798 protein-coding genes, 3 tRNA genes, 17 pseudogenes and 1 riboswitch (1 of these 819 only partly in view) are annotated in these 920,559 nt (G+C 72.2%); of the genes and pseudogenes, 458 read left to right on the plus strand and 360 right to left on the minus strand.

The window, feature by feature from the left end; genetic code table 11:
- On the plus strand, window positions 1–558 hold the 3' end of the coding sequence (locus OG392_RS29695) for a hypothetical protein (RefSeq protein WP_329284475.1). It extends 1,242 nt beyond the left edge of the window; only the last 558 of its 1,800 coding nucleotides appear in the window; its start codon lies beyond the left edge, outside the window; it ends in the stop codon at window positions 556–558.
- 29 nt (window positions 559–587) lie between these two features.
- On the opposite strand, the gene OG392_RS29700 is transcribed toward OG392_RS29695, so the two are convergent.
- The gene (locus OG392_RS29700) at window positions 588–1,733 is read right to left on the minus strand and encodes a GDSL-type esterase/lipase family protein (RefSeq protein WP_329284477.1); all 1,146 of its coding nucleotides are present in this window, start codon (window positions 1,731–1,733) and stop codon (window positions 588–590) included.
- 244 nt (window positions 1,734–1,977) lie between these two features.
- Window positions 1,978–3,786: a DUF2075 domain-containing protein gene (locus OG392_RS29705; protein ID WP_329287536.1), complete on the minus strand. Its 1,809-nt coding sequence runs from the start codon at window positions 3,784–3,786 to the stop codon at window positions 1,978–1,980.
- Between the two features lie 635 nt (window positions 3,787–4,421).
- Here OG392_RS29705 and pglW point away from each other — a divergent pair.
- From pglW to pglX, 3 genes are all read left to right on the plus strand, one after another.
- Window positions 4,422–8,816, plus strand: a complete 4,395-nt coding sequence (gene pglW / locus OG392_RS29710; RefSeq protein WP_329284479.1) for a BREX system serine/threonine kinase PglW — start codon at window positions 4,422–4,424, stop codon at window positions 8,814–8,816.
- Window positions 8,817–8,957: 141 nt separating this feature from the next.
- A complete protein-coding gene (locus tag OG392_RS29715; protein WP_329284482.1) occupies window positions 8,958–13,883 on the plus strand; it encodes a DUF3320 domain-containing protein in 4,926 nt (1,641 codons plus the stop codon).
- 103 nt (window positions 13,884–13,986) lie between these two features.
- Complete coding sequence (gene pglX / locus OG392_RS29720; protein ID WP_329284485.1) at window positions 13,987–17,640, plus strand: BREX-2 system adenine-specific DNA-methyltransferase PglX; 3,654 nt, start codon at window positions 13,987–13,989, stop codon at window positions 17,638–17,640.
- A gap of 82 nt (window positions 17,641–17,722) precedes the next feature.
- On the opposite strand, the gene OG392_RS29725 is transcribed toward pglX, so the two are convergent.
- Window positions 17,723–17,971 (minus strand): DUF397 domain-containing protein, encoded by a 249-nt coding sequence (locus OG392_RS29725; protein WP_329284487.1) that lies wholly within the window; start codon window positions 17,969–17,971, stop codon window positions 17,723–17,725.
- A complete protein-coding gene (locus OG392_RS29730) occupies window positions 17,926–18,789 on the minus strand; it encodes a helix-turn-helix domain-containing protein (protein WP_443054930.1) in 864 nt (287 codons plus the stop codon). The genes OG392_RS29725 and OG392_RS29730 overlap by 46 nt, the downstream gene beginning before the upstream one ends.
- A 122-nt stretch (window positions 18,790–18,911) precedes the next feature.
- Between OG392_RS29730 and OG392_RS29735 the strand changes: the two genes are divergently transcribed.
- Window positions 18,912–19,394 carry an ATP-binding protein gene (locus tag OG392_RS29735; RefSeq protein ID WP_329284489.1) on the plus strand — a complete coding sequence of 161 codons (483 nt, stop codon included), beginning with the start codon at window positions 18,912–18,914 and terminating at the stop codon, window positions 19,392–19,394.
- Window positions 19,395–19,491: 97 nt separating this feature from the next.
- A complete protein-coding gene (locus OG392_RS29740) occupies window positions 19,492–21,420 on the plus strand; it encodes an AAA family ATPase (RefSeq protein ID WP_329284490.1) in 1,929 nt (642 codons plus the stop codon).
- 78 nt (window positions 21,421–21,498) lie between these two features.
- On the opposite strand, the gene OG392_RS29745 is transcribed toward OG392_RS29740, so the two are convergent.
- The gene (locus OG392_RS29745) at window positions 21,499–23,001 is read right to left on the minus strand and encodes a hypothetical protein (RefSeq protein ID WP_329284492.1); all 1,503 of its coding nucleotides are present in this window, start codon (window positions 22,999–23,001) and stop codon (window positions 21,499–21,501) included.
- 303 nt (window positions 23,002–23,304) lie between these two features.
- Between OG392_RS29745 and OG392_RS29750 the strand changes: the two genes are divergently transcribed.
- The 6 genes from OG392_RS29750 (at window position 23,305) to OG392_RS29775 (ending at window position 35,649) form a co-directional block, all read left to right on the plus strand.
- Window positions 23,305–24,705: a PIN-like domain-containing protein gene (locus OG392_RS29750; RefSeq protein WP_329284494.1), complete on the plus strand. Its 1,401-nt coding sequence runs from the start codon at window positions 23,305–23,307 to the stop codon at window positions 24,703–24,705.
- A 259-nt stretch (window positions 24,706–24,964) separates the two neighbouring features.
- Window positions 24,965–25,465 carry a hypothetical protein gene (locus OG392_RS29755; RefSeq protein WP_329284496.1) on the plus strand — a complete coding sequence of 167 codons (501 nt, stop codon included), beginning with the start codon at window positions 24,965–24,967 and terminating at the stop codon, window positions 25,463–25,465.
- A 122-nt stretch (window positions 25,466–25,587) separates the two neighbouring features.
- Window positions 25,588–29,448, plus strand: coding sequence for a PglY protein (locus OG392_RS29760; RefSeq protein ID WP_329284498.1), 3,861 nt, complete (start codon window positions 25,588–25,590; stop codon window positions 29,446–29,448).
- Window positions 29,448–32,192, plus strand: a complete 2,745-nt coding sequence (gene pglZ / locus OG392_RS29765) for a BREX-2 system phosphatase PglZ (RefSeq protein WP_329284500.1) — start codon at window positions 29,448–29,450, stop codon at window positions 32,190–32,192. The genes OG392_RS29760 and pglZ overlap by 1 nt, the downstream gene beginning before the upstream one ends.
- Window positions 32,189–33,520 (plus strand): BREX system ATP-binding protein BrxD, encoded by a 1,332-nt coding sequence (gene brxD / locus OG392_RS29770; RefSeq protein WP_329284502.1) that lies wholly within the window; start codon window positions 32,189–32,191, stop codon window positions 33,518–33,520. Before pglZ ends, brxD begins: the two co-directional genes overlap by 4 nt.
- A complete protein-coding gene (locus tag OG392_RS29775; RefSeq protein ID WP_329284504.1) occupies window positions 33,517–35,649 on the plus strand; it encodes a DEAD/DEAH box helicase in 2,133 nt (710 codons plus the stop codon). The genes brxD and OG392_RS29775 overlap by 4 nt, the downstream gene beginning before the upstream one ends.
- Window positions 35,650–35,729: 80 nt before the next feature.
- On the opposite strand, the gene OG392_RS29780 is transcribed toward OG392_RS29775, so the two are convergent.
- The 4 genes from OG392_RS29780 to OG392_RS29795 all read right to left on the minus strand — a co-directional run bounded on the left by OG392_RS29780 (window position 35,730) and on the right by OG392_RS29795 (window position 40,898).
- Window positions 35,730–37,778: a DNA/RNA helicase domain-containing protein gene (locus OG392_RS29780; protein WP_329284506.1), complete on the minus strand. Its 2,049-nt coding sequence runs from the start codon at window positions 37,776–37,778 to the stop codon at window positions 35,730–35,732.
- Between the two features lie 163 nt (window positions 37,779–37,941).
- On the minus strand, window positions 37,942–38,070 hold the full coding sequence (locus OG392_RS29785) for a DUF6408 family protein (protein WP_329284508.1): 129 nt from the start codon (window positions 38,068–38,070) through the stop codon (window positions 37,942–37,944).
- A 343-nt stretch (window positions 38,071–38,413) separates the two neighbouring features.
- The gene (aceB, locus tag OG392_RS29790) at window positions 38,414–40,045 is read right to left on the minus strand and encodes a malate synthase A (RefSeq protein ID WP_329284510.1); all 1,632 of its coding nucleotides are present in this window, start codon (window positions 40,043–40,045) and stop codon (window positions 38,414–38,416) included.
- Window positions 40,046–40,271: 226 nt separating this feature from the next.
- Window positions 40,272–40,898: a nucleotidyltransferase family protein gene (locus OG392_RS29795; protein ID WP_329284512.1), complete on the minus strand. Its 627-nt coding sequence runs from the start codon at window positions 40,896–40,898 to the stop codon at window positions 40,272–40,274.
- Window positions 40,899–41,096: 198 nt separating this feature from the next.
- On the opposite strand from OG392_RS29795, the gene OG392_RS29800 reads away from it, so the two are divergent.
- Entirely contained in the window at window positions 41,097–41,423 is a 327-nt protein-coding gene (locus OG392_RS29800) for a DUF5955 family protein (RefSeq protein ID WP_329284514.1), read from the plus strand.
- A gap of 81 nt (window positions 41,424–41,504) precedes the next feature.
- On the opposite strand, the gene OG392_RS29805 is transcribed toward OG392_RS29800, so the two are convergent.
- Window positions 41,505–42,131, minus strand: coding sequence for a response regulator transcription factor (locus tag OG392_RS29805; RefSeq protein WP_329284516.1), 627 nt, complete (start codon window positions 42,129–42,131; stop codon window positions 41,505–41,507).
- Between the two features lie 5 nt (window positions 42,132–42,136).
- A complete protein-coding gene (locus tag OG392_RS29810; RefSeq protein ID WP_329287540.1) occupies window positions 42,137–43,231 on the minus strand; it encodes a sensor histidine kinase in 1,095 nt (364 codons plus the stop codon).
- Between the two features lie 268 nt (window positions 43,232–43,499).
- On the opposite strand from OG392_RS29810, the gene OG392_RS29815 reads away from it, so the two are divergent.
- Together OG392_RS29815 and OG392_RS29820 are read left to right on the plus strand one after the other, a co-directional pair.
- Window positions 43,500–44,576 (plus strand): ABC transporter permease, encoded by a 1,077-nt coding sequence (locus OG392_RS29815; protein WP_329284518.1) that lies wholly within the window; start codon window positions 43,500–43,502, stop codon window positions 44,574–44,576.
- Window positions 44,573–45,256, plus strand: coding sequence for an ABC transporter ATP-binding protein (locus OG392_RS29820; RefSeq protein WP_329284520.1), 684 nt, complete (start codon window positions 44,573–44,575; stop codon window positions 45,254–45,256). The genes OG392_RS29815 and OG392_RS29820 overlap by 4 nt, the downstream gene beginning before the upstream one ends.
- A gap of 95 nt (window positions 45,257–45,351) precedes the next feature.
- On the opposite strand, the gene OG392_RS29825 is transcribed toward OG392_RS29820, so the two are convergent.
- A complete protein-coding gene (locus OG392_RS29825) occupies window positions 45,352–46,158 on the minus strand; it encodes an IclR family transcriptional regulator (protein WP_030323875.1) in 807 nt (268 codons plus the stop codon).
- A 337-nt stretch (window positions 46,159–46,495) separates the two neighbouring features.
- Between OG392_RS29825 and allB the strand changes: the two genes are divergently transcribed.
- Both allB and alc read left to right on the plus strand, forming a co-directional pair.
- Complete coding sequence (gene allB / locus OG392_RS29830; protein WP_329284525.1) at window positions 46,496–47,830, plus strand: allantoinase AllB; 1,335 nt, start codon at window positions 46,496–46,498, stop codon at window positions 47,828–47,830.
- Window positions 47,831–47,833: 3 nt separating this feature from the next.
- Window positions 47,834–48,952 carry an allantoicase gene (alc, locus tag OG392_RS29835; RefSeq protein ID WP_329284527.1) on the plus strand — a complete coding sequence of 373 codons (1,119 nt, stop codon included), beginning with the start codon at window positions 47,834–47,836 and terminating at the stop codon, window positions 48,950–48,952.
- 197 nt (window positions 48,953–49,149) lie between these two features.
- Here the strand turns inward: alc and OG392_RS29840 are convergent, their stop codons facing one another.
- On the minus strand, window positions 49,150–49,890 hold the full coding sequence (locus OG392_RS29840; protein WP_329284528.1) for an SDR family NAD(P)-dependent oxidoreductase: 741 nt from the start codon (window positions 49,888–49,890) through the stop codon (window positions 49,150–49,152).
- A 171-nt stretch (window positions 49,891–50,061) separates the two neighbouring features.
- Between OG392_RS29840 and OG392_RS29845 the strand changes: the two genes are divergently transcribed.
- The 3 genes from OG392_RS29845 (at window position 50,062) to OG392_RS29855 (ending at window position 52,147) form a co-directional block, all read left to right on the plus strand.
- The gene (locus tag OG392_RS29845; protein ID WP_329284530.1) at window positions 50,062–50,673 is read left to right on the plus strand and encodes a dihydrofolate reductase family protein; all 612 of its coding nucleotides are present in this window, start codon (window positions 50,062–50,064) and stop codon (window positions 50,671–50,673) included.
- Window positions 50,674–50,846: 173 nt separating this feature from the next.
- Entirely contained in the window at window positions 50,847–51,779 is a 933-nt protein-coding gene (locus OG392_RS29850; RefSeq protein ID WP_329284532.1) for a DMT family transporter, read from the plus strand.
- An 11-nt stretch (window positions 51,780–51,790) separates the two neighbouring features.
- Entirely contained in the window at window positions 51,791–52,147 is a 357-nt protein-coding gene (locus tag OG392_RS29855) for a hypothetical protein (RefSeq protein WP_329284534.1), read from the plus strand.
- A gap of 19 nt (window positions 52,148–52,166) precedes the next feature.
- Here the strand turns inward: OG392_RS29855 and OG392_RS29860 are convergent, their stop codons facing one another.
- Window positions 52,167–52,388, minus strand: a complete 222-nt coding sequence (locus tag OG392_RS29860; RefSeq protein ID WP_329284535.1) for a hypothetical protein — start codon at window positions 52,386–52,388, stop codon at window positions 52,167–52,169.
- A gap of 145 nt (window positions 52,389–52,533) precedes the next feature.
- On the opposite strand from OG392_RS29860, the gene OG392_RS29865 reads away from it, so the two are divergent.
- From OG392_RS29865 to OG392_RS29875, 3 genes are read left to right on the plus strand one after another with little or no spacing between them, the layout of a single operon-like run.
- Window positions 52,534–53,751: a sensor histidine kinase gene (locus OG392_RS29865; RefSeq protein WP_329284537.1), complete on the plus strand. Its 1,218-nt coding sequence runs from the start codon at window positions 52,534–52,536 to the stop codon at window positions 53,749–53,751.
- Window positions 53,748–54,419: a response regulator transcription factor gene (locus tag OG392_RS29870; RefSeq protein ID WP_329284538.1), complete on the plus strand. Its 672-nt coding sequence runs from the start codon at window positions 53,748–53,750 to the stop codon at window positions 54,417–54,419. The genes OG392_RS29865 and OG392_RS29870 overlap by 4 nt, the downstream gene beginning before the upstream one ends.
- 37 nt (window positions 54,420–54,456) lie before the next feature.
- Window positions 54,457–55,635, plus strand: coding sequence for a cytochrome P450 family protein (locus OG392_RS29875; protein ID WP_329284540.1), 1,179 nt, complete (start codon window positions 54,457–54,459; stop codon window positions 55,633–55,635).
- A gap of 85 nt (window positions 55,636–55,720) precedes the next feature.
- Here OG392_RS29875 and OG392_RS29880 read toward each other — a convergent pair whose 3' ends face one another.
- The gene (locus OG392_RS29880) at window positions 55,721–56,719 is read right to left on the minus strand and encodes a Gfo/Idh/MocA family protein (RefSeq protein ID WP_329284542.1); all 999 of its coding nucleotides are present in this window, start codon (window positions 56,717–56,719) and stop codon (window positions 55,721–55,723) included.
- Between the two features lie 139 nt (window positions 56,720–56,858).
- Between OG392_RS29880 and OG392_RS29885 the strand changes: the two genes are divergently transcribed.
- The 6 genes from OG392_RS29885 (at window position 56,859) to OG392_RS29910 (ending at window position 62,392) form a co-directional block, all read left to right on the plus strand.
- Complete coding sequence (locus OG392_RS29885) at window positions 56,859–57,587, plus strand: GntR family transcriptional regulator (protein ID WP_329287542.1); 729 nt, start codon at window positions 56,859–56,861, stop codon at window positions 57,585–57,587.
- Between the two features lie 122 nt (window positions 57,588–57,709).
- Complete coding sequence (locus OG392_RS29890) at window positions 57,710–58,729, plus strand: sugar ABC transporter substrate-binding protein (RefSeq protein WP_329284545.1); 1,020 nt, start codon at window positions 57,710–57,712, stop codon at window positions 58,727–58,729.
- Window positions 58,726–59,781 (plus strand): ABC transporter permease, encoded by a 1,056-nt coding sequence (locus OG392_RS29895; RefSeq protein WP_329284547.1) that lies wholly within the window; start codon window positions 58,726–58,728, stop codon window positions 59,779–59,781. Before OG392_RS29890 ends, OG392_RS29895 begins: the two co-directional genes overlap by 4 nt.
- On the plus strand, window positions 59,778–60,584 hold the full coding sequence (locus OG392_RS29900; RefSeq protein ID WP_329284548.1) for an ATP-binding cassette domain-containing protein: 807 nt from the start codon (window positions 59,778–59,780) through the stop codon (window positions 60,582–60,584). The genes OG392_RS29895 and OG392_RS29900 overlap by 4 nt, the downstream gene beginning before the upstream one ends.
- A gap of 57 nt (window positions 60,585–60,641) precedes the next feature.
- Window positions 60,642–61,817: an ROK family glucokinase gene (locus tag OG392_RS29905; RefSeq protein ID WP_329284550.1), complete on the plus strand. Its 1,176-nt coding sequence runs from the start codon at window positions 60,642–60,644 to the stop codon at window positions 61,815–61,817.
- Complete coding sequence (locus OG392_RS29910; protein WP_329284552.1) at window positions 61,814–62,392, plus strand: hypothetical protein; 579 nt, start codon at window positions 61,814–61,816, stop codon at window positions 62,390–62,392. The genes OG392_RS29905 and OG392_RS29910 overlap by 4 nt, the downstream gene beginning before the upstream one ends.
- Window positions 62,393–62,408: 16 nt before the next feature.
- On the opposite strand, the gene OG392_RS29915 is transcribed toward OG392_RS29910, so the two are convergent.
- On the minus strand, window positions 62,409–62,849 hold the full coding sequence (locus tag OG392_RS29915) for a MarR family winged helix-turn-helix transcriptional regulator (protein ID WP_329284553.1): 441 nt from the start codon (window positions 62,847–62,849) through the stop codon (window positions 62,409–62,411).
- A 147-nt stretch (window positions 62,850–62,996) separates the two neighbouring features.
- Between OG392_RS29915 and OG392_RS29920 the strand changes: the two genes are divergently transcribed.
- The 7 genes from OG392_RS29920 (at window position 62,997) to OG392_RS29950 (ending at window position 73,866) form a co-directional block, all read left to right on the plus strand.
- Window positions 62,997–64,529 carry an MFS transporter gene (locus tag OG392_RS29920; protein ID WP_329284555.1) on the plus strand — a complete coding sequence of 511 codons (1,533 nt, stop codon included), beginning with the start codon at window positions 62,997–62,999 and terminating at the stop codon, window positions 64,527–64,529.
- 442 nt (window positions 64,530–64,971) lie between these two features.
- Window positions 64,972–65,190 carry a hypothetical protein gene (locus OG392_RS29925; RefSeq protein WP_030323910.1) on the plus strand — a complete coding sequence of 73 codons (219 nt, stop codon included), beginning with the start codon at window positions 64,972–64,974 and terminating at the stop codon, window positions 65,188–65,190.
- A 129-nt stretch (window positions 65,191–65,319) separates the two neighbouring features.
- Window positions 65,320–66,126 (plus strand): HlyD family efflux transporter periplasmic adaptor subunit, encoded by an 807-nt coding sequence (locus tag OG392_RS29930; RefSeq protein WP_329284559.1) that lies wholly within the window; start codon window positions 65,320–65,322, stop codon window positions 66,124–66,126.
- Window positions 66,127–66,169: 43 nt separating this feature from the next.
- Window positions 66,170–68,476, plus strand: a complete 2,307-nt coding sequence (locus OG392_RS29935) for an NHLP family bacteriocin export ABC transporter peptidase/permease/ATPase subunit (RefSeq protein ID WP_329284560.1) — start codon at window positions 66,170–66,172, stop codon at window positions 68,474–68,476.
- Between the two features lies 1 nt (window position 68,477).
- A complete protein-coding gene (locus OG392_RS29940) occupies window positions 68,478–71,342 on the plus strand; it encodes an NHLP bacteriocin export ABC transporter permease/ATPase subunit (protein WP_329284561.1) in 2,865 nt (954 codons plus the stop codon).
- 166 nt (window positions 71,343–71,508) lie between these two features.
- Window positions 71,509–72,063 (plus strand): hypothetical protein, encoded by a 555-nt coding sequence (locus OG392_RS29945; protein ID WP_329284563.1) that lies wholly within the window; start codon window positions 71,509–71,511, stop codon window positions 72,061–72,063.
- A 120-nt stretch (window positions 72,064–72,183) separates the two neighbouring features.
- On the plus strand, window positions 72,184–73,866 hold the full coding sequence (locus OG392_RS29950; RefSeq protein WP_329284565.1) for a long-chain fatty acid--CoA ligase: 1,683 nt from the start codon (window positions 72,184–72,186) through the stop codon (window positions 73,864–73,866).
- A 130-nt stretch (window positions 73,867–73,996) separates the two neighbouring features.
- Here the strand turns inward: OG392_RS29950 and OG392_RS29955 are convergent, their stop codons facing one another.
- From OG392_RS29955 to rpsN, 7 genes are all read right to left on the minus strand, one after another.
- The gene (locus tag OG392_RS29955; protein WP_329284567.1) at window positions 73,997–74,431 is read right to left on the minus strand and encodes a hypothetical protein; all 435 of its coding nucleotides are present in this window, start codon (window positions 74,429–74,431) and stop codon (window positions 73,997–73,999) included.
- A complete protein-coding gene (locus OG392_RS29960) occupies window positions 74,428–75,564 on the minus strand; it encodes a flavin-containing monooxygenase (protein WP_329284568.1) in 1,137 nt (378 codons plus the stop codon). The genes OG392_RS29955 and OG392_RS29960 overlap by 4 nt, the downstream gene beginning before the upstream one ends.
- 101 nt (window positions 75,565–75,665) lie before the next feature.
- Window positions 75,666–88,904 carry a non-ribosomal peptide synthetase/type I polyketide synthase gene (locus tag OG392_RS29965; protein ID WP_329284569.1) on the minus strand — a complete coding sequence of 4,413 codons (13,239 nt, stop codon included), beginning with the start codon at window positions 88,902–88,904 and terminating at the stop codon, window positions 75,666–75,668.
- Window positions 88,905–89,074: 170 nt separating this feature from the next.
- On the minus strand, window positions 89,075–98,557 hold the full coding sequence (locus OG392_RS29970) for an SDR family NAD(P)-dependent oxidoreductase (protein WP_443054932.1): 9,483 nt from the start codon (window positions 98,555–98,557) through the stop codon (window positions 89,075–89,077).
- A gap of 545 nt (window positions 98,558–99,102) precedes the next feature.
- Entirely contained in the window at window positions 99,103–99,477 is a 375-nt protein-coding gene (locus tag OG392_RS29975; protein ID WP_383857141.1) for a hypothetical protein, read from the minus strand.
- A gap of 38 nt (window positions 99,478–99,515) precedes the next feature.
- The gene (locus OG392_RS29980; protein ID WP_329284573.1) at window positions 99,516–100,097 is read right to left on the minus strand and encodes an RNA polymerase sigma factor; all 582 of its coding nucleotides are present in this window, start codon (window positions 100,095–100,097) and stop codon (window positions 99,516–99,518) included.
- A 395-nt stretch (window positions 100,098–100,492) separates the two neighbouring features.
- On the minus strand, window positions 100,493–100,897 hold the full coding sequence (gene rpsN, locus OG392_RS29985) for a 30S ribosomal protein S14 (RefSeq protein WP_329284575.1): 405 nt from the start codon (window positions 100,895–100,897) through the stop codon (window positions 100,493–100,495).
- Window positions 100,898–100,970: 73 nt separating this feature from the next.
- Here rpsN and rpmG point away from each other — a divergent pair, with 73 nt between their 5' ends.
- The 7 genes from rpmG to OG392_RS30020 all read left to right on the plus strand — a co-directional run bounded on the left by rpmG (window position 100,971) and on the right by OG392_RS30020 (window position 107,740).
- Entirely contained in the window at window positions 100,971–101,135 is a 165-nt protein-coding gene (gene rpmG, locus OG392_RS29990) for a 50S ribosomal protein L33 (protein WP_030320026.1), read from the plus strand.
- A 116-nt stretch (window positions 101,136–101,251) separates the two neighbouring features.
- Window positions 101,252–101,497, plus strand: coding sequence for a type B 50S ribosomal protein L31 (locus tag OG392_RS29995; RefSeq protein WP_329284578.1), 246 nt, complete (start codon window positions 101,252–101,254; stop codon window positions 101,495–101,497).
- Entirely contained in the window at window positions 101,497–102,648 is a 1,152-nt protein-coding gene (locus tag OG392_RS30000) for a CobW family GTP-binding protein (RefSeq protein WP_329284579.1), read from the plus strand. The genes OG392_RS29995 and OG392_RS30000 overlap by 1 nt, the downstream gene beginning before the upstream one ends.
- Window positions 102,649–102,704: 56 nt before the next feature.
- On the plus strand, window positions 102,705–102,941 hold the full coding sequence (gene rpsR, locus OG392_RS30005; protein ID WP_329284581.1) for a 30S ribosomal protein S18: 237 nt from the start codon (window positions 102,705–102,707) through the stop codon (window positions 102,939–102,941).
- A gap of 186 nt (window positions 102,942–103,127) precedes the next feature.
- Window positions 103,128–105,365, plus strand: a complete 2,238-nt coding sequence (locus OG392_RS30010) for a choice-of-anchor A family protein (RefSeq protein WP_329284583.1) — start codon at window positions 103,128–103,130, stop codon at window positions 105,363–105,365.
- A 195-nt stretch (window positions 105,366–105,560) separates the two neighbouring features.
- Window positions 105,561–106,856: a hypothetical protein gene (locus OG392_RS30015; RefSeq protein ID WP_329284585.1), complete on the plus strand. Its 1,296-nt coding sequence runs from the start codon at window positions 105,561–105,563 to the stop codon at window positions 106,854–106,856.
- Window positions 106,857–106,861: 5 nt separating this feature from the next.
- The gene (locus tag OG392_RS30020) at window positions 106,862–107,740 is read left to right on the plus strand and encodes a YhjD/YihY/BrkB family envelope integrity protein (RefSeq protein ID WP_329284586.1); all 879 of its coding nucleotides are present in this window, start codon (window positions 106,862–106,864) and stop codon (window positions 107,738–107,740) included.
- A gap of 23 nt (window positions 107,741–107,763) precedes the next feature.
- Here the strand turns inward: OG392_RS30020 and OG392_RS30025 are convergent, their stop codons facing one another.
- Window positions 107,764–108,021 carry a DUF1049 domain-containing protein gene (locus tag OG392_RS30025; RefSeq protein ID WP_329284587.1) on the minus strand — a complete coding sequence of 86 codons (258 nt, stop codon included), beginning with the start codon at window positions 108,019–108,021 and terminating at the stop codon, window positions 107,764–107,766.
- A 245-nt stretch (window positions 108,022–108,266) separates the two neighbouring features.
- On the opposite strand from OG392_RS30025, the gene pcaDC reads away from it, so the two are divergent.
- The 8 genes from pcaDC to OG392_RS30065 all read left to right on the plus strand — a co-directional run bounded on the left by pcaDC (window position 108,267) and on the right by OG392_RS30065 (window position 114,901).
- Complete coding sequence (gene pcaDC / locus OG392_RS30030; protein WP_329284589.1) at window positions 108,267–109,517, plus strand: bifunctional 3-oxoadipate enol-lactonase/4-carboxymuconolactone decarboxylase PcaDC; 1,251 nt, start codon at window positions 108,267–108,269, stop codon at window positions 109,515–109,517.
- A 9-nt stretch (window positions 109,518–109,526) separates the two neighbouring features.
- Entirely contained in the window at window positions 109,527–110,162 is a 636-nt protein-coding gene (locus tag OG392_RS30035) for an MBL fold metallo-hydrolase (RefSeq protein ID WP_329284592.1), read from the plus strand.
- Window positions 110,163–110,240: 78 nt separating this feature from the next.
- Window positions 110,241–111,020, plus strand: coding sequence for an exodeoxyribonuclease III (locus tag OG392_RS30040; protein WP_329284593.1), 780 nt, complete (start codon window positions 110,241–110,243; stop codon window positions 111,018–111,020).
- Between the two features lie 82 nt (window positions 111,021–111,102).
- Complete coding sequence (locus tag OG392_RS30045; protein ID WP_329284597.1) at window positions 111,103–111,546, plus strand: DUF6278 family protein; 444 nt, start codon at window positions 111,103–111,105, stop codon at window positions 111,544–111,546.
- A 159-nt stretch (window positions 111,547–111,705) separates the two neighbouring features.
- Window positions 111,706–112,452 (plus strand): amino acid ABC transporter ATP-binding protein, encoded by a 747-nt coding sequence (locus tag OG392_RS30050; RefSeq protein ID WP_329284599.1) that lies wholly within the window; start codon window positions 111,706–111,708, stop codon window positions 112,450–112,452.
- 14 nt (window positions 112,453–112,466) lie between these two features.
- The gene (locus tag OG392_RS30055; RefSeq protein ID WP_329284602.1) at window positions 112,467–113,384 is read left to right on the plus strand and encodes a glutamate ABC transporter substrate-binding protein; all 918 of its coding nucleotides are present in this window, start codon (window positions 112,467–112,469) and stop codon (window positions 113,382–113,384) included.
- A gap of 18 nt (window positions 113,385–113,402) precedes the next feature.
- On the plus strand, window positions 113,403–114,047 hold the full coding sequence (locus tag OG392_RS30060) for an amino acid ABC transporter permease (protein WP_329284604.1): 645 nt from the start codon (window positions 113,403–113,405) through the stop codon (window positions 114,045–114,047).
- Window positions 114,044–114,901, plus strand: coding sequence for an amino acid ABC transporter permease (locus OG392_RS30065; protein WP_329284605.1), 858 nt, complete (start codon window positions 114,044–114,046; stop codon window positions 114,899–114,901). Before OG392_RS30060 ends, OG392_RS30065 begins: the two co-directional genes overlap by 4 nt.
- Before the next feature lie 37 nt (window positions 114,902–114,938).
- On the opposite strand, the gene OG392_RS30070 is transcribed toward OG392_RS30065, so the two are convergent.
- Complete coding sequence (locus tag OG392_RS30070) at window positions 114,939–116,507, minus strand: alpha/beta fold hydrolase (RefSeq protein ID WP_329284607.1); 1,569 nt, start codon at window positions 116,505–116,507, stop codon at window positions 114,939–114,941.
- Window positions 116,508–116,776: 269 nt separating this feature from the next.
- Here OG392_RS30070 and OG392_RS30075 point away from each other — a divergent pair, with 269 nt between their 5' ends.
- Window positions 116,777–118,072 (plus strand): cytochrome P450, encoded by a 1,296-nt coding sequence (locus OG392_RS30075; protein ID WP_329284609.1) that lies wholly within the window; start codon window positions 116,777–116,779, stop codon window positions 118,070–118,072.
- Here the strand turns inward: OG392_RS30075 and OG392_RS30080 are convergent.
- On the minus strand, window positions 118,023–118,754 hold the full coding sequence (locus tag OG392_RS30080) for a hypothetical protein (RefSeq protein ID WP_329284611.1): 732 nt from the start codon (window positions 118,752–118,754) through the stop codon (window positions 118,023–118,025). The genes OG392_RS30075 and OG392_RS30080 overlap by 50 nt on opposite strands.
- A 105-nt stretch (window positions 118,755–118,859) precedes the next feature.
- Between OG392_RS30080 and ggt the strand changes: the two genes are divergently transcribed.
- Window positions 118,860–120,674, plus strand: coding sequence for a gamma-glutamyltransferase (ggt, locus tag OG392_RS30085; RefSeq protein WP_329284613.1), 1,815 nt, complete (start codon window positions 118,860–118,862; stop codon window positions 120,672–120,674).
- Between the two features lie 59 nt (window positions 120,675–120,733).
- On the opposite strand, the gene map is transcribed toward ggt, so the two are convergent.
- On the minus strand, window positions 120,734–121,501 hold the full coding sequence (map, locus tag OG392_RS30090) for a type I methionyl aminopeptidase (protein ID WP_329284615.1): 768 nt from the start codon (window positions 121,499–121,501) through the stop codon (window positions 120,734–120,736).
- Window positions 121,502–121,533: 32 nt separating this feature from the next.
- On the opposite strand from map, the gene OG392_RS30095 reads away from it, so the two are divergent.
- From OG392_RS30095 to OG392_RS30130, 8 genes are all read left to right on the plus strand, one after another.
- Window positions 121,534–121,785: a helix-turn-helix domain-containing protein gene (locus tag OG392_RS30095; protein WP_055601124.1), complete on the plus strand. Its 252-nt coding sequence runs from the start codon at window positions 121,534–121,536 to the stop codon at window positions 121,783–121,785.
- A gap of 58 nt (window positions 121,786–121,843) precedes the next feature.
- The gene (locus OG392_RS30100) at window positions 121,844–122,416 is read left to right on the plus strand and encodes a DinB family protein (protein ID WP_329284618.1); all 573 of its coding nucleotides are present in this window, start codon (window positions 121,844–121,846) and stop codon (window positions 122,414–122,416) included.
- Between the two features lie 96 nt (window positions 122,417–122,512).
- Entirely contained in the window at window positions 122,513–122,896 is a 384-nt protein-coding gene (locus tag OG392_RS30105; RefSeq protein WP_329284620.1) for a PPOX class F420-dependent oxidoreductase, read from the plus strand.
- A 115-nt stretch (window positions 122,897–123,011) separates the two neighbouring features.
- Window positions 123,012–124,283, plus strand: a complete 1,272-nt coding sequence (locus tag OG392_RS30110) for a UL36 very large tegument protein (RefSeq protein WP_443054934.1) — start codon at window positions 123,012–123,014, stop codon at window positions 124,281–124,283.
- A 326-nt stretch (window positions 124,284–124,609) separates the two neighbouring features.
- Window positions 124,610–125,452 carry a nitrilase-related carbon-nitrogen hydrolase gene (locus tag OG392_RS30115; RefSeq protein WP_329284622.1) on the plus strand — a complete coding sequence of 281 codons (843 nt, stop codon included), beginning with the start codon at window positions 124,610–124,612 and terminating at the stop codon, window positions 125,450–125,452.
- Window positions 125,449–126,729, plus strand: coding sequence for an aspartate aminotransferase family protein (locus OG392_RS30120; RefSeq protein ID WP_329284624.1), 1,281 nt, complete (start codon window positions 125,449–125,451; stop codon window positions 126,727–126,729). The genes OG392_RS30115 and OG392_RS30120 overlap by 4 nt, the downstream gene beginning before the upstream one ends.
- A gap of 55 nt (window positions 126,730–126,784) precedes the next feature.
- Window positions 126,785–128,188 (plus strand): dihydropyrimidinase, encoded by a 1,404-nt coding sequence (gene hydA / locus OG392_RS30125; RefSeq protein WP_329284625.1) that lies wholly within the window; start codon window positions 126,785–126,787, stop codon window positions 128,186–128,188.
- A gap of 10 nt (window positions 128,189–128,198) precedes the next feature.
- On the plus strand, window positions 128,199–129,212 hold the full coding sequence (locus OG392_RS30130) for a TIGR03842 family LLM class F420-dependent oxidoreductase (RefSeq protein ID WP_329284627.1): 1,014 nt from the start codon (window positions 128,199–128,201) through the stop codon (window positions 129,210–129,212).
- Window positions 129,213–129,275: 63 nt separating this feature from the next.
- Here the strand turns inward: OG392_RS30130 and OG392_RS30135 are convergent, their stop codons facing one another.
- Entirely contained in the window at window positions 129,276–137,519 is an 8,244-nt protein-coding gene (locus OG392_RS30135; RefSeq protein ID WP_329284628.1) for a SpvB/TcaC N-terminal domain-containing protein, read from the minus strand.
- Between the two features lie 361 nt (window positions 137,520–137,880).
- Between OG392_RS30135 and OG392_RS30140 the strand changes: the two genes are divergently transcribed.
- Window positions 137,881–138,444, plus strand: coding sequence for a GNAT family N-acetyltransferase (locus OG392_RS30140; protein ID WP_329284630.1), 564 nt, complete (start codon window positions 137,881–137,883; stop codon window positions 138,442–138,444).
- Window positions 138,445–138,636: 192 nt separating this feature from the next.
- Entirely contained in the window at window positions 138,637–140,187 is a 1,551-nt protein-coding gene (locus OG392_RS30145) for an NCS1 family nucleobase:cation symporter-1 (protein ID WP_329284631.1), read from the plus strand.
- Here OG392_RS30145 and OG392_RS30150 read toward each other — a convergent pair.
- The 3 genes from OG392_RS30150 to OG392_RS30160 form a co-directional block, all read right to left on the minus strand.
- A complete protein-coding gene (locus OG392_RS30150) occupies window positions 140,141–140,950 on the minus strand; it encodes a serine protease (RefSeq protein ID WP_329284634.1) in 810 nt (269 codons plus the stop codon). The genes OG392_RS30145 and OG392_RS30150 overlap by 47 nt on opposite strands.
- A 195-nt stretch (window positions 140,951–141,145) precedes the next feature.
- Window positions 141,146–142,033 carry a hypothetical protein gene (locus OG392_RS30155; protein ID WP_329284635.1) on the minus strand — a complete coding sequence of 296 codons (888 nt, stop codon included), beginning with the start codon at window positions 142,031–142,033 and terminating at the stop codon, window positions 141,146–141,148.
- A 136-nt stretch (window positions 142,034–142,169) separates the two neighbouring features.
- Window positions 142,170–143,237: a lipoate--protein ligase family protein gene (locus OG392_RS30160; protein ID WP_329284636.1), complete on the minus strand. Its 1,068-nt coding sequence runs from the start codon at window positions 143,235–143,237 to the stop codon at window positions 142,170–142,172.
- A 112-nt stretch (window positions 143,238–143,349) separates the two neighbouring features.
- Between OG392_RS30160 and OG392_RS30165 the strand changes: the two genes are divergently transcribed.
- The 6 genes from OG392_RS30165 (at window position 143,350) to OG392_RS30190 (ending at window position 149,369) form a co-directional block, all read left to right on the plus strand.
- Window positions 143,350–144,186, plus strand: coding sequence for an inositol monophosphatase family protein (locus OG392_RS30165; RefSeq protein WP_329284638.1), 837 nt, complete (start codon window positions 143,350–143,352; stop codon window positions 144,184–144,186).
- Between the two features lie 72 nt (window positions 144,187–144,258).
- Entirely contained in the window at window positions 144,259–145,686 is a 1,428-nt protein-coding gene (locus tag OG392_RS30170) for a phytoene desaturase family protein (RefSeq protein WP_329287545.1), read from the plus strand.
- Window positions 145,687–145,695: 9 nt separating this feature from the next.
- Window positions 145,696–146,316 carry an L-threonylcarbamoyladenylate synthase gene (locus OG392_RS30175; RefSeq protein WP_329284640.1) on the plus strand — a complete coding sequence of 207 codons (621 nt, stop codon included), beginning with the start codon at window positions 145,696–145,698 and terminating at the stop codon, window positions 146,314–146,316.
- 157 nt (window positions 146,317–146,473) lie between these two features.
- On the plus strand, window positions 146,474–147,235 hold the full coding sequence (locus tag OG392_RS30180; protein ID WP_329284643.1) for a metallophosphoesterase: 762 nt from the start codon (window positions 146,474–146,476) through the stop codon (window positions 147,233–147,235).
- A gap of 136 nt (window positions 147,236–147,371) precedes the next feature.
- Window positions 147,372–148,847 carry an AlkA N-terminal domain-containing protein gene (locus OG392_RS30185; RefSeq protein WP_329284645.1) on the plus strand — a complete coding sequence of 492 codons (1,476 nt, stop codon included), beginning with the start codon at window positions 147,372–147,374 and terminating at the stop codon, window positions 148,845–148,847.
- Window positions 148,848–148,868: 21 nt separating this feature from the next.
- Window positions 148,869–149,369, plus strand: a complete 501-nt coding sequence (locus tag OG392_RS30190) for a methylated-DNA--[protein]-cysteine S-methyltransferase (RefSeq protein WP_329284647.1) — start codon at window positions 148,869–148,871, stop codon at window positions 149,367–149,369.
- A 52-nt stretch (window positions 149,370–149,421) separates the two neighbouring features.
- Here OG392_RS30190 and OG392_RS30195 read toward each other — a convergent pair whose 3' ends face one another.
- Window positions 149,422–150,141, minus strand: coding sequence for an SIR2 family NAD-dependent protein deacylase (locus tag OG392_RS30195; protein ID WP_329284648.1), 720 nt, complete (start codon window positions 150,139–150,141; stop codon window positions 149,422–149,424).
- A gap of 63 nt (window positions 150,142–150,204) precedes the next feature.
- Between OG392_RS30195 and OG392_RS30200 the strand changes: the two genes are divergently transcribed.
- Window positions 150,205–150,408 carry a type II toxin-antitoxin system VapB family antitoxin gene (locus tag OG392_RS30200; protein WP_329284649.1) on the plus strand — a complete coding sequence of 68 codons (204 nt, stop codon included), beginning with the start codon at window positions 150,205–150,207 and terminating at the stop codon, window positions 150,406–150,408.
- Window positions 150,409–150,518: 110 nt separating this feature from the next.
- On the opposite strand, the gene OG392_RS30205 is transcribed toward OG392_RS30200, so the two are convergent.
- Window positions 150,519–152,213 (minus strand): BCCT family transporter, encoded by a 1,695-nt coding sequence (locus OG392_RS30205; RefSeq protein WP_329284652.1) that lies wholly within the window; start codon window positions 152,211–152,213, stop codon window positions 150,519–150,521.
- Window positions 152,214–152,325: 112 nt separating this feature from the next.
- Here OG392_RS30205 and OG392_RS30210 point away from each other — a divergent pair, with 112 nt between their 5' ends.
- Complete coding sequence (locus tag OG392_RS30210) at window positions 152,326–153,477, plus strand: glycerate kinase (protein WP_329284654.1); 1,152 nt, start codon at window positions 152,326–152,328, stop codon at window positions 153,475–153,477.
- A 132-nt stretch (window positions 153,478–153,609) separates the two neighbouring features.
- On the opposite strand, the gene OG392_RS30215 is transcribed toward OG392_RS30210, so the two are convergent.
- A complete protein-coding gene (locus OG392_RS30215; RefSeq protein ID WP_329284655.1) occupies window positions 153,610–154,809 on the minus strand; it encodes a PucR family transcriptional regulator in 1,200 nt (399 codons plus the stop codon).
- A gap of 205 nt (window positions 154,810–155,014) precedes the next feature.
- Between OG392_RS30215 and OG392_RS30220 the strand changes: the two genes are divergently transcribed.
- Genes OG392_RS30220 through OG392_RS30240 form a run of 5 tightly spaced genes read left to right on the plus strand, consistent with a single transcriptional unit; the run spans window position 155,015 to window position 159,956 of the window.
- Entirely contained in the window at window positions 155,015–155,833 is an 819-nt protein-coding gene (locus OG392_RS30220) for an ABC transporter ATP-binding protein (protein ID WP_329284656.1), read from the plus strand.
- On the plus strand, window positions 155,830–156,678 hold the full coding sequence (locus OG392_RS30225) for an ABC transporter ATP-binding protein (RefSeq protein WP_329284657.1): 849 nt from the start codon (window positions 155,830–155,832) through the stop codon (window positions 156,676–156,678). Before OG392_RS30220 ends, OG392_RS30225 begins: the two co-directional genes overlap by 4 nt.
- Window positions 156,675–157,565: a branched-chain amino acid ABC transporter permease gene (locus OG392_RS30230; protein ID WP_329284660.1), complete on the plus strand. Its 891-nt coding sequence runs from the start codon at window positions 156,675–156,677 to the stop codon at window positions 157,563–157,565. The genes OG392_RS30225 and OG392_RS30230 overlap by 4 nt, the downstream gene beginning before the upstream one ends.
- Window positions 157,558–158,694: a branched-chain amino acid ABC transporter permease gene (locus tag OG392_RS30235; RefSeq protein ID WP_443054935.1), complete on the plus strand. Its 1,137-nt coding sequence runs from the start codon at window positions 157,558–157,560 to the stop codon at window positions 158,692–158,694. Before OG392_RS30230 ends, OG392_RS30235 begins: the two co-directional genes overlap by 8 nt.
- Window positions 158,691–159,956 (plus strand): ABC transporter substrate-binding protein, encoded by a 1,266-nt coding sequence (locus OG392_RS30240; RefSeq protein WP_329284662.1) that lies wholly within the window; start codon window positions 158,691–158,693, stop codon window positions 159,954–159,956. The genes OG392_RS30235 and OG392_RS30240 overlap by 4 nt, the downstream gene beginning before the upstream one ends.
- A 31-nt stretch (window positions 159,957–159,987) precedes the next feature.
- Here OG392_RS30240 and OG392_RS30245 read toward each other — a convergent pair whose 3' ends face one another.
- Window positions 159,988–160,827, minus strand: a complete 840-nt coding sequence (locus OG392_RS30245) for an NAD-dependent epimerase/dehydratase family protein (RefSeq protein ID WP_329284664.1) — start codon at window positions 160,825–160,827, stop codon at window positions 159,988–159,990.
- 58 nt (window positions 160,828–160,885) lie between these two features.
- Here OG392_RS30245 and OG392_RS30250 point away from each other — a divergent pair, with 58 nt between their 5' ends.
- Window positions 160,886–161,917 (plus strand): GNAT family N-acetyltransferase, encoded by a 1,032-nt coding sequence (locus tag OG392_RS30250; RefSeq protein ID WP_329284665.1) that lies wholly within the window; start codon window positions 160,886–160,888, stop codon window positions 161,915–161,917.
- Between the two features lie 71 nt (window positions 161,918–161,988).
- Here OG392_RS30250 and pssA read toward each other — a convergent pair whose 3' ends face one another.
- The 9 genes from pssA to OG392_RS30295 form a co-directional block, all read right to left on the minus strand.
- On the minus strand, window positions 161,989–162,855 hold the full coding sequence (gene pssA / locus OG392_RS30255; RefSeq protein WP_329287550.1) for a CDP-diacylglycerol--serine O-phosphatidyltransferase: 867 nt from the start codon (window positions 162,853–162,855) through the stop codon (window positions 161,989–161,991).
- The gene (locus OG392_RS30260) at window positions 162,848–163,504 is read right to left on the minus strand and encodes a phosphatidylserine decarboxylase (RefSeq protein WP_015037483.1); all 657 of its coding nucleotides are present in this window, start codon (window positions 163,502–163,504) and stop codon (window positions 162,848–162,850) included. The genes pssA and OG392_RS30260 overlap by 8 nt, the downstream gene beginning before the upstream one ends.
- 169 nt (window positions 163,505–163,673) lie before the next feature.
- Entirely contained in the window at window positions 163,674–164,879 is a 1,206-nt protein-coding gene (locus OG392_RS30265; RefSeq protein WP_329284668.1) for an acyl-CoA dehydrogenase family protein, read from the minus strand.
- A gap of 2 nt (window positions 164,880–164,881) precedes the next feature.
- Window positions 164,882–165,406: a MaoC family dehydratase gene (locus OG392_RS30270; protein WP_229315537.1), complete on the minus strand. Its 525-nt coding sequence runs from the start codon at window positions 165,404–165,406 to the stop codon at window positions 164,882–164,884.
- Between the two features lie 5 nt (window positions 165,407–165,411).
- Window positions 165,412–166,377 (minus strand): HpcH/HpaI aldolase/citrate lyase family protein, encoded by a 966-nt coding sequence (locus OG392_RS30275; RefSeq protein WP_073907415.1) that lies wholly within the window; start codon window positions 166,375–166,377, stop codon window positions 165,412–165,414.
- Window positions 166,374–168,395, minus strand: a complete 2,022-nt coding sequence (locus OG392_RS30280; protein WP_329284672.1) for a protein meaA — start codon at window positions 168,393–168,395, stop codon at window positions 166,374–166,376. The genes OG392_RS30275 and OG392_RS30280 overlap by 4 nt, the downstream gene beginning before the upstream one ends.
- Before the next feature lie 14 nt (window positions 168,396–168,409).
- The gene (ccrA, locus tag OG392_RS30285; RefSeq protein WP_329284674.1) at window positions 168,410–169,747 is read right to left on the minus strand and encodes a crotonyl-CoA carboxylase/reductase; all 1,338 of its coding nucleotides are present in this window, start codon (window positions 169,745–169,747) and stop codon (window positions 168,410–168,412) included.
- Between the two features lie 394 nt (window positions 169,748–170,141).
- Complete coding sequence (locus OG392_RS30290; protein ID WP_329284676.1) at window positions 170,142–170,972, minus strand: TetR family transcriptional regulator; 831 nt, start codon at window positions 170,970–170,972, stop codon at window positions 170,142–170,144.
- A gap of 115 nt (window positions 170,973–171,087) precedes the next feature.
- On the minus strand, window positions 171,088–172,869 hold the full coding sequence (locus OG392_RS30295) for a 3-hydroxyacyl-CoA dehydrogenase family protein (RefSeq protein ID WP_329284678.1): 1,782 nt from the start codon (window positions 172,867–172,869) through the stop codon (window positions 171,088–171,090).
- A 302-nt stretch (window positions 172,870–173,171) separates the two neighbouring features.
- Here OG392_RS30295 and OG392_RS30300 point away from each other — a divergent pair, with 302 nt between their 5' ends.
- Window positions 173,172–173,774: a HEAT repeat domain-containing protein gene (locus OG392_RS30300; protein ID WP_329284679.1), complete on the plus strand. Its 603-nt coding sequence runs from the start codon at window positions 173,172–173,174 to the stop codon at window positions 173,772–173,774.
- 72 nt (window positions 173,775–173,846) lie between these two features.
- Here OG392_RS30300 and OG392_RS30305 read toward each other — a convergent pair.
- The 3 genes and pseudogenes from OG392_RS30305 to OG392_RS30315 all read right to left on the minus strand — a co-directional run.
- Window positions 173,847–174,245: pseudogene (locus OG392_RS30305) on the minus strand (RidA family protein); the annotation flags it as partial.
- 102 nt (window positions 174,246–174,347) lie between these two features.
- A complete protein-coding gene (locus OG392_RS30310) occupies window positions 174,348–175,940 on the minus strand; it encodes an alpha/beta hydrolase (RefSeq protein ID WP_329284680.1) in 1,593 nt (530 codons plus the stop codon).
- A gap of 116 nt (window positions 175,941–176,056) precedes the next feature.
- Window positions 176,057–177,088, minus strand: a complete 1,032-nt coding sequence (locus OG392_RS30315) for an Rv2578c family radical SAM protein (protein ID WP_329284682.1) — start codon at window positions 177,086–177,088, stop codon at window positions 176,057–176,059.
- A 147-nt stretch (window positions 177,089–177,235) separates the two neighbouring features.
- Here OG392_RS30315 and OG392_RS30320 point away from each other — a divergent pair, with 147 nt between their 5' ends.
- Together OG392_RS30320 and OG392_RS30325 are read left to right on the plus strand one after the other, a co-directional pair.
- A complete protein-coding gene (locus OG392_RS30320) occupies window positions 177,236–177,679 on the plus strand; it encodes an SRPBCC family protein (RefSeq protein WP_329284685.1) in 444 nt (147 codons plus the stop codon).
- A gap of 238 nt (window positions 177,680–177,917) precedes the next feature.
- A complete protein-coding gene (locus OG392_RS30325; protein ID WP_329284686.1) occupies window positions 177,918–180,386 on the plus strand; it encodes an MFS transporter in 2,469 nt (822 codons plus the stop codon).
- Window positions 180,387–180,404: 18 nt separating this feature from the next.
- On the opposite strand, the gene OG392_RS30330 is transcribed toward OG392_RS30325, so the two are convergent.
- On the minus strand, window positions 180,405–181,586 hold the full coding sequence (locus tag OG392_RS30330) for a hypothetical protein (RefSeq protein ID WP_443054936.1): 1,182 nt from the start codon (window positions 181,584–181,586) through the stop codon (window positions 180,405–180,407).
- Window positions 181,587–181,933: 347 nt separating this feature from the next.
- Here OG392_RS30330 and OG392_RS30335 point away from each other — a divergent pair, with 347 nt between their 5' ends.
- The 4 genes from OG392_RS30335 to OG392_RS30350 are packed head-to-tail and all read left to right on the plus strand — an operon-like array spanning window position 181,934 to window position 187,108.
- The gene (locus OG392_RS30335) at window positions 181,934–182,767 is read left to right on the plus strand and encodes a M55 family metallopeptidase (RefSeq protein ID WP_329284688.1); all 834 of its coding nucleotides are present in this window, start codon (window positions 181,934–181,936) and stop codon (window positions 182,765–182,767) included.
- Entirely contained in the window at window positions 182,760–184,094 is a 1,335-nt protein-coding gene (locus tag OG392_RS30340) for a M20/M25/M40 family metallo-hydrolase (protein WP_329284690.1), read from the plus strand. The genes OG392_RS30335 and OG392_RS30340 overlap by 8 nt, the downstream gene beginning before the upstream one ends.
- Before the next feature lie 42 nt (window positions 184,095–184,136).
- The gene (locus tag OG392_RS30345) at window positions 184,137–186,137 is read left to right on the plus strand and encodes a S9 family peptidase (protein ID WP_329284691.1); all 2,001 of its coding nucleotides are present in this window, start codon (window positions 184,137–184,139) and stop codon (window positions 186,135–186,137) included.
- A complete protein-coding gene (locus OG392_RS30350) occupies window positions 186,134–187,108 on the plus strand; it encodes a S66 peptidase family protein (protein ID WP_329284692.1) in 975 nt (324 codons plus the stop codon). Before OG392_RS30345 ends, OG392_RS30350 begins: the two co-directional genes overlap by 4 nt.
- A 111-nt stretch (window positions 187,109–187,219) precedes the next feature.
- Here OG392_RS30350 and OG392_RS30355 read toward each other — a convergent pair whose 3' ends face one another.
- Both OG392_RS30355 and OG392_RS30360 read right to left on the minus strand, forming a co-directional pair.
- Entirely contained in the window at window positions 187,220–188,323 is a 1,104-nt protein-coding gene (locus OG392_RS30355) for an adenosine deaminase (protein WP_329284694.1), read from the minus strand.
- A gap of 127 nt (window positions 188,324–188,450) precedes the next feature.
- Window positions 188,451–189,212 (minus strand): GntR family transcriptional regulator, encoded by a 762-nt coding sequence (locus OG392_RS30360; protein WP_329284695.1) that lies wholly within the window; start codon window positions 189,210–189,212, stop codon window positions 188,451–188,453.
- A gap of 210 nt (window positions 189,213–189,422) precedes the next feature.
- On the opposite strand from OG392_RS30360, the gene OG392_RS30365 reads away from it, so the two are divergent.
- Together OG392_RS30365 and OG392_RS30370 are read left to right on the plus strand one after the other, a co-directional pair.
- Window positions 189,423–189,671 (plus strand): DUF1049 domain-containing protein, encoded by a 249-nt coding sequence (locus tag OG392_RS30365; protein ID WP_329284697.1) that lies wholly within the window; start codon window positions 189,423–189,425, stop codon window positions 189,669–189,671.
- Window positions 189,668–190,012: a hypothetical protein gene (locus OG392_RS30370; protein WP_329284699.1), complete on the plus strand. Its 345-nt coding sequence runs from the start codon at window positions 189,668–189,670 to the stop codon at window positions 190,010–190,012. Before OG392_RS30365 ends, OG392_RS30370 begins: the two co-directional genes overlap by 4 nt.
- Window positions 190,013–190,045: 33 nt before the next feature.
- On the opposite strand, the gene OG392_RS30375 is transcribed toward OG392_RS30370, so the two are convergent.
- The gene (locus OG392_RS30375; RefSeq protein WP_329284701.1) at window positions 190,046–190,378 is read right to left on the minus strand and encodes a DUF6204 family protein; all 333 of its coding nucleotides are present in this window, start codon (window positions 190,376–190,378) and stop codon (window positions 190,046–190,048) included.
- 237 nt (window positions 190,379–190,615) lie between these two features.
- On the opposite strand from OG392_RS30375, the gene OG392_RS30380 reads away from it, so the two are divergent.
- The 3 genes and pseudogenes from OG392_RS30380 to OG392_RS30385 all read left to right on the plus strand — a co-directional run bounded on the left by OG392_RS30380 (window position 190,616) and on the right by OG392_RS30385 (window position 195,311).
- On the plus strand, window positions 190,616–192,622 hold the full coding sequence (locus OG392_RS30380) for a DUF5107 domain-containing protein (protein ID WP_329284703.1): 2,007 nt from the start codon (window positions 190,616–190,618) through the stop codon (window positions 192,620–192,622).
- A gap of 565 nt (window positions 192,623–193,187) precedes the next feature.
- Window positions 193,188–193,358 (plus strand): annotated as a pseudogene (locus OG392_RS37575) (DNA glycosylase AlkZ-like family protein); the annotation flags it as partial.
- A 390-nt stretch (window positions 193,359–193,748) separates the two neighbouring features.
- Window positions 193,749–195,311 carry a hypothetical protein gene (locus OG392_RS30385; RefSeq protein ID WP_329284704.1) on the plus strand — a complete coding sequence of 521 codons (1,563 nt, stop codon included), beginning with the start codon at window positions 193,749–193,751 and terminating at the stop codon, window positions 195,309–195,311.
- A gap of 181 nt (window positions 195,312–195,492) precedes the next feature.
- Here OG392_RS30385 and OG392_RS30390 read toward each other — a convergent pair whose 3' ends face one another.
- On the minus strand, window positions 195,493–196,350 hold the full coding sequence (locus OG392_RS30390) for a methyltransferase domain-containing protein (RefSeq protein ID WP_329284706.1): 858 nt from the start codon (window positions 196,348–196,350) through the stop codon (window positions 195,493–195,495).
- A 102-nt stretch (window positions 196,351–196,452) separates the two neighbouring features.
- On the minus strand, window positions 196,453–196,971 hold the full coding sequence (locus OG392_RS30395; RefSeq protein WP_329284708.1) for a GNAT family N-acetyltransferase: 519 nt from the start codon (window positions 196,969–196,971) through the stop codon (window positions 196,453–196,455).
- 256 nt (window positions 196,972–197,227) lie between these two features.
- On the opposite strand from OG392_RS30395, the gene OG392_RS30400 reads away from it, so the two are divergent.
- From OG392_RS30400 to OG392_RS30410, 3 genes are all read left to right on the plus strand, one after another.
- Window positions 197,228–198,475, plus strand: coding sequence for a sulfite oxidase (locus tag OG392_RS30400; protein ID WP_329284710.1), 1,248 nt, complete (start codon window positions 197,228–197,230; stop codon window positions 198,473–198,475).
- A gap of 94 nt (window positions 198,476–198,569) precedes the next feature.
- Window positions 198,570–199,802, plus strand: a complete 1,233-nt coding sequence (locus OG392_RS30405) for an aminotransferase class I/II-fold pyridoxal phosphate-dependent enzyme (RefSeq protein WP_329284712.1) — start codon at window positions 198,570–198,572, stop codon at window positions 199,800–199,802.
- A gap of 193 nt (window positions 199,803–199,995) precedes the next feature.
- Window positions 199,996–201,063, plus strand: coding sequence for an MBL fold metallo-hydrolase (locus tag OG392_RS30410; protein WP_329284714.1), 1,068 nt, complete (start codon window positions 199,996–199,998; stop codon window positions 201,061–201,063).
- Between the two features lie 80 nt (window positions 201,064–201,143).
- Here OG392_RS30410 and OG392_RS30415 read toward each other — a convergent pair whose 3' ends face one another.
- Together OG392_RS30415 and OG392_RS30420 are read right to left on the minus strand one after the other, a co-directional pair.
- Window positions 201,144–201,803 (minus strand): DedA family protein, encoded by a 660-nt coding sequence (locus tag OG392_RS30415; protein ID WP_329284716.1) that lies wholly within the window; start codon window positions 201,801–201,803, stop codon window positions 201,144–201,146.
- Between the two features lie 100 nt (window positions 201,804–201,903).
- The gene (locus OG392_RS30420; RefSeq protein WP_329284718.1) at window positions 201,904–202,683 is read right to left on the minus strand and encodes an MBL fold metallo-hydrolase; all 780 of its coding nucleotides are present in this window, start codon (window positions 202,681–202,683) and stop codon (window positions 201,904–201,906) included.
- 146 nt (window positions 202,684–202,829) lie between these two features.
- Between OG392_RS30420 and OG392_RS30425 the strand changes: the two genes are divergently transcribed.
- The 4 genes from OG392_RS30425 to OG392_RS30440 all read left to right on the plus strand — a co-directional run bounded on the left by OG392_RS30425 (window position 202,830) and on the right by OG392_RS30440 (window position 206,457).
- Complete coding sequence (locus OG392_RS30425) at window positions 202,830–203,246, plus strand: hypothetical protein (RefSeq protein ID WP_329284720.1); 417 nt, start codon at window positions 202,830–202,832, stop codon at window positions 203,244–203,246.
- A 191-nt stretch (window positions 203,247–203,437) separates the two neighbouring features.
- Entirely contained in the window at window positions 203,438–205,573 is a 2,136-nt protein-coding gene (locus tag OG392_RS30430) for a phage holin family protein (protein ID WP_329284722.1), read from the plus strand.
- A 244-nt stretch (window positions 205,574–205,817) separates the two neighbouring features.
- Window positions 205,818–206,240, plus strand: coding sequence for a hypothetical protein (locus OG392_RS30435; RefSeq protein ID WP_329284724.1), 423 nt, complete (start codon window positions 205,818–205,820; stop codon window positions 206,238–206,240).
- Between the two features lie 58 nt (window positions 206,241–206,298).
- The gene (locus OG392_RS30440) at window positions 206,299–206,457 is read left to right on the plus strand and encodes a hypothetical protein (protein WP_329284726.1); all 159 of its coding nucleotides are present in this window, start codon (window positions 206,299–206,301) and stop codon (window positions 206,455–206,457) included.
- A 123-nt stretch (window positions 206,458–206,580) separates the two neighbouring features.
- On the opposite strand, the gene OG392_RS30445 is transcribed toward OG392_RS30440, so the two are convergent.
- Entirely contained in the window at window positions 206,581–207,792 is a 1,212-nt protein-coding gene (locus OG392_RS30445; RefSeq protein WP_329284728.1) for a low temperature requirement protein A, read from the minus strand.
- A gap of 262 nt (window positions 207,793–208,054) precedes the next feature.
- Between OG392_RS30445 and OG392_RS30450 the strand changes: the two genes are divergently transcribed.
- Window positions 208,055–208,477: a hypothetical protein gene (locus OG392_RS30450; protein ID WP_329284730.1), complete on the plus strand. Its 423-nt coding sequence runs from the start codon at window positions 208,055–208,057 to the stop codon at window positions 208,475–208,477.
- Here the strand turns inward: OG392_RS30450 and OG392_RS30455 are convergent.
- Window positions 208,467–209,285, minus strand: coding sequence for a helix-turn-helix domain-containing protein (locus OG392_RS30455; RefSeq protein ID WP_329284733.1), 819 nt, complete (start codon window positions 209,283–209,285; stop codon window positions 208,467–208,469). The two genes, OG392_RS30450 and OG392_RS30455, sit on opposite strands and share 11 nt — an antisense overlap.
- Window positions 209,286–209,376: 91 nt before the next feature.
- Between OG392_RS30455 and OG392_RS30460 the strand changes: the two genes are divergently transcribed.
- Complete coding sequence (locus OG392_RS30460) at window positions 209,377–209,682, plus strand: 4a-hydroxytetrahydrobiopterin dehydratase (protein WP_329284734.1); 306 nt, start codon at window positions 209,377–209,379, stop codon at window positions 209,680–209,682.
- A gap of 140 nt (window positions 209,683–209,822) precedes the next feature.
- The gene (locus OG392_RS30465; RefSeq protein WP_329287554.1) at window positions 209,823–210,557 is read left to right on the plus strand and encodes a class I SAM-dependent methyltransferase; all 735 of its coding nucleotides are present in this window, start codon (window positions 209,823–209,825) and stop codon (window positions 210,555–210,557) included.
- A gap of 19 nt (window positions 210,558–210,576) precedes the next feature.
- Here the strand turns inward: OG392_RS30465 and OG392_RS30470 are convergent, their stop codons facing one another.
- The gene (locus tag OG392_RS30470) at window positions 210,577–211,506 is read right to left on the minus strand and encodes an NmrA family transcriptional regulator (RefSeq protein WP_329284736.1); all 930 of its coding nucleotides are present in this window, start codon (window positions 211,504–211,506) and stop codon (window positions 210,577–210,579) included.
- Window positions 211,507–211,601: 95 nt separating this feature from the next.
- On the opposite strand from OG392_RS30470, the gene OG392_RS30475 reads away from it, so the two are divergent.
- Window positions 211,602–212,534 (plus strand): AraC family transcriptional regulator, encoded by a 933-nt coding sequence (locus tag OG392_RS30475; protein WP_329284738.1) that lies wholly within the window; start codon window positions 211,602–211,604, stop codon window positions 212,532–212,534.
- A 205-nt stretch (window positions 212,535–212,739) separates the two neighbouring features.
- Complete coding sequence (locus OG392_RS30480) at window positions 212,740–213,705, plus strand: class I SAM-dependent methyltransferase (RefSeq protein ID WP_329284740.1); 966 nt, start codon at window positions 212,740–212,742, stop codon at window positions 213,703–213,705.
- Window positions 213,706–213,739: 34 nt separating this feature from the next.
- On the opposite strand, the gene OG392_RS30485 is transcribed toward OG392_RS30480, so the two are convergent.
- From OG392_RS30485 to OG392_RS30500, 4 genes are all read right to left on the minus strand, one after another.
- Window positions 213,740–214,207, minus strand: coding sequence for an RICIN domain-containing protein (locus OG392_RS30485; RefSeq protein ID WP_329284742.1), 468 nt, complete (start codon window positions 214,205–214,207; stop codon window positions 213,740–213,742).
- A 197-nt stretch (window positions 214,208–214,404) separates the two neighbouring features.
- Window positions 214,405–215,193 carry an aldo/keto reductase gene (locus OG392_RS30490; protein ID WP_329287556.1) on the minus strand — a complete coding sequence of 263 codons (789 nt, stop codon included), beginning with the start codon at window positions 215,191–215,193 and terminating at the stop codon, window positions 214,405–214,407.
- Between the two features lie 162 nt (window positions 215,194–215,355).
- Window positions 215,356–217,179, minus strand: coding sequence for an AMP-dependent synthetase/ligase (locus OG392_RS30495; RefSeq protein WP_329284744.1), 1,824 nt, complete (start codon window positions 217,177–217,179; stop codon window positions 215,356–215,358).
- 421 nt (window positions 217,180–217,600) lie between these two features.
- The gene (locus OG392_RS30500) at window positions 217,601–218,458 is read right to left on the minus strand and encodes a LysR substrate-binding domain-containing protein (protein WP_329284747.1); all 858 of its coding nucleotides are present in this window, start codon (window positions 218,456–218,458) and stop codon (window positions 217,601–217,603) included.
- A 260-nt stretch (window positions 218,459–218,718) separates the two neighbouring features.
- Between OG392_RS30500 and OG392_RS30505 the strand changes: the two genes are divergently transcribed.
- The 23 genes and pseudogenes from OG392_RS30505 to OG392_RS30615 all read left to right on the plus strand — a co-directional run bounded on the left by OG392_RS30505 (window position 218,719) and on the right by OG392_RS30615 (window position 244,732).
- Window positions 218,719–219,822: a bile acid:sodium symporter family protein gene (locus OG392_RS30505; protein WP_329284749.1), complete on the plus strand. Its 1,104-nt coding sequence runs from the start codon at window positions 218,719–218,721 to the stop codon at window positions 219,820–219,822.
- Between the two features lie 25 nt (window positions 219,823–219,847).
- Window positions 219,848–220,423, plus strand: a complete 576-nt coding sequence (locus tag OG392_RS30510; RefSeq protein WP_329284750.1) for an isochorismatase family protein — start codon at window positions 219,848–219,850, stop codon at window positions 220,421–220,423.
- Complete coding sequence (locus OG392_RS30515; RefSeq protein ID WP_329284752.1) at window positions 220,420–220,803, plus strand: (2Fe-2S) ferredoxin domain-containing protein; 384 nt, start codon at window positions 220,420–220,422, stop codon at window positions 220,801–220,803. The genes OG392_RS30510 and OG392_RS30515 overlap by 4 nt, the downstream gene beginning before the upstream one ends.
- A gap of 173 nt (window positions 220,804–220,976) precedes the next feature.
- Entirely contained in the window at window positions 220,977–221,933 is a 957-nt protein-coding gene (locus tag OG392_RS30520; RefSeq protein ID WP_329284754.1) for a beta-ketoacyl-ACP synthase III, read from the plus strand.
- A gap of 266 nt (window positions 221,934–222,199) precedes the next feature.
- Window positions 222,200–222,760, plus strand: a complete 561-nt coding sequence (locus OG392_RS30525; RefSeq protein ID WP_329284756.1) for a hypothetical protein — start codon at window positions 222,200–222,202, stop codon at window positions 222,758–222,760.
- Between the two features lie 182 nt (window positions 222,761–222,942).
- The gene (locus OG392_RS30530) at window positions 222,943–223,629 is read left to right on the plus strand and encodes a class F sortase (RefSeq protein ID WP_329284758.1); all 687 of its coding nucleotides are present in this window, start codon (window positions 222,943–222,945) and stop codon (window positions 223,627–223,629) included.
- Between the two features lie 168 nt (window positions 223,630–223,797).
- Window positions 223,798–224,979: an ROK family transcriptional regulator gene (locus OG392_RS30535; protein ID WP_329287558.1), complete on the plus strand. Its 1,182-nt coding sequence runs from the start codon at window positions 223,798–223,800 to the stop codon at window positions 224,977–224,979.
- 277 nt (window positions 224,980–225,256) lie between these two features.
- A complete protein-coding gene (locus tag OG392_RS30540) occupies window positions 225,257–226,744 on the plus strand; it encodes a sugar ABC transporter ATP-binding protein (protein WP_443055106.1) in 1,488 nt (495 codons plus the stop codon).
- Window positions 226,741–227,739 carry an ABC transporter permease gene (locus OG392_RS30545; RefSeq protein WP_329284762.1) on the plus strand — a complete coding sequence of 333 codons (999 nt, stop codon included), beginning with the start codon at window positions 226,741–226,743 and terminating at the stop codon, window positions 227,737–227,739. The genes OG392_RS30540 and OG392_RS30545 overlap by 4 nt, the downstream gene beginning before the upstream one ends.
- A 73-nt stretch (window positions 227,740–227,812) precedes the next feature.
- Window positions 227,813–228,859: a substrate-binding domain-containing protein gene (locus OG392_RS30550; RefSeq protein ID WP_329284763.1), complete on the plus strand. Its 1,047-nt coding sequence runs from the start codon at window positions 227,813–227,815 to the stop codon at window positions 228,857–228,859.
- A 125-nt stretch (window positions 228,860–228,984) separates the two neighbouring features.
- Window positions 228,985–230,184 (plus strand): annotated as a pseudogene (locus OG392_RS30555) (Gfo/Idh/MocA family protein); the annotation flags it as partial.
- Window positions 230,185–230,335: 151 nt separating this feature from the next.
- A complete protein-coding gene (locus OG392_RS30560; protein ID WP_329284768.1) occupies window positions 230,336–231,340 on the plus strand; it encodes a sugar phosphate isomerase/epimerase family protein in 1,005 nt (334 codons plus the stop codon).
- A gap of 244 nt (window positions 231,341–231,584) precedes the next feature.
- Window positions 231,585–235,274: a ThuA domain-containing protein gene (locus tag OG392_RS30565; protein WP_329284770.1), complete on the plus strand. Its 3,690-nt coding sequence runs from the start codon at window positions 231,585–231,587 to the stop codon at window positions 235,272–235,274.
- A 132-nt stretch (window positions 235,275–235,406) separates the two neighbouring features.
- Entirely contained in the window at window positions 235,407–236,720 is a 1,314-nt protein-coding gene (locus tag OG392_RS30570; protein WP_329284773.1) for an inositol-3-phosphate synthase, read from the plus strand.
- Window positions 236,717–237,790 (plus strand): SCO3242 family prenyltransferase, encoded by a 1,074-nt coding sequence (locus OG392_RS30575; protein WP_329284775.1) that lies wholly within the window; start codon window positions 236,717–236,719, stop codon window positions 237,788–237,790. Before OG392_RS30570 ends, OG392_RS30575 begins: the two co-directional genes overlap by 4 nt.
- Window positions 237,787–238,758, plus strand: coding sequence for a sugar phosphate isomerase/epimerase family protein (locus tag OG392_RS30580; RefSeq protein ID WP_329284777.1), 972 nt, complete (start codon window positions 237,787–237,789; stop codon window positions 238,756–238,758). The genes OG392_RS30575 and OG392_RS30580 overlap by 4 nt, the downstream gene beginning before the upstream one ends.
- Complete coding sequence (locus OG392_RS30585) at window positions 238,752–239,312, plus strand: EboA domain-containing protein (RefSeq protein ID WP_329284779.1); 561 nt, start codon at window positions 238,752–238,754, stop codon at window positions 239,310–239,312. The genes OG392_RS30580 and OG392_RS30585 overlap by 7 nt, the downstream gene beginning before the upstream one ends.
- A complete protein-coding gene (locus tag OG392_RS30590; RefSeq protein ID WP_329284781.1) occupies window positions 239,312–240,160 on the plus strand; it encodes a TatD family hydrolase in 849 nt (282 codons plus the stop codon). The genes OG392_RS30585 and OG392_RS30590 overlap by 1 nt, the downstream gene beginning before the upstream one ends.
- A 9-nt stretch (window positions 240,161–240,169) precedes the next feature.
- A complete protein-coding gene (eboE, locus tag OG392_RS30595) occupies window positions 240,170–241,363 on the plus strand; it encodes a metabolite traffic protein EboE (protein ID WP_329284782.1) in 1,194 nt (397 codons plus the stop codon).
- On the plus strand, window positions 241,360–242,865 hold the full coding sequence (locus OG392_RS30600; protein WP_329284785.1) for an alkaline phosphatase family protein: 1,506 nt from the start codon (window positions 241,360–241,362) through the stop codon (window positions 242,863–242,865). The genes eboE and OG392_RS30600 overlap by 4 nt, the downstream gene beginning before the upstream one ends.
- Complete coding sequence (locus OG392_RS30605; RefSeq protein WP_329284787.1) at window positions 242,862–243,917, plus strand: sugar phosphate isomerase/epimerase family protein; 1,056 nt, start codon at window positions 242,862–242,864, stop codon at window positions 243,915–243,917. Before OG392_RS30600 ends, OG392_RS30605 begins: the two co-directional genes overlap by 4 nt.
- Window positions 243,918–244,174: 257 nt before the next feature.
- A tRNA-Leu gene (locus tag OG392_RS30610) sits at window positions 244,175–244,262 on the plus strand.
- A 101-nt stretch (window positions 244,263–244,363) separates the two neighbouring features.
- Window positions 244,364–244,732 (plus strand): zinc ribbon domain-containing protein YjdM, encoded by a 369-nt coding sequence (locus OG392_RS30615; protein WP_329284790.1) that lies wholly within the window; start codon window positions 244,364–244,366, stop codon window positions 244,730–244,732.
- A gap of 239 nt (window positions 244,733–244,971) precedes the next feature.
- On the opposite strand, the gene OG392_RS30620 is transcribed toward OG392_RS30615, so the two are convergent.
- The 3 genes from OG392_RS30620 to OG392_RS30630 form a co-directional block, all read right to left on the minus strand.
- Window positions 244,972–245,682: a class I SAM-dependent methyltransferase gene (locus tag OG392_RS30620; RefSeq protein ID WP_329284793.1), complete on the minus strand. Its 711-nt coding sequence runs from the start codon at window positions 245,680–245,682 to the stop codon at window positions 244,972–244,974.
- Window positions 245,683–245,898: 216 nt separating this feature from the next.
- A complete protein-coding gene (locus OG392_RS30625) occupies window positions 245,899–246,396 on the minus strand; it encodes a hypothetical protein (RefSeq protein ID WP_329284794.1) in 498 nt (165 codons plus the stop codon).
- 5 nt (window positions 246,397–246,401) lie between these two features.
- Complete coding sequence (locus OG392_RS30630; RefSeq protein WP_229313524.1) at window positions 246,402–246,854, minus strand: ATP-binding protein; 453 nt, start codon at window positions 246,852–246,854, stop codon at window positions 246,402–246,404.
- A 250-nt stretch (window positions 246,855–247,104) separates the two neighbouring features.
- Between OG392_RS30630 and OG392_RS30635 the strand changes: the two genes are divergently transcribed.
- From OG392_RS30635 to OG392_RS30645, 3 genes are all read left to right on the plus strand, one after another.
- Window positions 247,105–247,980, plus strand: a complete 876-nt coding sequence (locus OG392_RS30635) for a helix-turn-helix domain-containing protein (RefSeq protein WP_329284796.1) — start codon at window positions 247,105–247,107, stop codon at window positions 247,978–247,980.
- Complete coding sequence (locus OG392_RS30640; protein WP_015037566.1) at window positions 247,981–248,217, plus strand: DUF397 domain-containing protein; 237 nt, start codon at window positions 247,981–247,983, stop codon at window positions 248,215–248,217.
- Window positions 248,218–248,291: 74 nt separating this feature from the next.
- A complete protein-coding gene (locus OG392_RS30645) occupies window positions 248,292–249,110 on the plus strand; it encodes an SAM-dependent methyltransferase (protein ID WP_329284798.1) in 819 nt (272 codons plus the stop codon).
- 100 nt (window positions 249,111–249,210) lie between these two features.
- Here the strand turns inward: OG392_RS30645 and OG392_RS30650 are convergent, their stop codons facing one another.
- Window positions 249,211–251,097 carry a M64 family metallopeptidase gene (locus tag OG392_RS30650; protein ID WP_329284801.1) on the minus strand — a complete coding sequence of 629 codons (1,887 nt, stop codon included), beginning with the start codon at window positions 251,095–251,097 and terminating at the stop codon, window positions 249,211–249,213.
- 91 nt (window positions 251,098–251,188) lie between these two features.
- Entirely contained in the window at window positions 251,189–252,532 is a 1,344-nt protein-coding gene (locus OG392_RS30655; protein WP_329284803.1) for a 6-phospho-beta-glucosidase, read from the minus strand.
- A gap of 147 nt (window positions 252,533–252,679) precedes the next feature.
- Here OG392_RS30655 and OG392_RS30660 point away from each other — a divergent pair, with 147 nt between their 5' ends.
- Window positions 252,680–253,129 (plus strand): YchJ family protein, encoded by a 450-nt coding sequence (locus OG392_RS30660; RefSeq protein WP_329284805.1) that lies wholly within the window; start codon window positions 252,680–252,682, stop codon window positions 253,127–253,129.
- A gap of 98 nt (window positions 253,130–253,227) precedes the next feature.
- On the opposite strand, the gene OG392_RS30665 is transcribed toward OG392_RS30660, so the two are convergent.
- The 3 genes from OG392_RS30665 to OG392_RS30675 all read right to left on the minus strand — a co-directional run bounded on the left by OG392_RS30665 (window position 253,228) and on the right by OG392_RS30675 (window position 257,095).
- Window positions 253,228–255,342, minus strand: a complete 2,115-nt coding sequence (locus tag OG392_RS30665; protein WP_329284808.1) for an MDR family MFS transporter — start codon at window positions 255,340–255,342, stop codon at window positions 253,228–253,230.
- A gap of 87 nt (window positions 255,343–255,429) precedes the next feature.
- Entirely contained in the window at window positions 255,430–255,681 is a 252-nt protein-coding gene (locus tag OG392_RS30670; protein WP_443054939.1) for a hypothetical protein, read from the minus strand.
- 355 nt (window positions 255,682–256,036) lie between these two features.
- Window positions 256,037–257,095 carry an ATP-dependent DNA ligase gene (locus tag OG392_RS30675; RefSeq protein WP_329284810.1) on the minus strand — a complete coding sequence of 353 codons (1,059 nt, stop codon included), beginning with the start codon at window positions 257,093–257,095 and terminating at the stop codon, window positions 256,037–256,039.
- A 52-nt stretch (window positions 257,096–257,147) separates the two neighbouring features.
- Between OG392_RS30675 and ligD the strand changes: the two genes are divergently transcribed.
- Window positions 257,148–258,191, plus strand: coding sequence for a non-homologous end-joining DNA ligase (gene ligD / locus OG392_RS30680; RefSeq protein ID WP_329284812.1), 1,044 nt, complete (start codon window positions 257,148–257,150; stop codon window positions 258,189–258,191).
- Window positions 258,192–258,417: 226 nt separating this feature from the next.
- Window positions 258,418–259,305 (plus strand): alpha/beta hydrolase, encoded by an 888-nt coding sequence (locus OG392_RS30685; RefSeq protein ID WP_329284814.1) that lies wholly within the window; start codon window positions 258,418–258,420, stop codon window positions 259,303–259,305.
- Between the two features lie 60 nt (window positions 259,306–259,365).
- On the opposite strand, the gene OG392_RS30690 is transcribed toward OG392_RS30685, so the two are convergent.
- Both OG392_RS30690 and OG392_RS30695 read right to left on the minus strand, forming a co-directional pair.
- A complete protein-coding gene (locus tag OG392_RS30690) occupies window positions 259,366–260,052 on the minus strand; it encodes a TetR/AcrR family transcriptional regulator (RefSeq protein ID WP_329284816.1) in 687 nt (228 codons plus the stop codon).
- A gap of 140 nt (window positions 260,053–260,192) precedes the next feature.
- Window positions 260,193–260,987, minus strand: a complete 795-nt coding sequence (locus OG392_RS30695; RefSeq protein ID WP_329284818.1) for an IclR family transcriptional regulator — start codon at window positions 260,985–260,987, stop codon at window positions 260,193–260,195.
- Window positions 260,988–261,187: 200 nt separating this feature from the next.
- Here OG392_RS30695 and OG392_RS30700 point away from each other — a divergent pair, with 200 nt between their 5' ends.
- The 8 genes from OG392_RS30700 to OG392_RS30735 all read left to right on the plus strand — a co-directional run bounded on the left by OG392_RS30700 (window position 261,188) and on the right by OG392_RS30735 (window position 268,075).
- On the plus strand, window positions 261,188–261,325 hold the full coding sequence (locus tag OG392_RS30700) for a putative leader peptide (protein ID WP_329284820.1): 138 nt from the start codon (window positions 261,188–261,190) through the stop codon (window positions 261,323–261,325).
- A gap of 557 nt (window positions 261,326–261,882) precedes the next feature.
- On the plus strand, window positions 261,883–262,908 hold the full coding sequence (locus OG392_RS30705; RefSeq protein ID WP_329284821.1) for an ABC transporter substrate-binding protein: 1,026 nt from the start codon (window positions 261,883–261,885) through the stop codon (window positions 262,906–262,908).
- Between the two features lie 59 nt (window positions 262,909–262,967).
- The gene (locus OG392_RS30710) at window positions 262,968–264,035 is read left to right on the plus strand and encodes an ABC transporter substrate-binding protein (RefSeq protein WP_329284823.1); all 1,068 of its coding nucleotides are present in this window, start codon (window positions 262,968–262,970) and stop codon (window positions 264,033–264,035) included.
- A complete protein-coding gene (locus OG392_RS30715) occupies window positions 264,032–264,937 on the plus strand; it encodes an ABC transporter permease (protein WP_329284825.1) in 906 nt (301 codons plus the stop codon). Before OG392_RS30710 ends, OG392_RS30715 begins: the two co-directional genes overlap by 4 nt.
- Window positions 264,934–265,716 (plus strand): ABC transporter ATP-binding protein, encoded by a 783-nt coding sequence (locus tag OG392_RS30720; RefSeq protein WP_329284826.1) that lies wholly within the window; start codon window positions 264,934–264,936, stop codon window positions 265,714–265,716. Before OG392_RS30715 ends, OG392_RS30720 begins: the two co-directional genes overlap by 4 nt.
- The gene (locus tag OG392_RS30725; RefSeq protein WP_329284827.1) at window positions 265,713–266,585 is read left to right on the plus strand and encodes an ABC transporter substrate-binding protein; all 873 of its coding nucleotides are present in this window, start codon (window positions 265,713–265,715) and stop codon (window positions 266,583–266,585) included. Before OG392_RS30720 ends, OG392_RS30725 begins: the two co-directional genes overlap by 4 nt.
- The gene (locus tag OG392_RS30730; protein WP_329284829.1) at window positions 266,582–267,664 is read left to right on the plus strand and encodes an LLM class flavin-dependent oxidoreductase; all 1,083 of its coding nucleotides are present in this window, start codon (window positions 266,582–266,584) and stop codon (window positions 267,662–267,664) included. Before OG392_RS30725 ends, OG392_RS30730 begins: the two co-directional genes overlap by 4 nt.
- A gap of 153 nt (window positions 267,665–267,817) precedes the next feature.
- Window positions 267,818–268,075, plus strand: a complete 258-nt coding sequence (locus tag OG392_RS30735; RefSeq protein ID WP_318209725.1) for a WhiB family transcriptional regulator — start codon at window positions 267,818–267,820, stop codon at window positions 268,073–268,075.
- Between the two features lie 142 nt (window positions 268,076–268,217).
- Here the strand turns inward: OG392_RS30735 and OG392_RS30740 are convergent, their stop codons facing one another.
- The 4 genes from OG392_RS30740 to OG392_RS30755 form a co-directional block, all read right to left on the minus strand.
- A complete protein-coding gene (locus tag OG392_RS30740) occupies window positions 268,218–269,192 on the minus strand; it encodes an acyl-ACP desaturase (RefSeq protein WP_329284833.1) in 975 nt (324 codons plus the stop codon).
- 471 nt (window positions 269,193–269,663) lie between these two features.
- Entirely contained in the window at window positions 269,664–271,307 is a 1,644-nt protein-coding gene (locus OG392_RS30745) for an ABC-F family ATP-binding cassette domain-containing protein (RefSeq protein WP_329284834.1), read from the minus strand.
- 264 nt (window positions 271,308–271,571) lie between these two features.
- Window positions 271,572–271,988, minus strand: a complete 417-nt coding sequence (locus OG392_RS30750) for an SsgA family sporulation/cell division regulator (RefSeq protein ID WP_329284836.1) — start codon at window positions 271,986–271,988, stop codon at window positions 271,572–271,574.
- Between the two features lie 195 nt (window positions 271,989–272,183).
- Complete coding sequence (locus OG392_RS30755; protein ID WP_329284838.1) at window positions 272,184–272,648, minus strand: (4Fe-4S)-binding protein; 465 nt, start codon at window positions 272,646–272,648, stop codon at window positions 272,184–272,186.
- Window positions 272,649–272,724: 76 nt separating this feature from the next.
- On the opposite strand from OG392_RS30755, the gene OG392_RS30760 reads away from it, so the two are divergent.
- The gene (locus OG392_RS30760) at window positions 272,725–273,822 is read left to right on the plus strand and encodes a WD40/YVTN/BNR-like repeat-containing protein (RefSeq protein ID WP_329284840.1); all 1,098 of its coding nucleotides are present in this window, start codon (window positions 272,725–272,727) and stop codon (window positions 273,820–273,822) included.
- A gap of 184 nt (window positions 273,823–274,006) precedes the next feature.
- Here the strand turns inward: OG392_RS30760 and OG392_RS30765 are convergent, their stop codons facing one another.
- Window positions 274,007–274,306 carry a YciI family protein gene (locus OG392_RS30765; protein WP_030313612.1) on the minus strand — a complete coding sequence of 100 codons (300 nt, stop codon included), beginning with the start codon at window positions 274,304–274,306 and terminating at the stop codon, window positions 274,007–274,009.
- Window positions 274,307–274,492: 186 nt separating this feature from the next.
- Between OG392_RS30765 and OG392_RS30770 the strand changes: the two genes are divergently transcribed.
- The 3 genes from OG392_RS30770 (at window position 274,493) to OG392_RS30780 (ending at window position 275,780) form a co-directional block, all read left to right on the plus strand.
- Complete coding sequence (locus OG392_RS30770) at window positions 274,493–275,188, plus strand: endonuclease V (protein ID WP_329284843.1); 696 nt, start codon at window positions 274,493–274,495, stop codon at window positions 275,186–275,188.
- Window positions 275,189–275,277: 89 nt separating this feature from the next.
- Entirely contained in the window at window positions 275,278–275,412 is a 135-nt protein-coding gene (locus OG392_RS30775) for a hypothetical protein (RefSeq protein WP_329284845.1), read from the plus strand.
- On the plus strand, window positions 275,409–275,780 hold the full coding sequence (locus OG392_RS30780; protein ID WP_329284847.1) for a VOC family protein: 372 nt from the start codon (window positions 275,409–275,411) through the stop codon (window positions 275,778–275,780). Before OG392_RS30775 ends, OG392_RS30780 begins: the two co-directional genes overlap by 4 nt.
- A gap of 37 nt (window positions 275,781–275,817) precedes the next feature.
- Here OG392_RS30780 and OG392_RS30785 read toward each other — a convergent pair whose 3' ends face one another.
- Window positions 275,818–277,140: a saccharopine dehydrogenase family protein gene (locus tag OG392_RS30785; RefSeq protein WP_329284849.1), complete on the minus strand. Its 1,323-nt coding sequence runs from the start codon at window positions 277,138–277,140 to the stop codon at window positions 275,818–275,820.
- Window positions 277,141–277,387: 247 nt separating this feature from the next.
- On the opposite strand from OG392_RS30785, the gene OG392_RS30790 reads away from it, so the two are divergent.
- The 4 genes from OG392_RS30790 (at window position 277,388) to OG392_RS30805 (ending at window position 283,231) form a co-directional block, all read left to right on the plus strand.
- Window positions 277,388–278,545 carry a CaiB/BaiF CoA transferase family protein gene (locus OG392_RS30790; RefSeq protein ID WP_329284851.1) on the plus strand — a complete coding sequence of 386 codons (1,158 nt, stop codon included), beginning with the start codon at window positions 277,388–277,390 and terminating at the stop codon, window positions 278,543–278,545.
- A gap of 31 nt (window positions 278,546–278,576) precedes the next feature.
- Entirely contained in the window at window positions 278,577–279,728 is a 1,152-nt protein-coding gene (locus tag OG392_RS30795; protein ID WP_329284853.1) for an acyl-CoA dehydrogenase family protein, read from the plus strand.
- Window positions 279,729–279,794: 66 nt separating this feature from the next.
- On the plus strand, window positions 279,795–281,009 hold the full coding sequence (locus OG392_RS30800; RefSeq protein WP_329284856.1) for an acetyl-CoA C-acetyltransferase: 1,215 nt from the start codon (window positions 279,795–279,797) through the stop codon (window positions 281,007–281,009).
- Window positions 281,010–281,056: 47 nt separating this feature from the next.
- Window positions 281,057–283,231 (plus strand): 3-hydroxyacyl-CoA dehydrogenase NAD-binding domain-containing protein, encoded by a 2,175-nt coding sequence (locus OG392_RS30805; RefSeq protein WP_329284857.1) that lies wholly within the window; start codon window positions 281,057–281,059, stop codon window positions 283,229–283,231.
- 69 nt (window positions 283,232–283,300) lie between these two features.
- Here the strand turns inward: OG392_RS30805 and OG392_RS30810 are convergent, their stop codons facing one another.
- On the minus strand, window positions 283,301–284,038 hold the full coding sequence (locus tag OG392_RS30810; protein WP_329284858.1) for a MerR family transcriptional regulator: 738 nt from the start codon (window positions 284,036–284,038) through the stop codon (window positions 283,301–283,303).
- A 465-nt stretch (window positions 284,039–284,503) separates the two neighbouring features.
- Between OG392_RS30810 and OG392_RS30815 the strand changes: the two genes are divergently transcribed.
- Window positions 284,504–285,016, plus strand: a complete 513-nt coding sequence (locus tag OG392_RS30815) for a hypothetical protein (RefSeq protein ID WP_329284859.1) — start codon at window positions 284,504–284,506, stop codon at window positions 285,014–285,016.
- Window positions 285,017–285,045: 29 nt separating this feature from the next.
- Here the strand turns inward: OG392_RS30815 and sph are convergent, their stop codons facing one another.
- A complete protein-coding gene (sph, locus tag OG392_RS30820; protein ID WP_443054940.1) occupies window positions 285,046–286,083 on the minus strand; it encodes a sphingomyelin phosphodiesterase in 1,038 nt (345 codons plus the stop codon).
- Between the two features lie 125 nt (window positions 286,084–286,208).
- Between sph and OG392_RS30825 the strand changes: the two genes are divergently transcribed.
- Both OG392_RS30825 and OG392_RS30830 read left to right on the plus strand, forming a co-directional pair.
- Window positions 286,209–286,697, plus strand: coding sequence for a F0F1 ATP synthase subunit B family protein (locus tag OG392_RS30825; protein ID WP_266898825.1), 489 nt, complete (start codon window positions 286,209–286,211; stop codon window positions 286,695–286,697).
- 95 nt (window positions 286,698–286,792) lie between these two features.
- Window positions 286,793–287,677, plus strand: a complete 885-nt coding sequence (locus tag OG392_RS30830; RefSeq protein WP_329284863.1) for an oxygenase MpaB family protein — start codon at window positions 286,793–286,795, stop codon at window positions 287,675–287,677.
- Between the two features lie 93 nt (window positions 287,678–287,770).
- On the opposite strand, the gene OG392_RS30835 is transcribed toward OG392_RS30830, so the two are convergent.
- Window positions 287,771–289,309: a M1 family metallopeptidase gene (locus OG392_RS30835; RefSeq protein ID WP_329284864.1), complete on the minus strand. Its 1,539-nt coding sequence runs from the start codon at window positions 289,307–289,309 to the stop codon at window positions 287,771–287,773.
- Window positions 289,310–289,532: 223 nt separating this feature from the next.
- Between OG392_RS30835 and OG392_RS30840 the strand changes: the two genes are divergently transcribed.
- The 3 genes from OG392_RS30840 (at window position 289,533) to OG392_RS30850 (ending at window position 293,318) form a co-directional block, all read left to right on the plus strand.
- Entirely contained in the window at window positions 289,533–291,587 is a 2,055-nt protein-coding gene (locus OG392_RS30840; protein ID WP_443054941.1) for a Xaa-Pro dipeptidyl-peptidase, read from the plus strand.
- Complete coding sequence (locus OG392_RS30845) at window positions 291,584–292,894, plus strand: M14 family metallopeptidase (protein WP_329284866.1); 1,311 nt, start codon at window positions 291,584–291,586, stop codon at window positions 292,892–292,894. Before OG392_RS30840 ends, OG392_RS30845 begins: the two co-directional genes overlap by 4 nt.
- A 118-nt stretch (window positions 292,895–293,012) precedes the next feature.
- Window positions 293,013–293,318: a hypothetical protein gene (locus tag OG392_RS30850; protein WP_329284867.1), complete on the plus strand. Its 306-nt coding sequence runs from the start codon at window positions 293,013–293,015 to the stop codon at window positions 293,316–293,318.
- 112 nt (window positions 293,319–293,430) lie between these two features.
- Here the strand turns inward: OG392_RS30850 and OG392_RS30855 are convergent, their stop codons facing one another.
- Entirely contained in the window at window positions 293,431–294,387 is a 957-nt protein-coding gene (locus tag OG392_RS30855) for an FAD-dependent oxidoreductase (RefSeq protein ID WP_329284868.1), read from the minus strand.
- Window positions 294,388–294,470: 83 nt separating this feature from the next.
- Between OG392_RS30855 and OG392_RS30860 the strand changes: the two genes are divergently transcribed.
- The 4 genes from OG392_RS30860 (at window position 294,471) to OG392_RS30875 (ending at window position 297,877) form a co-directional block, all read left to right on the plus strand.
- A complete protein-coding gene (locus OG392_RS30860) occupies window positions 294,471–295,049 on the plus strand; it encodes a hypothetical protein (protein WP_329284870.1) in 579 nt (192 codons plus the stop codon).
- A 64-nt stretch (window positions 295,050–295,113) separates the two neighbouring features.
- A complete protein-coding gene (locus tag OG392_RS30865; RefSeq protein ID WP_329284871.1) occupies window positions 295,114–296,751 on the plus strand; it encodes an ABC-F family ATP-binding cassette domain-containing protein in 1,638 nt (545 codons plus the stop codon).
- Window positions 296,751–297,479 (plus strand): 2-phosphosulfolactate phosphatase, encoded by a 729-nt coding sequence (locus OG392_RS30870; protein WP_329284872.1) that lies wholly within the window; start codon window positions 296,751–296,753, stop codon window positions 297,477–297,479. The genes OG392_RS30865 and OG392_RS30870 overlap by 1 nt, the downstream gene beginning before the upstream one ends.
- A complete protein-coding gene (locus OG392_RS30875) occupies window positions 297,476–297,877 on the plus strand; it encodes a hypothetical protein (RefSeq protein ID WP_329284873.1) in 402 nt (133 codons plus the stop codon). Before OG392_RS30870 ends, OG392_RS30875 begins: the two co-directional genes overlap by 4 nt.
- 88 nt (window positions 297,878–297,965) lie before the next feature.
- Here the strand turns inward: OG392_RS30875 and OG392_RS30880 are convergent, their stop codons facing one another.
- Both OG392_RS30880 and OG392_RS30885 read right to left on the minus strand, forming a co-directional pair.
- Entirely contained in the window at window positions 297,966–300,452 is a 2,487-nt protein-coding gene (locus tag OG392_RS30880) for a Tex family protein (RefSeq protein WP_329284876.1), read from the minus strand.
- Between the two features lie 120 nt (window positions 300,453–300,572).
- On the minus strand, window positions 300,573–301,442 hold the full coding sequence (locus OG392_RS30885; protein WP_329284878.1) for an SCO6745 family protein: 870 nt from the start codon (window positions 301,440–301,442) through the stop codon (window positions 300,573–300,575).
- 171 nt (window positions 301,443–301,613) lie between these two features.
- Here OG392_RS30885 and OG392_RS30890 point away from each other — a divergent pair, with 171 nt between their 5' ends.
- Entirely contained in the window at window positions 301,614–302,585 is a 972-nt protein-coding gene (locus tag OG392_RS30890; protein ID WP_329284879.1) for a GlxA family transcriptional regulator, read from the plus strand.
- Between the two features lie 11 nt (window positions 302,586–302,596).
- Window positions 302,597–303,241, plus strand: coding sequence for a DJ-1/PfpI family protein (locus OG392_RS30895; protein ID WP_329284881.1), 645 nt, complete (start codon window positions 302,597–302,599; stop codon window positions 303,239–303,241).
- Window positions 303,242–303,344: 103 nt separating this feature from the next.
- On the opposite strand, the gene OG392_RS30900 is transcribed toward OG392_RS30895, so the two are convergent.
- A complete protein-coding gene (locus tag OG392_RS30900) occupies window positions 303,345–304,106 on the minus strand; it encodes an enoyl-CoA hydratase/isomerase family protein (RefSeq protein ID WP_329284883.1) in 762 nt (253 codons plus the stop codon).
- Between the two features lie 66 nt (window positions 304,107–304,172).
- Between OG392_RS30900 and OG392_RS30905 the strand changes: the two genes are divergently transcribed.
- Together OG392_RS30905 and OG392_RS30910 are read left to right on the plus strand one after the other, a co-directional pair.
- Complete coding sequence (locus OG392_RS30905) at window positions 304,173–304,835, plus strand: HdeD family acid-resistance protein (protein WP_329284884.1); 663 nt, start codon at window positions 304,173–304,175, stop codon at window positions 304,833–304,835.
- 94 nt (window positions 304,836–304,929) lie between these two features.
- Window positions 304,930–305,487 carry an ATP-binding protein gene (locus tag OG392_RS30910; RefSeq protein ID WP_329284885.1) on the plus strand — a complete coding sequence of 186 codons (558 nt, stop codon included), beginning with the start codon at window positions 304,930–304,932 and terminating at the stop codon, window positions 305,485–305,487.
- Here the strand turns inward: OG392_RS30910 and idi are convergent.
- The 3 genes from idi to OG392_RS30925 form a co-directional block, all read right to left on the minus strand.
- On the minus strand, window positions 305,453–306,082 hold the full coding sequence (idi, locus tag OG392_RS30915; protein WP_329284887.1) for an isopentenyl-diphosphate Delta-isomerase: 630 nt from the start codon (window positions 306,080–306,082) through the stop codon (window positions 305,453–305,455). The two genes, OG392_RS30910 and idi, sit on opposite strands and share 35 nt — an antisense overlap.
- Window positions 306,083–306,234: 152 nt before the next feature.
- Window positions 306,235–307,482, minus strand: coding sequence for a bifunctional class I SAM-dependent methyltransferase/N-acetyltransferase (locus OG392_RS30920; protein ID WP_329284888.1), 1,248 nt, complete (start codon window positions 307,480–307,482; stop codon window positions 306,235–306,237).
- Window positions 307,483–307,677: 195 nt separating this feature from the next.
- Window positions 307,678–308,619 (minus strand): cation diffusion facilitator family transporter, encoded by a 942-nt coding sequence (locus tag OG392_RS30925; RefSeq protein WP_329284890.1) that lies wholly within the window; start codon window positions 308,617–308,619, stop codon window positions 307,678–307,680.
- Window positions 308,620–309,069: 450 nt separating this feature from the next.
- On the opposite strand from OG392_RS30925, the gene OG392_RS30930 reads away from it, so the two are divergent.
- From OG392_RS30930 to OG392_RS31020, 19 genes are all read left to right on the plus strand, one after another.
- On the plus strand, window positions 309,070–310,869 hold the full coding sequence (locus OG392_RS30930) for a DUF5941 domain-containing protein (RefSeq protein WP_329287563.1): 1,800 nt from the start codon (window positions 309,070–309,072) through the stop codon (window positions 310,867–310,869).
- Window positions 310,866–311,603 carry a phosphocholine cytidylyltransferase family protein gene (locus tag OG392_RS30935; RefSeq protein ID WP_329284892.1) on the plus strand — a complete coding sequence of 246 codons (738 nt, stop codon included), beginning with the start codon at window positions 310,866–310,868 and terminating at the stop codon, window positions 311,601–311,603. The genes OG392_RS30930 and OG392_RS30935 overlap by 4 nt, the downstream gene beginning before the upstream one ends.
- Complete coding sequence (locus tag OG392_RS30940) at window positions 311,591–312,652, plus strand: iron-containing alcohol dehydrogenase family protein (RefSeq protein ID WP_329284894.1); 1,062 nt, start codon at window positions 311,591–311,593, stop codon at window positions 312,650–312,652. The genes OG392_RS30935 and OG392_RS30940 overlap by 13 nt, the downstream gene beginning before the upstream one ends.
- A complete protein-coding gene (locus OG392_RS30945; RefSeq protein ID WP_329284896.1) occupies window positions 312,630–313,409 on the plus strand; it encodes a CDP-alcohol phosphatidyltransferase family protein in 780 nt (259 codons plus the stop codon). Before OG392_RS30940 ends, OG392_RS30945 begins: the two co-directional genes overlap by 23 nt.
- Window positions 313,410–313,456: 47 nt before the next feature.
- Window positions 313,457–314,302, plus strand: coding sequence for a glycosyltransferase family 2 protein (locus tag OG392_RS30950; protein ID WP_329287564.1), 846 nt, complete (start codon window positions 313,457–313,459; stop codon window positions 314,300–314,302).
- A gap of 49 nt (window positions 314,303–314,351) precedes the next feature.
- Window positions 314,352–315,281 carry an ABC transporter permease gene (locus OG392_RS30955; RefSeq protein ID WP_329284898.1) on the plus strand — a complete coding sequence of 310 codons (930 nt, stop codon included), beginning with the start codon at window positions 314,352–314,354 and terminating at the stop codon, window positions 315,279–315,281.
- Window positions 315,274–316,071 carry an ABC transporter ATP-binding protein gene (locus OG392_RS30960; protein WP_329284900.1) on the plus strand — a complete coding sequence of 266 codons (798 nt, stop codon included), beginning with the start codon at window positions 315,274–315,276 and terminating at the stop codon, window positions 316,069–316,071. Before OG392_RS30955 ends, OG392_RS30960 begins: the two co-directional genes overlap by 8 nt.
- Window positions 316,072–316,188: 117 nt before the next feature.
- Entirely contained in the window at window positions 316,189–316,836 is a 648-nt protein-coding gene (locus OG392_RS30965) for a TetR/AcrR family transcriptional regulator (RefSeq protein ID WP_329284902.1), read from the plus strand.
- Between the two features lie 313 nt (window positions 316,837–317,149).
- On the plus strand, window positions 317,150–318,061 hold the full coding sequence (gene hpnC / locus OG392_RS30970; RefSeq protein ID WP_329284903.1) for a squalene synthase HpnC: 912 nt from the start codon (window positions 317,150–317,152) through the stop codon (window positions 318,059–318,061).
- The gene (hpnD, locus tag OG392_RS30975; protein ID WP_329284905.1) at window positions 318,058–319,008 is read left to right on the plus strand and encodes a presqualene diphosphate synthase HpnD; all 951 of its coding nucleotides are present in this window, start codon (window positions 318,058–318,060) and stop codon (window positions 319,006–319,008) included. The genes hpnC and hpnD overlap by 4 nt, the downstream gene beginning before the upstream one ends.
- Window positions 319,008–319,130: a hypothetical protein gene (locus OG392_RS30980; RefSeq protein ID WP_329284907.1), complete on the plus strand. Its 123-nt coding sequence runs from the start codon at window positions 319,008–319,010 to the stop codon at window positions 319,128–319,130. Before hpnD ends, OG392_RS30980 begins: the two co-directional genes overlap by 1 nt.
- Window positions 319,127–320,527 (plus strand): hydroxysqualene dehydroxylase HpnE, encoded by a 1,401-nt coding sequence (gene hpnE / locus OG392_RS30985; protein ID WP_329284910.1) that lies wholly within the window; start codon window positions 319,127–319,129, stop codon window positions 320,525–320,527. The genes OG392_RS30980 and hpnE overlap by 4 nt, the downstream gene beginning before the upstream one ends.
- Window positions 320,524–321,624 carry a polyprenyl synthetase family protein gene (locus OG392_RS30990; RefSeq protein ID WP_329284912.1) on the plus strand — a complete coding sequence of 367 codons (1,101 nt, stop codon included), beginning with the start codon at window positions 320,524–320,526 and terminating at the stop codon, window positions 321,622–321,624. The genes hpnE and OG392_RS30990 overlap by 4 nt, the downstream gene beginning before the upstream one ends.
- A 107-nt stretch (window positions 321,625–321,731) precedes the next feature.
- Window positions 321,732–323,756 (plus strand): squalene--hopene cyclase, encoded by a 2,025-nt coding sequence (gene shc, locus OG392_RS30995; protein ID WP_329284913.1) that lies wholly within the window; start codon window positions 321,732–321,734, stop codon window positions 323,754–323,756.
- Window positions 323,756–324,412 carry a phosphorylase family protein gene (locus tag OG392_RS31000; RefSeq protein WP_329284915.1) on the plus strand — a complete coding sequence of 219 codons (657 nt, stop codon included), beginning with the start codon at window positions 323,756–323,758 and terminating at the stop codon, window positions 324,410–324,412. The genes shc and OG392_RS31000 overlap by 1 nt, the downstream gene beginning before the upstream one ends.
- Before the next feature lie 7 nt (window positions 324,413–324,419).
- Window positions 324,420–325,442, plus strand: a complete 1,023-nt coding sequence (hpnH, locus tag OG392_RS31005; protein WP_030313699.1) for an adenosyl-hopene transferase HpnH — start codon at window positions 324,420–324,422, stop codon at window positions 325,440–325,442.
- A 62-nt stretch (window positions 325,443–325,504) separates the two neighbouring features.
- Entirely contained in the window at window positions 325,505–326,890 is a 1,386-nt protein-coding gene (locus OG392_RS31010) for an aspartate aminotransferase family protein (RefSeq protein ID WP_329284917.1), read from the plus strand.
- Between the two features lie 73 nt (window positions 326,891–326,963).
- A complete protein-coding gene (locus OG392_RS31015) occupies window positions 326,964–327,623 on the plus strand; it encodes a helix-turn-helix domain-containing protein (protein ID WP_329284918.1) in 660 nt (219 codons plus the stop codon).
- Between the two features lie 34 nt (window positions 327,624–327,657).
- Window positions 327,658–327,813: a DUF6126 family protein gene (locus OG392_RS31020; protein WP_329284919.1), complete on the plus strand. Its 156-nt coding sequence runs from the start codon at window positions 327,658–327,660 to the stop codon at window positions 327,811–327,813.
- Window positions 327,814–327,820: 7 nt separating this feature from the next.
- Here OG392_RS31020 and OG392_RS31025 read toward each other — a convergent pair whose 3' ends face one another.
- Window positions 327,821–328,642: a tyrosine-protein phosphatase gene (locus tag OG392_RS31025; RefSeq protein ID WP_329284920.1), complete on the minus strand. Its 822-nt coding sequence runs from the start codon at window positions 328,640–328,642 to the stop codon at window positions 327,821–327,823.
- A gap of 389 nt (window positions 328,643–329,031) precedes the next feature.
- A riboswitch (cyclic di-AMP (ydaO/yuaA leader) is annotated at window positions 329,032–329,191 on the plus strand.
- Window positions 329,192–329,195: 4 nt separating this feature from the next.
- On the opposite strand from OG392_RS31025, the gene OG392_RS31030 reads away from it, so the two are divergent.
- Together OG392_RS31030 and OG392_RS31035 are read left to right on the plus strand one after the other, a co-directional pair.
- A complete protein-coding gene (locus tag OG392_RS31030) occupies window positions 329,196–330,170 on the plus strand; it encodes a M23 family metallopeptidase (RefSeq protein ID WP_329284922.1) in 975 nt (324 codons plus the stop codon).
- A gap of 163 nt (window positions 330,171–330,333) precedes the next feature.
- Entirely contained in the window at window positions 330,334–331,128 is a 795-nt protein-coding gene (locus OG392_RS31035) for an SGNH/GDSL hydrolase family protein (RefSeq protein WP_329284923.1), read from the plus strand.
- Here OG392_RS31035 and OG392_RS31040 read toward each other — a convergent pair.
- The 5 genes from OG392_RS31040 to OG392_RS31060 all read right to left on the minus strand — a co-directional run bounded on the left by OG392_RS31040 (window position 331,115) and on the right by OG392_RS31060 (window position 336,421).
- On the minus strand, window positions 331,115–331,993 hold the full coding sequence (locus tag OG392_RS31040) for an STM4011 family radical SAM protein (protein ID WP_329287566.1): 879 nt from the start codon (window positions 331,991–331,993) through the stop codon (window positions 331,115–331,117). The genes OG392_RS31035 and OG392_RS31040 overlap by 14 nt on opposite strands.
- Before the next feature lie 141 nt (window positions 331,994–332,134).
- A complete protein-coding gene (locus OG392_RS31045; protein ID WP_329284925.1) occupies window positions 332,135–333,472 on the minus strand; it encodes an STM4012 family radical SAM protein in 1,338 nt (445 codons plus the stop codon).
- Window positions 333,469–334,290, minus strand: a complete 822-nt coding sequence (locus tag OG392_RS31050; RefSeq protein ID WP_329287567.1) for an STM4013/SEN3800 family hydrolase — start codon at window positions 334,288–334,290, stop codon at window positions 333,469–333,471. The genes OG392_RS31045 and OG392_RS31050 overlap by 4 nt, the downstream gene beginning before the upstream one ends.
- Window positions 334,291–334,301: 11 nt before the next feature.
- Window positions 334,302–335,459 carry an STM4014 family protein gene (locus tag OG392_RS31055; protein ID WP_329284926.1) on the minus strand — a complete coding sequence of 386 codons (1,158 nt, stop codon included), beginning with the start codon at window positions 335,457–335,459 and terminating at the stop codon, window positions 334,302–334,304.
- Complete coding sequence (locus tag OG392_RS31060; protein ID WP_329284928.1) at window positions 335,456–336,421, minus strand: STM4015 family protein; 966 nt, start codon at window positions 336,419–336,421, stop codon at window positions 335,456–335,458. Before OG392_RS31060 ends, OG392_RS31055 begins: the two co-directional genes overlap by 4 nt.
- Before the next feature lie 178 nt (window positions 336,422–336,599).
- On the opposite strand from OG392_RS31060, the gene OG392_RS31065 reads away from it, so the two are divergent.
- From OG392_RS31065 to OG392_RS31075, 3 genes are all read left to right on the plus strand, one after another.
- Window positions 336,600–336,926, plus strand: coding sequence for a hypothetical protein (locus OG392_RS31065; RefSeq protein ID WP_329284930.1), 327 nt, complete (start codon window positions 336,600–336,602; stop codon window positions 336,924–336,926).
- A 25-nt stretch (window positions 336,927–336,951) separates the two neighbouring features.
- Window positions 336,952–338,034 (plus strand): DUF6745 domain-containing protein, encoded by a 1,083-nt coding sequence (locus OG392_RS31070; RefSeq protein ID WP_443054945.1) that lies wholly within the window; start codon window positions 336,952–336,954, stop codon window positions 338,032–338,034.
- Between the two features lie 172 nt (window positions 338,035–338,206).
- Window positions 338,207–338,974: an SIMPL domain-containing protein gene (locus OG392_RS31075; protein ID WP_329284931.1), complete on the plus strand. Its 768-nt coding sequence runs from the start codon at window positions 338,207–338,209 to the stop codon at window positions 338,972–338,974.
- A 75-nt stretch (window positions 338,975–339,049) separates the two neighbouring features.
- Here OG392_RS31075 and OG392_RS31080 read toward each other — a convergent pair whose 3' ends face one another.
- Window positions 339,050–339,760 carry a TetR/AcrR family transcriptional regulator gene (locus OG392_RS31080; RefSeq protein WP_329284933.1) on the minus strand — a complete coding sequence of 237 codons (711 nt, stop codon included), beginning with the start codon at window positions 339,758–339,760 and terminating at the stop codon, window positions 339,050–339,052.
- Between the two features lie 64 nt (window positions 339,761–339,824).
- Window positions 339,825–341,003 (minus strand): Glu/Leu/Phe/Val dehydrogenase dimerization domain-containing protein, encoded by a 1,179-nt coding sequence (locus tag OG392_RS31085; RefSeq protein ID WP_329284934.1) that lies wholly within the window; start codon window positions 341,001–341,003, stop codon window positions 339,825–339,827.
- 189 nt (window positions 341,004–341,192) lie between these two features.
- Between OG392_RS31085 and OG392_RS31090 the strand changes: the two genes are divergently transcribed.
- From OG392_RS31090 to OG392_RS31115, 6 genes are all read left to right on the plus strand, one after another.
- Window positions 341,193–342,488, plus strand: coding sequence for an MBL fold metallo-hydrolase (locus OG392_RS31090; protein ID WP_329284935.1), 1,296 nt, complete (start codon window positions 341,193–341,195; stop codon window positions 342,486–342,488).
- Window positions 342,489–342,881: 393 nt separating this feature from the next.
- Window positions 342,882–344,786 (plus strand): sensor histidine kinase, encoded by a 1,905-nt coding sequence (locus OG392_RS31095; protein WP_329284938.1) that lies wholly within the window; start codon window positions 342,882–342,884, stop codon window positions 344,784–344,786.
- A 5-nt stretch (window positions 344,787–344,791) separates the two neighbouring features.
- Window positions 344,792–345,226: a roadblock/LC7 domain-containing protein gene (locus OG392_RS31100; RefSeq protein ID WP_329284940.1), complete on the plus strand. Its 435-nt coding sequence runs from the start codon at window positions 344,792–344,794 to the stop codon at window positions 345,224–345,226.
- Window positions 345,227–345,228: 2 nt separating this feature from the next.
- Window positions 345,229–345,600, plus strand: a complete 372-nt coding sequence (locus OG392_RS31105; protein WP_037637413.1) for a DUF742 domain-containing protein — start codon at window positions 345,229–345,231, stop codon at window positions 345,598–345,600.
- On the plus strand, window positions 345,578–346,201 hold the full coding sequence (locus OG392_RS31110; RefSeq protein ID WP_329284942.1) for a GTP-binding protein: 624 nt from the start codon (window positions 345,578–345,580) through the stop codon (window positions 346,199–346,201). The genes OG392_RS31105 and OG392_RS31110 overlap by 23 nt, the downstream gene beginning before the upstream one ends.
- On the plus strand, window positions 346,198–346,770 hold the full coding sequence (locus OG392_RS31115) for a GAF domain-containing protein (protein ID WP_318209652.1): 573 nt from the start codon (window positions 346,198–346,200) through the stop codon (window positions 346,768–346,770). Before OG392_RS31110 ends, OG392_RS31115 begins: the two co-directional genes overlap by 4 nt.
- 105 nt (window positions 346,771–346,875) lie before the next feature.
- Here OG392_RS31115 and OG392_RS31120 read toward each other — a convergent pair whose 3' ends face one another.
- Window positions 346,876–348,084 (minus strand): acyl-CoA dehydrogenase family protein, encoded by a 1,209-nt coding sequence (locus tag OG392_RS31120; protein WP_329284943.1) that lies wholly within the window; start codon window positions 348,082–348,084, stop codon window positions 346,876–346,878.
- 577 nt (window positions 348,085–348,661) lie between these two features.
- On the opposite strand from OG392_RS31120, the gene OG392_RS31125 reads away from it, so the two are divergent.
- Window positions 348,662–348,735 (plus strand) — tRNA-Pro (locus OG392_RS31125).
- Between the two features lie 153 nt (window positions 348,736–348,888).
- Here the strand turns inward: OG392_RS31125 and OG392_RS31130 are convergent.
- The gene (locus tag OG392_RS31130; protein ID WP_329284944.1) at window positions 348,889–349,617 is read right to left on the minus strand and encodes a substrate-binding domain-containing protein; all 729 of its coding nucleotides are present in this window, start codon (window positions 349,615–349,617) and stop codon (window positions 348,889–348,891) included.
- A 129-nt stretch (window positions 349,618–349,746) separates the two neighbouring features.
- Here OG392_RS31130 and OG392_RS31135 point away from each other — a divergent pair, with 129 nt between their 5' ends.
- The 7 genes from OG392_RS31135 to OG392_RS31165 all read left to right on the plus strand — a co-directional run bounded on the left by OG392_RS31135 (window position 349,747) and on the right by OG392_RS31165 (window position 356,822).
- Window positions 349,747–350,514: an IclR family transcriptional regulator gene (locus OG392_RS31135; RefSeq protein ID WP_329284945.1), complete on the plus strand. Its 768-nt coding sequence runs from the start codon at window positions 349,747–349,749 to the stop codon at window positions 350,512–350,514.
- Window positions 350,515–350,617: 103 nt separating this feature from the next.
- Window positions 350,618–351,829: a 4-hydroxybenzoate 3-monooxygenase gene (locus OG392_RS31140; protein WP_329284946.1), complete on the plus strand. Its 1,212-nt coding sequence runs from the start codon at window positions 350,618–350,620 to the stop codon at window positions 351,827–351,829.
- 24 nt (window positions 351,830–351,853) lie between these two features.
- A complete protein-coding gene (locus OG392_RS31145) occupies window positions 351,854–352,876 on the plus strand; it encodes an amidohydrolase family protein (RefSeq protein ID WP_329284947.1) in 1,023 nt (340 codons plus the stop codon).
- Between the two features lie 30 nt (window positions 352,877–352,906).
- Window positions 352,907–353,596 carry a 4-carboxy-4-hydroxy-2-oxoadipate aldolase/oxaloacetate decarboxylase gene (gene ligK, locus OG392_RS31150; protein WP_329284948.1) on the plus strand — a complete coding sequence of 230 codons (690 nt, stop codon included), beginning with the start codon at window positions 352,907–352,909 and terminating at the stop codon, window positions 353,594–353,596.
- A 2-nt stretch (window positions 353,597–353,598) separates the two neighbouring features.
- A complete protein-coding gene (locus tag OG392_RS31155) occupies window positions 353,599–354,516 on the plus strand; it encodes an amidohydrolase family protein (protein ID WP_329284950.1) in 918 nt (305 codons plus the stop codon).
- Between the two features lie 25 nt (window positions 354,517–354,541).
- On the plus strand, window positions 354,542–355,846 hold the full coding sequence (gene ligA, locus OG392_RS31160; protein WP_329284952.1) for a protocatechuate 4,5-dioxygenase subunit alpha: 1,305 nt from the start codon (window positions 354,542–354,544) through the stop codon (window positions 355,844–355,846).
- Between the two features lies 1 nt (window position 355,847).
- Complete coding sequence (locus OG392_RS31165; RefSeq protein WP_329284955.1) at window positions 355,848–356,822, plus strand: Gfo/Idh/MocA family oxidoreductase; 975 nt, start codon at window positions 355,848–355,850, stop codon at window positions 356,820–356,822.
- Window positions 356,823–357,016: 194 nt separating this feature from the next.
- On the opposite strand, the gene OG392_RS31170 is transcribed toward OG392_RS31165, so the two are convergent.
- The 5 genes from OG392_RS31170 to OG392_RS31190 are packed head-to-tail and all read right to left on the minus strand — an operon-like array spanning window position 357,017 to window position 362,322.
- Window positions 357,017–357,841 (minus strand): ABC transporter ATP-binding protein, encoded by an 825-nt coding sequence (locus OG392_RS31170; RefSeq protein WP_443054946.1) that lies wholly within the window; start codon window positions 357,839–357,841, stop codon window positions 357,017–357,019.
- Window positions 357,835–358,854, minus strand: coding sequence for an ABC transporter ATP-binding protein (locus OG392_RS31175; protein ID WP_329287571.1), 1,020 nt, complete (start codon window positions 358,852–358,854; stop codon window positions 357,835–357,837). Before OG392_RS31175 ends, OG392_RS31170 begins: the two co-directional genes overlap by 7 nt.
- A 5-nt stretch (window positions 358,855–358,859) precedes the next feature.
- Window positions 358,860–359,738 carry an ABC transporter permease gene (locus OG392_RS31180; protein ID WP_329284958.1) on the minus strand — a complete coding sequence of 293 codons (879 nt, stop codon included), beginning with the start codon at window positions 359,736–359,738 and terminating at the stop codon, window positions 358,860–358,862.
- On the minus strand, window positions 359,735–360,688 hold the full coding sequence (locus tag OG392_RS31185; protein WP_329284959.1) for an ABC transporter permease: 954 nt from the start codon (window positions 360,686–360,688) through the stop codon (window positions 359,735–359,737). The genes OG392_RS31180 and OG392_RS31185 overlap by 4 nt, the downstream gene beginning before the upstream one ends.
- Window positions 360,685–362,322 carry an ABC transporter substrate-binding protein gene (locus OG392_RS31190; protein ID WP_329284961.1) on the minus strand — a complete coding sequence of 546 codons (1,638 nt, stop codon included), beginning with the start codon at window positions 362,320–362,322 and terminating at the stop codon, window positions 360,685–360,687. Before OG392_RS31190 ends, OG392_RS31185 begins: the two co-directional genes overlap by 4 nt.
- 131 nt (window positions 362,323–362,453) lie before the next feature.
- Here OG392_RS31190 and OG392_RS31195 point away from each other — a divergent pair, with 131 nt between their 5' ends.
- Complete coding sequence (locus OG392_RS31195; protein ID WP_329284963.1) at window positions 362,454–363,545, plus strand: LacI family DNA-binding transcriptional regulator; 1,092 nt, start codon at window positions 362,454–362,456, stop codon at window positions 363,543–363,545.
- Here OG392_RS31195 and OG392_RS31200 read toward each other — a convergent pair.
- The gene (locus tag OG392_RS31200; RefSeq protein WP_329284965.1) at window positions 363,512–365,146 is read right to left on the minus strand and encodes an amidohydrolase; all 1,635 of its coding nucleotides are present in this window, start codon (window positions 365,144–365,146) and stop codon (window positions 363,512–363,514) included. The genes OG392_RS31195 and OG392_RS31200 overlap by 34 nt on opposite strands.
- A gap of 94 nt (window positions 365,147–365,240) precedes the next feature.
- Between OG392_RS31200 and OG392_RS31205 the strand changes: the two genes are divergently transcribed.
- On the plus strand, window positions 365,241–365,951 hold the full coding sequence (locus OG392_RS31205) for a TetR/AcrR family transcriptional regulator (protein ID WP_329284967.1): 711 nt from the start codon (window positions 365,241–365,243) through the stop codon (window positions 365,949–365,951).
- Window positions 365,952–366,037: 86 nt separating this feature from the next.
- Here the strand turns inward: OG392_RS31205 and OG392_RS31210 are convergent, their stop codons facing one another.
- Complete coding sequence (locus tag OG392_RS31210; protein WP_329284969.1) at window positions 366,038–366,451, minus strand: MarR family winged helix-turn-helix transcriptional regulator; 414 nt, start codon at window positions 366,449–366,451, stop codon at window positions 366,038–366,040.
- Between the two features lie 215 nt (window positions 366,452–366,666).
- On the opposite strand from OG392_RS31210, the gene OG392_RS31215 reads away from it, so the two are divergent.
- From OG392_RS31215 to OG392_RS31230, 4 genes are all read left to right on the plus strand, one after another.
- Window positions 366,667–367,578: an SDR family oxidoreductase gene (locus OG392_RS31215; protein ID WP_329284970.1), complete on the plus strand. Its 912-nt coding sequence runs from the start codon at window positions 366,667–366,669 to the stop codon at window positions 367,576–367,578.
- A gap of 1 nt (window position 367,579) precedes the next feature.
- Window positions 367,580–368,482 carry an amidohydrolase family protein gene (locus OG392_RS31220; RefSeq protein ID WP_329284972.1) on the plus strand — a complete coding sequence of 301 codons (903 nt, stop codon included), beginning with the start codon at window positions 367,580–367,582 and terminating at the stop codon, window positions 368,480–368,482.
- Window positions 368,483–368,493: 11 nt separating this feature from the next.
- On the plus strand, window positions 368,494–370,047 hold the full coding sequence (locus OG392_RS31225) for an acyl-CoA synthetase (RefSeq protein ID WP_329284974.1): 1,554 nt from the start codon (window positions 368,494–368,496) through the stop codon (window positions 370,045–370,047).
- Between the two features lie 68 nt (window positions 370,048–370,115).
- Window positions 370,116–370,577: a MaoC family dehydratase gene (locus tag OG392_RS31230; protein ID WP_329284975.1), complete on the plus strand. Its 462-nt coding sequence runs from the start codon at window positions 370,116–370,118 to the stop codon at window positions 370,575–370,577.
- Between the two features lie 91 nt (window positions 370,578–370,668).
- On the opposite strand, the gene OG392_RS31235 is transcribed toward OG392_RS31230, so the two are convergent.
- On the minus strand, window positions 370,669–371,616 hold the full coding sequence (locus tag OG392_RS31235; RefSeq protein ID WP_329284977.1) for a peptidoglycan-binding domain-containing protein: 948 nt from the start codon (window positions 371,614–371,616) through the stop codon (window positions 370,669–370,671).
- A 354-nt stretch (window positions 371,617–371,970) separates the two neighbouring features.
- Here OG392_RS31235 and OG392_RS31240 point away from each other — a divergent pair.
- Window positions 371,971–372,861 (plus strand): annotated as a pseudogene (locus OG392_RS31240) (class E sortase); the annotation flags it as partial.
- 34 nt (window positions 372,862–372,895) lie between these two features.
- Here the strand turns inward: OG392_RS31240 and OG392_RS31245 are convergent.
- The 3 genes from OG392_RS31245 to OG392_RS31255 all read right to left on the minus strand — a co-directional run bounded on the left by OG392_RS31245 (window position 372,896) and on the right by OG392_RS31255 (window position 375,059).
- A complete protein-coding gene (locus OG392_RS31245) occupies window positions 372,896–373,600 on the minus strand; it encodes a response regulator transcription factor (protein WP_329284979.1) in 705 nt (234 codons plus the stop codon).
- 309 nt (window positions 373,601–373,909) lie between these two features.
- The gene (locus OG392_RS31250) at window positions 373,910–374,380 is read right to left on the minus strand and encodes a BlaI/MecI/CopY family transcriptional regulator (protein WP_329284980.1); all 471 of its coding nucleotides are present in this window, start codon (window positions 374,378–374,380) and stop codon (window positions 373,910–373,912) included.
- Between the two features lie 445 nt (window positions 374,381–374,825).
- Complete coding sequence (locus OG392_RS31255; protein ID WP_329287700.1) at window positions 374,826–375,059, minus strand: hypothetical protein; 234 nt, start codon at window positions 375,057–375,059, stop codon at window positions 374,826–374,828.
- Here OG392_RS31255 and OG392_RS31260 point away from each other — a divergent pair.
- A pseudogene (locus tag OG392_RS31260) lies at window positions 374,958–376,254 on the plus strand (PAS domain-containing protein); the annotation flags it as partial. The gene OG392_RS31255 and the pseudogene OG392_RS31260 overlap by 102 nt on opposite strands.
- Before the next feature lie 527 nt (window positions 376,255–376,781).
- Here the strand turns inward: OG392_RS31260 and OG392_RS31265 are convergent.
- The 3 genes from OG392_RS31265 to OG392_RS31275 form a co-directional block, all read right to left on the minus strand.
- Entirely contained in the window at window positions 376,782–380,063 is a 3,282-nt protein-coding gene (locus OG392_RS31265) for a S8 family peptidase (protein ID WP_329284982.1), read from the minus strand.
- Window positions 380,064–380,542: 479 nt separating this feature from the next.
- Complete coding sequence (locus tag OG392_RS31270; protein WP_329284985.1) at window positions 380,543–380,734, minus strand: hypothetical protein; 192 nt, start codon at window positions 380,732–380,734, stop codon at window positions 380,543–380,545.
- Window positions 380,735–380,945: 211 nt separating this feature from the next.
- Window positions 380,946–381,446: an RrF2 family transcriptional regulator gene (locus OG392_RS31275; RefSeq protein WP_329284988.1), complete on the minus strand. Its 501-nt coding sequence runs from the start codon at window positions 381,444–381,446 to the stop codon at window positions 380,946–380,948.
- A gap of 110 nt (window positions 381,447–381,556) precedes the next feature.
- Here OG392_RS31275 and OG392_RS31280 point away from each other — a divergent pair, with 110 nt between their 5' ends.
- Complete coding sequence (locus OG392_RS31280) at window positions 381,557–382,303, plus strand: SDR family oxidoreductase (protein WP_329284990.1); 747 nt, start codon at window positions 381,557–381,559, stop codon at window positions 382,301–382,303.
- A 26-nt stretch (window positions 382,304–382,329) separates the two neighbouring features.
- On the opposite strand, the gene OG392_RS31285 is transcribed toward OG392_RS31280, so the two are convergent.
- Window positions 382,330–383,025: a DUF4230 domain-containing protein gene (locus OG392_RS31285; protein ID WP_443054948.1), complete on the minus strand. Its 696-nt coding sequence runs from the start codon at window positions 383,023–383,025 to the stop codon at window positions 382,330–382,332.
- 202 nt (window positions 383,026–383,227) lie between these two features.
- Entirely contained in the window at window positions 383,228–384,442 is a 1,215-nt protein-coding gene (locus tag OG392_RS31290; RefSeq protein WP_443054949.1) for a glycoside hydrolase family 64 protein, read from the minus strand.
- Between the two features lie 488 nt (window positions 384,443–384,930).
- Between OG392_RS31290 and OG392_RS31295 the strand changes: the two genes are divergently transcribed.
- Window positions 384,931–385,755, plus strand: coding sequence for a class I SAM-dependent methyltransferase (locus OG392_RS31295; RefSeq protein WP_329284993.1), 825 nt, complete (start codon window positions 384,931–384,933; stop codon window positions 385,753–385,755).
- A gap of 108 nt (window positions 385,756–385,863) precedes the next feature.
- On the opposite strand, the gene OG392_RS31300 is transcribed toward OG392_RS31295, so the two are convergent.
- The gene (locus tag OG392_RS31300) at window positions 385,864–386,157 is read right to left on the minus strand and encodes a hypothetical protein (RefSeq protein ID WP_443054950.1); all 294 of its coding nucleotides are present in this window, start codon (window positions 386,155–386,157) and stop codon (window positions 385,864–385,866) included.
- Window positions 386,158–386,358: 201 nt separating this feature from the next.
- Window positions 386,359–387,837, minus strand: coding sequence for a glycosyltransferase family 87 protein (locus OG392_RS31305; RefSeq protein ID WP_329284998.1), 1,479 nt, complete (start codon window positions 387,835–387,837; stop codon window positions 386,359–386,361).
- A 113-nt stretch (window positions 387,838–387,950) separates the two neighbouring features.
- Between OG392_RS31305 and OG392_RS31310 the strand changes: the two genes are divergently transcribed.
- On the plus strand, window positions 387,951–389,174 hold the full coding sequence (locus OG392_RS31310) for a molybdopterin-dependent oxidoreductase (RefSeq protein ID WP_329284999.1): 1,224 nt from the start codon (window positions 387,951–387,953) through the stop codon (window positions 389,172–389,174).
- Window positions 389,171–389,620 (plus strand): hypothetical protein, encoded by a 450-nt coding sequence (locus OG392_RS31315; protein ID WP_329285002.1) that lies wholly within the window; start codon window positions 389,171–389,173, stop codon window positions 389,618–389,620. Before OG392_RS31310 ends, OG392_RS31315 begins: the two co-directional genes overlap by 4 nt.
- On the opposite strand, the gene OG392_RS31320 is transcribed toward OG392_RS31315, so the two are convergent.
- Genes OG392_RS31320 through OG392_RS31330 form a run of 3 tightly spaced genes read right to left on the minus strand, consistent with a single transcriptional unit; the run spans window position 389,593 to window position 391,681 of the window.
- Window positions 389,593–390,258, minus strand: a complete 666-nt coding sequence (locus tag OG392_RS31320) for a class I SAM-dependent methyltransferase (RefSeq protein ID WP_329285005.1) — start codon at window positions 390,256–390,258, stop codon at window positions 389,593–389,595. The genes OG392_RS31315 and OG392_RS31320 overlap by 28 nt on opposite strands.
- Before the next feature lie 50 nt (window positions 390,259–390,308).
- The gene (locus OG392_RS31325) at window positions 390,309–390,974 is read right to left on the minus strand and encodes a TIGR04282 family arsenosugar biosynthesis glycosyltransferase (RefSeq protein WP_329285007.1); all 666 of its coding nucleotides are present in this window, start codon (window positions 390,972–390,974) and stop codon (window positions 390,309–390,311) included.
- A complete protein-coding gene (locus OG392_RS31330; RefSeq protein WP_329285009.1) occupies window positions 390,971–391,681 on the minus strand; it encodes a glycosyltransferase family 2 protein in 711 nt (236 codons plus the stop codon). The genes OG392_RS31325 and OG392_RS31330 overlap by 4 nt, the downstream gene beginning before the upstream one ends.
- Before the next feature lie 126 nt (window positions 391,682–391,807).
- Here OG392_RS31330 and OG392_RS31335 point away from each other — a divergent pair, with 126 nt between their 5' ends.
- Together OG392_RS31335 and OG392_RS31340 are read left to right on the plus strand one after the other, a co-directional pair.
- Window positions 391,808–392,533 carry a response regulator transcription factor gene (locus tag OG392_RS31335; RefSeq protein WP_329285010.1) on the plus strand — a complete coding sequence of 242 codons (726 nt, stop codon included), beginning with the start codon at window positions 391,808–391,810 and terminating at the stop codon, window positions 392,531–392,533.
- Window positions 392,530–393,666 carry a sensor histidine kinase gene (locus tag OG392_RS31340; RefSeq protein ID WP_329285013.1) on the plus strand — a complete coding sequence of 379 codons (1,137 nt, stop codon included), beginning with the start codon at window positions 392,530–392,532 and terminating at the stop codon, window positions 393,664–393,666. Before OG392_RS31335 ends, OG392_RS31340 begins: the two co-directional genes overlap by 4 nt.
- Window positions 393,667–393,696: 30 nt before the next feature.
- On the opposite strand, the gene OG392_RS31345 is transcribed toward OG392_RS31340, so the two are convergent.
- Window positions 393,697–394,764 (minus strand): NAD-dependent epimerase/dehydratase family protein, encoded by a 1,068-nt coding sequence (locus tag OG392_RS31345; protein ID WP_329285015.1) that lies wholly within the window; start codon window positions 394,762–394,764, stop codon window positions 393,697–393,699.
- Window positions 394,765–394,929: 165 nt separating this feature from the next.
- Between OG392_RS31345 and OG392_RS31350 the strand changes: the two genes are divergently transcribed.
- Entirely contained in the window at window positions 394,930–395,727 is a 798-nt protein-coding gene (locus OG392_RS31350; protein ID WP_329285017.1) for a VOC family protein, read from the plus strand.
- A 67-nt stretch (window positions 395,728–395,794) separates the two neighbouring features.
- Here OG392_RS31350 and OG392_RS31355 read toward each other — a convergent pair whose 3' ends face one another.
- Window positions 395,795–396,139, minus strand: a complete 345-nt coding sequence (locus OG392_RS31355) for a GNAT family N-acetyltransferase (protein ID WP_329285019.1) — start codon at window positions 396,137–396,139, stop codon at window positions 395,795–395,797.
- A 152-nt stretch (window positions 396,140–396,291) separates the two neighbouring features.
- The gene (locus OG392_RS31360; protein WP_329285022.1) at window positions 396,292–397,215 is read right to left on the minus strand and encodes a pirin family protein; all 924 of its coding nucleotides are present in this window, start codon (window positions 397,213–397,215) and stop codon (window positions 396,292–396,294) included.
- Window positions 397,216–397,325: 110 nt separating this feature from the next.
- Here OG392_RS31360 and OG392_RS31365 point away from each other — a divergent pair, with 110 nt between their 5' ends.
- Window positions 397,326–397,934: a carboxymuconolactone decarboxylase family protein gene (locus OG392_RS31365; RefSeq protein WP_329285025.1), complete on the plus strand. Its 609-nt coding sequence runs from the start codon at window positions 397,326–397,328 to the stop codon at window positions 397,932–397,934.
- Here the strand turns inward: OG392_RS31365 and OG392_RS31370 are convergent.
- Window positions 397,924–398,652 (minus strand): YoaK family protein, encoded by a 729-nt coding sequence (locus OG392_RS31370; RefSeq protein WP_329285027.1) that lies wholly within the window; start codon window positions 398,650–398,652, stop codon window positions 397,924–397,926. The genes OG392_RS31365 and OG392_RS31370 overlap by 11 nt on opposite strands.
- A 215-nt stretch (window positions 398,653–398,867) precedes the next feature.
- Here OG392_RS31370 and OG392_RS31375 point away from each other — a divergent pair, with 215 nt between their 5' ends.
- Window positions 398,868–399,158, plus strand: a complete 291-nt coding sequence (locus tag OG392_RS31375; protein ID WP_329285030.1) for a hypothetical protein — start codon at window positions 398,868–398,870, stop codon at window positions 399,156–399,158.
- Between the two features lie 77 nt (window positions 399,159–399,235).
- Here the strand turns inward: OG392_RS31375 and OG392_RS31380 are convergent, their stop codons facing one another.
- Complete coding sequence (locus tag OG392_RS31380) at window positions 399,236–399,487, minus strand: EF-hand domain-containing protein (RefSeq protein WP_329285033.1); 252 nt, start codon at window positions 399,485–399,487, stop codon at window positions 399,236–399,238.
- 213 nt (window positions 399,488–399,700) lie between these two features.
- Here OG392_RS31380 and recQ point away from each other — a divergent pair, with 213 nt between their 5' ends.
- The gene (gene recQ, locus OG392_RS31385; protein WP_329285036.1) at window positions 399,701–401,755 is read left to right on the plus strand and encodes a DNA helicase RecQ; all 2,055 of its coding nucleotides are present in this window, start codon (window positions 399,701–399,703) and stop codon (window positions 401,753–401,755) included.
- A gap of 51 nt (window positions 401,756–401,806) precedes the next feature.
- Here the strand turns inward: recQ and OG392_RS31390 are convergent, their stop codons facing one another.
- Window positions 401,807–403,084 (minus strand): YhgE/Pip domain-containing protein, encoded by a 1,278-nt coding sequence (locus OG392_RS31390; protein WP_329285038.1) that lies wholly within the window; start codon window positions 403,082–403,084, stop codon window positions 401,807–401,809.
- Between the two features lie 219 nt (window positions 403,085–403,303).
- Between OG392_RS31390 and OG392_RS31395 the strand changes: the two genes are divergently transcribed.
- The gene (locus tag OG392_RS31395) at window positions 403,304–405,856 is read left to right on the plus strand and encodes an ATP-dependent Clp protease ATP-binding subunit (protein ID WP_329285040.1); all 2,553 of its coding nucleotides are present in this window, start codon (window positions 403,304–403,306) and stop codon (window positions 405,854–405,856) included.
- A gap of 3 nt (window positions 405,857–405,859) precedes the next feature.
- Window positions 405,860–406,024, plus strand: a complete 165-nt coding sequence (locus OG392_RS31400; RefSeq protein WP_329285042.1) for a hypothetical protein — start codon at window positions 405,860–405,862, stop codon at window positions 406,022–406,024.
- A gap of 123 nt (window positions 406,025–406,147) precedes the next feature.
- Here the strand turns inward: OG392_RS31400 and fdhD are convergent, their stop codons facing one another.
- Both fdhD and OG392_RS31410 read right to left on the minus strand, forming a co-directional pair.
- Window positions 406,148–406,984, minus strand: a complete 837-nt coding sequence (gene fdhD, locus OG392_RS31405; RefSeq protein ID WP_329285043.1) for a formate dehydrogenase accessory sulfurtransferase FdhD — start codon at window positions 406,982–406,984, stop codon at window positions 406,148–406,150.
- Window positions 406,985–407,330: 346 nt separating this feature from the next.
- Entirely contained in the window at window positions 407,331–409,667 is a 2,337-nt protein-coding gene (locus tag OG392_RS31410) for an FdhF/YdeP family oxidoreductase (protein WP_443054951.1), read from the minus strand.
- Between the two features lie 201 nt (window positions 409,668–409,868).
- On the opposite strand from OG392_RS31410, the gene OG392_RS31415 reads away from it, so the two are divergent.
- The 4 genes from OG392_RS31415 to OG392_RS31430 are packed head-to-tail and all read left to right on the plus strand — an operon-like array spanning window position 409,869 to window position 413,893.
- The gene (locus OG392_RS31415) at window positions 409,869–410,855 is read left to right on the plus strand and encodes a Dyp-type peroxidase (protein WP_329285045.1); all 987 of its coding nucleotides are present in this window, start codon (window positions 409,869–409,871) and stop codon (window positions 410,853–410,855) included.
- Between the two features lie 6 nt (window positions 410,856–410,861).
- Window positions 410,862–411,719, plus strand: coding sequence for a family 1 encapsulin nanocompartment shell protein (locus OG392_RS31420; RefSeq protein ID WP_329285048.1), 858 nt, complete (start codon window positions 410,862–410,864; stop codon window positions 411,717–411,719).
- 36 nt (window positions 411,720–411,755) lie between these two features.
- Window positions 411,756–412,388 (plus strand): DUF1345 domain-containing protein, encoded by a 633-nt coding sequence (locus OG392_RS31425; protein WP_329285049.1) that lies wholly within the window; start codon window positions 411,756–411,758, stop codon window positions 412,386–412,388.
- A gap of 41 nt (window positions 412,389–412,429) precedes the next feature.
- A complete protein-coding gene (locus OG392_RS31430; protein ID WP_329285050.1) occupies window positions 412,430–413,893 on the plus strand; it encodes a phytoene desaturase family protein in 1,464 nt (487 codons plus the stop codon).
- A 65-nt stretch (window positions 413,894–413,958) separates the two neighbouring features.
- On the opposite strand, the gene OG392_RS31435 is transcribed toward OG392_RS31430, so the two are convergent.
- Window positions 413,959–414,426, minus strand: a complete 468-nt coding sequence (locus OG392_RS31435; protein ID WP_329285052.1) for a GreA/GreB family elongation factor — start codon at window positions 414,424–414,426, stop codon at window positions 413,959–413,961.
- A 114-nt stretch (window positions 414,427–414,540) separates the two neighbouring features.
- The gene (locus OG392_RS31440) at window positions 414,541–415,788 is read right to left on the minus strand and encodes a serine hydrolase domain-containing protein (RefSeq protein ID WP_329285054.1); all 1,248 of its coding nucleotides are present in this window, start codon (window positions 415,786–415,788) and stop codon (window positions 414,541–414,543) included.
- Window positions 415,789–415,946: 158 nt separating this feature from the next.
- Here OG392_RS31440 and OG392_RS31445 point away from each other — a divergent pair, with 158 nt between their 5' ends.
- Window positions 415,947–416,612 carry a maltokinase N-terminal cap-like domain-containing protein gene (locus tag OG392_RS31445; RefSeq protein WP_329285057.1) on the plus strand — a complete coding sequence of 222 codons (666 nt, stop codon included), beginning with the start codon at window positions 415,947–415,949 and terminating at the stop codon, window positions 416,610–416,612.
- On the opposite strand, the gene OG392_RS31450 is transcribed toward OG392_RS31445, so the two are convergent.
- From OG392_RS31450 to OG392_RS31460, 3 genes are all read right to left on the minus strand, one after another.
- Window positions 416,609–417,688: a trypsin-like serine peptidase gene (locus OG392_RS31450; RefSeq protein ID WP_329285059.1), complete on the minus strand. Its 1,080-nt coding sequence runs from the start codon at window positions 417,686–417,688 to the stop codon at window positions 416,609–416,611. The two genes, OG392_RS31445 and OG392_RS31450, sit on opposite strands and share 4 nt — an antisense overlap.
- Window positions 417,689–417,695: 7 nt before the next feature.
- Window positions 417,696–423,077, minus strand: coding sequence for a trypsin-like peptidase domain-containing protein (locus OG392_RS31455; protein WP_329285061.1), 5,382 nt, complete (start codon window positions 423,075–423,077; stop codon window positions 417,696–417,698).
- 198 nt (window positions 423,078–423,275) lie between these two features.
- On the minus strand, window positions 423,276–424,163 hold the full coding sequence (locus OG392_RS31460) for a DNA/RNA non-specific endonuclease (RefSeq protein WP_329285064.1): 888 nt from the start codon (window positions 424,161–424,163) through the stop codon (window positions 423,276–423,278).
- Between the two features lie 119 nt (window positions 424,164–424,282).
- Between OG392_RS31460 and OG392_RS31465 the strand changes: the two genes are divergently transcribed.
- Window positions 424,283–425,107, plus strand: a complete 825-nt coding sequence (locus tag OG392_RS31465; RefSeq protein ID WP_329285066.1) for a caspase family protein — start codon at window positions 424,283–424,285, stop codon at window positions 425,105–425,107.
- Here OG392_RS31465 and OG392_RS31470 read toward each other — a convergent pair.
- The 7 genes from OG392_RS31470 to OG392_RS31500 form a co-directional block, all read right to left on the minus strand.
- On the minus strand, window positions 425,097–428,033 hold the full coding sequence (locus tag OG392_RS31470) for a helix-turn-helix transcriptional regulator (protein WP_329285068.1): 2,937 nt from the start codon (window positions 428,031–428,033) through the stop codon (window positions 425,097–425,099). The two genes, OG392_RS31465 and OG392_RS31470, sit on opposite strands and share 11 nt — an antisense overlap.
- A 228-nt stretch (window positions 428,034–428,261) precedes the next feature.
- Window positions 428,262–429,956, minus strand: a complete 1,695-nt coding sequence (locus tag OG392_RS31475) for a S8 family serine peptidase (RefSeq protein ID WP_329287577.1) — start codon at window positions 429,954–429,956, stop codon at window positions 428,262–428,264.
- 775 nt (window positions 429,957–430,731) lie between these two features.
- A complete protein-coding gene (locus OG392_RS31480; protein WP_329285069.1) occupies window positions 430,732–431,598 on the minus strand; it encodes a GNAT family N-acetyltransferase in 867 nt (288 codons plus the stop codon).
- Window positions 431,599–431,999: 401 nt separating this feature from the next.
- Entirely contained in the window at window positions 432,000–432,899 is a 900-nt protein-coding gene (locus OG392_RS31485; RefSeq protein WP_329285071.1) for a hypothetical protein, read from the minus strand.
- A complete protein-coding gene (locus tag OG392_RS31490) occupies window positions 432,896–433,903 on the minus strand; it encodes an SPFH domain-containing protein (protein ID WP_329285072.1) in 1,008 nt (335 codons plus the stop codon). Before OG392_RS31490 ends, OG392_RS31485 begins: the two co-directional genes overlap by 4 nt.
- A gap of 161 nt (window positions 433,904–434,064) precedes the next feature.
- On the minus strand, window positions 434,065–435,315 hold the full coding sequence (locus OG392_RS31495; RefSeq protein ID WP_329285074.1) for a DMT family transporter: 1,251 nt from the start codon (window positions 435,313–435,315) through the stop codon (window positions 434,065–434,067).
- The gene (locus tag OG392_RS31500) at window positions 435,312–436,127 is read right to left on the minus strand and encodes a phosphatase PAP2 family protein (RefSeq protein WP_329287579.1); all 816 of its coding nucleotides are present in this window, start codon (window positions 436,125–436,127) and stop codon (window positions 435,312–435,314) included. The genes OG392_RS31495 and OG392_RS31500 overlap by 4 nt, the downstream gene beginning before the upstream one ends.
- Before the next feature lie 279 nt (window positions 436,128–436,406).
- Here OG392_RS31500 and OG392_RS31505 point away from each other — a divergent pair, with 279 nt between their 5' ends.
- Complete coding sequence (locus tag OG392_RS31505) at window positions 436,407–437,021, plus strand: TetR/AcrR family transcriptional regulator (RefSeq protein WP_329285075.1); 615 nt, start codon at window positions 436,407–436,409, stop codon at window positions 437,019–437,021.
- Between the two features lie 29 nt (window positions 437,022–437,050).
- Window positions 437,051–437,476, plus strand: coding sequence for a DUF488 domain-containing protein (locus OG392_RS31510; protein WP_329285077.1), 426 nt, complete (start codon window positions 437,051–437,053; stop codon window positions 437,474–437,476).
- A 213-nt stretch (window positions 437,477–437,689) separates the two neighbouring features.
- Here the strand turns inward: OG392_RS31510 and OG392_RS31515 are convergent.
- Window positions 437,690–438,154, minus strand: a pseudogene (locus tag OG392_RS31515) (DUF309 domain-containing protein); the annotation flags it as partial.
- Between the two features lie 285 nt (window positions 438,155–438,439).
- On the opposite strand from OG392_RS31515, the gene OG392_RS31520 reads away from it, so the two are divergent.
- Window positions 438,440–438,513, plus strand: a tRNA-Pro gene (locus OG392_RS31520).
- Between the two features lie 100 nt (window positions 438,514–438,613).
- Here OG392_RS31520 and OG392_RS31525 read toward each other — a convergent pair.
- A pseudogene (locus tag OG392_RS31525) lies at window positions 438,614–438,968 on the minus strand (sigma factor-like helix-turn-helix DNA-binding protein).
- Between the two features lie 248 nt (window positions 438,969–439,216).
- Here OG392_RS31525 and OG392_RS37580 point away from each other — a divergent pair.
- Window positions 439,217–439,306, plus strand: a pseudogene (locus OG392_RS37580) (IS5-like element ISRhru5 family transposase); the annotation flags it as partial.
- 3 nt (window positions 439,307–439,309) lie between these two features.
- On the opposite strand, the pseudogene OG392_RS31535 reads toward OG392_RS37580, so the two are convergent.
- Window positions 439,310–439,951, minus strand: a pseudogene (locus OG392_RS31535) (IS256 family transposase); the annotation flags it as partial.
- Window positions 439,952–440,381: 430 nt separating this feature from the next.
- On the opposite strand from OG392_RS31535, the gene OG392_RS31540 reads away from it, so the two are divergent.
- Window positions 440,382–441,167: an isocitrate lyase/PEP mutase family protein gene (locus OG392_RS31540; RefSeq protein ID WP_329285079.1), complete on the plus strand. Its 786-nt coding sequence runs from the start codon at window positions 440,382–440,384 to the stop codon at window positions 441,165–441,167.
- A gap of 20 nt (window positions 441,168–441,187) precedes the next feature.
- On the opposite strand, the gene OG392_RS31545 is transcribed toward OG392_RS31540, so the two are convergent.
- From OG392_RS31545 to OG392_RS37585, 3 genes and pseudogenes are all read right to left on the minus strand, one after another.
- Complete coding sequence (locus tag OG392_RS31545; protein ID WP_329285081.1) at window positions 441,188–441,904, minus strand: nitroreductase family protein; 717 nt, start codon at window positions 441,902–441,904, stop codon at window positions 441,188–441,190.
- Window positions 441,905–441,980: 76 nt separating this feature from the next.
- Window positions 441,981–442,710: pseudogene (locus OG392_RS31550) on the minus strand (IS5 family transposase); the annotation flags it as partial.
- Between the two features lie 234 nt (window positions 442,711–442,944).
- Window positions 442,945–443,187: pseudogene (locus tag OG392_RS37585) on the minus strand (DUF6479 family protein); the annotation flags it as partial.
- 621 nt (window positions 443,188–443,808) lie between these two features.
- On the opposite strand from OG392_RS37585, the gene OG392_RS37590 reads away from it, so the two are divergent.
- Together OG392_RS37590 and OG392_RS31560 are read left to right on the plus strand one after the other, a co-directional pair.
- Window positions 443,809–443,907 (plus strand): sigma factor, encoded by a 99-nt coding sequence (locus tag OG392_RS37590; RefSeq protein WP_443055107.1) that lies wholly within the window; start codon window positions 443,809–443,811, stop codon window positions 443,905–443,907.
- Window positions 443,908–444,087: 180 nt separating this feature from the next.
- On the plus strand, window positions 444,088–444,255 hold the full coding sequence (locus tag OG392_RS31560; protein WP_329285085.1) for a sigma factor-like helix-turn-helix DNA-binding protein: 168 nt from the start codon (window positions 444,088–444,090) through the stop codon (window positions 444,253–444,255).
- On the opposite strand, the gene OG392_RS37595 is transcribed toward OG392_RS31560, so the two are convergent.
- Window positions 444,244–444,654: a beta-galactosidase gene (locus OG392_RS37595; protein ID WP_443054954.1), complete on the minus strand. Its 411-nt coding sequence runs from the start codon at window positions 444,652–444,654 to the stop codon at window positions 444,244–444,246. The two genes, OG392_RS31560 and OG392_RS37595, sit on opposite strands and share 12 nt — an antisense overlap.
- Before the next feature lie 384 nt (window positions 444,655–445,038).
- Between OG392_RS37595 and OG392_RS31570 the strand changes: the two genes are divergently transcribed.
- On the plus strand, window positions 445,039–445,425 hold the full coding sequence (locus OG392_RS31570; RefSeq protein ID WP_329285086.1) for a DUF1877 family protein: 387 nt from the start codon (window positions 445,039–445,041) through the stop codon (window positions 445,423–445,425).
- Between the two features lie 31 nt (window positions 445,426–445,456).
- Here the strand turns inward: OG392_RS31570 and OG392_RS31575 are convergent, their stop codons facing one another.
- Entirely contained in the window at window positions 445,457–446,413 is a 957-nt protein-coding gene (locus OG392_RS31575) for a glycoside hydrolase family 16 protein (RefSeq protein ID WP_329285088.1), read from the minus strand.
- Between the two features lie 352 nt (window positions 446,414–446,765).
- Between OG392_RS31575 and OG392_RS31580 the strand changes: the two genes are divergently transcribed.
- The 3 genes from OG392_RS31580 to OG392_RS31590 all read left to right on the plus strand — a co-directional run bounded on the left by OG392_RS31580 (window position 446,766) and on the right by OG392_RS31590 (window position 450,652).
- Window positions 446,766–447,002: a hypothetical protein gene (locus tag OG392_RS31580; protein WP_329285090.1), complete on the plus strand. Its 237-nt coding sequence runs from the start codon at window positions 446,766–446,768 to the stop codon at window positions 447,000–447,002.
- 198 nt (window positions 447,003–447,200) lie between these two features.
- Window positions 447,201–449,390, plus strand: coding sequence for a bifunctional polysaccharide deacetylase/glycosyltransferase family 2 protein (locus tag OG392_RS31585; protein WP_443054955.1), 2,190 nt, complete (start codon window positions 447,201–447,203; stop codon window positions 449,388–449,390).
- 2 nt (window positions 449,391–449,392) lie between these two features.
- A complete protein-coding gene (locus tag OG392_RS31590) occupies window positions 449,393–450,652 on the plus strand; it encodes an acyltransferase family protein (RefSeq protein ID WP_329285091.1) in 1,260 nt (419 codons plus the stop codon).
- 95 nt (window positions 450,653–450,747) lie between these two features.
- On the opposite strand, the gene OG392_RS31595 is transcribed toward OG392_RS31590, so the two are convergent.
- The 3 genes from OG392_RS31595 to OG392_RS31605 form a co-directional block, all read right to left on the minus strand.
- On the minus strand, window positions 450,748–451,566 hold the full coding sequence (locus OG392_RS31595; protein WP_329285093.1) for an SDR family NAD(P)-dependent oxidoreductase: 819 nt from the start codon (window positions 451,564–451,566) through the stop codon (window positions 450,748–450,750).
- Window positions 451,567–451,641: 75 nt separating this feature from the next.
- The gene (gene pntB, locus OG392_RS31600; RefSeq protein ID WP_329285095.1) at window positions 451,642–453,060 is read right to left on the minus strand and encodes a Re/Si-specific NAD(P)(+) transhydrogenase subunit beta; all 1,419 of its coding nucleotides are present in this window, start codon (window positions 453,058–453,060) and stop codon (window positions 451,642–451,644) included.
- 1 nt (window position 453,061) lies between these two features.
- A complete protein-coding gene (locus tag OG392_RS31605) occupies window positions 453,062–454,588 on the minus strand; it encodes a Re/Si-specific NAD(P)(+) transhydrogenase subunit alpha (protein WP_329285097.1) in 1,527 nt (508 codons plus the stop codon).
- A 290-nt stretch (window positions 454,589–454,878) separates the two neighbouring features.
- Between OG392_RS31605 and OG392_RS31610 the strand changes: the two genes are divergently transcribed.
- Window positions 454,879–456,537 (plus strand): serine protease, encoded by a 1,659-nt coding sequence (locus tag OG392_RS31610; protein ID WP_329285098.1) that lies wholly within the window; start codon window positions 454,879–454,881, stop codon window positions 456,535–456,537.
- Window positions 456,538–456,589: 52 nt separating this feature from the next.
- Here the strand turns inward: OG392_RS31610 and OG392_RS31615 are convergent.
- A pseudogene (locus OG392_RS31615) lies at window positions 456,590–456,742 on the minus strand (hypothetical protein); the annotation flags it as partial.
- Between the two features lie 244 nt (window positions 456,743–456,986).
- Between OG392_RS31615 and OG392_RS31620 the strand changes: the two are divergent.
- The 5 genes from OG392_RS31620 to OG392_RS31640 all read left to right on the plus strand — a co-directional run bounded on the left by OG392_RS31620 (window position 456,987) and on the right by OG392_RS31640 (window position 461,009).
- Window positions 456,987–457,619 carry a hypothetical protein gene (locus tag OG392_RS31620; protein ID WP_329285100.1) on the plus strand — a complete coding sequence of 211 codons (633 nt, stop codon included), beginning with the start codon at window positions 456,987–456,989 and terminating at the stop codon, window positions 457,617–457,619.
- Between the two features lie 140 nt (window positions 457,620–457,759).
- Window positions 457,760–458,410, plus strand: a complete 651-nt coding sequence (locus OG392_RS31625; protein ID WP_329285102.1) for a hypothetical protein — start codon at window positions 457,760–457,762, stop codon at window positions 458,408–458,410.
- Between the two features lie 236 nt (window positions 458,411–458,646).
- Entirely contained in the window at window positions 458,647–459,306 is a 660-nt protein-coding gene (locus OG392_RS31630) for a VanZ family protein (protein ID WP_329285104.1), read from the plus strand.
- A gap of 318 nt (window positions 459,307–459,624) precedes the next feature.
- A complete protein-coding gene (locus OG392_RS31635; RefSeq protein ID WP_329285106.1) occupies window positions 459,625–460,011 on the plus strand; it encodes an ATP-binding protein in 387 nt (128 codons plus the stop codon).
- A 149-nt stretch (window positions 460,012–460,160) separates the two neighbouring features.
- Window positions 460,161–461,009: an RNA polymerase sigma factor SigF gene (locus OG392_RS31640; RefSeq protein WP_443055108.1), complete on the plus strand. Its 849-nt coding sequence runs from the start codon at window positions 460,161–460,163 to the stop codon at window positions 461,007–461,009.
- A gap of 220 nt (window positions 461,010–461,229) precedes the next feature.
- Here the strand turns inward: OG392_RS31640 and OG392_RS31645 are convergent, their stop codons facing one another.
- On the minus strand, window positions 461,230–461,487 hold the full coding sequence (locus tag OG392_RS31645) for a WhiB family transcriptional regulator (protein ID WP_329287586.1): 258 nt from the start codon (window positions 461,485–461,487) through the stop codon (window positions 461,230–461,232).
- A 267-nt stretch (window positions 461,488–461,754) separates the two neighbouring features.
- Here OG392_RS31645 and OG392_RS31650 point away from each other — a divergent pair, with 267 nt between their 5' ends.
- The 6 genes from OG392_RS31650 (at window position 461,755) to OG392_RS31675 (ending at window position 467,815) form a co-directional block, all read left to right on the plus strand.
- Complete coding sequence (locus tag OG392_RS31650; RefSeq protein WP_329285107.1) at window positions 461,755–462,294, plus strand: ArsR/SmtB family transcription factor; 540 nt, start codon at window positions 461,755–461,757, stop codon at window positions 462,292–462,294.
- Window positions 462,291–463,580, plus strand: a complete 1,290-nt coding sequence (locus OG392_RS31655; RefSeq protein WP_329285109.1) for an MFS transporter — start codon at window positions 462,291–462,293, stop codon at window positions 463,578–463,580. The genes OG392_RS31650 and OG392_RS31655 overlap by 4 nt, the downstream gene beginning before the upstream one ends.
- Before the next feature lie 537 nt (window positions 463,581–464,117).
- Entirely contained in the window at window positions 464,118–465,326 is a 1,209-nt protein-coding gene (locus tag OG392_RS31660) for a low temperature requirement protein A (protein WP_329285111.1), read from the plus strand.
- Between the two features lie 159 nt (window positions 465,327–465,485).
- Window positions 465,486–466,298, plus strand: a complete 813-nt coding sequence (locus tag OG392_RS31665; protein ID WP_329285112.1) for a DUF4389 domain-containing protein — start codon at window positions 465,486–465,488, stop codon at window positions 466,296–466,298.
- Window positions 466,299–466,406: 108 nt separating this feature from the next.
- Window positions 466,407–467,075: a DUF998 domain-containing protein gene (locus OG392_RS31670; protein ID WP_329285113.1), complete on the plus strand. Its 669-nt coding sequence runs from the start codon at window positions 466,407–466,409 to the stop codon at window positions 467,073–467,075.
- An 89-nt stretch (window positions 467,076–467,164) separates the two neighbouring features.
- The gene (locus OG392_RS31675) at window positions 467,165–467,815 is read left to right on the plus strand and encodes an alpha-ketoglutarate-dependent dioxygenase AlkB (protein ID WP_329285115.1); all 651 of its coding nucleotides are present in this window, start codon (window positions 467,165–467,167) and stop codon (window positions 467,813–467,815) included.
- A 32-nt stretch (window positions 467,816–467,847) separates the two neighbouring features.
- On the opposite strand, the gene OG392_RS31680 is transcribed toward OG392_RS31675, so the two are convergent.
- The 4 genes from OG392_RS31680 to OG392_RS31695 all read right to left on the minus strand — a co-directional run bounded on the left by OG392_RS31680 (window position 467,848) and on the right by OG392_RS31695 (window position 470,666).
- Window positions 467,848–468,330: a hypothetical protein gene (locus OG392_RS31680; protein WP_329285116.1), complete on the minus strand. Its 483-nt coding sequence runs from the start codon at window positions 468,328–468,330 to the stop codon at window positions 467,848–467,850.
- A 65-nt stretch (window positions 468,331–468,395) separates the two neighbouring features.
- A complete protein-coding gene (locus tag OG392_RS31685) occupies window positions 468,396–469,622 on the minus strand; it encodes a mannosyltransferase family protein (RefSeq protein ID WP_329285119.1) in 1,227 nt (408 codons plus the stop codon).
- Between the two features lie 152 nt (window positions 469,623–469,774).
- The gene (locus tag OG392_RS31690; RefSeq protein ID WP_329285122.1) at window positions 469,775–470,176 is read right to left on the minus strand and encodes a hypothetical protein; all 402 of its coding nucleotides are present in this window, start codon (window positions 470,174–470,176) and stop codon (window positions 469,775–469,777) included.
- Window positions 470,169–470,666: a SigE family RNA polymerase sigma factor gene (locus tag OG392_RS31695; RefSeq protein ID WP_329285123.1), complete on the minus strand. Its 498-nt coding sequence runs from the start codon at window positions 470,664–470,666 to the stop codon at window positions 470,169–470,171. Before OG392_RS31695 ends, OG392_RS31690 begins: the two co-directional genes overlap by 8 nt.
- Before the next feature lie 330 nt (window positions 470,667–470,996).
- Here OG392_RS31695 and OG392_RS31700 point away from each other — a divergent pair, with 330 nt between their 5' ends.
- Both OG392_RS31700 and OG392_RS31705 read left to right on the plus strand, forming a co-directional pair.
- The gene (locus OG392_RS31700; RefSeq protein ID WP_329285125.1) at window positions 470,997–471,404 is read left to right on the plus strand and encodes a YciI family protein; all 408 of its coding nucleotides are present in this window, start codon (window positions 470,997–470,999) and stop codon (window positions 471,402–471,404) included.
- 11 nt (window positions 471,405–471,415) lie between these two features.
- The gene (locus OG392_RS31705) at window positions 471,416–472,594 is read left to right on the plus strand and encodes an RNA polymerase sigma factor (protein WP_329287587.1); all 1,179 of its coding nucleotides are present in this window, start codon (window positions 471,416–471,418) and stop codon (window positions 472,592–472,594) included.
- Window positions 472,595–472,625: 31 nt separating this feature from the next.
- Here OG392_RS31705 and OG392_RS31710 read toward each other — a convergent pair whose 3' ends face one another.
- The gene (locus OG392_RS31710) at window positions 472,626–473,459 is read right to left on the minus strand and encodes a DUF4232 domain-containing protein (protein ID WP_329285127.1); all 834 of its coding nucleotides are present in this window, start codon (window positions 473,457–473,459) and stop codon (window positions 472,626–472,628) included.
- 222 nt (window positions 473,460–473,681) lie between these two features.
- Between OG392_RS31710 and OG392_RS31715 the strand changes: the two genes are divergently transcribed.
- The 3 genes from OG392_RS31715 (at window position 473,682) to OG392_RS31725 (ending at window position 477,781) form a co-directional block, all read left to right on the plus strand.
- Complete coding sequence (locus OG392_RS31715; protein WP_329285128.1) at window positions 473,682–474,863, plus strand: helix-turn-helix domain-containing protein; 1,182 nt, start codon at window positions 473,682–473,684, stop codon at window positions 474,861–474,863.
- A gap of 185 nt (window positions 474,864–475,048) precedes the next feature.
- Complete coding sequence (gdhA, locus tag OG392_RS31720) at window positions 475,049–476,395, plus strand: NADP-specific glutamate dehydrogenase (protein WP_329285130.1); 1,347 nt, start codon at window positions 475,049–475,051, stop codon at window positions 476,393–476,395.
- A 261-nt stretch (window positions 476,396–476,656) separates the two neighbouring features.
- On the plus strand, window positions 476,657–477,781 hold the full coding sequence (locus OG392_RS31725) for a nitric oxide synthase oxygenase (protein WP_329285132.1): 1,125 nt from the start codon (window positions 476,657–476,659) through the stop codon (window positions 477,779–477,781).
- A gap of 13 nt (window positions 477,782–477,794) precedes the next feature.
- Here OG392_RS31725 and OG392_RS31730 read toward each other — a convergent pair whose 3' ends face one another.
- Entirely contained in the window at window positions 477,795–478,085 is a 291-nt protein-coding gene (locus OG392_RS31730; protein WP_329285133.1) for a hypothetical protein, read from the minus strand.
- 145 nt (window positions 478,086–478,230) lie between these two features.
- The gene (locus tag OG392_RS31735; RefSeq protein ID WP_329285135.1) at window positions 478,231–478,686 is read right to left on the minus strand and encodes a MarR family winged helix-turn-helix transcriptional regulator; all 456 of its coding nucleotides are present in this window, start codon (window positions 478,684–478,686) and stop codon (window positions 478,231–478,233) included.
- Window positions 478,687–478,791: 105 nt separating this feature from the next.
- Here OG392_RS31735 and OG392_RS31740 point away from each other — a divergent pair, with 105 nt between their 5' ends.
- Window positions 478,792–479,748, plus strand: a complete 957-nt coding sequence (locus tag OG392_RS31740) for a quinone oxidoreductase family protein (protein ID WP_329285136.1) — start codon at window positions 478,792–478,794, stop codon at window positions 479,746–479,748.
- 9 nt (window positions 479,749–479,757) lie between these two features.
- On the opposite strand, the gene OG392_RS31745 is transcribed toward OG392_RS31740, so the two are convergent.
- Complete coding sequence (locus OG392_RS31745; RefSeq protein WP_329285139.1) at window positions 479,758–480,642, minus strand: NAD(P)-dependent oxidoreductase; 885 nt, start codon at window positions 480,640–480,642, stop codon at window positions 479,758–479,760.
- Between the two features lie 68 nt (window positions 480,643–480,710).
- On the opposite strand from OG392_RS31745, the gene OG392_RS31750 reads away from it, so the two are divergent.
- Window positions 480,711–481,070, plus strand: coding sequence for a winged helix-turn-helix transcriptional regulator (locus OG392_RS31750; protein WP_329285141.1), 360 nt, complete (start codon window positions 480,711–480,713; stop codon window positions 481,068–481,070).
- 146 nt (window positions 481,071–481,216) lie between these two features.
- Here OG392_RS31750 and meaB read toward each other — a convergent pair whose 3' ends face one another.
- From meaB to OG392_RS31765, 3 genes are read right to left on the minus strand one after another with little or no spacing between them, the layout of a single operon-like run.
- Entirely contained in the window at window positions 481,217–482,200 is a 984-nt protein-coding gene (gene meaB, locus OG392_RS31755) for a methylmalonyl Co-A mutase-associated GTPase MeaB (protein ID WP_329285144.1), read from the minus strand.
- Window positions 482,197–484,371, minus strand: a complete 2,175-nt coding sequence (scpA, locus tag OG392_RS31760; protein WP_329285146.1) for a methylmalonyl-CoA mutase — start codon at window positions 484,369–484,371, stop codon at window positions 482,197–482,199. Before scpA ends, meaB begins: the two co-directional genes overlap by 4 nt.
- Window positions 484,371–486,191 (minus strand): methylmalonyl-CoA mutase family protein, encoded by a 1,821-nt coding sequence (locus tag OG392_RS31765; protein WP_329285147.1) that lies wholly within the window; start codon window positions 486,189–486,191, stop codon window positions 484,371–484,373. Before OG392_RS31765 ends, scpA begins: the two co-directional genes overlap by 1 nt.
- 93 nt (window positions 486,192–486,284) lie before the next feature.
- Here OG392_RS31765 and OG392_RS31770 point away from each other — a divergent pair, with 93 nt between their 5' ends.
- Window positions 486,285–486,560 carry a hypothetical protein gene (locus OG392_RS31770; protein WP_329285149.1) on the plus strand — a complete coding sequence of 92 codons (276 nt, stop codon included), beginning with the start codon at window positions 486,285–486,287 and terminating at the stop codon, window positions 486,558–486,560.
- 97 nt (window positions 486,561–486,657) lie between these two features.
- On the opposite strand, the gene OG392_RS31775 is transcribed toward OG392_RS31770, so the two are convergent.
- Window positions 486,658–487,125 carry a hypothetical protein gene (locus OG392_RS31775; RefSeq protein WP_329285151.1) on the minus strand — a complete coding sequence of 156 codons (468 nt, stop codon included), beginning with the start codon at window positions 487,123–487,125 and terminating at the stop codon, window positions 486,658–486,660.
- A gap of 86 nt (window positions 487,126–487,211) precedes the next feature.
- On the minus strand, window positions 487,212–488,531 hold the full coding sequence (locus tag OG392_RS31780) for a hypothetical protein (protein ID WP_329285152.1): 1,320 nt from the start codon (window positions 488,529–488,531) through the stop codon (window positions 487,212–487,214).
- A 195-nt stretch (window positions 488,532–488,726) separates the two neighbouring features.
- Here OG392_RS31780 and OG392_RS31785 point away from each other — a divergent pair, with 195 nt between their 5' ends.
- Both OG392_RS31785 and OG392_RS31790 read left to right on the plus strand, forming a co-directional pair.
- On the plus strand, window positions 488,727–489,431 hold the full coding sequence (locus tag OG392_RS31785) for a DUF2470 domain-containing protein (RefSeq protein ID WP_329285154.1): 705 nt from the start codon (window positions 488,727–488,729) through the stop codon (window positions 489,429–489,431).
- 183 nt (window positions 489,432–489,614) lie between these two features.
- Entirely contained in the window at window positions 489,615–491,906 is a 2,292-nt protein-coding gene (locus OG392_RS31790) for an MMPL family transporter (protein ID WP_329285156.1), read from the plus strand.
- On the opposite strand, the gene OG392_RS31795 is transcribed toward OG392_RS31790, so the two are convergent.
- On the minus strand, window positions 491,895–492,827 hold the full coding sequence (locus OG392_RS31795) for an LLM class F420-dependent oxidoreductase (protein WP_329285158.1): 933 nt from the start codon (window positions 492,825–492,827) through the stop codon (window positions 491,895–491,897). The two genes, OG392_RS31790 and OG392_RS31795, sit on opposite strands and share 12 nt — an antisense overlap.
- A 137-nt stretch (window positions 492,828–492,964) precedes the next feature.
- On the opposite strand from OG392_RS31795, the gene OG392_RS31800 reads away from it, so the two are divergent.
- From OG392_RS31800 to OG392_RS31810, 3 genes are read left to right on the plus strand one after another with little or no spacing between them, the layout of a single operon-like run.
- Window positions 492,965–493,519: an HD domain-containing protein gene (locus OG392_RS31800; RefSeq protein WP_329285160.1), complete on the plus strand. Its 555-nt coding sequence runs from the start codon at window positions 492,965–492,967 to the stop codon at window positions 493,517–493,519.
- Entirely contained in the window at window positions 493,516–494,181 is a 666-nt protein-coding gene (locus OG392_RS31805) for an RNA polymerase sigma factor (RefSeq protein ID WP_329285162.1), read from the plus strand. The genes OG392_RS31800 and OG392_RS31805 overlap by 4 nt, the downstream gene beginning before the upstream one ends.
- The gene (locus OG392_RS31810; RefSeq protein WP_329285164.1) at window positions 494,178–495,242 is read left to right on the plus strand and encodes a CU044_5270 family protein; all 1,065 of its coding nucleotides are present in this window, start codon (window positions 494,178–494,180) and stop codon (window positions 495,240–495,242) included. Before OG392_RS31805 ends, OG392_RS31810 begins: the two co-directional genes overlap by 4 nt.
- Before the next feature lie 3 nt (window positions 495,243–495,245).
- On the opposite strand, the gene OG392_RS31815 is transcribed toward OG392_RS31810, so the two are convergent.
- The gene (locus OG392_RS31815) at window positions 495,246–496,190 is read right to left on the minus strand and encodes a glycerophosphodiester phosphodiesterase (protein WP_329285165.1); all 945 of its coding nucleotides are present in this window, start codon (window positions 496,188–496,190) and stop codon (window positions 495,246–495,248) included.
- Between the two features lie 329 nt (window positions 496,191–496,519).
- On the opposite strand from OG392_RS31815, the gene OG392_RS31820 reads away from it, so the two are divergent.
- From OG392_RS31820 to OG392_RS31830, 3 genes are all read left to right on the plus strand, one after another.
- The gene (locus tag OG392_RS31820) at window positions 496,520–498,115 is read left to right on the plus strand and encodes a hypothetical protein (protein ID WP_329285166.1); all 1,596 of its coding nucleotides are present in this window, start codon (window positions 496,520–496,522) and stop codon (window positions 498,113–498,115) included.
- A 187-nt stretch (window positions 498,116–498,302) separates the two neighbouring features.
- The gene (locus OG392_RS31825) at window positions 498,303–499,043 is read left to right on the plus strand and encodes an IclR family transcriptional regulator (RefSeq protein ID WP_329285168.1); all 741 of its coding nucleotides are present in this window, start codon (window positions 498,303–498,305) and stop codon (window positions 499,041–499,043) included.
- 166 nt (window positions 499,044–499,209) lie between these two features.
- Window positions 499,210–499,680: a hypothetical protein gene (locus tag OG392_RS31830; protein ID WP_231070728.1), complete on the plus strand. Its 471-nt coding sequence runs from the start codon at window positions 499,210–499,212 to the stop codon at window positions 499,678–499,680.
- Window positions 499,681–499,758: 78 nt separating this feature from the next.
- On the opposite strand, the gene OG392_RS31835 is transcribed toward OG392_RS31830, so the two are convergent.
- From OG392_RS31835 to OG392_RS31850, 4 genes are all read right to left on the minus strand, one after another.
- Window positions 499,759–501,201, minus strand: a complete 1,443-nt coding sequence (locus OG392_RS31835; RefSeq protein WP_329285170.1) for a GH1 family beta-glucosidase — start codon at window positions 501,199–501,201, stop codon at window positions 499,759–499,761.
- 73 nt (window positions 501,202–501,274) lie between these two features.
- The gene (locus tag OG392_RS31840) at window positions 501,275–502,198 is read right to left on the minus strand and encodes a carbohydrate ABC transporter permease (protein WP_329285172.1); all 924 of its coding nucleotides are present in this window, start codon (window positions 502,196–502,198) and stop codon (window positions 501,275–501,277) included.
- Window positions 502,199–502,202: 4 nt separating this feature from the next.
- On the minus strand, window positions 502,203–503,204 hold the full coding sequence (locus OG392_RS31845) for a carbohydrate ABC transporter permease (RefSeq protein WP_329285175.1): 1,002 nt from the start codon (window positions 503,202–503,204) through the stop codon (window positions 502,203–502,205).
- An 89-nt stretch (window positions 503,205–503,293) separates the two neighbouring features.
- Window positions 503,294–504,646 (minus strand): ABC transporter substrate-binding protein, encoded by a 1,353-nt coding sequence (locus OG392_RS31850; protein WP_329285178.1) that lies wholly within the window; start codon window positions 504,644–504,646, stop codon window positions 503,294–503,296.
- Window positions 504,647–505,015: 369 nt separating this feature from the next.
- Here OG392_RS31850 and OG392_RS31855 point away from each other — a divergent pair, with 369 nt between their 5' ends.
- The gene (locus tag OG392_RS31855; protein WP_329285180.1) at window positions 505,016–506,038 is read left to right on the plus strand and encodes a LacI family DNA-binding transcriptional regulator; all 1,023 of its coding nucleotides are present in this window, start codon (window positions 505,016–505,018) and stop codon (window positions 506,036–506,038) included.
- Window positions 506,039–506,272: 234 nt separating this feature from the next.
- Here OG392_RS31855 and OG392_RS31860 read toward each other — a convergent pair whose 3' ends face one another.
- The gene (locus OG392_RS31860) at window positions 506,273–508,018 is read right to left on the minus strand and encodes a glycoside hydrolase family 6 protein (RefSeq protein ID WP_329285182.1); all 1,746 of its coding nucleotides are present in this window, start codon (window positions 508,016–508,018) and stop codon (window positions 506,273–506,275) included.
- Between the two features lie 17 nt (window positions 508,019–508,035).
- Window positions 508,036–509,574, minus strand: coding sequence for a cellulase family glycosylhydrolase (locus tag OG392_RS31865; RefSeq protein WP_329285184.1), 1,539 nt, complete (start codon window positions 509,572–509,574; stop codon window positions 508,036–508,038).
- A 274-nt stretch (window positions 509,575–509,848) separates the two neighbouring features.
- Here OG392_RS31865 and OG392_RS31870 point away from each other — a divergent pair, with 274 nt between their 5' ends.
- The 6 genes from OG392_RS31870 (at window position 509,849) to OG392_RS31895 (ending at window position 517,255) form a co-directional block, all read left to right on the plus strand.
- Entirely contained in the window at window positions 509,849–512,761 is a 2,913-nt protein-coding gene (locus OG392_RS31870) for a glycoside hydrolase family 48 protein (RefSeq protein WP_329285188.1), read from the plus strand.
- 224 nt (window positions 512,762–512,985) lie between these two features.
- Entirely contained in the window at window positions 512,986–514,107 is a 1,122-nt protein-coding gene (locus tag OG392_RS31875) for a LacI family DNA-binding transcriptional regulator (protein WP_329285189.1), read from the plus strand.
- A complete protein-coding gene (locus OG392_RS31880; protein ID WP_329285191.1) occupies window positions 514,088–514,627 on the plus strand; it encodes a SigE family RNA polymerase sigma factor in 540 nt (179 codons plus the stop codon). Before OG392_RS31875 ends, OG392_RS31880 begins: the two co-directional genes overlap by 20 nt.
- Window positions 514,627–515,292, plus strand: a complete 666-nt coding sequence (locus OG392_RS31885) for a hypothetical protein (RefSeq protein ID WP_329285194.1) — start codon at window positions 514,627–514,629, stop codon at window positions 515,290–515,292. Before OG392_RS31880 ends, OG392_RS31885 begins: the two co-directional genes overlap by 1 nt.
- 65 nt (window positions 515,293–515,357) lie before the next feature.
- A complete protein-coding gene (locus tag OG392_RS31890; protein WP_329285196.1) occupies window positions 515,358–515,780 on the plus strand; it encodes a YjbQ family protein in 423 nt (140 codons plus the stop codon).
- 164 nt (window positions 515,781–515,944) lie between these two features.
- Window positions 515,945–517,255 (plus strand): hypothetical protein, encoded by a 1,311-nt coding sequence (locus OG392_RS31895; RefSeq protein WP_329285197.1) that lies wholly within the window; start codon window positions 515,945–515,947, stop codon window positions 517,253–517,255.
- A 90-nt stretch (window positions 517,256–517,345) separates the two neighbouring features.
- Here the strand turns inward: OG392_RS31895 and OG392_RS31900 are convergent, their stop codons facing one another.
- The 12 genes from OG392_RS31900 to OG392_RS31955 all read right to left on the minus strand — a co-directional run bounded on the left by OG392_RS31900 (window position 517,346) and on the right by OG392_RS31955 (window position 531,001).
- Entirely contained in the window at window positions 517,346–518,491 is a 1,146-nt protein-coding gene (locus OG392_RS31900) for a pectinesterase family protein (RefSeq protein ID WP_329285199.1), read from the minus strand.
- A 29-nt stretch (window positions 518,492–518,520) separates the two neighbouring features.
- The gene (locus OG392_RS31905) at window positions 518,521–519,816 is read right to left on the minus strand and encodes a pectate lyase family protein (protein ID WP_329285201.1); all 1,296 of its coding nucleotides are present in this window, start codon (window positions 519,814–519,816) and stop codon (window positions 518,521–518,523) included.
- Window positions 519,813–520,640 (minus strand): rhamnogalacturonan acetylesterase, encoded by an 828-nt coding sequence (locus tag OG392_RS31910; RefSeq protein ID WP_329285203.1) that lies wholly within the window; start codon window positions 520,638–520,640, stop codon window positions 519,813–519,815. Before OG392_RS31910 ends, OG392_RS31905 begins: the two co-directional genes overlap by 4 nt.
- Window positions 520,637–521,977 carry an ABC transporter substrate-binding protein gene (locus tag OG392_RS31915; RefSeq protein WP_329285204.1) on the minus strand — a complete coding sequence of 447 codons (1,341 nt, stop codon included), beginning with the start codon at window positions 521,975–521,977 and terminating at the stop codon, window positions 520,637–520,639. Before OG392_RS31915 ends, OG392_RS31910 begins: the two co-directional genes overlap by 4 nt.
- Before the next feature lie 97 nt (window positions 521,978–522,074).
- Window positions 522,075–523,652, minus strand: coding sequence for a glycoside hydrolase family 43 protein (locus OG392_RS31920; protein ID WP_329285206.1), 1,578 nt, complete (start codon window positions 523,650–523,652; stop codon window positions 522,075–522,077).
- Complete coding sequence (locus OG392_RS31925) at window positions 523,649–524,509, minus strand: PmoA family protein (protein WP_329285208.1); 861 nt, start codon at window positions 524,507–524,509, stop codon at window positions 523,649–523,651. Before OG392_RS31925 ends, OG392_RS31920 begins: the two co-directional genes overlap by 4 nt.
- The gene (locus OG392_RS31930) at window positions 524,506–525,669 is read right to left on the minus strand and encodes a Gfo/Idh/MocA family protein (protein WP_329285209.1); all 1,164 of its coding nucleotides are present in this window, start codon (window positions 525,667–525,669) and stop codon (window positions 524,506–524,508) included. Before OG392_RS31930 ends, OG392_RS31925 begins: the two co-directional genes overlap by 4 nt.
- A 38-nt stretch (window positions 525,670–525,707) precedes the next feature.
- Entirely contained in the window at window positions 525,708–526,586 is an 879-nt protein-coding gene (locus OG392_RS31935) for a carbohydrate ABC transporter permease (RefSeq protein WP_443055109.1), read from the minus strand.
- A 50-nt stretch (window positions 526,587–526,636) separates the two neighbouring features.
- Window positions 526,637–527,575 carry a carbohydrate ABC transporter permease gene (locus tag OG392_RS31940; RefSeq protein ID WP_329285211.1) on the minus strand — a complete coding sequence of 313 codons (939 nt, stop codon included), beginning with the start codon at window positions 527,573–527,575 and terminating at the stop codon, window positions 526,637–526,639.
- A gap of 140 nt (window positions 527,576–527,715) precedes the next feature.
- The gene (gene araD, locus OG392_RS31945; protein ID WP_329285213.1) at window positions 527,716–529,449 is read right to left on the minus strand and encodes an L-arabinonate dehydratase; all 1,734 of its coding nucleotides are present in this window, start codon (window positions 529,447–529,449) and stop codon (window positions 527,716–527,718) included.
- Entirely contained in the window at window positions 529,446–530,348 is a 903-nt protein-coding gene (locus OG392_RS31950; protein ID WP_329285215.1) for a dihydrodipicolinate synthase family protein, read from the minus strand. The genes araD and OG392_RS31950 overlap by 4 nt, the downstream gene beginning before the upstream one ends.
- A 2-nt stretch (window positions 530,349–530,350) precedes the next feature.
- Window positions 530,351–531,001: a GntR family transcriptional regulator gene (locus OG392_RS31955; RefSeq protein WP_329285217.1), complete on the minus strand. Its 651-nt coding sequence runs from the start codon at window positions 530,999–531,001 to the stop codon at window positions 530,351–530,353.
- Between the two features lie 251 nt (window positions 531,002–531,252).
- Between OG392_RS31955 and yicI the strand changes: the two genes are divergently transcribed.
- Both yicI and OG392_RS31965 read left to right on the plus strand, forming a co-directional pair.
- Window positions 531,253–533,508, plus strand: a complete 2,256-nt coding sequence (yicI, locus tag OG392_RS31960; protein ID WP_329285219.1) for an alpha-xylosidase — start codon at window positions 531,253–531,255, stop codon at window positions 533,506–533,508.
- 24 nt (window positions 533,509–533,532) lie between these two features.
- Complete coding sequence (locus tag OG392_RS31965; protein ID WP_329285221.1) at window positions 533,533–533,991, plus strand: pyridoxamine 5'-phosphate oxidase family protein; 459 nt, start codon at window positions 533,533–533,535, stop codon at window positions 533,989–533,991.
- An 83-nt stretch (window positions 533,992–534,074) separates the two neighbouring features.
- Here OG392_RS31965 and OG392_RS31970 read toward each other — a convergent pair whose 3' ends face one another.
- On the minus strand, window positions 534,075–534,332 hold the full coding sequence (locus OG392_RS31970) for a hypothetical protein (RefSeq protein ID WP_329285222.1): 258 nt from the start codon (window positions 534,330–534,332) through the stop codon (window positions 534,075–534,077).
- Window positions 534,329–534,787, minus strand: coding sequence for a hypothetical protein (locus OG392_RS31975; RefSeq protein ID WP_329285224.1), 459 nt, complete (start codon window positions 534,785–534,787; stop codon window positions 534,329–534,331). Before OG392_RS31975 ends, OG392_RS31970 begins: the two co-directional genes overlap by 4 nt.
- 94 nt (window positions 534,788–534,881) lie before the next feature.
- On the opposite strand from OG392_RS31975, the gene OG392_RS31980 reads away from it, so the two are divergent.
- A complete protein-coding gene (locus OG392_RS31980) occupies window positions 534,882–535,721 on the plus strand; it encodes a helix-turn-helix domain-containing protein (RefSeq protein WP_329285226.1) in 840 nt (279 codons plus the stop codon).
- Window positions 535,718–535,924 carry a DUF397 domain-containing protein gene (locus OG392_RS31985; protein ID WP_329285228.1) on the plus strand — a complete coding sequence of 69 codons (207 nt, stop codon included), beginning with the start codon at window positions 535,718–535,720 and terminating at the stop codon, window positions 535,922–535,924. The genes OG392_RS31980 and OG392_RS31985 overlap by 4 nt, the downstream gene beginning before the upstream one ends.
- A 39-nt stretch (window positions 535,925–535,963) precedes the next feature.
- On the opposite strand, the gene OG392_RS31990 is transcribed toward OG392_RS31985, so the two are convergent.
- Window positions 535,964–538,840 (minus strand): glycoside hydrolase family 3 C-terminal domain-containing protein, encoded by a 2,877-nt coding sequence (locus tag OG392_RS31990; protein ID WP_329285229.1) that lies wholly within the window; start codon window positions 538,838–538,840, stop codon window positions 535,964–535,966.
- A 352-nt stretch (window positions 538,841–539,192) separates the two neighbouring features.
- Between OG392_RS31990 and OG392_RS31995 the strand changes: the two genes are divergently transcribed.
- From OG392_RS31995 to OG392_RS32015, 5 genes are read left to right on the plus strand one after another with little or no spacing between them, the layout of a single operon-like run.
- Entirely contained in the window at window positions 539,193–540,923 is a 1,731-nt protein-coding gene (locus OG392_RS31995; protein WP_329285230.1) for an extracellular solute-binding protein, read from the plus strand.
- The gene (locus OG392_RS32000) at window positions 540,920–541,951 is read left to right on the plus strand and encodes an ABC transporter permease (RefSeq protein WP_329285232.1); all 1,032 of its coding nucleotides are present in this window, start codon (window positions 540,920–540,922) and stop codon (window positions 541,949–541,951) included. The genes OG392_RS31995 and OG392_RS32000 overlap by 4 nt, the downstream gene beginning before the upstream one ends.
- Complete coding sequence (locus OG392_RS32005) at window positions 541,948–542,904, plus strand: carbohydrate ABC transporter permease (RefSeq protein WP_443054959.1); 957 nt, start codon at window positions 541,948–541,950, stop codon at window positions 542,902–542,904. The genes OG392_RS32000 and OG392_RS32005 overlap by 4 nt, the downstream gene beginning before the upstream one ends.
- 48 nt (window positions 542,905–542,952) lie before the next feature.
- A complete protein-coding gene (locus tag OG392_RS32010; protein ID WP_329285233.1) occupies window positions 542,953–544,974 on the plus strand; it encodes a beta-galactosidase in 2,022 nt (673 codons plus the stop codon).
- Window positions 544,971–547,166: a glycosyl hydrolase family 95 catalytic domain-containing protein gene (locus OG392_RS32015; RefSeq protein ID WP_329285235.1), complete on the plus strand. Its 2,196-nt coding sequence runs from the start codon at window positions 544,971–544,973 to the stop codon at window positions 547,164–547,166. Before OG392_RS32010 ends, OG392_RS32015 begins: the two co-directional genes overlap by 4 nt.
- Here OG392_RS32015 and OG392_RS32020 read toward each other — a convergent pair.
- From OG392_RS32020 to OG392_RS32030, 3 genes are all read right to left on the minus strand, one after another.
- On the minus strand, window positions 547,156–548,190 hold the full coding sequence (locus tag OG392_RS32020) for a LacI family DNA-binding transcriptional regulator (protein WP_329285237.1): 1,035 nt from the start codon (window positions 548,188–548,190) through the stop codon (window positions 547,156–547,158). The genes OG392_RS32015 and OG392_RS32020 overlap by 11 nt on opposite strands.
- 273 nt (window positions 548,191–548,463) lie before the next feature.
- Window positions 548,464–549,495: a zinc-dependent alcohol dehydrogenase gene (locus tag OG392_RS32025; protein ID WP_329285239.1), complete on the minus strand. Its 1,032-nt coding sequence runs from the start codon at window positions 549,493–549,495 to the stop codon at window positions 548,464–548,466.
- Window positions 549,492–550,646, minus strand: a complete 1,155-nt coding sequence (locus tag OG392_RS32030) for a mandelate racemase/muconate lactonizing enzyme family protein (protein WP_329285242.1) — start codon at window positions 550,644–550,646, stop codon at window positions 549,492–549,494. The genes OG392_RS32025 and OG392_RS32030 overlap by 4 nt, the downstream gene beginning before the upstream one ends.
- Window positions 550,647–550,942: 296 nt before the next feature.
- Between OG392_RS32030 and OG392_RS32035 the strand changes: the two genes are divergently transcribed.
- Both OG392_RS32035 and OG392_RS32040 read left to right on the plus strand, forming a co-directional pair.
- Complete coding sequence (locus OG392_RS32035; RefSeq protein ID WP_329285243.1) at window positions 550,943–551,713, plus strand: IclR family transcriptional regulator; 771 nt, start codon at window positions 550,943–550,945, stop codon at window positions 551,711–551,713.
- A 55-nt stretch (window positions 551,714–551,768) separates the two neighbouring features.
- Window positions 551,769–552,674, plus strand: coding sequence for an SMP-30/gluconolactonase/LRE family protein (locus OG392_RS32040; protein WP_329285244.1), 906 nt, complete (start codon window positions 551,769–551,771; stop codon window positions 552,672–552,674).
- A 100-nt stretch (window positions 552,675–552,774) separates the two neighbouring features.
- On the opposite strand, the gene OG392_RS32045 is transcribed toward OG392_RS32040, so the two are convergent.
- From OG392_RS32045 to xylA, 4 genes are all read right to left on the minus strand, one after another.
- Window positions 552,775–553,425, minus strand: a complete 651-nt coding sequence (locus OG392_RS32045; RefSeq protein ID WP_329285246.1) for a LutC/YkgG family protein — start codon at window positions 553,423–553,425, stop codon at window positions 552,775–552,777.
- The gene (locus OG392_RS32050) at window positions 553,422–554,825 is read right to left on the minus strand and encodes a lactate utilization protein B (RefSeq protein ID WP_329287591.1); all 1,404 of its coding nucleotides are present in this window, start codon (window positions 554,823–554,825) and stop codon (window positions 553,422–553,424) included. Before OG392_RS32050 ends, OG392_RS32045 begins: the two co-directional genes overlap by 4 nt.
- A 77-nt stretch (window positions 554,826–554,902) precedes the next feature.
- Window positions 554,903–555,619: a (Fe-S)-binding protein gene (locus OG392_RS32055; RefSeq protein WP_329285248.1), complete on the minus strand. Its 717-nt coding sequence runs from the start codon at window positions 555,617–555,619 to the stop codon at window positions 554,903–554,905.
- Window positions 555,620–555,871: 252 nt separating this feature from the next.
- Window positions 555,872–557,041, minus strand: coding sequence for a xylose isomerase (xylA, locus tag OG392_RS32060; protein WP_329285250.1), 1,170 nt, complete (start codon window positions 557,039–557,041; stop codon window positions 555,872–555,874).
- Window positions 557,042–557,177: 136 nt separating this feature from the next.
- Between xylA and OG392_RS32065 the strand changes: the two are divergent.
- Window positions 557,178–558,839 (plus strand): annotated as a pseudogene (locus OG392_RS32065) (FGGY family carbohydrate kinase); the annotation flags it as partial.
- Here the strand turns inward: OG392_RS32065 and OG392_RS32070 are convergent.
- The 3 genes from OG392_RS32070 to OG392_RS32080 all read right to left on the minus strand — a co-directional run bounded on the left by OG392_RS32070 (window position 558,840) and on the right by OG392_RS32080 (window position 561,099).
- Window positions 558,840–559,436, minus strand: a complete 597-nt coding sequence (locus tag OG392_RS32070; protein ID WP_329285254.1) for a DUF1349 domain-containing protein — start codon at window positions 559,434–559,436, stop codon at window positions 558,840–558,842.
- Between the two features lie 146 nt (window positions 559,437–559,582).
- Window positions 559,583–560,521 carry a ketopantoate reductase family protein gene (locus OG392_RS32075; protein WP_329285257.1) on the minus strand — a complete coding sequence of 313 codons (939 nt, stop codon included), beginning with the start codon at window positions 560,519–560,521 and terminating at the stop codon, window positions 559,583–559,585.
- On the minus strand, window positions 560,518–561,099 hold the full coding sequence (locus OG392_RS32080; protein WP_329285259.1) for a winged helix-turn-helix transcriptional regulator: 582 nt from the start codon (window positions 561,097–561,099) through the stop codon (window positions 560,518–560,520). Before OG392_RS32080 ends, OG392_RS32075 begins: the two co-directional genes overlap by 4 nt.
- A 137-nt stretch (window positions 561,100–561,236) precedes the next feature.
- On the opposite strand from OG392_RS32080, the gene OG392_RS32085 reads away from it, so the two are divergent.
- The gene (locus tag OG392_RS32085) at window positions 561,237–562,436 is read left to right on the plus strand and encodes an ROK family transcriptional regulator (RefSeq protein ID WP_329285261.1); all 1,200 of its coding nucleotides are present in this window, start codon (window positions 561,237–561,239) and stop codon (window positions 562,434–562,436) included.
- Window positions 562,437–562,509: 73 nt separating this feature from the next.
- Here OG392_RS32085 and OG392_RS32090 read toward each other — a convergent pair whose 3' ends face one another.
- The gene (locus OG392_RS32090; protein ID WP_329285263.1) at window positions 562,510–562,659 is read right to left on the minus strand and encodes a hypothetical protein; all 150 of its coding nucleotides are present in this window, start codon (window positions 562,657–562,659) and stop codon (window positions 562,510–562,512) included.
- Window positions 562,660–562,772: 113 nt separating this feature from the next.
- Between OG392_RS32090 and OG392_RS32095 the strand changes: the two genes are divergently transcribed.
- The 4 genes and pseudogenes from OG392_RS32095 (at window position 562,773) to OG392_RS32110 (ending at window position 567,113) form a co-directional block, all read left to right on the plus strand.
- Window positions 562,773–564,266 (plus strand): ABC transporter permease, encoded by a 1,494-nt coding sequence (locus tag OG392_RS32095; protein ID WP_329285265.1) that lies wholly within the window; start codon window positions 562,773–562,775, stop codon window positions 564,264–564,266.
- A 41-nt stretch (window positions 564,267–564,307) separates the two neighbouring features.
- Window positions 564,308–564,988: pseudogene (locus OG392_RS32100) on the plus strand (ABC transporter ATP-binding protein); the annotation flags it as partial.
- 209 nt (window positions 564,989–565,197) lie between these two features.
- Complete coding sequence (locus OG392_RS32105) at window positions 565,198–566,634, plus strand: WGR domain-containing protein (protein WP_329285267.1); 1,437 nt, start codon at window positions 565,198–565,200, stop codon at window positions 566,632–566,634.
- A complete protein-coding gene (locus tag OG392_RS32110) occupies window positions 566,631–567,113 on the plus strand; it encodes a hypothetical protein (protein WP_329285269.1) in 483 nt (160 codons plus the stop codon). The genes OG392_RS32105 and OG392_RS32110 overlap by 4 nt, the downstream gene beginning before the upstream one ends.
- Window positions 567,114–567,147: 34 nt before the next feature.
- Here the strand turns inward: OG392_RS32110 and OG392_RS32115 are convergent, their stop codons facing one another.
- The 3 genes from OG392_RS32115 to OG392_RS32125 all read right to left on the minus strand — a co-directional run bounded on the left by OG392_RS32115 (window position 567,148) and on the right by OG392_RS32125 (window position 569,752).
- A complete protein-coding gene (locus OG392_RS32115) occupies window positions 567,148–567,570 on the minus strand; it encodes a DUF350 domain-containing protein (protein WP_329285272.1) in 423 nt (140 codons plus the stop codon).
- A gap of 156 nt (window positions 567,571–567,726) precedes the next feature.
- The gene (locus OG392_RS32120) at window positions 567,727–568,329 is read right to left on the minus strand and encodes an HdeD family acid-resistance protein (RefSeq protein ID WP_329285275.1); all 603 of its coding nucleotides are present in this window, start codon (window positions 568,327–568,329) and stop codon (window positions 567,727–567,729) included.
- Window positions 568,330–568,375: 46 nt separating this feature from the next.
- Window positions 568,376–569,752, minus strand: coding sequence for a dipeptidase (locus OG392_RS32125; RefSeq protein WP_329285277.1), 1,377 nt, complete (start codon window positions 569,750–569,752; stop codon window positions 568,376–568,378).
- 214 nt (window positions 569,753–569,966) lie between these two features.
- Here OG392_RS32125 and OG392_RS32130 point away from each other — a divergent pair, with 214 nt between their 5' ends.
- Together OG392_RS32130 and opcA are read left to right on the plus strand one after the other, a co-directional pair.
- Window positions 569,967–570,515 carry a DoxX family protein gene (locus OG392_RS32130; protein ID WP_329285278.1) on the plus strand — a complete coding sequence of 183 codons (549 nt, stop codon included), beginning with the start codon at window positions 569,967–569,969 and terminating at the stop codon, window positions 570,513–570,515.
- Between the two features lie 82 nt (window positions 570,516–570,597).
- Window positions 570,598–571,548 carry a glucose-6-phosphate dehydrogenase assembly protein OpcA gene (gene opcA, locus OG392_RS32135; RefSeq protein WP_329285280.1) on the plus strand — a complete coding sequence of 317 codons (951 nt, stop codon included), beginning with the start codon at window positions 570,598–570,600 and terminating at the stop codon, window positions 571,546–571,548.
- Between the two features lie 106 nt (window positions 571,549–571,654).
- Here opcA and OG392_RS32140 read toward each other — a convergent pair whose 3' ends face one another.
- Both OG392_RS32140 and OG392_RS32145 read right to left on the minus strand, forming a co-directional pair.
- Entirely contained in the window at window positions 571,655–572,422 is a 768-nt protein-coding gene (locus OG392_RS32140) for a class I SAM-dependent methyltransferase (RefSeq protein ID WP_329285283.1), read from the minus strand.
- Between the two features lie 36 nt (window positions 572,423–572,458).
- Window positions 572,459–573,646, minus strand: a complete 1,188-nt coding sequence (locus OG392_RS32145; protein WP_329285285.1) for a cytochrome P450 family protein — start codon at window positions 573,644–573,646, stop codon at window positions 572,459–572,461.
- A gap of 295 nt (window positions 573,647–573,941) precedes the next feature.
- On the opposite strand from OG392_RS32145, the gene OG392_RS32150 reads away from it, so the two are divergent.
- Entirely contained in the window at window positions 573,942–575,114 is a 1,173-nt protein-coding gene (locus tag OG392_RS32150) for a cytochrome P450 (protein ID WP_329285288.1), read from the plus strand.
- A gap of 154 nt (window positions 575,115–575,268) precedes the next feature.
- Here OG392_RS32150 and OG392_RS32155 read toward each other — a convergent pair whose 3' ends face one another.
- The gene (locus OG392_RS32155) at window positions 575,269–575,811 is read right to left on the minus strand and encodes a hypothetical protein (RefSeq protein WP_329285289.1); all 543 of its coding nucleotides are present in this window, start codon (window positions 575,809–575,811) and stop codon (window positions 575,269–575,271) included.
- 223 nt (window positions 575,812–576,034) lie between these two features.
- Here OG392_RS32155 and OG392_RS32160 point away from each other — a divergent pair, with 223 nt between their 5' ends.
- Window positions 576,035–576,316 carry a hypothetical protein gene (locus OG392_RS32160; RefSeq protein WP_329285291.1) on the plus strand — a complete coding sequence of 94 codons (282 nt, stop codon included), beginning with the start codon at window positions 576,035–576,037 and terminating at the stop codon, window positions 576,314–576,316.
- A 105-nt stretch (window positions 576,317–576,421) separates the two neighbouring features.
- Here OG392_RS32160 and OG392_RS32165 read toward each other — a convergent pair whose 3' ends face one another.
- Window positions 576,422–577,264: a hypothetical protein gene (locus OG392_RS32165; RefSeq protein ID WP_329285292.1), complete on the minus strand. Its 843-nt coding sequence runs from the start codon at window positions 577,262–577,264 to the stop codon at window positions 576,422–576,424.
- Between the two features lie 383 nt (window positions 577,265–577,647).
- Between OG392_RS32165 and OG392_RS32170 the strand changes: the two genes are divergently transcribed.
- Window positions 577,648–578,292, plus strand: coding sequence for a LysE family translocator (locus OG392_RS32170; RefSeq protein ID WP_329285293.1), 645 nt, complete (start codon window positions 577,648–577,650; stop codon window positions 578,290–578,292).
- Window positions 578,293–578,330: 38 nt separating this feature from the next.
- Here the strand turns inward: OG392_RS32170 and OG392_RS32175 are convergent, their stop codons facing one another.
- Complete coding sequence (locus OG392_RS32175; RefSeq protein WP_329285296.1) at window positions 578,331–579,008, minus strand: response regulator transcription factor; 678 nt, start codon at window positions 579,006–579,008, stop codon at window positions 578,331–578,333.
- Window positions 579,005–580,147: a sensor histidine kinase gene (locus OG392_RS32180; RefSeq protein ID WP_329285298.1), complete on the minus strand. Its 1,143-nt coding sequence runs from the start codon at window positions 580,145–580,147 to the stop codon at window positions 579,005–579,007. Before OG392_RS32180 ends, OG392_RS32175 begins: the two co-directional genes overlap by 4 nt.
- A gap of 167 nt (window positions 580,148–580,314) precedes the next feature.
- On the opposite strand from OG392_RS32180, the gene OG392_RS32185 reads away from it, so the two are divergent.
- The 4 genes from OG392_RS32185 (at window position 580,315) to OG392_RS32200 (ending at window position 584,104) form a co-directional block, all read left to right on the plus strand.
- Window positions 580,315–580,797, plus strand: coding sequence for a DUF6326 family protein (locus OG392_RS32185; protein WP_329285300.1), 483 nt, complete (start codon window positions 580,315–580,317; stop codon window positions 580,795–580,797).
- Between the two features lie 114 nt (window positions 580,798–580,911).
- Entirely contained in the window at window positions 580,912–581,526 is a 615-nt protein-coding gene (locus OG392_RS32190) for a TIGR03086 family metal-binding protein (protein ID WP_329285303.1), read from the plus strand.
- Between the two features lie 145 nt (window positions 581,527–581,671).
- On the plus strand, window positions 581,672–582,580 hold the full coding sequence (locus OG392_RS32195; RefSeq protein WP_329285305.1) for an NAD-dependent protein deacetylase: 909 nt from the start codon (window positions 581,672–581,674) through the stop codon (window positions 582,578–582,580).
- A gap of 273 nt (window positions 582,581–582,853) precedes the next feature.
- Window positions 582,854–584,104, plus strand: coding sequence for a phospholipase D-like domain-containing protein (locus OG392_RS32200; protein WP_329285307.1), 1,251 nt, complete (start codon window positions 582,854–582,856; stop codon window positions 584,102–584,104).
- On the opposite strand, the gene OG392_RS32205 is transcribed toward OG392_RS32200, so the two are convergent.
- Both OG392_RS32205 and OG392_RS32210 read right to left on the minus strand, forming a co-directional pair.
- Complete coding sequence (locus OG392_RS32205; RefSeq protein WP_329285308.1) at window positions 584,095–585,018, minus strand: YihY/virulence factor BrkB family protein; 924 nt, start codon at window positions 585,016–585,018, stop codon at window positions 584,095–584,097. The two genes, OG392_RS32200 and OG392_RS32205, sit on opposite strands and share 10 nt — an antisense overlap.
- A gap of 418 nt (window positions 585,019–585,436) precedes the next feature.
- The gene (locus OG392_RS32210) at window positions 585,437–587,044 is read right to left on the minus strand and encodes a S8 family peptidase (RefSeq protein ID WP_329285309.1); all 1,608 of its coding nucleotides are present in this window, start codon (window positions 587,042–587,044) and stop codon (window positions 585,437–585,439) included.
- Between the two features lie 651 nt (window positions 587,045–587,695).
- On the opposite strand from OG392_RS32210, the gene OG392_RS32215 reads away from it, so the two are divergent.
- The 4 genes and pseudogenes from OG392_RS32215 (at window position 587,696) to OG392_RS32230 (ending at window position 592,312) form a co-directional block, all read left to right on the plus strand.
- Window positions 587,696–590,596 carry an AAA family ATPase gene (locus OG392_RS32215; RefSeq protein WP_329285312.1) on the plus strand — a complete coding sequence of 967 codons (2,901 nt, stop codon included), beginning with the start codon at window positions 587,696–587,698 and terminating at the stop codon, window positions 590,594–590,596.
- A 42-nt stretch (window positions 590,597–590,638) separates the two neighbouring features.
- Window positions 590,639–590,860: pseudogene (locus OG392_RS32220) on the plus strand (helix-turn-helix domain-containing protein); the annotation flags it as partial.
- A 493-nt stretch (window positions 590,861–591,353) separates the two neighbouring features.
- The gene (locus tag OG392_RS32225; protein WP_329285315.1) at window positions 591,354–591,812 is read left to right on the plus strand and encodes an Hsp20/alpha crystallin family protein; all 459 of its coding nucleotides are present in this window, start codon (window positions 591,354–591,356) and stop codon (window positions 591,810–591,812) included.
- The gene (locus OG392_RS32230; protein WP_329285317.1) at window positions 591,809–592,312 is read left to right on the plus strand and encodes a flavodoxin domain-containing protein; all 504 of its coding nucleotides are present in this window, start codon (window positions 591,809–591,811) and stop codon (window positions 592,310–592,312) included. Before OG392_RS32225 ends, OG392_RS32230 begins: the two co-directional genes overlap by 4 nt.
- Before the next feature lie 474 nt (window positions 592,313–592,786).
- On the opposite strand, the gene OG392_RS32235 is transcribed toward OG392_RS32230, so the two are convergent.
- Together OG392_RS32235 and OG392_RS32240 are read right to left on the minus strand one after the other, a co-directional pair.
- On the minus strand, window positions 592,787–593,440 hold the full coding sequence (locus tag OG392_RS32235) for a CBS domain-containing protein (RefSeq protein ID WP_329285319.1): 654 nt from the start codon (window positions 593,438–593,440) through the stop codon (window positions 592,787–592,789).
- A 36-nt stretch (window positions 593,441–593,476) separates the two neighbouring features.
- Window positions 593,477–594,904 carry an MBL fold metallo-hydrolase gene (locus OG392_RS32240; RefSeq protein WP_329285322.1) on the minus strand — a complete coding sequence of 476 codons (1,428 nt, stop codon included), beginning with the start codon at window positions 594,902–594,904 and terminating at the stop codon, window positions 593,477–593,479.
- A gap of 177 nt (window positions 594,905–595,081) precedes the next feature.
- Here OG392_RS32240 and OG392_RS32245 point away from each other — a divergent pair, with 177 nt between their 5' ends.
- The 3 genes from OG392_RS32245 to OG392_RS32255 are packed head-to-tail and all read left to right on the plus strand — an operon-like array spanning window position 595,082 to window position 599,272.
- Window positions 595,082–596,122 carry an alcohol dehydrogenase catalytic domain-containing protein gene (locus OG392_RS32245; protein ID WP_329285324.1) on the plus strand — a complete coding sequence of 347 codons (1,041 nt, stop codon included), beginning with the start codon at window positions 595,082–595,084 and terminating at the stop codon, window positions 596,120–596,122.
- A 7-nt stretch (window positions 596,123–596,129) separates the two neighbouring features.
- A complete protein-coding gene (locus OG392_RS32250; protein ID WP_329285326.1) occupies window positions 596,130–596,885 on the plus strand; it encodes an HAD family hydrolase in 756 nt (251 codons plus the stop codon).
- Window positions 596,882–599,272: a glycoside hydrolase family 65 protein gene (locus OG392_RS32255; protein WP_329285328.1), complete on the plus strand. Its 2,391-nt coding sequence runs from the start codon at window positions 596,882–596,884 to the stop codon at window positions 599,270–599,272. The genes OG392_RS32250 and OG392_RS32255 overlap by 4 nt, the downstream gene beginning before the upstream one ends.
- An 8-nt stretch (window positions 599,273–599,280) precedes the next feature.
- Here the strand turns inward: OG392_RS32255 and OG392_RS32260 are convergent, their stop codons facing one another.
- Both OG392_RS32260 and OG392_RS32265 read right to left on the minus strand, forming a co-directional pair.
- Entirely contained in the window at window positions 599,281–600,270 is a 990-nt protein-coding gene (locus tag OG392_RS32260; RefSeq protein WP_329285331.1) for an Acg family FMN-binding oxidoreductase, read from the minus strand.
- 22 nt (window positions 600,271–600,292) lie between these two features.
- Window positions 600,293–600,916, minus strand: a complete 624-nt coding sequence (locus OG392_RS32265; RefSeq protein ID WP_329285334.1) for a CBS domain-containing protein — start codon at window positions 600,914–600,916, stop codon at window positions 600,293–600,295.
- A 248-nt stretch (window positions 600,917–601,164) separates the two neighbouring features.
- On the opposite strand from OG392_RS32265, the gene OG392_RS32270 reads away from it, so the two are divergent.
- The 4 genes and pseudogenes from OG392_RS32270 (at window position 601,165) to OG392_RS32285 (ending at window position 605,052) form a co-directional block, all read left to right on the plus strand.
- On the plus strand, window positions 601,165–602,067 hold the full coding sequence (locus tag OG392_RS32270; protein WP_329285336.1) for a universal stress protein: 903 nt from the start codon (window positions 601,165–601,167) through the stop codon (window positions 602,065–602,067).
- Complete coding sequence (locus tag OG392_RS32275; RefSeq protein WP_329285339.1) at window positions 602,064–602,924, plus strand: universal stress protein; 861 nt, start codon at window positions 602,064–602,066, stop codon at window positions 602,922–602,924. Before OG392_RS32270 ends, OG392_RS32275 begins: the two co-directional genes overlap by 4 nt.
- A 65-nt stretch (window positions 602,925–602,989) precedes the next feature.
- A pseudogene (locus OG392_RS37600) lies at window positions 602,990–603,166 on the plus strand (P-type ATPase); the annotation flags it as partial.
- A 152-nt stretch (window positions 603,167–603,318) separates the two neighbouring features.
- Window positions 603,319–605,052 carry a sensor histidine kinase gene (locus OG392_RS32285; RefSeq protein WP_329285341.1) on the plus strand — a complete coding sequence of 578 codons (1,734 nt, stop codon included), beginning with the start codon at window positions 603,319–603,321 and terminating at the stop codon, window positions 605,050–605,052.
- 6 nt (window positions 605,053–605,058) lie between these two features.
- On the opposite strand, the gene OG392_RS32290 is transcribed toward OG392_RS32285, so the two are convergent.
- Both OG392_RS32290 and OG392_RS32295 read right to left on the minus strand, forming a co-directional pair.
- On the minus strand, window positions 605,059–605,745 hold the full coding sequence (locus OG392_RS32290; protein ID WP_329285343.1) for a response regulator transcription factor: 687 nt from the start codon (window positions 605,743–605,745) through the stop codon (window positions 605,059–605,061).
- Window positions 605,746–605,795: 50 nt separating this feature from the next.
- Window positions 605,796–606,017, minus strand: a complete 222-nt coding sequence (locus tag OG392_RS32295) for a BON domain-containing protein (RefSeq protein WP_329285345.1) — start codon at window positions 606,015–606,017, stop codon at window positions 605,796–605,798.
- A 157-nt stretch (window positions 606,018–606,174) separates the two neighbouring features.
- Between OG392_RS32295 and OG392_RS32300 the strand changes: the two genes are divergently transcribed.
- Window positions 606,175–606,864 carry a DUF1345 domain-containing protein gene (locus tag OG392_RS32300; protein ID WP_329285348.1) on the plus strand — a complete coding sequence of 230 codons (690 nt, stop codon included), beginning with the start codon at window positions 606,175–606,177 and terminating at the stop codon, window positions 606,862–606,864.
- A gap of 84 nt (window positions 606,865–606,948) precedes the next feature.
- Here OG392_RS32300 and OG392_RS32305 read toward each other — a convergent pair whose 3' ends face one another.
- Entirely contained in the window at window positions 606,949–608,010 is a 1,062-nt protein-coding gene (locus tag OG392_RS32305; RefSeq protein ID WP_329285351.1) for a zinc-binding dehydrogenase, read from the minus strand.
- A 252-nt stretch (window positions 608,011–608,262) separates the two neighbouring features.
- On the opposite strand from OG392_RS32305, the gene OG392_RS32310 reads away from it, so the two are divergent.
- A complete protein-coding gene (locus OG392_RS32310; RefSeq protein ID WP_329285354.1) occupies window positions 608,263–611,478 on the plus strand; it encodes a bifunctional cytochrome P450/NADPH--P450 reductase in 3,216 nt (1,071 codons plus the stop codon).
- Window positions 611,479–611,549: 71 nt separating this feature from the next.
- Here OG392_RS32310 and OG392_RS32315 read toward each other — a convergent pair whose 3' ends face one another.
- From OG392_RS32315 to OG392_RS32400, 18 genes are all read right to left on the minus strand, one after another.
- On the minus strand, window positions 611,550–612,176 hold the full coding sequence (locus OG392_RS32315) for a TetR/AcrR family transcriptional regulator (RefSeq protein WP_329285356.1): 627 nt from the start codon (window positions 612,174–612,176) through the stop codon (window positions 611,550–611,552).
- Between the two features lie 51 nt (window positions 612,177–612,227).
- Window positions 612,228–614,441: an ATP-binding SpoIIE family protein phosphatase gene (locus OG392_RS32320; RefSeq protein WP_329285358.1), complete on the minus strand. Its 2,214-nt coding sequence runs from the start codon at window positions 614,439–614,441 to the stop codon at window positions 612,228–612,230.
- A gap of 48 nt (window positions 614,442–614,489) precedes the next feature.
- The gene (locus tag OG392_RS32325; RefSeq protein ID WP_329285359.1) at window positions 614,490–615,356 is read right to left on the minus strand and encodes a phytanoyl-CoA dioxygenase family protein; all 867 of its coding nucleotides are present in this window, start codon (window positions 615,354–615,356) and stop codon (window positions 614,490–614,492) included.
- 173 nt (window positions 615,357–615,529) lie between these two features.
- Entirely contained in the window at window positions 615,530–617,182 is a 1,653-nt protein-coding gene (locus tag OG392_RS32330) for a sodium:solute symporter family transporter (RefSeq protein ID WP_329285361.1), read from the minus strand.
- On the minus strand, window positions 617,179–617,412 hold the full coding sequence (locus tag OG392_RS32335) for a hypothetical protein (RefSeq protein ID WP_329285364.1): 234 nt from the start codon (window positions 617,410–617,412) through the stop codon (window positions 617,179–617,181). The genes OG392_RS32330 and OG392_RS32335 overlap by 4 nt, the downstream gene beginning before the upstream one ends.
- A gap of 132 nt (window positions 617,413–617,544) precedes the next feature.
- Window positions 617,545–618,645: a phosphotransferase family protein gene (locus tag OG392_RS32340; protein ID WP_329287593.1), complete on the minus strand. Its 1,101-nt coding sequence runs from the start codon at window positions 618,643–618,645 to the stop codon at window positions 617,545–617,547.
- Window positions 618,645–619,883, minus strand: a complete 1,239-nt coding sequence (locus OG392_RS32345) for an acyl-CoA dehydrogenase family protein (RefSeq protein ID WP_329285365.1) — start codon at window positions 619,881–619,883, stop codon at window positions 618,645–618,647. Before OG392_RS32345 ends, OG392_RS32340 begins: the two co-directional genes overlap by 1 nt.
- Window positions 619,884–619,912: 29 nt before the next feature.
- A complete protein-coding gene (locus OG392_RS32350) occupies window positions 619,913–620,695 on the minus strand; it encodes an SDR family oxidoreductase (protein WP_329285366.1) in 783 nt (260 codons plus the stop codon).
- 3 nt (window positions 620,696–620,698) lie between these two features.
- Entirely contained in the window at window positions 620,699–622,378 is a 1,680-nt protein-coding gene (locus OG392_RS32355) for a class I adenylate-forming enzyme family protein (RefSeq protein WP_329285367.1), read from the minus strand.
- Between the two features lie 42 nt (window positions 622,379–622,420).
- On the minus strand, window positions 622,421–623,977 hold the full coding sequence (locus tag OG392_RS32360) for a long-chain-fatty-acid--CoA ligase (RefSeq protein ID WP_329285369.1): 1,557 nt from the start codon (window positions 623,975–623,977) through the stop codon (window positions 622,421–622,423).
- A gap of 101 nt (window positions 623,978–624,078) precedes the next feature.
- On the minus strand, window positions 624,079–625,335 hold the full coding sequence (locus OG392_RS32365) for an aspartate aminotransferase family protein (protein WP_329285371.1): 1,257 nt from the start codon (window positions 625,333–625,335) through the stop codon (window positions 624,079–624,081).
- Between the two features lie 17 nt (window positions 625,336–625,352).
- Window positions 625,353–626,468 (minus strand): Zn-dependent alcohol dehydrogenase, encoded by a 1,116-nt coding sequence (locus OG392_RS32370; protein ID WP_329285372.1) that lies wholly within the window; start codon window positions 626,466–626,468, stop codon window positions 625,353–625,355.
- Between the two features lie 28 nt (window positions 626,469–626,496).
- Window positions 626,497–627,855 (minus strand): NAD-dependent succinate-semialdehyde dehydrogenase, encoded by a 1,359-nt coding sequence (locus tag OG392_RS32375; RefSeq protein WP_329285374.1) that lies wholly within the window; start codon window positions 627,853–627,855, stop codon window positions 626,497–626,499.
- Window positions 627,856–627,881: 26 nt separating this feature from the next.
- A complete protein-coding gene (locus OG392_RS32380) occupies window positions 627,882–628,586 on the minus strand; it encodes a transporter (protein WP_329285376.1) in 705 nt (234 codons plus the stop codon).
- A complete protein-coding gene (locus tag OG392_RS32385) occupies window positions 628,583–629,977 on the minus strand; it encodes a flavin monoamine oxidase family protein (protein WP_329285377.1) in 1,395 nt (464 codons plus the stop codon). The genes OG392_RS32380 and OG392_RS32385 overlap by 4 nt, the downstream gene beginning before the upstream one ends.
- On the minus strand, window positions 629,961–630,896 hold the full coding sequence (locus OG392_RS32390) for an alpha/beta fold hydrolase (RefSeq protein WP_329285378.1): 936 nt from the start codon (window positions 630,894–630,896) through the stop codon (window positions 629,961–629,963). The genes OG392_RS32385 and OG392_RS32390 overlap by 17 nt, the downstream gene beginning before the upstream one ends.
- Window positions 630,889–632,424 (minus strand): flavin-containing monooxygenase, encoded by a 1,536-nt coding sequence (locus tag OG392_RS32395; RefSeq protein WP_329285380.1) that lies wholly within the window; start codon window positions 632,422–632,424, stop codon window positions 630,889–630,891. The genes OG392_RS32390 and OG392_RS32395 overlap by 8 nt, the downstream gene beginning before the upstream one ends.
- Before the next feature lie 401 nt (window positions 632,425–632,825).
- A complete protein-coding gene (locus OG392_RS32400) occupies window positions 632,826–632,999 on the minus strand; it encodes a hypothetical protein (protein ID WP_329285381.1) in 174 nt (57 codons plus the stop codon).
- Window positions 633,000–633,059: 60 nt separating this feature from the next.
- On the opposite strand from OG392_RS32400, the gene OG392_RS32405 reads away from it, so the two are divergent.
- From OG392_RS32405 to OG392_RS32415, 3 genes are all read left to right on the plus strand, one after another.
- On the plus strand, window positions 633,060–634,508 hold the full coding sequence (locus tag OG392_RS32405; RefSeq protein WP_329285382.1) for an APC family permease: 1,449 nt from the start codon (window positions 633,060–633,062) through the stop codon (window positions 634,506–634,508).
- 205 nt (window positions 634,509–634,713) lie between these two features.
- Window positions 634,714–635,772: a dihydrodipicolinate reductase gene (locus tag OG392_RS32410; RefSeq protein WP_329285383.1), complete on the plus strand. Its 1,059-nt coding sequence runs from the start codon at window positions 634,714–634,716 to the stop codon at window positions 635,770–635,772.
- Window positions 635,773–635,966: 194 nt separating this feature from the next.
- Entirely contained in the window at window positions 635,967–637,331 is a 1,365-nt protein-coding gene (locus OG392_RS32415; protein WP_329285384.1) for an NAD(P)/FAD-dependent oxidoreductase, read from the plus strand.
- Between the two features lie 63 nt (window positions 637,332–637,394).
- Here OG392_RS32415 and OG392_RS32420 read toward each other — a convergent pair whose 3' ends face one another.
- Entirely contained in the window at window positions 637,395–638,000 is a 606-nt protein-coding gene (locus tag OG392_RS32420) for a helix-turn-helix domain-containing protein (protein WP_329285385.1), read from the minus strand.
- A gap of 320 nt (window positions 638,001–638,320) precedes the next feature.
- On the opposite strand from OG392_RS32420, the gene OG392_RS32425 reads away from it, so the two are divergent.
- Window positions 638,321–639,556, plus strand: coding sequence for a PucR family transcriptional regulator (locus OG392_RS32425; protein WP_329285387.1), 1,236 nt, complete (start codon window positions 638,321–638,323; stop codon window positions 639,554–639,556).
- 153 nt (window positions 639,557–639,709) lie between these two features.
- Here the strand turns inward: OG392_RS32425 and OG392_RS32430 are convergent, their stop codons facing one another.
- Window positions 639,710–640,849 carry a PucR family transcriptional regulator gene (locus OG392_RS32430; protein ID WP_329285389.1) on the minus strand — a complete coding sequence of 380 codons (1,140 nt, stop codon included), beginning with the start codon at window positions 640,847–640,849 and terminating at the stop codon, window positions 639,710–639,712.
- Between the two features lie 86 nt (window positions 640,850–640,935).
- Here OG392_RS32430 and OG392_RS32435 point away from each other — a divergent pair, with 86 nt between their 5' ends.
- Window positions 640,936–641,991, plus strand: a complete 1,056-nt coding sequence (locus tag OG392_RS32435; RefSeq protein WP_329285390.1) for a ferredoxin reductase — start codon at window positions 640,936–640,938, stop codon at window positions 641,989–641,991.
- Between the two features lie 7 nt (window positions 641,992–641,998).
- Complete coding sequence (locus tag OG392_RS32440) at window positions 641,999–643,117, plus strand: fatty acid desaturase family protein (protein ID WP_329285393.1); 1,119 nt, start codon at window positions 641,999–642,001, stop codon at window positions 643,115–643,117.
- Window positions 643,118–643,253: 136 nt separating this feature from the next.
- Here the strand turns inward: OG392_RS32440 and OG392_RS32445 are convergent, their stop codons facing one another.
- Complete coding sequence (locus OG392_RS32445; RefSeq protein WP_329285395.1) at window positions 643,254–644,072, minus strand: DUF427 domain-containing protein; 819 nt, start codon at window positions 644,070–644,072, stop codon at window positions 643,254–643,256.
- A 542-nt stretch (window positions 644,073–644,614) separates the two neighbouring features.
- On the opposite strand from OG392_RS32445, the gene OG392_RS32450 reads away from it, so the two are divergent.
- Together OG392_RS32450 and OG392_RS32455 are read left to right on the plus strand one after the other, a co-directional pair.
- Entirely contained in the window at window positions 644,615–645,937 is a 1,323-nt protein-coding gene (locus OG392_RS32450; RefSeq protein WP_329285398.1) for an ammonium transporter, read from the plus strand.
- Window positions 645,934–646,272: a P-II family nitrogen regulator gene (locus OG392_RS32455; RefSeq protein ID WP_329285400.1), complete on the plus strand. Its 339-nt coding sequence runs from the start codon at window positions 645,934–645,936 to the stop codon at window positions 646,270–646,272. Before OG392_RS32450 ends, OG392_RS32455 begins: the two co-directional genes overlap by 4 nt.
- A gap of 337 nt (window positions 646,273–646,609) precedes the next feature.
- Here the strand turns inward: OG392_RS32455 and OG392_RS32460 are convergent, their stop codons facing one another.
- From OG392_RS32460 to OG392_RS32470, 3 genes are read right to left on the minus strand one after another with little or no spacing between them, the layout of a single operon-like run.
- Window positions 646,610–647,344 carry an ATP-binding cassette domain-containing protein gene (locus OG392_RS32460; protein WP_329285402.1) on the minus strand — a complete coding sequence of 245 codons (735 nt, stop codon included), beginning with the start codon at window positions 647,342–647,344 and terminating at the stop codon, window positions 646,610–646,612.
- Window positions 647,332–649,164: a phosphate ABC transporter permease subunit PstC gene (pstC, locus tag OG392_RS32465; RefSeq protein WP_329285404.1), complete on the minus strand. Its 1,833-nt coding sequence runs from the start codon at window positions 649,162–649,164 to the stop codon at window positions 647,332–647,334. The genes OG392_RS32460 and pstC overlap by 13 nt, the downstream gene beginning before the upstream one ends.
- Window positions 649,165–649,166: 2 nt before the next feature.
- On the minus strand, window positions 649,167–650,078 hold the full coding sequence (locus OG392_RS32470) for a phosphate ABC transporter substrate-binding protein (protein WP_329285406.1): 912 nt from the start codon (window positions 650,076–650,078) through the stop codon (window positions 649,167–649,169).
- Between the two features lie 856 nt (window positions 650,079–650,934).
- On the opposite strand from OG392_RS32470, the gene arsL reads away from it, so the two are divergent.
- The 5 genes from arsL (at window position 650,935) to OG392_RS32495 (ending at window position 655,945) form a co-directional block, all read left to right on the plus strand.
- Entirely contained in the window at window positions 650,935–652,185 is a 1,251-nt protein-coding gene (gene arsL / locus OG392_RS32475; protein ID WP_329285408.1) for an arsinothricin biosynthesis radical SAM protein ArsL, read from the plus strand.
- Window positions 652,186–652,215: 30 nt separating this feature from the next.
- Entirely contained in the window at window positions 652,216–653,475 is a 1,260-nt protein-coding gene (locus OG392_RS32480) for a GNAT family N-acetyltransferase (protein ID WP_329285410.1), read from the plus strand.
- Window positions 653,476–653,512: 37 nt separating this feature from the next.
- The gene (locus OG392_RS32485) at window positions 653,513–654,619 is read left to right on the plus strand and encodes a GTP-binding protein (protein WP_329285412.1); all 1,107 of its coding nucleotides are present in this window, start codon (window positions 653,513–653,515) and stop codon (window positions 654,617–654,619) included.
- Window positions 654,620–654,638: 19 nt separating this feature from the next.
- Window positions 654,639–655,427, plus strand: a complete 789-nt coding sequence (locus OG392_RS32490; protein WP_329285414.1) for a methyltransferase domain-containing protein — start codon at window positions 654,639–654,641, stop codon at window positions 655,425–655,427.
- A 182-nt stretch (window positions 655,428–655,609) separates the two neighbouring features.
- The gene (locus tag OG392_RS32495) at window positions 655,610–655,945 is read left to right on the plus strand and encodes an ArsR/SmtB family transcription factor (protein WP_329285416.1); all 336 of its coding nucleotides are present in this window, start codon (window positions 655,610–655,612) and stop codon (window positions 655,943–655,945) included.
- 171 nt (window positions 655,946–656,116) lie between these two features.
- On the opposite strand, the gene OG392_RS32500 is transcribed toward OG392_RS32495, so the two are convergent.
- Together OG392_RS32500 and OG392_RS32505 are read right to left on the minus strand one after the other, a co-directional pair.
- Window positions 656,117–656,566: an NAD(P)/FAD-dependent oxidoreductase gene (locus tag OG392_RS32500; RefSeq protein ID WP_329287595.1), complete on the minus strand. Its 450-nt coding sequence runs from the start codon at window positions 656,564–656,566 to the stop codon at window positions 656,117–656,119.
- Window positions 656,567–656,595: 29 nt separating this feature from the next.
- On the minus strand, window positions 656,596–657,015 hold the full coding sequence (locus OG392_RS32505) for an arsenate reductase ArsC (protein WP_329285417.1): 420 nt from the start codon (window positions 657,013–657,015) through the stop codon (window positions 656,596–656,598).
- Between the two features lie 71 nt (window positions 657,016–657,086).
- On the opposite strand from OG392_RS32505, the gene OG392_RS32510 reads away from it, so the two are divergent.
- From OG392_RS32510 to OG392_RS32525, 4 genes are all read left to right on the plus strand, one after another.
- Window positions 657,087–657,395 carry an ArsR/SmtB family transcription factor gene (locus OG392_RS32510; RefSeq protein ID WP_329285419.1) on the plus strand — a complete coding sequence of 103 codons (309 nt, stop codon included), beginning with the start codon at window positions 657,087–657,089 and terminating at the stop codon, window positions 657,393–657,395.
- Window positions 657,392–658,474: an ACR3 family arsenite efflux transporter gene (gene arsB, locus OG392_RS32515; protein WP_329285420.1), complete on the plus strand. Its 1,083-nt coding sequence runs from the start codon at window positions 657,392–657,394 to the stop codon at window positions 658,472–658,474. The genes OG392_RS32510 and arsB overlap by 4 nt, the downstream gene beginning before the upstream one ends.
- Before the next feature lie 79 nt (window positions 658,475–658,553).
- A complete protein-coding gene (locus OG392_RS32520) occupies window positions 658,554–659,612 on the plus strand; it encodes an ArsO family NAD(P)H-dependent flavin-containing monooxygenase (RefSeq protein ID WP_329285423.1) in 1,059 nt (352 codons plus the stop codon).
- Window positions 659,613–659,700: 88 nt separating this feature from the next.
- Window positions 659,701–660,081, plus strand: a complete 381-nt coding sequence (locus tag OG392_RS32525) for an ArsR/SmtB family transcription factor (protein WP_329285425.1) — start codon at window positions 659,701–659,703, stop codon at window positions 660,079–660,081.
- Window positions 660,082–660,090: 9 nt separating this feature from the next.
- Here the strand turns inward: OG392_RS32525 and OG392_RS32530 are convergent, their stop codons facing one another.
- Window positions 660,091–660,504, minus strand: coding sequence for an arsenate reductase ArsC (locus tag OG392_RS32530; protein WP_329285427.1), 414 nt, complete (start codon window positions 660,502–660,504; stop codon window positions 660,091–660,093).
- Between the two features lie 87 nt (window positions 660,505–660,591).
- On the opposite strand from OG392_RS32530, the gene OG392_RS32535 reads away from it, so the two are divergent.
- The 7 genes from OG392_RS32535 (at window position 660,592) to OG392_RS32565 (ending at window position 666,666) form a co-directional block, all read left to right on the plus strand.
- On the plus strand, window positions 660,592–660,900 hold the full coding sequence (locus OG392_RS32535; RefSeq protein ID WP_329285428.1) for an ArsR/SmtB family transcription factor: 309 nt from the start codon (window positions 660,592–660,594) through the stop codon (window positions 660,898–660,900).
- A 584-nt stretch (window positions 660,901–661,484) separates the two neighbouring features.
- Window positions 661,485–662,747 carry an ATP-grasp domain-containing protein gene (locus OG392_RS32540; RefSeq protein WP_329285430.1) on the plus strand — a complete coding sequence of 421 codons (1,263 nt, stop codon included), beginning with the start codon at window positions 661,485–661,487 and terminating at the stop codon, window positions 662,745–662,747.
- A gap of 38 nt (window positions 662,748–662,785) precedes the next feature.
- Entirely contained in the window at window positions 662,786–663,811 is a 1,026-nt protein-coding gene (gene mtnA / locus OG392_RS32545; RefSeq protein ID WP_329285433.1) for an S-methyl-5-thioribose-1-phosphate isomerase, read from the plus strand.
- Window positions 663,808–664,470: a methylthioribulose 1-phosphate dehydratase gene (gene mtnB / locus OG392_RS32550; RefSeq protein WP_329285435.1), complete on the plus strand. Its 663-nt coding sequence runs from the start codon at window positions 663,808–663,810 to the stop codon at window positions 664,468–664,470. The genes mtnA and mtnB overlap by 4 nt, the downstream gene beginning before the upstream one ends.
- 24 nt (window positions 664,471–664,494) lie before the next feature.
- Complete coding sequence (locus tag OG392_RS32555) at window positions 664,495–665,070, plus strand: 1,2-dihydroxy-3-keto-5-methylthiopentene dioxygenase (RefSeq protein WP_329285437.1); 576 nt, start codon at window positions 664,495–664,497, stop codon at window positions 665,068–665,070.
- Window positions 665,070–665,852, plus strand: a complete 783-nt coding sequence (mtnC, locus tag OG392_RS32560) for an acireductone synthase (RefSeq protein ID WP_329285439.1) — start codon at window positions 665,070–665,072, stop codon at window positions 665,850–665,852. The genes OG392_RS32555 and mtnC overlap by 1 nt, the downstream gene beginning before the upstream one ends.
- Entirely contained in the window at window positions 665,845–666,666 is an 822-nt protein-coding gene (locus OG392_RS32565; RefSeq protein WP_329285441.1) for an S-methyl-5'-thioadenosine phosphorylase, read from the plus strand. The genes mtnC and OG392_RS32565 overlap by 8 nt, the downstream gene beginning before the upstream one ends.
- Window positions 666,667–666,746: 80 nt before the next feature.
- Here OG392_RS32565 and OG392_RS32570 read toward each other — a convergent pair whose 3' ends face one another.
- Window positions 666,747–667,259, minus strand: a complete 513-nt coding sequence (locus OG392_RS32570) for a GNAT family N-acetyltransferase (protein WP_329285443.1) — start codon at window positions 667,257–667,259, stop codon at window positions 666,747–666,749.
- 129 nt (window positions 667,260–667,388) lie between these two features.
- On the minus strand, window positions 667,389–668,507 hold the full coding sequence (locus OG392_RS32575) for a permease (protein WP_329285444.1): 1,119 nt from the start codon (window positions 668,505–668,507) through the stop codon (window positions 667,389–667,391).
- A gap of 387 nt (window positions 668,508–668,894) precedes the next feature.
- Between OG392_RS32575 and OG392_RS32580 the strand changes: the two genes are divergently transcribed.
- Window positions 668,895–669,224, plus strand: coding sequence for an ArsR/SmtB family transcription factor (locus OG392_RS32580; protein ID WP_229832930.1), 330 nt, complete (start codon window positions 668,895–668,897; stop codon window positions 669,222–669,224).
- A 17-nt stretch (window positions 669,225–669,241) separates the two neighbouring features.
- A complete protein-coding gene (locus OG392_RS32585) occupies window positions 669,242–669,631 on the plus strand; it encodes an ArsR/SmtB family transcription factor (RefSeq protein ID WP_329285449.1) in 390 nt (129 codons plus the stop codon).
- Between the two features lie 100 nt (window positions 669,632–669,731).
- On the opposite strand, the gene OG392_RS32590 is transcribed toward OG392_RS32585, so the two are convergent.
- The gene (locus OG392_RS32590; RefSeq protein ID WP_329285450.1) at window positions 669,732–670,094 is read right to left on the minus strand and encodes an ArsR/SmtB family transcription factor; all 363 of its coding nucleotides are present in this window, start codon (window positions 670,092–670,094) and stop codon (window positions 669,732–669,734) included.
- A gap of 510 nt (window positions 670,095–670,604) precedes the next feature.
- Between OG392_RS32590 and OG392_RS32595 the strand changes: the two genes are divergently transcribed.
- From OG392_RS32595 to OG392_RS32610, 4 genes are all read left to right on the plus strand, one after another.
- Complete coding sequence (locus OG392_RS32595; protein ID WP_329285452.1) at window positions 670,605–671,972, plus strand: NAD(P)-binding domain-containing protein; 1,368 nt, start codon at window positions 670,605–670,607, stop codon at window positions 671,970–671,972.
- A 46-nt stretch (window positions 671,973–672,018) separates the two neighbouring features.
- Window positions 672,019–672,486 (plus strand): ArsI/CadI family heavy metal resistance metalloenzyme, encoded by a 468-nt coding sequence (locus OG392_RS32600; protein ID WP_329285453.1) that lies wholly within the window; start codon window positions 672,019–672,021, stop codon window positions 672,484–672,486.
- A 7-nt stretch (window positions 672,487–672,493) separates the two neighbouring features.
- Window positions 672,494–673,711 carry an MFS transporter gene (locus OG392_RS32605; protein WP_329285455.1) on the plus strand — a complete coding sequence of 406 codons (1,218 nt, stop codon included), beginning with the start codon at window positions 672,494–672,496 and terminating at the stop codon, window positions 673,709–673,711.
- 659 nt (window positions 673,712–674,370) lie between these two features.
- On the plus strand, window positions 674,371–675,507 hold the full coding sequence (locus OG392_RS32610; RefSeq protein ID WP_329285457.1) for a tyrosine-type recombinase/integrase: 1,137 nt from the start codon (window positions 674,371–674,373) through the stop codon (window positions 675,505–675,507).
- A 145-nt stretch (window positions 675,508–675,652) separates the two neighbouring features.
- On the opposite strand, the pseudogene OG392_RS32615 reads toward OG392_RS32610, so the two are convergent.
- The 3 genes and pseudogenes from OG392_RS32615 to OG392_RS32625 all read right to left on the minus strand — a co-directional run.
- Window positions 675,653–676,482: pseudogene (locus OG392_RS32615) on the minus strand (class II fructose-bisphosphate aldolase); the annotation flags it as partial.
- Window positions 676,463–676,915, minus strand: coding sequence for a PfkB family carbohydrate kinase (locus tag OG392_RS32620; RefSeq protein ID WP_329285459.1), 453 nt, complete (start codon window positions 676,913–676,915; stop codon window positions 676,463–676,465). The pseudogene OG392_RS32615 and the gene OG392_RS32620, both read right to left, overlap by 20 nt.
- 300 nt (window positions 676,916–677,215) lie before the next feature.
- Window positions 677,216–677,755: a hypothetical protein gene (locus OG392_RS32625; protein WP_329285461.1), complete on the minus strand. Its 540-nt coding sequence runs from the start codon at window positions 677,753–677,755 to the stop codon at window positions 677,216–677,218.
- A gap of 274 nt (window positions 677,756–678,029) precedes the next feature.
- Here OG392_RS32625 and OG392_RS32630 point away from each other — a divergent pair, with 274 nt between their 5' ends.
- The 5 genes from OG392_RS32630 to OG392_RS32650 all read left to right on the plus strand — a co-directional run bounded on the left by OG392_RS32630 (window position 678,030) and on the right by OG392_RS32650 (window position 683,910).
- Window positions 678,030–678,179, plus strand: coding sequence for a pirin (locus tag OG392_RS32630; protein ID WP_329285462.1), 150 nt, complete (start codon window positions 678,030–678,032; stop codon window positions 678,177–678,179).
- Window positions 678,180–678,707: 528 nt separating this feature from the next.
- On the plus strand, window positions 678,708–681,008 hold the full coding sequence (locus OG392_RS32635; protein WP_329285464.1) for a P-loop NTPase fold protein: 2,301 nt from the start codon (window positions 678,708–678,710) through the stop codon (window positions 681,006–681,008).
- Entirely contained in the window at window positions 680,986–682,692 is a 1,707-nt protein-coding gene (locus OG392_RS32640; protein ID WP_329285466.1) for a hypothetical protein, read from the plus strand. Before OG392_RS32635 ends, OG392_RS32640 begins: the two co-directional genes overlap by 23 nt.
- Window positions 682,673–683,068 (plus strand): DUF1345 domain-containing protein, encoded by a 396-nt coding sequence (locus tag OG392_RS32645; RefSeq protein ID WP_329285467.1) that lies wholly within the window; start codon window positions 682,673–682,675, stop codon window positions 683,066–683,068. The genes OG392_RS32640 and OG392_RS32645 overlap by 20 nt, the downstream gene beginning before the upstream one ends.
- 515 nt (window positions 683,069–683,583) lie before the next feature.
- Window positions 683,584–683,910, plus strand: coding sequence for a hypothetical protein (locus OG392_RS32650; RefSeq protein WP_329285468.1), 327 nt, complete (start codon window positions 683,584–683,586; stop codon window positions 683,908–683,910).
- A 73-nt stretch (window positions 683,911–683,983) separates the two neighbouring features.
- Here the strand turns inward: OG392_RS32650 and OG392_RS32655 are convergent, their stop codons facing one another.
- The 6 genes from OG392_RS32655 to rhaI all read right to left on the minus strand — a co-directional run bounded on the left by OG392_RS32655 (window position 683,984) and on the right by rhaI (window position 691,754).
- A complete protein-coding gene (locus OG392_RS32655; RefSeq protein ID WP_329285470.1) occupies window positions 683,984–684,622 on the minus strand; it encodes a LutC/YkgG family protein in 639 nt (212 codons plus the stop codon).
- Window positions 684,619–686,043 (minus strand): LutB/LldF family L-lactate oxidation iron-sulfur protein, encoded by a 1,425-nt coding sequence (locus OG392_RS32660; RefSeq protein WP_329285472.1) that lies wholly within the window; start codon window positions 686,041–686,043, stop codon window positions 684,619–684,621. The genes OG392_RS32655 and OG392_RS32660 overlap by 4 nt, the downstream gene beginning before the upstream one ends.
- Window positions 686,040–686,795: a (Fe-S)-binding protein gene (locus OG392_RS32665; RefSeq protein ID WP_329285474.1), complete on the minus strand. Its 756-nt coding sequence runs from the start codon at window positions 686,793–686,795 to the stop codon at window positions 686,040–686,042. Before OG392_RS32665 ends, OG392_RS32660 begins: the two co-directional genes overlap by 4 nt.
- Complete coding sequence (locus tag OG392_RS32670) at window positions 686,795–688,294, minus strand: rhamnulokinase (RefSeq protein ID WP_329285476.1); 1,500 nt, start codon at window positions 688,292–688,294, stop codon at window positions 686,795–686,797. The genes OG392_RS32665 and OG392_RS32670 overlap by 1 nt, the downstream gene beginning before the upstream one ends.
- Before the next feature lie 177 nt (window positions 688,295–688,471).
- On the minus strand, window positions 688,472–690,613 hold the full coding sequence (locus OG392_RS32675; RefSeq protein WP_443054968.1) for a bifunctional aldolase/short-chain dehydrogenase: 2,142 nt from the start codon (window positions 690,611–690,613) through the stop codon (window positions 688,472–688,474).
- Window positions 690,585–691,754 (minus strand): L-rhamnose isomerase, encoded by a 1,170-nt coding sequence (gene rhaI / locus OG392_RS32680; RefSeq protein WP_329285478.1) that lies wholly within the window; start codon window positions 691,752–691,754, stop codon window positions 690,585–690,587. Before rhaI ends, OG392_RS32675 begins: the two co-directional genes overlap by 29 nt.
- A 193-nt stretch (window positions 691,755–691,947) precedes the next feature.
- On the opposite strand from rhaI, the gene OG392_RS32685 reads away from it, so the two are divergent.
- Complete coding sequence (locus OG392_RS32685; RefSeq protein ID WP_329285480.1) at window positions 691,948–692,961, plus strand: LacI family DNA-binding transcriptional regulator; 1,014 nt, start codon at window positions 691,948–691,950, stop codon at window positions 692,959–692,961.
- 49 nt (window positions 692,962–693,010) lie between these two features.
- Here OG392_RS32685 and OG392_RS32690 read toward each other — a convergent pair whose 3' ends face one another.
- From OG392_RS32690 to OG392_RS32755, 14 genes are all read right to left on the minus strand, one after another.
- Window positions 693,011–693,496, minus strand: coding sequence for a MarR family winged helix-turn-helix transcriptional regulator (locus tag OG392_RS32690; protein ID WP_329285482.1), 486 nt, complete (start codon window positions 693,494–693,496; stop codon window positions 693,011–693,013).
- An 8-nt stretch (window positions 693,497–693,504) separates the two neighbouring features.
- On the minus strand, window positions 693,505–694,368 hold the full coding sequence (locus OG392_RS32695; protein WP_329285484.1) for a fumarylacetoacetate hydrolase family protein: 864 nt from the start codon (window positions 694,366–694,368) through the stop codon (window positions 693,505–693,507).
- 39 nt (window positions 694,369–694,407) lie between these two features.
- Window positions 694,408–695,445: a cupin domain-containing protein gene (locus tag OG392_RS32700; RefSeq protein ID WP_329285486.1), complete on the minus strand. Its 1,038-nt coding sequence runs from the start codon at window positions 695,443–695,445 to the stop codon at window positions 694,408–694,410.
- A gap of 22 nt (window positions 695,446–695,467) precedes the next feature.
- Window positions 695,468–696,736: an FAD-dependent monooxygenase gene (locus OG392_RS32705; RefSeq protein WP_329287597.1), complete on the minus strand. Its 1,269-nt coding sequence runs from the start codon at window positions 696,734–696,736 to the stop codon at window positions 695,468–695,470.
- A 96-nt stretch (window positions 696,737–696,832) separates the two neighbouring features.
- Window positions 696,833–697,483 (minus strand): CoA transferase subunit B, encoded by a 651-nt coding sequence (locus tag OG392_RS32710; RefSeq protein WP_329285487.1) that lies wholly within the window; start codon window positions 697,481–697,483, stop codon window positions 696,833–696,835.
- Window positions 697,483–698,238 (minus strand): CoA transferase subunit A, encoded by a 756-nt coding sequence (locus OG392_RS32715; protein WP_329285489.1) that lies wholly within the window; start codon window positions 698,236–698,238, stop codon window positions 697,483–697,485. Before OG392_RS32715 ends, OG392_RS32710 begins: the two co-directional genes overlap by 1 nt.
- 16 nt (window positions 698,239–698,254) lie before the next feature.
- Window positions 698,255–699,013 (minus strand): SDR family NAD(P)-dependent oxidoreductase, encoded by a 759-nt coding sequence (locus tag OG392_RS32720; RefSeq protein WP_329285491.1) that lies wholly within the window; start codon window positions 699,011–699,013, stop codon window positions 698,255–698,257.
- Between the two features lie 17 nt (window positions 699,014–699,030).
- Window positions 699,031–699,777: an SDR family NAD(P)-dependent oxidoreductase gene (locus OG392_RS32725; RefSeq protein WP_329285493.1), complete on the minus strand. Its 747-nt coding sequence runs from the start codon at window positions 699,775–699,777 to the stop codon at window positions 699,031–699,033.
- Window positions 699,774–700,745 (minus strand): fumarylacetoacetate hydrolase family protein, encoded by a 972-nt coding sequence (locus tag OG392_RS32730; protein WP_329285495.1) that lies wholly within the window; start codon window positions 700,743–700,745, stop codon window positions 699,774–699,776. The genes OG392_RS32725 and OG392_RS32730 overlap by 4 nt, the downstream gene beginning before the upstream one ends.
- A 181-nt stretch (window positions 700,746–700,926) precedes the next feature.
- Window positions 700,927–701,868, minus strand: a complete 942-nt coding sequence (locus tag OG392_RS32735) for a VOC family protein (protein WP_329285497.1) — start codon at window positions 701,866–701,868, stop codon at window positions 700,927–700,929.
- Between the two features lie 11 nt (window positions 701,869–701,879).
- Entirely contained in the window at window positions 701,880–702,884 is a 1,005-nt protein-coding gene (locus OG392_RS32740; protein ID WP_329285498.1) for an amidohydrolase family protein, read from the minus strand.
- Complete coding sequence (locus tag OG392_RS32745) at window positions 702,881–704,011, minus strand: FAD-dependent oxidoreductase (protein WP_329285499.1); 1,131 nt, start codon at window positions 704,009–704,011, stop codon at window positions 702,881–702,883. The genes OG392_RS32740 and OG392_RS32745 overlap by 4 nt, the downstream gene beginning before the upstream one ends.
- 38 nt (window positions 704,012–704,049) lie before the next feature.
- Window positions 704,050–705,006 carry a cyclase family protein gene (locus tag OG392_RS32750; RefSeq protein ID WP_329285501.1) on the minus strand — a complete coding sequence of 319 codons (957 nt, stop codon included), beginning with the start codon at window positions 705,004–705,006 and terminating at the stop codon, window positions 704,050–704,052.
- The gene (locus tag OG392_RS32755; RefSeq protein ID WP_329285503.1) at window positions 705,003–706,001 is read right to left on the minus strand and encodes a fumarylacetoacetate hydrolase family protein; all 999 of its coding nucleotides are present in this window, start codon (window positions 705,999–706,001) and stop codon (window positions 705,003–705,005) included. Before OG392_RS32755 ends, OG392_RS32750 begins: the two co-directional genes overlap by 4 nt.
- Before the next feature lie 128 nt (window positions 706,002–706,129).
- On the opposite strand from OG392_RS32755, the gene OG392_RS32760 reads away from it, so the two are divergent.
- Window positions 706,130–707,044: a LysR family transcriptional regulator gene (locus OG392_RS32760; RefSeq protein ID WP_329285504.1), complete on the plus strand. Its 915-nt coding sequence runs from the start codon at window positions 706,130–706,132 to the stop codon at window positions 707,042–707,044.
- 219 nt (window positions 707,045–707,263) lie between these two features.
- On the plus strand, window positions 707,264–708,457 hold the full coding sequence (locus OG392_RS32765; RefSeq protein ID WP_329285505.1) for an MFS transporter: 1,194 nt from the start codon (window positions 707,264–707,266) through the stop codon (window positions 708,455–708,457).
- Window positions 708,458–708,718: 261 nt separating this feature from the next.
- On the opposite strand, the gene OG392_RS32770 is transcribed toward OG392_RS32765, so the two are convergent.
- Window positions 708,719–709,732 carry a LacI family DNA-binding transcriptional regulator gene (locus tag OG392_RS32770; protein ID WP_329285506.1) on the minus strand — a complete coding sequence of 338 codons (1,014 nt, stop codon included), beginning with the start codon at window positions 709,730–709,732 and terminating at the stop codon, window positions 708,719–708,721.
- Window positions 709,733–710,018: 286 nt separating this feature from the next.
- Between OG392_RS32770 and OG392_RS32775 the strand changes: the two genes are divergently transcribed.
- The 5 genes from OG392_RS32775 (at window position 710,019) to OG392_RS32795 (ending at window position 718,784) form a co-directional block, all read left to right on the plus strand.
- Window positions 710,019–711,329, plus strand: coding sequence for an ABC transporter substrate-binding protein (locus OG392_RS32775; protein ID WP_329285507.1), 1,311 nt, complete (start codon window positions 710,019–710,021; stop codon window positions 711,327–711,329).
- 90 nt (window positions 711,330–711,419) lie between these two features.
- Window positions 711,420–712,304: a carbohydrate ABC transporter permease gene (locus OG392_RS32780; protein WP_329285508.1), complete on the plus strand. Its 885-nt coding sequence runs from the start codon at window positions 711,420–711,422 to the stop codon at window positions 712,302–712,304.
- A 5-nt stretch (window positions 712,305–712,309) separates the two neighbouring features.
- Window positions 712,310–713,212, plus strand: coding sequence for a carbohydrate ABC transporter permease (locus OG392_RS32785; RefSeq protein WP_329285510.1), 903 nt, complete (start codon window positions 712,310–712,312; stop codon window positions 713,210–713,212).
- A gap of 45 nt (window positions 713,213–713,257) precedes the next feature.
- Window positions 713,258–715,840 (plus strand): family 78 glycoside hydrolase catalytic domain, encoded by a 2,583-nt coding sequence (locus OG392_RS32790; RefSeq protein WP_329285512.1) that lies wholly within the window; start codon window positions 713,258–713,260, stop codon window positions 715,838–715,840.
- Window positions 715,841–716,291: 451 nt separating this feature from the next.
- Entirely contained in the window at window positions 716,292–718,784 is a 2,493-nt protein-coding gene (locus OG392_RS32795) for a glycoside hydrolase family 3 protein (protein WP_329285514.1), read from the plus strand.
- 230 nt (window positions 718,785–719,014) lie between these two features.
- On the opposite strand, the gene OG392_RS32800 is transcribed toward OG392_RS32795, so the two are convergent.
- The gene (locus OG392_RS32800; RefSeq protein ID WP_329285516.1) at window positions 719,015–721,231 is read right to left on the minus strand and encodes a SpoIIE family protein phosphatase; all 2,217 of its coding nucleotides are present in this window, start codon (window positions 721,229–721,231) and stop codon (window positions 719,015–719,017) included.
- Between the two features lie 652 nt (window positions 721,232–721,883).
- On the opposite strand from OG392_RS32800, the gene panD reads away from it, so the two are divergent.
- From panD to OG392_RS32825, 4 genes are all read left to right on the plus strand, one after another.
- Complete coding sequence (gene panD, locus OG392_RS32810) at window positions 721,884–722,327, plus strand: aspartate 1-decarboxylase (protein WP_329285518.1); 444 nt, start codon at window positions 721,884–721,886, stop codon at window positions 722,325–722,327.
- A 9-nt stretch (window positions 722,328–722,336) separates the two neighbouring features.
- The gene (locus OG392_RS32815) at window positions 722,337–722,681 is read left to right on the plus strand and encodes a GNAT family N-acetyltransferase (RefSeq protein WP_329285520.1); all 345 of its coding nucleotides are present in this window, start codon (window positions 722,337–722,339) and stop codon (window positions 722,679–722,681) included.
- Window positions 722,675–723,346, plus strand: a complete 672-nt coding sequence (locus OG392_RS32820) for an arylsulfatase (RefSeq protein WP_329285521.1) — start codon at window positions 722,675–722,677, stop codon at window positions 723,344–723,346. The genes OG392_RS32815 and OG392_RS32820 overlap by 7 nt, the downstream gene beginning before the upstream one ends.
- A gap of 384 nt (window positions 723,347–723,730) precedes the next feature.
- On the plus strand, window positions 723,731–725,155 hold the full coding sequence (locus tag OG392_RS32825; RefSeq protein WP_329285524.1) for a transglycosylase family protein: 1,425 nt from the start codon (window positions 723,731–723,733) through the stop codon (window positions 725,153–725,155).
- On the opposite strand, the gene OG392_RS32830 is transcribed toward OG392_RS32825, so the two are convergent.
- Window positions 725,036–726,043, minus strand: coding sequence for a DMT family transporter (locus tag OG392_RS32830; RefSeq protein ID WP_329285525.1), 1,008 nt, complete (start codon window positions 726,041–726,043; stop codon window positions 725,036–725,038). The genes OG392_RS32825 and OG392_RS32830 overlap by 120 nt on opposite strands.
- 244 nt (window positions 726,044–726,287) lie before the next feature.
- On the opposite strand from OG392_RS32830, the gene OG392_RS32835 reads away from it, so the two are divergent.
- The 3 genes from OG392_RS32835 (at window position 726,288) to OG392_RS32845 (ending at window position 729,044) form a co-directional block, all read left to right on the plus strand.
- A complete protein-coding gene (locus OG392_RS32835; RefSeq protein WP_329285527.1) occupies window positions 726,288–727,001 on the plus strand; it encodes a (2Fe-2S)-binding protein in 714 nt (237 codons plus the stop codon).
- A gap of 86 nt (window positions 727,002–727,087) precedes the next feature.
- Window positions 727,088–728,572: an SDR family NAD(P)-dependent oxidoreductase gene (locus OG392_RS32840; RefSeq protein WP_329285529.1), complete on the plus strand. Its 1,485-nt coding sequence runs from the start codon at window positions 727,088–727,090 to the stop codon at window positions 728,570–728,572.
- A gap of 301 nt (window positions 728,573–728,873) precedes the next feature.
- Window positions 728,874–729,044 (plus strand): hypothetical protein, encoded by a 171-nt coding sequence (locus OG392_RS32845; RefSeq protein ID WP_329285531.1) that lies wholly within the window; start codon window positions 728,874–728,876, stop codon window positions 729,042–729,044.
- A gap of 83 nt (window positions 729,045–729,127) precedes the next feature.
- Here the strand turns inward: OG392_RS32845 and OG392_RS32850 are convergent, their stop codons facing one another.
- Genes OG392_RS32850 through OG392_RS32860 form a run of 3 tightly spaced genes read right to left on the minus strand, consistent with a single transcriptional unit; the run spans window position 729,128 to window position 732,082 of the window.
- Window positions 729,128–730,555, minus strand: a complete 1,428-nt coding sequence (locus OG392_RS32850; protein WP_329285532.1) for a lipase maturation factor family protein — start codon at window positions 730,553–730,555, stop codon at window positions 729,128–729,130.
- 22 nt (window positions 730,556–730,577) lie between these two features.
- A complete protein-coding gene (locus OG392_RS32855; RefSeq protein ID WP_329285534.1) occupies window positions 730,578–731,129 on the minus strand; it encodes a DUF1990 family protein in 552 nt (183 codons plus the stop codon).
- A complete protein-coding gene (locus tag OG392_RS32860) occupies window positions 731,126–732,082 on the minus strand; it encodes a YndJ family protein (RefSeq protein WP_329287599.1) in 957 nt (318 codons plus the stop codon). The genes OG392_RS32855 and OG392_RS32860 overlap by 4 nt, the downstream gene beginning before the upstream one ends.
- Window positions 732,083–732,281: 199 nt before the next feature.
- Here OG392_RS32860 and OG392_RS32865 point away from each other — a divergent pair, with 199 nt between their 5' ends.
- The 8 genes from OG392_RS32865 to OG392_RS32900 all read left to right on the plus strand — a co-directional run bounded on the left by OG392_RS32865 (window position 732,282) and on the right by OG392_RS32900 (window position 742,470).
- Window positions 732,282–733,577 carry a DUF6777 domain-containing protein gene (locus OG392_RS32865; RefSeq protein ID WP_329285536.1) on the plus strand — a complete coding sequence of 432 codons (1,296 nt, stop codon included), beginning with the start codon at window positions 732,282–732,284 and terminating at the stop codon, window positions 733,575–733,577.
- A 49-nt stretch (window positions 733,578–733,626) separates the two neighbouring features.
- Window positions 733,627–735,717, plus strand: coding sequence for a SpoIIE family protein phosphatase (locus OG392_RS32870; RefSeq protein ID WP_443054969.1), 2,091 nt, complete (start codon window positions 733,627–733,629; stop codon window positions 735,715–735,717).
- Between the two features lie 142 nt (window positions 735,718–735,859).
- On the plus strand, window positions 735,860–737,206 hold the full coding sequence (locus OG392_RS32875; RefSeq protein ID WP_329285538.1) for a wax ester/triacylglycerol synthase family O-acyltransferase: 1,347 nt from the start codon (window positions 735,860–735,862) through the stop codon (window positions 737,204–737,206).
- A gap of 96 nt (window positions 737,207–737,302) precedes the next feature.
- Window positions 737,303–738,175, plus strand: a complete 873-nt coding sequence (locus OG392_RS32880; RefSeq protein ID WP_329285540.1) for an Fpg/Nei family DNA glycosylase — start codon at window positions 737,303–737,305, stop codon at window positions 738,173–738,175.
- 45 nt (window positions 738,176–738,220) lie between these two features.
- Window positions 738,221–738,988: a LytR/AlgR family response regulator transcription factor gene (locus OG392_RS32885; protein WP_329285542.1), complete on the plus strand. Its 768-nt coding sequence runs from the start codon at window positions 738,221–738,223 to the stop codon at window positions 738,986–738,988.
- A 98-nt stretch (window positions 738,989–739,086) separates the two neighbouring features.
- A complete protein-coding gene (locus OG392_RS32890) occupies window positions 739,087–739,503 on the plus strand; it encodes a hypothetical protein (protein ID WP_329285544.1) in 417 nt (138 codons plus the stop codon).
- A 10-nt stretch (window positions 739,504–739,513) separates the two neighbouring features.
- Complete coding sequence (locus tag OG392_RS32895) at window positions 739,514–741,265, plus strand: sodium/solute symporter (protein ID WP_329285545.1); 1,752 nt, start codon at window positions 739,514–739,516, stop codon at window positions 741,263–741,265.
- Entirely contained in the window at window positions 741,262–742,470 is a 1,209-nt protein-coding gene (locus OG392_RS32900) for a histidine kinase (RefSeq protein WP_329285546.1), read from the plus strand. The genes OG392_RS32895 and OG392_RS32900 overlap by 4 nt, the downstream gene beginning before the upstream one ends.
- A gap of 23 nt (window positions 742,471–742,493) precedes the next feature.
- Here the strand turns inward: OG392_RS32900 and OG392_RS32905 are convergent, their stop codons facing one another.
- The 3 genes from OG392_RS32905 to OG392_RS32915 form a co-directional block, all read right to left on the minus strand.
- The gene (locus OG392_RS32905) at window positions 742,494–742,994 is read right to left on the minus strand and encodes a hypothetical protein (RefSeq protein WP_329285548.1); all 501 of its coding nucleotides are present in this window, start codon (window positions 742,992–742,994) and stop codon (window positions 742,494–742,496) included.
- Between the two features lie 271 nt (window positions 742,995–743,265).
- Complete coding sequence (locus tag OG392_RS32910) at window positions 743,266–743,679, minus strand: PaaI family thioesterase (protein ID WP_329285550.1); 414 nt, start codon at window positions 743,677–743,679, stop codon at window positions 743,266–743,268.
- 4 nt (window positions 743,680–743,683) lie between these two features.
- Complete coding sequence (locus OG392_RS32915) at window positions 743,684–744,241, minus strand: sigma-70 family RNA polymerase sigma factor (RefSeq protein WP_329285552.1); 558 nt, start codon at window positions 744,239–744,241, stop codon at window positions 743,684–743,686.
- 270 nt (window positions 744,242–744,511) lie between these two features.
- Here OG392_RS32915 and OG392_RS32920 point away from each other — a divergent pair, with 270 nt between their 5' ends.
- Entirely contained in the window at window positions 744,512–745,726 is a 1,215-nt protein-coding gene (locus OG392_RS32920; RefSeq protein WP_329285554.1) for a CapA family protein, read from the plus strand.
- A 107-nt stretch (window positions 745,727–745,833) separates the two neighbouring features.
- Here OG392_RS32920 and OG392_RS32925 read toward each other — a convergent pair whose 3' ends face one another.
- Window positions 745,834–746,295, minus strand: coding sequence for a universal stress protein (locus OG392_RS32925; RefSeq protein WP_329285555.1), 462 nt, complete (start codon window positions 746,293–746,295; stop codon window positions 745,834–745,836).
- Window positions 746,296–746,385: 90 nt separating this feature from the next.
- Here OG392_RS32925 and OG392_RS32930 point away from each other — a divergent pair, with 90 nt between their 5' ends.
- Window positions 746,386–747,258, plus strand: a complete 873-nt coding sequence (locus OG392_RS32930) for a polysaccharide deacetylase family protein (RefSeq protein WP_329285557.1) — start codon at window positions 746,386–746,388, stop codon at window positions 747,256–747,258.
- 132 nt (window positions 747,259–747,390) lie between these two features.
- Here OG392_RS32930 and OG392_RS32935 read toward each other — a convergent pair whose 3' ends face one another.
- The gene (locus tag OG392_RS32935; RefSeq protein WP_329285559.1) at window positions 747,391–748,050 is read right to left on the minus strand and encodes a class F sortase; all 660 of its coding nucleotides are present in this window, start codon (window positions 748,048–748,050) and stop codon (window positions 747,391–747,393) included.
- 424 nt (window positions 748,051–748,474) lie between these two features.
- Here OG392_RS32935 and OG392_RS32940 point away from each other — a divergent pair, with 424 nt between their 5' ends.
- Complete coding sequence (locus tag OG392_RS32940; protein WP_329285560.1) at window positions 748,475–748,993, plus strand: hypothetical protein; 519 nt, start codon at window positions 748,475–748,477, stop codon at window positions 748,991–748,993.
- 121 nt (window positions 748,994–749,114) lie between these two features.
- On the opposite strand, the gene OG392_RS32945 is transcribed toward OG392_RS32940, so the two are convergent.
- From OG392_RS32945 to OG392_RS32955, 3 genes are all read right to left on the minus strand, one after another.
- Window positions 749,115–749,672: a hypothetical protein gene (locus OG392_RS32945; RefSeq protein ID WP_329285561.1), complete on the minus strand. Its 558-nt coding sequence runs from the start codon at window positions 749,670–749,672 to the stop codon at window positions 749,115–749,117.
- Between the two features lie 168 nt (window positions 749,673–749,840).
- The gene (locus OG392_RS32950; protein WP_329285563.1) at window positions 749,841–750,605 is read right to left on the minus strand and encodes a bestrophin-like domain; all 765 of its coding nucleotides are present in this window, start codon (window positions 750,603–750,605) and stop codon (window positions 749,841–749,843) included.
- A gap of 51 nt (window positions 750,606–750,656) precedes the next feature.
- Window positions 750,657–750,788 carry a hypothetical protein gene (locus tag OG392_RS32955; protein ID WP_329285565.1) on the minus strand — a complete coding sequence of 44 codons (132 nt, stop codon included), beginning with the start codon at window positions 750,786–750,788 and terminating at the stop codon, window positions 750,657–750,659.
- A gap of 160 nt (window positions 750,789–750,948) precedes the next feature.
- On the opposite strand from OG392_RS32955, the gene OG392_RS32960 reads away from it, so the two are divergent.
- The 3 genes from OG392_RS32960 to OG392_RS32970 all read left to right on the plus strand — a co-directional run bounded on the left by OG392_RS32960 (window position 750,949) and on the right by OG392_RS32970 (window position 754,948).
- The gene (locus OG392_RS32960; RefSeq protein ID WP_329285566.1) at window positions 750,949–751,155 is read left to right on the plus strand and encodes a hypothetical protein; all 207 of its coding nucleotides are present in this window, start codon (window positions 750,949–750,951) and stop codon (window positions 751,153–751,155) included.
- Between the two features lie 818 nt (window positions 751,156–751,973).
- Window positions 751,974–752,786 (plus strand): SAM-dependent methyltransferase, encoded by an 813-nt coding sequence (locus tag OG392_RS32965; protein WP_329285568.1) that lies wholly within the window; start codon window positions 751,974–751,976, stop codon window positions 752,784–752,786.
- Entirely contained in the window at window positions 752,783–754,948 is a 2,166-nt protein-coding gene (locus tag OG392_RS32970; protein ID WP_329285569.1) for a putative bifunctional diguanylate cyclase/phosphodiesterase, read from the plus strand. The genes OG392_RS32965 and OG392_RS32970 overlap by 4 nt, the downstream gene beginning before the upstream one ends.
- Window positions 754,949–755,088: 140 nt before the next feature.
- On the opposite strand, the gene OG392_RS32975 is transcribed toward OG392_RS32970, so the two are convergent.
- Together OG392_RS32975 and OG392_RS32980 are read right to left on the minus strand one after the other, a co-directional pair.
- Window positions 755,089–757,266 carry a hypothetical protein gene (locus OG392_RS32975; RefSeq protein ID WP_329285571.1) on the minus strand — a complete coding sequence of 726 codons (2,178 nt, stop codon included), beginning with the start codon at window positions 757,264–757,266 and terminating at the stop codon, window positions 755,089–755,091.
- A gap of 90 nt (window positions 757,267–757,356) precedes the next feature.
- A complete protein-coding gene (locus OG392_RS32980; protein ID WP_329285572.1) occupies window positions 757,357–758,268 on the minus strand; it encodes a LysR family transcriptional regulator in 912 nt (303 codons plus the stop codon).
- Between the two features lie 96 nt (window positions 758,269–758,364).
- Between OG392_RS32980 and OG392_RS32985 the strand changes: the two genes are divergently transcribed.
- From OG392_RS32985 to melC2, 5 genes are all read left to right on the plus strand, one after another.
- A complete protein-coding gene (locus OG392_RS32985) occupies window positions 758,365–759,090 on the plus strand; it encodes a succinate dehydrogenase (RefSeq protein WP_443054970.1) in 726 nt (241 codons plus the stop codon).
- Between the two features lie 3 nt (window positions 759,091–759,093).
- A complete protein-coding gene (locus OG392_RS32990) occupies window positions 759,094–761,049 on the plus strand; it encodes a fumarate reductase/succinate dehydrogenase flavoprotein subunit (RefSeq protein WP_329285574.1) in 1,956 nt (651 codons plus the stop codon).
- Window positions 761,046–761,795: a succinate dehydrogenase/fumarate reductase iron-sulfur subunit gene (locus tag OG392_RS32995; RefSeq protein WP_329285576.1), complete on the plus strand. Its 750-nt coding sequence runs from the start codon at window positions 761,046–761,048 to the stop codon at window positions 761,793–761,795. The genes OG392_RS32990 and OG392_RS32995 overlap by 4 nt, the downstream gene beginning before the upstream one ends.
- Before the next feature lie 292 nt (window positions 761,796–762,087).
- A complete protein-coding gene (gene melC1 / locus OG392_RS33000; RefSeq protein WP_329285577.1) occupies window positions 762,088–762,480 on the plus strand; it encodes an apotyrosinase chaperone MelC1 in 393 nt (130 codons plus the stop codon).
- Between the two features lie 23 nt (window positions 762,481–762,503).
- Complete coding sequence (gene melC2 / locus OG392_RS33005; protein WP_329285579.1) at window positions 762,504–763,331, plus strand: tyrosinase MelC2; 828 nt, start codon at window positions 762,504–762,506, stop codon at window positions 763,329–763,331.
- Between the two features lie 82 nt (window positions 763,332–763,413).
- Here melC2 and OG392_RS33010 read toward each other — a convergent pair whose 3' ends face one another.
- Together OG392_RS33010 and OG392_RS33015 are read right to left on the minus strand one after the other, a co-directional pair.
- On the minus strand, window positions 763,414–765,774 hold the full coding sequence (locus tag OG392_RS33010; protein ID WP_329285581.1) for an excinuclease ABC subunit UvrA: 2,361 nt from the start codon (window positions 765,772–765,774) through the stop codon (window positions 763,414–763,416).
- A gap of 36 nt (window positions 765,775–765,810) precedes the next feature.
- Entirely contained in the window at window positions 765,811–766,830 is a 1,020-nt protein-coding gene (locus OG392_RS33015; RefSeq protein ID WP_329285582.1) for an LLM class flavin-dependent oxidoreductase, read from the minus strand.
- A gap of 257 nt (window positions 766,831–767,087) precedes the next feature.
- Here OG392_RS33015 and OG392_RS33020 point away from each other — a divergent pair, with 257 nt between their 5' ends.
- Window positions 767,088–768,296, plus strand: a complete 1,209-nt coding sequence (locus OG392_RS33020) for a glycosyltransferase (protein WP_443055111.1) — start codon at window positions 767,088–767,090, stop codon at window positions 768,294–768,296.
- Window positions 768,297–768,430: 134 nt separating this feature from the next.
- Here the strand turns inward: OG392_RS33020 and OG392_RS33025 are convergent, their stop codons facing one another.
- Genes OG392_RS33025 through OG392_RS33040 form a run of 4 tightly spaced genes read right to left on the minus strand, consistent with a single transcriptional unit; the run spans window position 768,431 to window position 772,658 of the window.
- Window positions 768,431–770,230, minus strand: a complete 1,800-nt coding sequence (locus OG392_RS33025; protein WP_329285586.1) for a hypothetical protein — start codon at window positions 770,228–770,230, stop codon at window positions 768,431–768,433.
- A gap of 11 nt (window positions 770,231–770,241) precedes the next feature.
- A complete protein-coding gene (locus tag OG392_RS33030; protein WP_329285588.1) occupies window positions 770,242–770,871 on the minus strand; it encodes a hypothetical protein in 630 nt (209 codons plus the stop codon).
- Window positions 770,868–771,194, minus strand: coding sequence for a hypothetical protein (locus OG392_RS33035; RefSeq protein WP_329285590.1), 327 nt, complete (start codon window positions 771,192–771,194; stop codon window positions 770,868–770,870). The genes OG392_RS33030 and OG392_RS33035 overlap by 4 nt, the downstream gene beginning before the upstream one ends.
- A gap of 36 nt (window positions 771,195–771,230) precedes the next feature.
- On the minus strand, window positions 771,231–772,658 hold the full coding sequence (locus OG392_RS33040) for a CHAT domain-containing protein (RefSeq protein ID WP_329285592.1): 1,428 nt from the start codon (window positions 772,656–772,658) through the stop codon (window positions 771,231–771,233).
- A 236-nt stretch (window positions 772,659–772,894) separates the two neighbouring features.
- Between OG392_RS33040 and OG392_RS33045 the strand changes: the two genes are divergently transcribed.
- Window positions 772,895–774,481, plus strand: coding sequence for a molybdopterin-dependent oxidoreductase (locus OG392_RS33045; protein WP_329285594.1), 1,587 nt, complete (start codon window positions 772,895–772,897; stop codon window positions 774,479–774,481).
- A gap of 153 nt (window positions 774,482–774,634) precedes the next feature.
- Window positions 774,635–775,285, plus strand: a complete 651-nt coding sequence (locus OG392_RS33050; protein WP_329285596.1) for a fasciclin domain-containing protein — start codon at window positions 774,635–774,637, stop codon at window positions 775,283–775,285.
- A gap of 72 nt (window positions 775,286–775,357) precedes the next feature.
- Here OG392_RS33050 and OG392_RS33055 read toward each other — a convergent pair whose 3' ends face one another.
- A complete protein-coding gene (locus tag OG392_RS33055; RefSeq protein ID WP_329285597.1) occupies window positions 775,358–775,840 on the minus strand; it encodes a DUF427 domain-containing protein in 483 nt (160 codons plus the stop codon).
- A gap of 213 nt (window positions 775,841–776,053) precedes the next feature.
- On the opposite strand from OG392_RS33055, the gene OG392_RS37605 reads away from it, so the two are divergent.
- Entirely contained in the window at window positions 776,054–776,596 is a 543-nt protein-coding gene (locus tag OG392_RS37605; protein WP_443054971.1) for a helix-turn-helix domain-containing protein, read from the plus strand.
- Window positions 776,597–776,681: 85 nt separating this feature from the next.
- Here OG392_RS37605 and OG392_RS33065 read toward each other — a convergent pair whose 3' ends face one another.
- The 3 genes from OG392_RS33065 to OG392_RS33075 are packed head-to-tail and all read right to left on the minus strand — an operon-like array spanning window position 776,682 to window position 778,224.
- Complete coding sequence (locus OG392_RS33065) at window positions 776,682–777,041, minus strand: hypothetical protein (RefSeq protein ID WP_329285599.1); 360 nt, start codon at window positions 777,039–777,041, stop codon at window positions 776,682–776,684.
- Entirely contained in the window at window positions 777,038–777,643 is a 606-nt protein-coding gene (locus OG392_RS33070) for an Asp23/Gls24 family envelope stress response protein (protein WP_329285600.1), read from the minus strand. The genes OG392_RS33065 and OG392_RS33070 overlap by 4 nt, the downstream gene beginning before the upstream one ends.
- Window positions 777,640–778,224: an RNA polymerase sigma factor gene (locus OG392_RS33075; protein WP_329285601.1), complete on the minus strand. Its 585-nt coding sequence runs from the start codon at window positions 778,222–778,224 to the stop codon at window positions 777,640–777,642. The genes OG392_RS33070 and OG392_RS33075 overlap by 4 nt, the downstream gene beginning before the upstream one ends.
- Before the next feature lie 291 nt (window positions 778,225–778,515).
- Here OG392_RS33075 and OG392_RS33080 point away from each other — a divergent pair, with 291 nt between their 5' ends.
- Genes OG392_RS33080 through OG392_RS33090 form a run of 4 tightly spaced genes read left to right on the plus strand, consistent with a single transcriptional unit; the run spans window position 778,516 to window position 780,941 of the window.
- Window positions 778,516–779,028, plus strand: coding sequence for an Asp23/Gls24 family envelope stress response protein (locus tag OG392_RS33080; RefSeq protein ID WP_329285603.1), 513 nt, complete (start codon window positions 778,516–778,518; stop codon window positions 779,026–779,028).
- 52 nt (window positions 779,029–779,080) lie between these two features.
- The gene (locus tag OG392_RS33085; RefSeq protein ID WP_329285604.1) at window positions 779,081–779,266 is read left to right on the plus strand and encodes a hypothetical protein; all 186 of its coding nucleotides are present in this window, start codon (window positions 779,081–779,083) and stop codon (window positions 779,264–779,266) included.
- The gene (locus tag OG392_RS37610) at window positions 779,263–780,342 is read left to right on the plus strand and encodes a DUF6286 domain-containing protein (RefSeq protein ID WP_443054974.1); all 1,080 of its coding nucleotides are present in this window, start codon (window positions 779,263–779,265) and stop codon (window positions 780,340–780,342) included. Before OG392_RS33085 ends, OG392_RS37610 begins: the two co-directional genes overlap by 4 nt.
- Window positions 780,339–780,941, plus strand: a complete 603-nt coding sequence (locus OG392_RS33090; RefSeq protein WP_329285606.1) for a hypothetical protein — start codon at window positions 780,339–780,341, stop codon at window positions 780,939–780,941. Before OG392_RS37610 ends, OG392_RS33090 begins: the two co-directional genes overlap by 4 nt.
- A 47-nt stretch (window positions 780,942–780,988) precedes the next feature.
- Here the strand turns inward: OG392_RS33090 and OG392_RS33095 are convergent, their stop codons facing one another.
- Window positions 780,989–781,138 (minus strand): hypothetical protein, encoded by a 150-nt coding sequence (locus tag OG392_RS33095; RefSeq protein ID WP_329285608.1) that lies wholly within the window; start codon window positions 781,136–781,138, stop codon window positions 780,989–780,991.
- A gap of 307 nt (window positions 781,139–781,445) precedes the next feature.
- On the opposite strand from OG392_RS33095, the gene OG392_RS33100 reads away from it, so the two are divergent.
- Together OG392_RS33100 and OG392_RS33105 are read left to right on the plus strand one after the other, a co-directional pair.
- Window positions 781,446–782,126 carry a hypothetical protein gene (locus OG392_RS33100; RefSeq protein WP_329285609.1) on the plus strand — a complete coding sequence of 227 codons (681 nt, stop codon included), beginning with the start codon at window positions 781,446–781,448 and terminating at the stop codon, window positions 782,124–782,126.
- Between the two features lie 89 nt (window positions 782,127–782,215).
- Window positions 782,216–782,941, plus strand: coding sequence for a class F sortase (locus OG392_RS33105; RefSeq protein ID WP_443054977.1), 726 nt, complete (start codon window positions 782,216–782,218; stop codon window positions 782,939–782,941).
- Window positions 782,942–783,007: 66 nt separating this feature from the next.
- On the opposite strand, the gene OG392_RS33110 is transcribed toward OG392_RS33105, so the two are convergent.
- Entirely contained in the window at window positions 783,008–783,589 is a 582-nt protein-coding gene (locus OG392_RS33110; protein WP_329285614.1) for a dihydrofolate reductase family protein, read from the minus strand.
- A gap of 154 nt (window positions 783,590–783,743) precedes the next feature.
- Between OG392_RS33110 and OG392_RS33115 the strand changes: the two genes are divergently transcribed.
- The 6 genes from OG392_RS33115 (at window position 783,744) to OG392_RS33140 (ending at window position 788,618) form a co-directional block, all read left to right on the plus strand.
- Entirely contained in the window at window positions 783,744–784,235 is a 492-nt protein-coding gene (locus OG392_RS33115; RefSeq protein WP_329285616.1) for a phosphatase domain-containing protein, read from the plus strand.
- A complete protein-coding gene (locus tag OG392_RS33120; RefSeq protein ID WP_329285618.1) occupies window positions 784,235–784,804 on the plus strand; it encodes a GNAT family N-acetyltransferase in 570 nt (189 codons plus the stop codon). Before OG392_RS33115 ends, OG392_RS33120 begins: the two co-directional genes overlap by 1 nt.
- Window positions 784,805–784,912: 108 nt before the next feature.
- A complete protein-coding gene (locus OG392_RS33125) occupies window positions 784,913–785,128 on the plus strand; it encodes a dodecin (protein WP_329285619.1) in 216 nt (71 codons plus the stop codon).
- A gap of 335 nt (window positions 785,129–785,463) precedes the next feature.
- On the plus strand, window positions 785,464–786,711 hold the full coding sequence (locus OG392_RS33130) for an extracellular solute-binding protein (RefSeq protein WP_329285620.1): 1,248 nt from the start codon (window positions 785,464–785,466) through the stop codon (window positions 786,709–786,711).
- Window positions 786,712–786,849: 138 nt separating this feature from the next.
- Complete coding sequence (locus tag OG392_RS33135; protein WP_329285622.1) at window positions 786,850–787,713, plus strand: GNAT family N-acetyltransferase; 864 nt, start codon at window positions 786,850–786,852, stop codon at window positions 787,711–787,713.
- Window positions 787,710–788,618, plus strand: coding sequence for a lysophospholipid acyltransferase family protein (locus OG392_RS33140; RefSeq protein ID WP_329285624.1), 909 nt, complete (start codon window positions 787,710–787,712; stop codon window positions 788,616–788,618). Before OG392_RS33135 ends, OG392_RS33140 begins: the two co-directional genes overlap by 4 nt.
- Here the strand turns inward: OG392_RS33140 and egtD are convergent.
- Genes egtD through egtA form a run of 4 tightly spaced genes read right to left on the minus strand, consistent with a single transcriptional unit; the run spans window position 788,513 to window position 792,808 of the window.
- Window positions 788,513–789,478 carry an L-histidine N(alpha)-methyltransferase gene (gene egtD, locus OG392_RS33145; RefSeq protein WP_329285625.1) on the minus strand — a complete coding sequence of 322 codons (966 nt, stop codon included), beginning with the start codon at window positions 789,476–789,478 and terminating at the stop codon, window positions 788,513–788,515. The genes OG392_RS33140 and egtD overlap by 106 nt on opposite strands.
- A complete protein-coding gene (gene egtC, locus OG392_RS33150) occupies window positions 789,475–790,227 on the minus strand; it encodes an ergothioneine biosynthesis protein EgtC (protein ID WP_329285627.1) in 753 nt (250 codons plus the stop codon). The genes egtD and egtC overlap by 4 nt, the downstream gene beginning before the upstream one ends.
- On the minus strand, window positions 790,227–791,552 hold the full coding sequence (gene egtB / locus OG392_RS33155) for an ergothioneine biosynthesis protein EgtB (protein WP_329285628.1): 1,326 nt from the start codon (window positions 791,550–791,552) through the stop codon (window positions 790,227–790,229). Before egtB ends, egtC begins: the two co-directional genes overlap by 1 nt.
- The gene (gene egtA / locus OG392_RS33160; protein WP_329285630.1) at window positions 791,549–792,808 is read right to left on the minus strand and encodes an ergothioneine biosynthesis glutamate--cysteine ligase EgtA; all 1,260 of its coding nucleotides are present in this window, start codon (window positions 792,806–792,808) and stop codon (window positions 791,549–791,551) included. Before egtA ends, egtB begins: the two co-directional genes overlap by 4 nt.
- A 227-nt stretch (window positions 792,809–793,035) precedes the next feature.
- On the opposite strand from egtA, the gene OG392_RS33165 reads away from it, so the two are divergent.
- On the plus strand, window positions 793,036–793,869 hold the full coding sequence (locus OG392_RS33165; RefSeq protein WP_329285632.1) for a TIGR02452 family protein: 834 nt from the start codon (window positions 793,036–793,038) through the stop codon (window positions 793,867–793,869).
- Window positions 793,870–793,946: 77 nt separating this feature from the next.
- A complete protein-coding gene (locus OG392_RS33170; RefSeq protein WP_329285635.1) occupies window positions 793,947–794,117 on the plus strand; it encodes a hypothetical protein in 171 nt (56 codons plus the stop codon).
- A 108-nt stretch (window positions 794,118–794,225) separates the two neighbouring features.
- Here the strand turns inward: OG392_RS33170 and OG392_RS33175 are convergent, their stop codons facing one another.
- The 4 genes from OG392_RS33175 to OG392_RS33190 form a co-directional block, all read right to left on the minus strand.
- Entirely contained in the window at window positions 794,226–795,641 is a 1,416-nt protein-coding gene (locus OG392_RS33175; RefSeq protein WP_329285637.1) for a flotillin family protein, read from the minus strand.
- Window positions 795,642–795,725: 84 nt separating this feature from the next.
- On the minus strand, window positions 795,726–795,956 hold the full coding sequence (locus OG392_RS33180; RefSeq protein ID WP_329285638.1) for a hypothetical protein: 231 nt from the start codon (window positions 795,954–795,956) through the stop codon (window positions 795,726–795,728).
- Window positions 795,957–795,970: 14 nt separating this feature from the next.
- A complete protein-coding gene (locus OG392_RS33185) occupies window positions 795,971–796,678 on the minus strand; it encodes an alpha/beta fold hydrolase (protein WP_329285639.1) in 708 nt (235 codons plus the stop codon).
- A 42-nt stretch (window positions 796,679–796,720) separates the two neighbouring features.
- Window positions 796,721–797,983 carry an MFS transporter gene (locus tag OG392_RS33190; RefSeq protein ID WP_329285641.1) on the minus strand — a complete coding sequence of 421 codons (1,263 nt, stop codon included), beginning with the start codon at window positions 797,981–797,983 and terminating at the stop codon, window positions 796,721–796,723.
- A 154-nt stretch (window positions 797,984–798,137) separates the two neighbouring features.
- On the opposite strand from OG392_RS33190, the gene OG392_RS33195 reads away from it, so the two are divergent.
- The 3 genes from OG392_RS33195 to OG392_RS33205 all read left to right on the plus strand — a co-directional run bounded on the left by OG392_RS33195 (window position 798,138) and on the right by OG392_RS33205 (window position 800,848).
- The gene (locus OG392_RS33195; protein ID WP_329285643.1) at window positions 798,138–799,172 is read left to right on the plus strand and encodes a LacI family DNA-binding transcriptional regulator; all 1,035 of its coding nucleotides are present in this window, start codon (window positions 798,138–798,140) and stop codon (window positions 799,170–799,172) included.
- A gap of 70 nt (window positions 799,173–799,242) precedes the next feature.
- A complete protein-coding gene (locus tag OG392_RS33200; RefSeq protein WP_329285645.1) occupies window positions 799,243–799,512 on the plus strand; it encodes a hypothetical protein in 270 nt (89 codons plus the stop codon).
- 148 nt (window positions 799,513–799,660) lie between these two features.
- On the plus strand, window positions 799,661–800,848 hold the full coding sequence (locus tag OG392_RS33205) for a thiolase family protein (protein WP_329285646.1): 1,188 nt from the start codon (window positions 799,661–799,663) through the stop codon (window positions 800,846–800,848).
- A 60-nt stretch (window positions 800,849–800,908) separates the two neighbouring features.
- Here OG392_RS33205 and trxA read toward each other — a convergent pair whose 3' ends face one another.
- The 12 genes from trxA to OG392_RS33265 form a co-directional block, all read right to left on the minus strand.
- Window positions 800,909–801,274: a thioredoxin gene (trxA, locus tag OG392_RS33210; protein ID WP_329285648.1), complete on the minus strand. Its 366-nt coding sequence runs from the start codon at window positions 801,272–801,274 to the stop codon at window positions 800,909–800,911.
- 169 nt (window positions 801,275–801,443) lie between these two features.
- On the minus strand, window positions 801,444–802,490 hold the full coding sequence (locus OG392_RS33215) for a polyprenyl synthetase family protein (RefSeq protein ID WP_329285650.1): 1,047 nt from the start codon (window positions 802,488–802,490) through the stop codon (window positions 801,444–801,446).
- A gap of 35 nt (window positions 802,491–802,525) precedes the next feature.
- Complete coding sequence (locus OG392_RS33220; protein WP_329285652.1) at window positions 802,526–803,878, minus strand: cytochrome P450; 1,353 nt, start codon at window positions 803,876–803,878, stop codon at window positions 802,526–802,528.
- A complete protein-coding gene (locus OG392_RS33225; protein ID WP_329285653.1) occupies window positions 803,875–804,975 on the minus strand; it encodes a terpene synthase family protein in 1,101 nt (366 codons plus the stop codon). Before OG392_RS33225 ends, OG392_RS33220 begins: the two co-directional genes overlap by 4 nt.
- Window positions 804,976–804,978: 3 nt before the next feature.
- A complete protein-coding gene (locus OG392_RS33230) occupies window positions 804,979–805,272 on the minus strand; it encodes a Dabb family protein (protein WP_329285655.1) in 294 nt (97 codons plus the stop codon).
- A gap of 50 nt (window positions 805,273–805,322) precedes the next feature.
- Window positions 805,323–805,631, minus strand: a complete 309-nt coding sequence (locus OG392_RS33235; protein ID WP_329285656.1) for a chorismate mutase — start codon at window positions 805,629–805,631, stop codon at window positions 805,323–805,325.
- On the minus strand, window positions 805,628–806,815 hold the full coding sequence (locus OG392_RS33240; RefSeq protein WP_329285658.1) for an aminotransferase class I/II-fold pyridoxal phosphate-dependent enzyme: 1,188 nt from the start codon (window positions 806,813–806,815) through the stop codon (window positions 805,628–805,630). The genes OG392_RS33235 and OG392_RS33240 overlap by 4 nt, the downstream gene beginning before the upstream one ends.
- Entirely contained in the window at window positions 806,805–808,109 is a 1,305-nt protein-coding gene (locus OG392_RS33245) for an MFS transporter (protein WP_329285661.1), read from the minus strand. Before OG392_RS33245 ends, OG392_RS33240 begins: the two co-directional genes overlap by 11 nt.
- Window positions 808,110–808,148: 39 nt before the next feature.
- Complete coding sequence (locus tag OG392_RS33250; RefSeq protein WP_329285662.1) at window positions 808,149–808,898, minus strand: SDR family NAD(P)-dependent oxidoreductase; 750 nt, start codon at window positions 808,896–808,898, stop codon at window positions 808,149–808,151.
- Between the two features lie 14 nt (window positions 808,899–808,912).
- Window positions 808,913–809,695, minus strand: a complete 783-nt coding sequence (locus OG392_RS33255; protein ID WP_329285663.1) for an SDR family oxidoreductase — start codon at window positions 809,693–809,695, stop codon at window positions 808,913–808,915.
- Window positions 809,692–810,396 (minus strand): cupin domain-containing protein, encoded by a 705-nt coding sequence (locus OG392_RS33260; RefSeq protein ID WP_329285664.1) that lies wholly within the window; start codon window positions 810,394–810,396, stop codon window positions 809,692–809,694. The genes OG392_RS33255 and OG392_RS33260 overlap by 4 nt, the downstream gene beginning before the upstream one ends.
- Window positions 810,377–811,009, minus strand: a complete 633-nt coding sequence (locus OG392_RS33265; protein ID WP_329285666.1) for a hypothetical protein — start codon at window positions 811,007–811,009, stop codon at window positions 810,377–810,379. Before OG392_RS33265 ends, OG392_RS33260 begins: the two co-directional genes overlap by 20 nt.
- Before the next feature lie 602 nt (window positions 811,010–811,611).
- Here OG392_RS33265 and OG392_RS33270 point away from each other — a divergent pair.
- A complete protein-coding gene (locus tag OG392_RS33270; RefSeq protein ID WP_329285668.1) occupies window positions 811,612–813,060 on the plus strand; it encodes a dihydrolipoyl dehydrogenase family protein in 1,449 nt (482 codons plus the stop codon).
- A 7-nt stretch (window positions 813,061–813,067) separates the two neighbouring features.
- Here the strand turns inward: OG392_RS33270 and OG392_RS33275 are convergent, their stop codons facing one another.
- Window positions 813,068–813,712 (minus strand): TetR/AcrR family transcriptional regulator, encoded by a 645-nt coding sequence (locus OG392_RS33275; RefSeq protein WP_329285670.1) that lies wholly within the window; start codon window positions 813,710–813,712, stop codon window positions 813,068–813,070.
- Between the two features lie 187 nt (window positions 813,713–813,899).
- On the opposite strand from OG392_RS33275, the gene OG392_RS33280 reads away from it, so the two are divergent.
- Both OG392_RS33280 and OG392_RS33285 read left to right on the plus strand, forming a co-directional pair.
- Window positions 813,900–815,315 carry a purine-cytosine permease family protein gene (locus OG392_RS33280; protein WP_329285672.1) on the plus strand — a complete coding sequence of 472 codons (1,416 nt, stop codon included), beginning with the start codon at window positions 813,900–813,902 and terminating at the stop codon, window positions 815,313–815,315.
- 67 nt (window positions 815,316–815,382) lie between these two features.
- On the plus strand, window positions 815,383–817,083 hold the full coding sequence (locus OG392_RS33285) for an amidohydrolase (RefSeq protein WP_329285673.1): 1,701 nt from the start codon (window positions 815,383–815,385) through the stop codon (window positions 817,081–817,083).
- A gap of 123 nt (window positions 817,084–817,206) precedes the next feature.
- Here OG392_RS33285 and OG392_RS33290 read toward each other — a convergent pair whose 3' ends face one another.
- The 3 genes from OG392_RS33290 to OG392_RS33300 form a co-directional block, all read right to left on the minus strand.
- Entirely contained in the window at window positions 817,207–817,875 is a 669-nt protein-coding gene (locus OG392_RS33290; RefSeq protein WP_329285675.1) for a DUF305 domain-containing protein, read from the minus strand.
- Window positions 817,876–817,967: 92 nt separating this feature from the next.
- Window positions 817,968–818,411, minus strand: coding sequence for a DUF6153 family protein (locus OG392_RS33295; RefSeq protein WP_329285677.1), 444 nt, complete (start codon window positions 818,409–818,411; stop codon window positions 817,968–817,970).
- A gap of 52 nt (window positions 818,412–818,463) precedes the next feature.
- Entirely contained in the window at window positions 818,464–818,811 is a 348-nt protein-coding gene (locus OG392_RS33300) for a tetratricopeptide repeat protein (protein ID WP_030313144.1), read from the minus strand.
- Between the two features lie 120 nt (window positions 818,812–818,931).
- Between OG392_RS33300 and OG392_RS33305 the strand changes: the two genes are divergently transcribed.
- Window positions 818,932–819,897 (plus strand): pirin family protein, encoded by a 966-nt coding sequence (locus OG392_RS33305; protein ID WP_329285680.1) that lies wholly within the window; start codon window positions 818,932–818,934, stop codon window positions 819,895–819,897.
- 22 nt (window positions 819,898–819,919) lie between these two features.
- Here OG392_RS33305 and OG392_RS33310 read toward each other — a convergent pair whose 3' ends face one another.
- Window positions 819,920–821,425 (minus strand): cryptochrome/photolyase family protein, encoded by a 1,506-nt coding sequence (locus OG392_RS33310; protein WP_329285681.1) that lies wholly within the window; start codon window positions 821,423–821,425, stop codon window positions 819,920–819,922.
- Window positions 821,426–821,667: 242 nt separating this feature from the next.
- Between OG392_RS33310 and OG392_RS33315 the strand changes: the two genes are divergently transcribed.
- Window positions 821,668–822,333, plus strand: a complete 666-nt coding sequence (locus tag OG392_RS33315; RefSeq protein WP_329285683.1) for an SDR family NAD(P)-dependent oxidoreductase — start codon at window positions 821,668–821,670, stop codon at window positions 822,331–822,333.
- 82 nt (window positions 822,334–822,415) lie between these two features.
- Here OG392_RS33315 and OG392_RS33320 read toward each other — a convergent pair whose 3' ends face one another.
- The 8 genes from OG392_RS33320 to OG392_RS33360 form a co-directional block, all read right to left on the minus strand.
- The gene (locus OG392_RS33320) at window positions 822,416–822,595 is read right to left on the minus strand and encodes a DUF6480 family protein (RefSeq protein ID WP_073904752.1); all 180 of its coding nucleotides are present in this window, start codon (window positions 822,593–822,595) and stop codon (window positions 822,416–822,418) included.
- A gap of 159 nt (window positions 822,596–822,754) precedes the next feature.
- On the minus strand, window positions 822,755–824,575 hold the full coding sequence (locus tag OG392_RS33325) for an ABC transporter ATP-binding protein (RefSeq protein WP_329285687.1): 1,821 nt from the start codon (window positions 824,573–824,575) through the stop codon (window positions 822,755–822,757).
- Between the two features lie 320 nt (window positions 824,576–824,895).
- A complete protein-coding gene (locus tag OG392_RS33330; RefSeq protein ID WP_329285689.1) occupies window positions 824,896–825,084 on the minus strand; it encodes a CsbD family protein in 189 nt (62 codons plus the stop codon).
- Window positions 825,085–825,236: 152 nt separating this feature from the next.
- Entirely contained in the window at window positions 825,237–825,599 is a 363-nt protein-coding gene (locus OG392_RS33335; protein WP_329285691.1) for a hypothetical protein, read from the minus strand.
- A gap of 104 nt (window positions 825,600–825,703) precedes the next feature.
- Window positions 825,704–826,657, minus strand: coding sequence for an NmrA/HSCARG family protein (locus OG392_RS33340; RefSeq protein WP_329285693.1), 954 nt, complete (start codon window positions 826,655–826,657; stop codon window positions 825,704–825,706).
- A gap of 232 nt (window positions 826,658–826,889) precedes the next feature.
- Window positions 826,890–828,167, minus strand: coding sequence for an MFS transporter (locus tag OG392_RS33345; RefSeq protein WP_329285695.1), 1,278 nt, complete (start codon window positions 828,165–828,167; stop codon window positions 826,890–826,892).
- A complete protein-coding gene (locus tag OG392_RS37615; RefSeq protein WP_443054983.1) occupies window positions 828,164–831,376 on the minus strand; it encodes a DUF6271 family protein in 3,213 nt (1,070 codons plus the stop codon). The genes OG392_RS33345 and OG392_RS37615 overlap by 4 nt, the downstream gene beginning before the upstream one ends.
- Entirely contained in the window at window positions 831,283–832,401 is a 1,119-nt protein-coding gene (locus OG392_RS33360; protein WP_329285697.1) for a phytanoyl-CoA dioxygenase family protein, read from the minus strand. Before OG392_RS33360 ends, OG392_RS37615 begins: the two co-directional genes overlap by 94 nt.
- A 421-nt stretch (window positions 832,402–832,822) precedes the next feature.
- Here OG392_RS33360 and OG392_RS33365 point away from each other — a divergent pair, with 421 nt between their 5' ends.
- The 7 genes from OG392_RS33365 (at window position 832,823) to OG392_RS33395 (ending at window position 839,371) form a co-directional block, all read left to right on the plus strand.
- Window positions 832,823–833,683 carry a hypothetical protein gene (locus OG392_RS33365; RefSeq protein ID WP_329285698.1) on the plus strand — a complete coding sequence of 287 codons (861 nt, stop codon included), beginning with the start codon at window positions 832,823–832,825 and terminating at the stop codon, window positions 833,681–833,683.
- Window positions 833,684–833,830: 147 nt separating this feature from the next.
- Window positions 833,831–834,064: an acyl carrier protein gene (locus OG392_RS33370; protein WP_329285700.1), complete on the plus strand. Its 234-nt coding sequence runs from the start codon at window positions 833,831–833,833 to the stop codon at window positions 834,062–834,064.
- Window positions 834,065–834,074: 10 nt separating this feature from the next.
- Complete coding sequence (locus OG392_RS33375; RefSeq protein WP_329285702.1) at window positions 834,075–834,707, plus strand: 4'-phosphopantetheinyl transferase family protein; 633 nt, start codon at window positions 834,075–834,077, stop codon at window positions 834,705–834,707.
- Between the two features lie 120 nt (window positions 834,708–834,827).
- The gene (locus tag OG392_RS33380; RefSeq protein ID WP_329285703.1) at window positions 834,828–836,003 is read left to right on the plus strand and encodes an AI-2E family transporter; all 1,176 of its coding nucleotides are present in this window, start codon (window positions 834,828–834,830) and stop codon (window positions 836,001–836,003) included.
- A 140-nt stretch (window positions 836,004–836,143) separates the two neighbouring features.
- Window positions 836,144–837,121, plus strand: coding sequence for a helix-turn-helix domain-containing protein (locus OG392_RS33385; protein WP_329285705.1), 978 nt, complete (start codon window positions 836,144–836,146; stop codon window positions 837,119–837,121).
- Window positions 837,122–837,216: 95 nt separating this feature from the next.
- A complete protein-coding gene (locus OG392_RS33390; RefSeq protein ID WP_329285707.1) occupies window positions 837,217–837,576 on the plus strand; it encodes a hypothetical protein in 360 nt (119 codons plus the stop codon).
- 148 nt (window positions 837,577–837,724) lie between these two features.
- Window positions 837,725–839,371 carry a glycosyl hydrolase family 8 gene (locus tag OG392_RS33395; RefSeq protein WP_329285709.1) on the plus strand — a complete coding sequence of 549 codons (1,647 nt, stop codon included), beginning with the start codon at window positions 837,725–837,727 and terminating at the stop codon, window positions 839,369–839,371.
- On the opposite strand, the gene OG392_RS33400 is transcribed toward OG392_RS33395, so the two are convergent.
- From OG392_RS33400 to OG392_RS33410, 3 genes are all read right to left on the minus strand, one after another.
- The gene (locus OG392_RS33400) at window positions 839,348–841,051 is read right to left on the minus strand and encodes an FAD-dependent monooxygenase (protein ID WP_329285711.1); all 1,704 of its coding nucleotides are present in this window, start codon (window positions 841,049–841,051) and stop codon (window positions 839,348–839,350) included. The two genes, OG392_RS33395 and OG392_RS33400, sit on opposite strands and share 24 nt — an antisense overlap.
- Window positions 841,052–841,304: 253 nt before the next feature.
- Window positions 841,305–842,645, minus strand: a complete 1,341-nt coding sequence (locus OG392_RS33405; RefSeq protein ID WP_329285713.1) for a carboxyl transferase domain-containing protein — start codon at window positions 842,643–842,645, stop codon at window positions 841,305–841,307.
- A gap of 151 nt (window positions 842,646–842,796) precedes the next feature.
- Window positions 842,797–843,255 (minus strand): Crp/Fnr family transcriptional regulator, encoded by a 459-nt coding sequence (locus OG392_RS33410; protein ID WP_329285715.1) that lies wholly within the window; start codon window positions 843,253–843,255, stop codon window positions 842,797–842,799.
- Between the two features lie 332 nt (window positions 843,256–843,587).
- On the opposite strand from OG392_RS33410, the gene OG392_RS33415 reads away from it, so the two are divergent.
- From OG392_RS33415 to OG392_RS33435, 5 genes are all read left to right on the plus strand, one after another.
- Window positions 843,588–843,737, plus strand: a complete 150-nt coding sequence (locus OG392_RS33415; protein ID WP_329285717.1) for a hypothetical protein — start codon at window positions 843,588–843,590, stop codon at window positions 843,735–843,737.
- Window positions 843,738–843,943: 206 nt separating this feature from the next.
- Entirely contained in the window at window positions 843,944–844,714 is a 771-nt protein-coding gene (locus OG392_RS33420; protein WP_329285720.1) for an amino acid ABC transporter ATP-binding protein, read from the plus strand.
- A gap of 97 nt (window positions 844,715–844,811) precedes the next feature.
- Window positions 844,812–845,681, plus strand: a complete 870-nt coding sequence (locus OG392_RS33425) for a glutamate ABC transporter substrate-binding protein (RefSeq protein WP_329285722.1) — start codon at window positions 844,812–844,814, stop codon at window positions 845,679–845,681.
- 10 nt (window positions 845,682–845,691) lie between these two features.
- Window positions 845,692–846,357, plus strand: a complete 666-nt coding sequence (locus tag OG392_RS33430; RefSeq protein WP_329285723.1) for an amino acid ABC transporter permease — start codon at window positions 845,692–845,694, stop codon at window positions 846,355–846,357.
- Window positions 846,354–847,268, plus strand: coding sequence for an amino acid ABC transporter permease (locus OG392_RS33435; RefSeq protein ID WP_329285725.1), 915 nt, complete (start codon window positions 846,354–846,356; stop codon window positions 847,266–847,268). Before OG392_RS33430 ends, OG392_RS33435 begins: the two co-directional genes overlap by 4 nt.
- Before the next feature lie 87 nt (window positions 847,269–847,355).
- On the opposite strand, the gene OG392_RS33440 is transcribed toward OG392_RS33435, so the two are convergent.
- Window positions 847,356–848,111, minus strand: a complete 756-nt coding sequence (locus OG392_RS33440; protein ID WP_329285727.1) for an anti-sigma factor — start codon at window positions 848,109–848,111, stop codon at window positions 847,356–847,358.
- Window positions 848,108–848,692 (minus strand): sigma-70 family RNA polymerase sigma factor, encoded by a 585-nt coding sequence (locus OG392_RS33445; RefSeq protein WP_329285730.1) that lies wholly within the window; start codon window positions 848,690–848,692, stop codon window positions 848,108–848,110. The genes OG392_RS33440 and OG392_RS33445 overlap by 4 nt, the downstream gene beginning before the upstream one ends.
- A 221-nt stretch (window positions 848,693–848,913) precedes the next feature.
- Here OG392_RS33445 and OG392_RS33450 point away from each other — a divergent pair, with 221 nt between their 5' ends.
- Window positions 848,914–849,543, plus strand: coding sequence for a fasciclin domain-containing protein (locus OG392_RS33450; RefSeq protein WP_329285732.1), 630 nt, complete (start codon window positions 848,914–848,916; stop codon window positions 849,541–849,543).
- On the opposite strand, the gene OG392_RS33455 is transcribed toward OG392_RS33450, so the two are convergent.
- Together OG392_RS33455 and OG392_RS33460 are read right to left on the minus strand one after the other, a co-directional pair.
- The gene (locus OG392_RS33455) at window positions 849,536–851,668 is read right to left on the minus strand and encodes an MMPL family transporter (RefSeq protein WP_329285734.1); all 2,133 of its coding nucleotides are present in this window, start codon (window positions 851,666–851,668) and stop codon (window positions 849,536–849,538) included. The two genes, OG392_RS33450 and OG392_RS33455, sit on opposite strands and share 8 nt — an antisense overlap.
- Window positions 851,669–851,994: 326 nt before the next feature.
- A complete protein-coding gene (locus OG392_RS33460) occupies window positions 851,995–852,489 on the minus strand; it encodes a MarR family winged helix-turn-helix transcriptional regulator (RefSeq protein WP_443054985.1) in 495 nt (164 codons plus the stop codon).
- A gap of 197 nt (window positions 852,490–852,686) precedes the next feature.
- On the opposite strand from OG392_RS33460, the gene OG392_RS33465 reads away from it, so the two are divergent.
- Both OG392_RS33465 and OG392_RS33470 read left to right on the plus strand, forming a co-directional pair.
- Window positions 852,687–854,375, plus strand: a complete 1,689-nt coding sequence (locus OG392_RS33465; RefSeq protein WP_329285735.1) for an SDR family oxidoreductase — start codon at window positions 852,687–852,689, stop codon at window positions 854,373–854,375.
- Between the two features lie 79 nt (window positions 854,376–854,454).
- Entirely contained in the window at window positions 854,455–855,828 is a 1,374-nt protein-coding gene (locus OG392_RS33470; RefSeq protein WP_329285736.1) for a cryptochrome/photolyase family protein, read from the plus strand.
- 7 nt (window positions 855,829–855,835) lie between these two features.
- Here the strand turns inward: OG392_RS33470 and OG392_RS33475 are convergent, their stop codons facing one another.
- On the minus strand, window positions 855,836–856,825 hold the full coding sequence (locus OG392_RS33475; protein ID WP_329285738.1) for a MerR family transcriptional regulator: 990 nt from the start codon (window positions 856,823–856,825) through the stop codon (window positions 855,836–855,838).
- Between the two features lie 132 nt (window positions 856,826–856,957).
- Between OG392_RS33475 and OG392_RS33480 the strand changes: the two genes are divergently transcribed.
- The 13 genes from OG392_RS33480 (at window position 856,958) to OG392_RS33540 (ending at window position 871,723) form a co-directional block, all read left to right on the plus strand.
- The gene (locus OG392_RS33480) at window positions 856,958–857,590 is read left to right on the plus strand and encodes a sigma-70 family RNA polymerase sigma factor (protein ID WP_329285740.1); all 633 of its coding nucleotides are present in this window, start codon (window positions 856,958–856,960) and stop codon (window positions 857,588–857,590) included.
- Between the two features lie 258 nt (window positions 857,591–857,848).
- Window positions 857,849–859,435 (plus strand): molybdopterin-dependent oxidoreductase, encoded by a 1,587-nt coding sequence (locus OG392_RS33485; RefSeq protein WP_329285743.1) that lies wholly within the window; start codon window positions 857,849–857,851, stop codon window positions 859,433–859,435.
- Window positions 859,436–859,601: 166 nt separating this feature from the next.
- Window positions 859,602–861,716, plus strand: coding sequence for an ATP-binding protein (locus OG392_RS33490; RefSeq protein ID WP_443054986.1), 2,115 nt, complete (start codon window positions 859,602–859,604; stop codon window positions 861,714–861,716).
- A gap of 66 nt (window positions 861,717–861,782) precedes the next feature.
- Window positions 861,783–862,910: a sulfite oxidase gene (locus OG392_RS33495; protein ID WP_329285747.1), complete on the plus strand. Its 1,128-nt coding sequence runs from the start codon at window positions 861,783–861,785 to the stop codon at window positions 862,908–862,910.
- A 92-nt stretch (window positions 862,911–863,002) separates the two neighbouring features.
- Window positions 863,003–863,833, plus strand: coding sequence for an ammonia-dependent NAD(+) synthetase (gene nadE, locus OG392_RS33500; protein ID WP_329285748.1), 831 nt, complete (start codon window positions 863,003–863,005; stop codon window positions 863,831–863,833).
- A gap of 92 nt (window positions 863,834–863,925) precedes the next feature.
- A complete protein-coding gene (locus OG392_RS33505) occupies window positions 863,926–864,312 on the plus strand; it encodes a VOC family protein (protein WP_329285750.1) in 387 nt (128 codons plus the stop codon).
- Between the two features lie 234 nt (window positions 864,313–864,546).
- The gene (locus OG392_RS33510) at window positions 864,547–865,227 is read left to right on the plus strand and encodes an ABC transporter permease (protein WP_329285753.1); all 681 of its coding nucleotides are present in this window, start codon (window positions 864,547–864,549) and stop codon (window positions 865,225–865,227) included.
- Window positions 865,224–865,898, plus strand: a complete 675-nt coding sequence (locus OG392_RS33515; protein WP_329285755.1) for an ABC transporter permease — start codon at window positions 865,224–865,226, stop codon at window positions 865,896–865,898. The genes OG392_RS33510 and OG392_RS33515 overlap by 4 nt, the downstream gene beginning before the upstream one ends.
- Window positions 865,895–866,860 (plus strand): ABC transporter substrate-binding protein, encoded by a 966-nt coding sequence (locus tag OG392_RS33520; RefSeq protein ID WP_329285756.1) that lies wholly within the window; start codon window positions 865,895–865,897, stop codon window positions 866,858–866,860. The genes OG392_RS33515 and OG392_RS33520 overlap by 4 nt, the downstream gene beginning before the upstream one ends.
- A gap of 179 nt (window positions 866,861–867,039) precedes the next feature.
- Window positions 867,040–868,518, plus strand: a complete 1,479-nt coding sequence (locus OG392_RS33525) for a cellulase family glycosylhydrolase (protein WP_329285758.1) — start codon at window positions 867,040–867,042, stop codon at window positions 868,516–868,518.
- Window positions 868,519–868,594: 76 nt separating this feature from the next.
- Window positions 868,595–869,902 carry an alpha/beta fold hydrolase gene (locus OG392_RS33530; RefSeq protein ID WP_329285760.1) on the plus strand — a complete coding sequence of 436 codons (1,308 nt, stop codon included), beginning with the start codon at window positions 868,595–868,597 and terminating at the stop codon, window positions 869,900–869,902.
- A 139-nt stretch (window positions 869,903–870,041) separates the two neighbouring features.
- Window positions 870,042–870,974: an SIS domain-containing protein gene (locus tag OG392_RS33535; RefSeq protein WP_329285762.1), complete on the plus strand. Its 933-nt coding sequence runs from the start codon at window positions 870,042–870,044 to the stop codon at window positions 870,972–870,974.
- Window positions 870,971–871,723, plus strand: coding sequence for a PIG-L deacetylase family protein (locus OG392_RS33540; protein WP_329285764.1), 753 nt, complete (start codon window positions 870,971–870,973; stop codon window positions 871,721–871,723). Before OG392_RS33535 ends, OG392_RS33540 begins: the two co-directional genes overlap by 4 nt.
- Window positions 871,724–871,741: 18 nt before the next feature.
- Here the strand turns inward: OG392_RS33540 and OG392_RS33545 are convergent, their stop codons facing one another.
- The 3 genes from OG392_RS33545 to OG392_RS33555 all read right to left on the minus strand — a co-directional run bounded on the left by OG392_RS33545 (window position 871,742) and on the right by OG392_RS33555 (window position 874,187).
- Complete coding sequence (locus OG392_RS33545) at window positions 871,742–872,242, minus strand: GNAT family N-acetyltransferase (RefSeq protein WP_329285766.1); 501 nt, start codon at window positions 872,240–872,242, stop codon at window positions 871,742–871,744.
- 71 nt (window positions 872,243–872,313) lie between these two features.
- Complete coding sequence (locus tag OG392_RS33550; RefSeq protein WP_329285768.1) at window positions 872,314–873,093, minus strand: VOC family protein; 780 nt, start codon at window positions 873,091–873,093, stop codon at window positions 872,314–872,316.
- Between the two features lie 134 nt (window positions 873,094–873,227).
- Window positions 873,228–874,187 carry an NAD(P)/FAD-dependent oxidoreductase gene (locus OG392_RS33555; protein ID WP_329285769.1) on the minus strand — a complete coding sequence of 320 codons (960 nt, stop codon included), beginning with the start codon at window positions 874,185–874,187 and terminating at the stop codon, window positions 873,228–873,230.
- A gap of 66 nt (window positions 874,188–874,253) precedes the next feature.
- On the opposite strand from OG392_RS33555, the gene OG392_RS33560 reads away from it, so the two are divergent.
- The 11 genes from OG392_RS33560 to OG392_RS33610 all read left to right on the plus strand — a co-directional run bounded on the left by OG392_RS33560 (window position 874,254) and on the right by OG392_RS33610 (window position 885,498).
- Window positions 874,254–874,844: a helix-turn-helix domain-containing protein gene (locus tag OG392_RS33560; RefSeq protein WP_329285771.1), complete on the plus strand. Its 591-nt coding sequence runs from the start codon at window positions 874,254–874,256 to the stop codon at window positions 874,842–874,844.
- 68 nt (window positions 874,845–874,912) lie between these two features.
- The gene (locus OG392_RS33565) at window positions 874,913–875,881 is read left to right on the plus strand and encodes an NADPH:quinone oxidoreductase family protein (protein WP_329285773.1); all 969 of its coding nucleotides are present in this window, start codon (window positions 874,913–874,915) and stop codon (window positions 875,879–875,881) included.
- A complete protein-coding gene (locus OG392_RS33570) occupies window positions 875,878–877,059 on the plus strand; it encodes an acyl-CoA dehydrogenase family protein (protein ID WP_329285774.1) in 1,182 nt (393 codons plus the stop codon). The genes OG392_RS33565 and OG392_RS33570 overlap by 4 nt, the downstream gene beginning before the upstream one ends.
- Window positions 877,056–878,162: an acyl-CoA dehydrogenase family protein gene (locus OG392_RS33575; protein ID WP_329285776.1), complete on the plus strand. Its 1,107-nt coding sequence runs from the start codon at window positions 877,056–877,058 to the stop codon at window positions 878,160–878,162. Before OG392_RS33570 ends, OG392_RS33575 begins: the two co-directional genes overlap by 4 nt.
- Window positions 878,163–878,317: 155 nt before the next feature.
- Window positions 878,318–879,946, plus strand: a complete 1,629-nt coding sequence (locus OG392_RS33580; protein ID WP_329285777.1) for an ABC transporter substrate-binding protein — start codon at window positions 878,318–878,320, stop codon at window positions 879,944–879,946.
- Entirely contained in the window at window positions 879,943–880,935 is a 993-nt protein-coding gene (locus OG392_RS33585; protein ID WP_329285779.1) for an ABC transporter permease, read from the plus strand. The genes OG392_RS33580 and OG392_RS33585 overlap by 4 nt, the downstream gene beginning before the upstream one ends.
- Entirely contained in the window at window positions 880,928–881,764 is an 837-nt protein-coding gene (locus tag OG392_RS33590) for an ABC transporter permease (protein ID WP_329285781.1), read from the plus strand. The genes OG392_RS33585 and OG392_RS33590 overlap by 8 nt, the downstream gene beginning before the upstream one ends.
- On the plus strand, window positions 881,761–882,774 hold the full coding sequence (locus OG392_RS33595; RefSeq protein ID WP_329285783.1) for an ABC transporter ATP-binding protein: 1,014 nt from the start codon (window positions 881,761–881,763) through the stop codon (window positions 882,772–882,774). Before OG392_RS33590 ends, OG392_RS33595 begins: the two co-directional genes overlap by 4 nt.
- On the plus strand, window positions 882,767–883,480 hold the full coding sequence (locus tag OG392_RS33600; RefSeq protein WP_329285785.1) for an ABC transporter ATP-binding protein: 714 nt from the start codon (window positions 882,767–882,769) through the stop codon (window positions 883,478–883,480). Before OG392_RS33595 ends, OG392_RS33600 begins: the two co-directional genes overlap by 8 nt.
- Window positions 883,481–883,599: 119 nt before the next feature.
- On the plus strand, window positions 883,600–883,794 hold the full coding sequence (locus tag OG392_RS33605) for a hypothetical protein (protein ID WP_015038168.1): 195 nt from the start codon (window positions 883,600–883,602) through the stop codon (window positions 883,792–883,794).
- A gap of 117 nt (window positions 883,795–883,911) precedes the next feature.
- Window positions 883,912–885,498 (plus strand): hypothetical protein, encoded by a 1,587-nt coding sequence (locus OG392_RS33610; RefSeq protein ID WP_329285788.1) that lies wholly within the window; start codon window positions 883,912–883,914, stop codon window positions 885,496–885,498.
- Between the two features lie 59 nt (window positions 885,499–885,557).
- On the opposite strand, the gene OG392_RS33615 is transcribed toward OG392_RS33610, so the two are convergent.
- Window positions 885,558–886,355 carry a VOC family protein gene (locus tag OG392_RS33615; protein ID WP_329285790.1) on the minus strand — a complete coding sequence of 266 codons (798 nt, stop codon included), beginning with the start codon at window positions 886,353–886,355 and terminating at the stop codon, window positions 885,558–885,560.
- A gap of 120 nt (window positions 886,356–886,475) precedes the next feature.
- Here OG392_RS33615 and OG392_RS33620 point away from each other — a divergent pair, with 120 nt between their 5' ends.
- Window positions 886,476–887,153 carry a formylglycine-generating enzyme family protein gene (locus tag OG392_RS33620; protein WP_329285791.1) on the plus strand — a complete coding sequence of 226 codons (678 nt, stop codon included), beginning with the start codon at window positions 886,476–886,478 and terminating at the stop codon, window positions 887,151–887,153.
- A 69-nt stretch (window positions 887,154–887,222) separates the two neighbouring features.
- Here the strand turns inward: OG392_RS33620 and OG392_RS33625 are convergent, their stop codons facing one another.
- Window positions 887,223–888,164 carry a universal stress protein gene (locus tag OG392_RS33625; RefSeq protein WP_329285793.1) on the minus strand — a complete coding sequence of 314 codons (942 nt, stop codon included), beginning with the start codon at window positions 888,162–888,164 and terminating at the stop codon, window positions 887,223–887,225.
- Window positions 888,165–888,296: 132 nt separating this feature from the next.
- The gene (locus tag OG392_RS33630) at window positions 888,297–888,698 is read right to left on the minus strand and encodes a DUF5997 family protein (protein WP_329285795.1); all 402 of its coding nucleotides are present in this window, start codon (window positions 888,696–888,698) and stop codon (window positions 888,297–888,299) included.
- A gap of 63 nt (window positions 888,699–888,761) precedes the next feature.
- Here OG392_RS33630 and OG392_RS33635 point away from each other — a divergent pair, with 63 nt between their 5' ends.
- Together OG392_RS33635 and OG392_RS33640 are read left to right on the plus strand one after the other, a co-directional pair.
- Window positions 888,762–889,604, plus strand: a complete 843-nt coding sequence (locus tag OG392_RS33635; protein WP_329285798.1) for a LysR family substrate-binding domain-containing protein — start codon at window positions 888,762–888,764, stop codon at window positions 889,602–889,604.
- Between the two features lie 118 nt (window positions 889,605–889,722).
- Window positions 889,723–890,301, plus strand: coding sequence for a Type-2Aa cytolytic delta-endotoxin (locus OG392_RS33640; RefSeq protein WP_318210575.1), 579 nt, complete (start codon window positions 889,723–889,725; stop codon window positions 890,299–890,301).
- 76 nt (window positions 890,302–890,377) lie between these two features.
- Here the strand turns inward: OG392_RS33640 and OG392_RS33645 are convergent, their stop codons facing one another.
- The 3 genes from OG392_RS33645 to OG392_RS33655 all read right to left on the minus strand — a co-directional run bounded on the left by OG392_RS33645 (window position 890,378) and on the right by OG392_RS33655 (window position 894,981).
- Entirely contained in the window at window positions 890,378–892,036 is a 1,659-nt protein-coding gene (locus OG392_RS33645) for an FAD-dependent oxidoreductase (RefSeq protein ID WP_329285802.1), read from the minus strand.
- 33 nt (window positions 892,037–892,069) lie between these two features.
- A complete protein-coding gene (locus OG392_RS33650) occupies window positions 892,070–892,987 on the minus strand; it encodes an AurF N-oxygenase family protein (protein WP_329285804.1) in 918 nt (305 codons plus the stop codon).
- A gap of 206 nt (window positions 892,988–893,193) precedes the next feature.
- Window positions 893,194–894,981: a S8 family serine peptidase gene (locus OG392_RS33655; protein WP_329285806.1), complete on the minus strand. Its 1,788-nt coding sequence runs from the start codon at window positions 894,979–894,981 to the stop codon at window positions 893,194–893,196.
- Window positions 894,982–895,247: 266 nt separating this feature from the next.
- Between OG392_RS33655 and OG392_RS33660 the strand changes: the two genes are divergently transcribed.
- Window positions 895,248–895,610, plus strand: coding sequence for a DUF1304 domain-containing protein (locus OG392_RS33660; RefSeq protein ID WP_329285807.1), 363 nt, complete (start codon window positions 895,248–895,250; stop codon window positions 895,608–895,610).
- A 7-nt stretch (window positions 895,611–895,617) separates the two neighbouring features.
- Window positions 895,618–896,184, plus strand: coding sequence for a TetR/AcrR family transcriptional regulator (locus OG392_RS33665; protein ID WP_329285808.1), 567 nt, complete (start codon window positions 895,618–895,620; stop codon window positions 896,182–896,184).
- A 49-nt stretch (window positions 896,185–896,233) separates the two neighbouring features.
- Here the strand turns inward: OG392_RS33665 and OG392_RS33670 are convergent, their stop codons facing one another.
- Window positions 896,234–899,254: a carbohydrate binding domain-containing protein gene (locus OG392_RS33670; RefSeq protein ID WP_329285810.1), complete on the minus strand. Its 3,021-nt coding sequence runs from the start codon at window positions 899,252–899,254 to the stop codon at window positions 896,234–896,236.
- Window positions 899,255–899,491: 237 nt separating this feature from the next.
- Here OG392_RS33670 and OG392_RS33675 point away from each other — a divergent pair, with 237 nt between their 5' ends.
- Both OG392_RS33675 and OG392_RS33680 read left to right on the plus strand, forming a co-directional pair.
- On the plus strand, window positions 899,492–899,716 hold the full coding sequence (locus OG392_RS33675; protein WP_329285811.1) for a DUF2568 domain-containing protein: 225 nt from the start codon (window positions 899,492–899,494) through the stop codon (window positions 899,714–899,716).
- Window positions 899,713–899,853 (plus strand): hypothetical protein, encoded by a 141-nt coding sequence (locus tag OG392_RS33680; protein WP_329285812.1) that lies wholly within the window; start codon window positions 899,713–899,715, stop codon window positions 899,851–899,853. Before OG392_RS33675 ends, OG392_RS33680 begins: the two co-directional genes overlap by 4 nt.
- Before the next feature lie 19 nt (window positions 899,854–899,872).
- Here the strand turns inward: OG392_RS33680 and OG392_RS33685 are convergent, their stop codons facing one another.
- Complete coding sequence (locus OG392_RS33685) at window positions 899,873–900,340, minus strand: MarR family winged helix-turn-helix transcriptional regulator (RefSeq protein WP_329285813.1); 468 nt, start codon at window positions 900,338–900,340, stop codon at window positions 899,873–899,875.
- A gap of 124 nt (window positions 900,341–900,464) precedes the next feature.
- On the opposite strand from OG392_RS33685, the gene OG392_RS33690 reads away from it, so the two are divergent.
- A complete protein-coding gene (locus OG392_RS33690) occupies window positions 900,465–901,931 on the plus strand; it encodes an MFS transporter (RefSeq protein WP_329285814.1) in 1,467 nt (488 codons plus the stop codon).
- Between the two features lie 148 nt (window positions 901,932–902,079).
- Here the strand turns inward: OG392_RS33690 and OG392_RS33695 are convergent, their stop codons facing one another.
- On the minus strand, window positions 902,080–902,901 hold the full coding sequence (locus tag OG392_RS33695; RefSeq protein ID WP_329285815.1) for a VOC family protein: 822 nt from the start codon (window positions 902,899–902,901) through the stop codon (window positions 902,080–902,082).
- Between the two features lie 152 nt (window positions 902,902–903,053).
- Here OG392_RS33695 and OG392_RS33700 point away from each other — a divergent pair, with 152 nt between their 5' ends.
- On the plus strand, window positions 903,054–903,662 hold the full coding sequence (locus OG392_RS33700) for a GNAT family N-acetyltransferase (protein WP_329285816.1): 609 nt from the start codon (window positions 903,054–903,056) through the stop codon (window positions 903,660–903,662).
- Here OG392_RS33700 and OG392_RS33705 read toward each other — a convergent pair.
- The 7 genes from OG392_RS33705 to OG392_RS33735 all read right to left on the minus strand — a co-directional run bounded on the left by OG392_RS33705 (window position 903,638) and on the right by OG392_RS33735 (window position 911,742).
- Window positions 903,638–906,364, minus strand: coding sequence for a fumarate reductase/succinate dehydrogenase flavoprotein subunit (locus tag OG392_RS33705; RefSeq protein WP_329285817.1), 2,727 nt, complete (start codon window positions 906,362–906,364; stop codon window positions 903,638–903,640). The two genes, OG392_RS33700 and OG392_RS33705, sit on opposite strands and share 25 nt — an antisense overlap.
- Window positions 906,365–906,524: 160 nt before the next feature.
- Entirely contained in the window at window positions 906,525–907,310 is a 786-nt protein-coding gene (locus OG392_RS33710; protein ID WP_329285819.1) for an ABC transporter ATP-binding protein, read from the minus strand.
- Window positions 907,307–908,200: an ABC transporter permease gene (locus OG392_RS33715; RefSeq protein ID WP_329285821.1), complete on the minus strand. Its 894-nt coding sequence runs from the start codon at window positions 908,198–908,200 to the stop codon at window positions 907,307–907,309. Before OG392_RS33715 ends, OG392_RS33710 begins: the two co-directional genes overlap by 4 nt.
- Window positions 908,197–909,567 carry an ABC transporter substrate-binding protein gene (locus OG392_RS33720; protein WP_329285822.1) on the minus strand — a complete coding sequence of 457 codons (1,371 nt, stop codon included), beginning with the start codon at window positions 909,565–909,567 and terminating at the stop codon, window positions 908,197–908,199. Before OG392_RS33720 ends, OG392_RS33715 begins: the two co-directional genes overlap by 4 nt.
- Window positions 909,568–909,581: 14 nt before the next feature.
- On the minus strand, window positions 909,582–909,809 hold the full coding sequence (locus tag OG392_RS33725) for a 4Fe-4S dicluster domain-containing protein (protein ID WP_329285824.1): 228 nt from the start codon (window positions 909,807–909,809) through the stop codon (window positions 909,582–909,584).
- 74 nt (window positions 909,810–909,883) lie between these two features.
- Complete coding sequence (locus OG392_RS33730; RefSeq protein ID WP_329285827.1) at window positions 909,884–910,651, minus strand: GntR family transcriptional regulator; 768 nt, start codon at window positions 910,649–910,651, stop codon at window positions 909,884–909,886.
- A gap of 167 nt (window positions 910,652–910,818) precedes the next feature.
- Window positions 910,819–911,742: a MerR family transcriptional regulator gene (locus OG392_RS33735; protein WP_329285830.1), complete on the minus strand. Its 924-nt coding sequence runs from the start codon at window positions 911,740–911,742 to the stop codon at window positions 910,819–910,821.
- A gap of 120 nt (window positions 911,743–911,862) precedes the next feature.
- Here OG392_RS33735 and OG392_RS33740 point away from each other — a divergent pair, with 120 nt between their 5' ends.
- The 4 genes from OG392_RS33740 (at window position 911,863) to OG392_RS33755 (ending at window position 915,509) form a co-directional block, all read left to right on the plus strand.
- Window positions 911,863–913,407: an alpha/beta fold hydrolase gene (locus OG392_RS33740; protein WP_329285831.1), complete on the plus strand. Its 1,545-nt coding sequence runs from the start codon at window positions 911,863–911,865 to the stop codon at window positions 913,405–913,407.
- An 87-nt stretch (window positions 913,408–913,494) separates the two neighbouring features.
- Window positions 913,495–913,977 carry a MarR family winged helix-turn-helix transcriptional regulator gene (locus OG392_RS33745; RefSeq protein WP_329285832.1) on the plus strand — a complete coding sequence of 161 codons (483 nt, stop codon included), beginning with the start codon at window positions 913,495–913,497 and terminating at the stop codon, window positions 913,975–913,977.
- Window positions 913,974–914,432 (plus strand): MarR family winged helix-turn-helix transcriptional regulator, encoded by a 459-nt coding sequence (locus OG392_RS33750; protein WP_329285833.1) that lies wholly within the window; start codon window positions 913,974–913,976, stop codon window positions 914,430–914,432. The genes OG392_RS33745 and OG392_RS33750 overlap by 4 nt, the downstream gene beginning before the upstream one ends.
- Before the next feature lie 144 nt (window positions 914,433–914,576).
- Window positions 914,577–915,509 carry a DUF4232 domain-containing protein gene (locus OG392_RS33755; RefSeq protein WP_329285836.1) on the plus strand — a complete coding sequence of 311 codons (933 nt, stop codon included), beginning with the start codon at window positions 914,577–914,579 and terminating at the stop codon, window positions 915,507–915,509.
- A gap of 15 nt (window positions 915,510–915,524) precedes the next feature.
- Here the strand turns inward: OG392_RS33755 and OG392_RS33760 are convergent, their stop codons facing one another.
- Window positions 915,525–916,862: a hypothetical protein gene (locus tag OG392_RS33760; protein WP_329285837.1), complete on the minus strand. Its 1,338-nt coding sequence runs from the start codon at window positions 916,860–916,862 to the stop codon at window positions 915,525–915,527.
- Window positions 916,863–917,128: 266 nt separating this feature from the next.
- Window positions 917,129–917,794 (minus strand): GOLPH3/VPS74 family protein, encoded by a 666-nt coding sequence (locus tag OG392_RS33765; protein ID WP_329285839.1) that lies wholly within the window; start codon window positions 917,792–917,794, stop codon window positions 917,129–917,131.
- A 229-nt stretch (window positions 917,795–918,023) separates the two neighbouring features.
- Between OG392_RS33765 and OG392_RS33770 the strand changes: the two genes are divergently transcribed.
- Both OG392_RS33770 and OG392_RS33775 read left to right on the plus strand, forming a co-directional pair.
- The gene (locus OG392_RS33770) at window positions 918,024–918,962 is read left to right on the plus strand and encodes a LysR family transcriptional regulator (RefSeq protein ID WP_329285841.1); all 939 of its coding nucleotides are present in this window, start codon (window positions 918,024–918,026) and stop codon (window positions 918,960–918,962) included.
- 134 nt (window positions 918,963–919,096) lie between these two features.
- Window positions 919,097–920,467, plus strand: coding sequence for a carbohydrate-binding protein (locus OG392_RS33775; protein ID WP_329285842.1), 1,371 nt, complete (start codon window positions 919,097–919,099; stop codon window positions 920,465–920,467).
- The last annotated feature ends 92 nt before the right edge of the window (window positions 920,468–920,559 follow it).

Genomic DNA, 920,559 nt, shown 5'->3' on the forward strand with positions numbered 1-920,559 from the left:
CGCTATCTCCTCGGGGTACGCGGGATCGCCGCCCCCGACGCCGCCGAAGCCCGGGCCTGGTCCGCCTCCGAGGCGGTGACCGCCGCCGGCGGCTGGCCCACCTGGGTGGCCTCGCGGGTGCTCGCTGACTGGCTCCACGCGCGCGGGGACACCGCCGACGCCTGGTCGGGGCTGCTGGCCGCCCTCGGCACCGTCCACGCCGGCACCCCCGACGCCGCCGCCGTCCGCGGGCTCTTCGCCGTCCTCGACACCGCCGCCGCCCCGCCCGATGCCCTGCGCGGCGCCCTCCGCGACCCGGTGGTCGGCGCGTACGCCCATCAGGCGCTCCGCGCGCGGGGAGAGCCCTCCGACCTGATCCAGGTGGGCATCTCGGCGCGGGCGCTGTTCGTGCTCGACGCGCTCCCCGCCAAGAAGGGGCCCCTGGAGTCCCGCCGTGCCGCCTTCGACGCGGCGGCCTCCGCCTGGCCCGGGGGTTCCGCCGCCCTGGTCCGGGCGATGCGGGCGGCGGACCGGCACGAGGCCGAGCGGGTCCTCGGCCCGCTCGGCCTGGCGCCCTAGGCGGCCGCAGCCCCTGTCCCGCTCGGCCGCTATCCGGCCGTGAGGTACATCGCCGACGGTCCCGACCCCGCCGTGTTCCGGCAGCTGTGGTTGCCCGTCGGGCGGGCGTGGACCAGGGCCAGGCAGCGACCGAGGGCCTGCTGGCCGTAGGCGTTGGGGTGCATGGACTCCTGGACGAGCCCCTGCGTGCTCTGGCTGTCGATCCAGCGCGCCCACTCGCTCGCCGCGCCCGACGCCGGTGCCGTGGACGTCACCTGACGGCTCGCCCTGGCGCACACCTCCCGCCCCTGCAGCGCGTCCCGCAGGTCCATGAACTGCACGCCCTTGGCGGCCGCGACGCCCTTGAGACGGTCGGCGAGCTGCGGGACGAGGGAGTCGCGGGCCCAGTCGGCGTCGGCGTTCCAGAAGGGGCAGCCGCCGGTGTTCGTACGGGTCCAGCCGCTCTCGCCGTACCGGTTCTCGGCGGCGCGGGGAATGGGAGAGGGGTACGACTGGAGGACGATCCGGTAGTCGGAGGAGGCGTATCCGGCGCCCGTCATCACGGCGCGGATCTCGTCGACCGAGCGGCCGACGTCCGCCATCACGCCGTCGATCCGGGCGTCGACCTCGGCCTGCTGGTCGTCGTGGCAGTACGAGTACCAGACGATGTAGTCCTTGGCGCAGGTGGCGATGATGTCGGCGAAGCCGAGGTCGTTGCCGCCGATGGAGAGGGCGATCAGCTCCACGTCGTGCGAGGCCGCGACGGCCGCGAGCTGGTCGGCCTGCGGGGCCTCGCCCTTGTAGGACTGCCCGCCCTGCGCGGCACGGAAGACGTTGTCGGTCGTCGCCCCCGAGCAGGCCAGGTTGATCAGGCTGCTCGCGAGCGGTCCCGCGCTGCGCACCTCGGCGGTGTCCGAGCGGTGGCAGCCGCCCGCGGTGCTGCCGTACACCCGGGACGGGTCGTAACCACTGCCCGTCCAGGCCCGGTCGGTGCCGTTACGGCTGCCGGAATTGGTGAGGCTGTTGCCGAGCCAGCGGCCTGCCTCCCCGGAGATGTAGCTGTCGCCCATGGCGACGACGGCGGTGGGGCCCGTGCCGGGGGAGGCGTGGGCGGAGGGGGCGGCGACGGAGGCGAGCCCGGCGGCGGTACACAGTGCCAGGAGTGCGCGCAGCGCACGGTGGGGGGACGAAGGCATGGCTGTGCTCCTGCGGTACGCAGTGACGTGGGGGACAGCCGCCGGCCGGTGGCATGGCGGAATCTGTCACCCACCGGCTTGTTACCGCTAGGTAGCTGCATATCTCGGTTGCGTCACGTCGCCTGTGCCACGACAGGGCCCCGCCCCCGGAGCCGTGCGTTCACCGGGGGCGGGGCTTGTGGCGCGCCGAGCAGGTCATCCGACCTGCTCGGTTGCGGCTACGTGGAGTGTCCTGCGGCAGCTCTCAGCCGGGGACGAGCTCGCGCAATTTCTCCCTCGTCTGTTCATCCGTGGAGTAGAGCACCGTCCCGATCATGCCCCGAGTCAGCAGGACCTTGTACGTGTTGCGGATGAGGCGATCGACCTCGTCGTCAGGGGTCGACCGGCTGAAGACGGGGTCCTTCGACCGCGTCCGGTCCGTCACCCACGTCCCTTCCCGCCAGATGAGATCGGGACCGAGTATGACCCCGCTCCAGTCGTACTCGAACCCCTGAGCCGTGTAGACGCAGCCGATCTGACCGAAGCCGGCGGGGTCGGTGGCCCAGAGCGCCGACGGCGGCGCGCCGGCGATCGCGCGATCGCCGAAGACGTTCCACGGACGGGCCCAGCGGCCGATCACGACGTCGGCTGGGAGAGCCTGACCGGGGGAGGTCTCCTTCGTCCACTTCCAGCAGTACCCGGCCGACATGCGCGCACTGTGGCCCTGAGCCCGCTTGCTGTCGAGAAAGGCCTCCATCTCGTCAGGAGTCCCGGCCACCCTGAGCTCCATCTTGTCGTCCGGGTCCCACACCACGGGGCCGCCGGGCGACAGCCCGAGGAGGCGCAGCACCCAGCGGAGGTAGGCGTCGCTGCCGCCGCACCGGAACTGGCTGTCGAGGGAGACGACCGTGCAGTCGAGGCCCTTGGCCGCGGCGGCCGCCCGGATCTGGTCGACGTTGCCCATCTCGCCCGGCCGTACGATCTGGTGCTCGTCGAGGAGGAAGACCGGAACGTGAGCGGCGTCGATGAGTTCCTCCACCTGCGGTCGGTCACTGCGCTGGCTCGCCGGGGTGTATCGATTCGCCGAGGTTCTGCGCATGCGATGGGCTTCGTCGCAGAGGATGACGTCGAGCGCGTTCTTCTCGGCGGTCATGAAACTGTTGAAGTACTTGAAGAGGTCCTGCACTTCACGCTTGCGCGTCCCGGCCACCCTGCGCATCGTCTTCGTGAAGGACTGGGATCCCGTCGCGTGGAGAGTCGGCCGCCCCTGTCGGTACAGCTCGCCCAGCAGCGACAGGGCGATGACGCTCTTGCCCGTTCCTGGGCCGCCGGTGACCACGACGACGTTCTTGCGGTCCGCCTGCGCGGCATGACGCACCGCGCGCATCACGGTCTCGTAGGCAACGCGCTGTTCGTCCAGAAGTACGAACTGCTCCCTTTCGCGCACCTCTTGGGCGGCGACGGCCATGAGTTGCTTCGAGGGGGCGGTCTTGCCGGCCAGTAGCTCGTCGGCGGCGGCAGCGCCGCTCACGGGTGCGAGCCGTGACTGGAGGAAGGCGATGAAGGCGCCCCGACGCTGCTCGCTGTACAGCCTCCCCCGCTCGGATTCGCCGATCTCAGAGAGCCCTGCGATGCCGAAATCCGTGGCGTTATGCAGGTATGCCGCTCCCGCGATTCGCTCGGGCCTCTCCGCGAGGGCTCCGTTGAACGAGGCGAGGTAGTCGCAGTAACCCCGCACCTGCGCGATGGGGTTGAGCATCGGCCGGGTGGAGGCGTCGACCCGACACAACGACGGCTCCCCGTCCTCCGGTGTCGCCTGACTCCATTGCTTGAGTTCTATGACGACGTAGGACGGTTCGCCGGATCCCGGGTGAACGCCGGCCAGCACCGCGTCGGCGCGCTTACTGGTCAGCGGCAGCCCGTACTCCAGGAGCACGGTCACCTCCTGCAGCCCCGCTTCGAGCAGGACACTCATCAGGGCGGGCAGGCTGCGTTCCCACGACTTGACCTCGGCCGTGTTCGGTTTGTGACCGTGATCGTGCGTGAACTGTTCCACCAGTCGCTGGGACAGCATGCCGTTCAGTCCCTGAGCTGCGGCGTTGGCGACTGAATCACGAATCAAGGTCGGGGCTCCTAAGCGCGGCGATGAGGAAACGTGGCGCGAGGTCGCGCACGGGGCGTCCGGGACTCCGCAGACGGGCGGGGGTGTCTGCCGGAACTGTCGTGGTGCGGTTCTCCACGAGGTCTCGCGCCCTTGCGTCGGGGTACTGAAATCGAGACGAAAGGGAATCGTTTCCCCGGCACTCGGAAACGGTGCCGGCAGCGCTCTGGCTGATGCGGGCGACGCTTCAGGCGCGAGGGGTGCCGTGCGGTGCTGTGCCTTCATGGGTACGGCCCTGCAGGCAGCGGAGGTGGGACGAGACAGGCCCCGGGGTGGGAGCGGCTACGACTCGACGTGCAGGCATGCGTGCTCTCCCTGCGGTGGGGGCGTGGTCCGACTTCGACAGCCCGGCGGGGTCCGTAAATAGCCCAGGATGCTAGCACGCCCCGTAATACTCATGGCCATAGGCTTCGGGGAGTGAGCCGCTCGCAAACCGGCTGCCTCGGGTAAGGTCTGTGACCTGCAGCCTTGCGCCTCATGGCGTACTGAATCACCGCGGAGGTCGGACCGTGACGGCAGCTGGTACTCCGGCGACACCCAAGCCAGGGATGCCGCGCAAAGAGCGTTGGTTCCAGCCCCGCCGGTCCGCTCACACCTGGGAACAGGAAGGGCTCGACCACATCCGGCAGTTGATGCCGTCGACCGAGCCGTATCGAGCCTGGGCCACGTTCTCCTTCACCGCGGCCTCCGGGCGCACCAACGAGTGTGACCTCTTCATCGCCGCCCCCGGAGGTCTCTATCTCCTCGAGCTCAAGGGACATCCCGGCCGCGTCGTCAATCACGGAGACACCTGGCAGTTTCATGCAGACAGGGTGCGCACCCTGAAGAACCCCCTGCATCTGACTGATCTCAAATGCAAGGAGCTGAAGGGCCAGTTGGAGCGAGCGGCTCGGTCGATGGGTGTCGACCCGCGCCGCGTCCCCTTCATCAAACCCGCGGTCTTCCTCCACGACTCCGGTCTGGTCAGCGAGCTCGACGAGTTCCAGCGGATCAACGTCTACGGTCGCAACGACGGTGCGAGCGGCCTGGGAAGGATCTGGGACGACCTGCTCGGCAAGCCGCCGGAGCGGGAGAGCTGGCGCATCACCCCGCAGTCCTCGCAGCTGCTCGAGCAGCTGATGCAGAAGATCGGCATCAGCCACTCCACCGCCCATTTGCGTTTCGGCGACGACTGGAAACTCGAGCCGCGTGTACTCGACGCCGGTCCCGGCTGGGAGGACCGTCTCGCGATCCGCGTCGACGGTCTTGTGCAAGAGGAGGGCCGGGTACGGATATACCTCGTCGAGCAGATGGCCGGCGAGGCTGCCCGGCGGGCCGCGGATCGAGCTGCCCGCCGCGAGTACCAGGTACTGCAGGGCATCACCCACCGGGGCATCGCCCAGGCCGCCCAGATCCACCAGCATCAAGGCGGCCCGGCGATTCTGTTCCGGCATCGCCATTCGGATCTGCGTCTCGACGCCTACCTGGCGGCATACGGCGGCAAGCTCACCCCTGAGGTCCGACTCGACCTTGTGCGCCAGCTGGCCGAAGCCCTCCGCTACGCGCACAATCGGTCGCTCTACCACCGGGCCCTGTCGGCACGCTCGGTATACGTCTCGGCCAAGGAGGACGGCTCCGATCCTGCCGTACGCATCACCGACTGGCAGACCGCCGCCCGTGACTTCGAGACCACGTCGATGCGTTCGATCGGAGACACACCGCTCGACGGAGGGCTGATCGAGGACTCCGCCCAGGTCTACCTGGCCCCGGAAACAGACCAGGAGTTCGCCGACCCTGTCGATCTGGACCTCTTCGGGCTCGGCGCCCTCTCCTACCTGATCCTCACGGGGGAGGCGCCCGCCCCTCAGCGCAGTGCCCTCATCGAAAGGCTCTCAGCCGAGGGCGGGCTGCACCCCTATGCCGTGGCCGACGGCCTCTCGGACAGTCTTGACACCCTGATCTACCGGGCCACCCGCGCCGAGGTCGTGGACCGGCTGCCCGGAGCCGACCGCTTTCTCGACCTTCTCGACGAGGCCGAGCAACAGGCCGCGACCCCGGACCAACCCGCGACGGTGGAGACCGATCCTCTGACGGCGCTCCCCGGCCAGCCCGTGGACGGGATCTGGACGGTGAAGCGGGTCCTCGGGACCGGCGCCACCGCACGGGCACTGCTGGTCGAGCGGGTGGTCGAGGAGCCTGTCGGGCCCGATGACAAGACCGTCGTCGTGGAGCGGGTCTTCAAGGTCGCGCTCGACCAGGACAAGGACGCACGACTTTACGCGGAGGCGACCGCCCTCAAGACGGTGGGCGGGGGCCGGATCATCCGGCTGCTCGAGGAGCCGAGGGAGATCGCCGGCCATACCGTTCTGGAACTCGAGTACGCGGGGGAGACCTCCCTGGGCGCGCGACTCCGTGGCGAAGGGCGACTCACCTACGATCAGTTGGAGCGGTACGGCAACGACCTGTTCATCGCGCTCGATCAGCTTGCCGCCAAGGGCGTGCGGCACCGCGACATCAAGCCGGACAACCTGGGCCTGCACAAGCGCGACGACGGCTCGTGGGAGCTGCTGCTGTTCGACTTCTCGCTGGCCGACGCGTCCGAACGAGACATCACCGCCGGAACGCGCGGCTACCTCGACCCGTTCCTCGGCAGCGCGCGACGCTCGCTCTACGACGACCATGCGGAGCGGTACGCGGCGGCCGTGACGCTGCACGAGATGGCCTCCGGTGAACGGCCCGTGTGGGGAGACGGACAGAGCGACCCTCGAGTGAGCGAGGACGTGGAACTGTTCGTCGCCGCCGAGCTGTTCGAGCCCGGGCTCCGTGACGGGCTCACCGCGTTCTTCCACCGCGCCCTGCACCGTGACGTCGACCGACGCTTCGACACGTTCAAGCAGATGGAGGACGCCTGGCGGCAGATCTTCCGTACCGCCGACTCCGCGAAGCCGGTCACCACTCCTGCCACCGTGGGCGCCCTGACGGCGAGCACGGAAGAAGCACGCGAGACCGCAGCGGCGGCAGCAGAGTCGACCACGGCCCTGGACGCGGCTGGACTCTCCCCGCGAGCTGTCTCCGTCGCCAACGGACTGGGCGCGGTGACAGTCGGTGAACTCCTCGACGTGCCCCCGCACACCATCGCCCGGGCGCGAGGCGCCGGCACACTCGTCCGCAGAGAACTGAACCGGCGCCACAAGCAGTGGACCGCGATGCTCAAGCGCCCTACTGCGGCGTCGGAGCGTCCCCCGAGTGCGCTGGAGTCAGCCCTTTCCGACGCCCTGACCTCCGCGCCCCAGGACGAAGCGCGACTGGTTGCCAACGAGTCGGTCGACTCTCTGGCAGCCAGACTCACTCCGACCCCCGCACGGAAGGGCAACCTGCGTCCGGACGTCGTACGCCTGACTCTGGGGCTGCCTCGCACCAAGGAGGAAGGAGGTGACCTCTCTCCCCTCGGCCCCTGGCCGCCGCAGACGCTGATCGCCAAGCATCTCGGCAGCAGCCAGCCCACCGTGTCGCGGCACCATGTCGCGGCGATCGAGGAATGGTCCACCACCGGCTGGATCACGCACGTCCGGGACGAGCTGGTGCAGATCCTGGCCCAGGCGGGCCGCGTGATGACCGTCCAGGAAGCCGCGGCCGAGCTTCGCGTACGCCATGGCGCCGGCGACGACACCGCCGAGCGCACGCTGGCGAAGGCACTTGCCGTAGTCCGCGCGGCCGCGGACGCCGAGGCACTGCAGCGGGGCAACGAGCAGGATCCGCGGCTCGAAGTGCTGCGCCGGGGGTCCCGTGTGCTGCTCGCGCTCGACTCCCTGCCCGGCACCGACGATCCCACTCCGCAGGAGCTGGCCGACTATGCCGCGGCACTCGGCGCGGCCGCCGACCGGATGGCCGCGGAGGACCCGCTGCCGGGCCGTGCCACGGTCGTACGGACCCTTCGGGAGGTGCCCGCGCCTGAAGGTATGACCCCGCTGGCCGACACCCGCCTGGTCGGGCTGGCGGCCGTGGTGTCGCAGGATGCCTCCGCGTCGCCGCGACTGGAGATCTATCCCAAGGGGCTCGGTCTCGCCCGCGCCATTCGCATCTCTCAGGCGGTAGCCGGTGTCCGCCGCGAGGTCGGCCTCTCCATCGGTGAGCTCGTCGCCCGGGTCAAGGCACGCTTCCCCTCCCTGCCTCTCTCGGAAGCCCCCACGCACATCGAGATCGAGGATGCGCTTGCCGAGGCGGGATTCCCGCTGGAGTACGACGCCGTCCGCAAGCGCTTCTTCCCCCCGGCGGTCGAGGGGACCCGCTGGACCAGCTCCACCTACACCCGCACGAGCGTGCTCGTGGCGGAAGCACGGTCGGCGGTGGCCGCGGGCCGTGATCCGCAGGCCGTCGTGCGCGCCAAGCTGACGGGAGCCGCCGAGCGAGGAGGCTTTCTGGCCCTCACGCTCAAGGGCGCGGACCTGCCGGGCACGGCAGTCGCTCTGTCAGAGGAGTTCGGCGTGACCGCGGTGGACTTCAACGCCGAGTTCCTCGCGGCCTTCCGGGCGCTCGCCGTGGAACTGGGGACCGACTGGACCAAGGTCCTGCGCGCGGACGCCGCCTTCACCAGCGGAGGCGAGCTGAAGCCCGGACTGCGCTCATACGTCCAGCGGGTCACCGATCGGTTGGCGGATCAGTTCACCAGGCTGGCCGAGGAAGCGGGCCCCAGGGCGGTGCTCTTCTTCCACAACGCCAGCCTGTTGGCACGTTACTTCGACGGTGGTGGACACGACCTGTTGGTGGACCTTCAGCGGGCCGCCCGGCGCCCTGCACGGCTCCCGCACGGTCTGTGGTGGCTGTGCCCGATGGAAGACCCCAAGCAGACACCGTCGTTGGACGGACGCACGGTCGAAGTCGTCGACCGCGCGACCGAGTGGACGCGGCTCGACTCGTTGTTCCTGAAGAGGCTCAAGGAGGAGAGCGCGGGCGAGGAGCGCTGAGGGTGCGTGTGGTCGACAACGGGTTCATACTGAGTTGTGGATCTCGGGCGTGTCCTGAGGGACGGGCTGGTAAGCAGGTGTCTCCAGGGGGGCCTGTGAGTGTGGACACCCCTGTGCGTTCAGCTCAGGAGGTCACCTCGTATGCCCCAACAGCGTCAGACCCTGCGTACTGCGACGAGCGATCCCGGTGCCGACCGGCTGAAGGTCGTGCTGGAAGGCTGGCGCCACTCGCTGCTCGACCTGGGCGGCCGCAACCGGTTGCTGAACTTCCGCCACACGAAGACGGCGACACTGGAGTTCACATCGCCCAGCGCCGCGACGCTCCTGAACGGACTCGCCAAAGGCTGGGACTTCGCCCCGGTCGCGCCGGGCTCTGCGGGATCCGAGGGCGACGGCATCAAAGCGCCGCCCGGAGGCTCTGAGACCGGGGTGGTGACGCAGAAGCCGACTCAGGCTGCACTCGACAGTGCCCTGTACCAACTCCGCCAGAAATCCGGCCAGACGTTCAACGACTACGGTCTGTGGGTGTTGTGGCTGGGCGTCGGCATGCTGGACTGGCGTGAGCCAGGCTCCGAGGAGAGCAGTGCCGCGCCGCTGCTGCTGGTACCCGTGGAGCTGCGCCGCGACAAGGACCGTCGCTACCGACTTCATCCGGCCGACGGCCAGGACCGCATGCACAATCCCGCCCTCGCGGTGAAGCTCGAGCGGCAGGGAATCGACTGGAGCCGCGTCACGGACACGGACGTCACCGACCTCTCCGCAGTGGTCTCTGCGGCTCGCTCGGCCGCGGCCGGCCAAGCAGGCTGGAAGGTCGACGAACGAGTGGTGCTCGGCCTGTTCGCCTCGCACCGGGAGGCCATGTATCAGGACCTTCAGCAGAACGAGGAGCGCATCCTCGGACATCCGTTGGTGAAGGCCGTCGCCCTCGGCCCTGCCGCCGGTCTCCCGGACGATCTGATCGGCTTCGAGCCTCCGGAGCTCGACAGGATCGACGAGGTCCAGTTGCCCGAGGAGACACCGCTCGTCCTCGACGCGGACGCCTCCCAGCGGCAGTGCATCGCGGCCGCGCTCGACGGCCGTTCCTTCGTGGTGAGCGGTCCTCCCGGCACGGGCAAGAGCCAGACCATCACCAACATGATCGCCGCACTCATGCACGCGGGCCGCAGCGTGCTGTTCGTCAGTGAGAAGGCCGCGGCCCTGGACGTCGTGCGCAACCGTCTGCGGAGCGTGGGCCTCGGCGACTTCGTCATGGGACTGCACAGCGCCGACACGAGCAAGAAGGCGGTGGCCACCGAACTCGCCCGGGTGCTGACCACCGAGGCCCGGGCCACGGGAGCGGCGGAGCACGAGCTGAAGCAGGCACGCCGGCTACGCGAGGGGCTGTCCGCCTACGCGGCGGCGATGAACCAGACGCGTGAGCCTCTGCAGCGCGGCCTCCACGACGTCCTGGGCCGCTTGATCCAGCTGGAGCTGGCCGGCACCCCGCAGCTTCCGCTGTCCGGGCAGAACGCCCGGACGGTCGACGGACTGAGCGCCTACGCGCTGCAGGAACTCGTCTCCGCCGCCGAAGCCGTCAGCCGTGCCTGGCGACCGGCCGCCGAAGGAGATTCCTTCCCCTGGCGGGGGCTGGTCGGGAACTCGGCACCCCCCGTGCTCTCCGAGGCAGCCGACGCACTGAGCGCCGTACGGGCCGCTGCCGTCCGACGCCCGTTCGCCGCGCATCATGGCGAACCCGCCTCGGTACGGGAACTCCATCAGGCCGTCCGCGTAATGCGGGACGGGCTCCCCGGGCAGGACGGTGCGGCGGACGGAGGTCTGCCCGAGGACGTCTCCGACCAGCTCGCCCAGCTCGCGGACCTCTTCGGTGTGCCGAAGCCGGACGGAGCCGAGGCCGCCTTCGCGCTCTGTGAGCTGGCGGATCTCACGAAGGCGTCCCATCGACCGCCGTCGGGATGGTTCGACGACGGCATACGGAGCACGGCACACCGCGCCGCACGGGAACTGCGCCAGGCGCTGGCCGCCGAGGCCGAGGCACGGGCAGCGGCGGAGGACGTCTTCGGCGAGCAGGTGCTGACCGCGACCGAACTGCCGGAACTGGCGGCACGATTCGCCGACCAGCACAGCGGACTGCTGGCCCGCTTCTCGGCGCAGTACAAGGCCGACCGGGCCGCGGTGGCGGCACTGACGCACAGCGGCACCTGGGACAAGAAACTCCCCGGCCGTCTCGAGCACGCACTCGGCTGGCTTCACGCGACGCAGGAGCTGCAGCGTCTCGCCGATCAGCACACCACCCTCCTCGCACGCTGGACACCGCGCACCGCGTCGCAGGTCGAGGACCTCGCCCAGGCACTGGAGACCGCCGACCGCATCGCCGAGCTGGGCGGCGGGGTCGCCCGACGCGAGCGACTGATCAGCCAGCTGGCCGACGGCTCCGACACCGACCCGCTGCCGACGCTGCTCGCCGCGAACGTACGCAGCGCCCTGGCCACGTGGTGCACCACGGCGAGCCGCCGCGCCGAACGCTGGTCCGCGTCCGCGGCAGCACTCCTCGGCCTCTTCGACCCGGCCAGGAGCGCTCAGCTCTCCCCGTCCCTGCTGGGCGGCTTCGAACAGGCGCAGCAGCTGATCGACGTACTCCTCGCCGATCCGCACGGCCCGGACGAATGGCAGGCATACCGCGCCGGTGTCGCCGTCCTCGCCCGTCACGATGCCGACGACCTCGTCGCGAACGCGGCCGAGCGCGGCATCGACCCGAAGCAGCTGCCCGCCATAGTCGAGCAAGCGGTTCTCCGCTCCTGGGCCGACGCGGTCCTGGCCGGCGACGACCGGCTCCGCACCACCCGCTCTGAGGACCTCGACGCCCGGGTGGCGGACTTCCGCGCCGCGGACCGCCGCCTCATCGCGGCTGCCGGCGGGGCGGTGATCGAGCGGTGCAACAGACGTCGCCCGCGCAATCACAGCGGTGGCGGCAGCGCGGTCATCAAGCGCGAGGCGGAGAAGAAGACCCGGCATATGCCGGTGCGCGAACTGTTGGGGCGCACGCGCGAGGTCGTCCAGTCGATCAAGCCGTGCTTCATGATGAGCCCGCTCACCGTCAGCCAGCACCTGCCTCCGGACTTCGCCTTCGACGTCGTCATCTTCGACGAGGCGTCCCAGGTCCGCCCCAGCGACGCGATCAACTGCATCTACCGGGGCCGCAGCCTGATCGTCGCGGGCGACGACAAGCAGCTGCCGCCGACCTCGTTCTTCGACTCCTCGGTGGAGGACGAGTCGGACGAGTACGCGGAGGACGTACCCGACTCCTTCGAGTCCCTGCTGCACGCCTGCAAGGCCGGGGCCATGCGGGAGCTGTCGCTGCGCTGGCACTACCGCAGCCGTCACGAGGACCTGATCACCTTCAGCAACCGCGAGTTCTACGCGAACTCGATGGTGACCTTCCCTGGCTCGCTCGACAAGGGCAACGACGTCGGCGTGGACTTCCTCAAAGCGGACGGCGTGTACGACATGGGTGGCCGCCGGGACAACCGCAGCGAGGCGGAGTTCGTGGCCGAGCGGGTCATGCACCACTTCGACACCCGCCCTGGCAGGACACTCGGCGTCGTCGCCCTCTCCCAGGCACAGGCCTCGGCCATCGACCTGGCCGTCCAGCAGGCCCGCATCGCGCGTCCCGACCTCGAGCACTGCTTCACCGAGGACCGCCTCGACGGCTTCTTCGTGAAGAACCTCGAATCGGTCCAGGGTGACGAGCGAGACGTGATGATCATGTCCGTCGGATACGGCCCCGATGAGCACGGCACCCTCGGACTGAACTTCGGCCCCATCAACAAGGGCGGCGGCTGGCGCCGCCTGAACGTGGCGGTGACCCGTGCCCGCTACCGCATGGAGGTCGTCTCCTCCTTCCGCGGCGCACAGCTCAAGGACAGCCCCAACGTGAGCGTCCAGCACCTGAAGCGCTACCTGGAGTACGCCGAGCAGGGCCCCGCGGTCCTCGCCCGTGACGTCGTCCAGGGGGACGCCGAGCCCGACAGCCCCTTCGAGGAGTCCGTGCTCGAGGTGCTGCGGGGCTGGGGCTACCAGGTCCAGCCCCAGGTCGGCGTCGCCGGCTACCGCATCGACCTCGGCCTGCGCCACCCCGAGCTGCCGGGCGCGTACGCCCTCGGCATCGAATGCGACGGCGCGATGTACCACTCCTCCAAGACCGCGCGCGACCGCGACCGGCTGCGCGAGCAGGTGCTCAACGGGCTCGGCTGGCGGCTCTACCGGATCTGGGGCACGGACTGGTACCGGGGACGGAACGCGGCGGAGCTGCGGCTGCGGGAGGCGGTGGAGCAGGCGATCGAGCAGGGCCCCCTGGCAGCGTCGGGGCCGAAGCCGGTGCAGGACGCCGGGGTCGGTACGGCTGCCAGCGCGGCGGCCCACGGCCGCGGGCGGGTGGTGACCGTTCCGGTCGAGGAGCCGCAGGTCGAGGTCGAGTACGAGCGCGTACCCGTGGACACGGGGGTGGAGCGCGAGTGGGCTGCTCCGTACCGCCCCAGCCGGCTGACCGTGAGCTCGGCCTACGAGATGCACACGGCCGAGGCACGGCCGGCCCTGCGCAAGGCGCTGATGCAGATCATCGAGGCTGAGGGTCCGATCCACCTGGACCTGCTCGTTCTGCGGGCGCGGGAGGCATGGGGCGTGGGACGGGCCGGGAGCCGCATCCGGGACAACGTGACCTTCGTGGCGCGGAGCCTGGTGAACGCCGAGGCTGCCGCCCGGGACGGCGATTTCTACGACGCGAAGGACCGGGGCGGACTGGACGCGCTGAAGGCACGGCGCCCGGAGCCAGGGGACACCCCGCGGAAGGTGACCCTCATCGCCCCGGCAGAGCGGCAACTGGCCCTGTACGAGATTGCCGTGGAATGCCCCGGTATGTCTGAGGACGAGCTGATCAAGCAGGTCTGCGACTTCTTCGGCTGGCGCCGGATGGGCGGCGACATCCGCGAGGCGCTCACGGCGGACATCGCCGAGCTCCACCGGCGCGGCAGGCTCGAAGGCGGCCCGGAAAGGGTCGGCGCGGTCCGCTGACGGCGGCAGTACGACAGGCCCGGACATTCCTCCTGAGCTGGCAGGATGGACGGACCGCAGGTTTGGAACGGGTTGTGTGTTACGGAGAGAAAGGCGCCGCCTCGTGGACAAGGCCGCACTGCTGAAGGACCTGCGCAAGCAGGTCACCGCGCTGGAGGACGACCTCAGGGCGCGGACGGACTCGGAGGACGAGTTCCGTGTGGCCCTCGAGCGCGAGTACGCGGCGGCGCGAGAGGCCCAGCGTACGGCGGCCACGTACGGAGCGTGGCGGGACGAACGCGTCACGCAAGCAGCGGCGGGGTGGGTGCTCGCGACGGTCTTCGTCCGTTTCTGCGAGGACAACGGGCTCATCACCGACCCGTACATCGCGGGTCCGGGGGAGCAGCTGGCGGACGCGGAGGACCGACAGGCCGCCTTCTTCCGGGAGCGGCCGGAGCTGAACGACCGGGACTGGCTGGTCGCCGGCTTCGAGGCGCTGGCCGGCTCGCACGAGGCGGTGGCGGGACTCTTCGACCGGGGCCACAACCCGCTGTGGGAGCTGAGCCCGTCGTATGAGGCGGCGACGCGGCTGCTGGGGTTCTGGCGTGAGCGGGGCGCGGACGGCGAGATCGTTCATGTGTTTGCGGACGAGGAGCTGGACACGCGATTCCTGGGAGACCTGTACCAGGACCTCAGCGAGCACGCGCGTAAGACGTATGCGCTGCTGCAGACGCCGGAGTTCGTGGAGGAGTTCATCCTCGACCTGACGCTGGAGCCGGCGGTCGAGGAGTTCGGCCTCGACCCGGAGTGGAAGCACACGCCGAAGGGTTGGCAGGGGACTGACCCGATTGCGCGGGGCCTGCGCTGCATCGACCCGGCCTGCGGCTCGGGCCACTTTCTGCTGGGGATGTTCGGGCGGCTGTTGGAGAAGTGGCGGGCGGCGGAGCCGGGCACGGACGACTGGGAGTTGGTGCGGCGGTCGCTGGAGTCGGTGCATGGGTGCGACAAAAACCCGTTCGCGGTGGCGATTGCGCGGTTCCGGTTGTTGGTCGCCGCTTTGAAGGCGTGCGGGGAGCGGCGGTTGAGTGCGGCGCCCGCGTTTCCGATCAATGTGGCGGTGGGGGACTCGCTGCTGCATGGGCGGGGGGCGGAGTCCGTGACGGAGACGCTGGACACGCTGTTCGGGGGCGATGGCGAGGGGATGTTCGCGTATCGCACGGAGGATGTGCGGGAGTACGCGGGGCGGGTGGATCTGCTGGGTCGGGGGACGTACCACGTGGTGGTGGGGAACCCGCCCTACATCACGGTGAAGGATAAGCGGGAGAACGAAAACTACCGCAAATCTTATGGTGCTTGCGTAGGCACCTTTGCGTTGTCCGTTCCGTTTGCCCAGCGGATCTTTGAGTTGGCGGTACGCGCTAGCGGTGATGAACGGATTGGTGGATTCACCGGTCAGATTACGTCGAACTCTTTCATGCGTCAGAACTTCGGAAAGCCGCTAGTTGAGAGCTTCTTTACGCGTGTTGATCTAACGCATGTCATCGATACTTCGGGGGCCTACATTCCCGGGCACGGTACGCCGACCGTAGTCCTTGTAGGTAGGAATCAACTGGGTCTCATGTCCAACCCGGTAAGAGTCGTGCAGAAGAATCAAGGGGAGCCAGAGCAGCCTGAGGAGCCCGCCCAGGGGCTTGTGTGGTCGGCTATTTCGACGCAAGTGGCCTCCCCGGGAAGTGAGTCGAGATGGGTTTCCGTCGTAGACGTCGAACGATCCCGCCTTTCTTTGCATCCATGGTCGTTGACCGGCGGTGTCGGTGAAGAGGTTTTCGAATTTTTGAGTGAGGGGAACTCGCCTCTTTCGTCGGTCATTGAAAAGCCGATCGGTCGTGCGATCCGGGCAGGTCTGGATGACGCTTTCATTCGCCCGTTGCGCACGACGCTGAGGGTTCGTGCTTCTCGAAGTGCAATCCGCCCGCTGATGGTCGGAGAGTGCGTGCGGGACTGGAGTGCTGTGCCGAAGGTCGGTATCTGGTACCCGTATGATTCTGTCTTGGCGGGAGAAGGCTTGGAGGCGGAGCTGTGGCCGTATCGGGTTGCGCTTTTGGCTCGTCGAACGTTTCAGGGGGGGCTAGAAGATGCGGGGATTGCGTGGTGGGAATATCAGCAGCACACGGCTTCTGCCTATGACTCAAGATGGTCGATCACCTTCCCCTACGTTGCAACTGATGTGAATTTCGCCTTGGATCGTGGCGGCAATGTATTTAAGCAGACCGCTCCAGTGATTAAGCTTCGGCCGGATGCGGCAGTTGAGGAGCATTTTTCGCTACTAGGTTTGCTGAACTCCTCGACGGCATCGTTCTGGTTGAAGCAGGTTTGCTTTGACCGAGGTAATGGTGGCATCGGGGGTGGGATCTCTGATGAGCAATGGGAGCATTGGTTTGCCTTTAATGGTCGCCAGATTGAGCAGCTCCCGGTTCCGGTTGATTTGCCGAGTGGTCTGGGGGAGGCGATCGTTTCTATCGGGCGAGAGGTCGGCCGCCGGGAACCGGCCGCTTTTGCCAAGTCTTGTGTTCCCGCCCGTGACGAAATTAGCTCAACTCGTGCTGAATATAACAGCCTCAGAGCCCGGATGATCGCGCTTCAGGAGGAACTGGACTGGACGGTTTACGGCTCATATCGACTCCTGGTTCCAGATGAGGTGGCACGGGTAACGCTGTCCGGTAATGGCGTCGTTCCTGAAATCGCCCTTGGTGAAAGGGCCTTTGAGATCGTGTTGGCTCGTAAGGTGGCCGCAGGCGAGGTTGAGTCCGCGTGGTTTGATCGACATGGGTCCACGCCTATCACGGAGATCCCCGCGCGCTGGCCCGAGGAGTACAGGGCCGTTGTGCAAGCCCGCATCGACATCATCAACTCCCACAAGGACATCGCTCTCATTGAACGTCCTGAGTTCAAGCGCCGTTGGGCCGTTGAGCCCTGGGAGAAGAAGGAGAAGGAAGCTCTCCACACATGGCTGCTCGACCGATGCGAGGACGAGAACCTCTGGTTTGCCCTTCGGGACGGGTTCCGGGCGCCTCGGACGCTCACAGTCTCCCAGCTTGCTGACGCCCTCCGGCAGGACGCCGACGTGCAGGCTGTCGCCGAGCTGTACGCCGCCGATCACATGGGAAAGCGTGACGCCACCCTCGCGACGGTTCTCGCAGACGTGATCGTCGGCGAGCACGTGCCGTACCTCGCCGCCATGCGCTACAAGGACTCCGGCCTGCGCAAGCGGGAGCAGTGGGAACAGGTCTGGGACCTTCAGCGCGAGGAGGACAAGACTGGGCAGCGGCTCGACATCCCCGTACCGCCCAAGTACGCCTCCGCCGACTTCCTCAAGACGTCCTACTGGTCCCACCGCGGCAAGCTGGACGTGCCAAAGGAGCGGTTCATCTCGTACCCGGGCGCGTCGCCTGACTCCGACCCGACCATCCTCCTCGGCTGGGCTGGCTGGGATCACAAGGATCAGGTGCAGGCGCTGGTCAACGTGATCAACGACCGCACCGAGCAGGCCGGCTGGGACACTCCGCGACTCACCCCGCTCATCGCAGGCATCCAGGAGCTGATGCCCTGGGTCCACCAGTGGCACGGTGAGCACGACGAAGAATGGGGCGGCACGCCGTCCGAGGAGTACCAGGCGTACCTGGACGAGCAGCGCGCCAAGCATGGGCTCTCGGCGGAGGACCTCACTAACTGGCGCCCGGAGAAGAAGACGCGCGGTCGGGCGAAAAAGGCCGACTGAGCTCGCGCATACAGCCGCGTACAGACGAGGGCGCCCCGCCAACGGAACGGTCCGTAGGTGGGGCGCCCTTGTCTGTGTCGGCTCAGTCCTGCGCGGCGAACTGTACGAAAGCAGCCCATCCTTCAGACGCCACAGACAGTGGCAGGCTTGCCTTATCCTTCGAGTCCCGGACGTACACAGTGCCGGGGCGTACAGCGACCTCAACGCACTGGCCGCCCTCGGCGCCGCTGTAGCTGCTCTTGCGCCACGTGAGTTCGAGGGCGCTAGCGGTGGTGTCTGCGACGTTCATACTTCTCCCAGCAGCTTCTCGATGAAGGCCAGAGACTCCCATGGGGTGAGAGCCTGCGCTCGGATGATCCCATAGCGTGCCGCGAGTGAGCGGACCTCCTCTCGGTCCGTTACCAGCGTGCTCCGCCCCTGGGCCTCCATGTATCCGAATTGATCGCCGCCGCGTTGGGTCATCAGCGTGAAAGGGCCGTCCACGCCGGCGTTGTCCTGTCGGTCGAGCGGCATGACCTGGAGCTCGACGTTGCGCCGGTGCGCGACCAGCAGGATCTGCTCGAGCTGGCCTCGCTGCACCGACTTGCCGCCGAGCGGGCGCCGCAGGACGGGCTCTTCCATGACGAAGCTGAGCAGCGGGGAAGGCTGTCGATTGAAGATCTCTTGGCGAGTCATCCGTGCCGTAACGCGCTGCTCGATGATGTCCTCGTTCAGCAGTGGGCGGCGCATGGCCAGCAGAGCCCGGGTGTACTCCTCTGTCTGCAACAGGCCGTTGACCACGTGGTTGTCGTACACGTGAATCTCAGCGGCCTCCATCTCCAACCGCGCCGCATCCCGAAAGAACGCCGGATACTGCGCCCGCGCCACCTCCTTCTTCCCCGCCCTCAGCACCCCACCCGCGTCCAGCACCTCATCCGCCTGGTCGATGAACCTCGGCGGCGGAATCCGCCTCCCCTGCTCGAATGACGCGATCGTCGACGCCGAGTACCCCGTCCGCGCCCCCAGCTCCGCCCGCTCAACCCCCGCCCTCACCCGGCACAGCTTCAACTGCTGCCCGAAGAGGTGCAGGATCCCCGAGCCTGACTCATCCCCGCCCCCGCCCCCACCCCTGTACTCCTGGTCGTCCTCGAACCCCTGCTGCTCCACCACGCCCGACACCTCCCGCGCCACGCCCCACACCACGTACACCGCGCGCCACCGACGCGTACAGCCCGTACCGTCAGCGCGTCACTCCTGGTCAACGGTACGCACGCTCCGCAACCGTTCTCCGTATGAACCAGGCAATTACTCCTCCCGTGGTGGAACAACAACACCCGACCACCACCCACGAGTTCACGATGCAGTTCACCTCCACCCCACGTGGAGCCCGTCTCGCCCGTCGGCTCGTCTCCCAGCGGCTCGACGACTGGGGCCACCCCTATACCTCCACCCCCAACGAGACCCTCACCCTCATTGCTGCCGAACTCACCGCCAACGCGGTCCGTCACGGCCACGTCCCCGGCCGGGACTTCCGCCTCCGCCTGCTCCTCGTCGCCACAACCCTCCGCATCGAGGTCACCGACACCCGTACGGAGAGGCAGCTCAACACCGACCTCACGCACGCGCCATCACCCACCGAGGAATCGGGCCGTGGCCTCTACCTCGTTCGCCACCTGGCCGACCGCCTCGGCTGGTTCCCCCGCGCAGGCGCACCCGGGAAGACCGTCTGGGCCGAACTCGACCTCCTGGAAGTACCACCCACCGCATCCCCGTAAATACGAAAAGATCTGAAACAGCGTCACCTGTCTCGCTAGCCTTGATCCGTCACAGCGGGCCCCCACGGGCCCGCCCGCACCACGTTTCAGGACGACCGTGAAGATCAAGCGCGTACGCATCGAGAACTTCTGCTGCCTGCACAAGGTGGACATCGCCTTCGACGAGATCACCTCGTTCATCGGCCCGACCGGCGTCGGCAAGTCCACCGTGCTCCGCGCACTCGATTGGTTCTTCAACGGTGAAAAGTCGGTGGCCCTCACCACCGACGACATCCACTCGGCGGTGGCCGGTGCCGGCGGCGAGCGCATCTCCGTCGAGGTCGAGTTCGACGGACTGACCGACTTCGACCGCGAGGCCCTCGGCCGGTACGCCCCCGACGACGCCATCACTGTCAGCATCTGGCGTACCTGGGACGATGGTGAGGACAAGATCACCGGCAGGGCTCTCGCGTACGCGCCCTTCGACGAGATCCGGAGCGTGACCGGCGGCGCGATGGCGAAGCGCAGGGCGTACAACGCCCTCCGGGAGAGCACCCCGAGTCTCGGGCTTCCTCCCGCCGGCAGTGAGAAGGCCGTGAACGAGGCCATGCTCGCCTGGGAGCGGGCGCACCGGGACCAGCTCACCGAGGCGGAGGTCGAGGACACCCACTTCTTCGGGTTCGCCGGGCAGAGCAAGCTCGCTCAGCTGATCGACTTCGTCTTCGTCTCCGCCGACCTGCGCGCCTACGAGGAGGCCGACGACCAGAAGGCCTCCGCCATCGCCCGCATCCTCGACCACGCCGTGGACCGCACCGAGGCCGACGCCCAGCTCGGTGAGATCGAGGAGAACGCCCAGCTCGCCCGCCAGGCGGTCCACGACAACGTCTACGGACCCGCTCTGAAGGACATCTCCGACGCGCTCTCCGCCGAGGTCGCGAAGCTCACCACCGGGCGCCAGGTCATAGTCACCCCGACCGTACGGGCGCCGAGGCCGGCCAAGACGGCGTTCCAGGTGAGCATCAGGGACGGGGGTGCCGAGACGTCCGTGTACCGCCAGGGGCACGGCTTCCAGCGGGCGCTGATCATCGCCGCGCTGAAGTACCTGGCCGACCGCAGGCGGCCGGAGGGCGGGACCCGGACGTTGTGCCTGGCGGTCGAGGAGCCGGAGCTGTTCCAGCATCCGCCGCAGGCGCGGACGTTCGCGAAGGTGTTGCGCGAGCTGGTGACCTCGTCCGCCGAGGGGCGTACGCAGGTGACGTACGCGACGCACAGTCCGGTCTTCATCGACCCGGCCGGCTACCACCAGGTCCGGCGGCTCACTCGCGACGCCGGAGCCGAGCACCCGGTCACCCGGGTGAGGCAGGTGACGGAGGACGAGCTGTGCCGGTCGCTGGAGGGGCTGGTGAAGGAGGAGGCCGTCCGGCGGCGTACCGGAGTCGCGATGGCGGGCTCACTCGCCGAGGCCTTCTTCGCCCACGCGGCTGTCCTTGGCGAGGGGACGACCGACGGCGCGCTGCTCGACGGGTGTGCGGAGCGGAACGGGATCAACCTCGGCGCCGAGGGAATCACCTACGTCGACGTGACCGGCAGGGACAACCTCCTGCTCAGCCACGCGATCCTCTCGGCCATGGGCGTGCCCTGCCACGTCGTCTTCGACGGCGACGCCGGGATGGAGGAGCGCAAGCGCGAGTCGGTGCGGCACTTCGACGACGAGAAGCGTGCGGAGAAGGAGGCCGCGTTCGAGCAGCAGGCGCGCAAGATCTCGGGGAGCAACGCGGACCTCCTCGGGTACCTGGGAGAGTCCAGGTCTCCCTGGCCGGAGACCGGCTCGGCCGGCACGTACACGGTGTTCGCGGACAACCTGGAGACGTACCTCGGGGAGAGCTGGCCCTCCTGGGGCGAGCGGCAGCAGCAGCTGATCGCGACGGGCGAGGGCGTCTCGGACAAGAACGCGGCTACGTACCGGGAGGCGGCCCGCACCGCCGCGGCGGAGCCGCCGTACGTACTCCAGGCGATGCTGGAGAACGTCAGGGGGATGGTTCGCTGACCCCCGAGTAACTCGGTCTCGGGACCGGTGGAGGGCGTACACCACGCGCTCTACCCGTCCCGGGCCCCAGAGACTGCCTCAGCTGCACGCTCGAGACGTCTTCTCCGTCACCGCCACATCCTCCAGACGCACGGAAAGGGGCTTGCCCCGCCGTGGATCCCACAGCCAGATCCGGTCGCCGGACGGGCCGAACGTCAGCAGCGGGCGAGTGGAGGCAAGCGGCCCGTTGAAGACCGCGATGTCCTCGCTCAGCGGCTTCACGCAGACGAGGCTGCCCTGGATCCCGTAGTACCGAGCCGGATCGCGGCCGGACGCCACCGCCTCCCGAGCCCGGGACGAGTCGATCTGAGCAATGGCGATTCCGGTCAACAGGGTCATGCCCACGACGAAGAGGGTCATCAGGGCGAGTCCCGCTCGCTCCATGCCGCGCACCCGTATCAGGTGGAAGTGGCGGGCCCACCCGGCGAGCGCCAGAACAACCGTGACACCCAGGGCCGCGGCGCCGACCGGCACGAGTGATGCCGCGTAGGACCAGTACACGGACATGGATGCGGCTTCTGACGGAAGATCAAACGCACGCTGCAGGTAGACCGTGTGCATCAAGCCTCCGAACCAGGGGAGGGCGAGCCCGAGCGCGGGGATCAGAGCAGGCACCGCCCAGTTGGCGTTGCGGCTGAACCAGGAGTGCACGAAGGCGTACCTGAGGCCGTACGAGACCGGGGGAATGAGAACCACGGTGAGGGCAGCCCATGCGACCGTCTCTGCGGAGGGTGTAAACGCCACGATGCCCGGGACCTGCATCCCTAGCACGATCGAAGCGGCCACGAAGAGTGAGCCCTTTACCAGTGGGACGATTCGAGCCCCGGGCTCGCGATGGGAGGCAATTTTCGTCCCTACCGGCCACACCAGCGCGCCTGCGATGAGGATTGGAAGCAGGACGAGCAAGCCTTCCGAAAGGGCGGCCGCGTACCCGCATGCCACTCCCGCCATGATGTAGGCCGAAAGGAGCAGCGCAGCAGGCCAGAGGGTGAAGGGCTCAGCCGGGGCATCCTCAGGATTCCGGCCTTCCATTCCCGCGGGGATACGCAGGTGGAGAATCCCCGGGTCGTAAGGGCGACGAGTGAAAGCCCCACGCGCCAGCAGCTCAGCTACTGCCTCGATACGCGGTCGGCCGTCCTGCTTGATGATCCGGACACTTGTCACCAAGCCCAACAGCTCACGCCAAGCGAAGACGCGACTCCTGAAGTCCGGCTGCTCGGAGGATTCGGACAATGCCTCCGGACGCCTGCGGTACGCATGCAGAACCGTCCGACGGTCCACGGACAGCTCGTGCTCGATCAGCGCCGCATCCACCACCCACATCCCCGCCTGATGCCGCCGCGCCAGCCCCTCGATCTCCGAGACCGCTGCCTGCACCGCCCCGAACCGGGCTCCGTGCAGGCGTACTTCCACCAGCAGTCCCCGACGTCCGCTCCCCAGAGCGTCTCCCTCTTCGTCGCCGGGCACCCACGGCCGTACCGACCACCCCCGCCCCTCCAACAGCTGCGTCGACAGCTCCGACTCCTCCGTGCTGTCGACCACCGCGACGAGTAACTCGACCCGCCGGTTGAACGGCTCGACAGGCAGTGGCGAGGGCGCCGGTTCCGCGCTGTCCTGGCGGCCACCGGAGTCATTGCCACCCCGCTGAGCCGGAATCGCCCTGCCCGTCCTGCCCGACGTACGCCGAGACACCCGTCGCATACCTGACACTCCACACCTCCGTGATCCGACTCCGGCTCAGGCGAGATTGGCCGAGACGCCACTCCCGCAGCACGGCCGATCCTGGAACCATCCCTCCCATGCCCGAGGCATGTACCGGGCCAACGAGGGGAAGCGCACAGCAGTATGGGGTACAAGGACGACCCGGAAGGCCGGACCACCGGACGTGGGATCTTCGACTGCGACGGGGCCCACCGCACCCCGCTCAAGAGCGACTACGAGCGGGTCTTCCAGTCCGGGACGATCGTCCTCGACACCAACGTGCTGCTCAACCTCTACCGCTCCAACGCCCGCACCCGGCAGGACACCTTCGCCGTCCTCTCCAAACTCCGCGACCGGCTCTGGGTCCCGCACCAGGTGCTCACCGAGTTCTGGCGCAATCGCGAACTCAGGTCGATCCGCCATCACCACAGCACCCGGGCGAAGGAGACCTCCCTCGCCCTCGACAAGGCGCGCAGGTCGGCGCACGACGCCGTCGACCGGTGGGTGAAGGACGTACGTCTCAAGCAGGACGAGGGCGTCACCCTGCGCATCGACGACGGGCTCAAGACGCTCGCCGAGGCGATCGACGGACTACGGGAGATCATCGACGCGCAGGCCGAGCGGGATGCTCTCCTGGGAACGGCCGAGACGCACAGCGACCCCGTACTGGCCGACCTGGAGCCGCTCCTGCAAGGCCGCATCGGGGAGCCGCTGCCGACCGACGAGTACGACAAGGCGGTCCAGGCGGCGCAGAAGCGAGCGGACGAGGAGATCCCGCCCGGGTACGAGGACTTCAAGACGAAGTCGCCGGAGCGCGCGGCCGGCGACTACCTCCTCTGGGTGCAGCTCCTCAAGGAGGCCCGGAACCGCGAAGGCGACGTCCTGCTCGTCACCGGTGACGTCAAGAAGGACTGGTGGCACCCGAAGGACGGCGACATCTCCGCCCGCCCTCGAGCCGAGCTGGTGGTGGAGCTGCGTGAGCACGCCGGTGTACAGCTCTACATGCTGACCCCCGCCGAGCTGCTCAAGTGGGCAGAGGAACTGCTCGAGGGACTCGACGTCGACAAGGACTCCGTCGACGACCTGGAGCAGCTGCGTGAGGCGGACCGCGAAGAGACGACGGCCGAGACCGGCTGGACCCGACAGTCCCTCGGAATCTTCGTCGAGCACCTGCGGGTGCGCTACCCGGCACACGCCAAGGTGATCATCGCCGCCGCGGCGAACGGCGGTTTCGTGGACAGGGCCACCGTGTACGACCTGGCGGGATATCCCGACGACCGGCGGCTCAAGGGCTTCACCCGCCCCATCAGCACCGTGGCGAGGGAGCTGGAGGACCAGGGGCTGCTGACGGGTGAGGAGTCCTTCCTGCTCCACACCATCTACGGTTCGCCCACGGAGCCCTCGTGGGCCACCGGGTTCCGGATCCCGGACGAGGCCGTGCCGATACTTCTGGAGACGTTCGTCGAGCCGGGACGGCCGTCGCAGCCTCCTAAGGGCGAGGGCGACCCCGGTGACGGTCCGAAGCCTTCGGAGACCGACCGGTAGGAACAACAGGTCCGCGGCACCTGTGCCGCGGCTCCTGCCTCGAGGCTGAAATCGCGCCCTTGCCCTCCGCGTGTCTCTCTGTCACACAAGGGAGAGGGGTCGATGACAGGGGGCAGCCGTGAGTGGGGGTACAGAGGACGGCGGCGGAGTCGCCGCGGCGCCGTCGCGTTGGGCGCGGGAGTGCTTCGGAGAGCAGGCGAGCGGGCTCGTCGCAGGGATTCCGAAACGGCTGGCGCGTGCTCATCAGCGGGCGAGGGTCGTGCACGACCAGGCCGATCTCAAGAAGCGCGGGCCGTACGGGCACGTCCTGGCAGAGGCCGTACTGGAAGAGCTTGCCGACGAAGCCCGCGCCCTCGGAGGATCGGTCCGTGAGCTGCGTGGCTACGACTTCGCCGTCCTCAACGGATGGGCCCTCTTCCCCTTCAAGTATTCCGACCGGCCGGTACCTCTCGATCGTGCCCGCCTGCGTGCTGACGTTTCCGCCCAGCGGAAGCGGCTGCTGACAGCGCACGGTCCCGAGCCGAAGGAAGGGCTGTTTCCGCTGGAAGAGGTTGCGACCACCCCGGAGTACGACAAGATCCACGAGGCGTTCGAGGAGCTCGGACGCAGCACCAAACTGGTCTCGGTCTTCTTCACCGCCAGCCGCGGTGAGGGCATCCACTCCATTCACTGGGGGGAGGCGCACCTCGAGGACGACCGCACCTTCACCTGGTCGCCGGTGGAGCCCCTTCCTCTGTACACGGCCAAGGGCCGGTGGTGATCGACCGACTCTCACGGAAGTTCCCATGCCCCCGCTGAGAGCCCCTGCGAGCTGGCAAGATAGGGGGACGAGCGCGCTGCGCGGACCATGTGAACCGCCGAGTGAGGGAACGAGAGCCACCGATGTCCACGAATGAGCTCTTCCTGCGGGATGTCATCGACATCAAGGAAGACGTCCACGCCGGCGATTTCAAGGTGGAGCTCACCGGAGGCTTCACCGAGACCGCCGCCAGGGTCGCGGAATACGTGGTCACCGACCAGCTGAAGCTCGCCTTCGGCAAGGCCCTCGGCATCGTCCGCGCCTCCGTCCGGGGCGGGAACTCCCACGCCGCCTACCTCCACGGATCCTTCGGTTCGGGTAAGAGCCACTTCCTGACCGTCCTCCACGCCGTCCTCAACAACGAGCCGTCGGCACGCTCCAAGCCCCGGCTCCAGGAAGTCATCGCCGAACACGACGAGTGGCTTCGGGGCAAGCGGTTCCTGATGGTGCCGTACCACCTCGTCGGCTCCACCGACCTGGACTCGGCCCTGCTCGGCGGGTACGTCGCCGAGGTGCGGCGCCTGCACCCGGGCGCCCCCACCCCCGCCGTCTACCGTGCCGACTCGATGCTCGCCGACGCGGCGAAGCTCCGGAACAGCATCGGCCACGACGCTTTCGTGGCGCTGCTTCCCTCCGCCGGTACCGATTCCGGCAGCTCGGACGGTGACCTCGACGATCTCGACGTGATCGACGGCTCGGGCGCGGCCTGGACCTCCGGAGATCTGGACGCGGCCTTCGCCGCGCCCGCGGGCGACGCCCGGCGCGACCGGCTGGTGTCGGCGCTGCTGACCGGGCCGATGTCCTCCTACGCGGAGGGCGCCCGAGGCGACGCCCAGGCGTTCCTGCCGCTGGAGAACGGTCTCGCCGTCATCAGCCGGCACGCGAAGTCCCTCGGATACGACGGCCTCGTCCTCTTCCTCGACGAGCTGATCCTGTGGCTCCAGGCGCACATGTCGAACCGGGAGAAGGTGAACTCCGAGGTCAGCAAGCTGGTCAAGCTGATCGAGTCCGGTGACAGCGCCCGCCCCGTTCCCATCGTGTCCTTCATCTCCCGCCAGCGTGACCTCTCGCAGCTCGTCGGCGCGGACGTCGTCGGTGCCGACGTGAAGAACCTGGAGCAGCAGGTCGAGTACCTGGCCGGTCGCTTCGACGTCGTGAGTCTCGAGGACCGCAACCTCCCGGAGATCATCAAGGAGCGCATCCTCAAGCCCAAGGACGAGCAGGCCCGGGCGGCTCTGGACGGAGCTTTCGGAGCCATCGAGTCCACCAGCTCGCAGGTCAAGGACGTCCTCCTCGACGCGCACGGCGCCACCCATGCCGACTGGACGGACTTCCGGGCCGTTTACCCCCTCTCGCCCGCGCTCCTCAACGTCCTCGTGGCGCTGTCCGGCGCGCTCCAGCGCGAGCGGACGGGTCTCAAGCTGCTGCAGGAGATGCTGCGGCGCCGGCGCGCCGACTTCAAGCTGGGGGAACTGATCCCCCTCGGCGATCTGTGGGACGTGCTCTCCGACGGCACCGGAGAGGCGTTCACCGACCGCCTCAAGAACGAGGCCGAGGCTGCGCACACCTTCCACACCAAGGTGCGGGCCCACCTGCTGGAGAAGTACGGATCGGAGGAGAACGAGAAGTTCATCGCCGACGACCGCTTCGTCAAGACTCTGCTGCTCGCCGCGCTCGCCCCCGACGTACCCGCTCTCAAGCGGCTCACCGGCGGTCGGATCGCCGCGCTGAACCACGGCTCCATCCGCTCCCGCACCGTCGCTCCGGGCTCGCTGGTCGTGACGCGACTGCGGGAACTGCAGGCCGAGTTCGGCGAGATCCGGGCCGACGGCGATCAGGACCCCGTGTTCACCCTCCACCTGTCCGATCTGGACATCGAGCCGCTGCTCGACATGGTGGCCGACGAGGATCGCACGGGAGCCCGCCGCATCTGGGTCAAGGACCAGCTCTGGAAAGCGCTCGGGCTGAAGGACACCGGCGCCTTCGTCTGCGAGCACGACATCGTATGGAAGGGCAGCAGGCGGACAGCCGAATTCGTCTTCGAGAACGTCCGCGACACCGCGCAGCTGCCCGCCGAGCAGTTCCGCCCCGGCGTGGACGGCCGGGTGCGGTTCATCCTCGACTACCCCTTCGACGACGGTCAGCACTTCCCCAACGACGACGCGCAGCGGGTCGAGCTGCTGCGCTCCGAAGGGCTCATGGCGCCGACCCTCGTCTGGCTGCCGTCGTTCTTCTCCGAGCAGAAGAACGCCCAGCTGGGCCGCCTCATCAAGATCAATTACCTTCTCGAGCGCGACCGCCTCGACGACTACGCAGGACACCTCGCCTCCGACGACCGCGTCCGCGTCCGTCATCAGCTGGCCGCCCAACGCGACACCCTGACCTCGCAGCTGACCGCCACGCTCGCGCAGCTGTACGGCATCGCCAAGGTCGACGAGAACAGCGTGTCCGCGGAAGTCAGCGAGGGGAAGCACATCCTCTCGCTGCTGCCCGAGTACAGTCGGCCCCAGCTGCAGGGCGGCAAGTCCTTCATGGACAACCTGCAGCACTTGGCCGACGGAGTGTTCGGAGCCCTCTACCCCAAGCACCCCGACTTCGACCGGGCCGGCGACCGCAAGCCCGTCACCCCCGCCGAGCTGAAGACCGCGCTGACCTGGATCACCCGGGCCATGGACGACGGCGGCCGACGCATCGAGGTCGACAGCCACCACCTCAAGACCGTCAAGAAGATCGTCGAGCCGCTCGAGCTCGGTCAGGTCCACGACGGTCCGCTGGTCCTCCGCAACGACTGGCGCGCACGGATCAACCAGGCCGTCCACCAGCACCGTCCCGGTGCCGATGACCTGTCCGTCGAGGAGATCCGCGAGTGGATCGCCAAGGACCACGGCTGGACCGGCCTCGATAAGAACGTCAGCAGTCTGATCATCGCCACGTACGCGCTTCTCGACGACCGTGCCTGGATTTTCCACGGCGGCAGCCCCCTGCCGCAGGCGCCCGACCTGAACGACATCGGGGCGGGCCACGGCCTGCGCGCACAGCAGCTGCCCACGGACGAGGAGTACACGACCGCCAGGGAAAGGGCCGCCAAGATCTTCGGAGTGGCGGTCCAGCCCACCCTCTTCGCGCGGAACGTGAACAAGCTGCACACCGGCGTACGGGAAAAGATCAGCCAGTACGAGCAGGCGGTCTACGGGGTCAGGACGTCTTTGATCCGGCATGCGGAAGCCCTGGGGCTGGAGTTGGACACCAGCGCACGGGCGTCGTCCGCGAAGGACGCCGCGGATCTCCTCGCTCGCCTGGGGCGTCACCACGAAGCGACCGCAACGGTCAGGGAACTGGCCGGTGTCTCGCATGCCACATCGGACGCGGTGCTGGCCACGGCCATCACGTCCGCCCCCGAGGTGCTCAAGGCGCTTGACGATGCCGACTGGCAGCTTCTCGATAGCGTCCGTGGCTTCGCCGGGCGGCGGGACAACGTCGGTGAGCGGGCCGAGCGGTTGATCGGGGAGATCGCCGAGGCCGCCGCCGCGAGTGAATTCGAACGCTCGCTGGTCCCGGTGCTGGACTCCATCCGCAGCAAGGCCGTCGCCCTGGTCAAGGACGCCGCTCGGCTGGCTCAGGTGGCGGAACCGGTGGTACCGCTGCCGCCTGTCGAGCCGACCCCGGACGATGTCCGCCTCACCCAGCACGGCACACCGCCCGTATCGTCCACACGCTCGACGCCGGGGCCCGGCGCGTCCGTGGGCACGGGGGGTGCGGCGGGCTCCCGGACCGTACGCCTGCAGCCGAGCCACATGGAGAACGCCCTGAGCAAGGCGATGGACAACCTTTGGGACGAGATCCTCGCCTACTCCGCCGCCAACCCCGGGATGGCGGTCGAGATCACCTGGCAGGTCGTGCCGCCGGAGGAGAGCGGACCCGCAGGCACCGAGGCGCAGTCCTGATGGCGGTGCGGCCGCTCATCGACCGCAGAATCGTCGAAGCCCTCCTCGAGACGGAGCTGCGGCGGGCCAGGGACCGCCGTCTCCTGCTGGTCCACGCCCGATACGACAGCGCGGCCCCCACCGACTTCACGGCCCGGATCGACGGTCGGCAGCGCCCGGTGCGGGTCACCGACCAGGATTCCGTTCTGGGAATCGTCGACGCGTGGCAGCGGCTCCTGGCCGAGCCCGAGCACGACAGACTCCTCGTGGTCACGAGCGACGTGCCGGCCACTGCCCTGGGCTGGGACCTGCGGGCCCATGCCGTCGGACGCCGCAGTCTCACGGTCGACCGGGCGGAGATCGTCAAGCAGCTCTTCGGGGCCGCCGACCTCGATCCTCGTGTGATCCGTGAGGCCTGGTTGCTGGACGCCCTGATCGAGGCCGAGCCCGCCGACGGTTGGCCGCGCGACGGATCCGTCCTCACACGGGACGCCGCCGTGAAGGCACTCGTCGGTGAACGTCTGGGGCTGGGGCGTGCAGCAGGAGGGCACGCCCTCGATCTGGACACCAACGCGTTGCTGGCCTGGTCCCGGACCACCGCGGGCCCGGCTCGCTTCCGAGAGCTGGCCGCATCGGAGCGCGACGGGCTGACCGACTGGCTCAGCGGCGTGATCGGGTCGGCCGCACCCACACTTCTCGCGCTCATCGCGGACGGCAGGGGACAGGACGCCATGGCCCTCGGTGTCCTCGGCTCCGTACTGAGCGCGCCGGATGCTCCGGCCGGAACGAGCTTCGCACTCGGAGGGCTGTTCGGTTCGACCTTGCGTTCGGTGGACGACCTACCGCCTTTCACCTCCTCGGTGATCGGAGCCCTCGCACGATGGATCGGCGAGGCCGAGGCCAACAGCGCTTCGGGCGCCGAGGCACGGCAGCGTGTCTACGCGGTACTCGACCGAGCTGACCAACTCGCTGCCGAAGCCGGACTCGGACTCGCTCTGCGAGCCGATCCCCTGCTGCCCTCGGGGCTCAAGGCGCGCTTGAGAGATCTGGCCGCCGCTCTGGCGACCTCTGCCGAAGAGGCCGAGGCAGCGCTGAACCACGTCCTGGCCCATCAGCTGGCCCGTCTGCACCCGGCCAGCTGCCATGCCGCACGCATGGCGGTGCGCGTCCTGCGATGGCTCGACGAGCCGGTTCCTGTCGTGGCATCGGTGGGGCAAGGCGTCAGCGAACACTTTGCGCAATGGGGGTGGGTCGACCGTGCGCTTGCCGTCCTGGCGGAGGGCGACCCGCTCGGGGAATCAGTTGTGGGCCAGGCGTACCACCTGCTCATCGGCAAGGCCCGTGCCCGGCGCGCGGCCATCGACGAACAGTTCGCCGCCCGACTGGCGGGCTGGGCCCTGACTGCCTCGACACAGGCACCGGCGGGCGCTCTTCTCATCGAGGACGTGCTCACCACTCTCGCCGTACCGCTTGCCGGAGCGGGCAAGATGGCAGCGGCTCCGCTCGTCCTCGTACTGGACGGCATGAGCGCAGCCATAGCGGCGCAGCTCGGGGACGAGATCGACCGTCGTGTCTGGACGGAGATCGTCCCGGCGCCGCAAGGGGCGGAAGGCGCACGGCGTCAGGCGGCCGTGTCCATGCTGCCGTCGGTCACCACCATCAGCAGGGCCTCGCTGCTGTCGGGAACAGCCACGAGCGGCAAACAGCCGGCGGAGAGCAAGGGGTTCGCAGCTCTGTGGCAACGGCACCGGCGCACGGGGACGCTCTTTCACAAGGGCCGGATCGGCGGGGTCGAAGGCCACCGCCTTGCCCCTGAGCTGCTCGACGCGCTCGCCGGCGACGGGGTGGTGGGTGTCGTACTGAACACCATCGACGATGCGCTGGACCACGGGCAGGAGGGGGAACGCACCACCTGGCGGCTCAAGGACATCAGTCACTTGCTGGACCTGCTCAACGCCGCTCGAGGCTACGGCCGTCCCGTCTTGCTCGTCTCCGACCACGGCCACGTCATCGACCGTTCGTCCCCGGGCCGCGGACCGGTCAAGGCAGCGGGCGTGCAGAGCGCCCGCTGGCGCACGGGCACGGCCGGAGAGGGCGAAGTCGAGCTCAGCGGACCGCGCGTCCTGGCAGGCGAGGGCTCCATCGTGGCGCCATGGCGTGAGGACATCAGGTACACACCGCGCAAGGCGGGGTACCACGGTGGGGCGTCGATCGCCGAGGTGACCGTGCCGGTGATCGCCTTGGTACCGTCACAGGAGCTGCTGCCGTCGGGGTGGGTCCTTCTGCCGCCCGAACAGAGCGTGCCGGCCTGGTGGGAACCTCGCACCGATACCGCAGCCGCTGCGGAGCCGGAGGCTTCGGCGAGCCGCCGGAGCCGGAAGCCCAAGGAGGCGCAGGCCGGCGAGGGACTCTTCGCAGCGGACGACGTGGCATCGGAGACGCCGACGCTCGGCGACAAGGTCGTGCGGACCCAGCGGTACACGGCACAGAAGGCGTTCGTCCGCAGAGCCCCGGACGCCAAGGCGGTGGCTGCTGTGATCGACGCGCTCACCGCGGCCGGTGGAAAGCTGACCCCGGACGCGGTCGCCGCCGCCGCGACCGCCGCCACCGGAAGGTCGCAGCGGAACCCCGAAATCTTCGTCACCGTGGTGCAGCGCCTTCTCAACGTCGAAGGTTATGGCGTGATCAATCTGGTGGACGCGGGACGGACTGTCGAGCTGAACGTCCCGCTTCTGCACGAGCAGTTCGGAACGGAGCGCCCGTGACCGGTGTGACGGAGGTCAGCGCGGCCCGCCGCCGCGAAGTGGTGGACGCGCTGAGGCGCGGCACCGTGCCGCAAGCGGGGCTCGATCTGTTCGCGGTCGGTCTCGACCGCTTCGCCGCGGCCCTGGACGACGACCTCGCGACAGCGGCGCGCGGTGGGTCGGCGTTTCACGCCATCCGCGGTGAGTACGGTTCCGGCAAGACGTTCTTCGCCCGTTGGCTCGCCGAGCGGGCCAAGCGCGCAGGGCTGGCCACCACGGAAGTGCAGATCTCCGAGACCGAGACACCGCTTCACCGCTTGGAGACGGTCTACCGACGTCTCACGGAACGGCTCACCACAGCCACCCATCAGCCCAGTGCGCTCAAGGCGGTGGTCGATTCGTGGTTCTACACCCTCGAGGAGGAGATCCTCGACGCCGGTGAGGTGGCGGACGACGACGAGAAGGCACTTGCCGCGGCCGTCGACGAACTGATGGAGCAGCGACTTGCCGAAGTCGCCCGCACGACACCCGCGTTCGCGGCGGCCCTGCGCGGCTATCGGGAGGCACGGGCTGCGGGCGACAACGCGACGGCCGAGGCGCTCATCGCCTGGCTGGGCGGGCAGAAGTCGGTCGCGGCCTCGGCCCGCAGAGCCGCGGGAGTCCGTGGAGACCTGGATCATTTCGGTGCCATGGGCTTCCTGCAGGGCCTGCTCACCGTGCTGCGCGACTGCGGCCACCCCGGGCTCCTGGTGGTTCTCGACGAGATCGAGACCCTGCAGCGGGTGCGAGGCGATGTACGGGAGAAGGGGCTCAACGCCCTACGGCAGCTGCTGGACGAGATCGACGCCGGACGTTTTCCCGGCTTGTTCCTCGTGATCACAGGGACGCCCGCGTTCTACGACGGCCAGCAGGGCGTCCAACGGCTCGCCCCGCTGGCTCAACGCCTCGCCACCGACTTCACCACCGACCCGCGTTTCGACTCGCCGCGTGCGGTGCAGCTACGCCTTGCAGGCTTCGACCTGCCGAGTCTGGGAGAGCTCGGACGCAATGTCCGCGACCTCTATGCGGGGGCGGCACGGAACCCCGAGCGGATTGAAGAACGCGTCGACGACGCGTACCTTGCGGAGCTTGCCTTGGCGGTCACCGGTGGCCTTGGCGGCAAGGTGGGAGTCGCCCCGCGACTGTTCCTGCGCAAGCTCGTCGCCGATGTACTCGACCGTGTCGATGAGTTCGACGAATTCGATCCGCGCCTGCATTACGCGCTCACCGTGTCCAGCGCTGAGCTCAACGAGGTCGAGAGGAACGCCGCTCAGGTCGATGCCGACGCCATCGAGCTGGACCTGCCATGAGTGCCCTCGACGACCTGGATCCGGTTCTGACACACCACATCGTCAACTCCCTCGGCTGGCGAGGTCTCCGTCCGCTGCAGGAGGAGGCGATCGGGCCCCTGATGGCCGGCGAGGACGCGATTCTGCTGGCTCCCACAGCAGGTGGAAAGACCGAGGCCGCCTCCTTCCCCCTTCTGTCACGGATGACCGCGGAACGATGGCAGAGCACCTCGGTCCTTTACGTCTGCCCCTTGAAGGCCCTGCTCAACAATCTGTTGCCGCGACTGGAGACGTACACGTCGTGGCTCGGGCGTACCGCCGCTCTGTGGCACGGCGACGTGACCGCGGGAAACCGGAAGCGCATCTTGAACAACCGGCCCGATGTCCTGCTGACGACTCCTGAGTCGTTGGAAGCCATGCTGGTCAGCGTGAACGTCGACCACAAGGCGTTCTTCTCCGGGCTACGGACCATCGTGGTCGACGAAGTGCACGCCTTCGCCGGAGACGACCGGGGGTGGCACCTGCTTGCCCTCCTCGAACGGTTGCAGAAGACCGTCGGACGGCCGGTCCAGCGTGTCGGGCTGTCGGCCACCGTGGGCAATCCGGAGGAACTCCTCCACTGGCTCCAAGGATCCGGGGCCGGTAAGAGGCCGGCTCGAGTGGTCGCGCCCCACCTCGCCGATCCGAGCGACGCGAACCCAGTGACCCAGACGCCCCCCGGCGACATCCAGCTCGACTACGTCGGTTCCGTCGACAACGCGGCCCGAGTGATCTCTTCGTTGCACCATGGAGAGAAGCGGCTCGTCTTCTGCGAATCACGACGTCTTGTGGAGGAGCTCGGGGAGAAGCTGCGCCTTCTGGGAATCACCACCTTCCTCTCCCATGCCTCGCTGTCGGTCGATGAACGGCGACGCGCTGAGCAGGCGTTCGCAGAGGCACGGGACTGCGTGATCGTCTCCACCAGCACGCTGGAGCTCGGCATCGACGTCGGCGATCTCGACCGGGTCATCCAAATCGACGCTCCGGCGACCGTCGCTTCCTTCCTGCAGCGGCTGGGCAGAACGGGGCGGAGGGCAGACACGACGCGCAACTGCCTCTTCCTGGCTCTCACGGAAGACGGATTGCTGTCAGCGGCAGGAATGCTGTTGCTGTGGTCGCGGGGCTGGGTCGAACCGGTCATCGCCCCGCCCGAGCCGCGCCACATCGTCGCCCAGCAGCTCCTTGCACTCTGCCTGCAGGAACATCAGGTCGGCGATCGGTCGTGGCGGGATTGGTGGAACGGGCTTGGGCCCTTCGGGCAGCCCGCCGAGCCGATTCTGAGGCACCTTGTGGACGAGGGGTATCTCGATCGTGACGGCGACATGCTGTTCATCGGACCGGAGGCCGAGCGCCGCTTCGGGCATCGACACTTCATGGGCCTGACGGCAGTCTTCACAGCCCCACCCCAATTCACCGTACTCCAGGGCCGTATGGAGATCGGTCGCACCGACCCGGATCTGTTGACGGAGGAAGTCGAGGGACCGCGAAAGCTCCTCCTGGCAGGCCGTAGCTGGTTGGTCACCTACATCGACTGGCGCCGCAAGCGGTGTTACGTGGAGCCGACGGACGGGGGAGGAAAGGCGAAGTGGAGTGGACTCGGATTCACCCGGGCGACATCGTTCGAATTGACCCGAGCGGTCCGTGAGGTGCTTCTCGGAGTCGATCCTCCGGTGAGGCTCACCAAACGAGCGACGACATCCCTCGCCGATGCGAGAGACCACTTCATCGAGGCAGTGCATCCTGGCGGCACACTGATCGTGCGCGGCAGCAGTGGTTACACACGCTGGTGGACCTGGGCGGGGCACCGGGCCAATGCCACGCTCGCGGCCTCACTCGGCGGGGTGGCCGCCCCGGCACAGCGCATCAACGACTGCTGGGTTCGCCTCAGGGAAGACGTCGACCCGCAGACCTGGAAACAAGCTCTCGCGGATGCGTCGGGGCAGTTGTGCCTTCCCGAGGTGGACGCCCGCGCGGTGAAGGGGTTGAAGTTCGGCGAGGCACTTCCGGCGCGCCTCGCCGAATCGACCCTTGCGATCCGCTTCTCCGACCTGGCAGGCGCACAGGCAGTTTTGGGCGAACCGACGAGATTCGTGGCAGACATCGGAACCTGAGGGGGCCATGGGCGTACTGTTTTCAGACTCCATCGTCCCTCTTGGGTCAGCATTCGAACTGCCACGGTGACTCCTCCTGGTCAGTCGAGTGCGAGTTCTTCCTGCTCCCAGATGGGAGCCTTTCGTGGCGCAGGTTGTGCGCCGCGACCCGCTGCGTACCGATAGGCACCAGGCTTCTTTTTGCGTCGGGAGAACGAGGTCAGAGGCGAATCCGCCACCGTTCCTGGGATGAGTTCTCGGAGTTTGTTTCGTGTTGTTTCGTCGTGGGCATATATCACGACCCCACGGCGAGCGCGTGTCAGGAGCACGTGATAAGTATTTCTCACCAGCCGGTCGACCTGGGCATCCGTGACCCTCTGTTTCCTCAGCTCGCCGTCATGCGTCTTCGTTCTGTCGACGATGAACGCGCCGTCCCTCCACACCAGGTCGGGGCCGATGATGACTCCGCTCCAGTCGAACTCGAAGTTCTGAGCCGTGTAGATGCATCCCACCTGGTTGAATCCTTGCGGGTCTGTCGCCCACTCGCTGGTAGGCGGTGCGCCAGAACCGGGCGCGGGAACGAGGGCGTTCCACGGCTTGTGCCAGTCTTCGATCTGTACCTCCATGCGCAGACCGTCTTTGGGTTTCGCCCACTCCCAGCAGAATCCGGCCATCATGCGGGCGTCCCCGAGCTTCTGCTGAATGCAGCGCTCGAGGAACGTCTCCATCTCCAGCGGGGTGTCGGCGAGGCGGACATCGATGCGGCCGTCCGACTCCCAGCTTCGAGGTGTGGCCGCCTTGAGACTGAGCAGCTCACTCACCCAGTCGCGGAACTTCGCGCTCCCTCCGGCCCGGTACATGCCCGGTAGCTCGTGGACGACGAAATCGCATCCACAGGCCTTTGCGCGTTCGATCAAATAATCAGTACTCCCGACCTCGTTGGGGCCGATCGACTGCCAGTCGTCAAGCAAGAACACGGGGACTTCCGCAGCATGAATGAGCTCGTCGGCTTGCGGCCACCCGCGTTCGTACACCCACTTCGGCACCTGCCGACCGCTTGAGCGGTCGCGGATTCGGTGGGCCTCGTCACAGATCAGGACGGGTACGCTATTTTCCTTTTGCTTGCCGAAGCTGTTGAAGAAACGGTAGTCGTGTTTGGCCTGTCGATCCGCGGTGGCACGACTTACGCCACGTCCACGGAACTGGATCGCCGCCTGCCGGAGATTCGACGTGAATGCGATGGAGCCACTCGCGTGAACCACCTCTCGCCCTTCTTGTCTGAGGGTGCGAAGAAGTTCCACGGCGAGAGCGGTCTTTCCGCTTCCGGGGCCCCCTCGGACGATGACGACCTTCTTGCGCGGGGCGCTCCGTGCCGTCTCGACTGCGCGGCGGATCGACTGGAACGTCATCTCCTGCTCCTTCTGGAGCGCGAAGACGGGGTGCGGGCTGCCGGCACGACTGAAGGCCTCGTTGGAAGACGGGGGTTCGTACACGTCGGCGTTGGCGAGCACGTCCGCAGCCCTCCCGCCCGCACGGGGGGATAGGCGGTTCGCCAGGAACGCTTGGAAGAGATCCAGCGAGTCCGCGGTGTAGAGGCGCCCATGGAGACTCTCGGCGAGGGAGAAGAGCTCGCGCACCTCCGAACGGGCATTGTGCAGAAGTGCGGCGCCGGCAATGCGTTCGGAGTGATCGTGAAGGGGGGCCAGGTGCTGGACGAGGTAGTCGCAGTACCGCTGGACCTGGCGTACAGGATGCAACTTCCATCCCCTATGGCCGGTCTGGACGGCGACAGGATTGTCGGGGCTCACCCGGGCCATGTCCCACTGCTTCAGCTCGATCACGACGTAAGAGAGGTCGCCTGTGACCGGGTGCTCGCCCGCCAGGACGACATCCGCACTGCTGTCCATCCCTGGCATGTCGAACTCCAGCATCACTTCCACCGCATCACGGCCGCAGCCGACGAGAGTATCGATGACCTGGGGAAGGCTGTTGTTCCACGAGGCGATGAGGCCAGTGTCCGGGTCAGGGTTGCTGCGGCCCTGATGCCTCTTGCGGTACCGCTCGACGAGGAGGGTCGTCAGATGACTGTTCGCACCGCCGAGACGTGCCGTCATCGGCTTGAGATCGGCTGCGGACTTGCGTAAAAGCACGAAAAATCCCCCACAGGGCACGACAAGGCGTGCGAGGGGGCCTGTCCGGAACGGAAGCCCGTCGATCGCAAAAGATGGAATCGGATCTTATCTTGACGGTTCCGAGACGCGCCAAGTGAGGCGTGAGGAGCGGCGGGTCCCATGGACCCGCCGCTCCGCTCGGTCAACCGAGCAGCTGCGCCGACACCTCCAACGCCTTCACCAGCAGGTTGGAGACGAGGCCGGTCATGATGCCGATCGCGATCTCACGTACCCAGGTGCGGCGCTGGAGCTTCTTGTCGCCAGAGGCCATGCGGAGCATCTCCTTGCGGGAGTCGGAAATCCGGACTTGGCAGGGATCGCCCTACCGGGCTTCCGTCCTCGCTCTTGACGAGGGCACCATGGCATTCATGGATCCGCTGTCGTCCAGGTCTCCAAGACCTACGGGTCACTCACCTCCGAAGGGGTGAATAACGCTCCTGCACCCTAGCTCACCGGCTTCGTTCGTGGCGTGGTGATACAGGACGGAGATAGAACGAAAGGGCTCTGCCCCCAGTGCCTGTGCGGGCATCGGGGGCAGAGCCCTGAGCTGAGCGTTCTTCCGGGGGCTGTCCGACCGCTGTGCGGGCCGTCGGGTCAGCCGTTCGCCTTCGGGATCAGCCGACCAGCTGCTCGTACGCGGGGAGCGTCAGGAAGTCGGCGTAGTCGGCGTCGAGGGAGACGTGCAGGAGCAGGTCGTGCGCCTGCTGCCACTTGCCGGCCGCGAAGGCCTCCTCGCCGATCTCCGCGCGGATCGCGGCCAGTTCCTCGGCGGCGACCCTGCGGGCCAGCTCCGGAGTGGCCTTCACGGTCTTTCCGGCGTGCTCGAACTCGACACCCGCGTTGATCCACTGCCAGATCTGCGAGCGCGAGATCTCGGCGGTGGCCGCGTCCTCCATCAGGTTGAAGATGGCGACGGCGCCGAGGCCGCGCAGCCACGCCTCGATGTAGCGGGTGCCGACCTGCACGGCGCTCACCAGGCCGTCGTAGGTGGGCTTCGCGTCCAGCGAGTCGATGGCGATCAGGTCGCCGGCCGCGACGGAGACGTCCTCGCGGAGACGGTCCTTCTGGTTCGGCTTCTCGCCGAGGACGGCGTCGAACGAGGCCATAGCGATCGGGACCAGGTCGGGGTGGGCGACCCAGGAGCCGTCGAAGCCGTCGCCGGCCTCGCGGTCCTTGTCGGCCTTGACCTTCTCGAACGCGACCTTGTTGACCTCGGCGTCCTTGCGGGACGGGATGAACGCCGCCATGCCGCCGATCGCGTGCGCGCCGCGCTTGTGGCAGGTGCGCACGAGGAGCTCGGTGTACGCGCGCATGAACGGGGCGGTCATGGTGACCGCGTTGCGGTCCGGGAGGACGAACTTGGCGCCGCCGTCACGGAAGTTCTTGACGATGGAGAACAGGTAGTCCCAGCGACCCGCGTTCAACCCGGCGGCGTGGTCGCGGAGTTCGTAGAGGATCTCCTCCATCTCGTACGCGGCCGTGATGGTCTCGATGAGGACCGTGGCGCGGACGGTGCCCTGCGGGATGCCGACGTAGTCCTGGGCGAAGACGAAGATCTCGTTCCAGAGGCGGGCCTCCAGGTGCGACTCCGTCTTCGGCAGGTAGAAGTACGGGCCCTTGCCGAGGTCGATCAGCCGCTGGGCGTTGTGGAAGAAGTACAGGCCGAAGTCGACGAGCGCGCCGGGGACCGGGCGGCCGTCGAAGGTGAGGTGACGCTCCTCCAGGTGCCAGCCGCGGGGCCGCATGACGACCGTCGCCAGCTCGCCGGCCGGCTTGAGGGCGTACGACTTGCCCGAGCGCGGGTCCGTGAAGTCGATCTTCCGGGCGTACGCGTCGATCAGGTTGAGCTGGCCGAGGACCACGTTCTCCCAGGTCGGCGCGGAGGCGTCCTCGAAGTCGGCGAGCCAGACCTTCGCGCCGGAGTTGAGCGCGTTGATCGTCATCTTGCGGTCGGTCGGACCGGTGATCTCGACACGGCGGTCGTTCAGGGCCGCCGGGGCCGGTGCGACCTTCCAGGAGTCGTCGGCGCGGATCGCCGCGGTCTCCGGCAGGAAGTCCAGGGTGGACGTACGGGCGATCTCGGCGCGACGCTCCGCTCGGCGGGCGAGGAGCTCGTCCCGGCGCGGGGTGAACCGCCGGTGCAGTTCGGCGACGAAGGCCAGGGCGGCCTCGGTGAGCACCTCTTCCTGGCGCGGCAGGGGCTCGGCATCGACGACGGCCAGGGGGGACGGCGCTGGTGCGGACATGAACTGTCACTTCCTTCAGCGGACTTCACGGGCGGTACCAGACGGCCGCCGGGCGTCGCGGGACGGCACGCAGTGCCGCAGGCGCCGAGATACGGCCGCAAGCGCCTTCTGAACGGACAGGCGCTTCTGAACAGTGGATACTAGTTTCCTCATGGTGGAAGTTCAATGGTTTGTTGATGTCGAGATTCTCCGGATCGACAGACACTGGCGCTGAGTGCCACGCCGTTCACTCCAAGTGCGCCAGATCCTCCTCGGTGTCGATGTCGTAGGGCTCGGCCACATCCGAACAGTCCACCGGGGTGATCGCATCCCGGTGCGCCGCCAGATAGTCCCGCGCGCCCCGGTCGCCCACCGCGAGCTCGGCGATCCCCGCCCAGTGCCCGGCGCCGAACAGCACCGGATGGCCCCGCTGCCCGTCGTACGAGGCCGCCGCGAGGGAGTCCCGCGAGACGTACGCCGCCCGGACCCGGGCCACCGCCTCCGCCCCGATCCCCGGCTGGTCGACCAGAAGGACGAGCGCCGCGTCGACCCCGCGCGGATCGGCGGCCAGCGAGTCGAGTCCCGCGCGCAGCGAGGAACCCATCCCCTCGGCCCACTCCGGGTTGTCCACCAGCACGCACCCGGGCAGCTCCGCCCGCTCCCGCACGACCTCCGCCGACGCCCCCAGCACCACGTGCACCACCTCGCACCCGGCCGCCCGCAGCACCCCCACCGCGTACTCGACGAGCGGCCGCCCCCGATGCGGGAGCAGCGCCTTGGGCCGCCCGCCGAGCCGCCGCCCGCCCCCGGCGGCGAGCAGCAGTCCGGCGACGCGCGGCGGGTGGACAGGTGTTCGGTCCTGCGCAGTTGTCATGGGAACTGCATACCTCATCAGGCGGAATCACACGGTCGCCTGAATTACCCGGGCGAAGGGTGGCGCGGTGGGGTGGCGAAGGAGTTAACTGACCCGCAACTCACGGCGCCCGACCACCGCCCGGGGTCGGCTCGGAGCGCAGCTCCGGGTGTTCGGAGTATGGAGTTCTGCGCACAGAGTCGTGCGAGGGGGAGAACCATGTTGCGAAGCGTGGGGCAGAGGCGAGTGACCGGCGAGGGCGTGGACCCGAGGGTGGCCGAACTGCGGTCCGCCGTGTCCCGGCTCCGGCGAGAACTGGCCGCCCACCGGGTCGAGTTCGCCGACCGGGGCATCGCCGAGGACGAACTCGCCGCGCTCGACGCGATGGCGCTCAGCGGCTCCCCGGAGGTACGCCGGTTACGCCGCTCCCTGCTGCTCGTCGCGGGATCGGTCGGATCCGTCAGCGCGCTCGCGGAAGGGCTCGACGGGGTCCGCCGGGCGGTGGAACTCTTCGGGCCGCCGGCACCCCGGGGGCCCGTCGGCTGACGGCCGCGCGGTGGCGGACCCCGGGGTCGTGGGCGCCGGGAGCGCGAGGGGTACCCGGCGGGCCCCGTCGCCTCCCCAGGCCTAGCGCCTGATCAGGCGGCGGGCCGTCGCCGTCGCCACCGCCGCCGTACGGGAGTCCACGCCCAGCTTCGCGAAGACGTGCACCAGATGCGACTTCACCGTCGCCTGGCTCAGGAACAGCACCTTGCTGATCTGCTGGTTCGACAGGCCCTCGCCCACCAGCTGGAGCACCTCCAGCTCGCGCTTGGTCAGCGCCTCCGCCGGGGTCCGCATCCGGTCCATCAGTCGGTGCGCCACCGCCGGGGCGAGGGCCGACTGTCCGGCCGCCGCCGTGCGGACCGCCGCCGCCAGCTCTTCCGGCGGCGCGTCCTTCAGGAGGTAGCCGGAGGCGCCCGCCTCCACCGCCGCCAGGATGTCCGCGTCCGTGTCGTACGTCGTCAGGACCAGCACCTTCGGCCCGCCGGGCGCCGCCGTGATCGCCGCCGTCGCCTCCGAACCGTGCATCCCCGGACCGAACTGCAGATCCATCAGGACCACGTCCACGCCCCCGGCCGCGGCCAGCTCCACCGCGCGCTCGGCGGTCGCCGCCTCCGCGACGACGGCGAAGTCCGGCTCCGTGTCCAGGACCGCGCGCAGCCCCGCCCGTACGACCGGGTGGTCGTCGGCCAGCAGAAGACGGATGGTCATGCTCTTCACGCTCCAGCGGGGAGGGGGAGGGAGACGGCGACGGCCGTGCCCTGGCCGGGTGCGGACTCGACGGTGAACGTGCCGCCCAGCGACTCCGCGCGCGAGCGCATCGCCGGAAGCCCGAAACCGCCGTCGGAGGAGGGCCGTACCGCCCCGGGTTCGAAACCCCCGCCGTCGTCCACCACGTCCAGGGTCACCGAGGCGTCCATGAACGACAGGGTGATCTCCGCGCGTGCCGCGCCCGCGTGCCGCACCGTGTTCGCGAGCGCCGACTGGGCGATACGGAGCAGCGCCACCTCGTAGGGGGTCGGCAGCTCGACCGGCGTGCCGCTGACGGAGAAGCGGACCCGCGGCCCGCCCCCTGGCTCGCACAACCGCTCCAGGGCCGCCGCCAGGGAGCCGTGCTCCAGGTCGGGCGGGGACAGGGCCCGGACGAAGCGCCTGGCCTCCGCCAGATTGTCCTGTGCCTCCTGCCGGGCCCGGTCGATATGGCCCGCGGCGGGGGAGTCCGGTGGCAGCGCCCGCTCGGCCGCGCGGAGCAGCAGCTGGATCGAGGACAGGCCCTGCGCGAGCGTGTCGTGGATCTCGCGGGCGAGCCGCTCCCGCTCGGCGAGCGTCCCCGCGTGCCGCTCCGCGGCGGCCAGCTCCGCCCGCGTCTCGATCAGCTCCTCGATGAGCCGGCGCCGCCGCTCGCTCTCCCGGTACAGCGCGTGATAGCCGAGGACCGTCGCCACCGCGACCGCCGCGCCGAGCAGCGGCCCGATGAACACCCCGGGGTTGAGCGCGGCGCCGTGCCCCACGTACGAGAGGATCGCCGCGACCGCCGTCAGCGCGACCACCGGCAGCGACCAGCGGGCCGGCAGCAGATGCAGCTGGAGGAAGTAGAGCGGGAAGGCCACCCAGAGCGCCTCCGGGGTCAGCCACAGCATCGCGAGCCAGCAGGCGCCCAGGACGGCCAGCCACACCGCGGCGGCCCGCTGCGAGTCCCGTACGGACGGCAGGTACGACCCGGCGGCGTAGACCGCGCCCGTCACCCCCGCGAGCACCGTCCCGGCGGCCGAGTCCGCCCGTACCGCCGCGAGCACGAGCAGGCCCGCCATCAGCAGGTGCAGACAGAGGCGCAGCGCGCGCAGGGCGGGGGTGAGAGGCCGCCGGGCGGGGTGGAGGGAGGAAGGGGGCGCGGGGTGGAGGGAGGAAGGGGGCGCGGGGTGGAGGGAGGAAGGGGGCGCGGGGTGGAGGGAGGAGTGCGGATCCATGTTCCCTCCAGCCTAGACAGCGGCGGACAATCCGGGCTCAACCAAAAGTTTGATGCCGGAGCCATCCGTGGCGCGATGCCTCCGGGGTACCTCGCCGACCACTCTGGTCAGCATGTTCGTCGCATGGAGAGACCTCGGATTCGCCAAGGGGCGATTCGCGCTCATGGGTACCGTGATCGTGCTGATCACCCTGCTCGTGGGCCTGTTGTCCGGACTGACCGCCGGCCTCGCGCGGGAGAACGTCTCCGCGATCACCGGCCTGCCCGCCGACCGGCTCGCCTTCGCCGCGCCGCCGTCCGGGCAGTCGGTCTCCTTCACCAACTCGACGGTGACGGAGGAGCAGTGGCGCGAGTGGGCCGGGCGGCCCGGGGTGACGGCGGCGGCGCCGCTCGGCATCCGGACCCTCAACGGCGCCGCCGGCGACCGCACCGCCGCCGTGTCCGCCTTCGGTACGGAGCCGGAGGGCGGGCTCGCACCCGTGGCGCCCGCCGCGGGGAAGGCCGTGCTGTCGGAGTCGGCGGCGGAGGAGCTGGGCGTCGACGTCGGCGACCCCGTCCGCCTCGGCTCCCTGGACCTCACCGTCGCGGCGATCGCGGGCGATGCCTCGTACAGCCACACGCCCGTCGTGTGGACGACCCTCGACGACTGGCAGCGGTTCGGCCACAGCGGCACCGGCGCGGAGGAACAGGCCACGGTCGTCGCGCTCCGCGGCGGCGGGGCCGACTGGGGAGCGGGCGACAAGGCCGCCGGCACCGAGGCGCGGACCGTCGACGAGGCCCTCACCGCCATAGGGTCCTACCAGGCCGAGAACGGCTCCCTCCAGCTCATGCGCGGCTTCCTCTTCGCCATCTCGGCTCTCGTCATAGGAGCCTTCTTCACCGTCTGGACGATCCAGCGGAGCGGCGACGTGGCCGTCCTGAAGGCCCTCGGCGCCTCGACCCCGTACCTCCTCAAGGACGCCCTCGGGCAGGCGGTCCTGATGCTCACGGCCGGCACGCTGCTCGGCACGGCCCTCGCCGTCGGCGTCGGGGCGCTGGTCAGCGGCGGGAACGTGCCGTTCGTCCTCGAACCGCTGACCGTCCTCGGGCCCGCCGCCGTGATGGTGGTGCTCGGCGTCCTCGGAGCGGCGCTGTCCATCCGGCGGATCACCGCCGTCGATCCCCTCACCGCGCTCGGGAGTGCCCGATGAGTCTCGTCCTCGATGCCGTCACCCTCACCTACCCGGACGGCGACGGGCGGCTGACCGCGCTCGACGCGGTCTCCCTCACCGTCCCCGCGGGATCCCTCACGGCCGTCGTCGGGCCTTCCGGCTCCGGCAAGTCCAGCCTGCTCGCCGTCGCCGCGACGCTGGTGACGCCGGACCGGGGGCGGGTCGTCGTCGACGGTACGGACACGGGGGAGCTGGACGCGGCCGGGCGGGCGGCGCTGCGGCGCGAGCGGATCGGGATCGTCTTCCAGCAGCCGAACCTGCTGCCCTCGCTCACGGCGGCGGAGCAGCTGCAGGTCATGGCACACGTCTCCGGCCGGCCGGCGAGGTCCGCCCGCGGCAGGGCCATGGAGCTGCTCGACGCGGTGGGTCTCGCGGATCTGGCCGGGCGGCGGCCGCACCAGCTGTCCGGGGGCCAGCGGCAGCGGGTCAACATCGCGCGGGCACTGATGAACGAACCGGCGGTCCTGCTCGTCGACGAGCCGACGAGCGCGCTCGATCACGAGCGCGGGGCGGCGGTGGTGGAACTGCTCGCGGGTCTGACGGTGGGAAGGGGAACCGCGACGGTGCTGGTGACGCATGACCGGGGGCATGCGGGGCGGGCGGATCGGCTGGTGGAGGTCAGGGACGGCCGCGTCACCCCGGAACCGGCCCGCGCCTGACCCCACCGCCGCGGCACGATGGGCTGCGCCCCGCACCTGACGGGGCCGCGGCCCGGCAAAGGCGGCGCGCCCCGTCAGGTGCCCGCCCGGTCGGGCTACGCGCCGCCGTTGGCCGTCGTGTTCGCCAGGGCCGCGGAGAGTTCCCGCGCGACCTCCTGGAGGATCGGGACGATCTTCTCCGTGGCCGCTTCCGTGACCCGTCCCGCCGGCCCCGAGATCGAGATCGCCGCGGCCGTCGGGGAGTCCGGGACGGAGACCGCGAGGCAGCGGACTCCTATCTCCTGCTCGTTGTCGTCGACCGCGTACCCGGTCTCGCGGACCGCGACGAGCGCGTCGAGGAAGCCGTCCGGCGTGGTGATGGTCTTCTCCGTCGCGGCCGGCATCCCGGTACGGGCCAGCAGCGCGCGGACCTCCTCCGCCGGGGTGTGCGCGAGCAGCGCCTTGCCGACGCCCGTCGAGTGCGGCAGCACCCGCCGGCCGACCTCGGTGAACATGCGCATCGAGTGCTTGGACGGCACCTGCGCCACGTACACGATCTCGTCGCCGTCGAGGAGCGCCATGTTCGCCGTCTCGCCGGTCTCCTCGACCAGCCGCGCCAGGTACGGCCGCGCCCAGGTGCCGAGGAGGCGTGAGGCGGACTCGCCGAGCCGGATGAGGCGGGGGCCGAGCGCGTACCGCCGGTTGGGCTGCTGGCGCACGTACCCGCAGGCGACCAGGGTGCGCATCAGACGGTGGATGGTGGGGAGCGGGAGTCCGCTGCTGGCGGAGAGCTCGCTCAGCCCGACCTCGCCCCCGGCGTCGGCCATCCGCTCGAGGAGGTCGAAGGCACGCTCAAGGGACTGGACGCCCCCGCTCGCGGCGGGCTTGGCGGCGTCGGTGGTGCTGGCGCTGGACGTCGGCACGTCAACGGTCCTTTCGGGGCAGGCGGGCAAGGCAGCAGCCTACCGGCCCATTGCCCGGGGTACATGGTCGTGGTGTCGGCGTCCGCGCCGGTCAGGACGTGTTTGTCCGGTGTCGGTGAGGGCCCGGAGCCCTCCGGGCCGGCCCCGGCTGTACGGAGCTACGTTCTACTGTACGGAATTTGCATTCCACTTAGTGGAAACATCCAAGTTGCGCTCGGCGGGACCCGGCGTCCGCGGCGATGCTGGAAGTGTGCCCTTGACGACATGTCGTCCGGAAGTGAAGACTCCTTCAACAGTTCGTTGAATTTTTTCTCGAAGCACTGGAAGAGGGGTACGGGTGGACGTCAACCTGGTCCTGCGCTCGACGCGTGTCATCACCCCCGAGGGGACACGCCCGGCGTCGATCGCCGTCGCCGGAGGGACGATCACGGCCGTTCTGCCGTACGACGCGGAGGTACCCGCCGGTGCCCGGCTCGAGGACGTCGGCGACGACGTCGTCCTGCCCGGACTCGTCGACACCCACGTGCACGTGAACGACCCCGGCCGCACCGAGTGGGAGGGCTTCTGGACCGCCACCCGCGCGGCCGCCGCCGGAGGCATCACCACCCTCCTCGACATGCCCCTCAACTCGCTGCCGCCCACCACCACCGTGGAGAACCTGCGCGTCAAGCAGGAGGTCGCCCGGGCCAAGGCGCACGTCGACGTCGGCTTCTGGGGCGGCGCCCTGCCCGACAACGTCAAGGACCTGCGCCCGCTCCACGACGCCGGTGTCTTCGGGTTCAAGTGCTTCCTGTCGCCCTCCGGCGTGGAGGAGTTCCCCGAGCTCGACCAGGAGCGGCTCGCGACCTCGCTCGCCGAGATCTCCGGCTTCGACGGCCTGATGATCGTGCACGCCGAGGACCCCCACCACCTCGCCGCCGCGCCCCAGCGCTCCGGTGGCGCGTACGCCGACTTCCTCGCCTCGCGTCCCCGCGACGCGGAGAACACGGCGATCGAGAACCTGGTCAACCAGGCCCGCCGGCTCGACGCCCGCGTCCACGTCCTGCACCTCTCCTCCTCGGACGCGCTGCCGCTCCTCGCCGCCGCCAAGGCCGAGGGCGTCAAGGTCACCGTCGAGTCCTGCCCGCACTTCCTCACGCTCACCGCCGAGGAGATCCCGGACGGCGCCACCGAGTTCAAGTGCTGCCCGCCCATCCGCGAGGCCGTCAACCAGGACGCGCTGTGGCAGGGACTCGCGGACGGCACGATCGACTGCATCGTCTCCGACCACTCCCCGTCCACGACCGACCTCAAGACGCCGGACTTCGCGTCCGCCTGGGGCGGCATCTCCTCCCTCCAGCTCGGCCTCCCCGCCATCTGGACCGAGGCCCGCCGGCGCGGCTTCGACCTGACGGACGTCGTCCGCTGGATGTCCGAGGGCCCGGCCCGGCTCGCCGGCCTCACCCGCAAGGGCGCCATCGAGGCCGGCCGCGACGCCGACTTCGCCGTCCTCGACCCGGAGGCCACCTTCACCGTCGACCCGGCCGAGCTCCAGCACCGCAACCGGATCACCGCCTACGCGGGCAGGACCCTCAACGGCGTCGTCACCTCCACCTGGCTGCGCGGAGAGCGGATCGCCGACCACGGCACCCTCGCCGAGCCCTCCGGCCGCCTCCTCGAAAGGAACAACTGACCCGTGAGCACCGGCATACCCTCCTTCACCGGCGACGCCAGCCCTTACGGCGGTGGTGACCCCTACGCCGACTACCGGACGGCCGACTTCCCCTTCACCCAGTACGCCGACCTCGCCGACCGGCGACTCGGCGCCGGCGTGATCGCCGCCAACGACGAGTTCTTCGCCGAGCGCGAGAACCTGCTCAAGCCCGAGGCCGCCGAGTTCGACCCCGAGCACTTCGGTCACAAGGGCAAGATCATGGACGGCTGGGAGACCCGCCGCCGCCGCGGCGTCTCCGCCCAGCAGCCGCACCCCACCGACGACGACCACGACTGGGCCCTCGTACGGCTCGGCGCCCCCGGCGTCGTCCGCGGCATCGTCCTCGACACCGCGCACTTCCGCGGCAACTACCCGCAGGCCGTCTCCGTCGAGGCCGCCTCCGTGCCCGGCTCGCCCTCGCCCGAGGAACTCCTCGCCGACGACGTGAAGTGGACGACGATCGTCCCGCGCACCGCCGTCGGCGGTCACGCCGCCAACGGCTTCGCCGTCGACGTCGAGCAGCGCTTCACCCACCTCCGCGTCAACCAGCACCCCGACGGCGGCATCGCCCGCCTCCGCGTGTACGGCGAGGTCGCCCCCGACCCGCGGTGGCTCGGCGTGCTCGGCACCTTCGACCTCGCGGCCCTGGAGAACGGCGGCCAGGTCGAGGACGCCTCCGACCGCTTCTACTCCCCGGCCACCAACACCATCCAGCCCGGCCGCTCCCGCAAGATGGACGACGGCTGGGAGACCCGCCGCCGCCGCGACAAGGGCAACGACTGGATCCGCTACCAGCTCGTCGCCGAGTCCGAGATCCGCGCCGTCGAGATCGACACCGCGTACCTCAAGGGCAACAGCGCCGGCTGGGCCGCGCTCTCCGTCGCCGCCGAGGGCTCGGAGGAGTGGACCGAGATCCTGCCCCGGACCCGCCTCCAGCCCGACACCAACCACCGCTTCGTGCTCGACACCCCGGCGGTCGGCTCCCGCGTCCGGATCGACATCTACCCGGACGGCGGCATCTCCCGCCTCCGCCTCTTCGGCTCCCTCACGGACGCCGGTACGGCCCGCCTGACGGCCCGCCACCAGGAACTGGGCGGCTGACCGGAGCCCGTACGAACGAGCGGGCCGGGGTACGCCCCCGGCCCGCTCCATGAACTGGGCGGGTACGACACCCCGCCCGGCCCGCGAGGACGCACCGGCCCGACAGCACCGGTGCGTTCCTCTTTTTCGGGCTCGGTTCGCCTCCGGGCGCCCAGAGGCGGGCTCACGACCCCGACCGTGCTCGCCCCCTCCCGGCGTCAGGCCGCGTGTCCGCCGTCCACCGAGAACTCCGCGCCCGTCACGTACCGCCCCTCCGGTCCCGCCAGGAAGGCGACCGTCGCGGCCACCTCGTCCGGGGTGCCGAAGCGGCCGAGGGCCGTCATGGCCGCCTGGCCTTCCGCGTACGGGCCGTCCGCCGGGTTCATGTCCGTGTCGATGGGGCCGGGGTGGACGAGGTTCGCCGTGATGCCGCGCCCGCCCAGCTCCCGCGCGAGGCTCTTCGTCAGGCCGATCAGCGCCGTCTTGCTGAGCGCGTACAGCACCCCGCCGGGCCCCGGCACCCGCTGGGCCATGCAGCTGCCGATGGTGATGATCCTGCCGCCCTCCGGCAGATGCCCGGCCGCCGCCTGCGAGGCCAGGAACGCCGCCCGGACGTTCACCGCCAGGACCCGGTCCACGTCCGCAAGGGCCAGGGACTCCAGCGGGCCGAGGACACCGACACCGGCGTTGTTCACCAGGACGTCGAGCCGGCCCAGTGCGTCCGCCGCCCAGTTCACCGCGCCCGCCGCGTCCCCGGCGTCCGCCGCGTCCGCCCGCAGCGCCAGCGCCCTGCGACCGGTCGCCTCGATCCGCGCGGTGACCTCCTTGGCCCGGACCTCGTCCTGGACGTAGGTGAAGGCGACATCGGCGCCCTCCTGGGCGAGCCGTACGGCCGTGGCCGCGCCGATCCCCCGGCTGCCGCCCGTCACCAGTACCGCCGTGCCGTTCATCGTGGACATCCCGAAACCTCCGTAACGAAGAGCCATAAGTGGTTGCGGGTTCAATGAAAGTCGCCCGGGCGTCCCGGCGCTGGCATGAATCGGACGCCGACCCGGGCACCGATGAGTTCCGCCGGGCGGCGCGGTCTGAACTGCTGAGACACGATGGACCGGAGACGAAAGGGCACCACCATGGCCACGCTCAGCCTCACCCAGTTCCTGACCCTCGACGGCGTCCACCAGGCCCCCGGCGGCCCGGAGGAGGACCCCAGCGACGGGTTCACCCACGGCGGCTGGTCCGTGCCGTTCGGGGACGAGGACTTCGGACAGTTCATGGACGGGGTCTTCACCCGGCCGACCGCGTTCCTCCTCGGCCGCCGCACGTACGACATCTTCGCCGGCTACTGGCCGAAGCAGACGGACCCGGCCAACCCCATCGCCACCAAGCTCAACGCACTCCCCAAGTACGTCGCCAGCACCACCCTCGACTCCGCCGAGTGGGCCGGGACCACCGTGCTCCGCGGCGATGTCGTCGAGGGCGTCAGGGGGCTCAAGGAGCGCACCGAGGGCGAGATCCAGATGCACGGCAGCGGCGGTCTCGCCCGGACCCTGCTCGACCACGATCTGATCGACACCCTGCATCTGCTCGTCTTCCCGGTGATCCTCGGCACCGGCCGCCGTCTCTTCACCGACGGCGTACGCCCCACCGCCTTCCGGCTGACCGACGCGCGCACGACCGGCGCCGGCGTCACCCTCACCACGTACGAGCTCGTGGGCCGCCCCGAGTACGGCAGCTACGCCTGACCGGCGGGTGGCCCCGGCCCGTGCCCGCGTGCCCCCGCCCCGGCCCGTGCCCCCCGCCCCCGTGCGAGCCGGGAAAGGTGTAGCCGCCACAGGCCCGTCCCGGTACGGTGATCGCTCCACGTGCGAGCCGTCGAAGTCTCCACCCCACCCACAGAGTTGGAGATTCGGCCGCAATGTCCGCTTCGTCGATCGCCGCCCCCGTGCCCCTCGGCACCCCGCGCCGGGCCTGGCTCACCGACCTGCCCGTTCTGCTCGTCGCCGTCGTCTGGGGCGCCAGCTATCTCGCGGCCAAGGGCATCACCACCACCCACACCGTCATCGCGGTCCTCGTGCTGCGGTTCGCGGTGGTGCTGCCCGTCCTGGTCGTCGCCGGGTGGACCAGGCTCCGGGCCCTGAGTGCCGCCCAGTGGCGCGGCGCCGGGGCCCTCGGACTGATCCTCGGCGGGATCTTCCTTCTGGAGACCTACGGCGTCGTCCACACCTCCGCCACCAACGCGGGGCTGATCATCAGCCTCACCATGATCTTCACCCCGCTCGCCGAGGCCGCCGTCACCCGGGTCAGGCCGCCCCGCGCCTTCCTCGGCGCCGCCGCGCTCTCCGTCCTCGGCGTCGTGCTCCTCACCCAGGGCGGGGGCTTCACCACCCCCTCCCCCGGCGATCTGCTCATGCTGCTCGCCGCCCTCGCCCGTACCGTCCACGTCCTGGCGATGTCCCGGATCAAGGCCGTCCGGTCGGCCGACTCGCTCTCCCTCACCACCGTGCAGCTGGGCTCCGCCGTCGCCGTCTTCGCCGTCATCGCGGCCTTCCCCGGCACCGGCGCCTCTCCCTGGGCGGTGGCGCTGGACTTCGGCCCGCGCGAGTGGGCCGGGCTGATCTTCCTCTCCGTCTTCTGCACGCTCTTCGCCTTCTTCGTGCAGATGTGGGCGGTCCGCCGCACCTCCCCGTCCCGGGTCAGCCTCCTCCTCGGCACGGAACCGCTCTGGGCCGCCGGCGCGGGCATCGCGCTCGCCGGCGACCGCCCCGGCCTCCTCGGCCTCGCGGGCGCCATCCTGGTGCTCGCGGGCACGAGTTGGGGCCGCCGGGCCGCCGACCACGGCGCCGGGTAGGTTCTTCGATCATGCGTTCACTTGCCTACGACAACGAGTTCCGCGCCAAAGCCCGGCGCACCCAGGGCTGGGGCCTCGGGCTCTTCACGATCGCCGCACTGCTCTGGGTCTGGTTCGGCGTCCAGCTCCTCACGCCGTACGAGGACGCCGACGGCGGCGGCAGCCCCTGCCCCGCCCTGCTGACCAGTGAGTACGTCCATGACAAGGAGTGCGTCGAGAGCCGGGACTGGCCCGGCATGCTCGCCCTGCTCGGTGGCTCCGTCCCCTTCGCGGTGGTCGGCGCCGCCCTCTACACCAGCGGCTCCGTCGCGCACCGGATGGCCGAGCACCTCGCCGAGGTGACCCGGCTCGACACGGCGAGCGCCTGAGCCCCGGGGGACCGGGCGGTCAGGACGTGGCCACCCGGCCCGACACGATCATGAGGACCAGACCGAGCACCGCGATCACGATGTTGGCGAACAGCTCACGGCCCTCCAGGAACCACACGTTCTCCGTGAGGAACCGGGTCACGCCGAGCAGCCGGAACCAGCCGTCCGTCAGCTCGCGCACCACCCCGGCCACACCGAAGAGAGCGAGCAGGGAACCGGCGACCTCAAGAGTCTTCTTCATGAAGTGATCATGGCGCGGCCGGTGGACCGGCCGCGTCCGCCGCCGGTCCACCGGCACCGCTACCGAAGTATCGACCTCCGCGACTTCGGTAGCGGCCCGGCCGGCGATGCCCCGCACGCCGCCCCCGGCTGCGTACATTGCCGATATGACTCGCACGGACCGGCAGCTCTGGCTGCTCCCCTCCCACCTGGCCGAACCCGCCGGCGGGAACGGGGAGAGCCGGCCCCGCCGTACCGTCCGCGACTGGATCGTGGACACCTCGCTCTTCCTTCTCGCCGCCTTCGTCGGCCTCATCGCCGCCGACACCAGCGCGCAGTACACCAGCGAGGTCGTCACCCTCGTCGACCAGCTCCTGGGCGCCGCCGCCTGCTGCGCCCTCTGGCTGCGCCGCCGCTGGCCCGCCGGGCTCGCGATCGGCCTCTCACTGCTGAACGTCGTGGCCCCGGTCGCCGCCGGCGCCCTCCTCGCGGGCCTATTCAGCGTCGCCGTGCGCAGGCCCTTCCGCGAGGTCGCCGCGATCGGCGCGCTCGCCGTCGCCGCCTCCACCGCGCAGGCCTTCATCCGGCCCGACCCCACCACCAACACCGGGCTCTCCGTCGCCCTCGGCTTCATCCTCATCCTGCTCGTCACCGCCTGGGGCATGCTCGTCCGCTCCCGCCGCCAGCTCGTCGAGGCCCTCAGGGAGCGCGCCCGCCGCGCCGAGGCCGAGGCCGAGCTGCGTGCCGCCCAGGCCCAGCGGCTCGCCCGCGAGGCGATCGCCCGCGAGATGCACGACGTCCTCGCCCACCGGCTCACCCTGCTCAGCGTGCACGCCGGAGCCCTGGAGTTCCGGCCCGACGCCCCGCCCGAGCAGGTCGCCCGCGCCGCCGGCGTCATCCGCGACAGCGCCCACGAGGCCCTCCAGGACCTCCGCGAGATCATCGGAGTGCTGCGCGCCCCCGGCGAGAACGGTGACGGCGGCGACCGGCCGCAGCCCACCCTCGCCACCCTCGACGCGCTGATCGACGAGTCCCGCGAGGCCGGGGCGGACGTCGTCCTCGACACCACCGTCGACGAACCGTCCGCCGTTCCCGCCGCCACCGGCCGTACGGTCTACCGCATCGCCCAGGAGGGCCTCACCAACGCGCGCAAACACGCCCCCGGCACCACGGTCACCGTCACCGTGCGCGGCCGCCCCGGCGAGGGACTCACCGTCGACGTCCACAACCCGGCCCCCGCCGGGCCGGTCCCGCCCGTCCCCGGTTCCGGCCAGGGCCTCATCGGACTCACCGAACGCGCCGCACTCGCCGGTGGGCGGATGGAGCACGGACCAGCCCCCGACGGCGGGTTCGCCCTGCACGCCTGGCTACCGTGGCCCTCATGACCATCCGGCTGCTCATCGTCGACGACGACCCCCTGGTCCGCGCGGGCCTCACCCTGATGCTCGGCGGCGCCGAGGACCTGGAGATCGTCGGCGAGGGCGCCGACGGCCGCGAGGTCCCCGAACTCGTCGCCCGCCACGCCCCCGACGTCGTCCTCATGGACATCCGCATGCCGCACGTGGACGGGCTCACCGCCACCGAGCGGCTGCGCGCCGAGCCCGGCGCCCCCGAGGTCGTCGTCCTCACCACCTTCCACGCCGACGAGCAGGTGCTGCGTGCCCTGCGGGCCGGCGCGGCCGGATTCGTCCTCAAGGACACCCCACCCGCGGAGATCGTCGCCGCCGTCCGCAGGGTCGCCGCCGGGGACCCTGTGCTGTCCCCGGCCGTCACCCGTCAGCTCATGAGCCATGTCGCCGGGCAGCCCGAGCAGTCCCCGCGCACCGCGGCCGCCGGACGCCTCGGCGAACTCGCCGACCGGGAAAGGGAGGTGGCCGTCGCCGTCGGCCGGGGTCTGTCCAACGCCGACATCGCCGCCGAGCTGTACATGAGCGTGCCCACGGTCAAGACCCATGTCTCGCGGGTCCTCGCCAAGCTCGGTCTGAACAACCGCGTCCAGATCGCCCTTCTCGTCCATGACGCCGGACTCCTGGGCGAGGACGGCCAGAACTGACCGTTTCGGGTCCGGCCCCTTCGGATAGTCTGCGTCGATGTCCGTCATCGAACTGGGGGAGTACGGCGCGGACTTCACCGTGCATCCGTACCCCTACTACGCGAAGCTCCGCGAGACCGGTCCCGTCCACGAGGTGCGGATGCCCGACGGCTTCCAGTTCTGGCTGGTCGTCGGACACGAGGAGGGGCGCGCGGCGCTCGCCGACCCCCGGCTCGCCAAGTCCCCCCACGTGATCGGCGTACGGGCGCCGGAGGAGGACATCATCGGCGTCCACCTCCTCTCGGCCGACGCGCCCGACCACACCCGGCTGCGCCGCCTGGTCACGGGCGAGTTCACCGGCCGCCGGGTGGAGGCCCTGCGGCCTCGCATCGAGCGGCTCACCACGGACCTCGTCGACGCGATGGAACCGGCCGGGCGGGCCGACCTCGTCGACGCCTTCGCGTATCCGCTGCCGATCACGGTCATCTGCGAGCTCCTCGGGGTCCCCGCGGCGGACCGCGACACCTTCCGCCGCTGGTCCACGGAGCTGGTCAGCCCCACGGGCGAAGAGGACTTCACCCGGAGCATGGTGGACTTCGGCGCCTATCTCGACGGGCTGATCGAGGACAAGCGGGCCGCCGGCCCCGCCGACGACCTGCTCTCCGGTCTGATCGCCTCCCGCGCCGAGGACGGCGACCGGCTCTCCGGGCCCGAACTCCGGGCCATGGCCTACCTGCTGCTCATCGCGGGCCACGAGACGACCGTCAACCTGATCGCCAACACCGTCCGCAATCTGCTGACCCACCCCGATCAGCTCGCCGCCCTGCGCGCCGACCCGAGCCTCCTGGACGGGACGATCGAGGAGTCCCTGCGGTACGACGGGCCGGTGGAGACCAGCACCTTCCGTTTCAGCCGGGAGCCCATCACCCTCGGTGGCACCGAGATCCCGGCGCGTCAGTACGTCCTCGTCGCCATCGGGGCGCTCGACCGCGACCCGGCCCGGTTCCCCGGTCCTGACACCTTCGACATCCGCAGGGACACCCGGGGACATCTGGCCTTCGGGCACGGCATCCACTACTGCCTGGGCGCCCCGCTCGCCCGGCTGGAAGGCCGGATCGCCCTCCGGACCCTCCTCGACCGCTTCCCGGACCTGGAACTCGACCCCGAGGGCGAGCCCTGGGAGTGGCTCCCCGGCCTCCTCATGCGCGGAGTCAGGCACCTCCCGGTCCGGTGGTGACGACCGGACCTAGGGCCTGTCGTCACACTCCCGTCCGCCCCGCGGGGCCGCCCTCCGGGCGACGACGGGAGTTTGACGACCGGCCCTAGCCGATGTCGTCCACCCGTACGGGTCCCCGCTCCCGCCGCGAGCGCTCGCACGCCTCGGCGATCCGGAGCGCCGCCAGGGCCTCCCGGCCGTCGCACGGGTTGGGCGCCTCGCCGCGGACCAGGCGGACGAAGGCGCAGAGCTCCGCCTCGTAGGCGGGGGCGAACCGTTCGAGGAAGCCCGTCCAGGGCTTCCCCGGGGGTGCCGACGCCCAGGGTTCCACCGAGGTGAGCGGGGTGCGGTCGTCGAGGCCCACCGCGATCTGGTCCAGCTCGCCCGCCAGCTCCATGCGGACGTCGTACCCGGCGCCGTTGCGCCGGGTCGCCGTCGCGGTGACGAGCGTCCCGTCGTCCAGGGTGAGCAGCGCGGCGGCCGTGGACACGTCCCCGGCCTCCCGGAACATCGCGGGACCCGCGTCCGAGCCCGTCGCGTACACCTCCACGACCTCCCGCCCGGTCACCCAGCGCACGATGTCGAAGTCGTGCACCAGACAGTCCCGGAAGAGACCGCCGGAGAGGGGGAGGTACGCGGCCGGCGGCGGCGCCGGGTCGGAGGTCGCCGCCCGCACGGTGTGCAGCCGGCCGAGCCGCCCCGAGCGGACCGCCTCGCGGGCCGCCCGGTATCCCGCGTCGAAGCGCCGCATGAAGCCGAGCTGGAGCTCCGTGCCCGCCTCGGCCACCGCCGAGAGCGCGAGGGCCGTCCCCGGCACGTCCAGGGCGATGGGCTTCTCGCAGAACGCCGGGAGCCCGGCGCCCGCCGCACGGGCGATCAGCTCCGCGTGCGCGGCCGTCGCCGAGGCGATCACCACGGCGTCCAGGGCGTGCGCGAACAGCGCGCTGACGTCCGGCGCGGCCTCCGCCCCGAGCGCCCCCGCGACCCCGGCCGCCCGCGCGGCGTCCGCGTCCGCCACGACCAGCGACTCGACCTCCGGGTGGCGGGCCAGCACACCCGCGTGGAAGCTCCCGATCCGGCCCGTACCGATGAGTCCGATGCGCATGGCCCCACCGTGGAGCCGTCGCTCCCCGGTGTCAAGGATTTGTCAGGACAACCGGACGTCACGACTTCCCGTCATCAACGCACCGGGCTACGCTCCCCCCGTGTCCAAGCAGTCAGGCTCCGCCCTGCCCCCGCTCTCCGTGGACCGCAGCAGCCCGGTCCCGCTCTACTTCCAGCTGGCCCAGCAGCTGGAGAGCGCCGTGGAGAACGGCACGCTGACCCCGGGCACCCTCCTCGGCAACGAGATCGACCTCGCCACCCGCCTCGGCCTCTCCCGCCCCACCGTCCGCCAGGCCATCCAGACCCTCGTCGACAAGGGCCTCCTCGTCCGCCGCCGGGGCGTCGGCACGCAGGTCGTGCACAGCACCGTCCGCCGCCCGCTGGAACTGAGCAGCCTGTACGACGACCTGGACGCCGCCGGACAGCTCCCCGCCACCCGGGTCCTGGTCAACCGGGTGGAACCCGCCACAGGACCGGTCGCCGCGGCCCTGCGCGTACCCGAGGGCAGCGAGGTCGTCTATCTCGAACGGCTCCGCACCGCGCACGGCGAGCCCATGGCGTACCTGCGCAACCACCTGCCCGCCGGGCTCCTCGGCCCCGGCGGGCCGGACACCGCGCGCCTGGAGGCCACCGGCCTCTACCGGATGCTCCGTTCCGCCGCGCTCACCCTGCACAGCGCCCGCCAGGCCGTCGGCGCCCGCGCCGCGACCGCCGCCGAGGCCGCCCTGCTCGACGAGCGGGAGGGCGCGCCGCTGCTGACGATGGAGCGCGTCACCTTCGACGACACCGGCCGTGCCGTCGAGCACGGTTCCCATCTCTACCGGGCGGACCGCTACTCCTTCGAGTTCCAGCTGATGGTCCGTCCGTAGGCCGTACCCCACCGGCGGATGAGCCGGACACCGGCCCCCTGGCGAGCGCCACGACCCGCATGACCGATACTGCAATGCACGACTGCAATGCACGCAAAGGACACAAAGGAGGGCACGGCCTCGTGACCAGGCTTCGGACAGGAGGGGTACGCGCCGCAGTCGGCGCCGTGCTCGCGCTCGCGCTCACCGGGGCGCTCGCCGGGTGCAGCAGCACCGGCGGAAAGCGGGCGGAGGACGCCCGCAAGGCCGCCGAGGCCCAGGGCAGGGCGGTCGTCGACACCCCCCGCTGGACCTTCGCCATGGTGACCCACTCGGGTGACGGCGACACCTTCTGGGACATCGTCCAGAAGGGCGCCCAGCAGGCCGCCGCCAAGGACAACATCAACTTCCTCTACGCGCACAGCGACGAGGCCCAGCAGCAGGCGCAGCTGATCGACTCGTACGTCGCCAAGGGCGTCGACGGTCTGATCGTCACGCTCGCGAAGCCCGACGCCATGAAGGCCGCCGTCGAGAAGGCCGTCAAGGCCGGCATCCCGGTGATCACCGTGAACTCGGGCGCCGAGGTGTCCAAGGCGTACGGGGCGCTCACCCACATCGGCCAGGACGAGACCGTCGCCGGCGAGGCCGTCGGCGAGGAGCTCGACAAGCGGGGTAGGAAGAAGGCGCTCTGCGTCCTGCACGAGCAGGGCAACGTCGGCCACGAGCAGCGCTGCGCCGGAACGAAGAAGACCTTCGACGGCGAGCTGGTCAACCTCTACGTCGACGGCACCAACATGCCGGACGTGAAGGCCTCCATCGAGGCCAAGCTCCAGTCCGACAAGGACGTCGACGCCGTCGTCACCCTCGGCGCCCCGTTCGCCGACGCCGCCGTCCAGGCCGCCAGGAGCGCCGGGAGCAAGGCCGAGATCGACACCTTCGACCTCAACGCCAAGGTCGCCACCTCCCTCCAGGCCGGCACGCTCGGCTTCGCCGTCGACCAGCAGCCGTACCTGCAGGGCTACGAGGCCGTCGACCTGCTCTGGCTCTACCGCTACAACGCCAACGTCCTCGGTGGCGGCAAGCCGGTCCTCACCGGCCCGCAGGTCATCACCAAGGACGACGCGGCGAAGCTCGTCGAGTACGCGGAGCGGGGCACCCGATGAGCTCCACCGCCCCACCGTCGGACGGGCTCGACCACGTCGACGAACGGCTGCTGCGCACCACCCCGCTGAAGAAGCTGCTGGCCCGGCCCGAGCTCGGCTCGGTCGTCGGCGCGATCGCCGTCTTCGTCTTCTTCTCCGTGGCCGCCGACAGCTTCCTGAACCCGTCCAGCCTCGGCACCGTGCTCTACGCGGCCTCCACCCTGGGCATCATGGCGGTCCCCGTCGCGCTGCTCATGATCGGCGGCGAGTTCGACCTGTCCGCCGGTGTCCTGGTCACCAGCTCGGCCCTGGTCTCGTCGATGTTCAGCTACCAGATGACCGCGAACGTCTGGGTCGGTGTCGGCGTCTCGCTGCTCGTCACGCTGGCGATCGGCGCGTTCAACGGCTTCATGCTGACCCGGACGAAGCTGCCCAGCTTCATCATCACCCTGGGCACCTTCCTCATGCTGACCGGCCTGAACCTCGGCCTCACCAAGCTCATCAGCGGCACCGTCTCCACCAAGACCATCGCCGACATGGAGGGCTTCTCCTCCGCCCGCAAGCTCTTCGCCTCGCAGCTGACCATCGGCGGCGTCGAGTTCAAGGTCACCATCCTGTGGTGGTTCGGCCTGGTCGCGCTCGCCACCTGGATCCTGCTGCGCACCCGGTTCGGCAACTGGATCTTCGCGGTCGGCGGCGGCGCCGACGCCGCCCGCGCGGTCGGCGTCCCGGTCTACCGGACGAAGATCGGCCTCTACCTGGGCGTGGCGTTCTGCGCCTGGATCTCCGGCCAGCACCTGCTCTTCTCCTTCGACGTCGTCCAGTCGGGCGAGGGCGTCGGCAACGAGCTGATCTTCATCATCGCGGCCGTCATCGGCGGCTGTCTGATCACCGGCGGCTACGGCTCCGCCATCGGCTCCGCGATCGGCGCCCTCATCTTCGGCATGACGAGCAAGGGCATCGTGTACGCCGAGTGGAACCCGGACTGGTTCAAGTTCTTCCTGGGAGCGATGCTCCTCCTGGCGACCCTGCTGAACGCCTGGATCCGCAAGCGTGTGGAGGCCACCAAGTGACGACGGCCACGAAGACCGGGTCCGCCCCGCTCGTCGAGCTCGACGACGTCAGCAAGTACTACGGGAACATCCGCGCCCTCGAAGGGGTCTCCCTGGAGGTCCGCGCCGGCGAGATCTCCTGCGTCCTCGGCGACAACGGCGCCGGCAAGTCCACCCTCATCAAGATCGTCGCGGGTCTCCACCGGCACGACACGGGGACCTTCCGCATCGAGGGCGAGGAGGTCTCCCTCGCCAATCCGCGCGACGCCCTCGACCGGGGCATCGCCACCGTCTACCAGGACCTCGCCGTCGTGCCGCTCATGCCGGTCTGGCGGAACTTCTTCCTGGGCTCCGAGCCCACCAAGGGCTCCGGCCCCTTCAAGCGGCTCGACGTGGGCCTGATGCGGACCACCACCCGCGAGGCGCTGCTCCGCATGGGGATCGACCTGCGCGACGTCGACCAGCCCATCGGCACCCTCTCCGGCGGCGAGCGGCAGTGCGTGGCCATCGCCCGGGCCGTCCACTTCGGCGCGAAGGTCCTCGTCCTCGACGAGCCGACCGCCGCGCTCGGCGTCAAGCAGTCCGGCGTCGTGCTGAAGTACGTGGCCGCCGCCCGCGACGAGGGTCTCGGCGTGGTCCTCATCACCCACAACCCGCACCACGCGTACCTGGTCGGCGACCGTTTCGTGCTGCTCAAGCGGGGCGTCATGGCCGGCAGTCACACCAAGGGCTCCGTCACGCTCGACGAGTTGACCCGGCAGATGGCCGGCGGCACCGAGCTGGAGGACCTGCGGTACGAACTGGAGCGGCCGTCCGGGACGTGACGGACGCGGCCGCGATCGAACGGCCCCTTGACACCGCACCTGGCAGAATCGGAGCCGATGAGTACCTACCGTGACCTCGCCCACCGGGGATCGGCCCGGGGCACCGTGCTGCGGACCGTCGGCTCCCGGGAGCGGCGCTCCCATCTGACGGCGCCGCGGGTGCCGACCGTCGGCATCGACATCGGCGGTACGAAGGTGATGGCCGGCGTCGTGGACGCCGACGGGAACATCCTGGAGAAGCTCCGCACGGAGACCCCGGACAAGTCCAAGAGCGCCAAGGTCGTCGAGGACACCATCGTCGAGCTGGTCCTGGACCTCTCCGACCGGCACGACGTGCACGCCGTCGGCATCGGCGCGGCCGGCTGGGTCGACGCCGAGCGCGCCACCGTGCTCTTCGCCCCGCACCTGGCATGGCGCAACGAGCCGCTCAAGGACGCCCTCCAGAGCCGCCTCGCCGTCCCCGTCATGGTGGACAACGACGCCAATACCGCGGCCTGGGCCGAGTGGCGGTTCGGCGCCGGACGCGGCGAGGACCACCTCGTCATGATCACCCTCGGCACCGGCATCGGCGGCGCCATCCTGGAGGGCGGCCAGGTCAAGCGCGGCAGGTTCGGGGTGGCCGGCGAGTTCGGCCACATGCAGGTCGTCCCCGGCGGTCACCGCTGCCCCTGCGGCAACCGCGGCTGCTGGGAGCAGTACAGCTCCGGCAACGCCCTGGTCCGCGAGGCCCGCGAGCTGGCCGCCGCCGACTCCCCGGTCGCGTACGGGCTCATCGAACGGGTCAAGGGGAACGTCCCGGAGATCACCGGGCCCCTCATCACCGAGCTGGCCCGCGAGGGCGACGCCATGTGCGTCGAGCTGTTCCAGGACATCGGCCAGTGGCTCGGCGTCGGCATCGCCAACCTCGCCGCCGCCCTCGACCCCTCCTGCTTCGTCATCGGCGGTGGTGTCTCGGCCGCCGACGACCTGCTCATCGGCCCCGCGCGGGACTCCTTCCGCCGCCACCTCACCGGCCGCGGCTACCGTCCCGAGGCCCGCATCACCCGCGCCCAGCTCGGCCCCGAGGCGGGGATGGTCGGCGCCGCCGACCTCGCCCGGCTCGTCGCCCGCCGCTTCCGCCGCGCCAACCGGCGCCGGGTGGAGCGGTACGAACGGTACGAGCGCTACGCCCAGGCCCTGCGCAACGGGACCTCGGGCCGGGCCGCCCGTACCCCCGAGGACCCGCCTTCATGACCCTGCCCCACCAGTCCACCCCGCCGCGCGACCCCGGGGGCAGGCTCCCCGAGGACCACCGGCACATGATCCGACGGCGCTGGCTGACGGCCGTCATCATCGTCCTGCTCGTGGGCATCCCGGCCGGCTACCTCGTCATCTCCGCGGGGCAGAGCCGCGACAGCGGCCGTGACAAGGAGCGCGAGTCCTCGGCGGCGGGCCTCCAGGACAACTGGCCCTCGCTGATGAAGCGCCGGATCTTCGAGGTCCCGATCCCCGCGGGGGCGTGGGGGGTCGCGTACTACGAGACGAGCAACTGGAAGACCAGCCGGCTGTACGTGCAGTTCACGACGACCGCCGTCGGCCTGGACGGCTTCCTCGCCGAGTCCGGCACGAGCCGCGCCGCTCTCACCCCGGGCCGGATCACGGTCGGCGACCGCGACGCGGACATCGCGGGCTGGCGCTTCGTCGAGGGCATGAACTGGGCCGGCACGACGGTGAGGCGCGAGGAACCGCGCCCGGCGACCGACCTGACGGTCGACCTGACCGAGCCGGCCTTCCCCCGGGTGTACGCGGTCTCGACGACGAGTCCCTGACCGGTCCGCCGTCCGGTCAGGCGTTCTTCTCCATGCCCGGGCGAAGCCGGGCCAGCAGCTCGTAGAGGGTCGTGCTCTCGGCCGCGTCGAGGGTGTCGAGCGCGCCGCTGGTGGCCTGCATCTCCTCGCGGACGCGCCGGATGACGTCCCGGCCCTCGTCGGTCGCCACGACGTTCTTGACGCGGCGGTCGGAGGGGTCGGGCTCGCGGCGGACCAGGGAGCGGGCCTCCAGCCGGTCGATGATGCCGGTGACGTTGGACGCGTCGCACACGAGCAGGGTGGCGAGGGCGCGCATCGGCAGCGGGCCGTCGAGCTGAGCGAGGACCTTCGCCTGGGTGGAGGTCAGACCGTGGTGGGCCGCGGCGGCCGCGAAGTCGCGCCACTGGGCCGTGCCGATGGCGGCGAGCAGCTCCATGAGCTGGAGCCTGGTGGGGACCTGGGGAGTCGTCGCGCTCATGGGCCGAGCCTACGCAGAACACTTGACATTATCAATTGTTTACTTGACCACCTCAAGTATCCGGGTCTACCTTCGAGCAAGTACTTGATGACATCAAACATCGATGATCTGAAGCTCCCGCGTCACCGGAAAAGGCCCCTCCCTGCCATGAGTCATGCCCCCGCACCGCCCGCCGCCGATGCCCGGCGCGAGACGGTCATCGTCTTCGCCCTGAGTCTCGCCGCCATGGTCGTCTCGATGATGCAGACCCTGCCGGTCCCGATCCTCGGCCTCATCCGCACCGACCTCGGAACCTCCGCGGCCGACGTGAGCTGGGTGACCACCGCCACGCTGCTCTCCGCCGCCGTCTTCACCCCGCTGCTCGGCCGCTTCGGCGACCAGCACGGCAAGAAGCCCACCCTCGTCGCCGTCCTCGGAGTCATGGTCGTCGGCTCCGTCGTCGCCGCCCTCGCGACCTCGCTGCCCCTGCTGATCCTCGGCCGCGTCCTCCAGGGCGCCGCCACCGCGATCTTCCCGCTCGCCCTCTCCGTCCTGCGCGAGGAGGTCAGGCCGCAGAAGCTGCCCGGCGCCATGTCCCTGGTCAGCGGCACCCTCGCCTTCGGCAGCGGCCTCGCGCTCGTCGCGACCGGCCTGCTCACCTCCGGCTCCGACGCCGACTACCGCAGCGCCTTCTGGATGGCCACCGGCTTCGCCGCGCTCGCCCTCCTCGCGGTCGTGTTCCTCGTCCCCGCCACCCGCCACAAGACAGGCGGCCGCACCGACTTCCTCGGCGCGCTGACCCTCGGCGTCACGCTGCTCCTGCTCCTGCTGCCCATCTCGCAGGGCCACGAGTGGGGTTGGGCCTCGGCCCGGACGCTCGGCAGCTTCGCCGGCGCGGCCGTCATGGCGGTCGTCTGGGTCCTCGTGGAGCGCAAGGTCCGCGAACCGCTCGTCGACATGAAGATGTTCGTCCACCGCCCGGTCCTCATGGCGAACCTGGCCGGCGTCCTCGTCGGCTTCGGCATGTTCGCGAACTTCCTGGGCGTCTCCTACCTCGTCCAGATGCCCGGGGCCCTCACCGGCTACGGCTTCGACGCGTCCATCCTGCGCGCCTCCGTGGAGTTCCTCCTGCCCGGCGCGATCGTCTCGCTGCTCGCCTCCCCGATCGGCGGCCAGCTGGTCCGCCACCGCGGCCCGCGCACGGCCCTCGCCCTGGCCGCGGGACTCGGTGCCGTCGGCTTCGTCTGGCTCGCCCTCGGCCACGGCCAGACGGCCTCGGTGATCGGGGCGGGCGTCGTCGTCGGCGCGGCCGTCAGCTTCGGTTACGCGGCCATGCCGGCCGTCATCATGTCGAGCGTCCCGCACCACCAGAGCGGCATCGCCAACGGCATCAACTCCATCTCCCGCTCCACGGGCAGCGCGATCGGCAGCGCGGTCGTCACCACGATCCTCGCCTCGCAGACCATCGAGCACCTCCCGGCCGGCGTCCCGCCGCTGCCGGCGGAGTCCGGCTTCACCCTCACCTTCTGGATCGGCGCCACGGCGTTCGCCCTGGTCGCCGTGATCGCGGGGCTGGGCCTGCGCGGGCGCGCGGAGACCCGCCCGGCCGGCGGGACGGCGCCCGGCGCCGGGACGGTGCCTGCCGGGGCTCCCGGTGCCGCCGCCACCGCCCCCGTTCCGGAGAAGGCGGTCGCGTCCTAGAGGAGCCGCTCCACGCCGGAGCGGCGCTCGGGGCCGGAGGTCCGCTCGGCACCCCGTGTGCCGGCGCCCTCACCGAGCGTCGCTCCGGCGAATCTTCACATGGTGCGAGTGGAGGGGACCCCTCCCCTTGTGCCGTTCATCGGCCTTCCGGCCCCGCCCCCGTCGATTGAGGGGGCTATGTCCCCTTGCGTTCCGGCGGGGTCACGGAGGGCCGATTTCTGTTACTCGATCCTGCGGAGAACCTGTGACGATCCCCTGGCGATCTGTCAAATAGATCGAAACGCACCCCGATCCGGTGATGAATTCGTGTGCCACGGCACGTCAACTCGGTTGGCCGGGAAACCCGTTCGCGTGCTTACATCTGCACATCGCGGCCGCCGTCGGAACGGTGCTTGATTCCGGCCGGGTAAAAACATTCACATGAATTGAAGGGTGCGCACACATGCGTAACGACATCGAGACCCGTGAGATCGCCGACGCCGAGCTGGACGCCGTTTCCGGCGGCCTCGCCATCTCCGGTGGCCTCGCCGGCGCCGTGGTCGGCGACGTCAGCACCGTCCTCGGCACCGTGACCTCGCTCCAGACCGTCCAGGGCGTGCAGGCCCTGCCGGGCGTCGTCACGGGCCTCGCCGGTGTCAACGTCGGTATCGCCGGTCTCTGAGCGGCATATCCGTGAACCCCGGAACGCTTTCCCGTTCCGGGGTTCACGGCTGCCCTTCCCGCCCCTGCGGGCGGGATTTCCGCCGGTCAATTCGGCAGCCCGTCAAGAATGCAGTCGAAGGAAGAGTCCGTGCAGTTCCGCCAGAAGGCGCTTTCCAAGCTGCAATCGCCCGAAGAACTCGACCTGCCGGTACGCTTCGCGCGCCCGCAGGGCCGGCTCGTGCTCGCCGTCACCGTCGTCGTGATGGCCGCAGCGACGTTCTGGTCATTCACCGGATCCGTGTCACCCAAGGTCAGCGCACCCGGAATTCTCACCCGTGCCGAAGGCAGCTACCTCCTGCAGAGCCCGTTCGCGGGACAGGTCACCGCCGTCCACGCCGAGGAAGGCCGGCAGGTGGCACCGGGCGCACCCCTCCTCACGGTCCGCACGCCCCAGGGAGACCGGGACGTCCGCGCCGTCGAAGGAGGCCGGGTGACGACCCTCCTCGCCAAGACCGGTCTCGTCGTCACCACCGGCGCCGACGTGGCGACCGTGGAACGCGTCGAGAACCCGGACGACCCGCTGGTGGCCATGCTCTACGTGCCCGGCGACAGCGGCGCGGCGATCCCCGTCGGCGCCCAGGTCGACCTCGGCGTCCAGTCCGCGCCCCAGCAGCGGTTCGGCGTGCTCCGCGGCCGGGTCGAGGCCGTCGGCCGCGCCCCGCAGACAGCGGCGCAGATCACCGGCTTCCTCGGCGACAGCGGACTCGCCGCACGGTTCGCCCGGGACGGCGACCCCCTCGCGGTGCTCGTCCGGCTGGAGCGCTCCGCCGCGACCCCGTCCGGCTACCGGTGGTCCTCGGCCGACGGGCCCCCCTACGCCGTCGACTCCACGACGCCCGTCACCGGAACCGTCCATCTCACCGCGCAACGCCCCGTCGACTGGCTCCTCCCATGAGCGCGACGCCCGACACGACCCTCCCGCCCGATTGGCCGCTCCCGTGACCGCGACGCCCGACACGACCCGGACCCCCCAGCTCCCACCCGCCGGGCACCGACGGGACCGCCCCGCGCCGCAGGGCGGCAACCGGCGCCGCCGCCCCGAGCCGGCCGGCCGCAGCCCCCGGCGCCGCCGGCCCGTCCCGAAGGGCCGTACGCCCCGCTCCGTCCGCACCCCCACCGTCCTGCAGATGGAGGCCGTGGAGTGCGGCGCCGCCGCCCTCGCCATGGTGCTCGGCCACTACGGCCGGTTCGTCGCCCTGGAGGAGCTCCGCATCGCCTGCGGCGTCTCCCGCGACGGCTCCCGCGCCAGCAACCTCCTCAAAGCGGCCCGCAGTTACGGCCTCAAGGCCAAGGGCATGCAGATGGACCTGGCCGCACTCGCCGGGGTGGGGCCGCCGGCCATCCTCTTCTGGGAGTTCAACCACTACGTCGTCTACGAGGGCATCGGCCGCCGCCTGGGCCGCCGCGGCGTCCACATCAACGACCCGGCCAAGGGCCGGCGCTTCGTGCCCATGGACGAGTTCGACACCAGCTTCACCGGCGTGGTCCTCACCTTCGAGCCCGGCGAGGGCTTCCGCCGCACCGGTCGGAAGCCCGGCGTCATGGGCGCCATGCCCGCCCGGCTGCGGGGCACCTCGGGCACCCTCCTCGCCGCCGTGCTCGCGAGCCTCCTCCTCGTCGTGGTCGGCGCGGCGATACCCGCGCTGAGCCGTACGTACATCGACATGTTCCTGATCGGCGAGCAGACCTCGCTCCTCGGCGTGCTCTTCGCTTCGATGGCGGCGGCCCTGCTGCTCACGGCGGTGCTCACCCTCCTCCAGCAGTCCAACCTGCTGCGCGGCCGCATCATCTCCTCCACGCTCGGCAGCGCCCGCTTCCTGCGGCATCTGCTGCGCCTTCCCGTCACCTTCTTCTCCCAGCGCAACCCCGCCGATCTGGTCCAGCGACTGCAGTCCAACGACGCGGTCGCCGAGACGCTGGCGCGGGACCTCGCCGCCGCGGGCGTGGACGCGGTGGTCGTGGTCCTCTACGCGGTGCTGCTCTGGACGTACGACCCGCAGCTGACGGTCGTCGGCATCGGCATCGCGCTGCTCAACGTGGTGGCCATGCGGATCGTGATCCATGTGAGGGCCACCGACACCCAGAAGCTCCGGGCCGAGAACGCCCGGCTGACCAACACCTCGTACAGCGGTCTCCAGCTCATCGAGACGATGAAGGCCACCGGCGGGGAGGACGGCTTCTTCCGCCGCTGGGCGGGCCAGCACGCCGTCACCCTCGACGTGCGGCAGCGGCTCGGCGTGCCCAGCATGTGGCTGGCGATCGTCGCGCCGACGCTCGCCGCGCTCAACAGCGCGCTGATCCTGATGATCGGCGGCCTGCGCGCGGTGGAGGGACACCTCTCGGTCGGCCTGCTCGTCGCCTTCCAGGCCCTCATCACCAGCTTCACCACGCCGATCACCCGCCTCAACGGCGTGGCCGGCCGCATCCAGGACTTCGCGGCCGACGTCGCCCGGCTCAAGGACGTCGAGAACTTCCCCGTCGACCCGGTCTACGCGCGGCGCGAGCCGCCCGCCGCCACCCGCCGCCTCAAGGGCCAGGTGGTCCTCGACGGCATCACCTTCGGCTACAGCCCGCTGGACGCCCCGCTCCTGAAGGACTTCTCGCTCTCGGTCGGCCCCGGGCAGCAGGTCGCGCTCGTCGGCGGCTCCGGCAGCGGCAAGTCCACCGTCTCGCGGCTGATCTCCGGGCTGTACGCCCCCTGGGAGGGAACCATCCGCATCGACGGCATGCGGCTGGAGGACATCCCGCGCGGCGCGCTCGCCGCCTCCGTCTCCTTCGTCGACCAGGACGTCTTCCTCTTCGAGGGCACCGTCCGCGACAACGTCGCCCTCTGGGACCCCTCCCTTCCCGACGAGGCCGTCGTGGCGGCCCTCGAGGACGCCGCCGTGTACGAGGTCGTCGCGCGCCGCCCCGGTGGCATCCACAGCCGGGTCGAGCAGGACGGCCGCAACTTCTCCGGCGGCCAGCGCCAACGCCTGGAGATCGCACGGGCCTTGGTCCGGCGTCCCAGCGTCATGGTCCTCGACGAGGTGACCAGCGCCCTGGACGCGGCGACCGAGCGCCTCGTCATCGACAACCTGCGGCGCCGGGGCTGCGCCTGCGTGGTCATCGCCCACCGGCTGAGCACCGTCCGTGACAGCGACGAGATCCTCGTCCTGGAGCGCGGCACCGTCGTCGAGCGCGGCCGCCACGAGCATCTGCTCGCGGCGCGGGGCGCGTACGCCGAACTGGTCAAGGAGCACTGAGGTGACGTCCCCCCACCCCGCGCCCGTCGCCGTGGACCCGGTCGTGGCCGCCCTGGGCGGTCTCGGCACGTCCCTGGACTGCACGGGCCTGCGCAGCCTGTCCCTGGAGGGGCCGCTCGTGCTGTGGCTCGTCGTCGAGGGAGAGCTCGACCTGTTCGCGATCGACGCGGCGCAGGAGGGCCACTGGCACTTCCTGGGCCGCCTCGCACCGGGCACGCTGCTGCTCGGCCCGGCCGAGGGCCCCGGCCACACCCTGATCGGCCGCCCCCTGCAGGGCTGCCGGCTGCGCCGCGTCGAACTGCGCGAGCTGCTGCCGTACGGCCCCGGGGCCCACGGGCCCGGGGGGTACGGGCACGAGGAGTACGGCGCCGCCGAGGTGACGTTGAGCCCTCTGGAGAACGCCTTCGTGCTCGGCATCGGGCGCGGTCTGCGCGTCCTGTACCAGGCGCCGCTGGAGAGCCGGGACGCCGCGGGACCGGGTGCGGCCGACGACGACGTCCTGTGGATGCAGATCACCCCGGGCAGCGTCCGGTACGGCGCCGTGTACGAGGGGTACGAGGAGTACGACACCGCGGCCGCGCTCCTCGTCGACGGGGCGATGTGGCAGGGCATGGTCGACCAGCAGTACCGGCTGCTCTACGCCCTGGACGACTGGATCGAACAGGCCGAGCGCGCCCACGAGGACCGTACGGCGGCCGGCATCGAGGCCGGTGAGGCCGCCCGTACCCAGGCCGACCAGGCGCTGCTCGCCTCCATCGGCCGCCCCGGCGGCCGGTCGCGCGGGGCGTCCGTGCGCGGCGGGAGCGCCGACGCGGCCTTCGCCGTGTGCCGGCTGGTCGCCCGCGAGGCGGGCATCACCCTGTCCGAGCCGGTCGGGTCCGGCGCCGACGCCGGACAGACCGATCCCGTCGAGCGCATCGCGCGCGCCTCCCGGATCCGGACCCGGGGCGTCAGCCTCCACGGCCGCTGGTGGCGCGAGAACAGCGGACCGCTGGTGGGGCGGCGGGAGGCGGACGGCACACCGGTCGCCCTGCTCTGGCGGCGCGGCGGGTACGAGGCCGTCGACCCCGCCACCGGCACCCGGGAGCGGGTGGACGCCGACGACGAGGGCGCCTTCGAAACCGGCGCCGTCATGTTCTACCGCCCGCTGCCCGACGGGAGGCCCAGCCTGCCGCGGCTGCTCCGGTTCGGCCTGCGGGGGACCGGCGGGGACCTGCGCACCCTCTTCCTGGGCGGTCTGGTCACGGTCGTCCTGGGCGCGCTCGTCCCCATCGCGACCGGCAAGGTCCTCGGCGAGTACGTCCCCCACGCCGAGGACAGCCTCATCGTGCAGACGGCGCTCGCGCTCGTCGCGACGAGTGTCGTCTCGGCCGCCTTCATGCTGCTGCAGAACATCGCGATCCTGCGGGTGGAGGGCCGCATCGAGGCCACGCTGCAACCGGCCGTCTGGGACCGGCTGCTGAGGCTGCCGGTGACGTTCTTCGCCGGCGGCTCCACCGGCGAGCTGGCGAGCGCCGCCATGGGCGTCAGCGCCATCCGCAGCGTGCTCTCCGGCATCGGCTCGGTCTGTCTGCAGGCGGGCACCGTGGGCACGGTGAACCTCGTCCTGCTGCTCTTCTACAGCGTGCCGCTGGCCCTGGCCGCGCTCGCCATGCTGCTCGTCATCGCCGCGCTCTTCCTGGGGCTCGGGCTGTGGCAGCTGCGGTACCAGCGCCGGCTGCTCACGCTCGGCAACAAGCTCAACAACCAGGCGTTCCAGACCCTGCGGGGGCTGCCCAAGCTGCGTGTCGCCGCCGCCGAGAGCTTCGCCTACGCCGCCTGGGCGCGGGAGTTCGCCCGGACCCGGGAACTCCAGCAGCGGATCGGCCGGATCAAGAACGCCCTCACCGTCCTCAACGCGGTCTGCCCGCCGCTGTGCATGCTGGTGATGTTCATGCTGCTCGCGGGACCGGCGCGGGGCAGCATGTCCGCCGCCGAGTTCCTCACCTTCAGCACGGCCGTGACGATCCTGCTGTCCTCGGTCACCCAGCTGACCGGCGCGCTGATCTCGGCCGCCGCCGTGCAGCCGATGTTCGAGCAGATCGGGCCGGTCCTCCGGGAGACACCCGAGGTGCGCGGCTCCAGCACGCGGCCGGGAGTGCTGAGCGGGGCGGTCGAGGCGAAGAACCTGTCCTACCGGTACACCGAGGACGGTCCGCTCGTCCTGGACGACGTGTCGGTCCAGGTGCGGCCCGGCGAGTTCGTCGCGATCGTCGGGGCCAGCGGCTGCGGCAAGTCGACCCTGCTCCGTCTGCTGATCGGCTTCGACCGGCCGGTCACGGGCAGCGTCCTGTACGACGGTCAGGATCTGGCGGCGCTCGACCGGGCGGCCGTACGCCGGCAGTGCGGCGTCGTCCTGCAGAACGCGCAGCCGTTCTCGGGCTCGATCCTCGACTGCATCCGCGGGGCCGAGCCGTACGCGCCGGAGGAGGCCTGGGAGGCGGCCGCCATGGCCGGTCTGGCCGAGGACATCAAGGCCATGCCCATGGGCATGCACACCATGCTGTCCGACGGCGGCGGTACCGTCTCCGGCGGCCAGCGCCAGCGGCTCATGATCGCCCAGGCCCTCATCCGCAAGCCGCGCGTCCTCTTCCTGGACGAGGCCACCAGCGCCCTGGACAACGAGGCGCAGCGCGTCGTCATCGAGTCCACGCGCGCGCTGCGCGCCACGCGCGTCGTGATCGCCCACCGGCTGTCCACGATCATGGACGCCGACCGGGTGATCGTCATGGCGGACGGACGGGTCGCCCAGCAGGGACCACCGGCCGAACTGCTCGCCGAGACGAGCGGTCCGTTCCACGCGCTCGTACGCCGCCAGCTCGGCTGACCGGCGCCCGCGCGGATAGGTGGAGAGGGCATATTTCGGAATCCGAGCCTCCCGGACGGAAACGCCGGAATGCCTCGACGGAAGGGCTTTCGATCAGGGAAGCTGTGCTCAACAGGCCTGCATATAGGCGCAGTTGATTGAGCTTCGTATCACTTCGGGGGAGACGATGAAGAGTTCCGCACACCGTTGGTCGGCACGCGCGGCGAGCGCGGCGGCCGCGGCGTTACTGATAGCCGGCGGTACGGCCGGGGTCACGTTCGCAGCCGAGACCGACCGCTCGGCCGAGGGCATCGTGGCGTACGACCCGCCGGTCAACAGCACCGCGAACTTCGCCGTGGTCGCGACCACGCACCCCGACACCGTGGGCTGCAACGGCTACAACGTGACCGGCACGGGAACCGCCAGCGGCAAGCCCACCACCGGCGGGACGTGGACGCAGACCGAGGTGGTGTGTACGGCGACCATCCCCGGCAAGTACGACATCAAGGGGACCGCGACCATCACGGAGAGCGACGGCGACCAGCTCACCCTCACGTACCAGCTCACCGCGCCGCTCACCGCGGACACCCTGGTCTACCCGACCGGCACGTTCCAGATCACCGGAGGAACCGGCAACTTCGCGTTCGCGACCGGCAGCGGCAAGATGAACGCCCGGGTCAACCTGCTGGACCACGACCACGTCACCTCCAAGATGCTGGGGGACATCTTCTTCACGGGCTGACCCGGACCGTGGCCACGCAGGGGCGGTCGACGGCACGCCGCCGTCGACCGCCACCGGAGCCGGCTCCGCACCGGGCGCCGGCTCCGCCCTCTGACGGCGCAACCTCCAAGGGGCCGCACCATGAAGAGCACGATGCAGGACCGTGAGCTGCTCGTCCGTGACCTCCTCGCCCACGGCCGACGCGTCTACGCGGACAGCCGGGTGATCCGATGCGCCGACGCGCGGGACGAGCGGTCCTCGCAGACCTTCGCCGACATCGCCGACCAGGCCGAACGACTCGCGGCCGCACTGGCCGGGCTGGGTGTGCGGATCGGCGAGCGGGTCGCCACGCTCGCCTGGAACACTCCCGAACACCTGGTGGCCTATCTCGCCGTACCGAGCATGGGCGCCGTCCTCCACACGCTCAACCTCCGCCTGCACCCCGACCAGTTGGGCTACATCGTCGAGCACGCCGAGGACGCCGTCCTCCTCGTCGACTCGACCCTCCAGGAGATGCTCACCCCCCTGCGGGACCGGCTCGGCAGCGTACGCCACGTGGTCGTCATCGGCGGAGCGCCGGAGGCCGACCTGCCCGGACACATCGCCGTGCACCGCTGGGACGACCTCCTCGCGGCCGAACGCCCCGGCTACGTCTGGCCCGACCTGGACGAGCGGGAGGCGGCCGCGCTCTGCTACACCACGGGCACCACGGGGGACCCCAAGGGCGTCGCCTACAGCCACCGTTCCATCACCCTGCACACCCTCGGCGTCTCGGGCGGTTCCGGTTTCGCGATGCACGACGGCGACCGCGTCCTGCCGATCGTGCCGATGTTCCACGCCAACGCCTGGGGCTGGCCGTACTCCGCCTGGCTGGCCGGCTCCGACCTCATCATGAACGGCCGGCAGCTGCACACCCCGGACCTGGCCCGCATCATCAACGAGGAGCGGCCCACCGCGGTGGCCGCGATCTGCACGATCTGGAACAGCCTGGTCCACCACGGCGAGCGGCACCCGCTGGACCTGAGCGGCGTACGGCTCGCGGGCTGCGGCGGCGCGACCCCGCCCCGCGCCCTGCTGCAGAAGCTCAAGGACCGCTACGGGGTCCGTCTGACACAGGGCTGGGGACTCACCGAGACCAGCCCCCTCGCCACCTTCGCGGTCCCCCCGTACGGCACCCCCGACGAGGAGGAGGTCGGCTGGCTGGCGAAGAGCGGCCGGGTCATGCCCTACGTCGACGTACGGCTGATCGCCGAGGACGGCACCGAACAGCCCTGGGACGGCACCTCGGTGGGCGAACTGGAGCTGCGCGGCCCCTGGGTCACCGGCTCGTACTACAACACCCCCGACTCTCCGGAGAAGTTCCACGACGGCTGGCTGCGCACCGGAGACCTGGGCGTCATCGAACCGGGCGGCTGGGTGGTGGTGAGCGACCGCCTCAAGGACGGCATCAAGAGCGGCGGCGAGTGGATCTCCACCATCGAGCTGGAGAACGCGATCATCGAGCACCCCGCGGTCCTGGAGGCCATCGTGGTCGGAGTGCCCGACCCGCGCTGGGAGGAACGCCCGCTGGCCTGCGTGTCTCTGGTGCCGGGCGCCGAGGCCGACGGGGACGAGCTGCGGGAGTTCCTGACCGGACGGGTGGCCCGCTGGTGGGTGCCGGAGCGCTGGTCGTTCGTGGACGCGGTGCCCAAGACCAGCGTCGGCAAGTACGACAAGCGGGCCGTACGGACCCAGTACGCGGACGGGGCACTGGACGTCTGGGTCCCGGGCCCGGGTGACGCCGGAGCCCAGGCGCCGACGGAGTCCGGGGCGCCCGGGGAGTGAGGGGCGGAGCGCCCCCCGGGATTCAACGGCTGAGTCCCCCCGGGGAGTGAACGACGAACGACGCCCCGGACGGTCCTGGAACACCAGGACCGTCCGGGGCGCCGCTCCCGTTCCGGTGGCCGCGTGCCGCTCAGGCCGCCAGTCGGCCCGCCGTCTCGGCCAGCAGCTCCCGCTGCTGGCCGGCGTCGAGGCCCAGCTCCCGGACCAGCCGGAGCGTCAGCACCAGCCGGGCCTGGATCGTCGTCTCGGGGTCAGGGTGCCCGCCGTCGGGCGCCGCGCCCTCGTCGAGCCCGGCGGCGACCAGGCCCTCGAGGAACGCCGGGTCGAAGTCCTCCCCGCCCGCGTCCAGCGAGCCGAGGACCTCCGCGACGTAACCGCTGATCTCGCGCGGCGACGCGCCCCGCGGGAAGCGGCGGCGGGCGGCGATCCCGAAGGCGGTGCCGACCGCCTGCCCGTAGCGCGGGTCGGTGGGGTCGAGGGCGGCCGACTTCTGGGCGAACCCGATGAAGTCGAACGCCAGCAGCGCCCCCAGCACGTCGAGTTCGGTGGTGGTGGCACTGGTCATGACGGGCGGCCTTCTGTCGTGGACGGAGTGGTGGTGGTGTCCTTGCCCCGGGCGGCGGCGACGAGCGCCGTGGCGACGTGCTCGGCGTCGCGGCCGACGAAGCCGATCAGTGCCGAGCCGCGGGTACGCATCCGGTACAGCCCCAGGTAGTAGCTGCCGGGCACGGCCCCCGTGCCCTCGGTGTGCCGCGGCTGCCCGTCGGCGTCGAGCATCTCCGGGTCGAGCCAGCTCCAGTCGGTGCGGAAGCCGGTCGCCCAGATCACCGTGGACGGCTTGACGCGCTCGCCGTCCGCGACGAGGAGTTCGGCGCCGTCGGCCGCGGTGATCCGGCCCACGGTCCGGATCCCGCCCGCCGCGACCAGGCCGGGCACCCGGTCGCCGACCACCGGGTCGGGCGCCTGCATGCTCACGGGCAGGCGCATCACCCCGAGGACGCTCATCCACCAGAACATGTCCCGGCCGACGACCGTCTGCGGCAGGGGCGGTGAGACCGCCTCGCTGCAACTGAGCACCACCTGGTGGGTGGCGGACAGCTCGGCGGCGATCTGCCGCCCGGAGTTGCCGTCGCCGACGACCACCACCGTCCCCGGAGCCACCTGCGCGGGGCTCCGGTACTCGGTGGTGTGCAGCGTGGGCACGTCCGGACTCAGCGCCGCGGCGAACTCCGGAAGCCGGGGGATCCCGAACGCCCCGGTCGCGATCACGACCTGACCGGCCCGGCAGTCGCCGCGCGTCGTGCTCAGCAGATAGCCGTCGCCGTCCCTGCGTACCGACAGCACCCGGTGGTCCGTCAGCACCGGCAGGTCGAACCGTTCCGCGTAGTCCCGCAGATACGCCACCACCTCGTCCTTGCCGGGGTAGTGCCGGCCGTCGCCGGGGAACGGCAGGCCCGGCAGCCCGGAGAACTGCGCGGACGTGAACAGCGTCAGCGACTCCCAGCGCCGCTCCCACGTCTCGCCGACCTCGCCGCCCGCGTCGAGCAGCACGCACTCCACGCCGGCCTGCCGCAGGTAGTACCCGACCGCGAGCCCGGACTGGCCCGCTCCGACGACGGCGACCGGCACGGTGGCCGGAAGCGCGGTCGTCCGCGCACCGTCCTGCCGCCGTATCGGGTCGGCCTGATCAATTCGCATTCCGATCGTCCTCACTTCTTGGACCTGGACCCGTGGCACCCGAAGGCCCGGTCCGGGGTGGATCGGCCGGGCCGCCGGAGGGGCGGCCCGGCCGGGTCGGTTCAGTGGGCGCCGAGCGCCCGGCTCAGCTCGTCCGCCAGAACCCGCAGCCGCTCACCACGCATCACCGTGTAGTGGTCGCCGGGAACGTCCACGAGGGTGGCGTCGCCGGGGAAGTACTCCATCCAGCGCCGCGCTGTCTCGACGGTCGCGCCGCCGTCCGCCGCCCGCAGCGACAGCACCCGGCCGGCGAAGGCGCTGGGCGCGTACCGCAGCAGGGCACGGTAGTTGCTCTGGAAGCGGCCGACGATGGAACTCAGCGTGTCGAGGTCGATGTCCTCGGACAGCGCCCCCGCCGCGCGCGCCTCGGCGTGCAGCACCTCCACCGGCGGACGGCCGTCGAACGCCTCGGCCGGCAGCTGCCACTCGACCCCGGCGAGGCCCGCCAGATCCCGGGCGAACCAGGACAGCAGCACCTCGTCGGAGACCGGCTCGCCCCCGGCCGGGCCGGGCCGCTCCATCAGGTCGACCACGGCGAGCAGCTCCACCTCGGCCCCCGCCGCGGTCAGCTGGGCCGCCATCTCCAGCGCGATCACACCGCCCATGGACCAGCCGCCGACCCGGTACGGGCCCTCGGGCAGCGCCTCACGGACCGCCGCGACGTAGTGGGCGGCCATCTCCTCGACGCTCGGCAGCTCCGTGTCCGGCAACTGCAGCGCGTAGAACGGCTGGTCGTGACCGAGGAGTTCGGCGAGTTCCGCGTAACAGAGCACGTCACCGCCGACCGGGTGGACGAACACCAGCGGAGTCCGCCAGCCCGTGGTGCGGACCGGCACGAGAGCCCTGCGGCCGTCCTCGACGCTGCCGGTCTCCCGGACCGCCCGGGCGAGCAGTTCGATGGTCGGCCGGGCGAACAGGCTGGACAGTGGCAGGCTGCGACCCAGGCCGCGGGCGATCCTGGCCATCAGCCGCACCGCGAGCAGCGAGTCCCCTCCGAGGTCGAAGAAGCTCGCGGTCACCCCGATCTCGGCGACCCCGAAGAACTCCGCCCAGATCTCCGCGAGCCGGCGTTCCACCTCGTCGCGGGGGGCGACGAAGCCGGCGCCCTCGACGGCGACCTCGTCGGGTGCGGGCAGCGCAGCCCGGTTGACCTTGCCGTTGTCGCTGAGCGGCAGCTCGTCGAGGACGAGGACGCGCTGCGGGACCAGGTGCTGCGGGACCACCTTGCGCAGCGAGTCGGTGATCCGCTGCTCGGTGTCGTCGCGCCCCTCGTCGAGGACGACGTACGCGATCAGCCGCTTCGGACCGTGCTGCTCGCCCGCCGCGACGACCGCGGCGGCCCGTACGCCCTCGCACTGGGTGAGAGCGGCCTCCACCTCGCCCAGTTCGATGCGGTAGCCCTGGACCTTGACCTGGGAGTCCTGGCGGCCGAGGAACTCGATGGTGCCGTCCGGGAGGAAGCGCCCCAGGTCCCCCGTGCGGTAGAGCCGCTCACCGGTGACCGGGTGGTGCAGGAACGCGGCGTCCGTCTTGACCTCGTCGTTCAGATAGCCGCGGGCCAGGCCGACCCCGGCGATGTAGAGGTCGCCGGGCACCCACACGGGACACGGCCGCATCGCGCCGTCCAGCACATGGAAGCGCTGGTTACGCATCGCCTTGCCGTAGGGGATGCTCACGCAGTCCTCGGTGACCTCCCCGATGGGGTGCAGGATCGACCAGATCGACGCCTCGGTGGCGCCGCCGAGGCTCCACAGCTCGGCATCCTCCAGGAGCAGCCGGATCCGGCCCGGCAGGGTCACCGGGATCCAGTCCCCGCTCATCATGACCAGCCGCACCGGCAGCCCGGTGAGCCGGTTCGCGAGGGCGTGCTCGGTGAACATCTCCATGAGCGCGGGCACGCTGTTCCAGATCGTCACCCCGTGCTCGGTGACGAGCTCCGCCCAGCGGGCGGGCTCACGGTGCGCCGACGGCTCGGGCAGCACCAGGGCGCCGCCGGCGGAGAGAAGACCGAAGACGTCGTAGACCGACAGGTCGAAGTGCATCGCGGACAGTCCGAGGGCCCGGTCCGCCGCGGTGACGCGATAGCGCTCGTTGACGTCGACGATCGTGTTCAGGGCCGCGCCGTGCTCGATCATCACACCCTTGGGCAGCCCGGTGGATCCCGAAGTGAAGATCACATAGGCGAGGTTGGTGGGCTTGGCTCCGGACGGGCCGAGCGGCTCCGGCTCGCCGGCCTCCTCCCGGCTCGCGCCGTCACCCCGCTCGCCGGATCCCTCGTCGGCCCGCACCACGGTCCTGGCCACGCCCTGCGGCCAGTCGGCGATGCCGTCCACCCACGGCTGGGTGACCACCCGGCTGATCCCGGCGCTGTCGAGCAGCACATGCAGCCGCTCGGCGGGCACCCGCGCGTCGATCGGCACGTACGCCGCACCCGCCCGCAGGATGCCGAGGGCCGCGACGACCTGCTCCCAGCCCTTGTCCATGACGATGCCGACCAGGTCGCCCGGTCCCGCCCCCAGGGCGCGCAACCGGTGACCCACCTGGTGGGACCTGCGCTCCAGATCCGCGTACGACAGGGTCAGCGAGCCCGTGATGACCGCGGGCGCGTCCGGCGTCTCCGCCGCCCGGGCCAGCACGGCGTCGTGCAGCAGCCCGTCGGGCACCGGCCCGTCGGTGGCGTTGGCCTCGGCCCGTACCTCCAGATCGGCGACGGGCGCGAGCGCCGGCCTCGGCCGCTGCCAGGCCGCCGGGTCCCGGGACAGCTCGCGCAGCGTCCGCTGGTAGGCCGCGAACATCGCGTCGACGCAGCCCGCCGGGAACAGCTCCTCGATCACGTCCCAGTTCAGCAGGAGCTCGCCGGCCTCCTCGACCGCCTGGTGGTCCAGCCACACCTGCGGGGTGCGGACCGAGCTGCTCACCTGGCGGCCGTTCTCACCGATGCCGGCGAGGTGCCGCACGACCCCACCGGGCTCGCCGTCCTGCCGGTCGGCCATGTTCACCAGGCTGGTGAAGACGACCGGCGCGGCGGCCCGGACCGAGGCGCCGCGCGCCCGGTTCAGTTCCCGGAGCACCTGCACACCGCTGACCTGGCTGTGCTCCATGTCGCTCCACAGCCGGCTCTGGACGGCGGAGGCGCGGACGGCGAACGAATCGGTCGCCGAGTCGCGGATCTCCAGCATCAGGGTCGTGGAGAACTGACCGATGACGTCCCCGACCTGCGGGTGCAGCGGCAGCCGGTTGAAGTAGAGCAGGTTCAGGGAGAAGTCGGGAGTGGCACTCCACTCCGCGATGACCTGCGCGTACGCGGTGCACAGGGCCGCCGACGGGCTGACCCCGGCCGCCGCCGCGTGCTGCTTGAACCGGTCCCAGTCCTCCCTGGCCAGGGTCGCGCCGCGGTGGTTGAACACCGGCCGCTCCAGGCTCGACGGACTGACGGCCAGCGGAAGCTGGGGCGCGGGCGGCAGGGTGTCGAGCCGGTCGCGCCAGTAGGCGAGCGCCCGGTCGTACTCGGGCCCGGCCTCCAGCGCGCGGGCCTCCCTGACGTAGTCCCGGTAGCGCAGCCGCAGTTCGGGCAGCGTCTCACCGCGGTAGTGCGCCGCCCACTCCTTGAACAGGATCGACGTGCTGAATCCGTCGATGATCAGGGCGTCGAAGCCCGCGTGCAGCCGGATCACCCGCTCGTCGATCCGGGTCACCCGCACATCGAACAGCGGCCAGCACGTGGTGTCGAAGACCTGGTGCCGCATCTCCTCGTGCACGGCGACCAGTTCGGCCTCGCGCTCGGCCGGTTCCAGGACGGAGGCGTCGGTCTCCCGGATCACGTACGCGGGGACATCACGCCGGATGCGCTGCTCGCCGTCGGCGGTGAAGACCGCCCGCAGCATGTCGTGGCGCTCGATCATCGCCCGGAAGGACGCGCCGAGCCGGTCCAGGTCCACGTTCTCCAGGTCGATCTCGATCTGGAAGTACGTCGAGGTGTTGCCGAGTTCGAACGCGTCACCGCGGCCCACGAGATAGGCCTGCTGGAGGTCGGTCAGACCGAACGGCTCGTACCGCTCGGAGTCGTCCCCGACCACGACGGTCCCGCCGTCGGCCGCCGCGGGCTCCGCCTCCCCGCCCTCGTGGCTCTCCCCTTCGGAACCGAGAGCCGCCAGGACGTCGCCGGCGATGTCCTCCGTGCTGCGGCCTTCGAGGAACGCCGCCATCGGCAGCAGGACGTCGAACTCCTTGTTCAGCGTCGTCCGGATCTTCATCGCGATCAGCGAGTCGAGACCGAGCGCCTGCAGCGACTGCCGGGCGTCGAGGCGTGCCGCCGTCGTCCCGAGGGCCCGGGCGACGGTCCGGGTCACGAAGGCCCGCGCCGCGTCGGGCACCACGGCGGACGCCGCGTCGGCTGCTTCGGCCGGAGCCGTCGTCGCGACGGCCGCCGGGGCCGCACCGAGCGGGCGCGCCTCGGGAACCGCAGCCGGGGCGCGCACGGCCGCGGATACGGGGCGCACCGCGGCCGCCGGAGCCGACTCGGCCTCCGCCGCCGACCGGGTGAGGGCCGGGACGAACCGTACGCCGTCGGCCTCGGCCACCAGCCGCCCGTTCGCCGAGACGAGCCGGATACGAGCCCGGGTGCCGCCCTCGAACAGTTCGGCATGACATCGGAGCCCGTCCTGAGGGCCGCCGCGGTCGTAGTGGACGAAGCGTTCGAGACCGGTCGGCACGAGAGCCGGGCCGTCCGCCGGGAAGCAGGCCAGTGCGGTCTGGAACATCGCGTCGACGAGCCCCGGGTGGATCACGTACGCCTCGGACTCGCCGGGCACGGCGGACCGGATCTCGGCGGTGGCCTCGCCGCGCCCGAGCCTGATCCGCTCCACCCAGCGGGCGGCGGAACCCAGGTACAGGGCACGCTGCCACAGCAGCCGGTACAGCTCGTCACCCGTCAGCTCACGGCCCGAACCGCCCGCCGCGAGCGCCACCGTCGGCGCGGCCGCCGCGCCCGAACGGGCCAGGGCCTGCGCGTGCAGCTGCCAGCCACCGGACGGGTCCTGCGCGTAGTAGCCGAACCGCTCGCCGTTCACCACGAGGTGAGCCGTGCGCCCGGTGCCGGCCGGCGCGAGCACCAGGTCGACGGGAAGCTCCAGGTCCTGGACGGACACTGGTCCCGGTCCGGCGAGTTCGGTGACCGCCTCGATCAGTGACTCCACGAACACACCGGCGCTGACCACCGGCCGCCCGCCGACCACGAAGTCGCCGAGGCAGGGGTGCGCCGACGGGTCGAGCGGCGGGGAGAACTGCGCCTCCGCGAGCGGCGACGACGGCAGTCGTGCACCCAGCAGGCTTGCCGACTCGGCGGCCGGCGCCACCGGAAGGGGCGCGGCGGGCGCAGCCGAGGGGGCTTCCGGCGCGAGCCAGTAGTGCTGGCGTTGGAAGGGGTAGGTGGGGAGTTCGGTGGTGCGGGGCTGGTAGGGCTGGAGGAGGGTCGGCCAGTCGACGGTGACGCCGTGGGTCCAGGCTTCGGCGGCTGATTCGATGAAGCGTTCGAGGGTGCCGTTGTTGCGGTGGAGGGTGCCGAGGACGGCGCCGGTGTCGGCGAGGGTTTCGGTGATGCCGGAGGCGAGGACGGGGTGGGCGCTGATTTCGATGAAGACGGTGTCGGGTGTGGCGAGTTGCTGGATGACTTCGGCGAGGCGGACTTTGCTGCGGAGGTTGCGGAACCAGTAGGCGCTGTCGAGTGCGCTGGTGTCGAGGAGCCCGCCTGTGACCGTGGAGTGGAAGGCGGTGTGTCCGGACTGTGGTGTGACGTCCCTCAGCTGGTCGGCGAGGGTGTGCTGGATTTCGTCGACGTGTGCGGAGTGGGAGGCGTAGTCGACGGGGATGCGGCGGGCCCAGATTCCGTTGGTTTCGCAGTGGGTGAGGAGTGCGTCGAGTGCTTGGGGTTGTCCGGCGACGACGGTGGAGGAGGGTCCGTTGACGGCGGCGACGGAGAGTTGTCCGGGCCAGGTGGTGAGGAGGGTTTCGGTCTGGGTTTCGGGGATGCTGAGCCAGGCCATGCCGCCGCCGCCGGAGAGGGCGCGGAGGGCTTGGGAGCGGAGGGCGATGATGCGGGCGCCGTCGTGGAGGGTGAGGCCGCCGGCGACGACGGCTGCGGCGATCTCGCCTTGGGAGTGGCCGATGACGGCTGTGGGGTGGATGCCGTTGGCGCGCCAGAGGGCGGCGAGGGCGATCATCATGGCCCAGGAGGCGGGTTGGACGACGTCGACGCGGTCGAGGCCAGGGGCGTTGTCCTCGCCGCGGAGGACGGCTGTCAGAGACCAGTCGACGAACGGTGCGAGGGCTGTCTCGCAGTCGGTGATGGTCTGGGCGAAGACGGGGGAGGAGTCCAGGAGGTCGACGGCCATCCCGGCCCACTGCGAACCCTGACCCGGGAACACGAACACGGCAGGAGCACCGGAGGCGCGCCCCGGCTTCGCACCGGAGACGGCCGCGGTGACCGCCTCCACCTCGCGGGAGGCGAGTGCGTCGAGGCCGGCGAGGAGTCCGTCCCGGCCTTCGGCGCCGGGGACCATGGCCCGGGACTCGTAGGCGGACCGGTTCGCGGCCAGGGAGAACGCCACGTCGGCCGGGTGGAGCTCGGGCCGTGCCCGTACGTGCTCCGCCAGTCGACCGGCGGCCTCGGCGAGTGCGTCGGCGGACCGCGCCGACACGATCCACGGCAGACCGGCCTCGGGACGCTCGGTCGAGTCCTCGGCAACCGGATCGGTCGCGGGGGCCTCGGCGAGGATGACGTGGGCGTTGGTGCCGCTGATCCCGAAGGACGACACTCCCGCCCGCCGGATCCTTCCCTCCGTGGCGGGCCAGGTCCGGGCCTCGGTGAGGACCTCGACGCCGCCGGACTCCCAGTCGACGAGTTCGCTGGGCCTGCTCACGTTGAGCGAGGCGGGCACTTCGCCGTGCTGGAGCGCCATGACCATCTTGATGACGCCGCCGACGCCGGCGGCGGCCTGGGCGTGTCCGAGGTTGGACTTGAGTGAACCCAGCATCAGGGGCCGGTCGCCGTCGCGTTCGCTGCCGTAGGTGGCGAGGAGGGCCTGTGCCTCGATGGGGTCGCCGAGGACGGTGCCGGTGCCGTGCGCCTCGACCGCGTCGACTCCGGAGAAGGAGACCCCGGCGTCGGCCACCGCGGCGCGGATGACCCGCTCCTGGGCGGGTCCGCTGGGCGCGGTCAGGCCGTTGGACGCGCCGTCCTGGTTGACGGCCGTTCCGGCGACGACGGCGAGGACCTGGTGTCCGAGTCGGCGGGCGTCGGAGAGGCGTTCGACGACGAGGACACCGACGCCCTCGGCCCACGCCGTACCGTCCGCGTCAGCCGAGAACGACTTGATACGGCCGTCCGCCGCGAGTCCCCGCTGGCGGGAGAACTCGACGAAGGTGTGGGGGGTGGACATCACCGCGACGCCACCGGCGAGGGCCAGCGAGCACTCGCCGGACCGCAGGGCCCGTACGGCCAGGTGCAGTGCGACCAGGGACGACGAGCACGCGGTGTCGACCGTGAGCGCCTGCCCCTGCAGGCCCAGGGTGTAGGCCACCCGGCCGGTGGCGACGCTGCCGGCCGTACCGGTCAGGAAGTGGCCCTCGGCCTCCTCCGGGAGCCGGCCGCCACCGCCGTAGTCGTGGTACATCACACCGGCGAACACCCCGGTGTCGCTGCCGTGCAGCGTTCCGGGCGCGATGCCCGCCCGCTCCAGGGCCTCCCACGACACTTCGAGGAGCAGCCGCTGCTGCGGGTCCATCGCCAGCGCCTCGCGCGGCGAGATCCCGAAGAAGGCCGGGTCGAACTCGCCGGCGTCGTGGAGGAATCCACCGCGCCGCACGTACGACGTGCCGGAGTGGTCCGGGTCCGGGTGGTAGAGACCCTCCAGGTCCCAGCCGCGGTCGGTCGGGAAGTCCGAGATCACATCGCGCTGCCCGGCGACGACCTGCCACAGACCCTCGGGGGAGTCCACCCCGCCCGGGAAGCGGCACCCCATGCCGACGATCACGATCGGGTCGTCGTCGGTGCGCGGTGCGACGGCGGCGACGGGCTGCGGGGAGGCACTCTCGGCCCGTTCCCGCGCGAGCGCCAGCGTGAAGTCGACGACGGCGGCCGGCGTGGGGTGGTCGAAGACGAGGGTCGCCGGAAGGCGCAGCCCGGTCGCGGAGTTGAGACGGTTCCTCAGCTGCACGGCGAGCAACGAGTCGACGCCGAAGCTCTTGAACGGCTGGTCCGGGTCGATCCCGTCCGCCGAGTCCCGGCCGATGACCGCGGCGAGCTGGGCGTTGACGAGGTCCAGCAGGAGGCGGCGGCCCTCCTCCTGCGAGAGCCTGCCGAGCCTGCGGCGCAGGCCGGACTCGCCGGCCCGCCGCCGGGGGACCCGTACCAGCGAGCGCAGCACCGGGGACAGGGTCCCGTCGAGGGCGTCGGAGCGCAGGGCGGCCGGGTCGAGCCGGGCCGGTACGAGCAGCGCCGTGTCGTCTCCGAGCGCGCGGTCCAGGAGTTCGAGGCCCTGCTCGTTGGAGAGCGGGGCGATGCCGCGGGTCGAGAGGGTGCTGTCGTCCAAATGGCCGGTGAGGCCCGTGCGTTCGGCCCACAGGCCCCAGGCGAGCGAGGTCGCGGGGAGGCCGGCGGCCCGGCGGCGGGCGGCGAGCGCGTCGAGGAACACGTTGCCCGCGGCGTAGTTGGCCTGGCCGGGGTTGCCGAGCACACCCGCGACCGAGGAGAACAGGACGAACGCGGCGAGGTCCTGGCCCGCGGTGAGTTCGTCGAGGTGAGCGGCGGCGTCCACCTTAGGACGCAGCACGGCGGCGAGCCGGTCCGGCGTCAGCGACTCGATCACACCGTCGTCGAGGAGGCCCGCGGTGTGGACGACGGCGGTCAGCCGGACGTCGGCGAGGAGCCGCCCGAGCGCGTCGCGGTCGGCGGTGTCGCAGGCGGCGAGAGTGACCTCCGCGCCCAACCGGGTCAGTTCGGATGCGAGTTCGTCGGCGCCGGGGGCGTCGGGTCCGCGGCGGCTGACGAGCAGGAGACGGCGGGCGCCGTGCCCGGTGACCAGGTGCCGCGCGACCGAGGCGCCGAGGACGCCGGTTCCGCCGGTGATGAGCACGGTCCCGTCGGGGTCGAGTGCGGTGCCGCCGGCCGGATCGGCGACGGCGGTGTGCCGGACGAGCCGTGGCGCGAGGAGCGTGCCCGCCCGCAGCGCGAGCTGAGGCTCGGTGAGGACGGCCCCGGGAACGCTGTCCATGGCGCCCGCCGGGTCCGCGTCCGTGTCCAGCAACGAGAAGCGGTCGGGGTGCTCGGACTGAGCGGTCCTGACCAGACCCCACACGGTGGCCTGGGCGGGGTTCGTGACGTCGGGGCCGGCGGCGCCGGCGGTCAGCACCAGCAGCCGCGACCCGGTGAACCGGGCGTCGGCCAGCCAGTCCTGGACCAGGGTCAGCGCCCGACCGGCCGCACGGTGCGCGTGACCGGCGAGGCCGGCCCCCGTGCTGTCGGAGTCCTGCGGCGAGCCCGGACATCGTACGGCGACGAGCTGGGGCACCGGATCCGGCACCTCGGCCAGATCGGCGACCAGACAGACGTCCACGTCGGCCGCGGTGGCCTGGACCGGCTGCCACTCCAGCCGGAACAGCGCGTCGGTGCCACGGGAGGCGGCCAGGTCCGCGGTGAACGGCCGCATCGTGACGGACTCTGCGGACAGCACGGGCCTGCCCGCGGCGTCGGTGACGCGCAGGCTCACCCCGTCCGCGCCCTTGGCACCGAGCCACACCCGGAGGGCGTCCGCGCCCTCGGTGTAGCGGGTGACGCCGGACCAGGAGAACGGCAGGACCGTGCCGCCGTCCTCGCGCAGCAGGCCGACCGCGTGCAGAGCGGCGTCGAGCACGGCCGGGTGGACACCGAAGGAAGCGGCGTCGAGCTCGGCGGGCAGGCTCACCTCGGCGAAGACGTCACGGCCGGCGCGCCAGGCGGCGCGCAGCCCCTGGAAGGCGGGGCCGTAGTCGTAGCCCGCTTCCGAGAGGGTGTTGTAGCGGTTCTCGACGTCGATCTCCTGGGCGCCGGACGGCGGCCACTCGGAGAGGTCGAAGTCCGGCGCCTCGTCGTCGATGTCGAGCAGGGCGGCGGCGTGCCGCGTCCACGGAACACCCGCGTCGGCGTCCTGCGGCCGCGAGTGGACGGCCAGCTCCCGCTGGCCGCTCGCGTTCGGCGGTTCGACGGTCACCCGCAGCTGCACGGCCTCGTCGGGCGGCAGCACCAGGGGCGCCTGGAGGGTCAGTTCGGAGAGCCGTCGCCAGCCCATGCGGGCACCCACGGCCATCGACAGCTCGAGGAACGCGGTGCCCGGCAGCAGGACGGTGCCGTGCACGGCGTGATCGGCGAGCCACGGCTGTGTGTCGAGGCCGAGCCGGCCCGTGTACACCAGCCGGTCCTCCTCGACGAGCTCGACCACGGCGCCCAGCAGCGGGTGCCCCGCCGGGTTCAGGCCGAGCCCCCGGGCGTCCGTCGCGGCCGGTTCGGGTTCGAGCCAGTAGTGCTGGCGTTGGAAGGGGTAGGTGGGGAGTTCGGTGGTGCGGGGCTGGTAGGGCTGGAGGAGGGTGGGCCAGTCGATGGTGATGCCGTGGGTCCAGGCTTCGGCGGCGGATTGGATGAAGCGTTCGAGGGTGCCGTTGTTGCGGTGGAGGGTGCCGATGGCGGTGCCGGTGTCGGCGAGGGTTTCGGTGATGCCGGTGGTGAGGACGGGGTGGGCGCTGATTTCGATGAAGACGGTGTCGGGTGTGGCGAGTTGTTGGACGGCTTCGGCGAGGCGGACTTTGCTGCGGAGGTTGCGGAACCAGTAGGCGCTGTCGAGTGCGCTGGTGTCGAGGAGCCCGCCTGTGACCGTGGAGTGGAAGGCGGTGTGTCCGGACTGTGGTGTGACGTCGCTCAGCTGGTCGGCGAGGGTGTGCTGGATTTCGTCGACGTGTGCGGAGTGGGAGGCGTAGTCGACGGGGATGCGGCGGGCCCAGATTCCGTTGGTTTCGCAGTGGGTGAGGAGTGCGTCGAGTGCTTGGGGTTGTCCGGCGACGACGGTGGAGGAGGGTCCGTTGACGGCGGCGACGGTGATCTGTCCGGGCCAGGTGGTGAGGAGGGTTTCGGTCTGGGTTTCGGGGATGCTGAGCCAGGCCATGCCGCCGCCGCCGGAGAGGGCGCGGAGGGCTTGGGAGCGGAGGGCGATGATGCGGGCGCCGTCGTGGAGGGTGAGGCCGCCGGCGACGACGGCTGCGGCGATCTCGCCTTGGGAGTGGCCGATGACGGCTGTGGGGTGGATGCCGTTGGCGCGCCAGAGGGCGGCGAGGGCGATCATCATGGCCCAGGAGGCGGGTTGGACGACGTCGACGCGGTCGAGGCCGGGGGCGTCGTCGTCTCCGCGCAGGACGGCGGTGAGGGACCAGTCGACGAACGGTGCGAGGGCTGTCTCGCAGTCGGTGATGGTCTGGGCGAAGACGGGGGAGGAGTCCAGGAGGTCGACGGCCATCCCGGCCCACTGCGAACCCTGACCCGGGAACACGAACACGGCACGGGAGGAGGACACACCGTTCTCGCCGTCGACCTCGCGGGAGGCGAGCGCGTCGAGACCGGCGAGGATCCCGTCCCTGCCCTCGGCGCCGGGGACCACGGCACGGGACTCGAACGCGGACCGCTTGGCGGCCAGGGAGAACGCCACGTCGGCCGGGCGGAGCTCGGGCCGTGCCCGTACGTACTCCGCGAGCCGGCCCGCGGCCTCGGCAAGAGCATCGGCCGAACGCGCCGACACCGTCCACGGCAGCGTCGCGCCGTCCAGCCGGACAGCGCCGTCCGGCGCCGATCCCGGCTCTCGCGACGTGCTCTCGGCGACCGGTTCGGGTGTGGGGGCCTCGGCGAGGATGACGTGGGCGTTGGTGCCGCTGATGCCGAAGGAGGAGACTCCGGCGCGCCGGGCGCGGTCTTCGGCAGCGGGCCAGGGGCGGGGCTCGGTGAGGACCTCGACGCCGCCGGTCTCCCAGTCGACGAGTTCGCTGGGCTTGCCGACGTTGAGGGAGGCGGGCAGCTCGCCGTGCTGGAGGGCCATGACCATCTTGATGACGCCGCCGACGCCGGCGGCGGCCTGGGCGTGTCCGAGGTTGGACTTGAGTGAACCCAGCATGAGGGGCCGGTCGCCGTCGCGTTCGCTGCCGTAGGTGGCGAGGAGGGCTTGTGCCTCGATGGGGTCGCCGAGGACGGTGCCGGTGCCGTGGGCCTCGACCGCGTCGACGCCGGCGAAGGAGATCCCGGCGTCCTGGACGGCGGCGCGGATGACGCGTTCCTGTGCGGGGCCGCTGGGGGCGGTGAGTCCGTTGGAGGCGCCGTCCTGGTTGACGGCGGTTCCGGCGACGACGGCGAGGATCTGGTGTCCGAGCCGGCGGGCGTCGGAGAGGCGTTCGACGACGAGGACGCCGACGCCTTCGGCCCACGCCGTGCCGTCCGCGTCCGCGGAGAAGGATTTGCAGCGGCCGTCGGTCGCGAGCCCGCGCTGGCGGGAGAACTCGACGAAGATGCCGGGTGTCGACATGACCGTGACGCCGCCCGCGAGGGCGAGCGAGCACTCGCCGGACCGCAGGGCCTGCACGGCGAGGTGCAGTGCGACCAGGGACGAGGAGCAGGCGGTGTCGACGGTGAGGGCGGGGCCTTGCAGGCCCAGGGTGTAGGCCACCCGGCCCGAGGCCACGCTCGACGTGGTGCCCGTCAGGCCGAACCCGGCGGAACCCGCCGCCGCCTCGCCCAGCCGCGGACCGTACTCCTGGGTGATCGCGCCCAGGAACACGCCCGCCGACGTGCCGTGCAGCGACCCGGGGGCGATCCCCGCCCGCTCCAGGGCCTCCCACGCCACTTCGAGGAGCAGCCGCTGCTGCGGGTCCATCGCCAGCGCCTCACGGGGAGCGATCCCGAAGAACGCGGGGTCGAACTCGGCGGCCCCGCTCAGGAATCCGCCGTCACGCACATAGGACGTGCCCGAGTGCTCCGGGTCGGGGTGGTAGAGACCCTCCAGGTCCCAGCCGCGGTCGGTGGGGAGTCCGGAGATCACATCGCGCTGCCCGGCGACGACCTGCCAGAGCGCCTCGGGGGAGTCCACCCCGCCCGGGAAGCGGCACCCCATGCCGACGATCACGATCGGATCGTTGGCACCGGCCTCCAGCTCACGGACCCGCTGACGGGACTGGTGGAGGTCGACGGTGAGGCGCTTGAGGTATTCGACGAGTTTGTCGTTGTCCGTTGTTGTCATGGCGATGATGCCCCCGTAGGCGTCGTGAAGCTGTGCGTGTGCGCGGTTCCCGGGCACGGCACGCCCGCGGGACGTGCCCGGGCGTGCCGCGCGCGGCGAACAGGATGGGCGGACAGGAGTCCGGTTCCGTGCGGTGCGCGGGTGGAGTTGTGGTCGGAGTGGGGATCGGGTCAGAGTTCGGAGTCGATGAACGCGAGGAGCTCGTCGACCGAGGCCGACTCGACCCGCGCGGCCAGATCCTCGTCGTCACTCGGGGTCCGCTGAGCGGGGACGCGGGCCACCAGGGCCTGGAGACGCTGCACGATCTCGTCCCTGATGTCGTCCCGGGTGTCGTCCGGAAGACCGGCGAGCGCCGCTTCGAGGCCGTCGAGCTCGACGAGCCCGGGTACGGCCCTCGCGCCGTCGGAGACGGCGGACTCCGGCTCCGCCGGGACCAGTTCGCCGTGCAGGTGGGCCACGACCGCGATGGGCGTGGGGTAGTTGAAGAGGAACGTGGCGGGCAGGCGCAGATCGGCGCTGGTCTGCAGCCTGTTGCGGAGTTCCACGAGCGTCAGCGAGTCGCAGCCCAGGTCCTTGAAGGACCGCTCGGCGGGGATGCCGGACGCGGAGGAACGGCCGAGTACGGCGGCGGTCTGCACCCGGACGAGATCGAGGAGCAGTTCCTCGCGCTCGGCCGGGCCCAGGTCGGCGAGCCGGTCGCGCAGTGTCGCGGTCGCCGGGGCCGCGCTGGTGGCCGCCGCCTGGGCCGGCCGCGGTGCGGCCGGTGCCAGGTCCCGCAGCACGGTCGGCAGTCGTGTACCGAGCGCGCCGAGGGCGGCACGGTCGAGCGGAGCGGGGACGAGCGCGGCGGAGTCCATGCGCAGGGCCGCGTCGAGCAGGGCGAGGCCCTCGCTCCGGTCGATGGGCGCGAGACCGGTGCGGGCGAGCCTGCCCCGGTCGGCCTCGGACAGGGACCCCGCCATTCCGGCGGCGCCCGGACGTCCCGCGGTGTCCGCCCACATGCCCCACGCCAGGGAGAGCGCGGGGAGGCGCTGTGCCCTGCGGTGCTGGGCCAGGCCGTCGAGGTAGGTGTTGGCCGCGGCGTAGTTGCCCTGGCCCGCGCCGCCCATGACGCCCATGACGGAGGAGAAGAGGACGAAGGCCGCCAGGTCGTGGTCCGCGGTCAGCTCGTGCAGGTTGCGGGCCGCGGTGGCCTTGGGGGCGAGCACCGTGTCGAGGCGCTCCGGGGTGAGCGCGGTGATCACACCGTCGTCGAGCACTCCCGCGGCGTGGACGACGGCGGTGAGCCGTACGCCGCCGAGCAGCCGCGCGAGCGCGTCGCGGTCGGCGGTGTCACAGGCGGCCAGCGTCACCTGGGCACCCAGCGCGGTGAGTTCGGCCGCGAGTTCCCGGGCGTCCGGTGCGTCGGGGCCCCGGCGGCTGACGAGGAGCAGACGCCGGGCGCCGTGCTCGGTGACCAGATGCCGTGAGACGAGTCCGCCCAGGGCGCCGGTGGCGCCGGTCACCAGGACCGTGCCGTCCGGGTCGAGGGCCGGCGGCAGGGTGAGGACCACCTTGCCGATGTGCCGGGCCTGGCTGACGTGACGGAACGCCTCCGGTGCCCGGCGTACGTCCCAGGTGCTGAGCGGCAGCGGTGTGAGCGCTCCCGAGGACAGCAGCCGCAGGACGTCCGTGAGGAGTTCGGCGATCCGTTCCGTCGGCTCCTGCAGCAGGTCGAAGAAGCCGTACGCGACGCCGGGGTGGTCGGCGGCGACCTGTTCCGGGTCGCGCAGATCGGTCTTGCCCATCTCCACGAAACGACCGCCGTGCGGCAGCAGCCTCAGGGAGGCGTCGATGAACTCACCGGCGAGCGAGTTCAGGACGACGTCCATGCCGCGGCCTTCGGTGGCCGCGCCGAACGCGCCCTCGAAGTCCAGGGTGCGGGACGACGCCAGGTGCGCGCCCTCGAGGCCGAGCGGACGAAGGGCGTCCCACTTGCCGGGACCGGCCGTGCCGTACACCTCCGCCCCGAGGTACCGGGCCAGCTGGACGGCCGCCATCCCGACCCCGCCGGCGGCGGCGTGGATCAGGACGCGCTCACCCGCGGTCAGACGGGCGAGGTCGACCAGGGCGTGGTAGGCGGTGAGGAACACGATGGGCGCGGACGCCGCCTGGGCGAAGCTCCAGTCGGAGGGCATGACGGCCACCCGCCGGTGATCGGCGACGACCACCGGGCCGAACGCCCCGGAGAACAGGCCCATGACCCGGTCGCCGACGTCGAGACCGGTGACACCGGGGCCGACCTCGGTGACCACACCCGCCCCTTCGAGGCCGAGCAGGCCGGGGTCGCCGGGGTAGAGGCCGAGCGTGTTGAGGACGTCGCGGAAGTTGACGCCCGCGGCCCGCACGGCGATGCGCACCTCGCCGTCGGACAGCGGGGCCAGGAGCTCCGGGCAGGGTTCGAGCGCCAGGTGGTCCAGGGTGCCGCGGTCGCGGACCCCGAGCCGCCAGGCGGCGACCCCGGCCGGCGGCACCAGGGAGCCGTCACCCGTCGCCCGCCCCAGCATCGGAACGAGCAGTTCATCGCCTCGTACGGCGAGTTGGTGCTCGGCGCCGATCAGCGGCAGTGCGGTACGGCAGTCGGCGGCCGACTCCACGTCGAGGAGTCCGACCCGCCCGGGGTTCTCGGTCTGCGCCGAGCGGGCCAGACCCCATACGGCGGCCAGGTCGGGGTCCACGTCCGCGTCCGCCACCGTGGCCACGCCGGCCCGGGTGACGAGCACCAGCCGGGAGTCGGCGAGCCGGTCGTCGGCCAGCCACTCCTGGAGCAGGGCGAGCGCCCGGTGGACGGCGGCCTTGGCGTCTGCCTCCGGCCCCCCGGCACGCTCCCCGTGCCCGGCCGTGTCACCGGGTTCCCCGAGGTCCGCGAGCGGTGCGAAGACCACCGCGGGAACGGGAAGGCCCGCGTCGAGGGCCTGGCCCAGGGCCGTGAGGTCCGTGTACCGCGCGCCGACGCCCAGATCTGCGGCGCCGAGCGCGGCGGCCGAAGGCGACGGCTCGTGGTCCACCGTGGCGGGGATCCAGTCCAGCCGGTGGAGGGACCGCGGGACGGCCACCTCGTCGCTCACCGGGCGCAGGACCAGTTCCTCGACCTCGGCGACCACCGCGCGGGACTCGTCGAGCAGGGTCAGCGACACCGCGTCCGGCCCGGTGGGGGTGATGACCACGCGGGCGGTACGGGCGCCGTGCTGACGGACGGTCACGCCGTGCCAGGAGAAGGGCAGCAGACGGCGGTTGCCGTCGTCCAGCGCCGTCATGACGATCGGGTGCAGGGCCGCGTCGAGCAGCGCCGGATGCAGCCCGTACGAGGAGGCGTCGGTGACGGACGCGGGCAGGGCGACCTCGGCGACCAGGTCCGTGCCGTGCCGCCACGCGGCGCGCAGGCCCTGGAAGACGGGCCCGTAGGCGTAGCCCGCGGTGGCCAGCTCGTCGTAGCGGCCGTCGACCGCCAGCGGCTCGGCCTCGCCGGAGAGCGGCCCCGCCGTGGTCGCGGGAGCTCCGTCGTGCGGGGCGAGGGCTCCGGTGGCATGCAGGGTCCACGGCTCGACGGCGCCGTCCGGCGTCTCGGTCCGGGCGTGCACGGTCAGCGCCCGCTGTCCGTCCTCGCCGGGTGCCGCGACGACGACCTGCACCTCGGTGCGGCCCTCCTCGGGGATCACCAGCGGTGCGAGCAGGGTCAGTTCGGCGACCCGCGGCGTACCGGTCTCCGAGCCCGCGCGGGCGGCGAGTTCGAGGAACGCGGTGCCGGGCAGCAGGACCGAGCCGAGGACGGCGTGGTCGGCCAGCCAGGGGTGGGTACGGCGGCCGAGCCTGGCGGTCAGCACGGCCTGCCCGGACTCGGCGAGTTCGACGGCGGGGCCGAGCAGCGGGTGACCGGCCGCCCCCTCGGTGCCGCGCGCGGTCAGCCAGTACCGCTCCCGCTGGAAGGCGTACGTCGGCAGACCGGGCGTCCGGCCCGGGCCGAACACGGCGGCCCAGTCCGGGCCCCGGCCGCGGACGTGCAGGGTGCCGAGCGCGGCGGCCAGGGTGCGGTGCTCGGAGCGGCCGCGGCGCAGCACGGGAACGAAGGCCTGCGCGGCGTCGTCGAGGCAGTCCTGACCCAGCGCCGACAGCACACCGTCCGGGCCGAGTTCGAGGAAGGTCCGCATCCCGAGGCCGTGGAGCGCCGCGAGACCGTCGGACATCCGCACCTCGCGGCGCACCTGCCGCACCCAGTAGTCGGCGGTGACCTCCACGGGTCCGCCGGTGACGGTGGACACCATGGCGATACGCGGCTCCGCGTACGTGACGCCCGCGGTCACGGCCGCGAACGCGTCGAGCATCCCGTCCATGCGGTGCGAGTGGAAGGCGTGACTGACGACGAGCCGGCGCGTCTTGCGGCCGGAGGCGGCGAACGCCTCGGCGACCTGCTCCACGGCCTCGACGTCGCCGGAGACCACGACGGCCAGCGGGCCGTTGACGGCGGCGATGCTCACCTCGTGCTCGCGGCCTTCGAGGAGCGGACGGACCTCGTCCTGCGAGGCCTGGACGGCCAGCATCGCGCCCCCGGCGGGCAGGGCCTGCATGAGCCGGCCGCGCGCGGAGACCAGCGCACAGGCGTCCGGCAGAGTGAGGATCCCGGCGACGTGCGCGGCGGCGAACTCGCCGATGGAGTGGCCCAGTACGGCGTCCGGGGCCAGGCCCCGGTGCTCGAGCAGCCGGAACAGCGCCACCTGGAGGGCGAAGAGGGCGCACTGGGTGTTCTCGGTCCGGTTGAGCGCCTCGGCGTCGTCGAACATCACGTCGCGGATCGGCGCGGTGCCGGGCACCGAGGCGCGACATGCGTCGAGTTCGGCGCACACCGCGTCGAGGGCGGCCGCGAACACCGGCTCGGTCGCGTACAACTCACGCCCCATACCGACGCGTTGGCTGCCCTGCCCGGTGAAGAGATAGGCGAGGCCGTCGTCGGGGCGTGCCGTGCCGAGCGTCAGCGCGGAGTGCGGCTCGCCGCGGCCGAGCGCGGTCAGCGCCGCGACGGCCTCGGAGCGGTCGTCGGCGATGACGGCCGCGCGGTGGTCGAGCGCCGTACGGGTGGTGGCGAGGGCACGGCCGAGGTCACGGTCGGACACCTCGTCGGAGGTGCCCAGGGCGTCGACGAGCGCGGTCGCCTGGGCGCGCAGCGCCGCCTCGGTACGGCCGGACAGCACCCACAGGGGCCCGGAGCCGTCGTTCCCGGAGTCGGCTCCGGACACGACCGGTTCGGGTGTGGGGGCCTCGGCGAGGATGACGTGGGCGTTGGTGCCGCTGATGCCGAAGGAGGAGACTCCGGCGCGCCGGGCGCGGTCTTCGGCAGCGGGCCAGGGGCGGGGCTCGGTGAGGACCTCGACGCCGCCGGTCTCCCAGTCGACGAGTTCGCTGGGCCTGCTCACGTTGAGGGAGGCGGGCAGCTCGCCGTGCTGGAGGGCCATGACCATCTTGATGACGCCGCCGACGCCGGCGGCGGCCTGGGCGTGTCCGAGGTTCGACTTGAGTGAACCCAGCATGAGGGGCCGGTCGCCGTCGCGTTCGCTGCCGTAGGTGGCGAGGAGGGCTTGTGCCTCGATGGGGTCGCCGAGGACGGTGCCGGTGCCGTGCGCCTCGACCGCGTCGACGCCGGCGAAGGAGACCCCGGCGTCGGCCACCGCGGCGCGGATGACCCGCTCCTGGGCGGGTCCGCTGGGGGCGGTGAGTCCGTTGGAGGCGCCGTCCTGGTTGACGGCCGTTCCGGCGACGACGGCGAGGACCTGGTGTCCGAGCCGGCGGGCGTCGGACAGGCGCTCCACCACGAGGACGCCGACGCCCTCGGCCCACGCCGTGCCGTCCGCGTCCGCGGAGAAGGATTTGCAGCGGCCGTCCGCGGCGAGCCCGCGCTGGCGGGAGAACTCGACGAAGATGCCGGGTGTCGACATGACCGTGACGCCGCCCGCGAGGGCGAGCGAGCACTCGCCGGACCGCAGGGCCTGCACGGCGAGGTGCAGTGCGACCAGGGACGAGGAGCAGGCGGTGTCGACGGTGAGGGCGGGGCCTTGCAGGCCCAGGGTGTAGGCCACCCGGCCCGAGGCCACGCTCGACGTGGTGCCCGTCAGGCCGAACCCGGCGGAACCCGCCGCCGCCTCGCCCAGCCGCGGACCGTACTCCTGGGCCATGACACCGGCGAACACGCCCGCCTGGGTGCCCCGCAGCGAGTCCGGGGCGATACCGGCCCGCTCCAGGGCCTCCCAGGACGTCTCGAGGAAGGCGCGCTGCTGCGGGTCCATCGCCAGCGCCTCGCGCGGCGAGATCCCGAACAGCTCGGCGTCGAACTCGGCGGCGCTCTCCAGGAAGCCGCCGTTGCGCACGTAGGTGGTGCCCACATGGGCGGGGTCGGGGTGGTAGAGACCGTCGAGGTCCCAGCCGCGGTCCGCGGGGAAGGCCGAGATCACGTCGCGCTGTTCGGCGACGACCTGCCAGAGCGCCTCGGGGGAGTCCACCCCGCCAGGGAAGCGGCACCCCATGCCGACGATCACGATCGGATCGTCGTCCTGGCCGGCGCGGTCCTCCGGGACCGTCGCGTCGTGCTGTCCCTCGGCCAGCACCGCGGCCAGGGCCGCGGGGCTCGGGTGGTCGTACACCACGGTCGTGGGGAGCTTGCGCCCGGTGGCGGCGACGAGCCGGTTGCGCAGCTCGACGACCATCACCGAGTCGATGCCCAGCTCCTTGAACGTCCGCCGAGGCTCGATCTCCGCGGCGGAGTCGTAACGGAGCACGGCGGCGGTGTGCGCCCGCACCAGCTCCAGGGCGGCCGGTCCGGTCAGCGAGCGGGTCGGCTCGGCGTCCTGCGCGTCCTCGCCGTCCTCCGGGACCGGCACGAGAGCCGTCGGAGTCGTGACGGTGCCGGCCGTCGGCAGCGAGCGGCCGGTGCCGGACGGCCCGGCGATCCAGTGGCGCCGCCGCTGGAAGGCGTACGTCGGCAGCTCGGCGCGCGTGTCGCCGGCGGGCAGGACGGCGGACCAGTCCACGTCCGCGCCGTGGCAGAACGCCTCGCCGAAGGCGAGCAGCAGCCGCTGCGGGCCGCCCTCGTCCCGGCGCAGGGTGCCCAGCGCGGAGACCGGCAGGTCGGCGGCCTCTGCGGTCTGCTGGACGGCGAGGGTGAGCACGGGGTGCGGGCTCATCTCGATGAACAGCTCGTGCCCCGCGTCGAGCAGCGCGCGTACGGCCGGCTCGAACCGCACGGGCTCCCGCAGGTTGCGGTACCAGTAGTCGACGTCCAGCTCGGACCCGTCGAGCACCGTGGCGGTCACGGTCGAGTGCAGCGGCACGCTCCCGGTGCGCGGCGCGATCCCGGCCAGCTCCGCGGGCAGGGTGTCGCGTACGGCGTCGACGTGCGGGCTGTGCGAGGCGTACGCGACCGGCACCCGCCGGGTACGGACGTCCTCGCCGTACCCGGCGGCCAGGGAGTCCAGGGCGGCCCCGTCACCGGCGACCACGGTCATGCCGGGGGAGTTGACGGCGGCCACGCTCAACCCCGGGTACGCCGCGAGGTCCTCGCGCACCCGGTCGGCTGGCAGCGACACGGTGAGCATGCCGCCGCCGCGTCCGGCGAGCGCGCCGAGCGCGGCGCTGCGTACGGCGACCAGCCGGGCCGCGTCGTCCAGGGACAGGGCGCCGCTGACGGTGGCGGCGGCGATCTCGCCCTGCGAGTGGCCGACGACCGCGGCCGGCTCGACTCCCGCCGCGCGCCACAGGGCGGCCAGACCGACCATCACGGCCCACAGGGCGGGCTGCACGACGTCGTCACGGTCGAGGGCGGGCGCACCGGGGCGGCCGCGCAGCACATCGGTCAGCGACCAGTCGCGGTACGGGCGCAGCGCCCGCTCGCAGTCCTCGACGACCCGGGCGAAGACGGGGGCGCTGTCCAGGAGTCCGGCGGCCATGCCGGCCCACTGCGCACCCTGGCCGGGGAAGACGAACACGGCCTCGCGGACGGCCTGGTGACTGCTGCCCCGTACCGCGCCGCGGTCGACGCCGGCGTCGGCGACCGCGTCCAGCGCGGCCAGCAGCTCGTTCCGGTCGGCGCCGACGAGGACGGCCCGGTGGCTGAAGGCGGTCCGGTCGTGCGCGAGGGCCCGGGCGATCTCGGCGGCACCGAATTCCGGGTGCCGGGAGAGGTGAGCGCGTAGACGGTCGGCCTGTGCGCGCAGTGCCTTCTCGCCGCGTCCGGACATCACCCAGGCGAGAGATTCGGAACCTTCCGAATCGTCCTGCCACCACGGCTGATGCGGGGAGTTCCCGGTGACCGGGGCGGTTTCCTCCGGCCTTGAGCCGAGCACCAGATGACAGTTGGTCCCGCCCATTCCGACGGATGTCACACCGGCGACGAGCGGGCCGTCAGGATTCGGCCATGGTCCGGTTTCGGTGGCGGCGGTGAGCCGAAGATCGGCGAAAGGAATCTGTGGATTCGGCGTCTCGTAGTTCAGGGTCGGTACGAGTTCACGCTCGGCCAGGCAGAGAATCGTCTTGACGAGCCCCGCGATGCCTGACGCGCCTTCGAGGTGGCCGATATTCGTCTTGACGGATCCGAGCCTGAGGGGATTCTCCGGAGATCGGGAGGAGGCGAAAACGGCGCCCAGAGCAGATGCCTCGATGGGGTCGCCGACCCGGGTGCCCGATCCGTGTATTTCTACGTACTGTGCTTGTTCCAGCGGTATTCGCGCATTTTCCCAGGCATCGCGTATGACGCGTTCCTGGGCTTTTCCGTTCGGGGTGGGAAGGGTGTCGCTCGCGCCGTCGCTCCCGACGGCCCCGCCGTGCAGCACACAGTGGATGCGGTCCCCGTCGGCCAGGGCGCGGCCGAGGAGCTTGAGCGCCACCATGCCACCGCCCTCGCCCCGGACGTAGCCGTTCGCCCGGGCGTCGAGTGCGTAACATCGACCGTCGGGCGAGAGACTGCCGAAGGCGGCCAGGGCGTGGGTGCTCTCCGGCGCGAGGTTGAGGTTGACGCCGCCGGCGAGGGCCATGACGGACTCGCCGCGGCGCAGGCTCTCGCAGGCCAGATGCACTGCGACCAGCGCGGACGACTGTGCTGTGTCGACCACCATGCTGGGGCCTCGGAGCCCGAGCGCGTACGAGACCCGGTTGGCGATGATGCCCCGGTGCAGCCCGGTCACGGTGTGCGCGGAGGTGGCGTCGGGGCCGGCGGCGTGGGTGACGGCCGCGTAGTCGTCGGCGATCGCGCCCATGAAGACGCCCGTGGCGGTGTCGGCGAGAGTGGCCGGAACGATGCCGGAGTCCTCGAGCGCCTCCCAGGCGAGTTCGAGGACGAGTCGCTGCTGCGGGTCCATCGCGGCGGCTTCACGCGGGGAAATGCCGAAGAACTCGGCATCGAAGGTGTCGACCCTGGGCAGAAAACCACCGGGGCGCGGTGAGCCGTCGGCCGTGGAGGCAAGGTGTGCGCGATCTGCGGGCGGCTCGCCTATGGCGTCGCGGCCGTTCCTGAGAAGGTTCCAGAATTCGGTGGGGTTCGCACCACCGGGAAAGCGGCAGGAAAGTCCGACGACAGCGACCGTCCGGTCGTCGATACCCTCGGGTAACTTGTGCGACGGTCCATCCTGGACCAACGCTTCCCGGTTTTCCGCCGCACCGCCTGAAGGGCCTCGTACCGCGCTGTCTGATGGCGTTGCTGCCGCCTGAATTTGGGCATGGCGGATCATGATGTTCTTGCTCCCCCCGTGAAGCACGATCAACGGCATGGCCGACTCGGCGGCCCAGCCTGACTCAATCTCAATTTGGACCCTAGCATCGAGACGGCGCTCCGTAAACCAATGGCCAGGGCGCGCGAGTTGGTCCAAGAATCAATAGCCGGTTAATCGGGGGAACCGGCGTCGAGGACCTCTCTCGCGTCACCGTGCGGTTAACCGCACGGAAACGATCCGTACGTGTGCGACACACGCCTTCTCGCCGCGGAAGGCGTGAACCGTCGGGGGACGGCGGGCCTTCCGGCAGCCCATGCCTTCCGGCCCGGCGACCTCACCGCGGTCGATCGACAAGGGTGAGAATCAGCCGGGCCGGAGGTCCGGAGACCCGGAGGCCTGGACGGCCACGGGGAAGCCGGCGGTGCGGGGCGCGTGTGGCTCACGCGATCCGCGGTCGGGTCGTGGACCGGTCACCGGGAAGCGGCCGGGATGTTCCTGTCGGCCGCCGGCTCGCCCGCGGCCTTCGCCGCCGGGTCCGCCTTGGTGAGGGTGCAGACGCCGTCCACGCACTGCCGCTCAAGCCGACCGCGCGAGATCGTCTGCGCCAGGCCGACCATCCAGCACGTGGGGCAGCCCCGGAAGGCGATCAGGGCCAGCGGGGCCGCGAGCAGCGTGGCCGGACCGGCGACGGGCACCATGGCGATCGAGCCGATGATCAGCCCGAAGCCGATGACGCCGCGCGCCAGGTGGCGCGGGACGGACTTGCTGGCGAAGTTCATGTCGTTCGCCGGGGCCTTCGTGGTGACCCGGATCTGGTCGCCCTGTGCGGGCTTCACGATGTTCACGGTCGTGACTCTCCTCCGACGGGTGGTCGATGACTCGATCAGGCCGCCTGGTCGGTGGCCTGATCGGGCGCTTGGTCGATCGCTTCCAGTGACTGACGGACCGCCGCGCGCGCTCGGTGCAGCCGGGACTTCATCGCGGCGTTGCTCAGGCCGAGGGAATGAGCGACGGTCCTGCCGGGCAGCCCCTGGACGTCCCGCATGATCAGGACCTGCCGCTGGTCGCGGGGCAGGGCGCCGACCGCGGCCGCGATCCGCTCCACCTCCAGCCTGTGCAGCACCGCTTCCTCGGCGGACCGTTCCGCGGACGCCTCCGGCTCGGCCGACGGCTCGTCGTTGCGATGGACGAGGAACCGCACCTGCCGGAGGCATTCGTTGCGCACGATCCGGAACATCCATGAGGCGAGCGCACCGGTTGCCCGCAGGGTGCCGATCTTCCGGTACAGGATGATCAGCGCCTCCTGCGCGGCGTCCTCGGCGTCCTGGGGCGAGGCGCACAGCGAATTGGCGAACTTCCGCACATGAGGCTGCGATTCCATGACGACGGTGGTGAGCGACGTGACGTCGCCGTCCTGAGCGGCCTTGATCAGCCGCTCGTCCGGCCAGGAGAAACGTTGGTTCATGTGCTACTCATACCCGGCGGGCGCCCCGCGCGCAGGCACTCGTCAGCTTCGGCTCTTGTAACGGCGCATGAGGTGCCAGCTGCACGCGCCCACGAGCAGGACTCCGATGACTACGAGGGCCGTGACCATGGTGTTCCTCCAGTTGCTTCTCCGGCGCGTTCGGCCGGTACACACATAAGAGACGGCGACCCCCCAAGAGGATTCAGCTTCCGCCGAAGTTTTTTTCGCCGGGTTCCGCGCGGGGTCGCCCGGGCCTCTCGTGTCGGCCCCCGGCGCGTGCGTCGTGCCGGGCCGGAGCCCTGCGCCGGAGGGGAACGCGGCTCCGGCCCGGCACGACGCACGCGCCGCTCGGCCGTGCGCCGACGGTCGTCCCGGGGAGATCGCGCGGGCGCCGCCTACCAGGAGGACGTGGTCACGCCGGGGAGGAAGCCGGCGTGCGCCTGCTGCCGGATGCGGACGCGGGAGAGCCCGAACCTGCGCAGGTAGCCGCGGGGTCGGCCGTCGACGCCGTCGCGGTTGCGGACCCGGGTGGCGCTGGCGTCGCGCGGCTGCCGGTCCAGTTCCTCCCGCGCGGCCCGCCGCTGCCCGTCGGTCGACGAGGGGGAGCGGACGATCTCCTTCAGCTCGGCCTTGATCGCCCGGGCGCTCAGGGTCAGGCGGACGGTCCGGCCCTCGCCGGGCAGCGGGTAGCGCTTGCGCTGGATGTTCGGGTCGAAGCGGCGCGGGGTGCGCCGGTGGGAGTGGGAGATCGCGTGGCCGAAACCCGGCCGGGCGCCGGTCAGCAGGCAGTGGGCGGACATGGGTCCTGCCTCTCTCTGTGGCGGTTGTCGACACAGTTATTGAAAATGAAAACCGTTGTCGTATACTAGCCCCATGGCACGCAACGAACTCCGCCCAGTCATCAAGCTCCGCTCCACCGCGGGCACCGGCTTCACGTACGTCACCCGCAAGAACCGGCGGAACGACCCCGACCGGCTGGTGCTGCGCAAGTACGACCCGACGGCCCGCCGCCACGTCGACTTCCGCGAAGAGCGCTGAGCGCCCCGGCAGCGGCGAGCAGCACCCTGGCCCGGCACAGCGGCGCCGCACGGACGAACCCCCGCGGACGCACCGCGCAGAAGAGCGGACGCGCCGCACAGAAGAAAGGTCCTGTCATGAAGCCCGGCATCCACCCCGCCTACGGCCCCGTCGTCTTCCGCGACACCGCCTCCGGCTCCGCGTTCCTCACGCGCTCCACCCTCACCGCCGAGAAGACGGTCGAGTGGGAGGACGGGCGGACGTACCCGGTCGTCGACGTCGAGATCTCCTCGGTGAGCCACCCCTTCTACACGGGCACCGCCCGCGTGATGGACACCGCAGGACGCGTCGAGCGCTTCGAGCGCCGCTACGGGGCCCGCTGATGGCACGGGATTCCCGGCTGCCCGTCGTGATCGTCGCCGGGATCCACTCGGACGCCCGCAAGGAGGTCGTCGCACGCCTCCTGCGGGCCGTCCCCGACAGCGTCGCCCTCCACCACGACCTGGCGGGCGCGCCGGACGGCACGGTGCGCCGCCAGGTCCGGGACGCGGGCGGTCTCCTCTCCGAGGACGGCACGCCCCTCGTGAACGACTGCGCGTGCTGCGCGCTGCGCGAGGACCTCGTCCCGGAGCTGGAGCGGCTGGCCGCCGCCGGCCTGACCCGGCTCGCCGTGGTCGAACTCTGGGACTCGGTCGAGCCGAGGGCGATGGCCGAGGTCGTCGCCGCCCACGCCGGGGACGGTCTCGTCCTCACCGGCGTGATCACGGCGGTGGACCCGGCCCTCGTCCTGCCGTACCTCGGCAACGGCGACGACCTGGCCGACGCCGGTCTGGCGGCCGCGCCCACCGACCGGCGCACCGTCGGCGACACCTTCGCCCGCCAGCTGGAGTACGCGCCCGTCCTCGCCCTCGTCGATCACGAGCGGGCCGACGACGAGGACCGGGCCCTGCTCGCCCAGTTGCACCCCACCGCCCGCCGGGTCGCGGCCGCCTCGGGCGAGCTGGCCGAGGCCGCCTTCGCCGGTTTCGACGTCGAGGCCGCCGCGGCGGCGCAGCACCCCGCGTGCGCGCTGCTGCCCCAGGACTCCGACGACGCCGGTGTCGCGACCCTCGTCTGGCACCGCCGACGGCCCTTCCACCCCGAGCGCCTGTACGCGGCACTCGAGGACCTGTGCTGCGCCGCCGCCCGCAGCCGCGGCCGGTTCTGGCTCGCCGACCGGCCCGACACCCTGCTGGCCTGGGACGCCGCGGGTGGTGCGCTGTGCGTCGAGAGCGCCGGCCCCTGGCTCGCCTCCCTGCCGGACGCCGCCTGGGAGCTGGTCCCGCCGATGCGCCGGGCCGCCGCCGCTCTGGACTGGCAGCCGGAGCACGGCGACCGCTGCCAGCACCTCGTCTTCACCTCGCCGGCGCTCGACCGCGACGGACTGGCACGGCTCCTCGAGTCCTGCCTGCTCACGGACGAGGAGTACGCGTCGGGGCCGGACGGCTGGAAGCGCCTCCCCGCCGCCTTCGACTCCCTCCTCGACGCCGCCTGACACCCCCCCGGATCCGCCTGACCCGCCCTCGACCCCGCCCCGGAAGGACACCACCCATGGCCCGCCGCCAGGAACCCCGCACGCCGCTGAAGTCCCGTCCCAACCCGCTCGACGCCGCCGGGATCACGTCCATCGACTACAAGGACACCGAACTGCTGCGAAAGTTCGTCTCGGACCGCGGCAAGATCCGCGCCCGCCGGGTCACCCGGGTCACCGCCCAGCAGCAGCGCCGGCTCGCCGTCGCCGTGAAGAACGCCCGGGAGATGGCCCTGCTGCCGTACGCCGGCCGGTGAGACGGAGGAGCGGAGTCCACCCGCCGGCCCGCGCGGAGTCGCGCCACCTGCCACGGTCGCGGTAGGTCACCGTCGTGCTCCATCTGGCAGGCGCCGTTCATGCCAAACAGTGAGTGCCGTCCCCGACCGGATCAACCCCGAGCCCCGCGCGTGGTGCTCCGACCTGGGGGAACCGACACTCACGGCATGGAAACCGATACCCAGCGGCGCCCGGCGCGCCGCCCCCGGAGACGTACCGGCTCCGTCGGGCTCGCGTACGCCGTGTCCCTCGTCGCGGTCCCCGCGCTCATGCTCGGCCCGAGCGCGTCCGTCGCGCTCGCGGCCCCGCTTCCCGGAGGCCTCGGCCCCTGTGTTCCCGGGGACTGCCCGGACGAGTTCCCGGAGATCAACAACCTCGACATCGCCGGACGCGACAAGGCGATCAACATCTTCGTCGGGAACGACTTCCTCGTACGAGGCCGGGCGGCCGAGGCCGAGGGGCGGGTCGTGGTCCTGGACGACTTCGACCAGAACAAGGACGCGGCGGCCGGCGGCACCTACAACCTCGGCATCGTCGGGGTCGGCTCCCGGGTGCCTCCGCCCGACGGGTCGGACTTCCTCACCACCGGCGGCGGCGTCACCGTCGCCGCGGGCCAGACCCTCGACACGAAGGGCGGCATCGTGGCGGAGCAGGGCATCGTCCGCCACGCGGGCCCGGTCTCGGGAACGGTCACGGGCACCCTGGTCGAGGATGCGAACGCCGTCGTGCCGTACGCCGGACTGCGGGACCGGCTCACCGCCGCCAGCCGTTGCTACGCCCGGGTCGACGGCCAGCCGAGGACGCCCACCGGCACGGCGGTGAACCAGGGCGGCCAGACCCTCTTCACCGGTGACGGCACCTCGCAACTCCAGGTTTTCAACGTCGACTTCGACCTCACGACCGCGACCGGGGCGCAGCAGGGCATCGTCTTCGCGAACATCCCCGACACCGCGACGGTCCTCGTCAACGTCACGGGTGACAACCGCAGGCTCAGCACCTACAGCGGTGGCATCGACGACGACACCGACCCGCTCAACGCCTACCGCGAGCGCCTGCTGTGGAACTTCCCCGACGCCACCACGGTGGACCTCTCCGGCACCGGACAGTTCCAGGGCAGCTTCCTCATCGGCAACCAGGCCTCGACCGCGACGGTCACCCTGCCCGGTATCAACGGCCGCTTCTTCACCACGGGTTCCCTCACCCACACCAGCGCGGCATCGGGGGGCGGCGGTCAGGAGTTCCACGCCTACCCGTTCAACGGCGACCTGCCGAACTGCGACGGGACCAACGCCGTCACCGGCGAGGTGCGGGTGCTGAAGACGGACGCGGAGTCGGACGCGCCACTCCCGGGTGCGACCTTCCGGCTGTGGGAGGAGACGAACGGCGTTCCCGGTCTGCAGACGACCGGAGCGGACCCGGACACCTCGGTCGGCACGCCGTGCACGACGGGTGCGGACGGCCTGTGCGAGCGGACGGTGGAGACGGGGACGTACTACTGGCAGGAGACGGACGCTCCCGACGGGTACGACCTCCCGGCGTCGACGGTGTTCGGTCCGCTGGTGCTGACGGAGGAGAACGCGGAGGCGGGGGTCCAGGTCGGGGCCTCCAACACGCGTACGTCTCCGACGACCGGCGAGGTGCGCGTGCGCAAGACGGACGCGGAGTCCGGCGCGACGCTCGCCGGCGCGACCTTCCGGCTGTGGGAGGAGACGAACGGCGTTCCCGGTCTGCAGACGACCGGAGCGGACCCGGACACCTCGGTGGGCACGCCGTGCACGACGGGTGCGGACGGCCTGTGCGAGCGGACGGTGGAGACGGGGACGTACTACTGGCAGGAGACGGATGCTCCCGACGGGTACGACCTCCCGGCGTCGACGGTGTTCGGTCCGCTGGTGCTGACGGAGGAGAACGCGGAGGCGGGCGTGAACGTCACCGCGACCAACCGCCGCACACCGGTTACGCCCGGCACCGGCTCCGTCAAGCTGCTCAAGGCCGACGCGGACAGCGGCCTGCCGCTGAGGGGCGCGACCTTCGAGCTGTGGGAGGAGACCAACGGGCGGAACGGTCTGCAGACGGGCGGCGCCGACCCCGACACCCGCGTCGGGACACCGTGCACCACCGACAGGGCGGGCCTCTGCGCCTTCGGAGCGCTGGAGAACGGCTCCTACTACCTGCGGGAGACCGCCGTCCCCGACGGCTACGTCCTGCCCGCCGACCCGGTCACGGGCCCCTACGTCATCGACGCCGACCAGAAGCTCGTCGTGGCGCGGCTGGACAACAGCCGAGCCGACGACCCGTGCCACGACGGGGGCTACGGGGACGAGGGCTACGGGGACGAGGGTTACGGCGACCAGGGATACGGCGACTGCCTCCGTGCCAAGAGCCGTGCCGGCACCACCGCCTGAGCACCGGCCGACCAGGACCTGACCGGGGCCTGGTCACCGCCTGATCATCGGCGGGCCGCGCCCCGTCGTCCCGAGTGACGGTGAGGCGCGGCCCGCTCGTGATCGCGTTCTCACCCGCTCACCCGTTTGCTCCGCCCTGTCTGGCCGGAACCGCGCGACCGGGATTGGCTGAGCGCACACCGCGAGGAGGCACCCGTGCCGGACGACGAGAATCAGAACGAACTGGCCGCGCTGCGCGCGCGGGTCGCCGCGCTGGAGGGGGAGGCGGCCGCACGGCCCGCCCCCCGGCATCGCGGCCGCTCGTTCCTGGCCGCCGTGCTCATCGTGATCGGATGCCTCCTCGTCCCGCTGGGCATCGTCGCCGCGTGGACCTCCGACATCGTCGGCGACACCGACCGGTACGTGTCCACGGTCGCCCCGCTCGCCTCCGACGCGGACGTGCAGGCGGCGGTCGCCAACCGGGTCACCGGGGCGGTGATGGAGCACATCGACCTGGAGGACCTCCTGGAGGGGGTCGCCCCCGACCAGCGCCCGCTGCTCGCCAAGGCGCTGGGGAAGCTCGGCGGCTCGCTGGAGAGCGCGGTCGCCAGCTTCGTCCACGACAAGGCACAGGACGTCGTCGCCTCGGACGCCTTCGAGACGGTCTGGACCGATGCCAACCGGGCCATCCACACCTCTGTCGTCCGCGCCCTGACGGGCAGCGGCGACGGAGCCGTACAGATCAACAACGACACCGTGACGGTCGACCTCGCACCCGTGATCGACCGCGTCAAGGAGCGACTGGTCGACTCGGGACTCACCGTCGCCGGCAAGATCCCGGAGATCCACACCGACTTCACGGTCGTCAAGTCCGACGACATCGGCAAGGTCAAGACGGGGTTCCGGCTGCTTCAGGTGATGGGGCTGTGGCTGCCCGTGCTCGCGGTGCTGCTGGTGGTCGCGGGTGTCCTGCTCTCCACCCATCGGCGTCGCACCGTCATCGCCTCGGCGATCGGCGTCGCCGCCGCGGCCCTGGTCCTCGGCATCGCGCTGACCGTGTTCCGTACGGTCTACCTCAACGCCCTGCCCGACACCGTCTCCCAGGCCGCCGCCGGGTCCGTCTACGACGCGCTGATCCACTTCCTGCGCACCACGGTCCGCATGGTGGTGACCCTCGGCCTGGTGGTCGCCCTCGGCGCGTGGCTCACCGGCCCCAGCCGCCCCGCGGTCGTCGTCCGCCGCATGTGGAACTCCGGCATCGACGCGACCCGGGGCGCGGCGGACCGGGCCGGCCTGCGGACGGGCCCGGTCGGACCCTTCGTCCGTCGCTACCGCACCTGGATCACCTGGATCCTGGTGATCCTGGCCGTCGTCGTGTACGTCCTGTGGAACCACCCCACCGGCTGGGTGGTCGTCGGTCTCGCGCTGGCCCTGCTGTTCGCCTTCGCGGTGGTCCGGTTCCTCGGGGCGGAACCCGCGGACGCCGACGGGGAAGCGCCTCTCCGGGCGTAGGGCGGATGCCCGGAGGAGGCCGGACGGCGCGGGCGGCGGCCCGGTGGCGGCACCTGCGCGCGAGCGCGGAGGAGCGGCTGCCCGTCCTGTCCGAGATCGCGAGCCGGCTGCTGGGCGGGACCCTGCTCGACGCGGGGACGCGGCTCGCCGCCCAGGCCTTCCTGGCCGCCGTGCCGCTGCTGTTCGCCGTCTCGGCGTTCGCCCCGGCTTCCGTACGCGACCAGCTGCGGGATTCGGTGCGTGCCATGTTCGGCCTCAGCGGGCGCTCCGACGTCGAGCTGCAGAAGGTCCTGGGCGACTCCGCCGACGAGGAGCTGCGGGAGACGACCGGTGCGATCGGCCTGGTCATCGCCCTGGTCTCCGCCACCAGCTTCAGCCGGGCCATGGCGCGGGTCTGCGAACGAGCCTGGGCCCTGCCCAGGGCCAAGACGCGGCTCGCGGCCTGGCGGTGGGTGGTGTGGTTGCTCGCACTGTTCCTGGTCGTCCTCGTGCAGGGTCCGCTGCGGGACGGCTTCGGGGTGGGGCTGTGGCTCGGTGTGCCGGTCTTCTTCCTGGTGAGCGTCGGCATCTGGATGTGGACCCAGCACCTGCTGCTCGCCAAGCGCGTCCCGTGGCCGCCGCTGCTCCCCGGCGCGGTCCTGGCGGCCGCGGCGACGAGCGCCCTGGCCCTGACGGCCCGGCTGTACATGCCCTCCGCGCTCGACAAGGCGCTGGCGGAGTACGGATCCTTCGGCCTCGTCCTGACGATGCTGTCCTGGCTGATCGTCGTGTGCGCGGCGCTCACCTTCGCGTTCACCATCGGGGCCGTACTGGCCCAGGAGCCGCCCCTCTCCCACCACCTCTGGCCGGGCGACGACGTGCCGGGCCGGCAGCCGCCGGAGTGAGCGCCGGTGCCTCTTGATGCCCCTCAGCGCTGTGCGCGACGCCGGGCGATGAGCAGGCCCAGGACGATGCCCACCAGGAGGGTGACGGTGAGGACGATCCAGAGCGGAAGCGTGACCGTCGGGATCCAGAGCCTCACGGTGATCGAACCGGTGTTGGCCGCGATGAACCAGATGGCCAGGGCGGCGAGGACCAGCAGACCGATGGTGCGCACGCGCATGTCCCGGCCCTTGACCGTCAGGGTGGACGGGTCATGCGGCTTCCTTGCGGTTTTCTGGCGCATAGATCCCATTATCAACCGATATCGGCGCTCGGTCGATCGCGGACCGGACCCGGGGCCCGGCACGGCACCCCGACCGCCAGACCGCCGCACCCCGTCCCGCACGGCATCACCCGGCGTGACCCCGGCCGGCGCCCCGGCCGTCATGCCGCCCGGAGGTCGTCCGGGAGGTCGTCCCACCTGGCCGGACCTGTGAGCCGTGCCCCCCCGTTGCAGGGGCCGACGTGAGAGATGAGAGGGTCTAGCGGGTGAGCGAGACATCACCAAACACCCTGCAATACCGTGTCGACGGGCAAGAACAGGCACCCGTCCTCGTCCTGGGCCCCTCTCTGGGCACCACATGGCACATGTGGGACCGGCAGATACCGGAGCTCACCCGGGACTGGCGCGTCGTCCGTTTCGACCTTCCCGGGCACGGCGGTGCGCCCGCCGAACCCTTCAGCTCCGTCGCCGAGCTCGGCGACCGGCTCCTCGCCACCCTCGACTCGATCGGCGTCCAGCGCTTCGGGTACGCGGGCTGCTCCCTCGGCGGCGCCGTCGGCCTCGATCTGGCCCTCCGCGCGCCCCACCGGGTCGCCTCCCTGGCACTGGTCGCCACCTCGCCCCGGTTCGGCAGCGCCGACGAGTTCCGCCAGCGCGGTGTCATCGTCCGCGCCAACGGCCTGGAGCCGATGGCCCGCACCGCGCCCGAGCAGTGGTTCACCTCGGTTTTCGCCGGCGCGCAGCCCGCGATCGTGGACTGGGCCGTGCAGATGGTCCGGACGACCGACCCCGCCTGCTACATCGCCGCCTGCGAGGCCCTCGCCGTCTTCGACGTGCGGGAGGCCCTCGACCGCATCGCCATCCCGGCCCTCGTCCTCGTCGGCTCGGAGGACCAGGTCACCGGCCCCGCCGAGGCCCGCACCCTGGTCGCGGGGATCGCCGACGCCCGGCTCGCCGTCGTCCCCGGCGCCTCACACCTGGCCCCGGTCGAACAGCCCGCCGCCGTCACCGATCTGCTCGTCGAGCATTTCGCCGGTACGGCCCCGGACACCAGCGGCACCCTGACCGTGCCGCCGCTCCCCGCGTCGCCGGTGCCCGTGGCCGAGCCGGTCCCGGACGCCGAGCCCGCCGAGGCCCGCCGCCCCGACCCGTACGAGAAGGGGCTCGGGCTGCGGCGCGAGGTCCTCGGCGACGCCCATGTGGACCAGGCCCTCTCCGCCGACGCCGACGGCGCCTTCCAGGACCTCCTCACCCGGTACGCCTGGGGCGAGGTCTGGAGCCGGGACGGTCTCGACCGCCGGACCCGGAGCGTCGTCACCCTCACGGCCCTCATCGCCGGAGGCCACCGGGAGGCCCTCGCCGACCACACCCGCGCGGCCCTCCGCAACGGCCTGTCCGCCGAGGAACTCCGCGAGATCGTGCTCCACGCGGGCGTGTACTGCGGCTTCCCCGCCGCCGAGACCGCGCTGCGCGTGATCGCCCGGGTCGTCGAGGAGGAGACGACGCCCCCGGCGTAGCCTGGCCACGTGAAGCTGACGAAGAAGTCCCACGCGTGCGTGCGGCTGGAGAAGGACGGGCGGACGCTCGTCCTCGACCCCGGCGTGTTCACCGAGCAGGACGCGGTCCTCGGGGCCGACGCCCTGCTCGTGACGCACGAGCACCCCGACCACTTCGACGAGGGTCAACTGCGGGCCGCCATGGAGGCAGGCCCGGCCACCGAGATCTGGACGCTGCGCAGCGTCGCCGACCAGCTCTCGGCGGCCTTCCCGGGCCGTGTGCACACCGTCGGGCACGGCGACACGTTCACGGCCGCCGGGTTCGAGGTCCAGGTGCACGGCGAACTGCACGCGGTGATCCACCCCGACATGCCGCGCGTCACCAACGTCGGCTACCTCGTCGACGGCGGTGCCGTCTTCCACCCCGGCGACGCGCTCACCGTGCCCGACCACCCCGTGGACACGCTGCTGCTCCCCGTCATGGCCCCGTGGAACAAGATCTCCGAGGTCATCGACTACGTGCGCGAGGTGGGGCCGCGCCGCGCGTACGACATCCACGACGCCCTGCTCACGGACCTCGCGCGCCCCATCTACGACCGCCAGATCGGCGCGCTCGGCGGCACCGACCACCAGCGGCTCGCCCCCGGCGCCTCCGCCGAGCTCTGAGCCCGGCCGCGGGGCACCCGAGGCCGCGTCAGCCCGGCACGGCGTCGATTGTCGGACCCCGCACGTAGGCTTGCGCACATGCGCATCGCCACCTGGAACGTCAATTCGATCACCGCCCGGCTGCCCCGGCTCCTCGCCTGGCTGGAGAGCAGCGGCACGGACGTGCTGTGCGTCCAGGAGACCAAGTGCACCGCCGAGCAGTTCCCCACCGAGGAGCTGCGCGCCCTCGGATACGAGTCCGTGGTCAACGCCACGGGCCGGTGGAACGGCGTGGCTCTGGTCTCCCGGGTCGGTCTCGCGGACGTGGTCACGGGCCTGCCCGGCGGCCCGGAGTACGACGCGGCCGAGGAGCCCCGGGCCATCTCCGCGACCTGTGGTCCGGTCCGCGTCTGGTCGGTGTACGTGCCGAACGGCCGGGAGGTCGAGCACGAGCACTACGCCTACAAGCTGCGCTGGCTGGAGGCCCTGAAGGCGGCCGTCGCGGAGGACGCGGCGGGGGACCGGCCCTTCGCGGTCCTCGGCGACTACAACATCGCGCCCACCGACGACGACGTCTGGGACCGGTCGGCCTTCGAGGGCCTGACGCACGTGACGGAGCCCGAGCGGGCCGCGCTCGCCGGCCTCCGCGAGACCGGCCTGTCCGACGTGGTCCCGCGCCCCCTCAAGTACGACCACCCCTTCACGTACTGGGACTACCGCCAGCTCTGCTTCCCGAAGAACCGGGGCATGCGCATCGACCTGGTCTACGGCAACAAGCCCTTCGCCGAGGCCGTCACGGACAGCTATGTGGACCGTGAGGAGCGCAAGGGCAAGGGCGCCTCGGACCACGCGCCCGTCGTGGTCGACCTCGACGTGTAGCGGACGCGGGGCCCATCCGGCGGCGGAACGATCTCCGCGCGCCGGGTGGTCGACCGGGAGGTGACGGTGCGAGGCTGTTCGGATGAACATTCCATTCCTGGACAACTGGCGCAAGCGGCACACACCCGAGCCGACCGGCTCCCCGCTGGTCGCGGCCTTCGACCGTGACCCCGACGGCGTGGCCGAGCTGCTCGCCGAGTGCGAGCTGTTGCGCGCCCGTGTCGCACAGTCCGGGGTGGCGCTCGACGACACCCCTCACTCCCTCCAGGAGCTCGACCAGCTGCCACCCCGCTGGCGTGACGACCCGGAGGAACTGCCCTGGATCGGGAACGACGCCGGGCTCTACCTCGGCACCGTGATCGTAAGGAACGTACCCGGCGCGCACTGGCAGGTGTGGCCCGGCGGCGGCCCGGTGGTGCGGCTCGCCTCGGGCCGTGAGCTCCAGGTCGTCGAGGCCGGTCTCGACTGGGCGATGACGGGCTCGCCGGAGCTCTCCCAGATGTACGCCGAGGCCGCCGAGTACTGACTCCGCCGCCCCGTGCGGCCCGTCCCGCACCCCCGCCCCGCCACCCTTTTGCAGTAAATACGGCTTATTGAGGTTTCATGCGTGTCGGGCGTGAAGTCCCTTTTCTGGTGGATAGTTTGCGCTGACTCGACACCGCTGAGAAATGGGGCAGGGCAGCGTATGGCCGTCGTCGATCCGCTGATCGAACTGCGTGGCGTCAACAAGCACTACGGCACGTTGCACGTCCTCCAGTCCATCGATCTCACCGTCGGCCGGGGGGAGGTGGTCGTCGTCATCGGGCCGTCCGGATCCGGCAAGTCCACCCTCTGCCGGGCGATGAACCGCCTGGAGAGCGTGGAGTCGGGCGAGATCGTCATCGACGGACAGCCACTCCCCGAGGAGGGCAAGGCGCTCGCCCGCCTTCGGGCCGAGGTCGGCATGGTCTTCCAGTCGTTCAACCTCTTCGCGCACAAGACCGTCCTCGCCAATGTCTCCCTCGCGCAGATCAAGGTCCGCAAGCGCAAGAGGGAGGAGGCCGACCGGCGTTCACGCGAACTCCTCGACCGGGTCGGACTCGCCGCGCACGCCGACAAGTACCCCGCCCAGCTCTCCGGCGGTCAGCAGCAGCGCGTGGCCATCGCCCGCGCCCTCGCCATGGACCCCAAGGCGCTCCTCTTCGACGAGCCTACCTCGGCCCTCGACCCCGAGATGATCAACGAGGTCCTGGAGGTCATGCAGCAACTCGCCCACGAGGGAATGACGATGGTGGTCGTCACCCACGAGATGGGCTTCGCCCGCTCGGCGGCCAACCGCGTCGTCTTCATGGCCGACGGCAGGATCGTCGAGGACCGTGCCCCGGAGGACTTCTTCACCGCCCCGCGCAGCGAACGCGCCAAGGACTTCCTGTCCAAGATCCTCAAGCACTGAGCGGGGTGGGAACCATGCAGCATACGCACCGCGCCCCGGCCGTGCTCGCCCTGCTGCTCGCCCTGACGGCGGCGCTCGCCGGCTGCGGCAGGGAGGGCAGCCCGCCCGTCAAGGGCCCGCAGCCCGACCAACTCCCGGTCTACCAGGTCCAGTCCGGCTTCACCCTGCCGGACTCGCCCACCTGGACCCGGGCGAAGAAGCGCGGCCGCCTCGTCGTCGGCGCCAAGGAGGACCAGCCGTACATGGGCGAGAAGGACCCGGCCACCGGCCGCTACTCCGGCTTCGACATCGAGATCGCCAAGATGATGGCGGCCTCCCTCGGCTTCGACCCGGCCGGCATCGACTTCCGTACGATCGCCTCGGCCAACCGCGAGACCGCCCTGCAGAACGGACAGATCGACTACTACGTCGGCACCTACACCATCAACGACAACCGCAAGAAGCTCGTCGGCTTCGCGGGGCCCTACTACCTGGCCGGCCAGTCCCTGCTCGTCCGCACCGACGAGCACGACATCGACGGCCCCCAGGACCTGGCCGGCAAGCGGGTCTGCTCGGCCGCCGGCTCCACCCCGTACCAGCGGATCGAGAAGGACTACCCCAAGGCCGAACTCGTCGCCTACGACACGTACTCCGCCTGCGTGGACAACCTGCTGACCTATCAGGTCGACGCCGTCACCACCGACGACACGATCCTCATGGGCTACGCCGCCAAGGTCCCGGACGAACTCAAGGTCGTCGGCGAACCGTTCTCGAAGGAGCCGTACGGCATCGGCGTCCCGCGCACGGACAACGCCCTGCGCTTCGCCCTCGACGACGCCCTCGCCGTCCACGAGAAGAACGGCGACTGGAAGAAGGCCTACGACGCCACCCTCGGCCTCTCCGGGGTCCCCGCCCCGACACCGCCCCCCATCGACCGGTATCCGGCGAGCTGACGAGAGGAGCCTCCCGACATGGACGTCCTGACAGACAACTTCTCGCTCTACGCCGAGGGATTCCTCGGCACCGTCGAACTCACCGTCTACGCCTCGGCGCTGGCACTGGTCCTGGGCTTCCTCATGGCCTCGTTCCGGGTCGCCCCCGTGGGTTCCTTCCGGGTCTTCGGCACGGTCTGGGTCACCGTCCTGCGCAACACCCCGCTGACGCTGCTGTTCTTCGCCGTCATGCTGGGCCTGCCCCGGTTCGGACTGGTGCTGCCCTTCAAGCTGTTCGCCGTCCTCGCACTCGGCTGCTACACCTCGGCCTTCATCTGCGAGGTGCTGCGCTCCGGCATCAACACGGTGCCGCGCGGCCAGGGCGAGGCCGCCCGCAGTCTGGGGATGAGCTTCACCCAGACCCTCGGCACGGTGGTCCTGCCCCAGGCCTTCCGCACGGTCATCCCGCCGATCGGCTCCACCCTGATCGCCCTCGCCAAGAACTCCGCCATCGCCGGAGCGTTCAGCGTCACCGAACTCCTCGGCACCTACAAGACCTTGAGCGAACTCGGCTACAACATCGTCTGGACCTTCGTCTGGATCGCCGTCGGATACCTCATCATCACCCTCACCATCAGCGCCCTCTTCAACGTCCTCGAGAAGCGCTGGGGAGTCGCCCGATGACCGATTCCACCGCCCTCTACGACATCCCCGGGCCGCACGCCCGGCGGCGCCACCTCCTCTACGGCGTCGCGTCCACCCTGGTGATCCTCGCGCTGGCCGGCTGGATCCTCTATCTCCTCTTCGACAACGACCAGTTCACCTCGACCAAATGGTCGCCCTTCCTCTACAAGGGCATCCAGGAGCTGCTGCTCGAAGGGCTCGGCAACACGCTCAAGGCCTTCGCCTACGCCTCGGTGCTGTCGCTCGCCCTCGGCGCGGTCCTCGCCACCGGACGCCTCTCCGAACACCGGGCGCTCCGCTGGATCTCGACCCTGCTCGTCGAGTTCTTCCGCGCCATGCCCGTCCTTGTGATGATCTTCTTCATCTTCGTGGCTCTCAAGGTGCAGGCCCTGCCCGCCCTCGTCGCCGGACTCACCCTCTACAACGGCTCGGTCCTCGCGGAGGTCTTCCGCACCGGCATCCACTCCGTGGCACGCGGGCAGGGCGAGGCCGCGTACGCCCTCGGCATGCGCAAGACGCAGGTCATGACCTACGTCCTGGTGCCACAGGCCGTCCGCGCGATGCTCCCGGCCATCATCAGTCAGCTGGTGGTCGCCCTCAAGGACACCTCGCTCGGATTCCTCATCACCTACGAGGAGTTCCTCCACGCGGGCAAACTGATCGCCTCCAACCTGGACTACGACCTGCCGTTCATCCCGGTCGTCCTGGTGATCTCACCGATCTACATCGGGATGTGCATGCTGCTCTCCTGGTTCGCCACCTGGGTGGCCCGCAGGGAACGCCGCAGCCCGAAGACGAAGGCCGTGGACGTCGGTCCGGCCGAACCAGAGACGCTGCTGCCGGGACCGCAGTAGCGAGCGAGGGCCGCACCCGCCCGGCAGCAGCCGGTGATCACTCCTTCCGCAGCGGTACCGACACGTACGACGGGTCGGCCGAGGGGGAGGAGAAGGTCAGCTGCGCGCCGGTCGGGTTGTGCTCGATGTAGAGCGGGTCGACCGTGTCGACGACCAGCGCGAGGCGATGGCCCGCCGGGACGTCGTACGCCGTGGAGAAGAGATCCAGATCGACGCCGAACGCCTTGCCCGGGGTCCTGTCGTGGAAGGTGTACGGGGCGTTGCTGACGAGCTTGCCGACGCCGAGCGGACCCACGTCGTAGAGGTACGCGACGAGGGTGCCGCTCTCCGCGGTGGAGGTGACGGTGGTGTGCACCTTCACGGTGCCGCGCACCCGCTGCGGGGTGTCGTACCGCTCCGACTGCCAGACGCCGGCGAAGGCGCGGGGGAGGAGGGGGACGGAGACGACGGGCGGGGTGCGGAGGAACTGGTCCAGGAGGTTGGTGAGCAGGGTGATGCCCCCGTTGGCTCCGGAGTCGACGTTCGTCCAGACCCGCTGCGTACCGCCGAGGTCGAACTTCCGCTGGTTCGCGTGCACGGACCTCCAGTCGGCGTAGCCCTCGTAGCCGCCGGTGGAGCGGGACGCGAGCTGGACCGGCTGCTCGCGGTCGATGCCGTTGTCGACGCCCTTGAGGTAGTGGTCGAACCAGCGGTGGGCGCTGGTCCAGGTGTCGTTCGGCAGTCCGAACAGGCCGGTGGCCTCGGCGGTGGCGTGGTCGCCGGGGCGGAACTCCAGACGCTTGGGGCCGGTGAGCTTCTCGAAGAAGCTCGCGTACTGGTTGGGCGGGAAGATGGTGTCGCCCCAGGCGTTGCCGAGCATGATCGCGGCGCCGTTGGCGTTGATCCGGTCCAGCTGCTCGGCGGGGGAGCGCTTGCGGCCCCAGGCGATCATGTCCTCCTCCTTGTCCAGGTTGGAGGAGAGGAAGTCGCCCAGGATCTGCTGGAGTTCGGGGCCGGGACGGCCGGTGAGGTAGCCGGCGCCGCCGAGCAGTGCGGCGGCCTGGACGTGCTGGGTGCGGCCGCTGTAGATGGACTCGATGAGGTCGGCCCAGCCGCTGAGCGCGGCGACGGCCTTGATCCGCGGGTCGTGGGCGGCGGCGAGGAGGCTGATCCCGGCGCCGTACGAGACGCCCGCCATGCCGATGTGGGCGGGGTCGGCGCCGGTATTGGCGAGGGCCCAGTCGATCACCTTGGAGGCGTCGGCGATGTCCTTGGGCCCCGCGGTCTCGATCTCACCGCCGGACTGCCAGAAGCCGCGCGAGTTGTAACTCACCACGATGTACCCGGAGTCGGCGAGCAGCTTCGCCTGCACGAGGTATTCGACCTGCGGCATGGCCCAGCTGGTGGGCAGCACGATCAGCGGGTGGCGGGTGGTGTCGGTGGACCCGGCGGGGGTGACGACGTTCGCCTTGAGGACGGTGCCGCCCTCTCCCACGATGTCGACGAAGCGGATGCCGGTGCCGGCGGTCTCTCCGGCCTCGCTCGCCTGGGCGGCGGGTGAGAGCCCGAGGGCCGTCCCGGCCACGAGGGCGGCCGAGACGGCGAGGGCCAGGGGTGTGCGTCGCACGGGTCACTCCTCACTGGGCACTGCTGGGTGGGCAGTGCGGGCGCTGATGGGGGGCAGTGAAAGTGACCCGACGGTAACCGCGAAGCCTTACCCGTGGTAACTGGTCGGTAAGTTACGTGCGGGTAACGATTGGTGGCGGTGTGGCGGTGTGGCGGTGTGGCGGTGTGGCGGTGTGGCGCCGTCGAGCAGGGCGACGGCCTCCGCGAAGTCCGCGTGGGCCCTCTGTCGAAGTGTGCGACCAGTCCTGCGAAAACCGCCTCCGACCTGTCATGGTGGATACGTCATCACCCCCGACGGGAGGTGCGGTGGAGGAATCGAGCGGCGTACCCGACGTCTTCGACCCACGGATCTACGCGACCGGGATCCCGCACGACCGCTTCCGTGTGCTGCGTGATCACGCCCCTGTCGCCTGGCAGGAGGAGCCCGAGATCCTGGGCTGGCCCGCCGGTCCCGGATTCTGGGCCGTCACCCGGCACGCCGACGTCGTCCGGGTGCTCAAGGACTCCGGTACGTACTCCTCGTGCCTCGGTGCCACCCAGATCCGCGACCCCGACCCCGCCGACCTGCCCTTCATCCGCCGCATGATGCTCAATCAGGACCCGCCGGAACACGGCAGGCTGAGGCGACTCGTGAGCCGGGCCTTCACCCCGGGGCGGATCGAGCGGTTCGGTGCCACCGCGCGCGAACGGGCCCGGCAACTGCTCGCGAAGGCGATCGGGACCGGGGGCGAGGTGGACCTCGTCCAGACGGTCACCGACGACTACGCCCTGCTCAATCTCACCGATCTGCTCGGCGTGCCCCCGAGCGACCGGGGCCTGCTGCACACCTGGACCGAGCGGGTCATCGCCTACCAGGACCCCGACGAACCGCCCGTCCTCGACGACGAGGGGAGGCCGGTCGATCCGCGCTCTCCCGCCATGCTGGCCGAGATGTTCGCCTACGCGCAGGAACTCGCCGCCCACAAACGCGAGCATCCGGCCGACGACATCATGAGCGCGCTCGCCGCGTCCGAACTCGCCGACGCGGAGCTGGAGATGTTCTTCTTCCTGCTGACCGTCGCCGGGAACGACACGGTCCGCAGCGCCGCTCCCGGCGGACTCCTCGCCCTCGCCGAACACCCCGACGAACAGCGGAGATGGTGGAGGGGCGAGGTCGGCACCGACACGGCGGTGGACGAACTCCTGCGCGTCCATCCGCCCGTGCTCTCGTTCCGCCGCACGGCCGCCGTCGACACCGAACTCGCCGGGCGGACGATCCGTCGCGGCGACAAGGTCGTCGTCCTCCACGCCTCCGCCAACCACGACGAGCGCGTCTTCGCCGACCCGCACCGGCTCGACCTCGGCCGGAGCCCCAACCCCCACGTGTCCTTCGGTGACGGCCCGCACGTCTGCCTCGGCGCGCACTTCGCCCGGCTTCAGCTGCGCGTGCTCCACGAGGAGGTGCGCCGGGCCTGCCCCGGCGGCCTGGAGCTCTCCGGCCCGCCCCGCCGCCTCGTCTCCAACTTCATCAACGGCATCACGTCGCTGCCGGTACGACGACCGGGGCCGTCCGCGCCGCGCGGGTGACATCGGCCACCAGCTCCACCACATCAGGGCCGTACGCCTGGGAGTTGACGACCTTGAGGAGCACCACGAAGGACCCGGATCGGTGCAGTCCCGCCAACTCCTCGTAGTGGCGTGCGAGATAGCGGGTCGCCGCCTGGTTGGTGATCGCCCGCTGTCCGCAGAAGAGGAACACCGGCCGGCCGCCCTCCCCGGCGGTGAGCCGGGCGAGGATCACGTACTCGCTGATCCCCGGCTCCGAGGGGTAGCGCTCCCCGCCGATCAGGAACGCCCCGCGATCGGCGCTCGGTTCGACCTCGACGTTCACATCGATGCCCGGGAGGAGGGTCGCCAGATGCGCGGCCATCCGCCGGTTCGAGTAGGGGCCGCCGACGCAGAACTCGGTCCGGTCGCCGAACCCCTGGTGGGTCTGGTCGTGCGAGAGTATCCGGGCCTGTGCGCCGCAGTCCTTGATCAGCGCCGACAGTTCGAGCAGCGCGAACACGTCGAACCGGTGCACCGAGCGGTCGCCGCCGGACTCCCTGTTCACCACGAGCAGGCACTCCGAGTTCCCCGGCAGGCCGAAGAACTCCTGCTTGCGGCGGAGCCTCCGCCGCCAGAGGTACGTGCGGCCCAGCCAGCCGAGCGAGGCGCTGACCCCCGTGGCCAGCACCCCGAGCACGATGTTGCGCAGGTCTTCGTCCATGGGCGCGCATGCTAGCGGGGAAACGGTCTCCTGTTCGAGGCGGTCCTGACGGGAGGGGCCGGGGGAAGTTACGCTGCGCGGACGGTCATTGACTGGAGGTAGGGAATGCGTCGCTCCGCCGCTGGGAAGGTCTCCGTTCTCGCCGTCGCGGCGACGGTGCTCTCGATGGGTGCCGCCGCCCCGCCCACGGCCCCACCGGCCGTCGCGCCACCGCCCGTCAAGGAACCCGTGGCCGTCGGCTACGGCGGAGCCGTGGCCAGCGTGGACGCCGACGCCTCGGCCGCCGGTGTCGAGGTGCTCCGCAAGGGCGGCAACGCCGTGGACGCCGCCGTCGCCGTCGCGGCCGCGCTCGGCGTCACCGAGCCCTACTCGGCGGGCATCGGGGGCGGCGGCTACTTCGTCTACTACGACGCGAAGAGCCGTACGGTCCACACCGTCGACGGACGCGAGACCGCGCCCCGCTCGGCCGACGCGAACCTCTTCGTGGAGAACGGCACACCGATCCCCTTCGAGGAGGGGATGACCAGCGGCCGCGGCGTCGGCACCCCCGGCACCCCGGCGACCTGGAAGACCGCCCTGGACGCCTGGGGCAGCAAGCGGCTCGGCACCCTGCTCGAACCCGCTGAGCGGCTCGCCCGCGAGGGCTTCACCGTCGACGCCACCTTCCGGGCGCAGACCGCCGGCAACGAGGCGCGGTTCCGTGACTTCCCCGCCAGCTCCCGGCTCTTCCTGCCCGGCGGGGAGTTGCCCGTCGTCGGCTCGGTCTTCAGGAATCCCGACCTCGCCCGTACGTACGAGAAGCTCGGACGCGAGGGGGTCGGTGCGCTCTACCGGGGCCCGCTCGCCCGGGACATCGTGAACACCGTCCGTACGCCCCCGGTCCGCGAGGGCGCCACCCGGAAGGTCCGGTCCGGCGATCTGACGGAGCGCGACCTCGCCGCGTACCGAACCGAGTTCCGCAAGCCCACCAAGGTCTCCTACCGGGGTCTCGACGTCTACGGCATGCCCCCGTCCTCCTCCGGCGGAACGAGCGTCGGCGAGGCCCTCAACATCCTGGAAGGCACCGACCTCGCGCACGCCTCCCCGGCCCGCTATCTGCACCGCTTCATCGAGTCGAGCCGCATCGCCTTCGCGGACCGGGGCCGCTGGGTCGGCGACCCCGCCTTCGAGTCCGTCCCGACGCGCGGGCTGCTCTCCCAGCGGTACGCCGACTCACGCGCCTGCCTGATCCGGGATGACGCGGCGCTGACCAGTCCCCTCGCGCCCGGCGACCCGAACAGCCCGGTGCCGTGCGCGAGCGGCGGCACGGCGGCCCCGACCACGTACGAGGGGGAGAACACCACCCACCTGACGGTGTCCGACAAGTGGGGCAACGTCGTCGCCTACACCCTCACCATCGAGTCCACCGGCGGCAGCGGGATCACGGTGCCGGGCCGGGGCTTCCTGCTCAACAACGAGCTGACCGACTTCTCCTTCGCCCCGGCGAACCCGGCCGTGCACGACCCGAACCTGCCCGGGCCCGCCAAGCGGCCGCGCTCCTCGATCTCGCCGACGATCGTCCTCGACGGGCACGACCGGCCGGTGCTCGCGCTCGGGTCGCCGGGCGGCGCGACCATCATCACGACGGTCCTCCAGACCCTCACCGGGGTCGTCGACCGCGGCCTGCCGCTCGTCGACGCGATCGCCGCGCCGCGGGCGAGTCAGCGCAACCAGGCCACCACCGAGCTCGAACCCGGACTGTGGAACAGCCCGGTCCGGGCGGAACTCGAGGCCATCGGGCACGGATTCCGGCAGAACCCGGAGATCGGCGCGGCGACCGGCGTCCAGCGTCTGCCGGACGGCCGCTGGGTGGCAGCGGCCGAGACCGTCCGCAGGGGCGGCGGTTCGGCGATGGTGGTCAGGCCGGCGGGCGAGCGGTGACGAGAGGGGGCACGCGGGTGCCCCCTCCTCCTCCGCGGCGGACGCGCGTTCCCGGTGTCCTACAGGGCCGTCAGCACCCGCGGGCCGTCGTCCGTGATCGCCACCGTGTGCTCGGCGTGCGAGGCGCGAGAGCCGTCGACCGTACGGATCGTCCAGCCGTCACGCGCCGTGTAGTGGTCGTCCGTGCCGCCCCCGATGAGCATCGGCTCGATCGCGAGCACCATCCCGTGGCGCAGTCTCATGCCCCGGCCCGGCCGTCCCTCGTTGGGGACGCCCGGGTCCTCGTGCATCGTGCGGCCGATGCCGTGGCCGCCGAAGCCGTCCGGGATGCCGAACCCGGCGGCGCGGCCCACCCGGCCGATGGCGTGCGCGATGTCGCCGATGCGGTTGCCGACGACGGCGGCCGCGATGCCCGCCTCCAGCGCCTCCTCCGCCGCGGCGATCAGCCGGGCGTCCTCGGGCCGGGCCGGGCCGACCGTGAAGCTGATCGCCGAGTCGCCCGCCCAGCCGCCGAGCAGGGCCCCGCAGTCCGCCGAGACCAGGTCGCCCGGGGCCAGCCGGGTGTCGTCGGGGATGCCGTGGACGATCGCGTCGTTCACGGAGACGCACACGACCGCGGGGAACGGCACCGGCGCCCACTCCGGGCGGTAGCCGAGGAAGGGGGATCCGGCGCCCGCCTCGGCGAGGACCTCCCGCGCGGCCCGGTCGAGGTCGGTCAGCGGCACGCCGGGCGCCGCCTTCTCCCGTACGGCCGCGAGGGCGCGGGCCACCACCCGGCCCGCCTCACGCATCGCGGCCAGGTTCTCGTTCGTCTTGATCTCCACCATGCCAATTACTATACCGGTATTAGTATGGCGTCATGGTGCGCACACCCCTGACCCCCGAAGAGCGCGAGCGCGGCGAGCGCCTCGGCCTGTTCCTGCGCGAAGCGCGCGGCGAGCGGTCGATGGTCGAGATCGCCGCCGCCGCCGGCCTGTCCGCCGAGACCCTCCGCAAGATCGAGACGGGCCGGGCTCCCACCCCGGCGTTCTTCACCGTCGCGGCCCTCGCCCGGGTCCTCGGTCTCTCCATGGACGAGCTGGTCGTCCGCTGCGCGCTCGCACCCGTCTGACGGCCCGGACTCCGGGCGCTCGGAAACTCGGTGGCGCACCGGACCGGCACGGCCGATCATGCGAGGCATGAGCGACGAACTCGCACGATGGACCACGGCGACCGTCTACCCCGACATGTGGGTGGACCCGGACGACGACCCCCGCAACAACAACGGGGATGTCGCCTCGGAGGGTGAGCTCGCGACGTTGCGGGACGGCCTGCGGGACTTCCGCCTGACCCTGCGGATGAAGTGCGAGGGGCTGGACGCGGAGCAGCTCGCCCGGCGTTCGGTCCCGCCGTCGACCATGTCGCTGCTCGGCCTGGTCCGGCACCTCGCCGAGGTGGAGCGGGACTGGCGCAACTGGATCAGTGACGGTGAGCCGCTGCCGAAGCTCTACGGCCGGCGGGACGCGGACTTCGACGGCGCCGTCGCCGACCAGGCCGTGGTCGACGCCGCGTTCGCCGATCTGGAGCGCGAACAGGCGGCGCTCGACGCCGAGCTGGCAGGGCACCCGGACCTCGGCGCCCGCGTGGGGAAGGACGGCATCGCGATCCGGGAGCTGATGGTGCACCGGATCGACGAGTACGCCCGCCACTGCGGCCACGCCGACCTGCTGCGCGAGTGCGTCGACGGCAGGGTCGGCCAGTGACGCGCGGGGCGGCTGACGCCGGCCGGCCGGGCGCCGGACCCCTCGTCGCCGGGAAGCCCCTGCCCCATGCCTCCGGCCCGGCATAGGCTCCCGGGCATGATGCCCGAAGAGCTGCGGCACGGCCGCTACGTCAGCCTGACCACCTACCGCAAGAACGGGACGGGGGTCGCGACACCCGTCTGGTACGCGGTGGACGGCGACGAGCTGTACGCCTGGACCCGCACGGACTCCTGGAAGGTCAAGCGGCTGCGGAACGACCCGAAGGTCGAGGTCGCCGTCTGCGACCTGCGCGGCAACATCGCCGAGGGCGCGGAGCGCTTCACCGGCGAGGGCCGGCTGGTGACGGGTGAGGAGCTGCGCCGGATCCGGGGCCTGCTCTCGCGCAAGTACACCTGGCAGTACTGGCTCACCGACGTGCCCGCCATGCTCGTCCGGCTCGGGAAGCGCCCGCACACCGGGATCGTCGTGCGATTCGGGTGATCGGCGCGGCAGGGCACGCGCAGGAAAACGGTCCGTAGTCGTCCCGTAACACGACTGCGGTCCAATACCCGCGGACCGGAAGGTTCCAGTCGACGGCGGGGCAGGTGCGGAACGTATGACGGTGTATCGACTCCCGGTGGAAATGGCCACGTTCAGAGACTGGCTGGCGGAACTCGCGCGCCGCATCCCGCCGGGCGGCGGCTGGTACGGAGTCTTCGCCGCACGTGACCCGGACGGGCTGCGGGCCTGCTTCGACGGTACGGAGATCCTGCCCTGGGACATCGTCGAGTCCCTGCTCCAGGACGCCGGCGAGCCCGTCGGGGGGCCGCTCGCCCTCCGGGGCGGAACGCTGTACGCGGCGGCCACCGGCGTCCACGACCGCCGCCCCGGCGGAGCGGCGGCGCTCACCGAACGCCGGGAGCTCATGGAACGCGAACGCCGGTACGCCGAGTCCCGGGCCCGCGACCTGGGCGACCGGCTCCGCGCGACCCCGGCCCCCGGCCCGGACGACACGGCCCGCCTGGAGCACGACCTGGCGTGGACGCGCGACGACCACGCGCGGGCGACGGCCCGCGTCGCCGATCTGACGGACCGGCTCGTACGGCTGGGGGAGCGGGGCGAGGGCGGGGCGCCGCCGGCACCGGCCGAGCGCCGCCCGCGCGGCGCGCGTTACGCGTGGCTGGACGGCGGTGCCGAGGACCAGGGTCCGGCGCCCGCACCCGTTCCCGTCCTCCCCGCCGGGGGAGCTGCGCCGCGCGGAGCCCGGTTCGGGGGCGCCGCCCGGCCCGCCCGCCCCGCCGGGGCCGGGGCGCCCGCCGGCGTCGACCCGGCCGTGCTCGCCGATGCCGCTGCCGCCGAGGCGGGCCGCGCCGCCGCCAACGCGGTCTACGCGCTCCAGCGACTCCGCGCCCAGGGCCGGAGCGGCGAGGCCCACGCGCTGCTCTGCGAGGCCCTCGAAGGGCCGCCTTCCAGGCTTCCCGCCCTCGCCGGTGAGCTGCACCGGGCCGGGCTGGACGCCGACTGGTCCATCCTGCTCTGGGAGGCGGCCTCCCTGCCGCCCGGCCGGCTGGCCGCCGTGGCCGGGGTGCTCGCCGACGCGGGCCGGACCGCCGACTGCGATCAGCTGCTCCGGCAGGGCGTGGCCCGCCCCGTCGAGGAACTCGCCGGAGCCTGCGCCGCCCTGCGGGCCGAGGGGCACCACCGCGAGGCCCGCGCGCTGCTCACCGCGTTCGTCCGGGTCCGGGCCCCCGAGGACGCGGCCCGCCTGGCGGCCGAGGACCCCCGGGGTCTCGCTCCTCGACTCCTCGAAGCCGCCCGAGCGGTGTCCGCGGCCCGTGAGGGCGAGCTGCTGCACGCCCTCCGGGTGGCCGGGCTCGCGGGCGCCTGACCCGTCCCGGCGGGTCTCCCCGCAGGGGTCGGAGAGTCCCGTACGACCCGGCCGGGGGGCTCCCGTACGGTCCGGCCGGCCCCCTCGCGCCGCCCGGAATCCCGTCCCGCGCGGGGGTCCCGCGCCCGCGCGACTCCGGCATGCCCGGACGTGCCGGTACGTGTCGGTACGTGTCCGACGTGGACCACTCGGGTATGAAACATGATCGACCCCGCCGCTTCCCGGCGGCGGTCTTGCTCCGGGGTGTGACGGGGCTTACGTTCTCCTCCTACGCATCGCGTCTACGTGCGTAGAGGCTCTCTGACGCCGTGCCGAAGGAGCAGATCATGACCGACGTCGTACGTGCCGCGCTCGTCCAGGCGACCTGGACCGGCGACACCGAATCCATGATCGCCAAACACGAGGAGTACGCCCGGGAGGCCGCCCGTCAGGGTGCCAAGGTGATCGGCTTCCAGGAGGTGTTCAACGCCCCCTACTTCTGCCAGGTCCAGGAGCCCGAGCACTACCGGTGGGCCGAGCCCGTCCCGGACGGCCCCACCGTCAGCCGGATGCGGGACCTCGCCCGGGAGACCGGAATGGTGATCGTGGTGCCCGTCTTCGAGGTCGAGGGCGAGGGCTTCTACTACAACACCGCCGCCGTGATCGACGCCGACGGCAGCTACCTCGGCAAGTACCGGAAACACCACATCCCCCAGGTCAAGGGCTTCTGGGAGAAGTACTACTTCCGCCCGGGGAACGCCGGCTGGCCGGTCTTCGACACGGCCGTCGGCCGCGTCGGCGTGTACATCTGCTACGACCGGCACTTCCCGGAGGGCTGGCGCCAACTCGGTCTCAACGGAGCCCAGTTGGTCTACAATCCCTCGGCCACCCACCGCGGCCTCTCCTCCCACCTCTGGCAGCTGGAGCAGCCCGCGGCGGCCGTCGCCAACGAGTACTTCGTCGCCGCCATCAACCGCGTCGGCGTCGAGGAGTACGGCGACAACGACTTCTACGGCACGAGCTATTTCGTCGATCCGCGCGGGAAGTTCGTCGGCGACGTGGCCTCCGACAAGACCGAGGAACTCCTCGTCCGCGACCTCGACTTCGGCCTGATCGAGCAGGTGCGCCAGCAATGGGCCTTCTACCGGGACCGGCGCCCCGACGCGTACGACGGGCTGGTGCGGCCGTGAGCAGTCTCTTCGACCGGCACCGGGCCGTCATCCCCGACTGGGTCGCCCTGTACTACAAGGACCCCCTCGAGATCACCCACGGCGAGGGCCGGCACGTCTGGGACGCCGACGGACGCCGCTACCTCGACTTCTTCGGCGGCATCCTCACCACCATGACCGCCCACGCCCTGCCCGAGGTCACCAAGGCCGTCGCCGAGCAGGCGGGCCGCATCATCCACTCCTCGACGCTCTACCTCAACCGCCCGATGGTCGAGCTCGCCGAGCGGATCGCCGGACTCTCCGGCATCCCCGACGCCCGCGTCTTCTTCACCACCTCCGGCACCGAGGCCAACGACACGGCGCTGCTCCTCGCGACCGCGTACCGCCGGTCGAACCAGATCCTCGCCATGCGGAACAGCTACCACGGCCGCTCGTTCTCCACCGTCGGCATCACCGGCAACCGAGCCTGGTCGCCCACCAGCCTCTCGCCGCTCCAGACCCTGTACGTGCACGGCGGCGTCCGTACCCGCGGTCCGTACGCCCAGTACACCGACGAGCGGTTCATCGAGGCCTGCGTCGCCGACCTCGAGGACCTCCTCGGCCACACCCGGGACGTCGCCGCGCTCATCGCCGAACCCGTCCAGGGCGTCGGTGGCTTCACCGCCCCGCCCGACGGTCTGTACGCCGCGTTCCGCCAGGTCCTCGACCGGCACGGCATCCTGTGGATCTCCGACGAGGTGCAGACCGGCTGGGGCCGCACGGGCGAGCACTTCTGGGGCTGGCAGGCCCACGACCAGGCCGGGCCGCCCGACATCCTCACCTTCGCCAAGGGCATCGGCAACGGCATGTCCGTCGGCGGAGTCGTCGCCCGCGCCGACATCATGAACTCCGTCGACGCCAACTCCATCTCCACCTTCGGCGGTTCGCCCATCACCATGGCCGCAGGCCTCGCCAACCTCTCGTACCTCCTGGAGCACGACCTCCAGGGCAACGCGCGCCGGGTCGGCGGTCTGCTCATCGAGCGGATCAGGGCGGCCTGCGCCGGAGTCGCGGCGGTACGCGAGGTCCGCGGCCGCGGCCTCATGATCGGCATCGAGCTCACCGAGCCGGGCACCGAGCGGGCGAACCCGGACGCGGCCGCCACCGTCCTGGAGGCAGCCCGTGCGAACGGCCTGCTGATCGGCAAGGGCGGCGGCCACAACACGAGCGTCCTGCGCATCGCCCCACCGCTCTCGCTCACCGTCGCCGAGGCGGAGGAGGGCGCGGCGATGCTCGAAGCGGCCCTGCGAGAGCTGTAGTCACACCGTCCCGCCGTATCGCGATCGGCCCGCCGCACCGAGCAGGGAGAGTCCCGTGAGCATCCGAACCGTCATCCGGGGCGGCCTCGTCGTCACCGCCGCCGACGAACTCCACGCCGACGTGCTGATCGAGGACGGCCGTGTGGTCGCCCTCGCGGCCCACGGCTCCGACGCGGCGGGCGCCTGGACCGCCGACCGGACGATCGACGCCACCGACCGCTACGTGCTGCCCGGTGGCGTCGACGCCCACACCCACATGGAGCTGCCCTTCGGCGGCACCGCCGCCTCCGATACCTTCGAGACCGGTACCCGCGCCGCCGCCTGGGGCGGCACCACCACCATCGTCGACTTCGCCGTCCAGAGCGTCGGCCGCAGCCTGCGCGAAGGACTCGACACCTGGTACGCCAAGGCCGACGGCAACTGCGCCGTCGACTACGCGTTCCACATGATCCTCTCCGACGTCAACGAGCACACGCTCAAGGAGATGGACCGGCTCGTCCAGGAGGGCATCACCTCCTTCAAGCTCTTCATGGCCTACCCCGGCGTCTTCTACAGCGACGACGGCAAGATCCTCCGGGCCATGCAGCGTTCCGCCGACAACGGCGGGCTGATCATGATGCACGCCGAGAACGGCATCGCCATCGACGTCCTCGTCGAGCAGGCCCTCGCCCGCGGCGAGACCGACCCCCGCTACCACGGGGAGGTCCGCAAGGCGCTCCTGGAGGCGGAGGCCACCCACCGGGCGATCCAGCTCGCCCGGGTGGCCGGCGCGCCCTTGTACGTCGTGCACGTCTCGGCGGAGGAGGCGGTGGCCGAGATCGCCACGGCCCGCGACAAGGGACTGCCCGTCTTCGGCGAGACCTGTCCCCAGTACCTCTTCCTCTCCACCGACAACCTCGCGGAGCCGGGCTTCGAGGGCGCGAAGTACGTGTGCAGCACCCCGCTCCGGCCGCAGGAGCACCAGGCGGCGCTCTGGCGCGGACTGCGGACGAACGACCTCCAGGTGGTCTCCACCGACCACTGCCCCTTCTGCTTCGTCGGACAGAAGGATCTCGGCCGCGGCGACTTCTCCAAGATCCCCAACGGTCTGCCGGGGGTGGAGAACCGGATGGACCTCCTGCACCAGGCCGTCGTCGACGGGCACATCTCGCGGCGCCGCTGGATCGAGATCGCCTGCGCGACGCCGGCCAGGATGTTCGGGCTGTACCCGCAGAAGGGCACCATCGCCCCGGGCGCCGACGCCGACATCGTGATCTACGACCCGCACGCCGTCCAGACCCTTTCCGCGGAGACCCACCACATGAACGTCGACTACTCGGCGTACGAGGGGAGGACGGTCACCGGCCAGGTCGAGACGGTCCTCTCCCGGGGCGAGGTCGTCATCGACCAGCGGAAGTACGTCGGCCACGCCGGTCACGGCACCTTCGTGCCGCGTTCCACCTGCCAGTACCTGAACTAGGAGAGCGACGTTGGATTTTGGACTCGTCCTGCAGACCGACCCGCCGGCGTCGCAGGTCGTCGGGCTGATGCGCCGGGCGGAACGCAACGGCTTCCGCTACGGCTGGACCTTCGACTCCGCCGTCCTGTGGCAGGAACCCTTCGTCATCTACAGCCAGATCCTCGCCAACACCACCAAGCTGCACGTGGGCCCGATGGTGACCAACCCGGGGACCCGCACCTGGGAGGTGACCGCCTCCACCTTCGCCACCCTCAACGACATGTACGGCAACCGGACCGTCTGCGGCATCGGCCGCGGCGACTCCGCCATGCGCGTCGCCGGACGCAGGCCCAACACCCTGGCCCGGCTCGGCGAGGCCATCGACGTCATCCGTGACCTCGCGGAAGGACGGGAGGCGCAGGTCGACGGCAACCCGGTCCGCATCCCGTGGATCAAGAACGGGAAGCTCCCCGTCTGGATGGCCGCGTACGGGCCCAAGGCGCTCGCCCTCGCCGGGCAGAAGGCCGACGGCTTCATCCTCCAGCTCGCCGACCCCTTCCTCACCGAGTGGATGGTCAAGGCGGTCCGGCAGGCGGCCACCGACGCGGGCCGCGACCCCGACGCCCTGACGATCTGCGTCGCCGCCCCCGCGTACGTCACCGCCGACGACTCCCCGCAGTCCCTGGCGCACGCCCGGGACCAGTGCCGGTGGTTCGGCGGCATGGTCGGCAACCACGTCGCCGACCTGGTGTCCAAGTACGGCGAGCACTCCTCGATGGTGCCGGAGGAGCTGACGGCGTACATCAAGGACCGGCAGGGCTACGACTACGCGCACCACGGCCGCGCCGACAACCCCGACACCACCTTCGTCCCCGACGAGATCGTCGACCGCTTCTGCCTCCTCGGTCCCGCAGAGGCTCACATCGAGAAGCTCCGGCACCTCAAGAGCCTGGGCGTCGATCAGTTCGCCGTCTACGACATGCACGACAACCGGGAGGGCACGATCGACGCCTACGGCTCCGAGGTCATCCCGTTGTTCCGCTGAGACGGCGGGGGCGGCCGGGAACGCCGGCCGCCCCTGAGCGTGGCTCACGCCCACCGACAGGTGTCACTGCCGTTTCCGGACCACTCCCATGACCTCCATGATCTCCCAGTTGCGCAGGATCTCGGCGTGGAGGATCTCGGGGGTCACGTCGTACCCGTACGTGTCGAACAGGTCGATGCCGAATCCGATGGCCTCGATGTCCGCCTTGGAAAGATCCTGGTTCTCCCAGAGGTCGACCCCCATCGCGGCCCCCTGCAGTATCAGGCGGCCGAACCCCGCCGCCGTGCCCACGTAGCCGTAGTGGGCGTTGGACCAGAAGTCGTCCCGGATCTGGAGCTCGTGCCCGGTGGCCTCGGCCGACCCGGAGATGTCGGTCCAGTCGAACTCCTTGCCCCCGTTCCTCGCCCTGACCTCGCCCTTGTGGTCCCACGGGCCGCCGGTCCTGACGAGCTCCTTCCACAGGCCGGCGGCCTCCTTCTTGTTGCCCCAGTAGCCCGGCTTGAGCCAGCGTGCCCGGCTGGGGTCCATGTTGAGGGACCTGATCTCCCGCACCTGCTCGGACCGGGAGTTGCCCCACATCTCCCCGGCCATGTAGTTCTTGATCGTCTCGTAGGGTGACGCCGCTTCGGGCGCCCGCCCCGTCGGGTCGACCAGCTTGACGGGGTTGTTGTGCGCGTACGTGTAGGCGGCGAGGTTGCGCGGTTCGGAGATCCCGCCCGCCAGCTTGGTGTCGAGGTACTCCGGCAGGGCCGGGTCGGTGCTCGCCCACAGCTGGGTGCGCGGGTTGTAGTAGCGGGCACCGTGGTAGTTGAGGCCCGTCTCGCTGTCGAGCTCCTTGCCGGTGAACCGGTACGGAGTGTCCGCCTGCCCGGCCCGTTCCTCCACCCAGGTCTCCCCGGACGCGAAGTACTCCAGGTGCTCGGTCACCGCGCCCGAGGCGTCCGTGACGTACCCGGACGACCCGAGGTGGTCGGTGTGGAAGTACGACCGCGTGTTCTCGGCGCCCTCCGCGACGGTCGTGGTCGTCAGACGGGTCTCGCCGATGAAGACGTGCTTGTAGCCGGTGCCGTCCCGCTCGCTGTAGTTCCGGTTGGGGTACAGGGACAGGCTTTCGCCCTTCTTGACCACGCGCTCGCCCGCGGCGTCGTACACGTAGGACACGGTGGCGTCCGCGCAGCCCGCGGGGCTCTGCTCGACCGTTGTGGTGAGGGTGTCCTGGTTGCAGGCGAGGCGGTTCTCCTCGTCCCACACGTACTGCCTGCGCTTGCCCGCCGCGGCGGTGTTCACCGTGGCGGTGAGGTTGCCGTCGGCGTCGTAGGCCTGGGTGACGGGGCCGACCCGGCTCGGCGCGTGCGGCTTGTCACCGTCGTACGTGTAGCCGTAGTCGTAGCTCGTCCGGTCCTGCACGTCGGCGGGGTTCGACGGGTCGTCGACCGGTTCGATCGGCCCGGGGGCCCCGGTGCCGACCGGGAAGGCGGGGACTCCGCCGGTGATCTCGTGGAGCTGGGACTTGCTCGTCGTGTTGCCGACGGAGTCGTGGCCCAGCGTCAGGGTGTACGTGTTGGCCTTGTCGTTCCTGTCCGTGTACCGCCCGGACGCCGACGTCAGCCGGTTCAGGTCGTCATAGCCGTAGGACTGGGAGCTCGGGCCGCCGATCACCGCGTTCCGCGGTGCGGAGTTCGCCAGCGACGTGACGTTGCCCGCGTCGTCGTAGGCGTAGCTCATGTCCTGGAAGACCGGACCGTCGGCCGCCTCGGACCGCAGCGTCGCCAGCCTGCGGTCCTCGGCGTCGTACGTGTATGCCGTGCGCACTCCGTTGCCGGTCTCCTGGAGGGTCCGCTGGCCGAACTTGTCGTAGTCCAGCCGCTCCAGATAGGTGTGGTCGGTCCCGCCCTTGGCCCCCGTCGCCCGCGTAACCTGGCCACCGGAGTCGTAGGCGTAGGTGAGCACCTCGCTGTCCGGGTAGGTCAGCTGCAGCACGCGGTTGAACGTGTCGTAGCGCCAGGTGGTGGTGAAGGTGCGGGGTGTCCCGCCGGCGGCGCTGATCGTGCGCGTCTCCCTGGTCAGCTCACCCAGCGGCCCGTAGCCGCGGGTGATCGTCCCGGCCGCGTCCCGGACCTCGGTGATCCGTGACGCGGTGTTGTCCGCCGCGCCCGGGGCGCCGTAGGAGTAGGTGACGTCGTTGGCCGGGAAGGTCGGGTAACGAACGGCCTTCACCCGCGCGTAGTCGTAGTCGTACTCGATGGTCCGGCCCGCGGCCCGCAGGTTCGCGGTGATCTTCGCCGTGACGTTGCCGGCCAGGTCGTAGCGCGTCTCGGTCCGGCCCGCGTCCGGGTTGTCGTACACCGTGCGCCGCCCGAGGCCGTCGTACTCGGCACGGGTGACGTTGTTCCCGTCGTCGGTGATCGTCGTGATCCGGTCGAGCGGGTCGTACGCGTAGCTGGTCCAGACGGGCGTCGAACCGCTGAACTCCTTCACCGCCGCCGTCGTGTCGCGGATGCCGGTGTAGATACGGCGCTGCCTGCCCTCGGCGTCGGTCGCCGTTCTCTCGAACCTCGTCACACCCGCCCGGTCCGGCCCGAATCCGTACGCGTCGGTCGTGCTGGTCCCGTCCGGCCGCACCGTCCGGACCGGCCGGTCCAGCACGTCGAACGAGTTCTTCGTCGGGGCCACCGTGTCGAACGCGGCGTTGAACGTCGTGTTCGCCGCGCCCTTGGGCTCGGTCACCGGGTAGTACGTCTCCGTCGTGCGGCCGAGGAAGTCGAACGTCAGCCGCCCGGACACCGTCATCACCGGCTGCGGCGCCGCCCCCGGCGACGCGGCGACCGACGCGTCCTTCTTGGTCTGCAGCACCCGCTTCAGACCGTCGCCGAACGTGACGGTGTCGATGGTGTCGCCCCGCACGCCGCCCACGTCCCGGTCCAGGTTCCTCGTCGTGGCGTACGGGACCGCCGCCTCGGGGTGGTACTCGTAGTCGACGGTGACCTGGTCGCTGCCCGCCTCGTACGGGCCGGTGACCGTGTCCAGCCGGCCGACGCTGTCGTACGACCTCGTCAGGGGCTGGTCGTTCTGGTCGGTGCTCCGCTCCGGCAGGCCGTACAACAGGTTGTGCGTCGTGGCCGACCGGTATCCGAAGCTGTCCACGACGGACTCGATGTGCACGCCGACGACGGGGTCGTAGCCGTACTCCAGCCTGTACCTCTGACCGGACTCGTTCGCCGGACGGGTCACCGACCGCAGGTTCCCGTCCGGGTGGTACTCCAGGTCCGTGACGGCGATGTCGGTCCGGTTCACGTACTCCCGGATCTGCCGCAGCGCCCCGGTCGCACAGTCCACCGTGGCCTCGCGACGCTGGAGCGAGGTGTCCGTCGCGACCGCGCGCCGGGACACGGACCAGGCCGTCCCGACCAGGTTGCGGTCCCGGCACGCCGGGTCCGACGTGGTGTACCCGAAGTCGGTTCGGACGTCGTCCTCGACGCCCTCGTCCCCGGCGTCGAACGATCCCGTCAGGTTGCCGTACTCGTCATAGGTCATCACGGTGTGCGTGCTCTTCGCGGGCTCCTGCGCACCCTCGTGGAACCTCGTGTCCACCCGGGTCGGCTGAGGGAACACCGACGCGGTGGTGCTCGCCGGATCGGCCGCCTCGCCCGTGGCGATGTCGCGGAGCTGGAAGGTGTTGACGATCTCGGTGAACGGGCGGCCCGCGCCGTCGGCGGTGAGTGTGCGGGCGAGCAGGCCCCTGGTGTAGACGCTGTCGGTCCGGTACTCGTCGGTCACCGACCGGTAGAGGGCATCGTCCGCACCGGGATCGCGGACCTCCGTGACGACCTTGCCGAAGCCGCGGAACTCGCGCTCCGATCTGTCGTACCTGCCGTTCTCGTAGCGGTAGGCCGTGCGTCGGGTGTCGGCCCCGTCACCGGTCCGACCGTCGAACACCATGGTGCGGGACAGGACCCAGCGGCTCTCGGGCATGGCCTGGGTGTTCCCGGTACGGGCGTAGTCCAGGTCGATCCGCGCGCCCATCGGGCGCGACACCGAGCGCAGGAGGTTGGTGCGCCCGGTCTTGTTGGTGGCGACCAGCATCTCGCTGTCGCGGGTCGACCTGACGTGGTCGGCGAGGCCGTCGCCGTCGACGTCGCGCAGGATGGTCTCGGCCCGGCTGATGCCGGTGGACGCGCTGGCGCCGGGGTTGAAGACGAAGACGCCGACGGGCGTGGGCAGACCGACGGTGAAGTAGACGCCGGCGCCGAGACTGGCGTTCTTGTCGACGGCGATCTCGGTGAAGCCGCCGCGGAAGGGGGCGGGCGCGGTGAAGCCGGTGCCGGTGTTGACGGCGACCTTGATCGGGTTGTCGCCGTCGGTGAACACCCGGTCGGTGAGGCCGTCGCCGTTGACGTCCGTCATGCTCGCGCGGGTGAACGAGGTTCCCAGTTCGGCGGAGACGCCGCCCGCGAAGCCGTAGCGGTCGACGTTGAACCCGAGGCTGACGCCGACGTTGCGGGTGGACGCGTCGTTGATCGGTCCGGCCGACCAGGGTTCGCGGGCGGCGAAGGAGTAGCCGAGGTTCAGCTGGGCGTCGCCGTCGCCGTACACCTTGTCGGGCAACCCGTCCCCGTTGATGTCGATCAGGTCGACGCGGGCGTCGGACTCGCCGCCGCCGAGGCTGCCGCCGATGCCGAGCGACGGCTGGACCGCTCCGGTGCTGGCCGTGTTGGCGCTGGTGCCCGCGTCGGGCGCCGCCATGCCCAGGGCGCTGGCGATGGTGGCGGTCTCGCTCCCCGCGGAGAGCGACACGTTCCCGGAGACGTTGTCCGCCTCGCGCACGTTGCCGCCGAGGGTGCCGCGCGTGGCGCCGAGCGCGCCGGTCATGTCGGAGAACTGGACCTCCTTGGCGCCCACGACGTCGGGGTAGAGGTCGCCGTTGAGGTCGAGGTAGTCCACCGAACCCGCGGTGATCCCGCCGACCACGGTGCCGCCGAACGGGCCGGCCGCGAGGGTGGCAGACACCTGGCCGGTGACACCGCGGCGCATCACCGCCCGGTCGCCGGCCACGTCCGCGTCGGTGACGATGTCGATGGTGTCCGCGCCGAGGCGGGAGCTGGTCGCCATCGCGGAGGTGATCCAGGAGGACTCGTCCTGAGCGGCCCAGCCGCCCTTGGCGGGAACGGGGGCGAACACCGCGAGGCGCGGCATGGCGAGCCGGGGCTTCGCGGCGAAAGGCGCGACGTCCGCTTCCTTGGGCTCCTTGGGGAGGGCGTCCTTGAAGCTCTGGTCCAGCGTGAGTTCGGCCTGCTTGAGCGGTTGGGCGGCACGGTCGCGGTTGCCCTGGTAGCCGATCACACCCCAGCCGCGGTAGGGCTGGGCGAAGGCGCCCTGGCCGACGGAACCGTGCAGGGCGCTGGGCGCCGGGGTGAAGGCCGGCCAGCTCGACGTCACGTCGTAGGTGACCGACGCGGACTGCTCGACGAGCAGTCCGAGCAGGCCGGTCTCCGCCGTGGAGTAGTCGATGTAGAGCTCGTCGCCGGCGGTGACCGGGACGGTCAGGTCCAGGTTCGGGCCACCGAAGGGGGAGGTGTCCTTGGCCTGGAAGATCCGTTTGCCGAGCAGCTGCCCCCCGCGCTTCTTCACCGTGAGCGCGATCTTGGCGTCACCGAGGAGGTTGAAGTTGAAGGACACCTTCGGCCGCACCTTCAACTGGCCGGTCCTGGTCGCCTTGTAGGACTGCTGCGGCGCGGTGAGGGTGTCCGCCGGGAACATCGTCATGTCGTACGGCGGGGTGATCACCAGGGTGGGATCGCCCTTGGCGTCGACGACCGACTCGACCCCCTGCGCGGCCGTGTAGTGCGCCTTCGGGGCCCAGCTCACGGCGGAGACGTCGATCGGGGAGTCGGTCTTCAGCTTCCACGACATCTTCTCGAAGGTCCTGACCGGAATGCTCAGATCGATCGCGGAGGTGCCGGTCGACGCGGCGGGCAGGACCTTGCGGAACACCTCCGTGCCGGGGTGGACACCGTTGCCCTTCTCGATCACGACGGTCACGTCGTCCGACGTCGCCTTGGACTTGACCACGTCACCGGTCAGCCGCAGCGTGCCGTTCACCGGCACGGTCACCAGGGACGGCCTGCCACCGAAGGTGAAGTCGGACGACGCGCGGAACGCGGTGTTCGCCAACCCGTTCGCGTCCACACCTGCCGGCAGGTCGGTGTAGGTGATCGCCGGGTCCCATGCCACGGTGTCGTACCTGCCGTCCAGAACGGACTGCGTGCGGAAGTAGAGCGCGTCGCCCTTCTTCACCGGGACCGACTCCACATGGCCCGGGGTGAACTCGGAGTGGTCGTCGGGGCCGATCCGCTGCGACCACAGCTCGGCGTCCTTGTGCTGGACGGTGACCCGCACGCCGTCGGCCTTGGTGTAGGCCGCCCGTTCCGGGGAGGGATCCTGGGTCAGCCGCACGCCGCCGTCCACGCGGACGGTGCCGTCGAACGGCGCGACCCAGCGGCGCACCGTGTCGAGGAGCGGCGAGTTGTCCACCTGCTGGTTGAACTGCGCGGTCTGGTCGCCGACGATCTGACCGGTCACCGCGCCGCCCCCGATCGGCGCCGGGGTGCGGGTGGAGTCCGCGCTGTAGGCGGGCTGCCCCTGGGCGTCGAGGTAGCCGAACAGCACACCGCCGTTGTTCACCAGGTCGGTGATGCCGTCGCCGTTGACGTCGCTGAAGAACCGGTCCGAGGTGGTCGTGGTGCCCACGAAGTCCAGCTGGGCCGAGGTGGTGAGGACGTACGACTCGACGCCGATGGTGCCGGAGAGGGTGCGCTCGGTCGAGATTCCCGGGAGGCCGGCGAGTCTGACCGGCGTGTCGCCGAACTTCGGCTCACCCCCCGGTGCGGCCAGATTGGGCCGGTAGAACACCTCGTCGTTCTTGCGGAACACCTTGTCCGGAAGGTTGTCGCCGTTCACGTCGGTCAGCGTGGACAGGCCGTCGGACCGGCCCGCGCTGAACCCGACCTTCAACCCGACGGCACCCTCCTTGGTCGGCAGACCCTGCACGTTGTAGCCCGCGAACAGGTGCGCGCCGAAGCCGGCCGACGTGTTCGCCGAGATGGCGCTGGCCTCGCCTTCGCGGATGTTCACCCCGAGGTCGTCGTCCGGCACCGACCAACCCGCCGCGCCGGCGAAGGCGTTGTAGGCGCCCGACGGGTCACGCACGTCGTCGAAGTAGTCGAAGGTGTGGGTGTGGAACAGCTGGTTGCTCTCGCTGAACTGCGACACCGAGGTGAGCAGCGTCTTCGCGAACGCCCCGGTCCGGTAGTTCAGCTCGTAGGCACGGATCAGCCGGTCGTCCAGCTTGACCTCGACGCGCCGCAGCAGGTCGGCCGTGACCTTCTTGAACCCGTACCTGGCGTCGATCCGCACGTCCGCCCGGCGGGGCTCGCCGCGCTCGCGGTCCCGGACGAACGTCACCGAGTACCTGCCGTCGGTGTCGCCGCGGCCGGTGTAGGTGATCTTCCGCGGGTACAGCTCGCTGCCCGGCACCGCGGAGTCCGCCGTGCCGCCGTCGGACACCTTGGCGTACCGGTAGCGCAGGACGTTGTCGTTTCCGTCGCGGACCTCCCGCGCCGCCCAGGTGGCGACGCGACCCGTGCCGTCGGCGAGCGTGCTGTCGGCCGTGCCGCCGAAGAGGGTGCGGACACCCCGCTTGTCGGTGACCTCCCACCAGTAGTTCGTGGGGCTGTCGCCGTGGCGCACGATCCGGTCGAACCGGCCCTCCACCCGGGAGTGGAACACCTTCTCGGCGGTGCGTGCCCGCAACGTGCTCCGGTGCGCCACCGGGGTCAGCTGCTCGCCGTTGAGCAGATAGCTCTCGGTCTCCAGTCCGGCGTCGTAGCGCGGCACACCCCACCGGGTGTCGACCGTGACCATCGGGGTGGTGACGTCCCACCCGACGCCGAGCCACCCGCTCGTCCCCGACGAGTTGTAGGTGACGGCCAGCTTCGGCTCCAGGCCGGCACGGCCCTTCGGCACCTCCAGCGGGTACGAAAGCCGCGCCTCACCGCTGTTGTTCGCCGTGGGCGGCTCGACCAGGTTCACCCCGGAGCCGGGGTCGGCCGCCTTGATGTCCTTGATCTGGTTCGGGTCGAACGACGTGCCCTCGGGGTGCTCGGGGCTCTGCACCGCCGAGTCCGCACCCGTCCGAGGTGCCGCCGCCGTGGCGAACTCGGGCGGCACGACGCCCAGCGCCGGTAACGCGACGACCATGGCCACCAGCACACTCTTGACGCGCGCACGAGCCGACGCGAGGACGATCATGCCCCCGACCCCCTCTGGAGACTGAACTCGACCTGGGACACGGAACGTTCCGTGGAACCGCGGCCGTGAACCCACCCCGGCGACCGCGCGTTGAACGTACACGTTCAAAAAGATCGCGGACAAGGTCGATGATCGGACACCGGACCGCCGGGGCCCGCCGGTCGCGGAGGAGGCCGGGGCCCTCCTGGCCGAGATCCTCCTGCCGGGCCACCTGCCGGTCGTCCGCCGATCCGTCGCGCACGAGCAGCCGACATCGTCCGCGGCCCGGGCCCGCAGGCTCCGGCAGCGCGGACTCCGCCGGGCGCCCCGCCGGGGTTTCGGCCGTCCTCGGCGTCGTCCTCCCGCTGGATACGATCAGCCGATGAACCCCACCGACCTGATCGAGGCTCCCGCCACGCCGACCGCCCCCGCTCTCCTCCTCCGCCCCTGGCACGTCGACGATGTGGCGGAGCTGGTCGAGGCCTACCGGGATCCCGCGCTGGGCCGGTGGGCGATCTCGGCGATCGGGACCGAGGACGACGGACTGGCGTGGGTCCGGGCGCAGGAGCAGGCGCGTGCGACGGGCGGGCGGCTCGGCTTCGCCGTCGTCGAGGCGCCGTTCGGCGCGGAGCCGCGGCGGCTCGCGGGCGGGGTCGTACTCAAGGAGGTCGCCCCCGGCAGGCCGTCCGCCGAGGTCGGCTACTGGACGGTGGCACGGGCCCGTGGGCGGGGTGTGGCGCCCCGGGCCCTGGCAGCCCTCACCGCCTGGGCGTTCGACACCTTCCGGGCCGACGGCCTGGAACGCCTCGAACTCCTCCACCAGTCCGACAACGAGGCCTCCTGCCGCGTCGCGGAGAAATGCGGCTACCCGTTCGCCCGGATCCTGCCGGCGACGCCCCCCGCCTTCCCGCTGGACGGCCATCTGCACGTACGCGGACCGTCGTAGCCGCCTCGCGGCGTCCGCCGTGGTGCCGGGGGTCTACCCGCGTCGCGCACCGAGTGGAAGAATCGGCCCCCGGCTCCTTGGCCACAAGTGGTCCTTGACAGACCACGACGGAGCCGATCCGGCATGGCACCCCGCGCCCGCTCCGGGCGACACCTCGTTCCGTCCTCCCCGCCGAACGAAGGGTTCCTCCGTATGACCGCCACCGTCCCCCCGGAAAGATCCCCGGGCCCCTCCGCACCCGCCGCACCCGGTGACCGCGTCGAGCTGGCCCCCGGCGCCACCCCCGACGACCCGCGCTTCGTCAACGACGACCTGCTCCCCGTCCCCGTCGCCCGACGCCGCTGGACCACGTACAACTTCGCCGCCCTCTGGGTCGGCATGGCCCACAACATCCCCTCCTGGATGCTCGCCTCCGGTCTCGTCGCCCTCGGCATGGACTGGAAGCAGGCGGTGCTCACCATCGCCCTCGCCAATGTCGTCGTCCTGTTCCCGATGCTGCTCACCGGGCACGCCGGACCCAAGTACGGCATCCCCTTCCCCGTCCTCGCCCGTGCCTCCTTCGGGCTGCGCGGGGCGAACCTGCCCGCCCTCGTCCGGGCCGGGGTCGCCTGCGCCTGGTTCGGCATCCAGACCTGGATCGGCGGCCAGGGCATCTTCGTCCTGCTCGACAAGGTCTTCGGCGGCGGCTGGGCGGACGCGTCGACGATCGGCGGCCGGCCCTGGACCCTCTGGCTCTGCTTCGTCCTCTTCTGGGCCCTCGAACTCGCCATCATCTACCGGGGGATGGAAGCCCTGCGCCGGTTCGAGAACTGGGCCGCGCCCTTCGTCATCATCGGCGCGCTCGTCCTCCTCGGCTGGATCGCCGTCAAGGCGGGTGGCCTCGGACCGCTGCTCGACCAGCCGTCGAAGCTCGGCTGGGGCGCCGACTTCTGGACCGTCTTCTTCCCCGCGCTCATGGGCATGATCGCCTTCTGGGCGACACTCAGCCTCAACATCCCCGACTTCACCCGCTTCGGCGCCGGCCAGCGCTCCCAGGTGCTGGGACAGTCCCTCGGCCTCCCCACCACCATGACCTTGTTCGCGTTCCTCTCGGTGCTCGTCACCTCCGGATCGCAGGCCGTGTACGGGGCGCCCGTCTGGGACCCGGTGGCCCTCGCCGCCAAGTCCGACAGCGTCTTCGGGCTGCTCTTCGCGCTGGTGACGGTGCTGGTCGCCACCCTGTCGGTGAACCTCGCGGCGAACGTCGTCTCCCCGGCGTACGACCTCGCCAACCTCGCTCCGAAACGGATCGACTTCCGTACCGGCGCGCTGATCACCGGGGTCGTCGGCGTCCTCATCATGCCGTGGAAGCTGACCGCCACCCCCGAGCTGTACATCTTCACCTGGCTCGGCCTGGTCGGCGGACTCCTCGGTACGGTCGCGGGCATCCTGATCGCCGACTACTGGCTCGTCCGCCGCACCGTCCTCGACCTGGCCGGGCTCTACCGGGCCGACGGACCGTACTGGTACCGGGGCGGCTGGAACCCGGCGGCCGTGCTCGCCTTCGTGGTCGGCGGTGTCCTCGCCGTCGGCGGCTCCCACTCGGCCCCGGGCACCGGCCCGTTCCCCGAGGACGGACTGATCCCCTTCCTGAAACCCCTGTCCGACTACGGCTGGGCCGTCGGACTGGCCGCCTCGCTGCTGCTCTACACCGCCCTCATGAGACGCGGGGCAGCCGGCCGGTCGTCCGCTCGATCCAGCTGAGGTAGGAGCGCACCCGGGTGTTCACGGCGGGGGTGTCGGTCGCGCACTCCTTGCCGTAGGACACCAGACCGACGACGTACGGCCGCCCCCGGACCGTCCGGACCAGCGGGCCACCGGAGTCGTACTGGCAGGTGTCCCGGCCGGGGGCGTAGGTGCAGATCTGGGTGGGGGCGATCTGCGCCATGCCCCGGCTCGCGCAAGCCGCGTTGCTCATGGTGGAGAGGGCCACGGTCCGCAGCACGTCGGACGTGCGGCCGCCGAACGAGGTGGTGCCCCAGCCCGGCACCTCGACCTGGGTGCCGTCGACACCGGGCGCGGAGGTCACGGGCAGCCCGATGGGGCGCACGTCACGATTGAGGGCGAGCGGTTCGGCGAGCTCGACCAGGGCGATGTCGTTCCGCTGGGTGCCGGGGTCGTAGTCAGGATGCGGGACGAAGCGGGCGGGCGAGGCCAGAACCGCGTGCGGACTGTCGGCCCCGGTCGTCAGGTCGTGGTCGCCCAGCAGCACCCCCACCCGCGTCGGATCGCTGTACGAGCCCGTCAGACAGTGGGCGGCGGTGAGGACGTACCGGTCGCCGATCAGCGCGCCACCGCACATCACCCGCCGTTCGAGGACGTCCACGAGTCCCGCCATGAAGGGGTACTGATGGGGCCGTGCCTCCTGCCCGCCGACCACCGCCTGCGCGGGTGGCGCGATCCCGAGCGGGACCACCGTGAGCACCGCGCCCGCGACCGCCGCCAGCAACCTCTTCGCCCGTGCCACCTGATCTCCGTACCGTCGATGCCGTGTTCCCGGGGCCGAGGGAGTGCGGAGACGTTTCCGCACGTCCACCGCACGCCGTTCCGGCCCGCACGGGCTCAACGACGCGGGCCGGATACGGTCACCTGCCGACGGGGCCGGACCGGTGACCCGCCGCCGTGACCGGCCGCGCGTGGCACCCCGGCCACCCCCGGCGGGTCAGCCGTCGGCGTCCGGGGCCCAGCCGGGGACGTGCGCCGCCGCGGCCGCGTCCCAGGCCGGGGCACCACCGGGGAAGGGCCAGGCCCGGGTGCGGTCGTACCCGCTGATGATCGCGGTCAGTTCGTCGGCGAGACCGCGGCTCTGGTGCGCGATCCGCGACGCGGCGAGCGGCCCCTCCAGGGCGGCGACCCGCTTCTCGTACTCCTCCACAGGACGGGCGGAGAGGCGCGCCACCCACGTGGCGTCCACGACCGCCCGCGAAAGGATCAGCACCTCCGGTCGCCCGCCCTCCGCGAGCGCCGCCGTCACGCGGTCGTGGCCGTCGAGCACCACGGGGGAGTGGAACCCGCTGATCCACCAGGCGAACACCGGAGGCAGGACACCCTCCCGGTACTGCCGGCGGTACGCCTTCACCCGCGGCGCCCCGGGGTCCGACAGCGCCCGCAGCGGCAGCAGGTCGCGCGCGTCCTCCGGCGGATCCCCGTATCCGAACCAGGTCAGATGCCCCCGGTCCGGATCGTGGGCGAGGAGCGTGGGCCAGTTGACAGCGTTGAACCACCGGTGGACGTCCGGGAGCAGCAGCCACTCGCCCGCGTGGAGCGGGCCGCCGGCGGCCCCGCGCAACTCCGCCTCCGCGTGCGCGGCCCAGCGCTCCCGCCACGCCGGCGACCCCGGCGCCGCGAACTCGGCCGCCGCACGGGCCCGTTCGGCCCGCAGTGGGGCGAGCGGGGAGGCGTACCGGCCGGTGCGCGCGTAGTGCAGGCCGCGGTGGGTGGCCCGCTGGCGGGCGAAGAGGACCGGGGTGGTGCCCTGCATCAGCACCAGGCGCCGCCCGTCGGCGCACTCCATCCGCAACCCCGGCTTCCCCGGCCCCTCGACGCGCATGACGCCACCCTACGCAGTGCGCCCGGCAGGACGGCGGGGGCACGGACGGCGCGGGGCCCGGACGGTCCGGGAGCCGGACGGCGCGGGCCCCGGACGGCTGGGGGCCCGGGCAGCGCCCCGGCGCCCCGCTCCGCGGCTACGGAACCCGCCCCGTCCACTCCGCCGTCCCGAACTTGGTCTCCGCGAGCGCCTTCGCCCGTGTCAGCTCGTCCTCCGTGACATGGCCCTCCGACAGGCCGTACCGGCTCCGGAAGGAGGCGATCATCCGCTCGATCACCGTCTCGCGCGGCAGGCCCGTCTGACGCCGCAGCGGGTCCACCCGCTTCTTCGCGCTCTTCGTCCCCTTGTCGGAGAGCTTCTCGCGGCCGATCCGCAGCACCTCCGTCATCTTGTCGGCGTCGATGTCGTACGCCATCGTCACGTGGTGCAGGACCGCCCCCTGGCCCGTCACCATCCGCTTCTGCGCCGCACCCGCGATCTTGCCCGCGTCCGTGGCGATGTCGTTGAGGGGCTGGTACCAGGCCCGGATGCCCATGTCGCCGAGCGCGCCGAGGACCCAGTCGTCGAGGTAGGCATAGCTGTCGGTGAAGGACAGGCCCTGCACGAGGGCATCGGGCACGGACAGCGAGTACGTGATCGTGTTGCCCGGCTCGATGAACATGGCCCCGCCGCCGCTGATCCGGCGCACCACCTGGATGCCGTGCCGCTCGGCCGCTTCCGGGTCGACCTCGTTGCGGAGGGACTGGAAGCTGCCGATGACCACCGCGGGGGCGCCCCACTCCCAGACCCGCAGCGTCGGCGGCCGGTGGCCCGCGGCGACCTCGGCCGTGATCACCTCGTCGAGCGCCATGTGCAGCGCGGGGGACTGCGGCGGCTCGTGGATCAGCTGCCAGTCGTAGTCGGTCCAGTCCGTGGCATGGGCGAGCGCCCGGCGGACCGCGATCCCGACGCCCTCCGCCGTCAGCCCGAACATCTGCGTGCCCGGCGGCAGAGCCGCTTCGATCCGCGCGGCGAGCCCGGAGGCGTCGGTGTCGACCGGCGCGCCCTCCAGGGCCCGGTCGATCGCCAGGATCGCCTCGTCCGGTTCGAGGAAGAAGTCGCCCGCGACCCGGACGTTCCGCAGGACCCCGTCCTCGGCGTCGAGGTCGACGACCACCAGCTTCCCGCCGGGAACCTTGTACTCACCGTGGAACGCGCCGTGCACGGAACCCTCCTTGCATGTAAGGGGTGAACTCGGCCAAAGGGTACCCCCCGGGGAAACAGAGGGTGACGAATCCGCCGGTCCGCCTGTCAGCGCCCCGTGCTTAGCTGGACGCATGAGTGAAGAGTTCCTTGACCTTGTCCTGGCCGGCCGTACGACCGAGGTGGAGGAGGCGGTCCGCAAGGCGGCCGCCGCCGAGATCATGCCGCGCTTCCGGCAGCTCGCCGCCGACGACATCGTCGAGAAGAACGGTCCGCACGACCTGGTCACCGTCGCCGACCGGGCAGCCGAGGCCCATCTCACGGAGTCCCTGACCGCCCTGCTCCCCGGCTCGGTGGTGGTCGGCGAGGAGGCGGTCCACGCCGACCCCGCCGTCTACGACGCCCTGCGCGGCGACGCCCCCGTCTGGATCGTCGACCCCGTCGACGGCACCCGCCAGTTCGTCCACGGCGACCCCGGCTTCTGCACCCTCGTCGCGCTCGCCCGGCACGGCGAACTGCTCGCCTCCTGGACGTACGCCCCCGCCCTCGACGAGTTCGCCGTGGCCGTGCGCGGCCGGGGCGCCACGCTCAACGGGCTCCCGCTGCACGCCGGTTCGCCCGCCCCCGGCGAGGTCCTCGAGGTCGCCACCTCGCACCCCGACTACACCACCCCGGACCAGAAGCGCGCCCTGCTCGGCCTGGTCGCCGAGGGGATCGCCCCCCGGCCCTGCGGTTCCGCGGGGCTCGAGTACCTGGCCGTCGCACGCGGCGCGCTCGCGGCCACCGCCTTCTCCTGGGAGTACGCGTGGGACCACGCGGCCGGACTGCTGCTCGTCACCGAGGCGGGCGGCACGCACACCACCCTCGCGGGCGAGCCGTTCAGGATCACCGGCGGGAACGCGCTGCCGTTCACCGCGGCCCGGGACGCGGCGACCGCGAACCGGATTCTCGGCCTCCTCAGGGGCCGATGAGGGCCCCGGAACCACCGGCCTATCCTGGGAGACCTGGCCGTCGGCTGACGAAGGAGTCCGAAGGTGTCGAAGGTGACGTCGATGCTCGATGCCGTCGTCGTGGGGGCGGGGCCCAACGGACTGACCGCCGCCGTCGAACTGGCGCGCCGCGGCTTCTCCGTGGCCGTCTTCGAGGCGAAGTCCACCGTCGGCGGGGGCGCCAGGACCGAGGAGCTCACCCTCCCGGGCTTCCGCCACGACCCCTGCTCCGCCGTGCATCCCCTCGGGGCCGGCTCGCCGGTCTTCGGGACGATGCCCTTGAAGCGGTACGGACTTGAGTGGCTCCACCCCGAACTTCCCATGGCCCACCCGTGGGACGACGGCACCGCCGCCGTCCTCGCCCGCTCGGTCGCCGAGACCGCCGCCTCCTTGGGCCCGCGCGACGCGGGCGCGTACCGCAGACTCGTCGCCCCCTTCGCCGGCAAGTGGGACACCCTCGCCCGGGACTTCATGCAGCTGCCGCTCACCGGGCTGCCCCGCGACCCGGTGACCCTGGCCCGCTTCGGCCTCGCCGGACTGCCGCCGTCCACCTGGCTGATGCGCCGCTTCAAGGACGAGAAGGCGCGCGGCCTGTTCGCCGGGATGGTCGCCCATGTCATGGCCCCGCTCGGCGGCTTCGCCACCGGCGCCGTCGGCCTGGTCTTCGCGCTCGCCGCCCACGCCGGCGGCTGGCCCGTGCCCCGGGGCGGTTCGCAGTCGATCTCCGACGCCCTCACCGCGTACCTCAAGGACCTCGGCGGCGCCGTCCACACCGACTTCGAGGTCAAGCGGCTCGACGATCTGCCGCCCGCCCGCGCCTACGTGTTCGACACCTCGCCCACGGCCCTCGCGCGGATCGCCGGCTTCGGCGGCCACTACGACCACTACCGCTACGGCGCCGCCGCCTTCAAGATCGACTACGCCCTGGACGGCCCCGTCCCCTGGACCGCGGAGGCGGCACGGCGCGCCGGAACCGTGCAGATCGGCCCCACCGCCGGCGAGATCGACACCGCCCTGCACCAGGCCTCCACCGGCAGCGCGCCCGACGCGCCCTTCCTCATCACCGCGCAGCCCAGCGTCGTCGACCCCTCACGCGCGCCCGCGGGCAAGCACGTGTTCTGGGCCTACGGTCATGTGCCGAACGGCTGGCAGGGCGACCTCACCGACGCGATCGAGCGCCAGATCGAGCGCTTCGCCCCCGGCTTCCGCGACCGCGTCCTGGCCCGCGCCACCGCCGGACCGCCCCAACTCGCCGAGCGCAACGCCAACTACATCGGCGGCGACATCGCCTGCGGAGCCGCCACCGGCCTCCAGCTCGTGCTGCGCCCCACGCTCTCGCTCCGCCCCTACGCCACCCCGCACCCGGCGGTCTTCCTCTGCTCCTCCGCGACCCCGCCCGGGCCCGGCGTGCACGGCATGTCCGGGCACAACGCGGCGAAGGCGGTCTGGCGTCTGCTGCGCGCCTCCGCCCGAGAAAATTAGACTGCCCGCATGGCGAAGTACTTCGACGTGCACCCCGACAACCCCCAGCCGCGCACCATCGGCACGGTGGCCGACAGCATCCGGAACGGTGCGCTCGTCGCGTACCCGACCGACTCCTGCTACGCGCTGGGCAGCCGACTCGGATCCAAGGACGGCATCAGCCGCATCCGGACGATCCGCGACCTCGACGACCGGCATCACTTCACGCTCATGTGCCAGAACTTCGCCCAGCTGGGCCAGCTCGTGCACATCGACAACGACGTCTTCCGCGCGGTCAAGGCGGCGACCCCCGGCCCGTACACCTTCATCCTGCCCGCGACGAAGGAGGTGCCCCGGGCGCTCCTCCACCCCAAGAAGAAGACGGTCGGCGTCCGCATCCCCGACCACGTCGTCACCCAGGCCCTCCTCGCCGAACTCGGCGAACCCCTGCTCTCCAGCACCCTGCTGCTGCCCGACGAGGCGGAGCCGCTGACGCAGGGCTGGGAGATCAAGGAGCGGCTCGACCACCTCGTCGACGCGGTCCTCGACTCCGGCGACTGCGGGACCGAACCCACCACCGTCGTCGACTTCTCCAGCGGCGAGCCCGAGGTGGTGCGCCGCGGCGCGGGGGACACCACACGGTTCGAGTAGCGGACCCGCCCGCAACGGGGCCGCCGCACCCGGCGAGCGCGCCGCCCTACCCGGAGCGAGCGGGCCGTCCGTCGCGCAGCGGCCTTACGGCACGGACCGCGATCACCGTACGGTCGGGTGGGCACCCGCCCGCCCGACCGACGGAGGACCGAGCCACGTGATCGTCATCGCTCATGTCAGCGACATCCATGTCGACCTGGAGCAGCGCAGCGCCGACCGCACCCGCGCGGTCATGCGCTACCTGGAGGAACTGCCGTACGACCTGGCGGCCGTGATCGTCACCGGTGACATCGCCGACCACGCGACCCCGGAGGAGTACGCCGTCGCTCGGGGACTGCTGACCTCCCGCCACCCGCTGCTCCTCTGCCCGGGGAACCACGACGACCGCGCCGTCCTCCGGACGGCCCTCCTCCCCGAGTCGACCGCGACCCGCCCGTACGCCCCCGTCAACCAGGTGCTCCGGGGCGAGGGCTTCGTGATCGCCCTCTGTGACTCGTCCGTGCCCGGCAAGCACGACGGATACCTGGAGGACGAGACCCTGGAGTGGCTGGACGGCGTCCTCGACGTCACCCCGCGAGACGTACCCGTGCTCGTCGGCTTCCACCACCCGCCGGTCCCGCTGCACACCCCGTACGTGGACGAGATCCGGCAGTTCGGCGAGGAGCGGCTCGCCGCGCTCGTCGACCGCCACCCGCACCTGACCGCCTTCCTCGCGGGCCACGTCCACACCGCCGCCGCCACCACCTTCGCCGGGCGGCCGCTGCTCGTCGCGCCCGGGGTCGTCTCCTCGATCCGCCTCCCCTGGGAGCGCCCGGTGACCCACGCGCACATCCACCTCGACCAGCCGCCCGCGCTCGCGTTCCACGTCCTGGGGGACGACGGCAGGCTGACCACCCACTACCGGTCGGTCGTGGTCTGACCTCGCCGGGACCTCGCGGCCGGCCGGGTCCCCTGCCACGCCGGGGGCTACCCGATCGGGGCCGGACCTCGGGCCCGGCGACGTCCATGTCGTTTTCTCGCCAGCCCGCGAGCCGTCCGTCCCCGATCCTGGACTCATGCACACCGACACCGAGCGCTGCGTACGGGCCGTCCGGTCGAAGGACGCCCGCTTCGACGGCGTGTTCTTCACCGCCGTCCGCACCACCCGGATCTACTGCCGGCCCAGCTGCCCCGTCGTCCCGCCCAAGCCCGAGAACATGGAGTTCCACGCCAGCGCGGCCTCCTGCCAGCGCGCCGGATTCCGGGCCTGCAAGCGATGCCGGCCCGACACCAGCCCCGGCTCGCCCGAGTGGAACGTCCGCGCCGATGCCGTCGCCCGCGCCGTACGCCTCATCCAGGACGGCGTCGTCGACCGCGAAGGCGTCCCCGGGCTCGCCAAGCGGCTCGGCTGGTCCACCCGCCAGATCGAACGCCAGCTCCTCGCCGAGCTGGGTGCGGGACCGCTCGCCCTCGCCCGGGCCCAGCGCGCCCAGACCGCCCGGGTCCTCATCGAGACGACCCCGATGCCGCTCGGCGAGATCGCCTTCGCGGCCGGGTTCGCCTCGATCCGCACCTTCAACGACACCGTCCGTGAGGTCTTCGCCCTCACCCCGGGCGAGCTCCGCGCCCGGGCCGCCCGCCCCGCCGCCGACCGGGCGCCCACTCCGGGGGTGATCAGCCTCCGGCTGCCGTTCCGCACCCCTCTGGAACCCTCCAACCTCTTCGGCCACCTCGCCGCGACCGCCGTCCCCGGCGTGGAGGAGTGGCGCGACGGGGCCTACCGCCGGACCCTCGCCCTCCCGTACGGACACGGCATCGTCGCCCTCGCGCCCCGCGCCGACCACATCGCCTGCCGGCTCGCCCTCACCGACCCCCGCGACCTCACCCACGCCATCAGCCGCTGCCGGCGCCTTCTCGACCTCGACGCCGACCCCGTCGCCGTCGACGAGCGACTGCGGGCCGACCCGCGGCTGGCACCCATCGTCGACGCCGCCCCCGGCCGCCGGGTGCCGGGCACCGTCGACCCCGCCGAGTTCGCCGTCCGGGCCGTCCTCGGCCAGCAGGTCTCCACCGCCGCCGCCCGCACCCACGCCGCCCGGCTCGTCACCGCGCACGGCACCCCCGTCGACGACCCCGAGGGCGGACTCACCCACCTCTTCCCGGGCCCCGAGGCGCTCGCCGCCCTCGACCCCGAGACCCTGGCCCTGCCCCGCAGCCGCCGCACCACCCTGCTCACCCTGGTCCGCGCGCTCGCCGACGGCTCCCTCACCCTCGGCCCCGCCGACGACCGCGAGGAAACCCGCGCCCGGCTGCTCGCCCTGCCCGGATTCGGCCCCTGGACCACCGAGATCATCGCCATGCGCGCCCTCGGCGACCCGGACGCCTTCCTCCCCGGCGACCTCGGTGTCCGCCGCGCCGCCGAGGGACTCGGCCTGCCCGGCACCCCGGCCGCCCTCACCGCCCGCGCGGCGCACTGGCGCCCCTGGCGCGCGTACGCCGTCCAGTACCTCTGGGCGACCGACGACCACCCGATCAACCACCTGCCCGCGTAAAGGACCGTGAGGACCCCCCCCATGCCCGCCATCCAGCACACCGTCGTGGACAGCCCGTACGACCCGCTGACCCTCGTCGCCGTCGACGGCGTCCTCAGCCGCGTCCACATGACCGGCCAGCGCCACCGCCCGCCCGAGGAGACCTTCGGCGAGCCCGACCCGCGCCCCTTCGGAGCGGCGATCCGCCAGCTCGACGCCTACTTCGCGGGCGAACTGACCTCGTTCGAGCTGCCCCTGAACCTGATCGGCACCCCGTTCCAGCTGCGGGTCTGGGAGGCGCTGCTGCGCATCCCGTACGGGGAGACCCGGACGTACGGGGAACTCGCCGAGGAACTGGGAAACCCCGGCGCCTCCCGGGCGGTGGGTCTCGCCAACGGCAAGAACCCCGTCAGCATCATCGTCCCCTGCCACCGGGTGGTCGGAGCGGGCGGCGGCCTCACCGGCTACGGCGGCGGCCTGGACCGCAAGCAGCGGCTGCTCGCCTTCGAGTCGGGCACGGCGGAACCGGCCGCCCTCTTCTAGAACCTGTCCGGAGAGTCCCGCCCGGCCCGTGGCGCCGCAGCCCGGACCCGACCTAGCGGAGCCGGTCGAGCAGCTCGGGCAGCGCCGTGCCGATCGGCTCGCGCACGACCTCGTCGGCGACGGGGTCGTACGGGGTGGGCTCGGCGTTCACGATGATCAGCCGGGCGCCGTGCTCGGCCGCGATCCCCGCGAGGGACGCGGCGGGCTGGACCTGGAGGCTGCTGCCGACCGCGACGAACACCTGGGCGGCCTTGGCGATCGACATCGCCTGGCCGAGGACCCCTGGATCGAGGCGCTGCCCGAACATCACCGTCGCCGACTTCAGGATTCCGCCGCACATCCGGCACGCCGGATCGTCCTCACCGACCCGTACCCGGCCGAGCGCCTCCGCCATCGTCGAGCGCGCGTGGCAGGCCGTGCACACCACCGACCGTGCCGAGCCGTGGAGTTCGAGGACCTTCCGCGCGGACACCCCGGCGGCCTGGTGCAGGCCGTCCACGTTCTGCGTGATCACCCGCAGCGCGTGGCCACTGGTCCGCTCGTACGCCGCGATGGCGTGATGCGCCACGTTCGGCTCGGCGCCCAGGACCGGACCGTCGAGCCGCATGCGCCACGAGCGGCGGCGGATCTCCGGATCGGCCATGTACGGCCCGTAGGTCACGAGCCGCTCGGCCTCGGGGTCCTGCCGCCACACACCGTTCGGACCCCGGTAGTCGGGTATGCCCGAGTCGGTCGAGATACCGGCTCCGCTGAGAATCGCGACCATCGTCATACGACGACCCTAGGCACGGGAATCCGCCCCCGCGAACGGGTTTCCCGGTGCTAGGTTCCCGCCATGGCCAAGGTGAACATCGCGCTCGACGCCGAACTCGTCGTGGAAGTCATGGTCCTGGCCGGCATCGGCAACCCCCAGGACGCCGTCGAGGCGGTGGTCCGCGACTACATCGCCCGCGGCCACCGCACGGAGGCCCGGGCCGTCAGCCGCGACGAGGCCGGCCGCACCGGCGAGGCCGTCCAGCCGGAACCGCCCCAGGGCTGACCGGGGCCGGGCGGACGCGGCCGACCGCACCGCCCGCCGAACCGGCCCGCGTTCCCGGCCCCGTCGAAGCGAGGACCGCGGTACGCACCCTGCCCCGGAGCTGCGCCCGGTCAGCTCCGCGGGGTACCGGTACCCTCCGGCGGATCCGTGTCCGCGCGCCCCTTCGCCGCCCGGCGGAGCCGGTGGTGGGGGTCGCCGCCCCGCTCCGTCATCGCCTCGCCGACCAGCGTCCGCACCGCGTCCCGCAGACCGTGCAGGGCGTGGTGCCGGGCCGGGCCCGCGCCGGGGTCCTCACGCAGTTCCCTCAGGAGCGCCCAGCACAGCACCAGCATCACCACCACGAACGGCAGCGCCACCAGGATCGTCGCCGTCTGGAGCGAGCTCAGGCCGCCCACGACGAGCAGCACCGCCGCCACGGCGGCCATCAGGACGCCCCAGCTCACCACCAGCCAGGTCGGCGGGTTCAGCGAGCCCCGGCTCGTCAGCGATCCCATCACCAGCGAGGCCGAGTCCGCGCTGGTGATGAAGTACGTCATCACCAGGAGCATCGCCACGACCGAGGTGACCGTGCCGATCGGCAGCGCCTCCAGCATCGCGAACAGCGAGGCCTCCGCCCCGTCCTTCATCGTCGTCGCCAGGTCGGCCGCGCCGGTGGACTCCAGCCGGATCGCCGTACCCCCCATCACGCAGAACCAGACCACCGTCGCCCCGGAGGGCACGAGCAGCACGCCCACCAGGAACTCCCGGATCGTGCGGCCACGCGAGATCCGGGCGATGAAGGTGCCCACGAACGGCGCCCAGGACAGCCACCACGCCCAGTAGAAGATCGTCCACGCCCCGAGCCACTTGCGGTCGGTGAACGCGCCCGTGCGGCTCGCCATCGGCAGCAGCTCGTGCAGATAGCCGCCGACCGAGGCCGGGATGGTGTCCAGGATGTAGACGGTCGGGCCGAGCAGGAAGACGAACAGCATCAGACAGCCCGCGAGGACGATGTTGATCGTGGACAGCCACTTCACGCCCTTGTGGAGGCCCGAGAAGGCCGACAGGACGAAGGCCCCCGAGAGCGACACGATGACGATCAGCTGGGTGGCGGTGGAGTTCTCCACGCCCATCGTCAGGTTCAGTCCCTCGGAGACCTGCAGCGCGCCGAGCCCGAGGCTCGTCGCCGTGCCGAACACCGTCGCGAACACCGCGAGCAGATCGATCGCCTTGCCCTGCCAGGAATCCGCCCGACGGGACCCGATCAGCGGCACGAAGGCTGAGCTCAGCCGGTTGCCGCGGCCCTTGCGGAAACCCGCGTACGCGAGGGCGAGGCCGGCGATGCCGTAGATCGCCCACGGGGTCAGCGTCCAGTGGAAGAACGAGTACTCCAGGGCCGTACGGGCGGCGGGACCGGTACCCGCCGGGACTCCGGTCGCCGGGGGAGGGGCCAGGAAGTGCGTGAGCGGCTCCCCGACCCCGTAGAACATCAGGCCGATGCCCATGCCCGCGCTGAACATCATCGCGATCCACGCCACGTTCGTGAACTCGGGCTCCGAGTCGTCCGCCCCCAGCCGGATCCGGCCGAACCGGCTCAGCGCGATCACCACGCACAGCACCAGGAACGTGTCCGCGGCCACCACGAACAGCCAGGCGAAGTTGTCGAGCACCCATCGCAGGGCCGAGGACGAGGCATGGTCGAAGGAGTCCTCGCCGAGGGCCGCCCAGGCGACGACGGCCACGACCGCGGCCATCCCGATCCCGATGACCCTGGCGTCGGGCCTGGGCTGCTCCTGAAGGGCCTGTTCGTGGGGTTCCGTGCTCATGTGACCCCACTATGGTGCGAAATATCCGCCGATCCGGGGGTGGCACGCCGTCCGGCGGTACGGATAGGGTCGGCCTCGGCGCGACTGCACGTTCGAAAGCAAGGGATGCAAGGTGACGGACGGGGCAGCAACTCAGGTCGCTCACGTGCTCGTGGCGGCCGACAAGTTCAAGGGCTCGCTCACGGCCGTGCAGGTCGCGGAGCGGGTCACAGCAGGACTGCGACGGGTGATCCCGGAGCTCACGGTGGAGACCCTGCCCGTCGCGGACGGCGGCGACGGCACCGTCGCCGCGGCCGTCGCGGCCGGATTCGAACGCCGCGAGGTCCTGGTGACGGGGCCGCTCGGCGAGCAGGTCACGGCCGCGTACGCGTTGCGCGACAGCACCGCGGTCGTCGAGATGGCCGAGGCCTCCGGGCTCCAGCTCCTCCCGGCCGGCGTGTTCGCCCCGCTGACCGCGACCACCTACGGCTCCGGTGAGCTCCTCCGCGCGGCGCTCGACGCCGGCGCGACCACCGTCGTCTTCGGCGTCGGCGGCAGCGCCACCACCGACGGCGGCGCCGGCATGCTCGCCGCGCTCGGCGCCCGCTTCCTCGACGCGTCCGGCGCGCCCGTCGGCCCCGGCGGTGCGGCCCTCGCCGACCTCGCCACCGCCGACCTCACCGGCCTCGACCCCCGCTTCGCCTCGGTCGACCTGATCCTCGCGAGCGACGTCGACAACCCGCTCACCGGACCCAAGGGCGCCCCCGCCGTCTACGGGCCGCAGAAGGGCGCCACGCCCGACGACGTCCGGACCCTGGACGCGGCCCTCGCCCACTTCGCCACCGTCCTGGAGAAGGCCGTCGGCCCCAAGGCGGCCGAGGCGGCCGTCGCCCCCGGCGCGGGTGGCGCGGGCGGCATCGGCTACGGCGCGCTCATCCTCGGCGCGAGCTTCCGGCCCGGCATCGAGCTGATGCTGGAGGTCCTCGGCTTCGCGCCCGCCCTGGAGCGCGCGACCCTGGTCATCACCGGCGAGGGCTCCCTCGACGAGCAGACCCTCCACGGCAAGGCCCCGGCGGGCGTCGCGGCCGCGGCGCGCGCCGCCGGCAAGGAAGTCGTCGCGGTCTGCGGCCGCCTGGCGCTCCCGCCGGAGGCGCTCGGCACGGCGGGGATCCGCCGCGCGTACGCGCTCTCGGCGCTGGAGCCGGACCCGGCGACATCCATGGCGAACGCGGGCCCGCTGCTGGAGGACGTGGCGGCGACCATCGCCCGGGACTTCCTGAAGTAGCCCCGCGCTCGGCGGCGCCCCCGCCGCCCGTGGCTCGACCCGTACCCCCGGCTCGGTGCGCAGGGGTACGGGTCAGAGCGCAGGAGGCCTGGACCCCGCCGGTGGCGCCGCCACCCCCGAGACGTCGGACCGCTACCCCGGAGACGTCAGGCGGAAGGCGTCCAGCGCCAGGGTCATCTCCGTGAGGTCCCGCGGGCGGGACAGCGACCGTGCCGTCAGTTGTTCCAGGCGCCGCAGACGGTTGAAGACCGTGTTCCGGTGGCAGTACAGCCGTCCCGCCGCCCGCCCCGCCGACCCCTCGCACTCCAGCCACGCGTCCAGCGTCTCCAGGAGCACCGCCCGGTCCGCCGGATCCAGTTCCAGCAGGCCGCCCAGGACGTCCGAGACCAGCAGGCTCGCCACCTCCGGCTGGGCCACCACCAGCGCGCCCGCCATCCGCCGGTCGAGCCGTACGATCTCGCGGCTCCCCGGCGGGCACGTCCGCAGCGCCAGCTCGGCGAGCCGCCGCGCCCGGCCCAGCTCGGTCAGGCCCACCACCACCGGGCTGATCCCGCCGGGACCGGGGCACCGCCCGTCGAGGAGTTCCGACAGCGCGTCCAGACCGGTGTCCCCGGCGAGCGCCACCACCCCCAGCTCACAGTCGGCCCCCATCCGCCACAGGAACCGCACACCCTCGCCCTGCACCTGCCGGTGGAACAGCTCCCGCTCCTCCCGCCGGTCGTAGCGCAGCACGACCACCGCGTACCGCCCCTGCTCCGGCAGGTCCAGGCCCGCCGCCGCCCGTGCCACCAGCTCCGGCGCGCGTTGTCCCTGGAGCAGCGCGTCGAGGAGGGCCTGCAGCTGCTCGTCCGTGCGGCGACGCAGTTCGAGCTCCGTCGTCCGGTACGCCTCCGAGGCCGTGTCGGCCTGCGCGTCCACCGCCGACCACACCGTCGTCGCCGACTGCATCAGCGCCGCCAGCTGCGCGGTGTCCGTGCCCGCGCCCTCGATCAGCGCGTCCCAGACGAGATGCCCGGCGTGCCGGTAGGCGTGGACGACCAGTTCGAGCGGCATGCCCTGCGCGGCCCGCCGCCGGCCCATCTCGTCCGCGTGCTCCAGGTCCCGCCGGGGTGAGCTCCGGGGCGCCGAGATCATCTCGATGCCGATGCGTATGGCCTCCTCGGCCTCCTGCCAGTGCTGGTCGTACGGGAGGATCCGCCCGTAGGCGGGCTCGTACGCGTGGAGTTCCCTCAGATGCTCGTCCACCAGCTCCGGCACCCGCCCGAGAAGCGCCGTGCACGCATGCGCGAGCACCTTCCAGTCGTCACCGGTCCGCCGTCTGCGCCGTCCCATGCCGGGAGGATCCACCGCCCCGGCCCCCTCCGCACAGCCCTGACGCGCAGCGTTGTGCGCATGCACAGCCCTTCGGCGCGCCCGCTGGTCACCGGCAGCGATTCGGCCGCGGGCCGTGGACGCGCGGTCCGGCCCGGTGTTGGGGTGAGCGCCATCGAACGGCCGAGTAACAAGAAGCGGCCGGGAAAACCGGAAAAGGGGAACCATGGGAGGTACCGCACCCGCCCTCGAGGTGACGGACCTGACGGCGGGATACGGACCGGTCCACGCGTTGCGACAGGTGTCGCTGACCGTGCCGGCGGGTGAGGTCGTCACCGTCCTCGGGGCCAACGGGGCCGGCAAGTCGACGCTGCTGCGGGCGGTTTCGCGCACGCTCCGGTTCCATGGCGGTGCCGTGGTCTCGGGCACGGTGCGCCGTGACGGCCGGCCGATCGACGGGCTGCCACCCGACCGCGTCGTCGCGGCCGGCGTCTCCCAGGTGCCCGAGGGCCGACAGGTCTTCGCCCGGATGACGGTGGAGGACAACCTGCGCGCCGGGGCGCTCGGCAGCCGCGGCGGACGGACGGCCAAGGCCGCCTCCCTCCGGCGGGTCCACGAACTCTTCCCGGTGCTCGCCGAACGGACCCGTCAGCCCGCCGGGCTGCTCTCCGGAGGCGAACAGCAGATGCTGGCCGTCGGGCGCGCCCTGATGGCCGCGCCGGGCCTGCTCCTGCTCGACGAGCCCTCGCTCGGTCTCGCCCCGCTGATGGCGGCCCGCATCGCGGACGCCGTACGGGAGATCAACGCGCAGGGCACCGCCGTGCTGCTCGTCGAGCAGAACGCGGCGCTGGCCCTGCGGCTCGCCTCCCGCGCGTACGTCCTGGAGGTCGGCGAGGTCACCCTCTCCGGCCCGGCCGCCGAACTGGCCGCATCCGACGAGGTGCGCCGCCGCTATCTGGGCGTGGTCGACGAGGACGCCGCCGCCGACGCGGCCCGCGCCCGTGCCACCCACCCGGTCCTGTCCCGCTGGGAGGAAGCCCGATGACAGCACGGCCGACACCGCCCTCGCCGCCCGGGCCCGCGACACCACCCGGTACCCCGCCACCCGCAGCCCCCGACGTCCCCGCGCTCGAGGTCCGCGACCTCACCGTCCGCTTCGCCGGCCTCACCGCGCTCGACGCCGTCGGCTTCACCGTCCGGCCCGGCACCGTGCACGCCCTCATCGGGCCCAACGGCGCCGGGAAGTCCACCTGCTTCAACGTCCTCTCGGGCGTCTACCGCGCCACCGAGGGCTCCGTCCGCCTCGGTCCGCACGAGCTGACCGCCCTGCCCCCGCACCGGATCGCGGACCTCGGTGTCGGCCGGATCTTCCAGAACCTGGCCCTGCCGCCCCGCGCCACCGTCGAGGACAGCCTGATGCTGGGCCGCCACCGGCTGACCCGCACCGGCTTCGTCGCCGCCGGACTCCGCCTGCCCTCCGCCGCCCGCGAGGAGGCGAGGCATCGCGCCCGGGTCCGGGAGATCGCCGCCTTCGTCGGGCTGGAGCAGCAGCTCGCCCGGCCGGCGGGCTCGCTCCCGTACGGGCAGCAGAAGCTCGCCGAACTGGCCCGTGCCCTCTGCATGGAGCCGAAGCTGCTGCTCCTCGACGAGCCCGTGGCCGGGATGACCGCCGACGAGCGGCGCCGTACCGCCTCGGTCATCGCCGGTGTCCGCGACAGCCTCGGCATCTCGGTGCTCCTGGTGGAGCACGACATGGGCCTGGTGATGCGGCTCGCCGACTCCGTCACCGTCCTCGACTTCGGCCGCCGGATCGCCGACGGGGCCCCCACCGACGTCCAGAACGACCCGGCTGTCGTCCGCGCCTACCTCGGAGAGGAGTCCGCCGCGTGAGCACCTTCGCCGAGTTCCTGATCAACGGCATCTCACTGGGCTCGATCTACGCCCTCATCGCCCTCGGCTTCGTGGTCATCTTCCGGGCCACCGAGGTCGTCAACTTCGCCCATGCCTCGCTGCTGCTGGCCGGCGGCTATGTCACGGCCGTCCTCCACGACGAGATCGGCTTCTGGCCGGCCCTGCTCGCCGGCATCGCGGGCGCGGCCGTGGTCGGCGCGGCCGTCGAGTTCTTCGTGATGCGCCGCCACCGGGGCGCCGATCACAGCGTCCTCGCCATCGTCACCATCGGTGTCGACATCCTGCTCGCCACCGAGCTGACCCGCCGGATCGGCACCGACATCCTCGCCCTGGGCGACCCCTGGGGGGACGCCGTCGTCACCGTCGGAGGGGTCACCATCGCGGAGACCCGGATCGCCGCGCTGCTCGCGGCGGCCCTCCTGATCACCGCCTTCCTGCTCGCCTTCCGGTACACCTCCTGGGGCGTCGCCATGCGTGCCGCCGCCGAGAACCAGGAGACCGCCGCCCTCATGGGCATCCGGCTCGGCCGGGTCTCGATCGGTGCCTGGGCGGTCGCGGGCGGTCTCGCCGCCGTCGCCGCGCTCTTCCTCACCGTCTTCCCGACCCCGGGTCTCGAACGAGCCACCTCGCTCGCCGCGCTCAAGGCCTTCCCCGCCGCCATCCTCGGCGGCCTCGACTCCACCACGGGCGCCCTCGTCGGCGGCCTCCTCGTCGGCGTCACCGAGTCCCTCGCCACCGGCTACCAGGGCGACCTGGCGTTCCTCGGCCGGGGGATCGGCGACCTGGCCCCGTATCTCGTCATGGTCGCGGTGCTCCTGATCCGCCCGGCCGGACTCTTCGGCACGAAGGAGCTCGCCCGTGTCTGAGACCCTCGCACGGAGCGGCCTCCGGGTCGGCAGTCCCGCGGTGTACGGAGGGGCCGCCGCCTGCCTCGTCCTCCTGGTCCTGCCGTTCTACCTGGACAAGTTCTGGCTCCAGGCCGGCCTGTTCGCGATGGCCGCCGCCCTCGGCGCGATCGGCATCAACCTGCTGACCGGCGCCACCGGGCAGCTCTCCATGGGGCACGCCTTCTTCCTCGCCGTCGGCGCCTACGGATACTGCGCCTTCGCCGGGGACGGCGGCGACGGACTCGCCGGACTCGGCCTGCCCGGCTGGCTCGCCGCCGTCCTCGCCGTCGCCCTCTCGGGCCTGGCCGGCGGGGTGTTCAGCCCCATCGCGGGACGGCTGCGGGGCGCCTACCTCGGCATCGCCACCCTCGCGCTGATCTTCATCGGCCAGCACGTCCTCTTCAACGCCCATGACCTCACGGGCGGCTACAACGGCCGCGCGGTCCCGCCGCTCTCGCTCTTCGGGCTCACCTTCGACGACACCGAACTCCTCGTCGCGCAGGTGCCGTTCGGCGCGGTGGAGAAGCTCTGGTACCTCGGTCTGATCCTGCTCCTCGGCGGGGTGGTCTTCGCCCGCGGCGTTCTCCGGGGCCGCCCCGGACGGGCGATGAACGCCATCCGCGACCACCGGATCGCCGCCGGCGTCATGGGCATCCCGGTCGCCCGGTACCGCGCCGCCGTCTTCGTGCTGTCCTCCATGTACGCGGGTCTCGCCGGCGTCCTGCTCGCCCTGGTCTTCCAGCGCACGGTGCCGGAGTACTTCGGCATGGCGCTCTCCCTGGAATACCTCGCCATGATCGTCATCGGCGGTCTCGGCTCGGTCGCGGGAGCGGTTGCCGGAGGCGTCTTCGTCTCGCTCCTGCCCCAGCTCCTCAACCGCTACAGCGATGCGCTCCCGCTGGTCTCCGCCCCGGGAACGGGCGGCATCGCACCGGGGGAGGCCGCCCGCTACCTGTACGGCGCCGCCGTCGTCGCGGTGGTCCTGTTCCTGCCCGGAGGCCTGGCCCGGCTCGCCGCCCGCAGGCCCGGAGGACCCGGAAGCGGCAAGAGCCCCAAGAACCCCACGCCCACCCCGACCACCACCGAACCCTCAGGGGAGTCACGATGAACCACAGACGACAGGCCGTGCGGGGCCTGGCCGCCGCGCTCGCCGCACTGGTCGCCCTCACCGCCGCCGGATGCAGCTCCAAGGCGAAGACCGGAGACGGCAAGCAGACCGGCGCGGGCGGGGTGAGGACCGGCGAGGGCGTCACCGACAAGACGATCTCGCTCGGCGCGCTCACTGACATGACCGGCGTGTACGCCACCCTCGGCAAGAGCGTCACCCAGGCCCAGCAGCTGTACGTGAAGCAGGTCAACGCCGCCGGCGGGATCTGCGGCCGACAGCTGGAGCTGACGGTCCGCGACCACGGCTACGACCCGCAGAAGGCGCTCGCCGCCTACACCGAACTGGAGCCGAAGGTCGTCGGCTACACCCAGTTCATCGGCTCCCCGTTCGTCGCCGCCGTCAAGCCCAAGGTCGACGGACTGGACAAGGGCCTTGTCCTCCCGCAGGCCTGGTCGGCCTCGCTGCTCGGCTCCCCGTACATCCGCGTCCTGGGGGCCACGTACGACGTCGAGACCATCAACGCCGTCGACTTCCTGGTGACGGAGAAGGGCCTGAAGTCGGGCGACAAGCTCGGCCACGTCTACTTCGAGGGCGACTACGGCGAGAACGCGCTCAAGGGCTCGAAGTACGCGGCGGAGAAGGCGGGGCTGACCGTCGTCGAGCAGAAGATCAAGCCCACCGACAACGACATGTCGGCACAGGTCGCGGCGCTCAAGCAGGCCGGGGTCAAGGCCATCGTCATCAGTGCCGGCCCCCGCCAGGCCGCCTCGCTCGTCGGCGTCGCCGCCGCCACCGGCCTCAAGGTCCCCGTCGTCGGCAACAACTCCGCCTTCGCGCCGCAGCTGCTCGGCACCCAGGCCGGTCCCGCCCTGGAGAAGATGTACTGGTTCGCCTCCCCGAGCCTGCCCATCGGCGCGGACACCCCGACCGCGAAGAAGCTCGTCGCGGACTACAGGGCCGCCTACCCGAGCGACTCCCTCGACAACGGCATCGTCGCCGGCTGGACCGCGGCGAGCGTCTTCGGCGAAGCCCTGAAGAAGGCCTGCGAGAACAAGGACCTCACGCGTGACGGCGTCGACAAGGCGCTCCTGACGCTGACGTCCTACGACGCCGGCTTCGGGATGAGCCACAACCTCGGCGACCCCAAGGCCCCGTCGTCCCGGGAGTCCGTCATCATCCAGCCCGACAAGAAGGTCACCGGCGGCATGCGCACCGTCCGGCAGCCCTTCGTCGCGGACGCCGCGAAGTCGTACACCCCGTAGCGGGTCGGCCGGGTCAGCCGGGGCGTCCGGTTCAGCCAGGGTCCCGGTCCGCGAAGCCCGTCCGCCAGGACGGGCGGGCCGGGTCCCAGCCCAGCGCACGGGCCCGGGCGTTCACCGCGCCCCGGGCCCAGGGCGCCCCGCCCTCGCTCCGCGCCGGTGCCGGGACCCTCAAGGCCTCCGCGAGCACCGGCAGCCAGGCGTGGCCGGGTGCGGGCTCGTCGTCCACCACGTTGTACGCGCCGGAGGGCCAGCCGAGAGCCCGTACGGCCGCCTCGGCGGCATCGGCGACGTGCACGAAGGAGCTCACCGCGTCGTCGGCCGCGGTGCTCCCGAGGAACCGGGCCCCCGGGGCCCCGGCGAGCGCGGCGGCCACCGCGCCGCCCGGGGCGTACCAGGTGCCGGGGCCGTACAGGATCCCGTACCGCAGCACGACCGCCTCGGGGAGCTCGGCAACCGTCTCCTCCAGGGCCCGCACCCCGGCGACGATCCGCGAGCGGGGAGCCTCGTCCGTCGGGTCGAGGGGGACGGACTCGTCGGCGGGTCCGTCGCCGGGGGCGTACGCCCAGCTGATCGATTGCGCGACGACCCGGCGGACACCGGCCCCGATCGCCGCGTCCACCAGGTTCCGGGTGCCCTCGACCCGTACGCGGTTGTTCGCGGCCCCGTCCGCCGCGCCCAGATCGGTGAGCTGGTGGACCACCGCGTCAGGCGCCGCCTCGGCCACCGCCCGGCGCACCGCCCCGGCGTCCAGCACGTCCACGGGGCCCGGCCCGCGCCGGGACAGACCCACGACCTCGTGGCCGCACGCCTCCAGGCGCGGCACGAGCTGACGACCGACGGCGCCCGTGGCGCCCGCTACCAGTACACGCATGACCCCAGCGTAAAAGATCTTCACGCTCCCGAAACATCACGGTGTGAAGCTCGGACCCATGACTGCACGCATCGAGGAGAACCCCTCCCACCCACGCCTCCCTGACCTGCTGGCCGCATACCACCTGGTCAACCAGGCCGAGAAGGGGACGGCGGTGGAGACGGTCGCCCAGCTCCCCGCCGTATACCGCGCCGAGGTCGAGGACCCGGCCGGCGCGTTCGCCGCCGACACGGTCCTGCTCGCCACCCCGCCCGGCGAGGACCTCCCGGCCGGCTGCGTCGTCCTCAAGGCCCCGCAGGGGAGCCGGGCGCCCGAGATCAAGCGGCTCTGGGTGGCGCCCGAGGCCCGCCGCAAGGGGATCGCGCAGGCCCTCATGGCCGAGGCCATGCGCCGCGCGGCGGTCTCCGGCGCCCCCGCCGTACGCCTCACCGTCTGGAACTGGCGGGAGGAGCCGCTGGCCCTCTACCGCGCTCTGGGCTTCGGGACGGTCGCCTCCTGGGACGAGCGGCCGGACCTCCTGTGCCTGGAGAAGCCGCTTCCGGAGAGGCCCACGCGGCCGGTCTCCGCCGACCGCGTCGAGCGGCTCACCCCCGACGAGGTCCGCGCCCACGCCCCCGCCGGTCTCGCCGCGCTCCTCCTCGACGCCGTGGACTCCGGTGCCTCCGTCGGCTTCCTCGCGCCCCTCGCCGTCCCCGAGGCGGCCGCCTGGTGGACGCGTGTCGCCGAGGAGGCGGCCGAGGGCGTACGGGACGTCTGGGCGGCCCACGGCCCCGACGGGAGCCTCACCGGAGTCGTCACCCTGGTCCGCGGGGGCACCGCCAACGGCAGGCACCGCGGTGAGATCTCCCGCCTCCTGGTGCACCGCTCGGCCCGGGGCGGCGGCCTCGGCCACCGGCTGCTCGCCACGGCCGAGGCGCACGCCGCCGCCACCGGCCTCACCCTGCTGGTCCTGGACACCCAGACGGACAGCCCGGCCGAGCGTCTCTATCGCAGCGCGGGCTGGACGGCCGCGGGCACGATCCCGGACTTCGCCGCCGACCCGGCGGGTGTCCTGCGCGCCACCACGCTCTACCACAAGCGCGTCGGATAGGCCGGGGAACGGAGAAGGGCCCCGGAGGCTTGTCGCCTCCGGGGCCCTTCTCGTCGATCGGTTCTCGTGCGCTACGGCAGCTGTGCCGCCCGGGCCTCCCGGTTCTCACGCCGGTTGCCGCGGAAGGTGTTCACCCGACGGGCCGTCGCGAAGAGGGGGATCACGGCGCCCATCACGACCTGGAGCGCGCACCCGGTCTGGAGCAGGAACTGTCCGCCCGGAGCGTCGAAGGCCCAGGCCGCCAGCATGCCCATCGCGCCGACGATCCAGCTGAGCATCGCCACCGCGAGGATGCCCCGCGGCTTGGGGTACTCGACCCGGCTCACCATCAGCCAGGCGACGCCGATGATCGCGAGCAGCGTCGGGATGAACGGCAGCTCCAGGAGCACGATCGAGACGACCGTCAGCGCGCCGAACGGGCTCGGCATGCCCTGGAACATGCCGTCCTTCATGGTCACGCAGGAGAATCTCGCCAGTCGCAGCACCACCGCGAGCAGCACCACGATCGCCGCCACCGCGGAGACCTTCTGCTGCGCGCCGGGCGTGACCATGCCGTACACGAGTACGAAGTAGGCCGGGGCCAGACCGAAGCTGATCAGGTCCGAGAGGTTGTCGAGCTCGGCGCCCATCGGGGACGAGCGGAGCTTGCGCGCCACGATGCCGTCGAACAGGTCGAAGATCGCCGCGGCCAGCATCAGGATCACAGCGGTGGCGGCGCTGTTGCGCGCCATGCCGGTCTCCGTGCTGCCGGTGAGGTGCGGGATGAGGATGCCCGTGGTGGTGAAGTACACCGCCATGAATCCACACGTCGCGTTACCGAGCGTGAGGGCGTCCGCTATGGACAGCCTCAACGACAGCGGCATCTCCTCGGACTCTTCGGCCCCTTCCGCATCGGTGCCGGCGACCCAGTCGGCGGCCCGTGTGTCGGGATCAATCACGGTCAATGCGAGTCACCCCCGCTGTGGTGGCCTGGCCGACCTCGACGGCGACCTCGACACCCTCGGGGAGGTAGATGTCGACGCGCGAGCCGAAGCGGATCAGACCGATGCGGTCACCCTGCTCGACCTTGGTCCCCTGCGGGATGTACGGCACGATGCGCCGGGCGACGGCGCCCGCGATCTGCACCATCTCGATGTCGCCGAGCTCGGTGTCGAAGTGCCAGACAACGCGCTCGTTGTTCTCGCTCTCCTTGTTGAACGCCGGGACGAACCCACCGGGAACGTGCTCCACGGACGTCACGGTGCCGGCCAGCGGCGCGCGGTTGACGTGGACGTTCAGCGGGCTCATGAAGATGGCGACCCGGGTGCGCCCGTCCTTCCACGGCATGATGCTCTGCACCACACCGTCGGCGGGGGAGATGACCCGGCCCTGAGCGATCTCACGCTCGGGGTCGCGGAAGAACCACAGCATGCCGGCCGCGAGCGCGGTGGTCGGCACGGCGATGGCCGCGGCCCGCCTCGACTTGCGCGCGCGCACGAGGCTGAGCGCCGCGGTGGCGACGGTCGGCAGAAGCCACGGCGATGCTCCGCGCGCAATGCGTACGCCCGTGAGGCTGTCGCGGTGTGCAGAGGTTTGGCTGTGGGGCATGGATGACCTTCGTAGCGGATGATGCCGCACTGGCAACGGGGGACGGCGGCTTTCCCTCGATGCTATCGGTTGCGGGACGCAACTGGGTAAGCCAGGAACCGAGTCGACGGCCGGAAGACGAACACAGGGTGTGATCTTCTTCGCGGCCGAAACGACTCAAAACCGACAATCAACCCTGGAATCGGTACTCCTCGAGCAGCCGACGACCAATGATCATTTTCTGGATCTCGGCGGTACCTTCACCGATGAGCAGCATCGGCGCCTCACGGTAGAGACGCTCGATCTCGTACTCCTTGGAGAACCCGTAGCCGCCGTGGATGCGGAAGGCATCCTCGACGACCTCCTTGCAGTATTCGGAGGCGAGGTACTTCGCCATCCCTGCTTCGAGGTCGTTTCGTTCCCCGGAGTCCTTTTTGCGTGCTGCGTTCACCATCATCGCATGAGCGGCCTCGACCTTGGTAGCCATCTCGGCCAGCTTGAACTGAATCGCCTGGTGCTGGGCGATCGCCTTGCCGAAAGTGTGACGTTGCTGGGCATACGAGACACCGAGCTCGAAGGCACGCTGAGCGACACCGCAGCCACGGGCCGCCACGTTCACCCGGCCGACCTCGACGCCGTCCATCATTTGGTAAAACCCTCGGCCGGTTACCCCGCCGAGGACCCGATTGGCCGGAATGCGCAGTCCGTCCATGATGAGTTCGGTGGTGTCGACGCCCTTGTAACCCATCTTGTCGATCTTCCCCGGGATGGTGAGGCCGGGGCGGACCTCTCCGAAGCCGGGCTCCTTCTCGACGAGGAAGGTCGTCATCGACTTGTGGGGGGCGGTGCCCTCCGGGTGTCCTTCGTCACTTCGGACGAGAACGGCGACCAGCGTGGACGTTCCGCCGTTGGTCAGCCACATCTTCTGGCCGTTCAGGACGTACTCGTCGCCGTCCCTGACCGCCTTCGAGGTGATCGCCGACACGTCCGAGCCGAGAGCCGGCTCCGACATCGAGAACGCGCCACGCGTCTCGCCGGCCGCCATCCGCGGAAGGAAGTAGTCCTTCTGCTCCTGGGTGCCGTGCTGCTTCAGCATGTACGCCACGATGAAGTGCGTGTTGATGATGCCGGAGACCGACATCCAGCCACGCGCGATCTCCTCCACGCACAGCGCGTAGGTGAGGAGCGACTCACCCAGACCCCCGTACTCCTCGGGGATCATCAGACCGAAGAGACCGAGCTCCTTGAGCCCGTCGACGATCTGCTGGGGGTACTCGTCGCGGTGCTCCAGCTCGGTGGCGACCGGGATGATCTCCTTGTCGACGAACTCCCGGACGGTCTTGAGGATCTCCTGCTGGACGTCCGTGAGCCCGGCGGTCTGGGCGAGTCGGGCCATGGCTACTTCTCCGTCTTCTTGGCGGGCTCGATCAGCTCGGGGCGGCCGGGCTGCTCGCCGCCGCGCTCCTTGATGTACGTCTCGGTGGGGACCATCACCTTGCGGCGGAAGACACACACGAGGGTGCCGTCCTGCTTGTAGCCCTTGGTCTCGACGTAGACGATGCCGCGGTCGTTCTTCGACTTCGACGGGGTCTTGTCGAGGACCGTGGTCTCACCGTAGATCGTGTCGCCGTGGAAGGTCGGCGCCACGTGCCGCAGCGACTCGATCTCCAGGTTGGCGATGGCCTTGCCGGAGACGTCCGGCACGGACATGCCGAGCAGCAGCGAGTAGATGTAGTTGCCGACGACGACGTTCTTGCCGAAATCCGTCGTGTTCTCGGCGTAGTTCACATCCATGTGCAGCGGATGGTGGTTCATCGTCAGCAGGCAGAAGAGGTGGTCGTCGTACTCGGTGACCGTCTTTCCGGGCCAGTGCTTGTAGACGGCACCGATCTCGAACTCTTCGTAGGTGCGGCCGAACTGCATCGGGATCAGGCCTCCGGGATCTCGAACTTGCTGGTGCGCTGCATACCGGCGGCACGGCCCTTGCCGGAGATGACCAGAGCCATCTTGCGGGAGGCCTCGTCGATCATCTCGTCGCCGAGCATCGCGGAGCCCTTCTTGCCGCCGGCCTCGGACGTGTAGTAGTCGTACGCGTCGAGGATCAGCTCGGCGTGGTCGTAGTCCTCCTGCGAGGGCGAGAAGATCTCGTTCGCGGCGGCGACCTGGTCCGGGTGCAGCACCCACTTGCCGTCGAACCCGAGGGCGGCGGCGCGCCGCGCGACGGCCTTGTAGCCCTCCTGGTTGCGGATCTGCAGGTAGGGCCCGTCGATCGCCTGGAGGTTGTTGGCGCGGGCGGCCATCAGGATGCTCATCAGGATGTGGTGGTACGCGTCCGCCGGGTAACCGGGCGGCTGCTCGCCCACGACCAGCGACTTCATGTTGATGGAGGCCATGAAGTCGGCCGGGCCGAAGATGATCGTCTCGACGCGCTGGGAGGCCTGCGCGATGGCGTTGACGTTGTTCAGGCCCTGGGCGTTCTCGATCTGCGCCTCGATGCCGATCTTGCCGACCTCGAAGCCCATCGTCTTCTCGATCTGGGTCAGCAGGAGGTCGAGCGCCACGATCTGCTGGGCGTCCTGGACCTTCGGCAGCATGATGCAGTCGAGGTTCTGGCCGGCGCCCTCGACGACGGTGACGACGTCACGGTACGTCCAGTGGGTCGTCCAGTCGTTGACGCGGACCACGCGGGTCTTGCCGGTCCAGTCGCCCTCGTTCAGGAACTTCACGATGGTGTGCCGGGCCTCGGGCTTGGCCAGCGGGGCGCACGCGTCCTCCAGGTCAAGGAAGACCTGGTCGGCCGCGAGGCCCTGGGCCTTCTCCAGGAAGCGCGGGTTGGAACCGGGGACCGCCAGGCAGGAGCGGCGCGGACGCAGGCGGTTCACGGGGCTGGTCATGCGGGGACCTCCGTACTTTCAAGGGGGTGGAGCTTGTTCGCTGTCCGGATCTCGTCGACGATACGTCCGATGATCTCCGTGATACCGAAGTCCTTCGGTGTGAAGACGGCGGCCACACCCGCACGCTTCAGTTCTGCGGCGTCGGCGTTCGGGATGATCCCGCCGACGATGACCGGCACGTCGGCCGCGCCCGCCTCGCGGAGGCGGTCGAGCACGTCCGGGACCAGCTCGGCGTGCGAGCCGGAGAGGATCGACAGCCCCACGCAGTGCACGTCCTCCGCGAGGGCCGCGTTCACGATCTGCTCGGGCGTCAGCCGGATGCCCTGGTAGACCACCTCGAAACCGGCGTCACGCGCGCGTACGGCGATCTGCTCGGCCCCGTTGGAGTGCCCGTCCAGGCCCGGCTTGCCGACGAGCAGCCGCAGCCGCCCGACGCCCATCTCCTCGGCGGTCCGCGCCACCTTGTCCCGTACGAGGGCCAGCGGCGTGCCCGCCTCGGCCGTCACCGCGACCGGGGCCGACGACACGCCCGTCGGGGCGCGGAACTCGCCGAAGACGTCCCGCAGCGCCCAGGACCACTCCCCGGTCGTGACGCCCGCACGCGCGCACTCCAGGGTGGCGGCGAAGAGGTTGCCGTCACCGGCAGCCGTCGCCTTCAGCGTCGCCAGGGATTCCTGGGCGCGGGTCTCGTCGCGGTTGTCGCGCCACTCGTGGAGGGCCGCGACCACCCGCGCCTCGTTCGCCGGGTCCACCGTCATGATCGCGGTGTCCAGGTCGGCGGTGAGGGGGTTCTCCTCGGTCGCCTGGAAGATGTTGACGCCGATGATCTTCTCGTCGCCGGCCTCGATCCGGGCGCGCCGCTCGGCGTGCGAGGAGACGAGCTGCGACTTGAGGTAGCCGGACTCGACGGCGGCCATCGCGCCGCCCATCTCCTGGATCCGCTCGATCTCGGCCAGGCACTCCTCGACGAGCGAGTCGACCTTGGCCTCGATGACGTGCGAGCCGGCGAAGATGTCCTCGTACTCCAGGAGGTCGGACTCGTGGGCGAGGACCTGCTGGATGCGGAGCGACCACTGCTGGTCCCACGGCCGGGGCAGGCCGAGCGCCTCGTTCCAGGCGGGCAGCTGCACGGCACGCGCGCGGGCGTCCTTGGAGAGGGTGACGGCCAGCATCTCCAGGACGATCCGCTGGACGTTGTTCTCCGGCTGGGCCTCGGTCAGACCGAGCGAGTTGACCTGCACGCCGTAGCGGAACCGGCGCTGCTTCTCGTTCTCGATGCCGTACCGCTCGCGGGTGATCTTGTCCCAGATGCGGCCGAAGGCGCGCATCTTGCACATCTCCTCGATGAAGCGGACGCCCGCGTTCACGAAGAAGGAGATACGGGCCACGACCTCGCCCTTGCGGTCCTCCGGGACCTGGCCCGAGGCGAACACCGCGTCGAGCACGGCGATCGCGGTGGACATCGCGTACGAGATCTCCTGGACCGGAGTGGCCCCGGCCTCCTGCAGGTGGTAGCTGCAGATGTTGATCGGGTTCCACTTCGGGATGTTGTTCACCGTGTAGGTGATCATGTCCGTCGTGAGGCGGAGGGAGGGGCCGGGCGGGAAGACGTGCGTCCCGCGCGACAGGTACTCCTTCACGATGTCGTTCTGGGTGGTGCCCTGGAGCCGGGTGACGTCCGCACCCTGCTCCTCCGCGACCACCTGGTAGAGCGCCAGGAGCCACATCGCCGTGGCGTTGATGGTCATCGAGGTGTTCATCTGGTCCAGGGGGATCTCCTGGAACAGCCGCCGCATGTCACCGAGGTGCGAGACGGGGACTCCGACCCGGCCGACCTCGCCGCGGGCGAGGATGTGGTCGGGGTCGTAGCCCGTCTGCGTCGGCAGGTCGAACGCGACCGAGAGGCCGGTCTGACCCTTGGCGAGGTTGCGCCGGTACAGCTCGTTGGACGCCTCGGCGGTCGAGTGACCGGCGTACGTCCGCATGAGCCACGGCCGGTCCTTCTGGCGCTCAGTCATCTATGGTCCCGGGCTCAGATGTTGCGGAAACGGTTGATGGCGTCGATGTGCTGGGCACGCATCTCCGGGTCGCGCACGCCGAGGCCCTCCTGGGGCGCGAGCGCCAGCACGCCGACCTTGCCCTGGTGCAGGTTGCGGTGGACGTCGTAGGCGGCCTGGCCGGTCTCCTCCAGGGAGTAGACCTTCGAGAGGGTGGGGTGGATCTTGCCCTTGGCGATCAGGCGGTTGGCCTCCCACGCCTCGCGGTAGTTGGCGAAGTGCGAGCCGATGATGCGCTTGAGCGACATCCACAGGTAGCGGTTGTCGTACTCGTGCATGTAGCCCGAGGTGGAGGCGCAGGTGGTGATGGTGCCGCCCTTGCGGGTGACGTACACGGAGGCGCCGAAGGTCTCGCGGCCCGGGTGCTCGAAGACGATGTCGATGTCCTCGCCGCCGGTGAGTTCGCGGATGCGCTTGCCGAAGCGCTTCCACTCCTTCGGGTCCTGGGTGTGCTCGTCCTTCCAGAACTTGTAGCCCTCGGCGTTGCGGTCGATGACCGCCTCGGCGCCCATCGACCGGCAGATGTCGGCCTTCTCGGGGGAGGAGACGACACAGATCGGGTTGGCGCCGCCGGCCAGGGCGAACTGCGTGGCGTACGAGCCGAGGCCGCCGCTGGCGCCCCAGATGAGGACGTTGTCGCCCTGCTTCATGCCGGCGCCGTTGCGGGAGACCAGCTGGCGGTACGCGGTGGAGTTGACGAGGCCCGGGGACGCCGCCTCCTCCCAGCTCAGGTGGTCGGGCTTCGGCATCAGCTGGTTCGACTTGACCAGCGCGATCTCCGCCAGGCCGCCGAAGTTGGTCTCGAAGCCCCAGATGCGCTGCTCGGGGTCGAGCATCGTGTCGTTGTGGCCGTCCGAGGACTCCAGCTCGACCGAGAGGCAGTGCGCGACGACCTCGTCGCCGGGCTTCCACGAGTTCACGCCCGGGCCGGTGCGGAGCACGACGCCCGCGAGGTCGGAGCCGATGACGTGGTACGGCAGGTCGTGGCGCTTGCTGAGGTCGCTGAGCCGGCCGTAGCGCTCCAGGAAGCCGAAGGTCGAGACCGGCTCGAAGATCGAGGTCCAGACCGAGTTGTAGTTCACGGAGCTGGCCATGACGGCGACGAGGGCCTCGCCCGGGCCGAGCTCGGGGAGCGGCACGTCGTCGAGGTGCAGCGACTTGCGCGGGTCCTTGTCGCGGCTGGCGAGCCCGGCGAACATCTCGGCCTCGTCCTTGTGGACGGTGATGGCGCGGTACGACTCGGGGAGCGGGATGTTCGCGAAGTCGGCGGACGTGGAGTCCGGGGACTGGATCGCGTCCAGGATGTCCTTCACGGGGTTGCCTCCGGCGGTGCGGCGTCCTGAGGGGAGGACGCGCTGAGGGTTACGTCTGGGGCTGCTGCTGTGGAGGTGTGCCGTCGGTTCGGCGGGGTGGTGCGGCTGCGCCTGGTGGGCGCGGTGGGTGCCTGTGACGCAGGCGTCCGGGCGCACAATCACGATCGCTTGTGGGGACAGCCGGCGCACGAGGAGACCTCTGCGCGCCGACCGCCCGGACAACATCAACGTATGGCACGGCGTGTCACGTGACAAGGCACTGCGTGCCAACAATTTCACTCATATGCAATCTGCCGGTCACATGTGAGCGATGATCGATCGAATCGCAGGTCAAAACGGACGAAGGCCGCCCCGAACGGGGGCGGCCTTCGTCATGCGGAAGGGGCAGACCGGGTCAGCTCTTCGTCAGCGCCCGCTGGATCGTGCGCATGACCTCGTCGAGCGGTGCGTCCGTCCGTGCCACGGCGACCACCACGTCGCCCGTGGCGGAGGCCCGGACGGCCGGAGCCGGCTCGGGGGTTCCCTGGGAGGACGGGGAAGGGGCCGGGCGGCCCGCGCCTATGCCCGAGCCGAAGGTCTCCCGGACGATCGCGAAGGCGTGGTCCAGCTGGGACTCCACGTCCCCCTGACCGCCCGCCCGCAGCCAGCGGCGCAGGACGTGGTTGTGGGCGGTGACGACCGCGGAGGCCGCCACCTCGGCGAGCAGCGGGTCGTCGTTCCCGTCGTGATGGTCGCGCTCGTCGAAGTGGCCCAGGAGATAGCGGGTGAACAGCCGCTCGTAGCGGGCCACCGAGGCGATCTCCCGCTCCCGCAGGGTCGGCACCTCGCGCGTGAGCCGGTAGCGCTCCACGGAGACCGCGGGGGAGCCCGCGTACATCTTCATGACTTCCTTGATGCCCCGGCACACCGTGTCGAGCGGGTGCTCGTGCGGCGGGGCCGCGTTCAGCACCGCCTCGGCCCGCACCAGGGTGTCGTCGTGATCAGGGAAGATCGCCTCTTCCTTGGAGCGGAAGTGCCGGAAGAACGTCCGCCGCGCGACCCCGGCCCGGGCGGCGATCTCGTCGACCGTCGTGGCCTCGTACCCCTTGCTCGCAAAGAGCTCCATCGCGGCCGTGGCGAGCTCCCGGCGCATCTTGAGCCGCTGCGCGGCGGCACGAGTGCCCGCCGCGCTCTCCGGAGCGTCGGAAGGGGACGTGGCACGGGGTGTCTTCGCGGCCTTGGGCATGGTCCGAACGTACTGCATCGGAGGGGGAGTGTGCCCAGGTGGGGGCGGGGAGCCCCCCGGGACACCGACGGTGCCCGGAGGGCTCAGCAGACCACCCCAGCCGGCCGCTCCCGGCTCAGCGTCGGGCATATTCGCGGAAGCCGCGCCCCGTCTTGCGACCCAGGCAGCCCGCCGCCACCAGGTGCTCCAGGAGCGGGGCCGGGGCCAGGCCCGGGTCCCGGAACTCACGGTGCAGCACCTGCTCGATCGCGAGCGAGACGTCCAGACCGACCACGTCGAGCAGCTCGAACGGGCCCATCGGGTAGCCGCCGCCCAGCTTCATCGCGGCGTCGATGTCGTCCAGGGTCGCGTAGTGCTCCTCGACCATCTTGATCGCGTTGTTCAGGTACGGGAAGAGCAGCGCGTTCACGATGAAACCGGCCCGGTCGCCGCAGTCCACCGGGTGCTTGCGGATCTTCGTGGTGACCTCGCGGACGGTGGCGTGGACATCGTCGCCGGTCAGCACCGTGCGGACGATCTCGACCAGCTTCATCGCCGGGGCCGGGTTGAAGAAGTGCATCCCGATGACGTCCTGCGGGCGCGAGGTGGCGCGGGCACAGGCCACGACCGGCAGCGAGGAGGTCGTGGTGGCGAGCACCGCGCCCGGCTTGCAGATCTTGTCGAGCCGCGCGAACAGCTCCTGCTTGATCTCCAGGTCCTCGGCCACCGCCTCCAGGGCCAGGTCGACGTCGGCGAAGGCGTCCAGCGTGCCGGCCGGGGTGATCAGGGCCAGCGTCGCGTCGCGCGCCTCGCCCGTCATCCGGCCCTTGTCGACCGAGCGGGCCAGCGACTTCGCGATCCGGGCCTTCGCCGTGTCCGCCTTCTCCTGCGAGCGGGCGGCGAGGACGACCCGGTAGCCGGCCTTCGCGAAGACCTCCGCGATGCCGGAGGCCATGGTGCCCGAGCCGGCGACGCCGACCGAGCGGATCTCACGGCCGCCGGCCGCCTCCGCGGAGCCCAGCGGGGTCAGCGCGTCCCGCACGACCTCGCCGGAGCCCGGCGCCTCGTACGTGTAGAAGCCGCGGCCCGACTTGCGGCCGGTCAGACCCGCCTCGCTGAGCTGCTTGAGGATCGGGGCCGGGGCGTGCAGCCGGTCGTGGGAGTCCGCGTACATGGCCTCCAGGACCGTACGGGCCGTGTCGACGCCGATCAGGTCGAGCAGCGCCAGCGGGCCCATCGGCAGACCGCAGCCCAGCTTCATCGCCGCGTCGATGTCCTCGCGGGAGGCGTACTTGGCCTCGTACATGGCGGCGGCCTGGTTGAGGTAGCCGAAGAGGAGCCCGTCCGCGATGAACCCGGCCCGGTCGCCGACCGCCACCGGCTCCTTGCCCAGGTCGAGGGCGAGCTGCGTCACGGCGTCGACGGCCCGCGGGTCGGTCAGCACGGAGGAGACCACCTCGACCAGCTTCATGGCCTGGACCGGGGTGAAGAAGTGCAGGCCGAGGACCCGCTCGGGGTGCGCCGAGTCGGCGGCGAGCCGGGTGACGGAGAGCGCGTTCGTGCCGGTGGCGACGATCGTGCCCGGCCGCACGATGCCGTCGAGGGCCCGGAACACCTCCTGCTTCGCCTCGTACGACTCGGGCACGACCTCGATGACGAGGTCGGCCTCGGCGGCCGCCTGGAGGTCGGAGAAGGTACGGAAGCGGGCCAGGACGTCCTGCCGCTCCTCCTCGGTGATCCGCTCGCGGGCCACCGCACGGGCGGTGGAGGCCTCCAGGGCGGCGACGGCCTGGGCGGCGGCGGTGTCGCTGATGTCGATGCCGATGACCTCGCGGCCGGCCCGGACGAGGACATCGGCGATACCGGTGCCCATGGTGCCGAGACCGACGACGGCGATGGTGGAGAGAGGGGTGTCCATCAGGGGACTCCTGAGAGGAAGAGTGACGACTGAGGGCAGTGCGCGCACGAAAGGGCGCGGGAAAGAGCGAGGGCTCTGCCCGGAGAAAGGGCGATGCCCTGGAGAAAAGGGGCGACGGACTCTGTCCCGGAGCCACGTCGAAACTGCCGAACCGACGAACACCCACAACGGCTGCGTCACCAGGCCGTTGTGAGGAGTGCGGGGGGTGCCCCGCTCACCTGAGACTAACCGGCGGGTAACGAGCACGCCAGTCCTGGGAAGTTGAGGAAAATGTGATCTGGATCGCGGATAGGCTCGGATTCATGGAATACGCCGAGGATCCGGAATTCTGCTCGATGATCGATCGATTGCGGGACGAGATCGAGAATGACTCCGGAAGCGTCCCGGCGGCATTCGAACAACTCGCGGAAACCACCGATCCCGAGGAACTGCACCACGTCCTCACCGCCCCCGGGCAGCCCCTCTGGGCCCGCGAGATCGCCGCCTACACCCTCGGTGTCACGGGCGATCCCCGCGCCTTCGAGGCCCTGGTGCTCCTGCTCAACCACCGCGACGCGGAGCGCTGCGTCACCGCCGCCCACGCCCTGACCCGGCTCGGCGACCCCCGGACCGCCCGGGCGGCCGCCGCCCTCGCCACCAACGAACTCCGCGCGGCCTACGCGCTGCTGCCGATCCGGCTGCTCGCCGCCCTCCGCGCCCCCGAGTCCGTCCCGGCCCTGATCACCGTCCTCGAACGGCGCCTGCCCGCCGACGACCCCCACTGGCGGGTCGGCCTCGCCTGCGTCGAGGGTCTGGGCGCCCTCGGCGACCCGAGGGCCCGTCCCGCCCTGGAGGCCGCGCTCCCGCATCCCCGGCTCGGCGCAGCCGCGGAGACGTCACTGGGCCGGCTCGGCACCGCCCACTGAGCGGAGCACCGGGCGGACCGCGCCGACGGCCTCGGATTCCGACGCCGGCTCCGGCGCGAACGATGACTCCGGCTCCGGCACCAGCGCGAACGCCTCGATCTCCACGAGCAGTTCCGGGCGGACGAGCGCCGACACCTGGACCGCCGAGCTCGCCGGCAGCGGCGCCCCCGCGAAACGGGCGTCCCTGGCCTCCCGTACGGCCGGGAGATGAGCGACGTCCGTGACGAAATACGTCAGCTTCACCACGTCCCGGAATCCGGCGCCCGCCGCCGCGAGGCAGCGGTCCAGGTTCGCGAAGACCTGCCGGGCCTGCGCCACCGCGTCACCCTCCCCGACCACCGTGCCCGAGGCGTCGAACGCGCACTGGCCGGATATCGCGACGAAGCGGCCCGTCCCCCAGACGACGTGGCTGTACTGCGGGCTGGCGGCGATTCCCTCGGGAGCGGGTACGTGGGTCAGGTGGTTCGTCATGCCCCACATCCTCGCCCACGGCACTGACAGCGCCCGCGCCCCCGGGGGGCGCGGGCACGGTGACGGCCGGCGGGCAGGCCCGCCCGCGGGGCGCGGCCGGCGTCAGCGCACGTGGCCGAGGAAGCCGTGCAGCGTGCTGCCCGCGGTGTCGGCCGCGGCCGGGACGGACCGGGTCACCGGCTCGGGCTTCGGCTCCGGCAGCGTCGCGCAGGCCGCGTCCACCTCGGCGTCGCCCTCGGCGCGGGGGACCTTGCCCGTGGCGAGGTAGGTGGAGAGGTGCTCGTCCATGCAGTCGTTCCCGCCGAGGGTGACGCCGTGGTTCCCCCCGCCCTCCTCGACGACCAGGCTGGAGCCGCGCATCAGCCGGTGCAGGGCGACCCCGCCCTCGTACGGCGTCGCCGCGTCGTCCGTGGCCTGGAGGATGAGGACCGGCGGCACCTGGTCGTTGCTGACGTCAGGCGGGGACAGCGACTCCACCGGCCAGAAGGCGCACGGCGCGTTGTACCAGGCGTTGTTCCAGGTGGAGAAGGGTGCCTTGGCGTGCACGTCCCAGTTGTCCTTGCGCCAGACGCTCCAGTCGCGGGGCCAGGCCGCGTCCCGGCACTGCACGCTCGTGTAGACCGAGTAGCCGTTGTCGGCCGCCGCGTCGGCCTCGCCGTAGCGCTCGTACGCCTCCGTGAGCGGTACCGCGTTCGCGTCGTTGACGTACGCGGCGAACGCCTTCGCGAGGCGGGGCCAGTAGCCGTTGTAGTACGCGCCGGGCAGGTAGGTGTCCTCCAGCTCGCCCGGTCCGACCTTCCCGCCGGCCGGCTTCGCGCGCAGCGCGTCGCGCATCCGGTACCAGGCCGCCTCGACCGCCGCCGGGTCGTCGCCCAGCTCGTACACGGAGTTCTGCTTGGCCACCCAGGCCATGAAGTCCTTGTGACGGGTGTCGAAGGCGTAGTCCTGCGCGATGTTGTCCTCGTACCAGACGCCGTGCGGGTTCACGACGGAGTCCAGCGCCATCCGCCGCACCCGGTCCGGGTGGAGCCGCGCGTACACGGCCCCCAGGTAGGTGCCGTACGAGTAGCCGAGGTAGTTGATCTTCTGGGCGCCGAGCGCGCGCCGGATGACGTCCATGTCCCGGGCGGTGCTCACGGTGTCGATGTACGGCAGTACGTCCGCGTACTTCTTGCCGCAGGCCGCGGCGAACGCCTGCGCCCGCTCGACCGCGAGCCGCTCGCCCGCCGCGTCGCCGGGCACCGAGTCCGGGCGGACCGGGGCGAAGTGGCCGGGCCTGCAGTCGAGCGCGGGCTCGCTCTTGCCGACCCCGCGCGGGTCGAAGCCGATCACGTCGTACTCGGCGGCCACCTTCGGGGGCAGCGAGGACGCCACGTACCCGGCCATGCCGCGGCCGCTGCCACCGGGCCCGCCCGGGTTCACGAGCAGCGGCCCCTGGAAGGTCTTCGAGGTGTGCGGGATCCGGGTGAGGGCGAGCGTGACGGTCCGGCCGGCCGGATCGTCGTGGTTGAGCGGCACCCTGAGGGTGGCGCACTGGAGCTTCGGGTACGCCTCGGTGGCACAGCCGGTCCAGGCGAGTGAGGGGAAGGGGCGGGGGGCCGGTTCACCGGCGCCCGCGGGGGCGGCGGGCAGGACGGTGACCGTCCCGGCGACCAGCGCTCCTGCGGCGATCAGCATTCCTGCGCGTGGGGTCATAGGGCGTTTGTGTCCCGAACCGGCCTGGAGAGGACCTGTTTCGCCGAGAGTTGACCCGAACGGAGGGGGATCCGACGGCGTGTCAGCTGACCGGTCCGATGATCGGAGGAGCGCGCTCAGAGGAGGGTGAGCTGCTCGGGAGCGGCCGCGAGGGACGGTTCCTCCGGTACCGGGAGGCGGCGGGGCGCGCCCCGGTGCGCCGGACCGATGCCGAACTCGGCCGCCAGCTCGTGCACCTGACGGGTGATCCGGCGCTGGTACCAGGTGGGCGCGTAGGCCCCGTCCGCGTACATCCGCTCGTACCGCCCCACCAGGCCGGGATGGTGGCGCCGCAGCCACTGCGTGAACCACTCGCGGGCACCCGGCCGCAGATGCAGCACGAGCGGGGTGACCGAACTCGCCCCGGCCTCGGCGATCGCGCGGACCGTGTCGCGGAGCTGCTCGGGCCGGTCGCCGAGGAAGGGCACCACGGGGGCCATCAGGACGCCGCAGTCGATGCCGTGCGCGCCGAGGGTCCGGACCACGTCGAGCCGGCGCTGCGGGGAGGGGGTGCCGGGCTCGATCGTGCGCCACAGCTCCTGGTCGGTGAAGCCGACGGAGACGGAGATGCCGACCTCGGTGACCCGGGCGGCCTGGGTCAGCAGCTCCAGGTCGCGCAGGATCAGCGTGCCCTTGGTGAGGATCGAGAAGGGGTTGGCGCGGTCGCGCAGGGCGGTGAGGATGCCCGGCATCAGGCCGTACCGGCCCTCGGCCCGCTGGTAGCAGTCGACGTTGGTGCCCATCGCGATGTGCGCGCCCTGCCAGCGGGCGGAGGAGAGCTGGCGGGCCAGGACCTCCGGCGCGTTGATCTTGACGACGATCTGGGAGTCGAAGCCGAGGCCGGTGTCGAGGTCGAGATAGCTGTGGGTCTTGCGGGCGAAGCAGTACACGCACGCGTGCGTGCACCCCCGGTACGGGTTGACCGTCCACTCGAACGGCATCCGGGAGGCGCCGGGCACCCGGTTGAGGATCGAGCGGGCCCGCACCTCGTGGAAGGTGATGCCCCGGAACTCGGGGGTGTCGAAGGTCCGGGTGGTCACCGCGTCCGCGCCGAACAGGGCGATGTCGGCGGGTGCGGCGGGGGTGTCGCCCAGATTGTCCCAGCGCACGGGCGCCTCCTCGATGGCTCTGCGTCGACCGTTCGCTCAGAATAGAACACCTGTTCCCTTGATCGTTGCAACCCGGATTTCGCGCCCCGGAGCCCACGTGGTTCTCTAGGCCCACACCCCTGAGGAACCACGAGCTGGAGGAAGTCAATGGCGCAGGTCGAGGCCACCACGGAACGGATCATCGCCGCCGACGCGGAGACGGTGTTCGACGCGCTGGCCGACTACAGCGGCACGCGCGCGAAGCTGCTCCCCGAGCACTTCAGCGAGTACGAGGTGCGCGAGGGCGGCGACGGCGAGGGCACCCTCGTCCACTGGAAGCTGCAGGCCACGAGCAAGCGCGTCCGCGACTGCCTCCTGGACGTCACCGAGCCCACCGACGGACAGCTCGTCGAGAAGGACCGCAACTCCTCCATGGTCACCACCTGGCTCGTGACCCCCGCCGGTGAGGGCAAGTCCCGCGCCGTCGTCACCACCGTCTGGGACGGCGCGAGCGGTGTCGGCGGCTTCTTCGAGCGGACCTTCGCGCCCAAGGGCCTCGGCAGGATCTACGACGCCGTTCTCGCCAAGCTGGCGGACGAGGTCGAGAAGTAACGCCCGGAGCGTTCACCGATTCGAGTGGATCGCCCGCACCCCCGCAACGGCGCCCCCTGTGCGCCGGGGGCGCGGGCCCCCTCGTAAACGCGCTGATGAGCGACCCAAGTGCGCCGTCCCGCAGGGCCGTTCGGGCCGCCCGGCGCCACTGACCTCCCGTACCGTCCGACTTGCTCCCCCTTCGTGCCCAATGCGAAGAATGGCGCGGCGCAGACGCCGTGACGAGGGGAGCAGGTACGTGGGTGCGATCACGATCGTGAAATCCGCCGAGGACGGAGAGGTACCGGCGGACACGGGACCGCTCGACGCGGGCGGCCCGCCCACCGACCCCGCCCCGCCGTCCGGGCCCGCCCGGGCCGACCAGCTCGACCCCCGCCGCGTCCGGCTCGTCTTCGGCGGCCTCATGCTCGCGCTGCTCCTCGCCGCGCTCGAGCAGATGATCGTCGCCACCGCCCTGCCGAAGATCGTCGGCGAACTCCAGGGCCTCGACCGGATGTCCTGGGCGATCACCGCCTATCTGCTCACCGCCACCATCGGCCTGCCGGTCTACGGCAAGCTCGGCGACCTCCTCGGCCGCAAGGGCGTCTTCCTCTTCGCCATCGTCGTCTTCGTCATCGGCTCGGGACTCGCCGGCTGGTCCCGCAGCATGGACGAACTCATCGCCTTCCGCGCGATCCAGGGCATCGGCGCCGGCGGCCTGATGATCGGCGTCCAGGCGATCATCGCCGACATCGTCCCCGCCCGGGAACGCGGCCGGTACATGGGCCTCATCGGCGCCGCCTTCGGCCTCGCCTCCGTCGCGGGACCGCTGCTCGGCGGCTTCTTCACCGACCACGTCTCCTGGCGCTGGTGCTTCTACTTCAACGTGCCCTTCGGGCTCGTCACCCTCGCCGTCGTCGCCGTCGTCCTCGAACTCCCCAAGCCCACGGCGCGCGCCCGCTTCGACGTCCTCGGCGCCCTCCTCCTCGCCGCCGCCTCCACCTGCCTGGTCCTGCTCACCAGTTGGGGCGGCACCGAGTACGCCTGGGACTCCCGCGTCGTCATCGCCCTCGCCTGCGGTGCCGCCGGAACCACCCTGCTCTTCCTGGTCGTCGAGCACCTCGCGCCCGAACCCCTCATCCCGCTGCGGCTGTTCCGCGACTCCGTCTTCACCGTGACCGCCCTCGTCGGCGCCGTCGTCGGCATCGCCCTCTTCGGCGCCGCCAGCTACCTCCCCAGTTTCCTGCAGATGGTTGAGGGAGCCACCGCCACCGAGTCCGGCCTCCTGATGCTGCCCCTCATGGGCGGCATCGTCATCGCCTCCGTCGTCTCCGGCCAACTCATCAGCCGCACCGGCCACTACAAGATCTACCCCCTGCTCGGCGGCGCCCTCTCCGTCCTCGGCATGTGGCTGCTCTCCCGCCTGGACGCCGACACCCCGCGTCTCCAGTACAGCCTCTGGCAGGCCGTCCTCGGCACCGGCATCGGCCTCGTCATGCCGGTGCTCGTCCTCGCCGTACAGAACTCCGTACGCCCCGGCGACCTCGGCACCGCCACCAGCGCCCACACCTACTTCCGCCAGATCGGCGGCAGCGTCGGCGCCGCCGTCTTCGGCACCCTCTTCGCCTCCCGGCTCGACGACGCCCTCGGCGACCGGCTCGGCGGCGTCCTCGCCGGCGGCGCGACCTCCCTGCCGCCCGCCGAGTCGATCACCCCGCAGACGGTCCACACCCTGCCGCCCGCCGTCCGCGACGCCTACATCCAGGCGTACGCCGACGCGATGCCGCGGATCTTCCTGTACCTCGTGCCGGTCCTCGTGCTCGGCCTCGTCCTCGCCTTCTTCCTCAAGGAGAAACCGCTGGTGACCCACCACAGCCCCACCACCGAGGCCACCGGAGCCGACGAGTTCGGCAGCGTCCAGGCCGTCCCGCACGCCCGGCACGCCGCCCCCGCGCCCGCCGCCCCCCACTCCGGACTCCCCGTCTGCGGCACCGTCCAGCACCACGACGGCAGCCGCGTCCCCCGGGCCGCCCTCACCCTCATCGACGTCCAGGGCCGGCAGGTCGGCCGGGGCGCCAGCGGCGAGGACGGGCGGTACGCGCTGAGCGTCCCCGGCAGCGGCGCCTACGTCCTGATCGCCGCGGCGGGCGGACACCAGCCCCAGGCCGTGTCCGTCACCGTCGGCGACCGGCCGGTCGAACTCGACGTCGTGCTCGGCGGCGCCGGGCGGCTCGCGGGCAGCGTCGTCACCGCCGACGGAACACCCGTACGGGACGCGGCCGTCACCCTCACCGACGTACGCGGCGAGGTCGTCGCCTCCACCCGCAGCGGGCGCGAGGGCGGATACGTCATCTCCGAACTCGTCGCCGGCGAGTACACACTCGCCGCCAGCGCCCCCGCGTTCCGGCCCGCCGCGCTCCCCGTCAGCGTCCAGGCCTCCCGCGAGACCCGCCAGGACATCGAACTCGCCGGCGGGGCCGTCCTGCGCGGAACGGTACGGGCCGGGGGCGGGCGCCCCGTCGAGGACGCCCGGGTGACCCTGCTCGACGCCGCCGGGAACGTCGTCGACACCCTCACCACCGGCGGCGACGGCACCTTCCGCTTCGTGGACCTGTCCTCCGGCGAGTACACCGTGATCGCCGCCGGCTACCCGCCGGTCGCGACCGTCCTCCAGATGGCCGGCGGCGGCCGCACCGAGCGCGACCTCCAGCTCGGCCACCAGGACTGAGAGGACCCCCCTCCGCGGTCAGGAGGCGGTCGAGGCCCTGCGCAGCGTGCTGATGCAGGAGCTGATCGCCTCCTGGAGGGCTTCGAGGCGCTGGAGCATGTCGTCCTCGAAGATCTCCTCCTCCAGGACCTCGTCCAGGGTCAGCTCCTCGAAGACCTTCGTCGCCTTCTGCAGGCTGCTGTAGAACTTCGTCCGCCGCTCCTGGACCCGTAGCGCCGGGTCCTCCTCCACCGCCTTCGCGACCAGGCCCTTGACGGTGTCGTACGCCTCACCGGCCCACTCGCCCGCCTCCTCCGAGTCGTCGAGCTCGTCGAGGAGCGACAGATGCCGCTCCGCCTCGGCCCGCAGCTCGGCCGGCGCCTCCACGGTCTGCCCGGCCGGCGTCTTGATCTGGCCGTTCTCGACGATCTGCCGCACGTATCCGATGCGGTCGGCCGCCTTCGCCTCGCTCGCCACGGCCTTCTTCAGATCGTCGGTACGCGCGAAGGCGCGGGCCATCTCGGTCTGCAGGGCCGGGTCCTCCTTCATCCGGTCGAGCAGCGCGCCGCGGGCCGCCTCGGCCGTCCCCGGGTCGGCGAGGATCGCGGCCCGCAGCGCCGTCGGGTTCTCGGCGACCTCCAGGGCCTTCGTCGGACGGATGCCCTCCGCCTCGGCCGCCGCGCTGATCGCCTGGCCGCGCACGGACGAGGCGCTGTTGCGCGAGGTGTAGTACGACAGCCAGACGTCGGCGTCGGGCAGCTCGATGTCCTCGCCGGGGACGAGCACCTCGAACTGCGGGACGACACCGTCGTCGGCCGCCATGTCCCAGGCCTTGTAGTAGCGCATGACCCGCTCCGGCGAGCATCCGGCGAGCTCCGCGAACGCCTTCGCCGACACCTTCGTCGCGGCCGTCCCCTCGGCGGCCTGCCCTCCGGGACGGACGCTGCGCGCCACCTTGAGCGCGAAGGTCCAGCCGCCGGTGCGGGCGTAGACCCCGAAGTCCCGGGCGTCACGGACGACGACGGGGTCGAGGTCCGCGGGGACGGGCACGGGCTCGTCGTCCGGCCCGGCCCCGTCGGCCGCGGGCTCCGCCGCGACGGGCTCGCTCGCGGAAGCCTCCGCGGCCTCGGGCCCCGTCGGCTGGACCCAGAACTCCTCCGACGGGTCGGCCGGCGCGGGGACGACGGGGGAGGTGTCGGACGGATCGAGGGTGGTGGTCACCGAGGGCACTCCGGGAGGTCGGGTACGAGAACTGCGGCCGACAGCCTATCCGCACCCCTTGGCGATGATTCGCCCTATTCCGGACACAGGGCATCGGGCATGTCGAAGGCGCCGCGGCACCGGGCGGGGGCCGCGCCCGCTCCGCCGACCCGTCCCGGACGACGGCACCCCGCCCGGGGAACCAGGCCGCGGCCGCCCTGCGGAGCCTCGTGGAGGAGGCCCCAGAGGGGTGTCAGGACGGGCGGGGACGGCCCGTACGACCATCCCGGTGAGTGCCACCGGTCCACTCCAACGACGGTTTTCCACAGGGGTGGTACGGCCGCCGGGCTGCGCGTACGGTGCCAGTCATGAAGATCCTCATCAGCGCCGACATGGAGGGCGCGACCGGTGTGACCTGGCCCGCCGACGTGCTGCCCGGCACGCCCCAGTGGGAGCGGTGCCGCGCGATGTTCACCTCCGATGTGAACGCCGCCGTGCTCGGCTTCTTCGACGGCGGCGCCGACGAGGTCCTCATCAACGAGGCGCACTGGTCCATGCGGAACCTGCTCCTGGAGCGGCTCGACGAGCGCGCCGAGATGCTCACCGGCCGGCACAAGTCCCTCTCCATGGTCGAGGGCGTCCAGCACGGGGACGTCGACGGCATCGCCTTCGTCGGCTACCACACCGGCGCCGGCACCGAGGGCGTCCTCGCCCACACCTACCTCGCCAACTCGATCACCGGCGTCTGGCTCGACGGCGAGCGCGCGAGCGAGGGCCTGCTCAACGCCCATGTGGTCGCGGAGTACGGCGTGCCCGTCGTCCTCGTCACCGGTGACGACCTGACCTGCGAGGACGCCCTGGGCTACGCGCCGGAGGCACCCAAGGTCGCCGTCAAGGACTACGTCTCGCGGTACGCGGCGGTCTGCCGCACCCCGGCCAGAACCGCCGCCGACATCCGGGCGGCCGCGAAGACCGGCGCCGCCCTCGCCGTACGGCACGAGCCGGTCCACGGCGGCCCCTTCACCGTGGAGCTGGAGTTCGACGCCGAGCACCTGGGCGCGGCCGCCACGGTGGTTCCCGGCGTGGCGCGCGGCGCGGAGCGGCGCGTCGCGTACACGAGCGGGACGATGTACGAGGCAATTCGCACATTCAAAGCGGTCACGACGATCGTCTCGGCCGCGGTGGAGGAGCAGTATGGCTGAGGAGGTCCGGGGCCCGGACACGACGGCGCTCGACGAGGTGGTCACCTTCACCTCCGAGCTCATCCGCATCGACACCACCAACCGAGGCGGCGGGGACTGCCGTGAGCGGCCCGCCGCCGAGTACGTCGCCGAGCGCCTCGCCGCCGCCGGCATCGAACCCACCCTCCTGGAGCGGACCCCCGGCCGCACCAACGTGGTGGCGCGCATCCCCGGCACCGACCCCTCGGCCGAGGCCCTCCTCGTCCACGGACATCTGGACGTCGTGCCCGCCGACCCCGCCGAGTGGACCACCCACCCCTTCTCCGGAGAGATCCGCGACGGGGTCGTATGGGGCCGCGGCGCCGTCGACATGAAGAACATGGACGCGATGGTCCTGGCCGTCGTCCGCTCCTGGGCCCGGCAGGGCATCCGGCCGCGCCGCGACATCGTCCTCGCCTACACGGCCGACGAGGAGGCGAGCGCCGAGGACGGCTCCGGCTTCCTCGCCGACCGCCACGCCGCGCTCTTCGAGGGCTGCACGGAGGGCATCAGCGAGTCCGGGGCCTTCAGCTTCCACCCGCAGCCCGGCACCACGCTCTACCCGATCGCCGCCGGGGAGCGGGGCACCGCCTGGCTCAAGCTCACCGCCCACGGCCGCGCCGGCCACGGCTCCAAGGTCAACACGGCCAACGCCGTCACCCGGCTCGCCGAAGCCGTCGCCCGGATCGGCTCGCACGCCTGGCCCGTCCGGCTCACCGCCACCGTCCGCGCCGCCCTGGCCGAACTCGCCGCGCTGTACGCCCTCGACATCGACACCCACGCGCCCGACCTCGACGTGGACCTGCTCCTCGACAAGCTCGGACCCGCCGCCGCGCTCGTCGCGCCGACCGTCCGCAACAGCACGAACCCGACGATGCTCGACGCCGGCTACAAGGTCAACGTCATCCCGGGCCAGGCCGTCGCCCACATCGACGGGCGGACGCTGCCGGGCACCGAGGAGGAGTTCGCCGCGACCATGGACGAGCTGACCGGCCCGCACGTCGAGTGGGAGTTCCAGCACCGCGAGGTCGCCCTCGAAGCCCCCGTCGCGTCGCCGACCTTCGCGAAACTGCGGGCCGCCGTCGAGCGCTTCGACCCGGACGGGCACGTCGTGCCCTTCACCATGTCGGGCGGCACCGACGCCAAGCAGTTCTCCCGGCTCGGCATCACCGGCTACGGCTTCTCACCGCTCCGGCTGCCCCCGGACCTCGACTACGGAGCCCTGTTCCACGGCGTCGACGAACGCGTCCCCGTGGACGCGCTGCACTTCGGCGTCCGGGTGCTCGACCATTACCTGAAGTCGGCGTAGGACCGTCATCGTTCGCGTAACACCGTGACAGGGGGAGCAGGGATGAAAACGATCGCCGCCCACGGCAGCTGGCCGTCACCCGTCGACGCGGCGCTCGCCGCCGCCCACGACGGGCGGCCCGAGTACCCCGGCGTCGTCGGCGACGAGCTGTGGTGGACCGCGCCACGGCCCGCCGAGGGAGGTCGCCGCGCCCTCGTGCGACGGCGCGGCGACGGCGCCGAGGAGAGCCTGCTGCCCGCCCCGTGGAACGTCCGCAGCCGGGTGATCGAGTACGGCGGCCTGCCCTGGGCGGCCGTCCCGCGCCCGGCCGGCGGACCCCTCGCCGTCTTCTGTCACTTCCCGGACCAGCGGCTCTACGTGTACGAGCCCGACGCGGCCTCCGGCGCCGCGCCCAGGCCCCTGACCCCCGTCTCCTGGACCGGCGGCGGACTGCGCTGGGCGGACCCGGTCATCCACCCCGACCGGGGCGAGGTGTGGTGCGTCCTGGAGGAGTTCACCGGCCCGGCCCCGACCGACGTACGCCGGGCGCTCGTCGCCGTACCCCTCGACGGCTCCGCCGCCGACGACCGTGCGGCGGTACGCGAACTGTCCGACGGGCGCCACCGGTTCGTGACCGGACCCCGGCTCTCCCCGGACGGCCGCCGGGCGGCCTGGATCGGCTGGGACCACCCCCGGATGCCCTGGGACGGCACCGAGGTCCAGCTCGCCGAGGTCACCGCGGACGGCACCTTCCGACGGGCCCGAACGGTCGCGGGCGGACCCGCCGAGTCGATCCCGCAGGTCGACTGGGACGCGGCGGGGCGGCTGCTCCTCGTCAGCGACCGCACCGGCTGGTGGAACCTCTACCGGGCGGACGTCGACGCCGACGGCGGCCTCGGCGAACCGGCGGCGCTCTGCCCCCGCGCCGAGGAGTTCGGCGGACCGCTCTGGAAGATCGGGCTGAACTGGTTCACCCCCCTGGAGAACGGTCTGGTGGCCGTCGTCCACGGCAAGGGCACCACCGGGCTCGGCATCCTCGACCCCGACCGCGGCACACTCGCCGACGCCGTCGGTCCCTGGACCGAATGGGCCCCGACCCTCGCCGCCCACGGCAGCCGCGTGGTCGGCATCGCCGCCTCCCCGCACAGCTCCTACGAGCTGGTCGAACTCGACGCCCGCACGGGGCGGACCCGGGTCGTCGGCGCCGCCCACACCGACGTCGTCGACCCCGCCCACCACCCCGAACCCCGCGTCCGCACCTTCACCGGCCCCGGCGGGCGCGAGATCCACGCGCAGGTCTACCCGCCCCACCACCCCGGCTTCACCGGCCCCGAGGACGAACTCCCGCCCTACGTCATCTGGGCCCACGGCGGTCCCACCGGACGCGCGCCCCTCGTCCTCGACCTGGAGATCACCTACTTCACCTCGCGCGGCATCGGTGTCGCCGAGGTCAACTACGGCGGCTCCACCGGCTACGGCCGGGAGTACCGCGAGCGGCTGCGCGAGCAGTGGGGCGTCGTCGACGTCGAGGACTGCGCGGCCGTCGCCGCGGCGCTCGCCGCCGAGGGCACCGCCGACCCGGCCCGGCTCGCCGTCCGCGGCGGCAGCGCCGGCGGGTGGACGACCGCCGCCTCCCTCGTCTCCACCGACGTGTACGCCTGCGGCACGATCATCTACCCCATCCTCGACCTGCGGGGCTGGGCCACCGACGAGACCCATGACTTCGAGTCCCAGTACCTCCACGGCCTCATCGGATCCATCGACGACGTCCCCGCCCGCTACAAGGAGCGCTCGCCGATCGAGCACGTCGACCGCGTCACCGCCCCCTTCCTGCTGCTCCAGGGCCTCGACGACGTCATCTGCCCACCCGCCCAGGCCGATCGCTTCCTCACCCGCACCGCCGGCCGGGGTGTGCCGCACGCCTACCTCGCCTTCGAGGGGGAAGGCCACGGCTTCCGCAGGGCCGACACGATGGTCCGAGCCCTGGAGGCCGAACTCTCCCTGTACGCAAGGACGTTCGGCATCGTCCGGACGGACGTCCCCGAGCTGGAGTACCGCACATGACGGCGCCCGGGCCCGCCCTCCCCGCGCCGCCGCAGGGGCCGCACGTCCGACCGCTCACCCGGCCCGAGCGGCTGCGGCCCGGCGCCCGGGTCGCCGTCGTCGCCCCCGCGGGGCCCGTCCCCGAGGAGCGGCTGCTGGCGGGGCTCGACATCCTCCGCGGCTGGGACCTCGACCCCTTCGTCGCCCCACACGTCCTGGACACCCACCCGACCCTCGGCCACCTCGCGGGCACCGACCGGGCCAGGGCCCAGGACCTGACCGAGGCCTGGTGCGACCCCTCGGTCTCCGCCGTCCTCTGCGCGCGCGGCGGATTCGGCGCACAGCGCATGGTCGACCTCGTCGACTGGGCGGCGATCAGGGAGGCAGGACCCAAGGCGTTCGTCGGCTACAGCGACATCACCGCCCTGCACGAGGCGCTCGCCGTCCGGGCCGGCTACGCCACCCTGCACGGACCGATGGTGGCCGCGGGCACCTTCCTCTCCGACCCGCGCACCCAGGAGTCCCTGCGGGCCACGCTGTTCGAGCCCGAGTCGGTCCGCACGCTCGGTCTGGACACGGCACGCACGATGGCCCCGGGCCGCGCCCGCGGTGTGACCCTCGGCGGCTGTGTCAGCCTCCTCGCCGCCGACCTCGCCACCCCGCACGCCCGCCCGTCGGCCCGCGGAGGCCTGCTGCTCCTGGAGGACGTGGGGGAGGAGCCGTACCGGCTCGACCGCATCCTCACCCAGCTCCTCCGCTCCCGCCGGCTCGACGGCGTCGAGGGCATCGCCCTCGGCTCCTGGGCGGAATGCGGTCCGTACGAGGAGATCCGGGCGGTCCTCACGGACCACCTCGGAGGCCTCGGCGTCCCGGTCGTGGAGGAGCTGGGCTTCGGCCACAGCGAAACGGCTCTGACCCTGCCGCTCGGCGTACCGGCCGTTCTGGACACGGAGAAGAACACCCTCACCCTGGACGTCCCGGCCCTGTGCTGAGGGGACGGGCGAGGAGCCCGCTCCGCGTCCCCGCGTCCCCGCGTCCCCGCGTCCCCGCGTCCCCGGCGACCCGGGGACGCCCGGCCTTCCCCTGATCCAGGGACGGGGGAACTAGACCGACACGACCCGGAGCGTCGCGTACCCCGGGCGGACGACCTCGTCGATCAGCCGCTGCCGCTCCGGCAGCGGCAGGAAGGCGGCCTCCAGCGCGGCGACCGTGAACTCCTCGAAGACCTCGGGACCGTAACCGAAGGCGTCCACCATGTGCTGGAACTCCTCGCTCATGGTGGTGCCGGAGACCAGCCGGTTGTCCGTGTTGAGCGTGATGCGGAAGCCCAGGCGGCGCAGCTCGTCGATCGGGTGCGAGGCGTAGTCCTTCGCGGCGCCCGTCTGGAGGTTGGACGTCGGGCAGACCTCCAGGGCGATCCGGTTGTCCCGGACGTACGAAGCGAGCCGGCCCAGCGTGCCGTCCTCGGCTATGTCGTCCGTGATCCGCACGCCGTGGCCGATCCGCTCGGTGCCGCAGACCTGCACGGCCTCGTGGATCGACTCCGCGCCGACGGCCTCGCCCGCGTGGATCGTGAAGTGGCAGTTCTCCCGCTTCAGGTGCTGGAAGGCGGGGAGGTGCCGGGCCGGCGGGTTGCCGATCTCGCCGCCGGCGATGTCGAAGCCGGCCACGCCCTTGTCCCGGTGCGCGACGGTGAGCCGCGCGATCTCCAGGGAGCGGTCCGTGTGGCGCATGCCCGTGAGGAGGGTGCGGACGGTGATGCGGCCGCCGGAGCGGAGCTCGCCCTCGCGGAAACCGTCGTTCACCGCCTCGACGACCTCGTCGAGTGTCAGACCGCCCTCCAGGTGCTGCTCGGGGGCGTAGCGGATCTCGGCGTAGACGACGCCGTCCGCCGCGAGGTCCTCGGCGCACTCGGCCGCGATGCGCGTGAGCGCCTCGCGGGTCTGCATCACCGCGCAGGTGTGGGCGAAGGTCTCCAGGTAGCGCTCCAGCGAACCGGAGTCGGCCGCGTCCCGGAACCAGACCGCGAGCGCGGCGGGGTCCTCGGTCGGCAGCGCGGTGTAGCCGCACTCCCGTGCCAGCTCGACGATGGTCGCGGCGCGCAGCCCACCGTCGAGGTGGTCGTGGAGGACGGCCTTGGGGGCCCGGCGGATCCACTCGGAGACGGTGGCGGCGGCAGGCGTGGCAGGGTTGTCAGACAAGTGCATGGCGGGGAAGTGTACGCCACGGGGCGGGGGGCCGCGGTGACGGGCCCGACGGGGGCGGGCGGCGAGGGCCTGGGCGGCGGTGACGCCGCCCAGGAGCGGGGCTGGGCCCTGTCCGGAGAGTCCGGCCCTAGTGCGACTGCAGCACGGGCAGGGCCGGTGCGCCCGTCGGGAGCATGTGCTTGGCCGCCAGGACCGGCGTCTCGCCGACCCGTACGACCTGGGTGACCAGCACGGCCGGGGTGTCCGCGGGCCGCCCCAGCTGGTCCCCGCGCCGCCGCCCGAGCAGCGTCGCCGTGATGCCGCTGTGCGCGGAGAGCGCCGTCTCCCGCGAGGCCCCGAGCAGGACCGAGAGCATGGAGACGGCCGGAGCGCGCGCGGCGCGTTCCTCCGTCGCCCGCAGGGCCCGGGCGAACTCCGGATGCACCCGGTCCAGCAGCTCGTCGGCCGCCGCCCACTCATGGCTCAGCGCCGCCGCCGTACCCTCCCCGGTCAGCACGGACTCCCAGAACCGCAGCTCCGCGCGGGCCGGGGCCAGCAGGTGCTGGGTGGTGAAGTCGGTGGGCTCCTCGACGGTCCGCAGCAGCGCCCGGACCCGCAGCGGCGTGCCCGCGCCGATCAGCTCCTCCAGTGGCTGGACGTGCTCGAACCCGCGCCGGGGCGGCCGGTCGTTGACCGTCCGGCCCACCCCGCGGCGCACGGTCAGCAGGCCGTCCTCCTGGAGCAGCAGCAGCGCCTCGCGCAGGGCGGGCCGGCTCACGCCCAGCTCGGCGGCGAGCTTCGGCTCGGAGGGGAGCGTCGAGCCCGGCGGGTAGGTGCCGTCGTGGACGGCGTCCGCGATCCGCTCGTAGAGGGCCACGACCGGTCGCCGCCGCTGTCCGCTGACCGCCACGGCCGCTCCTCGTCTCGATTCCGGTCGGTCCCGGTGGGTCTCGTACCCCTGGTTCCGACGGTGTCCGGCACCACGGTAGTCGGCTCACGTTGTCTGACAAGTCACCCGTACGGCTCCTCTCGCCGTCACGGTGAGGCTCCGCTCACCCCATTCTGGTCCCACGGCTGTGGACGGGGTACGACCGACGGCACGACGGAGGAGAGGGCCTGGATGAGTCCCAACGAGACGTCACGGACATCGGGCGGAGGCGGGTCCCGGTTCGGCGACGCCCTCACGCCGGGCCGGATCGGGACGGCCGCGCTCGCCGTCGTCACCCCGGTCCTCGTCTTCCAGAACACCCGGGAGATCGAGATCCGGCTCCTGGTGCCCGAGGTGTCCCCGCCGCTCCACCTCGCCCTGCTCGCGACCGCGCTCATCGCCGCCGCCCGCGGCTACGTCACGGCCCGGAGGCGGAAGTGAAGCGGCGCGCCGTGGTCGGCGCGGGCGCCGTCCTCGCTCTCGCGGCCGTCGCCGTCACCTCGACCGAGGAGGCCGCCGCGGGCGAGGACGGCACCCGTCCGGTGCCCGACTTCCTCGGCCGCGGCCTGTGGCGGGTCTTCACCCGGCTGGACCGTCGCACCCGGCTCGACGTCCACGACGTGAGCGGGCGGGACCGGCGGGTGATCTGGCCGCCGCGATGGCGGGTCGTCACGCAGTACCCGGCGGCGGGCACCGGCCTCGACCGTCGCACCACCGTCATGATCGGGGTCGTACGGAAGGGGGAGAGCTGCCCGCCCCGGGTGCGCACGGCGCGACGCTGAGCGCCCGGCTCCCGCCGAGGACGACGCGTCCGCTCAGCGCTTGCGGTTGATCTTCATCGTGTCGAGGTCGGTCACCGTCGACCGCAGCGTCTTGTACCCGTGGCCGAGCTCGCCGAGCGCGGTCTCCACCCGCTCCTCCGCGAGCGCGCCCGCCATCTCGTCGCCGTCCTCGGCGTCGGACACGACGACCAGGCGGTACGAGAACTGCCTCAGCGTCCGGTCGTAGGACAGCGAGCCCTCCTCCGTGAACCGCATCGCGGTCAGTCCGTGCGCGTCCACCTCGGCGAGCAGCCGCGCCCGGCTCTCCTCCGACAGACCGTCGAACGTGCCGCGCACGATGACCCGGTAGGTGTGCTGCGTGCCCATTCCTCGTACTCCCTGTGCCCTGGCTCTCCGGCCGCCCGACGGCGTGCCGACCCGCCAGCCTACGGCGGCGGCCGTCCGGTCCGCCGGGAATTTCCGGCCCCCCGGGCCCTCGCCGGGGACACCCCCCCCGGCCGCCTCCACGCCTCGGCACCCGTCGCCCCCACGCCTCCGCACCGGTCGAAGCCCGACTCCGAGAACCCCTGGTCAGGAAGGCCCCCAGGCGTGTTCCATGGGGCGATGACGACCGTACGACGTGCCGTACTGACGCTGCCCGCCGCCCCCTTGGGCCCGGACAACCCCCTTCCCGCACTGCGGGCCCCCGTCGGCGCCGGGGCCCACGCGGTCGACCCGCGGACCCTCGCCGGCCTCCCGCGCGACATGGCGCGGGGCATCGGCCGCGACCCGCTGCGCAGCCTGCTCCCCGCCCCCGTGCGCGACGGCTACGGCCGCGAGCGCGCGACCGCGGACCTCGACACGATCGTGATCGAGAACGACCTGCTCCGGGTGACCGTGCTGCCCGGCCTCGGCGGCCGTGTCCACTCCCTCCACCACAAGCCCACCGGACGCGAACTCCTTTACCGCAACCCGGTGTTCCAGCCGGCCGCGTTCGCCCTCAACGGCGCCTGGTTCTCCGGCGGCGTCGAGTGGAACATCGGCGCCACCGGCCACACCACCCTCTCCTGCGCGCCCCTCCACGCGGCCGTCGTCCGGGCGCCCGACGGCGGACCGATGCTCCGGCTCTGGGAGTGGGAGCGCCTGCGCGACCTGCCCTTCCAGGTCGACCTCTGGCTCCCGGAGGACTCCGAGTTCCTGTACGCCGGGGTCCGGATACGCAACCCGCACGAGCGCACCGCCCCCGTCTACTGGTGGTCCAACATCGCCGTCCCCGAGGACCGCCGCGTCCTCGCGCCCGCCGACACCGCCTGGCACCACGGGTACGAGCGCGGCCTGAGCCGGGTCCCCGTGCCGGTCACCGAGGACGGCACCGACCGCACGTACCCGCTGCGCAGCACGCACGCCGCGGACTGGTTCTACGACCTCCCCGAGGGGCAGCGCCGCTGGATCGCCGCCCTCGACGCGGACGGCACCGGACTCGTCCAGACCTCCACCGACCCACTGCGCGGCCGCAAGCTCTTCGTGTGGGGGACCGGGCGCGGCGGCCGGCGCTGGCAGGAGTGGTTGACGGAACCCGGCACCCCCGGCTACGCCGAGATCCAGGCCGGCCTCGCCCGCACCCAGCTGGAACACCTGGAGCTCGCGGGCGGCGCGGAGTTCAGCTGGCTGGAGGCGTACGGACCGGTCGCCGCCGATCCCGTGACGGCCCTCGGCGACGACTGGACCGCCGCCCGTGCCGACGTCGAGCGCAGCCTGTCCGGCGCCCTGCCCCGGGCCGCCGTCGACGCCGCGTACACGGCATGGCGGGAGGGGGCGGCCGACCTCGCCCCGGAGGAGGTCCTCGCCGCCGGATCCGGCTGGGGCGCGCTCGAAGTCCTGCGCGGGGGATACGACCTGCCCGGTACGCCGTTCCCGGAGTCGACGCTCGGCCCCGAGCAGGAGCCCTGGCGGGAACTGCTCCGCACCGGCGTCCTGCCGCCCCCGGCGGAGGGTGCGGCACCGCTGATCGCGCCGCTGGTCGCGTCCCCCTGGCGGGACATGCTGGAGACCGCGCCGGCCGACCCCACCACCGAGTACCAGCTCGGCATCGCCCAGTGGCACGCCGGTGACCGCGCCCAGGCGGTACGGAGCTGGGAGCGGGGACTCAAGGCGGCGACGACGCGCTGGCCCCTGCTGTACTGCCTGGCCGTCGCCGACCGGGAGGACGGCCACCCGGAACGAGCCGCCGAGCACTTCGCGGAGGCGTTCGCCGACCACGAGGCGCAGGACGCGTTCGCCGGGCACGAGGCGAAGGAGGGCGCCGCGGATCGCGAGGGCGCGCGGGCGGTGGTCGCCGCCGCCCTCGGGCGTGAGGCGTTCGACGCCTTCCTCGCCGTCCAGCGGCCCGACCTGGCCAGGGCCCTCTGGCACCGGCTGCCGGATGCCGCCCGGCGGCGCGGGGCCTTCCGGCTGCTCGAGGTCCGGCTGCTCCTCGCCGAGGGCCGGCCCGGCGAGGCGCGGGCCGTCTTCGACGCGGGGTTCGAGGTCGCGGACCTGCGCGAGGGCGCCGAGATCCTGGGCGAGCTCTGGGACCGGACCACCCACGAACTCCTGCCGGACGCGTACGAGTTCCGGATGCGCCCGAGCTGAAGGCGGGGGCGGGCCGAAGGCGCGGTCGCTACCCTGGAGGGGCGGAGACCGTGGGGGACGGGAGGTCCGGGGATGGCGGCATGGGCGACACAGGAGTGCCGTTGCGGGCATCCGCGTTTCCGGCACGGGGAACCCCGGTTCTCGGGAGGCTGCGCCGCCTGCCTCTGCGGGTTCTTCGAGTTGCCCCCGGCTCCGGCACTCGCCGACGAACCGACCCCGCCCCCGGAGCGGGACCGCACGCCGCACCCCGGCTGCCCCCTCCAGGACCCGGACTGCCTCGGGTTCCACGACGTCTTCTGAGCGGGACCCGCACCGCCTCGGTCCCGGGCGCGGACCTGCGGGAGGGGGAGCGGACCGGAGCGGCACCGGCGCTGCCCCGGTGCCACGGAGCACGACCGATGTGAGGACCACGGATGATCACACGCGAGACGGGGCCGGCGGGCCGGTCCCTCCAGGGCGACACCTCGGAGCGCCCGTCGTGACCGCGCTCTCCCTCCGCGTCCTGAACCGGGCGCTCCTCGACCGGCAGTTCCTGCTCGCGCGCACCGACCGCACACCGCACGACGTGATCGGACGCCTGGTCGCCCTCCAGGCGCAGGAGCCCAACTGGCCCCACGTTGGACTGTGGACCAAAATCCACGGCTTCACCCAGGCCGATCTCACCGGGCTCGTCGAGGACCGGAAGGTCGTCCGGTCCGCCCTGCTCCGCAGTACCCAGCACCTCACCACGGCCGAGGACTCCGCCGCCTGCGGCCGCTGGTGCAGCCCGTGCTCGACCGCACCGCGAGCGCGTCGTACTTCACCCGGAACCGTGCCACCGTGCACGGCGCGGGCCTGGACGTGGCCTCCCTCGTGGCCGAGGGGCTCACCCTGCTCGGGGACCGGACACTGTCCCGCAGGGAACTGGCCCGGCTGCTCGCCGAACGCCATCCCGGTCACGACGGACGGATCCTGGCGGGCGAGGTCGAGCTGCGCACCCCTCTCGTCCACGATCCCGCCACCGGCTCCTGGGGCTCCTGGGGCAACCGGTCGGCCATCTCCGTCACGCCCGCCGAAGCCTGGCTGGGACGGCCGTTCGCCGCCACGGCCACCGGCGACGGAGAGGCGGCGAAGGAGGCAGGACGCCATGACGACCGGCACCAAGTTCGGTCCCCGCATCGGGGTCGCTCTCGGGATCGCCGAGTCGGATTGGAAGAAGCAGACGTTCAACCTGCAGAGGCTGATCGTGGGCAAGGACCTCGTCGACCCGCTCGACCCGAGGATCCTGCCCCAGCGCCCGGTCATGGAAATCCCCTTCCGGCCGCCGCCGCTCGCGGAAGGGCGCCGGACGCGCATTGCGCCGATCATGGGAAGGGGCACCCCCGCGCCGGCGGGTGCCCCTTCCGCCCGGGAGGCAGGAGGCACGGGAATGGCGCGCACGCGCGAGGTCTACGTCTACGACTACGCCGCCGACTTCGGGCTCAGCGCACTCGCCGGCACCCTGTGCGCCCGGTCGGCCCTCCGCCTCGACGGTCCGGTGGTCCTCGACATCGCCGCGTCCGAGGCGGAGGACGACGACCACCGGATCGGCGCGGACGTCCGGCTGCTCCTGGATTCCCCGCTGCCGGACGACGTGCTCCACACCGTGTGGCTGGCAGCCGTACGCCGCTGCTTCGACCCCGCCGAGGACGGCACCGACACCCGGACCTGGCTGGACGCGGTCGCGGAGCTGTGCCCCCCGCGCGCTCCGGAGCGCGACCCGTACGAGGTGCGGTCCCTGGACGCGGTACGGCCCGACGTCCCGGAGGAGGAGCTGCGGAAGGCCGTGGCCGCCGAGATCGATTCCGCCTCCGCCGGTATGGAGCTCCGCGTCGCCGTACCCGGCATCGTCCCCGCGCTCCTCCGCGTCGTGCGGGAGGCCGACGCCGACCTCGCGTTCCGGCTGTTCCTGAGGGCGCTCAAGGCCTACTCCGTGCCGGTCGGTGCGGACACGTACGACCGGCTGCTCGCCCTCGGCGACGGGCTGGCCTACCCTCCGGCCGCCGTCCACGAAGACCTGACCGTGCGCTGGCGCCCCCTCGACCCGGGCCGCCGCGACCTCGCGGACGGCCGGTTCGGACTGCCGGCGCTCGCGGCCGCTCTCCGCGGGACCGAATGGACCTACGGCGGCACCCCGCGCGAGCACATCCAGCGGGTCGCCGACGACATCCCGGGACACGCCCCGGGCACGTACGCCGCGGTGCTCCTCGACGACGCCTGGCGACTCCTCGACTCGGCCCTGCCCGGGGAGACGGTGGGCCTGCTCTGGCGGACCGCGGCCGGGCGCCCGCACGTCCTCGACGAGGAGGAGTTCGACGCCGACGGGCGGGCCTGGCTGGAGCAGGTCTCCCAGGTGTGCCACACCCACCTCGCGGAGGTCGATCCCGCCTACGCGCCCTTCCTCTCGCCCGCGAGGACCGATCTGACGGAGGCGGTGCTGCGGGAGGTCCGCGAGGCGGTCCACGCCGAAGCGGAGCAGGTACGCGGGGTGGCGCGGGTCCTGGAGGACGTGGTCACGGCCGTCGACCCGGACCTCGGGTTCCGTCTCCTCCTCCATCTCCTGGACACGTACGCGGTCCCCGTCGGCGAGGCCCGTCGCGACCGCTACCGGGCACTCGCCGCACGCCTCGGGCTCCGGGGGCTCGGCGGGCTCGACGGCGACCCCGGGTGACGGCGGTGACCGGGCCGGCCGGCCTCCTCGCGCGGCGGGGGATCACGCCGGCCCGGTCGGCGTCCTCGGGTGGAGGCGGGATCGCGCCGGGCCGGCCGGTGACCGGAACCGCGCCGAGCAGGGCGGGAGCGGCCCCGGCGACCTCGCGGGCTGAGCCGTGCCGCGGCGCTCCCGCCGGGCGTCAGGACACCCGGCACAGGATCTCGCCGTGCGGGACCATGAACCAGGCGTCCTCCCGCGTGCCCCACTCCCGCCAGGCGTCCGCGATCTCCGTGAGCTCCGCCCTCGTCGCGTGGCCGCCGGACACGGCCAGGTCGGCGTAGCCGGAGCCGGTCGTACGGTCCGCCCACAGGCCGCTCCACCAGGCGCGCTCCTCGGGCGTCGCGAAGCACCAGGTGCCGGCGGTCGTCGTGATGTCGGTGAAGCCGGCCTGCCGCGCCCAGGAGAACAGCCGCCGTCCCGCGTCCGGTTCGCCGCCGTTGGCCCGGGCGACGCGGTGGTACAGGTCCGACCAGCCGTCCAGGACGGGGTGTTCGGGATACCAGGCGAAGGCGCCGTAGTCGCTGTCGCGGGCCGCGACGACACCGCCGGGGCGGCACACCCGCCGCATCTCGCGCAGCGCCCGCACCGGGTCGCCGACGTGCTGGAGCACCTGGTGGGCGTGGACCACGTCGAAGGAGTCGTCGGGGAAGTCCAGGGCGTGGACGTCGGCGACGGCGAACTCGATGTTCTCCAGGCCGCGTTCGGCCGCCACGGTGCGGCCCCTGGTCAGGACCTCCTCGGCCGCGTCGACCGCGGTGACCCGGCCGGGGGAGACCAGGGCGGCCAGGTCGGCGCTGATGGTGCCGGGTCCGCAGCCCACGTCCAGGACGTCGAGCCCCGCGGAGAGCGCGGGCAGCAGGTAGGCCGCGGAGTTGGCGGCCGTCCGCCAGTTGTGCGAGCGCAGGACCGACTCGTGGTGGCCGTGGGTGTAGACGGCCGTCTCGTGGACCGTCTCGTCGGCGGCGGGGTGCGCGGAAGGGGTGGAGGCATGCGTCATCGGAGCGACTCCCTCGGTGTGGGTGCGTGCTCACCACCGTACGCAGGGATGTCGCATGATGAGATTCGTGTCTTGACATGTGGACGGCGCTCAAGTGGCGCCTCAGGTGAACAGGTCTCTCCGGTAACGGAGTTCCTCGAGCACCCGGCCTCCTGTCTCCTCCCGCACGGCCTCGCCGTCCGCGCGCCAGCCCGCCGCCTCGTAGAAGCGGCGCCCCCGCGCGTTCCCCGCGAACACCCACAGCGCCGCCGTGCGGAACCCGGCCGCGACGACGGCCTCCGTGGAAGCCGCGAGAAGAGCCCGCCCGATCCCCGTGCCCCACACCTCCGGCAGGGCGTAGAGGGCGGCCAGTTCGGCCGTGGTCCGCCCGTCGAAGGTGCCGTCCGGCCAGGCCCGGAGGCTGGAGAACGCCCGTACCCGCCCGTCGGGTCCCGTCTCGACCAGGACCGTGGGCCGTTCCGGGGCGGCGAGGCGGGCCCGCCAGACGGCGGTGCGCTCCTCGACGTCCAGGGTGTCCAGGTAGGCGGCGGGCAGCAGGTCGCGGTAGGCGGCCCGCCAGGACAGCACGTGCGCGGCGGCGATCCCCGCCGCGTCCTCGGCGAGGGCTTCTCGAATCGGCATGTCGCATTGTCGGCCGGACGCCGCCCCCGCCGCCTCGCAATTACGGCCCGCCCTCCGCACCCGCCATCACACTTCCGGCCCCCCTGCCGCGGCCGGCTCCGCACCTGCGGCGAGCAGGGTCGTCAGGCCGTCCGGACCGACCTGACGAACCCCCTGTTTCAGCACCGTGAACGGGCCGTCCGGACGGCCTCCGCGCCCCTAGGATCGGCCGCGCCGCCGCCCGGTGGTGCGCCTCTCCCACGTGCCGAGGAGTCCCGTGCCGAACTCGCCCGCGCCCGCCCGCCGTTCCGTGCTGAAGGTCCTCGCGGCGGCCCCGGCGGTCTCCGCCCTCGGCGGGCTCGCCACCGCCACCCCCGCCACCGCCGCGCCCGCCCCCGCCGCCCTACCTGGACACGCGCCCGGGCCCGCCGCCCCCCTCGCCGCGCCCGGCATCGTCAAGGCCCTCCCGGCCGAGCACTTCACCGTCCGGGGCACCAACGCCGAGGCGCGCTTCGACGGCTTCGGGGACACCGGCCTCCTCACCCCCGTGGACCGCTTCTTCGTCCGGAACCACACCACCACCCCCGTCCTCGACGCCGCCGACTGGCGCCTGACCCTCTGGGGCGACGGTCTCCACGGCCGCGCCCCGGTCCACTTCACCTACGGACAGCTCCGGGACCTGCCCTCCGTCACCCGAACGGCCCTGATCGAGTGCGCCGGCAACGGCCGCAGCCTCTACACGAGCCAGCAGGGCGAGCCGGTCACCGGCACCGCCTGGACCCTCGGGGCCGTCGGAGCCGCCCGCTGGCGCGGGGTGCGCCTCGCCGACGTGCTGCGACGGGCCGGGATCGCCCGCGACGCGGTAGCCCTCCAGCCGCGCGGCCTCGACGACCCGTACGTCTCCGGCGGGATCGACTACGGCCGGGTCCGCCGCCCGCTGCCGGTCGCCAAGGCCTTCGACGACGTGATCCTCGCGTACGAGATGAACGGCGAGCCCCTCCCGTACGACCACGGCCACCCGGTACGGCTCGTCGTGCCCTCCTGGGTCGGCATCGCCTCCATCAAATGGCTCGGCGACATCGAGGTCTCCACCCGCCCGCTCACCTCGCCCTGGTCCACGGACTGGTACCGCCTCTTCGGCGACGCCCACCCGGCCGGCGGCAGCGCCCCGATCAGCCGCCAGACGGTCAAGTCCGGCTACCAGCTGCCCTTCGGCGCCACCCTGGAGGCCGGCCGTGCCCACCGGCTGACCGGCAGGGCCTGGTCCGCGCACGCGCCCGTTCGGACGGTCGAGGTGTCCACCGACGGCGGCGCGCACTGGCGGCGGGCCCACCTCCACGACATCCCGCGGCGGGACGGCTGGGTCCGGTGGAGCACCCCTTGGCTCCCGCGCGCCACGGGGCCGGTCACCCTGCTCTCCCGGACCACCGACACCGCCGGTAACACCCAGCCCGAGCGGGCCGTCCACAACACCCAGGGCTATCTCTTCAACGCCGTCGTGCGTCACCCCGTGACCGTCGCCTGAAGCGACGCCTGGAGCGGCGGAACCGGCCGAACCTTCGTATAAAGGGCACGGGGGTGCCGTGCCGGCGCCCCCGTGCGCTCAGGAGGTACGGGACATGCGGCAGACGGCTCCGGACGGCCGCGGCCCGGTGCGCTACGGCCCTCCCGCCCCCGACACCGGCCTTCCCGTCCTGCCGGGACTCGCCGGGCTCCTCGCCGCCGCCGCCGGACGGACCACCCCCGAGCCGCCCGGCGGCGGCCCCGTCCTGCGCGAGGCCGCCGCCGGCTACTGGTGGCGCCGCGGCCTGCGCACCCACCCCGAGGACGTCGTGGCCGGCCCCGGCGCCCCCGCGCTGCTGCTCGCCCTGATCGCCGCCCACGGCGGCGACCTCCTGCTGCCCCGGCCCTGCCCCGCCTGGTGGACCCCGCAAGCCCGCCTCCTCGGCCGCCCGGCCTACCACGTGCCGACCCCCGCCGAGGCGGGCGGCGTCCCCGACCCGTACGCCCTCCTGGAGACCGTCCGGCGGATCCGCGCCGAGGGCGGCACCCCGCGCGTCCTCCTGCTCTCCGTCGCCGACGACCCCACCGCCACGGTCGCCCCGCCCGAACTCGTCCGCGAGGCCTGCGAGGCCGCCGTCGCCGAGGGCCTGCACGTCATCAGCGACGAGACCTGGCGCGACACCCGCCACCACCCCGAGGACACCGTGCTCCTCAGTCCCGCCGAGATGTGCCCCGACGACGTGACCGTCCTGTCCGACCTCGGCGGCGCCCTCACCCCGGCCGCCTGGCCCTGCGCCGTCGCCCGCTTCCCGCCCACCGATCCGTCGCGCGCCGACCGTTGGACCGACCGCCGCGCCCGCGTCCTCGACGTGCTCACCGCCCTCGGTGCCGTCGTCCCCGGGCCGGTCGCCCCCGCCGCCGCGCACGCCCTCGACGAACCCGAGGACGTCACCGTACGGGCCCGGCGCGCCGCCGACGTCCACGGCCGACTGGCCGCGGCCGCGCACCGCGCGGTCCTCGCCGCCGGAGCGCTGGCCCGGCCGCCGCAGGCGGGCCGCCACCTCTACGCCGACCTCGGGCCGCTCCGGGCCGGTCTCGCCGCCCGGGGCGTCACCGACTCCCTGGAGCTCGAGAGCCACCTCGGCGCGCGCCTCGGCGCTCCCGCGACCGGCGGCCACCGCTTCGGCGACGAGATCGGCGCCCTGCGCGTCAGGTTCGGCACCGGCATGTTCCTCGGCCGCACGGAGGAGGAGCGGGCGGAGACGCTCGCTGCGCGGGACCCGGAGACGCTTCCCCATGTGGCTTCGAGGCTGCGGGAGTTCGGAGGAATCCTGGAGGAACTCCGGTGACGGCGCCCCCGGCCGGCCGCCGGCCGAAGCGGGCGCGAGCCGCGGCGGCACGGGCCGTAGCCGTACGGGCCGTGCCCGCACGGGCCGTGGGCGCCGCGGCCGTACGAGCCGACCGCCCCCGAGCACCCCGAGCACCCGCACCGGCCCGGCCATCCGCACGAGCCGAACCATCCGCGCAGAACGGAGCCCGCAGATGACGGAACGGACGGCACCCCCCGCGCGGGCCGCCCAGGACGCCGCCCCCCAGGCCGATCCCGCCACCGCTCCCGCGTCCTCCCCCGCAACCGCACCCGCTCCCGTCCTCCATCCCGTCGGGCGGCTCCGCCTCGACTGGCCCCGCAGCTTCGCCGACCGGCTCACCGCACCGCTCCCCGGCGTCCGGGCCCTCGCCCGCCTCGCCCGCGAGGGAGCCGTCCGCCCCCGCCCCGAAGGCCTCCGCGACATCCCGCTGCTGCCCTTCGAACCGGGCCCGCTCCCGCCCGCGGGACCCGACACCCTCGCGATCACCTGGGCCGGGCACGCCAGTTGGGTGCTGCGGATGGGCGGGCTCACCGTCCTCACCGACCCCGTCTGGTCCCGCCGGATCTTCGGCACACCCGCCCGGCTCACCCCCGTCGGGGTCCGCTGGGAGGACCTGCCCCGCGTCGACGCTGTCGTCATCAGCCACAACCACTTCGACCACCTCGACGCCCCGACCCTGAAACGGCTCCCCCGGCACACCCCGGTCTTCGTCCCGGCCGGCCTCGGCCGCTGGTTCACCCGCCGCCGGTTCAACCGGGTCACCGAACTCGACTGGTGGGAGGCGGCCGAACTCGACGGCGTGCGCTTCGACTTCGTCCCCGCCCACCACTGGTCCAAGCGCACCCTCCTGGACACCTGCCGCTCCCTGTGGGGCGGTTGGGTGCTCACCGACCGGTCCGGTCGGCGCGTCCACTTCGCGGGGGACACCGGGTACGGCCACTGGTTCGCCGAGATCGGCCACCGGTACCCCGGCATCGACCTGGCCCTGCTCCCGATCGGCGCCTACGATCCCCGCTGGTGGCTCAGCGACGTCCACACCGACCCGGAGGAGGCCGTCCGTGCCCACCAGGACCTCGGGGCGCGACGGATGGCCCCGATGCACTGGGCGACCTTCGTACTGTCCTCGGAGCCCGTCCTCGAACCCCTCACCCGGGTCAGGACCGCCTGGGAGCAGGCCGGACTGCGCCGCGAGGACCTGTGGGACCTGCCGGTCGGCGGCTCACGGGTCCTCGTGCCCTGACCTCCGCGCCTCGACGGCGGAGCCCCGGCACTTTGAGTCCGGCCCTCGACGCCCCGGCACCCCGAGTTCCGGGGGCGGGGCTACCGCTCCGGCACCCCGCCCACCTTCGCCCGCGACCCCCGGATCCGCCGCCACAGCGCCGGGACCGCGCTGATCAGCACCGTGAGGCCCACCGCGGCGACGACACCCTGCCAGGGCTCCGGGAACAGCGAACCGCCCAGGATCCCGATGAGCTGGTACGTCGCCGCCCACGCCAGGCAGGCCGCCAGGTCACCGCGGACGAACCGGCGCAGCGGCATCTCTGACAGCAGACACGCCAGCATCACCGGGATCCGGCCCGCCGGCACGAGCCGGGACAGGACGAGCACCGACACCTGATGCGTGTCGAGCCGCTCCTGCGCGTGGGCGAGCCGGTCCGGTGTCACCCGGCCCCGCAGCCTGGCCAGCCACCGCGAGCCGTTGCGCGAACGCACCCCGCGCTGCCCCAGCCAGTACAGGGCCGTGTCCCCGAGGAGCGCCGCGAAAGCCGCCACCAGGAAGACGAGGAGCAGCGCGACCGGCGACGTCTGATGGAAGGCGACGACCGCCGCCGAACTGACGATCGCGCCCGTCGGCACGACCGGTACCAGGGCGCCGAGCGCCACGAGGAGGAACAGGGAGGGGTAGCCGACGGCCTGCTGCGTCGACTCCGTCGGCAGCTCCCGTACCGCTGTCACGACCCCGGTGAGCCCGTGGATCACCGGCGGCCACCCGGCCGCGCCGCGGGGGAGGACCGCGGGCCCCTTCCCGACCCGTCCGCCGTGGCCGCCGTCGCCGTGGCCCCGTCCGCCGTGGCCCCGGTCACCGTGCCACCTCCGGACGTACCCGCTCGCCGTGCCCGAGCAGATGCACCGCCACCTTCGGCGCCAGTCGTGCCGAGTGGCGTACGAACTCGTCGCCCGGCGCGTGGAACTCGTGCGGCCTGATCCCGTCCAGCCCGATCGGCCAGTACGTGCCGTAGTGCACCGGCACCGCCGCCGCGGGCGACAGCGCGGCGAGCGCCTCGGCCGCCCGGCCCGCGTCGAGATGGCCGTGCCCCAGGTACGGGCCCCAGCCGCCGACCGGCAGCAGCGCCACGTCCACCGGTCCCACCGCCTCCGCCATCCCGTCGAAGAGCCCGGTGTCCCCGGCGAAGTACGTCCGCGCCTCGCCCTCGACGACGTACCCGAGCGCGGGAGCCCGGTGCGGCCCCACCGGGAGCCGCCGTCCGTCGTGGAGCGCCGGCACGGCCCGTACCGTCACACCCTCGACCGTCACCGTGTCGCCCGGCTCCACCTCGGTGAGCCGCAGCCCGTTCCCGTCGAGCCTGCGCAGCCCCGGTACGGCGGCGGGGGCGCCGCGCGGCACGACGAGGAGCGTCCCGGGCGCGAGCCGGGCCAGCGACGGCAGGTGCAGATGGTCGGAGTGCAGGTGGGAGACGAGCACCGCCTCGGCGACCGCGGCCTCGGGCGGCGGCAGGGCGCCGCGCCGCCGCCGCAGATGCGCGAGCCGCCGCGCGAACAGCGGATCGGTGAGGAAGCGGACCCCGGAGTCCTCGACCGTGCAGGTCGCGTGACCCCACCAGGTGACCTCCACCGGCATGCCGCCTTCCGTCGTCTCGGGTTCCCGCCGTCGTCCACCGCCGTTCACGATGTCCGCGCTCGTACCCTCACTCCGTATCGAGGGTAAATGTCCGGAGCGGGCGCCGGAGGATGTTCGGCCGTGCCGTCCCGCAGTAGGGTCGGCCCATGGACGACGTTCGGGTGGCGGCGATCGCCAGCCTCACCCCGCTCGAAGAGCTGGACAGTGAACCCTTCCTCGTGGACACGCGCCGCCAGCACGCGGTGTGTGCCCGCTGGGCCGACGACCAGGGGTACGTGGTCGCACGCCAGTTGCTGTTCTACGGAATCCGGCCCGATCACGAGGCGCTGTGGGCGGACGTGGAGGCGGGGGCGGTCGACCTGTTCGTCGCCGCCAACGAGCGGGTCCTCGCGCGGGCGCTGACCTCCGTGCCCGGCTTCCGAGCGGAGTGCGCGCGGCGCGGGGTTCGGGTGGAGACCGCCTGTTCCGACGGGCCCGCCGGCGAACCGGAGTACGACGCGGCGGCCAAGGCGGGGGTCCACCGGCGGCTCTCGATGCCGACGGCCGGGTACGACGGCTGCTGACGTCGCCCGCTCGCGCGCGGTGAGCCGGCGTACGCCCGCACGCCCGTCCCCGCGTCGACGTCACGTACGGCACGACCCGTCTCCATCCACGACCTGACACACCCGGGCCGATCACCGTCACCCGTTTCCCCCGCCGACCGTGGGCGTTGTGCCACGCTTGAGACAGGAAACGGGTGAAAGGTGTAGCGGGCGTGGGTGACAGGCGATGGGGTGGCGCCGACCGCTGGCGGTCCGCGGGCAGTGCGCTGGGGCGGGTGGTCGTGGTGTGGGCGGTGTCGACGCTCACCCTGCTGATCCTCGCCGGACTGCTCCCCGACTTCGAGCTGCAGTCCGCCGGCGGCGACACCTTCACGAGGACGGCGCTCACCGCCGCGGCGGCGGCCGGCGCGTTCGGGCTGCTCGGCGCGCTCGTCTGGCCCGTGATCGTGCGGGCCCTGCTGCTCGTCCCCGCCCTCGTGCTCGGCCTGCTGGTGTTCTTCCTCAACGGGTCGCTCCTGCTCGTCGCGCTCTGGCTGATCCCCGACGGACGCGGCACGGCGAACCCCGAGACCGCCGTCGTGGTCGCCGCCGTGATGTCCGCCGTCGCCTCCACCGGTCTCGCCGTCCGGGACGACGACGCCTACCGGCGCCGGCTCTACCGGCTCACCGGCCGCACCCGGCCCCGCGCCTCGGAGGGCACGCCCGAGCAGGTCCCCGGGACGGTCTTCCTCCAGCTCGACGGCGTCGGCCATCACGTCCTGCGCGGGGCCGTCGCCGACGGGCTCATGCCGACCGTGGCGTCCTGGATCGACGCGGGCCACCTGCTCACCCCGTGGCGCACCGACTGGTCCAGCCAGACGGGCGCGAGCCAGCTCGGCATCCTGCACGGCTCCAACGAGGACGTGCCCGCCTTCCGCTGGTACGAGAAGGACACCGGCCGGCTCATGGTGTCGAACCGTCCGGCCGGTGCCGTGGAGCTCCAGCGCAGGGCCGTGCGCCGCACCGGGGACGGCGGGCTGCTCACCGTCGACGGGGCCTCGCGCGGCAATCTGTTCAGCGGCGGCGCCGACCAGCTCGCCCTCGTCCTGTCGATGGCCGCCCGGCGCGGCCCGCGCAACCGCTCGCGCGCCGGCTACTTCGCGTACTTCTCCGACCCGGCCAACGCCGTCCGTACCGCGGGATCGCTGGTCGCCGAGTGCGGCCGTGAGATGTTCCAGTCGACCCGGGCGCGGCTGCGCCGCGAGACCCCGCGGGTCTCGCGCGGCGGCACGTACCCCTTCGTGCGGGCCTTCGCGACGGTCGTGGAGCGGGACGTCGTCGTCTCGGCGGTGATGGGGGACATGCTCGCCGGGCGGACCGCCGTCTACGCCGACCTCGTCGCCTACGACGAGGTGGCGCACCACTCGGGCCCGCACGGCCGGGACACCGACCAGGTCCTGCGCCGCCTCGACCGCGCGATCGCGCTGATCGCGACGGTCGCCGAGCACACCCCCCGCCCCTACCGGATCGTGCTGCTCTCGGATCACGGGCAGAGTTCCGGAGAGACCTTCGAGGGCGCGTACGGGCTGACGCTCAAGGACCTGGTGCGGGCCGGGTGCGGGCTTCCGGTACCGCGCCGGGTGCGCAGGACCCGCAGCGGTTCGGAGGCGCGGGACGCGGCCAGGGCCGCGCTGCGCCTCGCGCTGCACCGGCCGGTGGACGAGACCGGCGAGAGCGCGAAGGAGCTGCCCGCCCGGCCCTCCGAGCCGGTCGTCCTGGCCTCCGGCAACCTCGGTCTCGTCTCGTTCCCCGACGTGCCGCACCGGATGACCCGGGAGGAGATCGACCGGCGCCATCCGGCGCTGCTCCGCACCCTCGCCCACCATCCGGGGGTCGGCTTCGTCCTGGTGGCGAGTGCCGAGCACGGCTCGGTGGTGCTCGCCCGCGACGGGGTGGAGGTGCCGGTGGCGGACCTCGACGACGGCGGCGGGCCGCTCGCCGTCTTCGGCCGGGGCGCGGCGCGGGCGGTGCGGCGTACGGACGGCTTCGCGCACGTCGCGGACATCATGGTCAACTCGATGTACGACCCGGCGACGGGCACCGTGCACGCCTTCGAGGAGCAGATCGGCTCGCACGGCGGCCTCGGCGGCGAGCAGTCGCATCCCTTCCTCCTGTCGCCGCCGGAGCTGTCGCCGCCGGTCGGCGCGGGGGAGGAGCTGGTCGGCGCGGAGCAGGTGCACCGGGTGCTGCGCCGCTGGCTGAGGGAGTGCTCGGGGCCGCAGGTCCCGCTGGAGAACACGCCGTCCACGAATGAACCGGAATCAGTTATTCCGGTCGATGGGCCGGTCGTGCGGGACACAAGCCACTGACGGGGACGCCTGTTCGCCGTCGTCCGCCGGGGCGTGCTGTCCCCTTCCTGGGCGTGCTCGTGTACGGGGTGGTACCGGCCCGCGGGCAGCGCGCGGAGGCGGGGGAGGGGATGACGAACTCCCGACCGGCGTGGGGGCCGCCCGTGCGGTGAACCGGTGAATCGCGGGCCGACCCGTAGGCCGCTCGGGCGGATCTCGGGCCGGACGCGCGTGTCGGGACCCCGGTGGGGCAGTACGGATCTCCGTGAGCCCCGCGCCCGAGCCGACCACCGCGCCGCCCGCCACCCCGGCGGGCGGCCCGGCGCGCGCGAGGGCGACGCACGGCCGTCCGGCGTGTACGGCACCGGAGCGCGGGCGCCTCTGGGTCGTGCTGCTCCTCGTCCTCGCCGCGCTGCTCGGCACCGGGGCGGCCGGCGTGCTCACCGGCGGGGAACTCCGGCCCGCCGCGGCCTCCCCGGCCTCCGACCCGAGCGGCGAGACCCACGACCCGGCCGGCACCGAGGCCGGACTCCCCGGCCGCTCCCGCCGGCACCGGACGGGCATCCGCCCGGTCCGGCGCCCGCGCCGCCTCCCGCACGGTGCCCGCGATCGGCGCCGCACCCGGGCCGCCGCCCCCGTCCCCGCCCCGCGCGGCGACACGCTCCGGTGCGTGGTGATGCGCTGCTGAGAGGCCCACGCCTCTCCGCAGCCCCCCACATCACCCCCGCACCACGAGGAGCTTCGCCATGCCCGTCGACCCGTTCGCCGTTCTCCAGGCCCTGCTGCGCGCCGAGGCCTCCCGGGCCCAGCGCTCCGAACGCCGGGCGCCCGAGCCCACCGCTCCGAAGGCCGAACCCGCTCCGGCACCCGAGCCGCCCGCGTACCGGGACGAACCCCTCCGCTGACTCTCCGCCACATCTCGACGCGGGCCACGGCGAAACCCGATCGCGCACCGGCGTCCGGGCGTGCGGCGGCCGACACCGCCGGTCCGGGAGGAGACGGGCCCCGGTTCGGGGCCCGTCGCCCGCTCAGGCCGCCTCGACGGCCTCGAACGGACGCGCCGCCCGGCGCCGTCCGTGCAGCCACACCAGGGCCGCCGCGACCGTGGCGAGGGACACGAGCGCCACCAGGGCCGGGACGAGACCGACCAGCGGGCCCGCCGCCAGACAGCACACCCCGCCCAGGGCGAGAGCGGTCGGCCGGCGGCCCGTGGTGCGCAGCACGATCGCGGCGGCGCCCAGCAGATACACGCCGACGCCCCCGGTCAACGACCAGGCGACGACCCCGTGGAGGGGCTCGGCGAGACCGTAGTGCCCGGTGTCGGCGACCTGCTGGAGGACCTTCTTCATGCCGAGAGCGGTGAGCACGACGCCCGCGACCAGCGGCAGGTGCAGGAACGTGTACACGTCCCGGGCGAACCGGGTGCGGTCGTCCCCGTCGAGACCGGCGAGCCGGTGCTCGGCCGCCTCACCGAGCTGCCGGAAGTACAGCCGCCACAGTCCGGCGGAGAGCAGCAGCCCGGCCGCCGAGGCGCCGAGCACGGCGAAGGTGAGCGGAAAGCCGGAGACCCCGACGCCCATCGCGACGATGGACTCGCCGAGCGCGATGATCACGATCAGACCGTGCCGCTCGGAGAAGTGCCCGGGGGAGTTGACCCGCCAGCCGGACGAGCCGGTGACGAAGATGCCGAGATAGTCGACGGCCACCGCCCCCAGCCACAGCAGGAGCTGGACCCGGCCGCTGTACGAGCTGCCGATCAGGAGCAGCACCAGCGGCGGCACGACGGACGTCAGGGCCGTACGGCGCAGGGTGGCACGCAGAGCGGGATCGCCGGGGCTGGAGATCCAGTACGAGGCCAGGTGCAGGACGCGCACCGCCCCGTAACAGAGCACGAACAGCAGCGGCGGCGACAGACCGCCCGCCGGGTCCGCGAACACGTCCGGGACGGCGAGCGACACGATCAGGACGACGGCCATGACCGTGACGAGGACCCCGAACAGGGCGCCGGAGTCGGCCCGTACGACGTTCCCCAGCCAGGCGAAGCAGCACCAGCACCACCACAGCAGCGCGAGCACGACCATCCCGCCGACCACCCGCACCGGCGACGGCGCGTCCGCCATCAGGGCGGTGACCTGCGTGATCGCGTACACGAACACCAGGTCGAAGAAGAGCTCCGCAGGCGTCACCGCGTGATCGTCCCCGGTGGCCACCATGCGGGCCCGTTCCCTGTTCCACGCCATCTGTCTCTCCCCCTCCGGGGAGACCACTCCCGGCCACCCCGGCGCGAACAATACTCACGCCCGAGGCCGGGTGACACGGGGTTCCACCCCCCGCCGGACGACCCCCGCGCCCCACCCCCGCCGGCCCGCATGACCTCTGACGTAATCGACCCCCCGCACGACCGCCCGGCATGCTCAGGGACACCGGAACCCGGGCGGCGCACTCCGCTCGGGCTCCGGGCCCACCACCAGCACCGACGTCTCCCATGGAGGGTGATCCGCCATGTCCCAGGCCCTGCTCGCCGGCCTTGCCCGCACCAGCCGACCGCAGTCCGCGATGCGCCGGTTCCTCGCTCTCGACGCCGTCGTCACCGGGGCGAACGGGATCGCCTACGCCGTCGCCTCCGGCCCGCTCGGGGAGTTCCTCGGCGTCGACGCGGGCCTCCTGCTCGAACTGGGCGTCCTGCTCGCCGTGTACGCCGCCGGGGTCGCCTGGCTCGCGAGCCGCCCGCAGCCCCCGGCGCTCGGCGTGAAACTGGTCGTCGACATCAACGCCGTCTGGGCCGTCCTCAGCGTCGTCGCCCTCGTCGCCTGGCTGGAGCCGACCACCGCCGGCCTGGTGTGGACGCCCCTGCAGGCGGCCACCGTCGGCGGCTTCGCCCTCGCGCAGTGGGCCGCGCTGCGGGCGGTCGCCGCTAGCCGCTGAACGCCGGCAGGGACTGGAGGTACGCCACCGTCGCCGGGTCGGCCGGGAGGAACGTCTCGATGGCCAGCTCGGCGACCGTCACGTCCAGCGGGGTGTTGAACGTCGAGATCGACGACACGAACGACAGCACCCGCCCGTCGTGCTCGATCCGCAGCGGCAGCGCGAAGTACGGGTACAGGTCCTCCGGAGCCGGAGCGGCGGAGTCGTCCGAGCCCGGCGGCGGGGGATACGCCTTCACCTCCGCGTACAGCGCCCGCAGCGACTCCGAACGGGCCAGACCGATCTGACGCTCCATCTGGTGCAGCAGATGCCCGCGCCACTCCGGCAGGTTCCGGATCCGGGGCGCGAGCCCCTCCGGGTGCAGGGTGATCCGCATCGCGTTCAGCGGCGGCGTCAGCAGCTGCTCCGGCAACCCGTCCAGCAGCATCCCGATGGCCCGGTTGGCCGCCACCACCGTGTACGAGCCGTCCACCACGAGCGCCGGATACGGCTCGTACCCCTGCAACAGCTGCTCGATGCCCGCCCGCAACGTCTCCAGGCGCGGCGCGTCGAGCGGCGACTCCGCGTACCGGGGCGCGTACCCGGCGGCCAGCAGCAGCGCGTTCCGCTCGCGGACCGGCACCTCCAGGTGCTCGGCCAGCTTCAGGACCATCTCCTCGCTCGGACGGGAGCGGCCCGTCTCCACGAACGAGATGTGCCGCGCCGAGGAGTCCGCACGCAGCGCCAGCTCCAGCTGGCTCAGCCGCCGCCGCTCACGCCAGCCGCGCAGCAGCGGTCCCACTCCCGTGTCGCTCACCACCGATGTCATGGCCAGACGGTATCCCAGAGGGGTCCCCGGGTAGTTTCCCCCGGGGACCCCTGTCCGTCACCCGCGCCACCCGACCGGAGGGAGCACCGCCGTGCCCACACAGCCGCTGTCGCAGAAGGAGATCGAGGACCGACTGCGGGAGCTCCCCGGCTGGTCCGTCGAGGACTCCCGGCTCACCCGCGAGTACCGGCTCGGCGACCACTTCGCGGCCACCGCGCTCGTCGTCCACGTGGCCAGGATCCAGCAGGAGCTCGACCACCACTCGGATCTGACCCTCGGTTACAACACCGTCGCCCTGTCCGTGAACACCCACTCCGCCGGTGACGCCGTCACCGAGAAGGACTTCGAACTCGCCGAACGGGTGGAAGGGATCGCCCCGGGCCACGGCGCCTCCTGACGCACGGTCACCCGCCCGCCGCCCCGCGTACGCCCTCCGCCGCGCCTTCGTCCCTCACCCGCCCGCCGCCCTCGTACGTCACCGGTCGCCCGCCTTCGTACGGCCGGCTCCCTCGTACGATCGGCGGCATGGCGGAGACCCTGCTCGACTACGAGACCGAAGCGGCGCACTACGACCGGACCCGGGGCGGGGTGCCCCGGGCCGCCGCGGCGGCCGAGGCCGTCCTCAGCCTCGTGCCGCCCGCCGCCCGGACCCTGCTGGACCTGGCCTGCGGCACCGGCCTCGTCACCGAACGGCTCACCCGGCCCGGACTGCGCGTCCACGGGGCCGACGCCGCCCACGCCATGCTGCGGGTCGCCGAGGGGCGCGTACCCGGCCGGGTCGTCCGCGCCGACGCCCGGCGACTGCCGCTGCCCGACGCCTCCCTGGACGCCGTCAGCGCCGTCTGGCTGCTGCACCTCGTCCCCTTCGCCGCGGAGATCGTCGCCGAGGCCGCCCGCGTCCTGCGCCCCGGCGGCGTCCTGATCGCCACCGTCGACAAGGACGCGGCCCACGACGTCGGCAGCGACATCGACACGATCCTCCGCCCGTACCGCTCGGCCGCGGCGGCCTCCGACCGGGCCGACCTCATCACCCGGCACGCCGCCGCCCACGGCCTCGCCCCCGCCCCCGGCACCCACTTCACAGGACACGCCCAGGGCGCCACTCCCTCCGGCACCGTACGGAAGCTGCACGCCGGGTACTTCGCCTCCTGGTTCACCGGCGACGCCACACTCGCCGAGACGCTCGCCACCGCCCTCACCGCCCTCCCGGACCAGGACCGCCCCCGGGCCGACCCCCGGTACCGGCTCGCCCGCTTCGTCCGGCAGGACTGAGGCGCCGCCCACCGGAGACTCAGGCGTCCTCGCCGGCCCAGGTCGCGTCCGCGAACGCGCCGAAGGAGCGCGGCTCACGGCCCAGGACACGCTTCACACCGTCCGTCACCGAGGCGTTGTGCCCGTCCAGGAGCGTCGCGAACAGGGCCGCGAGCCAATCGGCCTCCGGAGACGGCAGCCCGAACCCGGTGAGCATCCCCGCGTACTCGGACCGGGACACCGGCTGGTAGACCACCGCACGCCCCGAGGCACGCGCGATCTCCGCCGCCACCTCCGCGAAGCCGATCGGACGGGGACCCGTCAGCTCGTGGACCCGTCCCGCGTGACCGTCCGCCGTCAGGGTCTCGACGACCACGTCCGCGAGGTCGTCCACGTCGATGAACGGCTCCGCCGTGTCACCCGCCGGGAAGACGACCACGCCCTCGGCGACCCCCTCCGCGAGCAGCCCCTCGGAGAAGTTCTGCGCGAAGAACGCGGCCCGAACGACGGTCAGTTCCACCCCGACGGCCGCCGCGCGCAGCGCCTCCTCCGCCACGACCGCCTCCGGCTCGCCGCGCCCGGACAGCACCGTCAGCCGCCGTACGCCGTGCTCCGAGGCCAGCCGGCCGAACGTCTCCATCGCCTCGACGCCGCCCGGCGCGGCGAGATCCGGGTAGTAGGCCACGTACGCGGCGTCCGCGCCCCGCAGCGCCGGGCCCCAGGTCTCCGGGGCCTCCCAGTCGAAGGGCGTCGCGCCGGAACGCGACCCGGCACGGACGGTCGCCCCGCGCGCCGTGAGCCGCTCGGCCACCCGGCGTCCCGTCTTGCCGGTCGCGCTCGTCACCAGGACGACCGCGCTCCGGCCGTCCGCGCTCCCTCCCGCCGTGCCCCGCTCGTTCGTGCCCCGCTCGTTCGTGCCCCGCTCGTTCGTGCCCTGCTCGTTCCGCGTGTCGTTCGTCTGGTTCGTCATGGGTCAAGACTCCCGCCGACGGCACCCGGCGCCCATGCTCCGCCGTCTCACACCCCTATGTCTCCGTCTCACCGGCCCGCCTACCCTGGTGACCCATGGACGCACTCGCCGGACTCCTCGACGGACCCCGCGCCAGGGGCGCCTTCCTGCTCCGCATGGTCATGGAACCGCCGTGGTCCGTGCGCATCGAGGACGCCGCCCCGATCTGCGTGATGTGCGTGACCGAGGGCGAGGCCTGGGTCGTGCCCGACACCGGCGGGCCCGTTCCGCTGCGGCCCGGGGACATCGCCATCGTCCGGGGCCCGGAGCCCTACACCGTCGCCCACGATCCCGCCGCCCCGCCCAGCGCCGTGATCGGGCCCGACGGCGTCTGCACCACTCTCAGCGGCGAGCCGCTCGCCGACCGGATGCGGCTCGGCGTCCGCACCTGGGGCAACGCCTCCGACGGCAGCGCCACCGTCCTCGTCGGCACGTACCGGATGGACGGCGAGGTCGGCCGCCGGCTGCTCGACGCCCTGCCGGGCCTGCTCCACCTGCCCGCCGACGCGTGGAACTGCCCCCTCATGCCCTTCCTCGGCGAGGAGATCGCCCGCGACGAGCCCGGCCAGACCGTCGTCCTCGACCGGGTCCTCGACCTGCTGCTCATCTCCGGCGTCCGCGCCTGGTTCTCCCGGCCGGGCGCCGAAGCCCCCGCCTGGTACCGCGCCATGGGCGACCCGGTCGTCGGCCGCGCCCTCCGCCTGCTGCAGGACGACCCCGCCCACCCCTGGACCGTGGCCTCCCTCGCCGCGAAGGCGGGCGTGTCCCGGGCCGCGCTCGCCCGCCGCTTCACCGAACTCGTCGGCGAGCCCCCGATGGCGTACCTCACCGACTGGCGGCTCGCCCTCGCCGCCGATCTGTTGCGCGAGAGCGACGCCACCGTCGAGTCCGTCGCCCGGCGGGTCGGCTACAGCGGCGCCTTCGCCCTGAGCGCCGCGTTCAAGCGGGTCAGGGGCATCAGCCCTCAGGAGCACCGGGCCGGGGCGTGACGCGGGGGAGCGGCCGGGCCGGGGCGTGACGCGGGGGAGCGGCCGGGCCGGGGTGGCGACGCGCGGGGAGCGGCCGGGTCCGGGGTGGCGACGCGCCCGGGTGTGAGCCGCCGGGTATGACGATCGGAGCAACAAAGGATCGATTTTCTTGCCGGAACCGCAACACGTCTCGCGCTCGCGGCGGACTCCACGCACGCTGGACCCCATGAGCCAGCACACCGCGACGCACCACGGCCACCCGCACGGCGACGGGCACGGCCACCAGCACACCTCCGGGGCCCCGCACACCTCCGGACACACGCACAGCCACGGTTCCCACCACGACGGCGCCCCTCTCGACTGGAACGAGATCGCCCCGCTCCTGGAGCGGCAGGCGGAGACCGAGAGCCCCGCCTACGCGGACGCCGCCGCCTGGCTCGGCACCCTCACCTCCGCGCAGGGCGTCCGCCGCGTCCTCGACGTCGGCAGCGGCCCCGGAGTCATCACCGGCGTCCTCGCCGAGGCCTTCCCCACGGCCGAGGCGGTCGCCGTCGACGGCAGCCCCGAACTCCTCGCCCGCGCCCGCGAACGCGCCGTGGAACGCGGCCTCGGCGCCCGGGTCTCCACGCTCCACGCCGAACTCCCGGAAGGCATCGCCGAACTGGGGAAGGCCGACGTGATCTGGGCGGGCAACTCCCTGCACCACATCGGCGACCAGCGGGCCGCGCTCGTCGAGTTCGCCGGCCTGCTGAACCCCGGCGGCCTGATGGTCCTCGTCGAGGGCGGGCTGCCCGCCCGGCACCTGCCCTGGCACCTCGGCTTCGGCCGGCCGGGCCTGGAGGCGCGCCTCGACGCCGCCAACGCCGACCGGTTCGCCGAGATGCGCGCCGAGACCCCCGGACACAAGGACGAGCCGGACGACTGGCGGTCCCTGCTCGCCGACGCGGGCCTCACCCCCGCCGGCACCCGCACCTTCCTCACCGACGTCCCCGCGCCCGTGTCCCCGGTCGTACGGGAGCTGGCCCTCGCCCACTTCACCCGGGTCCGGGACGGCTTCGGCGACCGGATCGACGCGGGCGACCGCGCGACGCTCGACCGGCTCCTCGACCCGGCCGACGAACGGTCGCTGCACCACCGCACGGACCTCTTCTACCTCGCGGCCCGCACGGTCCACACCGCCCGCAAGGGCTGAGGACCGCCGCGCTCGCGGGCCGTACCCCAGCGGGTCAGGACACCGGCTCCAACCGCCACCACTGGAACGGCGAGTCGGTGTCCTCCCACTGCCGTACGGCGGCGCCGTCCTCCTTCGAGGCGTCGGCGACCTCCAGGAACAGCCCGCTGATGAAGCTCACCAGGGCGACCGTCCCCGGCGACTGGAGGTCCTGCTCGATGATCCACTCCTGCGCCCCGAAGTTGTTCGCCCTCCACTGCTGGATGACGGCGCCGTTCTCCGTGGACGCGTTGGCGACGTCGAGCCGCTTGCCACTGGCCGCGTTCACCAGGTGGTGGAGCCCGCCGCCGTTCGGCACGGGAGTGATGTGCCAGTGCTGGCCGGGCGTTCCCTTCTCGGAGCCCTGCTGCACCTTGGCACCGCTGCGGCCCGACCCCTCGTACACCTCCAGGAGCAGGCCGCTGGCCACGTTCCGCACCCGGTAGAGGCCCTCCTCGACGGGCACCGGAGAACCACCACTCACCGAACCGACTCCCTCACTCGCCGTCCGCCGCGCTGCTCACGGTCCGAGGCCGACTCTATGCCGGGGGTACGACAACGGCGCCGGGGTCCGCACGGACCCCGGCGCCGTCGTCATCACACGCCCGGTGTCACGCGAACTGCCCGGCGCGCGAACGGTGTCACGCGACCGGGCCTCCGCGCCCGCTGCCGGGCGGCCGGTCAGGCGCCGAACTCCGCCGGGTCCGGGCCCAGTCGGCGGCTCTCGTCCAGCGCGGCGATCGCCGCCAGGTCCTCGGCGTCCAGCTCGAAGCCGAAGACGTCGATGTTCTCCCGGATACGGGACGGGGTGACCGACTTGGGGATCACCACGTTGCCCAGCTGGAGGTGCCAGCGCAGCACGACCTGGGCCGGGGTACGACCGTGCTTGCGGCCGATCGCGACGATCGCGGGCACGTCAAGGAGCCCCTTGCCCGAGCCGAGCGGCGACCACGCCTCGGTCGCGATGCCGTGCCGGGCATGCGCCTCGCGCGAGGACTGCTGGGAGAGCTGCGGGTGCAGCTCGATCTGGTTGACGGCGGGGACGACCGACGTCTCGCCGATCAGCCGCTCCAGGTGCTCCGGGAGGAAGTTCGAGACGCCGATCGCCTTGGCGCGCCCGTCCGCGTAGATCTTCTCGAACGCGCGGTACGTGTCGACGTACGCGTCCTTCGAGGGGACCGGCCAGTGGATCAGGTACAGATCGACGTAGTCGAGGCCCAGTTTGTCGAGCGAGGCGTCGAAGGCCTTCAGCGTCGAGTCGAAGCCCTGCTCGCTGTTCCACACCTTGGTGGTGACGAACAGGTCCTCGCGGGCGATCCCGGACGCGGCGACGGCACGGCCCGTGCCCTTCTCGTTGCCGTAGATCGCGGCGGTGTCGATCGAGCGGTAGCCGGCCTCCAGGGCGGTCGCCACGGCCGTCGCGGCCTCGTCGTCCGGCACCTGCCAGACACCGAAGCCCAGCTGCGGCATCCGCACGCCGTTGTTCAGGGTGACCGGGGGAACCTTGCTGTCCGTGCTCACGTGGAGTGGATCCTTACGTCGTCGCGTGTCTTGCTGACTGCACCGATTTTCAACGATCCGGGTGAGTCCCGCATTCCACGAGCCGCCTCCTCGTGCCTCCCCGGGCACGGCTCAGCCGTACAGCGCCGAGACCTCCGCCGCGTACGCCCGCTCGATCGCCTTCCGCTTCAGCTTCAGGGACGGGGTCAGCAGCCCGTGCTCCTCGCTGAACGGATGCGCCAGGATCCGGAAGGTACGGATGGACTCGGCCTGCGAGACCAGCGTGTTCGCCGCCACCACCCCCCGCCGGATCTCCGTCTCCAGGGACGGGTCGCGGACCAGCTCCGCCGGCGCCAGCGGCGCTCGCCCCTGCATCGCCAGCCAGTGCTCCACCGCCTCCTGGTCGATGGTCACGAGCGCGGCGATGTACGGCCGGTCGTTGCCGACGACGATGCACTGGGCGATCAGCGGATGCGCCCGCACCCGCTCCTCGAGGCCCGTCGGCGCGACGCTCTTGCCGCCCGAGGTCACCAGGATCTCCTTCTTGCGCCCGGTGATCGTCAGATAGCCGTCCTCGTCGAGGGAGCCCAGGTCCCCGGTGGCCAGCCACCCGTCGCTGAGAACGGCGGCCGTCGCCTCGGGGGCGTTGAGGTAGCCGGAGAAGACCTGCCCGCCGTGCAGCCACACCTCGCCGTCCTCCGCGATGTGAACCGTCGTCCCCGGCACCGGCTGCCCCACCGTGCCGTACCGCGTCCGCTCCGGCGGGTTCGCCGTCGCGGCGGCCGAGGACTCCGTCAGGCCGTACCCCTCGAAGACCGTGACCCCCGCACCCGCGAAGAACAGCCCCTGCCGCCGGTCCATCGCGGAACCCCCCGACATCGCGTGCCGGAGGCGTCCGCCGAGGGCCGCGCGGACCTTCGCGTACACCGTCTTCTCGAAGAACTGGTGCTGCACGCGCAGTGCCGCGGACGGCCCCGGACCGGTGCCGAAGGCCTTGTGCTCCAGCGCCTCCGCGTACGCGACCGCCACCTCCACGGCCTTGTCGAACGGACCCGTCCTGCCCTCCCGCTCCGCCTTGCGCCGCGCCGCGTTGAAGACCTTCTCGAAGACGTACGGAACGGCCAGGACGAAACTCGGCCGGAAGGCGGCGAGGTCCGGGATCAGCTCGGCCGCCGCCATCACCGGCTGGTGCCCCAGCTTCACCCCGGTCCGGACCGCCGCGACCTCCACCATCCGCCCGAAGACATGCGCGAGCGGCAGGAACAGCAGCGTCGACGCCTCCTCGCCGGGACGGGAACGGAACACCGACTCCCAGCGGCCCACCAGCATGTCCGTCTCGAACATGAAATTGGAATGGGTGATCACACAGCCCTTGGGCCGGCCGGTCGTCCCCGACGTGTAGATGACCGTCGCCACCGTCTCCGGCGTCACCGCCCGCCGGTGCCGGTGCACGACGTCCTCGTCGATGTCCGCCCCGGCGGCCGTCAGCTCGGCCACCGCGCCCGCGTCCAGCTGCCACAGGCGCTGGAGCCGGGGCAGCCGGTCGATCACCGAGCCGATCGTCATCGCGTGGTCCTCGTGCTCCACCACGCAGGCCGTGACCTCGGAGTCGTGCAGCATCCAGAAGACCTGCTCGGCGGAGGACGTCGGATAGATCGGCACGGGCTGCGCGCCGAGCGTCCACAGCGCGAAGTCGAAGAGCGTCCACTCGTACCGGGTGCGGGCCATGATCGCGACACGGTCGCCGAACCGCACGCCCTCCGCGATCAGCCCCCTCGCCAGACCGAGGACCTCGTCCCGGAAGCGCGCGGCCTTCACGTCCCGCCACTCGCCGTCCGGACCCTTCCGGCCGAACGTGATCCGGTCCGGCTCCGCCAGGGCACGCTCGAACACGGCGTCCGCCAGACCGCCGACCTGAGGCGCCGCCTCGACGGGCGGCACGGTGAACTCGCGCACTGACCTGCTCCTCGACGGCTCGATGGCTGGAAAAGCTCGTTGTAGCGCTCCGTACGGCGCGGGTGACGGTACCCCACCCGACTGCCCGGCGGGAGGGCCTTCACCAAGCCGGGACATTCCGTGTTCGCACAGGTCAGGATGGGTGGCAGAGTCAAGTCACAGATGCTGCGGGGGTGTTACCGACCGCTCGGTACGTCCACCCGGCGGGAATCTCCACGGAATCTGTACGGGCCGCGCACGGGCCGCCACCCGACGAGGCACCGCACCTGCACGCGCGGGGCCGCCCACGCGCCCCCGGCATGTGCTTGCCGGTGCGCCGGGCATGTCACGGGGCCGCTCCGGGCCCGTCCTGCCCGGCGGCGCCCAGGCCGGGCGGGACCGGCCGCACCCGCCGCCCGGTGCGCCCGGACCGTGCGCCCGGTCAGCCCGTCCGGTGCAGCCGGTCGCCGCCCGCCAGGATCGCCTCCGCCAGCGCGTCCGCCGCCTCCTGCGCCGCCCCGCCCCGGCGCCCCGCACGCAGTACGAAGCCGACGTCGCCGAGCTCCGGAAGCCCCGCCACCGGTACCAGACCCGGCGGCACCAGACCCCGCGTGTGCGCCATCACGCCGAGCCCCGCACGGGCCGCCGCCACGTTCGCGCTCAGACTGGAACTCGTGCACGCGATCCGCCACGCCCGGCCCTGCGCCTCCAGGGCCTCCAGGGCCCGCGCCCGGGTGATCCCCGGCGGCGGGTACAGGATGAGCGGCACAGGACGGTCGGGGTCCAGCCGGAGCCCCGGCGCCCCGATCCAGATCAGGGAGTCCTCCCACACGAGCCGCCCCTCGCTCTCCCCGCCACGCCGCTTGGCCAGGATCAGATCCAGCCGGCCCGCGGCCAGCCGCGACTGGAGCGTCCCCGACAGCTCGACGGTCAGTTCCAGATCGACCTCCGGGTGCTCACGCCGGAACGACTCCAGGATCTCCGGCAGCCGGGTCGTCACGAAGTCCTCCGACGCCCCGAACCGCAGCCGCCCGCGCAAGCGCGTCCCGCCGAAGTACGCCGCCGCCCGCTCGTGCGCCTGAAGGATCGTGCGCGCGAAACCGAGCATCGCCTCCCCGTCCTCCGTCAGCGCCACCCGATGGGTGTCCCGGGTGAACAGCGGCCGGCCCGTCGCCTCCTCCAGGCGCCGCACGTGCTGGCTGACGGTCGACTGCCGCAGCCCGAGCCGCTCCGCGGCCCGGGTGAAGCTCAGCGTCTGGGCCACGGCGAGAAAGGTCCTGAGTCGAGTGGGCTCGTACACAGGACGACCGTAACGCCCCGCGGCCCGTGTTCATCGCGAAACGTGATGACAGTCAGTGCCCTGTACGGGATTCCCGATGAGCGACCCCTGGGCCAGGATGGACACGCGTCCCACCGGGCCGAGAGCCGGGACGGACACGCGTCCCACCGGGCCGCGAGCCGGGACGGACACGCGCCCACCGAACACGGACACGCGTCCGGGCCCGCCGCCGGGGGACCCCCGCGAGCCACCCCCTCGCCGTGCACAGAGCAGTGGAGCCCATGACCGCCCGTACGCCCGCCCCCACCCCCGCCCGCCCCGGCACACCGCGCCGTACCCTCCGGCTGCCGTCCTGGCTCCCCGTCGACGGGTACATCCTGGCGCTCCTGGGCACGGTCGGCCTGGCCGTGCTCCTCCCCGCGTCCGGCACCGCCGCCCACATCGCGGAAGGGGCGTCCACCGGAGCCGTGGCCCTCCTCTTCTTCCTCTACGGGGCCCGGCTCTCCACCCGCGAGGCCCTCGACGGCCTCACACACTGGCGACTCCACCTCACCGTCCTCGGCAGCACCTTCCTGCTCTTCCCGCTCCTCGGACTTGCCGCCCGCGGCCTCGTCCCCACCGTGCTCACCCCCCAGCTCTCCAACGGCCTCCTCTTCCTCTGCCTCGTGCCGTCCACCATCCAGTCCTCCATCGCCTTCACGTCGATCGCCCGGGGCAACGTGCCCGCCGCGATCTGCGCGGGCTCCTTCTCCTCGCTCGCCGGCATCGTCCTGACCCCGCTGCTCGCCGCCCTGCTCCTCGGCGACAGCGCGGGCGGCCTCTCCGCCGACGGGCTCACGAAGATCGTGCTCCAACTCCTCGTACCGTTCCTCGCCGGACAATTCCTGCGGCGCTGGGTCGGCGGCTTCCTCGTCCGCCACAAGAAGCTCCTCGGACTCGTCGACCGGGGCTCGATCCTCCTCGTCGTCTACACCGCCTTCAGCCAGGGCATGGTCGCCGGAATCCGGCACCTGGTGACCCCGGCCCAGCTCGGCCTGCTGCTCGCCGTCGAGGCCGTCCTGCTCGCCGCCATGCTGGCCCTGACCTGGTACGGAGCCGGGCGCCTCGGCTTCGGCCGGGCGGACCGCATCGCGATCCAGTTCGCCGGCTCGAAGAAGAGCCTGGCGGCGGGACTGCCGATGGCGAGCGTCCTCTTCGGCCCCCAGGCCGCACTGGCCGTCCTCCCGCTGATGCTCTTCCACCAGATGCAGCTGATGGTGTGCGCGGTGATCGCGAAGCGCCGCGCCCGCGACGCGGAGGGGGATCCCGGGACGGACGGGACGGCGGAGCCACCCCCTCCGGCTCCCACCGTAGGCCGGATCACACCCACGACCACCCCAGGATGATCATCGCGGCCGCTACGGTGCTCCCATGCCCGCACTCGAACCCGGCCGCACCGCGCTCGTTCTCGTCGACCTCATGGAACGCATCGTCGCGCTGCCCCTCGCGCCCCGCCCCGGCACCGACGTCCTCGCCGCCGCCGCCCGGCTCGCCGACACCTTCCGGGCCGCCGGCGCGCCCGTCGTCCACATCCGGGTCGAACGGCCGAACGTGGAAGCCCAGCCGCCCGGCAGCGAGCTCGCCCCCGGCCTCGTCCGGGACGGCGAGCCCGTCCTCGTGAAGCGCACCATCGGCGGCTTCCAGGACACCGGACTCCACGAACTCCTCACCGGCTTCGGCGCCACCACCCTGGTCCTCGGCGGCATCGCCACCAACCTCGGTGTCGAGTCCACCGCCCGCGCCGCCGGAGACCTCGGCTACGACCTCGTCTTCGCCGAGGACGCCATGAGCGCGCTCACCGCCGAAGAGCACCGCGCCTCCGTCGACCTCGACTTCCCGCGCCTCGGCACCGTCGCCCCCGTGGCCGCGATCACCCTGGAAGCCCCGGCACCCATGACCACGCGGAACGGCTCCGCGTCGGCGACCGGCCAGGACGGCCGCGCGTGACCCCGGTCCCGATACGGTACGGGGCCCGCCCCTGCTCCCTCGTCGTGTGCCGCGGCTGCTGCTGCGGCGACGCCCGCAAGAACCCCGGCACCGACCACGCCGGACAGCTCGCCCGCCTCCGCGAGGCCGCCGCGGCCTCCGGCGGCCGGCTCGCCGTCCGTACGAGCGACTGCCTCGGCCCCTGCGCCCAGGCCAACATCGTCGTCGTCCAGCCCTCCACCGAGGGCCGGCGGCGCGGCGGCCGGGCCGCCTGGGTCGCCTTCACCCTCGACCAGGACTCCCTCGACGACATCCTCGACTGGACGGCCGCGGGAGGCCCCGGCATCGCCCCACCCCCTGCCGCCCTGGCCCTCCAGATGATCGAGCCGCCGAAGAACTGACCCGCCCGAGGGCCCCGCGCGGAGCCGTGGGGCCCGTGGGGCGCCCGGGCCCTTGTCACGGTCGGCCAAGGGGTACGGGTGAATCTTGGTGGTTTACGTCACCTGTTACCCATCAGTCGCTGGCAAGACTGGGAAATCCTGCCGGACGATCGAACCACCGAGGGGGTCCCGGGATGACGGGCACTCGCATTGCCGCGCTCGGGCACTACCAGCCCGCCAAGGTGCTCACCAACCATGACCTCGCGGAGTTGGTCGACACCGACGACGCGTGGATCACCAGCCGGGTCGGTATCCGCACCCGGCACATCGGGGGGCCCGACGAACCCGTCGACGAGCTCGCCGCACACGCGGCGGGCAAGGCCCTGGCCACCGCCGGGCTCACCCCCGACGACATCGACCTCGTCCTCGTCGCGACCTCCACGGCCATCGACCGCTCGCCCAACACGGCCGCCCGCGTCGCCGCCCGCCTCGGCATGACCTCGCCCGCCACCATGGACCTCAACGTGGTCTGTGCCGGGTTCACCCACGCCCTGGCGACCGCCGACCACGCCGTACGGGCCGGCGGATCCCGCCGCGCGCTGGTGATCGGCGCCGACAAGATGAGCGACGTGGCCGACTGGACCGACCGGACGACCTGCGTCCTCGTCGGCGACGGCGCGGGCGCCGCGATCGTCGAGGCCGTGGACGACGAGGCGCCGGGCGCCGCGCGCGGCATCGGCCCGGTCCTGTGGGGCTCGGTCCCGGAGATGGGCCACGCCGTCCGCATCGAGGGCACCCCGCCGCGCTTCGCGCAGGAGGGCCAGAGCGTCTACCGCTGGGCCACCCAGCAGCTGCCCGCCCTCGCCCGGAAGGCCTGCGAGCGGTCCGGCATCGGCCCCGAGGAACTCGCGGGCGTCGTCCTGCACCAGGCCAACCTGCGGATCATCGAACCGCTCGCCGCGAAGATCGGCGCCGTCAACGCCATCGTCGCCCGCGATGTCGTCGACTCCGGCAACACCTCGGCCGCCTCCATCCCGCTGGCCCTCGCCAAGCTCGTCGAGCGCGGCGAACTCCCCACCGGCGCCCCGGTCCTCCTCTTCGGCTTCGGCGGCAACCTGTCGTACGCGGGCCAGGTCGTCCGGGTGCCGTAGAACGGACCCGCTCCGCCCCGCGGCACCGTCGCCGCTCCCCAGGGGGTGTCTCGTCGATCGGACGAGACACCCCCTGGGGCCTGTCGTCGCACTCCCGTCCGCCCTCCGGGCGACGACGGGAGTGCGACGACAGGCCCTAGCCCGTTCGGCGGAGCCCGGTGGCGGCGTGCCCGGCGCGGACCTAGCTTCGATCGCGGTGAGGGTCGTCGTATTCCGGGCACGGAATCGCTCCGTGACCGAACCTTCCCGCGATCTGGAGGACCGTCATGCGCGCGATACGTGCCGCTTCCGCCGCCCTGCTGAGCGCCGCCGCCGTGGTGGTCACGGTCGCGCCGGCCGCCCTGGCGGGCGAGGACGACCGCGGCATCACGTCCTTCGGCTTCTCCGTCAGCCCCGAGACCGTCGCCCCCGGCGGCACCGTGACCTTGAAGTCCGACGGCTGCGAAGTGCCGTCGGTGACCGTCACCTCCGGGGTGTTCGACACCGTCACCCTCAACGAGGGCCGTTCGGGCAACGCCACCGTCGACATCGACGCCAAGGCCGGCACCCAGTACGAGATCACCTTCGACTGCAAGGGCGAACGCGGCACCGCCACCCTCACCATCACCCAGGGCGGCGGCACCGGCGGGAACACCACCGGGCACAACGAGAGCACTCCGCCCGGAGCGCACAAGGGAGTGAAGGCCGGCTACGGCACCGCCGCCGGCTCCACGGACGCCGACGGCCTCGGCGTCACCGAAGTGGTCACGGGTGTGCTGCTCATCGTCGGGGCGCTCGGCGCCGCCGTCGTCCTGACCCGCCGCCGCGACGCCGAGGGCCGCGCCTGACGGCCCTGGAACGGCCCCTCCGCCCCGGTGTGACGAGGTCCGGGACGGAGGGGCGCCACAACCGGCGGGTGCCTGTGCGCGGGCGCCCGCCGCGCCCGTGACCGAGGGGGCCGGCGGTGGGCGGGACGACGGCGCGGACGGCACGGGGCCGACGCGCTCACGGCGCGAGGAGGAGGGCGGACGTGGGGTGGTCGGACGGTGGGGCGCGGTCGGACGTCGCCGGGCGGCACGGCGCCGGGCGGCACGGCGCCTGGGGGCTCGTCGCCGTCGTCCTCCTCGTCGGCATCCACCTCGTGCGCGGCGGCACGGACGAGATCCGGGCCGACGGCCCCCCGCAGCCGCTCTCCGCAGCCGCCCCCGACGGCACCCGCGTCGAAGCCGCGCTCGCCCCCGCCTCCGTACCCGCTCCGCTGCCGCCGTCGACCCCGCTCCGGGTCCGCGTCCCGGCCGTCCGGATCGACGCGCCGATCACCAAGGTCGGGCTCGACGCCGACGGCTGGATCGAGGCCCCGCCGCCGGAGGAGACCCGGCTCGCGGGCTGGTTCACCGGCGCGGTCACCCCCGGCGAGCGCGGCACCGCCGTCGTCGTCGGTCATGTCGACGTCCCCGGCGGCCGGGCCGTCTTCTACGACCTGGGCGCCGTCCGCAAGGGACACCGCGTGGAGATCGCGCGCCGCGACGGCCGGACCGCCGTCTTCACCGTGTACGCGGTCGAGGTCGTCCCCAAGGACGGCTTCCCCGCCGAGCGGGTCTACGGCGACGCCGGCGTGCCCGAGCTGCGCCTGATCACCTGCGGCGGCCCGTTCACCGAGGAGCACGGCTACGCGGGCAACGTGGTGGTCTCGGCCCGTCTGGCCGAGGTCCACTGACCCGCGCCGCCGGCCCTTCTCCCGCCCCCGACCCCGCCTTTGTCCCCAACCGGGAAAAAGTCGGAGCGGATTCCTGCGCAACTTCTTCCCACTCCGGTACGCCGCTGCTACGTTCCCCTCGAAAGCACGAAGACGAGCGGGTACGAGAGGGAGGGGCGCGTGAGACGCATGACGGCACGACCTGCCAACCGGCATCAGGCGCGGCTCCTCAGACTGTTGCGCGACGGAGGACCCAACTCCCGCGCCCAGCTGGGGGATCAGATCGACCTCTCCCGCTCCAAGCTGGCCGTCGAGGTCGACCGGCTCCTGGAGACCGGTCTCGTCGTCGCCGACGGTTTCGCCGCCTCCCGGGGCGGCCGTCGCTCGCACAACATCCGGCTCGCGCCCGAACTCCGCTTCCTCGGCGTCGACATCGGCGCGACATCCATCGATGTCGCCGTCACCAACGCCGAGTTGGAGGTGCTCGGGCATCTCAACCACCCGATGGACGTCCGCGAGGGCCCCGTCGCCGTCTTCGAGCAGGCCCTGTCGATGGCGGCGAAGCTCCGCTCCACCGGGCTCGCGGAAGGTTTCGACGGCGCCGGCATCGGCGTCCCCGGACCCGTCCGCTTCCCCGAGGGTGTCCCCGTCGCACCGCCGATCATGCCCGGCTGGGACGGCTTCCCCGTGCGGGAGGCGCTCAGCCAGGAACTCGGCTGCCCCGTCATGGTCGACAACGACGTGAACCTCATGGCCATGGGGGAGCAGCACGCCGGCGTCGCCCGTTCGGTCGGCGACTTCCTCTGCGTCAAGATCGGCACCGGCATCGGCTGCGGCATCGTCGTCGGCGGAGAGGTCTACCGCGGTACGACGGGCAGCGCGGGCGACATCGGACACATCCAGGTCGAACCCGACGGCCGCCCCTGCGCCTGCGGCAACAACGGCTGCCTGGAGGCCCACTTCAGCGGCGCCGCCCTGGCCCGCGACGCCGAGGACGCGGCGCGCGGCGGCAGATCGGAGGAGCTCGCCGACCGGCTCGCGGCGGCCGGAAGGCTCACCGCCGTCGACGTCGCGGCGGCGGCCGCCGCCGGGGACGCCACCTCGCTCGCCCTCATCCGTGAGGGCGGAAACCGGGTCGGGCAGGTCATCGCCGGACTCGTCTCCTTCTTCAACCCCGGTCTGGTGGTGATCGGAGGCGGTGTCACCGGCCTCGGTCACAACCTCCTCGCCAGTGTCCGCACCCAGGTCTACCGGCAGTCCCTGCCCCTGGCCACCGGCAACCTGCCCATCGTCCTCGGCGAACTGGGCCAGACCGCCGGCGTCACGGGCGCGGCCCGCCTGATCAGCGACCACCTCTTCTCCCCGGCGTAGCGGGACCGCCGGGCCCCGAAGCGCCGCCCCCGGACTCCGTCCCGGGGGACACCCCGGGGCGGAACGGGTGGGCACCGAGCCCACCCACCGCACGCCCCCGCACCCAGGCACACCCGCACCCGCCGACCGCCCGCACCGCACACAACGCACCGCACCCGCCGCACCACCCCCGTACCCCCACGCGCCCCAGCCCGCCCACCCGCACCCCGCCGGACGGCCACCCGCACTCGCCGAGGGGATCTCCGCCATGCCCGAACACCCCCCGTCCCTCCTCACCATGTCCGGAATCACCAAGTCCTTCCCCGGCGTCCGCGCCCTCGACGGCGTCGACCTGGACGTCGCGCCCGGCGAGGTCCACTGCCTTCTCGGCCAGAACGGCGCCGGCAAATCCACCCTCATCAAGGTCCTCGCCGGCGCCCACCAGCCCGACGAGGGCCGGATCACCTGGAACGGCGCACCCGTGCGGCTCCGCTCCCCGAGCGCCGCCGTCCGCCTCGGCATCGCCACCATCTACCAGGAACTCGACCTCGTCGAAGGCCTCTCCGTGGCCGAGAACGTCCACCTCGGCCATGAACCCACCACCGCCGGCTTCGTCCGCACCCGCGCGGCGCGGCAGACCACCGCCGCCCTCCTGAAACGCCTCGGCCACCCCGAGATCGACCCGGCCCGCCGCGTCATCGAACTCTCCGCCGCCCAGCGGCAGATCGTCTCCATGGCACGGGCCCTCTCCCACGACGTCCGGCTCATCGTCATGGACGAACCGTCCGCCGCCCTCGACCCCGACGAGGTCGCCAACCTCTTCCGGATCGTCGCCGACCTCACCGCCGACGGCGTGGCCGTCATCTACATCTCCCACCGCCTGGAGGAGATCCGCCGCATCGGCGATCGCGTCACCGTCCTCAAGGACGGCCGTGCCGTCGCCCGCGGACTGCCCGCCGCGACCACCCCGACCCGCGAGGTCGTCACCCTCATGACCGGCCGGGACGTCCCCTACGTCTTCCCCGAACGCCCCACCGGCCCACCGGCGGGCGAACCCGTCCTCCGCGTCCAAGGACTCTCCAGGAAAGGAGAGTTCGAGGCACTCGACCTCGAACTCCGGCCCGGTGAGATCCTCGGCCTCGCCGGGCTCGTCGGCTCCGGCCGCTCCGAGATCCTGGAGACCGTCTACGGGGCGCGGAAACCCACCACAGGCCGGGTCACCGTCGACGGACGGCCCCTGCGCCCCGGCAGCGTCCCCGCCGCCGTCGCCGCCGGACTCGGTCTCGCCCCCGAGGAACGCAAGGCACAGGGCCTGCTCCTCCTCGAATCCGTCACCCGCAACGTCTCCGTCTCCTCCCTCGCCCGCTTCTCCCGGGCCGGCTGGATCGACCGCCCCGCCGAACGCGAGACCGCCAGGACCGCCACCCGCACCCTGTCGCTGCGTCCCGATCTCCCCGACGCCCCGGTCCGCACTCTCTCCGGCGGCAACCAGCAGAAGGCCGTCCTCGCCCGCTGGCTCCTCCGCGGCTGCCGCGTCCTCCTCCTCGACGAACCCACCCGGGGCGTCGACGTCGGCGCCCGCGCCGAGCTGTACGCGGTCATCCGGGGGCTCGCGGACGACGGCCTCGCCGTCCTCCTCGTCTCCAGCGAGGTCCCCGAGGTCCTCGGCCTCGCCGACCGCGTCCTGGTCCTCCGCGAAGGCCGGGTCGTCCACCAGGCACCCGCCCGCGACCTCGACGAACACCGCGTACTCGACCTCGTGATGGAAGGGAGCCCTGCGGAATGACGCTCACCACCCCGGCCAAGGCGCCGCCCCAGGAAGGCCGTTGGCGCACACTCGGCCTCCGGGCCGACGTCCGCAACCTGTCACTGCTCGGCGTACTCGCCGTACTGATCCTCGTCGGCGGCCTCACCCGGCCCGCCGAGTTCCTCGCCACCTCCAACCTCCAGCTCGTCCTGACCCAGGCCTCCGTGATCGGCGTCGTCACCGTCGGCATGACCTTCGTCATCACCAGCGGCGGCATCGACCTCTCCGTCGGCGCGATCGTCGCCCTCGCCTCCGTCTGGGCCACGACCCTCGCCACCCAGGAGTTCGGCTTCGTCGGCATCCTCTTCACCGCCGTCGTCGTCGGACTCGCCTGTGGGCTGGTGAACGGCGTCCTCGTCGCGTACGGCGGCATGGTCCCCTTCATCGCGACCCTCGCCATGCTGGCCTCGGCCCGCGGTCTCGCCCTCCAGATCACCGACGGCAAGACGCAGATCGTCACCGTCCCGTCCGTCCTCGACCTCGGCCTCCCCGACGCCTACGTCCTCGGCATCCCCCCGCTCGTCCTCGTCTTCGCGGCCGTCACCGTCGCCGGCTGGCTGCTCCTCAACCGGACCACCTTCGGCCGCCGCACCGTCGCCGTCGGCGGCAACCCGGAGGCCGCCCGCCTCGCCGGCATCGACGTACGCCGCCAGCGGCTCTCCCTCTATCTGCTCTCCGGACTGTGCTGCGGCATCGCCGCCTTCCTGCTCGTCGTGCTCGCCGGCTCCGGCCAGAACACCAACGGCAACCTGTACGAGCTCGACGCCATCGCCGCCGCCATCATCGGCGGCACCCTCCTCAGCGGCGGCCGGGGCACCATCGTCGGCTCCGTCCTCGGCGTCCTCGTCTTCACGACGATCACCAACATCTTCGCGCTCAACAACCTGCAGAGCGACGTCCAGCAGATCGCCAAGGGCGCGATCATCGTGGCCGCCGTCCTGCTCCAGCGCCGCACCGTCCGCGACGGAACCTGACCGGCCCCGCGCCGACCCCACCCCCGCACCACCACCCCCTTCACCACCACCCGCTCGGAAGGGATCCACCGCCATGCCCGAAACCAGCCGCAGACACCTCCTCCTCGGCGGCGCGGCCGTCTCCGCCGGCGCCCTGCTCACGGCCTGTACGAGCAACGAGCCGAAGGCCGCCAAGGACACAGCACCGGCCGGAAGCGCCGCACCGGCCGCCGACGACAAGCCCGGCACCCCCGTCACCATCGGTTTCGCCGGCCCGCAGGCCGACCACGGCTGGCTCAACGCCATCAACGACAACGCCGAGCGGCGCGCCAAGAAGTACTCCGACGTCACCCTGGAGATCACCGAGGGCTCCAACGACACCGCCACCCAGATCGGCCAGGTCCAGACCCTCATCAACAAGAAGGTCGACGTCCTCGTCATCCTCCCCGCCGACGGCAAGGCCCTCACCCAGATCGGCCTCCAGGCCATGAAGGCCGGCATCCCCGTCATCAACCTCGACCGGATCTTCGCCTCCCCGCAGGCCTACCGCTGCTGGATCGGCGGCGACAACTACGGCATGGGCCTCAACGCCGGCAACTACATCGGCGAACAGCTCAGGGACAAGCCGAACGCCACCGTCGTCGAACTCGCCGGCATGGACAGCCTCGAACTCACCAAGCAGCGCACCCAGGGCTTCGACGACGCCCTCAAGAACTACCCCAACATCCGCAAGGTCGCCCGCCAGGCCGCCGACTTCACCGTCGAGTCGGGACAGGCCAAGATGGCCCAACTCCTCCAGGCACAGCCGAAGTTCGACGCCCTGTGGAACCACGACGACGACCAGGGGGTCGGCGCGCTGCGGGCCGTGGCCCAGGCCGGCCGCAAGGACTTCCTCATGGTCGGCGGCGCCGGCGCCAAGTCCGCCATGGACGCCATCAAGGCCGACACCGGAGTCCTCAAGGCCACCGTCCTCTACCCGCCGACCATGGCCGCCTCCGCGATCGACCTCGCCCGCGCCCTCGGCCAGAAGAAGGGCGTCGGCGGCATGTCCGAGCTGGAGATCCCCGCCTCGATCACCCTCTACTCGGCCGTCGTCACCAAGGAGAACGTCGACGAGTACCTGCCCACCGGCTTCAGCTGACCGACCCGGACCCGGGCGGTCCGCACCCGGACGGCCCCCACCGGGCCGTCCGGCCGGACCGGTCCCCGGCGGCCCGACCGCCCCGGGGAGCAGCAACTCGCCGCACCACGAAACGGAGGAACCGTATGGAACAGACGGAGAGCGGGGCCGAACCGCCGACGCTCGGCATCGGCATGGTCGGCTACGCGTTCATGGGAGCCGCCCACTCGCAGGGCTGGCGTACCGCGGGCCGCGTCTTCGACCTGCCGCTGCGCCCCGTCCTCGCCGCCGTCGCGGGCCGGGACGCCACCGCCGTCCGGGACGCCGCCCGACGGCACGGCTGGGCCGCCGCCGAGACCGACTGGCGCGCCCTGATCGCCCGCGACGACGTCCAGCTCGTCGACGTCTGCACCCCCGGCGACAGCCATGCGGAGATCGCCGTCGCCGCCCTGGAGGCCGGCAAGCACGTCCTGTGCGAGAAGCCGCTCGCCAACTCGGTCGCCGAGGCCGAGACCATGACCGCGGCCGCCGAAGCGGCCGCCGCCCGCGGCCAGATCGCCATGGTCGGCTTCAACTACCGCCGCGTGCCCGCCCTTTCGTACGCCCGGCAGCTCGTCGCGGACGGCCGCCTCGGCGCCCTGCGGCACGTCCGCGTCACCTACCTCCAGGACTGGCTCGTCGACCCCGCCTTCCCGCTCACCTGGCGACTGGAACGCGAACACGCCGGCTCCGGCGCGCTCGGAGACCTGGGGGCACACGCCGTCGACCTCGCCCAGTACCTGGCCGGGGAGCCGCTCGTCGGTGTCTCGGCCCTCACCGAGACCTTCGTACGGAAGCGTCCGCTGCTCGCGGGCGTCGGCGCGGGCGGTCTCGCCGGGGGAGCGGGATCGGAGGCGTACGGACAGGTCACCGTCGACGACGCGGCGCTGTTCACCGGGCGGCTCGCCTCCGGTGCGCTCGCCTCCTTCGAGGCCACCCGGATGGCCTCGGGCCGCAAGAACGCGCTGCGGCTGGAGATCAACGGGGAGCGCGGCTCGCTCGCCTTCGACCTGGAGCGGCTCAACGAGCTGTCCTTCCACGACCACACCGAACCGGCGGTCACGGCGGGCTTCCGCCGCGTCCTCGTGACCGAACCCGGCCACCCTTACCTGGAGGGCTGGTGGCCGCCCGGGCACGCGCTCGGTTACGAGCACACCTTCGCCCACCAGGCCCGCGACCTGGTCCACGCCGTCGCGAGCGGTATCGCCCCGGCGCCCTCCTTCGCCGACGGCCTCCAGGTCCAGCGGGTCCTGGCCGCGGTGGAGGAGAGCGCCCGGAACAACGCGGTCTACACCCCGGTCGGCCTTCCGGCGGTCCGCCCCGCCACCTACGGATCCGCCGCCACGGCCACGGGCACGGCCGCAGCCACGACGTCCGCCACCGACACGTCCGCCACCGACACGTCCGCCACCGACACGTCCGCCGACCCATCCGTACCGAGCTAGGAGGCGCCCGACCGTGCCACGACCCTTCACGCTCTTCACCGGCCAGTGGGCCGACCTGCCCCTGGAGGAGGTCTGCCGGCTCGCCCGCGACTTCGGCTACGACGGCCTCGAACTCGCCTGCTGGGGAGACCACTTCGAGGTCGACAAGGCCCTCGCCGATCCGGCGTACGTCAAGGGCAGGCGCGAACTGCTCGACGCCTACGGCCTGAAGTGCTGGGCGATCTCCAACCACCTGGTCGGACAGGCCGTGTGCGACCATCCCATCGACGAGCGCCACCAGGCGATCGTGCCCGCCCGCATCTGGGGCGACGGCGACGCCGAAGGGGTGCGGCAGCGGGCCGCCCGCGAGCTCGCGGACACCGCGCGCGCCGCGGCCGCGTTCGGCGTCGACACCGTCATCGGCTTCACCGGCTCCTCCATCTGGCATCTGGTGGCGATGTTCCCGCCGGTCCCCGAGCACATGGTGGAGCGCGGCTTCGAGGACTTCGCGGAACGGTGGAACCCGATCCTCGATGTCTTCGACGCCGAGGGCGTCCGCTTCGCCCACGAGGTCCACCCCAGCGAGATCGCCTACGACTACTGGACCACCCAGCGCGCCCTGGACGCCGTCGGCCGGCGTCCCGCCTTCGGGCTCAACTTCGACCCCAGCCACTTCGTGTGGCAGGACCTCGACCCCGTCGGCTTCCTCTGGGACTTCCGCGACCGGATCTACCACGTGGACTGCAAGGAGGCACGCAAGCGGCTCGACGGCCGGAGCGGCCGGCTCGGCTCCCACCTGCCCTGGGGCGACCCCCGGCGGGGCTGGGACTTCGTCTCCGCGGGACACGGCGACGTGCCCTGGGAGGACGTCTTCCGGATGCTCCGGTCCATCGGCTACGCCGGACCCGTCTCCGTGGAATGGGAGGACGCCGGCATGGACCGGCTGACCGGCGCCCCCGAGGCGCTGTCCTTCCTCAAGCGGTACGACTTCGACCCCCCGGCGGCCTCCTTCGACGCGGCCTTCGGGAGCGCCGACTGAGATGAGGGCGCGGGTCCGCGCCTGGCGGCGAGGTGCCGCCGGGCCGGTCCGTGCTGCCCGCGAGAGCCTTTGTCCTCTCGCGGGGAAAAGTTCGACCGCACTGGTGCACAAGGGCTTTCCGTGGTGGACGAACCCGGCTACGGTCCCTGATGTGTACATGGCGTAACAGCGTGATGTGACCAGCGTGACGGCGCACGCCGGTCCCCGGACACCCCGCACACCCGGCCCGACCCGGAGGACACCCGTGCACAGAAAACGACTCCGCGCCAGGAAGTCGCTCGCCCTGCTCACCATCGGACTGCTCGCCCTCGGCGCCCCCCAGGGCCTCGCCGCCGAACCCGAAGCCCCCACCCCCGGCGCATCCGCCGCGGCCGCCGAGGAATTCCAGCAGATCACCCTCGCCAAGGGCGGCGAGGAAGTCGGCGAACCCATGTCCCTCGCCGTACTCCCGGACCGCAGCGTCCTCCACACCTCCCGCAACGGCGAACTCCGCCGCACCGACGCCGCCGGCAACACCACCGTCATCGGCACCGTCCCCGTCTACTCCCACGACGAGGAAGGCCTCCAAGGCGTCGGCCTCGACCCGGACTTCGCCCGGAACAAAGCCCTCTACCTCTACTACGCCCCACCGCTCGACACCCCCGCGGGCGACGCCCCCGAGAACGGCACCGCCGCCGACTTCGCCCCGTACGACGGCGTCAACCGCCTCTCCCGCTTCACCCTGAAAGCCGACGGAACCCTCGACAACGCCAGCGAGAAGAAGGTCATCGACATCCCCGCCACCCGCGGGATCTGCTGCCACGTCGGCGGCGACATCGACTTCGACGCCCAGGGCAACCTCTACCTCTCGACCGGCGACGACTCCAACCCCTTCGCCTCCGACGGCTACACCCCCATCGACGAACGACCCGGCCGCAACCCCGCCTTCGACGCCCGCCGCACCTCCGGCAACACCAACGACCTCCGCGGCAAGATCCTCCGCATCAAGGTCGCCGACGACGGCACCTACACCGTCCCCGACGGCAACCTCTTCACCCCCGGCACCGCCAGGACCCGCCCCGAGATCTACGCCATGGGCTTCCGCAACCCCTTCCGCTTCAGCGTCGACAAAACCACCGGCATCCTCTACGTCGGCGACTACGGCCCCGACGCCGGCGCCGCCGACCCCCAGCGCGGCCCCGCCGGACAGGTCGAGTTCGCCCGCGTCACCAAGCCCGGCAACTTCGGCTGGCCCTTCTGCACCGGCGACAACGACCCCTACGTCGACTACGACTTCGCCACCAAGACCTCCGGCGCCCCCTTCGACTGCGCCGCCCTCAAGAACGACTCCCCGTACAACACCGGACTCGTGGACCTCCCGCCCGCCGAACCCGCCTGGATCCCCTACAACGGCGGCTCCGTACCCGAGTTCGGCACCGGATCCGAATCCCCCATGGGCGGCCCCGTCTACCGCTACGACCCCGCCAACACGTCCCCGGTGAAGTTCCCCGAGACGTACGACGGCGACTTCTTCGCCGGCGAATTCGGCCGCCGCTGGATCAAGCGCATCGACCAGGACGCCGACGGCACCGTCGCCTCCATCAACGACGTCCCCTGGACCGGCACCCAGATCATGGACATGGCCTTCGGCCCCGACGGCGCCCTCTACGTCCTCGACTACGGCACCGCCTGGTTCGGCGGCGACCACAACTCCGGCCTCTACCGCATCGAGAACGCCACCGGCGGACGCTCCCCGGTCGCCGAGGCGAGCGTGAACAAGACCTCCGGCACCGCACCCCTCAAGGTCGCCTTCTCCTCCGCCGGCACCACCGACGGCGACGGCGACGCCCTCACCTACACCTGGGATTTCGGCGACGGCGGCACGTCCACCGCCGCCAACCCCACCTACACCTACCGCAAGAACGGCACCTACACCGCCACCGTCACGGCGAAGGACGCAGGCGGCCGCACCGGCTCCGCCTCCGTCCACATCGTCGTCGGCAACACCGCCCCCAAGGTCACCCTCGAACTCCCCGCCGAAGGAGCCCTCTTCTCCTTCGGCGACGACATCCCCTTCAAGGTCACCGTCACCGACCCCGAAGACGGCACCATCGACTGCACCAAGGTCAAGGTCACCTACGTCCTCGGCCACGACAGCCACGGCCACCCCGTCACGACCGCCAACGGCTGCACCGGCACCATCAAGACCTCCGCCGACGGCGGCCACGACGACGACGCCAACATCTTCGCCGTCTTCGACGCCGAGTACACCGACGGCGGAGGCGGCGGCCAGGCCGCCCTCACCACCCACGACCAGGCCAAACTCCAGCCCCGCCACCGCCAGGCCGAGCACTTCGACGCCCAGAGCGGCGTCAACCTCTTCGACAAGACCCAGGCCAACGGCGGACGCACCGTCGGCGACATCAACGACGGCGACTGGATCTCCTTCAAGCCCTACAACGTCACCGGAGCCACCACGCTCACCGCCCGCGTCTCCTCCGGCGGCAACGGCGGCTTCCTCGAAGTCCGCACCGGCTCACCCACCGGCCCCCTCCACGGTTCCGCACCCGTCCCCGTCACCGGAGGCTGGGAGACCTTCCAGGACATCGACGTACCCCTGCGCAACCTGCCCCGCAGGACCACCGAACTCTTCCTCGTCTTCAAGGGCGGCACCGGCGCCCTCTACGACCTCGACGACTTCACCCTCTCCAGCACCCCCGCGAACCGCGACGCCAGACGCGTCCTGGTCTTCTCCAGGACCGCCGGCTTCCGCCACGACTCCATCGGCACCGGCATCACCGCCCTCAAGGAACTCGGCGCCGCCAACGACATCATCGTCGACAGCACCGAAGAACCACGCCAGTTCACCACCAACAACCTCGCCCGCTACGACGCCGTCGTCTTCCTCTCCACCACCGGCGACGTCCTCGACACCGAGCAGCAGAAAGCCTTCGAGAACTACGTCTCCACCGGCGGCGGCTACATGGGCATCCACGCCGCGGCCGACACCGAATACGACTGGAGCTTCTACGGCGGACTCGTCGGCGCCCACTTCCAGTCCCACCCCCAGATCCAGCCCGCCACCGTCCGCACCGAGGACCACACCCACCCCGCCACCGCCCACATCGACGGCCCCTGGCAGCGCACCGACGAGTGGTACAACTACCGCACCAACCCCCGCGACCAGGCCCGCGTCCTCGCCACCCTCGACGAGACCACCTACCAGGGCGGCACCATGAAGGGCGACCACCCCATCGCCTGGTGCCAGACCTACGGCGGCGGCCGCTCCTTCTACACCGGAGGCGGCCACACCAAGGAGTCCTACACCGAACCCGCCTTCCGCCGGCACCTCCTGGGCGGCCTCCGCTACGCCACCGGCCAGGTCAAGGCCGACTGCCGGCCCCAGACCGGCTACCGCGACCTCTTCAACGGCGAGACCCACGAAGGCTGGAAGCAGGCCGGACCCGGCGGCTTCGACATCACCGACCGCGAACTCCGCTCCACCGGCGGCATGGGCATGCTCTGGTACCAGGCCAAGGAACTCCGGTCCTACTCCCTCACCCTCGACTGGAAGCTCACCGGCGACTCCAACTCCGGCATCTTCGTCGGCTTCCCCGCCAGCGACGACCCCTGGTCCGCCGTGAACAACGGCTACGAGATCCAGATCGACGCCACCGACGCCGCCGACCGCACCACCGGCGCCGTCTACGGCTTCAAGTCGGCCAACCTCAAGGCCCGCGACCAGGCTCTCCGCCCGCCCGGTCAGTGGAACACCTACGAGATCCGCGTCCAGGGCGAACGCCTCCAGGTCTTCCTCAACGGCATCAAGATCAACGACTTCACCAACACCAACCCCACCCGCAGCCTCACCGACGGCCACATCGGCATCCAGAACCACGGAGCCGCGGACCAGGCCGCCTTCCGGAACATCCGCCTCAAGGAACTCCCCTCCTGACGGGAGCCCCAGGACGACGGTGGGCGGGGTGGCGCCGTACCCCCCGCCCACCGTCACCTCCCGCCCCACCAGCACCTCCCGCACCACCCGCACCACTCCTCTTTCCGCTGGACGAGCAGGGAGGCCGACGCCATGACCCACGCACCCCGCACCGGAATCTGGCTCATAGGCGCGAGAGGCTCCGTCGCCACCACCACCATGGTCGGCTGCGCCGCTCTCGTCGCCGGACTCCACCCACCCACCGGCATGGCAACCGAGACCCCCGAACTCGCCGACGCCGGCCTGCCCCCACTCGCCACCCTCGTCTTCGGCGGACACGACACCACCGACTGCCCGCTCCCCAAACGAGCCGAACAACTCACCACCGCCGGAGTCCTCCCGTACGGACTCACCGGAGCCGTCACCCACGAACTCGAGGCCGCCGACCGCGAGATCCGCCCCGGCGGCCCCGCCCCCGGCGACACCCGCACCGACGAACAACTCATCACGGCCTTCACCCACGACTTGACGGACTTCCGCCGACGCATTGGCCTGGACCGCGTCGTGGTCGTCAATGTGGCATCCACGGAGCCGGCGTCGGGGGGCGCCGGGCTCCCACCCAGCACCCTGTACGCCGCCGCCGCACTGCGCGCCGGATGCCCGTACATCAACTTCACCCCGTCCACGGGCCTGCGCCACCCCACCCTCGCCGCCCCGCTCGCCGACAGTCGGCTGCCCCACGCGGGCCGCGACGGCAAGACCGGCCAGACCCTGCTCCGCGCCGTCCTCGCCCCGATGTTCCGCCAGCGCGCCCTGACCGTACGCGCATGGTCCGGCAGCAACCTCCTCGGCGGCGGCGACGGAGCCGCCCTCGCCGACCCGGCGGCCGCGGCCGCCAAGAACGCGGGGAAGGAACGCGTCCTCACCGACACCCTCGGCCCCGGCGTCGAAGGCCAGGTCCACATCGACGACGTCCCCGCGATGGGTGAGTGGAAGACCGCCTGGGACCACATCGCCTTCGACGGCTTCCTCGGCACGCGCATGATCCTCCAGACCCTCTGGCAGGGCTGCGACTCCGCCCTCGCGGCACCCCTCGTCCTCGACCTGGCCCGCCTCACGGCCCGCGCCCACGAGAAGGGCCTCACAGGACCCCTGGAGGACCTCGCCTTCTACTTCAAGGACCCCGAAGGCACCCCACCGGCCTCACTGTCGGACCAGTACGAGCGCCTGCTGACCTTCGGCCGCACCCTGACCGACCGCCCGGCCACGGAGGACACGGACGCGCAGGACGCGGACACGGGCGGGACAAGCGGCGCGGGCGGGACGAGCTGCGCGGGCGGGACGAGCGGCGCGGGCGGGACGAGCTGCGCGGGGACGGATGACGCGCGTACGGGGGACGCCGGAACGGGGGAAGCGGGTACGCGGGCCACGGGTACCGGTGATTCCGGAACGAGGACGGCCCGATGACCCGGAAGCGCACCGGCCGGGCACAGGCCTGGGCGGAACTCCTCCGCGTATCGGCACTGTTCTCGGTGCCCGGCGACGCCCTCGCGGGAGCGGCGGCGGCCGGGGTCCGCCCCGGCCGTGGCACGCTCTGCGCGATCGGCGCCTCCCTCTGCCTGTACGAGGCGGGGATGGCGCTCAACGACTGGGCCGACCGCGCCGAGGACGCCGCCGAACGCCCCCACCGCCCCCTGCCCTCCGGCCGCATCGCCCCGAACGCCGCCCTGACGGCCTCGGCGGCCCTGACGGCGGCGGGCCTGGCACTGGCCTCCCGCGCGGGCCGCCCGTCCCTCGCGGTCGCCGCCGCTCTCGCCACCACGGTCTGGGCCTACGACCTCGGCCTGAAACACACCCCCGCGGGCCCCGGCGCCATGGCCGCGGCCCGCGCCCTCGACCTCCTCCTGGGCGCGACGGCCTCGACCGCTGCCTCCAAGACGGCCCCGGCGGGGAACGGTCGGCCCCACCGCCACGCCGTCCGCGCCCTGCCGTCCGCCGCCCTGCTCGGGGCCCACACCTACGCCGTCACCGCCGTCTCCCGCCACGAGACCCAGGGCGGCTCCACCCGCACTCCGCTCGCCGCACTCGCCGTCACCCTGGCGGTGGCCGGGGCGGCATCGGGCGAGCCATTCGGCCGACGGCCCGGCACCACCACCGCAACCTCTCCCTCCGGGCCCCCCGCCCCCGCCCCCCACCCCCACCCCCACCCTCACCCCGCCCTCCCCGCCGGCCGGCCCGTCCCCTCACGCCGGGTCCTCCCCTCCGGCCTCGCCCTCTCCTTCCGGCCGCTGCCCTCCCGTGGGCTCGGCCCCCTCCTCGCGCTGGCCTACGCCCGTACCCCGGCCGCCCTCCTCCTGCACGCCGCGCTCAACCCGTCCGCGGCGCTCACCGAGCGGGCCGTCGGCGGGGGCATCCGGGCCACGATCCCGCTGCAGGCCGCGCTGGCCGCCCGGGCCGGGGCGCCGGGGACCGCGCTCGCCCTGCTCGGCCTCGTCCCGGCCGCCCGCGCCCTTGCCAGGAAGGTGAGCCCCACATGAGCAGCGCCGGCCCCGTCCCCGCTTCCGACCGGCCGGGTCCTTCCCGTGCCGGGTCCGCCGGTCAGATCACCACTCCCGCCTCCTCACGCTCCTCCACGCACTCCTCGGACCGCCCCCGGCTGGGGTACGGCACCAACGGCCTCACCGATCTGCGGCTCGACGACGCCCTCGGGCTGCTCGCCGATCTCGGCTACGACGGCGTCGGGCTGACCCTCGACCACATGCACCTCGACCCGCTCGCCCCCGACCTGGCCGCCCGTACCGCCCGGGTCGCCCGGCGCCTCGGCGAGCTGGGGCTCGGTGTGACCGTCGAGACCGGGGCCCGCTACGTCCTCGATCCGCGCCGCAAGCACGGCCCGTCCCTGCTCGACCCGGACTCCGAGGACCGGTCCGCCCGGGTCCGACTCCTGTTGCGGGCCGTCCGGGTCGCGTCCGACCTCGGCGCGCATGCCGTGCACTGCTTCAGCGGCGTCCTCCCGGCCGGCACCGCACCGGACGAGGCCTGGAAGCGGCTCACCTCCTCGCTCGCCCCGGTCCTGGAGGCCGCGGAAGCCGCCGGCGTCCCCCTGGCCGTCGAACCCGAACCCGGCCACCTCCTCGCCACCCTCGACGACTTCCACCATCTGCGCGGACTCCTCGGCGACCCCCCGCCCGGCGTCCTCGGCCTCACCCTCGACCTCGGCCACTGCCAGTGCCTCGAACCCCTCCCTCCCGCCGACTGCCTGCGCGCCGCCGCGCCCTGGGTGCACCACATCCAGATCGAGGACATGCGCCGCGGTGTCCACGAGCACCTGCCGTTCGGTGACGGCGAGATCGACTTCCCGCCCGTGCTCGCCGCCCTCGCCGAACTCACCGCCGCGGGCTACCCCGGACTGACCGTCGTCGAGCTGCCCCGGCACTCCCACGCCGGCCCCGCACTCGCCCGCAGTTCCCTCTCCTTCCTGCGCCGGGAGGTCCCGACATGCTGACCGTCACCGCGGCCGCCCGCGCCTGGCTGGCCTCCGCCCTCGCCGAGGCCGAGGCCCGCGCTCCCGGCTGGGAGGAGCGCTTCGTCGCCGCGGGCCGGCACTGCGGGCGCGAGCACGCGGACGAGGCCCGCACCCATCTCCTCCGAGCAGCCGGTGCCGACCCCGACACCCTCAGCCGTCTCTACCGGCACGGGGCCGCCGCCGAGCGCCGCGCGGTCCTCCTCGCCCTCCCCGGCCTCGTCACCGGCCCGGAGGCCGTGCCTCTCGTCGAGGACGCCCTCCGCACCCACGACACCACTCTGATCGCCGCCGCCGTCGGCCCCTACGCCGCCGCGCATCTCTCCCCCCACGCCTGGCGGCACGCCCTCCTCAAATGTCTCTTCACCGACGTCCCCGTCACCGACGTCGCCGGACTCGCCGAGCGTGCCGCCGGTGACGACGAACTCGCCCGGATGCTCGCCGACCAGGCCGCCGAACGCACCGCCGCCGGCCGCGACGTTCCCGCCGATCTGACCCGCGTCCTCGCCCTCACCGCCCCCACCGAGGAGTCCTGATGCGCATCTTCGACCCGCACATCCACATGACCTCGCGCACCACGGACGACTACGGGGCGATGTACGACGCCGGTGTCCGCGCCCTCGTCGAACCGTCCTTCTGGCTCGGCCAGCCGCGCACCTCGCCCGCCTCCTTCCTCGACTACTTCGACGCCCTCCTCGGCTGGGAGCCCTTCCGCGCCGCCCAGCACGGCATCGCCCACCACTGTGCCCTCGCCCTCAACCCGAAGGAGGCCAACGACCCCCGCTGCGTCCCCGTCCTCGACGAACTGCCCCGCTATCTCGCCAAGGACGGTGTCGTCGCCGTCGGCGAGATCGGCTACGACTCCCTGACACCCGCCGAGGACACCGCGCTCGCCGCCCAGCTCCAGCTCGCCGCCGACCACGGCCTGCCCGCACTCGTCCACACCCCGCACCGCGACAAGCTCACCGGCCTGCGCCGCACCGTCGATGTCGTCCGCGAGTCCGCCCTCGCCCCGGACCGTGTGCTCCTCGACCACCTCAACGAGACGACCGTCAAGGAGGCCGCCGACAGCGGCGCCTGGCTCGGCTTCTCCGTCTATCCCGACACCAAGATGGACGAGGACCGGACGGTCGCGATCCTCAAGGATTACGGCACCCAGCGCGTGCTGGTGAACTCGGCCGCCGACTGGGGCCGCAGCGACCCCCTCAAGACCCACGCCGTCGCCCTGGCGATGCTCGGCGCCGGCTTCACCGACGACGACGTCGACCAGGTCCTCTGGCGCAACCCCGTCGCCTTCTACGGCCTCAGCGGACGCCTCCACCTCGACCTCCCCGCCCCGCCGGACCTGCACGAGGGCAACTCCGTGCTGCGTGGCGGGGAATGAGGCGTCCCCATGCGCTTCCGGCACCCCGACGGCTCCACCGTCCACCTCGCCTACTGCACCAACGTGCACCCGGCCGAGACCCTCGACGGCGTCCTCGCCCAGCTCCGCGACCACTGCGAGCCGGTCCGCCGCCGCCTCGGCCGTGACCGCCTCGGCATCGGCCTCTGGCTCGCCCGGGACGCCGCCCGCTCCCTGATCACCGATCCGGCCTCGCTCCGTGCCCTGCGCGCCGAACTCGACCGCCGCGGCCTCGAAGTGGTCACCCTGAACGGCTTCCCGTACGAGGGGTTCGGAGCCGACGAGGTCAAGTACCGCGTCTACCAGCCCGACTGGACCCACCCCGATCGCCTCGCCCACACCACCGACCTCGCCCGGCTCCTCGCCGCGCTGCTGCCCGAGGACGTCACCGAAGGATCCGTCTCCACCCTGCCCCTCGCCTGGCGCACCCCCTTCGACGCCGGGACCGCCGCCACCGCCCGCACCGCCCTGACGACGCTCGCCGGACGGCTCGACGCACTGGAGGAACTCACCGGGCGCAGCATCAGGATCGGGCTCGAACCGGAGCCCGGCTGTGTCGTCGAGACGGTCGCCGACGCGGTCGCCGCCCTGACCGCCGCACCGAACCCGCGGATCGGGGTCTGTCTCGACACCTGTCATCTCGCGACCTCCTTCGAGGACCCGCGTACCGCCCTGGACTCGCTCGCCGCCGCCGGCATCCCCGTACCCAAAGCGCAGCTCTCCGCCGCGCTCCACGCGGAGCATCCGCACCTCCCCGAGGTCAGGGCGGCGCTCGCCGCGTTCGCCGAGCCCCGGTTCCTCCATCAGACCCGCACCAGAACCGCCGCCGGTCTCCGGGGCACGGACGACCTCCCCGAGGCGCTCGCCACCTCCGACCGGCGCGGTGCCACCGCCCACGGTCTCCCCGACGCGACCCCATGGCGCTCCCACTTCCACGTCCCGCTGCATGCTCCCCCCTCTCCTCCGCTCACCTCCACGCTCCCCGTCCTCCAGGAGACCCTCGCCCTGCTCGTCGGCGGCCCGCATCCGCGCACCCCTCACCTGGAGGTCGAGACGTACACCTGGCAGGCCCTTCCGCCCGAGAGCCGTCCCCGGACCCGGGCCCGGCTCGCCGACGGCATCGCCGCCGAACTGACCCTGGCCCGCGACCTGCTGACCGACCTCGGCCTCAAGGAACTGCCATGAGCGACCCCGCGCCCACGTCCGCGGCCCCGCACCCGTCCGCCGCCCCATCCGCACCCACCCCCCTCCTGGTCCTCGACGTCGTCGGTCTCACCCCACGGCTTCTGCCGCACATGCCACACCTGGCCGCCCTGGCCCGCGACGGTTCCCAGGCCCCGCTCTCCACCGTCCTGCCGGCCGTCACCTGCACCGCCCAGACGACCTTCCTCACCGGCACGCTCCCCGCCGAGCACGGCATCGTCGGCAACGGCTGGTACTTCCGTGACCTCGGCGACGTCCTGCTGTGGCGCCAGCACAACGGGCTCGTCTCCGGCGACCGGGTCTGGGACGCCGCCCGCCGCACCCACCCCGACTACAGCGTCGCCAACATCTGCTGGTGGTACGCGATGGGTGCCGACACCGACATCACCGTCACCCCCCGCCCCGTCTACTACGCCGACGGACGCAAGGAACCCGACTGCTACACCCGGCCCCCGGCCCTGCACGACGAACTCACCGAGAAGTTCGGCACCTTCCCCCTCTTCCACTTCTGGGGCCCCGGCGCCGATCTGGTCTCCAGCCGCTGGATCGTCGACGCCACCCGTCACATCCTCCGGAGCCGCCGCCCCGACCTCGCCCTCTGCTACGTCCCGCACCTGGACTACGACCTCCAGCGCTACGGCCCCGGCGACCCTCGCTCCTTCCGGGCCGCGGCCGCGCTCGACACCGTCCTCGCGCCGCTCCTCGCGGAGGCACGGGCCGAGGGCCGTACGGTCGTGGTCCTCTCCGAGTACGGGATCACCCGGGTCGAGCGCCCCGTCGACATCAACCGCGCCCTGCGGCGCGCCGGGCTCCTGGAGGTCCACACCCAGGACGGAATGGAGTACCTGGACCCCATGACCTCCCGGGCGTTCGCCGTCGCCGATCACCAGATCGCCCACGTGTACGTCAAGCGCCCCACGGACCTGCCGGCCGTCCGGGAGGCCCTCGCCGACCTCCCCGGTCTGGAGCGGCTCCTCGACGACGACGGCAAGAAGGAGCACGGCCTCGACCATCCGCGCTCGGGAGAGCTGGTCGCCCTCGCCGAGCCCGACGCCTGGTTCACGTACTACTACTGGCTCGACGACGCCCGCGCCCCCGACTTCGCGCAGCTGGTCGAGATCCACCGCAAGCCCGGCTACGACCCCGCCGAACTCCTCATGGACCCGCTCGACCCCTATGTGCGGATCAAGGCCGCCAGGGAGATCGCCCGCAAGAAGCTCGGTATGCGGTACCGGCTGGCCGTCGTCCCTCTCGACCCCTCACCTCTTCGCGGCAGCCATGGCCGCCTTCCCGCGAGCGACGACGAAGGTCCGCTCATCCTGTGCTCCACCCCCCGCGCCCTGGACGGCCGCGTCGCGGCCACCGATGTGAAGAACCTGTTGCTCAGGCTGGCCGGGGTCACGGAGACCCCGGTCCGAACCCGTCCTCGAGCTGAATCCAGTGAAGCAGGCCTTTCCGACAGCCAAGGAGTTATCCACAGATGAGTCGCACTCGCCGAACCGAAGCCGCCGACGACCCCGAGCTCGTCCACAGGCTCAGCCGGCGCAACATGCTGGGCGTCGCCGCCGGCGCGACCGCCGCCGCGCTGCTCGGGGCTGCCGCCCCCGCCGCCGCGGCGGGGACCACCGCATCGCCGGGCCACGGTCACGGCCGCCCCGTTCTGCCGCCCGGCCGTCTCGGTATCCAGCTCTACTCGCTGCGGGACAAGGTCTCGACCCTCGGCTTCGCCGCCGTCTTCGCCGAGCTGCGGAAGTACGGCTACGACGAGGTCGAGTTCGCCGGTTACAGCCAGGGCTCCGCGGGCCCCATCAGCCTCGCCCAGCTCAAGCGCCTCACACGTGATCACGGGCTGCGCCCGATCGGCAGCCATGTCGGCTACTACGCGAGCGACCCGGCGGCGTACACCTTCGCCCAGAACCTCGACCGTGTCCTCGACGACGCGGCAGCCCTGGGCCTGCCCCACATCGGCACCGCCTCCGGGCCCTGGCGCTACGGCGACACCGTGGACGGCTGGAAGCGGTGCGCCGAGGACTTCAACCGGTACGGCGCCGCCGCGCGGAAGCGGGGCATGAAGTTCTACCAGCACAACCACTCGGAGGAGTTCTCCTTCGCCAGCGACCGCCCCGACGTGCGCCTCTACGACGTCCTCCTCGCGGAGACCGACCCCGACCTGGTGCATCTGGAGATGGACATCTTCTGGGCGTACGTCGGCCAGTACCGCTACTCGGTCCGCCCGGACGGCACCCCCGCCCCGTTCGATCCGCTCGACTACGTCCTCGACCAGCCCGACCGCTATCCGCTGTTCCATGTGAAGGACGGCGACCGGGACGACACCGCCGTCCCCTACGGCTACCGGATGACGGACGTCGGTGACGGGGACATCGACTACCGGCGGTTCATCTCGGCGGTCAACCGGACCCGCCACGGCCGGAGCGCCCACCACTGGCAGGCCGAGCACGACAACCCGGTCGACTCGCTGACCTTCGCCCGCAGGTCCAGCGCCCATCTCCACTCGCTGCGCGAGAAGGGCCGCTGACCCACCCCCCGGGCCCCTGACGGGGGCCCGGGACGGTCGGCCAGGGTGCCCGGGGGCCGCCGACCGCCCTGCCGGCGCACGCTGGGTGAGCGGACGGCGGCACGCTGTGCGCGCGGGCGGGCGATCCCGGACTTGATCAAGGACCGGGGGCTGGCTTCACCCCACTGACCACGGAAAACGCTGGTGAAACCCACCTGGAACCCCTGGTAGAGTTACATCTGTCGCCGCGAGGGAAACCCCGCTGCGGCAGACACCTTGTCCGGGTGGCGGAATGGCAGACGCGCTAGCTTGAGGTGCTAGTGCCCTTTATCGGGCGTGGGGGTTCAAGTCCCCCCTCGGACACCAGTGGAAAGGCCGGTCGATCTCGTATCGACCGGCTTTTCGCGTGGTACGCGGCGCCTGCGGCGGCCCGGGCGGGAGGGGGAACGGCCGCCTATCCTGGGGGAGTGATCGAGAACCTTCCCGCCTGCCCCCAGTGCTCCGGCGAGTACACCTACGAGATGAACGATCTGGTGGTGTGCCCCGAGTGCGGACACGAGTGGGTGCCGGCGGCCGACGGCGCGAGCGGCGCCGCCGGTGCGGAGGCGGGCGGGGAACGCGTGATCAAGGACGCCGTCGGCAATGTGCTGACCGACGGCGACACGGTGACCGTCGTCAAGGCCCTCAAGGTCAAGGGCAACCCCTCCGGGATCAAGGCGGGCACCAAGGTGCGCAACATCCGCCTGGTCGACGGCGTCGACGGACACGACATCGACTGCAGGATCGACGGCTTCGGCGCCATGCAGCTCAAGTCCGGCGTGGTCAAGAAGGTCTGAACCGCACGGCGGCCCGCGCCGCCGTGCGAGCGGTGGAGGCACGACATGGCCGGAGAACGAACGTCCGGACCGATGCCGCCGGACGACCGCCCACCACCCACGGGTCCGCCCTCCGGCCCGTCGAGCACCCCACCGTCACCGGGTCCGTCGTCATCGGACGACCCGGCCCGGTCGTCCGGGCCGTCCACCCCACCGCCCTTCTCCTCCCGCACCGCCGCCGTCACCGCGGCCTCCCGGTCCTACCTCTTGCGCGCCACGACCAGGCGGCACCGCGGGCTTCCGTCCTCGCGGGTGCCCAGGGCGTCGACGGACAGGAAGGAGACCTCGAAGCCCGCGTCCTCCAGGCGGGCACGGACGTCGCCGAGGCGGAAGGTGCGGTAGTACATGACGAACGGCGGGCGCCAGACAGCGTTGCGGACGCGCATCGTGGCGTCGAAGCCCCACAGGATCCAGTAGAGGCGGGAGCCGACCGGGGGCGGGGCGCCGATGGGGAAGGCGAAGGTGCCGCCGGGGCGCAGGGAGGCGTGGACCTGGGCGAACAGGGTGCGCTGCTCGTCCGGCAGGAAGTGGCCGAAGGCGCCGAAGCTGACCGCCAGGTCGAAGGCCGGGGCGAAAGGCAGGGCCAGGGCGTCGGCGCGGACCAGGCCGGCCGTGGGGTGGGCCTCGCGGGCCCGGGTCAGCATGCCCGTACTGAAGTCGACGCCGGTGACGGGGCCCGCGCAGACCGAGCGGAGGACGCCCAGTCCGGCGCCGGTGCCGCAGCAGACGTCGAGGCCGGAGTCGAAGGGGCCGAGGGTCTCCAGGCTGCGGGTCACCGCTGTCAGGAGGCGTTCCGAGGTGCGGAACGGTGTCGCGTCGAACTTGTTCGCGAGCAGGTCGTAGCCGTGCTCGACGGAGGAGAGGGCCTGGACGGTCAGCTCGCGGAGGCTGGGACCCTGCGGGGTGAACATGTCCCCGACCCTATGCGTTCAGGGGGCACGCGGGGCGGGGTTCTCCCCGCCTTGTGCCGTCACCGGTCGTGTTCGCCGGGGGCGCCGCGTACGTCGGGTGAGAGCGTGTCCGCCGGGTGGAACCGTATGCGCCGGGTGACATTCCGTGCGCCGGGTCATGGCGATGCCGGCGCGGCTCGCCGCGTGCGCCCCCGCGGGGCGGCGTCGCCGCGTGCGTCAGAGAGCGCTGCTCACCGGTGGTCCCGCCCAGGACGGTGCGATGCCCGTCAGCTGGCAGACCAGCAGGTAGAGGGGGATCGGCGGGGTGTAGGGGGAGGTGCCGTCGGGGTGGTGGATGAGGCGCGGCCGGCGGTCCGGGATCTCGGCGCCGCGCGCGTAGCAGGCGGGCAGCGGCCAGGTGACATCGTGGTCGGAGCCGGCGGGGACCAGCCACCACCACCAGTCGGAGTCCGCGTAGACGCAGCCCTTGGCGGGGAGGCGGGAGAGGATCTTGAAGCCGAAGCGGGCGGGGACGCCGACGGCGTCGCAGCCGAGGCCGGTGTGCAGTCCGACGGGGACGGCGAGGCGGGTGGCGGCCAGCTCGCGGAGGTGGACGGAGCCGATGGCGCCTCGGGAGCCGGGGCGGAGTTCCGCGGAGCGGCGGGGTTCCGGCATGCGTTCGCCGGTGGGGGACCTGCGGGTTCCGGGGAGCAGCGGGATCATGCGGGTGGCCATCGACCTCAGCACGTTTCCCCCATGCCGTGGGCCAGTTCCGCCCAGACGACCTGGGCCGTTCCGTGTCCGGTGCGGTCGGCGCCCCAGGCGGTGCACAGGGCGTCGACGATGAGGAGTCCTCGGCCGCGTTCGTCCTCGCCGCAGTCGCGTATCCGGGGGTCCGCCGGGCCGCCCTCGTCGCGCACGGCTATCCGCAGGGTGTCCTCGCCCTCGCGGAGCTCGCATATGAAGCGGTCGCTGGCGGTGTGGACGACGGCGTTGGTGACGAGCTCGGAGACGACCAGGGCCACGGTGTCGCGGATGTCGGGGCCGCAGCCCCACAGAATCAGCCGTTCCTCCGCGAGCCGGCGGGCGCGTGCGACCGACGACGTGAGGGCGGGGAGCTCGTAGGCGAAGCGGCGGACGCCATCGGTATCGGTCTGGGGCTGCGGGCGCTGGGCCATGACTCGGGGACTCATGAGACCTGAAGGCTGCGCGTTACCAGAAGCCACGACCGGTTCCTCACAACAAGGGGCAGGAGTGCCGTACGGCGCTGTCGCCGTGGCGCGGTGGCGCACGGCGGCAGCGTGTACTGGTTCACACCGGAACACTGTCCTCCTGACTCGGACACTTGGCAAGTGGCACTCTGAAAATTCCAGAGTGCTGTGTTCTCTCTGGCCCGGCTTCGTGTCACACTCGTCGAAAACAGTGCGTCGGGGAGGTCTGAGAGTGAGCGAGCCGCGGTCCGCCCCCACGGTGGGACAGGTCGTTCTCGGCAGGCGCCTGCAGGATCTGCGGGAGCGGGCCGGCCTGAAGAGGGAAGAGGCCGCGAAGATCCTCCGGGTGGCCCCGGCCACCGTCCGGCGGATGGAGACCGCCGAAGTCGCACTGAAGATTCCGTACGTGCAGCTCCTCTTGCGGGAGTACGGGATCACGGACTCCGAGGCCGAGGGATTCATCGCCCTCGCGGAGGAGGCCAACCTCCCCGGCTGGTGGCAGCGGTTCCACGACGTGCTGCCCGGCTGGTTCTCCATGTACGTGAGCCTGGAGGGGGCGGCCAGCCTCATCCGGGCGTACGAGCCCCAGTTCGTCCCCGGTCTGCTCCAGACCGAGGAGTACGCCCGCGCCATTCTGCGCAGCGGGGCGGTCGGTGGCGGCAGCGACGCCGCCAAGGACGAGGACGCCGAGCGGCATGTAGCCCTACGGATGGAGCGCCAGTCCCTGCTGACCAGGGAGGACGCCCCGAAGTTCTGGGTGATCATGGACGAGACGGTGTTCCGCCGACCGGTCGGCGCCGGGCCCGAAGTGATGCGCGACCAGCTCGACCGGCTGCTCGAAGCGTCGGAGCTGCCGAACGTCACCCTGCAGATCGCGGAGTTCGCGTCCGGCCACCATCCCGGCACCTACGGACCGTTCGTCCTTTTCCGCTTCGCCATGCCCGAACTGCCGGACATGGTCTACAGCGAGTACCTGACCGGCGCCGTCTATCTCGACGCGCGCCCCGAGGTGGCATCCCACCTGGAGGTCATGGACCGCATGGCGGCTCAGGCCGCGACTGCACAACGCACGAAGGAGATTCTCCGGAATCTCCGCAAGGAGCTGTGAATGGATCGCATATACAACGGCATGCCCGCCGCTGAGCTCGGTGCCGAGGGCTGGCACAAGCCGTGGAGCGGCGGGAACGGGGGCAACTGCGTGGAGGCCATGAAGCTGGCCGACGGCAGAGTCGCCGTGCGACAGTCCGCAGACCCTGAAGGACCAGCGCTCATCTACACCCACGGAGAGATCGCAGCTTTCATCCAGGGGGCCAAATCCGGTCAGGCTGACTTTCTGCTCACCTGACCCCTTCCGTCCCACCCCTACCGTCGCGTAACTCTTGTTGTAGTGCCACTCGTTCATCCCGACCAGGAGCGCCGATGACCCAGGACCCCGCATCCACGCGCGGTGAGATACGGATCGACACCAGCACGCCGCATCCGGCGCGCATGTACGACTGGTTCCTGGGCGGCAAGGACAATTACCCGGTCGACGAGGCGATGGCACGCCAGCTGCTCACCGTCGACGCCCGCGGCCGGGACATGGCCCGGGTCAACCGGGCCTTCATGCACCGCGCCATCCGCTGGCTCAGCGCCCACGGCGTCCGCCAGTACCTGGACATCGGTACGGGCATCCCGACCGAGCCGAACCTGCACCAGATCGCGCAGCAGGCCGCGCCGGAGTCCCGCATCGTCTACTGCGACAACGACCCGATCGTGCTCGCGCACGCGGCCGCCCTGCTGCGCTCGACCCCACAGGGGGCCACCGAGTACATCCAGGCGGACGCCCGCGAACCCGAGATCATCCTCGAAAGGGCCGGAAAGGTCCTTGATTTCGATCAGCCCATCGCGCTGTCGATGCTCGCCCTCCTGCACTTCGTGGGGGACGAGGACAACGCGTACGACCTGGTCGGCAAGCTCGTGGACCAGCTCGCGCCGGGCAGCTACCTGGTGCTCTCGCATGTCACCGGGGACTTCAACCCCGAGGGCGCGGCGGAGGCGGTCGCCATGTACAAGGCGCGCGGGCTGACCCTGCGGCCGCGCTCGCGGGACGAGCTCGCCGCGTTCTTCGACGGCATGGAGTTCGTCGAGCCCGGCGTCTCGCTCACCGCCGAATGGCACCCGGAGCTGGGCGAGCCGGTCCCGGTACCGGGCGACGAGCCCATCCCGGGATGGGCCGCGGTGGCCCGCAAGCTCTGACCGGCCGGCACTGGCCGGACCGTACGGGAGGAGGCCCCGCCGACATGGTCGGCGGGGCCTCCTCCCGTTGCGGGCTCTCCCCGGTGTGGTGTGCGCGGTGCTACGGCTTCACCAGCGTCACGAGGAACTCGCCGGTCCGGCCGGTGTTGCCGGCCGCGTCGATCGTGCGGTACTCGATCCTGTGGGTGCCGTGGTCGGGGGTCGCGTCGTCCCAGGGCACCGCACGGCTCCGCCCCAGCTTCCCGTACACGAGGTCGTCGATCACCGTGCCGGCCGGCGAGAAGCGGAACGGAGCGTCCGCGTCCGTCGGCCAGCCGTAGTACGTGTACCAGCCGTCGCCGTCGACCCGGAACTGGCTCACCACCGCGCCCTGCTGGTCGTCCCGCGCGGTCAGCCGCAGGGTGAACGGCCCGTCGTACACGTACTCCACGGGCCGGCCGTGCCGCCCCACCGTACGCAGCGGTTCCGAGAGTTCGTACGAGGCCGTCGCCGGGCGGGCGTCCACGGTCCAGCTCAACTCCTCGTCCGTGCCCGCGATACGGGCCGTGAGAGTGTGGCTGCCCGTGGCCATCGTGACCGAACGCAGGTCCAGGTCACGGTCGTTGGCGCCGGTCGCGACGGGCCGGCCGTCAAGACGCCAGCGTACGGCCGGAGTCCGGTCCACCGCGTGGGTGGTGTCCGCGTGGACGACCGAGCGGGCGCCGACGGGCGCGCCGAGGGGGGTGTGGCCGGTGAACGCGGCCCCGGTCCCGTCGCGCACGGTGGTGAGGGCCGGGTCCACCGTCCAGCCGACGGTCCGGGTGAGCGCCGCCGAGGCGCGGACCGCCGGGTCGCGGACGAAGGGCGTCGGATCGGTGACGGTCGCCGTGAGCGTGTGCGTCCCGGGGGAGAGGCGCAGGGTGCGCAGATCGACGGTGCGCGCGCCGCGGGCGGGCAGGGTCCGCCCGTCCAGGCGCCAGGTCACGGTGAGCGCGCCGCCCACCGGGTGAAGGGTGTCGACCCACACCGTCCGGTCCGCCCCGACGGGTGCGGTGTTCGGCGTGTGGTCCTGGACCAGGTTCACCTTGGCGGAGATCGCCCGGACCATCACCTCGCGCTCCACCTGGTCGAAGGCGTAACCGAGGGTCTTCATCAGGGAGTGACGGCTGGGGCGCCAGACGCCCTTCGTGCTGTACATGCCGCCCTCGTGACGGCCGATGACGCCGCCCGACTCGCTCTCCTCGCCGAGCCAGCGCCACCATTTGGCCCGCTGATCACGCATCTCGCGCTCGGTCAGGAGGGTGTGGTGGGTGGAGGAGGGCTCCGGGCCGGAGTACGTCCCGCCCGGCACGCCGCGCGCGTAGTAGTCGTACTCGTCCTGGAGGCCGCCGAGCGAATGACCTATCTCGTGCGGGGTGATGAGGGACGAGAGCGCGTTGCCGCCGGAGGCGGTGGCGTAGCCGCCGCCCGCGCCGCCGTAGGTGGAGCTGTGGGCGAGGGCGACGATCTGCCGGTTGGCGCCGCTCGTGCCCGGGACGAGATCGGCGAGCGCGGCGGCCTTGCGGCTGTCGACGGTCAGCAGCCGCCGCACGCTCTCCGGATCGCAGCCGCCCCAGAACCCCATGTCGAGCGCCGTGTCGCGGGCGGGGGCGTCCAGGCCGGGGTCGCAGTCCACCCCCGACTCGGCCGAAGGGGCCTCCACCGCCCAGACGTTGATGTACGAACGGTAGGAGGCGAACGGCTCGATGCTCCACAGGGTGTTCAGGTGCCGGTCGAGGTCCGCGCGGAACGCCGGCATCTCCGCCGCGGTGTAGCCGTCGCCCATGAAGACCAGGTTGAACCGCCGGTCCGCGGGTCCGGTGGTCTGCACGGGGACGACGGCGGGACCCTCGCCGGGCGTCGGTGTCCCGGCGGCCGCCGGCACGGTTCCCACCAGACCGGCGGCCAGCAGGCAGACCGCGACGACGCGGGCCACCTCTCGTCGAACTCCCGTGCGCTGTGAGGTCATGGGGCGCGAGCCTAGGGCGCACCCCCGTTCGCGTAAAGCTGTTCGTCGGCCGTATGCCTTCGCGACGGTTTCGCCGGTGTCGGCCGCCGTGTCAGTGCCGTAGGTACGCCAGGCCCGCGTGCTCCGCCGTGTAGCCCTCCACCAGTCGGCGGGCCACCGTCACCGAGTCGACCAGCGGATGAAGGGCGAAGGCCTTCACCGCGGTCGACCGCGAACCGCTCTCCGCCGCCGCGAGGACCTCACGCTCCACCGCCTTCACGGCCGTCACCAGGCCGACCGCGTGGTACGGCAGCGGGGACACCGACACCGGATGGGCACCGTTCGCGTCGACGAAGCACGGAACCTCGATCACCGCGTCCGCGTCGAGCGCGGCGAGGGTCGTGCCGTTGCGGACGTTGAGGATGAGCGTGGCCCGCTCGCCCCGCGCGACGGCCCGCATGAGAGCCAGCGCCACCTTCTCGTAGCCGCCCGACTCCAGGTCCTCCTCGTCGCGCTCCCCGATCCCGGCGGCCTCCCGGTTGGCCGCCATGTAGGTGGCCTCCCGGTCGGCGAGCGTGCGGTGCCAGGCCGCGAGGGCCGGGGTGTCGGGCTTGCCCATCTCCTGGTAGAAGGAGCCCTGTTGGTCGCGGAGATACGCGCCGCGCGTCCGCTCGGCCGAACGGTAGGCGTGCACGGCCTCCCGGTTGAAGTAGTAGTAGTGCAGGTACTCGTTGGGGATCGCGCCCAGCGAGCGCAGCCACTCAGGGCCGAAGAGCCTGCCCTCCTCGAAGGAGCCGAGCGCCTCCTCGTCGGCGAGCAGCCGCGGCAGCTCGTCCCGGCCGTCGATCCGCAGCCCCCGCAGCCAGCCCAGGTGGTTGAGCCCCACGTAGTCGATCCACGCCGTGTCAGGGTCGGCGCCCAGGACGCGGGCGACCCGGCGGCCCAGGCCCACGGGGGAGTCGCAGATGCCGACGACGCGGTCGCCGAGGATCCGTGCCATCGCCTCCGTGACCAGGCCCGCCGGGTTGGTGAAGTTGATGACCCACGCGTCCGGGGCGAGCGCGGCGATCCTGCGGGCGATGTGCACGGCGACGGGCACGGTCCGCAGCCCGTACGCGATGCCGCCGGCGCCCACCGTCTCCTGGCCGAGCACGCCCTCGGCGAGTGCGATCCGCTCGTCCGCGGCCCGGCCCTCCAGACCGCCGACGCGGATCGCGGAGAACACGAAGTCGGCCCCGCGCAGCGCCTCGTCGAGATCCGTCGTCGCCGTGACACCGGGCGCGTCCGGCACCCCCTCGCCCTGCTCCGCCAGGACCCTGGCGATGGCCGAGAGCCGCCCTTCGTCGAGGTCGTACAGGGTGACGTGGGTGACCCGCCCCTCGGCGTGGTCTCCGAGGAGAGCGCCGTACACCAGCGGCACCCGGAACCCGCCGCCTCCGAGAATCGTCAGTTTCATGCTCGTACGCTACTCGGACGCCCCCTCTGAACAGCGGGATCGGACCCCGGCGTCCACACGGCCGTCCACATGCCGGGCGCCCTCTCCGCCGAAGGCTCCCGGGCGGGCGGCACCGGCGTCGCGTGTCCGGTGGGGGACAATGGCGGCATGTCCCGACGCAAGACCCGCCCCCGTACGTCCCCGGCCCGCCCGGCCGCGCCCGCCGTGACTCCGGAGTCACCCTGCCCGTGCGGTCTCGGCGCCTCGTACGGCACGTGCTGCGGCCGGTTCCACACGGGGACCGGCGGCGGCGCGCCCACCGCCGAGCTGCTCATGCGCTCCCGCTACAGCGCCTTCGTCGTCCGCGACGAGGCCTATCTGCTGCGCAGCTGGGCGCCGGAGACCCGGCCCGCAGACGTCGACTTCGACCCGGGGATGCGCTGGACCGGCCTGGAGATCGAGTCGGCCACCGCCGGCACCGCCTTCCACCAGCACGGCACCGTCACCTTCACCGCGCGCTACGTCCACGGCGGCGAGCCGGGGGAGCTGCACGAGCGGAGCCGTTTCGCCCGGCACGAGGGGGCCTGGGTGTACGTGGACGGTGACGTCGACGAGTAGAGCGGAGCGGAAGCCGGCCGGGCGTGCCCGCGGGGCCGGATCGGCTGCGCCGGGTCCCCGGCCCCCGCCGGGTCCCCGGCCCCCGCCGGGTCCCCGGGTCAGCCGCTCGTCGTCCGGCTGAGGGCGCGGCCGCCGTCGTCGGCGAGGGACCGGTCGGGGAGGCCGTTCGCCAGGTCCTCCGCGACGACCTTCTTGGCGATGGCGTCCGTCGCCACCCGCAGTTCGGGTCCGCTCGGCCGACCGCTCTCCTGCTCGACGCGGTCGGACAGCCAGTCGCCCCACGCGTGCGTGATGACGTCCGCCTCGCGCTTGCCCGCCGGGGTGTGCGAGAGCAGATGGCCGTCGCGGGTCAGGAAGCCCTCGTCGACCATGCGTTCGAAGACCGGCAGCAGCACCTCGGGCGGGACCCGCCGCCCCGCCGAGATCAGTCCCAGGCTCGCGTGGCCGACGGTCCGTGTGTAGAGCTCGACCTGCATCACCGCCCACGCGCCGGCGGTGTCGAGCCGGGTGTCGGAGGCGTCGAGGATCCGCCGTGCGGTGGCGAGGTCGATGCGGCGCATGATCCGGCCCACGGCCAGTTCCAGGTGCTGCGCGGAGTCGCCCGACGAGGTGGGCGCGGAGAAGCCCTCACCCATGTCGGGTGCGGCGGCGCGCGCCGAGTCGCGGAGCGTCACCTGCTTGAGGAAGAGCGCGACGAAGAAGCCGATGGCGGCGACCGGCACCGTCCAGAGGAAGACGGTGTGGAGGGTGTCGGCGTAGGCGTTGACGATGGGTTCCGCCACCTGTTCCGGCAGGCCGTGCACGCCGTCGGGGCTCTGTGCCGCCTGCGCGACCCCCGACGGGTCGAGGCCCAGGCTCCCCGCGACGGCCGCGGCCTCCCCGACGCCCGCCTTGAGGTTGGGCGTGAGGGAATTGACGTAGATCGTGCCGAAGACGGCGGTGCCGAAGGAGCTGCCGAGCGTCCGGAAGAAGGTGACGCCGGAGGTGGCGGTGCCGAGGTCGGCGTAGTCGACGGTGTTCTGCACGGCGATGGTGAGGACCTGCATGCACAGGCCGATGCCGACGCCGAGCACGAACATGTACAGCGACGCGAGCCAGGTGCTGGTCCCCGGTTCCATCAGCGACAGGAGATAGAGGCCGAGGCCCATCACCAGGCAGCCGACGATCGGGAAGCTCCGGTAGTGGCCCGTCTTGCTGACCACGTTGCCGGAGAAGACGGACGCGATGAGCAGACCGACGACCATGGGGAGCGTACGGATGCCGGAGACGGTCGCCGAGTCCCCGTCCACGTACTGGAGGTACGTCGGCAGGAAGGTCATCGCGCCGAGCATGGCGAAGCCGACGACGAAGCTCAGCACCGAACAGACGGTGAAGACCGGATTGGCGAACAGCCTCATGGGCAGCATGGGTTCCGCCGCGCGCGTCTCCACCCAGCAGAACAGTCCGAGCGCGATGACACCGCCGGCGAACAGACCGATGATGACGCCGGACGTCCAGGCGTACTCGTTGCCGCCCCAACTGGTCGCCAGGATCAGGGCGCTGGCTCCGGCGGCGACCAGCGCGATGCCGGCGTAGTCGATGACCGGCTTGCTCGCCGAGCGCACGGAGGGGATCGTGCGGGCGGCGGCGATCACGACCAGGATCGCGATGGGCACGTTGACGTAGAACGCCCAGCGCCAGGTGAGATGGTCGGTGAACAGACCGCCGAGCAGCGGGCCGATGACGGTGGAGACGCCGAACACGGCCCCGATGGCGCCCTGGTACTTGCCGCGTTCGCGCAGCGGGATCACATCGGCGATGAGCGCCATGGAGGTGACCATCAGGCCGCCCGCACCGATGCCCTGGAGGCCGCGCCAGACGATCAGCAGCGTCATGTTGGTGGCGAGTCCGCAGAGGAACGAGCCGGTGATGAAGACGATCGCCGAGATCTGGAAGATCACCTTGCGGCCGAAGAGATCTCCGAACTTGCCGACGAGGACGGTCGCGACCGTCTCGGCGAGCAGGTAGGCGGTGACCACCCACGACATGTGGGCGGCGCCGCCGAGGTCCGAGACGATCGTGGGCAGGGCGGTGCCGACGATCGTCTGGTCGAGCGCGGCGAGGAGGACACCCAGCATGATCGTGCCGAAGACGATGTTGCGGCGGCGGCGGTCGAGCACGGGTGGCTCGGTGGCGGCCGGGGGCGCGGGCGCTGCGTCGCTGGTCGTGGTCACTCTCGCAGCGTCACATCGGCCCCGACCGGGTGCATGCGGGGGACGGCCGAACGGGCGGACCGGAGGGGCCGGGTCCGGCCGGTTCCGTCAGCGCGTGACCGGCAGCTTCGGGTGGTGCTTGGCGAGGATCTTGTTGGCCCGGGCGAGCGCGGCGAGGGCGTGCTCCCGGTCCGCCCGGTCCTCCGCGCAGAGCGGTCCGCGGAAGCGGTACACCTCGCGCGCGGCGCAGTCCGCGTCCATCTCGGCCTGGAGGACGTGCAGCGGCAGGCAGGAGCCGATCAGCGCGGCCACACGGTCGGGGATCGGGACGGGTACGAGGCGCGAGGGCGAGGTGATCACGGGTCAGTCCTAGTGGGTCCGGGAAGCGTACGGAAGGGTCTGCACTCCATACGTACCGGATCCCCGTACGGGTTCAGGCACGGCGGTGTCGCGGTGGGGAAACGACGCGGCGGCGCTCCGGAGGGTCGCCTGGGAGCCCGGTCGGGGGAGCGGGTCCGCCCGCCGGGCCCGGCCGGAGACGTTCTCGCAGGTACGGGGCCGGGTGGCCGGCGCGGGATTGTTCACCGTCCCTGCGTATCGTCCGCACGTACGGCGAACGCATGGCCGACGGGGGCCGGTCGGGGGCGGTGGAGCGCTCGCCGAATGTGAAGCATCTCACTCGCCGGATCGGCGTCTTCCGGACATCGTCCGGACACTACGTCAGGATCTCGGACAGGTCGTACGACACGGGCTCGTCCAGCTGTCCGTACCCGCAGGACTCCGGCGTCCGGTCCGGGCGCCACCGCTTGAACTGCGCCGTGTGCCGGAAGCGGTCGCCCTCCATGTGGTCGTAACCCACCTCGCAGACCCGCTCGGGCCGCAGCGCCACCCAGGACAGGTCCTTCTTCCCCGACCAGCGGCTCGGCGCCCCCGGCAGTCGCGCTCCCGCGTGTGCCGCCTCCTCCGCCCAGGCGGCCCAGGGGTGCCCGTCCGGCGGGTCCATCCGGAGCGGTTCGAGCTCCTCGATCAGCTCGGCCCGGCGCCGCGCGGTGAACGCCGCGCACACGCCGACGTGCTGGAGGGCGCCCTTGTCGTCGTGCAGGCCGAGCAGCAGCGATCCGACGATCGGTCCGCTCTTGTGGAAGCGGTAGCCGGCGACCACGACATCCGCCGTCCGCTCGTGCTTGATCTTGTACATGAGCCGGGCGTCCGGCCGGTACGGCAGGTCGAGCGGTTTGGCGATCACCCCGTCGAGGCCCGCGCCCTCGTACTGCTCGAACCACCGGGCGGCGAGTTCCGCGTCCCGGGTCGCCGGCGCCAGATGCAGCGGCGCGTCCACGCCGGAGAGCATGCGCTCCAGGGCCTCCCGGCGCCCGCTCAGCGGGGCGTCGAGCAGCGACTCGTCCCCGAGGGCCAGCAGATCGAAGGCGACGAACAGTGCAGGAGTCGTCTCGGCGAGCATGCGGACCCGGGAGTCGGCCGGGTGGATCCGCTCGCTGAGCCGGTCGAAGTCGAGGTGGCCGCCGTGCTCGATGACGATCTCGCCGTCGACCACGCAGCGCTCCGGCAGCCGGGCGGCGAGCGCCTCGACCAGCTCGGGGAAGTATCGGGTGAGCGGCTTGCCGGTGCGACTGCCGATGACGAGCTCCGGGCCGTCGCGGTGCACGATCGCGCGGAAGCCGTCCCACTTCGCCTCGTACTGCATCCCGGGCGGGATCCGCTTCACCGACTTGGCGAGCATCGGTTTCACGGGCGGCATCACCGGAAGATCCATAAGACGATTGTCCGGTATGCGGGACTTGTCGGCGAGCCCTAGGCTGACCGGCATGGCAGGCAAGGCGGCAGCGGTGGAACTGGAAGTCGGCGACCGGACCGTACGCGTGTCCAATCCGGACAAGGTGTACTTCCCTGAACCCGGCTACACCAAGCTCGACATGGTCAGTTACTACCTGGCCGTCGGCGACGGCATCACCCGCGCCCTGCGCGACCGGCCCACCACCCTGGAGCGCTACCCCGACGGGGTGACCGGCGAGTCGTTCTTCCAGAAGCGCGCGCCGAAGTACCTCCCCGACTGGATCCCGACCGCCCACATCACCTTCCCCAGCGGCCGCTCGGCCGACGAGATGTGCCCCGCCGAACCGGCGGCCGTGCTCTGGGCCGCCAACCTCGGCGCCGTCACCTTCCATCCCTGGCCGGTACGCCGGGACGACACCGACCACCCCGACGAACTCCGCATCGACCTCGACCCCCAGCCCGGCACGGACTACGCGGACGCCGTCCGGGCCGCCCACGAACTGCGCGCCGTCCTCGACGAGCACGGGCTGCGCGGCTGGCCGAAGACCTCCGGCGGGCGAGGCATCCACGTCTTCGTGCCGATCCTGCCGAACTGGACGTTCACCCAGGTCAGGCGCGCGGCCATCGCCTGCGGGCGGGAGCTGGAGCGGCGCATGCCGGACCAGGTCACCATCAGGTGGTGGAAGGAGGAGCGCGGCGAGCGGATCTTCGTCGACTACAACCAGACGGCCCGGGACCGCACGATCGCCTCCGCCTACTCCGTACGCCCGCGGCCGCACGCGCCCGTGTCGGCGCCGCTGCGGTGGGAGGAGGTCGACGACGCCGTGCCGAGGGACTTCGACATCAGGACGATGCCGGTCCGGTACGCCGAGGTGGGTGATGTCCACGCCGACATGGACGACGAACGGTTCAGCCTGGAGTCCCTGCTCGAACTGGCGCGACGGGACGAGGCGGAACACGGCCTCGGGGACCTGCCGTACCCGCCGGAGTATCCGAAGATGCCGGGCGAGCCGAAACGCGTGCAGCCGAGCCGGGCGAAGAAGGAGCCGAAGGACACCGAGGGCCCGTCGGAGTGAGCCGACACGTCGGGCGGAGCCGGCGCGCGGGACCGGGACGGCACGCCGGGCTGAGGTGCCCCGCCGGGCCGAGGTGACATCGGTGGACCGAGGTGAGGTGAGGGCGGACCGGTGCCTCCGGGTGGGTGCCGGTCCGCCCTCTCTTCGACTCTAAAACAACACGAACGATCGTGCTAGCATTTTCCCGAGGAAGCAGAACCCACAGGACGACCGAGGAGATCCCGGCATGTACCCGATGGCTCCGCTCATCCGCACCGCCCTGAACGTCAGCGCCCGCGTCGCCCCCGGAGCGGCCGGCCGCTGGGCCTTCCGTCTCTTCGTCCGCCCGCTCGGCCGGGCGCGGCCGAAACCCGAGGAAGAGGCGCTCCTCGCCGCCGCCCGCACCGGGCGCCTCCAGGTCCGCGGCAAGGACGTCGTCACCTATGCATGGGGCGACGGCCGGCGGCCCGTCCTGCTCGTGCACGGCTGGTCCTCGCGCGCCTCGCGGCTCGGCGCCTTCGCCGAAGCGCTGCTGGAACGCGGCTACAGCCCCGTCGCCTTCGACGTGCCAGGACACGGGGCATCACCGGGGCGGGACAGCAACATCGTCGAATACCGCGAGATCATCCGGCAGTTGCACGCGCGGCACGGCGACTTCGACGCCGTCGTCGCCCACTCCTTCGGCGCCCTCGCCTCCCTCTTCGCCCTGCGCGACGGTGTCCGTACGGCCCGGTTCGTCGGCATCGGCGGTGTCGGCTCCTTCGACCTGCTGGTCAAGGGCTTCCAGTCCGCTCTCGGTGTGGACGACCGGGTCCTCCGGTGCATGCGCGACCACGTCGAACGGCGGGTCGCGCCCGACGAACCCGGCATCTGGGACCGCTTCGGATCGGACCGGGCCCCCGAGGAACTCGGCGCGCCCGTACTGCTGTTCCACGACGAGGACGACGACATGGTGCCGCTCGTCCACTCGCGAGGGCTCGTGCGCGCCCATGGCGACCGGGCCCGGCTCGTGGTCACCCGGGGTCTCGGCCACCGGCGCATCCTGCGGGACCCGCGGGTCATCGGTGAGGCGGTGGAGTTCCTGACGGCGCCGGCGGGTGAGCCGTCGGAGGGGGAGCGGGTGGCCGCAGGCTGAGACGGGAGGCGGGGTGGCGCGGTCGGTCCCGTCCTCGCCCCCGCCGGTTGTCACGACCGCCTACGCGGTCGGCGTCCCGTCCGGCTCATCGGCGTCGACGCCGTCCAGGCCGTCCAGGCCTCTCGCGGTGGCCGAGGCGCGCAGCCGGGCGGTGATCCCCCGCTCGGCGCGCTCGTACACGCGCATGTCGCCGAGCAGGACGGACTGCGCGTTGGCCGCCTCCATGAGGGCGATCACCTCGAAGGCGAGCTGCTCCGCGTCCAGGTCCCCGGCGAGGTCGCCTACGGCCTGAGCCTCCGTCAGCGACCTTTCCACATAGCTGTTCCAGTCACAGCGGGCCTGGGCGACCGCGTCGTGGACGGGGCCCGTGCGGGCGTCGAACTCGGCCGAGACGGCGTAGAAGAAGCAGCCGCCGGCGAAGACCCGGTCCGAGGAGTACGCGAGCCAGTTCCGGCACAGCCCGCGCACCCGCCGCGCCCCCGGCGGCACGTCCTTCAGGGGGGTGACGACGTTCTCGGCGAAGACGGCGGCCGCGGCCCTGACGGTGGAGAGCTGCAGCTCCTCCTTCGAGCCGAAGAGGGCGAAGACACCGCTCTTGCTCAGCTGGAGCTCGGTGGCGATCCGACCCAGGGAGAGGCCGTCGAGCCCTTCGACCGAGGCGATGTCCATGGTCCGGCCGAGCACGAGCCGCCGGGTCTGGTTCCCGCGCTCGACGCGCCCGTCCGTCTTCGTCCCGGTGTCGCTCATGACCCCATCCTACTGAACGCACGACCGTGCGGATACTTCGCCGGGTGCTGTCCGACGCCCCCTTCCCGTGAGCGGCGCCCGCCACGGGCCGAGCAGTCACCCGTTGCCGGCCGTCCTCGTGCGGTGATCCACGACAGGTCCTAGCCGGTCCGCTCGCCGGGTTCCCTTCGTTCCGCCGGGGCGAGCAGCAGCACCTCGAGTGCGCGGGCGCAGGACCGGGCCTGCGCCAGGTACCAGTCGAGCCGGGCGTCGGTGATCAGCTCCGGTGTGGCCCGCACCGCGAGCGCGAAGCGCGCGTGCCCCGTCCGTTCCAGAACCGGCACGGCCACGGTCCGCACCCCATGGGCCGACTCCCCGTCGTTGAGGGCGTACCCGGCCTCCCGTACGCGGGCCAGCTCGGCCGTGAGCGCGGGAGGTTCGACGATCGTCCGCTCGGTGAACGCGTACAGCGGCGGCAGGGAGCGCGGTCCCGCCTCGCCCGCCCGGGGCCAGGCGAGCAGCACCTTGCCGAGCGCCGTGGAGTGCAGCGGCCGGCGCAGCCCCACCTTCGGGGTCACCGAGCCACCCGCGACGATCACCACGTGCGGGCCGCTGCGCAGCGCCAAGTCGGCCGTGGCACCCGTCCGTTCGGCGAGATCCGACAGCTCGGGCGCGGCCAGGTGCAGCCCCCGCTGGTGGTACGAGAGCCTTCCCAGCTCCGTCATCGCCGGGCCGAGCCGGTAGCGGGCGGTCCGGGCGTCCTGCTCCAGGAACCCCGCGCCCAGCAGGGTCCGGGCGAGGCGGTGAGCGGTGGACGTGGAGAGTCCGAGCCGGCGCGCGAGGTCGGAGGCGCTCAGGTCGGGCCCGTTGTCGTGGAAACAGTGCAGCACATCCAGTGCGCGGCGGACCGCCTGGGCGCCCGCCGGGGGTCGGGCGATGCCGGCCTCGGTCGTCATAGGGTTCGCTCCCCGTGGGTGATCGGGCTCCCACGCTCCCATATGGCGGGAGCCGAATCAGGGCCCGGACGAGGTCGGAAACACGCCGTTCATACGCAATCCCACATCGTGGGAGGCGAGTTGTCGGCGGCGGAACTTCCGTGGCAGGGTTCCGGCCAAGCCACCACAGCGGCGCCGAGCCGGAGGGAGCAGGGCCAGCCATGCACGCACGACGTACCGACCGACGCGCCGAGCGTCGCACCGAGCGATGTGGGCCCACGGCCTCTCCCGCGCCGCTCGTCCTCACCCGGCGCCGCCACATCGACCTGGCGCGCGTCGCGGGGGCCGGCTGTCGCTGACCGGTCGCGGGGCTGACGCCGTCGGCTGAACCCTTCCCCGGGAGGGCGCGCGAGCGGTGTGCCGCGCCGAGGTGGAGGGCGGGTCGACGGGGCGTCGGGCGCGAGATCCGGTCCCCGGCGCATGCCCCGTGCCGGGCGAGGACCGTTCCCACGCGAGGACGCGCTCCCGCCCCACGACAGGACGCGCTCCCGGACGGGGCCCACCTCCCTCACGGGGTCCGGCGTCCGTGCGGTCGGGGTTCCGTGCCGGGGCTCCGCTCCCGGCGCACACCGTCGCCGGTCCCGTACTGCGACGGTCCACGTCCGCCGGGTCCGGATTCCGCGCCGGCCCCGCACCTCCGTCGGCCCCGCACCTCCGTCGGCCCCGCACCTCCGTCGGCCCCGCACCTCCGTCGGCCCCGCACCTCCGTCGGCCCCGTACCTCCGTCGGGCCCGCACCCCCCCGCCTCACCCCCGTACCGCCCCACTCTCACTCCGGCGTGCCCCGGCTGTCGTGTGACGCTCCGTCGCGCCCGGTCACCGCCCCCGCCGTCCCACCTCACCCCGGGAAGCCCTCCATGACGTCTGCCCCCCTGCCCGACACGCTCTGGTTCACCCGCTGCCCCGTGCCCACCGCCACTGGCGTCGCCGCAGATCGCGGCTGGCTGGAGCGGGAGTTCGCACCCGACGGGATCGCCGTCCGTTCCCTCCAGGACGCCGAGCCCGGCGCCGACCGCGCCACCCACTTCACCCACGAACTGCCCGGACTCCTCCGAGAGGGCGGCAACGTGCCCGCGCTGTGGGCCCGTTCACGCGGTGAGCGGACCCGGCTCGTCGGGCTCACGTGGATCGAGGAGCGTCAGGTGGTGCTCGTCGCCCCAGGTTCCCCGGTGCGGGGAGCAGCCGCCCTGCGCGGGCTGCGACTCGCCCTGCCCCGGCACCCGGTCCCCATCGACTTCTGGCGGGCGATGGCCCTGCGCGGCTTCGAGGGCGTCCTCGCCTCCGCCGGGTACGGGCTCGCCGACGCGCGCCTCGTCGACGTGCCCGCCGACGGGCACCGGGGCCAGTGGGCCGCGGAGCTGGACGCACTGCGCCGGGGCGAGGTCGACGCCGTGTACGTGAAGGGCGCACTCGCCGTCGAGGCTGCCCGTCGCGCCGGCGCCGAGGTGGCCGTGGAGCTGGACGCGCTCCCGGACCCCGCCCACCGCGTGAACAACGGCACCCCCCGTCCCCTCACCGTGCACCAGGACCTCCTGGACGGGCATCCCGAGCTCGTCACCCGCTTCCTCGCCGTCCTGCTCCGCGCCGCCGACTGGGCCGCCGACGAGCCGGCCGAGGTGGCCCGGATCCTCGGTGCCGAGACCGGCGCGGGGGCCGAGGGCGTCGCCGGGGCCTACCGGCCCGGCACCCACCGCACGCTCCACCCGGACCTGTCCGACACGCGTCTCGACCTGCTGGCCCGGCAGGAGGAGGCCTTGCGAGCCCACGGATTCCTGCCCGAGGCCGTGGACGTACGCGGCTGGGCCGATCCGGAGCCGCTGCGACAGGCCCGCCTGCGGGCGGCCGCCGCCCCGGCGCGGACGTCGCCGCAGCCGGTCCCGTGACCGGGCCGCCTCGTCACCACGCCCCCGCCCATCCCTCAGTCTCCCGAAGGACGACCGTCATGCGCCCACTCGCCCCTCTCACCCCGTCCGTCGCCCCGCCCGCCACGCGCATCACTCGTGTCGCCCTGGCGGTCCTCGCCGCCCTCTCCGTTCTCACCGCCTGCGGCGGCAGCCCCACGGCCGAATCCGCCGTCGGTCCGGGAGCCGGAAGCGGGGCGAAGGGAGGGAAGGGAACCGTCACCATCCGCATCCCGGACCCGGGGAATTCCGGCGTCCTCGCCCGCGGGAAGAAGGACGGCAGCCTGGACAAGGCCCTCGCCGCGGTCGGCGCCGAGGTGGCGTGGACCGGCAGTGCCGGTCCCTTCGCTCCCGCCGCCCAGGCGATGAACGCCGACCAGCTCGACATCGCCACCGGCTCCATCACCTCCGGCATCACCTCGCTCTCGCAGAGCCCCGGCTTCGCCTTCTTCACCGCCACGGCCCCCGACCCCGTCGGCGAGGGCATCCTCGTCCGCGAGGGCTCGGACATCGACTCCGTCGAGGACCTCGTCGGCCGAAAGGTCGCCGTCAACAAGGGCGGCACCGGCGAGTACCTGCTCCTCAAGGCACTCGCCAAGGCCGGCATCCCCGCCGACGAGGTCGAGCGGGTCTATCTGCGCCCGGACCAGACCGCCGCCGTCTTCAACGCGGGCCAGGTCGACGCCTGGGCCGTCTGGTCCACCTACGCGGTCGCCGAGATCGGCGCGGGCAAGGCCCACTTCCTCGCCGACGGCACCGCCATCGGATCCGACAACTACAGCCTCAACGCGGTCCGTTCGGACTTCGCGAAGGAGCATCCCGAGGTCGTCGAGGCGCTCTACGCCTACCTCCACGAGAACAGCGCGAAGGAGAAGAAGGACCCGGCCGCCTATCTGAACGTCTTCACTGACGCGGGACCCACCGCCGTCAACGGCAAGGCCAAGGACGTCCAGATCTCCTTCACGGGCAGGGCCGGCACCGTCGACCCGATCCGCCCCGAGGACATCAAGCGCTTCGAGACGGTCGCCCGGTTCTACGCCGACCAGAAGGTCACGCCGAACAAGGTCGACATCGCCGCCCACCTCCTCGACATCGAGAAGCTGTCATGACGGCCCCGACCGCCACCACCGCAGCCCCTGCCCCCGCCTCGGCGCCCGCGCCGACGAAGGAGGCTCCCGCGGACCCCGCTGGCGCCAACCGGCTCGTCACCCCCCGGCCCCAGGTCCGCCGGCCCCGCTCCCGTACGTACTCACTCATCATCCGCGCTCTCGGCCCGGTCGTGCTCCTCGCCCTCTGGTGGACCTCCTCCGCCACCGGCGTCCTCACCCCAGACGTGCTCGCCTCGCCCGCCCAAGTTGTCGACGCAATAGCTGAGTTGTGGGGAAACGGGCAGCTGCCCGACGCGCTCGCCACCTCCCTCACCCGCTCGGGGACCGGACTCGTCATCGGTCTCGCCGCCGGGCTCACCCTCGGCATCACCACGGGCTTCACCCGGCTCGGCGACGAGCTGCTCGACTCCTCGCTCCAGACCCTCCGCACGATCCCGTTCCTCTCCCTCGTCCCCCTCTTCATGGTCTGGTTCGGGATCAACGAGACCGCGAAGATCCTGCTCATCGCGGTCGCTACCACCTTCCCGATGTACGTCTCCGCCAGCGGGGGCGTCCGCGACACCGACCGCAAACTCGTCGAGGCCATGCGCAGCTTCGGGCTCGGCCGGCTCGCGATCGTGCGCCAGGTCGTCCTGCCCGGTGCCCTGCCCTCGCTCCTCGCCGGACTGCGGCTCTCCATGACCCTCAGCGTCATCGCGCTCATCGCCGCCGAGGAGATCAACGCCACCGAAGGCATCGGCTATCTGATGTCCCAGGCCCAGAGCTACGCCCGTACCGACATCCTCGCCGTCTGCATCCTCGTCTACGGTCTGCTCGGCCTCACCGCCGACGTTCTCGTCCGCGGCCTGGAGCGGGTCCTCATGCCCTGGCGCACGGCCGGACCCGGGGGAGGAGGTCGATGACGACGTCCACCCCGGCTCCCGCCGCGGCGGTACGGGTACGCGGTCTGCGCCGCGTGTTCGGCACCCGGTCCGTCCTCGACGGTCTCGAACTGGACCTGGAACGAGGCGAGTTCCTCGCCCTCCTCGGCGCGAGCGGCAGCGGCAAGACGACCCTGCTCCGCATCCTCGGCGCCCTCGACGGCGCCGACGGGGGAGAGGCTCTCGTCCCCGAGGCCCGCACGATCGTCTTCCAGGAGCCCCGGCTCATCCCCTCCAAGAAGGTCCTCGCCAATGTGACCGTCGGCCTCCCCCGGGGTGCGGCGACCCGGGCGACCGGGCTGCGGGCCCTCGCCGAGGTCGGTCTCGAACGGCACGCGCACGCCTGGCCCGCCACGCTCTCCGGCGGCGAGGCCCAGCGCGTCGCACTCGCCCGCGCCCTGGTCAGGGAACCCGAACTCCTGCTCCTCGACGAGCCGTTCGCCGCTCTCGACGCGCTGACCCGGCTCCGGATGCAGGACCTGGTCGGTGAGTTGCGCCGGATCCACCGCCCGGCCGTGCTCCTCGTGACGCACGACGTCGACGAGGCCGTACGCCTCGCCGACCGGGTCGCCGTCCTGCGGGACGGCCGACTCGTCACCGACGAACTCGTCACCGTCCCCCGCCCCCGCGACCCCGGCGACCCGGCCTTCGTGGCGCTGCGCCGCCGCCTCCTCGCCGACCTGGGCGTCCACGCACCCGGAGAGGCGGCCACCTCCACCCCCGGGCCCACTCCCGCATCTCCCGAAGGAGCATCCGCATGAGCGTCGTCATCGGTGTCCACCGCAGCAACCCGTCCCTCTACCACCTCTCCCGTCTCGGCTACGCGGAGGAAGAGCTCGCCGCGCTCGGCGAGACCGTGACCTGGCACCCGTACACCGACGGGGTCCGCACCGGAGCCCATCTCGCCGACGGCACCATCGACTTCGGCGGCACCGGCTCCACCCCGCCCGTCACCGCGCAGGCCGCAGGACACGACATCGTCTACACCGCCGTCTCGGCTCCCCGCCCCGACCACGGCGCCCTCCTCGTCCCCGAGGACAGCCCGGCCCGTACCGTCGCCGACCTCAAGGGCGGCACCGTCCACCTGGCCGTCGGCTCCTGGCAGACCCACCTCGTCGCCAAGGCCCTGGACGACGCGGGCCTCTCGTACGCCACCGACATCACCGCCGTACGCGCCGACCGGGGCAGCGAGGAGCAGCTCCGCACCGGCGCGATCACCGCCTGGGTGGCTCAGGGTGCAGAACTCGCGGCCGCCCGCCGCGCCGGCGGGCTGCGCACCCTGATCCGCACCGGCGAGGTCATCACCGACCGGTCCGTCTTCTTCACCCGCCGCGACCTCGCCGAGCAGCGGCCGGAGATCGTTGAGGCGCTCACCCGGGCGCTCCGCCGGTCCGACGACTGGGCCGCCGCGCACCCGCGCGAGGCCGCCGAGATCGCCGCCGCCGACCAGGGCGGCACGGTCGACGACTGGGAGACCGCGCTGCGTGCCCTGCCCTGGACGATCGAGGAGGTCACCGAGGAGTTCGTCGCCGAGCAGCAGCGGGCGGCCGACATCTTCCACCGCACCGGGTTCATCGACCGCGCGATCAGCGTGGCCGACGCCCTGCCCCGGAAGGCCGGCTCCCGATGACCTCCTCGGTACCCGAAGTCCTCTGGTACATCATCCCGCGCGAGGGCCCGTACCCCTGGGAGCCGGCGGGCCGGCGCCCCGTCGACCTCGGCTATCTCACCCAGCTCGCCGGGACCGTCGAACGCCTGGGCTTCACCGGCGCGTTGCTGGCCACGGACCTCTACGACGTGTGGCCGCTGGGCTCGGCGCTGGCGGCCTCCACGAGCACCCGGTTCAAGCCGCTGCTCGCCGTCCACCCGGGGCTGATCGCGCCCACCCTGCTCGCCAAGATGGCGCTGAGCTTCGACAACCTGTTCGGCGGGCGGCTCCGCTTCAACGTGGTCAACGGCTCCACCGCGTCGCTGCGCGAGTACGGGCTCCACGTCGAGCACGACGAGCGGTACGAACTGAGCGCCGAGTACTGGTCGATCGTCAAGCGGCTCACGGCGGGCGAGGTCTTCGACCACAAGGGCCGCTTCTACGACCTCAGGAACGCCGGAGCCTCCTTCCGCGACCTGCGGCCCGTCCAGGAACCGCACGTCCCCCTCTGGTTCGGCGGATCCTCGGCGCCCGGGATCGAGATGGCCGCCGAGCACGTCGACGTCTACCTGACCTGGGGCGAGCCGCCGCACCTGCTGAAGGAGAAGCTCGACCACGTACGGGCCCGGGCCGCCGCCCACGGCCGCACCCTCCGCATCGGTCTGCGTCTCCACCTCATCGTCCGCGACACCGAGGACGAGGCCTGGGCGGCCGCCGACCGCCTCCTGGACGTCACCAGCGAGGCGACGTACGCGCGGCAGCTCGGCGAGCGGTCGGGTGAGGACGGCGTGGGCTGGCAGCGCCAGTTCCGCCAGCACGGCGGCAAGGTGCCGGCCAGGGCGCGCGAGCTGGAGACCCACCCGAACCTCTGGCCCGGCATGAGCCTGTTCCGGCCCGGGCCGGGCACGGCGGTCGTCGGCTCGGCGGCCCAGGTCGTGGAGCGGCTCAAGGAGTACCAGGACCTGGGTGTGGACACCTTCATCCTGTCCGGGAACCCGCTCCTGGAGGAGGCATACCGCGTCGCCGAGACCGTGCTCCCCGCCCTGGGGGTCGGCCGCTGAGGTCCCGGACGCGTCATGCGGCGCTCTTCGCCTCTTCGCCGATGCCCGGCGATGAGGCGAAGAGTTTCGGCGCGCCGCGTTGCGAACAGCCGTGAAGCTCGCATTGATCGAACGTTGATGGCTCGTTTACGGCCCTCCGGCAGCGTGTTCCGCATGCAGACCTACACCACCGTACTGACCGCACCGGAGCCCGACATGTCCTGGCAGGAGACCGCTCTGTGCGCTCAGGCAGGGCCGGAGTTCTTCTTCCCGGCGCCCGGCTCGTCCACCCGCGAGGCCAAGCAGCTCTGCGGCGCCTGCGAGGGGCGGGTGGCGTGCCTGGAGTACGCGCTGAGCAACGACGAGCGGTTCGGGGTGTGGGGCGGGCTCTCCGAGAAGGAGCGGTTCCGCCTCAAGCGCCGGGAGGGTTGAGAGGCCGAACACGACACGCGGACGCCTCGGCGCGGGGGTACGAGGGGTCCGGGGGGACGAACAGGACGGGACGGGCGCGGAAGGCCGATCAGCCTTCCGCGCCCGTCCTCGTGTCGTGGTCGCCCGTGCCCCGCGGGGTGGCTCAGCCGGCCTTGCGGGCGGCCATGCGGGCCTTGCGGGCGGCGAGCTTCTCGTCGAACTTGCTGGCCTCGGAGTCCAGGCCGTTCATGTACAGCCCCAGCTCCTCCTGCGCCTGCAGGCCCTCGGGCCCGAGGCCCTCGATCTGGAGGACCTTCAGGAAGCGGAGGACGGGCTGGAGCACGTCGTCGTGGTGGATCCGCATGTTGTAGATCTCGCCGATGGCCATCTGCGCCGCCGCCCGCTCGAAGCCGGGCATGCCGTGTCCGGGCATCCGGAAGTCGACCACGACATCCCGCACGGCCTGCATGGTCAGGTCGGGGGCGATCTCGAAGGCCGCGCCGAGCAGGTTGCGGTAGAAGACCATGTGCAGGTTCTCGTCGGTGGCGATCCGCGCCAGCATCCGGTCGCAGACCGGGTCGCCGGACTGGTGGCCGGTGTTCCGGTGCGAGATACGGGTGGCGAGCTCCTGGAAGGCCACGTACGCCACGGAGTGCAGCATCGAGTGGCGGTTGTCGGACTCGAAGCCCTCGCTCATGTGCGCCATCCGGAACTGCTCCAGCTTGTCCGGGTCGACGGCGCGCGAGGCGAGCAGGTAGTCGCGCATCACGATGCCGTGGCGGCCCTCCTCGGCGGTCCAGCGGTGGACCCAGGTGCCCCAGGCGCCGTCGCGGCCGAAGAGGCTGGCGATCTCGTGGTGGTAGCTCGGGAGGTTGTCCTCGGTGAGCAGGTTGACGACGAGGGCGATCTTGCCGATCTCGGTCACCTTGGACTGCGCCGGGTCCCAGGCCTCGCCGTCCTCGAAGAGGCCGGGGAAGTTGCGCGCGTCGGACCACGGCACGTACTCGTGCGGCATCCAGTCCTTGGTGACCTTGAGGTGCCGGTTGAGCTCCTTCTCCACGACCTCTTCCAGCGCGTAGAGCAGCCGCGCGTCGGTCCACCCTGTCGAGCTGCCGAGGTGGGGAGAGGTGAGCGTCACGGGGACTCCTGGGGACGGAGAGAGGACATACGGGCATACCTACGAATCCGTAGGTTACGAAACCGTAGGTTAAGGCTCCGTAAGGCGTCGGCCAAGCCCGTCCTGACGATGTCCGGTTACGTTGCGTTATGTGTGCTGCTCCGATGGGGTGCCGGAGACGCAGGTCACGTCCTGCGCGTCCCGTGTCGCCCGTTCGCATGACTACGCAGAGCAGGCGTTCGGCCGCTCGGCGCAGCCGGCCGGTGGCCCGAAGCGGACGGCTTTCCGCCGTTCGGAGGGCCCTGCGGGCTCCGAAGCGGATGACTTTCCGGCGCGGGGCGCCGCGACCGCCGCGGCCGCGGCATGTGGCCGTCGGACGCGGCGGTCGACGCGCACGGAGCCGGCCGGGGGGTCCGCCCCCGGCCTCGCCCCGGGCGGCGGCACCGGATCCGGGCCGTCACTCCACCGCTGGAGCAGGCGCGCGAGCCGGCCCTACCGACGGCTCGACGCCGCTCCCCGTACCTCCTCCGCCGTCGTCGGCCGCAGCTCACCGTCGAGCAGCAGCCAGCGGGTGATCCCCAGCGACTCCAGGAACGTCACGTCGTGGCTCGCCACGATCAACGCCCCTTCGTACGCGTCGAGGGCCGCCGTCAGCTTCCGTACCGACGCCATGTCCAGATTGTTCGTCGGCTCGTCCAGCATCAGCAGCTGGGGAGCCGGCTCCGCGAGGAGCAGCGCCGCGAGCGTCGCCCGGAACCGCTCCCCGCCCGACAGGGTGCCGACGGGCTGATCCGCCCGGGCTCCCCGGAACAGGAACCGTGCCAGCCGCGCCCTGATCGCGTTCCCCGTCGCCGTGGGCGCGAACCGGGCCACGTTCTCCACCACGCTCAAGCCGTCGTCGAGGACATCGAGCCGCTGCGGGAGGAAACGGAGCGGCACCCGTGCCTCCGTCTCGCCCGAGACCGGTTCGAGCTCCCCGGCGATCGTCCGCAGCAGCGTCGTCTTCCCGGCGCCGTTCCGGCCGACCAGCGCGATCCGCTCCGGACCGCGCAGCTCGAACTCACCGGCCACCCGGGCCCCGTACCGCAGTTCCAGATTCCGCAGGAACAGCACCTCGCGGCCCGGCGGCACCGAGGTGCGCGGCAGTTCGACGCGGATCTCGTCGTCGTCCCGCACCGCCTCCACGGCGGCGTCGAGCCGCTCCCGGGCCTCCGAGAGGCGCTCGGTGTGCAGTGCCTTGTGCTTGCCGGCCGAGACCTGGGCCTCGCTCCTGCGGTTGTTCGCCACGATCTTCGGGACGACCTTGTTCTCGAAGCTCTTCTGCCCGTACCGCTTGCGACGGGCCAACTTCATCTGCGAGTCGGCGAGTTCCCGCTTCTGCCGCTGGACGTCCGCCTCGGCGACGCGGACCATCCGCTCCGCCGCGTCCTGTTCGGCGGCGAGCGCCGCCTCGTAGTCGGAGTAGGCGCCGCCGTACCAGGCGACGGCGCCGTCGCGCAGATCGGCGATCTGGTCGACGCGCTCCAGGAGTTCACGGTCGTGGCTGACCACGACCAGGACCCCCGACCAGTTCTCCACCGCCTCGTACAACCGTGCGCGGGCGTGCAGATCCAGGTTGTTGGTCGGCTCGTCGAGGAGCAGCACGTCGGGCCGGGCGAGCAGCAGCGCGGCGAGGCGCAGCAGGACGGACTCGCCGCCGGACACCTCGCCGACGGTGCGGTCGAGGCCCACCGCGCCGAGGCCGAGCTGGTCGAGGGTGGCGCGGGCCCGCTCCTCGACGTCCCAGTCGTCGGCGAGCGCGGTGAAGTGCTCCTCGGCCGGGTCGCCCGCCTCGATGGCGTGCAGGGCGGCCCGCTTGGCGTCGATGCCGAGGATCTCGTCCACGCGCCGGGAGGTGTCCAGGACCAGGTTCTGGGGGAGGTAGCCGAGCTCGCCGGTGACCCGGACCGTGCCGGAGGACGGGGTCAGCTCACCGGCGATCAGCTTCAGGAGCGTGGACTTGCCGGAGCCGTTGAGGCCGACGAGCCCGGTGCGGCCGGGGCCGACCGTGAGCCGGAAGTCGTCGACGACCTCCGTGCCGTCAGGCCAGGAGAAGGAGAGCGAGGTACAGGTGATGAACGTGGGGTGATGCGCCATGGAGGCCTCCCGGGTGCGTGAGCGCAGGCGTGATGTGATGCGACGCGTGGAGACACCGGGGCGCGGGCTGTCTGTCGTCAGAACGGCTCGTACGCCGAGGTCGAGAACGGCACACGCGGCACAGGGGGCACGCGCGGCGCGGTGTCTCGCAACCTCAGACGAGCAACGTCCTTCTCCGATCGGACGACGACGTGGACGTGATGAACGGTAGGCCGGGGAGCGGGGGAGGGGCAAACGATTTACGGGCGGGCCCGGAGGCGACCGTTACGGATGCTCGCGCAGCAGGTCCGCCAGATCCCGGTCCCAGTCCAGGTACTGGTGCTCGCGCCCGGCCGGCACCAGGTGCTGCGAGCGCTCCAGGAAGAGGCGCAGTTCCGAGGTCCGGACGTGGACCATGGCCACGCCTTCCGGGGCGTGGAACTCGACCACCGTGCGGTCGTACCCGTAGGGACGGAGGCGAACGTCACCGACGCCGGCCGGGCGCTCGACGCCCTGGACGAGCAGCTCACGCGCGAAGGCCCAGGAGACCTCGACACCCTCCAGGGTCGCCGGAGGAGGGAACGCCATGCTCACGGCGTACGGGTCCTCGCGGTCGTACCGCAGGGTGGCGGGGACGGTCTCCATCCGCGGAGCGGATGCGACCAGACGGGCCTGGACGGCCTGCTCGATGACGGCGGACACGACCGGCTCCTTTCACGCGGACTTCGGATCCTGTGCGTCTCCCCGACACCAGGGCACCTGACACCTGACAAGACGAGCGGAGCGGCCGGAACGTGCACTCCGGATGTGCGTGAGCTGCGTCACGGACGCGCCCAGAGGCCTCGCACAGTCGTACGCCGAATGTGTCGCCGCAGGTCAGGGCGGTCCGAAGGGGAGTCAGCGCTGCTCGGGCACGTCGTCGTCAGGCTCGGCGCAGGGACCGGAGTGGTCGCAGTACGGCTGGTTTCCGGAGGCTCCGCAGCCACAGAGCATCACCCGTGTCTCGTGGCGGTCGCCGTACGCGCCGCTCACGAGCAGGTCCCCCCGCATCACGAACTGGCCGGACGGCGTGCGGCGGACGGAGGTGGGCGAGTCGGGGTGTTCGACGGAGCCGTCCGCCGGGTGGTACTGCAGCGCCCCGGAGGGGCACCGGCGGACGACCTCCGCCACCAGACCGGCCTCGGCGGCGTCGGGCAGCACCCACGGACGCCGGGAGAGATCGAAGACCTCGGGCAGCCCGTGCACGCACTCGGCCGCGTGCAGACACCGGCGCGGCTCGAACGTGACGGTGATGCCCTCGCCCTCGTACTCCTTGAGCTTCGGCGTCTCGTCGGGCGCTCGCTCGCTCGTACGGTCGGTCATGGCACCCAGCCTAGGAACGCCCTGCGCGGGACGCACCCTGGACGGGGAGGGGCCGGGGGCACTAACTTCCGGCGCCATGACGTCCATGGGGAACACGAGACGAATGATGTCGGTGGGACTGATCGGGGCGGCGCTTGCGCTGACCCTGGCCGCGCCCGCGCGAGCCGGGGAGACCCCCACGGCAGCGACCGACAGGAACACGGCGGGCTGGGAGCCGACGCCCACCGGGACCGACGCCCGCTTCCGGGGACTCGCGCCCGTCGACCGCCGGACCGCCTGGGCCGCGGGCTCCCGGGGCACGGTGCTGCGGACCACCGACGGCGGCCGGAGCTGGCGTGACGTCTCACCGCCGGGCGCGGGTGAGCTGGAGTTCCGCGACGTCGAGGCGTTCGACGCCCGCCGGGCCGTCGTCCTCGCCATCGGGGAGGGCGAGGCCTCCCGGGTGCTGCGGACCGAGGACGGCGGCACCACCTGGACCGAGTCCTTCCGCAACACCGATCCGCGGGCCTTCTACGACTGCATGACCTTCTTCGACAGCCGGCACGGACTCGCCATGAGCGACCCGGTCGACGGCAGGTACCGCATCCTCTCCACCCGCGACGGCGGCCGTTCCTGGCACGTCCTCCCGAACGCCGGTATGCCGGCCGCGCTCCCCGGCGAGGCGGGCTTCGCCGCGAGCGGCCAGTGCCTCGTGTCGGCCGGACCGCGGGACGTGTGGCTGGCGACGGGCGGCGCCTCCGCCGCGCGCGTGCTCCACTCCGCCGACCGGGGGCTGACCTGGACCGCCACCGACACGCCGATCCCGGCCGGGGACCCGGCCCGCGGCGTCTTCGGCCTCGCCTTCCGCGACCGTACGCACGGCATCGCCGTCGGCGGCGACTACCGCAAGGACCAGCCGTCCCCGCAGGCCGCCGCGGTCACCGGGAACGGAGGCCGCGCCTGGCGTGCCTCGGCCACGCCGCCGCCCGCGTACCGATCAGGCGTCGCCTGGCTCCCGCACAGCGGAAACGCGGCGCTCGCCGTCGGCCCGACCGGCACGGACCTCACCACCGACGGCGGCCGCACCTGGCGCACGATCGACACCGGTTCGTACGACACGGTGGACTGCACGCCGGACGGCTCCTGCTGGGCGGCGGGCGAGAAGGGGAGGATCGCCCGACTGAACCGCCACTAGGGCCTGTCGTCAAACTCCCGTCTGCCCCGCGACGCCTGGCACGCACTCTCGCCGCACCGGGCGAAAGCCCGAGTACGTCCAGTACGAGGGCTTCCTCCCGGCACACCGAGAGCACGCACCAGACGCCGCGGGGCCGCCCTCCGGGCGACGACGGGAGTTTGACGACAGGCCCGAGGGCCTGTCGTCAGGAGGGAAGCTGCTCCCGGAACGCGGCGAGTCCCTCGGCGGTCTTGGTCGCGTAGAACTCCGTGATCCGGTACGCGCAGACGCCCTCGACGCTGAACGGGTCGGCCGCCACGATCTTCTCGATCTCCGCGCGGTCGACCCCGGCGGCCAGGATCACGCCGCCGTCGCGCGGGTTCTTGCGTCCCGAGGCGACGATGACGCCGGCGGCGTACTGCGCGTCGAGCCACTCGATGTGCGCGTCGAGCAGCGCGTCCACGCGCTCGACCGGCGCGGTGTAGGTCAATTCCAGAACGAACATGATCGCCAGGCTACCGGGCGAGAGCCGGACCCCGGCCGGTCGTCCCAGACCCCGGACGCCGCACGGAGCGCGTAGCCCGCGCTCTCCGTGCTTCTCCGTGCTTCTCAGTGCTTCCCGTGCTTCCCGTGCTTCCCGCGACGCGGAGCTGGGAGCCGGCCGGCGGGCGAACATAGGGTGGCCCGCATCATGACGATCATCGAGATTCCGGCGGGCTGGCCCGCCGACGAGCCCACCGCCCGGGCCGTCCAGCAGGAGCTGAGCCGACACCTCGTACGCGACGAGGAGGGGCCGGCGGTCGGCGACGGGCATGTCACGGGGCTCGACGTGGCCTACGACGACGAGCGCGATCTCGTCGCCGCCGCGGCCGTCGTCCTGGACGCGCGGACCCTGGAGGTGGTGGAGCGGGCCACGGCCGTCGGCCGGGTCTCGTTCCCGTACGTCCCGGGTCTGCTCGCCTTCCGGGAGATCCCGACGGTCCTCGCCGCGCTCGACCGGCTGACCACTGACCCCGGCCTGCTCGTCTGCGACGGCTACGGCCTCGCCCACCCCCGCCGCTTCGGCCTCGCCAGCCACCTCGGGGTGCTCACGGGCCGGCCATCGATCGGCGTCGCGAAGAACCCGTTCACCTTCACGTACGAGCAACCCGGCCCGGAACGCGGCGACTTCGCCCCACTCCTGACCGCCGGAGAGGAGGTCGGCCGCGCCCTGCGCACCCGGGCCGGGGTGAAACCGGTCTTCGTCTCCGCGGGCCACCGGGTCTCCCTGGCCAACGCCTGCGCCCACACGCTCCACCTCACCCCCCGCTACCGCATCCCCGAGACGACCCGCCACGCGGACTCGTTGTGCCGCGGTGCCCTGAAGGCCGCCCTCGACGAGGCCTGACCGAGCCGTCCGGGACGCTGAGTACCTGGGGCGTCTCTGAGTACCTGTACGGATACCGGGTCGCGCGGGGGACCGGCAGAGTGACGGGCATGACAACACCCCTTTCCGTTTCGTCGCGTTCCACGGGGCGCGGCCCGAACCTGATCCACGGCGGGGCCGTTCCGGCCGCCCCGGCCCGGGTCGACGCCATGCCGAACGTCCTCGTCGACGGGGCCTCGGTGTGATCGGGCGTCTGCGGTGCCTCGTGCTGGACTGCCCGGATGCCTGGGAACTCGCCGATTTCTACCGGCAGTTGATCGGCGGAGAAGTGGAAAGTCCCGAGCCCCGATGGGCCGTCGGTGAGGGCTCCGCCGTGCTGCGCGGCGAGGGCGGTCCCGTGCTCGCCTTCCAGAGCGTCGCCGACCACCGGCCGCCCGTCTGGGGCGCGCCCGAGCAGCAGTTCCATCTCGACGTGCGGGTCGACGACCTCGACGCCGCCCACGAGGCCGTCCTCGCGCTCGGGGCCGAGCCGCTCGACGACGGCGGTGGTGACGCGGCCTGGCGGGTCTACGCCGACCCTGCCGGTCACCCCTTCCGCCTCGTACGGCCCTGATCCCTCCCGGCCCTTCCGTGCCGCCGGGCCGCGCCGCTCAGCCCCGGTGCGCCACCCGGAAGCGGATGCCCGCCGCCCTCAGCCGCTCGATGAGCGCGTCGCCCATCGCCACCGCAGTCGTCACCTGGCCCGAAGTCCTCGGCAGCGGGTCGAAGGCGAGGCTGAGTGCCGACTCGGCGAGCATCTTCGCCGTCTCGTCGTACCCCGGGTCACCGCCCGAGACCTCGGTGAACACCCGCCGTCCACCGCCCTCGCCGACGAAGCGCACCGAGAACCAGCTGCGGGCCCGTCGTTCGGCGGACGGACCCTGGCCCGCCTGGTAACGCTCCATCAGCCAGGCGCGGACCGGCGGCAGTTGGGCCGCGGTCACGCCCGCGCCGATGGCCGCGGTGCCGCCGAGGGCCATCGGGAGCGTCTTCACGGAGGCGTAGTGCCGGTAGCGGAAGTCCGGTCCGTACCGGTCGAGTGCCGCCGCCGAACGGGCCACGACCTGCGGGTCGAGCGTCGGCAGCGGCAGCGCCCAGGTCCCGGTCTCCCGGCTGAACCGCGGCCCGCCCAGCGGTGCGCGGGCCCGGCGCCCGACCAGCCGCGGCTCGTGCAGCCGTCGTTCACGCGCCGCCCGCAGGATCTCCCGGCCCCGGCCGAACGCGGTCAGCGCGGACGCGAAGGTGCCACCGGAGAACTGCGCCCCGGCCCGGACGAAGCCGTCGACCCGCAGCGGTACGTCCTCCGGGAGCTGCTGCACGGTGAAGTACGCGCCCAGGTCGTGGGGGACGGAGTCGAAGCCGCAGGCGTGCACGATGCGGGCGCCGGTCTCCCGGGCGCGCGCGTCGTGCCGCACGTACGTCAGGTCGACGAACTCGGCCTCACCGGTCAGGTCCACGTAGTCGGTGCCGGCCTCGGCGCACGCGCCGACGAGACCGTCGCCGTACCAGACGTAGGGGCCGACGGTGGTGGCCACCACCCGGGCGGACTCGGCGAGTTCACGCAGCGAACCGGTGTCGGCGGCGTCCGCGACGACCAGCGGCAGCTCGGCGCAGTGCGGCCACCGGGCGGCGAGCCGCTCCCGCAGGGCCGTCAGCCCGGCCCGGTTGCGGCCGCCGAGCGCCCAGCGGCAGTCCTCGGGCGCGTGCGCGGCCAGATACCCGGCGGTGAGCTCGCCGACGAATCCGGTCGCCCCGAAGAGGACGACGTCATAGGCCCGAGCCGTGCCGTCGGCCGCCTCCGGGCCCGCTGCGGCCGTCCGCCGCGCTGCGGGTTCCCGTCCCGCTCCGGCCGTCCGCCGCGCTGCGGGTTCCTGTCCCGCTCCGGCCGCCTCCCGTGCTCCGGCTTCCCGCCCCGCGTCCGCCCCTGTGTCCATACAGCGCCTCATTTCGGCCGTGCCGCGCCGCCGTGCGCGGTTCTCGTCGGCGGAGGATAGCGGGTTCCGCACGGCACCCGGCCGCCGCCCTACTCCCGAGTACCTGTCCCGGGTGACCGTGAGTAAGCCTGTCGGGCGCTCCGGTATTTTCCAAGCGCTTGCTCGGCCGGGGGGCTTGTGCCGAGTGGAACACGTTCCTAGCATCTCCGGTGTTACATCATTGGTGTCACACATGCCTGGGGGCTCGATGAGTACGACGCACACCGCCGGGAACGGCCCGCTCACCGGGGTACGCGTGGTCGAGCTCGCCGGCATCGGCCCGGGCCCCTTCGCCGCGATGCTCCTCGCCGACCTCGGCGCCGACGTCGTCCGTGTGGACCGCCCCGGCGGCCCCGGCCTGGGAATCGACCCGGCCCGCGACCTCACCAACCGCAACAAGCGCTCGGCCCTCGTCGACCTCAAGGCGGCGGACGGCCCCGCCACCGTCCTCGACCTCGTCGAACGCGCCGACATCCTCATCGAGGGCTACCGGCCCGGCGTCGCCGAACGCCTCGGCGTCGGCCCCGACGCCTGCCTCGCCCGCAATCCGCGCCTCGTCTACGGCCGGATGACCGGCTGGGGCCAGGACGGGCCGCTCGCCGCGACCGCCGGACACGACATCGGCTACATCGCCATCACCGGCGCCCTCGGCATGATCGGCCCCGACCCCGACGGCCCGCCCACCATCCCCGCCAACCTCGTCGGCGACTACGCGGGCGGTTCGCTCTACCTCGTCGTCGGCGTCCTCGCCGCCCTCCAGCACGCCCGCGCGCACGGCGAGGGCCAGGTCGTCGACGCCGCGATCGTCGACGGCACCGCCCACCTCACCACCATGATCCACGGCATGCTCGCCTCCGGCGGCTGGCAGGACAGGCGGGGCGTCAACCTCCTGGACGGCGGCTGCCCCTTCTACGGCGTCTACGAGACCTCCGACGGCGGCCACATGGCGGTCGGCGCCCTGGAGGAGCGGTTCTACGCGGAGTTCGTCCGGCTCCTGGGCATCGAGGAGGTCGGCCCCGCCCGCCGCGACCTCGCCCGCTGGCCCGAACTGCGCAAGACCGTCGCCGACCGGTTCCGGAGCCGTACCCGCGAGGAGTGGACCGCCCTCTTCGACGGCAGCGACGCCTGCGTCGCCCCCGTCCTCTCGATGCGCGAGGCCCCGGCCCACCCCCACCTCGCCGCCCGCGGCACCTTCACCGAGCAGGGCGGCATCGCCCAGCCCGCCCCCGCGCCCCGTTTCTCCGCCACCCCCGGCACCCTCCGCAGGGGACCCGCCCTGCCCGGCGCCGACACCGCGGAGGTCGCCCGCGACTGGGCCGTACCCGCGCTGGAGAGCCCGGCCCGGACCGAGGAGTCCGGCGCGTGAACCGACCGACCCAGACCCAGGAGACCGCCGCATGAAGCGCCAGCTCTACACCGCCGACCACGAGGCCTTCCGCGCCACCGTCCGCACCTTCCTGGAGAAGGAGGTGCTGCCCCACTACGAGCAGTGGGAGAAGGACGGCATCGTCTCCCGCGAGGTCTGGCTCGCCGCCGGACGGCAGGGCCTCCTCGGCCTCGCCGTCGACGAGGAGTACGGGGGCGGCGGCAACGCCGACTTCCGCTACGCGTCCGTCCTCGCCGAGGAGTTCACCCGGGCTGGCACCCCCGGCCTCGCCATCGGCCTGCACAACGACATCATCGGCCCGTACCTCACCTCGCTCGGCACCGAGGAGCAGAAGCGGCGCTGGCTGCCCGGCTTCTGCTCCGGCGAGACCATCACCGCCATCGCCATGACGGAACCCGGCGCGGGCTCCGACCTCCAGGGCATCCGTACGACCGCCGAGGACCACGGCGACCACTGGGTCCTCAACGGTTCCAAGACCTTCATCTCCAACGGCATCCTCGCCGACCTCGTGGTCGTCGTCGCCCGGACCACTCCCGAGGGCGGCGCCCACGGCCTCTCCCTCCTCGTCGTCGAGCGCGGCGCGGAGGGCTTCGAGCGAGGCCGGAACCTCGACAAGATCGGCCAGAAGTCCCAGGACACCGCCGAACTCTTCTTCCACGACGTGCGCGTCCCCAAGGAGAACCTGCTCGGCGAGCTCAACGGCGCCTTCGTCCACCTGATGACCAACCTCGCCCAGGAACGCATGGCGATCGCGGTCGCCGGCATCGCCGCCGCCGAGCACCTCCTGGAGATCACCACCACGTACGTCAAGGAGCGCGAGGCCTTCGGACGCCCGCTCTCCCGGCTCCAGCACATCCGCTTCGAGATCGCCGAGATGGCCACCGAGTGCGCCGTCACCCGCACCTTCGTCGACCGCTGCATCGAGGAGCACAGCGATCCGGACGGGGCCGGGCTCGACGCCGTCCACGCCTCCATGGCCAAGTGGTGGGCGACCGAACTCCAGAAGCGGGTCGCCGACCGCTGTCTGCAACTGCACGGCGGGTACGGCTACATGAGCGAATTCCCGGTCGCGCGCGCCTACACCGACGGCCGGATCCAGACCATCTACGGCGGCACGACCGAGATCATGAAGGAGATCATCGGCCGTTCCCTCCTCGGCTGACGCCCCCTTCCCCGTTTCCCTCCCCGTTCCACCCACCCTCATCGCCCTCATCGCGAAAGGCTTCTCGTGAGCACCGAAGCGTACGTGTACGACGCGATCCGCACCCCGCGCGGACGCGGCAAGGCCAGCGGCTCCCTGCACGGCACCAAGCCGATCGACCTGGTCGTCGGCCTCATCCGGGAGATCCAGACCCGGAACCCCGGCCTCGACCCGGCCACCATCGACGACATCGTCCTCGGCGTCGTCGGCCCCGTCGGCGACCAGGGCTCCGACATCGCCCGGATCGCCGCCATCGCCGCCGGACTCCCCGACACCGTCGCCGGCGTCCAGGAGAACCGCTTCTGCGCCTCCGGTCTCGAAGCGGTCAACATGGCCGCGATGAAGGTCCGCTCGGGCTGGGAGGACCTCGTCCTCGCCGGCGGCGTCGAGTCCATGTCCCGGGTGCCGATGGCCTCCGACGGCGGTGCCTGGTTCTCCGACCCGATGACCAACCTGGAGACCAACTTCGTCCCGCAGGGCATCGGAGCCGACCTCATCGCCACCATCGAGGGCTTCACCCGCCGCGACGTCGACGAGTACGCCGCCCTCTCCCAGGAGCGCGCCGCGGCCGCCGTCAAGGACGGCCGCTTCGCCCGGTCCGTCGTCCCCGTCAAGGACCGTGCGGGACTGACCGTCCTCGATCACGACGAGTTCCTGCGCCCCGGCACGACCGCCGACTCCCTCGCCCGGCTCAAGCCCTCCTTCGCCGACATCGGAGAGCTCGGCGGCTTCGACGCCGTCGCCCTGCAGAAGTACCACTGGATCGAGGAGATCGACCACGTCCACCACGCCGGAAACTCCTCCGGCATCGTCGACGGCGCCTCCCTCGTCGCCATCGGTTCGAAGGAGGCCGGCGAGCGGAACGGCCTGGCCCCCCGCGCGCGGATCGTCTCGGCCGCCGTCTCCGGCTCCGAGCCCACCATCATGCTCACCGGCCCCGCGCCGGCCGCCCGCAAGGCCCTCGCCAAGGCCGGGCTCACGATCGACGACATCGACCTGATCGAGATCAACGAGGCCTTCGCCGCCGTCGTCCTGCGGTTCGTCAAGGACATGGGCATCACCCTGGACAAGGTCAACGTCAACGGCGGCGCCATCGCGCTCGGCCACCCGCTCGGCGCCACCGGCGCGATGATCCTCGGCACCCTCGTCGACGAGCTGGAGCGCCAGGACAAGCGCTACGGCCTCGCCACCCTCTGCGTCGGCGGCGGCATGGGCATCGCCACCGTCATCGAGCGCGTCTGACCGTCCCGTCCGAACCCCTCTTCACGGATCCACGGAGAAGCAGAGACATGAGCGAGAGCACCACCATCCGCTGGGAGCAGGACGCGACCGGGATCGTCACCCTCGTCCTCGACGACCCGAACCAGTCCGCCAACACCATGAACCAGGCCTTCCGGGCCTCGATCATCGCGATCGCCGACCGCGTCGAGGCCGAGAAGGACTCCATCCGCGGCATTATCTACACCTCCGCGAAGAAGACCTTCTTCGCCGGCGGCGACCTCAAGGACATGGTCCAGGCGGGCCCCGAGCACGCCCAGGACATCTTCGACGGCGCTCTGGAGATGAAGAACGCGCTGCGCCGCATCGAGACCCTCGGCAAGCCCGTCGTCGCCGCGATCAACGGTGCCGCGCTCGGCGGCGGCTACGAGATCGCCCTCGCCTCCCACCACCGGGTCGCCCTCGACGCCCCCGGCTCCAAGATCGGCCTGCCCGAGGTCACCCTCGGTCTGCTGCCGGGCGGCGGCGGAGTCACGCGTACCGTCCGCCTCATGGGCATCACCGACGCCCTCCTCAAGGTGCTGCTCCAGGGGACCCAGTACACGCCCGAGCGGGCCCTCGACAGCGGCCTCGTCCACGAGGTGGCCGCCACCGCCGAGGAGATGATGGCCAAGGCCATCGCCTTCATCGACACCCACCCCGAGTCCCGGCAGCCCTGGGACGTCCCCGGCTACCGGATCCCCGGCGGCACGCCGTCGAACCCGAAGTTCGCCGCCAACCTTCCGGCCTTCCCCGCGAACCTGCGCAAGCAGCTCAACGGGGCGCCCTATCCCGCGCCCCGCGCCATCATGGCCGCCGCCGTCGAGGGCTCCCAGGTCGACTTCGAGACCGCGGCCACCATCGAGAGCCGCTACTTCACCGAGCTGGTCGTCGGCCAGACGGCGAAGAACATGATCCAGGCGTTCTTCTTCGACCTCCAGGCCGTCAACTCCGGCGCCAGCCGCCCGAAGGGCGTCGAGCCCCGGCCGGTCCGCAAGGTCGCCGTCCTCGGCGCGGGCATGATGGGCGCCGGCATCGCGTACTCCTGCGCCCGCGCCGGCATCGAGGTCGTCCTCAAGGACGTCTCCGCCGAGTCCGCTGCGAAGGGCAAGGCCTACTCCGAGGCCCTCTGCGCCAAGGCCGTCTCCCGCGGCCGTACGACCCGGGAGAAGGCCGACGCGCTCCTCGCCCGCATCACCCCGACCGCCGAGGTCCGCGACCTGGCGGGCTGCGACGCGGTCATCGAGGCGGTCTTCGAGGACACGGCGCTCAAGCACAAGGTGTTCCAGGAGATCCAGGCCGTCGTCGAGCCCGACGCGCTGCTCTGCTCCAACACCTCGACCCTGCCGATCTCCGTCCTCGCCGAGGGCGTGGAACGCCAGGTCGACTTCATCGGACTGCACTTCTTCTCGCCCGTCGACAAGATGCCGCTCGTCGAGATCATCAGGGGCGAGCGGACCGGCGACGAGGCGCTCGCCCGCGCCTTCGACCTGGTCCGCCAGATCAACAAGACACCGATCGTCGTCAACGACTCGCGCGGCTTCTTCACCTCCCGGGTGATCGGCCACTTCATCAACGAGGGCGTCGCCATGGTCGGCGAGGGCATCGAGCCCGCTTCGATCGAGCAGGCCGCCGCGCAGGCCGGCTACCCGGCCAAGGTCCTCTCCCTGATGGACGAGCTGACCCTCACCCTGCCGCGCAAGATCCGCAACGAGACGAAGCGGGCGGTCGAGGAGGCCGGCGGCACCTGGGCCACCCATCCGGGCGAGGCCGTGATCGACCGCATGGTCGACGAGTTCGGCCGGACCGGCCGCAGCGGCGGCGCGGGCTTCTACGAGTACGGCGAGGACGGCAGGCGGGGGAAGCTCTGGCCCGGCCTGCGCGAGCACTTCGCCAAGCCCGGACACGAGATCCCGTTCCGCGACATGCAGGAGCGGATGCTGTTCTCCGAGGCCCTGGACACCGTCCGGCTCCTGGAGGAGGGCGTCCTCACCTCGGTCGCCGACGCCAACATCGGCTCCATCATGGGCATCGGCTTCCCGGCCTGGACGGGCGGCATCCTGCAGTACGTCAACGGCTACGAGGGAGGCCTGCCCGGCTTCGTCGCCCGTGCGCGCGAGCTGACGGAGACGTACGGCGAGCGGTTCACCCCGCCGGCGCTCCTGGTGGCGAAGGCCGAGCGGGGCGAGGTCTTCACCGACGCGTGACGGCCACCGGGGGCCGGTGCCCGGCCTGCCCCGTCGGTGGGGGAGCGGGCCGGTGCCCGGCCGGCCCCCTCACCGGTGCCTGAACGCCGTCCTCAGCTCCTCGCTCAGCGAACGCTGGAAGGCCGTGAGGAGGGCCTGGACCACCATCGGCTGCATATGGGCCGAGAGCGAGCGCATCGCGCTCAGGTGGTCCGGGTCCTCCCCGCTCTCCCGGTACGGGCTCCACACCTCGTCCCGGAAGAGCCGGGAGAGCTCCTGCGCGGCGGCGCGCGCGTGCTCCAGGAGAACGGTGCGGGAGGCGAGGATCGTCTCGTGCTCGATGGGCACGTCGAGCAGCTCGACGCCGAGCCGCAGCAGGGACGCGTCGAGCCGGAAGGTCTCGTCGTCGGCGGTCCGGTCGAGCACGCCCATCGCGGCCAGCCGGTCCACGTCCCGCTCGGTCAGCTCCCGCCCGGCCCGCCGTTCCAGCTCCTGCCGGGTGATGGACTCGGCGGACTCCGGTGCCCAGGAGGCCACCAGGGCCCGGTGGATCGCCAGGTCCTGGGCGCTGAGGTCGGGCGGCAGTTGCTCCAGGTACCGCTCGATCGCGGCCAGGGTCATCCCCTGCCGCTGGAGCTCCTCGATCAGCGCGAGCCGCGACAGATGGCCCTGTCCGTAGTGCCCGACCCGCCGCGCCCCGATCACGGGCGGCGGAAGGAGTCCCCGGGTCCCGTAGAACCGCACGGTCCGCACCGTGACGCCGGCCCGTGCGGCCAGCTCGTCGACGGTGTAGCTGGGCCCGCCCTCCTCGTCGCTCCCGACGCCCATCCGAGGTGCCTCGCTTCCGATCCACAGCCGAATCCGGCCGCTGAGGCCGACCGGGACAGTATTGCTGTCTCACCAGAGCTGTAAAAGACCATGTGCCGTTCCCGGGCGGTCCCGCCGGTCCCGGTTGTCGCCTCGCGGGATGACCGCGATCTTCGACGAAGCCGTCCGCGTCGTCCGCCCGCTCAAGGTCCGCCACATCGTCGGCGTGGAAAGCTTCCGCCCGGGCGGCCGGGTCCCGGCGCCCTGGCGTCTCGCGAGGGCCTCCCCGGCCCGGGGCCGCCCGCCGGCCGGAGAGCGGGTCGAGCCGCTCGTGGTTCGGCAGGCTTGCGGCGCGTGGGATACCGGTCACCGTGTACGACTTCGCCGCGTAACGGACGGTGGGCCGGGGCCGTCGTGGGGCATGTCGGTCCCGACGGCTAGAGTCGGCCGCTGTTCGAACTGGGGGATCCGGAACAGGGGAGTCAGATGTACACGCAACTCAGGGAGACGGCCGACGAGTTGGCCGGAGTCCTGTGGCGGGAGCACACCGTCTACCGCGAGCGGGGCGGCGGTGTGGTCATCCGGGGCGAGCATGTGCGTCGCTGGATAAGCCTCGGTCCCACCGGGGGCAAGGACCAGGCGCTGCTGCGCGCCGGGCGGCTCCTCGACGGGGGCACCACCGCCCCGGCCCGTACGGAGGTGGTCGTCGACCTGAACGCCGGGACCGCCGAGCTCGCGGCGGTCTGCCGGCGGATGCTGGCAGAGGTCGCCGCCGTCGCCGAGCCCGCCTCCGCGCAGGCGGCGCGGGCCGGGCGGGCGGCCGCGTCCGGGAAGCAGGGCAGGCCGGGCAGGCAGAGAAGACCGGGCCGCGCGGCGCGTGCCGCCCGGCCCCGCAGGGAGCGGCACACGAGCCTGGGTTCCTTCGTCGTGCTGCTCTGTGTCGCCGGGGTCCTCGGCGCCTGGCTCTACAGCCTCTTCGGCGGCGGATACGGGTACTGACACCCCGCGCCCGCCGCCCGCCGGTCAGCTCAGAAGCCGGTGACCGGGTAGTGGTCGCTGAGGTTGGTGTACGTATAGCTCGTGCCCCAGCTGGAGACCGTCCAGGGGGCGCTCTTCTCCAGGACCACGTGGTTGGTCCAGTTCGCGGGCCGGGCGTTGCCCGCGCGGTAGAGGACGTGGTCGAGGTCCTCGCGCGGGTCGTCCGGGTAGCGCTCGGAGGCGATCGAGTTCAGGTCGGTGTCGAAGGAGTACGGGTGGCCGGTGCGGGCGTCGGCCCCCGCCAGGCCCGCGTCGGCGAGCATCGTGCCGTACTCGGGCGTGCGCGAGTCGACGTTCATGTCACCGGCGACGATCACCTGCTCGTTCGCCGGGATGTTCTTGGCGTCGAGGAAGGCGTCGATCGCCTTGAACTGCCGACTGCGCATCTGCGCCGCCTCGCCCGCCGAGCAGCCCGGGTCGGTGGACTGGGCGTGGGTGCCGACGACGTGGACCTTGCTGCCGTTCACGTCGAGCACGGCGTAGGCGAAGCCCTTGTTCGACCACCAGTCGGCGCCGCAGGCGTCCTTGTAGACGTGCTGCTCCTTGCGGACGATCGGCCACTTGCTGAGGATCGTCACCCCGCCGTCCTCGGGGGTGGTCGAGGAGTAGGAGCCGCCGGTGGCGTCCCAGCCGCTCTTGCTGCGGCCCACGATCGGCGTCTGGTACGGGTACTGCCCGGCGGAGTTAGCCTTGAGGGCGTCCGAGGCGGAGTTGTCGAAGGCCTCCTGGAGGACGACGACGTCCTGGCCCTGGTACCAGGGGGCGGCGGGGATCGCCTTGGCCCGGTGGTCCTGGCCCCAGTTCGGGTAGAGCGTCTTCGAGAACAGGAACGTGTTGTACGTGAGCACCTTCAGCCGCGGGGCCTCGGCGGCCGCCCCCGTGGAGGCGGCGGTCGCGCTCGGGGCGGTCGCGGCCAGGGTGGCGGCGGCGAGGGCCAGGGAAAGGGCGGCGCCGGGGGCGCGGCGGAGCGCGGCGAACGACACGGGAACTCCCATGAGGTGGTGGGGGGTTGTGCTGGCGCGGCACATACAATCAGCCGGGGTTACCTTCCGGTAGCCTTTGGATGCCGGGAATCTGGCCGGGTTCGCACGAAAGCGACAACTCTCGTCAGGGAGCCCGAAATGTCGCTTTTTCTAGCAGGTAGAATGCGCGCATGACCCTCGCTTCGAACTCGACTGTCTTCAACATGGACCTCGGTCCGCTCAACCCCGTCTGGGCGGAGCTCATCCTCGGCCTGGTGCTGTTCGCCCTCACCTTCCTCATCCTGGCGAAGGGCATCCTGCCGAAGATCCGGCGCACCCTCGACGAACGCGAGGACGCGATCGACGGCGGTACCGGGCGCGCCGACGACCTGCGTGCCGAGGCGACGCAGATCCGCGAGCAGTACGAGGCCGAGCTGGCCGAGGCCCGCCACGAGGCCGCCCGTATCCGCTCCAAGGCCGTCGAGGAGGGCTCCGTCGCCATCGCCGCCGCCCGCGCCGAGGGCAACGCCGAGCGCGAGTCGATCATCGCCGCCGGTTCCGTGAAGATCGCCGAGGAGCGCGCCGCCGCCGAGCGCGAGCTCAACGCCGATGTCGACGCCTGGGCCCACGCCCTCGCCGCCCGTATCGTCGGCGAGCCGGTCGGCGCCGACCGCGGCTGACCCGTACTCCCCGGAAGGGGCCGTCACCAGGGGCCGAGACGCCCGGGTGACGGCCCCTTCGTCGTGGGTGCAGCCTGGAGTGTGAGGAGAGACCCATGGAGCATGTGCGCGCAGGCGATCCGGTCACCGACGGCGGCGATCCGGTGCCGCCCCCCGTCGGCGGCGTGCTGTGGACCGTCGCCGGAGACATCCGGGCCCTCCTGATGCTTCCCGCGGCCCTCACGATGCAGGTCGCCCACCCCGCCATCGGCGCCGGCGTGGACGCCCACTCGGTGTTCCGTACCGACCCCTGGGGTCGCGGCGAGCGCTCCCTGCGCTCGGTCCAGCTGTGGATCTACGGCGGGGAGGACGCCGCGCGGGAGGGGCGCCGTCTCCGGAGGCTGCACCGCGACATCCAGGGCACCGACGCCCGCGGGCGTCGCTACCACGCACTGACGCCGGCTTACTACTCCTGGGTGCACGCGACCGGCTTCCCCGTCTACGCGCACGGCCTCCGCCTCCTCGCCCGCCCCCTCACCGAGGCGCAGGAACGGCAGCTGTACGCGGAGTGGCTCCAGGTCGGCAGGATCCTCGGCATCCACGACCGGGACATGCCACAGACGATCGAGGAGTTCTGGCCGTACTACCGGAAGGTCCTCGCGGACGAGCTGGAGGCGACCGTCGTCGTCCGGGAGCTGCTCGACCCCGACCAGCCCGTGCCCGCCCCCGACCGGGGCCCGCTGCCGCTGCGGCTCGCCCTCCGGATGCTCTGGCCGGTCCTGCGCCGCCCGTTCCTGCGGCTGCGGGCCTTCCTCACCGTCGGCATGATGCCGCCGGACGCCCGGGAGGCCATCGGACTCCCGTGGACGGACGCCCAGGAGCGCGCGCTGCGACGGTTCGCCCGGGTGGTCCGGCTGATGGTCCCGGTCCTGCCGGAGCGGCTGCGCTATCTGCCGCTGGCCCGGAAGGCCCGGGAGGCCGCCCGCCGCGCGAGTCGCTGACGGACGGCCGGGGTCGACCGTGTCCGTACGGCCGGGTGACCGTGTCCGTACGGCAGGGTGACCGGAGCCGTACGGCTCCGGTCATCGCACCGCTCAGTGGCCGCCGTGCCGCTCCGACTCGTGGGCCGAGTTCGTCGCCGCGATCTTCTTCCAGGACTTCGGCTGGGCCGGCTTCGGCCGCGCGGCCCTGGGCGCCGCCGTACGCCCGGCGGGAGCGGACGGACCGGCCGCCGCCGCGGTCGACGCGGCCGGCTTCGACGGCTCGTACAGCCAGGTGTCGAAGAGCTCGGCCAGCGGCTTGCCGGAGACCTGCTCCGCGTACCGCACGAAGTCGGCGACCCGCGCGTTGCCGTAGGCGAACCGCTGCGGCCAGCCCTTCAGGATCGCGAAGAAGTCCTCGTCGCCGATCTCGTTGCGCAGCGCCTGGAGCGCCAGCGCCCCCCGGTCGTAGACGGCGATGTGGAACTGGTTCTCCGCGCCCGGGTCACCCGGCTTCACCGTCCAGAACGGGTCCTCGGCCGTCCGGATGGCGTACACGTAGTCCGCCAGCTCCTGCGCCGTGCCCTCGCCCTCCTTCTCCGACCACAGCCACTGGCTGTAGCGGGCGAAGCCCTCGTTGACCCAGATGTCCTTCCAGTCGCGGACGGACACGCTGTCGCCGTACCACTGGTGCGCCAGCTCGTGGACGACCACCGACACGTTCGCGCCGTTGGCGAACTGCCGCGGGCTGTAGAACGGACGGGTCTGCGTCTCCAGGGCGAAGCCGCTCGTCACGTTCGGCACGTATCCGCCGAGGGCGTTGAAGGGGTACGGCCCGAAGACCCCCTCCAGCCACTCCGCGACCTCGGTCGTGCGCTCGATCGAGGCGCGCGCGGCGCCGTCGTTGTCCCCGAGGTCCTTGCTGTACGCGTTGAGGACCGGCAGCCCGTTCGCCGTACGGTCCGTCGTGATGTCGAACTTCCCGACGGCCAGCGTGGCCAGATAGGTGGCCTGCGGCTTGTTCGAGCGCCAGTTGAAGCGGGTCCAGCCGAGTCGCGAGGACTGCGACTGCAGCACGCCGTTGCTGATGGCCTGGGTGCCGTCCGGCACCGCGACGGAGACGTCGAAGGTGGCCTTGTCCAGCGGGTGGTCGTTGGAGGGGAACCACCAGGCGGCCGAGTCCGGCTCCTGCGCGGCGACACCGCCGTCGGGGGTGCGGGCCCAGGCCGTCCAGCCGTCGATCTTCACCTCGGAGGGCTTGCCCGCGTAGCGGACGACGATCGAGAGGGGCTTGTTCTTCTCCAGCGGGGTGGCCGGGGTGACCTCCAGCTCGTGTGACCCCGAGGTGGCGAACTTCGCCACGCGGCCGTTGACGCGGACCTCGCTGACCTCGAGGCCGAGGTCGAGGTTGAACCGGGAGAGGTTCTGCCTGGTGGTGGCGACGATCGTCGCCGTGCCCTCCAGCAGGTCCGTGGCGGGCTGGTACGTCAGGCGCAGGTCGTAGTGGGAGACGTCGTAGCCGCCGTTGCCGCTGGTGGGGTAGTAGGAGTCGCCGATGCCCGGGGCGCCAGGGGCGAAGTCGGCCGCCGATGCCGGGATCGCCAGCAGCAGGGAGGCCGCGAGGGCGCTCGGAACGATGATTCTGCGGTGCACAGGTGCTCCCCAAGTCATAAGAAAGTAAGACGCGCGGGTGGTCGTCGGTCCTTAGTCCGGACACTATTCAGAGCCCCGACGTACCGTCACGTCCAGAGGACCCCCTGTCACACGATCGCCATTCGGCCGACATGAACCCATCCGGCTCCCCGATCAACCGGAATCCCCCTGATTGCCTCCGGCACTCTTTTGCACGGGAGTTGACCGGGGTACGTTCCCGCCCATGCCGATGCGAATGCGGAGAACCCGCGGAGCCCGACTGTCGTACGGAACCCTCGTGGCCGCGGCCACGGCCGCCCTGCTCGCGACGCTGGTCACGCCCGCCGACGCCCGGCCGGAGCCCGCCGCGCCCACCGGGTCCGCGACGCAGGCCGCGTCCGGCGCGGCGTCGGTCCGCGAGTCGCGGCCCGTCCACTCGTACGCCGACGCCGTCCGCGAGTCCGTCTGGGTCGACACCGGCCTCGACGGCGACGGCGACGGGCGTACGGACCGGGTCGCCGTCGACATCGTCCGCCCCCGGGAGACCGCGGCGGCGGGGCGGAAGATCCCGGTCATCATGGACGCCAGCCCGTACTACGCCTGCTGCGGACGCGGCAACGAGGGCCAGAAGAAGACCTACGACGCCGACGGGAACCCGGTTGGGTTCCCCCTGTTCTACGACAACTTCTTCGTCCCGCGCGGCTATGCGTTCGTCGCCGTCGACCTCGCCGGCACCAACCGCTCCGACGGCTGCGACGACGTCGGCGGGCGCTCCGACGTGCAGTCGGCCAAGGCCGTCGTCGACTGGCTGAACGGCCGCGCCCGCGGCTACACCTCCCGTACGGGCGGGACCCGGGCCCGTGCGACCACCTGGAGCACCGGGAACGTCGGCATGATCGGCAAGAGCTGGGACGGCACCATCGCCAACGGCGTCGCCGCCACCGGGGTCGAAGGGCTGAAAACGATCGTTCCGATCGGCGCCATCTCCTCCTGGTACGACTATTTCCACTCCCAGGGCGCCCCGCTCTACGACGCCAACCCGAGCTGGCTCTCCGAGTACGTCAACAGCCCCGAGGCACAGGCCCGCTGCGGCGCCGTCCAGGACCGCATCACCGCCGGCACCCCGTACAGCGGCGACCGTACGGCCGCCTGGACCGAGCGCGACCACGTACGGAACGCGGCCAAGGTGAAGGCCAGCGTCTTCGTCGTGCACGGCCAACAGGACCTCAACGTGCGCGCCAACCAGTTCGGCCGGTGGTGGGACGCCCTCGGCGCCCAGGGCGTCGAGCGGAAGATCTGGCTCTCCCAGACCGGCCACGTCGACCCCTTCGACTTCCGGCGCGCCGACTGGGTCCGCACCCTGCACCGCTGGTTCGACCACTACCTCCTCGGCCACGAGAACGGCATCGACCGTGAACCGGTCGCCGACATCGAACGCGCCCCGGACCGCTGGACCACCGACCGGCAGTGGCCGCCGCGCGGCACCGCCGTCACTACCCTGCGCCCCGCCCCCGGCGCGGCACCCGGGCCCGGCGTCCTCGGCCGCACGCCCGCCGCCCCCGGCTCCACCGCGACGTTCACCGACGACCCCGGTCTGGGCGAGCTCGACTGGGCGTCCCGGATCGACGCGGCGACCCCCGAGAAGGCCGGGTTCGTCACCCGCCCCCTCTCCCGCGACCTGCGGATCTCCGGCTCGTCACAGGTGACGGTCACCGCCACCCCGACCACCGCCACCGCGCACCTCTCCGCCGTCCTCGTCGACCTCGGACCGGACACGATCCGCGACTACGGGGCCGAGGGCGAGGGCATCACCACCCTCACCGAACGCTCCTGCTGGGGCGCGAGCACCCCCGGCGACAGCGCCTGCTTCAAGGAGACCGAGGCGCGCACGGCGGACGTCGGACACACGGTCGTCAGCCGGGGCTGGGCCGATCTCGGCACCTGGGCCGACCCCGGCGAGGAACGACCGCTGATCCCCGGCAGGGCGTACACGATGACCCTGGACCTCGCCGCCACCGACCACGTCGTCCCGGCCGGACACCGTCTCGCCCTGATCGTCGGCGGCACCGACAAGGATCTGCTCGACCCCCCGTCGACCACCCCGACCCTGACTCTCGACCTGGCCCGCACCCGGGCGAGGCTGCCGCTGGTCGGCGGCGCCGAGTCCTTCGCCCGGGCCACCTCGGGTGCGTACCCGGCCGTGCCCTCGCTCGCCCCCACCGCCCCCTCGCCGGCCGTCGCCGCGCCGCCGGCGGCCGTCGCGGGTCCGCGACTGCCGGGATTCGGAGCCGCCCGATGAACACCCGTACCACACACCGCGGTTCCCGGCGGGCCCTCGCCCTCGTGGCGGGCGCCGCCGCCCTCGCCCTGCCGCTCGTCACCGTCCCGGCGAAGGCGGCCGACAGCGCGCCCGTGAAGCCGCGGCCCCGCATCGGGTTCGAGACGAGCCTGGGCGCGCGCTGGACCACCGAGGCCGAGGAGCGGGACTTCCTCGCGGCCGTCGACCGGGCCGGCGCGGCACGGCTCTCGGTGCGGGTCATCGGCACGACCGCCCAGGGCCGTCCGCTCCGGCTCGCCACCCTCGGCACGGGCCGCACCACCGTGCTGCTCGTCTGCAGTCAGCACGGTGACGAGCCCGCGGGCCGGGAGGCCTGTCTGAGCACCGTGCGGGACCTCGCCTACGCCCGGGACCCGGATACTCTCCGCTTCCTGGCGCGGACGACCCTCCTCGTCGTGCCCACCGCCAACCCCGACGGCCGGGAGGCCGACACCCGGGGCAACGCCGACGGCGTCGACGTCAACCGCGACCACATCGCCCTGCGCACCGCGGAGGCGCGCGCGGTCGCCGCCGTCATCCGCGACCGGCGGCCCGAACTCGTCTACGACCTGCACGAGTACGGTGCCACCCCCCGGTACTACGACAAGGACCTGCTCGCCCTCTGGCCGCGCAGCCTCGACGCCGACCCGCACGTCCACGACGAGTCCAGGACCCTCTCCGAGGAGTACGTCCGCCCCGCCGCCGGACTCGCCGGGTACAGCAGCGGCATCTACGGGATCTGGACCGACCCCCTCACCGGCAAGCCGCTCAAGCAGGTCGCGGGCGACGGCCAGGAGCGGATCCTGCGGAACACCGCCGGGATCAAGCACTCCGTGGGCCTGCTCGTGGAGACCCGGGTCGACGCTCTCGACGAGGCCGAGCAGAACGACCCGGCGCGCAACCACCGGCGCCGTGTCGCCACCCAGCACGCCGCCCTGGAGGGCGCCTTCGCCTATGCCGAGGAGCGGCGCGGACCGCTCACGGCGGTCACCTCCGCGGCCCGGAGCGCCGGATACGCCGACCGCGGGCCCGTCTTCCTCGGCGGTGCCGACAACGATCCGCCGGAGCCTTCGGAGATCCTCGCCGACCCGCCCTGCGGCTATCGCCTTTCCGCCGCGCAGTACGCGGAGGCGGGCGACGAACTCGCCCTGCACGGAGTGGTCGTGCGACGGGAGACCGCGGGACTGTTCGTTCCCCTCGCCCAGTCGCGGCGCGCGCTCGTTCCACTGCTCCTCGACGGGCGGGCCACCTATCACCTCGTCAGTGGGAGTCCTGTGGAGGAGTGTTGACGATCACGTGCCGCGGGGGCCGGGGTGGCGTGAATCCATCGTTTGCCGAGGTAAAGTTACCCACTGGTACTGACCATGCCTCGAACAGGTCCCCACGGCCTGGAAGTTGGAGAACACCATGCGCACCACCACGACCGCACGTCGTGCCCTCACGTCCGTCCTCGCCACGACGCTGCTCGCCGGCGGCGTGCTGCTCGGGCAGACGGTGACCGCCGAGTCCGCGTCCGCGGCGGGCAGGGTGACGTGCAACGTCACCCAGCTGCGGCACGACGCCCAGAAGGAGCGCAACCGCGCCGCGCAGCTCCGCGGCCTCGGCGCCCACGCCGAAGCCAGCAAGGCCCAGGCCCGCGCCAACGCCCTGGAGACGCGCGCCCGCCAGTGCGAGGACGCGGACAACAACAACAAGCCGCCGCTCTGGAAGTAGGAACGCACGCCGGGAAACGATCCGGTGAGCAAACGCGGGGCGGGTGCTGGCCGAAAGGACAGCGCCCGCCCCGCGGTCGCGCTCAGGCCCCCGCGAACCCCGCCCCGCCCCCTCAGGCCCCCGCGAGCTCCGCCGCGCGCTCCGCGCAGCCCCAGGCCACCGTCACGCCCGCGCCCCCGTGTCCGTAGTGGTGCACCAGGCGACCGCCGTCCGGCAGCGCCACCGCCTCGATCCGGACCCCGCCCACCCGCGCCGGCCGCAGGCCCACCCGATGGCCGAGCACCCGGGCCCCCGTGATCTCCGGCCGCACCCGCGCGCACCGCGCCACGATCGCCGCCGCCGTCGCCGGATCGGGCTCCGTCCGCTCGTCGTCCTCCTCGGCCGTCCCGCCCAGGACCAGCCGCCCCGGCTGCGGGAAGAAGTACGTCGTCTCGCTGGACCCGGCGTCCGCCGATGTGAACCACTCCTGGATCCCCGGATTCTCCACCAGGACCAACTGCCCCCGCACCGGGCGCAGTCCGGGATCCGGTGCGAGTTCCCGCGCCGCCGCGCCCGTGCAGTCGACGACCACCCGCGCCGCGGCCGCCGCCTCGCCGAGGCCGGTCACCGTACGCCGCTCGAAGACCCCGCCCGCCGCCTCGAACCGGCCCCGCAGCCAGGCCAGATGGACCGGCATGTCGATCAGCGGCAACCGCGCCGCCAGACCCACGTCGTACGGCCCCGGCACCTCGTCGGGCGCCAGCTGCCGAAGGCCCGGCACCTCCCGCGCCCAGGAACCCAGCCCGTCCAGGACGGTGTCCGCGTGGACCCCGGCCACCCACCGCACCCCCGTGCGCTCCGGATCGGCGGCCAGCTCCCCGTACACCCGCAGCGAGACCAGCGCCCAGGCGCCCGCCTCCTCCTCGGGCTCGATCCGGTACGGCCACCACAGGGCTCCGGCCACCGCCGAGGTCGTCGCCGTCACCTCGTCCCGCGACCAGACCCGCACCCGAAGGCCGCGCTCCGCCAGCGTCACGGCGGTCGTCAAACCGACGACCCCGCCCCCCACCACGATCACGTCGCTCTCCATGCCCGGGACCGTACCGGGACCGGGACATTTCCGGGACGGGCCAGCCATGGAACGAGGACCCCGACCGGGGAATGCTGGAGGACATGCCGGCCGTGTACACGACTCTCGACCTCGCCCCCGCCGTCCTCCCGGACGGTGAGGGTGTCCATCCCGGGGCCTTCGCCCGACCCCGCCCCCGCCCCGAGGACGTCGACCTCGTCGTCGGTGGCAGGGCACTGCTCCACCGGCTCGACGAGGCCGAGGGCATCGACACGGTCTCGCCGCTGGCGGGCGACCTCCCGCCGGCCCTCCGTGCCGAGCACGTCCGCGCGCTGCTCGCCCCGGACGCGGACGGCGGCCCCGCGACCAGGCTCCCCGGCGGCCGCCGGGTGATCTACTCCTGCCCCGACTGCGAGGACCTCGGCTGCGGAGCCGTCACCGCCGTCGTCGAGCACGAGGGCGAGGACGTCGTCTGGCGCGACTTCGCCTGGCAGACCGGCCCCACCGCGGACCCGGCCCGCGAGGGCTACCCCGGCGTCGGCCCGTACCGCTTCCACCGGGCGGCCTACCGGACCGTCCTGGGAGGCCTCGCACCGGAGCCCGGCACCGCGCCCCGGAGCGCCGGCCCGACCGGACCCCGGACGGAGGCCCCCACCGGGCCCCTGGCGGAGGTCCGCGGCTAGGCACCCGCCCCAGGCCCCCGGCCGGGGCGGGGCGGGTCCGCCGTCGCCTAGGATTCGTACCCTGATGACTGCAACCCTCGTCGCCAAGGACCTCGCCGCCGGCCACGGCGAACGCACCCTCTTCGCCGCGCTCGACCTCGTCGTCGCCCCCGGCGACGTGATCGGCCTCGTCGGCGTCAACGGCGCCGGCAAGTCGACCCTGCTGCGGCTGCTCGCCGGTCTCGACGCCCCGGAGGAGGGGGAGCTGAGGCTCTCCCCGCCCACCGCCGCCGTCGGCCACCTCCCGCAGGAGCCGGAGCGGCGCGAGGGGGAGACCGTGCGGGAGTTCCTGGCCCGGCGCACCGGCGTCGCCGCCGCGCAGACGGCGATGGACGAGGCCACCCAGGGCCTCGTCGACGGCACGCCCGGCTCCGACGACGCGTACGCGATCACCCTGGAGCGCTGGCTGAACCTCGGCGGCGCCGACCTCGACGAGCGCGCCGAGGAGGTCGCCGGCTCGCTCGGCCTCACCGTCGGCCTCGACCAGCCGATGACCTCGCTCTCCGGCGGCCAGGCCGCCCGCGCCGGTCTCGCCTCCCTGCTGCTCTCGCGCTACGACGTCTTCCTGCTCGACGAGCCCACCAACGACCTCGACCTCGACGGCCTCGAGCGCCTCGAAGGCTTCGTCAAGGGGCTGCGCGCCGGCACGGTCGTCATCAGCCACGACCGCGAGTTCCTCACCCGCACGGTCACCAAGGTCCTCGAACTCGACCTCGCCCAGCAGCAGATCACCCTGTACGGCGGCGGATACGAGGCCTACCTGGAGGAGCGGGACCGGGCCAGGCGGCACGCGCGCGAGGACTTCGAGGAGTACGCCGGCAAGAAGGCGGCCCTCGAAGCACGCGGTCACATGCAGCGGTCCTGGATGGACAAGGGCGTCAAGAACGCCCGCCGCAAGTCCACCGACAGCGACAAGCTCGGCCGCAACGCGCGCAGCGAGGCCAGCGAGAAGCAGGCCGCGAAGGCCCGGCAGACCCAGCGCATGATCGAGCGTCTCGACGTCGTCGACGAGCCCCGCAAGGAGTGGGAACTCCGCATGGAGATCGCGTCCGCGCCGCGCTCCGGCTCGGTCGTCGCGACCCTCCGCGAGGCCGAGGTGCGCCGCGGCGACTTCTCCTTCGGCCCCGTCACGCTGCAGATCGACTGGGCCGACCGGGTCGCCGTCACCGGGGCCAACGGCGCCGGGAAGTCGACCCTGCTCGCCGCCCTGCTCGGCCGGCTGCCGCTGGACTCCGGCGACACGGTCCTCGGCTCGGGAGTCGTCGTCGGCGAGGTGGACCAGGCCCGCAAGCTCTTCCACGGCACGGAGACGCTCCTGGAGGCGTTCTGCGCCGCCGTACCCGAGACCGAGCCCGCCGAGGTCCGTACCCTCCTGGCGAAGTTCGGTCTCAAGGCCGTCCACGTGATGCGGCCCGCCACCACGCTCTCCCCGGGCGAGCGGACCCGTGCCGCGCTCGCCCTGCTCCAGGGCCGGGGCGTGAACCTGCTCGTCCTCGACGAGCCCACCAACCACCTGGACCTGCCGGCCATCGAGCAGCTGGAGTCGGCGCTCGAGTCGTACACCGGCACGCTGCTGCTCGTCACCCACGACCGGCGGATGCTGGACGCGGTCCGCACCACGCGGCGCGTCGAGGTCGCCGACGGCAAGGTCACCGAGATCTGATGACGGTCTCGTTCGGCTGGGGACCCGTCGAGGCACGGGTCCTCGCCCCCTCGGCCGCCTGCGTGGTCGTCGTCGACGTGCTGTCGTTCACCACCGCCGTGGGCGTCGCCGTCGAGGCCGGCGCGGCCGTCCACCCGTACCGATGGCGGGACGCGACGGCCGTCGCGTACGCGGAGAGCGTGGGTGCGACCCTCGCCGTCGGGCGCCGCGAGACCACCCCCGAGCACCCGTGGTCGCTCTCCCCGGCGGCCCTGCGCGCGGCCCCGGCGCCACCGCGCCTGGTCCTGCCCTCGCCGAACGGCTCCACCATCGCCGCGGAGGCCGGGGGCGCGACCGTCGTCGCCGCCTCCCTGCGCAACCACTCGGCCGTCGCCCGCTGGCTCACGGAGCACGGGTACGGCTCCGCCGGACGCCCGGTCGCGGTCGTCGCCTCCGGCGAGCGGTGGCCGGACGGCTCGCTGCGCCCGGCGCTGGAGGACCTGCTCGGCGCAGGCGCCGTGCTCGCCGGGCTGCGGGCCGCGGGCCCGCACGTCCTCACCCCGGAGGCGACCGCGGCGGCCACGCTGTGGTCGGCCACCGAGGACCCGGTCGCCGCCTTGCACGGCTGTGACTCGGGTCGTGAACTGTACGAGTACGGCTTTCCGCAGGACGTGGCCGTGGCCGCCGAGACCGACAGCTCGACGACCGTCCCCGTGCTCGTGGACGGCGCATTCCAGGAGGCACCATGACCGACCTACTGACCCGGCTGACCGAGATGCTGGACGATCTCGACGCCGACGTGGACGAGACGATCGACCTCGCCGACGAGATCGCCGCCTCGGGCGACGCCGGTCTCCTGCCGCGTCTGCAGGCGGAGCTGGACCGTGCCCTCACCGAGCGGAACGCCTACGCCCGTGAACTCCTCGGCGGTGTCGTCGCGGCGATCGGCGGCCCCGAGGCCCTGCCGACCCTGATCCGCGCCTCCGCCGTCGACCTCGGTGACGACCAGGACGGTCTGGCCACCGAGATCGTCGACCTGGTCCAGGCCGACCCGAAGGCGGCCCGGAACCTCATCCAGCCGCTCACGGAGGACGACGACCTCTCCGTCGCCCACCGCGCCGACTGGGCCCTGCGCTTCCTGCCGTAGCGGCGCGGCTTCTCGGCGGACCCGCCGGCCCCGGAGGCCGGTCCCCGTGGCCCGAGCGGGACCACGGGGACGACTCCGACACGTCCGGTCAGCGGCGCTTGCCGCCGCCCTCGCCCAGCAGACCCGCCTTGCGGAGGGCGTCGGCCATCGCGCTGTTCGCGGGCGCGGGAGCGGACGACCGGTCCCGGCCACCGCGCTCGGGCTGCCCGCCACGACCGCCCTGGCCGCCTTGGCCGCCCTGCCCGTTCCGGCCGCCGCGGTCGCCCTGACCACCGCGGTTCCCGCCCTCGGACCGGCGGCCGCCGCCACCGCCGCCCTGTCGTTGCTGCGGCGGACGGCCCGAGCGCTCGCCCCGGTCGCCGCGCTCGCGCTGGGGCGCCCCGTCCGAGGCCTCCGCACCGGACGGGTCGTCGAGCCGCAGCGTCAGCGAGATCCGCTTGCGCGGGATGTCGACGTCGAGGACCTTCACCTTCACCACGTCGCCCGGCTTCACCACGTCGCGCGGATCCTTGACGAAGGTCTTCGACATCGCGGAGACGTGCACCAGACCGTCCTGGTGCACACCGATGTCCACGAACGCCCCGAAGGCGGCCACGTTGGTGACGACGCCCTCCAGGACCATCCCGGACGCCAGGTCGCCGATCTTCTCGACGCCCTCCGCGAAGGTCGCGGTCCGGAACGCCGGACGCGGGTCACGGCCCGGCTTCTCCAGCTCGCGCAGGATGTCCGTCACGGTCGGCAGGCCGAAGGTCTCGTCGACGAAGTCGTCGGCCCGCAGCGTGCGCAGCCTCCCCGTGTCCCCGATGAGCGCCGCGACCTCGCCGCCCGTCGCCTTCACCATCCGGCGCACCACCGGGTACGCCTCCGGGTGCACGGAGGAGGAGTCGAGCGGGTCGTCGCCGTCCCGGATGCGCAGGAAGCCCGCGCACTGCTCGTACGCCTTCGGGCCCAGCCGGGCCACGTCCTTGAGCGACCGCCGGGAGCGGAAGGGGCCGTTGGCGTCCCGGTGCGCCACGATGTTCTCCGCGAGGCCCGAGCTGATGCCCGAGACCCGCGAAAGGAGCGGCGCGGAGGCTGTGTTGACGTCGACGCCGACACCGTTCACACAGTCCTCGACGACCGCGTCGAGCGAGCGGGAGAGCTTCACCTCGGCCAGGTCGTGCTGGTACTGGCCGACGCCGATGGACTTCGGGTCGATCTTCACCAGCTCCGCGAGCGGGTCCTGCAGACGGCGGGCGATGGAGACCGCGCCGCGCAGCGACACGTCGAGCTCCGGGAGCTCCTGCGAGGCGAACGCCGAGGCCGAGTAGACCGAGGCGCCCGCCTCCGAGACCATCACCTTGGTCAGCTTCAACTCGGGATGCTTCGCGAGGAGTTCGGTCGCCAGCTTGTCGGTCTCGCGGGAGGCCGTGCCGTTGCCGATCGCGACCAGCTCGACCGCGTGCTCCTTCGCCAGGCGCGCGAGCCTGTCCAGAGCCTGGTCCCACTTGTTGGCCGGAACGTGCGGGTAGATCGTGTCGGTGGCGACGACCTTGCCGGTCGCGTCGACCACGGCGACCTTCACTCCCGTACGGAAACCGGGGTCGAGGCCGAGCGTCGCCCGGGTGCCGGCCGGCGCGGCGAGCAGCAGGTCACGCAGGTTCGCCGCGAAGACCCGGACCGCCTCGTCCTCGGCGGCCGTCCGCAGCCGCAGCCGCAGATCGATCCCGAGGTGCACCAGGATCCGGGTCCGCCAGGCCCAGCGGACCGTGTCCTGCAGCCACTTGTCCCCCGGGCGTCCCCGGTCGGCGACGCCGAAACGGCCCGCGACGATTCCCTCGTACGAGGACGGCCCGGGAAGCTCCGAGGGCTCCTCCGGCTCCAGGTCGAGGCTGAGCACGTCCTCCTTCTCGCCGCGCAGCATGGCGAGCACCCGGTGCGAGGGCAGGGCCGTGAAGGGCTCCGTGAAGTCGAAGTAGTCGGCGAACTTCGACCCCGCCTCCTCCTGTCCGTCGCGCACCTTTGCCACCAGCCTGCCGCGGCCCCACATGCGCTCGCGCAGCTCGCCGATGAGGTCGGCGTCCTCGGAGAACGTCTCCGCGAGGATCGCCCGCGCACCCTCCAGGGCCGCGGCGGCGTCGGCGACGCCCTTGTCCGCGTCCACGAAGGCCGCCGCGGCCACCGCCGGCTCCACGGACGGATCGGCCAGCAGACCCTCCGCCAGCGGCCCCAGACCGGCCTCACGGGCGATCTGGGCCTTCGTCCGGCGCTTCGGCTTGAAGGGCAGGTAGATGTCCTCCAGGCGCGCCTTGGTGTCGGCCGCCCGGATACGGGCCTCCAGCTCCTCCGTCAGCTTGCCCTGCTCACGTACCGAGTCGAGGATCGCCGACCGGCGGTCCTCCAGTTCGCGCAGATAGCGCAGCCGCTCCTCCAGGGTGCGGAGCTGCGCGTCGTCGAGCATCTCCGTCGCTTCCTTGCGGTAGCGGGCGATGAACGGCACGGTCGAACCGCCGTCGAGCAGCTCGACGGCTGCCTTCACCTGTCGCTCGCGTACGCCGAGCTCCTCGGCGATCCTTGCTTCGATGGACGTCGTCACGGTGTCCCGACTCGCCTTCTCGTGCCTCAAGCTTGCGAGTGCATTGTGCCGGGTCGGTCACCCGTACGCGGCAACCGGCCCGTCCCGCGCGCGTCCCGGGCGCCGCGGGGCGCCCCGAGGTCACCCCTTGCCGACGAGATCCGACGGGAAGGCGCCCGCGACGGCGGCCGCGACCAGGAAGCCGCGCCCCAGCTCGGTCAACCGCTCGACCCCGGCCGCTCCGAGGTGCTCGTACGGCGCGGCGTCGAGCCGGTCGGTGTGCTCCTCGAGCTCGTCGCGCACGACCGTACCGGCCTCGGTCAGCTCGCCCTCGGCGTCGAGCAGCCCGCGTTCCCGCAGCCGCTCCACCGCGGCCTCCCAGTCGGTGCGCCCCCAGCCCCGGGAGCCGAGCACCCAGCGCGGAGTCATGCCCTTGCCGGTGGCGGTGTGGGAGACCAGGGCCTCGACGGGGTCGAGCCCTGCCGAGAGGAGGGCCGCGAGGTGCCCGTCGCCCCGGTGCTCGCGCAGCAGGGTGGCGGCGTGCCAGTACGCGAGGTGGGGCTCCTGGGGCACCGGCAGGTCCGCGTGGGCCGAGTAGAGCGGCCGGGCGTGCCGGGTGCAGGCCTGGGTGGCGCGCAGCGCGAGCTCCGCCGCCTCGGCCATCTCCGCCGAGGCGACCGTCTCCTCGCCGAGCAGCCGGCGCAGGGTGGCGTCGGCGGTGCGCAGCCGTGCCTCCAGGACCTGGGCGGGGGAGGCGGTCTCCCAGACGGCCGGGAGGTGCCGGGCGAGCAGCTCGTGCTTGTAGTTGTAGAAGGTCGCGGCGACCGTGCCGGGGCCCACCGCGCCGAGGGCGGCGCTGCGCGAGGCGAGCCGCATCGCCGACTGGTCGGTGAAGCCCAGGGCGCCGAACTCGCGGTCCAGGTCGGGCGAGAAGTAGAGCGTCGAGTGCAGCGGGTTGAGAGCGTTGTGGCAGCGGCGTCCCGCGCGGGGCGGCAGAGCAGTCGTCGTCATGCCCGAAGGTTACCGACTGGTCGGTACGACTGGAACAGCCGGGAACGCCTTGAACCGGTTCCGGATCGCCGCGATGGCGGAAAGGCCGGAACCGGTCCCGGGTCCTCGCATGGCAGAAAAGGTGGGATCGGCGTCATTGCGGCCCTCCCGGGCAGCTCCCAGGATGAAGGCATGACGCAGCGACCCGTTCTCGTCGTCCTCTTCGACGGCGTGCAGAGCCTCGACGTCACCGGACCCTACGAGGTGTTCGCCGGTGCCGGCCGCGCCTCCGGCGACCCGGACGCGTACCGGATCCGCACCGCCTCCCTGGACGGAGGCCCCGTCCGTACCCACAGCGGACTGCGGCTGCTTCCCGACACCACCCTCGCCGAGGCGGTCGCCGACGGCGCGCCGCACACCCTCGTCGTGCCCGGCGGCGAGGGCACCCGGGTGCCCGATCCGGCCCTGATCGACTGGCTGCGCACCCACGCCCCGGCCGCCGGGCGTCTGGTGTCCGTCTGCACGGGAGCACTGCTCCTCGCCGAGGCGGGCCTGCTCGACGGGCACCGGGCGACCACCCACTGGGTGGCCTGCGACCACCTGGCCCGCTGCTATCCCGAGGTCGAGGTGGACCCGGACCCCATCTTCGTCCGGGACGGACGGCTCTCCACCTCCGCCGGGGTCACCGCCGGCATCGACCTCGCCCTCGCGCTGGTCGAGGAGGACCTCGGCCGGGACGTCGCCCTCACCGTCGCCCGCCACCTGGTCGTCTTCCTGCGCCGCCCCGGCAACCAGGCGCAGTTCAGCGTCCAGCTCGCCACCCAGACCGCCCGCCGGGAACCGCTGCGCGAGCTCCAGCAGTGGATCACCGAGCACCCCGAGGGCGACCTCTCGGTGGAGGCCCTCGCCGCCCGCGCCCGGCTGTCGCCCCGCCACTTCGCCCGCGCCTTCCAGGCGGAGACGGGCACGACCCCCGGCCGCTACGTCGACCGGGTACGGCTCGAACACGCCCGCCGCCTCCTGGAGGAGACCTCCCGCGGTGTCGAGGAGGTCGCCCGTGCCGCGGGCTACGGCACCTCCGAGGCGATGCGCCGCGCCTTCACCAAGGCCCTCGGCACCGCGCCCGCCGACTACCGCCGCCGCTTCCACTCACCCGTCAGCTGAAAGGCAGCAGCATGCAGATCGCCGTCCTGCTCTACCAGGGCTTCACCACGCTCGACGCCGTCGGCCCGTACGAGCTCCTCGCCCGTATCCCCGGGGCGGAGACCGTCTTCGTCGCCAAGGAGGCCGGCCCCGTCCGCAACGACCAGGGCAGCCTCGCCCTCGTCGCCGACAAGACCCTCGCCGACGTCCCGCGCCCCGACATCGTGCTGGTCCCCGGGGGACCCGACTCCCGCGAGGCCATGAGCGACCCGGAGATCCAGGCCTGGCTCCGTACCGCCGACGAGACCAGCACCTGGACGACCTCCGTCTGCACCGGCTCCCTGATCCTGGCCGCCGCCGGCGTCCTCGACGGCCGCCGCGCCACCACCCACTGGCTGGCCTTCGAGGAGCTCAGGGCGCTGGGCGTCGAGCCCACCGGCGAGCGGGTCGTCTTCGACGGCAAGTACGTCACCGCCGCCGGCGTCTCCTCGGGCATCGACATGGCGCTGCACCTGATCGGCCGGATCGCCGGGGACGAGACGGCCCAGACCATCCAGCTGCTCACCGAGTACGACCCGCAGCCCCCGTACGACGCCGGCTCGCCGGAGAAGGCCCCGGCCGAGATCGTCGCGCGGTGGCGGGGCGTGAAGACGGAGGACCTCCCCCAGGACCGCTGAGCGACGAACCTCCGGCGGACCAGGGCCGGACCTCCCCCCGGACACGGCCGGGCGGAGGTCCGGCCGTGTCCGGGGTCCCGCCCCGGCCCGTCGGCAGACCGGGCTACCGTCCGGACGCGGCCCGGCTCCCGTACGTGAAGCGGGGCGTCCGGCGCTCCAGGAAGGCGGCGACACCCTCCGCGGTGTCGCCGCTGCCGCGCGCCTGCTCCGCCCAGTGGTCGTCCCGGTCCAGGCGCCCGTCGGCGAACTCCTTGGCCGCCGACTGGGTCAGCAGCGAGCGGGAGGCGAGCACCCGGGCGAACTCGGCGACCCGCTTGTCCAGTTCGCCGGCCGGGTGCACCTCGTCCACGAAGCCGGTCCGCAGCGCCCGCTCCGCGTCGATCAACTCGCCCGAGAACAGCAGGTACTTGGCTGCCGAAGGGCCCACCAGGGCGGCGAGCCGCCGGGTCGACGAGGACGAATAGACGATGCCGAGCTTCGACGGGGTGATCCCGAAGCGGGCGCCCTCCTCGGCGAACCGCAGGTCGCAGGCGGCGGCCAGCTGGCCGCCGCCTCCGACGCAGAAGCCCCGGACGGCGGCCAGGGTCGGCCGGGGGAACGCGGCGAGAGCCTCCTCGGCCCGTACCGCGAGCGTCTGCTGCTCGTCGCCGGGCTCCCGGAGCGCGGAGATGTCGGCCCCGGCGCAGAAGGTGTCGCCCTCACCCGTCAGGACCAGCACCCGGACGGCGGGGTCGGCGGCGAGCCGGTCCAGGACGTCGGGCAGCGCCCGCCACATGGCGGCGCTCATCGCGTTGCGCTTGGCGGGGTTGGCGATGACGAGGGTGGCGATCCCGTCCGTGACGCTGTCCTTCAGCTGCGGCTCCATGGGCCGGATGCTATCCGCCGTACCCGAACGTACGATCAGGAAGGGGTCGTCCCGAGGAGGCACCGCATGGCCAAGGACGCCCAGGAGCCGGAAGAGGTCCCGGACCAGGTCCGCGCGATGGCACGCGAGGGGAAACGGCTCAACCGGAGCTTCAGCTGGCTGGCCGTGCTCGGCGTCCTGCTCGTGCTCGGCGGGGTCGTCGGTCTGGTCTACACCGGCCTCGCCACCCTGACCTCGATGCTGCTCTTCGGCTGGCTGCTGCTGATCGGCGGGGTCGTCGGGCTCCTCCAGGCGATCCAGTCGCGCGGCACCAGCTACTTCTGGCTCGCCGCGGTGGTGGCCGCCCTGAACATCGCGGCCGGTGTCGTGGTGATCCGTCACCCGGAGGGCTCGGCCGAGGCGCTGACGATGTTCGCCGCCCTGCTCTTCCTCACCGGCGGTCTCTTCCGGCTGGTCGGCAGCGTCGTGGTGCGCGGGCCGCAGTTCGGCTGGACCCTGCTCCAGGGCGCCTTCGGCCTGCTGCTCGGGCTGCTCGTCCTGTTCGACTGGCCGGACAGCAGCCGGTACGTTCTGGGGGTCTTCTTCTCGCTCGCGCTGCTCTTCGACGGCCTCGGGCTCATCGCCATCGGAGTGGGCGGGCGGCGGATCGTCGGTATGGTGACGCCGACCCCCGTGTCCAGCACGCCCGCGGAGCGGTCAGAAACCGCGCCCGATCAGTCGAACAGCTGACATCGGCATACTCAGCCGATCGGAAAGCGGCCGATAGGTGTCGACTTCTGGTCAGTAGGCCGGTCCGCCTGCGCGCATTGCCAAGACTCGATCCGTGGCGAGAATCGAGCACGAGGGTGGGAACCGTACCGTGGAGGACCACGGCGGTGGCCCCGCCCGGCAACCGTCCTACGAAGGAGTCTGGCGCTTCACCGCTGCCGCGGTCGACGTCTCCGTCCCGCAGGCCCGGCACGCCGTACGCGACCTGCTGGTCCGCCAGGGCGTCCCCGTCCATGAGGAGATCATGGACGGCCTCCTGCTGATCGTCTCCGAGCTGGTGACCAACGCCGTGCGGCACGCGGCGCTGCTGTCCCCGGAGATAGCGGTCGAGGTGGCCATCGGGCCCGAGTGGATCCGGGTGTCCGTCGAGGACAACCACCCGTACCGCCCCAAGGCCCTCGAGGCGGACTACGGGCAGACGGGCGGCCGTGGCCTGCTCCTGGTCCGCGAGATCGCCCAGGAGGCCGGCGGTGCGTGCGACGTCGAGCACACCGCGAGCGGCGGCAAGATCATCTGGGCGGCGCTGCCCCTGGCCCCGATGGCGCCGGGGCCGGGAGCGGCGATCCACCAGCCGGTCGTCACCAGCCCCCGGACGGACCCGTCAGTTCCCTGACCGCCGGACGCGCCGCGTCGAGCACCGTCATGAACCAGGCGGAGAAGGGCGCGGCGGCGTGGCGCTCGGCCAGCTCGGCGGCGGTGACGAAGACGGTGTCCTCGATCTCCTCCGGGTCCGGCTCCGGCGTGGCCTGGACCAGGCCGACGAAGAGGTGGTTGAACTCCTGCTCCACCAGGCCGGAGGCCGGGTCCGGGTGGTTGTAGCGGACGGTGCCGGCCTCCGCGAGGAGCGTGGGCGAGACCCCGAGCTCCTCGAAGGTCCGCCGGGCGGCGGCGGCGAACGGCGCCTCGCCCGGGTAGGGGTGGCCGCAGCAGGTGTTCGACCAGACGCCGGGGGAGTGGTACTTACCGAGCGCCCGGCGCTGGAGCAGCAGCCGGCCCGCCTCGTCGAAGAGGAAGACGGAGAAGGCGCGGTGCAGCAGCCCGGGCGCCTGGTGGGCGGCGAGCTTCTCCGCCGTGCCGATGGTCGTCCCGTCCTCGTCGACCAGTTCGAGCATGATCGGCGCCGGTGCCTCGGACGGCTGGACACCGTTCGACATGATCTCCGGCATCTCCGGCGAGATCTGAGCCGCGGTGGCTGGTGTGGTCGGCATACCCATCCTTCGCTTCGGTCCTGGCCCCGGTGGGGCCACCTCAGTCTGCCGTACAAAAGCGGCTTGTCCGTACTTCGGCGGCCGGACGTGGCCGCTCCCACCGCACCGGAGTACAACCGGCGCGGCGGGAGCGGAGCGACGGCACGGGGCGGCTAGACCCCGAAAGCCGCCGGATACGCGATCGTGCCGGGCGGTACGGGCACGGAGTCGTCCAGGACGAGCGCCATCATGGCCTCGTCCGGGACCTCGAAACCTGGCTTGATTCCATACTCGGACGCCCGTACGAACCCGAACTTCGGGTAGTACTCCGGGTGCCCCAGGACGAGCACGAGCGGCTCACCCCGCAGCCGCGCCGCGTCGAGCACGGCCCGGACGACGGCCTTTCCGGCCCCCGTCCGCTGGTACGCGGGGGCCACCGCGACCGGGGCGAGCGCCGCCGCGGGGGCGCCGTCCACCAGGCAGCGGGTGATCAGGGCGTGCGCCGCGATCGAGCCGTCCGGGGCCTCGGCCACGTACGACAGGCCCGGGAGCCAGGCGCCGGGGTCCCGCCGGAGCGCGTCGACCAGTTCGGCCTCCGCCTCCGAGCCGAACGCGGCCGCCACGAGCGGCCGCACCACCGAGGCCTCCCCGTCGGTCTCCGGGCGGGTACGCCAGCGCGGGTCCGCGGGCCGCAGGACGAATCCCGCGTACCCGTAGTCGGTGCCGTGCTCGCGCCGCATCGCGATCTCGGCGCGGGCCCCCGCCACCGCCTCGGCCATACCGGGCACGGTGGTGTCCGCCGCGTCGGCGTGCGCGGCGAGCGGACCGTAGTACTCGGCCCAGTCGCTCTCGGGCTGGAGGACGGTCCCCAGGACGTGGTAGCCGGCCGAGACCGCCGCCGCCGAGAGCCCGCCGACGGTACGGAGCGGGTAGTGCTCCTCCCAGAAGGCGCGGGCCGCGGGAGCGGGCTCCCCGGTGGTCCAGACGCACTCGGTGAGCACCAGGGTGCCTCCGGGCGCCAGCAGCCGTCGCCACTCGGCGAGGGCCCGGTCGAAGCCCAGGACGAAGACCGAGCTCTCGGCCCAGACCAGGTCGAAGGAGCCGTCCGGGAACGGCAGTGCGCCCATGTCGGCGCGGAGGGCGTGGATCGAGCCGTCGAGCCCGCGGTCGGCGGCGGACCGCCGCAGTTCCGCGAGGAACGGTTCGTGGAGGTCGACGGCGGTCACCTCGGCACCCGCCTCGGCCGCCAGGAGCAGCGCGGAACGGCCGGGGCCGCAGCCCAGGTCGAGCACGCGCGGACGCCCGGGCAGCGGACCGGTGAGTTCGAGGAGCCGACGCGTGGTGGCGTCGGAGCCGGGGCCCTGCCGCGGAAGACCGTGGTGCAGGGCGAAGAAGGAGTCGTGCGAAGCGTTGTCGGACAACGTGGGAAACCCTTTGTGTGAGGGCCCCGGCCGACGACGTGACGGACCGGTGGGAACCGGAATCAGGTCAGCCGGAGACCCGGAGGCCGAGGAAGGACCGGGTGCTGCCGCTCGGGACAGCCTCCATCGCGACGGTCATCAACCTCAGCTCCTCTCTCCACGCGTTCGTACGGGAAGGCTAACAGGCGACGCTGTTCAGAGACACAGCCTGGCCTCGTGCTCCGCGTGCCCCACCGGCTCCAGCTGGAAGGTGCAGTGCTCCACGTCGAAGTGCGAGCCCAGGCAGCCCTGGAGGGAGTGCAGCATCTTCTCGTGCCCGACCGAGTCGAGCGCGCCCTGGTCCACGACCACGTGCGCCGAGAGCACCGGCATCCCCGAGGTGATCGTCCAGGCGTGCAGGTCGTGGACGTCCTCGACGCCCGGCAGGGCCAGGATGTGGGCCCGTACCTCCATCATGTCGACGCCCTTGGGAGCGGCCTCCAGGAGGACGTCTAGGGTCTCGCGCAGCAGCTTGACCGTACGGGGGACGATCATCAGGCCGATCAGGATCGAGGCGATCGGGTCGGCGTACTGCCAGCCGGTCACCAGGATGATGCCCGCCGCGACGATCACGGTGACCGAGCCCAGCGCGTCCGCGAGCACCTCCAGATACGCGCCGCGCACGTTGAGGCTGTCCTTCTGGCCCCGCATGAGCAGCGACAGCGAGATCACGTTGGCGATCAGACCGATCGTCGCGACCGCGATCGCCAGACCGCCCTTGGTGTCGGCCGGCTCGAAGAACCGCTGGACCGCCTCGTACAGCACGTATCCGCCGACGCCCAGGAGCAGCAGACAGTTGGCGAGCGCCGCGAGGATCTCGGCCCGCGCGAACCCGAAGGTGCGGTTCCCCGAGGGGGGCCGATTGGCGAAGTGGATCGCGAGCAGCGCCATCGCGAGGCCGACCGCGTCGGTCGCCATGTGCGCCGCGTCGGCGATCAGCGCGAGCGAGTCGGAGAGGACGCCGCCGATGATTTCGATCACCATCACGGAGAGCGTGATGCCGAGCGCGATGCGCAACCGGTTCTTGTACGCGGCCCCGGCCGTACCCGTCGGCGCGGGGCCGCCGTGACTGTGCCCGTGGTCGTGTCCAGCCCCCATGACATGGCCTCCAGATCGTCTGTTCGCAGGTGCCCCGAGTCGCAAGTGAACTACGGGTGGGGGGTATGCGCAACACGGTACTGAACACCGTTGTCATATGCTCTGACCTGCGGTGATGCATTCCGGACCCGGAGTGGCGGGAAGGCGTCGCCGGGCCCCGGGCCGAGTCCTCCGCCAGAGCCCCCGCCGGAGGGGGCGGCCCTCGTTTTGTGGGGCGGGCCGCCGATCGCCCATGATGATCTCCGGATGAGCTCCACGAGGTGACGCGCAGCCGTGCGGACGCGGGTGGGCCCGGGGGAGTCGAGCCCGCGAAGCCTCGGTGAACTCGTGCTCTGTTTCATCCGATAGCCTCAGCCGACGTGTCGCCGCCCCGCGCCGGGCCGCACCGCCGCGCCCCGGGCCGCCCCGGGTCCCGCCGGCCCCTCCATCAGCTCCAAGGAGTGAGTTCGTCTGTCGACCGCCATCCTCACCGGCCCGCCGGCACCCGGATCCTCGCTCGACGGAGATCTGCGGTCGCTCGGCTTCGACGTCCGGACCGCCGCCGGCCCCGACGAGACCGGGGCCCTGCTGGCCGCGGTCCCCTCGGGTGAGCGCGTCGCCCTCGTCGACCCCCGGTTCGTCGGCCATGTGCACGCGCTGCGCCTGGCCCTCACCGACCCCCGGTTCCCCGCGGCCGCCGCACCCGGCGCCCTCACCGTGCAGAACGGGGCCCGCCCCGCGCTCGCCCGCGCCCTGACCGCCGCCGGGGCCACCGGCACCCGCGGTGACGACCTCACCGGGACGCTCGCCGACGCCCTCGACGCCGACGGCGTCGCCGTGCACCGGCCCCCGCTCGGCACCCTCGTCGCCACCGTCCCCACCGACGCCGAGGCCCGCCACGAGGCCCGGGCCGCCGTGGACGCCGTCGACGACGAGGCGGTCCGCCTCCGCTCCGCCGTGAAGGCCCAGGACGGCTTCTTCACCACCTTCTTCATCAGCCCGTACTCGCGCTACATCGCCCGCTGGTGCGCGCGCCGCGGCCTGACCCCCAACCAGGTCACCACCGCCTCGCTGCTCACCGCGCTGATCGCGGCCGGCTGCGCGGCGACCGGCGAGCGCGGCGGCTACATCGCCGCCGGCGTCCTGCTCCTCGTCTCCTTCGTCCTCGACTGCACCGACGGGCAGCTCGCCCGGTACGCGCTGAAGTACTCGACGATGGGCGCCTGGCTCGACGCCACCTTCGACCGCGCCAAGGAGTACGCCTTCTACGCCGGCCTCGCCCTCGGCGCGGCCCGCGACGGCGACGACGTCTGGGCGCTCGCGCTCGGCGCGATGATCCTCATGACCTGCCGGCACGTCGTGGACTTCTCGTTCAACGAGGCCAACGCCGCGAGCACGGGCGCCACGGCCAGGACGAGCCTCGCCGTCTCCAGCCGGCTCGACAGCCTCGGCTGGACCGTCTGGGCCCGCCGGATGATCATCCTGCCGATCGGCGAGCGCTGGGCCATGATCGCGGTCCTCACCGCCGTCACCAGCCCGCGGATCGTCTTCTGGGCCCTGATCGCCGGCTGCGCCTTCGGCGCCTGCTACACCACGGCGGGGCGCGTCCTGCGCTCCCTGACCCGCAAGGCCGAGCGCACCGACCGCGCCGCGCGGGCCCTGGCGGACCTCGCGGACTCCGGGCCGCTCGCCGCACTCGTCGACCGGATCCTCGGCCGCACCGGCATCCTGATGCTCCCGCCGCTGGTCCTCGCGCTGATCGCCACGGGCGCGATGCTCGCCGCGGCCCTCAGCCGGCCCTTCGGGTCCGAGCAGACCGTCGTCGCCGCCGTCTTCTACGTGGTGTTCGCCGGCGCCGCCGTCGCACGCCCCCTCAAGGGCGCCCTCGACTGGCTGCTCCCGCCGCTCTTCCGGGCCGCCGAGTACGGCACGATCCTGATCCTCGCGGCCCGCTCCGAGGTGAACGGGGCCTTGCCCGCGGCCTACGGCCTGGTGGCGGCCGTCGCCTACCATCACTACGACACGGTGTACCGCATCCGCGGCGGCACCGGCGCGCCGCCCGCGTGGCTGGTGCGCACGATCGGCGGTCACGAGGGCCGCACGTTGCTGGTGACCGTCCTCGCCGCCCTGCTGGCGAGCCGTGGCAACGACTTCACCCTGGCGCTCACCGCTCTGGCGGTCACCATCGCGCTGGTGGTGCTCGCGGAGTCCATCCGTTTCTGGGTGTCCTCCGGAGCACCCGCCGTACATGACGAAGGAGAAACAGCATGATCGGTCTCGTACTGGCAGCCGGTGCCGGACGGCGTCTGCGCCCCTACACCGACACGCTTCCGAAGGCCCTCGTGCCCGTCGACGGTGAGACCACCGTCCTCGACCTCACGCTGAAGAACTTCGCCGAGATCGGCCTCACCGAGGTCGCGATCGTCGTCGGCTACCGCAAGGAGGCCGTCTACGACCGCAAGGAGGCCCTCGAGGCGAAGTACGGCCTCAAGCTCACCCTCGTCGACAACGACAAGGCCGAGGAGTGGAACAACGCGTACTCCCTGTGGTGCGCCCGTGAGGTCCTCAAGCGCGGTGTGATCCTCGCCAACGGCGACACCGTCCACCCGGTCTCCGTCGAGAAGACCCTGCTCGCCGCCCGCGGCGACGGCAAGAAGATCATCCTCGCCCTCGACACGGTGAAGAGCCTCGCCGACGAGGAGATGAAGGTCATCACCGCCGAGGGCAAGGGCGTCCAGCGCATCACCAAGCTGATGGACCCCGCCACCGCCACCGGCGAGTACATCGGCGTCACCCTCATCGAGGCCGAGGCCGCCGAGGAGCTCGCCGACGCCCTCAAGGCCACCTTCGAGCGCGACCCCGACCTGTACTACGAGGACGGCTACCAGGAGCTGGTCAACCGCGGCTTCACCGTCGACGTCGAGCCCATCGGCGACGTCAAGTGGGTCGAGATCGACAACCACGACGACCTCGAGAAGGGCCGTGGGATCGCGTGCCAGTACTGACCCGGCTGATTCCCTCGCCGGTCGTCGTCGACATCCGCCGGGGAGCGCTGGACGACTTGTCCGCGCTCCTCGCGGACCAGCGGATCTCCAGCAACGGCAAGATCGCCGTCGCCATCAGCGGCGGCTCGGGCCTCAAGCTGCGTGACCACTTCGCCCCCGAGCTGCCCGGCGCCGACTGGTACCCGGTCGGCGGCGGCACCATCGACGAGGCCGTGAAGCTCGCCGACGCCATGCGCGGCAAGCGGTACGACGCCGTGGTCGCCCTCGGCGGCGGCAAGATCATCGACGTGACGAAGTACGCGGCGGCCCGGGTCGGGCTGCCGCTGGTGGCCATCGCCACCAACCTCTCGCACGACGGGATCTGCTCCCCGATCTCGACCCTGGACAACGACAACGGCCGGGGTTCGTACGGTGTGCCCACCCCGATCGCCCTCGTCATCGACCTGGACGTGATCAGGGACGCCCCGGTCCGTTTCGTGCGCTCCGGCATCGGCGACGCGATCTCCAACCTCTCCGCCATCGCGGACTGGGAGCTCTCGCACCAGGTGACCGGGGAGCCCGTCGACGGCCTCGCGGCCGCCATGGCGCGCAGCGCCGGTGAGGCCGTGCTCCGCCACCCCGGCGGCGTCGGCGACGACGACTTCCTGGTCACCCTCTCCGAGGGCCTGGTGATGTCCGGCATCGCCATGTCGATCAGCGGGGACAGCCGCCCCTCCTCGGGCGCCTGTCACGAGATCAGCCACGCCTTCGACCTGCTCTTCCCGGCCCGCGCCGCCAGCCACGGCGAGCAGTGCGGTCTCGGTGCGGCCTTCGCCATGCATCTGCGCGGAGCCCACGACGGCTCCGGCCGGATGGTCGAGACGCTGCGCCGGCACGGGCTTCCCGTCACGCCGGAGGAGATGGGCTTCAGCGTGGACGAGTTCGTCCGGGCGGTGTCCTTCGCCCCGCAGACCAGGCCGGGCCGCTTCACCATCCTCGAACACCTCGACCTGTCCGACGACCAGATCAGGGACGCGTACGCCGACTATGCCAAAGCCATCGGTAGCTGAGCTCCGCCCGGTCGTGCACCCCCCGGGTGTCAAGGACCGGCGCAGCGGAGAGCACTGGGGCGGTCGCCTGTACATGCGGGAGATCTCGCTCCGGATCACCCGGCAGCTCGTCGGCACCAGGATCACGCCGAACCAGCTCACGTACGTGATGACCCTCGCGGGCGTCCTCGCGGCACCGGCCCTGCTGGTGCCCGGGATCCCCGGGGCGCTGCTCGGAGCGCTCATGGTCCAGCTCTACCTGCTGCTCGACTGCGTCGACGGCGAGGTGGCCCGCTGGAAGAAGCAGTTCTCGCTGAGCGGCGTGTACCTGGACCGGGTCGGCGCCTACCTGTGCGACGCGGCGGTGCTCGTCGGCTTCGGCCTGCGCGCCGCCGATCTGTGGGGCTCGGGCCGTATCGACTGGCTCTGGGCCTTCCTCGGCACCCTGGCCGCCCTCGGCGCCATCCTGATCAAGGCCGAGACCGACCTCGTCGGTGTGGCCCGGCACCAGGGCGGTCTGCCGCCGGTCAAGGAGGCGGCCTCCGAGCCGCGCTCCTCGGGCATGGCGCTGGCCCGCCGGGCGGCCGGTGCGCTGAAGTTCCACCGGCTCGTCCTCGGGATCGAGGCCTCGCTGCTGATCGTGGTCCTGGCCATCGCGGACCAGATCAGGGGCGACCTCTTCTTCACCCGGCTCGGTGTCGCCGTCCTCGCCGGCATCGCGCTGCTCCAGACCGTGCTGCACCTCGTGTCGATCATGGTTTCGAGCAGGCTGAAGTGAGGCCGGCCGTGAGCACGCCGCTCAGGGTGGGAGCCGTCGTCATCACGATGGGCAACCGCCCCGACGACCTGCGCGCGCTGATCGACTCGGTCGCCGGGCAGGAGGGCGACCGCATCGAGGTCGTCGTCGTCGGTCAGGGCACCCCGGTCTCCGGGGTGCCCGACTGGGTGCGGACCGTCGACCTGCCGGACAACGTCGGCATCCCCGCCGGCCGGAACGTCGGCATCGAGGCCTTCGGGCCCGGCGGCACCGACGTCGACGTCCTGCTCTTCCTGGACGACGACGGGCGGCTCGCGCACACGGACACCGCCGAACTGGTGCGGCAGGCCTTCACCGCCGACCCGCGCCTCGGCATCATCACCTTCCGGATCGCCGATCCGGTGACCGGGGTCACCCAGCGCCGGCACGTGCCGAGGCTCCGCGCCTCCGACCCGACGCGCTCCTCGCGGGTGACGACCTTCCTCGGCGGCGCCAACGCCGTGCGCACCAAGGTGTTCGCCGAAGTCGGCGAACTTCCCGGCGAGTTCTTCTACGCGCACGAGGAGACCGACCTCGCCTGGCGCGCGCTCGACGCCGACTGGATGATCGACTACCGTGCGGACATGGTGCTGTTGCACCCCACGACAGCACCCTCCCGGCACGCCTCGTACCACTTCAACGTGGCCCGCAACCGAGTCTGGCTGGCACGCCGCAATCTGCCCGCGCCCCTGGTGCCGGCGTATCTCGGCGTCTGGCTCCTGCTCACCCTGGCCCGTCGGCCCTCGCTCTCCGCGCTGAAGGCATGGTTCGGCGGATTCCGTGAAGGCTGGAAGACCCCCTGCGGACCGCGTCGTCCCATGAGGTGGCGTACGGTGTGGCGGCTGACCCGGCTGGGTCGCCCCCCGGTCGTCTGACATCGTGGTACCGACGTGCCGCGCATCTTGAACACGAAAGTTTCGACTTGTGAGTGACACACAGCAGGGCGGGGCGGTCGCGACGAGCGCGCCCCCGTCCATCGACGAGGGCCTGACCCCGGCCGCGCTCGCCGAGAAGTACGGGCTGTCGGTCAGCGGCGCCCGGCCCGGACTGTTCGAGTACGTCCGCGAGCTGTGGAGCCGCCGCCACTTCATCCTGGCCTTCTCCTCGGCCAAGCTGACCGCCCAGTACAGCCAGGCGAAGCTGGGCCAGGTCTGGCAGGTGGCGACCCCGCTGCTGAACGCGCTGGTCTACTACCTGATCTTCGGGCTCATCCTGGACGCCGGGCGCGGCATGACCAAGGACGTCTACATCCCGTTCCTGGTCACCGGCATCTTCGTGTTCACCTTCACCCAGAGTTCGGTCATGGCCGGCGTCCGGGCGATCTCGGGGAACCTGGGCCTGGTCCGGGCCCTGCACTTCCCCCGGGCCACGCTGCCCATCTCGTTCTCGCTCCAGCAGCTCCAGCAGCTGCTCTTCTCGATGATCGTCCTCGTGGCGATCGCGATCGCCTTCGGCAGCTACCCCTCGGCCCGCTGGCTGCTGCTGTTCCCGGCACTGTTCCTGCAGTTCGTGTTCAACATCGGGCTGGCCATGATCATGGCCAGGATGGGCTCCAAGACGCCCGACCTCGCCCAGCTGATGCCGTTCGTGATGCGGACCTGGATGTACGCGTCCGGTGTGATGTTCTCGATCCAGACGATGCTCGCCGACAAGCCGGCCTGGATCGCCGACATCCTCATGTACAACCCGGCGGCCGTGTACATGGACCTCATCCGTTTCGCCCTCATCGAGGGCTACGGCGCGGACAACCTGCCGGCGCACGTCTGGATGACCGCGCTCGCCTGGGCCCTGGTCTTCGGCATCGGCGGCTTCATCTACTTCTGGAAGGCCGAGGAGAGGTACGGCCGTGGCTGACACCGACATCAACGCCCAGCGGTCCGACGTTCCCACCGTCATCTGCGACGACGTCCACATCGTCTACCGGGTCAACACCGGTGGCGGCGGCAAGGGCAGCGCCACGGCGGCGCTCAGCCGGATCGTCGGCCGCGGCAAGGCCGAGGTCAGCCGGGGCGTCCGCAAGGTCCACGCGGTCCGCGGCGTCACCTTCACCGCCTACCGCGGCGAGGCCATCGGCCTCATCGGCTCCAACGGCTCGGGCAAGTCCACGCTCCTGCGCGCCGTCGCCGGGCTGCTCCCCACCGAGAGCGGCAGGGTCTACACGGACGGTCAGCCCTCGCTCCTGGGCGTCAACGCGGCCCTCATGAACGACCTCACCGGTGAGCGCAACGTGATCCTGGGCGGCCTGGCCATGGGCATGAGCCGTGAGGAGGTGCGCTCGCGCTACGACGGGATCGTCGACTTCTCCGGCATCAACGAGAAGGGCGACTTCATCAGCCTGCCCATGCGCACGTACTCCTCCGGCATGGGCGCCCGCCTCCGCTTCGCCATCGCGGCCGCCAAGAACCACGACGTCCTCCTCATCGACGAGGCGCTGGCGACCGGTGACCGCAAGTTCCAGATCCGCTCCGAGGAGCGCATCCGCGAGCTCCGCAAGGAGGCCGGCACGGTCTTCCTGGTGAGCCACAGCAACAAGTCCATCCGGGACACCTGCGACCGGGTGCTCTGGCTGGAGAAGGGGCAGCTCCTCATGGACGGGCCCACGGACGAGGTCCTCAAGGCCTACGAGCGGGAGACCGCCCGCTGATCCTCCCCCGTGTCCTGGTGCCGCCCCCGCCGATTTCCGGCGGGGGCGGTTCCGTTTTCCGCGCGTCGCGCCGCCACCTGGAATGTTCATGCTGGCAACATCGGGCAGGATGAGTCCATGGCAGCGATCTCGGGGGGAAAGACCTACCACCACGGCGATCTGCGCAACGCGCTGATCTGCGCCGCCGTCGACCTCGCCACCGAGGGCGGCCCCGAAAGGGTCGTCCTGCGCGAGGCGGCCCGCCGGGTCGGCGTCTCGCCCACCGCCGCCTACCGGCACTTCGACGGACGCGGCGAACTCCTCCGCACCGTCAGGACCCACGCCCAGTGCGTGCTCGCCGACGCCATGGAACGGGCCGCGGCCCGTGAGCCCGGCGCCGACGACCCGGCCCTCGCGGCGGAGCGCCGGCTCGCCGCCCTCTGCCGGGGGTACGTCGGCTTCGCCGTCGACCAGCCGGGCCTCTACCGGGCCGCCTTCTGCGTGCCCCGCCCGGACGCAACGGCCGCGCCGATGCCGGAGCGGCAGGTGCCCGAACCCGAGGTCCGCGCCTTCACCCTGCTCCGGGACGCCTTCGAGGGCCTCACCCGGGCCGGCGCCCCGCTCCCGGCCGTCCGCCCGGCCGCGGGCGCCGCCGCGTGGTCGGCCGTGCACGGACTGTCACTTCTCCTGCTCGACGGGCCTCTTCGCCGCCTTCCCGCCCAGCGCAGGAACGCCGTCGTCGAGACCACCCTCGCCATGGTCGTCTCCGGTACGCGCGCCCTCTGACCTCCGCCGCGGGCCGAACTGCCGTGCGGTGCAGGAGGGTTGACGACTCGTACAGGTGAGCTGCCGGACGCCCGGCACCCCCGAATGGCGACGGCCGTCGTACAACGTAAGCTGGACCGGTCTGTTTCGCGGCAAGTAGGGCGATACCCCACGGCCATCGGGCCTCCGGGCGGCGGCTCTACGGGCAGGGGTCGGCGGCGTGTCCGAAATAGGATGGATTGACTCGGCAGTGTAGAACGGGAGACGTGACGGCCATGACGCAGAATCTCCAGCTCCACGAGGGTCTCGCCGTCCCTCCGTCGGGCAGTGACCTGTGACGGACACCCGGCAGGCGCGCATCGACGCCTCCTCGCGCGCCACCCTCGGCAAGGCCGCGGACGAGAACTTCCCCGTGGCTCCGTTCTTCCTGCCCCGGGCCTGGCGCGACGACCTGATGGCCGTCTACGGGTTCGCCCGCCTCGTCGACGACATCGGGGACGGCGACCTCGCCCCCGGCGGAGCCGACGCCCGCCACCTCGGGCTCGATCCGGAGACGGCACAGGACCGGCTCGCCTTCCTCGACGCCTTCGAGGCGGACCTCCGCCGCGTCTTCGACGGCACCCCCCGCCACCCCCTCCTCCAGGGCCTCCTGCCGACCGTGCGCCGTTGCGGGCTCACCCCCGAGCCGTTCCTCGGCCTGATCGCCGCCAACCGCCAGGACCAGCAGGTCAGCCGCTACGAGACGTACGACGACCTCCTCGCGTACTGCGAGCTCTCCGCCAACACCGTCGGGCGGCTCGTCCTCGCCATCACCGGCACCGACACCCCCGAGCGGATCAGGCGCTCCGACGAGATCTGCACCGCCCTCCAGATCGTCGAGCACCTCCAGGACGTCGCCGAGGACCTCGGCAACGACCGCGTCTATCTCCCCGCCGAGGACCTCAAGCGGTTCCACGTCACCGAGAGCGACCTCGCCCGGCCCACCGCCGGAGCCTCCGTCCGCGCCCTGATCGCCTTCGAGGCCGAGCGGGCCCGCGACCTCCTCCACGCCGGTGCCCCGCTCGTCGGCAGCGTCCACGGCCGGCTCCGCCTCCTCCTGGCGGGCTTCACCGCCGGGGGCCTGGCGGCACTCGACGCGATCACCGACGCCGGATACGACGTGCTGACCGGCCCACCGAAGGCCACCAAGCCGAGCCTGATGCGCCAGGCGGGAGCGGTTCTGCTCCGGGCGCGGAGAGAGGGGTGAGCGCGACCGTGGAGGCACAGCCCCAGCCGTCCGCACCGGTACAGGCCGCCTACAGCTACTGCGAGGCGGTGACCGGACAGCAGGCGCGGAACTTCGCCTACGGAATCCGGCTGCTGCCGACCGAGAAGCGCCAGGCGATGTCCGCGCTGTACGCGTTCTCCCGGCGCGTCGACGACATCGGCGACGGAACCCTCGCGCCGGAGGCCAAGCAGGATCGCCTGGAGGCCACGCGCGACCTGCTCGCCCGGGTCCGCGAGGGGAAGATCGACGAGGACGACACCGACCCGGTCGCCGTCGCCCTCGCCGACTCGGCCCGCCGTTTCCCGATCCCGCTCGGCGGCCTCGACGAGCTCATCGACGGCGTCCTCATGGACGTGCACGGCGCGACCTACGAGACCTGGGACGACCTCAAGGTCTACTGCCGCTGCGTCGCCGGGGCGATCGGCCGGATCTCCCTCGGCGTCTTCGGCACCCAGCCCGGCGCCCCGGGCGCCGACCGGGCCCCCGAGTACGCCGACACCCTCGGTCTCGCGCTCCAACTCACCAACATCCTCAGGGACGTACGCGAGGACGCCGGGAACGGACGGACCTATCTGCCCGCCGACGACCTCGCCAAGTTCGGCTGCGGCGACGGCTTCGGCAGCGACCGGCCGCCCGCCGGCGCCGACTTCGCCGGGCTCGTCCACTTCGAAGTGCGGCGCGCCCGCGCCCTGTTCGCCGAGGGCTACCGGCTGCTTCCCATGCTCGACCGGCGCAGCGGCGCCTGTGTCGCCGCCATGGCCGGCATCTACCGCCGTCTGCTCGACCGGATCGAACGCGACCCCGAGGCCGTGCTGCGCGGCCGCGTCTCGCTGCCGGGCCGGGAGAAGGCGTACGTCGCGGTGCGCGGCCTCTCCGGCCTGGACACCCGCACCGTCGCCAGGCGCTCCGTCAGGAGGCGTGCCTGATGCCTCCGTACGCCGCCGTCCCCGCCCGCCGGGCAACCCCCGGCACCGCCCCGGCGTCCCTGCCGTGGGCGGCCCGGACCATGGCGACCCCGACCGCGACGACCCGAACGGAGGCCGAGTGACCCACGAGGGAACCGGACAGCACACCCGGCAGCCGCGGGCCGTCGTCGTCGGCGGCGGGCTCGCCGGCATCACCGCAGCCCTCCAGCTCGCCGACGCCGGCGTCGGCGTGACCCTCCTGGAGGGCAGGCCCAGGCTCGGCGGCCTCGCCTTCTCCTTCCGCCGGGGCGACCTCACCGTCGACAACGGCCAGCACGTCTACCTGCGCTGCTGCACCGCCTACCGCTGGTTCCTCGACCGGGTCGACGCCGCCCGGCTCGCCCCCCTCCAGGACCGCCTCGACGTCCCCGTCCTCGACGTCGGGCACCCGCGCGGGCCGCGGCTCGGCCGGATCCGCCGCGACAACCTCCCGGTACCCCTGCACCTGGCGCGCAGCCTCGCGACCTACCCGCACCTCTCGCTCGCCGAGCGGGCCTCCGTCGGCCGGGCCGCGCTCGCCCTCAGGAAGCTCGACCCCGCCGACCCGGCGCTCGACGGCATCGACTTCGCCACCTGGCTCGGCCGGCACGGCCAGTCCCCGCGGACCGTCGCCGCCCTCTGGGACCTGGTCGGCATCCCCACCCTCAACGCCCCCGCCCCGCAGGCCTCCATGGGGCTCGCCGCGATGGTCTTCAAGACCGGACTCCTCTCCGAGCCCGGCGCCGCCGACATCGGCTGGGCCCATGTGCCGCTCGGCGAACTCCACGACACCCGGGCGGCGAAGGAGCTCGACGCCCTCGGGGTACGCACCGCGCTCCGCACCAAGGCCGAGCGGATCTCCCGTACCGAAGACGGGCGTTGGGCCGTCGAGGTGCCCGGCGAGACGCTCCTCGCGGACGCCGTCGTGCTAGCCGTACCGCAGGAGGAGACCCACGGCCTGCTGCCCGAGGGCGCCCTCGACGACCCCGACCGGCTCCTCGACATCGCGACCGCGCCCATCCTCAACCTGCACGTGATCTACGACCGCAAGGTGCTGAAGCGGCCGTTCTTCACCGCCCTCGGCTCCCCGGTGCAGTGGGTCTTCGACCGCACGGACTCCTCCGGGCTCACCGGCGGGGGCCAGTACCTCGCCGTCTCCCAGTCCGCCGCCGGGGACGAGATCGACGAGACCGTCGCCGCCCTGCGCGCGAAGTACCTCCCCGAGCTGGAGCGGCTGCTGCCCGCCGCGCGCGGCGCCGGGATCCGCGACTTCTTCGTCACAAGGGAGCGGACGGCCACGTTCGCCCCCGCCCCGGGCGTCGGCCGGCTCCGCCCCGGCGCCCGCACCCAGGCACCGGGGCTCTTCCTGGCCGGGGCCTGGACCGCCACCGGCTGGCCCGCGACCATGGAGGGTGCCGTCCGCAGTGGCTTCAGCGCCGCGGGTGCCGCGCTCTCCGCCCTCGGCCGCCGCCATGACCATCCGCTGCAGGAGGCGGCATGAGTGTGAGTACCGGAACAAGAGGAGAGACCGTGCCGACTGTGCCGCCGGGTAATCCGGCCGTCGACACCGCGGACGTGTCCGCACTGCTGGAGCGGGGGCGGACCCTGTCCACCCCCGTACTGCGGGCGGCCGTCGACCGCCTCGCGCCGCCCATGGACACCGTGGCCGCCTACCACTTCGGCTGGATCGACGCGCAGGGCAACCCCGCGGACGGGGACAGCGGCAAGGCCGTCCGCCCCGCGCTCGCCCTGCTGTCGGCCGAGGCCGCGGGCGTCGCCCCCGAGGTCGGGATCCCCGGTGCCGTCGCCGTGGAGCTCGTCCACAACTTCTCGCTGCTGCACGACGACCTGATGGACGGGGACGAGCAGCGCCGCCACCGCGACACCGTGTGGAAGGTGCACGGCCCCGCGCAGGCCATCCTGGTCGGCGACGCCCTGTTCGCCCTGGCCAACGAGATCCTGCTGGAGCTCGGCACGGTGGAGGCCGGCCGGGCGACCCGCCGGCTCACCACCGCGAGCCGCAAGCTCATCGACGGCCAGGCCCAGGACATCTCCTACGAGCACCGCGAGCGGGTCACCGTCGAGGAGTGCCTGGAGATGGAGGGCAACAAGACCGGCGCCCTGCTCGCCTGCGCGGTCTCCATCGGTGCGGTCCTCGGCGGCGCCGACGACCGCACGGCCGACAAGCTAGAGGAGTACGGGTACCACCTCGGGCTCGCCTTCCAGGCCGTCGACGACCTGCTCGGCATCTGGGGCGACCCCGAGGCCACCGGCAAGCAGACCTGGAGCGACCTGCGCCAGCGCAAGAAGTCCCTGCCGGTCGTCGCGGCCCTCGCGGCCGGCGGCCCCGCATCCGAGCGGCTCGGCGAACTCCTCGCCGCGGACGCCAAGTCCAACGACTTCGACACCTTCTCCGAGGAGGAGTTCGCCACCCGCGCGGCCCTCATCGAGGAGGCCGGAGGACGCGAGTGGACCTCCCAGGAGGCCCGCCGCCAGCACACGATCGCGATCGAGGCCCTCGACGAGGTGGACATGCCCGCCCGGGTGCGGGCGCAGCTCGTCGCGCTGGCCGACTTCGTGGTCGTACGGAAGAGATGATCACCATCACCCTGATATGAGTTCGCGGTCGCCGGCCGGTGCCACCCGGCGCCGGCCGACGGCAGACCCGTAGAAGCAGAAGTAACCGACTGCGCAAAGGGGAAGCCATGACAGCGACGACCGACGGAAGCGCCGGGGCCGTGGGCCCCCGGGCGGCCGCGGCCAGCACGACGAACGAGCTCCGACCCGGTGCCGCCGCGGCGGCGCTCGACGGAACCGCCCTGCCCGACGCGTCCGGCCTCGACGAGGCCGCCGCGCGGGCGGCGGAGCGGGCCGCCGGGCATCTGCTCGCCCGGCAGGACCCCGAGGGCTGGTGGAAGGGCGACCTGGAGACCAACGTCACCATGGACGCCGAGGACCTCCTCCTCCGCCAGTTCCTGGGCATCCTCGACGCCGACACCACGCACGCCGCGGCCCTCCACATCCGCCGCGAGCAGCGTGAGGACGGCGCCTGGGCCACCTTCTACGGCGGGCCCGGCGACCTCTCCGCCACCGTCGAGGCCTATGTGGCCCTGCGGCTCGCCGGAGACCTGCCCGACGCCCCGCACATGGCCCGGGCCTCCGCCTGGGTCCGGGCCGGCGGGGGCATCGCCTCCGCCCGGGTCTTCACCAGGATCTGGCTCGCCCTCTTCGGCTGGTGGCGCTGGGAGGATCTGCCCGAGCTGCCTCCGGAACTCCTCTTCCTGCCCAAGTGGTTCCCGCTCAACATCTACGACTTCGGCTGCTGGGCCCGGCAGACCATCGTGCCGCTCACCGTGGTCTCCGCGAAGCGCCCGGTCCGCCCCGCACCCTTCCCGCTCGACGAGCTGCACACCGACCCCGCCCTGCCGAACCCGCCCCGGCCGCTCGCCCCCGCCACCGGCTGGGACGGGCTCTTCCAGCGCCTCGACAAGGCGCTGCACCTCTACCACCGGGTGGCGCCGCGCGCCCTGCGCAGGACCGCGATGAACCAGGCCGCGCGCTGGATCATCGAGCGCCAGGAGAACGACGGCTGCTGGGGCGGCATCCAGCCGCCCGCCGTCTACTCGGTCATCGCCCTCCACCTCCTCGGCTACGACCTCCAGCACCCCGTCATGCGGGCCGGACTCGCCTCGCTCGACCGGTTCGCGGTCTGGCGCGAGGACGGCTCGCGGATGGTCGAGGCCTGTCAGTCGCCGGTCTGGGACACCTGCCTCGCCGTCATCGCGCTCGCCGACGCCGGGCTCGAACCCGACCACCCGGCCCTGTTGAAGGCCGTCGACTGGATGCTCGACGAGGAGATCACCCGGACCGGGGACTGGTCCGTCCGGAGGCCCGAACTGCCGCCGGGCGGCTGGGCGTTCGAGTTCCACAACGACAACTACCCCGACATCGACGACACCGCGGAAGTGCTCCTCGCCTTCCGCAGGGTCAGGCACCCCGACCCCGCCCGGCTGGAAGCGGCCGTCGCCCGGGGCGCGCGGTGGACCCTCGGGATGCAGTCGAAGGGCGGCGCCTGGGGCGCCTTCGACGCCGACAACACCAGTGCCCTCCCCAACAAGCTGCCCTTCTGCGACTTCGGCGAGGTGATCGACCCGCCCTCCGCCGACGTCACCGCCCATGTCGTGGAGATGCTCGCCTTCGAGGGACTGGCCCGGGACCCCCGTACCCGCGGGGGAATCGACTGGCTGCTGGCCGCGCAGGAGCCGAACGGTGCCTGGTTCGGCCGCTGGGGCGTGAACCACGTGTACGGCACGGGATCGGTGCTCCCCGCGCTCACCGCGGCCGGGCTCCCCGTCTCCCACCCGGCGATCCGCCGGGCCGTCCACTGGCTCGGTACCGTCCAGAACGAGGACGGCGGCTGGGGCGAGGACCTCCGCTCGTACCACGACGAGACATGGATCGGGCGCGGCGCCTCCACCGCCTCCCAGACCGCCTGGGCGCTGATCGCCCTCCTCGCGGCCGGCGAGCGGGACTCCGACCCCGTCCGCCGCGGGGTCGCCTGGCTGGCCGAGACCCAGCGCGAGGACGGCTCCTGGGACGAGCCGTACTTCACGGGAACCGGCTTCCCCTGGGACTTCTCGATCAACTACCACCTCTACCGTCTGGTCTTCCCGCTCACGGCGCTCGGACGCTACGTGCACGGGGAGCCCTCGCCCGGCAAGGTCCGCTGATGGGGCGCGAGCCGGGCCCCGGCGCCCCGCCGCTGCTGATCGCCTGTGCCCTCGGCATCGAGCAGCTCGCCCTGCGCAGCGGGGACCGGGCCGACGCCCCCGGGCCCGTCACCGTGCTCCGGACCGGCATGGGGCCCGACAAGGCACGCCGGGCCGTCTCCCGGGCCCTCGGCACGCACGGATGGCAGGACGCCGCCGTCATCGCCTCCGGTTTCTGCGCGGGGCTCGCCCCCGGGATGCACCCGGGGGACCTGATCGTCGCCGAGGAGGCCCGCGGTCCCGACGGCACGATCTCCTGCACCGGGACCGAGCTCCTGGTGAAGGCGCTGGTCAGAGCCGTGCCCGGGCGGGCCGTGCACACCGGGCCGCTGACCGGCTCCGACCATGTGGTGCGGGGCCCCGAGCGGGCCGCGCTGCGCGCCACCGGCGCCATCGCCGTCGACATGGAGTCCGCCGCGACGCTGGGAACGGCCCGCGGCGGTCCGGGGCCGGACGGCCGCCCGGTTGCGGCCGTCCGGGTGGTCGTGGACGCTCCAGAACATGAACTGGTCCGGATCGGCACGGTGCGCGGGGGAATATCGGCCTTCCGTGTTCTTCGTGCCGTCCTTCCCGCATTCTTCGAATGGCACCGTTCTTTGCTGCTCCCCAGGAGGTGAGCGAGTTATGGCCATGCCGCTCCGTCAGTCCATCCGGGTCGGGACCTATCTCTTCGAACAGAAGCTCCGCAAGCGTGAGAAGTTCCCGCTGATCGTCGAGCTCGAGCCGCTGTTCGCCTGCAACCTCAAGTGCGAGGGCTGCGGAAAGATCCAGCACCCGGCCGGCGTCCTCAAGCAGCGCATGCCGGTCGCCCAGGCGGTCGGCGCCGTCCTCGAGTCCGGCGCCCCCATGGTGTCCATCGCGGGCGGCGAGCCCCTGATGCACCCGCAGATCGACGAGATCGTGCGCCAGTTGGTGGCCAAGCGGAAGTACGTCTTCCTCTGCACCAACGCGATGCTGCTGCGCAAGAAGCTGGAGAACTTCACGCCCTCGCCGTACTTCGCCTTCGCCGTGCACATCGACGGCCTGCGCGAGCGGCACGACGAATCCGTCGCCAAGGAGGGCGTGTTCGACGAGGCGGTGGCGGCCATCAAGGAGGCCAAGCGGCGCGGTTTCCGCGTCACCACCAATTCGACCTTCTTCAACACCGACACCCCGCAGACCATCATCGAGGTGCTCAATTACCTCAACGACGACCTCCAGGTCGACGAGATGATGATCTCGCCCGCGTACGCGTACGAGAAGGCCCCCGACCAGGAGCACTTCCTCGGCGTCGAGCAGACCCGCGAGCTGTTCAAGAAGGCCTTCGCCGGCGGAAACCGGCGCCGCTGGCGCCTCAACCACTCGCCGCTCTTCCTGGACTTCCTGGAAGGAAAGGCGGACTTCCCCTGCACCGCCTGGGCCATTCCGAACTATTCGCTCTTCGGATGGCAGCGGCCCTGCTATCTCATGAGCGACGGATACGTCCCCACGTACCGCGAACTCATCGAGGACACCGACTGGGACAAGTACGGTCGCGGCAAGGACCCGCGCTGCGCCAACTGCATGGCGCACTGCGGCTACGAGCCCACCGCCGTCCTCGCCACCATGGGTTCCCTCAAGGAATCCCTGCGCGCGGTCCGGGAGACCGTCTCGGGGAACAACGGGTGACCGACGGCGAAAGGGTGAGGACCCATGGAGCCGGTGACCGGCCGTGAGACGGGTGAGCGACCGTGAAGGGTGAGTTCGACCTGCGGGCGCTGCTCGCCGAGCGCGGTGGCGAGCGGTACGAGCTCCACGCCCGCCACCTCAACCACCAGCTGCCACGCATGCTCCACACCATCGGCTTCGACAAGGTGTACGAGCGCGCCGAGGGAGCCCATTTCTGGGACGCCGACGGGGTCGACCACCTCGACATGCTCGCCGGCTTCGGCGTGATGGGTCTCGGACGGCACCACCCCGTCGTCCGCAAGGCCCTCCACGACGTCCTGGACGCCCAGCTCGCCGACCTCACCCGGTTCGACTGCCAGCCGCTGCCCGGACTCCTCGCCGAGCGGCTGCTGGCGCACAGCCCGCACCTGGACCGGGTCTTCTTCGGCAGCAGCGGCACGGAGGCCGTGGAGACCGCCCTCAAGTTCGCCCGGTACGCCACCGGGCGGCCCAGGGTCGTCTACTGCTCCCACGCCTTCCACGGGCTCACCACCGGCTCCCTCTCCGTCAACGGGGAGAACGGCTTCCGGGACGGCTTCGCCCCGCTGCTGCCCGACACGGCGATCGGGCTCGGTGACCTCGACGCCCTGGAGCGGGAGCTGCGCAGGGGCGACGTGGCCGCCTTCATCGTCGAGCCCATCCAGGGCAAGGGTGTCCACGAGGCCCCGCCGGGTTTCCTGCGCGCCGCGCAGGAGCTGCTGCACCGGCACGGGGCGCTGCTCATCGTCGACGAGGTGCAGACCGGCCTCGGCAGGACCGGCGACTTCTACGCCTACCAGCACGAGGACGGCGTCGAACCCGACCTGGTCTGCGTCGCCAAGGCGCTCTCCGGCGGCTACGTGCCGGTCGGCGCCACCCTCGGCAAGGACTGGATCTTCAAGAAGGTCTACTCGTCGATGGACCGGGTCCTGGTCCACTCGGCGAGCTTCGGCTCGAACGCTCAGGCCATGGCGGCCGGGCTCGCCGTCCTCTCGGTCATGGAGGACGAGGGGACGGTCGCGCACGCCCGCCGGATCGGTGACCTGCTCTCCGGGCGGCTGAAGGAGCTCGTGCCCCGGTACGAGCTGCTCCACGAGATCCGCGGGCGCGGGCTGATGATCGGGATCGAGTTCGGCCGGCCGTCCTCGCTGGGGCTGCGCGGGCGCTGGACGATGCTCCAGGCGGCCAGGAAGGGCCTCTTCGCCCAGATGGTCGTCGTCCCGCTGCTCCAGCGGCACCAGATCCTCACCCAGGTCTCCGGGGACCATCTGGAGGTGATCAAGCTGATCCCGCCCCTGGTCGTCGACGAGGCGGACGTGGACCGGTTCGTCACCGCCTTCACGGCGGTCATGGACGACGCCCACGGCGGCGGCGGGCTGATGTGGGACTTCGGGAAGACCCTGGTGAAACAGGCCGTCGCACAGCGCTGACCGTATGGCCCCGGGCTTTTGCCTCTGAGGCAAGAAACTTGCCTCAGAGGCACGATCCTGGCGGAATGGACGCATGGACCACGTCCCCGGGGAGACCTCCCCGGACCCCGTCACTCCGGCCCCCGGCGCCCCTGGCGCCGCCGGCCCCGACGTCCTGCCGGACGTCGCCCCGCAGCTGCGGGCCCTGCGCCGCCGCCGGGGACTCACCCTGGAGGCCGCCGCCCAGCGGGCCGGCCTCTCGCCGGCCCACCTCTCGCGCCTGGAGACGGGGAACCGGCAGCCCTCGCTCCCGATGCTGCTCGCCCTCGCCCGTATCTACGGTACGACGGTCTCCGAGCTGCTCGGCGAGACGCCCCCCGAACGCGACCCCGTCGTCCGCGCCGGGCGTTCCGAGCCCGTCGAGGCCGACGGCTGGATCTACCGCCAGGCGGGCGGCGCCGGGCGCGCCCTGCAGTGCCTGCGGGTCCATGTGCCGTACGCCACCCGGGGCGACATCGTGCGTGTCCACCCCGGCGAGGAGTGGATCCACGTCCTGTCGGGCCGGGTGCGGCTCGCGCTCGGCGAGGCCGTCCACGTCCTCGATCCCGGGGACAGCGCGCACTTCGACTCGTTCACCCCGCACCGGATCGGAGCGGCGACCCCCGGCGGGGCCGAGCTGCTCTTCGTCCACACCCTGTTGCAGAGCCCCGTCGCCGAGCTGTGTCTCGGCGACGGAACACCGCACCGGCTTTGATCCCGCGTACTTCCTTCGACAGAAAAGGGCCGAGATGTCCGAGAAGTCACGATCCGTCACCGGTGAAGAGCGAGGTGAGGGCAAGTTCCCCAAGGGCCTCGTCCTGCGCCTCTTCGCCTATCTGGTCGCCGGGCACCTCTTCGCCGGCTTCCTCTATCTGCTCTTCATGCTCGGCGGGCAGAACCAGTAGGTCCCGCTCACGCCTCCGTGAGCAGCCGCTCGCGGAGGCGCTCGCGGGTCTCCGGAGACAGCTTCAGGCCGTCCGAGAGGTAGGCGTCCACCGAGCCCCAGGTCGCCTCGATCATCTCGAAGGCGCCCCGCAGGTACTCCACCCGCGCGTCGAACAGCGGGCTCAGCAGCTCCATCACCTCGGGCGACATCGCGTCCGGGGCGGTGGAGCTGCGGCGCACCTTGTAGCGGCGGTGCGGGGCGTTCGACTTCACGTAGTCGGCCTCGATCGCCTCCCGCTCGACCCCGACGGCCAGCAGGGTGATCGCGATGGAGAGCCCGGCGCGGTCCTTGCCGGCCGCGCAGTGCATCAGGGCGGGAAGGCTGTCCTCGGCCAGGGAGTGCAGGATCCGGCTGTGCTCATCGGTCCGCTCGACCACCATCTTCCGGTACGAGTCGGACATTCGGTCCGCGGCCTTGCCGTCGCCGAGGATCTCCCGAAGCTGCTCGATGTCGCCGTCGCGGACCAGCTTCCAGAACTCCTTGCCGTCGGCCGGGTCGTTGAGGGGTATGTTCACGTTCCGCACGCCCGGAAGATCGACGTCCGGCCCCTCGATCTTCCGGTCGGCGAGGTTCCGGAAGTCGAAGACCGTGTGCAGTCCGAGCGAGTCGAGGAAGGTGACGTCCTCCTCGGTGGCATGGGCGAGGTGGCCGCTGCGGAAGAGGCGGCCCGGGTGCACGGCGCGCCCGTCCGTCGTCGGCAGGCCGCCCACGTCCCGGAAGTTGCGGACCTCGGCCAGCTCGGGCTCGTTCGCTTCGATGGGCGGGACCTGCGGCAGCTGCTGCGTCACGGATGCTCCTGATGGGTCGACGTTCGGGTGCCCGATGCGAGATCGGTTCCGAGGGCAATCATCCCGGTGGGGACGCGATGGCGCACCCCCCTGGACGGGAATGGGTGATCTGTCCGAATTGGGCTTTTGTGTATAACGCGCCCTGTTTACAGGCGAGATGAGCCCAGGTGCGTGAGCAGGGTCATAGAAGTGACGGATCGTGGCCGACGGGCCCGGTCAATTGCCGTACGTGAAAAGGAGATCGAAGGTCCGTCATCCACGGAGGGTGACCGGAATTCCGGGTGAAAGGCCGTACGGGGAAAGTCGGAAGAAATCCGTGGCTTGTTCGCCCCGACCCCGCTCGTCTAGCGTCACCGTCAATCCGGTCGGACCGCCGAATCCTGCCACCGTCCGGAATTCCACTCATCCCATGCGTGGCAGGAGCGGGGGACCCAGGAAGTACGCCGGTCCCGCGACGCAGGACGGCTCGGGGTGAAGCCGCGTGAGAGCGCGGCCGGACATCTCCAGTCCGAACCCGACAGCTCACCTCGTAGGCGCCGGAGAGGAATTCGCCATGCCCGCGAAGGGTAAGCACCGCCGCATCAAGTCCAACCGCCTCACCCGCGGAATCGCCGCCGCCGGTACGGGAGGCGCCGTCGTCGCCCTCCCGCTCCTCGGTGCCACCGGCGCCCACGCCGCCGAGCAGGCCGCCCCGGCCTCCGCTCCCGGCCAGGCCGTCACCGCCGCCGCCAAGGCCCCGGCCGTCGCCGAGGCCGCGCCCGCCGCCAAGGCCGCGCCCACGACGTACTCCGTCGTGCGGGGTGACTACCTCTCGAAGATCGCCGCCGAGCACCACCTCGCCGGCGGCTGGCAGAAGCTGTACGCGGACAACCGTCAGGTCGTCGGGGAGAACCCCTCCCTCATCCTGCCGGGCATGAAGCTCACCCTCGGCGCCAAGAGCACCGCCAAGGCCGCCGCGCCGAAGAGTGCCGCGCCCAAGGCCGCCCCCGAGAGCTCCGCGAAGAACGGCGACACCTCGCGCGCCTCCCGGAGCAGCGAGCGCTCCTCCGCCCCGGCCGCGAGCACCCCGTCCGCGGACGCCTCCGCCTCGCAGTCCTCGAAGTCCGGCGCCTCGACCTCCGCCTCCGGCTGGGTCGCCCCGGTCAGCGGCGGCATGTCCACCCCGTACCGCGCCTCCGGCTCCATGTGGTCCTCCGGCTACCACACCGGTGTCGACTTCATGGCCTCCACCGGCACCACGGTCGTCGCGGTCGGCCCCGGCACCGTGTACTCCGCGGGCGACGGCGGCGCGTACGGCAACCAGGTCGTCATCCAGCACGCCGACGGCACCTTCTCGCAGTACGCCCACCTCTCCTCGATCTCCGTCTCCGCCGGCCAGACCGTGAGCGGCGGAGAGCAGATCGGCCTCTCCGGCGCGACCGGCAACGTCACCGGACCGCACCTGCACTTCGAGATGCGCACCGGTCCGGAGTACGGCTCCGACATCGACCCGATCTCCACCCTGCGTCAGCACGGCGTGAACATCTGACGCCCCGTCGTCACCAGGAGGCCCGGCACCCACGTGCCGGGCCTCCGGCGTGTTCCGGGTCTATTCCGGCTTGGCGAATTCTTTATCGGTGGCATATGTCACCCGACGTCAACCCCTCCTTACGGTCGCGTAGGTCACATCCGAAAGGGAAGGATGTGCTCCCGTGGCAGACGATTCGAGATCAAGAGACACGCACGCATTCGGGTCGTACGCGGCGATCGGTGACAGCTTCACCGAGGGCGTCGGAGACCCCGGGCCCGACGGGACGTACGTCGGCTGGGCGGACCGCTTCGCGGTGCTGCTCGCCGACCAGCTGCCGGAGCACGACGCCTTCCGCTACGCCAACCTGGCCGTACGCGGGCGCCTCCTCGACCAGATCGTGGCGGAACAGGTCCCCCGGGCGAAGGAACTCGCCCCCGACCTGGTGACCTTCTGCGCCGGAGGGAACGACATCATCCGCCCCGGCACGGACCCCGACGAGGTCGCCGAGCGCTTCGAGCGCGCCGTGGCCGACCTGACCTCCGCCGTCGGCACCGTGATGGTGACCACCGGCTTCGACACGCGCGGCGTCGCGCTCCTCAAGCACCTGCGCGGCAAGATCGCCACGTACAACGGGCACGTCCGGGCCGTCGCGGACCGCTACGGCTGCCCGGTCCTCGACCTCTGGTCCCTGAAGTCCGTGCAGGACCGGCGAGCCTGGGACGACGACCGGCTGCACCTCTCGTCGGACGGCCACACCCGGGTCGCCCTGCGCGCCGCCCAGGTCCTCGGCATGCCGGTGCCGGCCGACCCGGACCAGGAGTGGCCGCCGGTGCCCCCGCGCGGCACGCTCGAGGTGCGCCGCGACGACATCCACTGGGCCAGGGAGTACCTCGTGCCCTGGATCGGGCGGCGACTGCGCGGCGAGAGCTCCGGCGACCACGTCGAGGCGAAGCGCCCCGACCTCATGCCCCTGTAGTTCCGGGCAGGGCCGGCGGGCGGACGACGGCGGGGATCCGCTCCAGGACCCCGCCGGCGAACACGTCGTACAGCGGCAGCGTCTCCAGATGGACGTAGCCGATGTGACAGTCGCAGACGGCGAGGGGGCAGGCACGGGGGCGGAGGGCGGCGCGGTACGAGCCGTCGTACAGGTTCCCCAGCTCGGCCTTGACGAAATGGCAGCGCCGGACCGTTCCCTCGCCGTCCACCGAGATCACCGACTCCCCGGTCCGGCACGGCAGCCCCGCCGAGCGGTGCGGCTGGCGGCTGTAGGGGAAGAGGGGGTCGATCCGCGTCCACACCGCGGCCTCCGCGTCGGTGTACGCGTGCCCCTCCGCCGCGTTCACCCAGAGGTAGACGTGTGACGGCAGCGCGGCCCGCAGCCGCCGGGCGTGCTCCGTGTGCTCCGGAAGCCCGACGACGCCGACGCTGAAGCGGATGCCCCGCTCCGCCAGCTCCCCGCACCTGGCGAGGAAGCGCTCGTACGGCGTCTGCCCCGGGTGGTACGTGCACCAGAGCGCCACGCTCTCCCGGTCCGCCTCCGCCAGCCAGTCGGTACGGCAGCTCAGGTTCGTCTGGATCGCCACCCGCTCCACATGGGGGAGCCGGGACAGCTCGACGAGCGCCCGCCGGTACCAGGAGCGGACCAGGCCCTCGCCCCACGGGGTGAAGAGGACGCGAAGCCGGTCCCCGGTCTGCCCGGCGGCCCACCCGGTGAACCGTTCGAGCGCCGCTCGGTCCGCGCGGAGCTGCTCCCGGCTGTCCCGGCGCTTGGCGAACGGGCAGTACGGACAGTCGAAGTCGCAGGAGGAGAGCGGCCCGCGGTAGAGCAGGGTCAGGTCCATGCCCGGGTCGACGACCGGGAGCGGGTCAGGGAGCCGGGCCGGGATCAGGCCCGGTCCCGATGGCGAGCCCGGGTGGGGGTGTGGGCGCGGGTGCGGGTGCGGGTCGGGGAGTGGTGCGGGTGTCAGGTCCATGGCCGCCGCCTACTTCGGCTCGTACGCGGCCATCGCGGCCCGCACCGAGGGGGAGAAGAGCTCCGGGCCGAGGCCGTCCGAGTGGGCCAGGCCCTCCGGGGACAGCCGGAGCAGCCCGGACGGTGCCTCCTCGTCCAGCCAGCCGAGGGCCTCGAACCGGGCGAGCTCCGCCGGGAAGTCCGCGAACGGAGACGCGCCGAACCGCTCCTCGTACCCGGCGACCGGCATGCCCTCGGCCTGGAGCAGCGACTGGAGCAGATGGCGCCGCCTGGCCTCCCCGGCGTCGACCCACCGGCCGACCTCGGCCCGCGAGAAGTCCGCGGCCTCCGTGTAGGCGTCGATGATCGTACGGATCTCCCGCATGTCGACGGCGTAGTCGAAGGAGTAGTGGAGGGCCGAGGTGTACGAGCGGGCCCCGCAGCCCAGGCCGATCATCCCGTCGGTCTGGCAGGCGTAGTCGTCGGGACCGAGCGGTGCGGCGTCGGTCCGGCGGAACATCCGCATCGACACCTGCTCGTAGCCCCGCGCCAGGAGATGGTCCCGGCCGAACCGGTAGAGCCGCAGCCGCTGCTCGTCCCACTCCCGGTCGGCAGCGGGGGAGATCCGGCCGAGGCCGGTGAGCGGCCGCACGTACAGCGGATAGAGGTACAGCTCCTCGGGGCGCCAGGCGTGGGCGGCGTCCAGCGAGGAACGCCAGGACTCCTCGGTCTGGCCGTCGATACCGTAGATCAGGTCGATGTTGAGCACGGGCACGCCGGTCTCCCGGATCCGGCCGAGGGCCGATTCGACGTCGGCGCGGCGCTGCGGCCGGACGGCTGCCCGCGCCTCGGCCTCCACGAAGCTCTGCACCCCGATGCTGAGCCGGGTCGCGCCCCGCTCGGCGAGCAGGGCGAGGCGGTCGGCGGTCGCCGTCGCGGGGGAGGTCTCCACGGACAGCGGCACCGCCCGCAGATCCACGCCCATCCGCTTCTCGGCGATGTCGCAGAGCCGCTCCAGCTCGTCGGCGGTGAGGAAGGTGGGCGTGCCGCCGCCGAACGCGGCCGTCGCGAACCGCACCGGGCCCCGGTCGCCGAGGGCCTCGCGGACGGCCGTGGCCTGGCGGTCCAGCGCGTCGAGATAACGCGTGGTCAGCTCGTCGGGGGCGCCGATCCGGGTGAAGAGATTGCAGAAGCCGCAGCGGACCTCGCAGAACGGTATGTGCGCGTAGAGGGAGAGCGCGTCCTTCGGCTCGTCCCGCCAGAGCGCGGCGAGCGAGGGCGCGGGGTCGGGGAGCGGCCGGTACGCCGTCTTGTGCGGGTAGGCGTAGACATAGCTCCGGTACGGACGCGGGGCGGCGCTGTCGCTCATGCCACGGCCTCCCGCTCCGGGCCGGCGAGCTCGAACTGCGCGTAAGGGACGGTCCACACGACCTCGTGGCCGAGCCGGTGACCGGTGTACCCGTCCTCCCCGTAGGCGGTGCCGTGGTCGGAGCAGACGATCGCGAAACACGGGCGGCGGCTGCTCATCGCGGCGAAGAGCCGCCCGATGTGCCGGTCGACGTACTCCAGGGCGGCGGCATGGGTGGCCCGCGAGTCGCCCGCCTCGCGGGTGGCGCCCGGCAGGTGGAACCAGTTGGGCTGGTGCAGCGCGGACACGTTGACGAAGAGGAACAGCCTCCGCTCCTCGGGGAGACCGGCGACGACCTCCTCGGCGCGGTCGACCTGCGACGCGAAGGAAGTGGCGGAGGCCACGCCGAACGAGGGCTCCCAGTGGCTCTCCTGGAACAGGCCGGGAAGCACGGTGCCGAGCGGCGGCTGCCCGTTGAAGAAGCCGACCCCGCCGACGCAGACCGTCCGGTAGCCCGCCTCCGCGAGGGCGGACACGAAGTCCGGGGTGTCGTGGACGTAGGTGCCGTCTGCGGTCGTCTCGCTGCCGGCGAAGCGCGCCGCGAACAGCCTCGGGTGCGGGCCGGGGGAGGCCGGGGTCGGCAGGAATCCGGCGAAGATCGCCTGGTGGGAGGCGTAGGTGAAGCTGCCGGGCGCGTGTCGCCGCTCCCAGACACCGCCGGGGAGATGGCGGGCGAGGTGCGGGATGCGGCCCGCGGCCGCCAGCTCGACCGCCACGTCGTACCGCAGTGTGTCGAGGGTGACCAGGAGCAGATCGTGGCTGCCGACGATCGTGTTCATGTCGGGCTGGTTCACGCGGTGCTCGTTCCTGTGGTGCTGGTGCTGGTGCTGGTGCTGGTGAGTCGGGGGGTGCGGGGGAACTGGGCGGCGACCTGGGCCCCGTACGTGTCGAGGCCCTCGGCACCGGACCCGGGCAGGCCCGTGAGGCCCGGCAGCAGGTCGCCGAAGGCGTTGACCTCGCCCACGGCGAAACGGCGCCAGCCCGTCGACGGCAGCAGGTCGACCCCCACGCACCGGGTGCCGGGGAAGACCGCGGCGGCCCGCTCGCACACGTCGAGCGCGTCCGTCCACCGAGCGCCGGCCTCCGTGATCGCGGCCCGGGCGGCGAGCAGATCGCCCCGGGTCCCGCCCAGATGGAGATTGGTCATGGGGGAGCGGCTGGTGCGCAGCACGGCGTGGGTGGCCCGGCCGTCGACCACCACCACCCGCAGGTCGGCCGCCCGGCCGCCCTGGGCGGCCTTGGGCAGCCAGCGCTCCACGTGCAGCCCGTCGGGGGCGAGGGCGTCCACGATCGCGGCGACCTCGCGCTCACTCCTGTAGCGCCGTACCCGCAGCGAGTTGAACAGCCGTCCGTCGGGCCCGAGCTCCACCGAGGTGGTGGCGTGGACCCGGCCCGCGCCGTTCGTCTCGACCGCGAGCACCCCCGAGGCGGAGGAGCCGTGCGCGAGCTTCACGAAGACCCGGCGCAGTCCGGGCCCGGCCGTCAGCGCCCGGACATCCGCCCAGCCGCGTACGACCGGCGCGGAGGGTCCGGACGTCGGCGACTCGGGCACCGGCACCCCGGCCGCGCGGAGCAGACCGTGGCTCAGCCGCTTGTCGAACAGAGCCGCCAGCTCGGCGGGGTCGTCGACGAGCGCCGCGCCCGCCTCGGCGACGGACCGGGCGAGTTCCCCGGTGGCGGCGACGAACCGCGCGTACCAGCGGCCGGTGCCCTCGACCCGCGCCGGATCGTCGACCTCCCGAAGGAGCCGGTCGGCCTCGGGGTCCTCGCCGGGCGAGTCCAGACGCACCGTCTCGCCCTCCGCGAACCGTGCCGCACCGCGCAGCACCTCGGGCCAGGACACCACCCGCGCCCCGGGCAGCCCGGCGGACCGCAGCGCGTCCTGGAAGAACGCGACGCGGCGGCCCGCCGGATCCCCGACGACCACGAGGCGCGGGCGGGCGGTCACTCGGCGACCGCGACGTACCGCCAGACGCGGCCGTCCCCCTCGTCGTCCGCCTCCTGGGCGTCGTCGAGGTCCACGACCACGCCGTGCGGGGCGAGCGCGGCGAGCACCCGCTTCCTCATGTCCTCCGACAGATAGTGGTGGGAGAGGTCGAGGTGGCTCAGATGGGTCAGCGGCTGGCCGTCGAGCAGCGCCGCGGCGCCCTCGTCCGTGAGGACGCCCATCGACAGGTCGAGCCGCTCGATCCGGGCGAGCACGGGCGCGCCCGCCACGGCGGCGGCCACGGCGTCCTGGACCACGCTGTTGCACAGGCCGAGCGAACGGAGGGCGGGGAACGCCGCGCCGGAGAGCAGCGGCGCGAGGTCGTCCGCCGTGCTGTCGCCGCCGTACTCGTCGGTGCCGAGCCAGAGTTCCAGCTTCTCCAGGGCGGGCAGGTCACTGCCCACGATCCCGCGCACGACCTCGGCACCCAGACCGCCGGTCTCCACGACCAGGCTCTCCAGACCGGTGTGCCGGATCGAGGGGAAGGCCAGGTGCGAACCTCCGCGCACCCCGAACTCCCGCAGGGCCGGGTAGGCGGCGAGCAGCGGGGTCACATCGGACTGGATGATCCAGGAGATCTCGCAGTCCTCGCCCGTCATGTCGCCGAGGAAGACCGCCTCCAGGGAGGTCAGCCGGTTGTTGGCGGCGATGAGCGCCGTGACGATGTCCGCCGAGGAGTTCTCGTACGCCTCGTCCCAGCCGCCGACGACCAGGGCGCGCACCCGGCTCACGTCGACCGTCTTCAGGAACCGCTCGAACTGCGCACCCCACTGCTCGTCGTCGTCCTCGCAGTAGGTGGGCGAGGAGAGCCGCCAGGCGACCGCCGCGGCGTCGGGGAGTTCGACCCGCGCGTCCGGTTCCGTGTCCTGGAAGGGGAACACGGGCAGCTCGTGGAATTCCTCGAGGTAGTGGCCAACGGTCATGACTGCGCTCCCGGCGACGGACGGCGTGGATCAGCTGATGGCAAGAGTTGTACCAAGCCGCACCGACAACGCCCTCCGCCGGGTGGGCCCGCGAGGAGTCCGGGGCCGATTGTCAGACCCGGCCTCTAGCGTCGTTCCCGTGTTCGGCCGTACCGCGCCGAACGGGGAGGGGAGAGCCATGTACCGGCAGGGAGACGTGCTGATCGCGCCCGTCACGGAGACGGCCGTTCCGGAGCGGGTGAGGGCGGCGGCGGGTGAGCCGAGGGACGCCCGGGGCCGGCTGGTCCTGGCCCTCGGCGAGGTCACCGGGCACGCCCACGCGATCCCCGGGCCCGGCCGACTCGTCCGGGAGCCCGGGCCCTTCGGCCCGCTGCTGCTCGAACTGCCCGAGGGCGGCCGGGTGGTGCACGAGGAGCACGCCCCGATACCGCTGCCCAAGGGCTGGTACCGGGTGGTGCGCCAGCGGGAGTACGTGCCCGGGGCGTACCGGATCGTCGCGGACTGACCGAGAGAGACCTGGGGGCTTGCACATGAACCACGCCGACACGCACCACATCACCGCGCGGGACAGATGGCGGTCCGTCGCGGCGGCCACCGGCCCCGCCGACCGCGCCGCCGCCGAGGCGGGGGTCCGGCTCGCCTACCGCACGGCGGGCCTCGCGGCACCCGAGCGCGTGCTCTGGGCTGACTCGCCGCTCGCGGCCGTCGCCCTCGTACGGGGACTGGACGGCCGGGGCCGTTCGGTCCGGGACGAGGTGCGCACCCGCCCGTGGGCCGAGGAGCGGCGCCGACTCCACGACGACCTCGGACCGGCGGGCTGGGCGGCCCACTGGCAGGCGACGGGGGCCCACCTCTGGGACCTCACCCGGAGCCTGGCCGACCGGATACGGGCCGGGGTGACCGAGGCCGCCGCCGGCCCGGACGGACCGGACGAGACCGCCGCCGGGGGAGACGGGGCCGCCGGGCCGGCGGCTTCCGGGCGGGAGGCGACCGCCGTGCGGCTCGTGCTGCTCGACGCGGTGCTCGGGCAGCACGACGCGGCCTGGCTCGCCGCTTTCGACGGTCACGGGGACCGCCTCGAGGGCCTCGCCGCCGTCGCCGGACAGGCGGGCTGGTGGTGGCCGTACGAGAACGTCACGGTGGTCTGCGAGCGGCCCGTCGAGCTGCACCGTGACGAGGCCGGACGGCTCGACCGGGGCGACGGCCCCGCGCTGGCCTTCGCCGACGGCTTCGCCCTGTACGCCTGGCGGGGGATGACCGTGCCCGCCGACTTCCTCGCGGGTCTCGCCGGCCTGACCCCGGAGCGGATACGGGACGAGGAGAACGCCGAACTGCGGCGCGTGATGCTGGAGTACCACGGCTACGACCGCTACCTCGCCGCCTCGGGCGCACGGCACGAGCACCGTGACGAGACCGGCGTCCTGTGGCGGATCGAGCTGGCCGACGACGAGGACGTGGTGATGGTCGAGGTGGTCAACTCGACGCCCGAACCGGACGGCAGCCACCGCACGTACTGGCTCCGGGTCCCGCCCACGACCCGGACCGCGCGGGAGGGCGTCGCGTGGACCTTCGGGCTGCGCCCCGAGGCGTACGAGCCGCTCGTGCAGACCTGAGCGGACGGCCCGGCAGGGACGGCCGTCAGCGGCGGCCCGGCCGTGCGCGGACGCGACTGGTACGGAGAGGTGAAGGGCGCCGGTGGACGGGAGTGGCGCACGGGGGGCGGCGGTGGCGGGTGCTGGGATGTGCCCGCCGGAGCCCCGGCACCCAGCCTCGAAGGGACCGCCTGTGACGATCCGCCGGCCAAGCGCCGTCCGTACCGCCCGTCTGCTCGCCGCCACCGCCGTGCTCGGCGGGCTGCTCGTCGGCACCGCGGCGCCCGCCCTGGCCGCCGCGCCCGGGCGGACGGCCCCGCGTACCGCCCTGGCTGAGGCGCCCGCCACGGTCACCGTCAGCGGGTCCGGCCGCGCGTCCGCGGCGCCCGACCTGGCGATCCTCTCCATCGGGGTCGAGGCCGGCCGCGCGACGGCGAAGGAGGCGATGGCCGCGCAGAACACCGCCGCCGAGGCCCTTCTCGTCGTGCTGGACAAGCAGGGCATCGCCGAGCGGGACATCCGTACGGACAGCCTCACACTGTCCCCGGTCTACACGCAGAACGCCGCGGGCGAGAGCAAGGTGACCGGCTACCAGGCGGGGCAGTCCTTCTCGGTGAAGGTCAGGGAGATCGACAGGGCCGGCCAGGTCATCGGCGCGGTCAACGACGCGACCGGCGACTCCGGCCGGATCAACGGTGTCGTCTTCGACGTCGCCGACCCGTCGGGCCTGCGGGCGAAGGCCCGCGAGGCCGCCTACCGGGACGCGTACGACAAGGCGGCGCAGCACGCCCGGCTCAGCGGCCACCAGCTCGGCCGCCTCGTCTCGCTCAGCGAAGGAGAGTCCGCGCGCCCCGGCCCCGGCGCCGCGCCCGGAGTCGCCCACGACGAGGCGAGCGTCCCGATGGCACCCGGCGAGATCGAGGAGCAGGTCACCGTCTCGGCGGTCTTCGAGCTGGTGTGACCTGATGGGGAGGCGGTCTTCGAGCTGACCGTGACCCGGTGGGGAGGCCCGGAGGTGCGCAGCCCCGGCCGGTGGTCAGGGGCCCGAGGGCGTCGCGTCCCCGCCCCCGGCCGTTCCCGTGTCCTCGCCGACGCCGCTGTCCTTGCCGTTGCCGCCTTGCGCGTCCTGGGCCTCGTCCTCGTCCTCGCCCTCGTCCGGCAGGTCCAGCTCGCGGGCGAGGGCGGCGTCGGCCCAGCGCAGCATCGCGGTGCGGGAGAGGGAGCCGGCGTAGGCCGTCGTCTGGACGGCGAGGCCGTCCAGGAAGGCGGTGAGCCGCCAGGCGGCGGCCGCCGGGTCCGCGCAGCGGAACTCGCCGGCCTCGGCCCCCTCCGCGATCACCCGGGTCAGCGCCGCCTTCCACTCCTGGTCGAGGGAGGCGGAGACCCGGCGCAGCTCCGGGTCGCGCAGGGAGGCCGCCCAGCCCTCGATCCACAGCCGCCAGCCCTTGGCCTGTCCGGTCGGCGCGTACCAGCGGACGGCGGCCCTGAGGCGGCGTACGGCGCTGGAACGGCGCCCGAGGAGCCGGCGCAAGTGGGCGAGGTCGCCCTCGGCGGCGTGCGCGAAGGCCGCCGCGACCAGCTTCTCCTTGGACGAGAAGTGGTAGAGCACCAGGGCGTTGCTCACGCCGAGTGCCGAGGCCACGTCGGCGATCCGGACGGCCGCGACCCCGCGCGCCTCGATCTGCTCGACGGCGGCCCGCAGCAGCTCCTCCCGCCGCTCGGCCACGCTCAACCGCACTCTTGCCACGTCACGCACCTTACACAGCACGTGACGCGGGCATGATCGTGCGTGATGACGGGGCGGCGGCGGTTCAGTACCAGCCGTAGCGTTCGGCGATCTGCGGCAGCCGCTCGTCCACCAGCGCGTGCGCCGCGGCGCGCGGGCTCGTGTCGCCCGCCTCGGCCCGGTCGAGGATCCCGTCGACGAGCGTCCGCATGGCCCCGCGCACCCGGGCGAAGGCCTGGTCGGCGTCGGCCTCGATGTCGCCGAAGAGCGTCCACCACCACCAGGCGTTCGTGCACGAGTTCACGACCACGTCGGGCAGCACCGTGACCCCGCGCGCGGCGAGGGCCTCCTCGGCCTCGGGCAGCACCGGCATGTTCGCCGCCTCGGCGATCCAGCGGGCCGTGATCCGGCCCTGGTTCCCGGCGTCGATCGCGTACGAGACGGCCGCCGGGACCAGCACCTCCGCCTCGACCGCGAGCCAGGCGTCCCCGGGCTCCTCGCGGTCGCCGGGCCGCAGCGCGGCGCGGTCGACGGCGCCGTGGCCGTCCCGGGCGGCGAGCAGCGCCTCGACGTCGAGGCCGTCCGGGTTCACGATCGTGCCCAGGACGTCGGCCACGGCCACCACCCGCAGCCCGGCGCGGGCCAGGAACCGGGCGGTCGCCCCGCCCATCGTGCCGAGCCCCTGCACCGACACGCGGGTCCCCGCGTAGCCCCGGTCGGCCCGGTCGAGGGCGGTGAGGACCGACTCGGCGACCCCGAGACCGCCGACCAGCTCGTCGAGACCGATGCCGTCGACCTCGATCGCGAAGGCGTCGGCGAGCCGCTCGCGGGCCGCCGCCTCGTCGTCCAGGAGCGGGTACACGGCCTGCACCGAGGAGACCAGGCCCGCCTCGGCCACGGCGCGGTCCACCAGGTCCTGGGTGAGGCCCAGGTCCTCACCGGTGGTCCAGAACCGCTCGACGTACGGCCGCATCGCCCGCAGATAGCGCACGAGGACGCCGTACGCCTCGGGGGAGCGGGGGTCGCAGTCGATGCCGCCCTTGGCACCGCCCAGTGGCACGTACCGGGCCTTCGGGTCGTAGTGCAGGGCCTCCTTCATGGTCATCCCGCGGGCGAGCCCGGTGACCTCCTCGACCGTGCAGCCCTCCCGCATCCGCAGGCCGCCGCTGGCCACCCCGCGCACCAGACGGTCGACCACCAGATGGCCCCGGCGACCGGTCACGTGGTCGGTCCAGCCGACGGAAAGCAGAGGGGCGGAACTCATCGGGCATCTCCTCGGGAGGGGCGGACAGGACAGGTGCCGTACGGGGCGGAGGCCGCTGCCGTACGGGGCGGCGGAGGCCGGTGCGACCGCCTGGATGTACTGAATGACGGTTCAGTATGGCTGACCGTCCCGACCGTTCGGGGCGCGGGCCGCCCATAATGGAACGACCCCCAGAGATCAGGAGGTCCTGTGACCGGTACCGGCTCCGACCGTTCGCCACGGGCCCGGCTGCGCGCGCTGCGCCCCGAGTCCTTCGGCGCGGACCCCACGGGCGAGCGCCTCGCCCGTATCCACCGCTCGCCGAACTTCGCGGACGGGATCTTCCAGAACCCCGAAACCGCCCGACGCGGCCCGTCGGGTTCCAGTGTCGAGTTCGCCAAGATGTACTTCGACAAGGAAGGCCGTTCGCGCCGCGCCCCCACCGGCACGATCCCGGTCCACCCCACCACGGTCGCCGACCTGGCCAGGCCCCCGGCCACCGGGCTGCGCCTGACCTGGATGGGACACTCCGGCGTCCTCGCCGAGATCGACGGCCACCGGGTCCTCTTCGACCCCGTCTGGGGCGAGCGCTGCTCCCCCTTCCCCTTCGCCGGCCCCAAGCGGCTCCACCCGGTGCCCGCGCCGCTCGCGGCCCTGGGCCCGGTCGACGTCGTCGTGATCTCGCACGACCACTACGACCACCTCGACCTGCCGACGATCAAGGAGCTCGCCACCACCGACACCGTCTTCGCGGTGCCGCTGGGCGTCGGCGCCCATCTGGAGCGCTGGGGGGTGCCCGCCTCCCGGCTGCGCGAGCTGGACTGGAACGAGTCCACCGAGATCGGCGAGCTGCGGCTCACGGCCACCCCGGCCCGGCACTTCTGCGGCCGCGGACTGCGCAACCGGCAGATGACGCTCTGGGCATCCTGGGCCGTGACGGGCCCCTCCCACCGGATCTTCCACAGCGGGGACACCGGATACTTCTCCGGATTCAAGGACATCGGCGCGGCCCACGGCCCCTTCGACGCCACGATGATCCAGATCGGCGCCTACTCGGATTTCTGGACCGACATCCACATGACCCCCGCCGAGGGCATGCGGGCACACCTGGACCTCCAGGGCGGCGGGCCCGCCGGCGTGATGCTGCCGATCCACTGGGGCACCTTCAACCTCGCCCCGCACCCGTGGGCCGAACCGGGGGAGGGCACCGTCGAGTCCGCCGCCGGAGTCGCCCAGCGCATCGCCCTGCCCATCCCGGGCGAGCCCTTCGAGCCGGGCGCCGAACAGGTGCCCGACAAGCCCTGGTGGCGGGCGGTCGCCCGCGTTCCCTCCGAGGGCTGGCCGGTGCCGGCTCTCACCGACGGTGACGGTTCGCTCACCGGCGTGTCGCACGGGAAAGCGGACGCAAACACGGTCGCGAACACCGGCGCGGACGCGCAGCACACCTCCGGCGAACCCGGCACGGACAGCGGCCGGGGTACGCCCGAGGCGGCACGGACGCCCTGAGGCCACGAGCGGACCGGGCGGTCCGTACCCCTCCCGGGATTCCGGTCGGGGAGCATTTCCGCAGAGGGCGGAGGCGTGAGAACGCCTCCGCCCTCTTCCGTTCCCGGCGCTCAACGCCCCCTCCGCGTCGCGACGTCGAGTTTCGGCCGAAGCTTCTCGGCCGGTCAGGCCAGGGGCGATACCAGAGCGGGCCGGTCTACGGGTAAGTTTGCCAACTGCGCACCGCACATGAACGGTTGACGACTACAGTGTGTGGTTGGTGATCATCGGTAGGCTCTTAGAACGCATGTTTCACACCCCGTGAACCACCCCGGCAACACCCCCCCCGTAGTCCACCCCCGTAGCTCACCCGCAGTACGCCGATTCCTGGGCACGTACGTACCAAGGACACTCATGTCTCAACTTCGCGCACCCGCCTCGCGGTCCGATCGACGCGAGGGCGGGCGGCACGGCCGGTCAGGCGCCCGCCCCGCCCCCGGTACCGGTAGCAACCCCCCGACGCAGCCCCCCGCGTCGCACACCATGGAAGCCCGTATACGCCCCCAACTCCTCCGCACCTCCGTGCTTCCCGCCGTCGCGGTCGCACTGGGCGGGGCCGCGGCCGTGCTCTTCACCATCCGTTCCACCGGCGCCACCCCGACGCCCGGCCTCTGGGCCGCGCTCACCGGCGCAGCCGCGATCACGGTGGCCTCCGTGACGGCCGCCGCGCTCGGCGCGGACCGGGCCGCCAAAGCGGTGCTCGACCGCTGCAACGCCCTGCGCCGCACCAGCGCCCGCGGCCAGAACGAACTGCAGACGATCATCGAACAGTTGCGCAGGGGAGAGGGCCTTCCGCCCCGCCCCGCGCTGCCGACCGGCACCGCGTCCGGCGATGAATTCGACCTGCTCTCGCAGGAGCTGACGCGTTCTCACGAGGCCGCCGTGGCAGCCGTCGTGCAGGCCTCCCGGCTCTCCAGCAGCGTCGGCAACGAACAGAAGGTCGAGGTCTTCGTCAACCTCGCCCGGCGCCTCCAGTCCCTGGTCCACCGCGAGATCCAGCTCCTCGACGAGCTGGAGAACGAGGTCGAGGACCCGGAGCTGCTCAAGGGCCTGTTCCACGTCGACCACCTGGCCACCCGCATCCGCCGGCACGCCGAGAACCTCGCCGTGCTCGGTGGCGCCATCTCCCGTCGCCAGTGGTCGAACCCGGTCACCATGACCGAGGTGCTGCGTTCCTCCATCGCCGAGGTCGAGCAGTACCCGCGGGTCAAGCTCGTACCCCCGATCGACGGCACGCTCCGGGGCCACGCCGTGGCCGACGTCATCCACCTCCTCGCCGAACTCGTCGAGAACGCCACGCTGTTCTCCGCGCCGCACACCACGGTGCTGCTGCGCGCGCAGTACGTCACGGCCGGTCTGGCGATCGAGGTGGAGGACCGCGGTCTCGGCATGCCCGTCACCGAGCAGAACAAGATGAACGCCCTGCTCGCCGACCCCGACCAGGTCAACGTGGCGCATCTGCTCCAGGACGGCCGCATCGGACTCTTCGTCGTCTCGGCCCTCGCCCGCCGTCACGGCATCGCCGTACGACTCCAGTCCAACATCTACGGCGGCGTGCAGGCCGTTCTCGTGCTCCCGCAGGGCCTCCTCGGAGCCGACCCCGAGGGCCTCGCCCAGCACGAGCGCCAGGCCGCCGCGACCGCCGGATCCTCCGCGGTCCCGCCGAACCAGGTGCAGATGCAGCCCCAGCCGACGGCGCAGCCGCACGTGCCGTCGCAGCCCGCGCCCCCGGTCCCCGTACCGGCCGCGGCTCCCTTGCCGGCGCCCATGACCGCCCCGGCACCGGCCCACCCCCAGGCGCCCGTGCCCGCGGCCATGAACACGACGGCCACCACCGGACCCGCACCGCACTCCGTTCCCTCCCCGGAGCGGACCGCCGTCCGCCACGAGGCGGCCCCGGCCCACGACCCGCTCGCCTACCCCCGTACCACCGAGCGGTCCCACGGCTACGCGGACTCCGGCCGGCCGTCCGCGGCACCGCCGCGGCCCGCCGCGGCCGGCCACTCGGGCCCGCCCGCCTCGCTCCTCTCGCCGCTCCCCCCGGCACCCGAGGACAACGGCCGGCCCGTGCTCCCCAAGCGGCGCGCCCAGGAGCACATCGTCCCGCAGCTGCGCGACGAGCCGGTGGCCCGCAAGCCCGAGGAACACGCCCTGCACGACCCCGGCTTGATGGCCGCGTTCCAGCGCGGCATCGGTCTCGCAGAGTCCCAGCCCGCCCCCCATGAATCGCTGCGTCCAGGCGACGCGCACAAGGAGTAGACACCATGGCGAGCAATGTGCCCCCCGGCCATTCCTCGGACCTCGACTGGCTGCTGAGCGGACTGGTCCAGCGGGTCCCGTACACCCGCAACGCCGTTCTGCTCTCCTCCGACGGCCTCGTGAAATCCGTCCACGGCCTCGACCCCGACGCCGCCGACCACATGGCCGCCCTCGCCTCCGGCCTGTACTCCCTCGGCCGCAGCGCGGGCGCCCGGTTCGGCGACGGCGGCGAGGTGCGGCAGGTGGTCGTGGAGCTCGACTCCACCCTCCTGTTCGTGTCCACCGCGGGCTCCGGCACCTGCCTGGCGGTGCTGGCGGGCCGCGAGGCGGACGCCGCGGTCCTCGGGTACGAGATGGCGATGCTCGTCAAGAGCGTCCGGCCGTACCTGGTCACCCCCGCCCGGCAGGCAGCCGGAGCGGTGGGCGGCATCGGCCAGTGAACGTGACGACCCCCCAGGAAGGGCCCTGGCTCGACGACGCGGCCGGCCGGCTGATCCGCCCGTACACCGTCAGCGGCGGCCGGACCAAGCCGACCACCGCACTGGACCTGCTGTCCATGGTGATGGCGACCGGATCGTCACCCCAGACCCATATGGGTCCGGAGCACAGCCTGGCCCTCGGGCTGTGCGACGGGCCCACCTCGGTGGCCGAGATCGCGGCGCACTTACGGCTCCCCGCCGTGGTGACCAAGGTCCTGCTCTCCGACCTCGTGGACTGCGGGGCTCTCACCGCCCGCGCTCCCCGGTTCCACGCCAATCCAACCGACCGTTCCTTGCTGGAGGCAGTGCTCGATGGCCTACGACAACGGCTCTGAGCGCCACGACAGTTTCGCGTCCGACCCGTTCCCCACCGCGCTCAAGATCCTGGTGGCGGGCGGCTTCGGCGTGGGCAAGACGACGCTCGTGGGCGCGGTCAGCGAGATCGAACCGCTGAGCACCGAAGAACTGCTCACCTCGGTCAGCGCCGCCACCGACAGCCTGGAGGGCGTGGAGTCGAAGACCACGACCACCGTGGCGATGGACTTCGGCCGCATCACGCTCGACGACCGGCATGTCCTCTACCTCTTCGGCACCCCCGGCCAGGAGCGCTTCTGGTTCATGTGGGACGAACTCTCCGAGGGCGCGCTCGGGGCGGTCGTCCTGGCCGACACCCGACGGCTCCAGGAGTGCTTCTCCGCCGTGGACTTCTTCGAACGGCGCGGCATCCAGTTCGTCGTGGCGGTCAACGAGTTCGACGGCTCCTTCCGCTACGAGCCGGACGAGGTGCGGGCCGCGCTCGACCTCAAGCCGGAGGTGCCGGTCGTCCTCTGCGACGCCCGCATCTCCAGCTCCGGCATCCGCACCCTGCTGACCCTCGTCCAGCATCTGCTCACCACCATCCCGGCCGCCGTGCCGAGCTACGGAGCCACGCCATGACGTACGACCCCACCGGTCACCTCCTGCTGACCCCCATCGACAAGGATGCGCCGGCCCGTGTGCAGCGGCTGCGCGAACTCGGTCTCGGGGAGCGGCCGGAGCCGGCGTTCGACGAGTTCGCCCACCGGCTCGCGGACGTGACCGGAGCCCCGTTCTCGATGGTCAACTTCATCGACGAGAACCGGCAGTTCTTCGCAGGGCTGCACACCCCCGAGGGCACCCACTCGGGCAGCGACCTGGGCGCGGCCGCCGCGGGTGCCGGCGGCGTCGGCCGCTTCATGGCCCGCGACCACGGCTACTGCCCGCACGTCGTGGTGCGCCGCAAGGCGCTCGTCCTGGAGGACGTCTGCGACTACCCGCGCTTCGCGGGCAACCCGGTCGTGGACGAGATCGGCATCCGCTCCTACATGGGCGCGCCGTTGATAGACCGCACCGGTGTGGCGCTCGGCACCATCTGCGTGGTCGACACCGACGTCCGGCCGTGGGGGCGCGCCGGACTCGAGACGATCAAGGCGATGGCGGCCGAACTGATGGAGCAGATCAACCGTCGTGAGGACGGCATGTTCTGACCGCCGTCCCCTGACGACATGCCGGGAGCCCCGGTACGGCGACGGCCGTACCGGGGCTCCCGGCATGACGGGAACGCGTGGGCCCGCAGGGGTGGGCCCGGGCGGTCAGGCGTGGAGGGGCTCGAGGTCCGGTGTGCGGACCAGCTCGGAGAGCCGCTCCGACCAGCTGCCCTTGTCCTGGCCGAGGGCGACCTCGGCCAGCCGCAGGAGCTGGATGTCGGAGGTGCCGGCCGGGGCGAAGATGTGGTGCGCGTCACGGAGGTACCGCTCGATGGCTCGGTCCGTGAAGAGGCCGGCGGCGGCGTGGATCTCCATCGCGTTGCGACCGGAGTCGATCGCCGACTCCACATTGACGAGCTTGGCGTTCATCAGCTCGGTGTCGCAGGAAAGCCCCTGGTCGAGCAGGTGCACGGCGTGGTACGCGGCCAGCCGGGCGGTCATGAGACGGGACTGCATCTGGCCCAGCTTGAGCTTGACCGTGGGGAGGTCGTGGAGCGGCTTGCCGTACCGGATGCGCTCGGAGGCGAAGCGGGTGGTCTCCTCCAGGATCGCCTGGTGGATGCCGAGCGAGACGGCGGTGAGGTTGGCCCTGCCGTAGAGGACGCTGGAGGAGTACGCGACGGAGAGGCCGTCACCCTCGTCGCCGAGGCGGTTGGCTGCCGGAACCCGGCAGTTCTCGAAGATCAGCTCGCCGAAGCTGAAGCCGTGGAGCCCCATGGCCTCCTGCTGCGGACCGGTCCTGAACCCCGGGCGATCGGATTCGACCAGGAAAGCGGTGAGGCCCTTCGAGCCGGGACCGGTCCTGACCACGACTCCATGGAGATCGCCGACGTGGCTGTTGCCGACGTAGACCTTGCTGCCGTTGAGGATGTAGTCGTCGCCGTCCCGTACCGCGCTGGCGCTCATCCCGAGGACGTGTCCACCGGACTCGGGCTCGGTGACCGCGATGGTCGGCAGGCACTCGCCCGCGGCGATCGCCGGCAGCCAGGTCTTGCGCTGCTCGTCGCTGCCGAAGTGGACGATCTTGGCCGTGCCCAGCTGGGAGGCCTGGACCATGGCGCCCATGGCGCCGCTGACCCGGGACAACTCCTCGATGATGATCGTCTTGGCCAGGTGGCCGGCGCCCATGCCGCCGTACTCCTGGCTGATAGTCGCCCCTAGCCAGCCCTGTTCGGCGATCAGCCGGGACAGTTCGTGGTGGACGGTACGGGACGCCTCCATCTCGGCTATCAGCGGTCGAACCTCACGCTCCGCGAACTCCCGGACCGTCTCCCTGAGCCGATGATGCAGGCGACTGCTGAAGTAGCTGTCCATGCGAGTGCCTCTCCCCTGCGAATCGCCTGGCCGGTTGTCCGGTCAGGTGGTGCATCGGCAGTGGTCCCGTCCCGAACAGGCCGACCGCTTCATGGTGTTGATCTTTCTGGGAGGGATCAATATCGCCACGATATTTGTCCGAAACCCGAACGGTTGACGATTGATTCGGACTATGTTTCGTGTGGTCTTGGCCTGCTGGGCCAGTTCCGCCGGGCAATTCGTGGGGGCTTCTTTCTGCCACATGCCGGGGGCAACCAAGCCGCGGGCATATGGCCATGAGAGCACCCCCCTCGCCACATGAGCACCTTCATCCCCAAAGAAGCGACATTCCGGAACCCTTCCGCCCCCCTTCCCGCCGGGGTGGCGCGCCCTCGGCGCCTCCGGATCCCCCCTTCGCGCCCCTTCGGGGGCCGGGCGGTGGGCTCCCCTGGCGCACGAACGCGTCACGCAGGGTGACCGCACCGCTCCGCCCGTACACCTGTCTCCGGGTGCGGGAAAGGGTTCGTGACCACCGGGGAAAGTGCGGTATTGTTCTCATGCGCGTCCAGCCGGGGGAAACCCCAGGTCAGACGGGCAACGGGACGTGGCGCAGCTTGGTAGCGCACTTGACTGGGGGTCAAGGGGTCGCAGGTTCAAATCCTGTCGTCCCGACTTTTCGAAGTCGTAGATCGAGGGGCCGTTTCAGAGCGATCTGAAACGGCCCCTCGACTCGTTCTCGGGGATCGGCCGATTGCGCCGGCGAAGGATCGGCGCACTCGACCGCCCGGGTATCGTCCCGTCACCCGCCGCTGCCCCGCCGTTCCTTCACGCCGTGCCGGTGACAGTGTCTCCGGTCGGGGAGTCCTCGGGCGTCCGCATGCCTCTGGCGCGGGCGGTCCTCGATGCCGCGTCGGAGCCCAGGAGGTCGAGGACCTCGCGAGCGGGGCCCGGCGCGGTCGAGGTGGCCAGTACGCCTGCGCTGAACGTCGAACTGATCGCGGTGTCGCCCGGCAGCGGGCCGGCCACGACGACGCCCGGCAGGTCCATCAGCTCACTGTGCTGCTGGAAAGCCAGATCCGCGTGGCCGGACGACAGCAGGCTGCCGGCGGGCACCCCCGGCGGTGCCTGGACGAGCCGGTCCGCGAGCGTATCGGTGAGCGTCATCCGGCTGATCAGGTCGACGAGCGCCGTCCCGCTGGGACCGGTGGAGTAGGCGATCGTCTTCGCCGACAGCAGCGCTGCCCGCAGGTCGGATTCGGAGTCGAGTTCCGGAACCGGCGCTCCCGCCGGGACGGCGGCGACCACCTGGGAGATCCAGAGCGGGCGTGCCGTGCCCGCCACGAGGTGTCCTTGTCCCTCCAGCGCGGCGAGTGCTCCGGCGGCGAGAACCACCAGGTCGGCCTCGGCGCCCTCGCGGACCCGGCGTGCGATCTCGACCCCGCCGGCGGACTCGAAGCGCACCTCGATCCCGTGTGTGAGCCGGATGGATCCGCAGACCTCGGCCAGGATCGACCGCGTCGCCATCGAGGACAGTCCGACGATCTCTCGTTCCACGTCGCTCCCTGGGTAACGTCCGGTGGTCGGTACGCAAAGGTCCGGCAGATGATACGACGCCCCGTCGGGCGGCTAGACGCCGGGCGGCTCGACGCGAGCACGTCCAGGCCCGTCTGTGAGACTGGCCGGGTGAGCGCACCCCGTAGTACAGCGGCAGGAAAAGTCCTGGATGTGCTCGCGGCCTTCGACCGCGAGCACCCGTCGCAGACCTTGTCGGAGATCGCCCAGCGCACGGGACTGGCCCTGAGCACCGCGCACCGGGTGGTCACCGAACTGGCCGCCTGGGGAGCGCTGGAACGCGGTGAGGACGGGTCGTGGCACGTCGGGCTGAGGCTCTGGGAGATCGCCTCGGGCTGTCCTCGCACCCAGATCCTGCGCGATGTGGCCCTGCCGTTCATGCAGGACCTCTACGAGGTGACCCACGAGAACATCCAGCTCGCGGTGCGCGAGGGCAGCGAGCTGGTGTTCGTCGAGCGGATCGCCGGGCACCGGTCGGTGGAGCTGCTGACGATGGTCGGGAGCCGATTCCCCGTCAGCTCCACCGGGATGGGCCGGGTGCTGCTGGCGCACGCGCCGCGGGACGTGCAGGAGGAGGTCCTCGAAGCGCCGCTGCGGGCCTGGACCCCGCACACCGTCACCGACCCCCGGACCTTGCGCACGCAGTTGGACCGCATCCGGCGTGAGCAGGTCTTCGTCAGTGACCGGCAGCTCTCGGAGACCACGGTCGCCGTGGCCACGCCGGTACGCATCGGCAGGACCGGCCCCGTCAGCGCCGTGCTGGGGGTCGTCTTCACGGCACGGGACGCGAGTCGTGCGGGCAGGCTGCGCGAGCCCCTGCTGCGGGCCGCGCACGGGATCTCCGACGAGCTCGGACGGCGCACCCGCACGACGGTCTGACGTCCGGAGCGGCTTCCGCCTGACGGAAACGCCGGCGACCGGTCGTGCCATCGGCTGTCAACGTTCGGGTGCTCGGAACGTTCGCAGTCGTTGAGGAGACGCCATGGCCGGCACCACCGTCGACACCATCGCCTCGGTTCCCGTCGCGGTCATCGGCGCCGGGCCGGCGGGCCTGATGCTGGCGCACCTGCTCGGTCGCGCGGGTGTCGAGACGATCGTCATCGACACCCGTACGAGGCACGAGATCGAGACGACGCAGCGGGCCGGGATCCTCGAGGCCGATGTGGCCCGTGACCTGGTCGACACCGGCGTCTCCGACCGGATCCTGCGCGACGGTCATGAGCACGCGGGCGTCGAACTCCGGGTCGACGGCCGGCCGCACCGCATCGACTTCCAGGAGCTGGTCGGCGCGTCGGTCTGGCTCTACCCGCAGACCGACGTCTTCGTCGACCTGGCGAACGCCCGGGACCGGGACGGCGGCACGGTCCACTTCGGCATCCGGGACACAGAGGTCCTCGACATCACGACCGACGCCCCGCGTGTCCGCTACACCTCGCCCGACGGGGCCCGCCACGAGATCCGGGCCCGCTACGTCGTCGGCGCGGACGGTTCGCGCAGCATGTGCCGCGATCTGATGCCCGAGGACCGGCGGGTGCGCTACGGCAAGGAGTACCCCTTCGCCTGGTTCGGCATCCTGGCCGAGGCGCCCATGAGCGCGCCCGAACTGGTCTACGCCCACTCCGAGCACGGGTTCGCGCTGATCAGCCAGCGCACCGAGACCGTGCAGCGGATGTACTTCCAGTGCGGCCCCGACGAGTCCGTCGACGCCTGGTCGGACGACCGCATCTGGGAGACGCTCCAGGCCCGGGTGGCCGGCCACGACGGCTTCCGGCTCAAGGAGGGGACGATCACCGAGAAGACGGTGCTGCGATTCCGCTCGTTCGTGCAGCAGCCGATGCGCTGGGGCTCCATGGTTCTGGCGGGCGACGCGGCGCACACCGTACCGCCCACCGGCGCACGCGGCCTCAACCTCGCGCTGCACGACGTGAAGGTGCTTGCCGAGGTCATGCTCCGGGCGCTCGGCGACGCGGGCGAGGCGGCGCTGGAGGAGTACCAGTCGCGCGCCCTCCAGCGGGTCTGGCGGGCGCAGAACTTCTCGTACTGGATGACGCGGCTGCTGCACACCGAGCCCGGTGGCACACCGTACGACCTGCGTCGTCAACTCGGCGAGCTGGACAACGTGGTGGGGACGCGCGCCGGGCGCGGCTATCTCGCCGAGCAGTACACGGGCTGGCCCACCCGCCCCGGGAACTGACCCCGACGAGCACTGGGAGTACGCATGATCATCGACTGCCACGGTCATTTCACCACCGCCCCGCCGCAGTTGGCGCAGTGGCGCCGGCGGCAGACGGCGGCGGCCGGATCCGGTGACGCACCCGATCCCGACGACCTCGTCATCAGCGACGACGACCTGCGCGAGGCGGTCGAGGGAAATCAGCTGCGGCTCATGGACGAGCGCGGCATCGACCTGACGGTCTTCTCGCCGCGGGCCAGCTTCATGGCGCACCACATCGGCGACTTCGCCGTCTCCTCGGACTGGGCGCGGATCTGCAACGACCTGGTCCACCGCGTCAGCACCCTCCACCCCGACCGATTCGCGATGGGCGCGATGCTGCCGCAGTCCCCGGGCGTCGATCCCGCGACCTGCCTGCCGGAGCTGCGCCGCGCGGTCGAGGAGCTCGGCGCGGTGACGGTCAACCTGAACCCCGACCCGTCGGGCGGCGCCTGGACCGCGCCGCCGCTGACCGACCGCAGCTGGTACCCGCTCTACGAGGCGATGGCCGAGTACGACGTCCCCGCCATGATCCACGTCAGTACCTCGTGCAACCCGGCCTTCCACACCACCGGCGCCCACTACCTCAACGCCGACACGACGGCGTTCATGCAGCTGGTCCAGGGCGACCTGTTCGCCGACTTCCCGACGCTGAGGTTCGTGATCCCGCACGGCGGCGGTGCCGTGCCCTACCACTGGGGCCGGTTCCGCGGCCTGGCGATGGCGCTCGGCAAGCCGGACCCGGAGGCGCTCCTGGACAACGTCCTCTTCGACACCTGCGTCTACCACCAGCCGGGCATCGACCTGCTGACGCGCGTGATTCCCAGCCGGTCCGTCCTGTTCGCCAGCGAGATGATCGGCGCCGTCCGCGACATCGATCCGCACACGGGCCACCACTTCGACGACACCAAGCGGTACGTCGAGGCCACCGCGAACCTCTCGGACGAGCAGCGTGCCGCCGTCTACTCCGGCAACGCCTTGCGCGTCCACCCCCGGCTCGCCGCGCGCCTCGCGGCCGCGCGCCGCTGACCGGCCACCACCCGGCAAGGAGAAGAGCACATGGAACACACCGAGATCGGCATCGTCCGAACGGCGGTCACCCGCGCCGACCCCGAGGCGGTCGCCGCGCTGTCGGCGTACGGCGTGGCGACGATCCACGAGGCCATGGGCCGGGCCGGGTTGATGCGGCCCTACCTGCGTCCCGTCTACCCGAAGGCCCGTATGTGCGGCACGGCGGTGACCGTCCTGCTGCAGCCCGGCGACAACTGGATGCTGCACGTCGCCGCCGAGCAGATCCGGGAGGGTGACGTCGTGGTCGCGGCCTGCACGACCGAGAGCGAGGACGGCTTCTTCGGCGAGTTGCTCGCCACCTCGTTCCGCGCCCGGGGATGCCAGGGCCTGGTCATCGACGGCGGCGTGCGCGATGTGGCCGACCTGGAGCGGATGGACTTCCCCGTCTTCTCGCGCGCGATCCATGCCAAGGGCACGGTCAAGGCCACCCTCGGCTCGGTCAACGTGCCGGTGGTCTGCGGCAACGCCCTGGTCCGGCCCGGCGACGTCGTGGTGGCGGACGCCGACGGTGTCGTCGTCGTGCCGCGCGAGCGCGCCGCCGTCGTCGCCGCGACCGCGGCCGCGCGGGAGGCCGCCGAGGAGGGCAGACGCGCGCGGTTCCGCGCCGGCCAACTCGGCCTGGACGTCTACGACATGCGAGGCCCGCTGGCCGAGCTCGGCCTGCGGTACGAGGACTGACGATGACGCACTTCGAGAAGACCCCCGGCTGGCTGGACTGGCACCCGGTCCCGAGCCGGCCACGGTTCCGGCTGCCCGAGGGCGCGGTCGACGCGCACTGCCACGTCTTCGGCCCGGGAGCGGAGTTCCCCTTCGCCCCCGAACGGAAGTACACCCCGTGCGACGCGCCCAAGAGCCGGCTCTTCCACCTGCGCGACCACCTGGGCTTCGCCCGTAACGTCGTGGTCCAGGCGACCTGCCACGGCGCCGACAACAGCGCCATGGTCGACGCCCTGCGGGCCTCGGACGGCCTGGCCCGGGGCGTCGCCACCGTACGGCCGGGAATCCCGGACGCGGAGCTGCGGGAGCTGCACGACGCCGGTGTCCGCGGTGTGCGGTTCAACTTCGTCCAGCGGCTCGTCGAAGCCGCTCCCCGTCAGGAACTCCGGGACGTCGTCGAGCGCATCGCTCCCTACGGCTGGCACGTCGTCGTCTACTTCGAGGCGGCCGACCTCGCCGACCTGCGCGACTTCTTCCTCTCGCTCCCCGTGCCGCTGGTCGTCGACCACATGGGCCGGCCCGATGTCACCAAGGACCCGGACGGCCCGGAGTTCGAGGCGTTCCTGGACTTCATGCGGGCGAAGCCGGACATATGGTGCAAGCTCTCGTGCCCGGAGCGGCTGTCCGAGAGCGGTCCGCCGGCCCTCGACGGCGAGCGGGCGGCGTACCGCGATGTCGTCCCCTTCGCCCGACGGGTGGCCGAGGAGTTCCCGGACCGGGTGCTGTGGGGCACCGACTGGCCCCACCCCAACCTGACGAACCACATGCCCGACGACGGTCTGCTGGTCGACTTCGTCCCGGACATCGCGCCGACCCCGGAGCTGCGACGCAAGCTGCTCGTCGACAACCCGATGCGCCTGTACTGGCCCGAAGCCGACTGATCCGCCTCACGATGGGAGTCCGGCCATGACACTGGACAAGACGTACAGACTGGTTCCGGGAACCACCGTCTTCGACGCCGAGCAGTCCGCCAAGGGCTACCACCTCAACCAGTTCTGCATGTCTCTGATGACGGCGGAGAACCGGGAGCTCTACCTCGCCGACGAACGTGCCTACCTGGACGCGTGGCCGCTCCGGGAGGAACAGAAGCAGGCACTCCTCGCCCGCGACCTCAACGCGGCGATGCGCGAGGGGGGCAACATCTACTTCCTCGCCAAGTGGGGGGCGACGCTGGGACTGTCGTTCCAGCAGATGGCGGGTTCCATGACCGGGATGACCGAGCAGGAGTACCGCGACATGATGGCCGGCGGCGGCCGCTCCGTCGAGGGCAACCGCATCGACCAGGCCGTCCTCGACGCGGCGTACGCCGACCGGGCCCCGGCCGGGCACGCCACCATCACCAGTGCGGTCTTCACCTCGCACGTGCCGGCGATCGGCGCGGCGATGGACCTCGGGAAGACCGGCGAGCCGTACTGGAAGCCGGTCTTCGAGGGGTACGAGTTCTCCAGGCGGTGGGAGCGGGAGAACGTCCCCGACGTCGTCTTCCTGGTCTACAACGACCACGCCAGCTCGTTCGACCAGTCGTTGATCCCGACGTTCGTGCTCGGCACCGGCGCGGCGTACCCCACCGCCGACGAGGGGTACGGGCCCCGCCCCGTCCCCGGCGTCGAGAGCGACCCCGACCTGGCCGCGCACATCGCGCACTCGCTCATCAGGGACGACTTCGACCTCACTCTCGTCAACGAGATGACCGTCGACCACGGCCTGACCGTCCCGCTGTCGCTGATGTTCGGCGACGTCGAGAGGTGGCCGTGCAAGGTGATCCCGTTCCACGTCAACGTGGTGCAGTACCCGGTGCCCTCCGGCGCCAGGTGCTTCAGCCTCGGCCAGGCGCTGCGCAGGGCGATCGAGTCCTACGACAGGCCGCTGAACGTCCAGGTGTGGGGCACCGGCGGCATGAGCCACCAGTTGCAGGGCCCGCGCGCGGGACTCATCAACCGGGAATGGGACAACGCGTTCCTCGACCGGCTGATCGCCGACCCGGCCGGCCTGTCACGGGTGCCTCACCTGGAGTACGTGGAGGAGGCCGGCTCGGAAGGCATCGAGCTGGTCATGTGGCTGATCGCCCGCGGGGCGATGAGCGACGTCGACGCGAGCGGCGAGATCGAGGTCATGCACCGCTTCTACCACGTGCCCGCGTCCAACACCGCCGTCGGCCACCTGATCCTGGAAAACCACCCGCGGGCCCACGAGCCCGCCGAGAAGGAGTGACATGACCGACGACCAGACCGTGCGGATCGCCCTGGCCGGAGGCGGTGCCTTCGGCGCCAAGCACGCGGCCGCGCTCAAGCGGATCAAGGGGGTCGAGGTCGCCGCCGTCGTGAGCAGCAGCCTGGAGAGCGGCCGGAAGTTCGCCGCCGAACAGGGCATCGACCGCGCCTACGCCGACCTGGACGAGGTCCTGGCGATGGACGACATCGACGCCGTCGTCCTGGCCACGCCCACGCCGATGCACGCCGCGCAGACGCTGGCCTGCCTCGAAGCGGGCAAGCACGTCCAGACCGAGATCCCGCTGGCCGCCTCCCTGGCCGACGCCGAGGCGTGCCTGGAGGCGCAGCGGCGCACCGGGCTCGTCGCCATGGTGGGGCACACCCGGCGCTTCAACCCGAGCCACCAGTGGGTGCGGCGGCAGGTCCAGGCGGGGGACTTCTCCATCCAGCAGATGGACGTGCAGACGTACTTCTTCCGCCGTACGAACCGCAACGCCCTCGGCGAGCCGCGCTCCTGGACCGACCACCTGCTGTGGCACCATGCCGCGCACACCGTCGACCTGTTCGCGTACCAGACCGGATCGCCGATCGTGCGGGCCAACGCGATGCAGGGCCCGATCCACCCCGAGCTGGGCATCGCGATGGACATGTCGATCCAGCTGCGTGCGGAGAACGGCGCCCTCTGCACCCTGTCGCTGTCGTTCAACAACGACGGGCCGCTCGGCACGTTCTTCCGGTACATCGGTGACACCGGCACCTACCTCGCGCGGTACGACGACCTCTTCACCGGCAAGGACCAGCCGATCGACGTGAGTGGTGTCGACATCTCGCTGGACGGCATCGAGCTCCAGGACCGTGAGTTCGTCGCCGCCATCCGCGAGGGCCGGGAGCCCGATTCCTCCATCGCCCAGGTGATGCCCTGTTACCGCACGCTGGCGGACCTGGAGACCCAGCTCGACGCCGTCGCGGGCGGCTGAGGACGCCGGATACGAAGGCGGGCCGTACGCCGCTCCGGTGGCGCCCGGCCCGCCGGCCCGCGGCCGGAACACGAAGCCCCTGTTCTTCAGCAGTGAAGAACAGGGGCTTCGCCATGCCCGCCGGGCCCGGGCGCCGGGTGGTGGGCGCCGGAGGGCCGGGATCTCAGGTGCCCCGGGGGCCGCGTGGTGGCCGGTCAGCGGCCTGCGGGGAACCGACCGCGCCGCGGCACCGAGTCCAGGAGGAGCCGGGTGTACGGATGCTCCGGGGCCTCCAGGATCCGCGAGGCGGGGCCCGTCTCCACGACGTGACCGGACTTGAGGACCAGGACCTCGTCGGCGACGTGCCGGACCACCGCCAGGTCGTGCGTGACGAACAGGTAGCCGATTCCCGACGTGCTGCGGATCTGACCGAGGAGTTCGAGTATCTGCGCCTGGATCGAGACGTCGAGCGCGGCGACGGCCTCGTCGAGGACGAGGACCCGGGGCTCCACGGCGAGGGCACGGGCGATCGCCACGCGCTGCCGCTGCCCGCCCGAGAGGTCGCGGGGGAGGGCGGCGGCCTCGCGTGTGCCGAGGCCGACCTGGTCCAGGAGCCGGGCGGCGCGGGCGCCGCGGCCGGCCGCGTCGAGATCCGTGTGGAGGCGCAGCACCTCGTCCAGGCAACCGGAGACGGTCACCCGGGGATCGAGCGAGAGGTACGGATCCTGGAAGACCATCTGGATCTCCCGGGCCCTGGCCAGCCGCTCGGCCCGTCCCCGGGGCCGCGCGGAGCGGTCCCGTCCGTCCAGGCGGACGGTCCCGCCGTCCGGGTGCTCCAGTCCGACGAGCATCCGGACCGTGGTGGTCTTGCCGCTGCCGGACTCCCCGACGATCGCCAGGGAGGCCCCGGGAGCCAGGGCGAAGGACACTCCGTCCACCGCCGTGTGGTCCCCGTACCGCTTCCGCAGGCCCTCGACGACCAGGCCCTGGACCACCGGTCCCCCGGCGACGGGTCCCTCTTTCGCTGAGGCGGTCACCACGTGATCCCTTCGTCGGCGCGGTGGCAGGCGGCGAGTCCGTCGCCCTGCCGGGTGAGTGCGGGCTTCTCCTCGGAGCAGCGAGCCACCGCGTGGGCGCAGCGCGCGGCGAAGGCGCAGCCCGGCGGCGCCTCGGACAGGGAGACGGGACGCCCGGGGATGGGCCGGGGCGGCGACGCACCCGCTTCGATGCTCGGCGTGCAGGCGAGCAGCCCCGCGGTGTACGGGTGCCGCGGCCGGTCGAACAGCTCGTCGGTACCGCGCGTCTCCACGATCCGGCCCGCGTACATCACGTACACCCGGTCGCAGACGGTGGCGGCCAGTTCGAGGTCGTGCGTGACGAAGAGCAGACCCGTGCCGCGCTCGGCCCGCAGCCGGGCGAGGAGTCGGACGATCTCCGCCTGGGTCGTGACGTCCAGGGCGGTGGTCGGTTCGTCGGCGACGATCAGCGCCGGCTCGGCCGCGAGCGCCGCGGCGATGACCACCCGCTGGAGCATGCCGCCGGAGAACTCGTGGGGACGGCGGCGGAGGGCGCCGCGCGGGTCGCGGATACCGACCGCGTCGAGGAGTTCGAGGGCCCGGGCGTCCGCCGTGGCGGCCGGGGCCCCGGCCGCGCGCAGCCCTTCGGTGAGGAAGTCGCCGACGCGGCGCAGCGGGTTCACGGAGGCACGAGGGTCCTGGAAGACCATCGCGACCTGCCGGGCCCGTAGTTCGGCCAGCTCCGGGCGGCTCATGGTGAGCACGTCCCGGCCGGCGACCCGGACCTCGCCGCTGGTGCGCGCGTCCGGGGGCAGCAGCCCGAGGACGCTGCGGCACGCCACCGACTTCCCCGAGCCGGACTCGCCGACGAGGCCGACGCTCTCCCCGGGGCGTACCCGCAGGCCGACCCCGTCCAGGATCGGCCGCCGGGCCCGGTCGTCGGGGAGCCGGATCCCGAGCCCGTCGATCTCCAGGACCGGAGGCCCGTCGCCGGCCGGGACCGGAGTCGTGCCGCTCTGTCGCCGCTGTTCCTTCACGCGGTTCACCGCTTCCGCCTCGCGATCCGGTCGGCGAGGCCCTCGCCGACGATGCCGAACGCCACCACGGCGAGCACGATGCACGCCGAAGGCGCGAGGGCGGGCAGCATCGCCCCCTGCTGGACGGCCGACTGGCCCTCGTTGATCATGGCGCCCCAGTCGGCGGTCGGCGGCTGCACGCCGAAGCCGAGGTACGAGAGCGCCGCCAGGTCCATCAACGCGTACCCGAAGTTCATGGCGGACTGGGCGAAGACGGTGGGGGCGATGTTGGGCAGCAGGTGGCGCAGGCAGACGGTCCAGCCGGACCAGCCCTGGACCCGGTAGGACTCGATGTACGGGCGGGCCTGCTCCTGGCGTGCGATGCCGCGCACCAGGCGTCCCACGTACGGGGTGTAGGCCACCGCCATCGCGATCACGGGCGCGGTCATCCCCGAACCGACGACGGAGACGAGCAGGATCGCGAGCAGGAGTCCGGGGATCGCGAAGACCATGTCCATCGAGCGGGACAGGACGGAGTCCGCCCAGCCGCCGCGCCAGGCCGCCACCACGCCGAGCAGGGTGCCGAGGAGGGTGGAGACGCCGACGACGAGCAGTGGGCCGATCAGCCCGGTGCGGGCCCCGTACATCATGCGTGACAGGACGTCCCGCCCGGACTGGTCGGTGCCGAGCAGGTGCTCGCCGGTGGTCCCGGCCAGGCTCGCCGAGAGGTCGAGGGCCTCGGGATCGTACGGCGCGAGGACGGGGGCGAGGACGGCGATCAGGAGCAGAGCGGCGAGCAGCGCGACCGAGGCGGTGAACATCGGCCCCTGGGCGAACAGGCGCAGGGGGCGGAGCCCGGGCCTGCGGCGCAGGACGGCGGGCTCCGGAGGTGCGGTGGTGGTCATGAGGAGCCTTCCCCGTGGAGCGACAGCCGGGGGTCGATGAGGGGTGCGAGCAGGTCGACCGCGAGGTTGACGAGGACGAAGGCGGCCACGCTGAGCAGGGTGATGGCCTGCACGACGGCGAAGTCCTTGGCGGTGACCGACTGCACGAGCAGGGAGCCGAGGCCGGGCACGTCGAAGGCGGTCTCGACGATCGAGGTGCTGATGAGGAGTCCGGCGAGCATCGTGCCGCCGACGGTGACGACCGGGCCGAGCGCGTTGCGCAGGACGTGCCGGCGGATCACGGTGCGCCCCGGGACACCGCGGGCCCGCGCCACCTCGACGTGCTCCCTGCCGAGTTCGTCCAGCATCGCCGAGCGGGTCACCCGGGCGAGCAGACCCGCGAAGGTCAGGGCCAGGGCGAAGGCCGGCAGGGTCAGGTGGTGGAGCCGTTCGGAGAACCCGGTGGGTGTGCCGCCGGGGCCCGGGAACCACCCCAGCTGGACGGAGAACAGCGACACGAGCGCGATGGCGGTCACGAAGGCGGGGGTCGCCGTGGCGACGCCGGTGCCGAGGAGCACCGCCCGGTCCAGCGGGCCGGGCCGCAGGGCGGCGAGGATCCCGGCCCCCACACCGATGAGGGCGACGAGCAGCGCCGCGTACCCGACGAGCAGGGCCGTACCGGGCAGCCGGGAGCCGATGAGCGCGGCGACGTCCTGGTGGAACTGGGCGGAGGTGCCGAAGTCGCCCTGGAGGACGCCGCCGAGCCACTTCGCGTACTGCACGGCCAGCGGATCGTCCAGGTGGTACTGGGAGCGCAGGGCCGCCACGGCCTCGGGGGTCGCGGGGCGGCCGTGGAGCAGGAACGACACCGGGTCGCCGGGTGCCAGGTGGACGCTGCCGAAGACCACGAGGGAGGTCACGAACAGCACCGCCACCAGGCCGAGGAGCCGTCCGACGAGGAAGCGGGTCATTTCTTCGCGGCCCCGATCGTCGCGGCCCAGGGGTAGTACAGCTGGGAGATCCCGGTCGGGGCGCCGGTGACGCGCTTGCCGAGGAAGACGGAGTGGGGCGCCTCGTAGACGGGGATGATCGGGAGTTCACGCATCGCTATTCCCTGCAGCGTGGCGGTCAGTTCCGCGCGCTTGCCGGCGTCGGGCTCGGCGTTGGCCCGGTCGAAGGCGACGTCGAACTCGGCGTCCGACCACTTGCCGTAGTTCCCGAAGTCGCCGGTGCGCAGGTACTGGTAGAACTCCAGCGGATCCGGCGTGTTGTCGTACCCGCTGGTGATGACGAGGTCGAGCCCCTCGCGCGCGCCCGGGTCGACGAAGATGCTGCTGTACGCCTCCGGGGCGACGGCCTTGAGCTTGACGTCGAGGCCGATCTGGCGTCCGGCGGCCTGGACGGCGTTGGCGACGACGCTGATCTCGGGGGCGAGCGTGCTGGTGGCCAGGGTGAGGGACCGGCCGACCGCGCCCGCCTCGTGGATGAGCTTCTTCGCGGCCTCGATGTCGTACACGGGCTCGGGCAGCGTGTCGTACAGCGCGGCGGTCTTCTCGGGGGCCAGCGCCCAGGCGCCGCGCGCGGCGGGGGCCTTGGCGGGGACGCCGACGCCGCCGGCCGCGGCCTTGACGATGTTCTTCCGGTCGAGCGCCAGGGACAGGGCCTTGCGGACCCTGATGTCGCCGAGCGGGCCGTGGAAGTCGAGGACCGCGAGGTTCGACGCGGCGGTGTTGGGGCCGAAGAGCACCGTGCCCCTGCCGCTGGCGCGGAGCTGCCCGAGCGAGGAGGACGGCACCATGTATCCGCCGTCGGCGGTGCCGGACAGGAAGGCGTTCGAGCGGGCCGCGGCGTCCTCGATGAAGGTGAACTTCACCCGCTCCGACTTGGGGGCGAGCTTCGGGTCCCAGTAGGCCGCGTGCTTTTCGAGGGTGATCTCGGCGCCCTGGGACCAGGTGTCGAGGGCATAGGGCCCGGTGCAGTTGATCTTGCTCTTGGGGGTGCCGTAGTCCTTGCCGGCCTTGGCGAGGGTGGCCGCGCTCTCGATGGTGCCGGGGGAGGCGGCCATCAGCTCGTGGAGCAGGATGTCGGGCTTGGCGAGCCGGAGCGTGACCTCCAGCGGGCCGGTCTTCTCGATCGTGTCGACGCTCTTGAAGGCAGAGCCCCAGGGGGAGCCGGTCTCCGGGTCCATCTGGCGTTTCAGGGAGGCGACCACGTCGTCGGCGGTCATGGTCGTGCCGTCGTGGAACCTGACCCCGGGGCGCAGGGTGTAGACGAGGGTGCGCGGGTCGGGGCGGTCGTACTTCACCGCGAGTCCGGGTTCGATCCTCAGGTCGGGGGTGACCCGCAGGAGCTGCTCGCAGACGTTGGCGAGCACGGTGTTCGGCGGGTAGTCGTACGCGAGGGCGTAGTCGAGCGTGTACGGCTCGGCGTACAGGGACCAGGTGAAGGTGTCCAGCGGGCCCTGGGCCGGCGGCGACAGCGGAGTGACCTTGAAGTCGGCGCCGCCGGCGGCGGCCCTCGGCGTCGTCGCGCCGGAACAGGCGGCGGTGGTGGCCGCGAGCGCGGCGGTACAGGCGAGAAGCGCGATGGTTCTGGACATGCGCATGCAGACCCACCCCTTTACGGGTGTAGTGACGGGCGCTGGGGGATGGAGCGAGTATTGATGCGGGAACGTTCCCGCACAACCCTCTGCGGGAACGGTTTTGCAAAGGTCGGGAGGGTGGCAGCATCAGTCTCATGACCGACGCCACACCGCACGGCGGGCAGCCCTCGCCGCCCCTCCCACGCGTCCGCCTCGTCGACGTGGCCCGCGAGGCGGGCCTCTCCAAGACGACCGTCTCGGCGGCACTGAACGGCACCGGAAGGCTCTCTCCCGAAGTGCGGGAGAGAGCCCGCGAGACCGCGCGCAGAATGGGCTACCGGCCCAACGCCACCGCGCGCCGGCTGCGCGCGGGACGGGCCAGACTGATCGGATACGTGGTCGGGGAGTTCGCCGACGCCCCCTGGACCTTCCTGGAGTCGCCGTACTTCGCCCGGCTGACCGCGGCGACCGCGGCGACCTCGCTGCGACGCGGCTACGCCGTGGTGCTGCTGCCCGCCGGGTCCCTGCAGAGCGAGTGGGCCGACCTGTCGCTCGACGCGGTGGTCGTCGCCGACCCCGTCGCCGACGACCCGATCGTCGAGGACCTCCTCGCCGCCCGCATCCCCGTGTTCAGCGACCGCTCCGTCGAGGGGCGGCCAGGGGCCTACTGGGTGGACGTGGACGCCGGTGGCGCCGTGCGCGAGGCCCTCGACCACCTCCGCGAGCAGGGCGCCCGCCGGCCGGTCCTCCTCGTACCGGACAGCACCACCCGCTTCCACACCGAGGTGTTCGCCGCACACCACGAGTGGTGCGCGGCCCACGGCCTGCCGGAACGGGTCGTACGCGTCGGGGCGCCGGGCAACGGCCCCGTCATCCGTGCCGTCGAGACCGCCCTAGCGGGCGACCCGTCGGCCGACGGGGCACGGCCCGACGCCCTCCTCGTCGTGGCGGAGGCGAGTCCGCCCCTCGTCCTGGACGCGGCGCGCCGGCTCGGCTACCGCGTCCCCGGCGACCTGCTCCTCGTCTGCGTGAGCGAGGACGTCACCGCCGAGCACACCGAGCCGCCCGTGACCACCCTGAGCCTGCGGCCCGAGGCGATCGCGGAGGCGGGCGTCGACACCCTGGTGGCGGTCCTGGAAGACGGCGACCTGGAGACGGCGGGGGTGCTCGTCCCGACCCGTCTCGACGTACGGGCGTCATCGGTCCGGCCCGCTCAGACCGCGTGCACGAGCCGGCCGCCGACATAGGTCCGCTCCACCCGGGCCTCGGCGATCTCCTCGGCGGGCGCCGAGAGGATGTCGCGGTCCAGGACGACCAGGTCGGCGAGGGCGCCGACCCGCAGGCTGCCCGCGTCGTCGTGACCGTTCACATGGGCGGACCCGGCGGTGTAGGCGGCCAGCGCGGTCGGCAGGTCGAGCCGCTGCTCGGGGTAGAAGATCCGGTCGTGGTCGGCTTCGGGATCCCGGCGGTTCACGGCCACGTGCAGGCCCGCCAGCGGATCGGGGCTGCTCACCGGCCAGTCGCTGCCCGCGACGAGGGTCGCGCCCGCGCGCACCAGGTCGCCGAAGGGGTACTGCCAGGCGGCCCGCTCCGGGCCCAGGAACGGGATGGTCAGGTTGTCCATCTGGGGTTCGTGGGCCGCCCACAGGGGCTGGATGTTGGCCAGCGCGCCGAGCCCGGCGAAACGGGTGAGGTCCTCGGGGTGGACGACCTGGAGATGGGCGAGGTGGTGGCGGTTGCCGCGGTGGCCGTTGGCCGCCACCGCCGACTCGATCGCGTCGAGGGCCTCGCGCACGGCCCGGTCGCCGAGCGCGTGGAAGTGCACCTGGAAGTCGAGCGCGTCGAGCTCCGTCACGTAGCCGCGCAGCGCGCCGGGCTCGATGAAACTCAGGCCGCTGTTGGCGGTGGCGCAGCCGCAGCCGTCCAGATAGGGGGAGGTCATGGCGGCGGTGAAGTTCTCCGCGACGCCGTCCTGCATGATCTTCACCGAGCTCGCGCGGAACCGCCCGGCCCGCAGCTTCTCGCGCCGGGCCACCAGTTCGGGAATCTGCTCGGCGCCGCGTGCCCGGTCCCACCAGAGCGCCCCGGTCACCCGGGCCGTGAGGGAGCCGTCCCCCGCCGCGGTCATGTACGCGTCCGAGGGATCGGGCCGGCCGTTGAGGTCGCCGAGCATGGCGTCCTGCCAGCCCGTGATGCCGAGGGAGTGAAGCAGCCGCTGGGCCCGCAGCAGCCCGGCGAGGAGTTCCGCCCCCGTGCTCGCCGGCAGCAGCCGGCCGACCAGCGACGTGGCGCCCTCCTGGAGCATGCCGCTGGGAGTGCCGTCCGGCTCGCGCTCGATCCGGCCGTCGGCGGGATCGGGGGTGGCGGCGGTCACTCCGGCGAGTTCGAGTGCCCGGGTGTTGGCCCAGGCGCCGTGGTGATCCCGGTTGGACAGGAGGACCGGGCGGTCCGGTACGACGGAGTCGAGCAGCTGGCGGGTCGGCAGGCCGCCCTCGAAGCTCTCCATCGACCAACCGCCGCCGGTGATCCACTCGCGCTCGGGGTGGGCGTCCGCGTAGGCCCGGACCAGGGCCAGGTAGTCGTCCACGCCGACGGTCTCGGTCAGATCGCACTCGGCCAGTTCCACTCCGGCGAAGACCGGGTGCATGTGGGCGTCCTGGAAGCCGGGGAGCAGCAGCTTCCCCGTCAGGTCGACCACCTCGGTGCCCGGCCCGACGAGTTCGAGCACCTCGTCGTGACCGACGGCCGCGATCCGGTCGCCGATGACGGCGAGCGAGGTCGCCCGGGTGCGGGCCGGATCCACCGTGAAGACGGGGCCGCGGGTGAAGAGCAGATCGGCCTTGGCCATTCGAAAGCTCCAGAGCGTGAGGCGACGGGGGATGGGCGCCATGGAAGCGGGAAGGCCGTTTACACGTCAATGGTGTTGTCGTAAGGTCCCGGCCATGTCCGAACGAGTCGTCCCAGAAGGCGAACGCCGACGCCGCAGACCCACCAAGCAGGGTGCCGTCCTCTCGGAGCAGCTCATCGTCGAGACGGCGCTGCGGCTGGTCGCCCAGCACGGCGCCGAGGCGCTCTCCGTACGGAGACTGGGTGCCGCACTCGGCGCCGACCCGAGCGCGCTCTACCGCTACTTCCGCAACACCGACGCACTCCTCCTCGCCCTCGCCGACGAGCTGATCGGCAGGGCGCAGGAGGGCTGGCGGGCGACCGGGGACTGGCAGGAGGACCTGCGCTCGATGGGCCTGCGGATCCACGCCTGCTACCTGTCCCACCCGCAGGCGGCGGTCCTCGGCGCGTACCGCACGACGGGACGTCCGCACGAGACCGGGGCCGTCGAGCGGATCCTCGGCATCCTCCGTTCGGCGGGCTTCCCGGACCACTTCGCCGTCCGCGCCTATCACGCGTTCGTCGACCAGGCCCTGGCCTTCGCGGCCCAGGACGCCGCCGCTCTCGCTCTGCCGAAGGCCGCCCGGGAGGCGGACGAGGCGGTGTGGAACTCGGTCTACGGCAGGCTGTCGGCCGACACCCACCCGAACATCGCCGCGGCCTTTCCGCTGCTCGCCGCCGACATGCGGGGCAGCGGTTACCCGTTCGCCCTGGAGCTGCTGCTCGGCGCGATGGCGGCGCTGCGCCCGGCCTCGGCCGAGGCCTGAGCCGTGGCCTGAGCCGTGGCCGCCCAGCGGGTGATGTGCCGGTCGTCCCGCGGGTGGCGCGTCGGTCGTCCCGCGGGCGTGACGGGTCAGGACAGGGCCCGCCAGGTCTCGTTCAGCGCCACCCGGAACGCCTCGGTCTCCTCCGGGCCCAGGCCGGCGGTCATGCGTTCCTCGATGCGGCGGGCCGGCTCGGCGTACTCGTCGAGCAGCCGCCGTCCGGGGTCGGCGAGCAGGATGAGGCGTTCGCGGCGGTTGGTCGGATGGGGCTCGCGGCGGATCAGGCCGCGGGCCTCCAGCGCGCGGACCATGTCGGCCATCGACTGGGCGGTGACGAAGGAATCGCGGGCGAGCTGCGCCGCGGAGATGCCGTTGTGCCGCTCCAGCACCGTCAGAGCCGTGTACTGCAACGCCGTGACCCCGGCGGGTTTGAGCAGCTCCTCCAGGCGGGCGCGCACCACCAGCTCCGTTCGCTTGATCAGGTAGAGCAGCGAGGTGCTCACGTTCGTCCTTCCGTCGTGACGGCCCGGGTGGGGCGGCTCGTACCGCTCCCGGTGCCGTGCCACCGCGGCGGCTCTGCCACCTTAGGGCATTGACAGGAATCCTGATGATTACCCAGACTGCGGTTCATCAGGATTCCTGTCGATCCCGGCCCGGCCGGCGCTTTCGGCATGCCCCTCCACATCTCCCCTCCCACCACTTTCGAGAGGCACCTCTCATGGATCTTCAGGGCAAGGTCGCCGTCGTCACCGGCAGCGGACGCGGCCTCGGACTCGCCTACGCCCAGGCCCTCGCCGCCGCGGGCGCCGCCGTCGTCGTCAACGACACCGACAAGGACACGGTGGCCGCCGCCGTCGCCTCGATCACGTCCCGCGGGGGCACGGCGACCGGCGTCGCCGCGGCCGTGGGCGACAGCGAGGCGGCCCAGCGGCTCGTGGACGCCGCGGTCGAGGAGTTCGGACGCCTGGACGTACTCGTCACCAACGCCGGCATCCTGCGCGACCGCGTGCTCTGGAAGATGACCGACGAGGACTTCGACGACGTCGTACGGGTCCACCTGCGCGGCACGTTCACCTGCGCCCGCGCCGCCGCCGTCCGCATGCGCGAGCAGGGCACCGGCGGCAGGCTCGTGCTGATCTCCTCGCCCGCCGGGCAGCGCGGCAACTTCGGCCAGACCAACTACGCCGCCGCCAAGGCCGGCATCGTCGCCATGGCCCGCACCTGGGCCATGGAGCTGGGCCGCGCCGGCATCACCGTCAACGCCGTCGTACCCGTCGCCGCCACCGAGATGACCAGGACCATCCCGGCGTTCGCCCCGGTCATCGAGGAATCCGAGCGCACCGGCGCACCGCTGCCGGACTGGCTGCGCAAGGACGAGGGCCTCGGCACCGTCGAGGACGTCGCCGCCCTGATCACCTTCCTGGCCTCGGACGACTCCGACGGAGTGACCGGGCAGGCCATCGGCATCGGTGGCGACCGCCTCGCCCTGTGGGCCCACCCGAAGGAGAAGGCGGTCGCCTTCGCCGACGGAGGCTGGAGCGGCGAAGCGATCGCCGCCGAGTGGCCGGGCGGCGTCGGAGCCGAGCCCGAGACCTACGGCATCCCCGCGCCCCAGGCCCCGGAGGCGTGAGATGACCGACCGCCCCCACCAGACCGCCGCACTCGACGTCGACGCGCTGACCGCCATCGACGTGCACACCCACGCCGAGGTCTCCAAGGACGGCCACGGGGCCCTCAGCCCCGAACTGTTCGGCGCCTCCGAGGAGTACTTCAAGGCGCACGGCCACCGGCAGCCCACCATCGACGAGATGGCCGCGCACTACCGCGAACGCCGCATGGCGGCCGTCGTCTTCACCGTCGACGCCGAGCACGCCACCGGCCACCCGCGGATCTCCAACGAGGAGATCGCCGAGAGCTGCGCCGCCCACGCCGACGCCCTGATCCCGTTCGCCAGCGTCGACCCGCACAAGGGCCGCGCCGGGGTCCGGGAGGCCCGGCGCCTGGTGGAGGAACACGGGGTCCGCGGGTTCAAGTTCCACCCCAGCATCCAGGCCTTCTCCCCGGACGACCGCCTCGCCTACCCGCTGTACGAGGCCATCGAGGAACTCGGCGTCCCCGCCCTCTTCCACACCGGGCAGACCGGAATCGGCGCGGGCGTCCCGGGCGGCGGCGGCATCCGGCTGAAGTACTCGAACCCGATGGCGGTCGACGACGTCGCCGTCGACTTCCCCGAACTGAGGATCGTCCTCGCCCACCCGTCCTTCCCCTGGCAGGACGAGGCCCTCGCGGTCGCCACCCACAAGCCGCACGTCTACATCGACCTGTCCGGCTGGTCGCCGAAGTACTTCCCGCCGCAGCTCGTGCGCTACGCCAACACCCTGCTCAAGGACAAGGTCCTCTTCGGCTCCGACTATCCGGTCATCACCCCCGACCGGTGGCTCGCCGACTTCGCCGCACTCGACATCAAGCCCGAGGTCCGGCCGAAGATCCTCAAGGAGAACGCCGTCCGCCTGCTCGGCCTGTCCACCGACTGAAGGAAACGCTCGTGCTGAACCAAGGCATCGGCTCCTGGCCGGCGCGCCGGGCCCGCAAGACACCCGACCGGACCGCCGTCGTCCACGCCGGACACACCCTGACCTACCGGGAACTCCACCGGCGTGTCCTGCGGCTCGCCCACGGCCTGCGGGCCCTGGGCGTGGCGAGTGGCGACCGGATCGCCTACCTGGGGCCCAACCATCCGGCCTTCCTGGAGACGCTGTTCGCCGCCGGAGCGCTCGGCGCGGTCTTCGTCCCCCTCAACACCCGCCTGGCCACACCGGAGCTGGCGTACAACCTCGCCGACTCCGGCAGCGTCGTCCTCATCCACGGCCCCGAGCACACCGAGACCGCACGGGCCGCCGCCGACGAGGCCGGGGTGCGCCACCGGATCGCCCTCGAAGGGCCCGACGGGTCCGGCGACGGCGCCCTCGCCTACGAGGAGCTGCCGGCCGCCGCCACGGACGAGCCGCTGGACGTGGCCGTGCGCCCCGAGGACCCGTGCATGATCATGTACACCTCCGGGACCACGGGCCGGCCCAAGGGAGCCGTCCTCTCCCACGGCAACATCGTCTGGAACAGCGTCAACGTCCTCGTCGACACCGACCTCACCGCCGACGAGGTCACCCTGGTCGTGGCCCCGCTGTTCCACACCGGCGCCCTGAACATGACCTGCCTGCCCACCCTCCTCAAGGGCGGCCAGGTGGTCCTGCTCGCCGCCTTCGACGCCGACCTGGTCCTCGACACCGTCGAGCGCCGGCGCGTCACCTGCCTGTTCGGCGTCCCCACGATGTACGACGCGATGGCCGCCCGGCCGCGCTGGGCCGGCACCGACCTCTCCAGCCTGCGCACCCTCAACTGCGGCGGCGCCCCGGTACCGGCCCGCACGATCGCCGCGTACATCGACCGCGGCCTCGCGTTCAGTCAGGGCTACGGCATGACCGAGGCGTCCCCCGGCGTCCTCTTCCTCGACCGGGAGCAGACGGCCGCCAAGGCGGGTTCCGCCGGAGTCCCGCACTTCTTCACCGACACCCGCATCGTCCGGCCCGACGGCAGCGACACCGCACCCGGCGAACGCGGCGAGGTCCTCGTCCAGGGCCCCCACACCATGACCGGCTACTGGAACCGGCCCGAGGACACCGAGGCCGCCTTCACCGACGGCGACTGGCTGCGTACCGGCGACATCGCCCGGACCGACGCCGACGGCTACGCCTACATCGTCGACCGGGTCAAGGACATGTACGTCTCCGGCGGCGAGAACGTCTACCCCGCCGAGGTCGAGGACGCGCTCCTCGGCCACCCCGCCGTCGCCGAATGCGCGGTCATCGGCATCCCCGACCCGGTCTGGGGCGAGGTCGGCCGAGCCGTCGTCGTCCTCAAGCCCGCGGCCCGCGCCGACGAGGAAGGCATCCTCGGCCACCTCAGGGGCCGGCTCGCCACGTACAAGATCCCGAAGTCGGTCGTCCTCACCGGCGGCCTGCCCCGTACGGCCTCCGGAAAGATCGTCAAGTCCGCCGTGCGCGACACCTTCGCCACCAGCCCCGCCGAACGTCCCCAGCCGTGACCGGCGTTCGAGCAGGACGTTCCCCCCGGGCGCGCTCGGCGTCGCCCGCGCCATCGAAAGGTCTCCTCATGCCCATCGCCATCGCCGACGGCCTCGACGCACTCACCTCCCTCAGCGGAGCCGACCTCGGCCGCACCGAGTGGCTCGAGATCACCCAGGACCGGGTGAACACCTTCGCCGACGCCACCGACGACCACCAGTGGATCCACACCGACCCGGAGAGGGCAGGGGACGGGCCCTTCGGCGGCACCATCGCCCACGGCTACCTCACCCTCTCCCTGATCATCCCGCTCTTCGGCGAGCTGCTCGGCATCACCGGCACCAGGATGAGCGTCAACTACGGCCTGGACAAGGTCCGCTTCCCCAGCCCCGTCCGCGTCGGCGCGAAGATCCGTCTCCACGGTGTCGTCGGCACGGTGGAGGAGGTCAAGGGCAACGGCGTGCAGATGCCGGTCACCTTCACCGTCGAGGTCGAGGGCGGCGACAAGCCGGCCTGCGTCGCCGAAGCCGTCTACCGCCACTACGCCTGACCGGCCCCGCCGCGCGGCACCCGCCCCGCCCCGCCGCGCGGCACCCGCCCCGCCCCGCCGCGAGGCACCGGCCCCGCCCTTCCGCACGGCCTCACCTGCCCCGGCCGCGGCGGCCCGGGCGGTCGTCGCGGCCGGTCTCGGCCTGGAGGGCGGCGCGGGTCAGGGGCCCGTACACGCCGCGCTCCTCCGGGATGCCGCGGATTCTCTGGTAACGGCTCAGGGCCGCTTCCAGGAAGGGGCCGAACCTGCCGCTGGCCGGGCCGAAGTACAGATAGATCTGCTGCAGCCGCCGCTGGAGGCCCTCGACCTCGGGCCCGGTGCTGCCGAGGCGGAGGACCTGCGTGTCCGGGCGCTCGGGCGGCGGGGTCGTCCGGGTCGGGGCCGGATCGGGGCGGCGGGTTGCGGGGCGCGTGGGCGGTACGGGGCCGCGGGTCGTCACGGGAGGCGCCGCCGAGGCGGTGCGGTGCGCGGCCCCCGTCGGCCGTCCGGTGGCCGGGGGAGTGGTCGCGGCGGTGGTCGTGGCCGGGGGAGAGGTGGCCGGCGTCGTGGACGACGGACGGGGGGCCGGTCCCGACGTCCCGGCGGGGGACGGCGGTTCGGCGTCCGGGGTCTCCTGCGGCGGCGGCAGATCGGGCATCGTGAGGGTCAGCTTGTCCGCGGGCTCCCGCTCCATTCCCGAGGTCAGTCCCACCGACAGGCCGATGCCGGCGGCGAGCGCGCCGGTGATCAGCAGGGGCAGCGACATGCCGTTCCGGTTCTCGGGCTCGGGGGCCGGTGCCGCTCTCCGCGCCCGAGTCCTTCTCCTCATGTGCCGTGGTTTCCCCGCTCGGTGGCGCGCGCGCGAGCCGCCCGCCGCGGCGACCGTCGGGAGGCTCGGCGTGGCGTCGAAGAGTTCGACGTCCTGGACGCGGGCCCCCGGGCCGTCGCCGCCGGGGCGGGCGACCTTCCCGAAGACATCGTCGCCGGGCACGGGACTCGGCTCCGGTTCGGGGGCGGCGCTGGGTGCGACTGCTGTGGTCAGGGCAGTCCTGTGGCGCATGCGGGTGCTCCCTGTGTGGTGAAGCCGTGAAGGTAGGAAGGAGTCGAGGAGACTTTGACCGCCGCTCAAGAGGGGCGTCAACTGGGGACGACTGCCGCAAAACCGGGCGCTCGCGACGTTGATTCTTAAACAACCCTTAATAAGTGACGCACGTCACCCTCGGGGCATGCGCGGGTGACTGACATGCCACCAGACCGAGCTCCACCCACCCCACTTCGCGGGACGTCGGGGCCTTGATTCATGGATATACAGTTCCCGGTGATGCCATAAGTGAACAGGAGGCAGTCGCCCATGCCATGGCACACCGATCCCAGCCGGAACGGCGCACACAGCGCACGCGGCACCCGTGGCAGAGCACGGCCCAGGAACGCGAGCCCCGGCCGCGCACCCGTCGAACCCCTCCCCGGCCCCGGACGGGCCGAACGCCGCCGTGCCGCCGCCCAGCGAGGCCGGGGCAGAGGCCGCCCGGCCGTCCCCGCGCCGAACGGGGGCGGTACCGGGACCGGCGACGGGCGTCCCCTCTCCCGGGTGGCGGCGCGCCGCGCGGCCCGGGAGGCGAAGGCGGCCAAGGAGAGCGCCGGTGCGGTCGTCGGCGAACTGTTCATCACGCTCGGCGCGGTCATGCTGCTCTTCGTCGCCTACCAGCTCTGGTGGACGAACGTCCTCGCCGGCCAGGAGACCGACCGCGCCAAGGAGCAGATCGAGGACACCTGGGCCAAGGACGACGCGGCCAAGGACGACAGCGAGCCGGGAGCGTTCGAACCCGGCGAGGGCTTCGCCATCATGTACATCCCCAAGCTGGACGTCGTCGTGCCCGTCGCCGAGGGCATCAGCAAGGCGAAGGTCCTCGACAAGGGCATGGTCGGCCACTACGCCGAAGGCAGGCTCAAGACGGCCATGCCCTCCGACAAGCAGGGCAACTTCGCCGTCGCCGGCCACCGCAACACCCACGGCGAACCGTTCCGGTACATCAACCGGTTGAAGCCCGGCGACCCCATCGTCGTCGAGACCCGGAACGCGTACTACACCTACGAGATGGCGAGCATCCTGCCCCAGACCGCCCCCTCGAACGTCTCCGTGATCGAACCCGTCCCGAAGGGCTCCGGATTCACCGAGCCCGGCCGGTTCATCACGCTGACCACCTGCACACCCGAGTTCACCAGCACCTACCGCATGATCGTGTGGGGCAGGCTGATCGAGGAACGTCCGCGCAGTCAGGGAAAGCCGAAAGCGCTCGCGGGCTGACGAGCCCGGCCCCCGCCTCGGGGCCGCCCCGGCCTCAGGCCGGGATCTCCGCGGCCGCCGGTGCCTCCAGCTTGATCCCGACGCTGCGGACCGTGTGCAGGTACCGGGGGCGGGTCGCCGATTCCCCCAGTTTCCGGCGCAGCCAGGAGAGATGGACGTCCACGGTGCGCTCCCCGCGGTACGTCTGCAGCCACACCTGCCGGAACAGTTCGCTGCGCGCCACGACGACCCCGGGGCGCCACGCCAGGTACTCCAGGAGGTCGAACTCCTTGCGCGTCAGGTCGAGCGGGGAGCCGTCCAGGACGGCCAGCCGACGGGCCCCGTCGACGGCGAGCCCGCCCACCTCCACGACGTCCGGGCACAGGCCTCCGCTTCCGGAGGCCGCCCGCCGCAGCACCGCGGTCATCCTGGCGATGAGGTGGTCCACGGAGAAAGGCCTGACGAGGTAGTCGTCGGCCCCGCTGCCCAGCACCCGTACGATCTCGCGCTCGTCGCGCCGGGCCGTCACGACGACCACGGGGATGTCCGAGACGGTACGGAGCATCTTGAGCATCTCCAGGCCGTCGAGGTCGGGCAGGCCCAGGTCGAGCACCATCACGTCGAACGGCTCGTTCAGGACGGCACGCAGCGCGCCCAGGGCCGTCCCGCAGTCCCGCACGGTGTACGAGGCGTCCGCGAGACGCCTGTGCAGGGCGGAGCGGACGGACGGATCGTCGTCGACGAGAAGCACCTTTGCCATGTGGTGCACGCTACGTGACACATATATGTGTCAAGCCGCCGGGGGCTGGGCTTGGGTGAGGGGACGGCTATGGCATGTGTGGGTACGCGGCCTGAGCGGGAGGCCGGGCCGTCGGGGGCGGGATCGCACGCCTGACCGGTTAAGGATCTTTAAGACATGGGAAAGCCCGCGTTAACCCCTCCCGCGCGCCTCGCCTCATAAGATGGCATGTGCCGCTGACGCAGCCGCCGGGAGCTCGTGCCGGCGGAGGGGAGCGCCGACTTCGGGCGGTCCCGGAAACGGGAGGACCGGCGGAAGGGGGCCGAGCCGCTACGTCGCGGGGACGGTCGCGGTGTAGAAGACGGAGGACCCCTGCTTGGTGCGGTGCGCGTGCCCCTTGGCGACGAGGTTCTCCAGGGAGGTGCGCACGACGGTGGTCTGGATGTGCCGGTCGCGGTGCCGCTCGGCGAGGGCGGTCGTCACGTCCGACGCGGAACAGGGAGCGTCGCTCGCGGCGAGGTGATGGCGGATCAGCTCGACGAGCGTGGCCTTTCCCGCGCCGGAATTCCTCCCGCCCTTTCCTGCGTTCTGGCGGGGGACCGGGCGGCCGGATTCCGGAGCGCCGGTCCGAAGGGCCTGCTGGAGACTGAGCAGAACGCCGTGGTCGTGCATCAGCTCGTCGAGTTCGGCCGTCAGGCGGGCGACCTCGCCGCGGATGCGCTCCTGCTCCGCCACGTTGCGCTGGAGATCATCGGCGACCTTGCTGCTGTATGCGGACGTGAGTTCCGTTTCTCCCGGCATACTTCCCTCTTCGTCGAATGGGGTCGGACACGCAGGACGTCGCCCCGTCGCTTTCGGCTGTCGGATCTTCCGCTTTCGGTCCCGCTTTCCGCTGTAGCCGACGGCGTAAGCCGACGACCACTGTAGGGCATCGCCTTCACATACTCGGATTTCGGGTGACCGGCATGCCATGGGCGCGCTTTATTGGTCATGCGACCAATTCACGACCGGGAATTTCGGAGTAAATAGAGGTGCCCGTTCGGACTGGTGCGACCACCGGTGAGCGGGCGCCTGGTCAACGGCCGGGGCGGTCGACGAGGGCCGCCCGGGGGTGCCGACCGATGTCACGTCAGCCACCCTGCCGCAGTGCGGAGGCTGTGTTCGGACAGCCTCATCCCCGCCTGATCATGACCTCAAAGAACCCTTAAGAAACACCTGTCGACGCTCCCGCGCCGCACATATGCCATCAACGGATGGTTAGGTTTCCCGTGGCCCACCCCACCACCGCCGGGCCACCCACCCTCATCTCCGCGCAGGTCCGGCCGTCCCGACACCGCGGCACCTGCCGGTTCCCACGCCCGGAAAAGGAAACGTCGCCATGGTCCTGCCCCTCTCCCGAGGCGCTGCCCGCCTCGCGGCCGTACTCGACGCCCTCCCCGACGGCCTCGTGCTCGTCGACCGCGACGGCACGGTCGTCCATGCCAACACCACCGCCCTCGGCATGTTCGAGACCCCCGGCACCGCACTCGTCGGGCGCGCGCTGCTGGATCTGCTGCCGACGTTCGACCCGCGGCTGATCCCGGGCTCGGCGCGCCGCCCGGATCCGGCGGACGAGCGGGCCCGGACCAGGGCGACGCGGATGATCGCACGACGCACGGACGGCGTCGCGTTCCCGGTCGAGGTGACCGATGCCGGCCTGGAGGACGGGCATGGGGCGCACGACGCGTCCAGCGGGTACACCGGGTACGAGCTGCTGATGCTCGTCGTCCGCGATCGCACGGGCACCGTCGACACCGAGACCGAACTGACCCGCTCGCGGCGGCAGACGGAGGTGATCCTGCGGGCCGCCCTCGGAGGGCGTCGCCGGGACGGACACCGATGGCCGGGTCGTCCTGGTGAACCCCGCCTTCGCCGAGATCCTCGGCTACCGCACCGCCGAACTCGACGGCGCCGAGCTGCATCCGCTGATCCTCGGCAGACGCGCGGACGGCACCCCGTTCCCGTACGAGGAGTCCCCGCTCGCCGACACCCTCAGGTCCGGCCGGAAGCACCGCGTGCGCGGTCAGGTCCTGTGGTCCAAGGCCGGCGACCGGGTGCCCGTCGACCTCACCACCGCGCCCGTACGCGACGGCGACCGGCTCATCGGCGCCGTCATGACCTTCACCGACCGCAGGCCGTACGAGGAGCTGATCGCCCGGCACGCCGCCGATCGCGAGGAACAGGCGGAGCGGTACGCGGCCCTCGCCTCCCGGTACGCCGAACTGACCTCGGCACCGGCCGAGTTCCGGCCGTACGCGGCCGATCCGCTCACCGCGGACGGCCCGGAGGACCCGCGGCGGGAAGAAGCGGCGGCGGGTATCACCCGGCACCCCACCACACTGGGCACCGTCGTGACCGCCGGCATCGACAAGGCCTCCGCGCTCACCGGCCCGCACCGCACGCAGTTCGCCGTGCACGCCCCGCCCGTCGTCGTCGCGCTCGATCCGGCGCGCGCGTCGACCGCCCTGGCCCATCTGATCGCCGACGCCTCAGGGGTCACCTCCGCGGGCGCGGCCCGCCCGGGCGCGCGGGCCGTGCCCCGGGCCGACACCACCGTCGTCATCACGGCGGGGCTGCGCGGTGACCAGCTGCGCATCGAGATCTCCGGCCCCAGAGCCGTCAACGACCCGGCTCACGTCCTCGTCGCGCGGGCCATCGTCGACGCCCACGGCGGAGACCTCGTCGCCCGGGAGCACCCCCGGGGCTACGGCCTCACCTATGTCATCCGGATCCCGCAGAACCCCGCGCCCCCACCCGTACCCGCGGCCTCGTCCCTCGCGCAGTCCCGTCCCCGGCGCTCGCTCCAGGACCCGGTCGCCGGCTCCTGGATCATCGGCGCGGCGGTCGGCGCGCACCGGGACAGGACGGCCGCCCGCTCCCGTCCTTATGCCGTCCCGGCCGAGTCGGCTCCCCGCCTCCGGAGCGGCGGCGACGAGGCCGCGCAGCAGCGCATCGTCCACCTCCTCGCCAGGATCAGGCGCGACTCCGCCTGACCGGACCCGCCGCCCCCGCGGCACCCCGCGCGCTCCACGGGGCGCGGGTGGCGGCCCTCGGAGCGGCGTCGGTCGGCTCGCCGACGGGCCGTCACGGCCGCACGGCGCCACCACCCGGGAGTGGTGACGCCGTGCGGGACGTGAACGGCTGAACCGCTAACGGATACGCGTCACTTGCCGAGCCACGCGTTGTGGACGGTCAGCGTCGACGTGTTGCCCTGCTTGTCCTCGACCACGGCGGAGAGCGAGATCCCGCTGTCCTTGGCAGGACTCTTCACGGAGATCGCGCCGTTCCGGACCGGCACCCGGTGCCAGGTCTTCCCGTCGTCGTAACTCACCGAGACCTTCAGGGACATGAGGTTCGTCCCGGCGGCGGAGCCCTGCACGGTGACCGGGACGACGACCGGAACCCGCGCGGCGGCACGCGAGGTGAGGTCGACGGGTGCGGTGAAGCGGACGGTGGACACCGGCAGCGCGGTGGTGGCCGTGACCTGCTTCGAACGGAAGGTGAAGCTCGTGTCGACCCGGGTGGACGCGGCGGCGAGCTGCGCCGAGCGCTCCACGGAGGTCACCAGCCGGTACTCGGCGTCGGAGCCGTCGACCGTGAAGGGCTGCGAGCCGGTCAGCGGGTCGTCGTTCTCGGCGACCTTGACGCCGTCGCGGTACAGCGTCGACGTGGCCGAGGTGTTCGGGGAGTTTCCCGCGTGCCCCTTGCCGTCGGCGAACAGCGGCAGCGAACCGACGAGCTGCTGCTCGCCCGTAGCCGGGTCGGGAGCGGTGCGGAACACGCCCGCGTTCCCGCCCAGGAGCGGGCCGAGGACGCCCGTGTTGAACGTCTCGCGGTAGGTCCGCCCGGCCTCGTAACGCTGCGGCCGGGCCATCTCCCAGCTGCCCTCGTAGGCCGGGTAGCCCCACTGGTCGGGCGCGCCCGCCTGGTCGAACCTGGTGACCCACTCGACGTCGTCCGCGGTGGAGACGTAGAAGGTGCGCGTGCCCGGCGCCGGCTGCGGGTCGGAGAAGCCGTTGCCTTCCGGGGCGCCCGGGATGTGGGCGAAGGGGGAGACGAAGGCGGACTTCCCGGGGGCGGAGGCTCCGAGGCCCACCTTGAGGGTGGCCAGCTCGTTCGCCTTCACGTGCTTGGTGTAGCCGGTCGCGACCTTGTCCGTCCTCCCGCCGAAGGCCACCGAGTACTGGCTGGTGGCGTCCTTGAGGAAGTGGGCGTCCCAGGTCTGCAGCAGCGAGCCGTCGGTGACGGCCGGACCCATGTGGGCGGTACGGAAACCGGCGAAGCTCCTGAGGACCCAGCCGTTGCCGACGCGGCCGATGTCGGTGCCGCCGAGCTCGTAGTACGTGCCTCCGTAGTCCACCGCGTCGATGCCGGGCACGGTGAGGTCCACCGGCTCGGTGGTCCGCGCGTCGGAGACGACGGTGGTGTCGCCGGAGACCTCCAGCTTCGGCTGGGCGATCCAGTCGGTGCCCTTGGTGTAGTCCGACGGGTCCTGGTAGACCGCCGTGCTGAGGGTGTACGAGCCCTTGGGGACCCGGATGGTGTGGCTGCCCGGCTCGTTGTCGATACGGGTGCCGAAGCCGGCCGCCGCGCCCGAGACGCCGACCAGCGTGCTGGTGAAGTTCTGGGCGTCGGCGCCGTCACGGCCGACGGTACGGAGCGTGACGTCGTACGACTCCGCCTCGCGGACGGCCACCGCGGCCGTGCGGACCGACTGGCCCGCGGCGGTGGCGGTGACGTAGCCCGAGTAGTCGCCGTCGGCGTCACCGATCCGGGTGTCGGCGGTCAGGTCGACCTCGGCCCGGCCGCCGGCGGGCACGGTCACCTTGTCGGTGCCGAGCGCGAAGAAACCTGCGGGGGCCGGCTTGCCCTTCGGGTCGAGCGTGGCCACCGACAGGTCGAGGGTGACGTCGGTGGTCCCGAGGTTGCGGTAGGCGAGCTTCCGGGTGACGGGCAGGTCGTCCGCGTGCGGCCACCGCGCCGTGCCGAAGGTCAGCGAGACCGGATCGGCGACGACGCTCTGGGACAGGGCCTTGTCGACCTGGACGCGACCGGAGCCCTGCTGGAAGGCGGTGTAGCCGCCGCCCTTGGTGGACGCGGTCAGCGCGCCCTTGAGCTCGGTGGACTTCCAGTCCGGGTGACGCTGCTTCAGGATCGCCGCCGCGCCCGCCACATGCGGGGTGGCCATGGAGGTGCCGTCGATCTGCAGGTACCCGGGGGCGGGGTGCGGGGTGCCGGGGCGCGTGTCGATCGCGCTGCCGGCCGCGGCGGCCGCGGCGATGGCCACGCCGGGCGCGGTCAGGTCCGGCTTGACCGCTCCGTCACCGACGCGCGGGCCGGTGCTGGAGAAGGCCGCGAGGCGGTCGTCCTTGTCGACGGCGCCGACGGTCAGCGCGGCGTCCGCGCTGCCCGGCGAGCCCAGCGTCGAGGCGCCGTCCTCGCCCTCGTTGCCCGCGGCGATCGCGAACAGGATCCCCTTCTCGGCGGACAGCCGGTCGACCGCCTCCTCCAGCGGGTCGACGCCGGGGCTGTCGGGGCCGCCGAGGCTGAGGTTGACCACGTCCGCGCCCTCGGCGGCGGCCCACTCCATGCCGGCCAGGACGGCGGAGTCGTCACCGAAGCCGTTGTCGTCGAGGACCTTGCCGCTGATCAGCTTGGCGCCGGGGGCGACGCCCTTGAACCGGCCGCCGGACTTGGCACCCGTGCCCGCCGCGATCGAGGCGACGTGGGTGCCGTGTCCGACGCGGTCCACGGCGTCGGCCGAGGCGGAGAAGTTCTTCTCGCCGACGACCTGGGAGCTGAGATCGTCATGCGTCTTGTCGACCCCGGTGTCGAGGACGGCGATCGTGACGCCCGTACCGTCGTACCCGGACTCCCACGCCTTGTCGGCGCCGATCTGCGGGACGCTGCGGTCCAGGCTCGCGGCCCGCACCCCGTCCAGCCACACCTTGCCGATGCCGGAGGCGGTGGCCCGCAGGCCGCTGCTCCGCCGGTCGGTCAGCGCGTCCCACACCCGGGCGACATCGTCCGGGGAGGTGCGGATGGCATCGGCGTCGAGGGTCGGGAACGTCCGCCGCAGCTGGGTGTCGCCGGCCGAGCGCACCTCGGCCCGTGCGGCACCGGCGCCCTTCTCGTACTGCACGATCAGTTTGAGTCCGTCCCGATGGCTCTCGCGCAGCCGCGCGTCGGTGAGCACCTCGAGGTCGAAGAGCCGCTGGTCCAGCTTGCCGGCGGCTATCAGGCTCTGCGCGTCGCTGGGCACGACCAGCGTGCGGTCGTTGACGCGCTGCACCTGTACGGGTATGTGCTCACGGCCCCGGGCGGCCTCGAAGCCCACCATGCGGCCCTTGGCGTTCACCACCACGCGGTCGCCGGTGACGAGGGTGATCCGCTGGTCGGTGCCGGGGCGCGGGGTGTCGGGTGTGGCCGTCGCGGGGCCGGTCATGCCTGCTACCAGGGCCACGGATGTGGCCGCTGCGATGGTGAAGGCGCTTGCTCTCTTCACATGTGCGCGCAAGTCTCCCCCAGGAGCTTGGGATGAGGTCGAGTGGTCGGTTCCGGCCGGACGCAACGACGCCCGCCACCGGTCAGCGCAGTATGTGAGCTGATCGACAACGGGGCGGGCGTGGGGGATTGAGCTGCGTGGTTTCCGGCCATCGGGGAGACCCGGTGTGCGATGGGGCCACGACGGCTCTGTGACGGCACCATGACGACGGGGCGATCCTTGTGCGACACCGGACGTCCCGGAAGGCTCCGCATCGCAGTTCCCGCCGACCTTCCGGGCGCCTTCGCACGGGCGGTCGGAGCGTGTCCCTCCTCTTGGCTGTATCCGCACCCTGGGGGAGGGCCTTCGGGCCGGGTGCGGATCCCGGCCCGGCGGCGCGCTGTCGCCGCGGCGGAGCTGCCGCCGGGGTGCGGCGTGCGTCAGCCGAAGTCGGGGACGGGGTGGTTCGGGGCGAGGGCGGCGGCGATGCGCTGGGCGATGGTGTGGGCGCTGTGGCCGGCCGGGGCGGTGGGGCCGTCGGTGGTCGAGACCGGGGAGCCGAGCGCGAGGAGCACGGTGACCGCGGCGAGGGCGGCGGTGCGGGCCAGGAAGGGGGCACGAGCTGATCTCATGGCGGGAGTATCGGCCGCGGCGCACCGGTCCGGTGCCGGAGGCGCCGCCGACCCGCACCTTGTCACCCGTCAGGCCCGCGTGCGCGGCCCCGCCCGGGAGGACGGGGCGTGCGGGGTCCGTGCCTCAGTCGGTGCTCGCGGTCGCGGTGCGTCAGCCCGTACCCGCGGTCGCGTCCGTGCGTCAGCCCGTACCCGCGGTCGCGTCCGTGCGTCAGCCCGTGCTCGCGGTCGCGTCCGTGCCGGCCGTCAGCCAGGTGCCGATTCCCGGGAGCGCCTCCGGGCCGCTCTCGTCCTCCACCGTCACGACCAGATCGGCGATCGTGGTGCCCGCGAGCGAGGCCCTCCACGCGGCTTCCGCGGCCCCCATCGCGCGGGCGATCGGGCAGGCCCTCGCGCACTTCTCGGGAGGGGTCGCCAGCGGTCCGCGCTGCCGGATCTCGGTGCAGACGAACGCCGGATCGGGCCCGTCGACGGCCTGCACGACGTCGAGCAGGGTGATCTCGGCGGCCTCCCGGGTCAGCACGTATCCACCGGTCTTCCCCTGGACGGAGCGCACGAGACCGGCCCGGGACAGCGCCTGCATCTGCTTGGCCAGGTAGCTCGGCGACACGTCGTGCAACTGCGCGAGGCGGGCCGCCGGCACCGGCCGGCTCGCGGCCGTGAGCACCACACAGCAGTGGAGCGCCCACTCCACGCCACCGGACAGTTTCATGTCGCCTCCCCAATTGACTCGGATAGATACTATCCGAGTATCATCTCGGACATCGGGTATCCGAGTTTGCGTCCCAGGGGCCCCGCCGGGCCCGCGAAGGAAGGCACACCATGAAGATCACCGTCATCGGCGGCACCGGGCTCATCGGCTCCCAGGCCGTCACCCTGCTCCGGAAGGGCGGCCACGACGTGGTCGCCGCCTCCCTCTCCTCGGGGGTCGACCTGCTCACCGGCGCCGGCCTGGACGAGGCGCTCGCCGGCGCCCACGCGGTCGTCAACGTCAGCAACTCCCCGACCTTCGACGACGCGTCGCTCGACTTCTTCCGCACCACCGTCGGCAACCTGCTCGCCGCGGGCGGGCGCGCGGGCGTACGCCACCAGGTCGCGCTGTCGATCGTCGGCGTGGACCAGGTCCCCGACCTGGACTACTACCGCGCCAAGGTGCTCCAGGAGGACCTGCTGCGCGACGGCCCGACCCCGTACTCGATCGTCCGTGCCACCCAGTTCTTCGAGTTCATGGACGCCGTGATGTCCTGGACGGCGACCGACGGCGAGGTCCGCCTGCCGGCCACCCCGCTGCGGCCGATCGCGTCCGCGGACGTGGCCGCCGCCCTCGCCGACGTCGCCGTCGGGGAGCCGCTGGACGGCACGCTCGACGTGGCGGGGCCCGAGGTCCTCGCGCTGGACGAGATCGGCCGGATCACCCTGGCCGCCCGCGGTGACGGCCGTCCCGTCGTCGTCGACGACCGGGCCGGCATGTTCGCCGCCGTCCGCGGGGACGTCCTCACCCCCGGGCCCGGTGCGCGCCTGGCGCCCACCCGTTATCGCGACTGGCTGACCGCCTCCCTGGCCGGCTGACGGGCTCGCCGCCCGCCGCCCGCCGGTCAGCCGAAGACGACGGACACGCGGTCGAAGCCGAGGGCGTGGAGCAGCCCCTGGAGCATGCCGGTGGTGTTGCGTTCGGCCCGGGTCGTGAGGTCGCTCTCCCGGGCGGCCTCACCGATGTGCCGGGCGGCGAGGGACTGGACGGCGCGCTCGCTCGCGGGGTTGTCGGAGAACAGGTCGCCCAGCCGGTCGAGCAGGCCGCGCTGCTTGGACACCGCGTAGGACCGCTCGGGGTCGAGAGCGGGTTCGCCGAGCCGCGCGTGCGGCAGGCGGAGCGTCGCGGTGGTGCGGTCCTCGTCGACGGTGACGGCACCGGGGCCCAGGCCCGCGAAGTCGACGTACGCGCTGACGCTGCCGCCGGCCACGTACAGCGTGCGGGTGCCCCGGATGGCGTCCGGCAGGAACCGGGCGTCCTTCTCGAGGTCCACGACGACCTGATAGGTGCCGAGGGCGCCTTCGTGGCGGTTCATGTCCTGGATGGACTTCAGGACCGCCGGGCCGGAGCGGTCCTTGGTCTCGGTCCCGAACAGATCCGAGAGGCCCGGCAGCTGGAAGAGGCGACCGAGCAGGACCAGGATCAAGGTCATCGCCAGGGCCACCGCCAGGAGGGCGGTGGCGACGGTGGGCCACCGGCGGGACCCGCGTCCACGCCGCTGTGCCGCTTCGGTGGGAATGCTGTCCGTGTCGTTTCCCATGAGGGGCTGTTGCCCTCGGGCGGGCCGTGCATGCCCAACAAGCCGTGATTCGCCGATGGTTGGCGGCGGCTGGGGCTGATGCGCCGAGGGTGGCGGAAGCGGGGCCGACGCCCCCGATCCGCCGGTGGGGCCGGCGGATCGAGGGACCGGCGTATCGAAGGGCCGGTGCTTCCATGGGACGGTCTCTCGGCCCCGGGCGGAGCTAGTTGAACGGGTCCAGCGTCACGTACGCCTGCTGCGGGTTGCCGTCGTGCACCAGGGCCTCGTGCGCGCCGACGTCGTCGAAGGCGAAGCCGTACGCCTTGCCGTCGGCCATCTGGGCGTGGATCTTGCGGGAGTAGTGGTTGGTCACCGCGTCCTTGTAGAAGTCGGCCGACGAGGTGTCCGGCTGGTTGGGGTTCGTCAGCAGGGTGGAGCGGTTGTAACCCGCGCAGAGCGTACGGGAGATGGGCCCGCGCACCTGGTCGTTGGGGGCGTCGAGGTGCTTGTAGCAGCCGAAGACGCTGTCGGAGTCGGGCTTCTGGAAGGACGTCACCACGGCGCCCGAGGAGTTGGTGAAGTTCATGACGTTGCCGGAGACCCGGCCGAAGTACTTCACCGAGGGCTGGTTCGCGAACGGCGTCACGGTCAGGGTCGACGAGGCGTACTTGCTCCACACGCGGTTGATGTAGTCGTTCATCACCCCCGCGGGCAGTGCGCCGGCCTCGATGCCGTGGCCCGGGGCCAGGGCGCGCAGCACGGTGCCGTCGGCGCGGGTCTGGATGAGGTTGGCCCAGCCGCCGGGCTGGCCGCGCAGGGCGTCGTAGAAGCCCCGGTAGCCGCCGGGCTTGAGGTGGCCCGTGTTCGCGACCGTGCCGTCGGGGCGCTTCACGCCGACGGCGTAGGGTGCCGAGACCATGTCGACCTGAGTGCTGTTGATCCAGAGGCCCGCGTCGTTGAGCGTGTACTCGGACCAGTTGAACAGGATGTTCCTGTTGGGGTCGCTCGGGTTCTGGACCGCGGGCTGTACGAGCCCGCCCGTGGCCACCTTGAACACCAGCTTCTGTCCGTAGCTGAAGTAGATCCGGCCGGAGAACTTCGGCAGCCGGATCGTCATCGATCCGCCGTTGGCGGGGCCGGCGATGGCGGCGTCCGGCGCGGGAACGGGGACGGAGCCGCCGGCGGGCCAGGGGTGGAAGGTGCCGTTGGCGTCGGCCCAGCCCTGGCGGCCGGTCGAGAGCTCGGTCCCGAGGTTGTAGACGTAGACCTGGTCGCCGCGGCCGGAGTTGTTCGTGAAGGTGAGCGGGATGGTCGCGGGGACGGCGGCCTGGACGGTGCCGGACGGGCCGGCGACGGTGACGACGGTGCCGATCGACGCGGCGGCGGCCAGGGTGACGAGTGCGGCGCGGCTGTGCCTGCGCCTGCGGTGTGCGGACACGTGGGGCTCCTCGGAGGTGGGGACTCCGTGTGGGGGGAATCCGTGGGTGGGGAATCCGTGGGTGGGGTCTCGCGTCGGGGGGGGCTTGTTCTGAGAGCGCTCTCAAGAATGGTGAGGGTGAGATGGACCTGTCAATGGTTGGGGGTGGGGTGGCGCGGGATTCGCGGCCGCCGATCGGCTCAGGCGCGGCGCGCCTCGGCCGCGTGGGCGATGGTCCGTGGAGGATCGACGGGGGGTGGCGGTGGTGGCGGTGTCCGGGTGGCCGGCGACGCTCCCGGGCCGCCCCCGGACCGATCCAGTGCCCCGGACCGATCCAGCGCCCCGGACCGATCCGAGGCCCCGAACCGATCCGACGCCGCTCGGAACCGCCCCATCGCCTGGAGAGATCCGGTCATGACACTGTTCGAGGATCCGCTGTTCCCGCGCCTTGCCGGCCGGGCGCCCGCTCGCGTCGAGGCCCACGCCCGCCCCGTCGCTCCGGCGGCGGCGTGACCGCCGCCGCGCGCGGGGGCGCGCCGGGCGAAGGCCGTTACGGTGAGGCCGTGTTCCCTCCCGGACGGGCGGGCGAGGGTGAGCGCATCGACTACGGTGCTCTGGCCTACGACGACATCACCATGGCGCGTTTCCGGGCGCTCGGGGTCGGTCCGGGGTGGCGGTGCCTCGATGTGGGAGCCGGGACGGGCACCGTGTCCCGTCGGCTGCTCGACGAGGCCGGGGTGACGGGCGTGCTCGCCGTGGACCGCGACGTACGGTTCCTCGTCGAGCGCCCTGTGACCGGCCTCGACGTCATCGAGGCCGACGTCACCGATCCGGACTTCGACCCCGGGCGGTTCCGGCTCGTCCACGCGCGCTTCGTCCTGATGCACCTCCCCGAGCACGACCGCGTGATCCGCAGACTCGCCGAACTCGTCGAACCCGGAGGCGTGTTGGTGCTCAGCGACGCGGTGGACCTCACGAGCGAGCGGGCGCCCGGCACTCCGTACAGCACGGTGATGCGGGCGATGTGGCAGGCCCTGAGGGAGACCATCGGTACGGACGTCACCTGGGTGCCGTCGTATCCGCGGCTGCTCCGCGGCGCGGGCCTCATGCCCGTCGCCGCCGAGATCCATGTGCCGCCCCTGCTGGCGGGAAGCCCGATCAGCCGCTTCTGGGCGGACACCTGGGAGCGGAGCAGGGAACCGATGCGGGCGACGGGCCTGGTCGACGACGAGGCCGTCGACGCGGCGATCCGGTACCTCGCCTCCGACGAATGCGCCGCGCTGTCGGCGGGCATGCTCACGGCCTGGGGCCGGAAGCCGGGGGAGAGCCGGTAGCCGTCGCGGAAGCCCTGCGGAGCCCGACGGAGTTCGACGGAGCCCGGGGCCCGGTGGTCCCGGCCGGACCGGGGCGGTCCGGGTCCGCCGCGCGGGCGGCCGGGGCGGTCACCCGCCGGGGGTGATCGCGTCCAGGCCCTTGGCCATGTCCTCGGGGTTCATGACCGGCGAGTAGTGGATCTTGGCGTGGAGCTTGAGGAAGAAGGGCTCCGAGATCTTCGGCATCTGGGACGGATCGGCCATGTCGAAGAAGAGATAGCCGGTCCGGCAGCCGTTCTCGACGGTGAAGTAGGCCGCCTCGGGGTGGATCTCCCGGAGGGCCTCCTCCATGATCTCTCGCAGCGTGCCCGCTCGGATGGCTTCGTTCGAGGCCGGGGTGTCCATCTGTACCTTCAGGAGCATGCGCATGATGTCGCTGCCTCTCCTGCCCGGGCGGGCGCTCCGCCCTCGACACCCGGACGTGCTCAGTTCAAGCCTCCTCCTTCCCTTCCGCGGGGACCACTCGACGGACGGGGGACGCGGGTCGGGGCCGGTGGAGCGCCCGCCCGGGCCCGCCGCCTCGCAGGTGAACGCCGAAGTCCTGGAGGCCCCCCGTACCCGGGGTCACGCCGGGGGCCGGACGGACGCACGGGCCCCATGGTCGTCTCCGCGTCCCTGTGCGCGGTCCGGGCCGTGGCCGCCACGAGCCGGGCCACCGCCCTCGCGGAGCCGCCCCCGTGCCCATGCCCCGCCCAGCGCACCGAGCGTCGCCGCCGCGTACGCGGCCGTGGCCGCGTCGCCGCCCACCAGGTAGGCGACCGCTCCGGCGAGTGCGACGCCGAGCCACTCCCACCGGCCGTCGAGCGCCACCAGGGCGACCAGGAGCAGGGCGTACCAGGAGTAGCCGGGGGTGAGCAGGAGGAAGGCCGTGCCCGTGGTCAGCAGGGCGCCGCGCCAGGGTCGCCCGGGGTCGCCGCGCCACCAGACCGCCACCGAGACAGCCGTCATCACGAGCGCCACGACCGGGAGCGCCCACGTGTCCGGCAGGACGAGCCGGAGCAGCAGGTACCGTCCGCCCGCGCCCGCGTCGTCGTACCCCTCCTCCTGCGCGTAGCCGCCCAGATACCCGAGGACGGAGCCCTCGGACAGCAGGACGTACGGCAGGTACAGCGCTCCGACCGTGGTCACCACCGGTACGAGCACCGCCAGGGCCGTACGCGGCCGCCGCACGCCGGACAGCGCGCCGGGCAGCAGCACGGCGGGCAGCAGTTTCGCGGAGATCGCGAGGCCGAGCAGCACACCGCCGGTGACACGGCGGCGCGCCACGACGAGGAGCGCGGCCACCGAGAGGAGGACGGCGAGGACGTCGACATGGGCGTTGTCGACGGCCTCGACGGGGACGGCCGGGCACCAGGCCCAGAGAGCGGCCCCGCGAGGGTCGCCCCGGCGGCGCAGGGCCAGGACCAGCATGCCGGTGACGGCCAGGGAGAGCAGGGCGGCGCCTGTCTGGAGGCCCTTGTGGCGGACGTCCGGCGGAGAGAGGGCGTGGACCAGGAGGAACCAGGCCTCGGCGGTGGGTGGGTAGATGGTGTGGACGGTGGGGCGGTTGATACGGGTGCAGCCGCCGTCGCCGAGGGGGGAGAGGTCGGCCACTTCGCCGGAGCCGGACCCTGTTCCCGTGCCCGTGCCCGCCCCCGTGCCGTTCGTGCCGGTCCGCCCGCACGTCGTGCCGTCCGGGAACAGCCATCCGTCACGCAGACCGACGAGCGCCGGGTCGGCGGGTGCGTGGTCGTACGGCGAGATGCCGGCGGCCTGCACCCGGCCGTCCCACGCGTACCGGTACGCGTCCGTGCTCGTACGCGGTGCCGCCACGAGCCCGGTGGCGGTGACCGCGACCGCCCCGGCGAGGATCAGCGGGACCACCGCCCGGGCGGGCGCGTGGCGCAGGGCGACGACGGCGGCCGCGAACAGCGCCCAGGCCACCGCGTATCCGGCGAGGAAGCCGCCGCCGCGCGCGTCCCCGTCGAGCAGGACGACGAGCGCGGCGGTGAGGGCGAGGAGCGGCAGCGCGGTGAGGACGACGGCGTGGTGGGTGCGGGGCATGGGCGCAGCCTGGCAGCGCCGTCGGTCCGTGTGGGGGCGACCCGTCGGGGCGTTCGGGTTTCGTAAGGTGTCGGAGCCTCCACGCGGGCGCGTGCGGCGGTGTCATGGACGGCATGACCTCCAGCAGGCCCTCCGGCGAGCCCGCCCCCGAGCGCCCCACCACGTCCTCCCGGGCACCGGGACCCTCCCCCTCGCGCTCCGTCCTGCCCGCGCTCCGTCCGCCCGTCTTCACCGGCCGGCTGCACGACGCGCGCACGGCGACGGCTGTCGGCCGGTGGCTCGGGGCGGCCTTCGCGGTCTGCTTCGCCACCGGTCTCGTCAGCCATTACCTCCAGCATCCGCCCGCCTGGCTCGCCGACGACCTGCCCGCCCGGCCGGTGTGGGGGTACCGGGGCAGCCAGGGCCTGCACATCGCCACCGGCCTCGCCGCGATCGTGCTGCTCCTGGTCAAACTGTGGGCGGTCTACCCCCGGTTGTTCGTGTGGCCCCCGGTCCGGTCCGTGCGGCACGCCCTGGAGCGTCTGTCCGTCGCGGTCCTGGTGGCCGCGGCCGTCTTCGAACTGCTGACCGGGCTGCTCAACATCGTCGAGTGGTACCCGTGGCCGTTCTCCTTCATCCAGGTGCACTTCGCCGTCGCCTGGGTCGTGACGGGGTCGATCCTGCTGCACGTCGCCGTCAAGGCGCCCGAGATCGCGGCCCATTGGGGCCGGCGCTCCGCGGGCACGCTCGCGCTGCCGGCCGAGGACGCCGTCGACCGCCGGTCGCTCCTGCTCGGCATGGGTGCCGCCGTCGGGGTGGTCACCCTGACGACGGTGGGGCAGACCGTCACCCCGCTGAAGGCCTTCGACCTGCTCGCGCCCCGCCACCCCGACCACGGGCCCCAGGGGCTGCCGGTCAACCGGACCGCCGCGGCGGCCGGTGTGTCGGCGGGCGCTCTGGCGGCGTGGCGTCTGCAGGTCGCCGGCCCCCGTCCGTACACCCTCACGCTCGACGGGCTGCGGGCGATGGAACACACCCGGGCGCGGCTCCCGATCGCCTGTGTCGAGGGCTGGGCCGTGCAGGCCGACTGGGGCGGGGTACGGGTGCGCGACCTGGTGGAGCGGGCCGGTGGCGTGCCCGGCCGGGCCGCCGTGCGGGTGACCTCGCTCGAAGTCAGCGGCGCCTACCGGGTGATGGAGATGGGCGCGGAGTACGTCGACGATCCGCTCACCCTCCTCGCCCTCACGCTCGACGGGCAGCCGCTCTCCCTCGACCACGGCTTCCCGGCCCGGATCATCGCCCCGAACCGGCCGGGCGTCCTGCAGACCAAGTGGGTCCACCGACTGGAGGTGCTGTGAGCCGCACGACTCAGGAGCCGACGGCGACGCTCGTGCTGCGGTACGTCGTCGGCGGGATCGGTCTCGCTCTGATCGGCCTCGGTGCGTGGCTCGTGGCCGAGGAACCGGACCCGGTGGGCGTGGCGCTCTGGCTGGCCGGCGCCGTCGTCCTGCACGACGGGATCCTCGCCCCGTCCGTCCTGGCCGTGGGGCTGCTCCTCGCGGGGCGGCGGGTTGCACCCGAACGGGGCCTGCTGCGCGGGGCGTTGATCGTGGCCGGCAGCGTGATCCTGGTGACGCTCCCCCTGCTCGTCCGGCCGGGGGAACCGCCCAACCCGTCGGCGCTGCCGCTGCCGTACGGGCGGAACCTCGCGATCGTCCTCGCGGCGGTGGCCGTGGTGACGGGCGCGGTCCTCCTGGTACGGCGGCGGGGGCGGCGTCAGAAGGAGGTGCCCGGCGGCCGCTGAGGGGCGAGCGACAGGAAGGGGCGGTCGGCGACCGTCCAGCTCTCCACCACGGTCCAGCCGGTCCGGGCCGCGTGGGCGGACAGGGCCCGGGTGCCCACCCGGGCCCAGGGGAACGGCCCTCCCCGGCCTCCGCGCCCGTCGTCGACCCGTACCTCGCAGCGCTCGTCGACGTCCACGGGCGCGCACTCGGCGATGACGAGGCCGGTACGGGTCACGACCCGGCGCAGCCTGCGCAGGAGGGCGGCCGGATCGCCGCCGATCCCCGCGTTCCCGTCGATCAGCAGCGCCGTGTCCCAGCGGCCTTCGGCGGGCAGGGGCTCGAAGACCGAGCGGCACAGGGCCGTCCCGCCGAGCCGTTCGGTGTGGGAGACCGCCTCCGGGCTGATGTCGATGCCGAGCGCCCGCCGGCCCTCGGCGGCGAGGGCGGCGACGAGCCGCCCGGGTCCGGAGCCGATGTCCAGGACGGCGCCCCGGCAGCGGTCCAGGACGGACCGGTCGGCGGAGTCGGGCGCCTCGCACCAGCGTTCGACGTCGAGGGGCAGGAGCCATCCGTCGTCCCGGCGCAGGAAGAGCGGACCGCGCCCGGCCCGCAGCGCGTCGGTGTACGGGTCGGCGCGCCAGGTCGTCGGTGGGGTCACGCCGGTCTCTCCGGTGGGCGCCGGGACGCGCCCCGATCTCCTGGTCGCGGTCACGCGCTCACCCCCGGTCCCGGCCCCGCCGCGCTCGGCGCACCCACTCCCGTTCCTGCCGTCAACTCCGTGTGCAGGCGGGCGAACCGGGTCCCGGGTGCCTCCGCGGCCACCCGCCGGGCGTCGTCCGCCGTGTCCACGTCGCGGAGTACGGGCAGCGCGCCGATCCGCAGGCCGGCGGCCCGCAGTCGCGCGTACTGCACCGCCCCCGTGTCGGGGCGCGACATCGGAACGCCGAGCAGGAGCGCCGGGTCGGGCGCGGTCAGGCCGAGGGCCCAGAAGCCGCCGTCGGCCGCCGGGCCGAACCAGGCGTCGTGGCCGTCCCCGCGCAGGGCCGGGGCCAGGAGTTCCGGGGTGATCTGCGGGGTGTCCATGCCGATGAGGAGCGCGGGCCCCGCGCAGGCCGCGAACGCCGCGGCGAGCCGTACGTCGAGACCGCCCCGCACCTGGGGGACCACGACGAAGCCGGGCGGCAGCCACGGCCCCGGCTCCCCGTCGAGCACGAGGACGTGCCGGTCGGCGGGGATCCGGGCGGCGGCCGTGAGCGTGTCGGCCAGGGCGGCCTCGGCCAGCGAGGCGGCCTCCGCCGGCGAGAACGGGGGAGTGAGCCGGGTCTTCACCCGCCCCGGCAGCGGCTGCTTCGCGATGACGAGCAGTGTGGTCACGGTCGGCCGCCCCGGGCCCCCGCCGGCTCGTCCAGCACGCGCCGCATGTCGTGCACGGCCTGGTACGTGCCCCGCCAGGTGCCGGTGACCTTGGACCGGCCCGCCCGCGGCAGATACGGCACGTCGACCTCCCGTACGCGCCAGCCCGCGTCGGCGGCCCGCACCACCATCTGGAGCGGATAGCCGCTGCGCCGGTCGGTGAGTCCGAGGCCGAGGAGCGCCTCGCGGCGGGCGGCCCGCAGCGGCCCGAGGTCGTGCAGCCGGAGTCCGGTGCGGCGGCGCAGCAGCCACGACAGGGCGAGGTTCCCGGCCCGGGCGTGCGGTGGCCAGGCGCCGCGGCCGGTGGGGCGGCGGCGGCCGAGCAGCAGGTCCGCCGAGCCGTCGGCCACGGCGCCGACGAGCCCGGGAAGCAGACCGGGGTCGAGGGAGGCGTCGCAGTCGCAGAAGCAGACGAACTCGGCCTCGGCCCGGAGCAGCCCGGTGTGGCAGGCGGCGCCGAAGCCGCGTCGCGGCTCGTGCACGACGGTGGCGCCGAGCTCGGCCGCGAGTGCGGCCGACCCGTCGGTGGAGCCGTTGTCGACGACGATCGGGCGCCATCCGGCGGGGATCCGGGCCAGGACCCAGGGCAGGGCCTCGGCCTCGTCGAGGCAGGGGAGGACGACATCGACGGTCTGGGGTGTCACGCGATCCGCGGTCTTGGGTGTCACGCGTCTCACCGTAGGAAACGGAAGGCCTCCCGGGGCCGCTCCACTCCTTACGAAACGCGGACGTCGGCCCGCGTACCCCCTGGTGGCCGTGGCCCCCCGGGAGCGAGCGGTGCGAGGCTGTCCGGCATGAACGAGCGCGAAGTGCCCGGAGAACCCGCCCGGATCCTGGTGGTGGACGACGATCCGACGGTGGCCGAGGTGGTCACCGGCTATCTGGAGCGGGCGGGCCGGGTCGTCGAGCACGCGGCCGACGGACCCGACGCCCTGCGGAGGGCGGCGGAGCGGTGGCCGGACCTGGTCGTGCTCGATCTGATGCTGCCGGGTCTCGACGGCCTGGAGGTCTGCCGGAGGCTGCGTGCCACCGGTCCCGTGCCGGTGATCATGCTGACCGCGCGCGGCGACGAGGAGGACCGGATCACCGGCCTGGAGGTGGGCGCCGACGACTACGTCATCAAGCCGTTCAGCCCGCGCGAGCTGGTGCTGCGCGTCGAGTCGGTGCTGCGCCGGACCCGTACGACCGCGGGGACCGCCTCCGTCCTGCGCTCGGGGGACCTCGTCGTCGATCCGGCGACCCGCAGGGCCACCCGTTCGGGCAGCGAACTCGCCCTCACCCTCAGGGAGTTCGACCTCCTCGTGTACTTCCTCACGCACCCCCGCGCGGCACACTCCCGGGAGGAGCTGATGCGCCGGGTGTGGGGCTGGGACTTCGGCGACCTGTCCACCGTGACCGTCCACGTCCGGCGGCTGCGCGCCAAGATCGAGGACGACCCGGCCCGGCCCCGGCTCATCGAGACGGTGTGGGGCGTCGGCTACCGCTTCGAGCCCGGCCCCGACGTGGTGGTGGCCTCGTGAAGGACGTCCTGCTCATCGCCGTGTTCGCCCTCGCGGGAGCCGTCGGCGCCGGCCTGGCGGGAGCGGTGGTGCTGCGACTCGTCCGGCACCGCTCGGTCGTCGTGTCGCTGACCGTCGTCGCCGCCGTCACCGTGACCGCGATGCTCGCAGGCACCCTCGCCGTCGCCCGCGCGATGTTCCTCTCCCGGCACGACCTGTGGGTCGTGACCGTCGTCATCGCGATGGCGGCCCTCGTCTCGCTCGGCACCGCCCTCGTCCTCGGCCGGTGGGTGGTGACCCGCAGCCGGGCGCTGGCCCGCGCCGCGCGGGACTTCGGCGACGGCGGGAGCTTCTCGGCCCCCGACGGCGCGGCCACCGCCGAACTCGCCGCCCTCACCCGCGAACTGGCCGCCACCAGCGCCAAGCTCGATGCCTCCCGGCGTCGCGAGCGCTCCCTCGAAGCCTCGCGCCGGGAGCTGGTCGCCTGGATCTCGCACGATCTGCGCACCCCGCTGGCGGGGCTGCGGGCGATGGCGGAGGCCCTGGAGGACGGCATGGCCGCCGACCCGGGCCGCTACCACCGGCAGATCCGCACCGAGGTCGAACGGCTCACCGACATGGTCACCGACCTGTTCGAACTCTCCCGCATACACGCGGGCGCGCTCACCCTCAGCCCGAGCCGGCTCTCCGTGTACGACCTGGTCGGCGACGCCCTGAGCGGCGCCGACCCGCTCGCCCGCGAGAGCGGTGTCCGGCTCGTCGGGGAGGCTGTCGAGGCCGTACCGGTGGAGGTGGACGGCAAGGAGATGACCCGCGTCCTCGCGAACCTCCTCGTCAACGCCATCCGCCACACCCCGGCCGACGGCACCGTCGCCGTGGCCGCCGAGCGACGCGCCGACGCCGTCGTGCTGTCCGTCACCGACGGGTGCGGCGGCATCCCCGAAGCGGACCTGCTCCGGGTCTTCGACACCGGCTGGCGCGGCACCGAGGCCCGCACCCCTCCGGCGGGCGCGGGGGACGCGCCCGCGGCGGGGGCGGGGCTCGGCCTCGCCATCGTGCGCGGCATCGTCGAGGCCCACGCGGGCCGCACCGAGGTACGCAACGTCCCCGGCGGCTGCCGCTTCGAGGTGACGCTGCCCGCGGCGGCGGGCTGAGCCACGGGTCTCGCCGCCCGCGCCGCCGCTCTAGCCGATCGTCGCCGAAGCCCGCTGGCCCGCGTGGGCGAAGTCCGCCATCCCGGCGGTGAAGCCGATCTCCGCACGCCAGCCGAGGTCCCGTCGCAGCCGGGACGAGTCCGCGGTGATGTGCCGGACGTCGCCCAGCCGGAACTCCCCGGTCACCACCGGTGCCGGTCCGCCGTGCGCGAGGGCCAGGGCGGCGGCCATCTCCCCGATCGTGTGCGGGTCCCCGCTGCCGGTGTTGTACGCCGTGAGGGCACCGGACGGCAGACCGGAGGTGGCGTCGAGGGCGAGTACGTTGGCCGCCGCCACGTCCCCCACGTGCACGAAGTCCCGGCGCTGGGCGCCGTCCTCGAAGACCCGCGGCGCCTCGCCGCGCGCGAGCGCCGAGCGGAAGAACGAGGCCACGCCCGCGTACGGGGTGTCCCGGGGCATCCCAGGGCCGTAGACGTTGTGGTAGCGCAGCGCCAGGGCCGTACCGTCCACGGAGCGGGCCCACGCCGCCGCCAGATGCTCCTGGGTGAGCTTGGTCGCGGCGTACACGTTCCGGGGGTCGGCGGGCGCGTCCTCGCCGACCAGGCCGGGGACGAGGGCGGAGCCGCAGGCGGGGCAGCGCGGCTCGAACCGGGCCGCCGCGAGGTCCTCGGGCCTGCGAGCCTCCGGCCGGACGGGCCCGTGGCGGAGGCAGTCGTACCGCCCCTCCCCGTACACGACCATGGAGCTCGCGAGCACGAGCCGCCGCACCCCGGTCTCCGCCATGGCCGCGAGCAGCACGGCCGTACCGAGGTCGTTGCAGCCCACGTACTCGGGGGCGTCGGCGAAGTCCTTGCCGAGGCCGACCATCGCGGCCTGATGGCAGACCGCGTCGATCCCGCGCAGCGCCGCCCGGACGTCGCCCGAGTCCCTGACATCGGCGTGCAGGAACTCCGCCGAGACCCCTTCCGGGTCAGGCGCCGCCGGGTGGGCGCTGGGCAGCAGCGCGTCCAGCACGACCGGTTCGTGACCGGCCCGCCGGAGCGCCGTGACGATGTGCGAGCCGATGAAACCGGCTCCTCCTGTGACGAGTACGCGCATGGGCACGACGCTACGGACGGGGACCGTGGTGCGGGCCCGTCCACGCCGGGCCGTAAGACTTCCGTCATCCCGGCGGCGGGGGACCGGCCGGCGCGCGAGGGGACGTGTCCGGTGCGAGGCTGAGGGCGTACTCGGCGTACCCCGGAACCGTGAGAGGCCCTTGCCATGATCACCACCGACTTCGTTCCCGGCTCCCCCTGCTGGCTCGACCTCGGCGCCCCCGACGTCCCGGCCGCCGCGGCCTTCTACGGCGGCGTGCTCGGGTGGGACTACGAGTCCATGGGGGAGGGGGAGGACATGGAGGGCGGGATGTTCCGGAGCGACGGAAAGATCGTCGCCGGTCTCGGCAAGCTCACCGAGAAGGGCGCGCGTTCGGCCTGGATGATCTACTACAGCGTCGCCGACGCGGACGCCACGACGCGGGCCGTCGAGGAGGCCGGCGGCACCGTGCGCGTCGCGCCGACGGACCTCGACGAGTGGGGTCGGATGGCGCAGTACAGCGACCCGCTGGGCGGTGAGTTCGCCGTCTGGCAGCCGGGTTCCCACAAGGGCGTCGAGCAGGTGGACACGCCGGGCTCGCTGTCCTGGGTCGAGCTGTACACGAGCGACGCCGAGGCGGCGAAGCGGTTCTACGGCAGCGTCTTCGGCTGGCAGTACAGCGCCATGCCGATGCCCGGCGGGGAGGTCACGTACACGATCATCACGCCCGCCGGGCTGCCCGAGGAGCGCATGCACGGCGGCCTCATGCAGGTGAGCGAGGCGGACCTCGCCCTCGCGCACGGACGGCCTTACTGGCACCCCGTGTTCGCCGTCGCGGACTGCGACGCCGCGGTCGGCAGGGTCACCGCGAGCGGCGGCAACGTGCAGATGGGGCCGGACGACGCCGAGGGCGTCGGCCGGCTGGCCGTCTGCCTCGACCCGTCGAAGGCGGACTTCGTCGTCCTGGCCCCGCCCGCGGGCTGAGCGGCGGGAGCCGGACGCGAGGCCGGGGTCAGGGCCGCCGGGCCGGGTCCGGCCCGGGGCCGGAGGGTCAGCGGGCCAGCTGCCCGTCCAGCCACTGCAGGACCTCCGGCGTCACCGGGTCGGTGATGTCGGCGAACTCCTCGTGCTTCTTGAGGAACTTGGCCACGTACGGGCAGACCGGCACGATCCGCATCCCGGAGGCGCGTACGTCGGTCAGGGCCTGCTCGACCAGGACGGAGGCGAGGCCCTGGCCCGCGTAGGCCTCGTCGATCTCGGTGTGGAAGAAGACGCGCCGGTCGTCGCGGTCGCGGTACGCCGTGAGGCCGGCGCGCCGGTCGTCGACCAGGATCTCGTAGCGGTGGCGGGGGTCGACACGGCGGACGACGGGGGTGGTTGCTGCCTGCTCGCTCATGATGTGCCTTTCGGGTCGAGGGTGATGGCCGGTCCGGGGAATCCGGGGAATCCGGGGAATCCGTGGGATCCGTGGGGCCGGGCCTGTGGGGTCCGTAGGGCCCCGTGAGGTCTGTGCGGTCCCTGGGTCTGTGCGGTGCGCGGGGCCGGGGCTCAGCCGCGGGGCGGGTTTCCGCGGGGCGTGAGGGCGGCGTTCGGCAGGGCCGGGGCGGGGAGGCGGTCGCCGGGGTAGCCGTCGACGTGGCCGAAGCGGTCGGAGGCGCGTTCCCACTCCTCCCTCGCCTCGACGATGTCCTGGTTGCTGCGGCCGATGAAGTTCCACCACATGACGATCTCCTCGTCGAACGGCGTACCGCCGATGAGGACGGCCCGCGCGCGGCGGTCGGACTCGTTGGTCAGGGTCAGGGTGGCGTGCCCGGTGTCGACGTAGCCGAGTTCGGCCGGGCGGAGGAGGGTTCCGGCGAGCCGGACGTCCCCCTCGTCGACGAGCAGACCGTGCTCGTGGGCCGGATCGACGGGGAGGACGACCGTGGCGCCGGGGTCGATGAGGAGTTCGGCGCCGAGGAGCGGGGTGAAGGTCCGCACGGGGGAGGCCTCGCCGGCGAGCGAGCCGAGGAACACCCGGAGTTCCGCGCCGTCGAGCCGCACCGGTTTCGGGGCGTGGTGCTGGAAGTCGCGGTCGGCGTGGCGGTGCGCGTCGGGCAGCGCCACCCACAGCTGCACCCCGTGCAGGACGGTGGTGCCGGGGGTGGAGACCTCGGTGTGGCTGATGCCGTGGCCGCCGGTCATGAGGTTCAGTTCCCCGGGCCGTACGAACGCGTGGCTGCCCAGGCTGTCGCGGTGCTCGATCTCCCCGCTGAAGAGCCAGCTCACGGTCTGCAGGCCGGTGTGCGGATGGGGGGCCACGTCCATGCCGCCGGACTCGGCGACCCGGTCGGGGCCGTAGTGGTCGGCGAAGCACCAGGCGCCGATCAGCGTCCGCGACCGCTGGGGCAGGGTGCGTCGTACGGTCATGGCGCGCGGCCCGCCCAGCGGCACGTCCCGTGCGGAGAGAACCTCGACCTCCGTGTCGTTCATGTCCGACCCCTCTCCGCGCATGCTCGCCCCGCGATATAGTTTCGCTTTCAACAACATGGATGATCATAGCCCCAGAACCCGTGACGCGCACGGATTCCTCTAAGGAGCGCATGGTGAACGACGTGACGAACGACGCGGGCAACGCGAACGACGACGCGAAGAACGACGCGGGCGACGTGAACGACGACGCGAACGCCGGGGTGGACGGGCGACGGGTCTACCTCGACAAGCAGAGCCCCGCGCCCTACCGGGCGCTGGTCCATACCGCCGACGCCGTCCGCGCGACCGCCGCGGAGGCGGGGCTCGACCGGATCCTCGTCGAACTGGTCAACCTCCGTGTGTCACAGATCAACGGCTGCGCGTACTGCCTCGACGTCCACACCAGGGCGGCGCTCCGGGCCGGCGAGACGACGCGGCGCCTCGGCGTGCTCCCCGCCTGGCGGGACACCGAGCTCTTCACCGCGCGGGAGCGCGCGGCCCTCGCCCTGGCGGAGGCCACGACCGATCCGGCGGACCGCCTCGCGCAGGACCGGGCGTACGGCGCGGCCCGCGCGGTCCTGGACGACGAGGAGATCTCCGCGGTGCTCTGGGTGGCGATCGCCATCAACGCGTTCAACCGTGTGTCGATCCTGAGCCGTCATCCCGTACGCGCCGCCGCGTCCGCGTCCGCCGCCGCCCCCGTCCCCGCAGCCCCGCTCCCGGCGGAGGCTACGGCCTGACCCACGCCGCGTCGCCGGCCGCCAGTCGTCTCGTGACGGCGGCGGCCGCCAGCAGCAGGGCGAGCACCACCCCCAGGACGACCGAGAGGCCGGTGTCGAGGAGCAGGGCACCGACGAGAGCGCCGACGACCAGGGCGAGGGCGGACAGGATCCGCCGTCCCGGCCGGGGGTCGTCACCGCCTGCCGGAGCGGAGTCCGAGGCCAGCCCGGTCAGCGTCTGGGTCAGCACGGTCGTGGTCAGGTCCGGCACGCCGAGGCGCCGGGCCACCGCGGTCTGCGTCCCCATGGCGAGGCCGAGGGCCACGATCAGGGTGTACCGGCCCGCGGTGCCCACGCTGTCGTGCGCCGCGAGGGCCGTGACGAGCGCCGCTCCGACGAGCGCCGCCTGCAGGGCCAGCGCCGAGGCGAGCAGCCGTCCGCGGTGCGCGCCGAACCGGAAGCCGATCCGGCCGCCGACGACCGCGCCCGCCAGGAACGAGGCCAGGGACACGAGGGTCGCGGGCGCGGACAGGCCCCCGGCGCCCGCGAGGGCGAAGCCCAGGAGGGCGACGTTGCCGGTCATGTTGGCCACGAAGACCTGCCCGAGCCCCAGAAAACTCACCGCGTCCACCAGCCCGGTCACCAGGGTCAGCGTCAGCATGAGCGGCGGCAGCGGCCCGTGCCGGTCCCCCTTCGGCGGCACCAGCGTGTGAGCGATGTCGACCAGCAGCTTGCGCATCCCTCGGACGCTCCTTCCGCGACGGGGACCGCGGCCCGGTTCCGAAGCCCTCCTGTGACGTACACCGGTCCGCTCCCGGTCGCGTGCGCCGCCACGCCGGAGCGGTCCGCGCGCCGTGCCGCGGAAGAGTGCGGGGGGACCCCGTCGGTGGTGCTTTCGGGCGGTGCGGGCGGGGTGCGGCCGTGTCCGTCGGAGGGGCCGGGCGTTGTGAGGGTGTGATCTCTACACGACGCATTTCCTCAGTTCTCGCCGTCGCCGCCGCGTTCTCGTGCCTCGGAGCGTCGGCGCAGGCCGTCGCCACCACCAGCCCGCTCGGCCCGCCGATCAACCCGGTCACCGAGCTGGACGCGCTGGCCACGACCGGCATTCCCCAGGAGTCCAAGGCCCAGTTCCCCGGCATCGCCGGTCAGCTCGGCGGACTCGACCGGCTGAACGAGGTGAACCAGCTCCACCAGCTCACCGACCTGGCCGCACCGGTCACCGGGGTGCTGCCCGCGGTCTCCTGACCTGGTCTCCGGACGGACGAACCGGCATCGCGCGGACCGCGCGATGCCGGTTCTCCTTCGTACGGACGCCGTCAGCGTCACCAGCCGAAGCGGCGGTCGACCAGCGCGGCGAACTCCTCGAACGACAGGACGCGGTCGCCGTTCTGGTCGGCCTGGTCGAACAGGGCCGAGGCGTCGTCGTCCGTCCCCACCCCCCAGGTGGGGATCACGCCCTGCGCGACCAGGGTCGGGCCCTTGGCCCGCAGCGCGTTGATGACCTCGATGCGCGTCAGGCTGCCGTCGTGGTCGAGGTCGAGCGCGTCGAAGAGAGTACGGGCCTTGTCGCTCATGGTGTGTGTCCTGCTTCCCTGTGGCCTGGCCGGTGCATCGGCCGATGCGTCCCTGTGCGGAAGGACGCGGAGTTCGCCCCGCGCGTTGCCTCGGGGCCCGTCATCGGGCCCGGTCGCGTGGCGCGGGCCGGGGCGCGAACAGGGCGCCGGGAGGTTGTCCACAGGTTTCGGCGGTGCGGCCGGGGTGTCCGTGGCGGCCGATAGGGTGGGTGAATGGTTCTTCCCGACGATTCCGCCGTGATCTCCGATGCCGCGCAGGTGCTCCACCGCGTCTTCGGCTACAGCTCCTTCCGAGGCGAGCAGCAGGAGATCATCGAGCAGGTCGTCGACGGCGGCGACGCCCTCGTACTGATGCCGACGGGCGGCGGAAAGTCCCTCTGCTACCAGATCCCCGCCCTGGTCAGAGACGGCACCGGTGTCGTGATCTCGCCGCTGATCGCCCTCATGCAGGACCAGGTGGACGCGCTCAGGGCCCTCGGGGTCCGGGCCGGATTCCTGAACTCGACCCAGGACCCGTACGAGCGGCAGGCCGTCGAGCAGGCCTTCCTCGCCGATGAGCTCGATCTGCTCTATCTGGCGCCCGAGCGGCTCCGTACCGAGGGCACCCAGCGGCTCCTCGACCGGGGCAAGGTCTCGCTCTTCGCCATCGACGAGGCGCACTGTGTCGCCCAGTGGGGCCACGACTTCCGGCCCGACTACCTCGCGCTGTCCATGCTCCACGAGCGCTGGCCCAAGGTGCCGCGGATCGCGCTGACCGCCACGGCCACCGAGGCCACCCACAAGGAGATCGCCGCCCGGCTCGGTCTGGAGGACGCCAGGCACTTCGTCGCCGGCTTCGACCGGCCCAACATCCAGTACCGCATCGTCCCGAAGAACAGCCCGCACAAGCAGCTGCTGGAGCTGATCAGGACCGAGCACGACGGGGACGCCGGAGTCGTCTACTGCCTCTCCCGCGCCTCGGTGGAGAAGACCGCGGCCCTCCTCGTGGAGAACGGCATCGACGCCGTCCCGTACCACGCCGGCATGGACGCCCGTGCGCGCGCGGCCAACCAGTCCCGTTTCCTCCGGGAGGAGGGGGTCGTCGTGGTGGCGACCATCGCCTTCGGCATGGGCATCGACAAGCCCGACGTGCGCTTCGTGGCCCACCTCGACCTGCCCAAGTCCGTCGAGGGCTACTACCAGGAGACCGGCCGCGCCGGCCGCGACGGCGAGCCCGCCACCGCCTGGCTGGCGTACGGCCTCCAGGACGTCGTCCAGCAGCGCAAGATGATCGACGGCTCCGAGGGCGACGAGCAGCACCGGCGCGCCCTCGCCATGCACCTGGAGGCCATGCTCGCGCTCTGCGAGACGGTCGACTGCCGCCGCGTGCGTCTCCTCGCCTACTTCGGCCAGTCCGGTCAGCCCTGCGGCAACTGCGACACCTGTCTGACCCCGGCCGAGTCCTGGGACGGCACGGTCGCCGCGCAGAAACTGCTGTCCACCGTGTGGCGGCTGGCCAAGGAGCGGCGCCAGAAGTTCGGCGCCGGACAGATCATCGACATCCTGCAGGGCAAGAAGACGGCCAAGGTCATCCAGTTCGACCACGACGGGCTCTCGGTGTTCGGCGTCGGCTCGGAGCTGGGCACCGCCGAGTGGCGCGGGGTCGTGCGGCAGCTCCTCGCCCTGGGACTCCTCGCGGTCGAGGGCGACTACGGCACCCTCGTGCTCACGGAGGAGAGCGGCGAGGTGCTCGGCGGGCGCCGCACCGTCACCATGCGCAAGGAGAAGGCACCGGCGGCCGCCTCCCGCAAGGAGTCCGGCGGCCGCTCGGGCAAGGGGGCCCGTGTGCCGGTCGACCTGCCGGCGGCCGCGGTCCCGGTCTTCGAGGCGCTGCGCGCCTGGCGGGCCGCGACGGCTCGCGAGCAGGGCGTCCCGGCGTACGTCGTCTTCCACGACGCCACCCTGCGGGAGATCGCGACGCTGCTCCCCGCGACGGCCGAGGAGCTCGGCACGATCGGCGGTGTCGGCGAGGCCAAGCTGGCGAAGTACGCCGAGGGCGTGCTGGAGGCGCTGGCGGAGAGCGGGGCCGATGCCGCGGCCGCCGGGGCGGGGACCGGGGCGGCTCCCGCTGCCGCGCCCGTCGGCCAGGCCGCCCCGGCGGTCCCCGTCGCCCGGTCCGCCCGGTCAGAGCCTGCCGCTCCCCAGGAGGCCGAGGCGCCGTACGACGAGGAGCCGCCGTACGACATGGACGGCATGGAGGAGCCGCCGCCCTACGACGACTGGCGGTAGGCGACGGGCGGGGGACCCGCCCCCTCTCGCGTACGTCCCGCCCCGTGCCCCTCAGGCGGGCTGCGGGGTGAGGCGGCGCAGGCCCCGGCGGTCGTAGTACCGGGTCATGGCGAAGCCGAACGCCAGGGCCAGGCCCGTGCCGACGGCGATCATGATCCAGCCGCGGGCCAGCCCCGCGTCGGCCCGGGCGTCGAAGTAGAGAATGGCCCGGACACCGGCGCTGAGCTGGTGCATCGGCTCGAAGACGCCCAGGAAGCGGAAGAATCCTGGGGTCGCCTCCAGGGGGACGGTCGCGCCGGAGGAGGGGAGGGCGAGCGCGATGAAGACGAACATGGAGACGAGCTGGCCGATGCCGCCGAACGCGGCGTTGATGGCCTGGACGCCCAGACCGACGGCGACCGTCGCGCAGTAGGAGAAGAGCCACAGCATCGGCAGGTGCGAGGCGTCCATGCCGAGGACCGCGATCGTGGCCACCATGACGAGCGTCGTGGTGAGCACCGAGATGCCGGCCGTCATCAGCATCTTCAGGACCAGCGTCTGCGTGCGGTCGATCGGGACCGTGGGGTGCCGGGAGTGCCAGGGGCCGATCTCGCTGTCCGCGTAGCCGAGCGCGGTGTCGACACCGCTGTTGACGAGATTGCCGCCGATGAAGCCGCCGAGGACGAGCAGCAGCGTGTAGTAGAACGCGGTCAGGCCCAGGCCGCTGTGCCGGCCGATGGGATGGCCGACCTGGGTGGTGACGGCGACCGGGTCGGTCAGGAGCAGCCGGGTCCTCGGGACGTCGGTCGAGGCGGCGAGCTGCTTGCCGATGGTCAGCGAGGCCTGATGGGCCGCGCTCTGGTTGATCTGGGCCGTGATCGAGGACCCCAGACTGCCGAGACCGGGATTGGTGAGCACGGTGATCGTCGGCCGTACCGTCGCCCGCTCCGTGGTCAGGGCGGCGACGGTCGCGGTGAAGTCCGCCGGGACGACGAGGGCGCCGAAGACCTCGCCGGATGCCAGCGCGTCCTGGGCTTGCGCGCGGTCGAGCCGCCGCCAGTCGACGCTGGTGCTCGAGGAACCGGCGGCGACGATCTTGTCGGTGATCTGCTTCCCCAGGGTCTCCCGCTGTCCGGGCAGCGGGGTGCCCCGGTCCTCGTCGACCAGGGCGACGGGCAGATGGCGCAGGTTGTCGTTGGGGTTGAGGATGCCACCCATGTAGAGGAGCGAGAGGCCCACGGCGACCAGCGCGCTCAGGACGGTCGGTACGAGCCAGAGCTTGGGGTTCCGGACGAGGGTCCGGGCGCGGACCCGCGGGCCGGAGGTGTGCGGGGGGATCTCGGACGTCATGGTGTCATCGTCGACGCGCGCGCCGTCGTGGCGGGGATTGCGGCCCGTACGGGTGGGGCGGGCGTGTCGGCCGCCGGGAGGGGCGTACCGGCGGGTCGGCCGCCGGGAGGGGCGCACCGGCCGCCGGAAGGGCGCCGGCTCGGGGGATCCACTCCGGTTGCGTGGCCCTATGTCCCACGTTTGAGTGGGATTGATCCCTCATGCGTCTCTGGAGCTGACATGTCGATGGCGTTCGGTTCACCCTTCGGTTCGTCCGATCCGTTCAGCGACATGCTGAACCGGTTCTTCGGAATGTCGCCGGCGTCGTCGCCCCCGGCTGTCCAGCGCGTACCGATCGGCCGTCTCCTGACGGAGTCCTCGCACGAACTCCTCAGCCTGGCCACCCGCAAGGCCGTCGCCGACGGCACGTCCGACCTCGACACGGAACACCTCCTGTGGGCGGCGACCCAGGTCGACCCCGCGCGCAGGCTGCTGGCCCAGGTCGGCGTCGACCCCGAGGCTCTCGCCGCCCAGCTCGACGAGGTCCTGCCCCGGGAGTCCGGCGAGCCCTCGTCGGAACCCGGCCTCACCCCGGCCGCCAAGCGCACCCTCGCCGCCGCCTACGGCCGCTCGCAGGAGGCGGGCGTGTCGTACATCGGCCCCGAGCACATCCTCGCGGCGCTCCTCGACGACTCCGACTCCGGGGCGACCCGGCTCCTGGGCGCGGACGACCACGACGTGAAGAAGCTGCGCGGACTCACGGACCGGGCGGCCCGCTCCGACGGCGGTGCCCCGGCCGCCGGGAAGCAGCAGAAGCAGCCTGCCACCACCCTCGACGAGTTCGGCCGGGACCTCACCGACGAGGCGAAGGCGGGCAGGCTCGACCCGGTGGTCGGCCGCGCCGAGGAGATCGAGCAGACCATCGAGATCCTCTCGCGGCGCTCCAAGAACAACCCCGTGCTCATCGGCGAGCCCGGCGTCGGCAAGACCGCCATCGTCGAGGGCCTCGCCCAGCGGATCGTGGCGGGCGAGGTGCCCGACACCCTGAAGGGCAAGCGGGTCGTCTCCCTCGACCTGTCCGGTCTGGTCGCCGGAGCGCAGTACCGCGGCCAGTTCGAGGAACGTCTCAAGAAGGTCATCGAGGACGTCCAGCAGGCCGGCGGCGACATCGTCCTCTTCATCGACGAACTCCACACGGTCGTCGGCGCGGGTGCGTCGGGCGAGGGCGCGATGGACGCGGGCAACATGCTCAAGCCCGCCCTCGCGCGCGGGGAGCTGCACGTCGTCGGCGCGACGACGATCGACGAGTACCGCAAGCACATCGAGAAGGACGCCGCGCTCGAACGGCGCTTCCAGCCCGTCCTCATCCCGGAGCCCACGGTCGAGGAGACCGTACAGATCCTCGAAGGGCTGCGCGACGCGTACGAGGCCCACCACCAGGTCCGGTTCGCGGACGGCGCCCTCGCCGCGGCGGCCGAGCTCTCCGACCGGTACATCGGCGACCGCTTCCTGCCCGACAAGGCCATCGACCTGATGGACCAGGCGGGCGCGCGCGTACGGCTGCGCAGCGCCGGCCGCTCCACCGAGGCCGTCAGCCGGGAGGACCGGCTCGCCAAGCTCCGGCGGGAGAAGGACCAGGCCGTGGCCGCCGAGGAGTTCGAGAAGGCCTCGGACCTGAAGCGGCAGATCGCCGAGGGGGAAGGCGAACTCGCGGGCATCGAGGAGCGCCGTGAGGGAGTCGTCTCGGTCACCGCCGCGGACATCGCCGACATCGTCTCGCGCCGCACCGGCATCCCCGTCTCCCAGCTCACCGCCAGCGAGAAGGAGAAGCTCCTCAAGCTGGAGGAGGAGATGCACGCCCGGATCGTCGGCCAGGACGAGGCCGTCACGGCGGTCTCCGAGGCCGTCCGCCGCAACCGGGCCGGCATGGGGGACCCGAACCGCCCCGTCGGCTCGTTCCTCTTCCTCGGCCCCACCGGCGTCGGCAAGACCGAACTTGCCAAGACCCTCGCGGAACTGCTCTTCGGCGAGGACGACCGCATGATCCGGTTCGACATGAGCGAGTTCCAGGAGAAGCACACCGTCGCCCGGCTCGTCGGCGCGCCTCCCGGATACGTCGGTTACGAGGAAGCGGGCCAGCTCACCGAGAAGGTGCGCCGCAACCCGTACAGCGTGGTCCTCTTCGACGAGGTGGAGAAGGCGCACCCCGACGTCTTCAACACGCTGCTCCAGATCCTCGACGACGGGCGGCTCACCGACGGACAGGGCCGCACGGTCGACTTCCGGCACTGCGTCATCATCATGACGTCCAACATCGGCGCCCACCGGATCCTCGCCCACCAGGGCGACGCGGCCGACCTCAAGGGCGAGCTGATGGAGGATCTGCGGGGCCGGTTCCTGCCCGAGTTCCTCAACCGCATCGACGACATCATCGTCTTCCACAGCCTCACCGAGAAGGACCTGTCGGAGATCGTCGACCACCTCCTGGACCGCAGCAAGCACCGGGTACACGCCCAGGGCATGACCCTGGAGGTCACCGAGGCGGCGAAGAAGCTGCTCGTGGCCCACGGCTACCAGCCGGAGTTCGGCGCCCGCCCGCTGCGCCGCACGATCCAGACGGAGCTCGACAACCGCATCGCCTCCCTGCTGCTCGGTGGTGAGGCGGAGCCGGGGGACACGATCGTCGCCGACGTGATCGACGACTCCCTCCACTGCACGATCCAGCACGGCGACGGCGCCGGGAAGACCCCCGAGGCCTCCGTGGCGGCCGCCGCCACCGACGGCAAGGAGTGACAGATGGCCCCGCACCACAAGTCGAACGCACAGGTCGAGGGCGACCCGGACACCGGGCACAGCCGCGGCATGCCCCGCCGCCCGGACGAGGACGAACTCAAGGAACGCCTGGAGGAGGACCGCGAGGAGGTCGGCCTTCCCCCGGACAGTGAGCGGCAGGCGGACTAGGTCCTGTCGTCACACTCCCGTCTGCCCCGCGACGCCGGGCGACGACGGGAGTGTGACGACAGCCCCTGGGCCGTCTCTTCCCCCTCTCGCCGGGCAGCCCCGCCGGCGCTCGGCACGTACGCGTCAGGACACGGGTACGGAGTTCAGTCGCTCGTCGCCCGTGTACACGTTCATCGAGGACCCGCGCAGGAAGCCGACCAGCGTCAGCCCGCTCTCCGCCGCCAGGTCCACGGCGAGCGAGGACGGCGCCGAGACCGCCGCGAGCATCGGGATCCCGGCCATCACCGCCTTCTGCACCAGCTCGAACGAGGTCCGGCCGCTGACCATCAGGACCGACTCGCGCAGGGGCAGGAGTCCCTCGCGCAGCGCGTGGCCCACGACCTTGTCGACGGCGTTGTGCCGGCCGACGTCCTCCCGCAGGCACACCAGCTCGCCCTCGGCGGTGAAGAGCCCGGCGGCGTGCAGCCCGCCCGTGCTGTCGAAGACCCGCTGGGCCGCCCGCAGCCGGTCCGGCAGGGCCGCGAGGACGTCCGCCCCTATCCGCAGGGGGTCCTCGGCGACCGACCAGGCGGCCGTCGTGCGCACCGCGTCCAGGCTCGCCTTGCCGCACAGACCGCACGAGGAGGTCGTGTAGAAGTTCCGCTCCAGGGACGCGTCGGGGGCGGCCACGCCGGGCGCCAGACCCACGTCGACCACGTTGTACGTGTTGCCTCCGTCGGCCGTGGCCCCCGCGCAGTAGCGGATGCCCGCCACGTCCTCGGCGGCGTGCACCACGCCCTCGCTCACCAGGAAGCCGACCGCGAGGTCGAAGTCGTCGCCCGGGGTCCGCATGGTCACCGTCAGCGGGCGCCCGCCGACCCTGATCTCCATCGGCTCCTCGGCGGCCAGGGTGTCCGGGCGGTAGGAGGAGTCCCCCTCGCGCACGCGCAGGACGCGCCGCCGTACGGTCACTCGTCCCATGGGTTCGTTCCTCTCCTCGGAGCGCCGCTCCGACGGTGCTCGCTGTGTGGCCCGGGCGTCCTGTCGCGCCTGTTCGGGGGCTGTTCGTACGACTCTGTCACGGCCTCGGCGCCGGCATCTCCCCGGGCGACCCTTCGAGGCGGACGACGACCCGTTTCGGCAGCCGTGCCGGAGACTCACCGGGGCCACGGTGTGACGATGGGCGAGCGAGGTGCGCGGGGCAGGCGGGGCTCACGAGGACGACCCGGCGGGCGTCGTGGATCCCCCGTCTGCCGTCGCCCGGGGCGTGACCGACCGCGATCCGCAGAAGGCGTGGTCGACCACGGTCCCGGGCGTCGGGGGAGGGTCAAGCGGTGGGCTCGATGGTCACCTTGACGTGCTTCATGATCGGCTGGTCGCTCTGCGTGCTGTAGTCGACCAGGGCGCACAGCACGTTCATCTCGGGCATGTAGCCGGCCGCGCAGCCCCGGGGGATGTCGTACGGAACCGCGAGGTAGCCGCTGACGGACCGCCGGCTGCCGTCCTTCGCGGTGCTCGTGATGTCGACCGGCGCCATGTCGGCGATCCCGCGCTCCCGCATGTCGGCCCGGTTCATGAAGACCAGGGTGCGCAGGTTCTTGATCCCGCGGTAGCGGTCGTCGTCGGAGTAGATCGTGGTGTTCCACTGGTCGTGGGACCGCATGGTGCCGAGGGCCAGGGTGCCCGGCTCGGGCACGACGTCGGGCAGCGGGGCGGCGGAGAACTCGGCGCGACCGGACGGGGTGAGGAAGACCAGTTCGCGGGCGGGCTGCCTGATACGGAAGCCGAGGGGGAGGCGCACCCGCCGGTTGAAGTCCTCGAAGCCGTCGAGCGCCTTGGCCATGGTGTCCCGGATGCGGTCGTAGTCCTCGACGTACCACTCCCAGGGCGTCGCGCTGTCGGGCAGCGCGGCCCGCGCCATGCCGGCGACGATCGCCGGTTCGGAGAGCAGGTGCGGGGAGGCCGGGCGCTTCATGCCGATCGACAGATGGACCATGCTCATCGAGTCCTCGACGGAGGTGCTCTGGATGCCCTTGCGCTGGTGGTCCTTCTCGGTGCGGCCGAGGCACGGCAGGATCAGGGCCTGCTTGCCGTGGACGAGGTGGCTGCGGTTCAGCTTGGTGCTCACCTGGACGGTGAGGTCGCAGGTGCGGAGCGCGGCGTGGGTGAGCGGGGTGTCGGGGGCGGCGAGCGCGAAGTTGCCTCCCATGCCCACGAAGACCTTGATCTCGCCGCGCCGCATCGCCTCGATGGTGCGGACGGTGTCCAGGCCGTGCGCGCGCGGCGGTTCGATCGCGCAGGCCTCGGCGAGCCGGTCGAGGAAGGCGTCGCCGGGGCGGTGGTCGATGCCGCAGGTGCGGTTGCCCTGGACGTTGCTGTGTCCGCGTACGGGGGAGGGACCGGCGCCCTCGCGCCCCAGGTTGCCGCGGAGCAGCAGCAGGTTGACGATCTCGCGGACGGTGTCGACGCCGTGCTCGTGCTGGGTGAGGCCCAGACACCAGCTGACGATGGAGCGGTCGGCCTCGCCGTAGACGCGAGCGGCCTTGAGGACGTCGGCGCGGCCCAGTCCGGACTGCCGCTCGATCTCCTCCCACGGTGTGGCCTCGCACAGCGCCCGGTACTCCTCGAAGCCGCTCGTGTGGCGGTCGACGAACTCCCGGTCGAGGGCCCTGGGGTCGGTCGCGGACTGCTCCAGGACCGCCTTGGCCATGCCGCGGATCAGCGCCATGTCGCCGCCGATGCGCGGCTGGAGGTTGAGGGTGCTGGTCGGCGTGGCCTTGAAGAGGGCCATGTCCGTGAAGTCGTGCGGAACGATGGTCCGGGTGGCGGCCGCCTCGACGAGCGGGTTGACGTGCACGATCTGCGCGCCGCGGCGGTGGGCCTCGGCGAGCGCGGTCAGCATCCGGGGCGCGTTCGAGGCGGCGTTCACCCCGAAGATGAACAGCGCGTCGGCGGTCTCCCAGTCCTTGAGGTCGACGGTGCCCTTGCCCGTGCCCAGGGAGGCCTGGAGGGCACGGCCGCTGGCCTCGTGACACATGTTGGAGCAGTCGGGCAGGTTGTTGGTGCCCAGCTCGCGGGCCATCAGCTGGTAGAGGAAGGTCGCCTCGTTCCCGAGCCGCCCCGAGGTGTAGAAGGAGGCCTGGTCGGGGTGGTCGAGGCCGCGCAGCGCCCGGCCGACCACCTCGAACGCGTCCTTCCAGGTGATGGGGACGTAGTGGTCCGACTCCGCGTCGTAGACCATCGGCTCGGTCAGCCGGCCCTCGTTCTCGAGGTCGTAGTCGCTCCACCCGGCGAGCTCGGACACCGAGTGCGCGGCGAAGAAATCGGCTCCGACGCGCTTGCGGGTCATCTCCCAGGTGACGTGCTTGATGCCGTTCTCGCAGATGTCCAGGTGCAGGCCCTTGGTGTCGTCGGGCCACGCGCAGCCGGGGCAGTCGAAACCGGTGTTCTCGTGGTTCATCCGCATGATCGCGCGCGGGCCGTCGACGAGCGCTCCCTCGCGGACGAGGAAGCCGGTCACGCTCCTGGCCGCGCCCCAGCCCGCCGCGGGGTGGTGGTAGGGGTGGAACTCCGGGTCGCCCTCGGGGACGGGTCCCACCCGGGGCTCCACGGGCGCCGGGGCGCCGGGCTCCGGGGATTCCTGCGCGTCCTGGTCGGTGCTCACGGCTGGTCACCCTTTCGCCTGCGGACATTCAGGGCATGGCAGGAGGAGACGTCACCCCTTCGGGCAGGCTATGCCTGCCGGATCACGGGTGCCACTCGACCCTGGGAGGGCGTACGGGCTGCGTACCCGATCATGCGCGCCTACGCTGGCGCTGTCCTTTTCATGCCCTTCTGTACATTTTTCCCTCTCGGCGGGAGTCCCATGGTCGTCGTACAACCCGTCGTCGCCCCGTCCTCCCGGGCGGCCGTGTTCCTGGTCGCCACCGTCAACCCCGGTGGCGAGGCCACGGTGCGGGAGGCGCTCCAGGACCTGTCGGGCCTGGTGCGGTCGGTGTCCTTCCGTTACCCCGACGGCGGCCTGACCTGCGTGGCCGGGATCGGCTCCGAAGGGTGGGACCGGCTCGTCGGCGGTCCGCGCCCTCGCGAGCTCCACCCCTTCCCCGCCCTCAGAGGCCCCCGCCACCGCGCCCCGGCCACTCCGGGAGATCTGCTGTTCCACGTACGCGCCCGAGGCATGGACCTCTGCTTCGAGCTGGCCCGGCTGATCATGGAGAGCTTGGGCGCCGCCGTGACCGTCGTCGACGAGGTCCACGGCTTCGCGTACTTCGACGAGCGCGACCTCCTCGGCTTCGTCGACGGCAGCGAGAACCCGGGCGGGCAGGTGGCGGCGGAAGCGGTCCACATCGGCGACGAGGACCCCGACTTCCGTGGCGGCAGCTACGTCATCGTGCAGAAGTACCTGCACGAGATGCCCGCCTGGGACGCGCTCACCGTCGAACAGCAGGAGCACGTCATCGGGCGCGCCAAGGCGTCCAACGTGGAGATGCCCGACGACGTCAAACCCGCGGACTCGCACGTCGCGCTGAACACCATCGTCGACGAGGACGGCGTCACCCGGCAGATCTTCCGCGCGAACATGCCGTTCGGCCGGATCGGCGGTGGTGAGTTCGGCACGTACTTCATCGGATACGCCCGCACGCCCGCCGTCACCGAGCTGATGCTGCGCAACATGTTCCTCGGAGACCCCCCGGGCAACACCGACCGCATCCTCGACTTCTCCCGCGCGCTGACCGGCGGCCTCTTCTTCGTGCCCAGCGCCGACCTCCTCGACGACCTGCCCGCCGCGCAGCCGGACGCCGCCGTCCGCCGGGGAGACTCCCTGGGCATCGGCGGCCTGAAAGGAGCCTGACTCCCCATGACGACCCCCGACGACACGACCCCCGGCGCCCCGTACCCCGGCGCCGACACGGACAACCTGCACCGCGAACTCGCCCCGATCACCCCGGCGGCCTGGGCCGAGATCGAGGAGGAGGCCCGCCGCACCTTCCGCCGCAACGTCGCCGGACGACGCGTCGTCGACGTCCCCGCCCCCGGAGGCCCGGACCTCGCCGCTGTCGGCACGGGGCACCTCAGCGACATGGGCTCGCCCGCCCCCGGCGTCACCGCGCGGCTGCGCGAGGCGAAGCCGCTGTTCGAACTCAGAGTGCCCTTCACCGTCGACCGGACCGCCGTCGACGACGTCGAGCGCGGCTCGAAGGACTCCGACTGGCAGACCGTCAAGGACGCGGCGCGCGCCATGGCGTTCGTCGAGGACCGCACGATCTTCGACGGGTACGGGGCGGCCGGCGTCGACGGCCTGCGCGCCCGGTCCTCCAATCCGGTCGTCCAGCTCCCCGCAGAGCCGAGCGACTACCCCGACGCCGTCAGCCGGGCCCTGACCGCCCTGCGCCTCGCGGGCGTCGACGGCCCCTACGCGCTGCTCCTCGGCGCCGACGAGTACCGGGCGGTCAGCGAGACCTCCGACCACGGCTACCCGATCGCCGCCCACCTCGGCCGCATGCTCGACGGCTCGCCGATCTGGGCGCCGGCCCTCAGCGGCGGCTTCGTCCTGTCCACCCGTGGCGGCGACTTCGAGCTGATCCTCGGCCAGGACCTGGCCATCGGCTACACGGGCCACGACGCCGACAGCGTGCACCTCTACTTCCAGGAGACGCTGACCTTCCGTACGTACACCGACGAGGCCGTGGTCGTCCTGGAGGCGCCGGGAGCCTGAGGTACCGGAGGCCCGGGAACCGGGAGGCCGATCGCCATGAGAAGTCCGCTGTTCTCCGCCGTGCCCCGGCTCGCCGTCTCATCGCTGATCGCGGCGGTGGTCGGCGCCGTCGTCGGCGCCGCCACCCACGCGCCGCTCGGCGTCCTCTCCGCGATCGCCGTCGGGGAGACGTTCTTCGTCGTCAGCGGGTGGGTCACGCTCTGGCCGATGGACGCCGCCACCACCCATCGCAACGTGCGCCGCGAGGAGTTCCGGCCCGTCGTCGAGGAACTGGCCGTCGTCGGAACGGCGGTGGGCGGGCTCGTCGGCATCGTCGTCCTGCTGCTGGTCGGCCGCTCGGAACTGAGCCACGTCGCCGCGGCGACCGCGCTCGCCGGGGTGTTCATGGCCTGGGCGGCGCTGCACCTGATGTACGCCACCCGGTACGCGTACGTCTACTACCTGAAACCCGGCGGCGGGATCGACTTCAACTCCCGGGAACCGCCCCGCTACAGCGACTTCCTCTACTTCAGCTACAACCTCGGCATGACCTACCAGGTCTCCGACACCGATGTCTCCAGCACGACGATCCGCGCGATCGCGCTCCGTCACTGCCTGCTGTCGTACGTGTTCGGCGCGAGTATCCTTGCCACCACCATCAACCTCGTCACGGGCATCGTCACGGCCTGAGGCGCTTCCGCACGGAGCCTCCGCCCCCGGGAGACCACGTCATGACCACGGCCGTCGTCGTCGGCGCCGGGCCCAACGGGCTCGCCGCCGCCGCCCTGCTCGCGCGCGAAGGCCTGGAGGTCACCGTCCTGGAGGCCGCCGAGGGGATCGGCGGCGGCACCCGCAGCTTCGAGGCGATCCTGCCCGGTCTGCTGCACGACCACTGCTCGGCCATCCACCCGATGGCCGTCACGTCGCCCGCCCTCCGCTCGCTCGGCCTGGAGCGCCACGGGCTGCGCTGGCGGCAGCCCGAGATCGACTGCGTCCACCCCCTCGACGACGGCACGGCCGGCGTGCTGCTCCGGTCCGTGGCGGAGACCGCCGCCGGGCTCGGCCCCGACGGCGCCCGCTACCGGGCCCTGGTGGAGCCCTCCGTACGCCGGTGGGAGGCGCTCGCCGACGACGTCATGGGCCCACTGCTCAGGATCCCCGCGCATCCGCTGGCGCTCGCCCGGTTCGGTCTGCCGACCGTGCTGCCCGCCGCGGCCCTCGCGCGGCTCTTCCGCACGCCGCCGGCACGGGCGCTGTGGGCCGGAGTGGCCGCGCACTCCTTCCGCCCGCTCTCCGACCCGTTCAGCTCGGCGATCGGCCTCGGCATCCTCACCGCCGGCCACGCCGCCGGGTGGGCCGTCGCCGAGGGCGGCTCGCACTCCCTCACGCGCGGCATGGCGGCCGTACTCGCCGAGCACGGCGGAGTGATCCGGACCGGCGTGCGGATCACCGACCGCAAGAAGCTCCCGCCCGCCGACGTGACCCTCCTCGACCTGGATCCCGCCCAGGTCGCGCGCCTCTACGGCGACCTGCTGCCGCCCCGGGTGTCCGCCGCGTACCGGCGCTTCCGGCGCGGTCCCGGCGCCTTCAAGGTGGACCTCGCCGTCGAGGGCGGGGTGCCCTGGACCGACGAACGGGCCCGGCGCGCCGGCACCGTGCACCTCGGCGGTCCGCTCGCCGAAGTGGCCTTCACCGAAAGAGAGGTGACGCGGGGTCGGATGCCCGAGCGGCCCTTCGTGCTCGTCGGACAGCAGTACCTCGCGGACCCCTCCCGGTCCGTGGGCGACGTCCACCCCGTCTGGACGTACGCCCATGTCCCGTACGGCTACGAGGGGGACGCGACCGAGTCGATCCTGCGCCAGCTCGAACGCTTCGCGCCCGGCGTCCGCGAGCGCGTCGTCGGACAGCACCTCACCCGCCCCGCCGACTTCGCGGCCGCCAACCCCAACTTCGCCGGCGGCGACATCCTCACCGGAGCCAAGACCGTCCCCCAGCTCCTCCTGGGCGCACGCCCCGCGCTCGACCCGTACGCCACCGGGCTGCCCGGCGTGTTCCTCTGCTCGGCGGCCACCCCGCCCGGCCCCGGCGCCCACGGCATGTGCGGCGCGGGAGCGGCGGCGTCGGCGCTGCGTCACCTGGGGGCCCGCGCCTCGTGGCAGGACGGTCGGCGACGCCACCACGGCTCGCGCACGTAGAGGCTCGTACGGGCCGGCCCGTGGGGTCTCCCGTCCGTCCGGGACCCACGTCCGGCAGAGACGGCCTAGTCCGCGAGGGACAGCACGACCGCCGTGGCCGGACCTTCGGGCGTCACGTAGGTGACGGTGTCGCCCGCGCGGTGGCCGAGCAGCGCGCCGCCGAGGGGGCTGTCGGCGGTGACCATCGTCCGGTCGAGCACGGCGGCGACCTCGCCGATCTGGACGGTCGACTCCGTGCCGTCCTCGAACCGCACGGTCACGGTGCTGCCCACGCCGACCGCGTCGGTCCGCGGCGGGCCCGCCGCGGACGCCTCGCGCAGCCTGTCGTCGAGGTCGTCGATACGGCGGTCGAGCCGGTCGAGTTCCGTGGCGCGCTCCAGTTCGTCGGCCTGGTCGGCCCGGTCGCCCGTCTGGTCGCCGCCTCCGCCCCGGAGGGTGACGGCGACGGCCTCGCGTTCGGTGCGGAGGTCGGCGAGTTCCCGCTCCAGTGCCTCGCGGGCGACGGCGCTGATGGGCTCTGGTCCACCGGTCATTCCTGCTCCCGTGGTGCGGCGGCACGGTGACGTGCCGCAGGTCGAAAGTGGCATGTCTGATGTTGTCGGCCGGGTCGTCGCCGGCGTCACGGCGGAGACCCGCCGGGTCCCCCGTCAGTTCCCGCTGGGGCTCGGGCTGCTCGGGGCCGCCGGCGTGACCGGGATGTCGAAGACGTGGTCCGGGGTCACGATGCGGGTGATGGCCTGGCCGAAGAGGGTGCTGGGCTCGTTGCCGTCGTGCTGTGTGTCCGTGTTGAGGAGGACGACCAGGGTGGCCCGCGACTCCGGCAGATAGATCGTCAGCGACTCGTACCCGGGCAGGGAGCCGTTGTGGCCGATCCAGCCCTGGATGTTGAAGATGCCGAGCCCGTATCCGGCGCCGGGGATGGCCGTCGGATACACCTTGAGGCGCTCGGCCTGGGTCTCCGGGGTGAGCAGCGTGCCGGTGGCGACCACGCGGGCCCAGGTGCGCAGGTCCTGCAGGTTCGAGATCATCGCGCCGGCCGCCCAGGCCCAGGAGGGGTTCCAGTTCGTGGAGTCCTCGACCTGGCCCGACGCGGTCTGGATGGTGTAGCCGTGGGCGTGCGGGTCCGGGATGGCGGCGTCGGTCGGGAAGACGGTGTGGTCCAGGCCCGCCGGGTCCAGCACGTTCTTCTGGATGAACTCGTGCAGCGGTGTGCCGCTGACCTTCTCCACGACGAGCCCGAGCAGGATCAGATTGGTGTTGCAGTAGTCGAACTCGGCCCCGGGCTGGAACTGGACCGGGTGCTTGAACGCGAAGTCGAGCAACTGCCGCGGGGTGAAGACTCGATCGGGATTCGAGGTGAACGCCTTGTAGAAACCCTCGTCCGCCGAGTAGTTGAAGAGCCCGCTGCGCATGGACGCGAGGTTGCGCAGGGTGATCTTCTCGCCGTTCGGCACGCCGTCGACGTACCGGGAGATCGGGTCGTCGATGCTCACCTTGCCCTGGTCGACGAGTTCGAGCAGGGCGGTCACGGTGAACGTCTTGGTCTCGCTGCCGATCCGCATGTACAGGTCCGGCCGCATCGGCTGCCCGGTGTCCTTGTCCGCGACGCCGAAGGAGCGGATGTACGTGCCCTTGCCCGGCGCCGAGAGACCGACCGTGACACCCGGGACGCCGGCCTCCTTCATGACGTCCTGGATCGCCTTGTCGAGACGTTCGGCTACGGCCGGGGTGAGTTCGGGGAAATCGTCCTGCGCCGCGACCGCCGCCGCCGTGTACGGCCCCGGGGCGGGCGGTCCGACGGCGAGGGCGGTGCCCGCGCCGAGCGGTGCGGCGAAGATTCCGAGTGCCGCGATTCCCGCGCAGAGACGCCTGCGGCATGTGCGTGAGTACCTCACGGCGGGCCTCCTGGCAGCCGGGGACAACGCTCCACCTCCAGGCTAGGACGGGCCGCCTCGCCGCGCGCGGCGAACTGGGCGGCGGGGTCTGTTACGTTGCCGGTGCCCGGGCCACGGAGGAGGTGGGCCGGACCGCGAACGAGAGGGAGACCCGCACGATGGCCGTCATCCACCAGACCACGATGCAGCCCACCAAGCTGGAGCTGCTCACCGAGTGGCTCCCCACCCGCGCGTGGCACACGGGGGCGGCGGCGCGACCGGCGCGGGTCGGCGGCTTCCGGCTCGACGACCCCGCGGGCGAGGTCGGCATCGAGTTCATGGCGGCGACCGACGGCGAGGGTGAGGGAGCCATCACGTACCTCGTCCCCCTCACCTACCGCGGGGAGCCGCTGGACGGCGCCGAGCACGCCCTCGTCGGCACGTCCGAGCACGGCGTCCTCGGCAGGCGCTGGATCTACGACGGCACCCACGACCCGGTGCTCGCCGCCCAGTTGTACGCGCTCCTCACCGGCCGCGTCCAGGCGCAGGCCCAGTCCCTGAGCGACGTGCCGGACCTCACGGTGACCGTCTCGCCGGTGACCGCGACGGGCACCGTGGACGCGGCCGAGGCGGAGCTCGTCCGCGTCACGGACGGCCCGGACCACACGGACGTGGTGGTACGCGCCGCCGACGCGCCCGCCCCGCTGACCCTGCGCGTACGCCGGGTCCTCGACGCCGGAACGGATCTGGCCGCGGGGGACGCCGGCGGGATCACCGCCGAGTGGCGGCTCGCCGACGGAACCACCGTCCGGGGCGTGTTCGCCGTCGCGGTCGACAGGCCCTAGACCCAGTTGACCTCCGCCGCGGCCAGCAGCGGATCGTCCACCAGCTCCCACAGCGGGACGGCGAAGTTGCCCGTTCCGTAGCGGCCGCCGAAGTGGAGACCGAGGACGCGGTGGTCCGTGAGGTCGAAGACCGGGGAGCCGCTGTTGCCGCCGAGGGCCGAGCAGTCGTGTTTCAGGACCAGGCCGCCCGGGGTGAACTCGGTCGCCGCACCGGGCTGGAGCCGCTTCACGTTGTAGACGTCCATGAAGATCCGGCGCATCGACTCCGGCTCGTTGCGCCGGCCGTCCCAGGCCGGGTAGCCGATCACGTACACCTGGCGGCCGGGGACGCTCGCCGGGGCGTCCCCGGCGACCGCGAGCGGGGTGGGCAGGGCGCCGTCCGCCGACGGTTCGATCCGCAGCAGGGCCATGTCGACGTCCGGGTGGATGCCGATGATCTCCGTGATCTCGTACGGCACCGAGGCACCGACCGGCTCGCCCGCGAGCGGCAGCTCCTCCGCCGGGTCGACCCGCGCCGACATCCCGTACTCGAAGGTCCACCGGCCGTCTCCGTTCGCCGACCGGCTGAACTCCACCGCGACATGACGGTTGGTCATGACCGTGCGCGGACCGACGAGAAAGGCCGTGCCGATCCAGTCCAGGCGGGGATGTCCGCTGACCTCCACCCGGCCGACGCGGGCCAAGGACTGACGTATCGAAGGACGTTGGCCGTCGAGGACCGCCCACTCGTCGTGCTGCGGGGCGAAGTCCTGCCGCTGTACCAGGATCGCCGGGCGTCCCTCCATGAGCACGATCGCCTCCACACCGAAGGACTCGTCGCCGTCGAGTTCGTCCTCCCGGTGCGTGGCCAGCTTCTCGAGACCGCTGACCCCGGCTTCCAGGACGCGCGCCCGTTCCTCGCGGGCGAACCGGGAGATCTCCGAGGCCGGCGCCGCGGCGGCGGGCAGTTCGAAGGTCGACTCGGCGATCTCCGCCTCCAGCCGGCCCCGCACGCGGGCGGCGACCTCCTGCAGATCCCCGAAGATCCGCTCGGTGGCGGTCGCGACGGGCGACGCACCCCGTGATCCGTTCGGCATGGTTCCCTCACCTCGGTTTCCCGTTGCCGTTCGTCCGGTCCGTTCCGTTCGGAGCCGGCCGGCCCGACTGGCCCGCCATGATCTCCTCGTACAACTCCGGCGTGAACTCCCGGACATGGGCGAGAATGCCGCTCATCTGGGTTCCGACGTTCACGAACCGTGTCCTGGCACCCTGGAACTCGACCTCGTCCACCTTCCGCGTCCCACGGTGCAGCCCCACCACCGTCCAGTCGTCGAGGCAGACGGGGGAGCCGGAGGAGCCGCCACGCGTGTCGGTGAAGTACAGGATGTCGTGGTCGTCGGCCCGGTAGACCAGGTTGTTGCGGAGCGCGACCCGCTTCGGCAGTCCGCCCGGGTGCTGGATGATGTTGACCGGGACGCGCTGCCGCTCGCGGACGAGCAGCGGCCGGGTGGCGACCCTCAAGGTGGGGCGGCGCTCCTGGTCGGGGGCCAGCCGGACGATGGCGTAGTCCAGGCCCGCGTCCCAGGCGAGGAGCTCGCCGATGGTGGCCTCCGGCGCTGCCGCCGCGTTCTCGACGAAGTCGAAGCGGGAGCGGGACATGAGCGCCTGGAGGCGCAGGTCCTCGTCGCTCACGAACGGACGGACGCCCGGCTGCTCGGCCGAACGGGCCATCACCACATGGTGGTTGGTGATCAGCAGATCGGGGGCGATCATCCAGCCCGTGCCGCCGTGCGGATAGGACGGGAGCAGCGGTGCGCCCGACTCGTACGGAGGGATGCGCAGGAGCGCGACGGAGGCGCCGGCCCGGATCCCGCCGTGCAGGAACTCGTACGGCACGGTGTCGTCCTGGAGGACGATCTCCTCCTTCATCTCCCCGGGCATCAACTCCGCCGGCAGCTCCGCCTCTCCGGTGATCACTCGGGCGACGGTGTCGAGGGCGCCCTGGAGGACGGCGCGGGGCCCCGGTTCATGGGTCTGCTCGATGGCGTTGTGCAGCCAGATCTCCAGCGGCACCAGGCCGTCGATGAGCCGCTCGACCTGGTTCATCGCGTTCAGGTCGGCGTGGATCTGCTCCCGGGGGTCGTCGAGGGGTTCGAGCGTGGCCGTGAAGTAGCCGGGAACGCCCTTGAGGAGGGACGAGCGGACGGCCCGGTCCGCGAGCCCGGCTTCCATGGCGGCGTTCCGGACCCGGACGAGTTCCTGCTGGCGGAGGAACGGCTCCTTGCGGAGCGCGGCCCCCGCGGCGGTCGGCGGCGGGCGGGTCCACAGCCCGCCACCGCCCCCCGCGGAGCCCTCCGCGTCGGCGGAGCCGTGCTCGAACCCGGTGCCCGAGCCCGCCCCCGGAGTCGCGCCGCGCGGCGGCGGGCCCGTGTCCATCGCGGAGGCGACGCCGAGCAGCAGGTCCCCGCTGCCGTCCCGGAGCGTCAGCACCTGCCGGGCGACGCTGTCCAGGGTGCCGCGCCGCCGCGCCGCGAGCAGGTCCTCCTCGATGCGGTCGCGGTCCAGCCGGACCGCGTCGGCGGGCGTGGCGGAACCCTCCCCTGCGGCCGACTCCAGGATGCGGGCCAGCGGCTCCCGGAGGCCCGGCTCGTCGACGAGGGTGGTGTCGATCCAGCGGGCCAGCTCGGTCACCACCGCCTCCTCGTCCGCAGGGAGCCCCACCAGCCGCAGGGTGTGCTCCAGCAGCTGAGGGTCCTCGGGACAGGCCGTGGCGGCCGCAGTACGGGCCAGGGACGGCTGCCGGGCCAGGTCGGCGTCGGGCATCCCGCGGAGCGTCCTGGCGAGCCGCTCCCGCGCCGGGGCGGCGTCGACGTCCGCGAGGGTGGCGAGCCGTGACCGGGCGACGAGCACGCCCAGGGACTCGAAGGAGAGCCCGAGACCCGCCGCGATGTCCTCCGCCTCCTGGAGGTCCCGGTCCGCGTCCGCGAAGTCGCCGGTGTCCTGCGCGAGCCGGGCCGACAGCTGGAGCAGTTCGAGCTGGGTCTCCGCACAGCCCGCCCGCACCGCCCCGTCCACGGCCCGTTCGGCGGTCGCCCGCGCCTCGGCCGTCCGCCCGGAGCGGGCGAGGGTCTCCGCGAGCAGCGCGTGGAGCCTGCTGCACGGCGTCCACGGCCGCCGCTCGGCGAGTCGCTGCGCCGCCGCCTCCACGTACCCCTGCGTGAGCAGGTCCTCGACCTCGCGCGCGGCGATCCGCTCCCAGTCCTCCTGGTCGGCCCCGGTCATGATCTGGTCGGGCACATGGCCGCCGATCCTGCCGAGCAGGAACGCGGCCGAGCGGTCGGGCATCTCCCGGTGCGTCGACCCGCCGAGGTGGGCGGCGACGCCCGGTTCCCAACGGGCCTCGACCGTCCGGGGGTTCTCGCCGAGCCGCAGCCGGTGGTAGATCTCCTCGGCGCGGTTCCGGGAGCCGTCGAGGGCCGCGTAGTGGGCGACGGCGCTGTGGTCCACGGCCCGCATCAGATCGGTCCGCGCGCTGTCCGAGAGGCGCAGCATGATGGCCCGCAGGTCCGCGCGGTGCCGGATGGCGTCGGGCCCCGCCGGCTCCATCAGGTCGACCCGCGAGGTGAGCAGCCCGTAGAGGCGGCGGGCCTCCCCGGCGCTCTCGACGCGGAGCCCCGCGGGGCCGGCGAGTACGTCGCGGACCAGCTCGGGGGTGATGAAGCGGAGTGCCAGACCCGCCTGGACGAGGGCCCGGAGGTCGTCCTCCGCTATGTGCTTGAGGATGCGGTCGTACAGCGTGCCCTGGATGAGCATCTGGTCGACCTGCCGGTCGAAGTACCGCCGCCGGGACGGCAGTCCCCGCAGGAGCCCGCCGAGCGCGGGGGCGTCCGCGCGCGCGGAGGCCGCCGTACGGGCCGCCAGCTTGAGGCTCAGCGGGTGGCCGCCGATCCGGTCGGCGAGGTCCTCGGCGAGCGCCTCGTCCGCGACGCCCGAGGACATCAGCAGGTCCACGGAGGCCTGGTGGTCGAGTTCGGTGAGCTCCATCGTGCGCGGGGTGAGCACCCGGGCCGGATGGTCGATGGGCGCCCGCCCGGAGACGATGAACCGCAGGCGGGAGTAGGCGGCCCGCAGCGCCGTCCAGATCGCCCACATCCGGCCGAGGACGGGCGAGCCGCGGTACTGGGCCTCCTCGAAGGAGTCGATGACGACGACGAGCGGCGGCGGCGATCCGCCGGGCGCCGGCCGGACGGCCTCGGCGACCAGGGCGGCGATCCGGTGGGCGAGGTCCTGCTCGTGGGCGCTCGCCCGCGCGTGGAACTCGGTCGAGTAGTCGCGGCCGAGCGTGGCCCGGGTGACGGCCAGTTGGTGGAGTTCGTCGAGTTCGTCGCGTTCGCCGCGCTGGCTCGCCGCGGTCCGCTCGCACTCGTCGGCGAGCGCCTCGAAGGAGGGGCGGAGCCCGGGCAGGTGGACGCCGAGCTGCCGGGCCATCTCCGCGATCACGGTGGCGGGTTCGTGGACGGAGAGCGTGGGGCGCGCGAAGTCGATGTAGGCGAAGGGGAATCCGGTGGGTGAGGCGGCCAGGGCGTCGACGAGGAACTTGGCGAGCAGGGTGCTCTTGCCGATGCCGCCGACGCCGTGGAGGAGCACCGGGGGCTCCGCCGGCTCCTCGGGAAGCGCGATGTAGGCGTGCAGGGAGTCGAGTTCGGGGGTGCGGCCGTGGAAGGTGCCCTGGATCAGCCGGTGCATGGGCCGGAGCAGCCGGGCCGTCTCCAGCCGGTGCTGGACCGCTTCGACGGAGGGCAGTCCGGTCACTCCCGGCACCCGGCTGAGCCAGAGCACGGCCTGGAGGGTGTCGGACAGTTCTTCGACGTCGTCCCGGGGAGGGGCGGCCGCGGCGGCGACGGGGGAGAGCGCGGGGGGCGGGGCGCCGACGGCGGAGGCCGGTCCGAGCCGGAGGGGGAGGCCCGTGCCCGTGCCGGTGAGCAGGGCCAGGGCGGTGCGCTCGGGGCCGGGGCCCTCGGGGCGCAGGCCGATGTTGGTCCGCAGCGCGGTCAGCGCGGCGTCGGGTCCCGCGAGGTCCGCCAGGGTCTCCTCGCGGACGTCGGGCTTGAGCGTCCAGACCGTGGCCCCCGGGGACGGCAGTGCGGTGCAGTCGTCGACGAGTTCCAGGACGGCCCGGCCGGTGGACCGCTCCTCGCCGGGCAGCCGCAGCAGCGCCGGGTCGAACTCCTGGAGCAGACACGCGGCCTCGCGGTAGGAGCGGCGTGGATCGGGAAGGGTTCCGGCCGGGGAGGTGGGGCTCGCGCGCAGGGCGTCCCGCAGCTGATGGGCGGCCTCGCCGTCCGACGAGGACAGCGGTGGCAGGGCCCGGTGGAGCCGTACGACGTCCTCCACCGCCGTGCACAGCCGGCGCATGTAGCTGTCGCCGTTCGCGGGGGAGTCGACGGCGCGCAGGACCTCGGCCACGGCCGTGTCCGTCAGCTCGTCCACCGCCCCGTCCTGCCCGAGCGGCGCGGAGTCCGCGAAGAACTCACGGAAGAAGGCCCGCAGATCACCCTCGTCCGCGAGGCGGGTCGTGTCCCGGCACTCGTTCTTCCTTATCTCGTAGGGGAGTTGCCGCATGGTCGTGGCGTACCCCAGCAGCACCAGGCGGGGCACCGTCTCGGTCCGTACCGGGGTGTGCTCGTAGATCGCCCGCGCCAGCACCCCGATGGCGTCCCACACGTCCGCGTGCGGGTCGAGCCGGTCGCAGTCGTCGAGGACCAGCCAGAAGCGCTCCTCGGCGGCCGTCGCCCGCGCGACGATCCGGTGCGCGGCATCCTCCAGCGTCGGCAGTGGATCGTTCAACCGTGTGGGATTCAACGGAGATCCGGCGGTCTCCGGCCCCCCGACGAAGGCCGACAGCCGCTCCATCAGCCGCGCCGCCGTCGACGTGCGGGACAGCGTCACCCGTACCGGACGGAAGTCGTGGTGCTGGCCGAGGTGGCGGATGAGTTCGTACGTGTACGAGCGGCCGCTGTCCGGGGGACCGTCGACGACCAGCACCGTCTGCTCCGGGTCGGCGAGGAAACCGCGCAGCTTCGCCCGCAGCTCGGTGCGGTCGAGGAACACCTCCGTGCCGTGCTTGAGGAGCAGGCTGTCGAACGGGTCCCGCGGGGAGCGTCGCAGCCGCTCGTCCTCGCGCAGCCTGGTGAGCAGGTTCCGCGCCTCGGCGCCCTGCTCGAAGGCGTGCGGGTCGTCGATGGCGGCGAGCGCGTCGAGACCGGCGAGGACGACGAGGAGCCGGCGCTGGTGGGCGATGTCCCTGCGGGCCGCCGCGACCACCAGGAGCGCGTTGCGGTCGGCGTCCGGGGTCAGAGGGAGGTCGTCGACGAAGTCGGCCGGGAGCCCGGCACGCAGCAGTCGTTCGCGGGGCTCCGGGGTGTCGAGGAGATGGTCCCGCACCCAACTGGCGACGAGCCCCCACTCGGTCTCGGTGAGCGGCATTCCGCACCTGCCCGGCGCTCTTGGCGCAGCGCCGGTCGCTCCGGCGCCGGGACGTGACTGATCGGGCCGGACGGCCCGTCCCTCCCATCGTTTCACCGGCCGGAAGGGGCCGCAATCGCTGTGGAGGAGGGGCGGAGAGGGCGCGAAAGGGCGCGGCGCGGCCGGGCCTCGGGGACACCGTGGCGGTGCGCCCGCGCCTCAGGGGTGCAGCACGATGTCCTCGTACGACTCGAGCCGCCGCCACCGCTCCTCGGGCGACCGCGTCGCCGGCATCACGTCCACGTCGGGCAGCGCCCCGAACTCCAGCTCGGTGATCTCCGCGACGTCCGAGACGGGCACCTGGTACGCCCGGAACGGGCCCAGCGGCGGCGGCGCGCCCGGTGTCGCCCCCGCCAGCGCCCGCTCCGCGTCCCGGCTCAGGTCGGGGCTCTGGTCCAGCACGTACGCGGCCGCCGCGAGCGCCCCGTCCTGGAGGAACGCGGCCACCTTCCAGAAGCGCATCGGCACCTGGATCCCCCGGTACGGCGGGTCGGAGTCGTGGAGCACCGGTCCCGTGAGCACGGCCAGCCTCCGGTCGTGGGCGTCGGCGTGGTCGAGCAGATGGTTCTCCAGCCCCTCCCAGATCTGCCTGCCCTGGTTGAAGACATCCGCCTGGGGAGCGGCGTTGGTGAAGTGGAAGGTGTCCCCGGCGCCGCGGCCGGCCGGCGCCGAGGGGCCCCGGACCGGGGCCGTCCTGCGGACCAGTCGGCCGCGGTCGAGGCTGTTGTTCCGGTAGACGTCGTCACCCGCCTGCTGCTCCTCCGGCAGCCGCGGGTCGAACTCCCAGACGCCGTCGCGGGGTACGTCCACGGGCAGCTCCCCCGCCTCGACGCAGACGGCCGCGCAGGCCGCGAGACGCCGGTCGGGCCGGAAGACCACGGTGAAGTGTGTGTACGGCAGGACCACCGTGCCGATCGTCGGCCGGACCGGGAGCGGCAGCGGGACGACCGGACCGAGGAACGCCTCGTCGTAACCGGTGCGGTCGGAGAGCGCCGCGCGCCGGGCGTCGTCCGTGCCCGGAGGGGGCGAGGGATCGGAAGGGTTCATACGATGTAGGTACCGCGTGGAGAGAGGCGTGCTCGGCGCCGGACCACAGGCCACTCGATCAGACGCCCCGGTTCCTCTCCGCGCTCCCCCGCTCCACCTCTTCCGCCAGGAGGCCCCCCATGGCCACCGGACTCGCCCTTCACGTCGGACTCAACAGCGTCGACCCCGCCCGTTACGAGGGCTGGGAAGGCACCCTGGTCGCCTGCGAGAACGATGCCCACGACATGGCGCGGCTCGCTCGTTCCGCCGGATTCGAGAGCACGGTCCTGCTCACCCCCGAGGGGACCGTCGCCAATGTCACCGCCGTGCTCGGCGAGGCGGCCGCCCGGCTCGGACCCGGCGACATCCTGCTCTTCAGCTACTCGGGTCACGGCGGCCAGCTGCCCGACGCGCCCGACGGTCCGGCCGGCGGCTCCGACGACGAACCGGACGCGCTCGACGAGACCCTCGTCCTCTACGACCGGCAGTTCCTCGACGACGAGGTCCAGCACGCCTTCCGTGCCTTCGCCGACGACGTGCGGATCGTCTGCTTCCTCGACTGCTGCCACAGCGGCAGCGGCATCGAGATCCCCGGTGGACCGGAGTCCGACGCCACGGCCCGCTTCATGCCCGAACCCGAGCAGCGGCAGCTCTACGACCGCGACCGGGGCTTCTACGCCGACCTCCGGCGCACCCTCGCCGAGTCCGCGCCCCAGGACGGAGCGGGCCCCGACGCGCTCCTCGTCTCGGCCTGCCAGGACAACCAGGTCGCCTCCGACGGCGACGTCAACGGCGCCTTCACCGAGGCGCTGCTCCGGGTCTGGGACGACGGCGCCTTCCGTGGCGGCTACCGCGACTTCCACCGGGCGATCCAGCGCGGACTGCCACCGACCCAGAGCCCGAACCTCTACCTCACCGGCACCCCGGACCAGGAGTTCGTGGACCAACGGCCGTTCACGGTCTGAGCGCCGTCGCCAGCTGCGCCCGCGAACGGACGTCGAGCTTCTGGTAGATCCGGGTCAGCCGCGCCTCGACCGTCTTCACGCTCAGATACAGCTTCGCCGCCGCCTCCTGGTTGCTGGCGCCCTGCCCCACGAGACGGGCGAGCCGCAGCTCGGCCTCCGTCAGCGAGGACAGCGCGGGGAGCGCCTCCTCACCGCCGGAACCGCCCCCGGGACTCTCGCCCGCCGAGCCCGCCGGCGACTCGCAGGCCAGCGCGAGCCACGGGGTGGCCCCGGCCCGCTCGAACACCGATGCCGCCGTCTGCAGCGCGCTCTGCGCCGCCGACCTCCGCCGTCTGCGGCGCTCCACCCGGGCCAGGGCGATCAGCGCCCGCCCCCGCTCCAGCGGCAGCCCGGCCCGGCCGAAGTCCTCGGCCGTGCGGGTGAGCAGCTGCGCCGCCTCGTCCGTACGCCCCTCCGCCGCGAGCCAGAGGGCGTACGCCCGGTCGCAGCCGAGCAGCACCGTGGACCGGCCGAGCCGGGCCGCCACCGGGCGTACCTCGTCGAGGAGGGCCAGCGCCTCGTCGCCCGCGTCATGGGCGAGCAGCGCCTCGGCGAGCTCCTCGTGCCAGCGCAGCATCGACGGATCGACGGTCGACTGGGCGCGCTCGTCGGCCTGGACGCGCCGCAGGGTCTCCAGGGCGGCGGCGACGTCTCCGTTGATCAGCTGGACGCGGCCCAGCGCGTACCGGCTGCGGGAGAGGAAGACCCGGTCGCCCTCCTCCTCCGAGGCCTGGACGCTGCGCCGGGCGTAGCTGGCCGCCCGCGCGAAGCTCCCGCCGGCCGTCTCCGCGAGCGCCAGCGTGTACCAGGCGGGCCCGGGGGAGAGACCCGCCTCCAGGGTGAGCGCGAGCGACTGACCGGCGTGCGCGAGGGCGGCCGCGCAGGCGCCCCTGCGGGACTCGACGGCGGCCAGCGTGGAGAACAGCTCGATCGTGTCCTCCACCGAACCGCGCCGCTGGACCAGGGGCAGCAGTGCGTTCAGTTCGTCCCGGGCGTCCGTCAGCCGGTCGTCGAACAGGGCATGACGGATCGTCAGGATCTGTGCGGCGTTACGGATTCCGAGGGGCCGCTCGGCCAGCTCCAGGGCCCGCGCCTGCGCGAGCACCGCCTCCGCGTCCGGTTCACCGAGAGCCCGCTCCATCCGTGCCTGGACGGTCAGCGCCTGCGCCGCCGTCCGTGGATCGCCCATGGAAGCGGCCAGTGCGGCCGATTCGACGGCCGCCGTCCGCGAGCGCTGCGGATCGCCGTCCGCGAGCACGTACTTGACGGCCAGCCGGAGCTGTACGGCGGCTCTCAGGGCCGTGTCGCCCTCCGAGTCCTCCATCGCGTGGACGTACATCTCGTCGAGTCCGGTCAGCCCCTGCCCCGCCGTGTCGAGGACGGCGAGCCGCGCCCTGACCCGGTCGGAGGGCACCGCGTCCCGGGCGAGCAGATCGGTGGCGGCCCGCATGGCGAGATCGGCGCGGGCCGCGCGGGCGGCCTCCTCGGCGGCGTCCACGAGCCGTGAGATCCGCCGTGTCCCGTGGCGACCCGGCGTCGACTCGGCGGCCAGCAGGGCGAGTTCGGCCGCGAGCGCGCTGTTCCCGCGACGCCGGGCCAGGTCGGCGGCGTTCGCGACCTCGGCCGCGAGGTCCTCGTCCGGGCTGTCGGTTGCCAGTGCCCTGTGCCGTACCGCCTCCACCGGGTCGTCCACGACCTCCGCGAGGGCCGCGTGCCCGGCGCTCCGCTCGGCCCAACAAGCGTCGTGCACCAGGGTGGAGGGCAGCAGCCCCGCGGTGAAGGTCACCGAACCGTCCTCGGCCAGCGACACGAGTCCGGCCCGCTCGGCCGCCGCGAGGTCCGCCTCCGCGTTGGGCCGCCCCGCCCGCCGTACCAGCGTCGAGGACGGACGCAGCGCGAGGGCGGCGAGCAGCAGGGTCTCCCGTACGGCGAGGGGCGCGGCGCCCAGCAGCTGCCGGGCGAGGTCGCGGGCGCGCCCGGAGAGCGTCAGCGCCTCGGCGTGGTGCACCGGGGTGCGCGCGTCGGCGAGCGAGCGGCCCACGGCCAGTGCGAGCCGCGGATTGCCGCCGCTGGCGCGGTGGATGCGGCCGGCCATCCGGGAGGGCAGCCGGTGATGGATGAGGAGTTCGGCGATCTCGTCGGCGTGCAGCGGCGGCACCAGCAGCACGTCCGCCTCGGACGGCACCCAGAGGTGGGCGGCGTGCGGATCGTCGGGGCGGTGGGGTGCGCGGTAGGGCTCGCCCGCCTCGCCGTACGGCTCAGGGGTCTCGACGGCCACCACCCGCAGCGCGGGCGGCGCGAGGTGGAGGGCGAAGCGGAGCAGGTCGGCGCTGTCCGCGTCGACGTGCTGGACGCCGTCGACGACGAGGAGCACCGGTCCCCGGCGGGTCAGGGTCCGGAGGATCTGGGCGATGCCGAGCCGCAGTGCGATCGGGTCCCAGCCGCCGGCGTCGAGCGGCGCCTCGCGGCAGAGCATGGCGACGGCGGTGCGCTGGGGCCCGGGCAGCTCGTCGAAGACCGCAGAGACCTCGGGCCCGGTGGAGGCCTTGTCGGTCGGGCGGGGCTCACGGCGCCTGCCGACGCGCGGATGCGGCAGGCTCACGGTCGCCGCCACCGAGGCCACGAGCGCGGCGGCCGACGCCCCGGGTATCTCGCGGTCGGACGGGAGTGTCGCCAGCCAGAGCACGGTCTCGCCGCGTGCCTCGGCGCGGGTCGCCCCGGCGAGCGCGAGCTCGGTCTTGCCGACACCGGCGGGTCCGGTGAGCAGGGCGCGGCCCCGGGTGTGGAGGGCGCGTTCGAGGCGGCGGAGGAGCTCTTCGCGGCCCACCGGCGCCGGGGGTCCCCCCGGACCCGTGGGGCGCAGGGCGAGGTACGGAGCTGTCGTCACTGTCCATCACCTCCGGCGCGCTCGGGCCCCCGGCCCATGAGCCCCGTGGGCAGAGAATACGGAGCCCACCCGTGGAGTCCAGGCCCTGTGTCCGGCATTCGGACAGGGCACCCCGGCGGGGCGGCGGCCCGGAACGCCAGGACGCGCCCGTGGTATAGACCACGAGCGCGTCGCTGACCAGCAATGATGCTGATGTGGGGGGTGGTTCGGTGGTGGAGCGGTGGTGCCTTAGAAGGTCAGGCTCCACGAGTTGATGTAGCCGGTGTCACCCGTGGCCACATCGCGGACCTGAAGCTTCCAGGTGCCGTTGGCGACCTCGCTCGACGCGTCGACCGTGTAGGTGGTCAGGACGTTGTCGGCGCTGTCCGAGGAGGAGGACGCCTTGAGGTTGCGCACCGTGCCGTCGGGGGCGACCAGGTCGATGACCAGGTCCCCGCGCCAGGTGTGCTTGATGTCCACGCCGACCTTGAGGGCGGCGGGGGCGTTGCCGGTGCGGCCGGTGACGGCGATCGAGGACGACACGGTGGCGTTGTCCGCGATCGTCACATCGGTCGCGTTGGTGAAGACGGTGCCGGCCGGCGGGGTGGTGGTGACGGCGTCGACCGTCTTCGCCGTGTCGGCGATGCCGGTGCCGCAGCCGCCGGTGCAGGTGCCGGGCAGCGGGCGGGCGTTGGCCTTGATCGCGGACTCGATCTCGGCCGGGGTCAGGGTGCTCTTGGCCGACTTCAGCAGGGCGGCGAGGCCGGCGATGTGCGGCGCCGCCATCGACGTGCCCTGGTAGGGCTTGTAGTTCTCGGCCGACTGGGTGGTCGCGCCCGAGTTCAGCGTGGAGTAGATGCCGTTCTCGGGGGTGGTGACGGTGCCGGGCGTGTCGGTCGAGCGGCGGGTCTCGCCGCCGGGCGCGGCCACGTCCACGATGGCGCCGAAGTTCGAGTAGTACGACCGGTTGCCCTCGCGGCTGGTGGACGCCACGTTGATGACGTTCGCGCAGTTCGCGGGGGTGAATCCGGAGGCGTTGGCGTTGCTGTTGCCCGCGGCGACGACGACGGTGGTGCCGCGCGAGACGGCGCCGTTGATCGCGGTCTGGTAGACGCTCGGGCAGGTCGCGCTCGCGCCGCCCAGGCTCAGGTTGATGACCTTCGCCGGGGTGGCGTTGGCCGGGACGCCCGGCACGGTGCCGCCGGAGGCCCACGTGATGGCGTCGGCGATGTCGGCGGACGAGCCGCCGCACTTGCCGAGCACCCGCACGGGCTGGATCTTCGCGTTGTACGCGATGCCCGCGATGCCCTTGGTGTTGTTCGTGACGGCGCCGATGGTGCCGGCCACGTGGGTGCCGTGCCAGGAGGAGTTCGAGGCCTTGGAGCCGGTGCCGCACTCGTTGTCGGTGGCGTTCCAGTCGCCCTCGTCCTTCGCGTCCGCGTCGCGGCCGTTGCCGTCGCGGGCGTCGGCGGAGGTCGAGATGAAGTCGTAACCGGAGACGACATTGCCCGCGACGTCCGAGTGGGCCGCGTAGCCGGTGTCGATGACGGCGACGGTGACGCCGGAGCCGGTCGTCTTGTCCCAGGCCGCAGGAACGTTCATGCCACCCGTGGGCTCGAACAGGTCCCACTGCTTGGCGTAGTCGGTGTCGTTCGGCGTGACCGCCATCGCGTAGGCGCGGATGTCGGGCTCGACCGAGGCGACGGACGGGTCGGCGCGGAACGCGGCCATGACCTCCGTCACGTCCTGCTTGCTGGCGCTGTCGCCCAGGTCGACCAGGGCGCCGCCGCCGGCGAGACGACGCTCGAAGGAGAGCTTCTCGCCCGTCTTCGCGGCCTTCTCGGCCGTGTCGCTCTTCGCGGCGGTGTTCGAGCCGGCCTCGGCGGCCTGGCTCTTGTAGGTGACGATGACCTTCTCGACCGGGGCGCTGGGGAGCGCCCGCATCGTCTGCGAAGCCGGTGCGGGCTTCGGGGTGGCAGCGCCCGGGGCGGCGGCGATCGCCCCGGTCGTGGCAGCGGCGCCGAGGATCGCGGCGCTCGCGACCACGGATATGACTCTCCGCCTGGAACCGTTCAAGGTGTGGCCCTTTCGAGTACGACGTAGCTGCGGAGCAGTGGCGGCGGCGCGGGACGCGGTGCGAAGTGGGGTCGCGATCCGGCATTCCCTGGGCTGGGGGGCCCGTGCGCCGCCACCGGCGCGACGGCCCGGGTCAAGGCCGTCACCGGCGGATGCCACCCTCCGCATGCACCTGTCAGGGTGCGGTCGGGGGATGATATCTGCCGGTGCGGAGGACAGTAGGGAACGGGGGGGTGAACCCGATACGGGGAAAACCCTTGTCGCCCCTCACGGGGCGGCGGGGGTCCGGTGAGGGGAGGTGCGACCGCGGTCGCGGGCACGGGAGTCGGCGCCCTGTCACCCGCGTACCGGGCGGCGGGAGTACGCCCGGTCGACCTGCCGCAGCACCATGTTCCGGCAGGCAGGTACGTACCTGCCCCACGGGAAAGGTACACACCTCTCCGCGGACGCCCGAGGGTGCCCCCACCACAAGGCCGCCCGGGCGAGGCGGCCCGGCCACGGCGCCGCGGCCGGGGCCGGACGTGGGACCGGACGGTCCGGTCAACGCGCCGCGGTGAGGCGGCCGTGGGGCCGGACGGCCCGGCCATGGCACCGCTGGTCATCCGGCCGTGGGGCCGGCGGCGAGCTGCGGACCCGCGTGGCCTCAGCCGAGTTCGAGCGTCGTCACCCCGTACACGCGCTCGCGTGCCACCGGTCGGACCGGACCCGTGTACATCCGGGCCGTCTCGAAGGTCGGCTCCAGACCCCGCTCCTCGGCCAGCCGCGCCGCGGCCGGATTCGACTCCGGCATGTCGACCGCGATCCGGGGCGAGCCGAACTCCCTGGCCTCGGCGGCGAGCGCGTCGAGCAGGGCCGCTGCGTCGGCCGGGGTGTCCGCGAACAGTGGCCCCACCCGCGCCTCGTCCTGCGCCGGCCTCACCACCCCGTACCCGGCGGGACGGCCGTCGACGATCCGCACCAGCGCACGATGCCCCGGCGTGGCCAGCCAGGAGCCCAGGAACCGCGGCCGGTCGGCGTGATGGCACGCGTTGTCGTACGCGGCGAGGGCGGCCGGGTCGACGGCCGCGGCGGGCACCACCCCGGTCACCGGCGCGTCGGGGACCGGGACCTCGCCCACGTAGCGCGCGGTGCGGTACGCCGTCGCGAAGCCGGAGCGCCGGTAGTTGTCCTGCTGCGCCGGCACCCCGTCGAGCCCGACGGAACGGTCACCCGCGTGCGCGAGCGCGGCCCGCCAGGTGGCCAGGCCGTGCCCGAGGCCGCGGAGCCCGGGGCGTACGAGATAGAAGCCCAGGAACGCGTACGCGTCGTCGTAGGTGACGACCGAAATGGCCGACACGGGCTCCCCGTCGACCCGGCCGAGGAAGAACCCCCGGGGGTCCTGCGCGAAGAACGGGGCGGCGTCCGAGAGCCCCGGGTTCCACCCCTCCTCGGCCGCCCAGGCGCGCACGAGCGCCCAGTCCCGCTCCGTGGCGGGGGAGACGGAGAGCGAACCGGAGGAGGCGGAGGCCATGGGGATCCCTTCAACAGCCGGGAGCGGGCGCGTACTCGATCGGGAATCCGGCGAACCGGAGCACCGCCGAGCCGGAGAACAGGGGAGGCGGGGGCAGGCGAACCGGGCGAAAGGCAGACGGAACGCCAGTGGAAAAGCGGGCAAAGCGCGCCGAGCATAGCGCCCGGCGCGACCACACCCGCCCACGGCCGATCGATTCCGGCCGCAGTCCCGGCGGCGACTCGCCGTCAGGTCCGGTCAGGCTGAGAGGTCCGGCCCGGCCGCCGGCGGAACCGGCCCGGCCGCCGGCGGAACCGGCCCGGCCTCCGGCGGAACCGGCCCGGCCGTGGCCCTCGGCGGCTCCGCTCCCGCCGCCGTCGACCTCCCCGGCCACTCCGCCCCCGGCCGCCCGGGACCCGGCGTCAGTGGACGAGACGCAGGCGCGGCCCCGCGACCGTGAGGCGCACGGTCTGGCCCCAGGTCAGCTCCAGCGCGTCCGACTCGACGCCGTCGCCGAACACCACCAGCCGGTCCGACTCGACGGTGAGGCGCAGCCCCTGACCAGGGTCGAGGAGGCCCTCGACCCGGCTCGTTCCGGTCGCCGGAGACGGCCACGCCTCGCGGACGAACCAGGCGAGCCGGGCATCCGCGGGCGCGGGCAGCGCGAGCCCGCTGGAGCGCTGCTCCCACAACGACCGCAGCCAGCCCGTGGCCCCCGTACCGGTGCCGACGAGCACCCCCGACGAGGCCTGGGCCTCCGGGGGGAGCTCCGTCGCGTCGAGGTCCAGGGTGTAACGGGCGGTCTGATGGCCGCGCGGCCCGACGTAGATCTCGTTCAGCGCGAGGAGCCGCTGCGCGTCGTCGGTGACGGCCTCCACCATCGTCAGCTCGTCGACCGTCGCCCCGGCCCCCGCCGCGTACGGCAGCAGACGCCGCGCCCGGTCCGCCCGGTGGCGGACCAGGACGCCCGGATTGCGCCCCGGATCGGCGTCGATCCCGATGACGGGCTGCCCGGTGAGGTACTTCGCCGCGTTGGCGACCAGACCGTCCTGCCCGACCACCACGACCACGTCCTCCGGCCCGAACAGGAACCGGTCCAGATCGGCGCGTTCCACCCTGGTCTGCCGCCAGGTCAGCGGCACCGCGGCCGCCACCTCGGCCAGCGCGCGGCGGGTGCGCTCGTGCCGCTCGCGCACGGCGTCGACCGAGCGGCCGCGCGCGGAGAGGAAGAACGCGGCCTGGCCGTGCGTACCGTGCCGGGCGAGCAGCTCCTCGTACTCCGTGGTCCGGTGCACGAGCACCGCGCGCGGCGCGAGGCTCACGACCGGGCCCCGCCCTCACCGAGCTTGGCAAGCAACCCCGTCAGGACGTCGGGCGAGAGCGTCAGGTGCTCGATCCGGGGCAGGTTCTCGGCGGCCCGGGACACGGCGAGGGCGTGCAGGGTGGCGGGTTCCACCTCGGCGTGCGCCCGCAGCCAGGCGGACTGCGCCCCGGCGCGCGCCTGCCCGACCTCGCGCGCCGCCTCCGCCTCGGCCTGGGCGAGGCGCACCTTCCGTACGGCCTCGGCCTCGGCCCGTACGGCGTCGGCGGCGGCGTTCTCCTCGGCCTCGCGGCGGGCGTTGGTACCGCGCTGCTCGACGAGCCGTTCCTCCTGGCGGGCCAGCTCGATCTTGCTCGCCAGCTCGTTCTCCGCGATGGCGCGCTCGCGCTCGACGGCGACCGCCCGGCGCTCGTACGTGGCCCGGTCGGCCTCCTGCTGGATCTGTTCGCGGGCGGGGGTGCGCAGGGCGCGCTCGACCTCGGGTTCGGGACGGATGGCGACCACCCGGACGGCGACGACCTCGATGCCGGTGGACGGCAGGCGGGGCTCGGCGGCGAGTCCGGCCGTGACCCGGTCCCGTACCGCAGCCACGCCGTCGACGAGCGCCTCGGCCAGTACGGTGCGGGCGAGGACGTCGAGGGCGTGCTGCTGGGCGGTCTCGGTGAGGAGCGTGGCGATCTGCTCCAGCGGGGTGCCGCGCCACGCGCCCGTGTCGGGGTCGATGGAGAAGTCGAGCCGGGTGGCGGCGGCCGCCGGGTCGCCGATCCGGTAGGTGACGGTGGACTGGACGCTGACGTCCTGGAAGTCGGCGGTCCTGGCGTGGAAGGCCATGGCCAGTTCGCGGTCGTTGACCGGGACCTCGGAGAGGGCCGCGGTGAGCGGGCGGAACCAGAAGCTCAGTCCCTCGCCGTCGTGCACGAGGCTGCCGCGGCGCTGGTGGCGGATGTGCGCGGTGGGCGCGGAGCGCAGATGGCGCCAGCCGGCCCGCCGGGTGATGTCGGCCATGAAGAGACCCCCCTTGTCGTCATGTTGACGATAGTGGGGTTCCCTGGTTGTCGTCAAGATGACGAATTCAAGGTCGTCCCAGGGGGGAGAGGGGTCTCTCGACGGTTCGCCGACCGGTTCCTCGAAGGGGCCACGACGATTCCCCGACGAGTGAGGGCCCCTCAGCCGGCCGCCGGCGCGTGCGCCTGTTCGGCGCCCGCTGCGGGCAGCTCCGGCACATGTCGTTCGGGTAGGTTCAGCTCCGGCAGGTTCAGCAGGGGCGCGACCGGTTCGGGCGTGGCCGGATCGGGCCGGACCGAACGGCGGGCGGAGAGGTCGGTCGAGCGGGGCGCGGGCACCGACCGGACGGTCCACCGGGCAGGGGTACGCGCCCGCGTGGAGCCCGTGTTCCGCTGCTCGGGCGACACCGCGGGCCGGGACGGCGCCGGGTCGGCCGGCGACCCGGGCCGGGGTGAGAGCGCGGGCGGCGTCGTGAGCCCGGGCAGGGTCGCCGCCGCAGGAGCCGGCACCGTCACCACCTCGGGGCGTGCCGCCGGAGCGGCCGTCTCGGGGGAGCCGCCCTTCGTCAGCAGCACCACACCCCGTGCCGCGACCAGCGACGCGCCGGCCGCGACCAGCCAGCCCCACGCGCCCGCGCGGAACGTCTCGCCGAGCAGAGCCACTCCTATGATCGCGGCGGCCGCCGGGTTGGAGAGGTTGACCACGGCGAGCGGTGCCGCGAGGCCGCCCCGATAGGCGGCCTGCGAGAGCAGGAGGCCGCCCGTCGCGAAGCCCGAGATCAGTACCGCGAGGAGCGCGGTCTGCCACCAGGCCGGCTTGCCGCCCGGGAGTTCGAGCGCGAACGCGGCCGTCAGCGTCTGGGTGAGCGCGGAGGCGACGCCCGAGGCGATCCCGGAGGCCGTGGCGTGCCCGAGCCCGCGAGGCGCGTGCCCCTTGGCCGTATGCCGGCCCGAGGCGAGCGCCACGATGAGGAGTGCCGTCGCCGCGGCGACGACCAGGGACTCGCGCAGGCTGAGCGCCTCGCCGGGTTCCGTGGGGCCGGTCACCGCGACCAGTCCGACCAGACCGGCCAGGGTCCACAGCGCCCCGCGCCACTCGGTGCGGGTCACCCGGCGCCGCGCCGCGTACGCCCCGAGCGGCAGCGCCGCCACGAGGGTCAGGGCGCCGAGCGGCTGGACCAGCGTCAGCGGCCCGTAGTGCAGGGCGGCCACGTGGGCGAGGGCTCCGGCGGCGTTGAGGCCGACCGCAGACCACCACTGGCTTCGGGCGAGCAGCGCGCGCAGCGCCCCGCGCCCGTCCTGGACGGGGGAGGCGGCGGCGAGCCGGGACTGGGCGACGGCGGCGAGCGCGTATCCGGCGGCGGAGACGAGCGAGAGGAGCACCGCGACGACGGTGCCGGTGGCGGGGTTCATCGGAGGGCTCCGACCGGGAGAGGGGTCGTACCGACCTGGCGGGGTACGGGTGGGGGTGCCGTCCGGTGGCCGGGGGCGCGGACGGCGAGCAGGGCGAGACCGAGCAACGCGGCGGCGGCGAGCGCGTCGAACCAGTAGTGGTTGGCGGTACCGACGATGACGAGCAGGGTGAACAGCGGGTGCAGCAGCCACAGGACCCGCCAGCGGGAGCGGGTGGCGGCGATCAGGCCGATCGCGACCATCAGGGCCCAGCCGAAGTGCAGCGAGGGCATGGCCGCGAACTGGTTGGCCATGGAGTCGGTCTCCGGCGTCGCCCCGTACACCGAGGGGCCGTAGACCCGCGCGGTGTCGACGAGCCCGCTGGCGGCGAGCATCCGGGGCGGCGCGAGCGGCATCAGCAGGTGGAGGGCGAGCGCGGCACCCGTGACGAGCGCGAGGACGCGGCGCGACCACACGTAGTGGGCGGGGCGGCGCAGATACAGCCAGACGAGGAAGGCGAGCGTGGCCGGGAAGTGCACGGCCGCGTAGTAGGTGTTCGCGGCCCGGATCAGCGGTTCGCCGTGCAGGAGCAGCTGCTGGATCGTTCCCTCGCCCGGCAGGTGGAGCGCGCGCTCGGCGTCCCAGACCCGGTCGGCGTTCCGGAAGGCGCGGGACTCGTGGCCGTTGGCGAAGAGCCGGCCGAACTTGTAGACGAGGAAGAGCGCGGTGACGAGCGCCAGCTCGCGCAGGAGGGGCGGTCTCACGGACTCGCCGCCGTCCCCCTCGCCGCTCCCGTGGCCGTCGCGTCCGGAGGGGCCGCGGGTAGGCGTCAGCCCCGATCCGGCAGGACGTGGTCCTGGTATCCCGCGTATCCCGGCAGCCATCGCGCGGCCCTCTAATCCGTCATATCGCCAACAAACGGAGTGAGCCTAGATCCGATTTCATCGAGACGCAAGCGTATCGATACGTTTGCGTCTCGATTGTGCACCCCCTACTCTCGTATGTGCAGAGACAGAGGTGTCCGGGAGGGATCGATGTCCACGTCCGCGTCCACATCAACGTCCACGTCAGCGTCCGAGGCGGAGTCCTCGCCGGCGACCTCGGCGGGGTCCGTGCCGAGGCCGGCGTCCACGGAGGCCGCCACCGCCGCCGCCCGCCGCAGCAAGATCACGCCGGAACGCGAGACGGAGCTGTACGACGCCGTGCTCTGCCTCCTGCGCGAGGGCGGATACGACTCGGTGACCATGGAGGGCGTCGCGGCCCGCACCAAGTGCGGCAAGGCCACCCTCTACCGGCAGTGGGGCACGAAGCCGCAGCTCGTCACAGCCGCGCTCGCCCAGCGCCGCTGCACCGTCTTCACCGGCATCGACACCGGCACCCTCGCCGGTGACCTGCGTGAGGCGGGCCGGATCGCCGCCTCCCACCGCGAGCGCGACGCCGAACTCATGGAGGCCGTCGCCCAGGCCTTCATCCAGCACCCCGACCTGCGCGCCGCACTCCGCGAGACCGTCATCGCCCCCGAGGTCGCGGCCATCGACGCGGTCGTGGCGCGTGCGGTCGAGCGGGGCGAGGTCGCCGCCGACAACCCCGCGATCGGCTTCGTCGCCCCCTGCTTCATGGGCATGCTCCGCATCGAGCGGCTCTTCGAGGACCGCTTCACGGACGTCTCGACCATGCGGACCTTCGTCGACGCCGTCCTCCTTCCGGCGCTGCGCGTCGAGGGGTGAGTCGCGGGCCGGTCCGTCAGGCTGGAAGCATGCCCGCAGAGCCCACACAGCCCGCGGAGCCGGCCAGGCCCGCGCAGTCCGCACCGCCCTCCCACCGTGTCCGCGTCCGCCGGATCTACGAGCCCCCGTCCCCGGACGACGGCGTACGGGTCCTCGTCGACCGGCTCTGGCCGCGCGGACTCGCCAAGACCGACGCCCACATCGACGAGTGGCCGAAGGCACTCACGCCGTCGACCGAACTCCGCCGCTGGTACCACGGAACCGAGGGCGCGTACGAGGAGTTCCGGCGGCGCTACGAGGCCGAACTCGAAGCGCCCGACGCGGCGGCGGCCCTGGACCGGCTGCGGAACCTCGCGGCGCAGGGGACGATCACCCTCCTGACGGCGGCCAAGGACCCGTCGGTGAGCCACACGTCCGTCCTGGTGCGGGAACTGGACCCGCAGGCGGGGGCGTAACCCTCAGGCCGGGTCCGTCCGCAGCCGGGGCGCCTCGGAGGCGGCGTCGACGAGGACGGGACGGGCGGCGGCCCCCGAGGCGTCGGCACGGGCGGCTCCGCCCGCTCCGGAGCCCGCGGACGTTAGGGGGCCTCCGGCCGCTCGGGCGTCCGCGGCTGTTCCGGGGCCTCCGGCCGTGTCGGAGTCCGCGGCCGTTCCTGGCCCTCCGCCCGTGTCGGCGTCTCCGGAGGCGCGGTCGGCCAATTCCCGCGCCCACGCCACGAGTCCGCCGGCGTCGATCCCGTACGCGGCGGCGGCCTCCGCGTTCCCCGGCCCGCCCGCGAGCCGTTCGGCGCCGCGGCGCAGCAGCCGCGCCCCGCCCGCCGTGTTGCCGCGGGCGGCGTGCGTCAGGCCCACGGCGAGCTGCGCCAGGCCCTGCCACAGGTCCCGCTCCGACGCGGGCCCGGACTTCCAGGCGTCCTCGAACACCTCGTGCGCGTGGAACGGCATACCGGCGTCCAGCAGCCGCTGCGCCTCGCGCAGGGTGTCCTCGGGCGTGCGGACGACACCCTCGGGCTGCCGGGGCACACCCTCGGCGCCGTACGGCAGCGGTCGGCCGAGTCCGTCGCGGGGACGCGCGCTCCGAGCCCGCCCCTCCTCGTCGCGATCCCTGCCGCGGTCACTCGCTGTCCGGTTCACCTGTCCATTGTGGCCCGCGTGGCCCCCTTCGCCGCCCAGGGCGGAGGCCAGCCGCCACCTCACCCGCGCGGTCGCCCTCCCGGCGGCGTCAGCCCTCCGGTACGAGGAGTCCCGGGCCCGTCTGGACCTCGCCCACGCGACGGGCTCGGCCGCGACCCTCGCCGGAGCAACGTCCCTGGCCACCACCTGCGGCGCGGTGACAGCCCGTGCGTCAACCCACCCTCCGGAGTGAGGTAATGTTTTCCCTGCACGCCGACGAGGGGGAAACCCCGAGGAGACGCGCATCGGGACGTGGCGCAGCTTGGTAGCGCACTTGACTGGGGGTCAAGGGGTCGCAGGTTCAAATCCTGTCGTCCCGACTTTTCGAAGTCGTAGATCGAGGGGCCGTTTCAGAGCAATCTGAAGCGGCCCTTTGATCGTTTTCGGGGACCACTCGGGGACCAACCCGCCTTGACCGCGTCAGCGGGCGGCCGCGATCGCAGTGGGCAGGGACCGGGGTGCGCGGAGCACGCTGAGGTGGGCGGTCAGTCCGCGGTGCGCGGCGGACCGTACCGCTCCCACCCGCTTGCCCAGCACCCGCGCTGCCGCAGGCCCGTCCAGCCCGACGACCACCCGCAGCAGCACCGCCTCGGCCTGGTCCCGCGGAACCGCCCCAGGTCGCGGGCTATCTCAAGCCACGCGTCGGAGGCCACGTCCTCGGCGGACTCGCCGACGAGCCCTCTCGGATATCCCAGAAGCCCGGCTGCACGATCCGGTACACGTCGGCGAACGCCTCGTCGTCACCGTTCTGCGCACGCTCCACCGCATGTCGCAGAGTGGCGTCGTCCGCCCTTAAATGATCTTCCCTTGGTCTTTCCGCGTCGCGCTGCCCAGCGCATCGCCTTGCGCGGCTGTCAGACCCGGGCCGGCGACCGTCCCCCGTGACAGCGGCAGAAGCTTCGGCCGACGCGGAACCAGCAGGAAGAGTTCGTACGCGGATTCGTCGGGGCCAAGCTCGGAGCGGTTGACCACCTTTCCGAGCGGGTTCCACGCCTGTCCGTCGGGTGTCCGGACGCCGACCGGCTGCCGGACGTCGTCGAACGCCGCTTTCACCGCCCCAAGCAATGGCGCGGCATCGCCACCCGCTACGACAAGCGCCCCGGCCGCTACCTCGTGCAGGGTCCAGCGGGTCTGTCCCCTGACTGTCGAGTCGAGGGACAGGATGGCCATGTAGGCGCACTTCAGTGCGGTCTACTCGTTCGGGAAGTGTCCCCGGGCCTTGACCGCCCACCGGATCCTGGCGTTCGCCGACTCGATCGCGTTCGTGGTGCAGACAATGCGGCGGATCTCGCTGTCGCAGCGGAGGAACGGGGTGAACTCTTCCCAGGCGTTCTCCCACAGCCTCACGATCGCCGGATACTTCTTGCCCCAGGCGTCGGCGAAATCCGCGAACCGCTCCACCGCGGCCTCCTCGGTCGCCGCGGTGTAGACGGGCCTGAGGACCTTGGCGATCTTGATCCAGCCCTGGCGGGCAGCGTAGCGGAAGGACTTCCGCAGCAGGTGGACCACACAAGTCTGGACGGTGGTGCGGGGCCAGCCGGTCTCGACGGCGTCGGGCAGGCCCTTGAGCCCGTCGCATACGAGCATCAGGACGTCGTTCGCGCCGCGGTTCTTGATCTCGGTAAGGATGTGTATCCAGTGCTTGGCACCCTCGCCGCCGTCCCCGGCCCACAAGCCCAGGATCTCGCGCCGGCCCTCGACGGCGACGGCCAAAGCCACGTAGATGGGCCGGTTGGCGACGGCGCCATCGCGGATCTCTCGTCGATCAGCCGGTCGTCCACCGACTTCGCCGGCTGCGGCTCCCCACAGACGACAACCGTCGAAACCGAGCTCCAACTGCTCCTCACCGTACTGACCAGCGCCGGCGCGTCAGCCGCCGCAGCATCGTCCAGCAACCCGGCGTGAGAGCAGATTCGGTGGGGTGCCGCTCGGTCGTCCCATGCCCGGTCGGTGACGGCGAGTCCTTCCGAGGAGAAGCCGGGTGTTCCTCTGCCCGGCGTGAACGGCCCTGTTGCCGGCACGAGTACGTGCGGAGCCCGGTGGCGAAATCAGCCGGAAGACGGCTGGTTGCCTCCGCATATCGCCGGTAGTCCAGCACTCCTGGCGCGTATGAGAATCGGGTGCATCTTCGTTGCACGGCGCCCTGCCGTCGCGCTGCTCGTGGCTCTTCAGAGGTAGCGTCCCTGTCATGGACCTTCACACCACTGTTGAACGGGCTCGACGCCTCAAGCGGCTGCACGCCGAGTACGAGCCGCTCGTGCTGCCGACCGTCTGGGATGTCTGGTCCGCGCAGACGGCGGTCGACGCCGGCTTCCTCGCGTTGACGGTCGGCAGCCATCCGCTCGCCACCTCCCGGGGAGCCGACGACCATGAGGGACAGACCTTCGAGGAGGTGCTCTCCGCTGTCGCGCCGATCGTCGCCGCCGTAGACGTCCCCGTGTCCGTGGACCTGGAGGCCGGGTACGGACAGGAGCCCGCCGATCTCATCGCCGGACTCACCGAAGTCGGCGGCGTGGGTCTCAACCTTGAGGACACTGTCCACTCGGAGGGCGGACGCGTACGCAGCACCGAGGAGCATGCGACCTTCATCGCGAACCTGCGTGCGGCGGCTGACGACGCGGGGATCCCCGTCTGGGTGAACGGGCGCACCGACCTGTTCCTGCACGCGGAGAATCCCGTCGTCGTGCTCCACGAAGCGATCGAGCGGCTGCGTGCGATGGAGCAGGCCGGTGCCGACAGCGTCTACCCGGTGGGCATTCAGGATGACGACGGCCTGCTCGCTTCGGTGGTGGATGCCGTCGCCGTTCCCGTGAACGCTACGGCGCATCCCGTCAAGCATGACATCGAGAGGTTCCGTCGCCTTGGCGTCGGCCGGATCACCTACGGTCCGTTGCTCCAGTTCGCGATGACGGATGCCATGAGGGACATGCTGGGGCCGTGGGGGTCCACGCCGGTGCTCCCCGCCCGAGGGTGAGAACCGGCGTGGCCCGGGAGCTACCAGCAGTTGTGGTGCACGACCTCGGAGACCGGACGGCGGCGTACCGGACCGAAGTTGCCCATCGGCCAGCCGACAGGTATAGCGGCGAAGGTACGCATGTCCTCAGGGATGCCGAGGGCTTGCTTCCACTCCTCCTCCAGCATCAGGTGCCAGATGGTGATGTTCGCGGCCAGGCCGAGGCCCCGGGCGGCGAGGAGGAGGTTCTGTACGCCAGGGTAGACGCAGGACCCCTCCGCCAGAGCCATGAATCGCTCCTGCGTGTCCACCATGCGCAGGCTCGCCTCCGGGCCGAGGGCCTGCGCGGAAGCGGCGTAGCCCTCTTCCGTGACCCGCGGCGCGGGGAACTGATAGCAGGGGATGACCAGCACCGGGGTCTCTGCGAAGTGATCACGCTGGTACTCGATCGCGGCGACCATCCGACCGTAGGCGGCATCGTCCATCCCGGCCGGGGCCAGCGCCCCCGTGGTGGCGAGGTAGGCATCCACGCAACGCTTCCACAGCGGAGCGAGACGATCCATGACGTCCCGGTCGGTGACGACGACGTACTCGAAGCGCTGCATGTTGCCGCCGCTGGGTCCCCAGACCGCAGCCTGGACGAGCTGCTCGACGAGCTCCTCGGATACTGGGTCGGGCTTGATGCGGCGCATGGCTCGCATGGTGGACATGGTCTCGAAGAGACGCGGATCAGGGTCCGCACCGGTGAAATCGATCATGACCGCGGAGTGTAGGCCCCCTGACCCCAGCATGAGCACCTCGCACATCACTCGTCGTGTGGCTGCCGCCGTCGCTGCGGGTGATGCACCGTTCGACCGAGCTGCGCCGCTTGTACGCCTCGGCGTCGAAGGCCGGCGGTCGGCCGCCGGCACGGCCTCGTCGCAGGCGGTGGCCGATCTGGTCGGACGGCTGGCGGATGACAGCGCGGATGCCGCGTCGGCGGAGGTGTTCTCGGATCGCGCGGGATGAGTACGCACGGTCCGCCAGGGCGGCATCGGGCCGGGTCCTCGGTCTTCCCGGTCCGCTTCGCGGAACGCGGATGGCGGCCACGACGGTCTCGAAGGCCGGAGCGTCACCCGCCTGCCCTGCGGTGACGTGGAGGACCAAGGGCCTTTGCATTGCCGTCGCTGGCGAGGTGAACCTTCGTGCTCAGGCCGTCTCGGGAGCGTCCGAGGGCATGGTCGTCGGGTTCGGCCCTGCCCGGAGCCCCATTTTTCTGGCTCCGGCGGCGTGCTGGTGGGCCCGGCGGATGGTGGAGTCCACCGACACCGTCCAGCCAATGTCGTCAGCACCCTCGACCGCTGTCAGGACCGCGGCAAGGATGCGTTCCTCCAAGTGCCTTCCACGGCCCACCTGATCAGACGTTTGTGAGCAGTCCGGAACGAGCCGAGTTCGTCCGGCAGATCCCGCCAGGGCGAGCAGGTGCGGTACTTCCAGGCGGTGGCCTCCAGGTCCGGCGGTGATCGGCCGACCGCCGACCGCGGATCGGATCGGCCGGGACATCGACGCCTGCTTGCTCGTGCAATTCCGGGGCGACATGGACGGAAGCGACGTTTTCACGCCGTACTCAGGTGCTGGGCGGATCAGCCGCTGCGGCGCAGCGGGTTCGCCCGGCTGCGCTGCCTGCCGCAGTCTGGCTGGCAGGCGGGCATCACACACATTCGTTGCCGAGCGACCCGGTACGGTGCCCGCGGGGGCTGCCACTCCGGAAGGGCGAGGCAGGTGACCTCACCCCGCCGCCCCGGAAGCGTTGTCGGATCTATCCAGGCGGCACCTGCTCGGTCTGCCCATGCAGCTGATACGGACGGAGCCGGTGCTTGTGGTCGCTGCGAGGGACGGCTAGAGGGCGACGAAACTCGGACATGAACCCAGGCGGACGGTCGGTGAGAGGGCGGCGGGGTTGATCCTGGGGGCCAGGTGGTGTCGCTTGAAGACGCGCCCCCACAACGAAGCCGGCGACCAGTACGGACACCACGATCAGTCCGATGAGAATGTGCACGAGAACCTCCGAGGACGAAGCGGACTCCTGACATCTCTACGGGGGCACCTTCTCCTGCGGATTCCCCGGATCTCGTTCATCACCTGATCGGCTCCCCGCGCGCCGGCGGGGCCCGTACCACCTCGGCGAGCAGGTCACCTCCGGAGGACATCCCGGTGGGGCATGGGCGCCTGGAGAGACGGGAAGAGACGCGCCGTCGACGATCTGCCCCGGCATCAGCCCTGGACCGAGGCCGCAGAACGCCACTGATGGTGTGTCGGCTCTGGATGACGCCGCGCACGTGCTCCAGCATCGCCACGACCGGACCACCGCGCTGTCGCGCGGGGACGGTGCTCCGGCTACCGGCTTCACTCGTCCCGCCTGAGATGGCGAACGTCGGACTTTTGTGTTCGGCTGGGGCCCGTGGGCATCACTCCGCTGCGGCCTCGTCCTGAGGGACCGATTACGGCCACCAGCATCGCGACCCCGTACTTATCCCCCGGAACTGTCCGGAGGCGACTGGTGTCCGAGAGACCGTCCACGCCTCATTGTGTTCACTGTCGAGATCACAGCGACGACGCGCCGCCTCACGACGACGTCGTCCGAGAGGCCTTCGAGGCCATCTACGACGACTGGTATCCCCGTGTGCTTCGCTGGGCCCGACGCCGTTGCATCGATCTCCACGATGCCGAGGACGTCGTCCAGCAGGTCTTCGTGGATGTCTGGTTGCACTCCGGAAGGTAGTGTCCGCGCCGCGGCGAACTCGGTCCTTGGCTCTATGGCATCACCGTCCACAAAGTCGCCGACGCGTCGGCAGCGGTGGTGCGCCGTCAGGAAGTCTTGGGCCGCCTGCTCCGAGGGCTTGCCCCGGAGAACATCGACAGCTGCGCACGTGCGGTCGACCGTCTGGGTCTCATCGGCCACATGGCGTTCTTGACGCCCGAACGCCGCGAGATCCTCTTCCTCGCGTACTACCTGGGGCTGACCCAGCCTGAGATCGCGCGGCGTCTTGATCTGCCCCTCGGCACGGTGAAGAGCCACACCAGGAGGGCGCTGCGATCACTCTCCTGTCTCGTGTCCTCACGGGCATGACGCGGCTGCCCGCCCTGGAGGACCCGCCTGCCCGAGGACATCGTTCTCGGCAGCGGCCAGAACTCGGAGACAGTCCGGCTCAGGAATTGAATCGAGCATTGCCGAAGGCTCAGGAGCAAGGCCGCAGCCCATCGCTGCCCGTGTGCTCCTACCAGCCCGACAATCGACCTGCGCGGACACCCGGGTGCCGCGCACCTGCGACAGCTCGGCGAGCTCGGCGCCGAGCGCGGTGACCTCGCTCCAGATGCGGGTTTTTGTGCCGCCGTGCGGGAGCATCGCGGAATGCCACTTCTCGGCGCCCGCTCGGGACTGCCGCCGCTGGAAGAACATGATGCCGTCGGCCCCGCGGGTCAGGTGCGTCAGACTGTTGCGACGCATCTCGCCGGGCGTCTTCGGCATTGAGGAGAGTCATCCCTGCCTCCTGGCAGTGAGACGGAGGAACAGGAACGACAGCACGAAAGTCGCCACCGCGAGCATCACTGGGACGCGCTTCCAGTCGTACGTCCGCCGTCACTCTGGGCGGCGCAGTTCTTTCACCGAGGAACGCGTCTGCCTGCTCTCGTATCCGAATACATGGCTGAAGTCGGACAGCGCCGAGGTGAAGGGGCGCGGCGGGCGATTACAGCTGCCCCGTCCGCTGGGATGCCGGTGAGGCAACGGACGTCAGCGAACGCGTGAACAGAGGAGCGGCGGTGGCCGGGACGCGGAGCGCAGCGGTCCCGCCCGCCGCGCCTCCTCGGTACAGCCGGCCGAAGCCCTCCGCGGCTGACCGCACGCGTCGACGTGGGCACGGCTCCGGCCGAGGCACGGCACTTCACCACGCACCAGACCTGGAATCTGCTGGGCTTCCTGCTGAAACGGTCGGCCTTCCCCGTCGACATCGTGTTCGGCGAGGAACCCGTCCCCGAGGCCGATGCCTGGGGCTACGAGCCGCCGCGGTACCTGACCGCCGAGCGCGTGCGGCTGGCCGCCGACAGGCTGGACCGGATGACCTACGACGAGCTGATCCGCGGCGTCGACCACGCCGAACTCGCCTCGGCCGAGGTCTATCCCCAGATCTGGGACTCGCCGACCTCGCTGGAATGGGCCGGCGACCTGTTCACCCCACTGACGGAGTTCTTCCGAGCGGCGGCCTCCGCCGGACACGCCATGGTGATCTGGCTCGACTGACCTCCCCCGGCCCGGTCGTCGAGCGACAGGCTCAGGGCTTCGGGACGGTGTTGACGTAGTCCGTGCCGGTGCGGTGGAAGCCGTCCACCGTCTCCTGGAGGTCCTTCGGGGAGACGGCCTCGTCGGCCTTGTAGTAGACCCAGTCGACCTTCATGTCCCAGATGCGGGGGCCACCGGTGAAGGGAAGGTCGATGAGCCAGTTGCTGAAATGGATGTCCATCCGCTCGCGCGGGACGTACTTGCCGGAGCTGGTGAAGAGCTTCGTACCGTCCAGGGAGTAGGTGACCTTTCCGTCCATGGCGGTGATCACCATGGTGTGCCAGCCCTCAAGGCGCCGCTCGAGGGTGTGGTGGACCCGGTCCGGCGGGTCGGCCCTGTACCAGCTGACGTTGTCGAGCTGCGGACCCACCGAACCCCAGCCGCCGTTGGGCAGGTACTCGAAGTCGAGTTCGCTGTAGTTCTCCGAGGAGTCCGAGGGAGAGATCGGGAAGAAGGTCTGGACGACGTGGTCGCCGTCGCGTCCGCTCGTGGGCTTGTCGCTGAGGTGGACCCGCGCGGCATAGGTTCCGGTGAAGAGGTTCCCGCTCGTGGTCTGCGCCTCGACCTGTGTGGTGCCCTGCTCGGTGCCGTCGGTGGAGGAGCGGAGCCGGAGGACCTTGCCCCCCTCCGCCGTCGGGTCGGCGGGGAAGGCGGCGCCGTCGGCGCTCCAGGTGTCCTTGATCCCGGGGCCGCCCCCGCCGGTACGGATCTCCCAGCCGCGCGCGGTGAGAGAGGGGTCGTCGGCGCCGGTGTAGTCGAAGTCGTCGAACAGGGTTCCCGGCGGTCCGGTGGGCGTCGGCGTCGACGAGGCGTCCCGCGCGGGCCCTGCGGCGTCGGTGCTCCCGCCGGTCGCGGGGCCGGCGGAGCACGCGGCGAGTGCGCACAGGAGGGCGGGCAGCGTGAGCGCGGTCCACGCTCGGCGACGAGAGGTGCGGCGGGGCTGGCTCACACAGGCTCCTTGGGGCGTAGAGGCGATGACTGGGCACGCCCGTTGCACGCGGATCACTCGCGGGATCGCATGAATTGAGCGGTCATCCTAGCGAAGGATTTCAGTCATCCCGCCCTGTGTTCGCGACCCGGTCATCCCAGGGCCCGGAGGTGTCGGCCGACATACCGATCCGGTTACGAGGCTCGATCGGAACATGCCAAATATGTACATCACGCTCCAATCGATTCAGTTCATGCGCTACGGTCCGCTCTACGCTTCACAGGTCTCCACACCCTGCACAAAAAGGCCACAAACAATGCGCCACGTCGCCACGTCCTCCAGGCGCGGATCGTTCCACTCGGCACAGCCCGGCGTGGCCGAATCTCGTCATCAGGAGCCCGCTCCGGCACCCGTGTTCGTCGACCAGTCGGGTCTGCGCAGCCGTCTGCTCCGGCGCTTCGGCTGGCCCGTCTCCGTGGTCGGCGCGATCCTGGCGGCCGCCATGGGCAGCAGCCTCATCGGCGGCCAGTCGGACGCCCCGGCGATGGGGATACCGCCGAAGCCCTCGTACCTGCCCGCCAAGGGGCCCCTGTCGCCCTCCTGGCCCTAGGGGGTGTCGTGTCGATCAGGCCGGGCTCGCGGCGTCCGCTCCCTGATCCGGCCCGATCGACACGGCACCCCCCAGCGGGCACGGTCCGCGAAGCACCACCCGAAGAGTCCGGTGGCCATCACGCCGGACTCCGCGACATTCCCTGACACACCCCGATCATCGTGCCGTCCGGACCGACGTCCGCGGGGCGGGCCGAGCATGCCTGATCGTCCGCACCACCCATCTCCAGGAGCGCCCTTGTCCCGCCACCAGCGTCGTCGGCAGTCCCTGCTGAGACCGCGCCGACTGGCCGCGCCACCGCTGCGCTTCTTCATGCCGCTGTCCCTGCTGGCCTGCCTGCTCGCGCTCCTCGTCCTGCGAGGCCTCGCCACCAACGAGGCGTTCCACGACACCCGGGTCGCGACCTCGGTCGACAAGACGACGGTGCCGGAGAACCTGCTCAAGGGCGGCCCGATCATCGACGCGCGCGGCGCCAGGAACGAGCGCCCCGTCAGCTATCGGATCCCCGACCGCACCGTGGTCCTGAGCTTCGACGACGGCCCTTCGCCGGAGTGGACCCCGAAGATCCTGGACGTGCTCGCGGCCCACGACATCCGCGCGGACTTCTTCGTGACCGGCGCGATGACCACGCGCCACCCGGAGCTGATCCGGCAGATCGTCGCCGGCGGCCACGAGATCGGCGTGCACACCTTCACCCACCCCGACCTGGTGTACCAGTCCGAAGCCCGGGTCAGCTGGGAGCTGGCGCAGACGCAGCTGGCGCTGGCCGGTGTCGCGGGCGTCCACAGCGCGCTGTTCCGACCGCCGTACTCCTCCGACGCCTCGGCGCTCGACGACTGGAACTACCCGGTGATCAAGTACGTGGGTTCCCACGGCTACCTCACCGCGTTCATCGACCGCGACACCCACGACTGGAAGCGTCCCGGCGTCGACGCGATCGTCGAGGCGGCGATGCCGCGCAAGCCCGGCGCGGGCGAGCTGATCCTGCTGCACGACGCGGGTGGCGACCGTACCGAGACCCTCGCCGCGCTCGAGCAGATCATCGAGAGACTGCAGGGCGAGGGGTACCGCTTCGCCACGATCTCCGAGGCGCTCGGCGCCAGCAACGCCACGGTGCCGGTGCACGGCTACCAGCTGTGGGCGGGCAAGTGCTTCATCTGGGCCACCCGGGCCGCCGTGCTGACCCTGCCGGTGCTGGTCGCTCTGCTGGCCGTCGTCGGCTTCCTCAACTTCGGACGGTTCGCGCTGATGCTCGTCCTCGCGCCGCTCCACGCCCGGCGTTCCCGGCGGCGTGACGCGTGGGGACCACCCGTCACCGAGCCGGTCACCGTCCTCGTCCCGGCCTACAACGAGCGCGAGTGCATCGCGAACACCCTGAACTCCCTCGTCGCCAGCGACCATCCGATCGAGGTGATCGTCATCGACGACGGCTCGACGGACGGCACCGCGGACATCGTCGAGGAGATGCGTCTGCCGTTCGTCCGGCTGATCCGCAAGGCCAACGGCGGCAAGTCCTCCGCGCTCAACGTCGGCATCGCGGCCGCGTCGTACGACATCGTCGTGATGATGGACGGCGACACCGTCTTCGAGCCGTCCACGGTGCGCGAGCTGGTCCAGCCGTTCGGCGACCGGGGGATCGGCGCGGTCGCGGGCAACGCCAAGGTCGGCAACCGCGACAGCCTGATCGGCGCCTGGCAGCACATCGAGTACGTCCTCGGCCACAACCTGGACCGCCGGATGTACGACATGCTCAATGTCATCCCGACCATCCCCGGCGCGGTCGGCGCCTTCCGCAAGGAGGCCCTGCGGCGGGTCGGCGGAATGAGCGACGACACCCTCGCCGAGGACACCGACATCACCATGGCGGTGCTCTGCGACGGCTGGCGGATCGTCTACGCCGAGCGCGCCCGCGCCTGGACGGAGGCCCCCGCCAGCCTCCAGCAGCTCTGGTCGCAGCGGTACCGCTGGAGCTACGGCAGCATGCAGGCGATGTGGAAGCACCGCCGCGCCGTGACCTCCCGGGGTCCGGCCGGACGCTTCGGCCGGATCGGGCTGCCCCTCGTCGTGCTGTTCGGCGTGGTCGCCCCGCTGCTCGCGCCGCTGGTCGACATGTTCCTGCTGTACGGCGTGCTGTTCGCGGACGCCCCGATCACCCTGGCCAGCTGGGGCGGCTTCATCCTGCTCCAGGCCGTGCTGTCCTGGTACGCCTTCCGGCTCGACGGCGAGAAGCCGCTGCACCTGATCAGCCTGCCGATCCAGCAACTGGTCTACCGGCAGCTGATGTACATCGTCCTGCTGCAGTCCACGATCACGGCGCTGACCGGTGGCCGGCTGCGCTGGCAGAAGCTCCGGCGCACCGGCGAGGTCGCCGCACCGGTGGAGGCCTGACCATGACCGCATCCTTCGAGTTCAGGGGACACCAGGACACCGTCCGGCTGAGGATCCCCGCCGCACTGCGCCAGGAGACCCAGGCGGAGCCGGAGCCGTCGACACCGTCCCCGCGCAAGGGCGGCCGGGACCGCTATCTCGACCTGCTCCGCGCCCTGGCGCTGGTCCGCGTGGTGCTCTACCACAACTTCGGCTGGTTCTGGCTGCCCGTCGTCTTCCCGTCGATGGGCGTGATGTTCGCGCTCGCCGGGTCGCTGATGGCCCGCTCCCTCAGCCGCCCCGCCCTCGGCGTCATCCGGGGCCGCCTGCGCCGCCTGCTGCCGCCGATGTGGCTGTTCGGCGCGGTCATCCTCACCCTGGAGATCATCGACGGCTGGGGTCCCGACGCCGAGGGGCATCCGCGCTGGTGGTGGGGCAAGCTGCTGTTCTGGCTCATGCCGCTGAGCACTCCGCCGTACGCCGAATCACTGAACGGTCTCGACCATCTGGTGGGGCCCAGCTGGGCGGTGCAGGTCGTCGTTCCGCTCTGGTACCTCCGCGCGTACCTCTGGTACGTCCTGCTCTCACCGTTGCTGCTGTGGGCGCTGCGGCGGATGCCGGTGGTGACGCTGTCCACGCCGATCGCGCTGACGATCGTGCTGAACACGTTCTTCACCGACCAGGAGTTCCTCTACGGCCGGGTCTGGGAGAACCTCAGCGACTTCGCCATGTTCGGCTCCTGCTGGGTCCTCGGCATGGCTCACCAGGAGGGACTGCTCAAGAAGATCCCCCAGTACGTCGTACCGTCCGTCGCGCCGCTGATCATGGTGGCCGGCTGGTGGTACCTGCAGACCCGACCGGTCGATCCGACCGTGCACACCGACATCGAGAGCTGGCCGATCGCCCAGGCCCTGTGGTCCTTCGGCTTCGTCGCGATGCTGCTCCATGTCAGTCCCTCCTGGGAAGAGTGGCCCCGCCCCCTGGAACGCTGGAACGGCCTGATCAGCCTGCTCAACTCCCGGGCGGTCAGCGTCTATCTCTGGCACCAGGTCGCGTTGGTGGCCGCCATCCCGCTGATCGACCCTCTCTGGTCCGTCGGCTTCTTCTACGCGCACTTCCAGTGGCTGCTGACCAACCCGTGGCTTCCGCTGCTGGTGGCGATCCCCCTGATCGGACTGCTGGTGCTGACCTTCGGCTGGGTCGAGGACGTGGCAGCGAAACGCTCCCCGCGCCTCTTCCCGTACCCACGCCGCGTGCGGGGTCGGCGCCGGGCGGGCGCCTGACGGGGGCCGCCCGAACCCCGGACGGGCGGGGACGGCCGGCCCGGCGGCGCCGGCCGCACGGGACCGTGCCCGGTCACCTCCGCCGTGACGGTCGGTCAGGGTCGCGGGGTGCGCGGCTCCAGCCGGAACTCGAAGCCGAGGGTGCCCGGGTCGAGTGCGGTCGCGCCGCCGTCGACGGTGAGCACCGCCCCGTTCACGAAGGAGGCGGCGGGGGACAGCAGCCAGGCGACGGCCTCCGCGACCTCGTGCGGCTCGCCGGGCCGCCCGGCGGGCAGGACCCGCGTCACCTCCTCGTACGCCGCTTCCAGACCGTTCCCGTCCAGGCCCGCCTCGTCCGCGAACCGGTTCATGCGGCGGTCGGCCATGTCGGTGCGCACCCAGCTCGGGCACACGGTGTTGGCGCGCAGCCCCGCGCCCCCGTAGTCGACCGCGACGGAGCGGCAGAGCTGGAGCAGTCCGGCTTTGGAGGTGGCGTAGGCGGCGTTGCCGACGCCGTTGCGCAGGGCGGACACCGAGGCCACCGCGACCACCGCGCCGCGGGCGTCGAGCAGGTGCGGGAGTGCGGCGCGCAGCAGCAGGAAGGGCCCGGTGAGGTTGGTCCGCATGACCTCGTCCCAGTCCTCCGGGGTCACCTCTCCCACCCCGCCGCCCCGCCCGATGCCGGCGTTGAGCACCAGACCGTCGAGCCGTCCGTACGTGCCGACCACCGTCTCGACGAGCGAGGCCACCGCGGCGGGATCACCGATGTCCGACGGTACGGGCAGGGCGCCGGTCTCCTCGGCGACCAGCCGCAGCGGCTCGGGACGACGCCCGGACACCGCCACCTTGTGGCCTGCCCGGGCCAGCGCCTGAGCGGTCGCGGCCCCGATCCCCGTTCCGCCGCCGGTCACCAGGTACACGCGCTCGTTCGCCATGTCCGCCGCCTCTCCCGTGCCTCGTCCCCCGTCCCGGTGATCCTAGACGCGCCGAACCGCCGTCCCTCTCGTGTCTCAGAGGGCGCCGACGATGTCCTCGACCCGTTGCTTGGCGTCGCCGAAGAGCATGGCGGTGTTCTCACGGAAGAACAGCGGGTTCTGAACCCCGGCGTACCCCGAGGCCATGGAGCGCTTGAACACGATGACCTTGTTCGCCTCCCAGACGGTGAGCACGGGCATGCCGGCGAGCGGGCTGCCGGGATCCTCGGCGCCGGCCGGGTTGACGGTGTCGTTGGCGCCGATCACGAGGACGACGTCGGTCGCGGCGAAGTCGCCGTTGACCTCGTCCATCTCCAGCACGATGTCGTACGGCACCTTGGCCTCGGCCAGCAGGACGTTCATGTGGCCGGGCAGGCGGCCGGCGACCGGATGGATGCCGAAGCGCACGTCGATGCCCTTCGCCCGGAGCTTCGAGGTGAGTTCCGCGACCGGGTACTGCGCCTGTGCCACGGCCATGCCGTAGCCGGGCGTGATGACCACCGAGCGGGCCGCGCCGAGGAGTGCGGCGGTGGCCTGGGCGGTGATCTCCTGGTGCGCGCCGTAGTCGACGTCCGAGGCCGAGGGCGCCTCGATGCCGAATCCGCCGGCGATGACGGAGAGGAACGAGCGGTTCATCGCCCTGCACATGATGTAGGACAGGTAGGCACCCGAGGAGCCGACCAGCGCGCCGGTGATGATGAGCAGGTCGTTGCCGAGCAGGAAGCCGGAGGCGGCCGCGGCCCAGCCGGAGTAGCTGTTGAGCATCGAGACGACGACCGGCATGTCACCGCCGCCGATCGAGGCCACCAGGTGCCAGCCGAGGGCGAGCGCCAGGACCGTCACGACGATGAGGAGCCACAGCGTCGGCGTGATCACGAACCACACCGTCAGGGCGAGGAACAGGCCCAGCGAGCCGAGGTTCAGCACGTTCTTGCCCGGCAGCGTCAGCGGCCTGGAGCTGATCTTCGCCGCGAGCTTCAGGTACGCCACGATGGAGCCGGTGAAGGTCACCGCGCCGATGAACAGGCCGATGAACACCTCGGCGTGGTGGATGTCCAGCGTGCCGAGCGCGTCCAGGGCCCGGGCCTCATGGCCGCCGAGGTCGTGCTCGACGTTCAGGAAGCCGTTCCAGCTGACCAGCACGGCGGCGAGGCCGACGAAGGAGTGCAGCAGCGCGATGAGTTCGGGCATGCCCGTCATCTCGACGCCGCGGGCGCGCTGCAGGCCGATCAGCGCGCCGATCAGCATGGCCACGGCCATGAGTCCCAGCCCGGCGGTGCTGATGTCGCCGTCGACGGCGAGCACGATCGTCGCGACGAGCGCGACGGCCATGCCGAGCATGCCGAAGGAGTTGCCGAGCCGTGCGGACTCGTGCTTGGAGAGTCCTGCCAGCGCGAGGATGAACAGCAGCGCGGCAACGAGGTAGGCCGCCTGAGCGGCGATGGTCGCAGACATGTCAGCTCCGGTTGAACATGGCGAGCATGCGACGCGTCACCGCGAAGCCGCCGAAGATGTTGATACTGGCCAGAAGGATCGCCACGGACGAGAGCACCGTGACCGTCGTGCTCGCATGCCCGATCTGCAGCATCGCGCCGACGACGATGATGCCGGAGATCGCGTTCGTCACCGACATCAGCGGTGTGTGCAGGGCGTGGTGCACATGGCCGATCACGTAGTAGCCGATCACGATCGCCAGCACGAAGACCGTCACATGGGGCAGCAGCGCCGCCGGCGCGAACGCGGCGGCGAGGAAGAGCGCCGACGCGCCGAGGGCCACGCCGCCGAACCTCCGGCTCGCCTTCATCGGCGCCTTCTCCGGCACCGGCTTCGTCCCGGCCGCCGCGGGAGCGGCGGCCGGGGCCGCCGAGACCTGCACCGGCGGGGGCGGCCACGCCGACTCGCCCTCGCGTACGACGGTGATCGAGCGCTGTACCGGGTCGTCCCAGTCGAGGACGAGCCGGGCGTCCTTGCCGGGCGTCAGCAGCTTCAACAGGTTGACCAGGTTGGTGCCGTAGAGCTGCGAGGCCTGCGCCGGCAGCCGGCCCGCCAGATCGGTGTACCCGATGATCGTCACGCCGTTCGCCGTGACGGTCTTCTCGCCCTTGACGGTGCCGACGACGTTGCCGCCGTTGGCGGCCGCCATGTCGACGATCACCGAGCCCGGCTTCATGCTCGCCACCATCTCCGCGGTGATCAGCGTCGGCGCCGGACGCCCCGGGATCAGCGCGGTGGTGATGACGATGTCGACCTCACGGCACTGCGCGCCGTAGAGCTCCACCTCGCGCGCCTTGTAGTCGTCGCCCATCTCCTTGGCGTAACCCGTCCTGGAGACCTCGGTCTCCGGGGACTCGATCGAAAGGTACGCGCCGCCCAGCGACCGGACCTGGTCGGCCACCTCGGGCCTCGGGTCGGTCGCCCGTACGACCGCGCCGAGCGAGCCCGCCGCGCCGATCGCGGCCAGACCCGCGACGCCCGCGCCCGCGACGAGCACCTTCGCCGGCGGCACCTTGCCCGCCGCCGTCACCTGGCCGGTGAAGAACCGCCCGAACACGTGCGCCGCCTCGACCACGGCCCGGTAGCCGGCGATGTTCGCCATCGACGACAGCACGTCCATCGACTGCGCGCGGCTGATACGCGGCACGGCGTCCATCGACAGCGCCGTGAACGGCCGGCGGCCCAGCTCCTCGACCATCACCGGGTCGAACGCCGGCGCGAACAGCGCGATCACCGTCGCCTCAGCCCGTACGCCGTCCAACTGCGCGGGACTCGGGGCGTTGACCCCCAGCACCACGTCCGCGGCCGTCGCGTCCCCGATGCGCGCCCCTGCGGCCTCGTAGGCGCTGTCGGGGAAGCCCGCGGCGACACCCGCGCCGGAGTCGACGACCACGTCGTACCCCAGTTCGCGGATCGGCTCGAGCGTGGCCGGTGTGGCCGAGACGCGGTTCTCACCCGGCCGCGCCTCCTTGAGGACTCCGACAATCACGCGTGTTCTCCGTTCACTGCTCGGGCTGTCACGGCCGTCATCGCTCTCGACCCCGGAACGAGTTCTGTCGTCGCTCAGAATCGGCCCGCCGCGACCTCGATGGGAAGCGTGCCAGCCGTGATCCATGCCATATGGCGCATCGTGACGGTCACGGACAGCGGACAGGCTCGTCACCGGAGGGCGACGAGCCCGGCGGGGAGGACGCGCCCGCAGCCCACCCCCTCACGCCGACACCCGGGGTGGTGACGTGGCTCACCGGAACCCGGGGGCGGGCCGGGCCAGTGCAGATCATGAACGTCCACTCGAAGTGCTCTCCCTCGTCCGTCCCTTCGACCCCCGCCCGGACGGCGACGCGCCGGTCCGTACTGCGCGGGCTCGGCGTCGTGACGGCCGCGGGCACCGCCGCCGTCTGCCTCCCGGCCGCCACGGCCCATGCCGAGCCCGCCGGCGGAGGGGCGCGCGGAGCCGCCGGCACGTACGCGCTGACCCTCGTCCACCTCGGCCGCGACGGCGCGCCGACCACCGACTACCGCACCCTGCTGACCGCCCTGTCCGGGCCCGACGCCGGCAGCGGCCGGGAGGTGAAGAAGTCGCCGAGCACCGTGACGCTGCAGGTGCCCGCCGGGCGGTACCTGCTCGACTCCACCCTCTCCACCAGGCCGGTGGGGGAGGAGGACGGGGGGAACGACTGGCTCGTGCGGCCCCGGCTGGACGTCGACCGCGACATGACCCTCGTGCTCGACGCCCGGGTCGCGCGGCCGGTGGACATACGGCCGCCGGTCGCCGACGCCACGTTCGAGCAGAGGGGCGCGTTCGCCGAGGTGACGTACGAGGGAGTCACCGGGTTCGTGAACCTGATGTCGATGTCGCCGGACCTGCGTGTGGCGCACCTGGGGCCGGACGCCGAGCGGGGGACCGTGCGGACCTGGGTGGACTCGTACTGGAGCCGGCCGGGCGGCGTCTGCGCCCTCGGCTACGCCTTCCGGGGCGAGCGGGCGCTGACCGGCCTGGTCCGGCACCCGGCGCCCGGCGACCTGGCCACCCTGCTGGTACGTGCGGGGATGCCCGAGTCCGGCGGGGGAACGGCCCTCGTCTCCTTCGCGCCGGCGACGGGCGCCTCCCCGTCGCTGGCGCTGCCGGTGCCGGCGGGGGGCACCGGGACCTTCCTCCTCACGCCCGAGCGCGGCACCTGGGACCTCGTGTACGGCGCACCGGCCGAACCGGAGGCGCCCGCCAACAACTACTTCGTCCTCGGGCGCTCGTTCACGCCCGGCTCCACCACGGTGCACACCTTCGAGACCCCGGTCCTCGGCCCGGCCCTGGACTCCTCGCCCGGCGCCCGGCCCGTCGCGCAGCGCACCGGAGACACCCTGGACCTGGCGGTGCCGCTGCTCGCCGACGGCGACGGCCACGTGCCGTCCCGGCCCCTGTTCACCGCGTCGACCGTCACGCTGCACCGCAACGGCACGCTGGTCGCGACCCGTCGCGGCGAGACGCCGGGGCACGCCTCGTTCACGGTGCCGGCGGGGCGGGCCGCCTACCGGCTGACGGCGAGCGCGACGCGATCGCGGGGGAGCGTCACGGCGGCGTGGACGTTCAGCTCCGCCGTGACGGCCACCGCCACGGAACTCCCCCTGAGCGCCGTACGCTTCGGCCCCGAGCTCGCGCTCGACGGCACCGCCCCGGCGCACACCACGAGCCGGGTGGCGGTGACGGTGGAGGGCGCGGCCCGGAAGTTGGGGGTGCGGTCGCTGGCGGTGTCCGTGTCGACGGACCGGGGCGCCACCTGGACACGGACGGCGGTGTCCGGCGGACGGTTCACGGTGACGACGCCGGGGCCCGGAAGGACCGTGTCACTGCGCGCGGAACTGACGGACGCGCACGGCGACACCGTCACCCAGACCCACATCGACGCGTACGTCACGCGGGCCGCGACCGGCGCGCGCTGACACGGGTCGCGGGGCCGTCGCGGAAGGACCCGCGGCGACCCCCGACCGTCTGTCACCCGGGGTGTCGGCTGTCGTCGGTCGACAGCTCCGCCCTGATCTCGCGGGCGGCCGCGACGAGGTTCTCCAGGGAGGCGCGGGTCTCGGGCCGGCCACGGGTCTTCAGGCCGCAGTCGGGGTTGACCCACAGACGCCCGGCGGCGAGCGACATCCATCATCCGGACGCGCGGACGAGACACCCGGCGGCCGCCGCGCGCGGACTCGGTGCGTGACACCGGAGCGTGGCTGTCGTGCCTGGCCGGGAGCGGTAACGGCAGCGGTCCGGGTGCGCCGTACCGACGACTTCGGCAAGCGTCGGGTTTGACCGCGCGAGAAGCGGCAAGCCGAACAGACAGGCGCCCAGTAAGCAGTGACGAACAGCCAGCCAGGAGTCATCTTCCAGGAAGGCAGACATGTCGACCCTGACCGTAATTCTCATCCTCGTGGCGACGGTCGCCGTGCTACTGGTGGCCGGTGCCCTGCTCAGGGCCCGTGCGGGCCGGAGCGGCGGCACGCGCTCCCTCGAGCGGCGCTTCGGCCCCGAATACGACCGCACCCTCGAAGGGCACGGAGGCGACCGGGAGGCCGCCCACCGCGACCTCAGCGAGCGGGTCGAGCGGTACGGGGGCATCCGCCCTCTGCCGCTGGAGCCGCCGGTCCGCGAGCACTACCTCGCTCGATGGGCCGTGATCCAGGAGCGTTTCGTCGACGCCCCGCGGCAAGCCGTGACCGACGCCGACGAGTTCCTCACGCGGATCGCCGCGACCCGGGGCTTCCCCGAGCCCGAGCGGCCCGACGAGCAGCTCGCCGCCCTGTCGGTGCACCATCCGCACCGGGTGGAGGGCCTGCGCGCGGTACGCCGTGCGGCGCACTCCGAGTCGGCCTCCACCGAGGAGCTCCGGGAGGCGCTGGTGCACGCCCGTGCCCTGTTCGAGGATCTGACAGCGGTCGGCAAGGGCACCGGCACCGAGGCCGCCCGGACAACACGCTCGGCGTCCGGGCGACACCGTGGACATCTCCTCAAGCCGAAGGGAAGTGGTGCGTGATGGCATACGAGAACCGGGACCCGAGGGGAACAGGCGGGGCCGATGGGGACGCGCCGCGCGACCCCGCGTCCCCGAAGATCCCGGGCCGGGCGGGCGGCGCCGGGGGACCGGCTCCCGCAGGACCCGGAGGAGCCCCCTCCGTGGCCGTGCCCGCCCAGCGCACCGGTGACCCCGCGGCGCCGCCTGTCGCACCGCCGGGCGCCGTGCCCCCGCCGCCCACTCCGCCTCCGGCGGTGCCGCCGCAGAAGGCGCCGCAGTTCGCCGTCCCTTCCGAAGACCCCGGTGCCACGGGCCGGAACGACGGGAGCCGTACGCCCGCTCCCCTCGCGCCCCCCGTCGCGCCGCGCGGAGGGGACCCGGCGGACCGGCCGCCGGGCGAAGGCCGGGCCTCCGACGACGGCCGCGGTCCGGGCCACGAGGAGCGTCGTGGGCACGACGCCGGCGGTGCGGCCGGCACCACGGCCGGTACGGGAGACGGGCCCGCCGCCCACAGCGACGGCGGCCCGGCCGGCCGGCTGCTCGGTGAGGCCGAAAGCGACCGCCTCGGACAGCGCCTGCACCACGCGCTGGCGGGGTTCGTCGACTCGCCCCACGAGTCGGTCGAGGAAGCGGCCGAGGTCCTCGCCGCGGCGGAGAAACTCCTCGTCGCCTCCCTGAGGGACCGCCGCGCCGCGTTGCGGGCGGGCTGGCAGGAGAACGGGGATCCGGACGGCCCCGGTCCCGACACCGAGCAGCTCCGGCTCACCCTGCGGACCTACCGTGAGGTGACGGAACGCCTGCTCCGGGCGTGACCCGGCCCACCACCGCACGCGGAGCGCAGAAGCCCCCTGGCAGCAAGGGGGCTTCTGCGCTCCGTGCGGTCCGGGGCCGTACCGAATCATCCGCCCCATGAGTACAGCGGAGTCCCGGAGTGGCGCCGGACGGGAGTGACGATCTCTTCGCGGGGCACGAGCGACACATCGCGCGCAGACGCGACAGCCGGATCCCGGGGGCCCCAAGAGCTTCCGGACAACTGGGAGTGGGGGCCATGACGTCACGTACCGGATTGCGCCGTGTCACGATCGGGTGGCAGCGCCAGGAGAACGAGAAGCAGAAGCCGAAGGACGACGAGAAGCAGCAGCAGAGCGACACCGAGAAGCAGCAGCCGAAGCCGAAGCGGAACGCCCGCGGGAAGCAACCGCGGACCGACGACGAGAGGGGCCCGCAGACCGGGCCCGGGCGCTGGCTCCGGATCGGTGTCAGCCTGCTGGCCCTCGCGGCGATGGTCGCCTTCGGGGCCGTCCTCGCCCGGCTGACCCTCCAGCCCTCGCCGGCCTCGGAGATGCTCATCCACGCGAACCTCCGGCCGGGAGACTCGATCCGCGCCTACGTCGAACAGCCCGCCTTCCGGGACACCGTCAAGCAGCTCGGCGGCAACATCCTGCTGGGCGTGCCGTTCGGCCTGCTGTTGCCGGTGGTGTCCCCGCGGACCCGTGGGTTCGTACGGGTCGCCCTGCTGACCGTGGCGACGATGTTCCTGGTCGAACTGATCCAGGGCGCACTGGTCACGGGGCGCGCCTTCGACGTCGACGACGTGCTGCTCAACACCACGGGCGCGCTGCTCGGCTACGCCCTCGTGGGCCGCCGTCTGGGGCGGGCGGTCCATCCGCCGCGCCGGAGCCGGTGGTGGTCGCGGCGTCGTACCTGACGGCGGCGGACGGGGCGGCTCCGCGTTCGCCAGGAGAAAACCCGTCCCCGCGCAGGGATGCACGACGGGCGGCGGGGCAAGTGATGCTCTGGGGGTCGACAGGAGTGGTCCCTCTGCTGTACCGCTGGTAGCGGTCGTCCGAAGGTTTGTCACGACGTGGACACGTGTGGGTCCGGGGGCGCCACTCCTCGAAGGGGCGGTGCCCGTCCCCCCGACGGGCGGGGGGACGGGAAGGCGACGGGCACGTGAGGGAGAACGGCGATGAGTGAGGTGATCACCGGGCGAGGCCCGGTGTGTCGGCCGACGCTGTCGGCGAGCGTGTCCTACGAAGCCGCGGACCAGGGGGCCGAGGTGATCGCCTCGGCCCGCGACTTCGTGGCCGACTTCCTCGGCGCGGTGCGGGTCGCGGGAGGCGGGCCGGTGTCCCAGGAGCACGTCGAGCTGGCGCGCCTGGTGGTCAGTGAGCTGGTGACGAACGCGGTGCGGCACGCGCCGGGTCCCTGCCGGGTGCTGCTCGAATGGTCCGCGGACGCGCTGGACATCTCGGTGGCCGACCGGCACGAGGCCGCCCCCGTGGCCAGGCCCCACGATCCGCGGCGCATCGGACAGCACGGTCTCGAGATCGTCGTGGCGGTCTGCGAGAGCGTCAGCGTGGAACCCCAGCCGTCCGGGAAACGCGTCCGGGCCCGTCTCTCCCTCGCCTGATCCGGGCGCCCCGGAGGCCGCGTTCGACCCCGGATTCCTTTTGCTCGAAATTCGCTGACATGCTTCGTGGAAGTGGGGGTAGGCGGAGCCCCCACGGGGGCCAAACCGTTGCCAACCGAAGAGAGAAGGTCATCAGAGTGCGTACTGAGGTGACGACGGAGACGAGGATCGGTGTCGAGACGGGTATCGAGGACCTTCCTGTCATCGAATATCCCCGCGAGGTCGCTCCGAAGGACGCGCGCCAGCTGTCGAAGGTGTTCTTCGACAAGCTGGCGGGGCTGGAGGAGGGGACCCATGAGTACCAGTACGCACGCAACACGCTGATCGAGATGAACATGTCGCTCGTCCGCTACGCGGCCGGCCGGTTCCGGGGGACCCGCGGCGACGAGATGGAGGACATCGTCCAGGTCGGCACCATCGGTCTGATCAAGGCCATCGACCGGTTCGACCTGTCCCGGGAGGTGGAGTTCACCACCTTCGCCGTCCCTTACATCGTCGGTGAGATCAAGCGCTTCTTCCGGGACACCTCCTGGGCGGTCCACGTGCCGCGCCGCTTGCAGGAAGCCCGGCTGGAGCTGGCCAAGGCGACCGAGGAGCTGAGCTCCCGGTGCGGCCGCGCGCCGACCGTGGCGGAGCTGGCGAGCCTGATGAACCTCTCCGAGGACGAGGTGATCGAGGCGCGGATCGCCGCCAACGGCTACAACTCGGCCTCTCTCGACGCGGCCATCGGCCCCGACGGCGAGGACGACACCACGGCGCTCGCCGAGTTCATCGGGATGGAGGACGAGGCCCTCGAGCTCTTCGAGGACTTCCACACGCTCGCGCCGCTGCTCGTCGAACTCGACGACCGCAGCCGCCGGATCCTGCATCTGCGCTTCGTCGAGGAGCGGACCCAGTCGCAGATCGGCGAGGAACTCGGCATCTCCCAGATGCACGTCTCCCGACTGCTCTCCCGGAACCTGGCGCAGCTGCGCAAGGGCATGCTCGACCAGTCGTAGGAAGCGAACGGCGTCGCCGGGCAAGCCCTCGGCGGAACGGCCTCACCGGCCCCCTCCCGGTGAGGCCGTTCTGTGTTGTGAGGAGGAACGGCGCGGGGACGGCGGCCGTCGGGGTGGGGGACGGCGCAGGACGCGTCCCTCGCCGTCCGGCTCCGTCCCCGCTCGGCGTCCGGCCACTCGCGTACCTGCACACCTGCACACTCTCGCTCCTGACGAGCGCTCATTCCGCCTTGCCCGCCCGGCGGCGCGCCCGTCGCTTCAACGACTGCCGTTCGTCCTCGCGCAGGCCGCCCCATACGCCCGTCACATGGCGGGAGTCGTCCATGGCCCAGCGCAGGCATTCCTCGCGCACGGGGCAGCGTCGGCAGACCTCCTTGGCCTCCTCGGCCTGGATCAGCGCCGGTGCGCCGGTCCCCACAGGGAAGAAGAGGTCGGGGTCGACATCCTGGCAGGCCGCTTGTGCACGCCAGCTGTCCAACATCGGTTTCTCCTGTCACATCGATTCGACTCTCGGTCGCGCGGCCTTCCGGTACACGTGCGCAGGAACGCGTGAGGAGCGGGGAGGCCTCCGCGGTCCGGCCGGTCGGGCCGCTGCCCGAGTGGCCCCGCACTCTCGCTCGTAACCCCGGACGCGGATTTCACACGTCCTCGCCGCGAGGCGGAACGGACCCGCGCCGGACGGCGGTTCGGACTCGGGTGGGAATACCCCTTGCCTAATGGTCAAGAAACGTTGACCATTGGTGTCATGCCTACCGACGATCCTCCCGAGTCCCTCCGCCTCACCACCGACGAGCAGTTGCGCGCCGTCTCCAACCTCACGCGCCACCGGATCATGGCCGTGCTCCGCTTCGAGCCCGCGACGATCACACAGATCGCCGAGCGGGTCGGCCTCGCGAAGGGGAGCTCCAGCTACCACGTACGACTGCTCGAACGGGCCGGCCTGGTGAAGGTCGTACGGACCCGGAAGGTCCGCGGCGTCACCGAGCGGTACTACGCCATGGCCGCGCGGTCGATCGTGCTGCCGGATCCGGGCGAGGGCGGCCCGGACGTGCTGATGCGACATGCGGTGGCGGACCTGGAAGCGGCGCCGGCGGACACCGAGCGGCACGTGGGGATGGCGCATCTGCGGCTCACCGACGAGCAGTTCGAAGAGCTGGGGGCGCGTCTGCAGGCCCTGGCGAAGGAGTTCCGGGAGCTGTCGGACCCGTCCCTCCCGGACGCGTCCTTCGTCTTCGCGCTGTTCCACCCGGCATCACGGAAGCAGACCCAGGGGGACGCTGAATGACCATGGACGTACGGAAGTTGCCGAGCGGGTTCGGACGGCTCTGGACCGCGCAGACGGTCTCCTCGCTCGGTGACGGCGTGTCACACGCCGCGCTGCCGCTGCTCGCGTTGACGTTGACGCGGGACCCGATGGCGCTCGCCGTCGTCACGGCCGCCGGGACGCTGCCGTGGCTGCTCTTCGGGGTGCTCGGCGGTGCGCTGGTGGACCGCTGGGACCGGCGGCGCACGATGTGGGTCACGGACGCGGCGCGTGCGGCGCTGCTCGCGATACCGGCGGCGGCGGCCGCGCTCGACGCGCTGAGCATTCCGCTGCTCGCGGCCGTCGCCTTCCTCCTCGGCCTCGGCGGACTCTTCTTCGACACCGCCGCCACGGCCTATCTGCCGGATCTGCTCGGCCGGGACCCCGTGCTCCTGGAGCGCGCCAACTCCCGGATGCGCGGCACCCAGACCGCCGCTTCGGGGTTCGCCGGGCCGCCCGCGGGCAGCGCCCTGCTCGCCCTCGGGCGAGCGGTTCCGCTGCTCGCCGACGCATTGTCCTTCGCGGTCTCGGCACTGCTGGTACGGTCGCTGCCCGCCGCACCCGTGCCCGTACCGCAGGCACGTGAGTCGCTGCTGCGGCAGGCGCGGGCCGGTGCCTCGTACGTGTTCCGGGACCAGTTGCTGCTCGGCCTCGCGTTGCGCCCCGCGGTCGGGAACATCGCCTTCCTCGCCGTCGAGACCGTGCTCGCCCTCTTCGCGCACGAGCGTCTCGGCATCGACACCTTCGGCTTCGGCCTGCTCCTCACGGCGGAGGCCACCGGAGGCCTGCTCGGCGCGGGCATCGCGTCCTTCCTCGGCCGACGACTCGGCACCGGCACCGCCCTGACCTGCACGGCCGCAGTCGAGGGGCTCGCGATCCTGGGACTCGCCGCCGCCCCGAACCCGTACGTCGCGGGCCTCGCGCTCGCCGTCTGCGGAGCGGGCATGGGTGCCACGATGGTGCTCGCCCCCTCCCTCCGGCAGTCGATCGTCCCCGCCCACCTCATGGGCCGTGTCGCCTCGACCTCCCGCATGCTCGGCATGTGCGCCGCCCCGTTCGGCGCCTTCCTCGGCGGCTGGCTCGCCACCGCCTACGACGTCCGCACCCCGCTCTACGTGGCCGCCGGTCTGCTCCTCACCATGACCGCCGTCACCGCGACCATGACCGGCAACCGCCGGGTCGAGGCGGCGCTGCGTGCCGCCGCCGCGGCCGACGACCCGGATGGTCCGGGGGGCAGGGATCTCGTCCAGGAGGGTGCCGCCCACTAGGGCCTGTCGTCAGACTCCCGTCTGCCCCGCGACGCCTGGCACGCACTCTCGCCGCACCGGGCGAAAGCCCGAGTACGTCCGTCCAGTACGAGGGCTTCCTCCCGGCACACCGAGAGCACGCACCAGACGCCGCGGGGCCGCCCTCCGGGCGACGACGGGAGTGTGACGACCGGCCCTAGGGCCTCGACAGGCCCCAGGTCACCGCACCGCGAGGACCCGATCCACGAGGCGACGTGTGGAAGGTGGGATCGGGGGCAGGTGGGCGATGAGCGCATGGGACCGCTCATGGTGTTCACGGGCTTGCCGTCTCCCCCTTTCCGGCAGGACCGTGAGCAGTCGAACGGCCCGCACCTGGCAGGGGTGCGGGCCCGTTCGGCATGTACCGCCGACCGCGCGGGCGAGTGCCTGTGCGGGTGAGGGGTGTCGGACCGGTCGAGGCTCCCGGCCTGCGGCGTCCGAGGGGCCGGGCGGCAGGTGAGACCGCCGAGTGCGCGCGACGGGCTGGAGCGGGGGCGCGGTCCGGCCGATCACTCGGATATGGCCTCCGACAACACTGCCCCCGGCACACCGCCCGTCGGCCCTCCCGCCGAGTCCGAACGCCACGCCTCCTGGCTGGAGTTGTTCTTCGACCTCATCGCCGTCGCGGGCGTCGCCCAGTTGGCGCACCTGCTGCACGGCACCCCGGGCGCGGACGACCTCGGCTTCTACTGTCTCCTGTACCTGGCGTTCTGGACGGCGTGGATGTGCTTCACGACGTACGGCAACGTCGCCGCCGACACGGTGCACACACGGACGGTCCTGATCGGCATGTTCGGGCTCGCCGTCATGGCCGCGGCCGTTCCCGGGATCCGCTCGGACCACGCGCGGGCCTTCGCCCTCGCCTATGTGCTCGTGCGGCTCCTGGCCTCGCGGGTCTGGCAGCGGCGGGGCGAGGTCGTCGCCGACTGGCCGATCGCGCAGCTGTCGGCGGGCGTCGTCCCCTGGATCGTGTCCGTGTGGGCGGAGGCACCGGCCCGGTACTGGCTGTGGGCCCTCGGGCTCGCCCTCGACCTGGGGCTCACCTTCGCCCGCTCCCGCAACCAGATCCTGGCCCGGGCACGCGGGGAATGGGAGGAGCGCGCCGCCGGCCGCGAGCGGCCGTCCCGCCCGCGGCCGGTGGCCGCCCGGCTCGACGCCGCGCATCTCGACGAGCGGCTCGGGCTGTTCACCCTGATCGTGATCGGCGAGAGCGTCGCGCTGTCGGTGGAGGCCTCGTCGGAGGCCGAGTGGACCTCCCGGCTCGGCGCGCTGGCGGCGGGCTCCTTCGTTCTGCTGCTCGCGCTGTGGGCGCTCGCGGTGCGCCGTTCGTGCGGGGTGCCGTTGCTCGGCTTCGGTGTGCTCGCCCCGCGCTTCGCGCTGCCGATGCACTGTGTGTCGACGGGCGCGCTCGCCGCGCTGGCCGCCTCGCTCGGCGGGGCCGTGGAGCACGTCGACGGTGAGCTGCCGCCCGGGATGCGCTGGCTCATGTGCGGCAGCATCACCGCGTTCCTCGCCGTCGGCCTGCTGGCGGGAGCGGCCTCCGGCCGGGGTGCCCGCTGGGGCCTGGGGGCCGGGGTGCCCGTCGTCGTCGCGCCGGTCCTGCTCGGAGCCTTCGCCGGCCGCGGATCACCGGCCGCACTGGTCTGGGCCCTGGTGGCGGTGGCCCGCTGGCCATGGCTGTACGAGCGGCTGACCGCGCGGCACGGCACCGGGGCCACCCGGTCGTAGGGGGCGTGCCGTCCTCCCGCGGAGCCGCCCTTCGCCGGGTTGCCTCGTCCCGTGTCCCGTGTGGTCCAGGTGGCCCCCGTGGTCGTGCGAGGGACTGACTCCCGGGTCACCATCGACGTGAACCGGGAAGCGGGGGACGCGGGAGAGACGGAGGCCGTCATGGCAGCAGGCTGGGAGCCCCGGCCCTCGGAGGCCGTCGGCGGCGACGGCCCGGGCGGACCCGAATGGCGGCCCGTTCTCGATGTGCCCCCGCCGGGACAGCAGCGTCGGTGGACGGTCCTGCTGCGCTGGCTGCTGCTCCTCCCGCAGTTCGTCGTGGTCGCCCTGCTCTCCTTCGTCGCCTTCTTCGTCACGATCGCGGGCTGGTTCAGCGCTCTGGTCCTGGGCCGGCTGCCCGACCCGATCGCGTCCTTCCTCGGCTCGGTCCTCGCCTACCAGACCCGGGTTTCGGCCGGCGCGGCCCTGCTCGTCGACCGCTACCCGCCGTTCGCCTTCGACGCACCCGACTACCCGGTCCGCATCGAACTGCGCGCCACCCCGCTCAACCGGCTCGCCGTCCTGTTCCGGCTGTTCCTGATGATTCCGGCGGCCGTCGTCAGCAGCCTCGCCCAGTCCGGCTGGTTCGCCGTCAGCTGGGTCTTCTGGCTGATCGGCATCATCCTGGGCCGCCTCCCCGAACCGGTCTTCGGGGCCACGGCGGCCGTCGTCCGCTACCGGATGCGCCTGGCCGCCTACGCGATGATGCTGACGCCCGTGTACCCCAAGGGGCTCCTGGGCGACGCTCCCGAGGCCGCCTCGCAGCCCGCGTACTCCGCGACCCGTCCGCTCCGGCTGGGGACCGGCGCGCAGGTGCTGGTCTGGCTCTTCCTGCTCCTCGGGCTCGCCGGGCATCTCACCTCGGGCACGATCGACTACGACGACCAGGGCGACGACCACGCGGGCACGGCCTCCGCCGGCCGGGTCGCGGGGTGACGGCTCCGGCGGCCCCGCCCGCGGGCCGGACGTCGTCGCGGGCGGAACACGACTGACGCGTTCGCCGTGATGCGAGGGGGGAAGAACGCCTCGTCCTACGGTGGTTCGATGCGATCCGTTCCAAGATGGGCCCTTCTGTCCTCGGGGTGTGCCCCGTTGACGCTGGTCGGTGGCTGGACCGTCGCGGCCCTGCTCGAAGGGCCCGCCTACGATCCCGTCACGCAGACCATCAGCGTCCTCGCCGCCTACGGGGCCGAGGGGTCCTGGGTCATGACCGGGGCGTTCCTCGCGCTGGGCGTCTGCCACCTCCTCACCGCGTGGGGGCTGCGGCCCGCCGCTCGCGCCGGGCGGGTGGCGCTCGCCGGTGGTGGCGTCGCGGCTTTCGGGGTCGCGCTGATTCCCGCGCCGAGCAGCGGCGGGTCCCTGCGGCACGGGGCGGTCGTCGTGACCGGCTTCACGCTGCTCGCGGTGTGGCCGGTCCTGGCCGCCCTGCGCCGTGGCGGCGTGCCGTGGGGGCTGCGGCTGACGCCCTCCGTCGCCGTGAGCGCGCTGATGGCCCTCGGCGCGGTCTGGTTCCTCGTCGAGATGAACCGGCGGGGATCCGCAGGCGTCGCCGAACGGCTCGTGACCTGTATCCAGTCGACCTGGCCCTTGGTGGTGGTCGCCTCCTGTCTCCGCTACGCCCGTGACATGAGAGGCGAGGGGGGCGGGGACGGTGGGAGCGGTCACCGGGGTGCGGACGACGAGAGCGACGAGACGTCCGCGCCCCCTCGGTGACCGTGGGGGCGGTGAAGGAGACGCGGTGAGGCGTGTCCCGCCGCGGCGCGCACTCGCTTGTGTGTTCGATTTAGCGTTATGGTGGGTCCGTGACCGCAGCACGACCACCCGCCCTGCCCGGACTCCAGGGTTCCTTGTTCGACCAGGGCGAAGAGATCCGCTTCGGCCCGCTGGACGGACTCCGGCGGACGCCGCTCGGCGACGGCGCCTGGGTCGATCACCTTCCCGGCTGGCTGCACGGCGCCGACGCGCTGTTCGAGGAACTCGTCGGACGGGTGCCCTGGCGGGCCGAGGAGCGGCCGATGTACGACAACGTCGTCGCCGTACCCCGGCTCCTGGCCCACTACGGCGAAGGCGCGCCGCTTCCGCACTCCGCCCTCGCCGAGGCCCGGCAGACGCTCGGGGCCCACTACGCCGCGGAACTGGGGGAACCCTTCGTCTCCGCCGGTCTCTGCCTCTACCGCGACGGCCGCGACAGCGTGGCCTGGCACGGCGACCGCACCGGCCGTTCCGCCCACCACGACACCATGGTCGCCATCCTCTCCCTGGGTGACCCCCGCGACCTCGCCTTCCGTCCGCGGTCCGGCGGCCCCACACACCTCCGCCTCCCGCTCGGCCACGGAGACCTCGTCGTGATGGGCGGCTCCTGTCAGCGCACCTGGGAACATGCCGTCCCCAAGACGAGTCGGGCCGTCGGACCCCGTATCAGCGTCCAGTTCCGCCCCCGCGGAGTCCGCTGAGGCCCGCGCCCGGCTCGGCGGCCGGGCCGGGGCTAGACCTCGGCCCCCGCCTCGGTCTCGGCGTCCGCCTCGGGCCGCGTCTTCTCGCCGGCCCGGTGCGGGCGGAGGGCGACGGCGCACCAGACGCCTGCCACGAGCAGGGCCGCCGCCGCCATCGCGCCGACCAGCGGCGCCTCCGGGCGCCAGCCCAGGGAGAGCCGGGTGCCCAGGTACGTCAGCCCGGCCGCGATCCGGCCCGGGGCGTAGAGCGGGACCCTGGCGGCGGTGATCCGCAGGACGGCCGCCACGGCCAGGCCGATCACGGCCCAGGCGGCCAGGTACGGCCACACCGGGCCGGGCGCGGCGGGCGGAAGACCGTACTCCCTGAAGCCGATCCGGAACAGCGACGTCAGCCAGCCCGTGGCCACGGCGGCGGCACTGATGCCCACCGCCCACAGGGCGTGGCGCCAGAACGGGCCCGGTCGTACGTTCCCCTCGTCGTCGTCGAAGGGGTCGGGTGCGAAGAGTCCAGTCACGGCCGGTAGGACGCCGCGCCGCGGTACGGGGTTGCCCCTGGGAGCGCCCCGGGCTCGCCGTCCGGTCAGCCGGCCCAGCGGCCGGTCAGGAACGTCAGGGCGAACAGCGTCGACACCGGTGCGGCGAGGCAGAAGTACGCGGTCCTGAAGCGTGGTGAGCGAAGGGTCCAGGCGGCCAGCGTGATCCACAGCGGCCACCACAGGAGGGTCGCCCGGGGGACGGACTGGTACCAGTAGGACGTCCCCAGGGCCCACAGGCTGAGGCCGACGTAGGCGGCTTCGGGCCAGCGGCGCCGCCGCAGCAGGAGGGCCACCAGCGCGAGGCCGACGACCATGGCGAGGAGCTCGGCCTGGAACATGAACGCGTAACCGGTCGTCTGGACCCGGCCGAACGCGGACTCCCAGGTGGTGCTCCAGGCGTCCCACGGCGTGTGGAAGTGGCGGTACCACCCCCGCTCCTGGGCGTGTTTCCAGGCCATCCAGTCGCCGGTGTGCGACTGCAGGTACCAGGCGTACAGGACCGCGGGAAGGGCCGGCAGGGCGAGCCAGGGCAGCGGCCGCCAGTCGGAGCGGGCGCGGGCGGTCAGGACGAAGTGGAGGGCGAGGGCCGCGGCGAGGAAGAGACCGCTGATGCGGACGGTCGTCGCCAGGGCGGCCAGCGTGGCGGCCAGGGGCCAGTCGCGGCGGTGGGCGGCGAGCCAGGCCGGCAGGGCGAGGGCGAGGAAGAGCGACTCGCTGTACCCGGTGGCGAGGAAGACCGCGCAGGGCGAGAGCAGCAGGAGCTGAGCCGTCCGCCGGCCGGCGTTCGCGTCGGGCAGATACAGACGTGCGATCCGTACGAGTGCCAGAACCGCGATCCCGCCGGTGACGAACGAGATCAGCAGCCCGGCCGCCGTCCAGCTCGGTACGACGGTGTGGACGGCCCGCAGGACGAGGGGGAATCCCGGGAAGAAGGCCTCACGGTTGTCCCACTCGGCCCCCCAGGGGCCGCTTCCCCCAGGGAAGTAGCCGTCGCGCGCCACGTTCAGGAAGTGACCCCAGTCCCAGCGTTCGAAGGGCGCGAGGGCGGGGCCCGCGTCGCGCGCGTCGGCGTCGGCAGGGAAGAGCCACCGCGCGCCGTAGGCGGTGATCCACAGGGCCGTGCGGGTGAGCAGATACAGCCAGAGCACGTCCCGGTCCTCGGCGCCGAGCGGCAGCCGCGGCGGTCGTGGGCGGCGGTCGGTGCGGGGGAGGGGACGGAGCGCGGCGAGCGGCGGCGTCTTCTCCCGCGGCCTCGGGGACATCACAGACATGAGGGACTTCCGTCAGGGTGGGAGGGCATGGCGGATCGCGCGACGGCGGCGCGTCACGGGGCGGGTCGGCGAGGGTGCGGAGCCCGGGCGGGGTCGGGGCGGAGAGGGGCCCCGCCCGGGGGCCGTGTCCAGCGGTCCGGCCCGTCCGGTGCTCAGGGCGGCGAGGTCGTCACCCGTCCCGACGGCTCCGTCGCCGTCGCCGACGGATCGCCGGCGGGGCCCTCCCGGGTGGGTGTGCCCGGTGCCGTCGAGCCGCTCGTCGGCGGGCGGGTGGTCTCCCCGGGGGACGGCGCGTCGGCCGAGGGGCTGACCGCCGGAACGACGGGAGCGGGTGCGTCCGACAGGAGAGCCGCCGCGGTCACCCCGCCACCGGCGAGGATCAGGCACGCGGCCCCCGCGACGACGGCGACGCGACGCCGGTGCGCGCGCCGGGCGCGTTCGGCGATGCGCGCGACCGGTACGGCGCGGGAGCGGGCCTGCCCGGAGGCGGCCGCCTGCCGGAACATCTCGCGAAGAGGATCCTGGGGGTCCTGGGCGTGCTGGGGGTCAAGCACCGGGGTCCTCCTCGACGTTCCGGGGCTGCAGGCGATCGGCGAGCGCGACCCGGCCACGGACCAGGTGCGTCTTGACGGTGCTGGCGGACTGTCCCGTCTCGCCGGCGATCTGTTCGACGCTCAGGTCGCACAGGTAGTGCAGGGTCACCGAGCGGCGCTGCTGGGCGGGCAGGCCGCGCAGCGCGTCGATGAGCACCACGTACTCGGGGCCCGGGCCCTCGACGGGCGGGGGCGCGCCCGCACGGTCCCAGGCGTCCGAGGTCCGCCTGCGGAAACGCCAGCGGCTCACCGCCAGGCGCCAGGCGACCGTACGGATCCACGCCTCCGGCTGCCCGTCGCGGTCGAGCTGCCGTCGGCGGCTCCAGCCCTTGACGAACGCCTCCTGCACGACGTCCTGAGCCTCGTGCAGATCGCCCAGCATCACGTACAACTGCCCTGTGAGTCGTGCGACCGCCTGCTCGTAGAACGCCTCGAACTCCTCAACGGTCAACACTCACTCCCGGATCTTTCGCTTCACCACGCATACGCCTGGCGCCAGGCGTCCGGTCGACACGGTCCGCGTATGCACGGAGTGATGGTGATCACAGCACCGGCTCGGGGTCGTCGAACGACATGCGGCGGACGACGCGCAGGCGGGTCCCGCGGTGTCCGATCCCCGTCGGGCGGCTCGGTGAGGGGCCCGGGGAGCCCGTGGGAGCCCCGGCGCGGCCGATCGTGCGAAAGAAGCCGGGACGCCGGTGTCGAGAATCCGCCGTCGGCTCCGTCCCGGGGGTGGAAGTGACCACAATGGGTCGCACCGGCACCGAGGAGACGAACCGCCATGGCCAAGTACCTGCTGCTCAAGCACTACCGAGGCGCCCCCGCCGCGGTCAACGACGTCCCCATGGACCAGTGGACGCCGGAGGAGATCTCGGCGCACGTCCAGTACATGCGCGACTTCGCGGACCGCCTCAAGGAGACCGGCGAATACGTCGACGGCCAGGCGCTCTCCCCGGAGGGCACGTTCGTCCGGTACGACGGCGAAGGACGGCCGCCGGTCACCGACGGCCCGTTCGCCGAGACGAAGGACCTCATCGCGGGCTGGATGGAGATCGACGTCGAGACCTACGACCGGGCGGTCGAACTGGCCGGCGAACTCTCCGCGGCACCGGGCGCGGGCGGCAAGCCGATCCACGAGTGGCTCGAACTGCGCCCGTTCCTGTCCGCACCGCCCACCATCACGGAGTGACGGGCCGTCCCGTGAACGAGGCCCTGCTCAGGAGCCTGACGCCGGGCGTGCTCGGCATCCTCGTCCGCCGCGGAGCCGACTTCGCGGCGGCCGAGGACGCCGTCCAGGACGCCCTGGTCGAGGCGATCCGGGTCTGGCCGGAGGACCCGCCCCGGGACCCGAAGGGCTGGCTCGTCACCGTCGCCTGGCGCAAGTTCCTCGACGCGACCAGGGCGGACACCGCCCGGCGGCGGCGCGAGGACCTCGTCGAGGAGGAGCCGCCGCCGGGACCCGCGCCCGCGGTGGACGACACGCTGCAGCTCTACTTCCTCTGCGCCCACCCCTCGCTGACGCCGTCCTCCGCGGTCGCCCTCACCCTGCGCGCCGTCGGAGGGCTGACCACCCGCCAGATCGCCCAGGCCTATCTGGTGCCCGAGGCCACCATGGCGCAGCGCATCAGCCGCGCCAAGCGCACCGTCTCCGGCGTGCGGTTCGACCGGCCGGGCGATGTGGCCACCGTCCTGCGCGTCCTCTACCTGGTCTTCAACGAGGGCTACTCCGGCGACGTCGACCTCGCCGCCGAGGCCATCCGGCTCACCCGGCGGCTCGCGACCGTCATCGACCACCCCGAAGTCGCCGGACTGCTCGCCCTCATGCTGCTCCATCACGCCCGGCGGGCCGGTCGCACCGCCGCCGACGGCGGCCTGGTGCCGCTCGCCGAGCAGGACAGGGGCCGCTGGGACACCGCGCTGATCGCCGAGGGCGTCGAGATCCTGCAGGCGGCCCTCGCCCGCGACCGGCTCGGCGAGTACCAGGCACAGGCCGCCGTCGCCGCGCTGCACGCCGACGCGCCCACCGCGGAGGAGACCGACTGGGTGCAGATCGTCGAGTGGTACGACGAACTCGCCCGGCTCACCGACAGCCCCGTCGTCCGGCTCAACCGTGCCGTGGCCGTCGGCGAGGCCGACGGACCGCGTGCCGGGCTCGCGGCGCTCGCGGAGCTGACCGGCGCCTCCCCGGGGTCCGCCGCCCGTGGCCGGGGCCCGGCCCTGCCCCGCGCCACCGCGGCGGCGGCGTATCTCCACGAGCGGGCCGGGGACCTGGCGACGGCGGCCCGGCTGTACGCCGACGCGGCCCGGGAGGCCCCCAACCTCGCCGAACGCGACTACCTGACCCGGCAGGCCGCCCGCCTCAACACCGCCGGGTCCTGAGGACTGACGGCCGGGCCGGAGACGGAGCCGCTCAGTTGAGGGCGTCGTCCATGGAGCTCTGCCAGTACGTCACGCGCAGCGAGCTGTCGACGTACACGCCCTTGCCGCCGAGCGGGGGCCGCGCGGTCGTGCCGTCGGTGAAGCCGACGGTGAGGCTCGTCGTCGTGTAGCCGTGCTGTCCGCTGCCGTCGGCGGCGGACAGGATCACGCCCGCGTACCCGGACTCACCCGGAGCGAGGGTCACGACCGCCTGCGGGTGGGTCTCCTCGATGACCGGCGGGACGGACTGGGCTTCGCCGAAGCGCGCGACCGGGTAGCCGAGGAGGTCGCAGAGGCCGGAGCCGGTGTTGGTGACGGTGAGCAGCATGTGGTTCAACGGGCGGGCGACCGGGGTGGCGGTGGCCCTCGTGTTGCCCGCGCCGCACTGCTTGTTCCGTGAGGGCCCGTCCGAGCCGTCGCCTCCGGAGGCCGAGGCGTTCGACCCGTCGTCGCCTCCGGAGCCGCTGCTCCCGGCGGAGGTGGTGCCGCCGGACTTCCCGCCGGTGGTGGCGCCCGTGGTCGTACCGCCGTTCTTCGATCCACCGGTCGTGCCGCCGGTCGAACCGCTCGTCGAACCGCCGGTCGAGCCGCCGCTCGTGGAGCCCGCCGTCGTGCCGGACGAAGCGCCCGGCGATCCCGTCGTGCCGCCCGTGGCGGGCGTGGCCGGGGTCCCGGTGGGCCGAGCGGCCGAGGCGGTGGGTGTGACGGAGGTCGGAGCGGCGCCCTCGTCCTTCGCGCCTCCGCCGCCGCAGGCGGTGAGCGAGAGAGCGGCCACGGCGAGTGTCGTGGCGGCGAGAAGACGGGTGCGGGTGGTGCGTCCGGACATGGGAGTCCCCCTTGACGACGGGTCGGGATTCGGTCGTTGTACGGCGTCGGCCGCCGGTTCCCCGTGGCGGCCTTGCTTCGCCGACCACAGCGTGTGACAGGATCCGTTCCAGCTGCCGCTCCTCCCGGGCGGTACGGGACGCTGGAATGAAATCAAGGCGCTGACCTGCACTGATGTCCCTGTCCAGGGACGCGGGAACGAACGCCGGAAGAGGGTGGAACGGTGGCGGGGGACGAGTTCGCGGCGCTGTTGGGTCAGCTCAAGGAGCGCTCGGGGCTCAGTTACGGCACGCTCGGCAAGCGTCTGCACATGAGCGCCTCGACCTTGCACCGGTACGTCAACGGGGATGCCGTACCCGTGGACTACGCGCCCGTGGAGCGGCTCGCACGGCTGTGCAGGGCGACGCCCGACGAACTCGTCGAGCTGCACCGGCTGTGGGTGCGGGCGGACGTGGCGCGCGGGCGGAAGGCCGACCCCGCGCCCGCCGCGCCGGCAGCCGCCGCGCCGACCGAGCCGGCGTCCGCGGCAGCGCCCGAAGCGGCGCCGGAGGCCTCCGCGGCCGTGCCCGGCCCGGCCCCCGCGGAACCGGACCCGTCCTCTCCGAAGCGCCGGCGGCTCCGGCGTGCCGCCGTGCTCGTGGGCACCGCCGTGGCCGCCGCCGTGGCGGTCGCCCTCGTCATGAACCTCGCGGGCCAGGACGGACCGGCGAAGGGACGCGCGGCGGGCGACGCGGCTCCACCCTCCGGAGCGCCGGGGCGGTCCGGGCCCTCCGGCGGCGGGCCGACGGGGACGGCCTTCGCGCCGACCGTCGCCACCGCGCCCCACACCTGGGAAGGACCCTGCACCCAGCACTATCTGATCGACCGTGAGCCGGAACAGGTTCCGCCGCCGCCCACCGAGCAGGACGCGCCGGGATGGATCGCCGCGCTCGACGCGGTGCCGGGCGGGGACCAGCTGCTCCGGCTCACCGTGCAGGGCACCAGGAAGGAGACGGTCGTCCTGGAGGCCCTCCACGTCAGGGTCGTGAGCAAGAAGACGCCCCTGGCCTGGAACGACTACGTGATGGGCGTCGGCTGCGGCGGCGAGGTGTCGACGAAGGCCTTCGCCGTCGACCTCGACTCTGCGCGGCCCACCGCCGTCCCCGTGGGCGGGCAGCGGACGTTCTCGTACAAGACGAGCGAGTCCGATCCCGTGATCTTCAACGTGGCCGCGCGCGCCCAGGCGCACGACGTCAGCTGGTACCTGGAACTCGTCTGGTCCAGCGGCGAGGAGCACGGCACGCTCCGCATCGACGACGACGGCCGCCCGTTCCGTACCAGTGGCAACCTGGCGCGGCCCGCGTACGCCTACCCCCTGGGCTGGACCGAGTGGATCGACAACGACGTCGACACCAGCGGGCGCTAGGTGTATTTGCCCAGTGAGGTTGGGGACGCGGCTGATGGGTGGGTGTCCGTCGCGTGCGGTGTGCCGGCGGCCGACCGGCTCGGGGACCGACTCGGTGGCGGACCGGTCCGAGCGCCGGGGAACAATGGCGTGACGTCGCCCGCACGCAACGGCACTTTCGAGGAAGAAGAAGGCGAGAGACACCCATGAACGTCAGCGCACACATGGAAGCCGTCTACACGGAGGTCCGACGGCGCAACCCCGGGGAGGCGGAGTTCCACCAGGCGGCCGCCGAGGTCCTCGACTCCCTCGGTCCCGCCCTCGAGCGGCACCCCGAGTACGCCGAGACCGGGATCCTGGAGCGTCTGTGCGAGCCCGAGCGGCAGCTGCTCTTCCGGGTTCCCTGGGTGGACGACCGCGGTGCCGTGCGGGTGAACCGTGGTTTCCGGGTGGAGTTCAACAGTGCCCTGGGGCCCTACAAGGGCGGGCTGCGGTTCCACCCGAGCGTCAACCTCGGCATCGTGAAGTTCCTCGGCTTCGAGCAGATCTTCAAGAACGCGCTGACGGGCATGGCGATCGGCGGCGGCAAGGGCGGCGCGGACTTCGACCCCAAGGGCCGTTCGGACGCCGAGATCATGCGGTTCTGCCAGTCCTTCATGACCGAGCTCTACCGTCACCTCGGTGAGCACACGGACGTGCCGGCCGGGGACATCGGTGTCGGGGCGCGCGAGATCGGCTTCCTCTTCGGCCAGTACAAGCGGATCACCAACCGCTACGAGTCCGGTGTCCTCACGGGCAAGCCGGTCGGCTGGGGCGGCTCCCACGTCCGCACCGAGGCCACGGGCTACGGCGCGGTCTACTTCGCGGAGGAGATGCTCGCGACCCGCGGCCAGGACTTCGACGGACGGCGGGTCGTGGTCTCCGGCTCCGGCAACGTGGCCGTGTACGCCGCGGAGAAGGTGCACGCCCTGGGCGGCCGCGTCGTGGCCTGCAGCGACTCCTCCGGGTACCTCGTCGACGAGGACGGCATCGACCTCGACCTGCTCAAGGACGTCAAGGAGGTGCGGCGGGCCCGGATCTCCACCTACGCGGAGGCCAGGCCGACCGCGCGCTTCTCCGCCCGGGGCACGGTGTACGACGTCCCGTGCGACATCGCCCTGCCCTGCGCGACGCAGAACGAGCTGGGTCTGGAGGACGCCGTGGCCCTGGTCAAGCACGGGGTCCTCGCGGTCGCCGAGGGCGCGAACATGCCCTGCACGCCCGAGGCGGTGAAGGTGTTCCGCGAGGCCGGTGTCCTCTTCGGTCCCGGCAAGGCGGCCAACGCCGGCGGCGTGGCGACCTCGGCCCTGGAGATGCAGCAGAACGCGGCCCGTGACAGCTGGACCTTCGAGCAGACCGAGTCGCGGCTCGCCGAGGTCATGCGCGGTGTCCACGCCGAGTGCCGTGCCACAGCGGAGGCGTACGGCGGCAACGCCGAGGACTACGTCCTCGGCGCCAACGTGGCCGGGTTCCTGCGTGTGGCGCGGGCGATGACCGCGCAGGGCGTGATCTGAGAACCCTGCCGCACGGAAGGTTCCGTCCCGCGCGCCCGGTGGCGCGGGGCGGAACCCCCTGCCGGGGCGTCCCCGTTACGGGCATGATCGGCAAAAGCCTACCAGCGCGGCTCTTCCCGGACCGGGAATTCACGCACTCTCCGCGCTCGAATGTGTTCATACGGTAGTCATGAGGCCGGGAGGAACACATTGATCTTCAGTCGCCGCCGCCGGAAGTCTGTCCCCAGCACCGGCACCTGCCCCTACGCGCCCGGGGACCCCGTGCCCGCTGCCCCCGCCCACGAAGGCCGCGGTCCGTTGTCGTCCCTCGTGGACCGGCGCGAGGCGGAACGGTTCATCCGCCAGTTCCACGCCGAGCAGCCGGGAGCGGGCGACGGGGCGCGGAGCCGGATACGTGAGGTGCTGGCCGAGGTCGACCGCACCGGCACCTACACCCACTCCCCGGCCGAACTCGCCTTCGGCGCACGCGTGGCCTGGCGCAACGCTGCCCGCTGCATCGGCAGGCTCTACTGGCGCAGCCTCGTGGTGCGCGACCTGCGGCACCTCACCTCCGCCGACGACATCGCCGCAGCCTCCTTCGAGCACCTGAGGCTCGCCGGCAACGGCGGCAGGATCCGTCCCGTGATCACCGTCTTCGCCCCCGACCGGCCGGACCGCCCCGGCCCCCGGATCGTCAACGACCAGCTGGTGCGCTACGCCGGACACCGCACGCCGACGGGGGCGTGGCACGGCGACCCGCGCAGCGCACCGCTGACCGCGCAGGCTCGTGACCTGGGCTGGAAGCGGGACGAAGAGCCCTTCCAGGTACTGCCGTTGATGGTGCGGGAGCACCCTGACGCCCGGCCCGAGTGGTACGAGCTGCCGGAAGACGCCGTCCGCGAGGTGCCGCTGAGCCACCCCGGCCATCCGTGGTTCGCCGAGCTCGGCCTGCGCTGGTACGCCGTGCCCGCGATCAGCGACATGACGCTGGAGGTCGGCGGCGTACGGTATCCGGCGGCGCCGTTCAACGGCTGGTACATGGGCACGGAGATAGGCGCCCGGAACCTCGCCGATGCCGAGCGCTACGACCTGCTCCCGGTGGTGGCGGACCGGCTCGGCCTCGACCGGTCGAGCGAACGCACCCTGTGGCGCGACCGGGCGCTCGTCGAGCTCAACGTGGCCGTGCTGCACTCCTTCCAGGAGTCCGGGGTGACGATGGCCGACCACCACACGGAGTCCCAGCGGTTCCTGCGGCACATCGCTCAGGAGAGCCGCCACGGGAGGGAGACGCCGGCCGACTGGAGCTGGATCGTGCCCCCTGTCTCCGGCTCCGCCACCCCGGTCTTCCACCGGTACTACGACCCGGTGGACCCGGCGCTGCGGCCGGCCTTCCTGGCCCGCACGTGACCGGCGGGGGGCGTCAGCCGTTCGCCCCGGGGATCCAGTGGTTGTGCACCGGCATGATCCGGGGCGGGCTGTCCGCCCCGGGCCAGCCCAGGCCGCTCGCGAGCGGCATCATGCGCTCGACGAACGCGTTCATGTGCGCCTCGGAGTCCCAGAGGTCGAAGACCTCCAGACCGTCGTCCGTGGGGACGCAGGCGTGGGAGAGGCAGCCCTCGAAGACCTCGGGCGTCTGCTGGAGCCTGGCGTTGAGCTGGTCGTACTGGTCCGTGGTGACACCCGGAAGGACGGCATGGACGAAGATCGCCATGGTGAATCACTCCTCCTGAGAGAGGGCGGCGGCACCTCCCGCGCCGCCCCGGGCGCCGTCCGCTTCCACTCACCAGCACAGCACGGCCCGCCGCGGACGGCATGCCGGAGGCCGTCGGCGGCCCCGAGGCGCGGGCGGCGGGCGGTCAGCGGCCGCGCGCGGCCGGTGTCTGGTCGGCGAGGACGGCCGTCGCGCGGTCGATGAGGTCGCACAGGGCGCCGTGTTCGGCGGGGGTGAACGCGTCGGTGAGTGCGCGTTCGAGGACGATGACCTCCTCGTAGGCGCGGTCCAGTACCGCGCGTCCATCATCGGTCGGTGTGGCGATCTGGACCTTGGCGTGCGCGGGGGACGCGTCGCGGCGGATGAGGCCCTTGTTCTCCATGGTGGTCAGCACGCTGGCCATGCTCTGCTGCGTCACCCCGCAGGCCCGGGCCGCCTGGGCGCCGGAGAGGCCGCCCTCGCGGGAGAGGGTCAGCAGCACGGTGTACTGCGTCATGGTCAGCCCGTGGCCGCGCAGTACGGCCTCGTGATGCGCCATCAACGCCTGTTCGGCACGTCTGATGCGGGTGCAGAGGTACTCCTCGACCGGGATCTCCGCCATGCTCTCACTCCCAACACAGGAACCTGTGTTGATTCAGGTACCTGTTACGCCTAGCGTTCCTCATGACACGACACAGGATACTGAGTCAGCTCAGGAGGCTGCATCATGCGGGCGATCATTCTCGACAGCGACGACCACTACCGGATCACCGAACGGGACGAACCCGCCCCCGGCCCCGGCGAGGTGGCGGTCCGCGTGGCCTACGCGGGCATCCAGTGGGGTGACACGATGGTCAGGGACGGCCACTTCCCCGTGCCGCGCCCCTTCGTCCCCGGCTTCGAGGCCTCCGGCCACATCGTCGCCGTCGGCGCGGGCGTCGACGGCGACCGGGTCGGGGAAGCCGTCACCGCCCTCGCCACGGGCGGCGCCTGGGCCGAGGTGGCCGTCGTGCCCGCGGCACTCGCCCTGCCGATCGGCGACCTGCCGCTGCGTACGGCGGCCGGATTCGGCTGGGGCACCCCGACCGCCTACGACCTCGTCCACACCGCCGCACGCCTGCGGCAGGGCGACAGCGTGCTCGTCCACGCCGCCGCCGGCGGAGTCGGCGGTCTCGCCGCCCAGTTCGCGAGACTCGCCGGAGCGGGACGGGTCGTCGGCGTGGCAGGCGGCGCACGCAGGGCGGAGTACGCGGCCGCAGGCGCCTTCGACCGGATCGTCCACCGCGAGGCGTTCCCGGCCGCGCTCGGCGACGAGCGCTTCGACGTGGTCCTCGACTCCGTCGGCGGCAGGACCCGGCAGGAAGGGCTCCGGCTGCTCGCGCCGCACGGCCGCCTGGTGGCGTACGGCGGCCTCGACGCCCGGGAACCCGTCCCCGTCGACGCCGGCGACCTGCTCATGACGGGGAGGTCACTCGTGACGTACAACAGCGACCTGCTGAGCCGAACCCACCCCGACCGTCTCGGCGACTCCGCCCGGCGGGCACTCGACCTGCTGACCCGGGGGCGGATCCGGATCGACATCACCGCCGAGTACGACCCGGCCGAACTCGACGTCGCGGTGCGGAGGCTGAGCGACGGCACCACCCTCGGAAAGAGCGTCCTGCGCGTCGCCGGGCGCCTCTGAACCGGTGCCTCAGCGGCGCCCCAGGACCTCGGCCACCCGGCTGTAGCCGTCCGTGCCGTGGCCGAGGGCCACCGTCCGGCGGGCCAGGCCCTCCACGGCGCGCATCACGTTCGCCTCGATGCCATGGGCCTCGGATGCGTGTACGACATGCGCCATCGTGGAGATCCCCGAGGTGATCGGGTTGCCCTCGCCCGAGTAGCCGCCGCTCTCCACGTCCTCGGCCCACTCCTGGAACAGCGGAGGCAGGATCGCCCCGATGCCCTGGGCGAACGGCGCCAGCTCGGTCGGGGAGATCCCCTCGGCCCGGGCCACCGCCAGGGCGTGGACGTAACCCGCCATCGAGGTCCAGAAGATGTCGAGCAGCGCGATGTCGTACGCCGCCGCCCTGCTCACGTCCTCCCCGAGGTGGGTGTGGCTGCCGCCCAGGGCGTCGAGCACCGGCCGGTGCTCACGGTAGAGCGACTCGGGACCGCTGTGGAGGAACACCCCGGCGGGCGTCCCGATGCTGGGGGTCGGCGTCATGATGGCGCCGTCGAGATAGCCGATGCCGTGCTCGTCGGCCCAGCGCCCGGTGTCCCTGGCCCGGTCCGGGATGTCGGCGCTGAGGTTCACGACGGTCCGCCCCTTGAGCGCGGCCGTCACGGCCTCCCGCCGCAGTACGGAGTCGGTCGCGTCGTAGTTGACCAGGCACACCACGGTCAGCGGGCTCGCCGAGACCGCCTCCTCGGCGGTCGCCGCCCCCACGGCCCCCGCCGCGACCAGCTCCCGGTCCCGGCCGGGCGTCCGGTTCCACACGGTGGTCGGTACGCCGGCCGCCAGGAAGGCGGCGGCCAGCGCCCGTCCCATCGGTCCGAGACCGATGACGGTGACGGCGGTTGCACGGGAAGAAGACATGGGTGAACTCCCTTGTAGACATGGAGAAGGATGAACTGAGGGAAAAGCCGGAGGAAGGAAGGACGCGGATGTCACGCGCCCGGGCCCAGGACACGAACGTGTGCGGAGTGAGCGCCGCGATCGTCGTCATCGAGGGCAAGTGGAAGACCCACCTGTTGTGGCTGCTCGAGACCGGCCCGCACCGCCCCGGCGCACTGCGCCGGATGCTTCCCGAGATCAGCGAGAAGGTGCTGACCCAGGCCTTGCGCGAGATGGAGGAGGACGGTCTGGTGCACCGTGAGGTGTATGACGTCCTGCCGCCGAAGACCGTCTACTCGCTGACCGCCTTCGGGCGCGAACTCTCCGAGGCGCTGGGCCCGTTGTCCGACTGGGGCCATCGTCGCCTGGACAGGCTCACGGCCATACCCGTCGTACCCGCCGCGTCCTGAGACCCTGTCGTTCTCCCTTCCTCCGGGCCGCTCCCAGCTTCGCCCAGGGGGCCCGCCCCCGACCAGTACGCACAAAAAAGTGGGTATGAGGGGGGACGCGAGAAGGGGGCCTCCCCGAAGGTAAGGCCCCCTTTAAGGGTGACGCGTCAGCCGCGCCGCTCCCCGAACGCGTCCAGGATCCGCTCGGCGGCCAGCGTCGCCGTCAGCTCTCCGGCGCGCACCCGCTGTTCCAGGGCGGGCGCCAGGCCCTGGACCGCCGGGTCCGAGTGGAGACGGCGCAGGAGCTCGTCCTGGACCATGGTCCAGGTCCAGTCGACCTGCTGGTCGTGGCGCTTGGCCGTGAGCCGGCCGGTCGAGTCCAGCAGGACGCGGTGCTGTTCGAGCCGCCCCCAGACCTCGTCGAGGCCCGCCGACTCCCGGGCGCTGCAACTGAGCACCGGCGGCGTCCAGAAGGAGTCCGCGCCGTGCATCAGCCGCAGCGCGCCCGCGAGTTCACGGGCCGCGGCGCGCGCGTCCCGCTCGTGGGGGCCGTCCGCCTTGTTGACGGTCACCACGTCGGCGAGTTCCAGGACGCCCTTCTTGATGCCCTGGAGCTGGTCGCCCGTGCGGGCCAGGGTGAGCAGCAGGAAGGAGTCGACCATGTTGGCGACGGCGGTCTCGGACTGGCCGACGCCCACCGTCTCCACGAGCACCACGTCGTAGCCCGCGGCCTCCATCACGACCATCGACTCCCGGGTCGCCTTGGCGACCCCGCCGAGGGTGCCGGCGCTGGGGGAGGGGCGGACGAAGGCCGCCGGGTCGACCGCCAGCCGCTCCATCCGCGTCTTGTCGCCGAGGATGGAGCCGCCGGTACGGGTCGACGACGGGTCGACGGCGAGGACCGCGACCCGGTGGCCGAGCCCGGTCAGCATCGTGCCGAACGCGTCGATGAACGTCGACTTGCCGACACCGGGCACTCCGCTGATCCCGATGCGCACGGCGTTCCCGCTGTGCGGAAGGAGTTCGGTCAGGAGCTCCTGGGCGAGTGCCCGGTGCTGCGGGCGGGTCGACTCGACGAGGGTGATCGCGCGGGCGACCAGCGCCCGCTTCCCCTCCCGTACACCCCGGACGTACGTGTCGAGATCGATCACCGCTCGTGTCCGAGGTCGGCCGACAGACGCGTCACCAGGTCGTGGGCCGCGTCGGGGATCACGGTGCCCGGCGGGAACACGGCGGCCGCGCCCATCTCCAGGAGCGTCGCCACGTCCTGCGGAGGAATCACCCCGCCGACCACGATCATGATGTCCTCGCGGCCCTCGGCCGCCAGTTCCTCCCGCAGCGCCGGTACGAGCGTGAGGTGTCCGGCGGCGAGGGAGGAGACCCCGACGATGTGCACGTCCGCCTCGACGGCCTGACGGGACACCTCGGCCGGGGTCTGGAACAGCGGGCCGACGTCCACGTCGAAGCCCAGGTCGGCGAAGGCGGTGGCGATGACCTTCTGGCCGCGGTCGTGGCCGTCCTGGCCCATCTTGGCGACCAGGATGCGCGGCCGACGGCCCTCGGCCTCGCCGAAGGCGTCCACCAGGGCCCGGGTGCGGTCCACGGAAGGGGACGCGCCGGCTTCGTTGCGGTACACACCGGAGATCGTACGGATCTGGCCGGCGTGCCGTCCGTAGACCTTCTCCAGGGCGTCGGAGATCTCGCCGACGGTCGCCATCGCGCGGGCCGCGTCCACCGCCAGTTCGAGGAGGTTGCCCTCGCCGCCCGCGGCCCGGGTGAGCGCGCCGAGCGCGTCCTGGCAGGCCCGCTCGTCGCGCTCCTCGCGCAGCCGCTTCAGCTTGGCGATCTGCTGGGCGCGCACGGAGGAGTTGTCGACCGCTCGGACGTCGATCTGCTCGTCGGTCGCGACCCGGTACTTGTTGACGCCGATCACCGGCTGCCGTCCGGAGTCGATCCGGGCCTGGGTCCGGGCCGCGGCCTCCTCCACGCGCAGCTTGGGGATGCCCGCGTCGATGGCCTTCGCCATGCCGCCCGCCTGCTCGACCTCCTGGATGTGCTTCCAGGCGCGCCGCGCGAGGTCGTGGGTGAGCTTCTCGACGTACGCGCTGCCGCCCCACGGGTCGATGGTGCGGCAGGTGCCCGACTCCTGCTGGAGGAGCAGCTGGGTGTTGCGGGCGATGCGGGCGGAGAAGTCGGTCGGCAGGGCGAGAGCCTCGTCGAGGGCGTTGGTGTGCAGCGACTGGGTGTGGCCCTGGGTGGCGGCCATCGCCTCGACGCAGGTGCGCGTGACGTTGTTGAACACGTCCTGCGCGGTGAGCGACCAGCCCGAGGTCTGCGAATGCGTGCGCAGGGAGAGGGACTTGGCGTTCTGCGGGTCGAACTGCTTGACCAGCTTGGCCCACAGGAGCCGCGCCGCGCGCAGCTTCGCGATCTCCATGAAGAAGTTCATGCCGATCGCCCAGAAGAAGGACAGGCGTGGGGCGAACGCGTCCACGTCGAGCCCGGCCTCGCGGCCCGCGCGGATGTACTCCACACCGTCGGCGAGGGTGTACGCCAGCTCCAGGTCGGCCGTCGCGCCCGCCTCCTGGATGTGATAACCGGAGATGGAGATGGAGTTGTAGCGCGGCATCCGCTGCGAGGTGTAGGCGAAGATGTCGGAGATGATCCTCATCGACGGCCCGGGCGGATAGATGTAGGTGTTGCGGACCATGAACTCCTTGAGGATGTCGTTCTGGATGGTCCCGGCCAGCTTCTCGGGCGGTACGCCCTGCTCCTCGGCGGCCACGATGTACAGCGCGAGGACCGGCAGCACGGCGCCGTTCATCGTCATCGACACCGTCATCTTGTCCAGCGGGATGCCGTCGAACAGCTGCCGCATGTCGTAGATCGAGTCGATGGCCACGCCGGCCATGCCGACGTCACCGGTGACACGCGGGTGGTCGCTGTCGTAGCCGCGGTGGGTCGGAAGGTCGAAGGCGACCGACAGGCCCTTCTGGCCGGCCGCGAGGTTGCGCCGGTAGAAGGCGTTCGACTCCTCGGCCGTGGAGAAACCCGCGTACTGCCTGATCGTCCAGGGCTGGTTGACGTACATCGTCGGGTACGGGCCGCGCAGGTACGGGGCCATGCCCGGGCGGGTGTCCAGGAAGTCCAGGCCCTCCAGGTCCTGCCCGGTGTACAGCGGCTTGACGCCGATGCCCTCCGGGGTCTCCCAGAGCAGGTCGTCGCCGCCGGTGGCCTTCTTGACGGCCGCGCGCCACGCGTCGGGACCGCCGTCGGCGGTCGGCGCCCCGAGCTCGATCCCGGAGAAGTCGGGGATGGACATCAGGACACTCCCATGCGGTCGAGGGCGGTGGAGAGCAGGGCGACGGCGTCACAGCCCGCGAAGAGGTACGAGTCGACGCCGGGGTGGTCCCCGGGGCGGCCGGCGAGGAGGACGTGCTCGGCTCCCGCCGCGCGCAGCTCCGCGGCCACGGTCCCGGCCCGCTCCGCGTACAGCGTGTCGCTGGAGCAGAGGCAGACCTCGCGGGCACCGCTCTCCTCGAACGTGCCCTCGGTGACCGGCTCGATGCCGCCCGCCTGGAAGAGGTTCGCGGCGAAGGAGACGCGGGCCGAGTGCGCGGCCGCCGGGCCGAACGCGGCGAGATAGACCCGGGGCCGGGCCCCGGTCGCCGCCAGGTGCGCGTCGGAGCGGGCGCGCAGTGCCTCGTACGCCTCGTCGCGGCGGACCCGGGGCAGGCCGCCGGTCGGCTGCTCGGGCGCGGGCGCCCGGTCGACGGGCTTCTCCGTGAGGTGGGGGAACTCGCTGACACCGGTGATGGGTTCGCGGCGGGTGGCGAGCTTCCTGCTGCGCGCGGACCAGGTCTCGGCGAGGCGCTCGCCGACCGTCCCCGACCGCAGCGCGGCCTCCTGGCCGCCCGCCCGTTCGATGAGCTGGAAGAACTCCCACGCGGCGTGGGCGAGTTCGTCGGTGAGCCGCTCCACGTACCAGGAGCCGCCCGCCGGGTCGATGACCCGGGAGAGGTGCGACTCCTCGATGAGGACGGTGGAGGTGTTGCGGGCGATCCGGCGTGCGAACGCGTCCGGCAGGCCGAGGGCGTCGTCGAAGGGGAGCACGGTGACGCTGTCGGCGCCGCCCACTCCGGCGGCGAGCGTGGCCACCGTGGTGCGCAGCATGTTCACCCACGGGTCGCGGCGCGTCATCATCACCGTCGAGGTCACGGCGTGCTGGCGCTGCGCGCCCGCGTCGGGGGCGCCGCAGACCTCGGCCACGCGGGCCCAGAGGCGGCGCGCCGCGCGGAGCTTGGCGATGGTCAGGAACTGGTCGGCGGTCGCCGCGTACCGGAACTCCAGCTGGGCGCACGCCTCGGCGACGCTCAGCCCGGCCGCGGTGAGACCCCGCAGATAGGCGACGCCGGTGGCGAGGGAGCAGCCGAGTTCCTGCGCGGCCGAGCCGCCGGCCTCGTGGTACGGCAGGGCGTCCACGGTCAGGGCCCGCAGGCCCGGGTACCGGTCGGCGCAGCGGCGCGCGAGTCCGGCCACGGACGCGAGGTCGTACGCCGGGCGGCCGGTGCGGGCCTCGTGGCCGAGAGGATCCGCGCCCAGGTTCCCGCGGGCCGCGTCGTCGGCGACGCCCCGCTCCTCGTACAGCCCGAGCAGGAGCCCGGCGGCAGCCGCGGTCTCGTCGCCCGCGTCGAGGGCGACCGGTGCCAGGTCGAGGTACACCCCGTCGAGGACCGTGGCGAGCGAGGCGACCGGGATGCCGGTGCCGCCGACGCCCAGCCAGAGGGAGGTGACGCCGTTCTCCAGGTCGGCGAGGACCGCGTCGTTGTCGGCGGTGAGGTGCCGCTGGCGTACGTCCCAGCCGGCCAGGGTGTTGCCCTCGGCGCGGCCGCCGCGCACGAAGGGCGCGAAACCGGGGAGCCCGGTGCCGGGCGCGGTCTCGCGCGCCGTGGCCGCCGTGTATAGCGGACGGACGTCGAGGCCGTCCTCCAGGAGGGTGGAAAGGGCGTCCTCGGCGGCGTCGCCGGACAGCTCTTTGCCGGACTTGCGCAGGACACCTGCCACAAGGTGTTGCCACTGTTCGTGTGGCGCTTCGGGGAATTCGGACGCCAGGGTGAGCCCGTCGTCAGGCAGGACCGTCATGCTCGGATGCTAGGGGAGATCGTCAAAGCAGCAGGAGGGCGTACGACTGTGACCTTCTTCTCGTTGTCAGTGGCGGCTGCGACGCTGTGTCGTATGGACAGGGACGAGGAGCTGCTGAGAGGCCGGGTCTACGGCCAGGACCACGACGATCCCCGGCCGGGCCCGAGGCCCGGCCGTGTCTATGCCGAACTGGTCGGCGGTCCGCTCGACGGACTGCTGCTCGACGTCACCGACCGGACGCCGGAGCAGCGGGCGGCCGGCGCGGCGCTGGAGACGGAGCTGGGGCGGTACGGCGCCGGGGGCAGGTCGCTGTACGACCCGCGCCCCGGGGACCCGGGCCGTCTCGACTGGTCGGGCGACACGCCGTGACGCGCGTGCCGCCGGACCTTCGGCGGGTTCCCGGGGTCGTCGAGGGTGCCCGGGTCTTCGAGTGTTCCGCGGGGCCGGCACCGGCCTCCCGCGGGCGTCAGCGCATGACGGAGGAGAAGTTGTCCAACTGGATCCAGGTCACCTTGTTGGTGGTCTGGGGACCGTAGACGTTGACGGCGCCGGCCGTGTTGGCCTCGATGCGGACCGCGTTGATGCCCGCGCTGTTGTTGCGGGGGCAGACGCCGCGGGTCAGCTTGGGCGGGCGGATGGTGGCGGGCAGCGTGCCGAGCCGGCCGTCGGCGGTGAACGCGCAGGTGACCGTCCCGCGCAGCTGGAGGAACTCCGTCCCCGCGAGGCGGATCACGCGGGCCTCGGCCGGAGCGCCGGGCTCGTTGGCCACCGCGGGGTCGACCGTGATCGCGGTCCAGTCGACGACGACCTGGCAGCCGTCCACGGGGTCGGCGGCGGCCGGTGCGGCCGTGAGCAGCGGCCCCGCGACGGCGACGGCGGGGGCGGCGAGCGCCGCGGTGAGCAGGGAGCGGCGGCTGGTGGCGTGCTGGGTCATGCTCGATCCTCCGGATCGGGTGGGGTGTGCGGGCGGGGTGGCGGGGCCGCTGACGGGGCTGTCGGCGGGAGCGTCCGCGGGGTTGCTCATCGCCAGGCGACGGAGACGCCGTCGAAGTCGATCCAGGTGATGGCGTTGTCGCTGGTGGCGCCGTAGACGCGGAGGGCGCCGGTGACGTCCGTCTCGATCCGGCAGACACAGCGGCCGGCGCTGTTGTTGCGGGGCACGTTCTGGCGCGTCAGGCGGGTCGTGCGCAGCCGGTGCGGCAGGGTCCCGATCCGGCCGTCCGCGGTCAGCCCGGGGGAGCAGGTGACGGTGCCGCGCAACTGGAGGTAGGTGGTGCCGGCGAGGGCGATCAGCCGTCCGCGCGGGCGCTCGGTGCCGGGGGAGACACCGGCTTCGAGCGTGAGGTCCTCCCAGTCGGCGAGCACCTTGATCCCGTCCACCGCGGGCTTCGTGGGGTACCAGCCGATGGTGACGTCACGGGAACCGGTGGTGCCGGGGACGGTGTTGCTGAAGCCGAAGAGCAGCCGGGTCTCGCCGGTGACCGGGTCGACCTCGGCGGCGACGCCCTCGGGCTCGCGCCGGGTCAGGCCGTCGGCGTTGGTGACCACCTGCCGGTCGATGCGCTCGCCGGTCGCCCACGCGTACGAGGTGAGGAAGGCGATGCCGGGGAAGGAGTCGGGTATCTCGGGGAAGTTCTTCTTGTCGTACGGCGCCCACTGGTACGCGTAGAGGACGTCTCCCAGTGCCGTGAACCCCTGGGAGACCAGGGTCTTCTGCAGGGGGTAGGGGGTCGGCACGTCGGGGGTGACGTCCTCGCCGGCCGGCATGACGAAGGTGGTGCCCACCGGGACCCATGAGCCGGCGGCGGCCGCCGCGGGGTCGTAGCGGGTGAAGTGCCGCTTTCCGTCCTTGTGGTACATCACGCACAAGTGGTTGTTCAACGGGTCCAGCGACGGGCCGGTGCTCGACGTGCTGCCGGGCGGGGTGAACTTCTGGCTCTGCGGTACCAGGGCCCCGTCGAGGACCGCGCCGTCGACGAAGCGGAACCGGGTGACGGCCTTGCCGAAGGCGGCGTCGTCGGCGGAGATCTGCAGCGGGCCGACCTCGGTCCAGAGGTAGGTGTCGGCGCCCACCGGCTCGGCGCCCAGGGAGAGCCCGTGGCCGAAGCCCTTCAACTGCATCGAGCCGGTGACCGCGCCGGTCCCGCGGTCGATCCGGTTGAGGTACAGGTTGCCCTGCGCGGCCGTGGCCGCGCTCTCCACCTGGAGGACGAAGACGTGCCCGTTGAGGGTGTCGGTGGCGATCGCCTGCGGCGCGGGGCCCTTCACCAGGTCGACCGTCTGAATGAGTCTGCCGGTGACACCGGACAGGTCGACGCCGTTGGCGTCCGTTGTTCCCATGGTCTCTCCCCCTGGGGCGTGCGTGGATCCGGAATGCGAAAGGGAGATCATCACATGGGGTGTCAGCCGCCCCGCGGCGTGGCGGATTTCGCCGTTCCGTAGCGCGTTCGGCATGGTTAGCTTAGGCTTACCTAAGTAACGGTCCCGAGCGGCAGTCTCTGGGCTGTCTCCGTCACCTGTCCCGGGAGAACTCGGATGCGTCCCTTCACCACCCGCGCCACGCGGCCCACCCCCGCCGAGCGCGTGCGCTCCATCCTCGCCGCCGCGCACTCGATGACGGTGGTGTCCGACGGACACCGCCAGGAGGTGCACCTCCTGGACGGGACCGGCCCCATGGGCCACATCCACCTCCACGACCCGTCCGAGGAGAGCCACGCCGGGCAGCCCGCGCGGATCCCCGTGCGCCTGGAGTTCACCGACATCGCCCCCACGCCCGTACGCGAACGGCTCCGGGCGCGCGTCACCCTCACCGGGCTCCTCGCCGCCCCGTACGAGCCGGAGGCGACCGCGAGCCTCTGCATGGAGTTCGGCCAGGCCCTCCTGGAGGACGCCGACGGCCGGAGCTTCATCACCCTGGAGGAGCTCCACGCGACGGACATCGACCCGATGGCCTCCTGCGAGGCGTCCATGCTGACCCACCTCGTCGACGGGCACAGCGAACTCGTCCCCCTGCTGCTCCGCCTCGTCCGCCCGCGCCCCGCACGGGACATGGTCCGCGCCCTCCCCGTCGCGCTCGACCGATACGGCATCACCCTGCGGCTGGAGCACCCGGCCGGTCACCAGGACGTCCGGCTGCCCTTTCCCACCCCCGTCACCGACGTCGACCAGGCCGGCCCCCGGATGCACGCCCTGCTCGCCGCGGCCCGCCGCTCCTCCCACCCGAACAGCCTGCTGACCTGACCCGGGTGTGCAGGCGGACAGGCCCGATTCCGGCTGTCACACCCCGCCTGGCCTGCCCGAACGCCCTCCCGCGCCGGTCGAGATGCCGGAGGGGCGAGGCAGGCGAACAATGGACGGGTAGACCCGCGCACGGTCGGTGCGGGGGACCGCTCGGGGACTTCCCAAACGGACACGGCCTTGCCCATGAACGCAGGAAGCCCGGCCGCCACCCGGCCGACACCTCCCAAGGGTGCGCTGTACCGACTGGGTCACTGGTGCGCCCGTCACTTCATCGTCGTCATCGCGCTGTGGCTGGCTGCCATGGTGGGACTCCAGATCACCGACAGGGCGGTCGGAGGACAGTACTCCGACGACTTCGACCTCCCCGGGGTGCAGTCGACGGAGGGGCTCGACGCCCTCCAGGCGCACGACCCCGCCGCCGCCGGCTACACGTCGCAGATCGTCCTGAACCGGTCCTCCGGGCCGCTCACGGACGAGGCGTCCGTCATCAACTCGACCGTCGCCTCCCTGGAGAAGCTGCCCGACGTCATCGGCGCCCAGAACCCCCTGCCGCCGCCGGGCACCACCCCGCCCGCGCTGCCGGCCGGGGTCCCCAACACCGGCCCGCTCTCCACCGACGGCAAGACCGCCTACATCACCGTGCGTTTCAGCGTGCCGCCCTCCACCCTCGGCACCGACTACCTGCCCGGAGTCGACTCCGCCGTCCAGCCGCTCCGGGACGCCGGTGTCGACGTCGAGTACGGCGGCCCGCTCGGCGAACTCGCCCGGCCCGCGGCCGACGACCGCACCAGTGAGGCGATCGGCTTCGCCGTCGCGATCGTGGTCCTCCTCATCGGCTTCGGCAGCATCATCGGCGCAGTCCTGCCGCTGATCACCGCGCTCCTCGGGGCGATCTGCGGCCTCGCGCTCCTCGGCCTGATGGCGGCGGCCTTCACCTTTGGCACGGTCTCACCCACCCTGGCCACGATGATCGGCCTGGGCGTCGGCATCGACTACGCGCTCTTCCTCATCACCCGGCACCGCCAGAACCTCATGGACGGACACGATCCCGCCGACTCGGCGGCCCTCGCGACCACCACCAGCGGCCGCGCCGTCCTGGTCTCCGGCTGCACCGTCATCATCGCCCTGTCCGGTCTGTGGGTCTCCGGCGTCAGCTTCATCGGCAAACTGGGGCTGGCGGCCGCCTTCACGGTCGTCACCGCGGTCCTCGCCGCGCTCACCCTGGTCCCGGCCATGCTCGGACTCGTCGGCAAGCGCATCGACCGCTACCACGTCCGCAAGCCCGTCGCGGAGACCGACGCCGAACCCGGAGCGCCCGCCCACGGCACCTGGCACCGGTACGCGCAGCGGGTGGAGAGGCGCCCCTGGTGGTTCCTGACCGGCGGCGTCCTCGTGCTGCTCGTCCTGGCCTTCCCGCTGCTCTTCATCCAGCTCGGCCACATCGGCGACGGCGCCGACCCCAAGTCCTTCACGGACCGGCGGGCCTACGACCTCATCTCCACCGCCTTCGGGCCCGGCGCCAACGGCCCGCTGACCGTGGTCGTCGACCAGTCGGCCGTACCCTCGGCGGACCGCGCGGACCTCGCCGACAAGCTCAAGCAGTCGCTGACCGGGGTCCCCGACGCGGCCTACATCACCCCGCTCCAGGCCACCCCGGACGGGGACGTACTGGTCGGCACCGCCTACTCGGTGGCCTCCCCGCAGGACGAGAAGACCACCCAGCTGACCAACCACCTCGTCGACGACGTCCTGCCGCAGGCGGCGGCCGGCACCGACGCGAAGACGTACGTCACCGGCACGACCGCCTCCCAGGTGGACTTCCTCGACCTCGTCTCCAGCCGGCTGCCGCTGATCATCGCCGTGGTGGTGGGGCTGGCCTTCCTCGTCATCCTCACCGTCTTCCGCGGCCTCCTCGTCGCGGTGAAGGCCGCCGTCCTCAACGTGCTCTCCATCGCCGCCTCGTACGGCGTGGTCGTGGCCGTCTTCCAGTGGGGCTGGGGCGGGCCCGCGCTCGGTGTCTCGGGCAAGGTGCCCATCGAGAGCTACGTGCCGATGATGATGTTCGCCATCGTCTTCGGCCTGAGCATGGACTACGAGATCTTCCTGCTGTCCCGGGTCCGCGAGGCATGGCTGCGCACCGGCGATTCGAAGGCCAGTGTGGCCCATGCCCTTGAGATCACCGCCAGAGTGATCACATGTGCCGCGCTGATCATGGTGAGTGTCTTCGCGGCCTTCATCGTCTCGGACAACATCGTCGTCAAGATGCTCGGCCTCGGTCTCGCGGCGAGCGTCCTCATCGACGCCACCGTGGTGCGTCTGCTGCTCGTCCCCGCGGTGATGACCCTCCTCGGCAAGCACGCCTGGTGGACCCCGCGCTGGCTGGACCGGCTGCTCCCGCACCTGGACACCGAGGGCGAGGGCCAGCCGGAACCGGCCGTCGGCGCGGCCGAGGGCGGGCCCGGTTCAGCCGCGTGACAGTTCGCCGAGCAGCTTCCAGGTGCGGGCGCGGCCGTCCTCGCCGTTCAGCTCCGTCGCCGTGAACACCACCTCCGTCGCCCCCGCCTCGCGGTAGCGCCGTACCTCCGCGGCGACGGTCTCCTCGTCGCCGATCACGGCGATCTCGGCCGCCCGGTCGGCGCCGGACGCCTCGATGGCGCGCCGGTAGGACGGAATCCGCTCGTACAGCGCCAGCGCCTCCGCCGCCTTCTCCCGTACGTCCGCCACCTCGGCGCTCGCGGTGACGACCCCCGGGACGAGGGCCACGATCCGGGGCGCGGGGCGGCCGGCCGCCGCGGCGGCGGCGGTGACGGTGGGGACGATGTGCTCGGCGAGCGCGCGCGGCCCGGCGAGGAACGGCAGGATCCCGTCGGCCAGTTCACCGCTGACGCGCAGGGCCTGCGGCCCCATCGCGGCGACGAGGACGGGCACGGTCGGCCGGGCCCCCGGCACCGCAGCCGAGTACGGCGTCGTCGCGGTGAGCAGCTCGCCGTGGAAGTCGGCACTGCCCGTTTCGAGCAGCGGGCGGAGTGCCGTCAGGAACTCCCTGAGCAGACCGATGGGCCGCCGGTACGGGATGCCGAAACCGGTCTCGGTCAGGTGCCGGGTGCCCAGGGCGAGCCCGAGGTGGTAGCGGCCGCCGGTAGCCGCCTGGGCGGTCTGCGCCTGGCTGGAGACGAGCAGCGGATGACGGCCGAAGACGGGGATGGCGGAGGTCCCGACCTGGAGACCGGGCACCTCGCGCCCGACGATCGCGGCCAGGGAGGGCGAGTCGTACGCGAAGGTCTGGCCGAACCACGCCGAGTGCAGGCCCGCGTCGCGCGCCTCCCGCGCGAGCCCCACCGTGCTGTCGATCGTGCGCTGGACGGAGGTCGAACCGAGCGTTACTCCGAGAGTCATACCCACGCCAACCGGCCTGTCCGCGCGGAGGATTCCCGCCCCCGTGTGAAGAGTGTGTTGCAGGGCCGGGCGCGGCCGGGGGGAAGCGGCGCGGGGCGGACGAGGAGCGGCCGGGGCACCCCCGCGATGATGGGGCCATGACGACTCTCGCCGAGGTGGACGCGCTCGCCGGCCGCGCGCACGCCGGACAGACCGACAAGACCGGTGTCCCGTACGTCGAGCACGTCCGGGCGGTCGCCGCCGGACTGGAACCCCTCGGCCCCCACCTGGCCATGGCCGGATTGCTCCACGATGTCATCGAGGACACCGACTGGACGGCGGAACGGCTCCGCGCCGCCGGGATCCCGGACCGCGTCGTCGCCCTCGTCGAGGCCGTGACCAACACGCCCGGCACGGCGTACGAGGAGAAGATCCGGCGGATCACCGAGGACCCCGATGCCACCCTCGTGAAGATCGCCGACAACGCCCACAACAGCCGCTCGGACCGGGCAGCCGCCCTGCCGCCCGCGCAGCGGGAACGGCTCGCCGCCAAGTACCGCGCCGCCCGGGAGACCCTGTGGGCGGCGGCCGACCCCGAGCACATCGCGACGGTCCTGCGCATCGTCAACCCCGAACTGCTGGCCGAACTCGCCTCCCGCTGTGACGCGGGTCACGGGAACCCGCTCCGGGGGCCGGACAGACGAGAGACGTGAACAACGACATGCGCGCCCGCGTCCGGGACGGAGACCCCTCGGCGTTCGCCGAACTCTTCGACTCCTACGCCCGGAGCGTCTACAACCACGCCTTCCGGCTGACCGGCGACTGGTCGGTCGCCGAGGACGTGATGGCGGCGACCTTCCTGGAAGCCTGGCGGCTCCGGCGGAAGGTGGACCCGGACGGGGGATCGCTCCGGCCCTGGCTGCTCGGCGTCGCCACCAACGTCTCCCGCAACCACTGCCGCGGCAACCGCCGCTACCGGGCGGCCGCCGACGCGTACGCCGCCGCCGGACAGGCCGAGGCCTCGGTGCCCGACCACGCCTCCGAGGTCGCGGGCCGGATCGACGACCGCCGCCGTATCGCCGCCACCCTGCGGGCGCTCGGCGCCCTCCGCCGCACCGAACGCGAAGTCCTCGTCCTCTGCCTCTGGGAAGGCCTCGCCTACACCGAGGTCGCCCGCGCGCTGCGCGTCCCCGTCGGCACCGTCCGCTCCCGGCTCTCCCGGGCCCGCGCCAAGCTCCGTACCGGCGCCGAGAGGGAACTCGCCGGAGAGAGAGGCGAACACCCCCCGGAAAAACGGGAACCCGGCTCCCGCACCCGACAGACAACAGGTGATCGCGTGAACGCGGTCCGGCCCGCGCAGGAAGGAATCCGATGAACCCCGACCCCGACACGACCCGTACGGCGAACCGGCACGACACCGGAGGCCTCCCGGCGATCGAGGAGCACGACCTGCCTCAGGGCCGCCACCAGTTCCACAAGGAGCGCCTGATGAGCCAGATCCACGACGACCGCCGCACCGCCGCCCGACCCGCGCGCAACAACCCCTTCCTGCGCAAGGCGATCCTGCTGTCCGCCGCCACCGCACTCGCCGGAGCGCTGGCCGTCGGCGTCCTCGCCCTCACCCCGGGCGACAGCGACCGGCCCGTCGACCGTGCCACCGGCCCCGCCCTCACCACCTCCCTCGGCGTCGTCGACGCGAAGGGCGCGCCCCGGCTCCTCGACCGCATCTCGCTCGCCGCCGCCGGGGCCGAGGTCCCGAACGCCCGCGCCGGCCAGTACGTCTACATCGAGACGCGGTCCGCGAACACCTATGTGAAAACCGTCGGCGGCGAGAGCAGCCTCGTCAGCTACCCCCTGCACACCCGGCAGTCCTGGCGGTCGCCCGACGGCCTCAGGGGCTGGCTGATCGAGCCCGGCACCACCGCCCCCGAGGGCATCACCCTCGAAGGCCGCGACGAGAACGGCAACGTGCCGAAGCCGCACCTCGGCGCGCCCTCCCACGACTACCTCGCGACCCTCCCCACCGACCCCGACGCGCTGCTGAGGAAGATCTACAAGGAGACCGAGGGTCAGGGCAACGGCAAGGACCAGCAGGCCTTCACCACCATCGGGGACCTGCTCGGAGAGAGCTGGCCGTCCCCGAAGCTGACGGCGGCCCTCTACCGGGCCGCCGCGAAGATCCCCGGTGTCGTCATGGTGGACAGCGCCACCGACGCCGTCGGCCGCAAGGGCGTCGCCGTCGCACGGCTCGACGAGACCGGCGGCCAGCGCACCGAGTGGATCTTCGACAGCAGAACCCTCACCTTCCTCGGCGAGCGCACCGTCCAGGCGAGGGGCGACGGCGGCGAGGGCGGTCTGATCAAGCCCGGCACCGTCGTCTACACCCACGCGATCATGGTCCGGGCCCTCGTCGACGACATCAAGGTCGTGCCGTAGGGCTCAGGACATCTGCCCGGACGACCAACCGCCCAGCTCCGTCGGGCGGTTGGTGATGATCCCGTCCACCCCGAGCGTGTCCAGCGCCTTCCAGCGGGCCGGGCTGTCGACCGTCCACACGTTCACCGCGACCCCCGCCGCGTGCAGGTCGCGGACGAGGTCCGGCCGCGTGGTCAGGGCGGGGTCCGAGGGGTTGTACGAGGCGAGGTGCAGGTCCTCGGCGACGGCGACGGGGTCGGCGTCCAGAGTGTCCCTCAGCAGCCCCAACGGCAGTTCGGGGGCCAGCTCGTGGACGTACCTCAGATGCGAGACGTCGAAGCTCTGGACGAAGACCCGGTCACTCATGCCCTGTTCGCGGACCAGCTCGATGATCCGCTGCACCTGGGCGTAGGTGTGGCGGCCCTTCACCTCCAGGAGCAGCTTCCCGCCCCGCAGGCGCAGATCCGCCAACTGGGCCTGCAACGTCGGCACATGCGTGCCGGCGAAGGCCGGGGCGAACCAGGAGCCGGCGTCCAGGGCGTCCAGCTCGTCGGAGGTCAGCGAGCGGATCGGTCCCGTGCCGTCGGTCGTCCGGTCGACGGTCGTGTCGTGGAGGACGTACGGCACGCCGTCCTTGCTGGGCTGGACGTCGTTCTCGATCCAGACGGCCCCGCCGCGCCGGGCCACCTCGCCGGCGATCAGGGTGTTCTCCGGGGCGGCCGAGGAGGCTCCCCGGTGGGCGATCACGGTGACGGGCGCCCCTGGCGGTCGCATCCAGGGACTGCTCGGCGCCGTGCCGTCCTCCGGACGGGGGAGTGCTGCCGACGAGGGCGGGGCCGCCGCCAGTGAGGGCGGGGCCGCTGCGACGAGCACGGCCGCGACACCGGCGACCGTGGTGACCACGACGACCAGGCCTGCGGTCCCCCGGCGCCGGCGAGGCCGGGCGGCGGGCGGGTGAGGGTCTCTCATGTCCGCCCACCCTAGAGGTCGACGGGCCGATCGGGCCGGATGACGGAGCGGCGGCTCGCGTCGTGCCGCGGGGACGGCGGAGGCCGGGACATGAAGGAATTCCGGAGAATTCCCAGGGGGATGCTCACCGGAACCGGCGACAACCTTCACCCGGTCCTCACCGATCGGCTCCAGGGCCGCCCGAGCGATGCCGGTATGGGCCCCATCCTCCTCAACGGCATCCGGTCGGACCGCCGTTGCCGGTGATGCGAACACGTTTGCGTTTCGCTCAAGCGTTCTGGAACTCTCCGTTCGACTTACTGACCCAGGAGCAACGGAGACAACCCCACATGCCCACACGGCGCATACGTCGCGCGTGGCTCACGGCCGCCGCCACGGCCTCGCTCGCGTTCACCGGCCTCGCTGCACCGGCCCAGGCGGAGGACCTTCCGCCCACCGCCCCGCAGAGCTGGATCCAGGAACCCCGTACGACCGAGGCGCCCGCCTCGCCGTTCACCACCCGCGCCTGGACCTCGCCCGGCGGCGCGGCCTCGCCCGGCGACTTCACGATGGCGCCCGGCGCGCTGAACGGCGAGACCACCACGCGCGTGAACCGTCTGGACGCGGTGCTGCCCAAGTCCGGCGTCCAGAACCTGCTGGCCGGCGCCAACCGCACCGTACAGCCGTGGTGCTCCCGGGACCCGTTCGGCACCGCCCCGGACCCCGACATCAAGTACTGCCTGCAGGGCGACGACTCCGTCTCGCAGGAATGGGTCCCCCAGGGCATGACCGGCGTCTCCGACGCCAAGGACAACGAGCTCTGGGGCGACGCCGGCAACATCCAGCTCTTCGCCTCGTACGACGGCTGGGACCCGGGCCGGGAGAACGACCCGCTTCCGACGGCCGGCGACTGCACCACGGCCGAACTGGAGGCGAACGACGCCTGCAACCAGAAGGGCGTCCGCATCACGTTCGTCCAGAGCCGGACCAACCCGGCCACGGGCAGCCCCGAGGTCAAGTACCGGCACGTGCTGCTGGGCTGGACCTATGTGAACTCGGCCGACCACGTCTCCTTCGACGGACTGCACGCCGCCGAGTACCCGATCCAGAAGGGCGTGCACGCCGGCGGGATCGTCTGGTACGGCAACTACCTCTACGTCGCGGACACCCGCAACGGCCTGCGCGTCTTCGACATGCGCACCATCATGGACCTCGACCCGGACGGCGACCCCGCCACGCACGACGCGATGGGTTCCGACACGGACGGCGTGAAGACCACCGCCAACGTCGAGGACAAGACGAAGGTCGGCCGCCACGACAACGTCTGGTACAGCTTCGGCTACCGCTATGTGATGCCCCAGGTCGCCGCCTGGAAGTTCAAGGCGACGCAGAGCAACCCCCAGGGCTCGTACGCCTGCGTCTCCACCGGAGCGCCGAAGGCCTCCTACATCTCCCTGGACCGCAGCACCACCCCGGACCGGCTCCTCATGGGCGAGTACTGCCGTCCCGACAGCGACCACCCCTCCACCGGCCGCATCGCCTCCTACCCGGTCGCGGCCCTGGAGGGCCGCTCGGCCGACGTCGCCGCCGAAGGCTGGGCCAACTACCTGCCGCTGGCCAACGGCGGCGCACAGGGCGCCGCGGCGTACGACGGCACCCTCTACGTGAACGAGTCGAAGGGCACCGACGAGCCCGGCAACCTCTGGCGCTACGCCTGGGACGGCGGCCGACTGGTCCAGGACGGACAGGCCGTCAAGACCGCCCGCGGCGCCGAGGACCTCTACGTCGAGCGCGGCGCGGGCCGGCTGTGGTCCCTGTCCGAGCACCGTCCGGGGTCGGCGGCCGACTGCACGGCCAACCGTGACAGTGCCGATCCGGCCGGGACCGACTACTGCCAGCGGGTGCTCTACGGGCACAAGCTGAGCTGGCTCGGCGACCGGCCGTAGCGTCGCGTACGGCGAAGGCGCGTACGGTCTGTGCGCTCGTCCGCACCGGCCGCACGCGCCCCGCGACACGGCGGACAACGCGAGCCCTTCGCCGGAATCGACCGGGCTGCGGCATGGTGGGAGACATGCCCGGAGCCGTGCCATCGGGGGACCTCGGCCGGGCCCGCGGAGTCGGGGGACTCAACTCATGGACACCGATGAGGTACGCGAACCGCACAGAGCCGGGCTCCGGCGGGAGCGGGGCGGCACGCCCGGCCCCGTACGCGGCCGGAGCGTGCTCGAAGGGGCGTTCGCCCTGCTCGACGCCCTGCGCCGGAGCGGTGACGAGGCAGGGGTCACCGAACTGGCGCTCGTCTGCGGGGTTCCCAAGGGCAGCGTCCACCGTCTGCTCGATCAGCTGGTCACACTCGGCGCCGTCGAACGGAAGGGCAACCGCTACCGGGTCGGCCCGCAGCTGTACCGCATCGGCCAGGCCTGGGAGCCGCACCCGGGACTGCGGCCCGCCGCCCGGCTGCCGCTCCAGCGGCTCAGGGCCGCCACCGGCGCGAGCGTGGTCCTCACCGTGCTGCGCGAGGACATGGCGATCACCGTCGGCTCGGTCCCGGGCGACCTCGAACCCCTCCTCCCCGTACGGGACGGCGTCGCCTTCCACCTCGACACCGCGGCCGGGAAGGCCCTGCGGGGACCGTTCCGCGGCGGTGCCGTCCTCGATCGGGAGGACGTGGTGGAGGGGGTGTGCTGCGCAGCCCTGCCGGTCCGCGCCCCGGACGGCCGCACGGTCGCGGCGCTCGCCGGCCTGGTACCGGCCGGCCGGCCGATCGACGCGTTGGCCCGGGGTGTCGCCGAGGCGGGGGCCGCCATCAGCCGGGCGCTCGCCCGGGGCGGACCGCGGAGAACGGCCCTGCCGACGGCCGCGCTCGCGCCCTGACAGCGTTTCGGGAGGCGCTGTTCCGTCCAGCGGAACGCGCGTAGAACCGGGCGGGCCCGGCGGGCACAGTAGGTGTCGTGCCGAGGGGAACGGCACACCGGCCCCGCCGAACCGGGGCGGGCCGGCAGCACCGTCACGTGAGTGACCCGATGTGTGGGGGGACCACATGCGCAAGAACCGAATCGCCCGAACGGCCGCCACCGCCCTGCTCGGCCTCGGCAGCGTCGCCGCCTTCGCCGGCACCGCCCAGGCCGAGCCGATCGACTACGTGCGGATCGAGCTGGTCGAGCTGCACTGTCAGAAGAACAGCGAGGGCGACCACGACGAGGCGTACCTCAAGATCACCGACGCCAACGGCAACGCCGTCAAGGTCTGGCCCGGCAACGGCGTCAAGTACCAGACCATGGGCACCGGTTACGTCCGCTCGATGGCCGACGGCAACGGCAACGCGGCCCTCATCCTCGGCAAGCAGCAGGCCCGCACCCTGACCCTCTGGGACGACGACTCGACCAGCGGCGACGACAAGCTCGGCGCCACGCTCGTCACCGGCAGCGAGGCCGGTGCCGAGACCCAGTGGCGCTCGGTGGAGGGCTCCGGCGGCGTCTACGTCATCGGCTACCGCGTGATCGACATCTGACCGTCGCCCACCGCCGCGAGGCTCACGCGGGAAGGCCGTGCCGGATCACCGGCACGGCCTTCCTCGCTTGCGCCTCGATCAGGCGCCGTCGGGAGCCACCAGCTCACCCGACCGTGCCACCCGCGCGTACCAGCGGGCGCTGGACTTCGGGGTCCGCTCCAGGGTGTCGTAGTCCACCCGGACCGCTCCAAAGCGCTTCGCGTAGCCGTAGCCCCACTCGAAGTTGTCGAGCAGCGACCAGAGGAAGTAGCCGCGGACGTCCGCCCCGTCCTCCATCGCCCGGTGCACCGCCTCCAGGTGCGCGTGCACGTACGCCGTCCGCTCCGGGTCGTGCACCGAACCGTCCGGGGACACCACGTCCTCGTAGGCCGCACCGTTCTCGCTGATGACCATGGGGAGTTCGGGGTACGCGGCGGACACCCGGGTCAGCAGGTCGTACAGCGCGCTCGGGTCGACCGCCCAGCCCATCGCCGTCGGCTCGCCCGGCGCCCGGTGGAAGGCGACCGAGTCCGCGCCCGGCCACGGCGAGTGCTCGCTGTTTCCGTGACCGTCGTCCTGCGGCTTCTCGGCCCCCTCCGGCACCTGGGAGACCAGCGTCGGCGTGTAGTAGTTGATCGCCAGCAGATCCAGCGGCTGCCGCGCGGTCGCCGTGTCACCGTCCTTGACGAAGGACCAGTCCGTGACCTGCGCCGTGTCGCGGATCAGGTCCTCGGGGTAGGCGCCCTCCAGCATCGGCCCCAGCCAGACCCGGTTGCCGACGGCGTCGATCCGGCGGGCCGCGTCCAGGTCCTCGGCCGAACCGGTCAGCGGCCGCACCTCGTGGAGGTTGAGCGAGACCGAGATCTGCCGGTCGGCGGGCAGCGAGGACCGGAGGGCCTGCACCGCCAGACCGTGCCCGAGGTTCAGATGGTGAGCGGCGCGCAGCGAGGCCACCGGGTCCGTGCGGCCCGGGGCGTGCACCCCGGAGCCGTAGCCGAGGAAGGCGCTGCACCACGGCTCGTTGAGCGTGGTCCAGCGGGGCACCCGGTCGCCCAGGGCGTCGGCGACGATCCCCGCGTACTCGGCGAACCGCTCGGCGGTGGACCGCTCGGGCCAGCCGCCCGCGTCCTCCAGCTCCTGCGGCAGGTCCCAGTGGTAGAGCGTGAGCGCCGGCTCGATCCCGGCGGCGAGCAGCTCGTCGACGAGCGCCCGGTAGAAGTCCAGGCCCTTCTGGACGGCCGGGCCGCGTCCGGTGGGCTGCACCCGGGACCAGGAGACGGAGAACCGGTAGGCGTTCAGCCCGAGTTCGGACATGATCGCGACATCCTCGCGGAACCGGTGGTAGTGGTCCACGGCCACGTCACCGGTGTGCCCCTCGAAGACCTTGCCGGGGGTGTGCGAGTAGGTGTCCCAGATGGACGGAGTACGCCCGTCCTCGGCCGCCGCTCCCTCGATCTGGTACGCGGCGGTGGCCGCGCCCCAGAGGAAGCCGGACGGGAACGAGCGGGTGGCGGTGAGCGGCCGGGTTTCGGACGCGGTCATAGGAGAGGGCTCCCAACGCGGGTACGGGGTCGGTACGTTCGAGACGTTCGGTAGGAAGGGACGCGGCGTCCGGTCAGCTCTTGACGGCGCCGGCCGTGATGCCGCCCACGATGTGCTTGCCCAGGAAGGCGAAGACCAGGAGGAGCGGCACGGTGGAGATCAGGGCGCCGGTCAGCACCACGGCGTGATCCACCGTGTGGTTGCCCGCGCCGAGCCCGGCGAGCGCCACCTGGAGGGTGGGGTTGCCGTCCGGGGTGAGGGCGATGAAGGGCCAGAAGAAGTCGTTCCAGGCCTGCACGAAGACCAGCATGCCGAGCACGGCCATGGCGGGCCTCGCCACCGGGAACACCACGTGCCAGATGATCCGGAGGCTGTGCGCGCCGTCCATCCGGGCCGCCTCCACCAGCTCCATCGGCAGCGCCTCCACCAGGAACTGGCGCATGAAGAACACACCGAACGCGGCGACCAGCGAGGGCAGGACGACCGACTGGAGCTGGTCGAACCAGCCGAGGTCGGTGATGATCTGGTACAGCGGGATGACGCTGAGCTGCGGAGGGATCGTCATGGTGGCGACCACCAGGGACAGCATCATGCCCCGGCCCCGGAACGGCAGCTTGGCGAAGGCGAAACCGGCGAGCGTGGAGAACAGCACGGTGGACACGGCCACCAGGCTCGCCACGACCGTGGTGTTGATCAGCGCCTCGCCCATGTCGACCTGGTTCCAGGCGAAGCTGAGGTTGTCCAGGAGGCGGTTGCCGGGCAGCAGCGGCGCCGGCGCCTCCACGACCCGCTCGCCGCTGTGCGAGGCGGCGACCACGTTCCAGTACAGCGGGAAGAGCGAGACGAACGCGGCCCCGATCAGCAGCACGTAGGTGAGCGGTCCCGCGTGGTGCTGGCGGCCGGCGGTCTGCCGGAAGCGGCGGCCGGGGCGGGCCGCCGCCGGGGCGGCGGCCGGGATCCCGGACCCGGCCGGACTCCTGTCGAGTGTCTGCGCCATGAGGTCAGCCCCCCAGCTTCTTGCGGTTGTGGCGGGAGACGAGCGCCTGGATCCCGCCGACGAGCAGCAGGAGCAGCAGCATGACCCACGCGATGGCCGAGGCCTGGCCCAGTGCGCCGGTCACCCAGCCCTTCTCGTACATCAGCAGGCTCAGCGTCTGGAACTGGTTGCCGCTGCCGCCGCTGATCCCGACGCTGCCGCCGAAGAGCATCGGCTCGCCGAACAGCTGGGTGGCACCGATGGTGGAGACGACGATGGTGAAGAGGATGGTCGGCCGGATCGAGGGGATGGTGACGCTGATGAACTGGCGCCAGCGCGAGGCCCCGTCGAGCGAGGCCGCCTCGTACAGGTCCTGTGGCACGGCCTGCATGGCGGCCAGGTAGATCAGGGCGTTGTAGCCGGTCCAGCGCCAGGTGACGATCACCGAGATGGCGATCTGCGCCGGCCACTTCGACGACTCCCAGTTCACCGGGTCGATGCCGACCCAGCCCAGGACACCGTTGATCATCCCGTAGTCGGTGTTGAACAGCTGGGCGAAGACCAGGGTCGCCGCCGCGATGGAGGTGGCGTACGGGGCGAGGATCGCGACCCGGAAGAAGCCCCGGCCGCGGAGCTTGTAGTTGAGCAGGTGCGCCAGACCCAGCGCCATGAGCAGCTGGGGAACGGTCGCGATCACCCCGATGGTGAAGGTGTTGAAGAGCGCGTTCCAGAAGAACTCGCTGGTCGCGAGATCGGTGTAGTTCTCCAGACCCTTCCACGTCGGGTCCCCGCCGAGTTCGACCCGGTGGAGCGAGAGCCATCCGGTGTAGATCAGCGGGAAGAGGCCGAAGGCGGCGAAGGTGAGGAAGAAGGGGGCGACGAAGACGTACGGGATCGCCTTGATGTCCCAGCGGTAGAGCGTGCTGCGCAGGCCGCCGGGGGAGCGGTGGCCGCGCGGGCCGGGGGAGGAGGGCGGTGCGGCGGGCGGCGGGGAGCCGTCCGGCCTCGCCCGAACGGAGGTGGCCACGGGGGCGTCCTTCCAGGTCGATGCGTGCGGTGGTGCGGACGGTGCCGGCCCGCCGCCCGCAGGCGGCGGCGGACCGGCTGGTGTCCCCGCTACTGGTCGATCTTGTCGTCGACCAGCTTCTTGACGTTCTCCCAGGCCTTGGCCGGGTCGGTGCCGCGCTGCTCGATGTCGAGGATGCCGTTGTCGGTGAGGAAGGTCTTGACCTGGCCGTCGTAGCGGCTGATCGCGGCGGGGGTGATCCCGGACGCCGCGCTGGAGAAGATCTTGCCGACGGGGGTGTCGCCGAAGTACGGCAGCTTCGCCTCCTGGACCGCCGAGGAGGTGAGCGTGTCCTTGGACGAGGGGATGTTGCCGTTGACCGCGAAGACCTTGGCGTGCTGCGCCGGGGCGGTCAGCCAGGCGGCCAGCTCGGCGGCCTCCTTGGTGTGCTTGCCCGCCTTGGGCACGGCGAGGAAGGAACCGCCCCAGTTGCCGGCGACCGGCGGTGCGGCGATGTCCCACTTGCCCTGGTTGGCCGGACCCGCCTGGTCCTTGATGATGCCGGTCATCCAGCTGGGGCAGGCGACGGTGGCGAACTTCGAGTTCTTGAAGGCGGCGTTCCAGCTGCCCTTCTCGTCGAACTGGCGCAGCTTGGCAGTCAGTCCGCCCTGGGCGGCCTTCACCGCGGTCTCCCAGGCGCTCTTCACGCCGGGGCTGTTCTCCCAGTCGAGCTCGCCGCTGGTGTTGGCGTACTGCACCGGGTCGCTGGAGACGACGGCGTTGAAGAGACCGCTCGCCGAGTCGTGGAAGGCGGTGCCGGCGGGGGCGGCCGCCTTGTACTTCTCGCCGGTCTCGATGAACTTGGCCCAGTCGCCGTGCCACAGCTTGCCGACGGCGTCGCGGTCGGTGGGCAGCTTGGCCTTGGCGAAGAGGTCCTTGTTGTAGCAGATCGCCATGGGGCCGATGTCGGTGCCGAGGGCGATGACCTTGCCGTCGCCGGTGGTCGCCTGCTTGACCTTCCAGTCGAGGAAGGCGTCCATCTTCGCGCCGCCCTCCTTGCTCAGGTCGACCCACTTGTTCGCCATCGCCGTGCCGGTCGCCTCGGCGATGTAGCCGACCTCGACGGCCTGGATGTCGGCGACGCCGCTGTTCTGGCCGAGGCGCAGCTTCAGGGTGTCCCAGTACTTCTGGCCGTCGGAGACGTTCGATTCCTCGATCTTGATGTTCGGGTGAAGCCGCTCGTACTCGGCGTAGAGCTTCGCGCCGGTCTTGTCGTCGTACCCGAAGGAACCGAAGGTCCCGATCCGCAGCGTGATCTTCTCGTTGCTCTGGCCGCCCCCGCCGCCCTTGCCGCCGTTGTCGTCGTCGCTGCCGCAACCGGTGAGCAGGGTCGTGCCGGTCACGACGACGGCGACCGCCGCGATCGCCGCACGGCGTCCGCGTCTGCTGCTGGAAGTGCGCATTCCACTCTCCTCGTCCAAGGTGGTGCTCGTTGTGCGCCAAGAGGTCCGGCCGGCTGATCGCGGCTCGGCGGCGCCTGCCAGGACCTGATGCAAGGCTGTGCGCATCCCGGATGGGAGCGCTCCCACGTCGTTGCCGGAAGGTTGCTGCCTGGCGGGTGCGGGTGTCAAGACATGAACGCGGATTCGTTACCGGAAGGTTTTCCGGGGGTTTCGCGGGCCTGGGCGGGGAGGGTCGCGTCATCTCCTGAACGCGGCTCATGGTGTCGGGGTGGGGTCGTGGACTAGTGTGGGAGCGCTCCCATCTCCGCTTCGGTCTCCGGCGGACCGGTGGTGAGCAGCACGTTGTCCTACGAGGGGAGTTCGGGAGTTGTGAGCGGACGGCAGAGCGGCAGACCCACCCTGGAGCAGGTCGCGGCCAGGGCCGGGGTCGGCCGGGGCACGGTCTCCCGGGTGATCAACGGCTCCCCCCGGGTGAGCGAACAGACCAGAACGGCCGTCGCCAGAGCCGTCGCCGAACTCGGCTACGTACCCAACCAGGCCGCCCGCGCGCTCGCCGGCAGCCGTACCGACGCGATCGCGCTCGTCATCCCCGAGGCCGAGGCCCGGCTCTTCGCGGAGCCGTACTTCCTCGACCTGATCCGCGGGGTGAGCGCCGAACTCGCCGAGGCCGACAAACAGCTGCTGCTGACCCTGGTCCGCAGCGAGCAGGAGCGGCAGCGCTTCGAGCAGTACCTGGCCGCCCAGCGCGTCGACGGCGTCCTGCTCGCCTCCGTCCACGGCGACGACCCGCTGCCCGACCGGATCAGGGAACTGGGCCTCCCGGTCGTCATGAACGGACGCCGCTCCGAGGCCGAGCCCGTGCCGTACGTCGACTCCGACAACATCGGGGCCGGCCGGGCGGCCGTCGCCCACCTCGTGGGAAGCGGGCGGAGCAGGATCGCGACCGTCACCGGGCCGCTCGACATGTACGTGGCCCGCGCCCGGCTCGGCGGCTACCGGGCGGGACTCGCGGAGGCCGGACTCGCCCCCGACGAGGAGCTGGTCTCGGCCGGCGACTTCACCGAGGAGGGCGGCCGGCGCGCGATGCGGCTGCTGCTCGACCGCAGCCCGGACCTGGACGCCGTCTTCGCCGCCTCCGACGTCATGGCGGCCGGGGCGCGCGGCGCGCTGCGGGAGGCGGGCCGCAGGGTCCCCGAGGACGTGGCCCTCGTCGGCGTCGACGACTCACCGGTGGCACGACTGATGGATCCGCCGCTGACGAGCGTGCGGCAGCCCATCGAGGAGATGGGCCGCACGATGGCCCGGATGCTGTTGGAGGAGATCGTCGAGGCCCCGGAGGAGCCCCGCCGCCGGGTGCTGCCGACGGAACTGATCGTGCGGGAGTCGTGCTGAGCCCGTCCGGAGACGGCCGGGGTGGGGACTCCGTGGTCGCCGGGGCTGGACGTGCGGGGCGTGAGCGGGCCTGGGCCGGGCGTCCGCGGGCCGGGCGTCGGCCGGACTGCGGGCGGACTGCGGGCGGACTGCGGGCGGGCGTCGGCCGGACTGCGGGCGGGCGTCGTCCGGGCAGGCTTCCGCGGCCGGGCGGGACCCGGAGGTCCGGCCCGGCCGCGGGGCCTGTGCGGGGTGTTACAGCGCCGGGTGGGCGTTCTTCAGGAGTTCCTGGAACTGGGCCGAGAACCACTGGCCCGAGATCGGGGCGTCCGGCAGCGCGCCCGACATGCTGTTCCCGTTACGGGCGTTGCCCGTGTACGTCGGGTCGCACATCCGGTCGAAGCCCTTGCCCTCGTTGTTCGGGATCTCCTTGCTGGCGCCGTCGGACTCGCCCGGGGGCTTGACCCAGACGTACGCGTCGATGCCCGCGGCGGGCGCCGCCTGGGGCCGCTCGCCGAGACCGGCACCGGACTGGTTGCACCAGTTGCCCAGGTGGATGCGACGGTCGTACTTGCCGCCGTTGACGTAGGTGTCGACCGTGGTCGTCGGGCCCGCGGCGGTGGGCCTGGCGGAGCCGCCCCAGCCGTTGCGGGAGGTGTCGATCAGCATGCCGAGGTTGCTGTCGAAGCCGAGCGAGACCAGCTTGGTGCGCATCGCCTGGGCGTACGACAGCTCGTCGGTGTACCGGTTCCAGTCGACCCACTTCGACTGGCGCACGGACACGCCGTTCACGCTGTCGTTGATGGTGAAGTGGTCCTCCTTCAGGGCGCTGTAGTTGGCGGTGTTCACGATGAAGCCGTGGACGTTGGCGACCGTGGAGCCCTCGGCCGTGGCGGCCTGCTTGAACAGCTCGGCGGAGGCGCCGAAGTTGTCGTCCCAGCCCAGCCAGCCGTGGTGGCCGGCGTCCACGTAGTTGTAGACGTTGCCGATCGCGCCGAGCTTCTTGAGCGCGTAGCCGACACCGGTGATGTAGTTGCCGTTGGCCTTCATGACGTCGCAGTTGGGCGTCGCGGTCGGGCGCCCCGAGACGTTGGTGACCAGGTTCGGCAGCGAGTCGATCTCGACCGTGGTGACGATCCGCAGACCCGCGTACTTGGAGTCGGCGAGGATCGCGGCGATCGGGTCGATGTACTCGGTCTTGTAGCGGCCGATCTCGGTCGGGCCGAGCTCGCCGTTGGACGCGAGCGCGGCACAGTCGCGGCCCGGCAGGTTGTAGACGACCAGCTGGACGACCAGCTCGCCGGAGCCCTTCTGCCGCAGGGCCTCGTCGAGGTGGGCGCGCAGGCCCATGGAGGTGGAGGAGCCGTTGATGGCGGCGATCCGGTCCAGCCAGACACCGGTGGGCTGGTTGGAGATCTTGGTGCCGCCCGGCTCGGCCGCCGCCTTCGCGGACCATTCGGGGTTCACGTACACCTTGGCGCCGGCGTAGGGGTTGTCGGCCTTGGAGCCGGCCGGCGGGGTGGTCGGGGGTGTCGTGGGCGGAGTGGTGGGCGGGGTGGTCGGGGGTGTCGTCGGCTCGGTGGCCCCGTTGCAGACGACCCCGTTGAGCTTGAAGGTCGCGGGCACGGCGTTGGTGCCGCTGTACGAGCCGTTGAATCCGAAGGAGGTCGATCCGCCGGTGGTCAGGGTCCCGTTGTAGGAGAGGCTCTTCGCGGTGACGGCGGCGCCGGACTGGGTGAGGGTGGCGTTCCAGCCCTGGGTGATCTGCTGGTTGCCGGCGTAGGTCCACTCGAGGGTCCAGGCGGCCACCGGGTCACCGGTGTTGGTGACGGTCACGTTGGTGCCGAAGCCGGTGTTCCACTGGTTGGTGATCTGGTAGTCGACCTTGCAGCCGGGGGTGGCGGCGCCGGCGGTGGCGGTGCCGAGGACGGTGGCGGTGGCGCCGGTGGCCGTGATGAGGCCGAGGGCGGCCAGGAGGGCGGTGCGGCTGGTGCGGCTCATGCGGGTGGGGATTCCTTTCAGGGGGTGAGACGGCGCAGGTGATCGCGCAGTCCGATGCCGAATGAGGTGGGGGTTCCGTCGTACGAACTGATCAGCGCGGGACCGGAGTTGCAGTTCCAGGTGTTCCAGGTCCAGCCCAGGTACGAGAGGCCGCGGTCGTCGAACCACTTCATGACGCGGTCGATGAACGCGTGTCCGCAGGTGTTCTCACCGATCTCGCCCGCGAGGAGAGGGACCTCGGCGGCTACCGGGGCGAGGGTGTTGTTCCAGCACGTCTCGTCGGCGCAGGTGTTGAAGTTGTAGACGTGCCAGGCGGCGGCCAGATTGCCCGCCGGGTCGGTGGGGCGGTACGTGAGCCACTGGCTCAGGTCGTTGGAGTAGGCGAGACCCGGGACGAGGACGAGATTCTTCGACCCCGTGGCCCGCACCGCGTCCAGCAGGTCCTGCATGCCGGCGACCTCGTAGCCGATGCCGGGGCAGGTGCCACCGTCGCGCCAGCAGGACCAGGCCTGGGTCGCGGTGGAGGTCGCCCGGTCCGGGTAGGGCTCGTTGAACAGGTCGAAGACGACCCGCTTGTCGTTCTTGAAGGTGTTCGCCACCGAGGTCCAGAACGCCGGTGTGTACCGGGCGTCGGGCATCGGCTTCTGGCAGGTGGCGTGGACATCGGCGCAGCCCGCGGAGTTGCCCGTGTACTGGCCGTACGTCCAGTGGAGTTCGACCACCGGGGTCATGCCGTGTGCGATGACCTTGGTGACCAGGTCCTTCACGGCGTCGACGTAGTTCGCGCCCCGGTACTCGGGCTTGATGTTGTCCAGGCCGAGCCAGCACTCCTCGTTGAGCGGAATGCGGACCGTGTTGGCCTTCCAGTCGGCGATGGCCTTGACCGAGGCGTCGTCGACGGGACCGTCCCAGATGCCGTAGCCCTGGACGCACATGAACTCGCCGCCGGAGCGGTTGACGCCGAGCAGGCGTCGGGTCGCGCCGTTCTGGTCGGTGAACCTGTTCCCGGACACGGTGAGTTCGGGCGCACCGGTGACCGGGGTCGGGGTCGTCGGGGGAGTGGTGGGCGGGGTGGTGGGTGGTGTGGTGGGCGGTGTCGTCGGATCGGTGGGCGTGGGAGTCGGCGTCGGGGTCGTGCCCGAGTCGCACGGCGTGCCGTTGAGCGTGAACGCGGTGGGTGCGGTGTTGGCGCCCGACCATGAGGCGATGAAGCCGCCCGTGACCTTCGCGCCCGTGCCGAGCGCGGCGTTCCAGCTCTCGTTCACGACGGTGACACCGGTCCCGGACTGGGACCACTTGCCGCCCCAGCCCTGGCTGACGATCTGGCCGGCCGGGAAGACGAAGCCGAGGCTCCAGCCGTTCAGCGTGGCACTGTTGTTGGTGACGGTGACGGCACCCTGGTAGCCGCCGGCCCATTGGCCGACGATCGAGTACTCCACGGTGCAGGCGGGTGCGGCCGCGGCTCCTGAGGCCGTACCCATGAGGGCGAACGCGGTGCTCGCCATCGTGAGCGCCGCTCCGGAGAGCAGCGCGGACAGACGTGGGGGATGTCGCATGAGCGAGTCCTCACAGCGAGGGCACACCCCTGACGGTGTGCCGACCGGACGGATTCGCTCCCACTGGTCGGGCAGACCGTAGCGGCAACTGCCGCCAAGGAAAAGAGGTGTTGGGTAAATTCCCCCGCCAATTGCCTTCGACTCTTCACGCACCTTGACGCCGATGCGTCCCAACTGCACAGTGGGAGCGCTCCCACTGGTTCAGAGCTTGTCTCCACGCACGTTTCGCTCTTCGCTCCCCCCGACCTCCCGAGCCGCGAGGAGAACCACCCGCATGCCACGCCTCCGACCACGAACGCGACCACGCCGGCAGCTGACCGCGCTGGCCGCAGCGCTCTCCCTCCCCCTCGGTCTCACGGCCGTGGGCGCCACCACGGCCCAGGCCGCCGACGTGCAGTGCAGCGTCGATTACAAGACGAACGACTGGGGTTCGGGCTTCACCGCCGAACTCACCCTCACGAACCGCGCCACCACCGCGCTCAACGGCTGGACCCTCACCTACGCCTACGCCGGTGACCAGAAGCTCACCAACGGCTGGAGCGGCGTCTGGTCCCAGTCCGGCAAGAACGTCACGGTGACCAACGCCTCCTGGAACGGCAGCCTCGCCGCCGGGGCCGCCACCACCACCGGCGCCCAGTTCACCTACAGCGGCGCCAACGCCGCCCCCACCTCCTTCGCGGTCAACGGCACCCCCTGCACGGGCGCCCACCAGCCGCCCGTCGCCGTCCTCACCAGCCCCGCACCGGGCGCCGTCTTCACCTCGGGCGACGCGGTGCCGCTCGCCGCCACCGCCGCGGCGGCCGACAGCGCCACGGTGAGCAAGGTGGAGTTCTACAGCGACACCGCGCTCCTCGGCACCGACACCACCGCTCCCTTCACCTTCAGCGCGGCCGGGCTCGCCACCGGCGCCCACTCCCTCTACGCCAAGGCCTACGACAGCCTGGGCGCCTCCGCCGAGTCCGCGCCCGTAGGCATCACCGTCGCCGCGGGCCCCGCGCTGGTCGCCGCCCCGAGCCAGCTCGGGGTACGCCAGGGCGCCACCGGCACCTTCGACCTCAAGCTCTCCACCGCCCCCACCGCCAACGTCACGGTGAGCGTCGCCCGTACCTCCGGCAACACCAACCTCACCGCGACCCCGGGCTCGCTCACCTTCACCCCGGCGAACTGGAACACCGCCCAGAAGGTGACCGTCGCCGCCGCGGCCACCGGCACCGGCTCCGCCGTCTTCACCGCGACCGCACCCGGCCACGCCAAGGCCGAGGTCACCGTCGCCCAGCTGGCCGCGAACTCCACGTACGACGCCCGCTTCCTCGACCTCCACGGGAAGATCACCAACCCGGCCAACGGCTACTTCTCGCCCGAGGGCATCCCGTACCACTCCGTCGAGACGCTGATCGTCGAGGCCCCCGACCACGGGCACGAGACGACCTCCGAGGCGTACAGCTACCTCATCTGGCTCCAGGCCATGTACGGCAAGATCACCGGTGACTGGACCAAGTTCAACGGCGCCTGGGAGACCATGGAGAAATTCATGATTCCCACCCATGCCGACCAGCCCACCTCCTCCTCCTACAACGCCTCCAAGCCGGCCACCTACGCGCCCGAGTGGGACCTGCCGTCCCAGTACCCGGCGCGGCTCGACTCCGGCGTCACCTCCGGCGCGGACCCGATCGCCGGCGAGCTCAAGAGCGCGTACGGCACCGACGACGTCTACGGCATGCACTGGCTGCAGGACGTCGACAACGTCTACGGCTTCGGCAACGAGCCCGGGAAGTGCTCCGCGGGACCGACGGCCACCGGCCCCTCGTACATCAACACCTTCCAGCGCGGCCCCCAGGAGTCCGTCTGGGAGACCGTCACCCACCCCACCTGCGACAACTTCGGCTACGGCGGGCGCAACGGCTACCTCGACCTGTTCACCGGGGACGCCTCCTACGCCAAGCAGTGGAAGTACACCAACGCCCCCGACGCCGACGCCCGCGCCGTCCAGGCCGCCTACTGGGCCGACCTCTGGGCCAAGGAACAGGGCAAGGGCGGTCAGGTCTCCGCGACCGTCGGCAAGGCCGCCAAGATGGGCGACTACCTGCGGTACTCCATGTTCGACAAGTACTTCAAGAAGGCCGGGAACTGCGTCGGCCCCACCACCTGCCCCGCCGGCACCGGCAAGGACAGCGCGCACTACCTGATGTCCTGGTACTACGCCTGGGGCGGCGCCACCGACACCTCCGCCGGCTGGTCCTGGCGCATCGGCTCCAGCCACGCCCACGGCGGCTACCAGAACCCGCTCGCCGCCTACGCGCTCAGCGAGTACGCCCCGCTCAAGCCCAAGTCGACGACGGGCGCGGCCGACTGGGCGACCAGCCTCGACCGGCAGCTGGAGTTCTACCGCTGGCTCCAGTCCGACGAGGGCGCCATCGCGGGCGGCGCCACCAACAGCTGGCAGGGCCGCTACGCCACCCCGCCGGCCGGCACCCCCACCTTCCACGGCCTCTTCTACGACGAGAAGCCCGTCTACCACGACCCGGCGTCCAACCAGTGGTTCGGATTCCAGGCCTGGTCCATGGAACGGGTCGCCGAGTACTACCAGCAGACCGGGGACGCGGCGGCGAAGACCGTCCTCGACAAGTGGGTCTCCTGGGCGCTGTCCAGGACCACGATCAACCCGGACGGCACCTACCGCATCCCCTCCACCCTCCAGTGGTCCGGCGCGCCCGACACCTGGAACGCGACGAGCCCCGGTGCCAACGCCGGCCTGCACGTCACCGTCGCCGACTACACCGACGACGTCGGGGTGGCCGCCGCCTACGCCAAGACCCTCACCTACTACGCGGCCAAGTCCGGCCACGCCGAGGCCAAGCGCGTCGCCAAGGCCCTCCTCGACGGCATGTGGACCCACCACCAGGACCCGTTGGGCATCGCCGTCCCGGAGACCCGCGCCGACTACAACCGCTTCGACGACCCCGTGCACGTGCCGAACGGCTGGACCGGCACCATGCCGAACGGCGACACGGTGAACAACTCCTCCACCTTCGCCTCGATCCGCACCTTCTACCAGGACGACCCGGCCTGGCCCAAGATCGAGGCCTATCTGGCGGGCGGCGCCGCGCCCGTCTTCACCTACCACCGGTTCTGGGCCCAGGCGGACATCGCCCTGGCCATGGGCTCGTACGCGGAGCTGCTCGAATAGCAGCCGCCCCGCACGGAGCGGCTCCGCGTACGACGAGACCGGGCGGCCCCCGAGAAGGGGCCGCCCGGTCCTCCACGCCGCCCCCGGCCCCCGGAGGCCGCCCGACCCCTGGGCCTTTCGCGGCCCGCCTGGACAGCTCGACGAGCGGCCGCCTAGGGTCGGGGTCCGAATCACCGACGGGCGCCGTGCGCCCGGAACTCTGGGAACAGCCGAGGAGCGCGCACGTGGTCACCCTCGCCGATGTCGCCCGCCACGCCGGGGTGTCGGCCAGCACCGTCAGCTACGTGCTCAGCGGCAAACGCTCCATATCCACCCCCACCCGCGAGCGGATCCAGCACAGCATCGACGCCCTCGGCTACCGGCCGCACGCGGGCGCCCGCGCCCTCGCCAGCAGCCGAACCGACATCCTCGCCCTGATGATGCCGCTCCGTACCGGCCTCTACGTGCCGGTCATGATGGAGATCGCGATGGCCGTCACCACCACGGCCCGCTCCCACGGATACGACGTCCTGCTCCTCACCGGCGAGGAGGGCCCCGAGGCCGTCCGCCGCGTCGAGGGCAGCGCCATCGCCGACGCCATGATCGTCATGGACGTGGGACTCGACGACCCGCGGCTCCCCTGCCTCCAGGAGGCCGAGCGGCCCGCCGTCCTCATCGGCCTCCCCACCGAATCCGCCGAATCCGCCGACATCGCCGGACTCGACTGTGTGGACCTCGACTTCGAGGCCGCCGGAGCCCGCTGCGTCGAGCACCTCGCCGGACTCGGCCACACCGGGATCGCCGTCCTCGGCGAGCCGCCCGCCGTCTACGAGCGGGCGACGGGCTTCGCCGCCCGCACCCTCACCGGACTGCGCGCCGCCGCCGGCACCCATGGCATCGGGCTGCTCCACCGGCCCGTCGACGGCACCTACGCGGCCGTCGCCGCCGCCGTCACCCGCGTCTTCGAGGAGCGCCCCGGCACCACGGCCCTCGTCGTCCAGAACGAGGCCGCCGTCGAACCGCTGCTCGCGCTCCTGCGCCACCAGGGACGCGCCGTGCCCGAGGACGTCTCCGTGGTCGCCATCTGCCCCGACCAGGTCGCCGTCCACGCCTCCGTACCGCTCACCGCCGTCTCCGTGCCCGCCCAGGAGATGGGACGCCTCGCCGTCGAACGGCTCGTCGGACGCCTCGCCGGGGAGGCACCCCGGGGTACGGAACTCATTCCGCCGCTGCTGACCACGCGCGCGAGCAGCGGCCCCGCCCCGTCCCGGCCCGCCACCGGGTCCGCCCTGCCGGGATCCCGCGAGTCCGGCCCCGCCTCCCCCTCCGCGCCCACCGAGGACCGTCGTGGTCGCGGCGGACACTGAGGCCGAGGACGGCGCGTCCGAGTTCCGGGCGTTCTTCGAGCGCCACTACGCCGAACTCGCCCGCCTCGCGCATCTGCTGACGGGCGAGACCGACGCCGCCGACGACCTCGCCGCCGACGCCATGCTCGCGCTCTGGCACCGCTGGGACCGGGTCCGAGCCGCCGACCACCCCGCCGCCTACGCCCGCGGTGTCGTCGCCAACCTCGTCCGCACCCGGATCCGCGGCACCGTCCGTGAGCGGCGCCGTATCGCCGCCTTCTGGGACCGGCGCCCCGACCACACCGAGGACCCCGACGTCCCCGCCGTCGTCGACGTACGGACGGCGCTGCGCGCCCTGCCGTTCCGCAAGCGCGCCTGCGTCGTGCTCCGGCACGCCTTCGACCTCTCCGAACGCGACACCGCGCTCGCGCTCGGCGTCTCCGTCGGTACGGTCAAGAGCCAGACCGCCAAGGGCATGGCCGAGCTCCAGCGGCTGCTCGGCCCCCGGGCCGCCACCGAACTCGCGTCGGGGAGGCGCTGATGGACGAGACACGTCTCCACCGCGAGCTGCGGGAGGCGGCGCTCGCACACCGGCCGGACCACGCCCGCATGCTCGCCCGGGTGGAGCGCGGCATGGCCGCCCCCGCGGCCCGGCCGCCCCGGCCCGCGGCCCGCCGGACCGGGCGCCGCTGGACGGCGGTCGGGGCCGTCGCGGCCGCCGTCGCGGGAGTCCTCGGCGTCGGCGGTCTCGCGGCGACCACGCTGAACGACCGGCCCGCCGCGCCCGCCACCACGCTCCCCGCGCCCGGCCCGAGCGCCCGGGCGACCGCCACCATCGACCCCGGCGGCAACCGCTGGTGGGCCCAGAGCGATCTCCGCCTGACCACGGACACCCCGGTCAGCGGCCTCACCGTCGAGCTGCGGGTCGTCCGCACCCCCGGCGTCGTGAGCACGGGCCACTGGCGCACCCGCCCCGCCGAGGACTTCACCGCGACGGTGACCGAGGAGGGCCGGGAGCTGGTCTACCGGTGGACGCTCAAGCCGGGCCGGACGGTCCCGCCGGGTCCGCATGCCTTCGCCGGCCAGTACAACCACGCCGAAGGGGTACGGGACGCCTCGTCGGACACGTACACCGTCGTCCTGACGGGCGCGGACGGCGGCCGCTCCACCCTGCGCGGCGACTTCGGGACGACCGGACCGGAGTGACGCGCCTTCCCGGGCCGTCCGCGTGGGGCGCGCGGGAAGGCCGTCCGTTCCGTCACGATGGGGGGATGAGCCATGGATTCACCACACGCGTCCTGGACGTCACCACCGGAGGATCGGAGAGGGTGTACGACCTGACCGGGGAGTGCGTCGCCTTCCTGGCCGAGGTGGCAGCGGGGCGAGGAGGCCTCCTCAACGTCTTCACGCCCCACGCGACGACGGGCGTGGCGCTGATCGAGACGGGCGCGGGCAGCGACCACGACCTGCTGACGGCCCTGCACCACCTGCTCCCCGCCGACGAACGCTGGCAGCACCGCCACGGAAGCCGGGGCCACGGCCGCGACCACGTCCTGCCGGCCCTCGTCGCCCCGCACGCGACACTCCCCGTCATCGACGGCGAACTGGCCCTCGGCACCTGGCAGTCGGTGTGCCTGGTGGACACGAACAAGGACAACCCGGACCGCCAGGTGCGATTGAGCTTCCTCGGCTAGCCGGCCCTTCGGCCGGTCGGCCCTCCGACGGCGTGGTGGTCGTGTTCCCCGCGGTCCGGCGTGCGGCGGGCGGGGCCAGGGCGCCGTGATCCACGGATGGCGATTTCGGGCCGTTCGGGTGTCTCTCCAGGCGTATTCTCCTGGCGGAGAACGAGGGGGGAACGATGACTGACGACCGCAGGGCGACCGTGCCCGTGTGGACGCTGGCGACCGGGGATGTCCGCGTGTCCGGATTGACCGCGGGCGAGTCGATGACGGCCGAGCGTCTGGCCGAACTGCGCGGGGTGCTGGCAGTCCTGGCCGAGGAGCCGATCGTCACACTGGAGGCACATCCGATGCCCGACAGGATCGACCGCGGCCAGGGCATCCCGCTCGACGCGGTGAGTCCCCTGGCGCAACACCTGTCACAGTTCATCACGCAATCCGCGCGGAGCTCCCTCACGGTGGCCAGGGCGACCGCTTCCGGCGAGGGCCTGTATCGCATGGTGATCCCGGCGAAGGTCGCCGCCCAGTTCGGGCAGGGATGCGTTCGCTCGATGGCGCCCAAGGGGGGCGCCGGTGGCATCTTCAGCGCGCTCGTGGACGCGAAGGGCAAGATCGCCGGCCAGGCGACGTTCGTGCCGGTCGGAGGAGCGGCGGCAGCGGGCACGGTCGGCGGGGCCGGTGCGACCGCCGGTGTCGCGGCCGCCGGCGGCACCGCGCTCACCGTGGCGGCCCCGCTCGTGCTCATGGCCGTGGCGGTGGGGGTCAGCGCGCACGCCGACCACAAGCGCCGACAGGCAATCGAACACATCACGGAGCTGCTGGAGCAACTGCAGGAGGACAAACTCGACGACGAGCTCAGCGAACTCGACGCCTGCCGAGGCACCATCGACAAGGCCACCGCCATCCTGCTCGACCAGGGCAGACTCGGTGTCTCGCTGGGACTCGACTCGGCGGTGCACGCCATCAACACGGCGCTGAGCAAGGCCGAGCGCCGCCTCGGCCGTTGGCGGAGTGCGCTCGGCGGACTGCCCGAGACCGAGGCCGTGGAACTCGGCACGCTGACCAAGGCGTTCCCCGGCGTCGACGACCAGGGCGGTACGTTCCGCACCCACCTCGAACTCGCCGCCCTGACCATCGCGCTGATGCGGCGGGTCGTCGTCCTCCAGGCGGTCGAGCACGCCCAGAGCGAGCCCGGCAACCCGTTCGAGCACTTCACCCGCGCCCTCCGACGCGACCAGCAGCGCCTCGACGAGCTGCAGTCGGGCATCGCCGACGTCCTGGTACGCCTGTCGGCACTGGAGCTGGCGCGCCCGAACGGTCTCCGGCCCGTCTTCACGACCGGTGAGGTCGATCGCCTGATGAGCGCGGCACACCGCGTCCGCAGGCTGGGCGACGGAGTGGCGGTGAACGGCCGCACGCCCGACGTGGCGATCGAGATCGCCCGCGACAAGGACGGCTCGGTGGTCGTGTTCCCCGCACTGCACGCCTAGGGGCACGTCCGCTCGGGAGGGGATGCGGAGGCGTCGGGCCTCTCGGTCGGCGCCTCCGCCCTCAGGGGGTCGCTTCTTTCTCTCGCTCCGTCAGCGCCATCGGGGCGGGCGTGGATCCCAGTCGCCCAGGTACGCCGGCCGGGTCGCGGACCCCGCCTCGGTGGAGTCGAGTCGGGGGCGGTTCTCCGGGACGGTGACGCGGGCTCCGGGGCCGTTGTTGCGGTACTCGGCGAAGCGCTGCGCCTGCCACGGGTAGGCGTCCCGCATGTTCGCGTACGGGGCGGCCGTGTCGATCCCCGGCCCGAGCGTGCTCTCCCTGACCACGAGGGACGGCCGGGCGGTGAGGTCCGAGCCGGGTACCCAGGGCCGGGCCAGCTTGTAGAAGCCGTCCGGGGCCTCGCTGGTGACCCGGCAGTGGGCGGCGAGGAACCCGTGCGGGTTCTCCCGGGCCGTGGACGGGGCGAAGACGAAGCCGAACGGGGCCGCGGCCAGATCGGGGCGGAGCAGCGTACGGAAGTGGCAGTGCTCGAACACGGCGGTGGCCCGGCCGAAGACGAAGTCGACGTCTCCCTCCACGTGACAGTGCGCGTAGTACTGGCGCGCGAAGGCGGTCAGGGCCATGGAGTCGGCGTACAGGGTGTCCTGGTGGCCGAGGAAGCGGCAGTGGAAGAACGCCGACCGGTCGCCCTGCGCCTTGAGGGCGACGGCCTGCGTGCCGGGGTTCCCCGGCAGGTCGGTGCGGAGGAAGTCGTTGGCGAAGGTGATGCCGACAGCGGTGAATCCGGCCGCCTGGACGGTGGTGGTCGCCGACCCGGTGGTGCCGAGGGTGCCGCCCTCGGGTCGCGGTGTACCGGCGGCGTTGGCGTACACGACGACGACGTCCCGGGGGTCGCCGCTCGCCCCGATCCAGGTCATGTCCGTACGGGCGGGACTCACGGTGACCGTCTCCCGGTATGTCCCGGCGGCGAGCACCAGGGTCCAGCCGGCGCCGCTCGCGGCGGTGACCGCCGCCTGGACGGTGGCGTGGTCGCCCAGCCCGCCCGGGTGGACGTACAGGGTCCGCTCGGTGAAGCGGCGCGCGGGCGAACCGAACCGGCCGAAGGGGCGGGCGGGCGTGGGGGAGACGGCCGAGGCGGGGGCCGCCGGCAGCACGAGGGCGAGTGCCGTTCCGGCGGCGCCCAGGAGCAGGGAGCGACGTGCCGGGACGGTCCCGGCCGTGGCGACGTGCGAGGGCATGCGGGCTCCTCCTGGAAGCGGGTGGGGGCTCAGCAGGAGCGGCCGGCACCCGCGCGGTGGCCGACGAGGGCGGGTACGGCCCTCGGGTGGTCGACCCGGGTGCGCAGGACGGGGGTCCAGCCCGCGTCGGCCCGCAGCAGCTCCTCGGGGAACTGCGTGTTGTGGGCGGCGAGGAGGTCGACCGGCCTGCCGTTCACGTAGTTGCCGACGGTGGTGACGGGCGCGTCCTTCCACTTCTTGAGGATCTTGCCGGCGGGTACGTCCGCGGCGAGCGTGAACGCGTTCCTCTCCGCGAAGAGCTGCGACTCCTGCCCGACTCCGAGGCTGTACACGTAGGACGAACTCGGCACGACGAAGTGGTTGTTGTACACGTCGACCTGGCCGAACCTGACCCGCGGCGCCCGCTCGATCACGTTCTCGAAGAGGTTGTGGTGCAGGGTGACCCGCAGCTTCCCCCGGTCGGTGGCGCCCGCGCTGTCGCTGTTGCCGATCATCAGGGTCTTGTCGTGGTCGGTGAAGACGTTCCACGAGATCGTGACGAGGTCCGCGCCCCGCACGACGTCCAGCTCGCCGTCGTGCTGCTGGTAGACCTCGCCGTAGTACGAAGGCAGCGAACTGTCCGGGTGGACCCCGTCGGTGAAGGTGTTGTGGTCGATCCAGACATGGGTGGAGCCGTACACGACGAGGCTGTCGTACTCGGAGTTCCACGCCCCGGTCGCGCCGTCGGTCGGGTCCCACTGCGGGAAGCAGTCCAGCGGGCTCTCCAGCGTCAGGTCGCGGATCACGACGTTGTCGACGCCCTGGACCTGGAGGCTGCCGCCGGTGATCCCGGCGTGCCTGCCGACTCCGACGATCGTGGTGTTCGCGGGCACCTTGACCTTGATGGCCTGGCCCTGGGCGGTCGCGGACGCCGCCCGCAGGTCCTCCTGGGGGCCGCTGACCGCGTTCTCGTACCCCCAGACCGCGGGGTCGTAGTCGGCGAGATAGCGGGCGAAGTCGTAGCCGGGTGCCTCGAAGGCGGCGCAGCCGGCGGCGGTGGCGTTCAGCGTGCCCACGACCTTGACGATCCGGGGCTCGGTGCCGGGCACGGCGAGCGCGGTCCGGAACTCCTCCCAGGTGGTGACGGTGAAGACCCGGGAGGGGGCGGCGGCCGCCCCGCCGGTGGTGCCGGTCCCCTCGGACGCCCAGCCGTCACCGGCCGGCAGCGTGGCGCGCGCGGGGTCGGCGCCGGGGCGCGGGGCGGCGTGGGCCCCGGCGGCGGGGGCGGTCACCGTCAGGGTGAGGGCGGTCGCGGCCACCAGGCCCAGTCTCGTACGGCGGTTCATGATCGGCTCTCCTCGAACTCGGCGGTGTCGGGGGCGGTCTCGGGCCAGGTGATGAGCCCGGCGGGCAGGGCGTCGTCCACCCGGCGCGTCTCGCGCGGGGCGAGGACGTGGGTGCGGAGCAGCTCGACGGCGACCAGCCGGGCCACCTCGATCGCCCCCGGCGGGTTGAAGTGGGTGTTGTCCTGCTCGGTCGCGGTCCAGTTGAAGTACGTCTTGGTGGCCTCGGGGCCGAGCCGCTGCCACAGGGCGAGCGACAGCGCCTCGACGTCGAGGAGGGGGACGTCCGACTCACGGGCGGTCTCCCGCATCGCCGCCGGGTAGGCGCCGAGCGTCCGCAGGGCCGTTCCGTCCACGTCGAACTTGCGCCGCTCGACGGAGGTGGCGAACACCGGGAGGGCGCCCCGGGACCGTGCGCCCTCGGAGAAGACCCGCAGGTTGTCCTGGTAGGTGGTCCACGGCTCGGTGTAGCGGGTGGGGTCGGCGACCTTCTGGTCGTTGTGACCGAACTGGATCAGGAGCAGGTCGCCGGGGCACAGCGCGGTGAGGATCGCCTCCAGCCGGCCCTCGTCGAGGAAGCTCTTGGTGCTGCGCCCGTTGACGGCGTGGTTGGCGACGCGCACGCCCCGGTGCAGGAAGAAGGGGAGGGCCATGCCCCAGCCGGTCTCGGGCGCGGCGTCGGCGTACTTCTGGGCGGCGGTGGAGTCGCCCGCGATGAAGAGGGTGCGCATACGGGGGTGTCCTTGGGAACGGGCCGGGGGAGCCCCGGCCAGGGCGAGCGCGAGGCCCGCCCCGGCCGTGACCACCGCGCGGCGGCCGACGCTCACGACTTCTGCTGCTTCCACTCGGCCTGCGCCGTGTTCAGCTGCTCGGCCAGGTGGTCGAGGAACTCCTTCGCGGTGGACGTGCCGAGCAGGACCTTCTGGAAGCCCGGCTCGTTCTCGGCCTTGGAGATCGTGTTCCAGTCCGGCAGGTAGTACGGCAGCTCCACGATCGTGGCCTTGCCGCTGAAGAGGACCTCGGCGCCGAGCTTCGTGGGCTCCGCCTCCTGCAGCCAGGGGTCCTGGGCGGCCTCCGTGTTGGCGGGGATGGCGCCGGCCGACCTGTTCCACTTGCTGTTGGAGGCGTGCGAGGCCGCGAACTCGATGAACTTCCAGGCCGCGGCCTTGTTCTTGCCGGAGGAGAAGAGCCCGAGGCCGTCGACGGGGTTGGAGACCTGCACCCGGGTGCCGTCGTCGAGGGTCGGGTTGGGGATGCCCCGGAACTTCTCCGTACCGAGGGCCTTCACATGGTCCTGGTAGGAGCCGAGGTTGTGGTTCAGCATGCCGATCTGGCCGCTGTCCCACTGCGCGACCATCTTGGTGAAGTCGTTGTTGACGTCGGCGGCCGGGGTGGTCTTCTTGAAGAGGCCGGCGTACTTCTCCAGCGCGGCCACGTTCTCGGGGTCGTTGACGGTGGTCCTGTCGCCGTTCCAGAAGCTCGTGATGCCGCTCTGGCCGTACATGGCGTCCAGGGCCTGGGCGATCGAGCCCGCGCCGCCGCGGATCGTGTAGCCGAAGCGGTTCTTGTCGGTGGCCGTCAGCTTCTCGGCCGCCGCGTAGAACCTCGACCAGGTGGTGGGCTCCGGCAGACCGGCCGTCTTGAACAGATCGGTGCGGTAGTACAGCACACCGTTGCTCGCGGAGGTGGGGACGGTGAACAGCTTGTCCTGGCCGCCGGCCGACTTCACGCTCGCGAGCATGCCGGCGTTCAGCCTGCCTTTGAGGGCGCTGTCCTCGATCCGGGCGTCCAGCGGCTCAAGGGCGCCCTGTGCGGCGATCCCGGCGAGCATCGCCGCGCCGACGCCACCGACGTCCGGCAGTCCGCCGCCCTGGATCGCGGTGTCGTACTTCGACTGGACCTCCTTGGAGGCGATCCCGACGTACTCGACGTCGATGTCGGGGTTCGCCTTCTCGAAGTCCGCGATGATCTCCTTCCAGACGTCGGTGCGGACACCGCCGTTGTTGTCCCAGAAGGTGATCTTTCCCTTGCCCGATCCCTCGGTGCCCTTGCCGCCGGCCCCGCCGCTGCCGTCGTCACCGCAGGCGGTGGCGGTCAGGGCGAGGACGCCGGTGAGGGTGAGGGCGAGGGCGGCTCTGCGCCGTCCGCCGGGGAAGATGGTCATCGTCGGCTCTCTTCTCTCGGGATGTTGCGGGAACTGCGGGGAGGGGTGTGGGGGAGTACGGGGCGGGGCGCCGGTGCGGCGCCCCGGGTGATGCAGCTCAGGCGGCGGTGACGCGGAAGTCGGAGAACACGGCCGTCCCGGCGTGTCCCGCGCCTTCGGGCGCCCCGGCGAACAGGCCGAGCAGCGCGCCGACCCAGCGCCAGGGCGTGGCGGCGAACTCCGGCCCGAGTGGGAACGGCCCGCCGTCGTGGCCGTGGCCGGGCCCGGATGCGGCACCGGACGCCTCGTACGAGAAGCGGCAGCGTGCGTCCGCCGTGACCTCGATCCGGAGCAGGACCCGGTCCCCGGTCAGGGGCCTGGAGCGGGCCGCGTCCCGCTCGCGGTCCGCGTTCGCCGGGGCGAAACGGTGGACGAGCCGGGCCGTGCCGTCCGGCGCCCGCTCCAGACCGATCCACGCGTACGCGTCCCCCAGGACGACGAGACCCGCCCGGGCACCGGGAGCCGCCGAGCCGAGCCGCAGCCCGACCTCGACGACCACGGCACCGGCGGGCAGCCGCTGGGTGAGGACGTGCGGCGCGCCGCGGAGATCGTCGAGCCGGTCCGACCGCACACAGTCGAGCCGCAGCCCGTCGCCCGTGTGCTGACTGGCCCAGCCCGCCAGCGGATTGGCGGTCCACTGCCACTGCCTGCCGAACCGGCCGCCGGGAAACGTGTCGTCCACGGCCGGCCGCGCGGCCGGCTGCTCCGGCAGGTCCGGCTTGCGGTGCACCCGGACCGGGGCGCCCGCGTCGCCGAGCACGGGCCAGCCGTCCGCGTCCCAGCGCATCGGCTGGAGATGGACGAGCCGGCCGTGCGCGCCCGACTGCTGGAAGTGCAGGAACCAGTCCTCGCCCCGCTGGGTGCGTACCCAGCCGCCCTGGTGGGGGCCGTTGACGTCGGTGTCGCCCTGCGCGAGGACGATCCGCTCCTCGTACGGGCCGAAGAACGACCGGGACCGGAACGCGCCCTGCCAGCCGGTGGCCACGCCCCCGGCCGGGGCGAAGATCCAGTACCAGCCGTCGTGCCGGTAGAGCTTGGGGCCCTCCAGGGTGAACCAGCCGGGGAGCCGGTCGGCGTCCACGAGCACCCGGCCCTCGTCCAGGACCTTCGTCCCGTCGGGGCTCATCCGGTGCCCGGTGAGCCGGTTGTTGAAGCCGGCGCGTGACTTGGCCCAGCCGTGCACGAGATGGGCCTCGCCGGACTCCTCGTCCCACAGCGGGCAGGCGTCGATCAGCCCCCGGCCCGCCTTCACCAGGTGCGGTGCCGTCCACGGCCCGCGTACGGAGGGCGCGTTGACCTGGAAGACCCCGTGGTCGGGGTCGCCCCAGAAGATCCAGAACCGGCCGTCGTGGTGCCGGAACGAGGGTGCCCAGACGCCGCGGTCGTGCCGGGGCGCGGTGAACGCGGCGGCAGGTTCGAGCCGCTCGAGGGCGTGGCCGACGAGCGTCCAGTTGACCAGGTCCCGGGAGTGCAGCAGCGGCAGCCCGGGGGCGCGGCCGAAGCTGGACGCCGTCAGGTGGTAGTCCTCGCCGACCCGGACCACGTCGGGGTCGGACCAGTCCGCCGCGAGCACGGGATTGCGGTACCTGCCGTCACCGAGGTCGCCGGTCGCGAGGCCGGCACCGGCGCCCGTCATGACGTCACCGCCTTGCGGACCAGGGCCGCGGCCGCGGCCCGGTCGAGGCGCCCGTCGGCGACGACGGTCACCACCCGCCGTACGAAGGTCTCCCCGGCGGCCACCGGGAGCCGTGCGTCGTGGGCGAGCGAGGAACCGACGCCCGGGTACTCGGCCGCCCGGACGAACCACGGGTCCTCCCGGGTCCGGGCCGTCGCCCCGGCGAAGACCAGCGTCCAGCCCTCGCCCGCGAGCGCCACCCAGTCCGCGCGGCCCCCGTGCACGGCCTCCTCGCCGTCCGCGTCCGCACCGCCGGTCCCCGCCCCGAACACCACCGGAGCCGTGGCCTCCTTCGGTGCCCGCCAGAAGAAGCCGCCGTACGCGGCGCCCGGCCGGCCGTTCGTCGCGGGGCTGCCGACCGACAGGTCCTGCCCGGACACATTGGTGAGGGAGAAGGTGAGGTCGAGCGCCCAGGCGGTGCCGCTGAGGGCGGTGGCCGCCACCGTCCGGTGCTCGCGGAGCAGCCGCTCGCCCCCGGCCGTCCAGGTCAGCTCCTCCACGAAGCCGTCCGGGTCGCACAGCTTGAACCCGTCGTGCCGCTGCGCCCCGTGGTTGTCGAGCGCGACCGGCCCGCGGTCGCGGACGAAGGTGCGCCCGCCCCAGAAGTTGTGGCCGGCGACGTCGGGCACGGCGACGCCCACGCCGAGGTGGTGCGGATGGTCCCCGGGCTCGGTCTCGGTCACCGGCCGCCCGCCGAGGGTCGTGACCGGGTGGAGGTACGGCCGGGGGGAGTGGCCGGGGGCCAGGTCGGTCCGGGTCGTGTACCGGGCGACGGCGCGGCCCGCGCAGCGCAGGACCGTCGGGGCGTCGGGGTTCACAGGGCCACCGCCCGGGTCGACGGGGCCCAGGAGGCGCCGAGCTCGGAGAACAGCCTGAGCCCGTCGGCACTGGCGTCCACCAGGGCGTCGACGCCGTCGACGACCCGGCGCGGCGCGCTCTCGCCGGGCTCGGTGCGCCAGTGCGCCGCGGGTATGGCCAGCGGGTCAGGGGCCGTCCGTACCGCCTCGACGACCCGCATGAACGCGCCGGTCGCGGCCGGCGGCACCCACAGCGGCTCGCCGTCGGTGACATGCGCGACGAGGTTCTCCAGGAGGTCGGTACGGCCGTACTCGGTCTCCACCGGCCCGTGCCCGGCACGCTGGACGAGCACCCGGTCCTGCCGGTACCAGAAGGTGATCCGGCCCCGGGTGCCGTGGACGATGACGTACGGCTCCGAGGACCGCTCGGCGCAGAGCGTCACCGCGACGGTGACCTGGGTGCCGGCCGAGGTGACGATCCGTACGGCCGAGGTGTCGTCGGCCTCGATGGCGTGGGCGTGCAGCAGCTCGGTCTCGATGTGCTCGACGTCCTCCGCGCGGGTGGAGCCGGACAGCGCGAGCGCCGTGGCGACGGCGTGCGCGAGGGGATTGGTGAGCGCCCCGTCGACGACGTCGACCCCGCCGAGCCGGCGGTGGCCCGCCCAGGGGACGCGCCGGAAGTAGGCCTCGTCGCGCACCCAGGCCCCGGCCGCGCCGACGCCGAGGAGTTCGCCGATGGCGCCCTCCGTGACCATCCGGCGGATCGCGGGCACCGCGTGCGATCCCAGCGACTGGAAGCCGATCTGGCAGGCCGCGCCGGCCGCCTCGACGCCGTCGGCCATCCGGCGGAACTCCGCGTACGACGGGGCGGGCGGCTTCTCCAGGAGGATGTGGGCCCCGTGCCGGGCGGCGGCGAGGGCCATGTCGGTGTGGGTCTGGATGGGGGTGCTGAGCACGGCGATCCGGGCGCCGGTGGAGGCGAGGAGCGCCTCGAGGTCGGCGGACTGCTCAGGGTCCCCGATGCCGTCGAGCTCGTCGGTGCCCAGGGGGCGCAGCTCGCAGACGCCGGCGAGGCGGACGAGTCCGCGCTCTTCGAGCCGGCGGATGTTGAGGAGGTGGCTGCGGCCGTGGCCGCGGGCACCGGCGAGGACGACGGGCAGGGGGGTGGGCGCGGTGTTCATGTCTTCCCTGTTCGTGCGTGCTGTGCTCGCGGTGCGGCTCATCCCTTCACCGCCCCGGCGCTGAATCCGGTGACCAGCCACTTCTGGATGAAGCCGAAGACGATGACGACGGGGACGGCGGCGATGACGCCGCCCGCGGCGAGTGCCCCGAGGTCGACGCTGTCGGCGCCCATGAGGGTGTTGAGGCCGACCGGGATCGTCTGCTTGTCCTGGCTGCTGAGGAACATCAGGGCGAAGAGGAAGTGGTTCCAGGCGTGGACGAAGGCGAAGGAGCCGACGGCGACCAGACCGGGCCTGAGGAGCGGGAGGACGACGATCCGGAAGGCGGAGAAGCGGTTGCAGCCGTCGACCCAGGCGGCCTCCTCCAGGGAGTACGGCACGTTCCTGATGAAGCCGCTGATGAGGATCATCGACAGCGGGAGCTGGAAGACGGTCTCGGCGATGATCACGCTCCCCAGGGAGTTGATCATCTTGAGCTCGGCGAAGATCTGGAACAGCGGCACGAGGAGCAGGGCGCCCGGCACGAACTGGGAGCAGAGCAGGGCCAGCATGAAGCCCTTCTTGATCCGGAAGTCGAAGCGCGCCAGGGCGTATCCGCCGGCGAGGGCGACGACCGTGGTGCTGATGAGCACCGCGATTCCGATGAGGAGGCTGTTCTGGAAGAAGACGCCGAAGCTGCGCTCGTTCCAGACCTTCTCGAAGTGCGCGGTCGTCATGGGCCAGGGCAGCAGCGAGGTGGAGCCGGCCGGGCGTACGGCGAAGAGCAGGATCCAGTAGAAGGGGACGAGGGTGAAGAGGAGGTAGATCCCGAGGGGCAGATAGATCTGCCACCGGGGCACCTCGTCCCAGGCCCGGTGCTTGGCGCGGGCGGGCACGGGCGGCGTCCGGTCGGGTGGCCGCACGGCCGGCGGCGGCACGTCGGCCGGCGCCTTCGTGGTGGTGGACCCGCTCAGGGTGGACTCGGCTGTCACTTGCCGTCGCCTCCGAACTTGCTCAGGCGCAGATAGACCATCGAGCAGAAGAGAAGGATCACGAACGCCACCGTGGTGAGGGCGGAGGCGTATCCGAAGTTGTGGGCGTCGACGCTGGTGTGGGCGATGTACAGCGGCAGCGTGGTCGTCTCGCCCGCGGGTCCGCCGCCGGTCAGCGTGTACAGCAGGTCGACGTTGTTGAACTCCCAGACCGCGCGCAGCAGCGTGGACAGGACGATCGCGTCCCGGATGTGCGGCAGGGTGATGTGGACGAACTGCCGGACCCGGCCCGCCCCGTCGACCTCGGCCGCCTCGTACAGGTCCTTCGGTACGGACTGGAGGTCGGCCAGGATGAGGATGGCGAAGAAGGGCACTCCGCGCCAGAGATCGGCGACGATCGCCGCGGGGAACACGGTCGAGGTGTCGGAGAGCCAGGACGTGCCGTACGTGCCGAGGCCCATGTCCGCGAGGTAACGGCTGATCCCGGTCTGGGAGTTGTAGAGCAGTACCCAGATCGCGGAGGTGAGCACGCCGGAGACGGCCCACGGGGAGAAGACCAGGGCCCGGCCCAGGGCGCGGCCGGCGAAGGTCTGGTTCACGATGAGCGCGAGCGCGAGACCGAAGAGGAGCTGGAGCGTGACCTCGACGACGACCCACTTGAGGCTGAAGGTCAGGGTCCCCCAGAACCGGGGGTCGTCCGTGAAGATCCTGGTGAAGTTGTCGAATCCCGCGAAGCCGTTACGCCAGGGCTTCGTGGGGTTGTAGTGCTGGAGGCTGTAGTAGAAGACGCTGAGCACCGGGTAGGCGATGAAGCCCAGCATCAGCAGACCGGCGGGCGCGATCAGCAGGTACGGCAGTCGGCGGGGGGTCGCTCCCGTGCGACGGCGGCGCTGTGCCGTGACGGCTTGGGGCGTTGGGGTCACAGCTGAGGCCATGACGGCGGCTCCGTTCTCGGTGAAGCGCTTCGCGAACGACGTTCGAGATGTCGGGCAGGGGCGGGCGGGTGGAGCTGATGGCGCGGAAGGAGCGGGTGGGGCGGTGCGGACCGGCGGCGCGGTTGCGGTGGGGCGGGTTCTCAACCCGCGTACGGATCAGGAGTGGTGCCCGGACGCGCCAGGAAGGCGAAGTCGCAGCCGGTGTCGGCCTGGGAGATCTGCTCCATGTAGAGCGCGCCGTAGCCGCGCTCGTACCGGGCCGGCGGCGGTGTCCACGCTGCTCGGCGGACGTCCAGTTCCTCGTCCGTGACGTGCAGGTGGAGGGAGCGTGCGGCGACGTCGAGAGTGATCGTGTCGCCCGTACGGACGAGGGCGAGGGGTCCGCCGACATGGGACTCGGGTGCCACGTGCAGCACACAGGCCCCGTAACTCGTGCCGCTCATCCGGGCGTCGGAGATCCGCACCATGTCCCGTACCCCCTGTTCGAGCAGGTACCGGGGGATGGGCAGCATGCCGTACTCCGGCATCCCCGGACCGCCCTTGGGGCCCGCCCCGCGCAGCACCAGCACATGCTCGGGCGTGATGCCGAGCGCCGGGTCGTCGATGGTCCGCTGCATGGTGCGGTAGTCGTCGAACACGACCGCCGGACCGGTGTGCTTGAGCAGTCGCGGCTCCGCAGCGATGTGCTTGATGACGGCGCCGTCGGGGCAGAGGTTGCCCCGCAGCACCGCGACCCCTCCCTCGGCGGCCAGCGGCCTCGAACGGTCCCGGATCACCTCCTCGTCGTGCACGAGCGCACCGTCGAGCTGCTCCCGCAGCGTGGCGTGCGCGACCGTCGGGCGTTCCAGGTGCAGGACGTCGGTGATCCGGGAGAGGAAGCCGGGCATCCCGCCCGCGAAGTGGAAGTCCTCCATCAGGTACCGGCCGCCCGGCCGCAGGTTCGCGAGCACCGGCACCGTCCGTGCGATCCGGTCGAAGTCGTCGAGCGTCAGCTCCACCCCCGAGCGCCCCGCCATCGCGATCAGATGGATCACCGCGTTGGTCGAGCCGCCGAGCGCCAGGACGGCGGCGACCGCGTCCTCGTACGCCTCGCGCGTCAGGATCCGCGACAGCCGCAGGTCCTGCCGTACGAGTTCCACGATCCGCAGCCCCGAGGCGGCCGCCATCCGGTCGTGCCCCGAGTCGACCGCCGGCACCGAGGAGGCACCCGGCACGGTCACACCGAGCGTCTCCGCGGCGGCGGTCAGCGTGGACGCCGTCCCCATCGTCATGCAGTGCCCGGGGGAGCGGGCGAGACCGCTCTCCAGCTCCGCCATCTCGCAGTCGCCGATCCGGCCCGCCCGCTTCTCGTCCCAGTACTTCCACATGTCCGTACCGGAACCGAGCGTCTCGCCCCGCCAGTGACCCGGCAGCATCGGCCCCGCGGGGACGAACACCGTCGGCAGGTCGACCGAGGCCGCTCCCATGAGGAGCGCCGGGGTGGTCTTGTCGCAGCCGCCCATCAGCACCGCCCCGTCCACCGGGTACGAGCGCAGCAGCTCCTCCGTCTCCAGGGCGAGGAGGTTGCGGTAGAGCATCGGGGTCGGCTTCTGGAACGTCTCCGAGAGGGTGGAGACGGGGAACTCCAGCGGGAAGCCCCCGGCCTGCCACACCCCGCGCTTCACGGCCTGCGCGCGGTCGCGGAGGTGGACGTGGCAGGGGTTGATGTCGGACCAGGTGTTGAGGATCGCGATCACCGGCTTCCCGAGGTGCTCCTCGGGGAGGTAGCCGAGCTGCCGGGTGCGGGCCCGGTGGCTGAAGGAGCGGAGGCCGTCGGTGCCGTACCACTGATGACTGCGCAGGTCCTCGGGACGTCGGCGCCCCTCGCCGCTCATATCGGCCACCCGGCCGCGATCGTCGCCACCTCGGACCGCTCGCTCTCGGGAAGTTCACGGCTCGGCGGGCGGACCGACCGGCGGCAGAGGCCGAGGGAGGCGAGGGCCTCCTTGACCACGGTCACGTTGTCCGCGCTGCCGTTGGCCGCGCGCAGCTCCTCGAAGCGGCGGATCCGCTCCCAGACCTTCATCGCGGTCGGGTAGTCGCCGGACCGCAGCGCCTCCAGCATCTCCAGTGAGAGCGCGGGGGAGACGTTGACCAGGCCGGAGGTGAACCCGGTCGCGCCGCTCGCGAAGTAGGCGGGGGCATACGGCTCGGCCAGGCCCGCCACCCAGACGAAGCGGTCCAGGCCCGCGTCCCGGGCGAAGCCGGCGAACCGGGCCGCGTCGGGGACCGCGTACTTCACCCCCACGACGTTGGGGCACGCGGCGCCGAGCTCGGCGAGCCGGGCCCCGCCGATCAGCGGGTTGCGGATGTAGGGGACGACCCCGAGCTCGGGGACGGCCTCGGCGATGGCCCGGTGGTAGTCGACCCAGCCGCTCTCGGAGACGTACGGGTGGACCGGCTGGTGGACCATCACCATGTGGGCGCCGGTGGCGCGGGCGTGCCGGGCGGCCCCGACCGCCGTCGGCACGTCGTGGCCGACGCCGACGAGGATCGCGGCACGGTCCCCGGCCTCGTCGACGGTGATCTCGGTGAGGGAGCGGCGTTCCTCGGGGGTGAGGGCGTAGAACTCGCCGGTGTTGCCGTTGGGGGTGAGGGTGCGGACCCCGCCGTCGAGGAGCCGGCGCAGCAGCGCGCGGTGGGTGACGGGGTCCACCGAGCCGTCCTCGGCGAACGGGGTGACCGGGATGGCCACCACGTCGGCGAGGGCGGCCCTCATCGTCTCGAATTCCATGCTCACTCGCCGTTCAGGGGGGACTGGGGGAAGGCGCGCTCGACGAAGGAGGCGATGTGGTCGTGGACGGCGCGGCCCACCCCGTCGATGTCGCCGCCGGCCGCGAGGCGCAGGATCTCCTCGTGCTCGGCGGCCTCCCGCTCCCAGGAGGGGATGGCCGCCCAGGCGACGGTGGAGACCAGGGCGGCCTGGTCGCGGACCTCGTCGAGCATCCGGCCGAGCAGCGGGTTGCCGCAGGGCAGGTAGAGCGCCCGGTGGAACGCGCGGTTGGCCAGGGACCGTTCGGCCGGGTCCTCGGCGCCGGCCGCCCGGCGCAGGGCCTCCCGCGCCTCGTCGAGCGGGGCGCCGGACGCCACCGCGCGGCGGACCGCCTCGGGCTCCAGGAGGAGGCGTACGTCGTAGACGGCGCGGGCCATGTCGGCGTCGACCATCCGGACCGTGACGCCCTTGTACTGGTTCATCACCACGAGCCCGCTGCCCGCGAGGGTCTTGAGCGCCTCACGGACCGGAGTCTTCGACACCCCGAAACGCGTGGCGAGTTCGGCCTCTACCAGGGCCTGGCCGGGTCTGAGTCCTCCGGTGAGGATGTCGTGCTTGATCGCTTCGAGCACGTACTGGGTGCGGGAGGGGATGGGGCTGGGGGCGAAGGCCATTGGAGCACTCTCAGATCTCGTGTATCGCGTCTCATATATGACGTACGAAGTGCAACGGGCATGAAGCTAAGGGGGCGTTCGTGTTTCGTCAATGCTTCGCGCAAACGCTTTCTACGGTGCGAACCCCGCCCCGGCCCCTCACCCCTGGGGCTGGTTCGGCGTTTTGTTTTCTGGGATAACTATTGAGGGCCCCGTGCCGGCCCCGCCGGGCCGAGTCGTCCGCCCGCCCCACCCCACCCCCAAGGACCAGCATGAAGTTCACCGACGGCTTCTGGCTGATGCGCGAGGGCGTCCACGCCTCGTACGCCACCGAAGTCCGCGATCTGCGCCCGGAAGCGGACCGCTTCACGGCCCACGCCTCCGTCAAGCGGGTCGAGACCCGCGGCGACACCCTGAACTCGGCGCTCCTGACCGTGGAGTGCCACGCCCCCGCCGAGGGCGTGATCGGCGTGCGCGTCACCCACCACGCCGGAAAGACCCGCCGAGGACCGGACTTCGCGCTCGAAGGGTCCGGCCCGGATGCGGACACGGGACGCCCGGGCCCCGGCACGGTCCACCTCGACGGCCCCCTCGTCGAGCTGGCCTCCGGCCCCCTCCGGCTGCGCCTGGACCGCTCGGCCCCCTGGGCCCTGGAGTTCCACGACGCCGACGGCCGTACGCTCACCGGGGCCGGCCGCAAGGGCACCGCGTTCGTCACCACCCCCGACGGAGCCCACCACATGGCCGTCCAGCTCGCGCTCGGCGTCGGCGAGCAGATCTACGGTCTCGGCGAGCGCTTCACCCCCTTCGTGAAGAACGGGCAGAGCGTCGACATCTGGCAGGCCGACGGCGGCACCAGCAGCGAACAGGCCTACAAGAACATCCCGTTCTACCTCTCCTCGCGCGGCTACGGCGTCTTCGTCAACCACCCCGGACGCGTCTCCTTCGAGATCGGCTCGGAGGCGGTCGGCCAGGTCCAGTTCAGCGTCGAGGACCAGACCCTGGAGTACTTCGTCGTCGCGGGCCCCACCCCCAAGGACGTCCTCGCCCGCTACACGGCCCTCACCGGCCGTCCCGCCCTGCCCCCGCCCTGGTCCTTCGGCCTCTGGCTGACCACGTCCTTCACCACCCGCTACGACGAGGCCACCGTCACCTCCTTCGTCGACGGCATGGCCGCCCGCGGCATCCCGCTCTCCGTCTTCCACTTCGACTGCTTCTGGATGCGCGAGTACCAGTGGTCCGACTTCCGCTGGGACCCCGAGACCTTCCCGGACCCGGAGGGCATGCTCGCCCGGCTCAAGGCCCGGGGGCTGCGCGTCGGCATGTGGATCAACCCGTACATCGCCCAGAAGTCCCCCCTCTTCGAGGAGGGCAGAGAGCGCGGGTTCCTCCTCCGGCGGGCGAACGACGACGTCTGGCAGTGGGACCTCTGGCAGCCCGGCATGGCTCTCGTCGACTTCACGAACCCCGAGGCGAGGACCTGGTTCCAGGACAAGCTGCGCCCGCTGCTCGCACAGGGCGTCGACTGCTTCAAGACCGACTTCGGCGAGCGCGTGCCCACGGACGTCGTCTGGCACGACGGCTCGGACCCCGAGCGCATGCACAACTACTACGCCCAGCTGTACAACCGGACCGTCTTCGACCTCCTGGAGAAGGAGCGCGGCACCGGCGAGGCCGTCCTCTTCGCCCGCTCGGCGACCGTCGGCGGGCAGCAGTTCCCGGTCCACTGGGGCGGCGACTGCTGGGCCTCCTTCGAGGCCATGGCCGAGTCCCTGCGCGGCGGGCTCTCGCTCTCCCTGAGCGGGTTCGGCTTCTGGAGCCACGACATCGGCGGCTTCGAGGGAACGCCCGAGCCGGAGGTCTTCACCCGCTGGCTCGCCTTCGGCCTGCTCTCCTCGCACAGCAGGCTGCACGGCAGCGACTCGTACCGGGTGCCGTGGGAGTTCGGCGAGCGGGCCGTGGAGGTCGCCCGGCGCTTCACCCGGCTCAAGCACCGGCTGATGCCGTACCTGTACGGGGCCGCCGCCGAGGCCCGGGCGACCGGCGTACCGGTGATGCGGCCGATGCTCCTGGAGTTCCCCGGGGACCCGGCCTGCCGGACCCTCGACCGGCAGTACATGCTCGGCCCCGACCTCCTGGTCGCTCCGGTCCTGACCTCCGGGGGCGAGGTCGAGGTCTACCTCCCGGCGGGCGACTGGACCCACCTCCTGACCGGCGAGACCGTCACCGGCCCCGGCTGGCGCCGCGAGACCCACGGCCCGGACAGCCTCCCGCTGTACGTACGCCCCGGCGCGGTCCTCCCCCTCGGCGCCGACGACTCCCGCCCGGACGGCGACTGGCTGGACGGACTGACACTGCTGGCGGCCCCGGGAGGCGCGGCGGGCCCGGTACGGGTCACCGTCCCGGACCACCGCGGAGCGCCGGCCGCGGTCTACGAGGTGACCCGTACGCCGGAGGGCCCGCGGGCGACCGTGCGCGGAACGGAACTCCCGTACACGGTCCGGGTCCTGGGGGCGGGCGGGGTGTGATCGCCACGGCGTAGGGTCGGGGCCATGACGACGCATCCCGCGATCCGGGACCCCGAACAGCGCAAGAAGGACGTCCTCGCCCGGCTGGCGGAGGAGGTGGACATCTGGGTGGCCTCGGCGAGCGCCGACGCCCGGCCGTACCTCGTGCCGCTGGCCTTCCACTGGGACGGCGCGGACATCTGGCTGTGCACCCGGCTGACGAACCCGACCGGCCGCAACCTCGCCGCGGGCGGGCGGACGCGACTGGCGCTCGGGCACACCCGGGACGTCGTCCTCATCGACGGGGACGTGACGACCCTCGCCGTCGGTGACGTACCGACGGCGGCGATCGAGGGCTTCGCCGCGAAGTGCGGCTGGGACCCGCGGAACTCGGGACCCGCGTACGGCTGGTTCCGGGTCCGCCCCACCGCCGTGGAGGCCTGGCTGGAGGAGCCCGAGCTGGCCGGCCGCCATCTGATGCGGGACGGCGTCTGGGCGGTCTGAGCCCGCCCGCGGGATCGGCCCCGGCCGGGCGGACGCCGTCGACGGCTGCTCGCCGCACCGTCGAGGAGGTGTCGACAGCCTGGTCAGCCACCGCCTTCCCCGCTCGCCGCACCGGCGGTCACCAGCGCGATGTACTCCAGGCGGACGGCGAACGTGGTGTGCCCCGTGGTCGCGGTGTGCGACGCGCAACCGGCCGCGCCGCTCCAGGGCCGCGGTGTCGGCTCCGACTCCCACGCGCATCCGCCGTCCATACAGCGCGCGGTCATCGTGACCTCGGACTCCGGTCCAGGGTGCCCGCCCATCCGGTAGACCGTCGCGACGGACACCGCCGCGCCGGTCACGGCCGCTCCCGGGGGAGCGCCGTCGGCGGTTCGTCGTGCGGGTGACGGCGGATCTCGACCCGGAAGTCCGCCGCAGCCGAATGGTCGTGCGTCCGGCGGCAGTGCCACTCCCGCTCGGCCGCGAGCGCGCACGTCGCGCAGCCCGGAGCCGGCACGGCGGGCGGCACGGGATCCACCGACAGGACCACCGGAGGCTCCGGACAGGTCTGCCGCACACGGGGCACCGCCGTGACCGGGGTGGTGAGCACCCGGATCAGCGCGCGTTCGTCCTCGGTCGGCCGACGCAGCTCGGAGGGCGCCGCCGTCCACGCGGTCCCCCCACCGGGCCGTTGCAGATGGACGACCTCGCCGTCCCAGGCGGTCACCTTCCCGAGGCGGAGCCTTCCCTCGGGTGTGTCTGCCGCCATGAACGCCCCGAGACCGGGGACGGGGCCCGGGTGGTCGCTTGCGGGCATGGGTGTTCCTCTCTGTAGCGAATCCACTACCAGGAGGCATCAGCGTGACCTACAGTCGAAGAAGCCTCAACGTACGTTTTGCTGAGGGAGAGTTGTGGTCAATCGCAAGGAGCTGGACCCGGACAGCGGGCCCATGGCTGCGTACGGGGCGCGTATGCGCAGGCTGCGCGAGGAGCAGGGATGGACGCAGGAGGAGCTGGCCGATCGCACGGGGTACTCCAGCAAGCACATTTCCGGCGTTGAAACCGGCAGCAGACCCGCAACCCTCAAATTCTCGGGGGTCGTCGACGCGGCCTTCGGGCTGACGGGAACGGATCGGTCGTTCGATCGCGAGTGTCGGCAGGTTCGGCACGGTGTGCTCCTGGAGGGATTTCCGGAGTACGTCCATCAGGAGCGTCGGGCCGTGGAACTCCGATTGTTCGAGATCGGGATCATCCCGGGACTCCTCCAGACGCCCGAGTACGCTCAGGCTCTCGCGGCAAGCTCCGTCGCGCGAGGAAGCATCACGGAGGACCAGGCTGCGCAGCGGTTGGCGTTCCTGGTCGAGCGGCAACAGATTCTGGAGCAGCAGCGACCGCCGATGCTCTTCGTCGTGATGGACGAGAGCTGCATCCGCCATCTGGTAGGTGGCCCCGACGTCATGGCAGCGCAGCTCGACCGGCTCGTGGTGCTCGCGGCGCGCCCGTACACGGTCATCCAGGTCGCACCGTTCGTCCTGGGGGAGAGGCGTTCGCTCAACCGACCGGTGACACTGGCGAGTCTGCCAGACCGGTCCGTGCTCTCCTACGCCGAGTCGCAGGCTCAGGGCAACCTGGAGCGGGAGAGCGGCCCCGTGGCGTCCACGCTCACGCTCTACCATCAACTTGTGGCGGAATCGCTCTCCCAGGCGGACACCGCGGCCATGATCAGAGAAGTGCGAAAGGGCATGCTGTGACGACCGAGTCCCCCCGCTGGTTCAAGTCCTCCTACAGCGCTGACGGTGGCCAGTGCGTGGAGGTCGCCCACAACCTCGTGCCCGCCCTCGGAGTCGTCCCCGTCCGTGACTCGAAGGTTCCCGCCGGGCCGGCCCTCGCCGTCTCCGCCGCCGCCTTCACCGCCTTCGTCGACTCGGTCAAGGGGCGGCGGGCCGGCGTCTGAGACCGCGCATGATCCAGGCCCCGGCGCCCGAGGCGGACCTCAGCCGGAGAAGGCGAGGTGCGCCAGCCGCACCGGTCCGCGCAGCTCGACGCGGAGGTCCGTCACGTCCCGCACGTGGCAGGCCACCGTCACGGCGGCGTAGGCGTAGGGACCGTCCGTCGGTCCCACGGTGACGGCGGCCAGGGCGGTCGTCCCGTCGGCCCGGAAGACCGTCACCTCGCCCGTCCCCGAGGCCGTCACGGTGATCTCCGTGACGCCGTCGCCGAAGTCGCACGCGCGGTAGAGCAGGGCGCCGGGGACGTCCGGGTCCGCCGACGTCACCGCGTCCCCCGTGGCCTTCGTACGGTCCACGATCACCGTCCCGGACTGCTCGTCGTAGTCGGCCGCGGCGAGACCGGCCACCAGGACCGGGCGCGGCCCCGGCGTCTCGCCCGTCACGTCGACGCGGACCGTGCGGCGGACGTCCGCACTGGACGCGCCCGCGTGGATCTCGTACGGGCCGGGCTCCACCGTCCACCGGCCGTGGGCCACGTCCCAGTGGCCGAGCGCCGAGCGGGGCACCGCGAACGAGAGCGCGGCGGTCGCGCCGGGGGCGAGGTGGACGCGTTCGTGGGCGAGCAGCTCGCGGTGCGGTCGCGGCACCGAGGGCGCGACCGCCCGCCCGTACACCTGGACGACCTCGTCGGCGGCGACGGCGCCGCTGTTGGTGACCGTGCAGGAGATCCGCAGGGTCTCCCCGTCCACGGCCGCCGTCAGCTCCCGGTACGCGAACGTCGTGTACGACAGGCCGTGTCCGAACGGGAACAGCGGCGTGCCGTCGAAGTACAGATAGGTCTGCCGGCCGCCGATGATGTCGTAGTCGAAGAGGTCCGGCAGGTCCGCGTCGGCCGCGTACCAGGTCTGGGGGAGCCGCCCCGCGGGGGAGACGTCACCGGCGAGCACCCGGGCGAGCGCCGTGCCCGCCGCCTGCCCGCCGTGCGCGGTCCACAGCAGGGACGGGAGCGCGGCGGCGGCCTCCGTGACCGCGTACGGGTAGGAGGAGACCAGGACGAGCGCGGTCCGCGGGTTGGCCGTGTGCGCGGCCCGCCAGAGCCGCTCCTGGTGCGCCGGGAGGGCGAGCGTCGTGCGGTCCTCGGTCTCGCGGCCGTTGATGTGCGGGTCGTTCCCCGCGACGACGATCACCGTGTCCGCCCCAGCCGCGGCCCGCGCGACCGCCTCCTCGCCCCGTTCGACCATCTCCACCGTGAAGAGTTCGGCGGATTCCCGGTCGGCGGCAACCTTCACGCCGTCGGCGGCGACAGAGACGTAGCCACCCGTACCGAGGTGCAGAAGGAGGTGCCCGTGCGCATGCCCCTCATGGGTTTCGAGCCGGAAGGTCTCGTGGACGACCCAGCCGCCCGGCTCGTCCGCCGAGGCGCGGACGAAGCCGTCCTCGGCGACCGACAGGTACCGGCCGTCGGGGGCGCGCAGGGTCAGCACCCCGTCGCCCCAGTCGACCAGGGCGAGTTCCGAGCCCGCCGCGTCGGCGGTGAGCGGCGGCAGGTCGGTACGGCCGGCGAGCAGCGCCGGATCGAGCGCGCCCTCCGTGCCCCGTGCCGCGCCGTGACCCGCGCCGTCGCCCGCGGGCACCCGCAGCGCGGCGCCGGACGCGGTCCGCAGCCGTATCCGGTCGACGCCCTCGGCGAAGCTCACCCGGTCCGCGCCGAACCGCTCCCGCAGTCCGTCCAGCGGGGAGGAGCGGCGGATCAGGGAGCCGCTGTACCAGTCCAGTCGGCAGGCGTCGCCGAGCAGTCCGACCACGGCGATCCGGCGCCCGTCGTCCGCGAGGGGGAGCAGCGGACCGCCTGTCTCCAGGGGTTCGTTGCGCAGCAGGACGACGGCCGCCTCGGCCACCTCGCGGGCCAGTTCGCGGTGCTCGGGCGTGTCGAAGCGGGCCTCGTCCGCGTACGGATCGAGTTCCGGGTCGAACTCGCCGAGCAGGAACCTCACGGTCAGCTGCCGTCCGGCCGCCCGGTCCACGTCCTTCTGGTCGATCAGGCCCGCCTCCAGGGCCCGCCGCAGCCTTCCGAGGATCACCGAGCTGTCCGTGCCGTGGTCGGTGAACGAGTCCACTCCGGCGCGCAGCGACGCCGCCACGGCCTTCTCGTGGGTCGCGAAGTACCCCTGGGAGTCAGCGAGGTTGGAGGGGGCGCCCGCGTCTGAGCAGACCAGCAGTTCCTGCCCGGTCCAGGTGCGCAGCTCCTCCTCCATGTACGGGGAGAGGTGGTTGGGCCGGCCGTTGACCAGGTTGTACGCGGGCATCACCCCGGCCACCGCGCCCGCCTCGACGGGCCCGCGGAAGGCGCGCAGGTCGTACTCGCGCAGCACCCGGGGGCGTACGGAGGCGGAGGAGGTGTCCCTGGCCGTCTCGTTGTTGTGCGCCAGCCAGTGCTTGAGGACGGGCGCCGTGCGCCAGTACACGGGATGGTCCCCGCGCAGACCCCTCGTGTACGCGGTGGCGATCGCGGCGGTCAGCGCCGGGTCCTCCGCGTAGCCTTCCTCGCCGCGTCCCCAGAGCGGGTTGCGCAGCAGATTCACGGTCGGGGCCCAGACGTTGAGCCCGACGCGGTCGTCCTCGGCGCGCATCGCGCGCGCCTCGCGGGAGACCGCCTCGCCGACCCGGCGCACCAACTCCGGGTGCCAGGTGGCCCCGAGGCCCACGGACTGCGGGAAGACGGTGGCCGGTCCCATCCAGGCGACGCCGTGCAGGGCCTCCTGGCCGGTGCGGAAGGCTCCGAGGCCGACGCCGGCGGCGCCCGGCGTGAACTGGTGCAGCAGGTGCAGACGTTCCTCGGCGGTGAGCCGGTCGAGCAGGTCGTCGACCCGGCGGGCGACGGGGAGGGCCGGGTCACGGAAGGGCAGCCGGTGTGCGGTCACGTACGAGTCCCTTGCAGAGGGGCGTGGAGGCCGGGAGGACTGGGCTTTCGAAGCGCTTCGATGCTCCGTGCGCGAAGAGTGGGTGTCAAGCCGGAGTCCACGGTCATCCCCGGGACGCGCAAGACCACTTGCGGAGTCCGGTGCCGACGTGGAATCCCCGAGATTCTCGACGACGACTCTTGCCGCGCCTGTGACGTTCACTTAACCTCGCAGCAATATCGAAGCGCTTCGACTCTCGGTCGTCGAGAGCGCCCCGGGGTTCCGCCCCGTCCGCACCACCACCTCCACCGCAGCCGGCCGGCGCCCCCGCGGTCGCCGCATGTCCTGGCGCGTGCCACGAAGGGTTGACGCAATGACGCCGAACGCCGTCTCCACGGGCTCCCGGAGAACTCCCCCGAGCCGGAGCGACTCCGGGCAGAGCCGCAGGGGCTTCCTCGCCTCCACCGCCGTCGCCGCGGCCGTGGTCGCCGGCGGCGCGCCGCTGCTCACGGCCTGCGGCGGCGGTGACGCGGACAAGGGGAAGAAGGACGGCACCACCACCGGCAAGGACGCGGCCAAGCTCCTCCCCGCCTTCGTCGCGAGCACCGTCGTCGCCCCCGACATCGCGCCGAGGAACGGCTCGGCGGCCGGCTTCACCCGCGCCATCCCCGGGGCCGAACTCAGGGCCTCCGTCACCGGGAAGCGGGGCAGGGGCGGCGCCCTCACGATCATGGCCCCGTTCTGGGGACCGCCGCCCGCCCCCGACAACCCGTACTACCGAGCCATGAACGAGGCCATCGGCGTCCGGGCCACCTGGCAGAACCAGGACGGCAACGTCTACGACCAGAAGCTCGGCGCCGTCCTCGCCTCCAGCGAGATCCCCGACGTGGTCGTCGTCCCCGGCTGGAACCTCGGCGGCAAGATACCCAGCGCCGTCGACGCCAAGTTCGAGGACCTCGGCCCGTACCTCTCGGGCGACAAGGTCAAGGCGTACCCCAACCTCGCGGCGATCCCCACCGACGCCTGGCAGCGCTCCCTCTTCGGCGGCAGGCTCCGCGGCCTGCCCATGCCCGCCTCCTACGTCACCAACCTCGCGCCCTTCTACCGCAAGGACCTCTTCGACGCGAAGGGTTGGCAACTCCCCGAGAGCGCGGACGAGTTCCTCGCCCTCGCCAAGGAGATCACCAGCGCCAGGACGAAGGTGTGGGCCTGCGGCGACATGACCTGGACCGCGTACAACATGTTCGGCGTCCTGTCCGGCAGCGACAAGGCGCTCGGCTGGAACCTCGTCGACGGCAAACTGATCAACCGCATCGAGACCCCCGAGTACCTCGAAGCGCTGGCATGGACCCGCAAGCTCTTCGACGCCGGAGTCGTCCACCCCGACGAGAAGACCCAGAACCAGGGCGACACCGGCAACCGCTTCACCGCCGGCCAGTGCCTGATCTACAACAACGACCTCTCCCACTGGTACGCCAAGACCTCCGAACAGGCCTCGCTGAACCCGTCGTTCGCGATGGCGGCCATGGACATCCCCGGCCACGCCGGCGGACTCCCGAAGCTGTGGGCCACCAACCCCGCCAACATCTGGGCCTTCATCCGGAAGGGCAGCTCCAAGGCGGTGATCGAGGACGCCCTCGCCGTCGCCGACTTCACCGCCGCCCCCTACGGCACCAAGGAACGGATGCTCACCGACTACGGCGTCGAAGGGGTCCACCACACGGTCGAGAACGGCCTCCCGGTCAAGACCGACAAGGGGAACCAGGAGGTCAGCAGCTCCTGGATGTTCGTCGCCAGCCCCGCCCCGTACATCGCCCACCCCGACACACCCGAGGTCACCCGGGCCATGATCGAGTGGCAGCAGCGCATGGGCGCGGTCACCTCCAAGTCCTCCTTCTACGGCATGACCGTCACCGAGCCGTCCCGGTGGACCGGCCTCATGAACGACTTCGAGCAGCTGGAGAAGGACGTCGTCCGCGGCCGCAGGAAGGTCTCCGACATGCAGCAGGCCGTCTCCGAGTGGCGGACCAGGGGCGGCGACCAGCTCCGCGACTGGTACAGGAAGCTCCTCGACACCAACGGATCCGCGGCGAGCCGACCGTGAGCACGCTCGACACCAGGACGGCGGAGCCGGCCGCGCCGGCCGTCACCGGCCGGACCCCACGGGGCCGCCGCCGGGACCCGCGGCGGAGCCGTACGGCCGGGCACATCCCGCTCGGCCGCCGGCTCCGCCGCGACCGGACCCTGCTCCTGATGACCGTCCCGGCGCTCGTCCTCGTCGTCGTCTTCCACTACATCCCGATCCTGGGGAACCTGGTCGCCTTCCAGGACTACGACCCGTACGTCTCGACCAACGGCGTCACCGCCATGCTGGAGAGCCCGTGGGTCGGCCTCGACCAGTTCGAACGCGTCTTCTCCGACCCGGGATTCTGGCACGCCGTCGAGAACACCCTCGTCCTCTTCCTCCTCCAGCTGGTGCTGTTCTTCCCGGTGCCCATCGCGCTCGCCCTGCTCGTCAACAGCGTCCTGCGACCCCGGGTGAGGGCGCTCGTCCAGGCGATCCTCTATCTGCCGCACTTCTTCTCCTGGGTCCTCGTCATCACCGTCTTCCAGCAGATCCTCGGCGGCGCCGGCATCATCGCGCAGACCCTCCGGCAGCACGGCCACGAGGGCTTCGACCTCATGACCGACCCGGCGATCTTCGCGTTCCTCGTCACCGCCGAGGGCATCTGGAAGGACGCCGGCTGGGGCGTCATCGTCTTCCTCGCCGCGCTCGCCGCCGTCAACCAGGACCTGTACGAGGCCGCCGCGATGGACGGGGCCGGGCGAGGGCGCCGCATGTGGCACGTCACCCTGCCCGCGCTCCGCCCGGTCATCGCGCTGCTGCTCGTCCTCCGCGTCGGCGACGCGCTGACCGTCGGATTCGAACAGCTGCTGCTCCAGCGCGACGCCGTCGGCCCGGGCGCGGCCGAGGTCCTCGACACCTTCGTGTGGTGGACCGGTCTGCGCAGCCAGGACTTCAGTTACGCGGCGGCCGCCGGACTGGTCAAGGGAGTCGTCGGCCTCGTGCTGGTCCTCTCGGCCAACAAGACCGCCCACCTCATGGGCGAGCAGGGGGTGTACCGCAAGTGACCCGGAACGTGGAAGCGCCCCGGAGACCGCAGCCGTCCCGGCGTCGCACCCCGACCCGATGGGCGGCGCCCGCCAGGCCCGTCTGGGAGGAGCCGCCCGGCCGGGCCGGCCTCGCCGCCAAGGGCGCGGTCCTGGTCCTCGCCTGCCTCGCGGTCCTCGTCCCGCTGTGGATCGTCGTGGTCACCAGCCTCTCCTCCAAGAAGACGATCACGGAGACCGGCGGCCTGGTCGTCGTCCCCCGGGACATCACCTTCATCGCCTACCAGGAGCTCCTCAGCGGCGGCCAGGTCACCCGCGCGGCCGTCGTCAGCGTCCTGGTGACGCTGACCGGCACGGTCTTCTCGATGGCCGTGTCGATCCTCTGCGCCTACGGACTCTCCCGGCCCGGCTCGCTCGGCCACCGCTTCATCCTGCTCACCCTCCTGGCCACCATGTTCTTCGGCGCCGGGCTGATCCCCACGTACCTCCTCGTGCAGACCCTCGGCCTCACCGACACCTATCTCGCGCTGATCCTCCCCAGCGCCGTCAGCGTCTTCAACATCCTCGTGCTGCGGGGCTTCTTCATGGGCGTCTCACCCGAACTCGTCGACAGCGCCCGGATCGACGGAGCCGGGGACCTGCGCATCCTCTGGCAGATCGTGATGCCGCTGTCGAGGGCCGTCATCGCCGTCATCACCCTCTTCTACGCGGTCGGCTACTGGAGCGCCTGGTTCAACGCCTCCATCTACCTCAGCGACCAGAACATGATGCCGCTGCAGAACGTCCTCATCCAGCTCGCGCAGAAGCAGGAGATCCCCGTCGGCCTCGGCCAGGCGGTCAAGGCGGGCAACCTCTCCGGTCTCGCCGTGCAGATGGCGGTCATGGTCCTGGCCCTGCTGCCCGTCGCCGTCCTCTCGCCCTTCGTCCAGAAGCACTTCAGGAAGGGCATGCTCACCGGCGCCGTCAAGGGCTGACCACGCACCCGCCCCCCCCACAACCCCCTCTCTCTTACGGAGCGTTGGATGCCGAGCCTCGACGACGTGACCCGGCCGCCCGGACGGCCGCCCCGCCTCCTCTACGGCGGCGACTGGAACCCCGAGCAGTGGCCCGAGGAGACCTGGACCGAGGACGTCCGGCTCATGCGCCGCGCCGGGGTCACCTCCGTCACCCTCGGGGTCTTCTCCTGGTCGCGCATCGAACCCACGCCGGGAGCAAGGGAGTTCGGATGGCTCGACCGCATCATGGACCTGACGCACGCCCACGGCATCGGCGTCGTCCTGGCCACGCCCACCTCCTCGCCACCGCCCTGGATGGGACGGCTCCACCCCGAGACGCTGCCCCGCGACGCGGACGGCCGGACCGAAGGATGGGGATCGCGCCAGCACTTCTCCCACAGCAGCGAGGTCTACCGGCGGTACGCGGCCGCGGTCACCGAGAGCCTCGCCGCCCGCTACGCCCGCCACCCGGCGCTCACGATGTGGCACATCAACAACGAGTACTGCACCTACGACTGGGGCGACGAGGCGGCCCGCACCTTCCGCCACTGGCTCCAGGGCCGGTACGGCACCCTCGACGCGCTCAACACCGCCTGGGGCACCGACTTCTGGGGCCAGCGGTACGGCGACTGGGCCGAGGTCCTGCCACCCCGGCGCGCGCACTACCTCAAGAACCCGGCGCACGTCCTCGACTTCCGGCGCTACACCTCCGACCAGCTCCTCGCCTGCTACCGCGCCGAACGCGACATCGTCCGCCGCCACACCCCGCACCTCCCCGTGACCACCAACTTCATGCCGTTCTGGTCGGGCCAGGACGGCTGGGCGTGGGCGGCGGAGGAGGACCTCGTCTCGGTCGACGTCTACCCCGATCCGCGCGACCCCGGCTCCGGCGCGTACAACGCGATGATCGGCGACCTGACCCGCTCCCAGGCGGGCGGCGGACCGTGGATGGTCATGGAGCAGGCCGCGGGCGCCGTCAACTGGCGGGGCGTCAACCACCCCAAGCCGGACGGACTCAACCGCCTCTGGGCCCTGCAGACCGTCGCCCACGGGGCGGACGCCGTCTGCTACTTCCAGTGGCGCCAGTCCCGCCAGGGAGCGGAGAAGTTCCACTCCGGAATGCTCGGCCACGCGGGCGAGCGTGGACGTGTCTTCCAGGAGACCGTCCGCATCGGGGAGGACCTCGCCCGGCTCGGCCCCCGGGTCGCGGGCAGCCGGGTCACCACCGGCATCGCCGTCCTCCACGACTGGAACTCCTGGTGGGCCGGCGGCCAGGACGGGGCGCTCTCCCGGCGCGTCGACCACGCCGAGATCGTCCGCGCCTGGCACCGGGCCCTCTGGGACGCCCACCTCCCCGCCTCCTTCGCCCACCCCCATCACGACCTCGGCGGCCACCGGCTCGTCCTCGTCCCGCACCTCTACCTCCTCGACGACACCGCGATCGACAACCTCGTCGCGTACGTGCGCGGCGGCGGCACCCTCGTCTGCGGCTTCCTCACGGGCATCGCCGACCAGGACGACCGGGTCAGGACCGGCGGCATGGACGCCCGTCTCAGGGAACTCCTCGGCATCGACGTGCTCCAGGAGTGGTGGCCGCTCGACGAGGGCGAACACGTCGACTGCGGCGCCTTCCGGGGCACTCTCTGGTCCGAGGAACTCATCGCCGCCCCCGGCGCCGAGACGGTAGCGGCCTACCGGGGCGGGGAGCTCGACGGTCTGCCCGCCGTGCTCCGCAACGGGCGCGCCCGCTACCTCTCCACCCTCCCCGAACCGGCCGGCCTGAGCGGTCTCCTGGCCGCCGCGGCCGAGGAGGCCGGGGTGCGCCCCGTCGTCGGCGGCCTCCCCGAGGACGTCGAGGCCGTCCGGCGCGGCGACCTCCTCTTCCTCCTCCACCACGGCCGCGACCCGGTCACGGTGACGCTGCCCGGCCGCCACCGCGACCTGCTCACCGGGACGGAGACCGAGGGGGAGCTGACACTGGAGCGGTACGGGGTGGCGGTCCTGGAGGTGTCCGGAGCGCCGGTTCCGCGGCCGGGGGAGCGTCCGTGATCCACGGCACCTGGGAGCCCGCGCCCGCCGCCCGCTGGGAGGACGCCTTTCTCGCCGGGAACGGCAGGCACGGCGCTCTGGTCCTCGGCGACCCGGAGGACGACCGGGTGATCGTCACCCACCACACCCTCGTACGGCCGAACAACCCGCCCGCCCACATGATGCCGCCCCGGCTCGCCGCAGCTCTCCCCGCCCTCCAGGACGCCCTGCTCGCCGGGGACGCGACAGCCGCCGAGCGGTTCACCGACGGGCGCCCGCTGCGCTGGGTCCAGCCCTTCCATCCCGGCTTCCTGACCCGGGTGCGGGCGAGGGCGGGAGCCGCCCCCGCCCTCCCCGTCCACCGGGCCGTGGACTTCACCACCGGGGTGGTCACAGGGACGTGCGGCGAGCGCCGCAGCGAGGTCTTCGTGTCACGTGCCGACGACGTCATCGTCCAGTACGTGACCGCGCCCGGACCCGCGGTGGACATCGACCTCGACCAACGGTTGCCCGGCGTCCCCGCCGAACTCGGCGTGGGCCGTGGCGTCGCCACCGCACGCCGCGAGACCGTCCTCACCCTGCGCGCCCGCTACCCGGACAGCCCGCTCGGCTACACCGGCATCACCCTCCTTCTCACCGACACCGGACGTACCACCGTCACCGCCGGCGGCGTCCGCGTCGAGGGAGCGGGGCGGCTGCTCCTCCTCACCCGGGTGCGCCGCCACGCGGAGGACTTCGACCCGGCCCGGGAGACGGCGGGACTGCGGTCCCTGACCGGCGGCGACGACCCCGCCGTCCTCCACGCCCGGCTGCTCTCCCGCCACACCGCCCTGCACGGCGCCGCCTACCGCCGTGTCTCCCTGGACCTCGGCGCGGACGCCACCGAGCGCGCACTCCCCGGCTCCGCCCTCCTCCGCCGCACCGACAGCCCCGCCCTCCTGGAACGCCTCTTCGCGGCAGGCCGCTACCACCTGCTCTCCTCGTCCGGCGCGCTCCCGCCCCGGCTCACCGGGCTCTGGACCGGGGACTGGAACACGGCCTGGTCGGGAGCCTTCACCACCAACGCCAACCTCAACCTCCAGACCGCCTCCGCCGCCGCGGCCGACCTGCCCGAGGTGACCAGGGCCCAGGCCGACCTCGTCCACGGCCAGGTCCCCGACTGGCGGGACAACGCCCGCGAGATCTTCGGCGCCCGGGGCGTCGTCGCCCCCTCCCACACCGACGGCGTCTCGGGGCACACGTACCACTTCAGCCGTGAGTACCCCCTCCATCTGTGGACGGCGGGCGCCGACTGGCTCCTCAAGCCGCTCCTCGACCACGAGGAGACGAGCGGAAGGACCGATCCCAGGACCTCGGCCCTCCTCGCCGAACTCGCCCTCTTCTACGAGGACTTCCTCACCCGGACCGAACCCGGCGGCCGCATCGCCGTCGTCCCCTCGTACTCCCCGGAGAACCGGCCGCGCGGCGGGAGCTGGGGCGCGGTCGACGCCACCATGGACATCGCCGCCGCCCGGCACGCCCTCCGCGCGGCGGCCGACCGCGCGCCCCTCGCCGAGGCCACACGGCTCCGCGCGCTCGCCGACCGCCTCCCGCCCTACCGGATCAACGACGAGGGGGCGCTCGCCGAGTGGGCCCGGCCCGGACTCGGCGACCGCTACGGCCACCGGCACCTCAGCCACCTCTACCCCGTCTGGCCGCTCGACGAGATCAACCCGTACGACACCCCCGAGCTCGCCGCGGCGGCCGGGCGCGCCCTCGAACTCCGGGGCAGCGAGAACGACTCGGCCCACGGACACCTCCACCGCGGCCTGGTGGCGGCCCGGTTGGGTGACGCGCCCCGCACCGAGGACGCCCTGGAGCGGGTGCTCACCGGCGACTACTTCCACGACTCCCTCATGAGCGCGCACTACCCGGGCCGCGACGTCTACAACGCCGACGCCGCCCACGCCCTGCCCGCGCTCCTCGTGGAGACCCTCGTGCAGTCGACACCCGGGCGGCTCGTGCTGCTGCCCGCACCGCCGGCCCACTGCGCGCGCGGCCGGCTCGCCGGCGTGCGGACCCGGTTCGGCGCCCGCGTCGACCTGACGTGGTCACCGGGGGCGTACCGGGCCGTCCTCCGCCCGGACCGGGACGCCGGGATCGACCTGCGGACCCCGGCCGGCGCGACCCGGCTCGTCCTGCGCGCGGGCGAGGAGCGGATCGTCAGCTCCTGACCCCGGCCGGCGGAGGAGGCGGACCGGAACTGTCCCGCACGGTCAGCGCCGGCGTGAGCAGTTCGACCCCCGCCGTGTCCGCCCCCTCCGGTCGCCCCGGGCCCGCGACGAGGCGTTCCACCGCCCGGCGGCCCAGCTCGTGCGCGGGGATCGCCACCGAGCTGAGCGGCACCGAGGCCTGAGCGGCGATCTGATCGGCGCAGACCGCGACCACCGACACGTCCTCGGGCACCGCCCGGCCGGTCCGCCGCAGCAGCGCGAGCAGCGGCTCGACCGCCGTCTCGTTCTGCACGACGAACGCGCTGACCCCGGGCCGCTCGTCGAGGATCCGGGCGAGCACCCCCGCCACGGCGTCATGACCGCCCTCGCACGGCCGGTGCAGCAACCGGACCCCGCGCCCGGCGGCCCGGTCGCGCAGGCCGCGCAGGGTGCGCTCGGCGAAGCCCGTACGGCGCGCGTAGACGCCGGGGGACTCGCCGATGACCGCGATCTCCCGGTGTCCGAGGTCCGCCAGATGGTCCACGCACAGCGCCCCGGCAGCCGCGAAGTCCAGATCCACGCAGTCCAGCCCCGTGGGGTCGGCCGGCAGTCCGACCAGGACGGCCGGCGGGCCCGCCACGCGCAGCACCGGCAGCCGCTCGTCGTCGAGCTGGACGTCCATCAGGATCACCGCCTCGGCGAGCCCGCTGCCGGTCACCCGGCGGAGTGCCGAAGGGCCTTCCTCGCCGGTGAGGAGCAGCACGTCGTAGCCGTGCGCGCGGGCGGTGGTGGCGACGGCGACCGCGATCTCCAGCATCACCGGCACGTACATGTCGGTGCGCAGCGGGACCATCAGGGCGATGATCCGCGAACGGCTGCTGGCCAGCGCGCGGGCGCCCGCGTGGGGCTGGTAGCCGAGCCGCTCGATGCTGGCCCGCACCCGCCGCCGGGTGGGATCCGAGATGGGACGCTTGCCGCTGAGGACGTAGCTCACCGTGCTGGCCGACACCCCGGCGTGCCGGGCGACCTCGGCAAGCGTGACCATCCGTTCTCCCCGCGGCCGTGACTGAGGTGAGGCGAAGCGAATCGCTTCGACGATGCCACTCGAATCAATCGCTTCGACGGCTCAGCGAGACCGTAACCCGGGTGTGTGGACGTGTCCAGAGAAGCGGGCCAAGAAGATCGAAGCGCTTCGACGGGCGGCATGTCGGTGTCGAGGCGCCGGAGTTCGCCCGGAAGCCGGGAACCCGGCGCGGACACGGAACGGGAGCCGACGCCGAACGGGTGCGGGCGCGGAACGGCCGCCGCCGGGCCGGGTTCAGGGGCGGAGGAGGACCTTGCCCGTGTCAGGAGCGCCGCCGCCCACCAGCGCGAGAGCCTCGCCGAACCGGTCGAGGGGGAACTCGTGGGTGATGAGCGGGGCCGGGTCGAGGAGCCCGAGGGAGAACGCGCGGACGGCATCGGACCAGGCCGCGGAGGAGGCGCCGAAGACGCTGCGGATCTCCAGCTGGCTGACCGACAGATGAACCGGGTCGATGCCGGCGGCCCCCGCCGGGAACATGCCGGTCAGGACGACCCGGCCGCCCCGGCGGGCGAGCAGACAGGAGGAGGCGGCGGTGGTGGGCGCGCCCGCCGTCTCCATGACGAGATCGAAACGACCCGACAGGCCGTCCGCCTCGGCCGGGGTGAGCACGCGGCTCGCACCGAAGGCCGGGCCCCGGGCCGCCCGGTCCTCCCGCGGGTCCACGACGGCCAGCTCGGCCGGGGAGGAGGCGGCGAGCCACTGGACGGCGAGCAGCCCGAGCGTCCCGGCGCCGACGACGGCGACGCGCTCACCGGGGCGCGGCCGGCCGGCCCGTACCGCGGCGGCGACGACGGCCGCCGGTTCGAGCAGCGCGGCGGCCCGGAGGTCCACCCCGTCCGGCAGCGGGTGCAGGAGCCGGGCGGGGACGAGGACGTGGTCGGCGAAGGCGCCCGGCTCGGTGAAGCCGGTCTCGGCGTACCCCGCGGTGCACAGGCTGGTCTCCCCGTTCCGGCAGCGCTCGCAACGGCCGCAGGCCCGGAAGCCCTCGGCCACGCACGGCCGGCCCGGCAGCAGGGGATCGACCCCCGGCCCGACGGCCTCCACGGTCCCCGCCCACTCGTGACCGGGGACGATCGGGTAGCGGACGTACCCCGGGGCGCGGTGGCCCTCGTACAGCTCGCGGTCGCTCATGCAGATCCCGGCGGCGGCGACCCGCACCCGGACCTCGCCGGGACCGGGGGTGGGGACGTCCCGCTCGACCAGCCGGTGCGCGCCGGGCCGATCGACGAGGACGGCGCGGCTCAGGGCGGCGGAACCGGTGCTCACTCGGGCTGCCTCTTCTCCCAGCCCTCGGCCCACAGGTCGAAGCGGGCGCGCTGCTGCGGGAACTCGGCGGCGGCGTCCGCGTCGAACTCCACCCCGAGCCCCGGCTCGTGGGAGACGGTGAAGCAGCCGGTCTCCGGGTCGACCTCGGGCGCGCCGCGCACGACCTTCTTGATCTCGGCGTCCGCGAAGTCGTTGAAGTGTTCCAGGACCTTGAAGTTGGGTGTGCAGGCGGCGAGTTGGAGGGAGGCCGCGGTGAGGACCGAGCCGCCCACGTTGTGCGGGGCGACGAGGACGTAGTGGGTCTCGGCGGTGGCGGCGAGCTTCCTGGCCTCCAGGATGCCGCCGATGTGACCGACGTCGGGCTGCACGATGTCGGCGGCCTGGGACTCGAAGAGCTCCCGGAACTCGATCCGGTCGTGGATCCGTTCACCGGTCGCGATCGGCAGGTCCACCTTCTCCGCGACTTTCGACAGGGCCTTGAGGTTCTCCGGCGGCACCGGTTCCTCCAGCCACGCGGGCCGGAACGGGGCGAGTTCGCGCGCGAGCCGGACAGCGGTGGACGGGGAGAAGCGGCCGTGCATCTCCACCATCAGCTCGGTGTCCGGGCCGATGGCGTCCCGTACCGCCTCGATCAGCGCGACGGCCTCCCGTGACCGCTCGGCGTCCAGCTCGTAGTGACCGGTCCCGAACGGGTCGATCTTCAGGGCCCGGTAGCCGCGTGCCACGACATCGCGCGCCGCCCCGTGGTACGCCTCCGGGGTGCGCTCGGTGGTGTACCAGCCGTTCGCGTAGGCCTTCACCCGGTCCGTGACCTGCCCGCCGAGCAGCTGCCAGACGGGTACGCCGAGGGCTTTGCCCTTGATGTCCCAGCAGGCCATCTCGACGACCGCGATGCCGGACATGACGATCTCGCCGGCCCGCCCGAAGTCCCCGTACTTCATGCGCCGTACGAGATCCTCGACCGCGAACGGGTCGGATCCGGCGATGTGGTGGTGCTCGGCCTCGCGGAGGTAGCCGACGAGCGCGTCGGTGTGCCCGAGCATCCGGGTCTCGCCGACGCCGGTCAGTCCCTCGTCGGTGTGGACGAGCACATAGGTGAGGTTGCGCCAGGGCGTGCCGACGACGTGTGTGGTGATTCCCGTGATGCGCACGGTGGTTGCTCCCCAGGAGTGCGGACGTGGACGTGGGCGTGGACGTGGTGCGGGAGGGTGTCCGGAGAACCTGCTCGTTCGAGATGTCGAATGCCGTTCGGTGGATCGGCGTGACGGTAGGCAGCGGCCCGCCGGAGTGTCAATGGGAGGGTGTCCGGCCGCCCCGCCCCGGCGGAATCCCCGACGGAGCGGGGCGCGACCGCCCGTTGCCCGTCGTGGGGCGCGCCGCTAGTCTCTGTTCGCGATTTCGGTCGTAGTACGGGATACCGAACGGGCAGAGGCGAGGTGGGGGACCCATGGGACGACTCGTTCCGGCGGTGACCAGGGCATTCGACGTGCTGGAGCTCTTCCTGGAGGGCGACGGCATCCTGTCCGCCCCCGAGATCACCCGCAGGCTCCAGCTGCCGCGCACCACCACGCACGAGCTGGTCACCACCCTGACCGCCCGCAACTACCTCGTGCCGGTGCCGGGACAGCCCGGCCGCTACCGGCTCGGCGTCCGCACGTACCAGCTCGGCAGCCGGTACGCCGAGCAGCTCGACCTCGCGGCCGAAGGCCACCAGGTCGCGCGCGAGGTCGCCGACACCTGTGGCGAGACGGTGCACGTGGCCGTCCTGGAGGACATGGACGTCATCTACATCGCGAAGGTCGACTCGACCCACGCGGTACGGATGGTCTCCGCGGCCGGACGCCGACTGCCCGCCCACTGCACGGCCGTCGGCAAGATGCTGCTCGCCACCCTCCCGGAGGCCGAACTGGAGGAGCGCCTCGACGGGTACGACCTGGCGGGCATGACCCCCCGCAGCATCACCGACCCGGACGCGCTGCGCGCCGCCCTCGCCGAGATCCGGATCCTCGGTGTCGCGGGCGAACAGCAGGAGTCCAACCCCGACGTGAGCTGCGTGGCCGCGCCGGTGAGGGACCGCTCCGGCCGGGTCGTCGCGGCGCTGTCCGTCTCCGTACCCGTGCACCGCTGGAGCGAGGACCGGGAGAACGAACTCACGGCGCTGGCCGTGCAGGGCGCGGGCCGGCTGGCGGAGCGCCTGGGGTACCGGACGGCGCGCTGACGCGAAGCCGTAGTTTCTGCGTGTCGCACCACCGGCACGCCACCGAGGAGGCCAGATGCAGCACCTCAGGGCCCAGCCCTGCTCCCCTCTGCCCGGACGCCTGACGGAAGGGCCCGTCTGGGACACCCGGCGCCAGGAACTGCTCTGGGTGGACATACCCGACGGCCTCGTCCACCGGGCCGCCCTCACGCACGGGGACGCGAAGCCGGACCTGGCCGTTTTCTCGGCGCTCCGCCTCGACCGCCCCGTCGGCGCCGTCCAGCCCTGCGCCTCGGGAGCCCTGCTCGCGGCGGCGGGCACCTCCGTCCTCCGGCTGCGCGAGGACCGCCCGGTCACGGAGGCCGTCGAACTGGCCGCGCCGGTCCTGCCCGAGGACGGCGTGCCCCGCCGTATGAACGACGCCGCCGTCGACCCCGCGGGCCGGCTCCTCGCCGGAACGATGGCGTACGACGAAAGCCCCGGCGCGGGCGCGCTCTACCGCCTCGACGGCGACGGACTGACCACGCTCCTGGAGTCGGTCACCATCTCCAACGGCCTCGGCTGGAGCCCCGACGGGACGCTCCTCTACTACGCGGACAGCCCGACCGGCCGCGTCGACGTCTTCGCGTACGACATCGCCACGGGCACCCTGAGCGACCGCAGGCCGTTCGCGGTCCTGGACCGCGGGGTGCCGGACGGGCTCACGGTGGACGCCGAGGGCCGAGTGTGGGTGGCGGTGTGGGGCGGCGGCGAAGTCCTCGCCTTCACACCGGAAGGCACCCCGCACGCGCGCGTGGCGGTGCCCGCCTCCCACGTGACGAGCTGCGCCTTCGCCGGACCGGACCTCGACGTCCTCGTCATCACGACGGCCACGGAGGGCCTGCCCGCGGACCGCCGCCTAGCGGAGCCGGACGCGGGGAGGCTGTTCGTCTGCCGTCCGGGCGGGAGGGGACTGCCGAGCGTTCCGTACGCCGACCACTGAGGGCCCGCCCCTCCGGGTGCGCGGTCGGGTCCCGGCGGTGGAAGACGCCGAGACCGCGGCCGTTCGTCCCCGTGCGGACGCTCCCCCGTCGTGCCAGCCGTCAGCCGGACGGGGGACGGGAGGACACCAGGATCACTTCGAGGGTCCGGGGGCCGTGGACGCCCTCGACGCGGTCGAGTTCGATGTCGCTCGTCGCGGACGGCCCCGAGATCCAGGTCAGCGGACGGGCCGGGTCCAGCCGGGGGAGCGCCTGTGGCACGGAGGCCACGACCTGCTCGGGGGCCCCGACCACGCACACATGCAGATCGGGCACCAGGGTGAGGGCGCGACGGCCCTGCCCCGGGCCGCCGTCGAGGACGATCGTGCCGGTCTCGGCGATGGCGAGGGCGCATCCGGTCACCACCGCGTCGATGCCGTCGAGCGCGTACGGGGTGAGCCGGGGCGCGTCGGGCCGCGGTTCGGCGTCGGTCGCCGCGAGCCACTCCTCGGGCAGTCCTGGCGGTACGGCGACACTGCGGGCGCCGCGCTCCGCGAGGAGCCGGGCGATGAGGTCCGGCAGCCCGTCCGGCGTGGAACGGTGGACGTGGGCGCGGTACTCCGCGAGGTTCTCGTGGAGCAGGTCGAGGAGGGCGTCGGGGTCCTCGGCGCCGTGGCTCGTGCGGTAGTCACGGCTGACGTCCGGGGCCTCGGGTGCGTCGGCGACGGCGGCGCGGATGCGCGCGAGCACGCGCGCGCGTGAGTCGGTGGTCATCGGCGGTTCTTCTTCCACCAGTCACGGAACGGTTCGGCGGGCAGTTCGGGCAGGTTCCGGTGCTCGGACCACTGGCGGGCGCCCGGCCCCGGCAGCCGTTTCGGGTGCAGCGCGCGCGTGGCGGAGGCGATCCGCTGGCCCGCCGCGAGGGCGGTCGGACGGTCGAGCACCCAGGAGGAGGCCTTGACCGCCGCCCGTTCCAGCCGGTGGCCCTTGCCGCCCTCGGCGGCGACCCGCTCGCGCAGATGGACCAGGACCTCGGGGATGTCGATGGCCACGGGGCAGACCTCGTAACAGGCCCCGCAGAGCGAGGAGGCGTACGGCAGGGAGGCGTCGACCTCGCTCACCGTGCCCCGGAGCTGCGGGGTGAGGATCGCACCGATCGGCCCGGGATAGACGGAGCCGTAGGCGTGACCGCCGGCCCGCTCGTACACCGGGCAGACGTTGAGGCAGGCCGAGCAGCGGATGCAGCGCAGTGCCTGCCGCCCCACCTCGTCGGCGAGCGCGTCGGTGCGGCCGTTGTCGAGGAGCACCAGATGGAAGGCGGACGGCCCGTCCTCGTCGCTCGTGCCGGTCCACATGCTCGTGTACGGGTTCATGCGCTCGGCGGTCGACGAGCGGGGCAGCGTCTGGAGGAAGACCTCCAGGTCCCGCCAGGTGGGGACGACCTTCTCGATGCCCACCACGGAGATCAGCGTCTCGGGGAGCGTCAGGCACATCCGGCCGTTGCCCTCGGACTCGACGACGACCAGGGTGCCGGTCTCGGCGACCATGAAGTTCGCCCCGGAGACCCCGACCTTCGCCCGCAGGAACTTCTCCCGCAGGTGCAGCCGGGCCGCCTCCGCCAGCTCGGCGGGGGAGTCGGACAGCCCCTCCGGTGCCGGGCGTCCCCAACTCGCCATCTTCTCGCGGAAGATGTCGCGGATCTCGCCCCGGTTGCGGTGGATGGCCGGGACCAGGATGTGCGAGGGTCGGTCCTCGCCGAGCTGCACGATCAGCTCCGCGAGATCCGTCTCGTAGGCGGCGATCCCCTCGGCCTCCAGATGCTCGTTGAGCCCGATCTCCTGCGTGGCCATCGACTTGACCTTGACCACCTCCGTCTCGCCCGTCGCCCTGACGAGACCGGTGACGATCCGGTTGGCCTCGGCGGCGTCGGCGGCCCAGTGGACGGTGCCGCCCGCCGCCGTCACCGCCTCCTCCAGCCGGATCAGATGCTCGTCGAGGTGACGGAGCGTCCGGTCCTTGATCTCCTTCCCGGCCTGTCGGAGCTGCGCCCAGTCGTCGAGCTCCGCCACGGCCCGCGCCCGCTTGTCGCGGATGGTGTGGGTCGCGTGCCGCAGATTGGCGCGCAGCGTCGCGTCTCCGACCGCCACGCGCGCCGCCTCCGGGAAGGCCGGCATGCCGACGAAGATCCCGCCGGTCGGCCCGCCTCCGGTCCCGCCCGTCGTTCCGCCTCGGGTCCCGCCCGTCGTTCCGCTCACCGCCAGGGCTCCTCTTCCGTGCTCGCCAGGATGTCCGCCAGGTGCACCGCGCGCAGCGGAGCCCCCTGCCGGCTCAGCATGCCGCCCACGTGCAGCAGGCAGGAGTTGTCCGCGCCGCACAGGACCTCGGCGCCCGTGGACAGCGCGTTGGCGATCTTGTCGGCGCCCATCGCCGCCGACACGTCCGGGTTCTTCACCGCGAACGTCCCGCCGAAGCCGCAGCACTCCTCCGCGGCGGGCAGCTCCACCAGCTCCAGGCCCTTCACCGCCTCCAGGAGCCTTCGCGGCCGCTCCCCGAGGCCGAGGAGACGCAGCCCGTGACAGGACGGGTGATACGTCACCCGGTGGGGGAACCAGGCGCCCACGTCGGTCACTCCGAGCACGTCCACCAGGAACTCCGTCAACTCGTACACGCGGGGAGCCAGGCCCGCCGCCTCCGCGCCGAACGCCGCGTAGTGGTGCCGCACCATCGCCGCGCACGAGCCCGAGGGGGTGACCACGTACGCGTACCCCTCGAAGGCCCGGACCGTGCGGCGTACCAGCGGGGCGGTCTCGGCGCGGTACCCGGTGTTGAACTGAGGCTGTCCGCAACAGGTCTGCGCGGCCGGGAAGTCGACCTCCACGCCGAGGCGTTCGAGGACGCGGACGGTGGCCACGCCCGTCGCGGGGAAGACGGCGTCGTTGACGCAGGTGACGAAGAGGGCGACACGCATCACGGGATCCTCGGGCTCCTCTGCCTTCACGGGCTCCTCGGGGTTCACATGGTCCTCGGAGCCGGTGCGAGTCGGTCGGCCGCCCTGTCCCGGGCGGCCCGGCCGGCGCGGTCCTCGCGCGGTTCGTAGTGTCGCAGGGGCCGTGTGCCCGCGACGAGCCGACGCATCGCGCCGAGGCCGCCGACGGGCCCGGCGGCCCGCGCCCGGACGAGGACCGTTCCCCAGAGCTGCGGCCCTCCCGCGGCGCGGGCGTCAGCGGACGCCGAGCAGGTGCTCCAGGGCCAGCTGGTCGAGGTGCTCGAAGGCCATCGAACGGCCGGCCGCCGCGTCCGGGTCGAAGGTCTCGTACGCCGTGGGGTCGGCGAGCAGCCCCGCGAGGCCGTCGGCGGCCGTGGGGACGGCGAGTTCGGGCAGACGCGAGGCGGCCAGGGCCTGCTGGACGTCCGGGTCGGCGCGGAAGGCCGCCGCGCGCTCCTTGAGGATCAGGTAGTTGCGCATGCAGTTCTTCGCGGACTCCCACACGCCGTCGAAGCCGTCCGTCCGCACCGGCTTGAAGTCGAAGTGGCGCGGGCCCTCGTACCCGGCCGTCTCCAGCAGGTCCACCAGCCAGAACGCCTGACGCAGATCGCCCGCCCCGAAGCGGAAGTCCTGGTCGTACTTGATGCCGGACTGGCCGTTCAGGTCGATGTGGAAGAGCTTGCCCGCCCAGAGCGCCTGCGCGATGCCGTGCGGGAAGTTGAGCCCGGCCATCTGCTCATGGCCCGTCTCCGGGTTCACCCCGACGAGTTCGGGGCGCTCCAGGCGCTCGATGAAGGCCAGGGCGTGGCCGATGGTGGGCAGCAGGATGTCGCCGCGCGGCTCGTTCGGCTTGGGCTCGATGGCGAAGCGCAGGTCGTAGCCCTGCTCGGTGACGTACTGGCCGAGCAGGTCGAAGGCCTCCTTCATGCGGTCGAGCGCGACCCGGACGTCCTTCGCCGCGCCGGACTCGGCGCCCTCCCGGCCGCCCCAGGCCACGTACACGGTGGCGCCGAGCTCGACGGCCAGGTCGATGTTGCGGAGGGTCTTGCGGAGCGCGAAGCGGCGTACGTCCCGGTCGTTGGCCGTGAACCCGCCGTCCTTGAAGACGGGGTGGGTGAAGAGGTTCGTGGTGGCCATCGGCACCGCGAGCCCCGTGCGGTCGAGCGCGCCCCGGAAGCGCTTGACGATCGCGTCGCGCTCGGCCTCCGCGGCGCCGAAGGGGATCAGGTCGTCGTCGTGGAAGGTGACGCCGTACGCGCCGAGGGCGGCGAGCCGCTCGACCGCCTCGACGGGGTCGAGGGCCGGGCGGGTGGCCTCGCCGAACGGGTCGCGGCCCTGCCAGCCGACGGTCCACAGGCCGAAGGTGAAGCGGTCCTCGGGGGTGGGGGAGAAGAGCTCCGGCATGGTGTGTCCCTCTCTTGCTCTCGGGATTTGTTTTCTGAGATAACTAATACGGGACGGGCACACCGGGCGCCAGCCCCCGCCACGAATCGGCTCCGTGACGACCTACCGTGACGCACGACAGGGAAGAGGTGAGGACGTGCCCACGAGGCGCTCCGTCGTGATCGGCGTGGACAGCTCCACGCAGTCCACCAAGGCCGCGGCCGTCGACGCCGACACCGGCGAACTCCTCGCCGTCGGCCGCGCCCCGCACACCGTCGCCGGCGCCGCGGGCGCGCGCGAGAGCGACCCCGAGGAGTGGTGGACCGCCCTCGTCACGGCCGTCCGCGCGGCCGTGAGGGACGCGGACGTCCCGGCCGGAGCCGTCACCGGCATCGCCGTCGCCGGGCAGCAGCACGGTCTCGTCACCCTCGGCGCCGACGGCCGCCCGCTCCGCCCGGCTCTGCTCTGGAACGACACCCGCTCCGCCCCGCAGGCCGCCGCCCTCGCCACCCGCCTGGGAGGCCCCGCCGCCTGGCTGGAACGGACGGGTTCGGTGCCCGTCGCCTCCATGACCGCCGCCAAGTGGCAGTGGCTGCGCGAGCACGAACCCCGCCGTGCGGACGCCGTCGCGGGGGTACGCCTGCCCCACGACCACCTCACGGAGCGCCTCACCGGAATCGCGGTGACCGACCCCGGGGACGCCTCGGGGACGTGCTGGTACGGGAGGGGCGCCCGTGACGGCGAGGGCGGGGGCGACGGCGCGGGTGCCCGGGCCCTAGGAACGGACGGCTCCGATGCGTACGGCCCGGGTACGGACGGCCCTGGTGCGCACGGCTCCGATGCGTACGGCCGGGGTACGGGCGGCCCGAGTGCGGACGGCGCGGGTAAGGACCGCCCTGGTGCGTACGGACCCGGTGCGTACGACCCCGAGATCCTGGACCTCATCGGTCTCGACCCCGCCCTGCTGCCCGCCGTCGCGCCCGGCGGCGCCACCCGCGTGGGCACCCTGACCGCGGCCGCCGCCGAGGCCCTCGGACTGCCCCGTACCGTCGTCGTCGCCGCCGGGACCGGCGACAACATGGCCGCCGCGGTCGGCCTCGGCCTCGGCGGCTCCGGCCTCCTCGACCACCCGGTCGTCAGCCTCGGCACGTCCGGCACGGTCTTCGCCGCGACCCGCGCCCGCCCGGTGGACCCCGGCCTCGCCGGGTTCGCCGCCACCGACGGGACGTACCTGCCGCTCGGCTGCACCCTCAACTGCACGCTCGCCGTGGACCGGTTCGCCGCGCTCCTGGGCCTGGACCGCGAGGACGCGGCACCGGGGGGAGCCGACGGCGGCGGAGTCGTCGTCCTGCCGTACCTCGACGGCGAGCGCACCCCCGATCTGCCCCACGCCGCCGGCCTGGTCACCGGCCTGCGGCACGGCACGGACCCGCGGGCGGTCCTCGGCGCCGCCTACGAGGGCGCGGCCTTCACGGTGCTGCGCGCCCTCGATCACCTCCTCGCCGCCTGCGGCCTCGACCCTGCCGCCCCCGACGTACGGGACCGGCCGCTGCGCCTCATCGGCGGCGGGGCGCGCGGCCGGGCCTGGACCGGGACCGTCCGCAGACTCTCCGGGCGCCCCCTGGTCGTCCCGGCCGCCGAGGAACTCGTGGCCCTCGGAGCCGCCGCCCTCGCGGCGGCCGCGGTGACGGGCGCGGACCCGGTGGCCCTGGCGACGGCCTGGGGCACGGGGACGGGCGAGATCCTGCCCGCGGTCGAGCGCGACGAGGAGACCTGGAACCGCATCGCGGGGGTCCTGACGGCCGCGACGCCGCTGCTGTCACCTGCCGTCGAAGAGATGGGCCAGGGTCGTCGGGGTGAGACGGATGTCGTCGAAGTCGACGCGGCAGCCCTCGCCGACGGGTGACTGGACCTCGATGCCGGCCCGTACGGGACCGGCGCCGCCCAGGGCGAACTGCCGTACCAGGCGCCAGAACGCGCCGTCGTCCGAGACGTGGAAGGCGAAGCCCTCGCCGATCCGGCTGACGCGCAGCCACAGCGCGTCACCCGCGACCGGGCCCGCGAGGGCGTCGTCGGACCGGCCCCGGGTCACGACGGAGTAGACGCTGGGAGTTCCGTCGGGCGCCTGCTCGAAGTTGAGCTTCGCCCAGTGGTCGTCGTCGGAGCGGACGAAGAGCGCTCCCGCGTCCCACGCCGACCGGAAGCCGACGCGGAGGCGGGCCGAGAGCTGCCAGTCGCCGTCCGGAGGCGTGGTCAGGGCCACGGCGGCGTCCTGCCGGACCGCCCCGCCGACCGGATCCGTGAAGGCGTCGGTGTGCGGGGCGGCCGTGACGGTGAGGACGCCTCCGGCGAACGAGCAGGCGGCGGGGGCGGTCAGCCATGCGAGGCCGAGGGGGAGCGGGGAGTCGACGTTCATGCCGCCATGATCGTGAACGGGCCGGGCGCGCGCCACGGTCTGCCCCGAGGATCCAAGAACCTGCACGAGAGTCCAACCCGGCGCTTCCCCGGCAGTGGCTCCGCCACCCGGCCCACGCCCGTGGTCTGTTGCCGCCCGCTCCTCCCTCAGGCCCCGCCGCCCGCCTCCGCCGTGACGCGCCGCTGGTGCACCCGCAGGTGCAGCGTCGCCAGATCCAGGAGCGGGGTCGCCACCCCCAGGGCACGCGCGCGCGTGGTCAGGTCGCCGAAGAGATGCTCGACCTCGGTCGGGCGGCCCGCCGTCAGATCGCGGTAGAGGGACGGCACCATCGGCGACCCCGCCGCGGCCACCACCGCGAGCGTCGTCGCCCGCTCCGCCTGAGGTACGGGGTGTCCGGCCGCGGCGGCGACCGCGGACGCCTCGTCGAGCAGCGCCGGGGCCAGGGAGGGACCGCCGGGGGTGTCGTGGACGTCGCCGACGGTGCCCCGCATCAGGCTGGTCACAGCGCCGAAGGTCGTGATGAACACCCACTTGTGCCACATCGCCGTGATCACGTGCTCCGGCTCAGGCGAGGCGATGCCCGCCTCTTCGAGCACCGCCCGGAATCCCGCCACGCGCGCGGAGCGCGTGCCGTCCTGCTCGCCGAGCGTCAGATGGGCCAGGGGGGCGAGGCGCCGGATGTCACCGTTCTCGTCGAGCGTGGTCACCACCTTGGCCACGCCGCCGAGGACCGCCGACGTTCCGAAGCGGGCGCTGAGGGCCTCGACATGGGCGAGCCCGTTGAGCAGCGGCACGACGGCCGTGTCCGGCCCGACGGCCGGAGCGATGTCCTCGATCGCCCGGTCGAGGCCGGTGGACTTCACCGAGAGCAGCACGAGGTCGTACGGGGTGTCGAGCGCGTCCGCCGTCACGAGCCGGGGTGTCAGGACCCACTCCTCGTCCCGGCCCACCACCCGCAGCCCGCGCTCACGCAGCGCCGCCGCCCGGGCCGGGCGGACGAGGAAGGTGACGTCCCGTCCGGCGCGGGCGAGCAGCGCGCCGAAGTAGCCTCCGGTGGCACCGGCGCCGACGACCAGGATCTTCATCGTTGTGGACCTCTCGTGGGGCGCCCGGGGGGCGCGGTGGTGAGCGGGGGGCGGATCAGGGGCCCGAGCAGCCGGTGGGGCCGGGCGAGGGCGGCCGTCACGGGGTCGTCGTCCGGGCCGGAAGGGCCGAGCCCGGGGCCCGGGGCGACCACGACGTCCTCGACGGGTACGGCGGTGCCGCACCCCGTGCAGCGTCCGTCGGCGTCGAGCGGGGCCCCGTCCACGGCGTGCAGGAAGACGCGGCGCGGGCCGCCGTCCGCCGCGTGGAACTCCTCGCCCCAGGCGGTGAGCGCGCGGACCGCCGGCCAGAGGGCGATGCCCTTGGGCGTGAGTCCGTACACCTCTCGGCGGCCCGTGCCCGTCCCTGGGCGGCGTTCCAGGACGCCCGCCTCGGTGAGGGTGGTGAGCCGGTCGGTGAGCACGGCCCGGGGGACGCCCAGGTGCGCGGCGAACTCCCCGAACCTGCGGACCCCGTAGAAGGCGTCGCGCAGGATCAACAGTGTCCAGCGCTCCCCGACGATCTCCATGGAGCGGGCGAGGGCGCAACTCTGACCGCGGTAGTCGCGCGGAAGCGTCATGGCCGTGACCCTAGCGCAGGACAGTTCGGTGACCGAACTGTTCAGGGCGGGCCGCGCCCCTTCCCGGCGGCGGAGGCGTTTCGGGTGGCGGAGCCGTTTTCGGGTGGGCGAACCGGGCGGCTAGGCTCGCGCTCACCATGAACCAGCCCACGGAACCCAAGGCCGACAAGTCGGGCGTGCGCCGGCACAACCTGAGCCTCGTCCTGCGGACCGTCCACGACGCGGGCGAGACCACCCGGGCGGCCGTCGCCGCCCGCGTCGGACTCACCCGGCCCGCCGTCTCCTCCCTCGTCGAGCAGCTCCTCGACCTGGGTTTCCTCGTCGAGTCGGGCAAGACGTTCAGCGGGCAGGCGGGACGGCCGGGCACCGTTCTGAAGCCCGCCGACACCGGTCCCGCCGGACTCGGCGTCGAGATCAACGTCGACTACGTGACGGTCTGCGTCGTCGACCTCACCGGCACCGACCGCGTCCGCCGCACCGAGCGCCTCGACAACCGTGCCGCAGGCGCCCCCGAGGTGCTGGCCCGCGCCGCCCGGATCGCCGCCGACGTCCTCGACACGGCCGCCGGGCACGGACTCGCCCCGGCGGGCGCCGGACTCGCCCTGCCGGGCCTCGTCTCCGGCGGAGCCGTCCGGCAGGCCCCCAACCTCGGCTGGTACGAGGTCGACGCCGAGCGCCTCTTCGGCGACGCCCTCACCACGCTGCGCCCCGGCACGGCGGGCCTCGCGCTGAACTCCGACAACGAGGCCAACATGGCGGCCCTCGCCGAGCTGTGGTTCGGCACCCTCGGCGACCTCCGGACCTTCCTCCACCTGACGGGCGAGATCGGCGTGGGCGGCGCGATCGTCGTCCACGGCGAACTCCTGCGCGGCGCGCACGGCTTCGCCGGCGAGATCGGCCACCTGGTCGTCGACGCGGAGGGCCCGCGCTGCCGTTGCGGCTCACGCGGCTGCCTGGAGCAGTACGCCGGCCAGGCCGCGCTCCTCGCGGCGGCGCGCGTCGCCGACGTCGCCGCACTCACGGACCGCGCCGCGGCCGGAGACCCGCGGGCCCTCGCCGCGCTCGCCGAGGCGGGCACGATGCTCGGGCGCGCCCTGTCCGGGGCCGTGAACCTCCTCGATCCCGAGGCGGTCGTCCTCGGCGGCATCTATCCGCAACTGATGCCCTGGCTCGTCCCCGCCCTGGCCGACGAGCTCGCCGACCGCGTCGTCTCCGGCCTCTGGACCTCCGAGGCGGGACGCCTCCGTCCGGCCTCCGCCGCCACCGACGCCTCCCGGGGCGCGGCGGCCCTCGTCCTCCACGACGTCCTGGCCGACCCCCTGGCGTACGCGGGGTGACGGGGGCCTGACGGGGAACCGCCCGCGGGGTCGCGACCCCGCGCGACTCCCCGGCACGTCGACGAACGGCCGGTCAGGAGGGCCGTCGCGAGGACCGCCCCGCCGCCCAGTCCGCCGCGACCGCCCCGGGGAAGACGTCCCCCGCCGACGTGAAGAACAACCCGGTGGCGTCCAGAAGCGCCGTCACCGCGCCCGTACGCGTCACTTCGCCGCTGCTCCGCATGACTCCGACCCTGCCGTCGCGGAGACCCGCGCGTAGCTGGGGATCGATCACTCTCATCCCGCTCTCACGCCGGCCTTATCCCGTCATCACATGCCGCCCCTAGCTTCACGCCCATGTTCTTCACCTACCTCCGGCGCGAACTGCGCCGCCGCAGAAAGGCGGCGCTCGTCGTCGCCTCCGGGCTCGCGCTCGGGATCGCGCTGGTCATCGTCGTCAACTCCGTGTCCTCCGGCATGAACCAGGCCCAGGGCAAGGTCCTCGAATCCCTCTACGGCCTCGGCACGGACCTGACGGTGACCAAGGCTCAGGAGCGTCCCGCGGAGGGTGCGCAGCCGCAGCGCCCGCGGTTCGAGTTCCAGGGCAAGGAGGAGGGCGAGGAGCAGAGCAGCGACCGGCTGATGGTCCAGGGCTTCCAGACCCTCGCGGACTCCACCGTCGCCACGGTCGCCGGCCAGCCCGGCGTCGACCGTGCGGTGGGCGGACTCAGCCTCGTCAACCTGAAGATCGACGGAGAGTTCGCGCGGGGCCGGATCCAGCGCGGCCAGACCCGGCAGAGCCCGCCGGGCGAAGGGGCGGGCGGCGACAGCGGTGCCGGTGGGGGCGGCTCCGGCCCCGGCGACACCGTCACCGGCGGCGGCGCGGCCTTCGACGTCGACTCCTTCACGCTCTACGGAACCGACGTCACCGCCCCCGACCTCGGCCCCCTCACCACCTCCACCGTCTCCCAGGGCCGTACCTTCGAGACGACCGAGACGGATGCCCGGGTGGCCGTCGTCGACAGCGCGTACGCCCAGGAGAAGGACCTCGCCGTCGGCGGCGAACTGAGCGTGAAGAAGGTCACGTTCGAGATCATCGGCATCGCGACCGCCGACCGGGGCCAGGCCGCCGCCCAGGTCTATCTGCCCCTGAAGCAGGCGCAGACGCTCTCCGCCTCCGCGGCCAAGGTCACCACCATCTATGTGAAGGCGACCGACTCGACGCGGATCGACGCGGTCAAGACCGCCATCCAGAAGAACGTCGCGGGGACCACCGTCACCACCTCGGCCGACCTGGCCCAGACGGTCTCCGGTTCCCTCGACACGGCCGCCGACCTCGCCTCGAACGTGGGCAAGTGGCTCTCGTACGCCGTGCTCCTCGCCGCCGTCCTCGTCGCGGGTCTCCTCACCTCCTCCGCGGTCACCCGCCGGGTCCGCGAGTTCGGCACGCTCAAGGCACTCGGCTGGAAGAGCGGCCGCGTCACCCGGCAGGTGGTCGGCGAGGCCCTCGTCAACGGCTTCATCGGCGGCGCCCTCGGCATCGCGATCGGCCTGGCCGGCGCGTACGCGGTGACCGCCGTCAGCCCGACCCTCACCGCGGAACTCGGTGCGACCGGAGTTCTGTTCGGCGGCCGAGGCGGTGGCGGCCGAGGCGGCATGGCCTTCGGCGGCGGCCCCGCGAGCACGGGCGCCGGAAAGACCGTCGACATCGCCCTCACCGCCCCGGTCAGCGTCACCACGGTGGGTCTCGCCGTCCTCCTCGCCCTCGGCGGCGGCCTCGTCGCCGGAGCCTTCGGCGCCTGGCGCGCCTCGCGGCTGCGCCCCGCCGACGCGCTGCGCCGCGTCGAGTAGCGCCCCGCCCGAACCCCCTCACGCGATACAGGAGTTGGACCATGTACGAACTCATCGGCGTCACCAAGCAGTACCGGCGGGGGCAGGAGAGAGTCGACGCGCTCGCCGGGGTCGACCTCACGCTCGCCCAGGGCGACCGGTTGGTCATCCAAGGGCCCACGGGCGGCGGCAAGTCGACGCTGCTCCAGATGCTCGGCGGCCTCGACCGCCCCACCTCGGGCCGCGTCCTGCTCGACGGCACGGACCTGGCCGCGCTTCCCGAGCGCAAGCTGACCGCGGTGCGCGGCCAGAACATCGGGTTCGTCTTCCAGAGCTTCAACCTCATCCCCACGCTCACCGCCCAGGAGAACGTGGAGACCGCGCTCGTCCCGCTCGGCGTCAAGCCCGCCGAGCGGCGGAGCCGATCCGCCGAGGCCCTGGAGTCGGTCGGGCTCGGCGAACGCAGCGGACACCTGCCGTCCGAGCTCTCCGGCGGCCAGCAGCAGCGGGTGGCGATCGCCCGCGCGCTCGTGAAGCGCCCCAAGGTGCTGCTCGCCGACGAACCCACCGGAAACCTCGACGAGTCGATGCGCGACGAGATCGTCGACCTGCTCGAAGGACTGTGGAAGGAGCACGGGCTGACCTTCGTCATGGTCACCCACGACAGCGCGATCGCCCGCCGGGCACCCCGCCTCGCCACGATCCGCAAGGGCCGGATCACGATCAAGGAGAACCCGCGGGCGACGACGGCGAACCCCGTGCCGCAAACCTCTTCCCCGGAGTCCGGCGTGGAGCCGGCCTCGGACGCGGCCTCGCCGCGGGACCCGGCCTCGGACCCGGTCCAGGCGTGACCGACCGCCCGCGCGGCGGCCCCCGACAGGAACGGATCGGGGGCCGCCGCACGGGGACGCCGCCGAAGCCGTTGTCAGTGGGTGCCCCTACCGTTCTCACCATGACGACGACGACCTATCTGGAGCTGTCGCAGGACGACGGCGCCGCCCACAAGTTCTACGAAGTGACCGTCGAGGACCTCGCGGTGTCGGTCCGTTACGGCCGGATCGGGACGGCGGGCCAGACGCAGAGCTCCACCTTCCCCACGGCGGCGAAGGCGCAGGCGGCCGCGGCGAAGAAGATAGGGGAGAAGGTCCGCAAGGGGTACGCCCCGGCGGTCCGGGGACAGCGGGCGGCCCGCGCCGTGACGCGTCGCGCGGTGACCTCCGCGCCCTCCACCGCGCGCGCCGTCGCCCCCGTCCTGTGGCGCTTCCGGACCGGGTCGGCCGCCTTCGGCATCCACGTCGACGAGGAGCGCTGCTGGGTCGGCAACCAGGCGGGGGACGTCTTCACGCTCGACCGCTCCGGCGAGGTGCAGGCCCGGTTCAGCCTGCCCGACGGCGTGAAGTGCCTGGTCGCCGACGACTTCTGGATCTACGCCGGCTGTGACGACGGCAAGGTGTACGACCTGTCGTCGAAGCTGCCCTTCGCGGCGTACGACATCGCCACCGACGTCGACATCTTCTGGCTCGACATCCACGAGGGCGTCCTGCACGTCGCCGACCGCTCGGGCCGGCTCACCGTCATCGACCACGAGGACGAGCACCAGTGGGCGCGCGGCGGCCAGGGCGAGCACGCCTGGATGGTCCGCGCCGACGGGGACGCCGTCTACTACGGGGACACGCGGGGCGTCGCCGCCCACGCACCGGACGGTGGCGGCGAGCTGTGGCACACCGCCACCGAGGGCGGGGTGCTCTTCGGCTGGCAGGAGGACACCGCGGTCTACGCGGGCACGGCCCGCAAGAAGGTCCAGCGGCTCGCGAAGAAGGACGGGCGCGTCGAGGCGGTCTACAGCTGTGACAGCCCGGTGTACTCCTGTGCCACCTCGCCCGGCGGCCGGTTCGTCTTCGCGGCCGACTCGTCCTCCTCCGTGTACTGCTTCGCGGAGGACGGCACCCGGCTGTGGAAGCTCGGTACGGGAGGGGGATCCGCGCTCTCCATGCAGTACCGCGACGAGCGCCTCTACCTGGTGACCACCGACGGTTCGCTGGTGTGCGTGGACGCGAGCGAGGCGGCGATCCAGGCCGCCCAGGGCGGTACGGTGCCGGTCGCGCGGGACGTCAAGCTCGCCGCGGCCATGCCGGTGTACGAGCCGGCGACGACCGTCACCGCCGTCACCACCGTCAGCGTCGCCCCGGCCGGCTCGGTGGTCGTGGAGTGTGTGAACGAGTCGGGCAGGACACGGGTCCGGGTCCTCACCGACGGCTACGACTCCGCGTGGAACGTGCAGTTCCCGCGCGCGATCCGGGAGCCCGGCGCCCGGTACGTGGTCGATGCCCTGCACGCCGCCGCCGGAGGCTTCTACCGGGTCCGCGGTGACATCCGGCGGCTGCAATGACGGCGGGCCACGGGGGCGGCGGCACGTTCGAGGCGGCCACGGGGGACGGGCCGCCGCTGCCTCCGGCGGACGCCGAGCAGCGGTCGAGGGAGGTCCGGGCCGCCCTCGACGGGCTGCTCCAGATCAGACGGCTGACCCACCGCCGGGACGGCGGTGACCCGAAGTCCGTCCCGGCGGACTGGGAGCGCCGGCAGCCGGTCCGCGCGGTGGCCCTCGCCCTGGAGTCGGGGGGTCTCGCGCCCTCGTCCCTGGACGCCTCCGGGGCGAGGATCACCACGGGCTACCGCGTCCGGCCGGGGGACCGGCCGGGCACGGCCGTGGTCGAGTGGCTGGGCCCGACGGGCTCGGGAGCCGCTCAGGAGGAGGTCGGGACCCTCGGCGCGTGTCTGTCCGCCCTGACCCGGCTCGGCTGGGAGGCCCTGCTGTACAAGGGGCCGCGCGGGCGCCGCTTCCTGGAGGTGGAGCCGATGGCGGGCTGAACCCGGCACGGAGCGGCCGGCTCCGGTGGAGGGCTCAGGCGATCGAGGCCGAGACGATCGCCGAGACCGCGATGTTGCAGGAGGCGGTCACCCAGACCGCCGGGTGCGGCTCGGGGTCGACCAGGGTGGCACCGAGCCTGCCCGGCGTGACCAGGTCCACGACCAGGAACGCCACGGCCATCATGACCAGGCCGAGCAGGCCGAACGCGGCCGTGGACACGAGGCCCTTGCCGAAGTTGTCGTACGTCGTCCAGATCGAGGTGAAGACGATGCCGCCGATGCCCAGGAGCGCCGAGCTCAGCAGCACCGAGGCGTTGCGGTTGCGGTCCTCCCAGATCTGCCGGCGGAGCTTCCCGGGCGTCAGCAGATCCACGAGGACGATGCCGAGGATCAGCAGGACCACGCCGAGGGCGCCGTAGGCGCCGGCCCGGCCGAGGCCGTTGACGATGTCGCTCATGGGGTGCCGGTCTCCGGGAAATCGCGATCACGGGGGATCGGTGGTCAAGGACCGGCAAAATGTAGCGCACGCGTCAACAGCACGCGCCGCCCGCCCGGGAATCGGGCGGACGGCGCGGGGCGGGCGGGCGATCGGGCGGGGGAGACGGATGCGCCGTCAGACCCCCGGCGGCAGGTCCTTGGCGCGGGAACGCACCTGGAACGCCGTGACGATCTCGACCGCGCCGACGGCGAGCAGCCAGATGCCGCCCAGGACCATCAGCACCGCGGCCGATTCCAGCGGGGAGACGATGAGGACCACGCCGGCGAGCGCGTTGACGACGCCGAGGAAGATGTGCCAGCCGCGCGCCGGCATCGCGGCGTCGGAGGCCGCCGCGATCGTCTCGGTGATGCCGCGGAAGAGCCAGCCGATCCCGATCCAGAGCGCGAGCAGCAGGATCGACTGCGTCGCGCCCCGGAAGCACAGCAGGCCGAGCAGGATCGAGAGGGCGCCGCTGATGAACGCCATGACACGGTGCGCGGTCGTGGTGTGCGTGCCGAAGGCGGCGATCAGCTGCATCACACCGCTGAACAGCAGGAAGAGACCGAAGAGCAGGCCGGCCACGAACAGCGAGGCGTCCGGCCAGGCCAGCACGATGACGCCGAGGATCAGGGACGCGATGCCGGCGAAGAGCAGCGCCTGCCAGGCGGCGCCCGCGAGCGCGCTCAGCGGGCCGGGCGGTATGTCCTGGTGCCTCGGGCCGTCTTGAGTGTGTGTCATGGACGGTTCCCGTCCTTCCTTGGAGGGGGTGGGCGGAGCCCGCGGGTCAGAGCGGAGTGGCGTAGGTGCTGAGGAAGAGCGCCTCGGCCAGCGCCATGTGCTCGATCTCCGAGGGGTCCACGCTCTCGTTGGGCGCGTGGATGAGACAGCCGGGTTCCTCGACACCGATCAGGGCGATCTCGGCGGCGGGGAAGTGGGCGGCGAGCACGTTGCAGAGCGGGATCGACCCGCCCTGCCCCGACTGCACCATCTCCTTCCCGTACGCCTCGCGGAGCGCCGTCGCCAGGGCGCGGTACGCGGGGCCGTCGGTCCTCGCCCGGAACGGCTGACCGCCGCTCTCCGGCTCCACCTCCACCCGGGCGCCCCAGGGGGCGGCCGAGGTCAGATGGGCGGCGAGGGCACGCTGGGCGTCGTCGGCGTCGACCCCCGGCGGGATCCGCAGGCTCACCCGGGCGCTGACCTTCGCCTGTACGGCCGCCGAGGAACCGACCACCGGCGGGCAGTCGATGCCGAGCACGGTGACGGCGGGCCGCGCCCAGAGTTCGTCGGCGACCGACCCCGTACCGACGAGGGAGACGCCGTCGAGGACGCCGACGTCGGCGCGGAACTGTTCGGCCGGGTAGTCCACCCCGTCCCAGGCGCCGTCGGCGGGCAGCCCCTCGACCACGGTGTTGCCGTGTTCGTCGCGGAGGCTGTCGAGGATCCGGATCAGCGCCGCCAGCGCGTCGGGGGCGGGTCCACCGAACATGCCGGAGTGCATCGCGCCCTTGAGGGTGGAGACGGTCACGACGACGTTGGCGAGCCCGCGCAGCGAGGTGGTCGTGGTGGGCAGGCCCAGGGCGAAGTTGCCGGTGTCGCAGATCAACAGGGTGTCGGCGGCGAAGAGGTCGGGCCGCAGGGGGACGAGCTGCTCCAGGCCTCCGGTGCCCTGCTCCTCCGAACCCTCCGCCACGAACTTGATGTTCACGGGGAAGCCCCGTCCGTCCGGCCCGCCGAGCGCACGGAGGGCCGTGAGGTGCATGGCGATGTTGCCCTTGCAGTCGGCCGAACCGCGGCCGTACCAGCGCCCGTCGCGCTCGGTGAGCTCGAACGGCGGTGTCTCCCAGGCCGCGTCGTCCAGTGGCGGCTGTACGTCGTAGTGGCAGTACAGGAGCACGGTGGGCGCCCCCTCGGGGCCCGGCGCGTGCCCCACGACCGCGTCCGTGCCGTCGGGGGTCGTCACCCGCCGCATGTCCTTGAGCCCCGCCTCGGTGAAGGCCCGTACGAGGAAGTCGGCGGTCCTCGCGCACTCCTCCGGCGGGAACTGGCGGGGGTCGGCGACCGAGCGCATCGCCACGAGCTCGGTCAGGTCCTCCTTCGCCCGGGGCATCAGCGCCCGGACCTTCTGCCGAAGGGCTGCGGTCCCGGTGGACTCGGCGGTCATGCGTACCCACTTCCCTCGGGCCGTGGCGGGGCGCGGCTCGCGGGCCCGGGACGGCGACGGCCCTCTCACCCAAGCATTCGTGAACAAACGTCGCAAAACATGACTCTTACGGAGCATTGACCCCCGGCCCCGGGCGGCGGAGGCCGGGCAGGGCGACGACAGTGGAACGGGACAAGAGTCCGCCCCTTCCCTCCTCCCGCACCTGGAGAACCCCATGGGCCACCCCAACCGACGCGACCTCGGGCTCCTCGTGCTGCGGGTCGGCACCGGAGCCGTCCTCGCCGCACACGGCACCCAGAAGCTCTTCGGCTGGTTCGGCGGCGGCGGTATCGAGGGCACCACCAAGGGCATGGAGGCCATGGGCTTCCACCCGGGCCGGGAGAGCGCCATCGCCGCCGGTCTCGGCGAGGCGGGCGGCGGCGCCCTGCTCGCCCTCGGCCTCGCCACCCCGGCCGCCGGCGCCGCGGCCGCCGGAGCCATGACCGGCGCCGTCGCCGTCCACGCCCCGGCCGGCTTCTTCGCCCAGAGCGGCGGCTACGAGTACCCGGCCTTCCTCGGCTTCGTCGCCGCCGCGATCGGGGTCACCGGCGCCGGCCGGTACTCCCTCGACCACGCCACGGGCCATGTCCTCGACCGTCCCTGGGTGGTGATCACCGCCTTCCTCGGCACCGCGATCGCCGCCGCGGCCGTGGTCAACCGACGGGCCGGTGATCAGGCCGCAGCCGAGGCCGCGGAGGCGGAGGCGGAGGCGGAATCCGCGTGACCCCGGCCGAGGACGGGGGTCCCCACGCGCCCGCCGCGCGGGAGGGTTAGGCTCGCCGCAGAGGAAGGGACGGTCGCCGCGCATGAAGATCGATCTGACGGACACCAACTCCAGCAAGATCAACAAGGCGATCCTGGAAGGCCGCAGGGCCGTCGGCACTCCTGCCGCCGGCGTCGTGCTCACCCTTGTCGTCGTCACCGACGAGGAGAACGCCTACGACGCGGTCAAGGCCGCCAACGACGCCTCCCGGGAACACCCCTCCCGCATCCTGGTGGTCATCAAGCGCCATGCCCGCTCGCCCCGAGGGCGCCACGAGACCCGGCTCGACGCCGAGGTCCGGCTCGGCACCGACGCGGGTTCGGGCGAGACGGTGCTGCTCCGGCTCCACGGCGAACTCGGCGACCGCGCCGACTCGGTGGTCCTGCCGCTGCTCCTGCCGGACGCGCCCGTCGTCGTCTGGTGGCCCGTCGACGCCCCCGAGGTGCCGTCCCTCGACCCCCTGGGCTCGCTCGCCCAGCGGCGCATCACGGACATGTACGCGGTCGAGGACCCCCTCGCCGCCCTGGAGAAGCGGGCCGCCTCGTACGCCCCCGGCGACACCGACCTCGCCTGGACCCGGCTCACGCCGTGGCGCTCTATGCTGGCCGCCGCGCTCGACCAGGCCCCGCTGACCGTGACCTCGGCCGCCGTCGAGAGCGAGGCGGAGAACCCGAGCGCCGAACTCCTGGCCCGCTGGTTCGAGGTACGGCTCGGCGTTCCCGTCGACCGGGTCGTCACCGACGGACCTGTCGTCACAGCCGTCCGCATGGGCACCGCGGACGGCGAGATCCGCATCGACCGGCCCGAGGGGCCGGTGGCGCGGCTCTCCATCCCCGGTCAGCCCAGCCGCGTCCTCGCCCTCAAGGTCCGGACGACGGCCGAACTGATCGCCGAGGAACTGCGCCGCCTCGACCCGGACGAGGCGTACGCGATGGCCCTGCGCGGCCACGGCGCGGCTGCGAGGCCGAAGGACGGGTCCCGGGCCCGCGCCTGACAGGGACGCGCGCCCGGTCCCACGGGGGAGGCGCCCCACCTGAGCCGACGCCCGGCTCCGGTCCCTGCCCGGGCCTCGCTTCCGGCCCTCGCGCCCGCCCCTGACCTCAGGGTTTCTCGAACACCATGACGAAGTCGGCCATCTCCCGTACGCGGGGCACGTCGGGGTCCGGGAGCGCGAGGAGGCGCTCCCGGGTCTCCGCCACCAGACGGGTGGCGCCGTCGCCCGTGACCGACCAGGCGCCGGTGAACAGGCCGCCCGACAGGGAGCGGGCCATCGCGCGGGGCGACACCCGGAAGGCCGTGGGGCGTTCGGAGGCCGCGCCCCGGTAGACGAGTCCCCGCGCCTCGGCGATCGGCGCGAGGGTCCGCGGCCCGTCCTGACGGGTCCGGAGCGGGTCGAGCCGGTCCTCCAGCTCGCCCACCACGACCCCGATGTCGTCCGCGGGACGGGTGCCCCCGGCGGGGATCACCAGATAGCGGCCGCCCGGGCGGAGGACCCGGGCGACCTCGTCGAAGACCATGCCGTGGTCGGGGCCGGTGTGCAGCAGCCAGGTGGACACCGCCTGGCTCACCGAGCCGGTCCGTACCGGAAGGCGGCAGGCGTCCGCCACCGCCACCCGCGGCCCGAGCCGCTCCAGGGCCCGGGCGAGCATCCCGGTCGACAGGTCGAGGCCGTACACCACATGGCCGCGCGCGGTCAGTTCGGCCGCCACTATCCCCGTGCCCACGCCGATGTCGAGCACCGGGAGGCCGGGGTCGAGCAGCGGCGCGAGCTGCTCGGCGAAGCCGGCGGCCCGGGCCGTACCACCGCGCGAGGCGTCGTAGCCGGGGGCGATCGCGTCGAACTCCGCCGTGCCGGAGGCCGAAGTCATCCGTCTGTCTCCGTTCGTCTCTACCGTCCTCGGGGGTCAGGCCTCGGGGGTGAAGGCCACGGGCAGGGTCGCCATGCCGCGCAGGATGCCCTCGCGCCGGCTCAGATCCGTGTCCGGGTCGGCGAGCCGCAGGTCGGGGAAGCGGCGGAGCAGCGTGCCGATGGCGATGCGCGCCTCCGCGCGGGCCAGCGGCGCTCCCAGGCAGAAATGCACACCATGGCCGAAAGCGAGCTGTTGCGGCACCTCGCGGCGTGCCACGTCGAGGATGTCGGCACGGTCGTGGCGTGCCGGGTCGCGGTTGGCCGCGGCGAGCCCGATGATGATCATCTCGCCCGGCGGGACGGTGACCCCGCCGATCTCGTACGCGTCGGTGGTGAAGCGCGCGACCCCACGGCTCACCGGACCCTCGTAGCGCAGGAGTTCCTCGATCGCGCCCGGCAGCAGCGAGGGGTCGTCGCGGAGCGCGGCGAACTGGTCCGGGTGGCGCAGCAGGGCGTGGACGCCGTTGGCGATGAGGCTCGCCGTCGTCTCGTGTCCGGCGAGGGTGAGCAGAATCGTCATGGCCGTCAGCTCGCGGTCGCTGATCCGCTCCTCCGCCTGTGCGGCGCACAGCGCGCTCAGCAGGTCGTCCTTCGGATCCTGCTTCCGCCGCGCGATCAACGGCTCGAAGAACTCCGTGAGTTCGGCGCGCGCCTGGGCCCCCTTGGCGAGTCGCTCCGGGGTGTTGGGCGGCATGATCAGGCCGACCGCGAGACGGGCGAAGTCGGGCTGCCCCTCGGCCGGGATGCCGATGAGTTCGCTGAGGACGGCCATGGGCAGCGGCAGCGCGAACTCGGAGACCAGATCGGCGGTCCCGCGTGCCGCGAAGGCGTCGAGGAAGGTGTCGGTGTGTGCCTGGACGCGGGGCGCGAGCTGCTCGACCCGGCGCGCGGTGAAGGCCTTCGAGACGAGGTTGCGCAGCCGGGTGTGGTCCTCGCCGTCGGCGACGAGCATGCTGGCCATCAGGACGTTGGTGCGCTCCTGGTGGGCCATCTCCTCCTCCAGTCCGTCGACCCCGACGGGACTGCTGCTGAGTCGCGGGTCGGTGAGCGCGGCGACGGCCTCGTCGTATCCGGTGACCATCCAGACTTCAAGGGTGGGATTCAGCCGTACCCGCTGAACGACGCCGTGCTCGCGGATGCGCTCGAAGAGCGGGTAGGGGTTGGGCTGCTGGGCGACGTTCACCGGGACATCATGAACGATTGTCTGTTCTTGACCGGTCATCTTCCGTAACTCCCCGCCTATTTGTGAAAGATCTCTGGCAAGTAGTCATACCAGCCACCCCAGTTGCGTGGTAGCGTCACCGGCGCTCGGCTCGGATTGATGTTCGGAGAACGACCGGCCAACCGCCGGTTCCTGAATCAGCGAGGCGTTCCACCCACCGGTGACCGGCGCCTCGTACCGCTCGACTCGGTAGCAGCCAAGGCCTCAACCAGGCCCTATGCGCAGGGGGAGACGTTTCGTGGAGCAAGCGGCAGCCGTGGACCCGATTCTGGATCTGGCCCGTCCGTCGATCCTGCGGAACCCGTACCCGTCGTACGACCGGATGCGCGCGACCTCCCCCGTGCTGTGGCACGAACTGCTCGGTTCCTGGGTCCTGACCCGGCACGCCGACTGCCTCGCCGTGCTCACCGACAGCAACCGGTTCGCCTCCGACTGGCGGCGCGCCGGGGAGGAGATCCCCGCCCCGCTGCTCAGTGTGCAGACCCTCGACCCGCCGGAGCACACCGCCATCAGGCACCTGCTGCTCGACGGATTCCGGGCACAGGACCGGCAGGCGCTGCACGACGGCCTGGAGGGGCAGATCGCCGATCTGCTCGCGGAGCTGGCCCGGCGACCCTCCTTCGATCTCGTCGGGGAGCTCGCCGAACCGGTGGCGCTGCGCTTCGTGACCGCCTTCCTCGGCGTCGAGGCCCCCGGGCTCGACTGGTTCGTGCCCATGTCCCGTACCGTCGTCGACGGCATGGACGCCGGCCTCTGGCCCGAGAAGCACGAACCGGCCGTCGCGGCCCGCGCCCGGCTCGCGGAGTACGCGGGCGGATGGCTCGCGGATCCGCCCGAGGGCGGCCTCACCGCGTACGTCGCCGAGCACGCGGCGGACAGCGGCGTGGCAGAAACGGTTCTGCGCAACAGTCTGCGCGCGGTCCTCCACGCCGGCTACGAATCGGCCTCCCGGCTCCTCGGCAACGCCGCGGCAGCCCTCCTCACCACCCCCGGCGCGCTCGAAGCGTTCCGGGCGACCCCGGCCACGGCCGTGGACGAACTCGTCCGGTACGACGCACCGGTCCAGGCGGACGCCCGGGTCTGCGTCACCGACACCGAACTGGGTGGCGTCACGATGAAGGCGGGTGATCCGGTCACGCTCTTCCTGGGCGCGGCCAACCACGACCCGCTCCGCTTCGCCCACCCCACAGAGCTGCGACTCGACCGCGCCCCGAACCCGCACCTCGGGTTCGGCCGCGGGGCCCACGCCTGTCTGGGCGCGTCCATGGCGATCCGTCTCACCGGATCGGTCATCGGCGCCCTGGCCAGGGACTATCCGCAGGCACGGGCAGTCGCGGAACCAGAACACCGGCGCAATCTGACCCTCCGCGGTCTCGACTGCTTCGAGGTCACCCTGCGTCCAGACACGGGGGAGGAGGTACGACCATGAAGTACTGGCACTGAAACCAGTGAGCGTGCGGCCCGTCCGGGAGGCGGGCACCACGCCCGTGCACGACACCGTGCACCCCGCCGGAGCCCGAGCCCGCTGCACGGCTCGGGCTCCGGCCCTTGTGCCACGCCCGACGAGACGACGACGGGCCGGGTCAGGCGCCGGTTCGCCGGGCGACCGCCGGGGCGGCGCGGGCGTCGTCGACGAGCAGGGTCAGCGCACCGTCGACGGGACACCGCAGACCGACCGACAGACGCCGGACATGACCGTCCGGACCGAGCGTGTACGCGGCGGCCACCTGGAACAGGTCGTGGCCGGAGGGACACGTCACCATGCTCCCGCCCGCCCCCGGGGCCGGAGCGGCGGGCGACCGGAGCTCCAGGACCACCGGGTCCGCGCCGCCGCACCCCTGATCGTCCTGTACGTCGAGGGGCAGACAGCAGCCCTCGCAGAAGCACTCGTCCGCGGCCACCTCGAAACTGTCCCCGCCGCAGTACCGGCAGACGAGAGCACCGGTCACGCCCCGCCGCTCGGCCCCGCCGGAGGCGGCCGTTCCGGGCTCGGCCCCTCCGGCATCGGCTTCGCTGCGAGCGGAGCCCCCGGAATCCCCGGCGCCGCCGAGCAGCCGCAGCAGGGCGGCGTTCGCGGCCGCCCCGTCGCCCAGGGGGCCCTCACTCCACACACGGACGATCTCCACCGCAGTGATCATGCCACTGCCTGAGACGCGCCCGGGCCAGGCCCGGCTCGCCCTGGTCGCGAGATCCGCGGATTCATGGACGTGAACGGCGGCGGTCCGGCCGGACACTCCGCGCCGACGACGCCACGAGAAGCGCTCCGGGCCGGTCGCCGTGGCATCCTCGGACGAACCGCCCACAGCGTGTCCAGTTGTGGGCCTTCGTCGTCCTGCGCGGAGGGACACCATGCTCATCAGCCACGCCGTACGTCACCATGTCCTGCACGTGACGCTCCACCGCGACCTGGACGTCACCAACCGGGCCGCCGCCGCCCTCCAGATCCAGGCCCTGGTCCAGTCGATCCGCCCGACCCGGGTGGCCGTCGCGGTCCCGACCGTCGACCCCACCCCGGCCACCCTCAGCGCCCTCGCCCGCGCCCACCGCATGTGCGCGAGCCTGGGTATCCCGCTCACCCTGAGCGGCGCGAGCGCCCGCACCAGAAGACTCCTGGACGTGACGGCCGAGTAGCGGGCACGCCACCGGGCCGCGATGACCGTGCCGGGCGGTACGTCCGGCACGGTCACCGCCCTCACCCTCGGCAGCCCGCCCCGGCGTTCGGCGCGGTCGGTCGGGTCAGGGGCGTTCGTAGTGCTGGAGGACGCCGGCCGCGGAGAAGCAGAGGGCACCGGTGAGGGTGCCCCAGTCGGCGATGCCGGCGTTGACCAGGCTGCCGTCGGAGGGGCGTGTGAACGCGGCGAGTGCCGAGACCATGAAGAGGGCGGAGCCCAGCTGGTTCACGGCGACGATCCACCAGCCGAGGTCACGCGCCCGGACGCACCGCCGGCCGTGGCAGATCTCGACGAACGCGAGGTGGCCGGAGATCAGGAACAGCACGCAGCCGATCATGTCCGGCGCCCAGACGAACCGGTTGATCTGCTGGACGGTCAGGCCTCGCAGGAAGGAATCCAGCAGGTCGACCGCGAACACCAGGGTGCCGGCGAACAGGACGAACGCGCTCAGCCAGTCGACCCGCATCGGTTCGTAGCTCCACCACCGCCACTTCCGTGCGATCAGGGCGCCTTCCCCTCCCGGCACATGGCGCGGGGCGTTGACGACCTGGAGCAGGGACACATATCCGCCGGTGTTGAAGAACAGGCCGCCGGCGAAATAGATCGAGGCGCAGGTGGTGGCATCGCCGGAACCGAACTGGGCGACGGCGGCACCGGCCGCGAAGAGCGCCCCGCCGATGACGAACGCGGTGGCGGCCACGGCGTTGAGCCTGCGCAGCCGGGCCAGCGAGGCGTCGTCGGCCCGGGCATGACGGGCGGCGACCGCGCCGGGCGGACGAACGGCGATGAGGCCTCGGCGCCGGGCGGACCGGGACTCCCAGACGGCCGTGCCGCCACCGGGCGGCCGCCAGGTGAGACGGGTCGTGAAGGGTCCCGCGCCCTCGGCGCGTTGATCATGCTGTCCCACAGGCCGAGACTAGGTGTTCCGCCAGTCGTCGGCCACGCGCAACGCCGCCGACGGCCCGTGAGCGGGAGTCAGGGAAGTCGGCGAGCGGAGGCCGCTTGACTGACTCGCGTCGACGCCGAGGCGGAGGAGTGGCTCTCGCCGTCCCCGGCCGGTCGGCCGGAAGGGCCCTGTGCGCTGTTCGCGGTGTTCTGCGCGCAGGGGCCCTCCCAGGCTTCGCTCCCGTCGGCCGACGGGAGCGAGGGGCGCACGGAGGCGCTGAACGGCAGCTCCGTATCCTGAGGAGGGCGATGCGGGCACTGCCGATGCGTCGCAGCCACCCGCCGCAGCCGGGTGCCGCCTCACTCCGGGTGCCAGGTACCCGGCGAATGAACGGGAGTTGACCGGTGATCAGTCTGGCCGCAGTCGGGGGAGTCGCCCTGGTCGAACTGGGCATGGCCCTGACTCCGGGGCCGAACATGATCCACCTCGCCTCCCGCGCGATCACGCAGGGCCGCAGGGCGGGCCTGGTCAGCCTGAGCGGGACCGCGGTGGGATTCCTGTGCTACCTGCTGGCCGCGGCCGCCGGCCTGTCCGCGTTGTTCGCCGCCGTGCCACTGGCGTTCACGGTGGTCAAGCTTGCCGGAGCCGCCTACCTGGCCTACCTGGCCTGGGACATGCTCCGGCCCGGTGGCCGCTCACCCTTCGCTCCGGCCCGGGACCTGCCGCCCGTCTCCCACGCCCGCCTGTTCTCCATGGGTCTCCTGACCAACCTGCTCAACCCCAAGATCGCGCTCCTGTACGCGGCTCTTCTGCCTCAGTTCCTGGACCCGCACGCGGGCCCGGAATGGGCCCAACTACTGCAGCTCGGTGGTGTGCAGATCATCGTGGGGATCTCCGTGAACGCTCTGATCATGCTGGGCGCGGCGCGGGTGTCGGGGTTCCTGGCTGCCCGGCCGCGCGTGATGACCGCGCAGCGGCTCACGTCAGGCGGCTTGCTCGGCGTCTTCGCGCTGCGTACGGCTCTGTCCCGTACGCCGGTCTCGGCCTGAGCCCCATTCCTGCGCGCTCCGGGACGGTCGCCCCCTCATTACGGCGCGGTGGATCCAGGTTCAGGCTCCACCCGGCCGGTGTCGTACGCCCACATCGCGATCTCGACCCTGTTCCGGGCGCCGATCTTGGTCAGCAGGCTGGCGACGTGGGTCTTGGCGGTCGTCAAGCCGATGAACAGCTCGGCGGCGATCTCGGCGTTCGTGCGGCCACGGGCGACCAGCGTCAGCACCTCCTCCTCGCGTTCGGTGAGCGGCTCGACCGGCTGGGTGCGCCGGCTCGACGGTTCCCTGGCGGCGAGCGTGGCCAGCAGCCGCCGGGTGATGTTCGGCGCGATCAGGGCATCGCCGACGGCGGCGGCGTGGACGGCCTGGACGAGCAGCGCCGGCCCGGCGTCCTTGAGAAGAAAGCCCCGGGCGCCGGCCCGGAGCGCGCCCTGGACGTACTCGTCGAGGTCGAATGTCGTGATCACCACGACCGCGATCGGGTCCGGGACGCCCCGCCCCGCGAGGAGCCTGGTCACCTCGACGCCGTCGATCCCGGGCATCTGGATGTCGACCAGGCACACGTCGGGGCGGAGCCGATGCGCCAGCTCGACGGCGGCGTGACCGTCGGCGGCCTGGCCGACGACCTCGATGTCGGGCTGCGCGTCAAGGATCATCGACAGGCCGGTGCGCACCAGATCTTGGTCGTCGGCCACCAGCACGCGCACCGTCATCGGCGTACCTTCGTCGGCATCTCGGCGTCGACCGTCCACCCGCCCTCGGGCGCGGGCCCGGCACGCAGCGTGCCGCCGAGCAGCTGCACGCGCTCGGTCATTCCCAGCAGCCCGAAGCCGTGGTTCCCCGACCGTGCCGGGTCGGTCTGTCCGTCGTCGGTGACGCGTAGTCGCAGCATTCCCGCGTCCTCCACGAGCCGGATCTCCACACGTGAGGCGTTGCGGGCGTGCCTCAGGGCGTTGGTCAGCGCCTCTTGCGCCAGCCGGTAGACCGCCGCGTCGACCTGGGGTGGCAGTTCACGCATGTCCTCGGGCAACTCTACGTCGACGACCGGGACCGGGGCGCGTCGGGCGAGGGACACCAGGTCGGCAACGCCGGGCTGGGGGGCGTACCGCGCCGGCGCTCCGTCGCGCAGCACCCGGACCATCGCCCGCATCTCCGCGAGCGTCCGCGAGGCTTCCCCCTCGATGACCACCAGCGCGTCGAGCGCCGCTTCAGGTCGCTGCCCGGCCATCGCCCGGCCCGCCTGCGCCTGGACGGCGATCGCCGAGACGTGGTGGGCGACGATGTCATGCAGTTCGCGAGCGAGGCCGACCCGCTCCTGGCTGCGGCTCTGGTCCAACGCCCGGCGCCAGCTCTCGGCGCGGTAGCGGAACGCCGCTCCGCCGGCCGCCGCCGCCGCCAGGACGGCGAACCCGCCGACGGCCTCCGCCGGCCGGGTGTGGTCGGCGACCGTACCGATCGCCGCGGCGACCGCCACCACCGCCAGCCCGATCACGATCTCGCGCCCCGAGCCCCAGCGGACCAGCGCGTAGACGAGCACCAGGATGAAGATCATCGTGTCGAGGCCCGTGCTCGGGGCCCCCACCAGCAGGCTCGCCAGTCCCCACGCCATCGCGGCGCCGAAGGCCACCACGACACAGGCCAACGGGTGGGTACGCCGCCACAGCAGCACCGGCGCAAGTCCGACCGCCACGATCGTGGCGAGCGGCCGCCAGGCGACGTCGTCCCGGAGGGCTCCTTCGAGCAGCGCCGTCACCATCAGCACCCCGACCAGCACCCGGTCGCGCGACACCCGTCGGGGAGCGTCCGTGGCGCGGGGCTCGGCCCACAGTGAACTCAGGGCGTTGGCGGTCACACACCCAGCTTACGGACCGCCGGGGCGTCGGGGACCGACCGAAAGAACGAGACGCCGCTCCTCCGAACTGCCGAGGCGGGTCCGGCCTCGACGTCGATGTGCCCGCCACGGGGCTCGGCGATCGTGGGTCTACCGGTACCAGTCCCACCACGACGACGGAGGCCACGATGAGAACGCGTCGACCCCCCACGACCGCACTGGACGACCAGCGGATCCCGGTGAGAGCAAAGCTCGCGGCGGCGTGGACGAGCTTCATGTTCCTGTACGTCTACGTGGACATTCTCGCCTTCTTCAAGCCTGGGGTCATCGATGACATCGAGGGCGGCATCGTCTGGGAGTTCCACATCAGCCAGGCTCTGCTGACCGGCTTCCTCGTGACCATGGCGATCCCGATCCTCATGGTCGTGCTGTCGATGACGCTGCCCGCCCGGGCGAACCGCGTCACGAACCTCATCGTGGCCTCGGTACAGGTCCCCTTCGCGGCGTTCAACGCGGTGGGTGAGTCCTGGACGTACTTCTACGGCCTCGGCGTCGCACTGGAAGTGATCGTTCTCGCCCTCATCCTGCGGTACGCCTGGACCTGGCCCCGCGTCACACCGTCGGCGGCCGGCCCGGACCGTGAAACCGTTCGCGCCCGGCAGCGGGCGTGAACCCGAGAGCGGTCCCCATGGCCGTCGAACACGCGCACGGGCCCACCACATCGTCGATCATTCTCTTCCGGAAAGTGGCCAGGAGATGACCTGTTCCGCTTCCAGGATGAGGTCATGACGCACACCGAGAACACCCCCCTGACCACCCTCACCCCCGACACCACCGGTGACCCCCGCCAGGGCCTGCTGAAAGCGATCGCGCTGGCCGGACGTACCGTCGCCGCCGTCCGGCCCGAGCAGTGGGACGGGCCCACGCCCTGTACCGAGTTCACCGTCCGGCGGCTGGCCGGGCACCTCGTCGCCGTCCTGCGCCGGATCGCCCTCGCCGGGCGCGGCGGCGACGTGTCGAGTCTCCCCACGCTCGTCGACGACCTCGCGGACAGTGCATGGCAGGAAGCGTGGGACGCCGCGGTGCGTGAGGTCGAAGCGGCGTGGGCGGACCCCGCGATCCTGGGCCGGACCCTGACCCTGCCGTTCGGCAACATTCCAGGCGCCGCCGCCGCGGCCGTCTGGACCTCCGAGTTCACCGTCCACACCTGGGACATCGCCACCGCCAGCGGCCAGCACCCGGACTGGGACCCCGAACTCATCGCCGTCTCGTACGCCGCCATGCAGCGCGGGCTGCCCGCCGGGCCGCGCGACGGCGCGCCGTTCGCAGCCGCGGTGGACGTCCACCCGGACGCGCCGGCCATCGACCGCCTCGTCGCGTGGTGCGGACGCAAGCCGTAACGGTATCGGAGACGAAGAGGGCGGCCCCAGGACCGGGGCCGCCCTCCCCGCACGTTCGGGCCGGACGGCGCCACGACGCTGGACCGCTCTGACGCCCCCGCCCCACCGCGGGCGGGTGGCGGCGTCGGCTCCGTACCCTGGTGGCATGCGTATGCGCCCCACTCTGAGCTGGACCCCCACCGAGGACCTGCTGCCGGGCACCACCAGTCTGGCGCCGGTCGCCGACGCACTGAGCGCCGGAGGCGTCCTGGTGCTCAGCGGGGCGGGCATCTCCACGGAGTCAGGCATTCCCGACTACCGGGGCGAGGGCGGAAGCCTGAGCCGGCACACCCCGATGACCTACCAGGAATTCACCGCAGAAGCCCTGGCACGGCGCCGGTACTGGGCGCGCAGCCACCTCGGCTGGCGTACCTTCGGCCGCGCACGGCCCAACGCCGGGCACCGGGCCGTTGCCGCCTTCGGACGGCACGGCCTGCTCGCGGGAGTGATCACCCAGAACGTCGACGGCCTGCACCAGTCGGCCGGCAGCGAGAGCGTCGTGGAACTGCACGGAAGCCTGGAGCGGGTGGTCTGTCTCTCCTGCGGGGCCTTCAGTCCGCGCCGCGAGCTCGCCCGGCGGCTGGAGCGGGCCAACCCGGGTTTCGAGCCGGTGGCGGCCGGAACCAACCCGGACGGTGACGCGGACCTCACCGACGAACAGGTCGGCGACTTCCAGGTGGTGCCCTGCGCCGACTGCGGGGGCACCCTCAAGCCCGACGTGGTGTTCTTCGGCGAAGCCGTTCCGCCGCAGCGGGTCGAGCGCTGCCGTGAGCTGGTACGTGAGGCGGCCTCGCTGCTGGTTCTGGGGTCGTCCCTCACCGTGATGAGCGGGCTCCGGTTCGTCCGCCAGGCGGCCCAGGCCGGAAAGCCGGTGCTGATCGTCAACCGGGACCCGACCCGGGGCGACCGGCACGCGGTCACGCGGGTGACCCTGCCTCTGGGGACGGCCCTCACCACCGTGGCCGGCCGGCTGGAGATCCCCGTCGTCCCCGTCGACGGTCAGGTGGCGGGGTGATCGCGAGGCCTGCGAGGGCCATGAGGTGCTCACGTGCCGGCACCTCGCCCGCCGGCGGCAGGGAGGACCGGCCCGCGAGGAACACGGACCGGCCCGATGCCCGCCTGAGCGCTGAGCGGTGAGCGGGGAGGATCCTGCGCGTTTGCCGTGCCCGGGCTGGGCATACGTACGGACGATCGCGAGCCCCGACCAGCTCCGACGGATCCGGCCGTGGATGCCGGATGCCGTCGGATCCGGTCCTGGGCGCCAACGACCCGACTGAGGAGTACCGGTATGCCCGACAGAGAGTCGCCGCTCGGCGGTGCGACGACCGTGACCGCCGACAGCGGCCCACAGGACGAACGGACGCACGGCGTACGCGCCTCGCCGGACGAACGGATTCACCGCATACGCCGACGCCTGGAGAGACTCATCGGCGTCGCGGCGACCGAGGGCAACGCCGTACGCCCGCTGCGCAACGGGGACGAGATCTTCGCCGCGATGCTGGACGCGGTGGCCGGCGCCCGTCACACCGTCGACATGATGACCTTCGTCTACTGGCGGGGCGACATCGCGCGGCGCTTCGCCGAGGCCCTGTCCGACCGGGCGCGTGCGGGTGTACGGGTGAGGCTGCTGCTCGACGGTTTCGGCAGCCGCCTGATAGAGCGGGACCTGCTGGACCGGATGAGCGAAGCGGGAGTCGAGGTCGCCTGGTTCCGCAAGCCCCTCTACCTCTCGCCGCTCAAGCAGAACCACCGCTGCCACCGCAAGGTGCTCGTGATCGACGAGCAGACCGCCTTCACCGGAGGCGTCGGGATCGCCGAGGAATGGACCGGAGACGCGCGCAACTCCCGCGAGTGGCGGGACACGCACGTCGAGGTCCAAGGCCCCGCCGTGGACGGGATCGCCGCCGCCTTCGCCCAGAACTGGGCCGAATGCCATACGGAACTCTTCGACGAGCGGGACCGGTTCGTCGGCCACCGCCCGAGCGGGAACGCCATCGTGCAGGTGGTCCGCGGCTCGGCCAGTTTCGGCTGGCAGGACATGCAGACCCTGATGCGCGTGATCCTCGAATCCGCCGAGGAACGCATCCGGCTGGCGACCGCCTACTTCGCCCCCGACGACTACTTCATCGAGCTGCTCTGCGCCACGGCCCGCCGCGGCGTGGACGTCGAGATCCTGCTGCCCGGCCCTCACACGGACAAGCGGGTGTGCCAGCTGGCGGGACAGCACCGCTACGAGGCGCTGACCGCCTGCGGCGTGCGCATCCACCAGTACCAGCCGACCATGATGCACGCGAAGATCATCACCATGGACGGCGTGGTGTCCCTCATCGGCTCCACGAACTTCAACCGCCGCTCCCTCGACCACGACGAGGAGGTCATGCTCGCCGTCATGGACACCGAGTTCACCGCCTCCCTCGACGCGCACTATGACGAGGACCTCAAGGTCAGCGAGGTGATCCGCCCGGACCGCTGGAAGCGGCGCTCGCTGCTGCAGCGTGCTCGGGAGAGCGCGGTACTTCCCATCCGCCGCTACTTGTAGGCGGAGGCGGTCCCGGCGTTCGCCGGCGCCTCACCGGTCCGTTCCCCGTCCTGGGCGAGGACCGCGTTGAACTGCGCGCCGGCGAGCAGGGCCAGATTGCTGAACCACAGCCACACGAGGAACACGACGGCTCCCGCCAGGGAACCGTAGAGGCGGCTGTAGGTCCCGAACTGCGTGTAGACGGTGAAGAGCGCCGAAGCGCTGAGCCACAGGAAGGCCGCCAGCGCACCGCCCGGGAACCCCCGGCGTGTGCCGCGGGCCTGGGCGGGTCCGGTCCGGTAGAGGATGAGGATCAGCGCCGTGACGATCACCAGGAGCACGGGCCAGCGAAGTACGGCGATGGCGGCCGTGCTCGAGTGGCCGACGGCCGCGGCGAGCTGACGGGCCACGGGACCGGTCGCGACGAGCCCGGCGGCGCCCGCGACGAGCAGGCCCAGCAGCGCGCCGGCGGTGAGCACGAGGACGTGCGCGGCGCGCAGCGGCGGCCGCGTGTCGGGCAGCCTGTGCATCGCGTGCAGGGCGCGACGGAAGACCGCCAGGTAGCTGGAGGCCGACCACAGCGCGCTCAGGACCCCGCTGACGAGCAGGGCCCACAGGGAGGAGGGCGCCGAGGTGACGCCCTCCAGGGCCTCCCGGAGCACCTGGGCCGACTGCGGAGGGACGTAGGACGTGAGGTCGCGGATCAGATGCTCGCGGGTGTTGGTCCCGGCCAGTCCCACCAGGGAGACCGACACGAGCAGGGCGGGCACGAGGGCCAGCACCGCGTAGTAGGTGAGTGCCGCGGCGGAGTCCGCGACGTTGTCGTCCCAGAGGCGTACGGCGGTGGTCCGTAGGTGGGAGCGTCCCCGCCTCAGCGGTTCGACGAGCCGGTCTCCCGGAGTTCTGTGGTGCGTGCGGCGCATGGTCGATGTCACGGTGCCTTCCTGCCCGGTGTCACCGCTCTCATCCATCGGGGATCAGCCGGCGCCTCTCCGCAGGCGCACGCCTCGGTGTGACCCGGGCACCCGGGTCGGTGGAGGGGGCGCGGTCCGGCCCGCCGCGCGGCCGACCGGGCCGTAGCCCGCATCCGGGAAACCGCTACCGGGTGCCACGACCGACACCGCCGCCCCCCTCGTCGCCGTCCCGCACCGGCGCGGCCACGGTGCTCAGCCGCCAGGGGCGACTCCGCCGGCCGACGGCGTGGTCGCCCGCCAGGGCGCGGAGACCGGGATGGTCGGCATCGCCCGGTGATGCCCCAGGGACGCGGCGCGACGGCCCCGTTCCCGGCGGAGTGCGCCGGGAACGGGGCCGTCCCCTGGGCCGGGGACCCGCGTCACGCGGGAGGCCGCCGGGTCAGAACTGGAGCGACCAGGCGTTGACGTAGCCGGTGTCGTTGGTCCAGTTGTCGGTGGCGCGGAGCTTCCAGGTGCCGTTGGCCGACTCGCCGGAGGCGTTGACGGTGAAGGTGCCCTGGATGTTGTCGGCGCTGTCGTCGGAGTTGTAGTCCTTGAGGAGGAAGGCGGTGCCGTCGGGGGCGACGAGCTCCAGCCTCACGTCGCCGCGGTAGGTGTGGCGGACGTCGACGGTGACGGCGAGGTTCGAGGGGGCGTTGCCGGTGACTCCGGTGACCGCGAGGGGGGAGTCGACGGTGGCGTTGTCACGGATCTGGTAGTCGTCGGTGTTCTCGAACTTCTGGCCGGTGGGCGGCGGGGTGGTGCCGCCGGTGCCGGTGTAGAGGAGCTTGTTGGGCGAGCCGGCGCGGGCGTCGGTGACCTTGTCGGGCGTGGCGTCCGCGACCAGCCTGTCGCGGACCTGGGCCGGGGTCCAGGTCGGGTTCGCGGCGAGCAGCAGGGCGGCCGCGCCCGCGACGTGGGGGGAGGCCATGGAGGTGCCGCTCATCGTCTGGGAGGCGGTGTCACCGGAGTTGGACGTGGAGACGATGCTGTCGCCGGGGGCGAAGATGTCCAGGCAGGTGCCGTAGTTGGAGCCCTGCCCGTTGGACCAGCCGGAGGCCCGGGCGTCGCGGCTGTTGGTGGCGCCGACCGTGATCGCCGACGGCGTGGAGGACGGGGAGTAAGAGCACGAGTCGGCGTTGTTGTTGCCGGCAGCGACGACCCAGGTGACACCGGAGGCTATGGAGGCCGCGACCGCGTCGTTCACCGACTGGGTCTTTCCGCCGCCGATGCTCATGTTGGCCACGGCGGGCTTGACCGCGTTCTTGGTGACCCAGTCGATGCCCGCGAGGACCGGGGCCCAGGTGTCGCCCGAGGTGCCCTGGCAGTTCAGCACGCGGACGCCGATGAGCTTGACGCCCTTGGCGACGCCGTAGGAGCCGCCGCCGACGGTGCCCGCGACGTGGGTGCCGTGCCCCTGGCAGTCGGAGGCGTTGGAGTCGTTGTCGACGAAGTCGTAGCCGCTGACCGCGCGGTTGCCGAAATCGCGGTGGGTCATCCGGATGCCGGTGTCCACGATGTACGCGTTCACGTTGGAGGCGGTGGTCGCGTAGGTGTAGCTCGAGTCCACGGGAAGGCTGCGCTGGTCCACGCGGTCCAGGCCCCAGGAGGGCGGCGAGGGCTGGGTGTCGACCGCGTACGCCACGCCGTCGGCCTCCACGCGGGCCACGCTGGGCTCGGCGGCCAGTTCCTGGGCCTGGCTCTCCGTCATGCGGACGGCGAAGCCGCGCAGGGCGCTGGTGTAGGTGTAGCGCAGGCTGCCCGCGTGGCGCTCGGCCAGGGCGCGGGCGGAGTCGGGCACGTCGGCCGAGGTGACGGAGCCCTTGAAGGTGACGATGTAGGAGCCTTCGACCGCGCCGGGCCGGTCCGCGCCGACGATGCGGTTCTCCCCGCCGCCGGGCGGTGTGGGCGCGGCCGTGGCCGCGGCGGTCGCGGAGGCCAGGGCGAGCAGGGCGGCACTGGTACTGATGGCGAGCAGGCGCCGGAGGGCGCGAGCGTCGAACTCCATGACTGCTTCCTTCGTGGGAGGTGTCCGGACCGGGGTCGATGTCCGGAGGGCGGCATCCGTCCCGCCGGTGACTCCGGGCGCGCTCCATCAGGGGTGGGAGGGCGCGCCCGGAGGATGGCCGCCGGCCGGCCGAGACGGTGGTCCGGGTGCGGACCGTGACGATCCGTCGGCCGAAGGCGGTCGTACGGGCGCCACTGGTGGCGGCGCCGGGACGGCGGGACGGGGTGACGTGGCGTACGGAGCGGGCTCCGCGGCGCACGGATCCGGTCGCGCCGTACGGCTGCGTGGGGTGCTGCCGCCCCGTGCCTCCAGCGGTTGGGGACCGTGGTGGACGGGGACGGCGCGACCGGACCGCCCAGAGCTTCGGTCACCGGGGAGGAGGCCGGCAATGCGTAGCGCTACCCAAAGAGTGGGGACGGGACGTCGCCGCCCGTCGCCTGGCGGAGACCGCGCCGGGACGACGGAATTCCGTGGGTAGTCGCCCCCTATTGCGACGGCGGCCCCGCTGCCGGTAGACCACCCGTGGGTGGACCCACCTGCCCGGCGGACACCGCGGCCACGGCCGCGGCGCGACGCGTGGAGTCCGGTTCCCCGGGACCTCCACGACGTTTGACGGAGCCACCGGGTGGGTGGCCGGTGAAAGGCGGAGCCGTGGAGAGACGCCCCTTCGATGCGCCCCACGGCGAAGTACGGGCCGAGGGGGCCGGGTTCGTCGGCCGGCACGAGGAGGCGCGGCGACTCCGGGCGGCCCTGCTCGCGGGGCGCGGTGTCGTCGTCGTGCGCGGGGAGGCCGGGTCCGGGACGTCACGGCTCGTGGACGAGGTGCTCGGCGGGGCGGAGTTCGCGGAGTGGACGCACCTGCGCGGGAGGTGCCCGGACGGCGCGGAACCGCCGCCCCTCGAGGCGGTCGCCTCGGCCTTGGCCCAACTCCCGTACCGTCCCGGCCCGGCCGACCGGATGACACCGCTCACCGGAGTCGTGGGACTCGTCGTGCCCGAGCTGGCCGACCGCCTGCCGGACCCGCCCCCGTCGGCCTCCGACCCGGAGGTACGTCGGGGACTACTGCCCCGCGCGGTGACGACGCTGCTCGCCTCGCTCGGCGACACCGTGCTGGTCCTGGAGGAGGTCCACCGCGCCGACCCCGCGACGCTCCGGCTGCTCGACCGGCTGACGGACGACCTGCCCGCCGGGCTGCGGCTGGTCGTGACCGAGGACGCCGCCCCCGGGTTGCCGGTCCTCGGCGTCCGTACCCCGGCAGCGGGGCGATGCGAGGAGATCCGCGTACGGCCCTGGACACCGGAGGAGACGGAGCAGTACGTCCGCCGGTGGGCGGCGGGGTGCCCGCAGGTCCTGCCGGAGGAGCTGCCGGAGCTCGCGACACTCGTGCACGAACTGTCCGGCGGACTGCCCGGCGCCGCCGGCGCCCTCCTCGACGACGCCGGGGAGCTGCTCCCGGCCGGCGCGGAGGACGGCACGGCGGGGCCCGCAGCGCTTGCCGCCGTACGGGAGGCCGACGTGCCGGGGCGGGTGGCCCGGGAGTTCGCCCGGCGGTGCGCGCCGCTGGGGGAGGAGGCCCGGCGGATCGTCGAGGCGGCCGCGGTCCTCGGCCGGCCGGCCCCCGTCGGCGTCCTCGCCGAGGTGGCGGAGTGTCCGCCCGGGGCGGCCGAAACGGCCGTCGACGCGTGCGTACGGCGATCCGTGCTGCGCGCCGAGGGGGCATCGCTGTCCTTCCGGCATCCGCTGGACCGCCGGGCCGCGCTGGCGCGGGTCCCGGGGCCGCGGGCGGCGCGGCTCGGTCTGCGCGCGGCCCGCGTCCTCCACCGCGCGGGTGACGGGCCGGTGCCGCTGGTCGACCTCGCCCGGCTGTACACGGCCGCCGGACACGTCCGCGAGGGCCTGCGCTGCCTGGTGGTGGCCGCCGACCGGGCGGCGGCCACCGGCGACTACGCCACCGCCACCCGCCTGTACACCCGGGCCGTGGTCGAGGACCCCCGGGCCGAGGGCCGGGTGCGCGCCGCCGCGAAACTGGCCCGCACCGCCCAACTGGCAAGAGCGGGCGAGCAGGTGGTCGCCGCCGTGCGCACCGTCCTCGACGAGGACGACCCGCCGCCCCGGCTGCGCGGCGAGATCCGCCTGCACCTCAGCGTGGTCCTGCGCAACCAGACCGGCGGAGCGCTGGACAGCCTCGAAGAGGTCGCCCGCGCCATCCCCGACCTGGAGGCGTCCGATCCGCAGACCGCCGCACGGGCCATGGCGGTCGCCGCCATCCCCTCCATCCAGGGCTGGCCCGTCGACCGGCACCGGCACTGGCTGGACCGCGGCGAGACGCTCACGGGGCAGGTCACCGACCCGGTCGCCCGGGCCGCCATCGCCGCCAACCGGGCCACCGCTCTGATGCTCGTCGGCGATCCGCGCGCCTGGCACGCCGCGGAGGCGCTGCGCGGGCCTGCCGGATCCGCCATGGAGGCCGCGCACCACGCCCGGGGCTGGACCAACCTGGCGCACGCGGCCAGCGCGCTCGGACACGGCACGCGGGCGCGGGACTTCCTCGACCGGGCCGTCGCCGGTCTCGCCGACAGCAGCAGCCCGTACCTGGAAGGACTCGTCGGCACCGCCCGACTGGTCCTCGCCTGGCACGGCGGCCGCTGGGACGGTCTGCACGGCGCCGCCGACCGCACCACCCGGCTCTACCAGGAGATACCCGACCTGACCGCCGAGGCGATGCTGGTGCGCGGACTGACCTCGCTCCACGCGCTCGGCGACGTCCCCCGGGCCCGCCACGACCTCGCCGAGGCCGCCCGCACCGCCTGCTACGACACCGGCTTCATCCTCACGTCCTCGGCCGCCGCCACCGCCCGCGTCCACCTGGAGGCGGGCCGCCCCGGGCAGGCGTGCGAGGCCGTGGAGGACGTGCTGCGCCGGATCGAACGGACCCGGGGCTGGATGTGGGGGAGCGAAGTCCTGCCCGTCGCGGTGGAGGCCCTCCACGGCGACGGCCGCACGGCGCGGGCCCGGCGGCTCGTCGCCGACTTCGCCGCGGGCTCCGCGGACGCCGACGCGCCCGCCGCCCGCGCGGCGCTCACCGTGTGCCGCGCCCTGCTCGCGGAGGCCGCCGGCCGCCCCGACGACGCCGTCGCCCTGCTGACGGACGCGGAGGAGCGGTGGCGCCTGCTCGACCGCCCGCTCGACGCCGCCCGCGCCGCGGAGGCCCGCGGGCGGTGTCTGCTCGACCTGCACGGAGAGGCCGCGGCCCAGGGGGTCCAGGACGTCGTCGAGGTCTACCGGCACCTGGGCGCCCGCTGGGACGTGGCGCGTTGCCAACGGCTGCTGCGCCGCCACGCCATCGTCACCACCCACCGCCGGGGCCGCCTCGGCTACGGCGACCGGCTGTCCCCGCGCGAGGAGGAGGTGGCCCGACTCGTCGTCCAGGGCCGCGCCAACCGGGACATCGCCGAGAGCCTGGTGCTGTCCACCCGCACCGTGGAGCACCACGTGGCCCGCATCATGCGGAAGCAGCACGCCGCGTCGAGGGGCGACATCGCCCTGCCGTGAGGGAGGAGGCCGCCTCGGACCGGGGCACCCGCGCGACCGGGCCGTCCCCACCGTCAAGAGATCGGCACCCGGTGGCGCCGCGTCACGCCGGGCCGTCAGGCTCCGCTGGTCCTGGCCCATCGGCGGTGCGGCGACACCTATGCCCGGCTCGCCACGGGGTTCGGCATCGGGATCGCGACGGTCTGGCGCTACGTCCGCGAGGCGATAGAGGCCCTGGGCGCACCGGCTCCCCGCCTGGCCGAGGCGATGCGGACCGCCAGCCGCCAACGCCTGCGCGCGGAATCGGCGATCGCCGACGCGGAGGACCTCGTCCGGTACCTGCACGGCGGTCCGCGCACCGCGACGGAACGCGTGAACGGTGTGCCGGCGAGCGCGACATGGCGGCGCACGCCGCGCTCGTCGTCGTGGGATCACGCGGTCTCGGCAGAGCGGCCGAGATGATCAGCGAGAGCTCCGTGGCCTTCCCCCTCACGGCGCGGGCCTCGCGCGCCACCTGCCGGAGGAGGGCGCGGGCCGTTTCTTCGAGGAGACCGCCGCTGACAGCACCCGGGCTGCGGCGCCATGGGCCGGTCGGTCCCCTCCCGACCCGCCCCGTTCGGCCCGGCGGAGAGACCCCTTGGACACTGCGCCACGCGACCTGGTGGGTGGAAGAGTGGGTGACGGAGCCGGACCGGGCTCCGCGCCCCGATCCGCCGCCTGACCGTACGTACCCGGGTCCACGGCGACCGCCTTGGGCCCCGCAACGAGGAGCAGAGCAATGGCCGGAGGCAAGGTGGAACGCAGGCACAGCCTCTTTCCCGACTTCAACGACTGGTTCGACCGCGAGTTCCCCGGACTGCCCGGCTGGCGCCCCGCGACGGCCGCCCACTCCATCCCTGTCGAGATGACCAGCGGCGCCGGCGCCTACGTGCTGCGAGCCGAGCTGCCGGGCATGGACCCCGACGACATCGCCATCACCGTCGACGACAACCTCCTCACGGTGGGCGCGGAGCACAGCGAGGGCAAGGAGGACAAGGAGCACTCGGAGTTCCGCTACGGCTCCTTCCGAAGGACCGTGCGCCTCCCGGCCCCCATCCCCGCCGACGATGTCGACGCGTCGTACGCGGACGGGGTCCTCACGGTCCGCATCCCGATGCCCGACGAGGAGGACACGACGTCGGTCCGGACCATTCCGGTGAAGCGGGCCGGAGAATCGGCCGGGGGCGCGGAAGCATGAACGGCAAGCGTGTCCTGGTCGCCTACGGCAGCAAATCAGGCGCGACCGCCGGAATCGCGGAAGAGATCGGCCGGACGCTCCGTGACGAAGGCTTCGACGCCGTCGTCCTGCCCGCCGACACCGTCACCGACGTCAGCGGCTACGACGGAGTCGTCCTCGGCGGAGCCCTCTACGCCGGGCACTGGACCGGCAAGGCCCGAAGGTGTGCCCGGCGCAACGCCGAACAGCTCAGGCGTCGGCCTCTGTGGCTCTTCAGCAGCGGCCCTCTCGACAGTTCCGCGGACCGGCACGACATCCCGCCCGTACGGGGAGTCGCCCGGCGGATGAAGAAGCTCGGTGCCCGTGAGCACATGACCTTCGGTGGCGCCGTGACGGCCGAGACGTCGGACCCGGTCGCCCGGCACATGGTGGCCCGGGGAAAGGGCGGCGACTTCCGCAATCCGGAACGCATCCGGACATGGGCCCACCACATCGGAACGGAACTCGAGGCCAGCCCCTGAACCTGGCCTCTGGAAGGTCGGCGAGACCACCACCGGGCCCGCGCAGGTCCCCTCCGCCACCAGCCGGTACGGCACGAAGCCGCAGGCCGTCGCACCGGCGATGTGGGAACAGCCCGAGAACGTCCGCCGGTCCGGGACCATCCACGTCCCGCCCCGGACACCGGAGGGACGCGCCGTGACGCTCTGGGTGGACGACGCGGGGTCACCCGCCCGGCCTCCCGGCAGCGCCGCCGGCCGCGCGGACCGAAGGTCAGTGGCTGGCGGCCTGGGAACGCGAGTCGGAGCAGGCGGAGCCCGTCTGGTCAGGCCGGCTCCGCCGGGACAGCGGTACGGGAGACGGCGATGGCTGACCGTGCCGGCCCGCACCACGCCCCCTCGCGGCCGTTTCGGTGCCGGTCACCTGGGACCAGCTTCGAAGGCGCGGTTGACCCGTGTCATGCCCCGGATGTCATGCCCCGGACCGGGCGGACACGGCTACGTCCGGCCGTGGGCGGTGAGCTCGCACCGTACGTCCACCACTCCCTCGACAGCGCGCGCGAGGCGGGCCGCGAGCGGGATGAGCGCGCTGTCGCGGACCTCGCCGGACAGCGTCACGACTCCGGCGTCGACGCGGACGTCGACCCGGTGCCGAGGCAGCGGGAACAGGTGCTCGACGACGTCGCGGCGCACTTCGGCGGCGAGATCCTCGTCCGGGCGGAGGAACACCTTGAGGAGGTCGGACCGGCTCACGATGCCCTGGACGGCGCCGCTCGCGTCGACGACCGGCAGCCGCTTCACGCGACGGGCGGCCATGAGGCGGGCGGCCCTGGGCAGGGACGCCTCGGGAGCGACGGTGACCGCGGGCGACGTCATCAGGTCCTGGGCCCGGCGAGAGCCCGCCTTGGCCGTGGCGTCGAGCCGTCGCATCTGCTCGACGAGGCCGAGGCGGTGGTCGTGGAACTCCTCCTTGAGGAGCAGATCGGCCTCGGAGACCACCCCGACGACGCGGCCCTCGCCCTCGATGACCGGAACGGCCGTCACCTTCCACTGCTCCATGGCGGCGACGATCTCCTTGAAATCGGCTCCGGGCTGGACGGCGACGACCTTCCTGGTCATCACGTCGGCGACGGTGAACGGGTGCGGTGTCATCGCTCTCTCCTTGTCTGAGGGACCGAGGGGACCGGTTCAGCGGACCAGGACGGCCTCGCCGGAGCGGGGCACGACGGCCGTCCAGCCCAGTTCGCGGTCGATGCGATCGCGCAGCGCCTCGGAGGCTGTCGGTTCGCCGTGGACGAGGTAGGTGGTGTGCGGGGGAGGAGCGGCGCGCAGCCAGTCCACGATCTGTCCCGCGTCGGCGTGGGCCGAGAAGTGGGGCACGTCGGCGACCTCGGCGCGTACGGGCACGTACTCGCCGAACATCTTCAGCGTCCGGACCCCGTCCACGAGGTCCCGGGCCCGGGTCCCCGCCGCGGCGAAGCCGACCACGACCACGGCGTTGCGCGGATCGGGAAGAAGGCGGTGCAGGTGGTGCAGGACCCGGCCGCCGGTGGCCATGCCGGCCGCGGAGACGATCACGGCGGGCCCGTGCGTGCTGTTGATGTCGATGGACTCCTGCACCGTGCGTGCCGCGAGGAACGGCTCCGGGCTCAGTGCCCTCTCGCCCCGTGCAAGGATCTCCGGCCGCAGCTCGGCGGAGCGCTCGCGCACGGCGTCCCGGTAGACGTCCAGGGCGGCGAGGGCCATGGGGCTGTCCACGTACACGGGTACCGACCGGCCCAGGACGCCTGTGTCGCGCAGGCGGCCCAGTTCGTGCAGGACGACCTCGGTCCGGTCGATCGCGAAGGCCGGGATGACGACGGTGCCGTTCCGTGCGAGGGTGCGGGCGATGACGGAGGCGAACTCCGACCGGGCGGACTCCTGGTCGTGGTGGCGGTCGCCGTAGGTGGACTCCATGAGGAGCACGTCCGCGCCCGAGAACGGCTCCGGCGGCAGCAGCAGCGGATGACCCGGGCGGCCCAGGTCACCGGAGGCGGCCAGAGTGCGGCCGTTCTCAAGGGTCAGGTGGGCCCATGCCGAGCCGAGGATGTGTCCGCCGTGGTGGAGTGTGAGCCGGGTGCCGGCCATGATCTCCACGGTCTCGCCGACGGCCACGGGGTCGAAGAACGCCAGGGTCCTCTCGACGTCCGAATCGTCGTAGAGCGGCTTGGCCGGGCGGTGCTTGGACCAGCCGTGTGCGTTGGCGTGTCGGGCGGCCTCCATCTGGAGCCGGGCGCTGTCGCGCAGCACGATCCCGGCGAGCCGCGCGGTGTGGGCGGTGGTCAGGATCGGGCCCCGGAATCCCTGCCGCACCAGGCGGGGCAGATAGCCGCAGTGGTCCAGGTGCGCATGGGTGACGACCACGGCGTCGACGTCCGCGGCGTCGCGGGCGAACCGCTCCCAGTTGCGGTGCCGCAGCTTCGCGAAACCCTGGAAGAGACCGCAGTCGAGGAGGATCCGAGCATGGTCGCTCTCGACCAGGAACTTGCTGCCGGTGACCGTCCCCACGCCACCCAGGAAACTGAGCAGCGCCGGACGCGGGGCTGCGGGAGCGGGATTCGGGGCTGCCTCGGACATGGCCGTCCCTCCTTCGGAACGTGTACCTGCTTCCAGCCTCGCATCGGGACCCGGGCAGCCCCGAGAGTCCTCACGGGCACATCGGTGGGCCGACCGGCCCATGCCTCGCCCTGTCTCCCGGACGGAACCTGAAGGACGAGACCGCGGTGAAGTACGACAAGGAAGTGGGTGGGCGCCATGAAGGCACTCGTCTTCCAGGGCCCGGGCCAGATCGCCTGGCAGGACGTGCGCGACCCGGTCGTTCGGGATCCGGCCGACGCGATCGTGCGGGTCGACGCCGTCACCATCTGCGGCACGGATCTTCACATTCTGAGGGGCGACGTCCCTGAGGTGACGCCCGGCCGGGTCCTCGGACACGAGGCCGTCGGCACGGTGGTGGAGACCGGGGGCGACGTGCGCACGGTCCGGCCGGGCGATCGCGTCCTGGTCTCCTGCATCACGGCGTGCGGAAGGTGCCGTTTCTGCCGTGAGGGCCGCTACGGACAGTGCCGCGGCGGAGGCGGCTGGATCCTCGGCCACACCGTCGACGGAACACAGGCCGAGTACGTCCGTGTCCCCTTCGCCGACCTCTCCGTCCACCCGCTGCCCGACTCGATCGACAGCTCCGACGCCGTCCTCCTCGCCGACATCTTCCCCACCTCCTACGAGGTCGGCGTGCTGAACGGAGCGGTGAGCCCCGCCGACACGGTGGTCGTGGTCGGCGCGGGCCCCATCGGTCTCGCCGCCATCGTCACCGCCGGGTTCTACAGCCCCGGACGGGTGGTCGCCGTCGACCTGGCCGAGTCGCGGCTGGCCGCCGCGCGTGCCCTCGGCGCCGATGCCACCGTGAACGCGAAGGAAGGCCCCGAGCAGCTCGTCGCCGATCTGACGGACGGGCTCGGCGCCGACGTCGTCATGGAGGCCGTCGGTGCCCCGGAGGCCTTCGAGACGTGCACGCGGATGGTCCGACCAGGGGGCAGGGTCGCCAACATCGGAGTCCACGGCAAGCCCGCCGCTCTCCACCTCGAAGACCTGTGGATCAAGGACGTCACGATCACCACCGGCCTCGTGGACACCTCGTCCACACCCATGCTGCTGAGCATGATGGCCGCGGGGCGCCTGCCGTCCGCGGCACTGCTCACCCACCGGTTCGCACTGGGGGAGATGGAGGAGGCGTACGACGTGTTCGGCCGCGCGGCGGACACGGGTGCCCTCAAAGTCGTCCTCGGGGGCGCGTGAGGCCCCGATGACCGGTTCCCGGCACAGCCCGCCGCGTGCACTCGTCCTGGACACGGACGGGGTGCTCCTCGACTCGGCCGGCCTTCACGCGGCGGCCTGGAAGACGGCGCTGGACGCCTGCCTGGAGGCCGGCGGCGAGCAACCGCCCTTCGACGCCGACGACGAGTACCGCCGGTTCGTCGACGGAAGACCCCGATACGACGGGGCGGCGGCCTTCCTCGCCGCCCGGGGCCTCGGACTCCCGGCCGGAACGCCCCGTGACCCGCCCGGCAACGCGACCATCTGGTCGGTCGCGGCCCACAAGGAGCGGGCGTTCGCCGAACTCCTGCGCACGGACGGCGTCACGGCCTTCGCCGACGTACGGCCCGCCCTCACGGCTCTGCGCGGGGCGGGGGTGCCGTGCGCTGCGGTCTCCGCCTCGCGGCACGCCCGGCCACTGATCCGTGCCGCGGGTATCGCCCGGCTCCTCTGCGTCATCGTGGACGGCGAGGACGCCGCCAGGCTCGGCCTCCCCGGCAAGCCGGATCCCGCCCTCTTCCTGAGAGCGGCCGCCCTTCTGAGCAGCCGCCCGCAGGAGACGGCGGTCATCGAGGACGCGCTCGCCGGGGTCGTGGCGGCACGCCGCGGCGGCTTCGGACTGGTGGCCGGCGTGGACCGCACCCCACTGCGAAGCACCACCGCCGCCCTGCGGGAGCAGGGGGCCGACCTCGTGGTTCCGGATCTCACGACGCTGTTCCGGAGCGTGTGGGGCGGGACCGTATGACCACCGACTGGAAGTGGAGGTACGACCGCTACGTCCCGGCACGCGAGCCACTGGTCGAAGCCCTCTGCACGCTCGGCAACGGGCGTTTCGCGACCCGGGGTTCCGCCCCCGAGTGCACTGCCGGGGGTGCGCACTACCCGGGCACCTATCTGGCCGGCTGTTACGACCGGCGCACCTCGGTCGTCGTGGGCGAGCGGGTCGACAACGAGGACCTCGTCAACCTTCCGAACTGGACGCTGCTGCGCTACCGCTGCCTCCCGGACGACGGGCCGCCGGGCGAGTGGCTCACGCCCGACGCCGGCGACCTGCGCCACTACGACGTGCACCTGGACCTGCGTGCGGGGGTCCTCACCCGACGTCTCTTCTTCGAGGATGCTCGCGGGCGGGGCCTGCGCGTCAGCCACACCCGTCTCGTCCACATGGGAGAACCCGGGCTGGCGGCCCAGTGCACCCACTTCCGTGCCTACGGGTGGAGCGGCGCCGTCGAGGTGCGGTCCCGGCTCGACGGCGGCGTCACCAACGCCGGAGTCGAGCGCTACCGGCATCTGGACGGGCGCCATCTCACCGGCCACAGGACCGGATTCGAGGCCGACGGCGTCGCCTGGATCTCCTGCCGTACGGTCGACCCGGGCGTCCGGATCGCCATGGCCGTGCGCACGGTCACCCGGCCCGCTCGGCACGCGCGGGAAGCGGCCACTCCGACCGGCACCGAGCAGACGTACCACCTGCCCCTCGCTCCGCACCGCTCGGTGACGGTCGTGAAGACCCTGGCGCTGCGCACATCGATGGACTGGCCCGCCGCCGAACCGCTCCGAGCGGTCACCGACCTGATCGCCCGCGCTTCCGCCTTCCCCCGACTGCTCTCCGCCCACAAGGCCGCCTGGCACCGTGTCTGGGAGGAGGGGGAGCTCCATGTGCCCGGTGAGTCGGGCCGCATCCTGCGGCTGCACGTGTTCCACCTGCTGCAGACACTGTCCCCGCACACGGCGGAACTCGACGTGGGCGTGCCCGCGCGCGGACTGCACGGCGAGGCGTACCGCGGACATGTCTTCTGGGACGAGCTCTTCGTCCTGCCCTACCTGAACCTCCACTTCCCCGAAGTGGCCCGGGCGCTGCTCATGTACCGGCACAGACGGCTGCCTGCCGCCCGCGAGGCGGCACGTCTCGCCGGTCGAGGAGGGGCCATGTTTCCCTGGCAGAGCGCGAGTTCGGGGCAGGAGGAGACTCAGGAGCTGCACCTCAATCCGCGCTCAGGACGGTGGTCGGCCGACCATTCCCGACTGCAGCGGCATGTGGGCTCCGCCGTGGCTCTCAACGTCTGGCGGTACGCGCAGGCCACCGGTGACCGAGGATTCCTCCACTCCGCCGGCGCGGAGATCCTCCTCGAGGTGGCCCGCTTCTGGTCCGCGGCCGCCACGTTCGATCCGGCGCTCGGACGCTACCGGATCCGCGGGGTCGTGGGGCCGGACGAGTACCACGACGCCTATCCCGGTGCCACGACGCCGGGGATCGACGACAACGCGTACACCAACGTGACGGCCGCGTGGGTACTCACCCGCGGCCTCGCCCTGCTCGGCGAGCTACCCGCCGCCCGACGCTCCGAACTGACGGAGCAACTGTCGGTGGACGACGGTGAACTCGCCCGCTGGGAGGACGTCTCCCGCCGTCTGTACGTGCCGTTCCATCACGGCGTGGTGAGCCAGTTCGAGGGGTACGGAGACCTGGCGGAACTCGACTGGGAGGCGTACCGGGCCCGTTACGGCGACATCCGCAGGCTCGACCGGATCCTGGAGGCCGAGGACGACACGGTCAACCGCTACCAGGCGTCGAAGCAGGCCGACACCCTCATGCTCGGGTACCTCTTCCGGCCCGACGAGCTGTACGGACTGTTCGCTCGGCTCGGCTACCGGCTGGACGACGCGACGTGGCGTGCGACCGTCTCGTACCACCTGCGGCGCACCAGCCACGGATCGACGCTGAGCAGTCTCGTCCACGGGTGGGTACTCGCCCGGCAGAAGGGCGCCGACGCCTGGCGGTACTGCGAGGAGGCCCTCCTCGCCGACGTGGCCGACGTCCAGGGCGGAACGACGGGCGAGGGGATTCATCTCGGTGCGATGGCGGGCACGATCGACCTCGTCGAACGCGGGATCACCGGCCTGGAAACGGGACCGGAAGGGCTTCGGGTGGCTCCGGTGGCGCTCGCGGAGATCCCACGGTTCACCTTCACGCTGTGCTGCGGCCGTCATCGAGGGGTACGCCTGCGGATACTTCCCGGACGGCTGGCAGTTCGGGTTCCGTCCTCGCTCGATGGCCCGCTCGCCGTCGCGCTCCCCGGCGGACGGCGGGTGACCGTCGCACCCGGACGGGAACGCTGGTTCCGTCTGTGAGGGACGGTTCAGCCGAAGGTGAGCACTTCGGAGACAGGACGACGCGGAGTGGCCCGCCCCTGAGGGCCGTAGCCCAGGCGGAGCACCATGTGGACGAAGGCCGTCGTCGAAGCCGGATCGCTTATGACGGAGCGGAGTTCGGACCACTCCAGCGGCTGCGACATGAGCGAGGTCGACAGGCCGTCGAGGGTCGCCTGGAGGAGCACCCGGTGCAGCGCCTGACCTGCCTGCAACCACTCCCGGGGGCCGTCCTCGACCGTGCCGAGGAGAGCGATCTGCGGCCGCCTCTCGAACGCGGCCGAAGCGCGGCCGGGGACCTGTCGCGGAGAGTCGAAGTCCCGGACCGGAGACGTGACGTCGTACTGCCGAGGGCCGAAGGCGTACGAAGGGATGCCCTCGGTCCCGGAGCCCTCACCGGACGCGCCCGTGCGCGTCCAGGCGGCGATCTCCGCGCGAACCGCCGCGTCCGCGGCCTCGAACCTCTCGGCGTCGTGGACGATCTCGAGCACGGCGTCGGTGTGCCAGTCGCCCGGCACGACCAGCCGACAGCCCTCCAGGAGGGCCGAGGCCCGCAGACCGTCGATCACCTCGGAGGGGATCCGCTCCTCGGTGAAGGGGAACCGGCTCGTGTGGCGCCGTGACAGGGCCGCGTGGAGCGCGGCGAGACCGCGGTCGACGTCGTCCGGACCGTGCAGTTCCACGTCGGCGAAGTGCCAGCGGTCCTCGGGGTCGGGCAGAAGCCGGAGCGAGGCCCGCAGGCCCCGGTGCGCGGCGCCGACCCGCAGACCGAACAGGGCGGCGCCGCAGCCGAGACGGAGGGCACGGTGGTCCGGATCCTCCACCGGCATGGCGCGCAGCGGATCGCCGTGCAGCTCGATGACGCCCGCGCCCGTTCTGGCGACGAACTTCCACGGCTGTGCGTTGTGCATGGAGGGTGCCGTGACGGCGTCCTCGATCAGTGAGGTCACGAGCGGTCGGGTCAGGGCGGTGGTAGTCACGGTTCGTCCTGTCTGCGAGGGGTCACCAGGAGACGTCGTGCGGAGTCCGGGGGGCGGAGGCGAGGCCGGCGTCGTCCTCGTGGAAGGACAGACGGTCCACGACGGCCACGACGCCGTCGACCCTCTCGGCGAGCTCCACGAGCGTCAGGGCCTGACTCCGGCGCCGGACGCCGCCCCCCAGCGTCACCACGCCGTCCAGGACGTGCACGTCCACCGCGTCCCCGGGCAGTTCCATGGCATCGGTGAGGACGTCCTCGCGGATGCGGCGGCGTATCTCCGCGTCCGGGCGGAGGTAGACGCAGAGGAGATCGCGGCGGGTCACGATGCCGACCAGTCGTTCCTCCTCGTCGACCACGGGCAGGCGCTCCACCCCGCGGCGCACCATCAGCCGTGCCGCGTCGGCCACCGTCTCCTCGGCGTGGACCGTGACGGCCGGCGTGGTCATCAGCTCCCTCGCGGTGAGTTCGCGGCGGGCCAGAAGGTCGCTCTCGGAGACGACTCCGACGACGTGGTCGTCCTCGTCCAGGACGGGGATCCCGCTGATCCCGTGCTCGGCGAGCGTTTTCGCCACCTCCCTGAACGACGCCGCGGGGACGGCGGAGACCACGTCATCGGTCATCAGGCCGCCGACCTTCATGTGCTTCATCAGCGTGCCTCCTGTTCGAGGGCTCGACCGGTGTGCTGCCCCGTGTCACCACCCTCCACCGCGCGCTCGGGGGCGGCCAGGGCCGAACGGTCCATCCCCCGGGCCCGAACGGGCTGGTCCCTCTCCGTCCGCGCGAGGTCCCGCCCGGGTGGGACCTTCGGTCCCGGCATTGGCCCCAGCGGCCCTCCGGCCGCGCGGGACCGGCTGCCAGGGTAGAGAAGGAGCCCTGGACCGCGTGAGGAGGAACGATGGACGGAACCACAGCCGGTTCTGCCCCCGGCAGGGTCGTCGTCGGCGTCGACGGATCGCCGTCCGCCCGAACGGCGGTGATGTGGGCGGCATCGGAGGCGGCCCTGCGGGGCAGCACGCTCTTCCTCGTCCACGCGGCCGACACGGACGTCCAGACCCCCTTCCTGTCCCGGGCGGAGATCGTCAGGAGCCGGCGGGCCGGAAGGGAACTCCTCGACCGGACCGCCGAGGCGATCACGGCGCGCGACCCCGAGCTGGCGGTCGTCACGGAGCTCACCGACGGCGGGGCCGCCGACGGGCTGCGCGGCGCAGCCGCCCTGACCGGCACGATCGTCGTCGGACACCGGGGCCTCGGCGGGTTCCCCTCGTTGCTGCTCGGATCCGTCGGCCTGCAGGTCGCGGCGGGCGCCACCACACCCGTGGTCGTGGTGCGCGGTACCGCCGAGCCCGTCGAGGCGGGCGTGGTTCTCGCGGCGGTGCGGGACGAGGCCGACGTGGGATGCGCCCGTGCGGGGGCGCGCGAAGCCCTGCTGCGCAAGGTCCCCCTGCGGCTCCTGCACATCTGGAGCGCCGGGCTGTCCGCCCGCCCACGAGCCGCTCTGCCCCACGGCGGCGACGAGGACGCGCGCGGTCACCTACGCGTACCGTCCTCGCTCTCGGACCGGGTCAGGGAGGAGTTCCCGGGGCTCACCGTGCACGCCGACGGACAGCTGGGCCGCAACGTGCCCGGGGCTCTCGTGGACGCGTCGCACCACGCGGACCTTCTGGTCGTCGGTGGCCGGCGCTCGCCCGGCCACCTCGGACCCACCCTCGGCCGGACCACGCTCAGTCTGCTGCAGCACGCCCACTGCCCCGTGGAGCTCATCCCCCGGCAAGGGCCCGGACACGGGAGCGCGTCATGACCAGCACCACGGATCGCCGCGGCATCGTCGTCGGCATCGACCCCGTCAAGAACTGGCACCTGGCCCTCGCCTGGGCCGCGGACGAGGCTCACCTGCGGGGCACGGGACTGCGCCTGGTGGTCGCCGTACCCCCGCGGCACGACACCCAGCACGTCGACGACACGCCCCGCCACGTGGCACAGTCGCAGGCCGGTGCGGAGGCGCTGCGCACGGCGCTCGCCTGGGCGCGCGCCCGGCGGCCCGGCATCGACGCCACCTCCGCCCTTCTCGACGGATTCCCGGCGCCGTCTCTGGGCGCCCTGTCGAACGAGGCCGGACTGATCGTGCTCGGATCACGCCACCTCAGCCGCCCCGAGGAGTTCCTGAGCGCCGGTTCAATGGTCGTGCCCGTCACCGCGAAGGCACACTGCCCGGTGGTCGTCGTGGGCGACGCGGAGCACGTCACGCAGGAGACGCCGTACCTCGTGGTCGGAGTGGACGGAAGCGAGTCCTCACGGGCCGCCCTCGCCTGGGCGTTCGAGGAGGCGGACCTGCGGCGCTGCGCACTGCGCGCCATCGCCGTCTGGCAGCCCCCCGTCTTCAGCCTGCACAGCGGTGACACGCTGTTCTCCGCCGAACGTCGCCTGCTCTCGGAGACCACCGCCGGCTGGGCGGAGAAGTACCCCGACGTACGCCTCACGCACGAGGTGCGCATCGGTTCGCCCGTCGAGACGCTCGCGGGCGCCGGCGAACACGCACTGGCCGTCGTCGTCGGCCGCCGGGGCCGGGGCGGGTACTCCGGGATGCGCGTCGGCTCCGTCGTCCACGGGCTGCTCCACCGCGCCCACTGCCCGGTGGTCACCGTCCCCGCGGGGTGAGCGGGCCATGACCGCGTCGGCAGCGGACCGGTCACTCGCCTCGGTGCGGGACACGCGAGCCGACGCCGTCGCAGCGTCGGCTCGCCTCCCTCGGGCGCGTCATCGCGGCCGTGACGCTCGCCCTGCGCGTCCTGGTCTTCGCCCTCGGCCTGCTACGGGGCCTCCCGCCGGGCACCATGGCCGGCACCGCCATCAGCCTGGCCGTGGCGGCGGTCCCCGAATCCCTCCCCTCCGTCGTCACACCGACGACGAGCTGTCGACGGTCGTGGCGGCCCGTCCCGTACGGACCGTCTTCCACACGGCGAAGCCGCCAGGAACGGGCAGTTCATCTGGACTACGGTGAAAGCGCGCGTTTCGGGACCGGTCCGGGCGCTCGATGCGGTCGGAGGTTCGGATGGGGAGCGAGGGTTCTGAGCGCGCCGAGAACAGACTTCCGCGGCTCAGACTCGACGAACTGCTCGACGAGGTCCAGGCGCGCATCGAAGAGGTGCGGGGTACGAGGGACCGGCTCAACGGGTTGCTCGAAGCGGTCATGTCCGTGGGACGCGAACTCGACCTGCCCCAGGTGCTGCGCGGCATCGTCGAGGCGGCGGTGACCCTCGTGGACGCCGAGTACGGTGCCCTGGGCGTCATCGGCGAGGACAGCAGGCTCTCCGAGTTCCTCCCCATCGGCATCGACGACGAGCTCCGTGAGCGGATCGGCGCGCTGCCGTCCGGGCACGGCATCCTCGGTGAACTGATCCGCAACCCGAAGCCGCTGCGCCTCGCCGAGTTGTCCGGGCATCCGGCCTCGTACGGATTCCCGCCCCACCATCCGCCGATGCACTCCTTCCTCGGCGTGCCCATCCGGGTACGCGACGAGGTGTTCGGCAACCTCTACCTCACCGAGAAGCGCGGACCGGCGGAGTTCGACGCCGAGGACGAGGCCGTCGTGACGACCCTGGCCGTCGCGGCCGGCATCGCCATCGAGAATGCCCGCCTCTACGAGGAGGGCAGGCTCAAGCAGCGGTGGCTGGCCGCGAACTCCGACCTGACCAGCGCACTCCTGTCCGGCGCGGAGGAGACCCAGGTCCTCGACGGGATGCTGGAGCGGGCCGTGGACATCGCCGGCTCCGACGTGGGGGTCTTCTACCTGGTGGGCATGGGCGGTGAGCTGCGGGGCTCGCTGGCCTGCGGTGAAGGGGCCGAGGCGCACAGGGGCGTCGTCCTGCCCAGCACTGAGGGAACTCTCGTCGAGGCCGCCCTGGCGCAGAAGGGCCTGGTCACGGTGGTCGATGTGGAGAACGAGCCGCGTATCACGGTGCAGCCCGAACGGTGGAAGGGGTTCGGGCCGGCCGTGGCCGTCACCGTGGGCACCAAGGAGCGGCTCGCCGGGGTGCTGATCCTTGCGCGGCGTCACGGGCGACACCTCTTCACGGCTGCCGAGGTCGCCGCTCTTCCCGGATTCACGGGGCAGGCGGCCCTGGCGCTCGAACTGGCCGACCGCCGGCGGGACGCCGAGCAGGTGAGCCTCCTGGAGGACCGCGACCGGATCGCCCGGGATCTCCACGACCTGGCGGTCCAACGCCTCTTCGCCACGGGGCTGACGCTGCAGAGCGCCCGGCGCTTCGTCGAGCACCCGGAAGCCGTGGACCGGCTGACCCGGGCGATCGACGACCTCGACTCCACCATCAAGATCATCCGATCGGCCATCTTCGGCCTCCGGGAACACGCCGCCCCCGGAGAACCGCTGAAACTGCGCAGTCGTGTCGTCAAGGCGGTCGACTCCGCCGCGTCGACGCTCGGATTCGCTCCGGCGCTGCGTATGGAGGGCCTGATCGACACCGACGTACCACCGGAGGCGGCCGAGGAGGTGCTCGCCGTCCTGGGGGAGGCCCTCTCCAACGTGGCACGCCACGCCCGGGCCCGAAGGGCGGAGGTGTCGGTCGTGGCCGACGGCGGAGTGCTGTCGGTGACGGTGGGGGACGACGGTGTCGGCATCCCGCACGGCGGCAGCCGCAGCGGACTGCGGAACCTCTCAGAACGGGCCGAGCGGCTGGGCGGCACTCTGTCGGTCAGCGCGCGAGCGGAGCGGGGCACCGGCACGGTCCTCGAGTGGCGTATTCCGCTCCCGGCCGAGCCGGAATGAAGACCTCTACCTCTCCTCGGATCCGTGCTCGTGTGCCTGCGCGGCGATGACGGCGGCCTGGACGCGGCGTTCCACGCCGAGTTTGCCGAGCAACCGCGAGATGTGGTTCTTGACCGTCTTCTCCGACAGGTAGAGCCGCTTGGCGATCTGCCGGTTGGTGAGGCCCTCGCCGATGAGGTCGAGCACCGACCGTTCTCGCTCGGACAGCGACGCGAGCCGCTCGTCCTCGGGCGGCTTCGCCGCCTCGGGTTCGCGCAGCGAGTGCATCAGCCGGGCGGTGGTGGCCGGGTCGAGCATCGACTGCCCGATGGCCACGGTCCGCACCGCCGACACGAGGTCGGACCCCTTGATCTGCTTCAGGACGTATCCGGAAGCCCCCGCCATGATCGCGTCCAGCAGCGCGTCCTCGTCGTCGAAGGACGTGAGCATCAGGCACGCCAGCTCAGGCATCCGGGACCGCAGCTCCCGGCACACCGAGATGCCGTCCCCGTCGGGCAGGCGGACATCGAGGACCGCGACGTCCGGACGGAGGGCGGGGCCCCTGGCCAGCGCCTGCTCCGCCGTGGCCGCCTCGCCGACCACTTCCATGTCGGGCTCGTCGTCGATCAGGTCACGAAGGCCCCGGCGGACGACCTCGTGGTCGTCGACGAGGAAGATCCGCGTGGGTGCGGGGGCTGCCTGCAGATCGGACATGGTGATCCCTGCGGTCGGTGGGTCCGTACCCCTCCCACAAGGATTGTCCGTCATGCCGCGTCCTCGTGGGCGCTGAGCTCCAGCCGCACGTCGACGACACCCTCGACCGCCCGTACGGCGCTGGCGAGCAGCGGAACGAGGGACCGGTCGGCCAGCGGACCACGCAAGGTGGCCACGCCCTCCGGCACGGACACGCCGAGCCCCGCCGGAGTGGCCCACTCGGCGAGGACGGAACGGCGGATCTCCGCCTCGATCTCGCCGTTCCCCGTCACGGGGGGGAAAGCGACTGCGTACCACCAGCGCGTCGTTCGCTGGACGGCGGCCTTGGATGTCCGCTCTTTCGTACGATCACGGTCGGTTGCACCTCCCCATGCGGGGCCGGGCGGTTGTCGTCGCGTGCGCGAGGAAGTTCGAGAGGAGGCACGGCCGGTGCATTCATGGCTCTCCGAGCGCCGCCGGTCCGCGGTGAGTACGGTCGTCGGGCTATGCGTCGTCGTGTTCCTCGGCCTGCTGGGGGTTCTCGCGCCGGGGTCGGTGTCCGCGTCGAGTGCCGACCTGGGCGTGGTGGCACTGTTCGCCTACCTGCTCTGCTACCTGGTCGTCACGCTGAGGGCGTTCTCGGCCGCGCCGCCGGAACAGATCCAGGTGTGGGCCCGACGGGAGGCGCGGGGCACCGTGCTGCAGCGCTATCTGCTCGGCACCGCGCCGGGGCCCGGGGTGTCGGTCCTCATCGCGTCGGCGGCGCTCGTGGTGTCGGCGGTGTGGCGTCCAGGTCATCTGGGTTCCGCCTTCCCGGCGACCGTGCGGGTTCTCATGGCGCTCGGTCTCGTCGCCGTGGCGTGGATCTGCGTTCTGGTCGCCTTCACGGTGGCGTTCTACGCCGACAACCTCGTGGAGGACGAGGCGGCGCTGGACTTCCCGGGTGGGGAGACGGCGGCCTGGGCCGACTACGTGTACTTCGCCCTGTCGGTCATGACGACGTTCGGTACGACGGACGTCACGGTGATGTCGCGGGAGATGCGCCGGACGGTGGCGGCCAACGCGATGATCGCGTTCGTCTTCAACACGGTGATCGTGGCCGGCATGGTCGCGGCGCTGGACGGCGGGAAGGGCGGCTGACGGGTGCTGTCGATCCCCGGACGGTGGGGGCGGTGGCCGGATCGTCCGCGCCGTGCGCGGTGAGCCGGCCACCGCCCCTCCTGCTCAGGGGGTGAGCACCAGGCGGATCGGGTCTCCGATCTTCTTCTCCAGGCGGGCGACGGCGTCGGCGGCTTCGGCCAGCGGGACGTGGGCGCTGACGGAGGGGCCGAGGTCGATCCGTCCGGCGGCGGCCAGTCCGACGAGCTGTTCCACGTGCTCCGGCTCGGAGCCGTAGTGTCCGCGGACCTGGTTGACGTTGAAGCAGAAGCCGATGCTGTCGGCGATCGTGACCGGCTCCGGGGTGAGTCCGGCGAGGACGAGCGAGCCGAAGGGACCGAGGACCGACGCGGCCTGGGCGCGGGCGGCGCCCACGCCGGCGAAGTCGAACGCGACGTCGAGGCCGCGCCCGGCCGTCGCCTCCCGCACCGCTTCCGCGAAGTCCGGGGCGAGCGGGTCGAGGGCGACGTCCGCGCCGAAGAGGAGGGCCCGCTCGCGGGCCGAGGGCAGCGGGTCGATCGCGAGGATCGGGGCCGCGCCGACCATCCGGGCAAGCCGTACGGCGTGGGCGCCGAGGCCGCCCGCGCCCCAGATGCCGACCGACTGGGCGGGGCGGACCGCGCCGGTGCCCACGATCGCGGCGTACGGGGTGGAGACCGCGTCGGGGATGATCGCGGCCTGGTCGAAGGGCAGACCGTCCGGGATGGGCAGCAGCGTGTGCTCGCGGGCGATCGCGTACTGCGCCCAGCCGCCGTCGTAGTCGAGGCCGCGGGTGATCGGCCGGTGGCACATCATCCGTCGCAGGCAGCCGGGGCAGTCACCGCAGGCCTCGCCGGCCTGGAGGACCACGCGCTGTCCGGGCGTCCAGTCGCCCTTCACGTCCGGGCCGAGGGTGTGGACGACTCCGGCGACCTCGTGGCCGAGGGTGACGGCGCCCGCCTTCGTGACGGCGTCGGTGGGGAAGAAGGGGCTCAGACTGCCGTCGATCAGATGGATGTCGGACAGGCAGACGCCGGCCGCCCGCACCTCCACGAGGACCTCACCCGGGCCCGGAACCGGGACCGGGACCTCTTCGACGGCGAAGGTGCGGGTGTCCAGGCGCAGCCGCCCGGCCAGCATGGTGTTCATGCGGAAACCTCGATGTGCTCGGTGGAAGAAGCGCGCACCTAGTGCAGGCGCTCGACATGGTCGACTGACCATGTCGCTCAACCGTGTCTACTGACGGTGTCACCTGTCAAGCCGCTCCTGCCGGACGTTCGCGGCATGTTCCGAGTTCCCTGCTGCGACTGTGTCATTCAATACAGTCGATCGACATGTTCACTCGACAAAGTCGCATGTAGATTGGCTGGTGACTGCTGGAGTGCAACGAAAGGCACGCTCATGACTCAGGTGTCCGTAGGCGCGGCGCGGGCGATCCCCGAGCGCCCCCCGCTGCCCCTCGTAGGCCACGCGTTCAACGTTCCGGCGGGCGCGGACTTCCTGGCCTACCTGCAGAAGGAGTTCAGGGAATTCGGCCCGGTGTACCGGCTGCGGCTCTTCGGGAGGGACACCGTCATGGTCGGCGGCCTGGACCTCGTGACCGAACTGTCGGACGAGAGCCGGTTCCGCAAGCATGTTCACACCGACCTGGTCGAGGTCCGGGCTCTGGCCGGGGACGGTCTGTTCACCGCCTACAATCACGAGCCGAACTGGCGCAAGGCCCACGACATCCTGATGCCCGCGTTCTCGCTCGGCTCGATGCGCAGCTACCACGCCCCCATGCTCCAGGTCGCCCGCTCGCTGATCGGCAAGTGGGACCGGCTGGCCGGGGTGCAGACGGTGGACGTGCCCGACGAGATGACCCGGCTGACCTTCGACACGATCGGCCTGTGCGGCTTCGGCTACGACTTCGAGTCCTTCCGCCGCGACGACCTGCACCCCTTCGTCGATGCGATGTCCCGGGCTCTCGTCTTCGCTCAGGAGAAGGGCGAGTCCATCCCGGGCTCCGAGCTGTTCAAGAGGAAGAAGGTCGAGCGGTTCCGCGCGGACGTCGACCTGATGACGGACCTCGTCGACGACGTGATCAGGGAGCGCCGTGCCTCCGGCGACACCGGCACGGACGATCTGATGGGGCTGATGCTGCACACGAAGGACCCCGTCACCGGCGAACTCCTGGACGACGTCAACATCCGGCACCAGGTGATCACCTTCCTGATCGCCGGCCACGAGACCACCAGCAGTGCGCTCTCCTTCGCCCTGTACTACCTGACCAAGCATCCGGAGGTGCTCGCCCGGGCCCAGGCCGAGGTGGACGCCCTCTGGGGCGACACCGAATCCCCGGACCCCCAGTACGGCGACATCGGCAAGCTCACCTACATCCGCCAGGTGCTCAACGAGAGCCTGCGGCTGTGGCCGACGGCGCCCGCGTACGCCGTCGAGCCGATCGAGGACACCGTCATCGGCGGCAAGTACCCCGTACGCAAGGGCGAGTCGCTGATGGTCATCGCCTCGGCCGTGCACCGCGACGCGGCCTGGGGGGAGAACGTCGAGCTGTTCGATCCCGAGCGCTTCACTCCCGAGCGGGAGGCGGCCCGTTCCGTGCACGCCTTCAAGCCGTTCGGCAGCGGCGAACGGGCCTGCATCGGGCGCCAGTTCGCGCTGCACGAGGCCACCCTGCTGCTCGGCCTGCTGGTGCACCGCTACCGCCTGATCGACCACACCGACTACCAGATGAAGATCAAGTCGACGCTGACCATCAAGCCCGACGGGTTCAGCCTGAGGCTCGCCCGCCGCACCAGCGACGAACGGCGCCTGCCCGCCGCCGCGGCGGCGGACCCCGCCGCGGGCCGGACCGCGGTTGTGACGCGCCGGGCGAGCGGCACCGCGCTGACGCTGCTCCACGGTTCGAACCTCGGCACCTGCGCCGGCATCGCCCGCGACCTCGGCACGGACGGCGAGGAGCACGGCTTCGCCCCGGCCGTCGCCTCCCTCGACCAGTACACGGAGAGGCTGGCCGACTCCAAGGGCCCCGTCGTCATCGTCGCCGCCTCCTACAACGGTCGCCCGACCGACGACGCCGCCGGGTTCGTCGCCGCCCTGGAGAACCTCGCCCCCGGCTCGCTCACGGGGCTGCGGTACGCCGTCCTCGGTGTCGGCGACCGCAACTGGGCAGCCACCTACCAGCGGATCCCCACCCTGATCGACGAGCGTCTGACCGCCGCCGGCGCCGTCCCGCTCCTGGAACGCGGCAGTGCCGACGCCTCCGGCGACTTCGGCGGAGTGGTCGACCGGTGGACGGAAGACCTGTGGAAGGCGCTCCTGGAGGAGTACGGCGAGGCGACCGCCGGTGAAGCGGCCGGCCCCGCGCCTGAGGCGGAAGGGGAAGGACTGTACGAGCTGGAGGACACCTCGGAGTCGGTCCTCGGCGGTCTGGCCGAACGGCACGGCGTCCAGCCGATGGAGGTCCTCGAAGCGTACGAACTCGTCGACACCGACCACGAACTGGGCCGCTCCAAGCGGTTCCTGCGGCTCCGGCTGCCCGAGGGCGTCACCTATCGCACCGCCGACCACCTGGCCGTCCTGCCCGGCAACCCCGAGGCCCTCGTCCAGCGCGTCGCCGACCGCTTCGGCCTCGACCTGGACCGCACCGTCCGACTGCGCGCCCGCCGCCGCAGCCGGGGCGCCCTGCCCGTCGACCGGCCGCTGACCCTGCGCCGCCTGCTCACCGACTTCGTCGAGCTCCAGGACGCGGCCACCCAGGAGCAGGTCGCCGTGCTCGCCGAGCACACCGCCTGCCCGCCCGAGAAGCAGCCGCTCACCGCCCTCGCCACCGCAGATCCCGAGACCTTCCGGGAGCAGGTGACCGGCGCCGGGCTCGGCGTCCTGGACCTCCTGGAGCGCTACCGCGCGTGCGAGCTGCCCTTCGAGAGCTTCCTGGAGCTGCTGCCGGTGCTGCGTCCCCGGCACTACTCGATCTCGTCGTCCCCCGCGGCGCGGCCCGGCGAGGCCGACCTGATGGTGTCACTGCTCGCCGCACCCCACCGGTCGGGCGAGGGTACTTTCCGGGGCATCGCCTCGCACTTCCTGCAGACCGTGGACGCGGGCGACGTGATCCAGGCCCGGGTCCTGCCCTGCAACGAGTCCTTCCGGCTTCCCGGGGACACCTCCGTGCCGGTGATCCTGGTCAGCGCGGGCACCGGCCTCGCGCCGTTCCGCGGCGCCGTCCTGGACCGCCACCACGCGGGCTCGACCGGCACCCTGCTCTGCTACTTCGGCTGCGACCACCCCGACGTGGACTTCCTGCACCGGGAGGAGTTCGAGGCGGCCGAGGCGGCCGGCGCCGTCAGCATGCGCCCCACCTTCATGCACGCGCCCGAGAACGGCGCTCGGTTCGTCCAGGAGCGCATCGCCCGCGAGAGCGAGGAGGTGTGGTCGGTCCTGGAGGCGGGCGGACGCGTCTACATCTGCGGCGACGGCCGCCGCATGGCACCCGCCGTACGGGAGGCGTTCATGGCGATCCACCGCGAGCGGACCGGCGCGAGCGACGAGCAGGCCGTGGCGTGGCTGGCGGAGCTCGTCGCGTCCGGACGCTACGTCGAGGACGTCTGGGCCGGCTGATTCTCGCAAGGGGGAGGGAACGGTTGTGGGCGCACCTGGAAGGGTGTGCCCACAACCGTTCTCGCGTCGAGTCAGGCCGTCGGTACGTCCGGAAGGTCGAGGTCCCCCTTGGCCAGCGCCACGGTCGCGGCCACGAGCGCCCTGAGCCCCGTCCGCTCGGTGGCGTCGTCCGGCAGGGTCTGGAGGACCTGCATGGTGAGTCCGTCGAAGCCGGAGAGGAAGAACCGGGCCACGGTCGCGGGGGACTCGGCCAGTTCCTGCCCCGTCCTCCCGGCCGTCTCCGTGATGACCTGTGCGGTCACCTCTATGACCCGCCGGTAGTGGCTCTGCCGTGCCTCGTCGAGACCGGGCACGCGCAGGGCGAACAGGGTCAGCTCGCTGAGCAGCTGGTGGTGCGACGTCGGCTCGCGCACGGTGCTCCACAGGGCGCCCGCCAGGGCGCTGAAGGTCTCCTCGAAGCCCGCGTCCTCCGGTGCCGCCCGCTGCACCTGCGCGACCAGCTCGTCGGTGATCTGGTCCATGACAGCCCGGTACAGGTCCTCCTTCGTGCCGAAGGTGTAGTGGACGGTGGCCTGCGCGACGCCGAGCTCCGCGGCGATGGCGCGGGTGCTCCCCGCGGCGACGCCCTCCCGGGTCATGAGGTCGATGGCCGCCTTGATCAACTGGGGGCGGCGCTCCGCCGCGGAAACATGAGCCATGCGTTCACTATATCGACTTAGTCGATCGATCAAGTCGGCCACGAGCAGGCCTTACGTCCCTTCGGCAGCCGACGCGCTGTCCGCGGGAAGAGCCTGCTCGGCCCAGATGACCTTTCCCTCGCGACCGTGCCGCGTCCCCCAGCGCTCAGCGCACTGGGCGACGAGGAGCAGGCCGCGGCCGCCTTCGTCGTAGCTCCGGGCACGGCGCAGATGCGGGGCGGTGCTGCTGGCGTCGGAGACCTCGCAGGTGAGAGTCGACTGGAGGATCAGTCGCAGCTGGATGGGGCTCTTGCCGTAGCGGATCGCGTTCGTGACCAGTTCGCTGACGACCAGCTCCGTGGTGAAGGAGAGTTCCTCCACCCCCCAGGTCGTCAGGACGTCGGAGGCGAAGCGTCGGGCCCCGGACACGGCCGCCGGATCGGGCGGGAGGTCCATCGTGGCCACGTGGTCCGGGTCGAGGGCACGGGTCCGGGCGACGAGCAGGGCGACGTCGTCGGCGGGGCGGCCGGGCAGCAGCGCGGCCAAGAGCCGGTCGCAGATCCCCTCGAGTGTGTCCGGCGCCGAGGTGAGGACGTCGTGCAGCGTGGCGAGTCCCTGGTCCACGTCACGCGTGCGGCCGGCGATCAGCCCGTCGGTGTACAGGACCAGCAGGCTGTCCTCCGGCAGCTCGAACTCCGCCGTCTCGAAGGGGAGTCCACCCAGGCCGAGGGGCGGTCCGATCGGTACCTCGGGCGACTCGACCACCCTGGCGGCCCGGGCGGTCCCGCCCCGCGCCGGGGAGGTCACCACGGTCGGCGGGACATGTCCGGCACTGGCCAGGGAGCACCGGCGGGAGACGGGGTCGTAGATCGCGTACAGGCAGGTGGCGCTGGTCTCGCCCTCGTCCGCGGACTCCTCGCGCTGCATGCGGATGACCACGTCGTCCAGATGGGTGAGAAGTTCGTCGGGCATGAGGTCGATGTCGGCGAAGGCGCGGACGGCCGTGCGGAGCCGGCCCATGGTGGCGGCGGCGTGCAGGCCGTGACCGACCACGTCGCCGACGACCAGTGCCACGCGGGCTCCGGACAAGGGAATGACGTCGTACCAGTCGCCGCCCACGCCGGCGCGGGACCCGGCGGGCAGGTAACGCGAGGCGGTTTCGACGGCCGAGTGCTTCACCGTGGTGCGCGGAAGCAGGGTCCGCTGGAGGGCGAGCGCGGTGGAACGCTCATGGGTGTACCGGCGGGCGTTGTCGATGGACACCGCCGCCCTGGAGGCGATCTCCTGCGCCAGCAGGAGGTCGTCGTCGTCGAAGGGGGCCGAGGTGCGATGGCGTACGAACTGCACCAGGCCGAGGATCTCCCCGCGGGCGTGCAGAGGCACGAGGAGTACGGAGTGGAGACCGAGGCCGCGCAGCACCCGGCCGTGGGACTCCGACGGCGCCACCCACGTGGGCATCTCGGTCCCCGTGATGTGGTGCAGGCCGGATCGTCCGCTGGTCAGCGCGCGAACCGGTTCAGAACCTTCGGGGTAGGCGTGGGTCTCACCGACGTGGAGCGGGGACTCCGGACAGCCGTCGAGGACGGAGCGCTGGGCGACGCGGCGCTGCGTCAGGGCCTCCGGCGGGCCGGTGCCGGTCTCGTCGAGTGCGGAGTCGAAGAGGTCGACGGTGACGAGGTCGGCGAAGTCCTCGGTGCAGACCTCCGTCAGCTCCTCCGCGGTGCGGGAGATGTCGAGCGTGGTCCCGATCCGCTTGCTCGCCCTGTCGGTGAGGGCGAGTCGACGCTGCAGCAGACGGTCGCGTTCCTCCTGGTAGGCGGCGACGACCTCTTCCGAGGAACGGTCCACGTAGTCGAAACCGATCGCGACCAGCCTCACCGTGGCCAGGTTGATCATGTGCCAGTCGTCGGTGAGACGGGGCGCTTCGGCCTGCAGCTGTTCGAGCAGGCTGAGATGGCCGAGCCGGTAGGCACGGAGCAGCCGGCTCACCGGGATTCCCCGCCGGGCGTAGAGGCGGGCGATGTCCAAGGCGGCCGGAGGAGCTTCCGGCGCGCCCGCCCCGGGGCGGGTCTCCAGGAGGTCCAGCAGGGCGGTGACGTGCTGGGCGGTCTCGTCCAGGGTCAGGGCCTCGATGTCCGCGTTCTCCCACAGCTCGGGAAACTCGCCGTTCAGGCGCTGGAGCAGCAGGCCGGCCAGCTCCTTCACCTCGGGTCTCAGGTGACGGGCCAGCTGACCAAGGAACGCATCGACATCGGTTCCCATAGTGCGAATGTACGGGAAAGCCATGACGTGTGCTCCTCGGACAGTTGCGGCAGCCTCTGGTCGGCCCGGACCTCAGAGACCGAGGTGGTCGCCCAGGTCGGCGTAGTCGACCTGCCACAGGCCGGGAGAGCCCGTGGGGTACTGGGAGCGGAAGCCGAGCATGCGCTGGACACGCGGCGAGAGCGTCTTGGCGAGCTCCCTGTCGACCAGGAAGGGGTACGCCTCCTCACCGGTGAGGAAACCCGCGTTGAACGCGAAGGCGAGGCCACGCCGGTACTCGTCGCCGGTCCGGTTCGCCCCGCCGCCGTGCGCGGTCTTGCCGCTGAAGAGAAGGACGTCCCCGGCGTTCATGACGACCGGGATCGTCTGCTCGGGGGTCCCGCGGTCCTCGAAGTCGCTCCAGTGGTTGCTTCCGGGGATGACGCGGGTGGCGCCGTTCTCCTCCGTGAAGTCGGTCAGGGCGACCAGGAAGTTGATGGTGACCTCCGGGCCGCCGGGCCCCATGCCGATGAACGGGAACCAGTTCTCCAGGTCGCGGTGGAGCATCTGCGCCTTGTTGCCGGGGCCGATCTCGATCACCTGGGCGGTGGTCATCCAGTACGTGCCCGACTCCTGGAGGAAGACCAGGTCGCTGATCTCGTGGACCAGGGGGTGATCGATGACCTCGCTGCGGAACGTGGCGCTGTGCGTCACCAGGTTCGTGAGGCGCTTGGTGTTGCTGCCGTGGAACGCGGCCACGATCTCGTCCTCGTGGGCGGACCCCGGGGCGAGCGCCCGCAGCGGCTGCTCGATCTCGGCGTTGAAGCGGGCGATCTGCTCCTGCGTCAGGAAGCCCTTGATGATGACGCCGCCGTCACGGGTCACGATCTCGAGGATCTCCTCCGTCGGCGTGTCGGTCGGCACGGACGTCAGTGCCCGGGTCTTCTTCTGGGTCGTCATGGGCGTGCTCTCCCTCGATGCGCGTCGCGGTTGATCGACCGCGCGTTTCTCCGCTGTTCCTGTGGTGTCGGTCTCACTGTTGCCAGCCGGGGCCGTGGGCGAGAACGACAGCGGGCACCTGCTTCGCCCGGGTCCGGTGCGCGATGCACAGGAGGTGCGTGGGCACGGCGGAGCTATCCCCTCCTGACGTTCCCGCCGGAGTCGACGCGCCCTCCAGCGGCGCCACGGTCAGGCGTCGGACCCGGCGCCGTGTGCCGGTGGTGTGTGGTCCGCTCCCAGGGACGCGCGCTGCCGAGCCATCCGAGGAGGAAGGCCGCCGGTACGGAGACCAGGCCGGGGGTGTGCAGCGGGAACAGGTTGAAGTCCTGCTCCGGCAGCAGCGCGTATCTCGTCCCGGACACGGCGGGGGAGGCGAGGGTCAGGAGGGTGCACAGGGCCAGCCCTCCGTAGACGAGCCACAGCAGCCCACGGCGGTCGAAGCCGCTCCAGAGGAAGGAGTAGACGAGCGCGGGGAACACGCATGAGGCCGCGAGACTCAGCGAGAAGGCGAGGAGGAACTCGATGGGATAGCGGTGTACGGCGGTGGTGAGGAGAAGGCTCACGGCACAGAGCGCGACAACGGACAGCCGCAGGACTGCCGGCTCTCCGATCCCGATCCGGGTGCGGCCCTTCCGCCCGAGCAGGTCGCGGGTGACGGAGACGGCGGCGGCGAAGGTCACGCTCGCCACGGCCGTGAGCGCGGCGAGGAAGGCGACACAGGCCACGAGGGTGATGAGCACGACCCGGCCGGTGGAGTGGTGGGGGAGGACCTCCGACGCCAGCAGGATCGGGGCTCCCTGCCCCTTCACGTCGACCGCCCCGATCCGTCCGCCGCCCACCACCGCGGCCGCGGCGAAGCCGGTCGTGATCAGCAACAGGTAGAAGAGGCCGGTCAGCCCGACGGCGACGCTCAGTGAGCGCCGGGCGGCGGGCACGTCCCGGCTGGCACTGACGCGCAGGAGCAGGTGGGGCATCATCGCGGTTCCGAGGATGACGACGATGTGGTCACTGAGCGTGCCGAGCGTTCCGCCTCCGGCGGAGTGCTCCCACAGTCCGGGGCTGAGGTACTCGTCCGGCGACACGCTCTTGTCCATGGCCGCCGACAGCAGGGATCCGGGACTCCAGTCGAAGAGACGGAGCGCCAGCAGGGTCACCGCGGCGAGCGTCGCCAGTGCTACGGGCACTTTGGCGGCCTGCACGAAACTGGTGCCGCGCAGATCGGCCACTCCTGCGAAACACGTGATCAGGAACCCCATCAGCACCGTGCACACCACCTGGGCCCGCTCGCTCGGCATGCCGATCAGAAGGGCGGCGGTGATGCCGCCGGCACGCAGTTGCACCATGAGCAGGGGCACGGCGATGCACAGTGTCACGACGGCACCCGCGATCCGTACTCCCGGCCCCTCGGCACGCAGGGAGAACAGCTCGCCCAGGGTGTAGCGGCGGGTCGCGCGGATCCTGGAGGCGAGGAGCAGGAAGACGCCGAGTGCGAGGGCGCTGTCGACGGCGGTCGAGACTCCGTCGTAGCCGAAGAGGGCGATCGCTCCCGGCAGCGAGACCAGGATGACGACCGTGATCTGTTCCCCCGCCATCGCGACGCCGTTGAGGACGGGCGGGAGGGACCGACCGGCGACGTAGAGGCGTTCCGGGTCGTCGTCCTGCGTGGCGAGCGTGAAGACCCACAGGAGGCAGAGGCCGATGAAGACGAGGAACGTGCTGATGATCGCGCCCCTCGCGGCCGTGCCGATGAGATCGGGCGAACCGACGCTCAAGAGGTACGTCGTCACCACGCGCCCCCGACCGAACGGGAGGCGGCAGTCGTCGCCGCGGCCGGTGCGAAGGAGGACGCGGCCCGGTTCTCGTACCACCAGGTCCCGGCGACGAGGACGACCAGCTGGGTGAGTGCCCACGCGATGCCGAGCGTGAGACGTCCGTACACGGAGATCTCTCCGAGAGTCGTGGAGCAGGAGAGCAGGACGCCGACGGCGAGCGGCAGCGCGTTGACGGTGACCAGCATCCGTGTGTCACGGGGGGAATGCCGGGAGGAATCGGAGGGCACGGGAACTCTCTCTGGAAGACAGGGAAGGTGAACGCGGCGCGCGGGGGCTCGTCGCCGGCGTGGTGTCCGTGGAGCGGGTCGCGTCGGACGTCAGTGGTGGCTGGTCGCCTTCAGGCCGGCGTAGTGCCCGGCCCGCTCCAGGAGCCGGGGGACACCCGTTTCGAGCGACGGTCCGAAGACCGTGTCGTGAGGACGCTCGCCCCGCTGCCAGCGGGTGTGGATGGCCTCGCAGAAGATCGCCGCCTTCCAGAGGGCGAGGGCCTGGTACCAGGGCAGCGGGGTGAGATCGAGGCCTGTGCGGCGCTGGTAGCGCTCTGCCAGTCGGCGCCGGGTGAGGTAGCCGGGTGAACGGGTCACCTTGGTGAGTTCGAGCGGGGTGGCAGGGCTGCCGTCCTCGGACCAGGTGGCGGTGAGGTACCCCAGGTCCGCGAGCGGGTCGCCGAGCGTGGCCATCTCCCAGTCGAGGATCGCGAGGACCTCTGCCGGGGCCCGCGGGGCGAACATGAGGTTGCCCATGCGGTAGTCGCCGTGCACCACCGAGGCCGACTGGCTCGTCGGCAGGTTCTGGGCGAGCCAGTCCGCGATGCGCTCCACCGCGGGCAGGCTGCGGGTGGTGTTGACCTCCCAGAGGCCGCGGAACCGCTCGACCTGCCGCCGCAGATACCCCTCGGGTCGGCCCAGGGAGGCGAGCTCCCCCTGGGCGACGTCGATGCCGTGCAGCGCGACAAGGGTGTCGACGACCGCCTCGCTGGTCAGCCGGCGCTGTTCGGCGGGGGAGAGGTGGGGCGGGATCGTGTCGGTGACGATCGTGCCGTCGAGCCGGGACATGAGGTAGAACGGCACGCCCAGAACGTCCTCGTCCTCGCAGACGGCGAGGATCTCCGGCACCGGCACCCCGTGCCCGTGGAGGAGCTTCTGGATGCGTGCCTCGCGCACCATGTCGTGCGTCGACTTCGGCAGCGGCGGGCGCGGGCCGCGGCGCAGGACGACGGACTGGCCGCCGCGTTCGATCAGGTAGGTGACGTTGGAGTGGCCGTCGCCGATGCGTTGCCACGCGATCGGCCCGCTGCCGATGCCGTGTGCGTCGAGGAAGCCGGTGACCGCGTCGAGGACCAGGAGGGGAGGGCTGTCGAGACGACGGGCCCGCTCGCGGCTCGCGACGACCTCCACGCCGTCGGGGACGGTGTGCATCACGCGCCCCCGTCCCGGCCGACGACGGCGTCGCCCAGGAAGCGCTCGCCAGCCCGGACGGCAGCGCGCCGGCCGGCCGAGGCACGGCGGGCGACGGCCCACCGGTGGGTCTCGTTCGAGCCGTCGTAGATGCGGAACGGGCGGACCTCGTTCAGGTACTGGGCCAGCGGGAGTCCGTCGGAGACGCCGTCGCCGCCGCAGATCTGGACGGCACGGTCGATCACCCGGTAGATCGCCTCCGAGCAGTGGACCTTCGCGACCGAGGACATCGCCGAGCCCGCCTTCGGGTCGCTGTGCAGCAGGGCCGCGGTCTTGGTGATGATCGCGTCGGAGGTCTCGATGTCGATGACGGACTCGGCGATCAGGTGCTGCGCCAGGCCGAGCGAGTCGATCGGACCGCCGAACAGCTCCCTCTTCCCGGCCCGGTCCAGCGCGATGTCGTGCGCCCGGCGCGCCAGCCCCAGCCACCGCATGCAGTGCGTGAGCCGCGCGGGGCCGAGCCGTACCTGCGCGTACCGGAAGCCGAGGCCGACCTCCCCGAGGACCGCGTCCTCGGGGACGAAGCAGTTCTCCAGGTACAGGTGCGGGTGGCCGCCGTCGATGGCGCGGTCGACGGTGTGGATCGCCTCGCCGACCCGGATCCCGGGGTTGTCCATGTCGACCAGGAACATGGTGGCCCCCTCGGGGGCGCCGCCCACGGCCGGGGTCCGCGCCATCACGATGCAGAACGCGGCACCGACGGCTCCGCTGGTGAACCGCTTGTGGCCGTCGATGATCCAGCCGCCGTCGGTGCGTACGGCGGTGGTCCGCAGCGCCGCCGGGTCGGATCCCGCTCCGGGGTGGGGCTCGGTCATGCCGAAGCAGGACCGGACGTCCCCCGCCGCCAGGGGCGCGAGGTAGTGCTCCTTCTGCTCCTCGGTGGCGATGAGGTTGAGCATGTGCATGTTGCCCTCGTCGGGGGCCATGCAGTTGAGCACGCTGGGGCCGATCGGCGAGTACCCGGCCTCCTGCAGGACCGGTGACCAGTGTTCGAGGGGCAGACCCTGCCCGCCGTACTCCTTCGGCACGAGCGGCGCGAAGACACCGGCCTCCTTCGCCGCGGCCTGCAACCGGTCGCGAGTGGTCCGGTCGAGACGTCCGCCCGGTACGGGCTCCGCGTCGACGACGACCTCGCGGATGAACCGGCGGGTGCGCTCCCGCAGTTCCGCGGTCTCCGGCGGAAGATGAGGGTAAGTCATGGCTGTCCTTTGTCGGGTGGGCTCGGTCGTTACGCGGTGCCGCCGGCGACCGTGAGGCCGCCGTCGACGGTGAGGACGTGGCCGGTGACCCAGGAGGAGTCCTCCGAGGCCAGGAACGCCACGGCGGCGGCGATGTCGTAGGGCACGCCCAGACGCCGCAGGGGGTAGTCGGCGGCGACCTCGGTCTCCCTGCCCTCGTACAGGGCCTCGGCGAACCGCGTCTTCACCACGGCGGGGGCCACGGCGTTGACACGGATCTCCGGGCCCAGTTCGACGGCCAGGGTCCTGGTCAGGTGGGACACCGCCGCCTTGCTCACTCCGTAGAGGCCGATGCCGGGGGACGGGATGTCGCCGGTGACGGAGGAGAGGTTCACGACGGCACCGCCGCGTTCGGTGAAGCCGAGCTCCGGGTGGGCCGCGGCGTCCTGCACCCAGGCGAGGGTGGCGAGGACGTTGACCTCAAGCACCTTGCGGGCGACGTCGAGGTCCAGGCCGACGACGGGACCGTACGCCGGGTTGATGCCCGCGTTGTTCACGAGGACGTCCAGCCCGCCGAACTCGCGTGCGACGGTGTCGAAGACCTCGCGGCGGTGCTCGGGGTCGTCGGCCTTGCCGGCGACGGTGACGACGCTGCCCGGGGGAAGCGTGGCGGCGGCCTCTTCGAGCGGTCCGGCCTTGCGGGCCGTGAGGCACACGCGCGCGCCCTCCGCGACGAGTCGTTCCGCGACGGCGAGACCGATGCCCCGGCTGGCGCCGGTCACGACGGCGACCCGGCCCGAGAAACGGCCTTGATGGGTGGGGTTCTCGCTCATTGATCAGTCCTTCGAGGGGGAATCCGGCTCGGTGCCGTCGAGGCCGCGGAGCTCGGCCCGCCGGATCTTGCCGCTCTGGGTCTTGGGCAGGTCGGCGATGAAACGGATCGTGCGGGGGCACTTGTAGGCGGCGAGGCGGTCGCGGGAGAAGGCGATCAGTTCCTCCGCCGTGGCGTTCAGGCCGGCCTTGAGGGAGACGTAGGCGACGACGGTCTCGCCGCGGTAGGCGTCCGGCTGCCCGACGACCGCGGCCTCAAGAACCGAGGGGTGCTCGTACAGGGCGTCCTCGACCTCGCGCGGCCAGACCTTGTACCCGGACACGTTGATCTGGTCCTTGAGCCGGTCCACCAGGTAGACCCAGCCCTCCTCGTCGATGACGGCGACGTCGCCGGTACGCAGCCGGCCCTCCGGCATGGTCCGGCGGGTGGCCTCGGGCTTGCCCCAGTACCCGGGGACGACCTGCGGCCCGCTCAACTCCAGCTCACCCTGCTGACCGCGGGGCACTGGATCGCCGTGCAGGTCGACGACGCGCGCGGTGAGACGGGGCAGAGGCCTGCCGATGGACAGCGTCCCGCTCGGCAGATGCACCGGCGCCCGCTCACCCGGCGGCACCGCGATGACGGCGGACGTCGTCTCTGTCATGCCGTAGCCGTTGTGGAGGTAGACGCCGAACCGCTCCTGGAACCGCTCCACGGTGGCGGGCGGGATCGGCGCGCCACCCGAGTACAGGGCCTTCGCCGACGCGAAGTGCTCCGGTCCGGCCTGCGGCAGCTCGTAGATCGCGTTGTACGCGGTGATGGAGCCGATCGTGTAGGTCACCCCGCACTCGGCGAAGGTCTCCAGGGCGACCTCGGGGTGGAACCGGCCGGCCAGGACGAGCGTGGTGTCGGTGAGCAGGGAGATCGTCGCGTTGACCACCGCCCCGGTGATGTGGAACAGCGGGGCCATGGCGAACACGACGTCCCCGTCGCCCACACCCATCCACGACGCGCAGGTCCCCACCACGCTCAGGACGTTGCCGTGGGTGTTCATGGCACCCTTCGGCGGCCCCGTCGTCCCCGAGGTGTACGTCAGGAACGCGACGTCGTCACGGGCCGGCTCCAGGGGCGAGGGGCTCCGGCCCTCGAACTCGCCTATCAGCGCCACCAGGTCGCCGTCCGGCGCCGGGGCGTGGCGTGCCGACGTCGCGAAGACCCGCGGATCGTTCCTCGACTGGTAGTCCAGCGCCGATGTGCTGATCAGCCAGCGCACCGTGCTCCCCGCCAGCGTGCCGAGCGTCTCGTGGACGTCCTCGTCCGCGCAGACGACGCCGACCGCCCCGGAGTCCTCGATGATCCGGCGGAGTTCCCGGCGCCGGTACATCGGGTTGAGTCCCAATGCCGTGGCCCCCAGTTTCCACAGGGCCAGCAGCACCAGTGCGTACTGCGGAACGTTCTGCAGGTACACCCCGACGCGGTCGCCCCGGCCGGTGCCGCGGGCCTCGAACGCGGCGGCGAGCGCGTCCGACGCCGCGTCCACCTCCCTCGCGGTCAGAGCGCCGTCGAAGAAGCGGAGCGCGGTGCCCTCCGGGTTCTTCGCCACGCGTGCCTTCCAGGCGGCCACGAGCGAGCCCGGTGCCGCGTCCGTCCCCGTACCGGACCCGTCGGGGAACGTGCCCCGCCCCCGACCTTCATCCACTGTCATCTGCCGTCCTTCCCACCCATGTCCGTACGCCTGGCGCGCCGGTCATGCGAGTTCGCGCTTGAGGATCTTTCCGGTGGACGTCATCGGCAGGGTCTGCACGATCTCCACGATGCGCGGGTACTTGTAGCCGGCCATCTGCTCCCTGCCCCAGGCGATCAGCTCGTCGGGACGGGCCCCGGCGCCGCGGTCGAGGATGACGAACGCCTTGATCTCCTCTCCGTGGCTCTCGTGCGGCACGCCGACGACCGCGGCCAGGCTCACCGCCGGGTGCGTCATCAGGACCTCCTCGATCTCGCGCGGGTAGACGTTGAAGCCGCCGCGGATGATCAGGTCCTTCGCCCGGTCGACGATGTAGTAGAAGCCGTCCTTGTCCCTGCGGGCCAGGTCGCCGGTGCGGAACCAGCCGTCCCGGATCGCTTCCGCGGTGGCCTCGGGGCGGCCGTGGTACCCCTTCATCACGTTGGGGCCCTTGACCGCGATCTCCCCGACGGCGCTGCCCGTGCCGTCGTCCTCGACCTCCGACCAGTCCGCGTCGACGAGCTTGACCTCGACGCCCCAGATCGGCACGCCGATCGACCCGGGCCGGGCCTCCCGCGCCGGATCGCTGAAGGTCACCACCGGCGAGGTCTCGGAGAGGCCGTAGCCCTCCAGGACCTGGACGCCCAGCCGCTCCCTGACCTGCTTGGCGATCTCCGCGGGGAGCGAGGCGCCGCCGGAGACGCCGACGCGCAGGTTCCTCGCGATGCGCTCGACGTCGACGTCGTCGGTGAGGGCCTGCAAGAGGCCCCACCACATGGTGGGGACGCCCGCGAAGACGGTGATGTCCTCCCGCTGCATCAGGGACACCGTCTGCCGGGCGTCGAACCGTGGCAGCAGCACGAGTGTGCTCGCCGTCGAGAAGCCGGCGTTCATCTGCACGGTCGCGCCGAAGGAGTGGAACAGCGGCAGCACGACCAGATGGGTGTCCTGGGCCGGCTGGTTCTCCAACAGCCGGTTGCACGCCAGGGCGTTGAGCACCAGGTTGGCGTGGCTGAGTTCGGCACCCTTCGCCTGTCCCGTCGTACCGCTCGTGTAGAGCAGCACAGCCGGGTCGTCCCCCGAGGTCCCGATGCTGTCGAACGTCGTCGCCGTGCCCCGCAGCGCGGCGCCCATGGTCTCGACGCCCTCGAGCGGGCTCTCCGCCGCCGGATCGGCGGTGATGAGGAAGAAGTGCTCGCAGCCCGGGGTCCCGGTGAACCCGGCGTGTCCCTCCGCACCCATCGGCAGGCCCTCGCCGCCCTCGAAGCAGAAGTACGCCTTCGCCTCCGAGTCGGCGAGGTGGTAGGCGACCTCCCGGCCCTTGAGCAGGACGTTGAGCGGTACGACGACGGCGCCGGCCTTGAGGATCCCGTAGTAGACGATGGGGAACCAGGGCACGTTCGGACAACTGAGCGCGACCTTGTCGCCGGGCCAGATGCCTCGGTCGACCAGGAGGTTGGCGACCTGATTGGCGGCGGCGTCGATCTGGGCATAGGTGAGACGCGCCGTGCCGAGGACGACTGCGTCCCGGTCCGGGTGGGTGCGGGCGGAGTCCTCGAGCAGGACCGAGAGGTTCAGCATGGTGCCATTTCCGGAAGGGTGGACCGGGCCAGGCCGCGGAGGAACAGAACACGCGGCCTGGCTCGGAGCGGGTGGGGGTAACGCGTGACTCGATGCGGGCGTCACAACTTCCGCAGGAGCCGGTCGAGGGCCTCGGCCGTCGCCTCGACGTCGGCGGTGGTGTGCGCCGTGCTGAGGAAGACCTTGCCGGACGGCATGAACAGGAAGCCCTGACGCAGCATCCCTTCGAGGATCACCGTCCAGAGGCCGCTTGTTCCGTGGAGCCCTGTGGCGCCACCGGCGGGGACGTACTGGAGGAGCGAGCCGACCCGGTTGAAGCTGCCGAAGGCGGGCGACGAACCGAGAACGGCGCCGACGCGGGCTTCGAACTCGGATGAGATCACTTCGAGTTGCTCGTAGACCGACGGATCGGCCAGGACGCGCATCGTCGCCGCGACGGCCGCCAGCGCGATCGGGTTGGCGTTGAAGGTTCCGGCGTGCACGACGCCGACCGTCACTTGATCGACCAGTTCGGCCCGTCCGACGACGGCGCTCTGGGTGAAGCCTCCGGCCATCGCCTTCCCGAAGACGGACAGGTCGGGCAGCACGCCGTACTTCTCGGCCGCCCCGCCCCGTGCGACCCGGAAACCGGCGATCACCTCGTCGAAGACCAGGACGACGCCGTACCGGTCGCAGAGGGTCCGCAGCGTCGACAGGAACTGCGGTGTGGGTGCTTCGACGCCGGCGTTGCTCATCACCGGGTCGACGAGCACGGCCGCGATGTCGCGCTCGGCGGACTCGCTCAGCAGGCGCTCGGCCAGCCGCACGTCGTTGAAGCGCGCCACGACCAGGTCGTCCAGGACGCTGGCCGACTGTCCCGGTCCGCCGGGGGTGGCCGGGCGATCGCAGTCGTCCTCGGACATCCCGGCGTACACGGTGTCGTGCCAGCCGTGGTAGCTCCTGGCGAACTTGAGGACGCGGCGCCTGCCGGTGGCGGCGCGCGCGAGGCGCAGCGCCACCTGCACCGCCTCGGTCCCCGTGTTGCTCCACAGCAGTCGCTCGCCGTGCGGCACCGCTTCGAGGACCGCTTCCGCCGCGAGGTACTCCAGCGGATGACCGGTCCCGACCACCTGCATCTTCGTCGTGACCTCGGACACGGCTGACAGCACGCGCGGGTCACCGTGACCGAGGACGAGCGGCCCCCAGGCCATTACATAGTCGACGTATCGGTCGCCGTCCAGGTCCCAGACGTACGCGCCCCGCGCCTCGCGTACGAAGAGCGGATGGGGAGGCATCGCGGCGCGCAGGCCCGAGCCCACACCCCCGCCGACGCTGCGGCGGGCTCGCTCGAAGGCCGAGCGTGATGATTCCAGGGCCATGGGATCGCCCCTGCCTTTCAGTACGTGATCACCGAGCGGATGCCGATGCCGCGCTTCATCTGGTCGAACGCCTCGTTGACGTCCTTCAGTTGGATCACGCTCGTCACCAGGGAGTCGAGATCGAGGCGGTGGTTCATGTAGTGGTCGATCAGCATGGGAAAGTCGGAATCCGGCTTGCTGGAGCCGTAGTTCGAGCCGATGAGCGAGAGCTCCTGATCGGACATGACGAAGGGATCGATGGAGATCCTCATGCCGTCCGCCACCTGCCCGGCGACCACCGCCGTACCGCCCCGGGCCAGGACCTCGTAGGCCGACTCGATGGTGCGGGGCAGCCCGATGGCCTCGATGGCGATCTCCACACCGCGTCCGTCGGTGAGTTGTCGCACCCGGTCGGCGAAGTCCTCGCGGCCGTTGTTGATCAGGTCGGTCGCGCCGAAGACGCGCGCCTGCTCCAGCTTCTCGTCGGAGATGTCCGCAGCGATGATCTTCCGCGCGCCGGCGAGCCGGGCGCCCTGGATCGCGTTCAGGCCGACGCCGCCGCAGCCGAGGACCAGCACGGTGTCGCTCGGCCGCACCTCGGCGGTGTTGACGGCCGCGCCGACACCGGTCGTGACGGCACATCCGACCAGGGCGGACTGCGGGAACGGGGCGTCGTCCCGGATGGCGATCGCACCCGATTCGGGCACGAGGGTGTACTCGCCGAACGTTCCGAGGCCCGCGAAGCTGTAGGCGTCGCCCCCGTCGGCGGACGTGATCCGGGACCGGCCGTCGAACGACAGGTGGTTCGCCGAGTGCTCGCTCACCATGTCGCAGAGGACCGGCCTGCCGCTGATGCAGTAGCGGCAGCGGCGACAGGAAGGCGTCCAGGACAACACGACGTGGTCGCCCTTCTTCAACGTCGTGACGCCGTCTCCGACGCTCTCCACGATCCCGGACCCCTCATGGCCGAGGATCATCGGCGAAGGAACCTCCCATTCGCCCAGGAGGACGTGGAGGTCGCTGTGGCACACCCCGCTCGCTTTGAGCCGCACGAGTACCTCGCCGGGCGGAGGCGTCGAGGGAATCCTCACTCGCTCGATGGTCAGCGGTTCGTTCGGCGTCCTGAAGACGGCGGCGTCGAATTCGATGGTCATAGCGGCTTTCCTTCTGCGTGCTGGGCGATCACGGCCGGGCGGAGCGGATGAGCTTCTTGTTGGCGAACTCGTCGATTCCCGCCCGGCCCAGCTCGCGGCCGAAACCGGACAACTTGACCCCGCCGAAGGGCAGTTCCGCGCCTTCGAGGCCGACGCCGTTGACGAAGACCATGCCGGCGTCGATCCTGTCGGCGACGCGCAGCGCCTGCTCCGGGTCCGTCGTGAACACGTAGGAGCCCAGGCCGTACGGCGTCCCGTTCGCCAGGTCGACGGCCTCCTCCTCGGAGCCGACCCGGTAGACGGTCGCGACCGGGCCGAAGAGCTCCTCGGCGGCCGACGGCGACGCCGGGGAGACGCCCGTCAGCACGCCGGGCGGGAAGTACGCGCCCTCGCGCTGCCGTGCGGAGACGAAGGTCGCCCCCTCGCCCACGGCTCGCTCGACCTGCTCCTCGACGTACTCGGCGGCGGCGACCGAGGAGAGCGGCGCCAGGCCGTCGGTCAGGGCGAGCACCTTCCCGGTGAACCTGTCGAGGAAGGCGTCGTAGAGGTCCTCGGCGACGATGAAGCGCTTCCCGGCGTTGCACGCCTGGCCGGCGTTCTCGAACCGCGTCTCGACCGCCGCCTGGACCGTGGCGTCGAGGTCGTCGGTCGACAGCACGATGAAGGGGTCCGAGCCGCCCAGTTCGAGCACCACCTTCTTGAGGCTGCGCCCGGCCTGCTCGGCGACCTGTGCGCCGGCCCGCTCCGAACCGGTGAAGGAGACGCCCTGCACGCGGGGGTCCGCGATGGCGCGACCGATCTGCTCGCCGGTGGCGTGGACGTTGACGTAACAGCCCTGGGGGAAGCCCGCGTCCGTGAACAGCTGCTGGAGAGCCGCGGACGACTCCGGGCACTGCGACGCGTGCTTGAGCACGATGGTGTTGCCCAGCGCGAGGTTGGGCGCGGCGAACCGGGCCACCTGGTAGTACGGGTAGTTCCAAGGCATGATCCCCAGCAGCACGCCGACCGGCTGGCGGCGGACGAACGCGGTGCCCTCCCCTTCGAGGAGCTCGATCGGCTCGTCGGCGAGGAACCTCTCCGCGTTCTCGGCGTAGTACCGGTAGATGGAGGCGCTGAACTCGACCTCCCCGACGGCCTCCTCCAGCGGCTTGCCCATCTCGCGGTGGATGACCTCGGCGAGGTGCGCGCTGCGCTCGTCGTGAAGGGCGGCGACGGTGTTCAGCAGCTGGGCGCGCTGTGCCACGGAGGTCTGCCTCGACCACCGCGCGTAGGCGTCGGCCGCGGCGTCGACCGCCCCCTCGACCGCCTCGTCCGTCGCGGTGGGGTACTCCTTGACCAGCTTGCCGGTGGCGGGGTCCACCACCGCGTACACGTGCTTCTTCGCCATGCTGACTCCTTGTCGGTGTTCCGGGTTCATGCGAGGGCGCTGGTGGCGCGGGCCGGGTTCGCGTCCGAGGCCGCGTTGTGGTCGTGCAGCGCTCGGTAGGCGTGGAAGAGGACGAATCCCTGGGTGCCCCAGGTCGCCAGTGCGGCGGTGTAGAAGATCGTGCGGTTCGCGTCGTCGAACGGCAGCGGGAAGAAGTCGTAGACCAACGCGATGGTGGTCCCGGCGGCGGTGGCCAGGCCCGTCCAGATCGCGAGCCGCTTCGCGCCCGCGCCCCAGAGCCGCTTGACGAAGTACCCGAGGAAGACGGCCGTGAGGAGGTTGACGACGACGTAGAACACGGCGACCCAGTACGCGATGCCGCCGGTCTGGAGATCCGCGCCGTGGAACGGCCGGAGGAGCAGACCGGCCACGATCGCGACTCCGAACACGGCGACGTCGACGCGGCGGCTCGGCTTGTAGCGGTGGGTGACCTTCATCAGGCCCATGATCAGGATGAGCGTGATGCCGACCGACCGGGAGAAGGCGTCGAAGAAGTACGCCACGTCGTACAGGACGCTGTCGCTCTCGGCGCCGAGCAGCGACCAGAGCAGGAAGTTGCTGCCCGACGTCGCGACGACCATCAGTTCGAGACCGAGGAGGTAGTTGCCGTACCGGCGGATGAGCTTCCAGCCGTAGAAGTAGCCGACGAAGATCATCCACAGGTCGGCCAGCAGGAACAGCGCCTCTCTCATCGAGACGCCCCCTCTCGGACGTCACGGGGCAGGAGGGTGAGGACGCGCTCGGCGGTGCGCTGGCCGGCCAGGACCGCGCCGTTCATGGTGCCGGCCCATTCGCCGGCGGTCTCGGTGCCGGCCCAGTGGACGCGCCCGTGGGGCTCGGCCAGCGCCTTGCCGTAGCTCGTGGTCGCGTGGGGGCCGGCGGCAGGGTGGGGGCCGCCCGGGGCGAACGGTTCCGATCCCCAGCAGTGGTCCAGGTAGTCGATCGGGGTGCGGGCCTGCGGACCGTAGAGGTCGACGAGCTGCCGGACCACCATGTCGCGTCGGGTCCCGGGGTCGAAGCCGTCGAAGACGCGGGGGTCGCAGAAGGTCATCAGGACGCCCGGTCCGCTGTGGGCGGGGGACACGTCGAAGGTGATGAACACGGTTCCGGTGTCGGTCACCGCCTCGCCGGAGAGCCCCTCGACCCGCCAGAACGGCTTCTCGTAGGCCACGAAGGCCTTGCTCAGCGCGCCCATGGGCCAGGTTCGCGCGAGCCCTTCGGCCTGCTCGGGCAGAGCGGGCTCGAAGGCGATGGCGGCGCGGTGCTCCGGCGCGGCCGTGACGATCGCGTACCCCGCGCGGATCTCGCCGGAGTCGGTGCTGACGGTGACGCCGTCGTCGTCCTGCGTGACGCGGCGCACCGGCGTGTCCAGGCGCACGCGGTCGCCGAGCCGCTCCGCCACCCGCTTGGCGATCTCCTGGGTGGTCTCGACGAACCGGTCCTGGTTCGCTCCGCCCTCGACGTCCAGCATGTGGTCGAGCCCGCCCGCCGCACGGATGTAGCGCAGTACGTGCAGCAGGGAGACGTCTCCCGGAGTGCAGCCCCACTGCACCTTGCTGACGATGGTCATCAGCGCACGGGTGCTGGGCAGAGCGTTCTTGCGGTCGAGCCATTCGCCGAACGAGAGGGCGTCGAGCCTGCCGGCCCCGGGCGTCTCCCACGGGGCGTTCACGTCGATGGTCGCGACCAGCCTGTTCACCGCCGTCTGCATGCGGGCCATGTCCAGCAGGGTGGCGGGGGAGACCTTGGGAATGGTGCCGCTGTAGGTGCGGCGCCGGCCGGCCAGCCACAGGACGTTGCGGCCCTGGGCGAACTGGCCGGTGGTGGTACATCCCACCCGGCTCGCGAGGTCCCGGATGGCGGTGTGGCGTGGTGCCACCCACGTCGCTCCGAGGTCGACCTGCACGCCGGCCACCTCGCCGGAGCGCGAGCGGCCTCCGACCCGGTCGCGGCCTTCCACGACCAGGACGGACCGCCCCATGCTCACCAGCCGTTCGGCGGCGCTCAAGCCGGCGAAGCCGGCGCCGACGATGACGACGTCGACCGTGCTCTCGCTGGAGTGGGACTTACGAGATCCGGACATGGTTTCCTCCTTCGCCCACGCGGTTCGCGTGCTGCGCGATGTAGGTCGTGACGGGGCCGACGAGGGACTCGGGGAGGTGATGGCCCATGCCGGGGATGACCACGTGCTGGGCCGAGCGGATCGCTCTGACGGTCGCGGCGCCGCCGCTCGGGCTCACCAGCGGGTCCCGGTCGCCGTTGATGACCAGAGTCGGAGCGGTGATGCCGCCCAGCTGGGCCGTCCGGTCTCCGGAACGCTGGATGGCCTGGATCTGGCGCGCCGTGCCGGCTGCCGGGTCGCCGGCGCTGCGGTCCCAGCCGCGCGCCGCGATGGCCGCCTCGGCCGCGTCGTCGATGGGGTGCCCCGTTCCCGCGACGTGACGGGTGAGCCTCAGGTGGGCACGGACCGCCGCGGTTCTGCTCCTCGCGGGCGGGGCGGCGAGGAGCCGGATCGTCGACAGAGCGGGCTGACCGACCTTGCGCGCCCCGGTGGTGGAATAGAGGGAGACCAGCGACCGGGCCCGCTCGGGTGCTGTGGCCGCGATCGTCTGCGCGATCATCCCGCCCATCGACCGCCCGACCAGGTGGACCCGTGCGATCCCGAGATGGTCGAGGACGCCGACGGCGTCCCGGGCCATGTCGGCCAGCGCGTACGCGTCGCCGCGCGGACGCGCGGCGATCTGACGCCAGATCCCGGGAGGGGGCGCGGCGACGAACGTCGACTGGCCCACGTCGCGGTTGTCGATCGCGACGACCCGGAAACCCTGGGTGACGAGGGAGCCGACGAACGAGTCGGTCCAGAAGGTGAGGTCTTCGCCCAGTCCCGCGATGAGCAGCATCGCGGGGTCGTCCTGGTCGCCGTGGTCCCGGAAGCAGATCGTCATCCCGGACGGCAGGGTCGCGTACTGGTCGGCGCTCTCGGCGCCGCTCGTCTCAGGCACGGGTGGCCCGCCTTTCACCGGGCGCCGGCGCGGCCGCCCGGCGGACGCCGAACCGGAGGTTCTCGTCGGCCACCGGGCCGCGCAGCGCCTTGGCGTCCTCGGGATAGGACATCGCCATCCGCCAGGGCTTCTCGGAGCCCTGCTTGGGCATGAGCTTCTCGCCGCGCTTGGCGTACCCTGCCTGGAGGTCCATGACGGGCCTGCGGTCCGTTCCCGACGGCGCGACCGGGACCACCGTGTCGAATCCGCGGGCGTCCATGTGCCGGACCAGGTCGATGAAGTAGCGGCACATCAGGCTCACCTTGAGCGTCCAGGACGAGGTGGTGTAGCCGATCGCCATCGCCCAGTTCGGGATGCCGCTCAGCAGCATGCCGCGATAACAGAGCGCGTCCGCGAGGTCGACCTGGCGTCCGTCGACCACGAGGGGCATGCCGTCGAAGAGCCGCAGGTTCAGTCCCGTCGCGGTGACGATGATGTCGGCTTCCAGTTCCTCGCCCGACGCCAGGACGACTCCGCGCTTGCTGAACCGGGCCACGGCGTCGGTGACGACGGAGGCCCTTCCGTCCTTGATCGCGTCGAAGAAGTCGCCGTTCGGTGCCACGCACACCCGCTGGTCCCACGGGGCGTACGGCGGGTTGAAGTGCTTGTCGACATCGAATCCCCTGGGAAGGCGCTTGACGTTCTCGCGCCGGATGTAGGCCCGTCCTGCCTTGGGGAACCTCCGCAGCCCCTTCACGACGGCGTGTTCGGTCCAGATGTTCTTGAACCGTGTCACGGCGTACCCGCGCTCTTCCCCGAGCAGCTTCGTGAGCGCCAGGGCGACCTTGTCGACACGGGGGAGTGCCATGACGTAGGTGGGGGTGCGCTGCAGCATCGTCACGTGCCGGGCGGCGCCCGCCCCTCTGGTCATGGCCGGCACCAGCGTGATCGCGGTCGCGCCGCTGCCGATGACGACGACCTTCTTGTCGCTGTAGTCGAGTCCCTCGGGCCAGTGCTGCGGGTGGACGATCCGGCCTTCGAACTCGTCCCGACCCTGGAACTCCGGGGAGAACCCCTCGTCGTACCGGTAGTAGCCGGTGGCGGCGAAGACCCATCCCGCGTGGATCGTCCTGGTCCGGGTCGCTCCCGTGGCGGGGTCCGACGTCTGGACGGTGAGAGTCCACCGTGCGTCCGCCGTGGACCACTCCGAGCGGACGACCCGGTGGCCGAGCCGGAGGACGCGCTCCAGGCCGTTCTCCTCGACGGTCTCGTGGAGGTACCCCTTGATGAGGGGAGCGTCGGCGATCGCGGCTTCGTGGCGCCAGGGCTTGAACGCGTATCCGAACGTGTGGAGGTCGGAGTCCGAGCGGATGCCGGGATAGCGGAACAGGTCCCACGTGCCTCCGATGTCGTCGCGCGCTTCCAGCACGGCGAGCGACTTGTCGGGCAGCTCCCGGCTGAAATAGGTGGCCGCGCCGATCCCGGAGATCCCTGCTCCGATGATCACCACGTCGAACTCCTCGACGGCGTCCAACACCTCGGCTGTCATGGCGTTTCCTCGCTGTTCCTGTGGCGGTTGCCTCACTGTCGCCAGCCAGGACCGCCTGCGAGAACGACAGCGGGCACCTCCTTCGCCAGGGCTCGGTGCACGATGCACAGGCGGGCCGGGCTGGTGCGCCCGTTCGGTGTCCGACGTTCGGGCCGAGGTGCCGGTCGAGCCCGGGGCCCGGCCCTTCCGGGAGGGCGGTCGGAGACGACCGTCCAGTGGCGTCCTGCGGCCGGGGCCATTGCGGCAGCAAGACCGGGGTGGTAGAGATTTGCCCCGGTGTTTAGTCGTACTAAACACCGGGGTCGCGGTCGTGCGCAGAGTGCGAACCCGCTGTCGTCACGGCCTCGCCATGTGCCAGGACCCACAGGTGTACCGAGCCGCGGGGGGATCGCCGCCGTCGCTCACACGATCGCCGCCGTCGCTCCCGCGATCGCGGCCGAGCGGAAGCGGCGGACGACCCGGAACCCGCACGGGGCCACGTCCTCTCGGGCGGAGAGATCCGCCTCCTGCCGCTCCTGCTCAGCACGCTGCGGGGGGAGCAGCACCCGTTCGTCCGCGCAGGCGTACCGCTTCACGCACTCCTTCATCCACCCATGACGGGCCGGTACCGGCCCGCGAGCCGAAAGGTGGTCGCGATGACCGACCTCTCCGACACAGGGCACGCCGAAGCACCCGGCGGTGAAGCGGGATCGGGCAATCCGCTCCACCGTGGGCTCGGCGTGTCGCAGATCGTTCTCATGGTCGTCGCCGCGGCGGCACCGCTCGGGCTTGTGGCCGGCGGGGTGCCGCTCGCGCTCGCGGTGAGCGGCAGCCCGGGGATGCCCCTGTACTTCGCGCTGTCCACCGTGCTGCTGCTGGTCTTCGCGGTCGGCTTCACGCTGATGGCCGGACGGGTACGCGACGCGGGCGCCTTCTACGCCTACGTCCAGGCGGGGCTGGGCCGGATCCCCGGTCTCTCGGCCGCGACCCTCGCGCTCTTCTCCTACACGCTGCTTCTCGTCGGGGTGAACGCCTATGTCGGGGTCGCGACGAGCAACGTCATCGAGCGGTACGCCGACGTCGGCTCCCCGTGGTGGGCGTGGGCGCTCGTCTCACTCGGCGCCATCGCCCTCCTCGGCTATCGCGACATCGAGCTGAGCGCCAAGGTGCTCGGTGCCGTGCTGGTGCTGGAATTCCTGCTGCTCCTGGTCATGGACCTCGGCATCGTGGGCCACGGCGGCGCCCGCGGCCTGACGGCCGAGCCGGTGTCGCCCTCGATCGTGGGCACCGGTTCCCTGGGCCTCGGCGTCATGTTCGCCCTCTTCGGGTTCATCGGCTTCGAGGCGACGGCCGTGTTCCGCAACGAGGCGAAGGATCCCGACGCCACGGTCCCGCGGGCGACGTACGTCGCGATCCTGGTGATCGGGGTCTTCTACTCGTTCACCGTGTGGGCGATCGTGGTGGGTGCCGGCGTCGACTCGGTGGTCGGAGCCGCGCAGGCCGACCCCGAGGGCCTGGTCCTCACGCTGACGCGGAGCTACATCGGGTCCGTCTGGGCCGACGCCATGCAACTACTGCTGATCACCAGCCAGTTCGCCTGCGTACTGGCCTTCCACAACGTCGTGACGCGCTACCAGTTCGCGCTGTCCGGGGCCGGTGTGCTTCCGGCGTCGCTGGGCGTCGTCCACCCCCGGCACCGCGCGCCGTCGGCGTCCTCGGCCGTCGCCTCGTCGGTCGCGTTCGTCACCACGCTCGTCGTCGCCACGCTCGGCCTCGACCCGATCGGGGACCTCTACGCCTGGTTCTCCGGTGCCGCCACCCTCGGCGTCGTCCTGCTGATGGCGGCCACCAGCCTTGCCGTCATCGGCTTCTTCCGGCGCGCCGACGGGCGGCAGTCGGTGTGGCGGACGGTCGTGGCCCCGGCCGTCGCCTTCCTCGGCCTGGCATGCGTGGTCTGCATGATGGTCGCTAACTTCCCGCTCCTCGTCGGCACCACCACGGGTGCCTGGGTGATCGGCGGACTCGTCGCCCTCTCGGCCGTGGCCGGCGCGGCGCAGGCCCTCGTCCTGCGAGCGCGCCGACCGGCTGTCTACGAGCGACTCTGAGCGACGTGCCGGTCAGCTCATGAGCGCAAGGGCGCGGCCGGTCTGTGCACCGTGCACCAGCCCCAGGGGAAGGAGGTGCCCGGTGTCGTTCTCACCGTGGTCGTGGCCGACGACAGTGAGGTACGAGGCAACCGCCACAGGTGAGGTTCGGTTTCGCTGAACACCGTGTCGAGGGCGTGCCGAACAGGGCGCCCAGAGGAGTGCGTTGAGTATTCAGACTGTCATCGTGGGGCTCGGCGCCACTGGCCGGGCCATCGCCTCCTCCCTGCTGCGACGCGCGGACGTGGAGATCGTCGGAGCGGCGGACCGGGATCCCCGCGTGGTCGGACAAGACCTCGGAGCGCTGATCCGTGGCGTCGCGAACGGTGTCGTCGTCGTGGGCGACCCGGCCGATCTGCCCCCCGCCGACCTCGCGATCGTGGCGACCGTCTCGGATCTGCACAGGGCGGCCGACGTCCTGCTGCCGCTGCTGGAGCGTTCGTACAACGTCCTGAGCATCTGCGAAGAGCTGGCCCATCCATGGCGGAGCCACCCCGATCTGGCTCGACGGCTCGACGACACGGCGAAGACGCATGGCGTGACCGTCCTGGGCAGCGGGGCGAACCCGGGCATCCTGATGGACACCCTTCCCCTCCTCCTGACCGCCCTGACCCAGCGTGTGGAGAGCGTGCGGATCCGCCGGCGGACGAACATGTCACGCTACGGCGCGATCCTGTCGAAGTTCGGCCTCGGCCTGACCACGCGCGAGTTCGCGACGGCGCGCAGCCGCGGTGAGGTCGTCGGGCACCACGGCTTCGAGCAGGCCATCGGGGCGCTCGCGGCGGGGCTCGGATGGGATCTCGACTCGGTGGACGTCGGAGAGGTCGAACCCGCCGTCGTGACGACCTCGCCGCGCGTCGGGGACCACCTGCGCATCGAACCAGGGCAGATCGCGGCGGTCACTCACGCCGCCCGGGGCGTCCTCAAGGGCGACGTGGTGATCGATCTGGAGATCACGTTCGGGTTCTTCGAGCCGGCCGACGAGGTGGTCGCGGGCGACGACTACCGGATCGTCGGAGAGGAGCAGGTCGTCGACCTCCGCTCCTCCGTGGGCTTCGATTCCTTCCTCAGCACCATCGCGGCGGCGGTCAACGCCTCCACCGCGGTCGTCGAGGCGCCTCCCGGTCTCCTGTCGATGGGGGACCTGCCTGCCCGTTCGGTCGCGGCCAAGGGAGAGCGGCGAGCGGGCCGGGCCTCCCTCGGGGCCACGACTTCTCAGGACTGAGACGGAGACGCCGAAGACGGAGACGCAGAGGACGGAGAACTCCTGTCCGCCGTCTTCGCGCGTCTCGCCGAAGAGCCGCCCGTCACGGTTGATCCGCAGGACGGGAACGGGGGCTCGGGCGCGCTGCCGAGCACGCCTCGACGCGGAGTACGAAGTGGGGCGGACGACCCCACCTGGAAGGAGATCGGGACAGCATGAGGACCGACAGCACGAAGTACACCAGCTTCACCGGCTGGATCGACCCGCCGGACGACGTGCAGCCCGCGCTGGACGGCGATCTCACCTGTGACATCGCCGTCATCGGCGGCGGCATGGGTGGCATGGCGGCCGCGCTGCGCCTCGCGGAGCGCGACCAGGACGTCGTCCTGCTGGAGGCCGAGTTCTGCGGCTACGGCTCGGCCTCGCGCAACGGCGGTCAGATCGCCGGGGCGCCGGGTGGCGACCTGCGGATGCTCAGCCTCCAGTCCCCGAAGAAGATGCCGGTCATGGCCAGACTGGCGGAGCACGCGGGCCGCTATGTGGAAGACCTCATCAAGACGCACGACATCGACTGCGACTACGTGGCGAACGGCCTGGTGTGGGGTGCTGTCTCACCCCTCATGATGCTCAGGGTGCGTTCCCAGGCGGCGATCCTGCGCGCCTTCGGTGGGGGCGGGACCGTCGGCAACAGAGAGGAACTCGGCCTCCCCGCCGGCTTCGTGGGCGGGATGCGGGAATCCATCGGCGGGATGCTGAACCCGGGCAAGCTCGCCCGTGGTGTGCGTCGTGCACTGCTCGGCTCCTCGGCGAAGGTCTTCGAGCGGACGAGGGTGAGCGATGTCCGGCGCACAGGCGGCATCGTCGAGATCACGACACCGCACGGCACCGTGCGGGCCGCCAAGGTCCTGCTCGCCACCAGCGCCTACGGCGGCGAGTGGGACATCACGCCCAAGGACCTCGCGACGCCGCTGTACGTCATCGAGATCGAGTCGGAACCCATCGCGCCGGAGCGGCTCGCCGCGCTGGACTGGACCAGCCGGTCCGGCATCATCACCCAGCACCAGGTGATGACCCACTACCGGCTCACCGAGCGCAACACCATCGTCTGCGGGGTCCGCACAGCACAGCGCGGCCAGACGTACCCGCTCCCGGAGCGGGTCCCGGACCCCGCTGTCGTGCGGGACATGGGGAAGGATCTGGCCAACCGGTTCCCGTCGCTGTCCGACGTGGCCATCGAACGGGCCTGGGGCGGTTGGATCGGCATCAGCCCGGACTGGCTGGCGGTCGCCGGGCAGGTGGGCGACAACGTCTTCTACGCGATGGCCTGCAACGGCCACGGCCTCTGCCAGGTGCCGTACGTGACTCATCAGCTCGCCGACTACATCGTCGACGGCGAGATGCCGGAGGACCTCGCCGGCATCTGGTCGGACGCCTCGAAGTATTCGCCGTCGATGTCACTGCTGATGCAGCCGTTCGTCCTCCGGGCCGTCTGGGGACTGGACCGGTTCAACGACTTCTTCAACGGCAGCAGGACACGGGCCCGGCGGGCGCTCCGTCGTGGCAGGCGCGGGGGTTCCTGAGGGTTGGGGTGGCGGCTCCTCCGTGACGGCCTGGACTGAGCTGACCCCCCGCTGCGACAGAACCTAGCCGGGCCCTCGCGCGGTGCGCAGCAGGGGAGGCGACAGGACCCACAGGACCTCGCTCACCGTCGTACCCGGATTGTCGAACTGGTGCAGCGTCTTCCCGGAGAACGAGGTGGAGGCCCCTGCCGACAGCATCCGGGTCTCGCCTCCGACGATCAGACGGGTCGAGCCGCTCAGCCCCATCGCGAAGATCGTGGCGGTGTCGAGCCGATAGGGGCCGCCGGTGCCCCCGCCTGGCTCGATCACGGAACGGAAGACCTGGAACGCCGTGGTGCCGGCGGGCGTGAGCAGGTATTCGGCCACGCCCTCACCGCCCATGTCGATCCGGCTTCCACCGTCCACGACCTGCTCGTCGGGGTAGGCGAAGAGCTCCCCGACCCCGATCCGCAGCACCTCGCAGATGCGCAGCAACGTCGGGACGGACACGTTGGTGAGCCCGCGCTCCAACTGACTCAGGAAGCCCTTGGTGACCTCTGCCCGATGCGCGACCTCCGTCAGCGACAACCCGCGGTCGAGCCTGATCTTCCGCAGCTGCGGGCCTGTGGAGGTTTCGAGGGCGGCGCCCCTTTCCGATCCATCTGCTGTCCCGCCGTCACCGATGGACATGGTGTGCTCACCGCCCGTCCCGAGGCCGAGGTCGTGTGCCTGTCAGGTGACGGGCCGACCCGGACGAGTCCTCTCCGTGGCACGAGGCTAAGGCATGCGCGCCAGGGGCCGTCGGTGCGCCCCTACGGAGGGGGCGACGGCATCGAACCCCTTGTGGCGCCGGCAAGGGCGTGGTAAATCTGCCGTCGTTTAGTGGTAGTAAACAGCGATCCTGGGCCTGCGTCGTCACCGTCGGCCGGGCCGCCGACGGGCCCTTCGTCTGTCCGGGACACGGCATGTCGGGAGCCTCACCTCCCCGAGAGCAGAGGGACACTGAGAACATGGAAGAGCTGTGGCCCCCGCCCTCGCGTGAGGTCGCCGATGCGATCAGATCACTGTGTCAGCGCCTGCTGACGGAAACGGACGCTCTGATCGAGGCCTTCGCAAGGCCGTCTCTCGTCGCCCAGAACGATCCGGCTCTCCTCGCGGACGCATCGCTGGTCGAGGAGGATCGCGCGCTCAACCGCTCCGAGGTGGTCCAGTGGTTGACCGCGAACGTTCAGCAGCCGGGGCGGAGGGTGGAGCCCTACGTCAGTCCGAGGACCACGGCGTACATCAACGATCTCGTGTCCCGGGGCATCGCGCCCGACTTCGCCGGTGCCTGGCGTGTGGCCCTGGGGATCGGCTGGCGGCGATGTCTGGAGGAATGCGTGGCGGACTGCGCGGACCCCGGCCTCCTCGTGGGGGTCCTGGACGTGACGGCGCAGTCGCTGGTCCAGTACGCCCTCGACTCCGTCGCGGCCCTGCGGCAAGCGGGCCTCGCCGCGGCGATGGGCCATACGGACGCCGAGGGGATCGCACTGATCCAGCTGATCGCCAGTGGGGCACCGATGGCGGAGGACCTCGCCGAAGGACACCTGCGCTACCGGATGGCGCGGTGGCACGTGGGCCTCGTCCTCTGGATCGACGATCCCCAGCAGGCCGGTGCCCTGGACGGAGCGATCGCCGCCGTGCGCTCCTCCGCCGGAGGCCGGAGTGCCCTGGTGGCGCGCGCCAGCGCCACGTCGCGGTGGATCTGGCTCTCGGGGGAAGCCGTCCCGGACCTGCACCACGTGGAGAAGGACCTCGCGGCGACCGACGAGGTCCGCGCGGCGGTGGGAAGGCCGGGACGCGGACTCGAAGGGTTCCGCTCCAGCCACCAGGACGCCCTTGCGGCGCAGGCGCTGGTGAGCCGGCTGGGTTCCGACCGACGATTCACCGCCTACGCCGACGTCGAGCTGATCGACGCGCTCACGAAGGACCGGCCCGGCGCGCGTCGGTTCGTCATCAACACCCTCGGGCCATTGGCCGAAGCCGACACGGCCCTGCGGCAGGCACTGCTCACCTACGTGCAGTGCGGCTTCAGCACGACCCGGGCGGCCGCCGACCTCTACGCGCACCGCAACACCGTCGAACGGCGCGTCTCACGCGCCAACGAGCTCTCGACCGTCAAGGTGGAGGACAACCCGACCCACGTGGCGGCGGCGCTCCTGGTGCTGGACATCGCGCCTGACATCGTGACGATCACCCCGAGCTGAACGCACGCAGCACGGAGCCGCCCTTGACCTGCGGAAAGCAGGCAGGGAGCTGGGCTCCAGGCAACCCTCCGCATGAGCCCGCTGATCGCACCGAGGGCGAGGCGCGATCCCCGGATCGTTCGAGGACGCGGTCGTGGACGGTCGAGGAACACGTCAGCCCACCCGGAGACCGACCGCCAGCGTCAGTTCGAGAACCCGGTGTGGCGCTGCGAGATCAGGAAACAGCTCCCGCAGCTGCGACATCCGGTACCGGACTGTCTGGGGGTGGACGAACAACGCCGCCGCCACCTCCTCCCGCCTGCCCTGGTGCAGCAGCCACTCCCGCAACGTCTCCTCCAGCCGCCGTGCGGTCGCGACAGGCAAGGTCCGCAACGGTGCGAGGGCTCGGGCACGCAGGTCTGCGAACGCGTCCACGTCGGCGCTCAGCACCAGCTCGGGCAAGTGGTCCTCGGTGTCGCGAATGTCGGAGGAGAGGGAGCGCGCGCGTACGGCTCGTGTGTACGAGGCGGACGCGCGAATCCATGGCCGGGCGGGACCGATCACGGCGGTGCGGTCGGTGAGCTGCCGCAAGAGACGTGATCGGTCGGCGTCGGGGACGAGCAGCACACCGGTGGCGTCCGGCAGATCGTCGAGGACGAGGGTGCTCGGGTCGAGCGCGCGGTAGGCGGGCCGGGCCTGGGCGGCGGGCAGCAGGACCGCGGTCAGCGAAACCGGAGGCTGCCACCCGGCCCGTTGGACAGAGGCCAGCAGCACGTCCGGGCTCGCGCCGGCGAGCAGGTCGCGGGCCAGGTGTTCCAGGTGGCGCTCGTGAGCCCTGCCCCGGGCGGCCAGTTCGTCGGCGTGGCCCGCGGCGCTCGCGGCGGAGAGCTCGTCGATGTAGGCGAAGGTCAGCTCGGCGAACTTGGCGACCTCGGCGGCGGGCAGACCTGCGGGTACGGCACCCGCTGCCAGGCATCGCCAGGCCACGCGGGCGCCGACGCGGTATGCGCCGAGCAGCGCGTCCATCGAACGGCCGGAGCGCACCTCGCCGCGGCCCAGCTCGTAGGCCGCGTCGCCGGCGTCGCCGCCGGTGGCGTTCCCGCTCGCGAGGTCCAGGTAGTGCCCCAGGGCGGTGCGGACGGCTCTGCGGATGGTGCCGCCCATGCGGCCCGAAAGGGCGTTGGCGTAGGGAGGGACCTCGTCGATGATCGCCTGGACGACCTCGTCGGCGGTGGTCTTCAGCGCGGCACGAAGTGCGGTGACCGTCGTCTCATTGAGGGCCAGTTCGCTGGCCCTCCGCATGGCATGGCTCACTTTTTGTTCCCTGCGAACAATCTAGCCGATCAGATTTACGTCCTGCGGTCAGGACTTTACGCCTTGAGGCGCAGCAAGCTGGAGGCATGACGAGTGCAGCCCTCCGCAGCAGGGCGTGGAAACTGCTGGAGATGGTCACGACGCCGCTGCTGCCGTCGGACTACCTCGACCTGGTCAGCCCGCTGCGTGCGGGCGCCGACCTGAGGGGGCGCATCGAAGCCGTGCTCCCCGAGACGGATGACGCCGCGACCGTCGTGATCAGACCGGGACGGGGCTGGCGCGGCCACACGGCGGGTCAGTACGTGCGGATCGGGGTCGACGTCGACGGGGTGCGCCTGTGGCGTGCCTACTCCATCACCTCGCCGACACACCGCCAGGACGGCCGTGTCACGATCACCGTGAAGGCGATCCCGGACGGCAAGGTCAGCAACCACCTGGTCCGCAGGGCGCGACCGGGCACGCTGATCCAGCTCGACCAGCCGACCGGTGACTTCGTTCTGCCGCAGGCCAAGCCCGCCAAGGTGCTCTACCTGACCGCCGGCAGCGGCATCACGCCTGTGATGGGCATGCTGCGCGACATCGAGCTCGACGACGCCGTCATGGTCCACTGCGCGCCACAGCCGTACGACGTGATCTTCCGCAACGAACTGCACGACCTGGTCGCGGACAAGAAGCTGCGGCTCACCGAGGTGCACACCGACACGGACGGCATGCTCGACATCGGCCGTCTCGACGAACTCGTGCCCGACTGGGCCGAGCGCGAGACCTGGGCCTGCGGGCCCGCGGGCCTGCTCGACGCCGCCGAAGAGCACTGGACCGAGCACGGCGTACGAGAGCGCCTGCACACCGAACGCTTCCGCCCCGGCATCGTCGTCGCCGGTGAAGGCGGCGAGGTCACGTTCAGCGCCACTGGCAGGACCGTCGACGCGGACGGTGCCACGCCGTTGCTGGACGTCGGCGAGGAGGCCGGCGTGCTCATGCCGTCCGGGTGCCGCATGGGCATCTGCTTCGGCTGCGTCACGCCGCTCAAGGCGGGCGCCGTCCGCGACCTGCGCACCGGCGAGATCACCGAGGCCGAGCCGGGCGTCCTCATCCAGACCTGTGTGTCCGCCGCGGCGGGCCCCTGCGACATCGAACGGTAGGAGCACCTTGACCGCCATCGACCCCACCGCCCACCTCACCGCGGAGCAGATCGAGGAGCTCGGCCGCGAGCTGGACGCGATCCGCGACGAGGTGATCGCCGGCCGCGGCGAGAAGGACGCCGCCTACATCCGTAAGGTCATCTCGGCGCAGCGCAAGCTCGAGCTGGTCAGCAGGGGCGTGCTGCTGTTCTCGATCTTCCCGCCCGCGTGGCTGATCGGCACCGCCGGGCTGTCCGTGGCGAAGATCATGGACAACATGGAGATCGGCCACAACATCCTGCACGGCCAGTGGGACTGGATGCGGGACCCGAAGATTCACTCCACCACCTGGGAGTGGGACCACGTCTCGCCGTCCGAGCAGTGGAAGCACTCGCACAACGAGCTGCACCACACGTACACCAACGTGATCGGCAAGGACAACGACCTCGGCTACGGCATCATGCGCGTCGACGAGGACCAGCGGTGGCACCCGTTCCACCTCGGCCAGCCGCTGTGGAACTTCATCAACGCCTGCTTCTTCGAGTACGGCATCGCCGCCTACGACCTGGAACTCGGCAAGAACCTGCACAAGCGCCGCCGCAACAACCCGGAGTTCCGCGCGCGTGCCAAGGCCGTGGGCCGCAAGATCCGCAAGCAGGTGCTCAAGGACTACGTGATCCACCCGCTGCTTTCGGGCCCGTCGTTCCTCCCCACGCTCGCCGCCACGTTCACCGCGAACCTGGTCCGCAACATCTGGTCCCATTCGGTGATCATGTGCGGGCACTTCCCCGAGGGAGTGCAGGTCTTCGAGCGCCGGTCGATCAAGGGCGAGACGCGCGGCCAGTGGTACCTGCGCCAGATGATGGGCTCGGCGAACATCAGCGGCAGCAGGGCCATGCACTTCATGACCGGCAACCTGTCGCACCAGATCGAGCACCACCTGTTCCCGGACCTGCCGAGCAACCGGTACGCCGAAGTCGCGGTGAAGGTGCGCGCGCTGTTCGAAAAGTACGAGCTGGAGTACGTCACCGGGCCGCTGCCCAAGCAGGTCTTCTCCGCGTGGCGCAAGGTCTTCCGGCTCTCGCTGCCGAACAGGAAGCCCAAGGTCAAGACGCCGGACCGCGAGCAGGAGCTCGTCGCGGCCTGACTCCCGGTGCTGGTTCGGTCCCTTCGGCCGTACCGACGGCACGTGCGAGGTCACCGACACACTCGCAGCACCTCCCCCACCTGCGGAGAGCAGCGTATGACGACGAGGAAGGCCTGCGGCGAGGCCCTGTGGGGATCTATCGTGACGGGCGACTGAAGAACGTGACCGGTCGTTCCCGCCGTACTCCGTCGACGACGACGTCGACGGACTCGTCGTAGAAGGCCACCCGGTCTTTGATGATCCCTACGGAGGGCAGGGGGTCGGGGTAGCTCCAGGCGATGTCGGGCCGCACGTCGGCGTCGCCGGCCCAGGACCAGTACTCGCTCGCCACACCTTTGTACGGACAGCGGGTACGCCCGTCGGTACGGGTGAAGAGGTCGAGGCGGACGTCCTCCCGCGGGAAGTAGAAGCGCACCGGCAGGCCCGTCTCGAAGAGCAGAACCGGCGTGTGCGTGTCCGCGACGACCGTGCCCGCGATCTCGACCTGGACGTGTCGACTGCTGGGCAGGGCGTCCACCCGCTTGTGCGGGTCGCGCGGGTGCACGAAGATCTCTTCGTCCTCCTCGTACCAGTGGTCGAGAACGTCGCGCCCGAACCATTCGAAGCTGATGTGATCGGCCAGCTCCTCTCCGGGGTAGGTCCAGGCCGCCGCCCCGACGGTCCGGTCGGGGAGCACGAGGTCGTAGAAGACCGTCGCTCCCGCGTGACGCCGCCGGCCGGCGGGCCGCTCCGTCCTCCGCAGCAGGTCCGTCCGGACGTCCTCGGCCGGGAACGCGTAGAGGGGTACGGGGCGACCGGGCTCCCACACGAGGACCGGTCTACGGCTGTCCACGATCGTGAACTCCCCGGCCGTCGCACGCACCCAGCGCTCCGCCGGCTCCCAGAAGACGCTGTCGGACTCGTCCCGGCGGCGTACGACGGGCACGGCTTCCGGGCCGGCATTCGGTGCGGTCATCGGTCTCTCCTCTCGCTCCGGTTCCTGCCTCCGGTGTCCGGACCCGCGTCGCGTACGGGTGGCAGCCGGTGTGGTCCACGCTGCTCCGGATCCCGGCCGATGGCAAACGGCCCGCCGTCGCTCCTGCCGGCACTTCGAAAGCGTCCCTCGGACCGGTGCGTGGCCAAAGGCCGGGGTGACACGGACGCGCCGCAGCTCGGCGTCCAGCCGGGCACGCTCCTGCGCATCCTTCGAAGACGGCCGACCATCGCTCGCCTTCCCGGCGCGAGGTCATGAGGTGCGTGCCGCGCGGGCCACTCAACGCTCGCGCGGCCACACGCGGCGGGCCGCACAACGCGGTGGCCGGAACCGGGGTACGCCTCCGGAACCGCTTGTCCGAGCGTTGTCCGCCAGACCGCGCAGAGGGGCCTCGCCCAGGCCTGTCGCACCGTGAGGGTCCGGTAATCCCCACGCAACACGAAACACGGCGGAAACTCCCGTGTACGCATCGCGAAACGCATCCCCGTGAGGCTCTCCCTCGAACCCGTAGGAGGAGACCGCTGATGCCCCTCGCCGTCGCACCCCGGCTCGACACCGGCGACACCGCCTGGCTGCTCGCCGCCACCGCGCTCGTTCTGCTGATGACCCCCGGCCTGGCCCTGTTCTACGGGGGCATGGTCCGCACGAAGAGCGTCCTCAACATGCTGATGATGAGCTTCGTGTCGATCGCCCTGGTCACAGTGGTCTGGCTGGTCGCGGGCTACTCGCTCGCGTTCGACGACGACGCCTTTGCCGGACTGGTCGGCGGCCTGGGCCACCTCGGCCTGGCGGGCATCGGTCCGGACACCCTCACCGGCACGGTTCCCACGTTTCTCTTCAGCACCTTCCAGCTGACGTTCGCGATCATCACGGCGGCGCTGATCAGCGGCGCGGTCGCGGACCGCACCAGGTTCGCGGGCTGGCTCGTCTTCGTGCCGGTGTGGACGCTCCTCGTATACGTCCCCGTGGCGCACTGGGTGTGGGGCCCCGGCGGCTGGATCACGCACTCGCTGGGCGCCCTCGACTTCGCGGGCGGACTCGTCGTCGAGATCGCGTCAGGCGCGTCCGGCCTCGCCCTGTGCCTGGTGATCGGCCCGCGCATCGGCTTCAAGAAGGACGCGATGCGGCCGCACAACCTGCCGATGGTGCTGCTCGGCGCGGGGCTCCTCTGGTTCGGCTGGCTCGGCTTCAACGGCGGCTCGGCGCTCGGCGCGAACGGCCTGGCCGCCGCGTCCCTCCTCAACACCCTCGTCGCCGGGTGCACCGGCCTGCTCGGCTGGCTCTTCGTCGAACAGCGGCGCGACGGTCACCCGACCACCTTCGGTGCGGCGTCCGGCGCGGTCGCGGGGCTCGTGGCGATCACTCCGGCGTGCGGGGTCGTCGCGATGCCCGGGGCGGCGGCGGTCGGTCTCGCCGCGGGCGTCGTCTGCTCGTACGCGGTCGCCTGGAAGTTCCGCTTCGGGTACGACGACTCCCTCGACGTCGTGGGCGTGCACTTCGCCGGTGGTGTCGTCGGGACGCTGCTGATCGGCCTGTTCGCGACGTCGGTGATGACCGGCGGCAAGGAAGGGCTGTTCTACGGTGGTGGGCTCGGCCAGCTCGGCCGGCAGGCCCTCGCCGTGGCGGCTGTGGCGGCGTACACCTTCCTCGTCACCTACGGGATCGGGAAGGTTGTCGACCGGGTGATGGGGCTGCGGGCCTCCGCCGAGGAGGAGCTGACGGGACTCGACCAGACGGTGCACGCGGAGACCGCCTACGATCACGGCGTGCTCGGCCACGGCGGCGCTCCGCTGCACGCCGGGTCCCCGGTCACCTCGCTGGTCAAGGACAGGAAGCCCACCGCATGAAGCTGATCACCGCGATCGTCAAGCCGTTCCGCCTCGACGAGGTGAAGAACGCACTCCAGGAGCTCGGCGTCAACGGGCTCACGGTCACCGAGGCCAGCGGGTACGGGCGTCAGCGCGGGCACACCGAGGTGTACCGGGGCGCCGAGTACCGGGTGGACCTGGTTCCCAAGGCCCGTATCGAGGTCGTCGTCGAGGACGCCGACGCAGAGCCCGCCATCGACGCCATCGTCCGCGCCGCCCACACGGGCAAGATCGGCGACGGCAAGGTGTGGGCGGTACCCGTGGAAACGGTGGTGCGCGTACGCACGGGACAGCGCGGCCCCGACGCGCTCTGACGTACGGGCCACACCGTGGCGGCGGGTCCGCGCCCCACGAGCAGGGGCCGAGCATCAGCAGGTCGCCCATCGACTCGTCATTCCACGGCACGGGGTTGCTGTCCTCGTTGCGGATCTCCCTCTGTACACCGGGCAGCGGCAGTCCGGGGGCCGTGGACGCCCTCCACTCGGTTGAGTTCGATATCGCTGGTGGCCGAAGGCCCAGAGATAGAGATCGACCTGCGCGATGCTGCCCGGGGGAGTCGCCGAGATCCCCATCATGCTGCTGGGCCCGCCGTCGCGCCTTCGGCGGAACGGCGGGCCCAGATCCATCGGGTTGTGTGGGGCGGACGAGCGTTCAGACCGCCGCTGCGGAAGGCTCGCAGGTGGTCGGCAGGTCGATGCGGACCGTCCGGTCGCAGAGTCGCTCCACCTGCGCGGGGTCGTGCGAGACGAGCAGGACCGTCCGGTTGCCCCGCAGGGCTGCCACGGACTCCTCGACGGTGTCGCGGCTCCGCTCGTCCAGGGCGCTGGTCGGCTCGTCGAGGAGGAGGGCCGCCGGTTCGAGGGCCAAGGCGCGCGCCAGGCACAGTCGTTGGCGCTGGCCGTTGGACAGGGTCTGGGCCGGCGTGTCCAACCGGTCGGCGACCTCGTTCCACAGGCCCGCCTCGCGCAGTGCCTGCTCGACGCGGTCGTGCAGCTCCGTCCGGGACGCCCGCACCAGGTGACGGAGGCCGAACAAGGCGTTGTCGAGGATGCTGCCGCCGAAGACCACGGGGGTCTGCGGTACCAGGACGACGGTGCTGCGCAGGCCGGCGTCGCCCTTGCCGTACCGGACGGGACGGCCGAGGACCTGCACCTCGCCCTCGCGACGGAGTCCGTGGGGCAGCAGGTCGACCAGGGCGCGCAGCACCGTGGACTTGCCCGCGCCCGACGGGCCGCACAGGCCGGTGGTGGATCCGGCGGCCAGCTCGAAGGCGACCGGACCGACCAGGCGCTTCGTGCCGTCGAAGATCTGCAGGTCGCGGACCGCGATGACGGTCTTGTCGACCGTGTCGTCCAGCCGCGCGGGACCGGTTGTCACGTCGTCCATCGTCGTGCTCCTTCGAAGCGGTTGCGCAGGAAGACCGCGAGGCTGAGCAGGCCCGCGGTGATCAGGACCAGGACGAGGGCGCTGCCCCATGCCTGGGCGATCGCCTCGGGGGCGCCCGAGTCCTGCGACAGGGTGAAGATGTGCGTGGGCAGGGCCTGGACCGGAGCGTTGACGATGCCGGTCGGGAGGGCGGGCGCCCCGAAGAACACCGTGGCGGTGAAGATCAGGGGGGCCGTCTCTCCCGCCGCGCGGGCCAGGCCGAGCAGCAGACCTGTGAGCGTGGCCGGCCAGGTGTACGGGATGACCACCGAGCGGACGTACTGGGAGCTCGTCAGACCCAGCGCGAGCGCCGCCTCGGTGATTTCCGCCGGCATGCTCCGAATCCGGCCTGCCGTGGTGAGGGCGACCACCGGGATCACCACGGGCACCAGGACCACGGCGCCGGCCAGCCAGGAGCGGCCCCAGCCCATGGTCGTGCAGAAGAGGACGTACCCGGCGAGGCCCAGCAGGATCGTGGGCGTTCCGCCGACCGCGACGGTCAACGTCTCCAGCACGCGGGCGGTCTTCGCCGAGGCGCGCGTTCCGATCACGATGCCTGCTCCATAGCCGAGCGGCAGTGCGATCAGGGCCGTGGTGGCAAGGAGCAGGAGCGTGCCGACGATCTGGTCCCGGATGCCGCCCCCTGACGCGCCTTCGGAAGGCGTGAACCAGAAGACCGGATTGAGCGCCGCGCCGCCGCGGGCCAGCAGGATGCCGAGCATGCCGACGAGGAGTGCTCCCGGCAGCAGCAGGGCCCCGAGCCGGACGGCGGTGGTGAGCCGGTCCTTCGGGGTGCGCAGCCATGCGGAGGACCGCCGAGCACGTGGAGCGCGCACGGCTCTTCCCGTGGAGCCGCGGGTGCCCCAGACGGTGGCGACGGCGACCAGGGTCAGCAGGATGATGCCCAGCCCGCACAGGGCCGCGAAGTACGGGCCGGAAGTGCCCGCGAGCATCGGCTCGGGGCCGGCCAGCTTGGTGGTGAGCGTCTGGCCGGGTCGTACGAGGAAGGAGAAGACGTCTCCGAGTGACTCGGGGAGCCGGTCGTCGGCGCGGCCGATGACCATGAAGACCGCGATGGCCTCACCCAGCGCCCGCGCCAGGCCGAGCAGGACGCCGGCCCGCATGCCGGGACGAGCCTGGGGCAGGACGGCCGACCGCACGACCTCACGGCGGGTCAGGCCGAGGGAGTACGCGGCCTCCCGGTACCGGCCGGGTACGGCAGCCAGCGCATCCACGCTGACCGCCACGATCGTCGGCATGATCATCACGGCGAGCACGATGCCGGCGGCGAGCAGGCTGTCTCCGCCCGGAACGTCACCGAGATCCGCCACGAAGGGCCGGATCACCATGATGCCGATCAGGCCGTAGACGATGGAGGGGACCGCTGCCAGGAGTTCGATGCTCAGACGCAGTGGCCTGGCGAGGCGAGGCGGAAGGTACTCGGACAGGGCGACGGCCGCCGCCCAGCCCACGGGGACGGCGAGAACCAGTGCCAGGACGCACACGACCGCCGATCCGTAGATCATGGCCAGGCCGCCGAAGGCGAGATTCCCCGGACTCCAGGTGGACGAGGTGAGCAGTGCCGTCCAGTCGACGGTTCCGCTCGCGATGCCCGTGACCAGGTAGCCGAGCAGGACCGTGAGGGTGAGCATCACGGACAGGATGCCGCTGTAGGCCCAGCCCCAGACCCATCTCGCCCGGCTGCCGCGGCCGCTCCCGGGGGAGGGCCGCGGCACGGCGGGTCCGGGCGCCTGGGTGGGGCGCTCCAGAGTGAGACCCATGATCAGAGGCCCATCTGCTCACGCGTGAGGTAGCCGTGCTGGGGCAGCAGCTTCTGGCCCTCGGGCGAGAGGATGTAGTCGATGTACTGCTTGACGGTGCCCTTCGGCTTTCCGTTGGTGATCATGAACAGGGGGCGGGTCATCGGGTACTTGCCGGACGCCACGTTCGCCAGGGTGGGGGCGACACCCTCCAGGGGCACGGCGACCAGTTCGGGGTGGCCGTCGATGAAGCCGGTCGACAGCGGGGCGATGGAACCGCGGGTGGACTTCAGCTTGTTGCGGGTCTCCAGGTTGCCGCCGACGATGGCGTAGTTCGCGGACTTGGGCGGGGCCGGCGGCTCGCCCTTGCCGTAGATGAACTTGTCCAGCACCTCACGGGTGCCACGGCCGGGCTCCTTGTCGTACACGAAGACCTGGAGGTCGGGGCCGCCGACCTCCTTCCAGTTCGTGATCTTCCCCTCGAACAGGCCCGCGACCTGCGCCTTGGTCAGGCCCTTGACACCGCCGTCTGCCACTTCCTTCGTGATGATCACGCCGACGGCGTCCGCGCCGATCTGCGTGGTCACGAAGTCCGTGTCGGGGTAGGCCTTCTGGTCCTTCTCCGACAGGGGCTTGGAGCTCAGCGCGATGTTGATCTGGCCGGTGCCGAGCTGGGAGATTCCGCCGGCGGAGCCGCCCTGGGTGGCGACGGTGATGTTCAGGCCCTTGGCCTTCAGCGCCTCGGCCGCATCGGATGCCACGGGGGCGACGGTGGTGGAGCCGCTGGCCTGGATGGCGTCCGTGCCGGCCTTCCCGGAGCCGGCGCAGCCGGTCAGGGCGGCGGAGAGGAGGAGGGAGGCGGAGGCGACGGTAGCGCCCTGGCGGACGCGGCGGCCGGTGAGGCGCGCTGCTCTGCTGCGGGATTCGGTGGACATGAAAGACATGGCGGTGCCTTTGCGGTGATGGAGGGACGGTGATCGGGGAACGCCGGTGGCGGATCGCCACCCGTAGGGCATACGGATCTGAGGTCGGGACGTGGAAGAGGTGTGGCCGTGAGCGCCGGTCGCGCCCCTGTCGCGTGGACGAGGAGAGACGCCGGACGAGAGTGCGGGGGGCGCCGGGAGGACTGTGTGTGAGCACCGGGCTTGCGGTTGACGGCTGTTCGGCGCCTGGAACCGAACTCCCTGGGGTCTCTCTCGCTTGCATGAGGAACTCGCGCCGGACCGTGCGGAGTTGCCGTCGAGTCCACACGCGGCTCTGTGATTGAAGCTCGGCCCGCTCCCCGTTGAAGGGCCTGAACGATCAAGGCGTGGGTAACCGTTCACCCGCTGACCCCGGGTGCGGACCGTGATGCCGTGGCCGAACGCTACCGTCTCGGACTCGCCCTGGCGAGATCTGATGGTGCGAAATCATCGATGATCGGCGATTGAATTTGAGTCGTGCGCCGAGATGACAGATGGGTCGCCTGCGGGTCGGCAACGGATTTCGAAGCCCCGGTGACCACCACTCGCACCTTCGCTCTGGACGGCTGCCAGCTGTGTGAACAAGGGGATTCAGATCGGTGATCTCTCTTCGCATCCAGTCACAGAGGAGGGCGAATCGGGGCACTGATGCCCCGGGGCGACGGCGGTCCGCAGGGATGGTCTTTCAGTCATTCATCGATCTATTGACATACATCGCTCAACGCTGGCAGGGTTCCGGCCGTCGGTCGACAGCGTCGTTACCGACTTGGGCCCTGACCCGGCCCCCTCCCGATCCGTCACGCTCCTTGATCACTCCCTGGGGGGAAGTGTGAGTAGTGCCCGTGTTCTGGTTGCCTCCGCGTTCGAAGCGGAGCTCCAGCCCCTGACGTCCGCGTGTGCGGCTGCCGCTCTGCAGCACCACGGCGCCGACGTCGTCGGCTGGGACGCGCACCTGCTTCCCGATGCCATTCCGGAAGGCCCCTTCGACCTCACGCTCGTCTCGGTCCAGCAGTTCGAGGGCCTTGAGCGCGGCATCGCCCTGGCGCGCAGGGTCTCGGAGGCGTACGGCACCACGGTCGTGACCTTCGGCCAGTACGCGCAGATGAACCACCGGGAGTTCCTGGAGGTCGCCGACGGCATCATCATGGAGGAGCCCGAGCTCATCAGCGCGGAGCTGGCCCAGCTCGCCGCCGGCACCCTCGCGCTCGACGAGGTGCCCGCCCTGATGACCCGCGCGGGAATGCGGCCCAAGCCCCCGCGCCGGCGCATCTCGGTCACCAAGCCCGCCCGGGATCTGTTCCCCTCCCTCGTGCACTACCCGGCGCACCACTCGCCGTTCGGCCTGATGGGCAACATCGAGGCCTCCCGCGGCTGCCACCACAAGTGCACCTACTGCTCCGTGTACGGCGCGTACGACGGTGGCGTCGCCGCCTACGACGCCGACAGCGTCCTGGCCGACGCACTGCAGCTGGCGGAGGAGGGCGTTCGGCACTTCTGCTTCATCGACGCCGAGTTCTTCAACTCCCGCACCATCGGCATCGGTGTCGTCGAGCGGCTCGTCGAGGCCATCGGCCCGATCACGTTCGAGTTCACCACCCGCGTCGACCACGTCCTCGACTACACCAAGGAACTGGAGAAGCTCGTCTCGCTCGGGCTGCGCCGCGTCACCTGCGCCCTCGAGTTCCCCTCCAACCGCATCCTCCGCATCTTCGACAAGCACATCGACGTCGACCACATGCGCAAGGCGGTCGACGAGGCCGAGCGGATCGGCTTCGAGCTGTACCCGACCTTCATTCCCTTCACCCCGTGGATCGAGTACGAGGAGCTCCTCGGTTTCGAGGACTGGCTGGTCGAGACGGGCCTCGCCCGCGTCACCGACCCCACCGCGCTGCAGACCCGACTGCTGCTGTTCAAGGGCTCCCCGCTGCTCTCCTCGCCGTGGATGGAGGACATCGCCACCGTCGACCGCGGTTTCTGGGTCGAGTGGACCCATCCCGACAAGCGCGTCGAGGAGCTCTGGCAGGAGCGTCGCACCGACGCCGAGGATGCGGGAAAGATCCGCTGCTGCGTGAAGTGCTGACCCACCCGCTCACACGAATAGGACACTGACATGGGTGGATCACCCCGCGTCGTCATCTCCACCGGCCAGGCCCTCCCGGACATGGACTGGACCGGCGAGCTCGCCGGCCTCACCGACTCGTGGCCGTACCTCGGCCCCAGCTGGCTGCGGGCCACGGAGAAGGTGCTGCCCGACGTCCAGCCCTGGCACACCCTCGCCCACCGCGCCCGTGGCGAGTTGGCCCTCCTCCCCGGCTACGTCCTCACCACCCCGCCGGTCGTCGACCACGAGCCGCGCACCTACCTGGGGTGGCAGGCGCCCTCCGGCGAGGAGGTGTGCTGCGGCGCCGAGACCGACGCCGCGCGCAGCGCCGAGGTCGACGCCCTGGGGACCGAGCCCTTCTTCCCGACCCTCCTCCTCGGCTCCCCGCTGGGCTACCGCACCGAGGTCGCCTACAACTTCTGGACCCCCACGCTGATGGGGGCCATCGTCGACAAGCTCGTGCCCGCCGCCTTCGAGGCCGGCATCCGCTGCATCGTCGCCCCCTGGATCCCCAGCCGGCGCGGCAACGACGCCCTCGTCGACGCGCTCAACGCCGCTGGTGCGTCCAGCACCTTCTGGGGCTACGAGGACTTCATGAGCCTCGACGCGCCGAACTGGGAAGGACACCTCGCCGCCCTGCCGCTGAAGAAGCGCCAGCGCATCAAGGGCGACGTCCGCCGTGCTGAAGCGGCCGGTGTGACGATCGAGCGCGTCGACGGCACCGACATCCGGCCCTACGCCGCCCGCATCGCCGAACTCACCTGTCTCAACCGGGAGAAGAACGGCGCCGGCGAGGAGCCCGAGCACATCGTGGGCATCCTCTCCGCGCTCATCGACGAGGGCGCGGACGTCCGCGCCTACCTCGGTTACAAGGACGGCGCGCTGGTCGCCACCTGCGTCACCATCCGCAAGAACCACCGCCTCTTCCCGAAGTGGGCCGGCTTCGACTACGCCGCGATCGGCGAGCGCAGCGGCATCTACTTCGCCCTCGTCCTCGACGCGCCGGTCCGTGACGCCTACGCCGAGGGGCTGCGCACCGTCGAGTTCGGCGCCGGCGCCCACCAGGCGAAGGCCCTGCGCGGCTGCACCCCGCGCGAAGTCACCACCTCGATGCTGCTCTCCGACCCGGCGCTGCGGCCGCAGGCGAAGGCCTGGCTCGACGCCTTCGGAAACAGCAGGCGCGTCGCGTTCGGCGCCGCGTCCCCCGCCCCGGCCCAGCCCGCGGCCCTGCCCCTCCTGGGCGGCTCCGGCGACAGCTGCTGCGGCTGACCCCGCCCGACTCCACGACAAGGACGAGAAGGACCACATGATCACCTTCATCCCCCTGACCGGATTCCTCGGGGCGGGCAAGACCACCACCATGACCGCCGCCGCGCTCGCACTCCAGGAGCAGGGCCGCAAGGTCGCCGTCATCACCAACGACCAGGGCGTCGAACTGGTCGACACCAAGCTGGTGCGCAGCAAGCTGGACAGCGTCGCCGAGGTCACCGGCGGCTGTTTCTGCTGCAAGTTCGAGGATCTCGTCGAGGCCATCGTCGCGCTGGTCGCCTCCGACAGCGTCGACACCGTGATCGCCGAGGCCGTCGGCAGCTGCACGGACCTCCAGGCCACCGTCGTACGACCGCTGCGCCAGTACTACGGCGACGACATGGTCGTCGCCCCGCTGACCACCGTGGTCGACCCGCTGCGGCACCTGGCGTTCGCCCGGGCCGCCGAGCGGGGCGAGCCGGAGTCGGACCTGTCGTACCTCTTCCGTCAGCAGGTCACCGAGGCCGACGTCATCGCGGTGAACAAGCTGGACACCATCAAGCCGGACCGCGCCGAGGAGCTGCTCGCCTCGCTCCGTGCAGGCAACCCGAAAGCGACCGTCGTCGGCTACTCCGCGACCTCGGGCGCCCACCTGGACACGCTGCTCGACGCGTGGCAGGCGCCGGCGACGAACGAGGACGTCGTCCTCGACATCGACTACGACCGCTACGCGGCGGCCGAGGCCCAGCTCGCCTGGATGAACCAGGAGCTGGACCTCACGGCCGCGGGGGACGGTTTCGACGCGACCGCGTGGGCCCGCACCGTCCTTCAGGAGCTGTCCGGCTGGGCCGCGGAGCACGACGCCGTGATCGGCCATGCCAAGATCACCGTCGAGATCGCCGACGGTGACTTCGCCAAGCTCAGTCTCACCGAGTCCGGCGCGCAGCCCACCCTCGACCGTGCTGCCGAGGCGCACGCGCCGACCGGCCGGGCCGTCGTCAACGCCCGGGTCGCCTGCGAGCCCGACGCCCTGGACGCGGCCGTCACCGAGGCCGTCAAGGCCGCCGACCTGGCCACCGCCGTCACCTCCTCGGCGACCACCCCGGTGTCGTTCAAGCCCTCCTACCCGCGCCCCGTGCACCGCCTCGCCCCCGCCGGCGCCTGACCGAGAAGGACCACCCGTCATGAGCGACACCACCACTGCCGGCAGCCTGCAGCAAGAGGTCCGGGAGTACTACCGGGCCAAGGCCGCCGAAGCCGAGACGAGCGGCGCCTGCTGCTCGCCGGACCCGCAGACCTTCGGTCCCGCCGCGTACGACGAGATCGGCCCCGGCACCGCCCCGGACGCCGCCCTCCTCGCCAGCCTCGGCTGCGGCAACCCGAGCGCCGTCGCCGAACTCCGCGAGGGCGAGACGGTCCTGGACCTCGGCTCCGGCGGCGGACTGGACGTCATCCTCAGCGCCCGGCGGGTCGGCCCCGACGGCCGCGTCTTCGGCCTGGACTTCCTGGAGGAGATGCTCGCCCTCGCCGCCCGCAACGTCGCCGACGCCGAGATCGACAACATCGTCCTCCTCAAGGGAACGATCGAGTCCATCCCGCTGCCCGCCGACACCGTCGATGTGATCATCTCCAACTGCGTGATCAACCTGTCGCTGAACAAGCCCGCCGTCTTCGCCGAGATGGCGCGCGTCCTCACCCCCGGCGGCCGCCTCGGCATCAGCGACGTCGTCGCCGAGGACCGGCTCAGCCCCGAGGAGCGAGCGGAACGCGGCGGGCACAGCCAGTGCATCGCCGGTGCCCTGTCGGTCGCCGAGTACAAGGAACTCCTCGAAGCGGTCGGCCTGAAGGACGCGGAGGTCGTGTTCACCCAGGAGGCGGCCGACGGCCTCCACGCCGCGATCATCCGGGCCCACAAGCCGCTCGACAGCACCTCCGGCGCGGAGGAGTGCGCACCCGGCGGCGCCTGCTGCTGACCACGTCATCGCACGAGAACCGTGGCCGGAGCTCAGAGCTCCGGCCACGGTTCTCACCGTTGTACTCGCCCGCGTCCCCTCGCTCTTGCGGGCGGACGAACAAGCTCCCGATGGCACGACCGGTCCCCACTCCGCTGCGGCCGACGGCGCGGAGGCGATCCCCGTAGCCGCTAAGGATTCCCATGTCCGAAACGTCGCTCGACCGGGAGACCGTCGAGGAGTACGCCCGCTGGTTCCGGGCCCTGGCCGACCCGACACGTCTCCGCATCATGCGGTTCCTGAGCGGTCGACCGGAGCCCGTGCCGGTGGGCGAGATCGTCGACCACCTTCGACTCAACCAGTCGACCGTTTCGCACCACCTGAAGATCCTCCACACCGCCCGCTTCCTGACCAGGCGCCGGGCCGGTGCCAGCATCCGGTACGCCATCAACCCCCGGTGCGTCACCGAGTTCCCCAGCGCCGCCGACATCCTCATCGGCGCACGGGTCCACTCGTGCGGGGAGCCGGAATCCAGCTGAAGGCCCTTCGGCCGTAGCCGTGCCGCAGCACGAAGACCGAAGACCGGCTGGGGTAGGACTCGTCGTGCCGGCCGGTGGAGAGTGCCAGCTCCTGCCCGGCAGGTCCGCCAACGCGACGGGCAGGAGCTGGTGTTCATGGGGAGGGCCGACAGCGTGGGCTTCGCTGGGGCCTCAGGCTGTGACGGCGACGCTCGCGACGGCCTTGTGCGTGTCGGCAAGGGCGGAGAGGTACCGCTCCGCGTCGAGTGCGGCCTGGCAGCCGGAGCCCGCGGCCGTGATGGCCTGGCGGTAGGTGTGGTCGACGACGTCGCCGGCGGCGAAGACCCCCGGCAGGTTCGTGCGGGTGGAGGGCGCCTCCACCTTGATGTAGCCCTCGTCGTCGATCATCTCCGCGCCGAAGCGCTCGGCCTGGGTCCTCATGTCGTCCATGAGGTCGGGTCCGTCGATGCCGGTGGGGAAGCCGGGGAAGTTCTCGACCTCGGTCGTCGTGGTCAGGGACCCTCCGACGAAGATCGAGCTGCCGAAGAGCAGGGGCCTGAGTTGGGCGCGGGCCGTGTAGAGGGCTGCGGTGTATCCGGCGGGTCCGGAGCCTATGACGATGACCTCACGGACGTCGCCCACGGTCGCTGTGTTCGAGCCGGTCAGGGGAGTCACGCCTCCTGCTTCGCGTCGATCTCGGCGATGAGGCCCTCGATCAGGACCTTGATCTCGTCACGGATCGGGCGGACGGCCTCGACACCCTGGCCGGCCGGGTCCTCCAGGGCCCAGTCGAGGTACTTCTTGCCGGGGAAGACCGGGCAGGCGTCGCCGCAGCCCATGGTGATGACGTAGTCGGACGCCTGGACAGCCTCGGTGGTCAGCACCTTCGGCCGCTGTGCGGAGATGTCGACGCCGACCTCGGCCATGGCCTCGACGGCGGCCGGGTTGACCTGGTCGCCGGGAATCGAACCGGCGGAGCGGACCTCGACGCGGTCGGCGGCCAGGTGGCGCAGGAATCCGGCGGCCATCTGGGAGCGGCCCGCGTTGTGGACGCAGACGAAGAGCACGGAGGCGAGCGGAGCGGTGGTCATCGGGTCTTCCTTGCCGGCAAGAGGTCAGTCCCGGCTGGTATCAGCAGCGAGTGATGTGACAGTATCAGTCCATGATGACGTCAGTCGATACTGATCTGATCCGGGTTCTGGCCGATCCCCTCAGGCTCCAGATCGTGAACCTGCTCGCCCGCGAGACCCTCTGCACCACCCACCTCGTCGAGGAGACGGGCGCCAAGCAGACCAACCTCTCCAACCACCTGCGCGTGCTGCGCGAGGCCGGTGTGGTGGAGACAGAGCCGTGCGGTCGCTTCACGTACTACCGCCTGAAGCCGGACGTCATCGCCCAGCTCGCCGGCCAGTTCGCCGACCTGGCCGAGTCCGCCCGTACCGCGGCCGAGAACAAGAGGGCCTGTCCGTGACCCCCACTCATGCGCCCGCTCCGGCGGAGGATTCCTCGGTCGTCGCGAAGCTGTCGACGCTCGACCGCTTCCTCGCCGTCTGGATCCTCCTCGCGATGGGCCTCGGCCTCGGGCTCGGGCGTCTGATCCCCGGTCTGAACGACGCTTTGGCCAGGGTCGAGATCGGCGGCATCTCGCTGCCCATCGCCGTCGGCCTGCTGATCATGATGTACCCGGTTCTCGCCAAGGTCCGTTACGACAGGCTCGACGCCGTCACCGGCGACAAGAAGCTCATGGTCTCGTCGCTCCTCATCAACTGGGTCCTCGGTCCGGCGCTCATGTTCGCCCTCGCCTGGATGTTCCTTCCCGACCTGCCGGAGTACCGCACCGGTCTGATCATCGTCGGCCTGGCGCGCTGCATCGCCATGGTGATCATCTGGAACGACCTGGCTTGTGGCGACCGCGAGGCCGCCGCGGTCCTCGTCGCCCTGAACTCGGTCTTCCAGGTCATCGCCTTCGGCGTCCTGGGCTGGTTCTATCTCGACCTGCTGCCCGGCCGGCTCGGCCTCGGCGAGGGCGAGACGCTCGACATCTCGATGGGGAAGATCGCCCTGAACGTCGTCATCTTCCTCGGCGTTCCGCTGGTGGCCGGATTCCTCACCCGCCGGATCGGTGAGAAGCGGATGGGCCGGGAGCGGTACGAGACGAGGTTCCTGCCGAAGATCGGACCGTGGGCGCTCTACGGGCTGCTCTTCACGATCGTCATCCTTTTCGCCCTCCAGGGGAAGACCATCACCTCGCAACCGCTGGACGTCGCGAGGATCGCGCTGCCGCTCCTCGTCTACTTCACGGTGATGTGGTTCGGCACCTTCGCGCTCGGCAAGGCCATCGGTCTGAACTACGGCCGCACCGCAACGCTCGCCTTCACCGCCGCCGGCAACAACTTCGAACTCGCCATCGCCGTCGCCATCGCCACGTTCGGTGTCACCTCCGGCCAGGCTCTCTCCGGAGTCGTCGGCCCCCTCATCGAGGTCCCGGTCCTGGTCGCGCTCGTGTACGTGTCGCTGGCCTGGCGCAGGAAGTTCGCCCCCGCCCAGTAGTGGCCCCGCCGAATCGCTACCCTGCGCCTCGCCTCTCCGTCGCGGCGAGGCGCAGCCGCACGAAGGGAAAGCCGAGGAGATGAGCAAGTCACTCGACGTCGTCGTGATCGGCGGTGGCCAGTCGGGACTCGCCGCCGCATACCACCTGCGCCGCCTCGGCGGCCTCGACTTCGCCGTCCTGGACGCGCAGCCCGCGCCGGGTGGGGCCTGGCGACACGCATGGGACTCGTTGCACCTCTTCTCGCCGGCCGCGTACTCCTCCCTGCCCGGTCGTCTCATGCCGCCACAACAGGGGGAGGCGTACCCCGAGGCCGCCCACGTCGTCGACTACCTGACCGACTACGAGCATCGATACGAGCTCCCCGTGCAGCGGCCCGTTCGCGTGGAGGCGGTCCGCCGCGACGGAGAGTACCTCCGCGTCGAGACCGACTCCGGTGTCCGGCGCGCCCGCGCCGCCGTCAGTGCCACCGGCTCGTGGTCCAGGCCCTTCCTCCCTTCCGTCCCGGGCCGCGGTTCCTTTCAGGGGCGGCAGCTTCACACCGTCGAATACCGCACCCCCGGTGAGTTCGCCGGAATGCGGGTCATCGTCGTCGGCGGAGGGAACTCCGGAGCACAGATCGCCGCCGATCTCGCGTACGACACCGACCTCACCTGGGTCACACGGCGGCCCGCACGGTTCCTGGCCGACGCCATCGACGGCCGCGCCCTCTTCGACCACGCCACGGCCCGCCGCCGTGCCCTCGACGAAGGCCGCACCGACGGCGGGGGAGTCGCCTCGCTCGGTGACGTCGTCGCCGTTCCGCCCGTACGCGTAGCCCGCGACGCGGGCCTCCTCAAGGCGCACCCGATGTTCACGCGCGTGACGGAGACCGGCGTCGAGTGGGATGACGGAACGCGGGCCGAGGCCGACGCGATCATCTGGTGCACCGGCTTCCGTCCCGCTCTCGCCCACCTCGCCCCACTCGGGCTACGCGGTCGGCGCGGGCACATCCCCACCCGGGGGACAGAGGCTCTCGAAGAGCCCCGCCTTCATCTGCTCGGGTACGGCGACTGGACCGGGCCGGCCTCAGCGACCCTTGTCGGCGTCGGCCGTCCCGCACGCGAGGCCGCGCGGTCCATCGCAGCCCTCCTGCGCTGACGTGGCGAGGGTGAACGAACGGTGAACGCCTGACGGATATCACTCCTCGGATTCGCCATGCGATCTTGTCGGCTCGTATGGTGTCCGGATGGCAACTCCGTTGGCAGGCATACCGATCGAGGGCGTGAGCGAGGAGCGCTGTGTGCCCTGCTCCCCGGGACTTCTCATCGACCACGACGAAGTCGAGACGCTGTCCGTCCAGTTGAAGGCGATGGCCGATCCGACCCGTCTCCAGATCGTTCACCTCATCGATCAGGCGCCGGCCGGAGAGCTCTGTGTCTGCGACCTGACCGAGTCGCTCGACCTGGCGCAGCCCACGGTGAGCCGTCACCTGAAGATCCTCACCACCGCGGGGCTGCTGCGCCGTGAGCAGCGAGGAACGTGGGCCTGGTTCTCGATCCGCTGGGATGCCTTGCGGGAGCTGAGGGGGCAGGCGTTCCCCCGGAGTATCGACGGCTCGCCCTGCTGACTCCCCGGTTCATCGCGCCGGCGTCGCGTCGATCTCGGCAACGAGATCCTCAACGAGGCGCCTGATGGCGTCACGGATGGGGCGCACCGCGTCCACGCCCTGCCCGGCGGGGTCGTCCAGCTTCCAGTCGAGGTAGCGCTTGCCGGGGAACACTTCGCAGGTGTCCCCGCAGCCCATCGTGACGCACACGTCCGACTCGCTGACGGCTTCCGTGGTGAGGATCTTGGGGACCTCCGCGGACATGTCGATGCCGACTTCACGCATCGCCTCGACCGCCGCCAGGTTCACCGCCGAGGCCGGCGCGGAGCCCGCCGAACGGACCTCGATCCGGTCGCCGGCCAAGTGGCGAAGCCACGCGGCGGCCATCTGGGACCGGCCTGCGTTGTGAACGCATACGAACAGGACGGAGGGCGTCGGGGACACCTGGTTCTCCTCAAATGGGTTGTTGTGCAACGGCGTTGCACATCGGTCGGTTGACACCCGTCGTGCTCGGTGTGTCACGATCGGGGCATGCTGACGTCGGTGAACGCGGAACCGCTGAGGGCCCTGGCGGACCCTCTGCGCCTTCGCATCGTGTGCCTGCTCGCCCGTGAGTCGCTGTGCACGACTCATCTCGTCGAGGAGACGGGCGCGCGGCAGACGAACCTGTCCAACCATCTCCGGGTTCTCCGGGAATCGGGCGTCGTGGAGACCGAGCCCTGCGGGCGCTTCACCTACTACCGGCTGCGGCCCGAGGTGCTGGCCGATCTGGCCGCATTCTTGGGCGGTCTGGCCGAAGGAGGGTGCGAAGCCTCTGTCGCCCGGCGGGCTTGCGGTTGAAAGTCCGGCCGCTTCTCCTTCGGGGCGTTCTCGCCGTCTCGGCGTCCACTCGCCCCTGACGCCAAGGGCTGCGGATCTCGATCCGTGCGCGAACGCTACCCCCTCCGAGCGGTTCTCGCGACCCCGGTACGGGTGACTTGACCGTGGCGGCGACCGAGTGGGGGAAGGGGGCTCAGGAGTCATCTGTCGCCTCTGCGTCATCGATGGTCACCGATTGAAATTCGCCGCGCGTCAACACGGCCCAGTGCCTCCCGCGACCCTGGAGACGGAATCCGCTGGAGTCGCAAGACGGGCCTGAGCGCTCTCGCTTTCGACGGGTTTCATCTGCGCGAATGTCCACACCGGGTGACCTGGCCGACTTTCGCAAGCACCTCAGACGTGAGCGAATCGGGGCAGGTGCGCCGTGCGGCGGTGACGCCGGGGAAGGTGCCCACCTCAGCCGTTCATCGATCTATTGACATACATCGCTTGACGCTGGCAGGGTTCCGGCCGTCGGCCGAACAGCGCCGTTGCCGATCTGGGCTCCACTCCGCTCCGTCGGCCCGCCCCGGCCCCGACCACACGTCGACGCAAAGGTTCCCACCATGGCCGCCACGCCCCACCCGCACTCGCCCACCACCGAGGCGCCGGTCCTGCTCCTCATGGGCAGCGGTGACCGCCGCTATCGGGAGTACATCGTGGCGGCCGTCTCGCGCCACTTCCGTCTGTGGCTTCTCGACGCGTACGAGCCGAGCTGGCAACTGCCGTACGTGGAGGGGACCTCACTCCTCGACACCAAGGACCTCGACGCCCTCCTCGTCGAGGCGAGGAAGGTCATGCAGCAGCTGCCTGTCGCGGGGGTCTTCACCTACGACGAGTCCCTCGTGCACGCCGCCGCGCGCCTCGCCGAAGCCCTCGGCCTGCCCGGAAGCGCGCCCGACGCGGTGCTCTCCTGCCGCGACAAGGCGGCCACTCGGTCACGGCTCACGGCGGCCGACGTGCCGCAGCCGGCCTGTACCCCGGTCTCCACGGCGGCCGAGGCGCGCCGTGCCGCCGATGCGACCGGCTACCCGGTGGTGGTCAAGGCCCGCGGACTTGCCGGCAGTCTCGGTGTCGTCCGAGCCGACCACGGCGACGCCGTCGAAGCTGCGTTCGAGGCAGCCAGCTCCGCCAACTGGCCCGGAGTACCCCGTTACGAGGCCGACGTCCTGGTCGAGGAGTACCTCACCGGACCCGAGATCAGCATCGACGCGGTCGTCGTCGACGGCGTGTGCACCCCCATGATCGTGGCACGCAAGCAGACCGGCATGGACCCGTACTTCGAGGAGACCGGTCACACCGTCGACGCCGCCGATCCCCTCCTGCAGGACACCGAACTCCTGGACCAACTGCACCGCATCCACGAGGCGCTCGGCTTCGAACGCGGTGCGACGCACACCGAGTTCAAGCTCACTCCCAAGGGGCCGCGTCTCGTCGAGATCAACGCACGCCTCGGCGGTGACTTCATCCCCCTCATCGGGATGCTCGCCACCGGCACCGACCCGGCGGTGGCGGCCGCCCACGTGGCGGCGGGGCTCACCCCCGACACCGCGCCGAGGGTGCAGAAGAACGCAGCCATCAGGTTCCTCTACCCGGAGCGCGACTGCGAGGCGGTCGAAGTGGTCGTCCGCACCGACCTCTTCGGGTCCACGGTGCACAGCGCGGTCGCGACTGCCGGCCCCGGCACCCGGCTGGCACTTCCGCCCCGGGCGTACATGAACCGCTACGGCTACGTCATCGCCGTCGGCGACGACCCCGAGCAGGTGACCGCCGACGTGGAGGCCGGGCCCACCCTGGTCGAACTGCGGTCGCGTCCCCTGACCTACTGACCGGTTCCACCTCTCAGGCCTCCGAGGAGCCGCCGCCCGTGAGCAAGCCCTCCGACCAGCCGTCGATGCGCTGGGACGACCATGCGATCGTCACCCTCGACCAGCGCGCGCTGCCCCACGAGAGACGGCTTCTGCGCCTGGACACCGTGGACGACGTCATCACCGCCATCACGACGCTCGCGGTACGGGGTGCCCCCTCCATCGGTCTCGCGGGCGCCCTGGGCGTCGCGCTCTCCGCGTACGCCCACTGCTCGCCGGACGCCACCGCCGACGGGCAGCAGGCCGTGCACGCCGACGCCCAGCGGCTCGTCGCCACCCGCCCGACGGCAGTCAACCTGGCCTGGGCGGTCGACCGAGCCCTCGGGAGGCTCGCCGACGGCCCGGACGCGGTCCTGGCCGAGGCCACTGCCATGATCGACGAGGACCGGGCGGTCAACCGGCGGATGGTCGCCCACGCGATCCAGGCCGTGGAGGACCGCTGTCCGCAGCGCCCCCTGCGACTCCTGACCCACTGCAACACCGGCCGGCTCGCGACCGCGGCCGTGGGCACCGCCCTCGGCACGATCCTCGCCCTCGCCGACGCCGGAAAGGTCACCGAGGTCCTCGTCGACGAGACCCGTCCACTCCTGCAGGGCGCACGACTGACGGCCTGGGAACTGGAGGAGGCCGGTGTGCCACACCGCGTCTGCGTCGACAGCGCGGCAGCCGCGGCCATGAGCCAGGGGCTCGTGGACTGCGTCCTCGTCGGAGCCGACCGGATCACCGCGCGCGGGGACGTGGCCAACAAGATCGGCACCTACGGACTGGCGATCGCCGCCGCCCACCACGGCATTCCCTTCATCGTCGTCGCCCCCGAGTCGTCGTGGGACAGGTCCCTCGCCGACGGCCGGGACATCGTCATCGAGGAACGTGACGCGTACGAGGTGACCAGCTACGGAGGGATCCGCACCACGCCACGCGGTACGCGCGCGTACAACCCCGCCTTCGACATCACCCCGGCTTCCCTGATCACCGCGATCGTCTCCGAGCACGGTGTCCACCACGCATCCGAGGTAAGGGCATGAGCTACGCGCCGTCCACCGCCGCCGACAAGCAGACCGCACAGCAGCTGGCCGACATCTCCCGCACCCTGTACGCGCGCGGATGGATGCCGGGCACGTCCGGCAACATCTCCATGCGGTTGCCCGACGATCCCGACCGGGCGCTGATCACGGCGAGCGGCCGGGACAAAGGCGAACTGACCGCCCGGGACGTGGTGGAGGTCGACGCCCTCACCGGCCGGGCGACTCCTCCCGTCCAGGACCGCCCCTCGGCGGAGACCTCCATCCACGCGGCGGTCTACCGCGTCACCGGAGCCCGCGCCGTCATCCACGTCCACTCCCCCTATGCCACGGTCGTCGCCCACCGTGCCGTCGCCTTGGACGCCGTTGCCTCGGTACGCGTGGAACGCTTCGAGCTGCTCAAGGGACTGGGGCTGAAGAACCCGGCCTTCACCGACCTGCCGGTCTTCCCCAACTGGCCCGAGGTCGACCGGATCGCCGACGACGTCGCCGCCCGACTCACGGCCGACCGGGAAGGTCCGCCCGGGCTGCTTCTGGCCGATCACGGCATCACCACCTGGGGCGACTCGCTGGACCAGGCGAAGAACCGGCTCGAATGCCTCGAGTCGCTCTGCCAGCTGCTCGTGATCTCCCAGACGGAGCTGCACGTCTCCCGTGCCTGAAGAACTCGACGACAGGACCACACCATGACCTTGCTGCAGATCATGCCGGACGACGCACCGGACACCGTGCTGCTCCGCACGCAGGACGAGGACACCATCGCACAAGCCCTGCGCGAGAGGTCGGTCTCCTTCACCCGCTGGCCGCTGCGCGCACAGGTCACGCCGCAGACGGCGTCCGAGGAGCTGCTCGACGCCTACCGGGCGGAGATCGACGAACTGTGCGCCCGCCAGGAACTGCGTCTCGTCGATGTCGCCCGCCTCCACCCCGAGGAGGGGGCGGAGTGGCAGGAGCGCGCGGCCAAGGCCCGCTCGACGTTCCTCGACGAGCACCGGCACGCCGAGGACGAGGTCCGGTTCTTCGCCCACGGCACCGGCTGCTTCTACCTGCACCTGGAGGACCGCGTGTACGCCGTGGTCTGCGAGGCCGGAGACCTGTTGTCGGTCCCGGCCGGCACTCGGCACTGGTTCGACATGGGACCGGTACCGGACTTCTGCGCCATCCGGTTCTTCGAGAAGGAGGACGGCTGGGTGGGCGACTTCACCCAGGAGCCCGTCGCCGATGGCTTCCCCCGCCTCGACGCGCTGCTGCGGGAAGGCTGATGACGGGCAGCCGTCAGGGCCGAGTCCCCGACAAGAGGCCGCGGGCCGTCGTCCTCGACATCGAGGGGACCACCGGCTCCCTCAGCCACGTCCGTGACGTCCTCTTCCCCTACGCGCGCCGGCGGATCGCTCCCTGGCTCGCCGCGCACCGCGGTACCGAACCCTGGCGACAGATCCTCGACGCGGTCACCGCCCGTACCGGGTCCGCCCACGACGAGGCGAGTGCCCTGGCGCTCCTGGAGCAGTGGGCCGACGCCGATGTGAAGGCGGCGCCGCTGAAGACGCTGCAGGGCCTGATCTGGGCCGATGGCTACGCGGCAGGTGAGCTGCACGGTCACGTGTACCCGGACGTGCCGCCCGCGCTGCAGCACTGGAGGACGCAGGACACAGGCCGCTTCGTCTACTCCTCCGGCTCCGTGGCCGCCCAGCGGGACTGGTTCGGCCACACGGCCCACGGCGATCTGCGCCCTTTGCTCGACGGCTACTTCGACCTGACGACAGCCGGCCCCAAGGCGGCCACCGACTCCTACCGCGCGATCGCGGCGGACCTGGGGCACGCACCCGGCGACCTGCTGTTCGTCAGCGACGTCGGTGCCGAGCTCGACGCCGCTGCCGAGGCCGGCTGGCAGACGGTCGCCGTGCGCCGCCCCGACGACCAACGCGCGGCAGTGACCGGCCACGAGACCGTCGCCTCGCTCACCCCACTCGTTTCCCGACCCGGCCCGGGTACGTCGACGCCGCCGGTCGACACGCACACGCAGGAGGCCCCAAGCCATGAGTGATCCGTCCGACACGGCGCCGACGGCCGACATCGCGGTCATCGGCGGCAGCGGCTTCTACGAACTCCTGGAGTCGGTACAGCGCCTTGAGGTCACCACCCCCTACGGCTCACCCTCCGACGCGGTGTCCATCGGCACCGTGGGCGACCGCAGGGTGGCCTTCCTGCCCCGGCACGGCAGCCACCACGAACTCCCGCCGCACCGCATCAACTACCGCGCCAACATGTGGGCGCTGCGCTCGCTGGGAGTGAGGCAGGTCCTCGCACCCTGTGCCGTAGGTTCGCTGCGCGGGTCTCTCGGCCCCGGCAGCGTCGTCCTCCCCGACCAGCTCGTCGACCGGACCGCAGGCCGCGTCCAGACGTACTACGAGCACGGCGCCACCCACGTGTCGTTCGCCGACCCGTACTGCGCGTCGGGACGGGCGGCCGTGCTCAAGGCCGCGGGAGAGGCAGGCGCCGACGTCCACGACGGGGGAGTGATGGTGGTCGTCGAAGGGCCACGGTTCTCCACCCGGGCCGAGTCCCAGTGGTACGCCGCGGCAGGCTGGTCCCTGATCAACATGACCGGGCACCCCGAAGCCGTGCTCGCCCGTGAACTCGCCCTCTGCTACACCTCCATAGCCCTGGTCACGGACTACGACGCCGGTGTGGAGCGCGGAGAAGGCGTGTCACAGGACGAGGTGTTCCGGGTGTTCGCGGCGAACGTGGAACGCCTGAAGAGCCTGGTCCTGAACACCGTCCACGTCCTGGACCGCGAGCGGGACTGCACGTGCGCGACGGCGTTGGACGGGATGGACCTGCCGTTCGAGCTCCCCTGATACGACGGTCGGTGCGGGCCGGAGCCGTACGGATCGGGAACACCCAGGCTGATGCCGGTCACCGCGGTGACCGGCATCGGTCATTCGACCACCAGGCTGCGGCGCTCCACGAGCAGGACGTCGCGCCAGGTGCCGTGGTGGCGGGCCACGCGCTCCCGCCGGCCCAGTACGCGGAACCCCACGGACTCGTGCAGAGCCAGGCTCGCCACGTTCTCGGGGAAGATGCCCGCCTGGATCGTCCAGAAGCCCGCCTTCTCCGTGGAGACGATCAGTGCCTCCAGAAGCGTGCGTCCGACGCCGGTTCCGCGCGCCGTGGGACAGACGTACACGGAATGCTCGACGACCCCCGCGTACGCGGGTCGCGCCGAGACCTGTGACACCGCCGTCCAGCCGACCACCCGCCCCCGCGGCCCCAGCGCCACGAACCGGTGCGCCGCCAGCTTGGCGGTGTCGAACGCGCTCCACGGCGGGGCGGTGGTCTCGAACGTGGCGTTGCCCTCGTCGATGCCCTGCTGGTAGATCGCCATGACGGCCGACGCGTGGTCGTCGGTCATCGGGACCAGAGTGATGTCCGGGCGCGGCGATGCGGTCATACGTCTTCCTTGCCTCGGTGCGCTCCCGCAGACGGGGGTCGCACGTGTTCGTCAGCGGGTACGGCGACGCTCCCGCGGCGTCGGGGGTCGCCGCAGGAGCGTGGGTGGGGGGTGAGGAGGAGTACGGGGTCAGAGCAGGGGCAGGGTGACGATACCGATGCCCACGCTGCCGAGGAGGCCCACGCCGAGGTAGAAGACGAAGACCTTCGTCTTGACGACGCTCTTGACGGCCACCATGGCCGGGATCGTCGTGATGGCACCGCCGAGGAGGAAGGTGACGCCCGCCGCCGCGACCATGCCCTGGTCCAGGAGGCCCTCGACGACCGGGATGGCGCCGACGCCGTTGAGGTAGAGCGGGACGCTGATGAGCCCGGCGACCAGGACGGAGAGGACGCCGTCCGTGCCGAGGATGCCCGAGACGACATCGGTGGGGACGTAGCGGACGATCAGAGCCTCCAGGACGATGGCCAGGAGCAGCCACTTGCCCAGGATCAGCGAGTCGCTGACGATCTCCTTGAGGATCTCGCCGGCGCGGAGGTTCTTGATGTCGCGCCGCACGAGTACGCGCCACGGGGTGCCGTCGTCTTCCGCGTCGTTCCGTGCAGCGGTGGAGCAGCTGCCGGCCGCGGGCTCGGCCTCCTGCGCGGCGCTTCCGCAGCCGCCCTCGGACACCCCGCCGCCGGCGCCGCCGCCGACGGCCACGGGCTCGGGGACGGTCGCCTTCGCCGTCGAGCACGCGGTTTCGGGAACGGTCACCGTCTCCTGCGAACAGGTCTTCGCGGGGGCCTTCTCCTCGGTGGAGTCGAGCAGCGGGTCGGCGAACCGCCCACGCCGTTCGAGCGCCAGGACGATGAGACCCGCGCCGAAGCTCAGTACCAGGGCACCGATGAGGCGGGCGGTGGCGATGGGGAGCCCGAGCTGGGCGGCGGAGAGCGCGTAGATCTCCGGGTCCATGGAGGGGGAGGCGATCCAGAACGACATGACCGCCGAGAGGGGGACGCCGGCTATCAGGAAGCGGCGGATCAGCGGGATCACGGTGAAGGAGCAGAAGGGACTGAACGCTCCGATGGCCGTGACGATGGCGATGCCGAGGACGCCCCTGCGCCCGTGGGCGAAACTGCGGCGCGCGACCACGTCGATCGACAGACGCTGTACGGCGATCCCCAGGACGATGGCTACCAGGAACCACGGGAGATAGTGCAGCACCTCGAACAGGATGAACCGGCCAAGGGCCAGCAATTCGTCCACAGGTGAACCTCTCTGAGACGGTGACACATGAGGGGAGCGGCGCCGTGAAGGTACGTACGGGGGACGTGCCGAGCCGCATGTGGGGAGGCTCGATCGGCATCCCCTTTATCGAATATCGATGATAGACGATTAAAGAGAGCTCCGGCAATGGGGATCCCGTGCCCCTCGTCGCGTCGAAGGGGTGTCCTGCGCTTTCGGTGGCGGCTGCCAGGGAGTGGGTGTTGTTCCCAGGTCGAACCGATGTGGGCGCCTTTCATGTGGTGCCTGCACAGTCCCGCACGTCAGCGGTTTCGGTTGCCGGCGGGCCTCCGTGGGCTCTCCGTGGGCTCCGTCCGCACGGAGCGAGCCTTGCCGTCGCGGGTGGTCATCGAATAACATCGATGGATCATGAGCGGTACGATGAATGCCCAGCTGATCGACCGGACCACGGCCGAGTCCTACGCGACCTGGTTCAAGGCCCTCTCCGATCCCACCCGCGTGCAGATCCTCAATCTCCTCGCCCTGGCGACCGGGCCGATGAGCGTCGGAGAGATCGTGGACCGGATGGGCGTCGGACAGTCGACGGTGTCCCACCACCTGAAGCTGCTCGCCGACGTGCGGTTCGTCCTGCGCGAGCGCCAGGGGACCTCCATGCTCTACTCCATCAACGTCGCCTGCGTCGCCTGCTTCCCCAGCGCCGCCGACGCCGTCATGGGCCGCCCCGCGGCCTCGGCGTGAGGGCCGGCCCATTGGCCATGCCGACCCCGCACGCAGCCGGTGCGGCCGCCACTGCCTGCTGCCCGCCCATCGTGACCGCCGCGCTGTCCGAAGGGGACGCCGAGATCATGGCGGCGATGTTCAAGGCGCTGTCCGACCCCGTCCGGCTCCGCCTCCTGTCCAGAGTGGCATCGCACCCCAACGGTGAGGCGTGCGTATGCGACATAGCCGACGTGGGCGTCTCCCAGCCCACAGTCAGCCACCACTTGAAGAAGCTCCGGGAAGCGGGACTGCTCACCTCTGAACGGCGCGGCACCTGGGTGTACTACCGCCCTGCACCGGGCGTCCTGGCTGCGCTCGGCGAGTTTCTCGCCGACACCGAGAAGGTCGGCAAGGAAGAGATCGCTCCGGCCGTCCGGATCTCCTGACATCCGGCGTCGCTGTCCCTGAACCTGGGGAGGGGCGCCGTTTCTGCCGTGGCGCGACTGTCTGTGCGCCGGCGCGCTTCGCTCCGCGCTCGGGAGCCCCTCAGGCCGAGGCGGCCTTGGTGAGGAGGGCTCCCATGGCCGCGAGGACGGTGGGCTCGACGCGGTAGTACACCCAGGTGCCCCGCCGCTCCGAGGTGAGGAGACCGGCTTCCTTCAGCTTCTTCAGGTGGTGGGAGACCGTGGGCTGTGAGACGCCGACATCGGAGATGTCGCAGACGCAGGCCTCGCCGCCTTCGTGCGAGGCGACGGAGGAGAAGAGTCGCAGCCGGACCGGGTCGCCCAGCGCCTTGAACATGACAGCGGTTCGCTCGGCCTCTTCGGCGGTCAGTGGTCGCTCATGCAGAGGCGGGCAGCAGGGCTCTATATCGGGCTCCAGTACCGGCAGTATCTTCACGTTCGACATATATCTATGTTGACACACGTCGAACCAGCGGCCTGAGGTTCCGGGGGGCGGGACGGCTCGGGGGCGCTATCGCGCGTAGCGCCACGGACCGTCATCGCAGTCGACGCGAACACCGTTCCTGCAGAAGCAGAACGTGACCCGCAGTACGTCCTCGGCGTGCGTCACGGCCTTGCCGAGTTGCCGGATCCGTTGTCGTCGACCTGGTCGGGGTAGGTCAGGCTGCTCTTCCACCGGATGTACGCCCCGATGGCGGAGCCGTCGGCGATTCCGTCGTACGCCCATACCTGTGACTGTTCGCCTGCCTGGTTGGGGCCGTGGTCGACGCGGCTTCGGCCGGAGCTCGCGCGGCTGTGCCGCCCGGCGCCCGCCCTGCGTGGTCCTCAGGTCTTACTCGGCCGACGGGGGTCCGGGGCAGTGAATTCGATGAATGTCTATGTTGACGCTTGTCGAATCAAGTGCCATGCTGCAAGTGCAAGAGATCGACGAATGTCGAATCAAAGGGGAAGAGCCGTGAACGTCACCGCCACCGACCAGCTGCCCGTCGTGGTCATCGGAGCCGGACCCGTCGGCCTGGCCGCTGCCGCGCACCTCGTCGACCGGGGGCTGGAAGCCTTGGTGCTCGAGGCCGGCGCCCAGGCGGGAGCGGCGGTTCGGGAGTGGTCCCACGTGCGGCTCTTCTCCGCATGGGGCGAGGTCATCGACCCGATCGCCGAGAAGCTCCTGGCCCCGACCGGCTGGGCGAAGCCCGACGCGGACACCTATCCGACCGGCGGAGACTGGGCCGCCACCTATCTCCAGCCGCTCGCGGACGTCCTGGGCGACAGGGTCTGGCTCGATGCCCGGGTCACCGGCGTCTCCCGCACCGGACGCGACCGTGTGGTCGACGTCGACCGTGACAAGCAGCCCTTCACCGTGCACATCCGATACGGTGACGGCCGCGAAGAGCGCGTCCTCGCCCGGGCCGTGATCGACGCCTCCGGCACGTGGTCCACTCCGAGCCCGGCAGGCGGCGACGGACTCCCGGCCCTCGGTGAACGTGCAGCGGCGGAGCGGATCTCCTACCGGGTTCCCGACCTCAAGGACCCCGCGGTGCGCACCCGTTACGCGGGCAGGCGCACCGCCGTCATCGGCTCCGGAGCCTCGGCCTTCACGGCGCTCGCCTCGCTCGCCGCCCTCGCGAAGTCCCGGGACGGCGCGGACACCCGTGCGACCTGGATCCTGCGGCGCAGTATCTCGGGCAGCACTTTCGGCGGAGGGAGCGCCGACCAGCTCCCGGCCCGTGGCGCCCTCGGCCTCGCGGCCAAGGCCGCGGTCGACGAGGGGTACGCGGACGCCGTCACGGCCTTCCGCACGGACGCGATCGAGCGCGACGGCGAGCGCCTGGTTCTGGTAGCCGAGGACGGCCGTCGACCTGACCCCGTGGACGAGGTCATCGTCCTGACCGGCTTCCGCCCCGACCTGACGTTCCTCGGCGAACTGCGTCTGGGACTCGACGAGCGGCTCCAGGCCCCCGTCGAGCTCGCCCCGCTCATCGACCCGAACCAGCACTCCTGCGGCACCGTCTACCCGCACGGCGTGAAGGAGCTGGCCCACCCCGAGGAGGGTGTGTACCTCGTGGGGATGAAGTCCTACGGCCGTGCTCCGTCCTTCCTGGCGCTCACCGGCTACGAGCAGGTCCGCTCGGTCGTCGCCGCCATCGCCGGCGACCGCGAATCCGCCGAGCGCGTCGAACTCGTACTTCCCGAGACCGGTGTCTGCGGTGGCGCCGGCCTCTTCGACCAGCCCACCGACACCTCGACCGCCGGCGGTGGCTGCTGCGCGACCCCGGCGGCGCTCCAGATCGGCGTCGGATCCCCGGCCGCCTCCGGCGGCTGCTGACGCTGTCCGTCCGACCCATCCGCCCGCCCACAACTGGAGGACCACGATGTCCCGCGTACAGCTCGCCCTGCGCGTTCCCGACCTGGCGGCATCCGTCGCCTTCTACACGAAGCTCTTCGGCACCGAACCGGCCAAGCTCCGTGAGGGCTACGCCAACTTCGCCATCGCGGAACCGCCGCTCAAGCTCGTCCTCATCGAAGGGGAAGAGAACGAGGACACCCGTCTGGACCACCTCGGCGTGGAAGTCGGCACCACCGAGGCGGTTCACACGGCCACCGCCCGGCTGGGCGAGGAGGGTCTGGCAACGACGGAGGAGAACGACACCACCTGTTGCTACGCCGTCCAGGACAAGGTGTGGGTCCACGGCCCCGGCCGTGAACCGTGGGAGGTGTACGTCGTCAAGGCCGACGCCGACACCCTGACCAGGCAGCAGGGCAGCACGTGCTGCGCCGGCACGGCCGCCACCACCGACAACGACGCGAGTGAACCCGTCGCCGCCGGCGGATGCTGCTGATCCCTCAATGGCCGACCTTCATACCCGCGGGGCCGCGACCGGAGCAGGGGACCGGTCGCGGCCCCGCGCCGTCCTGCCCGCGCTCTGCGCCACCCAGATCACCAGCTGGGGCATCCTCTACTACGCCTTCCCGGTCCTGAACCCGCAGATCACCGCCGACAGCGGCTGGTCCACCGGCGCCACCATGGCCGCGTTCTCACTTGCCCTCGTCGTCTCCGGGCTCACGGGAATCCGAGTCGGCCGGATCATCGACCGCCGCGGCCCACGCACAGTCATGACGGCAGGCTCCACGGCCGGGGTCCTGAGTCTGGTGATCGTGGCCATGGCGCCGAACCTGCCGGTCTTCTTCGCCGGCTGGCTGCTGGGCGGGTTCGCCATGGCGGCCACCTTCTACCAGCCCGCGTTCGCCGCACTCACTCGCTGGTGGGCCCCGGATCACGTCCGAGCGCTCACGGTCGTCACCCTCGCCGGCGGCCTCGCCTCCACCGTCTTCGCCCCGCTCACCGCTGCGCTCGCCGACCACCTGTCGTGGCGCGAGACCTATCTCGTGCTGGCGGCGATCCTCGCCACCGTCACGATCCCGGCCCACGCGATCGCCCTCAAAGCTCCCTGGCCCCAGGCAGCACCCTCACCCGTCGATACCGCCGAGAGCCCGAGCGCCGTAGCCCGAAGCCGACCGTTCCTCCTGCTCACGATCGCGTTCACGCTCTCGGCCTTCGCGATGTACGCCGTCGTCGTCACTCTCGTCCCGCTCCTGCTCGAACGCGGCTACACCACAGCCCAAGCGGCCTGGGCTCTCGGTCTCGGCGGCGCAGGCCAGACCCTCGGCCGTACCCTCTACGCGCCGCTGGCCCGCCGCACCGGCACGACAGCCCGCACCGCGACCCTCATCGCACTCGGCGCCCTGACCACGGCGGCCCTCGCCGTCACCCCTGGCCCCTACAGCCTGGTGGTCGCGGCGTCGATCGCGGCCGGCATGGTCCGCGGCAACCTCACCCTCCTCCAGGCCACCGCCATCACCGACCGCTGGGGCACACGGCACTACGGCCGGCTCTCCGCCCTCCTCAGCGCCCCCGCCATGACAGCCTCCGCTCTCGCGCCCTTCGCTGCAGCCACGCTCGCCTCAATCCTGGGCGGCTACCCGGAGTTGTTCGGAGTGCTCGCCGGCCTCGCGGCGGCGTCCGTAATCGTGGCCACGGCGACATCCGTACGAGGAAGGGAATGATTCCGAGCGTCGAGGCCGACGATCTCGGCACAGTGCCGGCGTCTCTGCCCCGCCTTGCTCGCGAGTTCGACGCTGCCGAGGCTCTCGGGCGCGGCAGGCAGCGAGCCGACTCCTGGAGCGGTCGACCGTCGCCTGGCCGATGGTCAAAGGGGCTGTGTTCCGTACACCGGGTCGAGGACAGTCCCCGACAGGTCGGCTGTGCATGGCCGCACGACGTCCGTGGGCACGGAGGGACCTTCCGCATGCCTGATGGCTCATCAGGCATGTCGGCATTCGGTCAGCATGAGTCCCCGCGAGTTCCGTGGCGATCGTCCCAACAGGCGTGGACACCAAGGGACACCCAGGCAGAAAGCCGTCTGGCCCGACGGGAGCGATGTTCCTCACAGACATCGTCCGGCATGTGCCGGTGTAGAGTCGCGAGCGCCCTTGACCTGCACGAAGCAGGCAGGGAGCCGTCTTAGAGGAGTCCATCGTGCTGCGCACCATGTTCAAGTCCAAGATCTGACTATTTGGCGTTGCCGCAGGTCAGGGGCATCATGTGCCCCCCTCAGGTCAGCAAACGGTCAGCATGCGTCCGCATGCTGTCCCCGCTTGCCGGCCTTCGACCTACAGTGCGGCGCCTGAGCATGATCCTTGGGCTGGAACGGATGGTTCGCGACATGGCCCGACAGCTCGCCCGCGGCATGGGTTCCTTCTTCAAGGACTGCGGCTGCGCCAAGTCCACCCGCTGCCCTCACCCGTACTCGATCCGTTTCCGAGACGCGCTGGGCAAGCAGCGTGAGGAGTCCGGGTACGACACGCAGGACGATGCGATCGAGCGGCTCACGCAGCTGTATGCGGAGAAGAAGACCACGGCGCCGTCGGTGGCGGCGGCTCGCCGGGAGCTGGGGCAGCTGACGGTCGAGGAGTACGCCAAGCAGTGGCGGCCGAGGCAGCGCAGGATGACGGACTACTCCACGGGCGAGCACGTCGACAGTTCGATCAACGTGCACATCGTCCCGCGTTTGGGAGCGCGGAAGCTGAACTCGGTCACCCCGATGGTGGTCGAGCGCTTCCTGGAGGAGATGGAGAACGACGGGGTCGGCCGGGGCAACCAGGTGAACATCTTCCGCGTCTTGAAGACGATTCTTCGGGATGCGTATGCCAAGGGGGCGATGGCGGACGATCCGGTGCAGGGGGTCCAGGAACCCGAATATGTGCGGGGCACTGTCGCCATCCCGTCGCTCGCTTACGTGAAGCAGGCGCTGGCTGTTGCCGATGAGGACTTGGCGCTGGAGATCGTCATGATGACGGGATGCGGCCTGCGCAACGGCGAGGCGCGGGCGGTGAACGTAAACAACGTCGTGGCCCAGGATGTGTACCGGGTGCGCGAGCAGATCTACTCCAACACGCTGAGGCCGGCGAAGCTGAAGCACCGCAAGGCGGGGGAGTTCCGGGAGGTTCCCCTGCCCCGGTCGGTGCGGGAGGCGATCGAGCGGTACGCGGCCAAGCACGGCACCACGAGGGACGGCTATCTGCTGCGCGGCCCGGGTGGCTACTTCACCGAGGGCATGGAGCGACGCCGGGTGAGGAAGCTCTTCGCGGACCTTCCGCCGGAGGCGGGAGTGGGGATGTACGGCTTCCGGCACTACTTCGCCTCGAACGCCCTTGGCAACGGCATCCCCATCACCGACGTCGCGGAGTGGATGGGCCACAGGTCCATCGAGGAGACGTACCGCACGTACCGGCACCTGATGCCGGGCAGTATCACCAAGGCCGCCCGGATCCTGGACGCCGGCCTCTGGGAAGCCGCCTGATCCCCCGATTTGAGGGAACAGCAGGTTCTTCCTCTGCCGGTGGTGTGGCGGTCACCCGAGAACGGACCAGCCAAAACGTCCACGAGTGGCGGGCCCGGCCGAGGGCCGGGCCGGGAATGGTCCGTGACTCAGGCGGTCGTGGCGGCCCCCGCGAGGAGTGACAAGAGGCGGGCACCTCCGTGCCGACCGCGTCCCGCGCGCGGCCGAGGTAGGCGCGGGGGTCCACGGTCTCGGGGTGCGTGTCCAGGTGGTCCCGGACGGAGCGGGTGAAGAGCGCGTTGAGGTGGGTGGAGACGTTCATCTTGGTCATGCCAGCCTCGACCGCCTTCGCGAGATCCGCCTCCCCGACCCCGGAGGAGCAGTGCAGGACGAGGGGCACGTCGACGGCGTCGCGCAGGCGGCTGATGAGCGCGAAGTCCAGGGACGCGTCACGGGTGCGCATGGCGTGCGAGCTGCCCACGGCCACGGCCAGGGCGTCGACGCCCGTGGCCTCGACGAACGCCCGTACCTCGTCCGGGTCGGTGCGGACGCCCGGGGCGTGGGCCCCGTCCTTGCCTCCCACCCCGCCCAGCTCGGCCTCCACCCAGACGCCCTCTCGGCGGCAGGAGGCCGTGACAGCGCGGGTGGTGACGAGGTTCTCCCCGTACGGGGACGTGGAGGCGTCGAACATCACGGAGGTGAAGCCGAGTTCGACGGCCTGGCGGACCAGGGGTTCGGACTCGGCGTGGTCCAGGTGGACGGCGACGGGCACCCGTGCCGCGCGGGCGGCCGCGAGTGCCGTGCTGCCGATGACGGCGAGGGAGCCGTGGTACCGGGCGGTGTTCCGCTGATCTGGAGGACGACGGGCAGTCCGACGGCCTCCGCGTCGGCGACGATGGCCTCGGCGTGCTCGATCTGGACGACGTTGAACGCGCCGTCACCCGTTCCTGCGGCGCGCGCGGGGCAGATGATGCCGTCAGTTGCCGTGAGGAGCATGGATCTTCTCCACTGCTGTTGAGGTACGGATGTTCCGGTACAGGTCCGTGTCGACCTCGCCGACCACGGGGCAGGGCACGGCAGCGGCCGAAAGCGCGACGGCCTCGCGGACCAGCTCCGGCCGGGCGGCGCCGTCGGCGAGACCGGCGGCGAGCGCGGCCACGCAGGCGTCCCCGGCCCCGGTGGGATTGCCGGAGAGGGCCTGCGGGGGCGCGGCACGCCAGGCTCCTTGGGGGGTGACGGCGAACAGCCCGTCGGGCCCGGCGGACACCACGACGGATCCGGCCCCGAGCGCCCGCAGCGCGTCCGCCGCGCCGATGACGTCATCACGGCCGGTCGCCTCGGCCGTTTCCGCCGCGTTGGGCTTGATCACGTCCGGTCGGACGAGCCGGGTGAACCGGGTGGTGAACGCGGCCCACGTGGTGGGGCCCATCTGTGGTCCGGACTCGTTGAACACCGTCGCGTCGCCGTCTTCGTGGCTGACGACGGTGAGGGTGCGCCGCGCGTCGTGGGCCCGTGTCCATCAGCTCGTCGAGGAGCCCGGCGGCGCGCAGGTCCTTCCGGATGAGTTCGCCCCTCGGGCCGCCGGCGAGGCCGGTGCCCAGCGCTGGCCGGCCAAGGGCGGAGAGGACGCGGGCGACGTTGACCCCCTTGCCCCCGCGCGGCGTACGTCCGCCATCCCGGTACCCGGGCCAACAACTTCCTCGGCAGGACCCTGCGGCAAGGGCGCTGATCACCAGAACTCGCCGGGCGCCCGGTCCAGGCGCTCCCTTTCCTCTTCCGCTTGGAGCTCAGCCGCTTCCATCGCGGCGGCCCACTTTTCCAGGTAGTCGACCACGTCCGTGGTGGCCCTTACCCAGTCCTCTTCCGGCTTCGGCAGGCGCTTGCCATCGAGACGCACGGTGAGCGTCTGCCGAATGTCCCGGGCCATGACGCGATCAAGGTCCGCGAGGTGGTACCGCATCTCCGGAGTGAAGGCCAGATGACGACCCTGCAGAATGGCGGTGAGGGACTGGGTGAGCCGGTTCCGCACCTTCGGGTCCCGGAAGGCGAAGACCGCGGCCCGGTAGGTCTCCTCGAAGTCTTCGAGCGCGCGAACGTCCCGCAGGGACTCTGGGTCTTGGCGGAGGCGCTTGAGCAGCTCGAAGAGTTGCTCGGATGCCTTCTCCTCGGAGGCGGTCACCCTGCCCCTCCTGGTCTCCCGGATGGTGATCCAGGTTCCGAGGAGCGCCACCAGGGCACCTACGAGACCACCGACGATTCCTTCCAGCATGGTGGGGAGTCTCGCTCCGAACCCTCAGCGGCGACGGCACGATGGCGAATCGTGGCCGACTACCGGCCTCCGCGTGGCTGGAAATCGCGGGGCGACCGGTTTTGCCGCTACAACGGAGGAGTGCCGCCGGCGTCGGGAGGTGTCTGTGAGTGGTCCGCATCTTGGTGGTGGGCGAGGCGCAGCTGCGCTGTCGGTCTTGCCGACCGGAGACCTGGGCCTCCATGTCTTGGCCCTCAACCTCTGATGGTAAGTGCGCGAGTTGTGATGGAACTTCGTGGGCCGCACGGACGACGAGATCCGCAAGGCCCGCAAGGGCTGGATGGCGAGCGACCGCTTCGGCGAGGTCAAGGGGTACGAAGGTGACCGGCTGGACGCGACCGGGGTGCCGGCGACTCAGCTGAAGGCGCGGAGACGGGTGCGCTGACCTGGCTTTTTCACTTCTGCGTCAGCTCAAGGTCGAGGGATGCTTGGCTCCGCCGTGGATGTCGTCGCGACTGCGGGAGGGCGCGTATCGCAGCCCCTTCCGCAGTCGCGCAGTCGGTGGGTGTACTTCCAGAGTGTGCTCGATGCGAGCAGGTCTGGTCAGCTGAATGCTGACTCTGCTGACGGTTCATCAGGCGATTTGGCAGTGTCGCACAGGGAGTGGCGGCATGCTGGTCTCGGCACCGTGGCCTGCGCGGCCCATGATCTAGCGGGACGTGGTAGTACGTCTGTTCCGGCAGTCCAGCCGGCTCGGCTCGACGTAAGGCGTTCCCCGAGCCCGGGTCGGGCAGGCTGGAGCCAGCGAGCCGAGGGTTCTGCTCCAGCGCGGCGACGTCGTCGGGCTCGCCGCACTGAGCTCTTTCCAACCTCACGCGTCAGCGTGAGGTTGGAAAGAGCTCAATGTCGGTGCAGGTTTGTCAGTGGTGGCTCGTAGGATCCGTTCACCCGTTGGGGGTTCAGGATCGGAGCGATGCACATGGCACAACCCCGGCCGTGGGTCCTTGAGGATTCCGCGATCGATTCACAGGAGCAGGACCGCTTCGACCACCTGTCGGTGGCACAGGAGTTGTCCATGATTCTGCGGGGCTCTCGTCAGTCCCTTGCAATCGGCCTGCTCGGACCGTTCGGCAGCGGCAAATCGTCCGTTGTCCGTCTGCTCGACGCGGAACTGAAGGGTAACAAGGACTGGGCGGTCGTTCATCTCAGTGCGGAGCGGCACAGCGGTACCGCCCGCGCCCGGGGACTGCTGTATGGGCTGCTGGACGATCTGAAGCGACAGGGTCTGATCAACGACAAGACCTGGCACAGCGAGCGGGTATGTCTGGAGAGCGGCCGGCAGCGGGTCGACTCGAGGCGCAGCGCGACGTCCGGTCGGCCGGGCACGTCCCGACGGAAGTACGTGATGGCCGCGCTGGAAGCGCTGGGCTGGATGGCGGCCACGCTCGGGTTCATCTGGCTCATTGGCGCCGTCCTGGTCCTCGTAGGCCGGGTGGTCGGCGTGGGTGCCGGCGTTTCGCCCTGGGCGTGGTTCGCCTCGCCCGGGGCCAGCCCGCTGGTGGCTGTCGCGTTCAGCGCCGCAGTCGCAGCCAACGTCCTGGGAACCGTGAAGGAAGGAGCCCTGGCCGCACTAAAACGGTACGACATCACCTTGACCACCCCGCGGCCGGAGTCGACCGACGACCTGGAACAGGTCTTCGCCCGCCTCATCGGTGGCATCAGACGGCGCCTGGTCATCGCCATCGACGACATCGACCGTCTGTCTGCCACGGAAGTACTCGAAGCACTCACGACCGTGCGGGGCCTGCTGCTGACCGGCACCCACCACACGCATCCGCCTGTGTTCCTGCTCTCTTGCGACGAGGACATCGTCCGTGAGGCCATCGTCGGAGTCCGGCCCGGTCTCGCGCATCGCTCTGCCCACACAGCCGAGCACGACAGCAGCCCGTCTCCGACCGCGGGGCCGGAGAGGAAGGCCACTGAAGAAGCCGCCCAGGAGTACCTGAACAAGCTGTTCACCGTGCGCATGGTCCTGCCCGCGCACCATGGGGGAGACCTCAGGGACTACGCCGAGCGTCTTCTGACACATCCCACGGAGCATGGTGCTGTTGCGGTACTGGGAGGCATGCAGCGAGTACATGACGTTCTCGACCTCCTCGTGCACCAGGACGTCAAGGACCCCCGGCACGTCATCCGTCTGCTCAACGCGTTCCTTGCCGACTACGCCCTGGCGATGCGCCGTGAGCGACCGGATGAAACCGGCACTGCTCGTATTGCGCCCGGTGAAGTCACGGGCCATCCACTGACTCTGGCGCGCCTGACGGTCCTGCGTCACGACTTTCCCGGCCTGTATCACGCGATTCGTACGGAGCACGACCTTCTCGCCGTCCTCGACGACGCTCTTCTCGGCTCCACCACGGCGGTAAACGATCCGCTCCTGCGAGCGTTCACCCAGACCGTTCCGGCGCAGGACATAGCCGATGGCCAACAGACCATTCGCCGCCTGAACACAATGGCCCAGCCCGGCCTCACCTACCTTCTCGCCACAGCTGGCCGGACACGCACTGGCCGACCTGCGCATCTGATGCCGCTGCTCACCCTCGGCTCCACCCCCGCAAGCAGGCTTCTCGGTAGTGAGCAGGCAGCGGCGATTCACCGAGAACTCGTCCAGCGCGACACCGAAGCCTTCACCACTCGACTTATCGGCACAGAGGGCCGTCACCGCATACTGAGCGCCGCAGCCCACACCATCGCCCAAGCGCGCCAGGGACTCGATGTGGAAAACGCTCTGACCGCTGCTGTCCAGGCACTCGGCCGGATCCCAGGCCTTGCCGACCACGCGGCAGCGGACCCGCAGAGCGCCAGAGCACTGCAAGCGTTGACCGAGGAAATCGCCCGCAGGCGCGCCGATGCCGCCACTGCCATACCGGCCCATGACCTCATCGCCGCCCTGGAGGTCTTCCCCGACGCGTACCTTCCCGCCCTGCACCAAGCGCTGAGCACGACCAGCGCCAGTGCTCGAGGGAACCCCTGGTGCCGAACAGCCCGCGTTTCTGTGGGCCCAGGCCCTGATCGCTTTGCCCGCCGGCCGACACGCCGACCAGCTGCATGCGCCGCTGAGCGACTACCTCACCACTCTCGCCGACAACGGCAGCACCGGCGACCTCACGACCTGGATCACCGCCTACGAGGACGCCCCCGCAATACAGCGAGCGGCATGGCCGCCGCAAGCACACCAGGCACTGCTCGCGATGGCAGCACGCGTCGGCGATGACAAAGCAACCCAACGCGTGCACCAGATCACCGTCGAATCTGCGGACGTCCACCAGTGGCAGCGGCCCTTTGCCGAGGGTCTGCTGGCCTGGCTCGCCACCGATGACAACAACCTGCGAGCCAAGGCCGTCGAGCTCCTGGGCCACGCCACTGTGTCTGAAGACGGATGGGGCCACCCGGCTGCGACACCTGCTGCGCCCGCCGACTCCACCCTGGCAGCACAAATTGCCGAGCGGGCAGCCGGATTCCTGGAAGACGATGACGATGCGGGCAGCTCCCAGGCCACGGCGAAGCTGTTGCACACCTGGCTTCCCACGATCGGCCACCACGCAGCCATCACCCCGGGCGCGCTGGTGAGCACCGTGACAGCCCGTGCAGTGGGAAATGCCGCGCACACCTGCCTGGACTTGGCCGCCGACGCCGCATCGATCATGGCCGACCTGCCGGAACAGGATGCGGCGGTCTGCGCGGTGGCCATCGTCGGCAACCTTCACGACCCCATCGTCACCGAGGCTGTACGTGACGCACTCGTGGAAGCAGTGGTCACCTACCTACGTCACACGCAGCACAGTGAAGAGCCCGAGGTGCGAGAAGCAGCCGGGACGTGCGTGACCGCCCTGACAGCATCCCTGAACCAGCCTGACGAACGCGGAGCCCATGCTCGACGCTGGCTGCCCGCACTAATGACCACACAGCAGGGTCGCGCAGAAGGTTCCCGGCTTGCTGACCAGCTCATGATGGTGCTCGGCAACTACAACCAGCCCCACATCGCCGAGGTACTGGAGGGTCTGCAGGTACTCTTCCGGGACCCCGACCTGCGCGCAGCAAAGCTCGCTGTGGCGCTGCAGCATCTGCAGAACTGGATCGGGAGCGCCCCGGTTCCGGCCGTCGCGTTCGCCGCGCATCATGCCCAGGACGCCGCGGTCACTGTCACATGGCTCTCCTGGATCGCGCAGTTCTGGCAGCAGCTCCAGCCGCATGTCCGCACACTGGCGGTGGCCGCTGCTGATCGGAGCGATCTGCGGGAGACTGCACTGCCCAGCCTGCTCGTCCAGCAGATCCTGGATGGCAACGACACCACGGCCTGGGCACACGCCGCCTCTGTGTGGGACAAGGTCGCCCCCAACCAGCAGGCGTCGCTTCTTGCCGCAGCAAACGGCCGGTGCCCCGACCTTGCTGAGCGAGCCAATGAAGCCGCACACACGATCCTCAACGACGCCCTCGATTTCGCCGACACCGAACAGCTGCCGGCGCTCCTTGGACTCATCGCAGGCAGCGGTCAGTTCACCGAAGCGGTCTGTGGTCACGTGCAGCAGCACCTAGCAGACCGGGATTGGGACGCGGCACGTATGGCCGACGTTGTCACCGCCGGTGCCGACTCCCCATCCGTTTGGGGCGTGCTACTCGAGGAAGCGGGCAGCGACCAGACGACGCTCGGCCATGCCACTAGCCTCATAGGGGCACTGATCGCAGCAAACCCGGACTGTGTTCCTGCCGCTTTCATCGAGCACATGGGAGCAGCGCTGCAGACGGCGGCACCCGCGAACGCCTCCGCGCTGGGCCAGGCTGTCCGGCCTCTTCCGGACTTGGCCCGGCGGCTGGGCCGCCAGCTGACCGGCCAAGGAAAGACCTCTGAAGGGAAGGAGCGAATGAGGGCGTTCAAGAGTGCTGCCGGAATCCGCTGACGCGGTCATTTCGACAGTCTGGCGTCCCAGGCATCTGGGTTCTGCCTTCCCGGCGACGGTGCGGGTCCTGATGGCCCTCGGTCTTGTGGTTGTCGCCTGGATCTGTGCCCTGTTCGCCTTCGCGGTGGGTTTCCACGCCGACAACCTCGTGGAGGACGAGGCGGCGTTGGACTTTCCAGGTGGTGCGACGGTGGCCTTGGGCCGGCTACGTGTACTGCGCCTGTCGGTCATGATCACGTTCGGTACGACGGACGTCACGGTGAGGTCGTGGGAGATGCGCCGGACGGTGGCGGCCAATGTGGCCATCACGTTCGTCTTCAACACGGTGATCATGGCCGGCATGATCGCGGCACTGGACAGCGGGGAGGATGCCTGACGGGTGCCGTTGATCTCCGGACGGCGGGGGCGGTGATCGGATCAGCCGCGCGGGGCGTGGTGATCCGGCCACCACCCCTCGTGCTCAGAGGGTGAGCACGAGACGGATTGGGTCTCCGATCTTCTTTTGCAGCAGGGTGACGGCGTCCGCGGCTTCGGGCAGGCGACGTGAGTGGTGACGGAGGGGCCGAAGTCGATGCGTCTGGCGGCCGCCAGTCCGACGAGCTGTTGCGCGGGCCGCTGCGATGCCGGCGAAGTTGATGCCCGGCCCCGCGCACCGCCTTGCTGAAGTCTCCGGTCATGGGGTCGAGCGCGTGGTGGCTCCGAAGAGGAGAGCGTGCTCGGTGGGCGCCGAGCTCGCGTGCGATCTGCTCGCAGCCTTCGCTGCTTGCGATGGAGATGGTCTCGTACCCGAGTTTGGCCGCGAACTGGAGGGCGAGGTGACCCAAGCCGCCGATCCCGAGGACGGCAATGCGTCCGCCCGGACTGACACCTGCCTTGCGGACAGCGTATTAGGTGGTCACGCCTGCGCGCCGAACGGAGCGGCGTCGAAGAGGTCGAGGCCTGCCGACCGTCGAACGGCTCACCGCCTTCCGCGACACCATCGCCGAACGCGTCCATACCCACATCGGCAACATCGCTGCGGTCGGGGTCGGCGCTCCCGCCCAGCTCACCGTCGTCGCCAACCACCTGCTTCTCGCGCTCATCAACCACGAGTACCAGCATGACCAGTGGATCAGCGAGGTCCGTGCCGACAAGCTCGGCCTCGCACTCTCCTGCGATCTCGCTTCGGACTGCATCAGCCGAGTCGAGGGCTTCCTCGTCTGCAACCCCTACGCCTGACCGTCCGCACCTCAGCCTGGCGGGCCGCTGGGAGCAGGCCGCGGACGCCCCACGCTGAGGTTCCGTCGTCTCGTCAGAGGGTGACGATCACAACATCAAGCCGCCTTGGCCCGTGCACGCCTTCGACGCGGTCGAGTTCGATGTCGCTGGTGGCGGAGGGACCGGAGATCCAAGTCTGAGGGCGGGCCGGGTCGAGGCGCGGCAGGGCCTGGGGAACGGAGCCGACGACCTGGTCCTTGGCGCGCACGACGCAGATGTGCAGGTCGGGGACGAGTGTGAGGGCGCGGCGGCCTTGGCCGAGGCCGCCGTCCAGGACGATCGTGCCGGTTTCGGCGATGGCGAGAGCGCAGGTGGTGACCACGGCGTGCGTGGTGTCCAGCTCGTGTGGGGTGAGGAGGGAATTCGCGTCGTGGTGCTGCTGGGCCGTTGTGTCGGACAGCCACGCGGCGGGCAGGCCGGGGGGCACGGCGATGGTGTTGGCACCGTGCCGGTCGAGGAGTTCTGCCACTAGAGCGGGAAGGTCGGTTTCCGTAGTGCGGTGCACGTTCGCGCGGTAGTCGGCGAGGTTCTCGTGAAGGAGGTCCAGGATCGCGGCCTCAGCGTCGGGGGTGTGGGCGGTGAGGTAGTCGCGTGCCGCTTCAGGGGAGGGCGGGGCGTCGAGGAGTGCCTGGCGGATGCGCCCCAGGACGCGTGCGCGGGAGTTCTGCTTCACGTGCGGTTCTTCTTCCACCAGTCGCGGAACGGTTCGGCGGGCAGTTCGGGCAGGTCGCGGCTCTCGGTCCACTGGCGAGCGCCCGGCCCGGCCAGCTTCTTCGGGTGGAGCTTGCGGGTGGCGGACGCGAGACGCTCCCCGGCACCGAGCACACCGGGGTGGTCCAGGACCCACCCGACGGCCTTCATCGCGGCCTTCTCCAGGCGGTGCCCCTTCCCGCCCTGTTCGGCGACCTTCTCGCGGAGGTGGACGAGGACTTCGGGGATGTCGATGGCGACCGGGCAGACGTCGTAGCAGGCGCCGCACAGGGAGGAGGCGTACGGGAGGGAGGCGTCGACCTCGCTGGTGGTGCCGCGCAGCTGGGGGGTGAGAATGGCGCCGATCGGGCCCGGGTAGACAGAGCCGTACGCGTGCCCGCCCGCCCGTTCGTACACCGGGCAGACGTTAAGGCAGGCGGAGCAGCGGATGCAGCGCAGCGCCTGCCGTCCCACCTCGTCGGCGAGGGCGTCGGTGCGGCCGTTGTCGAGGAGGACCAGGTGGAAGTTCTTCGGGCCGTCCGCGTCCGTGGTTCCGGTCCACGTGCTCGTGTACGGGTTCATCCGCTCGGCGGTGGAGGAGCGGGGGAGCGTCTGGAGGAAGACCTCCAGGTCCTGCCAGGTAGGCACGACCTTCTCGATGCCGACGACGGAGATGAGGGTCTCGGGGAGGGTGAGGCACATGCGGCCGTTGCCCTCGGACTCGACGACGACGAGGGTGCCGGTCTCGGCGACCATGAAGTTCGCGCCGGAGATCCCGACCTTGGCCCGCAGGAACTTCTCCCGCAGGTGCAGTCGGGCCGCCTCCGCGAGCTCGGCGGGGGAGTCGGACAGGCCTTCCGGTGCCGGACGTCCCCAACGGCCCATCTGGGTGCGGAAGATGTCGCGGATCTCGCCGCGGTTGCGGTGGATGGCAGGGACGAGGATGTGGGAGGGCCGGTCCTCGCCGAGCTGGACGATGAGTTCGGCGAGGTCGGTCTCGTAGGCGCGGATGCCCTCGGCCTCCAGGTGCTCGTTGAGACCGATCTCCTGGGTGGCCATCGACTTGACCTTGACGACCTCGGTCTCGCCGGTTGCCTTCACCAGGTCGGCGACGATCTGGTTGGCCTCGGCCGCGTCCGCCGCCCAGTGGACGGTGCCGCCGGCCGCCGTCACCGCCTCCTCCAGCTGGACCAGGTAGCGGTCCAGGTTGCCGAGGGTGAGGTCCTTGATCTGCTTCCCGGCCTCGCGCAGCTCGGCCCAGTCCGCCAGCTCCGATACGGCCACCGCCCGCTTGTCGCGGATGGTGTGGGTGGCGTGGCGCAGGTTGGCCCGCAGGGTGTCGTCGCGTACGGCTTCGTGCGCGGCCTTCGGGAAGGCCGGCATGCCGATGAACGTTCCGCTCATGTCAGCGGCTCCTCTTCCGTGCTCGCGAGGATCTCGGCGATGTGCAGCGCTCGCTGCGGGGCGTCCTGGCGGCGCAGCATCCCGCCGAGATGCATGAGGCAGGAGTTGTCGGCACCGCACAGAATCTCGGCGCCGGTGGACAGCGCGTTAGCGATCTTGTCGGCGCCCATCGCCGCCGACACGTCGGGGTTCTTCACCGCGAAGGTGCCGCCGAAGCCGCAGCACTCCTCCGCGCCCGGCAGCTCCACCAGATTCAGGCCCTTCACCGCTTCGAGGAGGCGGCGGGGGCGTGCGCCGAGGCCGAGCATCCGCAGACCGTGACAGGACGGGTGGTACGTGACCTTGTGCGGGAAGTACGCGCCCACGTCCGTCACCCCCAGCACGTCCACGAGGAACTCCGTCAGTTCGAGCGTCTTGGGGACGAGGGAATCGGAGGCATTCGCCAGAGTGTCGCCGCGTCCTTCCAGGCCGGCTTTGCGGCCGATCCTCGGGTAGTTGTCGCGGACCATGGCGACGCAGGAACCGGACGGGGTGACGACGTGGTCGTAGCCCTTGAAGACGCGGGCCATGCGGCGGACCAGCGGTTCGGTCTCCCGCCGGTAGCCGGTGTTGTACTGCGGCTGACCGCAGCAGGTTTGCCCGGCAGGGAAGTCGACCGTCACGCCGAGGCGTTCGAGGAGCTTGACGGTGGCGACGGCCGTCGCGGGATAGACCGCGTCGTTGACGCAGGTGGCGAAGAGGGCGACGCGCATCAGAGGTTCCTCGGGGCGGAGTCGAGTCGGGTGGCGGCATCGTCCCAGGAACTGGTGTCGCCCCGGGGGGTGTAGTGCCGCAGGTGTTGGGTGGAGGCGATCAGCCGGCGCATGTCGGTGAGGTCTCCGACCAAGCCTGCGGCGCGGGCCTGGACGAGGATGTTGCCCAGTGCGGTGGCTTCTGTGGGGCCGGCGACAACCGGCAGGCCGGTGGCGTCGGCGGTGAGCTGACACAACAGGTCGTTGCGGGAGCCGCCGCCCACGAGGTGGATCCGGCGGATGTCGCGGCCGGCGAGCGCTGCGGCCTGGCGCAGGGTGCGGCGGTGAGCGAGCGCCAGGCTCTCCAGGATGCAGCGCACGATCGCCCCCTGACTGCCCGGGACGTGCTGCCCGGTGCGGGCGCAGTAGCCCCGGATGCGGGTCGGCATGTCGCCGGGGGCGAGGAATTCCGGGGCGTCCGGGTCGACGAGAGAAGCGAACGCCTCGGCCCGGGCGGCGTCGGCGAGGAGCGTGGGGATGTGGGTGGGCAGGTTCTCCTTCTCCCACGTGCGCCGGCACTCCTCCAGGAGCCACATGCCCATGATGTTGCGCAGGTACCGGATGGTGCCGTCGATGCCGCGCTCGTTCGTGAAGTTCGCCGCCCGGGAGGCCTCGCTCAGGACCGGGGCGTCGAGTTCGAGTCCGGCCAGCGACCAGGTGCCGCACGAGATGTAGGCGAAGCCGGGTTCGGTCGCGGGTACGGCGGCAACCGCGGAGGCGGTGTCGTGCGAGGCGACCGTCGTCACCGGCGTCCGAGGGTCGAGTCCGGTGTACGCGGCGACGTGGGAGAGCAGGGTGCCGGCCGGTTCGCCGGGGGTGCGTAGCGCCGGGAAGAGAACGGGGTCGAGGGAGAGCCGCTTCATGAGGTCCTTCGACCAGGTTCCGGTGCGGGCGTCGAAGAGACCGGTGGTGGAGGCGTTGGTCTCCTCGGCTCCGACGGACCCGGTCAGCCAGTGGATCAGCAGGTCGGGGATGAGCAGCAGGGTGCGGGCCGCGTCCTGCTGGGCGGTTCCCCGGGAGGAGGCGAGCTGGAAGACCGTGTTGAACGGGAGGTGCTGGAGGCCCGTGATGCCGTACAGCTCCTCGGGACCGACCCTGGCCCAGACGGAGGCGGCCGCGGCGTCGGTGCGGTCGTCGCGGTAGTGGTAGGGGTGGCCGAGCAGAGCGCCGTCCGTGTCGAGGAGTCCGTAGTCCACGGCCCAGGTGTCGACACCGATGGAAGCGACACCACCGCGGCGCGCGGCTTCGCGTAGTCCGTCGAGGACGCCCTGGAACAGGGCGAGGACGTCCCAGCGCAGCCCGTCGGGGAGGCGCACGGGGGTGTTGGGGAAGCGGTGGACCTCGGTGAGGTCGAGGTTGTCCGGACCTACCCGGCCGACGATCACCCGTCCGCTGGTGGCGCCGAGATCGACCGCGGCGAACGCGGACGTGAAGGCGGAGGACGGTGGAGTGGTGGTCACGGGATACCTCTGCGGTGCGGGTGGTTCAGGAGGGGAAGACGGAAAGGAAGGCGGACCGGCGGCGTCCCGTCGGGGCCCGGTGTCAGGGCCGGGGTGCGGGGCGGTGTGCGCCGCCGGTCCGCGGTGCCCCCGGGAGCAGATGCGTCAGTCACCTGTCCCGGGGCGATCAATGGGGCCTCAGCGCAGGAAGGCCGCAGCGACACCGGCGTCGACGGGGACGTGCAGGCCGGTCGTGTGGGTCAGGTCGCCGCCGGTGAGGGCGAAGACCGCGTTCGCGACGTGTTCGGGCAGGACCTCGCGCTTCAGGAGGGTGCGCTGGGCGTAGAACTCGCCAAGGTTCTCCTCCTCGATGCCGTAGGTCGCGGCACGCTGCGCTCCCCACCCTGCGGCGAAGATGCCCGAACCGCGCACCACCCCGTCGGGGTTGACCCCGTTGACGCGGATCCCGTGCTCGCCGAGTTCGGCGGCGAGGAGACGCACCTGGTGAGCCTGGTCGGCCTTGGTGGCGGAATAGGCGATGTTGTTCGGCCCGGCGAAGACGGCGTTCTTGGAGGCGATGTAGACGATGTCGCCGCCCAGACCTTGTTCGATCATGATTCCCGCGGCCTCGCGGGAGACCAGGAAGGACCCGCGGGCCATGATGTCGTGCTGGAGGTCCCAGTCCTGCGCGGTCGTCTCCAGCAGCGGCTTCGAGATGGAGATGCCGGCGTTGTTGACCACGAGGTCGACCCCGCCGAACGCGAGGACGGCCTCGCGGAACGCCGCACTGATCTGCTCCTCGGAGGTGACGTCCACGGCGATCGCGACCGCCTTGTCGGGACCGCCGAGCTCCTCGGCGACCGCCTGGGCGTTCTGCCCGTTCAGGTCGGCGACGACGACGCAGGCGCCCTCGGCCACCAGCCGGTGGGCGATGGCCTTGCCGATACCGGAGCCCGCGCCCGTCACCAGTGCCACCCGCGTGGCGAGCGCCTTCGGCTTCGGCATGCGCCGCAGCTTGGCCTCCTCCAGCTCCCAGTACTCGATGCGGAACTTCTCTGCTTCCTCGATGGGGGAGTACGTCGACACCGCCTCGGCGCCACGCATCACGTTGATCGCGTTGACGTAGAACTCGCCCGCCACCCGCGCGGTCTGCTTGTCCTTGCCGAACGAGAACATCCCGACGCCCGGGACCAGAACGATCGCGGGGTCCGCGCCGCGCATGGCCGGCGAGTCGGCGGTGGCGTGCCGCGCGTAGTAGGCGGCGTACTCCTCCCGGTACTCCTCGTGCAGCTCCTTCAGTCGGGCGACGGCCTCGTCCAGCGGAGCCGCGGGCGGCAGGTCCAGAACGAGCGGTCGGACCTTGGTGCGCAGGAAGTGGTCCGGGCACGACGTGCCCAGGGCGGCAAGGCGCGGATGCTGGTCGTGGGCGAGGAAGTCGAGTACGACGTCGGAGTCCGTGAAATGGCCGATCTGGGGGCGGTCCTGAGAGGCCAGCGAACGGATGACGGGCGCGAGTGCTGCGGCCCGCTCCCGACGCTCCCTGTCGTCCAGCGCCGTGTAACCGTCCAGTGGTACGCCGAACGGCTGCTTCTTGCCGTGCTCCGCGAGGAAGGTCTCCGCGGTGCGGATCATCCACAGCGCGTTGGTCTCGCACTCCTCCGCGCTCGCGCCCCAGGCGGTGATGCCGTGGCCGCCGAGGACCACGCCGACGGCCTCGGGGTGGGCTTCCTTGATCGCCGCGATGTCGAGGCCGAGCTGGAAGCCGGGCCGGCGCCACGGCACCCACGCCACCTTGCCGCCGTAGCAGTCCGCCGTCAGCTTCTCGCCGTCGGCGGCGCAGGCCAGCGCGATGCCGGAATCCGGGTGGAGGTGGTCGACGTGTGCGGCTTCCACCAGGCCGTGCATGGCGGTGTCGATGGACGGAGCGGCGCCGCCCTTGCCGTGCAGGCAGTAGTCGAAGGCGCCGACCATCTCGTCCTCGCGGTCCACGCCCGGGTACACGCCCTTCAGGGCCCGCAGCCGGTCGAGCCGGAGGACGGCGAGGCCGTCCTCGGTGAGGGTGCCGAGGTCGCCGCCGGAGCCCTTCACCCACATCAGCTCGGTGTCCGCGCCGGTGACGGGATCGGTGACGGTGCCCTTGGCGGAGGCGTTGCCGCCGGCGTAGTTGGTGTTGCGGGGGTCTGAGCCCAGGCGGCGCGCGCGGTCGAGGAGGGCGGCGACTTCGGGGTGGGTGGACATGTGCGATCGGTCCTTCTGGTTCGAGGCTGCGGGGAGGAGGGGTAGCGAGGAGGCCCAGGGGGCGTCACCGGGCTCAGGCGCCCCAGCCGGCCTGCTCGCCACCGACGCGCTCGGCGGCGATCTGCTCCTGCCACCCGGAGGCGGCGTAGGCCGCGACGGGATCGGGGTTCAGGCCCTGCTCCTCGCGCACCTCGCGCAGCAGGGGACGGACATCGGTGCTGTACGCGTCCATCAGGACGGCGTTGGCGGCGAGGACGTCACCTGCGCGCTGGGCGGCGGTGAGCGCGTCGCGGTCGACGAGGAGGGCCTTCGCGGTGGCCTCCTGGACGTTCATGACGGACCGGATGACGGCGGGGATCTTCGCCTCGATGTTGTGGCACTGGTCGAGCATGAAGGCCACGTTCGCGGAGGCGTCCAGGCCGCCGTTCTTGACGACCTCGTGCATGATCCGGAAGAGCTGGAAGGGGTCGGCCGATCCGACCATCAAGTCGTCGTCCGCGTAGAAGCGGGAGTTGAAGTCGAAGCCGCCGAGCTTCCCCTCGCGCAGGAGGAAGGCGACGATGAACTCGATGTTGGTGCCGGGGGCGTGGTGGCCGGTGTCCACGACGACCTGCGCCTTCGGACCGAGCTTGAGACAGTGGGCGTACGAGGTGCCCCAGTCCGGGACGTCGGTGGTGTAGAAGGCCGGCTCGAAGAACTTGTACTCGAGCAGGATCCGCTGGTTCTCGCCGAGCCGCTCGTAGACCTCCGCGAGGGACTCGGCGAGACGGTCCTGCCGCCCGACGATGTCGTCCTGGCCGGGGTAGTTGGTGCCGTCGGCGAACCACAGTTTCAGGTCGGTCGACCCGGTGGCGTCCATGATGTCGACGCACTCCAGAAGGTGGTCGACGGCCTTGCGGCGGGTCTTCGCGTCGGGGTGGCAGACGCTGCCGAGACGGTAGTCGTCGTCCTGGAACGTGTTGGAGTTGATCGCGCCCAGTTCCAGGCCGCGCTCCTTGGCGTAGGCGGCGAGGGCCGCGTAGTCGTCTGTGCGGTCCCACGGGATGTGCAGGGAGACCTTCGGCGCCGCGCCGGTGAACTCGTGGACCTTGGCGGCGTCGTCGAGCTTCTCCCACGGGTTCCTGGGAACGCCGGGTTGGGCGAACACCTTGAAGCGCGTGCCGGAGTTCCCGTAGCCCCAGGAGGGCGTCTCGATGCGCTGGGCCTTGAGCGCGGCCTTCGCAGCGTCCCGTACGACAGTCATTGGGCAACCTCAGAACTTCAGCCGCGCTGGTCGCGACGGCGCTTTGAATCGTTTCATCAGTAAGGAAGCATGACTTTGAAGTCCTGGTCAAGAGATCGAAGGCTATGAAACTGAAACGATTCATTTACGTGTGAGGCGAAGCGCCTTACGATGGCGACCACACGGAACTCAGGCGAACGGACGGTCGGCAGTGGTGGGCATCAAGGAGGTGGCGCGCCAGGCGGGCGTCTCCGTCGGCACGGTCTCCAACGTGCTGAACAGACCAGAGCGTGTCTCCGGCGATGTCCGGGCGCGCGTGCAGGCCGCCATCGACCTGCTGGGCTACGTCCGCAGCGAGTCGGCGCGCCAGCTGCGCGCAGGCCGGAGCCGCATGCTCGGGCTGCTGGTCATGGACACCGGGAACCCCTTCTTCGCGGCCATGGCCCGCGGCACCGAGACGACGGCCGCCGGGGCGGGGCTGGGCGTGATGGTGTGCAACAGCGCTGAGAGCGTCGAGGCCGAGCAAGCGTACCTGGCACTCTTCGCCGAGCAGCGGCTCCGAGGAGTCATGCTGGCGCCGGTCGCCTCGCAGGGCAGACCGTGGGAGGCGCTGCTGCGACCTGAGATTCCCTTCGTCATCGTCGACCGCGCGGTGGCCCCGGAGGAAGCCTGTTCCGTGGCCGCTGACGACGTCCTGGGCGGCACGCTCGCCGGTCGCCACCTGCTCGCCGCCGGGCACCGCCGGATCGCCTACGTCCACGGACCGGACCATCTCCAGCAGGTCCGAGACCGGCGTGAAGGACTCCTGCGCGCGGTAGGAGAAGCGGGGTTGGGCGCCGACATGATCACCGACATCCCGGCGGAGAGGCTCGATGTCAGGGCCGGCAGGGACGCGGGAGCACGACTGCTCGGTCTTCCGGCGGGGCCGACGGCCGCCTTCTGCGCGAACGACCTGCTGGCGCTGGGAGTGATGCAGACGGCCTTCGACGCGGGGGTTCGCGTGCCCGACGATCTCGCCGTCGTCGGTTACGACGACATCGAGTTCGCGGAGGCGAGCCTGATTCCGCTGACTTCGGTCCGACACCCGGCCGGCGAGATCGGCCGCCTCGCAGCCGAGCTGCTCCTGGAGGAGATCGACCCCGCGCAGCCGGAGCAACTGCACCGGCACACCGGCATCGTGCTGCAGCCGGAGCTCGTCGTCCGTCGCTCCAGCCTGTCCCGCCGCTGAGCGCGGAGGGACGAAGGCGCCGCAGAGCGTGCCACGGACGCCCGATGGACTACCGCTGAGAGATCTGTGCGAGGACCCGCAGCGCCTCGCCCCTCAGCCCGTCGGGAAAGACGGCGAGCAATTCGTCGTTGATCTTCTCGGCGGCGGGCGCGAGCGAGGTGTGCAGCTCTCTGCCCTCCGCGGTCAGCGCCAGCAGGGTCCGCCGCCTGTCTGCGAGATCGCGCGCGCGACTGACGTAGTGCTGGGCGGTCAGCCGCCGCACGATGTGATGCGCCGTCGACCTGTCCAGCGAGGTCAACCGCGCGACCGTGCTCTGGTCGATGCCCGGGCTCCGCCTCAAGGCGTTGAGCACGGCGAACTGCTGAGAGGTCACGGTCTCGGAGACGAACGTGCTCCAGAGCGACGTGTGGACCTGCTCGGCACGCCGGATCAGATGGCCGGCGTAGCGGTCCAGGTCGAGGGCTCCGGTCACGGTGATCTCCTGCTCGTGAAGCCGTGCGGGGCCGGCCCCGGTCGCGCCGGTTCCGGCCTGCACGGAGGGGATCAGCCTCGGCGGTGACCGGGCCGGGACTCGTACGGAGTGGCCCGGGAGCCGTCCACGCCGACTTCGAGCCGGCCGATCTTCTCGATCTCGACGACGACGCGGTCTCCGTCGCTGAGCGGCCCGACGCCGGCCGGGGTGCCCGTCGCGATCACGTCGCCGGGGTACAGGGTCATCACCGAGGAGGCGTAGGCGACCAGCTCCCGCACGCCGAAGATGAGGTACGCGGTGTTGGTGCTCTGCCGGGTCTCTCCGGCCACGTCGCAGCGCAGGTCCAGCCGGTCGGGGTCCTCGATCTCGTCGGCGGTGACGATCCAGGGGCCGATGGGGGTGAAGGTGTCGAAGGACTTGCGGGTGGAGCGGTCCTCGCCGGAGCGGACGGTGACGTCCAGCAGGCAGGTGTAGCCGAAGACGTAGTCCAGAGCTTCGTCGGCGCTGACCTGCGACGCGGTCCGGCCGATGACGACGGCCAGTTCGCCTTCCTGGTCCGTTCGGACGTCGGAGTAGGGCAGGACGATGTCCTGGTCCGGGCCGATCACGGACGAGTTGGCCTTCAGGAAGACGCCCAGGTCGGCGATGGACGTGGGGTAGTCCATCTCGGCCTTGTGGTCGAGGTAGTTGACAGGCGCACCGATGATCTTGCCGGGACGGGGCAGCGGGGCCTCCAGCGACACGTCGGCGAGTGCCACGCGGCGCCCGTCGGCCAGGTCGAGCACCGGACCGGCGGCGTCGGACACCGTCTCGATGTACTGCTGGAGCGCGCCGGCCGGACCGGCGGAAGAGAGAGCGACCTGGTCGGTCACATCGGTGAGGGTGTCGCCGTCGACGACGCCGAGGCGTCCCTTGTCGAACAGGGCCAGGCGCATCGTGGCCTCCTTGGTGGTGGGGAAGAATCGGGGGAGTGATCAGGCGCCGGGGTCGGCGCTCTCGCTGCGGTAGAGGCCCAGGGACCGCATCACGGGCTCGTCGCTGTACGAGAACAGGACCGCGTCGGCGGACTTCGAGGTGTTCAGGTGCCGGTAGGAGGCCCAGCCCGGGACGGCGAAGGTGTCGTTCTCCGTCCAGTCCAGCCGCTTGCCGTCCACGATGGTGGAGCCTTCGCCGCGGACGACGCTGAAGATGGTGGAGGCGGTGTGGCGACGGCCCGCCCCCTCGAAGCCCGGTCGCAGCCGCTGGATCCGGCAGCCGATGGTGGGCATGACCGGGCCACCGGTCCACGGGTTGGTGTACTCCAGGACGATGCCGTCGACGTCGCTGCCCTCGGCGGTGTCGGCGACGGCGTCCAAGGCCCGGCTGGTCTCGGCCCAGGTGTAGCGGGTGACGGGCGAGTTCGGCCCGTCCGGTGTGATCCAGGCGGGGGTCAGGCGGCCGTGGAGGAACTGGCGGCTGCCGGCGTCGTCGGGGCGGGTCACTGGCTGGAGCCGCTGGGGGTACTTCTCGTAGAAGCCTGCTTCCAGCGCGTTGACCAGGGGGTAGTCCAGGGCGTCGAGCCAGATCATCGGCGCGTCGCCCTCGTGGGTGTGGTCGTGCCAGTGCCAGCCGGGTGTGAGCAGCAGGTCGCCGGGGGACATGAAGACGCGTTCGCCGTTGACGGTGGTCCAGGCGCCGTCGCCTTCCAGGATGAAGCGGAAGGCGTTGGAGGTGTGCCGGTGGGCCTGGGCGGTCTCGCCGGGCAGGATGATCTGCAGGCCGGCGTACAGGGTGTTGACCGTGGCGGGCGGGTCGGTGAGCCCGGGGTTGACGAGCATGAGGACCCGGCGTTCGGCCTCGTCCAGGGACAGCGTCTGGGAGAAGTGCAGCAGGTGTGGCCGCAGCTCCTTCCAGCTCCACCGGTGGGGGACGGCCCTGCTGCGGGGCTGGGCGGGGAACAGGTTGCCGTAGAACCGCCAGAGCGGTGCTGCGCCGAGGGCGTCGAGGGCCTTGTAGGCGGGGTCGTCGGTCATGTTGTCTCCTCGCGGTGGTTGCTCACGGGGCGGGCGCGGGCTGGAGGTCGCCGGCGGGGGTCCACACCCAGGCGACGTCGTCGAAGTCCTCGGGGGTGCGGTCGGACAGGAGTTGGTTGCGCAGGAAGGCGCCCATCCCGTCCATGTGGCAGATCTCGCCGAATCGCCGCGCGTTCGTCTGGATCGACGCGGCCCGCTCGGTCCGCAGGGCGGCGTAGGACGTGAACGCGTCCTCCGGGCGGCCGTGCTCGCGCAGAGCGTGGCCGAGGGTCACTGCGTCCTCCAGTGCCTGGCAGGCGCCCTGGGCCAGGTACTGCAGCATCGGGTGCGCGGCGTCGCCGAGCAGCACGATGCGGCCGTGGACCCAGTCGGTGATCGGAAGGCGGTCGAACAGTGGCCAGCGCCGGTCCCGGGCGATCAGAGGCAAGGCGTCGCGCACAGCGTCGCAGGCACCGGCGAACCGCTCCTCCAGCTCCGCCTCGGTGCCCCAGTCGTCGGAGCCGGGGTCGTAGTGGTCGCTCTCGAAGACGGCGACCTGGTTGTAGAGCTCGCCGCGTCGCACGGGGTACTGCACGAGATGCATGCGCGGTCCGGCCCAGACGATGACTGACTCCGTAGTCGCGTGCTGCGCCATCGATCCCGTCATGCTGGTGACGGGCAGCGCGCCGCGGTACGCGACGTACTTCGAGCAGACGGGGGCGCCGTCGTTCACGAGGATCTGCCGGAGCCGTGAGTGCAGGCCGTCGGCGGCCACCACCGCGTCCGCCGCGAGCCGTTCGGGCGTCTCGGCGAAGTGCAGGCGTACCGCGGCCTGCGTCTGGACCGCGTCGGTGACGGTTCGCCCGGTGCGCAGGGTGATCGACGGGTGCTCCTCGCAGGCGGTCAGGAGAACGCCGTGGAGGTCGGTGCGGTGGGTGACGAGGTAGGGGTGCTTGAAACGGCTGCGGTAGGCGTCGCCGCGCAGGTCGAGAGCGGTGACCTGCTTGCCGGTGAGCGCGTCCATCATGACGAGCTGGGGCGGGGCGACGGCGGAGCGCTGCACGGCGTCGAGGACGCCGAGTTCCTCCAGTGCCAGCGAGGCGTTCGGAGCCAGCTGGAGGCCGGCTCCGATCTCGCCGAACCGGGCGGCGCGCTCCACCACGGTCACGCGGTGGCCTGAGCGGGCGACGGCGAGGGCGGCGGCCAAGCCGCCGATGCCGCCGCCGACGACGGCGATGTGCAGGGGCGAGGTCGTCACGGGCAGGTGCCTCCTTGAAGGACGGGGGTCGATCCGCCTCCCGACCTGGTGGATCTTCCGCGTCGGGATCATTGGTGTACGGACCATCGGGGCAGGAGCAGGAACTCTCGGTGCGGGTCCACGCAGGGACCGGCACGGGTGGGAGAGCGGTCAGCAGGCGGCGGCGGTGCTGTCGACATGGACGAAGGTGCCCGTGCGGGCGCGGACGTCCTCGACGGTGACGCCGGGCGCGGTCTCGACCAGGGCGAGGCCACCGGCTGTGACGTCGAGGACGCCGAGGTCGGTGATGACGCGGTCGACGCAGGTGCGGCCGGTGAGGGGGAGGGTGCAGTCCTGGACGATCTTCGGGCTGCCGTCCTTGGCGGTGTGCTCCATCAGCACGATGACCCGGCGCGCGCCGTGGACTAGGTCCATGGCGCCGCCCATCCCCTTGACCATCTTGCCGGGGATCATCCAGTTCGCCAGGTCTCCGGCCGCCGAGACCTGCATGGCTCCGAGGACGGCGGTGTCGATGTGGCCGCCGCGGATCATCCCGAACGACAGGGCGGAGTCGAAGAACGACGCCCCGGGCAGAACGGTGACGGTCTCCTTGCCGGCGTTGACGAGGTCGGGGTCGACCTCGTCGTCGGACGGGTAGGGGCCGGTCCCGAGGATGCCGTTCTCGGAGTGAAGCACCACGTGCACGCCGGCCGGCACGTAGGCGGGGATGAGAGTGGGAAGGCCGATGCCGAGGTTGACGTATGAGCCGTCCGTCAGTTCGGCGGCGGCCCGGGCGGCCATCTGATTGCGGTTCCAGGCCATCAGGCGCGCACCGTCCTCTTCTCGATCTGCTTGTCGGCCGCCTGGGCGGGGGTGAGGGGCAGGACGTGCTGGACGAAGACGCCGGGCAGGTGGACCCGGTCGGGGTGAAGGACGCCGGGTTCGACGAGCTCCTCGACCTCGGCGATGGTGATCCGGCCGGCCATCGCGGCGAGGGGATTGAAGTTGGCGGCGGCCCGGCGGAAGACGAGGTTGCCGTGTCGGTCGCCGCGCCATGCCCGGACGAGGGCGAAGTCGGTGGTGATGCCGTGCTCCAGGACGTGGGGGCGGCCGTCGTAGAGCCGGGTCTCCTTGGCGGGGGAGGGGAGGGCGATCGTGCCGTCGGGGGCATAGCGCCAGGGCAGGCCGCCGTCGGCGACCTGTGTTCCGACGCCTGCCGGGGTGTAGAAGGCGGGGATGCCGCAGCCGCCGGCGCGGAGGCGCTCGGCGAGGGTGCCCTGAGGGACGAGTTCGACCTCCAGCTCTCCGCTGAGGTACTGGCGGGCGAATTCCTTGTTCTCGCCGACGTAGGAGCCGGTGACCCGGCTGATGCGCCCGGCTGCCAGCAGGATCCCCAGGCCCCGGTCGTCGATGCCGCAGTTGTTGGAGACGACCTGGAGGTCTGTGGCGCCCTGGGCGTGCAGGGCACGGATCAGGGTCTCGGGGATGCCGTTGAGCCCGAAGCCGCCGACGGCGAGCGAGGCGCCGTCGGGGATGTCGGCGACGGCATCGGCAGGATTCCGGATGACCTTGTCCACGGTTCCTGGTGTCCTTTCAGGTGAGGGGGCCCGGCAGTACGGCGGACCAGCCGCCGTCGACGACGAGATGGGCGCCGGAGACGTAGGAGGCGTCCTCGGAGGCGAGGAAGGCCGCCACGCCGGCGACGTCCTGGGGGGTTCCCAGACGGCCGAGAGGGATGTGCCGGGCGGCGTCGCGCAGGGGGTGGGAGTCGGCGAGCAGGTTGCCCCGGGAGCCCTCGGTATCGACCAGCCCCGGGCTGACGCAGTTGGCGCGGATGCCGTGCTCGGCGCCTTCGGCGGCGAGCTGGCGGGTCAGCGCGATCACCCCTCCCTTCGCGGCGGAGTGGGCGGTGCGGTGGTTGGTCAGGGAGCCGGTGATCCCGGCGGTGGAGCCGATGGTGACGACGCAGCCGCGGCTGCGTGCCAGGTGCGGCCACGCGGCTCGGGTGGTGAGCCAGACCGAGTCCAGCTCGGAGCGCACGGTGGACGCGTAGTCGTCGTAGGACTGTTCGGCGAGGGGGCCGAACCGTACGGAGCCGGCATTGGTGAGGACGATGTCGACGCCTCCGAACGCCTCGACCGCTTCCTCCACCCACGCTCCGACGGATTCGGGACAGGTGACGTCCAGGGGGCCGGGCGTGAGAGCCGTGCCGCCTTCCCGGCCGATCTCCCGCTGCGTCTCCAGGGCTTCGTCGTGCAGGAGGTCGCCGCCGACGACCAAGGCGCCTTCGGCGGCGAACCGCAGGGCCGCCGCCCTTCCCAGTCCGCGGGCCGTGCCCGAGACCAGGGCCACTCTCCCTTCCAGCCGCCTCATCGCGCGTTCCCGTCGAGCAGCGCGTCGGACACGGACTTCACCCCGCCGTGCGAGGTGAGGCCACCGTCGACCGGGATCTCCGCGCCGGAGATGAACGACGACTCGTCGGAGAGCAGGAACACCACCAGCGGTGTCACCTCCTCGACGGTGCCCACACGGCCCAGGGGCGTCTCGCGAATGTTCGTCGCCCGGAAGGCGGGGGCGGCCGAGGCGGTCATCTCCGTCTCGATGAAGCCGGGATGGATGGTGTTCACCCGGATCCCCCGGGGGCCGAGCTCCATGGCGGCGGTCTTCGACAGGCCGCGAAGCGCCCACTTGCTCGTCGTGTAGGCCACCGGGTAGTGGGCGGTCAGCGCGGCGGAGGAGCCGACGTTCACGACCGAGGAACCCGGAGGCATCAGCGGGGCCAAGTGCTGGATTCCCAGGAGCGGGCCGTTCACGTTGACGGCGTGCACGCAGCTCATGTCCTTGGCGGTGACCTCGTTCAGCCGGGCCCGCCAGGTGATGCCGGCGTTGTTGACCAGGCCGTGCACCGCCCCGTACGTCCCGCGGAGGTGATCGGCCAGGTCGGCCCAGTCGTCGGCCAGGGTGACGTCGAGCCTTCGGACGCCCTCCCTGCCGTTCACGTCCGTGGCGATGACCGTGGCGCCTTCGCGCGTCAGGGCGGCGGCCTCTGCGGCGCCCTGGCCGCGGGCCGCACCGGTGACGACGATGACCTTTCCCGTGAGGCGCCCGCCGTTCACGGCCGCTCCCGGTTACGGCGTCGGCCCTTGGGCAGGGCGACGGGATCGGTACCGGGGACCACGCGAGTGGTGAGGGACCCGAGGGCCTGTACGGTCAGGGTGACGGTGTCACCGGGCTTGAGCGGCGGCGGGAGTTGCTGACCTGAGCGGCCCCAGAGCTCTGCGAGACAGCCACCGTTGCCGCACGTTCCGGAGCCCAGCACGTCACCGGCGACGATCCGGGTGCCGCGCGAGGCGTAGGCGGTCATCTCCTCGAACGTCCAGCTCATGTTGGACAGCAGGTCGCTGCCGATCTTCTCGCCGTTGACCTCGGCCGTCAGAGCAAGTCGCAGGAAGCCGTCGGCGTCGCGGTGAGGCTCCAGTTCGTCGGCGGTCACCAGGTAGGGGCCCAGCGTTGTGGCGGTGTCCTTGCCCTTGCACGGGCCGAGACCGATCCGCATCTCGGCGGACTGCAGGTCCCGTGCGGACCAGTCGTTGAACACGGTGTAGCCGACGATGTGCTCCCGCGCCTGCTCCGGGGTCAGGTCACGGCCTTCCCGGCCGATGACGGCCGCCACCTCCAGCTCGAAGTCGAGCACGGACGACCCGGGGGGCATGGGCACGTCGTCATGCGGTCCGAAGATCGCGTGGGGGTTGGTGAAGTAGTAGGTGGGTGCCTCGTACCACTGGGCGGGCACTCCGGATTCGCCGCTGACGGAGCGGCGCACGCCCTCGACGTGCTCCTCGAAGGTGACGAAGTCCCTGACCGAAGAGGGCTGGAGCGGCGAAAGCAGCCGGACCTCGGAGACATGGGGTCCCGGCGGCACGTCCAGGGCCGCTGCTCCGGCAGCCAGAAGGCCCGGCAGACCGTCGGTGTCGCGGATCAGGTCGGTGAGCGAGGTGATGCCGGGCAGGGGGAACAGCGTGCCGTCGTCCTCGACGACGGCGACACGGTTCCGGTGCCGGTATTCGAAAGCGGCGAAACGCATGGTGCGGCTCCTGGTGGAGAAACGGGGGACACGGGACCGGGCCGTCCGGGACGGAGAGAGGGCCCGTTGCCGGCCTTCTACGGACGGTTCCGGTCCCGTGGACCGGAGCCGGGGACGCGGCGGTGGCAGTCAGGGCGGGACAGGAACCGCCGCCGCGTCCCCGGGGATCGGGTGACCGGAGCTAGACCGGCGGGGCGAGGAAGCAGCCGCGGTCGGGGTCGTTGAACGACTCCTTCGCGACGAGCTCGTTCATCGCGTTGGCGGTGCCCCACTGGTCGGTGACCTCGGGCTGCGAGAAGTCGTAGACGTGGGGGTGCCAGGTGTCCTCGTCGAGGTTCTCCAGCTCGGTGGTGTACTCGACGGTGTTGCCGTGCGGGTCGAGGAAGTAGGTGAAGGTGTTGTCCCCGGCCATGTGCCGGCCCGGCCCCCAGATCTTCGTGTGACCGGCCCGCAGGACACGGCCCGAGCCACGCATGTACTCGTCGATGCCGCGCATCTCGAAGGAGATGTGGTGCAGGGAGGTGTGCGGGCCCTTCGCCAGCGCCATGGAGTGGTGCTGCGAGCTGATCCGCATGAAGTGCATGACGTCGCCCATGTGGGGCGAGCTGAGCGAGTCGGACAGCCGGAAGCCGAGGTGCTGCTCGTACCAGGCGCGGGTGCGCTCCAGGTCGGGGGAGTTGAGCACGACGTGCGACAGCTTGACCGGGATCGCCTCCTTCTCCTCGATCTTGCGGTGCCGACGGACCTCGACATCGGCGGAGACCTCGATGGTGCGGCCGTCGACGTCGAAGAACCGGAAACCGTAGCCGCCGCCGGGGGTGTCGACGGCGCCGGGCTGCGAGATCAGCTGCACGCCGCCGGCCAGGAGCTGCTCGGCGAGGGTGTCCACGTCGGTCGGGGTCGCGGCGCCGTAGGAGACCAGGTCGAGGCGCTTCTCGTCGGCCTTGCGCAGCCGGACCACGTACTGCTCGGGGCTGCCCTCGGCGGCGAGGAAGGAGATGCCGGAGTCCTCCGATACCTTGGTCAGGCCCCAGACGCCGGCGTAGAAGTCGAGCTGCTTGTCGTAGTCGGGCACGGCGAGGTCGACGTGCCGCAGGTGGGTGAGCAGGCGGTTGTTCGTCATGGGGTGCCTCCTCAGGCGGTGGAGAGGTTGAGCAGGGCTGCGGCGTTGGCGCCGCGGATGGCGCGGAAGTCGGCTTCGGGCAGGTCCGCCGCGCGCAGCGCGCCGACGGGGTCGGCGGATCCCATGTCGAAGGGGAAGTCCGAGCCGAGCAGCACTCGGTCCGCACCGGCCGCCTCCACCAACGCCCGCAGCACTCTCGGGTCGTGCACGAGCGAGTCGAAGTACAGACGCCGCAGGTAGCTGCTGGGGGGCTGGGCGCATCCGGCCGACGCATCGGTCCGAGCCCGCCAGGCGTGGTCGCTGCGCCCGATGTGGGTGGGCAGGTAACCGCCCCCGTGGGCCGCGACGATCTTCAGCCCGGGGTGCCGGTCGAGGACGCCGGAGAAGATCAGATGAGAGAGGGCGACGGCGTTCTCGGTGGGCTGGCCCACGGTGTTGGACAGGTACCACCGGTCCAGGCGCTCGTCGAGGGTGCAGCCGAACGGGTGCAGGAACACGACCGCCCCGGTCTCCTCCGCGCGAGTCCAGAGTGGCTCGTAGGCCGGATCGGACAACTCACGGTCAGGGGCGTGGCTGGAGATCTCCACTCCGGAGAGCCCGTGCTCCAGCGCATGGTCCAAGGCGGGCGCGAGCTGATCGGGATGCTGCAGCGGAACCAGTCCCAGGCCCCTCAGTCGGCCGGGCGCGACCGCGCAATGCGCGGCGGTCGCCTCGTTGGCCAGCCGGTAGACCTTCTCCGCCATATCCGCGTCCGCCCAGTAGTGGTAATGCGACGGCGAGGGACTGACGAGCTGCACGTCGACGCCCTGCGCGTCCATCCGGGCGAGCCGGACGGCGGGGTCGGTCAGGGCCGGAACGCGGTCGCGGACCATGGGGCCGCTGACGGCTAGGGCATCGGGACCGTTGCGGCGGGCGTCGAGCGCCTTGGCCTCAGCGTGCCCCGGGAGGCCTGCGACGAGGGCCTCGATCTGAGGCAGCAGGACGTGGGCGTGGACGTCCACGGTCGGCGTGGTCACGGGAGCTCCCTGAGCATGGTCATGGTGCGGGCCATCAGCCCGGGCACATCGGCGTCCCGGACGCCGTCGAGCTGCCACTGGCCGATCTGGACCGAGCCCTCCACGACCGGGCGGACGCGCGCGATCCGCCGCTCGTAGTAGGTCTGGAGCAGCTCGTCGTCCCAGGTGCCAGCGGCGATCAGCATCTGTGCCAGAACCCAGGAGTCCTCCAGGGACAGCGCCGCGCCCTGCGCCATCGTGGGCGGGCAGCAGTGTGCGGCGTCCCCGACGAGCACGACCCGGCCGCGGTGCCAGGCTCCTTCGACGAGCAGCCGGTCGAACCACGTGTAGTTGACCTTCGACGAGTCGGTGATTGTCGAGGTGATCTCCGGCCACGCGCCGCCGTATGCCGAGGCGAGACGGGTCATCTCCTGGGCGTAGGACTCGGGTGGGATGGAGGAGCGGTCGCGGTTCTTCTCGACCACGTATGCGTACAGCGTGGTGTCGCTGGTGGGGCAGTAGCCGGCGATGAACGCCGGTCCGCCGTAGGCGAGATCGGTGTGCTCGACCCCGACGGGTCGCGGGGCGGCGACGCGCCAGATGGCCATGCCGGTCGGTTCGGGCTTGTCGGTGATCCCGACCTGGGCCCGGGTGGCGGAGCCCAGACCGTCGGCGGCGATCACCAGGTCATAGCGGTGCTCGGTTCCGTCACTGAACCTGACCGAGACACCGGTGTCGTCCTGGTCCTGGATCGTGGCGGTCGTGCCCAGGTGGACAGTGGCGCCGCTGGCACGGACGGCGTCGATCAGGATCTGCTGGAGCCGCGGCCGCTGCATACCGACAGTGGCGGGCAGGTCGTCGCCGCCGGTGCGCAGGTCGCGCTGTACGTGCAGGACGGTGCCGTCAGGCGCGGTGATGCCGACCGATCCGAAGGGGAAACCGGACGCCTTCACCTCCTCCCAGACACCGAGCTCGCGCAGGACGCGCAGCGCGTTGCCCTGGAGGGTGATGCCGGAGCCGGCGGTGGCGTTCCAGTCGTCCTTCGCCTCGACGAGGTCGACGTCGATCCCGGCGCGGCGCAGCAGGATCGTCGCGGCGTTGCCGGCCGCTCCGCCGCCGATGACCAGGACCTTGCGGGGTGTGCTCATGGGGAACTCCCTTGTTCCTCGGGCTGTGGGCCCCGGGACTACTTGACGGCGACGGGGTTGACGGGGGACCCGACGGCGCCGGTGATGGGCAGGGGGGCCGCGGTCAGCCAGAACTCGTATACGCCGTCGTCCGCACAGTCCTCGGCGAGTGCTTCCAGGTCCCACATCTCGCCGATCAGCAGTCCGATGTGCGGGATGACGACCTGGTGCAGGGGCTGGAAGGCGTGGTCGAACTCGTTGGGCCGCACCTCGAAGCCCCACGTGTCGGTAGCGATCGCGGCGATCTCGCTGCAGTGCAGCCAGGACGCGGTGGTGAACGACAGCCCCGGGGCGGCACCACCCGCGTAGTCGCCCCACCCCTCCCTCCGCACACGGGCGAGCTGGCCGGTGCGAACGAGCACGATGTCACCCCGCCCCAGAGTCACGCCCTGGGCCTCTGCGGCGGCCGTCAGGTGCTCCTCGGTGATCGCGAACCCGTCCGGCAGCTCGCCGTCCTCGCCGACGGTGCGGCCGACGTCGAGGAGCACGGCGCGCCCGGCGATCTGGGAGGCCATGTGCTCGATGCCCGTGACCTGGTCGCCGTCGGAGGTGACGACCTGCTCGGCAGGCCGGCCGTTCCATGCCTTGCCGTGGTCGAAGATGTGACCGAGGCCGTCCCACTGCGTGGAGCATTGCAGCGGCATCGCGATCACGTCGTCGGCGCCGCCGATTCCATGAGGGAGCCCCTGATTGCCCAGGGCCGCGTCCGTGCCGGTGTCGAGCATGGTGTGGACGGGGTTGGTCCGCCGCCGCCAGCCCTTCTGCGGGCCGTTGATGTCGAAGCGCTGCGACAGCGAGAAGCTGACGCCGCGGCGTATCAGCGCGGCCCCCTGACGGCGCTTGGCCTCGTCGAGGAAGTTCACGGTGCCCAGGCGGTCGTCCTCGCCCCAGCGACCCCAGTTGGAGTACTTCTCGGCGGCGTCGGCTATCGCGCCCGCGGGATCGGTGCGGTTCATGCTTCCTCCGCCAGACAGCGGGTGCGCTGCGCGCCGAGGCCGGTGATCGAGGCATCCATGATGTCGCCGTCGCGCAGCAGCCGGCCCCAGTGCATGCCGTTGCCGGCGGGGGAGCCGGTCAGCACGAGGTCGCCGGGCAGCAGGCGCGCGCTCTGGGAGGCGTAGGACACCATGCGCGCCACGTCGAAGATCATGTCCTTGGTGGACTCGTCCTGCATGACCTCGCCGTTCAGCTTGAGCGTCAGGCGGAGGTCGCCGGTGTCGCCGAGCGACTCGGCCGGCACGATCCACGGTCCCAGCGGGGTGAACCCCGGCGCGTTCTTGCTGCGCAGCCAGTCCGTTCCGATCTGCGGCATGTCACGGCGGAACACCGTCGCCCGGTCGGTCAGATCGTTGGCGATCGTGTAGCCGGCGACGTACTCCATTGCCTCCTCGGGGGAGACCTGGTAGGCGGGCCTGCCGATGACCACGGCCAGCTCCAGCTCCCAGTCCGGCTTAGCTGCCCACGAGGGGAGCGTGACGTCATCGAAGGGGCCGGTGACCGAGCTGGGCAGGCCGATGAACACGTACGGCAGATCCTCGGCGGCACGCCTGTCCATGATCTCGGCCGCCTCGGCCCGCGCCTCCTCCTCGGAGCGCCCGTCCGACGGGTCGCGGTGGGCGACGTGAAGGTCGATGACGTGCTGGCGGTAATTGGCGCCGGACTGGAAAACCTGTCGCGGATCCACCGGGGCGAGAACCCGGAAATCCGACAGCGGGCGACGGGAGAGTCCCGGCTCGACGGCGAGCTCATGGAGCCGTGGCAGGAGCTCCTGCCACCGCTCCAGCAGACCCCGCATGGTCAGCTCCGGGTCGGCCAGGGCTGCCCGCAGGTCCAGGACCTGCCCCTCGGGGTCGACGAGAGCGGGGAAAGGCGGGCCCTCACCCAGGGACAGAGTGCCGAGGGCGAAAGGCCCGGCGAAGAGATCAGAAACGGATTCAGGTTTCACCGACATGTCCTCCTGATTGCGATGCGACTAATGTGAACCCGCCACAAGCAATCAGGGAAATCGATTCCTTGGATCAACTGCATCCGTCACATCAATACTCACTGGTTGTGCCGCACCCGAAGAGGAACCGACCCATGAATCTGGCCCGCCTCGACCTCAACCTCGTCGTCGCACTCCGTGCCCTTCTCGAAGAACGCAACGTCACCAGAGCCGGCCAGCGCGTCGGTCTGAGCCAGCCCGCCATGAGTGCCGCACTGGCCCGGCTGCGCCGCCACTTCGGCGACGAACTCCTCTCACGCGTCGGCAGCCAGTACGAACTCACGGCTCTGGGGCAAGTGCTCCTGGACCGCACCGCCACCGCCTACGACGTCCTCGAACGGCTCTTCGCCAGTCAGGCTGCCTTCGACCCGGCCACCGAGACACGCGAATTCCGCATCGTCGCCTCCGACTACGCGGTCGATGTCTTCGGGGTGGAGTTCGCCCGCGTCGTCCACGAGGAAGCACCAGGAATCAGGCTGCGCTTCACTCGCACCCCCATCACCGTCGTCGATGACACCACCAGTCTCCTGAGTGCCACCGACGGGCTGTTGATGCCCCACGGCGTCATCAGCGACTTCCCTGCCACCGACCTCTACGACGACCGCTGGGTCTTCGTCGTTGCCGAGGACCACCCCAGTGTCGAAGACCGGCTGACCCGCCAGGACCTGGCCAGGCTCCCCTGGGTCACCTACCAGCGCACCTACGACGCCCCGGCCGTGCGCCAGCTCGGCATGCTCGGCATCGAACCCCACGTCGAGGTCTCCGTCGACAGCTTCCACGCCCTGCCTGCCCTCGTCGCCGGCACCCGGCGTATCGCCCTGGTCCAGGCCCGCCTCGCCCGGCTCCTCGCCCCCCTGGCCGCCGTACGCGTCATGGAACCCCCCTACGAGGCCGTACCCCTGCGTGAAGCCTTCTGGTGGCACCCCGTCCACACCCACGACGCCGCCCACATCTGGCTCCGCGAGACCGCGGCCCGCGTCGGACGACGCATCACCGACGCGGACAACTGAACCGCCCGACTCGTCACGGACGCACCAAAGATCCCCAACGGCAGCCATCCATCCCATGGATCAAAGCCATCGCGAACCCCGATGACGAAAGGGGTGGGCACCGCGCCCACCGGCACCCATAGTCGAGGACATCTCCGCCCCCGGACCGCGGCGCCACCCTCATGGGCAGGCCCCACCGGGCGCCACCTCCCCGCCGTCCTCGCGCTCTGGAGTGCCGCCGTGCCCGCACCCCTCGCTCAGCCCTCCACCGACCACGCCACCGCACCCGCCGGACGACTGCCCGCCGCCCTCCTGATGGCCGGCAGCTGCCTGCCCGTCCTCGGCGCCGTCCTCCTCGCTCCCGTCCTGCCCCGGATGCAGGACCACTTCGCATCCGTCCCCGGCAGCGCCGCGCTCGTGCCCATCGTCCTGACGATCCCCGCGCTCGCCCTCGCCCTGCTCGCCCCCTTCGCCGGCGTCATCGTCGACCGCCTGGGCCGCAAACGACTGCTCATCGCAGCCACCGCCCTCTACGCGGTGTTCGGAACGGCCCCCCTGTGGCTCGACTCCCTGCACCACATCCTCATCAGCCGCATCCTCGTCGGCATCGCCGAAGCCGCCATCATGACCGCCTGCACCACCCTCATCGGCGACTACTACAGCGGCAAACTCCGCGACCGCTACCTCGCCCTGCAGACCATGTGCGCCTCGGCCTCGGCCACGCTCTTCTTCGTCCTCGGCGGCGCACTCGGAGCGGCGAACTGGAGCGCACCCTTCTGGCTCTACGCCATCGGCCTGCTCCTCGCCCCGGTCATGGCGCGGTCCCTGTCGACCCCCCTCCCGGCGGACCGGGGGCAGCAGAGCGACACCCAGGCCGTCCGCAGACCGTTCCCCGTACGCAGGATGGCCGGGATCTGCCTCCTCACCCTCTTCGGCGCAGTCGTCTTCTACGCGGTCCCTGTCGAGATGGCATTCCTCCTGGACGACCTCGGCATCACCTCCACCGGCGCCATCGCCGGAGTCACTGCCGTCGCCAGTGCCGCAACCGTCCTCGGCTCCGTCATCTTCACCCGCCTCTCCCCGCGGCTGCGCCACCATCTGCCCGCCGTGTTCGCGCTGTGCGCAGCCGGCTTCCTGCTCATGGGCTTCGCCGACGGCCTCCCGCTGCTGGTCGCAGGGGCGGTCGTCAACTGCATCGGCACCGGGATGCTGCTGCCGTCCTTGGTGACACGGGCCATGGACCGGCTCGAGTTCGCCGACCGAGGGCGTGGCATGGGCCTGTGGACCGCCGCATTCTTATCGGCGAGTTCCTCTGCCCCCTCGTGCTCCTGGCCGGCAAGGCCGCAGCAGGCGCCCTCGCGACCGCCGTCGCTCTCCTCGGAGTGGCCACCGTCGCTTTGGCCGCCGCACTGCTGCCCGCCACTCGCCGGATGACCGTTTCCGCTCAACTGCCCCCAGGTGAAACGCGATGACTCCGCGCACGCGCGACCGCAACGCAGACCGTCGCACGACGACTTCGGGCGTCAGCACCACATGAGCGTGGACATGAGCCATCCTCTGGGTCGTGTGCTCCATGGGCACACGGCCCGCACGCATGCCCACCTCCCGCACGAGCCTCTCAACTCCTGCGGCCCGGGCGACCTTACCGATGTCCACGCGCCTCGGCGCCGCCCAGGAAGGCATGCAGCCCGGCGGCTACCGCGGCTGAGGGGCGGCGGTGCTTCGACGGATCACCAGCCGCGGAGTCATCGTGGTCAGCATGGCCCGTTCCCGCCGCCCTTCGACCCGTTCGATCAACATCCTGGCGGCGGCCAAGCCCATCGTGTGGCCCGCCTGGTCGACGCTGGAAAGCTGGACCGGGGCGAGCGAGGCGATCGCGGTGTTGTTGTAGCCGACCAGAGAGACATCGCCGGGGATGTCCAACCCCAGCTCGTGGGCTGCTCGGTAGATGCCCAGCGCCACGACGTCGGCGCCGGTCATGACGGCGGTCGGCCGGTCGGCACCCGCCAGAAGCGCCATGCCGGCCGCATGGCCCCCGTCGTCGGAGTAAGCAGCGTGGTGCACGCGCGCGTGGCCGGCGAGCCCATGGCGCTCCATTGCCTGGAGATAGCCGTCGGTGAGCGCGATCTCCGGGGTCCGCTGCCACCGGCCGGCCTTGTTCCCGGCCGCCGAGACCAGGGCGATGTCCTGGTGACCGAGCGATACCAGGTGGTCCACCACCAGCCCTGCGCCGAGATCGTCCGCGTCCACGACGGAGTCGTGAGCATCAGAGCTGTCGTGATGGCCGATGACCACGGTGGGCGTCACCTCCGCCGTGGCCTGGACCTCAGGCCGCGGGGTCGCGGGCGCGATGAGGATCAGGCCGTCCATCTGACGGTCCACCATCGACCGGATGGTGCGCGCCTGTTCCTCGGCGCCGAAGCCCGCCGCTCCGATCAGCACCGTGTACTCGCTCTCCTGCAGTTCCTCCCGGATGCCGTCGAGGATGTCGGCGAAGAACGGGTTGCGGACGTTGTCGAGCAGGACACCGATCGTGTACGTGCGCCCGCGCATGCCACGGGCGGCCGTATGCGGGCGGTAGCCGAGCTCGTCCATGGCAGCACGGACCCGTTCCTGCATCGCGGCACTGACGCCGTAGGCGTTGCGCATGACCTTGGAGACGGCGGCGGTGGACACGCCGGCATGGCGTGCGACGTCGGTGATCGTCACCCGCTTGGTGCTCCTGGCCGAGCTGTCCGGAGTCATGAAAGCCTCCGCCTCCTTACAAATAGTGCAACGTTCTACGCACTCGGTCCTCAAGGTCTTCCCGCATTCGACCAAGCGAAGACGATGTTACGCGTCTGTGTCTTGACGACGCCAGAGGGATGGCGTCATGGTGTTGCCAGTTCCGATGGAGAACGTTCTACACGCTCCGTCTCTGCGCGGCCGGTCCACCCCGCCGCCCCTTGCGCCCGCTGAGCGCCCCTTCTTCTCTCACGATCCCTGGGAGTCTCCAGTGCCCCACCGCACGATCCGCGCCCGCCGTCTCACCATCGCCTCGGCCGGCGTCCTGTCCCTGGCCGCTCTCGTCACCGCATGCGGTGGCGGCGGCGGTGGCACCTCCGCGGCGCCCAAGGACTTCAAGTACCTCAGCGTCACCGAGAACACGACGACGCGCACGGCACTGACCACGCTCTCCACGAGCACCTGCAAGGCCGAGAACGACGCTCTGCCGCTCAAGGTCGAGACCATTCCCCAGGCTCAGCTGGACCAGAAGCTCCAGCTGCTCGCCGGCCAGGACGCGCTGCCCTCGATGTTCGCCGCAGGCAACGCCCCGGCGCTGACCAAGCAGCTTGCCAAGGGCGGCAAGGTGGCGGACCTCGCGATGGAGCTGGAGCGGCTCGGGGTGCTCGACCAGCTCGAGCCGGCTGCGGTCTCCACGATCAAGGCCCTGTACGGCGGCAAGCTGATGGCCCTGCCGTACGAGTACAACATCGAAGGGATCTTCTACAACAAGAAGCTCTTCCAGGAGAACGGCATCGCCGTCCCCGGAACGTGGGACGAGTTGCTCGTGGCCGCGGACAAGCTGAATGCCAAGGGCATCCAGCCGTTCTCCGCCTCCGGCGCGCAGGGCTGGCCGCTCACCCGCCTGATCAGCGGCTACCTCTACCGCAGCCTCGGGCCCGACGCCCTCGACAAGGTCGACGCCGGAACCGCCAAGCTGACCGACCCGGCCTACGTCAAGGCAGCCGAAGAGATCGCGGCCCTCGGCAAGAAGGGCTACTTCGGCAAGGGCGTCGGCTCCATCGACTACGACACCGCGATGAACCAGTTCCTCACCGGCAAGTCAGGCATGTTCTACATGGGCAGCTGGGCCCTGGCGAACATCGCCGACCCCAAGCAGAACAAGGTCGGCGCCGAGAACGTCGGCTTCATGCCCTTCCCCGCCGTCAAGGGCGGCAAGGGCTCCATCGACCAGTACCCCTCCAACATCGGCCTCGCCGTCACCCTCGGCTCGAAGGCCTTCGACAAGAAGACCGGAGCCTGGGTCAGCTGCATCGCCAAGAACTTCGGCAGCACCGCCCTGAAGGACCACGGCACCATCACCGGCTTCAAGGTCAACACCCCGGTCAAGGACTCCAGCGAGGTGGCCGGCACCGTCCGCAAGACGATCAGCAGCTCCCAGCAGAACGTCCTGTGGTTCGAGGCGCTCTTCAGCACCAAGGCCACCACGATCAGCAACACCAGCGCCCCCGGACTCGTCAACGGCAGCGTCAGCCCCCAGAAGTTCATGGAGACCGTCCAGGCCGCGCTCGGCAGCCAGTAACACCCCGTGAGGCGGGCGGCCCGCCTGTCCATGGCGCGCCGCCCGCCACCGCCTGGCCAGCCCTTCACAGAAACGAAGTGGACACCACTCATGCACCGCGTACTCGGTGACCGCAGGGCGATCATGATCCTGCTCGGTCCCGCACTCCTCCTCTACACCCTGATCATGCTCGTCCCCATGGTGTGGTCGCTCGGGTACTCCTTCACCAAGGGCAACTCCATCGAGGGCTTCAAGGGCAACGGCCTGGCCAACTTCACCCGGCTCCTCGACGACCCGGCCGTCCACGACGCCTTGTGGTTCACCCTCAAGTACGCGGTCATCGTCACCGCCGGCCAGGTCATCGCCGGCTACCTCCTGGCCCTGCTCTACGTCTTCTTCCTCAAGAAGGCCTCCGCGCTCATCCGCACGCTGGCCTTCTTCCCCGTCATCCTGCCCACCGTCGCGGTCGGCCTGCTCTTCCAGAAGCTCTTCCAGGTCGCCCCCCAGCCCGGCCCCGTCAACTCCCTGCTCAACGCCTTCGGCCTGGAGTCCATCGACTTCTTCGGCAGCGCGAGCAGCGCCTTCTGGGTCCTGATCATCATGGACATCTGGCGTTCCATGGGCTTCTACGCCGTCCTGCTCTTCGCCGGCCTCGTCGACATTCCCGACGAGGTCCTGGAGTCCGCCCGCCTCGACGGCGCCTCCGGCCTGCGCCTGATCCGCCACATCGTCCTGCCGCTCTCGCTTCCCGTTCTCATGTCGTCGCTGATTTTCAGCGTCAACGGCACCCTCAAGGTCTTCGACTCCGTCGTCGCCCTCACCAACGGCGGCCCCGGCAACGGAACCACCCCGCTGACCCTGTACATGTTCCAGTCGTCGTTCACCTACAGCGAGTACGGCTACGGCAGCGCGATCGCGCTGCTCCTGACCGTGGTCTGCCTGCTGGTGAGCCTGGCGGTCTACCGCGTCTCGCGGCGCGACAACACGGAGAGCTGAACGTCATGGCCATCGACACCCTCCAGAAGACCACCAGCACCGGCCACAAGCGTCCCAAGCAGCCCCCGCTCCGCGCCGCGCGCAAGACCGGCGGCCGCCTGTGGATCCGGCTCGCCGTCGCCGTCCTCCTGGTCATCGAGATCTACCCACTGATCTGGATGTTCCTGACCTCGGTCAAGTCCAACAGCGACTACCTCAACAACTCCACCTGGAGCCTTCCCACCACCTGGGAATGGGGCAACTACGCCGAGGCATGGACCACCGGCAACATCGGCCTCTACGTCAAGAACAGCCTCCTGGCCGTCGTCCCCGCACTCGCCCTCATCCTCCTGCTCGGCACCGCGGCCGGCTTCGCCCTCCAGATCATGGTCTGGAAGGGACGCAACCTCACCCTCCTCGTCTTCCTCGCCGGCATGATGATCCCCCCGCAGATGATCCTGCTGCCGCTGTTTACCATCTACTTCCAGACCGGCCTCTCCGGCACCCTGTGGCCGCTGATCCTCACCTACACGGGCACCGGCCTGCCCCTGACCGTCTTCATGATGGCCACCTACTACCGGACCGTCCCCCGCGAACTCTTCGAGGCGGCAACCCTCGACGGCGCCGGCATCCTGCGCGCCTTCTGGACCATCAGCCTCCCCGTGGTCCGCAACGCCCTCCTCACCGTCGGCCTGGTGCAGTTCTTCTTCATCTGGAACGACCTGCTGATCGCCCTGACCTTCACCAACAGCCAGGACCTGCGCACGGTCCAGGTCGGCCTGCTGAACTTCACCGGCGACTTCGGCGCCACCCAGTACGGCCCGCTCTTCGCGGCCATCTGCATCAACGTCTTCGGCACCCTCGTGATCTACCTCTTCCTCAACCAGAAGGTCATGAAGGGCCTCACCTCGGGAGCGGTCAAGGGCTGACCAGCCTTCGACCCACCCTCCCGAGCACACGAAAGGCCCCTTCCCTTGCAGCCCCTCCAGCCCTCCCCGGTGCGCTTCGAGCACCTGCCGGACGGTCTCGGCATCGGCACCGCCACCCCCCGACTGTCGTGGAGCCCCGCCGCCGAAGCCGGCAACCAGCACGCCTACGAAGTCGAAGTCGAACGCCACGGCCGCACCTACCGGACCGGCCGCGTCGCCGGCACCGACCACCTCCTCGTCGCCTGGCCCGACGCACCGCTGGCCTCCCGCGAACCGGCTGTCGTCCGCGTCCGGACCTGGCCGGCGAGCGACAGCGAGCCGTCCGCGTGGAGCGAGCCCAGCCCCGTCGAGGCCGGGCTCCTCGCACCGGGGGACTGGTCCGCCGTCCCGGTCGGCGCGGACTGGGACGAGGACCCCGCCGCGGAACGCCGCCCGGCCCGCGTCCGCAAGCACTTCCAGGTGGGGGAGCGGCCGGTCGAGCGAGCCCGGCTCTACATCACCGCCCATGGCCTGTACGAGGCCGAGATCAACGGCACCCGCGTCGGCGACGAGGCACTCGCCCCCGGCTGGACCGTCTACCCCAAGCGGCTGCGCTACCGCACCCACGACGTCACGGCCCTCCTCGCCCCCGGTGCCAACACCATCGGCGCATGGCTGGGAGACGGCTGGTACCGCGGCAAGTACGGCTTCGACGGCGGCACCCGCAACATCTACGGCACCGACCAGGCCCTCCTCGCCCAGCTGGAGATCACCTACACCGACGGCACCACCACCGTGATCGCCACCGACCACACCTGGCACGCCGCCATCGGCCCCGTCCTCACCAGCGGTCTGTACGAAGGGGAGACCTTCGACGCCCGCCTCGACGAGGCCGACTGGGCCACCCCGGCGGCATCGTCCGACGGCTGGACCCCCGTACGAACCGGCACCAGGGATCCCCGGACGCTCGTCGCACCCGAAGGCCCCCCGGTCCGCTGCACCGAGGAGATCCGACCGGTCTCGATCACCCGCACCGAGGACGGCCGCCACCTGCTCGACTTCGGGCAGAACCTCGTGGGCCGCCTCCGGATCACGGCCGACGGGCCCGAGGGCACCGTCCTCACCCTCCGACACGCGGAGGTCCTGGAGGACGGGGAGCTCGCCACCCGCCCCCTACGCGAAGCGCACTCCACCGACACGCTCATCCTGCCCGGCACCGGACCGTACACCTGGGAGCCCCGTTTCACCCTCCACGGCTTCCGTTACGCGGAGGTCACCGGCTACCCCGGTGACCTCGACCCGCAGTCCGTCACCGCGCGCGTCCACCACACGGACATGCGCCGCACCGGCTGGTTCGAATGCAGCGACCCCCTGGTCAACCGCCTCCACGAGAACGTCCTGTGGAGCATGCGCGGCAACTTCGTCGACATACCCACCGACTGCCCCCAGCGCGACGAACGCCTTGGCTGGACCGGGGACATCCAGGTCTTCGCCCCCACCGCGAGCTTCCTCTACGACTGCGCCGGCATGCTCGACTCCTGGCTCGCCGACGTCGCACTGGAACAGCTCCCGGACGGCACGATCCCTTGGTACGTGCCCGTCATCCCCGGTGAGCCGATGTGGACCCCCATCCAGCCCGGGGCCGCCTGGGGCGACGTCGCGACGCTCACCCCCTGGGCTCTCTACCAGCGCTTCGGAGACCTCGAACTCCTCCGCCGCCACTACCCCATGGGCAAGGCGTGGGTCGACCTCGTCGAGAAGCTCGCCGGCCCGTCCCGCCTCTGGGACACCGGCTTCCAGCTCGGCGACTGGCTCGACCCCGCCGCCCCGCCGGATGACCCCGCCGCCGGACGCACCGACCGCTACCTCGTCGCCACCGGCTACTTCGCCCACTCCGCCCGTCACCTCGCCCGCACCGCCCACGCACTGGGCCACACCGATGACGCCACCGGCTACGGCACGCTCGCCGATGAGATCACCGCCGCCTTCCGCCGCCGGTACGTCCGCCCCGACGGCCGCATGGAGAGCGACAGCCCCACCGCGTACGCCCTCGCGATCGCCTTCGACCTCCTGGACACGGGACGCCGCCAGGCCGCCGGCGACCGCCTGGCCGAACTCGTCGAGCAGAACGGGGCCCGCATCGCTACGGGCTTCGTGGGCACCCCCCTCATCTGCGACGCGCTGACCGACACCGGGCACCTCGACACCGCCTACCGCCTGCTCCTGCAAACCGACTGCCCTTCCTGGCTCTACACCGTCTCCATGGGCGCCACGACGATCTGGGAGCGGTGGGACAGCCTCCGGCCCGACGGCACCCTCAACCCCGGCGGAATGACCTCGTTCAACCACTACGCCCTCGGCGCCGTCGCTGACTGGCTCCACAGGGTCGTCGGCGGCATCGCGGTCACGGCGCCCGGCGCCACGTCCCTCGCCTTCCGGCCGCGTCCGGGGGGCGGCATCACCTGGGCCCGCACCCGCTACGAGACGCCCCACGGCACCGCCGCGCTGTTCTGGGAGACCGGCGCAGACGGCATGAAGGCCGAGATCACGGTGCCTCCGAACTGCACAGCTGTCGTCGAACTTCCCGGGCGCCAACCCAGCAGACTCACGTCAGGCACGCACATACTCCACTCTGCCGACGTCATCTGAAAGACGCAGGTGACACAAGAGAAGATCACCGAGTGCCCGGCATGGATCTCCCTTCATGCCGGGCACTCGTATATCGATGAAATCGGACTGCCTGAATTCATGGGACAGATGGCGGGCATCGAATTTATGTATGGAGGTGCTTGCGGTCTTCATGCGAGATGACCGGCCGAATTCGTCCCAAGGGCTGAGGAAAAATGCATTGGTGCAGCTCAGGGTGTGGTGCTGAATTATTCGATTCCGATGGGTTGACCCCGAGCATGGGGAGTCGTAGCTTTTCGGCTTGCGTGAGGTGCCGTTACCGAAGCACCTGAAAATCCCCTGATGGCTCTCGCGGGACGCGGGAAGCTCCCGAAGGGGACGTTGAGCAATCCGGCCAATTCCCCTGCTGCCGGATATGCAGCATCCGATTCCGCGGGCCCCGCCCGCCACCCCCACCGTCCGGAGAGTCGCCGTGAACCGACGCGCCTTCCTGTCCGCCGCCATCGTTACCGCAGCAGTCGCCACCATGACCCCAGGAGCCACCATTCAGGCCATCGCCGCCACCGATCCCCACGTCTTCGACCGCGTGGACGCCGTTCTCGCACGGATGACGCCCGCGGAGAAGGAGGCGCTCGTCCGCTGCGACTTCGGCGCTCTCACCCACCTCGGCATCCCGGCCCTCACCATGGTCGACGCCTCCGCCGGGCTGAGGGACGAGAAGAACGTCACCGCCTTCCCCGTGCCGCTCGCGCAGGCCGCCGCCTTCGACGAGGACCTGGCCCGCCGCATCGGCGTCGCCATCGGCACCGAAGGGCGCGCCAAGGGGTACAACACCCTTCTCGGACCCACGATCGACCTCACCCGCACCTGGCACTTCGGCCGCCAGGCCGAGAGCCTCGGCGAGGACCCTCTGCTCGCCGGCCGCCTCGGCGCGGCGCTCACCGCGGGCATGCAGAGCCGGCAGGTCACCGCCACCGTGAAGCACTTCGCCGCCTACACCCAGGAGGTCAACCGCTTCTTCACGGACACCCTGGTGTCCGACCGCGCCCTGCACGAGACCTACCAGGCGCCCTTCCGCCGCGTGATCGCCGCCGCGCCCACCACCTCGGTGATGATGGCCTACCCGAAGATCAACGGCACCTTCGCCACCGAGAGCCCCGCTCTCTTCGACGACGTCAAGAACCGTCTGGGTCTGCAGGGCTACACCGTCCCGGACTTCTGGGCCGGTGCCGACCAGGTCGCCGCCGCCAAGGCGGGGATGGACCTCGCCGGACTCGGCCCCGGTGGAGTCAAGCTGGCGCCAGGCGCACTCACCAACGGCTCCGTCCCGGCCGCCCGCCTCCACGACGCCGCCCGCCGGGTCCTCATCACCATGTTCGCCAACGGCCTCGTCGACAACCCCCTCCCCGCCCCGGCTCAGGACGTCAGCACCCCCGAGCACAAGAGCCTCGCCCACGAAGCCGCCCTGGCCTCCACCGTCCTGCTCGCCAACCGCTCCTCCGCCCTCCCCCTGCCCGCCACCCTCAAGACCCTCGCCGTCATCGGTCCCGCGGGAGCCGACGCCCTCACCGGCGTTGCCGGCTCCACCTATGTCGATCCCGGCACCTGGACCACCCCGCTCCAGGCCATCAAGACCCGAGCCGGCGGCACCCTCACCGTCGCCCACTCCCAGGGCACCACCGGTGACATCCCCCTGGCCACCGTCCCCTCCACCGTCCTGCGCACCAGCGGGGGCACCGCCGGCCTCACCGGCCGCTACTACGCCTCCGCCCAGCCCACCGGCACCCCGGTCGCCACCCGCACCGACAGCACCATCGACTTCACCAGCGCGCCGGTCGACAACCTCCCCACGACCTGGTCCGCCACCTGGTCCGGCACCCTGACCCCGACCCATACCGGTCTACACCGCTTCTCGCTCCTGCCCGCCGGCACCGCCACCCTGAAGATCAACGGCGTCACCGTCGTCTCCGGCTCCCGGGGCACCCGCCGCTTCTTCCTCGGCACCTACGACTACCCCCTCCAGGGCACCGTCGAGCTCACCGCCGGCCAGACGGCGACTGTTGAACTCACCTACAACAACGCCATCGCGGACCCCGACACCATGGGCCAGAGCACCTGCGGACTCACCCTCGGCTGGCAGCCCGCCTCCCTCATCCCGGCCGCCGTCCAAACCGCCCGCACCGCCGACGCCGCCGTCGTCTTCGTCAACCGCATGGCGGGCGAGGCCATGGACCACGAGCAGCTCGGCCTCCCCGCCGACCAGAACCAGCTCATCACCGCCGTCGCCGCCGCCAACCCCCGCACCATCGTCGTCCTGAACACCGACGGGCCGGTCGCGATGCCCTGGCTCGACGACGTCGAAGCCGTCATCCAGACCTGGTGCGGAGGCCGCGGCATGGGCACCGCGCTCGCCGCCGTCCTCTTCGGCGACAGCGACCCCTCCGGCCGACTCCCGGTCACCTTCCCCGCCAGTACCACCCAGGGCCCCGGCACCACCCCCGCGACCTACCCCGGCAGGAACGCCACCGTCTCGTACGACGAGGGCACCGCCATCGGCTACCGCTACTACGACACCAAGGGACAGCAGCCCCTGTTCCCCTTCGGGCACGGTCTCTCCTACACCACGTTCGCCCACGGCTCCCTCGAAGCCGCATACGACGCCGTCGCCAAGACGGCCACCCTCTCCGTCACGGTCACCAACAGCGGCAGCCGCCAGGGCACCGACGTCGTCCAGGTCTACGCCACCCTCCCGGCCGCGGCGAACGCCGAACCGCGCCGCCTCGTCGCCTTCCGGAAGGTCACCCTCGCCCCCGGGACCAGCCAGCGCATCACCTTCACCATCCCCGCCGACGACCTCGCCATCTGGAGCGCCGGTGCCTGGACGCTCGTCCCCGGCCTCTACACCCTCGCCACCGCCCGCAACTCCCGCACCATGACCGCGCAGAGGACGGTCACCGTCATCTGACTGAGCCCAGCGGCCCCCGCTGCCTCGTGTGGCTAAAAGTTGGGTTGGCCCGCCGCATGCAGGCCGAGAGCCTGGTCGCTTGCGATCAGGCTCTCGGACCCCGCGCTCGCGGTTTGGGGTCCATCGCGCGTTCGGGACCGGCGGCCACGTACAGGCTTTCGACCCGGGCTCCTGCCCTGACCGGCTCTCTACCCGATCTTCTGGCGATGATCATCGGATGGAAACGGCCGTCAGTCGGTTCCATCGCCCGTGACCTGAACCGTCCAGATCGTCTTGCCTGAGGCTGTGTACCGGCTGCCCCACTGTTCGGTGAGCTGGTGCACGAGATACAACCCGCGTCCTCCCTCGTCCGTGAGACGGGCGTGCTTCAGGCGGGGCTTGGTTTGGCTTGGGTCGGACACCTCGCAGATCAACGCCGAGTCGTTGATCAGGCGTAGGCCCACCGGCCCGCCCGCATAGCGGATGGAGTTGGTCACCAGCTCACTGGCGACGAGCTCGGTCACGAAGGTCAGATCCTGCAGTCCCCAGGTCTCAAGGCTGCTCGTCACGGCGCGTCTGACCTTCGCGACGACTGAGGGATCTGCCGGGAACTGCCAGTGCACCGTGCTGCCCTCAGGCAGCACTCGCAGCCGGGCGGCCAGAGCCACACCGTCCGCCGCCACGCTTGTTACGGGCCGGCCGTCGAGCACCTTGCGCAGAGCACCGGCCGTCTCGGGATCGCCGGTGATCCGCTCGTCAGATGGGAGCGGTGCGGAGGGGGCGCCCGATCCGCCGGCAGAGAGAATCAAGAGGCTGCCCGGCTCTACGAGGAAGTCGACCGTCTCGAACGGTGCGCTCTCCCGCCCGAGAGGAGGTCCTGGCTCCAGGGGCACGGGAACGAGCTCGCCGGAAGGGGAGATCAGAGCAGGGGGACGGTGGCCGGCACTCGCCATTGAGCAGTGGCCCGTGACCGGGTCATAGGTCACGTAGAGACACGTGGCCCCCACTTCACCCGGCCCCTCCAACATCTGAGGGTCCACTTCACCGGCTTCTGTGGGACTCGGCAGACGCCGCACCAGGTCGTCCACATGCGTCAGCAGTTCATCGGGGGCGATATCGAGGTCGGACAGCGTCTGGATGGCAGTCCGTAGCCGTCCCGCGGCAGCGGCCGCGTGGACACCGCGGCCGGAAGTCCGTCCTGCGGCGAAGGCCACTCTTGCCGAGGAAAGCGGGATGGTGTCCACCCACGCGCCCGCGTCGGCATCTGCAGCCCTTGCATCCGACCGAAGGACGGCCGTGTCCGCCGCGCTGATTCTCTTCGTGCTCGACGGCAGAAGACTTCGCCGGAGCACCTCGGCGGCTCGACGCTCGGCAACATAGCGGCGGGCGTTGTCGATGCTGAGAGCCGTGCGGGAGACGATCTCGCGCGCCACGGTCTCGTCGAGGGAATCGAAGACGCCTCGCTCCGTAGACCGGCCCACCACGAGTCTGCCCAGCAACTGTCCGCGGGCTCGCAACTCCCACTCCATCGTCGCCCGGCCACCGGCCACGGGTGTAGCGGCAAGATGGTCAGCGCTCCCACGCCGAGCGATTCGCCGGCCCTTCGGCTTCTCAGGATCGACCCCAGGTTCTTCTCCCAGAAGCACGGCCTCGGCAAGGTCCACGGCCGCAGCATTAGCGAAAGCCGGCACCAAGACCTCGACCAGTTCCTGGGCGCACGTGACCGGATCCAGGTCGGAGCCGATTCGACGGGCTGCTTCCCCCGCGAGCAGCCGTCCTTCCCTCTCCCGGTATTCCACTGTGATGTCGGTGAAGGCCGCGACGACTCCGCAGGTCCCGCCATCCGGGCCCGCTAGGGGGATGGCCGACAGAGAGACGATGCGATCGACCAGCGGCTGATCCCGTCTGCGGGCCCGTTGCGGCTGCTCGACCAGTTCTTCCCCTGCCTCCATGACCTGCCGTAGCAGCTCTCTGATCGCGTGGGCGTCCTCAGCCACCAGCGTCTCCGTGAGCGGCTGCCCACCGGATGGCTCGATCATCGCCCCGTCGCCCGGTGCCTGGAAGTGGTGGTTGAGGCTGACCCTCGTGACGTGCAGATCGGCATCATGCACCGCAAGCCCGACTTTTGCCTGGGAGAACAGTGCTTGCAACAAGGAACCGTCCTGTTCCAGGCGCTCGACGTCCTTCTCGGGAATCAGCCGGAGGATCGCCGTAGTGGGTTCAGAACCGCGGAGCACCACCAGGCGACATCTCACCCACTCCGCCGTACCCCTGATGCGGGCCCGCCACAGATGCTCGGCGCTTCCTGCCCCCGGCATGCCCGGCCACGGATCCAGAAGATCTTGCAACCCGGCCGCTGGAACCCGTTCTGCGGATATGCCAAGGAGCTGTGTGGCTTCTTGGCTCAGCCCGAGGACCTCGTCGCCTTTCAGCAGAAGGAGCGCCTCACGGGCAAAGGGAATCCCCACGCCTCCATCACCAGCCTCGGTGGGCAGGGCCCCGGGTGCTGGGGCGCCCAACCTCTTCTCCAGTCTCGCATGTCGCACAGACCGTGCCACCCTCACGCATGGGCGGGGGCAAGGCGAACCACTCGGCCGCCAAGGCTGGCCACGGGTACCCTCTCGGACCTTGCGGTGGAGGCCTGGTACTCCTCTTTCCAGGAGGACAGTTCGGCCCGATCACCTTTCCGGCGGTACGGGATGACCAGGCCGGTGCCGCGGTAACCGGCGTCAGCGATCACGGTTGCCGAGCCAGCGGAACCTTCGCGCTTTGGCTCACCGAGCCCCCCTTTGAGCGCGACCGGATACTCGTCCTAGAGCGAGGTCGGTTTCCCACAGGGCCGGTAGTGCGTGGACGCACGTCATCCGGGTGCGCGGAGTGGTCTCCCGCATGCGTGACGATTCATCAGGAAAGTCAGCATTCGGTCAGCATGAGTCGCCGGGCGTTGCCGGAGAATTGCCTGAAAAGACGTTGCTGATGACGCAAAAGCGCAGGTGGGAGCCGTATCGCCTCGGTGGAGCGATGTTCTTCACAAACATCGTTCGGCGCACGCCGGTGTACAGTCGGCACCGCCCTTGACCTGCACAAAGCAGGCAGGGAGCTGTCTCAGAGGAGTCCCAAGTGCTGCGTACTCTGTTCAAGTCCAAGATCCACCGGGCCACCGTGACCCAGGCCGATCTGCACTACGTCGGTTCGGTCACCGTCGACGCCGATCTCATGGAGGCGGCCGACCTCCTGCCCGGTGAACTCGTGCACATCGTCGACATCGACAACGGCGCCCGGCTCGAGACCTATGTCATCGAGGGTGAGCGTGGTTCCGGCGTCATCGGGATCAACGGCGCCGCCGCCCACCTCGTCCACCCCGGCGACCTCGTGATCCTCATCAGTTACGCGCAGATCGAGAACGCCGAGGCCCGGACGTTCGTGCCGCGCGTCGTGCACGTCGACGGCGACAACCGCATCGTGGAGCTGGGGACCGACGCCTCCGCGCCCGTCCCCGGCAGCGACACCGTGCGCGGCCCGCACGCCGTGCCCGGACCCGCGGCCGCCTCCGTGACTGTGTAGCGTCGTCCCATGGCCGAGCTGCGGATGCGTGACGACCGGGCGAACGGACGCCTCGAAGCCTTCGAGGGCGGCACCTACGTCGGTGTCGTCGTCTACTTCGTGCTCACCGCCGAGCCCCACGCCCTCGTCGCCGTGCACACCGTCGTCGAGGACGGCCACGAGGGCAAGGGCGTCGCCGGAGCACTCGTGCGCGAGTTCTACGCGATCGCCGCACGCGCGGGCGTGCCCGTCGTGCCGCTCTGCCCGTACGCCGCCGTCTGGGCCGAGCGTCACCCCGACGAGGCGCCCGCAGCCCCGTCCGCCGTGGTCCGAGCGGCGAAGGACCAGCTGACGGCCACCCCGAGCCTGTGGTGACCACCGCCGGCACCCTGGCCCTGCTGCACACCTCACCGGTCCACGTCCCCGTCTTCGACGGGCTCCGCGACCGGCACCACCCCGGGCTCGTCCTGCGCCACCTCGTCGACGAGGAGCTGCTGGTGCGCGCCCGGGAGGAGGGGCCCGAGGCGGTCGCCGGGGCGGTGGCCGACGCGCTCGCGGCGGCCGTCGCGGACGGCGCCGCCGCCGTGCTCTGCACCTGTTCGACGATCGGGGGGATCGCCGAGCGGCAGGCCGGCGTCTTCGGCGTGCCCGTGCTCCGGGTGGACCGGCCGATGGCCGCCGAGGCCGCCCGGTACCGCCGGATCGTCGTGGTGGCCGCGCTGCGCTCCACCCTCGAACCCACGGTCGCCCTCATCGCCGAGGAGTCGGGACCGGAGGCCTCGCTCATCAGCACCGTCGTGGTGGAGGGGGCCTGGGAGCGATTCGAGGCGGGGGACCGGGACGGCTACCTCGACGCCGTGGCGGCGGCCGTGGACGGCGCGCCCCCGGTGGAGGACTGCGTCGTCGTCCTCGCGCAGGCGTCCATGGCCGACGCCGTCGGCCGGACGACCACCGCACTCCGGGTCCTGGCGAGTCCGCGCCTCGGGCTCGCCGCCGCGGCCGCCGCGGTCGCCGGTCCCCGCGGCGCGTCCCGCGACTGACCCGAAGGACGGGATCCGGCGGGCGCCGCGGCGCCCGCCGGGCCACCCTGGGAAGGGAGGAACCCGTCGACCGAGAGGTCCGTGATGACCCACCCGTACCCCGATCCCGTGCCCCCTTCGCCCATTCCGCCGCCGGTGCCGACGCCGCCGCCGGTCCCCCCGCCCAACCCGGTCCCGGTCCCCCCGGACCCGGGGCCGAGCCCGGCGCCGCAGCCCGGCGGACCCGTACCGGAACCCGAGCCTCAGCCCCAGCCGGGCCCCGCCGGCCACCGCCCGGCGTCAACGGGAAGGTGACATAAGGGCCTTGGGCTTCGGCGTTTCCCTTGTCACGGAGCGTGCGCCACCCCTAACTTGGACGGCTGTCGCTGTGTTCAAGGGGGGCCCATGGCCGTACGCGGACGTCACCGCCGCCACCAGCCGAGCCGGATCAACCGTGCCTCGCTGACCGTCACCGCTGGCGGCGCCGGAATGGCGCTGCCCTTCATCGGCGCGGGCACCGTCCAGGCCGCCTCGCTCGACGTCTGGGAGAAGGTCGCCGCCTGCGAGTCGACCTCCCACTGGCACATCAACACGGGCAACGGCTACTTCGGCGGTCTGCAGTTCAGCCAGTCCACCTGGGAGGCCTACGGAGGCACGCACTACGCGCCGCGTGCCGACCTGGCCTCCAAGGACCAGCAGATCGCCGTCGCCGAGCGGGTCCTGAAGGGCCAGGGACCCGGTGCCTGGCCGTCCTGCGGCCCCGGCGCGGGCCTCGCCCGGGGCGGGGACGGCCCGGCCGTCACCCCCGGAACGGCGACCACGAAGGCCTCCCGCGCCGGGAACGCGCCCAGCACCGCGTCCCTGCCCGGGCAGCGGGCGTTATCCGAGCGGCCGGCCAGGAACGTCGGCCCGACCTCCGTCCCCACCGTGCGCGAGATGTACACGGTGACGCCCGGCGACTCCCTGTCGAAGATCGCCCGCGACGAACGGGTCCAGGGCGGCTGGAAGCGCCTGTACGACGCGAACCGGCCCGTCGTCGGCGACGACCCGGACCTCATCCTTCCCGGCCAGCGCCTGACCCTGCGCATCGCCTCCCCGAAGAAGCCCCCGGCGAAGGCGGGATCGGCCGCGACGCCGCCGAAGCTCACGGGACCCGGCACCGCGCCCCGGACCGCGCCCGCCGTACCGCCCACCACGAAGCCGGCCGCCGGACCGACCACGAAGCCGGTCGCCCGGCAGCCCGCGGCGAAGCCGGTGACCAAGCCCGCGTCCAGGCCGGCCGTGAAGCAGGTGTCCCGGCCCGCCGCGAAGCCCGCCGCCAAGCCCGTGGCGAAGCAGACGTCCAAGCCCGCCGCCAAACCCGCGCCCAGGACGAAGCCCGCTCCCCGGCCCGCCACCAAGCCGCGCCCGCCCGCCACCACGGAGGACCGGTACTCCGCGCCCGTGGCCGCCGGCATCGGCACCCGCTACGGCAAGCCCGGATCCTCCTGGTCCAGCGGCTACCACACCGGCGTCGACTTCCCCGTGCCCACCGGCACCTCCGTCAAGGCCGTGGCCGGGGGGCGGATCGTCTCCGCCGGGTGGGGCGGCGCGTACGGCTACCAGATCGTGCTCCGCCACGACGACGGCCGCTACAGCCAGTACGCCCATCTCTCCGCGCTGGCCGTCCGCGAGGGCCAGCGGGTCACCGCCGGCCAGCGCATCGGCCGCTCAGGATCGACCGGCAACAGCTCGGGACCTCACCTGCACTTCGAGGTACGGACGGGTCCCGGGTACGGCTCCGACATCGACCCCCTGGCCTATCTCAGGGCTCGCGGGGTCTCCCTCTGACCCCGCTTGTGGTCCGGAGTCCGGCGCACGCCCCTGACCCGGCGCCGGCGGTGACGCGGACGGCCCCGTCATCCGGTCCAGCGTGAGCTGGACCAGGCCGCCCGCGGCCACCGCGCCGCTGATCAGCGCGGCGACAGTGCCCGCCGTGCCGTAACGGAAGCTCTCGCCGAACAGGGTCAGGCCCACGGCCGCGGCGACCACCGGGTTCACCACCGTGACGGTGGCCAGCGGGGCCGCGAGTCCCGCGCCCCGGTACGAGGCCTGGGACAGGAGCAGCCCGGTCACGGCGAGCGCCGAGAGCACGAGAAGCGCGGTCCACTCGGCGAGCGGGGCGTCGGCGGTCCACTCCTCCGCCACCGACTTCGTGAACACCGAGGCGATGCCGAAGGAGACACCCGCGGCGGCGGCGAGGACGACGCTGCGCAGCACCGACCTTCCGACCAGGTGCGCGGCCGCGAACAGCACGCCGACCACCCCGAAGGTGCAGCCCGCGAGCAGCCACCGGTCGCCGTCCGTCAGGGACCGCGCCTCGGCACCGCTCGTGAGGCTGAGCAGCCCGGCCAGACCCACGGTGGCCATCACGGCGCCCCGCCAGGCCCGCGATCCGGCCCTGCGGCCGACGAACAGCGCCGCCATGGGCAGCGCGAACACGATCGTCAGCGCACCCAGCGGCTGGACCAGGCTGAGCGGTCCGTACGCGAGCGCCGCGACGTGCAGGGTCGCGCCGACGCCGTTGAGCAGGACGGACCCCCACCAGGCCGGGCTGCGCAGCGGCGCGTAGCGCGGACCTGCGGCGGAGGCCGCGACCCGCTCCTGCACGATCGCCGCGGCCGCGTAGGCGACCGCCGAGACCAGGGCCAGGAGAACGGACAGCAGGAGGTGACTCATACCTTCCACGATCTCTCTTCCCGGCCGATCGCGTCGTCGTACCAGGGGACGTCTTCCCGGATACACCCTCCGCAGTACGTAGCCCCCACGTACGCCTGTGGATGTACACCCGCGCAGGTCAGAACGGGTGCAAAGCGACCTTTTCGAGCCGTGCCGCAGCGCCGCGCACAGCGGTTACGGTGGTCGGAATCCGTGCCCGGGGGACCTCGGCACGCGACCGGGACCGGAACGAGGGGGAACACGGGTGGATCTGGTGGAGAGCGCTTCGGTCGGCGGGTTCTTCGCCCTGCGCATCAGCGCGCCGGAGACCGGTGGAGCACACCGCCCGCTCGCGCGCCTGTACGCGGGCGACGACGGCCCCCTCCACGCGCGCGTGGACCGGGTCGCCGCCCGGCTCGGCGCCCCCGAGCGGCGCGTGGGGGCGTCCGTCGCCCACCTCGGGCTCGCCGCCCGGCTCTGGTCGACCGCCCTCGGGCCCGCCGCCCTGCACGGCCGTTTCCCCGCCCTCGACCCCGCGGAGCTGCACTGGGACGGGGCCCTCACCTCCCCCGACGACCTCTGGTGGGCCGGCTCCGAGACCCGCCCCGCGACCGTCGACGCGATCCGCGCGGCCGTCCAGGAGGCCCACCTCGTGCCGCTGCACGCCGCACTCCGCCGTGACGGGAACATCTCGCCACGCCTGCTCTGGGGCAACGCGGGCTCCGCCCTGGCCGGCGCGCTGCGCGAGCTGACCCGCTGGGCGCACGCCCGCGGCCGCCCGGAGGCCGCCGCACGGGCCGCAGCCCTGGTCTCCGGACTCCTCGACCATCCCGACCTCGCCGGTACGGTCCGCGGCCCCCGGCTGCGTCGCGCCAGCTGCTGCCTCTACTACCGCTGCCCCGGCGCGGGACTGTGCGGGGACTGTGTCTTCGACCACGCCCCCCGAACGGGTTTGGAGGCGCGGCCCCCCGCTCCGTAAAGTTGCGAAGGTTGCCGTCCCGCGAGCGTACGGACGGTGACAGCCCACGAACGGTGACGTACGAGCGAACGAGGAACCCGAAGGCCATGACGGTGACCGAAGAAAACCAGGACTACGGGCCGGGTATCGACCCCGATCGCCTGGCCGTCTGCCTCGGCGTCCTCGACGAGCTCGACAAGCTGGACGTCGACCACCCGGACGCCATCCGCGTCCGGCGCGCCACCGCCGGGATCTACCGGACCGTGAAGCAGCGCCGCCGCCAGGAGCGCCGGGCGTCCAAGACCGCCAACGACAAGGCGGTCACCGAGGCCACGGCCACCGGCTCCGCGCAGCGCATCGACGACGAGACCGAGGGGATCCTGCCCTCCTCCGTCACCGAGGAAGGCCGGATCGCCGGGATACTCCAGCGTCCGCGCTCCTGCTACGTCTGCAAGAGCCGGTTCGTCGAGGTCGACTACTTCTACCACCAGCTCTGCCAGAACTGCGCCGCCGAGAACCGGGCCAAGCGCGAGGCCCGTGCCGACCTCACCGGCAAGCGTGCCCTGCTCACCGGCGGCCGCGCGAAGATCGGCATGTACATCGCGCTGCGGCTGCTGCGCGACGGTGCCCACACCACCATCACCACCCGCTTCCCCAAGGACGCCATCCGCCGTTTCAAGGCGATGGAGGACTCGGCGGACTGGATGCACCGCCTCGAGGTCGTCGGCATCGACCTGCGCGACCCGGCCCAGGCCGTGGCGCTCGCCGACCAGATGACCGAGGCCGGGCCGCTGGACATCCTCATCAACAACGCCACGCAGACCGTGCGCCGGCTGCCGTCCGCCTACGCCGCCCTGGTCGAGGGCGAGAGCGCCGCGCTGCCGGCCGGCGAACTGCCCGCCCACCATGTGATCGGAGCCTTCAACTCCGGCGCGGTCGGCGAGCTCGTCGGATCGTCCGAGCTTCCCGCCGGCGTGCGCGACCTGGAGGCGCAGCAGGTCGCCGACCTCGCGCTCGTCGCGGGCAACGCCACCATCGCCAAGCACCTCGACGGCACCGCCATCGACGCGGGTGGTCTGGTGCCGGACGTCGTCGACTCCAACACCTGGGTGCAGAGCATCGAGCAGATCTCCCCGGTGGAGCTCCTCGAGACCCAGCTGTGCAACTACACGGCGCCGTTCATCCTGATCAGCAAGCTGCGTCCGGTGATGGCCGATGCGGCGAGGAAGGCCGCCAGCGGACGTTCGTACGTCGTGAACGTCTCCGCCATGGAGGGCGTCTTCAGCCGTGGCTACAAGGGCGCGGGGCACCCGAACACCAACGCCGCCAAGGCCGCGATGAACATGGTGACGCGGACCAGCGGCGAGGAGATGTTCAAGACCGACGGCATCCTCATGACCTCGGTCGACACCGGCTGGATCACCGACGAGCGTCCGCACTTCGACAAGCTGCGCCTCGCCGAGGCCGGCTTCCACGCCCCCCTCGACCTGGTCGACGGCGCGGCCCGCGTCTACGACCCGATCGTGCGCGGCGAGGACGGCGTGGACCTCTACGGCTGCTTCCTGAAGGACTACGCCCCCGCGAACTGGTAGAGACCGTCCGCGATCGGCCGCGCCAGCGGTTTCCGTCGCCCTGACAAGAGCGTCCCACCGGCCAGGTGGGGCGCTCTTTCGGCTTGGTTCACCCGATCGCGTCACACTTCCGAGCCCGGTAGAGCGCGGACGCGCTCATCTGGTTACTCTGATGCTCACGGTCGGCCACCGAGGAGACACACCATCCTCACGGCCTACCAGGGACAGGCCTTCCACCAAGGCCGCGGTCCCGCCCGACGAACGGCGCCACCGCGACCGACCGGCACTTGTCCTACAGGTACGTGACACGAAGGAGTGCGCGGTGACACCAGAACTGACGAAGCAGGAACCGCGACCGGCCGAACCCAAGGACCGGCCGCGCAGGAAGGGCGAGCTGGGGAGCCTCGACGTGTGGGCCCATGCGGCCCCGATCCGGCTCGCGGGCTACGAGGACGACCTCGCCGAGCCCCATATCCTGCCCGGTATCGACTGATCCCTCGCTCCACCCGCTGCCCCCGGCCGTCGTGCACGCGGCCGGGGGCAGCGGTATGTCCGGGCCGGCGCCACGTCGGGGGGTCAGTCCGGCCCCCGCGCGCCTTCCCGGAGCCGGGTGGGCGGCAGGTACTCGCGGACGAGCGTCCGGTGCCACCAGGCCCCGGTCGCCCGGAGTTCCCGCCGGCTCGTGTACCGGTACCGGTAGAGCCGGGCGCGGACGAAGGCCGGGGGCGCGTCGGGGAACGGGTTGTGGGCGAGCAGGCGCAGCGTGTCCCGGTCGCCGTCGAGCAGCCGCTCGACGAACGGCCCGAACCAGTCGCGCGCGTATCCCGGGCTGAGCGCCGCGAACCACATCAGCCAGTCGAGCCGCAGATGGTACGGCGCGAACTGGCGGGGCAGCCGGCGCGGGTCGCCGGGCTTGCCCTTGAAGCCGTACTCCCGCCACACCGTGCCCGCGTGCGGCACCGGGTCGGTGGTGCCCTCGACCACGATCTCGTCCCTGGTCCGGCCGACCGTGCCGAACGCCCCGTACGTGTTGACCAGGTGGTACGGATCGTACGAGCGGTTCATCGACTGGTTCCGGGAGAGCAGGTTGCGCACCGGACGGTAGCTCCGCGCCAGGACGAACGCGGTCACCGCGACGACCAGGACCACGTACCAGAGCGGCGGATCCGGCTGCGGGTGCTCGCCGGCGACGGGGGAGGCGTCCACGACGGACAGCGCGAGAACGATGGTGATCCAGTTCAGCCAGGCGAAGTTGCCGGAGAGCACCAGCCACAGCTGGGTCGCGATCATCAGCCCGGCCGCGACCGTGGCCACCGGCTGCGGGGTGAACAGCAGGAACGGTACGAAGAGCTGGACGACATGGTTGGCCGCCGCCTCCACCCGGTGCAGCGGGCGCGGCAGATGGTGGAAGAACCAGCTCAGCGGGCCGGGCATGGGCTGGGTCTCGTGGTGGTGGTACAGGCAGGTCAGGTCGCGCCAGCACGGGTCGCCGCGGATCTTGATCAGCCCGGCGCCGAACTCGACCCGGAAGAGCAGCCAGCGCAACAGGAGGAGCACGAGGACGGGCGGCCCGGTGTCGTCGTTGCCGAGGAAGACCGCCAGGAACCCGGTCTCCAGGAGCAACGACTCCCAGCCGAAGGCGTACCAGGTCTGGCCCACGTTCACGATCGACAGGTACAGCGCCCAGAGGACCAGCCACAGCAGCATCGACACCGGCAGCGGCACCGCGTCCCCGGCGCCCGCGAGCAGCGCGAGGGCGAGCGCGGCGCCGGACCAGGCGACGGCCGCGAAGAGGCGGTCGGAGTAGCGCCAGTGGAAGAGCGACGGCGTGTGCCGCGGCCGGGTCCCGCGCACGTACTCCGGTACGGGGAGCATGCCGCGCTCCCCGATCAGCGCCCGGAACTGCAGGGCAGCCGACAGGAACGCCACGCAGTACAGCCCGGCGAGGCCCCGCTGGAAGACGATCCGGCTCAGCCAGTGGTCGGGCGCGGTGAACCACTCCATCGGTTCCAGTATCGGCCCGGGATCACGTCCTGACGAGGCGCCGCAGGGTCCGCCCCAGGTGACGCGCGTACGCCCGCTGCAAGAGGGGGACCACGGGGCCGCCGAGCCGGGTGTACCAGGCGGCGGGGCGGCTGAACGCGGTGACCGCGAACAGGACCCTGCCGTCCGGCTCCAGATGGACCATGAAGGACTCCTCGCCGGACTCCGGATGCCCGGTGAGGGTCCCGTAGGCGAAGCCGACGCGCTTCTCCTCGTACGCCGTCCAGACCACCGAGCAGGGAGCGCCGAGCCGGAGCGGGCCCACGCCCACCGAGATCCCGACGCGCACGCCGGGCGCGGCGCGGTCGGCGTCGGCGACGACGCGCGCCCCGGTGGCGCGGTGCATGCGCCAGGTGGTCACGGCGGCTCCGGCGGCCTCGAAGGCGGCCCGGCCGTGGCCGACGACCTCGCTGTGCCGCAGGTGGTGGTAGTCCTCGGGGAGCGCGGCCGGGGTGCGGGTGGCGCCGATCTCGCGGTAGCTGAGGGCCGGGTGGGGGCGGTCGGACCGGGACAGGCTGTTCAGGAGGCGGGTCATGCCGGAAGCTCCGTTCGCGGGCGAGCCGTGGGTTCGGGGGTGTCGACGGGATCGGTGGTGGCGGAGGCGGGATCGCTGGTGGCGACGGGAGCCGTGGGGTGCGTGGGCGTCGTGGCGGGTACCGGTGTCGGGCGGTCCGCGCGGAGGCGGCGGTGGGCGAGCAGGGCGCAGACCGCGAAGCCCAGGGCGTTGCCGAGGCCGTGGGTCGCGGCCGTCCAGGTGAGATCGAGGTGCGGAAGGCCGGTCGCCTCGCCCAGCGCCCAGCTCAGCGCGAGCAGCATGGTGACGAAGAGGACCAGGGCCGAGACGGCGAGGAGTCCCCGGGTGAGGCGGTCGGCCGTCAGTGCGCGGCGCTCGCGCAGGGTCAGGACCGCGACCGCCGTCATGCCGGCCGTCAGGACGGCGGCGCCGAGCAGCTCGGCCCAGTCGTCGACGAAGTAGCCGAGCAGGACGAGGAGGGTGCCCGCGGGGACGCTGAGCGCGGCGAACCGGGCGGCGGGGCCGTCGCAGGCGCGGCAGAGGAGACCGGCGACGAGGGCGGCGGCGAAGCCCGCGAAGTGGAAGTGCGGGACGGTCAGCGCCAGGATGTCCAGGTCGAAGCCGAAGAGCGGGTACGAGGCCCGTTCCGCGACCAGCGCGAGGCCGGCGACGGAGGGCGCGACCAGGGCGGTGGCGACGGCGACCTCGACCGGCTCCAGGGAGCGGGTCAGAAACAGCCGGGCCGGGGCCTGGAGCGCGAGGGCCAGTGTGGTGAGGGCGTAGACGGCGGCGAGCGCGGTCGAGAGCCCGGAGCGGGGCAGCCACAGCGCGAGCGCGCCGGGAGCGGCGAACAGCGGCCAGGCGCGCCGGAGGAGATCCCAGCCCGGCGGCCGGGGGCCGTCGAGGAGCGCGAGCCCCGTCGGGATCACCCAGAACATGCCGATCGTGACGACCGTGCCCACCAGGACCGACAGTGCGGTCATCGCGCATCCCCTCGACTTGAACGTGTTCAACTGGCAAGTCCGAGCGTAGGGCCTTTCTTGAACGCGTTCAAGTGCGTGGGCGGACACGGTCGGCGGCCCTCCGCTTGCGGGGCCCCGCGCACTGCGACAGACATGAAGGACTGGCCGGAACCGGGCGCCGTGGCCCGTGGAGAGAAAGCGGGAGAATCAGGTGCGCTCACCCCTCTGCCGGACGCGGCGAACCCCCGCCGCTCCCGGCGCGACCCACCCGACCGCTCCCGGCCCGACCGCTCCCGGCCCGACGGCTTCCCGCGCGACCCCGGCGGCGGAACCCCGGGCGCCGCACCCCGGACCTCCCCGCGCGACCCCCCGCGCCGCCCTGGTCCGTTCCGCGCTCGCGGCGCTCACGGCCTCGCTCCTCCTCGCGGGGTGCACCTCCGTCTGGGAGGGATCCCGGGGCGGCGCCCAGCCCGCCGCGGCCGGCCCGACCCAGGACATCCTGCTCCAGCCGCTCGCCGCCCAGGGCCCCGATCCCTTCACCGAGTCGTCGGCCCGGGCCACCGGGCGGCTGTCCTCCCCGGTCCGCGGCCCGGACACCGGCGCCGAGCAGGTCCGGGAGGTCACCGGCTCCACCCCCGGCCTCTACGGCGGCACCCGCGCGGAGGGCAGCTGCGACGTCGAACGGCAGGTCTCGTTCGTCACCGCCGACGCGGACAGGACCCGGGCCTTCGCCGATGCCGCCGGAATCCCCGAGGCCAACGTTCCCGACTGGCTCCGCGAGCTGACCCCCGTCGTCCTGCGCTCGGACACCCGGGTCACCAGCCACGGCTACCGCGAGGGCAAGGCCAACGCCTTCCAGTCCGTCCTCCAGACCGGTACGGCGGTCCTGGTCGACCAGTACGGATCCCCGCGCGTCCGCTGTGCCTGCGGCAACCCGCTCCGCACCCCGTCCGCGGTCCGCGACGGCATCCACCAGGGCGAGCCCTGGGACGGCTTCGACCCCGACCGCGTCATCGTCGTCCGGCCGACCACCACCGTCGTCACCAGCCTGGTCATCGTCAACAACGCCGACCGCAGCTGGATCGAACGGGCCACCGGCAGCGACGGCGCCGAGGACCGCAGGCCCGCCGTGGAACCCGCCTGCGACCCGGACGCCTGTGCCCTCGCCGACGGGGCGCCCGACCCGACCGGGCCCGACGGCGCCACCCCCGACCCGAGCGCCCCCGACCGCCGTACGTCCCCCGACCCGGCCTCCCCGCCCGCGCCCGTCCCCCCGGCCCCGGAGAACCCGCTGCCCGACGCCTCCGGGACCGGCGGCACCGGCACCGACCCGGGCCCGGTCGACCCCTACCAGGACCCGCGCCTCGACCCCCGCACGCAGCCGGACCCCGCCGACCCGTACGCGGAGCCCCCGGGCGAGCAGCCCGTCCCGGACGGCGAACTGCCGCCGGAGGAGCTCTTTCCCGTCGAACCGGTCCCGGACCAGCCCGAGACCTTCGAGGGATGAAACGGATCTTCATGGTGCGCACGGGCGGGGCTGCGCCTAGCGTGGCCCCATGAACGCGGGCAACGGGGGCGGGGATGCGGTCGAGCGGCTCAGCCGCGTCCTGGAGGGGGACGGCGCCGGGACGGCACGGATCCTGGCCGCGTTCGGTACGGCGTTCCGGATGGGCGGTTTCGACTGGGATCTCGCCGCCGGCACGATGATCATGGACGACGCCGCTCTCGACGTCTTCGACTTCGACCGCGGGGAGTACGACGACCGCCCCGAGTCGCTCGGCTCGCGGGTCCTGCCCGACGAGGCCCGCCGTCTCGACACCCTGGTCGCGCAGGCCCTCAAGGACGGCAGCGCCGAGTACGGCGCGTACTTCCGCATCCGTCGCCGCGACGGCCGTCAGCAGTGGACCCACACCCAGGGAATCGTCCACCGCGACGGAACCGGCCGCCCGGTCCGTATCGTCGGCGTCATCCGGGACGCCACCCATGAACTCACCGAGTCCGCCGCCCGGCTCGGCCTCGACGAGGGCCGGCGGCGGCGCGCCGGGGTCGTCGAGGGCACCACGGCCGCCCTCGCCTACGCGCGGACCGTGCAGGACGTCATCGACCTGCTCAACGACTCCCACGCGCTGGAACACTTCGGCGCCGCGAGCCTCGTGATGGGCCTCCTCGACGCCGGCCGCATCCATCTGGTCGCCGAGGGACCCGCCGGCGCCTTCGTGCCGGGCACCCGGTTCACCCGGGTGGACGAGCCGTACCCGATGAGCGAGGTGATCCGCACCCTGCGGCCTCGGTTCATCGAGTCGCCCCGGGACTTCGCCGCATCCTTCCCGGTGCTCTGGCCGCACATCAGCGGACTCGGCATCACCGCCGCCGTCTATCTGCCGCTCATCGCCCAGGCCCGGCCCATCGGTGCGCTCGGGCTCCTCTACAGCGACAAGACGGGCTTCAGCGAGGACGAGCGGACGCTGCTCGTCGCCCTCGGCAGCAGCATCGCCCAGAGCCTCCAGCGGGCCATGCTGTACGAGCAGGAGCACGACCTCGCCGAGGGGCTCCAGCAGGCGATGCTGCCCCGCCGGATCCCCGACGTGCCGGGTGCCCAGACGGCCGTCCGCTACCGCTCGGCCCGCCTCGGCCGGGACATCGGCGGCGACTGGTACGACATCATCCCGCTCCCCGGCGGGCGGGTCGGCGCCGTCATCGGGGACGTACAGGGCCATGACACCCACGCGGCGGCCGTCATGGGCCAGCTGCGGATCGTCCTGCGCGCCTACGCCGCGGAGGGGCACACCCCGGCCACGGTGATGGCCCGCGCCTCCGTCTTCCTGCACGAACTCGACACCGAACGCTTCGCCACCTGCACCTACGCGGAGGCCGACCTCGGCACGGGCGTCGTCCAGGTGGTGCGGGCCGGCCACGTCGATCCGCTGATCCGGGAGACCGACGGGAGCTGCCGCAGGATCCCCGTGGAAGGCGGACTGCCGCTCGGGCTCTCCGCCGAGTTCGGCCGGCTCGACTATCCGGTGACCACGCTGGAACTGGACCCCGGACAGACCCTGATGCTCTACACCGACGGTCTGGTGGAGAAGCCCGGCTCCGACCTCGACGAAGGCCTCCAGTGGCTCTCCGCCCTCGTCCGGCGCGGGCCCGCCGACCTCCAGGAGCTCGCCGACCACCTGTGCGATGTGGTCGCCGACCGGGGTGGTGAGGACGACGTCGCGATTCTGCTCCTGCGCCGCCACGCCGCGACCGCCGGCCACGGGGCGGGCCGGTTCCAGCAGCACGTGGCACAGAACGACCCCGAGGCGCTGAGTTCGGCCCGGCACATGATCAGGGCCGCCGTCCGGGCCTGGGGCGCCGAGGAGCGGGCCGACGAGATCGAACTGGTCGCCGACGAGCTGATGACCAACGCGCTGATGCACACCGACGGAGGGGCCATCGTGACCCTGAGGACGCTCGGCGGGGCCGAACGGCGGCTCCGGGTGGAGGTCGAGGACCGCTCCAGCGCACTGCCCCGGCGCCGCGAGGCGGGGGAGGCGGGCGTCTCCGGGCGCGGACTGCTGCTCGTCGACCAGATCTCCGACGTCTGGGGCGTGGAGTCGCGGGGGAGCGGCAAGTGCGTGTGGTGCGAATTCACCGTGCGGAACTGAGCCCGTCACAGAGAGGTGCGACGGTTGACAGACGAGGGCGACTGTTGACAGAGCGTGCATTGATCGTACTTGACCGTAACTGTCGGTGCGCGATTGACTTCGTGCTTCCGGCGCTCCGCGCAGCACGTACGTGAGGACACTTGTGAGCAGCGAGCTACTGGCACCGCTGGACCTGGCCTTCTGGCACCTGGAATCGACCGCGCACCCCCTGCACCTCGGGGCGCTCGCGCATTTCGGCCCCGCCCCCACCGGCAGCGGCCAGGAGCCGCCGGACGTCCTCGGCCTGCTCGCCCGCCGCGCCGCCGCCGTCCCCCGGCTCCGGATGCGGGTCCGTGACGTCCTGCTCCCCGTGGGCGGCGCCGCGTGGAGCACCGACCCGGACTTCGACGTACACCGGCACGTCCACGAGGTCGCCCTCCCCGGCGCCGACTTCCCCGCCGAGGCCGCCCGGCTCGCCGCAGAACTGATGGAACGGCCCGTCGCCCGCGGACTGCCGCCTTGGGAGATGTACCTCCTCAGCGGCGCGCCCGACGGTTCCTTCGCCGTCCTCGTGAAGCTCCACCACGCCCTGGCCGACGGCATGCGTGCCGTCGCCATCGGCGCCGGGATCTTCGACGAGATCGCCGCGGGCCGCCGCACCGCCGGCCGCGCCCGGCCGGTGCCCCCACGCTCCTGGCTCCCCGGGCCCGGACGACTCCTCGGCATGGCCCGCGACCGGCTCGGCGACCTCGGCCGGGCCGTCGAGGTCGGCGCCTCCGTCGTCCGCGCCAGCCGCCTCGACGGACGGCCCACCGCCGCCCTCGCCGCCGAGTCCAGCGGCACCCGCCGGATCGCCACCGTCTCGCTGCCCCTGGAACGAGTCCACCGGATCCGCCGCACCACCGGCGGCACGGCCAACGACGTCCTCCTCGCCCTCGTCGCCGGGGCCCTCCGCCGCTGGTTCGACGGGCGCGGACTGCCCCTCACCGGAGCCGACCCCCGGGCGCTCGTCCCCGTCTCCCGGCGCCGTCCCGGCACCCCGCCCGGCCCCGGCAACAGCCTCTCCGGCTACCTCCTCGACCTCCCCGTCAACGAGGCCGACCCGGCGGCCAGGCTCGCCGCGGTCCGCAGCTCCATGGACCGCAACAAGGCCGCGGGCCCCCTCAGGGGCGCCGGGGCCGTCGCCCTCCTCGCCGACCAGCTCCCGCCGCTCGCCCACCGCTTCGGCGCCCCCTTCGCCTCCGGCGCCGCCCGGCTGCTCTTCGACCTCCTGGTCACCCAGGTGCCGCTGCCCCGCTCCGCGCTCTCCCTCGGCGGGGCGCCGCTGCGCGCGCTCTTCCCCATGGCACCGCTGGCCCGCGGACAGTCGCTCGCCGTCGCCATGTCCCCCTACGGCGGGCAGGTCCACATCGGCCTCGTCGCCGACGGCGAGGCCGTCCCCGACCTCGACGGCCTCGCCGACGCCCTCACGGCCGAACTCGACCTCCTGGACCCACCGGACACCCCCTAGGGGGTGTCGTGCCGGGCCTGGGGCGGACCTTCGGGCCGGGCTCGGGCCGGAGGCGTCCGGCGAGCGGCCCCGTGACCCGTGCGGCAGGGTGGAACCATGCCCGAACTCCCCGAGGTGGAAGCGCTCCGCGCGTTCCTCGCCACACACCTGGTGGGCAAGGAGATCGCCCGCGTGCTGCCCGTCGCCGTCAGCGTCCTCAAGACGTACGAACCGCCCCTGAGCGCCGTCGAGGGCGCCCAGGTCACCGCGGTCGGACGGCGCGGGAAGTTCCTGGACCTCACCACCGCGGGACCCGCCGGCGAACTGCGCCTCCTGTTCCATCTCGCCCGCGCGGGCTGGCTCCGCTGGCAAGACCCGCTGCCCTCGGGACCGCCCAAGCCCGGCAAGGGCCCGCTGGCGTTGCGGACCGCGCTCACCGGCGGCGACGGCTTCGACCTCACCGAGGCGGGCACCACCAAACGCCTCGCCGTGTACGTGGTGCGCGACCCGCGGGAGGTGCCGGGTGTCGCGCGGCTCGGACCCGACCCGCTCGCCGAGGACTTCGGCCCCGAGGAGTTCGCCGCGCTGCTCGCCGGCGAACGGCGTCAGATCAAGGGAGCCCTGCGCGACCAGAGCCTCATCGCAGGCATCGGCAACGCCTACAGCGACGAGATCCTCCACGCGGCGAAGACGTCCCCCTTCAAACCCACCCAGAACCTGACCCCGGACGAGATCGCCGCCCTCTACACGGCGATGCGGACCACCCTCCACGAGGCCGTCGAACGCTCCCACGGCCTCGCCGCCGGCAAGCTCAAGGCCGAGAAGAAGAGCGGCCTGCGCGTCCACGGCCGCACCGGCGAACCCTGCCCCGTGTGCGGGGACACCATCCGCGAGGTCTCCTTCAGCGACTCCTCCCTCCAGTACTGCCCCACCTGCCAGACCGGCGGCAGACCGCTCGCCGACCGCCGTCTGTCCAGGCTCCTCAAGTAGCCGACGCCACGGAGGCCCCCGTGGCCGCCGGTTACACTCCGCCGCATGCTGCGCGTACTGGCCGTCGACGACGAGGAACCCGCCCTCGGGGAGCTGCTCTACCTGCTGCGCGCCGATCCCCGGGTGCGCTCCGCCGAGGGCGCGGGTGACGCCACCGCCGCCCTGCGCAGGATCGGGCGCGCGCTGGAGACCGGGCCCGACGGCGACGACGCCGTCGACGTCGTCTTCCTCGACATCCACATGCCCGGCCTCACCGGCCTCGACGTGGCCCGGCTGCTCGCCGGCTTCGCCCGCCCTCCGCTCGTCGTCTTCGTCACCGCCCACGAGGGCTTCGCGCTCCAGGCCTTCGACCTGAAGGCGGTCGACTACGTGCTCAAGCCGGTCCGCCGCGAGCGCCTCGCCGAGGCCGTCCGCCGCGTCCACGACCTCGTGCACGCCACCGCCGCCCCGGCCCCCGCGGGGCCCTCCGCACCCGCCGCGCCCGAGCAGATCCCGGTCGAGCTCGGCGGCATCACGCGGTTCGTCCCCGTCGACGACATCGTGTACGTCGAGGCCCACGGCGACTACGCCCGCCTGCACACCGACCACGGCAGCCACCTCGTCCGCATCCCGCTCTCCACCCTCGAAGAGCGATGGGCGGCGCGGGGCTTCGTCCGCATCCACCGCAGCCACCTCGTGGCGCTCGCCCGGATCGACGAGCTCCGCCTCGACGGCGGCGCCACCTCCGTACGGGTCGGCGACACCGACCTGGCGGTCAGCCGGCGGCACGCCCGGCCCCTCCGCGACCTGCTGATGCGCCGCGCCGCCGGCTGAGCCCATCCGCCGCCGCCCCTACCGCGGGTGCTCCCACCTGCGTAGACTCCACGCGACCCGGGCCCGAGGGCCGCTGATTCCGACGGAAGCGGACGCCGATGTCCGAGCAGCACCCGTCCCCGGCCGCCGGCCGGGGGGACCCGCAGCGCCGCCCCCGCCGCGAGACCGTCACCTACGCCTCCGCCCACGGTGCCGGGACGGCCGTGCCGCGCCCCGCCCGGCGCCACCCCGTCCACCCGCCCGCCCGCTCCGAGATCGACGAGCAGACCACCCTCGGCCACACCTACGTCCGCTCCCTGATGCGCAGCCAGCTGCGCGCCGCGCTCACCGCCCTCGGCGCGCTCGCGCTGCTCGTGGGCTCGCTGCCGCTGCTCCTCGCCCTGCCCGCCCCCGAGGCCTTCGTCTGGCTCGTCCTCGGCGTCGGGGTGTACCCCGTCGTCTGGGGGACGGCCCACTGGTACGTACGGCGCGCCGAACGCAACGAGCGCGACTTCACCGGCCTCGTCGAACGCTGAGCCGCGCCGCGTGAACCAGACCTACGCCGTCGCGGCCGTCACCGCCGTCGTCCTCGCCACCGTCCTCGTCGGCGCCCTCGGCCTGCGGATCTCCCGGACGACCTCCGACTTCTACGTGGCCTCGCGCACCGTCAGGCCCGGCCTCAACGCCGCCGCCATCAGCGGCGAGTACCTCTCCGCCGCCTCCTTCCTCGGCATCGCCGGGCTCGTCCTCGTCCAGGGCCCCGCGATGCTCTGGTATCCGGTCGGCTACACGGCCGGCTACCTCGTCCTGCTGGTCCTCGTCGCCGCCCCGCTGCGCCGCTCCGGGGCGTACACCCTCTCCGACTTCGCCGAGGCCCGCCTCGAATCCCCGCAGGTGCGCCGCCTCGCCAGCCTCTTCGTCGTCGGCATCGGCTGGCTCTATCTGCTGCCCCAACTCCAGGGCGCCGGCCTCACCCTGGAGATCCTCACCGGCGCGCCCGACTGGGTCGGCGGGCTGCTCGTCGCCCTCGTCGTCACCGGCACGGTCGCCGCGGGCGGGATGCGCAGCATCACCTTCGTGCAGGCCTTCCAGTACTGGCTGAAGCTGACCGCCCTCCTCGTCCCCGTCCTCTTCCTGCTCGCCGCCTGGTACGGCGACGGAGCGCCCAGGGCCCGCTTCGACGCGCCCGCCGTGCTGCGCGGCCACACCGTCGTCAAGGTCGCCGACACGGTGCGGATCGGGCTCGACGCCCCGCTCACCCTCACGGTCACCGGCAGCGTCGACGCGGTCGCCCACGAGAAGCGGACCCTCACCCTCGCCCCCGGCACCCATCACGTCTCCGGCGGCACCACCCTCGCCTTCGCCCCGGGAGCGGCACTGCCGGAGCGGGTCGCCAGCGGGTCGGATCCTCTCGGCTGGTCCCAGCCGCTGGCCGGCGGCCGCGACGGACACCAGCTGTACGCCACGTACGGACTGATCCTCGCGACCTTCCTCGGCACCATGGGCCTGCCGCACGTCGCCGTCCGCTTCTACACCAGCCCGAACGGCCGGGCCGCCCGCCGCACCACCCTCGTCGTGCTCGGACTCGTCGGCGCCTTCTACCTGTTGCCGCCGCTGTACGGCGCCCTCGGCCGGGTCTACGCCCCCGAGCTGGCCCTCACCGGTTCCGCCGACGCGGCCGTGCTCGTGCTGCCCGACCGCATCCTGGGCGGACTGCTCGGCGACCTCCTGGGCGCGCTCCTCGCGGGCGGCGCCTTCGCCGCCTTCCTCTCCACCGCCTCGGGGCTCACCATGTCCGTCGCCGGCGTCCTCACCCAGGACGTCCTGCCGTCCCGGGGCGTACGGCACTTCCGCCTCGCGACCCTGCTCGCCACCGCCGTACCGCTGGCCGTGGGGGTGTTCGCCTCGAAGGTGCCGGTGGCCGACGCCGTCGGCCTCGCGTTCGCCGTCTCCGCCTCCTCCTTCTGCCCGCTGCTCGTCCTCGGCATCTGGTGGCGGCGCCTCACCCCGCCGGGTGCGACGGCCGGGCTGCTGCTCGGCGGCGGCTCCGCGCTCGCGGCCGTGATGGCGACCCGGGCGGGGCTCGCCCCCGAGGGCTGGCCGCACACCCTGATGGCCTGGCCGGCGGTCTGGTCGGTGCCGCTCGGCTTCCTGACCATGATCCTGGTCTCGCTGGCCACCCCCCGCCGGGTCCCGCCCGGCACCCCGGCGCTGCTCGCCCGGCTCCATCTCCCGGAGGAGATCACCGGCCCCGTCACCGGCCCCGCGCACGCTCCCGTCCCGGAGGTCGGCCGATGAGCGGCATCGCCCTCGCCGCCGCGGCCGCCGCCGGCGCCGTGCTGCTCGCCGCGGGCTTCGTCCTCGGCCGGTTCGCCGCCCGGCGCGGCGGCCGCGCCGCCGATCCCGATCTCGGCACGCCCGTCGAACGGGCCACCTTCCACACCCTGCACACCGCCTCCCTCGCCGCTCCGCCGCTCCGCGCCGGACTCACCGAGGACACCGCGCGCAGGGCGGCCGGCACCCTCCGCTCGCTGCTCGGCACCGAGGCGCTCTGTCTCACCGACCGGGGCGCGGTCCTCGCCTGGGACGGACCGGGTGAGGACCATCACCGGGCGCACGTACCGGAGCAGGCCGCCGAGACCCTGGAGACCGGCCGCAGCCGGTCCGCGCACACGGACTGCGCCGACCCGGCCTGCCCGCTGCGCTGGGCGGTGATCGCCCCGCTCACCGGGGAGGACGGGGTCCTCGGCGCGCTCGTCGCCTACGGCTCGCGGGAGTCTGCCGTCCTGGTGCGGGCCGCGACCGAGGTGGCCCGCTGGGCCTCCGTCCAGCTGGAGCTCGCCGAGCTCGACCGTTCGCGCACCCGCATCGTGGAGGCCGAGATCCGTGCGCTGCGTGCGCAGATCTCCCCGCACTTCATCTTCAACTCCCTCGCCGCCATCGCCTCGTTCGTCCGCACCGACCCGGAGCAGGCCCGCGAGCTCCTCCTCGAGTTCGCGGACTTCACCCGCTACTCCTTCCGCAGGCACGGCGAGTTCGCCCAGCTCGCCGACGAACTGCGTTCCATCGAGCAGTACTTGGCCCTCGCGGGGGCCCGCTTCGGGGACCGGCTGAAGGTGACGCTGCAGATCGCCCCCGAAGTGCTGCCGGTCACCCTGCCCTTCCTGTGCCTCCAGCCCCTCGTGGAGAACGCCGTCAAGCACGGCCTGGAGGACCGGGAGCGAGGCTGCCGGGTCACGATCGCCGCCCGTGACGCGGGCGCCGAGGCGGTGGTGACCGTCGAGGACGACGGCATCGGCATGGACCCGGAGCTGCTGCGCGCCGTCCTGCGCGGAGAGCACCCCGCCGGGTCCGGCATCGGCCTCTCCAACGTGGACGAACGGCTGCGCCAGGTGTACGGCGGGGAGTACGGCCTCGTCATCGAGACGGGGGTCGGCGCGGGGATGAAGGTGACGGTGCGCATCCCCAAGTACCACCAGGGCGTGCACCGTTCGTCACCCTGACCGGGTACGGGCGGCGGGGCGCTTCAGCGCAGGTGCAGCGAGAGGTGGGCGAGCGGCAGGCCGAGCTTCCAGGCGGGCAGCCAGATCTGCTCCTCCTCGTCGACGGTGCGGCCCGACTCGCCGTCCGTCCGGCCGTCGAGGTCGGCGGCGCGCACCCAGGTGTCGCGCAGGGCGCGCCACGCGGTCTCCGCGAGCGCCAGGTCGGGTCCGTCGTCGCCGGTCGCGCGGCGCGCCGCGAGCCGCTCCCCGACCCAGGGCGGCCAGGGCCGGTCGTACGCCGTGTGCCGCAGCCATTCGTCGACGCGGCACAGCGGTCCGCCCACCGGTCCGTCCGGCTCCTCCGAGAGGTGGACGGTGAGGGCGAGCGCCTGGAGGCCCGCCCGGTACTCCAGTGAGCCGGGTGCCACGAGGGCGGCGGCCCGCAGGACCTCGTCGGCCAGGTACTCGGCGCACAGCCAGGCCATCGGGACGGCGAGTTCGCCGCCACTCGTGCCGCCGGCGCCGTTCGTGCTCTCGGGGCGCAACGCTCCCACCTTCTCCCGGACATCGGGGACCCGGACGTGTGGGACCCGGGGAGAGCTTCCTCCGTGGAGGGCGCCCGCGTGTCCCGCTTTGCTCAACTCGCCCGTGTGGTTTCGGATACGTTTCCCGGCCGGATCGGTGCCGGTGGGATTACTGATGTTCCGGGAGGCGTACGGGGCGGGGGAGGCGTCTTGAGCGGCGGCGGGAGGTGCGGCGTCGGCCGGACCGGTTCCCGTCCGGCCGTCGGCGCGGCGGCCGGACGGGAGGGGCGGTTCAGCCGAGGAGCGCGTAGACCGCGGTCGCGTGGGCCGCGATCTCCTCCGTGCCCTCGGCCGTCATGGTGATGTCGGCGAAGGCCATCCGCTTCCCCGCCTTGGTGAGTCCGGCCCGCACCAGGACGTCGGCGCCCACGACCGCCCGCTGGAAGCTGATCGACTGCTGGACGGTGGTCATGGGAACGAAGCCGCCCCGGGCCGCGGCGACCGCGATCACGGTCGCCGTGTCGGCGGCGGCCATCAGGGCCTGCCCGGACAGGCCCCCGCCCTCCCGGGCCAGCCGCTCCGACCACGGGAGCCGGAGCACGGCCCCCTGGCCGTCGACGGATTCGACGGTGAGACCGAGATCGAGCACCCAGGGTGCGAAGTTGTCGGCGAGGATCTTTTCGGCGGCGGCGAGTGTCAGCGTCACGGCGTCATTGTGGGGCCGTGACGCGGGGCCGGGCAACGGCCGCGCGGTGCGGCCGGTAGCCGGGCAGCGACCGGCCCAGCTGCCGCAGCGCGTAGTGGGAGCGGGACTTGACGGTGCCGGCCGGGATGCCCAGGTCGACGGCGGCCTCGTTGACGGTCAGGCCGTGGAAGTAGATCCGGACCAGGACGGCGCGGTGCTCGGGGCTCAGTTCGCGGACGGCCGCCCGTACGTCGAGCGCGGCCTCGGCCGAGGCGGTGGCGTCGTCGGGGTCGGGGGTCACGGCGAGGACGCCGTCCCCGATCTCGGCGGGCCGGGCGAGGCGTGAGCGGCGGGCGTCGATGGCGAGGCGACGGGCCACGGTGAAGAGCCAGGGGCGCATCGACGCGTAGGGGCCGTCGAAGGCCTCGGGGTGGAGCCAGGCCCGTACCAGGGTCTCCTGCGCGAGGTCCTCGGCCCGCTGGCGGTCCCCGTAGGTGAGGCCGAGCAGGAAGGAGAGGAGCGCGGGGCCGTGGTCCCGCTGCAGCTCCTCGAGGGTCCGTTCGTCGGTGGTCGCCGTTGGCATGCTCCCCGCCTCTCTGCGGCTCGTCGTCCGGGGCGTATCGGAACCCATTCGGACGGCGAGGGACAGGGAACGGACATCGGTCTGCGACGAACGGTCGCACCAAGCGGCGAATGGTACGGCGAGCGGTCACGAGACGGTCGTCCGAAGAGCCTGCGTCCGTTTCAGCGGGGTTCCTGAGGCTCTGCGGCCTTGACCCTTGACTGCGGCTTTCGCTCGGGATCAATTCGTATGAACAGATGTTCATCCCAGGAATCGGGCGGAGTGCCGTACATGACCTCACGCACCAGGCCGGCGGGCGTGGCGCTCGCCGCCTTCCTGTTCGCGGCGACGACCGGCTGCACCGAGGGGAACGGACCGCCCGGCGGAGCCCCCAGCCCCGAGGCCACGAGCGGGCGGCCCGGATCCGCGCCGCCCGCCGAGCCCTCCGCCGCGCCCGGTGGTGCGTCCGCGCCCGCCGGGTTCACCCTCGTCGCCTCCGGAGACGTCCTCCCGCACGATTCGATCATCCGCCGCGCGGCCGAGGACTCGGGCGGAAGCGGCTACGACTTCACGCCGATGTTCTCCGGGGTGAAGGCCGTCGTCTCCCGGGCCGACCTGGCCATCTGCCACATGGAGACCGTGTACGGGCCGGACGGCGGCCCCTACATCGGCTACCCCGCCTTCACGTCGCCGCCCGAGATCGCCGCGGCGCTCAAGGCCACCGGCTACGACTCCTGCTCCACCGCCTCCAACCACACCCTGGACGACGGGGCGGCGGGCCTCGGCCGCACCCTCGACGCCCTGGACCGGGCCGGTGTCCGCCATGCCGGATCGGCGCGCACGGCCGAGGAGGCCGCGACGCCCACCCTGCTCACGGCGGGCGGTGCCACCGTGGCCCAACTGGCCTACACCTACGACACCAACGGCTACCCGATGCCCGAGGGGCAGCCGTGGGCCGTCCAGAAGCTCGACGAGCGGAAGGTGATCGCCGACGCCCGCGCAGCCCGCGCGGCCGGGGCCGACGTGGTCGTGGTCAGCGTCCACTGGGGCAGCGAGTGGCAGACCGAACCCGACGAGCGACAGCTCACGCTCGGCCGCGCGCTCACCGCCTCGCGGAGCGGCGGCCGTCCCGACATCGACCTGATCCTCGGCACGCACGCCCATGTCCCGCAGGCGTACGAGAAGGTCAACGGCACCTGGGTCGTCTACGGGATGGGCGACCAGATCGCCGGGGACATGATCAATCACGAGGGGGCCCACGACCCTCGCGGCAACCAGGGCAGCATCGGCCGCTTCACCTTCGGCCCGCCCAGGAGCCCCGGCGGGCGCTGGGAGGTCGTCAAGGCCGAGTTCGTCCCCCAGTGGTTCGACACGGGGCGCGGCCGGGTGGTCAACCTCGGCGCCGACGACGGCTCCGACCCGCGCCACATCGAGATCCGGGACGCCATCCGGCGGGTGGTGCTCAGCCGCGGCGCGGCCGAGGACGGTCTGGTGATGGGCGAGTAGCCGGACCACCGGCCGCACGGGCCGGTCGCGGCGCCGGGGCAGGGCACCCGGTCGCGGCGCCCGGGTGCGGGGCGGCCCGCCCGGTCATCGTGGTGGCCGCGGCCCGGTCACGGGACGACGGTGACCGGCCAGCGGCCCGCCTTCACGAGCCGGACGGCCACCGAGCCCACGAACCGGTGCCCGGCCGACTCCGAGGCGCCCACCACCACGGCGTCCGCGGTCAGCTCCTCGGCCGCTTGGACCAGGCCCGCGTAGGCGTCGCCCCGGAAGGTGTGGAACTCCCACCGCATCCGCCAGAGGTCCTTCACCCGCTCCGCCGACGTACGGATCTCGGTGACCAGGTCCTGGGCGATCTCCTCGGTGGTGCCCGCCGTCGGCGCGCCCATCGCGGCCCCCGCGGTGATCACCGGCTGCACGTAGACGAGTGCGAGCAGGGCGTTCTGCCGCCGCGCGAGCCCGGCCGCGTACGCCGCGGCGCGCAGCGAGGAGTCGGATCCGTCGATTCCCGCCATGATCACTTTCGGGCCGTCGGTTCCGCGTTCGAACCGACCGGGCTGCTGTTCGTTCACCTTTCGAGGTTATCGGCTCATCGGGTGCTTTCGGCGGGGCGGCCGGTGTCGATGAGCCGCGCGAGCTCTCATCCATAGGGACCATTGGTCATGAAAAAGGATCAGATGCCTCCCGGGCGCCGCGCGCTGCTGCGGCTCGTCGCCGCCCTCGGGGCCACCGCCACCGTCGGAGTCATCGCGGCGGACCGGCTCGCGGCGCCCGAACCGGCCGACGGGACCGCCGCGCCCCCGGCCCCGCCCCGCCGGGGAACGGGCCCCGCCGCCGGCCCGCAGGCGCAGGCCGCCCGGCTGAGCCCCACCTCGTACCGCCTCCAGCCGATGACCGCGTACGCACCCCCGGCGTTCCGCCGCGCCGTGCCGCCGGTCAGGCAGCGGCCCTTCCTCAGCATGTCCGGGGTCGGCCGCTCGATGGTGCTCACCTTCGACGACGGCCCGGACCCCCGCTACACCCCGGGGATCCTGGAGACCCTGCGCCGCCACGACTGCCGGGCCATGTTCTTCGTCTGCGGCGAGATGGCCGTCGAGAACCCGGACCTGCTGCGCGAGATGGCCGAGGACGGGCACGTCGTCGGCAACCACTCCTGGTCGCACCCGCTCATCCCGAAGCTGCGGCCCTCCCGCATCCGGGACGAGCTCGGCTCCACGAGCGAGGTGATCGAACGGACCCTGGGGACGGCCCCGCTCTGGTACCGCGCGCCCTACGGCGCCTGGAACCGGCACTCCTTCGAGATCGGGGCCGAGCTCGGCATGGAGCCGCTCGCCTGGACCGTCGACACCCTGGACTGGAAGGAACCCGCGGCCGCCGGCGCCATCGTCCGCCGGGTCCTCGACGGCGCCGCCCCCGGCGCCGTCGTGCTCTCCCACGACGCCGGGGGCGACCGGGCCCAGAGTGTGACCGCGCTCCGCCGCTATCTGCCCGAACTCCTCGACGCGGGCTACCACATCACCGTCCCCCGGCGCTGACCGCACGGGTACGGACCGCACGGCCGAGGTACGGCCTCCGGTACGTCCCGCGGTACGGGTCTCCGGTACGGGTCTCCGGTACGGCGAAGGGCCCCGGCGCCACCAGGTGCCGGGGCCCTTCGCCGTGCCCCGCTAGCGCGAGCCGACCATCCGCGCGTACACGACGACGTTCCCGTCGTAGCCGCGCGCGCGCGTGTAGCCGCCGCCGCAGGTGATGACCCGCAGCTCGGGCTCACCCGTGTCGGCGTACACCTGCACGCCGGGGAAGTTGTCCTTCGCGTACACCTCGAGCCCGTAGATCTCGAACACCGCGATCCGGCCGTCGTACCGCTCGACCTCGATGTGCTGGCCCTTCTCCAGGGAGCCCAGGCCGTAGAAGACCGCGGGGCCCTGTGCGTTGTCGACATGGCCGACGACCACCGCGGTGCCGCGCTGGCCGGGGGAGATGCCGTTCTGGTACCAGCCGGCGAGGTTGGTGTCCTGCGGCGGAGGGGCCGCCACCCAGCCGTCGGGGTCCAGCCCCACGTCCATGATCGGGGCCGCCACCTGGATCGCCGGGATCTTGATGCGGGAGGCGGGGGCGAAGGGCAGCGGCTCCAGCCCCTCGACGGAGCCGTCCGGCGGCGTGACGGGGCGCGCCACGGGACGGGCCGCCGCGGCGGGCTGCGGAGGCCCCAGCGCGACGTCCACTCCGTTGCGCATCATCGCGATCCCGGACAGCATGGCCAGGGCCAGGACGCCCCAGGGTTGGCGTCTCCTGCGCTGGAAGACGCGGAAGTCCTTCGGGGGCATGGTTCTCCCTTCGTGGCGTCGTCAGAACGGTAAAGGCGACCTGACGGACCGTCGCGCCGGACGGCGCGAACGGGTGGGGGCCACGTCCGGACGGGTGGCGAGCCGGGGGTACGGGGTGCGCCGGCGTCCCTCCTGACGCGCGCGTGCCCGGGCCGGCGCGGACCGCTCTCGGGACGCCGGGCGGCCGACAGGTGGGTGACAACGGGCTGACCCATCCGAGTAATCGTCAGATAAGCAGCCCACTCGCCTCTGACCTGCGGATCTTCCTCCTGCGAGGACCCGATTCCCGGCGTGTCGTCTCACCGGGGTGGACCAGTGCCGAAATGCGCTGCCCGCTCCGACTTGTGATGGTTCGTCATGGAAGGCGTACTCGTCGACACTCCCGGAGCACCGCTTTGGGGCGTCTTCCACTGGAGGTTCAACCATGCGTGCTGCACGCACTCTGGCGGTGACCGCCACCGCGATCGCGGCGGTCGGCCTCGCGGCCCCCCTTGCCGCCGCCACCTACGGTCCGGGCAATGTCGTCAGCGGTGGCTCGAACAACAGTCCGAGCAACGTCACCGTCAGCCCCTTCGAGGTCCACCCCGGGTCGACGCTCACCATCACCGCCAGGGGCTGCAACCGTGGCGGCACGGTCACGTCCAACGCCTTCCCGGACGCCACCCTCTCCGGCGGCAACGGCGTCTCCACGGCCGTCGCCCGCGTCTACAACAACGCCACTCCCGGCAACTACAACCTGGCCGTCCGGTGCAACGGCGGCTCCAACGTGGTCACGGAGCCGTTCCGGGTCCTCCCGGGCCGCGGCGCCCAGGGCGGCCTCGGCGGCTCGCTGGCTCCCAGCTCCACGGAGATGGCCGTCGGCGGCAGCCTGGTCGCCGCCGCCGCACTCGGCGGCGGGCTCTTCATCGCCCGTCGTCGCCGTGTGACCGGCGCGGGGATCTGACCGGTCGAACCTCCCGGTCGACCCGCTCTGCCCGTCGCCCCCGAGTCCCCTTCCGGGACCCGGGGGCGACGGGCGTCCGCGGACGAGCGGGCACCGACGCCGGACCGGCCGCGACGGCCGCTCAGTGGCGACGGGCGGAGCCGGAACGGCGACGCACCACGTACACGCCACCGACGGTCGCGGCGAGCACGAGCGCTCCTCCGGCGGCCAGTTCGAGCGGCTCGATGCCGCCGCTCGAACCGCCGAGACCGCCCTGCACACCCCGCGGGGGAGTGAGGATGGTGGAGCTGATGGTCGGGGTGGCGGTGGGCGTACCGCTGATCGTCAGGGTCGTGGTGTCCGAGATTCCGCCGGTGCAGTTGAACGACACCGTGTACACGGCACCGCGCCGGGCGTCCGCGTCCACGGTGGCGATGGCCGCCGATCCCGGTGCGATGGTGACGGTGTCGAAGATGCCGGCCGAGGCCGTCGCCGTACTGGCGCAGCCGGGGGCACTCAGCGTCACCCGGCCGCCCGGGGCGACGACCGAGGGCGACACGACGAAATCGCCCGGTGCCTTGGCCCGTGCCGCTCGCGCGTTCGGTGCGGGAGCACCGTCCGCCGCGACGGCGGTGGGGGCGGCCAGGGCGAGGGCGGCCGCCCCCAGCAGGGCAGTGGACGCGGCACGTATCGCGCGCATGGTGAATCCTCCGGGTCCCGAGGGGCAGCCGCGGAAAGGGGGTTTCCGCGAAAGACCGTGCGTGCACCTCGATGTCCGAAACGCTAGAAGCGCACTACCACAGCCGCGATCCCAGACGTGCGAATGGGGCACGCATGTCCCCCGAGTGGCTCATCCGTCCGTGTCGCCTCACGGTGTGAGCTGCGGGAACAGATCGGTGAACGGCGCGGCGGTGGCCGAGATGCCCCGGCCGAACGGGGCGTCGAAGTCCCAGATGAGGAACAGCAGGAAGGCGATCAGCACGCTGAACAGTCCGGCGAGCAGCAGTTCGCGCCCGGTTCTGCGGATCTGCAGGGTGAAGATCAGGCCCACCGTCACCAGCGCGCCGATGATCAGACCGAACCACACCACTCCCGGCATGGTCTCCCCGGCGTTCTGCCCCCGGGCCCCCCGGGCGTCGTCGGCCGCCGCCACCTGGTCGACCAGCGGCTGGTACGCCTGCCCCTCGAAGTCGTCGGCGGGCTGGTAGTCGGTGACGCTGCGCCGCACCTTCTCCAGGAGCGCCGTGCCCTCCTCGCTCAGCTCGCCGTGCTCCGCCATGTACGTCCACTCGTCGTCGACCACGTAACCGACGTACGCGTCGACGTCGGCGCGGATGCGCTCGCGGACGGCCTGCGGGTAGACCTCGACGCGGGCCGAGATCTCGTGCATCGCCTGGGCCTCCTGGCGCACGGTCTCCTGGGCCGCGCCCCGGGCCTCCCAGACGCCGGCGATGGCGAGGCCGAGGACGATCGCGTAGATCACGCCGATCATCATCGTCATGTACTCGATGACGTCGGGGGTCTCGCTCGGGTCGTCGTCCTCGGGGATCCGGCGGTTGTTGATGACGACGATCGTGAGCACGACGGCGCACGCGGCGGCCATCGCAAGGGTGAGAACAAGCCATTCAGACATGGGTTCCTCGTGTGGGATGCAGAGGGACGAAGAGGCCGACGGGGCGCCGGGTCACTTGGACCGGGGGCGCAGGATCGCCGTCGCGAGCACCGCGGGCGCGGTGATCATGAGAGTGGCGGTGACGACGGAGGTGCCGCTCTTCGGCTTGGCGTGCGTGGCGCGGCGGTAGTGGGGCAGCGCCACGGGACCGGGCGCCGGGGGCCGCGGCCGCACGGTGGGCGGCGGCGTCGGGCTCGGGCTCGGGCTCGGGGGCGGGGGAGGCGGTGGTGGCGCGGGTGCGGGCTCCGGTGGCCTCGTGGTCGGAGGCGCGGGCGGAGGCGGCTCCGGGCGAGGTGCGGGCCTGGTGGCCGGCGGCTTGGGCGCGGGCCGGGGCGGGGGAGGGGCGGGCGGCGGAGGCGGCTCCGGCGTGGGGGACGGCGAGGGCGTCGGTGACGGGGAGGGAGACGGCGGTTCGGGCGTCGGCGTCGGCGTAGGGGTGGGCGTGGGCGTCGGCTCGGGCGTGGGGGACGGACACGGCGGGGGCGGCTCGGTGGGGCAGGGCTTCGGGTGATGGTGATGGCCGTGCCCCTTGCCCTTTCCCTTGCCGTGGTCCTTCCCGTGGCCCTTGCCCTTCCCTGAGCCGCCGTCGCCGTCGCCGTCGCCGTGACCGTGGTTGTGGCCGTCGCCTGCGACGGCCACAGCGACGTGGGAACCGCCCGGGCCGGTCGAGGCGTAGGCGCAGGCGTCCGCGGCGGCGGGCACCGGGGTGGCGAGCAGCCACACCAGTCCGAGGGCCGCCAGCGGCCGCGCGAGGAGTGATCCGTACAGAGACACGCCGTCGAGCTTGATCACAGGCGAGGCGTGCCGGGGCGGAAACGAGCGGGATTCGCCGGATGGAGCGGATCTCCGGACGTACCGGTTTGACGTTTCGCCCCGCCCGAAGCCGGCCGCGGCGGTTCGGCGGAGATCAATGCCGGTGTATCGCCGGGCAGATGGTTTCCGGAAGGCGGCGGACCGGGCCCGTTCCGGCCTCGGATCGATAACTGTCCGGTTGTCGCCCTGTCGGAGGGGAAGAAGAAGGAGGCATCCTGCACCGGCGACCAGGCCCCTCCGGCGGCAACAGCCGAGGTACGGGCGGGACCTGGGCGTCCGTCGCGGGGAGCCGCACTCGGCCGAAGAGCCGACGCACACTCATATGCACGTGAATTTGCACAGCCTGAAGGCGTGAACTCTTCGTTCCCGAGAGCACGTGCCAATGGCGTGTGACCAAGAACGGACCGCGAATTTCCGTTTCTACTCGCTCTCTCGGCGGGCGATCAGTAGCCTCACCTCGAACACCGGCCGCGAACACATGGCCGCATCCCCCATGGCGACTTGTTGGAGACATTGATGGAGCGTCCCGCCTGGGCTCCGCCTGGTATCGACATCTCGGTGCCGAGCGTGTCCCGTATGTACGACTTCTATCTGGGCGGCTCGCACAATTTCGAAGTGGACCGGGAAGCGGCGCGCAAGGCCATGGAGTTCATGCCTGGTCTGCCCAAGATCATGCAGGCGAACCGTGCCTTCATGCGGCGCGCCGTCCGCCACGCCGTTGACAACGACGTCACCCAGTTCCTGGACATCGGCTCCGGCATACCCACCTTCGGCAATGTGCACGAGGTCGCCCGGACCGCCGACCCCGCCGCCCGCGTCGTCTACGTCGACCACGACCCGGTCGCCGTGGCCCACAGCCGCGCCGTCCTGGACGGCGACGAGGGCGCCGCGGTGGTCGCGGCGGACCTGCGCAAGCCGGCCGACATCCTCTACAGTCCCGAGGTGTCCCGACTCCTCGACCTGGAGCGGCCGGTGGCGCTGCTCCTCGTCGCCGTCCTGCACTTCCTGGAGGACGAGGACCGGCCCTACGAAGCCGTCACCGAACTGCTCGACGCCCTCGCGCCCGGCAGCCTCCTGGTGCTCACCCACGCCTCGTACGAGGGCATCCCGCTCTCCGAGGAGCAGGCCGGCGGCACCGTCGGGGTCTACCGGAACATCCGCAACCCGCTGGTGATGCGGTCCGGCGCCGAGATCACCCGCTTCTTCGAGGGCACCGAACTGATCGAGCCCGGCCTCGTCCCGATGCCCGCGTGGCGTCCGGAGAGCCCGGTCGAGGAGGAGGATCCGTACGCCTTCTCCGGTTTCGCAGGGGTGGGGCGCAAGGCGTGAAGGTCCCGTCTCAGCCGTCCGGCGGCGTAGCCGAAGCCGACGGCCCGGAGGACAGACTCAGGCGGTTCGTCACCATCTGGAGCCGTGCCATCTTCCCGGTGACCGCCACCTCGCTGACCCGTCCCGAGTTCGAGGGGCATCTGCTGCCGCTGGCCCGCACCCTGTACGACGCGCTGCACGCCCGGCCGTTCGACACGGCCCCGGCCCAGCGCGCCGGCGCGGAGCTCGTCGCCGCCCACTGCACCGACCCGGACGCCCTCGGCCGCAGCCTCGGCGTCGTGGACTCGTACCTGGTGCTCTACTGCGGTACGGAGTCGGAGCTGCCGGCCGAGGAGCTCAGGGCCCGCTGCGCCCGGCTCCAGCACGCCATGGCCACCGGCTACGCCCAGGCCCTGCGGGAGCGGACCCGGGCCGAGCAGGAGGCCATCGCGCGCTCCGCGCTCTCCGCCCGCAGCGCCGCCGAGATCGCCCTGCACGCCACCGAGAGCCGCTTCCGGGCGGTCTTCGACGGGGCGGCGATCGGCATCGGCATCGCCGACCTCGACGGCAACGTCCTGGAGGTCAACGAGACCCTCACCCGTATGTTCGGCGGAATGGAGGGGCCGCTGCGCAGCCGGAACGTCAGCGAGTGGGTCCACCCGGAGGACGGCCCGCACGTCTGGAAGCTGTACGACGAGCTGGTCCGCGGCGACCGTGAGCACTACCGGGTCGAGAAGCCGTACTACCGCGGCGACGGAACGGTGCTCTGGACCAACCTCACCGTCTCGCTCCTCCGCGACGCCGAGGGCAACCCGCAGTACCAGCTGGCCCTCATGGAGGACACCACCGAGCGGCGCCTGCTCCACCTGCGCCTGCGGTACGAGGCCACCCACGACGCGCTCACGGGTCTTCCCAACCGGACCCTGTTCTTCGAGCGGCTCGAGAAGGCCCTCGCGCCCGGTGACAACGCCCGCTTCGGCCTCTGCTATCTGGACCTCGACGGCTTCAAGGTCATCAACGACAGCCTCGGCCACTCCACCGGCGACCGGCTCCTCGTCGAGGTCGCCGACCGGCTGCAGAGCTGCGTCACCGGGTCGGGGGAGATGGTGGCCCGGCTCGGCGGCGACGAGTTCGTCGCCCTCACCACCGGCGCCGGCGGCGAGCGGGACGTCACCGAACTCGCCGACCGCATCCTCGCCGCCCTCGCCACCCCGCTCCGCATCGACGGCCGCGAACTGACCGTCCGAGGCAGCCTCGGCGTCGTCGAGGGCCCGGCCGGCGAACGCACCCCGGCCGAGGTACTGCGCAGCGCCGACATCACCATGTACCGGGCGAAGTCCGCCGGCGGCAACCGCTTCGAACTCGCCGACCCGGAGGCCGACGCCCGCGCCATCACCCGGCACGGCCTCACCACGGCCCTGCCGACCGCGCTGGAACGCGGCGAGTTCTTCATCGAGTACCAGCCGCTCGTCCATCTCGACGACGGCAGCGTGCACGGCGCAGAGGCGCTCGTCCGGTGGTGCCACCCGCAGCACGGGGTGCTCGGCCCCGACCGGTTCATCCCGCTCGCCGAGGACACCGGCCTCATCGTGCCGCTCGGCCGCTGGGTGCTCCAGGAGGCCGTGCGCCAGGCCCGTTTCTGGCAGGCCCGGCACGCCGACGGCGGACCCCTGCGGATCAACGTCAACCTCTCACCGACGCAGCTGCACCACCCGCGCCTGGTCGCCGACACCGTCGACGTCCTGGAACGGTCCGGGCTCGAACCGGGCGCGCTCTGCCTCGAAGTGACCGAATCGGCGCTGATCGGCGCCGACGAGGACCTGCTCAAGCCGCTGCGGCAGCTCGCCGAGATGGGCGTGGACATCGCGCTCGACGACTTCGGCACCGGCTACTCGAACCTGGCCAATCTGCGCCGGCTTCCGGTGAGCGTCCTCAAGCTCGACCGCTCCTTCACCCGGGGCATGCAGCAGCACCCCGTGGATCCCGTGGACCTCAAGATCGTCGAGGGGATCGTCTCCCTGGCGCACAGTCTGGAACTCGCCGTGACCGTCGAGGGCGTGGAGACCGGTGCCCAGGCCCGCCAGCTCCGCGACCTCGGCTGCGACACGGCCCAGGGCTGGTACTACGCCCGCCCCGGCGCCCCGGACCGGATCCACTCCTTGCTCCTGGCGGACGCGGTCTGAGACCCGGACGCACGAAACCGGCCTCCCCGCGCGAAGCGGGGAGGCCGGGAAGAGGTCGGGGGAGGAAAGCGGAGAGGCTATTTCATTGGAGTATGAGAAGGAAGCCTCTCCATGGCCTCGCCCCGGAACGACCGTAGCACTCAGGCGGGCAGCAGGTCGCGCAGATTTTCCGGGGTGAACACCCGCGAGCCGGGGGCGAGTCCGTCCGGCCGCTCCAGACCGATGTACGTGACCGGGACGTCCGGCACCGTGCCGCCGTCCCACAGCGTCGTCTCCGCCCCGGACCGCTCCATCAGCGAGACGAGATGAGCCACCGTCAGGGACGTGCGCCCCATCAGGCCGCGCAGCAGCACCGCGATCGACACCCGGTGCTCCTCGACGCGGTTCCCCGACGGCGCGCCCCTCAGGTACAGGTGCAGCCAGTGCGCGTGCCAGCGGCCGTCCGCATCCCGCCGGAAGGCGAGCGGCAGCGCCACCCGCCCGGGGCCGCGCAGATCCGACTTCATCCGCACCGTACGCGGCTCGAACGGCCGGCCCCGCTGCTCGGACTCGCGCAGCATGAAGCCGAAGAAGCCCTCCGCCACCTGGTCGAAGCCCTCACCCGAGAAGACGTGCACCTGCGGGACGACGAACGTGCCCCGTACCGCGCCGAGCCGCAGATCGATGAACTCCGAGGCTCCGTCCGGCGCTTCGGTGATGTCACCGGAGTGCCGGCCCTCGACGTCGGTCAGGGCGGTGTACGACAGCCAGCTCACCGTCGCGTAGTCCTCGTCCAGGACGACCGCCGACAGGTCGAGGTCGGTCGTGTGGCGCGCCTCCCGCCAGTACGTGAAGAAGCGCAGCAGCTCCCCCTCGACCAGCGAGACCGAGCCGCGCGGCAGGACGCCGAGCCCGGCCGAGGCCGCCCGGCCGCTCAACGGCAGGGCCACCCGCAGGATGTCCGGGTCGATCAACACGCGCCCGTGGAAGGGGAGTCGGCGCCGGGTCTCGGCGTCGAGCACCGCGATGAGCCGCTCGCGGTCGGAGTCCACGAGAGGGGCACGTGTGTCGCCGGTGACCCAGGCCTTGCCCTCCCGGTTCACGAACACCCGGCGCTCCCCGCCGCTGTCGCCCACGCGGTTCTGCAGGTGTTCGCGCACCGAGAGGACGACCCGGCCCGACACCTGCGGCGCGGCGCGCTCGACGGCCGCGAGGACCGCCTCCCGCTCCTTGCCCTCCGCCGCGCCGCGCAGCAGCCGGTCCAGGGCCCGGAACAGCCGGCCGGGGGCCGCGGCGGCCAGCAGCTCGGCCGCGCCCGCGACCTCGTCCCGTACCAGCAGCTCCTCCACCCGGCTGTCGAGCGACGGCGCCTTCCGCTCGCCCCGGGCGACGGCGAACACCTCTGCGGCATGGGGCCAGTGCGGGTACTCGTGGGGATGCAGCCGCTCCCCGAGGCGCTTCCACGCCTCCCCGTGCGCGGACACGTCCGACAGCTTCGCCGGGGACGCGGCCACCACCGCGTCGAGACCCGCGAGCAGGGCACGGCGGTACGTGCGGGACAGCGCGCGGAAACGGGTGGGCTCGCGCAGGGTGACATCGCCGTCCGCGAGGGCGCAGGCCAGCCGCAGGACGTCGGTCACGGTGTCGAGCAGCGGCGTGGCACCGACCCGCAGCCGGGCGCGGTTGACGACGGCGCGGTTCTCACGGACCGTGATCGTCTCGGGCTGGGGGCCGTCCGCGCAGTGCTCGGCGAGCACGGCCAGATCACGCAGATGCTCCTCGCCGAGGGGGGTCGTGCTGCCGGCCAGGGCGAGGTAGAGCGCGCTGACCTCGGTGTCCGCGTCCGCGCCGAGGTGCAGCACGGTCAGCCGGTCGCCGGCCGCCGTGATCAGCTCGTCGTGGACGGCGAGCATCTCCTCGTACGTGTGCCGGTAGCGGCCGTACGACGGGAGCGTCAGGAGGTCGAGGACCCCGGCGCGCAGCTGGTCGATCGTCCCGGCGCGGGTGTCGCCGTCGGCGAGCGCCTCGGCCACGCACCGCTGCCAGAAGTCGAGCGTGTCCGGCACGTTGTGCGGGAAGTCGACGAAGTACACGTTGTGCCGGACGTGGTCGCCGACGAGTTCACGGACGGTCGCGAGGGTGCGGACGGCGGTCTCGACGACCGTCGGACCGGCCAGCCCCGACAGACGCTCGACCAGCTCGCCCGACAGCTTGAACCCGGCGGTCATGAGGGCCGCGTCGAACCTGCGCGTGGCGGCGTTCCCGTTCCCGGCCGGTCCGGTGGGGCAGGGGAGACGACGGGAGTGCCGGACGACCAGGTGTTCGAGAGCGTGGACCATGAGGGCATGCTCGCAGCCGCCCACGGCCCGTCGCACGCGGATTTACGGGGTGCGGGAGGGGCGGCGGGACGGTTCGGGCGGTGGGGCCCCTCAGCCGGTCACCACCGCCCGGTCGGGCGCGCCCCGCCGGGAGGCCAGCAGCATCCGCTGGAGCTCGCGCGCCGCCCTCGGCGGCGCCACGTCGCTCCGGTGCGCCAGGGCGATGGTCCGGCGCAGGCCCGGCCGGGCCAGGGCGGTCACGCGGAGATCCCGGCCCGCCCGCGCCGCCACCATCGCGGGGACGACCGCCAGCCCGAGCCCGGCCCGTACGAAGCCGAGGACCGCGTCCAGCTCACCGCCCTCGACGGTGAACGACGGCTCGAAGCCCTCCGCCCGGCAGGCCGCCACGGTCAGTTCCCGCAGGTCGTAGCCGTGCCGGAACATCACGAGAGGCTGGTCCCGCAGGTCGGTGATCCGCACCGGGCGGCGCGGCGCGGGGGCCGAGGCCGAGGAGACGACCACCAGGTCCTCCCGGAGCAGCTCCACCGTCGTCAGGGCCGGTGACGGGCTCGGCAGCGGCAGCACCACCAGGGCCAGGTCGAGGGCACCGCGGGCCAGCTCCCGTACGAGATCGTGCGAGCCGCCCTCCTCGATGAGGAGCTCGATCCCCGGGTGCAGGTCGTGGAAGGCGCGCAGCACGTCCGGCAGCAGCCCCGTGCACAGGCTCGGGGTCGCGCCGAGCCGCACCCGGCCCCGCTTGAGCTGGGCCAGCTCCTGCACCTCGATCCGGGCGGTCTCCGTGTCGGCGAGGATCCGGCGGGCGAGCGGCAGCAGGGCCTCGCCCGCGTCGGTGAGCGTGATGTTGCCCCGTGCGCGGCTGAACAGTTCGGCGCCCAACTCCTGTTCCAGGGCCTTGATCTGCTGGGAGAGCGAGGGCTGTGAGACATGGACGCGCTCGGCGGCCCGGGTGAAGTGACGGGTCTCGGCCACGGCGACGAAGTAGAGGAGCTGCTGGAACTGCATGGTCACAGGGTAGGCGAGATGCATAGGGAAGGCCTATCGAGATCAGCCGGACCATGTCTTGGACCTCTCGGGTCCTTCGGCCCTACCGTCGTACGCATGGCTCTGGCACCCACGAGGGACCGGACGACGGGCCGCCCGCCGTCCCCCACACCGTCACGCGGATTCCTGTCGTCGACCCTCGGCAAGAAGACGGTCATGGCAGTCAGCGGGCTGCTCATGCTCGGCTATCTCGTCGCCCATGTCGCCGGCAACCTGAAGGTCTTCTTCGGCCCCGAGGAGTTCAACGCCTACGGCCACTGGCTGCGGGTCATGGGCGCCCCCGTCCTGCACCACGAGTGGGCCCTCTGGATCGTCCGGATCGTGCTCCTCGCCGCCGTCGTGGCCCACGCCGTCTCCGCGTACCAGCTCAGCCGCCGTGACGTGAGGGCCCGCCCCACCGCGTACGTCCACCGCCGCAAGCGCTCCTCGTACGCCACCCGCACCATGCGCTGGGGCGGGATCATCCTCGCGCTCTTCATCGTCTGGCACGTCCTCGACCTGACCACCGGCACCGTCCACCCCGGCGGCTTCGAGGAGGGCAAGCCCTACCAGAACGTCGTCGACACCTTCTCCACCTGGTACGGCAACGTCATCTACATCGTCGCCATGCTCGCCGTGGGCCTCCACGTCCGGCACGGCTTCTGGAGCGCCGCCCAGACCCTCGGCGTCGGCAGCGCCCGCCGCGAGCGTCTCCTGCGCGGCCTCGCCAACACCCTCGCGTTCGTCCTGACCGCGGGATTCGTCTCCGTCCCCGTCGCCGTCATGACCGGAGTGGTGAGCTGACCCATGAACTCCACCGAATTCGCGGCCTACGTCACCGGTGAGCCGATCACCGACACGAAGGCCCCCGCCGGACCCGTCGCCGAGCGGTGGGACACCCGCCGCTTCCAGGCCAAGCTGGTCAACCCCGCCAACCGGCGCAAGCACCGCGTCATCGTGGTCGGCACCGGCCTGGCCGGCGGCTCCGCCGGCGCCACCCTCGCCGAACAGGGCTACCACGTCGTCCAGTTCTGCTTCCAGGACTCCCCGCGCCGCGCCCACTCCATCGCGGCCCAGGGCGGCATCAACGCGGCCAAGAACTACCGCAACGACGGCGACTCGATCCACCGGCTGTTCTACGACACCGTCAAGGGCGGCGACTTCCGCGCCCGCGAGTCCAACGTCCACCGGCTCGCCCAGATCTCCGTCGAGATCATCGACCAGTGCGTCGCCCAGGGCGTCCCCTTCGCCCGCGAGTACGGCGGCCTCCTCGACACCCGCTCCTTCGGCGGCGTCCAGGTCTCCCGTACCTTCTACGCCCGCGGCCAGACCGGCCAGCAGCTGCTCCTCGGCGCCTATCAGGCGCTGTCCCGGCAGATCGCCGCCGGCGGCGTCGAGATGCACGCCCGTACCGAGATGCTCGACCTCGTCGTCGTCGACGGGCGGGCCCGCGGCATCGTCGCCCGCGACCTGGTCACCGGCGAGATCTCCACCCACTACGCGGACGCGGTGGTCCTCGCCAGCGGCGGCTACGGCAACGTCTTCTACCTGTCGACGAACGCCATGAACTCCAACGCCACCGCCGTCTGGCGGGCCCACCGGCGCGGCGCGTACTTCGCCAACCCCTGCTTCACCCAGATCCACCCCACCTGCATCCCGCGCACCGGTGACCACCAGTCCAAGCTGACCCTGATGAGCGAGTCGCTCCGCAACGACGGCCGCATCTGGGTCCCCAAGGCCAAGGGCGACACCCGCGCGGCCGCGGACATCCCCGAGGACGAGCGCGACTACTACCTGGAACGGATCTACCCCTCCTTCGGCAACCTCGTCCCGCGTGACATCGCCTCCCGCGCCGCGAAGAACGTCTGCGACGAGGGCCGCGGCGTCGGCCCCGGCGGACAGGGCGTCTACCTCGACTTCGCCGACGCGATCCGCCGCATGGGCCGGGCCGCCGTCGAGGAGAGGTACGGCAACCTCTTCGACATGTACGCGCGGATCACCGCGGAGAACCCGTACGAGGCCCCCATGCGGATCTACCCCGCCGTCCACTACACGATGGGCGGGCTCTGGGTCGACTACGACCTCCAGACCACCGTCCCCGGCCTCTTCGCCATCGGCGAGGCCAACTTCTCCGACCACGGGGCCAACCGGCTCGGCGCCTCCGCCCTCATGCAGGGCCTCGCCGACGGCTACTTCGTCCTCCCGGCCACCATCAACGACTACCTCGCCCGGCACCCCCACACGGAGCCGGTCACCGACGAACACCCGGCCGTGAAGGAGGTGCTCGCCGAGACCGAGGACCGGCTGAACCTCCTCCTGGCCGTCGACGGCGACCGCACCCCCGACTCCTTCCACCGCGAACTCGGCGAACTCATGTGGGAGTACTGCGGGATGGCCCGGACGGAAGCGGGTCTGCGCACCGCGCTGGCCCGCATCCCGGAGATCCGGGAGGAGTTCTGGAGCCGCGTCAAGGTTCCCGGAACGGGTCAGGAGTTCAACCAGTCGCTGGAGAAGGCCAACCGCGTCGTCGACTATCTGGAGCTCGCCGAGCTCATGTGCCTCGACGCGCTCCACCGTGCCGAGTCCTGCGGCGGCCACTTCCGCGAGGAGTCCCAGACGCCCGACGGCGAAGCCGCCCGACACGACGAGGAGTTCGCGTACGCGGCGGCCTGGGAGTTCGGCGGCACCGGCACGGCCCCGGTCCTCCACAAGGAGGACCTCACCTTCGAGTACGTCCACCCCACCCAGCGGAGCTACGCATGAGGCTCACCCTGCGCGTCTGGCGCCAGCGGAACGCCGACACCCCCGGCGCGATGTCCACCTACGACGTGGACGGAATCTCCGCCGACATGTCGTTCCTGGAGATGCTCGACACCCTCAACGAGGACCTCATCCTGCGCGGCGAGGACCCCGTGGCCTTCGACCACGACTGCCGTGAGGGGATCTGCGGCGCGTGCAGCCTCGTCATCGACGGCGAGGCGCACGGGCCGGAGCGGACCACGACCTGCCAGCTCCACATGCGGTCGTTCCGCGACGGCGACACGATCGACGTCGAGCCCTGGCGCGCCTCCGCCTTCCCCGTCGTCAAGGACCTGGTCGTCGACCGCTCCGCCTTCGACCGGGTCATCCAGGCAGGCGGCTACATCTCCGCCCCCACGGGCGCGGCCCCCGAGGCGCACGCGACCCCCGTCCCCAAGGCGGACGCGGACTCCGCCTTCGAGCACGCCGAGTGCATCGGCTGCGGCGCGTGCGTGGCGGCCTGTCCCAACGGCTCGGCGATGCTCTTCACCTCCGCCAAGGTCAACCACCTGAACGTGCTGCCCCAGGGATCCCCGGAACGCGAGACCCGGGTCCTCGACATGGTGGCCCAGATGGACGCGGAGGGCTTCGGCGGCTGCACCCTGACCGGCGAGTGCGCGACGGCCTGCCCGAAGGGGATCCCGCTGCCGTCGATCTCCGCCATGAACAAGGAGTGGCTGCGGGCGCGGCGGAAGGTGGGTCGCGGCTGAGGCCGGATCCGGACAGTCTCCCGGCGTGGGCTCCGCCACACCGAGTACCCCGAAGCGAAAGATCCTTCACGAGAAGATCACTTTCTCCGTAAGATCTTCTCTCCGGGGTGCTTTCGGCTGCCCGGACGGCAAGATCAACTCCGTTCAATCCTGTACATAGTGTGACAAGTTGGCTACTTCCTGGCCAACCCTCCGGCCGCGATTTCCGCGCCGCCGCCACCCCCGGGTACTGATGAGCACTGCCGGGGGCATATGACCAAACCCCCGGTCGCACAGACCATTTGGGGGTTTCATGTCCAGCATCACCCGCCGCCGGGTTCTCGGCGTCGCGGCCGGGGCCGCAGGGGCCGCCGCGGGCCTCGCCCTGGCAGGGGCCGCCGCCGCCGACGCTCCCCGGGCCACCGCTCCCGCGGCCGGCCCGGCCCCGGCGTCCTTCGACGAGGTCTACCAGGGCCGCCGCATCAAGGGCGGGCCCGCGCACGGCGGAGGTCACCACGGGGGACACCACGGAGGCGGTTACTCCGTGACGATCGACGGCGAGGAACTGCACGTCATGCAGAACGCCGACGGCACCTGGATCAGCGTGATCAACCACTACGAGCCCGTCGCCACGCCCAAGTCGCTGGCCCGCGCGGCCGTCCGTGAACTCCAGGGCGCCCCGCTCGTACCCCTCACCCTCGGCTGATCGATCCAGGAGCGGCACCCGTCATGACCGTACGCAAGAACCAGGCCTCCCTCACCGCCGACGAGAAGCGGCGCTTCGTCGCCGCCCTCCTGGAGCTCAAGCGCTCCGGGCGGTACGACACCTTCGTCACCACGCACAACGCCTTCATCATGAGCGACACCGACAGCGGCGACCGCGTCGGCCACCGTTCGCCGTCGTTCCTGCCCTGGCACCGGCGCTTCCTCATAGAGTTCGAGCAGGCGCTGCAGTCCGTCGACCCGACGGTCAACCTCCCCTACTGGGACTGGACGGCCGACCGCACCTCCCGCTCCTCCCTCTGGGCGCCCGACTTCCTCGGCGGCACCGGGCGCGCCCGCGACGGCCAGGTGCTCGACGGCGCGTTCGCCCGCAGCGGCAACCGCTGGACGATCACCGTCCGCGTCGACGGCCGCGACTACCTCCGGCGCGACCTCGGCGCCGGCGGCCGCCAGCTCCCCACCCGCGCCGAGGTGGACTCCGTCCTCGCCATGGAGACCTACGACACGGCCCCGTGGAACAGCTCGTCGGACGGCTTCCGCAACCACCTCGAAGGGTGGCGCGGGGTGAATCTCCACAACCGTGTCCACGTCTGGGTCGGCGGCCAGATGGGCACCGGAGTCTCCCCGAACGACCCGGTGTTCTGGCTGCACCACGCCTTCATCGACAAGCTGTGGGCCGACTGGCAGGCCCGCCACCCCCGGTCCCCGTACCTGCCGGCCGCGGGCACGGCCAACGTCGTCGACCTGGGCGACACCATGCGGCCGTGGAACGACGTGACCCCGGCGGACATGCTGGACCACACCCGCCACTACACCTTCGACACGGCGGCCTGACGCCGCCAGGGAACGGTCGGCACGGCGTCCGGCACCGTCGCGACAGGCTCGGCGCGGCGATCCTGATCCCGCGGGACGGATCTCAGTTCCGTCCCGCGGGTTCCAGGGCCCGGAGCAGATACGGCGCGGTGCGGCTGTCCGCCGCCCGCGCCACCCGGTCCGGGGGACCCGCGGCCACGATCCGGCCGCCCTCGTCACCACCCCCCGGTCCGAGGTCGACCACCCAGTCCGCGGTCGCGACCACGTCCATGTCGTGCTCGACGACGATCACCGAGTGACCGGCGTCCACGAGACCGTGGAGCTGCCGCATCAGGACCTCGACGTCGGCCGGGTGCAGGCCCGTCGTCGGCTCGTCCAGGACGTACAGCGTGGGGGAGCGGTGCGGCCGCTGGAGCTCGGACGCGAGCTTGATGCGCTGCGCCTCACCGCCGGACAGCTCCGTCGCGGGCTGCCCGAGCCGCAGATAGCCGAGGCCGACGTCGAGCAGGGTGCGCAGGCTCCGCGCCGCGGCCGGCGTGTCCTCGAAGAACACGGCGGCGGACTCGACGGTGAGGTCGAGCACCCCGGCGATGGTGAGGCCCCGCAGCCGCACCTGGAGCGTCTCGGGGTTGTAGCGGGCTCCGTGGCAGTCGGGGCAGGGCGCGTACGTACTGGGCAGGAAGAGCAGCTCGACGGAGACGAACCCCTCGCCCTGGCAGGTCTCGCACCGGCCCCCCGGCACGTTGAAGGAGAAGCGGCCCGCCTTGTAGCCGCGCACCCGCGCCTCATCGGTCTCCGTGAACAGCTTCCGCACCACGTCGAACAGGCCCGTGTACGTGGCCAGGTTGGAGCGAGGGGTGCGCCCGATCGGCCGCTGATCCACCGTCACCAGGCGGTCCACCCCCGAGAGCTCCTCGGTGAGCGCGCCCACCAGGGTCGACTTCCCGGAGCCCGAGACGCCGGTGACCGCGGTCAGCACCCCGACGGGGAAGGCCGCGTCCACCGACCGCAGGTTGTGCCGGGTCACCGGCCCCGTCCGCAGCCACCCGGCCGGTGCACGCACCTCCCGCGCGGGTCCCGGCTCACGGTCGAAGAGGAAGCGCCGGGTCGCGGACGCCTCCACCTCGGCGAGCCCGCCCGGCGGCCCGCTGTGCAGGACCCGCCCGCCGTGCACCCCGGCCAGCGGGCCGACGTCCACGAGCCAGTCGGCGTGCCGGATCACATCGAGGTGGTGCTCGACGACGAAGACGGAGTTCCCGGCGGCCTTGAGCCGGTCGAGCACCACGAGGAGGGCCTCGGTGTCGGCCGGGTGCAGGCCGGCGGAGGGCTCGTCCAGGATGTAGACCACGCCGAAGAGCCCCGAGCGCAGCTGGGTGGCGAGCCGCAGCCGCTGGAGTTCTCCGTTGGAGAGGGTGGGGGTGGCGCGGTCCAGGCTGAGATAGCCGAGACCCAGCTCGGTCACGGTCGCGATCCGCGCGACGAGGTCCTCGGTCAGGACACGCGCGGTCTCCCCGTCCTCCTCCGCCGTCGCCGCGAGCAGCCCGGCCAGGGCCGTCAGCGGCAGCGACGCCACGTCGGCGATCGTCCGGCCCGCGAATGTCACCGCGAGAGCCTCCGGCCGCAGCCGCCCGCCGCCGCAGGCCGGGCAGGGCTCGCTGGTGAGGAAGCGCTCGGCCTTCGCCCGCAGCGTCGGGCTCTTCGAGTCGGAGAAGGTCCGCAGGACGTAGTGCCGGGCGCTCGTGTAGGTGCCCTGGTAGGGGCGTTGGATGCGGTCGGCGTCCCGCACGGGATGGACCGTGACGACCGGTTGGTCGTCCGTGAAGAGGATCCATTCCCGGTCCTTCGCGTCGAGCTCGCGCCACGGCCGGTCGACGTCGTACCCCAGTGTGTCGAGGACGTCCCTCAGGTTCTTCCCCTGCCAGGCACCCGGCCAGGCGGCGATGGCTCCCTGACGGATCGACAGCTCCGGTTCGGGTACGAGGAGTTCCTCGCTCGTGTCGTGGACGCGGCCGAGCCCGTGGCACGAAGGGCACGCGCCCGCCGCCGTGTTGGGGGAGAAGGCGTCGGAGTCGAGCCGCTCCGCACCCTCCGGATAGCGGCCCGCCCGGGAGAACAGCATGCGGAGGGAGTTGGAGAGGGTGGTGACCGTACCGACGGAGGAGCGGGCGTTCGGGGAGGACCGGCGCTGCTCCAGGGAGACCGCCGGCGGCAGCCCGGTGATCTCCCCGACCGCGGGAGCCCCCACCTGATGGATCAGCCGCCGCGCGTACGGTGCCACCGACTCGAAGTAGCGCCGCTGGGCCTCCGCGTAGATCGTGCCGAAGGCCAGGGACGACTTCCCGGATCCGGAGACCCCGGTGAAGGCGACGAGCGCGTCGCGGGGGATGTCGACATCCACCACGGCGAGGTTGTGCTCGCGGGCCCCGCGGACGCGGACGTACGGATCATGGTGACTTTCGGGCATAACGTGATTTTAGCCATGCGGCTGCTTCCGGCCTGGTCAGGGAGCCCCCGGGGTGAGGCCGACCGCCCTCGCGAGCCTCCGGTACGACTCTCTCAGCGCAGCCCTGTCGTACGTGCTGGTCGTGACGAGCACCTCCTGCGCGCCGGTCTCCTTCACCGCCGTCTCCAGCGCCCCCGCGACCTGCTCCTCCGTGCCGTGCACATGGCCGCTCAGCCCCGACTCGTAGAATCCGCGCTGCCTCTCCGTCATCGTGAGCCGCTCGATCGCCTCGGGCCCGACGAGCGGCGGGAAGACGCCCCGCGTCCGGGAATGGGCGAGCGACCAGGCCTCCGGCATCAGCAGCCGCCGGGCCTCCGCCTCGGTCCCGGCCACCGCGACCGTTCCGGCGATCACCACGTACGGCTCCGCGGACCACGACGAGGGGCGGAAGGCCGAACGATACGTCTCGACGGCGCCGAGCAGCCGCTCACGGCCGCGGAGGTCGCCGATCACCAGCGGCAGTCCGACAGCCGCGGCGATCGACGCGCCCTCGCCGGTCGCCAGGACGAAGGGAGGCACCCGCAGCCCCTCGGCGGGCCGGGCGTGCACCTGCGGGTGGGCGGTCTGCTCGCCGGTGAACCAGCCGAGCAGCTCGCCGAGCTGCTCCCCGAAGCGGTCGGCGTCGTCCTTGTCCCGCCCGAGCGCCCGGCGGATGCCGTCGGTGAAGCCGACCGAGCGGCCGACACCCATGTCGATCCGGCCGGGGAAGAGGGACTCGAGGACACCGAACTGCTCCGCCACGACCAGGGGTTGGTGATTGGGAAGCATCACCCCGCCCGTGCCGACCCGGATGCCCGTCGTCGCGGCAGCCACGGCGGCGGCGAGGACCGTCGGAGCCGAACCGGCGACCCCGGGCACGCTGTGGTGCTCCGACACCCAGAACCGGTGGTAGCCGAGGGCCTCCACCTCCTGGGCGAGGCGCACGGTGTCGCGCAGCGCCTGGGGCGCGTCCTCGCCCTCCCGGGTACGGGAGCGGTCGAGGACGGAGAAACGGACGTCGCCGGGAAAAGTGCTCACAGGGGGTTCAACGCTCGGGGTGGGGAGGGATTCCCCTGACGCGCTCCGGAACGCCCGCTGCCTGCGGTTCCTCGTCCGTCGGCAGGACAGGCGGACAGCCGTCCGGTGATCACGGGGGCTACGGCTCCGCCCGGAGTCCGACCCGATCCGGCCAGGGGTCATTCAGGCCACATCCGCCGACCCGTGCCGCCGCACGTGCGGGTCTGCTGTGGTCCCGGACCGGGGTGGGGCACACTGGCGGCGTGCGCATCGTGATGATGACGGCGGGATCGCGGGGCGACATCGCGCCGTACACGGGTCTGGGTGCCGGCCTCGTACGGGCCGGGCACGAGGTGACGTTGGCCGCGCACGGCGTGTTCGAGCCGCTGGTGGCAGGGTCGGGCGTACGGTTCCGTCCGCTGCCGGTGGACCCCCGAGCCGAGTTGCACTCCCCGCGGGGCCGGCGGCTGCACGACGCGAGGACCGGCGCGGGAAAACTCGTACGGCTGGCGTCCATGGCCCGGGGAGCGGCCGACGAGATGACGGCCGCCCTGGTGGAGGCGGCGCGCGAGGGCGAGGTCCTGCTGGTCGGCGGGGCGCTGGGGCCGCTCGGGTACGCCATCGCCGAGGGCCTGTCCGTGCCCGCCCTGGGGCTGCACCTCCAGCCGCTGCATCCGACCGGGGAGTTTCCCGCCCCCGTCCTGGGGACACGGTCCCTCGGCAGGGTGGGGAACCGCCTGAGCGGACGGGCGATCATGACGACGGTGGAGCTGCTGCTCTCCGACGCCGTCCGGTCGCTGCGGCGCCACGGGCTCGCGACGGCCCGCCCGCCTCGGGGCGGCCGCGCGCGAACGGTGCTGCACGGCTACAGCGAGCTGGTCGTCCCCCGGCCCCGGGACTGGTCCGCCGGCCTGGAGGTGGCCGGCTACTGGTGGCCCCACGAGACCGGGCGGCTCTCCCGGGAACTGGAGGACTTCCTCGCCGCCGGGCCCCCACCGGTCTTCGTCGGGCTGGGCAGCGCCACCGTCCCCGATCCCGAGCGGGTCAGCCGCGAGATCGTCACCGCGCTCCGCTCGGCGCGGGTGCGCGGGATCGTCCAGCGGGGCTGGGCGGGACTGGACGCGGGGAGCGACGACATCCTGACCGTCGACGAGGTGCCGCACTCCCTGCTGTTCCCCCGGACGGCCGCGGTCGTCCACCACGCGGGAGCGGGCACGACCGGCGCCGTCCTGCGGGCCGGGGTGCCCAGCGTCCCGGTGCCGGTCCAGTTCGACGCGGCGTTCTGGGCGTCCCGGCTGACCGCGCTCGGTACCGCTCCCGTGGCGCTGCCACTGCGCCGGCTGACCTCCGGGGCCCTGGCCGAGGCTCTGCGCCGCGCGACGGCGGACGACCACCACCGCGCACGTGCCCGCGCCCTGGCGGACCGCCTGTCCACGGAGGACGGCGTCGCGCCGGTCGTCGCCGCCCTGGCCCGGCTGACGCCCTGACCGCCGGGGGCTGTCGTCAGACTTCGGTCTGCCCCGCGACGCCTGGCACACGCTCTCGCCGCACCGGGCGAACGTCCGAGTACGTCCATTCACCCCCGTGACGCCGGAACGCCCGTCCGGCGCGGGGCACGGGGTCACCAGGCGTCGTCCCCCGACGACTCGTCATCCTCCGGGCCTGCGGCCCGGGCGCCCCGGAACCGTGTCCCGGCGGCGCCGACGGGGCGTGGCGCGGGGGGCCTCGTCCTCTCCAGGAGCAGCCGGGTGCTCGTCAGCCGATCGGCCAGTTCCTCGGAGTGCTCACTCAGCAGGCGCAGATCGGTACCGGCGTCCAGCTTCTGCGACCACAGGACTCCGCGCCCCAGTTCCAGTAGTTCCAGGGCCTGTTCCGGGCGCCCCAACTCGAGTTGGGCCGCCGCCGCCGTCGTGGCGAGGCCACCGCCGCCGACGGTCAGGAGCATCTCCTGGCTGAAACGGCCGAGGCCACGCCAGGCGGCCGTCGGAAGCAGCCGAACCGCCAGCGCGGCCGCGTCGGCCCGTTCCGCCGGACCGGCGCCGGAGCACCAGCCCAGCCGGGCCCAGATCGAAGCGGCGTGCAGCCGGTACCAGGCGGGAACGGACTCCAGCGCCGCCAGCCGCCGCCAGGCGTCGACCGAGCCGCGCCACAGGGCGAGAGCCGACGGGGAGGTGGACGCCGACGTCGTCTCCGCGACCCGGTCCGCCCCCGCCTCCGGGGCCGCGTCCGGGGCCGCGTCCGGGCGGGACGGACGGGACTCCGTGACCTCGGCCCACTGCCAGAGCAACGTGCCCAGCCAGCGCAGGAGTTCGGGCGTCGCCGCCGGTTCGGCGTCGGCCAGCCGTGCCTCGATCAGGCGTACCGCGGCGTCGAGTCCCTCGTCCGATCCCGATATCTCGGATCGCACCAGGGCGATCTGGACCTGGGGCAGCCAGCCCGGGTCGCGGGGTTGCCTGCGACGGAGGACGGCCGCCGCCTTGTCGACGTCCTGGAGCCGGGACAGCGCCTCGGCCTGGAGGATCAGGGCGTGTACGCGGTTGCGCGCCAGCCCCGCGCTCTCCGCGTCCCGGCGCGGCATGAGCCGGTCCGCGTCCTTGAGACACCAGTCGGCCCGCACGATGTCCGCGGGGTCCCGCAGGAGTTCGTATCGGCTGACCAGCGCCGCCGCCAGTTGGGAGAGCAGGACGCCGCGCTGTCGGCCGTAGCCCGACGAATTCGGTGCGACGGCCCAGAGCCAGGTGCGGCTGAGAGCCTCCGCCCGCTCACAGGCGTTCACGGCTCGCTGGAGGTCTTCGACGGCCCACAGCGCATGGAAGCGGGTGTGGTAGGCGTTGGCGAGCCTGATCAGGAGGTGGGCCCGCATGAACTCGTCCATGGGCGGCCACTGGACGGTGTCGTGGGCGAGCTTGCGCGGTGGGAACTGCCGCTGCCAGCGCCGTAGTCCCTCCCGGAAGGGAAGGCGTGGCCGGTCGGCGCTCTCCCGGCGCTCGCACAGTGCGTCGGCGGCCTGGAAGTGTGCGATCGCCGCGTCGATGTCCCGTGGCTCGGCGTGCTGCTCGAAGCGGCCGACCAGCGTCTCGGCCAGTGACAGCCGGTCCAGCGCCTCCGCCTCCCAGGAGGTGGGCGGTGCCGCGAGAGCCGCCTCGCCCATGGCGACGGCCCGTTCTAGCTGATCGGGCTCTCGCGCGAGGGCCGCGAGCGACGTGCGTGCCTCCACTTCCGCGCGGCGCATCAGGTCACGCATCCACGTGGGTGCCGAGGGATGCGCGCGCTGGACGGTCAGGCGCTGCGCCAGTTCCCGCACTTCCTCCGGGTCTCCCGCCTCGATCGCCTCGAACAGGCTCCCCAACAGCGGACGCCACACCCGGAAGATGAGGAACGACACCTCCAGGCGCTTCCTGATCAGCGCCAGGTCGAACATCCGTGGACGGTTCACGGGCAGGCCTCGACCGTGCGCAGGCGGGTGACGCCGGCGAGCGGGATCTGCGTCGTGGTACCGCCGCTCTTGAGCCAGATCGTGCCCTCGGCGACGCGTGTCACCGTTCCGCAGACGGTTCCCGTGCCGGGGGAGGTCACCTCCAGGGCGGGCCCCTTGGCCGAGGGTCCGTACCAGGTCGTGCCGACCGCGACGACGAGGAGGCAGGCACAGCCGAGGCCGAGTCCGATGCCCCGGCGCATGGCGCGCAGCGCCGTCCGGGTCTCCCGGTGCTCGATCGCCGACCGGGTGGCGCGACTGCCCGCCGGGACGGTCGCGAGCGGGCCGTGGGCCGCGCGGTTGAGGAGATAGGCACCCCACGCCCCACAGACCAGGGCCGCCAGCAGCAGGAAGCCGACGGCGGCCGCCCAGGCCGGCTCCAGCTGGCCCACGTCGGTGCGGCCCTTCACCAGGCCGAAGCCGACGAGCCCGGCCATGAGGACACCGGCCGCGTTGCGCCAGCCGGTGGCCGCCGCCCTGATCCTGGGCAGCGCCTCCCGGGCCAGCCGGTGCCGTTCCTGCGCGGCCAGCAGGTCGCGGGGACTCGCCCGGCCGGTCGGGGCCGTGATGCGGGGCGGCGCGCTCACGACAACTCCAGGGGCCAGTAGGCTCCGCATCCGGTCCGGCCCTCGGGGCGGCCGTCATGCTCACTCCGGCACACGCAGCTGACCGGCACCTCGCGTGCGCCGGTCGGGTTCGGGTTCGGCGGGGCGCTGGTGGAGGCTGCCTTGTAGACGGGATCGAAGAGCTCGATGTCGAGGGCGGCGCCGCAGCGCGGGCATGTGCAGATCAGCACGTAGTCGTCGCCGTAGGCCTGGTCCAGACTGTGGGTCCGCGCCACCTCGACGGCGTAGTACGGCTCCGTGATCTCCTGGTAGGGAACGGGTTGGTGACTCAGCGGGGTCGACACGCCACTTCCTTCCGGACTGCTGGTGGGACGGTGTGTTCAGGGGCCGATGTGGATGAAGGGCACCCAGGTCGTGAGCCGGAGGTGATCGCTCCGCGTCCCGCCGCGGCGCTCCTGCCGCTGTCGTGCCCGGACCCGGTCCCGTTCACGCATGGCCCGCACGGCATGGTGGAGACGCCGTGCGGCGTCCGCGGGGTCGAACCCGGGCCCGGGGACTTCCTCGCCACCCGTCCCGGCGACGCGGGCCTCTCGCGCACCCGCGGCGTAGAAGTCCCGGGTGATGACGGACGCGGCGCTGTCCTGCACGGACCAGAGCGTCCCGATGACATGCCGGAAACCGGCGAAGTGCAGCGCCGCGGCCAGGGTGATCGACTCGTCGGCGAGCCCGACGCCTCCCACGGCGGTCTGGCAGGCGGACAGGAAGGCGAACTCTCCGGTGAAGCGCTCCTCGACGAGGTCGTGGACGTGCAGGAGTCCGTCCCGCAGGACGATCCCTCCCTCTCCGGGCCGGTCGAGCCGCTGGGCGGCGTGACTGCTGAAGTGTGCCCGGGGATGCCGGCTCAGGGCTTCCAGTACCGCCTCGACGGTGGCCTCCTCGCCCCGCAGCGAGGTCAGACGATCGCCGAACGCCTGCCGGAGGGAGTCCCGGTCGGCCTCATGGGCGGGCAGGTGCGGCAGGCCTTCCGGCTCGGGCGCGACGAAGAGCAGGTCCGCGGAGTCCGACCCGCCGCGGAGGTGCGGGCGCGGGGTGCCGTCACGGGCCGCGATCAGCGCCCGTACCGTCGGCGTATAGGAGGACACCACTCGGTCGAGGACGGTCGGGTACGCCTCGGTCTCCTCCTCGGCGTGGTGGCCGGCCGCGTGCAGCGGCAGCAGGGCGAGCAGCCCCGTCGGGCACCACCACAGGCGCGGAAGCGGGTCGCCGGGAGCGGCGGGACCGCGGTGCCCCAGGTCGTCCAGCACCGGCCGCGCGATCGCGTCCCACAACCAGACGGCGAGACCAGCGAGTTCCCGCTCGGCCGCGTCGCGAGCGTCGGACAGGGACAGCCGTGCCCTCGCGATCCTCGCGAACACGCGTCGCTTCCGGTCGCCACGGGCGAACGGCACCATCGCGCGCTGCAGGTTCCAGCCCGCCTTCTCCAGGGCCGTCAGGCAGTTCAGGTAGGAGGTGGTCCGGGCCCTGACGTCGACCGGATCCAGCAGCGGCAGCGGCAGGGAGCGGATCTCGTCGCCGACGAGCAGGATGGCGTCGCTCCGCCCGTCGCTGAGGTTGAGAACCACCACGGCCCCCTCGCGGGCGGCGACGGTCAGCGAGGCGGCCGTCGGCGGACGGAGGAAGTCCGCGAGCTGGGGGATGTTCTGGGCGCGGCCGAGCCGCCGGACCTCCTCGACGAGTTCGTCCCATCGCCGGGTGAGAGCGATCCGCCGGTCCACGGCAGACGTCGTCCCCTGTTCCCGTCCGTCCACACGGCATCCCCCTCGACGAAGCCTAGACGCCGGGGCGGTCCGCGTCAGGAAGTCCGGTGCATCGGCGGCCGGTTGAAGGGACCACGGAAACGGCACCACCGGCACCACCGGCACCGTGGGCGGCGTACGCGTTCCGCCCGGGACGAGGTCGTCGGGAGGCCGGCCGCCGTGGCATCGGGCCACGCCGTTCTCGATTTCTCGGGTGACGGACCCATCCGCCGGGTGGGTGACGCCGAATGGCGGGTGTGAGCAGCTTCCGCACCACCCTCACCCGAACCTCTCTCGGGGCGCTCGCCGGCCTGCTGGCCGGCTTCACGGCGCTGACCGTGGCCGAGCTCGTAGCCGCGCTCGTCCGTCCGGCAGCGGGCCCGGTCACCGTGGTCGGGGGATCGGTCATCGACCTGACGCCCGCTGCGGTGAAGGACTTCGCGATCCGCACGTTCGGCGAGAACGACAAGGTCGTCCTCCAGCTCGGGATCGTCGTCCTGCTGGGGCTGTTCGCCGCCTTCCTGGGCGTCCTCGCACTGCGCCACCGGCGGACGGGTGCCGCCGGGGCGCTGCTGTTCGGCGTTCTCGGCGGCGTCGCCGCACTGAGCAGGCCCGACAGCGAGGGAGCCACCGACGTTCTGCCGTCTCTCGTGGGCGCGGTGGCGGGCGCCGCGGTGCTCTACCTCCTAGCGGGCAAAGCCACCCCCGCCTGCTCCCCGGACGGTGATCAGGGCATCGTCCGGGGCTGGAGCAGGCGGGGGTTCCTCACCGCGGCCACCGCCACCGCTGCCGTGGCCACCACGTCCGGAGTCCTGGGCCGGGTCATCGGCGTGCGGCGCGGCCAGGGCGCAGTCGCCTCCCGGAACCGTCTGGTTCTGCCGGCGGCCGTCTCGCCCGCACCTCCCGTTCCCGCGGGCGCACAGCTGAAGGTCGCGGGGATCAGCCCCTTCACCACGTCCCGTCAGGACTTCTACCGAGTCGACACCGCCCTCGTCGTCCCCAAGGTCGACGCGGACACCTGGCGGCTCGCCATCCACGGCAAGGGCGTCCCGCGCTCCCGTACCTTCAGCCTCGAGGACCTCCTCGCCCGACCGCTCGTGGAACGCGACATCACCCTGACCTGTGTGTCGAACGAGGTCGGCGGGCCCTATGTCGGCACCGCGCGCTGGCTCGGCGTACGTCTGGCCGACCTGCTCGCCGAATGCGGTGTCAGGCCACCCTCGGAAGGCGGCGAGGCCGATCAGCTCGTCGCACGTTCGGTGGACGGCATGACCCTCGGATCGCCTGTCGAGGACGTCATGGACGGGCGTGACGCCCTCCTCGCCGTCGGTATGAACGGAGAGCCCCTTCCCTTCGACCACGGCTTCCCCGTCCGCATGCTCGTCCCGGGCCTCTACGGCTACGTCTCCGCCTGCAAGTGGATCGAGGACATCGAGCTCACCACGTTCGACGCCTACGACGCCTACTGGGTCAAGCGGAAGTGGGCGCGGCGGGCACCGATCAAGACCCAGGCACGCATCGACACCCCCAAGCCCTTCGCCCGTCCCGCGGGCGGAACCGTCATGGTCGCCGGCGTCGCCTGGGCCCAGCGCCGGGGCATCACCCGCGTCGAGGTCCGCGTCGACGACGGCCCCTGGCAGGACGCCGATCTCGCCGCCGAAGCCACCCGCGACACCTGGCGTCAGTGGACCTACCCGTGGCGGGCCACCCCCGGCGGACACACCATCACCGTCCGCGCCACCGACGGAACCGGCCGGCCGCAGACCGAGCAGCGCGCACGCACGATCCCCGACGGGGCGAGCGGGTGGCACAGCGTCTTCGTCACCGTCCCCTGAGACCTTCCCGTCCCCTGAGGCCCCGTCCCCTGAGCCCCCTCCCCTGAGACCTTCCCGTCCCCACGGACCACCTGGTCGGCCCACAGGCCGAACCGGTGGCACCGCTCACCCTGAATCCATCCCGGAATCAGCACACCCAAGGAGAAAACGATCATGAACAGCGCGAAGATCCGCCGTACCGCCATCGCCGTCACGGCCGCCGCCCTCCTGCCCTTCTCGCTGGCGGCCTGCTCCGGCTCCGGTGACGACACCAAGGCAGCGGCTCCCACCACGGCCACCCAGGACTCCGCCACGACCGGGGCGACCCCGACCGAGGACGCGATGACCGACGACCAGCCGTTCGGTCCGGCCTGTGCCGGAGTTCCCAAGGAGGGTGCGGGCTCCTTCGACGGCATGGCCAAGGACCCCGTCGCCACCGCGGCCTCGAACAACCCGGCGCTCTCCACGCTGGTCGCCGCCGTCCAGAAGGCCGGCCTGGTCGACACGCTCAACAACGCGCAGAACATCACCGTCTTCGCCCCGACGGACGCGGCCTTCGCGAAGATCCCCAAGGCCGACCTGGACAAGGTCCTCGCCGACAAGGCCACTCTGACCAAGATCCTCACGTACCACGTGGTGGGTCAGAAGCTCACCCCCGAGCAGCTGGAGAACGGCTCCTTCGAGACCCTGCAGAAGGGCATGGTCACCACCGCCGGCTCCGGCGAGGCGTACAAGGTGAACAACACGGCAGCCGTGGTCTGCGGGAACGTCAAGACGGCCAACGCCGACGTCTACATCATCGACACCGTCCTGATGCCCAAGTAACCGTCCGGCACCGAGACGCCGGGCCCGGCACACGGGCCTCCCGAAGCGGCCCTGGGCCCGGCGCCTTGTCCCTCACCAACCCCAGGTGTCCGGGCCGCCCTTGAACGGTCCCTCGATCTCGGGCGTGATCCACCCGCCGTAGAAGTCGCCCTCCTGGGCGGTCACCACCTCGCCGTCGACCGCGCAGCGGACCAGGGACGGATAGAAGGCCAGGTACCCCCGGAGGGCTTCGTACGGGCCGAGGGGCCGCTCGTAGCTCCAGGCCGCGCGGGGGACCGAGACCCCGCCGGTGACCACGTCCCAGTACGATGCCGCGCCCTTCCACTCGCAGTGGGTCCGGCCCGCCCCGGCGCGCAGGAGCGAGGTGTCCACGTCCTGTCGGGGCAGGTAGAAGACCGGGGGGTGGCTCGTCTCCAGGACCCGGAGGCTCGCGCAGGTGTCCGCCACCGGGTCGGAACCCACGGTGACCGTCACGCGGCGGCTGTCGGCCACCACTGAGGGAGGCCGCGGATAGTCCCACACGGACTCCTTCGGACCGGTCGGCACCAGGTTCATGGCGCCTCCTCTCCGTGGGTGCGGCTCTCCTTCGACTCTTCGCTCCCCACCCGGCCCGCGGATGCGGCCACGGCCTCCGGCCCCGGCCCTACGCGACGCCACGGCCTCCGGCCTCGGCTCCCCGGGCGTCGCCGCCGATCCCGGGGATTGCGGCATACGAGCTATTCCGCTTCGCGCTTCATCACATAGTCGGACCGTCGCTGTCCTACGGGCATGACGATCCACTCACCGCTCCGGCACCACCCCGCGCCACCTCGCAACCGGTCCTCCAGGCCCGCTCTTCCCCCGCCTGCCGACAGAGCCGCCCTCCGGCAGGCATGGCACCTGTCCGAGCGCCAGGTCGCCGACGCGTTCGGTGTGACAGCCGCGACCGTGCGGTCCTGGGAAGCGGGCCGCACCTCGCCCACCGGAAGGCGGCGCGCCGCCTACGCCGCCTTCCTGGGCGGCCTCGCCTCCGGCCTGGCGTCCGGGCTGAACGGGCCACCCGCGCAGGTGCCCCGCGCGGCCACCGGGGACCGCCCTCGACAGCGGCGTTCCGATCCACTCCACCACTCCGCCGCGGCGGAGCCCCCCGGCCCCGTACCGGCGCAACGCGTCGCACGCCGTGCCGCCGAGCTCAAGGGACTGCCCGTGGGCGACGGCTTCGATCCCGTGTCCCCCGAGCGGAAGCGCAGGCTTCGTCTGACGGCCGCGGCCGTCGGCCTGTGGACCGTCGCCCTGCACCTCGTTCTGACGATGCCGGCACCCCCTCTCTGAACTCGGGTCACGGCCTGCCGCGGGACACCGGCGGTGTCCCGCGGCAGGAGGCCCGGTTGCCCGGAGACGTACGCACGCGGATCCGTCACACCAGGCCCGTGACGGTGACGCTCACCCGCGCCGCTCCGGCCGTCCGCCCCGGAAGCAGCGCCGCGAGGCGTGCCTCGACGACCGAGCGGACGGCCCGCGCGACGTCCACGGTCCGACTGGACCGCAGGACGACGAGACGGACCTCCACCCGCAAGGGCGAGGTGCGGTCGCCGCCGTGCACCCGGACTCCCGCCGAGGACGAGGAAGCGGCCGCCGCCGGTGAGGGGCGGCGCAGCCCGTCGCGCAGCAACCCCGACAGCCCCGGTCTCAGGAAGGCCACCCCCGGCACGTTCCTGGCCGCGCGGGCGATGTCGTCCGCGAGCGCGGAACGAGTGAGGGGCTGGGGACGGGTCACGACTCACGTTCTTCCTGGCCATCTGCGGGACCGACGAGATCGCTGATGAGAATGTCCACCGCCGAGACGGACATGCCGAGTTCGCTCGTCGCCGCGGCCCGGACCGCGGCCCGGATCCGGTCGGCGATCTCGGGCAGAACACCGTGCGCCGGCGCGTGCACCTCGATCCGGACCGCGACTTCCGGGGCGCGCGGCGTGAGTTCGAGGCGACAGGACCCCGCGTGGACACCGGGAATCGTTTCGGCGGCTTCGCGAAGGCTGCGGGCGGCGACAGCCTCCATGATCGAAAGGTCCTCCCAGGGATCGCCGAGGGGGATCGGCCGTCCTGGACGCAGTTCGAGCCGTACGACGTCCATCACCCGCCGCGTCAGCGCGGTCACGTCCGCGCCCTCGGGCTCCGTGGCCTCCCGCAGCCCGTGGACGGCCGACTCCAGCCGTTCCAGGTCCTCCACCTGGTGACGGCAGTGCTCACAGACCGTCAGGTGAGCGTCGTGCTCCTGCCTCTCCCACCGGTCCCAGAGCTCGGAGATCAGCCGTCCGCAGGGCAGTCGGGCATGGTCGTCGCCGGTGTCGTCCGCGGGCGGAGTGACGTGTGTGCTCATCGCCAGGCCCCCAGTGCTTGTGTCAGACAGCGTCGTGCGCGGAAGACGCGGGCTCGTACGGCTTCCTGACTGATGCCGACCGCGTCCGCGATGAATTCATAGGACTGACCGTCCACCTCCCGCAACACCCAGCATGCGCGTTGCTCGGCGGAGAGGAGATCCAGGGCACCGCGCAGCTCCCGGACCGCGTCCCGCCCCTCGGCGATCCTCGCGGGCGACACCGCGTGCTCGGCCGCCGCGACGTCGCCCGCCGCTTCCAGCGGCACCCCCGTGGTCCGGCCCCGCAGGATGTTGAAACACCGGTTGGTGACGATGCGGTAGAGCCAGGTTCCGAAGGCGGAGCGGCCCTGGAAGTCGGGCAGTCGCCGCCACGCGCTGATGAGTGCCTCCTGGACGGCGTCCTCCGCTTCCGTACGGCTGCTCAACAACCTGGTCGCAAGACGCAGCAGCATGGGTGTGTGGCGCTCGACGAGCACGGCGAACGCCTCCTCGTCGCCCTCCGCCGCTCTGGCCACAAGGAGGACTTCACCTTCGGTGTGGCCGATGTCCGCTGGCGTGATGCCTGTGCCGACGCCCGTCACTGGGCGGCTCCTCTCCTTCGCCTTCACCAGTGAGACACCGATGGGCTCCACTCGTTACGACCTCATTCGTGGCCGACGGGGGCGCGGATGCGCGGAACCTGTCTCCCGCGACCGCGGAGGCCGCTGGGAAGGCCGCCCGGAGCAGCGGAGCGGCCCGCACGGACGGGGGACCGCCGACCGGGCCCGCGGGGAAAGGCGGGGAGCTTGTCGTGATTCGGGCGTCACAGCTCCGCGTCGCCGGGGTCGAAGCGGGTGAGAACGGTTCAGCGATGCTCCACGAGAGGAAAGATCATGACCGCTACCACCGCAGCAGTGTCGAGGAACGGGTCCGCCCCGCAGAAGGGCTCGGACGGACAGCCGTCCTCGGCCGGGCCGGGGGAGGGCGGGCACCACGACCGGCCGGCCGTGCTGCCGGTCGGCGAGCGCGGCAGGACGGCGATCGGCGATGTCGTGGTCGTGAAGGTGGCGGGCATGGCTGCCCGGGAGATCCCGGGGGTCCACGACATGGGAGGCGGCCTCTCCCGAACCCTGGGTGTGGTGCGGGAGCGGGTCCCGGGCGGACGGCCGAACGTCGGGCGCGGAGTGAAGGTCGAGGTCGGCGAGCGGCAGGCGGCCATCGACCTGGAACTCGTCGTGGAGTACGGCGTCGCCATCACGGACGTGGCGCAGGACGTCCGGGAGAACGTCGTCGTGGCCGTCGAGCGCATCACAGGACTGGAGGTCGTCGAGGTGAACATCACCGTCAACGACGTCCACCTGCCGGAGGACGACAACGAGGCCCTGGCTGACTCACGGGTGGAGTGAGACGACCGAGGCCCTCCGGAATGTCCCTCGACGAGTGGAACAAGGAACGGTAATGACTCAGGCGTTCACGGGAATGACCGCGGGCATCGCCTTGGCCTTCGCGGCCTGCTTCGGTGGGGCGGGCGCGTTCCTGCTCGTCGCCACGCTGGGGGGAGCGGGATGGGCGATCGGAAGCTGGTTCGACTCGGGCGGCCGGGTCCGGGACCTTCGGGAGTCCTTCGAGCGGGGCCGACGATGACGGCAGCGGGGGACCGGGGGACCACCCGCGTCTCGGCGAGGGCGGTACGTTCGATCGCCGCCCTCGCGGCCGCCGAGGCGCTGCCCGCCGGGAGCACGGCGCACAGGACGACCACGACGTCTCGCGGAGACCGGACGCAGCCGCACATCGACGTGAGGCTGCACCACCCGGACTCCCTGGCCGACACGGTCGCGACCCTGCGAGAGTTCGTGGCCCGGCGCACACACGACCTGACGGGCCTTCCCTGCGCGCCGCCTGACATCCGCGTCACCGAGCTGACCCTGCCGCCCCCCAGGACACCTGCACGATCCTCGGGTGCCTCGGGTGCCTCGGGTGCCTCGGAGGCCGCCGCGCCACCGCCGCGGCCGCCACGGCGAGTCTGGTCGCAGCGGCGCGTTCCTGTCGCGGTCCTGTCCCTGTCGAGCTCCCTGGCTCTCGGCACCCTGGCCTTCGACATCGCCGGGAGGTGGTTTCCCGCGCTCCCGGAGACAGCCTGGTGGACACCTCTCGTCACCTGGTCGACCCAGAGCACCTCAGTCACCCTCCTGCCCGTCCTCGGGGCAGGCGCGGCGCTCGCCTCAGGGGTGCTCCTGATCCTTCTGGCGGTCCTTCCGGGACACCGGCGTCGATGGACGGTCTCCTCCGCACCGTCTCTGACGGCATCCGTCGACCGCACGGTCCTCGAAGCCGTCCTCCGGGCTGCCGTGGGCGCCGTGAACGGCATCGGACCGGTCGCCGTACGGGTGAGTCGCCGGACCGTCACCGTACGGGCGACGCGGACACGCGGTGACGGCGAAGCCGCCCTCGCCGGGGCGCGTGACGCCGCCGAGCGGGCGCTCACCGCCTGTCGCCTGGCGCGCCCGCCTCGACTGCGCGTCGTGATCGGCACCACCACCTCAGAACCTCCGGTGCCGGGGAGGCAGGCGTCGCCCGGGCCGGTCGCGCCCTCGTCCGGCTCCGGCCCCCACCCCGGTCCGGTGCGACGGACGGGTGACGGGTCCGCGCGGTTCGGTGCCCCGAGGACAGCGCAAGACGACACTCCGTCGAGGACGATCCGCGAAGGAGTCGATTCGTGACATCGAGGCAGCTCACGATGGTCAATCGGGCTTTCCTCGCCCTTTCGGGCCTCGTGTTGGCCGGGTGCGCGGTCGTATGGGCGCGCTTCCAGCTCGATCCGGCCGCCGCACGGGGCTCCGGCCGGCCGTGGCGCGCCTTCGGATCCGCCACGGACGTCCTGGCCGAGTGGCGCTCCCAGAACTGGTGGCCGGTGTCGGCGTGCGCGGTGGCAGCCGTGGCGTCCGTGCTCCTTGCGCTGTGGTGCGTACGCCAGGCGACGCGCGGCACCCGCGCGACGGTCCCGCTGGCGACGCGCGGCGCGGTCACACTGCGCAGCGCGCTGGAGAGGGCCGTCACGGAGGAGGTGCTGAAGACGGGAGAGGTGGCCGGCTGCCGGACCCGGATCACCAGCGAGGGCCGCCGCCTCCGCATGCGCATGAAGATCAGGCTGCACCGTGAGGCCACCCCCGACCGTGCCCTCGCTGCCCTCGGCAGGGTGCTGGCCCAGGTCGACGACATCATGGCCCCGCAGACGGTCCGGGCTGACGTACGCTTCGCCTCCTCGGCCGGACGCGGTGCACGCCGAGGCGCTGTGCCGGGAAGACGAACTGTCCTATGAGCGCTGCGGGGAGACGGATACGCCTTCCGTTCCGCCTGCCATGAGGCTCAATGGGCGGCGGCGCCGCTCTCGGCGTGACGGGCGGCGATCTCGTACGGCGACTGGTCGTCGGAGTCGCGGTCGGAGGCGGGGAAGCCGCCTCTGGCCGCCTCTCGTCGCGCCTGCTCCATCAACTGGTGGAACTCCTCCTCGGTCATCTGCCTCACCTCCCGGCCGTTCGCTCGCCGCGGTCCTCACTCTGTATTCGTCGCCGCCACCGCAACGGATGGGATTCCGTGACATTCCCTGCGACCGGCCGGCCGGCGCCCTGGTCAGGGCGCCCCCCTCGTGGTGCGGCGGCTCCGGCACGGGCGCGTGCCTGGATGGCGGTGGGCGGCAGGCCGTGCATCGAATGCACTACCTCAAGTCGCGTGCGTCACGTGGCGGACTGACGGTGGGCCATGTCGCCGCGTACGAGAAGCCGACAGACAGTCAGCCGACGCGGGCGACGAAAGGAAGTCTTCGATGCGCTCTGCCCGCATTCTCCTCGCTGCGACCGCCGCCGCCGGCGCCCTGACGATCGCCGCGCCCAGTGCCTACGCCAGCACCGCAGGCGACTGGGACAAGGACGACTCCTCCCACAGCCAGGAGCGCGACCACGAGAAGGGTGGTCACGAGAAGGGTGACCACGAGAAGCCGAAGGGTGGCATGCACACCGGTTCGGGTGCGCTGTCCCTGGTGGGCGGTGACGACTGGTCGAAGGGTGACCAGGAGAAGGGTGACCACGAGAAGGGTGGTCACGAGAAGGGTGACCACGAGAAGCCGAAGGGCGGGATGCACACCGGTTCGGGTGCGCTGTCCCTGGTGGGCGGTGACGACTGGTCGAAGGGTGACCACGAGAAGGGTGACCAGGAGAAGGGTGGTCACGAGAAGGGTGACCACGAGAAGCCGAAGGGCGGGATGCACACCGGTTCGGGTGCGCTGTCCCTCGTGAACGCCGACGACTGGTCGAAGGGCGACCAGGAGAAGGAGAAGGACAAGGGTAAGGAGGAGGGCTACAAGGCGGAGAAGCCGAAGGGCGGCATGCACACCGGTGGTGGCGGGCTCGCCGGCACCAGCATGAACGTGACGGGCGCCCTGGTGCTGGCCGGAGGGCTGGCCGCGGTCGCCGTCATGCGCCGCAGGAAGGCCGGCGGCACCGCCTGACCCTCCTCCGACGCGGGGGCCCGCCACGGCTGGGCCCCCGCATCCGATCCCTCCTGGCTTCCCCCTCGCTTCCGAAAGGTCCCCCTCAGGTGACGACCCGACCCGACCCCGTGAGTACGGGAACACCACGACGCGCCGCACGATGGGCCGTCCGGGGCGTGTTCTGGGCCGTGGCTCTGGCCGTGCTTCTGTACGCCTTCGGCTCGAGGCTGTTCACGCCGGACGCGACCGCTCCGATCACGCCCACAGGGCCTTCGGTGACGCAGCAGGCTCCGGCGGCCGCGCCTCAGCCCGCTCGGCCGGACGCTTCCGCCTCGTCGGAACCGGACGTGACCTCGCCGGGCGTTCCGGTCATGCCACGCTCGGCGCCCGTCCGGCTGCGGATTCCGAAGATCGCCGTGGACGCTCCCTTCACCGGACTCAAGATCGGTCCTTCCGGCGCTCTGGACCCGCCTCCCGCGGACGACACGAATCTGGTCGGCTGGCAGAGTTCCGGGATCTCCCCTGGTCAGCGGGGTACGGCGATCATCGCCGGTCACCTTGACACCGCGACCGCCCCGGCGGTCTTCGCGCGCCTGTCCGAACTCTCGCCCGGTGACCGCTTCGAGGTCGATCGTGTCGACGGGACCACCGCCGTCTTCCTGATCGACTCCGTGGAGAACTTCCACAAGAACGACTTCCCGGACCAGCGCGTGTACGACGACACTCCCGACGCCTTGGTCCGGCTCATCACCTGCGCCGGCGCGTACGACCGCTCGGCACGCGACTACGCGGAGAACCTGGTGGTCTTCGCCCACCTCGACCACGCTGCCTGACAGCGCGGTCCCGTCCCGCCGGACGAGTCGGGCCCGCTCCGGGCCGCGCCCAGGACTTCGCTCCGGTCAGCGGCGCACCCGATAGCGCAGGTGCAGCACCCGGTTGCCCTGAATCGCGGTGTCGGGACCCTCCAGCAGGTGCTGCGCGCGGACCGACCCGAAGTAGCGCCTGCCCGAGCCGAACACGACGGGTACGACGTCCATGCGTACCTCGTCGATCAGGCCCGCCGCGAGCACCTGGCCGCCGACGTCGCCGGCGGCGACCTCGACGATGCGGTCACCCGCGAGCTCCTGTGCCGTGGCCACGGCTGCCTCGATGCCGTCGACGAAGTGGAACGGCGCCTCGGGGTCCCATCCTTCGGGCTGCGGCCGGTGGGTCACGACGACCACGTGGTCGACGCCGCCCGGAGGCTTCCCGTCCCAGCCGTCCGTCATGTCGAAGACACGGCGGCCGACGACCGTCGCCCCGATCCGGTCCCAGTACGACCGGGTGTAGTCGTAGGACGGCTGCGACACCTTCAGGACGCCGCTCTCGTCCAACGGCACGTCACCGCTCGACAACCAGTCGAACAGCGGTCCCGGCTGGTCGTTCTCGTCCGCGATGAAGCCGTCCACCGACACCGAGCTGTACATGACCACCTTGCCCACGGGGCTCTCCTCTGCGTCGGGTGCCCTCGAACGGCGTGTCGTGAGCTTGTCGCTCCGCTGAGAAGGTAGCCGAGGTCCTCCGCCTCCCGGGCGAGGCGCACGGTGTCGCGCCACGTCCGGAGGGCGTCCTCGCCCGACCTTCTAGGCTGGGCGCGTGACAGCCGACAACCAGCGGCCCCTGGCCGTCTTCGACCTCGACAACACGCTCGCCGCGACCGCCCACCGCCAGCGCTTCCTGGAGCAACGCCCCAAGGACTGGGACGCCTTCTTCGCCGCGGCGCCGGACGATCCGCCGCTGGACGAGGGGATCGCCCTGTGCCGTGAGGCGGCCGAGGAGTGCGACGTGGTCTATCTGACCGGGCGTCCGGAGCGCTGTCGCCGGGACACCCTGGCCTGGCTGGCCGCGCAGGGACTCCCGGAGGGGCCGGTCCACATGCGCCGCAACCGCGACTTCCGTCCGGCCCGGGTGACCAAGGTGGAGATCCTGCGGCGGCTGGGCGCCGACCGTGCGATCAGGATGCTCGTCGACGACGACATGCTGGTCTGCGACGCGGCCGAGGAGGCCGGCTTCCCCGTCGTACGCGCTCGGTGGGCTACCCCGTCCGAGGAGCTGAGGGACGCCCAGGAGAAGGAGGGCCGCACCTGATGGGCACCGAGCGGAGCACCGCCGAGCGGCTCCCCGAGGAGGGGAGCACCGCCGAGCGCCTCCCCGCGGCACCCGCGGTGGACCGGCTGGAGGAGTACGACCGGTCCGAGATCTTCGGGGACGCCGTCGACCCGTTCGGGGTGGACGCGTCGGGTCTGGTCTGGCTGCCGAAGGAGCACCACTTCGGGATCAGGGCGGCCGGGCGGCTCCTCGCCCACGCGGGGCTCCTGGTCCTCCCCCTCTCGGTCGGCGGCAGCCGGTTCGACGTCGTGGGCCTCGGCGGGGTCGCCGTCGCCCCGGACCGGCGGGGCCGCGGGCTCGCCGCGCGGGTGGTGGCCGGCGCCCTGGACCACGCGCGGACGCTGGGGCCCGAGTTCGCGCTGCTGTTCTGCCGCCCGGACGTCTCCGGCCTCTACGCCCGGCTCGGCTGGAGCGTGGTGGACGGCGCCGTGGAGGTGGAACAGCCCGACGGCCCGGCGACGATGCCGCTGCGGACGATGTGGTACCCGCTCCGGCGGGGGAGCCGGTGGCCCGAGGGGCCGGTCCGGCTGCATTCCCGTCCGATGTGACGCGGCGGGACCACGGCCGCGCCGTGGGGGCGTGGTCCACCTCGACTCGCGGGGGTCTCCGGTTCCGTGCAGTGTGGATGGGAGTCGGAACGCGAAGGAGAGGCCGTCATGGGAGATCACGTCTACCGCGTCACGGAGATCGTCGGGTCGTCCTCGGAGGGCGTCGACACCGCCATCCGGAACGGGATCACCCGCGCCTGCGACACGCTGCGCTCGGTCGACTGGTTCGAGGTCACGGAGATCCGCGGTCACGTCGAGGACGGGCAGGTCGCCCACTTCCAGGTGGGCATGAAGGTCGGCTTCCGCCTGGAGGAGCCCAGCTAGCCATGTGCCGCGTTCGTTTTCCGTAGAGCTCACCACCGTCTCCCGGACGCGTGTGACGCGCCCCTCTCGCCGGCCCCAACGGGCCCCGCGAGAGGGGCGTTCGGCGTGCGTGGCCGGTTCGGCGCGCCCGGTGGTGACCGCCGGGTAGCTACCGACGGTAACGGCACGGAGCGCACATTCGGGGTGTCAACGGGATGGTCAAGGACTTGACCATCCCGTTGGTCCAGACCAGAATCCAGGCCACATACCCGCGCGAACACCCCGTTCGGTCCCCCCATGTCGGGTCAGCCCCCCATGCCGCACGACCCTGTGCTGAACCGCAGAAGGTGACCTACGTGAAGAACCGCCATTTGGCCTGCCCCCTGGCAGCCGCCACCGCGCTCGCCCTCGCCGGCTGCGGGATGCTCCCGGGCGGCGGCGGGACGAAGACCGTCAACGTCTGGCTCATGCGGGACAGCGTCAGCGAGGACTTCCTCAACCGCTTCACCGAGGCGTACGAGGACGAGCACGACGGCGTCGAACTCAAGGTCACCATCCAGGAGTGGACCGGCATCGGAAAGAAGGTCACCGAAGCCATCCAGGGCCCCGGCGGCCCCGACGTCATCGAGGTCGGCAACACCCAGGTCGCCCAGTACGCCGACACCGAGAAGCTCTTCGACCTCACCCTGGAGTCGGTCCGCGACCTCGGCAGCGAGGACTGGCTGCCCGGTCTCGCCGAGCCCGGCAGCATCGGCGGATCCCAGTACGGCATCCCCTGGTACGCGGCGAACCGCATCGTCATCTACAACAAGGACCTGTTCGCCGACGCCGGCATCGACAAGCCGCCGGCCACGCGCGCCCAGTGGCTCACCGACACCGAGAAGCTCAACAGCAAGGGCTCCCAGGGCATCTATCTCGCGGGCCAGGACTGGTACACCCTCGCCGGATTCATCTGGGACGAGGGCGGCGAACTCGCCACCGACAAGGGCGGCGAGTGGACCGGCGCGCTCGAGAGCGCGGCTGCCCGGCGCGGCATGGCCTACTACAAGGAACTCCAGTCCCTCGGCTCCGGCCCCAAGGACGCCGACGAGCAGAACCCGCCGCAGGCCGACGTCTTCGCCAAGGGCGACGTGGCCCAGCTCATCGCCGCCCCCAGCGCCGTCGCCGCGATCCTCAAGGCCAACCCCGGTCTCAAGGACAAGCTCGGCTACTTCCCCATACCCGGTGCGAAGGCGGGCCAGCCCTGCGCCGTCTTCACCGGTGGCTCCGACCTGATCATCCCGGAGAACGCCCCCCAGCGCGGCGCCGCCCTCGACGTCGTCAAGGCGCTCGCCGGCGAGAAGTGGCAGACCGACCTCGCCCGCACCATGGGCTACGTGCCCAACAAGAAGGGCCTCGCCTCCGTCGTCGCCGGCCAGGAGGCCACCGCCGTCATGGCCAGGGGCGCCGCCCGCGGCCGCGCCACCCCCAACTCGCCGCAGTGGGCCGATGTCGAGGCCGACAACCCCATCAAGCCCTACATGACGGCCGTCCTCCAGGGTGAGGACCCGCTGAAGGCCGCCAGGCTCGCCTCGGCCGAGATCACGGACACCCTCGCCGAATAGCATTCAGCGCCTCCACACCCGCGGGCCCCCGGACGGTCATGTCGAATCCAGCCGGTCACGGAAGAAGTAAGGAGCCGGGCCACCGCTCACACGGTCCGGCGCCGCCCCTTCCCCTTCCGTACGCCGGAGGAGCCCGACATGGCCGCACCGACCCCCACGCTCGCCGTCCCCGCTCAGCCGCTCGCCGTACCCGCCCAGCCCCTCGTCGGGCAGCCCGCGTCCCGGGCCCACGTCGCGCAGACGGCGCCGCGGACCCCGGCCGAGGAGCCCACCCCCCGGTACCTCGTCGGACTCGCCCGTGACCAGGAGGACGTCCGCGCCGCCCAGCGGCTGCGCCACCAGGTCTTCGCCGGTGAACTCGGCGCCCAGCTCGACGGCCCGGAGCCCGGCCTCGACATCGACGCCTTCGACGCGTACTGCGACCACCTCCTCGTACGGGAGGAGACCACCGGCGAGATCGTCGGCACCTACCGCATCCTTCCGCCCGACCGGGCCGCCGTCGCCGGGCGCCTCTACTCCGAGAGCGAGTTCGACCTCACCCGGCTCGCCCCGATCCGGCACGACCTGGTCGAGGTCGGGCGCTCCTGCGTCCACCCCGCCCACCGCAACGGGGCCGTCATCGCGCTCATCTGGGCCGGCCTCGCCCGCTACATGACGAACACCGGCCACAACTGGCTCGCCGGCTGCTGTTCCCTCCCGCTCGCCGACGGCGGCACCCTCGCCGCCGCCACCTGGGACACCGTCAAGGCCAAGCACCTCGCCCCGGAGGAGTACTGGGTCACCCCGCACAAGCTCTGGAGCCCCGAGGGCATCACCCGTCCCGAAGGCCGCACCGAGCTGCCGCCGCTGCTCCGCGGCTACCTCCGGCTCGGCGCCTGGGTCTGCGGCGCCCCCGCGCACGACCCCGACTTCGGCGTCGCCGACCTCTACGTCCTGCTCTCGCTGCGCCGGACCAACCCGCGCTACCTCAACCACTTCCTCTCGCTCGCCCCTGCGCGGTGAACGGATCCACGGCCCTCTCGCCGTGGCTCCCCACGGCACCCTGCACCCCGGGCCACTGCGCCGCCCACCCCGCGTCCGCCCACCACCGGCGCCACGCGGGGGCGGACCGGGCCGGGGCCGTCCGGGCCGCGGCCCGGCTGATCGCCGGACTCGGCACCGTCCTCCTCGGTCTGCTCCTCGCCCTGCCGGCCGGTCTCCTGCCGACCGGGACCCGGCTCGCGCTCGTGCGGTTCTGGACGCGGGCGGTGGTCCGCGCCTTCGGCGTCCACGTCCGGTACGAGGGAGCGGCCGCCCCGTCCGGCGGTCCGCTCCTCGTCGTCGCCAACCACGTCTCCTGGCTCGACATCCCGCTGATCGCCGCCGTCCTGCCCGGCCGCACGGTCGCCAAGTCGGAGGTGCGCCGCTGGCCCGTCCTCGGCACGCTCGCGGCTCTCGGCGGCACCCTCTTCATCGACCGGGAGGGGATCATGGCCCTGCCCGGCACCGTAGGGACCATGGCCGGGGTGCTCGCGGGCGGCGGCCGCGTGGTCGTCTTCCCCGAGGGCTCGACCTGGTGCGGCCGGGAACGCGGCCGGTTCCGCCCGGCCGCGTTCCAGGCCGCCCTGGACGCCGGTTGCGCCGTGCAGCCGGTACGGATCGACTACCGGCCCACGGACGCCGCCGCGTACGTCGGGACCGACCCGCTCGGCTCCTCGCTGTGGCGGGTCGTCTCCACCCGCCGGGTCACCGCCGTCGTCCGGCTCCGGGAGCCCCTCCCCGGAGCCCTGTACCCGGATCGCCGGGCCCTGGCGGCCGCCGCTCAGCGGGCGGTGGCCAGCGACAGCGCGAACCTTCCCTCGCTGTCGGTCCACCAGCGGTCGAGGTCGAGGTCCGCCTCCGCGAGCTCGGCCCGGACACCGGCCTGACGGAACTTCGCGGACACCTCCGTCCGCATCTCCTCGCCCGCCGCGAACGGCACCACGAGATCCAGCTCCGGGATCTTCACGGTCAGCGCGCGGCGGGCCCGCAGCCGCATCTCGATCCACTCCCGCTCGCGGTCCCACACGGCCACGTGGTCGAAGGCGTCCGGGTCGAAGTCCGCGTCGAGCTCCCGGTCGATGACCGCGAGTACGTTCTTGTTGAAGGCGGCCGTCACCCCGGAGGAGTCGTCGTACGCGGCCACGAGCGTCGGCTCGTCCTTCACCAGGTCCGTGCCGAGCAGCAGCGCGTCGCCCGGCGTGAGCATCGCCCGTACGGAGCGGAGGAACGTGCGGCGCTCGCCGGGCAGCAGATTGCCGATGGTGCCGCCGAGGAAGGCCACCAGACGGGGCCCCGGCGTCCCGGGCAGCGCGAGCCCGCGGGTGAAGTCGGCGACCAGCGCGTGCACATGCAGCCCCGGCCGTTCGGCGAGCAGCGACTCCGCCGCCCCGGTCAGCGCGGACTCGCTCACATCGACCGGCACATAGCTGTCCAGTGCGGGCAGCAGCGCGTCGATCAGGAAGCGGGTCTTCTCCGAGGAGCCGGAGCCCAGCTCCACCAGGGTCCTGGCCCCGGTGGCGGCGGCGATCTCCGCCGCCCGCTCCTTGAGGATCTCCCGCTCGGCCCGGGTGGGGTAGTACTCGGGCAGCCGGGTGATCTCCTCGAAGAGCTCACTGCCCCGGGCGTCGTAGAACCACTTCGGAGGCAGTTCCTTGGGCGAGCGGTTGAGTCCCTGGAGGACGTCGGCGCGCAGATCGGCGCCGGCGGCGTCCGGGGCGAGGGTGCGGGTCAGCTGGAACGGGCTCACGCGGAGGGCTCCTTGAGCGGGGTGAGGGTGACGTCGGCGCGGGTGGCGGTCACGAGCGTGTGCCCGGGGACCTCCCGCCAGCGCGGATCGTCGTCGTACGGTTCGGAGGCCACGACCACCCGGTCGGGACCCGTCAGGTACCAGAGGCTGTTCTCCCAGGCGGTCGCGGCGATCGTCGACCCGTCGGTGAGCAGCAGGGTGAGACCGGAGCCGGGGGCCGCCTCGGCGACCTCCCGCACCGTGTCCGCCAGGGCGGGGCCCGGGGCGTCACCGGACCGGAGCCGGTGCAGCACGAGCGCCCAGAGCAGCGCCGAGTCGGTCCGGGCCTCGAGGCCGAGGAGTTCGCCGGCCGGGAGGGTGGCGGCGAGCGGCGCGAGCGAGCCCGGCCAGCTCCTGACCGCGCCGTTGTGGCTGAACAGCCAGGGCCCGGCGGCGAACGGCGCCGCGGCGGCCTCACCGTCGGCGCCCGGCAGGGTCGCCCCGCGGACCGCGGCGAGCAGCGCCCGGGAGCGCACCACCCGGGCCAGGTCGGCGAAGGAGAGGTCGCCCCAGAGGGGCCCGGAGCGCCGGTACCGGGCCGGTACCGGATCGCCCTCGGCGTACCAGCCCACCCCGAACCCGTCGGCGTTGACCACTCCGCTGGTCTGGTGGCGGGGCTCCCAGGACTGGCGCAGCAGGGCGTGCTCCGGCCCGACGAGCAGCTCGCCCAGCGGCACCGGAGCGCCAAGATAGGCGATATGGCGGCACATCAGTCGAGCTCCGCGTTGCGGGCGGTGCGGAATCCGGAGAAGATCTGGCGCCGCACCGGCAGGTCCCAGTTGCGGAAGGTGCCCCGGCAGGCGACCGGGTCGACGGCGAAGGAGCCGCCGCGCAGCACCTTGTGGTCGGGGCCGAAGAACACCTCCGAGTACTCCTTGTACGGGAAGACGGTGAAGCCCGGGTACGGCAGGAAGTCGCTCGCCGTCCACTCCCACACGTCACCGATCAACTGCCGTACGCCGAGCGGAGACGCGCCCTCGGGATAGCTGCCCGCGGCGGCCGGACGCAGGTGCCGCTGCCCGAGGTTGGCGTGCTCGGGCCCCGGATCGGCGTCGCCCCACGGATAGCGGCGCGAGCGCCCGGATTCCGGGTCGTACCGGGCGGCCTTCTCCCACTCGGCCTCGGTCGGCAGCCGCCGGCCCGCCCAGCGGGCGTAGGCGTCCGCCTCGTACCAGCTCACGTGGAGGACCGGCTCGTCCTCCGGCACCGGCTCGGTCACCCCGAACCGGCGACGCAGCCACTGGGCGCCCTCCTGGCGCCAGAACAACGGGGCCGCGATGCCGTGCTCCCTGATCTGCGCCCAGCCCTCGGGCCGCCACCAGCGCCGGTCCGTGTAGCCGCCGTCGGCCATGAAGGCCCGGTAGGCGCCGTTGGTGACCGGCGCGGTGTCGATGTGGAAGGCGGGCACGACCCGGACGTGCGCCGGGCGTTCGTTGTCCAGCGCCCACGGCTCCTCCGAGGTCCCCATGGTGAACGGGCCGCCGGGAACGAGGACCTCGGCCGGGAGCGGGCCGCTCCGCAGGGGCGGCGGCGGGGGAGCGGTCAGCCCGGCGGGGCCCTTCCGCAGCTGATGGGTGATCAGCATCGTCTCGTCGTGCTGCTGTTCGTGCTGCGCCACCAGGCCGAAGGCGAAGGCGGCCCGGAGCAGCGGACGCTCGTCGAACTCGGCGCGCTCCAGCACGTCGAGGACACGCAGCCGTACGTCCGCCGCGTAGGTCCTGGCCTCGCCCGGCGCGAGCAGCGGCAGCGACGGACGGGCGGAGCGCGGGTGCTCGAAGGCGTCGTAGAGCGAGTCGATCTCGGGCCGCAGCGCCTCCCGGCCGCCGACCGCGCGCCACAGCCACAGCTCCTCCTGGTTGCCGATGTGCGCCAGGTCCCAGACCAGCGGAGACATCAAGGGGGAGTGCTGGGCGGTGAGTTCACCGTCGTCGACGCAGGAGGTGAGCAGGGCCGTGCGGGCCCGCGCGGCGGTCAGGGCGTCCAGGGCGTGCAGGCGCAGGGCCTCGGGGTCCCGCTCGGTCCGGGTCTCCGTCATGACGTCAGCACCTCCAGGTCGTCGGCCGGGCAGCTCCCGGGGATCACGTACCGCTCGTGGAAGGCCGCGACGGCCCGCCGCACCTCCTCGCTCGCCCCGATCCGGGGCAGCGCGTCGAGCGCGGCGGCGAACACGGTGAGGGCGGTGGCGTGCAGCTCGGGGTCGGCCAGTCCGTCCCGGGCCGCCGCCAGCCAGAGCGGATTGCGGGGGGCGGGATCGCGTCCGGCCCGCTCGGCGAGCGGCTTCACCGCCCGGTACACCGTCTCCGCCGCCGCCGGGTCGTCGAACACCGCCGTCGTCACGGCCACCGGCACCATCCATCCGTCCGGGCCCGGCTGCGCGTCGACCATCCGCAGCTCCAGATGGCCGCGCGGCCGCACCGGCGGGAAGAGCGTCGTCATGTGGTACCGCAGGTCGTCGGCGTCGGCCGGCCGGGGAAGGCCCGAGCGCAGCCAGTCGCGGAAGGTCATCCCCTCCGGCACGGCCCACGGGCCCTCGTCGGCCCGTACGCACAGCACCGGCGTGTCCAGGACGTGTGCCGCGTACTCGGCGCGCGGCTCCCCGTCCGGCAGCGGCGCGAGGGTCCGCCGGGGGTCGAGGTCCGTCCACAGGGCCTGCCGCGTGGAGCGCCAGCCGGTACGGCGGCCGCCGTGCAGCGGGGAGTTGGCGAAGGCCGCGACGAGCACCGCGCCCAGTAGATGGGCGAGCTGCCAGCGCCGGTGGTAGCCGAGGGGCCCCGGCTCCTCCAGGCCCGCGTCCAGACAGATCTGCACCGACGCCGAGTCGCACATCATCGCCCGGCCGGAGGGGCCGGTGCGGTCGAGCGCGGCCTCCATGGCGTCGTACCGCGGCTCGTGCAGCACCCGGCCGCGCGGCGAGTGCCAGGGGTCCACCCCGTATCCGCTGAGGGTGAGGCCGAGGGGTCCCAGCGCCGAGCGTACGGCCCGGAGGTCCGCGGCGAGGGAGTCGAGGCATTCCATGAGCGAACCGGCCGGGCGCGAGCTGAGCTCCAGCTGCCCGCCGGGTTCGAAGGTCAGGGACGACACCAGCGGCAGGGACCGTACGGTGTCGAGCGCCGTCGCGAGCCTCGGCGGACGGACGGGGAGCCGGGGGTCACGCAGCTCGTGCACGAGCCATTCCAGCTCCACCCCCACGGTGCGGGGTGGGCCGGTCTTGAAGCAGATACATCGCAGCAGTTCCTCCGCCTCCGCCTCCGCGAGAGGGGGCTCGCCGCGCCGTATGCCGCTGGACGACATCCGTACACCTCCTGGTCGTCAGGCCGGTCGTCGGGACCGGCCCCGGGAAGTTCTGCTTCCACCTAAAGCCACCACCGGGCGGCGTGCAAGAGCGCCCCGATCCGACCGGACGCGCCCCGCGCGCCCCCGCCCGGCCGGAAATCGCCGGGTGGAGGACCCGTCGGGACCCGGTCGGATCCCGGGAAAACCCGTTGTCCCGGCCGGGACGAAACGATCATCCTGAGGCCATGAGTGCACGACTGCGCGCGATCGCGCGGCAGACCGAGGAGATCGTCGCCGCGGGCCGGTACCAGGCCCCCGACGGCCGCACCGTCTCCGTCGCAGAGGATCTCGCCGCCGCCCTGGCCGGAACACGCCTTTACGGCCCCGAGCCCGTCACGGTCACCCCCGACACCGACCGGACGCCCACCCTCGACGTCACCGGCGAGAGCAGCCTGGCCGCCGCCCGGCGGATGACCGCCGCCGACGCGACCCGCCCCGTGGCCGTCCTGAACTTCGCCTCCGCCCGCAACCCGGGCGGCGGCTACCTCAACGGCGCCCAGGCCCAGGAGGAGGCCCTCTGCCGCTCCTCCGCCCTCCACGCCACCCTGCTCCGCGCCCCCGGCTACTACGCCCACCACCGCGAGGAACGCGACGTCCTCTACACCGACCGGGTCATCCACTCGCCGTGCGTCCCGGTCTTCCGCGACGACCGAGGGGCGCTCCTCGCCGCGCCCTTCACCGTCGGCTTCCTCACCTCGCCCGCACCCAACGCGGGCGTCGTCCGCCGCCGCACCCCCGCCCTCGTCGACCGTCTGCCCGGCGCCCTCGCGTCCCGCGCCGAGCGGGTCCTGGAGACGGCCGCCGCGGCCGGCTACCGGCGGCTCGTGCTCGGCGCCTGGGGCTGCGGCGTCTTCCAGAACGACCCCGAGCAGGTGGCCGGCGCCTTCACCGCACTGCTCACCGGGGAGGGTCGCTTCGCCGGCCACTTCGAGGAGATCGTCTTCGCCGTCCTGGACCGCGCCCAGGGCGCACCGACGCTGGCCGCCTTCGCCCGCGTCGTCGGGGCGGCTGCCGCCTGACATGCGGTGCCCGCACCCCCGTGCCAGGCTGAGGGGATACGGACCACAGTCCGACACCCGTCACGGGAGGCACGATCGTGGGCAGGAAACAGACCCGGACGAACCGGGGAGCCCGTACCGGCGGCCATGAGCACCGCACCGAGGCAGCCACCAGGGAACAGGCCTCGGCGGCTCCCAAGAGCGAGACGTCGATGCCCCTGGTGGAGCACTCGTCGCACCGTAAGGAACGGAAGTTCGGCCACAACTGACCAAGCGAGGCGGGGAGCCGACGGGGTACGAGGCCGGGGGCCCGGAGCCGTCACGGCTCCGGGCCCCCGGCCCGTGTCCCCTCGCCCGTCACTCCTGCCGCGCGTCGGCTACTCCCCGTCGCCGACCCTGATCTCGACGCTCTCCTCCGGCGCCCGCGGCGCCGGAGGCACGACGGCACCCAGCCGCTCCTGGGCCGCCGGGTTCATCGTGGAGAGCAGCTGCCGGGCCAGACCGAGACCCGTCCCGCCCATGGTCAGCGCCTTGGCGAACACCTCGGCCATGCCGTCGGCGCCGTTCAGCAGCACCATCTGGTCCACGTTCCCGAACGCCGACGCGCCCGCGGAGACGATCTCCGGCCACTTCTCCGCCAGTTGCTGGGCGACCACCGCCTCCTGGTTCTCCGCGAGCGCCGCCGCACGGGCCTTGATCGACTCGGCCTCCGCCAGACCCTTCGCCCGGGTCGCCTCGGCGACCGCGAGCCCCTTGGCGTGCTGCGCCGCCGCCTCTGCCTCACCGGTGAGCCGGGTCGCCGTCGCCTCGGCCGCGCTCGCCAGCTCGGTCTCCTTCGCGTCGGCCTCGGCCGCCGAGATCCGGGCGTCACGCTCGGCCGCGGCCAGCGTCCGGGTCTCGTACGCCAGCGCGTCGGCCGGCTTGCGGACCTCCGCCTGCAGCTGCTGCTCCTTGCGGTGTCCCTCCAGCTCCGCGACCCGGGTCTCCTGGACGACCACCTCCTGGCGGGAGGCCGCCTCCGCCAGCGGACCGGCCTGCCGGGCCTTCGCGGACGCCTGGTCCCGCTCGGCCTGGTAGCCCGCCTGGAGGATCTCGCTGTCGCGGGTGGCCTCCGACATGCGCGCCGCTGCCTGCTGCTCGGCCTCGGTCGCCCGCCGGTTGGCCTCGGCCTGCGCGATCCGCGCGTCCCGCTGGACGGCGGCCGCGTGCGGGGCGGCCAGGTTCTTGATGTACCCGGTCGGGTCTTCGATCTCGTGGATCTGCAGCGAGTCGACGATCAGACCGAGCTTCTCCATCTCCGTGCCACAGGCCGAACGCGCCTGCCCGGTCAGCTTCTCCCGGTCACGGATCATGTCCTCCACCGTCAACCCGCCCACGATGGCGCGGAGATGACCGGCGAAGACGATGTGCACCCGCTCGCTCATCAGCTTCTGCTGGTCGAGGAAGCGGCGTGCGGCGTTGGCGATCGACACGAAGTCGTCACCGACCTTGAAGATCACCACACCCCGGACCTTCAGCGGAATGCCCTGGTGGGTGACGCACTCGACGGACAGCTGGGTCTCGTTGAGGTCGAGCGAGAGCTTGCGCACCGCCTGTACGCCCGGCAGGACGAGCGTGCCGCGCCCGGTGACGATGCGGAACCCCATGCCCGCGCCGAGGCCCTCGTTCTTGTGGTTGGAGCCGGAGATGATCAGCGCCTCGTTGGGTTCCGCGACGCGCCACATCATCTTGAAGACGATGACGAGAACGGCGAAGGCGCCGACGACGGCGCCCGCGATGATGCCGATGCCCATTGGACATGGTCCCCCTTCACCGGAGCCGGTGCGGATCCGGTGAAGGGAGTGTGCGCCTGTGACCGGCGCCACTCAACGGCTGCGTCAACTGTCGTACGCGGCTGTGACATAGACGGTGCGTGGAGGGAGATGTTCCATGACCATCACCACCGTTCCGACATCGATCCGCTCCTTCGGGGTGGCCGGATGGGCGAGGAAGTGCTCGGCACCGCCCCGGATCCGGACGATCACCTCACCGACGAGACCGGGCCCGACGGTGCCGGTCACCCGGCCGAGCAGTCCCACCATCGAGGAGTCCATCGACGCGTCGTCCATGGCTGAACGGTACGTCAGATCCAGCCCTCCAGAGCGGACATGAACCCGTCGTAGTCGTCCCGGTGGATCGTGTGACCCGCCTTCTCCACCGTACGGACGGTGAATCCGCGGCCCGCCAGCATCCGGGCCGAGTCGGGGGGGACCAGCGTGCTCGGGTCGGCGAGGGTGACCAGGGACGGGACCGCGGCACGGGCGGGCCACATGTCCGCTCCCACGAAGTCGCGCAGTCCGTAGGCCGATCGCTCGTCCCAGAGGCGTACGGACGCCATCTCTGTCTCGACGTCCTCGTCGGGCCAGTCCGGGTTGAAGCCCCTGATCTGCTCCCGGGTCATCGTCTTCCCCCGGACGAAGAGCTCGGCGCGAAAGCCGGCGGGACCCGCCTTCAGATGCCAGGCGGGATCGGAGTAGACCGCGCGGGCCGGCCCGAGCCGCTCCAGGGCCCGTGCGAGCACCAGCCCGCCGAGCGAGTGTCCGACCGCCAACTCCGCACCGGAGGGGAGGGTTTCGACGAGGTCGTCGGCGTGGTCCGCCGGCCGGTACTCCGCAGGCCCCGCCGCCCGCCCGCTCAGCCCGTGCCCGCGCAGGTCCACCGCGATCACCCGGTAGCCGCGCTCCGCGAGCGCCGGGCCGACCCGCCGCCAGGTGCGGTGGTCGGCCATCAGGCCGTGGACGAGCAGGGCGATCCGGTCGCCCGAACCCCAAGTGGTCGTGTGCAGACGCACGGCGCTGCCTTTCTGACGGTGCTGGGCGGGCGCCGGCCGGGGTCAGCGCACGCTGCGGATGGGGCGCACGGCGAGCGCGCCGAGTACCGACAGTACGGCGGCGATCAAGAACAGTGCCGTGTACCCGCCACTGAGCGAGACGATGAGAGAGGCCACCAAGGGGGCGACGATCTGCGGTCCGGCGTTGGCGACGTTGAGGACGCCCATGTCACGGGCGGCGTCCTCGGCCTTCGGCAGCACCATGGTCACCAGGGCGGTGTCGACGGCCATGTAGCAGCCGAAACCGAGGCCGTTGACCGCGGAGAAGACCAGCATCGCGGTCCAGCTCGTCGAGGCGGCCGGGATGAGGAGGGCGACGGCGGCCAGCGCGGCGGAGGCGGCCACGAAGAGCTTGCGCCGGTCGAAACGGTCCGACAGCCAGCCGCCGAGCACGGTGGAGACCACCATCGCGACCGCGTTGAGCGGCATGAGGATCGCCACGGCCTCCTCGGGGCTCAGCCCGGCGGGCAGCTCGGTGTGGTCCTTGAGGATGTACAGCTGGAACCCGGCCACCGCGAAATAGCCGAGGACCAGCAGGGCGCGGCCGATGAAGGCCCAGCGGAAGTCGTGGTCCCCGAGGGCACTGCCGAAGGCCGCGAGCTGCTCCCTGACCGGCAGCGGGGCCTTCGGGGGCATCCGGCGCTCCCGGGCGCAGGCGGTGAAGATCACGGCGGTGGCCGCGACGATCGCCCCGAAGACGAGATAGCCGGTGCGGTAGTCCTCGGAGAAGGCCGCACCGACCAGGGCGCCGATCGTCGAGCCGACGGGGAGGCCGAGGCCGACGGCCGCGGAGGCCTTGCCCCGGGCGGCCAGGGGGACCCGGTCGGGCACCACGGAGGTCAGGGCCGCCTGGTAGACGTTCAGGACGGCCTGGCCGAGACACCAGGCGATGGTCACCAGCAGGATCGTGTGGACGCTGCCGAGGAGCAGCATCACGGGCAGCGCGAGCAGGCCACCGGCGAGGATCCACGGGTTGCGGCGGCCCGAGCGGTCGGAGAGGGCGCCCGCCACCGGGTTGAAGACGGTGGCGAAGATCGCCGATATGCCGGAGACGAGGCCGAAGTTCGTCACCTTGCCGACCGGGTCGATCTCCTCGATCTGGAGCGCGAGCAACAGTCCGGGGACGCCGATGTACAGGGCGTACATCGCGGTGTTCCCGGCGAGGAGCAGGGGCAGCAGCCCGCGGGCGGGCCGGTCGGCGGGTGCGGAGCCGGGTCCCGGGTCGCCGGTGCCGGCGGTGGTGGAGCCGGGGGAGGAAAGGGCCACGGTGCCCTCCTGGGGAGATCGCCCGACGAGGGGCGAGATGCGGATCGATGACGTTAGTTACACGTGTCAGTGACACGTGTGAGCACTGTGTAGCACTCGTTTCCGGCCATCCGCCAGACCCCGGGCCGGATTGTTCTGGAAAGATGCCGAAGCGATGAGTCAGCCAACCGAACACACCCCCGAACGCCCCACCGGGCGCGCGGTCCCGACCAGCGCCGATGTCGCCCGCCTCGCGGGCGTTTCCCGGGCCACCGTCTCGTACGTCCTGAACAACACTTCGGCCGTCCGCATCAGCGAGCCCACCCGCCGCAGGGTGCGCGAAGCGGCCGAGGAGCTGGGGTACGTGCCGCACGCGGCCGCCCGCAGCCTCCGGGCCGGCCACAGCCGGATGGTGCTGCTGCCGACCTCCCACGTGCCGGTCGGACCGCTGTACAGCCAGTTCTTCAACGATTTCCAGTGGGCCCTGCGACGCCTCGACTACACGGTGGTCCAGTACGGCAGCGTCGGCCTGGAGGGCGAGGAGGCCGCCCGCGCCTGGGCCGAGCTCCGGCCGGTGGCCGTGGTCTCGCTCGGCGAGGTCCAGCTGACCGGGCAGGGCGTCGAGATCCTCAAGCGGTCCGGCGCGCGCGCCGTGATCACCCTCGGCACCCAGGACGTCGAGGGCACCCACGCCCTGGTCCTGGACCAGGGACGGGTGGGAGAGGTGGCCACCGCCCACCTCGTGGAGAGCGGACGGCGCCGGATCGGCGTCGTCATCCCCGAGGAGCCGGGCCTCGACATGTTCTCCGGCCCCCGCCTCGACGGCGCCCGGCGCGCGGCGGGCGGTACCGGCGCCACCGTCGTACCCCTGCCGCTGCGGTACGACGAGGAGTCGGCGGACGGGCTCGCGGGGCGCTGGCGGGAGCTCGGCCTCGACGCCGTGTTCGCCTACAACGACGAGTACGCGATGCTCCTGATGCGGGCGCTCCAGGACGCCGGCCTGTCCGTGCCGGAGGAGGTCGCCGTCGTGGGCGCGGACGATCTGCTGCTCGGCCGGCTGCTGCGGCCGCGGCTCAGCACCGTGCGGATCGACATGGTGCTCGGACGGGAACTCGCTGAGCTGGTCGACCGTGCCGTCCGGGAACCGGAGGCCCCGCCCCGCACCCGCTCGCTCCTCGCCTCGGAGATCGTCCGGCGCGAGTCCAGCTGAGCGCCCGGCCGCCCGGTGGGAGGCCGCCCGACGGCAGGCCGCCGGGCGGCCCAGCGCTTAGCGTCGACGCATGAGCACAGTTCCGCAGCGTTTCGAGATCCTGCTGGTGCCCGCGCACGTCGAGGACCGGGGCGGGGCCGCCGTGACGGACAGCGCCGTGCGCACCGCCGTCGTGGAGGCCACCGGGCGGCACGGCGAATCGGGCTATCCGATCTACGAGGGCCACGGCATCAGGGCCGACATCGACCCCGAGACGCGCACCGTCGAAGCGCTCCTCGTCGACGGCCGCGAGCTCGACTACGGCCTCACGGCCCTCGCCCGCCCGGCCCGAAGCGACTGACCTGGGGCGTCCTGTCCAGAAGGCGCCCGTTGACAGGGCGGTCCGACGGGCAGAGACTCTGCGCGCGCGCCAGGACCGAAGTCTTCGGATCGAAAGTCCTGTCACCAGGCGAACAGAGTCGTTCCGAAGGTCACGTGGGAGAGAACCGATGAGCATCCGCGACGTCTACATCGTCGACGCCGTCCGCACCCCGATCGGGAAGTTCGGTGGCGCCCTCGCCTCCGTGCGTCCCGACGACCTCGCCGGGCACGTCGTCCGGGCTCTCGTGGACCGCACTCCCGCGCTCGACCCGGCGCGTGTCGACGACGTCTACTTCGGCGACGCCAACGGCGCGGGCGAGGACAACCGGGACGTCGCGCGGATGGCCGTGCTGCTCGCCGGGCTGCCCGTCTCCGTGCCCGGCGTCACCGTCAACCGCCTCTGCGGCTCCGGTCTCGAGGCCGTGATCCAGGCGGCCCGCGCCATCGCCCTCGGCGACGCCTCCGTGGCGATCGCCGGCGGCGTCGAGTCGATGTCCCGCGCGCCCTGGGTCCTGCAGAAGCCCGAGCGGGCCTTCCCGGCGGGCCACCAGCAGCTGCACTCCACGACCCTCGGCTGGCGCATGACCAACCCGCGCATGCCCGCCGAGTGGACGGTCCCGCTGGGCGAGGGCGCGGAGCTGATCGCCGACAAGCACGGCATCACCCGTGAGCAGCAGGACGCCTTCGCGCTCGCCAGCCACCGCAAGGCGGCCGAGGCCTGGGCGAAGGGGCTGTACGACGACGAGGTCGTCCCCTGCCCGGGGGTGGAACTCGCCCGGGACGAGTGCATCCGCGACTCCACGTCCATGGAGGCCCTCGCCAAGCTGAAGCCGTCCTTCCGCCCCTCGGGCGGCACGGTCACGGCGGGCAACTCCTCCCCGCTCAACGACGGCGCAGCCGCCCTGCTGCTCGTCGACGAGGACGGGCTGCGCGAGACCGGCCGGGAGCCGCTGGCCCGGATCCGCACGTCCGCCGTCACGGGCATCGAGCCCCAGCTCTTCGGTCTCGGCCCGGTCGAGGCGGTCCGGCGGGCCCTGGAGAAGTCGGGACGTTCCTTCGCCGACCTGCGGACCTTCGAGCTGAACGAGGCCTTCGCGGCCCAGTCGCTCGGCTGCCTCGCGGAATGGCCGGAACTGGACCCCGACATCGTGAACCCTCGCGGCGGAGCCGTCGCGATCGGTCACCCGCTGGGTGCCTCGGGCGCCCGCCTCGCCGGATCGGTCGCCCACCAGCTGGCGGCGGCCGGCTCGGGCACCGGCCTCGCCGCCCTCTGCATCGGCGTCGGCCAGGGGCTCGCCCTGGTCCTGGAGCGCTGAGCACCCGGACGGCACGCGAGGGGGGTACGGGAGTGACTCCCGTACCCCCCTCGCGGTGGATCACTTCTGCTTGGCGTCCTCGACGGACTTGCGGACCTCGTCCATGTCCAGCTTCCGTGCCTGGCCGATCACGTCCTCCAGCGCGGCCTCGGGCAGGGCGCCGGGCTGCGCGAAGATCGCGACGTTGTCGCGCACGATCATCAGCGTCGGGATCGAGCGGATCTCGAACGCCGCCGCCAGCTCCGGCTGCGCCTCGGTGTCCACCTTGGCGAAGACCAGGTCCTCGTGCCGCTCGGAGGCCGCGTCGTAGACCGGGGCGAACTGACGGCAGGGACCGCACCAGGAAGCCCAGAAGTCGATCAGGACGAAAGCGTTTCCGCTCACGACCTCGTCGAAGTTGTCCTTGGTGAGCTCTACGGTGCTCATTGTTCCTACCTTTCGGGGATCTCCTGGCGGTGTCCTCACGGTCCCCTGGGGACTCGCCCGGCACAACGGCGTATCGAGCCGCGCTATTCCGCAGCTCATGGGCCGACCGGCTCCCATGCCACGAACGGTGGAACACGTACGGTCCGAGGGCGCTCCGCCCCGTACCGGCTCAGGTCTCCCGGTATGCCGCCGACGCGGCCGTGGCAGTGAGTTCTCGGCGCCACTCGGGAGGCAGCGGGGCCGTCGTGAGGGAGGCGCACGCCTGGTTCACCAGGTGTTCTATGCGTGTCTCGATCCGGGCGTGGACCGCGGTGCCGGAGAGGCGCTCGTGCAGGGCTTCGACCTCGCCCCGTTCGACGAGGCCGCGGATCCGCTCGTCGGACCGCATCGCCAGGGCGAGCAGCAGCGTCATCTTGCCGCGGCCGAAGTCCTGGCGTACCGGCTTGCCGCTCACCGCCCCGTCGCCGAAGGCGTCGATGAGGTCGTCCCGCAGCTGGAAGGCCTCGCCCAGCGACTCGCCGTACGGCTGGAACGCCGCGGCGAGGTCCGGGCGTCCGGCCAGGAGCGCGCCGAGGGCCAGCGGCCGGAGCACCGTGTACCGGCCGGACTTCACCAGCGCGATGTGCCGCGCGAGTCCGACGTCCGGTCGCAGCTCGGCCGCCGCGGTCACGTCCATCGCCTGGCCGGCGATCAGCTCGGTCTTGAGGTCGAACCACTCCTGGGCCACGGCCCGGGACGTACCGGCCATGAGGTGGTCGGCGTACGCCCAGGCCAGGTCGCCGGCGAGGATCGCCATGGATTCCCCGTAGCGTCGCGGCTCGCCGAACCACGCCCCGTCCCGGTGGATCTCCGCGTGCCGGGCGTGCACCGTGGGCCGGGTCCTGCGGCGGTCCGCGTCGTCCATCACGTCGTCGTGGACGAGTGCCGCCACGTGCAGGAGTTCCAGCGCCATCGCGGCCCGGACCGGTGCCTCCCCGGGCTTTCCCCCCGCGGCGAGGTAGCCGCTGAGGAGGAACCTCGGGCGCAGGCGCTTCCCTCCGGCACCGACCAGCTCGGCCACCGCCAGAGCCGGCTCCGCTCCTGCGCCGTCCGGGCGCGACCAGCGGTGCCGCTCCCGCGCCAGGAAGGCGCGCAGACCGCTCTCGACCTGTTCGAGCAGGGCCCGCAGGTCTTCCCGGGCGGATATGTCCGGGCGGGCGCGGATCGTCCTCGTCATGGTTCCGCCCTCCGGCGGACGCGCCTCGCGGCCCGTCACCGACGACGCTCTTCCACGCGCATGACCGACTCCTTGGGCCGCAGCGTGGAGCCCGCGACCGGACGGGGCAGCCGCCCCGTCACGGACCGCATCCGCCAGCGGCCCATGAGGGAGGCGAGGATCAGGGTGATCTCGGCGTAGGCGAGGGACTCGCCGATGCACTTGCGCACCCCGGCGCCGAACGGCAGATAGGCGTGGCGCGGAACGGCCGCCGCCCGTTCGGGGAGCCAGCGGTCCGGGTCGAACCTGCCGGGGTCGGCGAAGACCGCCGGGTCGCGGTGGAGCGCGTACGGGCTGAAGAACACGTCCGCGCCCTCGGGGATGAGATGCCCGCCGAGGACGGCCGGGGAGGTCGCCCGCCGGGTGAGGATCCAGCCGGTCGGGTACATCCGCAGCAGCTCCTGGACGACACGGCCGAGGTAGGCGAGGGAGGGCAGGTCGGCGTACTCCACCGGTCTGCCGGCCAGCACCTCGTCGAGCTCGGCGTGCACCCGGCGCTCGATGTCGGGGCGTGCGCCCAGCACCTGGAAGGCCCAGAGCAGCAGGGTGGCCGAGGTCTCCGTGCCCGCGACCATCATCGACCGGATCTCGTCGTGCAGCTGCTCGCTGGTCATGCCCTCGCCGGTCTGCTCGTCACGCGCGAGCATCAGCGTCGACAGCAGGTCGTCCTGGTCCAGGTCGCTCGCCCGGTAGTCCGAGATGATGCCGTCGACCACCTCGTACAGCCGCCGCAGCGACTCCGCCTCGCGCCGGTTCACCGGCAGCGGGAGCTTGTGGACGAACTCGACCGGGATGAAGGCCCGCCGTCCCACGCCCGCCACGAGGGCGGGCAGGCAGCGCCGTATCTCGGCGGCGGCCTCGGTGGTGAGGGAGGAGAAGAGCGTCCTGGCGAGGATCTCCATGGTCATGTCGTTGAGCGCGCGGCCCAGTTCGACGACCTCGCCGTCGCGCCAGGTCCCGGAGACGAGCACGGCGGCGTCGAGCGCGGCACGGGCGTAGACGCCCATCCGGCTGTGGTGGAACGCCGGCTGCGACAGCCGCCGCTGCCGCAGGTGGAACTCCCCGTTAGAGGCGGCGAGTCCGTTTCCGAGGAGCTTCGTGGCCTGTTCGAAGAGAGGGCCGCCCTTCTCGAACCTGCTCTGCTGGGTGATCAGCAGATCCTTCATCAGCTCCCCGGAACTCACCATGTAGGCCGACCGGGTGCCGACCTTGAAGAGGGCGACCGGAGCGTGGTCCCGCAGTCTCTCCACGAAGTCGAGGGGCCGCAGGGCCAGCCACGGGGCGTGTCCGAGCAGAGGGAGGCCGCCGGCCAGGGCGGGGGCGGGGGACAGGGTCTCGTACGTGGTCAACGGGCTTCTCCGAACTGCTGCGGTACGAGGCCAGGCCGGCCGTCCGGGGGGAGATCGGCCCGGCCGGCGGACGCGCCGCTCCGTGCGTCGCCCGCCTCCAGGTACTCCGGCCGCCGGCCCGGCGTGGCGTGCTGGGCGTACCGGGTCGTGGCGAGCGACCAGTCGTAGGTCACCCGCAGCTGGCGGGTGAGGGCCGTCAGATGGCGGTACGTGGCGGCCCGCTCGGCCGGATCGCAGGACAGGCGGTCGCAGAGGGCGGGGATCCCGTCCGCCTCGCGCCGGAACCGGACGACCAGCCGGCCCACGCGGTCACGGATCTCCTCGATCACCTCGCCGCGGGAGCGGCTGCCCTCCCCCTCCAGGACGAGCACCAGGTTGTGGGTGTCCCCCCGGGCCTCCTCGTGTTCGACGGAGTGGACGTCGTTGCAGTGCGCGAGGATGTCGATCTGCAGGGTGCTCAGCCGGAGCAGCGCCGGGTCGGTCAGGACCCGCTCCGGCACCTCGTACCGGCCGGTCCGTTCCGCCGCGTCCAGATAGACGTACATCGCCATGGTCTCCCTGCGCAGGGCCAGGTAGCGGGCCAGGTCAGGGACGGTCCGGTCGCGCCGGGCGTCGGCCTCGGCCAGGAACGACCGCAGGAAGCGGCGCCAGTTCCGAGCGGCCCTGGCCTGCCACGCGGGGGACATGGGCGCCCGCATCCGGGCCCACAGGTCGGCGGTGGCACCGGCCAGGGGCTCGACGCCCCGGGGAACCGCGGCCGGCCCGTCCGACCCGGTCAGCGACGAGAGCGCGAGGACCGCGGCCTCGGCGAATCCCGGGTCGTCGCCGGCCGGACCGTCGAAGAAGTCGTCGCAGACGGCGGTCCAGGTGATGATGTCGGTCATCACGTCCAGGTCGGGTCCGTCGGCCTCGGGACAGAACCCGGTCGACACGTCCGCCAGCCGCATGTCGAGGAAGTAGCCGATCGCGGCCTCCGTGGGCCGGATCAGCCGGCGCTCCGTCGACCAGTCCACGCCCCGCCGCCTGGCGCGTTCGACGCGCTGGGGGAGGGGCCGCCCGGCGGCGAAGGGCAGGGGGAAGTCCACGTCGATCGGCATGTCTCAGTCCTCGACGTCGACGATGACCCAATCGCTGATCTCACGCCATCGACGGACCGATTCCTGATGGAACGGGTGCACGATGTACCGCTCGACAGCCTCCATGTCGTCCATGACCCCCTCGGCGAGGAAGTCGTAGGCGATCTCCCGGGGGGAGACGTTGCGCCCGTAGCGCCACGCGCGGAGCTCGGGGACCTCGCCGCCCACCTTGGCGGTGGAACGTTCCGCCTCCTGGGCGCGCGGGTCGTTCCAGTCGATCCCGGGCTTGAACTTGAACAGCACGACATGACGTATCACGGTGGATCTCCTGCGGATAGTGGGGGGTCGGGAGCCAGGCGGGCCGGCGGTCAGGCGGGCCGGTCGGTCGCCTCCGCTGTCAGCGCGAGGAGCTCCTGCGGGGCGGCCCCGCGGCACAGCTTGAGCACGCTCATCGCGACCTGGGTGCCGAAGGGGCCGAGGCCGTCCCGGTAGCACGCGAGGACGTCCATCTCGCGGGACAGCTCCGTGCGGGGACCGCCGGAGCTCATACGGCTCCGCTGGATGCGGGCGGAGATCCGGGCGCGTCGGGCGAGCAGTTCGATGATGTGTCCGTCGAGGGCGTCGATCGCCACGCGGTCCTGATCGATCCCGATGGTGCTCTCGCTCGTCTCGGTCATGAGGGGGTTCCTTCTTCCGTGGCGTTCCAGAAAGCGGACAGTCGGGCGACGGCTTCCCGGAGGCGTTCCTCCGGGGCGAGCAGGCTGACCCGGACGTAGCCTTCGCCGTGGGCGCCGAACCAACGGCCGGGCGCCACCGCGACCCTGGCCCGTGTCAGCAGCTCGTCGGCGAACGCGACGGAGCTTCCGCCGCCGGGTATCGGCAGCCAGGCGAAGATCGACCGGGGTTCGTCGATCTGGTGGCCGGCCTCCCGCACGCCGGCCACGAAGACGTCCCTGCGGCGCTGGTAGATCCCCGTCAGCTCCCGGACGCAGTCCTGGGGGCCGGACAGGGCCGCGACGCCGGCCCGCTGGATGAACGGCGGGAGCGAGACGTAGTAGTGCTCCTGTATGAGGTTGATCGCGGCGACGACGTCCCGGTTGCCGACGACGGCACCGATCCGCCATCCCGCCATGTTGAACATCTTCGACAAGGAGATGAACTCGACGCCCACGTCCTTGGCGCCTTCCGTGGCCAGGAACGAGGTCGGCACCTGTCCGTCGAAGCCCAGGGCCCCGTAGGCGAAGTCGGACGCGACGATCACGTCGTGCTCGGCCGCGAAGCGGACCGTGTCCTCGTAGAACTCCGGCGGCGCCGTCACCGAGGTGGGGTTGTTGGGGTAGTTGAGGAACATCAGCTTGGCCCGCTCGCACGTCGCCGCGTCGAGCGCGGTGTAGTCGGGCAGGAAGCCGTTCTCCCTGAGGAGCGGGAGGGGGTGCATATGGGCCCGCGCGAGGACCACGCCCGCCCAGTAGTCGGGGAAGGCGGGGTCGGGCATCAGGCACACGTCGCCCGGGTTGAGGAAGCACTGGCTGATCTCCACCAGTCCGGCCTTCGCGCCGAACAGGATCGCGACCTCGGTCTCCGGGTCCAGCCGGACCTGGTGGTTCGCCTCGTACCACTGGGCGATGGCGGCCTTGAGTTCGAGCAGTCCGGAGAAGGACGGATACCGGTGGGTGCCGGGATCGAGCACCTCGCGGCGCAGGGCCTCGACGATGTGCGGTGGGGTGGGGAGGTCGGGGTTGCCCTGGCAGAGGTTGACGACGTCCTCACCCGCCGCCACGAGCTGGTCGATCCTGCCCACGGTCGTCGCGAAGGAACTCCGGGGCAGGTCGAGGAGCCGTCGCGCGAACTCAGTCTTCATGTGCCGCGACCCTCGCCTCGTGTGTGGTGTCCTGGTTCCTGCCCGCGGTGCCGTCACCGTCCGGGGATCCCTCGTGGCGCCGCCGGTACACCCATCCGCTCAGTCCGAACGCGATGAGCGTGATCCCGGCGCAGACCCAGCCCACGGCCGAGAACCCGTACGCCGTGAACAGGGGGCCGAGCAGGGCCGCCCCGAGGGCCACGCCGAGGTTCGTCGCGAGACTGTAGAGGGCCAGGATGGCGCCGCGGTGCTGGGGCGAGCACTCGCTCAGCAGGGTGCTGAGCAGCGTGACCACCAGACTCTGCATCGCGCCCCACAGGAAGAGGCAGACGACGAGCAGGGCCGTCCACCGGGTGACGAGCGGGATGGCCACGAGCGCGGGGACCAGCCCCGCGAGAAGGGCGACCAGCACCTTCTCCTTGCCCAGTTCGTCGGCCCACCTGCCGGTGAGGAAGCTGGTCGCGAACCCGAGCCCGTAGAGCAGGATCATGAGGCCGGTCATGGAGCTGCCCGAACCGAACCGGTACTGCAGGGCACTGCCGAGGAACGTGTACATCCCGTAGAAGGCGAACATGTTCAGGAAGGTCGCCAGCACGTACACGGACACCCGCGGCCCGCGGAAGGCCTGGGCGGTCGAGCGCACCCAGCCGCCCCGCGACGGCGCCGCGGAGCCGTCCGCGGTGGCCGGGCCGCCCTGGTCTGCGGCGGGCTTGCGGCCACCGACCAGGAGCAGGACGAAGACGACGAGGGCGCCGAGGATCGCGAGCAGTCCGAAGGTCCAGCGCCAGCCCGCCCATTCCCCGACGAAGGACCCCAGGGGGACGCCGAGGACCAGGGAGAGCGACCAGCTCGACACGAGGATGCCCATGGCCCTGGCGCGGTGCCGGTACGGGATCTGGTCACCCACGAAGGCATAGGCCGTGGGGACGAAGGCACCCGTCGCCAGTCCGGCCAGCACCCTGCCCGTGAAGAACGTCCCCGGCCCCGTGGCGGACGCGCACAGAATCGTGCCCAGGACGAACATCACCATGCCGACCACGAGGCTGAGCCGGCGCGACACCCTGTCCCCGAGCGGGGCGAAGAGCAGCGCGCCGACGGCCGTACCGATGCCGTAGACGCTGACCGACAGCGCCATCAGGGCCACCGTTGCGCCGAAGGACTCGGCCATGTTCACAAGCAGCGGTGAGACCACCAGCTCCTCGGAGCCGACGGCGAAGATTCCCGCCATCAGCGCGAGGACGGTCAGGACGGGAAACCCACCTGGGTGTTCCGCGTCGGTCGATCGGTCCGACACTCCAGCCAACCTTTCTTTCGTGCATGGGGAAGGAGACGGCTAGATGGCCGTGTAACCGCCGTCTACGGTGAGCGCGCTGCCCGTGATGAAGGACGACTTCTCCGACGCGAGGAAAAGGATCGCGTTGGCGACGTCCTCCGGTGTGCCGAGGCGCCCGATCGGGTTCAACTTCGCCTTCTCAGCCTTGATATCGGAATCGTGCCCGTTGGACACGTCCGTCATAGGAGTGTCGATGATGCTGGGACAGACACAGTTCGCCCTGATGTTGTACTTCGCGTAGTCGACCGCGAGCGACTTCGTCAGCATCATCACCCCTCCCTTGGTCGAGTTGTAGGCGGCGATTCCGGGCCACGCCACGAGACCGCTCACGGAGCAGACGTTGACGATGGCTCCGCTCGTCGCCGTGATCATTTCGCGGAGCGCGTGCTTGGAGCACAGGAACATGCTCTTCAGATTGGTGTCGACCAGCCTGTCCCACTCGTTCTCCGACATCTCGTGGAACGGGGTGGTTATCTCGATCCCGGCGTTGTTCACCAGGACGTCGAGCTGTCCGTAACCGTCGACGGCAGCGGCTATGAGGTTCCTGCAGTCCGCCTCGACGGTCAGGTCCGTCGTCACGAAGACGGCGTCGTGGCCGTCGTTCCTGAGGGTGGCGACGACCTCGTTCCCGCCCTTCTCGTCGATGTCCGCGACGACGACCTTCGCGCCCTGCCGGGCGAATTCGATCGCGGTCTGCCGGCCGATCCCCGACGCGGCACCGGTGACGATGACCACCTTGTTCTCGAACATGAGCGGGACTCCTTTCACACGCATGTCATATGGCCGCCGTCGACCGAGATCTGCTGACCGGTGACATAGGACGATTCCTCGGACGCGAGGAAGCCGATGAGGGCGGCGACCTCGTCGGCCTCGCCCGGCCTGCCCATCGGGATCGCCCGTCGCAGGCGCTCCTCCGCTTCCTGTCGCGTGATGGCGCCGGTCCGGGACATATGGGCGACGGCGTTGTCGTAGCGCTGGGTACGGATGACCCCGGGATGCACACAGTTCACGGTCACGTTGTGCGGGGCGTACTGGTTCGCCAGGTATTTGACGGCGTTCGAGACCGCGGCGTTGACCAGGCCGGAGAGAAACATGCCGGCCGAGGGTTCCCTGCCGATGTTGCCGACGATGTTGACGATCCGGCCGAATTCATTGCGGACCATCACGGGAGCGACGGACTTGATCAGGTCCAGATACGGGACGAGTTTCTGGTCCATCGCGGCACGCACGTCGTCGACCATGATGTCGTCGAATCGTCCGGGCGGCGGTCCGGGGGCGTTGTTGACCAGGACGTCGATCCGGCCGAAACGGCGCTCGACGTCGCCCACCAATTCCTCGCGGAAGGACCGTGAGGTGATGTCACCCGGAAGGACGTACGCGGTCTGCCGGCCGTCACCCGTTCCCGCGTCCGCCTCCGCGGCGACCTTCTCCAGGTCGTCGGAACTCCGCGCGCACAGGACGGTCGTGTGCCCCTTGGCGCTCAGGTGGAGTGCGGTCGCTCTCCCGATGCCGCGCCCGGCGCCCAGGACGATCGCTACCCGCGTCACCGGCTCTCCTGCTCGGCTTCCTGCTGGGGAACCCGGTGGTAGCGCGGCGGGATGAAGATGTTCAGGGAGCGGGCCAGAGCCTCGTTCGGGTTGGCGGCCCCGTGCCCCTCCTGGCTTCCGCAGAAGTAGGTGGCGCCGAACCGCAGCTCGTGGCGCGCCCCCTCGACCGTCATCTCGTACCGGCCGTCGAGGCACGTCCCGATCTGCTCGTGGGAGTGCTTGTGGTACGGCATCTCGCCGCCGCCTGGAATGTCGGCGATCATCAGCTCGATCCAGTCGGCCAGGAAGAACGTGACGTCCATCTTGACGAACTTGCGCGATTCGAGCGGTTCGAGGAAATAGCCGCTGGGCGCGGAGTAGGTCTCGCCCGCCTCGCAGCGCCTGATCTCCAGGAGAATGGTTTCGGTGGAGCTCGTGTTCACGGCCGAGAGCTCGACGCCGGGCGGCGCGACGTACACGTCGTGCTCGGGCTTCATCAGCTGGGTGACGTCTCCGACCGTCGCGGAGATCTCGCCCCGGATGACCATCCCGACGTGTGCTTCCTGCCGGGATTCGGCGCCGCGCACGGTGGCTCCGGGGGCGATGTAGAGGAGTCGTACCTCCGTGTTCTCGCGTCGGTAGGATTCGACCCGGATCCCGTCGTCGTGCTGAGTGACGCCAGGAGCGGGGAAGTAGGGGTGCTCATGCACTTCCGCGGTCATTGAGATCCTTCCTCCGTGAGAAGACCGTCCAGGTCATGGGGATTCGTGAAAACCTGTAGACGAACTTGAGGTTGTATTCCTCGACCGCCTGCTCGTTCGTGAGAGCGATGTTGTAGCGGCCGCTGGCGACATGATCTGCCGCCTGGCTCGTGGAGCTGACGGTGGCCAGCTTCACGGGATGGTCGAAGTGGTGTTGCAGCATGGGAATGGGGGCCGGGTGGGTGGCCACGGTCTCGGTGCTGAGCAGTTCCTCGTGGAAGGGGAAGTCGGCTCGTGCGGCGAGGCCGTATTCGGGCGTACTTCCGTAGAAGACGCTTATCGGCTCCAGTTCCGGATGCATGTAGAAGGCGTTGATGTGGGAATAGGCGTGCGGGACCAGGGCGAGTTCGATCTGCGCGTCGACGAGGGCGTCCATGCACTGCTCGAAGGTGTCCTTCAGGACGATCCGGCAGGATTCGGGGTCGCCGACGCTGTGCAGCATCAGCCGGGCGATGTGCTCGCTGCTGGTCCCCTTCGGTCCCAATGTCCCGATCGCGACGCGTTGTGTGGCGTCGGCGGGAATGAGCGCCATGAGTGCCTGTTTTTCACTGTCAGGAATTCGGACTGTCTCCATGTCTCGACCTCCTCTGTGGCGTCCATTCGCGGGCTTCTTCTTGCGGCGGCGCAGGTCTCGGTGCGCTGCCGGACACAGGATGATTGGTCTGCACCAATGCTGGTATTCGATGGGTGGCGGTACCGGCGGTGATGCGTCCTGTGCTGGCGATCTTGATCGGTAGTGACCCTAGGACTCCCTGGTCGGGGCAATCAAGCGTGACCTTGAATTGCCGTCAAGTCGCGGCTGATTTCCATCGGGGCGGGGGATTTGTTTCCCCCTTGTTTCGGCCGAATTAAATGAGCCAGATGGCGCGATGATGACGGTCCATTTGCTGCGGATGGTGTCGGCTTGGGCCCGTGTCCCGGCCCCGGCGCCTTACCGGCGGAGGTGTACGGAGAGTTCCGGCGGTCCGGCAGGGAGGAGCTCCGCACGTCCGCCGGAACCCCTTCCCGGGGCTTCCGCCGCCTCATGGTTGGCGGGATCATGACCGTCCACGGGGGGCCGGAACGAGCCATGTCGACGGGGGCGCGGCCAGGCACCCACCTCGTGACCTGCCGGATTCGCCCCGCGACGGCGTATCGGGACGTGCTGATCCGCACCGCTGGGCCAGACTGTCACCCATGACACGAACGGTGGAGAGCGAGCAGGGACACGAGTACGACGTGGTGGTCCTGGGGGCGGGCCCGGTGGGGGAGAACGTCGTCGACCGGGTGCGGGCCGCCGGCCTCAGCGCCGCGATCGTCGAGAGCGAGCTGATCGGCGGTGAGTGCTCCTACTGGGCCTGCATGCCCAGCAAGGCCCTCCTGCGCCCCGTGATCGCCCGGTCGGACGCCCGGAAGGTGGCGGGTCTGCGCGAGTCCGTCCGGGGGCCGCTCGACGTCCGGGAGGTCCTCGCCCACCGCGACGAGATCGTCGGCGACTGGACGGACGACGGCCAGGTGGACTGGCTCGACTCGATCGGCGTACGGATCTTCCGGGGCCACGGGCGCCTGCTCGGGCCGCGCCGGGTCGAGGTCGCGGGCCCCGAGGGCGAACGCCACGTCCTCACGGCCCGCCACGCCGTCGCCGTCTGCACCGGCAGCCGCGCCGTCCTCCCGGACCTGCCCGGCCTCTCCGGGGCGCGGCCCTGGACCAGCCGCGAGGCGACCAGCTCCGACCGGGTCCCGGGGCGGCTGATCGTGGTCGGCGGAGGAGTCGTGGGCGTCGAGATGGCGACCGCCTGGCACGCCTTCGGGGCGCGGGTGACGATGCTCGTGCGGGGCGGGGGACTGCTGCCCCGGATGGAACCCTTCGTCGGCGAGCACGTGGCCGCGGCCCTCACCGCCCGCGGCGCGGACATCCGTACCGGCGTCTCGGTCACCGCGGTCGTCCGCGACGGGGGTACGGGACCGGTCACCGTGGTCCTGGAGGGCGGCGACCACGTCGAGGGCGACCAGGTGCTCTTCGCGACCGGCCGGGCCCCGCGCACCGAGGACATCGGCCTGGAGAGCGTCGGCCTGAAGCCGGGCTCGTGGCTGGACGTCGACGACAGCCTCCGGGTCACCGGCACCGACTGGCTGTACGCGGTCGGTGACGTCAACCACCGAGCGCTCCTGACCCACCAGGGCAAGTACCAGGCCCGGATCGCCGGCGCCGCGATCGCGGCCCGTGCTCAGGACGCCGGCGTCGTGGACGGGTCGAGCTGGGGCCCGCACGCGGCCACCGCCGATCACGCCGCCGTCCCGCAGGTGGTGTTCAGCGACCCCGAGGCGGCCGCCGTCGGGCTGTCGCTCGCCGAGGCGGAGCGGGCCGGCCACCGGGTCCGGGCCGTGGACCTCGACATGAGCCATGTCGCCGGGGCCGGGCTCTACGCCCAGGGCTACCGGGGGCACGCCCGGATGGTCGTCGACCTCGACCGCGAGGTGGTCCTCGGCGCGTCCTTCGTCGGACCGGGCATCGGCGAGCTCGTCCACTCGGCGACGGTCGCGGTGGTCGGCGAGGTCCCGATCTCGCGCCTCTGGCACGCCGTACCGTCGTACCCGACGCTGAGCGAGGCGTGGCTGCGCCTCCTGGAGGCCTACCGGGGCTGACGGTTCGTCATGTGGCGTCACCGTCCGGGACGGTGGCGGGCCCGGAGCCGTACGGGGTGATCAACGCCCGCACCGCCGACCGCGCCACCTCCAGGGCGGGCCGCGGATCGCGGCCCGACGCCTGGCCCAGGACGACCCGGGTGCTCAACCCGTCCAGCAGGGCCAGGAGTTCGGAGGCGCGCGCCCCGGCGTCGAGCGGGGCGAAGCGCCGCCGCGCGACGCCCGCCGAGAGCAGCGCCTCCAGGTCCTCGTGCCACCCCCGGTCCAGCTCCTCCTGGGCCTCGCCGAGCGCGCTGTTGCCGGGGGTCCGGGCCCACAGCTCGATCCACAGGGTCCAGCGCGGATCGCGCGGCCCCCGCGGGAGATAGAGCAGCAGGAACCGGTCGAGCTTGCGCTCGGCCGTGATCCGCCGGGCCAGCAGCGCGCGGCGCTCCTCGGCGAGCGCGGCCTCGCTCCACCGGAGGGCGGCGAGCAGCAGCAGATCCTTGCTGCCGAAGTAGTACAGGATGTGGCCGCCGCTCGTGCCGAGCCGCTCCGCGAGCGCCGACATCGTGAGCGAGGAGAGGCCGTCCTCGGCGATCGCCGTCATGGCCTCCTCCAGCATCCGTTCCTGGGTGACGTGCCCGTCCCGCCGTCGTGCCGACCCTGCCACCGCCACTGTCCCCGCTCCGCCGATCCACCGATGTCCTTGCCGGATCGACCTTAATCGCAACCTCCGAAGGTCTTGACGTGGCCGGAACCCATCGCACATCTTGAATGCCATTCAAGAACTTAGAACGTCATTCAAGGCAGCGTTCACGCCGGGGCCCTCGGCGGCGCTCAGGATCAGGAGGTGCGGTGTGGTCGGACACGAGACGGCGCCCGGAATCACGGGGGCCACCGCGGCCGCGACCCGGGACGAGGTGTTCCAGGTCGAGGAGCACGGGATCGACCCCATCCCCGACGCCGAACGGCACGGCGGCGCCAAGGACGTCTTCTGGCTCTGGTTCGGCTCGAACCTCACCTTCACCTACGTCATCAACGGCGCCCTCGCCGTCGCCTTCGGGCTCTCCTTCTGGCAGGCCACCGCGGTCGTCGTGATCGGCGGCCTCTCCTTCCTCGCCATCGGCGCGGCCGGCCTCAGCGGTGTCCGCACCGGCACCGCCACCCTCGTCATCTCCCGGGCCGCCTTCGGGCTGCGCGGAAACTGGCCGGCCGGTCTGCTCAACTGGATCGTCAGCATCGGCTACACCATCGTGAACACCGTGGTGGGCACCCTCGCCCTCGAAGCCTTCTTCGCCGACCTCGGCTGGAGCGGCGGCTCCGCCACCCGCGCCCTCGCCCTCGGCGTCACCCTCGCGCTGACCTTCGCCGTCGCCCTCTGGGGCCACGCCACCGTCCAGTTCGCCGAACGCTGGATGGCCTACGTGCTCGCCGTCGGCTTCGCCGCCCTGCTCGTCCTCGTCCTGCCCGGCGCCGACACGGCCGCGCCCTCCGCCGCGCCCGACGCCGCCGGGTGGAGCCTCGCCTTCGTCGTGATGCTCGCCGGCCCCTTCTCGTACCTCCCCATGCCCGCCGACTACACCCGCTACCTCCCCCGCACGACCTCCCTCAAAGCTGTGACCTGGAGCGGAGCCCTCGGCGGCTTCATCTCCTCCGTGGCCCTCGGGGTCGCCGGGGTGGCCGCCGCGACCCAGGTCGACATGACCGACGCCGTCGCGGGCACCGAGAGCCTGCTCCCCGGCTGGTTCCAGATGCTCTTCCTCGCCCTGGTCCTCGGTGGATCGGTGACCAACTCGATCATCACGCTCTACTCGTCGAGCCTGAACCTCCAGGTCCTCGGCATCCCCTGGAGCCGGGCCCGCGCCATCGTCATCAGCGCCGCCGTGACGGCCGTCGGCTCCCTCGGCGCCCTCTTCCTTACCGACTTCACCACCTCGCTCCTCTCCTTCCTCTCCCTCCTGATCATCGTCTTCGCCCCCTGGGGCGGGGTCTTCCTCGCCGACATGGTGCTCCGCCGCTGCACCTACGACTCGGCCGGACTGCACGCGCGCACCGGCGGCGCCTACTGGTACCGCTCCGGCTGGCACCCGCCCGGCCTCGTCGCGCTCCTCGCGGGCCTGCTCTTCTCCGCGCTGACCTGCGACTCCGAACTGTGGACCGGCCCGCTCGTCGCCCCGCTCGGCGGCGCGGACCTCACGCTGCTCGGCGCGGGAGTCTCGGCGCTCGTGTACGTGCTCCTCGCGCGCCGCACGGTCGCGCCGGTACGCCCCTGAGCTCCCGGGCACCCCGAACACCGCCGCACGTCCCTCCCCCGTACGTACCCTCACGGAGTCACCCCGCATGAACGGCACCACCACCCCTTCCTCCGCCCCGGCCCCCGCCTCCGCCGTGTCGCCCGGCCCGCACCCCGCCGACCTCCTCCTCACCGGGGCGCGGATCCACACCGTCGACCCCGCGCTCCCTGAGGCCGAGGCCCTCGCCGTCCGTGACGGCCGGATCGTCTGGCTCGGCTCCGACACGGAGGCGGGCGCCTGGGCCGGGCCCGGCACCCGGGTGCTCGACGCCGGAGGACGGCTCGTGCTGCCCGGTTTCGTCGACGCCCACAACCACGTCCGCCTCGGCTCCGACGACGCCTGCGTCCAGCTCGCCGGCGCCCGCACCCTCGACGCGATCCACGACCGCATCCGCGCCTGGCACGCGGCGCACCCCGACGCCGAGTGGATCGAGGCCGAGGCCTTCGACTACTCCGCCGTCCCCGACGGGCGCATGCCCACCGCCGCCGACCTCGACCCGGCCACCGGCGACACCCCCGCCCTCGTCCTCAGTTACGACGTCCACACCGCGTGGCTCAACACCGCGGCCCTCCGCCGGCTCGGTGTCGACCGCGACCACACCGACCTCCCCTTCGGGCGGGCCGTCACCGACCCGACGACCGGTGAACCCACCGGATTCGTCAAGGACTTCGCCGTCAAGGGACTCTCCCGCGACGGCCACCGCGCCCTGCGCGATCTCGGTGTCCCCTGGGCCGCGCCGGACCGTCAGTACGGCCGGCTCGCCAAGAGCCTCGACGACGCCATCGGCTTCGGCATCACCACCGTCGTCGAACCCCAGAACTCCCTCGACGACCTCGCCCTCTTCCAGCGCGCCCGCGCCGAGGGCCGGCTGCGCTCCCGGATCGTCGCCGCGCTCTTCCACCCACGCGGCACGACCGACGCCGACCTGGACGAGTTCCGGTCCGTGGCAGAGGAGTTCGCCGACGACCGGCTGCGGGTCGGACCGCTCAAGCTGTACATCGACGACGTGGTGGAACCCCGTACGGCCGCCCTCCTGGAACCGTACGCGGGCTGCGCCCACCACCGCGGCGACACCTTCTACCCGCCCGAGGAGTTCGCCGAGCTGCTCACCCGGCTCGACGCGCGCGGCTTCCAGTGCTTCGTCCACGCCACCGGCGACCGGGGCATCCGGACCGTGCTCGACTCCGTCGAGCGGGCCCGCGCCGCCAACGGACCGCGCGACGCCCGCCACCAGATCGTCCATGTCGAGTGCCTGGATCCGGCCGACACCCCGCGTTTCGCCGAGCTCGGCGTCGTCGCCTGCATGCAGCCCCGGCACGCCGCCCCGGACATCGCGGGACCGGGCCAGGACTGGGCCGAGAACGTCGGTCCCGACCGCTGGCACAAGGCCTGGCCGCTGCGGAGCCTCAGCGAGGCAGGCGCCGTCCTCGCGCTCTCCAGCGACTGGAACGTCGCCGAGATGGACCCGATGGTCGGCATCCACGCCGCCGTGACCCGCCGCCCGCCCGGCGGTGGGGCGGCGTGGACGGCGGGGGAGACGATCGACGTCGACACCGCGGTCGAGGGCTACACGATGGGCTCGGCGTACGCCAACTTCCTCGAGCACGAGCGGGGTTCGCTGACCGTCGGCAAGCTCGCCGACTTCGTCGTCCTCTCCCGCGACATCCTGCGCATCGCCCCGGACGAGATCCCGGGCACGGTGGCCGAGACGGTCGTGGTGGGCGGTGAGGTGGTCGTGGAGCGCTGAACGGCGCGCGGGGGCCGGGACGAGAGAGGGGTACGTGGCGGGGCGGCCCGCCCCCGGGAGGGGCGGGCCGCCCGTGGCGCGCGGACGTGTCCGCGCGCCACGGGAAGGGGGAGCCGGACCGGATCAGAGCCGGTCGAGGATCCTCCGCAGGGCGGCGATCTCGTCGGACTGGGTCCGTACGACGTCGTCGGCGAGCGCCTTGGCGGTGGGGTTCGCGCCGTCCTTCCGCTCGGCCTTCGCCATGTCGACGGCGCCGTCGTGGTGGGCGATCATCCGCTCGGCGAACCTGCGGTCGAACGCCTTGCCCTGAGCGGCGGCGAGGTCCTTCATGTCCTGCTCGGACATCATCCCGGCCATGCCGTGGCCGCCCCCGCCGCCGTGACCGGCGGACTCGGGCCTGCCCCAGCCCTTGAGCCAGGCCCTCATCTTCCGGATCTCCGGGTCCTGGGCCCGCTCGATCGCGGTGACCAGCTTCTTGACCTCGGCGTCCTCGGCCCGGCCCTGGGCGAGCTTCGCCATCTCCAAGGCCTGCTCGTGGTGGGGAATCATCATCTGCGCGAACATGACGTCCGCGTCGTTGAAGGCGCCGGGTGCGGAGGCCGCGTCGGCGGCGCCGGAAGCGGAGGCGGACGGGGCGGCCGACGCGGAGGCGGACGCCGTGGCGGACGTACCGCCGTGGTCCATTCCGCTCTTGCCGTCGTCCGAGCCGCAGGCGGTGAGCAGCAGTCCGGTCGCGGTGGCGGCGCCGACGAGGGCGAACTTCCTGACGGTGCGGTGGGTGAAGGAGCGCATGGGGATACCTCGTGTGCTGGTCGTACTGACGGACAGGGGAAGGCCGGAGGCGTTCACGGGCAGCGCGACGCGCCCGTGGTGGCGGGTACGGCCTAGATCCGCAGGACGGACAGCTGGGCGAGGTCGGGCGGTCGGGGCGGGGGCGCGTGCGGCCCCAGCGCGGGCGTCAGCCGCGCGAGCAGCAGGGTGAGCCAGTCGGGGCGGCGGCCGAGCGCGGCCCGGACGAGCCCCGCGACCAGCCAGCCGGCGAGGACGGCCACGCACAGGGTGGTCATGTCCATCCCCGTCCCCGGCTCGTGCCCCGCGCCGGCGCCGGAACCGTGGTCACCGGAGCCGTGGTCACCGGAGCCGTCGTCACCGTGGGGCGCGACGGAGTGGTGGGGCGACGCCGAGCCGGTCTGTGCGCTGCCGGCGGACCCCTCGGGGTGGCCGACGGTGTGCATCAGGAACACGCCGAGCGCGAGCACGACGACGAGCAGAAGGTGCGCCAGGGCACCTTCCGCTCGTCTGCGGCGTTCCGCTCGGTGTGTACGCACGGACAGGACCTCCTGGCCGCCGAATATACCGGACGGGGGTATCAGGGGCGCGTCAGGCCGGCGGTGTCTCGCCCGCCATCGCGGCGGCCATCCGCAGGTGCGGCGCGGCCTCGTCCGTGCGTCCCAGGCGCTCCAGGGTGCGGCCGAGCATCAGCCGGGCGTAGTGCTCGACCGGGTCGCGCTCCAGGATCGCCCGCAGCTCGGTCTCGGCCCGGGAGAGCTGGGCGGAGTGGTAGTAGGCCCGCGCGAGCAGGAGTCGCTGGGCCGTCTGCTCCGGGTGCTCCGCGACCAGCCCGGTGAGGATGCGGACGGCTGTTCCGTACTCCTTCGCGTCGAAGAAGAGCCGGGCACGGTCCCAGCGCTCGCCGGCCGTTCCGAACTCGTAGTACGTGTCGCTCACTTGCTCGCCCTTTCCCGAGGCCCGGATCTGCCACCCTGTGGGGTGGTCGACCACGTCAACACACCGAGATGGTTGAACATTCCACCATGGCTGCCGTCTCCGGACAGGAACAGGTTGAGCATGAGCAATCTTGATCGCCAGGCCGCGCTGACCGTGTGCGGCGGCCGCGGATTCGTCGTCGCCGAGCCGGTACGGGAACTCCTCAGCCCCCGCCACGTCCAGCTCGGTGAGTCGACCGAGGTCCGCCGGCTGCTCCCGAACCTGGGCCGGCGGATGGTCGGGGCCTGGGCGTTCGTCGACCACTACGGGCCCGACGACATCGCCGGCGAACCCGGCATGCAGGTGCCGCCGCATCCGCACATGGGACTCCAGACGGTCAGCTGGCTCCACGAGGGCGAGGTCCTGCACCGCGACTCCACCGGCAGCCTGCAGGCCATCGGGCCGCGCGAACTCGGCCTGATGACCTCGGGCCGGGCGATCTCGCACTCGGAGGAGAGCCCGCGGCCCCACGCCCGCTTCCTCCACGGCGCGCAGCTCTGGGTGGCCCTCCCCGACGCCCACCGCCACGTCGAGCCGCACTTCCAGCACCACGCCGAGCTGCCCCGGGTCACGAGCCCGGGCCTGACGGCCACGGTGATCCTCGGCGAGCTCGACGGCGCCGCCTCGCCCGGCACGACGTACAGCCCGCTCGTCGGCGCCGACCTCGCTCTCGCCTCCGGCACGGAGACCCGCCTGCCCCTGGAGCCCGACTTCGAGTACGCGGTCCTCGCCATGTCCGGCGAGGTCCACGTCGACGGCGTCCCCGTGCTGCCCGGCTCCATGCTCTACCTCGGCTGCGGCCGCACCGGGCTTCCCCTCCGCGCGGCCTCCGACGCCGGTCTGATGCTCCTCGGCGGCGAGCCGTTCGAGGAGGAGATCGTCATGTGGTGGAACTTCGTGGGCCGCACGGACGAGGAGATCCGGGAGGCGCGCGAGGCCTGGACGACGGGCAGCCGTTTCGGCGACGTCAAGGGCTACGACGGCGACCCGCTGCCGGCCCCGGAGGTCCCGGCCACCCATCTGAAGGCCCGGGGGCGCGTGCGCTGACCCCGGTGCGCCGGCGGCCGGCTCACGGCGGATCCTCGCCCCGTCCCCGTTCCTGCTCCAGCAGGGCCGACAGGTCCTTGAGGCGGTCGAGGCCGTGGACGGCGCGGGAGATCCGGGCGTTGTGCTCCAGCGTGCCGCGGTGACGGTGCAGGAAGTTCCAGTAGCCCGCCGTGAACGGGCAGGCGTCGGCCCCGACCCGCCGGTCGGGGCGGTAGGGGCACGGTCGGCACAGGTCACTCATGCGATCGATGTAGGCACCGCCCGACGTGTACGGTTTCGTGGTCATCCGCCCGCCGTCCGCGTACTGCGACATGCCCACGACATTGGGCAGCATCACCCAGTCGTATCCGTCGACGAAGCATCGGTGGAACCAGTCCGTCACGGCGGCCGGATCCCAGCCGCGCTGGAGCGCGTAGCTTCCCAGCACCATCAGCCGCGGAATGTGATGGGTCCATCCCGTGTCCCTGACCTGGCGGAGCACCGTGGCCAGACACCGGGCCGACACGGCGTCCGCGTCGAGGTCGTTCCACCAGTCGGGCAGGGAGCCGGTGTGGCCGAGCGCGTTCGACGCCCGGTAGTCCTCACCGAAGTACCAGTAGAGCTGCCAGACGTACTCGCGCCATCCGGCGATCTGCCGGACGAAGCCCTCGACGGAGTTCAGCGGCGCCTCGCCCGCCCGCCAGGCGGCCTCCGCACCCTCGACGCACTCGGCCGGGTCGAGCAGCCCCAGATTCAGGGAGGAGGACAGCAGGCTGTGGCTCATGACGCCGTCGTCGGCGAGCATCGCGTCCTCGTACGTGCCGAAACCCTCCAGCCGGTGGCGCAGGAAGCGGCGCAGCGCGGTGCGTGCCTCCCGACGGCTCGCGGGAAACCGCCGCGGCCCGTCGCGGCCGACGAAGGCGACGTCCCCCTCGCGCTCCCAGCGGTCGAGGTCGCGGCGGACCTCCTCGTCGATCTCGTCCTCGCGCGGCCGGTAGGGAGCCGCGGCCCCGAGCGTCCGCCGTCCTGGTGGCGGCTGCTCCCGGTTCTCGTGATCGAGGTTCCACGTGCCGCCCACGGGCGCCTCGCCGTCCATCAGGATCTCGTGGTCGCGGCGGACGTGCCGGTAGAAGGTCTCCATCCGAAGGCCCCGCTGCGCGTCCGCCCACCTGCGGAAGTCGTCCTGGCGGAGCAGGAATCCGCGCGGCGGGAGCACGGTGACCCGGTCCAGGGACCGTACGAGCGCCAGCGCCGCCCGGGACGTCGGATGGTGCACCGTCACCCGTACGCCGTCCGCCGCCGCCCGCCTCAACCCCTCCCGGTACGTGTCGGCCTGTACATACGTCACACGGTCGCCGAGTTCGGCCGCCCGGTGCCGCATCGCGGAGAGGACCAGGTGGGCCTTCGCCCGGTGGAAGCGCCGGCGACGGAACACGGCACGGGACTCGATCATCAGCACGGGTGCGTCCCGCGCGGGTCCTTCGCCGTCCGCGCCATCGAGAAAACCAGGCCCCAGCTGGTCGCCGAAGAGCCAATGCGCAGTGGTCATACCGGTCTCGATCCGCTCCTACCTGTGGGACGCCTGATGGCACCCACCCCGACTTCGTCGTGCGGGTGCGCCGCGGATGCGGGTCCCCGTCGACGGTCCGCGGCGGGGATCGACTCCGGGGGAGCGCATCCCCACCGGCCGCCCCGGGAGAAGTACAGATGGCCGAGTCGGTCGGCCGGACGGACGGAGCATGCGGCCGCACCCGCGCGGCTGCGCCCCGGAGTGCCCGGGAGGTCTCGGAAATGGCCGGGAAAAAAGTACTCGTCGTAGGTGCGACGGGAATGGTCGGCGGTCTGGCGACGCAGACGCTGGTCGGCCGTGGCTGCGCCGTCGCCGTGGCCGGCCGCGACGCACACGGGCTGGCGGAGCGGTCGAACCGGTGGGGGAACTGCCCGCACCGCTCGTTCGACGCCTACGACCTCGAGGGAGCGGCCGGGCTGGCGTCGTGGGCCTCGCAAGCGCTCGGGGGACTGGACACGGTCGTCGTCGCCGTCGGGGTGGCCGGCTTCGGGCGAGCCGAGGAGGTCACGGAGGCCGCCGCCGAACACCTCATGACGGTCAACGCGCTCGCGCCCATGGCCGTCGTGCGGGGCGCCCTGCCGGTCCTGGAGCCTCCCGGGGCCGTCGTGGTCGTCACGGGGATGATCGTCGACAGGCCGATGCGTTCGACGGCCGACTACACGGCGGCGAAGACGGCGCTCGCGGCCTGGCTGGGTGTGGTGGAACGAGAGCAGCGTGATCGCGGGATCGCCGTCGTGGACGTACGCCTGCCTCACCTCGACGGCGGATTCGCGGACCGGGCGTTCATCGGCAGAGCGCCGCGGTTGCCGCGCGGCGCGGACGCCGCGCAGGCGGTGGCCCGGTACGTGATCGCTCCCATCACCGACGCTGCCGCGCGGACGGGCTGAGGCAGCGGTCCCACGCGGCCGCGGCTCCCGGGGAGCGCGACGCCCGGCGCCGGGAGCCGGCCGAGAGTCCGGCGAACGGCGTTCAGAAGGCGACGGTCCGGAAGATGAAGAAGAGCCCTCCCATGACCGCACCCAGTGCGATGAGGGAGAGCCAGAACATCGGGTGCTCCCAGATGCCGCCGTCGGGGCGCTCCTGGTGGGCCGATGAGGTGGAGCCCTCCGCAGGCGGGGTCTCCTGGGGCGGTACGAGCGGCTGAGTCATGGCCTCTCCCAGGGTGGTGCGGGGCGGCGCCCGGCCGCCGGTCCTTCCACCGTCCCTCGATCCCCAGGGGCCCGCCACGCGCGTCGATCGTGCGTCGAAGCCGCGCCCCCTCGGTCGCCCGGTCGCGGAGGGCGGGTGACCGCCACCCCCACCGGGCCCTTACACCTGCTCCGCCCTGGTCGCGGTGTCGTCGAGGAAGCCGCCCGACTGGTGCTGCCACAGATTCGCGTAGGCGCCCTCCGCGGCGAGGAGCTCGTGGTGCGTGCCCTGCTCGACGATGCGTCCGCTGTCGAGGACGACGAGCCGGTCCATGGTGGCGACCGTGCTGAGCCGGTGCGCCACCACCAGCGCCGTGCGCCCCTCCATGAGGCGCCAGAGCGCGTCCTGCACGAGGATCTCGCTTTCGGAGTCCAGGGCGCTGGTCGCCTCGTCGAGCAGCAGGATCGGCGCGTCGCGCAGGATCGCCCGTGCGAGGGCGACCCGCTGGCGCTGGCCGCCGGACAGCTTCACCCCGCGCTCGCCCACCATCGTGTCGAAGCCCTCGGGCAGCCCGTCCACGAACTCCGTGACGTGCGCCGCCTCGGCCGCACGGCGGATCTCGGCGTCGGTGGCGTCCGGCCGGGCGAAGGCGATGTTCTCCCGCAGTGTGCGGTGGAACATCGCCGGGTCCTGCGGCACATAGCCGATGAGGCCCCGCAGTTCGGCCTGGCGCAGGCGGCTGATGTCCTGTCCGCCGATCATGATCCGGCCGCCGTCGATGTCCGTCATCCGCAGCAGCAACCGGGTGAGCGTGGTCTTGCCTCCGCCGGACCGGCCGACGAATCCCACCTTCGCCCCGCTGGGAACGGCCAGTTCGAGCCCTTCGAAGAGGGGCTTCGCGCCCGCGTGGGCGAAGGTCACCTTCTCGAAGCGGATGTCGGCGCCGTCGGAGAGGAGCGGCTCCGGCGGCTCCGGATCCCGTACGGTCGGCGGGGTCCGCAGCAGTTCGGTGAACTGCGCCGCCTCGGTCATCGAGCTTTCCAGACGGCGGTAGATCTGGTTGAACTCGAACATGATCCGGGTGGCGTTGGAGTAGTAGGTGAAGGCGACGACGACCGCCTCGACGCCGTGTTCCCCCGCGCCGAGGGAGAGCGCGAGCACCAGACCGAGGACGTTGGTCAGCACGGACATCGGTGCGATCAGTGTGTCGATGCGCAGGTTCCCGTAGTCCCAGGAGCGCAGCGTCAGGCGACGAGATTCGGCCACGCGCGAGCGGTGCTCGGCCGCCTCACGTTCCTCGGCGGCGAAGGACCGGACGGTGTCCATGTTCATCAGGCTGTCGGCGACGTGGCCCGACACCCGGGCGATCGCCTCCTCCCGCCGGTCGACGAGCGCCTGACGGCGACGGATCAGGGGCCGCACGCACAGCGTCGTGACCCCGATCATCGTCAGGAGGCCGACGACGAGCAGGGGTTCGTACGTCCACAGCACCACCGACGCGAACACGAGGGGGACGAACTTGCCCATCACCGAGAAGGTGAGCGTGTCGACGAACTCCTCGAAGCGCGAGGCGAAGCTCAGGACCCGCTTGGTCAGCGAGCCGGCGAAGTTGTCGTGGAAGAAGGCGGCGTCCTTGGCGAACAGCGCGTCCATCCCGATCACGTACAGGTGCTCGATGCCGAGCGCGTCCAGTCGGTTCAGGCAGTGCAGCCCGACGCGCCACAGGGCCTCGGCGAACAGCAGTACCCCGGCGAAACCGAGGACGTAGGGCAGCATCGGTCCCAGGTCCACGCCGCCGTCGGTGTCGCCCGCGATGCGGCCGACGAGCTTGGCGACGATCAGCGGCACGACGTAGAAGATTCCGATGTTGCCCAGTGCCGGGAGGAGCATCGCGGGCACGGTCCACCGTTTGAGCCTGGTCAGCTCCCGTGTGTAGAAGCGAAGCGCGAGCAGCACCGAGCCTCTGCCTGGCGAACTCTTGCGCGATTCGGGTGTTCCCATCCAATCCTGCCTTTCGGATCAAAGTGGACAGGATGGACAGTTTTCCGTGTGTGGACTCGCGCCGTCCAAGGGTTTTCCCGGGGTGACTCCCCTCGGCCCCTCGTGGTCCGGAGCCGCAACTGGCCTGAAATATCCCTCTGGCTGACAGATCATCATGTCAGCGGCCGATCATCCCCGCTCAGTGCCGCGGAGGTGGGGACAGGCACGAAAGGGGCCGGCCCCGCCGGGCCGGGGGCCGATGACGGTCACGCCTCCGGTCGCGGGCGGTCACCGGCCGTCGGCTGCCCGACGGGGGAGGAGTCGCTGAGGACGCCCGTCGCTCAGGAGCCGCTCCGCTTCATGTCGTCGTGTGCCTTCCGCGCGCTCTCGTGCACCCGCTCGATCGCCGCCCGGGCCTCGGCCGCCATCCGGTCGGCCTCGCCCTCCGCCTCCGGACGCGAGTCGCCGCCGGCCTTCCCCGCGGCCTCCTCGACGGTTCCCTTGCCCTTCTGCACGGTGCTCTTGCGCATGATCGGGTTCCTTCCGTCGCATTCCACGTCGGGTCGCTTCCTTCTCCCTGCCGCTGCCCCTGATGCCGGGGTTCATGCGGCGGGACCGGGACGAGCGGTCACCTACGCGCGCGCGTACGGACGCGGACGCGTACGCCCGCGACGACTGTCCTTCAGTCCGCCCTCCGCCGCGCCGCCGCGCTCCTCCGCCGCGCCACCGCCCGCACCAGCAGCCGCATCAGGCACACGGCGGTGACCACCCAGACGGCGGCGAAGACCCAGAGCGGTCCGGACGACGAGGACACGGCCGCGAGGAGGAACAGGGCCACGCAGACGACGCCGAGAGCGGCGGTGATCCAGCCGAGGCGATGCCGCAGGCCCCCGCCCCAGGTGCCTCCCGCGCCACCCGTGCCCGGGGCGGAGTGTCCGAGCGAACGCAGTCTGCGGTTGAGGGACGCGTCGCTCCGAAGGCCCGCTTCGATGCCCTCGAGGATCTTCCGTTCCTGATGGGTGAGCTTGGGATTGGGATCGTGCATGACGAACTCCCGTCGAGCGTCGAGCGGTCCGGTCACGGTCGGTACTCACAGTGCGGGTCTCACGGTCCACGCTCGGGTCGCCCCTTCCCCCACGGTGTCACCGGTCACGTCCAGGCGGTGCGCAGACGGTCCTGGTGCGCCGCGAGCCAGGTACCGAAGTCCTGGAGGGCGGGATTGAGGCTCCGGACGGCGTCGATGTCCCGGGCCTCCGTGAAGTGCTGCTCGCAGTCCGTGTAGTACTGGAACATGTTCCCCGACTCGTCGGCGCCCGGGAATCCCTGCGCACGCCATTCGTCAGGAGTCAGAGGTCGGTAGCGCACCGGTTCGCCGAGCGCCTCCGTCAGGGCCGAGGCCATGTCGGCGACCTTGAGGTGTTCGCCGGCGATGCTGACCGTCGCCGCGATGAGGTCCGTACCGCGCGCGAAGACGGCCAGTGCCGTCCTGCCGACGTCGTCCACGGCCATCCCCGAGAGCCTGGCGTCGCCCATCGGGTAGGTCAGCCACAGGGCGCCGTCCGCGCCGCGCCGCGGGGCGAAGGCCCCGATCAGGTTCTCCCAGAAGAACGTGGTGCGGAGGAAGGTCGTCGGCACCCCCGCGTCGAGGAAGTACCGGTCCGCCTCCGCCTTCCCGTCGAAGTGCGGCACCTTGTACTTCTCCTGGAGCGTCGGCATCCGCTCGTCGTCGAGCGGCACGCACGCCCGGGTGTCGTCGAGCGTCGACCAGATCGCGTGCTGCACCCCCGCGTGCGAGGCGGCTCCGGCCAGGGCCGCGGCCTGGGTCTGCTCCCGCTCGGCGGACATGTGCTCCCAGAAGTTCGTCATCAGGAAGGCGCCGTACGCGTGCTCGAAGGCGGGGCCGAGGCTCGACGGGTCGTCCATGTCGCCCCGGACGACCTCGGCGCCGAGGCCCTTCAGCTCCGCGGCGGACTCCCCGTCGGGGTGCCTCGTGACGGCACGCACCGTGAAGGGTCCGTCCCGATCCGCCAGAACGGCCCGCACGAGGCCCCCGCCCTGCTGCCCGGTCGCGCCGAACACCGTGATGATCTTCTTGGCGGTCATGTCGGAATCGCCTCACAGCCGCGTGCGGAACCCTTGGAGCCCGAAAGCCCCTCCCTGGGCCTGTTCCCGGGAACGGCCCCCCGCATGCGAGGGCGGGCCCGACACCTCACTCCCGGGACCGGGAAACGGGCCCGTCGCCCGGCTCCGGCCGCCTCCCCGGCTCCGGCCGCGACCGGCTCGCGGCTTCGCTCGCCCGGCGAGCCGCCTGACCGCCCTCTGCCCGGCGCCCCTTCTAGGTCCCCGCGACCGGTGCCGGCGTCGGTGCCGTCGACTCCTTCGGTGCGCGTCCCAGCGCGCGGATCGCCGGTACCGCGAGCATGACCCCGATGAGGGCGATGCCCATGACCGAGGAGAACAGCAGGACCCGGTCCGCGCCGTACGCGTCCGCCGCCGGCCCGGCCAGGGCCCGGCCCAGGGGGATGACCATGATGGAGCCGGCCACGTCGTAGGCCGAGACGCGGCTCAGGACGGCCAGCGGGATGTGGGACTGCACGCTCGTCGCCCACATGACGCCCCAGAAGGCGAACCCGCAGCCCGCCACGACGCCGGTGAGCGCCGTCACCGTGAAGGACCAGCCCAGGGCCGGAGCGAGGGGGTTGAGGGCGAAGAAGAACATCGCGCAGGCGCCCGCGACCAGCGGGCGGCTCGGCCGGACCCGCATGCCGAGGAGGCCGCCGATGATCGTGCCGGCGCCGTCCGCCGAGGCGATCCAGCCGTAGCCGCTGGCGCCGTGCTGTTCGGTGAGCAGCGCCGCGCCGAGCGGCAGCGCGGGGCCGAAGACGAAGAGGCCGTACACCGCCCACACGGCGATGACCCCCCACAGCCACGAGCGCGACCTGAACTCGTGCCAGCCCGTGGCCAGCCGGTGCCACATCGGGTCGTCGCTCTCGTCCTTGGCCGTGCCGAGTCTGCGCAGCGGCGCCAGGCCCAGCGCGCTCAGCGCGTACGCCGCCGCGATCACCACGAAGGAACCCGCCACGTTCCAGTAGGCCACGAGAAGGCCCGCCACACCCGGCCCGAGCAGGGTGCAGATGGCCTCGGAGATCCGCAGCAGCGCGTTGGCCCGCTGGATGTCCTCGGCGACCTGGGGGACCAGGCTCGCCAGACCCGGCTGGAACATCGCGGTCGCGGCACCGCTGAGCGCGAGGAGCGCCATGATGTGCCACAGCCGTACGTCCGAGCCGATCAGCAGCACCGCGAGCGCGAGCATGGCCACCATGCGGACCACGTCCGCGCCGACCATCATCACCTGGGGCGTGAACCGGTCGGCGAGCACGCCGCCGAACAGCACGAGCAGCACGATCGGCGCCATCCACGCGGCCAGCGCGTATCCGACACCGCCCGCCCCGTACCCCGCGCCGAGCACGGCGGTCGTGAGCGACACCATCAGCATGCCGTCGGCGAGCAGCGAGGTGCTGCGCGCGGTGAAGAACAGCCGGAAGCGGCTCGATCGCCACGGGCTGGGAGGGGGGCTCTGGTCCCGCTCGGCGGTTGCCTCATCCATCGTCATGTCACATCCCGGTCCCGGCCGGTCCCTTCCCTGAGAATCTGCTGCCGGAGCCAGGCGCTGGTCCGGTCCGCCTCCGCCGGCGGGTGGTGGACGATCACGTACCGGCGCGGAGCCAGTACGCCGGGGCGGCCGGGGAGCGCGTCCATCAGCGCGGTGTGGGCCTGCGCCGGTGTGAGGGGGGTGTCGCCGGCGGCGATGAACGCCGTCAGGGATCCGTCCGGTGGTGTGGCGCCGGGCGTGCCGCCTTCCGGCGCCATGGCGTGCGGCGTGCTGTCGCCGGGGGCCACGGCGTCCGCGGTCACCTGTACGGGGAGTCCCTCCAGGGCCTCGCTCAGTGCCTGTGCCACCAGCGGCGGCGAGGTCCAGGACCCGTCGGTCCGGCACCACCGCGGCCCGCGTTCGACCGGCCGGACGCCCGTCACCTCGGTCAGCGAGGCGAGCGGCACGTCGTCCGTGGCGGCCGCCTCCAGGAGCCGTACGAGACCGGTCAGGAAGTCCTCCGCCTCGTCCCGCTTGAACAGCGCGGGGTCCACCCAGGTGCTCAGGTGGAGCAGCGGTTCCGTCGCGTAGACGAAGGTCAGGACGCGGGTCGGCAGCACTTGGTCCGGGCCCCAGCTCAAGTCGAGGGCACAGTCGGTGGCCTCGAACCGCGCCGTGGCCGCCGCGTCGTTCGCGTCGGCGGCATCTGCGGCGTCGGTCGCCTCGGACTCCGTCGTCGCCGACGTGACCGTCGCGACCGTCGTCGGAAGGGTGCTGACGTCGTTGAAGACGACATCGCGTGCGAAGTGGCTGCCCCGTTCGCGCGTCGTCCGTCCGATCATCTCCCAGAGCGCCACCGCGTCGAACTGGCTGTGCCGGTACGCGTTGAGCGCGGCCCCCCAGGCCTTCTTGAGCAGGGCGTCGAAGGTCGGTACCCGGACGTCGAGGGAGAGCAGCGCGTCCTGGGACAGGGTGTTCACGGAGCGGGCGAGCCGGGGGTGGTAGCGGTTGGACGTCGGGACGGCGGCCACGCACGCGGGCTGGTCGGCGCGGTGGGCGACGAGCGCGCACCACGCGGTCAGCAGCACCGTGGACGGCATGCCCCCGGTGCGCTCGGCCACGCGCGCGAGTGCCTGCGCGGCCCGACGTGACCGGAGGGTGAGCCGCGGAGTCCGCACCTCGGTCCCCTCGGCGCCCGGCTCGGCGAACATGGCCTGGGGGCCGGTGCGGATGATCCGCTCCCAGTACCGCAGCGAGGCTTCGGACTTCCGCAGTCCCGCCGGTGTCGCCTCCTCGGCGGCGAGGTCGAGCGGGGTGAGGGACGCCGGTGGAGGGAGCGTCTCGCCCGCGAGCAGGCTCAGCCACTCCTCCTTGAGGACCGCGAGGGCGCTGATGTCGGTCACGGCATGGCTCGCCGCCATGGTCACGTAGACGGGGGCGCCGGACCGGGCGACGAGGGAGATGCGGAGGGGGAAGTCCCGGTCCAGGTGGAAGCGTGCGGCGCGGGCCCCGCGGGCCGAGGACTCGGCGTAACCGGCGGGGTCCTCGGGCAGCTCCTCGTGATCGAGGACGGTGACCGTGAACGCCCCCTCGGCCGCCACCACTTGCTCCCGCGGGGCGCTCCCGGCGGCGTGCGGGAACGTCGTCCGCAGGGCCTCGTGGCGTACCGCGAGCGCCCGGAGTGCCTCGATCACGGACTCCGTCCGGGTCCCCTCGGGCACGGGCCACACGTCGTGGATGTTGATGTGCTCCGGCTCGTCCCGCAGCATGCAGCGGATCATGTTGGCCTGCCCCATGGTGACGGGGCCCCGGCGCTCCTCGCCGCCGCTGTACGTGACCGTGAGGGTGCGGGCGCTCCTCGGGCGGACCGCCCGGCTGGCCCGGGTCAGGGCCTCCCAGGCGTCGGTCAGCAGGGCGAACTCCTCCATGTCCTGCCGCGCCGCGTCGAGGAGTCGCTCGCGGAGGGGGGCGAGCGTGTCGGCGGCGGTGGCGTAGCGGCCGCCGAGGGCGCGGTAGGAACGGTCGAGGACGTCGAGCCGCTCGGCGTTCTCCGACCGGTCCACCCGGGCGCCGTCCCTGACGAACCCGGCGACGACGGAGGCCCGGACGTGGCCCTCGGCGTCGAGCAGCGCGTCACCGGCCTCCTTCATCGCGGTGTGGACCGAGGCGAAGTGCGGGGTGGACAGCAGGTACTTGGCGAACCGCAGTTGGTAGGCGAGGAATCCGGAGTCCGAACGTCGCTCGCCCGTATGGAAGTTGACGATGTGCCGGTTGTGGAGGACGCCGGGCAGGCGGGCGTTCTCGACCAGGTGGAGGAGGAAGTAGTCGCTTCCGATGGTGTCGGTGGCGGGCGGCAGCGGCACCCGGCCGTACACCTCGCGGTCGAGGGCGATGTTGCACATGTCCACGCGGGTCGGGCTGACACTCATGAGTGTCGTCCGGTCGCCGGTGTACGCGGCGGTCCCGGCGCCCCGGAAGGACTCCGCTATCAGGTTCCTGCGCCAGATCTCCGGGTAGCCGGCGGGGATCGAGAGGCCGATGACATCCTCGTAGACGCCCGGGTCGAGGCGGCGGATCTCCTCGACGTCCACGGACATCTCGCCGACGAAGGAACCGCCGACCAGGGCCACCGGCCGGTCCGCGCAGGTGGGGTCGAGCCTGTTCCGGGAGACCAGGCCGGCGACGTCGGCGGCCCGCAGTCCCAGTGCCGTGAGCTCGTGGTGGAACGGGAAGACCGGTTCGCCGTCCAGGTGCTGGTAGCGGCTGTCGGAGTCGCGGCGGTGGACCGACACGCAGCCCAGGGCCTCGGCGAGGAGGAAGGCGCGGTTGGTGCAGGCGCCGTAGGAGACGCCGTCCGGCAGCATCAGGTCCAGCACGTGTTCCGGCGCGGCGACGCCGGACCGCGCGATCACCTCCCGCAGGAAGGCCCGCTGCTCGTCCTCGTCGACGTGGTGCACGACCACTCCGGGGACCGCGGGCAGGGAGGCGATCACCTCGCGGTGCTCGGCGACGGTCGCCGCGTCCGAGGAGTCCAGGACGAGGAGCCGTACCTCGACGCCGAACGCGCGGGCGCCGTACGCGGCCTCCTCGGCCACCGCCCGGAGGGTCGCGGCGCAGGCCCGGTCGGTGGGCAGGGTCAGACAGACACGGCGCACGCCGGCTCCCCGCCCTGCCCGGGGGCGGAGGCGTCGCCCTTGTCCGCGGACGAGGTGTCTCCCGCGTCCTTCCACGAGGTGAGTCCCAGCAGTCGGCTGCCGAGGTCGTTCAGGGTGGCCGTCGGGTACCGCGCGGACTCGTGGAGCACGGGGTCGCCGACGAGGGTCCGGTTCCAGCGCGGGGTCCGCAGGTGCCGCCAGGAGTCGACGCGGGACCGCCTCAGCCGCTCGTGCTCTTCGAGCGCCGGCATCATCGACAGGTACTGGACCGCCCGTACCTGGTCCTCGGAGACGTTGCGCGCCACGCCGTGGGCGAGCAGGCCGTTCCAGATCAGCAGGTCGCCGGGGCGCAGGTCGGGCCGGACGACGGGGTACTCCGCGCGGTCCACGGCGGGGCGCAGCGGGTCGCGGTCGGCCGGCTGGGCGACCTTCCACTCCTCGAACCGCCGGAACAGCTCAGGGTCGCACTGGAAGCCGCCCGACTCGGGCCGGGTGTCGTTGAGCGCGATGATTCCCTGCACCCGCTGCGGGGGGACCCCCAGGGTGGTGTCGATGTCCCAGTGCAGCTCGATGTCGAAGCCGCGGTCCGTGGGCTCGATGAGGGCGCGGTCGCGGTTCCCGATGTTGGGCGGGTTGAGGTTGAGCCGGTCCTGGGTGACCCACAGCTCCTCGCAGTCCCAGACGTCCACGAAGGCGTCGTAGACGCGCTGGGCCTGACGGTTGTCCCAGAGGAGCTGGTGGTGGTAGGCCTCCACGAAGCCGTAGACGTGCAGCTGCTGGTCCAGTTCGGAGCGGAACGGCCGGTCCTCGTACCAGCTCTCCGGTCTGTCCGGGTCGAGGCCCTGGAAGTCCCAGGTGAAGTCGAGGAGGCGCTTCGCGGCCTCCGCCGGGACCGCCTCGCGGACGATGACGTAGCCGTACGTCTGCCAGTGCGCGAAGTCCTCCTCCGACAGCACCCGCAGCGGCCGTGACTTCTTGAGCTCCCGCAGCGTGGTCTGGGCGAGATAGGACTCGCCGTCCGCGCTGAAGTACGGCAGGTCCGAGGCCGCCCGGTGGAGGTGGGGGCGGCGGCGGGGGCGATGGGATGCGGGCGTCGTCATCTGGTCCCTCCAGGGCGGGAGTCGGGGCACGCGTTCCCCGGCCGGTGGACAGCACGGAGAAGCCCTCGGCGCGGAGCCGGGGGCGAGTGGCATGGACGGACGGAAGGGCGGACGTGGGGCGGACGGAACGGGCGCACGGCGGCGCCGGGCGTGGGGGGTCGGGGCCACGCCGTTCAGAACGATTGGTTTAGACCATACCTGTTGTCAAGTGACGTCTCAATATGCAGAGTTGCATGTGACAGCCTACCGGCTTTGGTCTAGACAACCTCGGCGATGCTGACCTAGTGTCCCCCTGCGCAGTCCGGTCCCGCAGGGATGTCGGCCGGCTTCACGCTGCTGCGCGTCGCGGTCGACGGCGACCACATCCAGGGGCGCGCCCACCCGTATCTCGGTTCGCCCACGCCCAGAGGGAGCGGTTTCCATGAGCACACCCAGCGCCACGGCCCTGCCGGACGGCGGCCTGAAGAGCCCTGGTGCGGGCCTGATCACGCTGGACCCCGTCCGGACCGCGCTCCTGCGCGGACTCGACGAGCTGCTCACCGGACTCGCCGCACGGCTCTCGGCGCCGGAGGTCGTGGGTCCGCCGCTGCTGTCCGTGGAAGGCCTGGCCCGCCTCGACTTCTTCCGCAACTTCCCCCATCTCGGCGTCTCCGCCGGGCGCTTCGCCCCGGACGCGCTCGACGGACTCGCGGCCGGCGAGACGCCGGGTGAGCTGCCCCTGCGGCCGACCGGCTACCTTCTGCCGTCCGCGACCTGCTACGGACTGCTGCTCTCCCTGGAGGGCCGGGACGTCGGCGAGGAAGGCCTCCGTCTCTCCGCCGCGGGCCGCTGCTTCCGCAACGAGACCCACTACGACGGCCTGCGCCGCCTGTGGGGCTTCCACATGCGTGAGGTCCTGTACCTCGGGACCAAGCAGGGTGCGGTCGAACACCTCGACCGCGGCGCGGAGTTCATCCTCGAGGCGGCCGCCCTCCTCGGACTGGAACTCACCAGGGCCGTGGCCGACGACCCCTTCTACGACAAGGGCGGCTCCCGGGCCAGGCTGATGGCGCTCGACCCGGTCAAGCACGAGTTCTGCGCCCCCGACGGCACGGCCATCGCCTCCGTGAACCGGCACCGCAACTTCTTCGGCGAACGGCTGGACATCCGCGCGGGCTCGGAGGGGCCGGCGTACAGCGCCTGCGTCGCCTTCGGGATCGAGCGCTGGATCCACGCGATGATCCTCGCCCACGGCACCCCCGAGCAGGCCCTGGACCGGCTCCGCGCCGCGCGCGCCGCCTGAACCGGGGCCGGAGGCGCGCGGGTCCGCGGGGCCCCGGCCCGCGGCGGGCCCGCCGTCCGCCCTGACGGCCGCCGTGCCCCACTTCCCGGACACCGCGTCCGTACCCCTTTCCGCACGACAGCAGTGAGCAAGGAGCGACCCCTCCCCATGGAACGCATCGCCGAGTGGCTTCACCAGAAGAACCCCGGCCTCGACGGCCCGATCGCCCACGACGAGGACCTCATCGAGGCGCGTCTCATCGACTCGATGGACTTCCTGGAGTTCATCGACCTCCTGGAGGAGCTCTCCGGGAGCACCATCGACCTCCAGGAGGTCACCATCGACGACTTCCGCACCCTCGGCCGTGTCCAGGAGCGCTTCCTGAGCGCCGCCACCGGCTGAGCGACCCCCGATGACGCACGGCCCGGAACCGGAGCGGGTCACGGCGCTGGCCGTCGTGGCGACGACCCCGGAGGTGCTGTCCCACCCCGATCTGGACGAGGGCCTGCTGGCCCCCTGGGAACGGCGTCGCCTCACGCGGATACGGCTGCCGGGCCGCCGGGACGACGTACTGGCGGCGCGCCTCCTCGCGCGGCTGTGCGTCGCCCGTGTCACCGGACTGCCGCCGGACACTCCGGCCCTCGCCCAGCTGTGCCCCGGCTGCGGCGGGCAGGACCACGGGCGCCCGTACCTCCGCGACCACCCCGGGGTGGGCGTCAGCCTCAGTCACGCCGACGGTCTGGTCGCGGCCGCCGTGGGCCGGGGCGCGATCGGCATCGACGTGGAGCCCTCGACCCGCCGCCCCGGCCCCGCGCGCGTACTCCGCCGCCTCCTCCCCGAGGCCGACCTCGCGGAGGCCGCGGCCCAGGCCGACCCCGGCTCGGCGCTGCTCCGTCTCTGGGTCCGTGCGGAAGCCCGGCTGAAGGCCGGGCGGACCGGTGAGACCGGCCCGGACGAGCTCCGGCTGCGGGAGTGGACGGACCGCCCCCGGGCGGCCGTCGCCGCGGTGGCCTCCACGACGGGGATCACGATCGCCTCCGTGTGAGGGCCGTTCCGGGGGTCCGTCGCCGTCGGGACGCCGACCGCACCGCCGATCGGCGGAGTTCCCGGCGCCCGCCCTGTGATCCTGACGACAGGAGGTCGTCGCGAGTGGTAGGTCGGGGGGATGCAGCCAGGCACCTCACCGACGGTCACGATCAGCCCCTTCCTGCGGACGGCCGCCGCGTACGCGTGGCGGCTTCTCGTCGTCGGCGTGCTCGTCTACAGCCTGTTCGCGGTGCTCGGACGGTTCCACGAGATCGGCGTGGCCCTCTTCCTCGGGCTCGTGATCACCGCCCTGCTCCGCCCCCTCGCCGATCTGGTCGCCCGGCGTCTGCCCCGGCCCCTCGCCGTGGCGATCACCCTGCTCGGCGGCATCGTGCTCGTCCTGGGGGTGCTCGCGCTGGTCGGCGAGGCGGTGGCGGGGGAGCGGACGACCCTCGTACGCGAGTTCCGCGTGGGGGTCGACAGGATCGAGGACTGGCTGGAGCGGCCGCCGTTCCGGCTGAATCCGGGGGCCTTGAGCGACCTCCAGGCCAAGATCGGGGACTTCCTCTCCAGTCATCGCTCGACCCTGGTCAGTACGGCGGTGAGCGGCGCCCATCAGGTGGTGGCCGTGCTGACGACGCTGGCCCTCGCCGTGTTCTCCTCGGTGTTCTTCATCCACTCCGGTGACCGTCAGTGGGCCTGGTTCCAGCAGCAGTTGCCCGGGTCGGTCCGTGAGCGGGTGTCGGTCGGCGGGCGCGCCGCCTGGCGGACCTTCACCGGCTACACCCATGGGATCGTGCTGGTGGCGGCGGTGAACGCGGTGCTCGTCGGGATCGCCCTGTGGCTCCTCGGCGTCCCTCTGGCGGTGCCGCTGGCGCTCCTGGAGTTCGTCGCCGCGTTCGTGCCGCTGATCGGCTCGCCCATCGCCCTGGCGGTCGCCGCTGTCGTGGCACTGGCCTCGCAGGGCCCCCTGGTGGCCGCGATCGTGGTCGGCCTCATCGTGGTGATCGGCCAGATCGAGGGTCACCTGCTGCATCCGCTCGTCATGAGCTGGGCCGTACGGCTCCATCCGCTGGTGGTCGCGATCGCGGTCATCGCGGGCTCGATCGCGGCGGGCATCGTGGGCGCCGTGGTGGCCGTTCCGCTGGTCTCGGTCGTCTGGTCGGTGTACACGGCGCTACGGGACGCCCGCGCGGCGACGCCTGAGACCGGGGCGACGCCTGAGACCGGGGCGACGCCTGAGACCGGGGCGACGACGGAGGGCGGGTCGACACCGGAGGGCGGCGGGTCGACGACGGAGGGCGGCGCGACGTGACGGGCGGTCGGGGCCCGGTTCCGGATCGGTGTCCGCACGTGCGTGGCGGATAATCGATCATGAGGCGGCGGGGGTGGTGCGCAGTCGCGCGCCACCCGGCACGGGGTCGGACCGCTGCCGCGTCGAGGTGTGGGGGCCGCATGGGATCGCTGGTTGCGTCGGAGGCTGTCGGGACACGTGAGGACAGGTTCGCCTGGTTCTGCGAGACGGTGTCCACCGAGGTCATGCCCGTCATGCTCAGCCCCCGGCACACGGGCGACTTCCGGGCCGGCGTCACGGACCTGGACCTCGGAGCGGTACGGCTCTCCGCGCTGTCCTGCTCACCGGTGGTCTCGCGACGGACCCCGGTCCACGTCCGGCGCGGCGATCCCGAGCACCTGCAACTCGCCCTCGTGACCCAGGGGGCGGTCAGGATCTCCCAGCGGGGCAGTGACGCGGAGGTCGCGGGGGGACTCGTCCTCACGGACACCTCACGGCCGAGCGAAGGGGAGTGCCTGGGCGGGCAGGTCGAGTCGGTGGTCCTGCAGATCCCCCGGCAGGCCCTGCCGCTGCGTCCGGACCGGGTGGACCGGCTCCTTGCACGGGATCTGGCCGCGGACGTGGGGTCCGGGGCCGTCGTCGCCGACTTCCTGCGGACGCTGCTCAGGCGCGGACCGCTCTGCCGCCCCGAGGAGCTGCGCGGGATGGGAGAGGTCGCCCTCGACCTGGCCGCCGTGTTTCTCGCGCGGCAGCTCGGTGACGCCGGCCAGGCGCCCGCCGAGGCCCGCGAGCGGGAGGCCGTGCGGCGGATCCGGCGCTTCATCGGGAACAACCTCGGCGACCCCGGCCTCACGCCCCGGACCATCGCGGAGCGGCACCACATGTCCCTGCGAAGGCTCTACACCCTCTTCGGCGACGAGCCCCTGACCGTCTCGGCGCTCATCCGGCAGGGCCGGCTGGAACGCGCCCACGCCGACCTCGTGTGCGGGGCCATGAGGGATCAGTCGGTCCAGGCCATCGCGGCGCGCTGGGGCTTCTCCAGCGCCACCGGGTTCAGCCGGGCGTTCCGCGAGGCCTACGGGATCACGCCGACCGAGCACCGGGCCTCGGCGGCCCGGACGGCCCCGCGGCACGGATAGCACAGGAATCCCGCACGTCAGGAACACCATCGCCTGCCGCACGAGCCTAAGTTCACCGCTGGAGACACCACCAGAACGTGAACGGAGACACGGACATGAACGCACGTACCAGGGTTGCCACCGTCGCGGGGGCCGCCGCCCTGGCCTTCGCCGGAGTGATGGGCTCCGCGGGGCAGTCGTTCGCCGCGTCGAACGGACAGCAGATCCACTTCCACGACAGCAGCGGCCTCGTCTACTCCATCCGCGTCCAGGGGTACAACCAGAACGGCGCCGCGGTGTCGGGCTGCTTCAACACCCCGGGCAAGGACACCTGGGTCGGGGGATGGTGGTGGAAGGGGGAGGTCAACGTGACCTTCTACAAGAGCGGTTCCTGCTCGTTCGCCACGTACTTCGGGGAGACGAACGCGTGGGTGCCGACCTCGCAGAGCGGCGACTGGACGACCGTCTCCTCCTGACCCGGGGCGATTCGGGCGTCCCGTGCCAGGGGCGTCGCACGCCGGTTGTGGTGCGGGGTCTTGCGCGGGACTTCCGGGCTCTCTACTCTCCGGGCCAATGGTTAGGAATATTTCCTAACCATTGGCCATGGAGGGAAAGGGAGTTGTCATGCGTCGACGAAGCGTCTCGCTTCTCGGGCTCGCGGGCCTGCTGGCGTTGCCCCTGACGGTGCTGCCGCAGGCACAGGCAGCCGACAGTCCGGTGTCCACCGGAAAGGCGGTGACGGCCTCGTCCGTCGAGACCTCGGCCTTCGGGGCCGGTCTCGCGGTGGACGGCAGCGCGGCCACCCGCTGGGCGAGCCTCGAAGGCGTCGATCCGCAGTGGATCCGCATCGACCTCGGAGCCAACCACACGATCTCCCGCGTGAAGCTCAACTGGGAGGACGCGTACGGGAAGACGTACAAGATCCAGACCTCGGCCGACGGCTCGACCTGGTCCGACGTCTACTCCACCACCGCCGGTGACGGCGCGACCGACGACCTGACGGTCTCCGGCAGCGGCCGCTACGTCCGCATGTACGGGACCGGCCGCGGCACCGCGTACGGCTACTCCCTCTGGGAGTTCGAGGTGTACGGCGCGCCCACCGGCACGGGCGGCGGCGGCGGCACGGCCGTGCCCTTCGGCAGCCACCTCAGGCCGTACGCCGCCGGCATGCTCAAGCCCTCCGGCTCCCAGGCCACCCTCGACCAGAAGGTCGTCGACTACTACAACAGGTGGAAGTCCGCCTTCGTCCGGCAGAACTGCGGCAACGGCTGGTACCAGATCATCTCGCCCGACGCCGACCACCCGTACGTCGCCGAGGCGCAGGGCTACGGCATGGTCGTCGCCGCGACCATGGCCGGCGCCGACCCCGACGCGAAGAAGATCTTCGACGGCCTCGTCAAGTGGAAGATCGACCACCCGTCAGCCGTCAACCCGAACCTGCTCGCCGCCGAACAGGACGTCAACTGCCGCAGCGTCAACGGCGGGGACGGCGCCACCGACGGCGACATGGACGTGGCCTACGGCCTGCTCCTCGCCGACAAGCAGTGGGGCAGCGCCGGCACCTACAACTACAAGGACCTCGCGCTCAAGCACATCGCCGCGATCAAGAAGGACGAGGTCAACCCGACGACCAAGCTCCTGAAGCTCGGCGACTGGAGCAGCTCCGGCGACCAGTACTACTACATATCCCGCACCTCCGACTGGATGGTCGACCACTTCCGCGCCTTCCGCACGGCCTCCGGCGACACGACCTGGGACGCCGTGCGCACCGCGCACCAGACCCAGATCTCCCGACTCCAGTCGACCTACGCCTCCGGCACCGGACTCCTCCCGGACTTCGTCGTCGACACCAACACCACGCCCAAGCCCGCCCCGGGCGAGGTCCTGGAGGACCCGAACGACGGCGCCTACTGGTGGAACGCCTGCCGCACCCCGTGGCGCATCGCGGACGACGCGGTGACCAGCGGCGACGCCACCTCGCTCGCGGCCGCGCGGAAGGTCAACAGCTGGATCAAGACGAAGACCGGCGGCGACCCGAACAAGATCGCCATCGGCTACAAGCTCAACGGCACCCAGATCTCGTCGGGCAGCGAGGCCGCCTTCTTCGCCCCGTTCGCGGTGGCGGCGATGACCGACTCCGGCAGCCAGGCCTGGCTGGACGCCCTGTGGAACAAGATGCTGGCCACCCCGATCGACACCAGCAGCTACTTCTCCGCGAGCATCCAGCTCCAGGTCATGATCACGGCCTCAGGCAACCACTGGGTCCCGTAGCGGCACGGACAGCGCCGTGAGGCAGTCCGTCAGGGCCGCCGTGGTGGCCCCGAGCGGGAACCGCGCGGCGAGCTGACCGTCGGGGCGTACGACGAAGCCGGTGGCGCCGTCGGGGAGGTAGATCCGCGCGAACTCCCCGGCGGCGTCCCGGTACGCCGGGGCGCCGAGGGCGGGGACGACGTCCGGATCGGCCTCCCGGGGGAGCAGGGCGACGACGGCGAGCGGCAACCGGTCGCCCGCGGCGGCCCGCGCCGCCGCCACCGCCCGCGCGAGCCCGGTGGCATCCGCCCCGCACAGCACGGCGATGTGTCCGGGGCGGTCGCGCAGGACATCGAGCAGTCGCAGCGGGTACACGGCGACCGGTGTGTCCAGACCGCCGCAGTCCGGAGCCAGATCGCCGGGCTGCGGCGCCTCGACCGGCCCGTACGCGGCGCCGGCGAGCGGGCCGCCCCGATAGCCGACGAGCAGCTGGGCCTCGCGGAGCAGCAGGGTCCTCAGATCGTCCGCGTCGCTCTCGATGCCCCGGGTGGCGTGCCGCACGGTACGGCCGACGACCTCCTCGCCCACCGGTCGGCGCTCGGCGTCGTAGCTGCCGAGCAGCGCGGGCCCGGCCTCGCCCCTCACCACGAGGGCGAGCTTCCACGCCAGGTTGGCGGCGTCCTGGATGCCGGTGTTCATGCCCTGGGCGCCGGTGGGCGGGTGGATGTGCGCGGCGTCGCCCGCGACGAAGACCCGCCCCTCGCCGTAACGGCCGACGATGCGGTGGCTGATGCGGAACACCGACGACCAGCGCAGATCGGAGAGCCGGGCCGGGCCCGGGGCCAACCGGTCGACCACGGCCTGGAGATGGGACAGCTCGGGGCCGCGGCCGTCCTGGAGGCCGTGGGCGAGCCCGTCCGAGGGGGAGGCGGACCGGGGCGGCCGCCCGGCGCGCGCCGCATCGGCCGGTTCGGCCAGCTCGGGCGGCACCTTCATCGACATCCGGTAGCGCCCGGCGCCGGGCAGCGGAATGCAGACGAGGACGTCGTCGAGGGACCCGTCGGCGGTGCGGTGCTCGCAGCGGAGCGCGTATCCCTCGGGCAGGTCCCAGCCGGACTCGGCCACGACGTCGCCGAGCATGTACGCCTCCGGGAACGCGCCGCCCTCGTACGACAGGCCCAGGGTCTTGCGGACGACGCTGTGGGCCCCGTCGCAGCCGATCAGATACGGGACCCGCAGCTCCTCGGTGAACCCCGACGCGCTGCGCAGCAGGGCGGTGACCCCGTCCGGGTCCTGGACGAACGAGACGAGTTCGGTCCCGCGCTCGATGGACGTCCCCAGGCCTGCGACGTACTCCTCCAGGAGCCGCTCGGTCTCGTACTGCGGCAGGGCGGCGAAGCCGTACGGCACGTCGGGCGGCAGCTCCAGGGCGAGCCGGCCCGCCTCCGCGCCGTTGACGTAGGTGAGTTGGCCGCGCATCGGGACGGCGGCCTCCAGGACAGCACGGATCAGGCCCATCCGGTCCCACAGTTCCAAGGTGCGCGGCTGGATCCCGACGGCCTTGGCGTACGGGAGTCTGGCCGGCAGCCGGTCGACGAGCCGGCAGCGCACCCCGTGCCTGCGGAGCTCGGCGGCGGCGCTCAGCCCGACCGGACCCGCGCCCACGATGAGTACGTCGGTGGTGGTGCCGGTGTGCGCCACGGATGCCCTCCAGTGCCGTCCGGATCCTCGCCGGGTTCGGTCCTCCATGGTCACTCGCGGTCGCCCGTTCGGCGAGCCGTGCGGGCGACCGACCGGCGTACGCGCGCGTGGGCCGATGTACCGGCAGGCCCTGCCCTGCCTCGCCCTGCCCGGCCGCGGGCCCGACCACCCGGCCGGCCCGGGCGGACGGGATCGTGCGGCACTCCCGCCGAGCCCCCGGGGCCGTGTCCGAGGCGGGGACGGCGGCCGGGCTTCAGGGCTCCACGATGCCCCGGATGACGCCCAGCTCCAGAAGGTCCTGCGGGCGCAGCCGGAGTCGGTCCGCCGTCGTGGCGGACTCCTCCGGCGGGCGCTTGAGGATCGACGCGGCCGCCTCCGGGGCGATCACCGAGAAGTAGCTGTCGGGGGTGGCCCAGAGGTGGCCGGGGGCCGCGAGGGCCAGGGCGCCGCCCGAGCCGCCCTCGCCGATGAGGAGCGAGGTGACGGGCACGCGCGCGGTGGCCACGGCGGCGAACAGGTCGGCGATCGCCGGGCCCGCGCCGGCACGCTCCGCCTCCGGCCCGTTGGCCGCGCCCGGCGTGTCGACGAGGGTGAGGACCGGGATCCCCAGCCGGTCGGCGAGCCGTACGAGCCGGGCGGCCGTCCGGAAGCCGGCCGGGCGGGTCGCGGTCCCGCACTGCGCCGCGTACGCCACCGTACGGCCGTCGGGGAGCCGCCCGAAGCCGCACCGCATCCCCGGGTCGACACCGCCGGCACGGTCGCCCGAGATCTCCGCACGGACGGTGAAGTGCGCGTCGAGGTACGCGTCCGCCCGGGGACGGTCGGGGTGCCGGGCCCGGGCCACCGCCTCACGGCCGCTCGCGGCGGGCGGCGTGTCGGGGGAGCAGAGCGCCCGTGGCGCCGCCGCCTGCCCTTCGGCGGGACGCGTGAGCAGGGAGAGCCAGCGCCCGAGGGTGTCACGGAGCGCGTCGGCCGCCACGACCGCGTCGATGTGGCCGTGCGCGAGCTGTGCCTCAGCGGTGTACGCGGCGGGGTCCGCGTCCGGCGGGCGGACCCGGGAACCGGCGAAGCCGACCTGCGCGCCGGGCAGCGCGAGCACCACGTCCGAACCGGCGCCGAGCGTGGCCCAGCCGCCGCCCGTCGTCGGGTCCCGCAGGACGGCGATCTGCGGCAGCCCGGCGGCGCGGGTGAGGGCAGACTCGCCGGCCAGGAGCTGGAGTTGGAGCAACGCCCGCATACCCTCGTGCATCCGGCTGCCGCCCGTCGCCGGCAGCACGACCACGGGCAGCCGGCGGGCGCGGGCCCGAGCGTGGGCCGCGGCGGCGCGTGCCCCGGTCCGTTCCCCGAGGGAGCCGCCGAGGAAACCGAACTCGAAGGAGATCAGGACGGCCCGCACCCCGCCGACCTCACCCGTGCCGCAGACCACCGACTCGGTCTCGCCGGTACGGGCGGAGGCGCGCGCGTGGGCGGCGGAGTAGCCGGGCCATCCGAGCGGCCCGTCGCCCGTCAAGGGCCCCTCCGTGAAGGGGAATTCGGTGAAGTCGTCGCCGGCGACGAGGGCGATCGCCTCGCGTGCCGTCGTCGGGTCGCTCATCCGGACCTCGCAGCTCGTCGACGGAGTGTGGGGCAGGGCCCGGCCGCCCCGCGGTGGCCGCGGGGAACCGGACCCGCCGGTGCACCGTCACGGTAGCGCCCGGCGGTCCGACGGCTCCGGCCCGCCCCCGCGTCGCTCGCCGCGCCGTCCCTCAGGCCAGGATGCCGCTCCCGTGCGGCGCGTACAGGTCGAGGAGCCGGACCCTGGTCACCTGGAGGCGGTGGGCCAGGATCGCGCCCACCCAGAACATGACCGAGGCCCCGAACTCCGCGTCCGAGCGGCACATCGAGCGCACGGCCGGGGCGTTGAACTCCTGTGCCCGGACGGGGGTCATCGCCTCCGCCCCCGACTGGCACAGATACGGCGGGAACAGCCAGGACAGTCCCACCAGCTCACCGTGGTGCAGGGTCTCGATCACCGGTGCCCCGCGCCCCGGCACCTTGGCATCGAGCGTCACCGCGCCCGTCTTCACGATCCAGAACCGGTCGGCGTGCTGTTGCTCCTCGAACAGCCGGTGACCGGACTCGAAGTACACGTCCTCGGCGAAGGCCATCAGGCGTTCCCGGTGATCGGGCGGCAACGTGCTGACCTTGGGTGCGGCACTGCTCATGGCGGACCCTCCTCGCGCACTCGGCTCCCACCCCCAGTGTCCGCCAGCCCGCCCGCACGCGCGCGTAAGCGGGTTCAGGCACCCGGCCCCGCCGCCGGAAGGCCTCGCGCAGATCGGTACGGAATCCATGGCAGACAAGCCCGCGATCGTCCTCGTCCGCGGCTTCTGGGGCGGCGCCGCCCACTGGTCCAAGGTCATCACCGAACTCCACCGCCGCGGCCACGACCGGCTCCACGCCGTGGAGAACCCGCTCACCTCGCTCGCCGACGATGCCGAGCGGACACGGAAGATGGTCCGGCAGGTCGACGGGCCCGTCCTCCACCGAGGACCGCATGATCCACCCCGACAACGAGCGCCGCATGGTCGCGCGGATGAACCCGCGCAAGACCGTCGAGCTCGACGCGAGCCACGCCTCGCTCGCCTCCCGGCCCGTCGAGGTCTGCGACCTGATCGAACTGGCCGTGCGCGAGACCGCCTCCTGACCACGGCACGACCGCCGCCGCCCGGCCGCCCGGCGGCCGGCTGACGGTGTGGACCGCACGTGACCCCCGGCTCGTGGGCCGGGGGTCACGTCTCGGCATGCCCGCTCGCTCTCCGTGCACCCCCTCCGGAGTGCGGGTACCGGGTGGAGGGCGGAGCATGAACGTGAGAAGGAGCGGCAAGCGGGGGCGTGAGCCAGGAGGGTGACATGCCCGTCCCGGAAGGTGGCGTCCCGGAAGGTGGCGACGAGCTCGTCGTGCTGCGCGGGGTCGACAAGCACTTCGGCTCCCTGCACGTCCTCCAGTCCATCGACCTCACGGTCCACCGCGGCGAGGTCGTGGTCGTCATCGGGCCGTCGGGCTCGGGGAAGTCGACGCTCTGCCGCGCGATCAACCGCCTGGAGACCATCGACGAGGGCGAGATCGTCGTCGACGGACGCCCCCTGCCGGCCGAAGGCCGCGAACTCGCGGCCCTGCGCGCCGACGTCGGGATGGTCTTCCAGTCCTTCAACCTCTTCGCGCACAAGACGGTGCTCGACAACGTCACCCTGGGCCAGATCAAGGTCCGCAAGAAGGACCGGAAGGCGGCCGAGCAGCGCGCCCGCGCACTCCTCGACCGGGTCGGGGTCGCCTCCCAGGCGGACAAGTACCCGGCCCAGCTCTCCGGCGGCCAGCAACAGCGCGTGGCGATCGCCCGCGCCCTCGCCATGGATCCGAAGGTGATGCTCTTCGACGAGCCGACCTCCGCGCTCGACCCCGAGATGATCAACGAGGTCCTGGAGGTCATGCAGCAACTCGCCCGGGACGGCATGACGATGGTGGTCGTCACCCACGAGATGGGCTTCGCCCGGTCCGCCGCCAACCGCGTCGTCTTCATGGCCGACGGCAGGATCGTCGAGGAGACGACTCCGGACGAGTTCTTCAGCAATCCGCGCAGCGACCGTGCCAAGGACTTCCTGTCCAAGATCCTCCACCACTGACACCCATGACCACGGAGACCTGGGCACCGGCACCACCGCACCACCGCACGACACGGCAGGGTCGCCGCCCGACCAGCAGCCCCCAGGGGTGATTCTCATGAACGCGACCAGGACCGGCAGGACGACCGTCAGGACCGGCAGGGCCACCGTGGCCGTCGCCGCGGCCGTCGTCCTCTCCTTCACCTCCGCAGGATTCGCGAACGGTGCCACCGGCGCCGTGCCACGCGACCACGGCGGCGACGAGATCACCGTCGGCATCAAGTACGACCAGCCCGGCATCGGCCTGAAGACCCCCGACGGCACGTACACCGGCTTCGACGTCGACGTGGCCACGTACATCGCCAAGGAGCTCGGCCACGACCCCTCCGACATCGTGTGGAAGGAGGCCAAGAGCGCCGACCGGGAGACGCTGCTCCAGCGCGGCGACGTGGACTTCATCGCGGCCTCGTACTCGATCAACGACAAGCGGGCCGAGAAGGTCGACTTCGCCGGCCCCTACCTCCTCGCCCACCAGGACGTCCTGATCAGGGCCGACGACGACTCGATCAAGCAGCCGTCCGACCTCAACAACAAGAAGCTCTGCTCGGTCACCGGCTCGACCTCCGCGCAGAACGTCAAGGACAAGATCGCTCCCGACGCCCAGCTCCAGGAGTTCGGCGGCTACTCGGAGTGTCTGACCGGTCTCGAGAACGGTGTCATCGACGCCGTCACCACCGACGACTCGATCCTCGCCGGATACGCCTCGCAGAGCGAGTTCAAGGACAAGTTCAAGCTCGGCGGCTTCAAGATGAGCAACGAGAACTACGGCATCGGCGTCCAGAAGGGCAGCGAACTCAAGGCCAAGATCAACACAGCCCTGGAGAAGATGGTCGCCGACGGTTCCTGGGACGCGGCGGTGAAGAAGAACTTCGGCCCCGCGAACTACCAGAACGAACCCGCCCCCGAGATCGGCGTCATCGTGAAGTGAGCGAGCCGTCGTGTTCGACTTCCTCCAGGGGTACGACCTGCTCGGAGCCTTCTGGGTGACGGTGCAGCTCACCGTCTACTCGGCGATCGGCTCCCTCGTCTGGGGGACGCTGCTGGCGGCGATGCGCGTCAGCCCCGTCCCCCTCATGCGGGGCTTCGGCACCGTCTACGTCAACGTCGTCCGCAACATCCCCCTCACCGTCATCATCGTCTTCACCTCGCTCGGGCTGTTCCAGACCCTGGGCGTCAGCATGGGCGCCGACCGGTTCACCACGATCAACTTCCGGCTCGCCGTCCTCGGCCTCATCGCGTACACCAGCGCCTTCGTCTGCGAGGCGCTGCGCTCCGGCATCAACACCGTTCCCCTCGGCCAGGTCGAGGCCGCCCGCGCCATCGGACTCAGCTTCCCCCAGGTCCTGCGCATCATCGTGCTCCCGCAGGCCTTCCGCTCCGTCGTCGGCCCGCTCGCCAACGTCCTCATCGCCCTCACCAAGAACACCACCGTCGCCGCCGCCATCGGCGTCGCGGAAGCCGCCCTGCTCATGCGGGAGATGATCGAGAACGAGGCCCAGCTCATCCTCATCTCCGCGATCTTCGCCGTCGGCTTCATCTGCCTGACCCTGCCCACCGGCCTGTTCCTCGGCTGGGTGGCCAAGAAGGTGGCGGTGAAACGGTGAAGACCAAGCCCACCGTCCTCTACGACGTCCCCGGCCCCCGCGCCCGGCGCCGCAACCTCCTCTGGACGCTGCTGTTCCTGCTCGCGCTCGCCGCCGTCGTGTGGTGGGTGGTGGTGAGCCTCGCGGACAAGAACCAGCTCGAATGGGCCAAGTGGGCCCCCTTCTTCACCGACGCCCGGGTCTGGGAGACGTACATCCTCCCCGCCCTCAAGAACACCGTGATCGCCGCCGGACTCTCCATGGTGATCGCCCTGCCCCTCGGCGCGCTCCTCGGCGTCTCCCGGCTCTCCGACCACCGGGCCGTGCGCGGAGCGGCGGGCACGGTCGTCGAGTTCTTCCGCGCGATCCCCGTCCTGATCCTCATGCTCTTCGCCAACGCGGCCTTCTCCGAGTTCACCGACATCAGCCCGGAGACCCGCCCGCTGTACGCCGTCGTCACCGGGCTCGTCCTCTACAACGCGTCCGTCCTCGCCGAGGTCGTCCGGGCCGGCATCCTCGCCCTCCCCGCCGGCCAGACCGACGCGGCGAAGGCCATCGGCATGCGCAAGGGCCAGACCATGGCGTACGTGCTCCTGCCGCAGTCCGTCACGGCCATGCTGCCCGCACTCGTCAGCCAGCTCGTCGTCATCGTCAAGGACACCGCGCTCGGCGGCGCGATGCTGGGATTCTCCGAACTCCTCGCCTCCGTCCGCCCGATGAGCGCCAACTACGGAGCGAACACGATCGCCTGCTTCACCGTCGTCGCCGTGCTCTTCGTCATCCTCAACTTCGCGCTCACCACCTTCGCCTCCTGGCTCGAAGCGAGGCTGCGGCGCGGCAAGAGGTCCACGGGCGCGGTCGTCGGGGCGGACGCGGTGGAGGAACTCGCCACACCGGGCGAACACACGGGCCCGGCCGGCGGGCCCAAGTGACCTACGGGAGGAATGGGAGACCGGCCGGGGGCACGCGCGCGTGCCCCCGGCCGAATCGGGTCCCGGGCCGGCGAGCGGCGCCACCCCTCAGGACTGCGGGAGGGCGAGCACCGCCACCGGCGCGGAGGTCGGGCTCGGGGAACCACCGGCGGGTTCGACGGTGACGCCCACCCCGGACGCCCGGTTCACGGGGCCGGCGAGGAGGGTCGCCTGGGTGGTGGCGCCCGGGTCCATCAGCCCCGCGTCCCGCATGGTGCCCCCGTCGTCGTACCAGAGCTGGTAGACCTTGCCGGCCGGCGGCGGCGCCATGCCGGAGGCGGCGAACACCGCCCGGTCGAGCGAGGCCGAGACGACGACCGTGCCCACGGCGCCCCCTTCGAGCCGGCTCGTGGAGACGCGGGCGTCCGGGGCCGCGAGGACCTCGGCGACGGCGTCGTTCGCCTCGCGGGCGCGTGCCGTCTCCTGCCGGGCGTCCTCGGCCTGCCCGTGCTGCCAGACCGCGACCCCGCCGAGCCCGACGGCCCCGGCGAGGCAGGCCGCCAGCGCCCAGTGCGACCACCGGCGGAGACCGCGCCGCCCGAGCGGGGCCCGCGCCGTCTTCGTGGACGGCGGCGGCTCCTGGCGGACGGTCGCGATCCGACCCAGCACGTTCGCCCGGAGCGCGGCGTTCGGCGGCTCCGCGACGGCGAGACCGAGCCGGACCACGGTCTCGGAGAACTCCCGGACCTCCTGGCCGCACGCCGAGCACTCCGCGAGGTGACGCCGTACGGCCTCGTGCTCCTCGGAGTCCAGTGCGCCGAGCGCGTACGCACCGGTCAGCGTGTGCGGATCGACGGCGTTCACACGCCCACCCCCAGACAGTCCCTGAGCCGGATGAGCCCGTCGCGCATCCGCGCCTTGACGGTGCCCAGCGGCACGGCCAGCAGTTCCGCGACCTCGCGATAGGTGAGGCCCCGGTAGTACGCCAGGGTCACCGACTGGTGCTGCAGCTCGGTGAGTCCCCGCAGACAGCGCCGGACCTGCTCCCGCTCCAGCCGGCCCTCCACCTGCTCCACGACCTCGTCGTAGGCGGTCGTGTGCTCCAGCAGGGCCACACGCTTCTCCCGGTTCGACGCCGACTGCTCGGAGCGGACCCGGTCGACGGCCCTGCGGTGCGCGAGGGTCAGGACCCAGGCCAGGACCGACCCCCGTCCGGGCTCGTAGCGGGCCGCGGTCCGCCACACTTCGACCAGCACCTCCTGGGCGACCTCCTCCGACTGGGCGGGATCCCGCAGCACGGTGCGGACGAGGCCCAGCACCGGCCCCGAGACGGCCTCGAAGACGGTCGTGAAGGCCTGCTGGTCGCCGAGCGCCACCCGGCCCATCAGCTCGGGCAGGTCCACGGCCGCGGGCCGGACACTGCCGATCCACACGTTCTCTGTCACCGGCGTGTTCCTCCAGGAGTTACTCGGTTCCATGAGGGATTCGGAGCCGGCGGCCCGGCGGACGGGTCGCGCGGAGGTTTTTTCCGCACAGCGCCGCCGGCCGAGGCGCGACTGCCGATCCTCATCACCCATTCGGGTGGAGGGAGCCATCCGGACGCGGCCGCGCACCGAATGACTGGTGTGGGCCGCCGACCGGCGGACCCGAAGCCCCAGGAGTGATCATGAACACCCAGACCTACCGTCGCGCCGCCGTCGCCGTGACCGCCGCCGTGCTGCTGCCGCTGGGCCTCACCGCCTGTTCGGCCGAGGCGAGCGGTGACGGAGCGGCGGCTCCCGCGGCGGCCTCCTCGCAGTCGACCGCGACCGCCACGACGGCCGACGGCCCCTTCGGCCCCGGGTGCGCGTCGGTGCCGAAGGACGGCGCCGGTTCCTTCGCCGGTATGGCCAAGGACCCGGTGGCCACGGCTGCCTCGAACAACCCCGAGCTGTCGACGCTGGTCACCGCCGTCAAGCAGGCAGGGCTTGTCGACACGCTGAACAACGCCGAGAACATCACGGTGTTCGCGCCGACCAACGCCGCCTTCGCCAAGATCCCGAAGGCCGACCTGGACAAGGTCCTCGCCGACAAGGCGATGCTGACGGACATCCTCACGTACCACGTCGTGGGCCAGAAGCTGACCCCGAAGCAGCTGGAGAACGGCTCCTTCGAGACCCTCCAGAAGAGCAAGCTGACCACCAAGGGCTCCGGCGAGTCCTTCACGGTCAACGACTCCGCGAAGGTGGTCTGCGGCAACGTCCCGACCGCCAACGCCACGGTCTACATCGTCGACACCGTGCTGATGCCTAAGTAGGCCCGGCACCCTCCCGAGCGGTACCGCTGTTCTCCCGCCCCGTCGCGTCCCGGCTGAGCTCGCCCGGCCACCACGCGACGGGGCCGAGGTCCCGTACGAGCGCGGGCACGAGCAGCGAGCGGACGACGAGGGTGTCCAGGAGGACGCCGAACGCGACGATGAAGGCGATCTGCACCAAGAAGGCGAGCGGAATGACGCCCAGTGCCGCGAACGTGGCGGCGAGCACCACCCCGGCGGACGTGATGACGCCGCCGGTCGCGGTCAGTCCGCGCAGGACGCCCTCGCGGACCCCGTGCCGCAGCGACTCCTCCCGCACCCTGGACATCAGGAAGATGTTGTAGTCGACGCCGAGCGCGACCAGGAACACGAATCCGTACAGCGGGACCGAGGAGTCGGTGCCGCTGAAACCGAAGACGTACCGGAAGACCAGGGCCGAGACACCGAGGGTGGCGAAGAAGTTCAGGGCCACCGTGGCCACGAGCAGCAGCGGCATCACGAGGGAGCGGAGAAGACCCACGAGGATGGCCAGGATGACGGCGAGCACCACCGGCACGATGAGCATCCGGTCGCGCTCGGCGGTCCGCTGGGTGTCGTACCGCTGCGCCGTGTAGCCGCCGACGAGGGCGTCCGCCCCCGGCACCGCGTGCACGGACGTACGGAGCCGCGCCACCGCCGCCTTGGCCGCGTCGCTGTCGGCCGCGTCGGTCAGGGTGACGTCGATCCGGACCCGTCCGTCGACGACCAGCGGGGCTCCGGCCCCCGGCCGGCCGGAGGTCGTGACGGCCGCGGCCGAGTCCACTCCCTCGACCCGCTCCGCGGCCTCGGTCACCCGGGCGGCCGTGTCCGCGTCGGCGATCACGATCGCGGGGTTGCCCGCGCCACCGGGGAAGTGCCGTCCGAGCTGCTCCTGCGCGGCGACGGAGGGGGCGTCGTTCACGAAGATCTCGTCGAGCGGGACCCCCTTGGACTCCAGGACCGGCGCGAACGCGGCGCAGGCGAGCAGCCCGGCGAGGGTCGCCGCCCACACCTTGCGGGGAGCTCGGTCCACCAGCGAGGCCACACGGCGCCAGATCCCGTGGCCGCCGCCCTCGGACTCGGACGGGCGGGGACGGGAGGGCCAGTACGCGGCGCGGCCGAGCAGGACCAGGACGGCGGGCAGGAAGGTCAGCGTGCTGAGCACGGCGCAGACGATGCCGATGGCGCCCACCGGGCCGAGGGCCCGGTTGTTGGTCAGATCGCTGAACAGCAGCGCGAGCAGGGCGAGCGCGACGGTGGCCGCACTGGCCGTGATGGGGCCGGCGGACTGGCGCAGCGCCGCGCGCATGGCGGGGACACGCTCTCCGTCGAGTCGGGCGAGCTCCTCGCGGTAGCGGGCGGCGAGGAGCAGCGCGTAGTCGGTGGCGGCGCCGATGACCAGGATCGACAGGATGCCCTGCACCTGTCCGTCGACCCGGACGACGTCGTGGTCGGCGAGCACGTACACGACGGCGCAGGCGAGTGCGAGTGCGAGCACCGCGCCGACGATGATGATCAGGGGCAGCAGCACGCTGCGGTACACGAGCAGCAGGATGAGCAGCACGGTGACCAGCGCGACCATGAGCAGCAGTCCGTCGATGCCGGCGAAGGCGTCCGACAGATCGGCCTGGGTGGCGGCGGGACCGGCGAGCCACACGGTCGTCCCGGGCACGGAGGAGGCCGCCTTGTCGATCTCCGCCAGCGTGGGCGCGAGCTCGTCGCCGAGGTCGGGGCGGAGCTGGACGACTCCGCGCAGCGCCTCACCGTCCTCGGAGGGGAGGGCCGGGGTCGGGGTGCCGACGACACCGGGCCGCCCGGTGAGCGTGGCCAGCGCACGCGTGGCCGCGGAGCGGGTCTCGGCGTCGATCGGCGCGCCGCCGGGTGAGGTCCAGACGACGAGCGCGGGAAGCGTCTCGTCCTGGCGGAAGGCCCGCTGGGCCTCGATCACCCGGGTGGACTCGGCGCTTTGGGGGAGAAAGGCGGCCTGGTCGTTGGTGGCCACCTCTCCGAGCTTGCCCGCGTACGGGCCGAGCCCGCCGCCGACGGCGAGCCAGAGGACGAGCAGGACGAGGGGCAGCAGTCGGGCGGCCCATCGTGTGGGGCGGGGCATACGGACTCCAGGGCAGGGGTCTGTCGACACGGAAGAAGTGTCTCAAGGAGAAAGAATCTCAATGATTGAGAGAGATTGAAACACGGGGAAGCCCCGTGAGGGAGCAGGGGGGTGCCGGGCTCGCCGGGCGAGTGGGCGGAGAAGGGCGCGCCGGGGGTGCCGACGGGCCGGCCGTCCGCTGGTCCGGCCGCCGGTCCGCCCGCCCGCCCACCGGGCCGGCGACGGGTGGGCGGCGGCCCTGGGCATGGGCCGTCGGGGCCGTGACGGGCCGGGACTCGACCGGTCGCCGGCGGACGACGGGCTCGGCGGGGCGCCGGGGGCCTCGGTCAGCGGCGGGGGACGTGCAGGTCGCCGAGTTCCTCGTTCAGCGCGTCCAGGAAGCGCACGGCCGCGGCCAGCTCCTCCGCGTCGAACCGCAACCGGGCCCGCTCCGCCGCCTGCGCCAGCGGCATGAAGTAGCTGCGCGCGGCGGCCTTCGCCCCCTCGGCGTAGTGCACGTGCACGACCCTGCGATCGGCGCTCTCCCGGGAGCGGCGGATGTGCCCGGCCCGTTCGAGCCGGTCGAGACAGGCCGTGACCGCGCCCGAGGTCAGCCCCAGGTGCTCCCGCAGCCGGCCCGGCGTCAGCGGCTCCGGGCTGTCCAGGACGACCGAGAGCGCCTGCACGTCCGTGGGATGCAGTCCCTGCGCGAGCGCGAAACCATGGACCAGTCGGTTGATCTCACCGTTCGTCCGTCGCAGCGCGCGGGCGAAACTCAGCGCATCACCCGGCACGCCCCCGGGCGCGGTCCCACCGGTCTCGGGTTCCTCTGTACTGGCCACACGATCAGCCTATAGATACCGGCCGGTGCATCCGCGGCGGCCGCACCTCCGGAAGAGAACAGGTGGAAGCTCGAACCCCCGGCCGGTGGGGCAGCGTGGCACCCGCGCCGCCGACGCCCCCACCGACGACGCGTCTCCACCGGAACGCGTCTTCACCGGCGGACGGACCTCCACCGACGACGGAACGGAGCAGATCCATGAGCGACGCGTCAGGGCACGAGTCCCCGGGACCGCTGTGCCTGGTCACCGGTGCCAGCGGCTACATCGGCGGCCGCCTCGTCCCCGAACTCCTGGAGGCCGGATTCCGGGTGCGGTGCCTGGCCCGTACGCCCGCGAAACTGCGCGACCACCCCTGGGCCGGGGAGGTGGAGGTCGTCCGGGGCGACGTCACCGACGCCGAGACCCTCGTTCCCGCCTTCCAGGACGTCGACGTCGCGTACTACCTGGTGCACGCCCTGGGCGCCGGGCACGGCTTCGAGCGCACCGACCGCGCGGCGGCCCGGAACTTCGCCCGGCAGGCCCGCGCGGCCGGGGTCGGTCGCATCGTCTACCTCGGCGGCCTCACCCCGCGCGGCGTGCCCGACCAGGAGCTCTCGCCGCACCTGCGGTCACGCACCGAGGTGGGCCGCATCCTCCTGGAATCGGGAGTCCCCACCACGGTGCTCCGCGCCGCCGTCATCATCGGATCCGGCTCGGCCTCGTTCGAGATGCTCCGGTACCTCACCGAACGCCTGCCGGTGATGGTCACCCCGAGCTGGGTCCGCACCCGGATCCAGCCGATCGCCGTCCGGGACGTCCTCCGCTATCTCGTCGGCAGCGCGCGCATGCCCGCTGAGGTCAGCCGGGCCTTCGACATCGGCGGCCCCGACATCCTCACCTACCTCGGCATGATGCGCCGCTACGCCGCCGTCGCCGGACTGCCCCGGCGGCTCATCTTCCCCGTGCCGGTCCTCACCCCCCGGCTGTCCAGCCACTGGATCGGCCTCGTCACCCCGGTGCCCCGGTCCATCGCCCGCCCGCTCGCGGAGTCGCTCCGGCACGAAGTCGTCTGCGACGAGCACGACATCGCCGACTGGGTGCCGGACCCGCCCGGCGCCCCGCTCAGCTTCGAACGGGCCCTCGCCCTCGCCCTCCAACGGGTCCGCGAGGCGAAGACCACCACCCGCTGGTCCTCCGCTTCGATCCCCGGCGCCCCGAGCGATCCCCTGCCCACCGACCCGGACTGGGCGGGCGGCAGCCTCTACACCGACGAGCGCGAACTCACCGTCGACGCCTCGCCGCAGGCGCTGTGGCGGGTCGTCGAGGGCGTCGGCGGGGAGAACGGCTGGTACTCCTTCCCCCTCGCCTGGGCCGTTCGCGGCTGGGTCGACCGGCTCGTCGGAGGCGTCGGGCTGCGCCGGGGCCGGCGCGACGCCCTGCACCTGAGGGCCGGTGACTCGCTGGACTTCTGGCGGGTGGAGGAGATCGAACGGGGCCGGCTGCTGCGGCTGCGCGCCGAGATGAGGCTCCCCGGGCTCGCCTGGCTGGAGATGTACGCCGAACGTGACGACGACGGGGCGACGCGCTACCGCCAGCGGGCCCTGTTCCACCCCCGCGGTCTGGCCGGCCACGCCTACTGGTGGAGCGTCGCGCCGTTCCACGCCGTGGTCTTCGGCGGCATGGCCCGCAACATCGCGTCGACGGCGGAGGCGAGCGAGGCGGCGGGCAACGGCGCCCCCTCGTCCGCGTCCGCCCCCTCGTCCGCCCCCTCGCTCGCGTCCGACGCCCCGCTCGCGTCCGGACCGGCGCCCGCGTCCGACCCCGCGTCCTCGCGGGGTTCGTCGCCGTCGCCGGGGTCGTCGTCCGCCCCGTCACCCGCATCCGGCGCGCCCCCGAAGGGCGAATGACCTCCGCACGTCAGTACAGCGACCCACCGGGCAGGCGCCTCGCCGAGCCGGTCGGTGACCCCACGCCAGGAGCGGTGCCATGAACGTCTCGGTCGTCCTGTTCACCTCGGACCTCCGCGTCCACGACCATCCCCCGCTGCGCGCCGCGCTGGGCCGGGGGAACGAGGTCGTCCCGCTGTTCGTACGGGATCCGGCCGTGGCCCGGGCGGGCCAGGCGGCGCCCAACCGGGACGCGTTCCTCGCGGACTGCCTCGACTCCCTCGACGCAGGACTGCGCGAGCGCGGCGGCCGGCTCGTGGTGCGCTCGGGCGACCCCGTCGACGAGGTGCGCGCGGTCGTGCGGGAGGCCGACGCCGACGAGGTCCACATGGCGGCCGGCTGCAGCGGGTTCGCGCGGCGCCGCGAGGACCGCCTGCGGCACGCGCTGGAGGCGGACGGGCGGCGCCTGTACGTCCACGACGCCGTCGTCACCGCGCTGCCCACGGGTGCCGTGACTCCGGGCGGTTCGGACCACTACGCGGTCTTCACCCCGTACTTCAACCGCTGGTCCCGTGAACGGCTCCGCGAGCCGCTCGCCGCCCCACGGGTGATCCGGACCCCCCGGGGCGTCCGCTCCGAGAAGCTGCCGGCCCGCGCGGACGTGTCGGCCGTCTCGCAGGGTCTCGCCACCGGCGGCGAGCAGGAGGGCAGGAAGCGGCTGACCGACTGGCTGGCCCGGGGCGTCGACACCTACGAGGAGGGCCACGACGACCTCGCGGGCGACGTGACGTCCCGCCTCTCGCCGTACCTCCACTTCGGCGCCGTCTCGGCGGCCGAGGCGGTCCACCGTGCCCGGTCGCGGGGCGGGGCGGGCGCCGAGGCGTTCGTGCGCCAGCTCTGCTGGCGCGACTTCCACCACCAGGTCCTCGCCGCACGCCCCGACGCCGCCGCCGAGGACTACCGCACCCGTCACGACCGCTGGCGGCGCGGGAAGGAGGCGGACGCCGACCTCCGGGCGTGGCGCGAGGGCCGCACCGGCTACCCCGTCGTCGACGCCGCGATGCGCCAGCTCGCCCACGAGGGCTGGATGCACAACCGGGGGCGGCTGCTCACCGCCTCGTTCCTGACCAAGACCCTGTACATCGACTGGCGCGAGGGAGCGCGGCACTTCCTGGAACTCCTGGTCGACGGCGATGTCGCCAACAACCAGCTCAACTGGCAGTGGATGGCCGGCACGGGCACGGACAGCCGCCCCAACCGGGTGCTCAACCCGGTGATCCAGGGCAAGCGGTACGACCCGGACGGCGCGTACGTAAGGCGCTGGCTGCCGGAGCTCGCCGGGCTCGAAGGCCCCGCGGTCCACGAGCCGTGGAAGCTGCCCGGGCTCGAACGGGCCCGGTACGACTACCCGGACCCCGTCGTCGAACTCTCCGACGGCCTCGCCCGCTTCCGGCAGGCCCGCGGACAGGACTGAGAGCCGCTCAGTCGCCTCCCGGACCGGCGGCGGCCCCCTCGCCGTCCCGTGCGGCGACGCACAGACCGCGCAGCAGGGACAGGGCCTCCCGCAGCCCCGAGGGGCGCAGCATCCCCGGCCCCAGCGTCCGCCCCGCCCAGCCGGGGCCCGCGAGGAGGACCGCCGTCCGGGACCGGGCGCCCCGGACGCCCCACGCGGTGTCCGCGACATGGTGAGCCAGGGGATGGTCCGCGGTCGAGCGCGCCTGGGCCCACAGGGCGACCGCGGCGGGACCCGTCCTCCGTACCGCCTGGTCGAGCGCCTCCGGGGGCACGGCCGCCCCGAACATCAGGGTGGGGACACCGAGTTCGGCCAGCCCGGCGGCGAGCGCCTCCAGCGGGAGGGTGTGCTGCTCGTGCGGCACACAGGCGAGCAGCACCGGGGGAGTGCGCGCGCCCGAGGTCCTGGCACGCCCCGCCGCGCCGACCCGGCGCAAGGCCGTCGAGACGTGCCAGGACAGCAGGTGCTCCACCTCGACGTAACGGTCGTCCGAGGTCTCCCACTTGCGGCCCACGGCGTGCAGGGCGGGCGCCAGGACCTCCTCCCACGCGGTGACCAGGCCGTACCGCACGATCGTGGACTCCAGGAGCTCGTCCATGGCCCCCGAGTCCAGCCTGACGGCCGCGCGGCCCAGTCCCCGCAGCTCCCGTCGGACCTCGTCGAGGGTCGGCCCGGGGGCGGCGGGCGGGACGGGCGTCTCCCCGGTCGCGGGCGGGGCTGTTACGGCTCCGGCCCGGGCGGCCCTGGCCGCCTCCGCCGGAGGGACCCCGGACGCCGTCAGCCGGCACATCTCCTGGAGGACGGCGATGTCGTCGGGGCTCCACCGGCGGTGCCGGCCGCTCTCATGGGCGGCGGGGCCGATGCCGTAGCGCCGGTCCCAGGAGCGCAGGGTGGTGGGGGCGACACCGAGGCGGCGGGCGACCGCGCCACTGGTGAGGCCCGGCGAGAGTTCGCTCATGGGGTCCACGATACGACGCACAACCGTTGCGAATGGTGCGGGCACCGTGCCGGGACGGAGCCTGGGTGTGCCCCGTAAGGGACCCCGCCCGCCGACCGGTCACCGCCGGTCCCGGCCTGAGGAGCAGTCGCCATGACCGCACCGAGCGTCGACACCCGGCCCCGGCTCCGGCTCGAGCCGCGGCCCCTGTCCGACCGCGAGGTCGCCGACGGGTTCGTGCGCGGCGACGAGCGCTGTCTGGCCGTCGCCCACGCCCGCTGGCACGGCCTCGTGCACACCCTCGCCGCCCGCACCCTCGGTGATGTCAGGGAGGCGGAGGACGTCGGCCAGCAGGTCTTCCTCGCGGCCTGGCGGGGCCGGGCCGGCTACCGGCCGGAGCGCGGTCCGTTCCCCGGCTGGCTCGTCGGCATCACCCGGCGGAAGATCGCCGACGCGCTCGCGGCGCGTACCCGGCGCCGGGACCTGGTGCTCGCCGTGGGCGAGCGGCTGTCCCCCGACGGCGCGGCCGTCCCGGACCACGACAGGGTCGTCGAAAGGCTCGTGGTCACCGGCGAGCTCGCCAAGCTGCCCGCCGCGCAGCGCGAGGTCCTCGCCATGGCCTTCTACGGGGACCTCACCCAGGTGCAGATCGCCGAGCGCACCGGAATGCCGCTCGGCACCGTGAAGAGCCACGCACGGCGCGGCCTCGACCGGATGCGCCGCTCACTGACCGAGCCGCCGGCCGGCCGCGCCCCGGCCGACGCGGGCTGCGACCCCGCGGCCTGAGGCACCGGCGGCCCGGGGCACCGCGCGTCGCGGTCCGAGGCCTCACGTGCTGTGACCCCACGCCCTGAGACACCGCGCGCCGCCCCCGCCGAGTTCACCCCCGACGCGATCGCGCCGCGCCGTTGCCGCGTACCCCGGGCGCACCCCGGTACGGTGGCGCCGCGCGGGCGACGCGTGTCCGGCCGCCGGGAGCGCGCCGCCGTCCACCTTCCAGGTGAATCGACCCGTCCCGACCGCCTCCGACGCCGAATGAGGAGCATGACCCTCTCCGAGCCCCAGGCCGGGCCCACCCGCACGGACCGGCTCCTCGCGGCCGTCGGCGGCCTGATCGCCGGATACGTCTCCCTCGCCGTCGCGGACCTCGCGGCCTACTGGGTACGGCCCGAGGCGAGCCCCGTGACCGCCGTCGGCGGCGCCGTCGTCGACCGGACGCCGGCGGCCGTCAAGGAGTGGGCGATCCAGGAGTTCGGCGAGAGCGACAAGGCCGTCCTCCAGCTCGGGATCCTGGTCGTCCTCGGGGTCCTCGCCGTCGGGATCGGCCTCCTCGCGCTGCGCCACCGGCTGATCGGGTCGGTGGCGCTCGGTGCCTTCGGCGTGCTCGGTGCCCTGGCGGCCGTCACCCGCCCCGACTCGGACTCCGCGCTCGACGCCGTGCCCTCACTGGTGGGCGCCGCCGCCGGCGCGGCCCTGCTGTACGCCCTGACCGGCATCCTCACCCGGAGAGCGGGGGCGGGGGCGGCGGCCGCCCGCGCCGACCGCCGGACCTTCCTGATCGCCGCCGCCTCCGCCGGCCTCGTCTCGACCGGCGCCGCGGCCCTCGCCAGGGCGGTCGGCAGCCCCGTCGAGGAGAACGCGGCCGCCTCCCGGGCGGCCCTGCGCCTGCCCCGGCCCGCGTCCCCCGCGCCGGCCGTACCCGCCGGAGCGCAGCTCCCGGTCCCCGGCATCAGCCCCTTCGTCACCCCGAACCGCGACTTCTACCGCGTCGACACCGCGCTCGTCGTCCCCCGGGTCGACGCCGACCGGTGGCTGCTGGGCGTCCACGGCGCGGGCGTCCGCGAGGAGCTCACCGTCACCCTGCGGGAGCTCATGACCCGGCGGATCGTGGAGCGGGACATCACCCTCGCCTGTGTCTCGAACGAGGTCGGCGGCCCGTACGTCGGCAACGCCCGCTGGCTCGGTGTGTCCCTCGCCGACCTCCTGCGCGAGGCGGGCGTCCGGCCGCCCTCCGAAGGCGGCCCCGCCGACCAGCTGGTGGCCCGCTCGATCGACGGCATGACCATCGGCACCCCGGTGGAGCAGGTCATGGACGGCCGGGACGCCCTCCTCGCCTTCGGCATGAACGGCGAACCCCTGCCCTTCACCCACGGCTTCCCCGTCCGCATGGTCGTCCCGGGCCTCTACGGCTACGTCTCCGCCTGCAAGTGGATCGAGTCGATCGAGCTCACCACCTTCGCCGCCTACGACGCCTACTGGGTGCCGCGCGGCTGGGCGGCCCAGGCCCCCGTCAAGACCGAGTCCCGCATCGACACGCCCCGCTCCTTCGCCCGTCCCGCCGCCGGCCCCGTCATGGTCGCCGGGGTCGCCTGGGCCCAGCACCGGGGCATTCGCCGGGTCGAGGTACGGATCGACGACGGCCCCTGGCAGGAGGCCCGGCTCGGCGCCGAGGACAGCGCCGACACCTGGCGCCAGTGGCTGTACCCGTGGACGGCCGCCCCCGGCCGCCACACCCTCACCGTCCGCGCCACCGACGGCACCGGCGCCACCCAGCCCGAGGAGCGCACCGACACCATGCCCGACGGGGCCCAGGGCTGGCACTCGGTCGTCGTGACGGTCGAGGCGGGGTAGTCCGCCCGCCCGAAGTGAAGAAGCCGTGAGCGTGGAAGAACGAGCTGTGAGGGTGGAAGGGGGTAGCCGTGACGGTCGGGGTGCGGCATCGTGACGGTCGGGAGGGTGGCGCGGTCCGGTCCGGGCAGCGTAACGAACCGGCGCCGACCACCCGTTCGTCGCTCTCATGAGGGAGACTGCTCCCGTGCGTGGACATCTGCCGGACGAGAACCCCGGTTTCGTGGGACGCCGCACGGAACTGGAGCGCATATCCGCCGCGTTGGCGGAGCACCGCCTCGTCACCGTGACCGGCGTCGGGGGAGTCGGGAAGACCCGGCTCGCGCTGCGCGCCGCGCACCTGACCGCCGACCGGTACCCCGACGGCGCCTGGTGGACCGACCTCACCCCGCTCGACGGCGACCGGCTCCTCGTCGCCCTCGTCGCCGACTCGGTCGACCTCTCCGACCACACCCCCGGCATGGCGACCACCGGACTCTGCCACCGCCTCGCCGAGGACCGGCTGCTGCTCGTCCTCGACTCCTGCGAGCACCTCGCCGAACCCTGCGCACGGCTCGTCGCCGAACTCCTCGCCGCCGCCCCGGGACTCACCGTCCTCGCCACCAGCCGACGCCCCCTCGGCGTCGAGGGGGAGCGGATCGTCGCCCTCGACCCGCTGCCGCCCGCCGGGGGCGACGCCCTGGAGCTGCTCCGCCGGGCAGCGGGTGAGGAGTTCACCGCCGCGGGCCCGGCCGGCGAGATCTGCGTCCGCCTCGAAGGCATCCCGCTCGCCCTGGAGCTGGCCGCCGCCCAGATCCGCCTCCAGGGTGCCGAAGCCGTACGGGACCAGCTCGGCACCCGCTTCGACGCCCCGCCCTCCGCCCGCTTCGAGCTCCTCGCCCACACCGAGCGGGTCTGGCCGAGCCGCCACCAGACCCTGCGGGCCGCCATCGGCTGGAGCCATGAGCTGAGCGCCCCGCTCGAACGCCTCCTCTGGGCCCGGCTCTCCGTCTTCCGCGGCCCCTTCGACCTGGCGTCGGCGACCGCCGTGTGCATCGGCGGCCCGCTGAACCGGGCGACCCTGCCGGGTGCCCTCGACGGGCTCGTCCGCGCCTCCGTGGTCCGCCCGCCGGACGCGGGCGGCCGACTGCGGATGCTCGACACGATCCGCGCGTACGGGGCGACCTGGCTGGACCGGACCGGGGAGACCGGGACGGTCGCCGACCGGCACGCCGCCCACTTCCAAGGGCTCGCGCGCCGGGGTGAGGCCGAATGGCACGGCGCGCGCCAACTGAGCTGGTACCGGACCGTGGACGCCCACCACACCGACCTGCGCACCGCCCTCGACCGGCTGCTGCGGACCGACCCCGACGCCGCCCTCGACCTGATCGGCTCGGTCGCCTTCGCCTGGTCCTGCCGGGGCCGTCTGCGCGAGGCCCGCGACGGCCTCGAACAGGCCCTGCTGCTGAGCGGCGCGCGCGGCCGCACCCGGGCCCGCGCGTTGTGGGCACTCGGCGTCACCCTCGTACTCCAGGGGGAGTCCGGTCCGGCGCAGGAGGTGAGCGAACGCTGTGCCCGGGAGGCCCGGTACACGGAGTACACGGCGTACACCGGGGAGGCGGCCGACGGCGGGCGCGCCGGCCACCATGGCCGGCCCGGCGACCTGACCCTGGACGCCGCCGCCCTCGCCGGGCTCCTCGCCCTGACCACGGGCCGCCCGATGGCCGCGTCCGTCGTCGTGGGCCATGTCCTCGACGCCGCCCGGGGCGGCCCCGCCGACTCCGCCGCCCGGCTCCGCTGCCATCTCGTCCAGGTCTTCGCCCTGACGGGCCTCGGCCGGATCGGCGAGGCCCGCGACCGGGCGCTGGCCCTGCGGACCGTGTGCGAGGAGCTGGACGAACACTGGACCCGGACGGCCCTGGAGTACCAGCTGGCCCTCACGGGTCTCCTGGAGGGCGACCCGGCGACGGCGGCCGGGCACGCGCGCGCGATGCTCGAAGGGACGCGAGGGCTCGGCGCGAGCCTGGGGGTGGCGCTCGGGCTCGACGTCCTCGCCACGGCGCTCGCGGCGGCCGGTGACGGCGAACGGGCGGCCGACGTCTCGGGCACGGGGGAGGCGTACTGGCGCTCCACGGGCCAGCCCCGCCGCGGCCTGCCGGGTCTGCGGGCGCTGCACGAGAAGTACACGGACACCGCCCGCGCGACGATCGGTGAACCGGCCTACGAGGAGATCTTCGTACGCGCCCTGACCGGGCTTCCCCAGGACGGGCTGGACCGAGCCCTCCGAGGCCCCCGCCGGACGTGAGCCGGCCCGCCCCGGACCCCTCCCCGCCGAGGTGCCGGGCCCCGGGCGGCGGCGCACCATGAGGACATGGACGGATCCGTGAGCGGTCTGGGCGACATCAGCGCACCGGGGCGCCTGGCCGGCCCGGACGAGGGCCTCTCCGTGCAGGAGTTGGCCCTGGCCGCCCGCAATCACGGGCTGCCCCTGGAGGCGCTGCGGTACGACGTCACGCCGCCCGGGCTGCACTACGTCCTCGTCCACTACGACATCCCCGACACCGTCGCCGACGGCTGGCGGCTGACCGTGGGCGGCCGCGTGCTGCGGGCCCTCGACCTCGGCCTCGAAGCGCTCCGCTCCCGGCCGTCCGTCACCCGCCGGGTGACCCTGGAGTGCGCCGGGAACGGACGGGCCCGGCTGACGCCCCGGCCGGTCAGCCAGCCCTGGCTCGTCGAGGCCGTCGGAACCGCCGACTGGACCGGTGTCCCCCTCGCCTCGCTCCTCGCCGAGGCGGGTGTCGCGGAGGACGCGGTCGAGGCGGTGTTCACCGGCGCCGACCACGGGGTGGAGCGGGGCGTCGAGCAGGACTACCGGCGGAGCCTGCCCCTCACGACGGCGGCCGACCCGGCCCGGGACGTCCTCGTCGCGTACGCCATGAACGGGGCACCCCTGCCGCCGCAGCACGGCAGCCCGCTCCGGCTCGTCGTCCCCGGCTGGTACGGCATGGCCCATGTGAAGTGGCTCCACGACATCACGCTCACCGACACCCCGTACACCGGCTTCCAGCAGGCCGTGGCCTATCGCGTACGGCAGGCGCCCGAGGACGAGGGGGCTCCCGTCACCCTCATCGCGCCCCGGGCCCTGATGGTGCCGCCCGGATTCCCCGACTTCATGTCCCGGACCCGCGTGGTCCGCCCCGGGCCCGTCCCGATCACCGGTCGCGCCTGGTCGGGCCACGGCCCCGTCACCCGCGTCGAGGTGAGCGAGGACGGCGGGGCGGCCTGGACCGAGGCGGAGCTCGAACGGGACCCCGCGCACCCCTGGGCCTGGTCCGCCTGGCGTACGACCTGGACGGCGACCCCGGGTCTGCGTCATCTGACCGTGCGGGCCACGGACGCCGACGGCAACGTCCAGCCGGTGGTCGAGCCCTGGAACCGCGGCGGATTCGCCAACAACCTCGTCCAGCGGGTCGAGGTCCTCTGCGCCCCCGGCGCCTGAGCCCCCGGCCGCTGAGGCTCCCGGCCGGCCCCGCCGCCGCCCCGGTGCGTAAAGTCGACTCCCGCAGCCCCGAACCCGACGAGGAGACTCCCGTGACCGACCCGGCGTCCACCGCCCGCCAGCAGCAGATCGCCCGGGACCTCCAGGTGGCCGAGACCTTCGACCCGCGGGCCGAGATCGAGCGCCGCGTGGCCTTCCTGAGCGAGCGCCTCACCTCCACCGGCCTGCGCTCCCTCGTCCTCGGCATCAGCGGCGGCGTCGACTCCACCACCGCCGGACGCCTCTGCCAGCTCGCCGTGGAGCGCGCCCGCGCCGCCGGACACGACGCCAGGTTCTTCGCGATGCGACTGCCGTACGGGGTGCAGGCCGACGAGAAGGACGCGCAGACCGCGCTCGGCTTCATCCGGGCCGACGAGGTGCTCACCGTGGACGTCAAGGCCGCGAGCGACGCGGCCCTGGAGGCCGCTCTCGCCGGTGGCGTCGTCTTCCGCGACGCCCACCACCAGGACTTCGTGCAGGGCAACATCAAGGCCCGCCAGCGGATGATCGCCCAGTACGCGGTCGCCGGAGCCCATGACGGGCTCGTCGTCGGCACCGACCACGCCGCCGAGGCCGTCTCCGGCTTCTTCACCAAGTTCGGCGACGGCGCCGCCGACGTCGTTCCGCTCACCGGACTGACCAAGCGACGCGTCCGCGCGGTCGCCGCCGAGCTCGACGCCCCCGCCGAGCTGGTCTGGAAGACGCCCACGGCCGACCTGGAGACCCTGGACCCGGGCAAGCCCGACGAGGACGCCCTCGGTGTCACGTACGACGACATCGACGACTTCCTGGAGGGCAAGCCGGTCACCGAGGCCGCGTTCGCCACGATCGTGCGCCGCTACGAGCTCACCGAGCACAAGCGGCAGCTGCCGATCGCGCCCTGAGCCCCGCGCGCCCCACTCCGAGCGGCGGGCGGCGGACACCCGGCGGATCCTGGAAGGGGTGCCCGGAGGGGGCGCCCGGAAAGGAGCACGCCATGTTCGGCGAAACCCCGGCGTTCAGCGGGTTCTCGGTCGACGACCTGGACGCCGCCCGGCGCTTCTACGGCGAGACCCTCGGTCTCCAGGTGGGCGAGGAGGGAGAGGGCGAGATGCGGATGCTCTTCCTCACCCTGGCGGGCGGGGCCCGGGTCTTCGTCTACCCGAAGGACGACCACACCCCCGCCTCCTTCACGATCCTCAATTTCGCCGTCGACGACATCGACCGGGCCGTGGACGACCTCACGGGGCGCGGGGTGGCCCTGGAGCGCTACGAGGGGTTCGAGGCCGACGCGAAGGGCATCGTGCGGGTCGACGGCGGGCCTGCCATCGCGTGGTTCACCGACCCGGCGGGCAACGTCCTGTCGGTGCTCCAGGAGAACTGACCGGCGTCACCCGGGCGCCGGCGTAGCGGTCGGGCGCGGTCTTCGTCGCCGTCGCGGTCACGGTCAGCGCCACCGGCACAGGCATCGGCACAGGCACTGGCCCCGGCACAGGCACCCGCGCCTGCACCGCGCACCGACTCCGGCGCCCGCACCGACTCCGGGCGCCCGCACCGGCCCCGCCCCGAACGGACCGGCCCGCGTGCGCGGCGGACCCGTACCGCCTCGAATGGGAGGGTGATCGCGCCGCCCGACGACTGCCTCGCCCGCAACGAGTGGATCTGCGGCGCCTATCTCTCCACCCGGAGCGGGATCCTCACCGACGCCGTCGTCCAGCACCTCCAGCTGACGGCCGTCTCCGTCGCCCTCGGCCTGTTGCTCGCCCTCCCGCTCGCGATCGCCGCCCGTCGGTGGCGCTGGGCGGCGGGGCCGATCCTCGGGGTCACCACCCTCCTGTACACGATTCCGGCGCTCGCGATGTTCTCGCTGCTCCTGCCCGTGTACGGGCTGTCCGCCGCCCTGGTCGTGGCCGGCCTCGTCCTGTACTCCCTGACGCTCCTCGTCCGGAACATCCTGGCCGGGCTCCGCGCCGTCCCCGAGGAGACCCGCCAGGCCGCCCGCGGCCTCGGATACGGGCCGATCCGGCTGCTGCTCGCCGTCGAGCTGCCGCTCGCCGTGCCCGCCGCCATGGCCGGGCTCCGGATCGCCACCGTCTCGGCCGTCTCCCTCGTCACGATCGGCGCGATCGTCGGCCACGGCGGACTCGGCAACCTCATCTACTCGGGAATGAACAGCTACTTCAAGGCCCAGGTGCTCACCGCCTCCGTGCTCTGCGTCGTGATCGCGGTCGCCGCCGACCTGCTCCTCCTCGGCACGCAGCGGCTGCTCACCCCCTGGACCCGCGGCCGGGCCGCATGACCACCCTCGCCGACGCCTGGTCCTGGCTCACCACCTCCGCGCACTGGTCCGGCGAGAACGGCGTCTGGCACCGGCTCGCCGAGCACCTCTTCCTCACCGTCGTCTGCCTCGCGATCAGCTGTGCGATCGCCCTGCCCGTCGCCCTCGTCCTCGGGCACCTCGGCAAGGGCGGAGCGCTCGCCGTGAACCTCTCGAACGTCGGCCGGGCCGTTCCCACCTTCGCCGTCCTCGTGCTTCTCCTGCTCAGCCCGATCGGCTCGTACGGCGAGTGGCCGACGATCATCGCGCTGGTCCTGTTCGCCGTGCCCCCGCTGCTGACCAACGCGTACGTGGGGATGCGCGGCGTCGACCCCGACGTCGTACGGGCGGCCCGGGGCATGGGGATGACGGGCCGCCAGACCCTGGCCCTGGTCGAGGTGCCGCTCGCGCTGCCCCTGATCCTGACCGGGGTGCGGATCGCGGCCGTCCAGCTCGTCGCCACCGCCACCGTGGCGGCGCTCGCCGGCGGGGGCGGGCTAGGCCGGATCATCACGGCCGGGTTCAACCTCGCCTCCACCCCGCAGGTCGTCGCCGGGGCGTGTCTCGTCGCCGTTCTCGCGCTGCTGGTGGAAGGGGTCTTCGAGGGGGTCCAGCGGCTCGCTCCCGGCGGCGTACGGGGGAGCGGCCCGTGAGCGGGCCGCGCCCGGCCCGGGCGGCCGCCCTCGGTCTCCTCCTCGCGGTCTGCGCCGTCCTCGGCGGCTGCGCCACGGGGCCCTCGCTGGAGGCCCAGGGCGAGGTCACGGCGCCCCCGGGAGACAGCCGTCACCTGACCGTCGGCTCGGCCGGGTTCACCGAGAGCGACCTGCTGGCCCAGATGTACGCGCTGCTCCTGGAGGACGCGGGTTACGGTACGAAGATCCTCTCCGTCACCAATCGCGAGCTGTACGAACCGGCCCTGGAGCGCGGTCAGATCGATGTCGTGACGGAGTACGCGGCGACCTTCGCCGACTGGCTGAACGCCAAGGTCCACGGGGCCGACGCGCCGCCCGTCGGCTCGCCCGACCTGGACGCGACGATGAAGGCCCTCCGCGCGCTGGCCGCACCCCGCGGGCTCTCCGTCCTCGACGCGGGCCGGGCCGTCGACCAGAACGCCTTCGCCGTCACGGCCGAGTTCGCCGCCGAACACCGCCTGAGGACCCTCAGCGACCTCGGCGCCACCGGCCTGCCGATCCGTCTCGCCGCCGGTGACGAATGCGTCAGACGTCCGTACTGTGCCCCCGGTCTGAGGGAGGTCTACAACATCGACATCACCGCCGTCGACCCCAAGGGCGTCGGTACGACCCCGGCCAAACAGGCCGTCCAGAACGGCCAGGACCAGCTGGTGCTCACCACCACCACCGATGCCACACTCGACGAGTTCGGGCTGGTCCTGCTCGCCGACGACCAGAACCTGCAGAACGCCGACCACGTCGTCCCGGTCGTGAACCGCGCCCGCGCCGGCGGAGAGGGCGTCACCCGGGCGCTCTCCCGGCTGAACACGGTCCTGACCACGGCCGATCTGACGCTGCTCAACGAACAGGTCGACAGCTGGCGGCGCCTCCCGGAGGACGTGGCGCGCAACTACCTCGTGTCGAAAGGACTCATCACGCGCTGAGCCGGAGGGGCCGCTTCTGTCAGCCCGCTGAACTGCGTCTCTTGTCATGACCCTTGCGAGGCGGTTCGCGACCCTGCTATTCATCCGTTAGGAAAGTTTCCTTCCAGTCCAGCGGCGCATCCGTCCGCACCCCTTCCGGCCTGCCTCAAGGCCTCGTTCGTCGTTCCGTGGAGACCCCCATGACTTCGGCACGATCCGTACGACACCGCATCGGCCATCGGCCCGGCGTCCGGCGCCTCGGCGTCGCCGGCACCGCCCTCGGCGCCCTGATCCTCGGCTTCGCCGTCACCCCGTCCACCGCGACCGCCGCCCCCGTCACCTACGAGGCGGAGACGGCCACCGTCTCCCAGGGGGCCGTCGAGTCCAACCACACCGGATTCACCGGCGGCGGCTTCGTCAACTACGACAACGCCAGCGGCGGTTACGTCCAGTGGAACGTCAACGCCGAGCAGGCGGGCCCCGCGACCCTCACGCTGCGCTTCGCCAACGGCACCACCACCGACCGCCCCATGGACATCGCCGTCAACGGCGCCGTCGCCGCCTCCGGCAAGTCCTTCGCCGGCACCGGCGCCTGGACCAGCTGGGCGACCACCACCGTCACCACCACCCTCAAGGCCGGCGTCAACACGATCCGCGCCACCGCCACCACCGCCAACGGCGGCCCCAACGTCGACCACATCAAGGTCGACAACGGCACCACACAGCCGCCCACCGGCACCACCCCCGCCGCTGTCAACGGCCAGCTCAAGGTCTGCGGCACCAAGCTCTGCAACTCCTACGGCAAACCGATCCAGCTGCGCGGCATGTCCAGCCACGGCACCCAGTGGTACAGCCAGTGTCTGACCGGCGGCTCGCTCGACGCCCTCGCGAAGGACTGGAACGCCGACGTCCTGCGCGTCTCCACGTACGTCCAGGAGGAGGGCTACGAGACCGACCCGCGCAAGTACACCGACCTCGCCCACTCCCTCATCGAGCAGGCCACCGCGCGCGGCATGTACGTGATCGTCGACTGGCACATGCTCGACCCGGGCGACCCGCACTACAACCTCGCCCGCGCCAAGACCTTCTTCACCGAGATCGCCCAGCGCCACGGCTCCAAGACCAACCTGCTGTACGAGATCGCCAACGAGCCCAACGGCGTCGCCTGGTCCCGCGTCAAGAGCTACGCCGAGCAGCTCATCCCGGTCATCCGCGCCAAGGACGCCGAGACCCCGATCCTCGTCGGCACGCGCGCGTGGTCCTCGTTCGGAGTCTCCGACGGCGCGAACGAGTCCGAGGTCGTGTCCAGCCCGGTGAACGCGACCAACATCATGTACACCTTCCACTTCTACGCGTTCTCGCACCGCGACGAGTACCTGAACGCCCTCTCCCGCGCCGCCGACAAGCTGCCCGTCTTCGTCACCGAGTTCGGAACCCAGAACTACGCCGGTGAGGGAGGCAACGACTTCGCGATGTCCCAGCGGTTCCTCGACCTCATGGCCGCGAAGAAGATCAGCTGGGTCAACTGGAACTTCTCCGACGACGAGCGCAGCGGCGCCGTCTTCAAGACCGGCACCTGCGACTCCGGCGGCCCCTGGGCGGGCACCGGCTCGCTGAAGCCCGCCGGCGTCTGGATCCGCGACCGCATCAGGACGGCGGACGACTTCCCGACCTCCTGACGCCCCTCCTCCGGTACGCCCCCGCCATGTGATCCACTGTCCTGGCGGGGGCGTACCGAACAGGAGCGGCAACAGCGTGACCACCTACCGGCAGCCGGGACTCGTCCTCACCGACCACCGCTTCCCCGTGCCCCTCGACCACACCCGCCCCGACGGCGAGCGGATCGAGGTCTTCGGCCGTGAGGTCGTCGCGAGCGGCAACGCCGGCCCGGGCCGCGAGCAGCTCCCCTGGCTGGTCTACCTGGAGGGCGGTCCCGGCTTCGGCGCCCGCCGGTTCATCGGCCCGCAGGCCTGGCTCGGCCGGGCCGTCCGGGAGTTCCGCGTCCTCCTCCTCGACCAGCGGGGCACCGGCCGCTCTACCCCCGCCAACCGCCAGACCCTGCCACTCCGCGGCACCCCCGCCGAGCAGGCCGACTACCTCGCCCACTTCCGCGCCGACTCGATCGTCGCGGACTGCGAGCTCATCCGGCGCCGGCTCACCGGCGGCGCCCCCTGGACCGTCCTCGGCCAGAGCTTCGGCGGCTTCTGCGCCACCCACTACCTCTCGACCGCCCCGGAGGGCCTGGAGCGCGTCCTGATCACCGGCGGTCTGCCGTCCCTGCACGCCACCGCCGACGAGGTCTACCGCGCCGCCTACCCTCGCATCCGGCGCAAGAACGAGGCCCACTACACCCGCTACCCGCAGGACGCCGAACGGGCCCGCGCCGTCGTCGCCCACCTCCTCGACCACGAGGTCACCCTGCCCGGCGGCGGGCTGCTCACCCCCGAGGCCTTCCAGTCCCTCGGCATCCTCCTCGGCTCCGGCGACGGCACCCATCAGCTCCATCTGCTCCTGGAGGGCGCGTTCCTCCCCACCCCCGGCGGGCCCGCGCTCGCCGACGCCTTCCTGGAACAGGTCCAGGCCCACCTGTCCTACGCCGGACACCCGCTGTACGCCGTGCTCCACGAGGCCATCTACGCCCAGGGGAAGGGCCCCACCGACTGGGCGGCCGAGCGGATCCGCGCCGAGCACCCCGAGTTCGACGCCCGAGAGGCGCTCACCGAGGGGCGGGCGCCGCTCTTCACCGGCGAGACGGTCCACCCCTGGCACTTCACCACCGACCCCGCCCTCCGCCCGCTCCGCGAGACGGCGGAACTCCTCGCCGCCCGTACCCACTGGACCCCGCTGTACGACCCCGAGCGCCTCGCCGCCAACCTGGTCCCGGTCGCCGCTGCCGTCTACCACGACGACATGTACGTGGACACCGGCCACTCCCTCGACACCGCCCGCACGATCCGCGGGCTGCGCACCTGGGTGACGGACGAGTTCGAGCACGACGGGGTACGGGCCGGGGGGCCGCGCGTCCTGGACCGGCTCCTCGCCCTCGCCCGCGACGAGACCTGACGGCCGGGGGAGCGGAGGGCGGCCGCCGGCGCGCAAAAGTCCAAGGGGTGGGCCGCCCTTGCTCATGGAGTGCGCCCGACGGTGCCGGTAGAACTCGGTCCGGGCCCCGTGCGGGGCCTTCCGAGGAGAGGACCCGGACATGAGCACCCACGTCAGCGCGGAGATCGCCGGCCAGCCCGACTGCTGGCGCCGCGCCGCCGAGATCGCCCGCCGCGACGCCGATCTGCTGCCGGCCCGCGGCGAGCGGGTGGCGGTGGTCGGCTGCGGCACCTCGTACTTCATCGCCCGCGCCTACGCGGCGCTGCGCGAGTCGCTCGGCGCGGGCGAGACCGACGCGTTCCCCGCCTCCGACTCCACCCCGCTCGGGCGCGGTTACGACCGTGTCGTGGCCCTCACCCGCTCCGGCACCACCACGGAGGTCGTCCAGCTCCTCGCCGGCGCGGCGGGGCGCATCCCGACCCTCGTCCTCACCGGCGTGCCCGACAGCCCCGCCGGACAGCTCGCCGACCGCGTTCTCGACCTCGGGTTCGCCGACGAACGCTCTGTCGTCCAGACCCGGTTCGCGACCACCGCGCTCCAACTCCTGCGCGCCGGACTCGGGGTGGACCTCGGCGCCGCCATCGCCGACGCCGAACTCGTCCTCTACGAGCGGCTGCCCGCCGCCTGGGAACGACGTGGCCAGTTCACCTTCCTCGGCACCGGATGGACCGTCGGACTCGCCGACGAGGCCGCCCTCAAACTGCGCGAGGTGGCCCGCGTCTGGACGGAGTCGTACGCGGCGATGGAGTACCGCCACGGGCCGATCAGCATCAGCGACCGGTCCAGTCTCGTGTGGTGCCTCGGTCCCGCCCCCTCGGGCCTCAAGGACGAAGTGGAGTCCACCGGTGCCCTGTTCGCGGCCGACGCCATCGACCCGGTCGCCGCGCTCGTCCGCGCCCAGCGGCTCGCGGTCGCTCTCGCGGTGCGCCGCGGACTCAACCCCGACCGGCCCAGGAACGTCTCGCGTTCGGTGATCCTTTCCGGAGCGTTCCGCCCGACCGCGGCGGAGGCGGCCCGTATTCTGCGGTCATGACCGGAACCGATGTCACGGACCTCGCGGAGATGCCCGGCGACTGGCAGCGCGCCCTCGCCGTCGTCGCCCACCCCGACGACCTGGAGTACGGCTGCGCGGCCGCCGTCGCCGCCTGGACGGACGCGGGGAAGGACGTGGCCTACGTCCTGGCGACCCGCGGTGAGGCCGGCATCGACACCGTCGCCCCGGACGTCTGCGGTCCGCTGCGCGAGCGGGAGCAGCGGGACAGCGCCGCGGTCGTCGGCGTGGACACGGTCGAGTTCCTCGACCACCGGGACGGTGCGATCGAGTACGGCCTCGGGCTGCGCCGCGACATCGCGGCGGCGATCCGCAGGCACCGCCCGGAGCTCGTCATCACCCTCAACCACCGCGACACCTGGGGCGGGAGCCCCGGCGCCCCCTGGAACACGCCCGACCACGTGGCCGTGGGCCGGGCCACGCTCGACGCGGCGGGGGACGCGGGCAACCGCTGGATCTTCCCCGAGCTGGCCGACCGTGGCCTCGAGCCCTGGAACGGGGTGCGCTGGGTGGCGGTCGCGGCGTCCAGCACCCCGACCCACGCGGTGGACGCGGCCCCGGGCCTGGACCGTGCCATCCGCTCGCTGCTCTGCCACCGCGCCTACATCGAGGTCCTGACGGACGAGGACCCGGAGCAGTACGTCCGGTCCTTCCTCACCGCGACGACGAGCCAGGCGTCCGCCCGCTTCGGCGGCCGCCCGGCGGTGGCCTTCGAGCTCTTCGGGCGCTGACGGAGCCGGGCCGGGGCCTCAGGGGCGACGGGTCAGCACGCGGGTGGTGCTGCCGTCGTCCTCGGTGACGTCCCGGACGTGCGCGAACCCGATCCTGCCGAGCAGCTTCAGCGAGGCGGCGTTGGGCGCGGCCACGGTGGCGTGCACCTCGGCCAGGCCGAGCGTGCCGAAGCCGTAGTCCACGAGGGCCTCGGCCACCTCCGTCCCGAGCCCCGCACCCCAGGCCGCCGGGGCGAGCGCGTAGACGATCTCGTGCCCGCCGACGTCCTCCGACGGCTTGATCTCGGCATGCCCGACCAGCACCCCGTTCCGCCGCACGGCCCAGACGGCGAAGAGCTCCTGGGCGTAGACCTTCGTGAAGATCCGCCCGAACAGGGCTCGGTCGTCCTCCTCGGACGCCGGTCCGTCGCCCATCCACGCCGACACCCTCGGATCCTGGAAGAGGGCCACGAAGGCCTCCTCGTCCGCGGGGTCGTACGGCTCGAACAGAAGGCGCTCGGTGCGCAGCGTGGGGATCACGAACGACGACGCTACCCACCGGGCACCGACCGGGCCACCGACTTTCGCCGGTGGGGAACGGTGCTTCCCGGTCAGCTCATCGGAGCCGGCTTGAGGACCGCGAAGGCCGCGTCGAAGGGGTCGGCGAGCCAGGCGATGCGGCCGACGTCCGGGATGTCGGCCGCGGGCATCAGGACCGAACCGCCGTTGCCCTGGGCCGCCGTGACGATCGCGTCCACGTCCGCGACGGCGAAGTACACGATCCAGCGCGGGCCCTGGTGCGTGTCCTGGAGTTCGGCCGCGCCGCCGAAGGAGGCGTCCTGCTGGTCGCCGTCGGCGGTCGACAGGACCCGGTACCTCATGCCGGGCGCGTCCATCTCCGCCGAGCGCCAGCCGAACAGCGTCCGGTAGAAGGCGAGGGTGCCCTCCGGGTCCGCGGTGTGCAGTTCCACCCAGACGAGGGTGTTCGTCGACGACGTGCGGTCGAGGCCCTTGGTCGTGCCGGGCTGCCAGACCGCGAACTGGGCGCCGCCCGGGTCGGTGAGGGCGGCCATCCGCCCGGCCTCCATGACGTCGAACGGCGCGAGGCGCACGGTGCCGCCCGCGGACGCCGTGTCCTCCGCCGTGGCGTCGGCGTCCGGGGTCCGGAAGTACACGGTCCAGGCGCTGGACGCCCCCTCCTCGGTGAGCGGGCCGAGCGCGGCGACCGTGTGGCCGTCCTGCTGGAAGAAGCCGTATCCGCCGGCCTCGGGCCCCCCGGAGCTGAACTCCCAGCCGAGGACGGCGGTGTAGAAGGCGGCCGCCGCCTTGGTGTCCGGGCTGCCGAGGTCGATCCAGCAGGGAGAGCCCTTGGTGAACTGCGTACCGAGCATGGGAGGTGTCCCGTCCTTCCGTGAGCCGTGAGCCGTGAGCCGTGAGCCGTGAGCCGTCGTCCGTGTGCCGTTTCCGGCCACCGTGACCGATCCTCGTTCCTCGGCCCGCGCGGCGCAGCCTCAACCGCCGGGGTTCATCCGACCGGCCGACCGGCCGCCCTCTCCTCCAGGTCGCCGAAGACCAGCTCGTTGTTGAGCGCGGCCGCGGCACGGTAGCCCCGGCTCACCGCGTTGACCACCTGTTCCTGCGGCCCGGTCACGTTCCCGGCCGCCCACACGCCCGGCACGCTCGTCCGCCCCACCTCGTCCACCACCACGAACTCCCCGAACGGGGTCTCGCGCAGCTCCGCACCCAGCTGCCGCAGCACCCCGTCGCGGGCCGCCAGTCGGGTGGCCGCCGCGAAGACCACGGAACGGGCCACGGTCCGCCCGTCGGCGAGCCGCACCCCGGTCAGCCGGTCGTCCTCCACGGCGAACCCCACGACCTCACCCCGCTCGACCCGCACGCCCGCCGCGTCGAGGAGCGCCGCCTCGTGCTCCGACGGCTCGGCCGAGGTGTGCAGGAACAGGGTCACGTCCTTCGACCAGTGCGCCACCATCAGTGCCTGGTGCGCCGGCATCGTCGGATGCGCGATGACGCCGAAGGCCTCGTCGCGGACCTCCCAGCCGTGGCAGTACGGGCAGTGCAGTACGTCCCGTCCCCACCGCCCGGCCAGCCCGTCGATCGCGGGGAGCTCGTCGACGAGCCCGGTGGTGACGACGAGCCGCCGCGCGCCGACCGTCTCCCCGTCCGCCAGGGTGAGGACGAAGCCGCCGTCCCCGTCCGGTGCCGCGCCCGTCACCTCGCCGGTGCGCAGCTCGACCCCGTATCCGGCGATCTCCGCACGCCCGGCCGCCAGGTAGTCGGCCGGGTTCATGCCGTCCCGGGACAGGACGCCCTGCATGTGCGCGGTGGGCGCGTTGCGCGGCTCGCCCGCGTCGACGACCAGGGTCCGGCGCCGCGACCGCCCCAGGAGCAGGGCGGCGCTGAGCCCGGCCGCGCCACCGCCGACGACGACCGCCTCGTACGTGTTGTTCTCCAGGTGTGCGTTCATGGGCCGAGCGTCACCCGGGTCCGCGAGAAGAGCAAGTGAGCTTGCCGTTTCTGCAAAACTGGACGTATGACCGAAGACGATCGCATCGACGCCGTGCTCAACGAGGTCGGCCCCCGCCTCCGCCGGGTCCGCCGGGACCGCGGGGTGACCCTGGCCGAGCTCTCCGCGGACACCGGAATCTCCGTGAGCACCCTCTCCCGGCTGGAGTCCGGGCAGCGCAGGCCCAGCCTCGAACTGCTCCTCCCGCTCGCCCGCGCCCATCAGGTCGCGCTCGACGAACTGGTCGGCGCCCCGGCGACCGGCGACCCCCGGATCCGGGCCAGGCCCATCGTCCGGCACGGCCGCACGATGTACCCGCTGACCCGGCAGCCCGGCGGCCTCCAGGCGTACAAGGTCATCCAGGAGAAGCCGCAGGAGGAGGAGCCGGAGCCGCGCGTCCACGAGGGCTACGAATGGCTGTACGTGCTCTCCGGGAGGCTCCGGCTCGTCCTGGGGGAGCACGACGTCGTCCTCGGCCCCGGTGAGGCGGCCGAGTTCGACACCCGCGTCCCGCACTGGTTCGGCCCGACGCCCGACGGTCCGGTGGAGTTCCTGAGCCTGTACGGGCCGCAGGGGGAGCGGATGCACGTCAGGGCCCGTCCGAAGAAGTCCGACTGAGTGGTTCCTTTCAGATCAAGCGACCGCTTAGTATGCGACCGACCGCTCGGTACGGAGGAGGCTTCCGGATGCAGGCATGGCGTGTGTACGAGAACGGGGAACCGCGCGCGGTGATGCGCCGCGAGGAGGTGGCACCGCCCACGCCGGGCGACGGCCAGGTCCTCCTCAAGGTCCGCGCCGCGAACGTCAACTTCCCCGACGCGCTGCTCTGCCGCGGCCACTACCAGATCCGCCCCCCGCTGCCCTTCACCCCCGGCGTCGAGGTCTGCGCCGAGACCGAGGACGGCCGCAGGGTGATCACCACCGCGGCCCTCCCGCACGGCGGCTTCGCCGACCACGTCCTCGCCGACGCCGCCGGACTGCTCCCCGCCCCCGAGTCGCTCGACGACGCCGAGGCCGCCGCGCTCCACATCGGCTACCAGACCGGCTGGTTCGGCCTGCACCGCCGCGCCGCCCTGCGGGAGGGCGAGACCCTCCTCGTCCACGCGGCGGCCGGCGGCGTCGGCAGCGCCGCCGTCCAGCTCGGCAAGGCCGCCGGTGCCACCGTCATCGGGGTCGTCGGCGGAACCGAGAAGGCAGCCGTCGCCCGCGCGCTCGGCTGTGACGTGGTGATCGACCGGCGCTCCGAGGACGTCGTCGCCGCCGTCAAGGCCGCGACCGGCGGCCGCGGCGCCGACGTCGTCTACGACCCCGTCGGCGGCGAGGCCTACCAGCAGTCCGCGAAGTGCGTCGCCTTCGAGGGGCGGATCGTGATCGTCGGCTTCGCGAGCGGCACGGTCCCGGCGCCCGCCCTCAACCACGCCCTGGTGAAGAACTACTCGGTCCTCGGCCTCCACTGGGGGCTCTACGCCGCGAAGGACCCGGCCTCGATCGGCCGCTGTCACGAGACCCTCACGGCCTACGCGGCCAAGGGCCTCATCAAGCCGCTCATCGGCGAACGCGTGCCCTTCGCGGGCGCGGCGGACGCTGTCCAGCGGGTCGCCGACGGCACCACCACCGGCCGCCTGGTCGTCCTCCCGGAAGGGGCCCGCGCATGACCGACGTCGAGGAACTCCTCGCACGCACCCGGAAGTTGCTGGCGGATCACCCGCCCGCCGACACCGACCGCACCGACTTCCTGCGTGCCCGCTTCGACGCCGGCCTCGCCTGGGTGCACTACCCCGTCGGCCTCGGCGGACTCGACGCGCCGCGTGCCCTCCAGGCCGTCGTCGACGCCGAACTCGCCGCCGCCGGAGCCCCCGACAACGACCCGCGCAAGATCGGCATCGGCCTGGGCATGGCGGCCCCCACCGTCCTCGCCCACGGCACCGACGAGGTCAAGGAGCGCTTCCTCCGCCCGCTGTGGGTCGGCGAGGAGGTCTGGTGCCAGCTGTTCAGCGAGCCCGGGGCCGGATCCGACCTCGCCGCGCTCGCCACCAGGGCCGTCCGGGACGGCGAGGACTGGGTGGTGGACGGGCAGAAGGTGTGGACGTCCAGCGCCCACACGGCCCGCTGGGCCATCCTCATCGCCCGCACCGACCCGGACGCACCCAAGCACCGGGGCATCACCTACTTCGTCTGCGACATGACCGACCCCGGCGTCGAGGTCCGGCCGCTGCGCCAGATCACCGGCGAGGCCGAGTTCAACGAGGTCTTCCTCACCGGCGTCCGCATCCCCGACGCCCACCGCCTCGGTGAGGTCGGCGACGGCTGGCGGGTCGCCCAGACCACCCTCATGAACGAGCGGGTCTCCATCGGCGGAGCCCGTATCCCCCGCGAGGGCGGCATGATCGGGAAGGTCGCCGCGACCTGGCGCGCGCGCCCCGAGCTACGTACGCACGAGCTGCACCGGCGCCTTCTCGACCACTGGGTCGACGCCGAGGTCGCCCGGCTCGCGGGCGAGCGGCTCCGTCAGCAGCTCGTCGCGGGCCGCCCCGGCCCCGAGGGCAGCGCCATGAAGCTCGCGTTCGCCCGCCTCAACCAGGCCATCAGCGGCCTGGAGGTCGAACTGCTCGGCGACGAGGGCCTGTTGTACGGGGAGTGGGAGATGCGCCGACCCGAACTCGTCGACTTCACCGGCCGCGACGCCGGCTACCGCTATCTGCGGTCCAAGGGCAACTCGATCGAGGGCGGCACCAGCGAGGTGCTGCTCAACATCGTCGCCGAGCGGGTCCTGGGCCTGCCGCCCGAGCCCCGTAACGACAAGGACGTCGCCTGGAAGGACCTCGCCCGATGACGGAATCGTCAGAACCGACGGAACAGCCGCTCGACCTCCTCTACTCCGAGACCGAGGACGACCTGCGGGCCGCCGTCCGCGCCCTGCTCGCCGACCGGGCCGGCCACCAGACCCTCCTCGGCCGGATCGAGACGGACAGCCCCTACGTCCCCGGTCTGTGGAAGTCCCTCGCGGGCGACATCGGCGTCGCGGGACTCCTCGTCCCGGAGAACCTCGGCGGCCAGGGCGCGAGCCACCGCGAGGCCGCCGTCGTCCTGGAGGAGCTGGGCCGCGCGGTGACCCCGCTGCCCTACCTCACGAGCGCGGTGGTGGCCACCGAGACCCTGCTCGCCCTGGAGGGGGAGAGCGACGCGGCGGCCGGACTGCTCACGGAACTGGCGGGCGGCCGGACGGTCGCGGCCCTCGCCGTACCGCTGTCGACGGCACCCGACGCCGAGCTCCCGCTCGGGGCGACGGTCGGGGCGGTCGCCGACGCCGGCGCCGCCGACGTCTTCCTCGTCCTGCGCGCCGACGGTCTGTACGCCGTGCCCGCCGACGAGGCGACTGTCGCGCCGCAGACCCCGCTCGACCTCACGCGGCCCCTGGCCACGGTCACCACCGGTGCCGGGAGCGGCGCCCGGCTCGCCGGCCCCGACGCGGCCCGCGCCGCGGTCCGGCGCGGGCTGCTCGCCGGGGCGGGACTCCTCGCCTCGGAGCAGCTCGGCCTCGCCGAGTGGTGCCTGGAGGAGACCGTCCGGTACACCCGGGAGCGGCACCAGTTCAACCGGCCGGTCGGCTCCTTCCAGGCCCTCAAGCACCGCATGGCCCAGCTCTGGCTGGACCTGGTCGGGGCCCGGGCGGCGGCCCGCGCCGCCGCCGACGCGCTCGCCACCGGCAGCGCCGACGCCCCGCTGATCGCGGCCGTCGCGCAGGCGTACTGCTCCAGGGTCGCCGTCCGGGCGGCCGAGGAGTGCGTACAGCTGCACGGCGGGATCGGGATGACCTGGGAGCACCCGGCGCACCTGGCGCTCAAGCGGGCCAAGGCGGACCAGATCGCGCTCGGCTCCACGGGCCGGCACCAGGACGCGATCGCCGCCCTGGTCGGCCTGGCGCCGCCCGGCTAGCCGGTCGGTGCACCCGGTCGGTCGGCACGGCTCCGCCCCTTCCGGCGGAGCCGGTGGCCCCTGGTAAGGGGCCGCCGAGTCCGCACCCCTTTACATACTGTTTAATTGCGAGCTGTTCGCAACAACAGTTGATCTCCAAAAGGGGTGTGGACACGATGACCGCCCGATTCCTCCGCGGCACGGCCGCCGCGACGCTCGCGGGGGCCACGGCCCTCACCGCGGCGGCCTGCACGAACCCTGGCTCGCCCGCCGGGGCCTCCGGCGGACCCAGGGATTCCGCGGTCGTCGGCATCGCCTACGAGCCCGAGACGCTCAGCCCCCTCCTCGGCTACGGCAAGGATGGCAACTCCAAGATCTTCGACGGGCTCCTCGCCTTCGACGCCGACATGAAGCTGAAGCCGGCGCTCGCCACCGGGCTGCCGCAGATCGCCGACGGCGGGCTCACCTACACGTACACCCTCCGCGACGGGGTCACGTTCAGCGACGGCGCACCCTTCACGGCCGACGACGTCGTCTTCACCTACCGGACGATCCTCGACCCGAAGACGAACAACGCCTCGCGCACCGAACTCGACGCCCTCAAGAGCGTCGAGGCGGTCGGCGACGACACCGTCGTCTTCCACCTCAAGTACGCCTACGCGCCCTTCGCCGAGCGCACCGTCCACGCCATCGCCCCCGAGCACGTCGCGGCGAGGCAGGACGTCAACACCGGCGCCTTCACCAGCAAGCCGATAGGCACCGGCCCGTACATCCTCACCGGCTGGTCCAAGGGCGAGAAGCTCAGCTTCAAGGCCAACCCGAGCTACTGGAACGGCGCACCCGCGGTGAAGAGGTTCACCATGGCGATCATCAAGGACGACGACGTCCGCGCCACCCGGCTCCGCGCCGGCGACCTCGACGGCGCCGTCCTGCCGCCCAATCTCGCCGCCGGATTCAAGGGCGACACCACGAAGAAGACCTGGACGGCGACGACGTACGACTACCGCACCGTCACCCTCCCCACCCACCACCGGGTCACCGGCGACACCGCCGTCCGCCGCGCCCTCGACATCGCCGTCGACCGGCAGACCATGGTCGACAAGATCCTCGAAGGGGCCGGAAAGCCCGCCTACGGGCCCGTGCCCACCGACAGCCCCTGGTTCGCGAAGGGCACCGAGCGCCGCCACGACCTCGCCGGCGCGCAGAAGATCCTCGACGAGGCGGGCTGGAAGCCCGGCCCCGACGGCGTCCGCGTCAAGAACGGCGTCCGCGCCTCCTTCCCGCTCTGGTACCTCTCCGGCGACAAGCTCCGCCAGGACCACGCCCTCGCGTACGTCTCCGACGCCAAGAAGGCCGGCATCGACATCACCGCCCAGGGCGGCACCTGGGAGGTCATCGAGCCCCGGATGAAGACCGACGCCGTCCTCGCGGGCGGCGGCGCGCCCGGCGACCCCGACTTCGACCAGTACCTGCTGCTCAAGTCGAGCCTCGCCGGCGACGGCTTCAACAACATGGCCTGGTACGACAACAAGACCGTCGACCGCGCCCTCGACGAGGGCCGCCGCACGGACGACCTCCCCAAGCGCCGTGCCGCGTACGACACCGTCCAGCGCGAACTGGTGAAGAACCCCGGCTACACCTTCCTCACCCACATCGACCACCTCTACGTCGTCGACGACGCCTGGGACGGGCCGAGCACCCAGACCGAGCCGCACGACCACGGCCTCGCCTCCGGCCCCTGGTGGAACGTCGAGAGCTGGAAGCCGAAGGGCGCGACCGAGACCGCCGGAGCGACGAAGAAGTGAAGCGCCGCCTCCCCTGGGGGCCCATGGCGCGGATGACGGGACGGCGCGCCCTGGCCGCCGTCCCCGTCCTCCTCGCCGTCACCTTCGCGGTGTTCGCCGTCGCCGAGGCCTCCCCGTTCGACCCCGTCAAGGCCTACGCCGGCACCGCCGGGCTCACCGCCTCGCAGGAGAACCTCGACCAGCTCCGCGCCAACCTCGGCGTCGACCGGCCCCTCGTCACCCGCTGGTGGGAGTGGCTCACCTCGGCCCTCACCGGAGACCTCGGCGACTCCGCCGTCCTGCGCAGGCCCGTGGCCGAGGTCATCGGCGAACGCCTCGGCTGGTCCGTCCTCCTCGCCGTCACCGCGTTCCTCGTGGCCATCGCCCTCGGCACCCTCCTCGGCGTCCTCGCCGGCCGCCGCCGCGGCGGCCTCGTCGACCGGGCCGTCAGCTCCGTCGCGTACACCCTCGAAGCCGCGCCGGCCTTCTGGCTCGGCCTCCTCGCCATCTGGTTCTTCGCCCTGAAGCTCGGCGCGCTGCCCGCCGGCGGACTCACCGACACCGCGAGCGACACCGTCACCGCCGACCAGGTCGCCCGCCACCTGGTGCTGCCCGCGCTCGTCCTCGGCGTCTCCCAGCTGCCCTGGTTCTTCCTGTACGTCCGCCAGGGCGTCGGCGACGCCCTCGACGAGGACCCCGTACGCGGCGCCCGCGCCCGCGGCCTGCGCGAACGCACCGTCCTCACCGGCCACGCCCTGCGCTCCGGAATGCTGCCCATGCTCACCCTCATCGGCTCCCGCGTGCCCGAACTCATCACCGGCGCCCTGCTCGTGGAGACCGTCTTCAGCTGGCCCGGCATCGCCGCCGCCACCGTCCAGGCCGCCACCTCCGTGGACTTCCCGCTGCTCGCCGCGCTCACGGTCCTCGCCACCGCCGCCGTCCTCCTCGGGAACCTCCTCTCCGACCTCCTGTACGGACTCGCCGACCCGAGGGTGGGCTTCGATGGCTGACCCGCGCACCCACCGCCTGCGGCTCTGGAGCTCCGCCCTCGTCGTCGGCGCCGTCGTCCTCGCCGTCCTGCTCGTGCCCCCGCTCGTCCAGCTCGACGAACAGGCCGTCGACCTCTCGCGGAAGCTCCTCCCGCCCTCCTGGGACCACCCCTTCGGCACCGACGACCTCGGCCGCGACCTGTTCCTGCGCTGCGTCTACGGCCTGCGGATCTCGCTGCTCGTCGGACTGGTCGCCGCCCTCGTGGCCACCGTCGTCGGCACCGCGGTCGGCGCGGCCGCCGGCGCGCTCGGAGGCTGGACCGACCGCACCCTCATGCGGCTCGTCGACGCCTTCTCCTCCGTGCCGCACCTGCTGCTCGGCATCTTCGTGGTCGCCCTCTTCCGCCCCGGCGTCTGGCCGGTGATCGCCTCCGTGGCCGTCACCCACTGGCTCTCCACCGCCCGGATCGTGCGTTCCGAGGTCCTCTCCCTGCGCACCCGGCCCTTCGTCGAAGCCGCGATCTCGGGCGGTGCGACCCGGTGGCGCGTCGCCGTCCGCCACCTGCTCCCCGCGGTCCTGCCGCAGGCGGGCCTCGCGGCCGTCCTGATGGTCCCGCACGCCATGTGGCACGAGTCCGCGCTCTCCTTCCTCGGCCTCGGCCTCCCGAGCCACCAGGCGAGCCTCGGCAACCTCGTCCAGAACGCCCGCTCCTCGCTCCTCGCCGGACACGGCTGGCCCACCGTCTTCCCCGGGCTGCTGCTCATCGTGCCGACCCTCGCCCTCGCCGGCCTGGCAGGCGTCTGGCGCGACCGGCTCAACCCGCGCCGCCGATCGGAGCTGATGCTGTGACCGCCGAGAACGTGCTCCGCGCCCTGGAAGCCGTCTCCGCCGAGCGCGCGGAGGACGCCGTCCTCAGCGTCCGCGACCTGAGCGTCCGGTTCAGGATGCGCGGCGGCCGGACCGTCGAGGCCGTCGGCGACGCCGGCTTCGACCTCGCGGCGGGGGAGTGCCTCGCCCTCGTCGGCGAGAGCGGCTGTGGCAAGTCCGTGCTGGCCTCCGCTCTCCTCGGCCTGCTCCCCGCCAACGCCGAGACGTCCGGCGCGGCACTGCTGGCGGGCCCTGGGGGCGCCGTCGCGACCGACCTGCTCGCGGCGGACGAGAAGACCTTCGCCCGCACGGTACGGGGCCGCCGCGTCGGGCTCGTACCGCAGAGCCCCGCCGCCCACCTCACCCCCGTCCGCACCGTACGGTCCCAGCTGGAGGAGACCGTCCGCGCGCTCACCGGCACCTCCCGCCGGGGCCGCCGCAAGGCCGCCGAGGACGCCGCCGAGCGGGCCGCCTTCCCCGCCGGGCACCTCGACCGGTACCCGCACGAGCTGTCCGGCGGACTCGCCCAGCGCGCCGCCACCGCCCTCGCCCTCATCGGCGACGCACGGCTGCTGCTCGCCGACGAGCCGACCACCGGTCTCGACCGCGACCTCGTCGACCGCACCGTCGACGAACTGCGCCGCCACGCCGACGACGGCCGCGCCCTGCTCCTCATCACCCACGACCTGGCGGCCGCGGCACGGATCGCCGACCGGGTCGCCGTGATGTACGCGGGCCGCATCGTCGAAATCGCCCCCGCCCACCGGTTCTTCGGCCCGACCGGACCCCGCCACCCCTACGCCCGTGGACTGCTCGACGCGCTGCCCGACCGGGCGTTCACCCCGATCCCCGGCATGCCGCCGGAGCTCTCCGCCCTGCCGGAGGGCTGCGCCTTCGCCCCGCGCTGCCCGCTGGCCACCGAACTCTGCACCACCCGGCCGGAGTTCACGGCCCACCTGGCCTGTCACCACCCGGAGCAGCCCCGTGCTTGAACTCGACACCGTCACCGCCGGTCACGACCGCCGCGCCCCCGTCTTCCGGGGTGCCTCGCTCACCGTCGCCCCCGGCGAGTCCGTCGGACTCCTCGGCCCCAGCGGCTGCGGCAAGTCCACCCTCGCCCGGGTCGCGGCCCTCCTGCACCGCCCGGACGCGGGCCGTCTCGTCCTCGACGGCACCGAGGTCACGGCCTGGCGCCACCGCGCACCCCGCGCGCTGCGCACCGCCGTCGGCGTCGTGTTCCAGCAGCCCCGCACCGCCGCCGACCCCCGGCTCACCCTCGCCGACCTCCTCGTCGAACCCCTCCGGGCCACCGGACGCCGCGGCGAGGCTGCGGCCCGCCTCGCCGAACTCGCCCCGGCCGTCGGTCTCACCCCCGACCTGCTCGGCCGCCGCCCGTACGAGGTGAGCGACGGGCAGCTCCAACGCGCCTGTCTGGGAAGGGCACTGGCCCTGCGCCCCCGCTGGCTGGTCTGCGACGAGATGACCGCGATGCTGGACGCCTCCACCACGGCCGCCCTGGTCGCCGCCGTCGAGACCTACCGCGAGGAGACCGGCGCGGGTCTCCTCGCCGTCGGCCACGACCGGGTCCTGCTGCGGCGCTGGTGCGACCGTACGGTGGAATGGAAGGACTGCCTGCCCGCCGGCACCGAGCTCGACACCGTCCGCCGGCCGGGCATCGCCGAGACCCCCGGCGGCTGATCCCGGCCGAATCTCACCCGTATGGCCGCCCCGCCGTTCGCCCGGACGGGCCGCGCACTCCGTCACACTGTCCGCCGAACGCCGCAATTCCGGTGCGGCGACGGAGGGACGTGAACGCGATGGCCGTTTCCATTTCTGTCGTGGTGCTGCTGCTGGTGCTGGCCGTGATCTTCCTGCGCAACGGCGGACTCAAGGTCACCCATGCGCTCGTCTGCGCACTGCTGGGCTTCTTCCTCGCCGGCACCAGCATGGCGCCCACCATCCACAACGGGGTCGCCGCCACTGCCAACGTGGTCTCCAGCCTCAAGCCGTGATCATTGCTCGATCATGAACTGCCTGTGAAACACAGGGCCGTTGCATGTACATCTCATGGACTCGGGCCTAGCGTCGGCCGCCTGCGCGACAGAGTGTCAGCAACCCGAGGAGCAGCATTGGCCACGCACCCGCCCCGAAGACGAGCCCGCGCGCTCACGCTGATCGCGCTCGCCGCCGCCGTCCTGGTGGGGTCCGCCCCCGTCGCGCAGGCCCAGGAGATCCCCCTCGGGATCGGCCACCGCCTCGTGGAGCACTACGAGGGCGCCCCCGCCACCGCGCGGCCCGTGCCGGGCAAGGGCACCGCGCAGCACCCGTACCTCGCCCCCAACGGGCGCAGCGGCATGCACGCCGACGGCGCGGGCAGCGGCACCCACCCGTACCCGGGGCCGCTGGGCCGCGCACCGCGCGTGGACAGCGAGAAGATCGCCCCCGTCGGCGGCGAGTGCGCCACCGTCACCTTCGACTCCGGCGGCCGGCTCGTCACCGTCTGCGGCACCTTCAACGGCTTCCTGCTGAAACTGCTCGACCCGGGCACCCTGGACACCCTCGCCGAGTACAAGCTGCCGCAGCGCTCCTCCACCGTCGAGGCCATCACCCGCCTCGACTTCGAGAAGATCTTCAAGGACACCTCCGGCGGCGCGTACTTCTACCTCGACGACCGGGACCGCGTCGTCCTCGCCGATTCCCGGCAGCACATCCAGCGCATCTCGCACCGGCAGAAGACCGACGGGACATGGGAGTTCGTCGTCGAGAACGACTGGGACCTCACGTCCCTCGTCCCGCACGACTGCGTCACCTGGACCAACCTCTTCCCCAGCGGCGTCTGCGACCCCGTCACCTCCGTCATGCCGGACTGGGACGGCCGCATCTGGTGGGTCACCCGCCTCGGACGCGTCGGCACCGTCGACCCGGCGACGGGCGCGCTGCGCGCGATCCGCCTCGGGGGCGAGGAGATCCAGAACTCCTTCTCCGTCGCCGAGGACGGCGTCTCCCTCGTCACCGACCATGCCCTGTACAGCTTCGGGGCAGACGCGGACGGCGTCCCGCGGGTGCGCTGGCGCGAGACGTACGACCGGGGGACCGGCACCAAGCCCGGTTCGGTGAACCAGGGTTCGGGCACCACCCCCGACCTCTTCGGCCTCCACGACGAGTACGTCGCCATCACCGACAACGCCGACGACCGGATGAACGTGCTGGTCTACCGGCGCGGCGCGGGCGTCTCCGCCGCCGAGCGCCTCGTCTGCAAGGTGCCGGTCTTCGGCTCCGGGGCGTCCACCACCGACAACTCCCTGATCAGCTGGGGCAACAGCCTCGTCGTCGAGAACAACTACGGCTACGAGAACCCGAGTACGCTCCTCCTCGGCCGGAGTGTCGTCGGCGGCGCGACCCGGATCGACGTCCGCGCCGACGGCAGCGGCTGCGACACCGTCTGGGAGAGCGACGTCCGCTCGCCCTCGACCGTGCCGAAGCTGTCCACCGCCAACGGACTGCTCTACTTCTACGAGAAGCGCCCCCACTCCTTGGGCATCGACGCCTGGTACCTCACGGCCGTCGACTTCCGCACCGGCGACCGGGTCTTCAGCCGCTTCACCGGCACCGGCCTCGCCTACGACAACAACTGGGCCCCGATCACCCTCGGACCCGACGGCACCGCGTACGTCGGTGTCTTCAACGGCATCGTCGCGGTCCGCGACAGCGCCTGACCCGCGCGGAGCCGCCCCGGGACCGAGGTCCCGGGGCGGCTCCGTTCCTCCCGTACCGCTCAGACCCACTCGGGCATCTCGCCGACGGTGGTCCGCACGTCGATCACGGCGAACGCGGCACCCTGCGGGTCCACGATCGCCGCGAAACGGCCGAACGGGCTGTCCATCGGCCCGAACACCTTCCGCCCGTTGAGCCGCTCGGCCGCCTCGACGGCCTTGTCGCAGTTGTCGACGGCGAAGTACACTTGGATGTACGAGGGGATCTCCGGCGGGAAGTCCTCCGCCGTCATCTCCATGCGTCCGAGCACCGGGTCGGCGCCGAGGTCGAAGACCCGGTAGTCCATGTCCTCGTCCTGCATCTTCTTCGAGTTGTAGCCGAAGACGGTCGTGTAGAAGGGGTCGGCCTTCGCCGGCTCCCGGGTGAAGACCTCGGCCCAGACGTACGCGCCGCTCTCGCCCTCCAGCTCGAAGCCCTCGTGCCGCCCCGCCTGCCAGATGCCGAACACGGCGCCCGTCGGGTCCTGCGCGAGGCACATCGACCCGAAGTCGCCGACCTGCATCGGCTCCATCAGGACGGTGCCGCCCGCGGCCTTGATCTTCTCCGCCGTCGCGGCGGCGTCGGGAGAGGCGAAGTACAGACACCAGGTCGACTGATCCTCGCCGTCCTGCCCCGGCATCGGCGGGACGACCGCCGCGACCGCCTTCCCGTTCCGGTACGCCTGCGTGTAGTTGCCGAATTCCGTGGAGGACTCGCCGAAGGTCCAGCCGAGCACGTCGCCGTAGAACGTCTTGGCAACCTCGACGTCCTTGAACATCGCGTCGGCCCAGACAGGCGTGCCCTCAGGTCGTACGGCCATGACGGTGACTCCCACTTCCGATTTCGATGATGTGTTCCTGTGAGCCACGCTAGTCACGCTCGCCCCCGACCGCGCGGTGACACGGCGCACCGGTTCGCGGGAGCTGCGACCATCAGGGCCATGAGGACACAGGGGGACCACGCGATGACCGAGGTACCGGCGGGCCGGGTCACGCTCTCGGACCGGCGTACGGAGCGGCGCTGGGCGGTCGACGTCGACCCGTTCGCCCTGGGCGCCGTCCCGGTCACACGGGGACTGTACGAGCAGGTCATGGGCGAGGGGCCGAGCACCCCGCACGGCGACCGGCTGCCCGTCGAGGGAGTCTCCTGGACCGACGCCGTCCGCTTCTGCGACGCGCTGTCCGTACGCGAGGGGCTCCGCCCCGCCTACCGTGCTCCCGCGGACGACGCCGGCGCACCGGACTGGGACCGCGCCGCCGACGGGTACCGCCTTCCCACCGAGGCCGAGTGGGAGCACGCCTGCCGGGCCGGGACCACGGAGGCCCGCTACGGACCACTCGACGAGATCGCCTGGCACCGCGGCAACTCCGGCGAACGCCTCCACGAGGTCGGCGGCCGGCGGCCCAACGACTGGGGCCTCCACGACATGCTCGGCAACGTCTGGGAGTGGTGCTGGGACGTGTACGACCCCGAGGTCTACGGCAGCTACCGGGTGCTGCGCGGCGGCGGCTGGTTCGACGAGCACTGGAGCTGCCGCGCCTCGGTCCGCCGCCGCAGCCACCCGACCCTGCGGATCGACGACGTCGGCTTCCGGCTCGCCCGCACCCTCCAGGGCTGAGCGGGCCGGGGCTGCTCGGCCCGGCAGCCGGCCGAGCGTACAGCGGTGGAAGGACCCGAGACGTATCCCTCAGGCCGACGGCACGGGGGGAACCACCGCGACCGGACAGTGCGCGTGGTGCAGCACCGCGTGGGCGACCGAGCCGATGAGCAGCGAGCCGAACCGATGCCGGTGATGACGGCCCACGACCACCAGTCCGGCGTCCCGCGAGCCCTCCACGAGAAGGCCCGCGGCGTCCGCCGGCACCGCCGTCGGCACCACCTCGACCTTCGGCCACCGGGCGGCGAAGGGCCGCAGCCGCTCCTCCTGCTCCCGCTCCGCCTCCCGAACGAAGGCCTGCGCGGCGTCCGCGAGGGGCAGCGTCGGAGGTACCTGGAGCGCCGGGGCGGGGGACACGACGGCACTGGTCGGCTGCGGCGGCAGCCGGAACGCCGTCACGGCCTCCAGCGGGACGCCGCGGTGGTGCGCCGCCTCGAACGCGAAGGCCACCACCTCGTCCGGAGTCTCCTCCGGGTGCAGCCCCAGCAGCACCCGTCCCGCCTTCGCCCCGCTTTCCAGGGTTGCCGCGCGCGCCTCGTGCGGGACGACGACGAGCGGGCAGGGCGCCGTCGCGGCGAGGGTGCGGCTGGTCGAGCCGAGCAGCAGGCTCGCGAAGCCGCCGTGCCCCCGGGAGCCGGTCACCAGGAGCCGCGCGCCCCGGGCCGTCGCCGGCAGGGCGTCGGTCACCGAGCCGTCGAGCGACTCGTACCGCACGGGCATGTCGTGCCCGCGCTCCTCGACGGACGTCCGTACGGCCGCCATGACGGAGTCCGGCAGCTCGGGGGAGGGGCCGAGGGAGGCGATACGGGCGGCGCCGAGCTGCAGGGCGTCGGAGCGCACATGGGCCACGACCAGCGGTGATCCCAGGTGCTCGGCGGTGCTCAGGGCCCATGCGAGGGCCCGGAGACTGTGCTCGGACCCGTCCACTCCGACGACGACCGGCGGCTCGGACGCGGTGTTCGTGTCACTCATGGGGGAATGACTCCCGCGGCCGGGCGTGCGCCACACCGGTGGGGCCCGGCCGTCCCGTCCGGCCCGGTGGGGAAACGGCGCCGGACCGGTGCCGAGGGGGAGACCCTCGGGACCGGTCCGGCGGTGAGACGATCAGGCGCCCTGCCGGCGGCGCTCCGCGCGCTCCGCGTCGCGCTCCTTGATACGGACGGTCTCCTTGCGGACCTCCGCCTGGGTGGCACGCTCCTTCCGCAGCCACTCGGGGAGCTCCTGGCGGAGCTCCTCGATCTGCTCGGTGGTCAGCGGGTCGGTGATGCCGCCGCGGGCGAGACCGGCGATGGAGATGCCGAGCCGCTGCGCGACCACGGGGCGGGGGTGCGGACCGTTCTTCCGGAGCTCCTGGAGCCAGGCCGGGGGGTCGGCCTGGAGCTCGCTCAGCTCGGTGCGCGAGACGACACCCTCCTGGAACTCTGCGGGGGTGGCCTCGAGGTACACACCCAGCTTCTTCGCCGCGGTGGCGGGCTTCATCGTCTGGGTGCTCTGGTGCGACGTCATGTGTCAAGGGTATCGAGCGTGCGGGCGAGTTCCGACCACGGCAGCTACCGGTAACCTGGCGGGGTGACAGGCTCGGACGCTTCCCCCGCGGATTCCCCCACTTCCCCCTCCTCCTCCCCTTCCTCCTTCAGGCTCGCCTTCGTGCCCGGAGTGACGCCCTCGAAGTGGGTGCGGGTCTGGAACGAGCGCCTGCCCGACGTACCTCTGACACTGCTCGCCCTGACGCCCGCCGAGGCCTTCGGAGCCCTGCGCGAGGGCACGGCCGACGCCGGTCTCGTCCGGCTCCCCGTCGACCGGGACGACCTGAGCGCCATCCCGCTCTACACGGAGACGACCGTCGTCGTCATCCCCAAGGACCACCTGCTCGCCGCGGCGGAGGAGGTCACGGTCGAGGACCTCGCCGAGGAGCTCGTCCTGCACCCGCTCGACGACACCCTCGGCTGGGAGCAGCTGCCCGGACTCCCGGCGAACGAGCGCCCCGCGACGACCGCCGACGCGATCGAACTGGTCGCGGCGGGCGTCGGCGTCCTCGCCTTGCCGCAGTCGCTCGCCCGCCTGCACCACCGCAAGGACCTCACCTACCGGACCCTGACCGAGGTCCCGCAGTCGCGGGTGGCGCTGTCCTGGCAGGCCGCCGACGAGGCGCCCGATCTGGTGGAGGAGTTCATCGGCATCGTGCGCGGCCGCACGGTGAACAGCACCAGGGGCCGCCGCGCCGAGGCCCAGAAGGGCCAGAAGCAGCCGAAGGACCAGAAGGAGCGGAAGGGCGCCGCCGCCAAGCCCGGCCGGTCCGGGAAGCCGGGTGCCGGTTCCCGTACGGCGGGCAGGCCCGCGGCCCGCAAGAGCGGCGGCGCCGGGGGTTCGGGCCGGGGCCGTACGGGCGGAAAGCCCCGCAAGAAGTCCTGAGCGTCTCTCTCGGCCGTCCCGGGCCGCCCCCGTCCGTACGGCGGACGCCGCTCCCTCCGACGGGCGGCTGCTCGGCATACTGACCCCTCCTGATCATCGAGATCATCCAGGAGGAGCTTTGGCCGCCAGTTTCAGGACCGTCGTCGAGGTGGGAGCGGACCATCTCGCGCAGGCCCGGTCCATCGACCGGGTGTTCCAGGAGGCGATCGCTCCGGCGACCGTCAACTTCGACTTCGAGGCGATACGGGAGGCCGCCGCGGCCGTCCCGGACAGCACCGTGGTGAAGATGGTGCGGGGCTGGGGGCTCCAGGAGTACGCCCCCGTCCTGGTCATGGTCCTCTCCCTCAAGGAGGCCGTCCGGCAGGCGCTCCCGCCGGAGTGCGCGGAGGCCGGGTTCTGGGCCACCGTCGAGCGGGAGCTCGTCCAGGCCTTCACCGGCCTCGCCGCGCAGGAGGGGCAGCCCGGCCTCTCCTTCTACGAGGAGTCGGGGGAGCGGACCCGGTTCTACCGGGACCTGTTCTTCGCCCTGCAGGACGAGGAGACCGGGGAGCACATGTACGCCCTGGCCTTCTGCGTCGACGTGACCGTCGAGCTTCCGAAGGCGCGGGCCGTCGCCCTGGAGCTGACGGACATCGTGCCGTTCGCGGTCCGGCTCAACGCGATCGTGGTCCGCCAGGCCCTGGACCTCGTGGCCTGACGTCCCCCGTCGCGGTGGATCGCGCCGGCCCGCCGTCCCGGGCCGGACCCTCGGACCGTCCCGGCCCTCCCGGCCCTCAGGCCTTCAGACGTCGCCGAGCGCTCCGCGCCGCCGCCACGAGCTCCGGCACCGTGGCGAGCTTGACCCGCGGCCGGCCCGCGTCCTCCCCCCTCGCCCGCTCGGTCCGGTCGATCGCCGCGAGACCGCGCGCGTCGACGAGATGGCGGCTCCGCCTCCGCGCCAGCCGGCGGAACTCCCGCGCCGTGCCCGTCGGCTTCGGCAGCGCACCGGCGACCGCGTCCGCGAGCAGTGTCCCGACGGTCTCCTCCGCACAGGCCCGGTTGGCCCCGATGCCGCCGGAGGGCCCGCGCTTGATCCAGCCGACGACGTAGCCGCCGGGCAGCCCGGCCACCCGTCCGGCCTCGTGCGGCACCGTGCCGGTCGCCTCGTCGAAGGGCAGCCCCGCCAGCGGCACCCCCCGGTAGCCGATCGCCCGGACGAGGAGACCCGCCCCTATCTCCGTACCGGACGGCGATCCGTGCTCGGTGACCCGGACCGCGCGGACGGCGTCGGTGCCGACGGCCTCGACCGGGGCGGAGTGGAAGCGGAGCACGATCCGGCGCCGGTCCGCCGCCGGGGTCCGCGCCCAGTCCACCGTCTCCCGCGTGACGCCCCGCAGCAGTGCGGCCTTCTCCCCGTCCGCCGCCGCGTCCACGCTCGCGCCGGTGCGCGGGTCGCGGTCGTCGACGACCAGGTCCACGCCCGGGAGGTGCTTGAGGGCGAGCAGTTCGGAGTTCGTGTACGCCGCGTCCTCGGGGCCCCGGCGGCCGAGCAGCACCACCTCGCGCACGCGGGTGCCGCGCAGGGCGGCGAGGGCGTGGTCGGCGATGTCCGTACCGGCGAGGTCGTCCGGGTCCGAGACGAGGATCCGGGCGACGTCGAGCGCCACATTGCCGTTGCCGACCACGACGACGCGCTCGGCGGCGAGCCGGACGGCGTCCGCGCCGGTCTCGGGATGCGCGTTGTACCAGGAGACGACGGAGGTCGCCGAGACACTGCCCGGCAGGTCCTCGCCGGGAATGCCGAGCCGTCGGTCGGAGGGCGCGCCCACCGCGTAGACCACCGCGTCGTGGTGCGCGGCGAGTTCCTCGACGGTGACCTCCTTGCCTATCTCCACCCCCAGCCGCATCCGGACCCGGGGGTGGGTGTGGAAGCGGGCGAAGGCCTCCCCGGCACCCTTGGTCGCCGGGTGGTCCGGTGCCACGCCGTACCGCAGGAGTCCGCCGGCCACCGGCAGCCGGTCGATCAGGGTGACCTCGGCGTCGGTGTGCAGGAGGAGGTCCTCGGCCGCGTACATGCCCGCGGGCCCCGTCCCGACGACGGCGATCCGGAGCGCGCCGAAGTCGGCGGGCAGGGAGCGGGGGAACGAGGGTTCGCCCCACGGGTGGAAGTTGGGGGAGGCGAGGGCCGGTGCGGGCGACCGGCCGGCGTAGTAAGCGGAGTTGACGGCCTCGTACTCCCGCAGCCGTCCGGTGAGCCGGTCCGCCGGGAAGATCGCGTCGACGGGGCAGGCGTCGGCGCAGGCGCCGCAGTCGATGCAGGCCCGGGGGTCGATGTACAGCATCTCCGTGGTGCCGAAGTCCGGTTCCTCGGGCGTCGGATGGATGCAGTTGACCGGGCAGACGGCGACGCAGGTGGCGTCGTTGCAGCAGGTCTGGGTGATCGCGTAGGTCATGTCGTCGGCTCTGCTCTGCTCGGCTCGGTGGGGTCAGACCAGGTGGGCGCGCTGGTAGAAGAAGAGCGCGGGCCGGGTCAGCATCCCGACGTCGGCCAGGAACTCCATCAGTCCGGAGCAACTGGCGCGCAGCTGTGCCTTGTAGTGCGCGTTGGCGGCGGCCTCGCGGCGGGCCCGCTCGGGGTCGAGCCCGGCCCGCACGTACACCTCCGGGTTCACCAGGCTGGTGATGATGTAGTACGCGGCGATGGCGACCACGAGCGCCTGGAAGTGGCGGCGGGCCCGGCTCGCGCGGGCGAGGCTGCGGCGCGTCTCGTCCCGGGCGAACTTCATGTGCCGGGACTCCTCGACGACATGGATGTTGCTGATGGTGCGGACGAAGGGGACGACCCGCTCGTCGCGCATCCAGTCGCGCTGCATGACGTCGAGGACCTCCTCGGCGACCAGGATGCCGGCGTACGCGGCCTCGCCGAAGCCGACGGTCTTCATGAAGCGCCCGAGTTCGAGGACGGCCCGCCTGGGCCGGTACGCGGGCGCGCCGAGCTTCTCGGAGCCCCGGGCGAACATGATCGAGTGCCGGCACTCGTCGGCGATCTCGGTGAGGGCCCACTGGAACCGGGGGTCGGTGTGGTCCATGAGGTAGATGTCGCGGAGCACCATCTGCTGGAGGATCATCTCGAACCAGATGCCGGTGCTGGCGACCGAGGCGGTCTCCTGCCGGGTCAGCTCCTTGCGCTGCTCCTCGGTCATCTCGTTCCAGTAGTCCGTGCCGTAGAGGGAGTTCCACTCGGGGCTCTGGCCGTGGAAGTCCTTGTCCAGGGGCGTGTCCCAGTCGACCTCGACGGCGGGGTCGTACGACAGCTTGGCGGCCGACCGGAGCAGCCGCTCGGCGACGTCCGAGTCGGTGACGTCACGGTCCTCGTGGTCCGGGCGAACGGTGCTGCTTGCCATGGTGCGGCTCCTTGGATCGCGCGATCGGCGGTTCGGGCACTTATTAGACGTAGCGTCTAGCAAGCTTGTTAGACGGAACGTATAGCAAGGCTCCCCGGCAGGCCTACCCCCCGGTACGGATTTTTTCCCGCGGGCATGCGAACGGGGCCGGAAACCCAGTGGGTTCCGGCCCCGTCGGAGGGTCGCGTGAAGCGGTGGCCCCAGTGTCAGAAGGTCAGGTTCCAGGCGTCGATCCTGCCCGTGTCCTGGCTCGCGTTGTCGTTCACACGGAGCTTCCAGACCCCGTTCGCGACCTCCGCCGAAGCGTTGACCGTGAACGTCTGGGCGATGTTGTCCGTACCGCTGCCCGTCCGGTTGTGGACCGTGTAGACCGTGCCGTCCGGCGCCACGAGGTCGACCTTCAGGTCACCGATGTAGGTGTGCTTGATGTCCACGCCGACCTTGAGCGTGGCCGGCGCGTTGCCCGTCACACCGCTGACCGTGATCGGGCTCTCGACCGTCGCGTTGTCCGCGATCGTCACGTCGGTGAGGTTCTCGAAGTACGCGCCGGGCGGCGGGGTGCTGCCGCCGACGGCCTTCAGCGCGTCGACCGCGCCCTCGCCGAAGAAGCCGTTCTTGGTCGTGGTGCCCTTGCAGCGGGTGTCCGAGGGGCACGCGCGGTCCGTGGCCTGGACGCCCAGCTGGTCCCGGATCTGCGCCGGGGTGAACGTCGGGTTGGCGCTCGCGATCAGCGCCGCGACACCCGCCACGTGCGGGGAGGCCATCGACGTGCCGCTCATGTTGCCGTACTTGCCGCCCGGCAGCGTCGAGTACACCTGGGTGGAGCCGTCACCGCCCGGCGCGGCGACGTCGATCACGCCGTTGCCGAAGTTGGAGTACGAGGCCTTGGCACCGCCGCTGGCCTGCGAGGCGACGGTCACGACGCCCGGCAGCTCGGTCGGGATGTCGATGCAGGCGTTGGTGATGGTGCGGGTGACCGGGGTCGAGTCGTTGGGGCTCTCGGAGTCGGTCGTCTTGTTCGCCAGGTCGTAGTTGGAGTTGCCGGCGGCGGCCACCTGGAGCGAGCCCTTGCCCTCGGCGTACGCCTGCGCCCGGCGGACACCCTCGATGATGGCGGCCTGGTCCACGTTGTCCGGGCAGTTGAACTGCCACGGGTCCGTGTAGTAGCTGTTGTTGGTGACCTTGAAGCCGTGGTCACCGGCCCACATGAAGCCGCAGACGGTGTTCTCCGCGAAGAACAGGCTGCTGGTCGGCTCCGCGATGCGGACGGAGGAGATCTTCACGCCCGGCGCGACGCCGATGACGCCCTTGCCGTTCTTGGCGGCCGCGATCGTGCCCGCGACGTGCGTTCCGTGGGTGCCGACGTCACGCCAGGCACCCGCGCGCGTGTCCGCCTTGCCGTAGGCGCAGGAGGCCGAGTCGGCGGCGTTGAAGTTGGGCGCGATGTCCTGGTGCTGGTCGTCGACGCCGGTGTCGAGGACGCCGACCTTCACCGTCGCCGAACCGGTGGTGACCGCCCAGGCCTGGTCGGCCTTGATCTGCGTCATGTCCCAGCGGTTCGACTCCGTGAGCGTGGTCGCCGACTGCGAGGGGTTGGCCGGGAGTGCCGGGCTGTAGGCGTCGGCGGGGACGTCCGAGGTGCGGGTCGCGCCGACCTGCTGGACACCGCTCACGGTGCGCATCGCCGAGGCGAACGACGTGGACGTCGAGTGCGCCACGATCACGCCGATCGCGTCGTACGCGGCGAAGACCGAACCGCCGTTGCTCGTGACCGCGCCGCTGACCGCCGAGGTGCCGCCCGGGGCCGTGATGACCAGGTACGCGCGGGTGCCCGCGGCCCAGGCGGCCGGAGCCGCCGCCGGTGTCGTCGTGGTGGTGCTCCGCGCCGCCCCCGCCGCACGGGCCGCGACGGGCTCCGTGTCGTTCGGTGCTGCCTGGGCGAATCCCGCGGGAGCGGCGAGCGCCACGGTCGTACCGAGCGCCGCGGCGGCCATGGCCGACGTTCTCAACCGGCTGGATATGAGGGAAAACAATGCGTCCTCCGATGACCCGGTGGCGCGGGTGGCGCCCGCCGGGCCCTGTGATGTGTGGGGTGGACGCAAGATCCCAGAGTCGCGAGGCGGAAGGAAGCGTTCAGTCCGAGAAGCCTGTTCGCGTTACGCACTGTTGACCGGGAGCGGTCATTTTCTGGACGAGTGTCCAGATATAGTGGACACCTGTCCAGGAAAGCCGGGACAGGTTGTACACGGAGGAGACGACGGTGGAGACGACGGCGAACGTGCTGGTGGGCCTGGTGGCCGCCCTGCACGCCTACATCCTGGTTCTGGAGATGTTCCTGTGGGAGAAGAGCCCGGGGCGCGGACTCTCCGGCTTCGATGCCGACATGGCCCGCGCCACCGCGCCGCTCGCCGCGAACCAGGGCCTCTACAACGGCTTCCTCGCCGCCGGACTCGTCTGGGGCCTGATCGCCGACGACCCGACCGGCTTCCGGGTCCAGGTCTTCTTCCTCGGCTGCGTCGTCATCGCCGGTCTGTACGGCGGCGTCACCGCCAACCGCCGCATCCTGGTCGCCCAGGCGCTGCCGGGCGCCCTCGCCCTCGGCGCCGTCCTGCTGAGCCGGTGACCCGGCCGTGACCGCGACACCGGGAGACCCCCGGGCGGCCAGGACCCGGGCCAAGCTGCGCCGGGCCCTCTTCGACGAGTGCGCCGAGCGCCCGCTGGCCGACGTCACCATCGCCACCCTCGTACGCCGGGCCGGCGTCGGCCGCGCCACCTTCTACGTCCACTACGGCGACCTGGAAGCCCTGGCCGTCGACGCCTGCGCCGATGTCGTCCGCGACGCGGTGGACGCCCTGCACGCCTGGCGCGGCACCCCCGACCCGGCGTCCCCGCCGCCCGCGCTGCTCGGCTTCCTCGCCGAACTCGCCCCGCACGCGGGCCTCTACCGCGCGCTGCTGCGCCCGGGCGGCGGCGGACCGCTCGGCCTCGTGCTCCACGAGGACCTGCGGGCCCGCAGCCTCCACGAGCGCAGTCTGGCCGGGGCCCCCGAGCCGGAGCTGATCGCCTCGGCCGTGGCCGCGACCTTCGGAGGCGTCCTCGCCGACTGGCTGCACGGCCTCGTGGAGGGCGACTCCGACCGGATCGCCCACCAGGTCTGGCGCCTGCTGGTCACCCTCCACCGCACACCGCCGGGGTAGCACGGGCAGGGCCCGTACCACCCCGGCGGTGATCGCCCGGACGGTCGGCCTACTTCAGGTACGGGCCCGCCGTGCCGATCCTGCCGGGACCGTTCAGGACGTACACCCGCACGTTGCCCTTGCCCGGTGCGCCGACCGAGAGCGTGCCGCCGGTGACGGTCCTCACGTCGCCGGTGACCGCGTCGGTGTACGTGCCGTTCGGGATGCCCGTGTACGTGGCCCCGCCCGAGATCGTGACCAGGGCGAAGCTGTCCGTGCTCCCGCTGGTGTAGCGGCGCTTGAAGGCCATGCCGCCCGAGATGCCCTCCGTGGAGTACTGGCCCATCTGGAGGGCCGGGATCGCCCGGCGGATCTGGTTGAGCCGCTGCACGTGCTTGACCAGAGGCTGCGCGAGCGTCGTGGCGACCGCTCCGGAGGCCGCCGAGACCTGGGAGAAGTCCGAGGCCGTGACCGAGCCGGCGACGTGGTCGCCGAAGTACGCGCGGCCGGTGGTGGCCAGCGGGCAGGACGGCCCGCAGTCGATCTTCTTGCCGGCCTGGAACTCGATCTCGGAGCCGTAGTACAGCGTGGGGATGCCGCGGAAGGTCCACATCAGGGACATGTTCTCGGCCCAGGCGTCGGTGCCGCCCGCGTACCGTTCGCTCGACTTGTTGGGGCCGTAGTCGTGGCTGTCGACATAGACGACGTTGTAGGTGGCGTCGTTGTAACTGTCGTCCGAGTCCTTGCCGTTGAAGAAGGCGTTGGACGCGTCACCGAAGTTCATGTGCATGCGCATGTCGATGACGTTCATGCCCGAGAAGCGGCTGTGGTCCGGCGTGTGGTAGCTGTTGCCGTTCAGGAAGGCGTTGGTGGAGGTGGGCTGGCTGCCGGTGCCCTGCTGCTGCTCGTAGTCGTACATCTCCAGCGCGGCCTTGGCGTCGTCCGCGTCGTACTCCTTGCGTTCCTTCCAGGTGAAGAACTGCGCCGAGTGGTTCACCGAGCCGCGGTTCCACTTGTCGTTCACGAAGGCGGCGACCTCGCCGAAGACGAAGAAGTTCTTCGCGGCCTCCGCGCCGTGGCTCCGCGTCACCCGCTCCTGGATGGCGGGCAGGAAACGGCGGTTCCAGGTGGTGCGCGGGATGTGCACGGCGGTGTCGACGCGGAAACCGTCCACGCCCATGTCGATGTACTTGTCGTAGGCGCCGATCAGATAGTTCTGGACGGTCGGGTTCTCGGTGTCGAAGTCCGCCAGGTCCTCGTGCAGCCAGCACGAACGCGAGTCCTCGCCCTCCCAGTTGCCGATCCAGCACTGGTGGAAGAGGGCCTTCGGGAACATCCCGGACGTCGGGCTCGGCCACTGGCAGTTGTAGAGGGTGTACCCCTCGGCGCTCTTGCCGCCGGTGGGCTTGCCCCAGTTGAGGCAGGTGTTCCCGGCCGGCTCGGCCGTCGACCACAGGTCACCGTTGTAGTACGACTTGCCGGTCTTCGCGTCGATCGTCAGGCCGTCGTACTCGAGGCCGGGCTGCTTCTCGTCGTAGTACCAGCTCCACTGGCTGTCCCGCACGCCGTACACGGTGGGTGTGAACAGGCCCTTGGCGCCCCAGCGCGAGGAGTGGTTGTAGACGACGTCCTGGTAGATCTTCATGCCCTTGGCGTGGGCGGCGTCGATCAGGTCCTGGTAGGAGGCGCCGGCCGACTCCAGGCGCGGGTCGACCTTGTAGAAGTCGTAGCCGTGGTACCCGTGGTAGTCGTAGTCGGACCGGTTGAGGACCACGGGGGTCACCCAGATCGCCGAGAAGCCGAGGCCCTTGACGTAGTCCAGCTTCTGGACGAGGCCCTTGAAGTCGCCCCGGAACATGGGGTCGTCGTTGGCGGCGTTGCCCGACTTGACGTGCTGGCTGCCGCCGCGGTTGTTCGACGGGTCGCCGTCGTTGAAGCGGGCCGTGAGCACGAAGTAGATCGGGTCCTTGCGCGGGTCGGTGCCGAGCGGCTTCCCGGTGGCGGGATTCGCCGGCCTGTCGCCGGTGGTGGCCGTCGCGGGCGAGGAGGCGGCGGAGACGTTGCCCGCCGCGTCCACCGCCTTCACCGTGTAGGTGTAGGCGGTCCGTTCGGCGAGGCCCGTGTCGGAGAACACGGTGGAGCCGACATCGGTGACCACGGTTCCACCGCTGCCGCCGACCCGCGTGACCTGGTATTTCGTCACGCCCTCGTTGTCGGTGGCGGGATCCCAGGTGAGCAGGACCGCGGTGCCGTCCGCGGCGGCGGTCACCTTGGTGGGGGCGGTCGGGGCCTGGGTGTCGGGCACTTCGGCGGCGCACGGGTCGGTCGCGTTCGCCGTCACCGTGTTGTTCCGTACGGTGCTGACGCCCGTGCCGATCGTGTAGTCGGCGCCGCCGTTGTTGTCCCAGGTGCCGTTGCCGTTGTTGAACGCGGCCTTGAGGGAGGTGGCGGTGCCGAGGTCGACCTCCCGCTTCCACCAGCCGGCACAGGCGGACTGCATGCCGACGCCGGGGACCGCGGTCCAGACGCCACCGGCCGGCTGGTAGTGGAGGTTGGCGGTCGACCAGCCCAGCGCCTCCGTCGAGTAGTAGACGGTGGCCTTCGCGCCCGGCGTCGGCGTCGGTTCGGGGTCGGTTCCGGCGCAGGGGTCGGAGTGGGCGATCACCCCGTCCTTGACGGTGAGGGCTCCGGTGCCGAGGGCGTAGTTCTTGCCCCCGTTGTTGTCCCAGGTGCCGCCGCCGTTGTTGAAGGTCGCCTGGAGGCCGGTGGCCGTACCGAGGGAGACGGTCTTCTTCACCCAGTCGGTACAGGCGGCCTCCATGGCCACCCCGGGGACGGTGGTCCAGGAGCCGCCGTCCGGGGCCCAATGGAGGTTGTACCGAGGCCAGTTCCTGGTCTTCGTCCAGTAGAAGACCGTCGTGGTGTTCTCGGCCGTGGCGGCGGCCGGGGCCGTACGCGGGGCGGAGTCCGGGGCGGGGCCCCCGGACGGTGCGGTCACCAGGCCGAGGACGCCGGCGGCGACCGCCAGGGCGGCCGACGAGCGTAGGGGGAACCGTCGGTGAGGGGGTGTCAGTCCGGCGGAGCGAGTCATCCGAGTCTCCAGGCGGGTCCGTGCGTCACCGGGCAGAGCTCTGCCCCGGACGGGAGTCGAAGCTCTTTGGAAACGCTGTCGGAAACTTGCAGAAACATCTTGCGTGGCCGGAACGTATCGTCGCGCGACTGCCGCGTAAAGAGGTTCGGCAGAAGTGCGGACGTACGGACGTGCGTACGGACGTGTGGGAAAGTGGGCGCCTCTGTCGGCCGCGCCCGCGGTGAAGGAAGGCAACCGATGAAGCTCCCCACGCCCTTGTACGTGCTGAACGAGGGGCTGGCCTTCCTCCTGGAGGTCGCGGCGCTGGCCCTGCTCGCGTGGTGGGGCTGGGAGAGCGCGGAGAGCTTGGCCCCGCGCCTCCTCCTCGCCGTCGCCACGCCCGCGGCGGCGGCCGTCCTGTGGGGCTGTTCGCCGCGCCGAAGGCGCGGGTGCGCCTACCGGTCGCGGGCGTCCTCGCCGTGAAGGCGCTGGTGTTCGGCGCCGCCGCGGTCGCGCTCCATGCCCTGGGGCGTCAGGGCGGAGCGGTCGCCTTCGCCGTCGTGGCCGTGCTCAACACCGCACTCGCGACGATGGACCGCCGGGCGCGCGCGGCGGCCTGAACCGCTCGGTGACACCCCCTCAGGGGCGGGGCCAGGGACGCCCCTCCAGGCGTTCGATGTCCCGGTTGAAGCGTTCCAGGAAGCCCGCGAAGCGGGCCACGTCCTCCGGCGACCAGTGCTCCATGACCCGGTCGAGTCCCTCGATGTTCGAGTTCCGGTCGGCCTCCAGGCGTCGCTCGCCCTCCTCCGTGATGCGGAACTTGCGGGCGATCCCGCCCTCCGGGTCGGGGATGCGCTCCACGACCCCGGCGCGCAGCATCGCCGCGGTCTGACGGTTGAGGGTGGAGGCGTCGAGCCCGAAGGCCTCGCTGAGCTGCCCGATGGACATCGGCCCGTGCATCCGGATGCGGCTCAGGAGGACGTACGCGCTGCGGTCCAGGTGGCCGCCGGCGGCCCGGGAGCGGGGCGCGTACAGATGGGCGTGCCGACCGAGCAGCATGGTCTCGAACTCGACCAGGTGAAGGGGTTTGTCCTCGGGCTTGTCCATGAGGCCATTGTCCCTCGCCGTGATCGAATGTGCATCATGCATGACTTGTGTATGACACCATACATGTGCACCATGCATATGGAGCCATGGCGGACGACCGCCGTGGACGATCGAGGGAGAACACGTGGACGGCACCAAGCCCGACGCCCGACCCGGAGGCGTCGTGGGCGTCCTCGCGCTCGCGGGCATCGTGGCCGCACTCATGCAGACACTGGTGGTGCCGCTCATCGGCGACCTCCCCAAGCTGCTCGACACCAGCGCGTCCAACGCCTCCTGGGTGATCACCGCCACCCTGCTCGCGGGTGCCGTCGCCACCCCGGTGGCCGGCCGGCTCGGCGACACCCTCGGCAAGCGACGCGTCCTGCTCGTCTCGGTGATCCCGCTGGTCGTCGGCTCGGTGGTCTGCGCGCTCGCCTCCTCCGTCGTCCCGATGATCGTCGGACGCGGTCTCCAGGGCCTCGGGATGGGCGTCGTCCCGCTCGGCATCAGCCTGCTGCGCGACATCCTCCCGCCCGAGAAGCTCGGCGGCTCCATCGCCCTGATGAGCGCCTCCATGGGCGTCGGCGGCGCCCTCGGTCTGCCGTTCTCCGCGGCCGTCGCCGAGAACGCCAGCTGGCGCGTCCTCTTCTGGGTCGCCGCCGCGCTCAGCGTCGTGGTCGGCGTCCTGATCTGGCGCGTCGCACCCGCGGGCCGCCGCGCCGCCGCGCCCGGCCGATTCGACGTACCGGGAGCGCTCGGCCTCGGCGTCGGGCTCGTCGCCCTGCTGCTCGCCGTCTCCAAGGGCGCGACCTGGGGCTGGGGCAGCGCCACCACCCTCGGTCTCCTCGCCGTCGCCGTGGTCGTCCTGCTCGCCTGGGGCCGGTGGGAGCTGCGTACCCGTGACCCCCTCGTCGACCTGCGCGTCACCGCCCGACCGGTCGTCCTGATGACCAACCTGGCGTCGGTCCTCGTCGGATTCGCCATGTACGCGCAGTCGCTGGTCGTTCCGCAGCTCTTCCAGTTGCCCGAGGCGACCGGTTACGGGCTCGGCCAGTCGATGATGGCCATGGGCCTCTGGATGGCCCCCGCGGGCCTGATGATGATGGTCCTCGCGCCGCTCGGCGCCAAGCTCTCGGCCGCCCGCGGCCCCAAGGTCACGCTCTCCGTCGGCGCCCTCGTCATCGCCGTCGGATACGGCTCCTCGCTCGCCCTGATGGGCACCACCTGGGGCCTGCTCGTCGTGACCCTCATCTGCAACACCGGTGTGGGGCTCGCCTACGGGGCCATGCCGGCGCTCATCATGGGGGCCGTCCCGCAGGAGGAGACCGCCTCCGCCAACAGCTTCAACACCCTGATGCGGTCCATCGGCACCTCGGTCTCCGCCGCCGTCATCGGTGTCGTCCTCGCCCAGATGACCACCACCCTGGGCGGCCACGCGCTGCCGTCCGAGGACGGCTTCCGCGTCGCCATGCTCATCGGCTGCGGCGTCGGCCTGGTGGCCGCGGCCGTCGCCGCGTTCATCCCGGGCCGGGCCGCCGCCGCACCGGCCGGCGACCCGGCGGGCACGGAACCGGGGGCCGCGCCGCGGGCCGCCACCGAGGCCGCCGCCTGAGCGACCCGACCGAACGGCGGGCGGCGCGGGCCCGGGTCTCTTCCCGGACCCGCGCCGCCCACCGTTCCCGGCGCCCAAGGTCTTGGGCGCCCACCGGCCCGCGCCGCCCCACGGGCTCGGGCGCCCACCGTTCTCCGGCGCCTCCCGGTCAGCCCTTGGTCTCCGCCGCCTCCAGGGCGAAGAGCGCGCCCTCCGGGTCCCGGACCACCACCACCCGGCGCCCGTCGACGTCCTCCGGACCGCGCACCCCGCCCCAGTCGCCGCCGGGCACGACGGTCCCGCCGTACGCCACCACCGCCACCGCCGCCGCCTCCGGATCCGGCACCCGGAACCGCACCAGCCAGCGCGGACGCAGCTGCGGCCGGGGCGAGCCGGACTCGACCGGCCCGCTGTTCAGCCGGGCCACGGCCGCCCCGTCCCGGCGCAGCACCACCTTGTCCTGCTCGTACGAGACCTCGAAACCGGCCGGGGCCTCGTCCGCCCAGCGGAGCACCTCCCCGTAGAACACCGCCGCCTCGAACGCGTCCCGAGTGTGCAGCTCCAGCCAGGCCGGAGCCGAGTCCATGCCGATGTTCGAACGGTTCTCCGTCCGCCCCTCCCAGACACCGAACGCCGCACCCTCGCGGTCGGCGGCGAGCGCCGCCCGCCCGTGCGGCGGGTAGCCGACCGGCCCCACCCCCACCGTGCCGCCGCGCTCCCGGATCCGCGCCACCGCCTGGTCCACGTCGTCCACCGTGAAGAACGCCGTCCACGCCACCCGCACGGACAGCTCCGTCGCCACCGCGGCGATCACGGCCACGGGCTGCTCACCGAGCCGGCCCACCGCGTACTCCCGGTCCCCGCCGTCGTCCCGCCGGAAGGTCCAGCCCAGTACGGCCCCGTAGAAGCGCTCCGCCGCGTCGAGATCCCGCGCGGTCAGGCTCAGCCAGCACGGCGCTCCCACCACCTCTCCGGTCGTCGGCCCCGACACCGGCACCACCTCCTGTTCCGTCCTGCCTCGCTGCGTGCGTCGTGCGCCCCTTCCCCGGTCCGCCGCCCCGCATGCGCCCACTCACCCGAGTGCCGCCGAACATCACACGCCCGGGTGCGCCGACCGCGGACACCGGGGGTTACCGTCCTGTCATGAGCAGCCGGCAGCCCCCGCTCCGTGAGATCCCCGAGAACCGAACGGCCCCGTCCGTCCCCGCGCTCCTGCTGAGGCCCTGGACGGAGGAGGACGTCGAGGCGCTCGTACGCCACCACCGGGACCCGGACCTGCGCGCCTGGCTCGCCACTCACCTGGACACCACCCGGCAGGCACGCGCATGGGTGGACGCCCAGAACGCCGGCTGGGCCGCCGGGACCCGGGCGGCCTTCGCGATCGTCGAGGACACGGCGACGGGCCGCAGGGCGCCGCTCGGGCACATCGCCGTCACCGTCGAGGGAGCGGCAGCCGTACGCGTCGGCTACTGGACCGCGCCGCGGGCACGCGGGCGCGGGATCGCCTCCCGGGCGCTGACCCGCGTCGCCCGCTGGGTCGCGGACGAGACCGGGCCCTTCGCCGGCCGCACCCCGGAGCTCGTCCACGCGGTCGGCAACGAGGGATCGTGCCGGACCGCCCTCGCCTGCGGATTCCCGCTCACCGGAACACTCCCCGCCGCCCCGCCCGCCCGGCCGCGCGCCCAGCACCTCCACACGGCGGCCGTCCCCCGGACTCCGCCCGGGGCTCAGCGCGCCGCGCGGGCCGCGTAGGCGCGTACGTCCGCGTCGGGGTCGCCCGACGCCCCGGCCAGTGCCGTACGGGCCTCGGGGGCGGCCCGGTGGACGAGCAGGGAGAGGACCGCGGCCTTCCGGACGTCCGCGTTCGCGTCGGCGAGCGCCTTCGCGAGCGCGGGGACGGCCGGGTCGGCCGGGGCTGCCCGCAGCGCGGTCGCGGCGCCCGCGCGGACCTGCCAGGCCGGATCGCCGAGAGCGGCCTCGGCACGCGCCGCGTACGCGGCCGGGCAGCCGGTCCCGGCCAGGGCGGCGAGCGCCGCCCCCCGGACCAGCGGATCGGTGTCGTCGAGCAGCGGACCCAGCGGCTCCGGCGCCGGGTTCCGCACGGCCGCCAGACCCCGGGCCACCGCGACCCGGACCTCACGGGCCGGATCGGCCGCCGCCACCGCGAGCCCCGCGACGGCGTCCACCGAGACCAGGGCCCGGACGGCCTGGACGCGCACCTCGACGGTCGCGTCGGCGAGCGCCCCGCCGTAGAGACCGGCGTCCCCGAGCCGCAGGGCCCGCAGGACCTCCAGCGCGGCGGACCGCACGGCCGCGTCGGGCACGACGAGCGCCTCCCGCAGACCGGCCCCGAGCGCCGGCTCGGCGGGCAGCACCTCGACCAGCTCGCGCAGGGCGGCCGCCGCGGCGGCCCGGACGAGCGGCGCGTCGTCCCGCAGCCGTTCGGCGAGCACGGGCCCGGTACCGGTCGGCGCGGTCTCGCCGAGGGCCGTGACGGCGGCGGCCCGTACGGACGGATCCGGGTCCTCCAGGTAGGGGCCGAGCGCGTCGACATCGGGGGACTCCTCGATCAGGGAGAGGAGCCGCAGGAGGCGCGGATGGGGTGACGCGACCTCCGGAACCTCGACCGCGGCCGCGGTGTGCGTCCGCGGCCGTGCGGCCGGAGCCGTGTCCCGCGGGCCGGCCGTGGCGACCGGCACCAGCTGCACCTCGCCGAGGTGCCGCTCGGGGCCGCCCGGCGGCGCGAACTCGGGCACCGGCACGAGGTAGGGCTCCACCGGACGCGCGGTGAACTCCATCGCGCCGGAAGGGGACTTGCGGAGATCGAGGTGGTGCAGCCAGCCGGCGTCGTCCCGCTCCGGGTGGTCGAGCCGCTCGTGGTAGAGCCCCCAGCGCGACTCGGTGCGGGCGAGCGAGGCCCGCGCGGCCATCTCGGCGCAGTCCCGGATGAACGACACCTCCGCGCACCGCATCAGCTCATGGGCCGAGCGCGCCCCCATTCCGGCGATCTCCTCCGACATCCGCTCGAACGCCTCGACGGCGAGGGAGAGTTTGGCGCCCGTCTTCGGCGGCGCCACGTAGTCGTTGACGAACCGCCGCAGCTTGAACTCGACCTGGGGCTGGGGCGGACCCTCCGGGTGGCGCAGCGGCCGGTAGACGAGTTCATGCGCGGCCGCGAGCTGCCCGCCGTCCAACTCGCCCTCGTACGCCGTGTACCGCGAGGCGTCCTCACCCGCCAGGTCGCCGAAGACGAACGCGCCGATCATGTAGTTGTGCGGTACGGAGGCCAGGTCGCCGGCCGCGTACAGGCGCGGCACCGTCGTCCGGGCGTGGGAGTCCACCCGTACCCCCGACGCCGAATGACCGCCGCACAGGCCGATCTCCGAGATGTGCATCTCGATGTCGTGGGTCCGGTAGTCGTGCCCCCGGTTCTCGTGGAAGGTGCCCCGGGTGGGCCGCTCCGTGGTGTGCAGGATCGACTCGACGGCGTCGATGGTCTCCTCGGGGAGATGGCTCAGCTTCAGGTACACCGGGGCCCGGTCCGAGGCGAGTTCGGCCGCGAACTCCGCCATCATCTGCCCCGACCAGTAGTCGGACTCGACGAACCGCTCGCCGTGCCGGTTCACCTGGTAGCCGCCGAAGGGGTTGGCGACATAGGCGCAGGCGGGGCCGTTGTAGTCCTTGATCAGGGGGTTGATCTGGAAGCACTCGATCCCGGTGAGCGCCGCCCCCGCGTGGTACGCCATGGCGTAGCCGTCACCCGCGTTCGTCGGGTTCTCGTACGTGCCGTACAGATAGCCCGAGGCGGGCAGGCCGAGGCGCCCGCAGGGACCGGTGGCGAGGATCACCGCCCCCGCCCGGACGATGACGAACTCGCCCGTGCGGGTGTTGAACGCGGCCGCGCCGACCGCCCGGCCGTCCTCGGGGTGGGTGAGGACGCGGACCGGCATGACCCGGTTCTCGATCCGGATCCGCTCCCGCATCTCACGCCGGCGCAACTGCCGGTAGAGCACCTTCTTGACGTCCTTGCCCTCGGGCATCGGCAGCACGTACGAGCCGGACCGGTGCACCTGCCGGACCGCGTACTCGCCGTGCTCGTCCTTCTCGAACTTCACCCCGTACGACTCGAGGCGCTGGACCATGCCGAAGCCCCGGGTCGCCGTCTGCCGGACCGTGGACTGATCCACCAGGCCGTCGTTGGCGCGGGTGATCTCGGCGACGTAGTCGTCGGGCTCGGCGCGGCCCGGCACGACCGCGTTGTTGACGCCGTCCATGCCCATGGCGAGGGCGCCGGAGTGCCGGACGTGCGCCTTCTCCAGGAGCAGGACGTTCGCCCCGCGCTCGGCGGCGGTCAGCGCGGCCATCGTGCCGGCGGTGCCGCCGCCGACGACGAGCACGTCGCAGGACAGCTCGGTCGCGTCGGCGAGATCGGGCACGGTCAGGGGGATGTCCACGGGAGTGCCTTTCGGAGCTTCGGAGCTTCGGGGATGCGGGGGTGCACGGGCCCGCGGCTACGGGTACGGGCGAGCGCGTCGGGCGGCCCGGTCCTTCCGGCGGGACCGCCCGGCCTGCCGGGCGGCCCCGGCGTGCCTTCCGGTGCCGCGGGCCGGACCCTCAGAGGGAGTCGAGGACGCGACGGCGCAGCGCGGCCGTGTCCGGCGCCTGCCGGGCGTCGCGCGCACGCGGGTGGGGCACGTCCAGGACGTCGCCGGTCGCGAACAGGGCGACCCGGTCGCCGAGATGGATCGCCTCGTCGACGTCATGGGTGACGAAGACGACGGTCGCGCCCGTGCCGCGCAGGATCTCCACCAGGAGGTCCTGCATCCCGGCGCGGGTATGGGCGTCGAGCGCGCCGAACGGCTCGTCCATCAGGACCGCCCGGGGGCGGGCCGCGAGGGCGCGGGCCAGCTGGACGCGCTGGCGCTGCCCGCCGGACAGCTGGTGCGGGAGCCTGCGCGCGTGCCCGCCGAGACCGACCCGCTCCAGCCACTCCTCGGCCGAGCGGCGCCGCTCCGCGCGGGGCACCCGCCGGATGGCGAGGGGCAGTTCGACATTGGCGCGGACCGATCGCCAGGGCAGCAGCGCGTCGTGCTGGAAGACCAGGGCACGGTCGGCGCCCGGCCGGTGGATCGGCTCCCCGTCCTGGGTGACCCGCCCCTCCAGCGGGGGCAGCAGTCCGGCGAGCGTGCGCAGCAGGGTGGTCTTGCCGCAGCCCGAGGGACCGACCACGGTCAGCAGTTCGCCGGCGGCGATGCGCAGGTCCACGGGGCCGGGCACGGCCACCCCGTCGGGGTGGCCGAGGCGGACGCCGTGCAGGGCGAGTTCCGCGCCGGTGGAGGCCGTCGGTGCCGTCGGGACGGACGGCTTCGCGGACACGGCGGACGGGCTCACGGTGCTCATGCGACCGGCTCCTTCTCGGGGCGACGGGCGGGGGTGGGCGGGGTGGCCGCGGACGGGCCCGCCGCGCCTGCGGGGCCGCCCGCCGGCACCCGGGCGGTGGGGCGCGGCAGCCACGAGGTCACCCGGCGGCCCATCGTCTCGACCGCGGTGGAGGTGAGCCAGCCCAGGGCGCCGATCGTGGCCATGCCGACGAAGACACCGGGGTAGTCGACGATCGTGTAGTCCTGCCAGGTGCGGTAGCCCACCCCGTACTCGCCGGAGATCATCTCCGCCGAGATCACGCAGATCCACGAGACGCCGATGCCCACGGAGAGGCCGCCGAAGATCCCCGGCAGGGCGCCCGGCAGCACCACCGAGAACAGCACCCGCGCCCGGCTCCCGCCGAGAGTGAGCACCGCCTCCTCCCACACCGGGTTCAGGGCCCGCACGGCGTGCCGGGTCGACACGAGGACGGGGAAGAGGGCCGCGGCGCAGGTGATGAAGACGATGCCCTGCTCGTTGGTGGGGAGCAGCAGGATCGCGACCGGCACCAGGGCGATGGCCGGGATCGGCCGCACCACCTCGACGAGCGGGCCCAGGACGTCGGCGGCCCACCGGGACCGGGCGACGGCGGTCCCGCCCGCCACCCCGAGGACGGCGGCCAGGAGGAAGCCGATCGTGATCCGGCGCAGACTGTGGCCGAGATCCTGCCAGTACGCCTCGGTGCCGATCCGGTCCCCGAGGGCGGAGGCGACCTCGACGACCGTGGGGAACTGTGCGAACCGCAGCCACAGGTCGACGTCGTAGGAGGTCAGCAGCTGCCAGAGCCCGAGGGCCGCGAGCGGGGAGGCCACCCGGACCAGTCGGCGGCCGGTGCTCGTGGCGGCGGTCCGGCGGTTTCCCGCGCTCATGACGCGAGCCTCACGGCGTCCGCGTACGGGACGACGCGCGCCCCGGAGTGCCCGGAGACGTACCGCTCGGCGCCCGAGCGGGTGACGAAGGCCCGCCACTCCGCGCCGTCCGCGACCCACACCGCCCGTTCCGCGAACCACAGCGTCCCCGTCACCGCGTCCGGCACGTAGGCGGCCCGCACGGAGGCCCCCTTGACGGCCCTGAGGAGCGCGGCGGGGCTGTCGAAGGTACGGATCGCGCTCTGGCCCTTCAGCCACAGCTCGGCCTTCGGACCGGCCGCCTTCGGGTACGCGAGGTCCGGCACCGCCCGGCGCAGCGGCGCAGGGTCGACGAACGCGTCCACGTCGACGTCCGTCACCAGGCCGGCCTCCTTCAGGACCGGCACGTCCTCCTTGAGCGCGGCGATCAGCTCCGGGCGGAGCGCCGGGTCGAAGGTCGCGATGCCCTGGGCGCCGTTGTAGAGGTAGACCACCTCGGCGGGCAGCCCCGTCTCCTTCGCGACCGACTCGGCGGCGGCGACGGGCTGCTTCCGCAGGTGATCCGTGGCGCGGTTCTGCGCCCGCAGGAAGGCGTCGAGGACGGCGGGCCGCCGCTTCGCGAACTCCTCGCGGACGGTGACCCCGTGGAAGGTCGGCAGGTTCAGCTCGGCCCCGTCGTACAGCGCTGTCGCCTTGCCCTGGAAGGCGAGCAGGCCCGGCCAGGCGACGAACTGGGACAGGGCGTCGACGCTGCCGGCCGCCAGGGCCGAAGCCCCCACGCTCGGCTGCTGGTTGAGCTTGCGGATGTCCTTCGCGGGATCGACACCGGCGCGGCGAAGGGCCCGTACGAGTGTGCCGTCGGCGGCCGATCCGACACTGGTGGACACCTTGCGGCCCTTCAGGTCCGCGAGGGACCCGAGGGGTGAACCGGGCTCGGTGACCACGGTGTTGAGGCCGCCGCGGAGGTTGTAGCCGGTGACCGCGACGAGCCGCGTCGGCTCCTTGAGCTGCCTCCCGCGAGCCGCGTTGATCAGCAGCGGGAAGTCGCCCATCGAACCGATGTCGATCTTTCCGGCCGTCATCTGCGCCGTGATCGGCGCCCCGGTCGCGTAGTCCTGCCAGACGACCCGATAGGTGAGGCCGTCCTTCCGGCCCCGGTCCGCGAGCTCCTCCTCGAAGTAGCCGAGGGAACGCAGCAGGGTGCCGGCGGTCACGGTGTTGATGGTCTTCGACTGGTACCCGACGGTCACCGTGACCGTCTTCCCGTCGGACGAACTCCCGGCCTCGGTCCCGCCGCAGGCGGTGGCGAGGGGCAGCAGCAGAGCGAGCGGGAGGGCGAGCCGGCCGGCTGCCCGGCGGTGGAGCAGAGGAAGTCTTCCTCGGGACATGGGTGTTGGGCCTTTCACCGGAGCAGGTAGGGCATGTTGACGGTGACCGCGCCGGTGGGGCAGCGGGCGGCGCAGGGGCCGCAGTACCAGCACTCGTCCACGTGCATGAACGCCTTGCCGTCCTCCTCGCGGATCGCGAGCGAGTCCAGCGGACACATGTCGACGCAGAGCGTGCATCCGTCGATGCACTTCGACTCGTCGATGGTCACGGGCACGTCGGCGCGCTGGGGGACCAGAGGCATGGCTGTCTCCAGGAAAGGGGTCGGCAGGAAACGGAGGGGCGGGAGGGCCCGAGGGACCGGGGGAGGGAAGGTGATCAGAGGGAGCGGCGCAGGACGCCGCCCATGGTGATGCGGTCGCCGCGGAACCGGATGAACTCCAGGTCCACCGGCCGTCCGTCGGGCAGACAGGTCAGCCGCTCCAGCATCAGGACGGCGGCCCCGCGCGGGGCCTGGAGCACGGCGGCGGAGTGCGCGTCGGCGTTGACGGCCTCCAGGGTGATCTCCGCGTGGCCGAGCGGACCGCCGGTCAACTGCTCCAGGAGCCGGAACACATCGGTGTTCTCCAGGTCGCAGCCGAGGAGTTCGCCGCCGATGTCCATCGGGAGGTACGACAGGTCGAGGGAGAGCGGCAGCCCGTTGAGCCGGCGCAACCGCTCGACGCAGAGCACGTCGGAGTGCTCCGGCAGCCCCAGCCGGTGGGCCACCGGCGCCGGAGCGGCGACCGGCCCCATGGTCCGGACCTCGTTGGTGACCTGCCCGTGCTCGCGCAGGGTCTCGGCGAGCCCCTGGAGCCGGTCCAGGCCGTGCGGGTACTTCTCGCACACCACCACCGTGCCGACTCCCGGCTGCCGTGCGACGATCTGCTCGCCGCGCAGCAGGTCGAGCGCCTGCCGGACGGTGTTCCGGCTGGCCCGGTAGTCGGACGCGATCACGTCCTCCAGCGGCAGGACCCCGCCGGGGAAGCCGCCCGCCAGGATCTGATGACGCAGCAGGTCGGCGAGCTGCCGTGCCCGGTCCGCACGCAGCCGCAGACGGCGGGCGGCGGCGACGGGTCGGGCGGCGGAGGCGGGTTCGGCGGGCATGGCAAGGAACGTAGCGGCGGGCCGCGCCGGATGGTGTTGCGGCAGTATTGCGCCACCTGACATCCCGTATGCACCGCCCTGACCTGCGATGATTCCGGACGGGTGCAGAGATCCGCCACCCTGCCGCCCACCACGTGGACGCCTGGCCGCCCACCATGCGGGAAGGGTCAGCCGGCCCGGGCCTCGACCTGGAGGTGCAGGGCGACGGAGAGCTGGTGGTGGAGCGCGCCGAGCACCGGCTCGCCCGGCGCGAACAGGCCGGCCGCGAGCTTCCAGTACCGGGTGATCACCGGCCCGTCGCTCCGGGCGAGCAGCGGGAGCAGCCCGCGCCTGAAATCGGGGGAGTCCACCGTCCCGCGCGCGCGGGCGTAGGCGGCGACGAAACAGTCCAGCGCGCCACCCTCCCGCAGGGCGCGCCCGGCCTCACGTTCCACGGCGGCCAGGGCGTACGCCTCCGCCAGACCCTCGTACAGCACGGCCGGGCGGTACTCGCCGTCCGGCAGCGGCGGCGCCGGCCGCGACTCGGGGAGGTGGACGCGCGGATCGGACACCAGGGCGTGCAGCCGGGCGAAGTCGAGGACCTGTCCGGGGCTCGGTTCCTCCGGAAGCCTCGGCACCACCGAGTCGAGCACCGTGGACACCACCCGCGCCGGCAGCCGAACGGGGAGGTTCCGGCGCCAGAACCGGGCCAGGGCCGCCGTGTCGGGCGGCACGGACACCGCGCCGATCAGCCGCAGCCGCCCGGCCCGCTCCCCGGGAGGACAGTCCTGGAGCAGCCGCAACGAGGCCTCGCGCCAGCGCAGCGCGGCCAGTTGCGACTCCAGCTTCCGCAACTGCCCCGTGACGACCTCCTCCAGGGCCTCGTCCCGGGCGAGGACCCGCTCGACCTCGGGGACGGGCAGACCGAGACCGCGCAGGGACCGGATCAGCCGGAGCCGGTCGAGCGCCCCCGCCCCGTACCGCCGATGCCCACCGGAACTGCGCCCGGCCTCGGGCAGCAGCCCCCGGTCGGAGTAGTACCGCACGGCCTTCACACCGACACCGGCCCGCCGGGCGAGCTCTCCGATGCTCCACAGTCCCTCGGACACCATGGCCTCAGTGTGAGGTACGGCCCCTCCCCGGAGCCCGTTTCCACGGCTCCTTGAATCTCCCCCAGGGGGAGTTCCTAGCGTGACGGCGAGGCATCGCCGAGGAGTCGCGAGGAGACGAACATGACCGTGTTTGTGCTGGTGTCGGGCCCGTTCACCGGTGGCTGGGTCTGGGAGGAGACCGTGGCCCGGCTCCGGGCGGCGGGTTCGCAGGCGTATCCCGTGACCCTCCCGGGAACGGGGGACCGGCGGGTCGACACCGGGATCGACCTGGAGACGCACATCCGGGACCTGGTGCGGCTGATCGACGGCATCCCGTTGTCCCGCGTGGTGCTCGTCGGGCACGGCTACGGGCTCCACCCCGTCCTCGGCGCCGCCGACCGGCGTCCCGAGCGCGTCGCCCGGATCGTCTCCCTCGACACCGGCCTGCCCGAGGACGGAGAGGCCGCCGCGCGCTCCGTGCCCGACCCCGAGGTACGGACACGACTGGCCGGCGGTGACGGCGCCCACGGGGCCGCTACGGACGGGGCCGGTACGTGGATCGCGCCGCCCGAGGCGGGCGGCTGGTCCCGCTGGGGCAGCACCGAGGGCGTCCCGGCCCAGGCGCTCGGCCGACTCGACCGCCTCGCCGCACCGCAGCCGGTCCGCACGCTCACCCAGCCGCTCCGGCTGACCGGCGCGGCCGCCGCCCTTCCGGTCACCGGCGTGCTGTGCAACGCCAACGGCTCCAGCGTCGACCTGGTGCAGATGCTGGTGGACTCGGGGCCGCCCCGGTTCCGGGCGCTCGCCGACGACAGGATCCGCTTCATCGACCTCGGCACCGGTCACTGGCCGATGCTCTCCGCCCCCGAGGAGCTGGCCGAGGTGCTGCGCCGGGCGGCGGCCGGGGAGGGCCGTCGGGTGACCGCGCCCGAAGGCTCGGACGAACGGCCGACGCACCTGCTGCCCTTCCTCCTCGACGTACCCGAGGTGCCGCGCGAGCGGCGAGGACGGGTCGATCTGCACCTGCCGGGCGGACTCGGGTCGCCGACCGCGGGCGGCGGGCCCCGGCCGGCCGTCGTCTTCGTCCACGGCGGCCCGGTCGCCCCCGAGCAGCGGCCCACCCCGCGGGACACCCCGTTCCTCCTCGGTTACGCCCGCTACGCGGCGAGTCTCGGCGCGATCGGCGTCACCCTGGACCACCGGCTGCACGGCATCGCCGACCTGCCCCTCGCGGCCGACGACCTCGCCGAGGCCGTCGCCCTCGTCCGCGCCGACCCGCGCGTCGACGGGGAGCGGATCGCGCTCTGGTTCTTCTCCGTGGGCGGACTCCTCGCGGCGGACTGGCTGGCCGCGCCCCCGCCGTGGCTGCGCTGTCTGGCGGCGAGCTACCCCGCCCTGGCCCCGCTCCCCGGCTGGGGCGGCGTGGAGTCCCGCTTCCGGCCCGTCGACCTCGTGGGTACGGCGGGCGGCCCCCCGATCGTGCTCACCCGGGCCGGACGGGAGCACCCGGCGTTCGCGGCGACGGTCGAGGAGTTCCTGGCCGCCGCCGGGAAGAGCGGGGCGGCCGTCGAGACCGTCGACGTCCCGCACGGCCGCCACAGCTTCGAACTGGTCGACCCCACCGAGGAGTCCCGCGCGTGCGTGGAGCGGGCGATGCGCTCCGTGCTCGGGCATCTGAGGGACTGACCGACGGCCGGCGCCGCTCCGCTCGGCGCGTACACGAGACGTCGAAAATAGTAGCCATATACATAGTAGCCATGTACGGTATTCAGGGTGAGTTCAGCAACCGAAGGCGCCTCGGCCGGATTTCTCGTCTGGCGCCTCTCCATGAAGTGGCGTGTGGCCGTCGACCGGGCGGTCGGACCGCTGGGCCTGACCCACGCCCAGTACGTGGTCATGGCGTCGTTGTACGGCATGTCGCTCTCCGGACTGCGGCCCAGCCAGCGCGGGCTCGCCGACCGGACGGGAATGGAGGCGTTGTACGTCTCCAAACTCGCCCGCGCCCTGGAGGCGAACGGGCTCCTGGACCGCACCCGCGACCCGGACGACCCGCGCGCCATGCGCCTGTCGCTCACCGAGCAGGGGCTCGACGTCACGGGCCGGGCGATCACGGTCGTCCAGGGACTCCTGGACCAGTTGCTGGGGCCGCTCGGGGGCCGGACCGGCACGCGTACCCGGGAGTTCACCCGTGAGCTGGCCCTCCTGCTCGACGTACCTCTTGATCCGCACAGCGAGAACGATGAGGAGCAGTCATGACCACCACCTCCACCACCGCCCCCCGCGCCAACGGCCGGGTCCTGGCCCTGGCGCACCACGCGGGACGCGTCCTCCTGGAAGGCGTCCTGACCCGTCACGGCATCACGTTCCACCAGAGCGTCACCCTGCGGGCCGTCGCGGTCGCGGGCGAGTCCGTCGGCCGCGACGAGCTCGTCGGCGACGTCACCGGTTCCCTGAAGACCGACGCGTCGGTCGTGACCGGCGTGATCGAGGAGCTGACGGCCGCGAAGCTGCTGGAAGCGGATCCGGCGGAGGCGGACCGTGTGCGACTCACCGACGCCGGCCGGACGTCGTACGAGACGACCACGGCCGAATCCGCCGAGATCGCGGCCCGGCTGTACGAGGGCATCCCCGACGAGGACCTGGTGATCACCGGCCGCGTGCTGACCCTGATCACGGACCGCGCCAACGCCGAACTGGCCGCCGGCGCCTGAGGAACCTCGCCGGAACGCAGCAGGGTCCGCGACGAGAACCTCCGGGACATCTTCGTGGCCCCGCCGCCCCGGACGGAGGGGAGGACGCCCGGTCGCGTGACGTCCGCCATGGCCGCAGCGCGACGGTTCTGGTCAACTCTCCCCATGCGCCGCACTCTTCTCCACCGCCTCACCCGATCCCATCGCTCGGCACTCCCCGCCGTCGCCGGCCTCCTCCTGCTCACCGCGTGCGGGTCCGGGGGCGAGACGGCCGGCCCACCTCCGGTGTGCGGTCCCGGATCGAACCCCTCCGCGAGTGCCGAGACGCCCACACCGGCCGCCACCACGGACGAGGACGGCGTCACGGTCCTCGGGACCGGTGGAGGGGCCGACTCCGGTGCCTCCGCCCGCCCCTGCGCGGTGTACACCCTCACCAACAGAGAGCCCCAGCCCTTCACCTACGTCGTCACCATCGCCTTCCGGTCGGAATCGGGCCGGGCACTCGGCAACGTCGACGACACCGTCGAGACCGTCGCCCCCGGCCGTACGGTCCGGCGTACCGTCAACGGCTCCGGCCTTTCCCCCGACGCCGTCGGCACGGCCGACGCGAAGGTCCTGAAGGTGCGCGGCTTCCCGACCGCCGAGGCGCCGAGCACGAGCGGTGCCTGTCCGCCCACCGGCGTGCGGGTGTACGCCGACGAAGGCGACGCCGCCATGGGGCTGCGGGTCGTCGGGCTCCACCTGGAGAACTGCGGCACCCGCCCGTACCGCCTCAACGGCTACCCCCGGATCGAGATCCGCGACGAGGACCACGAGCGCGTCGGAAGCGTGTCGATCGTCCAGGGCGGTGAGGCCATCGCCGGAGGCACCGGCGCCGAGGGGCCGCCGAGACGGCTCGAACTGCTGCCGGGCGAGCGGGCGCACGCCGGACTGGTCTGGCGCAACACCGTCGAGGGGGGAGTCGACGGGCCCGTGAACGCCCCCTACGCGCGCGTGTGGGCGAAGCCCGGCGCCGCCCCGGTGACGGTGATCCCCGAACTCGACCTCGGTACGACGGGCAGGCTCGGTGTCGGCCCCTGGAAGAAGGACGAGGAGTAGCGCCCCCTCCGCACGTCACGGGTGGGAGAAGACACCCACCATCCGGGTGTCCGGGTTGCTGCTCATCCCGACGATCGCACCCCCGTCGGCGCGGTTGGCACGCGCGTGCGTGCCCGCGTACCCCTCGTCGGTGAGGAAGACGCCGAGCGCCGCGATCCAGTCGTCGACGTCACCGGTCGCCGGGTCGTACACCGGCTCCGGCCTGGGTACGACCCGCTCCTGCGCCACGTAACCACCGCGCCCCACGGCGGCGCGCATCGCCTCGTCCCACTCCGCGGCCGTGCACTCCCAGCCGACGAAGGTGTCCAGCCCGCCGTACCCGGCGCCCGGCTTGAGGATCAGCCGTTCCCGCCGCTCCCGGCAGAGATCGACCAGCTCGACGGCCGCGGAGGTGTGGAGCGTGCGGCTCCACGGCAGGACCCGGTCGACGAGCGCCCGCTCGTCGGCGTCGAACGAGCTGCGCCGACGCGGATCGGTGAGCAGGGCGAGGGCGCCCTTGTTCGCGTAGAAGCCGCTCTCGAGCGAGGTGAACAGGACGGTCCGGCCGGCCCGGTGGGCGCGGAAGAACGGCTCCGCCGCGTCGGGACCCGCCGGGTCGTCGAGCAGCTGACTCGCCGCGAAGTTCCGCAGGACGAGGTCCAGCGGGGTGCCGTCCAGGGTGAGTTTTCCGTCGGCCCGGGTGCGTACGTCGTCGATCTCCCCGATCCGCAGATCGATGCCCTGCCGGGCCATCGCCTCGACCGTGGCCCGCATGAGCCGTCCGTACGGGGCGACGCCGCCGCGCCCCTCGATCAGCCCTACCACCGGGTCCCCGCCGCCGGACAGCGCCGGTTCGGCGCGGTCGCGCAGGACGGCGGCCGTCCGCGCGGCGATGTCCACGTGGTCGAGCCGGTGCACGCGCGCGAAGTCCGCGAACTCGGGGACGCCCAGCAGGCCTTGGTTGAACACGGCCATGTCGAGACCGCCGACCTCGCTGCCGAGGTTGAGTTCCAGGAGCCTGTACCCGGCGCCGTCGTGATAGGCGTCGGCGCGGCCGAACTTGGCCGGGACGCCGGAGCCGCCCCGGCGGAGCAGCGCGGCGAGGGGAGGAGCGATCCCGACCTCCGCCGCGTACCGGTCGACGTCCCCGTCGAAGAGCCGGAGCGGCAGGGACACGAGCAGTTCGAAGAGGCCCTCCAGGTCCCGCGCGAAGGCGGCCGTCTCCGGGGCCCGTACGAACCAGGGGCGGGGCAGCAGATGAGCGCGCCACGCCTCCTCGAAGGCCGGCGGCAGCTCGGCGCGCGCCACGGCCTCGGCGAGCCCGCGGTTGCCGGCCAGGCACTCGTCCACGTATGTCCGGCTCAGATCGGTCATCTGCGTCGCTCGCTTCCCTGAGGAATCGGGTACGTGATCGGAAGGGCGAGCAGACTACCGCCCGGAGCCCGGAGCCCGGAGCCTGGAGCCCGGAGCCCGGAGGCGAGGTCCCGACCGCGGCGCGCCGCACCCGCTCGCCTGCGTTAGCGGAACGTGAGTGAGACGTGAGTGGCGGGAGGGAGAGTTGTGGGCGGACCGGGGCGGGCCGTGGGGGCCTGCCCCGGCCCGCTCCGCACGGCGAGCCGGACAGCGTCCTCCGCGCCCGTTCAGCTGGTGACCGCCACCACCGTGGCCGTCGTGACCACGAGCATCGCGGCCTGCATGTCCCGGATCGCCCGGCGTACGCCCTCCGCGGCCCACTGCCCGGCCGTCAGCTCCTCCAGGCGGGCGGCGACCTCCTTGCGAGGCATGTCGGGGAAGGCGAGGCGGTGGAGCCTGGCACCGTGGATCAGGGCGAGGAGCCCCGTCGTGCGGGCGCTGTGGGCCGGCCCGTCGGCGAGGACCGTGTGCAGTCTGGCCCGCAGCTCGCGCTCGACCGAGCCGTCGGCCTCCGGGTAGCGGACGACGGGGAAGAGGCCCATCACCCGCTGCCGCTCCTCACGCACCAGACCGCGCTCGCGGAGGCTCTCGACCGTGGCCTTCACCGCCTTGAGGTGGTCCTTCGTCAACCACTCGGTGACCTTCGGCGCATTGCCCTTCTTCGCGCACCAGGCCGTGACCTGCCGCAGCCGGTCGTCGAGCAGCGGCACCTCGGTGGGCGTCGCGTCCGTCACCCGCAGCCGTCCGTCGTCCACCGACACGCGTCCCGCCAGGACGAGATCGAGCAGGATGCCGCCCGCGACCGCCCACGCGGCGGTCTGCCGCTCCTGCGCGACCCCGGACACATCGTCCAGGGACAGCAGCATGATCTCCTCCGCGAGCGTGACCGCCACCCCGTACCCCTTACCTTCCGCGTGCGACCGTCCGCACGCGCGCGTGTGCGGCGCCCCGAGACGTCGACCGTCCCCCGGCGCCCTTCGTCCCTGAGGACGACGGGAACACGGGTGCGGTTCCCGTCGGCGTGCCGCCCTCCGCTGTGACCTGCGTCGTTCTCCGGGTGCGGCGGAATTCGGGGCGCGCTCTGGTCTGGACCGCAGCGGGTCGGGGCGTCAAGCTCTCGCTATGGACTTGGAGCTGAGGCACCTCAAGACGATCCGGGCCATCGCCGACGCGGGGAGCCTCACACGCGCCGCGACCGCGCTCGGGCTCGCCCAGCCGGCGCTCAGTGCTCAGCTCAAGAGGATCGAACGGGCTCTGGGCGGTGCCCTGTTCGAGCGGGGACGGGAGGGCGTACGGGCCACGGCGCTCGGGGACCTGGTGCTCGAACGGGCGCGGGTGGTGCTGCCCGCCGTCTGCGAGCTGCAGGAGGAGGCGGTGCGGTTCGCCCGCGGCGGGGCGGGGGGCTACCGGCTCGGGGGCACCCACGGGCCGCTGCTCGGCGGCCTGGTCGACCGGATCGCGCGCGACGACCCCGGCGCCCCCGTCACCACGTACATCTCGTGGTCGGAGCGCGAGATCGCCGGCGGGGTCGCCGACGGCCGCCTCGACTTCGCCCTCGTCGGGGTCTGCGGCGAGAGCGGTCCGCCCGAGGCGGGCCGACTGGCCTGGACGGAGGTCGCCCGCGACCCGGTGTACGTGATGCTGGCCGCCGACCATCCGCTGGCACCCCGCGCCGTGATCGACCTGGCCGAACTGGCGGCGGAGGCCTGGACCGACGTCCCGGGCGACGGCTGCTTCGGCGACTGTTTCGCCGCCGCCTGCGTGCGGGCCGGGTTCACCCCGGCCTGCGTCTACGAGACGGACACCGCCTCCTGTGTGCATCTGGTGCAGGTCGGCCGGGCCGTCGGGCTGTGCCGGGCGACCTTCCCCGTCACCCCGGGCCTCGTCACCCGGCCCCTCGCCGGCGCCCCCCTCATGTGGCGGCACCTGCTCGGCTGGCATCCCGAGGGGCGCGCGGCCTCCCGGTCCGCCGCCGTCCTCGGCCACACCCGGGCCGCCCACGCCGAGGCGCTGGCGAGCAGCGCGGGCCGGCTCCACACGGGGGTGGCACCCCCGGCATAACGCCGTGGCAGGGGCCGACTGGCAACTGCCGTCTCCTCGCCGCGACTCCTACGGTTCCAGCAGATCCCCCGCCGCGATCCAGGATCCGGGCCGAGACGTCCCGGACCGCGATCCGAGAACCGAGGAGACTCCCCATGCTCCGACGACACGCCCGCGCGGCGTGTACCGCCCTCGTCGCCGCCGGAATGGCGCTGGCCGGACTCCAGGCCGGCTCCGCCGCGGCGGCCCCGGACGCCCGGGACCCGCACCGGGCACCGACCGCGCTGACCGCCGCCCAGGCGCTCGGTGCCGGCTCCGCCCGGCCCGAGTTGCTCGACGCCATGCGGCGGGACCTGGGACTCACCCGCTCCCAGGCCCTGACCCGCCTCGCCAACGAGGCGGAGGCGGGCGCCACCGCGGCCCTGCTCCGCCAGGGCCTCGGCGGCGCCTTCGCCGGTGCCTGGGTGGACGGCGCCGAGGCCGGCACCCTGACCGTGGCCACCACCCGCCCCGCCGACACCACCGCGATACGGGCCACGGGCGCGCGGGCGCGGCTCGTGACGCACAGTCTGACCGACCTGGAACGGGCGAAGCAGCGCCTCGACCGGTCCGCCGGCGTCGACGCGCCCGTCCGCTACGTCGACGTCCGCGCCAACGTCCTGGTCGTCGAGGAGACCAGGACGGGCGCCGGGGAGCGGCTCCTGGCGGCCACCGGTGTACCGCGCGCGCTGGTGCGGGTCGTCCGCACCGGCCAGGCACCCCGCCCGCTGTACGACATCCGGGGCGGCGACGCGTACTACATGGGCGCGGGCGGCCGCTGCTCGGTGGGCTTCGCGGTGACGCGGGGCACCACCCAGGGATTCGCCACCGCGGGTCACTGCGGCCGGGCCGGTACCACCACCAGCGGCTTCAACCAGGTGGCGCAGGGCAGCTTCCAGGGCTCGGTCTTCCCCGGCAACGACATGGCCTGGGTCGCCGCCAACACCAACTGGACCTCCACCCCGTACGTCAAGGGCTCCGGCGGTGCGAACGTCCAGGTGACCGGCTCGGTGCTGCAGCCCGTCGGCTCCTCCGTGTGCCGCTCCGGCTCGACCACCGGCTGGCACTGCGGCACCGTGCAGCAGCACGGCACGAGCGTCACCTACCCCGAGGGCACCATCTCCGGGGTGACCCGTACGACCGTCTGCGCCGAGCCCGGCGACTCCGGCGGCTCGTACATCTCCGGCAGCCAGGCCCAGGGCGTCACGTCCGGCGGTTCCGGTAACTGCTCCAGCGGCGGCACCACCTTCTTCCAGCCACTGAACCCGCTGCTCCAGAACTACGGGCTCACCCTGAAGACCACCGGTACCGACCCGGGGCCCGGGCCGGGCGAGCCGGAGCCTGGCGGCAGCTGGACGGCCGGAAAGGTCTACGTGGCCGGGGATGTGGTCACGTACGGCGGAGCGAGCTACCGCTGCCTGCAGGGCCACCAGGCCCAGGCGGGCTGGCAGCCGCCGAACGTCCCGGCCCTGTGGCAGGGCCTGTGACCCTGGCCGAATAGTGACCGGGGGTGCCGTGGACCCGAGGGGGGTGTCGCGGCACCCCCTCGCGTTCCCCGTAGGATCACCGCGATCTTGAT

Origin of the sequence: Streptomyces sp. NBC_00691 (genome assembly GCF_036226665.1) — a bacterium.
Taxonomy (GTDB): domain Bacteria; phylum Actinomycetota; class Actinomycetes; order Streptomycetales; family Streptomycetaceae; genus Streptomyces.

Bases quoted from the DNA above. Each gene is read 5' to 3' on its own strand.
- OG392_RS30775 (WP_329284845.1), top strand. From the start codon at position 275,278: ATGACAACACCCCTTTCCGTTTCGTCGCGTTCCACGGGGCGCGGCCCG.
- OG392_RS33750 (WP_329285833.1), top strand. From the start codon at position 913,974: ATGACCACCACCTCCACCACCGCCCCCCGCGCCAACGGCCGGGTCCTG.
- OG392_RS32225 (WP_329285315.1), top strand. From the start codon at position 591,354: ATGGCCGGAGGCAAGGTGGAACGCAGGCACAGCCTCTTTCCCGACTTC.
- OG392_RS33470 (WP_329285736.1), top strand. From the start codon at position 854,455: ATGAACGTCTCGGTCGTCCTGTTCACCTCGGACCTCCGCGTCCACGAC.
- OG392_RS33480 (WP_329285740.1), top strand. From the start codon at position 856,958: ATGACCGCACCGAGCGTCGACACCCGGCCCCGGCTCCGGCTCGAGCCG.
- OG392_RS30385 (WP_329284704.1), top strand. From the start codon at position 193,749: ATGACGACCGGCACCAAGTTCGGTCCCCGCATCGGGGTCGCTCTCGGG.
- OG392_RS30965 (WP_329284902.1), top strand. From the start codon at position 316,189: ATGGCAGCGATCTCGGGGGGAAAGACCTACCACCACGGCGATCTGCGC.
- OG392_RS30695 (WP_329284818.1), bottom strand. From the start codon at position 260,987: ATGACGACCGAGGCCGGCATCGCCCGACCCCCGGCGGGCGCCCAGGCG.
- OG392_RS31140 (WP_329284946.1), top strand. From the start codon at position 350,618: ATGGCCGGCACCACCGTCGACACCATCGCCTCGGTTCCCGTCGCGGTC.
- OG392_RS32760 (WP_329285504.1), top strand. From the start codon at position 706,130: ATGAATCTGGCCCGCCTCGACCTCAACCTCGTCGTCGCACTCCGTGCC.
- OG392_RS32285 (WP_329285341.1), top strand. From the start codon at position 603,319: ATGGGGAGCGAGGGTTCTGAGCGCGCCGAGAACAGACTTCCGCGGCTC.
- OG392_RS32735 (WP_329285497.1), bottom strand. From the start codon at position 701,868: ATGACGAACAACCGCCTGCTCACCCACCTGCGGCACGTCGACCTCGCC.
- OG392_RS30040 (WP_329284593.1), top strand. From the start codon at position 110,241: ATGCGCATCGCCACCTGGAACGTCAATTCGATCACCGCCCGGCTGCCC.
- recQ (WP_329285036.1), top strand. From the start codon at position 399,701: ATGGTTCTTCCCGACGATTCCGCCGTGATCTCCGATGCCGCGCAGGTG.
- OG392_RS33365 (WP_329285698.1), top strand. From the start codon at position 832,823: ATGAGCACACCCAGCGCCACGGCCCTGCCGGACGGCGGCCTGAAGAGC.
- OG392_RS32310 (WP_329285354.1), top strand. From the start codon at position 608,263: ATGACTCAGGTGTCCGTAGGCGCGGCGCGGGCGATCCCCGAGCGCCCC.
- OG392_RS32890 (WP_329285544.1), top strand. From the start codon at position 739,087: ATGTCCGAGCAGCACCCGTCCCCGGCCGCCGGCCGGGGGGACCCGCAG.
- OG392_RS32190 (WP_329285303.1), top strand. From the start codon at position 580,912: ATGACGCACACCGAGAACACCCCCCTGACCACCCTCACCCCCGACACC.
- OG392_RS33020 (WP_443055111.1), top strand. From the start codon at position 767,088: ATGACGGCGGGATCGCGGGGCGACATCGCGCCGTACACGGGTCTGGGT.
- OG392_RS32415 (WP_329285384.1), top strand. From the start codon at position 635,967: ATGAGGACCGACAGCACGAAGTACACCAGCTTCACCGGCTGGATCGAC.
- OG392_RS31065 (WP_329284930.1), top strand. From the start codon at position 336,600: ATGTACCGGCAGGGAGACGTGCTGATCGCGCCCGTCACGGAGACGGCC.
- OG392_RS32020 (WP_329285237.1), bottom strand. From the start codon at position 548,190: ATGGTCACGCTTGCCGAGGTCGCCCGGCACGCCGGGGTGTCGGCCAGC.
- OG392_RS32990 (WP_329285574.1), top strand. From the start codon at position 759,094: ATGAACTCCACCGAATTCGCGGCCTACGTCACCGGTGAGCCGATCACC.
- OG392_RS30345 (WP_329284691.1), top strand. From the start codon at position 184,137: ATGAAAACGATCGCCGCCCACGGCAGCTGGCCGTCACCCGTCGACGCG.
- OG392_RS31940 (WP_329285211.1), bottom strand. From the start codon at position 527,575: ATGGCCTCAGCTGTGACCCCAACGCCCCAAGCCGTCACGGCACAGCGC.
- ligK (WP_329284948.1), top strand. From the start codon at position 352,907: ATGGAACACACCGAGATCGGCATCGTCCGAACGGCGGTCACCCGCGCC.
- ligA (WP_329284952.1), top strand. From the start codon at position 354,542: ATGACACTGGACAAGACGTACAGACTGGTTCCGGGAACCACCGTCTTC.
- OG392_RS32570 (WP_329285443.1), bottom strand. From the start codon at position 667,259: ATGACCGCATCGCCGCGCCCGGACATCACTCTGGTCCCGATGACCGAC.
- OG392_RS30145 (WP_329284631.1), top strand. From the start codon at position 138,637: ATGACCGCCACCGTCCCCCCGGAAAGATCCCCGGGCCCCTCCGCACCC.
- OG392_RS32940 (WP_329285560.1), top strand. From the start codon at position 748,475: ATGCGTGCTGCACGCACTCTGGCGGTGACCGCCACCGCGATCGCGGCG.
- OG392_RS33675 (WP_329285811.1), top strand. From the start codon at position 899,492: ATGAAGCTCCCCACGCCCTTGTACGTGCTGAACGAGGGGCTGGCCTTC.
- OG392_RS31585 (WP_443054955.1), top strand. From the start codon at position 447,201: ATGCCTGATCGTCCGCACCACCCATCTCCAGGAGCGCCCTTGTCCCGC.
- OG392_RS33045 (WP_329285594.1), top strand. From the start codon at position 772,895: ATGGCGGGTGTGAGCAGCTTCCGCACCACCCTCACCCGAACCTCTCTC.
- xylA (WP_329285250.1), bottom strand. From the start codon at position 557,041: ATGCCGGAGCTCTTCTCCCCCACCCCCGAGGACCGCTTCACCTTCGGC.
- OG392_RS32175 (WP_329285296.1), bottom strand. From the start codon at position 579,008: ATGACGGTGCGCGTGCTGGTGGCCGACGACCAAGATCTGGTGCGCACC.
- OG392_RS32495 (WP_329285416.1), top strand. From the start codon at position 655,610: ATGTCCGAAACGTCGCTCGACCGGGAGACCGTCGAGGAGTACGCCCGC.
- OG392_RS30390 (WP_329284706.1), bottom strand. From the start codon at position 196,350: ATGACGCATGCCTCCACCCCTTCCGCGCACCCCGCCGCCGACGAGACG.
- OG392_RS32185 (WP_329285300.1), top strand. From the start codon at position 580,315: ATGAGAACGCGTCGACCCCCCACGACCGCACTGGACGACCAGCGGATC.
- OG392_RS32975 (WP_329285571.1), bottom strand. From the start codon at position 757,266: ATGGTCCACGCTCTCGAACACCTGGTCGTCCGGCACTCCCGTCGTCTC.
- OG392_RS30225 (WP_329284657.1), top strand. From the start codon at position 155,830: ATGACAGCACGGCCGACACCGCCCTCGCCGCCCGGGCCCGCGACACCA.
- trxA (WP_329285648.1), bottom strand. From the start codon at position 801,274: ATGAGCACCGTAGAGCTCACCAAGGACAACTTCGACGAGGTCGTGAGC.
- OG392_RS30450 (WP_329284730.1), top strand. From the start codon at position 208,055: ATGTCCCAGGCCCTGCTCGCCGGCCTTGCCCGCACCAGCCGACCGCAG.
- OG392_RS32620 (WP_329285459.1), bottom strand. From the start codon at position 676,915: ATGGGCCCCACCACGTGGGCCGCGTTCACCACCCGGTTCACCCGGCTC.
- OG392_RS32915 (WP_329285552.1), bottom strand. From the start codon at position 744,241: ATGCCAACGGCGACCACCGACGAACGGACCCTCGAGGAGCTGCAGCGG.
- OG392_RS32700 (WP_329285486.1), bottom strand. From the start codon at position 695,445: ATGACCGACGACCCCGCCTACAAGGCCCTCGACGCCCTCGGCGCAGCA.
- OG392_RS32120 (WP_329285275.1), bottom strand. From the start codon at position 568,329: ATGACACACACTCAAGACGGCCCGAGGCACCAGGACATACCGCCCGGC.
- OG392_RS33490 (WP_443054986.1), top strand. From the start codon at position 859,602: ATGAGGGAGACTGCTCCCGTGCGTGGACATCTGCCGGACGAGAACCCC.
- OG392_RS31165 (WP_329284955.1), top strand. From the start codon at position 355,848: ATGACCGACGACCAGACCGTGCGGATCGCCCTGGCCGGAGGCGGTGCC.
- OG392_RS33310 (WP_329285681.1), bottom strand. From the start codon at position 821,425: ATGACCACTGCGCATTGGCTCTTCGGCGACCAGCTGGGGCCTGGTTTT.
- OG392_RS33645 (WP_329285802.1), bottom strand. From the start codon at position 892,036: ATGACCTACGCGATCACCCAGACCTGCTGCAACGACGCCACCTGCGTC.
- OG392_RS30650 (WP_329284801.1), bottom strand. From the start codon at position 251,097: ATGACCTCACAGCGCACGGGAGTTCGACGAGAGGTGGCCCGCGTCGTC.
- OG392_RS31745 (WP_329285139.1), bottom strand. From the start codon at position 480,642: ATGTCTTCTTCCCGTGCAACCGCCGTCACCGTCATCGGTCTCGGACCG.
- OG392_RS33315 (WP_329285683.1), top strand. From the start codon at position 821,668: ATGGCCGGGAAAAAAGTACTCGTCGTAGGTGCGACGGGAATGGTCGGC.
- OG392_RS33710 (WP_329285819.1), bottom strand. From the start codon at position 907,310: ATGAGCACCGTGAGCCCGTCCGCCGTGTCCGCGAAGCCGTCCGTCCCG.
- mtnC (WP_329285439.1), top strand. From the start codon at position 665,070: ATGACGGGCAGCCGTCAGGGCCGAGTCCCCGACAAGAGGCCGCGGGCC.
- OG392_RS32885 (WP_329285542.1), top strand. From the start codon at position 738,221: ATGCTGCGCGTACTGGCCGTCGACGACGAGGAACCCGCCCTCGGGGAG.
- OG392_RS29915 (WP_329284553.1), bottom strand. From the start codon at position 62,849: ATGAGCGCGACGACTCCCCAGGTCCCCACCAGGCTCCAGCTCATGGAG.
- OG392_RS31365 (WP_329285025.1), top strand. From the start codon at position 397,326: ATGGTGAACGACGTGACGAACGACGCGGGCAACGCGAACGACGACGCG.
- OG392_RS30350 (WP_329284692.1), top strand. From the start codon at position 186,134: ATGACGGCGCCCGGGCCCGCCCTCCCCGCGCCGCCGCAGGGGCCGCAC.
- OG392_RS32055 (WP_329285248.1), bottom strand. From the start codon at position 555,619: ATGCGTGTCGCCCTCTTCGTCACCTGCGTCAACGACGCCGTCTTCCCC.
- OG392_RS29795 (WP_329284512.1), bottom strand. From the start codon at position 40,898: ATGACAACTGCGCAGGACCGAACACCTGTCCACCCGCCGCGCGTCGCC.
- OG392_RS29875 (WP_329284540.1), top strand. From the start codon at position 54,457: ATGTCCGTCATCGAACTGGGGGAGTACGGCGCGGACTTCACCGTGCAT.
- egtB (WP_329285628.1), bottom strand. From the start codon at position 791,552: ATGACGGAGACCCGGACCGAGCGGGACCCCGAGGCCCTGCGCCTGCAC.
- aceB (WP_329284510.1), bottom strand. From the start codon at position 40,045: ATGTCCGCACCAGCGCCGTCCCCCCTGGCCGTCGTCGATGCCGAGCCC.
- OG392_RS32130 (WP_329285278.1), top strand. From the start codon at position 569,967: ATGGGCCACCCCAACCGACGCGACCTCGGGCTCCTCGTGCTGCGGGTC.
- OG392_RS31820 (WP_329285166.1), top strand. From the start codon at position 496,520: ATGCCCACACGGCGCATACGTCGCGCGTGGCTCACGGCCGCCGCCACG.
- OG392_RS31595 (WP_329285093.1), bottom strand. From the start codon at position 451,566: ATGGCGAACGAGCGCGTGTACCTGGTGACCGGCGGCGGAACGGGGATC.
- OG392_RS31810 (WP_329285164.1), top strand. From the start codon at position 494,178: ATGAACCCCGACCCCGACACGACCCGTACGGCGAACCGGCACGACACC.
- OG392_RS30605 (WP_329284787.1), top strand. From the start codon at position 242,862: ATGAGTCGCACTCGCCGAACCGAAGCCGCCGACGACCCCGAGCTCGTC.
- OG392_RS32040 (WP_329285244.1), top strand. From the start codon at position 551,769: ATGCAGCACCTCAGGGCCCAGCCCTGCTCCCCTCTGCCCGGACGCCTG.
- OG392_RS30755 (WP_329284838.1), bottom strand. From the start codon at position 272,648: ATGACCGACCGTACGAGCGAGCGAGCGCCCGACGAGACGCCGAAGCTC.
- OG392_RS32345 (WP_329285365.1), bottom strand. From the start codon at position 619,883: ATGACTTACCCTCATCTTCCGCCGGAGACCGCGGAACTGCGGGAGCGC.
- OG392_RS30950 (WP_329287564.1), top strand. From the start codon at position 313,457: ATGGGCAACCGCCCCGACGACCTGCGCGCGCTGATCGACTCGGTCGCC.
- OG392_RS33205 (WP_329285646.1), top strand. From the start codon at position 799,661: ATGAGCATCCGCGACGTCTACATCGTCGACGCCGTCCGCACCCCGATC.
- OG392_RS30585 (WP_329284779.1), top strand. From the start codon at position 238,752: ATGCTGACCGTCACCGCGGCCGCCCGCGCCTGGCTGGCCTCCGCCCTC.
- OG392_RS30200 (WP_329284649.1), top strand. From the start codon at position 150,205: ATGGCCAAGGTGAACATCGCGCTCGACGCCGAACTCGTCGTGGAAGTC.
- OG392_RS31275 (WP_329284988.1), bottom strand. From the start codon at position 381,446: ATGAAACTGTCCGGTGGCGTGGAGTGGGCGCTCCACTGCTGTGTGGTG.
- OG392_RS32930 (WP_329285557.1), top strand. From the start codon at position 746,386: ATGAAAAAGGATCAGATGCCTCCCGGGCGCCGCGCGCTGCTGCGGCTC.
- OG392_RS32950 (WP_329285563.1), bottom strand. From the start codon at position 750,605: ATGTCTGAATGGCTTGTTCTCACCCTTGCGATGGCCGCCGCGTGCGCC.
- OG392_RS29820 (WP_329284520.1), top strand. From the start codon at position 44,573: ATGAGTCTCGTCCTCGATGCCGTCACCCTCACCTACCCGGACGGCGAC.
- OG392_RS31215 (WP_329284970.1), top strand. From the start codon at position 366,667: ATGGATCTTCAGGGCAAGGTCGCCGTCGTCACCGGCAGCGGACGCGGC.
- OG392_RS32505 (WP_329285417.1), bottom strand. From the start codon at position 657,015: ATGACCACCGCTCCGCTCGCCTCCGTGCTCTTCGTCTGCGTCCACAAC.
- OG392_RS31475 (WP_329287577.1), bottom strand. From the start codon at position 429,956: ATGCGGGCGCTCCCCAGCGCCCCGGTCGAGAAGGTCATCGTCACCTAC.
- OG392_RS30845 (WP_329284866.1), top strand. From the start codon at position 291,584: ATGAACACCCGTACCACACACCGCGGTTCCCGGCGGGCCCTCGCCCTC.
- OG392_RS33050 (WP_329285596.1), top strand. From the start codon at position 774,635: ATGAACAGCGCGAAGATCCGCCGTACCGCCATCGCCGTCACGGCCGCC.
- OG392_RS29955 (WP_329284567.1), bottom strand. From the start codon at position 74,431: ATGACCAGTGCCACCACCACCGAACTCGACGTGCTGGGGGCGCTGCTG.
- opcA (WP_329285280.1), top strand. From the start codon at position 570,598: ATGAAGATCGATCTGACGGACACCAACTCCAGCAAGATCAACAAGGCG.
- OG392_RS29715 (WP_329284482.1), top strand. From the start codon at position 8,958: ATGCCCCAACAGCGTCAGACCCTGCGTACTGCGACGAGCGATCCCGGT.
- OG392_RS29860 (WP_329284535.1), bottom strand. From the start codon at position 52,388: ATGAAGAAGACTCTTGAGGTCGCCGGTTCCCTGCTCGCTCTCTTCGGT.
- OG392_RS33550 (WP_329285768.1), bottom strand. From the start codon at position 873,093: ATGCTCGGTACGCAGTTCACCAAGGGCTCTCCCTGCTGGATCGACCTC.
- OG392_RS30525 (WP_329284756.1), top strand. From the start codon at position 222,200: ATGCGCGCGATACGTGCCGCTTCCGCCGCCCTGCTGAGCGCCGCCGCC.
- OG392_RS31435 (WP_329285052.1), bottom strand. From the start codon at position 414,426: ATGACCGGTGGACCAGAGCCCATCAGCGCCGTCGCCCGCGAGGCACTG.
- ligD (WP_329284812.1), top strand. From the start codon at position 257,148: ATGGCAGGCAAGGCGGCAGCGGTGGAACTGGAAGTCGGCGACCGGACC.
- OG392_RS31710 (WP_329285127.1), bottom strand. From the start codon at position 473,459: ATGTCCGGACGCACCACCCGCACCCGTCTTCTCGCCGCCACGACACTC.
- OG392_RS31630 (WP_329285104.1), top strand. From the start codon at position 458,647: ATGACGTCACGTACCGGATTGCGCCGTGTCACGATCGGGTGGCAGCGC.
- OG392_RS32340 (WP_329287593.1), bottom strand. From the start codon at position 618,645: ATGCACACCGTCCCCGACGGCGTGGAGGTCGTCGCGAGCCGCGAGCGG.
- OG392_RS29995 (WP_329284578.1), top strand. From the start codon at position 101,252: ATGAAGCCCGGCATCCACCCCGCCTACGGCCCCGTCGTCTTCCGCGAC.
- OG392_RS33590 (WP_329285781.1), top strand. From the start codon at position 880,928: ATGGCTGACCCGCGCACCCACCGCCTGCGGCTCTGGAGCTCCGCCCTC.
- OG392_RS30190 (WP_329284647.1), top strand. From the start codon at position 148,869: ATGCCCGCCATCCAGCACACCGTCGTGGACAGCCCGTACGACCCGCTG.
- OG392_RS33395 (WP_329285709.1), top strand. From the start codon at position 837,725: ATGCGTCGACGAAGCGTCTCGCTTCTCGGGCTCGCGGGCCTGCTGGCG.
- OG392_RS32375 (WP_329285374.1), bottom strand. From the start codon at position 627,855: ATGGCGAAGAAGCACGTGTACGCGGTGGTGGACCCCGCCACCGGCAAG.
- OG392_RS29805 (WP_329284516.1), bottom strand. From the start codon at position 42,131: ATGACCATCCGTCTTCTGCTGGCCGACGACCACCCGGTCGTACGGGCG.
- OG392_RS29850 (WP_329284532.1), top strand. From the start codon at position 50,847: ATGTCCGCTTCGTCGATCGCCGCCCCCGTGCCCCTCGGCACCCCGCGC.
- OG392_RS31780 (WP_329285152.1), bottom strand. From the start codon at position 488,531: ATGGGAACAACGGACGCCAACGGCGTCGACCTGTCCGGTGTCACCGGC.
- OG392_RS29815 (WP_329284518.1), top strand. From the start codon at position 43,500: ATGTTCGTCGCATGGAGAGACCTCGGATTCGCCAAGGGGCGATTCGCG.
- OG392_RS31865 (WP_329285184.1), bottom strand. From the start codon at position 509,574: ATGCGACATCCCCCACGTCTGTCCGCGCTGCTCTCCGGAGCGGCGCTC.
- OG392_RS30620 (WP_329284793.1), bottom strand. From the start codon at position 245,682: ATGTTCACCCCGCAGGGTCCCAGCCTCCGCGAGCTGACCGTCCAGGCC.
- OG392_RS31620 (WP_329285100.1), top strand. From the start codon at position 456,987: ATGTCGACCCTGACCGTAATTCTCATCCTCGTGGCGACGGTCGCCGTG.
- OG392_RS33080 (WP_329285603.1), top strand. From the start codon at position 778,516: ATGACCGCTACCACCGCAGCAGTGTCGAGGAACGGGTCCGCCCCGCAG.
- OG392_RS32405 (WP_329285382.1), top strand. From the start codon at position 633,060: ATGACCGACCTCTCCGACACAGGGCACGCCGAAGCACCCGGCGGTGAA.
- OG392_RS30135 (WP_329284628.1), bottom strand. From the start codon at position 137,519: ATGATCGTCCTCGCGTCGGCTCGTGCGCGCGTCAAGAGTGTGCTGGTG.
- OG392_RS33405 (WP_329285713.1), bottom strand. From the start codon at position 842,645: ATGAGCGACCCGACGACGGCACGCGAGGCGATCGCCCTCGTCGCCGGC.
- OG392_RS30715 (WP_329284825.1), top strand. From the start codon at position 264,032: ATGACGGCCCCGACCGCCACCACCGCAGCCCCTGCCCCCGCCTCGGCG.
- OG392_RS29800 (WP_329284514.1), top strand. From the start codon at position 41,097: ATGTTGCGAAGCGTGGGGCAGAGGCGAGTGACCGGCGAGGGCGTGGAC.
- OG392_RS32660 (WP_329285472.1), bottom strand. From the start codon at position 686,043: ATGAGCGGAACGTTCATCGGCATGCCGGCCTTCCCGAAGGCCGCGCAC.
- OG392_RS32270 (WP_329285336.1), top strand. From the start codon at position 601,165: ATGGACGGAACCACAGCCGGTTCTGCCCCCGGCAGGGTCGTCGTCGGC.
- OG392_RS32555 (WP_329285437.1), top strand. From the start codon at position 664,495: ATGACCTTGCTGCAGATCATGCCGGACGACGCACCGGACACCGTGCTG.
- OG392_RS30925 (WP_329284890.1), bottom strand. From the start codon at position 308,619: ATGGGGGCTGGACACGACCACGGGCACAGTCACGGCGGCCCCGCGCCG.
- OG392_RS29840 (WP_329284528.1), bottom strand. From the start codon at position 49,890: ATGTCCACGATGAACGGCACGGCGGTACTGGTGACGGGCGGCAGCCGG.
- OG392_RS32525 (WP_329285425.1), top strand. From the start codon at position 659,701: ATGGCAACTCCGTTGGCAGGCATACCGATCGAGGGCGTGAGCGAGGAG.
- OG392_RS32825 (WP_329285524.1), top strand. From the start codon at position 723,731: ATGGCCGTACGCGGACGTCACCGCCGCCACCAGCCGAGCCGGATCAAC.
- OG392_RS33770 (WP_329285841.1), top strand. From the start codon at position 918,024: ATGGACTTGGAGCTGAGGCACCTCAAGACGATCCGGGCCATCGCCGAC.
- OG392_RS33485 (WP_329285743.1), top strand. From the start codon at position 857,849: ATGACCCTCTCCGAGCCCCAGGCCGGGCCCACCCGCACGGACCGGCTC.
- OG392_RS33180 (WP_329285638.1), bottom strand. From the start codon at position 795,956: ATGGACGACGCGTCGATGGACTCCTCGATGGTGGGACTGCTCGGCCGG.
- OG392_RS31445 (WP_329285057.1), top strand. From the start codon at position 415,947: ATGGCCGTCATCCACCAGACCACGATGCAGCCCACCAAGCTGGAGCTG.
- OG392_RS30870 (WP_329284872.1), top strand. From the start codon at position 296,751: ATGACGGTCTCGTTCGGCTGGGGACCCGTCGAGGCACGGGTCCTCGCC.
- OG392_RS33410 (WP_329285715.1), bottom strand. From the start codon at position 843,255: ATGAGCAGTGCCGCACCCAAGGTCAGCACGTTGCCGCCCGATCACCGG.
- OG392_RS33175 (WP_329285637.1), bottom strand. From the start codon at position 795,641: ATGGGCATCGGCATCATCGCGGGCGCCGTCGTCGGCGCCTTCGCCGTT.
- OG392_RS32710 (WP_329285487.1), bottom strand. From the start codon at position 697,483: ATGGCCTGGAACCGCAATCAGATGGCCGCCCGGGCCGCCGCCGAACTG.
- OG392_RS29705 (WP_329287536.1), bottom strand. From the start codon at position 3,786: ATGCTGTCCCAGCGACTGGTGGAACAGTTCACGCACGATCACGGTCAC.
- OG392_RS31370 (WP_329285027.1), bottom strand. From the start codon at position 398,652: ATGCGCAAGCTGCTGGTCGACATCGCTCACACGCTGGTGCCGCCGAAG.
- OG392_RS32520 (WP_329285423.1), top strand. From the start codon at position 658,554: ATGAGCAAGTCACTCGACGTCGTCGTGATCGGCGGTGGCCAGTCGGGA.
- OG392_RS32050 (WP_329287591.1), bottom strand. From the start codon at position 554,825: ATGCCGGCCTTCCCGGAGGCGGCGCGCGTGGCGGTCGGAGACGCGACG.
- OG392_RS33515 (WP_329285755.1), top strand. From the start codon at position 865,224: ATGACCACCCTCGCCGACGCCTGGTCCTGGCTCACCACCTCCGCGCAC.
- OG392_RS31860 (WP_329285182.1), bottom strand. From the start codon at position 508,018: ATGAGCCGCACCAGCCGCACCGCCCTCCTGGCCGCCCTCGGCCTCATC.
- OG392_RS31100 (WP_329284940.1), top strand. From the start codon at position 344,792: ATGGCGAGCAATGTGCCCCCCGGCCATTCCTCGGACCTCGACTGGCTG.
- OG392_RS33250 (WP_329285662.1), bottom strand. From the start codon at position 808,898: ATGTTCGAGAACAAGGTGGTCATCGTCACCGGTGCCGCGTCGGGGATC.
- OG392_RS32580 (WP_229832930.1), top strand. From the start codon at position 668,895: ATGAGCGGTACGATGAATGCCCAGCTGATCGACCGGACCACGGCCGAG.
- OG392_RS32935 (WP_329285559.1), bottom strand. From the start codon at position 748,050: ATGCCCCCGAAGGACTTCCGCGTCTTCCAGCGCAGGAGACGCCAACCC.
- OG392_RS32110 (WP_329285269.1), top strand. From the start codon at position 566,631: ATGACGGCGGGCCACGGGGGCGGCGGCACGTTCGAGGCGGCCACGGGG.
- OG392_RS29980 (WP_329284573.1), bottom strand. From the start codon at position 100,097: ATGAACCAACGTTTCTCCTGGCCGGACGAGCGGCTGATCAAGGCCGCT.
- OG392_RS31685 (WP_329285119.1), bottom strand. From the start codon at position 469,622: ATGTCTGTGATGTCCCCGAGGCCGCGGGAGAAGACGCCGCCGCTCGCC.
- OG392_RS30010 (WP_329284583.1), top strand. From the start codon at position 103,128: ATGGAAACCGATACCCAGCGGCGCCCGGCGCGCCGCCCCCGGAGACGT.
- gdhA (WP_329285130.1), top strand. From the start codon at position 475,049: ATGAACGTCAGCGCACACATGGAAGCCGTCTACACGGAGGTCCGACGG.
- OG392_RS33370 (WP_329285700.1), top strand. From the start codon at position 833,831: ATGGAACGCATCGCCGAGTGGCTTCACCAGAAGAACCCCGGCCTCGAC.
- OG392_RS30735 (WP_318209725.1), top strand. From the start codon at position 267,818: ATGCAGACCTACACCACCGTACTGACCGCACCGGAGCCCGACATGTCC.
- OG392_RS30855 (WP_329284868.1), bottom strand. From the start codon at position 294,387: ATGGAGAGCGACGTGATCGTGGTGGGGGGCGGGGTCGTCGGTTTGACG.
- OG392_RS32140 (WP_329285283.1), bottom strand. From the start codon at position 572,422: ATGACTTCGGCCTCCGGCACGGCGGAGTTCGACGCGATCGCCCCCGGC.
- OG392_RS31540 (WP_329285079.1), top strand. From the start codon at position 440,382: ATGGACCTTCACACCACTGTTGAACGGGCTCGACGCCTCAAGCGGCTG.
- OG392_RS30320 (WP_329284685.1), top strand. From the start codon at position 177,236: ATGGCGCAGGTCGAGGCCACCACGGAACGGATCATCGCCGCCGACGCG.
- OG392_RS30575 (WP_329284775.1), top strand. From the start codon at position 236,717: ATGACCCGGAAGCGCACCGGCCGGGCACAGGCCTGGGCGGAACTCCTC.
- OG392_RS29925 (WP_030323910.1), top strand. From the start codon at position 64,972: ATGCGTAACGACATCGAGACCCGTGAGATCGCCGACGCCGAGCTGGAC.
- OG392_RS31310 (WP_329284999.1), top strand. From the start codon at position 387,951: ATGACCTCCAGCAGGCCCTCCGGCGAGCCCGCCCCCGAGCGCCCCACC.
- OG392_RS31660 (WP_329285111.1), top strand. From the start codon at position 464,118: ATGGCCTCCGACAACACTGCCCCCGGCACACCGCCCGTCGGCCCTCCC.
- araD (WP_329285213.1), bottom strand. From the start codon at position 529,449: ATGAGCGGCGAGGGGCGCCGACGTCCCGAGGACCTGCGCAGTCATCAG.
- OG392_RS32745 (WP_329285499.1), bottom strand. From the start codon at position 704,011: ATGAGCACACCCCGCAAGGTCCTGGTCATCGGCGGCGGAGCGGCCGGC.
- OG392_RS33570 (WP_329285774.1), top strand. From the start codon at position 875,878: ATGACCGACGTCGAGGAACTCCTCGCACGCACCCGGAAGTTGCTGGCG.
- OG392_RS30890 (WP_329284879.1), top strand. From the start codon at position 301,614: ATGACGCAGCGACCCGTTCTCGTCGTCCTCTTCGACGGCGTGCAGAGC.
- OG392_RS31085 (WP_329284934.1), bottom strand. From the start codon at position 341,003: ATGAGTTCCGCCCCTCTGCTTTCCGTCGGCTGGACCGACCACGTGACC.
- OG392_RS30795 (WP_329284853.1), top strand. From the start codon at position 278,577: ATGAAGCGCCAGCTCTACACCGCCGACCACGAGGCCTTCCGCGCCACC.
- OG392_RS30065 (WP_329284605.1), top strand. From the start codon at position 114,044: ATGACCGATTCCACCGCCCTCTACGACATCCCCGGGCCGCACGCCCGG.
- OG392_RS32265 (WP_329285334.1), bottom strand. From the start codon at position 600,916: ATGAAGCACATGAAGGTCGGCGGCCTGATGACCGATGACGTGGTCTCC.
- OG392_RS31590 (WP_329285091.1), top strand. From the start codon at position 449,393: ATGACCGCATCCTTCGAGTTCAGGGGACACCAGGACACCGTCCGGCTG.
- OG392_RS32785 (WP_329285510.1), top strand. From the start codon at position 712,310: ATGGCCATCGACACCCTCCAGAAGACCACCAGCACCGGCCACAAGCGT.
- OG392_RS32010 (WP_329285233.1), top strand. From the start codon at position 542,953: ATGCCGAGCCTCGACGACGTGACCCGGCCGCCCGGACGGCCGCCCCGC.
- OG392_RS32445 (WP_329285395.1), bottom strand. From the start codon at position 644,072: ATGACCGCACCGAATGCCGGCCCGGAAGCCGTGCCCGTCGTACGCCGC.
- OG392_RS31155 (WP_329284950.1), top strand. From the start codon at position 353,599: ATGACGCACTTCGAGAAGACCCCCGGCTGGCTGGACTGGCACCCGGTC.
- OG392_RS33320 (WP_073904752.1), bottom strand. From the start codon at position 822,595: ATGACTCAGCCGCTCGTACCGCCCCAGGAGACCCCGCCTGCGGAGGGC.
- OG392_RS32920 (WP_329285554.1), top strand. From the start codon at position 744,512: ATGACCTCACGCACCAGGCCGGCGGGCGTGGCGCTCGCCGCCTTCCTG.
- OG392_RS29960 (WP_329284568.1), bottom strand. From the start codon at position 75,564: ATGCGAATTGATCAGGCCGACCCGATACGGCGGCAGGACGGTGCGCGG.
- OG392_RS30770 (WP_329284843.1), top strand. From the start codon at position 274,493: ATGACGATCATCGAGATTCCGGCGGGCTGGCCCGCCGACGAGCCCACC.
- OG392_RS32095 (WP_329285265.1), top strand. From the start codon at position 562,773: ATGTTCTTCACCTACCTCCGGCGCGAACTGCGCCGCCGCAGAAAGGCG.
- OG392_RS32360 (WP_329285369.1), bottom strand. From the start codon at position 623,977: ATGCTGAACCTCTCGGTCCTGCTCGAGGACTCCGCCCGCACCCACCCG.
- OG392_RS30405 (WP_329284712.1), top strand. From the start codon at position 198,570: ATGCGGCAGACGGCTCCGGACGGCCGCGGCCCGGTGCGCTACGGCCCT.
- OG392_RS30075 (WP_329284609.1), top strand. From the start codon at position 116,777: ATGGTGGATACGTCATCACCCCCGACGGGAGGTGCGGTGGAGGAATCG.
- OG392_RS32780 (WP_329285508.1), top strand. From the start codon at position 711,420: ATGCACCGCGTACTCGGTGACCGCAGGGCGATCATGATCCTGCTCGGT.
- OG392_RS31870 (WP_329285188.1), top strand. From the start codon at position 509,849: ATGCCACGCCTCCGACCACGAACGCGACCACGCCGGCAGCTGACCGCG.
- OG392_RS32115 (WP_329285272.1), bottom strand. From the start codon at position 567,570: ATGAGCGACATCGTCAACGGCCTCGGCCGGGCCGGCGCCTACGGCGCC.
- eboE (WP_329284782.1), top strand. From the start codon at position 240,170: ATGCGCTTCCGGCACCCCGACGGCTCCACCGTCCACCTCGCCTACTGC.
- OG392_RS32380 (WP_329285376.1), bottom strand. From the start codon at position 628,586: ATGAGAGAGGCGCTGTTCCTGCTGGCCGACCTGTGGATGATCTTCGTC.
- OG392_RS30060 (WP_329284604.1), top strand. From the start codon at position 113,403: ATGGACGTCCTGACAGACAACTTCTCGCTCTACGCCGAGGGATTCCTC.
- OG392_RS30185 (WP_329284645.1), top strand. From the start codon at position 147,372: ATGCACACCGACACCGAGCGCTGCGTACGGGCCGTCCGGTCGAAGGAC.
- OG392_RS29905 (WP_329284550.1), top strand. From the start codon at position 60,642: ATGAGTACCTACCGTGACCTCGCCCACCGGGGATCGGCCCGGGGCACC.
- OG392_RS30100 (WP_329284618.1), top strand. From the start codon at position 121,844: ATGCGAGGCATGAGCGACGAACTCGCACGATGGACCACGGCGACCGTC.
- OG392_RS30990 (WP_329284912.1), top strand. From the start codon at position 320,524: ATGAGTGTGAGTACCGGAACAAGAGGAGAGACCGTGCCGACTGTGCCG.
- OG392_RS30640 (WP_015037566.1), top strand. From the start codon at position 247,981: ATGGATCGCATATACAACGGCATGCCCGCCGCTGAGCTCGGTGCCGAG.
- OG392_RS30725 (WP_329284827.1), top strand. From the start codon at position 265,713: ATGAGCGTCGTCATCGGTGTCCACCGCAGCAACCCGTCCCTCTACCAC.
- OG392_RS33085 (WP_329285604.1), top strand. From the start codon at position 779,081: ATGACTCAGGCGTTCACGGGAATGACCGCGGGCATCGCCTTGGCCTTC.
- OG392_RS31790 (WP_329285156.1), top strand. From the start codon at position 489,615: ATGAACGCAGGAAGCCCGGCCGCCACCCGGCCGACACCTCCCAAGGGT.
- OG392_RS31180 (WP_329284958.1), bottom strand. From the start codon at position 359,738: ATGACCACCACCGCACCTCCGGAGCCCGCCGTCCTGCGCCGCAGGCCC.
- OG392_RS32695 (WP_329285484.1), bottom strand. From the start codon at position 694,368: ATGCGCCTGGCCCTGTTCGACAAGGGACGCCTCGGCGTCGTCGACGGC.
- OG392_RS31920 (WP_329285206.1), bottom strand. From the start codon at position 523,652: ATGACGGGCGCCGGTGCCGGCCTCGCGACCGGCGACCTCGGTGACGGC.
- OG392_RS33100 (WP_329285609.1), top strand. From the start codon at position 781,446: ATGCGCTCTGCCCGCATTCTCCTCGCTGCGACCGCCGCCGCCGGCGCC.
- OG392_RS31045 (WP_329284925.1), bottom strand. From the start codon at position 333,472: ATGAGCGACAGCGCCGCCCCGCGTCCGTACCGGAGCTATGTCTACGCC.
- OG392_RS30420 (WP_329284718.1), bottom strand. From the start codon at position 202,683: ATGCCGGTGGAGGTCACCTGGTGGGGTCACGCGACCTGCACGGTCGAG.
- OG392_RS30310 (WP_329284680.1), bottom strand. From the start codon at position 175,940: ATGACCCCACGCGCAGGAATGCTGATCGCCGCAGGAGCGCTGGTCGCC.
- OG392_RS31245 (WP_329284979.1), bottom strand. From the start codon at position 373,600: ATGGCAAAGGTGCTTCTCGTCGACGACGATCCGTCCGTCCGCTCCGCC.
- OG392_RS31955 (WP_329285217.1), bottom strand. From the start codon at position 531,001: ATGGCCTTCGCCCCCAGCCCCATCCCCTCCCGCACCCAGTACGTGCTC.
- scpA (WP_329285146.1), bottom strand. From the start codon at position 484,371: ATGTCCATCCCCGACTTCTCCGGGATCGAGCTCGGGGCGCCGACCGCC.
- OG392_RS33615 (WP_329285790.1), bottom strand. From the start codon at position 886,355: ATGGCCGTACGACCTGAGGGCACGCCTGTCTGGGCCGACGCGATGTTC.
- OG392_RS32290 (WP_329285343.1), bottom strand. From the start codon at position 605,745: ATGTCCGATCTGCAGGCAGCCCCCGCACCCACGCGGATCTTCCTCGTC.
- OG392_RS32535 (WP_329285428.1), top strand. From the start codon at position 660,592: ATGCTGACGTCGGTGAACGCGGAACCGCTGAGGGCCCTGGCGGACCCT.
- pglW (WP_329284479.1), top strand. From the start codon at position 4,422: ATGCCGCGCAAAGAGCGTTGGTTCCAGCCCCGCCGGTCCGCTCACACC.
- OG392_RS31750 (WP_329285141.1), top strand. From the start codon at position 480,711: ATGTCACGCGCCCGGGCCCAGGACACGAACGTGTGCGGAGTGAGCGCC.
- OG392_RS32750 (WP_329285501.1), bottom strand. From the start codon at position 705,006: ATGAACCGCACCGATCCCGCGGGCGCGATAGCCGACGCCGCCGAGAAG.
- OG392_RS29920 (WP_329284555.1), top strand. From the start codon at position 62,997: ATGAGTCATGCCCCCGCACCGCCCGCCGCCGATGCCCGGCGCGAGACG.
- OG392_RS32160 (WP_329285291.1), top strand. From the start codon at position 576,035: ATGCTCATCAGCCACGCCGTACGTCACCATGTCCTGCACGTGACGCTC.
- OG392_RS31425 (WP_329285049.1), top strand. From the start codon at position 411,756: ATGAGAAGTCCGCTGTTCTCCGCCGTGCCCCGGCTCGCCGTCTCATCG.
- OG392_RS31965 (WP_329285221.1), top strand. From the start codon at position 533,533: ATGACGACGCATCCCGCGATCCGGGACCCCGAACAGCGCAAGAAGGAC.
- OG392_RS33700 (WP_329285816.1), top strand. From the start codon at position 903,054: ATGAGCAGCCGGCAGCCCCCGCTCCGTGAGATCCCCGAGAACCGAACG.
- OG392_RS30590 (WP_329284781.1), top strand. From the start codon at position 239,312: ATGCGCATCTTCGACCCGCACATCCACATGACCTCGCGCACCACGGAC.
- OG392_RS32625 (WP_329285461.1), bottom strand. From the start codon at position 677,755: ATGCTGGAAGGAATCGTCGGTGGTCTCGTAGGTGCCCTGGTGGCGCTC.
- OG392_RS33025 (WP_329285586.1), bottom strand. From the start codon at position 770,230: ATGTTCGACCTGGCGCTGATCAGGAAGCGCCTGGAGGTGTCGTTCCTC.
- melC2 (WP_329285579.1), top strand. From the start codon at position 762,504: ATGACCGTACGCAAGAACCAGGCCTCCCTCACCGCCGACGAGAAGCGG.
- OG392_RS31195 (WP_329284963.1), top strand. From the start codon at position 362,454: ATGACCGACGCCACACCGCACGGCGGGCAGCCCTCGCCGCCCCTCCCA.
- OG392_RS30380 (WP_329284703.1), top strand. From the start codon at position 190,616: ATGACGACCGTACGACGTGCCGTACTGACGCTGCCCGCCGCCCCCTTG.
- OG392_RS32450 (WP_329285398.1), top strand. From the start codon at position 644,615: ATGCCCCTCGCCGTCGCACCCCGGCTCGACACCGGCGACACCGCCTGG.
- OG392_RS31345 (WP_329285015.1), bottom strand. From the start codon at position 394,764: ATGCGCGTACTCGTCACAGGAGGAGCCGGTTTCATCGGCTCGCACATC.
- OG392_RS29855 (WP_329284534.1), top strand. From the start codon at position 51,791: ATGCGTTCACTTGCCTACGACAACGAGTTCCGCGCCAAAGCCCGGCGC.
- OG392_RS30580 (WP_329284777.1), top strand. From the start codon at position 237,787: ATGAGCAGCGCCGGCCCCGTCCCCGCTTCCGACCGGCCGGGTCCTTCC.
- OG392_RS33450 (WP_329285732.1), top strand. From the start codon at position 848,914: ATGAACACCCAGACCTACCGTCGCGCCGCCGTCGCCGTGACCGCCGCC.
- OG392_RS29810 (WP_329287540.1), bottom strand. From the start codon at position 43,231: ATGGCGGGCCTGCTCGTGCTCGCGGCGGTACGGGCGGACTCGGCCGCC.
- OG392_RS31145 (WP_329284947.1), top strand. From the start codon at position 351,854: ATGATCATCGACTGCCACGGTCATTTCACCACCGCCCCGCCGCAGTTG.
- OG392_RS31050 (WP_329287567.1), bottom strand. From the start codon at position 334,290: ATGAACACGATCGTCGGCAGCCACGATCTGCTCCTGGTCACCCTCGAC.
- OG392_RS29750 (WP_329284494.1), top strand. From the start codon at position 23,305: ATGGGGTACAAGGACGACCCGGAAGGCCGGACCACCGGACGTGGGATC.
- OG392_RS33225 (WP_329285653.1), bottom strand. From the start codon at position 804,975: ATGCCGATCGACGTGGACTTCCCCCTGCCCTTCGCCGCCGGGCGGCCC.
- OG392_RS31510 (WP_329285077.1), top strand. From the start codon at position 437,051: ATGCCCGCAGAGCCCACACAGCCCGCGGAGCCGGCCAGGCCCGCGCAG.
- OG392_RS30550 (WP_329284763.1), top strand. From the start codon at position 227,813: ATGCCCGAAACCAGCCGCAGACACCTCCTCCTCGGCGGCGCGGCCGTC.
- OG392_RS31350 (WP_329285017.1), top strand. From the start codon at position 394,930: ATGATCACCACCGACTTCGTTCCCGGCTCCCCCTGCTGGCTCGACCTC.
- OG392_RS30280 (WP_329284672.1), bottom strand. From the start codon at position 168,395: ATGACTGAGCGCCAGAAGGACCGGCCGTGGCTCATGCGGACGTACGCC.
- OG392_RS33625 (WP_329285793.1), bottom strand. From the start codon at position 888,164: ATGAGTGACACGAACACCGCGTCCGAGCCGCCGGTCGTCGTCGGAGTG.
- shc (WP_329284913.1), top strand. From the start codon at position 321,732: ATGACAGCGACGACCGACGGAAGCGCCGGGGCCGTGGGCCCCCGGGCG.
- OG392_RS31655 (WP_329285109.1), top strand. From the start codon at position 462,291: ATGACCATGGACGTACGGAAGTTGCCGAGCGGGTTCGGACGGCTCTGG.
- OG392_RS31670 (WP_329285113.1), top strand. From the start codon at position 466,407: ATGCGATCCGTTCCAAGATGGGCCCTTCTGTCCTCGGGGTGTGCCCCG.
- OG392_RS30510 (WP_329284750.1), top strand. From the start codon at position 219,848: ATGCCCGCACTCGAACCCGGCCGCACCGCGCTCGTTCTCGTCGACCTC.
- pntB (WP_329285095.1), bottom strand. From the start codon at position 453,060: ATGTCTGCGACCATCGCCGCTCAGGCGGCCTACCTCGTTGCCGCGCTG.
- OG392_RS31785 (WP_329285154.1), top strand. From the start codon at position 488,727: ATGCGTCCCTTCACCACCCGCGCCACGCGGCCCACCCCCGCCGAGCGC.
- OG392_RS30335 (WP_329284688.1), top strand. From the start codon at position 181,934: ATGAAGATCCTCATCAGCGCCGACATGGAGGGCGCGACCGGTGTGACC.
- OG392_RS32510 (WP_329285419.1), top strand. From the start codon at position 657,087: ATGATGACGTCAGTCGATACTGATCTGATCCGGGTTCTGGCCGATCCC.
- OG392_RS30840 (WP_443054941.1), top strand. From the start codon at position 289,533: ATGCCGATGCGAATGCGGAGAACCCGCGGAGCCCGACTGTCGTACGGA.
- OG392_RS30105 (WP_329284620.1), top strand. From the start codon at position 122,513: ATGATGCCCGAAGAGCTGCGGCACGGCCGCTACGTCAGCCTGACCACC.
- OG392_RS30875 (WP_329284873.1), top strand. From the start codon at position 297,476: ATGACCGACCTACTGACCCGGCTGACCGAGATGCTGGACGATCTCGAC.
- OG392_RS31235 (WP_329284977.1), bottom strand. From the start codon at position 371,616: ATGCGCCACAGGACTGCCCTGACCACAGCAGTCGCACCCAGCGCCGCC.
- OG392_RS29945 (WP_329284563.1), top strand. From the start codon at position 71,509: ATGAAGAGTTCCGCACACCGTTGGTCGGCACGCGCGGCGAGCGCGGCG.
- OG392_RS33385 (WP_329285705.1), top strand. From the start codon at position 836,144: ATGGGATCGCTGGTTGCGTCGGAGGCTGTCGGGACACGTGAGGACAGG.
- OG392_RS31830 (WP_231070728.1), top strand. From the start codon at position 499,210: ATGCGCAAGAACCGAATCGCCCGAACGGCCGCCACCGCCCTGCTCGGC.
- OG392_RS33740 (WP_329285831.1), top strand. From the start codon at position 911,863: ATGACCGTGTTTGTGCTGGTGTCGGGCCCGTTCACCGGTGGCTGGGTC.
- OG392_RS32590 (WP_329285450.1), bottom strand. From the start codon at position 670,094: ATGTCGAACGTGAAGATACTGCCGGTACTGGAGCCCGATATAGAGCCC.
- OG392_RS32385 (WP_329285377.1), bottom strand. From the start codon at position 629,977: ATGTCCGGATCTCGTAAGTCCCACTCCAGCGAGAGCACGGTCGACGTC.
- OG392_RS33325 (WP_329285687.1), bottom strand. From the start codon at position 824,575: ATGGGAACACCCGAATCGCGCAAGAGTTCGCCAGGCAGAGGCTCGGTG.
- OG392_RS31930 (WP_329285209.1), bottom strand. From the start codon at position 525,669: ATGAACACCGCGCCCACCCCCCTGCCCGTCGTCCTCGCCGGTGCCCGC.
- OG392_RS33755 (WP_329285836.1), top strand. From the start codon at position 914,577: ATGCGCCGCACTCTTCTCCACCGCCTCACCCGATCCCATCGCTCGGCA.
- OG392_RS33465 (WP_329285735.1), top strand. From the start codon at position 852,687: ATGAGCGACGCGTCAGGGCACGAGTCCCCGGGACCGCTGTGCCTGGTC.
- OG392_RS31975 (WP_329285224.1), bottom strand. From the start codon at position 534,787: ATGCCCGCAAGCGACCACCCGGGCCCCGTCCCCGGTCTCGGGGCGTTC.
- OG392_RS29845 (WP_329284530.1), top strand. From the start codon at position 50,062: ATGGCCACGCTCAGCCTCACCCAGTTCCTGACCCTCGACGGCGTCCAC.
- OG392_RS33420 (WP_329285720.1), top strand. From the start codon at position 843,944: ATGCCCGTCCCGGAAGGTGGCGTCCCGGAAGGTGGCGACGAGCTCGTC.
- OG392_RS30205 (WP_329284652.1), bottom strand. From the start codon at position 152,213: ATGAGCACGGAACCCCACGAACAGGCCCTTCAGGAGCAGCCCAGGCCC.
- OG392_RS32995 (WP_329285576.1), top strand. From the start codon at position 761,046: ATGAGGCTCACCCTGCGCGTCTGGCGCCAGCGGAACGCCGACACCCCC.
- OG392_RS32350 (WP_329285366.1), bottom strand. From the start codon at position 620,695: ATGAGCGAGAACCCCACCCATCAAGGCCGTTTCTCGGGCCGGGTCGCC.
- OG392_RS32490 (WP_329285414.1), top strand. From the start codon at position 654,639: ATGAGCGACACCACCACTGCCGGCAGCCTGCAGCAAGAGGTCCGGGAG.
- OG392_RS30055 (WP_329284602.1), top strand. From the start codon at position 112,467: ATGCAGCATACGCACCGCGCCCCGGCCGTGCTCGCCCTGCTGCTCGCC.
- OG392_RS31200 (WP_329284965.1), bottom strand. From the start codon at position 365,146: ATGGCCAAGGCCGATCTGCTCTTCACCCGCGGCCCCGTCTTCACGGTG.
- OG392_RS29760 (WP_329284498.1), top strand. From the start codon at position 25,588: ATGTCCACGAATGAGCTCTTCCTGCGGGATGTCATCGACATCAAGGAA.
- OG392_RS30025 (WP_329284587.1), bottom strand. From the start codon at position 108,021: ATGCGCCAGAAAACCGCAAGGAAGCCGCATGACCCGTCCACCCTGACG.
- OG392_RS30275 (WP_073907415.1), bottom strand. From the start codon at position 166,377: ATGACCAGCCCCGTGAACCGCCTGCGTCCGCGCCGCTCCTGCCTGGCG.
- OG392_RS32605 (WP_329285455.1), top strand. From the start codon at position 672,494: ATGGCCGACCTTCATACCCGCGGGGCCGCGACCGGAGCAGGGGACCGG.
- OG392_RS29735 (WP_329284489.1), top strand. From the start codon at position 18,912: ATGAACCAGGCAATTACTCCTCCCGTGGTGGAACAACAACACCCGACC.
- OG392_RS30020 (WP_329284586.1), top strand. From the start codon at position 106,862: ATGCCCGGAGGAGGCCGGACGGCGCGGGCGGCGGCCCGGTGGCGGCAC.
- OG392_RS30290 (WP_329284676.1), bottom strand. From the start codon at position 170,972: ATGCCCAAGGCCGCGAAGACACCCCGTGCCACGTCCCCTTCCGACGCT.
- OG392_RS33730 (WP_329285827.1), bottom strand. From the start codon at position 910,651: ATGCCCGCCGAACCCGCCTCCGCCGCCCGACCCGTCGCCGCCGCCCGC.
- OG392_RS33505 (WP_329285750.1), top strand. From the start codon at position 863,926: ATGTTCGGCGAAACCCCGGCGTTCAGCGGGTTCTCGGTCGACGACCTG.
- OG392_RS30645 (WP_329284798.1), top strand. From the start codon at position 248,292: ATGACCCAGGACCCCGCATCCACGCGCGGTGAGATACGGATCGACACC.
- OG392_RS31825 (WP_329285168.1), top strand. From the start codon at position 498,303: ATGGACACCGATGAGGTACGCGAACCGCACAGAGCCGGGCTCCGGCGG.
- OG392_RS32640 (WP_329285466.1), top strand. From the start codon at position 680,986: ATGGCAGCACGCGTCGGCGATGACAAAGCAACCCAACGCGTGCACCAG.
- OG392_RS32565 (WP_329285441.1), top strand. From the start codon at position 665,845: ATGAGTGATCCGTCCGACACGGCGCCGACGGCCGACATCGCGGTCATC.
- OG392_RS31730 (WP_329285133.1), bottom strand. From the start codon at position 478,085: ATGGCGATCTTCGTCCATGCCGTCCTTCCGGGTGTCACCACGGACCAG.
- OG392_RS31270 (WP_329284985.1), bottom strand. From the start codon at position 380,734: ATGAGATCAGCTCGTGCCCCCTTCCTGGCCCGCACCGCCGCCCTCGCC.
- OG392_RS29725 (WP_329284487.1), bottom strand. From the start codon at position 17,971: ATGGGAGTCTCTGGCCTTCATCGAGAAGCTGCTGGGAGAAGTATGAAC.
- OG392_RS31280 (WP_329284990.1), top strand. From the start codon at position 381,557: ATGAAGATCACCGTCATCGGCGGCACCGGGCTCATCGGCTCCCAGGCC.
- OG392_RS31015 (WP_329284918.1), top strand. From the start codon at position 326,964: ATGGACCACGTCCCCGGGGAGACCTCCCCGGACCCCGTCACTCCGGCC.
- OG392_RS31460 (WP_329285064.1), bottom strand. From the start codon at position 424,163: ATGAACCCTTCCGATCCCTCGCCCCCTCCGGGCACGGACGACGCCCGG.
- OG392_RS31420 (WP_329285048.1), top strand. From the start codon at position 410,862: ATGACGACCCCCGACGACACGACCCCCGGCGCCCCGTACCCCGGCGCC.
- OG392_RS33725 (WP_329285824.1), bottom strand. From the start codon at position 909,809: ATGCCTCTGGTCCCCCAGCGCGCCGACGTGCCCGTGACCATCGACGAG.
- OG392_RS31060 (WP_329284928.1), bottom strand. From the start codon at position 336,421: ATGACCGTTGGCCACTACCTCGAGGAATTCCACGAGCTGCCCGTGTTC.
- OG392_RS33605 (WP_015038168.1), top strand. From the start codon at position 883,600: ATGGCCGTTTCCATTTCTGTCGTGGTGCTGCTGCTGGTGCTGGCCGTG.
- OG392_RS30215 (WP_329284655.1), bottom strand. From the start codon at position 154,809: ATGGGACGGCGCAGACGGCGGACCGGTGACGACTGGAAGGTGCTCGCG.
- OG392_RS31900 (WP_329285199.1), bottom strand. From the start codon at position 518,491: ATGCCCTCGCACGTCGCCACGGCCGGGACCGTCCCGGCACGTCGCTCC.
- OG392_RS33195 (WP_329285643.1), top strand. From the start codon at position 798,138: ATGAGTCAGCCAACCGAACACACCCCCGAACGCCCCACCGGGCGCGCG.
- OG392_RS31305 (WP_329284998.1), bottom strand. From the start codon at position 387,837: ATGCCCCGCACCCACCACGCCGTCGTCCTCACCGCGCTGCCGCTCCTC.
- ggt (WP_329284613.1), top strand. From the start codon at position 118,860: ATGCGTCGCTCCGCCGCTGGGAAGGTCTCCGTTCTCGCCGTCGCGGCG.
- OG392_RS33265 (WP_329285666.1), bottom strand. From the start codon at position 811,009: ATGGAGACAGTCCGAATTCCTGACAGTGAAAAACAGGCACTCATGGCG.
- OG392_RS33685 (WP_329285813.1), bottom strand. From the start codon at position 900,340: ATGGACAAGCCCGAGGACAAACCCCTTCACCTGGTCGAGTTCGAGACC.
- OG392_RS31395 (WP_329285040.1), top strand. From the start codon at position 403,304: ATGTCGATGGCGTTCGGTTCACCCTTCGGTTCGTCCGATCCGTTCAGC.
- OG392_RS31250 (WP_329284980.1), bottom strand. From the start codon at position 374,380: ATGCCGGGAGAAACGGAACTCACGTCCGCATACAGCAGCAAGGTCGCC.
- OG392_RS29870 (WP_329284538.1), top strand. From the start codon at position 53,748: ATGACCATCCGGCTGCTCATCGTCGACGACGACCCCCTGGTCCGCGCG.
- mtnB (WP_329285435.1), top strand. From the start codon at position 663,808: ATGAGCTACGCGCCGTCCACCGCCGCCGACAAGCAGACCGCACAGCAG.
- OG392_RS33380 (WP_329285703.1), top strand. From the start codon at position 834,828: ATGCAGCCAGGCACCTCACCGACGGTCACGATCAGCCCCTTCCTGCGG.
- OG392_RS32245 (WP_329285324.1), top strand. From the start codon at position 595,082: ATGAAGGCACTCGTCTTCCAGGGCCCGGGCCAGATCGCCTGGCAGGAC.
- OG392_RS31775 (WP_329285151.1), bottom strand. From the start codon at position 487,125: ATGACCCAGCACGCCACCAGCCGCCGCTCCCTGCTCACCGCGGCGCTC.
- OG392_RS31265 (WP_329284982.1), bottom strand. From the start codon at position 380,063: ATGACCGGCCCCGCGACGGCCACACCCGACACCCCGCGCCCCGGCACC.
- OG392_RS31665 (WP_329285112.1), top strand. From the start codon at position 465,486: ATGGCAGCAGGCTGGGAGCCCCGGCCCTCGGAGGCCGTCGGCGGCGAC.
- OG392_RS30705 (WP_329284821.1), top strand. From the start codon at position 261,883: ATGACGTCTGCCCCCCTGCCCGACACGCTCTGGTTCACCCGCTGCCCC.
- OG392_RS32900 (WP_329285546.1), top strand. From the start codon at position 741,262: ATGAGCGGCATCGCCCTCGCCGCCGCGGCCGCCGCCGGCGCCGTGCTG.
- OG392_RS33270 (WP_329285668.1), top strand. From the start codon at position 811,612: ATGACACGAACGGTGGAGAGCGAGCAGGGACACGAGTACGACGTGGTG.
- OG392_RS31300 (WP_443054950.1), bottom strand. From the start codon at position 386,157: ATGCTCCTGAAGGTACAGATGGACACCCCGGCCTCGAACGAAGCCATC.
- OG392_RS33775 (WP_329285842.1), top strand. From the start codon at position 919,097: ATGCTCCGACGACACGCCCGCGCGGCGTGTACCGCCCTCGTCGCCGCC.
- OG392_RS30355 (WP_329284694.1), bottom strand. From the start codon at position 188,323: ATGCACTTGTCTGACAACCCTGCCACGCCTGCCGCCGCCACCGTCTCC.
- OG392_RS30240 (WP_329284662.1), top strand. From the start codon at position 158,691: ATGAACCACAGACGACAGGCCGTGCGGGGCCTGGCCGCCGCGCTCGCC.
- OG392_RS31230 (WP_329284975.1), top strand. From the start codon at position 370,116: ATGCCCATCGCCATCGCCGACGGCCTCGACGCACTCACCTCCCTCAGC.
- OG392_RS29785 (WP_329284508.1), bottom strand. From the start codon at position 38,070: ATGGCCTCTGGCGACAAGAAGCTCCAGCGCCGCACCTGGGTACGTGAG.
- OG392_RS31995 (WP_329285230.1), top strand. From the start codon at position 539,193: ATGACGCCGAACGCCGTCTCCACGGGCTCCCGGAGAACTCCCCCGAGC.
- OG392_RS31390 (WP_329285038.1), bottom strand. From the start codon at position 403,084: ATGACGTCCGAGATCCCCCCGCACACCTCCGGCCCGCGGGTCCGCGCC.
- OG392_RS30375 (WP_329284701.1), bottom strand. From the start codon at position 190,378: ATGGGCACGCAGCACACCTACCGGGTCATCGTGCGCGGCACGTTCGAC.
- OG392_RS29895 (WP_329284547.1), top strand. From the start codon at position 58,726: ATGAGCTCCACCGCCCCACCGTCGGACGGGCTCGACCACGTCGACGAA.
- OG392_RS32255 (WP_329285328.1), top strand. From the start codon at position 596,882: ATGACCACCGACTGGAAGTGGAGGTACGACCGCTACGTCCCGGCACGC.
- OG392_RS31765 (WP_329285147.1), bottom strand. From the start codon at position 486,191: ATGACGGTCCTGCCTGACGACGGGCTCACCCTGGCGTCCGAATTCCCC.
- OG392_RS30425 (WP_329284720.1), top strand. From the start codon at position 202,830: ATGGACGACGTTCGGGTGGCGGCGATCGCCAGCCTCACCCCGCTCGAA.
- OG392_RS33535 (WP_329285762.1), top strand. From the start codon at position 870,042: ATGAGCACCCACGTCAGCGCGGAGATCGCCGGCCAGCCCGACTGCTGG.
- OG392_RS31840 (WP_329285172.1), bottom strand. From the start codon at position 502,198: ATGGCGCAGACACTCGACAGGAGTCCGGCCGGGTCCGGGATCCCGGCC.
- OG392_RS33655 (WP_329285806.1), bottom strand. From the start codon at position 894,981: ATGGCCGCCGCGGCGCTCGGTACGACCGTGGCGCTCGCCGCTCCCGCG.
- OG392_RS32240 (WP_329285322.1), bottom strand. From the start codon at position 594,904: ATGTCCGAGGCAGCCCCGAATCCCGCTCCCGCAGCCCCGCGTCCGGCG.
- OG392_RS33285 (WP_329285673.1), top strand. From the start codon at position 815,383: ATGAACGGCACCACCACCCCTTCCTCCGCCCCGGCCCCCGCCTCCGCC.
- OG392_RS33455 (WP_329285734.1), bottom strand. From the start codon at position 851,668: ATGCCCCGCCCCACACGATGGGCCGCCCGACTGCTGCCCCTCGTCCTG.
- OG392_RS31885 (WP_329285194.1), top strand. From the start codon at position 514,627: ATGGACGAGACACGTCTCCACCGCGAGCTGCGGGAGGCGGCGCTCGCA.
- OG392_RS32830 (WP_329285525.1), bottom strand. From the start codon at position 726,043: ATGAGTCACCTCCTGCTGTCCGTTCTCCTGGCCCTGGTCTCGGCGGTC.
- OG392_RS30720 (WP_329284826.1), top strand. From the start codon at position 264,934: ATGACGACGTCCACCCCGGCTCCCGCCGCGGCGGTACGGGTACGCGGT.
- OG392_RS37595 (WP_443054954.1), bottom strand. From the start codon at position 444,654: ATGCCGAAGACGCCCGGCGAGATGCGTCGCAACAGTCTGACGCACCTG.
- OG392_RS31360 (WP_329285022.1), bottom strand. From the start codon at position 397,215: ATGAACGACACGGAGGTCGAGGTTCTCTCCGCACGGGACGTGCCGCTG.
- OG392_RS31650 (WP_329285107.1), top strand. From the start codon at position 461,755: ATGCCTACCGACGATCCTCCCGAGTCCCTCCGCCTCACCACCGACGAG.
- OG392_RS30045 (WP_329284597.1), top strand. From the start codon at position 111,103: ATGAACATTCCATTCCTGGACAACTGGCGCAAGCGGCACACACCCGAG.
- OG392_RS32850 (WP_329285532.1), bottom strand. From the start codon at position 730,555: ATGGAGTGGTTCACCGCGCCCGACCACTGGCTGAGCCGGATCGTCTTC.
- OG392_RS33055 (WP_329285597.1), bottom strand. From the start codon at position 775,840: ATGAACCTGGTGCCGACCGGTCCGAAGGAGTCCGTGTGGGACTATCCG.
- OG392_RS31070 (WP_443054945.1), top strand. From the start codon at position 336,952: ATGAACCACGCCGACACGCACCACATCACCGCGCGGGACAGATGGCGG.
- OG392_RS30265 (WP_329284668.1), bottom strand. From the start codon at position 164,879: ATGGCCCGACTCGCCCAGACCGCCGGGCTCACGGACGTCCAGCAGGAG.
- OG392_RS30805 (WP_329284857.1), top strand. From the start codon at position 281,057: ATGAGCGAGAGCACCACCATCCGCTGGGAGCAGGACGCGACCGGGATC.
- OG392_RS29950 (WP_329284565.1), top strand. From the start codon at position 72,184: ATGAAGAGCACGATGCAGGACCGTGAGCTGCTCGTCCGTGACCTCCTC.
- OG392_RS33120 (WP_329285618.1), top strand. From the start codon at position 784,235: ATGGGCACCGAGCGGAGCACCGCCGAGCGGCTCCCCGAGGAGGGGAGC.
- OG392_RS30885 (WP_329284878.1), bottom strand. From the start codon at position 301,442: ATGACGACGACTGCTCTGCCGCCCCGCGCGGGACGCCGCTGCCACAAC.
- OG392_RS33565 (WP_329285773.1), top strand. From the start codon at position 874,913: ATGCAGGCATGGCGTGTGTACGAGAACGGGGAACCGCGCGCGGTGATG.
- OG392_RS31545 (WP_329285081.1), bottom strand. From the start codon at position 441,904: ATGATCGATTTCACCGGTGCGGACCCTGATCCGCGTCTCTTCGAGACC.
- OG392_RS30095 (WP_055601124.1), top strand. From the start codon at position 121,534: ATGGTGCGCACACCCCTGACCCCCGAAGAGCGCGAGCGCGGCGAGCGC.
- OG392_RS30475 (WP_329284738.1), top strand. From the start codon at position 211,602: ATGGACGCACTCGCCGGACTCCTCGACGGACCCCGCGCCAGGGGCGCC.
- fdhD (WP_329285043.1), bottom strand. From the start codon at position 406,984: ATGGGACGAGTGACCGTACGGCGGCGCGTCCTGCGCGTGCGCGAGGGG.
- OG392_RS30520 (WP_329284754.1), top strand. From the start codon at position 220,977: ATGACGGGCACTCGCATTGCCGCGCTCGGGCACTACCAGCCCGCCAAG.
- OG392_RS33165 (WP_329285632.1), top strand. From the start codon at position 793,036: ATGAGTGCACGACTGCGCGCGATCGCGCGGCAGACCGAGGAGATCGTC.
- OG392_RS33345 (WP_329285695.1), bottom strand. From the start codon at position 828,167: ATGACGATGGATGAGGCAACCGCCGAGCGGGACCAGAGCCCCCCTCCC.
- OG392_RS33425 (WP_329285722.1), top strand. From the start codon at position 844,812: ATGAACGCGACCAGGACCGGCAGGACGACCGTCAGGACCGGCAGGGCC.
- OG392_RS33540 (WP_329285764.1), top strand. From the start codon at position 870,971: ATGACCGGAACCGATGTCACGGACCTCGCGGAGATGCCCGGCGACTGG.
- OG392_RS33095 (WP_329285608.1), bottom strand. From the start codon at position 781,138: ATGACCGAGGAGGAGTTCCACCAGTTGATGGAGCAGGCGCGACGAGAG.
- OG392_RS33330 (WP_329285689.1), bottom strand. From the start codon at position 825,084: ATGCGCAAGAGCACCGTGCAGAAGGGCAAGGGAACCGTCGAGGAGGCC.
- OG392_RS32600 (WP_329285453.1), top strand. From the start codon at position 672,019: ATGTCCCGCGTACAGCTCGCCCTGCGCGTTCCCGACCTGGCGGCATCC.
- OG392_RS30540 (WP_443055106.1), top strand. From the start codon at position 225,257: ATGTCCGGAATCACCAAGTCCTTCCCCGGCGTCCGCGCCCTCGACGGC.
- OG392_RS30895 (WP_329284881.1), top strand. From the start codon at position 302,597: ATGCAGATCGCCGTCCTGCTCTACCAGGGCTTCACCACGCTCGACGCC.
- OG392_RS30700 (WP_329284820.1), top strand. From the start codon at position 261,188: ATGCACGCACGACGTACCGACCGACGCGCCGAGCGTCGCACCGAGCGA.
- OG392_RS33070 (WP_329285600.1), bottom strand. From the start codon at position 777,643: ATGAGCACACACGTCACTCCGCCCGCGGACGACACCGGCGACGACCAT.
- yicI (WP_329285219.1), top strand. From the start codon at position 531,253: ATGAAGTTCACCGACGGCTTCTGGCTGATGCGCGAGGGCGTCCACGCC.
- OG392_RS30250 (WP_329284665.1), top strand. From the start codon at position 160,886: ATGACTGCACGCATCGAGGAGAACCCCTCCCACCCACGCCTCCCTGAC.
- OG392_RS30675 (WP_329284810.1), bottom strand. From the start codon at position 257,095: ATGGATCTTCCGGTGATGCCGCCCGTGAAACCGATGCTCGCCAAGTCG.
- OG392_RS31040 (WP_329287566.1), bottom strand. From the start codon at position 331,993: ATGGACCTGACCCTGCTCTACCGCGGGCCGCTCTCCTCCTGCGACTTC.
- OG392_RS32370 (WP_329285372.1), bottom strand. From the start codon at position 626,468: ATGACCATCGAATTCGACGCCGCCGTCTTCAGGACGCCGAACGAACCG.
- OG392_RS30365 (WP_329284697.1), top strand. From the start codon at position 189,423: ATGAGTCCCAACGAGACGTCACGGACATCGGGCGGAGGCGGGTCCCGG.
- pglZ (WP_329284500.1), top strand. From the start codon at position 29,448: ATGGCGGTGCGGCCGCTCATCGACCGCAGAATCGTCGAAGCCCTCCTC.
- OG392_RS31110 (WP_329284942.1), top strand. From the start codon at position 345,578: ATGGCCTACGACAACGGCTCTGAGCGCCACGACAGTTTCGCGTCCGAC.
- OG392_RS32635 (WP_329285464.1), top strand. From the start codon at position 678,708: ATGCACATGGCACAACCCCGGCCGTGGGTCCTTGAGGATTCCGCGATC.
- OG392_RS31915 (WP_329285204.1), bottom strand. From the start codon at position 521,977: ATGACCATCTTCCCCGGCGGACGGCGCAGAGCCGCCCTCGCCCTCACC.
- OG392_RS30395 (WP_329284708.1), bottom strand. From the start codon at position 196,971: ATGCCGATTCGAGAAGCCCTCGCCGAGGACGCGGCGGGGATCGCCGCC.
- OG392_RS31610 (WP_329285098.1), top strand. From the start codon at position 454,879: ATGAACGTCCACTCGAAGTGCTCTCCCTCGTCCGTCCCTTCGACCCCC.
- OG392_RS31220 (WP_329284972.1), top strand. From the start codon at position 367,580: ATGACCGACCGCCCCCACCAGACCGCCGCACTCGACGTCGACGCGCTG.
- OG392_RS32275 (WP_329285339.1), top strand. From the start codon at position 602,064: ATGACCAGCACCACGGATCGCCGCGGCATCGTCGTCGGCATCGACCCC.
- OG392_RS32425 (WP_329285387.1), top strand. From the start codon at position 638,321: ATGGAAGAGCTGTGGCCCCCGCCCTCGCGTGAGGTCGCCGATGCGATC.
- OG392_RS33475 (WP_329285738.1), bottom strand. From the start codon at position 856,825: ATGAGCGAACTCTCGCCGGGCCTCACCAGTGGCGCGGTCGCCCGCCGC.
- OG392_RS31190 (WP_329284961.1), bottom strand. From the start codon at position 362,322: ATGCGCATGTCCAGAACCATCGCGCTTCTCGCCTGTACCGCCGCGCTC.
- egtC (WP_329285627.1), bottom strand. From the start codon at position 790,227: ATGTGCCGCCATATCGCCTATCTTGGCGCTCCGGTGCCGCTGGGCGAG.
- OG392_RS31115 (WP_318209652.1), top strand. From the start codon at position 346,198: ATGACGTACGACCCCACCGGTCACCTCCTGCTGACCCCCATCGACAAG.
- OG392_RS31380 (WP_329285033.1), bottom strand. From the start codon at position 399,487: ATGAGCGACAAGGCCCGTACTCTCTTCGACGCGCTCGACCTCGACCAC.
- OG392_RS31335 (WP_329285010.1), top strand. From the start codon at position 391,808: ATGAACGAGCGCGAAGTGCCCGGAGAACCCGCCCGGATCCTGGTGGTG.
- OG392_RS32980 (WP_329285572.1), bottom strand. From the start codon at position 758,268: ATGCAGTTCCAGCAGCTCCTCTACTTCGTCGCCGTGGCCGAGACCCGT.
- OG392_RS30860 (WP_329284870.1), top strand. From the start codon at position 294,471: ATGCCGGCCGTGTACACGACTCTCGACCTCGCCCCCGCCGTCCTCCCG.
- OG392_RS30710 (WP_329284823.1), top strand. From the start codon at position 262,968: ATGCGCCCACTCGCCCCTCTCACCCCGTCCGTCGCCCCGCCCGCCACG.
- OG392_RS32855 (WP_329285534.1), bottom strand. From the start codon at position 731,129: ATGACCCGCCTCCTGAACAGCCTGTCCCGGTCCGACCGCCCCCACCCG.
- OG392_RS30810 (WP_329284858.1), bottom strand. From the start codon at position 284,038: ATGGGCGTCGGGAGCGACGAGGAGGGCGGGCCCAGCTACACCGTCGAC.
- OG392_RS32485 (WP_329285412.1), top strand. From the start codon at position 653,513: ATGATCACCTTCATCCCCCTGACCGGATTCCTCGGGGCGGGCAAGACC.
- OG392_RS29700 (WP_329284477.1), bottom strand. From the start codon at position 1,733: ATGCCTTCGTCCCCCCACCGTGCGCTGCGCGCACTCCTGGCACTGTGT.
- OG392_RS32045 (WP_329285246.1), bottom strand. From the start codon at position 553,425: ATGACCACCGACTCACGCGCGCGCGTGCTCGCGCGCATCCGCGCCGCC.
- OG392_RS33495 (WP_329285747.1), top strand. From the start codon at position 861,783: ATGGACGGATCCGTGAGCGGTCTGGGCGACATCAGCGCACCGGGGCGC.
- OG392_RS33375 (WP_329285702.1), top strand. From the start codon at position 834,075: ATGACGCACGGCCCGGAACCGGAGCGGGTCACGGCGCTGGCCGTCGTG.
- OG392_RS30815 (WP_329284859.1), top strand. From the start codon at position 284,504: ATGTACACGCAACTCAGGGAGACGGCCGACGAGTTGGCCGGAGTCCTG.
- OG392_RS33560 (WP_329285771.1), top strand. From the start codon at position 874,254: ATGACCGAAGACGATCGCATCGACGCCGTGCTCAACGAGGTCGGCCCC.
- OG392_RS31950 (WP_329285215.1), bottom strand. From the start codon at position 530,348: ATGGAATTCGAGACGATGAGGGCCGCCCTCGCCGACGTGGTGGCCATC.
- rpmG (WP_030320026.1), top strand. From the start codon at position 100,971: ATGGCACGCAACGAACTCCGCCCAGTCATCAAGCTCCGCTCCACCGCG.
- OG392_RS33215 (WP_329285650.1), bottom strand. From the start codon at position 802,490: ATGACGAGGACGATCCGCGCCCGCCCGGACATATCCGCCCGGGAAGAC.
- OG392_RS31400 (WP_329285042.1), top strand. From the start codon at position 405,860: ATGGCCCCGCACCACAAGTCGAACGCACAGGTCGAGGGCGACCCGGAC.
- OG392_RS33135 (WP_329285622.1), top strand. From the start codon at position 786,850: ATGGCCGCACCGACCCCCACGCTCGCCGTCCCCGCTCAGCCGCTCGCC.
- OG392_RS31795 (WP_329285158.1), bottom strand. From the start codon at position 492,827: ATGACTCTCGGAGTAACGCTCGGTTCGACCTCCGTCCAGCGCACGATC.
- OG392_RS32870 (WP_443054969.1), top strand. From the start codon at position 733,627: ATGAACGCGGGCAACGGGGGCGGGGATGCGGTCGAGCGGCTCAGCCGC.
- OG392_RS30935 (WP_329284892.1), top strand. From the start codon at position 310,866: ATGATCGGTCTCGTACTGGCAGCCGGTGCCGGACGGCGTCTGCGCCCC.
- OG392_RS30175 (WP_329284640.1), top strand. From the start codon at position 145,696: ATGGCGAAGTACTTCGACGTGCACCCCGACAACCCCCAGCCGCGCACC.
- OG392_RS33525 (WP_329285758.1), top strand. From the start codon at position 867,040: ATGACTTCGGCACGATCCGTACGACACCGCATCGGCCATCGGCCCGGC.
- OG392_RS30260 (WP_015037483.1), bottom strand. From the start codon at position 163,504: ATGCCCCACAGCCAAACCTCTGCACACCGCGACAGCCTCACGGGCGTA.
- OG392_RS30470 (WP_329284736.1), bottom strand. From the start codon at position 211,506: ATGACGAACCAGACGAACGACACGCGGAACGAGCAGGGCACGAACGAG.
- OG392_RS30155 (WP_329284635.1), bottom strand. From the start codon at position 142,033: ATGCGCGTCGAGGGGCCGGGGAAGCCGGGGTTGCGGATGGAGTGCGCC.
- OG392_RS31835 (WP_329285170.1), bottom strand. From the start codon at position 501,201: ATGACCGCGTCCGAAACCCGGCCGCTCACCGCCACCCGCTCGTTCCCG.
- OG392_RS32455 (WP_329285400.1), top strand. From the start codon at position 645,934: ATGAAGCTGATCACCGCGATCGTCAAGCCGTTCCGCCTCGACGAGGTG.
- OG392_RS30080 (WP_329284611.1), bottom strand. From the start codon at position 118,754: ATGGACGAAGACCTGCGCAACATCGTGCTCGGGGTGCTGGCCACGGGG.
- OG392_RS31895 (WP_329285197.1), top strand. From the start codon at position 515,945: ATGACTGACGACCGCAGGGCGACCGTGCCCGTGTGGACGCTGGCGACC.
- OG392_RS29910 (WP_329284552.1), top strand. From the start codon at position 61,814: ATGACCCTGCCCCACCAGTCCACCCCGCCGCGCGACCCCGGGGGCAGG.
- OG392_RS32200 (WP_329285307.1), top strand. From the start codon at position 582,854: ATGCCCGACAGAGAGTCGCCGCTCGGCGGTGCGACGACCGTGACCGCC.
- hpnH (WP_030313699.1), top strand. From the start codon at position 324,420: ATGGCCATGCCGCTCCGTCAGTCCATCCGGGTCGGGACCTATCTCTTC.
- OG392_RS32085 (WP_329285261.1), top strand. From the start codon at position 561,237: ATGAACCAGCCCACGGAACCCAAGGCCGACAAGTCGGGCGTGCGCCGG.
- OG392_RS33555 (WP_329285769.1), bottom strand. From the start codon at position 874,187: ATGAACGCACACCTGGAGAACAACACGTACGAGGCGGTCGTCGTCGGC.
- OG392_RS30630 (WP_229313524.1), bottom strand. From the start codon at position 246,854: ATGAGTCCCCGAGTCATGGCCCAGCGCCCGCAGCCCCAGACCGATACC.
- OG392_RS30295 (WP_329284678.1), bottom strand. From the start codon at position 172,869: ATGGACACCCCTCTCTCCACCATCGCCGTCGTCGGTCTCGGCACCATG.
- OG392_RS32090 (WP_329285263.1), bottom strand. From the start codon at position 562,659: ATGCGGAGCAGCGGCGAAGTGACGCGTACGGGCGCGGTGACGGCGCTT.
- OG392_RS30570 (WP_329284773.1), top strand. From the start codon at position 235,407: ATGACCCACGCACCCCGCACCGGAATCTGGCTCATAGGCGCGAGAGGC.
- OG392_RS32610 (WP_329285457.1), top strand. From the start codon at position 674,371: ATGGCCCGACAGCTCGCCCGCGGCATGGGTTCCTTCTTCAAGGACTGC.
- OG392_RS30600 (WP_329284785.1), top strand. From the start codon at position 241,360: ATGAGCGACCCCGCGCCCACGTCCGCGGCCCCGCACCCGTCCGCCGCC.
- OG392_RS32105 (WP_329285267.1), top strand. From the start codon at position 565,198: ATGACGACGACGACCTATCTGGAGCTGTCGCAGGACGACGGCGCCGCC.
- OG392_RS30790 (WP_329284851.1), top strand. From the start codon at position 277,388: ATGAGTACGACGCACACCGCCGGGAACGGCCCGCTCACCGGGGTACGC.
- OG392_RS30850 (WP_329284867.1), top strand. From the start codon at position 293,013: ATGCGCACCACCACGACCGCACGTCGTGCCCTCACGTCCGTCCTCGCC.
- OG392_RS31815 (WP_329285165.1), bottom strand. From the start codon at position 496,190: ATGAGAGACCCTCACCCGCCCGCCGCCCGGCCTCGCCGGCGCCGGGGG.
- OG392_RS30300 (WP_329284679.1), top strand. From the start codon at position 173,172: ATGGAATACGCCGAGGATCCGGAATTCTGCTCGATGATCGATCGATTG.
- OG392_RS32075 (WP_329285257.1), bottom strand. From the start codon at position 560,521: ATGAAGATCCTGGTCGTCGGCGCCGGTGCCACCGGAGGCTACTTCGGC.
- OG392_RS33620 (WP_329285791.1), top strand. From the start codon at position 886,476: ATGAGGACACAGGGGGACCACGCGATGACCGAGGTACCGGCGGGCCGG.
- OG392_RS33360 (WP_329285697.1), bottom strand. From the start codon at position 832,401: ATGACGACGCCCGCATCCCATCGCCCCCGCCGCCGCCCCCACCTCCAC.
- OG392_RS30535 (WP_329287558.1), top strand. From the start codon at position 223,798: ATGACGGCACGACCTGCCAACCGGCATCAGGCGCGGCTCCTCAGACTG.
- OG392_RS33735 (WP_329285830.1), bottom strand. From the start codon at position 911,742: ATGGTGTCCGAGGGACTGTGGAGCATCGGAGAGCTCGCCCGGCGGGCC.
- OG392_RS31285 (WP_443054948.1), bottom strand. From the start codon at position 383,025: ATGGGAAACGACACGGACAGCATTCCCACCGAAGCGGCACAGCGGCGT.
- OG392_RS32125 (WP_329285277.1), bottom strand. From the start codon at position 569,752: ATGACCGCCGAGTCCACCGGGACCGCAGCCCTTCGGCAGAAGGTCCGG.
- idi (WP_329284887.1), bottom strand. From the start codon at position 306,082: ATGCCGACCACACCAGCCACCGCGGCTCAGATCTCGCCGGAGATGCCG.
- OG392_RS30830 (WP_329284863.1), top strand. From the start codon at position 286,793: ATGGAGCATGTGCGCGCAGGCGATCCGGTCACCGACGGCGGCGATCCG.
- OG392_RS33575 (WP_329285776.1), top strand. From the start codon at position 877,056: ATGACGGAATCGTCAGAACCGACGGAACAGCCGCTCGACCTCCTCTAC.
- OG392_RS32755 (WP_329285503.1), bottom strand. From the start codon at position 706,001: ATGTCGGTGAAACCTGAATCCGTTTCTGATCTCTTCGCCGGGCCTTTC.
- OG392_RS33305 (WP_329285680.1), top strand. From the start codon at position 818,932: ATGAGCAATCTTGATCGCCAGGCCGCGCTGACCGTGTGCGGCGGCCGC.
- OG392_RS32470 (WP_329285406.1), bottom strand. From the start codon at position 650,078: ATGTCCACCGAATCCCGCAGCAGAGCAGCGCGCCTCACCGGCCGCCGC.
- OG392_RS30140 (WP_329284630.1), top strand. From the start codon at position 137,881: ATGAACCCCACCGACCTGATCGAGGCTCCCGCCACGCCGACCGCCCCC.
- OG392_RS37605 (WP_443054971.1), top strand. From the start codon at position 776,054: ATGACGATCCACTCACCGCTCCGGCACCACCCCGCGCCACCTCGCAAC.
- OG392_RS31480 (WP_329285069.1), bottom strand. From the start codon at position 431,598: ATGGCCTCCGCCTCCTCCGGTTCGCTCTCCGTCTCCCCCGCCACGGAG.
- OG392_RS30050 (WP_329284599.1), top strand. From the start codon at position 111,706: ATGGCCGTCGTCGATCCGCTGATCGAACTGCGTGGCGTCAACAAGCAC.
- OG392_RS32235 (WP_329285319.1), bottom strand. From the start codon at position 593,440: ATGACACCGCACCCGTTCACCGTCGCCGACGTGATGACCAGGAAGGTC.
- OG392_RS29865 (WP_329284537.1), top strand. From the start codon at position 52,534: ATGACTCGCACGGACCGGCAGCTCTGGCTGCTCCCCTCCCACCTGGCC.
- OG392_RS32230 (WP_329285317.1), top strand. From the start codon at position 591,809: ATGAACGGCAAGCGTGTCCTGGTCGCCTACGGCAGCAAATCAGGCGCG.
- OG392_RS32210 (WP_329285309.1), bottom strand. From the start codon at position 587,044: ATGGAGTTCGACGCTCGCGCCCTCCGGCGCCTGCTCGCCATCAGTACC.
- rpsR (WP_329284581.1), top strand. From the start codon at position 102,705: ATGGCCCGCCGCCAGGAACCCCGCACGCCGCTGAAGTCCCGTCCCAAC.
- OG392_RS32070 (WP_329285254.1), bottom strand. From the start codon at position 559,436: ATGAACGTCGACTCCCCGCTCCCCCTCGGCCTCGCATGGCTGACCGCC.
- OG392_RS32460 (WP_329285402.1), bottom strand. From the start codon at position 647,344: ATGGACGACGTGACAACCGGTCCCGCGCGGCTGGACGACACGGTCGAC.
- OG392_RS31120 (WP_329284943.1), bottom strand. From the start codon at position 348,084: ATGGACAGCTACTTCAGCAGTCGCCTGCATCATCGGCTCAGGGAGACG.
- OG392_RS33630 (WP_329285795.1), bottom strand. From the start codon at position 888,698: ATGACGTCGCACCAGAGCACCCAGACGATGAAGCCCGCCACCGCGGCG.
- OG392_RS30730 (WP_329284829.1), top strand. From the start codon at position 266,582: ATGACCTCCTCGGTACCCGAAGTCCTCTGGTACATCATCCCGCGCGAG.
- OG392_RS31850 (WP_329285178.1), bottom strand. From the start codon at position 504,646: ATGCGCACTTCCAGCAGCAGACGCGGACGCCGTGCGGCGATCGCGGCG.
- OG392_RS33760 (WP_329285837.1), bottom strand. From the start codon at position 916,862: ATGACCGATCTGAGCCGGACATACGTGGACGAGTGCCTGGCCGGCAAC.
- OG392_RS31740 (WP_329285136.1), top strand. From the start codon at position 478,792: ATGCGGGCGATCATTCTCGACAGCGACGACCACTACCGGATCACCGAA.
- OG392_RS33715 (WP_329285821.1), bottom strand. From the start codon at position 908,200: ATGAGCGCGGGAAACCGCCGGACCGCCGCCACGAGCACCGGCCGCCGA.
- OG392_RS31430 (WP_329285050.1), top strand. From the start codon at position 412,430: ATGACCACGGCCGTCGTCGTCGGCGCCGGGCCCAACGGGCTCGCCGCC.
- OG392_RS37610 (WP_443054974.1), top strand. From the start codon at position 779,263: ATGACGGCAGCGGGGGACCGGGGGACCACCCGCGTCTCGGCGAGGGCG.
- OG392_RS30505 (WP_329284749.1), top strand. From the start codon at position 218,719: ATGACCGCCCGTACGCCCGCCCCCACCCCCGCCCGCCCCGGCACACCG.
- OG392_RS32540 (WP_329285430.1), top strand. From the start codon at position 661,485: ATGGCCGCCACGCCCCACCCGCACTCGCCCACCACCGAGGCGCCGGTC.
- OG392_RS31030 (WP_329284922.1), top strand. From the start codon at position 329,196: ATGCCCGCGAAGGGTAAGCACCGCCGCATCAAGTCCAACCGCCTCACC.
- OG392_RS31560 (WP_329285085.1), top strand. From the start codon at position 444,088: ATGGCGTTCTTGACGCCCGAACGCCGCGAGATCCTCTTCCTCGCGTAC.
- OG392_RS33390 (WP_329285707.1), top strand. From the start codon at position 837,217: ATGAACGCACGTACCAGGGTTGCCACCGTCGCGGGGGCCGCCGCCCTG.
- OG392_RS31905 (WP_329285201.1), bottom strand. From the start codon at position 519,816: ATGAACCGCCGTACGAGACTGGGCCTGGTGGCCGCGACCGCCCTCACC.
- OG392_RS30545 (WP_329284762.1), top strand. From the start codon at position 226,741: ATGACGCTCACCACCCCGGCCAAGGCGCCGCCCCAGGAAGGCCGTTGG.
- OG392_RS30945 (WP_329284896.1), top strand. From the start codon at position 312,630: ATGCCAAAGCCATCGGTAGCTGAGCTCCGCCCGGTCGTGCACCCCCCG.
- OG392_RS32305 (WP_329285351.1), bottom strand. From the start codon at position 608,010: ATGAACACCATGCTGGCCGGGCGGCTGCGCCTGGACACCCGCACCTTC.
- OG392_RS30410 (WP_329284714.1), top strand. From the start codon at position 199,996: ATGACGGAACGGACGGCACCCCCCGCGCGGGCCGCCCAGGACGCCGCC.
- OG392_RS30490 (WP_329287556.1), bottom strand. From the start codon at position 215,193: ATGCCGCAGCTGGGCTTCGGTGTCTGGCAGGTGCCGGACGACGAGGCC.
- OG392_RS32315 (WP_329285356.1), bottom strand. From the start codon at position 612,176: ATGGCTCATGTTTCCGCGGCGGAGCGCCGCCCCCAGTTGATCAAGGCG.
- OG392_RS33235 (WP_329285656.1), bottom strand. From the start codon at position 805,631: ATGACCGAGACGAGCGAGAGCACCATCGGGATCGATCAGGACCGCGTG.
- OG392_RS32325 (WP_329285359.1), bottom strand. From the start codon at position 615,356: ATGACGACCCAGAAGAAGACCCGGGCACTGACGTCCGTGCCGACCGAC.
- OG392_RS30690 (WP_329284816.1), bottom strand. From the start codon at position 260,052: ATGAGCGACACCGGGACGAAGACGGACGGGCGCGTCGAGCGCGGGAAC.
- OG392_RS32080 (WP_329285259.1), bottom strand. From the start codon at position 561,099: ATGACGCTTCCGCGCGACTACCGCGGTCAGAGTTGCGCCCTCGCCCGC.
- map (WP_329284615.1), bottom strand. From the start codon at position 121,501: ATGGTGGAGATCAAGACGAACGAGAACCTGGCCGCGATGCGTGAGGCG.
- OG392_RS31185 (WP_329284959.1), bottom strand. From the start codon at position 360,688: ATGACCCGCTTCCTCGTCGGACGGCTCCTCGGCCTGGTGGCGGTGCTG.
- OG392_RS30765 (WP_030313612.1), bottom strand. From the start codon at position 274,306: ATGTTCGTTCTGGAATTGACCTACACCGCGCCGGTCGAGCGCGTGGAC.
- OG392_RS31770 (WP_329285149.1), top strand. From the start codon at position 486,285: ATGGACAGGGACGAGGAGCTGCTGAGAGGCCGGGTCTACGGCCAGGAC.
- OG392_RS33720 (WP_329285822.1), bottom strand. From the start codon at position 909,567: ATGTCCCGAGGAAGACTTCCTCTGCTCCACCGCCGGGCAGCCGGCCGG.
- OG392_RS30900 (WP_329284883.1), bottom strand. From the start codon at position 304,106: ATGGAGCCGCAGCTGAAGGACAGCGTCACGGACGGGATCGCCACCCTC.
- OG392_RS33580 (WP_329285777.1), top strand. From the start codon at position 878,318: ATGACCGCCCGATTCCTCCGCGGCACGGCCGCCGCGACGCTCGCGGGG.
- OG392_RS30455 (WP_329284733.1), bottom strand. From the start codon at position 209,285: ATGACATCGGTGGTGAGCGACACGGGAGTGGGACCGCTGCTGCGCGGC.
- OG392_RS30760 (WP_329284840.1), top strand. From the start codon at position 272,725: ATGACGTCCATGGGGAACACGAGACGAATGATGTCGGTGGGACTGATC.
- OG392_RS32665 (WP_329285474.1), bottom strand. From the start codon at position 686,795: ATGCGCGTCGCCCTCTTCGCCACCTGCGTCAACGACGCGGTCTATCCC.
- OG392_RS31800 (WP_329285160.1), top strand. From the start codon at position 492,965: ATGACGACTCTCGCCGAGGTGGACGCGCTCGCCGGCCGCGCGCACGCC.
- OG392_RS31415 (WP_329285045.1), top strand. From the start codon at position 409,869: ATGGTCGTCGTACAACCCGTCGTCGCCCCGTCCTCCCGGGCGGCCGTG.
- OG392_RS33335 (WP_329285691.1), bottom strand. From the start codon at position 825,599: ATGCACGATCCCAATCCCAAGCTCACCCATCAGGAACGGAAGATCCTC.
- OG392_RS30980 (WP_329284907.1), top strand. From the start codon at position 319,008: ATGCCTCCGTACGCCGCCGTCCCCGCCCGCCGGGCAACCCCCGGCACC.
- OG392_RS32815 (WP_329285520.1), top strand. From the start codon at position 722,337: ATGGCCGAGCTGCGGATGCGTGACGACCGGGCGAACGGACGCCTCGAA.
- OG392_RS32395 (WP_329285380.1), bottom strand. From the start codon at position 632,424: ATGACAGCCGAGGTGTTGGACGCCGTCGAGGAGTTCGACGTGGTGATC.
- OG392_RS30445 (WP_329284728.1), bottom strand. From the start codon at position 207,792: ATGGCGTGGAACAGGGAACGGGCCCGCATGGTGGCCACCGGGGACGAT.
- OG392_RS30340 (WP_329284690.1), top strand. From the start codon at position 182,760: ATGGCTGAGGAGGTCCGGGGCCCGGACACGACGGCGCTCGACGAGGTG.
- OG392_RS31095 (WP_329284938.1), top strand. From the start codon at position 342,882: ATGTCTCAACTTCGCGCACCCGCCTCGCGGTCCGATCGACGCGAGGGC.
- OG392_RS30655 (WP_329284803.1), bottom strand. From the start codon at position 252,532: ATGAAACTGACGATTCTCGGAGGCGGCGGGTTCCGGGTGCCGCTGGTG.
- OG392_RS32195 (WP_329285305.1), top strand. From the start codon at position 581,672: ATGCGTATGCGCCCCACTCTGAGCTGGACCCCCACCGAGGACCTGCTG.
- OG392_RS31465 (WP_329285066.1), top strand. From the start codon at position 424,283: ATGGCCACCGGACTCGCCCTTCACGTCGGACTCAACAGCGTCGACCCC.
- OG392_RS33010 (WP_329285581.1), bottom strand. From the start codon at position 765,774: ATGCCCGAAAGTCACCATGATCCGTACGTCCGCGTCCGCGGGGCCCGC.
- OG392_RS29775 (WP_329284504.1), top strand. From the start codon at position 33,517: ATGAGTGCCCTCGACGACCTGGATCCGGTTCTGACACACCACATCGTC.
- OG392_RS31735 (WP_329285135.1), bottom strand. From the start codon at position 478,686: ATGGCGGAGATCCCGGTCGAGGAGTACCTCTGCACCCGCATCAGACGT.
- OG392_RS32730 (WP_329285495.1), bottom strand. From the start codon at position 700,745: ATGCGTTTCGCCGCTTTCGAATACCGGCACCGGAACCGTGTCGCCGTC.
- OG392_RS29880 (WP_329284542.1), bottom strand. From the start codon at position 56,719: ATGCGCATCGGACTCATCGGTACGGGCCGGATCGGGAGCTTCCACGCG.
- rhaI (WP_329285478.1), bottom strand. From the start codon at position 691,754: ATGACTGTCGTACGGGACGCTGCGAAGGCCGCGCTCAAGGCCCAGCGC.
- OG392_RS32355 (WP_329285367.1), bottom strand. From the start codon at position 622,378: ATGACAGTGGATGAAGGTCGGGGGCGGGGCACGTTCCCCGACGGGTCC.
- OG392_RS32365 (WP_329285371.1), bottom strand. From the start codon at position 625,335: ATGGCCCTGGAATCATCACGCTCGGCCTTCGAGCGAGCCCGCCGCAGC.
- OG392_RS31495 (WP_329285074.1), bottom strand. From the start codon at position 435,315: ATGAACCCCGCCACCGGCACCGTCGTCGCGGTGCTCCTCTCGCTCGTC.
- sph (WP_443054940.1), bottom strand. From the start codon at position 286,083: ATGTGCCGCGCCAGCACAACCCCCCACCACCTCATGGGAGTTCCCGTG.
- egtA (WP_329285630.1), bottom strand. From the start codon at position 792,808: ATGTCGTCCAGCGGCATACGGCGCGGCGAGCCCCCTCTCGCGGAGGCG.
- OG392_RS30220 (WP_329284656.1), top strand. From the start codon at position 155,015: ATGGGAGGTACCGCACCCGCCCTCGAGGTGACGGACCTGACGGCGGGA.
- OG392_RS32585 (WP_329285449.1), top strand. From the start codon at position 669,242: ATGCCGACCCCGCACGCAGCCGGTGCGGCCGCCACTGCCTGCTGCCCG.
- OG392_RS32420 (WP_329285385.1), bottom strand. From the start codon at position 638,000: ATGTCCATCGGTGACGGCGGGACAGCAGATGGATCGGAAAGGGGCGCC.
- OG392_RS32250 (WP_329285326.1), top strand. From the start codon at position 596,130: ATGACCGGTTCCCGGCACAGCCCGCCGCGTGCACTCGTCCTGGACACG.
- OG392_RS30480 (WP_329284740.1), top strand. From the start codon at position 212,740: ATGAGCCAGCACACCGCGACGCACCACGGCCACCCGCACGGCGACGGG.
- OG392_RS33125 (WP_329285619.1), top strand. From the start codon at position 784,913: ATGGGAGATCACGTCTACCGCGTCACGGAGATCGTCGGGTCGTCCTCG.
- OG392_RS33260 (WP_329285664.1), bottom strand. From the start codon at position 810,396: ATGACCGCGGAAGTGCATGAGCACCCCTACTTCCCCGCTCCTGGCGTC.
- OG392_RS32965 (WP_329285568.1), top strand. From the start codon at position 751,974: ATGGAGCGTCCCGCCTGGGCTCCGCCTGGTATCGACATCTCGGTGCCG.
- OG392_RS32480 (WP_329285410.1), top strand. From the start codon at position 652,216: ATGGGTGGATCACCCCGCGTCGTCATCTCCACCGGCCAGGCCCTCCCG.
- OG392_RS30660 (WP_329284805.1), top strand. From the start codon at position 252,680: ATGTCCCGACGCAAGACCCGCCCCCGTACGTCCCCGGCCCGCCCGGCC.
- OG392_RS30685 (WP_329284814.1), top strand. From the start codon at position 258,418: ATGTACCCGATGGCTCCGCTCATCCGCACCGCCCTGAACGTCAGCGCC.
- rpsN (WP_329284575.1), bottom strand. From the start codon at position 100,897: ATGTCCGCCCACTGCCTGCTGACCGGCGCCCGGCCGGGTTTCGGCCAC.
- OG392_RS30905 (WP_329284884.1), top strand. From the start codon at position 304,173: ATGGCCAAGGACGCCCAGGAGCCGGAAGAGGTCCCGGACCAGGTCCGC.
- OG392_RS31890 (WP_329285196.1), top strand. From the start codon at position 515,358: ATGAGCCATGGATTCACCACACGCGTCCTGGACGTCACCACCGGAGGA.
- OG392_RS30625 (WP_329284794.1), bottom strand. From the start codon at position 246,396: ATGGCCACCCGCATGATCCCGCTGCTCCCCGGAACCCGCAGGTCCCCC.
- OG392_RS31490 (WP_329285072.1), bottom strand. From the start codon at position 433,903: ATGGCCGACATCACCCGGCGGGCCGGCTGGCGCCATCTGCGCTCCGCG.
- OG392_RS32840 (WP_329285529.1), top strand. From the start codon at position 727,088: ATGACGGTGACCGAAGAAAACCAGGACTACGGGCCGGGTATCGACCCC.
- OG392_RS31700 (WP_329285125.1), top strand. From the start codon at position 470,997: ATGGCCAAGTACCTGCTGCTCAAGCACTACCGAGGCGCCCCCGCCGCG.
- OG392_RS30110 (WP_443054934.1), top strand. From the start codon at position 123,012: ATGACGGTGTATCGACTCCCGGTGGAAATGGCCACGTTCAGAGACTGG.
- OG392_RS30865 (WP_329284871.1), top strand. From the start codon at position 295,114: ATGACTGCAACCCTCGTCGCCAAGGACCTCGCCGCCGGCCACGGCGAA.
- OG392_RS31020 (WP_329284919.1), top strand. From the start codon at position 327,658: ATGTCCGAGAAGTCACGATCCGTCACCGGTGAAGAGCGAGGTGAGGGC.
- OG392_RS32945 (WP_329285561.1), bottom strand. From the start codon at position 749,672: ATGCGCGCGATACGTGCCGCGTCCACTGCCCTGCTGGGGGCGGCCGCC.
- OG392_RS32035 (WP_329285243.1), top strand. From the start codon at position 550,943: ATGGGACGACTCGTTCCGGCGGTGACCAGGGCATTCGACGTGCTGGAG.
- OG392_RS32320 (WP_329285358.1), bottom strand. From the start codon at position 614,441: ATGGCTTTCCCGTACATTCGCACTATGGGAACCGATGTCGATGCGTTC.
- OG392_RS31205 (WP_329284967.1), top strand. From the start codon at position 365,241: ATGTCCGAACGAGTCGTCCCAGAAGGCGAACGCCGACGCCGCAGACCC.
- OG392_RS32880 (WP_329285540.1), top strand. From the start codon at position 737,303: ATGCCCGAACTCCCCGAGGTGGAAGCGCTCCGCGCGTTCCTCGCCACA.
- OG392_RS32435 (WP_329285390.1), top strand. From the start codon at position 640,936: ATGACGAGTGCAGCCCTCCGCAGCAGGGCGTGGAAACTGCTGGAGATG.
- OG392_RS30785 (WP_329284849.1), bottom strand. From the start codon at position 277,140: ATGGACACAGGGGCGGACGCGGGGCGGGAAGCCGGAGCACGGGAGGCG.
- OG392_RS30745 (WP_329284834.1), bottom strand. From the start codon at position 271,307: ATGGCGCATCACCCCACGTTCATCACCTGTACCTCGCTCTCCTTCTCC.
- OG392_RS30270 (WP_229315537.1), bottom strand. From the start codon at position 165,406: ATGCAGTTCGGCCGCACCTACGAAGAGTTCGAGATCGGTGCCGTCTAC.
- OG392_RS31455 (WP_329285061.1), bottom strand. From the start codon at position 423,077: ATGCCGCTCACCGAGACCGAGTGGGGGCTCGTCGCCAGTTGGGTGCGG.
- pstC (WP_329285404.1), bottom strand. From the start codon at position 649,164: ATGGGTCTCACTCTGGAGCGCCCCACCCAGGCGCCCGGACCCGCCGTG.
- OG392_RS33200 (WP_329285645.1), top strand. From the start codon at position 799,243: ATGAGCACAGTTCCGCAGCGTTTCGAGATCCTGCTGGTGCCCGCGCAC.
- OG392_RS33415 (WP_329285717.1), top strand. From the start codon at position 843,588: ATGATCCACCCCGACAACGAGCGCCGCATGGTCGCGCGGATGAACCCG.
- OG392_RS30115 (WP_329284622.1), top strand. From the start codon at position 124,610: ATGACCGACGTCGTACGTGCCGCGCTCGTCCAGGCGACCTGGACCGGC.
- OG392_RS33240 (WP_329285658.1), bottom strand. From the start codon at position 806,815: ATGAAGACTGAGTTCGCGCGACGGCTCCTCGACCTGCCCCGGAGTTCC.
- OG392_RS30195 (WP_329284648.1), bottom strand. From the start codon at position 150,141: ATGACGATGGTCGCGATTCTCAGCGGAGCCGGTATCTCGACCGACTCG.
- OG392_RS30000 (WP_329284579.1), top strand. From the start codon at position 101,497: ATGGCACGGGATTCCCGGCTGCCCGTCGTGATCGTCGCCGGGATCCAC.
- OG392_RS31450 (WP_329285059.1), bottom strand. From the start codon at position 417,688: ATGCCGAACGGATCACGGGGTGCGTCGCCCGTCGCGACCGCCACCGAG.
- OG392_RS33340 (WP_329285693.1), bottom strand. From the start codon at position 826,657: ATGACCGCCAAGAAGATCATCACGGTGTTCGGCGCGACCGGGCAGCAG.
- OG392_RS30245 (WP_329284664.1), bottom strand. From the start codon at position 160,827: ATGCGTGTACTGGTAGCGGGCGCCACGGGCGCCGTCGGTCGTCAGCTC.
- OG392_RS31255 (WP_329287700.1), bottom strand. From the start codon at position 375,059: ATGGACGACCGTGCCGTCGCGGTCGACGAGCACGAGGCCGTCGGGGAG.
- OG392_RS33650 (WP_329285804.1), bottom strand. From the start codon at position 892,987: ATGGCAAGCAGCACCGTTCGCCCGGACCACGAGGACCGTGACGTCACC.
- OG392_RS32985 (WP_443054970.1), top strand. From the start codon at position 758,365: ATGGCTCTGGCACCCACGAGGGACCGGACGACGGGCCGCCCGCCGTCC.
- OG392_RS29965 (WP_329284569.1), bottom strand. From the start codon at position 88,904: ATGACAACAACGGACAACGACAAACTCGTCGAATACCTCAAGCGCCTC.
- OG392_RS32335 (WP_329285364.1), bottom strand. From the start codon at position 617,412: ATGCTGGTCACCGTCAACGCGCTGCCGCTCGCCGTCGGCGTCCTGCTC.
- OG392_RS31355 (WP_329285019.1), bottom strand. From the start codon at position 396,139: ATGAGCGAGCAGGCAGCAACCACCCCCGTCGTCCGCCGTGTCGACCCC.
- melC1 (WP_329285577.1), top strand. From the start codon at position 762,088: ATGTCCAGCATCACCCGCCGCCGGGTTCTCGGCGTCGCGGCCGGGGCC.
- OG392_RS33290 (WP_329285675.1), bottom strand. From the start codon at position 817,875: ATGCGCTCCTTCACCCACCGCACCGTCAGGAAGTTCGCCCTCGTCGGC.
- OG392_RS33670 (WP_329285810.1), bottom strand. From the start codon at position 899,254: ATGACTCGCTCCGCCGGACTGACACCCCCTCACCGACGGTTCCCCCTA.
- OG392_RS30165 (WP_329284638.1), top strand. From the start codon at position 143,350: ATGAGTGAAGAGTTCCTTGACCTTGTCCTGGCCGGCCGTACGACCGAG.
- OG392_RS30825 (WP_266898825.1), top strand. From the start codon at position 286,209: ATGACCCTCGCTTCGAACTCGACTGTCTTCAACATGGACCTCGGTCCG.
- OG392_RS31000 (WP_329284915.1), top strand. From the start codon at position 323,756: ATGGGGCGCGAGCCGGGCCCCGGCGCCCCGCCGCTGCTGATCGCCTGT.
- OG392_RS30440 (WP_329284726.1), top strand. From the start codon at position 206,299: ATGCCCGTCGACCCGTTCGCCGTTCTCCAGGCCCTGCTGCGCGCCGAG.